Consider the following 900,020-nt stretch of genomic DNA (forward strand, 5'->3'; position numbering starts at 1 on the left):
GGTGGCGAAACCGATGCCGTTGGTGGAGCCGGTGACGAGCACGCGGCGGTGGTTGAAGTGGATGTTCATGGGATTCCTTGGTCGATGGCCGCGATCGTATTTCTGCATCGATCCATTGATAATCCGGCGCATCTCCAAATCACCTTTCGACATCCTCGAACAATGGACCGGATCGACGCCCTGCGCCTGCTGATCGACGTTGCCGAATGGGGCAGCTTCTCGGGGGTCGCGCGCCAGCGCGCCGTCGCCACCTCGACCGTGACCCTGGCCATCAACCAGCTCGAGCAGGAGGTGGGCGCGCGGCTCATGCAGCGCTCGACGCGGCGGCTGGCCTTCACCCACGAGGGCGAGGCGCTGGTGGCGGATGCGCGCCGCATCGTCTCGGAATGGGATGCGGCCCTGGGCGGCCTGCGCCAGCAGGGCGAGCTGTCGGGCCCGGTGCGCGTCACCGCCACCAACGACTTCGGCCGCTCGCAGCTGCGGCCGCTGCTCGACGCCTTCCAGCAGCGCCACCCGCGCGTGCGCATCGGGCTGCACCTCAGCGACAGCACCATCGACCTGATCGAGACCCACATGGACCTCGCGATCCGCTTCGGTCCGCTGCCCGACTCGAACCTGCAGGCCCGCCTGCTGGTGCCCGGCGAGCGCCTGGTCTGCGCCGCGCCGGCCTACTGGAACGCGCGCGGCCGCCCGGCGCACCCAAGCGAACTGGCGCAGCACAACTGCCTGGTGCTCGCGCGGCCCGGTGCGCCGCTCGCGGCCTGGACCTTTCGCGACGGCGGCCGGCCCTTCAACGTCAAGGTGTCGGGCGACCGCGAGGCCAGCGACGGCTCGGTGCTGCGCGAATGGGCCGTGAACGGCGTGGGCGTGATCTTCAAGAACCGGCAGGACATCCGGCACGAGCTCGAGGCCGGCGCACTGGAGGGGGTGCTGGGCGGCTACGTGGCGGGGCCGATCGACCTGTTCGCGGTCTTTCCGGGCGGTGCGCCGAGCCGGCGCGTGGCGGCGCTGGTGGATTTTCTTGCGGCGGCGTTGGGGACACCGGTGCCGGGCGCCTGAGCGCGCGGGCCACAACGAAATTTACTGTCTGCGAACCACCCCGGGATACACAGCGATACGCAGCCCCCGCCCCCGGGCACTCCCGCGAATGAACATCCGCGCCATCGATCGCCAGGCACCGCGAACGACACCGGCGCGACAGGCCTTCGGCCCGATGCCATCCACCACCATTCGCAAGGAGTTCCCATGACGCTTTCCTCCCCGCTCGAGCGCCGCTCGTTCCTCGCCAAGGCGGCCATCGGCCTCGCCACGGCCCAGTTCGCGGCGGTCGTTCCCGCGTTCGCGCAGTCGAACACGCCGTCCGCCGGCGGCACGCCGCGACGCCTCGAGCCGCTCAAGCACATCGATGCGGGCGTGCTCAACGTCGCCTATTTCGAGGCCGGCCCCGCCAACGGCGCGCCGGTGATCCTGCTGCATGGCTGGCCCTACGACATCCACATGTTCGTCGACGTCGCGCCGCTGCTCGCGGCCGCGGGCTTCCGCGTGATCGTGCCCTACCTGCGCGGCTACGGCGCCACGCGCTTCCTCTCGGCCGACACGCCGCGCAACGGCCAGCAGTCGGTGGTGGCGGCCGACATCTTCGCGCTGATGGACGCGCTGCAGATCCGCAGCGCGACGGTCGCCGGCTGCGACTGGGGCGCGCGCACGGCCTGCATCATGGCGGCGCTGCAGCCCGAGCGCGTGAAGGCGCTGGTGTCGGTCAGCGGCTACCTGATCGGCAGCCAGGAGGCCGGCAAGAACCCGCTGCCGCCCGAGGCCGAGTTCCAGTGGTGGTATCAGTACTACTTCGCGACCGAGCGCGGCCGCCTGGGCTACGACAGGAACCGCAACGCGTTCTCGAAGCTGATCTGGCAACTCGCCTCGCCCAAGTGGAACTTCGATGCCGCGACCTTCGAACGCAGCGCGCGCGCCTTCGACAACCCCGACCACGTCGCGATCGTGGTCCACAACTACCGCTGGCGCCTCGGCCTGGCCGAGGGCGAGGCCAGGTACCAGCCGCTCGAGGACCGGCTCGCCAAGGCGCCCGTGATCACCGTGCCGACCATCACGCTCGAAGGCGATGCCAACGGCGCGCCGCACCCCGAGCCCGCCAGCTACGCGAAGAAGTTCTCGGGCTTCTACGAGCACCGGCAGGTCGACGGCGGCATCGGCCACAACCTGCCGCAGGAAGCGCCGCAGGCCTTCGCGGCCGCGGTGGTGGATGTGGCGCGACGCGCCTAGCCGAGCCGGCTGGCCGTCGCCTCGGCGGCCAGAATTGCCAAAAAGTAGACACTTCCGTTTTCAATTGTTGATGGTTTGTTAAATCTTTAGTTACACTGTCGGCTTCGAGGGTCAGACGGCGCAGACCGGTCCCGCCCTGAGGGGGTACGCGAGTACCCCTTTATTCATTTGTTCGTGTCCGGCTTGCCGCCGCCTTGCGTCCACACGCGGGGAGGCCGTGCGTCGGCACCAGCCACTGACTCCTCGAAATGCACGTACTGTCGATCTTCGGGACCCGTCCCGAGGCCATCAAGATGGCCCCCCTCGTCGCCGCCCTGCGCCGCGAGCCGCGCGTGCGCAGCACCGTGTGCGTGACCGGTCAGCACCGCGAGATGCTGACCCAGGTGATGTCGCTGTTCGACCTCGAGGCCGACCACGACCTCGACGTGATGCGGCCCAACCAGTCGCTCAACGGGCTCTACGGCCGCCTGATCGCGGGCGCCGACGCGGTGCTCGAGGCCGAGCAGCCCGACTGCGTGCTGGTGCATGGCGATACCACCACCGCCGCGGCCTGCGCCATGGCCGCCTTCCATCGCCGCATTCCGGTCGGCCACGTCGAGGCCGGCCTGCGCAGCGGCGACATCCGCTCGCCCTTCCCCGAGGAGCTCAACCGCCGCTTCGTCGATTCGGTCAGCAGCTGGATGTTCGCGCCCACGCCCTCCTCGCGCGACGCCCTGCTCGCCGAGAAGCCGCCGGGGCGCATCTGGGTCACGGGCAACACGGTGATCGACGCGCTCGCGGCCACCGTCGAGCGGCTCGAGTCCGACCGACCGCTGGCCGCCACCCTCGAGAAGCGCCACGGCTGGGTCGATGCCAGGCGCCGGCTGATGCTGGTCACCGGCCACCGCCGCGAGAACTTCGGCGAGGGCTTTCGCAACATCTGCGCCGCGCTGCGCGAACTGGCGCTGCGCGACGACGTGCAGATCGTCTACCCGGTGCACCTGAACCCCAACGTGCACGACGTGGTGAAGGCCCAGCTGTCGGGCCTGCCCAACGTGCACCTGATCGCGCCGCTGGGCTACCTCGACTTCGTCTGGTTCATGCAGCGCGCCTACCTGATCCTGACCGACTCGGGCGGCGTGCAGGAAGAGGCGCCCTCGCTGGGCAAGCCGGTGCTGGTGATGCGCGACGTGACCGAGCGCCCCGAGGCCGTGGCCGCCGGCACCGTGCGGCTGGTCGGCACCTCGCCCGAACGCATCGTGGGCGAGGCGCGGCGCCTGCTCGACGACCCTGCCGTGCACGCCGAGTTCTGCCGCCGCGGCAATCCCTACGGCGACGCGCGCGCGAGCCAGCGCATCGTGGACGTGCTGTGCGAACGGCACACCGCCGAGTTCGTGCCCTGAGCACGGAACGCCGCCCCTCCTTTCTCAAGTTTCCGAAGTCTTCCTGCCGAGTCTCTCCATGCCTTCTCTGTTCTCACGACGGATCGTCCCCACGGCCCTGCTCGCCCTGAGCACCTCCTTCCTCGCACACGCCAGCCCCGCGAGCGACGCGCTGCAGCGCCTGCAGGGCGAGACCTGGGTCAACCGCAGCTTCGCGCTGTCGGACCTGGGCATCGGCGACACCGTGCTGCTCAACGGCTTCGACAGCCGCCAGGAGTTCTACCTGCCGGTGCCGCGCGGCCTCGCATTGGCCGAGGCCAGCATCGACTTCAGCGGCCGCTACCACAAGGCCGAGGGCGGCAGCACCTCGATGCTGCTGACGGTCAACGGCCGGCCGGTGCAGGCGCGCCGCATCGAGGCGGCCGAGGGCGACGCGAGCCAGAACCTCAAGGTCGACACCGGCGTCGCGCGCACGGCGAACTTCGTGCGCCTCGGCGTCCAGTGGTCGAACAACGTGGCGCGCCGCGTCTGCGAACTCGAGCGCTCGACCGGCAACGTGCTCGCGATCTCGCCCGAGACGCGCTTCAACTACCGCTTCAACAGCGGCGCGCTGACCAGCCTCGCCGATGCCTGGGCCACGCTGCCCGCGCGCCCGGTCCTGCTGGTGGCTTCGCGCAATCTCTCCAAGACCAGCTACGACAGCGCCTGGCGCCTCGGCGTGGCACTCGAGCAGGCCAACCGCCGCGTGCAGATCCAGTCCTTCCCGGTGGCCGGCGACATCGTCGACACCTCGGGCTGGCAGGTGCCCGCGGGGCTGGCCGCGCTGCCGGCCTTCGCCGGTCTCGCCAGCGGCAATGCGCGCTACGAACTCAAGAACGAGGCCGAGGTCGGCGCGCTGCTGGTGCTCGGCGCCACCACGGCCAGCGGCGATGTGCTGGTGGCCGATGCGGCGCTGCGCCAGCAGATCGCCAAGGCGCTCGAGGCGCTGGCCGTGCAGTTCGCTGGCGACGCCGACGCGCTGCGCGCCTTCGCGCTCTGGCGCGAGCAGCAGACCGCGCTCGCCGCGGATGCCGCCAGCGCCGGCCAGGTGCGCCTCGCCACGCTCGGCGCGCACCCGGTGATCGTGGTGCCCGAGAACGCGGGCGCACAGGCGGCCGGCGTCTTCGCCGAGGCCTGGCGCAACCTGCTGGTGTCGCGCCAGGCCGGCGTGCGCACGGCCGACGCGCCCGATGCGGGCGAACGTCCGGCGATCCGCCTCAACAGCCTCGGCGCCAGCGAGGCCGGCTTCGACGTGGTGTCGCGCGGCGAGTGGACCGCCACCCTGCCGCTGGGCGTGGTCGCGGCCAACGGCCGCATGCCTTCCGAGCTGGTGATCGACGTGGCCGCCGCGCCCGGCGCTTCGTCCACGCGTCCCGTGGCCTCGGTGTTCTGGAACGACGTGCTGCTGTCGGCCAAGCGCCTGGAGGCCGATGGTCGACCCGAGCGCCTCGATGCGCGCATCCCCGGCTATGCGCTGGGCCTGAGCAACGTGGTGCGCGTGTCCTTCCAGCGCCAGCCCTATTCGAACGACTGCCAGGAGATGCCGCAGGGCTTCCCGGTCAACGTGCTGCCCACCAGCTTCGTGCGCGCGGGTGATGCGCAGCCCGACGGCAGCTTCGTCGGCCTGCTGCCGCTGATGTCGGGCAACCCGCAGGTCGCCGTGCCGCAGGCCTGGCTGGCCGACGCACCCGCGAGCCTCGCGCGCCTGGTGCGCATGGCCGTGGCCGCCGGCGTGACGCCGGTGCGCTCCGAGCTGGTGGTGACCCAGTCCGGCGCCTTCTCGCCGAGCAAGCCCTTTCTCGCGCTGCAGGTGGCGGTCGACGGCGCCGCCTCGAAGGTCGAGGTCAAGGACGCGAGCCTGCGCATTCACGGCCGCAAGGCGCCGTGGCTCGAGGTCGACGACCTGTCGCAGCTGAGCGCCATCGAGGTGAGCCGCGCGCATGGCCAGGACGGCATGCAGTGGCAGCCGATCGGCGCGCGCCCCGTGGTGCCGGCCAAGCCCTTCGTGCTGAACCGCGGCGACATCGCGATGCTCGGCGCCGAAGGCCCCGTGAGCTGGCTCGACAGCGGCAATCCCGCGGACGCGAGCGCGCGCCGCGGCGGCGAAGGCGCGTTCTTCGAATGGCGTTCGTACGCCGCCTGGGGCATGCCGGTGATCGGCGTGGCCGTGTTCGCGCTGCTGCTGCTGATCCTGCTGGCCTGGCGCGCACGGCGCCGCCACGCGCGCAAGTCGCAGCAGTAAGGATCCGACCGAAGCCGCATGTTCGAGCTCTACGGACCCTTCCTGCTGGCCGACTACTACCGCGGTCTGGAGATCGTGACCGCGGTCGTCGGCGTGGTGATCCTGCTGTCGAGCATCGACGACCTGTTCGTCGATGCCTGGTACTGGGTGCGCGAGATCTACCGCTCGCTGACCGTGCGCCGCCGCTACCGGCGCCTGACCGCCGCGCAGCTGCGCGCGGCGCGCGAACAGCCGATGGCCATCATGGTGCCGGCCTGGCTCGAGTACGACGTGATCGCGCCGATGCTCGCCAACATGGTGTCGACGCTCGAGTACAAGAACTACGCCATCTTCGTCGGCACCTACCGCAACGACGCGCGCACCATCGCCGAGGTGGAGCGCATGCGCCGGCGCTACCGCCAGCTGGTGCGCGTGGAGGTGCCGCACGACGGCCCGACCTGCAAGGCCGACTGCCTCAACTGGGTGGTGCAGGCGCTGTTCCAGCACGAACGCACCATGGGCGAGCCCTTCGCGGGCGTCGTGCTGCACGACAGCGAGGACGTGCTGCATCCGCTCGAGCTCAAGTACTTCAACTACCTGCTGCCGCGCATGGACTTCATCCAGCTGCCCGTGACCTCGCTCGAGCGCCACTGGTTCGAGCTGGTGGCCGGCACCTACATGGACGAGTTCGCCGAGTGGCACAGCAAGGACCTCGTGGTGCGCGAGAGCCTGTCGCGCATGGTGCCTTCGGCCGGCGTCGGCACCTGCTTCTCGCACCGCGCGCTGCAGACGCTGGCCGCGGAACTCGACAACCAGCCCTTCAACACCGCCAGCCTGACCGAGGACTACGACATCGGCGCGCGCCTGGGCCGGCTTGGCATGAAGCAGATCTTCGGCAAGTTCGACGTCGAGTACGTGACGCGGCGCACCGCCTGGTTCGGCGCCGGCCGCGAAAAGCTCGGCTCGCTGCGCATGCCGCTGGGCGTGCGCGAGTACTTCCCCGACACCTTCCGCACCGCCTACCGCCAGAAGGCGCGCTGGACCCTGGGCATCGGCCTGCAGGGCTGGGAGCAGATGGGCTGGACCGGTTCGCTGGCCACCAAGTACCTGCTGTTCCGCGACCGCAAGGGCCTGTTCACCGCCTTCGTGGCCATCCTCGGCTATTTGCTGATGCTCAATTTCCTGCTCTTCTTCTTCGCCGACGCCATGGGCTGGTGGACCGTCTACTACCCGTCGATCTTCCAGTCGGGCGGCTGGCTCATGACGGTGATGGAGCTCAATGCCGTGGCGCTGCTGCTGCGCTTCGCGCAGCGCTTCCATTTCGTGTCGGCGCTCTATGGCTGGGAGCACGGGCTGCTGTCGATACCGCGCATGGTGATCGGCAACTTCATCAACGCCATGGCCGCGGCGCGCGCATGGAAGCTGTTCCTCTCGCACAAGCTGTTCGGCAAGCGGCTGGTGTGGGACAAGACCATGCACGACTTCCCCTCGGCCGACCAGCTGGTGCAGCAGCGCCAGCGGCTGGGCGAGGTGCTGCTGTCGTGGCGCGCGATCGACGAGACGCAGCTCGACAACGCGCTCACGATCCAGCGCGGCACGGGCCGCAAGCTCGGCAGCATCCTGCTCGAGCAGGGCTGGCTCGACGCGGGCACGCTCGAGGAGGCGATCTCGTTCCAGCGCGGCGATTCGGTGCTGGCGCCGCTCGCGCCGCAGGGCGCGCAGGGAGTGCCGGCATGAAGGGGCTCGACAACCGCACGCTGCTGGCGGTCGCGCTGGCCGCGGCCTGGCCTGCGGTGCCTGCGTTCGCCGCCGTGCATTCGCTGCCGGCCGCGCCTTCGCCCTCGACGTCGACCTCGACCGCTTCCACGCCCGGCGCCGCGCCGGTGCCGACGCGCACCGCGCCGCGCAAGCGCTCGTCGCATGGTCGTGCCTGGCAACTGGCCGACCAGGCCTTCAAGGCCTATGGCCGCGGCGACTTCGAGACCGCGCTCGCGCGCGCCGATGCGGCCTTGCGGCTGCAACCCGCGGCGCAGCGCGTGCACCTGCTGCGCGTGTATGCGCTGCAGAAGCTGGGGCGGGCCGACGAGGCCGCGCGCGCGGCCGAGCATGCCATCGACCAGGGCCATGGCAACGCGGCGCTGCGCACGGCACTGGCCAACCTGCGCGCCACGCCCGCCGGCGGCACGCCCGGCACCGAGGCCTACCGCGCGGGCTTCCCGCTCGCGGCGCAGGCCTACCGCGACTACGCCGACGGCCGCGATGCCGAGGCGGCGAAGTCGGCCGAACAAGCCGTGCGCGCCGATCCGAGCCAGGGCCCCTGGGCACTGCTGTGGCTCGACGCCCTCGCGCGGCAGCAGCGCCACGACGAACTCGTGCAGGCCGCGGCCACCGCGCTGGACCTGGGCGCGCCGAACACCTCCGACATCGCCGCGCGCGTGCGGCAGGCCGGCCGCTCGATCGCGCTGCAGCATGCGCAGAAGGCCTACGACGCGCTGTCGCGCCAGCAGCCGCGCGCAGCCGTCGACGAGGCGCGCGAGGCGGTGCGCATCGCGCCCGATGTCGCGAGCCATCGCCAGTTGCTGATCGATGCGCTGCAGGCCGTGCCCGACCTCGAAGGCGCCGAACAGGCGACCACCGAGGCAATGGCAGCGCAGGACGACGGCGCGGCATTGCGGCTGCAGCGCGCCTACCTGCGCCAGCAGCTGTCGCGCGGCGGCGAGGCGCAACAGGATGTCGATGCCGTGATCGCCGGCGCGCAGGTCGATGAGGCACAGCGCCGCGACGCACGCCTGATCGGCGCCGACCTCGCGCTGGCCGCGCGCGACGGCGAGCGCGCACGCACGCTGCTCGCGCCGCTGCCGCCCGACGACACGCAGGTGCGCTCGCGCCGCCAGCGGGCCGAGGATGCCGCGAGCGGATGGGGCTCGCCCGCCACGCCGCCGGTCACCGCCTATGCGCCCGTGAAGCTCTGCAACGACACGCCCGAGGGCCCGGCCTGCGCGCTCGCGCCCTGGGACTCGCCGAAGGCCGGCGATGCCGCCACGCGGGCCTACGCGGCCTATGCGCAGAAGCGCTATTCCGAGGCCATCGCGCTGGCGAAGCAGGCCGCGGCCGAAAGGCCCGACGACGCATCGCGCCAGAAGCTGCTGACCACCACGCTCGCCGCGGGCACGACCGCGGAACGCCAGCAGGCGCTGCAGCGGCTCGACACCGCGATCGCCGCGCAGCCCGCCGACGCCACCCTGTTGCGTCAGCGCGGCTACCTGCACATCGCGAACAAGGACCCGGCGCTCGCGCTGCAGGACTTCGTCGCGGCCCGCCACACCGGCCAGGCCCCGCGCAGCAACTTGCTCGACGAAGCGCAAGCAGCCGCCGGCACCGGCGACCGCGTCGGCGCGGCCGCCACGCTGCGCCAGGCCGTCGACGACGAGGACGTGGGTTGGCTCTCGCTCGACCGTCAGCAGCTCCACGACCTGCGCGGCACCATCGCCAGCTATTCGCGCGAATGGGGCGTGAACAGCACCGTCGGCTACCGCGGCGCGCATGCCGCCTCCTTCGGACTGCCCGGTCAGCCGGTGGCCGTGCCCGGCAACGCGAGCTTCAACACCACCGAGGTGTTCTGGCGCCCGAGCGGCATGCTCAACACCAACCGCAGCATCTTCGACGTCTACGGCCGCCTCTCGACCACCCTGCACGCCGGCACCGACGTGACCGCCGCGCAGCTCGTGCAGAACCCCTGCGGCGGCATCGGCATCACGCCCGAGCAGCGCACCCGCGGCATCGCCGGCCTGCCCTCGACCAGCGGCGCCCTCGGCGTGCGCTACACGCCCGACACCGCGACCGGCCTCACCTTCGGCCTCGAGCGGCAGTTCATGCTGGGCAGCGCCACGCGTTCCGGCGCCATCGATCCCGCGCCCGCGAGCCTGCGCTGCCAGCTCAACAACCGCTCTGCGGCCCTCGACTACCGCGCCGACACCGGCTCGGGCGGCTGGCAGGCCTACCTGCTCTACGGCTTCTACGAGGGCACCGGCCGGCGGCTCGACACGCGCAGCTGGTTCACGATGGAAGGCTACCTGCAGGCTGGCTACACCCTGCTCGACATGCCGGCCGCCTACACCGTGCGCGACACCGCCGGCAACGTGCTCGCCGACGGCAGCGGCCGCCTCAAGCGCGGCCAGGGCTTCGCCGCGGGCGAGGTGCGCATCGGGCGCAGCTTCGTCACCGACTACAACGACCGCCTCGTGTTCTTCCCCCACGTCACGCTCGCCGCGGACTGGTTCTCCAACCGCAACCGCGCGAGCGGCGTGCCGATCGCGGGCTTCGACAGCGTGGCCCTGTCCGACCGCGGATCGAGCTGGTCGGCCGGCGCGGGCGTGGGCATCAACCTGCGCTACTGGTTCAACGAGGACCGTTACAACGCGCAGCGCTCGCATGTGGATGCGAGCTTGCAGTACCGGACCACGCTGGGAGGGGTGGCGGGGCGGGCGAAGGGGGTGTTCTTGAATTTGACGTTGTCGTACTGAATCCTCGTACGCTGCCAAGGCACTTCGCCAGCACTCACGTGGCCTTCATCTTCAAGCGAGGCGTCCATCCCTCATTTGCGGGATGCGTACAAACGATGTAATCCGGCACGCTGATGCACGCGTTCACTGCGTGAGGAGGCTACCGACATGAAACTTTCCTTGACCCCATCGCGAGCGCTGCAGCTTGCAGCGGCCATCGCTACGGCAACTCTCCAAGCTTCCGCGGCGGCACAAAGCGGATCGATCGGATACGGAAGCTCGTCTCCCGGCGGTCCGCGTGCGATCGAGGAACAATCTGCAGCCGTCAGCTACAGCTCGAGGGCGTCTGCATGCGGGCTTGCAAAGTCCGCCGCTTCCGACTATGCAAAGCGCAAGCCAAACATGAAAGACATGAGCATCGGCAACTGCGAGTGCTCGGTCGCTAGAAAGGCGCTGTGGCTTCCGCAACAACAAGCCCAGTATTCGAGGGAAACGGGACAGAGCATCGGTTCGACCACTCCCGTCGATGTTCATGAGTGCACTGTTTCGTTCAGGGTGTCGTTCAAATGACCCGCGCACTTCGGCTGCTCGCCTGTGGATTCTTGATCTCCGGCAGCGCCTGCGACGCAAACGAGAGCCTTGCAAGGTATGTCACGGGCTGCGATTTCTCCATGGAGGTTCCGGTCAAATCCAAGAACTGCTCCGCGAACACCGTCCGCAGCGTCCATGACATCTCCGTCGACGACCAATTCGTTCAATTGAAATACACATTGGAAGAATCCGGTTGTCTCGAGCAGAAAACCGAAAATTTCACGAGAATTCCAAGAAGAGGAGTCACGCTAGCAACCGACGATCACGCGTACGCGACCACCAAGACGATTGCTTTCAGGTGCGAGGAAGGTGTTGCATGCGTGCAGAACGTCGTCTCGACCGAGAAAGGTCAACGCCGCGAGAAACTGTTTGGGTTTACGTTCGGCGCCTGCAACGCGGTGGTTCAGGAGAAGATGCGTCGCCTGCTCGGCGACCTGATAAAGCAGTAGTTCCGAACGTCTCCCCGGAGAAATGGGGTTCGAACCGTGCTCCGGAATGACGATTTATCTGAAGAAATCAATCTCCCAGACAGTATGACGAAGAATTATTTTTTCAAGCTCTGCCTTCTATTTCTGGCTTCCTTTCACGGCAATTCTTTCGCAGAAGGAAAGTACGCTGCCTGTCTTTGGAAAGACGGATCTGACTATTACATCTACGAGATAGATGATCAGAAAGAGGAGTTCAAGTTTTCCACGACATTCGACTATGGAACGGACGCCTTGAGCAGGGTCCCGCACAAAGAGAATGCAAACTACAGGGAATACGTGAAGTCTTTTTCGAAGCAGAAGATCGAACACTGCCGCCTCAACAAGAGCAAGGGAATCGAGTCTTGCTATGCGCTGAATCGAGTCAATGGCACGCTCTCACGGACATATGGGGATCGCCCCGCCGAGGTGACTTCGTGCAGCGCCGGCCTGCCGACATCGAAAATCTAGCGTAGGGGGGAGCGAGCGCCAGGCACCGAGGAAAGTACGCCCCACTCCCCCAACAAGCGCTTCGCCTCCGGCTTATCCCCCACCATCCACGGATCGATCGCGAACGCGATCACGCGCTCGGCGCCATAGCCGCGCGCGATCTCCATCTGCCGTCGCACGCGCTCGGGCGTCGCGGCGCGCGCCTTGAAACCCTCCTCGCCCCCCGGCGCCGCAGGCAGCTGCTCGAACAACTCGACCACCAGATCGAAGGCCACGCCACGCTGCCGCAACAGCGCGCGCAACGGCTCGAGCCCCGCGAGGTTGTCCATGCCGGCCACGCCCACGCCGTCCTGCAACATGGGCCGCAGCGGCACGCGGTCGAGGATCTGCGACCAGAGTTCCGCGAGCGAGCCCTCGGTCGGCAGCCGGCTGAAGAAGGTCGACACCGCGAGCGGCTGGCCGCCCGTGCGGCGGGCCACCGCTGCGATGCCGTCGAGCCAGTCCACCAGTTGCCCGCGTCGCTCGGCCGTCGCCCAGTTGTACTGGTCGATCTCGTAAGGCAGATACCAGCCGCGAAAGCCCTGCCGCTTCGGCCACGGGGACGACTGCATGAACCGCAGGCAGCGATCGCGCGCAGTGGCCAGCAAGGACGGCAACACCGCCGGGTCCTTCGACCCCATGGCCTTCCACCAGCCTTCGTCGTAGGGCAGACCCATGCGGATGCCCATGCCTTCGCGCGCGGCCTCCTCGAACAGCAGCGCGAGCAGGCTGTCGGGCGGCGCCCAGTCGAACGCACCGCCGTACAGCGCGCTCCACTGCAACACGATCTCGTCGCAGCCCAGCGCGCGCGTGATGCGCAGCCTGCGCCGCCATTCGTCGATGGAGAGCGATTCGTGGCTCTTCCAGGGTTGCAGGAAGCTGCCCTGGAACTGGCGCGGTGGCGGCGCGCAGGCGCTCAGCAAGGCGGCCGCCGCCAGCATCAGGCAACAGCGTCGGCGAAGCAGCGGAGGCGACAACGGAGGCACGGGGATGGGAGGCATCGGCCCACAGTATCGGCGCGTCGCCGCGCGAGGTTTCGCGCCGTGGCGGCAGGCCACGGGCGGCTGTGGTCTTGAGGACACATTTGTCCACAAAGGTCAAAAGGCATAGGAAGGTTTGCAGCGACCCCAACCTATGATGAGAATCGTTTTCATTCATAACAAGCTCGCCCGAGCCCGGCCACGCTGGCCCACCCGCGTCGTGCCGTCCCGATTCCGACCTCGCCCCGCCCCCGCACCGGCTCGCCGGTGCCTGCCTTTTCTCGCCGATTCCTGACCGATGCCCTCGTCCGCCGCTTCCTCGTCCCGCACCGCTTCCTCCTTTCCGCCCTCCTCCCTCCGCCCGCTGGCGCGCCATTGCCTGGTCGCCTGTCTGGCCTTCGCCGCCGCGAGCGCCGCGGCCCAGACCACCGCGCCCGCGCAGGGCCAGCTCGGCGAAGTCGTCGTCTCCGGTGAAGCCGAAGCCATCGGCGGCCTGCAGAAGACCTATGCCGGCGGCCAGTTCGCGCGCGGCGGCAGCCTCGGCATCCTGGGCATCACCGACCTGATGAACGTGCCCTTCAGCACCACCAACTACACGGCCGAGCTGATCCAGAACCAGCAGGCGCTGAGCGTGGCCGACGTGGTGATGAACGACGCCTCGGTGCGCCCGCTGACCTCGCGCGGCGGCTTCGGCGACGACTTCCAGATTCGCGGCTTCACCGTGCCCAACGCCGACATCGGGCTCAACGGCCTGTTCGGCCTCACGCCCACCACGCGCGTGCCGCTCGAGATGATCGAGCGCGTCGAAGTGCTCAAGGGCCCGGGCGCGCTGGCCAACGGCGTCGGCCCCAGCGGCAGCGTGGGCGGCAGCATCAACGTGGTGACCAAGCGCGCGGCCGATGCGCCGCTCACGCGCCTGACCACCACCTTCATGAGCAAGGGCCAGCTCGGCACGCATCTCGACGTGGGCCGCCGCTTCGGCGACGAGAACCAGTGGGGCGTGCGCGTCAACGGCGTGTTCCGCAACGGCGAAGGCAACATCGACAACGGCAAGCAGAAGCTCGGCCTCGGCTCGCTGGGCCTCGACTACCTCGGCACGCGCCTGCGCTGGTCGCTCGACGCCTTCGCGAGCAAGGGCGAGACGCGCGAGTTCCGCCCGCAGACCAGCTTCGCGGCCGGCATCACGCGCATTCCCGAACCGCCGTCGGCGCGCCTGAACTTCTACCCTGGCACCGAGCTGAACGACAACGTCAAGACGGCCATCTCGCGCATCGAGTACGACATCAGCGACAGCACCATGGTCTACGGCAGCGTGGGCTACACCGACCTCGACTACCGGCAGGTGTTCCCGAGCGGCCGGCCCAATTCGCTGGGCAGCTTCAACGTCTCGAACGCCTACTACGACTTCTACAGCAAGACCACCGCGGCCGACGCCGGCGTGCGCACCAAGTTCAAGACCGGCAGCGTGGGCCACACGGTGGCGCTCGGCGTGAACCTGCTCGACCAGGAGTCGGGCTTCTTCTATGCGACCTCGCGCACCACGAATCCGTCGAGCCTGTACCTCCCCTCTGCGCTGCCGCTGGTGACCACGCCGCGCACGCCCGCGGTGAAGTCGGCCGAGCTCAAGCAGTCGAGCGTGGTGCTGGCCGACACCATGTCCTTCGCCGACGGCCGCTTCCTCGCGACGCTGGGCCTGCGCGACCAGACCATCGAGCAGGAGAACTTCTCGCAGACCTCGGGCGCGTCGACCAGCCGCTACAAGGCCAGCGCGACCTCGCCGCTGGTGGGCCTGGTGTTCAAGCCGGTGCAGAACGTCTCGGTGTACGCCAACTACACGGCCGGCCTCACGCGCGGCGGCACGGCCGGCCCGGGCACGGCCAACGTCGGCGAGACCTTCGCGCCGCAGAAGTCGAAGCAGTACGAAGCCGGCGTGAAGGTCGACTGGGGCCGCCTCACGACGCAGGCCGCCGTCTACCAGATCACGCGGCCCAACGCCCTCACCGACCCGGCCACGCTGGTCTACAGCTTCGGCGGCGAGCAGCGCAACCGCGGCCTCGAGCTCACGGCCTACGGCGAACTCCAGCAGGGCCTGCGCGTGATGGCCAGCGCGGCCTTCAACGACGCCAAGCTCACGCGCACCGCGGGTGGCACCAACCAGGGCAAGGATGCGGCCGGCGTGCCCGACCGCACCTTCAACCTGGGCCTGGACTGGGACACGCCGTGGGTGGCGGGCCTGAGCCTGAACGGTCGCGTGATCCACACGTCTTCCGTGTATGCCGACACCGCCAACATCCTGCGCGTGCCGGGCTGGACGCGACTCGACATCGGCGCCCGCTACGCCACGAAGATGGGCGGCAAGCCCGTGACCTTCCGCGCCAACCTCGAGAACGTGTTCGACAAGAACTACTGGGTGACCAGCACCTACGTCACCGTGGGCGCGCCACGCACGCTGATGCTGTCGGCCACCGTCGATTTCTGAACCTGAACCAAGGAGCTTTACGCATGAACCGCATCACCGCCATCGCCACCGCCGCCTTCGCCCTGCTGGGCTTCGCGGGTGCCGCGCAGGCGCACCAGATCTGGATCGAGCAGCCGGCCGGCGAGAAGACCGCCGTCGTGCGCTTCGGCGAATTCGGCGAGAACCTGCGCGAGGTCTCGCCGGGCCTGCTCGACAAGTTCGGCAAGCCCACCGCCACGCTGGTGTCGGCCAAGGGCGAGCAGAGCGTCGACGCGCAGAAGACCGCCAGCGGCTTCGCGCTGCCCTTCGGCGCCGCGGCCGGCGAGAGCATCGTGGCCGAGGACGCGGGCTATCCGCTGTTCAACCGCAAGCAGGGCGACAAGCAGACCGTCGGCCGCTACCACCCGGCCGCGCGCCTGGTCACCGGCTTCGCGCCGCTGCAGCCGAAGCTGGTGCTCGACATCGTGCCCGCGGGCCATGCCGGCGAGTTCAAGCTGTTCTTCAAGGGCCAGCCCAAGGCCAAGACCAAGGTCGCGCTGGTCACGCAATCGGGCTGGGCCAAGGAAGGCCACACCGACGAACAGGGCCTGGTGAAGTTCGACCTGCCGTGGCAGGGCACCTACGTGGCCGAGGTCAGCGTCAGCGACGCCGTGGCCGGCGAACGGCCCGGTGCCAACGGGCCCGAGAAGTTCGACAGCGTGAGCTATGTGACGACGCTGACCTATGTGAAGGCGGACGGCATCGCGGCGCTGCCGGCGGGGCCTGCGGCGGCGCCGAACAAGTAAGTCGACGGGACCGAGGGCCGCGGCCCTCGTGCCTTTGACCGCCGGTGCGCTCTTAGGAGGTGAGCGCCAGGCGGTCATCGTCCGCAGCCCGCGGCGAGACCTCCCTGGAGATCGCCTTGCCTACTGCCTTGGCGACGATCTTGAAGTCGTAGGTCGCCTGCATGGTGATCCAGCCCTGCGCGTCGGCTTCCTCACCGCCGAAATAGCGAACCAGGCGCAGGGCCGTGTCCGGCGTAATGCCGCGACGCTCGAGCACGATGTCGTTGATGCGCGAGGCTGGCACATGCAATGCCTTCGCCAACGCGTTCGCCGTCATGCCGAGCGGCTTCAGGTAGTCCTCGCGAAGGACTTCACCCGGATGGACCGGGCGCATTCCATTCTTCATGTCGCACTCCATTGCGTAAGAACAATCGGCCAGCCGGGCTGGTCTGATCAGTGCGGGTCGTCGATCCTGACGTCGTGGGGCCCCGCTGGACCCCATTTGAAGATCAGCCGCCACTGCTGGTTGATCCGTATGTGCCACGCATCGTCGTAGAACTTCAAGTCATTGCCGGGCGGCATCTTCATGAAGGTCAATGACGGCGCGGAGTCCAGTTGCGTCAACTTGCGCGCCGCGACATCCCTGATGTTCGCGAACTTGGCGCTCTTGCCGGTCGTGAAGAGCGCTTCGGTATCGGGGCAGGAAAACGACTGGATCGGCATCGGTGAATCGTATACCGTTTAACGGCAGACGGTAAACTTTTTCCTCGATCTCCCTGGCGTCATGTCGCCTCGGCATCTCCCATCTCCCGCACCCACCGCCACAAGGTCGACCGACTCACCCCGAGCTGCCGCGCAGTCTGCTGGCGGTTGCCGCCGTTCGCAGCCAACAGTTCGCGCCACTGCGACTTCGCGGGCACACCGCTCACCTCGACCGGCGCGGCGTTCTCGTCCGCGAACAGCTCCGGGCATTCGTGCCGCAGCTCCTCCCAGCGAATCTCCTCGATGCGCTCGAACTGCATGAGGAACACGGCGATGCGCTCGCCCACGTTCTCGAGTTCGCGCACGTTGCCGGGCCAGCCGTAGGCCAGCAGGCGCGGCATCAAGGGTGCCAGCGCACGCCGTGCATCGAGCGCGCCATGGCCCTGCCGCTGCAGGCAACGCTCCACCAGCACCTGGGCCAGCAGCGCCACGTCCTCGCGCCGTTCTCGCAGCGGCGGCAGCACCAGGCGCAGCGTGTTGATGCGGTAGTAGAGGTCCTGGCGAAAACGCCGCTCGGCGATCATCTGCTGCAGCGGCTGGTGCGTGGCCGCGATCACGCGCACGTCGACGGGAATCGGCGCGGTCGCGCCCAGCCGCGTGATCTCGCGCTCCTGCAGCACGCGCAAGAGGCGCGTCTGCAGGTGCAGCGGCATGTCGCCGATCTCGTCGAGGAACAGGGTGCCGGTGTGCGCGGTCTCGAACAGGCCGCGCTTGCCGCCGCGGCGCGAGCCGGTGAAGGCGCCCTCCTCGTAGCCGAACAGCTCGCTCTCGAGCAGCGCCTCGGGAAAGGCCGCGCAGTTCACCGCCACGAAGGGCCGGCCCGCACGGGTGCTCTCGTTGTGGATCGACTGCGCGAAAAGCTCCTTGCCCACGCCGCTCTCGCCCGCGATCAGCACTGTGAGGTCGTTGCGCGCGAAGCGCTGCGCGGTCTGCACGGCGCGCGCAAAAGCCGGGCTGTGTCCCACGAGGCTCGCGAAGCGGTGCCGCGCCGCGCTCTGGCGGCGGCCGTGCTGCATGCGCAGGCTGGTGTCGGCCTCCTGGATTGCGCGCGCGTCGTAGAGCGTGAGCGCGGCGCCGACGATCTCGCCGTGCTCGCGGATCGGCGTGCGATTGACCACCCAGTCGCGCTGCGCGAAGCGCTGCACCAGCGCGCGTTCCTCCAGGCCCTGGTCGAGCGTGGCCTGCAGCGACAACTCGGGCTGCATCAACTCGAGCGAACGGCCCAGCAGGCGCGCGGGCGCATGGCCCAGCAGCAGCTGCATCGGCGGATTGACGGCGATGATGCGGTTGTCGCGGTCGACCGCGAGCACCGCCTCCTGCAGGTTGTGCAGCACGCCATTGAGCTGCTCGTAGCGCCCGGCCTCGAGCCGCGCCACGCGCGCGAGCTCCATCGCGTCCTCGAAGCCCTTGCGGATGCTCGCGAGCGAATAGGCCAGCAGGCCGTGCAACCCCGCCTGCTGCGCCAGCTCGACCACCAGGCTCGAACCCACGATCACGTCGAAGCCCTCGCGGCGCAATGACTCGAAACGCTGGCGTGCGTCGTCGGGCGTGCGGTAGGCGTACTGGCTGACCTCGATGTTGAGCAGGTCCTTGACCTCGTCGAGCTCGGGAATGGTCTGGCCGTACATCACCACGCCCACGCGCTTGGCGATGCGCCGCGCCTTGATCAGCGCCTGCATCAGGTCGAAGCCGCCGAGCTGGATCGTCGCCACCGGCGCCTCGAGACCGGCGCGCAGGATGCTCGCGTTCGAGCCCGCGCTCACGAAGGCATCGACCAGGCCGCGCTCGAGGCGGTCGCGCGCGATCGCGAGCGCGTCGCCGAAGGTGCCGTCGACCACCTCGATCTCGGCGCGGCCGACGTACTCGGCCACCACGGGCAGAGCGAATTCGCGGATCTGGCGGTAGCTCAGGAAGCACAGGCGCGGCAGGCCGCGGCGCGCGGGCGAGGCCGGGTCGGAGGGGAGTGGGCGTTCCATCATGCGTTGCATTGAAACATGCCAAGCGTTTCATCCATGTCGCACAAGACACAGTGAAAACCCGATCCCCTCCAGAAATCTCCTTTCACATCAACGACTTGCCTCCAGGCCCAAACGCTGGCACATGCCGTGCAACACGAAGGTCTTTCAGGAGACACACGACTTGGCACTCGAACACATCACGGTGCTCGACCTGACGCACATGCTGTCGGGCCCCTACGGCACCATGCTGCTGGCCGACCTCGGCGCGCGCACCATCAAGGTCGAGCCGCCCGGCAGCGGCGAAGGCACCCGGCGCCTGCTGGAGAACGATCCCGACTACGCGCGCGGCGGCATGGGCGCCTACTACCTCACGCTGAACCGCAACAAGGAGAGCGTCTGCGTGGACCTCAAGAGCCCCGAGGGCAAGGCCGTGTTCCTCGACCTGGTGCGCCGGGCCGACGTGGTGTTCGACAACTTCAGCGTCGGCGTCACGCAGCGCCTGGGCATCGACTTCGACTCGCTGTCGCAGGTCAACCCGCGCATCGTGACCTGCTCGGTCACGGGCTTCGGCCAGACCGGCCCCGAGACGCAGCGCCCGGCCTTCGACCAGGTGGTGCAGGCGATGGGCGGCGGCATGTCGATCACCGGCACGCCCGAGAGCGGCCCCACGCGCAGCGGCATCCCGATCGGCGACCTCGGCGGCGGCATGTTCGGCGCGATGGGCGTGCTGGCGGCGCTGGCCGAGCGCGAGCGCACCGGGCGCGGGCAGCACGTCGACATCTCGATGCTCGACGCGCAGATCTCGCTGCTCAACTACATGGCGACCATGCACCTGATGTCGGGCCACGTGCCCGCGGGCATCGGCAACGGCCACTTCGTGCACGTGCCCTATAACAGCTATCCCACGGCCGACGGCCACATCATCATCGCCTGCATCGGCGACCCCTTCTTCGAGCGCTTCGTCGAGTTCATCGACCTGCCGGAGCTGCGCGACCCGGCCTACCGGCAGCAGCCGGTGCGCTTCGCGGCCAAGGCCGAGATCGACGCGCTGATCGCCGGCGAACTGCGCAAGCAGCCGACCGCGCACTGGCTCGAGCGGCTGCGCCAGGCGCGCATTCCGTGCGGGCCGGTCAACGACTTCGCGCAGGCGCTGAGCGACACGCAGGTTCTCGCGCGCGACATGGTGGTCGAGGTGCCGCTGCACACCGGCGAGACCGTGCGCATGCCGGGCAACCCGATCAAGCTCTCGGCCGCCGCGCCGAAGGCCTACGGCAGCCCGCCCTCGCTCGGCGAGCACACGCGCCGCGTGCTCGGCGACTGGGTCGGCTATTCCGACGCGAAGCTGGACGCGCTGCGCCAGGCCGGCACCATCGCCTGAAGATGCCGATGGAAGCCATCCACATCACCGACGTCGCGCCGCGCGACGGCCTGCAGAACCAGCCGGTGCACCTGGGCGCCAACGACAAGCTGCGCCTGGTGCAACTGCTCGCGGCCGCCGGCGTGCGCAGCGTCGAGGCCACCAGCTTCGTGTCGCCCAAGGCCGTGCCACAGATGGCCGACGCGGCCGAATTGCTGCCGCTGGTGCACGCGGCGCTGCCCGAGCTGCGCTGCTCGGTGCTGGTGCCCAACCTCAAGGGGCTGGAGCGCGCGCACGCGGCCGGCGCGGCCGAGATCGCGGTCGTGCTCTCGGCCACCGAAACCATGAACCGGCGCAACATCAACATGGGCCTGAACGAAGCCACCGAGGTCGGCGAACGGACGCTGGCCGCGGCGCAAGCGCTGGGCCTGCGCACGCGCGCCTACGTGGCCGTGGCCTTCGACTGCCCGTTCGAGGGCGAGACGCCGCTGGCCGAGGTGCTGCGCCTCGCGCAGCGCATGCAGGACGCGGGCGCCGGCGAGATCGTGATCGCCGACACCATCGGCTCGGCCTCGCCGGGCATGGTGAAGCAGCGCATGCGCGTGCTCGCCGAAGCCATCGCGCCCGAGCGGCTCGCGATCCACCTGCACGACACGCGCGGCATGGCGGTCGCCAATGCCTGGGCCGCGCTCGAGGCCGGCATCCGGCGCTTCGATGCCAGCGTGGGCGGCATCGGCGGCTGCCCGTTCGCGCCTGGCGCGGCCGGCAACCTCGCCACCGAAGACCTGGTGCTGATGGCCGAGCGCAGTGGTTTTTCCACCGGCATCTCGCTCGACGGCCTGCTCGAGGCGATCGACTTCGCGCAGGAACGGCTGCAGCGCCCGCTCGGCGGCCGCGCCATCGCTTGGCTGCAGCGCCAGCGCGAGAAGAAGAATTCATCCAACAACACATCCCCGGAGACAGCCAACACATGACGAACCCGTCGACTCCCTTCACCGCGCATCCCACCCGCCGCACGGCGCTCGCCGCGCTGGCCGCCATGGCCTCGGCCGGTGCCTGGGCCCAGGCACCGGCCGCGAAATTCCCGACCAAGCCCGTCACGCTGGTCGTGCCCTACTCCGCGGGCGGCGGCACCGACATCGTGGGCCGGCTGATGGCGCAGCGCCTGTCGGACCTGTGGGGCCAGTCGGTGGTGGTGGACAACCGCACCGGCGCCAACGGCGTGATCGGCTCGAACTTCGTCGCGCGCGCGCCGGCCGACGGCCACACGCTGCTGCTGGTGGTGGGTTCGCACGCGGTCAATCCGGTGCTGATGAAGAGCCTGCCCTACGACACCGACAAGGCCTTCACGCCGATCACCAACATCGCGAACTCGCCCTCGGTGCTGGTGGTGCAGGCCAACGGCCCCTACAAGACGCTGCGCGACGTGATCGAGGCCGCGCGCAAGGAGCCGCTGGGCGTGGGCTATTCCGAGGGCCAGACCCGGCTGACCGGCGAGATGATCCGCCAGGCCGGCAAGCTGCAATCGACCGGCGTACCCTACAAGGGCGGCGCGCCGATCATGGTCGACATCATCGGCGGCCACCTGCCGATGGGCGTGACCAGCGTGCTGACGGCCCTGCCCCACGTGCGCTCGGGCGCGCTGCGCGTGGTCGGCGTGGCCGACACGCAGCGCATGGCGCTGTTCCCCGATGCGATGACCTTCAAGGAAGCCGGCCTCGACGGCGTGGAATCGCTGAGCTGGTATGGCCTGTTCGGCCCGGCCGGCCTGCCCGCGCCCATCGTCGCGCAGATCAACCAGGACCTGAAGAAGGTGGCGGCCGACCCGGCCGTGCTCAAGCAGATGGAGGACCAGGGCGCGCACATCACGCTCACGCCGCCGTCCGAGTTCCGCAGCTTCCTCGCGGCCGAGACGAAGAAGTGGACGCTGGTCGCGCAACGCGGCGGCATCCGGGCCGAGTGACGATGGCCAGCCCCCTCCTTCGCGAGAAGCTCGAGCGCCGCGAGTTCATCGTCATCCCCGGCCTGCAGGACATGATCGCCGCCACCATGGCGGCCAAGGTCGGCTTCGACATCGTCTACGGCTCGGGCTTCTGGCTCACGGCCTCGAGCCTGGGGCTGCCCGACGCGGGCATCGCCACCTACACCCAGATGCTCGACCGCATGGCGACGCTGGTGCGCAGCAGTGGCGGCGCGGCGGTCATCGCCGATGCCGACACCGGCTACGGCGGCCTGCTCAACGTGCACCACACGGTGCGCGGCTACGAGGCGGCCGGCGTCACGGCCATCCAGCTCGAGGACCAGGAGTTTCCGAAGAAGTGCGGCCACACGCCGTTCAAGCGCTGCGTGCCGGTGCAGGACATGGTCGACAAGATCCGCGTGGCCGCCGAGGCGCGCGAGGACAGGAAGAACTTCCTGATCATCGCGCGCACCGATGCGCGCGCCGAGCTCGGCGTGGACGAGGCGCTGCGCCGGCTCGAGGCCTATGCGCGCGCGGGCGCCGACATCCTGTTCTTCGAGGCGCCGCAGTCCGAGGACGAGATGCGCCGCGCCTGCGAGGCCTTCGAGCTGCCGATGATGGCCAACATGTCCGACGGCGGGAAGACGCCGATGCTGGACGCGCAGACGCTGCAAGAGATCGGCTTCTCGCTCGCCATCTACCCGTCGATGACCAGCCTCGCGGCCGCGGCCGCGATGGAGCGCGCGCTGCGCCACCTGAAGGCGAGCGGCGGCAGCCTGGCACCGGGCGACGATCTGTTCGACTTCAACGAGTTCTGCCGGCGCATCGGCTTCGAGGAGGTCTGGGACTTCGAGAAACGCTGGGCGCGATAGCGCGCTCACCCACACCAACAACAACGGAGACAAGAGATGAGAAACGCATGGAAGCTCGCGCTGCTCGGCATCGCCGCCGCGGCCCTGGCCGGCTGCTCGACGGGCGCGCTGCAGGTGGCCGACGTCGGCAGCTATCACGTGGGCGGACGCGCCGTCACGCTCACGGGCCTGCCCGAGAAAGAGCTGGTGTTCACGCCCGGCGCGCCGCCGCTGAAGTTCGACCCCAACGGCGACTTCGAGGTCGAGGGGCTCTATGCGCGCTACACGCGCCTGGCGAACCCGAAGGGCCGCTATCCGCTGCTGCTGTGGCATGGCGGCGGCCTCTCGGGCGTGACCTGGGAGACCAAGCCCGATGGCCAGCCCGGCTGGGAGAACCACTTCCTGCGCGCCGGCTGGGACGTGTACGTGAGCGACGCGGTGGAACGCGGCCGCGCCTCGTGGGCCCGCTATCCCGAGATCTTCAAGAGCGAGCCCTTCTTCCGGCCGAAGAAGGAAGGCTGGGAGCTGTTCCGCATCGGCGAGACCGGTTCGTACGACACCGATCCCGCGAAGCGCCGCGCGCTGCCGGGCACGCAGTTTCCAGTGGCCAGCTTCGACCAGTTCGCGAAGCAGTCGATTCCGCGCTGGAGCACCAACGACGCGGCCACCCAGGCGGCCTACGACGCCTATGTGCAGAAGGCCTGCCCCTGCGTGATCGTGGTCCACAGCCAGGGCGGCAACTTCGCCTTCAACTCGGCGCTCAGGTACCCCGACAAGGTCAAGGCCATCGTCGCCGTCGAGACCTCGGGCTCGCCGAATCCCGAGACCACCGACTTCGCGCGCCTCAAGGGCGTGCCCATGCTGTGGGTGTGGGGCGACAACCTCGAGCGCTATCCGTTCTGGACGCGCATCACGGCGCAGCAGGAGAACTTCCGCCAGCGGCTGATCGCGGCTGGCGGCACCGGCGACCGGCTGCTGCTGCCGGAGCTCGGCTGGCGCGGCAATTCACACATGCTGATGATGGACCGCAACTCCGATGCGATTGCCGAGCGCGTCGACCAGTGGCTCGCGAAGCAGGGCCTGAAGCGCTGAACGGAACGAAGAGCGAAACCAAGAACGAACGAAGGAGACAAGCGATGAATGCACTGAGGAACACGCTGGCGCGCCTGCTCGCGGCCGCACTGCCGCTGGCGCTGGCCATGGGCCCCGCGGCCGCGCAGCAGGACTACCCGGCCAAGCCGATCCGCCTGATCGTGCCCTTCACGCCCGGCGGCGTGACCGACACCGGCGCGCGCGTGGTGGCCGACAAGCTCGGCGCGCGCCTGGGCCAGAGCGTGGTGGTCGACAACCGGCCCGGTGCCTCGGGCAACATCGGCACGCAGATGGTGGCCAGCGCGGCGCCCGACGGCTACACGCTGCTGCTGGGCTTCGACGGCACGCTGGTCATCAACCCGCACGTCTATGCCAAGGTGCCGTTCGACACCCTCAAGGACTTCGTGCCGGTCAGCAAGATCGGCGACGCGGTGCTGATCATCGTCGTGCACCCGTCGGTGCCCGCGAAGACGCTGTCCGAGCTGGTGGCCTATTCGAAGACCAACCCGGGCGGCGTGTCGTACGGCAGCGCGGGCACCGGCAGCACGCCGCACCTGGCCGGCGAACTGCTCAAGGCCCGCACCGGCGCGAACTTCGTGCACGTGCCCTACAAGGGCGGCGGCCAGTCGATGACCGACCTCGTCGGCGGCTCGCTGCCGATGCTCTACACCGCGGTGGCCGGTGCCTATCCCTTCGTGCAGAAGGGCCAGATCCGCCCGATCGCCGTGTCGAGCGCGCAGCGGCTGGCCTCGCTGCCCGATGTGCCCACGGTCGCCGAATCGGGCGTGCCGGGCTTCGAGTCGAGTTCGTGGATCGGCATCCTCGCGCCCGCGAAGACGCCGCAGCCCATCGTCGAGCGGCTGCAGCGCGAGCTGCATGCGGTGGTGCAGTCGCCCGAGGTGCGCGAGCGGCTGGCGTCGCTGGGCATCTCGGCGCTGGGCAACACGCCCGGGGAGTTCGGCCAGCAGATCCGCGCCGACCTCGCGAAGTACGACCAGATCGTGAAGGCGGCCAAGGTGCGGGTCGACTGAAACCGGGCGTGGGGCGTGCGCCACCGCACAATGCGCTGGCACGCATCCTCGTGCGACCGCCGCCGCCCCATGAACCCGATCGAGATCCGCGCCCTGCCCGCGCATGCCCTGCTCGCCCGCTACGAAGGCACGGGCGCCTACACCGACTGCCACACACTCGCCGTCGACGGCCGCGTGCCGCTGGCCAGCTACATCGAGGCCTTCTACACCTCGCCGGTCTTCAAGCCCGAGCGCTGGCTGCTCGGCGTCGTGCTCGGACGGCGCGCGAGCGACGCCGATGCGGCCGCGCTGGCCGCGGGCCACGTCGACACCTTCTCGGCCTGGCGCGTCGAGGCGCGCGCGGACGACCAGATCGTGCTGGCGACCGGGCGCACGCGCAGCTGGCTCATGGTGGCGCCGCGCGCGGACGGTGCGGCGCCGCGGACCACGCTGTTCTTCGGCTCGGCCGTCCTGCCGCGCGCGAAGGGTGGCCTCGGCTGGACGATCGATGCGCTGACGGGCTTCCACAAGCTCTATTCGCGCGTGCTGCTGCGCGCCGCCGCGAAGCGCGTCGCGGCTAGGAGTCTGCGCGGCAGAAGGATGACGAGTTTGAGAAGGCTTGGTAGATTGCGGTCATGGCCGCAAGTTACCTCCCCTACGAACCGCAACAACAACGGCTGCTGCCCGAAGCGCTGCAAGACTGGCTGCCCGAGGGGCACCTGGCGTACTTCATCAGCGACAGCGTCGACAGCCTGGATCTGAGCGCCTTTCACGCCCGCTACGCCAAGGCAGGCCCACGCAACCAGCCGTTCCACCCGGCCATGATGGTCAAGGTGCTGATCTACGGCTACGCCACCGGCACCTTCAGTTCGCGCAAGCTCGCAGCCAAGTTGTTTGATGACGTGGCCTTGCGGGTACTGGCCGCCGAGAACTATCCGGCGCACCGCACGCTCAGTGACTTCCGGGCACTGCACCTGCAAGAGCTGTCGGCCCTGTTCGTGCAGGTCGTTGGCCTGGCGCGCGAGTGCGGCCTGGTCAAGCTGGGCACCGTGGCGGTGGACGGCACCAAGCTCAAGGCCAACGCCAGCCGCCACAAGGCCATGAGCTACGAGCGCATGCTCAAGGCCGAGGTCGAGCTCAAGGCGCAGATCGACGGACTGCTCAACCGGGCCAAAGCGGCTGACGATCTGGAGAAGAACGAGCCCGACGTTGACATCCCCGGCGAAATCCAGCGCAGAGCCGACCGGCTGGCCGCGATCACGGCGGCCAAGCTGCGCCTGCAGCAGCGCCAGCAAGAGGTCGATGCAGCGCGCGGGCGCAACCCGGACGACCAGCGCAAACCCCGCGACAAGGACGGCAAACCCAAGGGCGGGCGCTACAAGCGCGACTTCGGTGTGCCCAAGGACAACGCCCAGGAGAGCTTCACCGACACGGACAGCCGGATCATGAAGCGAGCCGGTGGGGGTTATGACTACAGCTACAACGCGCACACGGCGGTGGACGAGGCCGCCCAGATCGTGGTGGCGGCCGAACTCACCAACAACGCCGCCGACAGTGATCGCCTGCCGGTGCTGCTGGCGGCGGTCAAGGCCAACCTGGGACACGACGCCGAGCAGGTGCTGGCCGATGCGGGGTTCCGCTCGGAGGCGGTGTTCGAGCAGCTCAAGGACAGCCCGAGTGAGTTGATCGTGGCGCTGGGGCGAGAGGGCAAGCAGGCGGTGAGCATCGACGCGAACCAGTACCCGCACACCGCAGCGATGGATGCCAAGCTGAGGGCGCCACGGGGCCAGGCGGCCTACCGCAAGCGAAAGTGGCTCGTGGAGGCACCCAACGGGTGGATCAAGAGCGTGCTGGGGTTCAGGCAGTTCAGTCTGCGGGGGTTGGAGAAGGTCCAGGCCGAGTTCAAGCTCGTGTGTCTGGCGCTGAACCTGCGCAGGATGTGCAGTTTGCGAGGGACTTGAGGGGATTGGCGGCTCTCAGGAGGCCGCGCAGGCCACGCACCAGGCGCTCGAACGGGCGCATCAGGTCCCGCGTTGGCCGCAACGACTATCAAATCCCCTGCGGCGGCGAAAACGAGCCCGCAAACCCATCAGCAAAACGCTCTGCCGCGCAGACTCCTAGGTCAAATACCTGATCACGAGCAACGTCACCTCGTCGGTGAAGGCCTTCACCTTGCGGTTCGCGAGCAGCGCGGGGTTGTGCAGCACGGCCTCGTGCGCGAGCGTCTCGACCGAGGAGACGCAGACGAAGGCCGCGAGATCGAGGTCGAGCGGGCGCAACTCGCCGCGGTGGGCCTCGAGATAGGCCCGTACCAGTTCGCGCACCTCGCGGTCGAAGCCCTCCACCTCCGCCAGCCGGCCGATGCGCGGAATCTGCTCGACCAGCACGCGGTGCAGCTCGGGGTCGACACGGTGCGCGTCGATCATCAGCGCGACCAGTTCGCGCACGCCCTGCTCGAGCGGCATGCCCGCGACCCGCACCAGCGCGCGGCGCAGCACTTCCATCATGTCGTTCTTGTGCCGCTCGATGACTGCGGCCACCAGCGACTCCTTGGTCGGGAAGTACTGGTAGAGCGAGCCGATGCTGGCGCCGGCCTCGGCCGCGATGCGGTTGGTGCTCGCGCGCTCGAAGCCCTCGCGCACCAGAACGCGAGCAGTGGCCTCGATCAGCGCGTCGACGGTCGCGCGCGAACGCTCCTGCGAGGCCTTCTTTCTCGGGTGGACGACGGGTGCGCGGGCCATGGCGTTCCTCGAATGCGAGTAGACATTGTGAGCAATTGCTCGGATTATCGATCGCAACGCAGCGATGCGGAACACCCCTGGAGATGCCATGAACAAGACCCTGCGCCCGGCGCGCGACTTCACCCCCGCGGTGCCGGTGCTCGGCGCCTACGACCCCATCGTGTCGCTGTTCACGCGCGAGCGGCACTGGCGCTCGGCCCTGCTGGCGCAACTCGCGCCACGGCCTTCCGACGTGATCGCCGACATGGGCTGCGGCACCGGCTCCTTCCTCGCGCTGCTCGGCCGTTCGGGGTCGATGCCTCGGCTGATCGGCATCGACCCCGACGAACGCATCCTCGAGCGCGCCCGCACCAAGCTCGCGGCCACCGGCGTGCGCTGCGAACTGCACCGCGGCTACCTGCGCGACGCGGCCGCGCTGCTGTGGCCGCTGCAGCCGACCAAGATCGTGACCAGCCTGGTGCTGCACCAGGTGCCGCTGGCCGAAAAACGCGCGGGCCTCGCGGCCATTCACGCGGCGCTGGTGCCGAGCGGCGAACTGCACATCGCCGACTACGGCCTGCAGCGCACCCGGGTCATGCGAACGCTGTTCAAGCTGGTGCAGTGCGTCGACGGCTTCGCCGACACCCAGCCCAATGCCGACGGCATCGTGCCGCTGCTGATGCGGGAAGCGGGCTTCGCCGAGGTCGAGGAGACCGCGGTGATCCCGACGCTCACAGGGTCGATCTCGCTCTATCGCGGCAGGCGCTGACCCGCCAGCCACTCGCGCGGCGACACGCCCAGCTTCTGCGCGAACACGCGCGACAGCGCCGAGGCATTGGCATAGCCGAGCGCGTCGGCGATGGTCTTCACCGAGGCCCCGCCACGCAGTTGCGCCTGCGCGATGCTGAGCCGCCAGAGCGCGAGGTAGTCGGCGGGCGTGGTGCCCACCACGGCGCGGAAGCGCTGCGCGAAGGCACTGCGCGACAGGCCCGCCTCGCGCGCCATCTGCTCGAGCACCCAGGGTTCGCCGGGCCGCTCGTGCAGGCCGACCAGCACGCGCGCGAGCTGCGGATCGCCGAGCCCCGTCAGCAGGCCCGGCGGCAGTTCGCTGTGTTCCGGATGATCGAGCAGCCAGCGCAGCAGCTGGATCAGCACCACCTCGAACAGGCGGTCGGCCAGCAGCCGATGGCCGCACTGCACGCGCGTGGTCTCGGAGAACAGCAGCGCGAGCGACTGCTCGAGCCCCTCGACCTCGCGCAGCGGCAGGCGGATCAGCGGCGGCAGCGCACGCGCCAGCGGATGGGTCTCGCCGCCATCGAAGTCCAGCGTCGCGCAGACGAAGTCCGAGCCTTCGACGGGCGCGTTGTGGAAGTGGTGCGTCAGCGGACGCGGATAGAACAGCAGGCTCGGCTCCTTCACGACCAGCTTGCGCGGCGCGCCGCTGCGCGAGGCATGCGTGACCACCATCTCGCCGCGGCGAAGCACGTGCAGGAAGCCGCGCCCCGGCTCGGCCGCGAAGCTGGTGGTGCCGCACAGCGGGCCGTTGTGGAACAGGTGCGCGCGCACGCGGAAGCGCTCGAGCAGCGAGGAGAGCCTGTCGATAGGGGGTGGCGCGGCCATCTGGACGAAAAGGTATGTTCTATGGATAAAACGATCCAAATGATACGACGATCGCGCGCAAACTTCCTTCACCGACTCACAACCCTGAAGGAAATCACCATGTCCCGCATCCCCCTCGTCTCCCCCGCCGAAGCCACCGGCGAGACCCAGGCACTGCTCTCGCAGATCCATGGCGCCTTCGGTGCCACGCCCAACATGTTCCGCGCCGTCGCCAACTCGCCGGCCGCGCTCCAGAGCCTGTGGGGATCGTTCGGCGCGCTCGGCGGCGGCGTGATTCCCGCGCAGCTCGGCGAGAAGATCGCGGTGGCGATCGCCGACCGCAATGCCTGCCACTACTGCCTGGCCGCGCACACGGCGCTGGGCCGCAAGGCCGGCGCCTCGTCGGCCGAGATGACCGCCGCGCAGCACGGCGAGTCCGCCGATCCGCAGACCGCCGCGGCGTTGCGCTTCGCGCTCGCGGTGGTCGAGCAGCGCGGCCAGATCGACGCCGCCGAGGTGCAGGCGCTGCGCGACGCGGGCTTCGACGACCGGCAGATCGTCGAGCTCCTCGCGCACGTGGCCTTGAACCTGTTCACGAACTATGTGAATGTCGCCTTCGACGTGCCCGTCGATTTCCCGGGCGTGAAGCTGCGCGCGGCCGCCTGAGCGCGAGCGCCGGGGCCTTGCCATTGCATTGGAGCCAACCACCCATGTCGAGAATCCATCCCCCGGCGCCCGAACTGCAGGTCGAGCGCTGGCTCAACACCGAGGCCCCCGTCACGCTCGAATCGCTGCGCGGCAAGGTCGTGGTGCTGCATGCCTTCCAGATGCTGTGCCCGGCCTGCGCCACGCACGGCCTGCCGCAGGCGAAGAAGACGCGGCAGCTGTTCGCCGCGAAGGACGTCGCGGTGATCGGGCTGCACACGGTGTTCGAGCACCACGAGGTCATGACGCCCGCGGCGCTCGAGGCCTTCGTGCGCGAGTACCGCTACGTGTTCCCGATCGGCATCGACCGACCCTCGCCCGGCAGCAGCATTCCGCAGACCATGCGCGCCTACCAGTTCCAGGGCACGCCGAGCGTGGTGCTGATCGACAGGCAGGGGCGGTTGCGACTGAGCCACTTCGGGCTGCTCGACGACATGTCGCTGGGCGCGGCTATCGGCCAGCTCGCGGCCGAGGACGTCGCCGCGCCGTTGATCGCGGATGCGGCGCGTGAAGAGGAACCCGTCGCGGACGAAGGCTGTGGCGACGCCGGCTGTCCGGTTGGCTGACGTCGCGCACTGGAGAGCGTCCGACAGCCGCGCCGGCGCAGCCTGCTAGCGTGAGGGTCCCCGCATCGCGGTACTACCTATCAAGACAGAGAGGGACACCATGCCGACACAACCCGACCAGGGACAGAACCACCAGAAGCCCGGCATCGTGATGTGGAGCGCGATCGCCGCGGTCGCCGTCGTGCTGGTCGTCTACGCACTGACCTGGGTGAACCACGAGCAGGACAAGCCCGCGCCCGCGACGCAGGGCGCGCCCACGGCCGTCGCACCGGTCGCGGGCAAGTAGCCCGCCGCGCGGTTCAGGCCAGCGACATCCCGCCGTCCACCCTGAGGTTGACGCCCGTCACGAAGGCACTGTCGTCGCTCGCGAGGAACAGCGCCGCGCGCGCCAGTTCGTCGGGCTGGCCCATGCGCCCCAGCGGGATCGCCTCGGCCATCTGCCGCTCGAAGCCGGGCCGCGCCGCGTCGGTGATGCCGAGCTTGGCGAGGATCGGCGTATCGACCGGCCCCGGACTCAGCACGTTCACGCGGATGCGCCGCCCCTTGAGTTCGAGCGCCCAGTTGCGCGCGAAGGCCTCGATCGCCGCCTTGGTGCCCGCGTAGACCGCATGCTCGGGCATCACGCGGGTGCCCGCGATCGAGCTCGTGAGAATGACCGAGCCGCCGTCGCGCAGGAAGGGCAGCGCCTTGGTCACGCCGAAGAACACGGCGCGCGTGTTGGTCGCGAACTGCAGGTCGTAGTTCTCGACCGTGACGGCCGCCGAGGGCTCGAGGATCGCCATGCCGGCGTTCGCGAGGTAGATGTCGATGGCGCCGAAGCGTGTCCGCACCGCGTCGAGCAGCCGGTCGTGCATCGCGAGCTCGCCGACATCGCCGACGAAGCCCATCGCATCCGGGCCGAGGCCTCGCAGCGCGGCATCCACCGCATCCTGGCGCCGTCCCACGATGGCGACGCGCGCGCCTTCGGCCACGAAGGCCTGCGCCGCGGCCAGGCCGATGCCGCTGTTGCCGCCGGTGATCAATGCCACCTTGCCTGAGAGTCTGGTCATGGAGTCTTTTCCTTTTTCGATGGAGGGATCTCTCACCTGGGTATTCCCAAGCCGCGCCAGTAGTGGGAAAAGAAGGAATCACTTGTGCCCAGGATTCCCGAATGAACACCCTCGACCAGGCCCCCGGACTGATCGCCTTCGCCACCTCGGTCGAGGCCGGCTCGTTCAGCGCCGCCGCGCGCACGCTCGGCAGCTCGCCCTCGGCGGTCTCCAAGGGCGTGGCCCGGCTCGAGAAGCATTTCGGCGTGCGGCTGTTCCAGCGCTCGACCCGCGTGCTGTCGCTCACGCAGGAAGGCGCGGCCTACTACGAGCGCATCGCGCCGCTGCTGCGCGCGCTCGACGAGGCCGGCGACGTGATGCGCCCGGCCACCACGGCGCGCGGCCTGCTGCGCATCAGCGCGCCCGTCGACCTGGGGAGGCTGCTGCTCGAAGCGGTGGTGCGCGACTTCCTGCCGCGGCATCCGGAACTCAAGCTCGAGCTGAGCCTGGCCGATCGCCACGTCGACCTGCTGCGCGAGGGCTTCGACATCGCGATCCGCGCGGGCCGGGTCGCGGACTCCGAGCTCACGGTACGCCGGCTCGGCGAGCTGCCGCTGGTGCTCGCCGCCTCGCCCGGCTACCTCGCGCGCCGCGGCACGCCCGATTCGATCGAGGCGCTGCGCGGCCATGCGCACGTGCGCTACATGCTGGGCGGCCAGGCGTTTTCGATCCGCTTCGCCGACGGCACGGTGCTCGATCCCGCGGGCGTGTTCGATACCGACAACGGCATCGCGATGCGCGTCGCGGCGCTCGGCGGCGTCGGCGTGATCCAGGTGCTGCGCCTGCTGGTGCGGGACGACATCGACGCGGGCCGGCTGGTGCCGCTGCTGCCGCAGCACCCGCTGCCACGCGTGGCGGTCTCGGCGCTGCATGCCTTCGGGCGCCAGGCGCCGGCGCGCGCGCGGCTGTTCATCGACTTCCTGGCCGGCGAACTCGCGCGGCTGGCCTGAGCGCGGCGCGGCCTTCGGGCTTGTTGCGCCCCGGCCAGGATGAAATAATAAGAACTATTCTCAACACCGAACCGCCCGCACCGTGCAGTCCGCCGCGCCGCCTTCCACCCTCATCGACGTCCTGGCGCAGCACTACGACGAGCTCGTGGACCACGTGCGGCGGCGCTTCCGCGACCGCGGCTTCGCGCGCGAGGTGGTGCACGAGGTCTGCGTCGAGCTGCTCGAGCGGCCGCCGTCGCAGGCGATCCACACGCCGCTGGCCTTCCTGCGGCACGTGTCGACGCACCGCGCGATCGACTGGTGCCGCGCCGACCAGGCGCGCGGCGCGGTCTTCGAATCGGTGGCCGAGCCGCCCGACATCCACGTGCACCTCGAGGACGGCGCGGCTGCGCTCGACTTCCGCCAGCAGCTCGAGGCGCTGGTCGCGATCGTCGAGGCGCTGCCGCCGCGCGCGCGCCAGTGCTTCCTGCTGCACCGCATCCACGGCATGACGCACGAGGCGATCGCGCGGGAGATCGGCGTGACGCGCAGCATGGTGACCCAGCACTACAACCGCGCGATGGACCGGATCGCGCTGCAGTGGGAACCGGCCCGCTCGCTGCGCGGATGAGCGCGGGCGACCTGTCGGCGCTGCCGCTGCCCGCGGCGCGCGAATCGAGCGACTCCCGCCAGGAAGGCGCGGGCCACGATCCCGTCGCGCCGTTCGCCGACGCGCTGCGCGAGCGCTTCCCCTCGCGCGAGGCGCTGCTCGCCGAAGCCCGCGCCCAGACCCGCGCCCGGCGCCGCCGGCTGGCCACGGCCGGCAGCGCGCTGGTCGCCGTGCTCGCGGCGGCGCTCTGGTGGATCGACCCCGTGCTCGAGCGCACGGCGCTGCATGCCGGCATCGGCCAGCAGGCGCGCGCCACGCTCGCCGACGGCAGCGAGGTGGTGCTCAACACCGCGACCGACCTGCGCATCGAGCGCCGGCTGCGCTCGCACCGCCTGAAGCTGGAGCGCGGCGAGGCCGCGTTCCGCGTCGCCCATGGCTGGCGCGGCTTCGTGGTCGAGTCGGGCGCGGTCGAGGTGCACGACATCGGCACCGCCTTCAATGTGCGCCAGCGCGCGGCGGGCGTCGAGGTCACGGTGCTCGAGGGCGCGGTCGAGGTGCGCGAGCCGCTGTCCGCGCCGCGCGTGCTGCGCACCGGCCAGGCATTGCTGGCCGGCACGGCCGACCGGGCGCAGCCGATCCGCGCGGTCGATGCTTCGTCGGCCGCGGCCTGGCAATCGGGCCGGCTGGTGTTCGACGGCACGCCGCTCGCGGCCGTGGTGGCCGAGTTGCAGCGCTTCCGCGCGGCACCGCTGCGGCTGGCCGACGAGGCCGCGGGCCGGCAGCGGCTGTCGGGTGCCTACGACATCGCGGGCCTCGAGGCCCTGATCGACACGCTGCCGCGCGCGCTGCCGGTCAAGGTGCGGCGCCTGCCCGGCGGCGAGGTGACGATCTCGTCGGCGCCGGAAAAAAAGTCGTAACGCGGACATCACCTTTTGCATCCCTGGTTCGCCAACTCTCGAGGACGCCCGGCCCGGGCGAAGAAAACCGAGAGAGAAGGACCTCCGTGCCCCAGAACAAGACCCGACCCCTGCGCGCCCGGCTGGCGTGCGCCGCCGCCGCCAGCCTGCTCGCGCTCGCGGCCCATGCGCAGACCGCGCCCGTGGCCGTCGACATCGCCGCGCAGCCGATGGACAAGGCCCTGGCCGCGCTCGCGCGCCAGTCCGGCGCCCGCATCGTCTATTCGACCGCGCTGACCGAGCGGCGCGAGGCGCCGGCCCTGCGCGGCAGCTTCACCGTGCGCCAGGCGCTGCAGCAACTGCTGCAGGGCTCGGGCCTGGCGCTGCACGAGGCGCCCGACGGCGGCTTCACCGTGCTGCCGGCGCAGCCGGGCACCGTGCCGCCGGGCGCGGGCGCCTCGCTGGCGCCGGTCAGCGTCACGGCCGGCACCGAGCGCGAGACCGCCATCAGCCCGGTCGACGGCTATTTCGCGCGCCGCACCGCCACGGCCACCAAGACCGACACGCCGATCATCGAGATCCCGCAGAGCGTGTCGGTGGTCACGCGCCAGCAGATGGACGACCAGCGCCCCGCGAGCCTGATGGAGGCGCTCGAGTACGCGCCGGGCGTGTTCACCGGCCAGGTCGGCGCCACCAACCGCTACGACTACCTGCCGCTGCGCGGATTCATCGAGACCAGCACCGACAACACCGTGCTCGACGGCCTCAAGGTGCTCAGCGACGGCGGCAGCTACAGCTCGATGCAGGTCGACCCCTACCTGCTCGAGCGCGTGGACGTGTACCGCGGCCCGTCGTCGGTGCTCTACGGCCGCAACGCGCCCGGCGGCCTGGTGGCGATGACCAGCAAGCGCCCCACCAGCGAGCCCTACCGCTCGCTCGAGCTCACGCTGGGCAACCGCGACCGCGCGCAGGCCGGCTTCGATGTCGCGGGGCCGATCGGCGAGGCCGGCAGCGGACTCTCGTACCGCGTCACCGGCCTGGGCCGCTACAACCGCACCCAGTTCGACCACGTGAAGGAATCGCGCTGGGCACTCGCGCCCTCGCTGCAATGGCAGGACGGCCGCACCCGCGTGCTGCTGCAGGCCTACGTGCAGGACGACCCCGACGGCGGCTACCACGGCGGCGCGCCCTACGACACCACCGTGACCGGCGCCCACAACGGCCGGCGCGTGCCGCGCAGCTTCTTCGACGGCGACAGCAGCTACAACGAGTTCAAGCGCCGCCAGCGCATGATCGGCTACCAGTTCGAGCATGCCTTCGACAACGGCTGGACCGTGCGGCAGAACTTCCGCTACCTGGCCTCGACCGTCGCGCTCGAGCAGGTCTACGGCACCACCTGGTCGGGGCCCAACACCCTCACGCGCTATGCCTCGGGCGCCGACGAGAAGTTGCGCGCCTGGACCCTCGACAACCAGGCCGAGCGCCGCTTCGACACCGGCCCCGTGCGCCACACCGTGCTGGCCGGCCTCGACCACCAGCACCGCAACCTCTACGGTGCCTGGTATTCGGGCGGTGCCACCGACCTCGACGTGGTGTTCCCGGTCTACGGCAATGCGCTGGTCGGCCCGCTCGACCGCGTGGCCGTCGACCGCAAGCTCACGCAGACCGGCCTGTACCTGCAGGACCAGTTGGCCTGGAACCGCTGGCGCCTCACCGCGAGCGGCCGCTGGGACCGCGCGCGCACCGTCAACCGCGCCTACGGCAGCGACGAGTACCTGCGCTGGAGCGGCCGCAAGTTCAGCGGCCGCACGGGCCTGGTCTACCTGTTCGACAACGGCTTCGCGCCCTACGTGAGCTACAGCGAATCGTTCAACCCGAGCGGCTTCACCGACTCGCGCGGCAACGTGCTGCAGCCCACCGAGACGCGCCAGGTCGAGGCCGGCCTCAAGTACGAGCCGCCGGGCGGCATCGGCCTGGCCTCGATCGCCGTCTACGACCTGGTGCAGAAGAACGTCGCCACGCGCATCCTGGGCACGCCCTACTACGAGCCCGCCGGCAAGGTGCGCTCGCGCGGCCTCGAGGCCGAGACGCGACTGCAGGTCCACCGCAACTTCGCGCTGCTGGCCAGCTACACCTACACCGACGCGCGCTTCCTGCGCACCGACAACGGCAACGAAAGCCGCACGCCCTACCAGGTGCCACAGCAGATGGCCTCGGTCTGGGGCGAATACACGCTCGCGCCCGGCGTCGCGCTGGGCGCGGGCGTGCGCCACATCGACCAGAGCTGGGCCGACAACGCCAACACGCGGCGCGTGCCGGCCTACACCCTGGTCGACCTGTCGCTGCGGCTGGACCTCGGCCGCATGCGCCAGGAATGGCATGGCGCGAGCCTGCGCTTCAACGTGCGCAACGCGGGCGACAAGCGCTACATCGCCTCGTGCGCGAGCCTGAACTACTGCTACTTCGGCGAGGGGCGGCGAGTTTCGGCGACCTTCGGCTACGACTGGTGAGGTCTTGATCGAGGCGCCCCGCGCCTCGATTGTCGCGCTGCACATCCAAAGGCCTCAGGCCGGCGGCCGGTCACACTCTTGCATTACCCCCATTGGCCGATGGTCAGGCCCGGATCGCGCCGCCACAATGACCGAGGCGCACGCCACGCCGCGGCCTCGTCGGAACAGAACATCCGAATCCAACACACCGACACGCGCCGCGGAATCCCACTCCGCTCCACGTCAAGGAAAGCTTTCAGATGTACTTCGAGAACAAGACCGCATGGGTGACCGGCGCTTCCTCCGGCATCGGCGAGGCCCTCGCACTCGCGCTGCTCGAGCGCGGCGCGCGCGTGATCGCCTCCGGCCGCCGCCCCGAGCCGCTGGCCGCCCTCGCGGCGCGCGCCCCCGAGCGCGTGCTGGTACTGCCCTTCGAGGCCACCGACTACGACGCCCTGCCGGCCATCGTCGAGCGCGCCGCCGGCTGGCAGGGCCAGATCGACGTGCTGATCAACAACGCCGGCATCGCCCAGCGCAGCCTCGCCATCGACACCGACCTCGCCGTCTATCGCCGGCTGATCGAGGTCGACTACCTCGCACCCGTTGCCCTCACCCAGCTCGTGCTGCCGCGCATGGCCGAACGCCGCAGCGGCCACATCGCCGTGATCGGCTCGGTGGCCGGCAAGGTCGGCGCGCCGCTGCGCACCGGCTACAGCGGCGCCAAGCATGCGGTGCAGGGCTACTTCGATGCATTGCGCGCCGAGGTCGAGCAGGCCTACGGCATCCGCGTGAGCGTCGCGCTGCCGGGTTCGGTGCGCACCGCGGTGTCGATCAATGCGCTCGGCGCCGACGGCAGCGCCCGCGGCCGCTCCGACGCGAACATCGACCAGGGCATGGAGCCTGCCGTCGCGGCCGGCCTGCTGCTCGACGGCATGGCTTCGGGCCAGCGCGAGATCGAGATCGCCGCCGGGCTCGAAGCGGCCGCGCTGCAACTGCGCCGGCACGACCCCAACCGCCTGTTCGACATGGCCGCGCAGGAAGGCGCACGGCTCGCGGCGCAGCGCGAGCAGCAGGGGGCGGGGGCGAGCTTCGATCCGGCCGACGTGCGGGCGGCGGGGACCTATGGGCAGGAAGGGCTGAAGGCCGCCTGAGCGTTGCCGGCGGGGTTACCCTGCTCCCGCCTTCTTCTTGCGTGTCCCGGATGCGGCGCGCTGCACCGTCTCCGGAGCACTGAGCGCATAGAACTCATGCAGCTTCGCCGCCAGCATCTGCCGGTCCGGCAACTGCATCTGGTACTGCGCCACCAGCGCGGGCGACAGCGTGCGGCTCAGCGCGTACTCCACGACTTCGCTGTCCTTGCTGGCGCACAGCAGCAGGCCAATTGCCGGGCTCTCGTGCGGTTTCTTCACGTGACGATCGAGCGCCTCCAGGTAGAAGTTCAACTTGCCCAGGTGCTCGGGCTCGAACGCCGTGACCTTCAGCTCGATGGCCACGAGACAATTCAGGCCGCGATGGAAGAACAGCAGATCCAGCGCGAAGTCCTGCCCACCCACCTGCACCGGGTACTCGCTGCCGATGTAGCAGAAGTCGCGTCCCAGTTCGGTGAGAAAGCGCCCCAGGTTCATCAACAGGCTGCGATGCAGTTCGGCCTCGGAATGCGGCTCGGGCAGGGCCAGGAAGTCGAGCAGGTAAGCGTCCTTGAAATGCTGCGCGGCCTGCGGCTGCATTTCTCTCAACGCCGTTGAGACTTTCGGCGGCTGGAGCACGACGCGCTCGAACAGGCCGCTGTCGATCTGCCTCGCCACTTCGCGCACCTGCCAGCCTTGCTGCGCCGTCATGCGCAGGTAGAACCCGCGCTCCTCCTCGCCCTTCGTCCGGCCGAGGATGTGCAGATGCGAAGACCAGGGTATTTCTCTCAACAACGTTGAGAGTTTTGATTCCGGCGGATACGCCTGAAAGAACTGCCGCATGCGCCACAGGTTCTGCGCCGAGAAGCCGCGCCGGCCCGGTTCTCGCCGGGAGATGTAGGCCGCCAGATGCTCGACGGTTCACTTGGCCCAACCGTCGGCTTCGATGCGCCGATGCAGATACTCGCCAATGCGCCAGTAGAGATCGATCACTTCGGCATTGACGGTCCGTGCCACACGCTGACGCGCGGCACGGATCAGTTGAACCACCTCTCCGAACGCGGCCTCCGATGTCATTTCCGCAGTGCGACGGGCTGGCTTCGTGGACTTGCTCATGGGAAAGATCCGCGTGGCTCAGCCCTGGGAGGTATAGAGACTCGGGAAATACCGCTCCATCAACGACTGCGGCCTCAACGGTGCCGTGAACCCGAACCGCTCGTAAAGCCCGTGCGCATCGCCCGTCGCCAGCGTGAAGCGACGCAGCCCCTGCAGCGCGGGAAAGCCCATCACCGCCTGCATGAGTGCCTTGCTGTATCCACGTCCCCGATGCTCGGGCAGCACGAACACGTCGACCAGGTTCGCGAAGGTCGCGTGGTCGGAGATCACGCGGGCGAAAGCCATCTGGTCGGCACCGATGAAACCGCTGAAGCACAGGGAGTGCTCGATCGAACGCTGCACGGTGGACAGCGGAATGCCTCGGCCCCAGGTCGAGCTCTCGCTGAGGAAGCGGTGAACCAGGGCGACGTCGATCGCCGCTTTGTCGGTGGTGATGCGCAGTTCGGTCATGGTCGTTCGAGGATAGCGCAGGCCTGCTGATCGAACGCTCTTCAGCCCCCCGTCAGCACCACCACCCCATCGGCCGCCTTCACCCCCTGCCCCTTCGTGAGCACGAACAGCGGATTGATCTCGGCCGTCTCGAGCCGTTCGCCCAATTGCCCCGCCATGCGCGAGAACGCGACGATCGCGTCGACCAGTGCCTCCACATCGGCCGGCGCCCGGCCACGATAGCCGTCGAGCAGCGGCCAGGTCTTCAACTCGCGCAGCATCGCGGCGGCCTCCTCGCGCGCCAGCGCGCCGCCCGGCGGCACCATGCGCAGCACGGTGTCGCCGACGAGCTCGGCGGTCACGCCGCCCATGCCGATCAGCAGCGCGGTGCCGAGCGCATCGCGGTGCAGGCCGAGGATCATCTCGGTGCCGCCCGTGACCATCTCCTGCACCAGATAGCCCTCGGGCGCCTGGCCGGTGGCGGTCGCCACGTCGTCGTGCATGCGCGCCACGCGCGCGGCCACCTGCGATGCGGGCACGGCCACGGCCACGCCGCCGACCTCGGTCTTGTGGGTGATGCGGCGCGAGAGGATCTTGAGCACCACCTTCTCGCCCAGGGCGAGCGCGGCCTCGGCCGCCTGCCGCGCATCGCGCACCGCCACCTCGCGCACGCCCGGCACGCCGAAGCGCGCGAACAACGCCTTGGCCTCGGCCTCGTCGAACGAGCCTTGCGGGGGCAGGCCTGCGAGATCGACGACGGCGCCCGCCGACACGGCGTCCACCTGCGCCGCACCGCCTTGCATCAGCATGCCCTGCAGCGCCACGTTGCAACTCTCGGGCGCGCTGAAGGCCGGCACGCCGCGCCCGTTGAGCAGCGCGGCCACGGCCGGCGCATGCGGGCTCACGTAGGCCAGCACCGGCTTGGTCGTGCTCGGCAGGCAGTCGCGGATCGCATCGGCGACGAGGTCCGGCATGGCCAGCGCCGAGGAGCCGACGATGACCACCACCGCGTCGTAGCCCGGGCTGTCGAGCAACGCGCCGAGCGCGCGGCGCAGCAGTTGCGGCTGCAGGCCGGCCAGGGTCACGTCGATGGGATTGCGGTCGAGCACCGAGGGCCCGTCTGCCTGCAGCGTGCGCAGGACCTCGGCGGTGGCCGCGTCGGGCGGCGGGGCCTCGAAGCCGGCGACGCCGAGGCTGTCGGCCACCAGCGTGCCGGCACCGCCGGTCGAGGTGAGGATGGCCACGCGGCGCCCGCCGAGGCGGCGGCCCGTGGCCAGCGCGGCCGGCAGGTCGAGCAGGTCGGAGAAGTCGCGCGCGCGGATCGCGCCCACCTCGCGGAACAGCGCGTCGTACATGCGGTCTGCGCCGGCCAGCGCGCCGGTGTGCGAGGCCGCGGCCTGCGCGCCCGATTCGGAGCGGCCGATCTTGAACACCACCAGCGGCTTGCCCGCGCGCCGCGCCTTGGCGGCGGCGGCGCGGAACTTCGCGACGTCGCGCACGCCCTCCATGTAGAGCGCGATCACGCGCGTGGCTTCGTCGTCGGCCAGGTGGTCGACGAAATCCGCGAGGTCGAGGTCGGCCTCGTTGCTGGTCGAGACCAGCTTCGAGAAGCCGATGCCGCGCGCCGCGCCGCGCGAGAGCAGCGAGCCCAGGATGCCGCCGCTCTGCGACACCACGGCGATGCCGCCGGCCACGAGATCGTCGGCCTCGAGCGCGCCGCTGGCCGACAGCGTGATGCGATCCGTGAGGTTCACCAGCCCGATGGTGTTGGGACCGAGCAGGCGCATGCCGCCGGCCGCCTCGAGCAGCTCGCGCTGGCGCTGCTGCCCTTGCGCGCCGGTCTCGGCATAGCCGCTCGCGAGAACGATCGCCGCGGCGCAGCCGCGCGCCGCGAGTTCGCGCACCGCGGCCTGCGCGCGCTCGGCGCCCAGCAGCACGATCGCGACGTCGGGCGCCTCGGGCAGCGCGCCGATGTCGGGGTAGCAGCGCAGGCCCGCAATCGTCTCCGCCTTCGGGTTCAGCGGATAGACCGCGCCAGCGAAGCCATGCTTCTGCAGATAGGCGACGGGTCGGCCCGAGGTCTTCGCGAGGTCGGCCGAGGCGCCGATCACCGCCACGCTGCGCGGGCGGATCAGGCGGGAGATCGGAGAGGTGGCGTCGCTCATCGCGCGCCCTCCTTGGCCGCCGACTTCGCGAGAAAGGCCTCGACCGAGGCGCGGTGTTCGTTCGAGGTGTAGCAGATCGCCTGCGCCTGGCTGCCGAGGCCGAAGACCTGTTCGGCCTGCAGCTCGAAGCTCTGGTTCAGGATGCCCTTGGCCAGCGCGACCGCGGTGCGCGAGCCCGCGCCGAGTTCGCGCGCCCAGCCCGTCGCGGCGGCCAGCAGCGCCTCGGGCGTGCTCAGGCGGTCGGCGATGCCGAGCTCGATCGCCTCGTTGGCGCGCACGGTGCGGCCCGTGAAGATCAGCGCCTTGGCGCGCGCCAGGCCCACGCGGCGCGGCAGGAAGTACATGCCGCCGCCATCGGGAATCAGCCCGCGCAGCACGTAATTCCAGGCGAAGCTGGCATGCGGCTCGGAGGCGATCACGAAGTCGCAGGCCATCGCGAGGTCGGTGCCCAGGCCGGTCGAGGCGCCGTTCACCGCAGCGATGGTGGGCTTGGGCAGGTCGTGCAGCGCACTCAGTGCATGGTGGGTGCGCTGCTGGCGTGCCCAGCCGTTGTAGGCGATATCGCCGGCCGGTGCCTGCATGCGCTGCTGCATCGCGCGGATGTCGCCGCCCGCGCAGAAGGCCTTGCCCGCGCCGGTGAGCACCAGCGCGCGCACGCTGTCGTCGCGGTTCACGCGCTCGAGCGCGGCCATGAGTTCGCCGCGCATGGCGTCGTCGACGGCGTTGCGCACCTCGGGGCGGTCGAGCGTGAGGATGGCGACGCCGTCCTCGGTGCGAAGCTGGATGGAAGAGGTGGGAGTGGTCATGTCGGCAAGGGGATGAAGAATGGAAGAGGGCTTGCTCAGTCGAGCTGGATGTGCGCCTCGCGCACCAGCTGGCCCCAGCGGGCCTGCTCGGCGGCGACATAGCGCGTCAGTTCCTCGGGCGGCGAGGCGATCACCACGATGCCCTCGTCGGCGATGCGCTTGCTGAAGGTCTCGCTGTGCGCCGCCTTGCGGATCGCGGCATTGAGCCGCGCCACCACCTCGGTGGGCGTGCCGGCCGGCGCATAGAGCCCGTACCAGCTCTCGGCCACGTAGCCGGGCACGCCGCTCTCGGCCACCGTGGGCACCGAGGGCATGGCCGGCGAGCGCTGCGGCGAGGTCACGGCCAGCGCGCGCAGCTTGCCGCTCGCGATGTAGGGCGCCACGCTCGCGGCGGTGGTGAACATCAGGTCGATCTGGCCGCCGAGCAGGTCGGTCAGCGCAGGCGCCGAGCCGCGGTACGGCACGTGCGTGAGGTCGACCTGCGCGAGCCGCTTGAAGAGCTCGCCCGCGAGATGCGCCGAGGTGCCGTTGCCGAACGAGCCGTAGCTGAGCTTGCCGGGATGCGCCTTCGCGAACGCGAGCAGGTCGGCCACCGAGCGGAAGGCGCGGTCGCTGCGCACCACCAGCACATTGGGCGAGCGGCCGACCAGGCTCAGCGGCGCGAAGGCCTTCGCCTGGTCATAGGGCAGCCTGGGCTGCAGGCTGGGGTTGACCGCGTGCGCGAAGGTCGCCATCAGCAGCGTGTAGCCGTCGGGGGCGCTCTTGGCGACGTAGTCGCTGCCGATGATCGTGCCCGCGCCGGGCTTGTTCTCGACGATCACCGACTGCTTCAGTTCGGCGCCGATGCCCGCGCCGAGCACGCGCGCGATCACGTCGGTGCCGCCGCCGGCCGCGAACGGCACGACGAGGCGGATCGGCTGCTTCGTGGGAAAGGCCTGCGCGGCCGCGTTGCCCATCGCCATGGCGAAGACCAGGCCGGTTGCCAGGCCCATGAGCACGCGCCGCGCGCGCCCGTCGATTCGAAATTGCATGCTGTCTCCTTCTCGGCGCGAACGGAAAAAGCTCGCCGCGCCATAGGGGAAAAGCATAGGCACGAGGGCCTGCGCATACACTCCCCCAATTCCAAGCAATGGAATCGAAACCCAGGCCTGCATGGAGCCCGCATGAGCCGCATGACCCCCTCGCTCGAGCAGAAGCCCGGCATCTCGCCGGCCAACCGTTCGCTGGAACGCGGCGTGGAGATCCTGCGCGCCTTCCGTCCGGGCTCCGAGCTGCTGGGCAATGCCGAGCTCGCCGACCGCACCGGCCTGTCGCGTTCCACCGTGAGCCGCCTCACGCAGACGCTGGTGGGCGCGGGCATGCTGCAGGTCGATGCGGGCCAGCGCGCCTACCGGCTCGCGCCCGCGGTGCTGAGCCTCGCGCATGCGATGCGCTCGGGCTCCAGCGTGCTGTCGCTGGCCGCGCCGAAGATGCGCGCGCTGGCCGAGTCGCGCCGCATCAACGTCGGCCTGGCCGCGCCCGACCGCGACGAGATGGTCTACCTCGAGTCGATCCGCTACAACCGGCGCGTGTCGCTGCGCAACGTGGTCTCGGGCCAACGCGTGCCGATGGAACTCACCTCGCTCGGGCGCGCCTGGCTGGCCACGGCCGGCGAGGCGCGGCGCAAGGCGCTCTATGCGCTGTTCAAGCAGCGCCGGCGCGAGCATTGGCCCGCCCTGCGCGAGGAGATCGAGGCGGCCATCGCCAGCGTGAACGCGCGCGGCTTCTGCGCCGCCGCCTGGCAGCCCGAGGTGGTGGCGCTCGCCGCGCCGATACGCCTGCCCGCCGCGCAGCCCGACGAAGCGCCGGGCGCCTCGGGCTACGTGCTCAACCTCAGCGTCTCCAGCAGCGAATCGCTCGCGAGCGTGGTGCGCGAACTCTCGCCGGCGCTGCTCGCGCTGGTGGCCGACGTGGAACGCGCGCTCGCGCGCGGCTTTGCATGAACCCCGAAGGAAGCATCGAATGACCGACACCCTGCGCCAGCTCTATCCCCCGATCGAGCCCTACGAGAGCGGCATGCTCGACGTGGGCGACGGCCACCGCATCCGCTACGAGCGCGTGGGCACGCCCGGCGCCAAGCCCGCGGTGTTCCTGCATGGCGGTCCCGGCGGCGGCATCTCGCCCGAGCACCGGCGGCTGTTCGATCCCGCGCGCTACGACCTGCTGCTGTTCGACCAGCGCGGCTGCGGCCTGTCGGAGCCGCATGCGGGCCTCGAGGCCAACACCACCTGGCACCTGGTGGCCGACATCGAGCGTTTGCGCGCGCTGGTGGGCGCCGAGCGCTGGCTGGTGTTCGGCGGCTCGTGGGGTTCGACCCTCGCGCTGGCCTATGCGCAGAAGCACCCCGAGCGCGTCAGCGAGCTGGTGCTGCGCGGCATCTACACCGTCACGCGTGCCGAGCTCGACTGGTACTACCAGTTCGGCGTGTCGGAGATGTTCCCCGACCGATGGGAGCAGTTCCAGGCCCCGATCCCCGAGGCCGAGCGCGGCGACATGATCGCGGCCTACCGCCGGCGCCTGACCGGCGACGACCCGGTGGCGCAGATCGAGGCCGCGCGCGCCTGGAGCGTCTGGGAGGGCCAGACCATCACGCTGCTGCCGAGCCCCGCGCTCGCGGCCTCGCATGCCGACGACCATTTCGCGCTGGCCTTCGCGCGGCTGGAGAACCACTACTTCGTGCACGACGCCTGGCTCGAGGACGGCCAGCTGCTGCGCGACGCGCACCGGCTGCACGGCATCCCGGGCGTGATCGTGCACGGCCGCTACGACATGCCCTGCCCCGCGCGCTACGCCTGGGCCCTGCACAAGGCCTGGCCCGAGGCGGAGTTCCACCTGATCGAGGGAGCGGGGCATGCGTATTCGGAGCCCGGGATCCTCGATCGCCTGCTGCGGGCGACGGATGGGTTTGCCGGGCGCTGAGTCCGCTCAGTCCTGGCCTTCGGCCCCCGCCGCCTTCACGATCCGCCCCCACTTCTGGTGCTCCGCCGCGATGAATCGCTTGTACCCGGTCGGCCCCAGGTATTGCGGATCGGCCCCCACCTCGGCCAGTGCGGCCTTGATGTCGGGGGCCTGCCAGGCCTTCTCGAGCGCGGCCGAGAGGCGGTCGATTGCGGACTTGGGCACGCCCGCGGGCGCGGCCACGCCGAACCAGATCGAGACGTCGTAGCCCGGCACGCCGGCCTCGGCGATCGAGGGCACGCCGGGAAAGGCGGGCGACTTGCGCGGGCTGGTCACGGCCAGCGCGCGGATCTTGCCGGCCTTGACGTAGGGCGCATGGGTCGAGGCGGTGTCGAACATCATGTCGACGCGGCCCGCGAGGAAATCCGACAGCGCGGGCGCGGAGCCCTTGTAGGGCACGTGCAGCATCTGCGTGCCGGTCATGCTCTCGAACAGCGCGCCCGACAGGTGGCTCGAGGCGCCGATGCCGGCCGAGGCATAGGTCAGCTTGCCGGGGTTGGCCTTGGCCAGCGCGATCAGCTCGGCCACCGTGTTCGCCTTCACCGAGGGATGCACCACCAGCACGTTCGAAGCCGAGGCCACGTTGCCGATGGGCTCGAAGTCGGTCAGCGGGTTGTACTTGAGCCTGCGATAGATGAAGGGGTTGATCGCCATCGTGCCGGTGGTGGTGAAGAACAGCGTGTAGCCGTCCTTCGGCGCGGCCAGCGCCACCTCGGCCGCGATCGCACCGCCCGCGCCGCCGCGGTTGTCGACCACCACGGGCTGGCCCAGCTCCTTCGAGAGCCGGGTCGCGGTGAAGCGCGCCATCGCGTCGGTGGCACCGCCCGCGGGGAAGGGCACGACGAGCGTGATGGGCTTGTCGGGGAAGGCGGCGGCCGCGGAGGCGGCGAGGCCCAGCGCGAGCAGGCCGCCGAGGGCGGCGCGCCGCGAGAGCAGGGAAAGGAAGGAAGCGGTCATGGCTGTCTCCTGCCGCTGGTGCGGCATGCGTTGTGATGAATCGGGAGAAGAAGGGAAGGACTTCAGTCGTTCGCGGCGGTGCGCGGCGGCGCGGCCGACACGAGCTCGTAGAGCGCCGGGTAGTAGCGGTCGCCCCAGCCCGCGTCGATCGTGCGCCGCAGCGTAGCCGCGGTCTCGCGCGCCATCGCGGCCTCGAGCCCCACGGCCTGCGCGAGCTCGAGCGCGAGGCTCACGTCCTTGAGCGCATAGCGCGTCGCGAAGCGGCCCTCGGGATAGTGGCGCGGCAGCAGCGCCTCGCGGCCCTGCACGCGCGCGGCGCGGCTGTCGGCCGAGCCCAGTTCGATGGCATCGAGCAGCACCGCGCCGTCCACGCCATGCGCGCGCGCCACGGCCATCGCCTCGGCCAGGGCCTGCACGGCCTCGAACAGCACGGTGTTGTGCAGGATCTTCACCACCTGGCCCGCGCCGGTGCCGCCGCAATGCGTGATGTCGCTGCCCATGCAGCGGAAGTGAGGCATCAGCGCGCTCACGTCCTCGGCCGTGCCGCCGGCCATGATGCTCAGCGTGCCCGCGATGGCGGCCGCGGGCATGCGCGCCACCGGCGCGTCGACGAAGCGATGGCCGGCCTGCGCGAGCCGCTCGGCCATGCGGCGCGTGGCCAGCACGGAGGTAGTGCCCATGTCGACCACGGTGCGGTCGCCCTCGCTGCCTTGCCAGGCCTCGGCGAGCGCCTCGACCACCGACTCCGCCGCCTGCGCGCTCGCGAGGCAGAGGAACACCACCGAGGCCTCGTGCGCCAATGCGCGCAGCGAGTCGGCCGGCACCGCGCCGCGCTCGGCCAGCCGCCGCATCGGCGCGGCATCGAGGTCATGGCACAGCACGCGCGCGCCGCTCTTCGCCGCGAGGTTGGCGCACATGGGCTCGCCCATCACGCCGAGGCCGATGAAACCCAGGGTCTGCTGCGTCATCTCAGAGTCCCACCATCACGGTCTTGGCTTCCTGATAGGTGCGGATGCCGAAGAAGCCCTTCTCGCGTCCCGAGCCGCTTTCCTTGAAGCCACCGAAGGGCACCGACACGCTGAGCGTCTTGTAGGTGTTGATCCAGACCGTGCCGGCCTCGACCGCGCGCGCCACGCGCCAGGCCTTGGGGAAGTCGCGCGTCCACACGCCCGCGGCCAGGCCGAAGAAGCTGTCGTTGGCCTGCGCGACCAGGTCCTCCTCGTTGTCGAAGGGCATCACGCACAGCACCGGGCCGAACACCTCCTGCTGGCAGATACGTGCATCGTTCGTCACGCCGCCGATGAGGGTGGGCAGGTAATAGGCGCCGTTGGCCAGCGCGAGGTCGGCCGGACGGCTGCCGCCGGCCAGCACCTCGGCGCCGTCCTCGCGCGCCATGTTCACCATGGCCTCGACCTTGTCGCGGTGCACGAAGGACGACAGCGGCGCCACCTGCGAGCGCGCATCGTCGGGCGGCCCCACGCGCAGCGCCTTGGCGGCCTGCACCAGCCGCGCGACGAAGGCGTCGTGGATGCCGCGCTCGACGAACAGCCGCGTGCCCGCGATGCACGACTGGCCGCTGGAAGAGAACACGCCATGCAGCACGCCCTGCAGCGCCTTGTCGAGGTCGGCATCGGCGAACACGATGTGCGGCGACTTGCCGCCGAGTTCGAGCGCCACCGCGGCCATGCGGCCCGCGGCCTCGCGCGCGATCGCCTTGCCGGTGGCGGTGCCGCCGGTGAACGAGATCAGCCGCACCTCGGGATGCGCGACCAGCGCCGAGCCGGTCTCGGCGCCGAGGCCGGTCACGACGTTGAGGATGCCCGGCGGCAGGCCGGCCTCGAGCGCGAGCTCGGCCACGCGCAGCGCGATGGTCGGCGTGAACTCCGAGGGCTTGAGCACCACCGCGTTGCCGGCCGCGAGCGCCGCCGCCACCTTCTGCGACTCGAGCGTGAGCGGCGAATTCCAGGGCGTGATCGCGGCCACCACGCCGAAGGGCTCGTAGAGCACCATCGACAGGTGGTCGCCGCGCGAGGGCGCCACTTCGGCCGGCATGGTCTCGCAGATCGATGCGAAGTAGCGGTAGGCCGCCGCGCCGCCGGCCGCCTGCGCCACGCATTCGGCGCGCAGCTTGCCGTTCTCGCGCATCTGGCGCTCGGCCAGTTCCTCGGCGTTGGCCTCGATCAGGTCGGCGATGCGGTGCAGGATCGCCGCGCGCCGGTGCGGCAGCATCGCGCGCCACTCGGGCCGGGCCTGCGCGGCCTTGGCGGTGCGCACCGCGAGGTCCACGTCCTCGCGGCTCGCGCTGCCGATCAGGCCGTTCCGCGCACCGGTGGCGGGATTGATCGATTCGAAGGGCGTGCCCTGGCCGGTTGTCCAGGTGGCGCCGATCAGGAAGGGCCTGACGCCCGCGCTTTGCGTGCTCGCGCTCATGGAAGTCTCCTTGGGGCCGTGCTGGCCGCTGTCTCGGTGGATAGGAAGAATGGATGCATGGTAGGAAGGGCGCGCGGCTCGCGACACCGTTCGATTCCAAACAGTGGAATGGTGCGAAAGCACAGGCTCAGGCTACGCAGCAGGGCGCGCGGCCACAAGCCGCCAGAGCTGCATGGGCTTTCAAGGCCGGCTAACAGATCGCAAGGCCGCCACTAGACTCGGCGCTTCGATTTCGCAATGGAGAGCGCCGCATGCGCCAGGACCTGCTGGATGGACTCGTCGCCTTCATCGTGGCGGCGGAGGAACGCGGCTTCTCGGCCGCCGCGGTGCGCCTGGGCGTCACGCCCTCGGCCGTGAGCCAGTCGATCCGCAGCCTCGAGCGGCGCCTGGGCATCACGCTGTTCAACCGCACCACGCGCAGCGTGAGCCTCACCGAGGTCGGCGAGCGCTACCTCGAGAAGGTGCGGCCGGTGGTGTCGGAGCTCGCCGCGGTGTCCGAGGAACTGGGCCGCGAGGCCGACCACCCGAGCGGCCTGCTGCGGCTCAACGTGCCGCGCGCGGGCTACACCATCGGCCTGCAGCCGGTGCTGCGGCGCTTTCTCGACCGCTTCCCCGACGTCAGGCTCGAGCTGCGGATCGAGAACCAGCTGGTGGACATCGTGGCGCAGGGCTTCGATGCCGGCATCCGCTTCGGCGACCTGGTCGAGAAGGACATGATCGCCGTCAGGATCGGACCGCGCATCGAGGCGCACGTGATCGCCTCGCCCGACTACCTCGCGCGCCACGGCACGCCCGTGCATCCCACCGAGCTGCTGGCGCACGACTGCATCGGCTTTCGCCACGTCAGCACCGGCCAGGTCGAGCGCTGGCAGTTCGCGCGCGGCGACGAGACGCTGCAGCTCGCGGTCGACGGCCGGCTCGTGCTCAACGACTCGGCCGCGCTGGTGCGCGCCGCGCTCGACGGCATCGGCGTCGCCTACATGATCAACGGCTACATCGAGCCGTTGATCGAACAGGGCCTGCTGGTGCGGCTGCTGGCCGACTGGAGCCCGGTGCTGCCGGGCCTCACGCTCTACTACCCCGACCGCCGCCGCGTGCCCGCGAAGCTGCGCGCGCTGATCGACTTCCTGCGCGCGGAGCTGCCCGCGGCCGCGGCGGTGCCGCCGCCCGAGTTGCGGCTGGACTGAAGCCGCTCAGATGACGCGGCTCGCCGCGAGCCGGTCGATCCGTTCGGCATCGCAGCCGAGCTCCTCGGCCAGCACCTCGCGCGTGTGCTGGCCCAGGGTCGGCGGCGCGCGCCGGTAGGCCACCGGCGAGGCCGACAGCCGGATCGGATTGGCCACCAGCGGAATGGCGCCGGCCGTGGCGTGCTCGACCTCGATCTTCATGCCGCGCGCGATCACCTGCGCGTCTTCGAACACGCGCGCGAGGTCGTTGATCGGGCCGCAGGGCACCTCGGCCGCCTCGAGCGCCGCCACCCATTCGTCGGTGCAGCGCGTCAGCGTGCATTCGCGCAGCAGCCGGATCAGCTCGACGCGGTGCGCGATGCGCGCGAGGTTGGTCGCGAAGCGCTCGTCGGTGGCCAGCGCCGGCCGGCCGATGGCCGCGCACAGCCGCGCGAACTGGCCGTCGTTGCCGACCGCGATGATCACGTCGCCGTCGGCGGTCGGGAAGTCCTGGTACGGCACCACGTTGGGATGCGCATTGCCGAGCCGGCCCGGCGAGCGGCCGCCGTAGAGGAAGTTCATGCCCTGGTTCGCCATGCAGGCCACCTGCACGTCGAGCAGCGCGAGGTCGATGTGCTGGCCCTGGCCGCTGCGCTCGCGGTAGGCCAGCGCGGCCAGGATCGCGTTCGAGGCGTAGAGGCCGGTGAACAGGTCCGCCACCGCGACACCGACCTTGAGCGGCCCGGCGCCCTGCTCCGATTCCGCGCGGCCGGTGACGCTCATGAGCCCGCCCATGGCCTGCACCAGGAAGTCGTAGCCCGCGCGCGGCGCGTAGGGGCCGGTCTGGCCGAAGCCGGTGATCGAGCAGTACACCAGCCGCGGGAACTCGGCATGCAGCGTGGCGTAGTCGAGGCCGTACTGCGCGAGGCCGCCGACCTTGTAGTTCTCCACCAGCACGTCGCACCGCGCCGCGAGCTCGCGCACCAGTTGCTGGCCCTCGGGCGTGGTGATGTCGATGGTGACCGAGCGCTTGTTGCGGTTGGCGCACAGGTAGTAGGCCGCGTCGCGCGTGGGCTGGCCATCGCGGTCGTGCAGGAAGGGCGGGCCCCAGCTGCGCGTGTCGTCGCCGCTGCCGGGCCGCTCGACCTTGATCACGTCGGCGCCGAGGTCGGCGAGCATCTGCGAGGCCCAGGGGCCGGCCAGCACGCGCGACAGGTCGAGCACCTTCACATGCGAGAGAGCGCCGTCCATCGCTTCAGGCCGCCAGCATGTGCAGACCCGAGCCCAGATGGGCCGCGCCGTCGATCTGGATCAGTTGGCCGGTCATGAGGTGCGCGGCCGGCGTGGCGAGGAAGGCGACCAGCTCGGCCACCTCCTCCACGCTGGTGGCGCGCCCCATCGGCGTGGCGTCGACCAGCCGGTCGAGCATCGCCTTCGCGGCCTCGCCGGCCAGGCCCTCGGTCAGCACCGCGCCGGGGCCGATGCAGTTGAGCGCGATGTCGTCCCTGGCCCATTCGAGCGCCAGCGTGCGCATCAGGCCCAGCACGCCGGCGCGCGCGGCGATCGAATGCGCGATGCCCATCGAGCCGCGGTCCACGCCCGACAGCGAGATGTTGACCACCGAGCCCTTGCGCGCCTTGAGGAAGGGATAGGCGGCCTTGGTGACGACGAAGATGGCCGACAGGTTGACGTCGATCACGGCGTCCCAGCCCTTGCGGCTGATGCCGGTGGCGGGCGCGAAGAACTGGCCGCCCGCGTTGTTCACCAGCAGGTCGATGCCCTGGCGCTGGCCGACGCGCGCGACCAGCGCCTCGATCGCCTCGGTGTCGCGCACGTTGCAGGTCTCGAAGCCGAAGCGGCCCGCGAGGCCCTCGGCCAGTTGGCCGGTCTCCTCGAGCGCCTCGGCGCGGCGGCCGGTGCCGAAGACGTCCATGCCGAGCGCCAGCAGCCGCAGCGCGATCGCGCGGCCGATGCCGGAGCCGGCGCCGGTGATGAAGGCCGAGCGTCCCTGGTGGACGCCGGGCCGCATGACCCGCAGCGCGTCGGCGGCGGGAAGGGAAGAAGTGCTGGCCATCGAAGGCTCCTCGGATCGGAAGGATGGAAGAAGGGGAAGGAACGCGGCGTCAGGCGAAGCGCAGGCCGCCGCCCACGTGCGGGGTCGCGCTGCGCGGCAGCCGCTGCCCGTCGAACAGCGCCGGGAACGCGGGCACGTGCTCGCCCGAGGGCAGCGCCTGCGAGACCGCGCCGGGACGCAGCGCGCGGATCATGGCCAGTGCCTCCTCGGGCGGCCGCACGTTGCCGGCCGGTATCTGCAGCGCCCGCATCTGCGCCAGCACCTCGTCGCGCCGGCGCGGCAGCGTCCAGGCCTCGACCTGGGCGTCGAAATGCGCGGCGCGCGCGATGCGCTCCTTGATCGGCGCGTCGTCGGCGCCCACCAGCGGCCGCAGCCGGCGCCAATAGGCATCGAGCCCGCCGAGGATGTAGACGTGGCCGTCGGCGCAGCGGTAGATGCTCGAGGGCGCGGAGGCGCGGTCGCGGTTGCCCATCGGCGGATCGAGCGCGTCGCCCTCGCTGACCGCGAGCATCGCCGGCCCGATCAGCATGCTGGCCGCGACCTCCATCATCGACAGGTCGACCAGGCAGCCCTGCCGCGCGGGGTCGAGCATGGCCATGGCGCAGCTCATGCCGGCGTACATGCCGCAGAACATGTCGATCGGCCAGCTGGTCGACAGGCGGGGCGACCCGTCCTCGTCGCCGTTGAGCAGCGCGAAGCCCGACTCGCACTGCGCGATGGTGTCCATGCAGATGCGCGCATCCTGCTGGCCGTAGCCCGAGATCAGCACGATCACCAGCCGCGGGAAGCGTTCGCGCAGCGTCGGCCCGTCCAGCCCCAGGCCGCTCAGCGACGCGGGCGCGAGGTTGCAGACGAAGGCATCGGCCTCCTCGAGCATGGCATCGAGCGCGGCGCGATCGGCGGCCTCGCGCAGGTTCAGCACCCGGCTCGCCTTGCCGGTGTTGAAGCTGCGCGCGTAGTAGCTGCCGAAGCCGTTGCCCGGCAGGGTGCGCACGCCGTCGCCCTGCGGCGACTCGACCTTCGTGACCTCGGCGCCGAAGTCCGCGAGGTACTGGGCCGCCGTGGGCCCGGCGATGAACTGCGACAGGTCGACCACGCGCCGGCCGGCCAGCGGGCGCGGCAGGCCCTGGGCCCGTGCCTCAGGCATGCACCACCCGCGTGGCCTTGTGGATGGTGCGCGGCAGGGTGCCGGACTCGACCACCTCGACATGGAAGCGCACCTGCAGCTTCTCGCGCAGCCGCTGCGACAACCGCTCGCCGAGGTCGGCCGGCGCGCCCGCCGCGCGCTCCACGCGCAGCTTCACGCCCGTGAGGAAGCCGGTGTGCGGGTCCTTCACGCTGTCGTCGAGCACCAGCAGGTACTCGTTGCTCAGGCCCGGGAAGGCGCGCACGATGTCCTCGACCGCCGAGGGGAACAGGTTCACGCCGCGGATGATCAGCATGTCGTCGGCGCGGCCCAGCACGCCGCCGGCCAGGCGCGCATGGGTGCGGCCGTCGGGCGCGGTGCGGCTGTCGCGCACCACCATGTCGCCGGTCCACCAGCGCACCAGCGGGCAGGCCTGCTTGTCGAGGTGGGTCAGCACCAGCACGCCGCGCTCGCCGTCGGCCACCGGCTCCTTGGTGTCGGGATGCAGCACCTCGACGTAGATGAAGTCCTCGGCCAGCGTCGGGCCGAGCTGCGCGGCGGTGTCCCAGCCGATCGGCTGGCATTCGAGCGCGCCGTAGCAATCGAACATCTTCGCGCCCCACTGGCGCTCGATGCGCTCGCGCGTGCCGGGGATGCTGGCGCCGGGCTCGCCGCCCACGCAGACCATCTTCACGCGCGAGGTGGTCAGGTCGCGCCCCAGCTTCTCGGCCGCCTCGGCCATGTGGGCCATGAACGAGGGCGTGCCGATCACGCACTGGCTGCCGTACTGGAAGATGGTCTCGATCTGGCGCTCGGTGTCGCCCGAGGAGGCCGGGATCACCAGCGCGCCGAGATGCTGGGCCGCGAGCGTGGCGCCGAGGCCGCCGACGAACCACGCGTAGTTGAACATGCACTGGAAGATGTCGCCGCGCCGCAGGCCCTGCGCATAGAGGTAGCGCGCGTAGAGGTCGGCCCAGCGTTCGATGTCGGCCTGGGTCCAGAGCACCGGCGCGGGCCGGGCCGTGGTGCCGGAGGAGAAATGCACCCGCACGGCCTCGCCGGGTTCGACGGCGGCCAGGGCGCCGAACGGGGGCTGCGCCTCGAGGCCGGCGACGTAGTCGGCCTTGCGCGTGAACGGCAGCCGGCGCAGGTCGGCGAAGCTCTTCAGGTCGCCGGGCTCGAAGCCGACCTCGGCGAACACCTTGCGGTAGTGGCTGCTGGTGCGCCCCACGCGCTCGAGCTGGCGGCGCAGGGCATCGAGCTGGAAGGCCTCGATGCGGTCGCGCGACCAGGTCTCCCTCTCATCCCAGATGGTCTCGGAAAAGGGCTGTCTTTCTTGCTGCTTCATGGTTTGGATCCTTGAGAAGCCCGCGCAGCGCGAAGGCTGCCAGGGCATGTGCGATGTCGTCCACCGCCTCGGCGCTCTGCAGCCGCCGCTGGCTGTACCAGACGGTGGCCCAGTTGAGCGCGCCGAAGAAGGGCTTGGTGATGAGCTTCGCCGGCTGGTCGACGAACAGGCCCGCGCGCACCCCGTCGTCGATCACCTCGACGAACATCTGTTCGTAGTCGTCGCGCATCTTGACCACCGAGCGCAGCCGCTTGGCGCCCGAGGAGGCGCCCAGCAGGTGCCGCTCCAGCCCCTGTACCGCCACCTTCTGCATCGGCAGCTCGGTCAGCAGGATCTGGGTATGGCGCAGCGCCATCGCGGACAGGCGCTCGAGCGGGTCGCCCGCGCCGCGCGCGATCGGCTCGACCTGCTCGTTGAGCCGGTTCATCGCGGCGATCTGCACGTCGAAGAAGAGGTCGGCCTTGCTGCGGTAGTGGTGGTAGATGCGGCCCTTGGTGGCGCCCAGGCGCTGCGCCACCGCGTCGATCGACGTCGCCGCATAGCCCAGCTCCATGAAAAGTTCCGCCGCCGCCTGCAGGATCTCGTTGCGCGACTCGTTGCCGCCCGGATCCACCACTGCCTGTTGTGCACTCGCCATCGCCAACCTCTTCTCTTTCGTGATTCACTTCACCCGATCTTCCGCCTCCTTGCGCACGGCGCGTGACAACACCAGCCGCTGGATTTCGGACGATCCCTCGTAGATCTCGAGGATGCGCTGGTCGCGGTACAGCCGTTCCGCGACCGTCGGCTTGCAGTAGCCCATGCCGCCCCAGATCTGGACCGCATTGTCCGCCGCCCGGTGGGCCACCTCGGAAGTGAAGAGCTTGGCCATGGCGCCGAGGTTCGAGACGTCGGCGCCGGCGTCGTAGGCGCGCGCGGCCTCGTACAGCATCATGCGGGCGGCCGAGATCTCGGTCGCCATGTCGGCCAGCTTGAAGCCGATGCCCTGGTTCTCGCCGATCGGCTGGCCGAAGGTGCGGCGCTCGACCGCGCGCTGCGAGGCCTCGCGGAAGGCTGCGAGCGCCAGCCCCATCGACTGCGCCGACACCATGATGCGGCCCACGTTGAGCGTCTGCAGCGCCAGCCGCAGCGCGCGGTTGAGCTCGCCGATGCGCGCGCTGTCGGGCACCACCACGTCGACGCGCAGGTTCGAGGTCTGGGTGCCGCGGATGCCCATCTTGTCGGACAGCTCGTCGACGACCGCGCCAGGCTTCTCCTTGTCGACCATGAAGGCCGAGATGCCGCGCCCGCCCGCGGCCGGGTCGGTCTTGGCGAACACCACGTAGTAGCGCGAGGCGCCGCCGTTGCCGATCCAGTACTTCTCGCCGCGCAGGCGCCAGCCCTCGCCCTCGCGCACCGCCGTGGCCTCGATGGCCGCGGCATCCGAGCCCGCCACGCGCTCGGACAGCGCGAAGCTGGTGGCGCGGCCCTGCGTCATCTCGCGCAGGTAGAAGTCCTTCTGCGCGTCGGTGCCGGCCAGCAGGATCGGGAAGGCGCCGAGCTGGTAGGCGCACATGATCGCGGCGGTCGACGCGCAGTGCATGCCCAGCGTCTCGACCGCGGCCACGGTGGCGGTCAGGCTCTGGCCCTCGCCGCCCCACTGCGTGGGCAGGAACAGGCCGGTGAAGCGGTGCGCCACCAGCGCTTCGATGGTCTCCCACGGATAGCGCTGGTCGCGGTCGAGCTCGGGCGCCAGCGGCGCGAAGCGTTCGCGCCCGAGGCGGTCGGCCAGTTGTTGCCAGCGGGTGGCGGCGTCGTCGAGCGATGGGGTCCAGATCACGGTCACTTGGGAGTCTCCAGGGTGGTCAAAGAAGGTGTGGCCGGGGCGGCGCGCGCGCGGAACAGGCGGCCCAGCGGACGCGCCAGGCCCATCAGCCCCTGCGGAAAGAAAGCCAGGATCAGCACCAGCACGCTGCCCAGCACGATCTTGTCGACGTAGCCGCCGAGCGAGAAGAACTTCTCCTGCACCAGCACCAGCGCCGTCGCCAGCAGCGGGCCCAGCAGCTGCCGGCGCCCGACCAGCACCACGGCCGTCAGCATCAGGATCAGGAAGTAGTTCTCCAGGATGTCGGCACTGACGTAGGCACGCTGGTAGGCGTAGAGCCAGCCGGCCAGCGCGCTGATCGGCGCCGAGAACAGGAACACCTGCAGCCGCACGCGCGCCGGATCGATGCCGCCGATGGTCGCGAGCCGCGGGTTCAGGTGGGTCATGATGGCCGCCGCGCCGAGTTGCGAGTGGCGGAAGCGGTCGACCAGGTAGATCACCGCCACCAGCAGCGCGAAGGCATAGGGCCAGAGCTCCTTGTCGTTGCGCGCGGTCAGCGTCAGCGGCCCGATCGAGAGGTCGAGCATCGGCAGCCCGCGCACGCCGTCGGAGCCGCCGAGGAAGGCCCAGTTGGCCGCCAGCGTCATCGCCACCACCGCCATCGCGTAGGTGACGAGCGAGAACACGAACTCGCGCAGCCGCAGCGTCACCAGCCCGATGGCCGCGGCGAACACCAGCGCCAGCGCGATCGAGGCCCCGAGCGTGGCCCAGGAGCCGGCACCGGCGCGCGTGGACAGCAGTGCCGTGGTGTAGGCCCCGACCGCGAAGAACACGGTGTGGCCGAGGCTGACCTCGCCGAGGTCGGAGACGATCACGTCGAGGCCGTAGGACAGCACGGCCAGGATCGCGATCAGCACGGCCGCGCTGTAGACCGAGGCGCCGCCGCCGAGCCAGCCCGGCGCGAACAGCACGAGCACGGCGACGATGGGCAGCGCGGCGCGCTGCGGACGCAGGCGGGTCATCAGTGCACTCCCCCGCGCGCGCCGGCGCCCAGGCCGCCGGGCCGCAATACCAGCACCGCGATCAGCACCAGGAAGGCCGCGGCCGTGGTGTAGGCCGGCGAGACCAGCGCGCCGAACAGCGCCGTGAAGATGCCCAGCGCCACGCCCGCCACGTAGCTGCCCGCCACGCTGCCGATGCCGCCGAGCACCACCACCACGAAGGTCATGATGACCTCCTCGAAGCCCATCGAGGTGAGGATCGGCGTGCGCGGCGCGACCATGCCGGCCGCGAACGCGACCGCCGCGCCCTCGAACGCGAACACGCCGTAGTAGACGCGCCGCACGTTGACGCCGGCGAGCTGCGCCAGCTTCGGGTCTTCCGCCACCATGCGCACCAGCCGCCCGGTGCGGGTGCCGTCGAGCGTCCACTTCAGGCCGATGAAGACCGCGATCGCCGCCAGCACGATGGCCGCGTCCTGCCAGGTCAGCCAGAGATCGCCGATGTCGATCTCGCGCTGCGACAGCGCGGTCTCGAGGATCTGGCCGGTGGAGCCGAAGATCAGCGCCGCCGCGCCCTGCAGCACGTAGCCGAAGCCCAGCGTCATGATCATGATCGAGACCAGGTTCTGCTCGAAGGTGGCGCGCAGCATCACGCGCTGCATCGCCACGCCGAAGGCCGCGCCCACCGCCATGGCGATCGGCAGCGCCAGCGCGTAGGGCACGCCGGCGCGCGTCACGGCCCACCAGCTGACGAAGGCGCCGAGCATGTACATCTGGCCGTGGCCGAAGTTCACCAGGCGCGCCACGCCCAGCAGCACGGTCCAGCCGATCGCGACCAGCGCGTAGGCATGGCCGAGCACGATGCCGTTGATGAGTTGTTGCAACAGGTTCATGCCGCGTGGGCTCCGAGGTAGGCTTGCGCGATGCGCGGGTCGTTGCCGAACTCGGCCGCCGGTCCCTCGAGGACCACGCGGCCGCGCTCCAGCAGCACGAGGCGGTCGACCACCTCCATGGCGGCGCGCACGTTCTGTTCGACCAGCAGGATGGAAAGGCCCGAGCGGGCCAGCGTTCGCATGGTCTGCAGCACCTGCGAGACCAGCATCGGCGCCAGGCCGATCGAGGGTTCGTCGAGCAGCAGCAGGCGCGGGCCCATCATCAGCGCGCGCCCGATGCCCAGCATCTGGCGCTCGCCGCCCGAGAGCTGCGCGCCCAGGTGGCCGCGGCGCTCGTGCAGGCGCGGGAACAGGCCGTAGATCTCCTCGCGCGTGTAGACCTTGCGCCCGGGCGCGGCCAGCGGCGCGAAGGCGGTCGAGAGGTTCTCCTCCACGCTCATGCGCGAGAACACCAGCCGCCCCTCGGGCACCAGCAGCAGCCCGGCGCGCACGCGGTCGTGCGTGGGCCAGGCATCGATGCGCTCGCCGTTCAGCACCACCTCGCCGGCCACGCGCGGATCGCCGCGCGACCAGCCCGCGAGCGCGTTCACCAGCGTCGACTTGCCGGCCCCGTTGGCGCCGATCACGCCGAGGATCTCGCCGCGGCCCACGCGCAGCGCATCGAGCGCCACCGCGCGGTTGCCCGCGTAGGAGACCGCGAGGCCGCGCACCTCGAGCACCGTGTCCTGATCCGTGCGGCTCATTGCGCCTTCCCCAGGTAGGCCTCGCGCACGCGCGGATCCCGCTGGATCTCGGCCGGCGTGCCGTAGGCGAGTTGGCGGCCCAGGTCGAGCACGCAGATGCGGTCGGCCACGGCCATGATCAGTTCCATGTGGTGCTCGATCACCACCAGCGCCACGCCCTCGCGCTTGAGCGCGGACAGCAGTGCGACCAGCGCCGCCATGTCCTCGCCGCCCAGGCCCGCGGCCGGCTCGTCGAGCAGCAGCACGCTGGCGCCCGCGCCGTAGGCCAGCGCGATCGACAGCATGCGCTGCACGCCGTAGGGGATCTCCTTCGGGCTCATCGCGTGATAGAGCGCCGGGATGCCGAAGCGCACCAGCTGGCGCGCCGCGAAGTCCTCGGCCTCGCCGCGCCGGCGCGCGGCACCGACCGGATTGAGCACGCTCGACCACAGCCCCGCGTGCGCCTGCGCGCCGAGCACGGCGACGAAGTTGCCGAGCACGCTGAGGTCGTCGAAGAAGGCGTTCTGCTGGAACGCGCGCTTCAGGCCCAGGCCCGCGAGGCCATAGGGCGGCACCGCCGTCACGTCGCGCCCGTGCAGGCTCACGCGGCCGCCGCGCCGCACCATCGCGGTCACGGCGTCGTAGCACGAGCTCTTGCCGGCGCCGTTCGGGCCGATGATGCCCAGCAGCTCGCCGGGCGCCACCTCCCAGCCCACGCCGTCGAGCGCGACCAGCGCGCCGTAGCGCACGCCCAGGCCCTCCACGCGCAGCGCAGGCGGGGCGGTGGCGTTGCCGGTGGCCGGGTTCATCGCATCGCTGTGCATGCCCGGCTCACTGCTGCACCACGATCTTGCGGCCGTCCACCTTGAACAGGTAGTGGTGCGACAGCAGCTGGCCGTTGGGCTCGAAAGTCAGGTCGCCCATCACCGTGCCCTTGAAGCTGCCGCCGCGGATGCGCTTGGCGATCGCCTCGCGGTCCAGCGTCTTGAGCTCGTTGGCGGCCATCGCCCACACCTGCAGCGAGGTGGCGCCCAGCGCCATGAACTTGTCGGGCGTGTACTTGAAGAGCTCCTGCGTCTTCGCCACGAAGCGCTGGTTGGCGGGGTTCGAGACGAAGGGCTCCACCGCCGGGAAGTAGATGTCGGCGCTGACCAGCCCGTGCGCGGCATCGCCGGCCACGTCGATCACGCTGGGCGCGACCGTGCCCACCGCGGCCACCAGCGCGCCCGGCAGCCGCGACTGCTTGGCCTGGCGGATGATCGCAGGCATGCCCAGGCCCTCGTTGGCGTTGATCGCCACCGTGATGTCGGGGTTGGCGGCGCGCACGTTGGTCAGCGCCACGCGGAAGTCGGCCTGCGCGAACGGGAATTTCTCCTCCGCCACCTTCTCGTAGGCGTAGCCGAGCTTCTTGAGCTCGCCCTCGATCGATTCCTGCGCGCCGTTGCCGTAGGCGTCGTTCTCGGTCAGGAAGGCGACGCGCTTGGCCTTCACCACCTTCGCGATGTAGTTCGCGATCACCGCGCCGTCCTGCGAGTTCGAGCTGTTGAGCCGCACCGCCAGCGGATTGCCTTCGCCCGAGAGGATCGGGTCGGCCTTCGAGACCGCCGTGATGTCGAGCACGCCGGCGCGCGCGATCACCGGCTGCATCGCGAGCGTGACCGGGCTGTTCCAGCCCTCGATGATCACCGCGACGCCCGAGCTCACGAGCTCGGTGGCGCGCGAGACGCCCACGGCCGGCGTCGACTCGTCGTCGCGCGAGACGATCTCGATGCGCCGGCCCAGCACGCCGCCGCTCTCGTTGATGACCGCCGCCATCGCCTGGATCGCCTGCGTCACGTGCTGCCCCTGCGGGCCCGCGCCGCCCGACAGCGGGAAGATGGTGCCGACCTTGACGGTCGGCGGCGTCTGCGCCTGGGCCGGCGCGAGGCCGAACAGCGCGAGGCCCAGGCCCGCCGCCGTCATCAGGTTCCGAATCAGCTTCATGGTGTGTCTCCAGCTCGTTATGGAAGGGAAAGGCTCTTCGTCGTCTATCGGCCGGCCGGCTTCTGCACGACGATCGCGCCGTTGCTGACCGTGAAGGCATGGGTGGGCAGCTGCAGCTGCCCGTTGGGCGCGAAGCTCACGTCGCCGAACACCGTGCCCTTGAAGCTGCCGCCGCGGATGCGGCGCGCCAGCGGCTCGCGCTCCAGCGTCTTGAGTTCGTTCGCCGCCATGGCCCAGAACTGCAGCGCGGCCGCGCCCACCGCCATGAACTTGTCGGGCGTGCGCTTGAACATCGCCTGCGAGCGCGCGACGAAGCGCTTGTTGACGGGATCGGAGGCGAAGGGCTCGACGTCGGGAAAGTAGATGTCCACGCCGGCCACGCCGTTGGCGGCCTCGCCCGCCACCGAGATCACGCTCGGCGCCACCGTGCCCAGCGCCGCGAGCAGTTGGCCCGGCACGCGGCCCTGCTTGAACTGGCGCAGGATCGCGGGCATGCCCAGGCCCTCGTTGGCATTGATCGCGACGGTCACGTCGGGGTTGGCGGCGCGGATGCTGGTCAGGGCGATGCGGAAGTCCGACTGCGTGAACGGGAACTTCTCCTCGGCCACCTTCTGGTAGTCGTGGTTCAACGCCTTGAGCCCGGCCTCGATCGCCTGTTGCGTGCCGATGCCGTAGGCGTCGTTCTCGGTCAGGAAGGCGATGCGCCGGCCCTTGAAGCCGGTGGCGATGGCCTGCGCGACCGCGGCGCCGCCCTGCGAGTTGGAGGCATTGAGGCGGATCGCGAGCGGGTTGCCCTCGCCAGAGAGCACGGCATCGGCGCTCGCGAAGGTCGTGATGTCGAGCACGCCGGCGCGCGCGATCACCGGCTGCATCGCCAGTGCCACCGGGCTGTTCCAGCCTTCGATGATCACGGCCACGCCCTGCCCGATCAGTTCGTTGGCGCGCGACACGCCGACCGCCGGCGTCGATTCGTCGTCGCGCACCAGGATCTCGATGGGCCGGCCGAGCACGCCGCCGGCCTCGTTGATGAGCGCGGCCATGGCCTGGATCGCCTCGGTCACGTGCTGGCCCTGCGGCCCCGCGCCGCCCGACAGCGGAAGGATCACGCCGACCTTGATCGGCGCGGGCGACTGCGCCATCGCGCCCGCTCCCGAAGCCAGTGCCGCCGCGGCGATCGCGGCCATCGAAAACATGCGTCGTGTCGGATCCATCTCGTCTCCTTGCGCGGTGCGCGACCTCGGGCCAGGCGGCACGCGTCGTGCCGCGGAGCGAACATACCATTGAGTATTTAATCGGGTCAACGCCATCGCGATGAAAGAACCCTAGGCGAATACCCTATAGGACAGGTGGCATGGGATGCGAATCCATCGCGGTCTCGTTGCAACGATACCCATCGGTATGTATCATGAACCGACGCATCTTCCCAACTGCACAAGGCAAGCACTCATGAACACAGAAGGAATCAGCGCGCTCGTCACCGGCGGCGCATCGGGCCTGGGCCTGGCCACGGTCCATCGGCTGCACGCGGCAGGCGCCAGCGTGGTGATCGCCGACCTGCCCTCCTCGCAGGGCGAGGCCATCGCGAAGAGCCTCGGCGAGCGGGTCCGCTTCGCGCCCGCCGACGTCACCAGCGAGGTCGACATGAACGCGGCCTGCGACGTGGCCGAGTCCTTCGGCCCGCTGCGCGTGCTGGTGCACTGCGCGGGCCGCGGCGGCCCGGTGCGGCTGGTCGACAAGGACGGCAGCCCGGGGTCGCTCGAGACCTACGAGAACATCGTGCGCATCAACCTGGTCGGCACCTTCAACACGCTGCGGCTGGCGGCCACGCGCATGGCGCGCAACGAGCACACGGCCGAGGGCGAGCGCGGGGTCTGCGTGCTGACCGCCTCGGTGGCGGCCTACGAGGGCCAGATCGGGCAGATCGGCTATGCCTCGTCGAAGGCCGGCGTGGTGGGCCTGACCATCGTGGCGGCGCGCGACCTCGCGAGCAAGGCGATCCGCGTGTGCACCATCGCGCCCGGCATCTTCGACACGCCGATGCTCGCGCGCGTCTCGGAGGCGGCGCGCCTCTCGCTCGGCGCCTCGGTGCCGCATCCCTCGCGGCTGGGCACGCCCGACGAATACGCGCAGCTCGCGCTGCACATCGTGAGCAACCCGATGCTCAACGGCGAAACCATCCGGCTCGACGGCGCGCTGCGCATGGCGCCGCGCTGAATCGCCCGCCCCCCCCCGTTCACCCCTCTCCCTTCTCTCCCAGAGGAAGCACCCATGACCGAAGAAGTCCTCGTCGACAGCAGCGACGGCATCCTGACCATCACCATCAACCGCCCGCAGGCGCGCAACGCGGCCACGCTCGCGGTGGCGCGCGGCATCGCGGCCGCGCTCGACGAGCTCGACCGGCGCGACGACCTGCGCATCGGCATCCTCACCGGTGCCGGCGGCACCTTCTGCGCCGGCATGGACCTCAAGGGCTTCCTGCGCGGCGAGCGCCCCAGCATCGAGGGCCGCGGCTTCGGCGGCCTGACAGCGAAGCCGCCCGTGAAGCCGCTGATCGCCGCGGTCGAGGGCTATGCGCTGGCCGGCGGCTTCGAGCTGGTACTGGCCTGCGACATGGTGGTGGCGGCCGACAACGCCCAGTTCGGCGTGCCCGAGGTCAAGCGCGGCCTGGCCGCGACCGCCGGCGGCCTGGTGCGGCTGCCGCGCCAGCTGCCCTACCGCATCGCGCTCGAGCTCGCGCTCACGGGCGACATGTTCCCGGCCGCGCGCGCCTACCACTACGGCCTGGTCAACCGGCTCGCCGCGCCCGGCGAGGCACTGGCCGAGGCGCGCCGGCTGGCGCAGACCATCGCGGCCAACGGCCCGCTGTCGGTGGCCGCGAGCAAGCGCGTGGTGGTCGAATCGCAGGACTGGCCCGCCGCCGAGGTGTGGGAACGCCAGGCCGCGCTGACCGAGCACGTGTTCAGCTCGGCCGATGCGCGCGAGGGCTCGGCCGCCTTCGCCGAGAAGCGCAAGCCCGTGTGGCAGGGCAAGTGACGCCATGGCCACCGACACCCGATTCGACGGCCCCGGCCCCGATGCGCAGTACCTGCAGGCGCTGCAGGAAGGCCGGCTGATGCTGCAGCACTGCGAGGACTGCGCCGCGGTGCGCTTTCCGCCCGCGCTGGTGTGCCGCGCCTGCGGCAGCCCGCGGCTGCAATGGCGTGCCTCGCCGGGACTGGGCAGCGTGTATTCGCTGACCACCGTGCGCGACCGCGCGGGCGACTACAACGTGGCGCTGGTCGACCTCGAGGGCGGCGCGCGCATGATGAGCCGCGTGGAGGACGTCTCGCCCGAGGCGGTGCGCATCGGCCAGCGCGTGCGGGCGCGCATCGTGGCTGGCGAGGAGCCCTTCGTGGTCTTCGCGCCGGCCGAGGGAGACGCGCCATGAGCCGCGCGACGCATTCCCTGCGCGGCCGCGGCGCCATCGTCGGCATCGGCAACACGCGGCGCTGGAACGCGCCCGGCCGCACGCCCTTCGACCAGTTGCAGGAAGCGGCCGTGCTCGCGCTCGAGGACTGCGGCCTGCGCATGTCGCAGGTCGACGGCCTGTTCTGCGCCATGTCGACCTCGGGCCTGCCGGTGCTCAACGTCGCGGAGCGCCTGGGCATCAAGCCCCGGCATGCCGACGGCACCATGGTCGGCGGCGCCTCCTTCCTGTTCCACCTGCAGTCGGCGCTGATGGCGCTCGAGCTCGGCCTGTGCGAAGTCGCGCTGATCTGCTACGGCTCCAACCAGCTCACGGCCGGCGGCAAGCTGGCCTCGATGCCCGATCCGCAGCCCTACGAATCGCCGTTCCGTCCGCGCTATCCGCTGTCGAGCTACGCGCTGGCCGCGGCGCGCCACATGCACCAGTACGGCACCACGCGCGAACAGCTGGCCGACGTGGCGGTGGCCGCGCGCGACTGGGCGCGGCTCAATCCCGATGCCTTCGCGCGCGATCCGCTGAGCCGCGCCGAGGTGCTGGCCTCGCGCATGATCAGCGACCCGCTGACCAAGGCCGACAGCTGCCTGGTGACCGACGGCGGCGCGGCGCTGGTGCTGACGCGCGCCGAGCGCGCGCGCGACATGCCGCGTCCCGCGGCCTACGTGCTGGGCACCGGCGTGGCCGTGAGCCACCGCCAGATCTCGGCCATGCCCGACCTCACGACCACCTGCGCGGTCGAGTCGGGCCAGCGTGCCTATGCGATGGCCGGCGTGGGCCCGAAGGACATCGACCACCTGATGGTCTACGACGCCTTCACCATCAACACGCTGCTGTTCCTCGAGGACCTGGGCTTCTGCGCCAAGGGCGAGGCCGGCGCGATGGTGTCCTCGGGCGCCATCTCGCCGGGCGGGCGGCTGCCGGTCAACACCAACGGCGGCGGCCTGTCGTGCAACCACCCGGGCATGTACGGCCTGTTCACCGTGATCGAGTCGGTCGAGCAACTGCGCGGCAGCGCCGGCGCGCGGCAGGTCGAGGGCGTCGAGATTTCGCTCGCGCATGCCAACGGCGGCGTGCTGTCGAGCCAGGCCACCGCCATCCTCGGCACGGCCGCCACCTTGTGAGGACCGCATGACCATCGACCCCGAACGGCTGCTGGCCGCCCAGATCCCGCGGATCGAGCAGCACTACGACTGGCAGCAATGCATCGTCTACGCGCTGGGCATCGGCGTGGGCCTGGACCCGATGGACGAGGCCGACCTGGCCTTCGTCGACGAGACCCGGCTGAAGGTGCAGCCCACCATGGCCAACGTGATGGGCTACCCCGGCTTCTGGATGCGCGACCTGCCGCTGGGCCTGGACTGGGTGCGCACGGTGCACGGCGAGCATTCGACGCGCATCCACCGGCCGCTGCCCGCCAAGGCCTCGGTGCGCGGCACCAGCCGCATCGTCGACCTGATCGACAAGGGCGAGGGCCGCGGCGCGCTGATCTTCGTCGAGCGAGAGATCGCCGACATGCACAGCGGCGAGCTGCTGGCCACCGTGCGCCAGACGGTGTTCTGCCGCGGCGACGGCGGCTTCGGCGGCGAGCGCCGCGCGCAGCCCGCGCCGCACGCCATACCGGCGCGCGAACCCGATGCCGCGATCGAGCTGCCGACCTCGCCGCAGTCGGCGCTGATCTACCGGCTGTGCGGCGACTACAACCCGCTGCATGCCGTGCCGGCGATCGCGCGCGAGGCCGGCTTCGCGCGCCCGATCCTGCATGGCCTCGCGACCTTCGGCGTGGCGGGCCACGGCATCGTCAAGCGCTGGTGCGACGGCGACCCCGCCGCGCTGCGCGAGATGGGCGGGCGCTTCTCCTCGCCCGTGTTCCCCGGCGAGACGGTGCGGCTCGAACTCTGGCGCGAGGGACCGACCCGCGCCGCCTTCCGCGCCAGCGTGCCCGCGCGCGGCGCCGTGGTCATCGACAACGGCCATCTCGAAACCGCCTGAGGACACACCCGATGAGTGGACTGCTTTCGAAAATCCGCGTGCTCGACCTGAGCCGCGTGCTCTCGGGCCCCTGGGCCACGCAGATGCTGGCCGACTTCGGCGCCGACGTGATCAAGGTCGAGCGCCCCGGCATCGGCGACGACGTGCGCCAGCAGGGCGCGCGCCTCAAGGACCGCGGGGGCGGCGAGACGCAGGAGCGCTCGACCTTCCTCGCGCTCAACCGCGGCAAGCGCTCGATCGCCATCGACATGGCCAAGCCCTCGGGCCAGCGGCTGATCCGCCGGCTCGCGGCCTGCGCCGATGTGGTGGTGGAGAACTTCAAGGCCGGCGACCTCGCGCGCTACGGGCTCGACCACGCCTCGCTGGCGCGCGTCAATCCCAAGCTGGTGTATTGCTCGATCAGCGGCTTCGGCCAGTCGGGCCCCTACAGCGCGATGCCGGGCTACGACCTGATCTTCCAGTCGATGAGCGGCGTGATGAGCCTGACCGGCATTCCCGACGGCGAGCCCGGCGCGGGGCCGCAGCGCGCGGGCTACCCGGTGTCGGACACCACCGCGGGCTTCTACGCCACCATCGGCATCCTGGCCGCGCTGCACCACCGCGACACGGTCAGCGGCGTGGGCCAGTACATCGACCTCGCGCTGCTCGACGCGCAGGTGGCCGCCACATCCTCGATGGCGATGAGCTACCTGGTGGCCGGCCAGTTGCCGCAGCGCGTGGGCATCCGCTCGCAGCTGACCTGCCCCTACCAGGACTTCGCCTGCGCGGACGGGCCGATGATGATCGCCGTGGGCAACGACTCGCAGTTCGTCTCGCTCGCGCGCGTGCTCGGCCATCCCGAATGGCCGGCCGACCCGCGCTTCGCGACCACGCCCGAACGCGTGGCGAACCGCGAGGCGCTGGTGCCCGCGATCGCCGACATCCTGCGCCGGCAGCCGCTCGCCCACTGGCTGCCGCTGCTGCGCGAGGCCAACGTGCCCAGCGGCCCGATCAACGACTTCCGCCAGGTGTTCGACGATCCGCAGATCCGGCATCGCGAGATGGTGCGCGAGATCGCGCATCCGCTGTCGGGCTCGCTGTCGGTGGTGGCCAATCCGCTGAACTTCTCGGCCACGCCGGTCGAATACAAGCGGCCGCCGCCGCTGCTGGGCCAGCACACGCACGAGGTGCTGCGCGAGCTGCTCGCCATCGGCGACACCGAGCTCGCCGAGCTGGACGCCGAAGGTGCGATCGCGCAGGGGGAACGGCCATGAGGGCGGTGCTCTGCAAGCAGTTCGGGCCGCCCTCCTCGCTGGTGGTGGAGGAGGTGCCCTCGCCCGTGGCGGGCCCGGGCCGGCTGGTGGTCTCGGTCAAGGCCTGCGGCGTCAACTTTCCCGACACGCTGATCATCCAGGGCCAGTACCAGTTCAAGCCCGAGCTGCCGTTCTCGCCCGGCGGCGAGGTCGCCGGCATCGTCAAGTCGGTGGGCGAAGGCGTCACGCAGTTCAAGCCCGGCGACCGCGTGATCGCCGCCACCACCTGGGGCGGCTATGCCGAGGAGGTGGTGGCCGAGGCCGCGCGCACGCTGCCGATGCCCGATGGCATGGACTTCGCGACCGCCGCGGCCTTCACGCTGACCTACGGCACCTCGCACCATGCGCTGAAGGACCGTGCCGTGCTGCAGCCCGGCGAGACGCTGCTGGTGCTCGGCGCCGCGGGCGGCGTGGGCCTGGCGGCGGTGGAACTCGGCAAGGCGATGGGGGCACGCGTGATCGCGGCGGCCTCGAGCCCGGCCAAGCTCGCCGTGTGCCGCGACCATGGCGCCGACGAGCTGATCGACTACGCCGCCGAGGACCTGCGCGAGCGCATCAAGGCGCTGACCGGCGGCCGCGGCGTCGACGTGGTCTACGACCCGGTCGGCGGCGACTACAGCGAGCCCGCGCTGCGTGGCATGGCCTGGCGCGGCCGCTTCCTGGTGGTGGGCTTCGCGGCCGGCCGTATCCCGAGCCTGCCGCTGAACCTGCCGCTGCTCAAGGGCTGCGCTGTGCTCGGCGTGTTCTGGGGCGCCTTCACGCGCAACGAGCCCGAGCTCAATGCCGCCAACCTGCGCGAGTTGATGCAATGGGTCGGCGACGGGCGGCTGCGGCCGCATGTCTCGGCGCGCTATCCGCTCGAGCGCGCGGCCGATGCGCTCGACGACCTGGTGCAGCGCCGCGTGCACGGCAAGGTCGTGCTGACCACGGAGGGCTGAGGCCATGGACAAGGTGCTGGTGGTGGGCGCGCTCGGCGTGGTCGGGCGCGCCGCGATGGAACGTTTCGCGGCCCGGCCCGGCCTGCATGCCGTGGGTCTGGCGCGCAGGCGGCCCGACTTCGCGCCCGACGCGACCTGGGTCTCGGCCGACCTGCGCGATGCACGGGCCACGCGCGATGCGCTGGCGCCGCACCGCGATGCCACGCACCTGGTCTATGCCGCGCTCAACGAGCAGCCCGACCTGCTGCAGGGCTGGCGCGCGAGCGAGAACATCGAGCTCAACAATCGCATGCTGCGCCACACGCTCGACGCGCTCGAGGGCGCGCCCCTGCGACACGTGACGCTGCTGCAGGGCACCAAGGCCTATGGCGTGCACACGGGCCGGCCGATGCGCGTGCCCGCGCGCGAACAGGACGCGGTGCGCGACCACGCCAACTTCTACTTCGACCAGCAGGACCTGGTGGCCGAGCGCGCGGCGCGCGCGGGCTTCGGCTGGACCGTGTTCCGGCCGCAGATCGTGCTGGGCGTGGCGACCGGCAGCGCGATGAACCCGGTGGCCGCGATCGGTGCCTACGCGGTGCTCGCGCGCGAACGCGGCCAGCCGCTGGCCTGCCCCGCCCATCCGCACCTGCTGACCGAATGCACCGACGCGCGCCTGATCGCCAAGGCCATCGAATGGGCCTGGCACGAGCCGCGCGCGCACGGCGAGGCCTTCAACATCGCCAACGGCGACGTGGTGGTCTGGGCCAGCCTGTTCGAGCGGCTGGCGGCCTTCTTCGAGATGCCGCTGGGCGAAGCCACGGGCGTGCGCCTGCGCGAGGAGATGCCCGCGCAGGCCGCGCTGTGGCAACGGATCGCGCAGCGCGAGGGCCTGCGCGAGCGCGATCTCGATGCGCTGATCGGCCTGTCGTGGCAGTACGCCGAGGCGACCTGGGCCGCGCGGCGCCCGCTCGCGCTGCCGCCGCTGGTGTCCACCGTCAAGCTGCGGCAGGCCGGCTTCGGCGACTGCATCGACACCGAGCAGTGCATCGTCGAGCACCTGCAGGCGATGCGCGACTTGCGCTACCTGCCCGGCTAGGCAGGCAGCGCCGGGGATTCACTCCGCCTTGATGTTGAGGCGCGTGATGAGCTCGCCCCACTTCTGGCTCTGCTGCTGCGTCACCTCGATCAGCTCGGCCGGCGTGCTCGCCTTGGCCTCGTTGCCGATCTTGTGCATCGCATCGGCGAAGCGCTTCGAGGTCGTGACCTTGCGCAGCGCGGCATTGAGCTTGTCGATCACCGGCTTGGGCGTGCCGGCCGGCGCGAACACCGCATACCAGGTCTCGCCCACGATCGAGGGATAGCCGAGCTCCTTGAAGGTCGGCACCTCGGGCATCAGCGGCTGGCGGTCGGCGCTGAGCACCGCGATCGCGCGGTACTTGCCCGCGTTCACGTTCGGCAGCGCGCTCGTGAGCGCCTCCACGTTCGAATCGACTATGCCGCCGATCATGTCCATGGTGGCCGGCGCCGCGCCCTTGTAGTGCACCTGCGTCATCTTCACGTCGAGGCCGGTGGCGATCAGCTCGCCCAGCAGGTGGACCATGCTGCCCTGGCCGTTGGTGGCGTTGTTGATCTTGCCGGGGTTGGCCTTGGCATAGGCGACGTACTCGGCCACCGTCTTCGCGGGGAAGTCCTTCTTCACCACGAAGGCGAAGGGCACGGTCGCGACCGCCGCCACCGGCGCGAAGTCCTCGAGCTTGTAGGGCAGCTTGTCGATCAGGTGCGGCGTGGTGGTGAAGGTGCTGCCGGCCGACAGCAGCAGCGTGTGGCCGTCCTTGGGCGCACGCGCCACGAACGAGGCGCCGATCGCGGTCGCCGCGCCGGCCTTGTTGTCGATGATGAAGGTGCCGCCCATCGCCTCGCCGAGCTGCACCGCGAGCTGGCGTCCCACCACGTCGCTGGTGCCGCCGGGCGGGAACGGCACGACCAGCGTGACGGGCTTGGTCGGCCAGTTGGCCGCGGCATCGGCCTGCGCCGCCGCGGCCAGCGGCAGCAGCGGCAGGGCCAGCGCGGCGGCCAGCGCCAGGGTCTTCGGTCGGATTCGCATGTGTCTTGTCTCCTTCGTTCTTCGTCGTTCTTTGTCGGTTCGCGTGTAGATGCGCGCGCTTCAGACCGTCGCCACCGGCGTGACCGGCGAGCCCACCGCGCCCGGCAGCCGCAGCGGCGGCGCGGTCAGCAGGAAGCTCGAGCGCTCGTGCGCGCGCAGCCATTGCGCGAGCTCGGCGAAGTACCAGAGTTCGCCCAGGTGCAGGCCGAGCTTGAAGAGGCAATGCGCATGCAGCGGCAGCCCCGGGTACGAGCCGTTCGCGCCCGGCCGGGCCGGATAGGCCTCGACCGCGAAGTTGTCGGCGCAGATCGCGACGATGCCCGAGTCGGTGATCCACTGCAGCAGCTTCTCGTCGCGGCCGTCGAGCACCGCGCACGAACGCGCCAACACCTCGCCGCCGGGCTGCTTGTTCATCTCGAGGATCAGGTCGGCGAAGCCGGTGTACAGGCACAGGAAGTCGCCCTGCTCCACGCTCGCGCCCTGCGCCTCGAGCGCGGCCATCAGGCCGTCGTAGCCCACCAGCGCGCGCTCGCGGCCGTGGATGCGTTCGAGGTCGACCAGCACGCCGCGGCCCTGCACGCCGGCCGTGGCCATGCGCTCGATGCCGATGGAGCGCGCGCCCCAGCCGCGTTCGGCGTCGTCGGGGCCGACGATCTCGATGCCGGCGCGAAAGCCGTTGTAGTAGACCTTCTCGGGCCGGCCGTCGCCGTCGGCGTCGAACATCTGGCCCACGTGGCCGAGGCCGTCCCACTGCGTCGAGTACTGCAGGAACATCAGCACCGCGTCGTCCGAGATCACGTCGCAGAAGCAGTCGTTCACGTTCGACAGCCGGTAGTTGAAGTTGAAGCTGTCGCCGCGCTTCTCGTAGACGAACTTCGGCGCCTTGCGGTGCTGGAACAGCGTGTTGCCGCCCGGAAAGTCGAGCGGCAGGCTCAGGCAGAACGCCGTGCCGTGCTCGACCTCGCGGAAAGCGCGCAGGCGCGTGGCCGGTGTCAGCAGGTTCATGCGGCCGATCTGGTCGTCGGGGCCGAAATCGCCCCAGTTCGATCCTTCGGGGCGGTGTTGCCAGCGTGGCTTGTCCATGGGCGGAGCTTTCTTGAAGAGAGAGGCCAAAGAAGGGCTGCGCGCGTGGAGTCGTGTCCCGTCTGCCGGCAGCAGACGAAACATACTATTAGGTATGGCACGCAGTCAATCGAGGCTGACCCTCGGGCTCGAGGACAGGTTCTATATCGATCCCTTGACTATTAAGCGCCGATCATTGCCTTTCCTCTCGATAGATACCACTCGGTATGTACTGGCAGGGGATGGCTCGTGCGAGAACGGTCCGTCACCGATACGAATGCGATGGCAGTCGCCGCCGATACCATCGGTCCATGCCGAGCGATCCCTCCTCCTCTCATCCCCACGCCCCGGAACCGCCCGAGGCCCTCTCTGCGACTGCGCGACAGACGCTCGATGCGTATCTCGCGCGAATCGACGGCCAGGACTTCTCCGGCGCGTCATTGCTTTCCGCCGCCGACATCGTCCGCTGGAGCCTGGACCTGCGATCGCTCCCGATACCGCGCCGGCTCGACGGCCTGGTGCTCGACGATCCGCAGACGAGCAACCATCACCTGCTGCTGACCGCGCCGCCGCTGGCCGGCGCGGTCCTGTACCTGAGCCATGACGGCGACTCGCGCGTGGTGTTCGCCGACGTCGAGGACTTTCTCGACGCGGTCCGGCGCGCCGCCGCCGACGATGGGGAGATCGAGGACTTCCATCCCTCGGTATCGCCGCCCGCCGGCGACCAGGCGGGCGTGGGCGCGCTGATCCGCTCGCTGCTCGCCTCCGCGGACGACGAGGATGCGGCCGTTGCCTTCATTCCCTCGCTGGACCTGCGCGATACCGGGCTGCTGCGCGAGCTCGCGTCGCACGAGAACTTCTTCGTGGTGGAAGCGCTCGCGGTGGAGATCGCGAAGCGTCCGTCCGAAGCGCTGCGCGAGATCGCATCGATATGCGCAGCGCACGCGCACCCGCAGGCGGCGAATGCGGGCAAGCGGGCCGTGGCGGCGGTGGAGCGGTGGACGCGAGACGGACACCGTTAGGATCGGCGCCGTCTGCCCTTACCCTCCTGCCGTTCGATTCGCGACGTCCTCTACTACTCGCTGATGTTCCTGCTGGGATTCACCTGGTACCGGTTCGGGCAGAAACTGCTCGCGAGAGGCAACCGCGACGAGAACGACGAACTCACCAAGGGCTTCGTCGGGCCAGTCGGCTTTCTCGTGGCGGGCGCGATTGCGTGCTACCTGCTCGTCGCTACCTTGCGTGCGCTCATCCGCGGCGAAGTACCGTGCCTCGGCAAGGGCTGCTCGGCGTAGGTGTACACGCTGGCGATGCATGCGGGCGAGTACTGGTCGAACGTCTTCTACGTGGTGTGGCTGGTGCTCGCGCTGGGGTGTGCGCTGTGTGTGACGCTCAAGATCTGGTTTCGGGTCTGACGCGCCGGAGACCGACGAGGCACCCGCTCAGCCGGGATGCGACAACCGCTCGCAGTGCTCGATCAGCAGTTCGGTCAGCACGCGTATCTTCCTGGCCGGATGCTGGCCAGGCGGCCGGATGACGTAAGCCCCCGCGGGGGGCGGTGGATAGCGCGTCATGACCGGCACCAGCGCACCGGCGGCCACGTATTCGTGCGTGAGCCAGTCCGGCACATAGGCGATCCCGAGGCCTGCCACCGCGGCGGCGACCAGTGCCGTGCCGTTGTCGGCCTTGAATCGTCCCTGCGGTCGGACCGTGATGATCCGGTCGCCGTCCATCAGTTGCCAGGCCTCGGTGCCCTGCATCAGCGCTTCATGGGCACCGAGTTCGTCCGGGGTCTCGGGCGACCCGTGCGTGCTGATGTAGCTCGGGCTCGCCACGAGCTTGCCGTAGATCGGGCCGACGCTTCTTGCAATGAGGTTGGAGTCCTCGAGATAGCCGACCCGGATCGCGCAGTCGAAGCCTTCGGCGATCAGATCGACGAATCTGTCGCTGTAGCAGGTCTGGATGTGGAGCTGGGGATGACGCTTCGCCATCTCGGCGAGCATGGGCGCGAAGTGCGTCGGGCCGAAACTCAATGGCACCGCGATCCTCAGGCGGCCGCGAAGCTCGCCCGCGGGCAGGATCGTCTCCATGGCCGTGTCGATGTCGACGCAGACCTTGGCCGCGTAGTCGCGGAACGTGCTGCCGGCTTCCGTGAGCGCCGCGCCGCGCGTGGATCGCGCGAGCAGTTGAACACCCAGTTCCGCTTCGAGCCGAAGCAGTCGCCGACTCACCATCGACTTGGAGATGCCCAGTCGCACCGCCGCCGGCGACACCCCTCCAGCACTGGCCACTTCGACGAATGTACGCAGGTCCTCGATGTCCAAGCTGGCGTTCCTCCAATCGCGACACAGTTCGCCGAAGAATGGTACTACCGGGCCAAGAGCGGGATCGCAATACTCCCTGCGGACGGCATCGCCACGAGCGGTTCCGTCGTCCAGAACCCTTCCGCTGACAGCGGCAACACAGGAACCAGCCATGACTTCTCGCAACGGCCTCTCTTCGCTTCTTCGTCCCGAAGACTCGGTCCTCGTCCTGATCGACCACCAGCCCTACCAGCTCGCGAACCTGAACAGTCACGAACCGCAGATGGTCATCAACAACACCGTCGGCCTCGCGAAGGCCGCCAAGGCCTTCGGCGTCCCCACCATCCTGACGAGCGTGATCGCCGAGCGCGGCGGCCTCCTCTTTCCCCAGCTCACCGAGGTCTTCCCCGGGCAGGAGGTCATCGACCGTACGTTCATCAACACCTGGCAGGACAAGGCCGTGGTCGATGTGGTCAAGGCCACGGGCCGCAAGCAACTGATCATCGCGGGCCTGTGGACCGAGGTCTGCGTCGCGATGCCGACGATCCAGGCGCTCGGCGAAGGCTGGGACGTCACCGTGGTCACCGACGCGTCCGGCGGCGTCTCCGTCGAGTCGCACCAGGTCGCGATCCAGCGAATGATCGCGGCCGGCGCGAACATGCTCACCTGGCTCGCGGTCGCCTCGGAATGGCAGCGCGACTGGGCGCGCACCGAGAGCGCCGCTGCATTGACCCAGGTGATCACGCAACACGCGGGAGGCAGCGGCATCGCATACCTCTGGGAACAGCAGTTGCTCAACACGCCGGTGCCTGCCAAGGCGGCCTGACGGAAACAAGGGGGATGGACGCGCTTCCGTCGAGGCGTTGCGAAGGCTGAGCGCCGGCTCGAGCCACTTCATCCCCGAAAGGCCTGGGCGCTCGCGCATGGACCGCGGCCAGGCCGAATGGCGCGGACGGCATCGGGACAACCGAGGAGCCGGCTGTCGGAAAATGCGGCGAAGGCCACGCCGTGGCCGCGACGGCTTCGTGACGAATCCGTGCTTTCGACCGCCCTCGCCCCTTCGATGCCATGCGTGACTTTCTCTATTACTCGCTGATGCTCCTGCTGGGATTCGCCTGGTACCGCTTCGGGCAGAACCTGCTGAAGAAAGGCAACCGCGACGAGAAGGACGAACTCACCAAGGGCTTCGTCGGACCGGTCGGCTTCCTCGTGACGGCCGCCATCGCGTGCTATCTCTTCGTCTCCACCTTGCGCGCGCTGATCCGGGGCGAGGTGCCGTGCCTCGGCAAGGCCTGCTCGGGGCAGGTGTATGCGCTGGCGACGCATGCGGGGGAGTATTGGTCGAACGTCTTCTACATGGTGTGGCTCGTTCTCGCGCTGGGGTATGCGCTGTACGTGACGTTCAAGATCTGGTTCCGGGTCTGATGCCCGGCCTTGGACGAGAATTGCCCACCGGCCGATGCATGAGGCCGGCGTGACCCGTCATGCAAGGAATCGACCCATGCGCCTGTACAGGCTGTTCACCCCGATGATCGTTTCGACCGCCGCCTTGTGCGCGGGGGTCGCGAGCGCGGCCGAACTCTGTTCCCGGGCTTCACCGCGTGCGGGCGCCGAAGTCACCCACACGCACGGCTTCGATTTCATCGTCGATCCCCAGCCGGTTCCGAATGCGTTCACCGGTTGCCAATACGGCTGGATCGGCGATGGCAATGCGCCGTCCACCATGGAGAGGGTCATCACCGCCTACTACGTCGCTGGCCGCGTGCGGTGGTACGAAGCGCGCTGGCCCGATCGCCCGCTGCATCGTTGCGTATACGAAGGCGGTGTCATCGCGCCCGGCAAGTCCGTCAATGCTCCGGCATGCCCGGTCAAGGAAGCCGATGCCCAGGTGCCGCGTTGAAGCGGGAGCAACATCGATACCATCGACGGTAGATCCATTCGTCGCGCCCCACCTGCACAACTTCGACAGATGCATATGAAGCAAGGTCTATGGTTCGCGCTCGCCGTGCTCGTCTCGTCGACCCACGCCACGGAGAACCGCGGTGCGGAACAACAACTCGCCTACTGTGTCGCGCTGGCCTCCCGGACCGTGGAAGACATCTCCAAAGACGGAACGCGTGCCGCCGCGATGCGCTGGATGCGCTTGTCGGCGCGCTACATCGACAGGCTCGAGGAACTGGCTCCCACGACCGCCCAGCGCCGCGCCTTGCTGGATCGGGCGCTCGAAGACATCGACGCCGAGAATGCGCGGCTTCGAGCGTCGGAGCGGCCACTCTTCGAATCCATTCGAAGCACCGATCAGGCGCTCGCCGCCTGTGACGAACTGGCTGCAGCAAGGCCCCGCCGATAGCTCCTCACATGTTGAGAATCCCGGATTCCGTGTACGCACCAGACGAAAAAGCGCGAGCGACACGTCGACGGACATGGATCGGCGTGCAGCTGCTCGTCACGCTTCCATTTCTGTTCGCACTGAGCATAGCCACCGAGATGCTGTTCGCACAACCTGGCAAGGGCTACAGAACACCCTCCGGAACCTACGTTGCCTGTGAAGCTCTGGCACCAAGGGCCAAGAGCTACTCGCCCCTGCGTTGCGCCCCCTTTGGATCGATGGGGACCAACCCCGCCGGCTTCGCGTTGGCCATCGCATCGCTGGGCCTGCTCAGCGCCGTCATCTGGGTGAGCTGCAGACCTGGCCGCGGGTTCCGCTTCTCACGGTAGGCCAACACCGATCGTGCAGCGCCATCCGATCGATGTTCGTTGCTACGATCCCGCACTCAGTCACCGCGGCCACACACGACGCACGCCGAAGGCGCCCGATGCGGATCGGCGGCCATGTCGCTGCGTGCTCGCTCACCACTGCCGCACCACCATTGCGCGTCTCCTCGCGATCGTTGAGCCCGTTGTCGGGTGTCGAGCCCGCATCGCCAGGCGGCGTACACCGCCCTGCGATTCGACCGCACGATACCAAAGACGGCCTCGAGGAGCGCCCCGCGCCAGCGAGCTCAGAAGGCGCTCTTGACCACGCCCCCATCCACGCGAAGCGCCGCGCCCGTGGTCGCCGACGCGAGCGGACTCGCCACATAGGCCACGAGCGAGGCCACCTCCTGCGGCGAAGCAAAACGCTTGATCAGCGAGGTCGGGCGAACATGGTCGAAGAACTCCGCCTCGACCTGCTCGAAGCTCTTGCTGCTCGAGCGCGCCATGCCCTCGACGAAATCGCCGACGCCGCGCGATTTCGTCGGTCCGGGCAGCACGCTGTTCACCGTGATGTTCGTGCCGGCGGCCGATTCCGCGAGCCCGCGCGACACCGCGAGCTGCGCGGTCTTCGTCACGCCGTAGTGGATCATCTCGGTCGGTATCTGCACCGCGCTTTCGCTCGAGATGAAGATGATCCTGCCCCAGTTCGCCCGCTTCATCTCCGGCAGCACCAGGCGCGCGAGGCGCACGCCGCTCAGCACGTTGACGTCGAAGAAGCGCAGCCAGTCCTCATCTGGAATGTCCTCGAAGGCCTTGGCCTCGAAGATGCCGAGGTTGTTGACGAGGATGCCGATGCCGGGATGGCGGCGCACGAGTTCCTCGGCGGCGTCGGCGCGGCTGAGATCGCCGGCGTAGCCGACCACCGTGCCCTGCGTCTGCGAGCGGATGCGCTCCACCGCCTCGTCGACCGCGGCCTGCGACCGGCCGTTGACGATGACGCCGGCGCCCTCCTGGGCCAGCGTGTGCGCGATCGCATAGCCGATGCCGGCCGTGCTGCCGCTGACCAGGGCCAGCTTGCCCTTCAGTTGAAGATCCATGTCGATGCTCCTTGTGTCGATGACGAGACGGGTTTCCTGTCAGCCCAGGAAATTGACCAGCGCGGGAATGACCTGGTCGGGCGCCTCCTCCATCAGCCAGTGGCCGGATCCCTTGACGATCACGCCCTGCACGTTGGTCGCGACCATCTTGCCCTGTTCGATCAGGAAGGTGCCACCGGCTTTTTCCCCGGAGAGCACCAGCATCGGCATGGGCAGCGGCGTCTTGCCCAATTCGGCGAACTCGGCCGCGTCCTGCTCGAAGGCCTTGAAGTATTCGAAGCCGGCGCGCATGCCGCCGGGCTGCGCATAGGCCTTGGCATAGAAGCGGCGATCGGCCTCGGGCACCGAGCGCTTGGGGTCGGCCGCGAAGTCGTTCCAGAAATGCTCGAAGTAGATGCGCTCGCGTCCGTGCACCAGCGCCAGCGGGGTCGCGCCGTGGAAATGGAAGTGCCAGAGGTCGCGCAGCAGCCAGACGTTCTGCCATTGGCCGATGCCGGGCAGGAAGGCGTCCATGAGCACCACCTTGTCGGTCTCCGAAGGGAACTGCGCGGCATAGGCGTAGGCCACCATCAGGCCGATGTCGTGGCCGACGATGCTCACGTTGCGGATGCCGAGCGACTTGACGAGCTCGTGGATGTCGACGGCCATGTTCTTCTTGCCGTAGCCGCTCTCGGGCTTCGATGAGTTGCCCGCGCCGCGCAGGTCGGGCACGAGCACGGTGTGCGTCTTGGCCAGCAGCGGCATCAGCGGGTTCCACATGTGGCCGGTCTCGGCATAGCCGTGCAGCAGCACGATGGCCGGCCCGGTGCCGCCGATGCGGTAGTCGATGCGGGTGCCGTTCACCTCGGCGCTGCCTGCGCGAAAGCCTGGCACCGCATCAACGGTGGGCGCGGCGTGCACCACGGGGCCGAAGCTCAGCGCGGCGCCGAATGCGGCGGCGCCGGCGATCAGCGCGCGGCGGGTGGGGGCGGGATGGGGGGTGTTCATGTCTGGGCCTTTCGGTCTGTTTTGGGGGTGAAGCGAATTTATGATTCAGCTTCACTTCCAGAAAGGCCCCAAAAGTGGTTTACTCATTCAGCTTTTATGAATGATTGGAGCCCGGGGCCATGGACCGATTGCGTGCGTACGAGGTGTTCGTGACCGTGGTCGCGCGCGGCAGCTTCGTCAAGGCGGCCGATGCGCTCGATACCTCACCGGCCAACGTGACGCGCTACGTCAACGAGCTCGAAGCCCACCTGCGCACGCGGCTGATCAACCGCACCTCGCGCCGCCTGTCGCTCACCGAGGGCGGCGAAGCCCTGTTCGACCGGGCGAAGTCGATCCTCGAGGAGGTGGCGGAGACCGAGGCGCTCGCGACCACCGCGTCGCTGCAGCCGCGCGGGCGGCTGCGCCTCAATGCGCCGCTGAGTTTCGGCAGCCTCGTGCTGGCACCGCTGTGGCCGAAGTTCATGGCGAAGTACCCCGATGTCGAACTCGACATCGCGCTCATCGACCGCGTGGTCGACATCGTCGAGGAGGGCTACGACCTCGCGATCCGCATCTCGCGGACCACCTCGGGCAATCACATCGCGCGCAACCTGGGGCGCTCGCAGAACCTCGTGTGCGCCTCGCCCGACTACCTGGCGAGGCATGGCATGCCCGAGGTGCCCGCGGACCTGTCGCGGCACCTGTGCCTGGGCTACACCTACGGCGCGACCTCCGACGAGTGGCAGTTCGCCGGCCCCGGCGGGTCGCTGGAATCGGTTCGCGTGCGCTGGGCGCTACGGGCGAACAACGGCCAGACCGCGCGCGCCGCGGCACTTGCCGGCGCCGGCGTCATCTGGCAGCCGAGCTTCGTGCTCGGCGATGACGTGAAAGCCGGTCGACTGGTCGAAGTCATGCCGGGCTATCACATGCCCCCCATCGACATCCTGGCGATCTACGCCAGCCGTCGCCATCTCAGCGCGAAGGTGCGGGTGATGGTCGACTTTCTGGTCGATGCCTTTCAAGGGGCGACGCTTTAAAGCAGCGAATGCGTGGCGAAACAGGTATTCGATCAGCTTTGCCTGCCCGGTGTACCCTGCTCTCCACCACCATTCAGGAATTGAAAAATGCATCTCCTTTCTGGATTTCGCGGGAACACGCTGCACATAAGAACGCTGTTTGGCTTCTTGTTCCTTCTGAGTCTGATGGCCCTGCCTGGATGCGCGACGAACAATTCAACGGCACTGTACAGGTACAACGGCAGCTCCTATGTGGTCGAGCTGACAGGGCGCCGCAACAAGATGACCCATGACCCCATTTCGGCCCTCTTCGCTGGAACGATGAACACCAACCTGCTCCTTTTCCTGCCACGACTGGAGGGCACCGTGCCGGGCAATGAATTGCTCGTCGACGGCCGTCGCAACATGTATTCGGGCCAGGTTTCATTTGACGGATCATCAATGACCGTCGACCTGCACTATGAGAATCCCGTGGTTCACCGGAGAGACGCTCTGTCTTTCAATGGGCGTTACCGGCTTCGGCCACAACCGCAGTAGGCCCTCTTTTTTCCGAGGCCCATGAGACCCCATCGATCGCGGAATCGGATGATGAGCAGAAGAAGCTGGAAGTATTCAGTCCAATTCTTCCAAGTCGATCCCGATCCTTCGCAATTGCGCATGATCAACTCTCGAATCCCGGAAATCTTCAATAATCCCACACCGGAATCCGTAGCTAGACAATAGGCTTAATAAGGATTCGACGTAATGGCACCGGCCGGCCACTGCAAGAAAAAGTAAGGTGCAATTGCAATAGCGGCACTCGACACTGCGACTCCCCGCATGGGGTCAACTCATCTGAAGGAGCTTTCGCAATGTCGACTCTTCCCGGCCATTACACAATTATCTCGTTCGTCGGCGGCGGCATCCGCGGCCTGCTTTCCGCCACCATCCTCCAGCGCCTGTACGACGCCAACAAGGCGCTGCTGGACGAAACGAGAATGTTCGCCGGCTGCTCGACCGGCGCGATCATCTCGAGCGAATTGCTCGGGCACAAGACGCCGAAGGACCTGATCGACATGTTCACCGGCGATGAACTGAACTTCTACAACGCCATGAACCCCGACCCGAGGACGCCCGCCTACTCGATCGACAAGGTGCTGGGCAGCCAGAAGGCCATCCACTTCGACACGAAGATCGCCGACGCGCGCAAGGACGTCCTGCTCGTCTCGTTCAACGTCGGCCAGGTCGAACCCGACCGCGACAACAAGATGATGCCCACGCCGTGGAAGCCGATGATGTTCACGAACATGCTCGGCAGCGACCGGGACCGGCTGGACGGCCTCGACGGCAACGGCGACACCCCCATCGCGGTGGCCGCGACGTCCAGCGGCGCCATGCCGGGGCAGCTGGGGTCCCTCGACGGGAATGTCGATGGCGCCTTCTTCAACCACGACCCGACGGTGGCGGCGATCGCGCTCGCGGTGCGCAGCGGCTACGCCCTCGACCAGATCGCGGCCATCACGATCGGCACGGGCTACATGCCCTATTGGCTGCAGAGCGACACCCACGACTGGGGCGCCCAGCAATGGATGGAAGGGGACGGCAATCCCTTCGACAACATCACGCCGTTCCTCATGAACCAGAAGCGGTCGTCGCCCGTGCTCGACCTCAGCCTGAACGGGACCTCGTCGGAGCTCATGCCCCACATCGCCAAGATGCTGCTGGGCGATCGCTACGTCAACATCAATCCGCGGCTGCCCTGCTTCATCCCCGAGAACTCGACCAATACCCAGGCGATCTCGCTGCTGCAGCGCCACGGCCAGACCGTGGACATCACCGACGCCCTGGCGTTGATCGAGAACTACTGGAGCAAGAACGTGGTGACGACGGGCACCACGTCCCGACCCGTTGCGAAGAGCCCTGCCGCCGCGACACCCAAGGCCGCGACCCCGCCCAAGGCCAGCCAGACCACGCCCGTCAAGGGCGCGCTGTTCTTCATCCGGCACAAGGGCAGCATCGTCCGCGTGCTCGATGTGAAGGACGCGTCCTTCCAAGCCGGCGCGCAGGTGATCGCCTACGGCAAGAAGTCCATGGCCGACCCCGATGTGAAGAACCAGCTCTGGGAATTCGTGCCCTCGGTCGAGGCCCCGGGATGGTGGTACCTGAAGACCGCCATGGGCACGAACTTCGTCATGACGCTGGCGGGCGACGACACCGGCGCGGCCTCCAGGGTCACGGTCCAGGCGCGGCAGGACGACATCCGGGATCGCCAGTTGTGGAACCTGGTGTCGACCGAGGAACTCGGCTACTTCTTCATCCAGAACAAGTACCAGGCCAGCGATGTGCCGATCGTCAATACCGATTCGTACGTGCCCACGGTGATCGGCGTCGAGATCGACCACACCGAGGACTGCTACGGCGTGGCGCTGGACTACCAGAAGGACACGCCGATGGCCTTCTGCTTCCTGCCTCCGACCAACGAAGGCTGAGAGCCCGCGGCGCGCTGATGGTGCCCGCTAGAGCACCATCAACATCTCGTGCCAGGACATCCCGCCATGGTCGGACGGCGAAGGCCTCACATAGCCGTACCCCTGCCGCGCATAGAGCGCCACGTGGCGCTCCTTGCACATCAGGTGGATCGTTTGCTTGCCCGCCTGCCGCATCCGGTCGACGAAGGTCTTCATCATCACGCTGGCGTACCCGCGTCCCTGGAACAGGGGATCGATGACCACGGACATGATCACGACATTGGGCGCCGCGGCGTCGTGGCCGACCAGCTCCTTGAAGGCCTCGTCCGACATCACGACCTCGTGCGCGCACCCGCTGTTGATGAAGCCGATGAGCTGCCCCTCGAGCTCCATGACGAGGAAGCCCTGCGGGTACTGGTCGATGCGCGTGCGGATCTTGGCCAGGGTGGCGGCTTCGTCGCCCTCGTAGGCGCCGATCTCTATCGCGTAGCAGCGTTCGGCATCGGAAGGAAGGGCCTGGCGGAAAACGGGTTCTGGCATGGATGACGGGTTGGAACGAGGCATGCGCCCATCATGCCGTCCGGCGATGGCGCGCGCGCAGGGTGTCGGATGGCGCCTCGCCGAATTGCGCCTTGTACTGCTGCGCGAGGCGGCTCAGATGAAAGAAGCCGTGGGCGAACGCGATGTCCGTCACCGTGTCGTCGTCCGCGCCGTCCAGCAATCGCTCGCGCACCTGCGCGAGGCGGATCTGCCGCAGGTAGGCCGTCGGCGTCATCCCCCGGTGCGCCTGGAACGCCAGCTGCAAGGCACGCACGCCCACGCCCAGCGACGAGGCGATGTCGGACACCGTCAGCGACAGGTCCGCGATGCGGTCGTGAATGAGCGCCTCGGCCAGGCCCGCGAGGCGCACGGGCCGCGATGCCGGCCGCTCTCCGCGCATCCAGCCGGTGTAGTTGTGCGGATGCCCGTGCAGCAGGGACATGAGAACGAACTGCTCGAGCGAACGGTACGCCGGGGCCGGCAGCGCCGCGGGCAAGGTGTCGACCAGGTCCCACACGCCGGACCATGAACGCTCGAGCTCCGGCGTGAACGGCACGGGGTCGAACTTCAGCCCGTCGTCGAGCGGGCGGCCGACGAGGCTGGCGCAGCACGCCTCCAGCGTCGCCGTGTCGGGCCGGAAGGTGATCTGCTCGAAGCTGGCGCCGAAATCGAAGCGGGTCGGCCGGCCCGCCGATACGGGGATCGTCGTGCCGGCGCGCCAGGTGGCGCTGCGGTTGCCCTGCGACACGGAGCCTTCGCCCGCGGTGCAGCGCATGAACAGGAACAGGCCGGGGAACTCGCCCGCGTCGACCTCCACGCGCGCGCCGTAGGCGAGCTGGACCAGCGCCAGCGGCCTCGCCTCGGTCGCGCTCAGCCGGGTGTCCAGGGCCTTGGCCCGGCGATCCAGGTGGAGCTCGTGCGGGCAGTACACGGCGCCCACGGCGTGGATGGCTTCGTCGAGATCATGGGTCCGATAGTGCATGGTCGCCCCTTCCACAGACGGCGCGACAGCTTCTGCATGCTGCCGCCGGGCCCGCATTCTAGGGGTGCGTTCCCTCGCGCTCCCTCGCTGAGCGACGCGATGCGGGAACGCCCGGAGCCCTCGTCCTGCGCATCGCGGATAGCGCTTCGCATTCCGGATCGCGGCGCGGCGCGTCTTCCTGAAGACTGGCGCCAGCCGAGCCGACCGTGCCCCACAGGCCGGTCGCGCCCCCATCCATCCATGCACAGGAGTCCCTTGATGAGCTCGATCCACGACCTCGGTCTTTCCGAAACCTACGGTGCCTTCATCGACAACGCGTTCCAGCCGGTCGACGGCCCGACCTTCGAGGCGCGGCATTCGGGCACGGGCGAGCAGGTCGCGCGCATCGCGCGCTGCGGCGCGGCCGAGGTCGATGCGGCCGTGCGGGCCGCCGCCAGGGCCTTCCCGGCCTGGCGCGCCACCGCGCCCGAGGAGCGCTCGGCCCTGCTGCTGAAGCTGGCGGCGGCCGTGGAAGCCGACCAGCAGCGCCTCGCTCGCATCGATTCGATCGACATCGGCCGGCGCCTGTTCGAGACCGGCCTCGATCACCAGTTCGCGATCTCGCAGTACCGCTACTTCGCGGCCGCGGCCCTCACGCACGAGGGATTCGGTCGCCCGATTCCCGGCGGCTACCTGGTCGCCAGGCGCGAGCCCTATGGCGTGTGCGGCCAGATCATTCCGTGGAACGTGCCCGCGATCATGGCGGCCTTCAAGATCGCCCCCGCGATCGCGGCGGGCAACACGGTGGTGCTGAAGCCCGACGAGAACGCCTCGCTCAGCACGCTGGAGCTGTGCCGGCACATCGCGAAGATCTTTCCGCCCGGCGTCATCAACATCGTGCCCGGCTTCGGCGAGGAGGCGGGCGCCGCACTGACCGCGCACCCCGGCGTGGCGAAGCTGGCCTTCACGGGCAGCAGCGAGGTCGGGCGGATCATCTCGCGCGCCGGCGCCGACCGGCTGGTTCCGGTGTCGCTGGAACTGGGCGGCAAGAGCCCGAACATCATCTTTCCCGACATCGAGGACATCGACGCGGTGGTCGACAACGCGATGTTCGCGACCCTGTACTGCAACGGCCAGTCCTGCCTCGCGGGCACCCGGCTGTTCGTGCACGACGCGGTCTACGACGCCGTGATGGACCGCCTCGTCGCCGGCATGGAGCGCGTGCGTGTCGGCGCGGCGCTCGCGGCCGACACCGTGCTCTCGAACCTCGTGTCGCCCGAGCAGGGCCAGCGCGTGATGAACTACATCGACATCGGCAAGGCCGAGGGCGCGCGCCTGATGACCGGCGGCCAGCGCATCGACGTCGAGGGGCAGGCCCACGGCCACTTCATCGCGCCGACCGTGTTCGAGGCCGACAACAGCATGCGCATCGCGCAGGAGGAGATCTTCGGCCCGGTGCTCAGCGTGATCCGCTGGAAGGACCACGACCGGATGATCGAGGAGGCCAACGGCGTGCGCTACGGCCTGGCCGCCGGCCTCTACACCAGCAACCTGCGCAACGCCTGGGACACGGCCGACCGGCTGCAGGCCGGCTCGGTGTGGATCAACCACTACTTCAACCTCGCGAGCGGCTCGCCCTTCGGCGGCTTCAAGGAGAGCGGGATCGGCAGCGAGTACTGCCACGAGACGCTCAACATGTACACGCACCTCAAGGCCGTGACGATCCAGACCCAGGTGGCGGCCCCGTGGTTCGCCCCCAGGGCCTGAGCCCGCGGCACGCAGCACTCCGCCCTCCCCACTCCCTACATCCAAAGAGGTCATCCCATGCAGATCACAGCCGCCGTCATGCGCGAGAAGGGTGGCAAGTTCACCCTCGAGGACATCGAACTGGAGGCGCCACGCGACGACGAGGTGCTCATCCGCATGAAGAGCTGCGGCGTCTGCCACACCGACACCCTGCCGCGGGACCAGGTGGTGCCGGCGCCCTTCCCCGCGGTGTACGGCCACGAGGGCGCGGGCATCGTCGAACAGGTCGGCAGCCGCGTGAGCAAGCTGAAACCCGGTGATCACGTCGTGATGAGCTGCAACTTCTGCGGCCACTGCGACACCTGCCAGACCGGCAAGCCCATGTACTGCCGGCACTTCTTCAAGGCCAACTTCGGCTTCGCGCGCATGGACGGAACGCCCACCATGCACAAGGGCGGCGACGTCGTGCACGGGGCCTTCTTCAACCAGTCCTCGTTCGCGACCTACGCCCTGGGCACCGAGCGCAGCGTGGTGAAGATCCCGTCGGACGTGCCGCTCGAGATCATGGGCCCCCTGGGCTGCGGCGTGCAGACCGGCGCGGGCGCGGTCATCAACTCGCTGCGCCCGCAGGCCGGCGATTCGATCGCCATCTACGGCGCGGGATCGGTCGGCCTCTCGGCGCTGCTCGCGGCCAACGTGACCGGCTGCGCGATCCGCATCTGCGTCGACCCGAACGAGGCGCGCCTGCAGTTCGCGCTCGAGCTCGGCGCCACCCACGTCGTCAACCCGCGAACCACCGATCCGGTGCGGCGCATCCAGGAGATCACCGGCGGCGGCGGCACGCAGTTCTCGCTCGAGACCTCGGGCAACCTCACGGCCCTGCGCCAGGCCGTCGATTCGATCCAGATCATGGGCGAGTGCGGCATGATCGGCGCACCCGCCTTCGGCAGCGAGATCGGCCTCGACACCTGGGGCCTGCTGCTGGGCCGCAAGATCCGCGGCATCTGCGAAGGCGACTCGGTGCCGGACCTGTTCATCCCGAAGCTGGTCGAGTTGTTTCGGCAGGGGCGCTTCCCCTTCGACAAGCTGATCCGGTTCTATGCCTTCGACCAGATCAACGAGGCCGTGGAAGACGGCGAGCAGGGCCGGACCATCAAGGCCGTGCTGCGTTTTCCCGACTGACACAGGCTGCAAGCTTTCGAGGACCGATGTTCATGGCATTGAATCGACGAGGCGCCTTCAAGCTGGCCACGACCCTGGCGCTGCTGAGTTCGAAACCCACGGCCGCGGGCACCGGCCAGGGCGCGGGCACGCGCGCCGCGGTCGACGCGCAGGCCGGAGCGCTCGAGTTCGAGCTCGGCATGCCCACGGCGCGCACCGTGGACGACCTCTACCAGGCGCTCGACCACCAGAGCGCCGTGATGAGCTATCTCTGGGCCATCCCGATCGTCGGCATGGAAAGCGCGCGGCAGATGCTGGTCGACAACGCGGGCGCCCGCAGCGGCGACTTCGTGCGGGTGTCGGGCCACCGCGACGTCAGCGCGATGCTCGGCTCGAACGTCACCACGCCCTATGTCTTCGCCTTCTTCGATCTTTCGCGGCAACCGCTGGTGCTGCACTATCCGCCGGGCGCGACCGCGGGCTCGCTGATCGACTGGTGGGACCGTCCCCTGTGCGATGTCGGCATGACCGGGCCCGATGCGGGCCGAGGCGCCGTGTTCGTGCTGCTCGGTCCGGGGCAGCAGGCGCCGGGCGAGCTGCCGGCCGGCGCGCACCTGCTGCGATCGCGCACTTTCAAGGTCCTGCTGTTCTGCCGCGGACTCGATGCCGACCTGGCGCAGGTGGAAACGGTCTTCTCGGCCCTGCGCGTCCATCCGCCCGGCCAGCAGCCTGCCGCGGCAAGGACGCGCCTGCTGCGCTTCAAGCCCGAGGGCGAACTGACGAGCATGGCGCATCCGCGGGGCCTCGCCTACTGGCAACGGCTGGCGAACGCGCTGCGGGGAGAGCCCGTGGAGGATCGCGACCGCTTCTTCGCCGCCCTGCTCGCGCCGCTCGGCATCAATTTCGATCGCCCCTTCGCGCCCGATGCCCGGCAACAGGCCGTGCTGGAGAAGGCCGCGATCGTGGGCGAGGCCACGGCCAAGGCCATCGCCTTCCGCAAGCGCATCCCCGGCATGCGCTATCGGCCCGACACCCACTGGGAATACCTGATCGCGCCCGGCTTCGACAACGCGCAGGACGTGCCCGGCGGCACGCTGTTCGAGGAGCGCACGGCCTTCTTCTACGAAGTCACCGGCACCTCGGCGGCCGTGCTGACGCGAACGCCCGGCGTCGGCGCGGCCTATCTCGCCGCCTACTACGACGCGAAGGCCGCTCCGTTCGACGGCGCGCGCAGCTACCGCCTGCGCGTGCCGGCGGACGTGCCCGCCAGGCTGTTCTGGTCGGTCACGCTGTACGACACGCAGACCCGCGGCCTGGTCCAGAACGCGCAGCAGATCGTCGACCGCTCCTCGCGCCAGGACCTGGCGAAGAACGCCGACGGGTCGGTCGACATCGTGCTGGGTCCGACGCCTGCGCCGGGCCTCGAGAAGAACTGGATCCCCACCACGCCCGGGCATTCCTGGTACGTCTATTTCCGTCTCTTCGGCCCACTCGCGGCCTACTTCGACCGCTCCTGGGTGCTGCCCGACATCCAGGCGCTGTAGCGCGCCGCGTCAGGACCGGTCGACCGCGCGCTCGGTCTCCTCGAGAAAGCGCAGCAGGCCCTCGATCTCCGTCGACTTGTCGAACACCGCATCGGCGCCCAGCAGCAGCGCGCGCTCGCGCATGTCTTTGGTCGCGAAGTTCGAGAAGATCACCATGCGCTGGCGCGGCAGGCGATCCCTGCAGCCCATGAGCACGCCGAAGCCGGTGCCGTGGCGCAGGAAGAGATCGACCACGGCCACGTCCCATTGGCCATCGGCATCGTGCAGCCAGGCCACGGCCTCGGCCTGGGTCTCGGCGGTGCCGACCATGTGCACGGGCGCGAGTTCTTCCAGCGTCGCGATCAGGCTGTCGCGAATCAGGGGGTTGTCCTCGACGAGGTAGCCGGTCAAGCTCATGGTGTGCTCGCAGTCGTGTGAGTTGCGGGCGCTCAGAGCGCGAACGATCGCCGCAGCCGCTCGCCCGCGAAGGCCTGCGCGTCCCTGGCCTTCTCGAGCACCGCCGCGGCGCCGAAGAACTCGTGCGCCACGCCCTCGTACTCCTTGCGCGCGACCTCCACGCCGGCCTCGAGCAGGGCGCTCTCGAGCTTCGCGCCGTCGCTGCGCAGCGGATCGAGCCTGGCATTGACGATGGTGACGGGCGCCAGGCCCGCGAGCGGCGCATCGACCAGCGACAGCCGCGGGTCATCGAGGTCCTTCTCGCTGCGCGTCACGTGGGTGAAGAACCAGTCCATCATCGCGCGGTTGAGCGGCTTGGCGATCGCGTTCTCGAGGTAGGACTCGGTGTTGCGGCTGGTCTGCGTGACGGGATAGACCGACAGCACGTGGCGCGGCGCGCGCAGGCCGGCGTCGCGCGCGGCGACCGCCGTGGCCACTGCGAGATTGCCGCCGGCCGATTCGCCCGCGAGCGCGAGGCGCGAAGCGTCGCCGCCCAGCGAGGCCGCGTGCTCGATCAGCCAGCGGTAGGCCGCGAGCGCGTCGTCCCATGCGGCCGGAAACTTGTGCTCGGGCGCGAGCCGGTAGTCGACCGACAGCACCATCGCCTGCGCGGCCGCGGCCAGCCCGCGCGCGCCGCCGTCGTACACCTGTCGGTTCGCGATCACCCAGCCACCGCCGTGGAAGTACAGGACGACGGGAAAGGGCCCCTGCCCCGCGGGCGTGTAGAGCGTGGCGGCCAACGGCCCGGTGGCGCCATCGACCGTGAGCTCGCGCGTGGTCACGCCCGGCACCAGCGCCTCGGGCACCGCCGAACGATTCTGCTGCTCGAGCAGCTTCTTCACGGCATCGGCCGGCGTGGGCTGCCGGCGCGCCTCCTGCGGCGTGAGCTTCTCGATCGCCTGGGGCTCCAGCGCGTCGTAGGCCTTTGCCACCGCGATCTGGTCGTCGTCCGCGCGCAGTGCCGCCACGACGTTGGACACCGCATTGAGAAGAGGGTTGGGCTTCTTGTCGTCGCTCACCGGTTGCTCCTGGGATGAAGATGAAAAGAGAGTGAGCAACTTGTACGACGCCAGCACCCCGGGGGGCTTGTCGGACGTGGGCGCGCCAGGGCGTGGGGCTTCGAAACCCCTCGCCATGCCGCGTGCCCCGCGCAGGTCGAACTCAGCGCGCCGGATCGGCGAGCCCGAGCAGGCCCAGCGCCTGCCGGTGCGTGCCCGATGCGGGGTCCGCGAGATCGGCCAGCACGCTCATGTGGTTGCGGTTCGCGGGCCGCTCGGCGCCCACCACCACGCGGGGGCCCCAGGCGCTGGCGATCAGCTCGGCCTGGCGGTGGAACTCCTCGCTCTCGTCGCCGCCGACCACGGTCACCAGGGTGCCCTGCTTCGGCGCGGGCATGGCGGCCGGGCTCAGCCGCAGCGCCGAGGCCTCGGTCAGCCCGATGTCGGCCGCGAGGAAGGGCGCGTGCCGCAAGGGCTCGAGCTCGTAGACGCCCGAGATCGGCAGCGCCGACTTGACGAGGTCGCGCGGCAGGTCGGGCCCGACCCGTTGCCAGTCGCAGGCCAGCAGCATGGTGGCGAGGTGGCCGCCGGCCGAATGGCCAGAGACGACGATGCGCGCTGGATCGCCGCCATGCGCCGCGATGTTGCGATGCACCCAGGCCAGCGCCTGTGTCATCTGCCGCGCGATGTGCTCGATGTCGACCGCCGGGCACAGCGCGTAGTTGAGCTGCACGAAGGTGGCGCCGGCATCGGCCAGCGGCGGCGCGAGGAAGGCATGGTCGCGTTTGTCGAGCGCGCGCCAGTAGCCGCCGTGGATGTAGACGAAGACGGGCGCCTTCCCGGCACCCGATGCGGCCGGCAGGATGTCGAGCCGCTCGCTCTCGTCGTCGCCGTAGGCCAGGTCGCGAATCCATTCGGGCCGCTGCAGCGCCTGCGCCGATGCATCGGCCCAGTACTTCAGGATCGACGGGTGTTCGGGAATGCGCGCGCGGTTGTTGTACTGCGCATCGAGCCATTCGGGCGCAGGCGGCGGTGTCGACGCGGCCGCCGCCTCGGCCGCCGCGCGCTTCGCCGCCGAGTCGCGCAGCGCCGCATCGACCAGCGCATCGGCCATCCACAGCGCCGTGCGTTCGACCTCGCGGTCCTCGAGGCCCCAGATGTCCTTGAGCACCACGTAGGGCTCGATGCCGTAGACGATCGAGAGGGCATGGTGCAGCCGGTCGCGCATGCGCGGGCTCAAGAGCGGCGACATCGGCTCGAGCGCGTGCTCGAGGATGCGCACGCGATGACCGCGCCGGTACGGTTCCTCGGCCAGCAGGCCCGCGCGCTCGAGGCCCCACTGCTCGAGCGAGAGCTGCGCCGCGGCGCGCATCGGTGCCTCGAATTCCTTGAAGCGCGGGAAGGTCTGGCAGAACAGCTCGTGCAGCCGCTCGCGGCCGTTCGGGTTGTCCGACGCCATCTGGCGCACCGGGCCCAGCGAGCTGTCGACCACCGCGGTGACCAGCGCGCTGCGGCTCGGGAAGTAGCGGTAGGCGGTGGCGCGCGACACGTTCGATCGCGCCGCCGCTTCGGCCACCGAGGGGATGTGGCCCTTCAATCGAATGATGTCCATCGCGGCCTGCAGCAGCTGGCGGAAGGTGGCGGCGCGAACGCCGCGTTCCGGCGCGCGCGGCGCCTCGCTCGGTGTGTGCTTGAGTCTTGCCATCGGGTTTGTACGGGGTTCGGAAATGCGGAAGTCGTCTTGTGGAGATGGTGACACGGCTCGTATGATCCGCGCACCCAGATTTGAGACGCAAGTCTCAAAAATCCCTAGATGACTTCCGGAGCCACCGAGGCGATCGGCGCACAGCGCGACGACCTCGGGGCCATATGGAGACAAAGTCGATGCGCTTCGCAAGCTGGAGTTGGGGTGGCCGCAACCATGCGGGCACGATCTCGGCCGACGGCCGGGAAGCCACGCCGTTGGCGGTGGGCGACGCCTCGCGCGGCGTGCTGCCGCTGATCGAGGCGCTGGCACGCAACGAGCCGCTGCCGCAGCCCTCGGGCACGCGGCTGCCGGTCGAGGTGATCACCCTGCGCGCCCCGCTGCCGCGCCCGCTGCGCGGCCTGTTCTGCGTCGGTCGCAACTACCGCGCGCATGCGGCCGAACTCGCGGGCTCGGTGTTCCGCAGCAGCATGCCCGAGAGCGATCCGTGGCCGATCGTGTTCGGCAAGCTCGGCGAATGCGTGATCGGGCCGCACGACCCGGTGCGGCTGCCGAGGTCCTCGGTGTCGGTGCAGATCGACTACGAATCCGAACTCGCGGTGATCATCGGCCGCGGCGGGCGCGACATCCCGCGCTCGCAGGCGATGGAGCACGTGTTCGGCTACACCATCGTCAACGACGTCACGGCGCGCGACGTGCAGATGCGCCACCAGCAGTGGGACCTCGGCAAGAGCTTCGACACCTTCTGCCCGATGGGCCCGTGGATCGTGACGGCCGACGAGATGGACGGCCGCGCCACACGCGTGCGCGGCTGGGTCAACGGCGCACTGCGCCAGGACGGCCTGACGCGCGACATGATCTTCGACATCCCGACGCTGATCGAGACCTGCTCGCGCGGCATCACGCTGCATCCGGGCGACGTGATCGCCACCGGCACGCCCTCGGGCGTGGGCATGGGCCTGAACCCGCCGCAATGGCTGGGCCGGGGCGACACGGTGCGCATCGAGATCGACGGCATCGGCGTCATCGAGAACCGCTTCGAGGCGCTGGCATGAGCTTCCAGCTCATCGACCGCATCGCGGTGGAGGACGAGGGCGAAGGCCCGGTGGTCGTCTGCGTGCATGGCCTGGGCGGCAGCTCGAACACCTACACGCCGCTGATGCCCGCGCTGGCGCGCCATCGCGTGGTGCGCATCGACCTGCCCGGCAGCGGCCGCTCGCAGCGCGCCGAAGGGCCGCTCACGATCGAGCGCTACGTCGAGACCGTGCTGTCGGTCTGCGAGCGCCTGGGCATCCAGCGCGCGCACTGGGTCGGCCATTCGATGGGCACCATCGTCTGCCAGCACATCGCCGCGGCCCATCCGAAGTGCGTGGCGAGCCTCGCGCTGTTCGGCCCGCTGATCGCGCCGCCCGACGCGGCGCGCACCGCGATGAAGGCCCGCGCCGACAAGGCGCGCGGCGGCGCGGTGGGCATGCACGAGATCACGCAGGCGCTGCTGCAGGGCGCGATCTCGGCCGACACGCGCCAGCGGCTGCCGGTGGCGGTGGCCTTCGTGCGCGAGAGCCTGATGCGGCAGGAAGGCGAAGCCTATGCGCGCAGCTGCGAGGCCCTGGCCGGCGCGCAGCCCGCGGCGGTGGAGAACATCGAGGCCGCGGTGCTGCTGGTGACCGGCGACGAGGACGGCGTGGCGCCGCCGCAGGCCGTGCGCGCCATGGCCGACCGGCTGCACCGAGCCGCCAGCAAGCGCGTGGTGGTGCTGCCGAAGTGCGGCCATTGGACACCCGTCGAGCGCCCCGACGAGTGCCAGCGCGAGTTGCGCGAATTCCTGGCGGCGCAGGCGAGGAGCTGACCGTGGCCGACGTGCTGTTCACCAACGTCCGCATCTTCGACGGCGGCGGCGAGGCGCCCTTCACCGGCGACGTGCTGGTGCAGGGCAACCGCATCGCGCGCGTCGTGAAGACCTCGCACGGCGCGCGCTCCGCGCCCGTGCATGGCGCCCAGGTCATCGACGGCGCGGGCGCCTTCCTGATGCCCGGCATGGTCGAGGCCCACACGCATTTCTCGTGGAACGACCAGCCCAGCCTCGACGCGATCCAGCGCATGCCGCCCGAGGAGCACATCCTGTGGTGCGCCGAGGTCGCGAAGCGTTACCTCGACATGGGCTGGACCAGTTGCGTGGGCGCCGCCACCGCCAAGCCGCGGCTCGACGTGGTGATCCGCAACGCCATCAACGACGGCACCATCGTCGGCCCGCGCTACCTGGCCGCGAGCCAGGAGATCACGGTGCCCGGCGGGCTCGGCGACACCACGCAGCCGCACCTGCCGCAGCCCGAGTTCGCCTTCGGCGCGGTGGTCAGCGGCGCCGAGGAGATGCGCCGCTGCGTGCGCATGTTCGCCAAGTACGGCGTCGATTCGCTCAAGATAAATCTCTCGGGCGAGTCGATCACCGGCATGCCCAGCGAGATGAGCCAGTTCACCGAGGAGGAGATCCGCGTCTGCGTGGAGGAGGCCAAGGCCTGGGGCAAGCGCGTGGCCGCGCATGCGCGCTCGACCTGGTCGATCAAGCAGTGCGTGAAGCACGGCATCGAGGTGATCTACCACGCGAGCTTCACCGACAACGAGGCGCTCGACCTGCTCGAGGCGCACAAGATGGAGCACTTCATCGCGCCCGGCCTCGCGTGGCTGATCAACACCTGCCACCACGCGAGCCAGTGGGGCCTGACGAAGGAAGTCACCACGAAGATGGGCTATCACCGCGAGCTCGATGCCGCGGTGGAGAGCATGCGCGCGATGCGCAAGCGCGGCATCCGCATCCTGCCGGGCGGCGACTACGGCTTCGCCTGGACACCGCACGGCACCAATGCCAAGGACCTCGAGTACTTCGTGAAGTACGTGGGCATGAGCACCATGGAGGCGCTGCTGTCGGCCACCGCCTGGGGCGGTCCGATGATGCGCATGGGCAAGGTGCTGGGCTACATCCGCGAGGGCTACCTGGCCGACATCCTGCTCGTCGACGGCGATCCGCTGGCCGACATCACGGTGCTGCAGGACAAGTCGCGCATCCTGGCCGTCATGAAGGACGGCGAGTTCCACCGCGCCCCGCCGCTGCGCCAGGCGCAGGGCCTGCGCGTCGCCCCTCCCACCCGCTGGGCCGCCTAGGCCTTCCGAACCCCGACCGGAGCACCGCATGGCCGACGTCGTCTTCACCAACGTGCGCATCCTCGACGGCACGGGGCAGAACCCCTACAGCGGCAGCGTGCTGGTGCGCGGCAACCGCATCCGCCAGGTCGGCCGCAGCACCGCGCCGATCGCGCCCGGCGGCGCCACCGTGATCGACGGCGCGGGCGCCACGCTCATGCCCGGCATGTGCGAGGCCCACACGCACTTCTCGTGGAACGACGCCGCCACGCTCGCGGCGATCCAGACCATGCCGCTCGAGGAACACGTGCTGTGGTGCGCCAAGGTCGCGAAGCGCTACCTCGAGGCCGGCTTCACCTCCTGCGTGGGCGCGGCCTGCGCCAAGCCGCGGCTCGACGTGGTGATCCGCAACGCGATCAACGCGGGCCAGATCCCGGGGCCGCGCTACCTCGCGGCGAGCCAGGAGATCACGGTGCTCGGCGGCCTGGGCGACGAGACGCTGCCGCACCTGCCCTTTCCCGAGTTCAGCTTCGGCGTGAACATCTCGGGCGCCGACGAGATGCGCAAGGCGGTGCGCCTGTTCCTCAAGTACGGCGTCGACTCGATCAAGCTCAATCTCTCGGGCGACAACTTCACGCCGCAGTCGCCCTCCGAAACCACATGGATGCTCGACGAGGAAGTGGCCGCGGCGATGCGCGAGGTCAAGATCCGCGGCAAGCGCGGCGTGGCGCATGCGCGCTCGTCGGAGAGCGTGAAGCAGGCGCTGCGCCACGGCATCGACCTGATCTATCACGCGAGCTTCGTCGACGAGGAGGCGCTCGACATGCTCGAGGCCGCGAAGGACCGCGTCTTCGTCGCGCCCGGCATCGCCATCCTCTACGCCATGCTGCACGAGGCCGAGCCCTACGGCGTGACCTATCAGATGGCGGCCGACATGGGCTACCAGATCGAATGGGACGCGGCCTGCGTCTCGCTCGCCAAGATGCACAAGCGCGGCATCCGCGTGCTGCCCGGCGGCGACTACGGCTTCGCCTTCACGCCGCACACGCAGAACGCGCGCGACCTCGAGTTCTTCGTCAAGTACCTGGGCTTCACGCCGATGGAGGCGATCCGCTCGACCACGCTGTATGGCGGCCAGATCATGATGCGGCCCGACGAGCTCGGCCTCGTCAAGGAAGGCTACCTCGCCGACCTGATGCTGGTCGACGGCGATCCGCTGGCCAACCTCTCGATCCTGCGCGATGCCAAGCGCATCCTGGCCGTGATGAAGGACGGCGAGTTCGCCAAGGCACCGGCGATCGCCTCCGAGCGCGGCTGGGACCGGGGCTGGGAGCGCGCCGCATGACGCGCGCCGCCCTCACGCGCTGGGCCCTGTGGCTGGTGCTCGGCGTGCCGATCGCGGTGTTCGCGGTCTGGGCCGTGGCCGACAACGCCTCGCTGTTCTTCAAGACCCTGCTCAACGGCCTCACGCTGGCCTCGCTCTACTTCCTCGTGGCCAGCGGCTTCACGCTGGTGTTCGGGCTGATGCGCAACGTGAACCTCGCGCACGGCTCGCTCTACCTGTTCGGTGCCTACGTGGGCTGGTTCGTCGGCGAGCACACCGGCTCCTGGGTGCTCGCGGTGATGGCGGGCTTCCTCGCGGCCGCGGTGCTGGGCCTGCTGATGCAGCTGCTGGTGTTCCGCCACATGCAGGGCCAGGACCTGCGCCAGACGCTGGTGACCATCGGCCTGTCGATCGTGTTCGCCGACCTGATGCTGTGGATCTGGGGCGCCGAGATCTACACCTTCGATCCGCCCTCGTGGATCTACGGCTCGACCACGCTGCCGCTGGTCGAGAAGTTCCCGACCTACCGGCTGGTGGTGCTGCTGGCCTCGGTGCTGATCGGCGTGGGCCTGTGGCTGCTGCTGGCGCGCACGCGCATCGGCATGATGATCCGCGCCGGCGTCGACGACCGCGGCATGCTGGCCGCCTCGGGCGTCAACGTGCAGCTGGTGTTCGCGCTGACCTTCGCGATCGGCGCCGGCCTCGCGGGCCTGGCCGGCGTGGTCGGCGGTACGGCGCTCTCGATCTCGCCGGGCGAGGACACGCGCTACCTGCTGGCCTCGCTGGTGGTGGTGATCGTCGGCGGCATGGGCAGCGTGGTCGGTGCCGCCATCGGCGCGCTGCTGATCGGGCTGGCCGAGCAGTTCGGGCTGGCCTATGCGCCGACCTACAGCGTGGTCTTCACCTTCGTGATCATGGTGGTCGCGCTGGCGTTCAAGCCGCGCGGGTTGATGGGGAAGGCTGCATGAGCGCCGCGCCGGGCCGCCCCAAGCAAGCTCGCACCGCAGTGCGAAGCACGGAGGTGCTCCTGTGAGCGCGGCACAGTGGCGCCGTGCCATGAAGTCGGGTGCAATGCCCGCGCAGGAGATGCGCGTCACCGCGTCGCCACGCGCGGTCGCATCGCCATCGCAACCCGCCGAGCCGCCGCCGGCCCACGGCGAGCTGCCGCGCTGGCTGGGCAGGCTGCTGCGCCCCGTGCGCTGGCGCCATCTGGTCGTGGCACTGCTGGTGCTGGTCTATCCCTTCGTCGCCTCGCCCTTCTTCACCTTCCAGATCGGCGCCCAGTCGCTCGCACTCGGCCTGATCGCGCTGTCGCTGACCTTCCTCGGCGGCTATGGCGGCATGGTCTCGCTCGCGCAGATGACGGTGGCGGGCTTCGCGGCCTACGTGGTCGCGATCGTCGGCAGCAGCAGCAACACGGCGATCAGCCTGGGCTGGCCCTGGTGGCTCGCGGTGATCGTCGCGCTGGCGCTGGCCACGCTGTTCTCGGCCGCAGTGGGCTGGCTCTCGGTGCGCACCGAAGGCATCTACACCATCATGATCACGCTGGCCGTGGGCGTGGCCTTCTTCTACCTCGCGCAGCAGAACTACACGCTGTTCAACGGCTTCCAGGGCTTCAGCAAGCTGGCCGCGCCCACCGTCTTCGGGCTCGACCTGCGCGAGCCCGTGCCCTTCTACCTGCTCACGCTGGGCTGCTCGGTGGCGGGCTACTTCTTCATCAAGCACCTGATCCGCGCGCCCTTCGGCGTGGCGCTGCAAGGCATCCGCGACAACCCGCGCCGCATGCAGGCGCTGGGCTTCGACGTCACGGCGCACCGGGTCGCGGCCTATGCGGTGTCGGGCTTCCTGGCCGCGGTCGGCGGCGTGCTGCTGGTCTGGTACAACGGCCGCATCTCGCCCGGCACGCTCGGCATCGGCGCGATGATCAACATCCTCATCATCGCCGTGCTCGGCGGCATGAAGCACCCCATCGGTGCCTTCATCGGCGCGATCGTCTTCGTGCTGCTGCAGAACTTCGCCATCGACCTGGTCGACCGCGAACGCTTCAATCTCGTGATCGGCGGGGTCTTCCTCGCGATCGTCCTCTTTTCCCCCGACGGACTGCTGGGCCTGTGGCATCGCTTGCGCACGCGCCTGGGCGCACCTTTCCCCACCCGTGGCTCAGGCCGCATTCACCAGCGATAAGAAGGAGCGAGACATGAAGAGAGTCGAGAACGTGTTCGGACGCAGCATCGTCGCCGCCGCGGCATTGTTTGCGATGGCCGGGGCCGCGGGCCTCGCGCAGGCGCAGGAAACCCTCAAGATCGGCCTGCTGGCCTCGCTCGAGGGACCGTTCGCGGCGCCGGGCCAGGACGGCATGCGCGGCGCCGACCTCGCGCTGAAGGAGAAGAAGGGCATGGCCGGCGGCAAGAAGATCGAGTTCGTGAAGGTCTCGTCGGACGCCACGCCCGACAAGGCCGTGAACTCCACGCGCAAGGCGGTCGAGCAGGACAAGGTGCAGATCATGATCGGCCCGCTGTCGGGCGACGAGGGCATCGCGGTCAAGAACTACGCGAAGACGCAGCCCAACGTCACCTTCATCAACGGCTCGGCCGGCGCGCAGGCCGCGACGCTGCAGGACCCGGCTCCCAACTTCTACCGCTTCAACACCGAGGGTGCGCAGTGGATGGTGGGCCTGGGCGAGCATGCGCTGTCCAAGGGCTACAAGCGCACCTTCCTGATCGCCGAGGACTACGGCTTCCCCTACTCGCAGGTGCAGGGCTTCATGGCCAGCTACTGCGCCAAGGGCGGCAAGGTGGTCGACAAGGCCTGGGTGCCGCTGGGCACCAAGGACTACGCCTCGGTGATCGCCAAGATCCCGAAGAACGTCGATGCGCTGGTGGTGGTGCTCGGCGGCTCCGACGCGGTGAACTTCCTGACCCAGTACGAGCAGGCCGGTGGCGACAAGCCGATGATCGGCGGCTCGATCACGGTCGACCAGACGGTGCTGAACTTCAAGGGCAAGCGCCGCGAATCGCTCTTGGGCACGGCCTCGGCCGGCCCGATGGCCGACTCGATCGACACGCCCGAGTGGAAGAAGTTCGTGGCCGACTACAAGGCCAGCTTCAAGGACGGCTTCCCGAGCCCCTCGCTGTTCGCCTACCTCTACTACATCAACACCAAGGCCACGCTCGATGCGCTCGACGCGGTCAAGGGCGACCTGTCGAACAACCAGAAGGCCTACCGCGAGGCGCTGCAGAAGACCAACTTCAAGGGCCCGGCCGGCGACGTGAAGATCGATGCCAACCGCAACGGCGTGGGCACGACCTACATCACCGAGGTGAGCAAGGCGCCCGACGGCTCGTTCTACAACAAGGTCGTGAAGTCGGTGCCGAACATCTCGCAGACGCTGGGCCTGTCGGAGGCCGAGTTCAAGAAGATGGGGATGGGCACGCGCGACGTGCCGGACTGCCGCACGTGATCCACACCGGTGGTCTTTCCCTCCCCCGCTGGGGGAGGGCCGGGGTGGGGCACGACGGCCCGCGCGATCGCGCGGCGTTCGTCGGGCACCGCCCCCATCCCGGCCTTCCCCCGGACGGGGAAGGCGCAAGACATCGCCCCCTACGGAACTGAGATGGCCACGATCACCACGCTGCGACCGCCCGCTTCGCGCACGCCCCAACCCGCCCGCGGCGGGAGCGCGCAGCTCCTGTCGGGCGACGCGCTGCGCCTGGACGGCGTGACGCGCGCCTTCGGTGCGCTGCGCGCGGTCGACGGCGTCTCGCTCGCGGTCACGGCGGGCCAGAAGTACGCCATCCTCGGATCGAACGGCGCCGGCAAGACCACGCTGTTCAACGCCATCACGGGCGACTTCCCGCCGACCGCGGGACGCATCCATTTCTTCGGCGAGGACATCACCGACCTGCCGCCGCAGGACCGCATCCGCAAGGGCCTGCGGCGCACCTACCAGTCCTCGCTGCTGTTTCGCGACCTCTCGGTGCGCGACAACCTGTTCCTCGCGGTGCGCGGCGTGGCCAGCGGCCGCTTCAGCTTCCGCCGGCCCGGCGCCGGCCATGCCAGCACGCGCGCGACCGAGGACCTGCTCGAGCGCGCGCGCCTCGCGCACATCGCCGACGAGAAGGTCGCGAACCTCGCGCACGGCCAGCAGCGCCAGCTCGAGATCGGCATGGCGCTGGCCGGCGCGCCGCGGCTGATCCTGTTCGACGAGCCCGCGGCGGGCCTCTCGCCGGCCGAGCGGCGCGAGCTGGTGGCGCTGTTGACCTCGCTGCCCGCGCACATGAGCTTCGTGCTGATCGAGCACGACCTGGACATCGCGCTGCGCGTGGTCGACCGCGTGACGGTGATGCACAACGGCCGCGTGCTGCGCACCGGCAGCCCGGCCGAGATCGAGGGCGATGCGCAGGTGCAGGCGATCTACATGGGGAGCAAGCACTGATGGCCTGGTTCGGCGGCGGCGATCGCGACACGGGGGCCAGCCGGTCCACCGCGCTGGTGGTCGAGGGCCTCGACGTCTACTACGGCCGTGCCCATGCGCTGCAGGGCGTGAGCCTGTCGCTGGAGCGCGGCGTGCTCGGCATCGTCGGGCGCAACGGCATGGGCAAGACCACGCTGTGCAACGCGCTCACCGGCCTGGTGCCGGCGCGCGGCAGCGTGCGCTTCGGCGGCGAGGAGATCCTGGGCCTGGCGCCCAACGAGATCACGCGCCGCGGCATCGCCTACGTGCCGCAGGGCCGGCGCGTGTGGCCCTCGCTCTCGGTCGACGAGACGCTGCGGCTGGTGGCCAGCCGCCGGCGCGAGGTCGACCGCGTCTATGCGATGTTCCCGCGGCTGGCCGAGCGGCGCGGCAATGGCGGCGCCCAGCTCTCGGGCGGCGAGCAGCAGATGCTCGCGATCGGCCGTGCGCTGCTGCTGAACCCCAAGCTGCTGGTGATGGACGAGCCGACCGAGGGCCTGGCACCGGTCATCGTCGACCAGGTGGCGCAGGCGCTGCGCGATCTCGCGGCCGAAGGCCGCATCGCGGTGCTGCTGATCGAGCAGAACCTCGGCGTGGCGATCTCGGTGGCCGACCGCATCGGGCTGATGGTCAACGGCCGCATCGCGCGCGAGATGCCGGCGGCCGAACTCGCGGCCGACCGCGAGCTGCAGGAGAAGCTTTTGGGCGTGCGCTCGGGCGGCCATGGCGACGAGGCCGAGGCGGAGCAGCCGGCACCGCGCATGACCGAGGACGACGGCCGCGACAACGCGCCGCGCGTCTACACCGTGCGCCGCGCCCATGGCGACGGCGCGCCCTCGCTCGACGATCTCGCGCCGGCCAGCGTGCGCGGCTTCACGCGCTGGAATGCCGGCGGCACGGCCGCGCCCGCGGCCGACATCCCGCGCCTGATCGCACCGCCCGAGCCCGCGCCCGAACCGGCGCAGCCCGCGGCCGCCTCGGGCCAGGTGTTCGACTTCCCGGTGGCCGCGAGCAGCGTGCGCGCGGCCTACGTGGCCGGCACCTTCGACACCAAGAGCCGCGAGCTGTTCTTCCTGCGCCAGTGCATCGAGCGCCTGGGCCTGCGCGTGGTCACGGTCGACCTCTCGACCTCGGGCAAGCCCTCGACCGCCAGCGTGCATCCGCGCGAGGTGGCGCGCCACCATCCCAAGGGCGAGTCGGCGGTGTTCAGCGGCGACCGCGGCAGCGCCACCGCCGCCATGGGCCTGGCCTTCGAAGCCTTCCTGCGCACGCGGCGCGACCTTGGCGGCCTGATCTCGGCCGGCGGCTCGGGCGGCACCTCGATGGCCACGCAGGGCATGCGCGCGCTGCCGATCGGCGTGCCCAAGCTCATGGTCTCGACCATGGCCAGCGGCGACACGCGACCCTACGTGGGCCCGAGCGACATCTGCATGATGTATTCGGTCACCGACGTGCAGGGCATCAACCGCATCAGCGAGAGCGTGCTGTCGAACGCGGCCAATGCGCTGGCCGGCATGGTGGCGCATCCGGCTTCCGTGTCCGCCGTGACCCGGTCCGCCATCGGCCTCACGATGTTCGGCGTGACCACGCCCTGCGTGCAGGCCGTGACGCGGCGGCTCGAGGACGACTGGGACTGCCTGGTGTTCCATGCCACCGGCGTGGGCGGCCAGTCGATGGAGAAGCTCGCGGACTCGGGCCTGCTCGCGGGCGCGATCGACGTGTCGACCACCGAGGTGGCCGACGAGATCGCGGGCGGCGTGCTGTCGGCCGGGCCCGGCCGGCTCGACGTGTTCGCGCGCCACGCCCTGCCCTACGTGGGCTCGTGCGGCGCGCTCGACATGGTGAACTTCGGCGCCTGGGACACCGTGCCCGAGCGCTTCCGGGCGCGCAATCTCTACCGCCACAACACGACGGTGACCTTGATGCGCACCACGGCCGACGAATGCCGCGCCATCGGCGAGTTCATCGCCGCCAAGCTCAACGCGATGCGCGGGCCGGTGCGCTTCCTCATTCCCGAGGGCGGCGTCTCGGCCATCGACCGGCCGGGCCAGCCCTTCCATGACCCCGAGGCCGACCGCGCGCTGTTCGCCGCGCTCGAGGCCGGCTTCAGGCCCGGACCCAACCGTCAGCTCAAGCGGCTGCCGCTGCACATCAACGACGAAGCCTTCGCCGATGCGCTGGTCGCGGCCTGGCGCGAGGTCTCGCGGGCCGCACCCGGCGCGCGCCGGGCATGAGCGAAGAACAACCGAGGAGGAGCCCATCACCATGACCCGCATCTCACGCACCGCGCTGCTGGAGCGCTTCCGCGCCAAGATCGCCTCGGGCCGGCCGCTGATCGGCGGCGGCGCCGGCACCGGCCTGTCGGCCAAGTGCGAGGAAGCCGGCGGCATCGACCTGATCGTGATCTACAACTCGGGCCGCTACCGCATGGCCGGGCGCGGCTCGCTCGCGGGGCTGATGGCCTACGGCAATGCCAACGAGATCGTCTGCGAAATGGCGCGCGAGGTGCTGCCGGTGGTCAAGCACACGCCGGTGCTCGCGGGCGTGAACGGCACCGACCCGTTCATGATCCCCGACGAGTTCCTGCACCGGCTGATCGCGCTCGGCTTCTCGGGCATCCAGAACTTCCCGACCGTGGGCCTGATCGACGGCACCTTCCGCGCCAACCTCGAGGAGACCGGCATGGGCTACGGCCTGGAGGTCGAGCTCGTGGCGCGCGCGCGTGCCCTCGACCTGCTGACCACGCCCTATGTCTTCAGCGAGGCCGATGCGCGCGCCATGGCCGGCGCGGGCGCCGACATCGTGGTCTGCCACCTGGGCCTGACCACCGGCGGCGCGATCGGCGCCGAGACGTCGCTGAAGCTCGACGACTGCGTGCCGCTGATCAACCGCTGGGCCGCGGCCGCGCAGGAAGTGAACCCCGGGGTGATCGTGCTTTTCCACGGCGGCCCGATCGCCACGCCGGAGGATGCGCAGTACGTGCTCGCGCGCTGCCCCGCCTGCGACGGCTTCTATGGCGCCAGCTCGATGGAGCGCCTGCCCGCGGAGGTGGCGCTGACCGAGACCACGCGCCGCTTCGTTCAGATCACGCGATAAACCAGGAGACGACATCCATGTCAGGTTCTCAATTCGGAAGTTTCATCCTCGGGCTGCTGGTGGTGGCGATCGCGGTCGCGATCGTCGTCCTGCTGCTGCACTGGCTCTACCTGCGCAGTTCCAAGGAACGCGCCTTCGTGCGCACCGGCCTCGGCGGCCAGAAGGTGGTGCTCGACGGCGGCGCCTTCGTGCTGCCGATCGTGCACGACGTGATCCCGGTCAACATGAACACGCTGCGGCTGGAGGTCAGCCGCGGGCGCGACAAGGCGCTGATCACCAAGGACCGCATGCGCGTGGACGTGATCGCCGAGTTCTACGTGCGCGTGGCGGCCAAGGCCGAGGCGGTGGCGGTGGCCGCGCAGACGCTGGGCCTGCGCACCATGGAGCCCGAGCAGCTCAAGGAACTGGTCGAGGGCAAGTTCGTCGACGCGCTGCGCACCGCCGCGGCCGAGATGACGATGGAGGAGCTGCACGAGAAGCGCGGCGCCTACGTCAAGCGGGTGCGCGAGGCGGTGGCCGAGGACCTGACCAACAACGGCCTCGAGCTCGAGGCCGCCTCGCTCACGCAGCTCGACCAGACCGGCATGGAGTTCTTCAACCCGAGCAATGCCTTCGACGCGGAAGGCCTGACGCGGCTGACCGAGCAGATCGAGCACCGCAAGAAGCAGCGCAACGACGTCGAGCAGGACACGCTGATCGCGATCCGCAACAAGAACCTCGAGGCCGAGAAGCTGTCGCTGGAGATCGACCGCGAGAGCGAGCATGCGCGGCTGACGCAGCAGCGCGAGGTCGAGATGGCGCGCTCGCGCCAGCGCGCCGAGGTGGCGATCGAGCGCGCGCAGCGCGAGCAGCATGCCGAGAGCGCGCAGATCGCCGCGCGCCAGAGCATCGATGCCGCGCGCATCCGCTCCGAGCAGACCCTCGAGGAGGAGCGCATCGGCAAGGAGCGCGCGATCCAGAGCGCCGAACTCGAGCGCCGCACCTCGCTCGAGCTGGCCGAGCAGCAGCGCTCGATCGCCGTGGCGCGCGAGAGCAAGGCGCAGAGCGAGGCCCAGGCCGAAGCGGAGGCAGCGCGCGCCCAGGCGGTGACAGCCGAGGAGAAGGTGTTCACCGCGCGCGAGGTCGAGAGCGCCGAGCGCAGGAAGACCATCGAGCTGATCGCGGCCGCGCTGATCGCCGAGCGCGAGGCGCTGCGGCTGACCTCCGCGGCCCAGGCCGAGCATGACGCGAGCGCGCACCGCGGCGCCGCGCTGCGCGCCCAGGCCGAGGCCGATGCCGACGCCGAGAAGATCCGCGCCGATGCCACGCGCGTGCGCGCCGAGATCGAGGCCGAGGCCGCGCGCTGGATGAACGAGGCGCACAACATGCTCACGCCCGAGGCGCGCATGTCGGCGCTGCGCATGCGGCTGGTGGAGAAGGCCGAGGGCATCATCCGCGAGTCGGTGCGGCCGATGGAGCGCATCGAGGGCATCAAGATCCTGCAGGTCGACGGCTTTGGCGGCTCCTCGGGCGGCGCGCGCAATGCCGAGGGCGGCGGCAACTTCGCCGACGGGCTGGTCAATTCGGCGCTGCGCTTCCGGGCCCAGGCACCGCTGGTCGACCAGCTGCTGCGCGAGATCGGCATCGAGGGCGGCGACATCCAGAAGCTGGTCAACGAGAGCAGCGGCGCGCGTGCCGCGCTGGGCGCCGGCACGCCCAAGGAATAAGGCATGGTGAACGTCTACGTCTCGAGCGTGATCGACGCGAGCGCCGACAACGTGTGGGCGCGCGTGCGCGACTTCAACGGCCTGCCGCAATGGCATCCGCTGATCGCCGACAGCCGGATCGAGAACAACCAGCCGGCCGACCGCGTGGGCTGCATCCGCCATTTCCACCTGCGCGACGGCGGCATGATCCGCGAGCGGCTGCTCGCGCTCTCGGACTACGACTACAGCTGCAGCTACGAGATCCTCGAGAGCCCGATGGGCGTGAGTCACTACATCGCCACGCTCAAGCTCACGCCGGTGACCGATGGCAGCCGCTGCTTCGCCGAATGGAGCGCCGAGTTCGACTGCGAGGAACACCGCGAGCGCGAGCTGGCCGACTCGATCGGCGAGGGCGTGTTCCAGGGCGGCTTCGATGCGCTGAAGCGGCACTTCGGAGGCCGCTGATGCTGCAGCGGGTCGTGCGCTCCACCGTCATCGACGCGCCGATCGAGCGCGTGTGGGCGGTGCTGCGCGACTTCAACAGCCATGCCGACTGGCACGAGGTGGTGGAGGCCAGCCGCATCGAGGGCGACGAGCGCGGCGACCAGGTGGGCTGCGTGCGCAGCTTCACGCTGCGCGACGGCAACCGCATCCGCGAGCAGCTGCTGAGCCTGTCGGACAGCGAACACAGGAGCACCTACTGCATCGTCGAGGCCACCCTGCCGCTGCAGCGCTACGTGGCCACCGTCACCCTGAAGCCCGTGACCGACGGCGACCGCACCTTCTGGCACTGGGAATCGACCTTCGCCACGCCGCCGGGCCGCGAGCGCGAGCTGCGCGACACGGTGGCGCGCGGCGTCTACGAGGCGGGGTTCGAGAACCTGCGGCGCTACCTGGAGCGCGGGGCGCCCACGTCATCCGCCAGCATCGCCGCATCGGCCGCGCTCGCGCTGCCGCGGCGCAGCGTGGGCCTCGAAGCCTATGGCGGCCCCGAGGTCCTGCGGCCGCGCGACGACGAAGCGGCGGCGCCGGCCGAAGGCGAGGTGCGCATCCGCCAGCGCGCAATCGGCGTGAACTTCCTCGACGTCTACCTGCGCCGCGGCTGGATGCCGTCGATGCTGCCGGTATCGGAGGGCGCGCCCGGCGTGCCCGGCATGGAGGCGGCCGGCAGCGTGATCGACGTCGGCCCCGGCGTCAGCGGCCTCTTTCCCGGCGACCGCGTGGCCTACCTCGGGCCCGTGCCCGGCGCCTACCGCAGCGTGCGCTCGGTGCCCGCGGACTGGGTGGTGCGGCTGCCCGCGGCCGTCGAGGACGACGAGGCCGCGGCGCTGCTGCTCAAGGGCCTCACGGCCGACTACCTGCTGCGCGACCTCGGCCGCGTGCGGCGCGGCACGCGCATCCTCGTGCATGCCGCGGCCGGCGGTGTCGGCCTGCTGCTGTGTTCCTGGGCGCGCAGCCTCGGCGCTGTGGTGATGGGCACCGTCTCGAGCGAGGAGAAGGCGCGCGTCGCGCGCGACCATGGCTGCGAGCACGTGATCGTCACGCGCGACTACCGCTTCGCCGATGCGGTGCAGCGCGCCTGCGGCGGCGTCGACGTGCTGATCGACGGCCTCGGCGAGGCCGCGCGCGCCGAGAACCATGCGGCGCTCGCGCGCCGCGGCCACTGGATCAGCCTCGGCCAGGCCAGCGGCGCGCTGGCCGCGCTGCCGCCCGACCTGCTGATCGCCAAGTCGCTGAGCTTCTCGCGCCCCGTGGTGTTCGACTACGTCGCCACGCCCGCGCAACTGGCCGAGCGCGCGCAGCGCCTGTGGGATGCGCTGGCCAGCGGCGCCATCCGCAAGCCGCCGATCGAACGCTTCGCGCTCGATGCCGCGGCGCGCGCCCACGAACGCCTCGAATCGCGCGCCAGCATCGGCGCATTGGTTCTGCTGGCCTAGGGCCTGTCAACACTATGCAAGGAGAACGCCCGTGATCGTCGGCATGAACCACTTCACCGTCACCGCGGAAGACGAGCACCAGACGCTGGACTTCTACACCGGCCTGCTCGGCCTGCGCGTGGGCCACCGGCCCGACCTCGGCTTTCCGGGCGCCTGGCTCTACGGCAGCGGGCCACAGGCCGTGCTGCACCTGTACTTCGGCCGGCCCGTGCCCGCGCAGCGCACCGGCGTCATCGACCACATGGCCTTCACGGCGCAGGACCTGCGCGCGGTGAAGGCGCGCTTCGACGCGGCGGGCGTGAAGTACGAACTGCGGCAACAGGCGGGCGCGGGGACCTGGCAGCTGTTCTGCCACGATCCGAACGGGGCGAAGGTGGAGCTGGATTTCGATCCGGCTGAGACGCTCTAGGCGATCAGCACAGCAGGCCCTTGCAGCCGCGGGCGGTCATGAAGACCGTGTACGGCCGCCCCCCGGGATCGCTGAACACCCGATAGGGCTTGGCGCCGCTCTCGCCTTCCTGGTTGAACAGCGCGACCGCCTTCATGGCCGACTCGATCGCGGTCGGCGCCTCGAAGGACGAGGTGTCCACGATGCGGTAGCTGAAGGTGCTGCGCTGGGTTTCGTCCCGGACGAACAGGTTCTTCGGCTCGCCCGACGAAGAGAGTCCCGTGACGAACTTCGCGCCCTTGGCGCCCTGCGCGTTCAGCTGCTCCACGTTCTCTCGATGGCTGGCCTCCGTGCGCGTGGGCACCAGCTCGAAGACGCAGCGCGCCGAGGTGGGCACTTCGCGTCCCAGCACCAGCTTGCCGTCCGGGTAGATGGAATCGAACGCGCAATAGCCCTGCTGTCCCAGCTTGTTGAACGTGGCCAGGAGATTCGACGGGATACCGTCAAGCCCCGACACGATGCCGGTATCGACGAATTCGTAGGTCGTGGTGCTGTCGGTGGCCTTGCTCAGGATCGCGTTGAACTCCGTCTCGGTGAACTGGTCGCCCGTGATCCGATAGCCCTCGGCGCCCTGCGACTGCATGCTGGGCAAGGTCCTGGCCTCGTTCATGGGCCGGATCCGATGCTCGTAGCCGGCCGCGTTGCCCTTCTTCTGATAGAGCGCCCTCTGCTCGCCCTTGAACAGGTCATGGATGCCGAAGGAGAGGTAGACCAGGAAGCCGCTCATCCGGGTGCTGTGCAGCTCCGCCAGCAAGGCCTTCGGATCGCTGATGTCCTGCGCGCCCAGTTGGTAGGTATAGGGCGTGATCGCCATCGGATCCGCCTCGGGCTCCGGCGCCGGTTCCGGCACTGCGGCCGGCGGCGCCACGGCCGCGGGCGGCGCGATCATCGGAAACCCGCCACCGCCACCCCCACCGCCGCCACAGGCGGTCAGCAGCATCGCCACTCCGAGCCAAGCCGGAGGAGCGCATCGTCTCCCTGCCATCGCGAACTCCCTCTTTGTATGAGTCCGGACATCCTACGGATGTTTATTACATCGTCATGGCAGTGACGTGGGTGGAGCCTCCCCAGCCCCCTTCACCCCCAACGCCTGCGACAGCCGCGCACAAGCCGCGACCACCTGCCGCCCCAGCGCGTCCACATGCCCTTCGCCGATGCGCGCGGCCGGGCCGAAGATGCCGATCGATCCCGCGACGCCGCGGCCGTTGTAGAACGGCGCGGCCACGGCCACGGCGCCTTCGATCAGTTCGTCGCGGCTCACGGCGTAGCCGCGCTCGCGCGTGCGTTCGAGTTCGGCGCGCAGCTTCTTGAGGTCGATCTTCAGGTCCTTGGTGTAGTGCGCGAGGCCCTCGTCGGCCCCGGGCATGAAGGCCAGGATCGCGCGGCCGCTGGCGCCGCGCGCGATGCGCTCGGTGTAGCCGACGCCGCGCTTGAAGTTCAGCGGCTGCGGGCTCGGCATCTCGGCCAGGCACAGGCGCATCTCGCCCTGCGCCACGAACATCGCGACCGTCTCGCGGGTCTCGCTCCACAGCCCGCGCATGATCGATTCGGCCAGTGCCGACAGGTCCAGCGTCTCGGTCCACACGTGCGACAGCCGCGCCACCGAGGGCCCGAGCCGGAAGCGCTGCGGATCGCCGACCGAGACGATGAAGCCCTTGGTCTCGAGCGTGTAGAGGATGCGGTAGAGCGTGGGCCGGCTCAGGTCCACGCGCTGCAGCAGCTCGCCGGCGGTGAGCTCGGCGTCGTCCTTGGTGAACGCCAGAAGGATGTCGAGGGCGCGGTTGACCGCGCGCACGTTCTCCGAGTTCTTCTCCTTCGGCTCCATGGCCCCTCCTGTGTTGTCGCTTTGCATCGCGGCATTTTCGCTTCCCACCCGATCCCCTCCCCGCGCCGCACGGCCGCGCCGGCGCGGCCCGATTGCGCGATCGAATCTTGTCCGTATAATGAGCGCACAGTCCACACAACGGACAACCAACCATCGAAAAGCGATTGGAGACACGATGAACCCCGCCACCCCTTCCCGCCTCCGCGGCCGCTCTCTGCTGGCGGGCGCCGCCCTCTTTCTTGCAGCCCTGGCCGCCCCCGCGCAGGCCGCCTACCCCGACAAGCCGGTGCGCGTGGTGGTCGGCTTCGCGCCCGGCGGCACCAACGACATCCTGGCCCGGCTGATCTCGGTCAAGCTCTCGGAGCGGCTCAAGCAGTCCTTCGTGGTCGACAACCGCGCGGGTGCCAACTCGATCATTGCGGCCGAGCTGGTGGCCAAGGCGCCGGCCGACGGCTACACGCTGTTCGTGGCCTCCTCGGGCGCGATGACGGTGAACCCGGCGGTCTACGGCAAGCTGCCCTACGACCCGGTCAAGGACTTCCAGCCAGTGGCGCTGCTGGGCTCGTTCCCGCTGGTGGTGACGACCAACGCCGCGTCGAGCGCGAAGACCATGGCCGAGCTGAAGGCGCTCGCGGCCAAGGCGCCGGCCGGCGGCCTCAACCACGGCGTGGCCTCGTCCTCGTTCCAGCTCGCGGCCGAGCTCTATACGAGCGAGGGCGGCGCGAAGTTCACACACGTCAACTACAAGGGCACCGGGCCGGTCATCACCGCGCTGCTGGGCAACGAGGTCGACCTCGGCTTCCTCGACATCGCGGCCGTGCTGCCGCAGATCCAGGCCGGCCGGCTCAAGGCCGTGGCCGTGACGACGGCCAAGCGCTCGAGCGTGCTGCCGCAGGTGCCGACCATCGCCGAGTCGGGCACGCCCGGCTACGACGTGCCGATCTGGACCGGCCTGGTGGCGCCCGCGGGCACGCCCACCGAGGTGGCGGACCGCATCCGCGCCGCGCTCAAGGAGGTGCTGGCCGAGCCCGACACGGTGAAGAAGCTGCAGGCCCTCGGCATGGAGCCGGGCCATGTCGACAGCGCGGCCTTCGGCAGGCAGATCGCCGCCGACATCGCACGCTGGACCGCGCTCGCGAAGAACGCCAACCTCAAGGTCGACTGACCGGCGCACCGAAGGAGCCACCGATGAGCGCCAGCGTCGCGATCACCCTGCTCTTCGCCGATGGCGGCACGCGCCGCGTCGACGCGCGTCCCGGCGACACCGTCGTGGCCGCGGCCGCCGAGGCCGGGCTCCACCTGCTGACCGACTGCAGCAATGGCCAGTGCGGCACCTGCACCGCGCAGCTGGTCTGCGGCAGCATCGAACTCGGCGACTACGACCGCGCCGTGCTGCCCGATGCCGACCGCGCGGACGGCGCCACCTTGTGCTGCGTCTCGCGCGTCACGGCGGAAGACTGCGTGATCGAGCTGCCCTACGACCTCTCCGAGGCCACGGCCGAGGAGCCGCCGCCGATCGAAGGCACGGTGAGCGCGCTCGAGCGCGTGGCGCTGGAGACGATGCGGCTCGAGGTCCGCGTCGATGCGCCCGTGACTTTCCAGCCCGGCCAGTACGTGCGCCTGCGCGCCGCGGGCGGCGAGGCCTGGCGCTCCTACTCGATGGCCAATGCCTCGGGCGACAGCACGCTGGTGTTCTACGTGCGGCTGGTCGACGGCGGCGCCTTCTCGAGCTGGCTCGCGCAGTCGGCCGCGGTCGGCGCCACGCTCGAACTCAGCGAGCCACGCGGCAGCTTCTTCCTGCGCCAGGAGCCGCGGCCGCGCCTGTTCGTGGCCGGCGGCACCGGGCTCGCGCCCTTCCTCTCGATGCTCGAGGCGATCGCTTCACGCGAAGGCGCGGCGATGCAGCCGACCACGCTGCTGCTCGGCGTGCGCACCGGCGCCCACCTGTTCGCGCTCGAGCGGATCGAACAGCTCCAGCGCCGGCTGCCGGCGCTCGAGGTGCGCCTGGCCGCCGAGGCCGAGCCCGGCGACGCCTGCCACGGCGGCTATGCCACCGACCTGATCGGCACGCTCGCGCTCGATCCCGCCACGCGCATCTACCTGTGCGGCCCGCCGCCGATGGTCGAGGCCGGCCGCAGCGCCGCGGCCTCGGCCGGCCTGGCCCGCGCCGACATGCTCTGCGAACGCTTCAACTGAAGCGCCGCTTTCCGATTCCCCACCCGACGCACACGACGACAAGGACGCAACGAATGACGACGACGACACCGATGGTCTATCACCGGATGGTCGACCTCAAGCAGGGCACGATCAGCCGCGAGATCTTCTCGAGCAAGGACGTGTACGAGGAAGAACTCGAGAAGGTGTTCACGCGCGCCTGGCTCTTCGTGGGCCACGAGAGCCAGATCCCCAAGCCCGGCGACTACTTCACCTCGCGCATGGGCGCGGAGTCGGTGATCCTCACGCGCGACAAGAAGAACAAGGTGCACGTGTTCCTCAACTCCTGCCGCCACCGCGGCATGAAGGTGTGCCAGTACGACCACGGCAACACGCAGCTCTTCACCTGCCCCTATCACAGCTGGAGCTACACCACCGAGGGCAAGCTGTTCGGCGTGCCGCAGTTCAAGGCCATCTACGACGGCTGCCTCGAGAAGGAGAACTGGTCGCTGATCGAGGTCGCGCAGCTCGCGATCTACAAGGGCACGGTGTGGGCCACCTGGGACAAGGACGCGCCCGACTTCCTCACCTACCTGGGCGATGCGCGCGCGCATCTCGACCTCGCGCTCGACTGCCGCGACGGCCGCGAGGGCGGCTCCGAGGTGCTGGTGGGCGTGCAGAAATGGGTGATCCCCTGCAACTGGAAATTCGCGGCCGAGAACTTCCTCGGCGACACCTATCACAACGTGAGCCACCGCTCGGTCGACCTGATCGGCATCGGCCCGAGCGCCGAGGTCGGCGTGAAGGGCCGGCGCGACAACGAGCTCGAGTACGCGCAGCACCTGTGGGTGAACTTCCCCGCCGGCCACGGCGTGCACAGCGCGCTGCTGCCGGAAGACACGCCCTTCGTCGACACCTACAAGAACAACCCGGTGATCGCCGAGTACTTCCGCCATTGCCACGAGGAGCGCAAGCGCCGGCTCGGCGCCGAGAAGAACCGGCTGGTGCCCTTCGTCGGCACCATCTATCCGAACACCTCGTTCCACGGCAAGCAGCCGCGCAACCTCTGCGTGTGGCATCCCAACGGGCCGGAGTCGACCGAGGCCTGGCGCTTCTTCCTGGTCGACGCCGACGCGCCGCAGGAGGTGAAGGACTTCCTGCGCACCTACTACATGCGCTACTCGGGCCCGGCCGGCATGACCGAGCAGGACGACATGGAGAACTGGAACTACGCCACCGCGGGCAGCCGCGGCACCATCGCCAAGCGCTATCCCTACAACTACCAGCAGTCGCTGGGCAAGGTCACGACCGAGGGCCCGGTGCCCGGCAACGTGAGCCTGCAGGTCAGCGAGGAGAACCCGCGCCAGTTCTACCGCCGCTGGCGCGACTACATGGACGGCGCCGACTGGGACACGCTGCTGGGCCGCCACGACACCGGCGCGGCGAGCTTCGCCGGATGATGGCCGCACAAGCCGGCATGGCGCACCAGCCCGTCACCCTCGTCACCGGCGGCACCTTCGGCCTCGGCGAAGCCATCGCGCTCGAGCTGGCCCGGCGCGGCCACCGCGTGCTGGCCTTCGGGCTCGCGCAGCCGCAGGTCTCGAGCACCGCGCAGGGCCTCGAGGGCGTGCGCGCCGCGGCCGAGGCCGCGGGCCTGGCCGAGCGCATCGAAGTGCTCGAGGCCGACGTCTCCAGCGCCGCCGACGTAGCGCGCGTGGTCGCTCGCGCGCTGTCGCGCTTCGGCCGCATCGACGGCCTGGTCAACAACGCCGCCATCGGCCCGCTCGGCACGGTGCTCGACACGAGCGAGGAGATGTTCGACCGCATCCTGGCCGTCAACGTGAAGGGCGTGTACCTCGCCTCGCGCGCCGTCATCCCCACGATGGCCGCGCAGGGCGGCGGCTCGATCGTCAACATCGGCTCGGGCGCCGGCCACGGCAAGCCCAACATGGCGGCCTACGCGGCCAGCAAGGGCGCGGTGCTCGCGCTCACTACCGCGATGGCCTACGACCATTTCCACCAGCACATCCGCGTGAACCTCGCGATTCCCGGCGGCGGCGGCATCGTCTCGGGCATGAGCGTGGGCCGCGTGGGCGGCGACGCCGCGCTGTTCGCGGGCCGCAAGGTCGCGGGCACGGTGGCGGGCCGCCCGGCCACCGGGCGCGACCTGGCGAACGCCGTGGCCTTCCTGCTGTCCGACGACGCCGCGACCGTCTCGGGCACGGTGGTCGACGTCGGCTGCTTCGCGAACCAGGGCGGGCCGATCCCGCCCGCACCGAATTCCTGACCGCATCTCCCACGAAGGACGCATCGATGACCGAGACCCTCACCGAACCGACCGCCGTCGCCAGCCCGCCGCCGAGGCCGCCACGCGACGCGCGCTACTACGAACTCAAGCGCGATATCGAGGAGTTCCTCTACGACGAGGCCGAGATGCTCGACCAGCGGCGATTCCCCGAATGGCTGGACACGCTGGCCGAGGACCTCGTGTACTTCATGCCGATGATGTTCAACGTCAAGTTCGGCCAGCACGAGACGCGCGAGAAGACCCGCTACGAGAAGGACATGAGCTGGTTCAACGAGGGCAAGTGGACCCTGACCAAGCGCGCCGAGCAGATCCTCACCGGCGTGCACTGGGCCGAGGAACCGCTGTCGCGGCTGTGCCGGCTCGTCACCAACGTGCAGCTCACCGCGATCGGCGAGAACGCCGCCGGCCAGCAGGAGGTGTCGGTGCTCAGCGGCTTCCTGATCTACCAGAACCGCTGCGAGCACGAGGAGTACTACTTCGCCGGCAAGCGCAGCGACGTGCTGCGGCGCGTGGACGGCCGGTGGCAGCTCGCGCGGCGCGAGATCCGGCTCGGCCAGAACGTGCTGCTGGCCAAGAACCTCACCATGTTCTTCTGAGGCCCGCCCATGCTGAACATCATGCACCTCGAGGCGGGCCGCCGGCTCGAACTGCGCAGCGGCGCCATCGGCGAGATCGTCGAGAACATGGGCGACGGCATCTGGGTGCAGCTGCGCATCCTGAGCGCGCCGCGCGGCGACTTCGCCGCGGGCGACGAAGAGCTGATCCATTGCGAGGACATCAAGGACCTCGCGCCCGACTGACATCGACACGCGGCGGGCAGGACCGGGCCGTCGAAGCCCGGCCGTCCGCCGACGACATCCAGAACCCACGGAGACAAGCCCCATGAAGATCCTTTCGACGCGCCTGAGCGCGCGTGCGCTCGCGAGCGCCGCCCTCGCGCTTTCCGCCCTCGCTGCCACCGCCCAACCCTTTCCCTCCAAACCGGTGACGCTGGTCGTTCCCTTCGCGCCCGGCGCCTCGGCCGACGGCATCGCGCGCATCGTCGGGCGCGAACTCTCCACCGCGCTCGGCCAGCCCGTGGTGGTCGACAACAAGCCCGGCGGCGGCGGCGCCACCGGCCTGATCGGCGTGGCGAAGTCCGCGCCCGACGGCTACACCATCGGCATGGGCGCCACCGGCGCGATCGTGGTCAATCCGAACCTGCCCGATGCCGCGCCGCTCAAGCCGCAGGAGCAGCTCGCGCCGGTCGCGAAGGTGGCCGACATCCCGCTGGTGCTGGTGGCCGGCGCGAAGACCGGGCTGCGCGACCTGCGTGGCTTCATCGAGAAGGCGCGCGCCACGCCCGAGGGCACGAGCTACGGCACCACCGGCCAGTACACCGCGCAACACCTCGCGGGCGAACTGCTGGCCAGCATGGCGAAGCTCAAGCTGGTCGCCGTGCCCTACCGCGGCAGCGGTCCCGCGGTGACCGACCTGCTCGGCGGCCAGTTGCCGGTGGCGGTGGTCGACCTGACCTCGGCCTATCCGCACATCAAGAGCGGCGCGCTGGTGGCACTCGGCGTGACCAGCGCCACGCGCAGCGCGGTCGCGCCCGAAATTCCGACCCTCGCCGAAGGCGGCGTGCCCGGCTACTCGGCCACCGCGTGGATGGGCCTGTTCGCGCCCGCCAAGGCGCCGCCCGAGGCGATCGAGAAGCTCGCGGGCGCGATCCAGGCCGTGGTCGCCAGGCCCGAGGTGCAGTCGCAGATCGTCGGGCTCGCGGCCGAACCGCGCTACCTCGGGCCGGCCGGTTTCAAGAGCTTCATCCACGCCGAGTCGGACAAGTGGGCGGGCGTGATCGCCTCCATTCCAGCGCCGCAGAAGTAGGCCTCCAAGGAGACGCCATGAACCGCCTGAAGAGATTCGCGAGCCTGCTCGGCCTCGCCGTGCTGGCCGGTGCCAGCGCCGCCGCGCCCTGGGCGCCCACCAAGCCGGTGCGCATCATCGTGCCGATCACCGGCAGCACCAACGACACGGTGGCGCGGCTGGTGCAGCCGAAGCTGCAGGAGGCGCTGGGCCAGCCGGTGATCGTCGAGAACCGGCCCGGCGCGGGCGGCAACATCGGCGCCGAGTACGTCGCCAAATCGCCGCCCGACGGCCACACGCTGCTGGTGGGCTACAACGGGCCGATCGCGATCAACGCCACGTTGTTCCGCAAGATGCCCTTCGATCCGCGCAAGGACCTGGCGCCGATCACGCTGGCCGTGACCTCGCCGCAGTACCTGGTGGTCAATGCCGACCTGCCCGCGAAGACGCCGGCCGAGTTCGTCGCGCTGGCCAAGGCGCGCAAGGGCGGGCTGTCGTATGCCTCGGTGGCGGTGGGCAGTGCCTCGCACCTCACGATGGAGATGCTGAAGTCCGCCGCGCAGGTCGACATCACGCACGTGCCGTACAAGGGCGCCGGGCCGGCGCTGGTCGACCTGGTGGCCGGCAACGTGCAGAGCGCCTTCCTGGTGCCGGGCAACGTGCAGCAGTTCGTCAAGGACGGCCGGCTGCGCGTGATCGCGACCACGGGCGAGAAGCGCTTCGCGAACGTGCCCGACGTGCCGACGATGGTCGAGTCGGGCTACCCCGATTTCGTCGCCACCTCGTGGGTCGGCTTCCTCGCGCCCGGCGGCACGCCGCGGCCCGTGATCGACCGGCTCAATGCCGAGATCGTGAAGATCGTGCGCTCGCCCGAGATCAGCGCGAAACTCCGGGAGCTGGAATTCGACGTGGTGGCCGGCTCGCCCGAGGATTTCTCGCGCTGGATCGACAAGGAAGTGGACCGCTGGGGTGCGGTCATCAAGTCGACCGGCGCCACCGTCGACTGACCAGCGCACCCTCACGATCCGAACGAAGAACCCAGGAGACACACGAATGACGATGGATGCGGCCTCGGCCCCACCCGCTCCCCCCGCGCCGGCCGGCATGCCAGCCGCCGAATGGACTGCCCGGCTCGACCTGGCCTGCTGCTACCGGCTGTTCGACCACCTCGGCTGGACCGAGCTGATCTTCAACCACATCACGCTGCGCGTGGACGAGGCCGGCGAGGGATCGGAAGCGCGCTACCTGATCAATCCCTTCGGGCTGCACTACGCCGAGGTCACGCCACTGAACCTGATCTGCACCGACATCGGCGGCAACTCGCAAAGCGAGAGCGCCTACACGGTCAACAAGGCGGGCTTCGTGATCCACAGCGCGGTGCATGCCGCGCGGCCCGATGCGCACTGCATCATGCACGTGCACACCACCGCGGGCTGCGCCGTCGCGTCGAAGGAGGAAGGCCTGCGGCACGACAACTTCTACAGCGCGATGATGTACGGCGACGTGGCCTACCACGACTACGAGGGCGTGACCACGAACCTCGACGAGCAGCCGCGGCTGGTGCGCTCGCTCGGCCAGGCCAACCACCTGATCCTGCGCAACCACGGGCTGCTGACCGCGGGGCCCGACATCCCGACCGCCTTCAACCGCCTGTGGACGCTGCAGCGCGCCTGCGAGATCCAGCTCGCGTCCGATGCCGGGCGCGGGGCCAACCGTGCGATTCCCGCCGAGATCCTCGAGACCGTGCCGGCCACGCGTGTCGCGGGGCGCGGGCCCGTCAACCGGCTGGTGTTCGAGGCCATGCTGCGGCGCGCTGGCATCTCGCGCGCGATGTTCGCCTGAGACTGAACTAGTTCGCGAAGTGCGCCGCGAGCGCGAGGTCTGCCGCGGACCTCGCCTCGGCCACGGCCGCTTCGCCCAGCCCCGTGCCCTGCACCGAGAAGAAGTGCAGCTCGGTGAGCCCGATGCTGCCGAGGATGGCCCGCAGGTAGGGCGTGAGGAAATCGGGCTGCCGCGCGCGCTCGCCCGAGAAGCGGCCGCCCGAGGCGATCGCGATGAACACGGGCCGGTCGCGCAGCATGCCGACCTTGCCTTCGGGCGTCATGCGGAAGGTGCGGCGCGCGCGCACCACATGGTCGATCCAGGCCTTGAGCACCGAGGGCAGGCTCAGGTTGTGCATCGGCGTGCCGATGACCACCACGTCGGCCTTCTCGAGTTCCTCGATCAGGGCATCGGAAGTCGCGACCGCGCCCCGCGGCGCGACCTCGGCCGTGGCCGAGTGCTGCCCGAGCGCGTAGTTGGCATCGATGTGCGCGAGGCCACCGTCGCCGATCGCGCGCCGCACGAGCAGCGCCGCGGGCGCCTGCCCGCGAAGGTGCTCGACGATCTTGTGCGAGAGCCGGCGGCTCTCCGAGTCTTGCCCGCGCGGGCTGCAGTCCAGGTGCAGGATGTTCATCGTTCGCTCCCCATGATGTGATGGCGGCGATTCTAGGAATCGCATGGCCTGCCACGAAGAGCCATGAATCGATATTTGGAATGGGCCATGATCGATGGCCCGGTGCTACGATCCTGCGCACCCTCCTCTCTCCTCACGCACGCCATGGCCGCAGGGACCCTCGCCCATCTCTCGCCGCTGGACCCGAAGTCGCCGGAGCCCTACTACCGGCAGATCTACGGACGCTTTCGCAACGCGATCGCGAGCGGCACGCTGAACCCCGGCGACCGCATCCCCTCGGCGCGCGCGCTCACGCAGGAACTCGGCCTGGCGCGCGGCACCATCGATGCCGCCTACGGCCTGCTCGCGGCCGAGGGCTACATCCAGGCGCGCGGGCAGGCGGGCACGGTGGTGTCGCCGAGCCTGCGGCCGCGCATGCCGGTCGCGCGCGAGCAACCGGCGCCCGCGGCCCGCCCCTACACGCCGAGCTTCCGGCCCGATTCGATCCTGCCGTTCCAGATGGGCCTGCCCGCGCTCGACGTCTTCCCGCGCAAGATCTGGGCACGGCTGGGCGCGCGCGCCGCGCGCGCGATGCAGCCGATCGACATGACGCATCCGGCCGTGCCGGGCCTGCCCGCGCTGCGCGCCGGGATCGCCGCCTACCTGCATGTGTCGCGCGGCATCGACTGCGCGCCTTCGCAGGTCTTCCTCACCTCGGGCTACCGCCACACGCTCGAGCTGATCGCGCAGGCACTGCTCAAGCCCGCCGACCGCGTGTGGTTCGAGAACCCCGGCTATCCGCCCACGCGCGAACTGCTGGCCGCGATGCGGCTCGCGGGCGTGGCGGTGCCGGTGGACGCCGAGGGGCTGGTGGTGGCCGAGGGCCTGCGGCTGGCCCCGAAGGCGCGCGCCGCGGTGGTCACGCCCGCGCACCAGAGCCCGCTGTGCGTCTCGCTGTCGCTGCCGCGCCGGCTCGCGCTGCTCGACTGGGCCCGGCGCAACCGATCGTGGATCGTCGAGGACGACTACGACGGCGAGTACCGCTATGCCAGCCGTCCGCTGCCCGCGCTCAAGAGCCTGGACCGCGACGGCCGCGTGATCTATGCCGGCACCTTCAGCAAGGTGCTGTTTCCGAGCCTGCGGCTGGCCTACCTCGTCGTGCCCGAGGCGCAGGTCGAGCGCTTCGAACGGACCCAGGCGATGTTCGCGGGCGGCAGCCCGCAGCTCACGCAGGCGATCGTCGCCGACTTCATCGCCGAAGGGCATTTCGCGCGCCACATCCAGCGCATGCGCAGGCTCTATGCCGAGCGCCGCGACGCGACCCGCATCGGCCTCGAGCGCGTGCTCGGCGCCAAGGTGCGCATCGACGAACAGCCCGGCGGCATGCACCTGATCCTGCGGCTGCAGGGCCGGCGCTCCGACCGCAGGCTGGTCGCGCGCATGCGCGAGGAAGGCCTGTTCGCGGAGGCGCTGAGCGACTGGGCCATCGACCGGGACATCGCGCCCGCGCTGATGGTGGCTTTCACGAACGTCGATTCCACCGCCACGGCCGAGCGGCTCGCACGGCGGATCCTGCCGCTGATGTGAAGCGCCGCGGCCGGATCATGGCCTAGAACGCAAGGCCGATCATGGCTCTTCTGAAGTAGACCAAGCCGCGGCACCATACGGTTCTTCATTCAACGCACATTGCTTCCAGAGGATCCGTCATGACCCATCGCATCGACTACGCCAAGGTTTCGCCCGAAGGCTACAAGGCCTTCGGCGGGGTGTACGCCGCGCTCCAGAAGAGCGGCCTGCCCAAGGAACTGGTCGACCTCGTCTACCTGCGCGTCTCGCAGATCAACGGCTGCGCCTACTGCATCGACATGCATTCGCGCGACCTGCTCAAGGGCGGCCTCGCCGTCGACAAGCTGGTGCTGGTGCCGGTGTGGCACGAGGCCGGCGCCGTGTTCAGCGCGCGCGAACGCGCCGCGCTCGCCTGGTCGGAATCGGTGACGCGCGTGGCCGACACCGGCGTGCCCGATGCCGACTACCAGGCCGCCAGCGCCGAATTCAGCGAGAAGGAACTGGTCGACCTGACCTATGCCATCGGCCTGATGAACGCCTTCAACCGCCTCGGCGTGACCTTCCGCGCCACGCCGGCGGCAGCCGCGGCCGCCGCCAAGGCCTGAGCGTGGCCTGGACCCTGCTCGGCATCGCCGGGCTGCTGGAGATCGCCTTCGCCTTCGCGATGAAGTCCTCCGAGGGCTTCACGCGGCTGGTGCCGGCCCTGTTCACGGTCGCCACGGGGCTGTCGAGCGTGGTGCTGCTGTCGTTCTCGATGCGCACCCTGCCCATGGGCACCGGCTACGCGGTCTGGACTGGCATCGGCGCCGCGGGCACCGCGATCGTCGGCGTGCTCGCGCTCGGCGATTCGGCGGCACCGCTGCGGCTGCTGTGCATAGCGCTGATCCTCGCGGGCGTGATCGGGCTCAAGCTGGTCGCGGCGGACTGAGCAGGCCGCCGCCAGGCGCAGGAGGCATTCAGTTACATGCGCCATCGGCGCCGTCCGACGCGCCTCCCCCGGCGCCCCTCGCGATCATTGCGGCCATATTCCTGGAGGTTCCCAAAATGGCTGTGGCGCAAAAGAACTGGATCGCGGATGGCGGCGGCCACAAGGAGGCTTCGCTCGCCACATGGACCGTGCTCGTGTCGCTGGTGGTGGTCGTCGTCACGATGGCCTGCCTCTACCTCGCGGTGCAGCGCGAGCGGGCGGCCGTGGCGCAGGCTCCGGCGTCGGTGCAGACCCAAGCCGAAGAGATTTCGCTGGCGAGCATGCCGGTCGGGTTGGCCAAGTAAGGCCCGCTCGCGAAGCTCTTCAGGCGAGTGGCCGCAGCGCCACGCCCATATCGCGCCAGTCCTCGGGATGGCAGGTGAACAGCAGCACCTGGTGCCGCTGCGCCGCATCGAACAGCACGCGCTTCATCTGCGCCAGGCGCGGCGCATCGCTGTGCACCAGCGCGTCGTCGAGGATCAGCAGGGTCGGACGGCCCGCCTCCTGCAGCAGGTCGGCATAGGCGAAGCGGCTGATGAGCCGCAGCTGCTCGCGCGCGCCGAAGCTCAATTCCTGCAACTGACCGCTCTCCACCGGGCCGCCCAGGCGCGCGCGCGTGAGCGTGGCGGGCGCGAGCCCCGCATCCATCTCCACCGTGGCGCCGGGCATCAGCAACGGCAGGTAGTGCTGCATGCGCGCCTGCAGCGGTGCCTGCAGTCGGGTCAGCGTGGCCTGCCGCTTCTGCTCGAGCTTGCGGCACAGCAGCGACAGCGCCTCGGCGCGGCGCTGCAGGTCGGCCTGCCGGCGCTGCGCCTGCGCGAGCTGGCCGGCCAGCGCCTCGCGCTGTTCCTCGAGGCCCTGGGCGCCGGCCTGCTGCAGGCCGCTCTCCAGCACCAGCAGCTGTTCGCGCCGCTGCTGGTGGCCGCGCATCAATTGCTCGATGCTGCGCCGCAGCCGCTCGATGTCCTGCAGCACGATGTCGGGCCGCGCGGCCTGCAATTCGGTCTCGGTGAGATCGATGCGCGCGGCCAGGGCATCGGCCTCGGCACTCGCGGCCAGCAGTTGCTGGTTCGCCTGCGCCTGGCGCTGCTGGCGGCCCGGATCGGCCAACGTGGCCTGTGCCGCGGCCAGTTCGCGCCGTGCCGCCTCGCTCGCGCCCTGCGCGGCCGACTGGCGGCGCTGCGCCTCGCTCAGGGTCTTGCGCAGCGCCTGCTCGGCCGCCACGGCGGCTTCCTGCGCGGCCTCGGCCTCTTCCATCGAGGGCAACTCGCCCGCGGGCGTTGCGGGCAGCCGTTCGAGCGCGGCCTGCGCGCCCGCATGGCGGGCCTGTGCCTGGGCATGCTCGCCGCGCAGCGTGTCGATGCCGCGCGGCGCGACGATCGCCAGTGCCTGCTGCGCGAGCCGGGTCTGGGCCTCGAGGTCGGCCGCGGCGCGCTGCCGCGCCTGGGCCTGCGCGACCTCGTCCACGCCGAGCGAGCGCAGCGCCGCCTGCAGCGCCTCGCGCGCATCGGCATGCTGGCGCGCCAGGCCCGCGAGGTCGTTGCCGCCGGGCGTGATGATCAGTTGCCCGCCACCGGGCAGGTGCAGCGTGGCGGGCGCGTCGACTAGCCGCTCGCCCTCGGCGCGCAGCTCGTGGCTTTCGCCGCGCGCCTGCAGGCGCAGCGCCTGGCCTTCGGGCAGCATGAACTGCAATCGCGTGGCGACAGCCTGGCGGCGCAGGTCGGCATCGCGCTCGGCGCGTTCGAGCTTGAGCAGCCGATCGAGTTCGGCCGGCTGGATCGCCGGTGTGGAGGCGGCCGTGGCGCGCAGGGCCGCGAGCCGCTCCTGCGCTTCCTCGGCGCGCGCGAGGTTCTCGGCATGACGTGCGACCTCGGCCTGCGCCTGCTGCAGTTGCTGCTGCAGGCCGCGCCGCTGCGCTTCCTGGCTCGCCGCGCGCCAGGCCTCGCGCGCGGCATCGACGCGCCGTTGCGCCGCGTCGGCCTGCGTGCGCGCCTGGGCCACGGCCTCGTCGCTCTCGCGCAACTGGCGCTCGGCCTCCTCGGCGGCCCGCTCGCGCGCCTGCGCGGTCGCCTGCTGCTGCGCCAGGCCTTCGAGCGCCTTGGCGAGCAGGTCGCGCGTCTCCTGCAGTTGACGCAGCCGCGCGCGGTCGCCAAGCAATTGCGCCTGGCCGGCCTGCAGTGACTCGTTGCGCGTCTGCGCGGCCTGCAGCTCCTCGCGCAGCGCGTCCCAGGGCCGGGCCGTCTCGTCGGCCTGGTGCTGCTGGCGCATCAGCGCGAGCTGGTCGACCTGCTCGCGGTAGGTGGTGATCTGCGCATCGAGCGCGGCCCGCTGCGCCTGCAGCGCGGCGGCCTGCTCGATGACCTCGGCATAGGCGGCGCGCGGCTTGCCGGTCGAGGTCAGCAGTTCGTCGCGCTGCGCGCGCAGGCTGTCGAGCAGCGCATCGCCGCCGCTCGCGGCCAGCGGCGCCGCGGCATCGCCGGCCGGGTCGCGCAGCGCATCGTGCAAGTGGTCGCGCGCATGGCTCACGTCGAGCTCCTGGCCGCGTCCCTGCTCCACCCACAGCAGCCCCGGAATGCCCCAGTTCTCGGGCCGGCTCGCGCCCTTGGCCGCGAACGAGAAACCGAACAGCTGCGCCAGGTGGTCCTCGGCCTCGGTGCCCTCGAGGCTGCGCGCGCCGGCATCGAGCACGCAGCGCTTCTTCGCGAGGAAGCTCTTCATGAGCCGGTGCGGCTGGCCGTCGAGCAGGAAGTCGAGCTCGACCTGCGGCGCGGCGCCCGTGCCCTCGCCCCAGGGGCGCAGGTCCTCGACCTGGGTGGAACGGTGGCGCTCGAAGAAGGCCGCGCGGATGGCGCGCACCAGCGTGCTCTTGCCGGCCTCGTTGGCGGCCGCGACGATGTTGAGGCCGGGCTCGAAGCCATCGAGTTCGAACGGCGCGCGAAAGCGCCGCAGCTGCTCGACGCGCAAGCGGGTGATCTGCAGCTTCATGGCCGGGCCCCCTCCGCCGCGCCGCGCGCGAGTTCGGCCGCGAGCAGCGCCAGCGCGTCCTGCGCGATGCGCGCCTGCGCCGGGTCCGCGCCGGCCTGGGCCTCGCGCAGCTCCTGCATCACCTCGCCGAGGTAGCCGTCGGCGCGCAGGCCGGCGATGTCCTCGTCGGTGGGCTCGAGCCGCAGCGCCGACAGGTCGGCCTGCAGATGGCGCGCGCGCGCCTCCGCGCGGCCGATCGCGGCCTGCAGCCGCTGCAGTCCCGCGAGGTCGATGCGGCCCTGCACGCGCAGGTCGACCACGTCGTGCGCATCGAGCCCCTCGAGCTGCGCCTCGAGCGCATCGGCGTCGCTCGCGACCTGCAGCACGCCGGCGATGGCCTGCCAGCGGAAGCGGCCGACCTGCAGCTGCGTGACGCGCGGCTCCGCACCGGGCGCGTCGATCTCGACCAGCAGCGCCTGGCCCGAACCGTTGTCCTTGAAGCGGTCGGGCTCGGGCGTGCCCGCGTACCAGGTGCGCGCGTCGATGCGCTTGCAGCCGTGCCAGTCGCCGAGCGCGAGGTAGTCGAGCCGCGCGCTCGCCGCGCGCTCGGGCGCGATCGGGTTGGCCGAATCGATGTCCTCCGACAGCAGGCCCTGCACGCTGCCGTGCGCGAGGCCGATGCGCAGCAGGCCCGCGGGCGTGCCGGCCTCGTCGAACCAGGCCGTGAGGTCGTTGTAGGTGTGGCGCTGCGCGAGCGGCGCGGGCAGCACCGCGAAGCCCTGGGCCTCGAACAGGCGCAGCTCGGGCGCGAGCAGCAGGTGCACGTGGGGCGGCACCGCGCCCAGGCGCTGCGCGCGCGTCCACACGCTCTCGGCCAGCGCGGCATCGTGGTTGCCGGGGATCAGCAGCCAGGGGCCCGGATAGGCGGCGAGTGCATTGAACAGCCGGCGCAACGTGCGCTCGGACACGGTCTGGGCATCGAACACGTCGCCCGCGACCAGCACCGCGTCGACCCGGTGCTCGAGCGCGAGCGCGGCGAGGCGCTCGACCACGGCGATGCGCGCCTCGGCCAGGATCGGCGCGTGCTCGGGGTCGAAGCTCGCGAACTGGCGGCCGATCTGCCAGTCGGCCGTGTGGAGAAAACGTGTCATGAAAGGATGGGAGGGTGCGGCGCGCTCGCGCCGTGGCGTTGCATTGTCGGTGCTTCGCTCACGCGTCGAAACCCTCGGCCAGCGTCTCGCGCAGCCAGGCCACGAACACGGCCACGGCGCGCGGCACATGGGTGGCATAGGGTCGGATCGCATAGAGCTTCTCGCCGAAGGCCCCGACCGAGCGCCATTGCGGCAGCACCTCCTGCAGCTTGCCCGACTGCAGCGCCGACTGCGCGCTGAAGTCGGGCACCAGCGCGATGCCCAGGCCGCTCACGGCCGCGTCGCGCAGCGCCTCGCTGTTGTTGGCCACCAGCGGCCCCGACACCGGCACCGTGATGCGCTGCACCGCTGCTTTCGAGGCCGCGGCGCGCGCCTCGAAATGCCAGGTCGGCGTTTCCTGCGCGCGCGGGTAGTGCAGGCAGTCGTGCTCGGCCAGCGCCTGCGGCTCGCGCGGCGTGCCGCGGCGGCGCAGGTAGGCGCGGCTCGCGACCAGCACCGAGCGGGTGTCGCACAGGGTCCAGGCGACGTGGGTGTCGGGCGGCGCGGCCGTGTGGCGGATCGCGAGGTCGAAGCCCTCCATCGCGAGCGAACTCAGGCGGTCCGACATGTCGAGCTCGATGCGCACCTCGGGCTGCGCGCGCAGGAAGGCCGCGAGCCGCGGCACCAGTTGCTGGCGCGCCAGCGCCACCGGCGCGGTGACGCGCACCAGCCCGCGCGGCACGCCGGCCAGGTCGCGCACGCCCTCGAAGCTGTGGGCGATCTGCTCGAAGGGCCCGCGCATGTCCTCCACCAGCCGCTGGCCGGCCTCGGTGAGCCGCACGCTGCGCGTGGTGCGCTGCACCAGCGAGGCGCCGGCCGCGCGCTCGAGCTCGGCGATGCGCTGGCTCATGGCCGCCTTGCTCACGTTGAGCCGCAGCGCCGCCGCCGTGAAGCTGCCCTGCTGCGCCAGCACCGTGAGCCAGTGCAGGTGGGTCCAGAGCGACTCGATATTTTGGGTCTTCATGGATCCATTGTTCACTATCGCAAACAATAAGTTCAAGCTTCGCGTCTAGGCGAGGACGAGCGCGCTGCCTAAACTGGCCCTCGATCCCCCGCCATTCCTTCGCATCCCGCCTCCTTTCACACGAGAGACACGCACCATGCCCATCCAGTCCATCGACCATTACATCGCCGGCCAGGCCGTCGCCAACACCTCGGGCCGCACGCAGGACGTGACCAACCCTGCCACCGGCGCCGTCACCGGCCGCGCCGGCCTGGCCGACGCCAGCCAGGTCGCCGCCGCCGTGGCCGCCGCGCAGGCTGCCTTCCCGGCCTGGGCCGACACGCCGCCGATCCGCCGCGCCCGCGTGATGTTCAAGTTCCTGCAGCTGCTCAACGAACACAAGGACGAACTGGCCCACCTGATCACCGCCGAGCACGGCAAGGTGTTCACCGACGCGCAGGGCGAGGTCAGCCGCGGCATCGACATCGTCGAGTTCGCCTGCGGCATTCCGCAGCTGCTCAAGGGCGACTTCACCGACCAGGTCTCGACCGGCATCGACAACTGGACCCTGCGCCAGCCGCTGGGCGTGGTCGCGGGCATCACGCCCTTCAACTTCCCGGTGATGGTGCCGATGTGGATGTTCCCGGTGGCGATCGCCGCGGGCAACACCTTCATCCTCAAGCCCAGCCCGACCGACCCGAGCCCCTCGCTGCGCATCGCCGAGCTGCTCAAGCAGGCCGGCCTGCCCGACGGCGTGTTCAACGTGGTGCAGGGCGACAAGGCAGCGGTCGACGCGCTGCTCGAGCATCCCGACGTCAAGGCCGTGAGCTTCGTGGGCTCGACCCCGATCGCCAACTACATCTACGAGACCGGCGCGCGCCACGGCAAGCGCGTGCAGGCCCTGGGCGGCGCCAAGAACCACATGGTGGTGATGCCCGACGCCGACATCGACCAGGCCGTCGACGCGCTGATCGGCGCGGGCTACGGCTCGGCCGGCGAGCGCTGCATGGCGATCAGCGTGGCGGTGCTGGTGGGCGACGCGGCCGAGAAGATCATGCCGAAGCTGATCGAGCGCACCAGGACCCTGAAGGTGCTCGACGGCGAGAACCTCGAGGCCGAGATGGGCCCGATCGTCACGCGTGCCGCGCACGAACGCATCACCGGCTACATCGCCCAGGGCGAGAAGGAAGGCGCGAAGCTGCTGGTCGATGGCCGCCAGTTCGACGGCGCCAAGGCCGGCAAGGGCTGCGACGACGGCTTCTGGATGGGCGGCACCCTGTTCGACCACGTCACGCCCGAGATGCGCATCTACAAGGAAGAGATCTTCGGCCCGGTGCTGTCGTGCGTGCGCGTCGCCAACTTCAAGGACGCCGTCGACCTCGTCAATGACCACGAATTCGGCAACGGCGTGAGCTGCTTCACCCGAGACGGCAATGTGGCACGCGAATTCGGCCGCCGCATCCAGGTCGGCATGGTCGGCATCAACGTGCCGATCCCGGTGCCGATGGCCTGGCACGGCTTCGGCGGCTGGAAGCGCTCGCTGTTCGGCGACATGCACGCCTATGGCGAGGAAGGCGTGCGCTTCTATACCAAGCAGAAGTCGATCATGCAGCGCTGGCCCGAGAGCACGCCGAAGGGGGCGGAGTTCGTGATGCCTACGGCGAAGTAAGCCGGGCCCCTCACCCTCGCACAGGCGGCCCGTCGGCCGCCTTTTTCGTTGGCTCAGCTCGCCCGCATCCGGCAAGCCGCCCGCACGATCCGCGCCGTCGGATTCGGCGTCATGTCGAGAAAGCGCATCGGCTTGGGCGCCGCGCTGTAGTCGGCGACCTGGTGCGGCTCGCCGCGCCACAGCGGCTCGGCATAGAAGCGCGCCTGCACATAGGTCGCGCTCTTCGCATGGCAGTCGAAGACCACGCGCGATTCGTACGAGCGGTAGGGGACGCGGTCCCAGTTGAAGCGCGGGCCCGAGCGGTTCACGCGCACGTTCATCTCGATCAGCGGCTTCTCGGGCGCGGCCTCGCCTTCCGCGGGCGGCGGTGCCGCGATGCGGTTGGGGTCGACCTGCACCGTGTCGGCCGCCTTGTCGAGCGGATCGCCGACCACGGTGAACCATGCGGGCTGCGCCCATGCCAGGCTGCCCGCCACTGAAAGACCCGCCGCCAGCCACCAATGCCTCACGCGTTTGCTCCTCGTTGTTGCGACCGGGCCCCGCCAGGTCGGCAGAGGAAAATAACCGAAGAATCCGGTTCGCTGACACAGGAATTTACAGTTTGGGGGCATGCCGGGCTTGTCGGACAGCGGCGTGGCGGGCCTGCGGAAAGCGCGCCGTCGCCGCGCCCGGCGCGAGCGCGTTCCGGGCTCAGCCTGCCGGCCGAGGTGCAGGCGCCGCCCAGACGCTGTCCGCCGGCCCCTCGCGCACGCGGCGCGCCGTGCGCAGCGCCATCCAGGCAAAGGCACCGGCGCCGAGCAGCGCGATGGCGTCCACGCCCAGCGCATCGGCGCGCAGCCACGACCCCGAGGACGGCAGCAGCCACCCGGCGATGCTGGTCAGCGGCACCGCCAGGGCCGAGGCCGCGGCCAGCCAGAGCAGCTCGACGGCACCCCGCGAAGCGCCGCGCAGGAAGGCCCAGGCCACGCTGCCCAGGAACACCGCGTGATAGACCTGCTCGCGCCACGGCGCCAGCACCTCGCCCTGCCAGGCCCACAGCCACTTCTCGGCTGCCACCGTGAGCGACAGCGCCGCCACGCAGCCCAGCGACACGCCGACCGTGCCCGCGGCCATCCACCGACTCGAGCGGCGTTGCTCGACGGGCACCCCGCCGCGCTCGGCCCGCCGGCGCGACTCCACCCACAGCAGATTGCCCGAATAGAAGAGAAAGGCCCCGGCCAGCCCGAGGAAGAAATAGCCCCAGCGCACCGTGCCACCGCCGTAGGCGCCGAAATGCAGCGCGAAGAAGGCCGAGACCGAGGCCATCCAGCCCGATTGCTGCCCCGCCAGGTACTCGGTGTGCAGCAGCCGGCCGTCGACCGCGCTCGCCAGCACGAACGAACCCTGCGCCTGGCGCGTCATGCAGCACGGCAGGTCGCCCGCGATCCAGACCGCGGCACCGGCCGTGCCGGCGCCGCGGAAGCGCAACGTGTGCGGCACGAAGCCCTCGGCCTGCGCGCGCATGCGCGCCTCGAGCGCGGGCAGCGGCAGCAGCGCGGCCGGCGCGGGATCGGGGCGGATCGCGCTGAAGGGGCCGCTGGCCTTCCAGATCTGCTCGAACCGTGGCTCGCCGTAGACCGCGGCCTTCTGCGCGTCGTAGATCAGGTCGTGCATGCCGAACACCACCGCGCTCAGCGCCATGACCAGATGGAACGGCAGGCTCACGATGCCGATCACGTTGTGCGCGTCGAGCCACATGCGCTTGAGGTTGCGCCCGACGCGCAAGGCGAAGAAGTCCTTCACCAGCGTCGGCCACAGCACGACCACGCCCGAGACGATCGCCAGCGCATAGAGCGCGCTGACGATGGCCATGACCAGCGTGCCGGTCTCGAGGTCGACCGGCAGCGCGACGGTGCGGTGCACCACGTCGATGAACTGGCCGAGGCCAGCTGGCGCCTCAGGTGCGATGCGCAGCGTGCCGTCGGGCGCGAAGCTGGCGCTCCAGCCGCGCTCCTCGCCGCGCGCCTTCCACGCGATGCGCTCGGGCGCGCCGTGGCGCGCCCGGTGCAAGGTGAAATCGGCGCGCGCATCGGGCCGCGCGGCCAGCGTCTGCGCGATCAGTTCATCGGCGCCCGGCGACGGCGCCGCCGCCACGGCGGGCGGCGTGGCCCAGCGGTCGAGCGGGCCCTTGAACATGGTCAGGGCGCCGGCATAGAAGGCGATGAAGAGCGCGAGGCCCGCGACGATGCCGGTCCAGGTGTGGAGCGTCTTGTAGGTGCGAAGGGTGTCGGCGCGCATGGCTCAGCCCGAGAGATGGCGCACGGCGAACAGCATCGCGCCCGCCACGGCGGTGGCGCCACCCAGCCAGGCCCAGGCACGCAGTGCCGAGCGGAACATGAACACCGCCGAGCAGATGCCCAGCCACAGCGGCGGCACGATCCACATGTTGAACTGGTACTTGTTGAGCGGCGCCATGCCGCCCGGCCCGAGCCAGGCGAACAGGCCCGACAGCGCGATCGCGAGCGCGAAGCCGGGCAGCGCGCCCGCGAGCGCGAGAGCGCACCAGGTCGCGCCGCTCCGGTCCTCAGCGCGCGCCATGGCGGCCCTCGCTCGGCGAGCGCCGCAGCGCGGTGACGTACGGCAGCGCGATCCACGCGCACATCACGAGCGTGAGCGCGCTGAAGAGGCCGGCCGCCGGCTGCAGCGCGCGGCAGAACAGCCCCGCACCGAGCGCGACCAGCACGCCACCGATGCCGCGCCACGCGCGCGGCCTCGACACGGCGCCGCCGAGCCGCTGGTGCGGCGCGGCCCGGTACACGCACAGCGCGCCGAGCAGCGTGCAAAGACCCGCGAGCGCCGCCATCACCAGGCGTACGAGAGCGTGGCGGTGGCGGTGCGGCGCGCGCCGTAGTTGCAGGGCGAGCCGGCCAGCATCAGGCAGTGCGAGACATAGCGCCGGTCCGACACGTTGGCCACCGTCAGGCGCAGCCGCGCGCCCTTCCAGGCATCGCCGAGCAGGCCGAGGTCGTAGGAGGCGCCGAGGTCCCACAGGAACAGCGCGGGCACGCGCAGGTAGGGGTCGTAGGTGCCGGCGGTGTCGTAGGCCGACATGTAGCGCGCGCCGATGCCGGCCTGCAGGCCGGGCACGCTCTCGAAGCGGTAGTCGAGCCAGGCCGAGGCCTGGTGCCGCGGCGTGCGCAGCGTGGGGCGGCCCAACTGGTTGCGGTCGTTGCTGCTGCGCACCTCGGAGTCGGTGTACGAGTAGGCCGCGATCATGCTGAGTCGCTTCGTGAGCTCGGCCTTGGCCTCGAGCTCGAGGCCGCGCAGGCGCTGGCGGCCCGACTGCACCGAGCGCTGCGAGTCCATCGGGTCGGGCGTGAGGCTGTTCTCGAGGTCGTTCTGGTAGAGCGACGCGGTCATGAAGCCCCAGCCGCCGGTCGGCTCGTACTTCAGGCCCAGCTCGAACTGCCGGCCCTTCTGCGCGCGGAACGGCTGGTTGTAGCGGTCCACGCCGGTGACCGGCAGGAACGAGGTGGAATAGCTCGCATAGGGCGCGACGCCGTTGTCGAACACGTAGCCCAGGCCGATGCGGCCGGTGGTGGCCGAGTCCTCGGTCGGCACCACGGGGCGCGAGGCCAGCATGCGGTTGGTGGTATCTATGGACGAGCGGTCGTGGCGCAGGCCCAGCGTGGCGATGGCGCGGCCCCAGCGGATCTGGTCCTGCAGGTACAGCCCGGTCTGGCGCACCGCCTGGAAGGTCGAGTTGGTGTAGCTGGTCGGCCGCGTGACCGGCAGGCCGTAGACCGGGTTCAGCACGTCGAGCGGCGGCACGCCGATGGCGCTGTTGGCGAAGTTGAAGGACAGCTTGCCGCGCAGGTGGTCGACGCCGGCCAGCAGCGTGTGCGCGAGCGGGCCGGTGCGCAGGCGCGCCTCGAGCTGGGTGTCGACCGAGAGCGAGCGGATGTCGTCGTCGGAGATCGCCGAGACGCGGTTGAGCGTGTGGCCGTCGGGCCGGTAGGCATTGAAGGGATGCACGCGCACCAGGAACATGTCCTGCGCGGCATGGCCGTAGCGCAGGTTCTGGCGCACCGAGACCGTGTCGTTGAAGCGGTGCTCGAAGCTGTAGCCCAGTGACTTGTAGCTGCGGTTGAAGCTGTCGGTCGACGGCTCGCCCAGGTACAGGCTGCGCGGGATGTAGCCGAACAGAGGGCTCGGCACATGCGAGCCCACCACCGGGTAGAAGCGCGGGCTCATGCGCGGATCGTCCTTCTGGTAGTGGGCCTGCACGGTGAGCGAGGTGTCGGCCGACGGTCGCCACGTGAGGCTGGGCGCGATCATGGTCTGACGGTCGCGCTCCAGGTCGACCTGCGTGTGCGCGTCGCGCCGCAGCGCGATCAGCCGGTAGAGGAACTTGCCGTCCTCGTCGAGCGGCCCCGTGAGGTCGGTGGCGAGCTCGGCGCCGCCGAAGTGGGTGGCCGACAGCCGCACCTCGCGCTGCGCGACCGCCTGCGGCCGCTTCGTCACCTGGTTCACCAGGCCGCCGGGAATGGCCTTGCCGTAGAGCACCGAGGCCGGCCCCTTGACCACTTCGACGCGCTCGAGCGCATAGCCCGGAATGCGCGGCACCGCATAGCTGGCCGGGTCGCCGGGCAGCGGCAGGCCGTCGAGCCACTGGGTGCCGAAGGTGTTGAAGCCGCGGATGTAGTTCCAGTCGTAGCGCACGTCGAAGCCGTTGGGCTCGGCCAGCACGCCGGCCGTGTAGCGCAGCGCCTCGGCCACGGTGCGCGCGCCCTGGTCGTCCATCTGCGTGCGCGTCACCACGTTCACGAGCTGCGGCGTCTCCAGCAGCGAGGCATCGGTCTTGGTGCCGCTGGCGCTGCGCTTCGCGACATAGCCGACCACCGGGCCGGTGGCGGTCTCGGGTGGCGCGCTGTCGTGCACGCGCACCTCGGGCAGCATGCCGTGGCCGGCCTGCACCTCGCCCGCGCCGGTCGGCGCTGGCGGCGGGGGTGCCACATCGAGCGTGAAGCTGCCGTTGGCCTGGCGCACGGCCTGCAGGCCATGGCCACGCAGCAGCTCGGCGAAGCCTTCGCGCACCGTGAAGCTGCCCGCCAGGCCGGCGCTGCTGCGGCCGCGCAGCAGGCTGGCATCGACCGACAGCTCGACACCCGCGGCGCTCGCGAAACTGCCGAGCGCGCGATCGAGCGGGCCGGCGGGAATGTTGAAGCCGCGCCTGGCATCGGCCGCGGCCTGGCCCGCGGGCTGGGCCTGCGCGAGGCCGACGGTCGTCGCGCCGAGCGCGAGCCCCATCCAGAGCGCGGCCGCGAGGCGGCTCGGCGCGGCCATCGGGGCGGCGCGCCTCGGACTGCGTGGAGGGAGGGGGCGCTGCGGGAGGCGTTTCGCCATGACGGGGATCCTTTCAGTTCGGAAGATGTCTGGTGCTCCCATGTCTTCCGGACGAGAAAGGCGGAACCTCAAGCGGCAACGCAAAAAAACGAAAAAAGTTTCGGCCGCCGTTCGCAGGCACGGGCGTCGGCCCGCCTACCGGGCCCGCACCGTGACCCAATAGCGCGTGCGGTAGGCCGCCGACACCGGCAGCGCGAGCGCGAGGTTCTCGAGCGCGCGGTCGGTGTCGCGCAGCGAGAACACGCCGGTCACGCGCAGCTCGGCCACCTCGGGATCGCAGCGCAGCACGCCGGGCCGGTAGCGCGCCAGCTCGGCGACGAAATCGGCGACGCGCATGTCCTCGGCCACCAGCACGCCGCGGGTCCAGGCGGCCGCGCTGTCGGCCACGGCATCGGGGGCTTGCGCACGGTCGGCGAAGAACACGGTGCCCTGCCCCGCGCCCACGCGCACCATGGCCTCGGGCGCGCGCGCCGGCCGCACCGCCACCGCGCCCTCGAACACGGCCACGCGCGAGGCCTCGGCCTCCTGCCGCACGATGAAGCGCGTGCCCAGCGCCTCCACGCTGCCCTGCCGGCTGTGGACGCGGAACGGGCGGTGCGCGCCGGCGGGATCGGGGGCGGTGGTCACCAGGATCTCGCCGGCGCGCAGCACCAGTCGGCGTTCGTGCGCGTCGAAGCGCAGGTCGATGGCGGTGGCCGTGCCCAGCACCACGCGCGTGCCGTCGGGCAGCGCGATCTCGCGGATCTCACCGGTGCGCGTGCTGTGGTCGGACGCGGCGAGCTGCCAGGCCTCGGTGCCGCGCAGCGCCGCGGCGATGCCACCGACGGCGGCCGTCAGCCCCAGCAATTGCAGCGCGCGGCGCCGGCCCGTGCGCACCGGCTCGCGCAGCGCGTGGCGCGCGGCTTCGCGCGGCAGGGCATGGAGCTTGTCCTCGAAGGACTGCAGCCGGTTCCAGGCGCGTTCATGGTCGGGATGCTGGGCGCGCCAGCGTTCGCAGGCGGCACGGTCCTGGTCGCTGGCCTCGCCCGACCAGAGCCGCGCCATCCATTCGGCCGCGCGCCGCACCACCGCGGGATCGAGCGGGCCCGGCAGCGCGGGGCTCGGGTTCATGCGCGCATCAGCCATGCATCACCCGGTAGCAGGCCTGCAGGCCGGCCGCGACGTACTTCTCGACCGAGGAGACGCTGACATTCAACCGCTGCGCGATCTCGCGGTAGCTCAGCCCCTCGAGCCGGCACAGCAGCAAGGCCGTGCGCGCCTTGGCCGGCAGGCCGTGCAGGATGGTGTCGACCTCGACCAGCGCCTCGACCGCGAGCGCGCGTTCCTCCTCCGAGGGCGCCAGCGCCGCGGGCATGCAGGCGATGGCCTCGAGGTAGGCGGCCTCGATCTGCCGGCGCCGGTACAGGTCGATCACCAGGCCATTGGCGATCTGCGTCAGGTGGCGGCGCGACTCCTCGGGCTGCGGCACGCGGCCGGTCGAGAGGATGCGCAGGTAGGTGTCGTGCGCGATGTCGGCCGCATCGAAGGCATTGCCCAAGCGCTTGCGCAGCCAGCCGCGCAGCCAACCATGGTGGTCGCTGTACAGGACTTCGACGGGCTGAGCGGATGCGGCTTCGGTGAACGCCAAGAGGACCTCTGGCCGGTGCCCCGGGGAACGGGGGCATCGGATTAATAAGAATGGTTCTCATTTTAGAGGATGACGAGCCCGGCGGAAAACGGGCCTGGCCCCCGGCCGGTAGAGTCGAGCCGCCGTCCCCGGCCCCCACCCACCAATTTCGCAAAGGCCCCCATGACCAGAAAGCTCATCAGCTCCGGCTCCACCTTCGAACAACAGATCGGCTACTCGCGCGCCGTCGTCGCGGGCGACTGGGTGTTCGTCTCGGGCACCACGGGCTTCGACTACCGCACCATGACCATCTCGGACGACGTGGTCGAACAGGCGGAGCAATGCCTGAAGAACATCGAGGCGGCGCTGCAGGAAGCCGGCGCCAGCCTGCGCGACGTGGTGCGCGTGACCTACGTACTGCCCGACGGCGCCGAGTTCGAGGCCTGCTGGCCGGTGCTGCGCAAGTACTTCGGCGAGGTGCGCCCCGCGGCGATGATGATCTCGGCGGGGCTGGCCGATCCGCGCATGAAGATCGAGATCGAGGTGACGGCGCTGCGCGCTTGAGTCTTGTCCCGGCGGCTATCGATTCGAGCCAGCGAGCACTCGCAGGCGATGCTTTTCCTTCCTTCAACGAAAAATCTCTTCACCGAGACCTGAAAAAATGGCAGTCATTCTTTTGCGCGTCGAATGGGACTACGGTTGCGAGTATCTGCAGTTCGACACCCTCGCCCCGCTTGAACCAGGCGCCACGGTGGCAACCACCGAGTGGTGGCCGGCCGAACGCAAGCGGGTCAAGTACAAGGCAACCTGCGTCAAGTGGCGCCTCGAGGCGTCGACGCTCGAGGTTTCCTTGCGGTATGAGCACGAGCACAACGAAGAGCTCAGCAAGGATCAGGTTCGCTGGGGGGTCTCCGAAATCTCGGTCGACCTGGGCAAGAGAACTGCCGAAGCGCGGTGGACCGACAAGGACGATCCGAAAAAATGGAATGGCAACGCCAGGCATTGCAGGATCGTCAATGAAGAAGATGCGGCATTCTTCGCCGACATGAGCTACGACACCTACCTTCGCGTGGCACGCCCCGGTCAAGCCCAGTTGCGGGACGAGATGCTGAAGAAGAATGGCGCTTGCGCCATCACCGGCACCACGACCGAAGCGATCCTCGATATCGCCCACATCGACGAGGCCAGGAACGGTGGTCGGGCACTCTGGTCCAACTGCATGCTGCTGCGCGTGGATATCCACCGCCTGTTCGATGCCGGTCTGATCCGCTTCAGCCCCGATGGAACGGCTCTGCTCGATCGCTCGATTGCCGAGGAGTACAAGGACCTCCAGGCCAGGAAGATGGACCCCGAAGTCTTCGCTCTCGTGCGCGAGGCACTCGTGCTGCGCTCACATTGATCGCGCCCACGAAACCACCGGGACTCCACGCCACCGCCCGTCGTGGTTGCACGACCTGGATTCGTCAGAACACCCCAGGCGCCCGCCAGACGATCTCCCGCACACTGATCCGCCGCGGAATGATCCCCAGCGCCTGGAAGGCATCGGCCAGTTGCTGCTGTTGCGCGATGTGCGCCTCGGTCACGGGCCCGAGCGAGAACTCCGCGCGCGCGAAGGCGGCCGACCAGGGCTTGACGCCGATGCCCGTGGCCTCGGCCGCGATGGCGGCCAGTTCGTCGCGGTGCCGGCCCGACCAGACGGTGAGCAGGCGCAGCTCGTCGAGCACGGCCGCCAGCACCGCGGGATGGCGCGTGGCGAAGTCGCGGCCGGCCATGTAGTAGGAGGCGCTGGTGAGCCGCTTGTCGGTGGTGTCGGCGACGACGCGCGCGCCATAGCGCTCCTCGGCGATCGCATAGTAGGGATCCCAGACCACCCAGGCGTCGATGTTGCCGCCGTTGAAGGCGGCGGTGGCATCGGCCGGCGACAGGTAGGTGGGCTGGATGTCCTGGAAGCCCAGGCCCGCGGTGGCCAGCGCCTTGATCGTCACGTTCTGCGCGCTCGAGCCCTTGCCGAACGCGACCTTCTTGCCCCTCAGGTCCGCCAGCGTTCGGATCGGAGAGTTCTTCGGCACCAGCACCGCATGCTGCGCCGAGGGCGTGGCGGCCGCATAGACGAGGTCGGAGCCGCCGGCCTGCGCGAACACCGGCGGCGTGTCGCCGACCGAGCCCAGGTCGATGACGCCCGCGCCCAGCGCCTCGAGCATCGGCGGGCCGAACTGGAACTCGACCCACTTGACGCTGCCCACGCCCAGCGCCTTGAGGCGCTTCTCCACCACCTGCTGCTTGCGTGCCAGCACCAGCACGGCCGAGCCCTTCTGGAAGCCGATCTTCACCTCCTTGGGCAAGGCGTTCTGCGCCTGGGACCTGGCGGGCAGCGAAAGCGCGGTGGCCAAAGCCAGCAGCGTGGGCGCGACCTGGCGGCGGCGCAAGAAGAAGTCGGATCCGGAGGACAAGAGCACACCTCGAAGCAAGTCGGTAGAGACCGCGATGCTGGACCGCGGCCCGCCGCTTGTCGAATGCGCTGCGCGCGCTTGCTTATGCGCTTTTCCTATGTGCGCGCCGGCCCGCGCCGCGGCTTCACGAAGCGCAGCGTCATGCGGTCCGATTCGCCGATGGCGAGGTACTTCGCGCGATCCACTTCGCCTCCGCGCAGGGTCGGCGGCAATGCCCAGACGCCGTTCGCATGGTCGTGCGTGTCGCGCGGATTGGCGTTGATCTCGCTCTCGCCGTCGAACACGAAGCCGGCCGCGCGGGCGCGCGCGATCACGAAGTCCTGCGCCACATAGCCGCTGTCGATGGTCCGCGCGAGCGATGTGCCGGGCAGCGCGCGATGCTCCTCCACGCCGAGCACGCCACCGGGCTTGAGCACGTCGAAGAAGGCGCGCAAGGTCTCGTCGAAATGGCCGTCGGCGATCCAGTTGTGGATGTTGCGGAAGGTCAGCACCGCGTCGGCGCCGCCGGGCGGGTGGATGTCGGTGAAGCGGTCGGTGGGCAAAGTGCCGAGCACCACGCGGCCGTAGTGGGCGGGGTCGCTCGCGAGCTTCTTCGCGAAGGCCGCGCGGGCACGCTGCTGCTCGGGCGTGCCGTCGGCCGGCGCATGGGCCGCGTAGAGGCGGCCGCGGGCTTTCAGGAAGGGCGCGAGGATCTCGGTGTACCAGCCGCCGCCCGGTGCGATCTCGACCACCGACCACTCGGGCCGCAGGCCGAAGAAGGACAGCGTCTCGAGCGGATGCCGCGCACCGTCGCGCGCGCGGTTGGCCGCGCTGCGCTGCGGGCCGTCGATCGCCGACTGCAGCGCGGCGAGCGCGGGATCGGTCGCGCCCACGGCAGCGGGCGCGACGGCGGCCGCGGCCAGGCCCAGCAGCAGCGCACGGCGCCGGTCCGAGTGACGGCCGGGCATGGCGGCGGAAGATGCGATGGACATGGGACGCTTCTCTTTCTCGAAATGGACGCTCTCAGGCCAGGGCGGCATCCGCGCGTGCTGCGAGCGATCGCGCGGCCGCGCCGGCCACGCGCGGCAGCACATGATCGGCGAAGCGGCGCATCTCCGCTTCGAAGGGCTGGAACTGCAGCATGAACAGCTCGATGCCGGCCGCGTGGAAGGCCTCGATGCGGCGCGCCACGCTGTCGTAGCTGCCCACGAGTTCGGCCGCGGTGCCGCCGTTCGAGCCCACGCGCGGCGACTTCTGCGCGGTCTGGAACATCACGGCCTTGGGATCGATGTTGGGCTTGTTGGCCGCCCGCAGCGGCGCGTCGAGCGCCGCGAGCGCGAGCAGCCGCGCATGCTCGGCGCGCGCCTCCTCGTCGGTCTCGCGCGCGACCACGAAGGCCGAGAGCCCGAACTGCAGCGGCGCCCAGCCGGCCGGACGCTCGCGGCGCCGCAGGTCGGCGATCAGCGCCTGCACGTCGGCCAGCGGCTGGCCGTTGATGAACCAGGTGTCGCCGCGATCGGCCACCAGCGCGCGCGCCGGCTCCGATTCGCCGCCGACGTAGATGCGCGGCCGCGCGCGGTGCAGGCCCGCAGGGCTCAGCCGGTAGTCGTCGAGCTTGAAGTGCTCGCCCGCGAAGCGGGTGCGCTCGCCGCGCAGCAGCGACTCCACCACTTCGATCCATTCGCGGCCATGGGCATAGCGCGCGTCGTGCTCGGCGAAGGGAATGCCGGCGCGCTCGAGCTCGGGCCGGTTCCAGGCGTTGACGAGGTTGATGGCGAAGCGCCCGCCGCTGATCTCCTCGATGCCCAGCGCCATCTTCGCGAGCACCGCCGGGTGATAGAGATAGGGCTTGATGGCCGCGATGATCTCGATGCGCGAGGTCAGCGCGGCCAGCGCCGCGGCGGCCGTCCAGGCCTCGAGCTGCGCGCTCTCGCCATCGTGCGGATTGACCGTGTGCTGCGCCACCAGCACCGAATCGAAACCGAGCCGCTCGGCCTCGAGCACCAGCGCGCGGTTGCGCCGCCAGGAGGCGTCGTAGGGTTCATCGGGGTCCTGCAGCGCAGCGCGGCTGCCGTGCACCAGCGCCCAGATGCCGAAGCGCGGGCCGGGCTCATTGGAAGAAGCAGAGGTCATGGCGATGAGGAAGGGTTATGCGGCGGCATCGCGCAGCAGCGGCAGCAGCTGTTCGCCCTGCCGGCGGATCTCGTGGAGGTAGGGCGTGTCGGACAGCACGAAGTGCGTGATGCCCAGCGCCTGGTACTTGCGCAGCGAGCGCGCGACGTCCTGCGCCGAGCCCACCAGCCAGGTGGTGGCGGCACCGCCGCCGCCGTACTTGCCGGGCGTGGTGTAGAGGTTGTCGTCGAGCACCTCGCCGCGCTCGTGCAGCTGCAGCAGCCGGCGCTGGCCCACGGCCTGCGCGCGGTCGGGCTCGCCGGGCGCCGCGCCGCGCGCCATCTGCGCCACCTTGGCCTCGGCATCGGCCCAGGCCTCCTCGGTGGTGTCGCGCACCAGCGTCGTGACCCGCAGGCCGAAGCGCAACGGCGGAAGATCGCGGTCGAGGCTGCGGCTCAGCGCCTTCAGCCGCCCGATGCGTTCCTGGATGCCGTCGCGCGGCTCGCCCCAGAACAGCTGCACGTCGGCCTCGGTCGCCGACACCCGCTCGGCCGCCTCGGAGGCGCCGCCGAAATAGATCGTCGGATGGCGTCGCGCGCCACGCACCTCGATGCGCGGCTGCACGGTGGCGTTCTCCACGCCGAAGTGCTCGCCACGGTACGTCACGCCCTCCTCGGTCCAGAGCCGGCGTGCCAGGTGGATGAACTCGCGCGTGCGCGCATAGCGCTGCGCGGGGTCGCCCTCGCTGTCGCCATAGGCCGCGAGCTGGTCCTTGCCCGAGACGATGTTGATGCGCACGCGGCCGCCGCTCAGATGGTCGAGCGTGGCCGCGGCCGATGCGAACTGCGCGGGCCGCCAGTAGCCCGGGCGGATCGCGATCAGCGGCTCGAAGGTGGTGGTGCGCGCGGCCAGCGCGGTCGCCACCGTGAAGGTATCGGGCCGGCCCCAGCCGGCACCGAGCAGCGCGCCCTTCCAGCCATGCGCTTCGAGCGCCAGCGCATGCCGGGTCAGCGTGTCGAGGCTGTTGTGGCCCTCGACGGCGGCATCGCCGCGATGGCCGGCCACGACCTGGTTGGGTACGTACCAGAGGAATTCGGTGGGTTCGCTCATGCGTGGGCTTACCGGTGAGAAGGAATCGATGCGGCCACGGCGGCGGGATGCGCGGGCCGCGCGAGCCCCAGGTGCTCGCGCAGCGTGCGGCCGGTGTATTCGGTGCGGAACAGCCCGCGCCGCTGCAGTTCGGGAATCACGAGCCGCGCGAAGTCGCTCAGGCCATGCGGCAGCGTCGGCGCGAGCACGTTGAAGCCGTCGGCCGCGCCGGTGCTGAACCAGTGTTCGAGCTGGTCGGCGATAGCTTCGGGCGTGCCGACCACGGTCCAGTGGCCGCGCGCGCCCGCCACCTTCTCGTAGAGCTGGCGGATCGACAGGCCGTCGCGGCGCGCCATCTCGGAGAACAGCGCCTGGCGGCTCTTCCAGCCCTCGGTGACCGGCAGGTCCTGCGGAAAGGGATCGTCGACCGCGTAGCCCGAGAGGTCGACGTTGCCGAGGAAGGTCGACAGCAGCCCGACGCCGAGCACCGGATCGATCAGGCCCTGCAGCTGTTCGAACTTCTCCTGCGCCTCCTGCTGGCTGCGGCCCACGAAGGGCGAGATGCCCGGCAGGATCTTGAGCGAATCGGGGCCGCGCCCGTGCGCGGCCAGCCGCGCCTTGAGGCCGGCGTAGAAAGCGCGCGCATCCTCGGGCGTCTGCTGGGCCGTGAACACCACCTCGGCCGTGGCGGCAGCCAGGTCCTGGCCGTCGCCCGACGACCCGGCCTGCACCAGCACCGGGTAGCCCTGCGGCGCGCGCGGCGTCTGCAGTCCGCCATGCAGCGTGAAGTGCTCGCCCTCGTGCGCCACGCGGTGCAGCTTCGCGGGATCGAAGAAGCGGTTGGCCGCCTTGTCGTGCACGAAGGCATCGTCCTCCCAGGTGTCCCACAGGCCCTTGACGATCTTCACGTACTCGTGGGCGCGCGCATAGCGGTGCGCATGCGCGAACTGCTGCGGCAGGCCGAAGCTGCGCGCCTCGAAATCGCTGCCCGAGGTCACGAGGTTCCAGCCGCTGCGCCCGCCGCTGACCTGGTCGAGCGAGGCGTACTTGCGTGCCAGGTGGTAGGGCGGCAGGTAGGTGGCCGACACGGTCGCCACCAGCCCGATGTGCGTGGTCGATTGCGACAGCGCCGCCAGCGTGACCAGCGGATCGAGCGGATACCACAGCGCGTTCTTCGCCACCACCGCGTCGGGCGGCCCGGGCAGGCCGACGTTGTCGGCGAAGAAGATGGCGTCGAACTTCGCGGCCTCGGCGATGCGCGTCCATTCGCGCAGCGCCTCGATGCGGCTCGCGGCGCCCGGGTCCACGTCGGGATGGCGCCAGGCCGCGAGGTGATGGCCCACGCCGAAGAAGAAGGCGCCCAGGTGCATCTGGCGGCGCGTGCCCGCCTCGTTCATCGCGCTGCCTCCGTCGCCGGAACGCAAGCGCGCGATGCGGATATGCACATGTGCTTTTCTTCGTTCGCCCGCGAGCGGCTTCGCTCCATCGTTGGGTTCTTCATTTCACCGACTTCCAAAGGATTTCTCGCATGAGCCGCGACCGACTCTTCCTGCTCGAGGCAGGCTTCACCGACGACAAGCACCCGGGCGATGCCTTCGTCTGCCCCGACGGCCTGCCCATCGAGGGGCTGCTGGCCTCGGCGCCCGAGCAGGCCGCGCGCCTCGAGGTGCACCGGCTGCCGTTCCCGCGCCCGCGCGCGGCCGTGGTGGCGGTGCTCGACGAGGCACACCAGAGCCTGCCGGTGCTGGTGTTCGGCGACGAGCCGCCGGCACCGGCCGACGCGCAGTCGCTCGGCGCCTTGCGCTTCGTGACCGACACGCGCCGCATCCTCGCGCTGCTGGCCGAGCGCCACGGCTTCCCGAAGGTGCATTGACCTCCTGCCGGGCGTGGCCCGGCTTCAGGCCACGGCGTGCAGCTGCGGCCGCGGCGCGGCGGCGCGCTCGGCCTGCGGCTGCAATTGCCGCAGCACCGGCAGCGCGCGCGCGACCGCCAGCGCGATGCGCGCGCGCAGCAGTTCGCTGCGCACCTGGTAGTTCTCGAAATCGCGGTCGGTGGCGTAGACGCCGATCGGCAGCGTGTGCGACTGGAAGAAGCTGAACAGCGGCCGCAGCTGGTGGTCGATCACCAGCGCATGGCGTTCGCTGCCGCCGGTCGCGGCCAGCAGCACCGGCTTGTCGATCAGCGCATCGTGGTGCACGAAGTCGAGGAAGTGCTTGAACAGGCCGCTGTAGGCGCCGCGGAACACGGGGCTGGCGGCGATCACCAGGTCGGCCGACTCGAGGGCCACGAGGGCTTCCTCGACCGCGGCCGGCAATTGCGGGCGGTAGAGCACCGCGCCGAACTGCGGCACCAGGTTGCCGATCTCGATCACGCGGCTCTCGACGGGGATCGCCTGGGCGATGCCTTCGATCAGTTCCTCGACCAGCACCAGGGTGCGCGAGGGGCGTTGCAGGCCGCCGGACAGGGCGACGATCTTGAGGGGAGTTTGGGGCATGGGATGGATGGCGCGGCCGGCGGGCTGCGCGTGTGCAGACTAGGGCTGCGACCATTCTGCGCGCCGTGCGCGGCGCGTGAACCTCGACTTTCGCATGTGCTTCTGCGAACTTCGTCTATGCGCCGTACGGGGTGCGCCGCGCGCATGGCAGGCATGCGCGGCGGCCATGGGAAGGGCCGCATATGGATGTGCGCAATCGTTCGTTCCGCGTGGCCGCTGCGCGACCCAGAATCGCGCCGGCCTTCCCCCTCCTCCTCCCCCTCTTCTCTCTTCCCCCGCATGACGCTCCCCACCTCCGCCATCGACCATCCCTGGGGCGCACCGCCCAGCGCGCGCTACGACGAACTCGCGCGGCCGTTCCGCGCCGTGTTCGCGCGCATCCGCGAGGGCGCGGTGGCGCGCGATCTCGCGCACCAACTGCCGCACGAGGAGATCGGCTGGCTGCGCGAAGCCGGCTTCGCGCGGCTGCGCCTGCCGGTCGAACGCGGCGGCGCCGACGCCAGCCTGGTCGAGTTGTTCGCGCTGCTGACCGAGCTCGGCGCGGCCGACACCAACGTGGTCAACGCCCTGCGCGCGCACTTCGGCTTCACCGAGGACGTGCTGCTCGCGCCCGAGTCGCCGTGGCGCGCGCACTGGCTCGAGCGGCTCGCCGCGGGCGAGCTCGTGGGCTCGGGCTTCTCGGAGACCGGCGACGCCAAGGTCGGCGCCTTCTCGACCCGGCTGCGCGCCACGCCGCGCGGGCTGCGGCTCGACGGGCGCAAGTTCTACACCACCGGTTCGCTGTTCGCCGACTGGATCAACGCCGTGGCCGACGACGACGAAGGCCAGCCCACGATGATCTCGGTGCCGCGCCAGGCCGCGGGCGTGCAGGTGCTCGACGACTGGGACGGCTTCGGCCAGGCGCTCACCGCGAGCGGCACCGCCACCTTCGAGGACGTGGCCATCGATCCGCTGTGGGTCAACCCGAGCAAGCAGCGCTTCCCCTACGCCTCGCCCTACTTCCAGACCGTGCACCTGGCCTCGCTGGCCGGCATCGCGCGCGCCTCGAGCGACGACCTCGCGCAGCGCGTGCGCGAGCGCGACCGCAGCTACAGCCACGGCAATGCCGCGCGCGTGTCCGACGATCCGCAGATCCTGCAGGTGGTGGGCCGCGGCCGCAGCGCGGCCTATGGCGCGAGCGCCATCGTGCTGCAGGCGGCCGGCGCGCTGCAGCGCGCGCACGATGCGCACCTCGACGGCGCGCTGCCCGACGAGGCGCGCGCCGCTGCCGCGGCCGCCTCGCACGTGGAGGTGGACCAGGCGGTCTCGGTCGTCACGCGGCTGGTGCTCGACGCGAGCACCGAGCTGTTCGACGCGCTCGGCGCCTCTGCCACGCTGCGCACACACGGGCTGGACCGCTACTGGCGCAACGCGCGCACCATCTCCTCGCACAACCCGCGCGTCTACCGCGAGCGCCAGGTCGGCGCCTTCGCGGTCAACGGCACGCCGCCGCCGACCTTCTACCGCGTCGGAAAGAGCTGAACGCCGCTACTGCGCGAACGCGTCGAGCGCCAGCGCGCCGGCCGGCCGATCGAAGCGCTGCTCGATCTGCTGGATCGCCTGCGCGAGGAACTGCAGGAACATGCCCATCGCCACCGCGGTGGTCTGGCCCGCGCGCTGGTAGAGGCAGCTGAACGAGCGCGCGCCCGCGTCGGCGAGGCCGGTCCACACCAGGCGGCCGGCCGCCACGTCCTCCACCACGTTCTCGGCGATCAGGAAGCCGATGCCGGTGCCGCCGGCCACCAGGCGCCGCACCATCGCGACCGAGCTGGTCTCCACCAGGGGGCGGGTCTGGCGGTGCGCGCGCAGGTCGATCTGATCGACCATGGCGCGCAGCTCGGTATCGGGCGTCATCAGGATCAGCGGATGCTCGAGGCAGTCGCGCAGCCGCGGCAGCTTGCCCAGCGCCGTGAGCGGATGGCCGGGCGGCGTGACCAGCCCGAGCTGCTGCGCGAAGGCGCCGATCTCCTCCACGCCCGGCGGCGGCTTGCGGCGCAGGCAGTAGCCGATGTCGGCCTCGCCGGTGGCGACCCAGCGCAGGATGTTCTCGCCGCTGCCCGAGCGCACGCCGTAGGTCAGGCCGGGGTAGCTCTTCATCGCGGCCTCGATCACCTCGGGCACCAGTTGCTCGGCCGAGGAGTGCGAGACCGCGAGGTTGATGTGGCCGCGGCGCAGCGAGCGCAGGTCCTCGACCTGGCTCAGCGCGCTGTCGAAGTCGCGCTGGCCGCGGCGCACCGCGGCAATCATGATCTCGCCCGCCGTCGTGAGCTGCATGCCGCGCGGCAACCGGTCGAACAGCGGCGCGCCGACCTGCTCCTCGAGGTTGAGGATCTGCTGGTGCACGGCCGCGGCCGTGAGGTGAAGCGACTCGGCCGCCTTGCGGATCGAGCCGCGGCGGGCGACCTCGTCGAAGCAGCGGAAGGACTGTGAGATGGCGCGCATCGGGGCAATGTACGTTTTTTCCTGACGCACCGTTCGAAACAATCAGATTTTCCTGACGGCCAGTGCGACCTAGATTCGGGTCCATCGCACTGAGGAACCCGTCTTGAACACTCGCACCCGTCCCGCCTCCACCGTCGACCAGGTCACGCAGCGCCGCCGCGGCGTCGGTCTGATCGCCCACGATCCCGTGCTCAGCGCGGGCGGCTACACGCTGATCGCGCCGCAGACCGCGCGGGGCCACGTCTACCTGGTCGGCATCGACGGCGAGGTGGCCCACCAATGGAAGCTGCCGGTGCGCGCGGGCCGGCATGCCGTGATCCTCGACAACGGCAACCTCGGCTACAACGGCAACCACGCCGACTCGCCCGACCGCTACCCCGCCTGGTCGATGTGGCACGGCGGCGACTTCCGCGAGCTCACGCCCGAGGGCGAGTTGGTCTGGCACTACGAGGACCCGTCGCACCACCACGACGCCATGTGGCTGCCCAACGGCAACCTGCTGTACGCGGCCTGCGCGCCCGTGCCCGCCGACTTCGCGCGCCGCGTGCCCGGCGGCACCGCGCACGGCACGGACGACACCATGTACGGCGACGTGATCCGCGAAGTGAACCGCGCCGGCGAGATCGTCTGGGAATGGAAGTGCTGGGAGCACCTCGCGCCCGAGGACTTCCCGATCCACCCGGGCTTCGGCCGCTACCACTGGCCGCTGGTCAATGGCCTCGACGTCGACGCCGACGGCCTGGTGCTCATGAGCCTGCGCACCACCTCGGGCGTGATCGGCGTCGACAGGGCCAGCGGCCGGGTGCGGCTGCACATTCCGCCGAGCGTGGTCTCGCACCAGCATGCGCCGGTGGCGCTGCCGAACGGCCGCATCCTGGTGTTCGACAACGGCAACTTCCGCCATGGCGCGCACGTGGCCTTCTCGCGCGTGCTCGAGATCGATCCTGCGACCCACGAGGTCGCGTGGTCCTATGCCGACGAGATGGTCAACGCCTTCTACACCGCCTTCATGGGCAATGCGCAGCGGCTGCCCGACGGCAACACCCACGTCACCGAGTCGGCCACCGGCCGGCTGTTCGAGGTCACGCCCGAGGGCGAGGTGGTCTGGGAGTACGTGATCCCGTGGTTCGACGAGTACCCCGACGAGGCCGCGCGCAAGACCGGGCCGGGCCGGCTCAACAGCGTGTTCAAGACCTACCGCTACACGCGCGAGCAACTGCCGTGGCTGCGGGCCTGATGACCGATCGCGCCATGAAAACCTCCACCCTCCTCGCCCGCGCGCTGTGCGCCGCCGCCGCGCTGCTCCCCTTCGCCCACGCGGCCAGCGCCGCACCCGAAGTGCAGAACGTGCGCATCCTCTCCAACTGGTTCGCGCAGCCCGACCAGGCCGGCTACTGGCAGGCGCAGCAGGACGGCCTCGGCAAGGAGGCCGGCATCCGCATCAGCGTGCTGCAGGGCGGCCCGAAGATCCAGACCGTGCCGCAGGTGGCCTCGGGCCAGGCCGAGTTCGGCATCGGCAATGCCGACGACGTGCTGCTCGCGCGGCTGCGCGGCGCGCCGGTGCGCGCCGTGTTCGCGCACCTCGACCACGTGCCCTACACGCTGGTCTACCACGCCGACCCGGCCGTCAAGGGCATCGCCGACCTGCAGGGCCGCACCTTCGCGGTCAACATCGGCAATGCCTACTGGGAGTGGACCAAGAAGCGCTACAAGCTCGCCAATACGCGCGAGATCCCGGTCTCGGGCGACCTGAGCCTGTTCCGCGACGATCCGAAGATGGTGCAGCAGGGCTACTCGCTGTTCCTGCCCGCGCGCATGGCCGCGAGCGGCCTCGCGGTGCAGCAGATCACGCTGGCCTCGCTCGGCTACCGGCCCTACAGCGTGCTGTTCACCACCGACGAGCTGATCCGCACCAGGCCCGCGCTGGTGAAGGCCGCGATCGCCGCGGTGCAGCAGGGCTGGCGCAACTACGTGCGCGACCCGTCGGGCCTCAAGCCGCTCTTGACCGGCATGAACAAGCAGATCTCGCCCGAGATCTACGACGCCGCCAACAAGCTGATGATCGAGACGCTGGTCTCGCACGACCTCAACCGCGTCGGCTGCATGGACGACGCGCGCTGGAAGGAGCTGGCCGGCCAGTTGCGCAGCGTGGCCTTCCTGCCCGCGGGCTTCGACGAGCGCCAGGCCTACGACCGCGGCCTCGTGCCCGGTTGCCAGCCATGAGCATCGGCGCCTCGATCGCGCTCGAGGGTGTCTCCAAGCGCTTCGACAGCGGCCTGCAGGCGCTCGATCCCATCGACCTCGAACTGCGCGCCGGCGAGTTCGTCTCGCTGGTCGGCCCCTCGGGCTGCGGCAAGTCGACGCTGCTGCGCATCCTGGCCGGCCTGGTCGCGCCCAGCACCGGCCGCTGCCGCCTGGCACCGGGCGCCGAGGCGGCCAGGGCCTTCGTGTTCCAGGAGCCGGCGCTGCTGCCCTGGCGCACCGCCGAGCGCAATGCGCAGCTGTTGATGGAGCTCGAAGGCCTCGCGCCCGACGAGCTGCAGCGCCGCGCCGCCGAGGCGCTCGCGCTGGTCGGCCTCGCGGGCATGGAGAAGCTCTATCCGCACCAGCTCTCGGGCGGCATGCGCATGCGGCTGTCGCTGGCGCGCGCGCTCGCGCTGCGCCCCGGCCTGCTGCTGCTCGACGAGCCGCTGGCCGCCGTCGACGAGCTGTCGCGCGAGCTGCTGCAGGAGGAGCTGTCGGCGCTGTGGCGCCAGGCCGGCTTCACCGGCGTGCTGGTGACGCACAGCGTGCACGAGGCCGTGTTCCTCTCGAAGCGCGTGGTCGTGATGTCGCCGCGGCCGGGCCGCGTGGTCGAGGTCGTCGAGGTGCCGTTCGCCTTTCCGCGCACGCCGCAGTTGCGCGCGAGCGCGGAGTTCGCGCGGCTGGCCGGCGAGGTGACGGCCGCGCTGCGGCGCGAGACCGTGCCGCGCGCGGCATTCGCATGAGGAAGGACGCGTCATGAACCCAACCTCCTCTTCGATCGCCGCGCGCTGGACGCGCGACGCCTGGCCCGTCGTGCTGGTCGCCGTGCTCGTCATCGGCCTGTGGTTCGCGCTGACCGCCACCGTCTACCGCGGCAAGGGCTACCTGCTGCCCTCGCCGCTCGAGGTGGGCGCGGCCGCCATCGAGAACGCCGGCCTGCTGCTGATGGCCGCCTTCAGCACGCTGAAGGAAGCGAGCCTGGGCTTCCTGATCGCCATCGTCGGCGGCATCGCGCTGGCGGCGCTGCTGAGCCAGTCGCGGCTGCTCGAGCGCAGCCTCTATCCCTACGTGGTGCTGCTGCAGACCGTGCCGGTGGTGGCGATCGCGCCGCTGATCGTGCTCTGGTTCGGCTACAACGAGGGCTCGGTGGTCGTGATCAGCCTGATCATGTCGCTGTTCCCGATCGTCAACAACACGCTGCTGGGGCTGCGCTCCACCTCGCGCAACCTGGTCGAGCTGTTCGCGCTGCACAACCGCAGCCGCTGGACCGCCTTTCGCAAGCTGCAGCTGCCCGCGGCGCTGCCGCACATCATCGCGGGCCTGCGCGTGTCGGCGGGGCTGTCGGTGATCGGCGCCATCGTCGGCGAGTTCATCATCGGCTCGGGCAATGCCGAGGGCGGACTCGGCGTGCAGATCGTGTTCGCGCAGGGGCGCATGTACACGGCGCTGCTGTTCGCCGAGGTGATCGCGGCCACGCTGCTGGGCTTTCTGTTCTTCGCGCTCGTGAGCGCGGTGGGGCGCGCGCTGCTGCGCCACTGGCACGAGTCGGCGATGCCGGGCTGAGACCCTTCAGTCCAGCCAGCCGCCGCTGTCGTGCACCGCGCGACCGCCGACCAGCGTCAGCTCGGCATGCACCTGCCCCAGCGCCTCCAGCGGCACCGTGAGCGGATCGGCATCGAGCACCGCGAGGTCGGCATAACGCCCCGGCGCCAGCGTGCCCTTGCGGTCCTCCTCGAAGCTCAGGAAGGCGCCATTGCGCGTCACGGTCTCGAGCGCCTGCAGCCGGCTCAGCGCCTGGCCCGGGCCGATGGCGCGGCCGGTGGTGCGCTCCTCGCGCGCCACCGAGGCCCACACCGCGGTGAACAGGCTCACGGGAATGTTGTCGCTGCCCGCGGCCAGCGGCAGCCCGGCCTCGAGCAGCGCACGCTGCGGCAGGAACTCCTCCTGCCGTTCGGGCGCGGCCAGCCGCGGCGCGCCGTTCTTCCACAGCATGTAGAACGGGATGCTCGTGACCATCAGGCCCAGCCGCTTCACGCGTTCGATGTCGGAGGCCGTGACGTAGCCCACGTGCTCCACCACCCAGCGCCGGCCCGCGAGCGGGAAGCGTGCGTCGATGGCCTCGAACACCTCGAGCACCTCGGACAGCCGGTCGACCACCACGCTGTGCACGCGCAGGTCGTGCTCGGCCGCGAGCCAGGCGTAGTCGCGGAAGTCCTCGATGCGGTTGGCCCATTCGACGAAGCCCATCCAGCCGGTGTTGGGCAGCGCGCGCCGCACGGCATGGGCCGCGGCGCGGTCGCCGCCCAGGCCGACGTAGATGCCGCCGATGGCGAGCATCGGGTCGCCGCTGCCGCGCCCGCGCGCATGCGCGAGCCAGTCGCGCATCGCGAGCCGCGCCTCGGCCACGTTCGACCAGGTCGGGCTCACGCACAGGCGGGTGCGCATGCTGAGCCCGCCCTCCTCCCACAGCCGGCGATAGACCGCGATGGTCTCGGGCGAGGAGCCGTGGCCCTCGTAGATGCTGGTGGTGCCGCAGGCGTGGTAGAGCGGCAGCGAGCGCCGCAGCCCCTCGAGCCGGTCGTCGAAGCCGAAGGCCGGCACCTGCGTGAGCACCGAGAACTCGACCAGCGGCCGCTTGTTGGTCTCGACGATCACGCCGTTGGGCCGGCCGTCGTCGCCCAGTTCGATCTGCAGCCCGCCGCAGTCGGGGCAGGTGTGCTCGTCGATGCGGTGCAGCGCCAGCGCGCGGCTGTTGAGCGCGCTGTGGCCCGGCGGCACGCCCCAGTTGCCGAACAAACCCGGGATGTAGACCGGATGATCGGGCGCCACCGCGTCGAGCTCGTGCCGGTTCGGCATGCGCCGTTCGGCCAGGTTGGACGGGCCGCCGAAATAGAACGGCGGCCGGCCCACCGGCATGGTCACGATCCAGCGGCCCGGCGGCGTGCGCGCGGCCTCGGCCGCGACCACCGCCAGCACGTCGGCGATGCAGGTGGCATGCGCGAGGCTGGGCCGCAAGGTCTTCAGGCCCTCGCGCTCCATGTGCGCATGGGCGTCGACGAGGCCGGGCAGCACGGTGCGGCCGCCGAGGTCGATGACGCGCGTGCCGGCCGCGCGCGTGCGCGCCACCTCGGCCTCGCTGCCGACCGCGAGCACGCGGCCGCCGGCCAGCGCCACCGCCCGCGCGGGCGCCGCGCCGGGTTCCATCGTCAGCACCTGGCCATTGGCCAGGATCAGCTCAGCGGCGGCCATCGGCGCCATACCAGGGGAACAGGCGGTGCAGCAGCCAGGCGAACAGCTGGTCGGCCAAAAAGCCGATGGCGCCGAGGAACAGCAGGCCCACGAACATGATGTCGACGCGGAACACCAGGTGCGCGAACGAGATCAGGTAGCCCAGGCCCTGCTCGGCCCCGACCAGCTCGGCCGCCACCAGCACCACGAAGGACACGGCCGTGGCCTGGCGCAGCCCCGCGAACACGAAGGGCAGCGCGGCCGGCAGCGCCACCTGCGTCATGGCCGCGAAGGGACTGGCGCCGAGCGCGGCGGCCGAGCGCAGGTAGACGGCGGGAATGTCGCGCACGCCGATGAAGGTGTTGACCCAGACCGGGAAGAAGGCGCCCCAGGCGATGAGCATCACCTTCGAGAGGTCGCCGAGCCCGAACCAGACGATGGCCAGCGGCACGATCGCGATCGCCGGGATGGCGCGCAGGCCGTGCAGCACCGGGTCGGTGAACTGGCGCAGGGTGGTGCTGCGCCCGGTCAGCACGCCGGCCACCACGCCGAGCGAGGCGCCGAGCAGGAAGCCCCAGAGCGCGCGCAGCAGGCTCGCGCCCACGTGCGGCCAGATGTCGCCCTTGCGCCAGGCCATGTCGAGCAGCACGCCGGCCACCTGCGAGGGCGGCGGGAACATCTTGGTGTTGATGCCGGGCACGACGCGCGGCGCGATCTCCCAGGCCAGCAGGAAGGCCACGATGCCGGCCGCGCCCAGCAGCAGTTGGCGCCGGCGCGCGCGCCGCTGCCGCGCGAGCTGGTCGCGCCGGAAGTCGCGCTCGAGCGCTTCGCGCCGCGACAGCGATGCCTCGGCCGGCGCCGCCTCGGCGCGCTCGCGCAGGTCGTCGAGCGCCGCGCTCACGAGGCCACCTCTTCCGACTGCGCGAAGGCCGCCGCGATGCGCGCATAGGCCGCGCCGAAGGCCGGGTCGGCGCGCTCGCGCGGATACGGCAGGTCGACCTCGACGATCTCGCGGATGCGCCCCGGGTGCGGGCTCATCACCACCACGCGCTGCGCGAGGAACACCGCCTCCTCGATGTTGTGGGTGATGAAGAACACCGACAGCCCGAGCTCGCGCCACAGCCGCAGCAGCTCGCGCTGCAGGCTCGCGCGCGTGAGCGCGTCGATGGCCGCGAAGGGCTCGTCCATCAGCAGCACCTTCGGCCGCGTGGCGAGCGCGCGCGCCACCGCCACGCGCTGGCGCATGCCGCCCGAGAGCTCGAAGGGATAGCGCCGCGCCGCATGCGACAGGCCCATGAGCGCGAGCAGCTCCTCGGCGCGCTCGCGGCGCTCGGCGGCGCCCAGGCCCAGCATCTTGAGACCGAACTCCACGTTGCGCCGCGCATTGAGCCAGGGGAACAGCGCGTACTCCTGGAACACCACGCCGCGGTCGGCACCGGGCCCGGTCACGGGCTGGCCGCCGGCCGTCACGCTGCCGGTGGTGGGTTCGACGAAACCCGCGATGGCGTTGAGCAGCGTGGTCTTGCCGCAGCCGCTCGGGCCGATGGCGCAGACGAACTCGCCCTCGCCGATGTCGAGGTTGACGTCGGTCATGGCCCAGTTCAGCTCGCCGTTCGACGAGGCGTAGAGCTTGGACGCATCGCGCACGCTGACGATCGCGCGCGGGGCCGTGTCGTTCGCGCCCATGGCCTCAGCCCAGGCGCACGCGGTCGGGCGCCGCGGCCTTCAGCGCATCGGCGTAGATCAGCTTGCGGTAGAGCGCGCGCAGGTCTTCCTTCGGCGGCGTCGCGAGGCCGGCCTCGATGGCCCACTGCGCGTTGAGCACCAGGTCGTCGAGCAGCCGCTCGTCGAGCCGCACGCCGACCGAGACGGTCTCGAGCCCGGCCTTCGTCGTCTCGACCGTGGCCTTGGTGCGCTCGGCCACGAGCGCGATCGCCTCGGCGGTCTGGGCGCGGTAGAAGGCCTCGGCATCGAGCAGGCTGCGCACCGCGGCCTCCACCAGCTTGGGCCGCGACTGCACCAGCGATTCGCTCGCGGTCAGCACGTAGTGGCTCAGGAACACCTTCTCCAGCCCCGTGTCGTCGAGCACCTTGACCTTGCCGCCGCTGTCGGCGATGGCCTTCTGGCCCGCGTCCCAGCCCCAGGCGAAGGCATCGATGTCGCCCTTGGCGATGGCGGTCACGGCATCGGGGCCGCGCAGGTTGACCAGCGTCACGTCCTTGAGCGCGAGGCCGTGCAGCGAGAGGAAGCGGCTCAGGAAGTAATGGCCGCTGGTGCCGACCGTGGTCGCCACGCGCTTGCCCTTGAGCTGCGCGCCGGTCGCGATGCCGCGGTCGCTGCGCGCCGCCACCACCATGCCGCTCGACAGCCGGCTGAACTCGGCCACGATCACCGCGCGCACGCCGTTCGCGCCGGCCAGGCCGATCACGCTGTCGGTGGCGGTCGCGAACTGGGCCTTGCCCGCCACGGCCGCGTCGAAGGCCAGCCGGCCCGAGGTGAACTGCAGGGTGGTGGCCTCGATGCCGTGGTTCTTCCAGAGGTTGCGGCTGGACACCAGGTAGGGAATGGCCCAGCTGAAGCCCTGGCTCTCGGCGACCACGATCTTCTCGAGCGACTGCGCGCGCAGCGGCAGGGACAGGCCGGCGGTACCGGCGAGGGCGGCGAGACCGAGGCCGAAGCGGCGGCGGTCGATGGGATGCGAGGAGCTCATGGGATCGAAGGGAGAGAGAGGAAAACGGAACGCGAGGGCTCAGCCGTAGCCGTAGGGATTCGGCACGTCGCCCGCGAGCAGCCAGGCGCCGATGCCCTGGTGCCGGTAGTCGAGCGGGTCGTGCAGCGTGTGCACGCGCACGTTGCGCCAGTAGCGGTCGAGGTTGTGCTTCGAGGCGGTGCCGCGCGCGCCCACCAGCTCGAAGATCTGCGAGGTGACGTGCAGCGCCGTGCGCGCGGCCTGCGTGCGCGCCGCGGCCACGTCGATCGCGAGCGCCCCGCGGCTGTCGGCCGTGAGCGCGAAGCCCTGCTCCCAGGCCTGCTGGAAGCGCTCGTTGGCCTGGTTCGACAGCGCCGTGGCGGCCTGCAGCGCGGACCACATCTCGCCCGCGCGCAGCTGCAGCAGCCGGTCGTCCTCGGCGCGCTCCACGCCGGCCATGGGCCAGGGCTGGGTGTGGGCGCGCAGGTGCTCGATGGCGGCGCGCAATGCGCCGAAGGCATTGCCGAGGTAGATCTCGGTCAGCACGATCTGGCCGATCAGGTTGCGCAGCGTGGCGCGCGGGCTCGAGGCCACGCCGGGCGGGCCGAGGATCTCGTCGTGCGCGATGCGCACGCGCCGGAACTCGACGTTGCCGCTGTCGGTCTGGCGCTGGCCCATGTTGTCCCAGTCGCCGAGCACCGTGATGCCCGCGCGCGAGGTCGGCACCACGGCGAACAGCCGGTCGGTGGGCTCGGGGCCGAGCACCACCGAGACGTTGAGCACGTCGGAGTCCGGGGCGCCCGAGCAGAAGCCCTTCACGCCGTCGATCTCGATGCCGTCGTCGGTGCGCGCCGCCTGCAGCCGGGTGTCGCGCGCATTCACCGCATTGCCCCAGAACCAGCGCTTCTCCACCGCCTCGCCGAGGAAGCGCGCCTGCTGCGCCTCGGAGCCGAACAGCAGCACGCTCGCCACCTGCAGGTGCTGGAAACCGAACAGGTGCGCGAGCGAGCTGTCGGCCTGGGCGAGCCGGCGCAGGATGCGGAAGATCAGCGGCCAGGCCGCCTGCTGGCCGCCATGGGCCGCGGGGATCGCGAGCGTGAGCAGGCCGCTGCGGCGCAGCAGCGCGCGTTCGGCCAGCGCCGTGCCGCCCGCGCGGTCGCGCTCGGCGGCGCTGGCGGCCAGGGTGTTCGCGAGCGCGAGCACCGGCTCGGTGAAGACGCCGAAGTCCTCGGCGAAGGGATCGGCCGCCGATGGCGTGCCCTGGGGAGCGGAAGAAGAGGACACGGGATGGCGGCCTGCGGTGGAGAAGAGGAAGCGGAAAGCGGGGGCGGGCCGGAACGCGGGATCGGAGAACGGCGACGCCTGCCGCGGCGGCTGCACGCATGATGCCGAGCCGGCCCCCGTTCGCTTAGAACATTCCGGAGCATGGATATGCGCCGCGCGTTCAGCGCCGGTGGTCGACGCGCCGCGCCAGCCACTCGCCGACGAACTGGATCGCCGACACCAGCGCGATCAGGATCACGATCACCTCGAACATCACGCGCGTCTCGTAGCGCTCGTAGCCGTAGCGGATCGCCAGGTCGCCGAGGCCACCCGCGCCCACCGCGCCCGCCATGGCCGAGGCATTGACCATCGCGATCACGCTGACCGTCATGCCGCCGATGATCCCGGGCAGCGCCTCGGGCAGCAGCACGTGGCGCACGATGTGCCAGCGCCGGCAGCCCATGGCGCGCGCGGCCTCGACCAGGCCGGCGTCGACGTCGTTGAGGCTGACCTGCGCGATGCGCGCATAGAACGGGATCAGGTTGGCCGCCAGCGGCACCACCGCGGCCCAGGTGCCGAGCGTGGTGCCGACCAGGAAGCGCGTGACCGGCAGCAGCGCGATCAGCAGGATGATGAACGGGATCGCGCGGCAGACGTTCACCGCGATCGACAGCGCCCTGTGGAAGCGCGGCCGCGGATAGAGGTTGCGCGGCGCCGTCACCGTGAGCACCACCGCCAGCACCAGCCCCAGCGCGATCGCGATGAAGGCCGAGATGCCCACCATCAGCAGCGTCTGGAAGAAGGCCTGGACGTACTTGTCAATCTGCGGCGTGGACATAGCCCAGGACCTCGATGCGGTCGGCCGCGAGCGCCTGGCGCGCGGCTTCGATGTCGAAAGAAGGGTCCGCGCCCACCGGCACGGCCACCAGCAGCCGGCCCTGCGCATGGCCGCGGATGCGGTCGAGCCCGCCGTGCAGCCAGGTCGCGCCGGGGCCCAGCGCGGCCAGCGCCTCGAAGGGCAGGCCCCGCGGCCGCGCGGCGCCGTCGAAGCCCAGGCTCAGCACTCGCAGGGCTGGCCGGCCAGGGATGCCTTCGAGGCCTTCGACGTCGGGCACCAGCGCCGCAGCAAGGTCGGGCGGCAGGTCGTGCAGCAACGGCTGCAGCAGCGCGCGCGTGGCCTCGGCCTGCGGCTTGCCGAACACGCGCCACACCTCGCCGAGCTCGACGAGGCGGCCACGGTCGAGCACCAGCACGCGGTCGCAGACCTCGCGGATCACCGCCATGTCGTGCGTGATCAACACCACCGTGAGGCCGAAGCGCCGGTTGATGTCGCGCAGCAGCGCGAGGATCGATTGCGTGGTCTCGGGATCGAGCGCCGAGGTCGCCTCGTCGCACAGCAGGATCTGCGGCCGGTGCACCAGCGCGCGCGCGATGCCCACGCGCTGCTTCTGCCCGCCCGAGAGCTGCGCCGGCCAGGCCTCGGCCTTGTCGGCCAGGCCGACGAGCTCGAGCAGCTCGTCCACGCGCTCGCGGATGCGCCGCGGTTCCACGCCCGCCACCTTGAGCGGCAGCGCGACGTTGTCGCGCACGGTCTTGGCCGACAGCAGGTTGAAGTGCTGGAAGATCATGCCGATGCGCCGGCGCAGCGCGACCAGGCCGTCCTCGTCGAGGCCGCCCACGTCCACGCCGTCGACGCGCACCGTGCCGCCGCTCGCGGCCTCGAGCGCATTGATGGTGCGCAGCAGCGTGGACTTGCCCGCGCCGCTGCGCCCGATGATGCCGAAGACCTCGCCGCGCTCGACGGCGAACGAGACCGCCTCGAGCGCCGCCACCGTGCCTGCCGCGCCCGAGTAACTCTTGGAGACCTGCTCGAAGACGATGTGGGCCGGCGCCGGTGCCGGCGCCGATGCCGGCGTTGCCGCGGCGCTCAGAACACGGGCAGTACCGAACCCTGGTACCGCGTCTGGATGAACTGGCGCACTTCCTCCGACTGGTAGGCCTGGACCAGCGGCTTGACCCAGGCCGCATTCTTGTCCTTCTCGCGCACCACGATGATGTTGACGTAGGGGTTGTTCTCCTTCTTCTCGACCGCAAGGCCGTCGCGCGTGGCGATCAGGCCGGCCTGGTAGGCGAAGGTGTTGACGATGGCCGAGGCGTCCACGTCCTCGAGCGAGCGCGCGAGCACCACCGAGGCGGCCTCCACCAGCTGCACCTTCTTCCTGTAGTCGGTGATGTCGGCCAGCGTGGCGGTGCCCTTGAAGGGATCGAAGCCCTCGCGCAAGGTGAGCACGCCCTGGTCGCGCAGCACGACCAGCGCGCGCGTCTGGTTGCTCGGGTCGTCGGGGATGCCGAGCTTGGCGCCGTCGGGCAGGTCCTTGAAGGCCTTGTGCTTCTTCGAATAGAAGGCGATCGGCGAGATGTAGGTGTTGCCCACGCTGACCAGCTTGTAGCCGCGCTGCTTGACCTGGTCGTTGAGGAAGGGGATGTGCTGGAACGAATTGGCCTCGAGGTCGCCGTTGTTGAGCGCCTCGTTGGGGCTGGCCGAGCCGGTGATGACCACCGGCTTGACCTCGAGGCCGTTGCGCTTGGCGACCTTGGTGACCACCTCCCAGATCTCCTCGTCGACGCCGCCGCGCACGCCCACGCGCAGGGTCGGCGATTGGGCGAGGGCCGCGGTCTGCGCCCAGAGCGCGGTCGAGGCGAGGACGAGTGCGCCGAGGGCGCGAAGAACACTGCGTGTGTGCATGACTTTCTCTTTTCGGTTGCCGGTTTTTTGCTGCGGCCGATCTTCGAAGGCCGCGCCATGGCGGGAAAGGAAAGTTTTCGCACAAGCAATCTCGCTGCGCGACGAAGGCGCGGATCGATCCGCGCTGCGCGTCTGCGACGTGCTTGCACATGCGCATTCCGAAGTTGCCGTGGCGCAGGGCCGCCGATACGGTCGACGGCTTCGCATGCCACCCTGCCTGGAGTTCCTTCGATGACCGCTTCGCTGCCTTCCCTCCCGCTTCCGCCGAGCCGCCGCACGCTGGTGCGCGGTGCCGCCGCCGCGCTCGGCGCCGCCGGCCTCGGCCTGCTGGGCCGCCGTGCCTGGGGCGCCGACAACGACAAGCCGATCACGCTGTCGTGGACCGGCACCGGCCTGTGCCTTAGCCCGATCGTGGTCGCCAATGAACTCGGCTACTTCACGAAGAACAACGTGAAGGTGGAGATCATCAACTTCGCGGGCGCGGTCGACCAGGTGCTCGAATCGATCGCCACCGGCAAGGCCGACATCTCGCTGGGCCTGATCCATGCCTGGCTCAAGCCGCTGGAAGCGGGCTTCGACGTGAAGGTGGTCGGCACCGCGCATGCGGGCTGCATCCGCGTGCTCGCACCCAAAACCTCGGGCATCGCGAGCATCGAGGCCGTGAAGGGCAAGACCATCGGTGTCTCGAGTCCCGCGGGCTATGGCCGCCAGTTCTTCTCGACCGCGCTGGCGCGGCGCGGCGTGAACCCCGACCAGGACGTGCAGTGGCGCGTGTTCCCGGCCGACCAGCTCGACATCGCGCAGAAGAAGGGCGAGATCGACGTCATCGCCGACTCGGACCCGAACCTCTACCTGATCGAGAAGCGCAACCCCGGCGCCTACCTCGAGATCGCCAACATCCTCAAGGGCGACTTCAAGGACCGGCTGTGCTGCATCGTCGCGGCGCGCGGCGAACTGGTGAAGCGCAATCCGCAGCAGGTGGCGGCCGTGGTGCGATCGCTGCACCAGGCCGCGGACTTCATCGCCGAGAACCCCAACGAGGCCGGGCGCGCGGTGAGCAAGCTGTTCCCGAAGGTGGCGCAGCAGGACCTCGGCAGCATCCTCTCGACCATCGGCTACACGCACCATGCCAGGCGCTTCGACCTCGCGAAGGAGATCGAGAGCTATGCGGTCGACCTCAAGCAGGTGGGGGTGCTCAAGAAGAGCACCGATCCGGCGCGGTTCGCGAAATTCCTGACGGTGGACGTGCTGGCCTGAGCGCCTGCTTCAGGCCGCCAGCGGCTCGGGCACCGCGGCCAGCAGCGAGCGCGTGTAGTCGTGCGTGGGCCGCGACAGCACCTCCTCCACCGGCCCCTGCTCGACCAGCCGGCCGCGGTTGAGCACCAGCACGCGGTCGGCCACATGGCGCACGAGGTTGATGTCGTGCGAGATGAACAGCAGCGCCGTGCCCAGCCGCGACTGCAGCTCGGCGATCAGGTCGATGACCTGGGCCTGCACCGAGACGTCGAGCGCCGACACCGGCTCGTCGCAGACGATCAGCGCGGGCTGCGCCGCGAGCGCGCGCGCGATCGCCACGCGCTGGCGCTGGCCGCCCGAGAGCGAGCGCGGAAAGCGCTCGGCCAGTTCGGGCGCCAGACCCACCTGCTGCAGCAGCGCCGCGATGCGCGCGCCCACCTCGGCGCGCGGCAGGCCCTGCAGGTTCTCGGCGATCACCTGCGACACGCGGTAGCGCGGATCGAAGCTGCTCAGCGGATCCTGCGGGATGTACTGCAGCCGCGGCCGCAGCGGCCGGCGCACAGCCTCGGAAATGCCCGACCACGGCTGGCCCAGCAGCCGCACCGTGCCCGCGTCGGGCTCGAGCAGGCCGAGCACGATCTTGGCGCAGGTGGACTTGCCCGAGCCCGATTCGCCGACCAGGCCGAGCACCTCGCCGGCCGCGATCGAGAACGACAGGTCCTCGAGCGCCACGAAGTCCTCGCGCGGGCCCAGCCCGCGCCGCACCGCGAAGCGCTTGCCGATGCCCTGGACCTCGAGCACCGGCGCCTGCGCGGCCGGCACGGGCGTGCGCGGCGGCAGCGGCTCGCGCACGATGCGCAGCCGTGCCCCGGGGCCCTCGCCCGCCGCCTCGAAGCGTGCCGACGACAGCCGGCTGCCGCGCGAGGAGGTCGAGGGCACGGCCGCGATCAGCTGCCGGGTGTAGCCATGGCGCGGGCTCGACAGCACGTCGCGCACCGGGCCTTGCTCGAGCACGCGGCCATGGCGCATCACCAGCACGCGGTCGGCGATGCCCGCCACCGCCGACAGGTCATGGCTGATCAGCAGCAGGCCGGAGCCTTCGTCGCGCACGCGCCGGGCCAGCACCTCGATCACCTGCTTCTGCAGCGCCGCGTCGAGCGCGGTGGTGGGCTCGTCGGCCACGATCAGCGGCGGCAGGCCCGCGATGGCGGCCGCGATCAGCGCGCGCTGGCGCAACCCGCCCGAGAGCTGGTGCGCGTACTGGCCGATGCGGCGTTCGGGATCGGGCATGCCCACGCGCGCGAGCGTTTCCAGCACGCGCCGGCGCACCGCCGTGCGGCCGCGCAGCAGGCCGTGATGCTCGAGCACCTCGCCGACCTCGCGGCCGATGGGGCGCAGCGGATCGAGCGACACCAGCGCGTCCTGCATCACCAGCCCTGCGAAGGTGCCGCGCAGGCGGCGCCAGTCGGTGGCATCGAAGCGGTTCGCATCGCGCCCGTCGATCAGGAACCTGCGCGCATGCACGCGCGCGCCCGGCCCCGCGAGCGCGAGCAGGCTGCGCGCGGTCACGCTCTTGCCCGAGCCCGACTCGCCGACCAGCGCCACGCATTCGCCGCGCGCGATGCGCAGGTCGAGCGCCTCGACCACGGTGCGCTCGCCCGCGGGCGTGTCGAAGCGGACCGTGAGGCCCTCGACGTCGACCAGCGGAACATCGCTCACGCCAGCCTCCCCTCGAAGTGCCGCTGCAGATGGTGGCCGAGCACGGTGAACGAGATCACCGTGAGCGTGATGGCCGCGCCCGGGAACACGCCGGGCCACCAGGCCACGCGCAGCACGTCGCGGCTCTCGGCCAGCATCACGCCCCACTCGGGCGTCGGCGGCTGCGGGCCGAGGCCGAGGAAGCTCAGCCCCGAGGCAGCCAGCACGGTCGATCCCACGTAGACGGTGGCGGTCACGGGCACCGCCACCAGCACGTTGGGCAGCAGATGGCCGAAGAACACCTGGGCGCGGCTGCGGCCGTAGATGTAGGCATGGGTCACGTAGTCGGCCTGGCGCACGATGCGCGTCTGCGCGCGCACCACGCGCGCGAACTTCGGAATGCCCGCGATGCCGACCGCGAGCGCGATGTTGGCCAGCCCCGGGCCGAGGAACACCACCACCAGCATCGCCAGCAGCACGCCCGGAAAGGACGAGATCACGTCGAACAGCCGAGACAGCCCCTCGTCGAGCAGCCATTGCTTCTGCCCCGCCACCAGGCCCAGCAGCACGCCGGCCAGCACCGAGATCGCCGTGCCGCCGATGCCGATGAACAGCGAGTAGCGCGCGCCATGCACGGTGCGCGAGAGCACGTCGCGGCCGAGCCGGTCGGTGCCGAAGGGATGCTCGGCGCCCGGCGGCTGCAACACCGCGAGGAAGTCGCCCTCGAGCGGATCGAGCGGCGCCAGCCAGCGCGGCGCGACGGTGGCGATCACCAGCAGCGCGACGAACAGCGCCGACAGCAGCACCGCGAGCGGCGGCAGGCGCCGGCGCGGCGCGCTCGACGCGGGTGCGCTGCCCGCGGGCAGCGCGACGGTATCGGATGCGGAAGTCATGATGCCTTGAGCCTCGGATCGATCAGTGCATAGAGCAGGTCCAGCAAGGTGGACGCCGCGACGTGGATGAAGGCCGCCAGCAGCACCACCGCGAGCACCACGGGCGCGTCCTGGCTCAGCACCGCGTTGAGCGTGACCGTACCCAGGCCGGGACGGCCGAACACCTTCTCGGTGATGACGGCGCCGCCGAGCAGGCCGCCGATGATCCAGCCGCCGAGCGTGACCACCGGCAGCGCCGCATGGCGCAGCACGTGCCGCAGGCGCAGCCGCAGCTCGCCCAGGCCGCGCGCGCGCACCGTGACCACGAAGGGCTGCTCGAGCGCGCGCTCCATCGCCTCGCGCAGCACCTGCGCCAGCAGGCCCGCGGTCGGCAGCGCCAGCGCGGTCGCCGGCAGCACCAGCGCGCGCCAGTCGGCCGCGCCCGAGACCGGGAACCAGCGCAGCGTGAACGAGAAGGCCATCAGCAGCAGGATGCCGAGCCAGAACACCGGCGTGGAGGCGAACACCAGCTCCAGCGTGGAGGCCGCCGCGCGCGCGAAGCGCCCGCGGCCCGAGGTCAGCGTGGCCACCACCACCGCGAACAGCAGCGCCAGCACGCCGGCCGCGAGCGCGAGCTCGACCGTGGGCCACAGCTGCGCCATCACCACGCGCGCCACCGGCTGGCGCAGCTCGTACGAGGTGCCGAAGTCGCCGCTGGCGATGCGCGCCAGGAAGCCCAGGTACTGCTCCCACAGCGGACGGTCCAGCCCCCACTCGGCCGCGATGGCCTCGCGCAGGCCCGGGTAGTCGAGGTCGCCGGCCAGGATGTCCTCGACCCGGCCCGGCAGCGCATGCAGGGCCAGGAAGGCCGCGGTGGCGCTGCCCCACGCCACCAGCAGGCCGGCGCCCAGCCGCGAGATCACCAGTCGCCACATGACGGGCTCAGCGCTCCGACAGCCACACGTCGTGGAAGTTCGACGGCGAGTCGAGCTGCGTCTCGAACGACAGGCCGCGCACCCGGCTCTTGGCCGCGAGCTGGTAGTTGGCCGAGAACAGCGGCACGATGATGCCCTGGTCCACCGCGTGGCGCTGCGCGGCGTCGACCAGCTTCTTCTTCTCCTCGAGATTCGTGGAAGCCAGCGCGTCGTTGATGTAGCCGAACAGCGTCCTGTCGCCCTTGTCGGCCACCGCGCGGATGAAGCCGCTCTCGCCGATGTTGCCCTGCAGCTCCTGCGCCGCGTCGGCCGGCAGGTAGGTGTTGGGATAGATGCTCCACGAGCCCTTCTGCAGCTGCTGCGCCCACTCGCCGCCGGTGACGAAGCGCAGCCGCAGGTCGAAGCCCAGGTTCTTGCGCAGCTGCGCCTGCAGGCCCTGGATCAGCACGTCGCGGTTGTCGCGCACGAAGGGCTGCGGATAGCCGACCTCGATGGTCAGGCGCTGGCCGTCCTTGGTGCGGAAGCCCTCGGCGTCGCGGCCGGTCCAGCCCGCTTCGTCGAGCAGCTTGTTGGCCGCGGCCGGGTTGTTGCCCCAGCTGCCCTCGAGCGCCTTGTTGTAGAAGAAGCTGTCGGGGCCGATGTTCGACCAGGCGCGGCGGTAGGTGCCGCGGTAGACGCTCTTGACCAGCGCGTCGATGTCGGCGCCGTCGCGCAGCGCGCGGCGCACGCGCACGTCGGTGGCCGGCGGGATCGTGTAGTTGACGTTGAGCGTGAACGAGGTCTGCGCGCCCGCGGGTCCGACCAGGAACTGGAAGCCCGGCTGGTCCTTGAACAGGCCCACGTCGGTGGGCTGCACGCCCTCGATCACGTCGACCTGGCCCGAACTCAGCGCGCCCGCGCGCACCGCGTACTCGGGCAGGAAGCGCACCGTCACGCGGTCCAGCCAGGCCGGTCCCTGGTGCGCCGCATAGCCGGGCGCCCACTGGTAGCGCGGATTGCGCGCGAAGCCGGCCGACTGGCCGCGCACGTAGTTCTGGAACACGAAGGGGCCGCTGCCCGCGATGGCCGGACCGCCGCCGCAGAGGTCGTCGCCCGACTGCAGCGACTTCGGCGAGATCAGGCCCAGCCGCACGCTGGCGATCGATTCGAGCAGGCCCGAGTCGGGCCGGGCCAGCTGCAGCCGCACCTCGCTGGCCGACACCACCTGCACGCGCTCCACCGCCTTGAGCAGTTCGCCGGCGGCATTGGTGTTCTTCGTGTCGCGCACGAAGTCGAAGTTGAACTTCACGGCCGCCGCGTCGAGCGGCGTGCCGTCGTGGAACTGCAGGCCCGGCTTGAGCTTGAAGGCGTAGGTCTTGCCGTCGGACGAGACGCTCCATTCCTGCGCCAGCCAGGGCAGGAACTTGCCGCCCTTGCCCTTGGCGACCAGCGAGTCGATGTAGTTGCGGATCAGGATGTAGGAGTTCTGCTGCGTCGAGCGGTGCGGGTTGAAGCAGATCGGATCGGTGGTGACGCCGAAGACCACCTCGCCGCCCTGGCGCGGCGTGTCGGCGGCCAGCGCGAGGTTCATGCCGCAGGCCGCGAGCAGGCCGGCCTGGAGGATGCGCGGCAACGCGCACCGCGGGGAAGCAAGGACAAGGGAGATCTTCATGACGACGGAAAGGAACGTGGGAAAGCCGCGCGGACGAATCCGCGCCAGGAGGAGAGGACAAGGAGTCGGCGCGCGCGGCGCCGGCCGTGCAGGCCCGGGCGAACGCCCGTGCACGGGCAGCGCCGATCTTCGAAGCTCAGGGCTTCGCGGCTAACGAAAGTTTTCGCAGAAGCTATCTCGCTCAGCGCGCATGGAGCGCTCCCGCGCCTTTCATCCGCTCAATCCAGCAGCCCGTCCCAGTAGAGCCGCGCCGCCGCCAGCACGGTCCGCATCTGCGTCGTGTGCGCGAGCCGGAAGGCTGCGCCGCGCACGGTCTCGTCGGGGAACTCGCTGATCAGCGTGAACGGCACGGTCGAGCGCTCGTCGGTGATCACCATGCAGGGAATGCCGTTGATGGGCGCGAACGGCAGCTCGCCGACGTGGGCATGCCACATGCGCTGCTGGAGCGCATTGAACGCGGCCAGCTCGGCCGAACCCGCGAGCAATTCCTTCGTGAGCGCATCGAGGAAGCGCAGGCCGTCGTGGCCCCGGTGCTGGCGCAGGATCAGGAAGAAGCCCTTGGGCACCGTCCACAGCTCGCTGCCGCGCGGCACGTAGCCGGCGCGCGGGCGCGTCCATTCGTGCGCCGGGTAGCCATGCAGGCTCAGGTGCAGGCGTGCGCCGGTGCGCGCGATCGCCTCGAGCCGCGGCGCCTTCTCGCCGAACGGCGGCTTCGTGCGCGCCTCGAGGTCGTCGCCCAGCGCGGTGTAGCGCGCGGCATGCGCCATGTGCGTGGGGTCGGTCTGCTGGAGCCGGTGATGCAGCGCCGCGCCGTCGGGGTTCTCGAGCGCGACCAGCGCATAGTGCGCGCCGGGCAGCGCATTGAGCAGCGGCGCCGCGCGCAAGGCGCCGACCACGCCCGAGCTCTCGTTCGCATGCTGGCCGGCCGTGACCACCAGGCCCGGCAGCGTGCCGCGCACATGCAGGCCCGCGACCGGGCGGCCCTGGAACGAGGTCACGCCGAAGCGCTCGCCGGGCAGGCGCGCCATCGCGGCCTCGACCTCGACCGGAGCCAGCGAACGGTCGGCGCTGTCGAGCACCAGGGCGGTGTCGACGGGCGGGTCGACCCGCCGATGCGCGGCCAGCCGCACCGTGACCCGCGTGTCGTCCTCGCTGCGCGAGATCAGCGGCACGATGTGGCCGGGCTGCAGCGTGCGGTCGGCATCGTCGAGGCCGGCGCGCGCCTTGAAGAACTCGAGCGTGCCGTAGTAGCAGTCCTCGTGCAGCGCCTCGAAGGTGTCGATCGTCTCCTCGCCGAAGGGCAGCCGGCGTTCGATGCCGGTGGTGGCGATCGCGATCTCGAGCGTATCGAACAGCGGCAGCGTGTCCGGCCAGGCATGGCCGCGCACCACGTCGAGCGCGGCCGCGCAGGCGGCCTCGAACTCGGTGGGCAGCGCGGCGTCGTGCACCAGCGCGTCGCCGTCCCAGACGCGCAGCCAGCCGCAGGGCGAGGCGGTGGCGTCGTTGGGCGCGAACACGCGCCACTGCCGCGCGCCGGCCGTCACGAGGTGCTCGCCGGGCAGCTCGCCGTCGGCGAAACGCAGCGCGACGTCCTCGCCGAGCAGGCCGGCCAGCGGATAGGCCTCGAGGCGAAAGCGCTGGCCCTGGCCCGCGGGCGTGCGGACCTCGATCGACGTCGCCCCATCGCCCTCGAACTCCTCGAGAAAGAAATGCACGAGCGGCTTGTAGGCGCTGCGCAGCACGGCCTGCACGCCTGCCGCGGCGAGCGCCTGCTCGGCGGCGCGGCGCATGGGGGCGTCCTCGAACAGCCAGGCTTCGATGCGCGTGACCGGGCTGGCGCCGAAGCGTTCGACCAGTTGCACCAGCGTGCGGGGGAAGGTGGCGTCGAGCAGCAGGGTCATGGCGCGAAGAATAAACCGCCTCGCGGCGTGGGGTTACCAACGGGAAGACACGCTGCCCAAGGGACAGCCGCTCCCAGTCTTGGCCCTGGCGCGCGCAATGCAAGCACGGAATCCGCATACGTTGATCCGTTTTTGTTCTTTGGCCTGCAGGTGGGCGCACGCTAGCCTGCGCCGGCTCCCGACTCACGGGGACCCCTCATGGAAAGCCTCGCCTCGATGTCTCATGTCTTCGACAACCTCCCGCTGCCCACGGCACCTGCTGCTGCCGTGCCGGCCGCCAAGCCACCGCCGCCCCGCCGCGCGCCGCGCCTGCTGTCGCGCAACCAATTGCTGCTGATCTCCTGGCTGGTGCCGGCCCTGGTGCTGGTGGTGTGGGAGCTGGCGGCGCGCGCCGGCTATCTCTCGATCCACGTGCTGCCCGCGCCCAGCAAGGTGGCGGCCACGGCCTGGGGCCTGATCCAGGAAGGGCGGCTGATCAGCGACATGGGCACCAGCCTGCTGCGCGCGGCCACCGGCTTCGTGATCGGCGGCTCGATCGGCTTCGCGCTCGGCACGGTGGTGGGCTTCTCGCGGCTGGCCGAGGCGCTGTTCGACCGCAGCATCCAGATGATCCGCGCCATTCCCTTCCTCGCCATGCTGCCACTGGTGATCGTCTGGTTCGGCGTGGACGAGGGCGGCAAGATCTTCCTGGTGTCGCTGGGCGTGATGTTCCCGATCTACATCAACACCGTGCTGGGCATCCGGCAGGTCGACCCCAAGCTGCTCGAGCTCGGCCGCGTGACGGGCCTGAGCAATGCCACGCTGATCCGGCGCATCGTGCTGCCGGGCGCGCTGCCCTCGATCCTCGCGGGCGTGCGCTATGCGCTCGCGGTGGCCTGGCTCGCGCTGGTGATCGCCGAGACCATCGCCACCAGCTCGGGCATCGGCTACCTCGCGATGGATGCGCGCGAGTTCCTGCGCACCGACGTGATCGTGCTGACCATCGTGGTCTACGCCACCATCGGCGTGGCCTCGGATGCGGTGGCGCGGCTGCTCGAGCGCCGGCTGCTGGCCTGGCATCCCAACTATGCGGCGGGAGAGCGGCGATGAGCGCGCAGCCATCGCAACCCGAGGCGCCCGCCGTCGTCGTGCACGGCCTGCAGCGCCGCTATGGCGAGCGCACCGTGATCGGCGGGCTCGACCTGCGCATCGCGCGCGGCGAATTCGTCGCGCTGCTCGGCGAGAGCGGCTGCGGCAAGACCACCCTGCTGCGCGCGCTCGCCGGCCTCGATGCCATCGACGGCGGGCGCATCGACGGACCGCGCCAGCCCGCGGTGGTGTTCCAGGAACACCGGCTGCTGCCGTGGGATTCGCTCTGGCGCAATGTCTCGCTGGGCCTCGACGAGGCCACCGGCAAGGCACTCGCTCAAGCTGCGTTGGCCGAGGTCGGCCTCGGCGACCGGCTCGACGACTGGCCGCGCAACCTCTCGGGCGGCCAGGCGCAGCGCGTGGCGCTGGCGCGCGCGCTGGTGCGAGAGCCCCGGCTGCTGCTGCTCGACGAACCCTTCGCCGCGCTCGACGCGCTCACGCGCATCCGCATGCATGGCCTGGTGAAGGAACTCGTGCGCCGCCACCGGCCCGGCGTGCTGCTGGTCACGCACGACGTCGACGAGGCGGTGGCGCTGGCCGACCGCGTGCTCGTGATGCGCGACGGCGCGATCGCGAGCGAATATGCCGTGTCGCCCGAGGCCAATGCCAGGCGCACGCATCCCGATGCCACGGCGCTGCGCGAGGCGCTGCTGGCCGAGCTCGGCGTGGCGGCCGACAGCGTGCCCGCCTGAACCTCTTTTTTCGTTTTCCTTTCTTCACCGGCCTCTTCCCTTCATGACCTCCTCGTTCTCCCCGGCCTCGCGCCGCAGCTTCCTGCAGACCGCCGTCGTCGGCGCCGGCGCCCTGGCCACGGGCCTGGCCCAGGCGCAGGCCGCCGGCCCGGCCAAGGCCACGCGCAACACCGACACCGTGCGCCTCACCTGGGGCCGCGGCGGCCTGCCCGCGCTGGCGAAGAACCGCGGCGAGTTCGAGAAGCTGCTCGCCAGGGACGGCATCAAGGTGCAGTGGATCGGCCCCTTCCCCAACCATGCGCCCTCGCTGCAGGCCGTGACCGGCGGCAGCGCCGACTTCGGCTTCGGCGGCAGCACCACGCCCGCGCTGGCCGCCATGCTCGCGGGCTCGCCGCTGGTGTTCACGCAGTTCGCCATCGTCGAGCCGCGCAGCACCGCGATCATCGCCAAGGACGGCTCGGGCATCGACAAGGTGCAGGACCTGGTGGGCAAGTCGGTCGCGGTCAACCGCTCGGGCCTCGGCGAGTTCCTGCTGGTGGCCGCGCTCGAGAAGCACAACATCGACCGCAGCAAGGTCAAGTTCGTCTATCTCAATCCGCCCGACGCCGGCCCGGCCTTCGCGCAGGGCAAGATCGACGCCTGGTCGATGTGGAGCCCGGGCGTGGACATCGCGCGCACCGAGTACAAGGCGCACGACGTCTTCTTCGAGGGCCGCGACCTCGACTTCCTGATCGACTTCAACTCCTACGTCACGCACCGCAAGTTCGCCGAGGAGAACGTGGCCATCGTGCGCGCCGTGAACGCGGCCTATGCGGCCGAGGCGAAGTGGATCAGCGAGCATCCCGTGGAGGCCGAGACCTTGAACCAGCAGGACGCCGGCTACAGCGACGCGGTGCGCGACACGCTGGTCAAGCTCAAGCGCCGCTGGGACGTGCGCGGCGTGCAGGACGCGAAGTTCATCCAGGAATTCCAGAAGGCCTCCGACTGGCTGTCGGAGCGCAAGATCCTGCCGCAGAAGGCCAAGGTCACGGACTACCTCGCGCGTCTGTAAGGCCCGCGCGGAGTTCCGGCCCATGCCGCTGACATCCACCCATTGGGGCGTGTACCGCCCCGTGGTCGAGAACGGCCGCCTCGTGGCCATGCGGCCCGCCGAATGGGACGCGGCGCCCTCGCCCATCGGTGCCTCGATGGTCGGCGCGGTCGATTCGCCCACGCGCGTGCGGCGCCCCGCGGTGCGCCGCGGTTTCCTCGATGCCGCCACGCGGCATCGCAGCGGCGACCGGCGCGGACGCGAGGCCTTCGTCGAGCTGCCGTGGGACGAGGCGCTCGACCTGGTGGCGCAGGAGCTGCAACGCGTGAAGCAGGCGCATGGCAACCGGGCGATCTACGGCGGCAGCTACGGCTGGTCGAGCGCGGGGCGCTTCCACCATGCGCAGAGCCAGCTGCACCGCTTCCTCAACGCCTTCGGCGGCTACGTCCACAGCAAGGACAGCTACAGCCTCGGCGCCGGCCGCGTGCTGCTGCCGCACATCGTCGACGGCATGGACGCGCTGCTGCAGAACCACACGAACTGGGACGTGCTCGAACAGCACTGCGAGCTGTTCGTGGCCTTCGGCGGCCTGCCGCTGCGCAACACGCAGGTCAGCCCCGGCGGCGCGAGCGACCATGGCGTGGCACCGGCGCTGCGGCGCATGGCGGCCTCGGGCCGCACGCGCTTCGTCAACCTCAGCCCGGTGCGCGCCGACCTCGATGCCGTGCCCGATGCCGAATGGATGCCGCTGCGCCCCGGCACCGACACCGCGCTGATGCTGGGCCTGGCCTTCGTGCTGATCGACGAGGGCCTGCACGACGAGGCCTTCTGCCGCAGCCATGCGGTGGGCTTCGACCAAGTGCGCGACTACATCCTGGGCCGCGCCGACGGCGTGCCCAAGACACCGGCCTGGGCCGCCGAGCGCTGCGGCATCGCGGCCGAAGCCATCGCCACGCTCGCGCACCGCATGGCCCGCAGCCGCACGCTGGTGAACTGCACCTACTCGCTGCAGCGCGCGCGGCACGGCGAGCAGCCGTTCTGGATGACCGTCACCCTGGCCACCCTGCTCGGGCAGATCGGCCTGCCGGGCGGCGGCTTCGGCCTGGGCTATGGCTGCATGAACTACATCGGCAGCGGCCACGGCAGCTTCTCGGGTGCGCGCCTGCCGCAGGGCGTGAACCCGGTGGCCGACTTCATTCCGGTCGCGCGCATCGCCGACATGCTGCTGAACCCCGGCGCCCCCTTCGACTACAACGGCGGCCGGCACCACTACCCCGACATCCGCCTCGTGTACTGGGCCGGCGGCAACGTGTTCCACCATCACCAGGACCTCAACCGCACCCTCGAGGCCTGGCGCCGGCCCGAGACCGTGATCACGCACGAGCAGTACTGGACCGCGCAGGCCCGGCATTCCGACATCGTGCTGCCAGCCACCACCACGCTGGAGCGCGACGACATCGGCAGCGCGGGCAGCGAGCGCTTCATGGTCGCGATGCATGCGGCGATCGCGCCCGTGGGCCAGGCGCGCGACGACTACGACATCCTCTCGCAACTGGCCGAGCGGCTGGACATTGCGCCGGCCTACACCGAGGGCCGCGATGCGCGCGAATGGCTGCGGCATCTGTACGAAGGCTCGCGGCCGCGTGCCGAGGCCGCCGGCCTGGTGCTGCCTGCGTTCGACGCCTTCTGGGAGATCGGCCGCATCGACATCGGCCGCACGAACGCGGTGGCGAACGACCCGGTGGTGCTGCTCGCGCCCTTTCGCGCCGACCCCATCGCGCATGCCCTGCCCACGCCCTCGGGCCGCATCGAGCTGTACTCCGAGCGCATCGCGGGCTTCGGCTACGACGATTGCCCGGGCCATGTCCGCTGGTTCGAACCCGAGGCGCCGGAGGGACCGATCCAGCTGCTGTCGAACCAGCCCGCGACGCGCCTGCACAGCCAGTACGACCATGGCGCGCTGAGCCGCGCCTCGAAGATCGCGGGCCGCGAACCGATCACGCTCAATGCGCGGGACGCACGCGAGCGCGGCATCGCGGCCGGCGACGTGGTGCGCGTCTTCAATGCGCGCGGCGCCTTCCTCGCGGGCGCCGTGCTGTCCGACGACGTGCGGCCCGGCGTGGCGCAGATCGCCACCGGCGCGTGGTACGACCCGCTCGACGCGCAGGCACCGGGCAGCCTCGAGAAGCACGGCAATCCGAACGTGGTGACGCCCGATGTCGGCAGCTCGAAGCTGGCGCAAGGGTGCGCGGCGCAGAGCGCGCGGGTGGAGGTGGCGTTGTGGCGTGGCGAGGTGCCGGCGATCACGGCTTTCGACCCGCCGGCGTTCGAGCGGCTCGTGCCATAGCGGCCACCCTTCCTCAACCGCAGCGCGGCTCGCCCGCGCGGGTGCAGATCGGCACGAAGATGCGCGTGCCCGCGCGCTGCACCAGCAGCGCCGCCGTGCCGTCGGCCGTGTCGAGCTGCTGCGCCAGCGCCTCGGCGCTGTCGATCGGCTGGCCGTTGAGCGCCAGGATCAGGTCGCCCGGCTGCACGCCCGCGCGCGAGGCCGCCGCGTTCACGCGCTGCACCAGCAGGCCGCCCTCCACGCGCAGCAGCTGCCGCTCGGCCGGCGCCAGCGGACGCACCGCGAAGCCCAGCCGCGACGGCGCGCTCGCGGCGCCGGTGGCCAGCGGCGGCGTCTCGAAGCCGTCGACGCGCACCTCGAGCACCTGCTCCGTGCGGTCGCGCCACACCATCAGGCGCACGCTGTCGCCCGGCGTCTGCTCGGCAATGAAGCCCAGCGCATCGGCCGCCTGCACCACCTCGCGGCCCTGCACCGCCAGGATCACGTCGCCCGGCCTCAGCCCGCCGGTCTCGGCCGCGCCGCGCGGCTCCACGTAGTTCACCAGCGCGCCGGCCGGGCGCGGCAGGCGGAAGGTGTCGGCCAGCGCCTGCCCCACCTCCTGCACCGACACGCCGATGCGCCCGCGCGTGACCTTGCCGGTGGCCAGCAGCTGGTCCTTGATGCGCATGGCCGCGTCGATCGGAATCGCGAACGAGAGGCCCTGGTAGCCGCCGCTGCGGCTGTAGATGCGCGAGTTGATCCCGATCACCTCGCCGCGCAGGTTGAACAGCGGCCCGCCCGAATTGCCGGGGTTGATGGGCACGTCGGTCTGCAGGAACTGCATGTACTCCGCGCCCGGCAGCAGGCGCCCCTTCGCGCTCACGATGCCGGCCGTCACCGAGTTGCCGAAGCCGTAGGGCGAACCGATCGCCACCACGCCGTCGCCCGGCTCCACGCTCGAGGGCTCGCCGATGCGCACCGTGGGCAGGCCGCTCGCATCGATCTTGAGCAAGGCCACGTCGGCCACCGCGTCGAGCCCGACCAGCCGCGCGCGGAACTCGCGCCGGTCCGGCAGCTTCACCGTGATCTGCGTGCCGCGCGCCACCACGTGCGCGTTGGTCAGGATCAGCCCGTCGGCGCTGATGAGAAAGCCCGTGCCCAGGCTGGCCTGGTCGGTCTCGGCGGGCTGCGGCTGCGCGCCGGGCACCAGCAGCAGCCAGCGGTCGCTGAGGCGGCGCGCCGGCGCCGAAGGCCGCTCCACGCCGATGTGGACCACGGCCGGCCCGTAGCTCTTGACCAGCTCCGCGAGCCCCGAGCTCGGCCATGGCATCGCCGCCTGCAACGGCCCGCCGAACGCCAGCCCCGCGAGCGCGACGGCCAATGCCGCGCAGAAGCGCCACGTCCGCGTGCTCGCTCCGGCGGCGCGCGGCGAGGGTCTGGCGGACGAAACGGTCATGGCGGTCTTTCAGGAGCAAGGTGGGCCCAGCCGCACGATGCGCCGACGAACAGGGTCGAGGCGCGCGGACGGGGCTGGCCTCGAAGACAAGACGGTCCGGGGCGGGCGGAACTGCGCTTTGTCATGAAAATTTCATGAAGCGCCAGGCCGGCGGCTGCGTCGCTGCTTGCGATATCGTGTCGCCGTGATCCGTCGCTGGCGAGCATTGCCGTTCGCCATGACGCCCCCGGAACGAACACGCGCGTCGTCATGCGCTCCCCCAGACAGATGAAGAAGCACGCCACCCTGTTATCGGCCGGCGCCATGGCGCGCCGCTCGATCGTGCGGGCGCCCGTTCGCAAGGCCTTGGCGATGCTGCTGCTCGCAGGCGCGCTGCTGCCCGATGCTTCGCGCGCACAGGCCCTGTCCGTGCAGGTGCCTCATGGCCTCGCCGGGTCTGCCGCCTGGCTCGAGAACATCGCGCTCGGCATCGATGTCTGGCTGGTCGCGCACGAGAATGCGCGACGCACGCTGCTGCTGGGACGCTGCACGGCGTTCGATCCCCGCTTTCCCGAACGACCCGCGCCCGCGATGGTCACGGCCAGCACCGAGGTCTTCCACTGGATGACGGGCGAGGGTCACACCGACCTGCCGCCCGAACCCTACTCGGTGGCGCTGCGGAACGTGCTGCCGGTCCTGGCGACGCACGTGTTCGATGCGAACGAGCTCGCGTCCTGGGACGCCGTGCGCGGCTCGGCGCAGATTCGACGGGGCCTGGCGCTGCACGAAGTCGAGGTCGCGCTGGTCAAGGCGAGCGACGCGATCGTCGACATCAACTCCGGGCGCTACTGGGGCTGGCCGCTGGCACGGGTGGCGCGACTGGCCGACGCGCAGGGTTTGCGGGCGGAAGTCGACGCGACGCTGGAGACGATGGTTCCCGGTGCGGCCGCGCGCCTGCGCAACATCAGCCTCGTGCCTGCCGAAACACCCGCGGACGAGCCCTTGCTCCGCGCCGTGTCCCAGGCCGGCGAAACGCTGGCCCCGCGGTTCTTCGAGCAACTGACGCCCGCCGACCACGAGGCCTACGAGCGCGTCGCGCGGATCGAGGTGGTGCGACGCTGGTTGACCTTGACCCAGGCGCTGCCGCGCTTCGCCCTGAGCCATGTGTCGGACATGGTTCGCGACAACCCGATGCCGAACGCAGCAGCGGATTTCTGCAGCCGCATGGATCTCCCGGCGTGCCGTCCTGGCGAAGCGGTGGAGGCCGCCATCACTGCATACCTCTTGGCATTCGGCAGCGCCTTGCGCAGCGATACGACGGTGGATGCGGCGCGGCTGATCGTACGCAAGCTGCCGAGCTCGGGGTGCTCCTAGATTCGTGGCCGGGCTCGGCGAAGCGGCGTGCTAACGTCGATGCCAAAGGGGCCTCGGCCGAGGCCCCGACCACTCCGACGAAGATGGGATCGATGAGCCTGACCCGCGCATGGTCGCGCCTCCAGTCACTGCGCGACCAGCCCGCCCGCAGCGACGTGCTGCTGACGCGCGCGGGCCTGATCTGCTGCGTTCCGATCATGCTGGCCTACGGCTGCGCCGGGCTCGTCTATGGCGAGCTGCCGATGCTCACGCCGTTCGGCTTCGTCGAGATGCCCGGTGCCTGCGCCTGGCTCACGGCCGCGATGGCCTTCGCGCTCGCGGTGCTCGCGACCGACTGGCTGGTGCGCGGCGAGCTGGCCACCCCGCGTGCCTCGGTGATCGTCACGACGCGCTCGTGGCGCGTGGGCGATCCGCCGATGCCTGCCCTGCCCCCGCATGTGTGGCCGCAGCCGCGCAGCTCGCCGCTGCGCATCGCCTGCCTCGGCATCGCGGCGGTGGCCTGCGCCTCGGCGCTGGTGGGACGCGCCACGCTCGCGCTGGGCTGGCAGGCCTTCGCGCGGCCGGGCGGGCTGGCGCCGAACGCGGAATGGCCGCTCTACCCGCTGCAATGGCTCTGGCCCTGGTTGCTGCCGCTGACCCGCCGACCCGTGGTGCTGGGCACGATCGTGGTGGGCGCGGTGCTGCTGCTGGCCGCCTACCTGCTGGCATGGCGCAAAGTGCGCGGTGCCTGGCTGCCGTTCATCACGATGCTGCCGCTGCTGGTGGCGGTCCATTTCCTCGGCGCGGCCGGCTTCGACTTCGCGGCCGCGCGCGGCCTCGGCGGGATCGTCGAGCCCGAGCTGTCGGCCGCGCTGGCGCAGCGTCCCGGGCACTACAACATCCACACCTTCCTGAGCCTGTGGTGCGCCATCGGGGCCCTCACGGTCGGGATGATCGGGGGCTTCTGGCTCGAGGCCTCGTCGGTGTTCGAAGAGGACTGAGCGGGCGCCGGCGCGAGCGGCTCAGGTCCTGCGTGCGATCCGCACGATGGCGTCGTAGATCTCGTGCTCCGCATCCGCCGGCTCGATCTCTCCCGCGGCCGCCGCGAACGAGACGGCCTCGGCCGTGCCCAGCATCGCACGCATGCCCGCCAACGCGAGCGGCTGCTTGGCAAAGGGCTGCAGCGCATCGCGGCACTTGGCGAGGAACAGCGCCTCGTGCTCCTTCTTGAGCGCATCGAGCTCGGGCGAGCCGGCCAGCGCGGCGCTCACGCCGGGCATCTCGCGGCCCATCTCCATCACGCAGTTCAGGTAGGTGGCGGCGATCACCTTGGCCACGGCCGGCAGCGACCGGGCCGCGACCCGCAGGGCCTCGTCCATCAGTGCGTGCTGCCGGCCGTCGTACTCCTCGTAGAGCACCCCGAGCAGCCCGGTGCGCGTGCCGAAATGGTCGTAGACCACGGGCTTGGTCACGCCCGCGCGCTCGGCCAGGTAGCCCAGCGTGAGCGCGTCGGTGCCCTCGCCGCGCACGATGGACCACGCCACGTCCAGCAACTGGCGGTTGCGTTCCTCCTTGGGCAGGCGCTTCTTCGCCGCGACTTGCACGGCCGGTTTCGTCGGGTTGCTTGACATCCTTAAACTACCAAAGGTAACCTACGAAGCGTAGACTACTAAAGGTAGTTTACACCCAGCCTCAAAGGAACCACCTTCATGCATGCCCTCATCGTCGTCAGTCATCCCTCCCCGCAGTCGCTCACGCACGCCGTCGCGCGCTCGTTCGCCGAGGGCGTCGAGGCCTCCGGCGAGCACAGCACCGAGATCGCCGACCTCGCCGCGGAGGGCTTCCAGCCGGCCTTCAGCCAGGCCGACGCCACCGCCTACCTGCTGCAGGCGCCGCTGCCGGCCGACGTGCTGCGCGAGCAGCAACGCATCGACCGCGCCGACGCGCTGGTGCTCGTCTATCCCGTCTACTGGTGGTCGTTCCCGGGCCAGCTCAAGGGCTGGATCGACCGCGTGTTCTCCAACGGCTGGGCCTACGACGAGCGGCCCGACGGCTCGCTCGGCAAGCGGCTCGGCCACCTCCCGATCCACCTGATCGGCATCGGCGGCGCGGACGGCGGCACCTATGCGAGGCACGGCTACGACAAGGCGATGCGCACGCAGATCGACCATGGCATCTTCGATTTCTGCGGCGCGCCGGTGCTCAGCTCGGAGTTCCTGGTCGATGTGAATGGGCAGGGCGGGGCCGCGCATCTGGTCACCGCGCGGGGGCTTGGCAGCCATGCGTTCTCGAAGGGCGCCGTGGCCGGGGGCAAGCGGGCCGACGCGGTCGAGCTGGCGTCATCGAACTAGGCCCAGGCTTCGATCGAAATCGCAGGCCCCGAGGTCAGGATTCGAAGGCCGCGCGAAGCGACGCCTCCACCTTGGCGTCCTCGATCTCGGGCAGCAGCATGACCACGCCCTCGCTGGCCCATTGCGTCAGGGCATCGAGCAGCGCCAGGCCAGGCGGAAGCCATGGCGAACCCGGCGTGGCCTCCTGCACCGCCGCCAGGCTCGAACCCCGGCGCAAGGTATCGGCGCGCTGAACGATGAGGAAGCGCGACCGCGCGGCCCCGTTGCCGAGCCACAGTCCGCCGGGCGCCAGCAAGTATTCGCCACGGGGCGATCGCATGTAGGTGGACGCGTCGCTGCCGAAGAACAGCCGTCCGCCGTCGAAGTCGGCGAGGTACTCGTAGTCCCCCGCGAGCAGGCCGTACTCGGTGTTCTTGCTCGATCGGGACCATGCGATCGATTCGGCCAGCTTCACACGCCGCGGTTCGCCGACACGCGCCAGCGACTTCGCGTCCACGAAGGCGTATTCCCCCTGTGGCGCCGCCCATGCGACGACAGGCAGCGCGGCGATGCCGATGAGCAGTTGTCGTCGATCCATCCGGATTCCCTCTAGACGTTCCATGAAGCCCCCCTTCTTCGTGGCGGATCATGGCATGCCGCCTCGACCGGTCGAGGCGGCGCTCCCTGCCTAGAACGGCTTGCTCTTCAAGCCTTTCAACACCGTCGCGAGAACGGCCGTGGCGGCCTGCGGGTCGGACGTCTCCACCGACACCCAGAAACCATGAATGCGGAAGCGGGACACATACGCGATGTAGTGGATGTATTCATCGCTCCCCTCGATGCGACCGAGATAGGAGATTTCCGCCGATGTCTCGTCCTCGTTCATCCGGACGGAGTCGTCGAGAAAATGGATCGTGCGGCCGCCCCTCACCTGGCGTTCGAGCTTTTTCCGCTCGCGGACCACGCCGGCCGCGACCGCGTAGATCTGCCCCTCGCGCACGGAGACCAGGTGCTCGGAAATCACCAGAGACGCCAGCGGCTCCTTCGAGATGAAGCTCCACACGCCCTCGCCACGCACCTCGGTATCGATCCAGTTCTCGGCCAGGTTCAGTTCGAAGTTTCTCGCTTCGACCCGCGGCGCGCTGTGACAGGCGCTCAGCAGGGCGAGCAGGCAGACGAAGACGAAGCGCACGGTTTCTCCCGCGGTTTTCTGGATGCAAGGTGCGAACGAGACTGCAGGCAGGCAACGCGCCCGGTTCCCCTCAGCCCTTCGCCAGCCGCCGCCGCGCCTTCACCGCCGAAGCCAGCCCCTCGAGCACCGGCACCGTCTGCGCGAAGCCGATGCAGGCATCGGTGATCGACACGCCGTGCTTGAGCGCCACGCCGGGCTTGAGGTCCTGCCGCCCTTCCTCGAGGTGGCTCTCGATCATGAGGCCGGTGATGCGCCGCTCGCCGCCCGCGATCTGTGCCGCGACGTCCTCGGCCACCACGATCTGGCGCTGGTGCTGCTTGCTGCTGTTGCCGTGCGAGACGTCGATCATGACCTGTGGCCGCAGGCCGTTCGCCAGTAGCGCCTGGCAGCTGGACTCGACGTCCGCGGCCGAATAGTTGGGCGCCTTGCCGCCGCGCAGGATCACGTGGCAGTCGTCGTTGCCGCGGGTTTCGAAGATCGCCGCCATGCCCATCTTGGTCATGCCCATGAAGGCATGCGGCGCGCGGGCCGCGAGGATGGCGTCGGCCGCGACCTTGACGCTGCCGTCGGTGCCGTTCTTGAAACCGACGGGGCAGCTCAGGCCCGAGGCCAGTTGCCGGTGGCTCTGGCTCTCGGTGGTGCGCGCGCCGATGGCGCCCCAGGCGATCAGGTCGGCGATGAACTGCGGGCTCAGCAGGTCGAGGAACTCGGTGCCGGTCGGCAGGCCCAGCGTGGTCAGCTCGAGCAGCAGGCGCCGCGCGCGCTCCAGGCCCTCGTTGATGGCGAAGCTGCCGTCCAGGTGCGGGTCGTTGATGTAGCCCTTCCAGCCCACGGTGGTGCGCGGCTTCTCGAAGTAGGCGCGCATCACGATCAGCAGGTCGTCCTGCAGCGAATCGGCCACCTTCTTGAGGCGCTGCGCGTATTCGATGGCCTGGTCGTGGTCATGGATCGAGCATGGGCCGACCACCACCACCAGCCGGTCGTCGCGGCCGTGCAGCACGTCGGCGATCGCGGCGCGGGCACCCTCGACCAGCGCCAGGGTGTTGTCGCGCACGGGCACGCGCTCCTGCAGCAGCGCGGGGGTCATGAGCGGGCGCACGGCGCCGATGCGCACGTCGTCGATCCGGGTGGTGTCGAGCGTGCTGTCGCGGGAGCCGATTTCGGCGTCGTGGAGGGGGTCGTCGAGGCGGGGCATGGTCGTGGGGTGGTGTCGGGGGAGCTCCCGCGATTGTCCTCTCGAAAATGCCCACGGCCTCCCGGGCCCGCATCCGGATAATGCGTCGCCCACCACCGCAGGAGACGAGGATGGAGACAGAACATGGGACGTGAAGCGACCTGCCACGCGCGCGTCGGCGACGAATCGGCCGAGGTCAAGGCCCTGCTCGAATCGACCGAGCTGATCCTGCGCGGCGCCATCAAGCGCCGCTATGCGATCGCGGCCTTGGCGCAGGTGCAGGCCACGGCCGGCGAACTGCGCTTCGAGGCGAACGGCGAAGCGGTCGCGCTGGCGCTCGGCGACACCGAGAGCCAGCGCTGGGCCACGAAGATCGCCACGCCGCCGCCCTCGCTCGCGTCCAAGCTCGGCGTGGGACCGGCGCAGCCCGCGTTCGTGCTCGGCCGCGTCGACGATGCGGCGCTGACCGAAGCGCTGCGCGGCGCGCGCACCGACGACGCGGCGGCCGCGCATTCGGTCGTGGCCGTGGTCCGCAGCGACGCCGAGCTCGCGGCCACGCTCGAGGCGCATGCCGCGCTGCCCTGCCCCGGGCTCTGGATCGTCCATCCCAAGGGGCGCGGCGCCTCGATCGGCGACGGCGCGATCCGGCAGGCGCTGCGCGAGCGCGGCTATGTCGACCACAAGACCTCGGGAGTCTCCGAGGCGCTCACGGCCACGCGCTACGTCCGGCGCTGAACGCTAGAAATACCGCGCCCGCCTCTCGTCGCGCGGACCGACCGCGAGGTCTTCCGACAGGCCCTTGAGCACGGCAAAGCCGGCCTGGAGCGCATCAAGGTAGGTGGGAAATCCCGCCGCGGCTTCGAGCAGGCGCTCGTACTCGGGCGAACCGTCGAACGATTCGAGCAGCACCCAGTAGTACTCGCTCGTGTCGTGCTGTTCCACCGTCAGCGCGATGGAGATGAGAGGGCCGAACATGCGGGGATGCTCGCAGCCCCGCATGACGGTCTGAAGAAAGCTAGATGCTTAGGACCGGGAAGGATTTCACGAGATCGTCGAGCGACTTGAGCTGTGCCATCAAGGGTTCGAGCTGGTGCAGCGGCAGCGCGCTCGGTCCATCGCACTTGGCCTGGGCCGGATCGGGGTGGGCCTCGATGAACAGGCCCGCGAGGCCCAGCGCCATGCCGGCGCGCGCGAGGTCCACGAGCTGCTCGCGGCGGCCGCCCGAGGCGGCGGCGCCGGCCTCGCGCTGCTGCAGCGCATGGGTCACGTCGAAGATCACGGGCAGGTCGCCCGTGGTCTTCTTCATCACGCCGAAGCCCAGCATGTCGACCACCAGGTTGTCGTAGCCGAAGCAGGTGCCGCGGTCGCACAGGATGATCTGCTCGTTGCCCGCTTCCCTGAACTTCTCGACGATGTTGAACATCTGGCTCGGGCTCAGGAACTGCGGCTTCTTGATGTTGATGACGCGGCCGGTCCTGGCGAGCGCCACCACCAGATCGGTCTGGCGCGCGAGGAAGGCCGGCAGCTGCAGCACGTCGACCACCTCGGCCACCGGCGCGGCCTGGGCCGGCTCGTGGACGTCGGTCAGCACCGGCACGCCGAAGGCCGACTTGACCTCCTGCAGGATGCGCAGGCCCTCGTCGAGGCCGGGGCCGCGGTACGAGTGGATCGACGAGCGGTTGGCCTTGTCGAAGCTTCCCTTGAACACGTAGGGAATGCCGAGCTTGCCGGTGACGCGCACGAATTCCTCGGCGGTGCGCAGTGCCAGGTCCTTCGACTCGAGCACGTTGACGCCGCCGAACAGCACGAAGGGGCCGTCGTTGCGCACGCCGATGCCGGGGGGGATGGTGACGTTTTTCATGGGGGAGCTCCTGTCCTGAATCTTGGGGCCTATTGTCGACGCTCCCGGCGACCGGGCTCCAGGCCGGGGCTCAGGGCATCTTCACGGCGATCTGCGACAGCCCGCGCAGGTGGCGCGGCCCGAGGCGCGCGTCGTTGGCCGAGATCAGGCACAGCGCGCCCAGGTGCGGCTCGAGCGGGCCACCGTTCTTCTCGTACAGCACCAGCGCCTTCTCGCCGATCGTGCTGTTGTAGAGCTCGTTCCAGCTGAAGATGGCCTGGTAGCCGTCGTCGCCGAGCGCGACCACCACGCAGCGCTTGAGCTCCGAGCGCGGCCGCTCGGAAAAGCCGCAGGCATCGAGCACGTCGACCAGCCGCGCACCCGCGTAGCTGTCGACCTGCGCCACGGCGCGGCCCGAATAGCACAGCACCTGGGTCGGGCCGAGGTCGTGGCGCGCCATGCGCTCGAGCGCCTCGCGCGCGAACGCAGCCGGCCGCGGCACGCCGCCGAGCACGTGCAGCAGCGCGCTTGCCGGCGGATTCGGACTTTCGCTCGCGGCGCGGCGCGGCTCCACGGGCACAACGGCATCCAGGCTCATCGGGGTTCCTCGGTGATCGGCAGGCGACAGGCCGGCATTCTGCGCGGCGCATCCGGCCGGCGCGATCCGCCCCGGCGTATGAGCCCCATCCACGAAATGCGATTGCGCGATATTCCGGCCGACATAGCGAAAGCCGAATCTACCGCCGATCCGATGTCCCTGCCGCCGCTCACAAGGTGTGAAGAAACCGTAGCGAGCGCCCCGAGGTCGCGCCGAGGACCGGAGCCGTACTCTGTACGGTGAGGACCGCAGGTGCGAGATCGGGGCGCGCAGCAGGTTTATTCACACCTTGTCAGCGCACCAGCCGCGGCCCGGCCATGATGATGAACATGCCGAGCAGGCTGACCCCCACGCCGACCCAGTCGGTCACGCTCGGCTGCACCTTGTCGACCGCCCAGAGCCACAGCACCGCCACGCCGATGTAGACCCCGCCGTAGGCCGCGTACACCCGGCCCGCCGCGGTCGGGTGCAGGGTCAGCAGCCAGGCGAACAGCGCCAGCGAGACCGCCGCGGGCAGCAGCAGCCAGGCCGAATGGCCCTGGCGCAGCCAGAGATAGGGCAGGTAGCAGCCCACGATCTCGGCCAGCGCGGTGGCGACGAAGAGGGCGAAGGTCTTGAGCAGGTCCATGCGGGGATTCTCGGCGCGGATCGCGCCATCGCCGGCCGCTCGGGCCCGGCGCGATGCCAGGCCCGCGACACCCCGGCTAGGTATACTTTCCGACACATTTTTGCGGCAACCGGCCCCCGCTCTCACGGGAACACGCACACAACGCCGGTGCCTCGGGAGGACCTCATGGACGAGCACACGGGATCGCGGCGCGAACCGCAGTGGACGGGAGACATCGCAGCCGCGGCCCCCGGCTGGGAGCCGGGCTTCCTGCGCGACGACCGCGAGCGCGGTCGCAAGGCCGGTCCGCTGCTGTGGGGCCTGGCCGCCCTCTCGCTGGCGGCGCTCGAGGCCACCACGCTGTTCTTCGGACGCTCGGAAGCCATGTCCCCGGCGTTCCGCATCGGCACCGCGCTGGGCGCCCTGCTCTGGCCCCTCGTCGTGGTGCTGCTCTACTCGCTCTGGGACCACCGCTTCAGCCAGCGCCGCGGCGTCAAGGTCTTCGCCTGGACCTGCCTCGTGCTGGCGGTCGTGTCCTTCGCGAGCATCGCCACCACCCGCGGCTACTGGCAGCGCTGGCTCAACAAGGACAACCTCACCGCCGAGGACTTCCGGCGCCAGGCGGGGCGTTGCGCGCGCGAAGCCGACCTGGCCTGCGAGGAAGCCAACTGGCAGGACTACGTGCGCCTGTTGCCCGGCGACACCCTCGGCCTCGCCAACCTCGGCATGGCACAGGCCCGGCGCGGCAAGCACCAGCAGGCGGTCGAGAACTTCGAGCGCGCGGAAGCGCTCGGCGAAGGCGCCTACGACCTGTTCGCCTTCCATGCCGACAGCCTCTCGAAGCTGGGCCGCGGCGAGGAAGCCATCGCGTGGTCCTACAAGGCGCTGGCGGCGCAGCCCGCGCTGGTGGACGTGCGCGCCAGGCTCGCGCGCCTGCTGGTCGCGGCCGGCCGGCCCTACGAAGCCCTGTCGCTGCTGCAGGCCTACGACAGCCAGGCCCAGGCGCGCGGCAGCCCGCTCTATTTCGCGGGACAGCGCATCGCCATCGAGACCGCCATCGACCAGGGCGGCGGCGCAGCGGCCCCGGAGCGCGCCGGCCTGCGCCTGCCGGCCTATGGCGGGCACTTCTTCGCACCGGTCAACCTCGGCGAAGCCAAGGCCATGGCCTTCATGGTCGACACCGGCGCCACGCGGCTGTCGCTGGCGGAAGAGACGCTGCGGCAATCGAAGGCGGTCTACCGCGTCGTCGATCCCAACGTGAGGATGTTCACCGCCGACGGCCGCCGGGTCGTCGCCAAGGCGATCGTGATCGATGCCATCCGCATCGGCCGTTTCGAGCTGAAGAACGTGCAGGCCATCACCTGCGTCGACTGCCTGCCGCTGCTCGGTCAGTCGGTGCTGTCGATGTTCGACATGCGCTCCAGCAAGGTCCAGGGGCTGGAGTTCATGACGCTGGTGAAGCGCGGCGGCTGAGCGCCGGTGCTCGAGCGCGACAGACCCCGCGGAACCCCGAGAAGAAAAGACGCGCAGGAGGATGCGATGAATTCACCGACCCGGCTGCGCCACATCGCGCTGGCCCTCGCCTGCGCCTGCACCGCGCCCCATGCGCTCGCCACCGATTGGCGCCGCGTCGGCAACCCGACACCGGATGGCGACAACATCTACCTCGACGTGAACGGCCCCGCGCGGGAGCCGGGCGGCCATGTCGTCGCGAGCCTGCTGTTCGACTATGGGCAGGAACATCGGACCGCCGACGGTCGCGCCTATGGGTCCGACGTCCGGATCACGCGGATCGATTGCCAGCGGGAAAGCCTCGCGGACCAGAGCATCGTGAGCTACGCGGGACGTGCCAGCCAGGGACCGGTGGTTCGACGCATGGTGCGCCCACCCTCGGAGGCCGAGGCCGCCATGGAACCCGCGCTCGCGCACTCCACCGGGCAGGCCATCGTCTGGGCCGTGTGCGAACTCATGGTGCGCGGCAAGCCGCGGGGCTACAAGCCACCGCCTTGAGGCGTCCGACGAGGCGCCGGGCTCAGCCTGTCGTGCTCGCTGGCCGCTCCTCCTGGAACAGCCGCTCCAGCATCCGCGCCAGCCGGTCCACGTCCACCGGCTTGGTCAGATGGCCGAGAAAACCGGTCTCGAAGCTGGTGTCGCGGTCGCTGGGCTGGCCGTAGCCGGTCACGGCGATCAGCGCGGGCGGGTCGACCAGTTCGGCGCGCAGCCGGCGCGCGACCTCGTGGCCGTCGATGCCGGGCAGGCCGATGTCGAGCAGCACGACGTCGGGCCGGCCGGCCTTGACCGCTTCGATCGCCGCGAAGCCGTCGTGCACGACCGCGCTGGCATAGCCCAACGCGTCCATCAGCAGCGCCATGGTCTCGGCGGCGTCCTGGTTGTCGTCGACCACCAGCACCAGCCGTTCGCCGGGCGCCCGGCCCGAGGTGCCCTCGCCCGCCAGCGGCTCGGTCACGGCCGCCAGGTTGACGATGAATTCGCTGCCCTCGCCCGCGCGCCCGCTGCTGAACACGCTGACCCGGCCGCCATGCAGCGCGACCAGCTGCTGCACCAGGCTCAACCCGAGGCCGAGCCCGCCCTTGGAGCGCGCGGCGTCCTGCTCGCCCTGCACGAACAGGTCGAAGATGCGGTGGACGTCCTGCGGCGCGATGCCCGGGCCGGTGTCGCGCACCACGATCTCGGCCTCGATCGGGCTGGCGCCCGCGACGCCGGGCGCGGTGGGGCCGGCGCCGAGCCGCAGCTCGATGCGCCCGCCGTTGTCGGTGAACTTGGCGGCGTTGTGCACCAGGTTGCTGACCACCTGCACCAGCCGCGCCCGGTCGCCCGTGACCCAGGGGTCGGCGCCATCGACCTGCAGGTCGAGCACTTGCGACTTCAGCGCGACCAGCGGACGCACCGTCTCGACCGCGTCGTGGATCACGTCGCGCAGCCGCACCGGCTTGGCCTCGAGGTGGATCTTGCCGCTGGTGATGCGGCCCACGTCGAGCAGGTCGTCGATCAGCCGGGTCATCTGCCGCAGCTGCCGGTCGATGATGTCGCGCGTGCTGTTGAAGATGCGCGACTCGATCTTCTCGCGCTTGAGCAGCTCGAGCGCATTCGAGATCGGCGCGAGCGGGTTGCGCAGCTCGTGCCCGAGCATCGCGAGGAAGGTCGCCATGCGCCGCCCCTCGTCCTCCAGCGCGGTGATGCGCCGGCGCTCGCTGAGGTCGCGCGTGACCTTGGCGAAGCCCTTGTGGTGCCCCGCCGCGTCGTACAGCGCCGTGATGACCACGCTGGCCCAGAAGCGGCTGCCGTCCTTGCGCACGCGCCAGCCCTCGTCCTCGAAGCGGCCGTCGCGCAATGCGTTGCGCAGCTCCTGCGCGGGCCAGCCGCTGGCGGCCACGTCGGGCGGATAGAAGGTCGAGAAGTGCCGCCCGATGATCTCGGCCGCCTCGTAGCCCTTGTTCTTCTGCGCGCCCGCGTTCCAGCTGATCACGTGGCCCGCAGGGTCGAGCATGAAGATCGCATAGTCCTTCACGCCCTCGACCAGCAGCCGGAAACGCTCCTCGCTCGCGCGCAGCAGTTCGTCCTGCAGGCGCCGCTCGCTGAGGTCGCGCGTGATCTTGGAGAAGCCGCGCACCGTGCCGTCGGGCCCCGTGAGCCGCGTGATGACCACGCTGGCCCAGAAGCGCGTGCCGTCCTTGCGCACGCGCCAGCCCTCGTCCTCGAAATGGCCCGCCTCGCGCGCCTGGGCGAGCTCCTGGCGCGGGCGGTCGCGCTGCTGCGCTTCGGCCGGATAGAGCATCGAGACATGGCGGCCGAGGATCTCGGGACCTTCGTAGCCGCTGACGAGCCGCGCACCGGCGTTCCAGCTCAGCACCATGCCATCGGGATCGAGGAAGAAGATCGCGTAGTCGGTGACGGCATCGATCATCTGCCGGTGATCGGCGTCCGACAGGTTGGCAATGGACAGCCGCTCGGCGGCGGGATCTGGCATGTGTTTTGTTCTCTCGGACAGTGGGCTCGTGCCGGTTCCCCCCCGGCTGGACCGGGGAGTATTCGCTCTGGCGGCGGCCGGACCCGTGGGACGTTGCCTACATTTCCGGTCGGCATTCCTGCTGGGGCCACCGGATTCGGTTGGCTGAGGTCGGCCAGTGCCGCTGCGGATGGCCCGCTGGAAAGGTCCAACGAGGCCCTTCCGGTCTCCGGCCCGTGGGCCGGGTCGCGCCCGGCTCAGTCGGCGAGCCGCAACTCCTGCACGTGAACCCGCAGCCGCTCTTCGTTCTTTCCCGAACGGGCGAACTCCTCTATGCGAATCCCGCCGGCCAGGCACTGCTGGCCCAGGGAGACTGGATCGATGTGCGAACAGGAAAGCTCGCGCGCCTGGGCCAACTCGAAGCGGTGGAAGTGTCGGCCTCCCTGGCGCGCGCGCAACTGGGACAGATACAGACCCATTCGCTGCTCCGGATGCGGACCGACAGCCTGCGGGCCTCCGCAACGGCCCGGTTCGTTCCATTGGGCATCGACAACCCCGCTCGCTGGGTCTGGCCGCGCGCCGCGACGCTGCTCACGATCGACGAGGGCCACGACGATCACCAGCTGCGACGCATCGCGCAGATCGGCATGCAGTTCAAGCTGACCTCCGCCGAGACGCGACTGCTGGGCGCCCTGGCCGATGGCGAGACACCCGGCAGCGTTGCCGAGCGTCAGGCCATCTCGGTCCATACGGTCCGCACCCACCTGAGCAATATCTTCGGCAAGACCGGGCTGCGTCGGCAAGCCGATCTGATTCGCCTGGTCACGCAGTAGCGGCCCCGCGCGTGCCGGGCCGCGGACCTGCGGGATCGGATCTCACTGTGCCGTGAGAACCACGATCTCTCCATTGGCGTTGCGCCGATAGAAGAGCTCGTTGCCTCTCAACCGCACCTCGTTGCACCCGCTTTCCAGGGTCTTGCGCATGTCTTGACAGAGCTTCGTGCCGTCGAGCCGAACCGTGCCGTCGAAGATGCCTCCACCGGGCCCGGCACCGGTGCCGCCGCGCCGGTACGACATCCGGAAGGAGTCGCCCGGTCCGAAGTCCATCGTCCATCCCGTGCCATCCATTCGCGTGCCCACGAATTTCTTGCCATCGAGACCCTTGAGCGTCTCGGGCGTCAATGGCACGGCTTCCGCCGGGAAATCGGCGGCGGGAGCCTGGGCCAGTGCAGCCGACGTGGCAATGCCGAGTGCAGCGGCCAATGCCCCGCGACGGATGTGTCGCATCGTGTTCATTGTTTCGATCCCCATATTTGAAGAATCTGCAATTCACTCCAACGGAATTGCAACTCCTGCCGCTGCGTCGTCGGATGCAATCACTGCTTTTCCGGCGACCGTTGTCGGAATACTCCATTGAAACCATTGAGCGGGACGCTCGCGCAACGGAATCGTCGATTGCATCGAAGGCCACTTGACCTTCTGCACGGTACGACTTTGATAGAAACTCCCGTCGCCGCCAGACGTGCGCACAACCCACAACGCTCGCGACTCTCCCGAACCGGTCAACGTAAAGTCGAGTACGACGCCCTCGTTCGGAACCGCCGGCAAGACTTTGGGGGTCACTGCCTTGAAGTTGAAATTCCCGGGATTCAGCAGGACCGAGGTGGGAGCGTTCTCCCATTCGTGTCCCCCCAGAACCGCGTCGAGCTTGCCGTCCTCGTCAACGTCGACGAGTTCCACCGAGTAATAGTTCTTTCGCCCGAATGATGTGGGGAATCGCTGCTCGGTCTCGCGCTCGAAAACGCCCTTTCCTTTATTGAGGAAGGTAATGACTGTTGCGGCGTCGAAGTTGTTGGTGGCCACCACATCGATCAGTCCATCGCCGTTCACATCGGCCGCCGATGCGGAATGAAAGAAGCCGATGTCGGGCGCCGCATCTTGCACGAGATACGTGCCGTCCGGCTGGCTCAGCACCACCTTGTTGCGTTCGCCTGGGAAAGGTGCTGCATCGAACCCGTGGCATGCCACGAACACATCCGGCTTCTTGTCGTTGTTGAAGTCCGCAACGATGGCTTTCCGCGGGTGCACACATCCGGTGGACATGGGAATCAGAGCAACGTCCTTGACATAGCTTCCGTCCGGCTGTTTGCGCCAGATCTCGAATTTTCCGGGTGTCGCGGCCTGCGGAGTGGTGGGCGGCCAGTAAGTCAAGGTCGCAGTAAAAAGATCGATCCGCCCCGACCCGCTGAAGTCGCCGTAGGCACGGATGGTCCCGACGCCACCGACACCGGCGGGCAACCGTTGCGGAGTGAGACCGATTGCCTTGAAATTCTGATAGGACGACGGCGCGGAAGAGGACGCGGCGGGAGGTGGCGAGGCGGGAGGTTCGGCAGCAGGTGCGGGCGGTGGAGCCACGGCGATCGGGGGTATGCCTGCTCCTCCGCCGCCCCCTCCGCCGCAAGCGCTCAGCACACCAATGGCCGCCAGTGCGGCCAGCGTTCTTGGCTGTAATTCAATCATGGAGTTCCCCAATCCCTCATAAACGGCGACTCGCCGCAGTCAAGTGAAGGCCGAGGGTAAAAACAATGCGAGGGCCTCGCATCATTCAAATCAATGAGGAAGTGATCCTCTGCGCGGTGCGCGGGCGGCAGGCATCGATGCGCGCGATTTCGGGGGGGGTAAATCGCGGTGCGAGTGCGGATTCGCGATCCTTGTCGAAACCAGGACCGCAGGCCTGCGAGACCGGTTCTCACTGCGCCGTGAGAACCACGATCTCGCCGTTGGAACCGCGCTGATAGAACAGCTCGTTGCCTTTCAGCCGCACCTCGTTGCACCGGCTTTCGAGGGCCTTGCGCATGTCCTGGCACAGCTTCGTGCCATCGAGCCGGACCGTGCCGTCGAAGATGCCGCCACCGGGCCCGGCACCGGTGCCGCCGCGCCGGTACGCCAGCCGGAAGTAGTCGTCGGGACCGAAGTCCATCGTCCAGCCCGTGCCATCCATTCGCGTGCCCACGAACTTCTTGCCGTTGAGGCCCTTGAGCGTCTCGGGCGTCAGTGCCACGGCCTCCGCCGGAAACTCCGGCGCGGCCGACTGGGCCAGCGCAGCCGGCAGAGCGAGCCCGAGCGCAGCCGCTGCGAATGCGCAGCGACGGATATGTTGCAGGGTTCTCATGCTTTCGATCTCCTGTCCGCCTCGGGGCGTGAGTTGAAGCGCCCCCTCCGGGTGCTCCGCGGCGGAAGTATCGAGACGGGCCCGTTCCTTGGCATCCTTCGAATCAAGTAGATCCTTGGCAGGCACCGCACGCGTCCCCTACAGCGGGGACAGACAAGCCGCCCCTCCGAGCCCACCATCGCGCTGCAGGAGACACGCAGATGGAATGGCTGATCCCTTACAAGCTCGACACCGACGCGCCCGACGGCGGCCGGCCTTCGCTCCAGGCGCCGCGCGCGCCTGAACCGGGGCCGCACGTCGCGCGGCATCGCAGCGCATGGACGCGCGTGCGCGCCCTCTTCTTCCCCACCCCGATGCGTGCGTCATGCAGCAGGTCGTGATCGTCGGCGCGGGCCATGCGGGCTTCCAGTGCTGCGCCTCGCTGCGCCAGGAAGGCTTCGAGGGTGCCATCGTGCTGGTCGGCGACGAAGCCAGCCTGCCCTACCAGCGGCCGCCGCTGTCGAAGGCCTACCTGCTCGCGAAGGCGAGCGCGAGCGACCTGCATTTCCGGCCCGAGCGCTTCTTCGAGGAACAACGCGTGCAGCGCGTGCAGGGCCGCGTCGAGCTGATCGACCGCGCCGCGCAGCGCGTGGTGCTGACGTCGGGCCAGGCGATCGCCTACGACCATCTCGTGATCGCCACCGGATCGAGCCCGCGCCGCATGCGCGTCGAGGGCGCGGAGCTCGAGGGCGTGATGAGCCTGCAGACGCTGGCCGATGCCGACCGGCTGCGCGAGCGGCTGGCGGACAGCCGGCGCGCGGTGGTGATCGGCGCGGGCTTCATCGGGCTCGAGTTCGCCTCGGTAGCGCGTGCCTTGGGCCTGGACGTGACGGTGCTCGACGTGGCCGATCGCGCGCTGGCGCGGGCCGCCTCGCCGCACAGCGCGCAGGCCGTGGCGGCCTCGCATGAGAGCCGCGGCACGCGGTTGCGCTTCGGCTGCGGCGTGACGGCACTCGAAGGCCGCGAGGGCCGGATCGCGGCGGTGCGCACCGCCGACGGCGAGACGCTACCGGCCGACCTCGTGGTGGTCGGCATCGGCGCCGAGCCGCGCACGCAGCTCGCGGCGCAGGCCGGGCTCGCGGTCGACAACGGCATCCGCGTCGATGCGCAGCTGCTGAGTTCCGATCCGGCGATCTCGGCCATCGGCGACGTGGCGGCCTTTCCGGATCCGGTCAGCGGTCGCCCCATCCGGCTCGAGTCGGTGCAGAACGCTGGGGACCAGGCGCGCAGCGTGGCGGCGCGGCTCGCGGGCAAGACGGTGGCGCACGGCCCGGTGCCGTGGTTCTGGAGCGACCAGGGCGAACTCAGGCTGCAGATCGCCGGGCTGCGCGCGGCCGACGATGCGCACGTGGTTCTGCGCGATGCGGCTTCACCGGCCGCCACCGTGCTGTGCATCCGCGAAGGGCGCCTCGCGGCGGTCGAGACGCTCAACCGCGCGGGCGATCACATGCTGGCGCGCCGGCTGCTGGCCAAGGGCGTGGCGCTGAGCGAGGAAGAAGCGCGGGCGCCGGGCTTCCAGCTCAAGGCGCTGGCCTGAGCCGCACGCGCTTCAGAGCACGTCGCTGCCCGACAGCGAAGGCGTCTGCGCGATGCGCTCCGAGATGACGCGGCAGGCCTCGAGCAGCGGTGCCACGTAGGCCTGGGCCGGGTCTTCCTTCTGGCGGAACACCAGCGTGCTCACGCTGATCGCCGCCACCGGCACGCCGCCCACGCCGCGGATCACCGCGCCGAAACAGAAGATGCCGGCCTCGTTCTCCTCGTTGTCGACCGACCAGCCGCGCTCGCGCGTCTTCTGCACCTCGGCGCGCAGCGCGGCGGCATCGACGGTGGTGTTGGGCGTGTAGCGCGGCATCGGCAGGCGCTTGACCAGCGCCTTGAGCGCGCCGTCGTCGAGCGCCGCCATGTAGGCCTTGCCGACGGCGGTGGCATGCAGCGACACGCTGGTGCCGATGCGCGAGGCCATGCGCACCGCGCTCGGGCTCTCGAGCTTCTCGATGTAGACCATGGTCGTGTCGTTGGGCACGGCCAGGTGCACGGTCTCGCCCGTGAGGTCGCGCAGCCGCTTGAGCTCGTCGACCGCCGCCAGCCGCAGTTCGGAACGGCCCCAGCTGCGGCTCGCGAGCTGGATCAGCCGCGGGCCCAGCCCCAGGGTCGCGCTGTGCGGATGCTCGACCAGCAGGCGCTCGGCGATCAGCGCCGCGACGATGCGGTGCACCGTGGGCCGCGGATAGCCGCTCGCGCGCATCAGCGCCGCGACGTTGACCGGCTCCTGCGCATCGGCCACCAGTTGCAGCACGTGCATGAACTTCGAGAACGACGCGGTGCCCGCGACCTGATTCGCGGAAGCGGCGGAAGAAGCGGGAGCGGCGGAGGAAGACCGGGGAGCGGGCATGGACGAAGGGACGAGGCCGGCGCGGGCACCGGCGGGAACGAGGGCCGGGCCATTATCCATACCCTCCATCCAGTCCACGCGCATCGGGCGCGCCCTCAGCTCACCATGTAGCCGCCGTCGACCGGCAGCACCACGCCGGTCATGAACGACGCGGCCGGCGTGCAGAGGAACATCGCGGCGCGCGCCACGTCGTCGGGCGTGCCCCAGCGGCCCAGCGGCGTGCGCGCGAGGATCGGGCCCGCGCGCGCGGGATCGTCCTGCAGCGGCTTCGTGAGCGGCGTCGCGATCCAGCCCGGCGCGATCGCGTTCACGCGGATGCCGTCGGCCGCGTAGGCGATCGCCAGCGACTTGGTGAGCTGGGCCACGCCGCCCTTGCTCGAGGCATAGCCGGGCACCAGCCCGCCGCCGAAGAAGCTCAGCATCGAGGCCGTGTTGACGATGCAGCCGCCGCTCGCCTTGAGGCGCTCGCGCGTCATGCCGCACACGCGCATCGTGCCCGTGAGGTTCACGGCCAGCACCTTCTCGAACACCGCGAGGTCGTGCTCCGCGCCGCGCTGGATGATGCCGGCGCAGTTGAAGACGATGTCCAGGCGCTCGATGCCGCCGATCGCGGCCTCGAGGCTCGCGTCCGAGGTCACGTCGGCCTGCCGGACCTCGACCGCGGCATCGAGCGTGCCGTCGCCGTTGCCCAGGCCGATGGCCGTGACCTGCGCGCCGAGCGCGGCCAGGTGGTTGGCGATCACGGCGCCGATGCCCTGGGTGGCACCGGACACCAGTGCCCGCTTGCCCTTGAAGAGTGCTGCCTCGTAAGTCATGAAAAGGGAGTTGCCTTTGCGTGGATCAGTTCTTGATGTCGAGCTTGCCCATCAGCGTCTTGAAGTAAGCGCTGTCCTTGGCCATCGTGGCCTTGAAGGCGACGTCGTCGGCATAGGCGAAGCCCAGGTTCTGCTTGTCGAGCACCTCGCGGAAGGCGGGCTCGTTGGCGGCCTGCTGGCTCACGGTCTTCAGGTAGGCGATGACCTCGGGCGGCGTGTTCTTCGGCGCCGCGATGCCGCGCCAGGTGCCGATCACCAGGTCGATGTTGCGTTCCTTGAGCGTGGGCACCTTCTCGAAGCCCTTCACGCGCTGCTCGGCCATCACGGCCAGCGTCTTGAGCTTGCCGGCCTGCACGTAGGTCGTGACCTCGGCCGGGCTCACCGCTACCGCGTCGATGTGGCCGCCCATCAGCGCGAGCACCGCGGGGCCGGCGCCCTGGAACGGCGTGTGGTTGAATTTCACGCTGGTCTTGTCCTCGAGCGCGGCGGCCGCCAGGTGCCAGATCGAGCCGTTGCCGGCATTGCCGACGCTGAGCTTGCCGCTGTCCTTCCTGGCGGCGGCCAGGAACTCCTCGATGGTGTTCCACGGCGCATCGGCGCGCACGGTGATCGCGGCCTGGTCGGCGTTGAGGCGCGCGATGGGCGCGAGGTCCTCGTAGGTGAACTTCGCGAGGCCCATGTGCGGCAGCGTCGTGAGTTCCACCGTGACCACCGCGAGGCGATAGCCGTCGGGCTTGGCGTTGATCACGTCCTGCCAGCCGATGGCGCCGCTGGCGCCGGGCTTGTTGACGATGATCATGCTCTGCGGCATGTGCTTGCGCGTGGCGTCGGCGAAGGCGCGCGCCAGCGCGTCGGTGCCGCCGCCGGGCTGGAACGGCACCACCAGCTCGACCGGCTTGTTGGGATAGTCGCGCGGTTGCGCCGAGGCGGGCGCGGCGGCCAGCAGCGCCGCCACCGGCAGCAGCGACAGCGCCGCGAGGCGTTGCAGTTTCGAGGCGAAGCGAATCATGGGTGTGTCTCCGTGGTTTGAAAATGAATGGGACCGAAAAAACTTGGCGGCGCTTCAGTACGTGGCCCGACCGCCCGAGAGGTCGAAGGTGGCGCCGGTGCTGAAGCTGCACGAGCCCGAGCACAGCCAGGCCACCATCTCGGCCACCTCGGCGCTCTCGCCCAGGCGCTGCATCGGGCTCTTGCCGATCATGGTCTGCACGTGCTCGGCCGACATCTGCTCGAGGATCGGCGTGCGCACCGCGGCCGGCGCGATCGCGTTCACCAGGATGCCCGTGGTCGCGAGCTCCTTGCCGAGCGACTTGGTCAGCGCGATCACGCCGGCCTTGGCCGCGCTGTAGGCCGACGCATTGGGCGTGCCCTCCTTGCCGGCCAGCGAGGCGATGTTGACGATGCGGCCCGCGCCCGCGGCACGCAGGTGCGGCACCACGGCGCGGCACACGTTGAAGGTGCCGACCAGGTTCACGTCGACGATGCGGCGCCACGTGGCGGGGTCGTAGGCATCGAGCGGCACCGTCGGTCCCGCGAAGCCCGCGCTGTTGACCACGAAGTCGATGCGGCCGAAGCGCGCGGCCACCGCGGCGGCGGCACGCTCGACCGTGGCGAGATCGCTCACGTCGACCTGCCAGGCGTCGTCGTTCGCAGTGGCCTCGGCCATGTCCCACACCGCCACCCGCGCGCCGCTGCGCCGCAGTTGCGCCGCGACCTCCGCGCCGATGCCGCTGGCACCGCCGGTGACCACCGCCACCGCGCCCGCGAAGTCGTAGCCGGCGCGGCCGTAGGCCGTCGTGCTCATCGGATGAACTGCTTGACGTAGTCCGCGCCGAGGCCGACGTTGTCGAAGTGCTTGCGGCACATGTCGATCTTGGTGAACACGTCCTCGTAGCCCATGCCCTTGCCCCAGGGGTCGGTGTAGTACATGACACCGTTGACCTGGAAGTAGGTGATCATTTCCTCGACGTCCTCGGGCACGTACAGCGTGTGCGTCTCGCCCGGCGGCTCGAACACGTAGCTGCCCTCGGTGGCTTCCCAGTCGTGCTCGAGATAGCGCCAGCGCCCCTTGAGCACGAAGCCGTGCACCGCCTGCGGATGGCGGTGGCGGCTCAGCACGCCCGACTTGCGCACCTTCAGCAGGTTCATCCAGTAGCCCTGGCTCGCGTTCAGGCACAGCGGGCGGAACCACACGTTCTCGGCCTGCGGCACCCACAGGCGCTCGTCGGTCGGGATCGCGTGCTGCACCACGATCTCGGGCAGCGCGTCCGGAGGATTCGGGTACTGGTAGGGCATCTTCGGGGTCGGGTCCGAATCATCGAGGGGCATGTCGCTTGTCCATATTGTGGATGTATGTCCATATTGTAGACATCGATGCCGAGGCCACGTCTTTGCGTAAACCCTGATGGCGCGCGCGACTGCGCCGCCGCATCGGCGCGGCGGGTCGATCACGGGGGTTGCGCTCGCGCTCAGTCGAGCCGGACGGCGGCGGGAAATGCCTCGACGAGGTGCTCGATGAAGGCGCGCGCCGCGGCGCTCATGCCGCGCCGGCTCGGCATCAGCGCCGAGATGGTCGAGTCGGCCGCCACCCAGTCGGGCAGCACGCGCCGCAGGCGGCCGGCGCGCAGCTCGTCGCGGCAGATGTAGGCCGGCAACGCGACCACGCCCATGCGCGCCTCGGCCGCGCGCTTCAGGGTCACCATGCAGGTGCCCTCCATGCGCGGGCGGATCGCGACCTGCGCGGTCTGCGCGCGGTCGTCCTCGCGCTTGAGCAGCCACGCGGGCGTGAGCGACCCGCGCTTCATGATCAGGGTGGCGCAACCCCGCAGGTCGTCGGGCGTCTCGATGGCGCCGGCGGTTTCGAGGAACTCGGGTGCCGCGAACAGGTGCCAGGGTGCTTCGGCGAGCGCGCGCTGCACCAGGTTCGAATCGGGCAGCGCGCCCGAGTAGGCGCGGATCGCGAAGTCGTAGCGGTCGGCCACGATGTCGACGTTGGCATCGCTCGCGTCCTGCAGCAGGTTGACCTTCGGGTACTTCGCGAGAAAGCTCGCGACCATCTCGGTCATCGCGAACTGCGAGGTCGCGACCGACACCGTGTAGCGCACGGTGCCGGTCGGCTCGGTGCTGCGGCTGCGCATCGCCGCCTCGGCCTCGTTGGCGCGCGCGATGGTGGCGACCGCGTGGCCATAGAAGGCCTCGCCCGATTCGGTGAGCGTGATGCGCCGCGAGGTGCGCGCCAGCAGCGTCAGGCCGAGCTCGGCCTCGAGCTGCTGGATGCGGTAGCTGATCGTCGAGACCGGCCGCTGCAGCGCGCGCGCCGCGGCCGAGAGGCTGCCCCGGTCGATCACTTCCACGAAGTACCGAAAGTCGTTGAGGTCGAGCACGCGTGTCTTTCGCCGATGGGTTCTTCCGAGTCCGCGGCAACTTAGCACGTTCCGCGCACACCGGCCACGCGCGGACCCGGGCAAAGGGTCAGGCGTTCCAGTGGCGCGACACGAACGCAGCCGCGCGGTCGAGCGCCTCGCGCGCGCTGGCCAGCTCGCGGGTGTTGAGCTGGAACACGTGGTGCATGCCCTGCCACTCCTCGAGCTCGAACTGCGCGCCCGCCTTGTCGGCCGCCTCCGCGAGACGGCGCGAATCGTCGCGCAGCACCTCGTCCGAGCCGACCTGGACCAGCGTGGGCGGCAGGCGCCGCAGGTCGGCATCGAACAGCGGCGAGCCGCGCGGATCGCTGGCCGGCGCGCCGCCCAGATAGGCCGCGGCCGAAGCGCGCAGGTAGCCGACGTCGAGCAGCGGATCGCCGACGGCCAGTTCCTGCGCGCTCGCGCCGCTCAGGCTCAGGTCGGTCCAGGGCGAGAACGCGACCAGCGAGGACACGGCGATGCCCTGCCTCGCGGCCTCGAGCACGGTCGCGAGCGACAGGCCGCCACCGGCCGAGTCGCCCACCACCGCCACCGCGCCGAAGCGCGATGCCAGCCCCGCGAGCGTGCGCAACGCGAGGTCGCGCGCGGCGGGCAGCACGGCCTCGGGCGCCAGCGGGTACTCGAGCACGAAGGCCGGCACGCGCGTGCGTGCCGCGAGCTGGCTGGCCAATCCGACATAGGCGTTCGCATGGCCCAGGCCATAGCCGCCGCCATGGATGAACAGCAGCGCGCGCCCGGGCACGGCCTGCGCGGGCTCCACCCACCAGCCGGAAGCGGCTTCGTCGACGGCCTCGCGCGCCGCGACTTCGGAAGCGGTGGGCGTCTGCGCGATGAAGCGGTCGTAGATGTCGCGCGGCGTGCCCGGCGCGGTGGACCAGAAGCGGCCGAACTCGAGGCGCAGCGCGCGCGCCGCGGCGATGTCCTGGGGATCGATGGGAACGAGGGCCATCAGCGGACTCCGAAGCCGTGGCCCGCGAGATGCCAGGCCATCATCATGGTGGTGATGTTGGGCGGCGCGCTCGGTGCCCTGGGCATGATCGACGCATCGATCACGAACAGGCCCGGCACGCCGTGCACGCGCCCGCCGCCATCGACCACGCCCTGGCCGGGCGGTCCCATGCGGCAGGTCGAGGTCGGGTGCGCATAGCCGTCGAGCTGCTGCTCGATCGCGCGCTGCAGGTCGTCGCCGTCCGAGAACTCCGGCCCCGGCGCCATCTCGGCCGCGACCATCTGCGCGAACGGCGACTGCCGCCCGATCGCGCGCGACAGCCGCACGGCCTCGAGCATGCGCGCCATGTCGCGCGGCGTGCCCAGCAGGTTGTAGCGGATGCGCGGCGCGCTGCGCGGATCGCGGTCGGCCAGCTCGAGGCTGCCGGTCGCCTCGGGTTGCGTCACCGACACCGCCAGCACGATCGCGCCGCCCGTGGGGCTCAACGCCGGGTCGAACAGGTGGGTGGCCGAGATGTGCAGATCGAGGTCGCCGGGCTCGGCCTGCGAGGACGCGGCCCAGAGGATCGCGCCCGCCGCGGGATGCATGCCCGCCGCCTCGGGCGTCAGCGCGTAGACGTTGTAATAGAACGGATGCTCCTGCAGGCCCTGCCCCACCGGCAGTTCCGCCACCAGCGGAATGCCCAGCGACGCCAGGTGCGGCGCGGGACCGATGCCCGATCGCATGAGGATCGCCGGACTGCCGAAGGCGCCCGCGCTGAGGATCACCTGGCCCGCGCGATGGCTCCGGCCCTCGGCATCGACCACGCCCACGGCGCGGCCTTCCTCGAACAGCACGCGGTCGATCTCCACGCCGCCGCGGATCGTGAGGTTGGGCCGCGCGCGCACGTCCTCGCCGAGGAAGGCGATGCCGGTGTTGATGCGCCGCCCCGAGATCACGTTGAGCGGATAGGGCGCGACGCCGGCCTGCTGCTCGCCGTTGAAGTCCGCCACGCGCGCGAAGCCGAGCGCGGCCGTCGCATCGACGAAGCCGTTGAGCGCAGGCGTCAGCTCGTCGCGCCGGCGATTGCGGATCGGCAGCGGACCCGCGCGGCCGCGCAACGCGTCGTCGCCGTCGGGCGTGTTCTCGATCGCCTTGAAGGCCTCGAGCAGTTCGGGCCACTGCCAGCCCTCGATGCCGAGCGCGCGCCACTTCGCGAAGTCCTCGGGCCGCGAGCGCATCGCCACCGCCGCGTTGACGGCCGAGCTGCCGCCCAGCGTCTTGCCGCGCGGTGCATGGATGCTGCGTCCCGCGAGGCCGGTCTCGGCCTGGTAGCCCCAGTCGTGGCCATCGGGCCCGCCGGCCGTGTCGGCATCCGCGAGGTCGCGCGGAAACACGTTCGGCCGGTAGGCTTCGCCGGCCTCGAGCAGCAGCACCTGGCGCGCGGGATCGGCGCTGAGCCGATGCGCGAGCACCGCGCCCGCCGAGCCGCCGCCGACGACGATGACGTCGAAGGCAGCGCTCATCGCGCCAGCGCTCCGGCCACCTGGCCCATCAGCACCGCGAACGGCATGTCGAGCGCGGCATACACGTCGAGCGCCTTCGGATCGGCGTTGTCGCCCATGATCTCGACCATCAAGGTCGCGTAGTCGGAGATCTCGATGCCGAGCGTCGTCAGGCGCGCGATGCCTGCCTCGCGCTTGGCGGCCGAGAAGGTGCCGCAGGCGTCGATGGCGACGATCGGCTGGTAGCCCTCCTCGCGCGCCGAGATCGCCGGCAGCGAGGCGCAGACCTCGAAGGACAGCCCCGCGATGATCAGATGGTCGCGCTTCGTCGCCTTCACGGCCTCCACGAAGGGCGGGTAGTCCCAGGCGTTGACGGTCGAGCGGTCCATGATCTCGCCGCCGCCCAGGGCTTCCTTGAGCTCGGAGGCCGTCGGCCCCCACATGCTGTCGCGCGCCGTCGTCACCGCGACGATCGGCAGGCCCAGGACCTTGGCCGCCTTCGCGAGGCCGACGACGTTGTGCTTGAGATCGCTGACCGTCATGTCGCGCACGCCGGTCATCAGGCCGACCTGGTGATCGATGAGCAGAACGGCGGTGTTGTCCCGCGTCATGCGGGTGCGTTGGGTTTGCATGGGGTGTGACTCCTGGCGATGGTTGGTGCGGGTTCGAAACGTGAGGCATTCGAACGGATGCGCCAGGCAGGGTCAACGAGATCGGCGGGGATCGGGGCTGGAAGGATCTTCCAATGGGTTGGAGGGTGGAAGAGGTTCCAATGGGACGGATGCTTTTGCCGGGATCACCTGCTGCCGCAGGGAGCGCCGATCGGAACAGGGAAGCTCATGACGCAGCACGCCAACGTCGTCTTCTCGCAGGGATCGACGGCCTCGGCGCGGCCTCTGCGCTCAAGCGTCGTGGCTCTCGCTCGGCCCTTCAGTCCCATCCGCATTCCAGAAGCGCCACATGCCGACTTCACGCCCGTCGCGATAGTGGCCCTCGGAGGCCGGCCGGCCATCGGGATGGAAGTCGCGCCAGAGCCCGTCTTCCTTCCCGTCGACGTAGTGGCCTTCCGATACCACCGTGCCATTCTCGTGATAGGCCACGAACAGGCCATGCCGGATCCATCGCGTCCTGTCGGGCGACATCACCCTCGTGTAACGGAATCGGATGGCTCCAGATTCGTAGGGGATCTCGGCGATGTTGAGGTCGGGGTCGGCGGTCATGTCGTACGAGGGAGAAAGCGTGCGTCGATCTCAGTCTAGCAACCGCCGAAGCACTCTCCGCGTCAGGTTCGCTCGCCCCGCCTACCCACGACCTGCACCGTATGCTCCCCCAGCATCGGCGCCCTCGCCTCCCGCTTCACCCCGCGCTCGCCATTGAAGCGGATCGGCTCCACCACCGCGCGGTAGCTGCCCAGCGTGGGATGCGCATGCGTCGCCAGCAGCCCCTGGTGGGCGACCTGCTCGTCGTCGAACACCTCCTCGATGCCGCGCACCACGGTGCACGGCACGCGCGTGCCGAAGATCGCTTCCCATTCGCGGGCGCCGTGCCGCATCAGCGCGGCGCGCAGTTGCGGAACCAGCTCGGCCTCGTTGGCCTTGCGCAGGCGCATGTCGGCAAAGCGCGGATCGCGCGCCAGATGCGCGAGGCCCGTGAGCTCGCACAGTGCCTCCCAGAACGGCTGGGTCTGGGCCTGCAGGTAGACGTAGCCTTCGCGCGTGGGGTGGATGCCCGAGAGCGCGCCGCCGCGCAGGTCGCGATCGACGCCGGGGCTTTCGCCCTCGGCCCACACCATGCGGCCCGCCTGCATCGCGAGCGCCGCTTGCAGCAACGAGGTATCGACGCGTTGCGGCAGGCCCGTGCGTTCGCGCTGGAACAGCGCGGCGCAGATGCCGGTGGCGATCAGGCTCGCGCCGTAGAAGTCCACGGCCGATCCCCAGACCACGCGCGGCTCGTCGCCCGGATAACCCTGCGCCTTGGCGATGCCGGTGCGGCATTGCAGCACCTGGTCGAAGCCGGGGCGCTGGGCCTGCGGGCCATCGGGGCCATAGCCGGTGAAGCTGCAATAGATGAGGCGCGGCTGGATCGCGGTCAGCGTGTCGCAGTCCAGCGCCAGCCGCTCGGCCACGCCGGGGCGGAAGTTGTGCAGCACCACGTCGGCCTGCGCCACGAGCCGGTGGCAGGCCTCGCGGTCCGCGGGCTGCTTGAGGTCGAGCACGATGCTGCGCTTGTTGCGGTTCACGCCGATGAAGGCGCGGCTCTCGCCGGGCAGGGTCGAGGGGTAGTAACGCATCGGGTCGCCCTCGGGCGCCTCGATCTTGATCACGTCGGCGCCCAGGTCGCCCAGCAGGCTCGCGCCGTAGGGGCCCGCGATGTAGGTGGTGAAGTCCAGTACCTGGATGCCGTCGAGTATCTGTTGCGCCATCGATGTCGTCGTTTCGGGTCTTGTGGTGTGAAGAAGGCTCAGGCGAGCAGACGGCGCGCGCGATCGACCATCGGGCGATCGATCATGCGGCCATCGAGCCGCAGCGCGCCCAGGCCCTCGGCGTCGGCCCGGGCATGCGCCTCGAGCACCTTGCGCGCCTGTGCGATCTCGGCCTCGGTGGGCGCGAACACGCGGTTGAAGACCCGCACCTGCGCCGGATGCACGGCGGGCGTGCCGCCGAAGCCGAGCCGGTGCGACAGCCGCGCCGCGTCTTCGAGCGCATCCAGGTCGTCGAGCTCGGCGATGGAGGCGGCCAGTCCCCAGCAGGCCAGGCCCTCGGCAGCGGCGCACATGGCGACGCGCGCGGCCGCGGGCACCAGCAGGTCGGCATGCGGCGGCCGGCCGATCGCGGCCGCATAGTCCTCGGCGCCGAAGCCCAGCGCGCGCAAGGCGGGATGGGCCGCCGCGATCGCATCGGCGCGCAGCACGCCGCGCGGGGTTTCGATCAGCGCGACCAGCGAGCGCGGTCCGTTCGAGCCGCGCTCGCGCGCATGCCGCTCGAGGTGGACGACCGCCGCGCGCACCTCGCTCGGCGACTCGACCTTGGGCAGCATGACGGCATCGACGCCCGCGGCCACGCAGGCCTCGAGGTCGGCGTCGAGCAGTTCGGCCTCGGCATTCACGCGCGCCATCAACGGCAGGCCGGTGCCGCGCAGCGCGCCGGCCGCGTGCGCCAGCGCAAGGCGCGCCTCGGCCTTGCGCTGCGGCGCGATCGCGTCCTCGAGATCGAGGATCAGTGCCTGCGCGCCGCGCTCGCCCGCGCGCGCGAAGAAGCGCGGCTCGAGCACCGGCACGAACAGCGCGCAGCGAATGCGGTGGGCGTCCATCGGCGGCTCCTCAATCGGCGGTGATGCCCAGGCGGGCCACCACGCCTTCCCACACCGGTGCGTCCTTCAGCATCTGGGTGCGGAAGCTCTCGACCGGCATCACCAGCGGTTCGGTCTCCATGCTCGCGAACTGGGCCTTGACCTCGGGCGAGGACATCACGGCCGCCATCTCGGTGCTGATGCGCTCGACGATGGGCGCGGGCAGCTTCGAAGGACCGAACAACCCGCCCATGGTGTTGAGCGTGAGGCCGGGATAGCCGAGCTCGGCCATCGTCGGCACCTCGGGATAGGTGGCCAGGCGCTGCGCCGAGGTGACGGCCAGGGCCCGCAGCCGCCCGCCGCGGATCAGCGCGCCGGCGGCGATCGGCGAGTCGGTCGAGAACAGCACCTGCCCACCCGCGAGGTCGGCCAGCGACTGCCCGCTGCCCTTGTAGGGCACGTGGGTGGCCTTGGCATTGACCTGCTGCAGGTACATCTCGGTCGCCAGGTGCGTCAGCGTGCCGGTGCCGGAGGACGAATAGCTCGATGGCGCCGCGGCCAGCCGCTTCGTCAGTTCCTGCAGGCTGCGCGGGCTGTCGGGCTGGGAGCCGACCAGCACCATGTAGGGGCTGCGCAGCGCCGCGGCCACCGCGGTGAAGTCGCGCAGGTGGAACTTCGCGTTGCGGTTCATCGCGGGCACCACCACCAGCGGCGCGGTGGTGCTCAGCAGCAGCGTGTAGCCGTCGGCCGGCTGGTCGAGCACGAACTGGTGGCCGATGATGCCGCCGCCGCCGGCCTTGTTCTCCACGTACACGCTCTGCTTGAGCCGCTCTCCGAGCTTGCTCGCGAGCAGGCGCCCGATCACGTCGCTGCCCGAGCCCGTGCCCTGCGTCACCACCAGCCGGATCGGCTTGCTCGGATAGGTGTCGGCCAGCGCCAGCGGTGCCACGCCGGCCAGCGGCAGTGCGGCGCCTGCGGACAGCGCGCGGATAAAGTCTCTACGATGCATGCGTTTGTCTCCAGTGGCGTCTGCTTCGCCTAATTAGTCGAATATTCGAATATTATCTCTTCATGGCGCATCCAACAAGTGCCGGCGCGGCGTTGACCATCCAGGACATCGTCGATGCCATCGTCCGCGAGATCGACGAAGGCCGTTATCCCGTCGGCAGCCTGCTGCCTTCCGAAGCCCAGCTGCAGGCGCAGTTCGGTGCCACGCGCTACCGCCTGCGCGAGGCCATGAGCGCGCTGCGCAAGCTCGGCGTGATCGATTCGCGCGCCGGCATCGGCACCCATGTGCTGGCGCGCAATCCCACGCCCTTCTTCGTGCATTCGCAGCAGACGCTCGAGAGCATCATGGAGGCCGCGCGCACCACGCAGCTCAAGCTCGAGCGCGCCGGGCTCGTCCCCGCCGACGAGCAATTGGCCGGCCTGCTGCAGGCCGAGCCGGGCAGCCAGTGGCTCTTCCTCGACACGCTGCGCTACCTGCGCGGCGAAGCGCGCCCCACCGGCGCGCTGTGGCTCTACATGCGGCCCGAGTTCGCGGGCGTGGCCGAGCGGCTGGAAGCATGGAACGGCCCGGTCTTCAAGCTGATCGAGCGGCTCTACGGCGTGGGCGTCGCGGTGGTGGAACAGGAGATCGACGCGGCGCCGCTCGAATCGCGCCTGGCCGAGCGCCTGGATGCAGTGCCCGGCTCGCCCTGCCTGCAGGTCACGCGCCACTGGTTCGACGGCGCGGGCAAGCTGGTGCAGTGCTCGGTCGGCCTCTATCCGCAGGGGCGCTCGCGCTACCGGTCGCGGCTGCCGCTCGCTAGCCTCTGAGTTCGAACGGCCGGGCATCGGGCGCCACCGATGCCCAGGCTGTCGGTGTTCACCTAAGGTGACCGCCTTAACAACCAGGCGTCTTCTGCGCGGCGTGGGTGGGCTATAGCATTTTCGGCTTCACCCACAACGAGACATCAATGAAGCGCCTGTTCACGATCGCGATCGCGGCCCTCGCCGCCCTTCCTGCGTTCGCCGAGTATCCCGACAAACCGATCATGATCGTGGTGCCCTTCGCGGCCGGCGGCCCCACCGACAAGGTGGCGCGCGACTTCGCCGAGGCGCTGCGCAAGCCGCTGGGCAACGTGGCGATCACCATCGACAACACCGGCGGCGCCGGCGGCACGCTCGGTGCCGCCAAGGCGGCGCGCGCGGCCAACGACGGCTACACGCTGATGCTGCACCACGTGAGCATGGCGACCTCGCCCTCGCTGTACCGCAAGCTGCCCTACAAGACGCTCGAGGGCTTCGAGTACCTGGGCCTGATCAACGAAGTGCCGATGACGCTCATCAGCTCGAAGTCGGTGCCCGCGAACAACTTCACCGAGCTGCGCAAGTGGCTCGAGACCAACGGCAGCAAGACCAACCTCGCCAACGCCGGCATCGGCTCGGCCTCGCACCTGTGCGGCCTGATGCTGCAGAGCGCGCTGAAGATCGCGCCGCAGACCATCCCCTACAAGGGCACGGCACCGGCCATGACCGACCTGATCGGCGGCCAGGTCGACATCATGTGCGACCAGACCACCAACACCACCGCGCAGATCGAGGGCAACATGGTCAGGGCCTATGCCGTGACCACGCAGCAGCGCCTGAAGACGCCGGTGCTGGCCGCCCTGCCCACGCTCGACGAGAGCGGCCTGAAGGGCTTCAACGTCAGCATCTGGCATGGCCTGTTCGCGCCCGCGGGCACGCCCAAGGCAGTCACCGACAAGCTCAATGCGGCGCTGAAGGTGGCGCTCAAGGACCCGGCCTTCATCAAGAGCCAGGAAGGGCTCGGCGCCGTGATCATCACCGACGCCCGCGTCAACGGTCCGGAGCACAAGAAGTTCGTCGAGACCGAGATCGAGAAGTGGGGCGCGGTCATCAAGGCGGCCGGCCAGTACGCGGACTGAGCATGGACCGCGCCATGACGACGAATCCGAACCGCCTGCGCCTGCGGCTGATCGCCCTGGCGGCGCTGGCGCCGCTCGCGGGCGCCGCCGCGGCCGCCTCGCCGAAGTTCTCGGTCGAGCTCGTGGGCGGCCGCATCAAGGGCGACGACACGCTGAAGGTGCACCAGGGCGACCAGGTGCAGATCAGCGTGGTCAGCGACCAGCCCCTGGTGCTGCACCTGCACGGCTACGACATCGAGGCCCAGGTGACGCCCCCCGCACCGGCGCTGCTGAGCTTCAAGGCCAGCCTCGCGGGCCGCTTCCCGGTGCACGAGCATCGCCACGGCCCGGGCAACCACCGCGCCGTGATGTTCATCGAAGTCCATCCCTAGGCGCGCCCTGAAAACGCTTCGCTTCGGGACCGGTCTCGCGATCGCGTGCGCCTCGGCCGGTGCGCAGGCGCACGGCTTCGGCCAGCGCTTCGACCTGCCGCTGCCGCTGTGGCTGTGGCTCACGGGGGCCGGCGCGACCCTCGTGCTGACCTTCGCGGCGCTCGCGCTGTTCGCGCGGCGCCACGACTTCGGTTCCTCCTTCCTGCGCGACACCGACCTGCTGCGCTTCGCGCCGCTGCGCCGGATCGCGCATCCGCTCGCGGTGGTGCTGCGAACGCTGGGCTGCGCGCTGTTCGTGCTGACACTGGCCACCGGCTTCCTCGGCAATTCCGATGCCTATGCGAACCTGATCGTCACCATGGTCTGGGTGCTGTGGTGGGTCGGCATGGCCTTCTTCTGCGCACTGGTCGGCGACCTGTGGGAGATCGTCAATCCGCTGCCCACGCTGTACCGCGCCGCCGCGCGCCTGGTCGGCGGCGGCCGCGAATCGCTGGGCCTGCGCTGGCCCAAATGGCTGGGCGCCTGGCCGGCGGTCGCGCTGTTCTTCGCCTTCGCCTGGACCGAGCTGGTGTGGCAGGACAAGGACCTGCCCTCCGCCCTCGCCGGCGCCCTGCTGGGCTATGCGCTGCTGAGCTGGGCCGGCATGCTGCTGTTCGGCGTGGAGGCCTGGCGCCACCGGGCCGATGCCTTCGCGATGGCCTTCCGCGTGCTGGGCCGCTTCGCGCCGCTCGAGCTGCGCGGCTCGACGCCGACCGAGCCCGCGCGCCTGCGGCTGCGGCCCTACGGCGCCGGCCTGCTGACGACCGAGCCGGTGCCGAACTCGGTGGCGGCCTTCGTGCTGCTGATGCTCGCGACCGTCACCTTCGACGGCTTCCACGAAACCCCGCTGATGGACCGCATCGGCACCGCCGCCCAGACCTCGCGCACGGTCGCCGAGGCGCTGTTCACGCTGTCTTCCGCGACCGGCATGGACGAGACGCAATGGCTCAACAGCGTCATGCTGCTGCTGTTCCCCGTGGCCTTCGTGCTGATCTTTCGCGCCGTGGGCGCGTGGATGCTGCGCCTGGCCGGCAGCACCGAACGCGCGGCCGTGAATGCGATGGTCTGGAGCCTGGTGCCGATCGCCGTGGCCTACCACCTCGCCCACTACGCCTCGCTGCTGCTGACGACAGGGCAGTTCATCGTTCCGCTCGCCTCCGATCCCTTCGGCTGGGGCTGGAACCTGTTCGGCACGCGCGGCCGCACGGTCGACCTCGGCATCGTGAGCCCGGCCGTCTACTGGTACACGGCCGTGACGCTGATCGTCGTCGGCCATGTGCTCGCGGTCGTCGTCGCCCATGTCGAAGCCACGCGCCGCTTCGCGAACCACCGCGCGGCGATGCTGAGCCAGCTGCCGATGCTGGTGCTGATGGTGGCCTATACGAGTCTGAGCCTCTGGATCATGGCGCAGCCGATCGTGGGATGAGCGGCGTCAAGCCAAGGCGGCCTGGCGCTTCAGAAACCCCTCGACCACGCCCGCGAAGTACGACGGATGCTGCTGCATCGGGTAGTGCCCGCAATCGGGCACCACCCGCAGCTCCGAGTTCGGATGCCACGCGAGGAAGGTGTGCTTCATCGCCTCCGCATCGAGCCCCGGATCCCTGTCGCCGATGACGACCAGGAACGGCGTGTCGAGCCCCCGCGCCTCGTCGGCGAAATCGGCCGTGACCAGCATGTCGAGGTAGCGCCTGCGGCATGCGGGCGCCACCGCCTCGCGGTGGTGCTGCAGCTTCTCCTCGACCCATTCGTCGGGCAAGCCCCCGCCGACGAACTTGAACAGTCGCCGAAGCGCGTCATCGTCGTCGGCCGTGCTGGCAAAGAAGGCCAAGGCCTCCGGGCTCAGCCTGTTGCCGGCGGCTGAAACCGGGCACGCGGCGATCGCGCTCGCGATGCGCGAAGGCGCGTCCGCCGCGAGGCGCTGCGTGACCATCCCGGTCATCGAATGACCGAGGACATGGAAGCGCCGCCAGCCGAGGCGGTCGGCGAGCGCGAGGCAGTCCGCGGCGATCTCCTTCACCGTGCACTCGCCCGGCAGCGCGATCGACAGCCCATAGCCGCGCAGGTCGGCGAAGACATGGGTGAACGCCTGGCCGTCGAGCCAGGGCAGGAGCGCGTCGTAGTTCGCGTGGTCGCCGAGCCAGTCGTGCAGGACCAGCACGGGGATCGGCCCATGGCCATGCCGGGCGTATCCGAGGCCGGCGTGCGATGCGGGGCGAATCTCGAGGGCTGCTTTCATCTCCGGGTTCCATGGAAGTTGCGGAACAAAAAGAAAACGCCCTCCCGGCGAACCGGGAGGGCGTTTTGAAAGTGCCGCGATGCTATCGACCGCGCGGGCGAAGGTCAACAGGCATGCGCGGTCCTTCGCATCTTCAGCTCTTGAGGTTCGCCACCGTCAGCTTCCCGCCGCTCTGCAGGTAGCCATTGGTCGTGAACGAGCAGCCCTCGGTGCAGCTCAGCGAGAAGAAGCCCTTGTTGCCGCCGTTGTCGGTCACCTGCAGGCGGAACTTCGCGGGCTGGCCGTCGAAGCTGCCGTCGGCGTCGATCTGCACCGAGTTGCTGGTGGCCGTGACCTGCGCGCCATCGGCGTCGATGGCCGAGCCCAGGCGCGTCACCGCGCCCAGCTGCACCTTGTTGCCCAGGCCTTCGATGCTCAGGCTGACGCTAGCGCCCTTGCTGTCGCGGCCGGCCTTCAGCGCCACCGTGATGTCGCCCTGCGCCGTCGCCACCTTGCCGCTGACGTTCGCGCTGCGGCTCATGCACGGGTTGTACTGCGGGTTGGTCAGCTCGAGCGAGACCAGGCCACCCTGGTTCCAGCCGGTGTAGTAGAGGCAGTTCTCGGCGTCGTAGCGCGGGTCGGGACGGGTGAAGTCCATCTTGCTCGGCGTGTTGCGCCGCGCGACGTAGTAGCCGATCTCCTTCGGGCTGGTCGGATCGGTCCAGTCGGCGAAGCGGATGCCGCCCGATGCGGCCGCGTAGACGGCCACGCGCATGTGGTTGCGGTCGTCGAAGTTCAGGTAGTGGACCATCGGGACGTTGCCGCCCTCGGCCACCAGCGTCGGGCAGACGCTGGCCTTGTTGGCATCCTGCTCGTAGGTGCCGACGATCTTCGGATGCTTCTCGTCCGAGATGTCGATCATGCGGCCGAAGCTCTGCTGCTTGCACTGGTTCGGCAGGCCGTTGGTGTCGCTGGTCGTCAGGGCGTACGACTCGTCGGTCGAGACGATGTACTCCTTGCCGTTGACGTGCCGCACCCATTCGGTGGCGTGCGTCGCGGCGGTCGAGGTCATGCGCGCATAGCCGCCCTGCTCGAACTCGGGGTTGGGCTGCTGGTCGCACCACGAGAGGAAGCTGACGTACTTCAGCTTCGGATCGGCCGCGCGCTTGACGATGTCGCTCGAGTCCATGATCAGCAGGCCGTTGGCGCAGGTCTGGTCGCGCCAGAAGGTGGTGGTGGGCGTGGGCAGGTTGCCGGCCACCTGGCCGCCGCCGCCGTACACCGCGAGATAGAGCCGCGTGCCGTCGGGGTTGGTGCTGACGTCATGGATGTTGGTCGCCGCCATGATGCGCCAGTTCTTGTTGTTCTTCACCTCGTCGGGCAGCTGCGAGCGGTTCCAGCTCAGCAGCAGCTTCGGGTTCTTCGGATCGTCGAGGTTGGTGATGTGCAGGTCGACGCGCTTGTTGTCGATGGTGTAGTTGGCGAAGTTGTCGTCCGTGGGCGAGGTGCCGCCGGTGATGAGCGTGGTGCCGCCGTCCTTGGCCGTGGTGCCGAAGGGCACGCCGTACCAGGTCTTGCCGTCGGGCGAGAGCCAGCCATCGTGGTGGCCGCCCGAGGACTGGTAGCTCGCGTTCAGCGGCACCGGGTGCAGGCAGTCGCTGACGTCGTAGACGTCCACCATCTTGTTGTCCTTGTAGCCGGCCACCAGCAGGTCGCCCGACAGCTCGAGGCCCGAGTAGGCTTCGAGCGCGGCCGGGGTGCGCAGGATCTTGCCGTTCGGATTGACGGGCGTGGCGGCGGTGGTTTCCTCGCCCCACTTGTTGGTGCTCGTGGTCTTGACGCTGGCCGACGGCGCGGTGCCGACGACCGTGGTGTCGCCGCTCGCGGGCACGACCTGCATCTTCGTCGGCGTCTTCATGTCGAACACGATGATGCCGGTGGTCAGCGCGGCATCGCCGCCGGCCGCGCCATCGCGGTTGGAGGCATAGGCGCAGCGCGTCGAGCCCTTGGCCTTGATCTGCAGGTCGCCGAAGGCGCCGCGGCCGAACAGCGTGTTCTGCGCGACCTTGCGCGCGCCGCACCAGTAGCCCTGGAAGCCATCGGGATTGGCGGTGGCGTCGTACATCGCCGACTTGGGGATGTGGCCATTGACGCCCGGCTCTCCCTGGTCCCCGGGGCCGGGCTCGCACAGCCGCGGCGGTGTCACGTAGTCCTGGGCCACCGGCCCGGTGTCGGTGGGCGGCTGGTCGGTGGACCCCGCGGGTGGCGGCGCGGAGCCGACGATGAGCGGCGCGCTGTCGTTGCTGCCGCCGCACGCGGCGAGCAGCAAGGCGCTGGCGAGGGCGCCAACCAACAGCAGGTTGGCTCTGGGGGCTTGTCTTCTCTTCATGGTTCTTCTTTCTCTGTCAAAAAAACACGGGGCCAGGGGAAAGTCTTCGCGTCAATGTCCGAAGGGGGCGGGGTCTCCCGCGAATGCCGGTTCCACGTCCGGCTCCGGCGGGTGGGCCGGGCGGGAAGGCAGCGGCGATGCGACCGTGCGGTCGGTCTCGATCACGACCGACTGCCCCGCGCCCGCGAGCACGACGCTGTCGGGCTGGATCGCGCTGACGGTGAGGCCCTCGACGTGGCCACCGACACGCAGTTGCAACAGCTGCGAATCGCCGGCGCGGCGCATCAGCGCGAAGCTGTCCACGCCATCGGCCGCCACGACCGTTCCGACGAGCTTGAAGGCCGAGACCGACAGCGCGGCATCGACCGGCTTCGCGACCACCGGCACGGGCTTCGGTGCCGGCGCTATCACCGGCGTGGGAGCCACAGCGACCGGCGGCATCGGCACGACGGCCTCATCGGACGACGGCCACCACCACATGGCCGACAGCGCGACGGCGAGCACCGCCACGAGCCACCAGGGCCAGCGGATGCGATGCGTCACGGAAGCCTGCATGGATGTCGATGTGGTTGTGGAGTGGGCGCAGAGATTAGTTGTGAAAGCCCTGCGTCAGAAGACGACCAACGGTTAAAACGTTCGTCGCAGGTGAGCGCATGAATCGCATCGCGGGCCCTGCCCGGGACCCTCGCCGACACTGGCGTCGCGGCACGAAAGCCGCGTGTTTTCATCGCATGCGGACGTCGATCGCGATGCATCGTGATCCCTTGCGCGCGCGCGCCGCGTCGATAACATCGCCGGCTTCTTTGAATGGAGGCAAGGGACAGCGATGTTGCTGACGACATGGATCCTCGCCGGCGCGCGGGCCTCGGCCATGGCCGCGGCCCTGCTGCTCGCACAGCACGCGATGGCCGGCCACGACGCGGTCGATCCCGCGCTGCGGCGCTTCACGGCCAAGGTGACCGGCGTGGGCCAGGCCGGCAAGGCGGGCCGCATCGCCACCTTGCGCTTCGAGCCGATCGGCCCGGGCATGGTGGCGCCCCAGCGCAACGAGATGCGCGGCTGGCGGCTCACCTTCATCCGCGGCAAGATGTTCGGCCGCACCCTGTGGCTCAAGAGCAATACGCCCAACGAGCTCACGGTGCGCGCCACCGATCCCTCGATGGAAGGCGTGAACGCCGGCGACATCGTCATCATCGAATTGATCGACCCCAAGCTGGTCGACCCCCATGCGTAGGCTGCTGCTCACCGCCGCGAGCCTGGTCCTGGCCGCCGCTGCGGGGGCGCAGACCGTGAAGCTGCCGGCCGACGCGGTCGACGGCTTCCACGCGGCACTCAAGCGCAAGGACACGGGCGGTGCGCTCTCCTACCTCGATCGTTCATTGGTGGTGTTCGAGTTCGGCGTCACCGACCCGACGATCGAGGCCTATGCGCTGAGCCACCTGCCGGGCGACATCGACATGGCGGCCGTCTCCACCTGGACCCTGCAGGCGCGCCGCCTCGGCGGCAGCGGCAACGAGCGCTGGGTGCTCAGCACCTACCACGTGACGGGCAAGCTGCCCGACGGCAAGCCCATCGACCAGGTGATGCAGGAGACCGCGATCGTGCGCCGTGCCGGCGACAGCTTCCGCATCGTCCACCTGCACTGGTCGAGCGACAAGCTCTGGGCACAGCCGCCGCGGCCCGCCGCGCCCTGAGCGCAGCGCGGCCCCTCACAGGTCGAAGCGCAGTTCGGCCGTGTAGGTGCGTTGCGGGTACGGGTGGAAGTTCCAGTAGCGGTCGTTGTTCGCGTTGTCGATGCCGAAGGCCGCCGACCACTGCTTGTCGATCTGGTAGCGGACGCGCAGGTCCACCGTGAAGTAGCGGCTCGCCCCGAAGTAGGCGAAGGCGTTGACGTCGCTGTTGTCGAGGTTCGAATACTGCCGGCCGCTGTAGCGCGCGGCCACCGTGAAGGCCCAGCGCGCATCGGGCTTGTAGGTGGCGTAGGCCGTGGCGCGCCAGCGCGGCACGCGTGGCTGCCACTTGCCCACCGCCGCCGGAAAGGCCGCGTCGGCCACGGTCTTCGAATCGGCATAGGTCAGGCTGCCGCCGAGGTCGAGGCCCTGGATGCCGACGTCCTGCCCGGTGTAGGCAAGCTCCACGCCGGTGGTGCGCATCCGGCCGACGTTCTGCACGCGCGAGACGGTCGAGTTCGGGATCAACTGGCTGTAGAGCGCGTTCTTCGTGGTCTCGTGGAACAGCGTGGCGCGCAGCAGGCCGTTGCCCAGGTCCTGTTCGGCAGTGAGTTCGCCGGTCCACGACTTCTCGGGCTCGAGGTTCGGGTCGTTGACGAACGAGAGCGCGCCGCCCGAGGTCGCGCCATAGAGTTCGCCCACCGTCGGATAGCGCACCGCGCGGCCCACCGAGGCCTTGATCACCGTCGAAGGCGCGAGCTGGTAGGCCAGGGCGGCCTTGGGCGAGAGGTCGGACTCGCCGCGCGCGGCGTAAGGCTGCGCGCTCGTGGCCGTGGCGGTGAAGCCGTCCGTGGCCTTCCACTTCTCGTAGCGCAGCCCGAGCACGGTCTTCCATTGCGGCGCGAAGGACCATGCGTCCTGCGCCCAGGCGCTCAGCGTCTGGCTGCGCCCGCCCACCTGGCTCACGGGCGTGAACGCGGGGCCGTCCTGCCAGTCGCCGAGCACGTTGGTCTTGGCGATGACCAGCTTGTAGGCATCGCGGCCGACACCGAAGTCGACCACGTGCGCGCCGCCCACGCCCTGCGGGCGCCAGGTGCCCTTGGCCGCGAGCGTGTTCCAGCCGGTGCCGCCCTGGTCCTGCAAGGTGCCGGCACCGCCGAGGGCCGCCAGCGGCAGCGCGACCGTGGGCGAGCGCTGCGTGTCCTTGGCGTAGTCGTAGAGGCTGGCGGCCACCTCCCAGTCGAAGGCACCCTGGGTGTTGCTCTTGACGGAGAGCCCGTGCATGAAGTGCGTGGCGCGGTCCTCGGTCCACGGAAACGCCGTGGGCGCGAGCGTGAAGCTGCGCCCGCCGATGTTGACCGGCCCGCTGTAGACCGGCTGGCCGCGTGCATCGACGAGGTAGCTCTCGCTCTGCCCGCTGCCCGCGTTCTGCCACCAGCCGAGCGTGTAGCTCGCGCGCAGCGTCGGCGAGATGTCGTAGGCCAGCTTGAGCTTGGCGTGGTCCTGCACGGTGCGGTACTGCGTGCCCGCGCCGAGGATCAGCCACGGGGCGTTGGTGGTGTTGAGGCCGGGCACGGCGCCGAACACCGGCGTTCCCGCGCCGCCGGCCACGGTGGACGCCAGCGTCGCCGTGGTGAAGGTCAGCGGCTGCCCCTGGCTGTCGGTGCGGTTGACGTCGATCCACCAGGACCAGTCGCCGCTGCGGCTGCCCAGCGAGGCGCTGGTCTGCCAGCCGTTGAAGCGCTTCTTCGTGCGGTAGAGCTCGTTGGGCTGCGAGGAGAAGCCCGCCTTCACATGGGCCTCGAGCTTGTCGGGCATGCGCGTCACGTAGTCGACCACCGCGCCCGCCGAGTTGCCCGGGTACGCGGCCGAGAACGGGCCGTACATCACGTCGACCCGCTCGATCTCCTCGGCCGTGACCAGGCCCCAGCGCGGCGCGAAGTTGGTGCCGTTGGCGATGCCGTTGCCCAGGTAGTTCGACAGCAGGATGCCGTCGGCATAGACGGCCGAGCGCGCGCTGTTGCCGGTGCCCGAGGCGCGCGTGGAAAGGATCGCGTGGTTGTAGTCGCCGATGTAGCGCTTGCGCACCAGCAGGCTCGGCAGGTACTTGAGCGCGTCCTCGCTGTCAGTGGCGTTCACGCGCGTCTCGATCTCGGCGCGCGTCACGCCCTCGATGGTGGTGGGAATCTGCGTGGGCAGCGAACTCGGCCGGGCGCCGGTGACCGTGACGATGCCGAGCGACTTGGCGCGCTCGGGCGCGTCCTGGGCCATGGCATCGGTTGCAACGCAGGGAAAGGCCGCGACCAGCGCGAGCGACAGGAGGGACCTGCTCATGAAGGCCTGGCGCGATCTGTAGCGGGAAGTCGCATGTCTCTGTTCTTGTTCGGATGCGCCGGCGCCGCGGCGCGAAAGCGGCAGAGGTTAGTCGCGGCCCGTGGCGCCCCGGAAGGACATCGGCGGTTAACTCGTTCACCAAAGGTGGGCACATGTCATCGGCTCCCGATGCACCGCGAACGCCGCAAACCCGCATGGATGCTGGCGTTTCCCTCGTTGCGGCGCATGCCGCACACGCCCGCGGCTCCTCTGCGCCCCGGGAACGCTTGCCGGATAATCCGGCCGATCACAACGACAACGAGACACGAGACAAAGTGCGCGAGGCCCACCTCCGAGATCTGATAGCCGTCATCGAAACCGGCAGCGTTCGATCCGCCGCGCGCAAGCTCGGCCTTGCGCAGGCGGCCGTCAGCAAGAACCTCACCGCGCTCGAGAAATCGCTGGGCGTGCCGCTGCTGGTGCGCTCCGCGCGCGGCGTCGAGCCCACCGAGTTCGGCCGCATCGTGCTGCGCCGCGCGCGCGTGATCGATGCCGAGCTGCGCCATCTGCAGGAAGAGCTCGAGAGCGCCGGCGGCGAGGGCCGCAAGCTGATCACGGTGGGCCTGTCGGCCACGGCCGAGGCCATGCTGCTGCCGACGGCGGTGGCGCGCTTTCGCGAGCACACGCCGAATGCGCTGATCAGCGTGCTCGGCGGCCGCTCGTCGTCGACCATCGCGGCGCTGCGCGAAGCCCGGATCGACTTCGCGGTCGGCCCATTGCCCACCGACCAGAGCCTGTCCGACCTGCACACCGAGCAGCTGTGCAGTTCCGACATGGGCATCGTCGTGCGCGCGGGCCACCCGGCCGCCGATGCGCGCGACCTGGCCGCGCTGGTGCCCTATGGCTGGCTCTACAGCGTGCAGCAGTCGGGCGGGCCGATGATCGTCACGCTGATGACCCGGCAGGGCCTGCCAGCGCCGACGCTGGTGGCGCATTGCGATTCGTCGAGCGCGCTGGTGTCGATGCTGCTGCAGAGCGACCTCGTCACGCTCAACAGCCTGGGCGGGCTGGAGCCCTTGCGCGAACGCGGGCTGCTCAAGGTCCTGCCCATCAAGCTCGATCTGCCGCCGGCCGTGCAGCACCTCGTGACGCCGACGAAGCGGCCGCTGACCCCCTCGGCCGCGGCGCTGGCCGACGAGTTCCGGCGCGCCTCGCGCAGGCTGCGGCGGTGAACGGCGGCACGCTGGCGACGCGGCGCGCTCTGCTCGCCGCCATCGCGTGCGCCGGCCTGTCCGGCCGCCACGCGCTGGCCGCCAACGACACGGGCCGGCCCCTGCGCATGATCGTGCCGCAGGCCCCGGGCGGCGCCGCCGACTTCATGGCACGGCTGATCGCCCGGGAGCTGTCGAGCGTGCTCGATCGGCCGGTGGTGGTCGACAACCGCGCGGGCGGCGGCATGATCGTCGGCACGCAGGCCGTGGCCATGGCCGCGCCCGACGGCAACACCATCGGCATGGTGTTCTCGCCGCATGCCGCCAACGAGGCGATGCGCCAGCAGATGCCCTACGACGCGCTCGACGATTTCGAGCCCCTGTGCCTCGGCGGCCATTCGATCGTCGTGCTGGTCACGCAGCCGGGCTTCGCCGCGCGCGACGTGGCCCAGCTGATCGCGCTGGCAAGGCGCACCGATCCGCCGCTGCAGTACGCGTCGCTGGGCATCGGCTCGGTGTCGCACCTGGCCGGCGAGCTGCTCGCCATCGAGGCCGACGTGACGCTCGAGCACGTGCCCTACAACGGCAGCGCGCAGATCTACCGCGCGCTGCTCAACGGCGATCTGCCGCTGGCCTTCGTCACCCTGGAGAGCGCGCTGCCGCACCTGCAGTCGCAGCGCCTGCGCGCGCTGGGCATCACCAGCGCGCAGCGGGCCGCGTCCTATCCGCAGCTGCCAGCGATCGCGGAGTCGCTGCCCGGCTTCGAGCTGATCGGCTTCTATGGTTTCGTGGCACCGGCGCACACGCCGCCGGTGCAGGTCGAGGCGCTGAGCAGCGCACTCGCGCGGACCCTGCAGACCCCGCAGGTGCATGACCGGCTGGCGGCCGGCGGGGTGGTGGTTTCGGTCGCGCCGCCGGCGGCCTTCGCCGCCTTCCTGCGTCAGCAGGTCGACAAGTACGCGGCGCTGTCCAGGCGCACGGGGATCACGCTGGACTGAAGCGGGCCCCGGTCCGGCCCGCTCCCGCTTCGCTCAGGTGCCTTCGATGATCCGCAGATCGCGCTCGGCGCCGTCGCCCAGCGCGACCAGCGCGGCCTGGTAGTCGGCGCTGTCGTGGGTGGCGGTAGCCTGCGCCACGCTGTCGAACTCGATCAGCACGGTTCGTTCGGCCAGGCCGTATTCGTAGGTCTTGGCGGGCAGGCCGCGTGCCAGGAAACGCCCGCCGCCCGCGGCGATGGCCGGACCGGCCAGCTTCGCGTAGGCCGCGAGTTTGTCGGCGTCCTTGACGGCGCGGTATGCACTGACCCAATAGGCTTTTGCCATGTTGATTTCTCTGTAGTTGCCAAAGGCTTTCAATATAGCGGGGCAAGGCGCCTCGCGCCTCGGCCCGGCCGCAAGCCACCTACACTGCACCGGCCAATCCGCTGGCCCGCATCGCACTCCCTCCACTTTCCACCCGCGAGGTTCCATGGCTGGTGCAACCGCTCGATGGCGCCGGTGGCGATGGCTGCTGGTGCCGCTCTTCCTGTTCGGCCTCCTGCTGTCGCTGAGCGACCTGCTCTACCGGCAGGCGGCGGCACGGGCATCGGCCTTCGTCTTTGCCTCCTGCCAGAAGGTCTGGGCCCATCGCGGCCATGCGGCCACCGGCGGCGAGAACAGCCTGCGGGCCGTGGCGGAGGCCTTCAGGCGCGGCGCGGCCGGCGTGGAGATCGACGTGCTCTTCGACCCCGAGCTCGACGACTTCGTGGTCTCGCACGACCGGCCCTACACCCTGTTCGACGGCCGGCCGCTGCGGCTGGAAGCGGTGCTGTCGAGCGCCCCGCGCAACGGCCTCTTCTGGCTCGATGCGAAGGATCTGCGCGAGCTCTCGCCCTGGACCGCCCACCAGGCGACGCACCGGCTCAGCGCGCTGCTCGAGCGCTACGGCCTCACCGAGCGCGCGTTCGTGGAATCGAGCCAGCCGCTGTACCTGTCCTGGCTGGCCGACCAGGGCGTGCACACCAGCTACGCCATCAGCCCCAACGACCGCAAGTACGGCGCGCCGCTGTACCGGCTGCATGCGGCCTTCATGAAGCTGGCCTATACGTTCGTCGGGGCCGATGCCTTCTCGATGAACGCCGCGCGCTACACGCCGGTCACGGCCGCCACCTTCGGCGAGGCCGCGATCCTGCTGTCGACCGTCAACGATGCCGGGCTGCTGCGGCACCTGTCGGCGCTGCCCGAGGTGAAGGTCGTCCTGACCGACGACGACCACTACGCCGTCACGGCCTGCCCGAATCGCCGGTGACGCTGCCGCGACGCCCGGCCCCGGCATCGGCACCGCCCTCGAACATCGGAACTTCCCGCGCCAGGCCCGCCACGCTCTCGACCGCGAACTTGACCAGCGCGGCCTGGCCCGTGATGTCGAGCTTGCGCTTCAGGCTGAACCTGTAGCTTTCGACGGTGCGCGCCGAGATCTGCAGTTCGGCCGCGATCTGGCGGTTCGACAGGCCGCGCGCGACGCCCGCGAGGATGAAGCGCTCGCGCGCCGTCAGCCGGTGGAGTCGATCGGGCAGGACACCGCATTCGCCGGCGCGCCGGTGCATCAACTCGGGACTGAAATAGCTGCCGCCACCGACGACGGCGTGGATCGCACCGACGAGCTCGTCGGCCGGCGCGTGCTTCAGCACGTAGCCCCTGGCGCCGGCCCGGAATGCGCGCTCGAAGTAATCGAGGCTGCCGTGCATCGACAGCACGATCACGGCCATGCCGGGGAGTCGCTGCTGGCAGCTCTCGGCCAGCTGCAGGCCCGTCATGCCGCCCATGCCGATGTCGGTCAGCAGCAGCGACGGCGAATGCATCAGCGCGAGGCTCAGGCCATCCACCGCGTTGTCGGCCTCCGCCACGACCCGGAAGTCCGGAACCGCCTCCAGGCGTGCCCGCACGCCTTCGCGAACGAAGGGATGGTCGTCGACCAGCAGGATGCTGACGGTGTCGCGCTGGCTCATCGAAGTCCCTTCGTGCTTCGCGCTGCGCTGCGAGCTTGCCTGGGGCGGCTCGGCGCGGCGCTCATGCCGCGCCCCTCGGCTCCAGCACCGCGGTGACCGTGGTTCCGGCGGCCGTGGAATCGATGGACAGCGTTCCGCCCAGCATCAGCATGCGCTCCCGCATGTGGCTGAGTCCCGATCCGCCGTCGCCACCGGCATGCGCACGCTGCGGGTTGAATCCCTTGCCGTCGTCGCGAACGCTCAGGATCACGCGCCGCGACGCGGACAGCAGCACCACGTCGATGCGCTGCGCGGCCGCATGCCGCCGCGCATTCGTCAATGCCTCCTGGCAGATGCGGAACAGCGCCGTTCCCTGCTGCGGCGTGAGTTCGCCGCCCGGGCCGTGGGCCGCGAAGCGAACCCGCGGGCCGCCCTCCTCGCCGATCGCCAGCACCATCGAGCGCAGCGCCGCCGCCAGGCCCAGGTCCTGCAGCGCGGCCGGCCGCAGGTCGTTCGAGATGTGGTGGATCTCGAGCAAGGCCTGGCCCAGGCGCTCGAGCGCGCGCTGCAGGAACGACTGCGTCGAGCCGAGCTTCCCGGGCAGGACGGCCGCGGGCCCGGCGGCCCGCCCCTGCGTCGCCATTGCCGTCTCGAGCAGCCACTTGATCGACACCAGGATCTGGCCGATGCCGTCGTGCAGGTCGCGCGCCACCCGCGCCCGCTCGTCCTCCTGCGAGCGCACGACCCGGCGCGCGAGCTGCCGCAGCGCCTCGGTCGCGCGATGCTGGTTGCGCAGGTTCAGGGCCAGCCCGGTGCCGCTGATGAGCAGGATGCACAGCACCGACACGGTCAGCAGCACCAGCAGCCCGCCATGGATGTTCGCCCGCGCCCGTGCATCGAATTCCCGGATGCTCTTCTCGATGTCGTCGACATAGAGGCCCGTGCCCAGCATCCAGCGGTACGGCGACACCGGCTCCACGTAGCCGAGCTTGCGCACGGTGCGCCGCTCCGAGGGCTTGTTCCAGTAGTAGTAGACGAAGCCGCCGCCCTGGTTGCTCGCGGCCACCAGGTCCTTGATGGGCGTGCCGCCGTAGGGATCGCGCATCTCCATCAGGTCCTGGCCGACCAGGTCGGGCTGCCGCGGATGCATCAGGTTGCGGCCCTTGTCGTCGTAGAGGAAGAAGTAGCCGTCGGTGCCGAAGTCGAGGCGCGACAGCAGGTCGGCGAAGCGCCCGGATCGTTCGTCCGTCTCGCCGCCTTCGAGCTGCTCGCGCGATGGCAGGGCACTGCGGGCGAGCTTCACGTAGCCGCGCAGCTCGGTCATCTTGCTCGCGATCAACGCGTCCTTGAGCAACCGGTGCTGCTGGTTGCTGAGCTCGATCGAATAGAAGTAGACGGCCAGCAGGATCGCAGCCAGGGTGAATGCGGTCGGCACGAGCGTGAGCAGCAACGTGGTCTTGCTTTTCATCTTTCCCATCCCTCTTCCGTTCGAACACCGCGATATTGCACCGCGATCTCCCGCGGACGCCATGCAATGCGCCGGCGAATATTTCGCGTAGGACTACGCAGGGAGAAGTCCTCTGAGTGCGTGGCGGCACGGTCCGCAGAATTTCCCGGGTCGCCAGCACGACGACACAGCACCGATTCCTTTCATCGTGCCCCGAGGGAGAAAACCACATGCACCATCACACGCGCCGCCCCGCGCTGCTGTCGGCGATCGCACTCGCCGCGCTTCTGACCGGTTGCGCCCTGCCGCCGCCATCCGCCAGGCAGGTGCTCTCGACCGACCGGATCTATCCGGCGATCGGCCCGTACTCGCAGATGGTCGCGCACGGCGGCCTCGTCTATCTCTCGGGCGTGCTCCCGCTGGATGCGAAGGGCACCGCGACCCAGGGCACCACCATCGAGGAGCAGACCAAGGCGGTGCTCGACCACATCGGCGAGAAGCTCGCCTCGCAGGGGCTCTCGCACGCCGACGTGCTGATGAGCACGGTCTACATGAAGGACCTGAACGACTTCGCCGCGATGAACCGCGTGTACGGCGAGTACTTCAAGAGCCAGCCGCCCGCGCGCGCCACGGTGCAGGTGGCGAGGCTGCCGCGCGACGTGCTGATCGAGATCGCGGTCGTCGCCGGAAGAAGGTAGCGCCGCCACCGGATACCCGCTGTCCATTCATTCATCGAGCCAACGCAGGGAGAAACACAATGCATCCAGCCGAGCCACGCACGCAAGCCGCCAACGCGCATCCGGACCTTTCGGTTCGAGCGGCCGACCGATGGTCCGCCAAGCGACGGGATTTCCTGCGCGTGCTGGGCGCGGGCGCCGGACTCGCCGCGCTGGGCCAACTCTCGGGCTGCGGGGGTGGCGACGGCGGCGGCATCGCCTTCGCGGGAACGCTGCCCACCGCGGCCGATCAACTGCGCCTTCGCCTGCTCGAGGACGAAGCCTTCTGGACCCAGGTCCAGGGCATGTTCGTGCTCAACCCGGCGAAGACCTTCATGAACATCGGCACCGCGGGATCGATGCCGAAGCTGGTGCTCGACCTGTTCGACGAGGAGAACCGCGCGAAGGCCAGGGAATCGGCGAGCGGCTACACCGACCTCATGGAGCAGCGCAAGGCGCTGGCGCCGGCCTTCGGGGTCGACCCCGACGAGCTGGCGCTCTCGGCCAACACTTCCTCGGGCATGTGCCACGCGATCCTGGGCCTGGACTGGAAGAGCGGCGACGTCGTCGTGACGACCAACCACGAGCACGTCGGCGGCGACACGCCGCTGTGGATCGCGCAGGCCCGCTACGGCATCGAGGTGTCGAGGGTGGAGCTGCCGGTGGGCAACGCGCAGCGGGCCTCGGACTACGCCGATCTCTTCGAGCAGCGCATCCTCGAGTTGCGCAACGCGGGCAAGCGGGTGCGCGCCATGATGTGGTCCTCGCCCACCTACAAGACCGGCACCATGCTGCCGATCGAGGAACTGATGGCCGTCGTCCGGAAGTACGAGCTGATCAGCATCGTCGATGGCGCGCATCTGCCGGGCATGATGCATTACGACTACGCCAGGCTCGGCATGGACTTCATGTCCGGTGCCGGCCACAAGTGGCAGTGCGGACCCGGGTCGACCGGCATCCTGATCGTGCGCAACAAGATCCGCGCGGCATCGAACCCGCTGCCCCTGCCGACGTGGTATCCCGTTCACACCTCGAGCTTCGCCAAGCCGATGGCGCGCAGCACCAACCAGACTGCGACCTACGACATCGCCGCGCAGGTCAGCGTGTGCGGCAGCATGCATCTGCCGCTGTGGAACGGGCTGGTCAAGGCCGGCCAGCTCTGGGACCAGATCGGCCGCAAGAAGATCGAGACCTACGACCTGGCCCTGGCGAGCTACCTCAAGGAGCGCATCGCCGAGAAGTGGGGCGTGGACCGGCTCTACTCGCCCAAGGACGATCCCAGGCTGCTGTCGGCGATCACCTCGTTCAATCCCTTCGTGAACCCGGCGGACATCGGCAACAGGGAGAAGTCCGCCAGCTTCGTGGCCAGGCTCATGAGCGACCACGCGCCGGGCTTCCTGATCCGCAACGTCGATGTCCCGGTCATCGGCGCCACCCAGCGGCACTGGGCCGTGCGGGTGTCGACCCACCTGTGGGCGGACGCGGCGGATATCGACCGGCTGGTCGAGGCGATGTGGGCGACCTCGCGCGCCATGGCCTGAAGCAAGCCGCCGCCTACGCCGCGATCTCCCCGCGCTCGACCAGCAGTTGCCGGATGTCCTTCTTCGCGATCTTCCCGTAGCCCGACTTCGGCAGCGCCTCCCAGAAGAACACGTGGTGCGGCCAGCGGTAGCGCGCGCAGCGCCCGTCGAGGTGCGCGATCAGCGCATCGCAGTCGACTTGCGCGCCCTCGCGCCGCACCACCACGGCCACGCCGACCTCGCCCCACTTGGGATCGGGCACGCCGAGCACCGCCACCTCGGCCACCGCGGGATGCGTGAGCAGCACCTCCTCGACCTCGCGCGGGTAGACGTTGGAGCCGCCCGAGATGTACATGTCGGACTCGCGGCCGGTGATGTAGAGCAGGCCGCGCGCATCGAGCCGGCCGAGGTCGCCGGTGTGGAACCAGCCGCCGCGCAGCGCCTTGCGCGTGGCCTCCTCGTTGCCGTGGTAGCCCGCGAACACGGCGGGGCCGCGCACGCAGATCTCGCCGACCTCGCCCGTGGGCAGGCGCCGCAAGTCGGCATCGAGGATCGCCACCTCCATGCCGGTGCGCGCGCGGCCGCACGAGCCGATGTTGGCATTCGGATCCTCGTCGTCGGCCGAATGCATGGCGGCCGGCAGCACCGTGATGTTGCCGGTGACCTCGCCAAGGCCGAAGTACTGCACCAGCACCTTGCCGAGCTTCTGCAGCGCGAGCTTCTGGTCGGCGCGGTACATCGGGGCGCCCGCGTAGATCACGTGGCGCAGCGAACTGTGGTCATAGCGGTCGACCGCCGGATGCTCGACCAGCATCTTGACGATGGTCGGCACGGTGAAGAGATTGCTGACGCGATGCGCCTGCACCGAGGCCCAGAAGGCCTCGGGGTCGAGCTTCTCGCTGGCCGGCAGCACGGTGGCCGCGCCGCGCACCACGTTGAGCAGCGCATGGATGCCCGCGCCGTGCGACAGCGGCGCGACCGCGATCGAGCGGTCGTGTTCGGTCGTGCCCGGGATCAGGTCGGCCAGGTGGTTGGCGACCACGAAGGCCATCTGCCCGTGCGTGAGCACGCCGGCCTTGGGCCGGCCGGTGGTGCCCGAGGTGTAGAAGAACCACAGCGGGTCGTCGCGGTCGACGGTCTCGTGCTCGGCTTGCGCCGCATCGTGCGCCTCGTGCGCGCGCAGCAGCTCCTCGTACGAATGCTCGCCCTCGCGCGCGCGGCCGATCGCGACCACGTGCGCGAGCGCCGGCGAGGCCGCGCGCACCGCGTCGGTATGGCCGGGGAAGATGTCCTCCACGATCATCGCGACCGCGCCGCTCGACGCGCCGAGGTAGGCCACCTCGGGGGGCGTGAGCCGGAAATTGGTCGGCACCCAGACGCAGCCCAAACGGAACGCGACCCAGCAGCTCTCGAACATCTGCAGGTTGTTGCGCGACTGCACGAGGATGCGGTCGCCCTTCTTCAGTCCGAGCGCGCGCAGCGCCGCGGTCATCGCGGCCACGCGCGCCTCGATCTCGCCCCAGGTCCAGCTGCGCCCGCCCTCCTGGATGAGGCCCGGCCGCTCGGCAAAGAGCGCGGCCGTCTGCGTGAGCAGCCGGCCCAGGTTCATCGCCTGCGCCGCACTCACGAGGCCGGCTCCAGGATGCTGAGGTAGCTGGCCACCGCCGAGCCGCCCATGTTGAACACCGCGCCCATGCGCGTGCGCTCGACCTGCATGCCGCCGGCCGTGCCCGAGAGCTGCATCGCGGCCATCACGTGCTGCGACACGCCGGTGGCGCCGATCGGATGGCCCTTGGACTTGAGTCCGCCCGAAGGGTTGACCGGCAGCCGGCCGTCCTTGCGCGTCACGCCGTCGAGGATCACGCGCGCGCCCTCGCCGTGCGGCGCGAGCCCCATGGCCTCGTACTCGAGCAGCTCGGCGATGGTGAAGCAGTCGTGCGTCTCGACGAAACCCAGGTCGTCGAGCGAGGCGCCGGCCGAGGCCAGGCCCTTCTTCCAGGCCATGGCCGCGCCCTCGAACTTCGTCGGGTCGCGCCGCGACATCGGCAGGAAGTCGTTGACGTGCGTGCGCGAGCGCCAGCGCACCGCCGGCACCCTGGCGCCAGCGAGCGGCTCGGTCGACAGCACCAGCGCGGCCGCGCCGTCGGACACCAGCGAGCAGTCGGAACGCTTGAGCGGTCCCGACACGAAGGGGTTCTTGTCCGAGGGCGTGCGGCAGAAGTCGAAGCCGAAGTCGCGCCGCATGTGGGCATAGGGGTTGTGCATCCCGTTGGCGTGGTTCTTGGCCGCGATGGCCGCGAGCGCGTCGGACTGGTCGCCAAAGCGTTCGAAGTAGTTGCTCGCGATGCCGCCGAAGATGCCCGCGAAGCCGGCCGGGTCGGCGCCCTCCTCCTTCACGTACGAGCACTTGATCAGCGTGGCCGCCACCTCGGGCGTGCGCAGGCCGTTCATGCGTTCCATGCCGATCACCAGCGTGCGCTTCATGCGGCCCGCGGCCATGGCGTCGAGCGCGGCCCAGATCGCGGCCGAGCCGGTGGCGCAGGCGTTCTCGCAGCGCACGGCCGGCGTGTGGCGGAACTCGGGCATGGCCACCGCGGGCAGCGAGGCCGTGAAGTCCTGGCCGACGAAGCCGGCGTTGAAGTGGCCCACGAAGATGCCGTCGATGTCCTCGGCCGCCACGCCCGCGCTGTCGAGCGCGGGTTGCACGGCGTCGCGGATGAGCTGCTCGAGCTCGGCGTTGTCGAGCTTGCCGAAGGGCGTGTGGCCCCAGCCGACGATGTAGGCGTTGTCGTTGCGCATGATGTCTCCTGGAAGGAATGGAAAGCGGGGATTCAGGGCACGGCGGGCCGCGCGGGCACGGGCCGGCCATGACGTTGTACCAAGGTCAGCGCGATCGTGCCGGCCGCGGCCGCGAGCACGCCCGTGGTGAGCGACAGCACGGCGGCGCTGCCGCTGCGGTACATCAGGCCCATCCAGCCGCCGCAGAGGAAGGCCGCGCCCGCGAAGATGAAGCCGCCGAGCGCCGAGGCCGCGCCGGCCTGCAGCGGAAACGGCGTGGCCATGCCGACGTGGCCGCAGGGCTGGTGGATGCCGTAGGCCAGCAGCATCAGCCACAGGCCCGCCGTGAGCGTGGCGGCCGTGTGCGCGCCGGCGAGCTGCGGCACCACCAGCAGCAGCGCCGCCAGCAGCGACAGGAAGCCCGCGCGCCGCACCGAGGTCACGATGCCGTGCGCCGCGATCCAGCGCCGGCACAGCATGGTGCCCGCGAGGTAGGTGACCGAGGCGCCGCCGATCACCAGCCCGAAGCCCACGCGCGAGACGCCGAAGGTTTCGATGAAGAGATAGGCCGAGCTCGAGAAGAAACCGAAGTTGGCCGCGTAGCCGAAGGCGTTGAGCAAAGTCCACGACTGGAAGGCCGGATCGCGCGCGATGCGCGCATAGCCCGCGAGCAGCGGGCCGAGGCGCAGTGCATCGGGCTTGAGCGCGCGCGCGGTCTCGGGCACGCGCGCGAGCACCAGCAGCGCGCCGGCCAGGCCGCACAACGCCATCGACCACAGCGTGGCGCGCCAGCCCAGGGTCTGGGCCAGCAGCGCACCGGTCACCGGAATCAGCATCGTCAGGCAGGCCAGCACCGACATCGCCACCGTCATCACGTGCGTGCCGTGCTGCTGCTCGAACAGGTCGCGCACGATCGCGCGGCCGCAGACCATGCAGGCCGCGATGCCCAGGCCCTGCGCCGCGCGCGCGGCGATCAGCACCTCGATGTTCGGCGCCATCGCGCCCACCGCGGCGCCCACCGCGTACAGCAGGAAGCCCGCCACCAGCACCGGCCGCCGGCCGAAGCGGTCGGAGGCCGGGCCCCACAGCAGCTGGCTCAATCCGAAGCTGAACACCAGCACCGCCAGCGTGAGCTGCACCACGCCCACGCGCGCCGCGTACTCGTTGCGGATCGCGGGCAGCGCCGCGAGATAGAGGTCGGTGCCCAGCGGCTGGACCGCGGTCGAGAGCGTGACCACGCCGACGACCAGCACCGGCCCCATCGCAGCGACTGCGGCGACAGCGCCGGTCTTCACGGACTCAACGCTCGAGCAGGTCGCGCTCCTGCAGCCAGCCGCGGATCAGCGCCGTGGCTTCCTGCAGCAGCTCGGGCTGGCCGGCGTAGTAGTGGGTGGCGCCCTTCACCACGCGAAAGAGCTTGTCGGGCGAGGCCGCGGCCTCGAACAGCATCTTGGGATGCGTGGTCGGCACCGCGTCGTCGGCGCTGTTCTCGATCACCAGCAGCGGCACGCGGATGCGGCGCGCGCCTTCGAGCCCGTTGCCGCAGGAGTCGTCGAGCGACCATTGCGACAGCCAGCTGCGCAAGGTGGTGAAGCGCGCGAGCCCGACCGGCCCGGAGTTCACCGTCTCGGGATTGCCCATGTAGCACCAGCGCGGCCGGCGGTCGTTGGGGTCGAGCGTGGGATCGAGAAAGCGCGGATCGGCCAGCGTGCGGTGCACGAGGAAGGGCCGCTCCATCTCGCCGGTGTTGCGCGCCTGGAGCTCGGCCAGCTTCGCCCGCGCCCAGGCCGTGATGCGGCGCATGCGGTCGAGTTGCGCCACGCGGTAGCGCTGGATGTAGGCCGGCGAGTACGGCGGCTGGTTCGGGTTGCGCGGATCGTAGATGTCGAGTTCGACGTCGCGGTCGTCGGGGTTCAGCTCGTCCTTCACCGAGGGATCGATGGTCTCGGCCAGCAGGTGCGCGCGCGAGAGGTGCGCGGCCTGGTAGATCACCGCGTCGGCCGGGATCAGCCCCTTGCCCTTGAGATCGACCGCGTCGCCGGCCGGCGTGTGCGTGATGCGCGGGTCCTCGGCCTCGGCCTGGTAGCTCACCGCCAGCGCCCCGCCGCCCGACCAGCCCACCAGCACCACGTGGCGATAGCCCCAGACCTGCTTCGCATGGCGGATGTAGGCGCTCAGGTCGAGGAAGACCTTCTCCATGATCAGCGCCGTGTCGTTGCGCTGGTAGCGGCTGCCCGCGCACAGCACGTGCGCGCCGGTGGCCGCCATCGCGCGCGGCACCGGCAGCAGTTGCAGCGTCGACGCGGGATGCATGAAGACCATCAGCGTGTCGGAGGCCTGCCCCTCGGGCCGGAAGCGGATCGCCTCGAGGTTCACCGCGCCCTGGTTGCCGGAGAAGCCGTAGGTCTCGGTGAAGGCGGCGTGCTCGTCGTACTGGAGGTGCACCCACTCGGTCTGGACGGTGAAGGACTCGGTCATGAGGGGAATGTAGGACCGGGCGGGGGGGATGGCAGTCCCCCGGTGGAGGTACAGGGGCAGTGTCCCTCCCTCCTTTCAAAGAAGGTCCGTCATGCCGCCAGGCCACATCTGCGCGCTGTGAAGAACTCGCAGAATACGAACGCCGTCCCTTTCGACCCGATAGGCCACGATGTAGGGCGTGCGCCGGATTACAAGTTCTCGCGTGCCTTCGATGCGACCTGGACGGCCACCCTCTGGAAACTGCATCAGCAAGAGCACTTGCGTGGCAATACGCTCATCCACCGCGATCGCCGCGCGTGGATCGTCCTGTTCGATGAAATCGAAGATGCGCTCGCGGTCATCCATCGCCAGCGGCGACCACTCGAGCCTCACTTCCTGCCTTTTCCTGTCTTGAGGAGCGCGGCCGCACGCCGCTTGGAGAAATGCGCTTCGACCTCGTCGTGCGCAACGGCTGGGCGTGGATCTGCCAGTGCCTCCTGCACCTTTGCCCGGAACCAGGCATCGTGCGCCGCGGCGTCGACGGTCAACCCCGCAGGCAATGCGCCCTCCTTGGCGACCCGCGTCAACACGATCCTCATCACATCCGAGACGGTGAGCCCCATGTTCTCGAGCACAGCCGACGCGCGATCCTTCACGTCTGCATCGATTCGGGTCTGTACGACTGCATTGGCGACCATGGCAGTGTCCTCTCAGTACGCAAAACCCGAATGTACTTCAAATGAATGACATTTGCAGCACCCGCGCTTTGCCCGCTGCGAACGCTTCCCTGCTTCCTGCTCATCAATCTCCTGCAAGAGGAATCCTCGATCCTTCGCACCCCGAGCACCCCGCCTATCCGCGCGACGCTCCGGTCGCCGCAATCACGATCCCCGCCAGCACCGCCAGCAGCCCCGCGACGAGGTTCCACCGCAGCGGCTCCGCCAGCAGCCAGGCGCCCACCAGACCAGCCGCCACCGGATTGACCGTCACCGAGATCGCTACGCGCGTGGGCGTGGTGCGGCCCAGCGCGAAAGCCCAGAGGAAGAAGACGATCGCACCGCCGAACACGCCGAGGTAGGCGATGGCGAGCCACTGGGCCGTGCCGAAGGACACCACGGGCGCGAAGCTGCCGCCCTGCCAGGCGATGCCGGTGAGGCACAGCGCGCCGACCGCCATCGCCACGGCGGTGAAGGTCAATGGCCCCGAACGACGGATCAGCGGACGCGAGCCCACGCTGTAGAACGCCATGCACAGCGCGGCCGCGAGCATCAACAGGTCGCCGCGCCAGGCATCGGGCGGCGCGGTGCGCAGTCCCGACAGCAGCGCCAGCCCCACGCCCGCCATCGCGACCAGCACGCCGATCGTCTTGCGGCGCGTGAAGGGCTCGACGCGCAGCACGCCCGCCACGGCCATGGTGAGCAGCGGCAGCGCCGACAGCGCCAGCGCGCCGCGCGCGGCGGTCGTATGGTGCAGCGAGGCATTGAAGAGCAGCGGGAACAGGCCAAAGAACAGCAGCCCCAGCCCGGCGGCCGCGGGCCAGTCGCGCGGCGCGGGCCACGACTCGCCGGAACGCAGCAGCGCCATCGGCAGCAACAGGCAGAAGCCGATGCCGAAGCGGAAGGCGCCGAGCGCCACCGGATCGATGACGCCCGCGAAATAGCGCGTTGCGCCCACCGCGGCGCCGCCCAGCGCGCTGGACAGCATCGCGGCCGCGATGCCCAAGAGTTCTCCCACGCTCGTGCTCCCTGATCGATGAAGTGACAGCAGCGTAGGCAGCCCTCTATCATCAATCAATGGAATTTATTTGGTCACTCTGATCAACGAATCGAATGAGCATCCCGACGCTCGACCCCGAGCTGCTGAAGGCCTTCGTGGCCGTGGCCGACCACCGTTCGTTCACCCGCGCGGCAACGGCGCTGAACCGCACGCAGTCGGCCGTGAGCATGCAGATCAAGCGGCTCGAGGAGCGGCTGGGCACCGCGCTCTTTCACCGCACCAAGGTCAACGTCGAACTGAGCCTTGCGGGCGAGGGGCTGCTCGGCTATGCGCGCCGCATCCTGCTGCTCAACGACGAGGCGGTGGGCCATCTGCAGCAGCACAAGGTCGAGGGCCGCGTACGGCTCGGCGTCATGGACGACTACGGCAGCTTCGTCGTGCCGCCCGTGCTCGCCAGCTTCGTGGCCGCCTACCCGCGCATCCACATCGAGATGGAAACCGGCCTGACCGCGCGCATGCCCGAGCGACTGGGCGAGGACTTCGACCTCGTGATCGCGATGCATCCCGAAGGCCAGGGCGGCGGCGAGCTGCTGCGGCGCGAACAGGCGGTGTGGGCCACGGCCGTTTCTCAATCGGTGGAATCGCAGGATCCGCTGCCGGTCGCGCTCTATCCGCAGGGTTGCCTGTTTCGCCAATGGGCGACCGAGGCGCTCGATGCGTCGGGGCGACCATGGCGCCTGGCCTTCGTGAGCCACAGCCTCGCGGCCGTGGAGTCGATCGCGGCGCAGGGACTGGCGGTGACCGTGGTGAAGTCGGGCATCTTTCCGCCGAGGCTGCGGGCGCTGTCGGAGCGCGATGGCATGCCGCGGCTGCCTGGGGCGGATATACGGCTGCATCGGGCGGCGGGTTTGTCGCGGGCGGCTGGGTTGTTGGCGGATCACATCGTGGGGGCTATTGGGCTCTGACTGGCGCGGTCAGTTGGCAGCCCTTGCGAATGGCGAGGACAGGATAGGACCTGTCTCCTAAGCGGGCCGCGAAACCGCGGCCCGCAGACCAGCCCTTACCCGCCAGTCTCGAGCGCGCCACGTCGCGCCATCTCGCTCAACTGAAACAGCTCCCCGGCCTTGTGAGCGAGTTCCGCCGCGAGCCAGAGCAGGTTGTCCAGGTGGCGAGGCCCGTCACCGCTGCACCAATCGATGTCTTTTCCGTGAGAGGCCCACAGAAGCGCTTCGAGTTGGGAGAGGGTGTTTTCGAGGAGATCCGCCGGGCCTTGGGCGTTTTCTCCGGGGGATACCGGCGTGCGACGCCGGGCTATAGTCTTGGTAGCCATTTTTGTGCGGTCCTTTAGAGGTGTTGCACGAACTTGGTTAGACGGCTGGGGTGGTACTAACACCCTGGCCGTCGCCTTTTGATACCTCGCATTTGCATCGCTGCTTTCGCAACGACAACCTGCCGCGAGGCAAGCAGCCTTCGAACATCTCGGTGGGTTGGTGTGTTGCGCCTTTCTTCTCCCCTAGGTGGGGTAGCGAGTGAGAGGGGCATCCACTCTAGGGAAGAAGTGAGCGGGTTGCTGTGCCGTTTGGCACGAAGTTGCGGCAAGCGCCAATAAATGCAGCTTCTGCGATGCGCGGGGCACGGACCTCGAAGAGGCCGTGGCGGGCCGGCCCCGATCGGCGTGAGCGCCGGAAGAAAAGCTGGCCCCAAAAGCCGGGCCGATTCAGTTCACCCTGTGCTGTTAGCCTTACATGGTCGGCAGGACCTCTGCCACGCCAACTCCGGCCATCGCGCCCAATTTCAGAACTGAACTCACTATGACCAGCCCGCTGTACAACGCCTCCATTCCCGTCATGCAGCAGATGCTGCGCGCCATGTCCGACGTGCTCAAGAAGGCCGAAGACCATGCGACGCAGAAGAACATCGATCCAAATGCGCTGCTGCAGGCGCGGCTGTTCCCTGACATGTTTCCGCTGGTACGTCAGGTACAGATCGCCGCGGACTTCTCCAAGGGCATTGCCTCCCGCCTGGCTGGTGCCGAGTTGCCGTCCTGGCCCGACACCGAGGTCAGCTTCGCCGACCTGCAAGCGTTGATCGCCAAAGCTTTGGCCCATATCGGCTCTTTCGAGTCTGAGCAATTCGATTCAAGCGAGAGCCGCGAGATCGTATTGCGCCCCGGCACCCCCAAGGAAAAGAAGCTGACCGCAGGCGCATATCTTCTGCACTACGGGCTGCCGCAGTTTTTCTTCCACGTGACAACTACCTATGCCATCTTGCGCCACAACGGTGTTGAGGTCGGTAAGCGTGACTACATGGGTGCCTACTGACCCAAGACAGACAGGAGTTCAGCGACTCTAGCCACTGCGGCTCGATAGCAACTCGAGCCTCCGTTGCTGCGCGATTCAGCTGACTGTGGATGAAGGCTCTATTTGCCTTAATTTGCTTGGCGGCTGGTTAACGCTGACCGAATGTCTGCTGCGTTGGGCTATGAATTACGCAGCCGACCCGTTGCGGGCGTTTGACGTTGGTTTGATGGCGGTGGCTATGCAGCGGTTGCCGACATCCGTCGGCTTCGCGCGAATGGGTACTATCGGCGGCGGATTCAACCGGTCGAAGCAACACAACAACCACTGCTGAGGCAGAAGGAGTGTTGCAGATTAAGTTCGGACGCGAACCCACTACGCGGACGCTCAGAAGGCATTGATGTGGGAGCGCTGGAAGGAAGGCTGGACTCTGCATCAGATCGGCCACCTGTTCGACCGACCTCACACCTCGATCCACACTATCCTGTCGAAGACCGGTGGCATTCGACCACCGGACCAACGTCGCTGAAAGACTTCAGCATTAAAAAGCTGTCGTACTGGTTAGGTTGGAAAAGGTCTTGAAAGCCCATCACGGCCTTGGCAAATGGCTGGCTCAATTCGATGAGCTTCTTTACATCAATGTTCTACGTTCAAATTCGGTGCTGAAAGAGTCGGAGCTCCTGCCCTCCGTGCGCCCGAACTGAACTTCCAGTCCTATTGACTAGGAGCGTCATTCGCCGCTGGGGACTAGGTCCGCCGTACAGAGGACGTTCGCACGGCTATCGAAAACACTCCCAAATAGCAGAAATTCGCCTCCTTCTTTTTGAGGAGGGGATTCGGCCCGCGCGGCCCGTCCCGCGATGGCAGGATGCAACTCGACGTTTGAAAGGGAGTTCGAGTGCCCCCCGTACCGACGAGGGCGACACTGCATGAGTGAGAATCTGGCCACATGGCGTCATCTAGCAGCCCAAGCGGCGGATGTCCCGTAACAGCAAAACGGAATTCAACTCGCCGGAACTGCAATGCAATTTAGACATGACGGATCTTGGGACGCGCTGACGTTTCCTGTCTACTTTTCAGACGTCTTCGAGGTAGACCCCCAAGTGGTTGATACCTACGGAGCCTTCAACATTGCCTTAATCAACGACCTCCCGCTGTTCGTAGACCCCTTTCTCCTGTTCGATAGTACGGAAAACAAGTACAAGCCGCTTCACGATGGCATCATCGACTACCTGGTGTTCATCAAGGAGCAAGCGCTCGATGGGGAACTGAGCCCGGTAGATGTCAATCAGTGGCTCCTTTTTAAAGAGGTTAAGCAAAACTGGCTGGGCTTCAGCCAAACTGGAAACGAAGGGACCGGGCTCGGCCCCGCCTTTGCTCGCTCTCTCGCCACGAATCTGAGAACTGTGTTTCGCGGATTCGGAGACGAGACCACCACCAGCAGTAGCCACCTAGAGAAGCTTGGATTGTTGACCAATGGCGTTGGCCGAGATCACCTTAGCGACTTCACGACCAATCTCATCAAAGGGTATTTACTGGCGTACACGCAGGAGTTCGCCAAGGCCCATCTAAATTCTAAGTTTGTGAAGAATTTTCGAGTCGACAAGGTGGAGTTTGACTATGCAACACGCCGATGGAAAAGCGGCTACTTCGACCTGCCGTACTTCGAGGGTGACTATGTTCTTCTGACGCCAAAAGACATGCTCACTCGAGAAGAAGCATGGATCAATCAGGGCGACATGCTTGCGCAGTTCACCCAAATTCAAATAGCCATTCCTGACGACGACCTCCGCCGACGAGTGGACCAACACTTCGTCAGGCAAGTCAACGAGAGGACGAGCGCTCGTGAGCGAAGGGAGGCAGCTTTGAGAACACTCGCGGCGCATCCGGAAGTGCTCGATATCTATATCCGGATAAAAGAAAAATCCGCGCCGGAGGCGCATGCGCAAAGCGGCCGTAAGGTAAAGGTGACCGAAACCCAGTTTGTGGAAAACGTCCGCCAACTGGCAAACGAAATTGCAGAGCTACGCAAGCAGATGCAGCCTCACCCAGGCGACTTGAGCGGCAACGCGCTTGAGGAAGCCCGGCGACGGGTGGTGTTCCTGAAGCACGTGATTGAGAACAACGATGGCTATCGGTTCTTTTACGTGAACGGCGAGCCCGTAAAGCGCGAAAGTGACCTTCAAACGATGTTTAAGCTCACATGGTGCGCGACGAGCTTCGATGTCAATGCCGAAGTCAACAATGGCCGGGGCCCTGTCGACTACAAAGTTTCAAAGGGGAAGGCCAACGCCGCTTTGGTTGAGTTCAAACTTGCGAGCAACACGAGTCTTGAGAAGAATCTTCGCAATCAAGTAGCTATTTACGAGAAGGCGAGCAATACGAAGCGCTCGTTGAAAGTCATTCTTTGCTTCAACGAAGGTGAACACGAAAAAGTGAACCGCATCTTGAGAACGCTAGACGCGGTCGACAACCCCGACATCATTCGCATCGACGCAAGCCGGGAAAACAAGACGCCTGCCTCAAAGACTTGACCGCAACCGATACCGGTCACCGGAAAAATGCGGTCAAAATCGGACACTCCTACCACTTGTTCAGAGGCTTGGCGGTAACATCGTGATGCAGCGTGAGCTTGGCTGGCGACTGTGATCCCAACAACAACAAAACTTTCGGGTCTAGACTCTGATGCATATCGCAAAACTGACGCTCGTCAACTACCGAAACTTCGCAAGCACGGCCCTAACGTTCACAAAGGGCGTGAACACCATCATCGGAGAAAACGGGTCGGGAAAGACAAATCTGTTTCGGGCTATCCGCCTGCTGCTCGACGACTCGATGTCACGATCAGCATCTCGCTTGGAAGAGTCCGACTTTCACCGCGGCCTCGACAACTGGCGCGGTCACTGGATCATCATTAGCCTCGAGTTCGACGAGATCGGCCCCGACGAGGCGATACAGGCGCTCTTCTTGCATGGAACAGGGGTGGTAGCGGGAGCAGCGCCAATCGGCCGGGCTACCTACAATCTGATCTTTCGCCCAAAAAAGGACGTCCGTCTCAAGCTGGCCCAACTTGCAGACGGAGACATGGCTGGATTAAAGGGAGTCAGGGATTCTATTGAAATTTCTGACTACGAAACGGTCATCACCGGCAGAAGCACGGCCGACTTTGGCAACCTCGCGACATACTCCGAGATCGTGGGCGACTTTGAAAACTGCGTAATCAGCGACGAAACTGATGATCCGCGTATTGGCGCCCGCGTGTCTCCTCTTCTTTCGGTTGCAAGCGAGGTTTCGTTCACCTACATCCAAGCGTTGCGGGACGTCGTGGCCGAGTTCCACAACAACCGAACCAACCCACTGCTCACGCTGTTAAAAAGCAAGAGCGGCGCGATCTCCGCAAATGACATGGATCCGATCGTCGCCAGAGTCCGCGAACTTAACGAATCGATCGTGGCACTAAACGATGTGCAGATTGTCCGATCTGACATTCGAGGCACAATCAAGGCGGCTGCGGGCGAGACCTATTCGCCAAGCTCGCTGTCGATTCGTTCGGACCTGCCAGAAGAGGCTGATAAGCTCTTCCAGTCGCTAAAGCTCTTCGTAGGCGAGTCGGATGAGGACTATGAGGGCGCCATTCACGAGCTCAGTCTTGGCGGAGCCAATCTGATCTTCCTGACGCTGAAACTTCTCGAATTTCAGTATCAACGAGCACATCGATCCATCGCCAACTTCTTGGTCATCGAGGAGCCCGAGGCGCACATCCACACCCACATCCAGAAGACCTTGTTCGATCGCATCGCATACGCCGACACGCAGATCATCTACTCGACACACTCGACCCAAATTTCCGAAGTCAGCAAGGTCTCCAGCGTCAATGTGCTAGGGCGACGTGGTGCATCGTGCGAAGCCTATCAACCCACAACGGGTCTCGATCCAACTGCGATCGACACGGTACAACGGTATCTAGACGCGGTTCGAAGCAATCTCTTATTCGCCAAAAGTGTGATCCTGGTTGAGGGCGACGCGGAGGAAATCCTGATTCCGTTGATGTTCAAGCAGGTAACGGGGCTCAGCCTTGACGAAATCGGCGTCAGCCTCATCAACATACGTAGTACCGGTTTCCAGAATGTGGCCGTGCTTTTCCACCAATCTCGAATCCGCAAGCGCTGCGCGATCCTCACTGATCGTGACGCGGCCATCATCGACACAGCCCCTGTACAGGGCGAGTCTGAAGCAGATGTTCGCTACAAAAAGAAGTGCCATGGATCGGACGCGAAGGGGCTTGTACGCAAGATTGCTCTCGATCTCTTTGTCCAAGGCAACCCTTGGCTGTCCGCCCACTACGCCGATCACACATTCGAAGTTGATTTCATCGCCGCTGGAAACGCGTCGAAAGTTAAAGCACTGGTGCCGATCATCTATGCCGACCCGCTAACGCTCGCGACGGCCGACGCCGAGTTGGCCTCTGGGGACAAGGCTCAGTTCGGGCGGCGCGTTCTCACGATGGCGGCGAATCAGGGTAAAGGTTGGTTTGCCATCCTGCTGGGCAGGTGCTTGGACTACGAAACAGTCATCCCGCTATACATTCGAGACGCAATTTTCTTTGCCAAGCCGACCCTGTCAAAGGAGTTGTTCTCGAACATCTATCGCTACAGAGTTAGCAAGGCTGCGCAAAGTGGTGCCTTGGCTGCGGCAGGTGCCGAAGCCTTGCACGCATTGATTGCGCAGTACCATTCCGGTGTTCTACCTCTCGCCGACCTCAAGGCTACGCTGCTAGCGATGCTGCCAAACGATCAGATCCATCGACTGCTGGCGAATGTGGCTTGAGGGGATCATCCATGTTTGCTTGGTCTCGAGGTGAGCTGAACCCGGAACAAGAGGCTGCGGTGCTTTTCGCGGGCAGTCAGTTCCTCATAGCCTGTCCGGGCAGCGGCAAGACACGGACGCTGACGTACAAGATCGCCCATGAACTGTCGCGCCTAGCCTCAGACCGCCAGTTTGTCATCGCAATCACCTACACCAACCGTGCTGCCGACGAGATCCGCGAGCGGATCGAAAATTTAGGGGTCAACACCGCGAGACTGTGGATCGGCACCATTCATGCTTTTTGCCTTGAATGGATTTTGAAGCCCTACGGCCTCTATCATCCCGATCTGGCTCACGGATTTCGAATTATCGATTTGCACGAGCGCGAAAAGGTGCTGGAGCAGCTGTGCGCCCCATACCGAAATCCGCGCGTCACCTTTTGGGATTGCGACTACTATTTCACACCTCGCGAGCGAGTACTTGGGTGTAGCGACACGCGCAAACATGCGGTCATCGACAATGTCTTGGACGAGTTCTTTGCGACGCTAAAGAGCAGGCGGCAGATTGACTTTGAGTTGATTCTTTTCTACGCGTATAGGCTGGTGGCGGCGCATCCTGCGATCAGCGAAAATCTCTGTAATATTTTCTCATTTGTCCTGGTTGACGAGTATCAAGACACAAAAGAGATTCAGTACGATATTCTGGGAAGGATACTGTCGGCTGGTGGTGGTTCCACCAAGTTGCTGATGGTGGGAGACCCCAACCAGGCGATTTTTGGTTCGCTGGGTGGATTCCCCATCGAGCTTGCCAACCTGCGTGCCATAACAGGTTTAGAGATCGAACCGAGAACGTTGTCGCGAAACTATCGCTCTTCCCAGCGTCTCATTGACTACTTCGGGAACTTCAATCTTTATGGGACGGCGATCGAAGCTTCGGGTAGAGACCGGGACTTTGCCAGCCTGGTAACCTACGACGCTACCATCCATAAAGACGATCTCCCCGACGAGATCGCGCGTTTGATTCAGCACAACATCGAGGTGCTGGGCGTGCCACCCAATCAGATCTGCGTCCTCGCTCCTCAATGGCCCTATCTGACGGCCATGACGCGCGCGCTTGTGGTACGGTTGCCGGAGTATCGGTTCGACGGTCCAGGCATCGTTCCATTCGCCCGAGACCCGGAGAACTTTTGGTACAAAGTGGCGCGGCTTGCTTTGACCGAGCCTTCCCCCGGCGGTTACCTGCGTCGCTTACGATGGGCGGGCGAGGTGATCCAAGACCTGAGCAGCGCAGGCGCCGATGTTTCCGCCTTCAACCATAAGGATCTTCTCGCGGAATGCAACGCAGTTGTGATAAATGAGACAGACGGCCTTCTTTATCTGCGCACGTTCTTCGATGCCCTGTTCGTTCGCCTTCGCATTCCCTACCTTGGGTTTGCGAGCCTGGCAGAACACCACGAGGCGTTCTTCGCAAGCTCCGAGGCGCGATTGCAACGACTGCAAAATGACGGAGTCGCCACTGCCGGCGACGTCTCCTTCTTCAAAAAGGCGTTCCAGGGGCGCTCCGGGATCTTGGTATCCACCATTCACGGTGTAAAAGGCGCCGAGTTCGATGTCGTCATCGCTCACTCCTTGCTCGAGGGGATGGTGCCGCACTTCAACGACGCCGGCGGAGACGACAGCGCAAAGAAGCTCCTTTACGTCATTGGATCTCGGGCGCGAAGGCACCTCCACATGTTTTCTGAGACAGGTCGAGCAAGAGGGCAGCGAGGCGACACATGGGATGCGACTCGACTGTTGACGGCCTGCGTCTTCCCTTACGACTCTCCGTAGAGCCGCCGTCAGTCTCAGACGCGTCCCGCCGACGCCGGGCATGACGTTTGGCTTCTTGCCATTGGCGCACACGATGAAGCAAGAGCCTTTACCGGTGTCAGCAGCGACAACAGCCAAATCGCCACGTTGGTCGAACGGAAAAAACGTTATGTGATGTTGGTGAAGCTCGAGAGCAAGGACTCGCAATCGTTCATCAACGCACTGATAAGGAACGCGCGTCAGTTGCAGCAGGAGCTCTACAAATCAACGACCTGGTATTGAGGCACGGAGATGCACGGTCACAAGCGATTCACGATGACCACCGACATCCAGGTCTACTTTTGTCATCCCCAGCACGGCAGCAACGAGAACACCGATGGGCTGCTCAGGCAGTACATGCCGAAGGGCCCGGACATCTCAGGGTTCTCATAGCCTCAACTCAACGCCATCAGCAGACAATTGAATGAGAGACCGCGGAGGACGTTTAGTTTCCATACAACTGCAGAAATTTTTCAGCGAATGCGTTGCATCGGCGGGTTGAATTTTCCATCGGCTGCCGTCGGTCGAAGAGCCTGTTTCGCAGGCCCAACAATTGAGTTAAGCAACACCGCGAATCGGCGTCTGACTGGATTGTCGAAAAGCAACCCGCACTTCGCCCGACCCTATGTGCTTCGCGCTCGCTCATCCAATGATTCCTGCCATGGCCAGCAAGCACTATGACTACAGCGCCTTCTTCATGTACGCCACATAGAAGCCCTGGATGTAATCATCGATCCGCCCGAAGTCTTCATAGCCCTGCTTGAGATAGAACTCACGCGCTTGCCATTCGAAGGTGTTCAACGTCGCATTGCGTGCACCCAGCTCGCGGGCTTTCTGTTCCGCCGTTTCGAGCAGCCTTCGCCCCAGGCCTTGATGCCGAGCCGCATCATCCACGAACAGCAACTCCACGTTCAGCCATTGCAGAAACACGAATCCGCGCAAGCCACCCACGAGCCCACCCGTGTCGTCCTTTGCGCTGATCCAGACCGGCTGTACCTGCCCATACTCGCCGACAACCCGATAGTTGAACTGCCGCATGCGGCGGCCCAATTCGCCCGAGTGCACCTCTTCAGCGGTTGGGGTGTAGATCTCGAAGTTGCTCATGATTCAAGAGCCGGCTTCCAGCCGGCAGCGGTAGTCAAAGCCAGCGAGACGCGGCGTCACGCGCATCCATCTCGACCGGCGCACGCGACGCGATGAGCGTCGCAGCAAGATAAGCCCCGGCAATGGCGACCAAGGGCCGGGCCACTTCCTCGCCTCCCACCACCAGATGCCAGGGAAGATTGAACAGCGCAACAGTCCCCAGACCGGTGAGCAATCCGAGCTGCGAGCCCTGCCGATACAGCGTCAAGGTTCTGCCAAGGCAGGGCATCGCGAATCGGGGCTCTCCGCGCAAGCGTCGCAGCAAGGACATGGCGGTCTCCTCGTCTTCGGGTTTCTTGGCGCGCATCGTGCCATAGAGCCGAGTGCCTGTTCCGGGCCCCCCGCTGTCAGCACCGGGCCAGGACCCGATCTCAGCGCGTCGACGTGCGACGCCGGTCCGAAGGGAACGCGCTAGCCCGAAAGCGCCACGCCACCCATGCTCCCGCGCATGCCAACGCCGCCATGAGCCAGGGAAACACCGCACTGCCCACGGTGCCGAGCAGCACGCCTCCCAACAGTCCGCTGGCCGCGAACGACAGGTTGAAGACCGTGACCAGCATCGACTGCGCGATGTCGGACGCGTCTCCGGCCGCATCGGCCAGCGCGGTCTGCAGCAGCGTGGGCGCGCCGCTGAAGCTCAATCCCCACACGCACACGCCGATGAACACGAGCGTGAAGGATGAACCGGCCTCTCCCAGCGCCACGCCGACCGCCGCGAAGGTGCCGAGCGACCCCAGGAGCAACGCGCGCAGGTGGCGGTCGACGAGCCAACCCACGCCCCAGAGGCCGATGGCCGTGGCCAGCCCGAAGCTCAGCAGCAGGGTATCGAGTCGGTCGAGCAGGCCGCGCTGCGCGAGGAATGGCGCGATGTACGTGTAGAGCAGGTAGTGCGCGAAGATCCAGAGCATGACGATCAGCAGCACCGGCCCGACACCGGGCGTGGCCAGCACCCGGCGATAGTCCGCCCGCTCGCCGCTGTCCCGGCCCGGCAGGTCCGGAACGCTCGCGCGCACCCAGCCCACCAGCACCAGCCCGATCGCGGACATGCCGCCGAACATCCAGCGCCAGCCGATCTGACGACCGAGCCACGCCGCCAGCGGCACGCCGAACGACAGGGCCAGTGGAATGCCGACCATGACGATCGCCAGCGCGCGACCTTGCAGGCGGCTCGGCACCAGGCGCCGGGCACAGGTCGCCAGTTCGCTCCAGGCCAGGCCGGTCGCGAGGCCGACGACGAGGCGCGCAGCCAGCGAGAGCGCGAGGTGGGTGGAGAGCGCGGTCACGGCATTGCAGGCACAGAACCCGGCCAGCGCGAGCAGCAGCACCTTGCGGCGCGACCACGCCCGGGTGGCCGCCGTGAGCGGAATGGCGGCCAATCCGGCGCCGAGCGCGCACAGCGTGACGAACTGTCCGGCCCAGGCCTCGGACACCCCCAGGCCCCGCGCGATCTGCGGCAGCAGGCCCGCGGGCACCGCCTCGTTCGCCGTGGCCATGAAGCTGGTCAGGGTCAGCGCGAGCAGCGCGGCCCAGGGCAGCCGCGTGGCCGCATCCGGCTCGGAGGAAAGGTCGCTGGGGCGCGCTGCGGCGCCGATGGCTCGTGTCATGTCGGATGCTTCCTGTGTGCGGGGCCCTGGCCAGCCAGGACGGAAGCCGGCAGTGTGCGGCTGCGCTCCAACTTTGATAATTGGGCGGAAAATTGAATGAACTTCAAATCCAAGTGAAAGATGGCAACCGATCGATGGGGCGACATGCGCCTGTTCGCGGAGACGGCCTCGACAGGCAGCCTCTCCGCCGCCGGACGCAAGCTGGGCTTGTCGCCCGCGGCGGCGAGTGCCCGGCTGAAAAAGCTGGAGACGGCCTTGCGCGCGAAGCTGCTCGACCGCACGACCCGGCACCTGCGGCTGACCGAGGAAGGCCGGCTCTATCTGGCGCACTGCGAGGTCGCGCTGCAGAGCATCCATGAGGTGGAAGCCCTGCTGCGCGAGGGGCAGGGCATGGTGCAGGGCAAGGTCAGGATCTCGGCCTCCACCGACTTCGGGCGGCAGGTGCTCGATCGGTGGCTGGACATGTTCGCGAGCCTTCATCCCGGCGTCCGGGTGGCATTGACCTTGACCGACTCGGTGTCGAACCTCCACCAGGACAACGTCGACCTCGCGATCCGTTTCGGGCAGCCCGAGAGCAGTGCCCTGGTCGCACGGCGGCTGGCACCCAATTGCCGGGTGCTCTGCGCCTCGCCCGACTACCTGGAGCGCCACGGCACGCCACGCACGCCCGAGGCGCTCGCGGGCCATCGCTTCATCGTGCTGGTGACCGCGGCCGGGCCGCTCAACGAATTCCACTTCGCGCGAGGCGGCGAGACCTGGCAGCACACGGTGCCGATGGCCGATGCATGGGAAACGAACGATGGAGGACTCGCGCGCGCCTGGACGCTGTCGGGACGAGGCATCGCGCGCAAGACGATCTGGGACGCGGCCGAGGATGTGCGGTGCGGCCGGCTTCGGATCCTGCTACCGGAGTACGTGGCGAAGGAACCGGGTGTGTACGCGATACGGCATGCCACGCAGTACATCGTCCCGCGGGTGCGGGCGCTGCTGGACTTCCTGGCCGAGCAATTCGCGCAGGAAGCAGAGCGGATGCGGGATATCTGGCCCGGCGAACGCTAGGCCTGCAGCGGCTGCTGCCCCTGCAAGGCGCCCGCTTGCACGGGCGCCTTCATGGGCTTTCTCAGCCCTTCATGGCCTTGATGTCGGCCTTGGCCTTGTCGTGATCGGCCTTGGCCTGGTTCACGCAAGCGCTCTTGGCGTCGCCCGACTGGTCATCGCACTTTTCCTTGGCGACTTCGTAGGTGGCCGTGGCCTTCTCTTCCGCGACCTTCTTGGCGTGGCCGGCGGTCGGCTTGTATTGCTGTTCGAGTTCGGCCTTGGCCACGTTCTCCGTGCCCTTGGCCTGCTTCTCGCAGACGTCCTTGGCGTTGTCCTTCATCGTGTCGCACTGGGCCTTGGCGACCTTGTAGTCGGCCTCGATCTTTTCCTTGGCGACCTTGTACTGGTCCTTGGTCATGCCGTCGGCCGCGTTGGCTGCGCCCATGGCGAAGAAGCTCGATGCGATGGCGAGAACGAGAAGATGTTTTTTCATGAGAAGGCCCCTGTCTGGTTGAGTGTCTTTGTCACCGAGCCGCCCTGTGCGGCTGCAGTGAATGCACTCTAGGAAAACAGGGGTGGCGAGCAGGTAGGACGACGGCGCTCGGGCGGCTAGGCAGAGGCCACGGCTGCGCGCAAGCGCAGAGAGGGCGCGCTCAGTTCTGCACCGTGACCCACACGGCCCGCGGATCGCATTGCCGCGCGCATGCGAACACGTAGACCTCGTTGCCCAGAAACAGCACATAGCCTCGGGCCGAAGAGCCGTCGGGCTGCTCGGGTGCATCGGGGAGCTTGAAAAACTGGAAGCTGTCGCTGACTTGGCACACGAATTCCATCGGCGAACCGCAGGAACAGGTGAAGCGTTCTTCGTCCTGCACCCACTCGGGCTCGCCACCCACCGCGATGCGGTAGTACTCGTCGTCGGGCGCATCGGCCACCACGAGTTCGGCGGTCTGCAGAACGGGGGGACTGGGCACGCGATGCATGGGCCGCGGCTTTTCGAGCGATGCGAACCAGTGGCCTTCGCCCTGGTCCCAGTAGGCCGGCGGCAGCGTTTCGAAGGACTCGAAGCTCGGGATCTCGTTGTGCTCGGGGCACATGAGCACCGACAGCCTGCTTCCGTCGACAAACGGAAGCTCGGCCGCGCGAGGCAGCGTGAACTGAAGGAAGGGAATCATCTGCCGGTCGCACCGGGTGCAACACGGCAGGCCCTGGCCCTCGGGCGCCAGATAGGCCCCGCCCACGGAGTCCTGCGGAGATTCGCTGTCGAAGCGCAGGTTGAAGAATTTCTTCGGCACGTTTTCTTTCCTTGGGCCGTGCCGTCAGGGCTGCTGCACGATCTGGATCTCGTTGCCCGCCGGGTCGCGCAGCGTCGCGAGAATCCCGCCCCATTGCTGCCGCTCGGGAAGCCCGCTGAACGCGACGCCGAGCGACGAGAGTTCCTTGTACTTCGCGTCGATGTCCTTCACGTCGAAGGACAACCCCGTGAAGCGTCCCACGAGCACCTGGTCTTCCGTCGGGGCGTCCTCGTCGACACGTTCGACCACCAGGCTCAACGGCCCCGAGCCGAACACGCAATAGCCATGTTCGCGCCCGTCGGCCTTCAGCGGCAGGCCCAGTGTCTGTTCGTAGAAACGGGCGGCATCGCCGAGGTCCTGGACGAAGATGCGCGCGGTATGAAGTTCCATGGTGCCTCCCCTGGGCTGTGTGGTTGCGGACGAACGGCATGCTAGACGCCTGCCTCGACTGCGGCAAGCTATCATCGCCCTCATGACCTCGCCCTTCCACGCCCCCGTCGCGTATTACGCCGCCTATCGATAGGCGGCACGCTTGGTCATGAGCTGACGATGCCGCCGCAAGGCGGCATTCGTTTTTTCGGCGGTCCTCCTTGCGGCATTCAACCCAGGAGAGCCCCGATGACAACACTTTCGACTTCATCCGCTGCACAGGCGCAGCCTCGTTCACCCGCATTGGCGGCGCTCATGCAGCGCGGCTTCGTTCATCAGTGCACGGCCCTGCCGCGCCTGGACGACCTGCTGGCCGGCGCCGCGGTGCCCATCTACGCAGGCTTCGATGCCACCGCCGACAGCCTCCATGTCGGTCACCTGCTGCCGATCATGGCGCTGCGCCGACTGCAGCAGTGCGGCCACAAGCCGATCGTGCTCATGGGCGGCGGCACCACGCGCATCGGCGATCCGAGCTTCCGGTCGGCGGCGCGGCCCATGCTGTCCGATACGCAGATCGCCTCGAACATCGCCGGCATCCGCGCCGTGTTCGAACGCTTCCTGCGCTTCGGCGACGGCCCTTCGGACGCCGTCATGGTCAACAACGCCGACTGGCTCGATGGCCTGGGCTACATCGACGTGCTGCGCGAAGTGGGCAGCCATTTTTCGGTGAACCGCATGCTCGCCTTCGACAGCGTGAAGTCGCGCCTGGAAAGGCAGGAGAGCCTGAGCTTCCTCGAGTTCAACTACATGATCCTGCAGGCCTACGACTTCCTCGAGCTGTCGCGGCGCTTCGGCTGCAAGGCCCAGCTCGGCGGCTCGGACCAGTGGGGCAACATCGTGAGCGGCGTCGACCTGGTGCGGCGCGCGAGCGGGCAGGAGGTCTTCGGACTCACGGCCCCGCTGCTGACCACCGCCTCCGGCGCCAAGATGGGCAAGACCGCGGCCGGCGCGGTATGGCTCAACGCGGCGCGGCTGCGGCCCTTCGACTACTGGCAGTTCTGGCGCAACGCCGAGGACGGCGACGTCGTGCGCTTTCTTCGGTTGTTCACCGACCTGCCGCTGGAGGAGATCGCGCGGTGGGAGACGCTCGCCGGCGCGCCACTCAACGAGGCGAAGCATGAGCTGGCCACGCTGGCGACGGCGCTGGCCCATGGTTCCGAAGCGGCGAGGCTGGCGGCCGAAGAGGCACGCGGTTCCGTCGGCGCGGGCGCAGTACCGGAAGGCATGCCGGCGCTCTTTCTCACGCCAGAGCAACTGCGCGAGGGCGTGGCCGTGGTCGAGCTGATGGTGAGCGCGGGCATCGCCGGGTCCAAGGGAGAAGCGAGGCGATTGATCCAGGGCCGCGGCGTGAAGCTCGATGGCGTGGCGGTCGAGGATGTGGAAGCGAGGGTGAGCGCGAAGGACTTCGACGCAGTTTCGGGCAAGCAGCTCTCGGTGGGGAGAACGCGTCGGGTCTTCGTCGGCCCGGAGCCGACGCCCAGGGCTTAGGTCAATACCGTTCAGATGCAGTGGGATGGACCCGGCACCTTGAACAAAACCGTCATCTCGGTCCGGGGCCTGCGATAGCCGCATGCCTCGAAAAACCGCTTGGCTTCGCCCAGCGCCTTCACGTAGATCGGAATGCCGGGAAACTCGGCCTCGACCGTACGCAGCAGGGATCGTCCGATGCCGGAGCTTCGTGCCAAAGGATGCACGAGCAGTTCGCCCAGCATGGTGCTGAATGCGCCATCGCTGAACGCCGAGACATAGCCGAGGAGCACCCCCTCGTCGGAACGTGCATGGGCAATCAGCGGATAGGCCCGGCTCGTACTGGCAAACGCCGCTTCGTCGTACCCCGAGCCCCACCCCACCGATTCCATCAGGGCACCAAACTCCTGCCACGTCACCGTTCGATCGGTCGAAACCTTGTAGTTCATGAAAGGAGAATACCGCCGCGTCGATGCGGCAAAGCGCTGCGCGAGGCTTCGACAAGCTCAGCCCGGACGATCACTTCACGGTATCAACAACACCGACCCCACCGTCCTCCCCTGCTCCACATCCGCATGCGCCAGCGCCGCGTCGGCCAGCGCATAGGTCCGGCTCACCTCGACCTTCAGCGCGCCGCTGCGCACCAGGTCGAACAGTTCGCCGCAGGCCTCGGCCCGCGTCTCCGGCGTGATCGCATGGAAGCCGAAGCCCGGCCGGTGCAGCGCGAGGCAGCCCTTCTGCGCCAGCAGCATCAGGTCGAAGGGCGGCACGGGGCCCGAGGCGTTGCCGTAGTTCACCACGGCGCCGAAGGGCCGCATGCAGTCGAAGGAAGGAATGAAGGTGTCCTTGCCGACGCCGTCGAAGACGGCCGCCAGGCCCTGTGGCGCGAGCTGCTTCGTGGCGGCCACGAAGTCCTCCTGGCGATAGAGGATGGTGTGGTCGCAGCCGTGCGCGCGCGCGAACTCGGCCTTGGCCTGCGAACCGACGGTGCCGATCACGGTGGCGCCCAGGTGCCGGCTCCATTGCGCGAGCAGGCTGCCGACGCCGCTCGCGGCGGCATGCACGAGGATGGTGTCGCCGGGCTGCGGCCGGTGGCAGCGGTGGATGACCACCGAAGCGGTCAGCCCCTTGAGCAGCATGGCGGCGGCCTGGCGGTCGTCGATGTCGTCGGGCAGGCGCACCAGGCAGTCGGCCGGCAGGTTGCGTGCCTCGGCGTAGGCGCCGGTGTCCTGGAAGAACAGGCCGCCGGTGCCGGCATAGGCGACGCGGTCGCCCGCGCGCCATTCGGAGACCTCGGCGCCCACGGCCTCCACCACGCCGGCGGCCTCGTTGCCGAGGATGACGGGGAAGCGCGGGCCGCGGCCGAGGTAGAAGCCGCCGTTGCGCACGTTGATGTCGGAGAAGTTGAGGCCGATGGCGGTGTGGCGCACGCGCACCTGGCGCGGCGCGGGCGGCGGCAGTTCGAGGTTCAGGGCTTCGAGGACCTCGGGCCCGCCGTGGCGATGGATGGCGATGGATTGCATGCCGCGAGTGTGCGCAGGAGTGCCGCGGCGCGCCCGTCCCCTCCGAGGGGACTGACACCACGGCGAGCGCGCCCGACAGTGGCGCCATGACCAAGGCCACCTTCATCTGCGCCGACGGCGCCCGCCGCGACGTCGACGTTCCCGTCGGCACCAACCTCATGCGCGCCGCCTGCGACCACGGCATCGACGAGATCGTCGGCGACTGCGGCGGCTCGCTCAGTTGCGCCACCTGCCATGTCTTCGTGGAAGACGGCCCCGCGGACGCACTGCCCGCCATGGCCTCGACCGAGGACCAGATGCTCGACTACACGGCCGCGCCGCGCCAGGCCACGAGCCGGCTCTCGTGCCAGCTCGTGATGAGCGCGGCGCTCGACGGCCTCGTGCTGCGCATCGCCAACCCGCAGGTCTGACGCCATGACCGCGAACTGGCTGCAACTGGAAGACAAGGTCTGCGTGGTCACCGGCGCGGCCGGCGGCATCGGCATCGAGATCGTGCGCGAGCTCGCGTCGGTGGGTGCCAGGGTGGCGCTGCTCGACCGCGACGAAGCGGGCGCGGCCCGCGCCGCCGCCGACATCGCGGAAAGCGGCGCACGCGCGATCGCGCTGGGCTGCGACATCACCGACAAGGCCGACGTGGAACGCGCCGCGGCCGCCGTCGAGCGCGAGCTCGGGCGCTGCGACGTGCTGGTGAACAACGCGGCCACGATCTACGCCGCGGCGCTGATGGACATCGACATCGAGCGCTGGCACCGGCTGATGGCGGTGAACCTCGACGGCTTCCTGCTGTGCGCGCAGGCCTTCGGCCGCCAGATGATCGCCGCGGGCGGCGGCAGCATGGTGCACGTGGCCTCGATCTCTGGCCGCGTGCCGCAGCCCTACAGCGGCCCCTACAGCATCAGCAAGGCGGGCGTGAAGATGCTGTCGCAGCTGCTGGCGGTGGAGCTCGGCGAGCACCGCATCCGCAGCAACGTGGTGAGCCCGGCGATGGTGCGCACGCCGCTCACCGAGGGCATCTACGCCCAGCCCGAGGTGCTCGCGAAGCGCGAGGCCATCGTACCGGCCGGGCGCATCAGCGGGCCGAAGGACATCGCCGAGGTGGTGGCCTTCCTGGCCAGCCCGCGCTCGGGCTACGTGAACGGGCAGGACCTGCTGGTCGACGGCGGCCTCAGCACCGCCTGGCTGTCGCTGATTCCCCGCCCCGGCTTCGAGAAGCAGGACGCGCAGGCCCGATGACCCGCGTGCGGCCCGGTGGCCTGGCGGCGTTGGCCACGGTGCATTGCTGTAGCAGCGCGATGATGCGCGTCTGCGATCCGATGCTGCCCGCGCTGGCGCAGACCTTCGGCGTCACCACCGGCCGCGCGGCGCTCACGGTGTCGGTCTACGCGGTGGCCTATGGGCTGCTGCAGCTGCTGTTCGGCCCGCTCGGCGACCGCTTCGGCAAGCGCCGCACCATCGGCTTCGCGGCGCTGGGCTGCGTGGCCGGCAACCTGCTCGCGCTGGTGGCGATGAGCCTCGAGATGCTCGTGGTGGCGCGCTTCCTCGCCGGCGCCGCTGCGGCCGGCATCATCGCGCTGGTGCTGGCCTGGGTCGGCGACACCGTGCCCTATGCCGAGCGGCAGCCGGTGCTGGCGCGCTTCCTGATGCTGTCGCTGGGCGGGATGATCGCCGGACAGTGGGTGTCGGGCGTGCTCACCGAATGGCTGGGCTGGCGCGCGGTGTTCGCGCTGCTCGCGGTGGTGTTCTGCCTCGGCGGACTCGCGATCAGCCTCAACCGCGAAGTGCGCGCCGAGCCGGTGCGCGCGCCCTCCGGCCACGGCCATGGGCATCTGCGCGACATCCTGCGCGTACTGGCCGAGCCCTGGGCGCGCTGGATGCTGCTGGTGGTGATGGCCGAGGGCGCCTTCGCCTTCTCGGGCCTGGTCTTCCTGCCGGCCTTCCTGGTGCGCGAATACGGCCTCGGGCTCTCGAGCGCGGCGGGCGTGGTGGCGCTCTATGGCGTGGGCGGCTTCTTCTATGCCTTCGCGGCGCGCCGGCTGCTGGCGATATTTGGCGAAGGCGGGCTGGTGCTGGGCGGCGGCATCGCGCTGGGCCTGGGCTGGCTGGCGCTCGCGCTCGGCCAACACTGGGCGCTGGCGCTGCCGGCCTGCCTGGTGGCGGGCCTGGGCTTCTACGCGCTGCACGGCACCTTGCAGACCCATGCCACGCAGATGGTGCCGGCGCTGCGCGGCACCGCGGTGAGCCTGTTCGCCTCCACCATGTTCCTCGGCATCGCGCTCGGCGTGGCCGTGGCCTCGGCGGCGGTGGACCGCATCGGCACGCGGCCGGTGTTCCTGGCCTGCGCGGCGGCGCTGCTGGCGATCGGCGCGGGCTTCGCGCTGAGCCTGCGGCAGCGGGCGGCGGCGCAGCCGCGGACCATCGGCTGAGGCCGCGCGCCCACGGCGCTTTTCTTCCGGCATGCGCCGCGCGTATGCAGAATGCGTTCCCACGCAGGGGGCCCGGATCCGCCCGGCCCTATGGAAGAAAGCCAGGAGCACCCATGAAGAAATCCGAGTCGGGCACCGACCCCGCGATCTCCGCGCAGATCGACCAGAAGATCGCCGAGCTCGGCGACTGGCGCACCCAGACCCTGGGCCGGATGCGGCAGTTGATCAAGGAGGCCGACCCGGACATCGTCGAGGAGCTCAAGTGGATGGGCACGCCGACCTGGTCGCACGACGGCATCGTCTGCACCGGCGAGTCCTACAAAGGGAAGGTGAAGCTGACCTTCGCCAAGGGCGCCTCGCTCGCGGGCGCGGCCGGCCTGTTCAACGCGAGCCTCGAGGGCAATGCGCGGCGCGCGATCGACATCGGCGAAGGCGAGACGGTCGATGCGCAGGCCTTCAAGGCGCTGATCCAGGAAGCGGTGGCGCTCAACGTGACGAAGAGCGCGGCGAAGGCGAAGCGGGGCAAATAGGGCGCGCACGCGGGGCGGGAGCGGCGCCGGCGTTGCCTGGAAGCCAGACCCGCCCCTCTCACTTTCGGGGGGGTGCCACCGCTGCGCCATGGGCATCATGCGCAAAGGGCGAGAAGGGCGCGCGCGCAAGCGCCAAGCCCTCGCGGACATTTCTCGAGGACACCGAACCATGAAAACGACCATCGCGACACTGCTCGCGCTCGCCGCAGCATGTGCCGCGCCGCTGTGCGCCCATGCGCAGGAGGCGAAGCTCGACCCCGACACCGGCCTGCCGGTGGCGCGCCCCTTCGCGTTTCCCGAACAGGGCCCCGCGGCGCCGTTCTGGGACCGCCGCCTCACGGGCTACATCGCCACCGCCGACGGCCACCGGCTGCGCTACACCGTGCTGCTGCCCAAGGGCCCGGGCCGCTTTCCCGTGGCGCTGACCGTCAACGGCTACGACGCCGGCTCGATCGGCGGCTCGGCCTACCTCAAGCACCAGACCTCGATGGCGCTCGACCTCGACCAGCGGCTGCTCGAGGCCGGCTATGCGGTGATGGGCGTCAACACGGCCGGCACCGGCTGCTCGAACGGCCCGCTCGAGTACACGCGCCCGCAGCTCGGCCGGCACGGTGCCGAGGCGGTGGAGTTCGCGGCCGCGCAGCCCTGGTCCGACGGCAACGTGGGCATGGTCAGCGCCTCCTACGGCGGCTCCTCGCAACTCGCGGCGGCGCAGTTCCGGCCGCCGCACCTGCGCGCCATCGTGCCCGGCGTGCCGCTGGTGGACTACCGCGACGCGCTGATGCCCGGCGGCGTGCTGCAGCCCGGCTTCATCACGCCGTTCCGGGTCGTGTTCCGCGCCTACTGGCACCAGGTGGTGGCAGGCACCGCGAAGGAGGAAGGCGACGCGGGCTGCCTGGCGCAGATCGAGAAGAACCTCGCGGCCGAGGAGCACCGCTCGGTGATGAACCTCTACCTCTCGCATCCGCTGCGCGACGACTACATGAACAGCTTCGACCTGTCGCGCCATGCCGACCGCATCGAGGTGCCGGTGCTGTCCTTCGAGTCGTTCCAGGACCAGGCGATCACGGCGCGCGGCGGCCACTACCACGCGAAGCTCGATCCCGCGAAGCTGTGGCGCTTCCAGTCGAACGGCCGCCACGACATGTACTTCGCCACCGCCTTCCAGGCCACCGCGCTGCGTTTTCTCGACCGCTTCGTGAAGGGCCGCGACAACGGCTTCGAGCGCGACACGCCGCGCACCACCGTGTGGATGGAAGCCTCGGGCGGTGGCCGCACGCCGCTCGAACAGCGCGCCGCGCCGGTGCCGCGCTGGGTGGTGCGGAAAGGCCCGATCCAGGCCGGCGACCTCGCGGTGCGCGAGTTCCGCCTCGGCGCGGGCGGCGTGCTCTCCGCCCAGGCCGTGCCGGGCGCGGCCGACGGCTACGACTACCCGGGCGTTGGCGTGGCCGTCAACGACGTGGCGGGCAACGGCTTCTGGGGCGCGCTACCGGCCGACTGGAAGAAGACCAGCCTGGCCTACACCTCGGCGCCGCTGGCCGCCGACATGCTGGTCTACGGATCGGGCAGCGCCGACCTCTGGGTCACGGCCGACGGCGGCGATGCCGACCTGCAGGTCACGGTCACCGAGCTGCGGCCCGACGGGCAGGAGACCTACGTGCAGCGCGGCTGGCTGCGGCTGTCGAACCGCCGGCTCGACGCGGCGCGCTCGACGCCGCTGCTGCCCGTGCATCTCGAGCAGCCCGACCAGCTCGAGGCGCTGCTGCCCGGACGCCCGGTGCTCGCGCGCGTCGAGCTGCACAGGATGGGCCACTACTTCCGCCAGGGCTCGCGGCTGCGCATCTGGATCGACACGCCGGCCCAGACCGGCGGCATGGTGTTCGACACCTACTCGCTGAAGCAGCGCATCCACGTGCTGCACACCGCGAAGTACGACTCGCTGGTGCGCTTCGGCGTGCTCGAGGACGTCAAGGGGCCCGCGGCCTATCCGGCCTGCGGCACGGTGCTGCTGCAGCCCTGCCGGGCCGATCCGCTGGCTGTGCCCTGAGCGGCCCGCGGGTCAATCGCCGATGCCGACCAGCTGCCGCGAATGGCGCCGGGCCTCGAGCTCGTCGACCAGCGCGCAGGCGAAGTCGGCATACGAGATGCCGCTGCGGCCCTGCGCATCGCTGACCAGCGCCCCGACCGCGCAGCGGTAGCGGCCGGTGCGCTCGCCCGGCGCGATGCGCGCGGCCGGCGCGAGGCAGGTCCAGTCGAGCCCCGAGGCCGCGAGCAGGACCACCGCCTCCTCGTGCGCCCGCACCTTGGGCAACAGCTCGGCCGGGAAGTCCGCCGTGTCGGCCAACCGCCGGCCCGGCGCCACCGCAAGGCCGCCGGCACCGCCCACGGTGACGATGCGTGCAACGCCCGCCATGCGCGCGGCCTCCAGCATCGAGGCCGTGGCGCGCACCAGCAGCTGCGCCACCTCGGCCGGCGCGCCATAGGCGCTGACCAGCACGTCCCGCCCCTGCAGCCCGCGCGCGAGCGCCGCCGCATCGAACACGTCGAACTCGGGACGCGGCAACGACCGCAGCAGGTGGCCGCGCCGCTCGGCCTCGAGCGCGATGTGGCGCCCCACGCGCCCGCTGCCGCCCACCAGCGCGATCTTCAGCGGCGGCATCAGGCGATGCGGCCCAGCCCGGCGCGAAGGGTCGCGCCCGGCGCGGGCTCGAGCAGGTTGACCTCGGCGCGCTGGAACAGCGCCGTGCCATGGCGCGCGCGCTGCGCCGCGAACTCGGCCTGCAGCGCGGCATCGCGGTCCAGCCGCTGGCGGCCGGCATGCCAGGCCGCGGCATCGGGCCAGGCGTAGAGCAGCACGATCTTCTGCATGCCGGCGCCGGCCGCCATGTCCCACACCGCGAGCACGCGCGCGCCGGCCTCGCGCACGCGCGGCAGCCAGGTCTCGTGCAGGAAGACATTGGCGTTGGCGTTCTGCCCTGGCGCGATCTGCTGCTGCACCAGCTCGTGCAGGCCGCCCACGGGCTCCGCGGCCTCGGCCCCCGCGAGCGCCGGCCAGGCCGCGTTCGGCTTCAGGAAGAACAGGTCGTGGCGCTCCACCATCTCGTGGCCTGCGTTGGTCTCGGCGCGCACGCGCCACCACTCGGCATCGGCATAGAAGCTGGCCCACACGGCCTCGCGGTGCGCATAGTCGCGGTAGGCCATCAGGTAGGCGAAGCGCGGCGCGTCGGGGCCGGCCACGGCCTGCCAGCGCGCGACGCAGTCGACGCCATGCTTCTCGAACAGGGCCGGGAAGTGGCGGTTGAAGCGGTCGTGCACGTCGGCCATGCGGCCCGGTGCCACCGCGTAGAGGCGCAGTTCGTGGATCATGGCCGCCACCATAGCCATGGCGCGGCGGCTGTCTGTCCCGCCGCAGGGGGGCAGGCAGCGACTATGCGCGTGCTAGTCTCGTGCGGATGGTCCCGCCCTCCCCCCTGAAAGATGCGAAGTCCGGCCATGGCGCCGACGAGACGACCGGCGCGGGCCCCGGTGCCGGCGACGAGGACGCGGGCGGCGTGCAGGCGGTCGACACCGCGGTGCGCGTGCTGTCCGCGCTGATCGACACCGGCGCGCCGCTGATGCTCAAGACCGTGGCCGAGCGCGCCGAGATGCAGCCGCCGAAGGCGCACCGCTACCTCGTGAGCTTCTGCCGCAACGGGCTGGCCGAGCGCGATGCCGCCAGCGGCGGCTACCGGCTCGGGCCGCTGGCGGTGCGGCTGGGCCTCGCGGCGCTGCGCCGGCTCAACGTGGTGCAGGTGGCCTCGCCCACGCTCGGCGAGCTGCGCGACGAGCTCGGCTTCACCGTCGGCCTCGCGGTCTGGGGCGCGGCCGGCCCGACCTTCGTGCGCTTCGAGGAAACCAACGACGCGCTGATCATCAGCGGCCGCCCCGGCTCGGTGATGCCGATGCTGACCTCCTCCACCGGCCGCATCTTCGGCGCCTACCTGCCGGCCTCGGTCACGGCGCCGCTGATCGATCGCGAGCTCTCGGGCGTGCCGCATCCGGGCGCGACGCCGAACCCGGCGGCCGGCCGGATGACGCGCGCCGATGTCGACGCACTGTTCGAGTCGGTGCGCAAGCGCAAGCTCGCGCGCATCCAGGGCGACCTCAATCCGGGGCTGCACGGCGTGTCGGCGCCGATCTTCGACCACGCGGGCGCGGTGGCCGGCGTGATCACCGTGATGGGCTCGGCCGGCCTGATCGACACCCGGCTCGACGGCCATGTGGCGACCGTGCTGTCGGCGCGCGCCGAGGACGTTTCGCGCCGCATGGGTTGGGGCTGAAACCGCCTGCCGCAGCGCAGCGGAGGGTTTCTCCTCACACAGTCAGGATTTCGATGAGCGTAATCTGATTACGGAATTTGAAACCTGCCCGGAACACAGAAGTCCGGGCAGCGAGCGCCCTCGAAGGCGCATGGCAGCACCCCAGGAGACAACGATGATGACGGTGACGATCCAGGACCGGCCCCCGGTCGCCTCCACCTCGGAAGCGCAGCTCGCGCGCCTGGTCGACGGCATGGGCAGCGAGCGCTTCGCCCCCGCGCTCGCGAACTACCTGCATGCGCTGTGCGGCGCCGATCACTTCGCGGCCTTTCGCCTCGGCCAGGATGAGCTGCGCGAAGTGGCGGCCTGCTGCGTGCAGCCCGAGCGGACCGCGCGCGACCGCGTCGAGAGCTACGTCAAGCAGGGCCTGTGGAAGCACGACCCGGCCATGACGGAAGCCCAGCGCCGCGTCGACGGCGCGGCCGCCACCATCATCCACGTCGACTTCAGCGACCACGAGTACGACGACCTGCGCCCGCGCGTCTATCCGCACGTGCGCGACCGCATCCTGCTGTGCGGCCGCGGCACCAACGGCGCCTTCGGCCTCAGCGTGCTGCGCGCCGACCCGCACACGCCGTTCGCGCACGACGGCATCGAGCGCCTCGCGCAGGCGGCCGAGCTGCTGCTGGCGATGCTCTCGAAGCATGCCGACGTCTGCCAGAGCCGGCCCGACGTGTCGCAGGCGCTGACCACGCTCGACGAGATCGAGAACTGCATCGTGGCGACCAGCCCGCTGCCGCGGCGCGAGGCCGAGGTCTGCGCGCGCATCCTCTACGGGCTGTCCTCGGTCGGCATCGCGCTCGACCTCGCCGTGAGCGAAGAGACCGTGAAGACCTACCGCAAGCGCGCCTACCAGCGGCTGGTGATCGGCAGCGAACGCGAGCTGCTGACCTGGTACCTCGCGCGCTGGGGCCGCTGGAGCGCGGAGCGCTTCCAGACCATGGCCTCGCGCGCGCTGCACTAGCCCCCTCGAGCGTCCCCTGCAGCGGGACTGACCCCGGCGCCCGGCTGTGCCCCAATGAGGCCATGCCCGAGTCGCACCGATGCCGCCCCTGCTCCAACCCTCCGCCGTCCAGCTGATCCTCGAGGATCACCAGGCCCTCGCGACGGTGCTGCGGGCCCTGGGCGACAGCGTCGAGCAGGCGCGCCGCTCGGCCCGCCGGCCCGATTTCGACGAGCTGCGCGCCATGCTGTTCTACCTCGACGAGATGCCCGCGCGCATGCACCACGCGAGCGAGAGCGAGCTGCTGTTCCCGAAGATCCGCGAGCGCTGCCCGGCGCTGCGCCCGGTGCTGGCCCGGCTCGAGGCCGAGCACGAGCGCGGCGAATCGTCGGTGCGCGAGCTCGAGCATGCGCTGACCGCCTGGGAGCTGATGGGCGAGGTGCACCGCGAATCCTTCCAGCTGCTGCTGCACACGCATGCCACCGTCTACCTCGGCCATATGGAGGTCGAGGAAAGCTACGTGCTGCCCGTGGCCGCCGACTACCTCTCGCCCGCCGACTGGCGCGAACTCGCCGAGGCGCTGGCGCGCCAGCGCGGCGACACCGATGCCGCGATGACGCAGGGCCACCGCGCGCTGTTCGCGCGCATCACCGCCCGCACCTCCTGCCCCGATCCCACGCTCCAGAAATGACCATGCAAGACATCGACGTTCCCGTTCTCATCGTCGGCGGCGGAGGCTGCGGCCTCGCGGCCTCGCTGTTCCTCTCGCGCCAGGGCATCGCCAGCCTGCTGATCGAACGCCATCCGGCGCCGGGCCGGCTGCCCAAGGCGCGCTACATCAGCCAGCGCACCATGGAGCTGCTGCGCCAATTCGAGGTGGCCGAGCGCGTCTACGAGCGCTCGATGCCGCTGGCCCACATCTCGCACATCCGCTGGTGCACCACGCTGGCCGGCGACGGCGAACTCGACCGTCGCACCTTCTACCGCATCGAATCCTTCGGCGGCGGCTCGCTCGCGCAGCACTACGCGAAGGACAGCCCCTGCGAATCGACGCTCTACCCGCAGGTGCGCATGGAGCCACTGCTGCGCGAGCTGGCCTCGGCCGAGGCGAACGCGCAGGTGCGCTACCACCATCAGCTGCAGTCGTTCGAGCAGGACGAGGACGGCGTGACCGCGCGCGTGCTCGATCGCGACAGCGGCGAGGAGTACCGCGTGCGCGCGAAGTACCTGATCGGCGCCGACGGCGGCAAGACCGTGGGCCCGGCGCTGGGCGCGGTGATGAGCGGCGCGACCGACCTCGCGCACATGGTCACGGTCTACTTCCGCGCCGACCTCTCGAAGTACTGGGACGACGACCACTCGATGACCACCTGGTTCGTCAACCCCGAGGGCGGCTCCTGGGCCAGCGGCGTGCTGGGCCAGCTCGGGCCCACGCGCTTCGGCCGGCATTCCGAGGAGTGGATGTTCCACTTCAGCTTCCGGCCCGACGATCCCTCGCGCTTCGAGGAGTCGTCGCTGCTGCCGCGCATGCGCGAGCTGCTCAAGATCCCCGACCTGCATCCCGACATCATCGGCATCGGTCACTGGACGGTCGAGGGCGTGCTGGTCGACCGCTACCGCTGGGGCCGCGCGCTGCTCGCGGGCGATGCCGCGCACCGCCATCCGCCGACCACCGGCCTGGGCCTGAACTCGGCGATCCAGGACGCGCACAACCTGGCCTGGAAGCTCGCGGCGGTGCTCAAGGGCGAGGCGCACGACAGCCTGCTCGACAGCTACGAGGCCGAGCGCCGCCCGGTGGCCGCGTTCAACATCCAGTGGGCGCTGATGACCTTCCAGAACCACCAGCTCACCGATGCCGGCATCGGCCTGGTGCGCGGCAATGCCGAGCTGAGCCAGGCGAACTTCCGCCGCTACTTCGCCGACGACGCAGAGGGCCGCACGCGGCGCGCGCGTCTCGCGCAGATCATGGAAGTGCAACGCATGGAATGGCAGGCGCACGACATCGAGCTCGGCTACCACTACGACCTCGGCGCGGTGATGCCCGACGGTACGCCCACGCCCGAGCGCGATCCGCTGGGCCAGACCTACGTGCCCACCACGCGGCCCGGCCACCGGCTGCCGCATGCCTGGCTCGAGCGCGACGGCAAGAGGATCTCCACGCTCGACCTGGTGCGCCCGGGCCGCTTCACGCTGCTGACCGGCCGCCAGGGCTCGGCCTGGGCCGATGCCGCGGCCACGCTGGCGCATGGTGCGGGCCTGCCGGTGGACATCGTCGAGATCCACGACACGGCCGCGGTGCGCGACGTCGAAGGAGCCTGGCGCTGCCTGCGCGGTGTCTCTTCGGACGGCGCGATCCTGGTGCGGCCCGACCAGCACGTGGCCTGGCGCGCGATGGGCCGCAGCGACAGCGCGCGCGGCCAGCTCGCGGCGGCCTTCGCGAAGATCCTGCGGCGCGATCTCGCGGCCTGACATTCCAACGAACAAGGAGACAGCCCCCCATGCAACGACGCACCCTGCTTTCGCTCCTGGCCACCGGCGCCCTGGCCCCCGCGGCCTTCGGCGCCGCGGCGCAGGGCACTTGGCCCAGCCAGCCGATCCGCCTGATCGTGCCCTACCCGGCCGGCGGCGGCACCGACTTCTTCGCGCGCCTGGTCGCGCCCGGCATGGGCGAGGTGCTGGGCCAGCCGGTGATCGTGGACAACCGCCCCGGCGCCTCCGGCATCATCGGCGCGACCGCCGTGGCGAAGCAGCTCGCGCCCGACGGCCACACCTTCCTGCTCGGCGACATGACCACCTACGCGGTCAACCCGGCGATGTTCGACAAGCTGTCGTACGACCCGCTCAAGGACCTGCGCACCGTGACCATGACCGCGAAGTTCGACTTCCTGCTGGTGGTCAATCCCAACACGCTGCCGGTGCGCAACCTGCAGGAACTGATCGCGCTGGCCGCGCGCACGCCCGAGGGCCTGAACTACGCTTCGCCGAGCGTGGGCACCACGCACCATCTCGCCACCGAGTTGCTGGCGCGCGAGACCGGCATGAAGCTGGTGGCCATCACCTACAAGGGCGGCGGCCCCGCGGTGCAGGACCTGCTGGGCGGCCAGGTCGGTTTGATGTTCCTCGACCGCGCCACCGCGCGGCCGCACATCGAGTCGGGCCGGCTGCGGCCGATCGCCGCGGCCGGCGCCAAGCGCATCGCGGCCTACCCCGAGGTGCCGACCGTGGCCGAGCAGGGCGTGAAGGGTTTCGAGGTCGAGGGCTGGCAGGGCTTCAGCGTGCGCACCGGCACGCCCGATGCCGTGGTGCAGGCGCTGCAGGCCGCCTATCTCAAGGCCATCGCGCCGGCCGAGATCCGGCGCAAGCTCGGCGAGGCCGGCATCGACCCGGTGGGCGGCACGCCCGAGCAGTTCACCCAGTACATCCAGTCCGAGACCGCCAAGTGGGGCCGCGTGGTTCGGGAGCGGGGCATCAAGGCCGAATGACGGCTACTTGAGGCAGGTCTTGGTGAAGACGCCGTCGTGCGCGGCCGTGGCCTCGCAGGCCGGCGCGGCGGTCTGGATGACCGTGGCGCCGGCGGCATCGTCCTTCTCCACCGCCCAGGCCATGGGCGCGAGGATCGCGAGGAAGAACGATCCCAGCAGGGCAGCACCGGCTGCCAGCGATCCTATTTTTTTCGTCATGTGCGGCTCCTGGTGCTTGCCGGGCAACAGGCCCGGCGCATGGGGACCGATGGTGGGGGCCGGGCGGGTGGGGACCCGTCAGTGCCGGAGCACGGCGCTTGTAGGCGGGCGCTGTATTCAGGGCGGCAGGGCCGCGCTCGCCGCACCGCGGACCCGCCGCATCGCGCAAGCCATCACGCCCCAGCCATCGCGATCGGCCCCGTGAACGCCGCAGGCAGCAGGATCTTGCTCTCCTGCGCCACGAAGAAGCCGATGAACAGGTCCACCGCGCGTTGCCATTGCGGATCGGCCGCGAGCCGGTCGCGCCTCGACTGGCGCTCGTCGAGGCTGTCGAAGCCCCACAGGTGGACCACCTGGTTCAAGGGCCCGATCTCGGTGCGGTACGACCCCAGGTAGTTGCCGAGGATGCTTCGCTGCAGCGCGAGGCCTTCGGCCTCGTAGATCCGGAAGTACTCCGCCGTGCTGCCGGGGCGAAGGGTGTAGGTGCGCATCTCGATGATCATGGCGGTTCAGTGCATTCCGAGGTGGTGTTCGATCAGGGCCGGGTCCGCGCGCAGTGCCGAGGTGCTGCCCGCGAACACGACGTGCCCGGTGTTGATGACCACGGCATCGTCGGACAGCTCGACGGCCAGCCGCAGGTTCTGCTCCACCAGCACGATCGTCAGCCCCTCGGCCTTGAGCAGCGCGATGGTGCGCGAGACCTCGGCCACGATCTGCGGCGCGAGCCCTTCCGAGGGCTCGTCGAGCAGCAGCACGCGCGGATTGCCCATCAGCGCGCGCGCGATGGCCAGCATCTGCTGCTCGCCGCCCGACAGCGAACCGGCCGCCTGGTGGCGCCGCTCGGACAGGCGCGGGAACAGCTCGAAGACGCGCGCCATGGTCCATGCGGTGCAGCCCGCGTGCCGCGGCGGCTGCTTCGCGACATCGAGGTTCTCCTTCACCGACAGCGTGGCGAACACGCGCCGGCCCTGCGGCACCAGCCCGATGCCCAGGCGCGCGATGCGCTCGGGGCTCGCGCGCTCGATCGGTTCGCCGAACAACGCGATGCGGCCGCGGCCGCCGGCCAGCAAGCCCATGATGCTGCCGATGCAGGTGGACTTGCCCGCGCCGTTGCGCCCGAGCAGTGCCAGCACGGTCCCCGCGCGCACCGAGAAGCCCACGCCGTGGAGCACCTGGCTGTCGCCGTAGAGCGCGTCCACGCCGGCCAGCGTCAATGCCGTTTCATTGGCCAAGATAGATCTCCCGTGTCCTGGGGTGGTTCACCACCTCCGCGCGCGTGCCCTCGACCAGGATCTTTCCGTAGTGCAGCAAGGTGATGCGGTCGGCGAAGTCGAGGGCCACGTCCATGTCGTGCTCGATCATCACGACCGTGGTCTCCCTCGGTATGCGGTCGAGCAACTGCCGGATCGCCACGCGCTCGCCCTGCGACAGGCCGGCCAGCGGCTCGTCCAGCAGCAGCAGCCGGGGCCGCTGCACCAGCGCCATCGCGATCTCCACGCGCCGCTTCTCGCCATAGGACAAGGTACCGAGCCGGCGCCGCGCGGAGTCCTGCAGTCCGACCATCTCGAGCGCTTCCTGCGCGCGCTCGCCGAAGCCGGCCTCGGGGCGCATCGGGCGCCAGGCGGTCCAGCGCAGCGGCGAGCGGCCGAGCAGGCTCAGCATCAGGTTCTGCGCCACGGTGTCGCGGTCGAACAGCGTGATGATCTGGAAGGTGCGCGCCAGGCCGAGCTGCGCGCGCTGATCGCTGCGCAGCGTGGTCACGTCCTGGCCGAAGATGCGGATCTCGCCGCCATCGCTGCGCAGGTCGCCGGCGATCAGGTTGAACAGCGTGGTCTTGCCGGCGCCGTTCGGACCGAGCATCAGCCGCCGCTCGCCCTGCGCGATCGCAAGCGAGACGTCCTGGGTCACGGGCAGCCCGCCGAAGGATTTCGCGAGATGGCGGATCTCGAGCGCGGGCGCGTTCATGGCCGCTCCTCCCGCGCCGCGCCGAAAAGGCGGCGCACGCCGGGCACCACGCCCTGCGGCATCCAGACGACGATGAACACGAACACGAAACCCAGCAACATGTTCCAGCGCTCGACATAGCCCGAGACGTAGTTCTTGAGCAGCAGCACGATCGCCGCGCCCACCACCGGCCCGGCCAGCGTCCCGGTGCCGCCGGTCATCACGCCGAGCAGGGCTTCGGCCGAGGAGCCCAGTGCCAGCGAGCTCGGATGGATGTACTTGTGGTAATAGACATAGAGCAGGCCCGAGACGCCGCCGAGGAAGCCGACGAACACGAAGGCGATCCAGCGCACCCGCCAGACGTCGTGGCCCAGCGCCGCCATGCGCCGCGGCTGGTCGCGCGTGCCGCGCAGCGAGGTGCCCAACGGCGAGGCGACGAAGACCATGAGCACCGCCATCCCGAGCGCCACCACCGCCAGCGTGAAGTAGAAGAACGGCGTCGAGGCGTTCAGGTCCACCCCCGGCAGCGAAGGCCGCCCCAGGCCGGCGAGGCCGTTGTCGCCGCCGGTCACCGAGGACCAGCGGTAGGCCAGCCCCCAGAGCACCTGGCTCAACGCGAGCGTGATCATCAGGAAGCCGATGCCGCTGGCGCGCAGGGCGATCCAGCCGAACACCGCGGCCGTCAGCACCGCGGCGGCCAGCGCGAGCGGCGCGGCCGTCCAGGCATCGAGGCCCTGCGAGGTGGTCAGCCATGCGCTGCCGTAGGCCGCCATGCCGAGGAACGAGGCATGGCCGAGCGAGGTCAGCCCGCCGTAGCCGACGAGGATGTTGAGGCTGGAGGCGAACAGCGCGGCGATCAGGATCTGCGTCGCGAGGTTGACGTAGTACTCGCCCGCGACCCAGGGCATGGCGGCGAGCGCGGCCAGCAGCGCCAGCCAGCCCATGACGGTGCGGCTCATGCGGCGATCCTCCCGAACAGGCCGCGCGGGCGGAAGGCGATGACGAGGATCATCGGCAGGAACAGGATCACGTAGGCGAGGTCGGGCAGCAGCGCGGTGCCGAAGGTGTAGATCGCGCCGATGACGAAGCTGCCGACGAAGGCGCCGAGCAGGCTGCCCACGCCGCCGAGGATCACGACGATCAGCGCCAGCGGCAGCATGTCGGCGTCCATGCCCGGATAGGCCGAGAGGATCGGCGCGCCGAGCACGCCGCCGATGCCCGCGAGCGCGGCACCGAGGCTGAACACCAGCGTCAGCAGCCGCGACACCGGCACGCCGACGGCGCGCGCCATCGGCATGTCGTCGACGCCCGCGCGGATCATGGCGCCCAGCCGGGTGCGGTCGATCATCAGGTGCAGGGCCAGCGCGATCGCGGCCGCCACGCCGAGCAGGAACAGCCGGTAGGCGGGAAAGGCCATGCCGAAGACCACCAGCGGCTTGCGCAGCAGCTCCGGCGTCGCGAGCGGGATCGGGTCGCCGCCCCACAGCAGCAGGCAGGCGTCGGCGATGATGAACGACAGCCCCAGCGTGGCCAGCACCTGGTTGAGCGCGTTGCCGGCCAGCCGCCGGATCAGGAAGCGCTCGACCAGCGCGCCGAGCACGCCGAGCGCGACGCCGGCCGCGAGCACGGCCAGCCAGAGGCTCGCGACGCGGCTGAACACCATCACGCCGAGGTAGGCGCCGAGCATGAAGAAGGCGCCGTGCGAGAGGTTCGCCGTGCGGATCAGGCCGAAGATCAGCGAGAAGCCGGAGGACAGCAGGAACAGCACCGCGCCCAGCGAGAGGCTGTTGAGCGCCTGCAGCACCATGAATTGCGTCGAGGGCATGCGCTCAGCTCTCCAGGTGCCTGGCCGGCGGAAAGCTGCGCGAATACACCGGTTCCTTGAGGAAGGCCGCGGGCTCGTACTTCCAGAACTGGCTCACGTTCGGGTAGGTGTCGATCACCGAGTTGACGAGGCGGCCCTCCTTGCGGACCACCTTGCGGATGTAGACGTCGCCCACCACGTTGCCGTAGGCGTCGAACGAGACCGGCCCGCGCGCGGTCCTGGCGAGCTTCACCTCGCGCAGCGCCTTCATGAAGACCGCCTTGTCCTCGACCTGGCCGTTGGCGACCGTCACCGCCGCCTCGAAGACGGCGCCGTTGACGTAGCCCATGGCCGCGTAGAGGCCGGGGTCGTAGCGCGTCTCGGCGCGGAAGGCGGCCGAGAACTTGCGGTTCACCTCGTTGTCGAGTTCCGCGGAGTACCAGCAGGCGGTGAGCACGCCGAGGGCCTCGTCGCCCATGTTGCGCAGCACCGACTCCTCGAGCGCCGTCATGTTGCCCACCACGGGCAGCTTGCCCGCCAGGCCGTACTCGTTGAACTGGCGCAGGAAGCGGAAGCCGTTGGAGCCCGCGAAGCCGATGAAGATCGCGTCGGCGTCGGTCTTGAGCTGCGCCAGGTAGCTGCCGTAGTCCGGCACCGTGAGCGGCGAGAAGAGGCGCTGCACGACCTTGCCGCCGGCGTCCTCGAAGGCGCGCTGGAACCCGCCCACGGTCTCGTGGCCGAAGGCCAGGTCGTCGGCGATCACGACCATGCGCTTGTACTTGAGGACCTTCGCGCAGTAGTCGCCCATCGGATGCGAGCACTGGGCCGAGGTGGCCGTGGCGCGCACGGCCCAGGGATTGGTCTTGCGCTGCGTCATGTCCTCGGCGCCGGGCATCCACAGCGTGGGCACCTGCTGCTGGCGGACGTAGTCGTCGATGGCCAGTGCCTCGAAGGCCGCCATCGGTCCGGTGAGCGCGTGCACCTTGTTGCGCTCCACCAGCTCCTGCGCCTTGGTGCGCGCGGTGGCCGGCACGCCGGCGGTGTCGGCCACCACCAGCTCGACCTTGCGCCCGCCGATGGTCTGGCCACGCTCGCGCAGGTACTGCTGCAGCGCGCGCTCGATGTCGAGGCCGCCCGAGGCGAGCGGGCCGGTGCGGATCGTCAGCAGGCCCAGCCGGATCGGCCCGGACTGCGCCCGCGCCAGCGGCGGGCAACTGGCCAGTGCCGCGGCGCTGCCCGCGGCCGCGATGAATTGGCGGCGATCGATGCTCATGTCTTGTCTCCTTGTGGTTGTGGCGCCGGTACGTGTCCCGCCGTTCCTAGTCGGGAATGACGGGCAGCAGGATGAAGGGCGGGTCGGCCGGATCGCAGTGCAGCGTGTTGCGCCCGCCGTAGATCTCCGCGGGCCGGTCGCGCGGATCGTTGTGCAGGAACGGGCCGCAGCCCTTGAGCTCGTTCTTCAGGTTCGAGAGCTTCAGGCCGGTGCTCGCCTGCCACTCGTAGTCCTTGCCGCGCACCGACAGCGCGATGCGGTAGCCGGCCGGCACCACGATCGAGGTCGGCAGCACTTCCACGTCGAGGTCCACGGGCTGCCCGGGCTCGAGCGGTTCGAGCGCGTCGTGCGGATGGTAGGGACGGTAGGGCTGGCTGAGCCGCGGATCGAGCTTGCGGTGCGAGGCCCGCAGCCAGCCCTGCCCCACGGGCGTGTGCGGATCGAGCGCACCCTGGAAGGTGATCTCGCGCAGGTCGCTCGTGAAGACGCGCAGCACCAGGAACACGTCCGCGTCGGCGGTCGACGAGGACAGCCGCAAGCGCGCGGCCGAGGGGCCGGTGATCTCGGTGTCATGCGCCAGCGGCAGCGACATGAAGGTCAGGCCGTCGCCCAGCGCCTCGTAGTCCGCCGTGGCCGGCGCGGCGGGCGGCTCGGTGCGCAGCGAATGGTCGCCGAAGTGCAGGTAGTAGCGCGTCCAGCGGGTGCGCGCCAGCGGCCACTCGTGCTCCTGCCGCTCGACGAAGCGGTCCACGTGACGTACCTGCAGCTGCACCTTGGGCCGTTCGCCCCAGCCATTGGCCTCGCCCTTGAGGTAGTGGTCGAAGAAGCGCTTCTGCAGCTGCACGCCGTAGTCGGTGTAGAAGTGCGTCCAGTGCGCCAGGCCGTGCGCCTCGAGCCATTTCTCGGGCGAGGCCGCGCGCGCGATGGCCTCGAAGTTGCCGCGCGTGTGCAGCCCCTGCCCGCCCCAGTTGGCGGCCGAGAGGAAAGGCACGCGGATCCGGTCCCACACGGCCGAGCGTTCGCGGTGCCAGGCGTCGTCGAGCGGATGCCCGAGGATGTCGTCGCCGAACTGCGAGCGGTTGGCCTGCAGCTGCGCGTCGGACAGCGTCTCGGGACCGCACACCGTGTCGCCGTGCACCTTGCTGCGCGGACCGCGCTCGCCGAGGCCGTGCTGCACGGTCTTGACCTGCATGTCGTACCAGTTGGCCCACATGGTGCTGAGAATGCCGCCGTGATGGGTGGCGTCCCGGTACCAGTCCGAGGCGCCTTCCCAGATGCACATCGCGGCCAGGTGCGGCGGCTGCAGCGAGGCCACCTGCCACTGGTTCATGCCGTAGTAGGAGATGCCGTTGAGCCCGACCTTGCCGTTGCTCCACGGCTGGACGCCGGCCCACTCGATGGCCTGGAAGAAGTCCTGCGTCTCGCGCGCCGAGAAGTGGTCGACGAAGCCCGGCGAGCGGCCGCAGCCGCGCGAGTCCACGCGCACGCATGCGTAGCCGTCGGGCACCCACTTCTCGGGGTCGACCACCTCCCAGCTCTGGTACTTGTTGGTCGAGCCCGCGCCGACCTCGGGGAACTCCAGCACCATGCCGTTCCACGCGCTCGGATAGCCCTCCTGGAACGACAGGCCCTTGGCGTACGGGCCGCAGGTCAGCACCACCGGGTAGCGGCCCGGCGCCTCGGGGCGGAAGACGTCGGCGCGCAGCACCAGGCCGTCGTCCATGACGATGGGCACGTCCCAGTCGATGCGCATGCCATCGCGGACTTCGGAACGGAGGGGTTCGACATTGCTCATGGTTGCTCTGCTTCTCGTTGAATGGAATGCGTGGGCTTCAGCGGCCGCCGGAGACGTCGACCAGCGCGCCGTGCACGTAGCTCGAGGCGTCGCCGGCCAGCCACAACGCGGCCTGCGCGACCTCGTCGGCCGAGCCGGCCCGGCCCGCGAGCGGCACGCCCGCGGCCAGTACGGCGACCGCGGCGGCACCGCCGTGCGCCTCGTGGATCTCGGTCTCGATCAGGCCGGGGCGCAGCGCGTTGATGCGCACGCCGTCGCGGCCATGCTGTTTCGCGAGCGCGACCGTGAGGCTGTCGACCGCGCCCTTGCTCGCGGCATAGAAGCTCTCGTCGGGCAGGCCGCCATGGCGCGCGGCCGCCGAGGACATGTTGACGATGACGCCACCGGTGCCGCCGTGCCGCGTCGACATGCGGCGCACCGCCTCGCGGCTGCAATGGAAGACGCTGAAGACGTTGGTCGCGAAGACCTCGGACAGCAGCGCCTCGTCGATCGCCTCGAGCGCACGCTGGCCGCCGACGATGCCCGCGTTGTTGACGAGCGCCGAGACGGGCCCGAGCAGCGCATCGACCTCGCGGAACAGCCGCGCGGCCTCGGCGTCTCGCGAGACGTCCGCGGCGATCGCGACGGCACGCCCGCCGTCCTCCTCGATGCGCCGCACCAGCGCGCGCGCCTGTTCGTGCGCGCTGCGGTAGTTGATGCATACCTGCCAGCCCTCGCGGGCTGCGCGTTGCGCGATGGCGGCACCGATGCCGCGGCTCGCCCCGGTCACGACCATGACCTTGCTCATGAACGATCCTCCGTTCGACGGATGAAGAAAGAAAAGAAAAAGAGATCCGGCGCGCCGCGGGACGCGCCGCCGCTGTCAGAACGAGACGCTCTGGCGGCCCTTGAGCGCGAGCATCTCGCGCGCCTCGTCGGGCGTCGCGACCTCGAGGCCCAGGCCCTGCACCAGTTCGCAGGCCAGGCGCACCTGCTCGGCGTTCGACGTGGCCAGCCGGCCGGGGCCGGCCCAGAGCGAGTCCTCGAGGCCGACACGGATGTGCCCGCCCATCGCGACCGACATCGCGGCGATGCGCATCTGCGCGGCGCCCGCGCCGAGCACCGACCACTGGTACTGGTCGCCGAACAGCCGGTCGGCCGTGCGGCGCATGTGGGCGACGTCCTCGGGATGGCTGCCGATGCCGCCCAGGATGCCGAACACGGACTGGATCATCAGCGGCGGCTTGACCAGGCCGCGGTCCAGGAAGTGCTTGAGGTTGTAGAGATGCGAGATGTCGTAGCACTCGAACTCGAAGCGGGTGCCGTTGTTCGCGCAGCTCTGCAGGATGTACTCGATGTCCTTGAAGGTGTTGCGGAACACCAGGTCGCGCGTGGCCTCCAGGTGAACCGGCTCCCAGTCGAAGCGGAACTTCGTGTAGCGATCGAGCAGGTGGAACAGCCCGAAGTTGGTCGACCCCATGTTGAGCGAGGCCAGCTCCGGCTTGAAGGTGAGCGCGGGCTTCACGCGCTCCTCGACCAGCATGTAGGGACTGCCGCCCGAGGTGATGTTGATCACCGCGTCGGTCTGGCGGTTGATCGCGCTCAGGAAGCGCTCGAAGGCCTCGGGCGTCTGGTCGGGCTTGCCGGTCTCGGGGTTGCGCGCATGCAGGTGCAGGATCGCGGCGCCGGCCCGCGCCGCGGCCAGGGCCTCGCGCGTGATCTCCTCGGGTGTGATGGGAAGATGCGGCGACATCGAGGGCGTGTGGATCGCGCCCGTCACCGCGCAGGTGATGATGACTTTGCGGCGGCTCATGCCGGCGCTCCCGGTGTGCGAATCATCTGGCTCGTCTCCTTGGTTCTGCTCATGGGGACAAGCGTATCGGCGGGTGTCGCGCGGCGGAAATACCGTCTCGGCATGGTCGCCATGCCAAGACTTCGCGCGACCCCGGGCGCTACAGGAAACCGATCGAGATCCAGGGCACGAGCGCGATCAGCAGCAGCCCGGCCAGCAGCGCGCCCATGTACGGCAGGATGGCCTTCATGCCGCGGTCCGGCGAGATGCGGCCGATGGCACAGGCCGTGTAGTAGCCCACGCCGAACGGCGGCATGAACAGGCCGATGCCCATCGCCAGCACCACGACCATCGCGTAGTGCACCTCGTGCACGCCGATCTCCTTGGCGATCGGGAACATCAGCGGCCCGAACAGCACGATCGCGGGAATGCCCTCGAGCACCGAGCCCAGCAGCACGAACGCGACGATCGACAGCGCCAGGAAGGTGTAGTGCCCGCCCGGCACGCCGGCGAGCGCCGCCACCAGGTCGCGCGAGAAGCCCGACTGGGTCAGTGCCCAGGCCATGGCGGTCGCGGCGCCGATGATCAGCAGGATCGCACCCGACAGCGCGGCGGTCTCGGCCAGCATCGCGCCGAGGCGGCGCCACGGCAGGCCCTTGTTGATGAGCCAGCCCGCCACCAGCGCATAGACGATGCCCACGGTGGAGACCTCGGTGGCGGTGGTCACGCCCTCGACGACGGCAGCACGGATCAGGAACGGCAGCGCGAGCCCCGGCAACGCGAGCAGCAGCGTGCGGCGCACCGTGCGCCAGTAGGCGGCCGAGCGCAGCAGGCCCGGCGCGGCATCGACGACGTCGTTGCGGCAATGAAACCCCACCACCACCGCCAGCGCGAGCGCCATCACCACCGCGGGCAGGATGCCGCCGGTGAACAGCGCGGCGATCGAGACGCCCGTGGCCGAGCCGATGGTGATCAGCACCAGGCTCGGCGGAATGGTCTCGGACATCGCGCCCGAGGACGACAGCAGCGCGACCAGGTCGCCCTCGTCCACGCCGCGCTTCTTCATCTCCGGAAAGAGCCCGGGCGCGATGGCCGCCATGTCGGCCGCCTTCGAGCCCGAGATGCCCGACACCAGGAACATCGCGCCGAGCAGCACGTACGAGAGGCCGCCGCGCACGTGGCCGATCAGCGCGGCCAGGAACGACACCAGGCTGCGCGCGATGCCCGTGGCCTCGATCAGGAGGCCCAGGAACACGAACAGCGGCACCGACAGCAGGATCAGGTGACTCATGCCCTCGTCCATGCGCGAGACCACCACGCTCAGCGGCGTGGAGGTGGTGACCGCCAGGAAAGCCACGGTGGCCAGCGCGAACACGAAGCCGATCGGCGCGCCCGCGAACACGCCGGCGCCGACCAGCAGCACGAAGAACACCAGCAGCCGGTAGTTGCCGATCTCCATCAGCCACGGGCGCAGCAGCCACAGCGCCGCCGCGATGGCCGCCAGCAGCACGACGGCCCCCGCCACGTGCGCCAGGCGTTCGCGCCGCAGCAGGGTGAGCAGCGCGAAGGCCAGCATCAGCACCAGCCCCGCCGGCATGGCGGCCGCGCGCCAGATGTTCGGCAGGTGCAGGGTCGGCGTGCTGATGAAGGCCTCGTCCTGCGCGTACTCGATCGCGGGCCAGGCCAGCGCCAGCAGCACGGCCACGCAGACCATCACGGCGAGCGTCGCGAAGAAGCGCCGCCTGGGCTCGTCGAGCCCGTTGACGAGCGCCGCCATGCGCATGTGTTCGCCGCGGCAGAAGGCCAGCACCGCGCCCAGCATCGCCAGCCACAGGAAGAGGATCGAGGCCAGCTCGTCCGACCAGGTCAGCGGCTGGCGGAACACGTAGCGCGAGACGACGCCGCACAGCAGCAGCACGATCTCCGCGGCCACGAGGACGCAGGCCAGCACCTCGACGATGCGCACCGCGGTACGGGTCGCCCGCTGGAGCCAGCCCGAGTCCGCGGCCTCGGAAGCGTGCGACCGCTGCGCCGGCGGATCCATGGCGGCCGCATGCAGGGAGTTGGTGTTCATGGCACTGCCGATCTTTTTCTTGGGAAGGACGTGGGGCCCGGGTGAGGTCGCCGCGCCGGGATCAGAACCCGAACAGGTCGGGGGCCTCGAGATCGCTCCAGGCGGTGGGACCGTCGGCCCAGGCCAGCAGCGTGCAGCCGAACTCCGAGCCGATGGCGACCTCGGTGCCGGGCTCCACGATCACGAAGTTGGCGGGGCCGGCGCGCCGGCCATCGATCGTCATCTCGCCGCCGAGCACGAAGAACTCGGTCAGCGCCGAGGTCTTGAAGACCGGCACGCGCGAGCGCGGCAGCATCGTGAGGCAGACGTGGCGATGGTTCACCGCGGCGCCGGGGCGGCCGTGTTGCGCGGGACGCCCGTAGTCGAAGATCATGCGGCGGGTGACGCCGGCCGCGGCGGTCGGCACCGCCTGCACGCGCGCCACCTCGATGCTCAGCGTGGGCGTGAGTTCGGGCGCGGGATTGCCGAAGTCGCCATGGCGCGAACCATGGTGCAGCGTGTGCAGCGAGAAGTCCTGCGGATAGAGCACCGGCGCCTCGAGGCGGTTGACCATCGAGGTCTTGCAGTAGCACATGGCGTCGTGCGTCGAGCCTTCGAGGTTGATCCCGGTGACGCCTTCCTTGTAGGTGTCCCAGTGGTCGGTCAGCGAGCCGCCGAGCATGTAGCTGCTGGTGACGCCGGTGTGCTGGTGCAGGCCGCTGGCCACCAGCGCGTCGAAGCCCAGCAGGCCCAGGAACTCGCCCTGGCCTTCGTTGCCGCGCACGAGCTTCTGGTGCAGGCCCGGCTTGCCGGCTTCGACCCAGGGGGCGGCAGCGACGTCGTGGATGTGGATCGTGGCATCGCGCAGTCGCGCCGGACGTTCGGCGACGGCGGTGTTCGAGGAGGGCAGCATGGTGGGTTTCCTTTATGGGATGGAGTGGATGGAAAGTCGGGATCAGGAAGCCTCGGAGGCCTCTCGCAGGCGCGCGGCGGCTAGCAGCCCGGCGGCCGTCATGCCGCCGTCGATGGCGATGACCTGGCCGGTGCAGTAGCCGCTGAGCTCGTCGTCGAGCAGGGTGGCGATGACGCTCGCCACCTGATGGGGCGTGCCGTAGCGCCGCTGGGGAATGCGCTCGAGCAGCGAGGCGCGCGTGGCGGGCGAATGCATGGTGGCCACCAGCGGTGTCTCGATCGCGCCCGGCGCGACTGCGTTCACGCGGATCGCGGCCTCGGCCAGCTCGACGGCCATCACCTTGGTCAGCGTGACGAGCCCGCCCTTGGAGGCGCCGTAGGCGCTGCGCCCCGCGTTGCCCACCAGGCCCGAGGCCGAGGCGATGTTGACGATGGCGCCGCCGCCCTGCGCGGCCATCCGGCGCGCCGCGGTGCGCGCGACGACGAAGGCGCCGACCAGGTTGACCTCCAGCACCTGGCGGAAGGTGCGCGTGGGCGTGTCGAGGAAGGGAATCTCCGCGCCGATGCCGGCCGACTGCACCAGGCCCGCGATGCGGCCGAAGCGCGCCTGCGCGCGTTCGAACATGCGCTCGACCTCGGCCTCGTCGGTGACGTCGCAGGGCATGAGGCAGGCGAGGTCCAGCGGCAGGTCCGCGCGGTCGCGCAGCGCTTCCAGGGCGCGGGCGTTGGCATCGGCCACGACCACGCGCTGCCCGCGTTGCCACAGCAGCTCGACGGTGGCCAGGCCGATGCCGGAAGCCCCGCCGGTCACGACCGTGGCGCCTCTTGTTCTCGATTGATGGTCCATTATGTGTACCCACTTTGGGATCGGCTTGTTCGGGATTCTCCCGTCTCGCCGCAATGAAAGCATTATCTAGAATGAAATCGCGCTGCAGATTCGTGCAAACCATAGGTCCATTTTGTGGACCATTGAAGAGTGCCAAGGCGCACCACACAACGACCCACCCCAACAGGAGACAGACATGAGTTCGATGACACGCAGAACGCTGCTGATCGGCGGCGCCGCGACCGCCGGCGCCACGCTGGTGTCGCTGCCCGCCCAGGCAGCGCCGGAGTTCACCTGCAAGTTCGCCAACAACCTGCCGCTGGCGCATCCGCTCAACGTCCGTGCGAACGAAGCGGCGGCGCGCATCAAGGCCGACACCGGCGGGCGCGTGGAGCTGCAGGTGTTCCCGAACGGGCAGCTCGGCTCGGACACCGACATGCTCAGCCAGGTGCGCTCGGGCGCGATCGAGTTCATGACGCTGTCGGGCCTGATCCTCGCGACCCTGGTGCCCGCCGCATCGATCAGCGGCCTGGGCTTCGCCTTTCCCAACTACGACGCGGTCTGGTCGGCGATGGACGGCAGCCTCGGCACCTACGTGCGCGGCCAGATCGCCAAGTCCAACCTCGTGGCCATGGACAAGATCTGGGACAGCGGCTTTCGCCAGATCACGACCAGCACCCGCCCGATCGACAAGCCGGCCGACCTCAAGGGGCTGAAGATCCGTCTCGCCTCGGCGCCGATCTTCATCTCGCTGTTCAAGAGCCTGGATGCGGCCACCACGCCGATCAACTTCAACGAGCTGTACTCGGCGCTGCAGACGAAGATCGTCGATGCGCAGGAGAACCCGCTGTCGATCCTCTCGACCGCCAAGTTCTACGAGGTGCAGAAGTTCTGCTCGATCACCAACCATGCCTGGGACGGCTTCTGGTTCCTCGCCAACCGCCGTGCCTGGGAACGGCTGCCCGAATCGCTGCGCCCCATCGTCGCCAAACACATCAACGAAGCCGCCATGGCGGAGCGCGCCGACCTCGCGCAGCTCAACAACAGCGTGCGCGCCGATCTCGCGGGCAAGGGACTGAAGTTCAACGAGCCCGATGTCGCGCCGTTCCGCGAGGCGCTGCGCGGTGCCGGCTTCTACGAGACCTGGAAGAAGAACTTCGGCGAGGAGGCCTGGGCCGCGCTCGAGAAATCGACGGGCAAGCTGAGCTGAGGCACGCGCGAGAACGACGATGACTCTGTCGTATCCTTTGCCGCATGAGTACCGCGCCCATCGAGGAGACCGAACTGACTGAATCGCGCACCGGCACCCAGGCGGTGGAGCGCGCGGTGCGCCTGCTGCAGGCCGTGGCCGCCTGCGGCGACGCGGGCGCGCGCCTCACCGACCTGGTGAGCGACCAGGGCCTCAGCAAGCCGACCGTGCGGCGCCTGCTGGCCGCACTGATCGAGCAGAAGCTGCTGTCGCAGAACGAGACCACGCGCCGCTACTACCTCGGGCTCGAGCTCTTCAGCCTCGGCGCACTGGCCGGACAGCGCCTCAACCTGCGCCGCGCGAGCGTCGATGCGCTCGCGCGCCTGACCGACGAGACGCAGGACACGGTGTTCCTGTCGATCCCCGACGGCAGGGACTCGCTGTGCATCGCGCGCTACGAAGGCGAGTACCCGATCCGCACGCTCACGATGTCGGTGGGCGATCGCCGGCCGATGGGCGTCGGCGCGGGCAGCCTCGCGATCCTCAGCGCGATGTCCGATGCCGACGTCGACGAGGTGCTGCGTTCCAACGTCTCGCGCTACGTGCCCTATGCGCCCGAGATCTCGGTCGATCGGCTGCGCGAGAAGGTGCAGGCCACGCGCGCCGCCGGCGTGGCCTCTTCCACCTTCTTCCTGAGCGACGGCAAGGTCATGCCCGGCATGAATGCGATCGGCATCCCGATCGTGACCGAACTGGGCATCCCCATCGGCGCGGTGAGCGTGGCCGCGGTGCCCGAGCGACTGGCCCCCGAGAGGCGGGCCGAGGTGGTGGCCTTCGCACGCAAGGCCGCGGCCGAGATCGCCAGGCTGGCTTCGCGGGACTGACGCGTCGCCCATGAAGATCAAGAGCCTCCAGTATTTCCTGCAGATCGCCGAGATCGGCAGCCTGACCCAGGCGGCGACGGTGCTCTACATCGCGCAACCCGCCTTGTCGCGCCAGATGCAGCAACTCGAGGACGAGCTGGGGGTGACGCTGTTCAACCGCTCCGAGCGCGGCGTGACGCTGACGGACGCGGGCCGCCTGCTCAAGACCAAGGCCACGTCGCTGCTGCGCGACTTCGATTCGCTGAGCCAGGACATGCGCGATGCGTTCAACGAGCCCAGCGGCACCGTGACCGTCGCCATGCCGCCCTCGCTCTTCCACCTGGTGACCATGCCCGCGGTGCGCGAGTACCACCGGACCTATCCGAAGGTGTCGCTGCGGATGTTCGAGGCCATGAGCGCGGTCATGAACGCGTGGTCGATGGTGCAGGCCGGCAACGCCGACCTCGCGGTCGTGACCAACATCGAGCCGCTGGCCTCGCTCGAGAACGAGCCCTTCGTGACCGAGGCGCTGTGCCTCGTCGGCCCGCCGGAAGCGAAGCTCGGGATGAAGGCCCCGGTCGAGCTGTCGTTGCTGCCCTCGCTGCCGCTCGTGCTGACCAGCCGTCCCAACAGCCTGCGGCTGATGATCGAGGCCGCGGCCGCCAAGGCCCGGCTGCCGCTGGACATCGTGATGGAGACCAACTCCTCGCGCGGACTGCTGGGCTCCGTGGAAGCGGGCCTCGGCTACACGGCCCTGCCCTACTCGGGCTGCTACCAGGCCCTGCTGCGCAAGCAGATCTCGGCCGCGCCGATCGCGGGCATGCAGGTCGCGTGGACGCTGATCCGCGCGCGCACCCAGTCGCTGTCGACGGCCGCGGAGCGCATGCGCGAGCTGCTGATCGGCACCGCGAGGTCGCAGATCGAATCGGGGCTCTGGCTCACCGGCCAGCAGTAGCCGACACACCGCGACCCTGAAGGTAGCCCTTCAGCGCAGCGACCACCAGGAGGATGGAGGGCGTCTGCGCCGATGTCGGCGGCGATCGCAGGTCGATGAGGTTCAGATCGACATGGTGGCTGGCGAGGCGGGCCGCGCTTTCCTTCGCCTGGCGCTCGAGGCTTTGGCGGTTCATCGCCTCGGAAAACTGCCCGACCAGAACCACGCGCGCCCGATCCTCGGCGCCGGCCCCCGCCTTCAACACCTCCAGCAGTTCCTGGACGAACGCCAACTCGCCCAGCAGTTCCGCGGTTTCGCTGGAGGTCTCGGGAATGAAGGTCGCGGCCGGTGTGGCAGCGGCGATCCTCGAGGTGCTCACCACGAGATGCAGACGAGGCAACTCCTCGTCGAGAAGCCGCGCCAGACGAAGGGCCGCCATGCCGTTGCGCAGGTCCACCGCATGGCCCGATGCGCCGCCCCAGCGCCGCAACGCGTTCACCTGCGCCACGCACTGGTCGTGGTCCGCATTCACCCCGTGCACATGCGCGCCGGCCCTGACCAGGGCCTCGGCGATCGCCTGGCCCAGCGGCGACGCCATGTCGGTGACCAGCGCCACCTTGCCCGCGAGGCTGAAGCGCTCTTCATGCGCACCCATGCGCGGCTCCTTCAGGCGACCATGCCATGCAGGCGCTCCCGAATGATGGTGTTCGCCTGCGCCATGATCCGTTCGATCAGCGCCGCCACGCTCGGCACGTCGTCGATCAGGCCCGCCACCATGCCGCAGGACCAGGCCCCTGCATCCAGTTCGCCGTCGCGCATCACGCGCGGATATACGCCGGCCACCTCGTCGAGGATGTCCTCGAACTTGATGTTCTGGCCGAGCTCCCGCTCCTTGGCGAGAAGGCGTTCCACGCCTTCGTTGCGAAGCACGCGCTCGGTGTTCCGCAACGGCCGCATCACGAGGCGGGTGTCGAGTTCGGTGGCCGACACGATCGCGTCCTTGACCTTCGGATGGACCGGCGCTTCCTGCGTCGCGACGAAGCGCGTGCCCATGTTGATGCCCGCCGCCCCCATCGCCAGCGCGGCCACCAGCGACCGTCCGTCCGCCATGCCGCCCGAGGCCACGAACGGGATGCGGAGCTCGTCCGCGGCGCGCGGCAGCAGGATGAAGTTGGGGACGTCGTCCTCTCCGGGATGCCCGCCGCATTCGAAGCCATCGACGCTGACGGCGTCGCAGCCGATCGCCTCGGCCTTGAGCGCATGCCGCACCGACGTGCATTTGTGGATCACCTTGATGCCCGCGTCGTGCAGCACCGGAAGCCATGGCTGCGGGTTGTTTCCCGCCGTCTCGACCACCTTGATGCCGCCCTCGACCACGGCCGCGATGTAGCCCCGGTAGTCCGGCGGGGTGCGCGCGGGAAGAAAGGTGAGGTTGACGCCGAACGGCTTGTCCGTCATTTCGCGGCAGCGCGCGATCTCGCGTGCGAGATCGTTCGGCGTGGGTTGCGTGAGAGCCGTCAGGATGCCGAGTCCGCCGGCGTTCGATACCGCCGCGGCCAGCTCCGCCAATCCGACGTAGTGCATTCCGCCCTGGACGATGGGGTGCTCGATGCCGAAGAGTTCGGTGATTGCGGTTTTCATTGCATGTGCCTTTCTGTTGGAACGAGAGGGTGTTTTTCGGACCGCGTGCCTCAGAACGATTCCGCGGGAAGCGCCATGAGGCAGGCACTGCTTTGCGCCACCCGCAGGCCGAGCGCCTTCACCAGCGGCAGCTCGCGTTCGAACCAGTAGCGCGCCAGTGCCAGCTTGCGAGCAAGGAACGGTGCCGCGTCGCCACGCGCCATCAGCGCTTCGGCGGCTGCCGCCGCGCGCAACCAGGTCGATGCGATGGCGACGATGCCGACCATGTTCAGCAGGTCGTACGAGGAGCCTCCGATGTCGTAGGGATCGCGCTCCGGGGACGCGAGCCACGTGGCCGCGGCCTTCAGTTGCCCGCTCGCCTCCCTCAGGGCCTGGACGAGATCGCGCAGTGATTCGCTTCCCTCGGCCGCTTCGGCCGATGCCTCGACCAGCGCGAGAAAGCCATCGAGCACCCGGCCGTCGGCGGCCGGCAGCTTGCGCAGCGCGAGGTCGAAGGCCTGCACGCCGTTGGCGCCCTCGTAGAGCTGGAAGATGCGGCAATCGCGGACCAGTTGCTCCACGCCGTTTTCCCTGATGTAGCCATGCCCGCCCATGAGCTGCATGGCGTCGTTCGCCGACTCGAACGAACGATCGCTGAAGAAGGCCTTGACCACGGGCGTCAGGAAACCGCCGACCAGCGCCCGCGGCACGCCCGCGATCTCGCCGGCGTCCTCGAGCAGAGCCCTCACGTGGATTCCCAGCGCCCGCCCGCCCTCCAGGAACGACGCCTGCTTCAGCAGCAACCGGCGCACGTCGGGATGAACGACGATCGGGTCCGCCGGCGCGCCGGTGCGGTCCGCGGCCTTGGCGGCACGTCCGGCCAGGCGCTCGCGCGCATGGTCGGCCGCCTTGCCGTAGGCACGGCTCGCGGATGCAAGCGCCTGGAGACCCGTGCCCAGACGCGCGGAGTTCATCATGTCGAACATGCCGCTCATGCCCGCGGAAGACTTGCGCTGCGCGCCCGTGGCGCTCGCCGATTCCCCCAGTCGATAGGCAACCGATTCCTCGAACGCCAGCGAGCAGGTCGCATTGCCCTTGAGCCCCATCTTGTGCTCGATGCCCGCGGTCACCACGCCGTTGGCGCCGCCGAGCTCGCCCGTGGCCGGATCGATGGACCGCTTGGAGACGAGAAACAGGCTGACCTTCGACAGGTCGTCGAGGATCCGGCCCTGCGCGTCGGGCACCTTGGCCAGCACCAGATGCACGACGTTCTCGGTGAGGTCGTGGTCGCCGCCCGAGATGAAGATCTTGGTCCCGGAGAGCGTCCAGCTGCCGTCCGGATTCGGCAGCGCCCGCGTCTTCATGAGGCGCAGGTCGGTGCCGCAGTGCGGCTCCGTCAGGCACATCGTGCCGGACCACCGCCCGGCCACCATCGCTGGCACGACGTGCTGCCGCATCCAGTCGTCGCCGGTGCGCTGAACGGTGGCGTGGGCGCCGTTCGTCAGCCCGGCATACAGGCCCAGCGAGTTGCAGGCCGAGGCGGAGAACTCCCTCACCGCCTGGCCGACGAGGTCCGGCAGTCCCGCGCCGCCGAATTCCTCGGGGGCGGACACGCTGTTCCACCCGGCCTCGCGCATCGCGGCGTAGCCCTCCCTGTAGCCGGGGGGCGTGGTCACGGCACCGTCGGCGAGGCGGCATCCATGCTCGTCGCCGACGGCATCGAGGGGCGCCCATTTCTGCTCGAAGAAACGCGCGGCCTGCTCCAGCACCGCACGCGTGTCGTCGCGCGACATCCCGTGCATGGCATGCGCGGTCTCGCGCTCGAACACCTCGTGAAGAATGAACAGGTAGTCCTCGACGGGCGCCTTGTAGGAAGTTGGCATTTTTTTGAAGATGAACGATGGAGGGAATCCGGGGACTTGCTCGCGCGGGGCGGCGTGCGTGGTGAGGAAGCGTCAGCCGTCGCCGCGCCGATAGCCGATGTCCTTCACCAACTTCGCCCATGCCGCGTTGTCGCGCTGGATCGAGGCCTGGAGCTCGGGCGACTTCAGCGGTCGCGGCGGAAGAACGCCCAGCCGCGGCAGCGCCGACTGGAAGTCGGCGGACCGCGCCACCTCGCTCACCATGGCGTTCAGCCGCTCGACCACGTCGCGCGGCGTGCCGGACGGTGCGAAGAGACCGAAGAAGCCGCTGATGAACTCGACCTCCTGGAACCCGAGTTCGCGAAATGTCGGCACGGCGGGCGCATAGGGACTGCGTTCGGGGCTGGAGACCGCGAGCGCCAGGACCTTGCCCGTCTTGACCTGCTCCATGCCGGGCTGGTACGCGTCGACCAGCAGCTGGACGTGTCCGCCGACCAGCGCCTGCAGCGCCGGCGCGCCGCCCTGGAAGGGCACGTGGAGCATCTGCACGCCGGCGGCCCTTTCGAGCAGCACGCCGCCGAAATGCCCCGCGGTGCCCTGGCCGTAGGAGCCGTACGAGATGCGGCCCGGATTCGCCTTCATCCAGCCCACGAGCCCTTTCAGGTCCTTCGCGGGCAGCTCGGGATTCGCATAGAGAAACAGCGGCGTCCGACTGACCTCGGCCACGGCGGTCAACGTCTTCAGCGGATCGAAGTTCATCGCGAGCGTGTGCGGCAGCAACGTGGCCGTGCTGCCCGTGGTCACCAGGAGCGTGTGGCCGTCGGGCTGCGCGCGGGCCACGACACTCGCACCGATCGTGCTGCTCGCGCCGGGGCGGTTCTCCACGATGACGCGGAAGCTGGAAAGCTTTCCCAATCCCATGGCCAGTGCACGGGCCACGACATCGGTCGTGCCGCCCGCGGGATAGGGCACGACGATCTGGACGGTCCTGGATGGGTAGGTGCCTTGCGCGCGCAGCGCGCTGCCCGCGGTGGCCGCCGTCATGGCGGTTCCCAGCAGCAGCTTGTGCGCGTCCCGGCGGGTGATGGCCGTGCTCATGCCGGCCTCCCTTCGATGGTTCGGATGGTGTAGGGAACGGTGAAGTTGCGAAGGGCGTCCGAAAGCAGCGCGTCGCTCTCGAGCCCGGCCGGGACCAGAACCTCCACATGGAAGCCGCTGCTGCCGCGGTCCGTCGCCTTGACGACCACGCCCTCGGGAAGCTGGGCCTGGCGCACCGCCGCGGCGAACATCCGCTCGATCGCGTCGACGCGCAGCACGTTCTTCTGGATCTTCCCGACCAGCGTCTTCGGCATCTCGGGCAGCACGTAGCAGTGCTTCGGGACCGCCGCGCGCTCGGGCACATGCGCGCTCGCATGGGCGATCACGTCCTCGGGTGTCGCGCTCGCGCCGGGCTTGAGCACCACGTAGGCCACCGGCACCTCGCCGGCGTGCGCATCGGGGGCACCGACGACGGCGGCATCCTGGACGCCCGCCAGACCGAACAGCACCTCCTCCACCATCTTGGGATCGATGTTGTGGCCACCGCGAATGATCAGGTCCTTCGAGCGACCCGTGATCCAGAGCCACTGGTCGCCGTCCAGGCGGCCCAGATCGCCGGTCTCCAGCCATTCGCCCTCGATCCAGCGCGGCCCCTGCTGCCCCAGGTAGCCCGGGAACACCGACGGGCCGCGCACGATGACCGCGCCCGATTCGCCGGCGGCGCAATCGCGCACCACGGTGCCGTCGTCGCCGAGCTGCACGATGCGCACGCCCGTATAAGGCAGCCGCACGCCGGAGCTGCCGACCTTGACCTTGTCGCTCGGGGGCGTGATGCAGGTGACCGCGACGGTTTCCGTCATACCCCAGCTCTCGCGGATGCGCAGTCCCGTCATGTCGTAGAACGCTTCCGCCACCGTGGTGGACAGCGGCGCGGTGGAAGACGCCACGTACTCGAGCGACGTGATGTCCGCATCGCCGATCGGGATCGAGAGCACCTGGTTGACCAGCGTCGGCACGAAGGTCAGCATGTTGGCCCTGTAGGCCTGCACCAGCCGCCAGATGTTGGGCAGGACCGAGGGATGGCGGAATCCGGCGGACGTCATCAACAGGATCGTTCCGCCGCGCACGAGCGGCCCATAGCAACCCACCACCGCGCCCGCGACGTGAAAGATCGGCACGCCGACCATGCGCATCTCTTCGCTGCCGAAGCCGGACAGGTACTTCGAGGCCCAGACCCAGAACACCTGGTTGCGATGCAGGTGGCGCGCGAGCTTCGGCGCGCCCGTCGTGCCCCCGGTGTGGAACAGCGAGGCGGTGTCGTCGGGAGAGAACACGCGTCCCGAATCCAGCGCCGCGCCGGAATGCGCCGCCACCGCCGTGTCGAAGTCCACCACGCGCACCCCCGCGACCCGCGCCGGGCACGGCGTGGGGCCACCGACGCGCAGCACCGCCACGAGCGCAGGGAGCGCCCGGACGACGACCTCGATCTTGGGCCACAGGTCACCCAGCTCCTGTCCGCCATACACCACCAGGACCTTGGTGGCGGCCGCCTGGAACATGTGCACCAGGATCCCGGGCTCGAGCATCCAGTTCGCGGGGTTGACGATGCCGGCCGCCTGCGCGCCCCAGAGGATGAACTGGGATTCCGGCACCGCCGGCATCAGCACCGAGACGACGTCGTCCTTGCCCACGCCGAGGGCATGGAACAGATTGGCCGTCTGGTTGACCTTGTGCCGCAACTCGGCGAACGTGACCTGCCGGCCCGTCTCGCGCGGCCTCGCGCCGTCGGAGAAATACGCGATCGCGACCTTCGCGGGGTCGATGGCGCATCCGTCCATCAGCATCTCGTAGGTCGACGCGGGCAGGTGGCGCGCCTCCAGCGGAAGCTGCTCGAAGCGCTCGACGTCCGCCACCGAATACAGCACCTCGTCGGACCAGTAGCCGGGCAGGGGTTTGGACATCATTGGCGCTCCAATCCGATGTCGCCGGCGATCTTCTGGAAGCGCTCCGATTCGCCGCGGTAGAAGGCGGCGGCCTGGTCCAGGTCCATGACCGCTCCCGCGGAATTCCCCCGCTCCTCGACCCAGGCCTGGAAGCCCGGGCTCGCGACGATGGCATTGGCCGCCTTGCCGACGACCTCGGCAGACGGCAGCGGAGATCTGCTCGGGACGAACAGCCCGGTCCACATGCTGTAGTGCGAGCCCTTGACGGCCGGGATCTCGTCGACGGACGGAACCTCGGGCACCGCGCCGTGCCGCGTCGGTCCCAGGATCGCGAGCACCCGGATCTTTTTCTCTCGCGCCGCCTGGATGTAGGGCGGGATCAGGGGCAGGATCGTGAGGTCGACCTGGCGCCCCATCAGGTCCTGCATGGCCGGCGCGCCGCCCTTGTAGGGAACGTGCGTGACCGCCATGTTCGACTTGCCCGCCAGGTCCATGGCGGCGATGTGGAAGATCGAGCCCAGGCCGACGTTGGCGATCGAGACCGGTGCCGCGCCCTGGCGCCGCGCCGCCGCGATGAGCTCCTCGAGGCTCTTCGCGGGGAGGTCGGGACGCGCCATGACGGCGAGCACACCGGTGCTCAGGTGCGCCACCAGGCGGAAGTCCTCGGGCTTGTACTTGACGCCCGACAGCACGAGCGGTGGCAGCGCCAGTTCGTTGGCCGATCCCAGCAGCATGTTCAAGTGGCCGGGGTCCGCACTCAGCAGGCGCTGGGCACCGATGGAACCGCTGGCGCCGCCGAAGTTCTCGACCACGACTGTCTTGTTCAGCGCCCGCCCGAGCTCCGGCTGGATCTTGCGGGCCGTGATGTCGAACGCGCTGCCGGCCGGATACGGCACGATCAGCGATGCCTGCGGCGATGCGGGAAGCTGGGCCAGCGCCGGCACCGAGGCGAGGCCGCCCCAGGCCAATGCCGCCAGCAGGCGCAGCACGGCCATTCTCGGATGAAGCATGGATGTCTCCTGATTTTTTTGAAGGCGACCGATTGCCTTTCGAGACCGCTCGCCACGCGAGCGCTCGCCTGTCGGCGGGGCCACGGTCGCGGAACTAGAAATGAAGCTTGGCGAGCGTCTCGGCCACGCAGACGGGCCGGGCGCCGCCCTCGATCTCGAAGGTCACCAGCCACGCCACCTTCACGCCGCCATCGGGCTCCTCGCTCACCGCCCGGAGGGTGGCGCGAATGCGCAGCCTGGCACCGACCGGTACCGGCCCCGTGAAGCGCACGCGATCGAGCCCGTAGTTGATGCGCGCCTTGGTGCCCTCGAACCGGGTGATCTCCGAGGTCAGCATCGGCAGCAGCGACAGCGTCAGGAAGCCATGGGCCACCGGCCCGCCGAAGGGCGACTCCCGACGGGCTCTTTCGGGATCGAGGTGGATCCACTGGTGATCCCCCGTCGCGTCCGCGAACAGCTGGACCTGCGCCTGAGTGACCTCGTGCCATGCACTCGGCCCGGCCTCCTTGCCCTCGAAGGCCTTCAGTTCGGCGATGGATGCGAAGGTCTGCATGCGGTCTCCTCGGGCGGCGGTTCGCGCTCAGCGGCCCTGGAAGTTCGCCGCGCGGCGCTCCACGAAGGACTGGATGCCCTCCTTGAAGTCCGCCGACGCGAAGACCTCGTCCCGGACCTTCGGGATCACCTCGATCGCCGCCTTCTCGCCCTGCTCGATGAACGTCAGCGAAGCCGCCTTCGTCGCGCGCAGGCCGATGGGCGCCACCTTGGCGATCAGGCGGGCGATCTCCATGGCGCGCTCGCGGTGCTTGCCGTAGGGGTGGACCTCCTGGACGAAGCCGCAGCGATAGGCTTCCTGCGCGTCGAACTCGTCGCACAGGAAGAGGTGGTACATGGCGTTGCCCCAGCCCGTGCGGGTCAGGTAGCGGAAGTGCGCGCCACCGAGCGGCGCGATGCCGCGCTTGGACTCGAGCTGGCAGAAGCGCGCGGTGTCGGCCGCGATCACGATGTCCGATGCGAGCATCTGCTCGATGCCGATCGTGTAGGTGATGCCATGCACCACCGAGATCACCGGCTTGCGGCAACGCTTCTTCAGCGCGAACGGATCGACCTGGTCATCGGGAATGGGCTTGGCCGTCGCCGTGGGCCCGAAGAACTTCGGCATGTCGAGACCCGCCGTGGTGTGCTCGCCCGCCGGGTCGAGCACGGCCACCCACAGGTCGTCGTCGTCGTCGAACTCGGTCAGGCGTTGGGAGAGCTGGTGCATCAGCTCGGGCGTGATCGCATTCTTCTTCGCCACGTTGTCGAGCGAGATGACGGCGACGTGACCTTCGACGGTCATGCGGACTTCGGGCGTGCCTGCTTCATGGGCCATGGTGCTGTTCCTTGTCGGGTTGGGGAAAGGGAGAAAAAGAAGGTCTCAGACAGCCGTCAGGCCACCATCGACGGCGAGGATCTGACCGGTGATGTGCTTGCCGGCCTCGCTCGCGAACAGCAAGGCCGCGCCCTTGAGGTCGTCGTCGTCGCCGATGCGTTGCAGCGGCGCGCGCTCGGAGAGCTTGTCGACGCCGACGGTGTCGATGGTTCCCTTCGTCATCCTCGACGGAAAGAAACCGGGCGCCAGCGCATTCACCGTGATGCCATGCGGCCCCCACTCACCGGCCAGGGCGCGCGTGAGGTTGACGACCGCGCCCTTGCTGGTGTTGTAGGCCAGGGTGCCTTGCGCCTTGGGACCGTTGCCCTTGAGGCCCGCGATCGAGGCGAGGTTGATGATCCGTCCGTAGCGGTTCGGGATCATCGACAGCCTGCCGATCCTCTGCGTGAGCAGGAAGATCGATCGGACGTTCAGGTTCATCACCTTGTCCCACGCGGCCAGCGGATGGTCGACGGTGCTGGCCCCCCATGTCGCGCCGGCGTTGTTCACGAGGATGTCGACCCGGCCGAGCTCCGCCAGCGCCTGGGCGGCCAGGCGCTCGATGTCCTCCTCCTTGCCGTTGTCCGCGGCAATCCAGCTGGCGTCGATGCCGAGCCCGGCGAGATGCGCTTGCGCGGCCTCCAGCGCATCGGCCTTGCGCGACGAGATCACGACCCTGGCACCCTGGGTGCCCAGCGCCTCCGCGATCTGAAGGCCGAGGCCGCTGGATCCACCGGTCACCAGCGCGGTACGGCCCTCGAGGTCGAGGAGTTTGGATACTGCAGTCATTTCACTTCTTTCCTTAGACGATTTCGAACAGACCGGCGGCGCCCTGGCCGCCGCCGATGCACATGGTCACGACGACGTACTTGACGCCGCGGCGCTTGCCCTCGATCAGGGCGTGGCCCGTCAGCCTCGAACCGCTCACGCCGTACGGATGGCCCACCGCGATGGCACCGCCGTTCACGTTGAGCCGCTCGTCGGGAATGCCGAGCCGGTCGCGGCAGTACAGGACCTGGCAGGCGAAGGCTTCGTTCAGCTCCCACAGGCCGATGTCCTCGACCTTCACGCCCGCCCGCTCGAGCAGGCGCGGCACCGCGAACACCGGACCGATCCCCATCTCGTCCGGCTCGCAACCCGCGATCGCGAAGCCGCGAAACACGCCCATCGGTTGGATGCCGCGACGTTCGGCCAGCTTCGCGTTCATCACGACGCATGCGGAGGACCCGTCGGAAAACTGGCTCGCGTTGCCCGCGGTGATCACCCCGCCAGGCAGTGCCGAGCGGATGCGGGCGACGGCGTCGAGCGTCGTGTCGGCGCGGATTCCCTCGTCGCGGTCGACCACGACGTCCCGCGTGCCGCTCCGGCCCGCCGCATCGACCACGCCCATGGTGGTCTTCATGGGCACGATCTCGTCGGCGAACCTGCCGGCCTGCTGGGCCGCCGCGGCGCGCTGCTGGCTGCGCACGCCGTACGCGTCCTGCGCCTCCTTGTCGATGCCGTAGCGGCTGGCCACCTGCTCGGCCGTCTGCAACATGCCCCAGTAGTACGCGGGCTTGTTCTCGACCAGCCAGGGGTCGCGCCGCATGTGCGTGTTCGCCTGGTTCTGCACGCAGGAGATCGACTCGACGCCGCCGGCCACGATGGCGGGAGCGCCTTCGAGGATCACGCGCTGGGCCGCCATCGCGATGGCTTGCAGGCCCGAGGCGCAGAACCGATTGACGCTGACGCCGCCGGTGGTCACCGGCAGTCCGGCGCGAAGGGCGATGCCACGCGCGATGTTGCCGCCGGTCGTGCCTTCGCCGAAGGTGCCGCCCATGATGCAGTCCTCGATCTCCGCGGGATCCAGGCCCGATCGTGCGACCGCATGGCGCACGGCATGGGCGCCGAGCGTGGCGCCGAAAGTCATGTTGAAACCACCCTTCCAGCTCTTGGCCAGTCCGGTGCGCGCAGTCGAAACGATGACGGCTTCGTTCATGGGGTCTCCGTGTTCTCGATGGGAGGTTCAGGCGTTGAACGCCGCGCCCTCGTCGGCCAGACGCTCGACGATCGCGGCGGGCTTCCAGCTCGGGTCGCCCTGCGCCATCGCGCGCATCGAGCGCCGGACGTTGAAGAGGCCGACGGTGTCGGCGTAGAACATCGGACCGCCGCGCCAGGCAGGAAAGCCATAGCCGTGCAGATAGACGGCGTCGATGTCGGACGCCCGTTCGGCAATGCCTTCCTCGAGGATCGCAGCGCCTTCGTTGACGAGCGCATAGACCAGCCGCTCGACGATCTCCGCGTCGCTGAACCGGCGCGGCGTCACGCCCTTCTCCTTCCAGAACGCCTCGAGCATCGCGCGCGTCCTCGGCGACGGCCTGGCCTTGCGCTGCCCCGCCTCGTAGTCGTACCACCCGGCGCCGGTCTTCTGTCCGAAGTGGCCGGCCTCGCAGAGGCGATCGCCGATCTCGAAGCGCGGATGCGCAGGATCCTCGGCATAGCGGCGCTTGCGGATGGCCCAGCCGATGTCGTTGCCGGCCAGGTCTCCCATGCGGAACGGCCCCATGGCCATGCCGAAGGCCTCGACGGCGCGATCGACCTGCTCCGGCAGCGCCCCCTGCTCCAGCAGCTCGCCCGCGCGCCTGGCGTACCTGGCGATCATGCGATTGCCGATGAAGCCGTCGCACACGCCCGAGACCACGGCCACCTTGCCGATCCTGCGGGCCACGGCGAGAGCGGTCTGAAGCACGTCGGGCGCGGTCTTCTCGCCTCGAACGATCTCGAGCAGCTTCATGACATGGGCCGGGCTGAAGAAGTGAAGCCCGACGACGTCTCGAGGACGCCGGGTCTCGGCCGCGATGCGGTCCACGTCCAGGGTCGAGGTGTTGGTGGCCAGGATGGCGCCAGGCTTGGCGATCTCGTCGAGCGCGCGGAAGGTGCTCAGCTTGAGCGCCATGTCCTCGTAGACGGCCTCGATCACCAGGTCGCAATCGCGCACGTCGCCGATCCCGGTGCTCGTGCGCAGCAGCGACATCCGGGTCTCGAGCGCGGCCTGCTGCAGCTTGCCCTTCTGCACGCCGGCTTCGTAGCTGGCCCGGATCGTGGCGCGACCCTTCTCGATCGCGGCGTCGCTCACGTCCACCAGCACCACCGGAATTCCCGCGCCGAGGAAGTTCATGGCAATGCCGGTTCCCATCAGGCCCGCGCCGACGACGGCCACCCGCTCGACCGCGCGTTCGAGGACCACATCGGGCACGTCCGCCAGCTTGGCCGCGGCACGCTCCGCGAAGAAGGCATGGCGCAAGGATTTAGAGACCGGCCCGTTCATCAGCTCGAGGAAGCAGCGGCGCTCGAGTGCCAGCGCGTCGTCGAAGGGCAGGCTGAAGCTGGCCTCGATCGCATCGAGGCAGCGCTGCGGCGCGGGAAGGTGGCCCGTGCGGGCCTCGACCGCGGCACGGGTGATCGCGATGAAGCCTTCGGGGTTGCCGTGCTTCACCTGCATGTCCCGCACGCGCGGGTGGGGACCGGGCCGGGCCGCCACCTCCTTCGCCATCGCGATCGCGGCATCGACCACATCGCCCTCGGCCATGCGGTCGAACAGCCCGGAGTCGGCCAGCTTCTCGGACGCGATGGAGCCGCCGTGAACGATCATGTGGGTGGCGGCCTCCAGCCCGATCAGCCGCGGCAGCCGTTGCGTGCCACCGGCGCCCGGCAACAGGCCCATGGTCACCTCGGACAAGGCGATGCGGGCCTTCGCCGCGGCGATCCGGTAGTGGCACGACATGGCCAGCTCGAGTCCGCCACCCATGGCAACGGAATGGACGGCGGCGACGACGGGCTTCGGACTGTTCTCGATGACCGACAGCACCGTGTTCAGTCCCGGCTCCCTGCCGCCCTTCGGCGAGTTGAACTCGCGCATGTCGGCGCCGCCCGAGAAGGCCTTTCCCGCGCCGGTCAGCACGATGGCCTCGACCGCGGCGTCGGCGCACGCGCGATCGACTCCTTCGACGATCCCGAGGCGCACGGCATGGCCGAGTCCGTTCACGGGGGGATTCGCGATCTCGATCACCGCGATGTTGTCAACGACCTTGTATTGGGTGCTCATCTGTACTTCCTTGGAACTGTGGTGTGCGGCCGGCCCGGGCTTCAGGCGCGCGCCGCGATGGCTTCGGGCTGGCGGCCCAGGAAGCGCTTGAAGATGTCCTGGGCTTCGTCGGAGCGGCGCAGCCCGTCGAAGACGGCCGATTCGCGGCGAACGCGCGCCGCGGCGGATTCGTCGTCGGCATCGCGGATCAACGCGCGGGTGGCGCGCAGCGCCTGCTGCGGCTTGGCCGCCAGGCGCTTCGCGATCGACAGCGCCTCTTCCTCCGCCAGCTCGGGCGGCATCACGCGATTCACCAGCCCCGCGAGAAAAGCCTCGGCCGCGGGGACTTGCGATCCGAGCAGCAGCCATTCGGCGGCCTTGGTGCGGCCGACCACCCTTTGCAGCAGCAGCGTCGATGCGAACTCCGGGCACAGCCCCAGGTCCACGAACGGAAAGCGAAGGCGCGCATCGTCCGACGCGACGACATAGTCGCAATGCAGGAGCACCGTGGCACCGATGCCCACGGCATGTCCCCTGACGCAGGCCACCATGGGCTTGCCGAGCGACAGCACGGCGCGCAGGAACGGGGCGGCGGGAGACTCGGCATGCGCGGCGCCGTCGCTCGAGACGAACAGGCCGATGTCGTTGCCGCTGGTGAAGTTGCCGCCCTCGCCGCGCAGCAGCACGACATTCACTTCGTCCTCGAGCCGTGCCCGCTCGATGGCCCGGGCCATCGCCGCATACATTTCCGCGGTGATGGCATTGCGCTTCGCGGGGCGGTCCAGCGTCACGACGAGAACGCGCTCGTCGAGGTGCGCGCGAATATCCGAACTCATGGTGTCTCCTTCGTATCCGACGCCCGGTGGCGTCGTGGTGTTGAAGGAGAGTGTGTTTCGCGCCGCCGGATCTGGCTGTCGGAACCCGCTGCGCGGCGTGTCAGCGTTTTCTGAAGCCCGGGGAATGTGCCGGGCCCTAGTCGATCATGCGATGCTGCAGTGCATAGCGGGCAAGCTCCGTATTGCTCGCCACGCCGATCTTCTTGAGGATGCGCGACCGGTAGGTGCTCACGGTCTTCACGCTCAGGAACATCTGGTTCCCGATCTCCGTGAGCCGGATGCCGCGCACGATCAGCAGCATGATCTCGTACTCCCGCGAGGACAGCAGCTTGTGCGCCGCCACGTCGCTCGCCCGCTCCCTGGCCTCGAGCAACTGGTCGACCACGGCGGCTGTCATGTACCGCCCGCCCCGGGCCACCTTGCGGATGGAGTCGATCAGCTCGCGGGCGTCCATGTCCTTGGTGACATAGCCGGCCGCGCCGGCCTGGAATGCGCGAAGCGCGTACTGCTCGGCCGGGTACATGCTGAGCACGACGATGGGCAGCGCCGGCCGTTCCGCGCGAAACGAAGGAAGCATCTCGAGCCCGCTGCGGCCCGGCATGTTCACGTCCAGCAGCGCGACGTCGAACTCCTCCTGCCTCACCCGGCGCAGGGCATCCGAGGCGTCGCCGGCTTCGGCCACCACGTCGAAGCCTTCCTGCTCGGCCAGCAGGCGCTTGAGCCCCTCGCGGAAGATGGTGTGATCGTCAATCAGCAGCAGTCGAATCATCTGGAATGTCTCCCTGTCGGTCGGCGGCGCTGGCGGCCGGCACATGAAGCCGGATCAGGGCGCCGCATCGGGGGCCGATGCCGAAGGCCACGGTGCCGCCGAGCTCGCGGGCACGCTCCTGCATGCCGGCCAGCCCGAGGTGGTCCTCGACGGGCGGGTGCTCGGGGTCGAACCCCAGGCCGTTGTCCGCGATCTCCAGCGTGAGTCCCGAAGGCTTCCAGACCAGATCGACCAGCACTTCCGTCGCCTTCGAGTGCCGGGCGACGTTGGTCAGTGCCTCCTGGAAGATGCGGTAGATCCCGATCTCCGTGTCCCGGTCCAGCGTGCAGGGCGCTCCAAGCGGCCGCAGCCGCGACGAGATGCCGTAGCGGTGCTCGAAGCTCTTCAGGCTCTGGGAGATCGTCTCCGACAACCCCAGGTGGTCGAGAGCGCCGGGACGCAGTCCCTCCGAGATGCTTCGCACGGCTTCGATGGTGTCCTGCGTGAGCCGAATGAGTTCCTGCGCCGTCTCGGCCAGGGCGCGAAGCTTCGCGGGGCCTCGAAGAATGCTCGCAACCGGCGGGTCGACCCGCTCGATGCCCCATGCCATCCGCGACAGATCGAACTTGATCGCCGTGAGCATTCCTCCGACCACGTCGTGCAGCTCTCGTGCAACCCGGTTGCGTTCGTTCTCGCGCACGAAGTTGGCGTTGGCGACGAGTTCCCGCAGCCGCTGTCCGGCCGCGATCAACTCGCCACGCTGGCGTTCCTGCTCGGTGATGTCGACGCCGACGCCGACGATCGCGGGACGGCCATGGAAGATCACGCGCGTGCCGTGGATCTCGAAGCTTCCGGGCCGGCGCCGGGAGGTGCGGCGGATGATGAAGCTGTCGTCGGGCGCATCGTCGTGGATCCGTCGCTCGTACTGCTCCACCAGCGCCGAGCTCTGGGCGGGGTTGGCCACGTCGCACAGGCGCGCGCCCATCAACTGTTCCCTTTTCAGGCCGCACATGCGGGCGAAGGTCTCGTTGACGTACCTGAAGCGCCCGTCCTGCAGGATGTAGATCCCCGCGATCGATTGCTCGACGATGCCCTTGAAGGGCACCTCGTAGTCGTCGAGCTCCGGATGGTCGCGCTCCGCGCGCGCATCCCGGACCAGGGGGAGCCGGCGCCGCGCACCGCTTCGCTTTCGCGGCGACGTTCGAATTTCCGTCCCATTGGCTGCCTGCGGCAACCGCGAAGTGACCATGTCGCCTGTCTCCTTGGATGTCTCCCGCGGTGCTTTCGCCGGCCGCGATTCTGCATGATGGTTGTCATGCTGGAGGATGACGACCATAATCCAGAAAGTCAACAGATCAAGTACTCATCGCGATGGGGTATTCACAAGCCGAGAAGTCCCGCAGCAGGGAAAGAATCCTTGCCCAGGCGGCGGAGCAGATTCGCGCCGACGGGCTCGAGTCCCTGAGCGTGGGCAAGCTCATGAAAAGCGCCGGCCTGACGCATGGCGGGTTCTATGGCCACTTCGCCTCGCGCTCGGAGTTGCTCGTGCACGCGGTCGAGCAGGCACTGGTGGCCGGCCAGGGGGCGTTCGAGCAGTCCAGGCCGAAAGGCGAGCCCGGCTACGCCGACACGGTGCGAAGCTATTTGAGCCGCAAGCACCGCGACTCCCGTTCCAGCGGCTGCGCGATGGCGGCGCTCGCTGGCGACGTCGCGCGCGCCGATGCCGAGGTTCGGGTCCCGATGGCCGAACACATCGAAAGCTTCGTCGACGCGATGGCACTGGCGATGGGCGACGACGACCGGGACAAGGCGACATTCGCCGTTGCCGCGATGATCGGTGCGGTGATCGTGTCGCGCGTGATCACCGATCCGAAGCGCTCCGACGAAGTGCTGGCTGTCGCAAAGCGCGAGTTGCTGGCGCTGCCAGGCGCCAAGGAAGACTAGGAGTCTGCGCGGCAGAAGGCATCGAGAAAGAAACCCCCCGTCACCCCGAACACGCTGCCGGTGCGCGACCTGCAGAAGCTGATCGTACTGGCCGCGCGCACGCCCGAAGGCCAGTGCCCAAGCCCGGCGCTTGCAGGCAGGCGCTGTATTCAGGACTGCAGCGCTGCACTAGTGTTTGAACCCCGATTCGCGCTGCGCTCGAAGCGCAAGGATGAAGACAGTATCGATCTCGGCCAGGTAGCGGTAGAGCGCCACATATCCACGGACGCCCTTGCCGATCACCAGCTCTCGTTTTCCTTGCCGCACCGGCCTTCCGATCAGCGGACTGTGCGCCAGGACCTGAATCGCCTGGATGATTTCGTCGACCCGCTCGGGCATGTCTACCGCCTGGTGAAGCACCATGTGCTCCACGAAGCGATCGATGTCCTCGAGCACGGCTGGGGCGAGCTCGATGTGCGCCACAGGGTCAGCTCGCCCTCACGCGCGCGCGCGGGCGGCGCGGCTTGTCTCCCTTGGCGCGGGCCTCGAGATACGCCTTGGCGTCAGTCCAGGAGACGGTCTGCCGGGTTTGCAGCAGCAAAGCCCAGCGCTCCTCCGCCACGCGGTGCAGTTCCTCATCCATCTCGCTGCGCTCGACGGTTTCCGCGAGCGTGTCGAGGATGAATGCGTGGGACGACTTCCCTGCGCGCTCCGCGGCCGCTGCAATCCTTTCCTTCAGGGCGTCTTCGATCCGGATGGTGGTGGTAGACATGCAGGTCCTTCTCTTGGCCGGTGGCCGCGGGCCAATGTAGCACAAGTGTGCTGCAAACTGCGCACGCCTCAGCGCGCGCTGAGGAAGAAGGCCCCGTCACCGCGAGCCCGTCATCCGCTCCTGGTGCATACGGGGCAACAGGCCCGAAGCATGGGAGCCGATGGCGGGCACCCGTCAGTGCCGAAGCCCGGCGCCTATAGGCGGGCGCTGTATTCAGGACTGCAGCGCCGCGCCCGCCGCCGCGCGAATCCGCTCGGCCGACTGGCGTGCGCGACGCATGATGGCCGGGGTGTCGTAGGCCACCAGGCGGCCGCCGCGCTTGACGATGCGGCCGTCGACCATCACGGTCTCGACGTTGGCGGCGCTGCCGCTCTGCACGATCGCGGTCTCGGCGTTGCCGACCGGGCCGATGTTGAGGTCATCGGTGCGCACCAGGATGATGTCGGCGCGCTTGCCCTCGACGATCGAGCCCGTGACATCGCCGAGCCCCAGCGCGATGGCGCCGTTGATCGTCGCCATCTCGATCACCTCGTGCACTCCCACCGGCCTCGCGCCCGCGCTCGGCGTGCCTGACCACGGCACGCCAAGATTCCAGGTGAAGCGCATTGCCTCGAACATGTCGGGCGGCGCGATCGAGGTGGCGTCGCTCGACAGCGAGACCGCGAGGCCCGCAGCGCGCATCGCGAACAGTGCGGCGCGCGCGTCGCCGGTGCCGCTCAGGCGCAGCTCGGAATGGGTGGCGAAGCTCAGCGGCGTCTTCGTGCGCGCGAGCGCCGCGAGGTCGGCCGGGCTCGCGGGCACGTAGTGGGCGATCATGAAATCGGGACCGAGGTAGCCGCGCCGCTCGTAGTCGAGCGCGTCGACGTTGTTGGGCGCCTCTTGCGGCGCATGGATCGCGACCGGCAGCCCGCTGGCCTTGGCGAACTTCATCTCCTCGTGGAAGACGGCCTCGGTGCTCTGCTGCGGGCCACGCAGGTTCAACCCCAGGTGCACCAGGCCGGCCAGCGGCGAACGTTCGCCGAACCAGTCGCGCCGCACGCGCGCCAGGTCCTCGTAGCGGTTGAGTTCGTCGGCCGGCATCTGGTCGACGTGGCCGTAGGAATAGCGCGCGCGCAGCAACGACTGCCGGTGCGCGCGCAGTTCGGCGTCGGCATGGGCCGGCGAGCGCGTGTTGTGCGACCAGTTGTGCACGGTGGTGGTCCCGCCATGGGCCAGCTCGGCGCAGCCCAGCAGCACGCTGTTGTAGAAGTCCTCGGGCGTGTAGAGGGTCGAGGTCGCGCCCTTGGCCGGGTAGTAGGAGAAGCCGTCGCGCGCCGTGAAGCTGCGGCCGATCGCGCTCCACAGGTGGTAGTGGGAATTGACGAAGCCCGGCATCACGATGCGGTCGGTGGCGTCGATCACCTCGACACCCGGTGCGCGCAGGCCGCGGCCCACCTTCTCGATGGTGCCGTCGCGCACCAGCACATCGGCGCGCGGCAGGGTGCCGGTGGCGCGGTCGACCGTGATCACCGCGCCGTTGCGGATCAGGTAGCTGCCGCGGCTGGCCCGGGCCGGAGTGGCGAGCGCTGGCGCGCCGGTGGCGGCCACCGCCAGGGCGCCGGCCAGGCGGATGAAGTCTCTCTTGCTGGTTTGCATGGGCTGTCCCGGTGAGGAAGTGAGGAAAAGGATCGCGCGCCTCAGCGCGCGTTGAGAAAGAATGCCCCGGTCATCGCGAGCCCCGTCAACACCACGAACCCACGCGCCAGCTCCGGCCGCAGCCGCCGCGCGGCCGTGCCGCCCGCATAGCCGCCGGCCGTGGCGCCGAGCGCCATCCACAGCGCATGGGTCCAGACGATCGCGCCGCTGGCCGCGTAGATCGCGACCGCCATCAGCGTGAGGATGGCCGAGACGAAGTTCTTGATGCCGTTCATGCGGCCCATGTCCGCATGCCCGAGCGCGCCGAGCACCGCGAGCAGCAGGATGCCGAGGCCGCCGTTGAAGTAGCCGCCGTAGACCGCGACCGCCACGATGCCCAGGTCGGCGAGCCAGGTGCGCCCCGGCGTGGCGGCCGCGGTCCGCCGGCGCACCAGCGCGGGCCCGATCGCGAACAGCAGCGTCGCGGCCAGCAGCAGCCAGGGCACGATGCGGCCGAAGGCCTGGTTCGAGGTCGACAGCAGCAGCGCCGCACCGGCCGCGCCACCGAGCACCGAGAGCACGCCCAGCCGAAGCAGCGAGGGCGACATCGGCCCCGCGAGCTCGCGCCGCAGCGCCCAGGCCCCGGCCAGGTAGCCCGGCAGCAGCGCCGCGGTGCCGGTGGCATTGGCCGACACCAGCGGCACGCCGACCAGCGCCAGCGCCGGCAACGTGAGGAAGCTGCCGCCGCCCGCCACGGCGTTGAGCGCGCCGGCCAGCGCCGCGGCGCCGCCGAGCAGCGCCCATTCGAAGGCCGTGGTCACGGCTTGCGCGCCGGCAGCGACATGCGGTCGGTGCGCAGCAGCGCCGTCAGCACCACACCCACCGCCGCCAGCAGCGTGATCTGCAGCAACCCGGCCGAGCCCCAGCCCAGGCGCGCGGCGATGGCGCCGATGATGTAGCCCGCGAAGGCGCCGGCGCCGTAGAGCGTGGTGACGAACACGCCGGTGGCGCGGTTGGTGAGCGCGGCGCGCACGGCCTTGATGTGGTAGCCGGCCAGGTTCACGTAGAGCACGCCGCTGACCACCAGGCCCCAGGCGAAGGACAGCGCGGACTGCACCCAGATGCCGGTGGGGCCCGAGAACAGCAGGAAGCCCAGCAGCCCGGTGCCGACGAAGCTCAGCGACAGCACCAGCTTGGGATGGAAGCGGTCGCCGAGCCAGCCGCCGAAGATGGAGGCGAACACGCCGAAGCCGAAGATGCTCATGACGCGGCCGGTGTCGGCCGGCGAGTAGTGCAGGTGCTCGCGCAGGAAGGTCGGGTACATGCCGAGGTAGCCGTAGATGCACAGGCCGCCGATCACGCTCATCGCGGTCAGCAGCACGGTGTTGCGGTTCCACATGCGCTCGGCGCCGCGCTGGTCGGCGCGCGTGTCGGCCGCGGCCACGTTCTCGGTCATGCGCCGGCCCACGGTGAGCGCGATCAGCGCCATGGCCGCGAAGCCCGCCACGCCGAACACCACCAGCGGCAGCCGCCAGTCGCGCTCGGCGCCGATCAGGTGGCCGCCGAGCAGCGGCCCGACGATCGCGCCGATGCCGAACGAGAAGTTGATCGCGCCCACGGCCGTGGCGCGGTAGCGCGCGAAATGGCTGGCCGCGATGGCGATCACCACCGTGAGCTGCATCGCCTCGCCGATGCCGGTGGCGGCGCGGTAGGCGATCATGTCGGCGAAGCCGTGCGAGTAGGCCGTGAGCAGCGTGCCCAGCGAGAAGATGGCGATGCCGATCTGCAGCACGGTCTTGCGCGACAGCCGCGCCAGCAGGTAGCCGGTGGGCACGCCGGCCACGGCCATGCCGAGCGTGAAGATGGTCGACAGCAGGCCGGTGTCGGCCAGCCCGAAGCCGAACTCGCGGCGCACGTCGGCCGCGATCAGTGGAAAGATCTGCCGGTCCATCGCATTGAGCGCGTAGGACGCGAGCAGCGCCAGGAACATGGCGATCTCGAGGCCGCTGATGGGCGCCTCGCGGCGCGCGTCGCCGGCCAGCGGCAGGGCCGAGGTGGTGGAATGCACGGTCTGTCTCCTTCTCGCCGGGCGAGACTCTTTGTTATGGGAAAGGGAGCCCCGGCGGCGCGCGCCGGGGGCAAGTCTCAAGCGGCGTTGCGCGTCGCGAGATGCCAGTCGAGGATCTGCTCGCCGGTGAAGAAGCCGACGTCCTCGCGCTCGCGGATGTGCGCCAGCGCCTCGCGGAAATAGCGCAGCCGGTGCGGCGCGCCCATGATGTACGGATGCACCACCAACGCCATCACGCGCGCCGAATCCCTGGCATCGGCGTAGAGCTGCTCGAACTGGTCGATGGCACGGTCGCGGTACTCGCTGGCCTTGTGGTGCTGGATCAGCATCATCGCCACGTCGTTGCATTCCTGCGTGTAGGGCACGTTGACGATGTGGCCGCCGTTGCGCGTCTTCAGCTCCACCGGCTGGTCGTCGAGCACCCAGTCGCAGACGTACTCGTAGCCCTGCTCGGCCAGGATGTCGGGCGTGTGCCAGGTCTCGGTGAGGCCCGGGCCGAGCCAGCCGCGCGGGCGCTTGCCGGTATAGGCGCGGATCGCCTCGGTGGTCTTGGCGATGTCCTCGGCCTCGTCGGGCACCTTCTGCATGTTGCGCTGGCCGAAGCCGTGGCCGATGAATTCCCAATCGCGCGCCTTCGCCGCCTTGGCGATCGGCTCGTAGGCCCCGATGGCCGAGCCATTGATGGCGAGCGTGGCGGGAATGCCGAGCGCGTCGATCGCCTCGAGCATGCGCCAGAAGCCGACGCGGTTGCCGTACTCGTGCCAGGCCCAGTTCGGGATGTCGGGCATGGGCGAGCCGCCGGCCGGCGGCGTGAGCACGGTGCGCGGCATGGTCTCGTCGATGTTCCATTCCTCGACGTTGACGATGACCCAGACGGCGAGCCGCTTGCCGCCGGGCAGCCGGCGGGCGGGACGGTCGGCGATGGCCGAGTAGGCGATGCGTTCGAGCGGTTTCATGCGGTGTCTCCTTGGCCTTGTGCGTTCAGACGATCTCGACCTGCAGCGGCTCGAGGCCCTCGATGCGGCCCGTGAGCCGGTCGCCGCGCTGCACCGGGCCCACGCCCTCGGGCGTGCCGGTGAAGATCAGGTCGCCGGGCAGCAGGCGGTACTGCTTCGACAGCTCGCTGACGATCTCGTGCACGTTCCAGATCATCTTCTCGAGCACCGAATCCTGCCGCACGCTGCCGTTGACCGCGAGGTTCAGCGCGCCCGAGCGGATGTGGCCGACGCGCGCCACCGGGTGGATCGGGCCGCAGGGCGCCGAGTGGTCGAAGGACTTGCCCTGCTCCCACGGCAGGCCGCGCTTGTTGCACTCGCGCTGGCGATCGCGACGCGTCATGTCGAGGCCGGCCGCGTAGCCGAACACATGGTCGAGCGCGGTGTCGGGCGAGACATTGGAGGCCTCGCTGCCGATCGCCACCACCAGCTCGAACTCGAACTGGAAGTCCTCGGTCAGCGTCGGATAGGGCACGCGGCCGTCGGTCACCACCGCATCGGCCGGCTTCTGGAAGAAGAACGGCGGATCGCGCTCGTCGCCCTCCTTCATCTCGCGGATGTGGGCCAGGTAGTTGCGGCCCACGCAGTAGACGCGGCGCACGGGGAACTGCCGGTCGCTGCCGACGATGTCGATGGAGATCGGGGCGACCTGGAGGGCGTCGGCGGCGCCGGGCGCTGGGCTGGGGGACATTGCGGTTTGTCTCTCTGGAAGGTTGTGGAAGGAGTGGCTAGAGTCTAGGAACGAGGCCCTTCGGCCTCAACGCACAGGCTTGCGCAAAGATATGCAATCCTTGCGATTCCTCGTGCCAGGCCCGCCATGCAACCAGCGCCCTCCCTCATCGACCCGCCCCTGCCGCGCTCCGGCGCCGCACGCCCCGCCATCGGCAACTACACCATGGCCACGCGGGCGCAGCGCGCCTACTTCGGCATCCACGACCAGACCAACATCCTGCCGAACCCGGTGCCGCACCGGCACGAGTACTTCCAGATCTACGTCAACACGCGCGGCGAGACCACGCACTACATCGGCGGCGGCCAGCGCCCGATCGGTCCGGGCACGGTGAGCTTCGTGCTGCCCTTCCTGGTCCACTACATCCCGAACGCGGCCGACGGCGTGTTCCACATCATCAACATCAGCAAGGACTACCTGCTGCCCTCGCTCGACCTCGACGTGTTCGAGCTGTCGGAGGTGCCGCTGGCGCGCGCACCCGAGCTCGCGCCGTTCCGCTTCCAGCACTGCCTGGACTTCCGCTTCGACGCGGCCGAGACCGCGCAGCTGCAGGCGCTGTGCGAGCGCATGACGCAGGAGGCGCAGCGGCCTTCGGGCGAGGACACGGCCAGCCACCTGCTGATCCGCGGCCACCTGCTGAACCTGATCGGCATGGTGTGGCGGCGCTACGGCGAGGACTTCCGCCATTGCGAGGCCCAGGGCCTGGTGCTGCAGTCGTACAAGCAGGCGGTGCTGCGCTGCATCCGCTACATCACGCAGAACCTGGCGCAGGAACTGACGCTGGGCGACGCGGCGCAGGCCAGCCACGTGTCGGCCACCCACCTGGCGCATCTGCTCAAGAGCGAGACCGGCAAGACCTTCCTCGAGATCGTGACCGAGCGGCGCATCGACCGCGCCAAGACGCTGCTGGTCTTCACCTCGGCCTCGGCGGCCGAGATCGGCGAGAGCACGGGCTTCGCCGAGCCGGCCCATTTCGCGCGCCGGTTCCGGCAGGTGGTGGGCACCACGCCCTCGGCCTACCGGCGCCAGTACCAGGGCGTGGGCGCGCGGACCTGGATCGAATAGCGGCGCCGCGTCGATGGACTCCCTGATCGCCGCCGCCGCGCGCGCGCTGGCCGCGGGCGATGCGCTCGGCGCGCTCAAGCGGGTCGCGCTGCGCGACGATCCGCCGGCGCTGGCGCTGCGCGGCATCGCCATGGCCCAGCTCGGCGACCATGCGCGCGCCCGCGAACTGCTGCGCCGCGCCGCGCGCGGCTTCGGCGCGCACGAGGCGCTGGCACGCGCGCGCTGCGTGGTCGCCGAGGCCGAGGTGGCGCTGGCGATGCGCGACCTCGGCGGCTCGCCGCGCGCGCTGCTGGCGGCGGCTGCCACGCTCGAGGCCCACGCCGACCCCGCCAATGCGCTGCAGGCCTGGCTGATCGCGGCGCGGCGATCGTTGCTGCTCGGCCGGCTCGACGAGGCGCGCGACGCGCTGGCCCATCTCGACGGCCAGGGCCTGCCGGCTTCGCTCGCGGCCGTGGCGGAGCTCGCCACCGCCGAGCTGGCGCTGCGTTCCCTGCACACCGCGCCGGCGCGCGAAGCCCTGGCCCGTGCGCGCATCGCCGCCGAGCATGCGGGCGTGCCGGCCCTGCTGGCCGAGGTGGTCGACACGCGCGCCGCGCTCGACCGTCCCGCGGCGCGGCAACGCTTTTCCGGCGGCGAACGGATGCTGCGGCTCGACGAGATCGAGGCGCTGCTCGACTCAGGCACGCTGGTGGTCGATGCCTGCCGCCGCGGCGTGGGCGCGGGCACGACCTGGCGCGCGCTGGCGCGCCGCCCGGTGCTGTTCGCGCTCGCCCTCGCGCTGGCCGAGGCCTGGCCCGGCGACGTGGAACGCGAGGCGCTGATCGCGCAGGTGTTCCGCACGCGCGACCCCGACGAAACCCACCGCGCGCGCCTGCGCGTCGAGATCGGCCGGCTGCGCGCGCTCGTCAAGCCGCTGGCGCGCATCGAGGCCAGCGCGCGCGGCTTCGTGCTGCGGCCGCACGACGAGCGGCCCGTCTCGGTGCTGGCGCCGCCGATCGCCGGCGAGCAGGCCGCGCTGCTCGCGCTGCTGTCCGACGGCGCCGCCTGGTCGACCTCGGCGCTGGCGCTCGCGCTCGACGCCAGCCAGCGCACCGTGCAACGCGCGCTGGCCGAGCTCGAGGCCGAGGGCCGCGTGCGCGCCATCGGCCAGACCCGCGCGCGGCGCTGGCTGGCGCCGCCGCTGGCCGGTTTCACGACGATCTTGTTACTCCCCTCCACGCTCGCGATTGCATAGAGTTGTCTCCAAGGCGCCGATGTCCGGTGCCCTCCCAAGGAGCCAACCATGACAGCCAAGACCATCCACGACAGTTCCAGGGCCCGGGCGGCCGAGATCGTGCGCGAGTACGGGCCCTTCGCGGGCGCCACCCAGGTGCACGGCGTGACCCACGACGGCCAGCGCGTCTGGGCCGCCACCGGCGAGAAGCTGGTGGCCTTCGACCCCGACAGCGGCGAGACCACGAAGGCGCTGGACCGCACCTGCGATGCCGGCACGGCCTTCGACGGCACGCACCTCTACCAGATCGCCGAGGCCCGCATCGACAAGATCGATCCCGCCACCGGCCAGGTGCTGGCCTCGATCCCCGCGCCCGGCCAGGGCAGCGACTCGGGCCTCACCTGGGCCGAGGGCAGCCTGTGGGTGGGCCAGTACCGCGACCGCAAGATCCACGAGATCGATCCCGCCACCGGTGCCGTGCGCCGCACCATCGAGTGCAACCGTTTCGTCACCGGCGTGACCTGGGTCGACGGCGAACTGTGGCACGGCACCTGGGAGGCCGAGGAGAGCGACATCCGCCGCATCGACCCGCGCAGCGGCGAGGTGCTCGAGCGGCTCGAGATGCCGCGCGGCACCGGCGTCAGCGGACTCGAGTCCGATGGTGCCGGCCTCTTCTATTGCGGCGGTGGCCCGAGCGGCAAGGTCCGCGCGGTGCGCCGGCCCGCGCACTGATCCACCGAACCTGACGCAAGGAGCATCCGATGAATGCATCGACCACCGAAGCGGGCACGACGCACCACGCCGTCGTCTCCAGGGCGCAATGGACCGAGGCGCGCCGCGCCCTGCTGGAACGCGAGAAGGAACTCACGCGGCTGGGCGACCAGATCGCGCGCGAACGCCGCGCCCTGCCCTGGGTGCGCGTCGAGAAGGACTACGTCTTCGACACGCCCGACGGCCCGCGCGCGCTGGCCGACCTGTTCGAGGGCCGCAGCCAGTTGCTGGTGCAGCACTTCATGTTCGCGCCGGGCTGGGAGCAAGGCTGCCCGAGCTGTTCGTACATGGCCGACCACAACGACGGCGCCGCCCCGCACCTGGCCGCGCGCGACGTCACGCTGCTCGTGGTCTCGCGCAATGCGCTGCCCGAGATCGAGCGCTTTCGCGAACGCATGGGCTGGCGCTTCAAGTGGGTCTCGTCGGCGCGCAACGACTTCAACCACGACTTCCATGTCAGCTTCACGCCCGAGGAATTCGCGAGCGGCGCGGTCTACTACAACTTCGCAATGCAGCCCTTTCCGCAGGCCGAGGCGCCGGGCATCAGCGTGTTCCACAAGGACGAGTCGGGCCAGGTGTTCCACACCTACTCGCGCTATGGCCGCGGCGTGGAAGTGATGATGGGCGCCTATCCGCTGATCGACCTCGTGCCCAAGGGGCGCGACGAGGAAGGGCTTGAGCACACGATGGCGTGGGTGCGGCATCACGACCGCTACGAGGCGCGGCCCGCGGCGCATGCGTGCTGCTCGTCGCGCGGCTGAGACCTCCCATGACCGCGCTCTGGCCCTGGCTGGCGGTCGCGGGACTCGGCGCCTTCCATGGGCTGAGTCCAGCCAATGGCTGGATGTTTGCCGCGGCCTGGGGCGTGCAGGCACGTGACGATGGCAGCGCACGGCGCGCGCTGCTGCCGATCGCCGTCGGGCATTTCGCATCGGTCGCGATCGTGGCCTGGGTCGTCGCGCAGGGGCTGTGGCTGGACCGTACGCTGGTGCAGGTACTGGCCGGAGCGCTGCTTCTAGGCGCGGCGGCCTGCCGGTTGCTGCGCGGTGGCCGCTCCACCATCGGATGGCGCGCGGGCCATGCGGGCCTCGCGGGCTGGTCCTTCGTGATGGCGACCGCGCATGGCGCCGGGCTCATGCTGGTGCCCGCGCTCGTGCCGCTGTGCCTCGCCGGCGATCCCGCGCGGGCCATCACCGCATCGGGCTCGATGGCGCTGGCGCTCGCCGCGGTCGCGGTGCACACGGCGGCGATGCTGCTGACCACCGGGCTGATCGCCACCGGCGTGTGCCGCGGCATCGCGCGGCATCCGCGGCTGCTCGAGGGCCGGGCGCTGCGACTGGGCTGGACCGGGGCGCTGGCGGCGGCCGGCTTGTTGTTGATCGCGACGCACTGACCTTTCTCCAGATTCTTTCGTCACCCTCATTCCCGCTGGCTGTGAGCCTGGACCTGTATCGCGACACGGTGCTCAAGGCACTCGCCGGACGACCCGCCCGACCGTGCTGGTGGGCCACAGCTTCGGCGGAATCACCATCTCGGCGGTTGCCGAGACGGCACCGGAAAAGGTCGAGACCCTGGTCTACGTGGCCGCCTACCCAGATGCACTTCGGAGGGGTCGACAAGGTCTATGTGCACACCAGCAAGGATCAAGTCATCAGCCCGGCCTTCCAGGCCAGGACGGTGGCGGCCACGCCGGTGCGCAGCGCCACCACGCTCGCCACGGGGCACACGCCGTTCCTGACGGATCCCGCGGGCCTCGCGAAGGCCATCGAGGACGCAGCAGCCCGCTGATTCAACGGCCCGGCAACCCGCCGGCGCGTCGTCGCGTTCGGCCATCGCGGGGCAGGCACGGTCGGGGACGATGCGCCGCATGCCACGCATGGCGAAGACTAGCCCTCGCCATGCAGTGACTTGAACGCCTGGGGTCCCGCGACGACGCCGGTCAGAAACAGGTCGATGGAAAACTGGACCATGCGCTGCATGTCCAGGCCGCTGTCGGTTCGCGGCGTACGTCCGGCAAGGATGAGGGCCGCGACACCATGCTCCATCGACCATGCCGCGTGGGAGAGGTAGTGGAGTTGCTCGCGCGGCCAGCCGTTCTCCAACGCCAGGTCGAACACCGCGTTCGCGAAGTAGCTGTAGGAGACATCGCTGCTTCTCTCCATGTCGCCGCGGCGAAAAGCGAGCAGCAAGCGCGGGCCGGTCATGAGATCGAACAGTCCGGCGTGATCGAGCGCGTACTGGACGTAGCTCAGCATCATCTCGCGCGCCTTGGGAAAAGCCGGAAGCGCGCGTGCCGAGATCTGCTTGCGTTGCTCCGCGAGCTCCTCGAATCCGCTTCGCGCGATGGCCGCCAGCAGGTCGTCCTTGCCGGCAAAGTGGCGCGAGGGGGCCGCCTCCGACACACCGAGCCTGCGGGCCAGCGCGCGCAAGCTCAACTCGCTTGCGCCGCTCTCCTCGAACATCTTGCGCCCCTCGAGCACGAGCGCATTCCGCAGGTCGCCTCGCTCGTAAGCCGGCTCTCGCAGAGCCGCTCGCGCCTCCCTGGACGGCTTTTTCGATTCCGCGGAAGTACGCGCACCGGGTGACTCGGATCTATGAGGCATCGCTGAAGGCCGTTGGGAGCATGGCCCGATTTTACGCGCCGATCCGGCTCGGGTTAACACTGATAACACGCGTAGTTAACACCGATAACAATGTGCCCGGGACGCATCTGGCGTCGCAACCCACCAAGGAGAACGTCTTGAGCCCGATCGACTATGAAAAGGACGGCGCCGTCGGCATCGTCACGATGGCGAAGCCACCGCACAACCTCATCGACAACGCGATGCTGGAGGCGTTGATGAGCGCCTACGAGACCGCGGTGCGCGAGGGCTGTCGCGCCATCCTTCTTCGCAGCGGCATGCGGCATTTCTGCGCTGGCGCCGACCTGGACCTGTTGTCGCTCGAGCAGCCCGATGCGCAGGCCCTGGCCCGCCTGTGGAAGGCGCTCGAGGACGTGCCGGTGCCCACGGTGGCGGCGGTGCACGGCGCGGCATTGGGCGGTGGGCTCGAGCTGGCGTTGACCTGCGACATGATCATTGCGGCCGACACGGCCTCCTTCGGCATGGCCGAGGCTTCGCTCGGGCTGCTGCCGCTGCTGGGCGGCGTCCAGCGCGTCGTCCAGCGCGCGGGGCCGGCACGCGCCAAGGAACTGGCGATGTTCGGGCGACGCAACGATCCGCGAGCGCTCGAACGATGGGGCGTCATCAACCTCGTTGCCGCCGAAAGCGAACTGCTCGACGTGGCGATGTCGTGGGCCAGGCAACTGGCATCGGGCGCCACGGTGGCTTTCCGAGGCGTCAAGACGCTCGCCAACCTCTCGGCCCGCGGCGGCATCGACGCGGCCGACGCGCAGCAGGTCCCGATGAACGATGCGATGTGGGCCAGCGCCGACCAGAAGCGTGGCCTCGCCGCCTTTGCCGCGACCGGTCCGGGTTCGGCCATCTTCGAGGGCAACTGATCATGAATGCGCCTCTCCAGGATCTCAAGGTCGTCGACTTCACCCGCGTGCTCTCGGGACCCGGCTGCACCAAGGCATTGCGCGACCTCGGCGCGATCGTCACCAAGATCGAGCCGCCGGCGGGCGACGTAGGGCGCGCGGGCGTGCCGCACATCGGCGCCATGTCCATGTACTACACCCAGCAGAACGCAGGCAAGCGCAACATCAGCCTGGACCTCAACTGGCCCGAGGCGCGAGCGATCGTCAAGACGCTCTGCCAGGACGCGGACGTCATCGTCGAGAACTTCCGCCCCGGGACGCTGGCGCGCTTCGGCTTCGCCTACGACGACGTGGCGAAGTTCAATCCGAAGATCATCTACGTTTCGATCAGCGGCTATGGGCAGACCGGCCCGTGGCGCAATCGTCCGGCCTTCGCCCCCACCGTGCACGCCGAAACGGGGCTGACGGACATCCTGCAGCGCCACTACGAAGGCGCGAGCACCGAGTTGCGCAACGACGCATGCAGCCATGCGGACGTCTACACCGGGCTGCACGGCGTGATCGCCGTGCTCGCCGCGCTCAATCATCGGAACCGGACCGGCGAAGGCCAGTACGTCGATGTCTCCATGGCCGCGACCATGCTGTCGGTCAACGAGCGCGCCGGCGCGCTGCTCACCAATCTCGATGTCGGGGGCGAGCCCTATGCGCTCAGCGCCAACGAGTCTCCGATCTTCGAGCTGCCCGATGGCCGCAAGCTCACCATCGCGGCCAGCCCGGTGTTCTCGCCGATGTTCATTCGCTACTGCTCGATGATGCGTCGTTCCGATCTGCTGAAGGATCCGCGCTACGCGACGGCGAAGCTGCGCCGCGCCAACCTCGCGGGCTTGATGAAGGAAGTGCGATCCTGGATCCTGACCTTCGTCGATCTCGATCAATTGCAGGCGCAGGTCAGCGAGGCGGGATTGGCGATCGGCGTCGTGCGCAGCACGCAGGACCTGGCCGACTCCGAATGGGCGCAGGACTGGGGCGCCGTGGTGAACGTCGACGATCGCGACGGTGGCTCGGTGCGCATGCCCGGCCCGCCATGGCGCTTCGGCCGCTCTCGGCTTCCGGCGCCGGGAATGCCTTACTTTCAAGGCGAGAGCAACGCCGAGGTACTCGCCGAACTCGGGGTCGATGGCGAGCGCATCGAGGCCCTGCGCAAACAAGGGGTCCTGCGCTCGCGCAGAAGCGCCGTGGGCGCATTCGATTGAGGTACCGCCGTGACTGCCTCCAAGCTCGACCGCACGCATGATGCATCCGCCCGCGGCTGGCTCGCATCGGCCAATGATGCGGACACCGACTTCCCGCTGCAGAACCTGCCCTTCGGCGTCTTTCGCCGCACCGACGGCAACGGGTCGCCACGTGGCGGCGTTGCCATCGGCGACCAGGTGCTGGACCTGCAGGCACTGGGCGAAGCCGGATGTCTCGACGGCCTGGCGCTCGAGGCGGCGCGCGCCGCGGCCGGTCCATCGTTGAACGCCCTGCTCTCGCGCGGACCGCAGGCCTGGCGAGCGCTGCGGCACGCGCTTTTCGATCTCCTGCATGCCGATGCCGCCGCCATTGCGCCGAAGAAGGTGGCATCGGCTCGCGAGTGCCTCGTTCCCTTGTCCGACATCACGCTCGAGCTGCCGGTGCGTATCGGCGACTACACCGACTTCTACACATCGATCCATCATGCCCGCAACATCATGCGGCTGCTGGATCCGAGGGGGGAGGTCTCGCCGAACTTTCAATGGATCCCCTGCGCCTATCACGGACGCGTGTCCTCGATCGGAGTCTCGGGCCAGCGTTTTCATCGGCCGAACGGACAGTTCGTTCCGGCGGGCGCGAGTGTTCCTGTCTATGGCGCCTGCCAGCGCCTCGACTACGAGCTCGAGCTGGGCATCTACATCGGCGTGGGCAATGCGCAGGGCCGCCGCATCCCGCTCGCCGACGCCGAAGAGCATGTGTTCGGGATCTCCCTGCTCAACGATTGGTCGGCCCGCGATATTCAAGCCTGGGAGATGGCGCCGCTCGGGCCGTTCCACGCCAAGAATTTCGCGACCACCCTGTCCCCCTGGATCGTGACGATGGATGCGCTGGCGCCGTTCCGCACGCCCTGGGACCGCCCCTCGACCGATCCGCAGCCGCTGCCTTACCTCGAAGGCGAAGACCACCGTCGCGGCGGCGGCCTCGACATCCAGCTCGAAGTGCGGCTGGAGACACAGCGCATGCGGGCCGAAAGGATCTCGCCGCAAGCCATCTCGCGCACCTGCTTCTCTCATCACTATTGGTCGATCGCACAGATGGTGACCCACCACGCCGCCGGAGGATGCAACCTGCAGCCCGGCGACCTGCTCGGCAGCGGGACCATCTCCGGTCCGGCCCCGGCGGAAGCGGGCGCGCTGATGGAGTTGAGTCGCGCGGGACGCATGCCGGTGCGCCTGCACAACGGCGAGGAACGCGGCTTCCTCGAAGACGGCGACGCGGTGATCTTTCACGGCTGGTGCCAACGCGATGGCTTCCAGCGCATCGGCTTCGGCCTCAACCGCGGTCAAGTCCTGCCTGCGCTTGCGCACGACATCTGAGCGACCGCCTTCTTTTCCGATCGACCGAGAAATACAGGAGACAACATGACAAGCATTGCTCGACGCGCATCGCTCATCGCAGGCCTCTGCGGGAGCTTGTGTTCGATGGTGGCGTTCCTGGCACCCGCCGCCGCGACGGCCCAGACCGCTTCAACCAAAACCGTGGTCATACGCGTCGCATACCCCGCGGGCGGGCCCGCCGACGTCGCCGCGCGCAAGACACAGGTTCCGCTCCAGGCCTCGCTGGGGCAGACCGTCATCATCGAGAACGTGCCCGGCGCAAGCGGCTCGATCGCCGCCTCGAACGTCCTGAACGCCGCACCCGACGGGAACACGCTGCTGGTGACCACGGGCAACGACCTGATCCTCGCTCCCCTGGCCATGGCGCAGGTGAAGTACAAGCCCGAGAACTACCGCCTGGCTGGGGTGCTCTCGATCACCGACTTCACGCTCGTCACGAATGCCCAGCACGCCTTCGCGAGCGTCGATGACCTGATCGAGTCCGCGCGCAGGAAGCCCCAGAAGGAAATGACTTTCGGGAGTTGGGGCTATGGCTCCGCGCCCTATCTGGTGGCCGCCGATTTCGCGGCCTCGGCCGGCATCCGTGTGCTGGACGTTCCATACAAGGGGGCCGCACCAGTGATCCAGGCGCTGCTGGGCAACGAGATCGACATGGCGTTCGTGCCGCTCGCGCCCAACGTTCTCGAACTGGTGCGGCAAGGGAAGCTGAAAGCCATCGGCAGCGCGAGTTCGACGCGCAGTCCCTATCTGCCGAACATGCCGACGCTGAACGAGGGGAAGCACCTGAAGCAGTTCGTCTACAGCGCCTGGGCAGCCCTTTTCATACCCGCGAGCGTTCCGGAGCCGCTGGCCGTCCGACTCAACCAAAGCCTGGCGGAGGTCAAGAAGAGCGAGGACTACAAGCGATTCCTGGCCGATTCCGCAGCCCTCCCCGACAGCCCCACGACGCTCGCACAGGCCGAGGCCTTCTATCGCGGCGAGATGCAGAAATTCCGCGCCATCGCGAAGTCCGTGAATCTCCAGGCGCAATAGTTCTTCGACTGACCACTACGAGACCTCTCCATGACCCCCTCCGAGTCGCCCGCGACACCCATCACCGTCACATCCACGGACCTGCCGATCGTTCATGTCAGGATCGTTTCTTCCAGGCCCTACGAACTCGTGAAGGAGGCGCTGGAGACCCAGCTGGGCCGGCTCAGCGATGCCATTCGCGAGCTGTTGAGAAGGAACGAGATCGAAGCCGTCCGCGAGGCCCTCACCGCCGCGGCGGGCGAAAACGGCCTGGCCATTCACTACATCGGGCCGCACGGGGACTGGCTCGCCCTGCAGGGCGCGCGCAGAAAGGCGACCTCCTATCTCATCGGAAACGTGCTCTACGCGGTGCAGATGACGAGCATCGACCTGGCATCGGGACTGTACGCACCGCTGCGCGTGATCCTCTACGAAGATGCGTCCGGATGCTCGGTGTTCGAGTACGACCGGCCTTCGACCCAGTTCGGCCAGTTTCGTCAGCCCGGCATCGACGATGTGGCCGCGATCCTCGACCAGCGGCTCCACGCGCTGCTCATCAAGGTCTGCACGCCATGAACCCCATCGTGTCGTGCATGGTCCGGTGCGCGCTGTCGGCATGTGCCGCTTCCGCGTTCGCATCGCTGCCTGCGCTCGCGGCCGACGGCTATCCCGCGAAGGCGGTCAAGATCGTCGTGCCGTATGCACCCGGCGGCCCCGTGGACCAGCTCGCGCGCAACCTGGCCGAGCGATTGGGCAAGGCGAGCGGCCAGGCCTTCATCGTCGAGAACAAGCCCGGTGGCAACACGATCGTCGCGGCCACCGCGGTGGCGCGCGCGCCCGCCGACGGCTACACGCTGATGCTGGCCTCGTCCGCGAGCCTCGCGGTCAATCCGCTGGTCTACAAGTCCCTCGCCTACGACCCCGAACGCGACTTCGCACCGGTGTCGATGCTGGCCAGGGCCCCCTTGGTCATGGTGGTGAACGCCGCGACGCCGGCGAAGAACCTCAAGGAACTCGTGCCCCATATCCGCAGCCAGAACGGACGCTTCGCGTATGCCTCCAACGGCAATGGCAATCCGCTCCACCTGGCTTGCGCACTATTCGGCTCGATGGCGAATGTCGAGATGCTCCACGTTCCTTACAACGGGACCGCGCCGGCCCTCGCGAGCGTGCTGGGCGGAGACACCCAGATGACCTGCGACATCGTCCTCAACTCGATGCCCCAGATCAAGGCAGGGAAGCTGCACCCCATCGGCATCGTGGGGCCAAGGCGCGTTGCCGCGCTGCCCAATGTGCCGACGCTGGGCGAGGAGGGGCTGTTCGGCGTTGACGCCACCGTGTGGTTCGCGTTGGTCGCTCCCAAGGCGACGCCGGCGGCGGTTGTCGAAAGGCTGAACGGCGAGGTTGTCAAAGCCCTCGACGATGCGGCCCTCAAGACCCGCTTCAGCGACCTGGCGATGGAACTCGAGAGCAGCACGCCTCGAGAGGTCTGGTCCCTGACTGCAAAGGAACGAGTCAAGTGGTCGGCGGTCGTCAAGAAGTACGACATCAAGCTCGACTGATCTGGAAAACGGCAAGCGCCCTCGATGTCCTGGAGTGATGCAATGAACCCGATTCATCTTCTTCACTCGCTGATGCGCACCTCCCAACGGCTGCGTACCGAGTGCCAGCCAAGCGGCGAGCGCATCGCACACGAGCCAAGCTGCGCCACCGGTTCGTCCACATGGACGGTGGCCGGAGGTTGCTGCGGCTTCGTCCTCGTTCCCGAAGCCGAGCAGCGGGAGTTCTACCGGGGCTACGGAATCTTCGTCGGCATCGGCTGCAGCGTGTTCGTGGCCGTGAGCGCTACGCTGCTGGCACGCTGAATTCGCCCCGGCGAGTTCGAGGCACGAAGGCTCCATCCCGAGAAGCTAGGCCGCGGCGCGCAGCAGCGAGTCGCCCGAGTCCCCTTGCCAGAGCCGCATGCGGTATTGAGCCGGTGGCAGACCGAACCACCGCTTGCAGGCCCGGAAGAAATTGCTTCTGTCGACGAAACCCAGCAGATCGGCCACATCGGTCAGCGAGTGACGTTCCTGCGCCAGGTACTGCTGCGCGAGTTCGCGCCGAGTGCGGTCGAGCAGCATCTGGAACGACATCGACTCTTCCTGCAGCCGACGCTGCAAGGTGCGATCGGCCAGGCCGAGACCCGAAGCGACATCCTGGCGGCGCGGCTCGCCGTGCGACAGGCGGCGCGCGATCTCGGCGCAGACCAGGGTGCTGGTCGTGGTCTGTCCCAGCTCGACGAGTTGATCCTCGAGCAACTGCTCCTGAATTTCGGCCAGCACCGGGTGGTGCGTGGGCAGCGGCAGCGCGAGATCGGTGGCCGATACCAACATGCGGTTCGCCGGCGCATCGAAGCGCACCGGGCACGCGAAGGCCTCGCGGTAGGGACGGTCGTTGGCCGGTGCGGGATAGGCGAACTCCATCGCCAGCGGCTGGATGTCGCGACGCGTGAGCCAGCAGCTTTGCACCAGTGTCGTGAGAAACGCGTATTCCACGCGCTGGCGCGGAATCGGCAGCCGGCCGCCGATGTGCTCGATGGCGAGCCAGGCACCGAGTGCTTCGTGCGCGACGGAAAAGGCGGTGGCGTCCGACAGAACGGCCATATAGCGTGCGGCCAGCCTGTAGGCCATGCCGAGGTCGACGCTGGACGCCATGGCGAGGCCCACGGTGCCAAGCTTGTTGTGGGTGGCCGCGAGCTCGCGGCGCAGTCCCAGCGTCGAATGGCGCGCTTGCCCGATCGCCAGTTGCCACAGCATGGTGATCTCGTCGACCGGGATGCGCGCGTTCTGCCGGTGCAGCGACTCGGGATCGAAGCCGGCGTCGCGCAGCAGCGAGGGAACGTTCAGCCCTTCGGCATCGAACATCGAGAGTACGCCCTGGAGCCAGGCCGCCGAACTGGTTCGCCCTTCGTGCGGTGATATGCAGCGCGGACGGCGTCGTGATGATCGATGAGACGAGAGGGCTTCCGAAGTCACTGTGTTGGCTCGCTTGCGATACCGATGGATGCGGGGGCGAATCCTAGAATTTTCGAGGTTGCCGCAGACGCCATGACTATGGACCTTGCACGCGAAGGCGGGCATTCCGGTTAACCCGGTGTGCGGACGAATGCAGGAAGCAGGAGACAAGATGAATCGACGACTTTCGATCGGTGGTATCACGATGGCCCTGGCTGTCGCGTGGCTGGTGGCCGGCTGTGGGGGCGGCGATGACGCCCCCCGGTTCGTGGCCGTGCCACCCGCTGCCTCGCAGCCGGAACCCGGGCCCGGTGGCGGCAACGGCCCAGGGGCAGCGCCCGCACCCCGGATACTGGTCGTTTCCAACCGCGCCGACCTCGTCTCCGGCGGCGATGCGCTGGTGGAAATCCAGTGGCCCGAGGGCGTCGACCCGGCGACGGCGAAGATCACTCTCGACGACGTCGACATCGCGAAGGCGTTCGCCCAGCGGCCCAACGGCCGCTACATGGGGCTCGTCACCGGACTGAAAGTCGGCGACAACACCCTCGCCGCAGGTCTCCCCTCGGGCAGCGCGCGAATCACCATCACCAATCATCCGATCGGCGGGCCGGTATTCTCCGGCGCGCAGATGCAGCCGTGGATCTGCGCGACACGGACCGCGAAGGCGGTGACAGTGAAAGGCAACGCCGGCAGCGCACCGGCAAGCGCCACCGCCACCACCAAGGCAAGCGGGCTGGAAGGCGATCCGGTGGATGACCAGTGCAACGCCGCCACGCTCTACACCTACTACTACCGCAAGGCGAGCGCGCCGACGAGCTGTACCTTCGGCATCACCGGCGGCAATGCCTGCTACACGCAGTACGACCCGGCCTCCATGCCTGCGGATTCCGAGATCGCCGACTTCACGAACGACCGCGGCGACACCGCCAAGGACCTGATCCGCGTCGAGCGCGGGACGATCAACCGCACGATCTACGCGCTGGCCGCGCCATTCGATCCACGCGATACGAACATGCCCTGGGCACCGCCGAAGGGCTGGAACGGCAAACTCGTCTGGCAGTTCGGAGCGAGCACCGGGTTCAGCCGCTTCCAGAGCGGCCCGGCACGCAGCCTGTTCGACGCTTCCGGCGGCCTGGGTCTGCAACGTGGCTTCATGGTCGCCATCGCGTCCTTGACCGACCACGGCACCAACGCCAATGACGTGCTCGGCGCGGAGACCATGATGATGGTCAAGGAACTGATCGCGGAAAAGTACGGACGAATCCGCTACACGATCGGCGATGGTTGCTCCGGCGGCTCGATCAAGCAGGCCTCGATCGCGTCGGCCTATCCCGGCCTGCTCGACGGCATCCAGCCGCAATGCACCTATGCGGATGCATTCACGCCGATCATCGAACTCGCCGACTGCGGCGAACTGCAGGCCAACTACTACGCCAACGATCCGAGCGGGCAGGCACTGACCGCGGCGCAGCGCGCGGCAATCAACGGCCACACCAGCACCGGCTTCTGCGCCGCCTGGATCAGCTCCTTTCTTCCGGCCCTCAATCCCTCGCGCGCACAGAACTGCGGCTTTCCCGCGAACTTTCCCTTGGTCTACGACCGGACGGCCAACCCGAAAGGTCTCCGCTGTGCCGGCGCGGAGCATGCGATGAGCCAACTCGGATCCTTCGTCGGCGACGATGGCATCGAGCGCGGCAACGGCGTGATCGACAACCAGGGCGTGCAGTACGGCCTCGGTGCATTGCGCGATGGCGCCCTCTCCGCCGAGGAATTCGTGCGGCTCAACGAAGGCGTCGGCGGCTACGACGGCGATCTCGTCTGGCAGGCGCGGCGCACGAACGCGCGACGCGAGTCCATCGGCATCCACTACCAGGCAGGCTTCGTCAGCGACGGGCGACAGCTCGCGAAAGTGCCGATCATCGACCTGCGCGGCAACCAGGCGGCGACCGGCGACATCCATGCGAACTGGCGTGCGTACTCGGTGCGTGACCGTCTCGACCGTGACGCGGGAGGCCACGGCAACCAGCTGATCTGGAAGTTCAATTCGTCCAGCGGCTCGTCGGCACCGGGAGCGGCACTGGCGCGCAAAGCCTTCGTCACGATGGACGCCTGGCTGGCCGCCATCGAGGCCGACACCAGCGCGAACCCCATCGAGGCCAAGGTGCTGAGCAACCGTCCCGCCGCGGCGGTGGACTTCTGCATCGCGAGCAACGGCGCCAACGATGCCGACCTCGCCACCACCGTCGGCCTCGAAGACGCGGCCTGCCCCGTGAAGCAGCAGTCGTCGCCGCGCCAGGTGGCTGGCGGCCCACGCGCCGAGAACGTCTACAAGTGCCAGTTGAAGCCCTTGGCCCTCGGTGACGCTGCCTATGGCGGCGCGCGGTTCACCGACGACCAGAAGGCGCGACTGGCCGCCGTCTTCCCGGACGGCGTGTGCGACTGGGACAAACCGGGCGTCGGCCAGGTGCCGGTCACGCCCTGGCTGAGCTTCGCTGCCGGCCCTGGCGGCCGGCCCCTGGGCACGGCGCCCGTGTCAGTCGCAGCGCCTTGATGCGCGCGGGTGACGAGGCCCGTGGCGACGCGGCCATGCCGTCGTCTCATCCGACCTCACTCGAAGTAGTTGCCCGCCCGCACGATCACTCGTTGCGACTCGGGCCCGGTGCCCTCGGGAACGGCGCCTTCCTGGATCGCGCGGATCTGCCGGGTCAGGAGCCGCCTCAGCATCACGACGCCCTTGTCGCTCGTCGCGAGGTGCTCGTCGCTGTGGGCCGGGATGCTCCCCTGGCTGGACTGCGCTTCATAGTCGTCGGGAAACTGCTTGTGCTCCTGCTCGCTCATCTCCCACCATGTCTTGCCCTCGTGCGTCGCCATCCGCGAGCGGCGTGAATAGAGCGGTTCCTCGTTCTTCGGCACCCTGGCCACGCCGAACGAGCGGTGGTGATGGCTGTCGACGGGAACCAGCCACGCCACCTCGCGGCCCTTGCCGGGCGTGAGCTCGATCGAGGGAACGATGCGCACGTTCGGCAGAAGGGTTTGCGTGATGCGCATGAGCACGCCCGACTCGGTCTTGCGAACCGAGCGATACATCACGCCGTGGTCGCACAGTTCCCACTCGACATTCGGCATGACGGCCATCTGCTGCCTGAACTGCACGCCGCTGAAGCGGGAATGCAGGATGACGACATGGAAGGGATCCATCACGTTCTCGAAGTTCTGCAGCCAGCTGTAGGGCGCCACGGGGTTCTCGGCCGTCGTGCCGCCGCCGATGTAGAAGCTCTTGTCCTCCTGCTGCAGCTCCTCGTCCGGGCCCAGCTCCTCCAGGACGTCATAGTGCGGCAGCGGGGGCATCGCATCGAGCGGCCCCATGTAGGCGAACACCAGGCCGTAGCGCTCCTCCACCGGATACCAGGGCTGCCGGCACTTGTCGCGATGCTGTCCGCCGCCGGGCTCGCACGGTTGCTCGACGCATGCGCCGTCCACGGCGAACAGCCATCCGTGATAGCAGCAGCGGATCCCGTCGTCCTCGACCTTGCCGTAGTACAGCGAGCTGCCACGGTGCGCGCAATGCTCGTGCAGCAATCCCGCGCGACCCTTGCCATCGCGAAAGAGGATCAGGTCCTCCCCGAGGATCCGCACCTTCGCCGGATCGCTCGTGACCTTGGCCGAGATCCCGACCGGATGCCAGTAGCGGCGCATCAGCTCCCCGCACGGCGTTCCCGGCTCCACCAAGGTCAGGAAGTCGTCGGAACGCCCGGGCTGCTTGCCATAGCCACCGCCCTGCTGGCGCTTGCCGAGAAACACGATCGGTTGCTGACGAGGAGACGCGGTGTCGTTCATGGATGAGAGCTTGCGAAGTGGACGCTGGCGACATTGCCTCGACCCCGTGATCGGGATCAATTACTTGCATTATGCAAATGATTATGTCGCCTCGCAAGTCGTCTCATGCCCGCGAGAAACGATGCGCCGTGCCCGCATGGCGCGAGCGCGAGCCCCTCAATCGTCTTCGCCTTGCCTCGTGGCCAGCACGCCTTGCGCGAGCGCCGCCACCTGCGCATCGATCCGTTCCAGGATGCTCTCGAGGCTGCGCACTTCCTGGCTGGTCAGTCCCGCGCGCAGGAAGAATTCGTTGGTCATCGCGCCCTGCTCGATCTCGTCGTAGGTCGAGCGGCCCTGCGGGGTCAGTTGAAGGCTGGCGCGCCGGCGGTCGGCGGGGTCCGCTTCGCGCGTGATCAGGCCCCGCTTCACCAGCAGATCGATGGAACGCACCACCCGATAGGGATCCGAGGAGGTCTTGGCGCCCAGCTCGCCCGCCGAAAGAGGCCCATAGCGAGCGATCACGGCCAGCGAGCGCCAGGCCGGCATCGTGAGCTGGTGCTGTTCGACGTACTTGGCGGCCATCACCGCGCCGACGCGAGAGGCCACCAGGCCGAAACGGTAGGAGATCCAGTTCTCCAGGGGAAGCTTCTTCTTTGAGGCCATGACTGCCAGCGCGAGCTGCTTGAGCAAGGGTTTCCGAGGATAGCGCAGCGACCCGGTCGCGCGCGGTGGCCTTGAACCGCCTCGCCCATCTGTCCGGGGATGCCAAACACCGATTGCGGGCTCGGTTTTTTATTTTCATAATGCAAGTATCAAGGCGCGGTTTCGGGCCAAGACGGACCGGGACCGGATGCTTGGATGGATGGCGCCTTGCCGAGCAAGAGACAGAACATTCACAGGAGACAGACCCCCATGAAATACAGAAGCCGCTCCGCGCTCTTCCTGCTGCCGCTGGCGTTCGGCCCCTGGGCAGCCCGCGCGCAGGACCCATGGCCCAACCATCCGGTCCGGCTGATCATTCCCTTTCCGCCGGGAGGGTCCACCGACTCGCAGGGCCGGCTGGTCGGCCAGCACCTCGGCGAACTCTGGCGACAGCCGGTCATCGCGGACAACAGGCCGGGGGCCGGGACCGTGCTGGCAACCAACACGGTGGCGAAGGCACAGCCCGACGGCTACACCCTCGGGATCGTGGTGTCCTCGCACGCCATCAATCCCACGCTGCGCCCGAACCTTCCCTACGACACCCTCAAGGATCTGCTGCCGATCTCGGAGATCGGCGTGCAGCACATCATCCTCGTGGCCAATCCATCGCTGCCGGCCAACAACCTGCAGGAGGTGCTCGAACTCGCGCGCAAGGATCCTGGCAAGCTCAGCTATGCCAGTCCCGGCAGCGGCACGGCCCATCACCTCGTCATGGAGCTTCTCAAATCCAGGACCGGCGTCAACATCGTGCATGTCCCCTACCGCGGAGGCGCTCCCGCGCAGCAGGACGTGATGGGCGGCCAGGTGCCCCTGCTGATGGACACGTACTACGCCAGCGAGGCGCTCATCAAGGCCGGCAAACTCAAGCCGATCGCCCTGTTCAGCCCGAAGCGGCCAGCCAGCGTGCCCGACATTCCCGTGGTCGCGGAGACGGTTCCCGACGTCTCGGCAACCAGCAGCGTCGGCCTGGTCGCGCCCGCGGGCACGCCCTCCGCCGTCATCGCCAGGATCAGTTCCGACATCGCGCGATCGGTGCGGACAAAGGCCTTCGCCGACCGCCTGCTGACGATGGGCCTCGACCCCGTGGGCTCCTCGCCGCAGGAGTACGACCAGCGGATCCGCAGCGACATCCTCAAGTGGGCGCCCGTGATCAAGGCGACCGGGGCCACGGCCGACTGAGCAGCGCCAACGCGTGCATCGAGGGCCTGCCGAATTCATTGTTGACACATCAACGTTGATAGATCAACAATTGGCGTTTCGCAAGCTTTCGAACCCACCATGCCGGCCAAGAAAACGCCTTCCGCACCTCGGCGCGCCCAGCGCGCCAGCCCTCCCGCCAGGACGCAGGAGCGCAGACACGACGGCCATGACCCCGTCGTGGGACGCCCGGTGCCCGGGCTCGCCACCGACTTCATCGGCTGGCTGGTCACGAGCCTGTCCGTGCGGTTGAGCCGCAGCGCTTCGAGCTACTACATGCAGCGCTGGGACATCGGGACCACCGAATACCGGCTGCTGCTGGCGCTGGGCGTCGAGCACGAATGCAGCGCCGCGTTCGTGGCCGCCGCCGCCGATGTCGACAAGGCCGCGGCCAGCCGAAGCCTCCAGGTCCTGAGCCAGCAGGGCCTGGTCGTTCTCGCCCGGCATGGGCGGGAGATGACGATCAGCCTGACCGAAACCGGGCGCTCGCTCTCGCAGGAGCTCTACAGCACCTCGCTGCAGCGCGAGACGCGCCTGACCCACGGCATGAGCGCGGCGCAGGTCAAGCGATTGCGCGCGGACCTGCACCAGCTGATCGAGAACCTGCCGCGCATGGGCGACGACAGCCTCGACGCCGATCCCGCGGACTGACTTCCTCCATTCCAAGACAAACCCACGCGAACCATGCTCAGCAAAGAAAACAACGACCTCCTGACCCGCACCGGCCCCGACGCCCCCATGGGCCAACTGATGCGCTGCTTCTGGACACCGGCCATGACCGAGGCCGAAGTGCCGGCCGCCGACGAGGCGCCGGTGCGCCTGCAACTGCTCGGCGAAGCACTCGTGGTGTTCCGCGACACCGAAGGCCGGGTCGGCGTGCTCGACCAGCACTGCCCGCACCGCGGCGCCAGCCTCTTCTTCGGACGCAACGAGGAAGGCGGCGTTCGCTGCGTCTACCACGGCTGGAAATTCGGCGTCGATGGCGAGTGCCTCGACATGCCGACCGAGGCATCCGACAGCCCCATGCGATGCAAGGTGCGCGCGCGCGCCTACCCGGCGCGCATCGCCGGCGGCGTGCTCTGGGTCTACATGGGCGATCCCGACAAGATGCCGCCGCTGCCCGACTTCGAATGGCTCGGGCTGCCTTCCTCGCACGTCTACGTCTCGCGCTGGGAACAGGATTGCAACTATGCGCAGGCCATGGAGGGAGAGCTCGACAGCGCGCACGTGGGCTTCCTGCACAGCCTCGTCGACAAGACCCACGACGACGACCGCGCGCTGACGGGGCGCTTCTTCAAGAACGACAAGGCGCCGCTGTGGAAGATCGTGCCGACGCCTTCCGGCTTCCTGGCCTGCAATGGCCGTCGCGTCGACGAGAGCCAGCGCTACTGGCGCGTGAACCAGTTCCTGCTGCCGTTCTACACGATGATTCCGCCGCACCCCGCCGAGGCCCGGCTGGTGCGCATGTGGGTGCCGATGAACGACGAGCGCTGCTGGGTGCTGTGCGCCACCTTCCGGCCGGACCGTCCGCTGGAGGAGAAGGAGCTCACGGCCTGGCGCAACGGCGACTACGCGCACCGCCGGGTGATTCCCGGCACCACGCGTCCCACCGAGCGGCTGGACAACGACTACCTGATCGATCGGCAGCAGCAAAAGACCGTCTCCTTCACGGGCATCGCGGGCATCCGCGCGCAGGACGCGATGGTGTCGGAGTCGGCAGGTCCCATCGTGGACCGCACCCGCGAGCACCTGGGGAGCAGCGACCGTGCCGTGGTCGCGATGCGCCGCTCGCTCATGGAGGCGGCGCGCGCCTGCGTGGACGGCCAGCGGCCCGTCGGACCCGACCATCCGTACCTCTACGGCGTTCGCGCCACCCAGACGGTTCTGCCCGAAAGCCTCGACCCCACCGAGTCCGACGAGCTCATGGCCACCGCGCGTCCCAAGGATCTGCCAACCACCTCGGCCTGAGCCGGTTGCAAACAACGGCAGCACAAGAGGCGCCCACGCCCCGCTGCCCCGCCCCTACATGCCAAACACCAGGAGACCCACGATGAAATCCCCCCATGCCCGACCCGGCGCGCGAGCGCTGATCCGTTCCATTGTTCTGGCGGGCCTCTTCAGCCTCGGCCTCGCGCAGAGCCAGGCGGCCGAGACCGATTACCCCAGGCAGCCGGTGAGCATCATCGTGCCCTTCGCGCCCGGCGGCAGCCTCGATGCGACGGCGCGCGTCATCGCCGAGAAGCTGCGCGACCTGCTCGGCCAGCCGGTGCTGGTGGTGAACCGCCCCGGCGCCGGCAGCGCCGTGGGAGCGCGCTACGTCGCCCAGGCCAAGCCGGACGGGTACACGCTGTTCATCGCCTCCGGCTCGGCCTTCGGCTTCCTGAACCTGATCGTTCCGAACTTCGAATACCAGCTGAAGGACTATGCCCCGTTGGGTGGCGTGGCCGTCTACACCTCGCTGTTCGCGACCAACGCGTCGGTGCAGGCCAAGACCCTGCCCGAACTGGTAAAGCTCTCGCACGAAAGGCCCGGCGGCCTGAGCTTCTGCACGACGGGCGTGAGCGGACTGAACCACCTCCAGCTCGAGATGTTCAAGGGCCTGGTCAAGACGAAGACCGGGACCGCGCTCAACGTGATCCACGTGCCCTACAACGGCGTGGCACCGGCCCTCACCGCGCTGAAGGCCGGCGAGGTGCAGGCCTGCGCGCTGCCCTACAGCACCATCGTGCGCAACTTCGAGGGCAACGGCATCCACAACATCGCCGTGCAGCGCCATGAACGGCTCAAGGCCATGCCCCAGGTCGGCACGACGGGCGAACAGGGCTACGCGGAGATGGACGACAACGAGCAGCTCGTGACCCTGTCGGCGCCCGCGGGCACGCCGGCGCCGGTGATCGCCAAGCTCGAGTCCGCGCTGCAGACCACGATGAAGGACCCCGAGATCGTGAAGAAGCTCAACGACCTCGACGTGCAGCCCACCTTCGTGGGCTCGGCCGAGGCGCGCAAGTGGCTCGAGAAGGACGTCACCAAGTTCAGCAAGGTGATCAAGGCAGCCGGCCTGGCCGTGCAGCAGTAACGAGGAAGGATGACGAGGCCGCATCCGATGCGGCCTCGAATGGACATGCAGCAAACGACCACCGACACCCCCTCGCAGGCCGACGAGCTCCTGCGGGTTCAGGTGAGCGCCATGCGCCTGGAATCGCCCGACGTGCTCAGCATGGAGCTGAGCGGCGTCGACGGCCTGGAACTCCCCCCGGCGTCACCGGGCGCCCACGTCGACGTGCGCCTGCGCGACGGACTGACCCGCCCGTACTCCGTCGTGCGTGGCGACGAAGGCATCTACGTGCTGGCCGTGAAGCGCGAGCCATCCGGCCAGGGTGGATCCGCCCATGTGCACGAGCGGCTTCGCGTCGGCGACGTGATCCGGGTCTCGGCGCCGCGCAATCATTTCGCCCTGGCCGACGACACGGGTCCCGCCGTGCTGATCGCGGGGGGCATCGGCATCACGCCGCTGCTTCCGATGGCGCGTGCGCTCGAGCGCGCGGGCCGTTCCTGGCGCCTGCACTATGCCGCGCGCGGTACCGCGGCGGCACCTTTCGTGCGCGAGCTTCGACAGCTGGGCGACCGGGTCCGCCTGCACGACAGCGAGACCGCCGGACGCCTCGACCTGGCCGCGCTCGTGGCGAAGGCGGAGCCCGGAGCGCATTTCTATTGCTGCGGTCCCGCGGGCATGCTGGATGCCTTCGCCGAGGCGACGCGGGATCTCGATCCGGCGCGCGTGCACATGGAACGCTTCGGCGCCGCCGCACCGCCCGCGGATGCGGGCAGCTTCGAGGTCCGGCTCGCGAAGAGCAATCGACGCGTGCTCGTGGGGCCGGACGTGAGCACCCTCGACGCATTGCTCGAGGCCGGCGTGGACGTGGACTACTCGTGTCGGCAAGGCATCTGCGGCGCCTGCGAGGTCCGCGTGCTCGAAGGCGTGCCGGACCACCGCGACGAGATCCTGACCGATGCCGAGCGGGCCAGCCACAAGACGATGATGGTGTGCTGCTCCCGCGCCTGCAGCCCGGCCTTGGTGCTCGATCTCTAGGAATCCGCGCGGCTTCGGACGGAGGAATGCCCCTGGCACGGGCAGGTGCACGATTGCACGCAGGGGAGGAGGACGCTCGAATAGGCGCTTTGCCGCTCCACCCAGCCCCCTGCACCGATGACCGCATTGCTCCCCATCGACATCGCACCGCAACTCTCGCTCTCGCGCGTCGTGCTCGAACGCCACCTGCCCGGCCGCATCGAATCGCTCCACCTGTTCGGCTCGGCCGTCGACGGTGGCCTCCACCCCGAGAGCGACATCGACCTGATGGTCTGCGTAACCACGCCGCTGACGGCCGCGACCCGGCAAGCGCTGATGACCGATCTGCTTTCGGTGTCGGCGCCGCCCGGTACCGATGCGGCACTGCGCCCGCTCGAGGTGACGATCGTCGTGCACGACGAGGTGCTGCCCTGGCGCTACCCGGCACGGCGCGAACTGCAGTTCGGCGAATGGTTGCGCGACCAGTTGAAGGCCGGCGTCTTCGATGCGCCCGAGGTCGACCGCGACCTCGCAATCCTGCTGACCAAGGCCAGGCAGCACAGCGTCGCGCTGATCGGCCCCGCCGCCGAGACCTTGTTCGATCCGGTGCCCGCGAGCGACTTCGCACAGGCGCTGCACGACACCATCGGCATCTGGAACGAACCCGCGGACTGGGATGGCGACGAGCGCAACGTGGTGCTCGCGCTGGCACGCATCTGGTTCAGTGCCGCGACCGGTGGCATTGCTTCGAAGGATGCGGCTGCGGCTTGGGTGATCGAACGGCTTCCTGATGAACTGCGCCCGTTGATGGCGCGGGCGAGAGAGGCTTATCTGGGGCAGGCGGCGGACGACCTGGCGTCGCGGCAGGGTGAGGTGGCGGCGTTCGTGGCGCATGCCAAGCAAGCTGTCGAGCGGGCGTTGGCATCGAAGGAGGCAGGGTTGCCCTTCGCCGACAACGTGCGCTAGAGCTGGGTCGGATCCAGCTGCGCCTGCTCGGCCACGGCCCGCACCCCGCCGAATGCCTGCGTCATCTGGCGCAGCACGATCAGCAGCTCGGCCTGGTCGCCATCGGCCAGGACGCCATTGATGACGTCCATCGCAAGGGCCGGATCGCTGCGGTACAGCTCGGCCATTGCGTCGTCATGCGGCTTGCCTTTCGGCATCCGCTCTCCACTGCCAGTGGTTGCCATTTTTTTCCACTCCCTTCGCTTCACGCCTGCGCTGACCACCCGAAATCTACCTCGACACCCTGATCCGAATCAACGTCCGCTCGACCTTGCCGCGCCACCTGCGCGCTTTGCTTTCGCCCTCCCTGCCCCGACGCTTCGTTTCTCCTCGCCCGCCCGCAGCTCATGCACCAGATCCACCAACGCCCGCAACGCCGCAGGCAGATGCCGATGCCCCGCGTAGTAGAGACACAACCCCGGCACCGGCACCGTCCACTCGTCGAGCACGCGCACCAGCCGCCCGCTGGCGATGTCCTCCGCCACATACCACTCGGCCAACTGCGCCACGCCCACGCCTTGCCGCACCGCCTCCAGCATCAGCATCGGCGCATCGAGCACCAGTGGCCCCGGCACATCCACAGTGAAAGGCTCGCCGCCCTGCGCGAACTCCCACGGTGAGGGCACGCCGCTCGGCAGGCGCGCGCGAATGCAGGCGTGTTGCATCAGGTCGGCGGGCACCTCGGGCCGGGGGCGGTTCGCGAAGTACGCGGCCGACGCCACCACGGCCATGCGCAGGCTGCCGCCGAGCGGCACGCGGACCATGTCGCGCGGCACCAGCGGCGCGAGGCGCAGGCCGGCGTCGAAGCCCTCGGCGACGATGTCGACCATGCGGCCCTCGGTGACGATGTCGACGGTCACGCCCGGATGACGGCGCAGGAACTCCGCCACGAGCGGTCGGAACACCATCAGCGCCGCGCCCAGCGCACTGTTGATGCGCAGGGTGCCGCCCAGCGTGGCGCGGCGCTCGCCGACGCTGTCCATCGCATCGCGGATGTTCGTGACGGCCGGGGCGATCTGCTCGACGAACTGCCGGCCGGCCTCGGTCAGCGAGACGCTGCGCGTGGTGCGATGGAACAGCCGCGCGCCGAGCCGGGCCTCTAGGCTGGACACGGCATTGCTGACGGCGGTGGTCGACATCTCCAGCTCCACCGCCGCGGCGCGAAAGCCCTGCCGCCGCGCGACGGCCAGCACCACCTCGAGTTCGATCAGGCCGCTCTTGTGCATTGTTCCGATTTTCTGGATGAGTCATCTCATTTTGATCGGATTCTCAAAACGATGTCGGATTCCTAGACTGCCTTCAACCCGCCATCCGGCGGCACCCGTCAGGAGTCAGCACCATGTGGAACATCGACAAGGCCTACATCGACGGCGCCTTCGTGCCCGTGCAGGGCACCGAGGTCGTGGAGATCGCCAACCCCGCGACCGAACAGCGCATCGGCACCGCGACACTCGCCAACCGCGACGACGCGAGACGCGCCATTGAGGCCGCGCAGCGCGCCCAGCCCGCGCTGGCCGCCACCGGCAAGGCCGAGCGCATCGAGATGCTGAAGCGGCTGCGCACCGCCGTGCTCGCGCGCACCGACGCAATCCGCGACGCGACCATCGAGGAGTACGGCGGGCCGCTCGCACGCGCGCAGTGGGTCAGCGACTACGCCTCGCAATGCTTCGCCTACGCGGCGCGCACGCTCGAGGCCTTCGAGTTCACGCGCCGCGTGGGCGATTCCACGGTGACGATGGCGCCGGTCGGCGTGGCCGGGCTGATCGCGCCGTGGAACAGCGTCGCCGGCTCGGTCTGCAGCAAGCTCGCCTCGGCGATCGCGGCCGGCTGTGCGTCGGTCATCAAGCCCAGCGAGCTGGGGCCGATCCAGGCCCAGGTGGTGACCGAGGCGCTGCACGACGCGGGCCTGCCCGCGGGCGCGTTCAATGTGCTGCTCGGCCGCGGCGCCGACGTGGGCGACGAGATCGCCACCCATCCCGGCATCGCGAAGCTGTCGTTCACGGGCTCGACGCCCACGGGCAAGCTGATCGCGCGCGCCGCGCTCGACACCATGAAGCGCGTGAGCCTCGCGCTCACCGGCAAGTCGGCCTCGATCGTGCTCGACGATGCCGACTTCGCGAGCGCGCTGCCGCTGGCGCTCAACGCGGCCTTCATGAACAACGGCCAGGCCTGCGTCGCGGGCACGCGGCTCCTGATCCCGCGTGCGCGCATGCCGGAAGCGATCGAGCGCATCGCCGCCATCGCAACAGCGCTGCGCGTGGGCGATCCGCGCGATCAGGCCACGGCCATCGGGCCGTTGCTGAACGCAGCCCAGTTCGAGCGCATCCAGCGCTTCATCCGGCGCGGCCAGGAACAGGGCGCGACGCTCGTGGCCGGCGGCGAGGGCCGGCCCGAGGGACTGTCGCGCGGCTGGTACGTCAGGCCCACGGTGTTCGCCGACGTGCGCAACGACATGGACATCGCGCGCGAGGAGATCTTCGGGCCGGTGCTGTCGGTGCTCGGCTACGAAGGCGAGGACGAGGCCGTCGCGATCGCGAACGACTCGCCCTACGGCTTGCAGGCCTACGTGTTCTCGTCCGATGCGCAACGCGCCGGCCGCGTCGCCGAACGCCTCGAGGCCGGCACGGTGCTCGTCAACCGCATCGCGCCCGACCTGCTCGCGCCCTTCGGCGGCGTCAAGCAGTCGGGCCTCGGCCGGGAGTTCGGGGTGTTCGGGCTCGAGGCCTTCCTCGAGCCGAAGACGATCACCACCGCCTGACCCCGAGCGCGCCGATCAGGCGATCAAGCCGGCGCGCCCGAAGTAGTGGTCCGCAATCACCGGATCGTTCGCCAGGTCGCAAGCCATGCCCTCGTGCACGATGCGCCCCTGCTCGAGCACCGCGGCGCGGTGCGCGGTCTGCAGCGCGAGGCGCGCGTTCTGCTCCACCAGCAGGATGGTCATGCCCTCGCGGTTGAGCTGCACCAGCGCGCGGAACACCTCCTTGATGATCACGGGCGCGAGCCCGAGGCTGGGCTCGTCGAGCATCAGCACGCGCGGGCGCGCCATCAGCGCGCGGCCGATCGCGAGCATCTGCTGCTGGCCGCCCGACAGCGAACCCGAGAGCTGGTGGCGCCGGTCCTTGAGCACCGGGAACAGCGCGTGCACGCGCTCCAGGTCCTGCGCGTCGCTGCCGCGCACGCCGGCGGCCTGGCGGCCGAGCTCGAGGTTCTCGGCCACCGACAGGGGTGCGATCACGCGCCGGCCCTCGGGCACCTGGATGATGCCGGCGCGCGAACGCAGGTGCGCGGGCATGCGGCCCAGCGGCTGGCCCTCGAAGCGGATCTCGCCGCCCGTGGGCACGAGGCCCGAGAGCGCGTTCACCAGGCTCGACTTGCCGGCGCCGTTGGGGCCGATCAGCGCGAAGATCTCGCCCTGCTTCACATGGAGGCTCACGCCGCGCAGCGCCTGGATGCCGCGGTAGTGGACGTCGAGGTTTCGGATCTCGAGCATGGTTCAGGCCCCCAGATAGGCTTCGACGACCTTCGGGTCGCGTCCCACCGCCTCGGGCAGGCCGTCGGCGATCAGCCGGCCCGAGGCCAGCACGTACAGGTGCGAGCACAGCGACATGACGAAGCGCATGTTGTGCTCGATCAGCAACACCGCCACGCCGCTCGCGGCCACGTTGCGGAAGATGCCCGCGAGGCTCTCGGCCTCGGCGTCGTTCATGCCAGCCACGGGCTCGTCGAGCAGCAGCAGCTTCGGACTGGTGGCCAGCGCGCGCATCATCTCGATGCGCCGCTGGTGGCCGTACGAGAGGCTGCCCGCGCGGTGCTCGGCCAGCGCGGCCATGCCGAAGCGCTCGAGCAGTTCCATCGCGCGCGCATCGAGCTCGCGCGCCTCGGCGCGCGCCGACGGCAAACCCAGCAGGTTGGCCCACAGGCCGGACTTCTCGTGCCGGTGGAAACCCGCCACCACGTTCTCGCGCACGCTCGCGTCGGGCACCAGCCGGATGTTCTGGAATGTGCGCGCCACGCCGGCGCGCGCGAGCGCGGGCGCCTCGTCGCGCGACACGTCGCGGCCCTCGAGCAGCACCCGGCCCGCGGTCAGGTGCAGCAGGCCGGTGATCAGGTTGACCACCGTGGTCTTGCCCGCGCCATTGGGGCCGATCAGCCCGGTGATCTGGCCGGCCGGCACCTGCAGGCTCAGGCCGTCGACGGCCGGTACGCCGCCGAAATGGCGGGCCACGCCTTCGAGAACCAGGGTCGCGGTCATGGGCGCACGCCTCCTTCGATCGATGTCTTGACGATGGGCGCCTTGGGCACCGCCGGTGCCGCGGGCGCGCGCGGCGCATGGCCCGCCTGGCGCCGCAGCCGGCGGTCGTGCAGCAGCGCGATCGCGGTGTCGGCCACGCCGCGCGGCAGGTAGACGATCACCAGCATCAGCAGGATGCCCTGCACCACGTTGCGGTAGTCGGCGAACACGCGGAACAGCTCGGGCAGCGTGGTGAGGATGGCCGCGCCCACGAGCGCGCCCCACACCGAGGTACGCCCGCCGAGCACCACCATCGCGAGCACCGCCACCAGCATGCCGAAGCCGAACTCGCCGGGCGTGATGGCGTAGCTGCTCGAAGCCTGCAGCGCGCCGCCCAGGCCCGCGAGCAGGCCCGAGAGGATGAAGGCGATGCGCTGGTGGTAGGGCACCGAGATGCCGAGCGACACGGCCACGGTCTCGTCCTCGCGGATCACGTCCATCGCGCGGCCGATGCTGTGGCGCCCCATCGCGGCCAGCAGCACCACCACCGCGACCACGATCAGCAGCAGCTCGCCGGTGCCGGCCACCTTCGGAATGCCGCTGATGCCGATCGCGCCGTTGGTGACGCTGGTCCAGTTCTGCGTGGCCGACAGCACGATCTGCACCATGGCCAGGGTGGCGACCGCCTGGAACACGCCGCGCAGCCGCGACAGCGGAAAGGCCAGCACGGCGCTCGCGAGGCCACCGAGCGCGGTGCCCGCGGCGATCGCCGCCAACGGCGGCCAGCCGGCCTTGACCACCAGCAGCGCGCAGCCATAGGCGCCGATGGCGGCGAAACCCGCGCTGCCGAGCGAGAACACGCCCGCGCGCAGCACCACGTACTGGCTCATCGCGAGCATCGCGTAGACCAGGATGTGGTCGAACAGCGACTGGTAGGTGTAGAAGAAGTTCATCATGCGCGTTGCACCCGCATGGCGGCGGACGATTGACCGAACAGGCCGGTGGGCCGGACCAGGATGACGACGAACAGCGCGGTGAAGACGATCGCCTCCGCCACGCCCGAGGAAACGTAGGCCACCGCGAGCGTCTGCACGATGCCGATCGCGAGCCCGGCGATCAGCGCGCCCGGAATGCTGCCGAGCCCGCCGAGGATGATGATCACGAAGGCGCGCAGCAGCAGCGGCTCGCCCATCGCGAAGTGCACCGAGTTGAAGACCAGCCCGATCAGCACGCCGGCCATGCCCGCGAGCACGCCCGAGATCAGGAACACCTGCATGTTCACCGGCCCGGGATTGATGCCCAGCAATCGCGAGGTCTGCTCCGAATAGGCGACGCAGCGGATGCGCTGGCCGAAGCCGGTGCGGTAGAGGTACCAGACCAGGCCGAACACCATCGCCACCACCAGCGCCACGATCACCAGCTGCAGCAGCTGCACGCGCACCCCGCCGATGGTGTAGATGACCACCGGGAAGGCATCGAAGGGAAAACGCATCACGGCCGTGTTCGACAGCTTCTGCGCCAGCGCCAGCAGCACCAGGTCGGCGCCGATCGACGAGACGATGGCCGAGAACTCCGGCGCGCCGCGCCGGCGCAGCGGGCGGAACGCAAACAGGTCGAGCGCCACCGACACCAGCCCGCCCGCGAGCATGCCGATCAGCAGGGCCACGTAGATCGGCGCGTCGAGCACCGTGACCGCGTACAGGCCCGCGAACGCGCCCCACATGAACACCGAGCCGTGGGCCATGTTCATGATGTGGTTGACCCCGAACAGAAGGGTAAACCCGAGCGCGAACAGCGCATAGACGCTGCCCACGACCACGCCATTGAGTAGTTGTTGCATCAGCATGGCGGCGATCATCGGAATGCGGCCCTTGGTTGTATGTCCCCTTGCGGTGGTACGGGTGGGCCCGGGGCCGCCGTCCCCCGCATGGGGACAGACGCGTGCGGCGCGCCTGCGGACACTGGGCGCAGCACTGTGCCGACCCTGGAGACCCCATGCGCTTTCCGCAACTGCCCGTCGAGGACGAGCTCGAGATCCGTTCCCTGTTCGCCCGCTACGGCCACCTGGCCGACGCCGGCGATCCCGACTTCGCCCAGCTGTTCACCGAGGACGCCAGCTGGACCCGCGCCAACTCGCCACCCGCCTCGCAGGGCGGCAGCGGCCTGCCGCCCGAAACCATCCACGGCCGCGACCATCTGCTCGCGCTGATGGAAGAGGTGATGAAGAAGAAGTTCAAACAGCGCATGCACCACCAGATGACCGACTTCTACGCCGTGCCCGGCGAAGGCGCCGACGAGGCCCACGGCCATGCGCGCGCGCTCATCACCGACTGGCGCGACGGCCCCGGCAAGATCGCGATGTTCGGCAAGTACGAGCTGCGCTTCCGGCGCACCGGCGAGGGCTGGCGCATCGCCGACATGACCGTGCGCGTGCTGCCGAGCGCGGATTGAAAAGGACCGACCCATGAACGCCACCGCCACCCTGTCGATCCCCGACGCACCGGTCCTCGACGAGGACCCATTCTCCGACGCGAACATCGCCGATCCCTATCCGCTGTTCGACCGCATGCGCGAGATGGCGCCCGCGGTCTACGTCGCGCCGCACGGCTACTACGCCGTCACGCGCCATGCCGAGGCCGGCATCGTTGCGAGCGACTTCGAGCACTTCACGGTCGAGGGCGGCGTGGGCATGAGCGACATCCGCAAGCCCGGCGCCTGGCGCACGCGCAGCCCGATCTCGGAGATCGACCCGCCCGAGCACACGCGCGTGCGCGCCGCGCTGCAGCGCATCCTGTCGCCGCTGGTCGTGAAGAGCTGGAAGGAGAAGTTCGCGCAGCGCGCCGAGGAGATCGCCGAGGCCGCGGTGGCGCGCGGCCGCGTCGACGGCGTGGCCGACATCACCGAGGCCTACGTGCTCGAGGTGTTCCCGGCCGTGCTCGGCATCGCGGTGCCACCCGAGCGCATCAAGCTCACGGGCGAGCTCAACTTCAACCAGCTCGGGCCGAACAACGAGCGCGTGGCGCAGGCGCTCGAGCGTGCCGCGCCGATCATGGACTGGTACCAGCAGGTGCTGCAGCGCGAGCACACGCTGCCCGGCGGCTTCGCCGAGAAGATCTACGAGGCCGAGGACGCAGGCCATTTCGACAAGGGGACGGCGCCGCTGCACGTGCGCTCCTTCTTCCGCGCCGGGGTCGACACCACCATCGCCGGCATCGGCTCGACGCTCAAGCTGCTGGCCGAGCACCCCGACCAGTTCGCGCTCGTGAAGGCCAACCCGGCGCTCATCAAGGGCGCTTTCGAGGAGGCGCTGCGCCTGGAGTCGCCGGCGCAGGTGATGTTCCGTACCACCACGGGCGAGGTCGAGCTCGGCGGCGTGCGGCTGCGCGCCGACACCAAGGTCGGCTACCACATGGGCGCCGCCAACCGCGACCCGCGCCAGTGGCCCGATCCGGCGCGCTTCGACGTCACGCGCCAGACCGCGGGCGTGCACCGCGCCTTCGGCGTGGGCGCGCACGTGTGCATCGGCCAGATGATCTCGCGGCTCGAGGCCGAGAGCATCCTCGGCGCGCTGGTGCGGCGCGTGCAGCGCATCGAACCCGCGGGCGCATCGCGCTGGCGGCCGGTCAACACGCTGCGCACGCTCGACGTGCTGCCGCTGCAGCTGGTGGCCGAATAGCTTCGGCGCCGCTTCGGGTCGGTCCGTCCCCTGTGATGGGGACTGACGCAACCCGGATGCATGAAGACACTGCCATGGCCCCCTGAGAAAAACCGCGCACCTTCGCGCGCCCTTGGAGACACACCATGACCATGCATCGCAGAGCCGCCGTCGCCGGCGCGCTGCTTCTCGCCTTCAGCGGCCTCGCCTTCGGGCAGGGCAAGGAGATTCCCGTCGGCGTGTTCAACGCCATGACCGGCACCTACGCCTTCGGCGGCGTGCCGATCCAGAACGCCATGAAGCTCGCGCTGGAGGAAGCCAACGCGCAGGGGCTGCCCGGCGGCAACAAGTTCAGGATCGTCGAGGGCGACACGGCGGGCGACAAGGGCCAGGTCATCAACCTCGTCAACCAGTTCGGCAAGCGCGACAACGTGATGCTGATCCTCGGCCCCACGGTCAGCGCCGAGGCGCTGGCCGGCGCGCCGGTGGCCAACGACCTCAAGCTACCGATCCTCGCCATCGGCAGCTCGCCCGGCATCCTCGCCACCGGCCCCTGGGCCTTCAAGATCCAGGCCACGCCGACCGACATCATGGGCTTCCTCGGCAAGCTGGCTTCGGAGAAGCTCGGCGTGAAGCGCGTGGTGCTGCTGCACGACCAGAGCAGCGACGGCTACATCGGCCAGAAGAACGCGCTGGCCGACTACTTCACCAAGGCCGGCGTCACCATCGCGGCCGACGAGAAGTTCATCTCCTCCGACTCCAACTTCCTCGCGCTCGCGACCAAGGTTGCGACCACGCCCACCGACGCCATCTTCATCGCCGCGCCGGCCGAGGTCTCGGCCAACCTGATCCTGCAGATCCGCCAGGCCGGGCTCGAATCGAAGGTCAAGTTCATCGGCCCGTCGACGCTGGGCTCGGCCGGCTTCATCAAGGCCGGCGGCAAGGCGGTCGAGGGCACCTACTTCGTGTCGGACTATTCGCCCAACAATCCCTCGCCGATGAACCAGGCCTTCGTGAAGGCCTACCAGGCCAAGTACAAGGCCGCGCCCGACAACTGGGCCGGCATGGGCTACGCGCTGGGCCAGGTCGCGGTGCAGGCGGTGAGGAACGCCGGCCCGAACCCCGACCGCACCAAGATCCGCGACGAGCTCGCGAAGCTCAACAAGGTGCCGATGGTGCTGGGCAACGGCACCTGGAGCGTGGACGCGGAGCGCAACCCGAGCTATGGCGGCGTGCTGCTGCAGGTGAAGGGCGGGGAGTTCGTGGCGGTGCAGTGACCGCCTGAGCGGGGGACGGCAAGCGCGGACGCCGGGCTTGCCGCACAATGCGCCGTCCTTTCGACGCCCCCGGCCATGCCCCTTCCCAAGACCGGCCTGCTCGCACAGGTCTCCGCCGCCCACCTCGTCAGCCACCTGCACATCATGGCGCTGCCCGCGCTGCTGCCGGTGTTGCCGGCCGCCTGGGGCCTGAGCTTCGTCGAACTCGGCCTCGCGCTCAGCGTGTTCAACGTGGTCTCGGCGCTGGTGCAAGCGCCGCTGGGCTTCGCGGTCGACCGCTTCGGCGCGCGGCGCCTGCTGATGGCCGGCCTGCTGCTGGGCAGCGCCGCCTTCGGCTCGCTCGCGTTCTCGGGCCACTACGCCTGGCTTCTCACCGCGATGGCCCTGGCGGGCATCGCCAACGGGGTCTATCACCCGGCCGACTACGCGATGCTCTCGGCCGGCATCGACAGCGCGCGCATGGGCAAGGCCTTCTCGGTCCATACCTTCGCCGGCTTCGTCGGTGGTGCCATCGCGCCGGCCCTGCTGATGGGCATCGCCAGCACGCTGGGCGTGCGCTGGGCCTTCGCCGCCACCGGCCTCGCGGGGCTGCTGGCCTGGGTCTTCCTGTTCGCGGGCGAGAAGCCGGCGCTCGCCGCGCGGCCCGCGAGCAAGCCGAAGACCGCGGCCGGCAATGGAGCGGGCGTGCGCATCCTCACGCCCGCGATCCTCACGCTGACGCTGCTCTACGTGCTGCTGAGCCTCAGCACGAACTCGATCGGCAGCTTCTCGGTGTCGGCGCTGGTCGGCGGCTACGGCGTGAACCTCACCTGGGCCAATGCGGCGGTCACGGCCTTCCTGTTCGCCAGCGCCTTCGGCGTGCTGGCCGGCGGCGCGCTGGCCGACCGCACGCGCCGCCACGGCCTGGTGGCGGCCGTCGCGTTCGCGGGCGCGGCCGTGCTCGCGGCGCTCGCCGCCTGGGGCCGACTGCCCGATCTCGCGCTCGTGCTGTGCCTGGGCGCCACCGGCTTCCTGACCGGCGTGATCACGCCCTCGCGCGACATGCTCGTGCGCGCCGCCGCACCGCCCGGCGCCGAGGGCCGCGCCTTCGGCATCGTCTCCACGGGCTTCAACATCGGCGGCGCGGTCGGCCCGATGCTGTTCGGCTGGCTGCTCGACCGCGGCCATTTCAGCGGCGTCTTCTGGGCCGCGGTGGTCTTCATGGCGCTGACCGTGATGCTGACCCTGCTGCAGGAGCACCGCGCCGCGCGCGCGCCGCGGCCGCTGTCCCGCCCCGCCGCGGGTTGAGGAAGACGGGGCGGAGACCGACACGCCCTTGCCGCGCGGCTGGGCACACTCGGTCATCGACACCACACGGGCGCACCACGCGCTCCCACCGCATGCTGAGCTACGCAATCCAGAAGGTCGGCGACGACTTCCAGCAGACCCACCCGCAGGGCGAGACCACGCTCGTCGGCTTCATGGCCGCGATCGATGCCCATCCGTGGCAGGAACAGCACCGCGAATGGAACGAGCAGCAGGACGGCCCGCTGCCCGCGCTGGTGCTGCGCCACGAGGCCGACCAGCGCGAGCTGTGGGTCACGCTGCTGGGCGACGGCACCGACCGGCGCGGCGAGTACCAGCTGCAGTCGGTGGCGATGCGCCCGCGCAAGAGTTTCTTCGGCAAGGGCAAGCTCGAGCAGGACGTGGCGGTGTTCGAGACCCGCGACCGCGGTGAGCTCGATCGGCTCTGCGAGCTGTTCTGCGACGGGCAGTACGAGGCCCTCGATCGCGAAGCGGGGCGGATGGCGGCGCGCGAGGACTGACAGAGCGCCCGCGCGCAAGCACACCGTTTTCCGTTATCCTCCGCCCCGCCCGGACACCAAGATCCGGCCCTTGCAAGAAGGGGCGTTCACCGCCCGGAGACGGAGAGAGACAGATGAAATCGATGGCGTTCTGGCGTCCGCTGCTCGCGGCCGCCACGATGGCGGTTGCGGCTCTGCCCGCCGCGGCGGTGCAGGTGGTGGTCGGGCAGGTGGCCCCGATGTCGGGGCTCGAGGCACGGCAGGGGCGGGCCTTCGGGGTCGGGCTCAAGCTGAGCTTCGACGCGATCAACAAGGCCGGCGGCGTCAACGGCCACACGCTGAGCCTGGTGCGCAAGGACGACCTGGGCCAGCCCGAGCAGACCGTGGCGCTGACCAAGGCCCTGGTCGCGGAGAACCGGCCGATGGTGCTCGCGGGCTACTTCGGCACGCGCAACATCGCGGCGCTCGTGGCCTCGGGCACGCTCGAGAAGGAACGGCTCGCGCTGGTGGGCTACCGCTCGTCCGAGCTGCGCGCGCCGCCGCCGCTGCTGTTCAACATGCATGCCGACCTGCGCGAGGAGCTGACCAAGATCACGCGCCATCTCGCCACCATCGGCATCAACCGGCTCGGCGTCTTCTACGAGGACGTGCCCGCCTCCGGCGAACTGCTCAAGCTGATGGACGAGCTCGCCGCGGCCTCGTCGTCGCGCATCGTGGTGCGGGCTTCCTACCCGGCGGGCACGACCAAGGTGGGCGATGCCGCCGAGGCCTTCCTCAAGGAGCCACCGCAGGCCATCGTGATGCTGACCAGCACCGGCGCCGCCGCGGCCTTCATCGAACGCTACCGCATGGCGCCCAAGGGCACGGCGCAATTGGTCGCGCATTCGGGCGTCGATGTGGAGCAGCTGTCGCAGCGGCTGTCGGAACAGCACATGCAGGGCATCGTGATCGCGCAGGTCACGCCGAGCCCGTTCCGCATCTCGAGCAAGCTGACGCGCGAGTTCATCGAGGCCACGGCCGGGCAGACGCTGGAGGTGCCGGTCAGCTACTCGATGTTCGAGGGCTACATCACGGGCCGCGTGATCGCCGAGGCCGTGCGCCGGCAGGGACGCACGCCCACGCGCGAAGGCATGGCGGCGGCGCTGGCCTCGCTGGTGAACTTCGACTTCGGTGGCTACGTGGTCGACCTCGGCCCCAATGCCGGCGGCAACGGCACGCGCTTCGTCGAGCTCACGATCCTCAGCAACGCGGGCAAGATCCGGCAGTAGCGCCCTCCTCCCGTCCGATTCCTTCCGAGGGAGGCTTCTGCTAGCTTGAAGCCTCCCCCCATCCGGAAGGAGCCGTTCATGGACGAAGACCTGGACACCCTGTCGCGCGACGACCTGATCGCCGAGGTCCGGAAGCTGCGCGAGGGCGTGCGCCGCCACCGCGATGCCACCGGCCACGACCTGTGCTGGCACCACCCCGACCTGTGGTCGCTGCTGCCCGAGAAGACGCCGCCAGCGATCGCGGTGCCGGCCTGGCCGCAGTTCATGCGCGGCTGCGTGAAGTACCGGCAGTCGCTGGAGGAGCAGGCGTCCGAGGCGCCACGCACGAGGCGCGAGTTCGGGGATTGATGCGATAGCCCGCCGTTCGGGCTGAGCTCAGTTCGAACGGTGGGGGTTCATTTCTTCGGAGCGAACAGCGCGCCGAGCGCCCGTGCCGCCTTGACCAGCGGCGACGGCCGCAGCTGCTGGTACTCCGCGCGCAGCTCGGTGCGCAAGCCCTCGTCGATCTTCCCGGCGGGCAAGGCCAGCAGCAGTTCCAGCGTCTCGACCTGCCGCTCCACCTGCCCCACGTGGCCGTAGCTGCGCGCGAGCCCGATGCGCGCCTTCACGACCTGGGCCGCGATGCCCTTGTCGGCCTCTTCGCCGCAGGCCTCCACCAGCGCCTCGCAGCAGGCCACCGCCTCGTCGTAGCGGCCGGCCTTGCGCAGGCGCACGCCTCGGTTGACGCTGGACTTCGCGGCATAGGTGCGCAGCGCGACCTCGGAGGCCTGCAGGCAGGTATCGATCACATGACCATAGAGCGCCAGCGCGGCATCCAGGTCGGTGTCGGCAATGGTGATCGCCTTGCAGTAGCGCGCATTGGCCACGCGCTCGCGCAGGTAGGCGACGTCGGAGCGGGCCCAGCGCACGATGATCGCGTCGTAGGTCTGCAGCTCCTCGTCGCGGCGGCCGAGCTTGTCGAGCTGCACTGCGCGGTTCGACATCGCGAGCGCAACGTCCTTCTCGGCCGAGGTCGAGAGCTCGTTGCCGTAGCGCGCGATGACCTCATCGTTGACCGCCAGCGCAGCCTCGCGCTGCGACAGGCAGCCCAGGCTGTAGCCCTTGCGCACCATCGCGTCGAGGCAATGGCGCCGCAGCTCCGGATGCAGCGATTCGACATGGGCCTGCAGCACCTCGTCGTAGCAGGCGATGGCCTCGCGGTGCTTGCCTTCCACGGCCAGCACGCGCCCGCGCTCGATGGTGGCGTCGATCGCATCGCGCTGCGCCAGCGTCAGGTCCTCGTACTGGTCGCCGTAGTTCACCGCCGCGCCCTGGCGCTGCAGCCGGTTGAGGCAGGTCAGCCGGCTCGCCGCGGCCTTGGCCAGCGTGTCGCGCATCGCCGCGCCGGTGGCATTCGGAAAGCGCGCGAGCAGTGCGTCGTAGACCGGCAGCGCGTCGGCCTCGCGGCCCAGCAGCATCATCAGTGCATAGGCCTGGTTGAGGTAGGCGCTGGCGACCACGCCCTCGACCTCGGCGCAGGTGTCGGCCGCGAAGGCCTTCACCAGCGCCGCATAGGCATCGACCGCGCGCTGGAACTGCAGGCGCCCGCGCCAATGGGCCGCGAGCGCGTACTGCGCCTTCACCGCGATCGTGCGCAGGTCCTCGGCCGGATCCTTCGCGAAGCGCGCGACGAGCGCGGCGACCGCCGCGGCATAGCGCTCCTCGACCTCGATCACGGCGACCTCGATCGCGCGGCCCTCCTCGTCCTTGCCGTCCGGGCGCGGATGCGCGGCGGGCGCCTGGGCCTGCAGGATGTCGCAGCGCAGGTCCATGGCGCGCGCGATGGCGCGGCGCAGCGCCGTGTCCTCCGCGCCACGGGCCTCGGTCCAGCCTTCGAGCGCGCGCAGGGCGCCTTCGACATCGCCACGGGCTTCCAGGATCCGCGCGCGCTCGATGCGGCCGTGCACGCATTGCAGCCGCGTGTAGGCATCGGCGGACTCGGCATGCAGCGCATCGAGTTCCGAGAGCGCCGACAGCGCCTCGTCGCCCCGGTCGAGCGCACGCAGCGCCCAGGCCTCGAGCAGGCGCGTGCGAGCCAGCTGCGGCTGCAGCAACGCGCTGCGGTCGTCGCCGAAACGATCGAGCAGGCGGCGGTAGCCGGCCAGCTCGCGCGCCGGTTCGTCGAGCGGCACCAGCTGGTCGAGCATCGCGAGCAGCAGCTCCTTGCGGACCTGCGCATCGGCATGCCCGGCATAGCGCGACCACTGCCATTCGGCCAGTTCGTCGGCACGGTCCTCGTCGTCGGGCTCGGCATCGCGGTCGCGCAGCAGCTGCGCCTTGACGCGCAGGATGCGGTTCACGCAACGCAGCACGGTGGCGTCTTCGCTGTCCGCATGCGGGTCCAGCACGGCATCGCAGGCCGCGAGCAGGCGCTCCTCGAGGTCCTCGTCCTGCGCGCCGCGCAGCAGATCGCGCTGCAAGGCCAGCGCGAGGTCGGTCCGCGCCAGCGCGAGAGTCTGGCGCCGGTCCGGGTCGGCGGCCTCGGCATGGGTGTAGATCAGGGTGCGCAGCAACGCTCGGGCTTCCTCGTTGCGGCCCAGCGTCTCGAGCAGGCGCGCATGGGCATGCAGCGCATCGGCGGCCTGTGCCTTCAGCGCGGGCTCGTCGGCGGCTTGCAGGTCGTCGTGCAGGGCCGCGTATTGCTTCAGCGCCTCCTCGTGGTAGTCGAGCTCCGCCAGCATCCGGGCCTGCGCGGCGCGCACGCGGGCCACGAGCACGCGCGTCGCGGGCCAATCGTCGCCGCCGAAGCGCCGCGCCAGGTCCTCGCAATGCCGCACCATGTCGACCCGCGCGAAGGTCGCGCCACCGGCGGCGCGCAGCCTCGCCTCCTCGAGCCCCGCGGCGACGATCCATTCGCGCAGCGCCGGCGACTGCGCCTGTTCGAAGCGGCGCTGCACTTCCCGCAGCAGGCCCAGCGCGGCCTCGGCGTGGCCGGTCGCAGCCAGCGCGCGGGCCTTCTCGCACTGCGCACGCGCGATCCACGGCCAGGCCGCGACCGGTGCGAACACCGGCGCCAGCACATCGCGCGCACCGGGCTCGAAATGCGCGCACAGCGCATCGGCCACCGCCACCACCTCGGCCGTGCGCCCGAGCGCACCCAGTGCCTCGACCTGCCGGAACCAGGCCGAGGCCAGGTGCTCCTGCAGGTCGGGCGAGGCGCTGTCGGCGGGCGTGCTCAGCGGCAGCAGCCGCGCGACGAGCGCTTCGGCCTCCGCGAGGGCCGATGCGGCGGTGGCAAGGTTGGCGAAGCGAGGCGAAGGGTCCGGGCGATCGATGTCGTGCAATCTCGTGTCCTGGCTGGGGCTCTGCGCTTCATTCTCGCCGCCGGCCGGCCGGCCCGCGCTTCACCAGAACGAATCGTCCTCGCGCGCCTTCACCACGCGCAGCCGGTGCTCGGCGATGCGGCGGATCAGGTCCTCGGGCAGCGGCTCGTCGTAGCGCACCTTGAGCAGTTCCTTGGTGGTCTGGTGCCCCGCCAGCTCCTTGCGGAACGCCTCGAGCGCTTCGGCCGAGGGCGCGAAGCCCAGGTGGGCCTTGTGAGCCGAGAAGGCGAACAGGAAGCGCGGCTCGATGAAGAAGGGCGTGCCCCACTTGATGGCCTCCTGGGCCTCGGGTGCCACGCGCCGCAGCAGCGCGCGCAGGCGCCGCAGGTGCGCATGGGCCTCGGGCGGGGCGGCGGCGATGTAGTCGTCGATCGTGGCGGGCGCCTTGGTGGCCATCTCGTTCATCTCCTTCGTGCTCATGCGCCCTTGCCCTGCACGTCCTTCGGCGAGCGGCCGAACCTCGCCTTGAAGGCGCGGCTGAAATGGCTGAGGTCGGTGAAGCCGAACTCGAGCGCGGCCTGCGACACCTGCCGCACGCGCCCTTCGGCCAGCGCCCGGTAGCTGGCCTCGAGCCGCTGCTGCCAGAGCCAACGGCCGGGCGTGGTGCCCTCGGCGGCGAACAGCCGCATCAGCGTGCGCAGCGACAGGTGGCAGTCGCGCGCGATGGTCTCGCCGTCGAGCGTCGGGTCGCCGAGCCGGGCACGGAGGTAGCGCTTCACGGCCGCCAGGCGCCCGTCGCGCGCACCGGCGTCGACCTGCGAGGGCGCGAGCTCCGCCTCGAGCGCCGTCGACCAGATGTCCATCGCCGCCTGCGCGAGCGCCGGCGGCGCATCGTCGTGCAGCGCCATCAACTGCTGCAGCACCGATCCCGCGAGCGCGGCCAGCTTCGCGTCGCGACCGACCGGCCGGGCCACGAATTCGTCGGCCGCGCCGATGCGGCTGGTCAGCAGCGCGCGCGGGATCGCGACCATGACCGCATGCGACCACTCGCCGAACTCGAGGCTGAAGGGACGCGACTGGTCGTGCAGCACCATGTCGCCGGGGCGCATGCTCACGCGCCGCTCGTCCTGGCTGAAGCGCGTGTTGCCTCCGAGTGCGAACCAGAGGAAGAAGTCGTCGCGCGGATCGCGCCGGATGTCGGTGGCGCCGCGCGTGACGCGGATGGTCGCCGCGCCGGGCAGCTTCGATTCGATCTCGTTGAGCGCGAGCGCGCCGAGCCCGCGCTGCGACACCCTGGCGCGGAACGCCGCGCCGCCCGGCGCGTTCGCGCACTGCGTGACCGAGTAGCTGCGGCACGTGACCTGGTGCCACTTCTCGAAACTGTCGCCGGGTTCGACCAGGGTTTTCATGGAACGGATGGCAGGTGGAGAACAAAGCTTGGCAAGCCGGGGCCAGCGCGGACGGCCGGCGCGACCCAAGATCGCCGCACCCGCCACCATCCGACTCACCCACCGAGGGGCCAATATGCCTTATCAGATCGATCGCATCAATCCGGCGACCACCGCCGTCATCGTCGTCGACATGCAGAACGACTTCGTCGCCGAGGGCGCCCAGCTGCGCTCGGCCCAGGCCGCGGCCATGGTGCCGACCTTGGCACGCACGCTGGCCACCTGCCGCGAACGCGGCATCCGCGTGATCTACACCGCGCACGTGCACCGGCGCGACGGCTGCGACATGGGCCTGTACGACGACCTCTATGGCCCGATCGCCGACCGCAGTGCACTGGTCGACGAGACGCCCGGCAGCGAGATCTTCGCGGCGCTCGCGCCGGCCGCGGGCGAGCACGTGGTCAAGAAGCACCGCTACAGCGGCTTCTTCGCGACCGACCTCGACCTGATCCTGCGCGAATGGGGCATCGACACCGTGGCGATCACCGGCACCACGACCGAGAACTGCTGCCATGCGACGGCACGCGACGCGATGTTCCGCAACTACAAGGTGGCCTTCCTGTCGGATGCGACGGGCACCTTCGACTATCCCGACGTGGGCCAGGGCGCGATGCCGGCCGAGGCGGTGCACAAGGCCACGCTGACCATCCTGGCCTTCTCGACCGCGCACGTGATGACGAGCGAGGAGTTCGTCGCGCGGATCGGGCACTGAGCCTTCGCGGCCTTGCGCGCCGGTCAGCGCGGCGGGCTCTGCACGGTCGCCGCGACGATGCGGCGCACCACCGGCAGCAGGACGAGCAACGAGGGAAATGCGGCCAGCCACGAGACGGCCCAGGCCCCCATCCACATTCGAGGCCATTCCTCGCTGAACCCCACGCTCTTGAGCGTCGCGATGCCGGCCACGATGCACGACATGAAGACCGACAGCAGCAGCGGCATGACGATGCCCGCGCAGCGCGCCGGCAGTTTCCGGAGGCCGCGGCTCATGCGGCGGCCAGCTCGCGGATGTACTGCGCCAGCGTGCGCGGTGCGCGGCCGAGGATGGCTTCGAGCGTGAGGGCATTGCCGCCGAGTCCGTGTGCCGCATAGTGCGCGTGGACCTTCGACAGCAGCTGCAACTGGCGCGCGTCATAGGGCGGGCGCGTCCGCTCGACCCAGCCCTCGAAGTCCATCTCCCGCGCCGCCACCGGCCGGCCGAGCGCCTCGCTCGCCATCGCGGCGATCTCCTGCGGATTGAAGCGGCCAGGCGCGCACAGCTCGAACGAGCCGTAGGCCAGCCGGTCTTCGGTCAGCGCGATGGCCGCGACCTCGGCAACGTCGCGATAGTCCACGCGCGCGATCCGCGTGTGCACCGGGTAGGGTTCCGCGAAGACGCCGTCCCGCGCCATGCCGGGCCAGGCGCCCCTCAGGTTCTGGAAGAAGTTGGCGGGGTGCAGCAGGGTGTATTCGAGCTTCGACTCGAACAGCGCGGCCTCCACCGGGACCTTGCTCGCGTGGTTCGCGAGCGTGACGTGCGTCGGCTGGATCACCGACGAGAACACGAACTTGCGCACCCCGGCCTGCTGCGCGGCGACGACGAGATTGCAACCCATCTGCGTTTCGTCCGCCTGAAAGGCCGGGCCGATGTGAAACACGCCGTCCGCACCCGCGGCCGCGCGCCGCAGGCTCGGTGGATCGCGCAGGTCGGCAACGACGGCTTCGGCGGCGCCGTTGCCGACCGCCTGGCGCCGGCCGGATTCGCTGCGCACCAGCGCGCGCACCGTGGCACCCCGCCGTACCAGCGCGGGCACCACGAGTGCGGCCACGCGGCCGGTGGCGCCGACCACCAGCACCGTGGGTCTATGTTGTTCCATGGATGATTCCTCGATCGATGAGCGGCACCAGGCCGCGGAGTCCCGAAGATAGGGACGGCCGCCGCACGCGTGAATCCACGGCTGCCGCCAAAGACCTTCATCCAGAACGGAAGAATCCATGGACCAGATTCAGGACATCCGCGCCTTCGTCGCCATCGTCGAGCTGGGCAGCCAGAGCGCCGCGGCCCGCCAGCTGGGGCGCTCGGTGCAGTCCATCAGTCGTTCGCTGGGCGTGCTCGAGCGCAGCATCGGCGTGCAGTTGATCCGGCGGACCACGCGGCAGTCGTCCCCCACCGAGGTGGGACGGGCCTACCACCGGCGCGTGCAGGCCGCGCTGGCGGAGTTCGACGCGGCCGCGGCGGAAGCGAGCAGCCAGTCGAGCGCGCCGCGCGGCCTGCTGCGCGTGGCCGCGCCCGTGCAGTTCGCGCCGGCCTTCGTCGTGCCGCTGATCGGCGCGTTCATGCAACGCTATGCAGGCATCGAGGTGGACCTCACCGCCTCCGACCGTTTCGACGACCTGATCGAAGGCGACATCGACCTCGCGATCCGCATCGGCGAACTGCCCGATTCCGAACTGGCGGCGCGACGCCTCGGCGACCTGCGGCTCGTGGTGTTCGGCGCGACCGACTACTTCGCGCGGCACGGCCGTCCGCAACGCCCCGAGGACCTGGTCGATCACCAATGCCTGGTGCGCACCACGCACGGCAACGACGCCAACTGGCCGTTCACCATCGATGGCCGGCCGCGACGGGTGAAGGTCTCGGGACGCTTCCGGGCGGACAACACCGCTTCGCTTTATGCCGCGGTGGCGAACGGCCTGGGACTGTGCTTCACGCCGCTGTGGCAGATCCGCCATCTGCTCGAGAGCGGCCGCATCGAGCTGGTGCTGACCGAATTCGAGTCGCCGAGGGTGCCGGTGCATGCGGTGTGGCCCGCGGCCCGGGGCAGCTTCGCGCGCGCGAAGCTGTTCGCGGACTTCGCGGCGCAGAACCTGCCTTCGCTCGAGCCTGGGCTCAAGGCTTGAGCACGACGAGCAGCGCGATGCCACCGAGCGCCGCGACGCACAGCCCCGGGCCGATCCGGATCCATGCGCGCTCGCGGGTGTTCGTGCCCTCGAGCTGCCTTCTGAGGCAGGCCGACAGCACGCCGTGCAGCCCCGACAGCGCGAACACCAGCACCAGCTTCGCGTAGAGCCAGCCCGCGCCGAACCAGCCGCCCAGGCTCGCGAGCGCGATGCCCAGGCCCCACGCCGCGACCATCGCCGGCACGGTGACGCGGCGGTCCCAGCGCAGGAAGGCCTGTCCCATGCGCTTCTCGTGCGGCAGCAGCACGCCCCCTGAACGGCCGAGCGCGGCGGCCGCCACGCCGAGCAGCAGCAGGCCGCCGGTCCAGGCGAGCACCGCGGCCAGGTGCAGGGCCTTGAGCCACAGGTAGGTCATGGGACCGGCGACGGCGAGGCCGGCTCGCGATCGAGCAGCTTCCAGCTGTAGAAGCCACCGCCCGGCAGGCAGGCGAAGAGCACGAGCTTGAAGCCCATGCGCGCGGAGACGTCCTCGAGCGTCGCCGCGTTCGCGACCTTCCAGCAGAAGCCCAGGAAGACGAGGCCATGCAGCGGCCCCATGAGGCTCACGGCCCAGGGCAGGCCGGCGAGGTGTTTCATCGGCACCGCGACCAGCAGCAGGATCAGCAGCGTGGCGGCTTCGAGCAGGCAGAAAATCCGGAGACGGGAAAGGCGCAGGGCTCGGGACGGCAAGAGCAACTCCATGATGAGAACCTCCGTAGTCTCCCCATGCATTGCCCGAAGCGAAAGTGGCCGGATTGACAAGCTCCGACTGTTTTCCGCCAATCATGGAAGAATCCGCCGCCATGACACCCCGCGCCCCGAACACCACACCGCACCGGCTCGCGGTGCTCGCCCTGCCCGGCCTCATCGCCTTCGATCTCGCGAGCGCCTGCGAGGTCTTCGGCCATGCGGAGCTCGCGCCCGGCCAGCCCTGCTACCGCATCGCGGTCTGCGGCGAACGGAAGTCCTTCGACAACGGCAGCTTCACGCTCACGATCCGGCACGGGCTCTCGGTGCTCGATGAGGCGCAGACCATCGTCGTGCCCGGCATCGCCGATCCCGCGGCGCCGATCAGCCGCGCTGTGCTGCAGGCACTGCGCGCGGCCTCGGCGCGCGGTGCGCGCATCGCGTCCATCTGCTCGGGCGCCTTCGTGCTGGCGCAGGCCGGCCTGCTCGACGGGCTGAGCGCCACCACGCACTGGGTCGCGGCGCCGCTGCTCGCCGAGCTTCATCCGCAGGTGGAGGTCGACGCCAAGGTGCTCTACATCGACCACGGCCAGATCCTGACCTCCGCGGGCGCGGCGGCGGGCCTGGACCTGTGCCTGCACATGGTGCGCAAGGACTTCGGCGCGGCCGTCGCGGCGCGCGTGGCACGGCTGTCGGTGGTGCCGCTGCACCGCGAGGGCGGCCAGGCCCAGTTCATCCAGCCGCTCGACCTTCCCGCCGAGCGCGACCTGCAGCCGCTGCTCGCCTGGGTGGAGCGCAACCTGCACCGGCCGCTGTCGCTCGACGAGCTCGCGCGCCAGGCCTGCAGCAGCCAACGCACGCTGAACCGGCGCTTCCAGGACCAGTTCGGCGTCTCGCCCGCGCAATGGCTGATCCGCGCGCGCGTGCGTCGCGCGCAGGAGCTGCTGGAGCGCACGCGCCTCGGTATCGAGCAGATCGTCGCCAAGGTAGGGCTGGGGTCGGCGGCGAACTTCAGGGCGCAGTTCCAGCGCGTGGCGGGCGTGAGTCCCAGCGTGTACCGGCAGAGCTTCGGTTCAAGGCCGAGGGCCTGAACGCGACGGCCATGGCCGGCCGAAGACAGGTCCAGTAACATTCGTTTCCGAGCTGGGCATCGACACAGAATCACCGAACAACGGCCAGCGTCGGATGGAAGGGCCTGCGAGATGAACGAGGTATGGAGGAGTACGTGGCGGCTCGCGCAGAGCCGCCACGCTGTCGATGGCCGCCTGGATCGGGGAGGCCGGCCATGCGCGTAGAACCCACCCTGGGCAGTGCCAGCGACTGGCAATCCCTGGCACCACGCACGCCCGCCGGTCGACCACCACTGGACGAGACCGCACTGTACGCCGCCGCCATCGGCCCGAAGAACCAGGACCACTATCTCTCCCGGTTCAAGGCCTTCGACCGGCGAGGCGGCACGCGGCTCGGATGGCACTGGCCGGCCTTCCTGTGGACGCTCTACTGGCTGCTCTACCGCAAGCTCTGGTGGCATGCGCTGGCCTATTTCTTTGCACCGTACCTGCTGCTGACCGCCGCCGCCGTGCTGGTGCCGGCGGTGGGTGCCGATCGGGCCTCGCTGGTGTTCCTGGCCGTGTTCGCCCTGCTCTTCGTCGTGCCCGCGCTGCTGGCCGACGGCTTCTATTTCAAGCACTGCCGCCGGCTGATCGAGCGAGCGCGTGCCGAGTCCTCCGATCCTCGCGAGCAGAAGGCCTACCTGGAGCGCAAGGGCGGCACCAGCAGGCTGATCGCCGTCCTGTTCTACGTGTTGTTCGTACCCGGCCTCATCGGAATCGTCGCGGCCGTGGCCCTGCCGGCCTACCAGGACTACACGGTCCGCGCCAAGATCCAGCAGGCCCTGGTGCAGGCCAAGGTGGCGGGCGACGCCGTGGGCGATTTCTACGGCCGCAACCGCCGTGTGCCGAGGGACCTCGCGGAGGCCGGCCATGCCACGGCGCCCTCGCCCGACGTGCGCGACATGCGGGTGGATGCCCGCACCGGCGTCATCACCGTGACGCTGGGCACCAGCGCGGTCGCGGGACTGTCCTTCGTGCTGCAGCCGGAGGCCGGCGCCGATGGCCGCATCGCCTGGCGCTGCGGGTCGCAGGAGATTCCGGCCCGGCTGCTGCCGCGGGAATGCCGGTGAGCGCGCGAGCGCGGCGCAGCCATCGCCGCGCCTAGGGCCTGTTAACACTATGCAAGGGGTCGCGAAGCTCGCCAAAGCCCGCCCATCAAGGCGCGCGACGACGCGTGTGCGTCCGCACACGCTAGGAGCGCAACGCCGAGGGGCGGCTTTGGCGAGCTTCCCTTCGGGTTGCCCCGCAAAGGGGCCGTCTGCGGCGTTGCCCGCGCTTGCAAGGCATCAGCCTTGCTGCGCACGGGCGCCTTGCATCCAGCCCCTTTGCGGGGCAACGCGACCCCTTGCATAGTGTTAACAGGCCCTAGTCGATCGCGATCTTCGCGCGCGCGACCACGTCCTTCCAGCGCTCCAGCCCCTGCCGGATCGCGTGCGTGACCGCCTCGGGCTCGCTCGATTTCACCGCATAGCCCAGGCGCGCCAGCCGCGCGGCCAGGTCGGCATCGAGGGCCTTGCGCGTGGCGGCGCGGATCGTCGCGAGCACGGAGGCCGGCACGCCGGCCGGCGCCAGCAGGCAGTACCAGACCTCGTAGTCGACCGAGGGCCCGCCGATCTCCTTGAGCGTGGGCACCTCGGGCAGCTGCGTGCTGCGCTGCGCGCCGAACACTGCGATGCCGCGCAGCCGCCCGGCCGCGATCTGGCTCGCGACCGAGGGCGAGGTGGCATAGACCATGTCGATCTGCCCGCCCATCGCATCGTTGACCGCCGGCGCCGTGCCCTTGTAGGGCACGTGCAGCGATTGCAGCGGCGAGATGGTCGAGAGGTACTCGCCCACCAGGTGCGGCGAGGTGCCCGCGCCCGGCGTGCCGTAGCTCAGCGAGCGCTTTTTCGACAGCGCGACCAGCTCTTCGAAGTTACGCGCGGGGAAGTCGGGCCGCACCGCCATCACCACCTGCGTGCTGCCGACCATGCTCAGGGGCGCGAAGTCCTTGAGCGGATCGAAACGCGTGTTGCGATTCACGCTCGGGTTGGTCGCGAGGTAGTCGTTGGCGAACAGCAGCGTGTAGCCGTCAGCCGGCGCGCGCGCGACGAAGTCGGTGCCCATGTTGCCGCCACTGCCCGGGCGGTTGTCCACGACGACCGCGCGTCCGAGCAATTGGCCGAGCCGCTCCGCGAACGGCCGCGCGATGGTGTCGAAGCCGCCGCCCGGCGGAAACGGGACCACCATCGAGATCGGTCGCGAGGGAAATTCCTCCACGGCCCAGGCGCGCGGCAGCGGCGAGGCCGCCAGGGCGGCGCCGAGTCCCAGCACGATGCGACGGCGTCGGCCGTCGGACTGAGGGTCGCGCATGGTCACAGCCTCGGCAGTTCGATCTGCAGCAGCTCGCTCGCGGCATCGGCCGTCATCGCGCTGGCCGTCTCCCCGCTGTAGAGCGAAGACCGCGCTTCCCAATCGCGCCGGCCGTCACCCGCGTGGCCCTTGCCGGCCAGCACGAACACGATGCTGTTCGGCGGCACCTCGATGCTCCGGCCCGCTTCGAGCGCGATCAGCGACAGCACGGTCCGCGCCTCGGAGAAGCTGCCCAGGTGCTTGCGCGACACGCCGGGCCGCTGCGCATCGCTCAGCCATTGCGCGGCAGACGGGCGGATGAAGATCGGCTTGTCGTAGCGACTCTCGGGGTAGCGCAGCTCGCGGCCGTTCATGTGCTCCCAGACCGCTTCGTAGGCATCCTGGTTGCGCGTGCCGCCCTCGGGCTTGTCGACCTTGTAGACGCCGGCCTCGAAGCGCCCGTTCTTCTTCAGTTCGACGATGCCGCGCTGGAACGCCGCCTCCGACAGGTAGCCGCTGCGGCTCGCGCCGCCGAACTGCAGCACCAGCGTGAGCGACTCGCCCGAGATGCTCTGCGGCCCGTAGAACACGCCCTCGGGAAAGTAGCCGATCATGCCGGGCTTCATGACGCCGTCGCGCGCGAAGTCGGCGTCGCCCTCGAGCTGCACGCGCACCTGGTCGAAGTTGTGGCGATGGCGTGGCGAGTCGAAGTCGTTGAAGGTGTTCGAGAGCTGGAGGAAGAAGTTGCCCGCGCTGCCATCGCGGCCGGACAGCAGCGGGTGGTAGCGGAATTTTCCGCCGCGGGCATGGGTGCGCTCGATCATCGTGAGATCGCGCAGGTTCAGAATCTGCTGCATGGAAGGATGCGTCTCCTTGTTGGAATGGCCCGCATGCTGACGCAGTCCCCGCCACAAGCCCAGCGACATTAATTCACCGCAGCGTTGCCATTGCGGCAACGCTGCCCCGCGCACCATGAAACCCCGACGCCCCCTGCTCGACCACCTGAACCTCGCCACCCTGAAGCTCGTCGCGGCGATCGAGCACGAAGGCAGCCTGTCGCGCGCGGCCGCCACCCTGCACATCGTGCCCTCGGCCGCGAGCCGCCGCATCACGCAACTCGAGAACGCCATGGGCGTCGAGCTGCTGCATCGCACCGCACGCGGCGCCGGCCTGACCGCGGCGGGCCTGTCGATCGCACGCTATGCGCGCGCGATGATGGAGGACGTCGACACCCTCGACGCCGAGTTGCAGAACCTGCAGGCCGGCGTGTCGGGCCGCATCCAGCTCGTCGCCTCGATCTCGGCCATCGTGCAGCACCTGCCGCAGGACCTCGCGCTGTTCCTGCAGCAGCACCCGGGCATCAAGATCGAGCTGGCCGAACACACGAGCGCGGAGATCGTCGAGCTGCTGCTGCAACGCAAGGCCGACGTCGGCGTGTTCGTCGCCGAGGGCGACATCCCGGGCCTCAAGCTGCAGCCCTACCGCACCGAACGGCTGGTCGTGATCCTGCCCGTGCACCACCGGCTCGCGAAGCGCAAGCGCCTGCGCTTCGAGCAACTGCTGAAGGAGGAGTGGGTGGAACTGCCGCCCGGCACCGCGCTCGCGAGCCGCGTGGCCAGGGAAGCGCTCGCGCACGGCGTGCGGCTGCGCACGCGCATCCAGGTCAAGGGCATGGATTCGGCCAGCCGCATGGTGCAGTGCGGCCTCGGCATCGGGCTGCTGCCCCAGGCCAGCCTCGAGCAGCAGGCGAAGTTTCCGAACCTGGCTTTCGTGCCGCTCGACGAGCCCTGGGCGCACCGGGTCAGCTACCTGGCGGTGCCCGCGCTGGCCGAGCCGGCGCCGGCGAGCCGGATGCTGTTGCAGGCGTTGATGGGGCTCTGAAGCGGCATCGAGACCGCGTGCTGCTACGCCGGCCGGGCGGCCGCCACGGCCTTGATCTCGACGAGCAGGTTCGGCCGCGCCAGCGCGGCCACGCCGAGGATGGTCCAGGCCGGGAAGTCGCTCGTGATGTAGCGTTCCTTGATCGCGCGGAACGCGCTCAACTGCTCGTCGATGCGCACGTGATAGGACACCAGCTCGACCAGGTCCTCGAAGCCCAGCCCTTCATGCGCGAGGATCGCACCGAGGCGCTTGAACGCGAGCTCGATCTGTTCCTCGGCGCGCTCCGGCACGGTGCCGTCGGCATGGATGCCGACCTGGCCCGCGATGAAGACCAGCCCGCCGGCCTTCACGGCCGGCGCATACTGGAACAGGTCGAAGACCTTGTTGCTGCCGAAGGTCGGATCGTCCTCAGGGAGGCGCAGGCGCTGGATGTGGCTGGACATGGTGCGGTGGCGATGGATCGTCGAAGTGAAAGATGTGGTGCGTGCTCAGCGCGGCGCCTGGATCAACGGCTCGAGCGCCGCCCGGATCCGCCGCACCGCCAGCTCGCTCGCCAGCGTCTGCGGCCCTCGCCCATAGGTGCCCGCGAGCCGGATCAGCCGCAGCTGCTCGCGCTGCAGCCGCGTCTTGAGCCGCCGCGCCCTGGCACCGAAGGCACGGCCCATTTCGCGGCGCACGCGCCAGCGTGCCAGCGGTTCGCCCAGGCGCACCCACTCGTCGTCGCGGATCAGTTCGCGCTCGGGCACGAAGTAGGCCGCGAGCGCGTGCAGGTAGGCGCCGTTCTCGCGCGCGGCCTCGCGCCAGAACAGCCAGGCCGCGATCAGCACCGGAATGCCCTTGACCAGCAGCAGCAGCGCCATCTCGCCATAGCCGCCGTCGAAGTAGTCCTCGAGCAGCGGCGAGTTCCAGACGAAGTGCATGGCCCAGGCCAGCACGAAGCACAGCACGGCGGCGCCGATGCGCGTGACCAGCCGCCGCTCGGGATGCAGCAGGAACCACGCGACGCCGAAGGACGCGATCGCGGTGTAGGCCGCGTGGCTCCACAGCCCGCTCATGAGTCCGCGCGTGAGCAGGTTCAGCAGCACCGGGTAGACCTGGTTCTCGAGCGGGAAGCGCATCGAGGCATTGACGGTGTAGGTCAGGTTCTCGACCACCTGGAAACCGAGCCCCGCCATGGCCCCGACGATGAGCACCGACAGGTAGGTCTGGAACTGGTTGCGCGCCACCAGCACCAGCAGCACCACGCCCGCGAGCTTGAGGAACTCCTCGGTGATCGGTCCCGCGACCGCGGGCCCCCAGGCCGCCACGAACTCGGGCGAGATCAGCTTGGCGCACAGGCTCTGGATCGCGATGTTGGCCGGCGCCGCGAAGTAAACCGCGCCCATGCCGCCCCAGGCGAAGGCCAGCACGAAGGCCTCGGGCGGATGCTGCTCGAGCAGGTCGAGCGTGCGGAACACCAGCAGGAAGGCCAGCGTGTAGAGGCCCCACACCACGAGCCCCAGGAAGGCCGTGATGGGCACCACGCGAAAGCCCATCGAGAACATCTGCACGGTGTAGAACAGGCCGTTGACGATCAGCGCGCTCAGCAGCCAGAAGGCGGCGCGGCGCGGCTGGAAGAAGGAGTCGGTGCCGACCGGCCACGGCGACTCGTCGCTGTCGAAGGCGGTGGTGGTGATGGTGGTGTCGTGGCTCACAGCGGCGCCTCCAGGTCCATCGACTCGAGCATGCTGCGCGCGTCGGCCATGGCTTCGTCGAGGCCGTCGCTGCCGCCGTAGACGTCGATCTGCACCAGCGACTTGCGGCGCTGGTCGACCACCTGCCAGAAACGGCCGGCGATCTTGCTGCCGTAGTAGGCGAAGGTCTTGCCCTGCAGGCCCCACATGGTGACGAAGTCGGACACGTCGCCCTCGATGCTCAGGCCCTGGCCGCGCTCCATCAGCCGCTGCTGCCGCACCAGCGGACCGTCGGGCCCGCCGGCCCAGGGCAGCGTGGTCACGAGGAACTTGTGGTTGCCCTTGAACAGCATCAGCGAGCGGCCGGCCTTGGAGCGCGCCACGTCCATCTGCCAGCCGCGCGCGGGCTCGAAGCGCGCATGGCCGACCGACACGGTCTCGCCGGCCGGCAGCGGGCGCGCGCCGGGCGTGTGGCGGTCCCAGAAGATCAGGCCGCCGACATAGGCGGCAATGGCGAGGAAGACCGCGAGGGCGCCCGGCCAGGTGCGGTAGGGGATGCGGCGGGAGGGCTCGTGCATGGGGGCGATGGTGCCATGGCGCGGCGGGGGCGATTCCGCCTGGCGCGCGGCCGGCGGGGTCCGGCGGCGGCCCGAGAAGCGCTGCGCGTTCGATGCGAACTTTTCACCTCGGCGTCAGTGTGCGGTCAGTCGTCCTATGTCATGCATCTGCCACCGGGAGGTCATACGACCCCCGCATGATCCGCCCCGCGCCCGCCGGCCCCTTCGCAGGGGCGGCGGGCGTTTCGTCACCTTTTTCGCGGATCTTTTTTCATGATTTTTTCCCTTCCTCGCACTGCGCGCGCGACCTCGACGATCGCCGTCGCCGCGGCGGTGCTGCTGCTGTCCGCCTGCGGCGGCAGCGACAACCAGAACGCCGGCTTCTTCCCGCTGCCGCCCTCGGGCTCCAACCCCGGCCAGACCACGCCCCCGCCGGCCGAGTCCGCGCCGCCGGTGCAGGTCGCGTTCATGCCCGACATCCACTTCCACGACGTCTACGCCAACTTCAAGGACGGCTCGTTCCCCGGCGTGTTCAACCAGAAGTCGGGCCGCAACGCGACGATCCGCCTGATGCATGCGCAGATGACCTCGACGCGCCTGTTCAACGAGAACTACTTCGCCTTCATCACCGCGCTCGACGACGCGGTGGCGCGCGGCGTGAAGCTGATCGCGCTGCCCGGCGACTTCTCGGACGACGGACAACCGGTGCACATGCGCGGCCTGAAGAAGGTGCTGGACGACTATGCGAACAAGCACGGCATCCAGTTCTTCGCGGCCCCCGGCAACCACGACCCGAACAAGCCGCTCGAGCGCGCGGGCGGCAAGGCCGACTACCTGGGCATCGACCCCACGACCAACCGCGTCGGCGCGCCCCAGCCGATCTACAGCCGCGGCGGCAACGGCGATTGCGCGGCGTCCAACTACAGCGGCGAATGGGCCAAGGTCAACAGCAGCTACTGCACCGAGGAAGTCAAGGAACAGGGCTACGCGGGCATCACCGAGGCGCTCGACCAGCACGGCCTGATGCCCAAGGCCGGCTACCGCTATTTCGAGACGCCCTACAGCAGCTACAGCTACCAGAACTACGACTTCGCGAAGGCGAAGGAACAGGCGGCCTGGAGCAAGCGCAGCTTCGAGATCTGCGCGCAGGGCGCGGGCGGTACCTACAAGAAGGACGGCTACACCTTCTGCCATGACGTGCCCGACACCAGCTACCTGGTCGAACCGGTCGAAGGCCTGTGGCTCGTGGGCATCGATGCCAACGTCTACGTGCCCACCGGCACCGGCCCCAACGACTTCAACGGCTCGGGCGACGCCGGCTACAACAAGATGCTGACCCACAAGCCGCACGTGATCGCGTGGCTCAAGGACGTGGTGGCACGCGGCAAGAAGCAGGGCAAGCAGGTCGTCGCCTTCAGCCATTTCCCGATGAGCGAGTTCTTCAACGGCGCCTCCGACGACATCATCGCGCTGCTCGGCGCGGGCAAGATGCAGATGGTGCGCCGTCCCGCCGAGGACGTGACCAAGGCGCTGGCCGACACCGGCCTGCAGGTGCACGTGGGCGGCCACATGCACTTCAACGACACCGCCGTGCGCAACTACGACGACGGCCATGGCCTGGTGAACATCCAGGCGCCGTCGATGGCGGCCTACGTGCCGGCCTACAAGCTGCTGACCTTCAAGGACGCGACGCACATCGACGTGCAGACCGTGCGCCTGGACAACGTGGCGCGCTTCGACGAGCTGTTCGACCTCTACCGCGAGGAACACCGCTTCTTCACCGACTTCCCGGGCCGGCTGCCGGGCGGCAGCAACGGCGTGCTGTGGGACCGGACCGTGCTCGACGCGAAGAGCTACGGCGAGTTCAGCACGCGCTACATGTCGGAGCTGGTGCGCCTGCGGCTGCTCAACGACGACTGGCGCTGCGAGATGCGCGAGCTGGTGAAGAGCCCGATCTACGGCTCCGACCTGCTGGTGCTGTCGCAGCTGCAGACCAAGGTCACGCTCAAGCAACTGGGCAACACCGGCAACCGCGGCCTGCTGAGCAACGCCTTCTTCTCGTGCCTGGGCGACGCGGGCGGCGACGGCAGCGCGCAGCAGGCGGCCTACGCCAAGGACTACGCGGATGCGGAAGCCAGGGCGCGCGCGCTCGCGGGGGCCAACGGCATGCGGCTGGAGGACTTCAACCAGTGGAAGGCGATCGACCTGGCGGGCGACTTCGTGCGCCTGGCCAATGCCGGCGACCTCGCGTTCACCGACATCCCGGCCGACCGCGCGCGCCAGTACAAGCTGATCGCCCAGGCCCTCGAAGGCACCAACACCGCGCTGGCGCTCAACGGCAGCCAGCAGGTGATGAACGACAACCCGGCCCATGCGGTGTTCCAGGCGCGCTTCAAGCCGCTGATGCAGATCCTGCTCAAGCTCGCCCGCGGCGCGCCGACGCAGCATTTCGTGATCGATCTGCAGACCAACAAGCTGACCGACATGACGTCGGCACCGGCGCCCTTCTGAATCGCACCGAAGACCCAGACATGACATCGAAGAACAACATCCAGCGCCGCGGCCTGCTGCTCGGCGCGGGCGGCGCGCTGCTGGCCGGTTGCGGCGGCGGCGGAAGCAGCGGCGGCTTCCCCTTCGTGCCGGCACCCGCGCCGGCCCCTGCACCCGCACCGGCGCCCGCGCCGGTGGCCGAACCCGAGGTCACGGCACCGACGCTGACCGGCCGTGCCGTGCTGCCGGCCGACAGCTACGTGGCCGGCCCGACCTCGGGCCAGTTCATCTCGGGCGGCGACTACACGCGCGCCAAGGACACCTACGGCTACACCCTGCCCTTCCAGGGCAAGCAGCCGATGCAGGGCTTCTCGGCGCTGGTGCCCAGCGGCATGCCGGGCGTCTTCTACGCGATGCAGGACAACGGCTTCGGCGGCCGCGCCGCCTCGCCCGATGCCCTGCTGCACATCTACGCGGTGAAGTTCGACTGGGCCAAGGGCCAGGTGATCCCGGCCAACTTCCAGACCGGCGAGACGCTCGCGTCCTTCAGCGCGCAGAGCTACATCCGCCTGAGCGACCCCTATCGCAACCTCGGCTACCCGGCCGTGGCCGACATGGTCAACTACCCCGGCGCCTCGGTGTCGCCGGCCGGCCAGACGCTGGCCGTGGACCCGGCGATCGTCTCGGGCCGCCTGCTGACGGGCTACGACATCGACCCCGAGTCGCTGCAGATCGATGCGCAGGGCAACTTCTGGATCGGCGATGAGTTCGGTCCCTTCCTGCTGAAGTTCGACCGCCAGGGCCGGCTGGTCGCGCGCGAGGTGCAGATGCCCAACCTCGCGAAGATCGGCGGCAATCCGCTGGTGCAGACGCCGAACAATCCGTACATCCAGTCGAACACCTCGGTGGCCAACCTCGGCGGCTCGGGCGGCCTGGAAAGCATGGCGATCAACGCCAGCCGCACCAAGCTCTATGCGATGTACGAGAAGGAGATGAACGGCGACAACGCGCAGCGCCGCATCATCAGCGTGTTCGACCTGGCCTCGCAGAACTTCGAGCCGCGCGTCTACGCCTACAAGGTCAGCACCGGCCAGCGCATCAACGGCGACGGCAACCTCGAGACCGAGGTCTACAGCGTCAACGACATGGTCGCGATCAACGACACCGAGTTCCTCGTGGTCGAGAAGGACAGCGGCGCGGGCGACGTGCGCAGCGGCAAGTTCCCGGCCTCGGGCACCTGGCGCAACGCGGCGCGCTTCAAGCGCGTCTACAGGATCGACCTCGCGCAGGTCGACAGCAGCGGCTACCTCAAGAAGGAAGAGATCGTCGACCTGATGGCGCTGAAGGACCCGAAGGGCCTGGGCGGCGATGCCACCATCGACGGCGTCTTCGCGTTCCCGATGGAGTGCGTGGAGGTGGTGACGATCGCCGACGCGCAGACGCTGATGCTGGTGAACGACAACAACTACCCCGGCGGCTCGCCCTCGCGCCTGCCGAACAAGGTGGACGGCAACGAGTTCATCCGCATCCGGCTGCCGAAGCCGCTGGCGCTGCCGCCCGCGAAGGCTTGAGCGCGCGCGGCGCGGGGATCGCGATGCGCCGCAGCGCCACGGCCGACACCACGGCCAGGGCCGCGATCCCCGCGGCCGCCACGGCGGACGACACGCCGAGCCCGGCCACGAAGGCGTGCCGGGCCTCGTCGAGCAGGCCCGCGGGCAGGCTCGACGCGAGCGAGGTCGCGGTCCAGAGGCCCTCTTCCACCGCGCGGGCCGCCTGTTCGGGCAGCTCGCGCGGCAGATGCTCGGCGATGCCTGCGCGATAGACCACGGTCGTCAGGCTGCCGAAGATCGCCACGCCGAGCGCGACGCCGAGTTCCTGCACCGTTTCCGACAGCGCCGAGGCCGAGCCCGCATGGGCGGCCGGCGCCGCGCCGATCACGAGGTCGGTGCCCAGCGCGGCCAGCGTTCCCAATCCCAGGTAGATCAGCGAATAGCCGGCCACCGCCCAGCCCAGGCCCTGCGTCGCCGGCAGCACGGGCAGCAGCGCGAGCAAGCCATGGCCCAGCGCCGACAGCGCGAGCGACGCGGCCATCACGAAACCCGGGCGCACGCGCCGCGCGACCAGCGGCGCGCCGATGCCGGCCACCAGCATCGCGAGCGCGGGCGGCGCCATCCACAGGCCGGCCGTCACCGGCGGCAGGCCGATCACGAGCTGCAGGTACTGCGTCACCAGCAGCAACGCGCCGCCGACGCCGGTCAGCCCGACCAGCAGCACGCCGAGCGCGACGCTGAAGCTGCGGTCGGCGAACAGACCGATGTCGAGCAGCGGATTCGCGAGTCTGCGCTGGCGCCGCACGAACGCGATCGCGCAGGCGATGCCGAGCAGCAGCGCCAGCGTGGTGGCAATGCCCCAGCCGCTCTTCGCGCTCTGCTTGACCACGTAGACCAGTGGCAGGATCGCCGTCAGCGAGAGCGCGACGCTCGCGAGGTCGAGGCGCGCGCGTTCCGGCGCGCGGTATTCGGGCAGCAGCAGCGGCCCGCCGATCCACAGCAGCAGCACCACGGGAATCGCCACCAGGAAGGCCGAGCCCCACCAGAAGTGCGCGAGCAACAGGCCGCCGACCAGCGGCCCCGCGGCCATGCCGAAGGCGAACATGGTGGCCCACACGCCGATCGCCAGCGCGCGCTGGCGTGCATCGAGGAACATGTTGCGGATCAGCGCCAGCGTGGAGGGCATCAGCGCCGCGCCCGCGATGCCGAGCAGGGCCCGCGCGGCGATCAGCAGGTTGGCGCTCGGTGCGAACGCGGCCAGCACCGAGGTGACGGCGAAGGCCGCGGCGCCGATCAACAGCAGACGGCGGCGCCCGATCGCATCGCCCAGCGCGCCCATCGTGACCAGGAAGCCCGCGATCATGAAGCCGTAGGCGTCCATGATCCACAGCGCCTGCGTGGCGCTGGGCTGCAGGTCCTCGGCCAGCTTGGGCAGCGCGAGATAGAGCAGCGTCACGTCGAGCCCGAGCAGCATCGTGGGCAGCGCGAGCATGGCGAGGCCGGCCCATTGGGCGAGGCCCGCGCGCGCCGGCGGCGTTGTCGCAACGCTGTTGCCGTTGTGCTGTTTGAGACCGAAAGCCATGCGAGCCACTCCTGAATGATGAAAGAGCGATCATTCTGGGAACGGATCAGCAACAGGACAATATTTCCTCTCATGCTATTACTGGCAGCAATACGCAAGGCGGCGTGGCATGGCGTCTAGATCGCTCGACCGCACGCGCACCGAACTCTCGGCCTTCCTGCGCGCCCATCGCGAGCGGCTCGCGCCCGCGGACGTGGGCCTGCCCAGCGGCGGACGGCGCCGCACGCCGGGCCTGCGCCGCGAGGAGGTGGCGGCGCTCGCGGGCGTGGGCATCACCTGGTACACATGGTTCGAACAGGGCCGCGAGATCGGTGTCTCGGAAGCCTTCCTGCTGCGCATCGGCAAGATCCTGCGGCTCGACGATGCCGAGTGCTGCCACCTGTTCCTGCTCTCGCAGCAGCGGCCGCCCTCGGCCGAGGCCCATCACTGGCCGAGCATCCCGCCGCTGGTGCAACGCATGATGGACGAGCTGGTCGCGCGCCCCGCCTACGTCACCAACCTGCGCTGGGACGTGGTCGCGTGGAATGCCGCCGCCGACCGGTCGTTCGGCTTCTCGGGCCGGGAGCCCGCGCAGCGCAACTTCCTGCGCCTGGCCTTCGCCGATCCCGAGCTGCGCCGGCGCCTGCCGGACTGGAAGGAGGATGCGCCGCGCCTGCTGGCCGCGTTTCGCCGCGAGCTCGCGGTCGCGCCCGACGATCCCGCGATGCTGGAGCTGGTCGATCAGCTGCGGCGGCTGTCGCCCGACTTCCGGCGCTGGTGGGACACGCCGCGCGATCCGCAGCCCTCGCGCGGCATCTCGGCCCTGCTGGACGACGGCCGGCGCGTGGCCTTCGAACACGAGGCGCTGACGGTGGACGAGTACCGCCACCTGCGCATGGTGGTGTACTTCGAGGACGGCGCCGGGCCGCTCAGCGAGAGCTCGTTGCCGGCCGCGCGGGAATCCACGCCACCAGCGGCGCCAGCCAGCGCGGCCGCCAACTCAGCGTGAAGGTCACGGCGAGCGCGGCACCCGCGAGCGCCATGAACCAGACCAGCGAGGCCATCGAGACATGGTCGACGCGCAGGCACAGCAACAGCGACACGAGCAGGCAGGCGGCACCCAGCACGCGCAGCACGCGCGCCATGCGCACCGGGTAGGCCGTGCCGGGGCGCGCCTGCTCCCAGTGCACGTCCATCGACAGCGCGAACAGGCCCGCGCCCACGAGGTTGGCGGCCAGCGCGGCCGCGAGCATCAGGGCCTCAGACACGGGCCACCGCCGATCCGTTCGACGCCGACACGGTGGTAACGGCGGTCGCGGCGGCACGGCGCCGCAGCATGCGCGCGGCCACCACGGCCAGCGAGACCGCCGCGAGCACCGACAGGTCGACGCCCGCCACCGGCCAGTAGCCGCTGCCGATGGTGCGCAGCAGGTGGTCGCCGGTGGTGATCCAGTTCAGCAGCACCGCCGCCACGCCCAGCAGCGCCACGGCCCAGCACTGCTCGGCCCAGGCCGGTGCGAGACGGCCCTGCGCCGTGGGCGCGGTGCGCCACAGGCCATGGAGCAGCGAGACCAGCCAGGCGCCCGCAAAGACGCCGATCTCCCAGTTGCCGCGCAGCGGCAGCTCGGCCGGCAGCAGGCGGTTGGCGACCAGCATGGAGAAGGTCGCGATCAGCAGGCCCGGCACCGTCGCGACCGCGAAGGCATCGACCCAGCGCGCGCCCTGCAGGCCCTGCTTCGCATGCTGGCGCTTGCGCTTCTCGACGAAGAAGATGAAGCCGGTGGCGATGCAGGCGCAGCCGGCCAGCCCGCCCAGCACATAGAGCCAGCGCAGCAGCCAGTGCCTGAAGTGCTGCAGGTGCAGCCCGGTCAGGAAGTCCTTGATGCCCGCGACCACCGTGGGCGCCGGGTCCTCGCGGATCACCTCGCCGGTGGCGCCGTTGAAGTGGATGCCCTCGCCCGTGAGCGTGACCCGGTCGGTGCCCGCGCGGTAGACGCTGACGTAGGCATTGGCATCGTTCACGTGCTGCACGTTGAGCATGCCCACCTCGCCCGCCATGCCGCGGCTGGCCCAGCGGCGCTGGGCCTCGGCCACCATCGCGTCGACCGAGGCCAGCGTGCCCGGCGTGCCCGCGCGGTCGTGCGGCAGGCCGGTCTCCTGGGCCTCGAGCTTCTCGTGCAGTTCGTGCAGCGGCTCGAGCTGGGTGTGGCTGACGGGGAAGTAGACGCCCGCGAACACCACCAGGCCCGACAGCGCGAAGATGAAGTGGAAGGGCAGCGCGACCACGCCCGTGAGGTTGTGCAGGTCGAGCGCGCTGCGCTGCACGTGCTTGGCCGGACGGAAGGTGAACAGCTCGCGGAAGATCTTGCGGTGCATCACCACGCCGCTCACCAGCGCGATCAGCATCACCAGTGCCGCGAAGCCGACGATCCAGGTGCCGAGGTTCAGCCAGTTGATGTGCAGGCTGTAGTGCAGCGGGTAGAAGAAGTCGCTGCCGATCTTCAGGCGGTCTTCCGACAGCGTCTTGCCGGTGCGCGGGTCGATGGTGGCGTAGCCCCAGACCGCGTCTTCCGGATCCTTGGCGTTGGGCAGGATGAAGCCCGAATAGATGCTCAGCACCGGGTCGCGGTGCGTGGTGTAGGCCAGCCACTGCTTGGGCTCGAAGCTCGTCGCCATCGGGCCGTTCACGCGCGAGCGCGCCTGCTCGATGTTGGCGGGGGCGGGCTTCACCTCCTTGAACAGCGGCAGCAGCACCTGGTCGAACGAGGGCATGCGCTGCGGCTCGAAGCGCGTCTCGGGGATCGCCCAGCGGTCGATCTCGCGGTCGAACACCGACAGCGAGCCGAAGAAGAACACGACCATCAGCACGAAGCCGAGCACCAGCCCGAACCAGGTGTGGAGCCAGGCCATCGAGAGGCGGAAATTCTGGAACACGGAAGTCTCTCCTCGCGGGAATGGTTCGGGTCGTCAGGTCAGAGCAGCGCCCGCTGCACCAGGGAAGCCGCCGCCGCCATCGACAGGCCGCCGCCGGCCAGCACCAGCCACACGCGCTTGACATTGGCGGCCGAGAACGCCCAGAGGAACGCGACCAGGAACACCAGGAAGGCCAGCATGCTGGCGAGCGACTCGGCGTCGTGGAACGGCATGCCCGCGGCGAACAGCAACCCGATGCCGAGCGCGACGAAGCCCCAGGAGAACGCATAGCCGCCGAGCACGGCGGCGCCGATGCGGGAGACGATCTGCAGGGCGGGGACAGCGTTCTGGGCCATGGCTTTCTTCGACGGGATGGACGGCGAGCGGTGGCAGGCGTGGCGCCTTGCCGCACCCGGAGGCCCGGAGACCGGTCACTTGAGGCAATTGATAGTCGTTCTCATTCTATCAAGCGGGTTCTTGCCAACCTGAAGAATCGAAGGGACTCTTCCTGTTCGCCGTGGTCAACCCACGACCTGGAAGAAAAGGTGGAAGAGCCTGTTCCACGGTGCGGCCCCCTCGCTCCGTCGACCCGACCCGAACCAGGCCGGCGCAAATTGCATGAAGTATTCGGGCGGTTGAACGGCGTATGCAGTTCTCCGCAAGGCGGCGCCGACCCGGATTTCCAACGAGTGCGGCCGCACCGCGTCGAGAGAAGAGAGGTCTTGCAGATCGAGCCCTCCGAAGTGACGCGAACTGAATGTCCCGTCCGATCGCAAGGTCTCGCCCCAGGAAGACATGCCCAAGGCGGCAATGGGGGCCAGATGATGGAAGTAGATCAACAGGCTCGGAAAGCTTCTGTACAACGAACCGTCGAGGCCCTGGTCTCGCACGGCTTGCGCCGGATCGTAGACGTACACCGCGCAGAAATTGCTGTAGCTGCCTTGCTCCGTCCGAATCGCGAGATCGGGCAACGCCTCGAAAGCGGCCGAAAAGGCCTTGACCGCTTCATGGCAGCGAACTTCATCGAGTGGCGTGCAGCGCGCATCCCCATCGGCGATTTTTCTAAGCGTTTGCTCGTCGAACACTCATGAACCTCCATCGGATGCATGGATCCGCTGTTGCGTCTCGAGGGTTTTCTCGAAAATGCGAACCCAAAGAGCAGTTGCTCAAGCGGATGCCGGAAACCCGCCCTTTTCCAAAGCCCCCGGCACTTCCGCCCACGGCGGTCCCGCGATCCCCCAGTCCATCCTGTCCCTGTATTCCCGCGCGCCGAAGAACTGATCCTCTATCTTCAGCACTCCCTTTTCCTCCATGTATCGCATGAGCGGCCAGTGGCAGAACACGGGGCTGTAGAAATGAAAGGGGTCCTCCTGCTGAAGAAGGCGGTCCAATTCCGCGAACAGCTTGCGCTTGAGACAGGCCGTACCGAGGTCGGCTTCCATCCCGAAAAACTGCGCATTCGGATACTGGGCCCGCCAGCGCGCGACGGCCGGGACGAAATCATCGTCGGGCAGGCCATGAAGGCGGAGCCACATCGGTACCTTGATACCCCTGAGCCACAGCAGCGAGCCCGGCTGCGCCCATTGCTCGACCTGGTCGATGAGGGAATCGATGCGTTCGATCGGCACCGCGCAGTCGATGCGATGCAAGGCCAGCAACGCGGCCTGCACCTTTTGCGATTCGGCGCACCATTCGTTCTCCAGACCGGTGTAGACGATGCCGTCCATACCGTGCGAGAAGGCGTGAATCCCTCCCGAAAGCGCCTTCGCCCCTTTGCGCTCGAAGGCGGTCTGGGCGACCTCGAAGTCCTGCGCTATCACCTTGAGCAGCACGGAGTGGAAGGACCTGAGATAGCCCATGCCCACGGCCTCGACGGTTCCGACGGCGATTCTTCGCCCCTGCAGCGCGTACTGCGCGTGGATCTCGGCCTCAGCGTGCAGGCAGTTGTTGTACGGCAGGTAGGAGCGAATGCCGGACTGCGGGACCGGCGTCGCATTCTTGCGGAACATGTGGACCAGGAGCGCGGCAGGCACGTCCGGCTCGATCCATTGCACAGCGTGCTCGATGAGCGCACCGTCCTTTTCGGCCAACGCGCGCTCGATGAATTCGTCGCGCAAGCCCGCGTCGAGCAGTTCCCGCATGCCCCGCTTGCGCACGGAAAATCTCTTGGATTCCAGGCGTTCGCGCGTCTTCTCGAGGGTTGTCATCTTCCGGTGATCGTTCGTGCTGCGAGAGAAAAGCGCGATCCTCGCACAGCGCCCGCCGCTCAGATCCCCAGTTGCGTCAACGCCCAGGCCACCATCGCCAATTGCACCACGTTGATCAGCATGCCCGCGATGTGCAGCCGGCGGAACTCGAGGATCGATGCATCGGCCTCGGGAATCGAGCCGCGCAGCGCGTCCATGCGCGGAATGATGAACCAGCCGCGCAGGGCGAAGGCCAGCGCGCCGATGAGTGCCGCACCCAAGGCGAAGACGAACTTGCCCGACCAGACATAGCTGAGCGCCGCGGCGGCGGCCGTGAGGGTCACGGCGACGTAATAGACGTTGAACAGGCCGCGGATGAAGCGCGCATCGAGCGGCGTGTCGTGCTTGAGCACGAGCAGCGGCAGCGAGCCCATCATGAAGAAGCCCATCCAGACCAGCAGGACGACGGTGGCAGCGAGCGCAACGACGATAGGGAGCATCGGGATCCTCCGCGACCTCGCGGCGCTTGCCGGGGCCGAGGCGGACTGTAGCCGTTCACAGGGCCGTTGTGACCGAGATCATCCGAACTTTCAACCGCCGTGCAGCGCCGCCGAGAAGGTGGCGGACTGCAGGGAGAGTCCGCAACGAAGTCGGCTTGGGCGCGGACCGAAGGCACGCGAGGCCATCTGGCGCAATTGCAAGGCCCGCACCGAACATGACCGTCTCGTCAAAATAGAACGTGTCGTGCGCCTCTGCGCCATGACAGTGACATCGATCGGTCATTTTGCGGCAATATGCTGAAACAAATAGAAGCACATCAATCAACCTAGAGGGAGAAGGTCATGAGGGGAACGACATTGGGTTTCGCGCCGCGCGCGCGGGGATTTGCAGCGATTGCGATCATCCTGGCTCTCGCCGGATGCGGCGGCGGTGGAGGGGGCGGCGGCGGGATTCCCTTCATACCGCCATCGGCGTCGGCACCGGTCACGCCGCAGCCGGAGACGACCGTCCCCGAGACACCGGCTCCGGCGACCGAGCCCGAAGCCACCGAACTCAAGTTCACCTACGAAGGGGTGGTTCCAGTGGCCCCGACCGGCGCCGCGGATTTCCTCGCTCCCTTCAATGCGCAAGGCGCCAAGGGCCTGCGTTATTTCGGCAGCGCGTTCCAGAGCCCCACGGATCAACTGGCTATCTACGTGAAAGATAGCGACACCACATACACCTACGAGCTGCAGCCCGATCCGGCCACGCTCGACGAATTCCGAACTCAGCTTGCCAATCGCGGCGCGGCTGGCTTCCAATGGATCGGCTCCTACTCCGAGCGTACAGGTTCGGGCATGTACGTCACGTGGCATATCTACCGCAAGGACGCCAGCGCAGCGACCACATTCGCTTATCGCGTGGTCCAGTACCAGCCCTACGCGATGGACAAGATCATTGCGGAGGCAAACATCCAGGGCGCCGACGGCTACTACGCCTCCAACATGTCCAGCACCGCTGCGAATCGCCTGGTGGGCATTTACGAAAAGGATCTGAAGAGCAGTTCCACCTATGCCTACGAAGCGGTGGAATTGCCCGATCTCAAGAACAACACGTTCCTGACGGCGGCCAACGAACGCGGCGCGCGTGGATTCAGGCTCACGGATGCCAGCTTCTCGGGCCCCAACGGACCGCAATTCGTCTTCGTGAAAGACACCACCCAGAATTCCAGCTTCTCCTATTACGGGCTGTCCATCCAGGAGAAACCTGCGAAGCTGCTCGAGCAAGTCAACGCTGAAGGCGCAAAGGGTGGAGCGCCTCTACGTTCATCGTTCGTGCACTTCTATAGTTCGGACGTACCCGGATTCAGCTATTTCTTCAGTGCCAAGAAGTGCAAGGGTCCATTGTGCAAGCCAGCTCAGAATCGGGTCAGCTTTTGAGCCGCATGGAAGACCGTTGACCTGATTCATCAAATAGCGCACACGCTCGGCAAGGCCGGCCTGCAATCCAGCGGCCGGCCCTGTCCCCGGTCTCAGGCAGTCATCCCCCCATCCACGTTGTAAACCCCACCCGTCACGAAGCTCGCCTGGGGCCCCAGCAGCCAGAACACCAGGTTCGCCACCTCCTGCGCGCTCGCCGCGCGCTTGAGCGGCTGATTCAGGAAGTGCTGCTTCAGCGCCGCCTCGGCCTGCGCCTCGGTGCGGCCGTCGACGAGGAAGGTGCTGCGCAACAGCGGCGTGTCGATCGGTCCCGGGCAGATGGCATTGATGCGGATGCCGAGCGGCGCGAACTCGAGCGCCGCCTGCTGCGTCATGCGGATCACCGCGGCCTTCGAGGCGCCGTAGACGCCGAGCCCGGCCTCGGCGCGACTGCTGCGCTGGCCCGACACCGAGGCGGTGTTGACCATGGTGCCGCCGCCCTGGTCGCGCATCGCGCGCGCCACGGCCTGCATGCCGAGCAGCACGCCGCGCACGTTGACCGCGAAGATGCGCTCGAAGTCCTCCATGCGGAACTCGAGCAGCGAGGACTGCGGGCCGACGATGGCGGCGTTGTTGTGGAACAGGTCGATGCGGCCGAACTTGCGCAGTGCGGCATCGACATAGCGCCGCACGTCGGCCTCCTGCGCGACGTCGGCCGCGACGCCGATCGCATCGCGCGCATCGAGTCCCTCGAGCGCGCGCTGCAGTGCCGCCTCGTCGCGGTCGACGATGGCGACGCGCGCGCCGGCCTCGAGCAATTGGCGCGCGAGCGCAAGCCCCACGCCGCTGGCACCGCCGGTGACCACGGCCACCTGGCCTTCGAACACGGGGGCGCTCATTGCAGCGTGACCTCCAGCGCGCTCGGCGCGCGAAACACGAAGGTATGCAGATGCGTCGCGCGATCGGGCTCGACCAGCCGCATGCGCGGGAAGCGCTTGGCGAACTCCTCGAACACGATCTTCATCTCGAGCCGCGCGAGCGGCGCGCCCAGGCAGAAGTGCACGCCGTTGCCGAAGGTGAGCTGCTTGCGCGCGTTGGCGCGGCGGATGTCGAAGCGCTGCGGGTTCTCGAACACCTCCTCGTCGCGGTTGGCCGAGGCGAAGGACAGCACGATGGGCGCGCCCTTCGGGATCGTCACGCCACGGAACTCCACGTCCTCCAGGGCGATGCGGCGCCAGCCGATCACGGCGCCCGCATAGCGCATGCCCTCCTCCACCGTGTTGGCCGCGAGCGAGGGATCGGCGCACAGCGCTTCCCACTGCTCGCGGTTCTCGAGCAGGCTGCGGAAGGTGTTGGTGAGCTGGTTGGTGGTGGTCTCGTGGCCCGCGAAGGCAACGCCGAAGGTGTGGGTGATGATCTCGGGAATGGTCATCACGGCGTCGTCGCCATTGCGGATCGCGAGCATGCGGCTGGTGAAGTCGTCCTGCGGATGCTTCTCGCGCTCGCGGACCATCTCCGTGCAGTACTGCCAGAACGCCACCATGTTGCGCGCGCCCTCCAGCTGCTCGGCATGGGTGGCGGGGCTGAAGTCGATCACGCTGCGCGCGCCGGCCCAGTGCTTGACGCTCGGGATGTCCGAATCGGGAATGCCCAGCACCTTGAACACCACCTGCGCCGGCAGCTCGTAGTTGACCTCGCGCAGCAGGTCGACGGCATCCTTGCCCTCGACGCGGTCGATGGCCTCGTTCACGAGCCGGCGGATGTGGCCATCGAGCTTGACGAACTCGCGCAGGTTCAGCACCTGGCCGGTCACGCCGCGGATGCGCTTGTGCACGGCGCCGTCGAGGCTCGAGTGGCTGCCGGTCTGCGCATAGCCACCCTCCTTGAGGATCGCCTGCGCATCGGGATGCATCGGCGTCACGGGCCGCGTGGTGTTCTGCGACGAGAAGCGTGCGCCGTCGTGCAGCACGCTGTAGACGTCGGCATGCCTGGTGAGCACCCAGTAGCCGATCTCCTCGCACCAGAACACGGGCTCGTCGCGCCGCTGGGTCTCGAAGGCCGCATGCAGCTCGGGGCTGAAGTAAGGCTTGAAGTCGGCGGACGGCGAAGTCCCCGCATGAAAGGGGCAACCGGCAATGGCATTCATCGGGAAGTCTCCTGGCGTGGGTGGTCTTGGAAGAGGAAGCGTCAGCGCATCGACATGCCGCCGTTGACGTCGATCGTGGCGCCCGTCACGAAGCCGGCACCGGGCGACACGAGGTAGGACACCGCGGCCGCGATCTCCTCGGGCGTGCCGATGCGGCCCAGCGGCACGGCCGCGGTGCCGAGGTACTTCTGGCCGCGCTGCGCCTCGGGCACGGTCTGCTGCAGCATCGGCGTGTCGATCGGTCCCGGCGCCACGGTGTTGACGGTGATGCCCAGCGCGGCGGCCTCGCGCGCCACCACCTTCGACAGCGCGAGCACCGCGCCCTTCGAGGCGCTGTAGGCCGCGCCGCTCTGCATGCCTCCCACCTGCCCCGCGAGCGAGGCGACGGTGACGATGCGGCCATGCTCGATGGCCTGGCCGTCGCAGCGGCGCAGCATCTCGCGCAAGCAGAGGAAGGTGCCGAGCGCGTTCACGCGCAGCACGGTGTCCCACTCCTGCAGCGTGATGTCGATGGTGGGCAAGCGCCCCGGCGCGGGCTGCGCGCTGAGGATGCCCGCGAAGCAGGCCAGCACGGCCACGCTGCCGAGCCGCTCCTGCACCGTGTCGAAGGCGGCGCGCACGCTGTCCTCGTCGGCCACGTTGCAGCCCAGGCCGATATGGCCTTGGCCCGGCAGGGCAGCGGCGGCACGCTCGGCGGCCTCTACATGCAGGTCGGCCACGGCGACGGTCAGGCCGTCCTCGGCCAGCCGCCGCGCGCTGGCCAGCCCCAGCCCGCCAGCGGCGCCGGTGATGAGTGCGATGCGCATGAAAAGACTCCTGGAATTCAGCGGTCCGGATGGGCCTCGGCCCAGCACTGCACCAGCGGTTCGCTGATGTAGGCGCTCGTGGTCTGGCCCCCGTCGACGGCCAGCACCTGGCCCGTGACGTAGCCCGCGTCGTCGCTGCAGAGGAAGGCGGCCGCGCCGGCCACCTCCTCGGGCAGGCCGGGCCGGCCCATCGGCGTGGTGCCGACGATGGTGGCCTGGAAGCGCGCGGTGTGGAGGCGCGCCGCGGTCTGCGGCGTGGCGATGATGCCGGGCGCGATCGCGTTGACGCGGATGCCCTGGTCGGCATAGTCGGCCGCGAGGTTGCGCGTGAGGCCGATCACGCCGGCCTTGGCCATCGAGTACACGGCCTGCCGGCGGTAGCCCACCAGCCCCAGCGTGGACGCGATGTTGAGCACCACGCCGCGCGCCGCGATCAGCGCCGGAAAGGCCGCGCGCGTGACCATGAAGGTGGCCTTCTGGTTGATGTCGGCAAACCTGCGGTAGTCGTCGTCGGTGGTCTCGTGGAACGGCGGGCAGTTGCCCAGTCCCGCGTTGTTGACCAGCACGCGCAGGTCGCCGAAGCGCTCCATGCATTCGTCGACGATGGCCTGCGGCGCGCCATCGGCCGTGACGTCGGCGGCGAAGACCTGCAGCTGCTCGTCGCGCGGCAGTTGCGCGAGTCCCTCGGCGTTGATGTCGACCGCGAGCACGCGCGCGCCCTCGGCATGCAGCCGCAGCGCGATGGCGCGGCCGATGCCCGACGCCGCGGCGGTCACGATGGCGGCCCGGCCCTCGAAGCGTTTCATGCGACTTCCCACACGTCGTACACGGGGCCGTCGCTCTCGCGCGTGCCGGTGCCGACTGCGATGCGGTCGTTGAGCCATTCGAGCCCCGACGCCGCGGTCTCGAACTGCACCGCGACGCGGAAGTAATCCTCGCCGCGCGCGATGGCTTCACGGTTCACGATCTTGCGCATGATCTCGGGCGTGGGCCCGTTGCGGCGTCCGCTGTAGGTCATGTAGACCAGCCCGCCGCCCTCGGCCTCGAGCACCAGCCGCACGTCGAGGTGCAGGCCGCCGTCGGGCCGCTCGAGCACCACGTCGGCGCCGCCGGGCAGCACCCGGCCGCGCAGCCGCTCGCCTTCGAAGCGGCCGCCGCTCACGCACATCACGCGCCGCGTGTAGCCGTGCGGCACGGCGCCCACGAGCTGGGCCGGTGCCGTGACCTCGGCCTTGATCGTGAACAGCGGTCGCAGTTCGATCGGTGTCATGCCGGCGCGCCGCTCACTCGCCGGCCTTCTCGCCGTGGCCCGTGCCGTAGCGCTTGCGCACGTCCTGGATCAGCTCCAACAGCGCCTTGGGCACGTCGCGGCCCTCGGCCTTGGCCTGGCGCTTGCAGTCCTCCCACAGCTTGAGGTCGGCATAGCCCTTGTCGGTGTGGCGGTTCCATTCCTTGTCCAGCGGCGTGGTGATCTCCAGGCGCACGCCGGCCGGGTCGTGGAAATAGATCGACAGGATCAGGCCCTTGTGGTCGGTCGGCCCGATCACCTCCACGCCCTGCGAGGTCAGCCACTCGTACCACTTCGTCACCTCGGCGCGGTCCTTCGCCTGCAGCGCGATGTGGTTGAAGATGTCGTAGGCCGGATGGCTGGACTTCGAGGGCGCGGGCACGCCCGGCGCCTCGAAGAAGGCCAGCGTGGAGCCGTCGCCCATGCGGAAGAAGATGTGGAAGTAGGGAATCGCGTCGCCGGTCGAGGGCACGCTGTCGTCGAGCACCGTGCTCGCGAGCTCCATGCCCATGATGCGGGTGTAGAAGTCGGTGGTGGCCGCCGCGTCGGGCGTGACCCAGGCCGCATGGTTCAGCATCATCGGCGTGAGGCCGGGATTGGGGGTCAGCGCCGCCTTGGGCTTGGTGCTGTTGTCGGTTGCGGTGGCTTGCATGAAGCGTTTCTCCGTGTTGATGTCGGCTCTTACAGTTGAGGGTCGGCGATGCGCACGGCGATGCCGTCGAGCGCTTCGCTCATGACGATCTGGCACGACAGCCGGCTGCCCGCTTCGCGCGGCGCGGCCGTGTAGTCGAGCATCTGGTTCTCGGTGTCGACCGCGGGCGGCAGCCTGTCGATGAAGGCCGCGTCGACGATCACGTGGCAGGTGGCGCAGCTCATGACGCCGCCGCAGTCGCCGACGATGCCTTGCAGGTCGTGGCTGGTGGCGGCCAGCATCAGGCTCTGGCCTTCAGCGACCTCGAGCTCGGTGCGCTCGCCGTTGGAATGGATGTAGATGGCGCGGGGCATGGAAGGACTTTCTCTCAGGCGGTCGTTCGCGTCAGTCCCCTCGACGGGGACGTTGGACCTCGCCGCCACGCAGGCGCCGCAGCACGCTGCGCACCAGCCCCACGAAGCCCTGCGGCATCAGGAACATGCACAGGATCAGGAAGCCCGCGAAGATCGCCGAGGGCGCCGACTTCGAGATCTGGTCGGCGATGTTCGGTATGAACTGGATGAAGGCCGCGCCCACCAGCGCGCCCGAGATGGTGCCGAGCCCGCCCACCACCACGCCCACGAGGAAGAACACCGACACGAACATGCCGAAGCTGTCGGGCGCCACGAAGGCGGTGGCGATGGCGCCGAGCGAGCCGGCCACGCCGGTGTAGAGCGCGCTGATGCCGAAAGTCATGGCCTTCACGTGCGGCACGTTGACGCCCATCGCGGCCGCGGCGGTCGGCTGCTCGCGGATGGCGATGGTGGCGCGGCCCAGCCGGCCGCGCAGCATGTTCCAGGCGCAGACGAACATCAGCGCCGCGATCGCCAGCACCACGAGGTAGAGCCATTGGTCGGCCGACAGCTGCAGACCGAAGGGCGCCTCGGGCTTCATGAGCACGATGCCTTGCACACCCCCGGTCCATGGCTCGAGCGCCTTGTGCTTGAGCAGCTGCGGCGTGGCCAGCGCGAGCGCGAAGGTGGCGAGCGCGAGGTAGTGGCCCTTGAGCCGCAGCGCCGGCCAGCCGAACAGGAAGCCGAAGCCGAAGCACACCGCGGCCGACACCGGCAGGGTGGCCCACCAGGCGAAGCCGCCGTGCTCCATCAGCACCGCGGTGACATAGGCACCGAGCGCATACAGCGCGCCATGGCCCAGCGAGAGCTGGCCGTTGTAGCCCACGAGCATGTTGAGGCCGAGCACGCCGATGGCGGTGATCAGCGTCATGGTGACGAGGAAGAGGCGGTAGTCCGACAGCGCGAAGGGCAGCGCGAGCGCCGCGACGGCCAGCAGCGCGAAGGCGGCGATGCGCCAGGGCGAACGCGCGGGCGCGGCATCGGCGGCCAGGGCCGGTGCTTGCTCGGGAATGAAGGGCAGAGCCGACATCGTCAGACCCTCGCCACCAGCTTGCGGCCGAACAGGCCCGAGGGCCGCACCAGCAGCACGGCCACGATCAGCACCAGGGCCAGCGTCAGCTTGAGCTCGGTGCCCACGAGGTAGGTGCCCGCGAGGTTCTCGACCACGCCCACGATCAGCCCGCCGGCCACCGCGCCCCAGGGGTTGTCGATGCCGCCGAGCAGCGCCGCCGCGAAGGCGTAGATCAGCACGCCGCCCATCATGTTGGGCTCGAGGAAGACCACGGGCGCCACCATCAGCCCGGCCACCGCGCCGATCAGCGCCGACAGGCCCCAGCCCAGCGAGAGCATCAGCGACACCGGGATGCCCGCGAGCCGCGAGGACACCGGGTTCTCGGCCGAGGCGCGCATCGCGAGCCCGACCTTGGTGAAGCGCAGGAAGGCATAGAGCAGCGCCATCACCAGCAGCACCACCGCCACCGTGCCGAGCTCGTGGCCCGAGATCAGCGTGCTGCCGCCGGGCAGCTTGTCGGGGAACGGACTCGGGAACGGCTCGAGCTGGTGGCCGAAGATCCAGCCGGCCAGCGAGTTGATGCCGACGAACAGGCCGATGAAGACCACGATCACCGACAGCTCGGGCACATCGCCCAGCGGCCGCAGCACCAGCCGCTCGATGGCGAAGCCGGCCACGAAGCCGAAGGCCAGCGTGGCGAGCGCGGCGGCCCAGTACGGCAGGCCCCACTTCAGCAGCAGGAAGGCGATGAAGGTGGAGAACATCGCCATCTCGCCCTGCGCGAAATTGATGTGGTGGGTGGACTGGTAGATCATCACCAGTGCCAGGCCGAGGCAGGCGTAGATGCCGCCCATGGCGATGCCGGAGGCGATCTGTTGCAGCAGGCTGTACATGGGGTGGGGTCCTGGTCAGAAGCCGAGATAGGAGCGGCGGATCTGCGCGTCGTCGCGCAGCTGTTTCGCGGTGCCCGAGATGACGGTGCGGCCGGTCTCGAGCAGCCAGGCGTGGTCGGCGATCTCGAGCGCGCGCGCCACGTTCTGCTCGACCAGCAGGATGCCCACGCCCTCCTCGCGATTGACCACGCGCATGATCTCGAAGATCTCGCGGATCACCAGCGGCGCGAGGCCGAACGAGGGCTCGTCCATCAGCAGCAGGCGCGGGCGCTGCATCAGCGCGCGGCTGATCGCCAGCATCTGCTGCTCGCCACCCGAGAGCGTGCCGGCCTGCTGCCCGCGCCGCTCGCGCAGCCGCGGGAAGTAGCCGAACATGCGCGCCATGTCCTGCTCGACCTCGGCCTTGCCGCGGCGCAGGTAGGCGCCCACGCGCAGGTTCTCCTCCACCGTCATGTTGACCAGCGTGCCGCGGCCGTCGGGCACGTGCGCGATGCCCAGCGCGGCGGTCTTCTCGGTGCTGTGGCCATCGATGCGCTGGCCCGCGAGGCGGATCTCGCCGGTGCGCCGCACCAGCCCGCTCAGCGCGCGCAGCGTCGTCGTCTTGCCCGCGCCGTTGGCGCCGAGGATGGTGGTGATGCCGCCCTCGGCGACCTCGAAGTCGATGCCCTCGAGCACGCGCGTGGGGCCGTAGAAGGCCTCGAGGTTCTTCACCTCCAGCAGCGCGGCCATCAGGCGGTCTCCGTGCCGAGGTAGGCGCGCACCACTTCCGGGTCGGCCTGCACCTGCGCGGGCGGGCCGTCGGCGATCTTGCGGCCGAAGTTCATCGCCACCACCTGGTCGGACACCCGCATCACCAGGTTCAGGTGATGCTCGACCAGCAGCACGGTCACGTGGAAGCGCTCGCGCACGTCGAGGATCAGCTGGCGCAGCCCGTCGACCTCCTCGTGGTTGAGGCCGGCCGCGGGTTCGTCGAGCAGCAGCAGCTTGGGATCGGCCACCAGCGCGCGCGCCATCTCCACGCGCTTGCGGGTGCCGAACGAGAGGTTCTTCACCGGCGTCTCGGCCAGCGCCGAGAGGTCGAGCAAGGCCAGCAGCCGCTCGGTGCGCTCGCGCACCTCGGCCTCCTCGCGCCGCACCGAAGGCAGGCGGAAGGCATTGGCGAGGTAGCTGGTGCCGGTGCGGCAATGGCGGCCCACCATCACGTTCTCGCGCACCGTCATCGCGGGGAACAGCGCCACGTTCTGGAAGGTGCGGCCGATGCCCGCCGCCGCGATCGCATGCTGCGGCTGCGCGAGCAGGTCGACGCCGTCGAACACGATAGCTCCCGAAGCCGGCGTGTAGATGCGGCTCAGGCAGTTGAACAGCGTGGTCTTGCCGGCCCCGTTGGGACCGATCAGTCCGCAGATCTGGCCGCGGCGCACCTCGAAGGAGATGCCGTCGAGCGCCACGATGCCGCCGAAGCGCACGCCGAGGCCGCTGACGCGCAGCAGCACGTCGTCGGCGGCGGCGATGGTGGAGACGGAGGGGGTTGTCATGGCGGGCAGTATTCGCCGCGCATCGCGGGCCCGTCAGTCCCCTGCCCGTGGTACAGGCCGCGCTGTCCCTTGCCACGGGGACAGACGCCGCGCGACGCGGCTGCCACATTCGCCGCACTCCCCTCTTCCCACTCCTCATTCACTCATTCCCTCGTGGAGGCACAGCCATGGACTACGGACTGCAGGACCGCGTGATCCTCGTCACCGGTGGCGGCAGCGGCATCGGTCGCGCGATCGGCATCGAGGCCGCGCGCGGAGGCGCGCGCATCGCCGTCGTCGACGCGGTGGCCGAGCGCGCAACGAGCGTGGCGGCCGAGCTGCGCGAACTCGGCGCGCAGGCCGTCGCGCAGACGCTCGACGTGCGCGATGCCGCCGCCTGCGAAGCCGCGGTGGCGCGCATCGAGCGGCAGCTCGGCGCCATCGACGGCATGGTGGCCTGCGCCGGCATCTCTCCGCCGGCGCCCGCCCACACCATGCCCGACGAGCTCTGGACCCGCTGCCTCGACGTCAACCTCACGGGCATGTTCCGCTCGCTGCAGCCCGTGGGCCGGCGCATGCTCGAGCGCCGGCGCGGCGCGATCGTCACCGTGGCCTCGATCGACGGCCTCGGCGGCCATGCGGGCCGCGCGCACTACAGCGCCTCGAAGCACGGCGTGATCGGCCTCACGCGCGCGCTCGCCATCGAGTGGGGCCGCTTCGGCGTGCGCGTCAATGCGCTCGCACCGGGCGTGGTCGACACGCCGCTGGTGCAGGCCAACATCCCGCCCGACCATCTGCAGTACGCAATGGTCGACCGCAACCCGCTGGGCCGCCTGTGCCGGGCCGAGGAACAGGCCGGCCCCGCGCTGTTCCTGCTGTCCGATGCCGCGAGCTACGTCACGGGCTCGGTGATGACCGTCGACGGCGGCAGCGCCGCGGGCTTCTTCACGCGCTGGAACGGCGCCGACCTCGGCTCGCGCGCGCTGCTCGAGGCAGGCGCCTACGGCGCGCCCGAATGAATCGAACTCTTTGCACACTCCCTGAAGGACGACCACCCATGAAGAACCTCTTCGACCTGCGCGGCGAGCGCATCCTGATCACCGGCGCCGGTGGCGCCATCGGCGGCGCCACCGCGCGCGTGTGCGCCGCGCTCGGTGCCGAGCTGTTCATCGCCGACCTGAAGGCGCCGACCGAGCTGGCCGACGAACTCAAGGCCCGCGCCGCCGCGCTCGACAACACGAAGCGCGAGGACGTGAACGCACTGCTCGCGGACATCGGCGAGATCGACGCGCTGATCGACACCAGCGGCTACTACGTCAAGGGCGACTGGCTCGATGGTGGCGACGAATGGGAGCAGCTGTTCGAGCGCACCATGGCCGTGAACGTGAAGGGCCCGGTCAACCTGCTGCGCGCCGCGCTGCCCGCGATGATGAAGCGCGGCAGCGGCCGCATCGTGCTGACCAGCTCGATGGCCGCGCGCAACGCGGGCTCGACGCTGGCAGTGGAGCCGGCCTACGCGGCCTCGAAGGGCGGGCTGTCGGCGTTGGTGCGCTACTTCGCGCGCCAGGCCGCGGCCTCGGGCGTGGTCGTCAACGGCGTGGCACCGGGGCCGATCTTCACGCCGCTGCTGGTGTCGGCGAACCAGCCCTTCACCGTCGACCAGTACCCGATGAAGCGCCTGGGCCAGCCCGAGGAGATCGGCTGGCCCGCCGCCTTCCTGGCCTCGCGCGGCGCCAGCTTCACCACCGGCGCAGTGCTCGACGTCAACGGCGGCATGTGCTTCTCCTGAGCCGCGCATGACGACGCAGCCTGCGACGCCGACCACGCTCGACGGCCTGTGGGAGCCGGTGCGCATCGGCCCCGTGCAGGCGCTCAACCGCATCTACCTGCCCGCGCACCAGGTCAGCCTGCCGCCGCTGGCCTATGGCGCCTACCTGGCCGAACGCGCGCGCGGCGGCGTCGGCCTGATCGTCACGCACGGCTTCCATGTGCATCCGGCCAGCGCGCGCGCCGGCGTGTCGCCGTGGGAGCCCGCCTGGGCCGACGCGGTGCGGGCCTTCGTCGCCCCGAGCAAGCGGCTCGGCGTGCCGGTGATCGTGCAGGTCACGCACATGGGCGCCAGCGGCACGCGCCGCACCGACGACATCGCGCACTGGGGCGCCGTGCTCGCGCCTTCGCAGCTGGCCTCGCCGGTGCACCGTGCCATGCCGCAGCCGATGGAGGAGGACGACATCCGCGCGGTGATCGAAGGCTTCGCCGCGACCTGCGCCAACGTGCAGGCCGGTGGCGGCGACGGCGTGGAGATCCACGGCTCGCACGGCTACCTGCTGAGCAACTTCCTCTCGCCGTACTGGAACCGGCGCGACGACCGCTGGGGCGGCGACACCGGGCGCCGCACGCGGCTCGCGCTCGAGATCGGCCGCGCGGTGCGCGCACGCTGCGGCAGCGATTTCGCGATCGGCATCAAGCTGAGCCTCGACGAGTACCTCGGCGAGGCCGGCACCACGCCCGAGGAAACGCTGCGCGTGGTCGCGCTGCTCGAAGCCGAGCGCCTGTTCGACTACGTGTGCCTCTCGCACACCGACTACCACCAGAACCACCGGCTGGTGCCGCCGCAGTCGAGCGGCGAGACCGCGCCGCTGGCCGCCGACGCCGCGCGCGTGCGCGAGGCGCTGCGCGGGCGCATCCCGCTGCTGATCCAGGGCTCGGTGCGCGACATCGCCACGGCCGCACGGATCGTCGCGCACGGGCAGTCCGACATGGTCGGGCTGGTGCGCGCCCAGATCGCCGACCCCGAGATCGTGCGCAAGGCCAGGGAAGGCCGCGCCAACCAGACCCGGCGCTGCGTGGGCGCCAACCAGGGTTGCTGGCGACGGCTCGGGCAGAACGTGAGCTGCACCGTGAACCCCGAGGCGGGCCGCGAGCTGCAGTTCGGTGCGGCGCTGCCGCGTCCCGCCGCCTCGCCGCGCACGCTGCTCGTGATCGGTGGCGGTCCGGGCGGCCTCAAGTTCGCCGACAGCGCGGCCGCGCGCGGCCATCGCGTCACCCTGTGGGAACGCACGGACCGGCTCGGCGGCCAGATCCGCCGCGCCGGCCTGCTGCCCGACTACGTTTCGTGGAACTTCCTGGTCGACGACCTCGAGGCCTCGCTGCGCCGGCGCGGCGTGGAGATCGTGCTGCGCCGCGAGGCCACGGCCGACGCGGTGGCCGCCTTCGGCGCCGACGAGGTCGTGGTGGCCACCGGCGCGCGCTGGCAGCGCGGCGGCCGCTCGATGTTCCGCACCGACCGCGACGCGATCCCGGGCGCGGAACTGCCGCACGTGACGGACGCGCTCTCGGCGCTCGACGACCTGCCCGCCTGCGGACGCCGCGTGCTGATCGTCGACGACAACGGCGACTACCTGCCGCTGGGCCTGGCACGGCTGCTGAGCGCCGCGGGCCGCGAGGTCACGGTGGTCGGCGCCGACGCGCTGCTCGGCCGCAAGCTCGAGCCCACGCTCGACTGGCCCTGGCTGATGCCGCGCGTGGCCGCGGCCGGCGTGGCGCTGCGCGCCTCGACCACCGTCGAGCGCATCGAGCCGGGTCGCGTGGTGCTGCGCAGCACGCTGGGTGGCGCCAGCGAGACGCTGACGGCCGACACGGTCGTGCTGTCGATGCTGCGCGAGAGCGAGGACGGGCTGTACCACCAGTTGAAGGCACGCGGCCTGGCGGTGCGCCGCATCGGCGACTGCGTGGCGCCACGGGAAGTGGACGACGCGGTGCTCGAGGGCTTCAGGGAAGCGCAGGCGATCGGCTGAGGCCGGACCACGGCCCGTGCTCAGGCAATGCGCACGAGGTAAGCCGGCAACGGCGGCTCGGGCAGCACGGCCAGCACCTTGAGCTGCTGCTGCGTACGCTTGCGCGCGGCCTGCAGGTGCGCCGCGAGCGCCTCGGCCGCCTGCGCGTAGCGGCCCTCGCACAGGTGCTCGACGATCTGCCGGTACTCGTCGATCAGCGCGGGATGCACCGGCTGGTGGAACATGCGGCAGAAGGTCTGATGGACGATCAGCGGCATCTGGCATTGCCGCAGGATGCCGAGCATCTTGGTGTTGGGGTGGTGCGCCAGGCAGGTGTCGTGGATCTGGCTCTCGATGCTCAGCAGCTCTTCCGTGTCGACGGCCGCGGGATCGCGCAGCACCTCGCGCAGGCCCGACAGGAACTGCGGATCGAGCTTCGGTGCGCTCTCGAGCAGCGCGGCCGGCGCCAGCAGCAGCCGAATCTCGAAGTCCTGCGCCATGGCGCGCGCCGTCAGCGGGCCGGCGCGCCAGGCCGCATAGGCGCTCTTCTCGACCAGGCCGCGGTCGACCAGCCGGCTCAGCACCTCGCGCAGCGCGCCGCGGTTCACGCTGAAATGCTGCATGGCCTGCGCTTCGTCGATGCGGAAGTGGCCGAACACGATGGCGGCCGAGATCGACTGCTCGAACTCGCTGTAGATGCGCTCGCTCTCGGAAGGGATGTAGATGGTCGCGTCCTGCGCGTCCTGCCCGAGCGAGGCCTCGTCGATCGGCAGCCGCAGCGGCTCCACCTGCTGGCCGCGCGGCGCGACCATGTAGCCGCGGCCCATGAACTTCTGCAGCAGGCCTTCTTCATGGAGCAGGTGGAAGGCCTTGCGCACCGGCACGCGGCTGGTGCCGAACACGTCGGCGACCGGTCCTTCGAGCAGCACCAGCCCGGGCACGATGCGCCGGTCGACGATGGCCTGGCGCAGCCGGTGGCGGATCAGTTCGTAGCGCAGCTTCCGTTCGCCAGCTTCGGTGCTTTCCTCGGCCGACGCGGGGTCGGAGGCTGGCGGACTCATGGTCTTCTCATCGCTGTCGTGCAGTCGCGTCTCGGTGTCTCAACAGGGGTTCAGCCGCTGCGCAGGAACTCGGTCCATTTGCGCACCAGGTAGTTGTGCTCGTCCATGACGGTGTTCCACACGGCCACGTCGCTCATGCGCTGCGCATAGGAGCCGCCGTCGCGCACGCTGCCTCGGCGGATCAGGATGGTACCGTCAGTTCCCGGCAGGTCCTCGGCCGCCGGCAGGCCCGCGTACCAATAGCCCCATTCGGCCGCACTCAGGTGCGCGCGCGTGCGCAGCGGGTTCGAGATGTAGAAGCCTTGCCGCGCCATCACCGCGCCGGCCCAGCCCGAATGCCACCAGTTCAGGTAGCGGTAGGCCGCGTCGAGCTTGGGCCCCTGGGCGCGGCGCGCGATGCCCAGGCCGCCGTACCAGGCCCGATAGCCTTCGCGCGGACGCGCCAGCCGGTAGGCCAGGCCGGCCTGCTCGTACTGCGCGATGGCGGGCGACCAGTTGCTCTGGATCGCGACGCGCGCATCGATCATCATGCGCGCGGCGTCGGCGTAGTTGCCCCAGAAGCCGCGGAACAGGCCGGCCTTCTTCTTGGCCATCAGCAGCGCGATCATCCGGTCGACCTCCTCGATCTCGAGGTTGCTGATGTCGCCGAACGCCATCTCGCCGCTCGCGCGCAGCGCCAGCACGGCGTCGAGCGCGCCGATCGCGGCATCGGCCTGCAGCGCCACGCGGCCATTGCAGGCCGGCGACACCAGCCACGACCAGCTCTCCTCGGTGCCGAACAGCGACGGGATCTCGGCCGGCAGATAGACGAAGCTGTCGGCGTTGTGCGTGAGCGGCAGCATGCTGATCTGCGCGCTCGGCGCATCGCCCACGCTGCCGTCGGGCTGCACGTAGAGGCGCGTCACGGGATTGCAGCCCTGCCCGTAGCGCGCGTCCGGCGCGATCCGCCCGGTCTTGGGCAGGGCATTGACCTCGGACCAGTGCTCGATACGGTCCAGCTCGATGGGCTGCAGCGCGCCGGCCGGCCAGAGGTAGTCGATGCTGTGGAACCACTGGTCGTAGACGTCGAAGCTGCCCTGCTCGATCACGGCCTGGCGCTGCGCGTCGAAGCCGTCGAGCACCTCGAAGTGGATGCGCAGGCCGAGGTCCGACATGGCGCGCTTGCGCACGGCTTCCGTGAGCGTGACCGACGTGCCCAGCACGCGCAGCTCGGTTCTCTTCGATGCCAGGGCGGCCATGGCTACGCTTTCGAAATGAGAGGATTCGGCCCGGCTTCCCGCGGCGCGTAGAAGCGTTCGAAGGCTTCCCACGACGCGCGCACGTCCGCCTCGGACAGGCCCTGCACGATGAAGACCAGGCGCGAGCGCCGGTCGTCGTCGGGCCAGTCGGCCAGGTGTTCGGGCGGGTGCATCAGGTGCCCGATCCCGTGCAGGACCGTAGGTTGCCCGTGCGCGAAACCGTCGGCCGCGATGCCCAGCAAGCCCTTGATGCGCAGCAATCGATCGCCATGACGATGCACCAGCAGCGTGAGCCAGAGAGTGAGGGTGAACCATTCTAGGGGCCGCTCGAACACCAGGCAGAACGAGCGCGCGCCCGTGCCGGCCAGCTGCTGCGCATGGGTGCCGCCGATGCGCGCGGGCACCGGCGACGCGCCGGCACGCGGCCGCAGCGTGCCCGCGGCGACGCGCGCGATCCATCCCGCGGTGTCGTCGCGAGAAGCGCCGTTCGCGAGATCGTCGAGCCAGGGCACGGACGCCGCCGAAGGCGCCTCCAGTTGGCGGGCCACGGGGTTGAGTTCCGCCAGCATCGCCCGCAGCCGCGTCGCCTGCTCGGGCGCCACCAGGTCGGTCTTGCTGAGCCACAGCGTGTCGGCCGCGGCGACCTGCGCGATCCATTCGGGGTGCTGCGCCTGCTGGCGCTCGGCGTGCAGGGCATCGACCACGGTGGCGACGAAGGCCGGCCGGAAGTGATGGCGAAGCTGCGCATCGCCGAGCAGCGTGCCCAGCACCGGCCCCGGCGTGGCCAGGCCCGTGGTCTCGACCAGCACGCGGCGGAACGCCGGCAGCTCGCCGCGCTGGCGGCGCGACAGCAGGCGCATCAGCGCCTCCTTGAGTTCGCCGCGGATCGAGCAGCAGATGCAGCCGTTGTCGAGCAGCACGGTGTCGGCGTCGATCGCGCCGACCAGCAGGTGGTCGAGGCCGACATCGCCGAACTCGTTGATGAGCACGGCCGTGTCGCCCGCGGCGCTGCCCTGCAGCCAGCGCCGCAGCAAGGTGGTCTTGCCGCTGCCCAGGAAGCCGGTCAGGATGCCGACGGGCAGGACCTCGAAGGCGATGTCCGTCATGGCGCGTCGTCCTTCGCGGGCCATGGCATGGCCAGCGGATCGATGGTGCGGCCCAGCAACTGCTCGGCCGCGCTCCACAGCGCGCTGAAGTCGGGCACCAGCACGCTCGCGCCGGTCGGGCCCTGCAGCAGGTAGGACTGCCCATGGAAGTCCTGCAGCTCGAGCCGGAACAGCCGCAGCAGGCGGTTGGCCCGCGCCACCTGGAGCAGCCGCTGGCGCCGTCCCTGCACCGAACCGGCCGCCGCATGGCTCCAGTGCGCCGTCCCTTGCAGCAAGCCGCACATCCCGCACATGGTCCACCGCCTTTCAGGGCATCACGTCGCCGGAATTGGGCCCGAGCGTCTGGCCCACGTAGAGGTTGCCGCCGGGATCGGAGGCCAGCAGCACGGCGGTGGGCGCCACCTCTTCCACGCGGCCGAAGCGGCCCAGCGGCAGGCTGGCTTCCTTGGCCCGCTTCCAGTCGGCGCTGATGCCGTCGACCAGCGGCGTGGCGATCGGGCCGGGCGCGATGGCGTTGACCAGCACGTTGGCCGGCGCCATCTCGAGCGCCAGCGACTTGGTGAAGCCGATCACGCCGGCCTTGGCGGCCGCGTAGTGGCACAGCTCGACACCGCCCTTGATGCCGAGCTGCGAGGCCACGTTGATCACGCGCCCCCAGCGCTGCGCCGCCATGTGCACAACGGCGCGGCGCGCGCAGAGGAACACGCTGCGCAGGTCGACGCGCAGCATGTCGTCCCACATGGCGGTCGGCATGTCGGCGCAGCGCGACTGGGTCAGCATGCCGGCGTTGTTGACCAGGATGTCGATGCCGCCGAAGGCCGCCACGCAGGCATCGATGGCCGCGTTGGCGACCGCCTCGTCGCCGATGTCGCCGACGGCGGTCTCGACGCGGCCACCGGCTTCGCGGCAGCGGCGCGCGGTGTCGTCCACCCGCGCGCGATCGATGTCGGCCAGCAGCAGGTCGGCGCCGGCGCGCGCATAGGCCAGCGCGATGGCGGCGCCGATGCCGCTGCCGGCGCCGGTCACGACGGCGCGCCGCCCGTTGAGGAGTCTGTCGTTCATGGGTGCTCCTGCCGGTTCAACCGGGCCAGCGCACGGTGAGGCCGCCATCGGCGATCACCGACTGGCCCGTGATGTACGACGCGTCGTCGCCGGTCAGGAAGCGGATCAGCGTCGCGATCTCGCGCGCCCTGCCGACCCGCCCGAGCGGAATGCCGGCGGCCGCCTGCCGCAGTCCCTCGGGACCGAGCGAGTTGACCGGGTCGAGCGATTGCGGCGTCTCGATCAGCCCGGGAATCACGCAGTTGCAGCGGATGCCGCGCGGCGCGAGCTCCATCGCCACGGCACGGCACAGGCCGGGCACGCCGGCCTTCGCGGCCGAGTAGTGGGCATGATTCTCCCACCCGTACACGCCGCCGGCGATCGACGACACCGCGACCATCGCACCGCCCTCGCCCATGTGGCGCGCCGCGGCGCGGAAGGTGCGCATCACGCCGCTGAGGTCGACGTTGATCACGTCCATCCATTGCGCATCGCTCATGGCGGTGAGCGCCGCCTGGCGCAGCAGTCCGGCATTCGCGACCGCATGGTCGAGGCGGCCGAAGCGCTCGATGGCGGTCTGCGCGAAGCGCTCGACCTGGTCGGCATCGCCAACGTCGACGGGCACCATGACGCAGCGGCCGCCGGCGTCGCTCACCAGCCGCTCGGTCTGCGCCGGGTCGTGCGGATCGCCCGGGAAATAGCCGCCCACGACCGCGACATCGGTCTGCGCATAGGCCAGCGCCAGCGCCTGGCCGATGCCGCTCGCTGCGCCGGTGATCAATGCCACGCGGCCTGTTCGTGCTCCTGATGTAGTCATCGGGTTGCTCCTTCAACGCACCGACTTCGGGTCGACGTGCGGCACCAGCAGCATCACGATGCCGGAGATCGTGCAGGGAATCGCGCCCCAGACGACCGCGGCTTGCACCCAGTCGGCGCCGTGCGACAGCGTGTAGGTCACGCCGAAGCCCGCCGCGATGGCACCCACCTGCCCCATCGCGTTGACGAAGGAGCTGGCGGTGGCGCGGATGTGACTCGGGAAGCTCTCGCCGACCAGGAACAGCACCGCGGCATAGGGGCCGATCAGGAAGAACAGGCCGAGCGAGTACAGCGGCACGATGCGCCAGAAGTCGCCCTGCGGCGCCTGCAGCATCAGGTAGAACGCGAGCCCGCCCAGCACCCAGCCGATGGCAACCGCGTTGCGCCGGCCGATGCGGTCGCCGAGCCAGCCGTGGAACATGTAGCCGAGGAAGCCGGCCAGGTTCGAGACGATCAGCACCTGCAGCGCATTGGAGAAGTCCACGCCCTTGCCGGGCGTGCCGCCCGAACCGCCGAGCACCGAGGTGCCCAGCACGGCGAAGATCACGATCGCGAACCAGTTGAGGAAGAAGCTCAGGGCCAGCGACAGCGTGGGCCGCAGCGACGCACCCTTGAACATGGCGGAGATGCCGGTGTGATGCCGCGCCGACAGGTCGATGCCCTGCGCCTGCGCGAGCCGTTGCGCATCGGCGGCCCGGCCTTCGCGCTGCAGCCGCGCGATGCGCTGGCCGGTGATGAACTGCGGCGTCTCGACCAGCCGGCGGCCGAGGATCGCGATCACGATGGCGGGGAACATCGCGAACACGAAGGACAGCGCCCAGCCGCCGCCTTCGCCGAACCAGCGTTCGCCCAGCGGATAGAGCGCGGCCACCAGCGCCGCGGTGAGCACCGCGCCCACCGGCCAGCCGCCCTGCACCAGCGAGTAGATGAAGCCGCGCCGCCGGGTGGCGGCCGGGTCGGTGTGCACCAGCGAGAACAGCTCGCTGAGGTAGGTGGCGTTGATGCTCTGCTCGGCATAGCCGAGCCCGGCCAGCGAGCGCACCAGGATCAGCAGCACGAAGCCCACCCCGGCCGACAGGCCGATCACCCAGCCCGCGAAGGCCGTCAGCCCCGAGCACAGGGCCGCGCCGGCGACCGCGATGATGATGCCCTTGCGCCGGCCCAGCCGGTCGGCGATCGGCCCGATGCCGAAGGCCACGATGACCGTGCCGAGCGTGACCCAGGTGTTGAGGTTGGTCTGCTGGTCGGCGGTCCACTTGAAGTGGTCGCCGAGCCGGGGCAGCAGGGTGCCGAACAGGATGAAGTCGTACACGGCGAACACCCAGGCGAAGAAGCACACCCAGGTGGCGTAGTTCACCTGCTTCTTCGTCACGGTCGGCGGCGTCCAGGCGGCGTCGGCCGCGGCTTGGGGAGGGATCGAGGCGGTCATGGTCGTTCTCTGTGGAAGGGGCGGTGCAATGCCGGGGCCTAGCCGCGCGGATGGCGGCGCAGGAAGTCGTCCGCGATCTGGTCGCAGGTCATGAAGCGCACGCCGGCGTGCGATTGGAAGTGCTCGATCAGCCGCTCGAGCATCAGCAGCACCTGGGGCCGGCCCGAGACGTCCGGATGGATCGTGATCGGGAACACCGCGTAGTCGTGCTCGCGGTAGACCCAGTCGAACTGATCGCGCCACATCTGCTCGATGTCGCGCGGGTTCACGAAGCCGTGGCTGTTGGGCGCCTTCTTGATGAACATCATCGGCGGCAGGTCGTCCAGGTACCAGTTGGCCGGGATCTCGACCAGCGAGGTCTCGGTGCCGCGCTCGAGCGGCTTCATCCAGCTGTCCGGATGCTTGCTGTAGTCGATCCGGGTCCACCGGTCGCCGACGCGGACGTAGTACGGGTGGAAGTCGTTGTGCATCAGGCTGTGGTCGTACTTGATGCCCTTCTTGATCAGCAGCTCGTTGGTGACGGGGCTGAACTCCCACCACGGCGCGACATAGCCGGTCGGCGCCCGGCCCGCGAGGCGCGTGATGACGTCGATGCTGCGGTCGAGCACGGCCTCTTCCTGCTCGGGCGTCATCGCGATCGGGTTCTCGTGGCTGTAGCCGTGGATGCCCAGCTCGTGGCCCGCGTCGACCACGGCCTTCATCTGGTCCGGAAAGGTCTCGGCCGAGTGCCCGGGCACGAACCAGGTGGTGGTCAGGCCGTATTTCCTGAACAGCTTCAGCAGCCGCGGCGATCCCACCTCGCCCGCGAACATGCCGCGCGAGATGTCGTCGGGCGAGTCCTCGCCGCCGTACGAACCGAGCCATCCGCCGACGGCGTCCACGTCGACGCCGAAGGTGATGAAGATTTCCTTGGTCATGTCATTGCTCCTTGAAGTGGGGTGAAGAAAACAGGTGCTCGAGGGAAAGGGCGATCTGCAGCAGCCGTGCGTCCTCGCCGCGCGGGCGCATCAGCTGCAGGCCGGTGGGCAGGAGATCGGTGCTGCCGTCGGGCGCGGCCACGCGCTCGACGCCGCTGGGCATCGCGACGACGGGCGTGTCCAGGAAGCTGCCGGGCATCGTGAGGCGCAGCGTCGCGAGGTTGGTGCGCGCGAAGAGCTCGTCGTCGGCCTCCAGCGGCTGCAGCAGCGGCGCGGTGTGCGCGGTGGCGGGCAGCACCAGGGTCGCGCCCTCGAGATCGCGCTCGAAGGCGGCGATCAAGCGCTGCCGCTCCCAGCGCAGGTGCAGGTAGCGCGCGGCGCTGACATCGCGCGCCGCTTCGAGCCGGCGGCGCACGCGCGGGTCCATGGCCTCGGCCTGCGGCGCATCGAGCCGCGCCTGGTGCATCGCGAAGGCCTCGCTGGCGCCGAGCCAGCCGTGGCTGTCGATCAGCGCCTGCACGAGGTGCAGGCTCTTCACCTCGCGCTCCACGACCGTCGCGCCCGCGGCGCGCAGCCAGCGCATCCGCGCCCGCAGGTTCTCGCGCACCGCCGTCGTGACGCGCTCGCTGTCGAGGATGGCAGGGTCGACGACGAAGGTCTGCTGCGCCAGGGTGCGGCGGGCTGCGTCGAAGCCGCCGGCGAGCAGTTCACTTGCTTCGTCGCCGCGGCCGCCCTGGAGCACGGCATCCATGGCGATGCAATCGGCCACCGAGTGCGCGAGCGGGCCGACGGTGTCGAGCGACGGGGCGAGCGCGAACACGCCCGTCATCGCATGGCGCCGCCTGCTGGCCCGGTAGCCGACCAGCCCGTTGAACGATGCCGGCACGCGCACCGAGCCGGCGGTGTCGGTGCCGATGCCGATCGGCGCGATGTCGAGCGCGACGGCCAGCGCGGCCCCCGAGGACGATCCCCCCGGTGCCCTGGCGCGCGTGCCGAGGGCCGGGTTCACCGGCGTGCCGAAGAACGGATTCAGCCCCAGCCCCGAATAGGCGAACTCGCTCAGGTTGGTCTTGCCGATGCAGACCATGCCGGCCGCCTCGGCATGCGCCACCAGCGTGGCATCGGCCCTCGCCGGTTCGGCCCGTGCAAGCAAGGCCGAGCCGGCCGTGGTGGGGGTGCCGCGGATGTCGAACAGGTCCTTCCAGGTCAGCGGCACGCCGTCCATCGGGCCGAGCGGCGTGCCGGCCCGCCAGCGCGCGGTGGCCCGTTCGGCCTGCGCGAGGGCCCGCGACACGGTGAGCTGCGTGAACACGCCGCGCGCGGCCTGCGCACGCGCCAGGCAGCGTTCGGCGACCTGCGTGGGCGTGAGCTCGCGCCGGGCGTAGGCGGCAGCCAAGGCACCGGCCGTCGTTGCTTGATGTGCTTCGTCGAAGTTCATGATCCGTTTGTTTTGTACTTTGATGACAAAGTACATTTCAGGCGGATCGTAGGTGCTTTTGACGTGCCTGCCTTAGGCGTTAATGCTTATTGACGCGTGGACTCGATCTTTGGATCACGCGTGCGCGAACGCTTGTCTTGACGTAAGTTAGCAACGTAGCTAACATCTTCATCGAAGGCGACAACGGCGCGATGCACATTGCATGGCGGGCTCCGCCTCATCGAAAGGACGCACCATGGGACACGCACAGATCAAGACGGTTTCCAGCCGCGAGTTCGTGCACAACGTCAGCGCCGCCCGGCGCGTGGTGAGCGAGGGCGGCACGGTCATCATCACCGACCGCGGCGAGCCAACCCAGGCGCTCATTCCGATCGCCGAATACCGCCGCCTCACGAAGACCGACAAGAACCTGGTCGAGCTGCTGCGCATGCCCGAAGCCGACGCCTTCGACCTGGACGTCGAGCCGATCCGCATCGGCGCCAAGGACATCGACGCATGACGCGCGATTGCTCGCACACGAACGAGCCCGAGGGAGGACGGCGCGCATGATGTGGCTGCTGGACACCAACGTCGTTTCCGAAGTCCGCAAGAGCAGTTGCCATGCGAACGTGCAGGCCTGGATGGTCGCTCATGCCACCGGGGACATGTACCTGTCCGCGGTCACGGTGCTGGAGATCCAGCGCGGCATCAGCCAGGCCGCGCAGCGCGGCGACGAACTGCAGGCCGAGGTCTTCCATCGCTGGCTCGAGACCATGGTGCTCCCGGCCTTCGCCGGCCGAATCCTGCCCGTCGATCATGTGGTGGCCCGGCGTGCCGCCAGCCTCGCATGGGCCGATGGCCGCGACTACCGCGATCCCCTGATCGCAGCGACGGCGCTGGTGCACGGCGCCACGGTGGTGACGCGCAACCTCAAGCACTTCGAAGCGTCCGGCGTGCCGCTGATGAATCCCTGGGACTACACGCCCGCCTAGCGGACCGGCTGCTACATTCCCGCGTCCCCCGCCGATCCCGCCCATGTCGACCTCCTCCGGCCCGGCCCAGAAGCAGCGCTTCGAGGCCCTCTCCAATTTCCGCCACACGCTGCGCAGCTTCCTGCGCTTCAGCGAGGACGCCGCGCGCGAGCAAGGCATCACGGCGCTGCAGTACCAACTGCTGCTCCACACCCAAGGCTTTCCGGACCGCGACTGGGCCTCGATCGGCGAGCTGGCCGAACGGCTGCAGGCGCAGCCGCATGGCGTGGTGGCGCTGGTGTCGCGCTGCGAGGAAGCGGGCCTGGTCGTGCGCAAGCCCAGCACCGTCGATCGCCGGCAGGTGGAGGTGCACCTGCTGCCCGCGGGCCGCAAGAAGCTCGCGCGCCTCGCGACCGCGCATGCCGACCAGCTCGCGACCTTGGCCGAGGTAGTGCGTCTCGCGAGCAGCCTGCGCGACTGATAAGGTGTGAATGAACCTGCTGCGCGCCCCGATCTCGCATCTGCGGTCCTCGCCGTACGTCAGTACGGCTCCGGTCCTCGACGCGACCTCGGGGCGCTCGCGACGGTTCCTTCACACCTTCTGAGCCCGCGGGTCGGGCATACGCAACGGCCGGCATCGTGCGCGGGCCGGTCGTTAAAATCCGCGACTTTCCTTCAATCCCCTCTTTCGCCTCCCCATGCGCCTTCGCCTCCCCGCACGCTCCGCCCTCCTCCTGTGTTCGCTGCTCGCCACTTTCGCCGTTCGAGCGGAGCCCGCCGATGCGATGGAGATGGCCGAGCGCTATGCGGACGCCGAGCACTGCATGGAGCAGATCGTCGGCAAGCGCTGGGAGATGCGCTATGGCGTCGAACTCGCGCGCAACCAGTGGGGCGCGCTCGAGCCCACGGGCCGCTCGATGGACAGCGCGCCGCAGGCGATCCGCATGGCCGACATGAGCTGCCGGCGCGAACTCAGCATCGAGCGCCAGCCGCGGCCCTGAGGCCGCGCATGCTCAGCGCTCGATGGTGATGAGCTCCGTCATGGGCTTCCATGACTTGCCATCGAACTGCGCGAGCCGCGCCTGCCGGATCGGGTAGTAGTCGTCGGCACGGAAGTTGATCTTCATGCCGGGCAGCAGCATGCCCAGCTCGATGTCCTTCAGCCCCTGCACCTGCTTGAGGAAGTTCTCGCGCGTGAGGTTGTCGCCGCAGCGCTCGAGCACCAGCGCCGTGAGCTGCGCGCCCATGTAGGTGTAGACCGAGGTGGTGTCGCCCGGATCGTCGTTGGGCAGGTACTTCTTGAAGAAGGCCAGGTACTCCTGCATCGCCTTGTCGTTGTTCCAGGTCGGGTCCGACGGCGTCTTGAACCAGTAGCTCGACACCAGCCCCACCGAGTTGTCGAGGCCGGCCGGGGTCAGCACGCCGCTGATCGAGCTCGACACGTAGGGCACGATGTAGAACGGCTTCCAGCCGATCGCCGCCGCCTTGCGGATCGCCTGCGCCTGCGCCTTGTTCGAGGTGAAGGCCACCAGCACCTCGGCGCCCGAGGCCTGCAGCTGCAGGATCTGCGAGTCGACGGTCGGGTCGCTCATCTCCTGGCTCACCTCCTTCACGATGTTCGACTGCTTCGCGCCCAGCGCCTTGCGGAAGCCGCGCATGTACGACTTGCCCACGTCGTCGTTCTGGTAGAGCACGCCGATCTTCGCGCTGGGCTTGGCGTCGACGAGGTACTTGCCGTAGATCGAGCCCTCGATGTCGTAGGCGAAGGAGAAGGGCACGGTCCACGGCGTGGTGGCGGAGTCGTGCAGGTTCGGGCTCGAGGCATAGAAGAACACCTGCGGCACCTTCTTGCCGTTGAGGTACTTCTGCACCGAGGTCTGCGAGGCCGTGCCCATGGAATTGACCAGCGCCAGCACCTGGTCGGACTCGACCAGCTTGCGCGTGCCCTCCACGGTCTTGGGCGGGCTGTAGGCATCGTCGACCGACAGCAGGTTGATCTTGCGTCCGTTGACCCCGCCCCTGGTCTCGTTGAGCATCTTGAAGTAGGCCACCGACATGCGGCCCACCATCGAATAGGCCGAGCCGGGACCGCTGTAGGCCACGGTCTGGCCGAGCTTGATCTCGGTGTCGCTGGCACCGGGGCCGTAGGTCTTCTGGGCCTGTGCCGTCGCCGCGGTCGCGAAGGCGGTGCAGGCCACGAGGGCTAGCAGGGAAGCGCGCATGTGTGTGTCTCCTGGTTCCGGGGATGGTCGTTCTTCGAGCCGGCGCGAGTACATCAAGCGGCGCGCGCGGCGTCTGTCCCCTTGCCGGGGACGCAGCCTCTCGACAGGCCCGCGCCGTCCCCGTCAAGGGGACTGACGCGCGGCGGACGGCCATCGAGACTCGATGCATTCCCCCACGCCAGGAGCCCCTGCATGACCACCACCGCCGAACCCGTCGCGCTGCGCGACGCGCCCGTGCTGGACATCGACCCGTACGCGATCGAGGTGCTGCTCGATCCCTATCCGTTCCACGAGGCGCTGCGCGAAGCCGGTCCCGTGGCCTACATCGCACCGCACGGCATCTATGCCGTGGGCCGCCATGCCGAGGCCAAGACCGTGCTGGCCGACCATGCGCGCTTCACCAACGCGGGCGGCATCGGCATCCAGGACATCCGCAAGCCCGGCGAGTTCCGCATCCCGAGCCGGCTGCTCGAGGCCGATCCGCCCGACCACACGAAGATCCGCTCGGTGGTCACGCGCCTGCTGTCGCCGCTCGTGATCCGGCGCTGGAAGGAAGGCTTCGAGCGCAAGGCCGAGGCGCTGGTCGAACAACTACTCGCGCAGCGCGAGTTCGACGGCGTGGAGGACTGCGCCGAGCGTTTCGTGCTCGAGGCCTTCCCGGCCGCGGTGGGCGTGCGCCTGCCGCGCACCGAGACCCTGGCCATCGGCGAGATGCGCTTCAACCAGAGCGGCCCGCGCAACGCGCTCTACGAGCGCGCGATGCAGGCCGCGCAGCCCTACCTCGCGTGGTTCGAGGAGAGCGTGTCGCGCCAGGGCGTGATTCCCGACTCGATCGCCGAGCTGCTGTTCCGCGCCGAGGACGCGGGCGAGCTCGACGAGGGCATCGCCTCGAACGTGGTGCGCAGCTTCGTGGGCGGCGGCACCGACTCGACCATCGCCGGCATCGGCTTCACGCTGCACCAGCTCGCGAAGAACCCGGCGCAGTGGGAGCGCGTGCGCGGCGAGCCGGCCAAGGTCAAGGCCGCGTTCGAGGAAGGCATCCGCCACGAGACGCCGTTCCAGGTCACCTACCGCACCACGCGCGGCGAGACCGAGCTCTCGGGCGTGCGCCTGGCGCCCGACACCAAGATCGGCGTGTTCATGGGCGCGGCCAACCGCGATCCGCGTCAGTTCCCCGAGCCCGAGCGCTTCGACGTCGACCGCCCCGCGCTCGCGGGCAGCCACGTCGCGCTGGGCAACGGCATCCATGCCTGCATCGGCCAGATGCTCGCGCGCCAGGAATCGGAAGCGCTGATCGGCGCGCTGAGCCGCCGCGTGGCGCGCATGGAACTCACGGCGCCGGCCAGCTACCGGCCGATCAACCAGATGCGCACGCTCGACCGGCTGCCGATGCGCATCGTGCCGGCATGACAACAGGCAGCGAAGCGCGCGGTCCGCTCGCGGGCCTGAAGGTGCTCGAGATGGGCCAGCTCATCGCGGGCCCCTTCGCCGCCAAGACGCTCGGCGACTTCGGTGCCGAGGTCATCAAGATCGAGCCGCCCGGCGCCGGCGACCCGCTGCGCAAGTGGCGGCTGCTGAAGGACGGCACCTCGGTCTGGTGGCAGGTGCAGTCGCGCAACAAGCGCTCGATCGCGCTCGACCTCAAGGACAGCGAGGCGCAGGCCATCGTGCGCCGGCTCGCCGCCGAATCGGACGTGCTGATCGAGAACTTCCGCCCCGGCGCGCTCGAGGGCTGGGGGCTCGGTCCCGAGGCGCTGCTCGAGGCCAACCCGCGGCTGATCGTGCTGCGCGTGAGCGGCTACGGCCAGACCGGCCCCTACCGCGACCGCCCCGGCTTCGGCGTGGTGGCCGAGGCCATGGGCGGGCTGCGCCATCTCACGGCCGAACCCGGCCGGGTGCCGGTGCGCGTGGGCATCTCGCTGGGCGACACGCTGGCCGCGCTGCATGGCGTGATCGGCATCCTGATGGCGCTGCAGGAGCGCCAGCGCTCGGGCCGCGGCCAGGTGATCGACGTGGCGCTCTACGAGGCGGTCTTCAACTGCATGGAAAGCCTGCTGCCCGAGTACAGCGCCTTCGGCGCGGTGCGCGGCGCGGCCGGCAGCGCCCTGCCCGGCATCGCGCCGAGCAATGCCTACCGCTGCGGCGACGGCGGTTACGCGCTGATCGCGGGCAATGGCGACAGCATCTTCCGCCGGCTCATGGCCACGATCGAGCGCCCCGATCTCGCGGCCGATCCGGCGCTGGCCGACAACGCCGGCCGCGTCGCGCGCGTGGCGGAGCTCGATGCCGCCATCGGCGCCTGGACCGCGCGGCGCGACGTGGCCGAGGTGCTCGCGCGGCTCGACGAGGCCTCGGTGCCGGCCGGCCGCATCTACTCGGTGGCCGACATCGCGGCCGATCCGCACTACCTCGCGCGCGGCATGCTGCAGACCATCGCCATGGGCGACGGCGATGCGCTGCAGGTGCCGGGCATCGTGCCCAAGCTCTCGCGCACGCCCGGCGCGCAGCGGCGCAACGCACCGCGCCTCGGGCAGGACACCGACGCGGTGCTCGCCGAGATCGGCCTCACGCCCGCGCAGATCGCCGAGCTCAAGCGGCGCGGCGTCGTCGCGGGCTGCGAGGCATGAGCACGATGCGTGCCGCCTTCTACACGCGGCAGGGCGAGGCGGCCGAGGTGATCCGCATCGGCGAGCAGCCGCGGCCCGAGCCCGGCCCGGGCGAAGTGCGGGTGCGGCTTCGCACCTCGGGCGTGAACCCCTCCGACTGGAAGATGCGGCGCGGCGGCGGCGGTCGCGCGCTGGTGGCACCGCTGATCGTTCCGCACAGCGACGGCGCCGGCGTGATCGACGCCGTGGGCGATGGCGTGCCCGCGGCGCGCATCGGCGAACGCGTGTGGACCTGGAACGCCCAATGGCGGCGCGCCTTCGGCACCGCGGCCGACTACGTCGCGCTGCCGTCGGCGCAGGCCGTGCCGCTGCCGGCCGCGCTGGGCTTCGCCGAGGGCGCCTGCCTGGGCATTCCGGCCTTCACCGCGCTGCACGCCGTGCGCCTGGCCGAATGCGGCCCCGGCCAGCGCGTGCTGGTGGCCGGCGGCGCGGGATCGGTGGGCCACTACGCGATCCAGTTCGCGAAGCTGCGCGGCGCCGAGGTCATCGCCAGCGTGAGCTCGGCGCGCAAGGCCGCGCACGCCGTCGCGGCCGGTGCCGACCATGTCGTGGACTACCGCGAGCAGGACCTCGGCGAGCGCGTGCAGGCCCTCACGGGCGGCGCGGGCGTGGACCGCGTGATCGAGGTCGACCTCGCAAACAACGCGGCGCACTACCCCAGGCTGCTGAAGCCCGGCGCGCGCGTCGTGGTCTACGGCACGACCGGCCTCGATGCCGTGCTGCCGGCCGTGGTGCTGATGCAGAAGAGCGCCGGACTGCGCTTCTTCACCATCTACGAGATCGCGCCCAGCGAGCGCGAGGCCTGCCTGCGCGAACTGCTGCCGCTGCTCGAGGACGAGCTGCTGTTGCACACCATCGGCCAGTTGCTGCCGCTCGAGGAGATCGTGCGCGCGCACGAACTGGTGGAGCGCGGCGAGGTGCTCGGCAACGTCGTGCTCGGCATCGACTGACTCCCTTCCATCCCATCATTTCCCAGAGGTTCCCCATGATCGAAACCGACGTGGTCGTCATCGGCAGCGGCGCGGCCGGGCTCACCGCCGCCATCACCGCGCGCCAACTGGGCCTGGAGGTGCTGGTGGTCGAGAAGACCGCGCTGTTCGGCGGCACCACCGCCTACTCGGGCGGCGCGCCCTGGATTCCGTGCAACCACGTGATGAAGCAGATCGGCCTCGACGATTCGCGCGCGGCCGCCGAGACCTACCTGCGCGCCGTGCTCGGCGAGGCCTACCGCGACGACCTCGTCGCGAGCTACCTCGACCACGCGCCCGAGATGCTGGCCTTCATGGAGCGGCACTCCGAGGTGCGCTTCAAGCCCTTTCCGCTGCCCGACTACGAATCGGACCTGCCGGGCGCGGCGCGCAGCCGCTCGCTGCTGACCCAGGCCTTCGACGGCCGGCTGCTCGGCCACCGCCTGGCCGACCTGCGCATGCCGCTGCCGCAGCTCATGCTGTTCGGCAGCATGCAGATCGAGGGCGCCGACATCCACCCGATGCGCCATGCGCTCAAGACCTGGGCCGGTTTTCGCCACACCGCGCGCGTGATGCGGCGCTTCGTCGCCGACCGGCTGCGCTACGGGCGCGGCACGCGCATCGTCAACGGCAACGCGCTGGCCGCGCGGCTGTTCCACTCGGCGATCCAGGCCGGCGTGACCCTGTGGAAGAACACGCCCGCGCTCGAGCTCACGATGCGGGACGGCCACGTGACCGGCGTGGAGATCGAGCGCGAGGGCCGCCGCCTGCAGGTGGTCGCGCGGCGCGGCGTGCTGCTGGCCACCGGCGGCTATGGCGCGAGCGAGGCGATGCGCCGCAAGCACATCCCGTTCGCCGAGCACCACCATTCGCTGCAGCCCGAAGGCAACGTCGGCGACGGTGTGCGCCTCGGCGTTGCGGTCGGCGGCCTGCACGACCCGGCCCACGCAGGCGACTGCATCTGGACGCCGGTGTCGGTGCTGCGCAAACCCGACGGCGGCATCGTCAAGTACCCGCACATCTTCATCGACCGTGCCATGCCCGGCTGCATCGCCGTGGGGCCCGACGGGCGGCGCTTCGTCAACGAAGGCGGGTCGTACCAGACCTTCGTGGGCACGATGCACCGGCGGGGCATCACCACGGCGCACCTGATCGCCAACCGCGATTTCCTGCGCCGCTACGGACTGGGCCTCGCGCGGCCCGCGCCCTTCAGCGCACGCGCGCTGATCGAGGCGGGGTACCTGATCGAGGCACCGACCCTGGCGCAGCTGGCCGGGCGCCTCCACATCGATCCGCACGAGCTCGAGGCCACGGTGCGGCGTTTCAACGAAGGCGCGGCGCGCGGCGAGGACCCCGAGTTCGGCAAGGGCGCCGACGCGCACTCGCGCTTTCGCGGCGACCAGACGCATGCGCCCAATCCGGGCGTGGCGCCGATCGGCGACGGGCCCTACTACGCGCTCGCGCTGCACCCGGGCGATCTCAGCACGGTGGGCGGCCTCGAGACCGATGCCGAGGCACGGGTGCTGACGCCCCGAGGCACGCCGATCGAGGGGCTCTACGCGGCCGGGCTCGACATGAACTCGATCATGCGCGGGCGCTATCCGGGCGGCGGCAGCAGCATCGGGCCAGCCATGACCTTCGGCTACATCGCGGCGCGGCAGATGGCGCAGGCGCGCCCGGCGACGCCGCCGGCCGAAGCCCGCGCTCAGACGATCGGCGCGTAGCCGGGCGCGGCCCAGCGCAGGGTCACGCGCGTGCCCTGGCCGGGCCGGCTGTCGATGGCCAGCCGCACGCCCATGGCCTCGGCCTGCTCGCGCAATCCCACCAGCCCATAGTGCCCGGGCGCGATGGCCTGGCTGTCGAAGCCCACGCCGTCGTCCACGATCTCGAGCTGCAGGACGCCCGGGTTGGCAGGCTGCAGGCGCAGGCCCAGGTGCCGCGCGCCCGCATGCCGCTCGACATTGCGCAGCAGTTCCTCGCACATGCGGTACACGGTTTCCGCCGGCTCGGCGACCAGCGCCGGCAGGTCGGGCGCGAGCTCGCAGTCGAGCACGATGCCCGTGCGCTCGTTCATGCCGCGGGCCAGCTCGACCAGCGCCGCGCCCAGCCCGATGTCGCGCACCGGGTTGCTGCGCAGCTGGTCGATGGCACGGCGCGCCTCGTCCAGGCCCTCGCGCGCGGCCTGCTCGGCGCGCATCAGCTCGTCGGGCAGTTCCTGCGGCTGCGTGGTCGCGATGTGCTTGAGCACGCGGATCTCGGTCAGCATGGCCATCATCGAATGCGCCAGCGTGTCGTGCAGGTCGCGCGCCATGCGCAGGCGCTCGCGCATCACGGCGGACTCGCGCGACTCCTGCGCCAGCCGGCTGATCTCGACCGTGCGCTGGCGCACGCGCTCGTCGAGCTCGGCATTGAGCAGGCGCAGCTCGTCGCGCTCGCGCTGCAGCGTGTCGAGCAGCCGGTCGAGCGCCGTGCCCAGGCGCGCGGCCTCGTCGGCGCCCTCGGGCACCTCGATGCGCGAGGCGCTGCCGGCGAGCACCGCGTCGGCCGAGCTCGCGATCACGCTCACGCGGTGGGTCAGGCGGTGCGTCATGGCCACGCCGACCACCGCGGCGCACAGGCCCAGCATGCTGAGCACCAGCGTGATGCGCCATTCGATGGCGGTCGCGAACGAGGCCAGCGAGGCCACCGGCTCCACCACCACCACGCGCCAGCCCAGGCGCCGCAGGGTGCCGTCGCGCTCGGTGCGCGGCGCCGCCACCAGGAAGGGCTTGTTGTCGACCAGCCGCCGCACCCGGATGCGCGCCGGCAGGTCGGCGCCATCGGTGCCCAGCCCGGCGACCGTCGGGTCGAAGGGCGCGGCCAGGTCTCCCCTCTCGCGCCAGCGCGTGCCGAGCAGGGCCGCCGGGCCGTGGCGCACCATGCCGTCGCGGTCGATCAGCAGCCACTCGCCCGGCGAGGCCTTGATGCCGGACACCGTGTGGTCCACCCATTGCCAGCTGAGCTGCGCCGCCACCACGCCGACGATGGCGCCGTCGGCGTTGCTCACGGGCGCGCTGAGCTTGAGGAAATGCTCGCCCGGCGAGCGGCCCTCCTCGATCCACGCATCGGCCAGCCCCTGCGAGATCCACGCATGCTGGTTGACGTTCTCGCCCACCACCTTCGGGTCGGTGGCCGCGACGATGAAACCGTCCGCGTCGGTCAGCGCCAGCCAGATCAGGTCCGGCACGCCGCGGTGCACCGCCTCGAGCGAACGCTGCCGCCACGCGGCGTCGTCCCCCTGCACGTCCTGCGACAGGATCGAGGCCACCACGCTCACCGACTGCAGGCGCAGCAGCATCGCGGTGTCGAGCTCGGCGCTGACGTGCTCGCCGGCCGTCTCCAGCCGCTGGGAGTGCACCTCGAGCAGGGTCGAGCGCACGAAGCTGCGCAGCCAGAGGTTGGCCGCCAGCGCCAGGCAGATGGCCAGCGCGATCATCAGCCAGCCGATCGCGGCGGCGAGGCTGCGTCGCGGGTCGATGCGCTGCAGCAGGCTCATCGAGAGGTCGAAGCCGGCGGGGCGGGAGGGGGGCGCGCGGTCATGGGCGGCGCATTGTCGCAAAGGACCCGGGGCGCGTCAGCCCATGACTTTCGGTATGGGCACTTACCCTGAGATCTCGGGGTTTTCCTCGGGTCGCGGCGTGACTTCCGGCAGGCGCGAGCAGTTATTTTCGAGACGACAGTTGCGTCCATCGCGCAGCGTGTCGAGAGATGCGCCACATCCACCCCGTTCGACAACGCCGCGACGCGATCGGCGTGACCTGCCAAGGAGACATTCGACAATGAGCACCCCCACATCCCTCTCGCCGGCCGTCGGCGCCTCCGCCGGCGTCCCGGTACGCTGGTATGCCAGCCGCTGGACGCAGCTGGTCGTCGGCATCGTCTGCATGATCGCGACCGCGAACATCCAGTACGCGTGGACGCTGTTCGTGCCGGAAATCCAGAAGTCCTTCGGCTGGGAGCGCGCCTCGATCCAGATCGCCTTCACCATCTTCGTGCTGGTCCAGACCTGGCTCGCGCCGATCGAGGGCTACTTCATCGACAAGTTCGGGCCACGGCTGATCGTGGCCTTCGGCGCGCTGTTCATCGGCGCGGCCTGGGTCATCAACTCGCAGGCGACCACGCTGCTGGGCTTCTACATCGGCGCGGCCGTCGGCGGCATCGGCGTGGGATCGATCTACGCCACCTGCATCAACAACGCGCTCAAGTGGTTCCCCGACCGCCGCGGCCTGGCCGTGGGCCTGACCGCCGGCGGCTACGGCGCCGGCTCGGCTGCGACCATCCTGCCGATCGCCGCGATGATCGAATCGTCCGGTTTCCAGGAAGCCTTCTTCTTCTTCGGCGTGATGCAGGGTTCGCTGGCCTTCCTGGCCGCGTGGTTCCTGCGGGCCCCGAAGGCGCACGAGATCCGCGCCTCGGCCAAGCTCACGCAGAGCCGCCGCGACTACACGCTGAAGGAAGCGCTGAACACCCGCCTGTTCTGGCTGATGCTGCTGATGTTCTCGTGCGTGGTCACCGGCGGCATGATGGCCGTGGCGCAACTGGGCGTGATCGCGCAGGACCTGGGCGTGAAGGAGTTCAAGGTCGACCTGTACTTCTTCGTCATGGCCGCGCTGCCGCTGGCGCTGATGCTCGACCGCGTGATGAACGGCATCTCGCGCCCCCTGTTCGGCTGGATCTCCGACCACATCGGCCGCGAGAAGACCATGGTGATCGCCTTCACGCTCGAGGGCATCGGCATCATCGCGCTGGGCTACTTCGGCCACAACCCGTGGGCCTTCCTGATCCTGTCGGGCGTCGTGTTCCTGGCCTGGGGCGAGGTCTATTCGCTGTTCTCCGCGCTGGCCGGCGATGCCTTCGGCACCAAGCACATCGGCAAGATCTACGGCGTGCTGTACTGCGCCAAGGGCGTCGGCGCGCTGTTCGTGCCCATCGGCAACCTGATGATGGAAGCCACCGGCACCTGGTCGACCGTGCTCTACACCGTGGCGGGGCTGGACCTGTTCGCCGCCTTCCTGGCCATCGTGGCGCTGCGGCCGATGCTCAAGGCGCACGTGGAAGCCTCGTCCGCGAATCCCGCGGGCAAGCATGGACGCTTCGGATTGAGCGAATGACCCGCTCGAGCAAATGAGCGAATGAACGACGCCGGGCACGACCCGGCGTCTTTTTTTCTTCAGGGCTGTTTTCTTCGCGCGAGCACGAGCACCGCCAGTTCGGTGCGCGTGTTCGCGTGAAGCTTTTGCATGATGCGGCTCGCGTGGTTCTTCACCGTGCCCTCGGCCAGGTTCAGCGCCGCCGCGATCTGGCGGTTGCTCTGCCCCTTGGCGATCAGGTCGAGCACCACGGCCTCGCGCTCGGTCAGCGGATCGGGCGCCTCCTGCGGCTCGGCCGACGCGGGCTCGGCGCAGGCCGGCGGGTCTTCCACCGCCACGTCCTGCGCCACGTGGTTGGCCAGCAGCCGGAACTGGTCCATCACCTTGCGCGCGATCTGCGGCGTCATGCGCGACTCGCCGCGGTGCACGGCGCGCACCGTGTCCAGCACTTCTTCCTCCGACGCATCCTTGAGCAGGTAGGCCTGCGCGCCGGCGCGCACCGCGTCGAACACCAGGTCGTCGCGGTCGAAGGTGGTCAGCACCATCACGCGGGTGCGCGGCAGCGCGGCCGTGATCTCGCGCGTGGCCAGCACGCCGCTCTGGCGCGGCATGCGCAGGTCCATCAGCACCACGTCGGGCAGCAGGCGCCGCGCGAGTTCCACCACCTCCATGCCGTCGGCGGCCTGGCCGACGACCTGGATGTCGGATGCGGCGTCCAGCAGCATGGCCATGCCGCGGCGGATCAGCGGCTGGTCGTCGGCGACGAGGACCCGGATCCGCGGGTCGGCGGGCGCAAAGGGTGGAACGGGCGAAACGGTGGTGGCGCTCATGGGGGCATCGGGGGGGATGCGCCATTGTGCGATGCAGGATGGCCCGTGGCGGACAGGGATGGCCCTGAGGCAGCCGGGTATTTTCGGGCCCCAGGGCCCGGGCCGGCCGCCTTCGCCGGCCTGGCGCGAAAATACCCGGAAAAGACCGTATCCGGCCGGTCGGTGCCCCCTGGAGACATACCCCCACGCCAGGGTTTCGGAGCCCGCGCGGCGGAACCGGGTCCCGTCCGCGCGACAATCCGGGTCTACGGCCAGAAAAAGGGCCCCCCGACGGCCGGAAATCCCAGTGACCCGACAGCCCAGCATCTACGGAAGAAGCGCATGAGCACGAAGCAACCTACCATCATCTACACCCTGACCGACGAGGCGCCCCTGCTGGCGACCTACGCATTCCTGCCCATCATTCGCGCCTTCGCGAACCCGGCCGGCATCAACGTCGAAACCAGCGACATCTCCGTGGCGGCCCGCATCCTGGGCGAATTCCCCGAGCTGCTGAGCGACGACCAGAAAGTGCCGGACAACCTCGCCGAGCTGGGCAAGCTCACGCTCAAGCCCGAAGCCAACATCATCAAGCTGCCCAACATCAGCGCCTCGGTGTCCCAGCTCAAGTCGGCCATCAAGGAACTGCAGGGCAAGGGCTACAAGATCCCCGACTACCCCGAAAACCCGACCACGGACGAGGACAAGGACATCCGCGCGCGCTACAACAAGTGCACCGGCAGCGCCGTGAACCCCGTGCTGCGCGAAGGCAATTCCGACCGCCGCGCGCCCAAGGCCGTCAAGGAATACGCCCGCAAGAACCCGCACAGCATGGCCGACTGGAGCCAGGCCTCGCGCTCGCACGTCTCGCACATGCACGGCGGCGACTTCTACCACGGCGAGAAGTCCATGACCCTGGACCGCGCGCGCAACGTCAAGATGGAGCTCATCACCAAGAGCGGCAAGACCATCGTGCTCAAGCCCAAGGTCGCGCTGCTGGACCGCGAGGTCATCGACTCCATGTTCATGAGCAAGAAGGCGCTGCTGGCCTTCTACGAGAAGGAGATCGAGGACGCGCACAAGACCGGCGTGATGTTCTCGCTGCACGTCAAGGCCACCATGATGAAGGTCTCGCACCCCATCGTGTTCGGCCACTGCGTGAAGATCTTCTACAAGGAAGCCTTCGAGAAGCACGGCAAGCTGTTCGACGAGCTGGGCATCAACGTCAACAATGGCATGGTCGACCTCTACACCAAGATCGCCACGCTGCCCCAGAGCACCCAGGACGAGATCAAGCGCGACCTGCACGCCTGCCACGAGCACCGCCCCGAGCTGGCCATGGTCGACTCGGCCAAGGGCATCACCAACTTCCACTCGCCCAACGACGTGATCGTGGACGCCTCCATGCCCGCGATGATCCGCAACGGCGGCAAGATGTGGGGCGCCGACGGCCGCCTGAAGGACGTCAAGGCCGTGATGCCCGAATCGACCTTCGCCCGCATCTACCAGGAGATCATCAACTTCTGCAAGTGGCACGGCGCCTTCGACCCCAAGACCATGGGCACCGTGCCCAACGTCGGCCTGATGGCCCAGAAGGCCGAGGAATACGGTTCGCACGACAAGACCTTCGAGATCCCCGAGGACGGCGTCGCCAACATCACCGACCTGGACACCGGCGAAGTGCTGATGAGCGAGGACGTCGAGCAGGGCGACATCTGGCGCATGTGCCAGGTCAAGGACGCCGCGATCCGCGACTGGGTCAAGCTGGCCGTCAACCGCGCGCGCAACTCCGGCATGCCGGTCGTGTTCTGGCTCGACGCCTACCGCCCGCACGAAGCGCAGCTGATCACCAAGGTCAAGATGTACCTGCACGAGCACAACACCTCGGGCCTGGACATCCAGATCATGAGCCAGGTGCGCGCCATGCGCTACACGCTGGAACGCGTCGTGCGCGGCCTGGACACCATCAGCGCCACCGGCAACATCCTGCGCGACTACCTGACCGACCTGTTCCCCATCATGGAGCTGGGCACCTCGGCCAAGATGCTGTCGATCGTGCCGCTGATGGCCGGCGGCGGCCTGTACGAGACCGGCGCGGGCGGCTCGGCCCCCAAGCACGTGCAGCAGCTGGTGGAAGAGAACCACCTGCGCTGGGACTCGCTGGGCGAGTTCCTCGCGCTGGCCGTGAGCCTCGAAGACCTGGGCCTGAAGACCGGCAACAAGCAGGCCGCCATCCTGGCCAAGACGCTCGACACCGCCACCGGCAAGCTGCTCGACAACAACAAGAACCCCTCGCCCAAGACCGGCCAGCTCGACAACCGCGGCAGCCAGTTCTACCTGGCGATGTACTGGGCACAGGAACTCGCCGCGCAGACCGACGACACGGAACTGCAGGGCCGCTTCAAGAAGCTGGCGGAGGCCCTCTCGTCCAACGAGCAGAAGATCGTCGACGAACTCGCGGCCGTGCAGGGCAAGGCCGTGGACATCGGCGGCTACTACCTGGCCGACAAGGCGAAGTTCGAAGCCGTGATGCGCCCGAGCGCCACGCTCAACGCAGCGCTGGCCTCGGCCCAGGGCTGATCGGCATCGCGCGGGTGGCAGCCGTGAAGCCCTCCTGGCGCGCGATGCTCCCCGCCGTGCTGGCCCTGGCCGGCGCGGCGGGCGGCGCGCACGCGGCCGAGGACTGCGAGGCCCTGCGCACCCGCATCGAATCGAAGATCGCCGCCGCCGGCGTGGCGCGCTTCACCGTGGCCGTCGTCGATGCCAACGCGTCGGCGAACGGGCAGGTGGTGGGCAGCTGCGAGCTTGGCAGCAGGAAGATCGTCTATGAAAGGGACGTCGGCACTGGCGCGGGTTCGGCGCCGGTGGCGGCGGGACCGGGCTCGGCTTCGGTGGGGGAGCCGATGCTCACTGAGTGCAAGGATGGGACTGTGTCGATGGGTGGGGACTGCAAGTAGTTTCCTGAGGCATCACGTCGTGCATGGCGCTGCAACCCAGGTGGACAGGGCTTCTTCAAGACCCTCCCACGATGACTCTCCGACCCACGCCACGTAGCCGTCGGGCCTGACCCACACGGCCGCCGGCGCACTGACCTCGCCGATCACCGGAAGCTCCCATGTGCCATCGAAGCTGGCATCGACCACCTGGACCTTGTCGGCCAGGCGTTCCGCATCGGAGCCACCCGGCATCCCGAAATTCAGCAGCAGCGACCCCGCCGAGTGCATCAACGTGAAGACGCGCCTCGTACCTTCTGCGGTCACGACATCGAGATCCGGCATCCTCCTCCCCACCAAAGGATGCCCCTCCCCCAGGTCGTACCGAATATCCAGCCCCGACATCATCCCCGCGAAGCGCTTGCGCGGCTCCTCCATCCGAAGCAGTTCCGACACACTCTCCGCCAACGCCTTGCTGCGTTCGTCCTGCCGCCGCAGCGCAACCTGCGCCAGCGAATTGCGCAGCACCAGCGCCCCCACCGGATGCCGCTCCGCCTGGTAGGTATCGAGAAGACTCTCCGGCGAAATCCCCTTCACGACTTGCCCCAGCTTCCACCCGAGGTTGAAGGCATCCTGCACGCCGAGATTGAGCCCCTGCCCGCCCGCCGGGTAGTGCACATGCGCCGCATCTCCGGCCAACAGCACGCGCCCCTTGCGATAACTGGCCGCCTGCCGGGCCATGTCCGTGAATCGCGAGATATGAAGCGGGCTGTGGACGCTGAAGTCGGTGCCGTAGTGCGCCATCAAGCATTCGCTCAGATCGCGCAGCGTGGGCGGGTCCGCGCGCCCCACTTCGCGCTCCGTCACCATGATCCGCACGGTCTTCCCGTCGTCCATCCGGCTGAGGCCATGGATGCCGATCGCGTCGTGACGCATGCCCCAGGTGGGTTCGTCGGCGATCTCGGCCTCGGCGAGGATATGGCTCACGGTCGGGTCCCACCCCGGAAACTCGATCCCCGCCGCTTTCCGGATCGCGCTGCGCCCGCCATCGCAACCGACCAGGTATTGCGCGCGCAGCGCCCGGCCTTCGCGCAGATGGACGTCGACACCGGCCTCGTCCTGATCAAAGCCGACCACCTCGCGCTCCCGATACGTGGTCACCCCCAGTTCGGCAATCCAGCCCGCAAGAATGCGCTCGATGTGCTTCTGCCACAGCGCCAAGCCGTGGTTGTGCCGTGTCGGAAAGTCGCTGATGTCGAGCCGGTTGAGGCCAAACGCGGCCACCTGGGCGGTCTGGCCTTCGGCCAGGAATCGGTCGACGATGCCGCGCTGGTCGAAGATCTCGAGAGTGCGCGCATGCAGGCCGCCGGCGCGCGATCCCTCGATCTCCTGGTTCGAGCGCCGCTCGAGGATCGCGACATCAACGCCGGCCAGCGCCAGCTCGCCCGCGAGCATCATGCCGGTCGGGCCCGCGCCCGCGATCAGCACCGCATGACCACCGCCAGGCGCAGTGACGCCTGCGGAAATCTCGTCCTGGGTTCGGCCCGTCTCGTTCGATCGACTCATTGCCCGCGGTCCTCCATGCGATGGTGTACGGCTTGTTCGGATACCACGAGGGCCCTGTAACATCGCCCTGCTTGGCCTCGACCAGACAACAGGTACGCCCCATGCGGTTGCTCCCCATTTTCGTGGTTCTGCTTGCGAGCGCGGCATCCGCCGCCGACGGTCCGACAGCCACGACGACCACGCTCTACAAATCCATCGGCCCCGACGGCCGAACGATCTACAGCGACGTCCCGCCGCCACAGGCACGCGAATCCAAGACGCTGACGTTCAAGAACCTGCCGGCCAGCCCCCTGTCCGCGGAGACCCTCGCTTACATCGAGCAGTTGCGCCAATCCGCGGACAGCCGGGCATCGGCACCGCCCCCTCGCGACACGGTGCTGTTCTCGGCCAAGTGGTGCGGCTTCTGTCGGCAGGCGAAGGCCTACCTGGCGGCCAAGGGCATCGGTCATCGTGAAGTGGACATCGACACCAACGAAGGCAAGCTGGCCTATGCGCAACTGGGTGGCAACAATGGCGTGCCCCAACTGTTCGTGAATGGCCGAGGTCTCACCGGCTTCACGGCCTCTGCTTACGACGCCTTCCTGCAGCCTCGCAAATAGCTTTCCTGCCGGAAGCGGGGTCCCGCCTAACTCGCCTCCCTCCACCCCCCCGGCGTCACCCCATGCAGCCGCACGAACGCCCGCTGCAGCGCATCCACCGACCGGAACCCGCTGCGGCTCGCGATCCGTTCCTGCGTCCACCCGGTCTGCCGCAGCAACTGCGCCGCCGCCGCCACGCGCGTGCGCTCGACGAAGCGCGCCGGTGTGCACCCGGTCTCCGCCGCGAAGGCGCGCGCGAAGTTGCGCGGGCTCATGCCCACGCGTTCGGCCAGCACCTCGACGCCGAGCTCTTCCTGCGGATGGGTGCCGATCCATGCGACCAGTTCGCGCAGCCGATGGCTCGCGCTGGCCTGCGCCTGCAGCGCGGGGGTGAGCTGCGGCTGCTCGCCGCCGCGCAGCATCGGCAGCGCCAGGGTGCGCGCGATGTCCATCGAGACCTCGTGGCCCAGGTCGTCCTCGACCAGCGCGAGCGCGAGTTCGATGCCGGTGACCACGCCCGCTGAAGTCCAGACCTTGCCGTCGCGCACGTAGATGCGCTGCTGCCGCACGCGCACCTGCGGCCGCAGTTCCTGCAGCATCTCGCACACGCGCCAGTGGGTGGTGGCCTCGCGCCCGTCGAGCAGGCCGGCCGCGGCGAGCGCAAAGGCGCCACTGCACACGCTCGCGACGCGGCGCACGCGCGGCGCGGCCTGGGCGATCCAGTCGCCGATGCGCTGCTCGAGGATGGCGTGGCGCACGGCGGGCTCGTCGCCGCCGGCCACGATCAGGGTGTCGATGGTGGCGGGCAGCGCGTCGAGGCTGCGGGTGTCGCCCAGTTGCAGGCCGCTGTTGGTCGACACGGTGCCGCCGCCCGGCGAGGCGATCAGCACTTCGTAGCTGCCGGGTCGCAATTGCTCGGCCTTGCTGAACACGCTGGCGGGGCCCGCGACGTCGATGGCCTCGACGCCGTCGAACGCGACCAGCACGACGGTGCTGGCAGGAACCGCGGCTTCTTCGTCCTTGTGGGTGGGGGTCGGCATTCCTAAGCTCGGTGCATCGAGGTCATGAAGGGGATTCTCCATGTGGAACGGGCTGCGTGCGCTGCTGTGCGCGAGTATGGCGACGATCGGGTTGGCGGGATGCGGCACGGGCACGCGCGATGCGGCGGTGCCGCCCGCGGCGCACGACGAGGCGGCGCTCGCGCGCGACCGGCAGGCCTTCGTCGAGGCCATGAAGCCGCGCCGGCCCGGCCGGCCGGTGGTCGCGATGCTGGCGCTCAACGAAGGCACAGAGCTCACCGACCTGCTGCTGCCGCACGCGGTGCTGCAGCGCGCCGACGTGGCCGAAGTGCGGATCGTGGCGCCGCGCGCGGGCCGGGTCACGCTGTTCCCGGCGCTGCAGGTCGAGGGGGCGCAGGACTTCGCCATCTTCGACCGCGCCCATCCCGCGGGCGCCGACTACGTGATCGTGCCCGCGATGGAGCCGGCCGATGCGCCCGCGGTGAGGGCCTGGCTGCAACAGCAGGCCAGCCGGGGCGCGCGCGTGATCGGCGTGTGCTCGGGCGCGCTCGTGCTCGCGCAGGCCGGCCTGCTCGACGGCCGGCGCTTTGCCGGCCACTGGTACGACCGCGGCACGCTGCGCAAGCAACCCGGCGCCACCCATGTGCCCGACCGGCGCTACCTGGTCGACCGCGACGTGGCGACGACCACCGGCATCACGGCCTCGGTGCCCGCGACGCTGGCGCTGGTCGAGGCGATCGGCGGGCCCGCGAAGGCCGCGGCGATGGCGGCCGAGCTCGGCGTGGACGGCTGGGGCCCGGCGCATGCGAGCGCGCCCTTCGGCCTCACGACCGGGCGCGGCGCCGAGTACCTGTTCAACAAGGCCGCGTTCTGGCGCGGCGAGCGTCGGCAGCTCGAGGTACGCAACGGTGCCGACGACATCGCGCTCGCGCTGGCCACCGATGCGTGGACGCGCACGGGGCATGTCGATGTCGAGGCGGTCTCGGCCTCGGGCCCGGTGAAGCTGCGCAGCGGTCTCGTGCTGGTGGCCGGCCCCGCCACGCGCGAAGCACGGCCGCTGCCGCTGGTAGCCGCGCTCAAGCCCGTGCAGCAGCTCGACCGCACGCTGTGCGAGATCGCGGGCCGCTACGGCAACGCGCTGCGCGACTGGGTGATGCAGGAGATGGAGTACCCGCGCACGGCAGCCAACACCGCCTGCGCGTCCTGATCAGCCGGCGTCGGCGGCGATGAAGTTGCGCCCGCGCGCGCCGGCCAGCGCCTGCAGGATGCGTTCGCTCCAGTCCGCCTCGGGAATCCCATAGCTCAGCGGATCGACGCTCACGCCCAGCCCCTCGAGAAAGGCGCTCAGCGACGCGACGGCCTGCTCGATGTCATGCGCATCGAACACCGACAGCAGCAACGCATCGAGCGCCGGATCGCGCCCGGCCGCGAGCTGCATGATGCGCGGCAGGCTGAACGAACACGCGATGCCGTGCGGCACGCCTTGCCGCAGCGTGATGTCGTAGGACAGCGAATGCGCGAGCGCGGTGCGCGTGTTGGAGAACGCCAGGCCGGCCTGCAGCGCCGCGGTGGCCAGGCGCTCGCGCAGCTCGGGCCGGTCGGGCCGCGCCAGCAGCTCGGGCAGCGTGGCGACGATGCTGCGGGCCGCGCTCACGGCCAGGCTTGCCGACACCGGGTTGCGGTGCACGTTCCACAGCGACTCGAGCGCATGCGACAGCGCATCGAGGCCGCTGGCCAGGGTGGCCGCATGCGGCAGGCTCAGCATCAGGTCGGCATCGACGATGGCGGCCTCGGGCCAGGTCCACGGCAGTTGCAGCGACAGCTTGCGCGCGCGCGCCTGGTCCCACACGGTGGCCCAGGGCGTGACCTCGCTGCCGGTGCCCGCGGTCGTGGGAATGGCCAGCAGTTGCCGGTGCCGCCGCGCCGCGGCCGGCGCGCTGTCCGCGCCTTCGAGCAGTGCGAGCAGTTCGTCGAAGCGGCCGCCTGCGGGGCGCGTGAGCATCACCTTCGCGCAGTCGATCACGCTGCCGCCGCCGAGTGCGATGACGCAGTCGACCTCGGCATGCTCGCGCCACAACCGTTCGTACATCGGCGCCAGCCAGGCCACGTCGGGGTTCGGCAGCACCTCGGTCTCGACGGCCGCGAGGCGTTCGCCCAGCAGGCCGCGGATGCGATCGACGAGGCCGAGGCCGACCGCCTCGGGGAAGGCGATCAGGATCGCGCGGCGTGCGCCGAGCAGCCCGGGCAGCGCATCGAGCGAGCCGCAGCCGGCATGCACGTCGACGGGGTTGTAATAGGTCCACATGATGGGTTCGGGAAAGCTGGCGCCACGGCCGCGTCATGCGGCCGGGCGCGCGAGAGAGAAAAGATCCGCGCGGCCTTCAGTGCCGGCCGCTGTGCTGGATGCGGTGGCGCAATTGGCTCGAGAGCAGGTCGGCCACGATCACCATCACGGTGATCACGATGATGCAGGTGGCGGTCTCCTGGTAGCGGAACAGCTTGAGGCTGCTCACCAGCTCGAAGCCCAGCCCGCCCGCACCCACCATGCCCAGCACGGTGGCCGAGCGCAGGTTCACCTCGAAGCGGTACAGCACCACGGCGATCCAGGCCGTGACGACCTGCGGCAGCACGCCGAACACGATGACCTGCAGCGGCCGCGCGCCGGTGGCGCGCAGGGCCTCGAGCGGGCCCTGGTCGATCTCCTCGATGGCATCGGCGAAGAACTTGCCGAGCATGCCCGCGCCATGCAGCGCGAGCGCCAGCACGCCGGGGAACGGGCCGAGCCCCACGGCCGACACGAACACCAGCGCGAGGATCAGCTCGTTGATGCTGCGCACCACGTTCAGGGCCTGGCGCGTGCACTGGTAGACCCAGCGCCGGCTCTGCAGGTTACGCGCCGCCAGGAAGGACAGCGGAATCGCGGGCAGCACCGCCAGCAGCGTGCCCCAGACGGCGATCTGGATGGTCTCGAGCGCGGGCGCGACCAGGCGGCTCAGGATGTTGGTGTCGGGCGGCATGGTGCGGCCCAGGAAATCGAGGATCTGCGGCAGGCCCGCCGCCAGTTCGGACCAGCTCAATTGCGCGCCGCCGGCGCTCCACTGCAATGCCCAGCCGACCGCGCACAGGCCGATCAGCAGGTTGAACCAGCCGCGGCGGCTCTCGGGCAGCGGGCCGGTCCAGGCGTATCGGGTCGAGGGGGTGTTCATGCGTGTCCTTCGGTGCGCGCCAGCAGCGGCAGCGGCACGGCCGCCGGGGCGGCGGGCTCCTTGCGGTCGGCCGCGGGTTGCGGCACGTAGATGCGGTCGATGTCGTCAGGGCCCATGGCCTGCGGCGCGCCGTCGAACACGACGCGGCCCTGCGAGAGGCCGACGATGCGGTCGGCGAACTCGCGCGCGTAGTCGACCTGGTGCAGGTTGCACAGCACGGTGATGCCGAGGTCGCGCGAGGCATCGCGCAGGTACTGCAACACCTTGCGCGAGGTCTGCGGGTCGAGGCTCGCGACCGGCTCGTCGGCCAGGATCAGCCGCGGCTGCTGCGCGAGCGCGCGCGCGATGCCCACGCGCTGCATCTGGCCGCCCGAGAGCGAATCGGTGCGCGCATGGGCCTTGTGCGCGAGGCCCACGCGGCCCAGGCATTCGTGCGCCAGCGCGATGTCGGCGCGGCTGAAGAAGTGCAGCACCGAGGCCAGGGTCGACACCGCGCCGAGCCGGCCCGTGAGCACATTCTTCAGCGCGCTGAGCCGCGGCACCACGTTGTGGTGCTGGAAGATCATGGCCACGCGCTGGCGCAGCGCGCGCGTGTCGGCGCAGTTCACGGCATCCATGCCGTCGACCCTGAGCTCGCCGCCATCGGCCAGCGCCAGCCGGTTCACGCAGCGCAGCAGGGTCGACTTGCCGGCGCCCGATTCGCCGAGCACCACCACGAACTCGCCCGCTGCGGCATCGAGGTCCACACCGCGCAGCACGGCGTTGTCGCCATAGCGCTTGGTGAGTTGCCGGATGCGGATCACTTCATGCTCCGCAGGTCGAGCTTGAGCACCTTGGCGGTGTCGCGCACCACGTTGTAGGCCGCGTCGGTGGTGGGCTGGAAACCGTTGAGCACGCCCTGGTCGCCCCAGGGCAGGTCCTTCACGTTGGCCAGTGCCTTCGCGATCTTCGCCTTCAGCGCCGGATCGAGGTCCTTGCGCCAGACCATCGGCGACTCGGGGATCGGGTTCGACGACCAGACGATCTCGAGCTCGTCCTGCTTGACCTGGCCCTTGGCGATGGCGCTCGCGAGGATGCGGTCGGCCACGGCGGCGGCGTCGACCTTCTTGTTGGCCACGGCCAGGATGCTGGCGTCGTGCGAGCCCGAGAAGATCACGCGGCCGAAGAAGGTCTCGGGGTCGTAGCCGGCCTGCAGCAGGCCCGACTTGGGGAACAGGTGGCCCGAGGCCGAGGTCGGGTCGACGAAGGCGAAGCTGCGGCCCTTGAGGTCGGCGGTCTTGGCGATGCCGCTTTCCTTGCGCGCGATGATCACGCTCTTGTAGGAGCTCTGGCCGGTCTTCTTCGTCACGGCCACCGCGAAGGCTTCCACGTCCGCGACCTGGTTCGCGAGCACGTACGAGAACGGGCCGAGGTAGGCCACGTCGAGCTTCTTGGAACGCAGCGCCTCGATCACGCCGTTGTAGTCGGTCGCCACGAAGGGCTTGACGGGCATGCCGAGCTGCTGCTGCAGGCTGTCGAGCACCTGGCGGCTGCTCTCGATCATGGCCTGCGAGTCCTCGGCCGGGATCAGCCCGATGGTGAGGGGTTGCGCGGCCAGGGCCGGCAGGGCGGCGACCGCGGAGAGGGCCAGGGCGATCAGGCTGCGACGCAGGCGAAGAAGGGTGTTCATGGTGGTGTCTGGGGATGAAAGAGGACGAAATGGGGACCGGAACGGCAGGCATCGGCCTGCGACTACCCCAAGGCTAAGAACGCCATGTGACAGGCGCATATCAGATCGATCACGGATTTGTCACGATTCCATTCAAACAATCTATGGATGTCCGCCGCCAAACTCCGCGCCTTCCTCGCCGTCGCCCAGCACGGCAGCTTCAGCGCCGCCGCGCGCGCCGTGGGCCTGAGCCAGCCCACGCTGACCACCCAGGTCCAGGCGCTGGAGCGCCAGCACAAGGTGATGCTGTTCCACCGCCAGGGCCACCGCATCGAGCTCACCAGCGTCGGCGAGCGCCTGCTGCCCATCGCGCGCCAGATCGCGGCGCTCGAGCTCGATTCGTACAACCTGCTGCACGACAGCGGCGACCTGCAGTCGGGCGAGCTCAAGCTCGGCGCGGTCGGCCCCTTCCACGTGATCGAGATGGTCGACGCCTACCGCCGGCGCTATCCGCGGCTCGACGTCTCGATCCGCATGGGCAATTCGTCGTCGGTGTTCAAGGACCTCGAGGAATACGCGGTCGACATCGGCGTGCTCGCGCGCTTCCACGAGGCGCCGGGCTTCAGCGCGACGCCGTATGCGCGCCATGCGCTGATCCTGTTCGTGCACCGCGACCATCCGTTCGCCAGGCGCGGCGAGATCCGGCTCGAGGAACTGCACGGCCAGCCCATGCTGCAGCGCGAGAGCGGCTCCAGCACGCGGCGCGCGCTCGACGAGGCCTTCGCGCGCGCCGGCGTTCGGCCCAAGCTCGCGATGGAGATCGGCAGCCGCGAGGCGATCCGCGAAGCGGCCGCGCGCGGCATCGGCATCGGCGCGGTCTCCGAGGCCGAGTTCATTCCCGACGCGCGCCTGCGCACCGTGCGCATCGAGGGCGATCCCGCGGTGACGCAGACCTACCTCTACTGCCTGCAGGTGCGGCGCGACAGCCGCGTGCTCGCGTCCTTCTTCGACGTGGCGCTGAAGCTGCGCAAGGGGGAGTTCGAAGAGGCATCGTGAGCCGCGCTCGCACCGATCGACCTGACGAAAAAACCGACAGGACGAACGAAATACTCATGGGCTTTCGTCTCTGGCACGTCACCCCGCTCTTCTGTAATTCGGCCACTCCACCACCAGAGGCCGATAGACATGCCAGTCGAGCAATGCAGACCCCACGCCCCCGCGGACCGCGCCACGCCGGCGCGCCGCTTCACTGAATCCACGCGCCGCCGCGGGGCCGCAGCGACGCGCGCCTTCGCGCTCGCCGCCATGCTCGTCGCCGCGCTCGCGGGCTGCGGCGGCGGCAGCGGCGGCGGCGCCTCGCTGCCCTTCCTGCCGCCCGCGCAAGGCGGTAACGACACGCCCGAGGGCCCCTCGACGCCGGTCGCGAACCGCGCGCTGGTCATCGACCTCGATGGCGCCACCTACGGCGCGGTGCGCAGCGGCATCGCCGCCGGCACGCTGCCCAACCTCGCGCAGCTCGAGCCGCGGCTGGCCTACAGCGGCGGCATGGCCGGCACGCCGAGCCAGCAGCCCACGCTCGACACGCCCGGCTGGGCCACGCTGCTGACCGGCACCTGGGCCGCGCGCCACCAGGTGATGTCGGAAGCGCCGAAGCAGGCGATCCGCGGCGCCACCGTGTTCCAGCTGGCCAAGGCGAAGAACGGCGCGAGCAACGGCGCCGCCGTGGCCTCGGCCGGGCTGGCCCAGTTGCTGGCCTCCGACCACGACAGCGGCACGCTCGATGCGCTCGCCGACTGCTCGAAGGACGCGACCGCCACCGACTGCGTGACCACGCAGGCCACGCAACTCATCGGCGGCAACCACGCCACCGTGCTCGCGCAGTACCGCGCGAGCAAGGACGCGGCGCTCGACTTCGGGCTCGCCTCCCCCCAGTACGCGGGCACGCTGGCCACGCTCGACAAGGCGGTCGGCACGCTGCTCGCGGCCACCGCGAAGCGCGCCAACGAACGCTGGCTGGTCGTGGTGACCGGCAACCACGGCCTCAGCGCCAACAGCCAGGACGACGGCTTGCCGCTGGTGCCCGAGTCGAGCACCTTCATCGGCCTGAACCAGCCCGCCAACATCGCGGCACAGGGCATCGGCGCGGCGCTGCCGCAGACGCTGGCCGAGCTCTATGGCTATGCCAGCATCGCCGACGTGGCACCGACCGTGCTCGGCCACCTGAAGGCGCTGCCGGATGCGAAGGCGTCCCCGATGGACGGCGGCCGGCTCACCGGCGCACAGCCCGTGTCGCGGCTCACGGCCACGGTGCTCGACAACAACTCCGCCACCGTGAGCGTGAAGCTCGACTGGGTGGCGCCTTCGGTCGGCGCGATCACGGTGCTGCGCGATGGCCAGCCCATCGCCTCGAAGCTGCCGGCCGGCACCACCACCTTCACCGACAGCCAGCTCGCGCAGGTGCTGACGGCCAAGGGCAGCTACCAGTTCGACTACACGGTGCAGGCCGGCGACGGCGACGACGCGGCCACGCGGGCCGTGCTCTCGCCGCGCGTGTCGTACGTGCCGCCGGTGCCGCTGGCACCGACGCTGAAGAACGGCCTGGTCTCCTACTACCCGTTCAGCGCCACGCTGCCGCCGATCGACGCCATGGGCCACAGCACCATGGGCCCGGCCGCGAGCGACCTGCCCGCGGCGGCAGGCCTGGTCGTTCCGGGTCCGTTCCCGGGCACGCACGGCCTGCTGATCGACACCAACTACGTCACCACCGCCGGCATCGAGGGCTACCGGCTCACGCCGGCCGAGGGCTTCGACATCGCCAAGGGCACGGCACCGCAGTTCACCATCGGCCTGTGGTTCAAGACGCCGGCCTGCGTCTCGAAGAACAACGTGACCATCCTCTCCAACAAGAGCTATGTCAGCGGCGGCAACGCGGGCGTCGCGCTCGGCCTGTTCGCGAGTTCGGGCGACCAGTGCGGCGTGGCCTTCAATATCGGCTCGGGCGGCGGCGTGCGCGCGGACGGGCCGACCAGCCCCTACACGCAGATCGCCATCGATCGCTGGGTCTACATCGCGTTCTCGATCGACGGCGTGGCCAAGACGATGAACATGACGGTGTTCGATCCGGTGACCAGCACCACCAACCGCGTGGCGGTGGGCAAGTCGACCGGCGCCGTGGACCTCTCGAAGCTCTCGCCGTACCCGCACTGGGGCATCGGCGACGACGGCACCGGCACCTTCCTGATGAACAAGTGCAATGGCTCCGTCACGCCGCCGTATGTCGCGGGCAAGTGCGCGACCGCGCCGACCTACCAGGAGCATTTCGGCGACCTCGCGATGTGGAACCGCGTGCTGACCGATGCCGAGCTGCAGTCGATCTTCCTGTCGAACAAGCCGCTGTCGACGCTGTCGGCCAACTGAAGGGAAGCGCGATGACATCCATGTTCTTCCCCGGATGGCGCGCCGCCGCGAAGGCGCTCGCGCTGGCCTGCGCCGCGGCCACGCTGCTGGCCGCTTGCGGCGGTGGCGGCGGATCGGGCGCCCCGTTCGCCGCGCTGCCCGCGGCCAATGCGAGCGGCGATGGCGCCGCCGCGCCCCAGGTGCCGATCGTCTCGGCGCCCGGCAACGGCCCCGAATCCGGCGCCGACGTCCCCGTCCGGAATTCCAGGCTCGACTGCGCGCCCTGAGCGCACGCGTCCGGCCAGCCACCTTCACCGCCGATCACCATGACCACCTTCAACCGCCGCGCCCTGCTGCGCGCCGCCGCGGCCAGCGCCGCCCTCGGGCCCTTCCCGCCCGCCATCCAGCGCGCGCTGGCCATCCCCGCCCACAACGCGACGGGCACGCTCAACGACGTCGAGCACGTCATCATCCTGATGCAGGAGAACCGCTCCTTCGACCACTACTTCGGCACCATGCCCGGCGTGCGCGGCTTCAGCGACCGCTTCACGATCCCGATGGCCTCGGGCCAGCCGGTGTGGCTGCAGCAGGGCGCGTCCGACACGGTGCAGCCCTTCTACCTCGACGCCACCAAGGGCAACGCGCTGCGCGTGGGCGGCGCGCACGACTGGGGCGACCAGCAGGCGGCCTGGGACGGCGGGCGCATGGCGGCCTGGCCGAAGGCCAAGAACACCAAGATCTCGATGGGCCACCTGCGCCAGTCCGACCTGCCGTTCCACTGGGCGCTGGCCGATGCCTTCACGGTCTGCGACGCGTACCACACGTCGATCCACACCGGCACCTTCACCAACCGCATGTTCCTGTGGAGCGGCACCAACGGCGCCAACGTCGTCGGCCGCGCCTGCGTCACCAACGCCAACTGGGGCGGCCTCGGCCCCTCGGGCGACGGCCTGAACTGGACCACCTACCCCGAGCGCCTGCAGGCGGCCGGGGTCAATTGGAAGGTCTACACGCGCCCCGGCAACAACAGCAACAACAACCAGCTGGTCGCCTTCGCGTCCTACCGCGCGGTCGACGAGCAGCTGCGCGCGCAGGGTTCGCCCAACGCGGCCTACGGCCCGGCGATGGAGGCGCTGTCGCCGCTCTACAAGGGCTTCGGCAACACCATGCCCGACGGCGGCTTCCTGCAGGCCGTGGCCGACGACATCGCCGCGGGCACGCTGCCGCAGGTGAGCTGGATCGTCGCGCCCGGCGCCTACAGCGAGCATCCGAGCATGTCGGTGCCGCAGCAGGGTGCCTGGTACATCCAGACCTTGCTCGACATGCTGACCGCCAACCCGGAGGTCTGGAGCAAGACGGTGCTGATCATCAACTTCGACGAGAACGACTGCTTCTTCGACCACGTGCCGCCGCCGGCGCCGCCGTGGCGCAACGCCGACGGCAGCCACGAGGGCAAGTCGACGGTGGACATCGCGAACGAGTACTACACGATGCCGGCGCCGGCCGGCGACTCGAGCCAGCGCACGCCCGATGGTCGCCCCTTCGGCGCCAGCTCGCGGCTGCCGATGCTCGTGATCTCGCCGTGGAGCGTGGGTGGCTGGGTCAACTCGCAGGCCTTCGACCACACCTCGACGCTGCGCTTCCTCGAACAGCGCTTCGGCGTGCGCGAGACCAACATCAGCCCGTGGCGGCGCGCGGTGTTCGGCGACCTGATGTCCTGCTTCGACTTCCGCAACCCCAACGGCGCCCGGCCCGCGCTGGTGCCCGCGCCCACGCGCGCGCAGGCCGATGCCACCTACTCGCAACAGGTGGCATCGCCGGGCGTGCCCGTGCCCGCCGCGGGCTCGGTGCCGCTGCCCTCGCAGGCGCTGGCGCTGCGCCCCTCGCGCGCGTTGCCCTACCGCCTGCACACCAGCGCCAACGTCGACCTGGCGGGTCGCCGCGTGTGGCTCAGCTTCAGCAACACGGGCACGCAGGGCGCGGTGTTCCACGTCTACGACGAACTCAACCTCACGCGCTATCCGCGGCGCTACACCGTCGAGGCCGGCAAGATGATCTCGGACGCCTGGCAGGCCAGCACCGACGACGCGGGCCGCTACAGCCTCTGGGTGCTGGGGCCGAACGGCTATCACCGGCGCTTCAAGGGCCAGCTCGGCGCGCTGGCCGGCGCCGCCAACCCCGAGGTGCGCGTGTGCTACGACCCCGAGCGCAACGCGGTCCGCCTCACCATCATGAACATGGGCGTGGCCCCGGCCGCGGTGACGGTGCGCGCCAACGCCTACCGCGGCGACGGCCCGTGGACCTACACCGTGTCGCCGGGCATGCAGCTCGAGCCCTCGTGGAGCCTCGCCGACACCCACAGCTGGTACGACTTCACGCTGACCATGGGCGATGGCTTCGAGCGGCGCTTCGCCGGCCGGCTCGAGACCGGCCGGGACGGCACCAGCGATCCGGCGATGGGCGTCGCCGCCTCGTAGTGCAGGGTACCGCCGCCCAGCGCGGCGGCACGCTTACACGAGGCCATCACGATCGGCCGGCATCATGGTGCGTTTCGCAACGACCCACCGATCCCGGAGACCCGCAGTGACGCTCAACCAGATCCGCGCCTTCGTCGCGGTTGCCCACGACGGCGGATTCACGGCCGCGGCACGCACGTTGGGCATGAGCCACAGCACGCTCAACTCGCAGATCCAGATGATGGAGCGCGAGTACGGCGCCGAGCTGTTCCATCGGCGCGGGCGCCGCGTCGAGCTGTCCGCGCTCGGCCTCGAGATGCTGCCGCTGGCGCGGCGCATGATCGCGCTCGAGGGCGACATGAGCTCGCTGCTCGACGACAGCGGCAAGCTGCGCCACGGCTCGCTGAAGGTCGGCGCGGTCGGCCCGTACCACGTCACCGAGATGATCGAGGCCTATCACGCGGTGCATCCGCGCATCAAGATCTCGGTCACGCTGGGCAACTCCGAGGTGGTGCTCGACGCGCTCGACCGCTACGTGAGCGACGTGGGCGTGGTGGCGAGCCGCTTTCCCGACGAGCGCTATCACATGCAGCTCTATGCGCGCTACCCGGTGATCGCCTTCGTCCATGTCGGCCATCCGTTCGCCAAGCGCGAGGCGATCGCGCTGCGCGAACTCTCGGGCCAGCCGCTCCTGATGCGCGAGCCGGGCTCGACCACGCGCAAGGCGCTCGAGGACGCGCTCGCCAGGCAGGGCATCGCGGTGCAGGTCGCGATGGAGATCGGCAGCCGCGAGGCGCTGCGCGAGGCCGTCGCGCGCGGGCTGGGCATCGGCACGGTCTCGGAATCCGAGTACGTGCCCGACCCGCGCCTGCGGCCGGTGCGCATCGAGGGCGACGTGGTCTCGACCCACATCCACGTGTGCTGCCTGCGAGAGCGGCGCGACAGCCGGCTCATCGCCTCCTTCTTCGAGGCCATCGCCGATCGCACGGCGCCCGCGGCCTGATCCGCGCTTATGCGAACGACGGCTAAGCATCCCTGAAAGCCTTCGTTGGCCCGCCACCGGCGGCCACCTTAGTCTGCGTCGATCCTCTTTCAGCAAGGACCCCGCAGATGAACGACCGACTCCAGCGCGTGCATGCCTCGCGCTCGGCCGCCGTGAAGGCCGGCCTCGACCATCCGGTGATCGACACCGACGTGCACGTCAACGACTTCGCGCCGGTGCTCGAGGACTACGTGGCGCAGTACGGCGGCAACAAGCTGGTCGACGCGCTGCGCAAGGCGCTCGGCGGGCGCTTCGTCACGCGCAACGGCGGCGGCAAGGACTGGTACCAGCAGTCGGCCGAGGAACGCCAGTTCCACCGCACGCTGCGCGCGCCCTGGTGGGCCCGCGTCACGCGCAACACCTACGACCTCGCGACCTACACCCTGCCCGCGCTGCTGCACGAGCGCCTGGGCGAGCAGGGCTCGGACTACTCGATCCTGTTCCCCAACGACGTGCTCTCGCCGGCCGCGGCCGGCAGCGAGTACCGCCAGCCGCTGCACCGCGCCATCAACCACTTCCACGCCGACCAGTACCGGCCCTACGCCGACCGCCTGACGCCGGTGGCGGGCATACCGCTGCACTCGCCGCAGGAAGGCATCGAGGAGCTGGAGTTCGCGGTCAAGACGCTGGGCCTGAAGGTCATCAACATCGCGGGCGGCGTGCGCCGCCCGATCCGCGCCATCGCCGAGAAGTATCCGGCCGCCGAGCATCCCGAGATCGCCAAACAGGTCGGCTACATCGACTTCTACGGCATCGACAGCGAGCACGACTACGACCCCTTCTGGGCCAAGGTGGTGGAACTCGGCGTGCCGGTGACCACGCACTACGGCAGCCAGGGCTGGACCGGCCGGCAGTCGATCAGCAACTACATGAACAACCACATCGGCCACTTCGCCGATGGCTCGCAGGCCTTCGCCAAGGCGCTGTTCTTCGGCGGCGTGACGCGGCGCTTTCCGGGGCTGCGCGTGGGCCTGCTCGAAGGCGGCGCGGACTGGGGCTCGCACGTCTACACGCACCTGGTGGACCGCTGGGAGAAACGCAACCGGCATGCGGTACGCAACTACGACCCGGCAGAGGCCGACATCGAGCTGCTGGCCTCGCTGTTCGAGCGCTACGGCGGCGACTTCGTCAAGGGCCGCACGCTCGACAAGGCCACGCTGCTGCGCGACAGCCTGGGCATCTCGGCGCTGCCGCACAGCCGCGAGCCGGACGAGAGCGAGATCGACGACTTCGCGCTCGCGGGCATCGAGAAGGTCGAGGACATCCGCGACCGCTGGGTGAACAACTTCTACTTCGGCTCGGAAGCCGACGACCGCACCGTGGCCGCGGCCTTCAACGACAAGGTGAACCCGCTGGGCGTGAAGATCAACGCGATCTGGTCGTCCGACGTGGGCCATTGGGACGTGCCCGAGTTCACCGAGCCGCTGGCCGAGACCTGGGACCTGGTGCAGCAGGGCGTGATCTCGGCGGCCGACTTCCGGGCCTTCGTGTTCGAGAACCCGCACCGCTTCTACACCGAGGCCAATCCGCGCTTCTTCGAAGGCACCGAGGTCGGCCGCAAGCTGGCCGCGAAGAAAGGCACGCCATGAAGCCCGTGCGGCATCTGCTGCGCTGGACCGCGCTGCTGGCCACCGCCCTCGCGGCCTCGGCGCAGGCCGCGCCCGACACGATCCGCATCGGCGTGGCCACGGCGGGCGGCGGCGATCCCGTCACCTGGGGCGGTTCGCCCGGCGGCGTGGCGCGCGCCAACAACTGGCTCGAGGAGGAGTTCAAGGCCTCGGGCATCAAGGTCGAGTGGCTGTTCTTCAAGGGCGCGGGCCCGGCCGTGAACGAGGCGCTGTCGAACAAGCAGATCGACTTCGCCTACCAGGGCGACCTGCCCTCGATCGTCGGCCGTTCGAACGGCCTCAAGACCAAGGTGCTGCTGGTCAGCGGCGCACGCAACAACCTCTACCTGGTCACGCCGACGCAATCGAACATCCAGTCGATCAAGGACCTCAAGGGCCGCACGGTGTCGATCTTCCGCGGCACCAACGGCCACCTGGTCGCCATCAACGTGCTGGCGGCCGAAGGCCTGGCCGAGCGCGACATCAAGGGCGTGAACCTCGACACCGGCAGCGCGCAGGCGGCGTTGGTCTCGAACGGTGTGGACGCGGCCTTCGGCGGCTACGAATGGTTCAAGGTGCGCGACCAGGGGCTCGCGAAGGTGGTCTATTCCACCCAGGGCCGCGATCCGGCGCTCACGCGCCAGGCCGCGCTGCTGGTGCGCAGCGAGTTCGAGCAGGCCAACCCCGCCGAGGTGCAGCGCGTGGTCGACGTGTTCGTGCGTGCGGCCCACTGGTCGTCGGAAGAGAAGAACCGCGACGAGCTGTTCCGCATCTGGGCCCGCAGCGGCACGCCGGTCGCCTCGTGGACCGCCGAGTTCGACAAGCAGCCGCTGGCGCAGCGCAACTCGCCGCTGGCCGACGACTTCATCGTGGCGCGCTACAAGGCCGTGGTCGGCGACGCACTCAAGCTCAAGCTGATCCGCCGCGAGGTCACGGTCGACGACTGGTTCGACACGCGCTACCTCAAGGCCGCGCTCAAGAAGCAGGGCCTCGAGGGCTACTGGAGTGCCTCGGACGCGAAGGGTCAGCCGAAGGGCGGGCCCGCGGTCGCGTCGCGATGAGCGCCGAAGCCGAACTGTCGGCGGTCCTGCAGCGCGAGGAGGTCGCGCCGCTGCGCCTGTCGCTGCCGTGGCGCCGCCTCGGCGACGCCGCCTTGCCCTGGCTGCTGCCCGCCGCATTGCTCGCGCTGTGGTTCGTGGGTGCCGGCCAGGGCTGGATCTCGCCGCAGGTGCTGCCGCCGCCCGAGTTCGTGGCCGAGACGCTGCGCGACCTCGCGACCAGCGGCGACCTCTGGCTGCACGTGAGCACCAGTTTCGCGCGCGTGGGCGTGGGCTTCGCGATCGGCACGCTGCTCGGACTGCTGCTGGGCACGGCCATGGGCCTGTCGCGCCGCGTCGAGGCCTACCTGCTGCCGAGCTTCAACGCGCTGGTGCAGATCCCGGTGCTGGCCTGGCTGCCCTTCGTGCTGCTGATCGTGGGCATCGGCGAGCCGCTCAAGTACATCCTGATCGCCAAGGCGGCGCTGGTGCCGGTGGCGCTCAACACGCTGCAGGGCTTCCGGCAGACGCCGCAATCGCTGCGCGAGGTCGGCGAGGTCTATGGCTACAGCCGGCGCCAGCAGGTGCTGGAGATCGTGCTGCCGCATGCCGTGCCCACGCTGTTCACGGGCGTGCGGCTGGGCTTCACCAAGGCCTGGCTGTCGCTGGTGGTGGTCGAGCTGGTCGCTTCGAGCGAGGGGCTGGGCTACCTGATCGTCTATGGCCGCCAGCTGTTCCAGCTCGACCTGGTGATGGCCGCGGTGGTGATCGTGGGCGCGATCGGCTGGGCCATCGACCGCCTGCTCGAGCGACTCGAGAACGCGCTGCACCGGCACCGCCCGGGCGGTACCGCGCGATGAGCGGGCCCGCCTCGCTGCCGCGCGACGCGGCCGAACTGGCCGCGGTGCAGCCGCTGCGGCCCGTCGATCGCAGCCGCTGGCGCGGCCTGGTGCTGCCCGCGGTGGCGATCGCGCTGTGGGCATTGCTGTCGTGGCTCGACGTGGTCAATTCGGCGCTGCTGGTCTCGCCGCAGAAGGTGCTCGCGACCGCCGCCGACCAGGTCGTCAGCGGCCGCCTGTGGCGCGCGCTCGGCGCCAGCCTCGCGCGCGAGGCCACGGGCTTCCTGATCGGCACCGCCTCGGGCCTGGCGCTCGGCGCGCTGCTGGGCCTGTGGCCGCTGTTCAACCGCATCGTCGGCCCGAGCTTCAACACCTTCAAGCAGATCTCGCTGTTCGCGTGGATTCCGCTGATCTCGGTCTGGTTCGGCCTCGGCGACGTGGCCAAGGTGGTGTTCCTTTCGCTGGCCGCGCTGGTGCCGGTGGTGGTCAACACCTGCGACGGCATCCGCACCGTGCCGCCCGCGCTGCTCGAGGTGGCGCGCGTCTACGGCTTCACGCGCTGGCAGACGCTCGCGCAGGTGGTGCTGCCGGCCGCGCTGCCCGCCATCTTCACGGGCGTGTACCTCGCGCTCATCTATTCCTGGCTCGCGACCATCGGCGCCGAGTACCTGCTGGTGGCCGGCAAGGGCATCGGCAACACCCTGATCGAGGGCAGCGAGCATTTCCAGATGGACCTGGTGATCTTCGGCATGTTCGTCATCGGCCTGGTCGGCTGGCTGATGAATGCCTCGGCGCGCGCGCTCGAACGCCGGCTGGCACGCTGGACCGGCCGGGCCTGACATCTCTTCTTCTCCGCACCATGAGCACCTCCATCGCATCGAACGAACTCGACATCCGCGGCCTCGGCAAGCGCTACGCGCAGGCGCAGGCGCGCGGCGGCGAACTGCAGGTGCTCGAGAACATCGACCTGCACGTGCCGCCGGGCAGCTTCACCAGCATCGTGGGCGCGAGCGGCTGCGGCAAGTCGACGCTGCTGCGGCTGGTCCTCGGGCTCGACGACCAGTACGAGGGAAAGATCCTGCTCGGCGGCCAGCCGATCGCGGGCACCGGCCGCGAGCGCGGCATCGTGTTCCAGGACCACCGGCTGTTCCCGTGGCTCACGGTCGAGCAGAACATCGCCGTGGGCCTGCGCAACGCGCCGCTCGGCGCGAAGCAGAAGGCCGAGCTGGTGGCCGAGCACGTGGCGCTGGTCGGCCTCGGCGGTTTCGAGAAATCGTGGCCGCACCAGATCTCGGGCGGCATGGCGCAGCGCGTGGCCATCGCGCGCGGCCTGGTCAACCGGCCGCGCGTGCTGCTGCTCGACGAGCCCTTCGGCGCGCTCGACGCGCTCACGCGCGCGCGGCTGCAGAACGAGCTGCAGCGCATCTGGCAGAAGGAGCGCATCACCATGCTGCTGGTGACGCACGATGTGGAGGAAGCCGTGTTCCTCGGTGACCGCGTGGTGGTGATGCAGCCCTCGCCGGGCCGCATCCGCCGCACCGTGGCGGTGGACCTGCCGCATCCGCGCAACCGCAGCGATCCGGCGTTCATCCGGTTGCGTGACGACGTGCTGAGCGACTTCACAGATACCGAGCGCGAGGAACACGCGGCGCTCCCGTACGGAGAATCACTGGCTGGTGGAGGCATCCCGCAACTTCAACTCGCCTGGTGAGCGTCTCCGTCATCAAGAAAGCAGCGATGCTACTTCTCTCGACCGAAACTGATCCTGGCGCACTCACCTCGCGCGTCGCGGAGTCATTCGCTCAATTCATTGCGAAAACAGTTCGGGCCAGAACCGGTCGAGGAGTTCATTCACCATGCCCTGGCCCGCACTTTGAACTCACGTCGATTCCGTTGTGATTTCCTCGCTTGAGCAATTCTTCTTGGCTGAGGTGTCGATGCTCTGGATTGAGACGAAGCGCCCCATATGGCCTCATCAGATCAACCATTTCAGCTTTAAACCGTTCGTAGGCTTGTTCATCTTGAAAACCATAAATGGCAAGACCAAACATCACCAAGCTTCCGTCCATGGCAGTCGTTCCGCCTCCCACATATTGTTTTCCACAATAAATCTGGATCTGCCACTGTTGCCCATCACTGGCACCATCGCCACGAGGATCCATGCCATATCGCTTGGCCAAACCTACGATGGCAAGGTACAGATCTTTGGTAAGACGGCCTCGAGGCTGCACATCCAGCGATCCCGTAAATGTCGAAGGAATCTGACTCAGACCTTCTTCCGAACTCGGCGAGCAGGCCAGCAGGCCTCCGAGCAATAGGATCGATGTCCACAATTTCAGAAAGAAGGTCATCATCTCGCTTGATTTCAAGGCACCCGGGATTGACGAATTTGAGCGAAGCCATATTACTCTCGCCTTCCACGCCTCGAATTAGCCCCCACCAACGACAGTCAAGTGCGGCATGCAGCGGGCTGGCACCGTACCCATGGCCTATGGTTTTCAAATGACGTACATGGCCCCGTCAATAAAGGTTGCTCTCCCCCACTCCCGAATGGAATGGCTGGCGTCGTAGCAGTGACTGGTCTGCGGCAGCCCAAGGAAATTTCGGCAGTAACACCCTGGCGCCTCCGCGCCAACTGGCCCTGGGCATCGTGGAGCTGCGTGCACTGCCCGCGCAGAGGGTCGGTCCCGGGTGGTGGTCGCTCCGCTCGTAGCGACAGAACGGATCCGCCTGAGGTTGTTGCCCGCGTCGCAGTACGACAGTTCCCTTGCGCCTCTGACCCACCATCCCCAGCCCCTGCGACGTCGGATCCGCCCCAGGCCATTACGCTGACGATTCCGACCATCTCGCACACCTCGACGCTTCGTGCGAACCCCGGTATGGCAGCGACGGCCAGCGCCACGCCATGGAAGCTCCATCACGAGCGCTCTCGTACTCGATACCGACAACCACATGCGAAAGCCTCAGACGTTTTGCGCATTTCCAAGCAACGAATCGGTAGTTCGCCCGCGCGAACCCGCGCCACAGAATCTGCGGCTCCCGACCTTTGCCAGGACCCACGATGAGCAACGAGAACACCTTTTCCGCCGACGCCTTCGACACCAGCTTCGGCCATCTACGCATCCGCCGCGTGGCGGGCAGCCTCGGCGGCGAGGTGCAGGACCTGAAGCTGTCGCCCGAGCTCGACGCCGAGACCGTCGAGCTGCTGAATGCCGCGCTGATCAGGCACAAGGTGCTGTTCTTCCGTGGCCAGGCACAGCTCGACGACGCGTCGCACCAGGCCTTCGGCGCGCGCTTCGGCCGCACGGTGGCGCACCCGACGGTGCCCTCGCCCACCGGCACGAAGCTGTTCGAACTCGATGCCTCCAAGGGCGGCGGGCGCGCCGACTCCTGGCACACCGACGTGACCTTCGTCGATGCCTTCCCGAAGATCTCGATCCTGCGCGGCGTGAAGATCCCGGCCTATGGCGGCGACACGGTCTGGGCCAACACCGCGCTGGCCTACGAACGCCTGCCGGCGCAACTCAAGCAGCTCGCCGACCAGCTCTGGGCCGTGCACAGCAACGACTACGACTACGGCGCCGACCGCGTGCAGGTCGAGGAAGAACGCCTGAACCACCATCGCAAGGTGTTCGTCTCGGCCGTCTACGAGGCCGAGCATCCGGTGGTGCACGTGCATCCGGTGTCGGGCGAGCGCGCGCTGCTGCTCGGCCATTTCGTGAAGAAGCTGGTCGGGCTGTCGAGCACCGAGTCGGCGCGCATCTTCGAGCTGCTGCAGAACCGCGTGATCCGGCTCGAGAACACGGTGCGCTGGAACTGGCGCCAGGACGACGTGGCGATCTGGGACAACCGCGCCACGCAGCACTTCGCGATCAACGACTACGGCAACCAGCCGCGGCTGGTGCGCCGCGTCACGGTGCACGGCGAGGCCGCCGTGTCCATCGACGGCCAGCGCAGCCGCACGCGCAGCCGGCCCGAGGCCACCAACGACGCACGCATCGACGAAGTCATCGCCGCCACTGCCTGATGCCACGCGCCCACGACATGAAGCTCCAGAATCCCCTCGCCTCGCTGCACCGCCGCGACCTGCTCAAGACCACGGCCGCGCTCGGCGCCGCATCGCTGCTGCCCTGGCTCGCCAGCGCCCAGGGCGGCGCGAAGAAGTTCGCGGGCGTGACGCTCAACGTCTCGACCTTCAGCGCCGCCTATCCCAAGCTGCTGCAGCAATGGCTGCCCGAGTTCGAGGCGCTGACCGGCGCCAAGGTCAACTTCGACACGCCCTCGTTCCCGGTCTACAACCAGCGCGCCGACCTCGAGCTCTCCACGCGCGGTTCGGCCTACGACGTGGTCAACGTCACCTTCATCTATTCGAGCCGCTGGATCAACTCGGGCTGGCTCACGCCGCTCGACGACTACATCCGCAACGCGAACCTGACCGCGCCGGACTTCGACCTCAACGATTTCCTGCCCGGTGCGCGCGCGCCCGAGACCGGCCGCGACGGCAAGCTCTACGGCATTCCCTGGACCGCCGAGGCGCTGCTCACGGCCTCCTCGCGCTTCGACCTGGTGGAGAAGGCCGGGCTGGCCTTCCCCGACACCACCGACGACCTGGTGAAGGTGCTGCGCGCCGTCAACCGCAAGGAACGCGTGGCCGGCTTCGTGGCCGACAACCACTACGGCTGGACCTTCGTGCCCTACCTGCACGCCTTCGGCGGCGACGTGTTCCGCAAGGCGCCCGACGACCTGTTCCCCACGCTCGACACGCCCGAGGCGATCGCGGCCGGCGAGTACTACGCCAACCTGCTCAAGGAGTTCGGCCCCGATGGCGCCGTGACCTACCAGCCCGACCAGGTGACGCAGGCGCTCAAGCTGGGCCGCGTGAACTTCACCGATGCGGGACAGCTGCACCTGGCGCAGCTCGGCGACGCCGCCACCAGCAAGACCGTGAAGACGGTGCGCTTCGGCCAGGTGCCCAAGGGCCCGGCCGGCCGTTTCCCGGGCACCGCCGTGCACGGCCTGGGCATTCCCAGCGGCTCGAAGAACAAGGAGGCCGCCTGGGCCTTCATCCAGTGGGCCTTGAGCAAGCAGACCACGCGCCGCGCGGTCACCGCGGGCTACGGTTCGCCGGCGCGCCGCTCGGACATCGATTCGCCCGAGTTCCGCCAGAAGCAGGTCATCAACGGCAGCGACCTCGCGAAGCTCTCGCTCGACGCGATCGAATCGGCCTCGAAGTCGGGCCACATGAAGTACCGCACGGTCTCGGTCTATCCGCAGGTCGACCAGCAGCTCAACAAGGCGATCGAGCTGATCGCGAGCGGGCAGCTGTCGGCCAAGCAGGCCTTCCAGCAGGCGCAGGCCAACTCGATCGCCGAATTGAAGCGCGCGGGCGTCAAGCTCTGAGGCGCGGCGGCGATGGCTTCCGTGCTTTCCGCGCCGGCCTCCTGGCAGGCCGAGCAGCGGCGCGCCTTCCTGCTCGGGCTCTCGCCCTCGCTGGCGGTGCTGCTGCTGATCACGCTGGTGCCGGCGGCGGCGCTGCTGGTCGCGAGCTTCACGCCGCTGAGCCTGACCGACCCGACCGCGAGCTTCCGCTTCGACGATCCGCTGGTGAACTACCGCCAGCTGCTGCACGACGACCGCTTCCTCGGCTCGATCGCGGTGCAGCTCAAGCTCTCGGCCTCGAGCGTGGCGCTGCAGCTCGCCACCGGGCTCGGCCTGGCGCTGCTGCTCAACGGCAAGTCGCGCGTGCTCGACGGCGCGAAGACGCTGCTGCTGATCCCGATGGTGCTGCCGCCGATCGTGGTGGCGCTGATCTGGAAGATCATCTACACGCCCGACGTGAGCCCGCTGCACCGGCTGCTCGAGCACATCGGCCTGCCGGTGCGCTCGCTGATCGCCGACCCCGACACCGCGCTGTGGGCGATCTCGCTGGCCGACACCTGGCAGTGGTTTCCCTTCACCATGCTGATGGTGCTGGCCTCGCTGCAGATGATTCCCGACGACCCGATCGAGGCCGCCACGCTCGAGGGCGCTAACCGCTGGCAGCTGTTCCGCCACATCGTGTTTCCCTACATCCGGCCGGTTCTGGTGGTGTGCGGCCTGTTCCGCCTCATCGACAGCTTCAAGGCCTTCCCGCTGATCTACGTGCTGACCAACGGCGGGCCCGGCAACGTGACCGAGGTCACCAACTACTACGGCTTCATCCAGGCCTTCAACTTCTCGTACTGGGGCTATGCGAGCGCGATCGCCACCGTGATGCTGGTGGGCGTGTTCGTGCTGAGCTGGCTGGTCGGCAAACTCGGATGGGGCAGCCATGACGCTCGCTAGCCGCACGCTCGACGCCGCCGAACTCGCGCTGTCGCACGAGGAAGGCGCGGGCATCGACCTCTCCGGCGCCGCGCCCCGCGCCCGCCGCGTGCCCTGGCTGCGCGCCCACGGGCGCTCGCTGACGGTCGCGCTGCTGGTGCTGCTGGTGCTCTCGCCCTTCCTCTGGCTGGTGCAGCTCGCGTTCAAGCCGGCGGCCGACATCTTCGAGGACGGCCTGCTGTTCGTGCCCACGCTCGATGGCTTCCTGAGCCTGCTGCAGGGCAACTTCGTGCGCTCGTTCTGGAACAGCCTGGCGGTGAGCACGATGTCGACCGTCTTCTCGCTGCTGATCGGCGTGCCCGCGGCCTATGCGCTCACGCGCTGGAAGTTCAGGGGCCGCGACCGCATCGCGCTGTGGATCCTGGTCACGCGCATGGCACCGCCGATCGCCTTCACCATCCCGTTCTTCCTGGCCTACCAGTACCTGGGGCTGCAGGACACGCTGATCGGCCTGGCGATCGTCTACCTGACCTTCAACCTCGCGATCGTGATCTGGCTGATGCAGACCTTCTTCGAGGCGGTGCCGGCCTCGCTCGAGGAGGCCGCGTGGATCGACGGCTGCGGCGTCTGGCAGGCCTTCTGGCGGGTGGCGCTGCCGCTGACCGCGCCGGGCCTCGCCGCCACCGCGGTGCTGTGCTTCATCTTCTCGTGGAACGACTTCTTCTATGCGCTGATCCTCACGCGCACCAACGCCATCACGGCACCGGTGGCGATCGTCAACTTCCTGCAGTACGAAGGCTGGGAGTGGACCAAGATCGCCGCGGGCGGCACGCTCGTGATGTTCCCGGTCATCGTGTTCACGGTGCTGGTGCGCAAATACCTGGTGCGCGGTCTCACGGCCGGCGGCATCAAGGACTGACCGACCCCATGGCTTCCATCTCCATCCGCAAGCTCTTCAAGCAGTTCGGCAACACGCCCGTCATCCGCGGCATCGACATCGAGATCCGCGACGGCGAGTTCGTGGCGCTGGTCGGGCCCTCGGGCTGCGGCAAGTCGACGCTGCTGCGCACCATCGCGGGCCTCGAGAACGCCGATGCCGGCGACATCCTGCTCGGCGAGCGCCGCATCAACGACACCGCGCCGCGCGACCGCGACGTGGCGATGGTGTTCCAGAACTACGCGCTCTATCCGCACATGACGGTGGCGCAGAACCTGGGCTTCGGCCTGAGCATCCAGGGCCTGCCACGCGACCAGATCGCGCGCCGCGTGCAGGCCGCGGCCGAGACGCTGGGGCTGCAGGAACTGCTGGCGCGGCGCCCGCGCCAGCTCTCGGGCGGCCAGCGCCAGCGCGTGGCCATGGGCCGCGCCATCGTGCGCCAGCCGCAGGCCTTCCTGTTCGACGAGCCGCTGTCGAACCTCGATGCCAAGCTGCGCGTGCAGATGCGCACCGAGATCAAGGCGCTGCACCAGCGCCTGGGCACGACCACGGTCTACGTCACCCACGACCAGGTCGAAGCCATGACCATGGCCGACCGCATCGTCGTGCTCAAGGACGGCCGCGTGGAGCAGATCGGCGCGCCGCTGGAGCTCTACGACCAGCCGCGCAATGCCTTCGTGGCGGGCTTCATCGGTTCGCCCGCGATGAACATCATCGCGGGCCGGCTGCAGCTCGACGGCGCGCCGCACGTGCTGACCGACGACGGCCTGCGGCTGCCGCTGCATCGCGCGCCGCGCGCGGCCCATGGCGACCGCGTGCTGTATGGCACGCGGCCCGAGCACTTCACGATCGACGGCGGCGGCAACGGCGATGCCGATGCGGCGCTGCCGGCCGACGTGATCGTGGTCGAGCCGACCGGCTCGGAAACGCAGGTGGCGCTGAAGCTCGGCACGCAGACCGTGATCGCGGCCTTCCGCGAGCGCATCGACGCGCGGCCCGGCGAGCGGCTGCCGCTGTGGCCGGTGGCGGCGAAGGCGCATCTGTTCGATGCGGCCGGCGGGCACCGGCTCGATTGATCAGCGCCCCTTCTGCCGGATGTACGCCTGCGGCGTCATGCCGATCTGCTTGCAGAACATGGCGATGAAGGCCGAGGGCGAGCCGTAGCCCAGCTCGACGGCGACGTCCTTCACCGCGCGCCCCGCCTCCAGCAGGGCGATCCCGCGGATCACCTTGAGGCGCTGGCGCCACTCGCTGAACGGCATCTGCAGGTCGCGCTCGCAGCGCCGCGCCAGCGTGCGCTCGGTCGAATGCACCGTGGCGGCCCATTCGGCGAGCGAGCGGCCATCCCAGGGTTGCGCCTGCAAGGCCTCGAGCACGCGGCCCAGCTGGGGGTCGTCCGACATCGGCAGGTAGCTGTCGTGGCCGGGCGCGATGGCCAGTTCATCGCGCAGGACCTCGAACAGGCGCTGCTCGGCCGGGTTGCGCGGCACCTCGATGGAGCGGCTGCGCAGGCTGTCGAGCACCGCCTGCGTCAGCGGGCTGATGACCATGGTGCAGGCGCGCTTGGGGAGCACGTCGCACAGGGCCTCGGCCAGGTAGACCGTGGCGTAGCTGGCCGCGTGGCGGTTGCTCGACAGGTGCTCGACGCGCGGCGGAATCCACACGCCGTACTGCGGCGGCGCCAGGAAGACCCGGCCCCCCATTCCGACCTCGATCACGCCCGAGATCGCGTGCACGAACTGCCCTTCCTCGTGGCTGTCGCGCGGCGCGGTGCCGCCCGGCGCCAGGTGCACGACCTTGAAGAGCACGGGCTGGCCGTCGGCGGCGGATTTGAGGGGTCGCTTCATGTTGTCCGGCTTGCTCGATCGCTTGTCCGATTGGATGGGCTGTTTTGCAAGCCGTCACTCTAGACTGCCTTCGGCCCCGCAACCATTGCCTACCTCGAAGGAGACACCGCCCATGAATGCACGACCCGACGACCGGCTTCCATCGGACCAACAGGTCGAGGAGTTTTCGCGCGATGGCGCCATCGTGCTGCACGGCGTCCTGCGACCGGCCGAGGTCGAGCTGCTGCGCCAGGGCATCGATGCCAACCTTGCCGCGCCGAGCGTGCGCGCGAAGGTGGCGAGCCGGCCCGACGATCCGGGCTTCTTCATCGAGGACTTCTGCAACTGGCAGGAGATCCCGGCGTACTGGGACGTGATCTCGCGCTCGGCATTGCCGGCCGCCGCGGCCAGGCTCACGAAGAGCACCCAGGTGCGGCTCTATCACGACCACATGCTCACCAAGGAGTCGGGCACGCGCCAGCGCACGCCCTGGCACCAGGACCAGCCCTACTACAACGTCGAGGGCAGCCAGAACGTCAGTTTCTGGATTCCCGTGGATCCGGTGTCGCGAGCCTCCACGCTGGAGCTCGTCGCCGGCTCGCACAAGGGGCCGTGGCTGATGCCGCGCACCTTCATGACCAATGAGGCCAAGTGGTTTCCCGAGGGCGCGCTGGCCGATCTGCCCGACATCGAGGCCGACCGCGCGGCCCACGACATCCTCGGCTGGGCCGTGGAACCCGGCGACGCCATCGCTTTCAACATGCTCACGCTGCACGCCTCGGCCGGGCTCGAGCCCGGTCGGCGGCGGCGGGTGTTCTCGGTCCGCATGCTGGGCGAAGACATGCGGCATGCGCCGCGGCGCTGGAAGACCTCGCCGGACTTCCCGGGGCTGGCCGAGCAGCTGCCTGCGGGGGCGCCGATGGCGCATCCGCTGTTTCCGGTGCTGTGGCCGCCGGCTTCCAGCTAGCCGGGCGGCATCCCGCCCGGCCGACGCTCAGGGATTGAAGCTGTCCCCGAGCACGACGCCTTCGCGCCTCGGATCGGTCCCGCCCGCCAGCACCGGCACCCCGTTGCGCTGAACCCGCATGACGGTGTTGACGCCGCTGGCCTGCGCGCTGGTGGAGATCTTGTGCTTCAGCGCGATCAGGCCCTGAATCAGCGGATCGTTGGCACCGCCATTGGACGTGTCGATGTTCGGATGCTCGCCGCCCAACGTGGTCGTCGCGCTGTTGCTGGCGCCGAAGTCCACCAGGTTCGAAGCCTGCTGCGCATCGAGTCCCCAATCCAGCGCGCCCACCAGCGTCTTGACGACGTACTGCGGGATGGTGCCGCCACCGGGCGAGCCCGTTGCCATCACGAAGTCGCCCTTCGAGCCATCGGGCGCCATGCCGAAGACCAGCGTCGGTGCCATCGAGCTGCGCGGCCGCTTGCCGGGCGCCACCCGGTTCGCGATCGGATCGCCGTTGCCGTCGGTCGGCGCGGCGGAGAAGTCCGTCAGCTGGTTGTTGAGCAGGAAGCCGTCGGTCATGTGGAACGAACCCATGCTCGACTCCACGGTGGTCGTCGCCGTGAGCGCATTCCCCTCCCCGTCCACGATCGTGAACTGGTTGGTGCCGTGCTCGACCAGGTTGTCGACGCCCAGCGGGATCGGCCCGAGGTTGCCCGCGACCGCGGTCCCCATGCTGGCGCCGAAATTGATCAGGCCCGCGCGGCTCGTCAGATAGGGCTTGTTGAGCAGCGTGTCCCAGGTGCCGCCGGGCAGCGGCACGAAGTCCGTATCCGCGACGTACTTGTCGCGGTCGGCATAGGCCAGGCGCTCCGCCTCGCTGACCAGGTGCACGCCCATCACCGTGGGCTTGCCGCCTTCCAGGTCGAGCGTTGCCGGCTTGTAGAGGGAGAGATTGAAGTTCTCCAGGATCCCCATGGCCGATGCCACGGTGATGCCGCCCGAAGTCGGAGGCGGCGCGCCGCAGATCCAGTAGGCACGGTAGGTCGTGCACACGGGCTCGCGGCGCTTCACCTGGTAGCCGGCCAGGTCGGCGAGCGTGGTCTTGCCCGGCGTCATCACATCGCCATTGGCGTCGACCGACGTGGCGATCTTGGCCACGATGTCCTGGCCGATCTGGCCCGTATAGATGGCATCGGCGCCGTTGTTGGCCATGGCCGTCAGCGAGCGCGCATAGGCCGGGTTCTTCAGCAGGGTTCCCAGGGCCTTCGGCGTGCCGTCGTCGTTGAAGAAGTAGGCCTTGGCCTCGGCATCGCGCTTCAGGCTGGTGGCGTTGGAGGAAATGGCGTCGGCCAGGCGGCCGCCGATCTTGAAGCCGTTGGTGGCCAGCGCGATGCCATCGCCGAAGAGGTCCTTCCAGGCGAGCTTGCCGTGGTCCTTCTGCACGGCCTCGATCAGCCGCGGCACGCCGATGGTGCCGATCGAGCGGCCGCTGGCGCGGGCACTGGGCTTGGGCGTGGTCTTGTCGGTCGTGTCGTCGATGTAGCGCAGGTAGTTCTGCGTTGCGGCCGCGGGTGCCGACTCGCGGCCGTCGTAGGCCACGACCTTCTTCGTCGCCGCATCGTAGTAGACGATGAAGCCGCCCGATCCCAGGCCCGTCGCCTCGGGCACCGTGAGCCCGAGCACGGCCTGCACCGCCACCGCGGCGTCCGCCGCCGTGCCGCCCTTCTGAAGGACCGCGCAACCCGCGGCGCTGGCCAGCGCATTGGACGTCGACACCATGAACTTCTTGGCATAGACCGTCTTCAATCCGGTCCGGTATCCCGAGGCGGCCTCGGGCAGCGATGGGTCACCGGGAAGATTGGACCCGACCACGACGCCCGCGCCGTCGCTGGTCAACGCCTGGCAACTCGTGTCGGCCGCAGGGGGCGCAGGAGGAGGTGCGGCCGAATTGCCGCCACTCCCCGCGGAAGGCAGGAATGCGAAACCACCACCGCCGCCTCCCCCACCGCATGCGACGAGAACGGTGGCGGCGACGAGAGATGGAACCAGTGCGGAGAGAACGAGTCTTTTCTTCATGTTGTGATTTATCGAGGGATGAGTGATTCAATTCGTCGCGACACACTCTCGCCTGCACATTGCATGCCAATGCAATTCAGGCGAAAGCGTTAATTGCGCACCGACATTGTGCGCAACGATCCCTCATTCACAGCCCATGCAAATCCCGATCTCCAATTGATGTAAAGAATTGAATTTCTAATTCACAGCTAATAGATATTTGATAGACGCCATGCAATGAATCGATGGCGAACGCGGACTCTCTCGAAGGCCGGGTGACGGCAAGCGTCATGTGCAGGGCCATCAAGACCGCGTCGAACTTCTCGCGCGCGGCCCCGCAGTTCGAGTCGTCGACAGTGGGGCTCCGATGGAGCACCCGCTGTTTCCGAGATCGTGGCCGGCTATTTCCGGTCGGGATCCGCAGCCAGCAAGCCCCGCACCTCCTCCGGCCGCGGTATCGGCGCCACCGCCCCGAAGCCCGTGGTCGTGAGCGCCGCGGCCGCATTGGCATAACGCACCGCCTGCGCGATCGCGTCGCCCGCGGCCAGCCGAGCGAGCAGCGAGCCCGCGAAGCAGTCGCCGGCGCCGGTGGCATCGACCGCCTGTACCGCATGGCCCGCGATGCGCTCGCGCGATGAGGGCGTGGCGAGCACCGCGCCGGCCTTGCCGAGCTTCAGCACCACGGTGCGAGCGCCGGCCTCGAAGCACCAGTCGAGGATGGCCTCTTCATCGTCGAGGCCGGTGAACTGCTGCGCATCCTCGATGCTCGGCAGGAACAGGTCCGACAGGCCCACGGTCTCGCGGATCACGGCGCGGGCGCGCGCCAGTGGCCAGAGCTTGAGCCGCAGGTTGGCGTCGTAGCTGACCTGCACGCCCTTGGCGCGCGCGATGGCGATGGCCTCGAACACGGTGTCGCAGGCGCTCGCGCTGATGGCCTGGCTGATGCCCGACACATGGAGGAAGCGCGCGCCCTCGATGGTGTCGCGCGGCAGCCCGGCCGGCACCATGCGGCTGGCGGCGCTGCCGGCGCGCAGGTAGCTGAAGGCATGGCCGTCGCCGTCGTGCGTGACGAAGTACACCGCGGTCGGTGCCTGCGCATCGCGCGCCACGCCGTCGGTGGCCACGCCCTCGGCGCGCCACAGGGCCATCAGCGCGTCGCCCCAGGTGTCGCTGCCCACGCGCGTGAGGTAGGCGGTGCGCGCGCCCTGCCGGGCGGCGGCGATGATGGCATTCGAGGTGTCGCCGCCGAAGCCCTGCAGGTAGCTGGGCTCGCCGGGGCGGACCTGGTTGAACTCCACCATCGGCTCGCCGAGCGCGACGATCTGTGCCGCGCCGGTGGCTTCAGATGCGGCCATATTTCGCCAGCCCCTTGCGCAGCGAGCGCTCGGCCACGATCAGCTTGGCCTGCTCGAGCTCGCGCTGGTCGATCTCCTGCGCCATCGCGAGCACGGCCTCGGCATGGGCAAGCGGCACGATCACCACGCCGTCGATGTCGGCCACCACGATGTCGCCCGGGTGCACCATCACGCCGCCGATCATGGTCGGCACGCCCGAGCTCAGGGTCTTGTGGCGGCCCAGCGTGGTGCCGGGCGAGACGCTGCGCGCGAACACCGGGAAGTCGTAGTCGCGGCGGATCTCGGCGATGTCGCGCACGCCGCCGTCGAGCAGCGCGCCCGCATGGCGGTTGGCGAAGGCGCCCGCGGTCATCAGGCCGCCCCAGACGGCGACGTCGCTCTCGCCGCCGATGCCGATGCAGATCACGCTGCCCTCGGGCGCCTCGTCGATCAGGTCGAGCGCATGCTGCGGCGGCACGAACTCGTCGGTCGGCACCTCGATCACGGTGGCGGCCGGGCCGACCACGCGCTTGTCGTTGATGCGCGGCTTGATCTCGTGGTCGAGGTAGCCGCGCTTGCCGGTGACCTTGTCGACGGCATCGGCGACCGAGGCGGTGGCGACCTTCTCGAAGGCGGCGATCAGTTGCTGGGTGTCCATGAATCTCTCTCCTTGTGTATGTGCAATGGGCTGGAAGACGGGAAACGGCGGGCAGGCTCCCGCCCGCCCTCCTCGCGGAGGGCGGCCGAGAAAACGAATCGGGGGTTCAGGCGCTCACTGCGCGGCCTTGGCGATCTCCTCGCGCGCCTGCTTCATCAGCGCGGCGCCGATCTGCTCGGTGAACTTCTCGTGCACGGGCTTGACCTTCTCGCGCATGCGGTTGGCCTCGGCGGCCGGCAGGTCGACCACCTGCAGGCCGTGCTTCTTCATCTGGTCGACCAGCTTGCGCGTTTCCTCGCGGTTGATCTGGCGTTGGTAGGTGCCGGCATCGACCGCCGCCTTGCGCACCAGCTCGCGGTCGGCCTCGGGCAGCTTGTCGAACCACTTCTTGCTCGCCAGCACGATGTAGGGCGTGTAGCTGTGGGCGCTCAGGGTCAGGTACTTCTGCACCTCGTAGAACTTGCCCGACTCGATCAGGCCCAGGCCGTTCTCCTGCGCGTCGACCGACTTGGTCTCGAGCGCGCCGTAGAGCTCGGTGTAGGGCAGCGGCAGCGGGTTGGCGCCCAGCGCCTTGAAGGTCTCGATGTAGACCGGGTTCGGGATCACGCGGATCTTCAGGCCCGCGATGTCCTCGAGCTTGTTGACCGGGCGGCGCGAATTGGTGAGATGGCGAAAGCCGTTCTCCCAGTAGGCCAGCCCCACCAGGCCGTGGGCTTCGAGCTTCTGGAACAGCGACTGGCCGACCGGGCCGTCGAGCAGCGAGTCGGCCTCCTTGAAGCTGGAGACCAGGAACGGCAGGTCGAGCAGCGCGTATTCCTTGACCACGCCCACCAGGCCCGAGGTCGGGCCGACCATCAGCTCCTGCACGCCGCCTTGCAGCGCCGACTGCATCTGCGCGTCGGTGCCGAGCTTGCCGCTGCCGTAGGTGTTGACGTTGATGCGGCCGCCGGTGCGCGTCTTCACCAGTTCGGAAAAGCGCTTGGCCGCGAGGCCCTGCGAGTTGTCGTCGCTGGCGCCATAGCCGAACTTGCCGGCCTGCGCATGGGCCAGGCCGAGCGCCGCGGTGGCCGCGAGCGCGACGATGATCTTCTTGAGCATGCTTGTTGTCTCCTTGTTGGATGAATGAACGGTGTCAGCGGAACCAGGTGGCGGGCACGAGGACCAGCGCGGGGAACAGGATCAGCAGCAACAGCACGACGAGCTGCGCCGCCATGAAGGGCATGACGCCGCGGATCGCGTCGTCCATGCGGATGCGCGCCACGCCGGCCACCACGTTGAGCACCGTGCCCACGGGCGGCGTCACCATGCCGATGGCGTTGTTGATGATGAACAGCACGCCGAAGTAGATCGGGTCGATGCCGGCCTCCTTGATGATCGGCATCAGCACCGGCGTGAGGATCAGGATGGTGGGCGTGAAGTCGAGCGCGGTGCCCACCAGCACGACCACCGCCATCAGCACCAGCATCAACAGCGTCTTGTGCTCGATGAAAGGCTGCGCCAGCGCCACGATCTGGTCGGGGATGTTGGCCACCGTGATGAGCCAGGCCGACACCAGCGAGGCCGCCACCAGGAACATGATGATGGCCGAGGTCATGGCCGCGCTCAGCAGCGCGCGGTAGAGGTCGCGCAGCGACAGCGCGCGATAGACCAAGGTGCTCACGAACAGCGCGTAGGCTGCGGCCACCACGCCGGCCTCGGTGGGCGTGAACACGCCGAGCTTGAGGCCGAAGATGATGATGACCGGCAGCCCCAGCGCCCACAGGCTGCGCAGCACCGCCACGCCGATCTCGGGCAGGCTGCGGCGCGGCGCCGGCTGCACCGTGCCGCGGCGCGAAAGCCACCACCAGGTGACGATCAGCGAGGCACCCATCATCAGGCCCGGCACGATGCCGGCCATGAAGAGCTTGGTGATCGACAGGCCCGCGGCCACGCCGAACACCACGAAGCCGATCGAGGGCGGGATCACCGGCGCGATGATGCCGGCCGCGGCGATCAGCCCGCTCGAGCGGCCCACGTCGTAGCCGGCATTGCGCATCATCGGGATCAGCAGCACCGCCACCGCCGCGGTGTCGGCGATGGCCGAGCCCGAGACGCTGGCCAGCACCAGCGCCGTGAGCACCGCCACGTAGCCCAGGCCGCCGCGGATGTGGCCGATGACGGCCATCGCGGCATCGACGATGCGCCGCGACAGGCCACCGAGGTTCATGATCTCGCCGGCCAGCAGGAAGAACGGAACCGACATCAGCAGGTAGTTGTCGGCGCCGTCGACCAGCTTCTGCGCCAGGATCTGCACGTCGAAGCTGTTCATCTGCAGCATCAGCGCGACGCCGCAGACCATGAGGGCGAACGCGATCGGCATGCCCAGCGTCATGGCGCCGAGCAGCGATGCGATGAAGGTGAAGACGGTCATGGGATGGCCTCTGTCCTTGCGCTCAGTCGGCGGCGCGGTCTTCGCTCTCGCGCACCGTCACCAGCTGCGCGTCGCTGAGGTCGCCGCGCAGTGCCTGCCAGAGGTTGGCCAGCAGGGTGATGCCCATCAGCACCGCGGCCACCAGCCCGACCGAATAGACCGCCGCCACCGGGATGCCCGAGACCGGCGCGTGGTTGTCGAGGTTGACCTTGGTCTGCTCCCAGCAGCCCAGCCACAGCATCACGATGCAGCCCAGCATCAGCAGGTGGCTCAGGACGAAGAAGGCCAGCTTGCCCGCATGCGGCAGCCGGCTGACCACCGTGTCCATGCCCAGGTGCGTGCCCTGGCGCAGCGCGACGATCGAGCCGATGAAGGTCAGCCAGACGAACAGCATGCGCGACACCTCCTCGGTGAAGGTGATGCCGGTGTCGAACACATAGCGCAGCACCACGTTGGCGAACACCATCAGCGACATCACGGCCAGGCCACCCACGAGCGCGTGCTCGAACCACCGGTAGAGCCGGTCCATTGCTGCATTCATCTTGTCTCCTGTTCTGTGGCAACAAATATATCAGATGCCAGATATCGAACGCCAGAGATCAGATCCGGTATTTCCCGAGGGCTGCTCCTGTTAGGATCGCGCATGGCCCCGCCCCGTCAATCCGCCCTCTCCGTCAAGGTCGAGCGGCCCAAATCGCTCACCGAACTCGCGATCGATCAGATCCGCGCCGCCATCGTCAGGGGCGAATTGGGGTTCGGGGAGGCGTTGTCGGAGTCGGTGCTGGCGGCCACGCTGGGCATCAGCAAGACGCCGGTGCGCGAGGCGCTGCTGCACCTCAAGATGGAAGGGCTGGTCGAGGTCCATCCGCAGCGCGGGACCTTCGTGTTCCAGCTCGGCGAGGCCGAGGTCGCGAACATCTGCCGCTTCCGCTCGATGATCGAATGCGAGGCGCTGGCCGATGGCATGGAGCACCGGCCCGAGGCGCTGATCCAGGCGCTCGAGAAATGCCTGGACGACATGGCCGCCGCCTTCTCGAAGCAGCAGCACGACGAGTTCCCGCGCCTGGACACCGAGTTCCACAACGCCATCATCGAGAGCTGCGCCAACGGCTACATCCAGTCCGCGTACATGCTGGTGGCGGCGCAGCTCACCGCCCTGCGCTACCGGCTGCCGGCCGAGAACAGCCAGGTCACGCACTGCCAGGACAACCACCGCGTGGTGGTCGACGCGATCCGCGCCAACGACGCGGCGCGCGCGCAGACGATCCTGCGCGAGCACATCCAGAGCACGGAGCAGGCCTATCTGATCGCCTGCCGCAACATGGTGGCGCCGGCGCGCGGCGATCGCGCGGCCGTCTAGGGTCGGTACGCAACGGGCGGGGTCATGGCGACATGGCCCACTCCGAATCACCGAAGTTGGTCCAACGGGACGGGAGGTAGTGGCCGCACACTGCCTGCGCCTCTTCATCGACTTCATCCCTCATGACCGCCACCCCGATCAGTTTCCGCCCCGTCGAATCCGACGCGGACCTCCTCGCCTGCTACCCCATCGTGCGGCAACTGCGCCCGCATCTCGCGAGCCCCGAGGCCTTCCAGCAGGCCGTGACCGAGCAGCGCCGCGAGGGCTACCGCATGCTCGCGGCCTGGCAGCACGATGCGCCCTGCGGCTTCGCGGGCTACCGCTTCCAGCGCAATCTGATCCACGGGCGCTTCCTCTATGTCGACGACCTCGTGACCACGCAGGACGAGCGCGGCGGCGGCGTGGGCAGCGCGCTGCTCGGCGCGCTGAAGACGCTGGCGCGCGAAGCGGGCTGCACGCGCCTCACGCTCGATACCGGAATGGACAACGCGCTGGCGCAGCGCTTCTACTTCCGCAACGGCCTGCTCGCGCGCGGAATGCATTTCGGATTCGATCTGCGCTAGCTGTCAGCCAATCGCGTACGCCATCCTTGCCCATGGGCTGACGATCGCGACACGCCGGAGCTCTATACCGGGACCTGTTCCTGGTTCAACGAAGGAGAGTTCCGGATGTCACAGACGAACAAGGCCACCCTCGAGAAGGCCAACGCGGCCATCGTCGAAGGCGACTACGAAGGTTTTCTGAGCGCCTGCACCGACGACACGAAGTGGACCTTCGTGGGTGAGCAGACGCTCGACGGCAAGGAAGCCGTCCGCCAGTGGATGGCCCAGACGTACAAGGAGCCGCCGAAGTTCGACGTGCATCGGCTGGTCGCCGAGGGCGACATCGTGGCGGCCATCGGCGAGATCACGCTGAAGGACGAGGCGGGCAAGGCGACCCATCACAGCTACTGCGATGTCTGGCGCTTTCGCGACGGAAAGCTGGCCGAGCTGCATGCCTTCGTGGTCGAGACGGGAAGCACCGCATGACCTCCACCGTTCGGCACCGCCGCATCCAGGTCGGCAACGTGGACACCTTCTACCGCGAAGCCGGCCCGCCCGATGCGCCGGCCGTGCTGCTGCCGCATGGCTACCCGTGCTCGTCCTACGAGTTCCGCAACCTGATGCCGCGGCTGGCGGACCGCTGGCGCCTCGTCGCGCCCGACTATCCGGGCGCGGGGTACAGCGCCACGCCCGAGGACTTCGACTACAGCTTCGATGGCTATGCGCAATTCCTCGACCGCTTCGTGAAGACGCTGGGCCTGTCGCGCTTCGCGCTCTACCTGCACGACTTCGGCTCGCCGATCGGCGCGCGGCTGGCCATCATGGCGCCCGAGCGCATCGCGGCGCAGATCATCCAGAACGGCGACATTCCCTACGAGGACGCGCTGGGCCCGAAGTACGCGGAGATCGAGAAGACCTGGGCCCTGCCCGAGGCCGAGATGCGCGCCCAACTGGCGAAGGCCATCGACGAGGAGACCTTCAAGGAGGAGTTCCTCAATGCACTGGACGACGAGCACGCCGACCGGATTCCGCCGGACCTGTGGAAGCTGCACTGGTCGCTGGTCACGCCGAAACGCAAGGAGGTTGCGATCGACCTGATCGCGGGGCTGAAACAGAACCGCGCGTGGTTTCCGGCACATCGCCAGTACCTCGCGACCCACGAGCCGCCGACGCTGATCGTCTGGGGGCCGCACGATCACTACATGCCCGAGAAGTCGGCGCGCGCCTATCTGCGCGACCTGCCGCAGGCCGAACTGCATCTGCTCGATGGCGGCCATTGGCTGCTCGAGACGCACCTCGACGAGGTGTCGGGCCTGATGCGCGACTTCCTCGGCCGGGTGCACGCCTGAGCCGGCTCAGGCGCTGGCGTGGAGCACCCTGAAGCGATCGGGCTTCGAGGGATCGCGCTCGACGACCTGGACCGGTGGCCAGGCCCATTGCAGGACATCGATGCCCGGCACGCGCGAGAACCGGAGCGGGCCGCGGCTGCTTTCGAAGGTCCTGTGCGACCAAGCCTCGGCGATGCCCTCGCGCCGCGCACCGTGCGATCGCATCGCCTCGGCGAGCACGGTGATCGTGTCGTGGCCCTCGAAGGCGACGAACGAAGGCGCCACGCCCAGTCGCTCGCGCAATGCCGCTTCGATGCGCGTGGCTGACGAACCGAGACGCTCGGGCAGATAGCGAAGAAACGGAATCGCCGCGCCATCCGCGCCCAGCGCCGCCATCCACTCGGCGAACTCAGGTTGCCCGGCCGGCGCGCCGATCCGCATGCCCGCGAGGCGCGGGTCATGGCGCACGGCCTTGACGATGGGCACGGCCGGCTCGGGGTGCCCGGCCAGCATCAGGACGGCCGTGGCGCGCTGCTCGAACAGCTGGTCGCACAGTGCCGCCGGCGACGGCCCACGCGCATCGAGTTCGATCAACACGCCGCCACGCGCAGCCAGATGCTCGCGCAGGATGCCCGTGCCCGCCACCCAATAAACGCTGGCATCGGCCGTGACCGCGATGCGGCGATGGCCCTCGCCGAGCAGGAAGTCGGCGTAGATCCGCCAGCCATGCGACTGGGCCGGCGCCAGTCGCGCCACCCAGGGCGTCGGCTGTTCGCACAGCGCATCGAGCACCGCCGACGCGCAGAGGAACGGCAGGCCGAGTGCATGCGCGCGTGTGGCGGCAGCGCGGGCAACCACGCTGTGGTACTCCCCGGCCAGCGCCACCACGCCGAGAGCGGCCAGTTCGTCCACGGCGGCCACGGCCTTGTTCGGATCGGCCGCCGTATCCCTCACCACCAATCGAAGCGGCCTGTCGGCGATCCCGCCTGCCTCATTGATCTCGAGCGCGGCCAATTCCATGCCCGCCAGCAGATGCTCGCCCGCCTCGACCCAGCCCGGCCGGCTCAGCGGCGCGAGCGCGCCGAGCTCGATCGAGGAAGAACTCATCGGCCGCTCAGGCGAAGCGCTTGGCGCCCGCCACGCAGAACACCACGACCACGGTCGAGGCGATCATGGTCCAGGCCACCGGCTCGCCCAGCAGCATCCCGGCCAGCAGCAGGCCGAAGAAGGGCTGCAGCAACTGCAGTTGCCCCACGCCCGCGATGCCGCCGAGCGCCAGGCCGCGGTACCAGAAGACGAAGCCGATCATCATGCTGAAGACCGACACGTAGGCGAGGCCGGCCCAGGCCGGCGCGCCGATGCGGTCCCAGGCATGCGGCAGGGTGAACAACGCGATGGCGGCCATGAGCGGCAGCGACAGCAGCAGCGCCCAGCAGATCACCTGCCAGCCGCCGAGGCGGCGCGAGAGCGTCGCGCCTTCGGCATAGCCGAGTCCGCACACCACGATGGCCGCGATCATCAGCAGGTCGCCCTGCAGGCTGCCGCCGCGGCTGCCGTGCAGCGCAAAGCCGGCCACCACAGCGGCGCCGACGATCGAGAACAGCCAGAAGGCGGGCCTGGGCCGCTCGCCGCCGCGCAGCACGCCGAAGATCGCGGTCGACAGCGGCAGCAACCCGACGAAGACCACCGAATGCGCGGCATCGATGTGCTGCAGCGCGAGCGCGGTCAGCAGCGGAAAGCCGACCACGACGCCGATCGCCACCAGGGTCAGCGGCACGAGGTCGGCCCGCTTGGGCCGCGCCTCGCGCAGCGCGAACAGGAACACCGCGCCCAGCAAGGCGGCGATCACCGCGCGCGCGCCTGTCAGGAACAGCGGCGAGAAATCGGCCACGGCCACGCGCGTGGCGGGCAGCGAGCCGCTGAAGATGAGCACGCCCAGCAGGCCGCTGCCCCAGCCGGCGGAATGTCGTCGAGAACCTTCGCTTGTCATCCGCCCAGCGTAGCGGGGCGGAGCCCTGGCGGGAAGGCACAGAGGCATACAATTTCAGCAAACTGTATGGCTCATCCCGGCCACACAGTCACCCGGGAAGGCGACGAGGATGAGCGGTGTGAAGGCAACGATGCGGACCGATGCGCTGATGGAGGCGGTGCGCGCCAAGATCGCGAACCGCGCCCTGGTGGAAGGCGATCGCCTGCCCTCGGTGCGCAGCTTCGCCGAGACCATGGGCGTCTCGCCCTCCACCGTGGTCGAGGCCTACGACCGCCTCGAGGCCGAAGGCGTGATCCGCGCGCGGCGCGGCTCGGGCTTCTACGTGACCGGCGCCAACCTGCCGCCGATGGCGCTGGCCGAGATGGGCGCGCCGCGCGAGCGCGACGTCGATCCCTTCTGGGTCTCGCGCCAGTCGCTGGATGCCGACGGTTCCTTCCTCATGCCGGGCTGCGGCTGGCTGCCGGCCGACTGGATGCCGCATGCCGCCCTGCGCAAGGGCCTGCGCGCGCTGAGCCGCGCCGACGATGCGCTGCTGGCCGACTACGGCAGCACGCGTGGCGCGCTCGCGCTGCGCCGCCTGCTGCTGGCGCGCCTGGCCGACGAGGGCATCGCCGCGACGCCCGAACAGCTGCTGCTGACCACCTCGGGCACGCAGGCCATCGACCTGATCTGCCGCCTGCTGCTGCGGCCCGGCGACACGGTGCTGGTGGACGACCCCTGCTACTTCAACTTCCAGGCGCTGCTGCGCGCCCACCAGGCGAAGATCGTCGGCGTGCCGTTCACGCCCACCGGTCCCGACGTAGCGGCCTTCACGCAGGCGCTGGCGCAGAACCCGCGGCTCTACATCACCAACTCGGCGCTGCACAACCCCACCGGCGCCACGATCTCGCCGCAGACCGCGCACCGCGTGCTCGGCGCGGCCGCGGCGCAGGGCATGACGATCGTCGAGGACGAGGTCTTCGCCGACTTCGAGCCCTCGCCCTCGCCGCGGCTGGCGGTGCTCGACGGCCTGCAGCGCGTGATCCGCATCGGCAGCTTCTCCAAGACGCTCTCCGCCTCGGTGCGCTGCGGCTACATCGCCGCGCGCCGGGACTGGATCGACGGGCTGGTCGACCTGCAGGTGGCGACCCAGTTCGGAGGCCCGAGCCCGGTGGCCACCGAGCTGATCGCCGGCGTGCTGGCCGGCGGCAGCTACCGCAAGCACATGGACGAGGTGCGCCAGCGCCTCACGCGCGCGCGCAAGGACGCCACCGAGCGCCTGGCGGCGCTGGGGATCGAGCCCTGGCTCGCGCCGCGCGGGGGCTTCTACCTCTGGTGCCGGCTGCCCGATGGGCTCGACTCCGCGGTGCTGGCGCGGCGCTGCATGGAACAGAAGGTCGTGCTCGCGCCCGGCAATGTCTTCAGCGTCTCGCAGACGGCCGGCGCGTTCGTGCGCTTCAATGCCGCGCAGCTCGGCGACCGACGGGTGTTCGGCATCCTCAAGGAGGCCATGAAGAACAGCATGCCGCCGCGCGCTGCGACGGCCAGGCGCAAGCAAAGCGCGGCCCTGTGAAAATCCACCACGCTCCCGCTCCACCCGATCTCCAGCCTCCCGTGCCGTCCACCGAACTCCAGGGATTCATCCTCACCCGGCGCTGGCGCGATGCGCCCGGCGGCACCGAGATCGAGTTCTGGCTCGCCACCGACGAGGGCCCGCGCAAGGTGCTGCTCAACGCGCAGACCTCGGTCGCCTTCGTGGCGGCGAAGCACAGGCAGGCGGTGGAGTCGCACGCCTCGGAGCTGCCGGGGCTGCAGCTGCGCGAACTCGCGCTCAAGACCTTCGGCCAGGAGCCGGTCGTCGGCGTCTACGTCACGCATTTCCGCCAGCTCAAGCGGCTGGTGCGGCTGCTCGAGACGAAAGGCATTGCGCTGCTCGAGGCCGACGTCCGGCCGCACGACCGCTACCTGATGGAGCGCTTCATCACGGCGGGCGCGCTCGTGGAAGGCGGCAGGTCCGAGGGCGCCGCCATCGTCGATCCGCGGCTCAAGCCCGCGCCCGCCTACCGGCCGCGGCTCAAGGTGGTGTCGCTCGACATCGAGACCAGCCAGCACGAGGAGCTGTACTCGATCGCGCTCGACGGCACCGGCGAGCGCGTGGTCTACATGCTGGGCGAGGCGCCCGCGCAGGCGGCGAGCGAGCCGCTGGACTTCTCGCTCGTCTACTGCGCCAGCCGCAAGGCGATGATCGAGCGCCTCAACGACTGGTTCGAACACAACGACCCCGACGTCATCGTCGGCTGGAGCGTGATCCAGTTCGACCTGCGGGTGCTGCAGAAGACGGCCGACACCGCCGGCGTGCCGCTGCTGCCGGGCCGCGAACGCCGGCCCTTCGAATGGCGCACGCATCCGGGCAAGCAGGGCTACCTGTTCGCGACCACCGCGGGCCGCGTGATCATCGACGGCATCGAGGCGCTGCGCTCCGGCATGTGGAGCTTTCCGTCGTTCAGCCTCGAGTCGGTGTCGCAGGCCTTGCTCGGCGAAGGCAAGGCCATCGGCGACGAGTACGACAAGATGGCCGAGATCGAGCGCCGCTACCAGCAGGACAAGCCGGCGCTCGCCACCTACAACATCCGCGACTGCGAGCTGGTGCTGCGCATCTTCGAGAAGACGAAGCTGCTGAGCTTCGTGCTGGAGCGCGCCCAGACCACGGGCCTGCAGGCCGACCACTTCGGCGGCTCCATCGCCGCGTTCAGCCACCACTACCTGCCGCGCATGCACCGGCTGGGCTACGTGGCGCCCAACGTCGGCGAGATCCTCAGCAAGGCCTATCCGGGCGGCTACGTGATGGACTCCAAGCCCGGCTTCTACGACTCGGTCGTGGTGCTCGACTACAAGAGCCTCTATCCATCGATCATCCGCACCTTCCTCGTCGACCCCGTGGGCCTGGTGGAAGGCATGCGGGCGCGGGACCCGGCCGCGGGCGTCAAGGGGCCGAACGGCACCCTGTTCTCGCGCGAGAAGCACTGCCTGCCCGAGATCGTCAGCACCTTCTGGCACGCACGCGACGAGGCCAAGCGCGCGAAGAACGAGCCGCTGTCGCAGGCGCTGAAGCTGCTCATGAACTCCTTCGCGGGCGTGCTGGGCGCGTCCGACTGCCGCTTCTTCAACCCCGACCTGGTGTCCGCCATCACGCTGCGCGGCCACGAGATGATGCGGCTCACGCGCGACTTCGTGGAGGAGCGCGGCTACGAGGTCATCTACGGCGACACCGACTCCATCTTCATCTGGCTCAAGCGCGCGCATTCCAACGAGGACGCGCACGCCATCGCCGCGGCGCTCACCACCGAGATCAATGCTTGGTGGACCCGCACCCTGCACGACGAGCAGGGGCTGCGCAACTTCCTCGAGATCGAGTTCGACACCCACTACAAGAAGTTCTTCATGCCCACCATCCGCGGCTCGGAGATCGGCAGCAAGAAGCGCTATGCAGGCCTGAGCGTGGATGCGAAGGGCCGGGAGGAGATGGTCTATCGCGGCCTCGAGATGGCGCGCAGCGACTGGACGCCACTGGCGCGCCAGTTCCAGGAAGGGCTGCTGTCGCGCATCTTCCACGACGAGCCCTACCGCGACTTCGTCACCGACTACACGCGCGCGATGCTGGCGGGCGCCAAGGATGAACTGCTGATCTACCGCAAGCGGCTGCGCCATCGCCTCGACGACTACCAGGTCAACGTGCCGCCGCAGGTGCGCGCGGCGCGCATCGCCGACGCGTTCAACGACCGGGCGCAGCGGCCGCGCCAATACCAGAACGGCGGCTGGATCCAGTACGTGATGACGCGCAACGGGCCCGAGCCGCTGGAAGCGCGGCAGTCGCGGATCGACTACGAGCACTACTTTGCGAAGCAGTTGCGGCCGATCGCGGATGCGATCCTGCAGCCGATGGGGGAGAGTTTTTCGGCGTTGACGTCTTCGCAGCAGGGATTGTTCTAGCGGGCCAGGTCAGGCTGCCCCGCGGCCAGCGGGAGGGCATCCGTCGCAAGCGGCCCGGTCGACCGCGCGGGCCGCAACCAGGCACACGCCAGCAAGGCCAGCAACGCCACGCCGGCGACGCAGCCGAAGACCGATTGCAGTCCATGGCCCATCGCGGCCGTCAGCGCATCGGGCGACGCCCGCATGCCCAGCGCGACCAGATCCTGCTTCATCAGGCGCGTGAGCAACGAGGCCAGCAGCGCCACCCCGGCCGCGCCCCCGAGGCTGCGCAACATGATGGGGGCGGCCGTCGCGATGCCCATGTGCTGCAGTGGCGACGAGCGCTGGGCCGTCACGGTGACGATGGGGAACAGCACGCCCAGTCCCAGGCCCAGCGGCAGCAGGCAGAACGACAAGGCCAGGGGCGTCTGCGGCAGCCACCGCAGCGTGCCCACGATCAGGACGAAGGACAGCAGCATCAGTGCGCAGGCCGTTCGCGCCAGCGAAACGGCCGGCACCTGGGCCCGGAGCAGCTTGCCGCTCGCCACCGCGGCCGCGGTGATGCCGGCCATCAACGGCAGCAGGTGCCAGGCCGAACTCGTGGGGGAAAGGTGCAGGCCGACCTGAAGGTACTGGGGCAGGAAGACCACCGCGGCATAGAGCGCGATGCCCGTCGCCATGCCGATGAAACTGACGGCCGCATAGGCCGGGTGAGCGAACAACGACAACGGCAGCAACGGATGCGATGCGCGGGACTGGCGCCACAGGAAGGTCGACGTGAACATGGCGCCCAGGGCCAGCAGCACCCACAGCGACAGGCGTTCCGGCAGGTTCAGGTGCGCGTGCTGGGTCGCCAGCAGGAGAAAGACGAGCGCCGCCGCGAGCAACGCCGCGCCGAGCCAGTCGACCCGCGGGCGCTGTCCCGATGCGGCCGATGCTTCCCGCGGGGCGCGCGCCGATGGCAGCGTCCATGCCAGCACCGTCCAGGCCAGCGCCGCCAGCGGAACGTTCAGCCAGAACGCCCAGTGCCACGACAGGTGCTCCACCAGCGCGCCACCGAGCAACGGGCCGAACATGGTCGACACGCCGTAGGCGGCGCCCAGCAGGCCCTGATAGCGGCCCCGCTGCTCGGGCGCGAACAGGTCCGCCACCGTGAGCATGGTCAGCGTCATGAGCCCGCCGCCGCCTGCGCCCTGCAGGGCGCGCGCGACCACCAGTTGCTGCAGATCCCGGCTCGCCCCGCAGGCCAGCGAGCCCAGCAGGAACAGGCCGATGGCGACCAGCAGCATGGGCTTCCTGCCCAGCACGTCTGCCAGCCGGCCGTAGAGCGCGATGACCACCGTCGCGGCCAGCAGATAGGCCGAGAACACCCAGGCCAGCGGCCAATGGCCCGGCAGTTCGCGCGCCATCACGGGCAAGGCCGTGGACAGGATGGTCTGGTCCAGCGCGGCGAGGATGAGCGTCAGCACGAGCATGGCGAAGGGCAGCAGGGACGATGGCGTCGGGGGATGCTTCATGGGCAAGGCGTTCGATGGGAGCAAAGGGGGCGCCAGTGTCGGAAAGCGGGTCGATTCTGTACAGTGCAATGTATTGAACCTATTATTTCGTGTGACGAACACCTACGACCTCAACCTGCTGACCGCGCTCGATGCGCTGCTCAGCACCGGCAGCGTGACGGCGGCGGCCGCACGCATGCACCTGAGCACGCCGGCCATGAGCCATACCCTGGCGCGCATCCGCGAGTCCTTCGGCGACCCGATCCTCGTGCGCGCGGGCAGGAAGCTCGTTCCGACCCCGCGTGCGCTGGCGCTGGCCGAGCCCGTGCGTGCGCTGCTGGCACAGGCGCATGCATTGCGCGGACCGGCCGACGCGGACAGCCTGGCCGGCTTGCGCCGTCGCTTCGTGGTGCGTGCGCCCGAAGGCATCGCGGTGGTGTTCGGCGCCAGCCTGTCGATCGCGCTGCAGGCCGAGATGCCGCTGGCCGCGCTGCAGTTCCTGCCCGAAACCTACGTGGACCCGGCCGCGCTGCGCGAAGGGCGCATCGATCTCGACATCGGCAGCTTCCGGACGATCGATCCCGAAACGCGGACGCAGGTGCTGTCGGAGCAGGCGCTGGTGGGCGCCGTGCGCGCGGGACATCCGCTGCTGAAGACGCCGAAGAAGACGCCCATCACGGCCGAGCGATTCGCGGCCGCGCGCCATGTCGGCGTCGTGCCGCGCCCCGGCGAAAGCTCGCCGGTGGACACCTCGCTGGCCGCGCTCGGTCTGCAACGGCAGGTGGCGCTGCTGGTGCCCAGCACCTTCTCCGCATTGATCGCGGCCTCGCGAACCGACCTGGTGGCGAGTGCCCACGAGCGCTCGGCACGCGGCATGGCGGCCTCGCTCGGGCTGGTGATCTTCGAGCTGCCGATTCCGGTGCAGATGGAGCCGATGCGCATGGCCTGGCACCCGCGCCATCAAGCCGATCCGGCACATCGGTGGCTGCGCGATTGCATCGCACGCATCCTGAACGATCCGCACTGGATCAAGCCTTCCGTGGCATCGTTGACCGGGAATGCCAGGAGAGGCGTGATCTGAGGCGGTACGCGTCGATGCGGTCGCTCGCGGTCGCCGCCGATGGCGGCGTGACCGCGCCGAACTTCCTTCACGCGGACGCGCCGAGCCCGCACAAGGCCTGCACGACCGCCGTGCGCGCCTGGCCGAAGACCATGCCCTGCCAATCGGCATCGTCGACGTAGAAGCAGGCCTTCAGTTCCTGCCCGGCCTCGGCCTTGAGCCGCGGCGCGACGGAAGGATCGCCGCGCCAGCAGAAGTGGTCCGCGCGCAGCGCATCGATCATCCGCAGCAGCGGCACGGTGCCGAACTCGAGCGCGATCGTGGTGCCCAGTGCGTTGGGGCATTCCTCGGCGAGGATCGTCACCATCGGGCCGCTGATCTCGTACATCACCGAGTCGTCGCGCTCGGTCGAGATGACATCCGCGCCCCACCAGGTCCGCGCGCGGTCGATCTCGCCGGGCCGGCCGATGAACACCTTCTCGCAGTGGCCCCGCGGGCCGAGCCCGGTGTGCAGGTCGATCCAGCCCACCTGCTTCGCCGCGGCGCCCTCCTGCCGAAGAACCTGCCGGATCGTCCTGTTGCTCCAGGTCGCTCGGCTGCCGCCGTAGAACATGCCGGTGGGCGAGTCGTACTGGCCCTGGAACACGGACTGCCCATAGGCTTCGACGCCGTGCGCACCGATCCAGGCATCGAGCCGCGCGGCCGCCTCGGGGCCCGGCGGCCATGCGGGCGGAAGCAGCAGGGGCTCCAGTTCGGCGTAGCCGTGGTTCGGCGAACGCTTCTCTTCAAAGCGCACGAAGTTCCGGTTCACGTCCACGTTGTCTTCGTTGACGCGGCGCAGGTGCGAGAAGCCGAAGGGATTGACCGCATGCACGAACAGCAGGCCGACGCCCATGCGTTCGGCCGTGGCCAGCAGCGGCTCGTCCACGAGCATCGCCGACTGGCAGCCCGAGCCGCAGAAGCCCTCGACGCCGTGGATCGCGGAGGTCAGCACCAGCAGCTTGTCGGCATGCGGATCACCGACCCGCACGATGTCCATCGCGAGTTCCTCGCCCTGCGCGCCGCGCACGCCTTCGATCGCATGCGAGGCGACCGCGAGTCCCGCTGCGTCCGCGCTCGCGAGAAAGCGCTCGCGTGCCGCGGCATAGTTCGCCGCGAAATGGCTCGTGGGTTTCACTTGAAGCTCCCCACCGGCATCGCGCCGCGAACACGGCGCGGCGCTTCCTTCGGGCTCTCCGCATCGAGGTCCTCACCGGTGCGGTCCACGAGCCAGGGCATGACGAGGGTCGAGACCACGGTCACGACCACCAGGTACCAGGCGGGCGCCAGCTTGTCGGCGGTCTCGTGCACCAGCCAGGTCAGCACGAAGGGCGAGAAGCCACTGAAGACCGCGACCACCACGCTGTAGACGGTCGACAGTCCGCTGGCGCGCACATGCTTCGGGAAGATCTCGGTGAGCATCACCAGCAGCGCCGGAAACTGCGAGGTCAGGCACACGCTGAGCAGCGCGACGACCACATACAGGCGTCCCGGCGAGGGCGCGGCAAGCAGCCAGTGGAAGCACGGGAACACCAGCAGCAGCAACACCACGCGCGACCAGAAGATCACGGGCTTGCGCCGCAGCCAGTCGGCCAGCAGGCCCGACAGCGGCGCGACGAGCAGGTTCACGATGCCGAACACCACGCCGGCCCAGATGCCGACCTGCACCGGCAGCCCGAGCTCCCGGGCCGCGTAGGTGGGCATGTAGAACGCGACCACGTAGATGCCGACCGTGCACGAGAGGAACAGCAGGCTGGCCTGGATCAGTTGCTTCCAGTGGTGGCGCAGCAGCAGGCCGATCTTGCCGCCCGATTCGTTGGAGGCCGATGGCTTCGGCGCGTCGACATGGGTCTCGTGCAGGCGCGTGCGGATGTACATGCCCACCGGCGCGATCAGGATGCCGAGCACGAAGGGCAGCCGCCAGCCCCAGCTTTCGAGATCGGCCGGGGCCAGCACCGAGATCACGGTGCTCGAGACGAGCGCGCCGAACATCACGCCCAGGCCCTGGCTCGCGACCTGCCAGCTGGCCATGAAGGCACGCTCGTTGCGGCCCGCGTACTCGACCAGCATGGCGGTCGACGCACCGACCTCGCCGCCCGCCGAGAAGCCCTGGATCAGCCGCGCCAGCACGATGATCGCCGGCGCCGCCAACCCGATCTGCGCGGGCGTGGGTGCCGCCGCGATCATGGCGCAGCCCAGTGCCATGAGACCGATGGTCAGCCCCATCGCCTTCTTGCGGCCATGGCGGTCGGCATAGGCACCGATCACCACGCCGCCCAGCGGCCGCGCGAGGAAGCCGACGCCGAAGCTGGCCACCGCCAGCAGCAGCTGCGCATAGGGACTCAGGGAGGGGAAGAAGATCCGGCCGATGATGCTCGTCATGAAGCCGTAGACGGTGAAGTCGTAGAACTCCAGCGCGTTGCCGACCGTGATCGCCGTCACCGCCTTGCGCTTCGATAGCGGTGGCGCGACGCCACTTGTCTCGGTACCCATCGTTGTCTCCTGGCCATGCCTTTTGTTGCGATGCCGGATGCTAGGAGCAGCGATCCGCGGCCGGAAGACAAGCACTCTTCAGGGGTGATAGGCATTGCCTTTCATCGCCGCCTCATGGCGCAGGCAATCGAGGAAGTTCTGCGCCGCCGGGCTCAGCACCGATCCGGGCCGCGAGATCACGCTGACGTCGAGCGCCGCGAGCGGGTCGCACAAGGGCACCTTGACTAGGCCGTAGTGCGGAAACTCCTCGCGCGTCATGGTGTCGACGAACACGCCGACCAGGTCGCTCGCGCCCACGAGCTTCAGGCCGATCGCCGTCGAGGTGCAGCGCACCACCTGCGTCGGCGGCGCGATGCGCTTGTGCGCGAACAGCTGGCGCACCAGCGCGGGCGCGCTCTCGTCGTCGTAGGGCAGCAGCCACTCCCATTCGGCGAAGCGGTCCGTGTTCGCCGCGTCCAGGATCGGATGGCCCGCTCGCGCCACCGCCACCATGGCGGTGCGGTACAGGCGCTTGACCTCCCAGTCGGCCAGCGAGCCGGGCAGCATGTGCGCGACCATGAAGTCCACCGTGCCGTCGAGGATGCGCGGCAGCGTGTGGGGGATCGAGGCCTCGTTGAAGCGGACCTCGACATGGGGGAAGCGCGCGCGGAACGCCGCGAAGGCCTTCGGCAGGATCTCGAAGGCGACGGCCGTGGAGATCGCGATCGAGATCAGGCCCGAGCTGCCGTCGCGGATCTCCTCGATCTCCGCCACCGCGCGCTCCATCTCGCGCTGGATCACGCTGGCCCGGCGCACCAGCGAGCGGCCATACACGGTGAGCTCGACACCGGCCGTGCCGCGCTGCAGCAGCGGCGCGTCGACCGACAGCTCGAGCTCGCGCATCGCCTGGGTCACGGCCGGCTGCGACATGCCGAGCGCACGCGCCGCGGCCCGGATGCTCCCATGCTCGGCGACGCTGAGGAACGAGCGGAGTTGACTCAGTTTCATGGCGGTCGGGCTCGGGAGAGTCGGGAGATTTCGCAGTGTACGGGCGCGGTCCCGCGAACGCCGTCGACGCTCAGGACCTGCGCCGCACCCGCGCGAGCACCTCGTGCACGGTCCGCGTCAGCACGGTGGGCTCCACCGGCTTGACCAGATGCTCGTCGAAGCCCGCCGCGCGCGTGCGCATCCGGTCGTGCGCCGCGCCCCAGCCCGTCAGGGCGACGATGGCGAGCTCCGCGCCGGCATGGCGCTCGCGCAGCCTCCCCGCGACCTCGTAGCCATCGATGCCCGGTAACCCCAGGTCGAGCAGCACGAGCTCGGGTTCGAGGCGCGCCGCCATGGCCAGGGCCTCGTGGCCGTCGCGCGCATCTTCCACCTGATGGCCCATGCCGCGCAGCAGCTCGATGAGGGTCTGCCGGCCGTCGTCGTTGTCCTCGACCACGAGGATCCGCCGGCCGCCCGCGGCGTCGGCTGGAACGGTTGCAACCGGCTCGGGGATTGGCGCGTCGGCCCGGACCGCGGAGGGCTCGCGCACGGGCAGCTCCACGGTGAAGGTGCTGCCCTCCCCGAGCCCGGGGCTGTCGACCCGGACCGTCCCGCCATGCAGCTCCATGAGCTTGCGGACCAGCGCGAGGCCCAAACCCAGGCCGCCTTGCGCATGGCGCCGGGTGTGCGGCAGTTGCGTGAACATCGAGAAGACCCGGGCATGGTCGGCGCTCGCCATCCCCAACCCGTCGTCGCGCACGGCAAGAACGGCGCGGCCATCTTCGATGCGTCCCGTCACCTCGATGTGGCCGCCTGGCGGCGTGTACTTCGCGGCGTTCGTCAGCAGGTTGCCGATCACCTGGACCAGGCGCGCGGGATCGACGTGCACCGGGATGCCCGCCGGCACGGCCACCGTCAGCCGATGCCGCTGGCTGTCGAGCAGCGCCTGGGTTCCCTCCACGGCGCGCGCCACCAGCTCGTCCAGTCGCGCATCCTCGCGCCGCAGCTCGATCAGCCCGCGATTGATGCGCGACACGTCCAGCAGGTCGTCGATCAGCCGGGCCATCAGGCTGACCTGGCGGTCGATCACCGCGAACTTGCCGGCGATCACCTCGGGCAAGGGATGGCGCGCCGCGATCGCGACCGCGTACTTGATGGGGGCCAGCGGATTCCTCAGCTCGTGCGCCAGCGTGGCGATGAACTCGTCCTTGCGCACGTCCTGCTCCTTGAGCATCGCGGCGTCGCGCGCGCGCTCGATGTGCGCCCAGCAGCGGTCGACCACCTCCGACACGAGCAGCAGCTCGTCCTTCGTCCAGCGGCGCGGCGCGGCCTGGTGCACGGCCATCATCGCGACCAGCCGCCCATCCTTGACCAGGCCGGCGCAGATGATGGCCTGGATGCCGATCGCGTTGAACATCCGGCCCCCGCCTTCGTCGCCGAGCTCGGCATCCACGAGGTGCCGGCCCTGGCGGAGGTTGGACGTGGCCTGGGGACCGAAGAGATCGAGCGAATAGACGCCGGCGCTGCTGGCGACACCCTCGCGCGCCCAGTCGCTGCGGATCGTGAAGCGATCGCTGTCGCTGTCCACGTCGGCATAGGCGCAGCGGGTCGCGCCCATCGCCTCGCCGAGCAGCCGGGCCGTGATCGCCATGATGCTGTCGGCCTCCTGCACGTGGCGCGTGGCCTGGCCGATCTGGTCGAGGATCTCCAGGCGCGTCTCGCCACCGGTGGCATGGTCCGGCCGGAGAAGGGGCTCCATCGCCGACGCGAAAACCATCCATTGCCCGGGCACGGCCGCATCGGCAAGGGGCGCCGCCTGGAGCAGGACCTGGTGCAACGTCCCGTCCCGCCCGGCGAGCCGGCAGGAGAAGGCCGCCGGCTTGCCCGAGGCGACGGCATCGCCCCACAGGCGCTTCGCCTCGGCGCGATCCCCGGCATGCACCGCGTCGAACCAGTGACCGTCCGCCAGGCCGTCGGGCTCCTGGCCCGTGAACTCGCGCCACCGTGGATCGGGCCGAGTGACCGCGCCATCCGCCGATGCGTACCAGACCAGGCTGCCGCCGATCGCTTTGACTGTCATGAACCGTCCATCTTCCGAAATGATCTCGTCCCGTTGCGTTCGCCCACCCGAGGCTCCCAGGACCCTATTGGCAAATGGGCGCACCGCGCGTGGGACGGCGCCTTGACCGCCCGCTGCGCCGGCCGACCCGTCGCCCGCGAACCTAGGGTAAACGCCTATTTGCATACGCATGCAAGCTTCTGACATTGCATACGTATGCAAGACGTTCACCCTGGAGCAATGGAATGATCAGATATCTCAAGCGCGGCAAGGACGTGCAGGTCCGCGCCGACGACGACGCGAAGGTCCGAGCGACCGTCGAGGGCATCGTGAAGGCGATCGAGGCACGCGGCGACGAGGCCGTCCACGAGTACAGCCGCCAGTTCGACAACTGGGACCCGGAGGACTTCCGCCTCGGCGCGGATGCCATCGAGAAGGCGCGCCGCAGCCTGTCGGCGCGCGAGATCGAGGACATCGCCTTCGCGCAGAAGCAGGTGCGCAACTTCGCGCAGATCCAGCGCGATTCGATGAAGGACGTGGAGGTCGAGACCTATCCCGGCGTGATCCTCGGCCACCGCAACATCCCGATGGACGCGGTGGGCTGCTACATCCCCGGCGGCAAGTACCCGCTGCTCGCCTCGGCCCACATGAGCGTGCTGACCGCGAAGGTGGCCGGCGTCAAGCGCGTGGTCGCGACGGCGCCGCCCTACCAGGGCGCGCCGCACCCGGCCATCGTCACCGCGATGGCCATGGCCGGGGCCGACGAGATCCTGGTGCTCGGCGGCGTGCAGGCCGTGGTCGCGATGGCCGTGGGAACGCCGCGCATCGCGCCGGTCGACATGCTGGTGGGCCCGGGCAACATGTACGTGGCCGAGGCCAAGCGCCAGCTCTACGGCCGCGTGGGCATCGACCTGTTCGCCGGCCCCACCGAGACGCTGGTGATCGCCGACGATTCGGCCGACGGCGAGATGTGCGCGGTCGACCTGCTGGGCCAGGCCGAACACGGCCCGACCTCGCCGGCGATCCTGCTGACCACCAGCGAACGGCTGGCGCGCGACACGATGGCCGAGATCGAACGCCAGCTGACGATCCTGCCGACGGCCGCCATCGCCTCGGTGGCGTGGGCCGGCTACGGCGAAGTCATCGTCTGCGACACGCAGGAGGAGATGCTCGCCAAGGCCAACGAGCTGGCCTTCGAGCACGTGCAGGTGCTCACGCGCGACCCCGACTACTTCCTCGAGCACATGACGAACTACGGCGCGCTCTTCCTCGGCCCGCGCACCAACGTGAGCTTCGGCGACAAGGTCATCGGCACCAACCACACGCTGCCGACCAACCGCAACGCGCGCTACACGGGCGGCCTGTGGGTGGGCAAGTTCCTCAAGACCTGCACCTACCAGAAGGTGCTGACCGACGAGGCCAGCGCGGCCATGGGCGAGTACTGCTCGCGCCTTTGCCACATGGAGAACTTCGCCGGCCATGGCGAGCAGGCCAACCTGCGCGTGCGCCGCTACGGCACGCGCGCCGAGGTGCCCTGGTACCAGCCGGTGCCGGCGCTGGCATGACGGGCGCGCTGCCGCCCTCGCCGGGCTTTCGCGTCGACGGCCAGCGCGCGCTGGTGACCGGCGCGGGCCGCGGCATCGGCCTGGCCGCGGCGGCCGCGCTGGCGCGCGCCGGCGCGCACGTCACGCTCGCGGCCCGCTCCGAGGCCCAGCTGATCGAAGCCCGCGAGCTGATCCGCGCCGAAGGCGGCGCCTGCGATCACCTCGTGCTCGACGTGACCGACTCGGCCGCGGTCACGCGTTCGCTCGGCGCGCTCGCGCCGTTCCGCATCCTCGTGAACAACGCCGGGCTGAACCGGCCCAGGCCGCTGGTGGAGGTGGAGGACGAGGACATCGACGCGGTGCTCGACCTCAACGTCAAGGCCACGCTCTACGTCACGCGCGCGGTGGCGCGCGGGCTGGTCGAGGCCGGGCTGCCGGGTTCGATCATCACGGTCTCCTCGCAGATGGGCGTGGTCGGCAGCCCGCGCCGCACGCTCTATTGCGCCAGCAAGCACGCCGTCGAGGGCATGACCAAGGCCCTGGCCTGGGAGCTCGGCGCGGCCGGCATCCGCGTCAACACGGTGTGCCCGACCTTCATCGAGACCGCGATGACCGCCGGCATGTTCGCCGACCCGGACTTCCGCGGCTGGGTGACGCAGCGCATCGCGCTCGGGCGGCTCGGCCGCACCGAGGAGATCATGGGCGCCATCGTCTTCCTGGCCAGCGGGGCCTCGAGCCTGGTCACGGGCAGCGCGCTGATGCTCGACGGCGGCTGGAGCGCCGCATGAGGTCGACCGCCACCGCGCAGGACGTCGCGAAGCTCGCGAAGGTGTCGCAGTCGGCGGTCAGCCGTACCTTCACGCCCGGCGCCAGCGTCTCGGAGGACACGCGCAACCGGGTCATGATCGCGGCCAAGACGCTGGGCTACCGTCCCAACGCGATGGCGCGCAGCCTGATCACGCGCCGCAGCCGCATCATCGCGCTGGTGATGGGCTACCTCGAGAACCAGTTCTATCCGCTGGTGATCCAGGAGCTGTCGCAGAAGCTGCAGAAGCAGGGCTACCACGTGCTGATGTTCATCAGCGACGGCGACGAGACCGACGGCGTGCTCGACGAGATCCTGCAGTACCAGATCGACGGCATCGTCATCGCCTCGGCCATGCTCTCGCCCGCGCTCGCGCGCCAGTGCGCCGACTCGGGCGTGCCGGTGGTGCTGTTCAACCGCGTTCCCGACACCAGCGCCTTCGCGCGCCACACCACCTGCTCGGTCACCTCGGACAACTTCGAGGGCGGCCGGATGGCGGCGAGGCTGCTGCTGGACCGGGGCCACAAGCGCATCGCCTTCCTCGCCGGCCTCGAGAAGTCGTCCACCAACCACGAGCGCGAGCGCGGCTTTCGCGAGGTGCTCGCGGCCGAGGGCCTGAGCGTGTTCCGCCGCGAGGTCGGCCACTACGACTTCGAGCGGGCGGCCGAGGCCGCGCGCGCCATGTTCGCCGGCCTGCCGGCCGCGCGGCGCCCCGACGCGGTGTTCGTGGCCAACGACCACATGGCGATCGCGGTGATGGACGTGCTGCGCCAGGAGCTCGGACTGCGCGTGCCGGAAGACGTGAGCGTGGTCGGCTTCGACGACGTGCCGCAGGCCGCCTGGGGCGCCTACCGGCTCACGACCGTGGTGCAGGCGGTGGGACCGATGGTGGACGCCACCGTCGAACTGCTGCACGAGCAGATGCAGGACGACGCGCAGCCGCGCAACGTGGTGATTCCGTGCAGCGTGGTCGAGCGCGACTCGGTGCGCGCCGCCACGTCACGACGCCGCAAGGCCGCGCAGGCCTGAGACCCCATTTCTTCGACAACAACCAGCTTCCCTGGAGACTCCATGCATTCCCGAATCCGCCCGCTGCTCGTCGCGGCACTGGCGCTGTGCGCCTTCGCCGGCAGCGGCCACGCCCAGCCGGCCTGGCCGGCCAAGCCGATCAAGTACATCGTTCCCTTCGCGCCCGGTGGCGTCTCCGACGGCGTGGCGCGCCTCGTGGCGCAGCACCTGTCGGAACGCCTGGGCCAGCCCGTGATCGTGGACAACCGGCCGGGCGTCTCCGGCATCGTCGGCACGCAGGTCGCCGCGCGCTCGCCGGCCGACGGCTACACGCTGATGGGCGGCACCATCACGACCCACGCGGTCAACCCCTTCTTCACGAAGAGCCTGGGCTACGACCCGGTCGCCGACTTCGTGCCGGTCAACCTGGTCGGCATGGTGAGCAACGTGCTCGTCGTGCCTTCGGCCAGCCGCTTCAATTCGGTGGCGCAGGTCATCGCCGAGCTCAAGGCGAAGCCCGAGAGCCTCACCTACGGCACCGCGGGCGCGGGCACCTCGCAACACCTGTCGGGCCAGCTGTTCGAGAACATCACGCAGACACGCATGCGCCAGATCATCTACAAGGGCGGATCGCAGGCCATGGTCGACCTCGTGGGCGGGCAGATCGACATGGTGTTCGAGACCGTGGCGGCCGCGCGCCCGATGATCGACGGCAAGCGCGTCAAGGTGCTGGGCATCACCTCCGCGAAGCGGCAGCCCGGCCTGCCCGACGTGCCGACCCTGGCCGAGGCGGGCGTGCCCAACTTCGAGATGCAGTCGTGGCAGGGCGTGTTCGCGCCGGCCGCCACGCCCAAGCCGATCGTCGACCGGCTGGGCCGCGAGATCGCGGCCGTGGTGGCCCTGCCCGATGTGCAGGCCAAATTGCGCGGCCTCGGCGTCGAGCCCGACGGCCGTAGCTCCGAGGCCTTCACCGCGTTCCAGCGCGCCGAGATCGCGAAATGGGGCAAGGTGATCAAGGACGCGGGCATCCAGGCCGAGTGAAGGATCGATGATGAAGACATTCGCCAGCGCCTTCCGGCGCGCCATCGCCCTCGCCACCCTGGGCACCGCCGCCTTCGCGGCCTCGATCGGCAGCGCGCACGCGCAGGCGCCGCAAGGCCCCGCGGGCTATCCATCCACCGGCCGGGTCGTGATCGTGGTGCCGTTCGCGCCCGGCGGCGCGACCGACATCGTGGCCCGCCTGGTGGCCGACGAACTCGGCAAGCGCTGGGGCACCGCGGTGGTGGTCGACAACAAGGCTGGCGCGGGCGGCGGCATCGGCACCGAGTTCGTGGCGCGCGCCAAACCCGATGGCTACACGCTGCTGCTCGGCACCCAGACCGCCCTGTCGGTGAACCCCACGCTGCTCAAGAAGATCGCCTACAACGTCGAGCGGGACTTCGCCCCGGTCACCGGACTCGCGAGCACGCCGCTGGTGCTGCTGGCAGGCAACAAGTCGGGCGCCAAGGACGTGGCCGCACTCGTCGCCGCGATCAAGGCCAGGCCCGATGCGATCTCGTACGGCTCGAGCGGCCCCGGCACCTCGCAGCACCTGACCACGCTGATGTTCCTCAACCGCATCGGCGGCAAGGCCGTGCACGTGCCGTACAAGGGCAGCAGCCAGTCGCTGGTCGACCTGGCCGGCAACCAGATCGACATGCAGTTCGACAACATGACGACCGCGCTGGCGTTCGCGAAGAACAACCAGGCGAAGGCGCTGGCGATCACGAGCGAGGCGCGCTCGCCGCTCGCGCCCGAGCTGCCGACGCTCGCCGAATCGGGCGTGCCGGGCTTCGAGGCCTCGACCTGGCTGGGCCTGCTGGCGCCCGCGGCCACGCCGGCGCCGGTGCTGGCCTGGCTCAACGCGGAGGTGGTCTCGGTACTCAAGTCGCCCGCGGTGGCGGCGCGGCTCGCGGCCCAGGGCTTCACGCCGAAGCCGATGTCGCGCGCCGAGTTCGGCAAGTTCATCCAGGACGAGACGCACAAGTTCGCCGACCTGATCAAGGCCAACCAGGTCACGGTGGAATGAGCCGGCCGACCCTGGACGAGGCGCTGCTGCGCGCCCTGCGCGCAGTGGACACGCCGACGATCTGCAATGCGCTCGAGCTCGCCATGGGCAGCCGCAGCGCCAGCGGCTTCACCCATGGCACGCTGGTCGCGGCGCCCCATCCGATGACGCCGATGGTCGGCTTCGCCCGCACCGCGCGCATCCGCGCGGCGCAACCGTCGTCGCGCACGCCCGAGGCCTTGCGCCAGACGCGGCTGGACTACTACCGCCACGTCGCCCCCGCCGCCGGGGTGCCCACCGTGGTGGTCATGCAGGACCTCGACGAGCGGCCCGGCATCGGCTCGTTCTGGGGCGAGGTCAACTCTGCCGTGCACGAGGGCCTGGGCGTATCGGGCGTGCTGACCAATGGATCGGTGCGCGACCTGGGCGACCTGTCGCCTAGCTTCCCGATCCTGGCCGCGAGCATCGGCCCTTCGCATGCCTTCGTTCACATCCACGACGTAGGCACGCCGGTCGAGGTGTTCGGCCTGCGCGTCGTGCACGACGACCTGATCCATGCCGACCGCCACGGTGCGGTGTGCATCCCGTCGCAGCTGCTGCGGGAGCTGCCGGCGTGCATCGAGCTCGTGCGCCGCAAGGAAGCCCCGCTGCTCGCCGCGGCGCGTGCCGGGGGCTTCGGCCTGGCGCAGATCGAGGCGGCGCTGCGCGCGGCGGACGACATCCACTGACAACCAACGACAAGACCCGAAAAGGATTGCTCCCATGGACCACCATCCGCTCGACAACCGCCTGCCCCAGATGCTGCGCAGCGGCAAGCGCCTGCGCGGCGTCTTCAACGCGCTGCCGAGCCCCGCCATCGTCGAGATGGGCGGCTACGCCGGCTTCGACTTCGTCATCCTCGACAACGAGCACGGCAGCGCCAACCTCGAGACCACCGAGCACATGCTGCGCGCCGCGCGGGCCAGCGGCATCGCCACGGCCGTGCGCTGCCTGCGCCACGACATCTCGCGCGTGCTCGACATGGGCGCGGGCGGCGTGCAGATTCCCATGGTCGGCTGCGCCGAGGAGGCGCGCGACCTGGTGCAGCAGGTGCGCTATCCGGGCGTGGGCCGGCGCGGCAGCGCCTTCAGCCCGCGCGCGGCCGGCTACGGGGCCTTCCCGGGCGCCGCGCACACCACGCGCAGCAACGAGGGCATCGCGCTGATCGTGATGGTCGAGACGCCCGAGGCCGTGGAGCAGGCCGCCGAGATCGCGGCCGTCGACGGCGTGGATGCCGTGTTCGTAGGCCCCAACGACCTGTCGCATGCCATGGGCTTCGGCAACGACTGGAAGGCGCCCGAGGTGGAAGCCAAGATCGAGCAGGCGCTGCGTGCCGTGAGCGGCGCGGGCAAATGCGCGGGCGTCCTCGCCCTCACGCCCGAGGACGAGGACAAGTACGGCGCCTGGGGCGCGCGCTACTTCGCGAGCGTCACCACCAGCCTCATCACCCGCGCCTTCCAGCAGGCGTCGGCCGCGGGCGGCCGCCTGCCCTCGCAGGCGGGGCTGGGCTACTGATGACGCATTCCATCGTTGCCAGCGGGCTGCTGTTTCCCGAAGGCCCCGTGGCCTTGCCGGACGGGGGCATCGCCGTGTGCGAGATCGCGCGCGGCACCGTCTCGCGGGTGGATGCCGACGGCACCGTGTCGGTGATCGCGCACACGGGCGGCGGCCCCAACGGCATGGCCCTGGGCCCCGACGGCGCGCTCTACGTGTGCAACAACGGCGGCATGCGCTGGCCGCCGCACAGGGACGGCGAATGGCTGCGCCCGCTGCACGGCACGCCCGACGACTACGCCGGCGGCAGCATCCAGCGGGTCGATCCCGCCACGGGCGAGGTGCGCACGCTCTACACGCACTGCGGCGATGTGCGCCTGTGCGGCCCGAACGACCTGGTGTTCGACCGCGCGGGAGGCTTCTACTTCACCGACTTCGGCAAGACGCGCGAGCGCGACCGCGACATCGGCTGCGTCTATTACGCGCATCCCGACGGCACGCGCATCGTCGAGGTGGTCGAGCGGATCCTGAATCCGAACGGCATCGGCCTCTCGCCCGACCAGCGGACCCTCTACGTCGCGGAGACCGAGACCTCCAGGCTCTGGTCCTTCGGCATCGACGCACCGGGCGTCCTGGCGCGCCACGAGGACTCGCCGGCACCGCATGGCGGGCGGCTCGTCGTCGGCCTCGCCGGCTACCAGCGCTTCGACAGCCTGGCCGTGGAGGCCGGCGGAAACATCTGCGTGGCCACGCTGGTCACGGGGCAGGTCACCGTGGTGTCGCCCGAGGGCGAGGTGCTGCGGCGGGTGCAGCTGCCCGATCCGCAGACCACCAACCTCTGCTTCGCCGGCCCCGAGCTGCGCACCGCATGGATCACGCAGTCGTTCACCGGCACCCTGGTGCGCATGGACTGGCCCGCGCCCGGCCTGGCCCTCAACTTCTGAAGCCCAACGTGACGACCCCGACCCCCACCGATTCCAGCGACGACATCTACGAAGTGTTCGCGCTGCGCTATGCAGGCGTGCAGCGCCGGCGCATCGACAACTTCATCGGCATGGACGTGCACGACGGCCCCATGGCGATGGACTTCTACGTGTGGCTGCTGCGCTCGGCCAAGCGCACGATCCTGGTCGACACCGGCTTCACGGCCGAGACCGCCCGCGCGCGCAAGCGCGTGCTCGACCGCTACCGCTGCCCGATCGACGCGCTCCGGACGCTGGACGTCGATCCCGACACCGTCACCGACGTCGTGCTCACGCACCTGCATTTCGACCATGCAGGCAACCTCGCCAAGCTGCCCGTCGCGAGGTTCCACCTGCAGGACGCGGAGATGAGCTACGCGACCGGGCGCTGCATGTGCTTCGCGCCGATGCGCCATGCCTATTCCGTGGAGGACGTGGCCGAGCTGCTGCGCAAGGTCTACGCGGAGCGCGTGGTGTTCCACGACGGCGACGACCAGCTGGCGCCGGGCGTCGAGCTCCTGCTCATCGGCGGCCACACGCGCGGGCTGCAGTCGGTGCGCGTGCGCACGGCGCGCGGCTGGGTCGTGCTGGCCTCGGATGCGAGCCACTACTACGAGAACCACGAGGACGGACGGCCGTTCCCGATCGTCCAGGACATGGAGCAGATGCTCGCGGGCCAGCAGCGCCTGCGCGCGATGGCCGATTCGCCGCGCCACGTGGTGCCCGGCCATGACCCCGAGGTGCTGCGGCGCTATCCCGCGATGAACGCGGACCCCGACACCGTCTGCCTGCACATGGCGCCGATCGACTGACGCGCCGGCGCCCGTCGGGCGCCCTGCCACCTTTTCGCCCCGACACGCGCCGCCCGCCGGCGGCGCGCGGGGACGCCTGTTCCTTTTTTTTCTTTCAAACCACAAGGAGACCTATCCATGAACCTCGTCCAACTGGCACGCGCCACCCTCGCGGCGTTCGGCTTCGCCGCGATCGCGGCCTCGGCGGGCGCGCAGGGCTTTCCGGACAAGCCGATCCGCATCGTCGTGCCCTATCCACCGGGCGGTTCCGCCGACTCGATCGCCCGCCAGCTGGGCGTCCAGCTGACGAACTCGCTCAAGCAGCAGGTCATCGTCGACAACAAGCCCGGCGGCAACAGCGTGATCGCGGCGCAGAGCGTGGCGAACGCGGCCGGCGACGGCTACACGCTGCTGATCAGCGATCCCACCGCGCTCGCGATCAACCCGAGCCTGTTCCGCAAGCTGCCCTACGACCCGGTGAAGGACTTCGAGCCCGTGGGCCTGGTCGCGCGCTTCACCTTCGTGCTGCTGGTCAATTCGGCCTCGCCGATCCGCAGCGTGAAGGACTTCGTCGAGGCCGCGCGCGCTCGGCCCGGCAAGATGAACTACGGCTCGGCGGGCACGGGCACGCCGGTGCAGCTGGCCACCGAGATCTTCAAGGACCTGACGCACGTGGACCTCACACACGTGCCCTACAAGGGCGCCGCGCCGGCCGTCAACGACCTGATGGCCAACCAGATCGACGCCATGTTCACCGACCTCGCGAGCGGCTTCCCGTTCATCCAGTCGGGCAAGGTGCGCGCGCTCGTGATCACCAACGCGCAGCGCGTGCCGGCCCTGCCCGACGTGCCCACGCTGGCGGAGTCGGGCTATCCGGGCTTCAAGCTCGGGGGCTGGTACGGCATCTCGGCGCCGAAGAAGACGCCCGCCGCGGTGATCGCGACCTTGAACACCGCGATCCGCAACGCGGTGGCGAGCCAGCCGCTCAACGGCTGGATCAGCGGGCAGAACTTCGAGCCCGCCGCGACCACGCCCGCGGAGTTCGCGGAGATCGTCCGCCGCGACGGACAGCAATGGGGCGACACCGTGCGCCGGCTCGACATCAGGATCGACTGATCGGATCGGCACCGAAGTCGAGCGCCGCGGCACCGACCGGCCGCGCGCACGGGCCTAGACTGCCTGCATGCCAGCAGGTCTTCGCGCTTCGGTCCCCGTCCTTCCCCCCGCCGCCGACGGCGCGCCGCTGGCCCGGGCGCTGCATGCGCGCGCGGGCATCGGCATCGCGGCACAGGTGGTGCAGGGGCGCGGGCTCGCGGTCCTGCGCATGCGCGTCGAGCAACCCGCGCTCGTGTTCGTGGCCCGCGGCATTAAGACCGTGCACGCGGCGCAGGAGAAGGCCGTGCGCGCGCTGCCGGGCCAGGCACTGGTGCTCGCGGGGCAGCAGACGGTCGACTTCCACAACGAGATCACCGAGGGCGCGCACTACGAGGCGCGCTGGCTGGTGTTCGACAACGCGCTGCTGGAGGACCCCGGCTATCGCGCCCGCGCCGCCGAGCAGGAGGCCCGCGGCGTGGCGCCGGCTCCCGCACGGCTGCTGGCGCAGCCCTCGCAGGCGCTGGCACACGCCTTCGAATCCGCGCGGCTCGGCCTGTGCAGCGCCGCCATTCCCGATGCCATCGCGCGGCTACGGCTGCTGGAAACCATGCACTGGCTGCTCGAGCATGGCGTGGTCCTGCGCAACCCGGCGGTGCGTCCCGATGTCTCGACCCGCGTGCGTGCGCTGATCGCCGGACGCCTGGCCGATGCATGGCCGGCCGACCGCGTGGCGCGCGAGCTGGCGCGATCGCAGGCCAGCCTGCGCCGGCGCCTCGCGGCCGAGGGCACATCGCTCACGCAGCTGCTGACCGACGCCAGGATGGCGACCGCGCTCACCCTGCTGCAGGCCACGAACCGGCCGGTCACCGAGGTCGCGCTCGCGGTCGGCTATGAATCTCCCTCGCGCTTCGCGGTGCGCTTCCGCCACCGCTTCGGCTTCGCGCCCACCGCAGTGCGCGGCCACGAACGCAGCCCCTGAAAACTCCCCTACCCAGGCAACATCCATGATCAAGATCCACCATCTCGGGCATTCGCAATCGGAACGCATCCTCTGGCTCTGCGAAGAACTCGGCCTGCCCTATCGACTGCGGCACTACACGCGCGACCCGGTGACGCGCCTCTCGCCGCCCGAACTGGTTGCCCTGCATCCGCTGGGTGCCGCGCCCGTGCTCGAGGACGGCGACCTGCTGCTGGCCGAATCCGCCGCGATCGTGGAGTACCTGATCGGCCGGCATGGCGCGGGGCGCCTGAAGCCCGGCCCCGAGCATCCCGACTACGCGGCCTTCCTCTACTGGTTCCACTTCGCCAACGGCAATCTGCAGCCCACGCTGCTGCGGCTCATGACCGTGGGCCGGGCCACCGCGGGGTCGGACCATCCGGTGCTCGCGGCCACGCGCGATCGCTTCGCGCGCCTGATGGCGCTGATGGAAGCCCGGCTCGCCGAGGTGCCCTGGCTCGCGGGCGAGGACTTCAGCGCCGCGGACATCATGAACGTGTTCTCGCTCACGACGATGCGCCTGTTCATCCCGGTCGACCTGGCGCCGTATCCGGGCATCCGCGCCTACCTGCAGCGCATCGGCGAGCGGCCGGCCTATCGGCGGGCCATGGCGAAGGGGGACCCCGATCTCGTGCCGCTGTTGTCCTGATGCGCCCGGGCCGCCCGCGCGGCGTCGGAGCGCCGGGCGGCCATCGTTCTCGTCACCGGCCCTGGTCCCTCAAGCGGTGTGCGCCTGACTCTGCATCAGGCCGAGGATCTCCGCTCTGCGGATACCGAATTCCACCAGCTGGCGCTTCGCTTCCTCGATCGTTCTGTCGAGCTTGACGAGGTGCCCGGCGATCTCGCGGTTTCCCGACTCGACCAGCCGGATGGCTTGCCACGCGGCCAGCGAATCCTCCGACAGCCCGACGAGGATGTTGACGCCGGGAATGAACGCCGTGAGGGCCTTGCGCTCCAGTTCCTCGACGATCGCCTGCTTGAGCAGGGACAGCACGGGCTTCCAGGCGCCATCGAGGCGGGTGCCGCTCCTGGCGAGCTTTGCGTACAGCTGCTGCACGAGCACCTGGTACATGGTGTTCGCGCTCTTCAGCTCGAAGGCATTGAGCACCACATTCAGCGGAATCAGCGTGACGTTGGACAACACGGCGACCGTCCCCCACGCATCGGCCGCCGATCGCGTGCGCGCGAGGTCGCTGCGTACCTGCGTCAGCAACTGGATGCCGTCCTGGATCGCGAGCTGCTTTCTTCCGAGGGTCTCGAACTGGGTGGCCATGTTCACGATGGAGCTCCTGCTGGGGTGTCGAGGGGAGGCAAGGCGGTCGCGAGCGCAAACGGCCCTGCGCCATCGCCACGAGAAGGAATCTTGTCGAGCTCTACGCGCCTCGTCTTCTCCCGGACAGGGTATGGCGGAAGGCGTACGGCTCGAAGCCGCGTTTCCCCGGCCTCGCAGCGAAGACCCTGCATTCGGAAATGGAGTGCGTAACAGTACTTGCCATCCATCCACCATCCACACAGATGGTGATAGGATGGCCCATGCCGACCAAAACCCGCCCCGCCCCCGTCGTCACCCGCGCCCCCGAATCCGAGAAGATCACCATCAACATGGGCTTCGTCGACCTCGGGCAGGTCGATCTGCTGGTGGCCGAGGGCTTCTATTCGAACCGCACGGACTTCATCCGCACGGCGATACGCACGCACCTCGCGACGCATGCCGACGCGCTGCGCCAGGCGGTGTCGCGCAACATGCTGGTGCTGGGCCTGCAGCGCTTTTCCGCGGCCGACCTGGAGGCCGTTCGCGCGGCCGGCGAGACGCTGCAGATCCGCGTGCTCGGCCTGGCCGTCATCGCCCCCGAGGTGAGCCCCGCGCTCGCCAAGGCCACCATCGGCTCGCTCACCGTGCTCGGTGCCCTCCACGCGTCGCCGGCCGTCAAGACCGCGCTGGCCGACCGCATTCGCTGACCTGCCGGTCGGCACCCAACGGACTCATCGATGAACACACTCTTCTCGGGCCTGATGCGCGACGCCGCCCGGCTCACGCGCGACGGCCGCCTCGCGGATGCCACGCAGCTCATTCAACGCGCATTGCGAGGCGGAACGTCGCCCGCCGAGGCGCCCACCACGACATCTCAAGCGGTGGTGGAAGACGACGTGATCGAAGCGCAGGTGCGTGTGGTCGAAGTGGAGCAGACGCCCGAACCGCGCGAATCCAAAGCGGCCGACGCATGGACCCCGGGCAGCTTCACGCACCAGGGCCGCAGCGTCGACTACATGCTCTTCGTGCCCGCATCGGCCTCGGCGCAACCGGCGGCCGCCCCGCCCCTGGTGCTGATGCTCCACGGCTGCACCCAAGGCGCGGCGGACTTCGCGGCGGGCACGCGCATGAACGAACACGCGCGCGAGCGCGGCTGCATCGTGCTCTACCCCGAGCAGGCGAAGCGTGCCCATGGCCAGAAGTGCTGGAACTGGTTCAAGACCCAGCACCAGCAACGCGGACGCGGAGAGCCCGCGCTGCTCGCCGCGCTGACCGAACACATCGTCGCGCAGCAGCAGGCGGACCGTTCGCGCGTCTATGTGGCGGGCCTCTCGGCCGGCGGTGCCATGGCCGACGTGCTGGGCCATTGCTATCCCGATCTCTATGCCGCGGTCGGCGTGCATTCGGGGCTGCCGCACGGCGCGGCGCACGACATGATGAGCGCGTTGAATGTCATGCGCACCGGGGCACCCGAGGCGCGCGCCGGTGCGGCGAAGGGATCGCAGCCAACCATCGTCTTCCACGGCGACGCGGACCCGACGGTGCATCCCGGCAACGGACGCGCGATCGTCGCGGGCGCGACGCCCGGAACGGTCAGCGAAGGCCGTTCCGCGGCGGGCCGGCGCTACACGCGGACCGTCCATGCCGCATCGCCGGGCCAAGGCGACGCCGAACACTGGCTGCTCCATGGCGCGGGCCATGCCTGGTCCGGAGGCAGCGCGGCGGGCAGCTACACGCAACCCGATGGCGTCGATGCCAGCCGCGAGATGCTGCGCTTCTTCCTGGCCCATCGCCTGCCTCTGGCCGACGCGCGGGAGCCTTGAATGGGCTCGAGACGCGCCTTCGTGCTCGGTGCATCGGCGCTGGCTTCCGGCATCGGCGCGCCGGCGGCCCTGGCACAGACCACGGTCCTCGCGCCCTCACCGGCCTGGGCCCAAGCCAGGCCCGAGACGCAAGGCTTCCCGACGGGCGCGCTCGATCGCCTGTTCGAAACGGGAAGCCTGGTGCCCGCGCTTCGAGCCCTCGTCGTCGTCCGCAACGGCCGCCTCGTCGGCGAGCGCCACTACGCGGGCACCACGCCCGACGATCTGCTGCCCATCCACTCGGCGACCAAGAGCATCGTCTCGCTGCTGGTCGGCCAGGCCGTGGCGCAGGGCAAGCTGAAGAGCGACCTCTCGCAGACCGTGGCAGAGCTGCTGCCGGACTTGGCCGCCCGGTTTCCCAACGCCGCCGCCAACGGCCTGACGCTGCGGCAGATTCTTTCGGGAACGACCGGACTCGCCTACGACTACCGGCTTCAAGCCCGCGCGCTCTCGATCTCCGCCGACCCGGCGATCTATGCGATGGGCCTCGAGGCCGATGCCCAGCCACCGGGCCATTGGTCGTACAACGATGCCGCCATCGCGCTGCTGAGCCCGATCCTCGAGCGCGTTCAGGGCCTGGGCCTGGCCGCGCTGGCCCAGCGCGATCTGTTCGACGCGCTGGGGATCGCGCACTCCGCGTGGCAACGCGACAAGACCGGGCGTGCATTCGCGCACCGGGGCCTGTCCCTTCGCACCGCCGACCTCGCGAAGGTGGCGTGGCTGGTCGCGGACGGCGGCCGATGGAACGACCGGGTCGTCGTGCCGTCGCGCTGGATCGAGGACAGCACGCGCGCGCAGACGCCGGGCGCCTGGTCGATCCCGCCCATCGGGCCGACCGCGTACGGCTACCTGTGGTTCACCGGGCGGCTTCACGGCACCCCGGTCGCGTGGGCCTGGGGCTATGGCGGCCAGTTCGCCTTCGTGGCACCGGCGCTGCGGCTGGCCATCGCGACCGCGGCCACCGATCCCGGGCCCCGGGAGCTGCAGGCGCAGACGACGGCGATGATGGCGCTCGTGGCCCAGGCCGTGGCGCTGGCCGGGTGACGAGACGCCCCGGCGCATGCGCGCGCAAGCTGCGCCGCCACAGTGTCTTTTGCCATAGGCGCATTCCGTTTCTTGCTCGACAATGGCCGCGGACAGGGCCTTTTGCCTGACGTACGGGCCCCATCGATCATCGAACGACAGACCGGATGCTTCCGGTCACCCCGAGTCAGGACGACCCCCGAATGGAATCCCTGGAACTGGCCGACCACATCCGGCGCGACGTCGAGGCCATCGGCCGGATCAGCGCGGTGCCCTCGATGCTGCGGCTGATCTGCGAGCAGACCGGCATGGGCTTCGCCGCCGTCGCGCGCGTCGATGGCGACAGCTGGACCGCCTGCGCGGTGCTCGACCGGATCAACTTCGGCCTCAAGCCCGGCGGCCAGCTCGAGCTGCACACGACGCTGTGCGTCGAGTCGCGCGCGGCGCGCCAGCCCATCGCCTTCGACCACGCCAGCACGCACCCGGTCTTCCGCACGCACCACACGCCGCGGCTCTACAGCATCGAGAGCTACATCTCGGTGCCGATCGTCAAGGGCGACGGCAGCTACTTCGGCAACCTCTGCGCGATCGACCCGACGCCGCACGGCGTCGACAACGCCCGCACCATCGCGATGTTCCAGGGCTTCGCCGACCTGATCGGCCACACGCTCGAACTCGAGGACCGGCAGAGCGCCACCGAGGTCGCCCTGTTCGATGCCGAGGCCACCGCCGAGCTGCGCGACCAGTTCATCGCCGTGCTCGGCCACGACCTGCGCAATCCGCTGGCCTCGCTCAGCGCCATCGGCGAACTGCTGGCCCGGCGCGCGGCCGACCCCGACAGCACGCGCGCGGGCCTGCGCATCCGCGCCACCACGAAGCGGATGGCCTCGCTGATCGAGGACGTGATGGACTTCGCGCGCGGGCGCATGGGCAACGGCCTCGACGTCGCGCGCGAGCAGATTCCCGACCTGGGCCTCGCGCTCGACGACGTGGTGGCCGAGATGCGCGCCGCGCATCCCGCGCGCACCATCGCCGCCGACATCCACGTGACGGACATCGTGCACGGCAGCCGCGGCCGCCTGCAGCAGGTGCTGTCGAACCTGCTGGGCAATGCCGTCTCGCACGGCGCGCCCGACAGCCCCATCGACGTGGCAGCCTGGACGCGCGACGGCTGGTTCGTGCTCAGCGTGAAGAACCAGGGCGAACCCATTCCGCCCGGCAACCTGCAGAAGATCTTCCAGCCCTACTGGCGACCCGCCGAGAGCCGCGGCCATGGCGGACTGGGCCTGGGGCTGCACATCTGCTCGCTGATCGTGAAGTCGCACGGCGGCACGCTGCAGGTGACCTCGACGGCGGAGCACGGCACGAGCTTCGTGGCGCGCATTCCGGTGCGGCCGGGGGTCGCGGCCGTCGCCTAGCTGGCCCCGAAGATGTCCTCGAGGTTGACCTCTTCAGGCTCCTGATTGAGGTTCACGCTCTTCTCGATGTGGTCGAGGTGATGCAGCATCAGCTGCGCGGCGCGCTCCGCGTCCTTCGACTTGATCGCCTCCACGATCAATGAATGCTCGTCGGCCCGGCAGCTTTCCGCCGGGGGCGCGTCGTACACCAGGATGATCAGGCAGGTCAGCGTCGACAGCTCGCGCTGCGTGCGCGCGAGCGTCGTGTTGCCGGCCAGGTCGGCGCACAGGTTGTGGAACTCGCCCGACAGGCGGATGACGGCCCGCTTGTCGCCACGCGTGCGTGCGCCCATCTCCTGGTCCACATGCGCGAGCAAGGCGTCGACCACCTCGGGCGTGGCCCGTTGCGCGAGCCGCCGCATGATCGCCGGCTCGATGACGCGGCGGGCCTCGAACACATCGCGCGCCTGCTCGATCGTCGGCCGGGCGACGAACGCCCCCTTGTTCGGGATGAGCTCGACGATCTGCTCGTAGGCAAACCGGGTCAGCACCTCCCGTATGCGGGGCCGGCTCACCTTGAAGATTTCGGCCAGGCGCTCTTCGGCCAGCTTGGTCCCCGGCAGCAGCCGGTGCTCCTGGATCGCGACGTAGATCTTTTCGTAGATCTCTTCGCTGCTGTCGCGCTCACGGCGCGGCGCGGGGATGGCGGTGGAAGGCGTAGACATGTTTCCAGGCATCGGTTCTGCTCAGGTGCCAACAATTTTTTAGAAGATTGTAGAAAGTCTAACACCGTGCCGCGGGCCGGCGGGCGCCTGGCCCCGGCTCACGGAAGACCGCGCCTCCTCTGAGGAAACGCCTGCCCAGCATAGCCGCAGCGCCAGCAGGGCCCTGCGAGCCGCCCCCCTTTCTCGTGCACCTCGTTCGAGGGTTTGCCCTCCCTTCTTTGCTGTCCAACAACCGGCTAAAGTTGTGTCAACAATCTTGCAGACAATATGGCACATGTTTTGCAAACACAATTCAGCAGCCGTTATTAGTCAAAGAAAGCTCATTTTGTTGAACATTTTTGGTGCGAAAGAACCCAAGTGAGTGCATCCCCTTTTGATCTAGTGATCCGCAACGCCCGCGCGGCGACGGCTTCGGACGTGTTCGACACCGACATCGGCATCAAGGACGGCCGGATCGTCCAGCTGGGGCTGGACCTTCCGCGAGGCAGCCGCGAGATCGACGCGAAGGGCCGCGTCGTCACCCCTGGCGGCGTCGACGCCCATTGCCACCTGGACCAGCCCTCGCCGCCGCCGGTCAGGATGGCCGACGACTTCGACACCGGGACCCTTTCCGCCGTCTGCGGCGGCACTACCACCGTCATCCCGTTCGCGGCACAGCAAAAAGGCGGCAGCCTGCGCGCCGCCGTCGAGGACTACCACCGGCGCGCGGACGGCATCGCCCATGTCGACTATGCGTTCCACCTCATCGTCAGCGATCCGACGCCCGAGGTGCTGAGTGCCGAGCTGCCCGCGTTGATCCGCGAGGGCTACACGTCGTTCAAGGCCTACATGACCTACGACGACCTGAAGCTCGACGACGGGCAGATCCTCGACGTGCTCGATGTCGCGAAGCGCCATGGCGCGATCGCGATGCTGCATGCCGAGAACTCGGACTGCATCGAATGGCTCACCCAGAGGCTCGAGGCCATGGGCCGCAGCGCGCCGCGCTTTCATGCGCACTCGCGCCCCATGCTGGTGGAGCGCGAAGCGACGCACCGCGCCATCGCGCTCGCCGAACTCGTGGACGTGCCGATCCTCATCGTTCATGTCTCGGGCCGGGAAGCCATCGAGCAGATCCGCTGGGGCCGCGCCCATGGATTGAACATCTTTGCGGAGACCTGCCCGCAGTACCTCTTCCTGACCGCGGAAGACCTGGGCATCGACGACAGCTACCACGGTGCGAAGTGCGTCTGCAGCCCGCCGCCGCGCGACAAGGCCAACCAGGAAGTCATCTGGAACGGCCTGCGAGACGGCCTCTTCACCGTGTTCTCGTCCGACCACGCGCCCTTCAAGTTCGATGGCCCCGACGGCAAGCACCCGAACGGCGAAGAGGTGGCCTTCCGCCACATCCCCAACGGCATTCCCGGGCTCGAGACGCGCATGCCCCTGCTCTATTCCGAGGGCGTGCTGAAGGGCCGCATCAGCCTCGAGAAGTTCGTCGAACTGACCGCCACCGGCCCCGCGAAGACCTACGGAATCCATCCGCGCAAGGGCGCCATCTGCATCGGCGCCGATGCGGACCTGGTGATCTGGGACGAGCGCGAGCTCACCATCCGCAACAGCGCACTGCACCACGCCGTCGACTACACCCCCTACGAAGGCATGCGGCTCGGCGCCTGGCCGGCCTTCACGCTGCTGCGCGGCGAAGTGCTGTGGGACGGCAGCTCCTGCGTCGGCCCGAGGAACCAGGGCCGCTTCATCGCAGCCGGTCGCCCGTCGATCCTGCCGCCCGCTCATCTCGCCGCGGCCTGAGGCCCGGCCCACCCGTGCGCCCTTCTCATTTCAACCACCCTCAGAAACTTGGAAAGCCAGCAATGAACATCAAGACCGACGTCGTGCAATCGCTCGCAGGGCCTGCCGCCCGGGCTCTCTTCGCGGCATCGCTGCTCGGCGCGGTCCTCGTGCCCGCCGCGTTCGCGCAGGATGCGAAATCGATCCTCGTGGTGGCCGGTCCCCGGACACCCGAGTCCCTCGACCAGGAATACCCGCCGACCGAGGCGACGCATGAAGCGAAGCGCAACATCTACGAGCGCCTGCTGGCCTACGACACGAAGACGGTCGACGGCGTCAAGGTCGAGAACTTCGACAAGCTCGTCGGTGCGCTCGCCGAACGGTGGGAGGTCTCGGCGGACAAGACCTCCATCACCTTCTTCCTGCGCAAGGGCGTGAAGAGCGCGGCCGGCAACGAGCTGCGCGCCGACGACGTGATGTGGTCGTTCGAGCGCGGCTGGAACAAGAACGCCAACTTCCGCTGGTACATGAACCAGATCCTCGGCATCAGCAAGTACGAGGACGCGTTCAAGAAGATCGACGACATGTCGGTCAAGGTGACGCTGCCGAAGACCTCTCCGCTCATCGAGCGCATCTGGGTCAACAACGACCTCGGCATCCTCGACGCGACGGCGGCGAAGAAGAACGCCACCGCCGACGACGCCTGGGCATCGCGCTGGCTGGCGACGCATTCGGCATCGTTCGCGCCGTACCAGGTCACGAAGTTCCAGTCGGGCCAGGAGGTGGTCTACGAGGCCAACCCCAACTACTACCGTGGCGCGCCGCAGATCAAGAAAGTGATCTTCCGCGAGATGCCCACCTCCGCCAACCGGCTGGCGGCACTGCAGGCCGGCGCGGTCGACGTGGCCGAATGGCTCTCGCCGCGCGAGCTCGCCACGCTGGAGAAGAATCCCCAGCTGAAGGTGTGGCAGGTCTTCGGCAACTACATCCACCGCGTGGAGATGAACAACACCACGCCGCCGTTCGACAACCCCAAGGTCCGCCAGGCGCTGAACTACCTGGTTCCCCGCGAGGACATCCTGAAGGCCGTGTACTACGGCAAGGCCCGGCCGACCAAGAGCCCGATCTCCGAGATCTATCCGTCCTACACCGACCAGTACTTCAAGTACACCCTGGACGTCGAGAAGGCCAAGGCCCTGCTCAAGGAGGCCGGTCAGCCGTCGGGCTTCAAGACGCAACTCGGTTACCGCACCGGCGACCAGATCGAGGAGGAGATCGCCGTCATCCTGAAGACCGCCTTCGCGCGTGCCGGCGTGGAGGCCGAGCTCGTCAAGCTGCCCGCATCGACGCTGGTCGAGCGCTACTCCAAGGGCACCATCCCGATGTATTTCTTCCGCGACATGGCCATCGTTCCCGACGCCGCCTATGTCGCCAACCTGTGGCTCAACAGCGCATCGCTGATCAACTATCCCAAGTTCAAGAACGCGGAAGTCGACAAGCTGATCAACGAAGGTCTGTCGAGCACCGACGAAGCCAAGCGCGAAGCCGGCATGAAGCGCGTCCAGCAGATCGTGATGGACCAGGCGCCGTGGGTCTTTCTCATGAACCCGGGCTACCAGCTCGCCACGCGGGCCAATGTGACGGGCTACAGCTGGTACACGCCGAACAGCAACAACTGGTCCGACTTCTCGAAGAAGTGAACCCCGCCGTGCCGGGCGATCCGCGGCTTGCGCGGGCACCCCGGCACACGCGAGCCATCCAACAAGGAAAGACATGACGCTACGCACGTCGCTGCGATCGCTACCGCGACCGCTTCGAATCGTCCTGGCCAGGCTGAGCATTCTGATTCCACAGATGTTCGGCGTGCTGCTGGCCACCTTCCTGCTCATCCGGCTGCTGCCGGGCGACCCGGCCCTGCTGATGCTCGGCAACATGGCGACGCCGGAGCAGATCGCCAACCTGCGCGAAAGGCTGGGCCTGAACGGCAGCCTGTGGTCGCAGTTCACGAGCTATCTCTCCACCGTGGTGCACGGCGACCTGGGCACGTCCATGTTCACCGCCAATCCCGTGGCGGTGGACCTGCTCGATCGCGTTCCCGCCACGCTGGAGCTGATCACCTACGCCATGCTGCTGACCATCGTCGTCAGCCTGTCGCTGGCGGTCGTCTCGGTCGTCAAGCCCAGGGGATTCGTGAGCCGCTTCAGCAAGGTCTACGGCCTGGCCGCGGGCGCCGTGCCGGACTTCTGGGTCGGCCTGCTGCTGATCTACTTTCTGTTCTACGTCGCCGGCATCGCGCCCGCGCCGTTCGGACGCATCGACGCCATCATGTCGGCGCCGCCCGCGGTCACCGGCTTCCTGACGATCGACACCCTGCTGGCCGGCGACACGGCCGCCTTCGCGTCGGCCGTGGGGCGCCTGTGCCTGCCGGTGCTGACCCTCGCGATCGTGAATGCCGGGGCGCTGATGAAGATGACCCAGATCGTGTTCGCCGACAACTACCGCAGCGAATACATCCGCCATGCGCGCGCGAGCGGCCTGTCGGAGCGGCAGCTCATCAGGAGCGCACTGCGCAACAGCCTGCCGCCGATCATCACGATGGTCGGCTTCCTGTTCGGCTTCCTGCTGGGAGCCGCCGTCCTGGTCGAAACCATCTTCGCGTGGGGCGGACTCGGCCAGTACGCCGTCTCCGCGGTCATGAACAGCGACTATCCGGCGCTCCAGGGCTTCGTGCTCGTCGCCGCCGCATTCATCCTGATCGTCTACACCGTGGTGGACGTTCTCTACGGCATCGCCGATCCGAGGATCGAAGTATGAAGATCATGGCAGCCGCCCATCGGCGCAGCGCGAAGCTGACCCTGGCCATCGGACTCTCTCTGCTGGCCATGCAGTTCCTCGCGATCGTGTTCGCCCCCTGGATCGCCCCGTATTCCCCGGTCGACGCCGACCCGATCAATGCGTTGAAGTCGCCGTCCTTCGCGCACCTGTTCGGCACCGACGTGTCCGGCATGGACATCTTCTCCCGGGTGATCTTCGCGACGCGCATCAATCTGCTCATCAGCGTGACCGCGGTGGCCATCGCCTTCGTCATCGGGGTGCCGATCGGGCTGGCCATCGGCTACTACAAGGGCTGGGCGAGCTCCTTCGCGATGCGCATCTTCGACTTCGTGCAGTCCTTTCCCGTCTTCGTGCTGGGGATGGTGCTGGTCTCGGTCATGGGCCAGGAGATATGGAACGTCGCCATCGTCCTGGCCGTGCTCTTCACGCCGGTGTTCGCGCGCCTGATCCGTGCCGAGGTCCTTTCGCTACGCGACCGGCCCTTCATCGCCGCGGCGCGCTGCAGCGGCGCGACCGACGGCGCCATCATGTTCCAGCACATCCTCCCGAACGCACTGACACCGGCCATCGTCCAGATCTCCATCAGCATCGGGATGGCGATCCTGCTGACGGCGGGGCTGTCCTTCGTCGGCGCGGGCGTGCGGATGCCCACGCCCGAGTGGGGGCTCATGGTGAGCAACGGCGCGCAGCAGATGATCCTCGGCGTGTGGTGGGTCGCGCTCTTCCCGGGCCTTGCCATCGTCTTTTCCGTGCTGACATTCGCGCTGCTGGGCGATGCCGCCAAGCAGATGTTCGATCCCCAGACGAGGAGCGCTCCATGAACCAGGTCGCAGACGCGTTGCTCGAGGTTCGCAACCTCAGCGTCGGTTTCTCCGATGCACAGGCCTCCCCCGCCCTGCGAGGCGTGAGCTTCAGCTTGCGGCCGGGAGAGATCCTCGGCATCGTCGGAGAAACCGGAGCAGGAAAGTCGCTGCTGGCGCGCGCCATCATCGACATGCTGCCGGGCGACGGCCGCATCCTCGACGGCGAGGTCCTCGTTCGCGGCCAGGCCGTCTCGACGATGACGCAGGCCCAGAAGCGCGGACTCCGCGGTGGCGAGGTCGCCCTGATCGGCACGAACGCGAAGTCGCTGCTCGACCCCGTCGTCAAGGTGGGAGAGCAGATCGCCCGCGTGCTTCGCGCCCACCGCGGCATCGACAAGGCGCAAGCCTGGCGCGAGGCCATCGCCCTGTTCGAGCAGGTCGGCATCGTCAATCCGGAGCGCCGCGCCCATGCCTACCCGCACGAGCTGTCGGGCGGCATGGCGCAGCGGGTCGTCATCGCGATGGCATTGATCGCGCAACCGAAGGTTCTGCTCGCGGACGACGCCACGCTGGGGCTGGATGCCACGATCCAGCTGCAGGTGCTCGACCTGCTGGTCCAGAAGGGCCGCGAACTCGGTCTCGCCGTGGTGCTCATCACCCATGACCTGGGCATGGTCGCCGCGTACTGCGACCGCGTGGGCATCATGAAGTCCGGCGAGCTGCTCGAACTCGAGAGCGTGCATTCCTTCCTCACGCAGGGGCCGCGGCATCCCTACAGCCGCGAGCTGCTCGAAGCAGCCAAGGTGCGTCCGCTTCCGATGGTCCCGGACGCTTCCACGAGCGCGGGCCCGTCGAGCGGGCAGCCCCTGCTCGAGGTCACGGACCTGGTCAAGACCTTCCATGTCGACGGCTCCTCCGACGTGGTGCGCGCCGTGGACCATGTGTCGCTGACCATCGCCCGCGGCGAGACCCTTGCCCTCGTGGGCGAGAGCGGTTCCGGCAAGACGACGATGGGCCAATGCCTCGTCCGGCTGCTGGCATCCGACGCCGGCTCGATCCGCTTCGATGGCCAGGAGACGCTGGCGCTCTCGGACAAGGCCTTCAGGACGGTGCGCCGGCGCATGCAGATGGTGTTCCAGGAGCCCTACGTCGCCTTGAACCCCCGATGGCGCGTGCGCGAACTGGTGGCGGAGCCGCTGAAGCTCGGGGAGGCCCTGTCGCGAACCGAGCGCGACGCCCGCGTGATGGAGTTGCTCGACCTGGTCGGCATCGCCAGCGCAAAGGCGAACGCCTACCCGCACGAACTGACGGCCGGCGAGCAGAAGCGCGTCGGCATCGCGCGCGCACTGGCCGTGCGGCCCGATTTCGTCATCTTCGACGAACCGACGACAGCGCTGGACATCCGCGTTCGCGCCCAGATCATCGACCTGGTGCGCGACCTGCAAAAGCGCATGGGGCTGTCCGCGCTGTTCATCACCCACGACCTGAATTCCGTGCGCTCGCTGGCCCACTACGTGGCCGTGATGCGCCACGGAAAGATCGTCGAGCAAGGCCCGACCGAACAGATCTTCTCGCATCCGAAGGAGGCCTACACGCGCAAGCTGCTGGAGGCCGAGCTTCCCATCGAGGCGAAGGAGCCGGTTCCGGCCATGACCCTGGAGACTGCCGAGGCCTCATGACATTCGATCGAAAAACCACCAAGCCGGTGCTGGTCACCGGCGCCGCGGGCCTGGTCGGCCGCAAGCTCGCACGCCGACTGGCCGACCGGCAACGCGCCTTCATCGCGCTGGACCGAACCGCGTCGGTCACCGAGGACGGCATCGAGATCGTCGGCTGCGATCTCGGCGACGTGCACCGCATGTACGCGCTCACGCGGGAGGGGATCGATTCTGTCGTCCATTGCGGGGCGTTCTCCGGGCCCATGGTGGCCCGCGATACGCCGCACTCGATGGTGCAGGTGAACATCGTCGGCACCGCCAACATGCTCGAGTTGGCGCGCGTTCACGAGGCCCGGCGCTTCGTCTACTGCTCGTCGACCAGCGCCTATGGCGTCGTTCGATCGGCGGCGCCGGTCACGGAGGATTGCCTGCTACGACCCGCGAGCCTGTACGGCGCGAGCAAGGTCGCGTCCGAATACATCACGACGTCCTATGCGCGGCAGTACGGCCTGTCGGCGGCGAGCATCCGCCTCTCGTGGGTGTACGGCCCCGGAAGGACGACGGACTGCGTGGTCCGCACCATGATCGAGGACGCGCTCGCCGCGCGCCCCACGCGCATGGCGTTCGGCTCGGACTTTCCGCGGCAGTTCATCCATGTCGACGATGCCGTGGACGGCCTGCTCGAGGCGCTGGATGCCGAATCCCTGCCCAGGACCACCTACAACGTCACGGGCAACACGCGCGTGACGCTGGGCGAGCTCGCGCAACTGGTGCGCCGTGTCTTTCCGAAAGCCGACATCGTGTTGCAACAGGGGCCGGACCCGGTGGACGAGTTCCAGGAAAAGTTCAGCATCGAGGCCGCACGGCGCGACCTCGGCTACGAGCCCCGGGTCTCGCTCGAACAGGGCATCCGCTCGTACGCCGAGTGGATCGAGGCACGCCGGAGTGGCCGGCCATGATCGAGCCGCGCGCCCTTTCCCAAGCCGGGTTCGCGCCCTTCGGACGCGTCATCGAGGCGCCTGCCCTGCCGCGGCGGGACTACTTCGACGCGGAACTGGCTTCTCATCGACCGCACGCGAGCCCTTCGCTGTCCCTGGTCACGAACGATCCGGTGCGCGAAAGCAGTCTCGCGTTCGGCAGCCTCGAATGCCACCCGCACTCGTCCCAGTCGTTCATTCCCATGAGCGCCGGCCGCTGGCTGGTGGTCGTGGCGCCCGACGAGCGCGGCCGCCCCGACATGCGGCAGGCGCTCGCCTTCATCGCCGGTCCGTCGCAGGGCATCACCTTCCTCCCCGGCGTCTGGCACCTCGGCCTGCATGTGCTCGACCGGCGATCGACGCATGCCATCTTCATGTGGTGCGACGGGACCGAAGGCGACGAGACCTTCGTCGACGTCGAGCCGACGACCATCGATTTGTCCAAGATCCTGAAAGAAGCCTGATCGTGAACCACCTTCAAAGAGACTTCGTCGGCTATGGCCGCAATCCTCCCGATCCGAAGTGGCCGGGCGGCGCCCGGCTCGCTCTCAACTTCGTCCTCAATTACGAGGAAGGGTCCGAGCCCTCGGTCCACGACGGCGAAGGCCTCACCGAGACCTGGTTCACCGAAAGCCACGGCCTGGCCAACCTCGAGGGGCGAGACCTCGCCGCCGAGGGGCTCTTCGAGTACGGAAGCCGGGTGGGTTTCTGGCGGGTCATGCGGCTCCTGCAGGAGCGTTCGCTCCCCGCCACGATCTTCGGTTGCGCGCTGGCGCTCGAACGCAACCCCGAGGCCTGCGATGCCATCAAGGCGTCGGGTTTCGACGTGTGCTCGCATGGATGGCGCTGGATCCAGCACTATCGGTTGTCGCAGGACGAGGAGCGCGAGCACATCCGTCGCGCCGTCGAGTCCCTGACCCATTCGATCGGCGAGCGCCCGCAGGGCTGGTACTGCCGCTACGCACCGAGCGTCCACACGCGCCAGCTTCTGGTCGAGGAAGGCGGCTTTCTCTACGACTCGGACTACTACGGCGACGAACTGCCGTTCTGGACGCGGGTCGACGGCAAGCCGCACCTGGTGGTCCCCTACTCGCTGACCAACAACGACGGCCAGTTTTCCGCCGGCGTCAGCACCGGCAACGACTGGTACGGCTTCCTCAAGGATGCCTTCGACATGCTCTACAAGGAGGGCCGGACCCAGCCCAAGATGATGTCCGTCGGCCTGCACATGAGGCTCGTCGGCCATCCCGCGCGCGCCGCGGGCCTGGAGCGCTTCCTCGACTACATCAGCCAGTTCCCCGACGTCTGGGTGACGCGGCGCATCGACATCGCCAGGCACTGGCGGCACGTGCATCCGGCGCCGGCAACCCAGGGAGCCGAATCATGAAGAGCCCGTTCGATCTTTCCGGCCGCAAGGCCGTCGTCACCGGAGGCAGCCGCGGCATCGGCGGAGCCATCGCCGAGCTGTTCCTCGAACATGGTGCCGAGGTCGCCATCTGCCATCTGGACGATGAAGCCAATGCCAGCCTGCTGCGCGAGCGGATGGCGGCCAGGGGACACGCGCTTCATTGCGCCGAATGCGATGTCTCCAGCCCCGCTGCCGTCGATCGGTTCGCCGAATGGGCCATGCAGCGGCTCGGACAGGTCGACATCGTCGTCAATTCCGCGGGCGTCGGCGGCGGCGACCGGCCCTTCGAGTCGACCGACGAGCGCGACTGGGACCTGACCGTCGGCGTGAACCTGCGCGGCACGATGCTGGTGACGCGGGCCTTCTTCGCGGGCATGACCTCGCGCCAATGGGGACGCGTGATCAATGTCGCCTCCCAGCTCGCCTACAAGGGCGCGCCCGGCCTCGCCCACTACTGCGCGGCCAAGGCCGGCGTCGTCGGATTCACGCGTGCGCTGGCCTATGAGGGCGCCCCGTGCGGCGTGCTGGTCAATGCCATCGCGCCGGGTCCCGTGGACACCGACCTGTTGCGCAATCACAGCGAGCAATGGCTGGCGTTCAAGAAGAGCCAGCTGCCGGTCGGACGGTTCGGCGAGGTGGGCGAGATCGCACCGACCGCGCTGCTGCTGGCGTCGGAAGCGGGTGCGTTCTACGTGGGGCAGACCTTGTCGCCGAACGGGGGCGACGTCATGCTCTGAGGCTGCGTCAACAGCCTTAGATCAGCCTCCGCGTCGCCGCCTTCAGCGTCGCGGCCGCGCGCGTCGTGCATCCGAGCTTCTGGAACACGCGCTCCACGTGCGTGCGCACCGTGCTGGGACTGATGCCCAGCGCGCGCGCCACCTCCTTCGTGTTGTCGCCCTGGCTGATGCAGCGCAGCACCTCGAGCTCGCGCTGGGACAGCGACGTATCGTCCTGCGCCGGCGCCGCGGGCTTCGGCGGCACCGCGCCCGGCAGCGTGCTGGCGCACAGCGCCTCGACCACGGCCGCGTCGAAGCGGCCGGCCGCGGCGTCCTCCTTCATGCGCTCGGCCGCCTGTTCCCGCGTCAGCGCATCGCGCCACGGCCGCCGCGTGCAGTGCGACCACCACTGTTCGGCCGCGGCGACGACCTGCCCTTCCAGCGGCATGGCCGCACCCGAGCGGCCACGGAAATGGCCCGAGCCATCGCGCCGCTCGAAGGCGAAGGACGCGATCTCCGCCTCGGCCGCGAGGCCGTCGATCTGCCCGGCGGCACGCGAGGTCCAGTACGGCACGAGCCGCACGCGCTCCAGCGCCGAGGCCTGCAGCGGCCCGGGCGCGTTCCAGATCGCATTGGGCACCGAGGCGCGTCCGATGCCATGGATCAGCCCCGCCTTGTAGGCGCGGCCGCAGCCGGCTTCGTCCAGCCCCATGCGCGCGCCGCAGTCGCGCGCCAGGCTGGCCACGCGGCGCGAGTAGCCCGTCATCCACGGCAGCTTGAGGTCGATCACGTCGCCGACCAGTTCCAGCCCCATGGGCCGGCGCATCGAGTCCGGCTGTTCCGCCGCCTCGGCCCATGGCGCGGCGGGTGCATCGAGCGCCTGCATCCAGGCCGCGAGATCGGCCGCGCTGGCGTCGAGCAGCGCGGCCGGATAGAGGCTGTCCGCGCGGCCGCGCACCAGCGCGAGCGCCTGCTCGATGCCGTACAGGCGGCCGAAGATCTCGAGGTCGCTGGCCAATGCCACCACGTAGGTCGAGAACGGCACCGCCTCGCCGCGCAGCAGGCCCGGCACGCCGCTGCCGTCGTAGGCCTCGAACACGGCGCGCAGCGTGGCTTCGGTGTCGTGGCTCAGCCCGAGCGTGTGGGCGATGTCGCCCGCGATCTCGCAGTGGATCTCGGCCATGGCGAGCACGGCACCGGGCACCGGCGCGCTGTCGTGGGGCTGGCGCATGCGCGGTGCCGACGATGCGAGCAGGGCCCGGCGACCTTCGACGTCGTCGTCGAGGAAGTCGGCGAACTCCTGCGCATTGGCCGTGCAGCCCGACCAGCGCAGCAGCGCGGCATGGCGCGCCGCCTCGATCTGCGGCGCGGTGCAGCCGGCCTGCGCGGCGATCCGGCCCGCGAGCCAGGCCGTGCGCAGCGAATGGTCGATCGGCTGGCCCATGCTCAGGTCGCCGATGAAGGCCAGCGCGCGGACGGCGTCGAAAACGGGGATGGTCGTGTCGTCGGACATGGCGCATTTTGCGCGTGTCGGTCATTCGACCGATACCGGCGGCCGGGGTGGCCCGGAAGAATCGTGGCATCCACCGCTCGACGGGCGGCCCCTCCTCTCTCGCGGCCTCCACCGCCCCTTCCTCATGTCAGACATCCTGCAAAACCCATCCCCGCGCGCCGCCTGGCTGCGCAAGCTCTATTTCACCCGCGCCGCCTTCTCCTTCGCCTGGGTCGCACTGGCCTTCACCGTCGCGAAGCAGTCGCCCGCGCTGGCCACCGTGCTGCTGATCGTCTACCCCGCCTGGGACGCCTTCGCCAACCTGTGGGACGCCCGGATGAGCGGCGGCGCGCAGGCCAACCCCACGCAGATGCTCAACCTCTGGATGAGCACCCTGGTCGCGCTCGCGGTCGCGGCCTCGCTCGTGGCCGGATGGCAGGTCGTGCTGCTGATCTTCGGCGTCTGGGCCATCGTCTCGGGCCTGCTGCAACTGGCCACGGCCCTTCGCCGCCGCAAGGCCGAACGCGGCCAGTGGGTGATGATGCTCAGCGGCGCGCAGTCCGCGCTGGCCGGCGGGCTCTTCATCTCGCGGCAGGGCACCGATGCGCCGATTCCGCAGACGCTGGCGGGCTATGCGGCGGTGGGGGCGGTGTATTTCCTGATCTCGGGGGTGGTGATTCTGGTGCGGGAGCGCAGGCGCTGAGACGTCGGTGCGCCGCCACTTGGCGCACCCGGCAACGGGTCCGACGACTCCCCGCGCTATGCGGCCTCGGCCGCCTTGCGACGGCGAGCTTGCGCCAGGCCCTTCGGTCTGGACAGCTTCACCACCGGCGCCATGCCGGCGGTGGCGGCCATGTCCATCAGGGTGTCCAGGGAGAACAGGTTGATCCTTCCCCGAACCAGGTCGGAGATGCGCGGCTGCGACACGCCGAACAGCTGCGCCGCCTCGGTTTGCGTCATGCCCTGCTGCCGAATGACTTCGGCCAGGCTCATCATCAGGTCGGCACGCGCGCGCATGCTGGCCGCCTCCTGGGGCGTGCCTGCAATGGCGTCGAAGACGCTGTCGAAGCGGCGGGCTCCGGTCATGATGCGAGGTCCTTCAAGGCACTTTATACAAGTTTTTGTATTGCCCCCTTGAAGGCCCGCACGCGCTGACGACGATTACTTTTCTCGAGCGGGTGTTCGCTCAAGGCGGCAACACCAACGGCCCGCAATCCGAATCCGCGATGAAGGTCGCGATCAGCGACGCCGGCTTCACCGGATCGGGGTTCTCCGCGAACAGGTGCAGCGCGCGCGGCGGCTCGAACCAGGTCTGGCCGGCCTGGTAGTCGACCGCGGGACCACCCGCCATCTGCGAGCGCACCGTGCCGCTGACCACCACGGCCTGCACGGAGCCCGGGTGCCGGTGCGCGGGGGTGTAGGCCAGCGGCGGGAACTCGACCAGGGCGGTGGTGATGGACTTGCCCGACACGTTCGGCAGCGGCTCGCACGACAGCGGCCGCACGGTCGTCTGCGGCCGCGCGGCGCTGCCCTCGGGCGCGGGCGCCGAGGCGAACATCGGGCGCGTCACGCTGCTGCAGAGGTCGTCGAGCCATGCGACGGTGGCCTGCCTGCCCGCATGCGGCACCAGGGCCCATGCGGCCGCGCCGAGGGCGAGCGCCGCAAGCGACAGTGCGACCGCATGCCGCGGCGCGCGCGACGATGGGCGGGCCGCGATGCTCACGATCTTGCCTCCGCGCCCAGGCGCATCGACGGGGTCCAGCCCAGCAGCCGCCGCGCCTTGCCGCTGTCGACCTCGGGGTTGTCCTCGGTGATGTTGAAGACGCCACCGGCCGAATGGCGCCAGGCCAGCAGCGCGGCCCAGGCGGCCGCTTCGACGTGCACGGGGCTCGTGCCCTTGGGCTCGTCGGCGCCGGTGCCCGGGCCGTAGAGCTGGCCGTAGCGCAGCACGGTGCCGGTGATGCCCGGCGCGTGAAGCACGGCCTGCTCGAGCGCCACCACACCGCCCACGCTGACGCGGCGCGCGCCTTCGGCCTCGGTGTCGAGCGGCTGCGCTTCCGCATGCGGCTTGGGGCCCGGCGCGTAGGCCCAGGCGATGCTCTGGGCCACAATGCGCACCGCGCCCGCGGCGCGCGCGGCCTCGACCAGGTTGCGCGTGCCTTCGGTACGCACGCGGGCGTTGCGCGCCGTGGCCTCGGCCATGCGTGCGGGATCGAGGCCGCGCGGCAGGTCGGTGAGCTGGTGGATCACGCCGTGCGGTGCGATGCGCACCAGCGCGGCCTTCAGCGCTTGCGCATCGAACACGTCGACCAGCACCGGCTTCACGCCCTGGGCCTCGAGCGCCGCGGCGCGCTCGGGCTGGCGGGTGCTGCCGTGCACTTCGTAGCCGGCCTCGCGCAGCAGCGGGATCAGGGCCGAGCCGATGGCGCCGGTGGCGCCGGCCAGGAAAACTCTTTCGCTCATGGCGTTCTTTCTCGGAGACGGATGCTTTGGAGCCTCCAGCTTAGGCAACCGATGGTCCGGCGCACAGTGCCAAGAATCGGTGGATCGGATGGACCATCGCGGCCCATCACGGGGCGCACTCAGCCTTGCTGCACCAGCGTCAGCAGCCGCGCGCAGGTCTCGGCCGCGATCTCCACGCGCAGGTCCGCCACGCCGAGCAGCAGCCCCGTGTTCTCGGGCCCGGGCTGCGCGTACCACGGCGACAGCGGCACCGGCGTCAGGCCGTGCGCCGCGAGCGACTGCGCCAGCGCCAGGTCCGACACGCCCGGTGCGAGGCGCAGCAGCACGGTCAGGCCCGCGGCGATGTAGGTGGCCGATGCGGCATCGAGACAGGCGACCAGCGCCGCGCGCCGCTGCGCATAGACCTGCCGGGTGCGGCGCAGGTGGCGCAAGAAATGACCGTCGCGCAGGAAGGCCGCCACCGCCAGTTGCACCAGCGGCGCCGGCGCCGGTGGCACCACCGCCGCATGGCGCGCGAAGCGCTCGACCTCCGCCGCCGGCACGACCAGGAAGCCGAGCCGCAGCATCGGGCTGATGGTCTTGCTGAAGGTGCCCACGTGCAGCACGCGCGCGTCGTCGCCCGCGGCCACGAGCGAGGGCGCGGCGCGGGCGCCGAGCTGCAGCTCGCCGAGGTAGTCGTCCTCCACCACCCAGGCCCGCGCGCGCTCGGCCCAGGCGAGGATCGCCTGCCGCCGCCGCGCCGACAGCGCCACGCCGAGCGGTGCCTGCTGCCCCGCGGTGACCACGGCCAGCGCCGCATCGGGCGCGCGCGCCACGCCCTCGTCGACCACCAGGCCTTCGGCATCGACCGGCACCGGCAGCGGCTCCACGCCGAGCGCATGCAGGCAGCGGCGCGTGGTCGGATAGCCGGGGTCCTCGGTCCAGGCCGAGGTGCCGCGCAGCCCGAGCGCCTGCACCGCGAGCGAGAGCGAACCGGCATAGCCGGTGGTGACGAAGACCTGCGCTGCCGTGCACGGCAGCCCGCGCGCAAGCGAGAGGTAGGCCGCGATCTCGCTGCGCAGCGCGAGCTCGCCGCGCGGATCGGGATTGATCTGCCGCGCATGCGAGGTGGCGCGTACCGCGCTGGTCATGATCCGCGCCCAGACCTTGGCCGGGAACAGGTCCTGCGCCGGGTTCGCCATCTGGAAGATGCCCGAGCGGCCGGGAAAGCTCGGGATGCTGCCACCGGGCACCGATGGCCCGGCCGCATCCGCGACCTCGCGCGGACGCGACGACGGCGGCAGGTGCTCGGCGACGAAGGTACCGGCCGCGCCCAGCGAGACGATCAGCTGCGCATCGAGCAGCCGCTCGTAGGCCGCGCTCACCGTGCCGCGCGCCACGCCGAGCTGCGAGGCCAGGTCGCGCCACGACGGCAGACGCGCACGCGGCGCGAGCCGGCCCTCGCGGATGGCCGCGCGCAGGCCCGCGGCGATCTGTTCGCTGACCGGTTCGCGTGCCGCGCGGTCGATTCGTAGCTGGAGCTTCGACATGGGCGGATGTTAAGCAAGGTGGCCTTGCGGCCGCCGCGTGCATCGACGCGCCGCGACAATGGCCGCCACCCCATGACGCCTCCCAGCCTGCTCACCGCCCTGCTGCCCCTGATGGCCGACCTGGCCCAGGACCTGCCCGAGGCCGAACGCCATCGCCGCCTGCTCCAGACCCTGCGCGCCCTGCTGCCCTGCGACGCCACCGCGATGCTGCGGCTCGAGGGCGACTGGCTGGTGCCGCTGGCCGTCGACGGCCTCGGCCGCGACACGCTGGGCCGGCGCTTTCGCGCGGGCGAGCATCCGCGCTTCGCCCAGCTGCTCGAGGCGCCCGGCCCCGTGCGCTTCGCGGCCGACTGCGGGCTGCCCGATCCCTTCGACGGACTGGTCGAGGGCGTGCAGGGCCATCTGCCGGTGCACGACTGCATGGGCTGCGCGCTGCGCGTCGACGGCCGGCCCTGGGGGCTGCTCACGCTCGATGCGCTCGAGGTCGGCCGCTTCTCGCGCGTCGAGCTCGATGTGCTGCAGGCCTTCGCGAGCCTCGCGGCCGCCACCGTGGTGGTGGCCGCGCGCATGGAGGGCCTGGCCGCGCGCGTGGAAGACGAACGGCTGCGCGCCGACAGCTATGCGCGCGCGGGCGGCCAGGCGCCGCGCCAGCTGATCGGCCATGGCGCCGCGCACAAGCGGCTGCTCAGGGAGATCGCGCTCGCGGGCCCGAGCGAACTCTGCGTGCTGATCCAGGGCGAGACCGGCGTGGGCAAGGAACTGGTGGCGCAGGCGCTGCATGCGGCCTCGCCGCGCGCGAAGCGGCCGCTGGTCAGCATCAACTGCGCGGCCCTGCCCGACAACCTGGTCGAGAGCGAACTCTTCGGCCATGTGCGCGGCGCCTTCACGGGCGCGGTGACCGACCGCCGCGGCAAGTTCGAGCTCGCCGACGGCGGCACGCTGTTCCTCGACGAGGTGGCGGAACTGCCGCTGCCCGTGCAGGCCAAGCTGCTGCGCGCGCTGCAGAACGGCCAGATCCAGCGCCTGGGCTCCGACCGCGAGCACCGCGTGGACGTGCGCGTGATCGCCGCGAGCAACCGCAACCTGGCCGAGGAGGTGCGCGCGGGCCGCCTGCGCGCCGATTTCTATCACCGGCTCAGCGTCTACCCGCTGCAGGTGCCGCCGCTGCGCGAACGCGGGCGCGACGTACTGCCGATCGGCGGCTTCTTCCTCGAGGAGGCGCGCGTGCGCATGGGCCTGGGCGGCGTGCGGCTCGACGCGGGCGCGCAGGCCGCGCTGCTGGCCTACGACTGGCCCGGTAACGTGCGCGAGCTCGAACACCTGCTGGGCCGCAGCGTGCTCAAGGCGTTGGGCCGGCATGCGCAGCGCCCGCGCATCCTCACGCTGAGCGCCGAGGACCTCGGGCTCGCCAGCCCGGCCGCGGCCGCGCCGAAGATCGAGCCTGCGGCCGCGAGCCCCGGCGGCGATGCGGCCGGCGCGCAGGCCGGCCTGCGCGAGGCCGTGGCGCAGTTCGAACGGACGATGGTGGAGCAGGCGCTCGAGCGCCACGGCTTCAGCTGGGCCGCCGCGGCGCGCGCCTTGCAGGTCGATCCGGCCAACCTCGCGCGCACCGCGAAGCGACTGGGCGTTGCGCGCCGCTGACCGCGGCGCGGTTCACTCGAGCGCCGAAGCCGGCCCGAAGAACTCGAAGCGCGACTGCGCATCGGGCACGCCCCATGCGCGCAACTCGCGCCGCACCTGCTGCATGAAGGGCTTGGGCCCGAGGAAATAGGCATCGACGTCGCGCGTGTGCGCGGGCAGCCAGGCCGCGAGCTTCTCGCGGTCGAGCCGGCCGACCGCATGCGGACGCGCGGCATCGCTCGCGTCGCTCTCGTCATAGCAATAGAAGCGGCTCAACCCCGGATGCCGTGACGCCATGCCGTCGATGTGCTCGCGAAACGCATGCACCGCGCCATTGCGCGCGCAGTGGATGAACACCACCTCGCGCTGCGTGGCCAGTGCCTGCTCGAGCATCGCGAGCGTGGGCGTGATGCCCACGCCGCCGCTGATCAACACCAGCGGCCGCGCGCTGTCGGCCAGCGTGAACTCGCCCGAAGGCGGCAGCAGCTGCAGCGTGTCGCCCTCGTGCACGTGGTCGTGCAGATGGTTCGAGGCCACGCCGCCGGGCTCGCGCTTCACGCTGATGCGATAGCTGCGGCCGTTCGGCGCGGCCGACAGCGAATAGTTGCGGCGGATGTCCTTGCCCTCGACCCGCAGGCACAGGCCGATGTACTGACCGGGCGTGAAGTCCATCAACGGCCCGCCATCGGCCGGTGCGAGATGGAACGAGACGATCTCGGCGCTCTCGGCCTGCTTGCGCGCCACCGTGAACGCGCGCATGCCGCGCCAGCCGCCCGGCGCCGCGGCCTGCGCGTCGTAGAGCTGCTTCTCGGCGCCGATGAGGATGTCGGCGAGCTGCCCGTAGGCGGCGGCCCAGGCATCGATCACCGCGTCGGTCGCGACCTCGGCGCCGAGCACGTCGCGGATGGCGCGCAGCAGGCAGCCGCCGACGATCGGGTAGTGCTCGGGCATCACCTGCAGCGCCACATGCTTGTTGACGATCTGCGTCGCGAGCGGGCCCATGGCCTCGAGGCGGTCGATGTTCTTCGCGTACATCAGCACGCCATTGGCCAGCGCGCGCGGCTGGTCGCCCCTGGCCTGGTGGGTCTCGTTGAAGAAGGGCCGCACCTCGGGATGCTCGGCCAGCAGCATCCGGTAGAAGTGGGTGGTGAGCGCCTCGCCGCCCTGTTCGAGCAGGGGCACGGTGGACGAAACGATGGCGCGCTGGGTGGCGGTGAGCATGGGACCTCGGGGTGGTGTTGAAAAAAGACGAGGCTTTCAACGCAACCGGTGTGCCATGCGGAAGGGCCTTTCAAATCAACGGGTTAGCGGCTTTCATGTCGAATCGACCGCTCGATATTTCGAGTCGATCTGACTGCCCGTGTCCGATCGACTGGGGGCATCTTCTGCTCGATGCCCGTGCCGCAGCGCCTATCCCTTCTTCCGCGGGCGCTCGCGCCCGCCACCCTTCGCCTTGGGCACCGGAACCGCCGCAGCCTCTGCGTCCGGGCCCGTATCCGCCGTTGCCGACGCATAGCGCGCCAGCACGTCCCGGATGTCCACGCCCGCGCGAATCGGCGGCAGCGCGCGGTCGGCCACCGCTTCGAGGTGCCGCTGCATCACGTCGGCCGCCGTTGCGAAATCGCCCTTGGCCAGGGCATCGACGATCTCCGCATGCTCGGTCACGGCGCATTCGCTGGAATGCGGCCGGCCATAGGTCGCAAGGATCAGCGAGCAGCGCGAGACCACCTCGCGCACATAGCGTTCGAGCAGCTGGTTGCCCGTCATCGCGGCGAGTTGCAGATGGAACTCGCCGGCCAGGCGCATCGAGCGCACGGCGTCGCGCCCCGAGGCCTGCTGCTCCTTGACGACGTGCGAGCGCAGCGTGGACTCGTGCGCCGCCGAGAGCTTGCCCGACAGCGTCTGCACCACCGTGCGCTCGAGCCCGTTGCGCACCTGGAAGATCTCGCGGCCCTCCTCGAGGCTCGGGTTGGCCACGAAGGCGCCGCGATTGGGCTTGAGCTCGACCAGGCCTTCCACCGCGAGCCGGCCCAGCGCCTCGCGTGCGATGGTGCGGCTGGCGCCGAAGCTCTCGCCGATCGCGTCCTCGGGCAGGCGCGCGCCGGGCTGGAGGCTCTGCTCGATGATGGCCAGCCGCAGGGCCTCGTGCACGGTCTCGGTCCGCGTACGGCCGAGCTTGTCGTCGGGGGCGGTGGCGTTGCTCGGCGGGCGTCTGGAGGGTGGCACGGGGCTCGGTGTCGCGTGGCGAAAGGATCGGGAAGCGCGATTATTGCGCCCGCGGCCGGGCCGGTGCCCCGCTCAACGGGAGGGTTGCGGCAGCTTGCGCGGGGCCGCCCAGGCCTCGAGGATCTCTATCGCATCCCATGGCAGGTGCTGCTCGGCGGGCGTCAGGCCTTCGGCGAGCGTGGCACCGGCCACGCGGCGCAGTTCGTCCACGTCGATGGGATGGCGCGCCGCCACGGGCAGGCCCTCGAAGGCCGCGCCCGATTGCACGAGCGTGGCGGCATGGAACAGCCGGCGGATGCCCGCCACGCGCATCGCGGCCACGCACATCGCGCAAGGCTCGCACGACGAATACAGCTCGCAGTCCGACAGGTCGACGCGCCGCAGCCGCCGGCAGGCATCGCGGATGGCCTCGACCTCGCCATGCGAGGTGGGGTCGAAGTGCGCGACCGAATGGTTGAAGCCCTCGCCGACCACCTGACCGTCCTTCACGATCACCGCACCGAAAGGCTCGGTGCCCGGTTTCGCGAGTGCCTGCGCGGACAAGGCCAGCGCCTGGCGCATGAATCTCTCTTCGTACATGTGTGCTGCTCCAAAGTTGATAGGTCGTCAGGCGTTGCGCGGCAGCAGCCACGCATGCCTGGGGTCCCAATGCAGGCCCACGCGCCGGCCCGGCGCGAGCTCGAGCGACTCGATCTCGTGCTGCTGCTTCTGGACCCGGAACTCGTGCCCGCCCGGCAGTTCGATGAAGACCGTCTGCGTGGAGCCGACGAACTCCAGGCCCAGCACGGCGCCCTCGAGGCGCGAAGCCCCCGCGGGTGCCTCGGCCTCCGACGGCCTGAGCGACACGCGGTCGGCTGCCACCACGAAGCTCACGTCGGCGCCGCGGTCCAGCGCGCGCCGCGCCGGCACCGCGAAGCTGCCGAGCGCGCCATCGACGCGCGCCCAACCTTCGGCATCGAGCGCACCCACCGTGCCGGTCAGCAGGTTGTTGGTGCCGATGAAGTCGGCCACGAAGGGGTTCACCGGCGCGCGGTAGACGTCCTGCGGCGCGCCCACCTGCTGGATGCGGCCCTCGTTCATGATCACGATCCGGTCGGCCAGCGCGAAGGCCTCCGACTGCGCATGCGTCACGTAGACGAAGGTGATGCGCAGCTCGCGGTGCAGCCGCGCGAGCTCGGTCTGCATGCGCACGCGCAGGTGCGCATCGAGGGCGCTCAGCGGTTCGTCGAGCAGCAGGATCGAGGGCTCGGTGACCAGCGCCCGCGCGATGGCCACGCGCTGGCGCTGGCCGCCCGAGAGCTGCGCGATCTGCCGGTCGCCCATGCCGGCGAGCCCCATGCGGCCGAGCCAGTCGAGCGCGCGCTTGCGCCGTGCCTCGGCGCCCAGCCCCTTCATGCGCAGCGGAAACTCCACGTTCTGGGCCACCGTGAGGAAGGGGAACAGCGCCAGGCTCTGCCACACCATCGGCGTGTCGCGCTGGTAGGCCGGCACGTCGCGCATGCTGCGCCCGCCGATCAGGATGTCGCCGGAGCTGGGCTGGTCCAGCCCGGCCAGCAGCCGCAGGGTGGTGGACTTGCCGCAGCCCGAGGGCCCCATGATGGCGACGAACTCGCCGGCCGCGATGTCGAGGTCGATGCCGCGCACGGCGTGGTGGCCCGCGAAGCGCTTGTCGAGCGCGCGCAGCGAAACACAAGCGTCGTTGTTCATCCTGGTCTCACTCGGTTGCGATGCGTGCGGCCGGTCGTCCGGCCCGCACGCCCATGAAGCGCTGCGCGAGCAGCACCAGCGCCACGCTGACCGCCAGCACCACGGTGCCGATGGCGTTGATCTTCGGACTCACCTGGCCCTGCAGCAGGTTGAGGATGCGCACCGGCAAGGTCTCGTGCACGCCACCGACGAACCAGGCGATCATGAATTCGTCGAACGAGACCGCCGCCGCGAGGAAGAAGGAAGCGATCAGCGACGACCGGCAGAACGGGATCACGACGCGCACCAGCCCCGTGGCCGGCGATGCGCCCATATTCCAGGCCGCCTGCTCCATGTCGGGCCCCAGTTCGCCGAGGCGCAGGCGGATGATCGCCATCGAGAACGAGGTCGCGATCGCCACGTGGCAGGCGACGATGGCCTCGAGCCGGCCGAACAGCCCGATGCGCGACAGGAAGGCCAGCATCGCCATGCCGAGGATGGTGGCCGGCACGGCCGGCGGAATGGCCACCAGCATCGCGAAGGCCGACTTGCCGCGGTAGCGATAGCGGTGGTCGAGGTAGGCGGCCGCGAAGCCGAGCACGGTCGAGAGCACCGCGGTGCCGAGCGCGACCACCAGCGTGTTGACGAAGGCATCGCGCACCATCTCGTCGTCGAGGATCGCGCGCTGCCACTGCAGGCTGAAGCCGCCCCACGGGATCGTGGGATAGCGGTTCGCGTCGAACGAGAACACGACGATGACCAGCATCGGCGCCGCGATGAAGGCGAACAGCAGGGCCAGCCAGGCGTACTGCGCGGCGCGCGAGATCTTCCTGGCGCGTGCGTGGTCGATGCCGGTCATTGAAGTACCTCCGTGCTTCGCACTGCGGTGCGAGCTTGCTTGGGGCGGCCCGGCGCGGCGCTCATGCCGCGCTCCTCGCGCCCAGGCGCCGGGCCAGGCCCAGCACGAGGCCGAGCAACGCCAGCATGCAGACGCCGATCACCGAGGCCCGCGGCCATTGCGAACCCGACTTGACGGTGTCGACGATCAGGATCGACAGGGTCGGCGGATTGCTACCCGTCATGAACACCGGGCTCACGTAGTCGCCGAAGGCCAGCAGGAAGGTGGTCGAACCCGCGAGCACCAGCGCCGGGCGGATGGCCGGCAGCAGCACGTGGCCCACCACGCGCAGCCGCCTGCAGCCGAGGTTCTCGGCAGCTTCGACCAGCGAGGCATCGACGCCGCCGAGCGCGAACACCAGGATCAGCACCGCCACCGGCAGGCTCAACGTCAGCAGCCCGATCTGCAGCGACAGCGCGCCACCCAGCAAGGGCAGCGCAGGCACGCCGAACGCGCCCAGCAGCGTGTTCGCGAGCCCCTCGGGGCTCAGCACGATCTGCCATGCATAGATGCGCAGGATGTAGCTCGAGAACACCGGCACCAGCAGCGCCGCGATCGCGGCGTCGCGCCAGCGCGCGGGCAGCCGGAACGCGATCGTGTAGGCGGCCGGAAATGCGATCGCCAGCGCGAGCACCGTGGCCGTGGCCGAGACCGCGAGGCTGTGCAGCGCGGCCTGGTGGAAGCTCGAAGCGCCGAGGATGCGCGTCCAGTTGTCGAGCGACAGCGCCGGCTGCAGCTTGAAGGAGCGCACCTGCCAGAAGGTGACGATCACGAGGAACAGCAGCGGCGCAGCGAAGAAGACGAGCTGCCACAGCAGCACGGGCAAGCCGAGCAGCACCGGCACCGTCCTGGGCGAGGGACCGCGGCGCGCGCTCGCACGGCCTCTGGCGGGCACGGGAGCGATCGCCATCGATGGCGTGGAGGAGGCGTTCATGGTGCGCGCGCTCAGAGGCTCTTGAACTGGCTCCACGCGTCGTTCCAGTCCTCGATCGATTGCTTCGAGGGCAACTGGCGGAACTGGATCTTCTTGGCCTTGTACTCGTCCATCACGTTCGGCCCCTTGAGCGTCATGCGCAGGATCTCGGCCTCCTTCGGCTTGGTCTCGTTGAGCAGCTTCCAGCCGGCCATCGAGGGAATGCTCTTCTTGTTGTCGGCCTTGGTGGCCATGCGAACCTGGCCTTCGGGCGAGGTCGTGTACTGGATGAACTTGCGCGCGAGGTCGCGCTTGGGCGTGCCCTTGACGATCGACAGCGACTCGGTCCACTGCAGCCCGCCCTCCTCCGGGATGATGGTGTCGACCGGCACGCCGTTCTGGCGCAGCCCGAGCGTGATCCATTCGCCGATGCCGGGCACGAGCTGCGCGCGGCCATTGGTCATCGACGAGAAGATGTCGGCGATGGTGTAGAAGCCCGAGGCCTGCGGCTTGAGGCTGAAGAGCTTCTTCTTCACGGCCTCGAAGCGCGCCTTGTCGATGTCGAAGGGCGGGCGGTTGCCGTTGGCCAGGCTGATCGAGCCCATCGACGGCAGGTACCAGTCGAACAGGCCGACCTTGCCCTTGGCTTTCTCGCTCCACAGCGCCGCATAGGAGGCCACCTCCTTGGGCGTGAAGGCCTTGGTGTTGTACGACAGGCCCAGGTAGCCGAAGTCCGTCATGACGCCGTAGAGCTTGCCGTCGAACCAGTGCAGCGGGAACTTCTGGAACTCGGGCCAGTAGTCCTTGAGCGGATAGTCGGCGGGATCGAGCGCCTCGATGAAGTCGGCCTCGTGCAGCAGGTGCATGTACTCGGCGTCCGCGAGCACGACATCGAAGCTGCCGGGCGGCGACTGGTTGATGACGGCCATCATCTGGTCGCCGCCCACGTATTCCTTGATGCGCACCTTCACGCCGTGGGCCTTCTCGAAGGCCTCGATCAGGTAGGGATCGGCATTGCCGGGCCAGGAGAGATAGTTCAGCACCTGGGGCGACGCTGCATCGGCCGGGGTCCAGGCCGCGCCGGCGGCCGCGGCGCCGGCGGCGAGGCCGGCTTGCAGGAAAGTACGACGGCTGAGATCGCGCGGGGGCGGAAGCGGGGCAGCGGACATGGCGACTCCTTCAGAAAGGGTGGAACACGGATTGCATACGATCTTTGCCGCATGCATCCTTCATGCCAAGGGCCACCGGCCGCGAAATTTCTTGAGTTCCCCAATGAAATCGACCGATCCTCCCGCATCCACCGAACCACGCACCGCACAACAATGAAGCCCCGAGCACGAATGAATGCACCATTCGCATGCAAAATATCAAATAAATTGCATGCAATTTCTTAAATAACTGACGCCCCTCCATGGAAATCGACTTCCAGACCCTGGCCCCCTACGCCCGCTACAAGCTGATGGCGAGCCTCATCGTCCCGCGGCCGATCGCGCTGATCACCACGCTCGAGCCCGAGGGCACGGTCAATGCCGCGCCCTTCAGCATGTTCAACATGGTGGGCGAAGACCCGCCGCTGGTCTTCGTGAGCATCAACCGCCTGCACGACGGCCGCATCAAGGACACGGCCGCCAACATCCTGCGCACTGGCGAATTCGTCGTGCACCTGACCGACGAGGCGATGGCCGAGCAGATGCATGCCTGTGGCGATTCGCTGCCGCGCGGAACCAGCGAACTCGCCCATGCCGGATTGCATGCGATCCCGTCGAACAGCGTCGCGCCGCCGCGCATCGCCGAAGCGCCCGTGGCCTTCGAATGCGTGCTGCACGAGACGATGGAAACCGAGAGCCGCTACGTGTTCTTCGGCCGCGTGAAATGGCTCGCGGTGCGCGACGGGCTCGTGGACACGGAACGCTGGCGCGTGCAGCTGCAGGACTACCGACCCGTGGGCCGCTTCGGCGCGAGCTTCTACGTGGGCACGCAGCAGCGCTTCGCGCTCGGCGCCGCCGCCTCGGCGGACAGCGCGATCGATCAGCTCTGACTCACGGTGATCCGTGCCCATGTCATAAATCCTCCCTAGCATGGCCGCATGAGCCTGCATCGCCCCAGCCGCCGCCAAGTCCTCCGTGGTGCGACGGCCATGGCCTTCGCGTCGTCCGTCGGCGCCAGCTTCGCCCAGGGTTCCCGCGCCACGGAACAGCCGGCGGTCCGGGTCGCGCAGCTCATGGACACGTCGCCCAGCCAGCAGGCGCTGTCGCGCGACTATGCGACCGGCTTCCGGCTCGCGTTCGCGGAGCTCAAGGCCACGACGGGACTCAACGTGCAGCTCAAGGCCGTGGAGGTCGGCGACTCGGACGCCGACGTGCAGGCCGCGCTCAAGGCCATCGGCGAGGACAGCGCGCAGGTGGCGCTGGTGGGCACCGTGGGAGAACGCCTCGCGCTCGCGAGCCTCGCGCATGCGGAAAGCGGCCGCCTCGAGATCGCGCATGTCGCGCCCTGGCTCGCCGACTCGCGCTTCGATGCGAACCCGAACCTGTTCGCCCTGTTCGCGTCGCGCGAGGACCAGATCCGGCACGTGCTCAAGAACCTCGCGACCATGGGCGTGGCCAAGATCGGCATCGTGTACCCGACGGCCGCCCATGCCACGGCGCTGCAGCCGGGCATGGCGCAGATCGCCGAGCGGCTCAAGCTCGAGGCGCAGGTGCTGACGGCGCCCAGGGGCCGCGACCTCGAAGCCTTCGGCGGCCAGCTGCCCGCCAGCACGCCCTACTTCCTGCTGTTCACGGGCGATGCCATCGAGCTGGCCCTGTTCACGCGCGGGCTCGCCAGGCGGGGCGTGCAGCGCACCGTGGTGTGCCTGTCCGACGTCGACACCAACACCTTCCTGCAACTGAGCCCCGGCAAGGGCGTGCCGATCATCTTCACGCGCGTGGTGCCGGACCCGGGCACCAGCAAGGTGGCGATCGTGCGCGGCTACCGCAATGCCCTGCAGCGCTACTTCGACGAGGACCCCTCGCCGACCAGCTTTGCCGGCTACCTCGGCGGCCGCTATGCGGGCGCCGTCATCGCCGGCGCGGGCACCGAGCCCGGGCGCGCGAAACTGCTGTCCGCGTTCAAGCGCCGCGCCGCGGTGGACCTCGACGGCTGGCGCTTCGATTTCGCGGGCGGCGCGCGCGCGAGCAACCAGGTCAGCCAGATCCTGCTGAACAGCAGCGGGAACTTCGTGGGCTGAGGGCGGCGGGTGCCGGTGTCGCGGACGATCGTGCCGCCACCGCGAGGAAGCACCCCCCGAAAAAAAGGAGGAGAGGACCGATGAGACTCGCAACACCATGGATCGTGGCGCTGTGGCTCGGGGCACTTGGTGGCCTGGCAGCGGCGCAAGCGACATCCACGCCACCCGAGACGGTGGCCGCAGCGGCCGCAGCGCCGACCGTCGCCGCGCTGAAGGCCCGGCGCGAGGCCTTGTTCGATGCGCGCGGCATCGACCTGCCCGCGCTGTCCGACGACCTGCGCACGGCGGTCGCCGAAGCCGAGCGGCTCTCGATCGCGGGCGACTTCAGGGGCTCGCTCGATCGCCTGTCGACCTTGCGGAAGTACATGCCCCTCGAGGAGCTCCCGAGCTTCTCCGTGCAGGCGCTGTTGAACTGGAACTACCAGAAGCTCGGCGACGCCGAGCTGGCGCAGAAGCACCGGCTGCTCGCGCAGGCCTTGCGCACCCAGCTGGCGGAAGGCATCGGCAAGGGCGATTCCGCGGACGACCCGATACGCGTGGTGCTGAACAACGAGATGGTCGACTGGCTCAAGTCCCGGCAGCTTCGCTTCGAGGGCGTCAGGACGCTGTCGCGCGACGGGCAGAACCTGGCGCTCGTGAGCTACCGGGAACCGACGCCGGGCGCGCCGGCGCGCCAGCTGTTCGCGCAGCTCGACGCCCGCACGCAGGCGCAGGAGGCGCGCAGGGCCGATGTCTTCACCGCCGTTCCGGCCGCCAGCCTGACGCCCGCCCAGTCGGCCTCCATTGCGCTCGCACGGCAGCAGCGGGAACGCTTCCTGGGCGACGCCACGCTCCCCTACCTGCGGCTGCGCAGCGACGTTCCCAAGCTCGTGAAGGCAGCGCGCGCACTCGATGCGCAAGGCCGGTCGCGCGAGGCCCTGGCCACGCTGCGCGAGCTCGAGGCGATCCGGCCCATCGAGGACATACCGACCCCGAGCCTGCTGCGCACCTATGCCATCCTGCTGGGCCGGACGGGCGAGGTGGCGAAGCTGCGCGAGATCAATGCCCTGCTGTTCGGGGTCGAGCAGGTCATCGCCGGCAGCGGCGATGGCAAGGCCCCGGCCTCCGCCATCCACGTCCTGTTCATCGAAGAGGAATACGAATGGCTGGCCGCGAAGCGGCTGAAACCGGTGCGCCAGTCGCTTCGCAACGCCGACCCGGCCGCGACCTACGATGTGTTCACCACCGAGGACGAACGGGGCGGCCGCGGCGAAGTGTTCTTCGACATCACCCGCCTGTTCGCCAAGACCAACGCGGACCTCGATCGCGAGATGAGCAAGCCCTAGGCGTCGGCGCGGCAACACACTATCGCGCAGACGCCTAGCGCGCTACGGCGCCATGCCCGGACGACCACGCGCGCTCGCGCCAGCGCCGGATCGGCAGGTCGATCCCGTGCAGGCACAGCGCCGCCATCGCGCCCGAGAACAGCAGCGTGGCGCTCACCGTGATCCACAGCGGCTGGCTGTCGCGCACCAGCAGCGCGAACGGGAAGTGCCAGAGGTAGATGCCGTACGAGAGCCGCCCGATGTAGGCCATGGGGCGCGCGGCGAGAAAGGCGCTCCCGGCATGCGTGGCGGCGTAGCTCACGAGCACGAAGGCACAGAGGTCCGCGAGGGTGATTCGCAGGGTCACGGCGGCCACCTGGTCCGCGAACGGCAACGAGGGCAGCGAGGCATCGACCGCGAGGGCGATGCAGGCGATCGCGAGCACGGGGCGCGAGGGCGTCCACCGGCTCAGCGCCGCGACCGCGCCGAGCAGGATGCCGCTCAGGCGGGTGTCGAAGCGGAAGTAGGCCTGCGGCCATTCGTCGGTGAAGGCCACCCGATAACGCCACGCGGTGGCGACGACGAAGCCGGCCACGAGCCATGCGACCGGCCGCCGCGTCCGCAGCAGCAGCGGCAGCACCAGCGGCCACAGCAGGTAGAACTTCTCCTCCACGCCGAGCGACCAGGTGTGGCCGATGGTGTAGGAGAGGTCGCGGAACGCCGCCAGCCCGTAGTCGTACAGGTAGAAGGCGGCGAGCCCCGCGGACAGCCAGCGCTCGTCCCTGGGCCAGAGCCAGGGCGCCAGCACGAGGTAGGCCGCGACCACGAGCAGCAGGGTCGGGTACAGCCGCAGCGCGCGCCGCGCGTAGAAGCGGGCGACCTCGATGCCGCCCTGGCGCTGCTGGGCCGCCAGCAGCGAGGTGATCAGGTAGCCCGAGAGGACGAGGAAGACGTCGAGGCCGACGAAGCCGCCCTTCATTCCCGGCAGGTTGCAGTGGAACAGGACGACGGCGAGGATCGACAGGGCTCGAACACCGTCGAGCGCCGGGTTGTATGGCATGGGGTGGGCTGCTCCATCGGGCACCGGTCCGGCGCCGGCCTCGAGGCCGGCGCATCCTACCCGCTGCGCCCGGTTCCGGGCAGCCCCGGCGTCCTGCCCGCGACAAGCGGCGAAGGGCCCGCCGCCCCACGGACATTCGCCCGCCAGGGGCCGCCGGCCGGAAAATCCTTCCATACTCCGGAACTTTTTCGCGAATGAACTCCATGGACAAGGCGACCGGCGCGGCGCTGGCCGAGGTGCGCTGGCACTTCGGCCCCTTCCAGCTCTGGGAAACGCAGCGCCGCCTCGAGCGCGCCGGCCAGGCCGTGCGCCTGGGCGCGCGTTCGTTCGACCTGCTGGTGCAGCTGGTCCGGCGCGCCGGGGAGTTCGTGGGCAAGGACGAGCTGCACACCGCCGTGTGGTCGGGCGTGGTGGTCGAGGAGTCCAGCGTGCGCGTCCACATGTCGATCCTGCGCAAGGCCCTGGGCGAGCCCGGCGCCGACGACGACTGCAAGGAGTGGATCACCAACCTCCCGCTGCGCGGCTACCGCTTCAACGGCCGCGTGCGGCACGCGCTGCACGATGCCTCGGCGCCCGCCGCGCGGCCGGCCGCGGCCTCGTTCGCCAGGCTGCCGGCGCGCCTGACCCGGCTCGTGGGCCGCGAGGCCGACGTGGCGAAGGTGCTCGCCAGCCTCGACAGCCACCGGCTCGTGACCCTGCTCGGCACGGGCGGCATCGGCAAGACCAGCGTGGCGATCCAGGCCGCCGAAGCGCTGCATCTCGCGCAGGGCACGCAGACCGCCTTCGTCGACCTCTCGCCGCTGATCTCGCAGGAGCACGTGCTGGGCACGCTGGCGCGCTCGGTCGGCGTGGCGGCCGACCTGCCCGACACGCTGCAGGCCATCACGGCCTGCCTGGCCGGGCAGGACGTGCTGCTGCTGGTCGACAACTGCGAGCACGTGCTCGACTCGCTGCCGATGCCGATCGCCGCCCTGCTCGCGGCCCTGCCCGGCCTGCGCGTGCTCGCGACCAGCCGCGAGGTGCTGCGCGCACCCGGCGAATGCGTGCTGCGGCTGGCGCCGCTCGCGGTGCCCGAGGCCGAGCGCCTCACGCTCGACGAGGCGATGGACTGGCCGGCCGTGCGGCTGCTGGTGGAGCGCGCGCGCGACGCCGGCTCGGGCGCGTTCAACGCCGCGCACGGTTCCCTGCTGGCCCGGATCTCGCGCCAGGTCGACGGCATCCCGCTGGCCATCGAGCTGGTGGCGGCGCGCCTGGGCGTGCAGTCGCTCAACGACCTCGCGCTGCGGCTGAACGACCACATGCGCCTCAACGCCGCGGGCAAGCGCGCCGTGCCCGAGCGCCACCGCACGCTGGCCGCCACGCTGGACTGGAGCGTCGCGCTGCTGAACGAGCAGGAGCTGCGGCTGTTCCGGCGGCTGTCGGTCTTCCGCGGCCGCTTCGACGTCGAGTCGGCGCTCGGCATCAGCGTCGGCGTCGACCCCGACACCGCCTTCGACGCCCTGATCTCGCTGGCCAACAAGTCGCTGGTCTTCTTCGACCACGACGATGCCGTCGCGCCCTACCGCCTGCTCGACACCACGCGCAGCTATGCGGCCACGCTGCTCGCGCAGAGCGACGAGCGGCCCGCGCTGCTGCGGCGCCATGCGACGCTGATGCTCGAGCTGATGCAGCTCGCGACCGCCGACCTGCCGCAGCTGAGCGAGCAGGCCTGGGCCGAGCGCTACGCGCATCGGCTCAACGACGTGCGCGCCGCGCTCGAGGCGGCCGATGCGAACATGGCCGCGTCGCTGGTCGCGGTGTCGGCGCCGCTGTGGTATCAGCTCTCGGAGGTCGAGGAGTACCGTGACCGGATCTCGGCCACCATCGCGCTTATCGAGCACGAGCCCCGGCCCGACCTGGAGGCCGCGGCCTGGCTGCACACGGCGCTGGTCGGCGCCCTGCTGCACACCGGCGGCCCCGACCGGGCGCTCGACGCCGCCTGCGACCGCGCGCTGGCCAGCGCGCTCGCGGTGCAGCTGCCGGCGCTGGAGCTGCGGGCCCGCTGGGGCCGCTGCACGCACGACATGTTCCGCGGCGAGTACCTCGCGGCCCTGCGGCACTCGGAGACGCTGCAGCAGGTAGTGCGCTCGTGGGCCGATCCCACCGCGCGCATCCTGGCCCACCGCGTGAGCGCGATGGCCCACCATTTCTGCGGCCGGCTCGAGGCGTCGCGCCGGCACAGCGAGGCCTCGATCGCCACCTCGGGCGGCGCCGGCCGCGCGCATGCCCACATCGGCTCGGACTCGATCGTCGCGACCAAGGCCCTGCTGTGCCGCACGCTCTGGCTGCAGGGCGAGACCACCGAGGCACTGCAGACCGCGGGCGACGCCGTGATGCGCGCGGAGGCGGTGGGGAACGCGGTCTCCCTGTGCTCGGCGCTCTATGGCGCCTGCCCCGTGGCCCTGTGGTCGGGCGACGTGCCGCTCGCGCAGCGCTGGATCCGCATGATGGTGGACGAGGCGCAGCGCCGCGGCCTCACGGGCTGGCACCGCTATGCCGAGTGGTTCGTGCAGGGCCTGCAGCTGCGCATCGCGCGCGATCCGGGCCTTCATGTGCGCGAGGTGTCGGCGCAGCTCGCGCGCTACGACGCGCCGCGCAAGGAGATGCTGCTGAGCTTCTGCCCCGACTGGCTCGACGACGGCCTGTTCGAACGCTTCGAGCGCGGCGAAGGCCTTTGGTGCGAGCCCGAGGCCTGGCGCGCCGCCGCCGCGCGCCAGGCGCGGCATGGCGAGTTCGCCGAGGCGCAGGCCAGCTATCGCCGCGCCATCGAGGCCGCGCGGCGCGATGGATCGATCGCCTGGGAACTGCGCGCCGCGCTCGACCAGGCCCGGCTGTGGTCGGGCCAGGGCCAGGCGAAGGAGGCCGCCGAGCTGCTCGAGGCCAGCATCGGGCGCGCGCCGCCCGACGACGGGAATGCGGCGCTGGTCGAGGCGCGCGGCCTGCTCGACACGCTGGCCGGCCGCTGAAGCGGGCTCACGCCGCGCGCTGGATCATCTTCCACCCGTTCCCCGACGGATCCCTGAAGCCGGCATCGACGGTGCCATAGCGCTCCACCGGCTCCTGCGTGAACTCCACGCCCTGGGCGCGCAGCCGTTCGTAGCTGGCGCGGCAGTCGTCGACGCTCAGCACCAGCGGCGGCATCGCGCCCTTGGCCACGATCGCCTGCAAGGCCTGCGCCGTGGCTGCGTCGTGCACCGGCGGGCCGGGCTTGAACAGGCCGAGCTGGAACGCCGGCTGCTCGGGATGCTGCACGGTCAACCAGCGGTAGTCGCCGTTGCCGACATCGGTGTGGACACGAAAGCCGAGCTTGCCCGCGTAGAAGGCGAGGGCCTCCTCCTGATCGCGCACATACAGACCGACCGTTTCAATACCTTGGCTCATGGAATCTCCTGTGGTTCGGCCTCGTTTGTACCGGCCGCGGCCTGGCGGCGCTTCTCCGAAACTGCTGTTTCGAGATGGGGCCGCTGCGAGGCGCTGACGATGCAGGCCGGCACGGGCCCGAAGGCCTGCGCCTCGCCCTTGCCGCGCGTGCGCACCTCGCCCGGGCTGCCGCCCGTGATGTCGCGGAAGGTGCGCCCGAAGGTGCCGAGGCTGGACCAGCCGGTGGCGAAGGCGATGTCGGTGATCGAGAGTTCGGTCTCGCGCAGCAGCGCGCTCGCGCGTTCGATGCGGCGCGTGAGCAGGTAGCGGTGCGGCGGGGTGCCGAAGGCCTGCTTGAACGAGCGCGCGAAGTGGGCCTCGGAAACGCCACTGACCTGCGCCAGCCGCTCGACCGGCCATTCCTCGTGCGAGGCGGCGTCCATCCGGTCCTTCGCGCGCAGCAGGCGGCGCAGCAGCGCGGGGTCCTGAACGGGCGGCGCGGCGTCCGCACTTGCCATGGGTGTGTCTCCTTCGATGAACATGCCGCCATGCGTCGGCACGCGGCATTGTGTCGCAGGAGCGTGCGGGGGATCTTCGCGGTGGCCTACAGCGCCGGCCGTGCGGCGGAAGGCGCGCGCGCATCCTTCGCCGGATTCAGGAAATCGAAATGCGCGGCCACCGGCGAGGACTCGGGCACCACGTAGACCACGCCGCGCCGTTGCCCCAGCGCGGGCTTCACGTAGGCGTCGTAGAAGGCGGCGGGCACGTTGATGCAGCCGTAGGAGATGCGATTGTCGGCGATGGTGGGCGACGCGAGCCGCTCGAGCCGGCGGTCGGCCTTGTTGGTGGTGCGCACGCGGTGCATGGAGATCGCGGCGTCGTAGTCGACCCAGACGATGTCCTCGCCGCCCGTGTTGCGCCCCGGCTCGGAAGCGAAGCGCCCGGCCGGCGTGGTGCGTTCATGAGGACGGATCTTGGCCATGGGGCGCTCGCCGATGCCCGGCACCGAATCGTCGCCGCGCGCCAGGCCCAGCAGCACCGGCGAGGCGCCGAGCAGCGTGCCCTTCGCGTCGAAGACGAACACGCTCGCGGCCTTCTTGTCGACCACCGCGAAGGCGCCGCCCGCGTTGTCGCGCGCCGCGACCGCGGCCTGGGCGATGCGCTGGGCATCGGCCGTCAGCGGGGCCGCGGGCATCGCGGGCGGGGCGGCGAACGCCGCCGCGCTCGCGAGCAGCAGCGCTGCCGCCGCCGCCCGCGGATACGGAATGCCTGTGTGCATCACTGAAGCCCGCGGCCTCAGTTGCGGTCGGCGCGCGCCGGACGCATCGGCTGTGCGGCGGCGATGTTGCTGCTGCCCGAGTCCTGCGACATCGCGGTGCCACGCATCGGAGCCGGTGCCGGGGTGGCGGCCATGGTGTTGTTCTGCGGCGTGGTGCCGGTGGTGCCCATCGGGCCGCCCGCGGGGCTCTGCTGGCCGGCGGCGGTGGCCGGGTTCGGCGGCGCGGTGGTGGGCGGATTGCCCTGCGCGAAGGCGGCGCCGACGGCGGTGAGTGCGAGGGCTGCGATCAGGTGAGACGTGCGATTCATGGAAATGCTCCTTGGGGAAATCCGGCAAGGCCGGAAGGTTGAGATCCGCCGGACCGGATGCCCGACATGGATCAACTTAGGCCCCACGAAAAATCGCCAGGTCAGTTCGCGGCGCGGCCTCCTGTAGGAGCGCGACACCCCAAAACGGCACGGGCCGGGCGTGCGCGACGCCCGGCCCGTGCCGGCAAATGCCATCCGGTGGCGTTGGCTACTGCGGCTTCTTCTTGAGGCTGATGACCTGCGGCTGCGTCACCGCCTTGAGCCCGTCGATGCCGAACTCCAGACCCCAGCCCGAGCCCTTGACGCCGCCGAAGGGCACCATCGGATGGATCGCGCCGTGCTGGTTGATCCACACGGTGCCGGCCTCGATGCGCGACGCGACCGCGCGCGCCTGCTCGATGTCGGTGCCCCACACCGAGGCGCCCAGGCCCACGTCGACGCGGTTGGCCTGCGCGATCGCGTCGTCGATGTCGCGGTAGCGGATCACCGGCAGCACCGGGCCGAACTGTTCCTCGTCGACCAGGCTCGCGCCGTCCGCGATGTCGGTGACCAGCGTGAGCGGATAGAAGTTGCCGGCGCCCGCGCGCGGCTCGCCGCCGCAGACGATGGTCGCGCCGCCGGCGCGCGCCTCGTCGACCAGCCGGCGCACCTTGTCGAACTGCATGCGGTTCTGGATCGGGCCCATCGCGATGCCGGGCTGCGCGCCGTCGCCCATCGGCATCGCCTCGGCGATCGCCTTGAGCTCGGCCACCACCGCGTCGTGCAACGCATCGGGCACGTACAGCCGCTTGGCGCAGGCGCAGGTCTGGCCCATGTTGAGGAAGGCGCCCCAGAACAGGTCCATGGCGATGGCCTTCGGGTCGGCGTCGGGCAGCACGATGGCCGCGTCGTTGCCGCCGAGCTCGATGGTGGTGGGCGTGAGGTTGCGCGCCGCGGCGGCCGCGATCTTCGCGCCGGTGGCGCTCGAGCCGGTGAACATGATCTTGTCGACGTCGGGGTTCTCGACCAGCCAGCCGCCGACCTCGCCGGTGCCGCTGATGGTATTGAGCACGCCCGGCGGCAGCACCTCGGCGATCAGCCGCACCATCTCGAGCGTGCCGATGCTGGTGTATTCCGAGGGCTTGATGACCACCGTGTTGCCCGCGCGCAGCGAGGGCACGATCTGCCAGATGGCGATCAGCAGCGGCCAGTTCCACGGCGCGATCGCCGCGATCACGCCGAAGGGCTTGCGGTGCATCTCGTCGCGGCGCGTGGCGTCCTCGAACACCACGTCCACCGGCATCTCGAGGCTGGCCGGCACCTGGGTCCAGGCCTCGCAACCGAACAGCTCGAAGCGCGCGCCCGGCACCTCGGTGGGGCCGACGCCGCCCAGCGGCTTGCCCTGCTCGCGCGTGACCCAGCCGGCCAGGTACTCGGCATTGCCGTGCAGCACCTCGGCCACCTTCATCAGCAGCGCGCGGCGCTCGGCGTCGGGGCGCGCGGCCCAGGCCGGCTGCGCCTTGCGCGCCGCGCGCACGGCCTGCTCGACCTGCTCGGCCGTGGAATGCGGCACGAGGCCGATGGCTTCGCCGGTGGCGGGGTTCTTCGATTCGAAGCTGCGCTCCGACGTGACCGGACGGTTGTCGACGGTGTTGGGGTAGGTTTGAAGGCTCATGGGACGCAGTCTGCGAGCCCGCCGCCTTCATGGCATCGCGAACATTCGCGACGGGGTAATCCCGGGGCCTTCCCCAGGGCCCGGCGCGCCGCCCCCTGCGGCAAACCCTATCGCGAAAGCTCGCGATAGCCAGGCGCGCGGGCGCTTTCCAGAATCCCGAGGGCCGCTGCCCTGCCCTCGCCGGCCCCGGCCCCCTCACAACAACCGACAAGAAACCAGGAGTCACGATGCCCCACCGCCTTCCGCCCGCCCCGCCCGGCCGCCTCGGCCTTCGCGCGCGCCTCGCGCTGCTGCTGGCCGGCTGCGCCCTCGCCGGCGCCGCCGCGGCCCAGGCCGTGGACGGCGCGCGCATCGCGGCGGCCGACCGCGAGCCGGGCAACTGGATGAGCCACGGCCGCACCTACGACGAACAGCGCTTCAGCCCGCTCGCGAAGATCAACGACCGCAACGTCGGCAAGCTCGGCATGGCCTGGACCTACAAGCTCGACGTCGACCGCGGCGTGGAGGCCACGCCGATCGTGGTCGACGGCGTGATGTACACCACCGGCGCCGAGAGCATCGTCTACGCGCTCGACGCGCGCAGCGGCAAGCTGCTGTGGCGCCACGACCCCAAGGTCAATGCCGAATCGCTGAGCCAGGGCTGCTGCGACGTGGTGAACCGCGGCGTGGCCGTGTGGAAGGGCCGGGTCTACGTCGGCGCCTTCGACGGCCGGCTGATCGCGCTCGACGCGCGCACCGGCGAGCAGGTCTGGTCGGTCGACACCGTGCTCGACAAGACCAAGAGCTACACCATCACCGGCGCGCCGCGCATCGTGAAGGGCAAGGTGCTGATCGGCAACGGCGGCGCCGAGTTCGGCGTGCGCGGCTACGTCACCGCCTACGACGCCGACACCGGCCAGCAGGCCTGGCGCTTCTTCACCGTGCCCGGCGACCCGGCCCAGCCGCCCGAGAACAAGGCCATGGCCATGGCGATGAAGACCTGGTCGGGCAACGGCTGGGTCAAGTGGGGCGGCGGCGGCACGGCCTGGGACTCGATGGCCTACGACCCCGAGCTCAACCTGCTGTACATCGGCACCGGCAACGGCTCGCCGTGGAACTACCAGTTCCGCAGCGAGGGCAAGGGCGACAACCTGTTCCTGTCGTCGATCGTCGCGCTCGATCCCGACACCGGCGACTACGTCTGGCACTACCAGACCACGCCCGCCGATCGCTGGGACTACACCGCCACCCAGCACATCGTGCTGGCCGACCTGCGCATCGACGGCAAGCTGCGCAAGGTGCTGATGCAGGCGCCGAAGAACGGCTTCTTCTACGTGCTCGACCGCACCGACGGCAAGCTGATCTCGGCGAAGAACTACGTGCCGGTCAACTGGGCCTCGCACATCGACCTGAAGACCGGCCGGCCGGTGGAGACCGGCGCCGGCAACTACGGGCCCGGCGAGCAGAAGAAGCTGGTGATCCCGGCCTTCCTCGGCGGCCACAACTGGCACCCGATGTCGTTCAACCCGAAGACCGGGTTGGTCTACCTGCCCGCGCAGGAGACCATGGCCGAGCTCGAGGCGCAGAAGGAACCGCTGTTCCTGCCGACCAAGTCGGTGGTCAACCTCGGCCTGGAGGTGCCCGAGCTGCCCGAGGACCCGAAGATCGAGGCCCAGATCCGCGGCGCCTGGAAGGGCCGCCTGCTGGCCTGGGACCCGGTGCGCCAGAAGGCCGCGTGGTCGCACGACTACGCCAGCGCCTGGAACGGCGGCACCCTGAGCACCGCGGGCAACCTCGTGTTCCAGGGCACGGCCGACGGCCGCGCCGTGGCCTATGCGGCCGACAACGGCAAGCAGCTCTGGCAGAGCCCCGTCAACAGCGGCGCCATGGCCGGCCCGATCAGCTATGAGGTCGACGGCGACCAGTACGTGAGCTTCATGGTCGGCTGGGGCGGCGCCTTCCCGCACATCACCGGCCCGATCTCGCTGAGCGCCCGCGTGCGGCCCGAGGCGCGCGTCGTGACCTTCAAGCTCGGCGCCAGCCAGAAGCTGCCGCCTGCCAAGCTCGCGCCCGCGCTGCCGCGCGCCGCCGACGTGCCGCCGCTGACCGCCTCGGCCGAGCAGATCAAGCAGGCGCGCCTGATGTTCAACGGCCTGTGCGGCTCCTGCCACGGCCTCAATGCCGTCAGCGGCGGCGTCGTGCCCGACCTGCGCTACATGAAGCCCGAGCAGCACGAACTGTTCGCGGCCACCGTGAGCGGCGCGCGCATCAACCGCGGCATGCCGGGCTTCGCGGGCGTGCTCAAGCCCGAGGACATGCAGCTGCTGCACCAGTACGTCATCAAGCGCACGCACGACCTCAGCGCGGAGATCGCGGCCACGCGGCCGGCCGCCAAATAGGCAAACCCCATGCCGACGCCCTGCCCGGACTGGCTATCATCCGGCCGACCTGGATGTGCAGTCGGAGATGGGCGCATGAACGACGAAGAGCTGATGGCCGCGCAACGCCAGTTGCGCCGCAGCCTGCTGGATGGCCATGGCGCCCTGCGCTGGCGGCCCGCGCGCGACCTGGCCGCGCACCTGCTGCTGCATCTCGACGAACCCGACGACTGCTGGCGCTTCGCCGCCGGCTGGCTGCGCGAGGCCTTCGACGCCGACCGCGTCGACTGCGGCTTCGGCCGCCCCGACGAAGCCTGCTACCGCCCCCAGGCCGAGGCCCTGCGCCGCGACCGCGACGTGCCCTCGGTCATCGGCCTCGCGATCGACGCCGCCGACTGCGGCGTGCAGACCGTCTGGCATGCGCACGGCGTGGTGGTGCTGCGCGACGTCGAGCAGGAGCGCAGGCTTGGCCAGAGCACGCGCGCCGAACTGCTGCGCATGGGCACGCGCGTGAAGATGGCCGCGCCGATCATGGACCGCACGCGGCCGCTGGGGCTGATGTGCGTCGACTGGATGGATGCCTGCGAGCCGGCGCGCGACGAGCGCTGGGCGCGCTTCGAGGAGATCGCGGCGGTGGTGCTCGGGCCGGTGATGAGCACGGCGCAGCGCATGGCCAGTGGCGCGCGCGATGTGGGCCGGCCGGTGCAGGGCGGCGATGCGATCGATCTGCTCGAGAGCCTGACGCCGGCTGAACGCACGGTGGCTCGGCTGGCGGTCGATGGGTTGAGCTACAAGGAAATTGCGCGGCGGCTCAATCGGTCGTTCTCCACCGTGGATCACCAGTTGCGCAGTGCGCGGAGCAAGCTGGGGGTGAGTTCTACGGCGCGGTTGGTGAATTTGATGTCGGGGACGCGGTCGCATTGAGTGAGGCGGCTGCGCGATATCGCCGTGACGCTGCCATCTCTGTCAGCTGAGGTTCGACTTCGCGACTCGCTGATCGAGGGGAACTTGGGCACAGTCGACCGCCCGAGTTCGGCCAGGGGCGGTCCTTGCGCATGTCGGCCCAATTTCGTTGACCGAAGGCGCATTCCTCAAGCAGCATAGCCACGCCCTTTCCTGAGATGAGTATTAAAGTCACCTTCGCCTACGGTATCGTGGTGCGCCAAGCCGCCTTGGCTGCTCGCGGCATCACGAAAGCGCGAGTGCTCGAAGTGTTTCAGGCCGACCGCCCGATGGCCGAGGACGGCGAGTTGTTGTCGTTCGGACCGTCCTTCGGCGGGGAGCATGCAAGGAGTTCGTACGACGCTTGGAGTCCCTCGGGCTTGTCTACTTCGACGATTTCTTTGACTTGACGCTGAGCCATCCCAACTGGTTGATTTTTTCGGCGAGCTGCGATGGCTTTTCCAAAGACTGACCACGGCCAAGAGCAACCAATTGCCTAGGACTCCCAGTGCCTCGAAAAATAAAAACCATAGCCCGCGACATTGCCAAGTTCGCACCCGATGACGACGGCGACTGGCGCCGCCTGGACGTGCTGCTGGATGAACTTTGGCAAGCAGGCTCGCCAGAACAGGCAATCCCCGAAATGCTGAGTGTCTTTGAGCGCTATCCCGAGGAAGACGGACACGGAGTGATGTGGAGTCTCGTTCACGGGTTGGAAAATCTTCCGAACTACGAGTCAGCGCTTCTTTCTTCTCTGGCACGCCAGCCAAGCGAACTCGGGATCGTCATGGTCGGTCGCATGTTGAACTCCGGCGCTACATCGGTCGACGGCGTTTCTCTGCTACTCACGCTGCAGGAGATCAGTAGCACTGCGACCTCTACGCACATCAAGGAGATAGCGCGCAGCGTGTTGTCACGGCCGCGTTGATACTCGCACCACTTTCTCTCTTTCTTCGACATCGGCGCGACCACCGACAGTCGGGCAAAAGCAGCCGACCGGCTGCGGCTCAGAATTCGTGGGATAGCGGCCGATTGCCACGGCCGCGGACAGGAGAAGCCGCTTTGCGACAAGACATCACCCTGAATATTCCGTATGACCTTTCCAACGAGGAGTGGGAGAAGGTCGCGGCCGTCTATGCATCGCTGGATGGCTGGCTAGACGACCAAGACGGCCCGGCTTGGTACGGTCGAGAGGGTGATGCGCGCTACATCGGCTCCTCGGTCGAACCCAGCGGTATTCAATTTTTTGGCGAGGTCGAGACGCTTTTGTGGACCGGGTGGCTCACAGTTCTGTGCGCCAGAATGTCCTTGGCATTGGGGCGCGAAGTCCACGACGCCGAGGTCTAAATTCGGCCAACAGCGGTCGTTCAATACAAGCTGTCAATCAAACCAAGAATCGCAACTTCGATGAGTCACCTCACCATTTCGAGCATCCACTGGCTTTGAGATAGCGGGGACGCCAACGTTACGCTTTCCAGCGATGTGGCCACGGTGGTGGCCTTCTGCTTTCAGTGCTCTTACAAGGTTGGCCAAACAGTTCCCAACCTGCTGCATCCGGTCATGGTTGACGAACTGGAGTCTCCGTACCTGCAAGACTGGCCGGCAGATGAGAAAGCGCTTGCTAGTGCAGAGCAACTGGAGTGTCACGGGAGCTACGGGTATCGCGGTTGCGGCGAAGTAGTCGATCAAGCTGAGGGACTGGTCCGGGCGCGGCCTCGTCTTCAACTTCGGGGATGTCCCGGCTAGTGCAGAAACTGTCCGATTTCAGTTTGACCGACTGGACCTTTGGTGAGCACAAGTGTGAGCAGATAAGCGACGGCTATGCGACCGGCTACAGTCGGCCAACACCAGACGTTCGACCACGACCCCAAGACTGAAGAACAGGAATGTCGATGCAATTTACGTCAGCCGACGAGTTCCGGGTGGAAAAGGAACCTCTCATCAAGCTTCTTGGGGTGCTGTCTCAATGTGGCGAGGTCGTTTCGAAGTTTTTAAAGCCAAAACCCTCCATCCGGGGTCGCGACGACGCTCAGCGGCTGGCCGAGTTTCTGGAGCGCTTCAGCGACCTTGCGACGCAGACACCGCTCGGGCATGTTGAGCGAGAGTACGGACCCTTCTCAGTTCTGAATCGGTTCGAGTTCGAGGGCTCATTGGTGTCGGTTGTTCTTGACGGGGGATGTCACCGGGCGACCGCCGGGCTGACTGTGGAGGATGCCCGGAGGATCGTCGTCCAGGCCCTGGACGCCACGTTCCCCGCTCCGTTCTCAGACCTGCTCGCATACCGCTTCGACAGCCTCGATTGGTGCGAGTTGACGCGAACGTCGACCCTCTCCTCTGCATATGTGGTCTGGCAGAGCCCGCGGAACCTGTGGTGGGTGCTTTGCGTTTCCGACATTGACTGAATCTGCATGCGCCGGACCGATGGTTCAGGCCGCAGGAGGAATGCCGGCCGTGTGGCACAGTTCGGCCAGAAGCGGTCATCCGTGATGCGTTTCAGCTTCTCCACGCAACCATTGCATTGTTGAACCAAGGGATGGGCTTAATGACTCGGTACGTTTACGCGGGAGTTCTTTTTGTGTCGATAATGGGGGCAGGTTGCGCGACCACCTCTCCAGCACAGGTCTCCAACAATCAAAGAACAACAGATGCCCAATTGGCGCAGCAGTACAGGCAGCAGCCATTTGCTCATGCGATGCGAGCTCCAAATGAAGACGTCGGCCAGGCACGAACCCGTATCAATGCATGGGTGCGATTCAATCTACAACGGGCGCTTGACTACAAGGCGCAGGGTAGCACCGACGCGGCTCTATTCCATCTGGATTCCGCCCGTTACGCGCTGCGTTGTGTGACATCTCCACTTGCGAACGACGAGCATGGCAATCCTGCCGTCTATCAAGGGCGGTCTCCAATTCAAGACAGAGATCGTGGAACGCACGTGTGGCGAGATAGGGTAGACGAAGATATCGACCGAATTTTCTCTTCTGGGGCAGTACCAGTTGGCGATATGCTCAAGATGTACGGAATCGACGCGCCTGATGGCCCAGTCAATAGGCCCGACCAACTTCCCAGAATCACGCCGCAATAGTTCGAGTCAAAGATAATTTTTCTAACGAGCATCGGCTGTCAGATTCAGAATCCGGCCAGAACGAGACATTCCCGATGAGTATTCAACTGCCTGCTGTCTACCGAGTCTTCATTGCCACGACTGGGCTGTTCGAGGGCTTCGTTTCCGTGGCCGACGAGGAGCACCGCATCATCCTCTGGGGCGAAGACGAGGCGACTACCGCCAATTCTGAGTTGCACGTCAGCGAGTACGCTCCGGCATTCGTGGGCTTCGCCGGAAACGGTGGCAACGAGATCTACGCTTTTGATAAAACCGGCGCGGTTTTCATGCTGCCGATGATCGGCATGGATTCAAACGCCGCCATCAGGCGGGCGGACGATTTTCTCGAGCTTGCACGAGGTTTTCAGCGACCGGCGTCACCCGCCGGATGACTGGTTTGCGGAGACCCTGAACTTCTGCTTTGGGCCCGCAGCGGAAGTAGCCAAGCCCCGATAGCAGACGCTCAACACCGGAGTTGGCTGGCGTTGCGGATTTGGTCGCTTGGTCCAACTAGTGAAGAAAAATGCTTACGCGGTTTAGGTCCGAATTCGGCATCGTCCGGACTGAACATCGGACCGGCCGGCGCTCGGTGCGGTTGTAGCGGTGGAGAATTCACCACCGTTGTGCTGCACACCATGTCCGTCACGGTCTGTCGCAGCGGGTGAAAAGACAGAAGGACCGTGTCGATGACAAGAGGAAGGAAGAGAAAAATTGGCTGGCGAGTGAAGGCAGCCGCTAGCCCTCCTGTCAGAAGCCAGAGCAGTCTTATGCTGGGTCTTGCTATGCACTGCAGGGCGGAGAGTTCTGGGCCAGATTTCAGCGAGATCACGGTGATGGAAGTGATCACTCGGCCGATTGCGTAGTTTCTATTGGAGAGCCCGGCCCAGTGATATGCGATAAAAAGCAAGAGGGCTACCATCATCGTGATACTAGCTGCGTATGACTGACCATCTATGGCCACGGTCAAGACAAGCACCACCGTAAGTAGTATCAAGAAATCGACGGCAAACGCAATCACACGACGCTCCATCGAGGCTAGATGTGTCCGAACAGTCATTGGAGCGTGCTGCTTTTGGTGAAGGGAAATCGATGCGGGACGAGATTGATCTTGATGCAGGTCGTCTACTCGTGAACGACTGGCTTCGGGCGGAATCCGAACGATCCTCGAACGACTGGTGCTGGTCGGTTGTAGTCGAAAGATGGTCGGAGACGCGAGGTTCGTTGCATTCCCATTGACTTTCTCACACGCGGAACTCCAACGAATACGGCCAGTGGCGCATTGTTCAATTTAAACGTCTCCTGATCCAGCAAGACTTGGCCTTCCGCGCCGTATAAGTACAAGGATCGCGCCACCAGAAAGCAGCGCGAACATGCCGTACTCGAAGCCATGAACATACAGGGCCAGCGCTCCCAGAATGAAGCCCAAACTCAAGCTTGACGACTCCTCGCACTTGTACTCGGCCAAGAGTGCCATCAATATGGACCAAATTGCAAAGCAGACCGAGTACACGAAAGTCCATTGAAGGACGCGGTCATCCGTGAGATCGAGAAGACCGCGCGACCGCCATTCGGGCAGTTGACCTGCAGGCGGCGCATTTACCAAACCCAGTCGATCCATCCAGCTGAGGAGATGGCCGAATCCCGGTATGCGCGCACGCTGGAGTTCCGTATATCCGATAGTGGCAAGGAATCCTGCAATACCAAAGAACACCGAAAGGACGCCAAAGCGATTTCTTGCTTTCATGGGGATATGGCCTGACGTGAGGTACTCGAATGCTGTTGGCAAGGATACGAAGTCCGGTTTGGCCGCAAGCGGCCTGCCGGAGGGATGCTAGTGCGGCTTGCTTCATTGAGGAGCGCGGTATGCCTTGATCACCGACATGGGGGGCCCACCGTGATGCCGCCTGTCGAGCTGCTGAGCGTCTCCTCCTCTCGAGCATCCACGGCTAGGCGCATGGGACCGAAGACCACCGGATCGCCGTCGACGAGGTCTCGTTTCTACGGTTCTCGCGACGTGTTGTCCTTGCTGACGTGGCCCAGCAGTTCATCAACAGTATCGAACGACATCGTTTCTGCATCCACATCTCGCGCTGCGATCTCAAGGTCATCGAGACCGAGTTGTTCGTCGAGCTGAGCATGGATCCAGCTGTCGGGAAACTGGCGCGGCGCTTCGAAGCGCAGAAGTGTCGCGTCGGCGAACACGACGACTGACTTCAAGACCAGGTCGGATCGCAGGCTGGTGGATTCCTTCACTGGCTCGTCACCAACGGCCGCTTCGATTTCGCCAACGATCTGGTCGATGATCAGGCCCCACTGCATTGACGAGACGCCGTGTATCTGGTCGATGCGGCGCAGCAGAACTGTCGCGTCCGGCACTCCCCCGTCCTCGAGTTCAGGATCGACGTTGACCCAAACGTCAGCTTGCGCCGCCAACACTCGCGCCCGGCCGACGACGATGTCCTCGCGCACCTCGACATCGGTGAGCATCCCGCTGCTTGCGATCGCTTCTCTGAATTCGTGGATCATCCCATCTTCCTGCGTGAAACTGTCGTCCTAGTCTGCTTCCGGCCGATCGTACCCATTCGTGCCAGGCCTACCTCGGCCTGCCTGTCGATGATCGGCATCGAGCGCGTGGCGGCCACCGAGGCCCATCCGCGGACCCGACCGAAGCGAATTCCTTCATCGAGAAGACTCCAGCCCGTCACGCCCAAAGAACATGTTCCCCAAGCGGGCCGCGAGACCACGGCCCGCATGCCGGGAGCCCGGAGCCCTTTCAGCGGCTCAATCCGAACGCATCACCACTTGCCACGAAATCTGCGGCGCCCTAACACTCGCGCACACCGGCCCTCCATCCTTCATCGTTCCTTCGATGAATGCCTCGATCGCGGCATTCGGGTCGCCCGCTGCGCGCTCCACCAGCGCGATCGGAATATCGGCCAGCTTGATCTTCGCCCTTCGCTGCCACGGCGTTCCCGTCTGCCCCGCGGACAACCCAGAGTTCACGTACACGAATCGATCTGCGGGCGTGCCTTGCGCGAAAGGGCCCCGGAAGTTGGGAGAACCATCGGCGAGTGCGGGACCAAGTGTCAGCGTGATGGCGAAGGACACCGAGTCCGCCGTCGCGAGGAATGGCCTCACCAACTCATCGCGCCCGCGCTGCACGGCAAAGTCGACGCCCGGCGGCGGCGACTGCAGCGTGAGAATGAGTTGGAGGTTTGCTCGGTGGTCGGTCCGCATGGGGCTGCAGTTTAGAGGCGACCTCGGCCAGAATCCCCGATCTTCCCAAAGACTCGAGCACCCGGAATGCTCGTCCGCCGCCCATGACAAGACTGATTCACGCCCTGGCTTTGCTCGCCGTGCTGGGCGGTTGTGCGTCCGGTGCAAAACCTCCGCCGGAGGCCATGCCCGCGATCCCAAGCCCCTTCATGCCCGTGTGTCGAGACTTGGGAACACCCATATTTCCCACACTTGTCTTTCCGCGAGCGGCCCGCGAAGCCCGGCAGGATGGCTGGGTCATCCTGGAACATGACGTGGCCGATGGACGAATGACCAACATCAAGGTGATCGCATCGAGCCCCCAGGGCATGTTCGAGGAATCGGTGACCACCTGGGCACCCTCTGTCTACTTTCCATTGCGAAAGGATGGGCGAGGATGTCGTCGACCGATTGTGTTCCACAACCAATAGAGGTCTTTGACTTTTCTGGAACACAGAGCAGGCGTCGACGCCCGTCCTTCAGTGCCTTTCCCCAGCGCCAATCGTGTCCAGCCGCGCCACCGCCCCAGCCGGCAACTTCAGCCCAGCCGCCGCCAGGTTCTCCCGCAGATGCCCCAGCGACGAAGTCCCCGGAATCAGCAGCAAATTCGGCGAGCGCTGCAGCAGCCAGGCCAGCGCCACCTGCATCGGCGTCGCGCCAAGTTCACCCGCCACCTCCGACAGCCCCCCCGACTGCAGAGGCGTGAAGCCCCCGAGCGGGAAGAAGGGTACGTACGCGATCCCCTCGCGCGCCAGCTTCTCGACCAGCGCGTCATCGGCGCGGTTCGCGAGGTTGTACATGTTCTGCACACCGACGATCGGCACGATGCGCTGGCCGTCGTCGACCTGCTTCGCGGTCACGTTGCTCAGGCCGATGTGGCGGATCAGGCCCTGCTCGCGCAGCTCGGCGAGCGCGGTCAACGGCGCCTCGAGCGAGCCTTCGGCCGGCCCGTGCACGCCCAGCATGCTGCGCATGTTGACGACATCGAGCACGTCGAGGCCGAGGTTGCGAAGGTTGTCGTGCACCGCCTGGCGCAGGTCGGCCGGCGAGGCCGCGAGGTTCCACGAGGCGTCGGCCCCGCGCGTGGCGCCGACCTTGGTGACGATGGTCAGGCCGTCGCGGTACGGGTGCAGCGCCTCGCGGATGATCTGGTTGGTGACGTGCGGGCCGTAGAAATCGCTGGTGTCGATGTGGTCCACGCCGGCCTCGATCGCGGCGCGCAGCACCGCGACGGCGGCGGCGCGGTCCTTCGGCGGGCCGTAGACGCCGGGGCCGGCGAGCTGCATGGCGCCGTAGCCGAGGCGCTTCACGTCACGGCTGCCGAGGCGGAAGGTGGAGATGGTGTCGAGCGGGTTCATGGGCTTTCCTTTCAGGTTGACGCTGAATGTAGGCACCGCGGCGGCGTACGATAAGCCGACTCAATGCGCACGGGTCGTGCGGAAAAACGAACAATCGAAAGACAGGCGATGACGGAACAGCTCGGCGATCTGGCGGTCTTCGTGGCGGTGGCGCGCGCCGGCGGCTTTCGCGAGGCGGCGCGGCTGCAGAGCGTGAGCGCCTCCAGCCTCAGCGCGGCCGTGCGCCGGCTCGAAACGCGGCTGGGCGTGCGCCTGCTGCATCGCAGCACCCGCAGCGTGGTGCCCACCGAGGCCGGCGCGCGGCTGCTCGACCGGCTCGGGCCGGCGCTCGGCGAGGTCGAGGCCGCGCTCGACGTGGTCAACGGCTTTCGCGACAAGCCCGCGGGCACCTTGCGGCTCAACGTGCCGGCGAGCGCGTCGCGGCTGGTGCTGCCGGCGATCGTGCCGCCCTTTCTCGCGGCCTATCCCGAGATCCTGCTCGAGGTGGTGGTCGAGGAGAGCTTCGTCGACGTGCTGGCCGCGGGCTGCGATGCCGGCATCCGCTACGAGGAACGGCTCGAGCAGGACGTGATCGCGATCCCGATCGGCCCGCGCCGCCAGCGCATGGCGACCGCGGCCGCGCCGGCCTACCTCGCGGCGCACGGCCGCCCCATGCATCCGCGCGACCTGCTGCAGCACGCCTGCCTGCGCGGGCGCTTCGCGAGCGGCGCGATGGCGGGCTGGGAATTCGAGCGCGAGGGCGAGGTGGTGACGGTGGATGTCGATGGGCCGTTGATCGTGCGCCTGGGCGGCGTTGTCGAGCTCGCGGTCGACACGGCGGTGGCCGGCATCGGCGTGATCCATCTGTTCGAGGAATGGCTGCAGCCGCAATTGACGAGCGGCGCGCTGGTGCCCGTGCTCGAGGACTGGTGGCAGCCCTTCACCGGGCCCTTTCTCTACTACCAGGGGCGCGAGCGGCTGCCGGCGCCGCTGCGCGCCTTCGTGGATTTCGTGCAGTCGCGGCGCGGCTGAGGTCCCGCTTCAGGCGCCGGCCTGCGCCAGCGGCAGCGCCGCGCCGCCCTTGAGTTCCTCGAGGCACACGCTCGAACGCACCATGCTCACGCCGGGCAGCGCCGATAGCTTCTCGGTCAGGAAGGTGCTGAGCGCCTCGAGGTCGCGCGCGATCACCTTGAGCACGTAGTCGACGTCGCCCGTCACCGAGTGGCATTCGAGCACGTCGGGCAGTTGCGTCACGGCCTGGCGGAAGCGCTTGAAGTCGCGCACGTGGCCGCGCTCCATCGCGATGTGGACGAAGGCCATCACGCGCAGGCCCACGGCCGCGGGCCGCAGCCGCGCCTCGTAGCGCGCGATCACGCCCTCCTCCTCGAGCCGGTGGTGCCGGCGGCTGCATTGCGCGGGCGAGAGCCCGACCGCGGCCGCGAGCTCGAGGTTGGAGATGCGGCCATGGCCCTGCAGCACCTCGAGCATGCGGGTGTCCATCGAGTCCAGCGGTACGGGTTGCAAGATGTTCTCCTGTTTGATGGGAATGACGAAAGGACTTCTCTTCTTCGAGGGGTCATCCCTAGGTGCGATGAAAACCCATTGCACGAGCCGGGCGAAAGAATCGTTGCGAGCTCGACCGGGGGCCGGAGCAGGCGATACATCTTCTCTCGATAGGCAACGAATGCGCAACTGCATTGCATCGCCATTCGCGAATGCCCCGGGTCGGCCATCCGATCCATCCGCACCGAGCTTCGACCAGGAGAACCCATGAAGCGCATCCCCGAACCGTTCCGCATCAAGACCATCGAGCGCATCGCCCTGACCACCCGCGCGCACCGCGAGCAGGCCCTGCTCGACGCGGGGCTCAACCCCTTCCTGCTGCGCAGCGACGACGTCTTCATCGACCTGCTGACCGACAGCGGCAGCGGCGCGATGAGCGACCGCCAGTGGGCCGCGATGATGGCGGCCGACGAGTCCTATGCCGGCAGCCGCAGCTACTACCGGCTCGCAGACACCATCGAGAAGGTCTTCGGCCATCGCCATACGGTGCCCGCACACCAGGGCCGCGGGGCCGAGCAGCTGCTCTACCCCGAGCTCGTGAAGCGCCGCGGCGCGAAGCAGCCGGTGTTCCTGTCGAACTTCCACTTCGACACCACCAAGCTGCACATCGAGCTGGCCGGCGCACGCGCGCTCAACGCACTGACAAAGGAGGCACTGGACACCGCCACCTACCACGACTGGAAAGGCAACTTCGACCTCGAAGAACTCGCGCGGCTCATCGAGACCCATGGCGCGGCCAACGTGGTGGCGCTGGTGGCCACCGTGACCTGCAACACCAGCGGCGGCCAGCCGGTCGCGCTGGCCAACCTGCGCGCGGCCTCGCAACTCGCGCGCGAGGCCGGCATTCCGGTGGTGATCGACGCCACGCGCTTCGCGGAGAACGCCTGGTTCATCCGCGAACGCGAGGCCGGGCAGGCGCAGCGCGAGGTACCCGACATCGTGCGCGACATGATGGCCTGCGCCGACATCGCTGTGATGTCGTCGAAGAAGGACGGGCTGGTCAACATCGGCGGCTTCTGCAGCTTCCGCGACGACGAGGACCTGTTTCGCGCCGTGCAGGAACGCTGCGTGGTCAGCGAAGGCTTCATCACCTACGGCGGCCTCGCGGGCCGCGACATGGAGGCGCTCGCGGTCGGCCTCGAGGAGGCGATGGATGCCGACTACCTGCGCTACCGCGTCGGCCAGGTCGCCTACCTCGGCGAGCGGCTGCGCGCGCAGGGCATCCCGATCCAGCATCCGACCGGCGGCCACGCCGTGTTCGTCGACGCGGCCGCACTGCTGCCGCACCTGCCGGCCGAAAGCTTTCCGGCACATGCGCTCGCCTGCGAGCTGTACCTCGAAGCGGGCGTGCGCGCGGTGGAGATCGGCTCGCTGCTGCTCGGGCGCGATCCGGCCACCGGGTTGCAGGAGAAGGCGCCGCTCGAATCGATGCGGCTCACGATCCCGCGGCGCGTCTACACCAACGACCACATGGACTACGTGGCCGACGCACTGGCCGAGGTGGCGCGGCGCGCCGCGCGCATCCGCGGCATGGCCTTCACCTACGAGCCGGCGCTGCTGCGCAACTTCACGGCGCGCTTTCGCTGGGCCTGAGCCGACCCGCGCTCAACCAATGGCGGGATAGTTGCCTGTTCCCTCGGGCCAGGGCGTCAGCACCTCGAAGCCGTCCTCGGTCACCGCGACCATGTGCTCCCACTGCGCCGACAGCGAATGGTCGCGCGTGACCACGGTCCAGCCGTCGGGCAGCTCGCGGGTCTCGCGGCGACCCGCGTTGATCATCGGCTCGATGGTGAAGACCATGCCGGGCGCGAGCCGCAGGCCTTCGCCGGGCCGGCCGTAGTGCAGCACCTGCGGATCGTCGTGGTAGATCTGCCCGATGCCGTGGCCGCAGTACTCGCGCACCACGCTGAAACGCTCGCGGTGCGCCACGCTCTGGGTCGCGTGGCCCACGTCGCCCAGCGTCGCGCCCGGGCGCACGGCCAGGATGCCGGCGCGCATGGCCTCGTAGGTGGTCTCGACCAGCCGGCGCGCGAGCGGGCTCGGCTCGTCGACGAAATACATGCGGCTGCAGTCGCCGAACCAGCCGTCCTTGATCACGGCCACGTCGATGTTGACGATGTCGCCCTTCTTCAGCGTCTTCTGCGCCGAGGGAATGCCGTGGCAGACCACGTGGTTGACGGAGGTGCACACCGTCTTCGGGAAGCCCTTGTAGCCCACGTTGGCCGGGATCGCGCGCTGCACGTTGACGATGTGGTCGTGGCAGAGGCGGTCGAGCTCCTCGGTGGTGACGCCGGGCTTCACGTGCGCGCCGATCATCCGCAGCACCTCGGCCGCGAGGTGCCCGGCCTTGCGCGACAGCGCGATCTGCTCGGGCGTCTTCAGGGGCACGGCCATGTTCATTGCACGACCTTCGCCGTCCGCCCCGCCGCGCGGCCCGGTGGCCGCGGCGCATGCGGCTCGCTCGGTGCGCAGGCCATCGCGAGGTCGAGCCCGCCGGCCATCTCGGCGCGCACCAGCAGTTGGCACAGCTCGCGGTGATCGAGGTCGGGATGCAGCTCGGCGAGCATGCCGATGCGCATCCAGTGCTCGGCCTGCGCGTTGATGGAACGGCTCAGCGCGGTGCCTGCGACGCGCAGGTTCTCGTGCATGAGGTCGGAGATCTTGACGATGCCCATGGTGCTTGGTCTATATGAAACGTATACGAATCATATAGATTTTTCGGCAGAGCCGCCTCGCGAGGCCGGCCCGCCCCTCAGGGCGACGCCGGCTTCATGCGCCGCAGATGCGCCAGCATCTCCTCGCGCACCACCCCCGTCACATGGCTGCGCTTGCCGTTCTCGAGCATGCCGAGCCGCCGCGCCACCGGCCGGCCCGGCAGGTGCAGCACGCACAGCGCGGGGTCGCTCTCCCAGTCGAAGTTCTTCAGCAACGGCGCCATGGTGAAGCCCACGTTCTTGCGCACCAGCTCCGCGATGGCGAGCAGCGAGTTGAGTTCGAGGAACTCCTTCGGCACGTACTGCAGCCGCCGCAGGATCTTGTCGATGCGCGCGCCGGTCGGCGTGCGGCGGTCGAAGCGGATGAAGGGATGGTTCGCGAACAGGCTCGCGATCGGCGTCTCGGCCGAGGCGATGCCCGAGTTGGCGATGACGGTCAGCGCCTCGTCGTAGCAGGGGGTCCACAGAAGGCCCGGCACCTCGGGCCACTGGCGCTCGACCACCACGGCCGCGTCGAGCTCGCCGCTGATCACGTCCTGCATCAGCTGCGTCTGCTCGCGCACGCGCAGCTCGACCTCGAGGTTCGGATGCAGCGACTTCAACACCGCGAGCGTGCTCGACAGCAGCCCCATCGCGGAGATCAGCGAGCCGAGCTTGATGGTGCCGGCGATCTGGCGCTGGTCCTGCAGGTCGCGCCGCATCGACTCGTACTGCGCGAGCAGCTCCTCGGCGCGCGGCAGCAGCAGGTGCCCGGCCGGGCTCAGCGCCATGGTGCGGCCGGTCTTGTCGAACAGCGACTTCTTCATCTCGGCCTCGAGCGCGCGCATCTGCTGGCCGACGGCCGCCTGCGTCAGCGCGACCTGGTCGGCCGCGGCCGCGAACGAGCCGCCGCGGGCCGCGGCGACGAAGGTGCGCAGGAAACGGATGGTGCTCATGGGAGCGAGACGATAAACAAATCCTTTATCAACTCTAAACGATTTTTAAATTTATTTTTTCCTGTGCCTGCCAAACAATGCGGGCCATCGCCACCGCTGCGCCGTTCACTACCGCCTTCGCGCGGCAGGCCGATGACAAACCAACGCCATGACCACCCCTGAATACTTTCCCCTCGTCGATGTTTCCGGCACGCCGCATGCGCGCGGCGTGCAGCACGGCCGCGCGGTGCCCGAGCGCGTGGCCGGCGGCATCGCGCTCTACCGCGCGCAGCTGGGCCGCCGCGGCCTGGACGACGCCACCATCCGCCAGCTCGCGCAGTCGATGCTGCCGGTGATCGCGGCCTACGACGCGAGCTACCTCGAGGAGATGCGCGGCATCGCCGAAGGCGCGGGCGTCGCGCTCGAGGACGTGGTGATGATCAACTGCCGCACCGAGATGCTGTTCGGCTATGCCGACATGAAGCAGGCCACGGCGCCGGCCATCGACGCCGCATCGAGCGAGGACGGCGACTGCACCGGCCTCGTGGTGCTGCCCGCGCGCTCGGCCAGCGGCCGCCTGATGCATGCCCACAACTGGGACTGGCGCCAGGAATGCGTCGACACCGGCATCGTGCTGCGCATCCGCGCCGAGAACGGTCCCGACATGCTGAGCTTCACCGAGGCCGGCGCGCTCGCGCGCCACGGCTTCAACAGCCAGGGCGTGTCGCTGACCGGCAATTCGCTGACCTGCGACGAGGACTTCCGCAAGGGCCCGGGCGTGCCGCTGGTGCTGCTGCGCCGCCGCGTGCTCGAAGCAGCAAATCTCGCGCAGGCGATGAAGACGATCTGGGCCTCGAAGCGCTACTGCGCCAACAACATGATCCTCGCGCAGGCCAGCGGCAACGACGGCTCGGGCATCAGCCTCGAGACCTCGCCCGGCGAGATCTTCTGGACCCTGCCCGAGAACGACCTGCTGGTGCATGCCAACCACTGGATGTCGCCCGCGGCCACCATGAAGCTGCGCGACTCCGGCCTGCCGCAGCGCCCCGACAGCATCTACCGCCAGCACCGCGTGGAGAACGCGCTGCGCCGCGTCGAGGGCCGCATCGACTGGAGCGACGTCAAGGCGGCGCTGGCCGACGAGTTCGGCAAGCCCGACGGCGTGCTGCGCACGCCCAAGCCCGCGGACTTCAGCAGCATCTCGGCCACCGTGGCCACCACCCTGATGGACGCGGCCAACCGCGTGATGTGGGTGGCGCGCAAGCCCTACGAGGCGCGCCACTTCCGCGAATACACGCTGTAGTCCCTCCCCCTTCCTCCTGCCCTCCCTCATGACCGACACCACCGAAGCCCCCGCCGCCCTCGCCGAGCGGCGCGCCCGCACCCTCTACGACCTGGGCCCGAGCACCATCTACGCCGCGCGCAGCGACCCGCGCTTCTCCTACTGCACCTACGTGCCCGAGCACGTGGGCCAGCCCGGCACGCGGCCGATGCAGCTGGTGGTGGTGGTGCACGGCACCGGCCGCGCCTTCGTCAACTACCGCGAGGCCTTCAGCGGCTTCGCGAAGTGGAACGACTGCATCGTGCTGTGCCCGCTGTTCCCGGCCGGCGTGCGCGGCGACGGCAACCGCGACGGCTTCAAGCACCTGATCGAGGCCGACATCCGCTACGACCAGGTGCTGCTCGACATGGTGGCCGAGGTGGGCGAGAAGTTCGGCTGCGACTTCGGCCGCTTCGCGCTGTTCGGCTATTCGGGCGGCGGGCAGTTCGTCAACCGCTTCGCGATGCTGCATCCCGAGCGCCTGTGGGCCGTGTCGATCGGCGCACCGGGCTCGGTCACGCTGATCGATCCCGAGCAGGGCTGGTGGGTCGGCACGAAGGACTTCGAGACCCGCTTCGGCAAGCCCATGGACCTCGAGGCGCTGCGCCGCCTGCCGGTGCACATGATCGCGGGCAAGGCCGACATCGAGACCTGGGAGATCACGCACAAGCCCGGCGGCAAGTTCTTCATGCCGGGCGCCAACGATGCCGGCCGCACGCGGCCCGAGCGGCTCGAGACGCTGCGCCGCTCCTTCGAGGCGGCCGGCGTGAAGGTGGCCTTCGAGCTGCTCGACAACGTGCCGCACAACGGGCTGGCCTGCGTGGGCCATGTGCAGGACTTCTTCGCCAAGGCCCTGCAAGCGCTGCGCGCCGCGCCGTCGCCGGCCTGACCCCACCCACCACGAGGAAGAAGGCCCATGTTCCGTTTCGCAGCGGCCCGCATCGCGATGGCCGTCCCCACCCTGCTGATCGTGGCGGTGTCGGTGTTCGTCCTGATCCGGCTGATTCCCGGCGACCCCGCGCAGCTGCTGCTCGGAGACCTCGCGACGCCCGCGAGCCTGGCCGACCTGCGCGCGCGGCTCGGCCTCGACCGCTCGCTGCCGGCGCAGTTCGGCATCTGGTTCGGCCATGTGCTGCAGGGCGACCTCGGCACCTCGATCAACAGCGGGCAGGACGTGCTCTCGCTGGTGGCCGAGCGCTTCCTCATCAGCGGCCGCATCGTGCTGGTGGCGGTGGCGCTGGCCGCGCTGGTGGCGGTGCCGGCCGGCATGGTCGCCGCGTGGAAGCAGAACCGCGCGCCCGACCTGCTGCTGGTCGGCTCGGCCACCTTGCTGGTGTCGATCCCGACCTTCTGGCTCGGCCTGCTGTTGCTGCTGCTGTTCGGCCTCAAGCTGGGCTGGCTGCCGGTGGTGGGCTACGTGGGCATCGCCGAGGACTGGAAGAACGGCCTGCTGTACCTGGTGCTGCCGATCCTCACGCTGTTCCTGCACGAGATCGGCGTGCTCATGCGCATGGCCCGCGCCAGCACGCTCGAGGTGCTGCGCCTGGACTACATCACGCATGCGCGCGCCAAGGGCCTGTCGGAGCGCGCGGTGCTGATGCGCCATGCCTTCAAGAACGCCTTCGGCCCGACCTGGACCCTGATCGGCCTGGTGCTGGGCAACCTGCTCGGCGGCATCGCGGTGGTCGAAACGGTGTTCACCATCCCGGGCCTGGGCCGGCTGCTGGTCGACGCGATCTTCGCGCGCGACTACCCGGTGATCCAGGGCTGCCTGCTGTTCGTGGCGGTGATCTACGTGGTGGTCAACCTCGTGATCGATCTCTGCTATCCCCTGTTCGACCCCCGCGTCGCCGTCGAATAGGCACGAAGATGACCCGCAACAAACGCATTCCCCTCAACGCAATGGTCGGCCTCGTCATCGTCGGGCTGGTGGTGGCTGCCGCCCTCGTGAGCCTGGTGTGGACGCCGCACGATCCGCTGCGCATCAACTTCGGCTCGCGGCTCAAGCTGCCCGGCGCGCGCTACCTGCTGGGCACCGACGAGTTCGGCCGCGACGAGCTCTCGCGCCTGATGGCCGGCGCCGCCACCAGCGTCTGGATCGCGGTGCTCACGGTGGGCTTCTCGATCGTGGTGGGCAGCATCGTGGGCGTGCTCACGGGCTTCCTGCGCGGCTGGACCGACCGCATCGTGATGGCCTTCAACAACGCGCTGCTGGCCTTCCCGGGCCTGCTGCTGGCGCTGGGCCTGCTCGCGGTGGTGGGCGCCAACCAGTACGGCATCGTGCTCGCGCTCGGGCTGGCCTACACGCCCTCGGTGACGCGCATCGTGCGCGGCACGGTGCTGTCGCTGCGCGAGAAGGAGTTCATCGAGTCCTCGCGCGTGCTCGGCAACTCCGAGCTCTACACCATGGTGCGCCACGTGCTGCCCAACTGCACCGCGCCGCTCACGGTGCTGGCCACCTCGATGTTCGGCTGGGTGATCCTGGCCGAGAGCGCGCTCTCGTTCCTCGGCCTGGGCGTGCCGCCACCGGCGCCGACCTGGGGCAACATGCTGGCCTCGGCGCGGCCGTTCATGGCGCAGGCCAGCCACCTCTCGATTCTTCCGGGCCTGTGCATCGCCCTGACGCTGCTGGGCATCAACCTGCTGGGCGACGCGGTGCGCGACTGGCTCGATCCGCGCATGAAGGGCGTGCAATGACTTCCACTCCTACCACCGCCCCGCTGGTCAGCGTCGAAGGCCTCACGCTCGCCGTCGGCCCCGGCGGCCGCGAGATCGTGCGCGACGTGAGCTTCGACATCGCGCCCGGCGAGATGGTCGGCATCGTCGGCGAATCGGGCAGCGGCAAGACGCAGGCCGCGCGCGCCCTGATGGGCCTCACGCCGCCGCCGCTGGTGCGCACCGCCGGCCGCATCCTGTTCGAGGGCGAGGACCTCGCGCTCGCCAGGCCGGCGCGGCTGCGCGAGCTGCGCGGCGCGCGCGTGGGCATGGTGTTCCAGGAGCCGATGACCTCGCTCAATCCGTCGATGACCATCGGCCGCCAGCTCGAGGAAGCGCTCGCGCTGCACCGCCGCGAACTGTCGCCCACCGCGCGGCGCACGCGCGTGCTCGACATGCTCGCGCGCGTCGGCATCCGCGATCCGCAGGGCGCGCTCGCGGCCTGGCCGCACGAGTTCTCGGGCGGCATGCGCCAGCGCATGATGCTGGCCTCGGTGATGCTGCTGGAGCCCGCGCTGCTGATCGCCGACGAGCCGACCACCGCGCTCGACGCGGTGGTGCAGCGCGACGTGCTCGAGCTGATGGTGGGCCTCACGCGCGAGCACCGCACCGCCGTGCTGATGATCAGCCACGACCTGCCGATGGTGGCGCGCTTCACGCAGCGCATGGTCGTGATGCGGCATGGCGAGGTGAAGGAAACCGGCCGCACCAAGGACCTGCTCGAGCAGCCGAAGCATCCCTACACGCGCGAGCTGCTGCAGGCCATGCCGCGCCGGCTGCCCGCGCGCGCGGTGGCCGACGAGCCGCCGGTGGTCGAGGTGCGCAACCTCGTCATCGACTATCCAGGACGCCGTCGCCTGTTCGCCAAGACTGCCCCCAAGCGCGCGCTGCACGGCATCGACCTCGTGGTGCGTCCGCGCGAGGTGGTCGCGGTGGTCGGCGGCTCGGGCTCGGGCAAGACCACGCTGGGCCGCGCCATCGCCGGACTGCTCAAGCCCGGCGGCGGCGAGATCCTGTTCCGCGGCCGCTCGATCGCGCGCTCCGACCCCGGCTGGGCCGACTACCGGCTGCAGTGCCAGATGGTGTTCCAGGACCCCTACGCCTCGCTCGATCCGCGCATGACCATCGGCCAGCTGGTCGGCGAGGGGCTGCGGCTGGTGCCCGGCATGTCGACGGCCGACAAGGCGAAGCGCGTGGCCGAGGTGCTCGACGAGGTCGGCCTCGGCACCGCCTACGCGCCGCGCTATGCGCACCAGCTCTCGGGCGGCCAGCGCCAGCGCGTGGCGATCGCGCGCGCACTGGTGCGCCGGCCCGCCTTCGTGATCGCCGACGAGCCGGTGTCGGCGCTCGACGTCACCGTGCGCGCCCAGGTGCTCGAGCTGTTCGCCGAACTGCAGAAGCGCCACGGCTTCTCGTGCCTGTTCATCAGCCACGACCTCGGCGTGGTCGAGCAGGTGGCCGACCGCGTGGTCGTGATGCAGGACGGCCGCATCGTCGAGCAGGGCACGCGCGACACCGTGTTCGACGCGCCGCGGCAGGACTACACGCGCCGGCTGCTGTCCGCCATCCCGGCGCTCGAGCCCACCGAGGCCGGCGGCGTGCGGCTGCGCTGGCGCTTCGGCGCCGAGACCGCCCTCGCCTGAAGTTCTTTTTTTCGCAGGAGTCCCCCATGCCCCGTCCCTTCTTCCGACTCGCGGCCCTCGCCGGCGCCGGCCTCGCCTGCGGCGCGGCGCTGGCCCAGACCACGGTGACGGTCGCCCAGCCGGCCGACATCCGTTCCACCAACCCGGGCGTGAACCGCGACAACACCACCGACGGCATCGTGCTCAACATGGTCGAGGGCCTGGTCGGCTACCGGCAGGACGGCAGCGTCGGCCCGCTGCTCGCGCAGTCGGTCGAGGTGTCGCCCGACGGCCTGACCTACACCTTCAAGTTGCGCAAGGGTGTGAAGTTCCACAACGACGCGCCGCTGACCTCGGCCGACGTAGCCTGGAGCTGGAAGCGCTACATGGACCCGAAGACCGACTGGCGCTGCCTCAGCGAATACGACGGCCGCAACGGCCTCAAGGTGGTCGAGACCGCGACGCCCGACGACGCCACCTTCACCATGAAGATCAACCGGCCCTCGGCCGTGTTCCTCGATTCGCTGGCGCGCTCCGACTGCGGCATGACGGCGATCCTGCACAGGAACTCGGTCAAGGCCGACGGCAGCTGGGACAAGCCCGTGGGCACCGGCCCCTTCAAGTTCGGCGAATGGAAGCGCGGCGAGTACGTCACGGTCACGGCCTTCAAGGGCTACACCTCGCCGCCGGGCGCGACCAAGGTCGACGGCTACGTGGGCCTGAAGGCGCCGCTGGTCGACACGGTGCGCTTCCTGGTCGTGCCCGACGCGGCCACGGCCGCCGCGGGCCTGAAGTCGGGCGCCATCGATGCGGCCCAGATCACCTCGAGCGACGCGCAGGAACTCAAGACCGACCGCAACCTCGTGGTGCAGGCGCCGACCGAGGCCACCAAGAACACGCTGCTGATCCAGACCCGCGATCCGCTGCTCAAGAACCAGAAGCTGCGCCAGGCCATCGCGGCCTCGCTCGACATGGAGCAGATCGTGGCGGCCGCCTCCGAGGGCCTGGGCACCGTGAACAACGCCGCCATCCACAAGACCTCGGCCTTCTACGGCCCGGTGCAGAAGAAGGGCTACCACTACGACCCGGCGCTGGCCGCCAGGCTGCTGCGCGAGGCCGGCTACAGGAACGAGAAGATCGTCATCCAGACCAACAAGCGCGCCCATGTGCCGAGCTACACGGTGGCGGTGCTGGCGCAGGCCATGATGCAGTCGGTGGGCATCAACGCGCAGATCGAGGTGCTCGAATGGGCCACGCAGCTCGACCGCTACAACAGCGGCAACTACCAGATGAGCTCGTTCACCTATTCGTCGCGGCTCGACCCGGCGCTGAGCTACGAGCAGTTCTCGGGCCCGAAGGACAAGCAGTCGCGCAAGGTCTGGGAAGACCCGCAGGCGCTCAAGCTGCTGGACGACAGCTTCGCCGAATCGGACCCGAAGAAGCGCCAGGCGCTGTTCGACCAGATCCACGCGCTGATGATCCAGCAGGTGCCGATGATCATGCTGTTCAACGGCATCGATGCCTGGGGCGTGCGCAAGCGCCTGAGCGGCTTCTCGGTGTGGGAGGGCAAGCCCCGGCTGTGGGGCGTGTCGGCGGCCGCGAAGGCCTCGTGAGAGGCCACCGCGCCGCCATGCTCAGTCCTGCAGGCAGAGGTACTTGAGCTCGAGGTAGTCCTCGATCCCGTGCCGCGAGCCCTCGCGGCCCAGGCCCGACTGCTTCACGCCGCCGAAGGGCGCGACCTCGTTCGAGATCAGGCCGGTGTTGATGCCGACCATGCCGGTCTCGAGCTGCTCGCCCACGCGCCAGAGGCGGCGGCGGTCCTCGGTGAACAGGTAGGCGGCGAGGCCGAACTCCGAATCGTTGGCCATCGCGATGACCTCCTCCTCGGTCTCGAAGCGGAACAGCGGCGCCAACGGCCCGAAGGTTTCCTCGCGCGCCACGCGCATGGCCTGCGTCACGCCGGTCAGCACGGTGGGCTCGAAGAAGCTGCCGCCCAGCGCATGCGGCTTGCCGCCGGTGCGCAACTCGGCGCCCTGCGTGAGCGCGTCGTCGATGTGCTGGCGCACCTTGGCGACGGCGCGGCCGTCGATCAGCGGGCCCTGCGTGGTGCCGGCCTCGAGGCCGTTGCCCACGCGCATCGCCTCGACCGCGGCCACCAGCCGCGCGGCCACGGCGTCGTAGATGCCGGCCTGCACGTAGATGCGGTTGGCGCAGACGCAGGTCTGGCCCGCGTTGCGGAATTTCGAGGCCACGATGCCCTCGATCGCGCGGTCGATGTCGGCGTCGTCGAACACGATCAGCGGCGCATTGCCGCCGAGCTCGAGCGAGAGCTTCTTGATGGTCGGCGCGCACTGCTGCGCGAGCACGCGGCCCACGCCGGTGGAGCCGGTGAAGCTGAGCTTGCGCACGGTCGGGCTCTCGCACAGCGCGGCACCGATCTCGGGCGCGTTGCCGGCCACGATCTGCAGCACGCCGGGCGGCAGGCCGGCCTCGAGCCCCAGCACGCCGAGCGCGAAGGCGCTCAGCGGCGTGAGCTCGGCCGGCTTGACGACGATGGTGCAGCCCGCGGCCAGCGCGGGGCCGACCTTGCGCGTGATCATCGCGGCCGGGAAGTTCCACGGCGTGATCGCGGCACAGACGCCGATCGGCTGCTTGAGCACCACGATGCGCTGGCCGGCGCGCTGCGGCTGCAGCACCTCGCCGTCCACGCGCTTGGCCTCCTCGGCGAACCATTCGATGAACGAGGCCGCGTAGGCGATCTCGCCGCGCGCCTCGGCCAGCGGCTTGCCCTGCTCGAGCGTCATCAGCCGGCCCAGGTCGTCCTGGTGCGCGAGCATCAGCTCGGCCCAGCGGCGCAGCACGCGCGCGCGGTCGGGCGCGGTGCGCGCGCGCCAGGCGGGCAGCGCGGCGGCGGCGCCTGCGATGGCGCGCTCGGTCTCGGCGCGGCCCATCCGCGGCACGTCGGCCAGGTGCCGGCCGGTGGCGGGGTCGTTCACGGCGAAGGTGGCACCGTCGTCGGCCGCGACCCACTGGCCGTCGATCAGGCCGGCGCCGCGCAGCAGGTCGGGGCGCTGCAGGCCCAGGGTGGATGCGGAGTTCATGCCGAGAACGCTTCCTCGACGATGGCCAGCGCGCGTTCGAACTGCGCGTCGGGAATGGTCAGCGGGTAGAGGAAGCGGATCACGTTGCCGTACATGCCGCAGCTCAGCAGCACCAGGCCCTGCGCCAGCGCCTTGGCCTGCACGCGCGCCACCGCTTCGGCGTCGGGCGCGCCCGTGGCCGCGTCGCGCAGCTCGACCGCGACCATCGAGCCTTGCGCGCGCACTTCGGCCAGCGCCGGGTTCGATTCCTTGATCTTCAGCAGCCGGCCGACCAGGCGCTCGCCCAGCGCGGCGGCGCGTTCGCAGAGCTTCTCGTCGGCGATCACGTCGAGCACCGCGTGCGCCGAGGCCACCGCCAGCGGATTGCCCGCGTAGGTGCCGCCGAGGCCGCCGGGTGCCGGCGCGTCCATGATGGCGGCGCGGCCGGCCACCGCCGACAGCGGCATGCCGCCCGCGAGACTCTTGGCCATGGTGATCAGGTCGGGCTCGACGCCGTGGTGCTGCATCGAGAACAGCCGGCCGGTGCGCGCGAAGCCGGTCTGCACCTCGTCGGCGATCAGCACGATGCCGTGCGCGTCGCAGATACGGCGCAGGCCCTGCAGCAGCGCGGTGGGCGCGACGTTGAAGCCGCCCTCGCCCTGCACCGGCTCGATCACGATCGCGGCCACGCGCTTCGGGTCGATGTCGGCCTTGAACAGCTTCTCGATCGCGGCCAGCGAATCGTCGGCGCTCACGCCCTGCAGCGCGCTCGGGAACGGCACGTGGAACACGTCGGCCGGGAACGGGCCGAAGCCGGTCTTGTAGGGCGCGACCTTGCCGGTCATGGCCAGCGCCATCAGCGTGCGGCCGTGGAAGCCGCCGCCGAAGGCGATCACGCCGGCGCGGCCGGTGTGGGCGCGCGCGATCTTCACCGCGTTCTCGAGCGCCTCGGCGCCGGTGGTGAAGAAGGCCGTCTTCACCGGGCCGGAGATCGGCACCAGCGCGTTGAGCCGCTCGGCCAGCGTCACCACGCTCTCGTAGGGAACGATCTGGTAGGCCGTGTGCGTGAAGCGCCCGAGCTGCTCCTGGATCGCGGCCACCAGGCGCGGATGGCGGTGGCCGGTGTTGAGCACCGCGATGCCGGCGGCGAAGTCGATGTATTCGCGGCCTTCGATGTCCCACAGCGTCGCGTTCTCGGCGCGCTGGGCATAGAAGCCGCACATCACGCCCACGCCGCGCGGCGTGGCCGCGAGGCGGCGGGTCTGGAGTTCGGAGTTCGTGGTCATGGCTGAAGGCGTCCGGGAAAGGCTGGAGGTCGATCGGAAGTTCTGATTGAATGCGCAATTGGCTCCATCAAAAAGATCCACTTCCCGCAATCATGATGGAGCCAATCCAAAAAACCCATGAAATCCATCTGCGCCGACCTGGTGCTGCAGCGCATTGCTCCCGCGGCCGGCGCCGCGCTCAACCGCCAGCTCTACGACTGCCTGCGCGGCGCCATCCTCGACGGCAGCCTGCCGCCCTCGAGCGCGCTGCCGGCCTCGCGCGACCTGGCGCGCGAGACCGGCATGTCGCGCAACACCGTGCTGCATGCCTACGAGCAGCTGCGCGCCGAGGGCTACGTGCATTCGCGCGTGGGCAGCGGCACCTTCGTGGCCGAGACCACGCCCGAGAGCCAGCTGGCCACCGGCCGCGGCGCGGCTGCCGCGCCGGCCCGCGCCGCGCCGGTGCGGCTGGCCCGGCGCGCCCAGGCGCTGGTCGACGATGCCTCGGCCGCGGCGCGCCAGTGGGGCGCCTTCATGCCCGGCGTGCCCGACGTGACCCAGTTCCCGCACCGCGCCTTCGGCCGCATCGTCGCGCGCCTGTGGCGCGATCCCGCGCCCGAGCTGCTGACCTATTCGCATGGCGGCGGCCACCCGACGCTGCGCGAGGCCGTGGCCGAGCACCTGCGCGTGGCGCGCGCGGTGCGCTGCGATGCCGACCAGGTGCTGATCACCGAGGGCGTGCACCAGGCCATCGACCTCTCGCTGCGCATGCTGGCCGACCCGAGCGACACCGTGTGGGTCGAGGAGCCCGGCTACTGGGGCTTCCACAAGCTGCTGCAGATGGGCGCCTGGCGCGTGCGGCCGCTGCGCGTGGAGGCCGAGGGCGACGGGCCCGGGGCCGGCTGGCCGCGCGGCGGCAGCGCACCGCGGCTGATCTTCGTCACGCCCTCGCACCAGTACCCGCTGGGCTCGGTGATGAGCCTGGCGCGCCGGCGCGAGCTGCTCGACTTCGCGCGCCAGTCGGGCAGCTGGATCGTGGAGGACGACTACGACAGCGAGTTCCGCTTCGCGGGCCGGCCCATTCCCTCGATGCAGGGGCTCGAGGACGACAGCCCGGTGATCTACATCGGCACCTTCAGCAAGACGCTGTTCCCGGGCCTGCGCGTGGGCTACATGGTGCTGCCGCGCGCGCTGGCCGCGCATTTCCGCACCGCCCATGCCGACCTCTACCGCGAGGGCCACGCCATCACGCAGGTGGCGCTGGCCGAGCTGATCGGACAAGGCCACTACGCCGCCCACATCCGCCGCATGCGCGTGCTCTATGCGCGCCGGCGCGCGCTGCTGGCCGGGCTGATCGCCGAGCACCTGGGCCTCGACCACCTGCATCCGCAGGCCAGCAATGCCGGGCTGCACCTGGTGCTGCGGCTGCCCGAGGACCGCGACGACGTGGCGATCATGGAAGCGGCGCAGGCGCGCGGCGTGCTCTCGCGGCCGCTGTCGCGCTACTACCGGCGCGGCGACGGGCGGCGCGGGCTGCTGCTGGGCTATGCCTGCGTGGAGGAGGCGAACATCGAGCCGGCGTTCCGCGTGCTGCTCGATTGCATCCGGCCTTGAGCGACGCCCGGCCGGTTCGCATCGGCCTACACGCGCTGGCCGATCATCCCGACAGCGCCGCGAGCGGCCTCGGGTCCCAATGAGGCTTTCGCCATCCACCGCCTTCGTTCCCCGTGCCCCTGCCCCCAGCGCAAGACCGACCCGCTCGCCTCGGACGCCGACTGGCCCTCGCGCTGGTCGTCGCCATCGCCGCTGGCGTGGTGGCCGTCTTCACCGGCGCCATCGAGGTGCCCGAGCGGCACGATCCCTGGGCGCCGCTCGACGTGACGGCAGCGCCCAACTGGCTCACTTCGTACAAGCTGGCCCGCGCACGCGGCGACCCGGTGCGCTGCCAGGCCGCGCTGGCCGACACCGGCATGCAGTACGAGCGCGTGCCCGACCGCGTCACCGGCCCGGGCTGCGGCTTCGAGAACGCGGTGCGCCTGCGCTCGGCCGGCGTGCGGCTGGGAAGCGCGCCCACGTTGAGCTGCCCGATGGCGCTGTCCTTCTTCATGTGGGAGCGCCATGCGCTGCAGCCCGCGGCCCTGCGGCACTTCGGACAGCCGGTCGCCGCGGTCGACCACCTCGGCAGCTATGCCTGCCGCAACGTGAACCGCGGCGAAGGCGCCGTGCCCGGCGCGCCGCGCAGCCGGCATGCCACGGCCGATGCCTTCGACGTGGCCGGCTTCGTGCTCGCGGACGGACGCCGCGTCAACGTGCGCAAGGACTGGCACACCGACGCTTCGAACCCCTCGGCCGCGCTGTTGAACGATGCCCATCTGGGCGCCTGCCGTTTCTTTCGCGGCGTGCTCGGGCCCGAGTACAACGCGGCGCACCGCGATCACTTCCATCTGGAGACGGGCGGGTTTCCGATGTGCCGCTGAGCCCGTCTGCTAGAAAGCCACCATGAGCGCTTCCCTCGCCGCCTCTCTCGTCGATCTCGTGCTGGGCCTGGAACTCGGCGCGCGCGGCGATGCCGATCCGAATCGCTTCACGCTCGAGGGCGTGCGCTGGACCGCGGGGCAGGACGGCACGCGCGAACTGCGGATCGCGCGGCTCGAAGCGACGGCCCTGCGGCTCGCCACGGGCGCGCTGGTGCTGGAGATCGAGCGCATCGCCGTGCACGAACTGGTCGCACGCGTGCATGCCGAGAGCGGGTCGCTGCGCGTCGGCGCCATCGAGGCCCGCGACGCGGAATTCGCCGGCCTGAAGTTGCACGGCCCCCTGGTGCTGCCACGGCCATTCCGCCAGTTGTGGGAAGCCACCCACCCCGCCGACGGCACGACGCTGCCGCCACCGGCCGATGCCTGGCAGCTCGGCCCGCTCGGCGAGATCGACGGCACCCTGCGCGGCCGCATCACCGACGCGCACCTGCTGTTCGATGCCGACGTGACCGTGCCGATCCGCCATGGGCTGGTCGACTTCAACGACGCCACCGTCGAGCACGTGGGGCCCGACTCGCGCATGGGCGTGAGCCCGCTCGGCTTCTACGTCGATGCGCCGAACGGCCGCAGCTACCTCTACCAGTTCGCCTCGGCGCCGCTCGCGGGCGTGGAGTTCGAGCGCCGCAAGAGCCTGATCGGCCCGTGGATCTCCGAGCGCGGCAAGCTCCGGCTGCGGCCCTTCGCCGAATCGATGCTGCGCCAGGGGCTGGGCACGCAGGCCCAGGGGCTGACCGCGCAGGCGCGCACGCTGCTCGGGCGCACGGCCCTGTCGGGCGAGCTGCGGCTCGGGGACGGACTGCTCGCACTGCCGGGCCTGCGCGTGTCGATGGACGGGCACGAGCAGGGCCTCAACACGATCGCGCTGCGCTCGGAATCGGTGGGGCGCGGGTTGGGCGCTGAGATCGCCGCGCTGTCCGCGCACGAAATCACGGCGAGCTGGGGCGGCGCGCAACTCGCCGGCGAGGCCGTGACGGCCAAGCTCGGCATGCAGGTCGTCGTCGAGGGCGACACCCTGCGCTTCGTGCTCGCGGCCGCGAGCGGCCGCATCACCGCACCCCGCATCGGCTTCGCGGCCGGCGAGCCTGCGTGATCCTCGCCGTCGATGTCGCCTACGCCGAGTCGGGCGGTGCGATGGCCGCCGGGCTGCTGCTCGCGGACTGGCACGACACCGCGCCCGTGCGCGAGATCCTGGTGCCGGTGCCGCAGGTCGAGGACTATGTGCCCGGCGCGTTCTACCGCCGCGAGCTGCCCTGCATCGAGGCCGTGCTCGCGCAGGTCGCCGAACCGCTCGCCTGCATCGTCATCGACGGCTACGTGACGCTGGGCACGCCGCCGCGCGACGGCCTCGGCGCGGTGCTCTGGGACAAGCTCGGCCGCGCGACCCCGGTGATCGGCGTCGCGAAGACGAGGTTCGCGGGGGCGCCGCCCGAGACCGAATTGCTGCGCGGCGAGAGCGCGCGCCCGCTCTTCGTGACGGCCGCGGGCATGCCGCTCGAGCAGGCCAGAGCGCACATCCGCGCGATGGCCGGTGCGTACAGGCTGCCCGAGATGCTCAGGCGGGTCGATGGCCTGTCGCGCCAGCGCGCGCAGGTCTAGCCAACGCTTGCGTGGATCTATGCGGGACGCGATCGCTTCGACTGCTCGAGCCGCGCGATGAGCTCCTTCGGCAGACGCCGCGCCCGCGCGATGTCGACCGCATCGCGCCCCTGCGCGTCGGCCACGGACGCATCGGCACCGGCCGCGATCAGCAGCGCCAGCGTCTCGAGCCGCTGCAGCCGGGCTGCATAGAAGAGCGGCGTTTCGCCGTGCGCGCGCAGGTTCAGCGCGGGCTTGTTCGCGAGCAGCACGCGGCACATCGCCGCGTCGTCGCGCCACACCGCGGCCCACAGCGACCCGCTGGTGTTCGCGCCGCGCTTGGCAAGGAACTTCACCAGCGGCAGGTTCTCGCCGCGCGCCACCGCATACCAGATCGGCGTGGCGCGGAAGTCGCCCTCGTCCTCGTCCATGGGCACCTCGGTCTCGAGATCGGCACCCGCGTCGAGCAGCGCGGTCACGGTCTCGATCCCATGGGGTTCCGCGCGCTGCGCGCCCTCGGCCTTCACCGTGCAGGCCAGATGGATCGCCGCGCGGCCGCGCGGATCGGTGGCACCGACCAGCGCCGGCGACTGGGCCAGTTGGGCCTGGACCGAGGCCGCGTCCCAGGCCTTCGCGGCGGCGAACAGCGAGGTCTTCGAGGGCGGGGGCATGGGCGCTTTCCTTCCTTGTCTGCGTCGGGCCATGGCGGCGCGATGGCCGCCGCCATCTTCCCACGGGCTTGACCCAGGTCAATCGCCGGGCGCCCGCCCCGGGCTAGCATGGACAGGCGACACGAGGAGACGCCGTGGAACTCGAGATACCGGAGATGCTGGCCGCCGTCCTGCGCAGCCAGGTCGGCGCGCAGTCGCCGCTGGGCCTCCAGCTGGGCGGCCAGGGGGCCTGCAGCGGCATACGCGTCGTGTCGAGCCGCCACTTCGACGGCCGCTCGCTCAACCTGCTCTACCAGCTGAGCCTCGGCAAGGGCGCGCGCGACCTGGTGTTCCAGCTGCTCGCGCTCGACAACCTCAACGGCGAATCGCAGTTGCAGCCGATCGCGAACCTCGAGGCGATGGTGCCGGCACTGACCGAATGGCTGGCGCGCGACGCCATCGACGGCTGGCTCTACCAGCGCGGCAAGGACGGCGTGCTGCTGCCCTGGCTGGTCCACACGGTGCGGCTGGTGAAGCCCACCGAGGGCAATGCCTACGTGCTCGTGGGCCTGCTCGCCAACACGCTGCAGGCCGCCGGCCGCGAGCCGCCCTCCGAGCCCCGGCTGCGCTTCGCGGGCATGACCTGGGGCCTGAGCTTCTACGAGGAGCAGTTGCCGCAGCGCACGCTGGCCGACCTGTTCGCCGACCACGGCTTTCACAAGGAGTGCGCGGAGTTCAAGCGCGAGTACGAGATGCAGCTCGAGCGCTTCGGCAAGCTGCAACCGCAGCACGGCGCGCAGTTCACCGTCGGCGGCAGCGTGTGGACCGCGGGCGAGGGCCCGCGCGCGGCGCTCGAGTGCCACCGGCTGCCCGAGGCCGCCGCGGTGCGCTGCGTGAACGACGAGGAGCTGCTGCGCCGCCGCTTCGACCTGGCGGCCGATCCGCACCACTGGCGCGAGAGCGGCATCGCCCAGGGCTTCGACCGCATTCCGCAGCACTGCTACCTGCACCTGTTCCACCTCGACTGGCACCGCAACATCTGGGTCCATGCTCAGCATGTGCAGGAGTACCGGTACCAGCCCGGCCTGCGCGAGCGGCTGGTGCTGCCGCAGGCGCACCGCGACCTGATCGACATCCTCACGGCCGACCGCAACTTCCTGGTCGAGGACGTGGTGCCCGGCAAGTCGGGCGGCACCACCATCCTGTGCAAGGGCGCGCCCGGCCTGGGCAAGACGCTGACCGCCGAGGTCTATGCGGAGGTGGTCGGCAAGCCGCTGTACCGCGTGCATTCGGGCCAGCTCGGCGTGACGGCGAGCTCGGTGGAGACCAGCCTCACGCGCATCCTGCAGCGCGCCGCGCGCTGGGGTTGCGTGCTGCTGCTCGACGAGGCCGACGTCTACATCCGGCGCCGCGACAACGACCTGCAGCACAACGCCATCGTGGCCGAGTTCCTGCGCACGCTCGAGTACTTCAGCGGCCTGCTGTTCATGACCACCAACCGCGTCGGCGACATCGACGAGGCCATCCTCTCGCGCTGCATCGCGGTGATCGACTACCAGCCGCCCGGGCCCGAGGATGCGCGGCGCCTGTGGGCCACGCTGTCGGCCCAGCTCGGCGTGGAGCTGCCCGCCGCCGTGATCGACCGGCTGGTGGTCGACTACGCGGGCGCCAGCGGCCGCGACATCAAGGAGCTGCTCAAGCTCACCAGCAAGTACTGCCGACGCAAGGAACTGCCGCTGTCGACGCAGTCCTTCGCGCAGTGCGCGGTGTTCCGCGGTATCGCGCCCGCCGCATCGCCCGGAGGCACCGCATGATCGATCCCACCCTGTTCGGCGGCGCGCTCACGGGCCGCATGGCCTTCCGGCCCGGTGCCGCGCCCCTGTACGAGCCGCTGCCGCCCGGGCGCCACGACCTGGGCTTCGACGAGGGCCGCGACGCGGTGCTGGTCGTGCCCGAGGGCCTGCCCGCCGATGTGCCGCTGCCCCTGCTCGTGATGTTCCATGGCGCGGGCGGCGAGGCCAACCGCGTGCTGCCGCACTTCGTCGCGCATGCGCGCTCGCGCGGCTTCCTGCTGCTGGCGCCGCAGTCGATGTACGCCACCTGGGACATCGTGGTCGGCGGCCATGGCCCCGACCTCGAGCGGCTCGACAACGCGCTGGCCACCGTGTCGCGGCATTTCCGGCTCGACCCCGCGCGGCTCGCGCTCGCGGGCTTCTCCGACGGCGGCAGCTACGCGCTGTCGCTGGGCCTCACCAACGGCGACGTGGCCAGCCACGTGATCGGCCTGTCGGCCGGCTTCATGAACAGCTTCGCGCAGGCCGGCACGCCGCGCTTCTTTCTCGCGCACGGGCGCTCGGACAGCCAGTTGCCGATCGAGACCAGCGCCCATCCGCACGCCCGGCGGCTGCTCGAGAGCGGGCACGACCTCACGCTGCAGCCCTTCGATGGGGACCATGTGATCGTGCCCTGGGTGGTGGGGCGGGCGGTGGCCTTCTTCCTGGGGGACGACGCGGCGAAGCCGGCCTGAGCGCGGGGGCTTGAAGGGTTCGGCCTGTCAGGCGTCGAACCCGCCTTGATCGGCGATCGCGCCCAGATCACGCGCACCGTGCAGGACGCGAACGATCGTCACCACCCCTTCGTCCGGTCGATAGTAGATCGCATAGGCGCCATGAAAGACGACGCGCAGCTCAGGTGCGAGTTGTCGACGCTCGGGGTGCGCCATCGGAAATGCCAGCAGCCCCTGGCAGGTGGAGTGCAACTTTCCCAGGAAACGGGTGGCAACGGCCTCCGAAGCTCCCTCGGCGATGTAGGACCAGATTTCCGCCAGATCCTGCTCGGCACTCTCGGTCAGCTGGAGCGTGCGGCCAATAGCTGTCTCCCGCGTTCGATGATGCGATCGGCATCGAAGTCCTTGACGCGGCCTGCAGCCACATCCGCCAGGCCTCGATCGATATCGGCCTTGAGGACGGACAACTCGGCGAGCATCAACTGGCGCCGCGTCTTCCATTCACGCAGGGCTTCGCGCACCACTTCGCTGGTCGAGGCGTACTCGCCCTCGTCCACCGCCTGCTTGATGGTCGCAGCCATCTCTACAGGCATGGTCACGGTCAGTCGTTCCAGGGTGCTGGGCAAGGGTCACGCTCCTTCAGGTCTGCGGGGATCATACTTTGTCATACTGCTTCGAGTACGTCCAGCACAGAAGACCCCGATGGCGGCTGCCCGTGCGAGGTCCCGGATCGTCATGCAGGGCCAGGAGCTTGAGCGGTTCGCTGGAACATCACCTGCGTGCCCACAGCCCGCGCCCGCAACTGCCCACACCCCCCATCCACGTCCTGCCCCGCCGAATTGCGCAACTTGGTCAGGATGCCGCGCTCGTGCAGGGTGCGCGCGATCTGCTGGCAGCGCGCCCAGGCCGGGCGCTGGAAGTCCACGCCGTCGACCGCGTTGAACGGGATCATGTTGAGCACGCCGTACTTGCCCGACAGCAGCCGCACCAGCCCCTCGATCTCTTCCTCGCTGTCGTTGATGCCTTCGAGCAGCGTCCACTGGTACTGGATCGGATAGCCGGTGGTGCGCGCATAGCGTTCGCCGGCCGCGACCAGTTCCTCGGGCGTGAGCCGCGGCGCGCGCGGCAGCAGCTTGCGGCGCAGTTCGTCGCGCGTGGTGTGCAGCGACAGCGCGAGCGCGGGCCGCACGCGTTCCTGCAACAGCCGCTCGAACACGCGCGGATCGCCGACGGTGGAGAACACCAGGTTCTTGTGGCCGATGTTGCCGACCGTGCCGAGCAGCTCGATCGCCTCCATCACGTTGTCGAGGTTGTGGGCCGGCTCGCCCATGCCCATGAACACCACCTTGCGCACCGGCCGGCGCATGCGCGCGAGCGCAACCTGCGCAATGATCTCGGCGCTGCCGACCTGGCGCAGCAGGCCCTCGCGCCCGGTCATGCAGAACTGGCAGCCGACCGCGCAGCCGACCTGCGAGGACACGCACAGGCCGTCGCGCGGCAGCAGCACGCTCTCGACGGTCTGGCCGTCGGCAAGGGCCACCAGCAGCCGCTCCGAACCATCGGCGCCCGGATGCACCGCATGCACGCGCGCAAGGCCCGCGAGCTCGGCCTCGATGGCCGGCAGCTCGGCCATCAACCCGGCCGGAAAGAAGCTGTGCGGCAGCCGCCGGCCGCTGTCGCGCGGCAGCGCATGGGACCACAGCCGCAGCACGCGCTGCTCATGGCTGGGGCCCGCGCCTGCTTCGCGCAGTCGGCGTCGGATGTCGTGGATTCGCATGGGGGCTGGAACGCAAAGGCGGCGCGCGGCGGCGCGGATCGGGGGCCCAGATTGTGCACCCGGGCCGCGCCCGGCTCAGCCCCACTGCCGCGCGAGGTACTTCGCCGTGGGCGTGCCGGCCTTCGCGACCTCGCGCGGCGTGCCCGCCGCCACCACGCGCCCGCCCTCGCCGCCCGCGCCCGGGCCCATGTCGATGACCCAATCGCAGCGCGCCACCACGCGCATCTCGTGCTCGACCAGCACCACCGTGTTGCCCGCGTCGACGAGCTCGTCGAGCTGCGCCATCAGCCGGTCCACGTCCGACGGATGCAGCCCGGTCGTCGGCTCGTCGAGCACGTAGAGCGCGTCGCCGCGCTGCGCGCGCTGCAGCTCGGTCGCGAGCTTGATGCGCTGGGCCTCGCCGCCCGACAGCTCGGTGGCCGGCTGCCCCAGGCGCAGGTAGCCCAGGCCGATCGCCGCGAGCAGGCGCAGCGGCCGCTCGATCGGCGCGTCGTCCACGAAGAAGGCATGCGCCTCGTCCACCGTCATCGCGAGCACGTCGGCGATGCTCTTGTCGCGCAGCCGCACCTTCAGCGTCGCCGCATCGAAGCGCGAGCCGCCGCACTGCGGGCACGGCGCGTAGACGCTCGGCATGAACAGCAGCTCGACGCTGACGAAGCCCTCGCCCTCGCAGGTCGGGCAGCGGCCCTTGGCGACGTTGAACGAGAACTGGCCGGCATCGAAGCGGCGCGCCTTCGCGGCGCGGGTCTGCGCGAACAGCTTGCGCACGTGGTCGAACAGCCCGGTGTAGGTCGCGAGGTTGGAACGCGGCGTGCGGCCGATCGGCTTCTGGTCGACCCGCACCAGGCGCCGGATCCGGTCCAGGCCCTCGACGATGCGGCCCTGCGTCTCCTGGGCGAGCGAGGGCTCGCCCTCGCCCGGCTCGTCGTCGGCCGGCGCATCGTGGCCCAGGTGGGCCGCCACCAGCTGCACCAGCGCCTGGCTCACGAGGCTGGACTTGCCCGATCCCGAGACGCCGGTGACCGCGGTCATCGCGCCGATCGGAAAAGCCGCATCGACCGCCTCGAGGTTGTTGCGCGTGACGCCTTCGAGCCGCAGCCAGCCCTGCGCCGAACGCGGCGGCCGGCCCGCATCGCCGGCGGCCTCGGGTGCGAACAGGTAGGCGGCCGTGCGGGAAGCCGCCACTTCGCGCAACCCGGCGGGCGGCCCGCTGTAGAGCACCTCGCCGCCCTTCTCTCCGGCGCCGGGTCCGACATCGACCAGCCAGTCGGCGCGGCGCATCAGGTCCAGGTCGTGCTCGACCACGAACAGCGAGTTGCCCGCGCGCTTGAGTGCATCGAGCGCGTCGACCAGTGCCTCGGCGTCGGCCGGGTGCAGGCCGGCCGAGGGCTCGTCGAGCACGTAGACCACGCCGAACAGCTTGGAGCGGATCTGCGTCGCGAGCCGCAACCGCTGCAGCTCGCCCGGCGACAGCGTGGGCGTTGCGCGATCGAGCGAGAGATAGCCCAGCCCGAGGCCCAGCAGCGTCTCGAGCCGCGCCAGCGCGTCCTGCGCGATGCGCTGCGCCACGATGCGTTTCTCGGCCGACGGCACGGTCTTGCCATGCGCCTCGCCGCGCGCGGCCGGCCGCAGCACCTGCGCCAGCGCGCCCAGCGTCAGATGCGAGATCTGCCCGATGTCGAGCCCCGCGAAACGCACCGACAACGCCTCGGCCTTGAGTCGCTTGCCCTGGCAGGCCGGACACGACGCGCCCGACATGAAGCGCGAGACGCGGTTCTTCATCAGCGTGCTCTGCGTGGTGGCGAAGGTGTGGAGCACGTACTTGCGCGCGCCCAAGAAGGTGCCCTGGTAGCTGGGCTCGAGCTTGCGGCGCAGCGCGGCGCGCGTCTCGGCCGGCGTGAAGCCCGCGTAGACCGGCACCGTCGGCTGCTCCTCGGTGAACAGGATCCAGTCGCGCGTCTTCTTCGGCAACGCGCGCCACGGCGTGTCGACATCGATGCCCAGCGTGACGAGGATGTCGCGCAGGTTCTGCCCCTGCCAGGCCGAGGGCCAGGCGGCCACCGCGCGCTCGCGGATCGTGAGGCTGTCGTCGGGCACCATCGCGCGCTCGGTCACCTCGAACACCCGGCCCAGCCCATGGCAGACGGGGCAGGCACCCTGCGGCGTGTTGGGCGAGAAGTCCTCCGCATGCAGCATGGCCTGGCGCGCCGGGTAGTCGCCCGCGCGCGAATAGAGCATGCGCAGCAGGTTCGACAGCGTGGTCACGCTGCCCACCGAGGAGCGCGTGCCCGGCGTGCCGCGCTGCTGCTGCAAGGCCACGGCCGGCGGCAGCCCGTCGATGGCATCGACCGCCGGCACGCCGACCTGGTCGATCAGCCGCCGCGCATAGGGTGCCACCGATTCGAGGTAGCGCCGCTGCGCCTCGGCATACAGGGTGCCGAAGGCCAGCGAGGACTTGCCGGAACCCGAGATGCCGCTGAAGACCACGAGGGCATCGCGCGGGATGTCGACGTCGACGTTGCGCAGGTTGTGCTCACGCGCGCCGCGCACGGAGACGAAGCGGTGGGAGGCCGGATCGGGCAAGGTTTTGGGTTGTTGGGGCATGGTGTTCGGGGGGGCTGGCGCCGCAGGCCGATATTGATGGCAGACATCGCAGCGGCGCCTTGCAGGACAAGGGCGCGACCTCGATTCGGCGCGGGCAAAGGCCGGCACGATAAGGCATGCCTGTCCCTGCCCCCCGCAAGCCCTGGAAAGCCATCGCCTGGACCTTCGTCCTGACGCTGGCCGCCACCCTGCTCGTGCTCAACCTCACGAGCGGCGAGAAGAAGCTCGACGAACAGGTGCGTCGCGAATACGCGCTGCACGATCCCCAGTACCAGCGCGCGCTCGGCGCCATGCTCGGCCCGCCGATCACCGACGGCAACCGCTTCGAGGCCTTCCAGAATGGCGACAAGATCTTTCCGCCGATGCTCGCGGCGATCCGCTCGGCGAAGCACAGCATCACCTTCGAGACCTACATCTACTGGTCGGGCGACATCGGCCGCGCCTTCGCCGATGCGCTGTCGGAACGCGCGCGCGCCGGCGTCAAGGTGCATGTGCTGCTCGACTGGGTCGGCAGCGCGAAGGTCGATGCGGACTTCATCCGCGAGATGGAGACTGCGGGCGTGGAGATCCGCAAGTTCCACAAGCCGAGCTGGTACGACATCGCGCGCATGAACAACCGCACCCACCGCAAGCTGCTGGTGGTCGACGGTCGCATCGGCTTCACGGGCGGCGTCGGCATCGCGCCCGAATGGACCGGCAACGCGCAGGACCCGGCGCACTGGCGCGACTCGCACTACAAGGTCGAGGGCCCGGTGGTGGCGCAGATGCAGGCGGTCTTCATGGACAACTGGATCAAGGTCTCGGGCGACGTGTTCCACGGCGAGCGCTACTTCCCGCCGCTGCCGCCGGTGGGCACGGGCCGCGCGCAGATGTTCAGCAGCTCGCCCTCGGGCGGCAGCGAGAGCATGCACCTGATGTACCTGCTCTCGATCGCCGCGGCCACGAAGACCATCGACCTGTCGAGTGCCTACTTCGTGCCCGACGACCTCACCGTGGGCGCGCTGGTCGCGGCGCTGCATCGCGGCGTGCGCGTGCGCATCGTCACGCCGGGGCCGATCATCGACTCGCAGACCGTGCGCCGCGCCTCGCGCGCCGCCTGGGGCCCGCTGCTCGAGGCCGGGGCCCAGATCAGCGAGTACCAGCCGACCATGTACCACTGCAAGGTCTTCCTGGTCGACGGCCTGCTGGTGTCGGTGGGCTCGACCAACTTCGACAACCGCTCGTTCCGGCTCAACGACGAGGCCAACCTCAACATCTACGACGAGGCCTTCGCCGCGGCGCAGACCGTGCAGTTCGAGGCGGACCTCGCGCAGTCGAAGCGGTTGAGTTATGAGGCTTGGAAGGAACGGCCGCTGCTCGAGAAGGCGTGGGAGCACCTGGCGGCGGTGTTGTCGCCGCAGCTCTGAGCGGCCGGCCCGGCCTCAGCCTCGCAGCGACCGGAACGCCGCGCGCAACTCCGCGCTGAACAGCGCCGGCTGCTCCCAGGCGGCGAAGTGCCCGCCCTTGTCGACCTCGTTGAAGTAGATCAGGTTGTGGTACGCCGCCTCGACCCATTGGCGCGGCGCGCGGTAGATCTCGCCCGGGAACACGGTCACCGCGGCCGGGATCGAGATGTCGACCGCGTTGAAGTTGTTGGCGTTGTTCTCCCAGTAGAGCTGCGCGCCCGAGGTGGCGGTCTTGGTCACCCAATAGAGCGTGATGTCGTCGAGCATCTCGTCGCGCGTGAGCGACTTCTCGGCGTCGCCGCCGCTGTGGGTCCACTCGGTGAACTTGTCGTAGAAGAAGGCGGCCAGGCCCGCGGGCGAATCCTCGAGCGCATAACCCAGGGTCTGCGGCCGCGTCACCATCAGCGCGGCATAGCCGCCGCCCTTCCTGTAGAGGAAGTTCAGCGCATCGAAGGCCGCCTTCTCCTTGTCGTCGAGGCCGGCGGGCGCGGGGTCGCCGTTGTTGAGCGCCCGCGCCACCTGCGGCGGCACGCTGGCCGGCATGTTGACGTGGATGCCGAGCAGGCCCGGCAGCTTCTGGCGCGCCATGCTGTCCGAGATGACCGAGCCCCAGTCGCCGCCCTGCGACACGTAGCGCGGGTAGCCCAGCCGCTTCATCAGCACGTCCCAGGCGCGGCCGATGCGGTCGGGGCCCCAGCCGGTGCTGCGCGGCTTGGCCGAGAAGCCGTAGCCGGGCATCGAGGGCAGCACGAGGTGGAAGGCATCCTCCGCGCGGCCGCCATGGGCGGTGGGATTGACGAGCGGGTCGATGGTCTTGAGCAGTTCCATCACCGAGCCGGGCCAGCCATGGGTCATGACCAGCGGCAGCGCATCGGGATGGCGCGACTTCACGTGGATGAAATGGATGTCGAGATCGTCGATCTCGGTGATGAACTGCGGCAGGGCATTGAGCCGCGCCTCGGCCTTGCGCCAGTCGTAGCCGCTGCCCCAGTACTGCACCAGCGGCTGCAGCTTCTCGAGCCGCACGCCTTGCGACAGGTCCGTCACGGTCTCGCGGTCGGGCCAGCGCGTGGCCTTCACGCGGCGGCGCAGGTCGGCCAGCACGGCCTCGGGCACGTGGACGCGGAACGGGCGCACGGCCGTGTCGCCCGTGGGCGCGCGCGGCTTCGGCGGATAGGCCGCGGCCGCTTGCGCATCGGCCTCGGGACTGCCGGCCGCCCGTGCCAGCTCGGTGCCCGAGAGCAGGCTGAAGCCCGCGGCGCCGGCCACGGCGGAGGTGGCGAGGAAGCCGCGGCGCGTGGCCCGGCTCGCGGTCTTGTCGGTGGTCTTGTGCATGGGATGTTCCTCTGGATTGGATGAAGTCGCGTGGCCCCTGTCCCGGGGCCGGAGCGCATTCTTCGAGCGCCATGCCGCCACGCCGCGGATCGCGTATGCCCGTGTATCCGCGCGAAAAATCCACACACTACGTTGCACGCGCGGCCCAATACACGACTGGCGCGCGGGCACACCGCGTCTTCGCTAGAGTGGGCGCACACGGGGCCCACGCCCCCTTTTTCTTTTCTCGACAGGAGCGACGGATGACTTTGGCAATGAGCTGGCAGGCATGGAGCGAACAGGACGGCGTGGGGCTCGCCGCGCTGGTGCGCAGCGGGCAGGTCACGCCGGCCGAGCTCGCGGCCCAGGCCAGCGCCGCCATCGCGCTCACCAACCCCGCGCTGAGCGCGGTGGTCGAGGTCTTCGACGACGTGGTGGCCGATCCGCTGGCCGACGGCATGAATCCCGCGGGCGCGTTCGCGGGCGTGCCCTACCTGATGAAGGACCTGGGCCCGACCATGAAGGGCCGGCTGCAGGAGATGGGTTCGCTGCTGATGAAGGGCCAGCGCGCGGCCGCCGACACCCACCTGACGCAGCAGATCCGCAAGGCCGGGCTCAACATCATCGGGCGCACCACCACGCCCGAGTTCGGCGTCTGCAGCTCGGCCGAGAACCCGGCCGTCTACGTCACGCGCAATCCCTGGAACCTCGACTACACCACCTGCGGCTCCTCGGCCGGCACGGGCGCGGCGGTGGCGGCCGGCGTGCTGCCGCTGTCGCATGCCACCGATGGCGGCGGCTCGATCCGCATTCCCGCGGGCGTGAACGGCAACATCGGCCTCAAGCCCTCGCGCGGCGTGTTCTCGATCGCGCCGGCGCTGTCGGACCTCACGGGCCTGGTGTCGATCCAGGGCTGCCACAGCCGCACGGTGCGCGACACCGCGGCCTTCGTCGACCACTGCCGCGGCGGCGCGCCCGGCGAGTTCATGCCCTACTGGAAGGCCGACGAGCCCTACACGCAACTGATCGAGCGCGACCCGAAGCCGCTGCGCATCGCGATGTCGCACGAGTGGGGCGACTTCCGCGCCACGCCGCACATCGTGGCCGAGCTCGAGCGCGTGGGGCGCTTCCTCGAGGGCCTGGGCCACCACGTCGAATGGGCGCTGCCCGCGGTCGACATCCGTGCCGCCTTCGCGGCCCAGACCACCTGCTACATCAGCAACTTCGCGCAGACCATCGAGGGCTTCCTCGCGCGTTTCGGCCTCGAGCAGCCGCCGGCCGACCTGATCGAGCCGATCAACATCAAGATCTGGGAGGCCGGGCGCGACATCTCCTATGCCGAGCGCTTCAGGATGCAGACGGTGTTCAACACCACCGCGCGCGGCTTCGGTGCCTTCTTCGAGGACTGGGACATCATCCTCACCCCGATCACCGCGCTGCCCACGCCGCGCGTCGGCACCACCGAATACCTCACGCTCAGCGACAACCCCTCGGTGCTCGACTGGTTCGACAACCTCTGGCAGAACTTCGCCTACACGCCGCTGGCCAACCTGTGCGGCATTCCGGGCATCTCGCTGCCGCTGGCCTTCAACGAGCACGGCCTGCCGCTGGGCATGCAGCTGCAGGCGAAGCAGGCCGACGACGGCCTGCTGCTGCAGCTCAGCGCGCAGATCGAGCGCGCGATCGGCGGCCGCTGGAACGATGGCCGCCGGCCCGGCGTGCACGTGACCACGGCGAGCTAGAAAACCCGCTCAGTGCCGGCAGCCCGGCACGCCGCAGGCGCCGTCGTTCCACGACGAGCCGAGGATCATCCCGCAGAAGTTGAGCCGCTTGTACGTGGAGTCCTTGAGCGCCAGCACGTCGGCCTTGACGTTGCCGAAGGTGGTCTCGGGCTTGAAGCGCGTGCCCTTGGCGAAGGCATCGATGATGCCCTCCTTGAAGTCGGCCTCGCGCGGATGCGCTTGCACCACCGCCTCGCGCTGCTCGGTCGGAAAGGCGTCGTAGGCCAGGCCCAGCACGTCCATCTCCACGCCCGCGGTGACCAGCGCCACCACCGGCTTCTTGTGCTGCGGAATGCCCGGCGTGGTGTGCAGCGCGATCGCATCCCACACCTGCTCGACCTCGGGCTCGGCGATGCCGTGACGCACGAGGAAATCGCGCGCGGCATTGGCGCCGTCGACCTCGAACCGCTCGGTCCTGCTGCTGTAGGGGGCCACCAGGCCCATGTCGTGGAACATCGCGCCGATGTAGAGCAGCTCGGCGTCGTAGACCAGGCCACGGCGCTCGCCGGTCAGCGCGCCGAACAGGAACACGCGCCGCGAGTGGTTGAACAGCAGCGCGGTCTCGGTGTCGCGCACCAGCTCGGTGGCCTCGCGCGCCATCTGGCTGTCGGGGATGCGGATGCCGGCTATGGATTCGTTCATGGGTTCTCCGGGAATCGGGGTTGGCGAAAGTGCGAACCCAGTGTCCGGCGCGCCGACGCCCCGTGCGCGCGGCTGAGGGGGCAGGGACTGCCAGATCGGGTGCGCTTCCTGCCAAAAGCAGGGGGCAGGTCCCGAAGAGGAGGCCGCGCCGCGGGCACATCCGACACCCGCCTCACCTTCGCCATCTGTCTATCGAAAGCGATGCCGAGTCATTCGACACCCAACAAAGTAACCATTCAAATAAATTTGAATAGGTTACTTGAAAGGCATAATCGGTGGAGCGAAGAGACCGCACAGCGGTCCGAATCGGGAGCGCAGGAGCGGGAGTCGAACGAAGGAGCACAAGATGAATGATCGCGGTATGACCGCCGTGCTGGTCCATGGCGCCTGGGCCGACGGATACAGCTGGGCAAGGGTGATTGCGGGCCTGGAGCAGGCGGGCATCGAGGCCGTCGCGGCCCCGCTGCCGCTGACGAGCCTTGCCGACGACGTGGCCGCGTTGAAGCGCAGCCTCGCACGCATCGAAGGGCCGTTGATCCTGGTCGGGCATGCCTATGCGGGCGCGGTGATCGCGCAGATCAGCGAGCAGCGCGTGGCGGGCCTGGTGTACGTGGCGGCGCTTGCGCCCGACGAAGGGGAAACGGTGCTGGAGGTCTTCGGACGCGCCGAGCCGCACGAGAAAGCGCCGCGGCTGGCGCCCGACGGCGACGGATGGATCTGGCTTCCCGACGAAGCCTTTGCGGACGCATTCGCACAGAACGCCTCGCGGGAAGACCAACGCGTATTGGCGGCCGTGCAGCGGCCGATCTCCGTGTCATGCATCACCGTGCCCGTCGGGCCGCCGCTGTGGAAGACCCGGCCCGCGTGGTACCTGGTGGCGCAGGACGATCGAATGATCGCGGCCTCGACGCAGCGCTTCATGGTGCAGCGGATGCAGGCGGTCGAGCGCTCGATCGCGGCCGATCACGCGCCGAGCGTTTCGGCGCCGGGCGAGGTCATCGAGTTCATCGCCGACGCGGCCCGCGCGTTCGGCAGCGAAGCGGCGCGCCACTGAGCGCATGGACCGACGCGGCGGGCATGCCGCCGCGGCCTGATCCCCGCTGTGGCCGGCCGCACCGGCCCAGGGATATCGGGCTGCCCCGATCAGATCGACTTGATCTCGCCGCCGTCCATGCGCAGCACCGTGCCCGTCATCCAGCGGGCTGCCGGCGACACGGCGAAGGCGATCAGATCCGCGATCTCCTCCGGCTCGCCGAAACGCGCGATGCCCGAACTCGCGAGAACCGCTGCCTTGGCAGCGTCCAGGTCGAGATGGCGCGCGCTCGCGAGCTTCTCGATCATTCCCATGCGCCGGCCCGTCATGACCGCGCCCGGCGAGACGCTGTTCACTTGAACGCCATCGGCAATGCCGCGATCGGCGAAAGCCTTGGCCAGCGCCTCGATCGCCGCGTTGATCGTGCCCACGGCGGCAGACGCCGCCTTCGGCGCTTCCGCGGCAGTGCCCGAGATGAAGACGACGGCGCCTTTCGACGACTTCAGCGCCTCCCACGCGCGCAAGGTGAGCCTGCGGGCGCCATGGAATTTCAGTGCCAGGCTGCTGTCCCATTGCGCGTCGGTCATCTCGAACAGGTCCAGTCCCGGGACCGCGCCGGCCACGTTCACCAGCGCATCGATTCTTCCGAACTGGGAGAGGGCCCGTGCCACGACCGTCTCGGCGGCCTGGGGATCGCCAAGATCGCCTTCGACGACGAGCGCCTGCGCGCCCAGTTCGCGCACCTGCGCCGCCACCTGCTCCAGCTGTTCCCCGCTGCGCGCGGCGAGCACGACGCACGAGAAGTTCCTGGCGAGCCGCAGGGCCGTGGCCTTGCCGATCCCCGAGCTCGCGCCCGTCACTATCACGACTGATTCCGACATTGGATGATTCCGGTTGTTGATGAAAACTTCGACCTGGGTGCCGCCGCGGCGAGGCCGCCCGACGGCCTCGAATCAGACGGCCTTGACCTCGCCGCCGTCCATGCGGATGGCCGTGCCGGTCAGCCAGCGCGCCGCCGGCGACACGAGGAAGGCCATCAGCTCGGCGATCTCCCGCGGCTCTCCGTAGCGGGCGATCCCTGCCTCCTTCGGGAAGCTCTCGAGCGCCTCGTCGAAGCTCATGCCGTGCGCTGGCGCCCAGTGCGCGAGGTACGAACGACGGCGCCCGGTCATGACGGGCCCGGGCAGCACGCTGTTGACGCGCACGCCGTCGCGGATCCCGAGGTCGGCGAATGCCTTGGCCAGCGCGACGATCGCGGCGTTCACCGTTCCCACGGCCGCATAGGAAGCCTTCGGGAACAGCGCCGAATTCCCGGAGGTCATGACCACGGCCCCGTTCGTCGCGCAAAGATGTTTCCACGCGTGCACCGTCAGCCTGCGCGCGCCGTGCAGCTTCAGGCCGAGGCCCGCGTCCCATTGCGCATCGGTCATCTCCAGCAGGTCCACCTGCGGCACCGCACCCGCGATGTTGACCACCGCATCGATCCGGCCGAACTCGCCGATCGTGCGCTCGACGACTTCGGCGGCAGCGGACGGCTCGCCCAGGTCCGAGACGATGACGAGGCTGGACGCCCCCGCGGCCTCGACCCGTTGTGCCGTCTCCTTCAACTTCTCTTCGCTCCGGGCGACGAGCACCAGCCGGCCGAAATCACTGGCCAGGCGGATGGCGGTCTCGCGCCCGATCCCCTGGCTGGCGCCCGACACGATGGCCACTGCGTTCTTCATGCGTTCCTCGCGTTCCTTGGATGGCTCCCTCCTTGCTTTGGGAGCTCCCGCGCCGGCCCGGCGCTCGATGGCCAACCACCGCTCGAAACCCGATGCCAGTCATCTGTTCGGCGCCGAGATTAGAGTCTTTTTAATAACCCGTCAAACTATATTGACTAGGTTATTTAGAATCCACTCTGCGCGCTGCCCGCGGTGCCGTGCCGGAACCGCGGCGGGGGAAAATGCCAGGAACTTCGCTGTACCGGCATCCACCGATGTGCGCATTGCGACTGCAAGGAGCTCCGATCCCATGACCCATCGATACCCAATGAAATGCGCGATCCCGTGTGCCCACGCGCAACCGCGCCGAGGACTTCGCTGCCCGCGAACGGGAGATCGCGAATGAGCGAGGTCCGGCCCCCGCCGATGTTTCTGGCGGATTCGCCCGCACTCGACTTCCTGAATTCGGTGGCCGTCCCGACCGACACGCAGGTGGAGTGGCTCGGCTCGGGCGAGGATCTGTTGAACTGGCTGCGGGAGGCCGGCATGGTCGATCCGCAAGTGCTGCGAGAACTGGGCGAGGCGGCCGGTCCGGGCCAGCTGGATGCGGTGGCCGCGCAGGCGCGCGCATTGCGCGAGTGGTTCAGGGCCTTCGTCCGGCAGCACCAGGGCGCGCGGCTCACGCGCAAATCCTTCAAGGAGCTGGAAGCGCTGAACCGGCTGCTGGCGCGCGACGAGGCGTTCGAGCAGATCGAGATCCGCGACAAGGCGTCGACCTCTGGAGACGAGCCCTCCGAGCTGGTATGGGTGCGCCGCCGCCGCTGGCGTTCCGCCGATTCGCTGCTGCTGCCGATCGCCCAATCCATGGCCGAGCTCTTGGCGACCGCCGATTTCACCCATGTGAAGGCATGCGAGGGTCCGGCCTGCACGTTGATGTTTCTCGACACGACGCGTGGACGCATTCGCCGCTGGTGCAGCATGGCCGTCTGCGGCAATCGCGCCAAGCAGGCGGCGCATCGTTCGAAGCTGAGTTCGGAAAAGCACTAGCGGCCTGCTCCAGTCATTCTTCCCTGCCAGCGCGCATCGACGTCCACTGCCAGGCCCAAAAAACGCAAGCCCGCTTGCGTTCTTGCAAACTGACAGAAGGGCCTCGCAACCCTAATCTCCGTCCGCCACTTCAGCCCCTGCGACGCAGGGACCAGGCGATTCAGCCACATCCACAGGACGGAGACCCCATGAGCCCATCAACGCTCGAGACCATTCGACAGATCTTCGTGTTCGAGAGGAACACGCTCGCCGAGGGCGGCCGCGCCGCCGCCGCGCCTTCGCGCCACGTGGTCGCCGCCGCGATCTTCAAGAACCCCTGCGCCGGCCGCGGCGCCGCGACCGACGCCGAGCTGGCCGACCTGGCGCAGCGCTCGGTCGAGATCGGCACGCTGCTGACCGAACGCGCGCTCTCGCACTTCGCGGGCGAGGAAAAGCCCCGCGCCTACGGCAAGGCCGCGCTGGTGGGCACGGCCGGCGAGTCGGAGCACGGCGCGGCCCTGATCCACCCGCGCCTGGGCCTGGCCATGCGCACCGGCCTGGGCGCGGGCCCCGCGTTGATTCCGGGCAATGCCAAGGTGTCGACGGCCGGCGGCTCGGTCGACCTGCTGTTCGGCGGCGCCGACGACGCCTGGGACTACGACGCCATGGACGGCATCACCCTCGCGATCCCCGGCGCGCCCGGCCCCGACGAGCTCGTGCTGTTCGTCGGCTTCGGCACCGTGCGCATCAATGCGCGCGTGAAGGGCGCCAGCGCCGAGCAGGTCGCCAAGGTGGTGGCCGACATCCGGGCGCGCCGCCAGGCCTGAAGCGCCCACCACCGGCCACGCCACGTGGCCGGCCAGGGAGGAGCCCCACCGGGCGGCCTCCTCCCTTCAGAACCACAAGACAGGAGACAAGCATGGACATCCCCGCAACCCTGACGGGTGCGACGCATCGCGCGGAAGGCAGGAAGGTCATCGTGGCCTCTTCCGTGGGTGCCGTCATCGAGTACTACGACTTCTTCCTCTACGGCTCGCTCGCGACAATCATCGCGAAGCAGTTCTTCTCGGCGCTCGACCCCTCGGCCGCCTTCATCTTCGCGCTGCTCGCCTTCGCGGCGGGCTTCATCGTGCGGCCGCTCGGCGCCGTGCTGTTCGGGCGCCTGGGCGACATGATCGGGCGCAAGTACACCTTCATGATCACGCTGCTGCTGATCGGCATCTCGACCTTCTCGGTCGGCTTCCTGCCCAACTACGCCACCATCGGCGTGGCCGCGCCGATCATCCTGATCGTGCTGCGGCTGTGCCAGGGGCTGGCGCTCGGCGGCGAGTACGGCGGTGCCGCCACCTACGTGGCCGAGCACTCGCCGCCGCACAAGCGTGGCGCCAGCACGGCATGGATCCAGACCACCGCGACGCTCGGCTTCCTGCTGTCGCTGGTCGTGATCCTCGGCGTGCGCAGCACCATGTCGCCCGAGCAGTTCGATGCCTGGGGCTGGCGCATCCCCTTCATCATCTCGCTGGGCCTGCTCGTGCTCTCGGTCTACATCCGGGTCTCGATGAAGGAGTCGCCGGTGTTCCTCAAGCTCAAGGCCGGCAACGGCATCAGCAAGGCGCCGGTGCGCGAGGCCTTCGGCGAATGGAAGAACCTGCGCATCGTGCTGATCTGCCTGTTCGGCCTGTGCGCCGGGCAATCGATCGTCTGGTACACCTCGCAGTTCTACGCGCTGTTCTTCCTCACGCAGATCCTCAAGGTGGATCCGATCTACGCGAACACGCTGTTCGCCACCTCGCTGGTGCTGAGCATGCCGCTGTTCATCTTCTTCGGCGCGCTGTCGGACCGCATCGGCCGCAAGTGGCTGATCATGATCGGCATCCTGGTGGCGGCCCTGTCCTACGGCCCGCTGTTCAAGGCGCTCACGCACTACGCGAACCCGGCGCTGGAGCGGGCCCAACAGAGCGCCTCGATCGTGCTGACGGCCGACCCGCGCGAATGCTCGTTCCAGGGCAACCCGATCGCGCGCGATGTCGACTTCCGGACCTCCTGCGACATCGCCAAGCGCGTGCTGGCGCAGAGCGCGGCTAGCTACGAGGTCAAGGACGCGGCCGCCGGCGAACTGGCGACCGTGACCGTCGGCGACCGCGCCATCGCCTCGGTGCAGGGACGGCTGGTCGCGAACGGCAATGCCTTCGAGCCCGCCAGCAAGGCCGAGATCGACGGCTTCCGCGCGCGGATCGGCGCCGCGCTCCAGGGCGCGGGCTATCCCACGACGGCCGACCGCGCGGGCATCGACTCGCCGATGGTCGTGCTGATCCTGCTGGTCTTCATGGGCTTCGTGGCCATCACCTACGGGCCGCTCGCGGCGCTGCTGGTGGAGATGTTCCCCGCGCGCATCCGCTACACCTCGATGTCGCTGCCCTATCACATCGGCGCCGGCTGGTTCGGCGGGCTGCTGCCGACCATCTCCTTCGCGCTCGTGGCCGAGCACGGGAACATCTATGCCGGCCTCGCCTATCCGGTCGCGGGCGCGCTCATGACCTTCGTGATCGGCGCGATCTGGCTGCGCGACACCAAGGAGACCCGGGCCGCGGCCTGAACCGCAAGCTTGCACCGATGGCGCCCGGGCCCACGCTGGACTAATGTCTTCGCTCCCTCGTTCAGCCTTCAACGCCATGGCCACCAAGCACCTGCCCCTGGATCAACTCGGATGGGACCACCTGCGCGCATTGCTCGAAGTCGCGCGCGGCGGTGCGCTCGCGCCCGCCGCGCGCAAGCTCGGCGTCGACCAGTCGACCATCAGCCGCCGCCTCGCGCAGGTGGAGTACAGCTCGGGCGGCACGCTGTTCCGGCGCGACCGCAAGGGCATCGTCCTGACCCCGTTCGGGCGGGAAGTGTTCACGAGGGTGGAGAAGATGGAAACGGCCTTGCACGAGATCCAGGGACTGACCGCCGACCGCTTCGGGCAGAACGCCGGCACCGTCTCCATCGCAACGATGGAGGGCGTGGGCGCGATGCTGATCTCGCGCGCGGTCAGGAAGCTGCACGAGCGCTTCGCGGCGATCGAGATCCAGCTCGCCACCACCTCGAACTATGTGGACATCGCGCGCCGCGAGTCGGACATCTTCGTGAGCTTCTTCGAGCCGCCGCCGAAGTCGCTGCACACGCAGAAGGTGGCCGACGTGCATTTCCATCTCTATGCCAGCGCCTCCTATCTGGCGGGCCGCGAGATCGCGCGGCCCGAGGACCTGGCGCAGGACTTCTTCATCGGCTACATCGACGACCCGATCTACCTGCCCTCGGCGCGCTGGCTCGAGGAGTTCGTCGATGCGCCGCGCATCGGCTTTCGCGCGACCAGCATGTTCTCGCAGCTGTTCGCGGCGCAGGAGGGCCTGGGCGTGGTGCTGCTGCCTTCGTATGCCGAGGCCGAGTCCTTCGGGCTGATCCGGCTGCTGCCCGATCGCTCCGCGCGCGTGCCGCTGTTCATCAGCGTGCAGTACGACCTGCAGTACCTGCCCCACATCCGGGCCGTCTTCGACCTGCTCGCGCAGCTCATGGCCGAGAAGCTCGCGGCGCAGCAGCCGGCGACGGCCTGACACACATCGCCTTCTTTCCATCCACCCTTTGCTCATTCATTTCCATGAACAAGAAAATCCTCGGCATCGTTTCCTATCCCATCACGGCCTTCGACGAGCGCAGCGGCGCCGTCGACATCGAGACCAGCCGCCGCGTGGTCGAGCGGCTGGTGCTCTCGGGTTCGCATGCCATCGCACCGCTCGGCAGCACAGGCGAAAGCGCCTACCTGTCCGACGAGGAGTGGGACGCCGTGGCCGAGGCGTCGATCGCGCAGGTGGCGAAGCGCCTGCCGGTGATCGTCGGTATCTCGGACCTCACGACCCGCAACGCGGTGCGCAAGGCCCGGTTCGCCGAAGCAGCGGGCGCCGACGCGGTCATGGTGCTGCCCGTGTCCTACTGGAAGCTCGGCGAGGCCGAGATCTTCCGCCACTACCAGAGCATCGCCGACGCGATCGGCCTGCCGGTCATGCTCTACAACAACCCCGCGACCAGCGGCGTCGACATGCAGCCCGAGCTGATCGTGCGGATCGTGCGGGACATCGCGAACGTCACCATGGTCAAGGAGAGCACGGGCGACATCCAGCGCATGCACCGCATCCGGCAGCTGTCGAACGGCGAGATCCCCTTCTTCAACGGCAGCAATCCGCTCGCGCTCGAGGCCTTCGCGGCCGGTGCCGTGGGCTGGTGCACGGCGGCGCCCAACATCATTCCGAGCTGGCCCGTCGCGCTTTACGACGCCTGCCTGTCGGGCGACATGGAGGCGGCCCGCACGATCTTCTACGGGCAGCTCGAGGTGCTGCAGTTCATCCTCAAGGGCGGGCTGCCGACGACCGTGAAGGCGGGGCTGCGGCTGCGGGGGTTCGAGGCGGGGGTGCCACGGCTGCCGCTGCAAGGGCTCGACGAAGCATCGACCGGGCAACTGCAGCGGCTGCTCAGGGAGCTGGATTCGCGAACGATCGCCTAGCCCGGGCCACGCGGAGCCCGGCCCGGCCGGTCCTATAAAGTTCAGCAGAATACGAGGCGTCGCCAGCCTTCGCCGGGCTGGCGAGCCTCCTTGCTTTCTTACAGTGGATCGGTCAATGCGCAAAGAAAAACCAGGGTCTCCTCCTGCGGCGGAAGAGGCCGCACCGCCCGAATCGGTCATGGGGCGTCCCCGCTCGCCCGAAGTCAGCGAAGGCATCATGCGGACCGCCCTCGAGCTGCTGGCGGAAAAGGGATTCTCGGGGCTCACGGTCAACGAGATCTGCGCCCGCTCGGGCGTTTCGCGCGCGAGCTTCTATCGCCGCTGGGCCAGCCCCGCGGATGCCGTGGCCGAGGCGGTCAACCAGGCCTTCCACTTTCCGATGGATTTCTCGGCCAAGACGCCGGTCGACTACCTGCTCAAGTTCGCGCTCGCGCTCGAACATGCCTATGCGCAGCCGCTCGTGACGCCGGCGGTGGGTTTCCTGATCGCCGAGATCAAGGCCCATCCCGATGCCTTCGAACGCACCCAGCAAGCCGTGCGCGTGCGTCGGGAAGCCGTCGGCAAGGCGCTGGAAACCATGATCGAGCCGCTTCGCTGGGGCGATGGCCTGGACCTGGACCTCGTGCTCGTGATCCTGAGCGGACTGGCATCGAATGCCGCCGTGACCGGCAAGCCCTTGTCGCGCCGCGCCGTGAAGGCGGTGATCACGCGCCTCGTGGCAGCCTAGGCGTCTGCGCGGTTTCAGCCGGTGCGCCGGCGCCAGCGCAGTTCGGCGTGGCGGCCTTCGCTGGGCGAGGGGCGCAGCACCAGCAGCTCGTTCTCGAACGCATAGCCGCGTCTGAGGGTCGTGCCTTCCCAGTCGGGCACGAGGCTGCATTCGACATGGTGGTCGACGATGGCACTGAGCGCGTCCACCACGTACCGGCCGCTGTAGGCGATGTATCCGGTGAAGGCCTGCGCCAGCAGCCGCGGCTCGAGGTCCAGGCCGGCGATGCCTCGCGCGGTGCCCAGGCGCGGCCTGCCCGTGCGCATCAGCTGCGCGGCGACCGTTCCCTGCTCGGTGTAGATGCCGGTCCCGCGCGGCCGCAGCCCCAGCGGCTCGATCACCTGGCCGTCGGCCAGCGTCACGCGGTAGCTCAGCAGGTCCCAGGTGCCCACGAGCTTTCGTGCATCGTCGCATGCCATCGCGTCTCCCCTTTCCCGGTGAGCATCATCTCGAGCCACGGCCCCGCGCCCCGTCTCTCACGGCCCGACCCTGATCCGCGACAGACCCGCGAGGCCGAGCACCACCAGCCCGATCAGCGCGACGAAGCCGGCCTGCTGCGTCCCGAAATAGCTGGTCGCCAAGCCGACCAGGGCCGCTCCCAGCCACATGGTCACCGTGCCCGACAGGGCATAGAGCCCGAACCAGCCCGCCATGCGCTCGGGCGTTCCCAGCTGGGTCAACAGCACGCGGCTGGACGCATAGGTGCCGCACAGGCCCATGGCATTGATGCAGCTCACGAGCACGAAGAGGATCTCGGGCAGCGTCCTGAAGACCGGCCCGCTCCACAGGACTTCGGCCGCGTAGGCCTGATACAGGATCTTCCCGGGCCCGAAGCCCAGCAGCACGAGCTGGCATGCGATCACGATGACCAGTTCGATCTGGATGGCCCGCTTGGCGCCGAAGGCATTGTCCAGGCGCGTCGCCAGCAGGCCGCCCAGGGCGAGGAACGCGCTGACGACGATCGCGAAGGTCAGCATTTCCAGCACCTTCCATCCCATCACGCCGGCCGCGTAGACGCCGCTGAAGACGAGGATCGTCGTGACGCCGTCGGTATAGACCATGCGCGAGCCCAGGAACAGCGCCATGCGACGGTCCTGCCTGAGGTTCCTCAGCGTGCCGAGCAACTGGCCCCAGCTGGCGGAGATGCCTCCGCCTGCCTGGCCCTTGGGCGCATCCCTGGTCAGCAGGAACAGCGGAATCGCGCCGAGCGCGAAGATCAGCGCGACGATGGGCGCGGTGATGCGCTCCTGCTCGTGCAACGCCCTCGACAGGCCGAACAGCGGTGCATCGGGCAGGAAGGCCATGGAGATCTTGCCGGGGAGCGCGAAGGCCCACAGCGAGAACGCGAGCAGCACGACGGCGAGGCCGTTGCCCAGGGCCAGCCCCAGGCCCGAGGTGGCCGAGGCCTGCGCCGCGGGTGCCGCATGGGAAAGCAGCGAGTTGTGCAGCACCTCGCTGTAGTGGAACAGCACGCTGATGAACGCGAGGAGCACGCAGGTGACGGGCACCGACAGCCCCGAGCCGTCGGGCTTGACCCACCACAGGCAGGCGATCAGCAGCACCATCGCGGCCGTGACCGCCGCGAGCCAGGGCTTGCGCGCGCCGAAGCGGTCCACGTGGGCCCCGAGCAGCGGGCTGGTCAGGGCCGCGAACAGGCTGAAGATCGTGGCCAGCTTGGCCACCAGCGCCTGGCCGCTCACCGCATCGCCGATGACCACGGTCGCGAAGTAGGGGATGAAGATGTAGACCTTGATCAGGGTCACGTAGGGCGTTCGCACGCCCTCGTAGAGCGCCCAGGCCAGCGCGCCGGCCGGCAGTCGCGTGGAAGGCGTGTCGGTCGACCGGACCGCGTCCGGTGAAGCCGCTGGAATGTGGGCCATGGTCTGCTCCGGGAATGGGGTGAGCCGATGCGGGTGCTGAACTAGTAGCGCGGACCGCCGGCGGCGACGAGGGTGGCGTTGCGCGCGGCGATCTCCTCCGGCCGCCCCTCCAGGCTGATCGACTTGCGAAAGGGCTGCGCGACCTCGAGCCCCGTGGTCCAGTAGACCTCGAGCTGGTTGCCCTCGGGGTCGAGGAAATAGATGCCGATGGCGTTGCCGTGCGTCACCACGTACTGGACGCGCACGCCTTCCGCTTCGAAGACCCGCTGGTAGTGCTGCAGGGCCGCGGCGTCCTTGACGCGCCACGAGATCTGGTTGAGCAGCCGGACGTCGGCGGGTGCGGTCCGTCCGCGGGCCAGCACGAACTCGTGGTGTTCCACCTCCGGTCGCGACGACAGGAAGACCAGTCCGAGTTCGGGATCCTCGTCGGTGACGCGCAGCCCGAGCACCCGCTCGTAGAAATCGCGCATCCGGCCCAGGTCGTGGACATGCAGGCCGGCATGGCCCAATTCGGCAATTCGCATGGCATTCTTCTCCTGTGGGTTCGACAGTCAGAGGGAGGGCGCGATCAGCACCTTGAGCTCGGAGCCCTTCGGGTCGACCAGGGCGTCGAAGGCGCCGTCGGTCTGTGCCAGGGAGACGACCGAGGTGACGAGCAGGTGCGCGGGCACGCGCCCCGACGCGAGGTGCTCCAGCGCCTCGTCCATGTCCGCCCGCGTGCAGCTCGCGGCGCCGACGATCTCGACCTCCTTCTGCACCACCGCGTACTGCGAGATCGACACCGGCTTCATCGGCACGCCCTGCAACACGATGCGGCCGCTGTAGTCCACGAGGTTCACGGCCAGTCCCGCCGCGTCCACATGGCCCGCGCATTCGAACACCGCCACCGGCCGCCTTCCGCCCAGCGCCGCCATGACCGCTTCCAGCACGTTCTCCAGGCCCACGGCGCTGAATCCCAGCGCCGACAGGCGCGCGCGCCGGCCCGGATTGGGATCGACCAGCACCACGTTCGTGCTGCCGTTCGCGCGCAGCGCGCAGGCCGTCATCGCCCCGATCGGGCCGGCGCCGAGCACGCAGACCGGATCGTCGGGGCGCAGCGACGATTTCCTGACGCCATGGACGGCGATCGCCAGCGGCTCCGCGATGGCCGCCTGGTCGTAGCTCAGGGCATCGGGTATGCGATGCAGCAGGTCGGCCGGGACCACCAGGTTCTCGGCATAGCCGCCCTGGGCCACGCCATGGCCCAGCGCGGCGTCGAGATGATCGATGCACAGGTGCGAGCGGCCGCTGGTGCACATCGCGCAGACCCCGCACGGCGTGCCGTGATGGAGCGCGACGCGGTCGCCGGGGTGCCAGGCCCGGACTTGCTCGCCCGCCTCGACGACCTCGCCCACGATCTCGTGGCCGAGGATGCAGCCGGCCTTCCAGCGCGGGTTGGCGGCGTTGGCGCGCGCATGCAGGTCGGTGCCGCAGATGCCGCAGCGCTGGACCCGCACGCGCACGCTGTCGGGGCGCAAGGCGGCTTCGGGAATGTCGGTGACCACCATCTTGCGGTCTTCGGAAATCATGACGGCTTTCATGCGAATGGCTCCGTGGTTCATGGGCTGGAAAGGGATGCTCGTTCGCGGCCACCCGGTCCGGTCATCGGGTTGCGCAGCTCGCCCACGCCTTCGACCCAGGTGGTCAGCACATCGCCCGGCGCGAGGAAGCGAGGCGGGCGGCGGGTCGCGCCCACGCCCTGGGGCGTGCCCGTGAAGATCAGGTCGCCCGGATAGAGCGTGCAGTGGCGCGAGATGTATTCGATCAACGCCGGCACCGGAAAGATCAGATCGGAGGTGCGCGAGCACTGCATGCGCTCGCCGTTGACCGCGCACCCGAGCTCGAGGTCATCGGGATCGGCGAACTCGTCCACGCTCACGACCGCCGGGCCCAGTGGCCCGAAGCCCGCGAGCGACTTGGCCATCGAGAGTTGCGGCAGCGGCCCCTGTCTTTGCATGGTGCGCTCCGACAGGTCCTGCCCCGCCGTGAGCCCCGCGACGAAGGACCAGGCGTCGGCGCGCGCCACGTCGCGGGCTTCCCGGCCCATGACCACCACGAGCTCCACCTCCCAGTCGACCCGCTCCGTCGGCAATGCCACGGCATCGCAGGGCCCCGTGAGGCAGCTCGGGAACTTGGTGAAGATCACCGGCACCTCGGGCGGTGCGACGCCGGCTTCGGCGGCATGCGCCCGGTAGTTGGCACCCAGCGCGAACACCTGCCGCGGCCGCGGTACGGGGTTCTGCAGCTTGTCGGTTGCCAGCGGCAAGAAGCACGCGGCATCGAGCGTGGCGGCCCAGGTCTGCAAGGCGGGCCAATGCTCGAATGCCTGCTGCGGATCGTGGGAGAAGCGGCCCGACGAGGCCGTCTCCACGTCGACCCCGCGGCCACCGGCACGCAGCAGCGTCGCGCGTCCGTCTAGGTTGGCGATGCGCATCGGGAATCTCCCATCGGTGTCATGAAGAAAAAGGAAGGAGCCAGCCCGTTGCCGCCCCTGCACGGCACGAGCTTGCCGAGGCCCGTGCCCGCCGCGAAGCCCGCAGGGCGCACCGGCGATCGCAGCTGTCGGCTGGCTACCATGGCATCGAGATGCCGCCATTGGCGCGCATCGTCTGTCCGGAAACGAAGCCGGCGGCATCGCTGGCGAGATAGAGCACCTGCATGGCCACGTCGTCCGCGGAGCACAGCGTGCCGAGCGGCGACTTCGCGGCCCACCCGTCGAGGTAGCGCTGGCGCCCCTGCTCGTCGTCCTGGTAGCGGCGCAGCGACAGCGCGCTCGGAATGAAGCTCGGCGCCACGGTGTTGACGCGCACGCCGCGCGGTCCCACTTCGGCCGCGAGCACCTTGCTCAACATGGACACCGCGGCCTTGGACACCGAGTAGCTGGCAATGGTGGCCGGCGCGATATCGATGGCTTCCGAGGACATGTTGACGATGGCGCCGCGCCCCGCCGGCAGCATGCAGCGCAGCGCCGCCTGGCAGCCGTAGAGCACGCCCCTGAAGTGCACCGCGAACATCTGGTCGAAGGCTTCCTCCTCCAGTTCCGCGACGCGCTGCGAGCGGCCCGGGATGCCCGCGATGTTGCACATCACGTCGAGCCTGCCGAGGCGCCCGGCCGCGTCGTGCACCGCGGCATCGAAGGCCTTCCTGTCGCAGACGTCCAGCACGGCGGGTTCGCCGTCCACCGCGCGGGCGGTGGCCTGGGCCGCTTCCGGCGAGAGATCGGCACACACCACGCGGGCCCCGGCCTCTGACAGGGCCCTGCAGACGGCGCCGCCGATGGCGCCTCCCGCGCCGGTGACGAAAGCCACGCGGCCGTCCAGGCGCCACGACGGCGGCAACGAAGAGAAGGAAATGCCAACGGTTTCCAACACGATGTCCTTTGCAGGGAACCCGGGGAACAACGAGAAGCAGGTGTGGGTCGGCCACCGGCTCCAGTGCGTCGCATCGACGATAACTTACGAGTCAAACTGTATTGTTTGTTTTGCCAGAACGGGATGATCGATAACCCTATCATGGTATTCATCCATCTACTTTCGATTCATGTTGTCTTGTAATTCGCAAAACAAAGGATCTTCATCAACCCGTCCCAGATCAATGAACTTCTCCAACGCACTTTCCCTGGCGGACCGCACCGCCTTCGTGACCGGCGCGGGCGCCGGACTCGGCCGTTCCGTGGCAAGGCTGATGGCCGCCGCGGGTGCATGCGTGGTCTGCGCCGATATCGATGCCGATGCCGCCGAGGCCACGGCCGCCGAGATCAGGGCCACGGGCGCCACGGCCCACTCCCAGGGACTCGATGTCACCGACAGGGAGGCCGTGCGGGCGGCGGTGCGCGCCGCCCGCGCCCGCACCGGCAGACTGGACGCGATGTGCAACATCGCGGGCGTCCCCGGCGACGGCCAGCAGGTCGCCGACGTCGACGAGGCCTCCTTCGACCGCGTCTTCGCGGTGAATTTCAAGGGCGTGCTGTTCGGCAGCCAGGCGGCGCTGGAATGCATGACGGGCGCGAAGCGCGGCGCCATCGTCAACATGGCCTCGTCGGCCATCGATCTCGCCTTCCCGGGAAGCGCGAGCTATTCGGTCGCCAAGTCAGCGGTCGTGATGTTCACCAAGACCCTGGCCACCGAAGCCGGGCCGCTCGGCATCCGAGCCAACGTCGTGGCGCCGGGCTTCGTGCCGACGCGGCTTTCCATGCTGCGCAACGATGACGACGATGCGACGCGACAGGCCTATCTCGCGGCCTGGGCCCAACGCGCGCCGCTGCAGCGGGTCGGCGATGCGGACGACATCGCGCATCAGTTTCTCTACCTGGCCTCCGACGCCGCATCGTTCGTGACCGGGCAGATCCTGCGCGCCAACGGGGGAGCCACCATGCCCTGGTAGGCGCACCGAGAGAACCGCACGAGAACAACACCAGAGGAGACACGATGCATCGATTTCTTTTTGCGCTCTGCGCCCTGGGCGCCGCCGAGCTGGCCACGGCCCAATCGACCGTCACGATATTCGGTGTCGTCGACATGTCGATCAGCAGCTTTTCCAACAGCGAGCACGACCGCTTCGGTCAACGCACGACGACACGCCGGCTCGTCGCCCTGACGCAAGGCGGCCTCAACAAGAGCCGCCTGGGATTCCGCGGCACCGAGGATCTGGGCGGCGGACTGTCGGCCAGCTTCTGGCTTCAATCGGGCATCGTTCCCGACGATGGCTCCCGGGGTATCGGCGACTTCAGGGATCGCTCCACCGTGAGCCTGTCGGGCACCTTCGGCGAGTTCCGCCTGGGACGCGACTACACGCCGAGCTTCAACAGCGAGGCCATGGTCGATCCCTTCAACGAAACCGGCGCCGGCCTCAGCCTTCTGTCGGCGGCCAATGTCTTCGATCCCCTGGGCAAGGCCGGCGGCCTGGGCGGCAACGTCAACTACGTGCGGGGGAGCAACGCGATCAGCTACTTCCTGCCGCCCGATCTGTGGGGGCTCTACGGCCAGGTCATGCACACCCTCGGCGAGGACGACAACCCGCCGCCCGCCGCCAACCCCTGGAGCGTGCGCCCGCGCACGGACCGCTACTCGGGCATTCGCCTGGGCTATGCCGCCGGACCCTGGAACCTCTCGGGCGCGTACGGCCGCAGCAAGGTCGGCGACAGTTCTCGCGTCGACCGCAGCGAGCGGGTCCGCTTCTTCAACATCGCCGGCAGCTACGACTTCGCCACGCTCAAGTTGATGGCGGAGTATTCGAGGACCAGGGCTTCGGGCCAACGCGCCACGGCATCGGGCCCGGCCCCGCTCCCCGACACCGGCTTCCGCGGCTACCTGGTGGGACTCACCATGCCCCTGGGCGCCGGCATGCTGCGCGCCTCGTACGCACGCGTGCGCTACGACGAACTCCTCGTTCCCGGCACGCTGGCGGGCACCGCCAGGCCCCGGATCGACAAGTGGGCCATCGGCTATGTGCACAACCTGTCGCTGCGAACGGCGCTCTACGCGACGGTCTCGCGCCTGACGAACCGCGAAGGCCCCCGGTTGAACCTGGGAGGGCCGTCCTACGGCAGCGAGTCCAGCTCCGCATTCCCGCGCCAGCCCGGCGCATCGACGGGGTACGAGCTAGGCCTGCGGCACTGGTTCTAGGGTCTGTGCGTGGAGCTCGAGGTGCCAATGACGACCTCCGCGCGTGCATCTCGTCGATCACCTACGCGTAAGCCACCCACCCCCTGAACGTGAACCCCACATAGAAGAGCTGCACCCCACTGAACCCCGCCTCGCGCAGGATCGCCTCGTCCTGCGCCGGCGACAGGATCGCCAGTTCCTTCTGCACCTTCTCGCTCGTGGCCGCCGCCTGCTTCGGATCGGACCCCGATGACACGAGGAAGGCCGCGTAGCGTTTCATCCAGGTCTCGCGCTGGCCCTCGCCGTCCTCCACGCTGAGGTGCGCGACCACGAAGGGCGCGCCCGGCTTCAGGCGGCGGTGGATCTCGCGCGCCGTCGGCAGGCGCTGGTCGGGCGGCACGAAATGGAAGGTCAGCAGGCAGGTCGCGCCGTCGAAGGGGCCTTCGGGCGCGTCCTGCACATAGCCTTCGTGCAGGGCCACGCGCGACGTCAACGGGCCGAGCCGCTGGGCCGCGAGATCGAGCATCGGCGCGCTCGGGTCGACACCGTCGACGCGCCAACCGGGGTGGGCGAGCGCGAGGTCCTCGAGTTCGAGGCCGCCACCGGCGCCGACCACCAGCACGCGGCCCTCGGCCGGCACGCGCTCGGCCAGCAGGATGCGCGTCATCGGCAGCAGGCCGCTGTGGCCGGGCACGTTGCGCTTCGGGCCCTCCGCGTACTTGGCGACCGCGTCGGAACTGTTGAATGCACTGTGAGAGTTCATCCAACGATGATGGCATGGCGCCTTGGCGTGCGCTTCAGCAGGGGTTCAGCGCCGCGAAGACCGCTTCATAGCGGCCATCGCGCTCGGCCCAGCGGCGCGCGTGGTCGCGTTCGAGCATCAGCTCGCCATGCGGATGGTCGCCGCGCTCCAGCAGCCGCATCACCTCCGCCACGTAGGCGCCCACGGGCATGGCGCGCGGGTCCGAGGCCTGCGCGCTGCCCGTGAGTTCGGTCTGCACATAGGGCGGCGCGAGTTCGAGCACCTCGACCGGGACCGCGCGAAGCTGGTGGCGCAGCGACTGCAGCCACGAATGCAGGAAGGCCTTGCTCGCGCAGTAGACCGGGAAGTCCGCGCGCGGCACGAAGGCCAGGGCCGAGCCGGTCGCGATGAAGCTCGCGTTGGCCTGGCCCTTCAACTGCGGCAGGAACGCGGCCGCGGTGCGCAGCACGCCGAGGATGTTGGTCTGCACCATCGCTTCGGCATCGGTGGCGCTCCAGGCATCGGCGCGCATGTCTTCCGCGCGCGAGATGCCGGCATTGGCGATCAGCACGTTGAGCTCGGGAAAACGTTCGCGCACCTCCCGCGCGACGCGCGGCAGCGAAGCGGCATCGTCGAGGTCGAGCCGCAGGCCGAACAGGCCGGCTCGGCCGGCCGTGACCTCGTCGAGCAGGGCCTGGCGCCTGCCGGTGACGATGACGCGGTTGCCGCGCCGATGCAGGGCCTCGGCGAGCGCGCGGCCGATGCCGCTGGTGCCGCCCGTCACGAGGATGGTGTTGCCGGTGGTTTTCATGATGGCTGTCTTTCGATGGGTTGGGGTCATGGAGAAAGCCATGGCAACCCTCGCGACGCTCTTCGCGAACGGGCGCGAAAAGACCCTGTGCCGGCCGCGCGATGCGATGCAGCGCAGGAAGGCGAACAGGACGAACGAAAGGAAGAGGGAGGGCATACCGTGGCGTCTTTGCATCGAGATCTCCCTGCTGGGAACCACTCGACAAAGGACGCGTTGGATGACGGTAACGCCTACGGCAGCGCGCCGCCAAGGCGACTGCGGGCCGGATTGTCGACGCGCCGGCGCGCCGCCGTCAACCCCCGGGCGACGACGCGAGCCGCGTGCCGCCGAAGTTCGCGCGGTACTGCTGCGGCGTGACGCCCAGGCGGCGCAGGAACACCGCGCGCATGCGATGCGCGTCGTGGAAGCCGCAGGCGAAGGCCACGGTCTTCATCGGCGCCTGGCCGCTCTCGAGCATGACGCGCGCCGCATCGAGCCGCGCGCTCTCGACGAATTCGGCCGGCGTGAGCTTCGCGTCGCGCGCGAAGGTGCGCGCGAAGCTGCGCTCGCTCATGTGCGCGACCCGCGCCAGCACCGCCACCGTGAGCTCGTCGCCCAGGTGCGCCATCACGTACTGCTGCACCTGCGCGACCGGCGAGGCCGGCTCGAGCCGCGGCGTGAGGAAGGGACTGAACTGCGACTGCCCGCCCGCGCGCTGCGTGAAAACCACGAGCCGCCTGGCCACGTGCAGCGCCACCTCGTTGCCGTGGTGCTGCGCGAGCAGGTAGAGCGACAGGTCGATGCCGGCCGTGACGCCGGCCGAGGTGTAGAGCTTGCCGTCCTGGTTGAAGAGCCGGTTCGATTCGACGCGCGCGCTCGGGCACAGGCTGGCCAGCGCCGCCGCGTCGTTCCAGTGCGTGGTGACGGTGCGGCCATTCAGCAGGCCGGCACGCGCGAGGATGAAGGCGCCGCTGCAGATCGAACCGAAGCTCGCGGCCCGCGCGCTCGCGGCCTCGAGCCAGCGGTACAGCGCCGGATCGAAATGCTGCCGCACCAGCGCCGGGCCGCCGGCCACCAGCAGCAGGTCGAAGGCATCGTCGACCTCGGCATAGTGGCGATGCGCCTGCAGCGAGAGGCCGTTCGAGCATGGCATGGTGCCGTGCTCCACGCCGATGGTCTCGAGCCGGTAGTGGTCCTCGTCCGGCAGGAAGCGGTTGGCTTCCGAGAACACGTCCATCGGGCCGCTGACGTCGAGCGACTGGACGCCGGAGAAAACGAGCAGGGCGACGGTGCGGTGCATGGGGCGGGAGGTCGGACGGGCGATCGGTATCGGTCCGGGATTCTGGCGCACCCCGAGATCCGTGGCTTGAAAAACGCCGCGCCTCGTTCGTCTGGAAGACTTCGAGTGCCGCGGGCGGCATGCATTCACCCCGACGGCATCGGTACATCCCACCCAGCGAGCCCCTGCCCCATGACAATCGCCCGATGCGCATCGCCCCGCCGCCTCGCAACCGACGCTCCGCGATGAACCGATGGTGAGTGCCCCGCTTCCGCCCCTGCGCTTCGGTCCCTTCGTGCTCGACGCGGCCGCCGGCCGCCTGCTGCGCGACGACGCGCCCGTCGCGCTGCAACCCAAGGTCTTCGCGCTGCTCTGCGCGCTCGCGGGCCACCCCGGCCGGCTGATCGCCAAGGCCACGCTGTTGCAACAGGTCTGGCCCGCGCAGGTGGTCAGCGACGCCGTCGTGAAGACCGCGATCAACCAGCTGCGCATCGCGCTCGGCGACGATCCCTCGCAGCCGCGCTACGTCGAGACCGTGCCGCGCCGCGGCTACCGCTTCATCGCCGGCATCGAAGGCGCCACGGCGGCGCCGCCCGCCTGGGTGCAGCCGGCCGGCGACCGGCTGGTCGGTCGCCAGGCCGCGCTCGATGCGCTCCATGCGGCCTGGCAGCAGGCGCGCGAAGGCACGGCGCAGCTGGTGTTCGTGATCGGCGAGGCCGGCATCGGCAAGACCACGCTGATCGACCACTTCGCGCGGCATGCGGGCGCGGCGCTGGTGGCACGCGGCCAGTGCGTCGAGCAGGGCGGCCAGGACGAGCCGCACATGCCGATCCTCGAGGCGCTCAATGGCCTGTGCCGCAACCATCCCGGTGCGGTGCCGCAAATACGGCGCATCGCGCCCACCTGGCTGGCCCAGATGCCCTGGCATGCGAGCGAGGCCGAGCGCCTCGCGCTGCGGCAGGAGATCGACGGCGTGGGTCCGGGGCGCGTTCTGCGCGAGTTCCGCGAGATGCTGGACCGGCTTGCCGAGCCCCAGCCCATCCTCCTGGTCCTCGAGGACCTGCAGTGGAGCGACCTGCCCTCGCTGCAACTGATCGAGCACCTGGCCAGCCGGCGCGAACGCGCGCGCTGGATGCTGGTGGCGAGCCTGCGCCCCGCCGATGCGCAGGGCCGGCCGACCGCCGTGGCCGACCTGCATGCGCGGCTGCGGCTGCGCGGCCTGGCGCGCGGCCTCGAACTGGCGGCGTTCTCCGCGGGCGAAGTGGCCGAGTACCTCGCGGGCCGCTATGCCCGGCAGCCCCCATCGACCCACCTGGCGCAGCGGCTGCATGCGCAGACCGGCGGCCTGCCGCTGTACCTCGCGACCTGGCTCGATGCCACCGACCGCGAGCACGCGGACACGCAAGACGGCCCGGACGGGCCTCCGCCCGACGCCTTCGCCGAGCCGCCGGCACGACTGGCGCACGGGCTTGCGCACCTGATCGAGCGGCAGCTCGAACTGCTCGAGCCCGAGGACCAGTCGCTGCTCGAGGCGGCCTCGGTGCTCGGCGTGGAGTTCTGGAGCCAGCCGCTGGCCTCGATGCTCGAACGCTCGCGGCTGTCGGTGCGCGCGCAGATCGACCGGCTCGCCAGGCAGGGCCAGTGGCTGGTGCCGCTCGCGGTCGAGCGGCTGGCCGACGACAGCTTCGACGCCCGCCATGCCTTTCGCCATGCGCTGCATCGCCACGTGCTCTATCAGCGCCTGGGCGCGGCGCGGCGCGCCGAACTGCACCGCCGCGCGGCGCAGGGCCTCGAGGCCATGGCGCCGCTCGGCCTGCCGGTGGCGGCCGCGGAACTGGCCGAGCACCACGAGCGCAGCCACGACGCGACCGCCGCGATCCGCCACAGCGCGGAGGCGACGCGGCTCGCGGTCGCGCGCTTCGCGCCGCAGGAAGCGGTGCGGCTCGCGCGCCGGGCGCTGGCGCTGCTCGGCCGCAGCGATGCGTTGCCGCGGCCCGAGCGCGATGCGCTCGAACTCGGGCTGCATGCCCACCAGGCCGTGGCCTTCGCGCAGTACCTGGGCTTCGCGGCACCCGAGCGCGAGGTCTCGCTGGCCCGCGCGCTCGAGCTCTGCGAGCGCCGGCCGGCGGCCGCCGCGCATGGCTGGATCCATGGCGGCCTCGGATGGATCCACATGGCGCGCGCCGACTACCGGCAGGCGCTGCGGATGGCCGAGCGCGTCGAGACCCTGGGCCGGCGCTTCGACGATCCCGCGGTGGTGGTCTGCGCCATGAACCTGCGCGGCACCACGCTGTCGTTCCAGGGCGACTACGCGGCGGCGGCGAACTGCATGCGCGAAGGGCTCGCGATCTGCGCGCGCGACGAGGCGCGCATCGCGGGCGCGCCGTTCCCGATCGACCCGGTGGTGTCGATGCTCGCCAATTCCGCGCTGCCGCTGGTGATGGTCGGCGAGATCGACATCGCCTTGCAGCATCTCGCGCGGGCACGCGAACGCGCCCTGCGGCTCGGCGCGCCGATGGCCAGCATGCTGGCCGCCTGGGGCGCATCGACCGCGGGCGCCGCGCTCGGCGAAGCCGCGCTGGTGGCCGAGGTGCTGCCCACCCTGCAGGCCGCGGCCGGTGCCGACGACATCGGCCAGGCCGAGGGCCCGGCCCTGTGGTTCGACGGCTGGATCGCCGGACACGGGCCGCGCCGGCCCGCGCAGAGCGCGACGCAGCGCATCCGCGCGGCGCTCGAGCGGCACCGCCAGCGCGGCATGTTCGCCGGCGCGAGCCAGGTCCATCTGTACGCGGCCGAGGTGGCGCTGCGCGCCGGCCAGTTCGACGAGGCCCGCGCCGAGATCGACGCCGGGCTGCACAGCGCCGAGCAGTTCGGCGAAGCCGGCCACCTCAGCGACATCCACCGGCTCGATGCCCGCTGGCACGCCGCGCAGCACGACGATGCCGAATCGCGGCGCGCGCTCGAGCGCGCGTTGCACCACGGCACGGAACAGCAATCGGCCTGGGCCGCGCTCGCGGCGTGGATCGAGCTCTGCGAACGGCCCGATGCCCGCGAGGCGGAGCGCGCGGGACTGTCGCGGGCGCTCGCGCAGGTGCGTGGCGGCGAGAGCCTCGCGCGCGTGCAGCGCGCCAAGTCCCTGTTGCAGCGCTGAAGGACTTTCCCCCTCCCCCTCTGGGGGAGGGCCGGGGTGGGGGCACGCAGCGTCTCCACGACCACCCCCTATCTCTTTCGACAGACGCTTACCAATCGCTGACCGTCTTTCCTTTCGCCCGCGTTTAACGTGCATCTCCCCCGGGGCGAAGGCCCTCCCGCCGCACGAGGACACGCCATGCACTGGACCGATCGACGACGACTGCACCGCCTGGCGCGCGCGCTCTGCCTGCGTGCGGGCCTGCTGTGGGCCGCGGCCCTGCCGGCCTGGTCGCAGACCGCGCCGCTGCCCGATGCGCGCTCCGCCGCGCCGATGATCCCCTTCGCCGACGCGCACGTGCATCTCAATGACCTCGCGATGCAGCTCGCGTTGATGGACCGCTGGGGCGCGACGCATGCCGTGGTGTTCTGGGGCGGGCGCAGCAGCAACGATTCGGTGGCCGAGGCCGCGAAGCGCCATCCCGACCGGCTGATTCCCTTCGCCTCGATCTCGCCCGAGCGCAGCATCTACCGCCCGGGCTGGAGCGCCGACGATCCGGCCCTGCTCGCGCAGCTCGACGCGCTGCTGGCCACCGGGCTCTACAAGGGCATCGGCGAGATCTCGGCCGCGCATTTCCCGGCATCGGGCTTCGCTGAGACCGACTACAGCCCGACCGGCGCGACCATGACCGGCATCATGACGCTCGCGCGCAAGTACCGGCTGCCGGTGATGGTGCATGTGGAATCCACGCGCATGGCCGAGCTGCAACAGATGCTCGAGCGCTTTCCCGACGTGCCGGTGATCTGGGCCCATGGCGGCTACACGCCGCTGTTCCTCGCGCGGCGGCTGCTCGATCGGCATCCGAACCTGCACTACGAACTCAGCGCGCGCACCTGGCCGCGCCATCCGCGCTCGCCCGACTACACCGTGCTGCGCGACGGCCAGAACGTCTGGCCCGAATGGCTCGCGCTGATCGAGGCGCAGCCCCATCGCTTCCTGATCGGCACCGACGCAAGCCACCGCTCGGCCGACGCCGAGGCCATGAAGTTCGCGAGCGTGCAGAACTTCCTGGGCCAGCTCGCTCCCGAGGCGCGAGAACTGGTGGCGCGCGGCAATCTCCTGCGGCTCGTGGGGATGAAACCTTGAAGCGAACGGCTGCGGCCGAGGAATTCGCGGCCATTGCAGGACGCGCGGCCATCCATTCGAGCGGAACGACCATCGCGCCGCGCCCGCCGATTTCGAACAATCGATGACCCATGCACACGCACGACATCCGCATCGACACCGACTCCCCCGTCGCCAACGACCTCATGTTCTGGAGCCTCATCGGCCACGAGGGCCTGTCGCGCGCGGCGGTCTACGAGCTCACGGTGCTGTCGAAGAACGGGCATGTGCAACCCAAGGACATCCTGGGCCGCGCCTTCGACATCGGCATCGACTTCATCGATGCCCATGAACTCCCGCACACCCGCCACTGCCACGGGCATGCCGTGCGCTTCCTGCGCGAAGGCCGCACCGGGCGCTACCACCGCTACCGCATCACGCTGCGCTCCTGGTTCTGGCTGCTGACCAAGCGGCGCAACTCGCGCATCTTCCAGGACAAGCCGGTGCTCGATGTGCTCGACGGCGTGTTCGAGGACAGCCCGGCACGGCGCATCCGCAAGACCAACGCCGACGGCGTGATCGGCGCGCACGAACCGCATCGCTACTGCGTGCAGTTCCAGGAGAGCGATCACGATTTCCTCTCGCGGCTGCTCGAGGCCGAAGGCATCTACTACTGGTTCGACGCGCACGACGAGCCGGGCCGGCTGCAGCTCGCCGACACCAGCTTCGTCGCGCACAAGCGCCTGCCGGCCACGCCGGTGCTGCACTACACCGACGTCGCGGGCGAAGCGCGCTTCAACGAGATCACGCGCTGGATTTCCACGCAGCGGCTGGAAACCGGCAAGCACGCGGCACGCGACAGCGACTTCAAGGCCATCCGCAAGAACATCGGCGCCACCATCGACGCCGCCGACGAGCACGAGCTCGCCGAGTTCGAGGACTTCGAATACCCGGGCGACTACTTCAGCGTCGAGCACGCCGAGGCCACGGCCAGGATCCGCGGCGAGGAACTGATCGCGCGCCGTGACCGCCACTGGGCCGTGACGACCTGGCCCGACGTGGGCGTGGGCCGCAGCTTCGTGCTCGAGGGCGACGCGCCCGAGCTGGCGCGCGGCGAACACCTGATCGGCGCCTGCAGCTTCGTCATCACCCATCCGGGCTATGAAGGCGCCGACGACGAGCGCACGCGCAAATGGCATGCCGAGCGGCTGTGCGGCCTGATCGCGGGCGATGCGGTCAACGACGGCGCGGACGGGGTGCTCGACGAGCTGATCCGCACCGAGCGCACGCTGCACGACGCCCAGCGCGGCGTCTGCGTGTTCTTCCTCACCGTGCTGCCGATGCAGCTGCCGTTCCGCCCCCCGCGCCTCACGCCGCGCGTGACCATGCCCGGTCCGCAGACCGCGATCGTGGTCGGCCCCGCAGGCGACGAGCTGCACGTGGACGAACACGGCCGCGTGAAGGTGCACTTCCACTGGGACCGCTACGACGAGAGCAACGAGAAGTCCACCTGCTGGGTGCGCGTGTCGCAACCCTGGGCCGGCAAGGGCTGGGGCGGCTACTTCGCGCCGCGCATCGGGCAGGAGGTGATCGTCGACTTCCTCAACGGCGACCCCGACCGGCCCGTGATCGTGGGACGGGTCTACAACGACGACCAGCCCATCCCCTACAAGTCGCCCACGCAGAGCGGCTTCCGCACGCGCTCCACGCCCGGGGGCGATGCGAGCAACTACAACGAGATCCAGTTCGAGGATCGCAAGGGGGAGGAGCTGTTGTCGGTGCATGCGGAGCGGGACATGCGGCGGGTGGTGGAGCGCGACGATGCGACCTACGTCGGCCGCGACCAGACCCTGACCGTCGACCACGACCAGACGCAGCAGGTGGGCCACGACCGCATGGTGCACGTTGCGAACAACGACCGCTCGATCGTCGACGGCATGCAGAAGCAGACGATAAAGAAGGACCAGCTGCACCACGTGGTGGGCAAGCAGGATGCCTTCGTGGACGCCGACCGCAATCTCACGGTGCAGAAGAATTCGAAGGTCGACGTCGGCGGGCAACGCGTGGACATCACGCGGGCCGACGAGACGCGCGACGTGCTCGGGAACAAGACGGTCACCGTCGGCGGGGACTACTCGTTCAAGGCGCGGAACATTCGCTTCGAGGCTGCGCATTACGACTTCGTCGTGACGGGCGCGAACTCGACGGTGGTCACCAGTCCGAAGGGCCCCTACTCCATCCTTGCCAACGAGGTGAAGGTCATCAGCAATACGAATGTCAGCACCTTTGCGGTGGGGGACATCAACGAGACCTCGATCGGGTCGAATCAGACGGTGATCGGATCGAATTCCAGCGGCTACATCGGTTCGAACAGTGAAGCGAACATGGGTATCGCGCGAACCTCCTTCGGTGGGCTCAGCCTTGAAACGGCGATGGGGATCAGCATCTCGAACTTCCTCGGGTTGCAGATCGAGAACGCGGCCGCCTTGCGGCTTGAAACGGTCGCAGGCATCGGTATCGAGATCGGCAAGATCAAGATGCTCCATACAGGTCTGTTCAACATTGCCCCCGTGAAGGACAGCAACGCGGGCGGCTCCCCCCCTTCCGTTGCCTCCAAGGAGGCCAGTGAATGGGCCATGCTCATGACGGCCAGCGGCGCCTTGAGCGGACTCGGCTACTACTATGCCGACAAAGCGGAGACCCTAAGGCAATACAAGAATGCCGTCGCCGAGATGCGCAAAGCGTCCACGATGGCGTGGCAGGCAGAGCTCACGGGATTGGCTCATCGCATGGAGACCCTGGCAGACGCACTCGAGACGCGCTCAGCGAGTGGTTGGACCCGCTATGTTCCGGTTCTCGGAGAGCTTGCATCGGCTGCTGCGGATCCGGCATACGTGGGGTTGGCGGAGAAGTGGAAGGTCGAAGAGACAGATTCCATCAATGCGGACGACGCCGCACCCGATCATTTCCTGTACGGCGGCCTCGACAACCGCCACGAACACAACCACGAACGCCACGCGCGCAGAAACCCTCAGCAACCGCCTTCATCGCCCAAGCCACCACCGACACAGGACATGCCCCCTGGCCCTGACGAATCGCCACCCAAAGGCTGAAGCAGATGCAAGTCGTCAAACCCGGCCAGATCAGTCTGACCGCTCGTCCCTTCACGTTTCGCAAGCGTCACGGGATGTCCATCAGTGCCATGCTCCACGTCCCCTTCGATCAAGGCGAGCAAGGGCGTCTCTGGGGCGAACAGTCCATGTGGAATTTCCTCGCGGGCGAAACGGAATCACCACTGATCGACGAAGGCATCGCCAAGCTGACGCCCGAATTTCTGGTGCACGGTCATGTCTATCCTTCCGGCGATGGCAGTCACGCACGCGCCGTACGCGCACGACTCGGTGGGAAGGAGAAGATTCTGCTGGCCTTCGGTGACCGGCACTGGGCGGGCAGCACCCCGACCACGCCCCAAGCCTTTGACAAGCTGCCCCTTTCGTGGCGAAGAGCCTTTGGAGGCACGGGGTTCATGGCCAACCCCTGCGGTATCGGCGCACAGGAACTGGACGGCGTGCATCGCCTTCCGAACATCGAGAGTCCCAACGATCGCCTGGTCTCGCCGCGACAGCAGACAGAGCCCGCGGGCTTCTCCGCATTGGACTCTCAACATCCCGCACGGGCCGCACTGCGCGGAACCTACGACGACAGCTATCTGCGCGAACACGCGCCCGGCTTCGCTCCCGATATCGACTGGCACCATTTCAATGTCGCGCCGTCCGATCAGTGGCTGGAAGCGCCTTTGGCCGGAGACGAAGAGTTTTGCCTCGAAGGCATGCACCCCGCCAAGGAACGCATCGACGGCAAGCTGCCAGGATTGCGCGCACGCACATTCGCCCGCAAGCAACCCGTCGATGGCAGTGAAAACGAGTTCGTCGAGGTGCCGCTCCGGCTCACCACCGTCTGGTTCTTCCCGCACGCAGAACGCGCAATCCTGATCTTCCAGGGCATCACATCGGTGCGCGAAATCGACGGGACCGACATCGTGGAGTTGCTGGCCGCCGTGGAGCGCATCGGGAGCGAAAAGGACGATGCTCACTATCTCGACGTACTGAAAAAGCGCGCCGATCCCCAGATGGGTGCCATCCATGCCCTGAACGACGCGGACCTCCTCCCAGAGGACCTCGATCACTCGGACCCCGAATCCGAGGCGACGCAGGCCGTTCTTGCTGGTGATGGCATGCGAGCGGAAGTCGAACGGAGGCGATCAAGCATCGACTTCGAGCTGGCTCGCGCGGAGCTTCGCAAGCTCGGAAAGGACCCCGACGAAATGGGCCTTCGCATGCCTGTCGAAGAGCCCGTTCCAACCGGAGCGAAGCTTGCCGGCTATGTCGAACGCAAGCTCGTCGAATCGCGCGAACAGCAGCTCGCGGCGCTCGAAGACATGCTTTCCTTGCTGGAACGCGCGCTGGAGCTGGAGAAAACCAAAGGCATCCCCATTTTTTCCGGCGGGCATCGCGGTCCTCCGCTGTACAACGCCACGCAGCATCTCGGTGAACTCCGGCAGATGTTTGCCGCCACCGGGAAACCGTTCGACGAAGCCGCGATTCTTCCGAATCTCCTCAGAAAGCAGGACGCGGAACGCCAGGGTTATCTGCAATCGGCCCATATGCAATCGCCCGCCGCACGCATGAATGGCGAAGACGCGCAACGATTGCGGGTGGAGATGGTTCGAGCACATACCCTGGGTCTACGGAACTTCATGCTCCATGATTTCACCGGTGCGAACTTCTCCGACATGGATCTGAGCGGCGTCGACTTCAGCGGGGCCCATCTGGAGAGCGCCGATTTTTCGCATTGCAACCTCTCTGGTTCAAATTTTTCCCGCGCAGTGCTGGCGCATGCCAAGCTGGACGGCGCCATCGCCATCGACGCGTCTTTTCGCGAGGCCAACCTCGGTCGGGCCGGCCTCCTCGGCACGGTGCTCGACCGTGCCGATCTTCAGGGAGCGATCCTGTCGCACTGCCGTTTCGAGCGCACCCATCTGCGAGGGGCGAGGCTCAAAGGCGCCCTCTGGATGGATACGGTATGGAATGCCGTCGATGGCCGCGAGGCTCACGCAGAAGGCCAGACCTTCTACAAGATGGACCTGCGCTCGCTGCGGCTGGAAGAAGCCGATCTCCGCGGTTGTTCCTTCATCGAATGCGATCTTTCAAATGCGCGAATCGGCGGTGCGAGGCTCGATGGAAGCTCCTTCATCGATTGCAACCTCGAAGGAGCCCAACTGGTGTCGGCACAAGCAACCAGCGCGTCTTTCGTGAGCACCACACGAATGGGCGGCATCAACCTGGCGCGGGCGGTTCTGCGCGATGCCAACCTCGCCGGCATGAATCTGGAGGGAGCATCTCTGGTCAGGACTGATTTGCGAGGCGCCAACCTTTCTGGCGCGCTGCTCACGGGTTGCGATGGTCGGGCTTCCGACGCGCGCGGCGCACTGATGACTCGTTCGGTGCTTCGAGGGGGAAACTGGCAGAGCGCGAATCTGCGTGACTGCATCCTTCAGAACGCGGATCTTCGAAATACCGATCTGCGCGACAGCAATCTCTTCGGTGCGGATCTCTCCAGCATCCTGATTGACGGATCCGTGCAACTGCAGGGCGCACTTCTGACACGTGCGAAGACCTGGCCGCGGCGCAAGGCGGCCGAAACGGGGGGCGGTCAATGAGCCCCGAGGTGCTCACGCTCGCAGCTTTGATGGGCGAAGTCATCTCGGAGCGGGATCTGCGCGGCAAGAGTTATGCAGGGGCATCGCTGGGGGCGATCATTTTCACGAAGACATGTCTTGCTCAGGTCGATCTTCGAAACGCAGACCTGCGCGAAGCCGTGTTCGATCAATGCGACTTGCGTGGTGCCTTGCTTTTCGACGCGCAACTTCGGGGCGCCGTTTTCGATCGATGTGTTCTGACACATGCGGATCTGCGACAGGCTTTTCTTCACCAAGCCAAGCTCTCGACTTGCGACTTGAGCCACGCCCAGTTCGCACGTGCCGTGATGTCGATGGCGACCCTGACGCGCTGCAATCTTTCCAGCGCCGTATTCCGCGACGCCAGTCTCGTCTCGTCCGTGATCAGCGAGTGTCGCCTGCACGACGTATCGCTCGATGGCGCCGATCTCGAGCACGCGAGCTTGCTGGAAAGCGACGTGGTGAACCCCACGTGGGAGGGGGCTCGCTTTCGCCATACCGTTTTCTTCAAATCAAGCTTGCCGGGTCAACGATTCTCCGGCCTGCGGCTCGAAGGTTGCCAGTTCGCCAACCTCGACCTTTCCGGATGTGACTTCTCCGAGGCAATGCTGACGCAATGCAACTTCCAGGGCTCGCAGATCGAGGACGTCCGTTTCCGTGGGATCCAGGCACCCATGAGCATCTTTTGCGGCGCACACGGGCAGGGCTGCGATTTCACTGGCGCCCAATTGCCGCAGAGCCTTTTCAGCGCCGCCAAGCTTTCTGGTTCGATCTTCGATGGTGCGAATCTCCGGCAGGTGCATTTCGCTCAAGCGGATATGCCAGGCGGCCGATGGATCGGAGCCGACCTCACCCATGCGGACCTGAGTCACGCGAATCTCGCACAAGGGGATTTCTCTCGCGCGGTGCTCCATCGCTGCGTTCTGCATCGCGCCCAGCTCGGCGGTGCGATCGGGGTCGACTACTCCCGGGCGATAGCGCCCGATGCAGATCTGGAGCGCGCCGACTCCTGGAGACCCACCCTGTTCACAGCAACTTGAACCCCATGACCATCGCCAATCGCTCCATCCCCATTTCCCATCGCTCTCGCCGGAGGCTCCGCGCAAGGGAATCGCATCGCACGACCGCTCATTGGAATATCGGCGTCATCGTTGATATGCGGGACGACCTTTTCACGGTCGTCGGCGAGCAAGGCTCACTGGAAGCTCGCGTCTCGTTCAGTTGTCTGGTCGTTCCAGCACTCGGCGACACCGTGTCCTGTCTCGACGCAGGTGCAAATGGCGCCTGGATCGGGTCGATCCTCGCTCGCCAGGCACGGACGGGTCATGCCACCGTGGCGCCCTTGCATCTCTCCACCGGTCCGGTGACCTGGAACGTCGAGGGCGGCCTCGCCATAGCCGTCAAAAGATTTTCTGTCGACGCCGAGGAATTCCACATGGCAACCCGCTCCATTGACGTCACTGCAGATCGGGCGCATGTCGTGGTCGAAGGGCTTCGTTTCATAGCGGGCGCCATCAAGCTCATCGCCTCCACGCTGTCGAGCGCAATGACGCGAGTGCAGCACTTCAGCGAGAGTCACACACGCTCGACGACAGGGCTCGATCGTGTGAGTGCTGGTCACGTCGAGGTCGAGGCCGAGACACTCATGCACCTGAAGTCGCAGCACACCATGGTGGACGGAAGCAAGCTGGTGAAGGCGCGCGGCGGCCAGATCCATTTCGGTTGATCGCATGTTCGCGAACTGCCAGTTGATGGGGACCGACATGGCCTTTCCGGACGTCTGCATGACGCCGGCCGCGCCCTCCCCGATCCCGGTGCCCTACACGGACATTGCCCTCGGACCCACCGCCATCCCGAACTGTCCGACGATCCTGATCATGGGTGGTCCGGCGCACAACCTCGCCACGACGATTCCGATGACCAACGGCGACAACCCCGGCGTCCTGCTCGGCGTAGCCTCCGGCACCGTGATGGGCCCGAGCCGGCACACGACCGGCGCCAACACCGTGCTGTTCAACGGCATGCCCGCCACCCGCCTCACCAGCACCACCATGCAGAACAGCACCAACGCCATGGGCGCGCGCATCGCGCCGAGCCAGACGCTGGTGCTGATCCTCGCACCCTAAGGCCTATCGCCAATGGCCAACGAGGCAAGGGGCACCCTAGGACCTCCGGCGGAGTGTCAAGCAGGCGTGCGATCACTAGCATCCGCTGTTTTCCGATTTCTTCCTCGCATGTCGAAGACCTTCAAGCGCGGGCGCCACCACGCAGCCCCGCACGAGACCGCACCCGACACCGAACGGCTCATCGCACGCCTCTGGTTCGAGCCGGTGCTGAGCTTCCAGTACCGCTGCGCGGCGAACGACGCGGTCGAGGTCCGCAGCCGCTCGCATGCGCCGCTGTACGTGTTCTGCGACGACGGCTGGCGCGTGCGGATGGCCGACGGGGTTCATCTCGCGAACAGGGGCGACATCCTGTTCCTGCCGCGTGGCGGGGTGCACCTGGTCTTTCGCGACGAACAGGTCGTGCCGCGCGGCATCGAGGACCTGGTGCGCGCGGGCTTTCGCAACCGCCACGGTGTCTATGCGGTGGGCTCCGAGCACGACGCACTCGTCGCGGGCAGCTTCTTCGAGACCAGCGCCCTGATGGAGCACCCGCTGATGGCGCTGCTGCCCGAGGTGGTGCACTGCAAGGCCGGCGAAGGCGCCGGGGATGCGCGCGTGGTCGACTGGGTGCGCTGGATTTCCGACCTCGATGCCGGCAATGCGATGGCGATGGGGCCTTCGATCAACGGCATCCTGCGCATGCTGCTGTCGCGCCACTTCGCCGACCCGGCCCATGCGGTGGGACTGGAAGCCGCGCCCGGACGCCGCGATCGCCAGCTCTCGACGGCCGTGCTCGCGATGCACGAGCATCCCGCGCGCAACTGGACCGTCGATGCGCTGGCGGCACTGTGCCACCTGAGCCGCAGCGCCTTCGCTTCGCGCTTCAGCCAGCAGTTCGGCCTGCCGCCGCTGCGCTACCTCTTCCACACGCGCATGCGCATCGCCGCGCGCCTGTTGAAGGAGCAGCGGCTCACGCTCGACCAGGTGGCGCAGCAGGTGGGCTACTCGAACGGGCTCGCGCTCTCGCGTTCCTTCAAGCGCGCCACCGGAATGCGGCCGCGCGGCCAGGCGCAGCCCTGACGAGAGCCCTCGACCTCAGGGCGCGGGTGCAGCTCCGCTCTTGCCCACGCGCAGCCGGTACACCTTGCCCACGCCCACGGTCGCCACGTAGAGCATGTTCGCCTCGGCGCCGCGGCCGAAGCCCACGTTCACCGGGCTCTCGCGGTTCGGCAGCACGAGCCGCGCCACGAGCTGGCCCGCGGGCGTGAGCACGTAGAGGCCCGGCCCGCCGGGCGAGGACGGCAGCGCGAGGTAGACGTTGCCCTCGGTGTCGGTGGCCATGCCGTCGACGCAGCCGGCCTTCTCGAGATCGAGCAGCACGCGCGGCGCACCGGGCTGGCCCGCGGCATCGAGCGCATAGGCCAGCAGGCCGCCCGAACCGGTGCGGTCGAGCGGGGCCGGGCCCTGCTCGCCGAGCGCGTTGCTGCCGGGGTCGCACAGGCCCGCATAGAGCGTGCGCCCGTCGGGCGAGAGCTCGACGCCGTTGACCTTGGCGTTGTCGCCGAGGATGCGGGCGATGGGCCACAGGCCCTTGGCACCGCTGCCCGCGGCCGGCGGGTCGAGCCGGTAGACGGCATGGATGCGCTGCTCGATGGTCTCGGGGCCGAACAGCCGCAGGTCGGAGAAATAGATGCGGCCCGCGCGGTCGATGGCCACGTCGTTGGGCGCATTGAGCTGCCGGTTGTCGTGGAAGTAGGCGACCACGCGGTAGTCGCCGCTGCGCAGATCGGTCACCGACACGCGGCGACCGCCGAAGTCGGCACCCTCGGCCGCCACCAGGCGGTCCTGCGCATCGATGGCCAGGCCCGCCGCCATGTTGCTGGGCTCGCGGAACACGCGCGGCCGGCCGCCCGGCGGAATCACCCAGATGCGGCCGCCCTGCACGCCCCTGGCATCGCTGCAGCCGACCGAGCGCGTGATCTCGGTGAAATAGACGCTGCCGTCCGACGCGGTGGCGATGCCCTCCATCACGCCGCAGCCGCCCGCATGCACGGTCTCGAACGCGGTCGATGGAAAGAACTCCTGCTGGCGAGTCAGCGCCGCGTCCTGCAGGCCGCTCAGGCGCACGGGTGGCTGGGGTTGCGCATGCGCTAGGGTGGACTGCAGCAGCGCCAGCGCGATGCACAGCGGCGCCAGCAGGTGCGAACGCAGGGTCCTGTCTCTCATGGTCTTCTTCTCCTTCGTGAATCCGGGTGCGGCCCTTCAGGCGTGGCGCCGCAGGAACGGCAGCACGTGTGCCAGCACCTCGTCGGGCGCCTCCTCGGCCATCAGGTGGCCGCAGTCGACGGTGCCGCCCTCCACGGTGTCGGCCCAGGTCTTCCAGACTTCGGCCGGGTCGGGCCGCGCGGTGTTCGACGCGCTCCACAGCACCTGCACCGGGCAGGCCAGGCGGCGGCCGGCCGCGAGGTCCTCGCGGTCGTGCTGCAGGTCGATCGAGGCGGCGGCGCGGTAGTCCTCGAGCATGGCGTGGCGCACCGATTCCTTCGCGAAGGCGCGGTGGTATTCGGCCAGCGCTTCGGGCGTGACGGCGTCGACCTTCTGCACCATGTTGCGCAGGGTCCAGTCGAGGTAATAGGCGGGATCGGCGCGCAGCATGCGCTCGGGCAGATCGAAGGGCTGCGCGAACAGGTACCAGTGGAAGGCCTTGAGCCCGAAGGCCATGCCGGCGCGCTTCCACATCTCCTCGGTGGGAATCACGGTGAGCGAGACCAAGCAGCGCACGGCCTCGGGCGCGTCGAGCGCGAGGCGGTAGCCCACGCGCGCGCCGCGGTCGTGGGCCATGACGGCGAAGCGTTCGAAGCCCAGCGCGCGCATCAGCGCGAGCTTGTCGGCGGCCAGCGTGCGCTTGCAGTGGTTGAGATGCAGCGGATCGCCGGCGGGCCCGGTGCTGTCGCCATAGCCGCGCAGGTCGGGCGCGACCACGGTGAAATGCCGTGCAAGCACGGGCGCGACGCGGTGCCAGGCCACATGCGTCTGCGGGTAGCCATGCAAGAGCAGTAGCGGTGGTCCGCTGCCGCCGACTTCGACGTGGATCCGCGCATCGCCGAGTTCGATGGAGCGCGCCTCGAAACCGGGGAAGAAAGGCGCGCTCATCGCAGCACCTCGGCGAAGAAGTCGGCCATGGCCTCGAGCTGCTCGTCCATCATGTGGCGGCCATGCACGATGCGCGCGCCCATGGATTCGGCGAGCGCGAGCAGCGCGGTGGTGGGCGGCTCCATGATCACGTCGGCCACCGTGTGGCCCGCGCGGATCGCCGAGGGCGCGATCGACAGCGGATCGTCCGCGCGCATGCCGGCGGGCGTGGCGTTGACGAGCAGGTCGCGCGGGCTCTCCCCATCCCATGCGCCGGCGTTGCAGCCCGATGCACGCAACCGCGCGACGAGATCGGCGCGCTTCGCATCATCGGCATCGCGGATGTCGATAGAGGCGGCACCCGCAGCGGCGAGCGCGAAGGCGATCGCATTGCCCGCGCCACCGGCGCCCGCGAGACCGACGCTGCGGCCCCGCACCTCGAAGCCATGGCGCACCAGGCCCGCGAGAAAGCCGGCGCCATCGAGCAGTTCGCCCTGCCAGCCCTGGCCATGGCGGCGCAGCACGTTCACGGCGCGGGCTTCGCGCGCCGCGCGCAGCAGTTCGATCGGCAATGCCGCCACCTGCTGCTTGTGCGGCACGGTGACGACGATGCCCGCGAGGTTGCGCACCGCATGCAGGCTCTGCAGCAGCGGCGCCACGTCGTCGGCGCGCACATGCAGCGGCACCAGCACGGCGTTGAGGCCACGCCGCTGCAGGCGCTGCGTCAGCGGCAGCGGCGCCTTCACCTGCGCGATCGGGTCGCCGATGATGCCGAGCACGGCGGTGCTGCCGTCGAGCTTGAGGCCGTTCCAGTCGAGGGTGTTGTCAGGCATGGGCGAAGCCGTTTCGTTGCAGGAATGACGTGGTGGCGCGATGGGCGGCCGCGGCGCGCGCCTGTGGATCCATGGTGGCCATGCGGATGGCGCTGGGTGCCTCGACCGACAGCAGCGCATCGCCGGCCAGGGGCGCGAGCAGCGCGGCCAGCGGCAGCGCGCCCTCGCCCGGGAACAGCCGGTGGGCCCGGCCCTCCTCGGCGGGCGAGAGGCCCGGGTGGCGCTGCGCGGGGGCGTCGTTGATCTGCATGAAGCTGTGGTCGATGCGCTCGGCATGCAGGTCCGACAGCTGGCAGCCGGCACGGCAGAAGTGCAAGGCGTCGACCACGATGCGCGCGTCTGAAATCGGCACCGCGGCCACCAGCCGCTGCGCATCGGCCAGGCTGCGCGCGGCGGTGTAGACCATGAACTCGACGCCGAGCGACAGCCCGTGCGGCCGCGCGCGTTCGGCCAGCGCGGCGATGCCGTCGGCGGCGCGCGCGAGGTCGGCATCGTCGACATTGACCATGAGGCAGCGCGCGCCCAATGCCTGCGCCGACTCGAGCACGCCGGCCAGTGCCGCGGCATCGAAGCCCGGCTTGATGCGCGCGATCTCGATGTCGTGCACCGCCATGCCCAGGTCGCTCAGCCGCGCCAGCGTTTCGCGCAGCATCGCGCCACCCACGGCCATCGGGAACGGCGCCTCGCCGAGGCGCGCGGGCAGCAAGCGGATGCCGACACCCGCGAAGCCCGCCGCATGCGCGGCCTCGACCAGCCGCGGCGGCGCCGCATCGAGCATGCCGAGATGGGCCAGTGCGAGCCGGAAGCTCATGCGGTCGCCTGCGCTTCCGCGGCCACCGGCGCGGCCTGGCGCAGCGGCACGCCCTGCGCCATCAACAGCGCCTGCAGCCGGCCCACGTCGACCTCGCGCGGCAGCACGCCCGCGTCGGCCGCCAGCGCGGCCGCGGTGCCGGCCGCCTGGCCCGTGAGCCAGCATTGCGGGATCTCGCGCATGAAGCCGTGCGAGTTGGTGTCGCACGAGATGTGCTTGCCCGCGGCGAGCACGCCGTCGAGCCGCTCGGGCACCAGCGCGCCGTAGGGCACCGAGATGTTCGGGAACTTCGGCGAGGGACTGGGGCTGATGCCGATCTCGTCGGCCTCGACCGCGCCCGCGTCCCAGTCCGCGCGCCGCACGCTCTTGACGCCCGCGAGCCGCCGGCCATGCCGGGTGCCGATCTGCGGCGCCATCAGCATCGGCCAGGCCTGCTCGAAGCCCGGCGCATGCGCGCGGTAGAAGGCCAGGTGTTCGGCCATGCTGCGGCGCGACTCCCATTCGACCTGCGTCATCTCGTCGACGTCGAGCGCGCTGAAGCCCGACTTGCGCGGACCGAGGAAGGTGGCGACGTCGTCGCGCCAGGAGACGATGGGCTTCTCGAAGCTGCCCAGCGTCTCGCGCCCCTGTGCCAGCAGCGCCGAGTAGGCCTGCGGCTGGTGCGCGCGGAAGTCGAGCCAGCGCCGCATGTCGACGCCCGCGAACAGCCACGAGGTGTTGATGCAGTGGTGGATGTCGTGCGCGTCGATGTCGGACGAGAAGGCCGCGCCCGCGGCGGCATAGAGATCGCCCTCGCCCGTGGTGTCGACCACCACGCGCGCGAGGATGGCGCGCCGTCCCTGCTTGCTCTCGAACACGGCGCCGGTCACGCGCCCGGCCTCGGCGATCGGCGCGACCATCCAGCCATGCAGGATCAGGTCGACGCCGGCCTCGCGCACCATCTGGTGATACACGCCCTTGAGCATCTCGGGATCGATGGTCGGCGAATGGGTCACCACGCCATGGAAGGCGGCGGTGCGCAGCGACCAGTGCTCGGCCTTGGCCGCGTCGCGCGAACCCCAGTCCTCGCGCGGCGGGCCCGCGACGGCCTCGCGACCCAGGCGGTCCATGAACTCGGCCGCCAGGCCCTGGATCACGTGCCGGCCCGACCAGTCGGTCATGCGGTCGATCCAGATCACGAGGCCGCCGGTCGACAGGCCGCCCAGGTGGTTGTAGCGCTCGAGCAGCACCGTGCGCGCACCGCTGCGCGCCGCGGCCACGGCCGCCGCCACGCCCGACGGGCCGCCGCCGAGCACCAGCACGTCGCAACGCTCGTGCACCGGCACCTGGCGCGCCGGTTCGGTGATGTGGCCGTGCGGCTGGCGCGTGCGGCGCTCGCCCTGGCGCGCATGCACATCGGAGCGGAAAAAATGGCGTTCTTCGGGGGTCAGGGTTCCCATCGCGAGGCTTTCATTCAGGAAGAGGAAGCGGCCGGGGCCGCGAGATCGGTCAGCAGTTCGGTCAGCGCGGCGGGCGCGGTGACCATGGCGTCGTGCCCGGTGGCCAGCGTGCGCAGTTGCCAGCCGGCATCGGCGCGCACGCGCGCCTTGGTGGGTTCGAGCGTGGCGATCGGGTCGCCCGTGCACTCGACGTAGGTCTTGGGCAGGCCGTTGCCCAGCGGCGCCTTCAGCAGCAGCGGCTGCAGGTAGGTGCCCACGGGCTGCGGCGTGAGGTGGCGCGCGACCCAGGCCGCGTCGGCCGGGTCCTTCACGCCGAAGGCCGCGGGCGGCAGCGCGGCGGCCGCGCCCACGCCGCCGCCCGTCTCGCGGATGGCCTTGAGGCGCTGCTCGACCACGGCCGGCGGGAAGTCCGAGAACAGGCTCTTGCCGGGCTCGAGCAGCAAGGCATCGAGGTAGACGAGCTGGCGCAGCCGCTGCGGCACGCGGTCGGCCACGCCGGAGATCACGATGCCCGCGTAGCTGTGGCCCACCAGCACCACGCGCTCGAGCTCCTCGAACTGCAGCAGGTTGACGATGTCCTCGACGTGGGTGTCGAGGTTGACCTGCGGCGAGATCAGGTGGCGTCGCTCGCCGAGGCCGGTGAGCGTGGGCGTGTACACCGCGTGGCCGCGTTCGCGCAGCCGTGCCGCCACGCGCGACCAGCACCAGCCGCCGTGCCAGGCGCCGTGCACGAGCACGAAGGTCGAGGGCTGTGCCGCGCGCGCCGGCTGCGCGAGGGCGGCCGATGCGAGCCCGGCGCCGGCGATGCCGGCCGCGCCCGAGAGGAGGTGTCGGCGTTTCATGCGCGGCCCCTCATTCGCTGCGCACGCCGGTGCGCTGGATCACGCCGCCCCACATCGCCGTGTCCCGGGCGATGGTGCGCGTGAGCGCCTCGGGCGCGGTGCCCAGCGCCTGCCAGCCCTGGTCGAACAGGCGCTGCCGCACCTCGGGCGCCTTCAGGATGCGCGCGATCTCTTCCGACAGCCGCTGCACCACCGGCGCCGGCAGGCTCGCGGGGCCGAAGATCGCGTTCCACGAGGCCACGTCGAAGGACTGGCCGGCCGCCAGCGCCGACTGCAGCGGCGGCAGGTCCGCGAAGGCCGGGAACGGCGCCGCGGTGCTGACGCCATAGAGCCGCAGCCGCCCGTTGCGCGCCTGCGGCACGGCGATCGACGGGATCATGAACGACAGGTCGATCTGCTGCCCCATCAGCGCGGTCGCCACCTGCGGGAAGCCCGGAAACGGCACGTGCACCGCCTGGATGCCGCTCAGCGTCTTGAGCAGTTCCATCGCCAGGTGCGAGCCCGAGCCCGGCCCGACCGAGCCGTAGCTGAGCCGGTCGCCGCGCGAGCGGGCATGGGCCAGCAGGCCGCGCAGGTCGGTGGCGGGCATGTCGGTGCTGCCGGCCAGCACGAAGGGGCTGCTGCCCACCAGCGAGATCGGCCGCAGGTCGCGCGCCACGTCGTAGGGCACGGCGGGGTTGAGCAGCTTGGCGGTGGTCAGCGGGCCGTTGCCGGTCAGGCCGATGGTGTGGCCGTCGGTGGCCCGGGCCACCGCGGTCACGCCGATGGTGCCGGCGGCGCCGACCTTGTTCTCGACGATCACCGCCTGGCCCAGCGCCTGCGCCAGCGGATCGGCGACGGTGCGCGCCAGGGCGTCGGGCGAGGAACCCGGCGGAAAGCCGACGACCAGGCGCACGGGCTTCTGCGGCCAGGGCGCCGCGGCCCGCGCCAGCCGCACCCAGGCGGGCACGACCGAGGCCACGAGCGCGCCCTGCAACAGGCGCCGCCGCGGCGGCGAGAAGGACGAGGGGTGAGGCATGGATGCGGTCTCCTGTTCGGGCTCATGGGTCCCGTGAGGCTTCATTCTTGACCCGAGATCCAGCTTGGAACGTGATGTTTGATGATCGCTTCCATCACGTTCCATGATTGAATGGAGGCCCCATGCCCACCCCGAACACCCCTGCCCCGCGCAGCCACACGGCCGACATCGACCTGCTGCGCGTGTTCGACACGCTGGTGCGCATCGGCAGCTTCACCACCGCGGCCAAGGCGCTGTCGCGCACGCAATCGGCGGTCAGCATGCAGATGCGCCGGCTCGAGGAGCAGCTCGGCGTGCAGTTGGTGGAGCGCGGCAGCCGCAAGCTGGTGCCCACCGCCGAGGGCCTGCAGCTGCTGCCGCTGGCGCGCCAGATGCTGCGGCTCAACGACCAGCTGTTTCGCGACGTCGATGCGCAGGAGGTCTCGGGCAGCGTGCGCCTGGGCTCGATCGAGCACTACGCCACGCGCGTGCTGCCGGCGCTGATCGCCGAGTTCTGCCGGCTGCATCCGCGCATCCACGTCGAGCTGCAGCATGGCGTGTCGTCGCTGATGCACGCCGAGCTGGGCGCGCGCTACGACATGGTCATCGGCATCGGCCCGGTCGGCTCGGGCGAAGGACTGCCGCTGTCGAAGTCGCGCATCGTCTGGGCCGCCGCGCCGGGCTCGTCGACGCACCTGCAGCGGCCGCTGCCGCTGGCGCTGAACCCCGAGGGCGCGATGCTGCGCGACTGGGCCACCCACGCGCTCGACCGCGCCGGCATCCCCTGGCGCATCGCCTACACCAGCACCACCGTCACCGGCCTCGAGGCCGCGGTGCGCGCGGGCATCGCGGTGGGCGTGTTCCGCGAGGCCACGATCTCCAAGCGGCTGCGCATCCTCGGCGCCAAGGAAGGCCTGCCCGCGCTGCCCGAGTCCGAGGCCTGGCTGGCCACGGCGCCGCTGCCGGGGCGCAAGGCGGCCGAGCTGCTCGAGGCGTTCCTGATCCACCGATTGCGCAAGTCGCAGCGCTGAACGGCGCCCTGGCGGGGCAGCCTCCCGCGCTGTCAGCGCCCGCCCTCGGCCGGGGTTGAAACCCGCTGACTTCCCGCCGGCACCGCGCCCCTCTATATTTGCCGGCATTTCCGCCCGGCGAGGCGGCGGCTCGCCCACGAAAGGCACAGGCAATGATGGACGGTTCCGGCAACACGCAGCGAACGGACGACGAAGGAGAACACACCCACCTGGCCTTCCTCGAGGGCGGCGGCGAACTGGGCCGCCTGGTGCGCGACTTCCCCTGGGAGCGCACCTCGCTCGGGCCGATCGCCGCCTGGCCGCAGAGCCTGCGGACCGCGACCAGCCTGCTGCTGCGCTCGCCGGTGCCGATCGTGATGCTGTGGGGCGAGCCCGGCTTCATGATCTACAACGACGCCTACTCGGTGTTCGCGGGCGGCCGTCATCCGCAGCTGCTGGGCTCCGAGGTGCGCCAGGGCTGGCCCGAGGTGGCGGACTTCAACGACCACGTGATGAAGGTCGGCCTGGCCGGCGGCACCCTGGCCTTCAAGGACCAGGAGCTGGTGCTGCACCGCCACGGCAAGCCCGAGCCGGTGTGGATGAACCTCGACTACTCCCCGGTGCTCGACGAGAGCGGCCGCCCCGCCGGCGTGCTGGCGATCGTCATCGAGACCACCGAGCGCGTGCATGCAGAGGCCGCGCTGCGCGAGAGCGAAGCGCGCGCCAGCGGCGTGCTCGAGGGCATGGCCGAGGGCTTCGTGCTGGTCGACGCCGGCTACCGCGTGCTGGCCATCAATGCCGAGGGCATGCGGCTGGAGACGCGCTCGCGCGAGGAGATCCTCGGCCGCACCCTGTGGGACGCCTGGCCGGGCACGCTCGACAGCGCCTTCGGCCGGCTCTACCGCCAGGCGATGAGCGAGCGCCGGCGCGTCGAGATCGAGCACTTCTACACCTGGCCCAGCGGCCGCAGCGCCTGGATCGAGATGCGCGCCTATCCCTCGGGCGACGGGCTCGCGATCTTCTACCGCGACATCTCGGAGCGCAAATCGGTGGAGGAGCGCGAGCGCTTCCTGCTCAAGCTCAGCGACACGGTGCGCGACCTCGCCGACCCGGTGGCCGTGACCCGCGCCGCCGCCGAACTGCTGGGCCGCCATCTCGCGGTGGGGCGCGCGGGTTATGGCGTGGTCGATGCCACGCAGAAGCACGTGACCGTGGCGCGCGACTGGAGCGCCGGCGCCATGCCCAGCCTCGCGGGCGAATCGCGCGTGCTCGACGGCTTCGGCCCCGAGGTGGTGGCCGAGCTCAAGGCCGGCCGCACGCTGGTCATCGCGGACTTCCGCGCCGATGCGCGCGCGGGCGGCGCGTATGCCGACACCTGGGAGAGCATCGGCACGCGCGCGCTGGTCGTGGTGCCGCTGCTGCGCGCGGGTGCGCTGCGGGCCGTCTTCTACCTGCACCAGGCCGCGCCCAGGACGTGGACACCGCACGAGATCGAGCTGGCCGAGCTGACCGCCGAGCGCACCTGGGACGCGGCCGAACGCGCGCGCATCGAGGCGCGGCTGCGCGACAGCCGCGACCGGCTCGCGATGGAGACGCAGACGCTGGAGATCATCAACGGCACCGGCGCGCAGATCGCCGCCGAGCTCGACCTGCAGAAGCTGGTGCAGCACGTGGTCGATGCCGGCGTGGAACTCACGGGCGCGAGCTTCGGCGCCTTCTTCTACAACGTGCTCGATGATGCCGGCGAGCGCTACATGCTCTATTCGCTCTCGGGCGCCGACCGCGCCGCCTTCGAGAACTTCGGCATGCCGCGCGCCACCGCGGTCTTCGCGCCCACCTTCCGCGGCGAGGGCGTGATCCGCTCGGACGACATCCTCGCGGATCCGCGCTATGCGCAGAACCCGCCGCACAAGGGCATGCCCAAGGGCCACCTGCCCGTGCGCAGCTACCTCGCCGTGCCCGTGGTCTCGCGCTCGGGCGAGGTCATCGGCGGCCTGTTCTTCGGCCATGTACAGACCGGCATGTTCAGCGAGCGCTCGGAGCGCGTGATGGTCGGCCTGGCCGCGCAGGCCGCGATCGCGATCGACAACGCGCGGCTGTTCGACGCCGTGCAGCATGCCAACACCCAGCTCGAGGAGCGCGTGAAAGCGCGCACCGCCGAGCTCGAGCTCGCGCACGAGCGGCTGCACCAGTCGCAGAAGATGGAGGCCGTGGGCCAGCTCACCGGCGGCATCGCGCACGACTTCAACAACATGCTGGCCGTGGTCATGGGCTCGCTCGAGCTGCTCAAGCGCCGCATGGGCGACAGCGATCCGCGCGCCCAGCGCTACACCGAATCGGCCATGGACGGCGCGCGCCGCGCCGCCGTGCTGACCCAGCGGCTGCTCGCCTTCTCGCGCCAGCAGCCGCTGCGGCCCGAGGCCATCGACGCCAACAAGCTGGTGGCCGGCATGTCCGACCTGCTGCGCCGCGCGCTCGGCGCCGAGGTGCAGCTCGAGACCGTGCTGGCCGGCGGCCTGTGGCGCGCGCATGCCGACCCGAACCAGCTCGAGAACGTCATCCTCAACCTCGCGGTGAATGCGCGCGACGCCATGCCCGAGGGCGGCCGCCTCACCATCGAGACCCAGAACGCCCACCTCGACGGCCACTACGCCAGCACCCACCTGGGCGTGCCCTCGGGGCAGTACGTGATGATCGCCGTGACCGACACCGGCATGGGCATGAGCGAGGAGGTCATCGCCAAGGCCTTCGATCCCTTCTTCACCACCAAGGGCGTCGGCAAGGGCACCGGCCTCGGCCTGAGCCAGGTCTACGGCTTCGTCAAGCAGACCGGCGGCCACGTGAAGATCTATTCGGAGGTGGGCCACGGCACCACCGTCAAGGTCTACCTGCCGCGCTTCGCCGGCGCCGGTGCGGAAGACCCCGACGCCGAGCGCGCCGACGAGGTGCCGCTCGGCGAGATGCAGGAGGTGGTGCTGGTGGTGGAGGACGAGCCGGCCGTGCGCCAGTTCAGCGTCGACGCGCTGACCGAGCTCGGCTACCGCGTGCTCGAGGCCGACGGCGCCGCCGCCGCCCTGCGCCAGCTCGAGGCCCATCCCGAGATCGCGTTGCTGTTCACCGACGTCGTCATGCCCGAGGTCAACGGCGCCAAGCTCGCCGAGGAAGTGCGCCGCCGCTGGCCCGCGGTGAAGATCCTGTTCACCACCGGCTACACGCGCAACGCGGTGGTGCACAACGGGGTGCTCGACGCGGGGGTGGAGCTGATCGGGAAGCCGTTCACGCTGGAGGCGTTGGCGGTGAAGGTGAGGGAGGTGCTGGAGAGTTGAGTCGAGACGACGGGCGGCGTTCAGCGCGCCGCCGTGCCCGGCGCGGCCGCGCCGGGCAGGCCCTTGAGCTCCGTCTCGTACACCCGCGCCGCCCAGGCGGCGTCCACCACCTTGAGGCGGTCGTAGGTGCGCAGCGCGTCCTGCGCGCGGCCGGCGCGCCTGTAGACGCTGCAGAGGTTCGCCAGCACCAGCGGATCGGGCGGCTTCACGTCGTCGAGGCGTTCGAACACGCCGATGGCGGCATCGAAATCGCGCGCGCGGATGTGCGTCACGCCGAGGTTGGTGAGCGCCGCGCGGTTGTCCGGCGCGATGCGCAGCGCGCGCTCGAGCGCGTCCTTCGCCTCCGGCAGCCGCCGCAGCTCGTTGAGCTGGATGCCGAGATTGATCCAGCCGGTGGTCATCCGCGGATCGAGCGCCACCGCGCGCTGGTAGGCCTCGATGCTCTGGGGCACCTGGCCCTTGCCGACGCGGCTGGTGCCGAGCACGTCCCAGGCCACCGCATCCTTCGGATCGATCTGCACCGCGCGCTCGGCCAGCCGCAGGCCCTCGTCGGGCCGGCCGAGCTGGCGGTACAGGTCGGCGAGCCGCGCGCTGGGCGTGGCCTTCAGCGGCGCGAGCTCGATCGCCTTCAGGTAGCTGGCCTCGGCCTTGTCGTTCTGCCCGTCCTTCTGCTGGGCCTCGCCGAGCAGCTCGTAGACCTGGGCATTGGATTCGCCATGGCGCAGCGCCTCGTCGAAGGCGCTGGCCGCCTGCTTGAAGTCGCCGCGCTTGAAGTACTGCATGCCCTGCCATTTCCAGGCCGTGCCGTTGTCGGGATCGAGGCCGGTGGCGGCACGGTAGGCCTGCAGCGCGGCATCGGATTTGCCGGCCCAGGTGTAGGCATCGCCGAGCCGCGTCCAGGTGCCGGCATCGCGCGGGTCGATGCGCAGCGCGATTTCGTAGGCCGTGATCGCGCGCGGCCGGTCGCCGGCCTTCTCGAGCGCGGCGCCCAGGTTCTTCCAGGCCAGCACGAAGCGCGGATCGGCATTCACGGCCTCCTGCAGGGCCTGGATGGCCTGCGGCCCTTCGCCGTAGATGAAGGCCAGGCCGTTGAGCGCGAGCGCGCGATCGCTGCCGGTGCCCGACCTTGCCGCGAGCTGCAGGGCCTCGATCGCCTGTTCGCGTTGGCCGTTCTTGCGCAGCAGCTCGCCGAGGTTGCGCCAGGCGACGCTGTAGCTCGGATCGGCACGCGTTGCCGTGCGATAGGCCTCGATCGCGAGCGGGGAGCGGCGGGTCTGTGCGTAGACGTTGCCGAGGTTGTTCCAGGCCTGGGCCAGCCGCGGGTCGAGCTCCACCGCCTTCTGGTAGGCGGCTTCGCCGTTCCGGCCGCGTTCGGGACCGGTGCCGCCGAGCATGTAGGCATTGCCCAGGTTGTTCCAGGCCCAGGCGCTCAGGGGCCGCGCCTCGGTCCAGCGCAGATTGTTCTGCAGCAGGCCCGCGGCATCGCGCTTGGCGTCGAGCAGGCGCGCCTGGTTCATCCAGGGCACGGTGCCGAGTTCGGCCGGCGGCCGCGGCCTGCGCTCCTGCACCTGCGCGATCCATTCGACGGGCAGCGACATGCCGCGCGGGTTGTCGCTGCCGGCCTCCATCACGACCAGCCCCAGCAGCAGGCCCTGGCTGTCGTGAACGCCCATGCCGTCGCGCCACGCGAACGCCGGGCTGGTCACGGACGGCACCAGGCCCAGGTAGAGGCCTTCGGTGACCCGGCCCATGTAGACGATATCGAGCCGGCCGGTGCGCACGAGGCCGTCGAGCAGGGAGATGCCATGCAGCCCGACGAGCGTGCCGCTGTCGCGCGTGCGGCCCATGCGCGCCGGCACCGCGCCCAGGCCCGGCACCCGCAGCAGGCAGACGTCGCGGTCCTCGTCGGCCGCGACCAGTTCGGCCGGAAGACGCGCTGCGCCCTGGCGCACCGCATAGGGAGGCGCGGTGCCGCCGAGTCGATGGCAGGGGGTCGCGACCTCGCCGGCGGCAACGGCCACGCCTTCGAAGATCGAAGTGCCCGCGATCACCTCGACGGCGCTGCGCGACGCTGCGATCAGCGCCTCGCTGGCCGGTTGGGCGACGGCCAGGGGCGGCAAGCCCCAGGCCGCCCCGGCGATCAGCAGCAGCGCGGCCAGCCGCGGTGCCGTTCCTCGTCCTCCATGCATGGCGTCCCCCTCTTGTTGGTCTTCGACAGCGATCGTAGCCACGAAGGTCTTCCGTGGGGGATCGCTGTCTCCGCCCGGCAACGCGGGGCGCGGCGCCGAAGGCCGCGCGTGCGGCTCAGCCGCCGTGCGGCGCTTCGGGTGCCAACGCAGCCAACAGGAACTCCGTCACCTCCTCCGAGAACGCCTTGCGCTGCCCATCGATCAGCACGGTATCGGCACTCGCCGGATCGGGCAGCGCCGTCGGCATGCCGTGCGCGACCAGCGCCTCGGCGCAGCCGAGCCAGTCGCCGTCTTCGACGGGCTGGTTGTACGAGGCCCACGACAGCGAGCCGATGGCGTTGTCGCCATAGCCGTGCTTCTCGGTCCAGCTCGCGCCGTGTTCGAGCAGGAAGCGCGCGAGCGCGGCGTCGCCGCGGAACACGGCCTGGTTGAGCGCAGAGGCATCCCAGTCGCCGCCGCGCGCGGCGATCGGCCAGCCGCAGCGCACCATGGTGCGCACCGCATCGCCGCAGCCTTCCTGCGCCGCAAGCTCGGACAGCAGGCGAAGCTGCGATGCGGACAGCGTGTCGACGAGGCCCGGGTTCGCGGCCTGCAGCGCGCGGGCCGCTGGCTCGTCGGCGCGCGCGCAGGCCGCGATGAAGGCCTCCTGCGGCGAGCCTTGCGCATCGATGCCGGCACCTGCCAGCAGGCGCGCGACCTCGACCAGCCCGAAGCGCAGCGCCAGCGTGCGCGCATCGATGCCCTCGCGCGTACGCACCGACGCATCGGCCCCCGCGGCCAGCAAGGCTTCGATGTGGGCCGGCGAACGGCGGCGGCGGATCGCCCACAGCAGCGGCGTGCCCCACTCGCTGGTCGGCTCGCTACGGGCGCCCTCGTTGGCATCGCCGCCATGGGCGAGCAGCAGCTTCAGCGTCTCGACATCGTCGAGGTCGAGCACGCGATAGAGCGCGTTGGTGCCGGTGACGCGCGCACCCGCCGCGAGCAGCAACTGGGTGCAGGCGCGGTTCTCGAGCGAGTGGTAGAGCGACTCGTTGTCATTGGGATCGGCGCCGGCATCGAGCAGCAGCCGCGTGGTCTCGGGATCGCGCTGCTGGCCGGCCGCGCCGTACAGCGCGCTCAGCCGCTCGTCTTCGCTGGGCGTGTCCAGCGATGCGGGCGGCCAGCGGTTGCCGATGGACTGGTCGGCCTGCGCACCGGCCGCGAGCAGCAGGCGCACGCAGGCGCGCATGCGCTCGCGGTACGCCGGCAATTGCAGGAAGGCCGAGTGCGTGACGGCCACCAGCGGCGGCAGCTTCAGCGGCCCGCCCGCGCGATGCACCCACGAGGGATCGCGCGCGATCGCGGCGCGCAGCGCGGCCTCGTCGCCGATGGCGCAGGCGAGCCAGGGATCGTCGCCCAGCAGCTGCGGCGTTTCGGCGAGCAGCCGCTCGGCCACCGCGGGCCGCGCGCGGTGGGTGCCGCCGGCCACGTCGCCCGCATAGACCAGGCCGAGCCAATGCCGCAGCGCCTTCGCGGGATCGGCCACGGCCGCCTGGCGCGCGAGCACGAAGCCCTGCAGGTCGGGCCAGGAGACGAAGCCGTATTCGCGCGCGATGCACGACTGCGCGTCGTGCAATCGCAGGTCCATCGCGGCAATGGCCGCGTCGCTCCTTGCGGCCGCTGCCGGCAGGTGCACGCGAAACTGCGCGATGGCCGCCGCGTCGCCTTGGCGGTAGGACGACAGCAGCGTCTTGGCTTGCTTCTTGAGATGGCCCAGGTCGGGCCGAGGGGGGATGCGCTTCACAGGAACCTCCGTGCATCGACGCCGAAGACCCGCAAATTCGGCTGCACAAAGGACTGCTGGTTGCTCAGCGTGCGAAGGCAAGTGGGTTCAACCCTTCCCGCGGGCCCGGGCGCGGCTTGCAACCGCGGGCCGGATGTTAGCGCATCGCTCAGGCTTCGATGCGCAGCCACGGCCAGCGCGCGCGGTACGAGGCCGCCTTGCGCTCGAACAGTTCGCGGTGCGGCACCAGCGGATTCATCGTGAGCACGCCCTCGTACAGCAGTTCCAGCCCGTTCGGCGCATAGAGCTCGCCGGGCCGCACGCCGACGCAGGTGGCGGGCACGAGGAAGCGGTCGATGCCGTCGCGCGCGCTGTGCAGCGCCTCGTAGCGCTCGCCGAAGTGCGACTCGTACCAGAGATGCACGCGCGCCTGGTTCGCCACCTCGACCTCGATGCCGAGGTCGCCGAGCAGCGCGTCGGCGCGCGCCTGCACGCGCGCCTCGCCGGCCTGGCTCAGGTCCTCGGCGTCGAAGTAGAACAGGTCGTAGTCCTTGATCCGCGACGCCGGCGCGTCGCCCGAGCGCAGGTTCCAGACGGTCTGGAACAGGCAGCCCGCGACCAGCCAGCCGTCGGGCAAGGCCAGCGCATCCCAGCGCTCGAGGATGGCGCGGTTGTTCAGGTTGCGGCGGATGTCGTCGAGGAAGCGGTCGTGCATGGAAACGGGGAATCGGCTGCGATCGGAAGCCCGGCATTCTGCGCCGTCCCCGCGCCCCGGATCCACGCGCGACCTCAGTAGCTCGCGCGCAAGGTCAGCCGCACATTGCGCGGATCGCCATACACGCTGTAGAAGCGCGAAGGCAGCCGCGCGTAGTAGACGCGATCGAACAGGTTGTGCACGTCGAGCGTCAGCGACAGGTTCCTGTTGAAGCGGTAGCCGACCTGCGCATCGGCCACGGCATAGCCGCCCTGCACGGCCGCGCCACGGTCGGTCTTGCTGACGGCGCGCACGCCCAGGCCCACATGCAGGCCCGCGACCGAAGGCTGCTGGAACTCGTAGCGCGTCCAGAGCTTGACGGTGTGCCTGGGCTCCTCGCTCGAGAAGGGCTTGCCGGCGTTGCTCGGGTCGTCGGCGTAGCGCGTGTCGAGCCGGGTGTAGCCCGCGTAGAGGTCCCAGCCGCGCGCGAGGCTGCCCGAGACCTCGGCCTCCCATCCCTTGCTGCGGACCTTGCCTTCGGCGACGAAGAAGCCGGGGTTGTCGGGGTCGGTGACGGCGCGGTTGCGGTCCTCGATGCGGAAGGCGGCCAGCGAGGCGTTGAGGCGGCCGTCCATGAAGCTGCCCTTGGTGCCGATCTCGAACTGGCGGCCCACGCGCGGCAGCAAGGCGGCGTTGCCGACCGCAAGCTGGGTCTGCGGAATGAAGATGTCGCTGTAGCTGCCGTAGAGCGAGATGTCGGGCCGCAGCTCGTAGACCAGGCCGCCATAGGGCGAGAACTTGTGATTCACGCCGCCGGCGTCGCTCTTCCATGCGCCGGGCGTGGGCAGCAGCGTCTGGCTCTCGCTCTGGTAATGGCTCACGCGGCCGCCGAGCACCAGTGTGAGCGGGTCGGCGAGCCGCAGCCGCGTCTGGCCGTAGAGGCCGCTCTGCTCGCTGCGCGTGTTGCTGCCGAAGCGGAACGGGATCGGGCGGTCGGGAACGTAGAGGTTGTAGATGTCGACCTGCGGGATGCCGACCGAGCCCGAGAGCGAGGTCTCGTCGCGCTTCGAGTGGTTGGCGCCGATCAGCAGGTCGTGCTTGCGGCCCCACAGCCTGAAGCTGCCCGCGAGGTTCAGGTCCAGTCCCTGCCAGGTGGTCTCGCCGCTCTGCGCCTGCAGCGTGTAGGCCGCGCGGTTGTCGAGGCGCACCAGGCCGTTGATGTAGCCGTAGCGCGAGTCGCCGTCGATGCTGCGCCGGATGTAGGCGGCCTTCGCGACCCAGTCGTCATCGAAGCGGTGCACGAACTCGGCATAGACCTCCTTGGCGGTGCCGGAGCTGCCGCTCCAGTCGGAGCCGAAGAAGGTCTTGCGCGGCGCGTTGAGGAAGCTGCCGTTGGTGTAGGTGCCCGGGCCGTAGTCGACACCGCGGTCATGCTGGGGCTGCACGCTGCCCGACAGGCTCAGCGTCGAGCGCGGACCGAGGTCGGCCTCGACGATCGCGTAGCCCAGTGTGTGGCGGCTCGTGCCCTGGGTGCGGAAGCTGTCGCCGCCCTCGGAGGACAGCAGCGCGCGGCCACGCACCGTGCCGGCCTCGTTGAGCGGGCGGCTGATGTCGATCTCGCCGCGGTGCTGGTTCCACGAGCCGGCCGACAGCAGGCCCGAGATCACGGGCTCGGCCAGCGGCCGCTTGCGCACCAGGTTCACGGTGCCGGCCGGCGTGCCCGATCCCTGCAGCACGCCGGCGGGACCGCGGAACACCTCGACGCGGTCGTACATCGAGAGGTCGAACTGGCGCAGGTACTGGATGCCGTTGTTGAACGGCAGGCCGTCGTACTGCACCTCGGAGGCATAGCCGCGCGACTGGAAATAGGCGGTGCCGTCGCCGTAGGGAATGGCCGTGACGCCGACGGTCTGGCGCAGCGCGTCCTCGACCGTGGTCATGTTCTGGTCGTCCATCTGCTGGCGCGTGATGACCGAGACCGAGTTCGGCACGTCCTTCCACGGCGTGGGTGTCTTGCCGGCCACGGTCACGGCGCGGGCGGCGTAGGAGCCGCTGCCTTCGGTGAGCGCGCTGCGCTCGCCGCGCGCGGTCACCACCACGGGGGCCAGGCCACCGTCGCCCGATGCCGCGGCGCCATCGGCGGCCGCCTTGCGCAGGCGGTAGTTGCCGGGCGCGACCGGTACCGCCTCGAGGCCGCTGCCGGCCAGCAGGCGCCGCAGGCCCTGCTCGATGCCCTGGCCGCCTTCGAGGCCGGGCGAGCGCAGGCCCTCGGTCAGCGCGGGATCGAAGGACAGCGTGATGCCGTTCGCGCTCGCGAAGCCGTAGAGCGCCTGGCTCAATGGCCCGGGCGCGATCGCCTGGCTGGCGGGCGCGTCGGCGGCCTGGGCGATGGCGGGCGGCAGCGCGGCGGCGAGCGCCGCGGCGAAGGCGATGGCGGTGAAGCGATGACGCGAAGCGAAGGAGGAAGGCATGGCGGGTCCGGTCGGCAAGTCGGTGAAAAGGTGTTGCTTTCTGACTTGTCGAACGAGCGCCGAAAAAGGGACACGCAGCGCCACGATGCGCGCGCGCCAGCTGCTCTTAACCTGGTGCGCGCGCCCCGACCGTGACCCAGTAGCGCGTGCGCATGCGGACCTGCACCGGCAGCGTCTGCGCCAGGGTGGCGAGCACCTGGTCGGTGTCGGCGACCTGGAACACGCCCGAGATGCGCAGGTTCGCGACCTCGGGCGCGCAATGCAGCACGCCGGGGCGGTAGCGCGAGAGCTCGGCCAGGAAATCCTCGAGCCGCTGCCGGTCGGCCACCAGCACGCCCTGCGACCAGGCATCGGCGCCGGCCGCGATGGCGCGCGGCGTGCCGGCGGCGTCGCGCGTGAAGTCGACCTCCTGGCCCCCGCGCACGACGACTCGGGTAGCGTCGGCCGCGCGCGGCGCGATCTCGACCGCGTGCTCGAACACCGCCACGCGCGTGCGCTCGTCGCCGCCGCGCACCGTGAAGCGCGTGCCGAGCGCGCGCACCCGGCCCTGCGTGGTCTGCACGAAGAACGGCCGCGCGGGCAGCCCGGCGGCATGGCCGGTCTCGACCAGGATCCGGCCCGCGCGCAGCAGCACCAGCCGCTCGCGCTCGTCGAACACCACGTCGGCCGCGCTGCCGGTGTCGAGCAGCAGCCGGGTGCCGTCGGCCAGCACGAAGCCGCGCCGCTCGCCGACGGCCGTGCGGTACTCGGCCGCGAGCTCGACGCCCCAGGTGCGCCAGGCCAGCCAGGCGGCCGGCGCGCCGGTGGCCAGCAGCACCGTGGAGCGCAGCAGCACGCGGCGGCGCAGGCGGCGCGCGCTCTCGAGCGTGGGCACGCCGAGCCCCGTCGGCACGCGGCCGAAGGTGCGCGCCAGTTCGTCGGCGGCCTGCCAGGCGCGCTCGTGCTCGGGCGCCTGCGCGCGCCAGGCATGCAGGGCGCGGTGCCCGGCCTCGTCCATCTCGCCGGCATGCAGCTTCACGAGCCAGTCCGCGGCCTGCAGCACCACCGGGTCGTCGCCGCGCGGGCGCGTGGGGTTCAAAGCATCGAGGCGATGCATTGGGCAAAACCCGCGCGCATGTCGCGCTTGACGGTGCGCACCGACACCTCGAGCCGCTGAGCGATCTCCTCGTAGCCCAGGCCCTCGAGCTGCGACAGCAGGAACACGGTGCGCGTGCGCGCGGGCAGCGCGTCGAGCATGGCGTCGATGCGGTGCAGCGCCTCGATCACGAGCAGGCGGTCTTCGGGCGAGGGCGCGAGCGGCTCGGGCATGGCGGCCAGTTGCTCGACATAGGCCTGCTCGAGCGCGCGGCGGCGGAAGTGATCGACCAGCAGCCCGTGCGCGACGGTGCGCAGGTAGGCGCGCGGCTCGTGCAGCTGCTGCGCCTTCGACGGCGCTGCGACCAGCGTGAGGAAGGTGTCATGCGCCAGGTCGGCCGCATGGTGGATGTCGCCGAGCTTCCTGCGCAGCAGGGCCTGGAGCCAGCCGTGGTGGTCGGCATAGAAGGCTTCGACGGCTTGCATTGGCGTGGCGCGCGGACCCATGGCGAGACTGTCTACACAAGAGAGGACGCTGGGCCCTACGATGCAAATGAGAACTATTATTATAAACAGACGCTCGACACCGTCGGCATCGAAGCGCGCGAGCGCCCGCTCACTTCAGCAACGGAAAGCTCTGCGGCAACACCGCGAGCCAATGCCGCGCGGCCACCGACAGCCGCGTGGTGCGCCGGCGGATCAGCGAGATCCGGTGGCGGAAGCTCGCGAGGTCGGAGATCGCGATCCGCCGCATGCCCCACTGCTGCGCGATGTCGGCGGCATAGCCCGGCACGATCAGGAAACCGGCGCCCTGCCGCGCGAAGCCCAGGGCTGCCGTGAGCGAACCGACCTCGATGTGATTCTCGAAGCGCAGCGGCGTGCGCGCGAAGATCTGGTCGAGCGTGCGGCGGATGCTGTAGGAATCGCGCAGCGAGATGTAGTTGTAGGGCAGCAGCTCCGCGGCCCGGATGGAACGCCGGCGCGCCAGCGGATGCGCGTCGTCGACGATGGCATACATCGCGTCCTCGATCGCCACGGTGGCCTCGAGGCCGCTGATCTCGGAATCCGTGGCGCAGAAGCCGATGTCCACCACGCCCGAACGCACGCGGTCCAGCGTCTCGTCGGTCGAGCATTCGTGGATCTCGAAGTCGATGCCCGGATAGCGCTGGCGGTAGCTCGCGATCGGCCCCGCGAGCAGGCCGTAGTGCATCAGCGGCGAAGCGGCCACGCTGACCTTGCCGCGCTCCAGCGTGATCAGCTCGGTGATGCTGCGCTTGGCGGTCGCCATGGTGGCCGTCACGTCCTGGGCGAACTCGAAGAACTCGCGCGCCGCATCGTTGGGCACCACGGTGCGCGTGGTGCGCTCGAACAGGGTCATGCCGAGCTGGTTCTCGAGCTCGGCGACCATCTTGCTCGCCGCGGACTGCGAGATGTGCAGGCCGTTCGCCGCCACGGTGAAGCTGCCGGCCTCGTAGACGGCGAGGAAGACCTGCAATTGCCGAAAGGAGATATTCATTCCATCTTCTACTGAATGCAGTAGAAAAATTCCATTGTGGCATGGGACTTCGCCGCGCAAGATGCGCCGGCTCACACAGACCAGAGACCTCCCATGCATCCCTCCGACACCCGTCCCCAATGCCATGTCGCCCGCACCGCCGAAGGCGTCGTCACGGTCCGTTTCGACAACGGCCGGCTGAACCTGCTGACCGGGGACGCCGCCCACATCTACGCCGACACGCTGCAGGAACTGGCCGCCGACGAGACCACGAAGCTGCTCGTGATCCGCGGCGGCGACAGCGCCTTCCTCGGCGGCGCCGACATCAAGTTCCTGAAGGACGCCTCCAGGCGCGACATCGATGCCTACATCCGCAGCGTGTGGCGGCTGTGCGAGACCATCCGCGACATCCCCTTCGCCACGATGTCGGTGATCTCGGGCTACTGCCTGGGCGCCGGCATGGAGGTGGCCGCCGTCTGCGACATCAAGCTGGCCGCGCGCGACGCCAGGTTCGGCATGCCCGAGGTCAAGCTCGGCGTGCCCTCGGTGATCCACGGCGCGATGCTGCCCGGCATGATCGGCGCCACGCGCACGCGCGACCTGCTGCTCAGCGGCCGCATCATCCCGGCCGCGCTGGCGCTCGACTGGGGCCTGATCACCGACGTCGCGGGCGACGACGGCCTCGATGCCGCCCTCGCGCACTGGCAGGCCGAGATCGAGGCCAACGGCCCGCTCGCGATGCGCATCCAGAAGAAGCTGATCCGCGACTGGGAGCGCATGCCGCTGCAGGAAGCCATCAACGTCGGCATCGCCGGCCTCGTGAGCGCCTACGACAGCGACGAGCCCAAGCGCTACATGGAAGCCTTCCTCGCGAACCGGAAGCGCCGCTGAGACGGCACCGGCGAGCCCACGAGACATCCAAGGAGACACCATGAAGTTCAAGCCCCTGCGCCGCGCCCTGTGCGCCCTGTTCGCGCTGCCCTTCGCCCTCGGCGCCGCGCATGCCGACGACTATCCCTCGCAACCGCTCACGCTGGTGGTGCCCTTCGCAGCCGGCGGCATGACCGACATCCTGGCCCGGCAATTCGCGAAGACGGTGCAGGAGAAGCTGCGGCAGACCGCCATCGTCGACAACAAGCCCGGTGCCGGCGGCGTGATCGGCGCGACCCGGGTCGCGCGCGCCAGGCCCGACGGCTACACCCTGCTGATCACCACCACGGCGCACGTGGTGAACCCCTCGATCACCAAGAACCTGCCCTACGACACCGAGAAGGACTTCGCGCCCATCGCCATGCTGGCGCGCACGCCCAACGTGCTGCTGGTGAACCCGTCGCTGCCGGTGACGACGGTGCCCGAGCTGCTGGACTATGCGCGCAAGAACAAGGGCGTCACCTACGGCTCCTCGGGCACGGGCGGCACCACGCACCTGTCGGGCGAGCTGCTCGCGAGCCGCACCGGCGCGCCGCTGATCCACGTGCCCTACAAGGGCACGGCGCTCGCGGTCAACGACCTGCTCGGCGGCCAGATCCAGGCTTCCTTCGTCGACGGCCTGAGCGCGCTGAAGTACGTGAAGGCCGGCAGCCTGCGCGCCATCGGCGTCTCGACGCGCGAACGCAATCCCACGCTGGCCGAGGTGCCGACCATCGCCGAGCAGGGCGTGCCCGGCTACGAGACCGAGATCTGGATCGGGCTCTACGCGCCCGCGGGCACGCCGCCGGCCATCCTCGAGAAGCTCAATGCGCTGGCGCTGCAATCGATGGGCGAGCCCGGCTTCCGCAAGACGCTCGACGAACAGGCGACCACGCCGGGCACCATGGACGTGGCCGCAACGCGGCGCTATGTGGCGAGCGAGATCCGCAAATGGGGCGACATCGTCAAGAAAGCCGGCATCGAGGCCCAATGACGACCGCCGCGACGCGCAACGCCGGACTGCCGCTGTCCGGCATCCGGATCCTCGACCTCACCAGCGTCATCATGGGTCCGTTCGCGACCCAGATGCTGGCGGAGTACGGCGCCGACGTGGTCAAGCTCGAGCCGCCCGAGGGCGACATCATGCGCGAGATGGGCCCGCATCTCGAGCCGGGCATGGGGCCGGTCTACCTGAACCTCAACCGCGGCAAGCGCAGCGTCTGCCTGGACCTCAAGCAGCCCGAATCGCGCGAGGTGATCGCGCGTGCCGCGCAGGCCAGCGACGTGTTCGTCACCAACATGCGCAAGAAGGCGCTGGCCAAACTGGGACTGGACTGGGACACCCTGCGCCGCCACAACCCGCGCCTGATCTACGTCTTCCTGGCCGGCTTCGCCGAGCACGGCCCCGACGCGGGCAAGCCGGCCTACGACGACCTGATCCAGGGCATGGTGGGACTGCCGGGCCTGGTGGCCCGCGCCGCGGACGGACGCCCGCGCTACCTGCCGCTCAACATCGCCGACAAGACGGTGGGCCTGTACGTGGTGCAGACGGTGCTCGCCGCGCTGCTGCAGCAGCGCCGGGCCGAGCAAGGCCAGTACATCGAGGTGCCGATGTACGAGACCATGGCCTCCTTCATGCTCAGCGACCACCTGGGCGCCGCCACCTTCGCGGCCAACGATGCCACGCAGGCCGGCAACCCGCGCCTGCTGTCGGCCTACCGCCGGCCCTACCGGACGGTCGACGGCTGGATCTGCACCATCGTCTACACCGACCGCCACTGGGAGTCGTTCATGCGCCTCGTGGGCGACGGCGAACTCTGGGACCGCGATGCGCGCTTTCGCAGCATGGCGAACCGCACGAAGCACATCGATGCCGTGTATGCCTATGTGGAAAGCCGGCTCGCCACGCGCAGCACTGCAACCTGGCTGCAATTGCTGACGGACGCGGACATTCCCGTGGCCGCCTGCCCCGAACTCGGCGAGCTGATCGATTCGCTGGAGAACGCCGAGCGCGGCGTCGTGCATCGTTACCAGGATGCCGCAGGCCGCTGGTACCGGGGCCTGTCGCCGACCGTGCAATGGACGCGCACCCCGCTGGCCGCCGGCGCGATGGCGCCGCGCCTGGGCGAGCACACCGACGAGGTGTTGCGCGAGTGGATGGGCGTGGCGGCTCCTCTTTGAATTGGCGCGCGCCATCGCGCCAATTTACTGCGCCAATTCATCGCGCCATGGCAGCATGGCTGCGCGCAATTCACCGATCCGAATTGGCAATGCACCTTCGCGAATGCCAAACCCTCATGGCGCCATGCAAAAAAATCGACCCGCGCCAGGGCCGATGCACGCCTGTACAGAGGGCCAGGGTAAGTAATCGGTAAGGAAGATTTCCAACACTGGTTTCGACATTGGCGATCGCGCCGATGTGCAGATCGGCCGCATCCGCGGACCGCAATAACACCTCATTGGAGACAGACCATGAACAAGCGCCAGGCAGCGTTGGCTTCGTCACGCCCATCGTTTTCGCATCCCTCTTCATCACGACCGCGGCGCCATGCGCTGGCGGCCGTCGCCGTGGCCGCGCTGCTGGCCACGGCCTGCGGCGGCGGCGGAGGTGGCGGCAGTGGCTTCCTGCCGATCGCGGGCGGCGGCGGCACGGGCGGTGGCGATGGCGGCAACAACGAACCGCCCGTGAAGATCCAGGCGCTGAGCACGCTGCAGGGCAGCACCAAGGACGTCGCGATCGAGTTCCACGAGGGCACCAACATGGCGGCTGCGCCCTCGCCCGACGGCCAGCGCGTGGCCTTCACCGCGCAGGGCGTGCTGTGGGTGGTGCCGATCGGCGGCGGCAAGGCCACGCGCATCACGGGCTGGGACATGGAGCCGACCTCGCCGGTGTGGTCGCCCGACGGCAGCCGCATCGCGTTCCAGAACTACGACGCCGAAGGCAACTTCCACATCTGGACCGTGCGGCCCAATGGCGCGGACCTCACGCGCATCACCAGCGGCGCGTTCGACGACCGCGAACCGGCCTGGACGCCCGATGGCCGCACGCTGGTCTTCGCCTCCGACCGCAGCCAGGACCGCCAGTACAAGATCTGGCAGGTGGAACTCGGCTCGCGCAAGTACTCGGCGCTCACGCAGGGCGCGGGCACCGAGAGCAACCCGGTGGTCTCGCCCGACGGCACGCAGCTCGCGTTCGTCAGCGCGCGGCGCATCTTCACGCAGCCGATGGGCAGCACCGAGGCACCGAAACTCGTCGGCCCCGGCGTGCTGCCGGTGTGGCTGCCCGATGGCTCGGGCCTGGCCTACCAGGGCACGACCAAGTCGATCGTGGTCGCCGGCAAGGAGGTGGTGGCGCCCAACGAGGACATGTTCGCCTTCCCGCCGCGCTGGCTGCCCGGCGGGCGCTTCCTCTACACGGCCGACGGCAAGATCAAGATCCGCAACGCGGGCGGCGACGGCCTCGCGGAAGTGCCGTTCAGCGCCACGCTCGAGGTGCGCCGTCCGGTGTTCGCCAAGTCGCGCGAGCGAGGCTTCGGCGTGCTCGGCGACCAGCCGGTGCGCGGCATCAGCAGCCCGGTGATCTCGCCCGACGGCCGCCGCGTCGCCTTCGTCGCGCTCAACGACATCTGGGTGATGCCGATCGGCGGCACGCCGTTGCGCCTGACCAACGACAAGGACCGCGACGGCAATCCGCAGTTCACGCCCGACGGCAGCGCGGTCTACTTCTCGACCGAGAAGGGCAACGGCGGCGCGCTCGCGATCGACCGCATCGACATCGCGAGCCGCGCGCGCACGCGGCTCGGCGCGCAGACCGGCAAGTCGATGGTGATGCCGAAGATGTCGCCCGCGGGCGACCGCATCGCCTACACCACGGGCTCGGGCACGCTCGAGGTCTGGGACATCGCCTCGAAGACCGCGCAGAAGGTGGTCGAGGCGGTGGGCTCGCAGATCAGCACGCCGCAGTGGACGCCCGACGGCAAGAAAATCGTGGTGGTCGACAACGACTCGGTCAGCAGCCGTTCCTTCGAGGGCTACAACAAGCTGCGCGTGATCGACCTCGGTACCAAGAGCGGCACCTTCTACCCGGTGGGCGACGCGCCGCGCCAGATCTCGGACCGCGAGGAAGGCGCGGCCGTGGTCTCGCCCGACGGCAGCAAGGTGGCTTTCGTGATGGACTCGGTGCTGCACGTGATGCCGCTGAAGGCCGACGGTTCGCCCGACGGCCCCGCCAAGGCCATCACCACCGAGGCCGCCGACCTGCCCTCGTGGGCCGGCGACTCGCGCACCTTGCTCTACAAGGCCGCGGACAAGCTCAAGACCATCGGCGCCGACGGCGCGGGCGCGACCGAGGTGCCCGTGAGCCTGACGTGGAAGCAGGCAGCGTCCCAGGGCACGACCGTGGTGCGCGCGGGCCAGCTGTGGAGCGGCAAGGACGGCCAGCTGCAGAACGACGTCGACATCGTGATCAAGGGCAACCGCATCACCGCGATCCAGCCGCACGACGAGGCGGTGGCCAAGGCCGCGGACAAGTACGTCGATGCCTCGGGCCTCACGGTGATGCCCGGCCTGTGGGATGCCCACTCGCATCCGCTGACGCTCTACCAGGGCGGCCAGTACGGCCAGGGCTCGGCCTCGATGCTGGCCTATGGCGTCACCTCGACGCAATCGGTCGGCGGTCCGCTGCACCAGAGCATCGAGATGCGCGAGGCGCTGGAGGCCGGCAACCTGCTGGGCCCGCGCCTGTTCGTCTCGCCGCCGCTGTGGGACGGCAACCGCATCACCTGGAGCTTCGCGCGCAGCGTGCGCACGCCCGAGGCGGCCGACCTCGAGATCGCGAAGGTGCGCACGCTCGGCGTGGACTACCTCAAGGCCTACATGCGCGCGCCGATCCCGCTGATGCACAAGATCGCGCAGGCGGCGCTCGACATCGGCATCCCGAGCGGCACGCACAACCTGTCGCCGGGCGCGGCCTCGGGCCTGGCCGAGACCACGCACCTCTCGGCACCGCAGCGCCTGGGCTACGGCTGGTCGCGCTCGGCCGGCGGCACCACCTACCAGGACGCCTACGACCTGCACGGCAAGGGCGACTTCCGGCTGATCCACACCGCCCTGTTCGCCTATCCCTTCGTCGGCGCGGACCTGACCGGCGGCGACCGCTTCGAGCTGCTGACCTCGCCGAACTTCCTCGATGTGCTGCGCAGCAACCCGCAGCCGCCGACCGAGGCGGCGGTGGCCAGCGCGCGGCTGCAGGAGGACCAGGTGAGCAAGCTGCGCACCGCCGGCGCCATGATCGCCATCGGCACCGACTCGCCACTGGTGCCGCCGGGCATCGCGCTGCACAACAACATGCGCGCCGCCGCGCTGACCAACTCGAACCTGCAGGTGCTGCAGGACGTGACGGTCAATGCCGCGCGCATGAGCCTGGTCGACAAGGACCTGGGCACGGTGGAGGTGGGCAAGCTGGCCGACCTGGCCATCGTGCGCGGCAACCCGCTGCAGGACCTGAAGGCCGCGGCCGACGTGCGCTACGTGGTGAAGAACGGCGTGAGCTACTCGCTCGCGGAGATCCTCGCGCCGTTCCGCACCCCGGCCGCGCTGGCCGAGCGGCGCAGGACGGTGCTGGCCTACCAGCGCCTGTGCCGGACCACGCCGCACGAATGCGGCGAGGTCGCCAGCGGCTATGGGCATGACCACCACCACTGAGGTGGCACGCGGCCGGAGGGCGGGGCCGCGGCCCCGCGCTTCAGCCGCGGCGCAGCACCATGCCCGCGTGTGCGTCCATCAGCACGCCGTGCGCGACGGCCACGCGGCCGTTGACCAGCACGGCGTCGATGCCGGCGGGCGCGGCCAGCGGATCGTCGTAGCTCGCGCGGTCGGCGATGCGCGCGGCATCGAAGACCACGAGGTCGGCCGCGCAGCCCGCCGCGATGCGGCCGCGGCCCGCGAGGCCGAAGCGCGCGGCCGGCAGGCCGGTCATCTTGTGCACCGCGGTCTCGAGCGCGAACAGCTTCAGGTCGCGTGCATAGTGGCCCAGCACGCGCGGAAAGGCGCCCCACAGCCGCGGGTGCGGCTGCACGTCGTTCGGCAGCCCGTCCGATCCGACCATGGTGCCGGGCGCCGCGAGGATGCGCTGCACGTCCGCCTCGTCCATCGAGAAGTAGACCGCGCCGGCCGGGCAGAGGCGCTGCGCGGCCTGCTCGAGGCCCAGGCCCATCTCGGCGGCGATGTCCGCGAGCTCGCGCCCGGTGTGTTGCGGCATCGGCTCGGACCAGGTGATGCGCACGCGCGCCGACTGGCTCACGCGCGCGGGAATCAGCAGGGTGGAAGAAGCGGCATAGGGATAGCAGTCGATGCACACCGGCTGCCCCTTTGCGGCCCGCGCGAGCAGGCGCAGCGTGGACGCGGAGCGCCCGTGGTTCGACAGGCCCGTGAGCTTGTGGTGCGAGATCACGAGCGGCACGCCGAGCGCGCGGCCCACGCCGAGCGCCTCGTGCAGCGCTTCCTCGATCGCATCGGACTCGTCGCGGATGTGCATCGCGATCAGGCCGCCGTGCGCGCGCAGCGGCGCGCCCACCGCCGTCATCTCGTGCGCCGTGGCGGCGCGCGCGGGCGCATAGAAGACACCGGTCGACAGGCCGATCGCGCCCGCCTCGAGAGCCTCCTCGACCTCGCGTGCCATGGCCGCGGTCTCGGCGGGCGTGGCGGTGCGATCCAGGTCCCGCACATGCTGCGCGCGCAGCGTGGTGTGGCCGACCAGGAACGCGGCATTGGTCGCGGGACCGACCCCGCGCACCGCCGCGAGGTAGTCGCCGAAGCGCGCAAAGCGACGGTCGTCGCGCCCGATGAATTCGCGCAGCGGCGGCGGCACCCGCTCGAAGGGAATGCGCAGCGGCGCCAGGCTCCAGCCGCAGTTGCCGGCCACCACGGTGGTCACGCCCTGCATCAGCTTCGGATGGCGATCGGCGGGCGGCTCGAGCAGCAGCCGGTCGTCGTGCGCATGCGCATCGATGAAGCCGGGCGCGACGATGCGGCCGCGGGCGTCGATGCGCCGGTGCGCGGGCACGGCGCGCAGGTCGCCCAGGCGCTCGATCACGCCACCGCGCACGCCCACGTCCTGCCGCACGCGCGGCGCCGCGCTGCCATCGATGACGTCGCCGCCCTCGATGACCAGGTCGAGCGGCGGCATCAGTCGACGCGGGCGTTCGCGCGCCGGATCACCGCGGCCCACACCGGCGTCTCGCGCCGCGCCAGCTCGAACAGCCGCTCGGGCGGCCCGCTCGCGGTCTCGAGCGACAGCCGCGCGAGCCGCTCGCGCACCTCGGCATCGTTCATCATCGCGTTGAACTCGGCATTGAGCCGCGCCACCACCTCGGCGGGCGTGCCCGCCGGCACCACCACGCCGCCCCAGGCCACGCTCTCGTATCCCGGCACGCCGGCCTCCTGCACCGTCGGCAGCGCCGGAAAGAGCGGCGAGCGATGAGCGCCCGTGACCGCCAGCGCGCGCACCCGGCCCGAGGCGATGAAGGGGCTGATCGAGGACAGGTTGTCGAACATCACGTCGACCCCGCCGCCGACCAGGTCCTGGATCGCCGCCAGGCTGCCGCGGTAGGGCACGTGCAGCATGAAGGTGCCCGTCATGCTCTTGAACAGTTCGCCGCCCAGGTGGCTGGTGGTGCCGTTGCCGGCCGAGGCCAGGGTCAGCTTGCCGGGATGCGCGCGCAGGTGCGCGACCAGTTCCGCCACGGTCTTCACCGGCAGCTCGTTGCGCACCACCAGCGCGTTCTGCACGAAGCCCGTCATCGCGACCGGCGCGAGCTGCCGATCGGGGTCGTAGGGCAGCCTCGCGTAGAGCGACTTGTTGATCGCGAGCGTGCCCACGTTGGCATAGCCGATCGTGTAGCCATCGGGCGCCGCGCGCGCCACCTCGGAGATGCCGACGATGCCGCCCGCGCCCGGCCGGTTCTCGATCACCACCGCCTGCCCGAGCCCCTTGGCCAGAGCCGCGCCCATCACCCGGCACAGCAGGTCGGGCGCGCCACCGGCCCCACCGGGCACGACGAAGCGCAGCGGCCGCTCGGGGTAGGCGGCGGCGTGCGCGCTGCGCCAAGGCCCCGCCGCCAGCGCGGCCGCCGACAGCAGCGCGCGGCGCCGGCCGCGATCGATCCCGGTCTCCAACATGGCTTGCATCCTTCCAGAAAGCACGATGCCCGAGGATCGACGCCCGCAGCGAGCGCCACAATCGAAAATAACTCCTGCTCGCATGCAAAAAGCTGATGCCGCTTCGCCTCCCCTCCACCATCGCGCTGCAATGCCTGGAAGCCAGTGAAAGGCTGGGCAGCTTCACGCGCGCCGCCAAGGCACTCAACCTCACGCAGGGCGCCATCAGCCGCCAGGTCATCGGCCTCGAGCAGCGGCTCGGCGCGCAACTGCTCGAGCGCCGGCGCGAATCGCTGGTGGCCACGCCCGCGGGACAAGCCTACCTGGCCGAGGTCCGGCCCCTGCTGCTGCGGCTCGAGCGCGCCACCACCGACATCGCGCTGCACCAGGGCCGCGGCGGCCGCCTGCAGCTCTCGGCCCCCTCCTCGTTCTGCAACTACTGGCTCGCGCCGCGGCTGTCGGGTTTCGTGAACGCGCATCCGCACATCACGCTCGACCTCTCGACCTACCTCGGTCCGGTCGATTTCACCGCGAGCCGGATCGACGCGGCCATCATGGTGGTGGGCGCGCCGGTGCCGGGCCTGCATGCCATCCCCGTGCTCGACCTGACCGTGCGGCCCTACGCCAGCCCCGCCCTGGCGGCGCGCTGGGCCGACGACGATCTCGCCACCGTGCTGCGGCAGGCGCCGCCCGACCTCACGCTGATCCACAACAGCTCGCTGCCTGGTGCCTGGGCGCTCTGGCTGCGACAGGCCGCGGGTGCCGACGAGGTCCTGCCCGAGCTGCATGCGGGCCCGAGCTACGACCTGCTGTCGATGTCGCTGCATGCGGCGATCGCGGGCATCGGGGTGGCGTTGCTGCCGGCCTTCATGGTGCGCGCGGCGCTCGATGCGGGGCAGCTGGTGGCGCTGTCGGACATCGAGTCGGCGACGGGGCGGTCGTATCAGCTGTGCTATCCGGAGCACAGTGCGGGCTTGCCGGCGCTTGCGCAGTTCACCGACTGGCTGCGGCAGGCGGATTGAGCCGGCGCGCTACGACAGTGCGTCGAGCGCCGCGCGCTCGCGCGCCAGTTCCTCCTCGAACCAGCGGCAGAAACACTGGCGCAGGCGCTGCTCGCTGGCGCCGAACTGCGCCCGCGCCCGGTCGATGCGCTGCGAACGCAGCGGGCCGGCCGGGCTTGCCACGGCCTGCAGCCGGTAGGCCGTGCCCAGCGTCAATTCGAGCGTGGGTGCCAGCAGGGGCAGCGGCTGGAGCGAGAGCGCGGCGCCGGCGCGCTGCAGTGCAGCGATGGCAGTGTCGAGCCGCGCCGTGTCGGGCACGCCCGTGTCGGCGCGCAGCGACTGCTCGAGCACGTCGACCATCGCGCGCTGCCGATCGAGGTTCGTGCGCAGCAGGCAGAGGCGATCGCCCTCGACGCCATGGATCTGCCATTGGCCACGCGAGGTTTCGAGCCCGCGGTAGGTGACCTCGGGCAGGCCGATGCCCCGGTTCGCGGGCAAGGCGATGAGCTCGGCCTGGCGGTCGAAGCCTTGGCGCAGCAGCGCTACCGCCTGCAGGCCCTCCTCGCCGCGCACGAGGGTCGCGAGGTCGTAGAGCATCTTCGTCAGGGCCTGCAGATCGGCCTGCTGGATTTCCGGCGTCGCGCTCGCATCCGCCGCCGCGCGCTGGCTCGCGACCTGTGCCCTCAAGGTGGCGCCATCGCGCTCCAACAGCGCGAGCTGCGCCACCAGCTGGCGATGAAAGCGTTCCATCGAGCGCAGCTCCTCGCCCTGCTCGACCGTGCCCGCCGAGCGCAGCAGTTCGCTCGACCGCGCCACCGTCTCGCGCAACAGCGCGCGTCCGCCCTCCCCACCGAGGCCGTCGGCCTCTCGGTGCGCGGCGGCCATGAGCGTTGCCCGCAGGCTCAGTTGCGAAGGACTGCGCCGGTTGGTATCGGGCGGCAAGGACTTCGCGTACTGCCGGCGCGCGGCCGCATGCAGCTCGAGATCGCGCGTGTAGGTCGCGAGCAGCAGCTGCGCGAACCATGTGACGCGGTACATGCTTTCCTCGGACGGCGTCTGCTGGAAGTAATCGATCGCGCGCCGGAGATAGGCCGGGTCGGCCTCGGCGGCGCCAATGCGCAGCTCCAGCAAGGCCTTCGCCATCGGGGACGTGGGAACGCCCGGCGGAAGGATGCCGCGCTGCAAGTCCTCGAGGCCGCGGCGCGAGATCTCGTCGCGCATGGGCGCGCAGACGGCACGGACCGGCTCCGCCGCCTTGCCCCCGATCCTGAACGGGGCCTCCTGCGCGCCCGCGGGTCCGCACAGGGCAAGACCCATGGCAATCGGTAGGGTGGCACGCCGCGCGGCCGCAGCCCACGTCGCCAGGGCCGGAAGTCTCGATCTCGTCATGCAACCGATATACCCGAGCACCGCGTCAAGCCCATGAATGCCCGCCGACGGATCGGCGCGAGGCGCGCTACATTCGGCGGTCATGCACAGAAAAATCAACGTGCTCTTCGTCTCCCGACGAAACACGCTGCGCAGCGTCATGGCGCAGGCCTGTCTCACCCACATCGCCGAGAAACGCTTCCACGCCCGCTCCTGCGGCCAGCCCCTGCGCGTTGGCGCGGTGGTGGATCCGGCGGCCGTGTCGGCGCTGCGCACCGCGGGTATTCCCCTACCCGAGATCAAGCCGCGCGGCTGGAACGAGTTCGTGCCCGCGCGCGGGTTCCAGGCCGAGTTCGTGATCGCGCTCGACGCCGACATCGAACGCCTCCAGCCGGCCTGGCCCGGCCAGCCGCACACCGCGCTGTGGGCCTATCCCGACACGGCCGTCATCGACGATCCCGAGGAGGCGGCGCACAAGGCGCTGCAGATCCTCTATTCGCTGCGGCGGCGCCTCGAGCTGCTGGCCAGCCTGCCGCTGTACGGCTCCGACCGCGAGTCGGTGCGCGCGGACATCCGGGACCTCGGGTACATGAATTGAGCGGCGAGGCTACAGCCTGAACGCCTTCGCCATCTCCACCACCGCCTGCCTGTCGAAGGCATTGACCTCGTCGATCAGCTCGTTGGTGAACAGCCGGTTCGGGTCGCCGAGTTCGTCGGCCAGCTTCGGGTTCCTGCTGCCGTCCACCGCCATCTCGATGTTGGACTTCCACTCGGCCAGCGACGAGGCACCGATGCGCTGATCGGGATCGTCGGGCCGGCGCATCCAGCTGTTGCGGCGGTCCTTGAGGATGAAGGCCAGCTCCTTGCGCGCCTCGTCCTCGCTGCGCCCCTTGGGCCGGCTCTCGGGATACACGGCCCAGTGCAGGTCGATGCCGGCCTCGAGGTTGTGGTGCGCGAACAGGGTGGACTTGGCCATGCCGCGGAACAGGCCCACCAGGGCCTTGCGCTCCTTCTTCAGCAGCTCGCGCGGCACGCACAGCCAGCCCGAGCCGAACTGCGCGAACTTCGGCGTGAGCGGCACGTAGCGCAGCTTGGTGCCGACGAGCTCGACGCGCGCGGCCGCGGTGTCGAAGGCCACCATCGCGTCGACGCGGTCGTTGTCGATCGCCGCGCCGGCCGGCGCGCCGTCGCCGATGGCGATGTACTCGCATCGGTCGTCCTTCAGGCCCAGCTCGGCCAGCATGGTGCGGGTGACGACGATGCCGGTGTCGCCCTGGCTGCGCACGCCGATGCGCTTGCCCGCGAGATCGGCCACCGAGCGGATCGGGCTGCCGGGCTTGACGACGACGACGTTGGCATTGCGCGGCAGCCATTTGTAGACGCTCACGAGGTCGAGCCCCGGGTCCTTCGCCATCGCGGGCAGCAGGATGCCGGGCACGGCCGGACCGTAGTCCACGTGGCCGGCGCGCAGGCTCTGCAGCGCCTGCGTCATGCTCGACATGTTGACGTACTCGACGTCCACGCCCTCGGGCTTGTAGAAGTTCAATCGCGGATGCTGGCCCGCGGTCACGAAGCACTGCTGCGGATCGTTGACGCCGGCGGTGTTCGCCACCTTCATCACGCGCAGCTTCTGCGCCAGCGCCGGCAGGCTGCCCGTCAATCCCAGGGCGCCGAGGCCCAGGCCGAAATCGCGTCGTGTCCACATGGTTCGCTCCTCACCGGCGTCGCGCCGGACGTTTCGAGATGGCAAGAGAAAAAAGGGGAAGGAAGGGATCAGACGTTGACCGTGCGCTGCGAGGCATCGGCGGGCATCCAGTGCAGCACGCGCTGCTGCACGCGGCGCAGGGCACTGGTCAGCGCGATGCCGATCACCGAGAGCACCACGCAGACGGCGAAGCTGCCGCCGCTGTCGGCCTGGGCTTCCATCTGCAGGATCAGCACGCCGAGCCCGGCCTGGGCACCGACGAACTCGCCCACCACGGCGCCGACCACGCTGAAGGCCGCGGCCATGTTGAGGCCCGCGAAGATGTAGGGCAGCGCACTCGGGAACTTGGCCTTGCGGAAGATCTGCCACGGCGTGGCCGACAGCGAACGCAGCAGGTCGATGCGGTCCGGGTCCACGGCCTTGAAGCCCGCGATGCTGGTCACCAGCACCGGGAAGAAGGTCAGCAGGCAGATGATCATCACCTTGGAGCTGATGCCGAAGCCCAGCCAGACCACGATGATCGGTGCCACCGCCACCTTGGGCACGCTCTGCAGCGCGGCCACGTAGGGCTCGAGCAGGCGCTCGAGCCGCGGCATCTGCGAGACCACGATGCCGAGCGCCAGCCCGATGCCGCCGCCGACGAAGAAGCCCAGCAGGATCTCGGCCAGCGTAATGCCGCCGTGGTACCAGAAGCCGTCCTTCGCGAACGGCCCGGTGGCGAGGCCGCGCCACAGCGCGATCGCGATGTCGCTGACCGGCGGCACCAGGTGCCTCGGCACCTTGAACAGCCGCACGGCCCCTTCCCACGAACCGAGCAGCGTGATCAGCAGCAGGATCGACTGCACGCGCGGCGAGGCCAGCGGATTGATGCGGCGCGCTCGCGGCGGCTTGGCCGCCAGCGGCGCGGCCTCGGAACTCAACAGGGCGGTGGTCATGGCGTCGGCCTTTCTCTCAATCGAAGGAAGCGGCATGCGAGAAGCGCTCGCGGATCGAGGCGGCCGCGGCGGCGAAGGCCGGGTGCGACATCGCCTCCATGCCGCGCGGGCGCGGCAGGTCGATGGGCAGCACGCGCTCGAGCATGCCGGGGCGCGGCGACATCACGAACACGCGGTCGCCGAGGAACACGGCCTCGGGAATGGAGTGCGTGATCAGCACCACGGTCTTGCCGCTCTCCATCCAGATGCGCTGCAGCTCGAGGTTCATGCGCTCGCGCGTCATCGCGTCGAGCGCGCCGAAAGGCTCGTCCATCAAGAGGATCTTGGGGTCGTGCAGCAGCGCCCGCGCGATCGAGGCGCGCTGCTGCATGCCGCCGCTGAGCTGGCGCGGCAGCTTGTGCTCGAAGCCCTCGAGCCGCACCATCGCGAGCAGCTGCATCGCGCGCTCGCGCGCCTTCGCCTTGTCGAGGCCCAGCACCTCGGCCGGCAGCATCACGTTCTCGAGGATGCTGCGCCAGGGCAGCAGGATCGAGCTCTGGAACACCACGCCCACGTCGCGCCGCGTGCCGCGGATCGGCTGACCGTCGAGCAGCACGGTGCCGACCTCGTAGTCGAGCAGGCCGGCCAGGATGCGCAGCAGCGTGCTCTTGCCGCAGCCGCTCGGTCCGACGATGGTGACGAAGGAGCCCTGGCGGATGCCGAAGTCGATCTGCTTCAGTGCGAGCACGCCCTCGCTGCCGCCGCCGAAGGTCTTCGACAGGCCCTCGACGCGGATGTAGTCCTCCTTGCCGGCGGGTACGACGGGTGCGGCGGAGGCAATCTCGGGTTCCAGGACGGCATTCATGCGTGGACTCCTTCGGGGTTCAGGAAACGGACCATGTGGCGCGCGAGCACTTCGGGCGCCTGCATCGCGGTCACGTGGCCGATGGCGGGCAGCAGCACGGCATCGGCGCCGCGGATGCGGCCGGCCATCGCGAGCGTCACGGTCGGCGGCACCACGCGGTCGAGCTCGCCGGCGAGCACCAGGGTCGGCGCGACGATGTCGGCCACGCCCTGCGGCAAGGTGGTGGCGACGGTCGCCATGCGCCGCGCCGAGCGCGCGGTCTCGGGCCGCGCGGCCGCGAACACGCGGCGCAGCTCGGGGCGCTGCACGAGAAAGGCCTCGGGAAAGAACCAGGTCGCGAGCTCCTCGGCCGTGCCCGGCAGGCCGCGGCGCAGCTCGGCCAGGCGGCGCGCATCGGGGCACAGCTCCTCGTAGGGCCGTGGCAGCGGCCAGGTGCTGCCGAGCACGAGCCGGTCGACCGCGCGCGGATGCAGCAGTGCCAGCGCCTGCGCCACGCGGCCGCCGAAAGAGGAGCCGAACACATGCGCACGCTTGAGGCCCAGCGCCTTCACGAGCTGCTGCGCATCGTTCGCGAGGTCCGCGAGCGTGGCGGCGCGCTCGGGCGCTTCCGTTTCGCCGCAGTCGCGCTGGTCGTAGGCGATCACGGTGAACTGCTTCGCGAGATGCGGCACCAGCGCGCCGAACATCTGGCGCGAGGCTTCCGCGCCATGCATCAGCAGCAGCGCCGGCCCCTGGCCCGCGCGGTCGAAGGCGATGCGGACCTCGCCGGCCTGCACGAACTCGGTCATGCCGCGTCCTCCCACGGTTCGTCCTCGCGGTCCAGCCAGAAGGTCATCTCGACCTTCAGTCCGCGCGGGTCGTACAGAAAGAGCTGGTGGATGTCCCAGCCGAGAATCGGCGCCTCGGCGAAGGGCACGTCGAGCGCGCGCAGGTGCGCGCGCATCTCGCGCAACCCGTGGGCGCGGAACGAGATGTGGTCGACATGGCCCGTGGGCGGTTGCGGCGGCGCATCGGCCGTCGCGAGATGGGCGAACAGGTGCACGATGGGCTGGCCCTCGGCATAGAGCCAGGCGCCGGGCGCGGGAATCTCGGGCCGGGCGCCGGCTTCCAGGCGCAGCACGCGCGTGTAGAAGTCCAGCAGCGGCGGCAGCTCCGCGGGCGTGCAGCGGATCGTGAAGTGATGCAGCGCGGTGACGGGCATGGCGTCAGTCCAGCAGCTTCGACAACACGGCCGACAGCTCGGCGGCCGGGTCCGTCGGCGTCCACGGCATGCGGAAGGCGACGTGGCCGTCGGGCCGCACCAGCACCGCGCCATGCGGGCCCAGCAGCAGTCCGTCCTTCTCGTGCGCGTCCTCGAGCTGGCGTGCCTGCACCACGCGGCCGTTGCGGCCCGACACCTGGCGCGCCGCCTCCATCCAGGCATCGGCGCGCGGGCCGGCCACGAGCACGAACTCGCGGTCGAACCAGTCGAGCGTGGTGTGGCGCCGCGCGAGGTCCAGCCACAGGTGCGGAAAGCGCATGCCGGGCTTGTCGGCCGGCTCGTACCAGCGCGCGCGCATCACGTGGCGGCCGGTGCCGTCGGGGATCACGGCGCCGTCCTCGTAGCAGAAGCCCAGCGACTGGCCGATGCTGTGGATGTGGTTGTCGCTGTCGCGGATCCAGAACTCGATGCGCTCGCGGTTGCCCGAGCGCAGCGCCTCGTCGCAGTGGTTGAAGCGCATCGCGTTGTGCAGGCTGAAGTCGGCGTTCGATTCGGCGATCGGCCGGCGCTCGCTCTCGTAGCTGTCGAGCAGCCGCGCGCTGGCGCGCCCGCTGAGCACGAAGGCCAGCTTCCAGGCCAGGTTGTGCGCGTCCTGGATGCCCGAGTTCATGCCATAGCCGCCATTGGGCGGAAAGCGGTGCGCCGAATCGCCGACCAGCAGCACGCGGCCGCGCCGGAAGTTCGCGGCCACCTGGCGGCTCATGCGCCACACCGAGCGGTTGATGACCTTCACTTCGAGGTTGGGCACGCCCGAGACGGTGCGCGCGAGCTGCACCACCTCGGCGTCGCTGCGCGCGCCGGTGCGCTCGTCGATCTCGCGGCCCACCGGCAGCAGGTTGAGCCAGCGGTCCTTTCCGTTGGTGTTGAGCACGGTGGTGATCGGGTACGGCGACTCCTTGGCGTAGACGCGCCAACCGGCACAGGTGGCCGAGTCGCGCACCTGCGAGAGGTCGGCCTGCCAGAACTCGTTGGCCATCACGGCCAGCGTGGCCGGCCCGCGCATCTCGATGTCGGCCTGGCGCCGCACCGAACTCGCGGCGCCGTCGGCCGCGATCAGGTACCGGGCCTGCCAGGTCAGCGTCTCGCCGGTGTCGAGGCGGCGGCCGGTCACGGCGATGCCGTCGGCGCTCTCGGCGTAGTGCAGGAACTCGTGGCCGAACAGGAAGCGGCCGACCTCGCTCTTCTTGGCATGGGCGAGCAGCTCCTGCTCCACCGTGTCCTGCGACTGGATGATCTTCCAGCAGGGCGAATGGCCGAGGTTCGGCTCGGGATTGGTGCGGCCCCATTCGTGGCCGGTCATCGATTCGCAGAAGGCGAAGAAGTCGGCGCCGTCGGGCAGCGCGTGGCGCTTCATCAGACCGTCGATGCCCCACTGGCGAAAGATCTCCATCGTGCGCGTGTAGGTGCCGCGCGCCTTCGGATGGTCGGTGGTGGTCGGGCTGCGCTCGAGCAGCACGAAGTCGACGCCGAAGCGCTGCAGCAGGATCGCCATCGACAGGCCCACGGGGCCGCCACCGACGATCACGACGAGGTTCTTGGTTTGCATGGTCAGGCCTTCATGGAGAGAGCGGGGAGATCGATCGGCACCGCGTCGGCGGCGAAGCGGTAGGCGAGGCCCGGCGCGACCGGCACCCAGCGCGCGGCGGCCAGCGCCAGCAGGCGGATGCCGAGCACCTCCTCGGGCTGCCAGCGCTCGCGGACGCCGAACACGTTGAAGGTGGCGAAGCACAGCGCGCCTTGCAGCAGCGGCACGTTGACCACGCTGCACAGGCCCGCGGGCCGCATCTGCTCGAAGTCGTCGAAGTGGCGCGCCAGCACCTGCGTGCCCTCGCCCACGAACACGCGGCCCTCGCGGAACAGGCGGTCGGTCCAGCTCGTGTGCGTCTTGCGCTTGGCGCCATTGACCGGGTAGCGGTGCGCCTCCGACGAATAGAAGCGGCGCAGCCGGATCTCGCCGGCCGGATCGTCTTCGGTCGTCACGTTCTGCTGGATGCTGAAGATGCTGCCGGGCACGAGCTCGCGCCGGCAGCGATCGATCCGCCGCAACGCCTCGTCGGCATCGCGCGCTGCGTCGAGCGCGTCGAGGAGATCGGCCAAGGTGGCCATGAGCGTCGTGGCGGTGGCTGCGGGCATGGAGAAAAGTCTAGGCCTCGCGATTCACCAAAGTGGACTAAATTCTGATCGGGCGATAACCTGACGGTTATGGCCTCCCCGACCGCCCGCGACCCCGCCGCCGACCTGCAGCACGCGCTGCTCTCGCGCCTCAAGCTGCGCCAGCTCTCGCTGCTGCAGGCCATCGACCGGCACCGCACGCTGGGCCGCGTGGCGGCCGAGATGCGGCTGAGCCAGCCCGCGATCACCAAGGCGCTGCGCGAAACCGAGGACATCTTCGGCAACCGCCTGTTCGAGCGCAGCAGCCGCGGCCTGGTGCCCACCGCGGCCGGCGAGGCGGTGCTGCACTACGCGCGGCGCTGGCTCGCCGAGCTCGAGGCCACCACGCGCGTGCTGACCTCGCTCGAGGCGGGCCGCGGCGGCCGGCTGCGCCTGGGCCTCACGCAGCAGGTGCCGCAGCAATTGCTGTCGGCCGCGCTCGCGCACCTGCTCGACCGCACGCCGCGCATGGCGGTGATGACGCGCGAGGGCACCACCGACGAACTGGTGGCCGGCCTGCTCGCGCGCGAGCTCGACTGCGCGATCGGCCGTTCGTACGACGGCGACGCCACCGGCCTGGTGCAGGAGGCGATCCACCAGCAGGAGCCCTGCCTGGTGGTGTCGGCCAAGAGCGCGAAGCGGCTCTCGCGCGGGCCGCTCGACTGGGCCCGGCTCGCGCAGCTCGACTGGATCCTGCCGCCGCCGAACACGCCGATGCGCCGCACCTACAACGCGATCTTCGTCGGCGCCGGCGTGCAGCCGCCGGTGCCGATGCTCGAGACCACCGCCATCCGCAGCATGGAGACGGTGCTGCGCACCGAGCCCAACGCCATCGCGATCCTCGCGCGCGACGTGGTGGCCGAGATGGAACAGGCCGGCCACTGGGCCGCGCTGCCCTACCGGCTGAGCTGGAACCTGCCGCCGGTGAGCTTCTTCACGCTGAAGGAACTGGAGGGACAGCCGATGGTGCAGTCGCTGCGCGCGGTGGTGGTGGAGACGGCGCGCAGGATGCAGCGCAAGACGGGCTGACACGGCCGCTCCCTATAATTTCGGCTCCCTCTCCCGCGCCACGGATCAGCCGCCGCCACATCTCAGCCAAGACGGGAGTTCCCTGTTTCCACACCGGCTGAGGTGTACCGTGCTCGAGCGCTACCACAGAGAATTGCTGCGCTATTTCACCCGCAAGGCCGGCGATGGCGACACCGCCGCCGACCTCGTGCAGGAAGCCTATGCGCGCGTGCTCGGCCACCAGGACGCGGGCGGCCTGGTGCTCGAACCGCGCGCGCTGCTCTACCAGACCGGCCGCAACCTGCTCGCCACCCAGGCCGAGCGCCGCGCCGCCGAGCTGCGCATGCTCGACACGCTGGCGCTGGTCGCGCCCGACAGCGCGCCCTCGGTGGAACGCCACGTGGCGGCCCGGCAGCAACTGCAGCGGCTGGTCGCGCTGCTCGAGGCCATGCCACGCAAGCGCCGCCATGCCTTCCTGCTCGTGCGCATCCACGGCCTCAGCTATGCGCAGACCGCGGCCCACATGGAGATCAGCGAGAAGGCGGTCGAGCACCACATGACGCGCGCCCTGCTCGACTGCGCGGGCTACGGCGGGGGAACGGACTGACCATGGCCGCGCGCGCACAGCCCCTGCTCGGCGCCGACGAACGGCGCGCGCCGCGCGCGCTGGTCGAGCATGCGCTGACGCTCATCGGCCGCATCCACCGCGGCAGCCCCGAGGCCGCCGACGCCGCGCAGGCCGAGCTGAGCCGCTGGCGCGCGCTGTCGCCCGCCAACGCCGACGCCGCGGCGACCGCGCACCGGATCTGGAACGCGGTCGACGACGGCGCGCTGCGCGGCCAGTTGCCGATGCCGCCGAGCGCCGCGCAGGAACGGCGCGCGCGACGCCGCACGATCGGCCTGCTGGGCGTGGCCGGCCTGGCGGCGCTGGCCGGCGCCGGCGGGCGCTGGTACTGGCAGCGGCCGGTCTACGAGGCCGCGCCGAGCACCGGCCAGGCGCAGACCCTGGCCCATGCGCTGCCCGACGGCAGCACGCTCGACCTGGCAGCCAACACGGCGCTGCATGTCCTGCTCTACCGCGACCGCCGCACGGTGCACCTGGCGCGTGGCGAGGCGCGCTTCGCGGTCGCGCGCGATGCCGAACGCCCCTTCACCGTGAGCACCGACTGGGGCCGCGTGCGCGTGCTCGGCACGGTGTTCACGGTGTCGGTGCGCGAGGGCCGCATGCGCCTCGCGGTGGCCGAGGGCCGGGTCGCGGTCTGGGGGGCCGGGCAGGACGAGGCGGCCGCCCCCAGCACGGTGCTGCAGGCCGGCGAGGCCATCGAGGCCGATGCGCGCGGGCTGGGCCCGCGCAGCAGCGTCGACGTCGGCGAGGTGGCCGACTGGCAACAGGGCTGGCTGGTGTTCCGCAACACGCGCCTGCCCGAGGCCGTGGCGCGCTGGAACGACTACCTGCGCCAGCCGCTGCAGCTGGCCGACGACCCCGCGCTGCGCGAGCTGCGCGTGACCGGCAGCTACCGGCTGCGCGATCCGCAGGCCTTCGTGGGCGCGCTGCCGGTGATGCTGCCGGTGCGCACGCAGCGCCTGGCCGACGGCACCACGCGGATCGTGGGCCATGCCGCCGGCACGGCGCGGCGGCCCTGAAAAAAGTTTTGATTATTTTTGGGGGGTACGCGGCGTCTCGCTGGTCTTCTGTAGCAAACCAGCTCCAGGACCTTCGGACATGAACCAGCAGACCCCGCGGCGCCCCCGCATCGATTCCCTCCAGGCTGCGGCCCTCGCCTGCGCCATCGCCTCGGCGCTGCTCGCGATGGGCGGCCCCGCGCATGCGCAGGGCGCGCCGGCGGCCCCGTCCGCGACCTTGCAGCTCGCGCTGCCGGCTCAGCCGCTGGCCCAGAGCCTGGGCGTGCTGTCGCGCCAGTACGGCATCGCCATCGGCGGCGAGAGCTCGCTGCTCGAGGGCCGCACCGCGCCCGCGGTGCGCGGCGCCGTCACGCTGCAGCAGGCGCTCGAGCGCGTGCTCGCGGGCAGCGGCCTGGGTTACGTGCGCAACGGCGACGCGGCCTTCACCGTGGTGCGCGCCTCGGCCGGCGACACCGGCGCGCTGCCGCCGATCGTGGTCACGGCCGGCACCGAGGAGACCGCCACCGGCCATGTTCCCGGCTACATCGCGCGGCGCGCCACCGCCGGCAGCAAGACCGACACGCCGATCATCGAGACGCCGCAATCGATCTCGGTCGTCACCGCCGACTTCATCGAGGCCACGGGCGCCACCCGGCTCAAGGAATCGCTGGCCTACACGCCGGGCATCAACGTTTCGCCCTGGGGCGCCGACTCGCGCTTCGACTGGACCATCCTGCGCGGCTTCGACGCGCAGGCGCCCGGCTACTACCTCGACGGCCTGCAGTTGCGCAACAACAACGGCTGGGCGATCTGGCAGACCGAGAGCTACGGCACCGAGCGCGTGGAGGTGCTGCGTGGCCCGAGCTCGGTGCTCTACGGGCAGAACGGCCCGGGCGGCATGATCAACGTGGTCAGCAAGCGCCCCACCGCGCAGCCGCTGCGCGAGCTGCAGCTGCAGTTCGGCGACAACGCGCGGCGCCAGATCGCGGGCGATTTCTCGGGCCCGCTCGATGCCGAGGGCAAGCTGCTCTACCGCCTCACGGGCCTGCTGCGCGATGCCAGCCTGCCGGCCAGCGGCCTGCCGAACGACCGCAGCTTCATCGCGCCCTCGCTGACCTGGAAGCCCTCGGGCGACACCTCGCTGACCCTGCTGTCGCACTACCTGCGCATCCGCGACGGCAGCTCCTACGGCAGCTTCCCCGAGGTCGGCACCCTGCTGCCCAACCCCAACGGCCAGTTCTCGCGCAAGACCTACGTCGGCGACCCGAACTTCGACCGCTTCAACCAGGACCAGTGGATGGTCGGCTACCTGTTCGAGCATCGCCTGAACGACACGCTGAGCTTTCGCCAGAACGCGCGCTACGGCTCGATCAAGGTCGACTACGGGCAGGTCTACAACCAGCCCAGCTTCGTGACCGTGGATGCCGACAACCCGGCCAGCCCCGCCAACTACCGCGTGCTGAGCCGCTTCCCGTTCGCGAGCAAGGAGGCCGCGCGCATCGCCTCGATCGACAACCAGTTGCAGGCGAAGCTGCGCTGGGGCGACTGGCAGCACACGCTGCTGGTCGGCCTCGACTACCAGCGCTCGCGCAACGACCAGCGCACCTCCAACAGCGGCACCGTGAGCGACATCGACGGCTACCTGCCGGTGAGCACCGGCCTCACCACCACCGCCGACCCGTGGTTCGATGCGCGCACCACGCTGTCGCAGACCGGCTTCTACCTGCAGGACCAGATCAAGTGGGGCGACTGGGTGGCCACGCTGGGCGGCCGCTACGACAGCGCGCGCGCCGTGTCCTTCAGCCACATCGACGGCTCGACCACGCGCATCGACGACCACAAGTTCACCAGCCGCGCGGGCCTGGTCTACCTGCATCCGAGCGGCTGGGCGCCCTACTTCAGCTACTCGGAGTCGTTCTCGCCCACGGTCACGGTCGACCCGCAGACCAACCAGCCGCTGAAGCCCGAGACCGGCCGCCAGTACGAGGTGGGCGTGCGCTACCAGCCCGTTGGCCGCAAGGACAAGTACAGCGCCGCCGTGTTCGACCTGCGGCGCCAGAACTACATCACCTACGACGCCGACTACACGCCGCGCCAGACCGGCGAGATCCTGGTGCGCGGCCTCGAGCTCGAGGCCTCGTTCGAGCCGCTGCCGCGCATGAACGTGACGGCCGCCTACACCTACACGCCCAAGGCCGAGGTCACGGCCAGCAGCACGCCCAGCGAGATCGGCAAGCAGATGCAGGCGGTGTCGCGCAACCAGCTCTCGGTGTGGGCCGACTACCGCTTCGCCAACGGCGTGAAGCTCGGCCTGGGCGCGCGCTTCATGGGCTCGAACCGCGGCTACCAGCAGAGCACGCCGGTGCCCGTGCCCTCGTACACCGTGTTCGACGCGCTGCTGGGCTACGACTTCGAGCGCTGGAGCCTCGCGCTCAACCTGCGCAACCTGGGCAACCGCAACTACGTCGCGAACTGCAGCTCGGGCAGCTGCTACTACGGCGAGCCGCGCAAGGTGCTGGCGACGGCGACCTACCGCTGGTAGGCCAGGCGGGCGCGGCGCTACTTGAGCTTGATGCCCGTCTCCTGCACCACGCGCGTCCAGTAGGCCCGGTCGGCCTGCACGCGCTGCTCGAGCTCCTGCGGCGTTCCGCCCTCCGCGATCAGGCCGAGCTGCACGTAGCGCTCGCGCACCTCGGGCGCGGCGAAGGCCTTGCGGACCTCGCGCGCCACCTCGTCGCGCACCGCCTGCGGCGTGCCCAACGGCGCGAACAGGCCGACCCACGAATCGCGGTCGAGCCCCGCGATGCCCAGCTGCGTGAAGCTGGGAACGCCGGGCAGCAGCATCGAGCCGCCGGGCGTGGTGATCGCGAGGATCCTGGTCTTGCCGGTCTGCTGCGCCTTCTTCGCGCCCGAGGCGCTGAGGAAGGCGCTCTGGATGTGCCCGCCGAGCAGCTCCGTGAGGTTGGGCCCCTCTCCCGCGAAGGGAATGTGCGTGATGTCGATGCGGCTCTCGCGCTTGAGCAGCTCGCCGTAGAAGTGGGTGCTGGTGCCCTCGCCGCTGGAGCCGAAGCTCACGGCGCCCGGGCGCCGCTGCGCCAGCGCGATGTACTGCGCCATGCTGTCGACGCCCGTGCCGGTGTGCACCAGCAGCGCGACCGGCGTCGTGAAGATGGTGACCACCGGCACGAGGTCGCGCGCAAGCAGGAAGGAGCCATCGCCGCCGCGCGTCAGCTCGTCGCTGATGGTCGAGTTGGTGGCGGCCACGAAGTTGTAGCTGTGCGGGCTCTTGGCCACCAGCGCGAGGCCCAGCCGGCCCGAGGCGCCGGCCCGGTTGTCCACGATGACGGGCTGGCCCCAGGCGGCACCGAGGCGCTCGGCCAGCACCCGGATCGCGCCGTCGGTGGCGCCGCCCGCCGGGTAGGGCACGACGAGGCGTACGGGGTGTTCCGGGTAGGGGGCGGCCCAGGCCGCGGTGCCGGCGCACAGCGCGGCCAGCAGCCCTCCGAGCAGCGCCCGCAGGCGCGCGAGTGATTTCATGTCCTGTCTCCGTTCGTTCTCGTGAGGGGGTCAGATCACGCCGTCGGCGCGCAACTGCGCGAGCGTGTCGTCGGGCAGGCCGAGCAGCTCGCGGTACACCTGCGCGTTGTCCTGCCCGAGCGCCGCGCCCGCATGGCGCGGCGCGCTCGGGCTGCCGGCGAAGCGCGGCACCACCGCCGGCATCTGGAGGCTGCCGAAGTCGCGGTCGGGCACCGGCACGATCGAGCGCCGCGCGCGCACCTGCGGATCGCTCACCACCTGGTCGATGCCGTAGATCGGCGCCAGCGTGCCGCCGGCCTGCGCGAAGGCGGCCAGCACCTCCTCGAGATCGCGCGCCGCGCACCAGTCGATGAAGATGCGGTTGAGCTCCTGCTCGTGCACCACACGGCTCGCGTTGTCGGCGAAGCGCGGGTCGTCGATCAGCTCGGGCCGGCCGATGGCGCAGCAGTTGTTCGCGAACATCGAGTTGATCGATCCCGCCATCGACACCCAGCGGTCGTCGCGCGTGCGGTAGACGGCCGAGGGCGCCGAATAGGGGCTGCGGTTGCCGCTGCGCGTGGGCACGGTGCCGAGCTGCTCGTAGACGCCGGGCATGAAGTCCAGCAGCCGAGTGATGCACTCGGTCAGCGAGAGGTCGATCTCCTCGCCCGGCAGCGAGGGATCGCGCGCGCGCGGCCACAGCGCGGTCAGGATGCCGATGGCGCCGAACAGCCCGCCGATCGAGTCGCCCAGCGGTACGCCCGCGTGCATCGGCTCGCCGTCCGCGTGGCCGGTGACCGTGGTCAGCCCGCCCATGGCCTCGAAGATGCGCGCGAAGCCGGGGCGCTCCGAATAGGGCCCGGTCTGGCCGAAGCCGGTGACGCGCAGGATCACGAGGTTGGGCTTCAGCGCCCACAGCACCTCCTTGCCCAGGCCCCAGCGGTCGAGCGTGCCGGGTCGGAAGTTCTCGATCAGCACGTCGAACTGCGGCAGCAGCTGCTTGAAGAGCGCGAGCCCCTGCGGCCGGCGCAGGTCGAGCGTGCCGAAGCGCTTGCCGCGCTGCGCCGCCTTCCACCAGATGCTCTTGCCGTCCTTGAAGGGCGGGAAGGCGCGCATGCCGTCGCCCTTGCCGGGCAGCTCGAGCTTGAGCACGTCGGCGCCGTAGTCCGCCAGCAGGGTGGCGGCGAAGGGGCCGGCCAGCACGGTCGCGATGTCGAGCACCCGCAGGCCCGCGAGCGGACCGCTCCCGGTGTGGTTCTCGGCGCTCATCGGGGCACCAGCTGGCGGGCGATGATCTCCTTCATCACCTCGTTGGCGCCGCCGTAGATCTTCTGGCCGCGCGAATCGACGAACATGCGCCCGATCGGGTACTCGCGCATGAAGCCGTAGCCGCCGAACAGCTGCAGGCAGCGGTCGATGGTCTCGCATTCCTTCTGCGTGCCCCACCACTTCGCCATCGCGGCGGTGGCCGCATCGAGCCGCCCCTCCTGCTGCCAGCCGATGCACTGGTCGACGAACAGCCGCGCCAGCGTGGCCTCGGTCTTCATCTCGGCCAGCTCGAAGCGCGTGTTCTGCAGCTTGAACAGCGGCTGCCCGAAGGCCTGGCGCTGGTGCACGTGCGCCAGCGTGAGCTCGAGCGCGCGCTCCATGTTGCAGACGGCCCGGATGCCGATCAGCATGCGCTCGTAGGGCAGCTGCGACATCATCTGCGCGAAGCCCTGCCCCTCGGCCGTGCCCAGCAGGCTCGACACCGGCACCCGCACCTGGTCGAAGAACAGCTCCACCGTGTCCTGCGCCTTCAGGCCGATCTTGTCGAGCGGCGCGCCGCGGCGGAAACCCGCGAGATCGCGCGTCTCGACCATCAGCAGCGACACGCCCTTCGCGCCGAGCGCCGTGTCGGTCTTCACCGCCAGCATCACCAGGTCGGCATGGTGGCCGTTGGTGTTGAAGGTCTTCGAGCCGTCGATGACGTAGTGCTCGCCATCGCGCCGCGCCCGCGTGCGGATGCCCTGCAGGTCCGAGCCTGCGCCGGGCTCGGACATGCCGATCGAGGCCACGATGTCGCCGCTGGCCATGCCCGGCAGCCAGCGCCGCTTCTGCGCCTCGCTGCCGTAGTGGTGCAGGTAGTGGCCCACGATGTAGTGCGGGCCGAAGCCCGGGCCGAAGCCGCACGCGGCGCTGGTCTCCACCAGCGCGGCCAGGTGCGCGTAGTCGCCATCGCCGCCGCCGTAGCCGGAGGGCAGGTCGGCCAGCAGGAAGCCCATCTCGCCCAGGCGCCTCCACACGCCGCGGTCGATGTGGCCCTGGGCTTCCCAGCGTTCCACGTGGGGGATCAGCTCGGCCGTCCAGAAGCGGCGCGCGGTTTCCTGGAACTGCTCGACCTCGGGCGTTCGCCAGGGCGATCGGTATTCGTCCATCAGCACGGTATGTCTCCTTCGTGTTTGTCGTCCGGCGCCGCGTCAGGCGCCGTACTTGCCCAGCACCGACACGCTGCACACGTTCTGCCAGGGGAAGCCGCCCAGGTTGTGGATCACGCCGAGGGACGGGTCGTCGCTGCGCTGGCGGGCACCGGCGCGGCCCTGCATCTGCAGGTACATCTCGTAGGCCATGCGCAGGCCCGTCGCGCCGATCGGATGGCCGAAGCACTTGAGGCCGCCGTCGATCTGGCAGGGCATGGTGCCGTCGGCGTCGTAGAAGCCGTCGAGCACGTCGTGCGAGGCGCGGCCCTCGGGCGAGATGTGCATGTCCTCCATGGTCACCAGCTCGGTGATGGAGAAGCAGTCGTGCACCTCGAGCAGGTCGATCTGCTCGCGCGGGCGGCGGATGCCGGCTTCCTCGTAGGCGCGCGCCGAGGCCACGCGCGTGGTCTGGAAGTAGCTGCCGTCCCAGTCGTCGAACGAGGCCTCGCTGCCGCTGGAGACCGCGAGCTGCAGCGCCTTCAGCGCCACCAGGTCCTTCTTGCCCAGGCCGCGCGCGATGTCGGGCGTGGTCAGGATGGCGCAGGCCGCGCCGTCGGACACGCCGCAGCAGTCGTACAGGCCCAGCGGCTCGGCGATCATCGGCGAGTGGATGACGTCGTCCATGGTGATCGGGTTGCGCAGGTGGGCCTTGGGATTGCGGCCCGCGTTGGCATGGCTCTTCACCGACACGTGGGCAATCGCGCGCTTGAGGTCCTTCGCGTCGATGCGGTGCTTGGCGCGGTAGGCGCTGGCCAGCTGCGCGAACGAGCCCGGCGCGCTGATGTTGGGCCACACCATGTCGTTGAACGGGCCGCGCGGGCGCTGCGGCAGGCCGCCGTAGCCGGTGTCCTTGAGCTTCTCGATGCCGAAGGCCAGCGCGAAGTCGCAGGCGCCCGACGCCACCGCATAGGCCGCGCCGCGCAGTGCCTCCGAGCCCGAGGCGCAGAAGTTCTCCACGCGCGACACCGGGATGTTCGGCAGCCGCAAGGTCACGCCCAGCGGCACGCCGCCGCTGCCCAGGTGCTGGGTCTCGATGCCCATGCCGAGCCAGGCGGCCTGCAGCTGCTCCTTGCCGATGCCCGCGTCGGCCAGGCATTCGGTGAAGGCCTCCACCGCGAGGTTCTCGGCGCTGCAGTCCCAGCGCTCGCCGAAGCGCGAGCAGCCCATGCCGAGGATGACGACCTTGTCACGAATTCCCGTTGCCATGCGTGTTCTCCTGCGGACCTGCGACGGCCGCCTTCCAGAAATAGCGGACGTAGCCGCGGGCGGTGTCGACGGCCTTGATGCGGAAGCTCATGCGCATCGGCAGGCCGACGGCGAGCTGCTGTTCGTCCACGTCGGTGAAATCCATCATCAGCCGCCCACCGCCCTCGAACTGCACCATGCCGTAGCAGGCCGGCGGACTCGGCGAATAGGCCAGCCGGTCGGCGGTGTAGGTCATGACGCGCGCCGGCGTGTCGGCGAACGGCAGGTCCTGCTGGGTGCCGGTGGCGCCGCAGGCCGGGTTGACGCAGATGTCGGTGCGCGGCCACTGCGCGGTGCCGCAGGCGCCGCAGCGGCCGCCGACGAAGCCGTGCACCGTCTTGCGGTGTCGGTACTCCACGCTCAGCGGCGTGAGCTTGTCGTTCTCGGCGCGCATGCCGCGCTCCAGCGGCAGCAGGTCGTTGAAGACCAGGAACTTCATGTAGTTGTGCTCGGCGCTGCCGCGCGCCAGCCAGCCCTGCGCGCCGGTGCGCGGCGGCCGCGCGCGCAGCGCCTCGGTGGTGCGCAGCACCAGCACGTCCACGCCCTGCCCGAAGGCCACCAGCACCAGCACCTGGCCCGGTGCCGCCTCGCCCAGCGCATGCGCGAGCATCAGCAGCGGATGGGCCGCGCCGGCATTGCCGACGCTTGCGGCGAGCGTGTCGTGCAGGCGCTCGGGGGCGATGCCCGCGAGCCTGGCCAGGCGCTGCGGCACGCCCTTGTGCGGCAGCGCGATGCACAGCCGGTCGACCTGCGCCGCCGTCAGCCCGGCCTGCGCGAGCGCATCCGCGATGGCCGGCGGCACCTGCCGCAGGTGGCCCTCCTCGCGAATCCAGCGCTCCTCCCAGTAGGTGTCGGTGGCGGCGCCGGTACCGCGGTAGTGGTCGGCCATGTCGACGGTGCGGCTCACCATGGCGAGCGGCTGCGCGATGACCTCGCCGTCGCCGACCAGCACCGCCGCGGCCGCATCGCCGTACAGCAGTTCCTGCGCGCTGGCCACCTTGGCCTTGCGCCGGTCGCTCGCGACCACCAGCGTGCGGCGGCCCGCGCCGCCGCGCAGGGCCTGCATCAGCGCCGAGGTGGCGCCGCGCTGCGAACCGGTGACGTCGATCGCGCCGACCTCCTCGCCGAGGTTCAGCGCCTGCGCGACGATGCTCGCGTTCAGGCGGCTCGCGTAGGGCAGCGAGGTCGAGGCCAGCTGCAGGTCATCGATCTTCGCCGCGTCGAGGGCGCCGAGGCAGTCGCGCGCGGCCTCCACCGCCATCGTGACCGCGTCCTCGTCGAAGTTGCACATGGCGCGCTCGCCCGCGCGGTGCGCCGCCAGCGACCCATCGAACCAGGCGTTGGCGCGCACCACGGCCTCGCGCTGCAGGCGCAGTCGCGGAACGTAGGCACCGAATGCCACGATGCCGTTCATCGCGGGCCTCCCGCGGCAGCGTCGATCACGGCCAGGCCGTTGTTCAGCACCATGACCTGGCGCTCGAGCGCGGTGGCACGAAAGCGCACCTCGCCCTGCGAGCCCCAGATCTCGACGCGTATCGTCTCGCCCGGATACACCGGCGAGGTGAAGCGCGTGTCGATGCGCCGCAGCCGCTGCGGCACGTAGCCGCACAGCGTGCGCAGCAGCGCATGGCAGGCGATGCCGTAGGTGCACAGGCCATGCAGGATCGGTCGCTCGAAACCGCCGACGCGCGCCACCCCGGGGTCGGCATGCAGCGGATTCAGGTCGCCCGAGAGCCGGTACAGCAGCGCCTGCGAGGGCGAGGTCGGCAGGTCGCACACATGGTCGGGCGGCGTGTCGGGCACCTTGGCGGCCGCGGGCGACGGGCCGCTCGCGCCGCCGAAGCCGCCGTTGCCGCGCGCCATCACGGCCTGCTCCACCGTGGCCAGCAGTTCGCCGTCGCTGTCCTCGAGCGTGCGCTCGACGAAGAACAGCGCCCCCACCTCGGGCCCCTTGTCGAGGATCGCCTTGACGCGCGTGCGCCCGATCACGGTGGCGGCCGGCGCGAGCGGCCGGTGCAGCTGCACCGACTGGCTGGCATGCAGCACCTTGCGCCAGTCGATGCCGGTGTCGGGCTCCTTCATCCAGAAACCCGGATAGCCGAGCACGGCGGCCTGGGTCGGCACGGCCTGCTGCCGTTCCTCGTAGACGAAGGGCAGCTCGCGCGCATCGAGCGGGTCGCGGCCGAAGCCCAGGCCCAGCGCGTAGAGGATCGAGTCCTTGGCGGTGTAGCTCTGCGCCACCGGCGCGAAGCGGCGTTGCAGCAGCTTGTCGGGATCGAAGGCCATCGCGCGACTCACACCGGCGTCCATGCGAAGGCCTCGCGCGCGCTTTCCATCGGCACCAGGCTGGATTGCATCGCGGGCATGGCGTGCTCGGCGATGCTCTCGACGGTCCAGCCCTCCGAGCGGTGCACGGTGCGCAGCGGCCGCGGCTGGCTGAACAGCATGATCTCGTTCTTGCGCACGCCGAAGATCTGGCCGCTCACCGCCGCGGCAAGGTCCGACAGCAGGTACACGACCATCGGCGCGATCTTGTCGGCCGTCATCTGCTTGAAGCGCTCGAGCCGGCGCTTCTGCTCCTCGGTCTCCGCGGGCAGGGTGCCGATCAGGCGGCTCCAGGCCCAGGGCGAGACGCAGTTGGAGCGCACGTGGCAGCGCGCCATCTCGAGCGCGATCGAGCGCGAGATGCCGACGATGCCGAGCTTGGCGGCCGAGTAGTTGGCCTGGCCGATGTTGCCGACCAGCCCCGCGGCCGAGGTCATGTGCACGTAGGCGCCTGACTGCTGCTCGCGGAACAGCATCGCGGCCGCGCGGCTCACGTGGTAGGTGCCCTGCAGGTGCACGTCGATCACCTGCTGCCAGTCGAGCGTGCTCATCTTGTGGAACATGCGGTCGCGCAGGATGCCCGCGTTGTTGACCACGCCGTCGAGCCGGCCAAAGTTGTCGATCGCGGCCTGCACCATGCGCGCCGCGGCGTCGGCATTCGACACGCTGTCGCCGTTGGCCACCGCCTTGCCGCCCTCGGCGCGGATCAGGTTCACCACCTCCGAGGCGGGATCGATCGTGCCCTCGCCTTCGCCGTCGGACGCGCCGCCGAGGTCGTTGACCACCACGCTCGCACCCTGCCGCGCCGCCAGCAGCGCGATCTCGCGTCCCACGCCCCGGCCCGCGCCGGTCACGAGCACGACCTTTCCTTCCAGAACTCCTGCCATTTCGTCTCCTGTGAATGTTCGATCCGGTTCAACAACGAACGGGATGCGTTCAATGTAGGCAGCGAGGCCGCGCGGCGTACCCACGCGATGCGGATGGCAGCTATGCAGGTTTGGCGAAGGCCGGCCAGCGCCCGCGCGCGACCTCGCCCTCGGCGCGCAGCGCGAAGCAGCTGTCGAGCAGCGGCGGCCGCGTGCGCGCCGCGCCTTCGGGGTCGCTCAGCAAGCGCGCGCGGCGCCGCTGCTCGAACACCGGGAACAGCGTCTGGAACGCGGTGGTGGCCACGGGACCGAGCAGCTCGGTCAGGTGCGTGCAGCCGGCTGCGCCGCCGAAGCGCTCCTTCACGCGCGAGGTGAAGCCCGGCCCGATCGAGAGGCCGACGAGGGCCTCGTAGGAGGCCCCGATGTCCATGCACTCGGCATTGGGCGCATGCTCGGTCCAGGCGCGCGCCGCGACGATGCGCAGGCCCTCGTCCACCGTGAGGCACAGGCCCATGCGGTGCATGAAGCGGCCCGCGGGCAGGCGCACGCGGCCGTCGTCGTGGTGCATCGGATGGGTCTTGACGTCGCTCATGCGCGCCTCGATGTCCCACAGGCCGTCGTCGCGCTCGTAGCCATGGCAGAGCACTTCGCGCGTGTGGAGCAGGCGCCGCGCGGGCGAGGAGATGGAGGGGTCGGAAGTCGTCATCGCGCATGCGACGCGAACCGCCGCTCTAGGGTAAATACTCGGACTCTAGAACCCGCGAAGCGGCCTCGCAGCCCTGCACCGCGCATGCCTGCTATGTGAAAATTGCAGGCCGCAAGTCCTGCTGCCGGGAGGAGACAGAAAGTGAAGTTGCTGGTTCGCGCGGCCGACGATCTGAAGATCGAAAACGTCTCGGCCTTCGTCGCCACGGCCGAATCGGGCAGCTTCTCGCAAGCCGCCCTGCTGCGCGGATGCTCGCAGTCCATGCTGAGCCGGCGCGTGCTCGAGCTCGAGGAGCTGGTGGGCGGCCGGCTCTTCAACCGCACCGGCCGCGGCGTGCTGCTGACCGAGCTCGGCTCCTCGCTGCTGCCCGTGGCGCACGGCCTGCTCGACGGCGCCACCGGCTTCCTCGAGCTCGCCTCCTCCACCAACGAACAGCCTTCGGGCACGGTCGAGATCGCGCTGCCGCGCTGGGCCGCCGAAGGGCCGGTGTCGACGCTGGTGAACCACATCACCGAGCAGTTCCCGAAGATCCGGCTGGTGATCCACGAGAGCTACAGCCGCGACGTGATGGACCGGCTGGCCGCCGGCAAGCTCGACGTGGGCGTGTTCAACAGCTGCCACCCCGAGCCGCCCGCGCAGGCCCAGCTGCTGTTCTCCTCCGACCTGGTGCTGCTGGGCCGCCGCGACTCGCCGCTGATGCGCCAGCCCACGCTGCCGCTGTCGGCGCTCAGCGGCATTCCGCTCGTCATACCGCCGACGCCGAACCCGGTCGAGGCCGTGGTGCGCGAGATGGCCAAGGGCATGGATCTCGACCTGCGCGCCGACCTCGAGATCAACTCGGGCGCGATGATCCGCGACGTGGTGCGCCACAGCGGGCGCTACGCCATCATCCAGGTGCACCGCGTGGTCGACTACCTGTCGAAGGACGAGCGCGACCTCGCCAGCGCGCGCATCGTGAGCCCCGCGCTGACGCTGCACACCTTCTGCGCCACCGGCGCCAAGCACCGCATCAACCGCGCGAGCCTCGCGGTCGAGCGCTGCGTGGTGTCGGTGCTGCGCGACCACCACGAGCGCGTGCTGCGGCTGCTGCAGGCGCGCGAGACGCAGCCGGCCTGAGTACGTCCGGCGCGGCCCGGTGCCCGGATCGCGCATAGCTGATTGCCCCATTCCGCATGGCTTGCGCGGGGTCCTGTCGCTATCGTGGAACGCGACAAGAACCACAGGAGACAAGACCATGCCCAACGCCAGGATCGCGTGGATCGCGGCCGCCTTCGCCTGCGCCTCGCTGCTGACGGCAACGCCGCCGGCCCGCGCGCAGGCCGCCGACTATCCGTCGCGGCCGATCCGCTTCATCGTGCCCATCGGGCCCGGCAGCAGCGGCGACACCATGACCCGCACCTTCGCCGAGCACTTCCGCGAAGTCGCGGGCCAGCCCGCGGTGGTGGAGAACAAGCCCGGCGCCGACCTCACGCTCGGCACGCAGGCCGCGCTGAGCGCACCGGCCGACGGCTACACGGTGGTGCTGGTAAGCCCGAGCGCCACCGTGATCAATCCGCTGTTCGTGAAGAACCTGCCCTACCGCCCCGAGGACCTGCTGCCGGTGCTCAACATGACGCGCCACGTGGCCGTGCTCATCACCTCGCCCGACTCGCGCTACAAGAGCCTGGCCGACGTGGTCGCCGCCGCGCGGCGCGACAAGGGCGGCGTCAGCCTCGGCACCTACGGCAACACCTACCGCCTGGGCGCGCTCGACCTCGGCCAGCGCGCCGGCATCGCGTTCAACCACGTGCCCTACAAGGGCGCCTCGCAGGCGGTGACCGACGTGGTCGGCGGCGCGGTCGACCTCGCGCTGATGGACATCGCGGGTGCCGCGCCGCTGGTGAACGCGGGCAAGGTGCGCGCGCTGGCCGTGGCGGGCGCCACGCGCCATCCGCTGCTGCCCGAGGTGGCCACGGTGCAGGAGGCCGGCTATCCGGGCTACACGCTCTACACCTTCATCGGCTTCGCGATCCATGCCAAGACGCCGGCGCCGGTGGCGCGCAAGCTCGAGGAGATGATGCGCAAGGTGATGGCCGACCCGGCCGTGCGCGCGCAGCTCGCACAGCAGAGCGGTGGCGAGGTGGTGGGCACCGGCCGCAAGGAATTCACGCAGCTGATCGCCGACGAGGCGGTGCGCTACCGCGAACTCGCGAAGCTGGTCGGCGATGAGATCCGCTGACACCCCCGAGGGCGCGGCGCCCCTGGAGCGCACGCTGCGCGAATCGTGCCTGCGCGTGCGCGACGGCATCGCCGAGCTCTCGCACCAGCGGCCCGCGGTGCGCAACGTGATGTCGCTCGAACTGCGCGCCGACTACATCGAGGTGCTCGAGCTGGTCGAGCGCACGCCCGAAGTGCGCGTGCTGATCCTCACCGGCTCGGGCGGCAGCTTCTGCGCCGGCGGCGACGTGAAGGCCATGCTGTCGCGCGCCAGCGAACCCGGCGTGGCGGCCGCCACGCGCCAGCGCCTGCTGGCGGTGCACCGCGGCTGGCTCGACCGGCTGCGCTCGCTCGACGTGCCGGTGATCGCGGCGGTCGACGGCGCCGCCTACGGCGCGGGCCTGTCGCTGTCGCTGATGGCCGACTTCGTGCTCGCCTCCACGCGTGCCGATTTCTGCTGCGCCTTCGCACGCATCGGCGCGGTGCCCGACTTCGGCGCCTTCTACATGCTGCCGCGGCTGCTCGGCCTGGCGCGCGCGAAGGAACTCGCGATGACGGCGCGCCGCTTCGGCGCCGAGGAGGCCCAGGCCATGGGCATGGTGCATGCGGTGCATGCGCCGGAAGACCTGCTGCCGGCCGCGCATGCGCTGGCCGCGCGGCTGGCACGGGGTCCGCGCGAGGCGCTCGGCATGATCAAGAGCTCGCTCAACCGCAGCTTCGATGTCGACTACCAGACCATGGGCGAGATCGAGGCGCACCAGCAGGCGGTGGCGCTGACCACGGCCTTCCATGCCGAGGCCGCGGCGCGCTTCGCGAACCGCCAGCCGCCGCTCTACGACTGGGGCTGAGCGGGCGCGGCGCCCATCCCGCCCATCCCGCCCATCCCGCCCATCCCGCCCATCCCGCCCATCCCGCCCGCGCGGCGCCAGGCCTCGATGCGCGCCGGCGCGAGCCAGCCTTCGAGGCCGTCGTCGCTCGGCGCCTGCGGCGCGGTCGGCCGGCCCGAGGGCGTGCGGCTGAAGCGCGGCGCCGGTGCCGGTTGCGTCACGCCCTCGATCTCGACGAAGCTGCCGCGCGCCTGCAGGTGCGGATGCGCGGGCGCCTCGCCGAAGGACAGCACCGGCGCGAAGCAGACGTCGCTGCCCTCGAGCAGCTCGCACCAGGCCTGGCGCGTGCGCGTGCGGAAGGCCGCGGCGAAGACGGCGCGCGCGCGCGGCCAGTCGCGCGGATCGAGTTGCGTGCCGACGGCCTCGGGCGCGATCCCCAGCCGCTGCAGCAGCTCGGCATGGAAGCGCGCCTCGATCGGGCCGATCGAGATCCAGAGGCCGTCGGCGCATTCGTAGACCTCGTAGAAGGGCGCGCCCGAATCGAGCACGTTGCTGCCGCGTTCGTCGCGCCACTGGCCGGCCGCGCGCATGCCGAAGAAGGCCGTGGCCATGTGGGACACGCCGTCGACCACCGCGGCATCGACCACCTGGCCGCGGCCCGAGCCGCGCGCCTCGATGATGCCGGCCAGCACGCCCATCGCCAGATAGAGCGCGCCGCCGCCGAAGTCGCCCACCACCGCCAGCGGGATCGACGGCGGCTGGTCCTTGCGGCCGATGGCATGCAGCACGCCGGTCAGCGCGATGTAGTTGAGGTCGTGCCCCGCGGCCTGCGCCAGCGGCCCGTCCTGGCCCCAGCCCGTGATGCGGCCGTAGACCAGGCGCGGGTTGCGCGCCAGGCAGGCATCGGGCCCGAGGCCCAGCCGTTCGGTGACGCCGGGGCGGAAGCCCTCGATCAGCGCATCGGCCCCTTCGATCAGTTCGAGCACCAGCGCCACCGCCTCGGGGTCTTTGAGGTCGAGCGCGATCGAGCGGCGGTTGCGCATCAGCAGGTTGTATTGCAGCGGCCGCTTCACGCCGAGGTCGGCCGGCGTCTGCCGGTCGATGCGCAGCACCTCGGCGCCCATGTCGGCCAGCAGCATCGCGCCCATCGGGCCCGGGCCGATGCCCGCGAGTTCGATCACCTTCACGCCGGCGAGCGGACCCTGGCGGGTCGGGGGAGAAGTCGGTTCGGTCATTCGCGCTTTCGGATCGTTGGATGATTCAGCCGTGCACCGCCGCCGCCAGCCGCAGCCGGACGGCATCGAGCAGCCCCTCGGGCCGTGCCAGCACGGCTTCGCCGAGCAGGCGCGCGCACTGCGCCTCGGTGCCCGGTGCCTGGCGCCATTCGTGCAGGCGCCGCGTGTAGAGGCCCAGCACATGCTCCTCGGTGATGCCGATGGCGCCGAACACGGCATGCGCGATGGCCGCGACACCGCGCGCGGCCTCGCAGGCGCGCAGCTTGGCGACGGCGGCCATCAGCGCATCGGGCTGCCAGCCCTCGGCGCTGCAGCCCAGGCGCGCGGCCAGCGTGGCCGAATGCGCATGCTCGGCCAGCACCGCGAGCTCCTGCTGGATGGCCTGGAACTGCGCGATCGGGCGGCCGAACTGCCGGCGGTCCTGCGCATAGGCCGTGGTGAGTTCCAGCACGCGCGCCATCGCACCCGCCATGCCCGCGGCATGCAGCGCGTTGCACAGCGCCGTGGCATCGGCGTCGCCCCTCTCGAAGCGCGCCACGGCGAGCGTGGACCTGTCCCAGTGCAGGGTGGCCGAGACCCGCGGGCGCCAGGTACCGGGCTGCGCCACGGCGCGTTCGCGCGGCAGCAGCAGCCAGTGGCCTTGCGAGCCGACCAGCACCCATTGCGCCAGCGCACCACCGGGCACGTCGCGGCAGACGATGGCATCGCCTTCGTGCGCCGCCGCCGGTGCGATGGCGATCGGCCCGTCGCCGCCCGCTTCGCGCTGGCCGGCCGCGGCCAGCAGGGCGCGCGCCACGGCGGTCTCGGCGAACGGCAGCGCGAGCCCCGCGCGGCCCGCGGCGAAAGCCGGCGCGAACAGCTCGCGCAGCGACAGGCCCGCGCCGCCCCGCGCCTCGGGCAGCAGCGCATCGGTGAAGCCGAGGCCGTCGATGGCCCGCCACAGCGCCTCGACGGAAGCCCCCGCCTCGATGGCGCGCAGCGTGTCGTCGGTGCACAGGTCGGCCAGCGGACGCTCGAAGTCGTCGAGCAGCATGTCGTCGTTCATCTCGTTCTCCTCCTACCGAACGCCCAGGCCGCGCGCGATGATGCCGCGCATGATCTGGCGCGTGCCGCCGCGCAGCGAGAAGCTCGGCGCCAGTTGCGTCACATAGGCCAGCGTCTGCCGCAACCCATCGGAGGGCGCGGGATGCCCGGGCGTATCGAAGGCCTCCTCGATCCAGCCCGGCACGGCCTGTTCGAACTCGGTGCCCAGGTCCTTCACGAGCGCGGCCTCGAAGGCCGGATCGAGGCCCTGCCCCAGCTGCCGCGCCACGCTCAGCGACATCGCGCGCAGCACCGCCATGCGTCCGGCGATGCGCCCGGCCACGGCCAGCGCGCCGTCCGGCACCCGCGGCGCGCGGCGCAGCTCCGCCAGCCAGGCCTCGGCCAGCACCAGGCTCGAATGGATGCGCTCGGGTCCGCTGCGTTCGAAGGCCAGCTCGGCCGTCACCTGCTGCCAGCCCGCGCCTTCCTCGCCGACCAGCGCATCGGCCGGCAGCTCGACGTCCTCGAACAGCACCTCGCAGAAATGGCCATCGCCACTGAGGTCGCGGATCGGCCGCACCGTGATGCCCGGCAGCGAGAGGTCGATCAGCAGTTGCGACAGGCCCCGGTGCCGGTCCTCGGGCGCGCCCGAGGTTCGCACCAGCGCGCACAGGTAGTGGGCGCGGTGCGCATTGGTCGTCCAGATCTTGCGCCCGTTCAGGCGCCAGCCACCACCGGCCGTGGGCACCGCGCGCGAACGCACGCCCGCGAGGTCGGAGCCGGTGTCGGGCTCGCTCATGCCGATGCTCATGAAGAGCTCGCCGCGCACGATGCGCGGAATGAAGAAGGCGCGCTGCGCGGGCGTGCCGTAGCGCAGGATCAGCGGCGCGGTCTGGCGGTCGGCGATCCAGTGGGCCGAGACCGGCGCGCCGGCCGCGAGCAGTTCCTCGAGCAGCACGAAGCGCGCGAAGCTGCTGCGCCCGCCGCCGCCATAGGCCGTCGGCAGCGTGAGGCCGATCCAGCCGCGCGCGCCGAGGGCACGGCTGAAGTCGGCATCGAAGCCCATCCACGAGCGCGCGCGCACGGCATCGGGCACGCCCTGCAGCGCCGAGCGCAGGAAGTCGCGCACCGGTGCGCGCAGCGCCTCGTCCTCCGCGGGGATCGCGGCGAGCGCGAAGGATTGCAACGGGTTCATCGGGACGCCCTCCTCGAGATGGCATGGGGTTTTGCCCCGCTGCGCGGAGCGCACGCGGTCGACATAATCGGCGGGCTGCCGCCATCACCGAGACATTCACATCCATGGAGCTTCGCCAGCTGCGGCAGGTCCTCGTCCTGTCCGAAACGCTCAACTTCCATCGCGCGGCCGAACGGCTGCACATGGCGCAACCGCCGCTGTCGACATCGATCAAGAAGCTCGAGGAAGAGCTCGGCGTGCTGCTGTTCGAGCGCCTGTCGACCGGGCTGCAGCTCACGCCCGCGGGCGAGGCCGTGCTGCAGAACGCCAAGCGCGCGCTGTTCTATGCCGACGAGATCCGCCGCGCCGCGCGCGAAGGCATGGCCGGCGAGCAGGGGCTGCTGCGCATCGGCTTCGTCGGCTCGGCCACCTACTCGCTGATGCCGCAGATCGTGCGCGGCTTCCACCGCCAGTACCCGCGCGTCGACCTGGTGATCGAGGAGTCGACCACCACCGAGCTGCTGCGCCGCATCGAGGACCATTCGCTCGACATCGCGCTGGTGCGCCACCCGGTGCTGTCGCCCACCACCGCGCTGCTCACGGTGCTGCAGCTCGATCACCTGGTGCTCGCGGTGAGCGCCGACTCGGCGCTCGCGCAGCGCGGCAAGGTCGCCATCGCCGATCTCGCGGCCGAGCCCTTCATCGCCTACTCGCGCACCCTCGTGCCCGCCATGCACGTGCTGACGATGCAGGTGTTCCAGGATGCCGGCGTGCGGCCGCGCATCGCGCAGGAGGCGGTGCAGGTCCAGACCATCCTCGGCCTGGTGGAGAGCGGGCTCGGCGTGGCGCTGGTGCCGGCCGTGGTGCAGCGCTACGCCAGCAACGGCGTGCGCCTGCTGCCGCTGACCGACATGCCCTCGAAGTACACCGTGGGCATCGCGATGGCGACGCTGGCCGACGCGCTCACGCCGGCCGCGCGCAATTTCATTGCGGTCGCGCATGCTGCCGTCCAGCCGCTGGCTCAATCTTCGTAGCCGATGTTGGCGCTGCGCACGACGCGCCGAGCGCGCTCGATCTCGGCACGCTGGAACTCGGCGAAGGGCTGCGGCGCGCCGTAGAACACGGTGCCGCCCTGCGCCGCGATGAAGGCCTTGGCGTCGTCGCCCTCCATCAATTCCTTGATCGCCTGCGACATGCGCGCGAGCACCGGCGGCGGCACGTTGGCCGGGAAGAACACCCCGGTCCAGGCATAGGACTCGTAGCCGGCGGTGCCGCTCTCGCTCACGGTCGGCACCTCGGGCAGTTCCTTGATGCGTTCGCCTGCCGCGACCGCGAGCGCGCGCACCCGGCCGCCGCGCACCAGCGGCATCACGGCGCTGACCTCGGCCATCGTGTAGTCGATGTTGCCGCCGGCCAGGTCGGTCATGGCGGCCGAGGTGCCCTTGTAGGGCACGGCCGTGGCCTTGATCTGGTTGCGCTCGTGCAGCAGTTCGAGCGCGACGCGGTAGGTGGCGGTACCGCTGCCGAAGTTGAGCTTGCCCGGTGCCTGGCGCGCCGCGGCCACCAGGTCCTGCAGGGTCTTGAAGGGCGAGTTGGCCGGCACCACCAGCACCATCGGGAAGCGCGCGATGCGCGCGAGCGGCTGGAAGTCCTTCACCGCGTCGTAGGGCAGTTGCCGGAACACGGCCACGTTGGTCACCATCGGCGAGTTGCTGGCCACGAACAGGGTGTAGCCGTCGGGCGGCGCGGCCGCCACGGCGCGCGCGGCGATGAAGCTGTCGGCGCCGGGGCGGTTGTCGACCAGGAAGGGCTGGCCGAACTTCTCGCTCAGGTGCCGCGCGAGGAAGCGCGCGGTGGTGTCGGCGCCGCTGCCGGGCGGCAGCGAGACGATCAGCTTCACGGGCTTGTCGGGATAGTCGGCCGCGGCCAGGGTGGCGGCGCAGCCGAGCAGCAGCGCCAGCAGCCAGCGCGGGAGGAAGCGGGGGATGGTCATGTCTCGGTGTCCTTGTCGTTGTTGTCTCGGGGGTCAGGTGGCATGGTGCCCGCTGTTCACTCGGGCTCGATGCGCGCGGCCTGCACGGCCCCGGCCCAGCGCTGCAGTTCCGCGCGCAGGTAGCTGCCGAACTGGGCCGGCGTGGAGGCCTGCAGCAGCACGCCCTGCGGTTCGAACTGGCCGCGCAGCGCCGGATCGGCCACCGCGCGGTTGACCGCCTCGTTGAGCGCCTGCACGACGGCCGGCGGCGTGCCCGTCGGCACCAGCAGGCCGTGCCAGGTCGGCGCATCGAAGCCCGGGATCAGCGATTCGCCGAGCGCGGGCACGCCCGGCAGCACGGCCACGCGCGACTTGCCGGCCACCGCCAGCGCGCGCACCCGGCCGTCGCGGATGAAGGGCAGCGAGGAGTTCACGGCATCGAGCAGGAACTGCGTCTGCCCGCTCATCAGGTCGGCCATGGCCGGCGCCGTGCCCTTGTAGGGCACGTGCACCGCGTCGAGCTGCAGCGCCTGCAGGAACAGCGCCACGCCCAGGTGCGTGACATTGCCCTGCCCGCCCGATCCGTAGCTGAGCCGCCCCGGGTTGGCGCGCATGTAGCGCACGAACTCCTCGACGTTGCCGACCGGCAGCTTCGGACTGGCCATCAGCACGGTCGGGATCAGCGCCGGCAGCGCCACCGGCACGAGGTCGCGCAAGGTGTCGTAGGGCAGGCGCCGGTGCAGCGCGGGACTGATCGCCAGGCCCGAGGAGTGATAGAGCACGGTGTAGCCGTCGGGTGCCGAGCGCGCGACGAACTCGGTCGCGATGTTGCCGCTGGCGCCGGTGCGGTTGTCGACCACCACCGGCTGCCCGAGCAGTTGCGCCAGCCGAAAGCCGATGGCGCGGGCCACCACGTCGGTGGGACCGCCGGCCGCATAGGGCAGCACGAGCCGGATCGGCTTCTGCGGCCAGGCGTTGGGCTCGCCGGCCGCGCGCGCGGCCTGCATCAGCGGCGAGATGGCGAGCGCGCCGGCGGCGTGCAGCAGGTGGCGTCGTTGCATGGGCATGGTCATTTCCCCGGTTCGATGGATACGGATGCGCGCGCGGCGGAACGGGCCTCGGCCGCCGCGACGAAGGCGTCGAGCGCGGACTCGTGCGCCGCCGTGTGATGGGCCAGGGCCTGGAAGCCGGCCGACATCTCGAGCACGGTGTCGAGCCGCGACTGCTGTGCCTCGCGCAGCAGCCGCTTGGTCATGCGCAAGGCATGCGGCGGGTTGGCGGCGATGCGGCGCGCGAGCCCGAGCGCCGTGGGCAGCAGCGCCTCGGGCTCGACCACCTCCGACACCAGCCCCCATTGCAGCGCCTGCGCGGCATCGATGGCCTCACCGGTGAAGGCCATCTCGCACGCGCGCGACATGCCGATGGCGCGCGGCAGCAGCCAGGCGCCGCCGTCGCCGGGGATCAGGCCGAGCTTGACGAAGCTCTCGGCGAACACGGCATGGCGCGACGCGATGCGGATGTCGCACATGCAGGCCAGGTCGTTGCCCGCGCCATGGGCCGGGCCGTTGACGGCGGCGATGGTCGGCACCTCGAGATTGCACAGCGCCAGCGGCAGGCGCTGGATGCCGTCGCGGTAGGCGTAGCGGCTGTGCGCCGGCTCGCCGAGGCCGCTGCCCACGCTGTCGCGCAGAGTCTTCAGGTTGCCGCCCGACGAGAAGGCCGGGCCCGCGCCGGTCAGCACCAGCACGCGCACCGACAGGTCGCGGTTCACGGCCTCGCACAGCGCGAGCAGGGCCTCGATGGCATCGGGATCGGACAGCGCGTTGCGCGTCTGCGGCCGGTTCATGGTCACGATGGCGATCGCGCCCTCGCGTTCGATCTGGAGGAAGTCCTGCATCTCAGTCCTTCCCGCCGTCGCGCATGCGCATCATGCGCAGCGGCGTGTAGCTCAGCACGGCCTTGCCGTGCTGGTTGTGCACGACGTTGCGGGTGCGCACCAGTCCGCGGCCGGACTTGGAGGTGGCCCGCTGCTCGATCACCTCGCATTCGACATGAATGGTGTCGCCCACGAAGGTCGGCGCCGCGATGTCGAGTTCGGCATGGAGGAACGCGAGCCCCGTGCCCTGCATCGACGGCGTGATCAGGCCCTCGGCGAAGGCATGGACCAGCGCGCCCGGCACCACCCGGCCCGGGATCGCCATGTGCGTGCGGTCGCTGGTGTCGGTGAACAGTTCCTCGTGGAGCCAGCTCAGGTTGATGAAGCTCACGAGGTCGGCCTCGGTCACGGTGCGCGCGCGCGAGCGAAAGCGCGTGCCGAGGGGCAGGTCGTCGAAATGAAAGCCGGCGTTCAGCTGGATCAAGGAGGCACTCCGTTCGGATCGGTACGAGGGTCAGTACGATTTGGGCAGGCCGAGCACCTTCTCGGCGATGAAGCACAGGATCAGCTGCGGGCTGATCGGCGCGATGCGCGGGATCAGCGATTCGCGCAGGTAGCGTTCGACGTGGTATTCCTTCGCGTAGCCATAGCCGCCGTGCGTCATCACCGCGGTCTCGCAGGCCTTGTAGCCGGCCTCGGCCGCCAGGTACTTGGCGGCGTTGGCCTCGGCGCCGCAGGGCTCGCCGCGGTCGAAGCGCCCGGCGGCATGGAACACCATGAGGTTGGCCGCCTCCAGCGCCATCCAGCACTCGGCCAGCGGATGCTGGATCGCCTGGTTCTGGCCGATGGGGCGGTCGAACACGATGCGCTCGCGCGCGTACTGCGTGGCGCGCGCCAGCGCCGCGCGGCCCAGCCCCACCGCTTCGGCGCCGACCAGGATGCGCTCGGCATTCATGCCGTGCAGGATGTAGTGGAAGCCGCGGCCCTCCTCGCCGATGCGGTCCTCCACCGGCACGCGCAGTCCGTCGATGAAGACCTGGTTGGTGTCCACCGCCTTGCGGCCCATCTTGTCGATCTCGCGGGTCTCGACGCAAGCGCGGTCGATGGTGGTGTAGAACAGGCTCAGGCCCTCGCTGCGGCTCTTGACCTGCTCGAGCGGCGTGGTGCGCGCCAGCAGCAGCATCTTCTCGACGCTGCTCGCGGTGGAGATGAAGGTCTTGGTACCGTGCACGCGGTAGTGGTCGCCCTCGCGCTGCGCGCGCGTCTTCAGCTGCGTGGTGTTGAGCCCGGTGTCGGGCTCGGTCACCGCGAAGCAGGCGCGCTCCTCGCCCGCGATCAGCGGCGGCAACATGCGCTGCTTCTGCGCCTCGGTGCCGAAGGCGACCACCGGGTTCAACCCGAAGATGTTCATGTGCACGGCCGAGGCGCCGCTCATGCCCGCGCCCGACTCCGCGATCGCCTGCATCATCACCGCGGCCTCCGCGATGCCCAGGCCCGAGCCGCCGTAGGCCTGCGGAATGCAGATGCCCAGCCAGCCTTCCTGCGCGAGCGCGCGGTGCAGCTCCACGGGGAAGCCGCCCACGCGGTCCTTCTCGAGCCAGTAGTCGGCATCGAAGCGCGCGCAGGTCTTGAGGATCGCCTCGCGGATCTCGCGATGCCCGGGGGAGAGTTCCAGCGCCATGGCTCAGCCCGCCTCGGTGCAGGTTTCGGCCGGCAGCAGGGTCGCGCCCTGCGCCGCCATCGCCGCGATCTGCGCCGCGCTGTAGCCGGCCTCCGCCAGCACCTCGGCACTGTGCTCGCCGAGCCGCGGCGCGTGGCGCGACACCGAAGGCGGCGAGCCCGACCAGCGCGTCGGGATCGCCATCGAGCGCATGCGCCCTTCGCTCGGGTGCTCCACCGTCTCGAAGAAACCCACGGCCGCCAGGTGCGGGTCATCCATCAGCGATTCCAGCGTGTGCATCGGCATCACCGGGATGTCGGCGGCCTCGAGCAGCGCCGTCCATTCGGCCGAGGTGCGCGTGCGCATCGCCTCGCCCACGAGCTGGTAGAGCTCGCCGATGTGCTCGGTGCGCGCGCCGATCGAGCTGAAGCGCGGGTCGTCCTCCATCGCCTGCGCGCGGCCGATCAGGCCGAAGAAGGTCTTCCACTGCTTGTCGTTGTAGATCAGCACGCACAGGTGGCCGTCGCGCGTGGCGTAGGGCCGGCGCTGCTCGTTGAGCAGGCGCGCATAGCCGGCCGGGCCCAGCGGCGGCTCGAAGGTCTGGCCGCCCATGTGGTCGCCGAGCACGAACTGCGCCATGGTCTCGAACATCGGCACGTCGATGGCCTGCCCGCGGCCCGTGCGCTCGCGGTGGAACAGCCCGGCCGACACCGCGTTGGCGGCGCTCATGCCGACGATGCGGTCGACCATCGCGCTCGGCACGTAGCGCGGCACCGGCGCGCCCGCGCGCACGCCCAGCGTGGGGATCGCCACCGCGCCCTGGATCAGGTCGTCGTAGGCCGGCTTGGCCGCATAGGGCCCGTCCTGCCCGTAGCCGTACACGCCCACGTACAGGATCCGCGGGTTGACCGCTGCGACCTCGGCATGGCCGAGCCCGAGCCGCGCCATGGCCTGCGGCCGCACGTTGTAGATCAGCACGTCGGCCTCGGCCGCGAGCCGCAGCAGCGCCTCGCGCCCGGCGGGCTGCTTGAGGTCGAGCACCACGCTGCGCTTGCTGCGGTTGGCATGCAGGAAGATGCCGCCCATGCCCGCATGGCGCGCGGGGCCGATGCCGCGCACCGTGTCGCCGCCGGGCGGCTCGATCTTGATCACGTCGGCGCCGAGGTCGCCGAGGATCTGGGTCGCGTACGGCCCCATCAGCACCGACGTCATGTCGACGATGCGCACGCCCTCGAGCGGGCCGCTCATCGGCCGGCCTCCGGGGCCGTTCGTTCATCGGTGCGCAAGGAAGCGCGGGGGCGCGCAGGCGCCGGGCTGGTCTCCATGGAATCCCCTTTTCGTCGTTGGGACGATGCTAGGGAGATGGAGGGCGGGCGTGAAATACCGTGTCTGTGTCGGGCGATACGTTCGGTGTATCGGTTTGCGCGGGTGAAGCTGGGGTCGGGCGGGGGGCTAGCGCATTCCTCGCTCTCAGGCCGAAGCCCCATCCGCCTTGCGTTGTTCGATCTGCAACTGCGCCCGCCGGGCCGCCTGGTGCAGCCGCTCCATCAGCACCGCGCGCGGAGGCAGGGTGGTGAGGTACTCGGCAACATGGATACCGGACTTGTTCAGCTCCAGCAGTTCGATCTGTTCGGACTTCTTGCCGGTACAGAGAATGATCCCCAGTGGCGAAGCCTCCTCGGGCTCCCTCTCGTATCTGTCGAGCCAGCGCAGATATAACTCCATCTGCCCCTTGTATGCCGCCTTGAACTCGCCGACTTTCAGCTCCACCGCCACCAGGCGCCGCAGCTTGCGGTTGTAGAACAGCAGATCGAGATGGAAATCGTCGCCATCGATCTGGATGCGCTTTTGCCGGGCGACGAAGGTGAAGCCCGCACCCAGTTCCAGCAGGAAGGACTCCATATCCCGAATGATGGCCGCCTCGAGATCGCTCTCCTGCCAGGTGTCGCGCAATCCGAGGAAGTCGAGGATGTAGGGATCGCGCATGACCAGCGCCGGCGACATGCGCTCCGCGCCCTGCAGCGCCGCCAACTCCTGCGCGATCGACGCATCCGGCTGCCTGGACAGCGCCGTCCGCTCGTACAGCATCGAGTCGATGCGCTCGCGCAGCGTCCGCACGCTCCAGCACTCGGCGCTGGCCATTTGCGCGTAGTAGTCGCGCTGGAACGGGTCTTTCAGCGGGATCAAGGCGATGAAGTGCGTCCAGCTCAATTGTCGTATCAGCGATACGACAATCTGCTCGTCCGGGAAGGTGACGGCAAACTGCACCATGCGGCGCAGGTTCTTGACCGAGAAACTGCCGCCGTAGTCCCGCACCAGTTGCGCCGCCAGATTGGGCAGCACCTCCTCGCCGTAGTCGGCTCGCCGCCCCTCCAGGACCTGCGTATGGATCCGCTGGCCGATGCGCCAATAAAGCGTCGTCAGTTCGCTGTTCACTGCCGAGACGGTGCGTTGCCGCGCCATCTCGATCAGAGTCCGGATGTCGCCCAGCAGCGCGGATGGTCCTGACGTGTCCGGGGTGGACCCGATGCGCTTGATTCTTCCCATGATGGTTCCTCCCAGAAAACCCGATTCCCGGGCGCACCGCAAGAATCGGCGGGCGAAGTTCGATGTTCAAGCCACGATGAGAGAGAAAAATCCGAAAAGCGTGAGGGATTGACAGCACCTCGCGGGACAGACGAGGCGAGCCCACGTGCACAGCCGCTCCATGCCCGGCATGGCGCCGATGCCCGACAACCGACGCACACGCAGGCCGCTCAGCCAAGCACCCAGACCACGAACGCCGCATCCGCCAGCGCGAACGCCAGGTCGACGAAGAAGATGAGCCGCATCGGCCCGCGCAGCACCACCCAGCTGCCGGGCTGGCCGCGGCGATGCTGGCCCACCATGTGGGCATTGACCGCGAACTGCCCCGCATGCACCAGCGCGAGCACGGCGGCCATCGACGCGCGTTGCGCCGGCGTCTCGAACAGGCCGTGCCCCGCCAGCAGCATGAGGCACAACGCCAACCAGGCCAGGTTCATCGCGCCGAGAAAACGCACGGCGCCGGCGATCGCGGGCAGCAGCGGCGAAGCACGCTCCGTCTTCGCCACGAGAAGCCGCGCGGCGCGCAGCGAGTCGAGGCAGAAGAAGCGCGCGCCCAGCGCGAACCAGGCGGCATTGAGCAGCAGAAGACCTGTCCAGACCGTGGATTGCACCGCAACGTCTTTGAGCTTGTTCACGAAGCCGCGACTTTAGGTCAATAATGTTGACATGACAAATCCAACCGCATCGATCCCTTCCTCGCCCGCCAAGGGCCTCGACGTCCTGCAAGCCATGATGGACGGGCGCATCGAGCGCTCGGGCATCGCCCACACCATGCCGATGCAGCTCTCGGCGATCGAGGCCGGCAAGGTCAGCATGCGCGTCACGCCCGACGAGCGGCATCTCAATCCCGCGGGCATGGTGCACGGCGGCTTCGCAGCCACCTGCCTCGACGGCGCCGCGGCGCTCGCGCTGTATTCGGCGCTCGACGCGAACACGGCCTATTCCACCGTCGACCTCAGCGTGAAATACCTGCGGCCGCTGGCACCGCACACCGAGTACCTGGCCAGCGCCACGCTGGTCGAGCGCACGCGCTCGCTGGGCATCTGCAATGCCGAGCTGCGCGGTGCGGACGGCAAGCTGCATGCGATGGCTTCCGCTACGCTGATGGTGAAGGGCTGAAGCCGAGGTGTTGCGGCGCGGACTCTATGAAACGTCCCACCTTGCTGTTCGGCCACTGGCGATGCATCGTGAGTTAGCTGTTCCCTGTTTTTTACGCTGAAAGCAGAGCCGGAGGGGAAGATTCACGCTGCAATTTGAACCTCGCCGAGTCAACTCTGCTGCCTCTTCAGCAGCGGAGCAGAAGTGAAAATCGGGAGAAATTTGCGTATTTCCCTTATGAGCAGTCGTCGTCATCTGCGATGCGGCATCGCGACCAACTTAATGGATATTGCAACTCGCCACAGAGTCTGCTAACGTCCGTCAGCACCCCATTGCGAACAAGAGGACATAGGATTCGATTGACGCGGTGGGCTGTTGTCAAGCAGTAGCTCAACGGACAGAGCATGACCTACATTTAGGTCGTAGATGCGAGTTCAATTCTCGCCTGCAGACTCCCCCTCTGAGGCTAGGCCGATGAGGTTTTTTCGATTGATGCCGAGTGGACGATGTTTCTTGTCACACAGTTCCCCTTTTCCGACATACGGGGATTTGTTGAATCGGCCACTGGTCGCTTGACCAATCCAACTTGGCCAATCGCTCAGGTAGACAAAGAATTTATCCGCTCCACTGGCTCCGTCCGTCGACGCCCACGAGGAGGACTGGACACATGGGCAGGGGAGGAACTCTACGGAGAAGCTTCCTCCGCTTTGAAGTTTCCCAACGGTCTGCGTCAAATCGTCCTCGGGGACAACGTGGCTCCTGAAAGAATTCTTCGTGCGACCAGGCGCTTTCATTCCGATGGGGCGGTTGCTCGATTGGAGGTAGGGGTGAAACTAGTCCCCCTCGGGAGGCGGCGCCCCACGAACCGGCCAATCCTCCCACTGATTCGACAACTCCTTGATCTAAGCGTAGGTGTCGGCAGAGAGGCGAGGAACGGAGAAGTCATCAAGCTGTTCGACGCTGGTGATGCTTTGGCACATCACTTTCTTAAAGCTACCACAAGCCACTCGTGGATTCGAGACAACGAGCTTCAGCCTTGGTGGTTCTCCGCCGGGACGCCTGCAATCATTGCGGAGCACACTGAGCCGATTGAGTTACCAAGGAATGCAAAGAAAGTCCTCGAGATTGACTCTGGCAGCATAACCTTATCTCATTTTTGGCTGGAAGAGATTCGGAGAGGTAGGTTTAGTGTCTGGACTATCTCCAATGAACGAGGTGACCCCAGCGCGCTGCGAAAGTTGCGAGTCCATTTATCTCGACTGCATGCGGAGCGGGAAAGCCTCCAATGCGTAATTCGTGCAATTAAGGGAAATCTATTAACCACCACAAGAGCATCAAAGGCTTCCGATGACCTTCAGGAGTACCTGAGTAACACGGTGCGTGTGCTTGATCGCCCAGAACGCTTTGGGCACGATCAGTTTCGAATGCTCTACGCCGCCAGATCCGCTTTTGCGGAGGCATTTGAAGGAGAGACAACGACACTCACCCAGATGCGTGGTCAAGTAGTCGCTCAACTGCAAGCCTATATTGAGCGTCAGCGACCATTGGCGACCCCAGTGACCCATATATATCAAGGATCTATCGTGAGCAATGTTCAAATTGGAAACGGCAACGTTATCGGCGAACTCAATGTTGTGACCGCAGATAAAATCAAGAATAGCTTTAATAAAGCGGAAACCGCTGACGTCAATATCGAGCTGCAGAAAAAGTTGAAGGAGCTCGTGATTCAAGTGGCCGCGTTGGCGAAGGAATTACCTCCGGACGACGCGCTGCGCGTCTCTGAAGATCTTGAGGCGCTGACCAAAGAGGCCACTGCAAAGAATCCTCGTCCACAGTGGATTGATTTATCGAGCAAAGGGCTTCTCGAAGCGGCGAAGACTGTCGCCGCAATGGCCGGGCCTGTGACAGTGGCAGTGAAATCCGTACTAGCGCTACTAACGCATTGAAGAAGACTGGCCTCGCCGCATGCGAGGCACGAGTTTCTCCACATTGCCAACATTCATAATACCGGCTGTCAGTTCCGGTCACTGCCCAGCTACTATTGAGTCAACTTACTCGGGTCGGCCAACGTCAGGTGAGGCTTGATGGCATGTGGGATTTTTTGTAACCATCGACCAAATAAAGACACCGCTATTTGCGGGCGGCCACGACACTAGCACTCCATGCTTTCCAGGCAGTGCAGGTGAGCCAATCCGCCTTTCTTGTGGGTATTCATCCAGTCCGCGGTTCGAAGTGAATTGGTCTCGACGATTTCCGTTGCCCAAAACCTCTCCGCAAGAAACACCTACAACAACCCGTCGGGCCTTCACACTTAGATCTGCCGCGCCAGCTCGAGCATGACCGTGCGCCAGGCCTGGCGCTCGCTCTCGCCGACCGACTTCAGCGCGCGCTCCATCGCCGCCGCCTCGTGCGCGGAAGCCTGCCGCTCGATGCGCGCGCCCTCGCGCGTGAGCCGCAGCAGCTTGCTGCGATGCTCGTGCGGGCTGCGTTCGGCCAGCACCAGCCCCTGTTCCTGCAGATGCTTGAGCGGCCGGTGCATCGCCTGCTTCGACACGCCCAGCAGGGCGATCAGCTGGCCGACTGCGATGCCGTCGGTGCGCGCGATCGCATAGAGCATGCGGTGATGAACGCGCGACAGGCCATGGCCGGCCAGGAACAGGTCGGCCTTCGCGACCAGGCCGCGGAACGCGAAATGCATCAGCAGCAGCGCGCCGTCGTCGGCGCGTGCTTCCTTGAGGCCGGCTTGCGCCACCTGCAGCAGATCGAAGATGTTCTCGGGGCGGGGGGTTGCCATGGGCTGGGCGATCGGAACGAAGAGACGACGGCCCGCCAGTCTAACGACGCCTCACTCGCGCAACACCAGCCGCTCTAGCTTCGGATCGGCCGCGATTTCCGCCTCGGTGAACGGCGGCGTCACGAGCTGCTTGCGCGAGAACAGCGGCAGCTGGTCGTCATGGTGCGGCGAGGCCGGGTCGGTGGACTGGCCGGCCGCCATCATCAGCCTGGCCACCAGCCGGCCCTGGTCCCAGGTCACGAGGTGCACGTAGGAGGTGCCAGCGATGATGTCCCCGAAGCCCTCGCGACCGAGCGGCGCGCCGTCGAGCGCGTTGAGCACGCCCTGCTCGCCCGAACCGCCGTGCAGCGGCACGCGGCCTTGCGGCGTGGGGCGCGCGAGCATGTCGCCCCAGCGCTCGTCGCCACGCAGGCCCAGCGCCGCGAGCGCCTGCGCCGTGTCGCGCACCGCGGCGACGATGGCCGCGCTCACGGCCGGCGCGGTGGAGACCGGCCGCACGCGGTAGGGCCGCGCGCTGTCGTAGGGCTCGGCGTAGAGGCCGGGCACCGATGCAAGCCGCGGGCCCAGTTCATGGAACAGCAGCGTGCCGCGGCTGTCCACGTCGTGCCGCCGGTCCCAGGCCGAGAGGATGCCGCAGGCCGCCTGCACCTGCGCATCGCCCTTCGCGCCCGCGCAGGCCGCGAGCACCGCATCGAGCGTGGTTTCCGCCAGGTAGTTGCGGTTGTCGAACACCATGCCGAGCGCCTCGGCGCTGTCGATGCGGCCGTCGCGCAGGCCGTCCTGGATCTGGCGCTGCGACATCAGCGTGCGCAGGCCGGGCGGTGCCTTCGGGCTGCCGAGCAGCAGCGAGTAGCCGTCGAGCTGCTGCCCCACCAGCGACAGGCTGTAGCTGTCGTTCGCGTTCTGCACGATGCCGCGCGTGGCGAGCGCGGGAATGCGGCTGGCCGGTGCAAGCTTCGGCCGGCCCTGCGCATCGCGCACGGCGCAGGCGCCGCGACGGCCATCGAGCGCGGCCGGCACCGTCATGTCGTCGGGCGGCGGCACGGTGGCGCAGCCGCGCAGCGCCGTATCGTCGATGTCCAGCAAGGGGCCCGACTCGATGTACATCGCGCGGCCCTGGCTGTCGCCCGCGATCAGGTGGGCGGTGATGCCGCGGTTGCTGGCCACCGCCTGCTCGAAGCCCGCGATGTCGCGCGCCTTCGCGACCGCGAGCATCTGATCGAGCGCGCGCGCGTTCGCAATACTGGGGTCGGTGATCGCATACCAGCCCGCGGCGCGGTCGCCATCGACCGGCAATCGGTACAGCGGGCCGAGGTGCGACACGGGCAGCTCGTGCTGATGCGTGGCCACGCTGCCATCGGCCTGGCGCACGCGCAGCGCCACGCGCTTCGTGCTCAGTTCGCGGCGCTGGCCGTCGACCGTGTACGAGGGCTTGTCGCCGTCGCCCACGTCGAGCGCGATCAGCAACGGATAGGTCACGGTCGACGGCGCCTCGATGCTCCACGCCAGGTGCTGCGTGAAGCCCGAGAGCGGCAGCGGCAGGCCGAGGAAATCGGCGCCCATCACGTCGATCTCGCCGGGGATGCTCAGGTGCATCTGATGCATCAGCAGCCAGTGGCCCTGCCACAGCGTGTGCGGGTTCGCGACCATGATCGATGCACCGGTGCCCGTGGCCTCGGCGCCGAAAGCCCAGGCATTGCTCGCCATGCGCTGCGCGGGTGGGCGGTCTTCGGCGGCCTTGGCGACGGCGGGCGCGCCCAGCTGGTCCCAGGTCGAGGCCGCGGCATAGGGCGCAACGGCCAGCGCCTTCCACAGCGAGTTGACCTGCATCGTGGCACGCACCACGTCGCTGGCGCGCATCTGCGGCGGCGCTGCGCCCTGGCAGGCGGTGGTGGCGGCCTCGGCGCCGATGTCGCGCAGCCGGCGGTTGAAACCGGCCGCGTAGCCCTCGGCGAGGCCGCGCGCATCGGCCGAGAGATCGCGCCATGCGGCATCGATTTCTTCGTCGGACAGTTGCACGCGGTAGAACAGGTCGCTGTTCAAGTTCGAAGTCTGCAGGAACGCGACCAGCGATGCCCCGTCGGGCCCGAAGCGTTCGGACCGCTCGCCGCGCAGCGTGACCACGCGGTCGGCCAGCAGGCACAGATGGTCGCGCGCGACCGCATAGCCGTAGCCATAGCCGAGACCCGCGTAGTCGGCGGCCTTCACGTGCGGCAGGCCGTACTGCGTCCAGCGAACCTCCGCGCTGTACTTGTCCGGCGTTGCAGGAGGATTGCCGCCGACGGGGCCGGGCAGAAAGCCACCGCCGCCCCCGTCGCCGCCGCAGGCCGCGATCGCGCCAGCCACCACCGCACCGCACGCCAGCGCGCGCAGCAGCGTTGCGTTCATCGCGCGCCTCCGCCGGCGCCGTGGCTCTTGCGCGCGATCACCTGCATCTCGACCCAGGCCTTGGGCACCGCGATGCCGGCCAGCATCGCGGTGCCGGTGGGCTTGGTCGGCAGCACCTCGGACAACGTACGCACCACCGCGCCCAGGTGCTCGGCGCCCGCGATGATCAAGGTGTAGTTGACGATCTGGTCGAGCCGTCCGCCGCAGGCCGCGAGGTAGCGCTCGATGTTGCGCATCATCAGCCGGGTCTGGTCCTCGGCGCTCTCGGCGAGCTGCTGCGTGTCGTAGTCCATGCCGATGGTGCCCGAGACGAAGATCCAGTCGTCGTCGAACATCGCGCGGCTGTACGGTGCATTGACGAAGGGCAGCGGGAACTCGGCGGTCTGCATGCGGTGTCTCTCTTTCTGGCGATGGAATGAACGAAGGGAAGGAAAAAATCAGGCGCGGAGCATCTCGCGCACGATGGCGCGCGCATGGATCTCGGTCGCATCGAAGACCGGTGCGCGGCAGCGCAGCCACGGCCTGGCGTAGCTCAGTTCGGAGCAGCCCAGCACCACGCCCTCGGCGCCGCGCGCCACCAGCGCGTTGCACAAGGTCGAGACCATCAGGCCCTCGTCGCGGCCGGCCTCGCCGTGCGCCAGCGGCCCGAAGATCGCGGCATCGAGGGTGCGGCGCTGGGCCGCGTCGGGCAGCACCAGTTCGAAGCCCGCGCCCTCGCCGAGCAGGCGGCCGAAGAAGGGCGCGTCGAGCGCGAAGCTGGTGGCCAGCACGCCCAGGCGGCGCAGACCCGGCTGCTCGGCGGCGACGGCATCGCCGGTCTCGCGCGCCACGTGCACCAGCGGCACGCCGGCCGCGGCCTGCACCTCCTCGGCCGCGAAGTGGCCGGTGTTGGCGAGGATCGCGATCAGCTCGGCGCCCGCGGCGCGCGCCTGCCGCGCGGCCGTCTCCATCTGCGCGCGCGCATCGGCCGGCCGGCCCGCGGCCATGGCCGCGTGGATGCAGGCGAAGTCCAGGCTCACGATCACGCAGCGCGCCGAGTGCAGGCCGCCGAGTTCGCGCTGCACGCCTTCGTTGAGCAGCTTGTAGTAGCCGAGCGTGGAGGGCCACGCGACGCCTCCGATCAGGCCCGCGACTTTCATGATGGGAAGGCCCTCAGTCGAGCTTGAAGCCGAGCCGGCGGATCACCGGCGCATAGCGCGCCAGGTCGGCGTCGATGCGCGTCGCGAGCGCCTGCGGCCCGGTCTGGGCGGCCGGCTCGAAGCCGAACACCAGCAGCTTCTCGACCACGTCGGGTTGATGCAGCGCCCAGTCCACGCCTTCGCTCACGCGCGCCACGATCTCGGGCGGCAGGCCCCTGGGCCCGACGATGCCGAACCAGACCGAGAAGTCCACGCCCTTGTAGCCCAGCTCCTCGAGCGTGGGCACCTCGGGCTGGCCCGAGAAGCGCCGCGCCGACGCGAAGGCCAGGATCTTCGCGCGGCCCGCCTTCGCGAACTGCACATAGGGCGCGATGCCGTCGAAGGCGGCGTCGATGTCGCCCGCGACCGTGGCCTGCGCGACCTCGGCGCTGCCCTTGTAGGGCACGCGCGTGCTCTGGATGCCGGCGCTGCGGTTGAACTCCTCGAGCGCCATCTGCGACAGGATCGCCGCCGCGCCGATGTTGACCTTGCCGGGCTCGGCCCGGGCGCGCTTCACGAGCTCGTGCACATCGGCCACCGCGCCCGGCACGCCGGCGCGCACGATCACCGCGTTGGGCGAGGTGATCGCGAGCGCCACCGGCGCGAAGTCCTTGCGCGGGTCGTAGGGCAGGCGGTTGTAGAGCGAGGGGTTGAGCACGAAGGTCTGGTCGATCGACCACAGCAGCGTATAGCCGTCGGGCTGCGCCTTCATCAGCTCCTGCGCGCCGATCAGCGTGTTGCCGCCGGGCTTGTTGTCGACCACGATCTGCTGGCCGAGCCGCTCCTGCAACTTCGCTGCGATGAGCCGCGCCGTCACGTCGGCGCCGCCACCCGCCACGAAGGGCACCACCAGCCGGATCGGCCGCGCGGGCCAGGCGGTCTGGGCCGCCGACAACGCCGGCAGCACCAGCGCCAGGGAGGCCGCCGCAAGCCCCAGAAACCGGCAGACACGTCGCACATTCATACCTAAACTCCGCGCTCCATCAAAGTGTTGCAACGCTAACGCCGCAGGGCAGGGTTTTCTATGCCGATCCGCTCGCAGACTGTGCCGATCCCGTCGCTGCTCCCGGCCATGCCCCCGGGCGCGCTGCCCGAGGACGACTTCAACGCGGCCCTGGTCCGGCTGCCGGTCGAAAGACCGCTCGCGCTCGCGGGCCTGCACGACGGCGCGAGCCGCGAGGTGCGCTGGCCGCGCGACGGCGGCCGCATCCTGCGGCTGCGCACCATGCCCTGGGAAGGCGCGAGCGCGCTGTACTTCGACTTCCGGCTCAACGACGACCTGCACGTGCAACTGCCGCCCGGCGACGAGCTGCTGGTCACCTTCTTCCTGGCCGGCCACGTCACGGGCCAGATCGGCAGCGCGCAGGGCCGCGCGCTCGATTTCCGCGTCGACCGCGCGCTGCTGCGCACGCCCAACCGCGACGGCGGCTACCTGATCCACATCCCGGGCGCCTGCCGCAACAACTTCGTGCAGTTCCGGCTGCGGCGCGCGCTGCTGCCGCGCTGGCTGCAGGCGCTGGGCGTGCAACTGCCGGCACGGCAGATGGCCGAGCTCGTGGACCGCGACGACGGCCGCGTGCTGTGCAACGCGGCGCTCACGCCGCGCGTGCGCGACTGCCTCGCGCGCATCCGCGACGAGCCCGCCGACCAGCCGGCCTTCGTGCCGCTGTTCCATGCGCGCGCGACCGAACTGCTGACCTGCGTGCTGCTCGACCTGCACCAGCTGCTGCGTCCCGCGCGCTCGGGCGCCGAGGAAGGCGCCGACGACGCCGAGGCCACGGTGCGCCGGCTGCGCGCGCTGGTCGGCGAGTCGCCGGCACGCGCCTGGTCGGTCGACGAGCTCGCGCAACGCGTCGGCCTGCGCACGCCGCGGCTGCAGGCACAGGTGCGCGCGGCCGCGGGGCTCTCGGTGCACGGCCTGCTGGTCGACGAGCGGCTCGCGCTCGCGGCGCGGCTGCTGCGCGACACGCAACTCGGCGTGCAGGCGGTGGCGGCCGAGGCCGGCTGGGAGTGCCACGGGCGCTTCACCGCCGCGTTCCGGCGCCGGCACGGGATGGCGCCGCGCGACTACCGGCTGCGGCATGCGGCGGCCGCCCACACGCCGCCGCGCGCCCGCTGAGAAGCTTCAGCCGGGCCCCGGCGGCAGCCCCGCGCCCAGGCCGTGGTCGAAGTGGTCGGGCACCAGGTAGCCGCCGCTGAAGGCCTGCAGCCCGCGCGCGGCCTCGCCGCGCCAGCCATAGGGAAAGCGCCCGCTCGGTCCGAGCGTGGTGAGCACGCCCCAGAAGCGCCGCTCGGCATCGAACAGCGGCGCCGAGATCGCGCTCACGCGGTGCAGGAAGTTGCGTCCACGCGCGAGCCTTCGCTTGCGCACCTCGGCCGCGAGCTCCTGCACGCGCCAGCGGTTGAACTGCGGGCCGAGCTCCGCGCGCCGGCGCGGCAGCTCGCGGTCGACCAGCGGGCGCACTTCGTCGGGTGGCGCGAAGGCCAGGCAGATCTGCCCCGAGGCCGTGCTCAGCAGCGGCAGCACCGCACCGAGGCGGTAGGTCAGCGCCAGCGTGTCGGGACTGTCCCGGACCCACACCGAGTGCGGCCCGGCCCGCGTCCAGCGCAGCACGCTCAGCGTTTCCTGCAACTGCTGGTGCAGCCCATGGAGGGCCGCGACGAACTCGGCCGATTGCCGCGTGTAGTGGCCCTCGGCCGCCTGCCGCGCCGCGAGCAGGGCCGGCCCCGGCGCCACCAGCTTGGAGCGCGGATCGCGGTGCAGCAGGTGCGCGGCCGTGAGCGAGTTGAGGTAGCGGTGCACCAGCGCCACATCGAGCCCCAGCGTGCGCGCGATGACGGTCAGCGAAACCCCCTCGGCATGCGCGCAGACCACCGCGAGGATGTCCGCCACCTTGTCGGCGGCGCCGATGCCGCTGCGTGCCGGGTTGCCGGTTTTCTTGACCATGGTGCAAATCGTAGCGGCCGATCGCACGGGCTGTCGAGATCGTTGCGGTGCCGCCGAATACTTTTCTCCATCGCAACCAGACGACGGAGACCATCGATCATGAGGCAACAGGACCAGGGCGAACCGACGCGCCGGCGCATCGTGCAACTCGCGGCGGCGCTGCCGGCGCTGTGGCTGGCGGGCTGCGGAGGTGGCAGCGACGGCGGCGGCTTCGCCCTCGTGCCAGCACCTTCGGGCGACGCCGGCAACCCCGCGCCGCGCACCATCGCGCGGCTGTCGAGCTTCTACGTGCAGACACGCGACGGCACGCGCATCGCCGCCGACCTCTGGCTGCCCGACGCGGCGCGCGGCGCGAAGATCGGCACCGTCGTGCAGCTCACGCGCTACGTGCGTTCCTCGCCCGCGGGCCGCCCCGAGGACGACGACAACCACGAGGAGGCCATGACCTGGCTCGATGCCGGCCTCGCCTACCTGATCGTCGATGCGCGCGGCACCGGTGCCTCGTTCGGCGCGCGCGGCGGCGAGCAGACGCCCGCGGAGATCGAGGACTTCGGCGACCTGTTCGACTGGATCGCGGCCCAGCCCTGGTCCAACGGCCGCTGCGGCACCACCGGCGTGTCGTACCCGGGCGGCAATGCGGAACTCGCGGTGCGGCTCGGGAACCCGCACCTCAAGGCCGCGGCGCCGATGTTCAGCTACTACGACGTGTACGAGCACCTCTCGATGCCCGGCGGCCTCTACTCGCGCGGCTTCATGGCGATCTGGCGCGACTACGTGGCCGCGCTCGACCGCATCGACGGCGCGATCTGCGCGCTGGCCGCGGCGCAGGGCGCGCCCGACTGCGCCTCGTTCGAGGCCGCCTTCCCCAAGGTGAAGCCGGTGGATGGCACCGAGGGCGGCGCGCTGCTCGCGGCGGCGCAGCGCGAGCACCAGGGCAACGTGAGCTTTCCGGGCACCGTCGATGCGAAGAAGCTGCTGTTTCGCGACGACGCGCTCGGTGGCGTGGCCTGGCGGAACATGAGCACCGCGACCTGGCTCGACGACACCGTCGCCTCCGGCGTGCCCTACCACGTGCGGGCCTCGTGGCTCGACGGCGGCTCGGCCGACGGCGCGCTCGCGCGCTTCGTGCTGCAGAGCAACCCGCAGGAGGTGTTCATCGGCGCGACCAGCCATGGCGGCCACCACGGCTCCGACCCCTTCGCGGCCGCCGACGCGCCCGTCGACCCGCCGGTGGCCGAGCAGTCGCGGTTGCTCGTCGACTTCCTGCGGCGCGAGCTGGCCAGCGATGCGGGCGCGCCGGCCGCCACCAAGCGGCTGCACTACGTGACGCTCGGCGAAGGCACCTGGCGCAGCACCGAGGTCTGGCCGCCGGCCGGTGGCACCCGTCGCCGCCTGCACCTGAGCGGCACGGATGCGCTGAGCACCGAGGCGCCCGGCAGCGTGACCGATACCGCGCTGGTGGCCGATACCGGCGCCAACACCGGCCGCAGCGCGCGCTGGGACACCGTGGGCAGCGGCGTGCAGGTGCGCGTGGACCGCAGCGGGACGACGAAGCTCACGCGCTTCGCGAGCGCCCCGTACGCGGCCGACCGCCGCATCACGGGCCATCTGCAGGTGCAGCTCGAGCTGAACTGCGGCCGCAGCGATGGCACGCTGCTCGCCTACCTCGAGGACCTGGCGCCCGACGGCCGGATCACCTACATCACCGAGGGCGGACTGCGGCTGATCCACCGCCGGCTCGCGAGCGCCGAAGCGAATCCGCGCCATCGGGTGCTGCGCGTGCCGCGTACCTTCGCGCGCGCCGATGCCTCGCCGATGACGCCCGGCGAGCGCTTCACGCTGAACTTCGACCTGCTGCCGACCTCGGTGCGCATCCGCGCCGGCCACCGGCTCGCGCTGTGCCTGATCGATCGCGACACCACGCACTTCGACGACTATGCGGGCGACGGCGCACCGACGCCCGTGGTGCGCACCGGCGGCAGCGCCGGCTCGTACATCGACTTCCTCGAATACTGAAACCCGTCCCGCGCAGGAGCCCCGCCATGCATCGACGCGACCTTCTTCCCGTTCTCTGCCTCCTGTTCGCGCTCGGCGCGCCGGCGGCCGCCCAGGCCCAGCCCTACCCCGCCAAGCCCGTGCGCATCGTCATCCCCTACCCGGCCGGCGGCCCGGTCGATGCCATCGGCCGCCGGCTGGCCGAAGCGCTGCAGCGCCAGACCGGCCAGCCCTTCGTGATCGACAACCGCAGCGGCGCCAGCGGCAGCATCGGCGCCGACGCGGTCGCCAAGGCCGCGCCCGACGGCTACACGCTGCTGCTGACCATTCCCGACGCGCTGATCAACGTGGCCTCGATCATCAGGAACCTGCCCTACGACCCGCGCAAGGACTTCGCCTTCGTCACGCAGGTCGCGAGTTCGGGCGCGGCATTGATGGCCGACCCCGACCTGCAGGCCGGCTCGCTGGCCGAGCTGGAACGCGCGGCGCGCGCGAAGCCGGGCCTGGCCTTCGGCTCCTGGGGACCGGGCTCGTACCCGCACGTGCTCGGGCAGGCGATGGTGCGCAAGAGCGGCATCGCCTACGTGCACGTGCCCTATCGCGGCGTGGCGCCGGCCGTGCAGGACCTGCTGGGCCACCAGATCGGCTTCACCTTCGGTCCCTCGAACCTCGCGCAGCAGTACGCGCAGAAGGGCCAGGCCCGGGTGCTGGCCGTGGCCGGTCCGCGGCGCTCGGCGCTGCTGCCGCAGGTGCCCACCTTCGCCGAGCAGGGCTACACCGATGCGGCCTTCCAGCTCACGGCCTGGGTCGGCCTGCTGGCACCGGCGGCCACGCCGAAGGCGGTGACGGAAGAACTGCAGCACCAGGTCGGCACCACGCTCAAGGACCCCGAGTTCGTGCGCTTCCTCGCCGCCACCGGCTTCGAGCCGATCGGCAGCAGCGCGCAGCAGTTCCAGCAGGACTTCGAGCGCGAATTCCCGCTCGTCAACGCGCTCATCAAGAGCACCGGGCTGACGCCGGAATGAGCGCGCGCATCGGACTGATCGGCGGCATCGGCTGGCCTTCGACACGCGACTACTACGAGCGCCTCAACCGCAGCGAGGGCGAACGCCGCGGCGGGCTCGCGAGCGCCGACCTCGCGCTGCGCTCGCTCGACTTCGCACGGGTCTTCGCGGCGGCCGACGAACCGGCGCGCGTCGAAGCGATGCTGCTGCGGGCGGCCGAGGACCTGCACGCGGCCGGCGCGCGCGTGCTCGGCGTGTGCTCGAACACCGGCCACCTGTTCAGCGAGCCGCTGCGGCACTGGCCGAAGATGCGCTTCGTGGCCGTGGACCGGGCGCTCGCCGCGCACCTGGCGGCGCAGGCGGTGCCCGAGGTCTGGCTGCTCGGCGTGCGGCGCACGCTGGTGCATCCGCTGTTCCACGACACGCTGCGCGCCGCGGGCATCCGCACGCGCATTCCGGCCGACGCCACCCTGCGGCGGCTCGACGAGGCGATCTTCGGCGAGCTCGAGCGCGGCGAGGTCGGCCCGCTCACGCTGTCGGTGTTCGACACCCTCGAGGCCGAGCTGCAATCGCAGGGTGCGCGCGACGTGGTGCTGGCCTGCACCGAACTGCCTCTGGCCGTGGCACGGCGGCCGCTGCCGTTCCGGCTCTGGGACACCGTGCCCGTGCATTGCGAGGCGCTGCTGGCCGCGGCGCAGGAGAGCGCATGAGGCCGGCGCGGCAGCAGGCCGACCTGATCGTCGAGGCCGCGCACATCGCCACCGTCGACGCCACGCTGGGCCGCATCCGCGACGGCGCGGTCGCGGTGCGCGACGGCCGCATCGCCGACCTCGGCCCGCGCGAGCGCATCCACGCCGACTGGCGGGCACCGCGCGTGGACCGCCTTCCACGCGCGCTCATGGTGCCGGGCCTGGTCGACGTGCACGTGCATCCGGGCCTGTTCTTCTTCGCGCGGCTGGGCCGTGCGCCCACGCCCGAGCAGCCGGGTCTGCTGGCACGCGGCGGACAGATCGAACGCTTCCTCACGCTGCTCGGCGGTGGCCTGCGGCTCGACCCCGACCAGACCCGAGCGGCCGCACGCGCCAGCCTGCTGCGCGGGCTCGAGGCCGGCGTCACCTACTTCAACGATGCGGCCGCGGGCGACACCGAAGCGCTGGTGGCCGCCGCGCTCGACGTCGGCGTGCGCGGCGTCGTCAGCTACGACTTCGGCGCCGATCTCGGCTTCGATCTCGACGAGGATCCGCCCGCGCTGATCCGCACCGCCGAGACCGACCGGGTGCTTGCGCGCGCCGAAGCCACCGTGGCGCGCCACCACGGGCGCCACGGCATGCAGTGCTGGTACAACCTGATCTGCGACCTCAACGCGAGCGACGCGCTCTACCTCGAGACCATGCGCCTGGCCACGCGCGACGGCGTCGGCATCAACACCCACACCGCCACCGTGCGTCACCACGAGACGGTATCGCGGCGCTGCTTCGGCAAGGGCTCCGTACGGCGGCTGCTCGACCTCGGCGTGATCGGCCCGAACTGGATCGGTGCCCACATGGGCTTCATGGCGCCCGAGGACATGGCGGCGCTCGCCACCACCGGCGCGCACATCGCCCATTGCCCCGGCACGTCGATGGGCTCGGGCAAGGGCATCGTCGCGGGCGGCGCGATCCCCGCGCTCATGCGCGCGGGCGTCAATGTCGCGCTGGGCACGGACTCGGCCCAATGGCCCGATCTCTCGCGACAGATGTCGATGGCCTACTACGCCCACAAGGAGGCCATGGCCGACGATGCGCTGTTCGATCCCGACACCGTGCTCGAGATGGCCACGCTGGCCGGCGCGCGCGCCTGCGGCGAGGCCGCGCGGCGCGGCTCGTTGAGCGTGGGGAAATGCGCGGACCTCGTGCTGGTCGATACCGATCAACTCGGCTTCGCGCCCTTCGACGATCCGCTGCTGGCCTGGATGCGCACCGGGGGCGGCAGCGTGCGCGACGTGTATGTCGAAGGCCGGCATCGCGTGAAGGACGGACGCGCCGCCGACATCGACCGCGAGGCGGTCGCGCGGCTGGCCGAGGACGCGGCGCGCACATTCATCGCGGCCATGCCACCGGGCGGCAGTCCCGCCGTCAGACCTTGAACGAACGCAAGGCCTTCAAGGACTGCGACTTCGACGGCAGGGCCTTCATGGCACGCGCCTTGAACGGCAGCACCTTCGAAGGCAGCGCCTGGAGCGCCTGCCAACGCGAGGGCGGCGAGCGGCGCGCATAGACCAGCGCCGCGATCAGGCCCAGGCCCGTGAGCGCGGCACCGCCCCATGCGACGGCCGGGCTGTGCAACGCGCGGCTGAGGGCCGACCGTTGGCGCTCGGGGTGCGCGGGCGTGCCGGAGGCGGCGCGCTCCAGCGGGGTGATGGCGCGTGCGGTGTTGGGGTTTTCCTCGCCTTCCAAGACAGCTTGAGAGATCTCCAGCGGCGTGAGCGCATCGCCGTTCGGTTCGTTCGAAGCCTGGGTGGTGTGCGATTGGATGGTCATGGGAAATCCTTTGCTTGTTCGATGATGGGAATCTGCTGCCAAACGAGACTCGCCCTTTCCCATCCATGCCGCGTACAGCGACGGCCCGACATTGGCGTAGGCCAAACGCCCGCCCGACGCCAGACCGCTCCGACGAGCATCGAGACTCTTGGGCTATTTCTTGTGAATCCGTCCACCTGGACTCATACCACCAGGAGATCTCTTGGCCCGACACCCATGAGGAGCCGGAGCCGCGCAATCAACCCGCCTCCAACCCCGCCAGCAACAACCGAAGACTCGCCTGGAATTCATCTTCCGCCGTGCTCCGCATCGCGGCGGAAGCCACGCCGATCAGTTGCGGAAAGCGATCGGCCGGTAGCGCGCGGAAGCGCGCAATGGTGTCCTCGGCCGATTCCGCCGCCTGCAGCGACAGCGGGCCCGCCAGCTCGGCCTGCGCCATGCCCGTGACCAGCGCGGAGATGGCCCGGAAGGCCACCAGCAGCCGCGTGCCCGACCGGCCGCTGCGCGCCAGCGCGGCCAGCAGCGCCTCGGCCACCTCGAAGGTCGCGGGGGCGCGGCTGCGGCGGGTCAGGATCAGCGGAATGGCGTGGGGATGCGCACGCACCGCGCGCCACAGCGCGGTGGCGATGGCGCGCACCTCATCGCCCCATGCGGCGTACGGCCCGCGGTCCCAGGCCACCTCGGCGAGCACCGCCTCGATCACCAGCAGATCGATCGCCTCGCGCTGCGGCACGTAGTTGTAGAGCGTCATCGCGCCCGTGCCCAGCTCGGCCGCGAGCGAGCGCATCGAGAGGCCGGCGAGGCCCTCCCTGTCGAGCAGGCGCAGGGCGGCAGCCTGCAGTTGCGCATGCGTGAATCTGGCGGGTCGGCCCATCGCTGCTCCATTGACTTTCTTCGGACGGGACGATTATAGTCGTTTACGTACATCGTACGTATTTGAATCTTTCACCGCCTTCCAGCAAGGAATCACATGAAGCTCACCCCGGGTTCCACCGCGCCGGCGCTCGTCGCCCGGACGATCCTCGGCCAGTCCGTCCGCATCCCGAGCGACGGCGCGCCCTACCTGCACCTGCAGTTCCGCCGCTTCGCCGGCTGCCCGGTGTGCAACTTCCACCTGCGCACGATGAGCCTGCGCCAGCCGGAGATCGCCGCGGCCGGCGTGCGGCAGATCGTGTTCTTCCATTCGTCGCCCGAGGAGATGCTCGAGTACCAGGCCCAGCTTCCCTTCGACTGCATCGCGGATCCGACGAAGCGGTACTACCGCGCCTATGGCGTCGAGACCTCGTGGCGCGCGGTGCTGCATCCCGGGGTGTTCTGGAGCGGCCTGCGCTGGGTGCTGTCCACCGGCCGCTTCTATCGCAGGGCCGAGAACGGCATCCTGGGCCTGCCGGCGGACTTCCTGATCGACGCACGGGGCCGCGTGGTGGCCTGCAAGTACGGCCAGCATGCGGACGATCACTGGGAAGTGGACGACCTGCTGAAACGGGTCGGCGATGCCGTGGCCCCGCCGGTGTCCAGCGCGCCGCGCCCGGGCACCGTCGGCTGAGGCGCGATACCGGATCGCGCGGGCCACGGCAGCTCCGGCCCGCGCGGCACGATCCCCGACGGATTGAGCGTCGGCAGGCTGCGGTAGTAGTGCTGCGCGATGTCGTCCAGCCTCACGGTGTCCGCCACGCCGGGCAGGCCATGCAGGCGTTGCGCGAGCGCCCACAGCCTCGGGTGCTCGAAGGCATGGCGCCAGTTGCACTTGAAGAGGGTGTGGTAGACCCGGTCGAAGCGGACCAGCGTGGTGAAGAGCTGGATGTCCGCCACCGTGAGCCGGTCGCCGAACAGCCATGACGGGCGCGGCGGCAGCCGCTTCTCCAGCAGCGCGAGCGCCGAGAACAATCGCTCGACGGCGCGGTCGTGCGCGTGCTGGGTGGTCGCGAACCCGGCGTCGTAGACGCCATGGTTGATCGCCTCGGCGATGAAGCGGCTCAGCGCGCCGAGCTCGGGTTCAAGTTCCGGCGCGAACAGGCTCGTGTCCGCGCCGCGGCCGAAGCGCCGGTCGATCCAGCGCAGGATGCGCATCGAATCGCGGCTGAGGATGCGATCCGCCCGCGCGTCGTAGAGCATCGGCACGGTGGCGCGCCCTTCGAAGCCGGGCTGCGCGCGGCTGCAGATATCTCGCAGCGTGGTGGCGCCGGTGCACTCGTCCGGCGGATCGAGCACCCAGCCCTGCGGCCCCATCACGGGCTCGACCACGCGGACCGGCAGCCGATGGACCGCCTCCGTCAGCGCGAGCCCGATCAGCACGCGGTGCGCGAAGGGACACGCATGCGAGACGTAGAGCCGCAGCCCGTCGAGCTCGCCATGCAGCGGCAACGCTTGCGTTTCATCGACCATCGCGGCGCCGCTCAGGCCGCGAGCTTGCCGGCGATGGTGGCCACGTGCCGCCCCTGGAAGCGCGCGCCGTCGAGTTCCAACGCCGATGGCCGCCTCGCGTCGTCGCTGCCCGAGAGCGTCGATGCGCCGTAGGGCGAACCGCCCCCGACCTCGTCCATGCGGTTCAGTCCCGCGAAGCTGTAGGGCAGCCCGACGACCACCATGCCCAGGTGCAGCAGCACCGTGTGGAAGCCGAGGATCGTCGACTCCTGGCCGCCATGCTGCGAACCGGTCGAGACGAACACGCCGGCGGCCTTGCCCACCAGCCGGTTCTCGGACCACAGGCCGCCGGTCTGGTCGATGAAGTTCTTCATCTGCGCGGCCATCGCGCCGTAGCGCGTGGGCGTGCCGAACAGGATGGCGTCGTAGCCGGGCAGCTCGTCCACCGTCGCGATCGGCACGGCGAGGTCGCGCTGGTAGGCCGCCGCCTGCGCGACCTCGTCCGGCACGAGTTCGGGAACGCGCTTGACGTGCACCTCGGCGCCGGCCGCGCGTGCGCCCTCGGCCACGGCGTCGGCCATCGCCTCGACGTGGCCATAGGAGGAGTAGTAGAGAACCAGGATCTTCGCGGGCATCGCGGCAGCCTTCGTGAGTGGAGTGAAGGCGGCGAAGTTAGCGACAGGGCCGCGGCGCGGGTAGCCCGGCACGGCGCACAACCGTGTTGCACGCGGCACAACGGCGATCAGAAACCCATGCGCTGGAAATGGGCCCCGAGGTGCTCGACGACCGCGCGGGCGCGGCCCGGCAGCCGCGCGCTCGAATGGAACAACGCGAACAGCCCGGCCTCGGGCATGGGGAATTCCTCGAGCACGCGCACGAGCCGGCCCGCCCGCACATCGCTTTCGGTGATGAAGGCCGGGAGCCCGACCAGGCCGCGGCCCGCGAGCGCCGCCGCGCGCAACGCGCCGCCATCGTTGGTGCGCAGCCGGCCACCCGCGCGTACGGCCTTCCATTCGCCGTCGACCAGGAAGCGCCATTGATCGGCCGTACCCATGTTGGCGTAGGCCAGGCACTCGTGCGCCTCGAGGTCGGCAGGCGTCGACGGACGTCCACGCCGCGCGAGGTAGTCGGGGCTGCACACCACCGCGCGGTGGATGGTGCCGAGCCGGCGCGAGACCAGGGTCGAGTCCTTGAGCTCGCCGATGCGCAGCGCCAGGTCGAAGCCGCCGCCGACGATGTCGGCATAGCGGTCGTTGAGCTCGATGTCGATCTCCAGTCCCTCGTGCTGCGCCATCAGCTCGGCGATGGCCGGCAACACGTGCAGCACGCCGAGGTTGGTGGGCGCGGTGATGCGCACCAGCCCGCGCACGGCGGCCGCGCCGCGCGAACTCGCATCGACGGCATCGTCGAGGTCCTCGAGCGCCTTGCGCGTGCGCTCCTGGAAGCCCGCGCCGAGCTCAGTGAGCGTCACGGCATGCGTGGTGCGATGCACCAGCTGCACGCCGAGCCGCCGCTCGAGCGCGCCGACGCGGCGGCTCAGCACCGACTTCGACAGTCCGAGGCGCTGCGCGGCCTTGGTGAAGCTTCCCGTTTCGGCAACGAGCAGGAAGGCTTCGAGTTCTTCCAGAGGGGGACGCATGGGGTGACCTGGGTGGGCTGTTGCGCGGCCAGCAACATCGTGTTGGCGCGGGCGCGCCGCCTTCGCGGCGGTGCGGCTTCTACATTCTCGCCATCCCTTTCAAGGAGTGCATGTGGATCCAGAAATCTCGGTGTGGATGTTCCAGCTCGCGGTCGCGGCCGGCCTGGCGGCGTGGATGAGCGTCGCGGTCCTCAACAACCTGCAGGCCTTCCAGGCCTCGGCCGGCGCCATCGGCCTCACGATGGGCATGGTGCTGCTGCGCGAGCCGCCGTTCGACACGCTGCCGCTGCGGCGGCGCGCGATCGCATCGCCGGCCGTGCACCGGCTCGCGCTGCTCGGCGTGATCGCGCTACAGGCGGCGAGCGCGCTGGCATTGCTGGCGGGCACGCTGCTGATCGCCTGCGAGCCGCTGCGCTTCGCATCGGCTTCCGCCCTCGCCTGCCTCAACCTCGGGCTCGGCGCCTTCGTGCTGTGCTGGGCGGCGATGTGCGTCGCGGGGCTGTGGTTCGGCGCCTGGATCCGGCAGGAAGGCCTGCTGCTCACGCAACTGCTGCTCGGCTGCTGGGGGTTGCTGGGCTTCGCCGTGCTCAACCTGCCGTCGGCACTGGCGCGCGCCTGATGGAGCCAGCGCGCTTCACTCGGCAACCGGCATCAATCCCGCGAGCCACCCCTCCACGCGCCGCAGTGTCTCGATCTTCGGGTTGTCGGCGCGCGAAACGCACTGGTACTGCAACCCATCGAGCGATTCGGCGCAGACCCGCAGCAACCGGCCCGCGGCCTCGTCCCGGCTCACCAGCAGGTTGCTGACCAGCGCCACGCCCGCGCCGTCGATCGCGGCCTGCAGGGCATGGCTCTCCTCGCTGAACAGCACGCATCGGCCCTCGTCGAAACCGGCCACGGCCGCATGCTGCATCCAGCGCGGCCAGGTCGGCCCGCGCAGCGCGGGGTTCTTCCACGCATAGCTCAGCAGGCGCTCGTTCGACAGCTGCGCCGCCGCGATCGGCAGCGCGCGGCCGGCCACCCAGGCCGGCGAGGCACAGGCGAAGTAGCGGTCGGTGTACAGCGGCACGGCACGCAGGCCGGGCGCGAGCGCGGGGCTCGCGGCATCGGCCGGCGGTCCGTAGCGCACGGCCAGGTCGACCTCGCCGCGCGCGACGTCGGCCAGGCGCTCGGTGGCATCCACGGTCAGCTGGATCTCGGGATGCGCGTCGTGCAGCCCGGCCAGCGACGGGATCAGGATCTTCGAGGCGAAGGCGGGCGTGACGCTGACCGAGATCGAATGGCTGACCTCGCTGAGTTCGCCGACCGCCTGCGCGAGCCGGTCGAAGCCGTCGCGCAGCACCGGGAACAGTCGTCGGCCTGGCTCGGTGAGGCTGATGGCACGCGGCGTGCGGTCGAACAGCCGCATGCCGACCAGGCTCTCGAGATGCCGGATCTGGTGGCTGATGGCGGTCGAGGTCACGCACAGCTCCTCGGCCGCGGCCTTGAAGCTCAGGTGACGCGCGGCCGCCTCGAAGGCGCGCAGCGCATTGAGTGGTGGGAGCTTGCCGCGGGTGGCCATGGTGCGGGTCGGGCTGGGTGAAGAGAAAACCGAGGCCGGGGCGGCGTCGATGCGGGCCCATCGTATCGGCGGCGGGCCCGCGGCGCATCCGGTGCGTCCCGCAGGCGGGCCCTTGCTCAGTGGGCGGCGTGCGGCCGCTGCACCAGGTGGCAGTCCTCGGGATGCCACGAGGCGTAGAACTGGCGTCCCACGTCGAGCTCGATCTCCTCCAGGTCCTTGGCGTTCAGCTGCACCACGATCTGCTTGCCGCCCGAGGTCTCGAGGTGGCCGTTGACCGTCGAGCCGATGAACTCCTCGCCCACCAGCGTGCACGCGACCTCGTTGGTGGCCCAGCCGGGCTGCGCGGTCAGCGAGATGCGGTCGGCGCGCACCACCAGGTCGATCGCCGCGCCGGCCGCGAGTGCCGCGCCGCCCTGCGCGCCCGCTTCCGCGGTGAAGCGGCCCTCGGGCGTGCGCAGCTCGAGCCGCGAGCCGTCGCGCGCGACCACGTCGGCCTGGAAGATGTTGTTGCCGCCGAGGAACTCGGCCACGAAGCGCGAAGCCGGCCGATGGAACACCTCCATCGGCGCGCCGCACTGCGCCACCTCGCCGTTGGCCATGATCACCACGCGGTCGGCCATGGCGAAGGCCTCCGAATGGCTGTGCGTGACGTAGACGAAGGCGATGCCCAGCTCGCGCTGCAGCCGGGTCAGCTCGCCCTGCATCTTGAGCGACAGGTGATGGTCGAGCGCGCTCAGCGGCTCGTCGAGCAGCAGCAGCGGCGGCTCGGTCACCAGCGAGCGAGCGAGCGCGACGCGCTGGCGCTGGCCGCCCGAGAGTTCGTCGACGCGGCGCTGCGCGAAGTCGGCCAGGCCCAGGCGCGCGAGCCAGTCGGTGGCACGCCGGCGCCGCTCGGCGCGGCCCACCTTGCGCATGCGCAGGCCGAACTCCACGTTCTCGATCACGCTGAGGAACGGGAACAGCGCGAGGCTCTGCCACACCATCGGCGTGTCGCGCTGCCAGGGCGCGAGGTCGCGCACCTCCTCGCCGTTGAGCCGGATCGAGCCGCTGCTCGGGTTCTCGAGCCCCGCGAGCATGCGCAGCGTGGTGGTCTTGCCGCAGCCGCTCGGGCCCATGATCGCGACGAACTCGCCGCGCGCGATCTCGAGGTCGACGCCGCTCACGGCCATCACGCCGCCATAGGACTTGGAAACGCCGCTCAGTTGCACCAGCGGTGCGCGGTCGGATTCGGGAACGGGGGAGGAAGTCATGGCGTGGTGCCCTCTTTGCGTGGACGCGGTGGAATGCGCTGCGATATGCGCTGGTTCAACAGCACCTGGGCGATGCCCACGAGGCTGATGCTGACGATGAAGACCAGGGTGCCGATGGCGTTGATGCGCGGGCTCACCTGCCCCTGGAGGAAGCCGAGCACGCGCACCGGCAGCGTCTCCTCGAGTCCGCCCACGAACCAGGCGATGGCGAATTCGTCGAAGGACACGGCCATGGTGAGCAGCCAGGCGCCGAGCATGGCCGGCGCGGCGAAGCGCAGCACCACGTGCCACAGCGCGCGGCCCGGGCCGGCGCCGAGGTTCCAGGCCGCCGCCTCGAGCGAGGCATCGATCTGCGACAGGCGCAGGCGGATCAGCGCCACCGCGAACGGCGTGCAGATCACGACGTGCGCGATCACGATCGAGAAGCGGCCGCCGGCCAGCCCGATGCGCGAGAGGTAGGCCAGCATCGCGAGCCCGAGGATGATCGCGGGCACGGTGGGCGGCAACAGCCCGAGCGCGAGGTACAGCCGCTGGCCGGCGAAGCGGTAGCGATAGTCGGTGTAGGCCGCGGCGAAGCCGATCAGCGTGGCCAGCGTGGCCGAGGCCAGGCTCACCACGATGCTGTTGACCAGCGCCTCGCGCACCAGCTCGTCGCCGAATACCGCCTCGTACCACTCGAGCGTGAACGATCCCAGCGGCAGGGTCGGGAAGCGGTCGGAGTTGAACGAGAACACGAAGCTGGCGCCGATGGGCGCGAACAGGAACGCGAGCACCGCCACCACGTAGGCCGCGAGCAGCGGCCGCACCCAGCGCCCGGCGCTCATTTGCGCCCCCTGTAGGCGTACGAAGTCATCGCCAGCGCCACCGCCATCAGCGTGGCGATCATCAGCACGGCCAGCACCGCGGCGCGCGGCCACTGCTGGCCGGCCTTGGTGGTGTCGATGATCAGCAGGCTCATGGTGGGCGCGGTGCCGCCGCCGAGGTACAGCGGCGAGACGAAATCGCCGAAGGCGAAGATGAAGCAGAACAGCGCCGCCACCACCAGGCCCACGCGCGCGGCCGGGATCACGACCTGGAACACGCTGCGCAGCGGCGCACAGCCGAGGTTGCGCGCGGCCTCGACCTGGCTGCGGTCGACCAGCAGCAGGCTCATGGTCTGGATCAGCACCACCAGCGGCAGCGTGAGCGTGAGGTAGCCGATCTGCGTGCCGAGCGCGGTGTTGAGCATGCGCGCCGGCCCCAGCCCCAGCGCGCCGAGCAGCGCGTTGATCACGCCCTCGTCGCTCAGGAAGATCTGCCAGGCATAGACGCGCACCAGGTAGCTGGTGAAGAACGGGATCACCAGCAGGAACATGCACAGGCGCCGTCGGCGTTCCGAGAGCTGGAAGGCGATCGCGAACGAGGCCGGGAACGCGATCAGCGACGCCAGCACGGTGGCGAGCAGCGCGTAGCCGAAGGTGCGCGCATAGGTCTGCCACACGTGCGGCTGGCCCAGCATGCGCTCCCAGTTGATCCACGCGAAGGCGGGCTCGATGCGGAAGTCGCGCACGGTCCAGAAGCTCAGCACCAGCAGGAACAGCAGCGGGCCGAGGAAGAAGGCCAGCTGCCACGCGGGCAGCGGCAGCGCATGCAGCAGCGCGAAGCGGCGCCGGCGCGCGCGCTCGTGCCGGGCGGCCTTCGCCCGGTCGGTGGCGACCGGTGTCGTCGCAGGCAACGGCGGACCCGCCGTGGAGGTGAGGGTATTCATGGCTTGGTCCCCCGCCTCAGGCGTTCTTGTAGCGTGACCAGAAATCGCTCCAGTCCTCGAGCGACTGGCGCACCGGCAGCGCGCGGTTGGTGATGCGGCCCTCGCGGATGTCGTCCATCGCATTGCGCTTGCCGGGCTCCATGCGCGAGCGCTTCGCCTCCTGCGGCTGCTGCTGCGCGAGCAGCTCCCAGCCCTTGCGGTTGGGCACCAGCGCCGGATAGGCCTGCATGGTGGCCGAGCGCACCTGCCCGGGCGGCGAGGCCATGTACTGGATGAAGGCGCGGGCGAGCTCGGCCTTCCTCGAGCCCTTGCCGATCGAGAACGACTCGGTCCACTGCAGCCCGCCTTCGTCGGGCAGCACGGTGCGCACGCTGGCGCCGTTCTTCTCGAGCACGCCGGTGATCCAGTCGCCGATGCCGGCCATCAGCACCATCTGGCCGTTGCGCAGCGAGGCGAAGGTGCCGCCGTAGTCGAAGAAGCCGCCGACATTGCGGCGCATGCCCATCATCTGCTGCTGCACGCGCCCCCAGGCGGCGGCATCGATGTCGAAGGGCTTGCGCTGGCCGTCGAGCAGGCTGGCCTGGCCGATGCTCGGCAGGTGCCAGTCGAAATGGCCGACCCGGCCCTTGAACCTGGGATCGGCATAGACCTTGTAGCTGCGCGCCTCCTTCTCGCTCACTGCCGTGGTGTTGTAGGCCACGCCGAGGAAGCCGAAGCGGATCATCACCGCGTAGAGCTTGTCGCCATCCCAGTGGCCGGGGAAGCGATGGAACTCGGGAAAGAAGTCGTCGAACGGATAGTCGGCCGGCTGCAGCCGCTCGACATGGCCCGCACGCACCAGCTGCTGCACGTACTCGGCGTCGGCCTGGATCAGGTCGTAGGTGCCGGGCGGCGACTGCGAGATCAGCGCGAGCATGTTGTCGCCGCCCACGTAGTACTTGGGGCGGATCTTCACGTTGTGCTGCGCCTCGAACTCGGCCACCACGTCCTTCTCGGCATGGCCGTACCACGCGAGCATGGTGAGTTCGGTCGGCTTGGCCTGCGCGAAGGCACGCTGCGCGAGGCCGGGCAGCGCCAGCGCGGCACCGGCCACGGCCGCGCCGCGGATCAACCGGCGCCGCACGGGTTGCACGGCGCTCGTGTCGCCGGGCGAAGCCGGTGCGTCGGACACGGCGAAGGGAGGATTCTTCATGAGCTTGTCTCCGGGAGTTCGGTTCGTCGAAGGCCGCGATGGATGCGGCCGGGGTCGAAGCTTCGGGGCCGCGGGCCGCGACGACAACTGATGAGTTCTCCGCGTCGGGCTGAGATTTGTTCGTCGTGGCACCTGCGCACGGGCCATGGCTGAGCGGGGCTCATCCCCGGCTGAGAAATCCCCGTTTGTCGCGATTGCGATCCGCGCCAACACTCGACTTCACGCACCACGGAGACCAAGCGCATGGACTGGATCAATCCCCACTACACCGACAACGGCCACGCCGACGGCGTGAACGACACGCTGCACACGCCGATCTCGCCCGACGGCACCCCCAAGCCTGGACAGCTCTACACCCTGCCCGCGCGCCAGGGCCGCGCGGTCGCGCTGCGGCGCGGCCAGCGGCTGGCGCTGGTCAACACGCACGGCACCCAGGTCTGCGACCTCTGGGCCTTCTGCCGCGATGGCCTGCACGAAGCGCTGTCGATGGAGCACTTGCGCGCCGGCCTCGGCCGCACCACGCCGCGCGTGGGCGACGAGCTCGTCACCAACCGCCGTCGCGCGATCCTTCGGCTGGTGGAGGACAGCTCGCCCGGCGTGCACGACACGCTGATCGCGGCCTGCGACCTGCCGCGCTATCGCTCGCTGGGCGTGCACGGCTATCACGACAACTGCAGCGACAACCTGCGCCTGGCGCTGCGCGCCATCGGCCTTCGCACCACCGAAGTGCCCGCGCCCTTCAACGTGTGGATGAACAACCCCGTGGCCGCCGATGGCACCATCGGCTGGGCGCCGCCGGTGTCCAGGCCCGGCGACCGCACGGTGTTCGAGGCCTGCCTCGACTGCATCGTCGTGCTGTCGGCCTGCCCGCAGGACAGGGTGCCGGTCAACGGCGCCGATTGCGTGCCGAAGGCTCTGCAGTTCTGCGTGACGGGGGCCGTCGCATGAACAGTTCGACGAGCAAGGAGATCCTCTGCGCCTACAGCGTGGACTTCGATGCCGTGGCCGGCTGGCTCGGCTCCTATGGCGGCCAGGATTCGCCCAGCGACGTGTCGCGCGGCTTCTTCGCGGGCGAGGTCGGCGTGCCGCGCCTGCTGCGGCTGTTCGCGAGCCGCGGCATCGCCACCACCTGGTTCATGCCCGGGCATTCGATCGAGAGCTTTCCCGCGCAGGCGCGCGCCGTGGTCGAGGCCGGCCACGAGGTCGGCCTGCACGGCTACACCCACGAGAACCCCACCGCCATGAGCCGCCAGCAGCAGGCCGACGTGCTCGACCGCTGCATCGAGCTGATCACCGGGCTCACCGGCCGCGCGCCCGTGGGCCACAACGCGCCCTGGTGGGAGTTCAGCGCCGACACGCTCGACCTCCTGCTCGAACGCGGCATCGCCTACGACCACAGCCTGATGCACCGCGATTTCGAGGCCTACTTCCTGCGCCGCGGCGACCGCTGGACGCCGATCGACTACGGCCAGCCCGCCGCGAGCTGGATGAAGCCGGTAGAGCGCGGCACCGAGACCTCGCTGCTCGAGATCCCCGCCAACTGGGAGCTCGACGACATGGAGGCGCTGCTCTACATCAAGTCCTTCGCCAATGCGCAGGGCTACGTGGGCGCGCGCAACCTCGAGGTGCAATGGCGCGACCAGTTCGACTACGTCTGGCGCGAATACGACTTCGCGGTGTTCCCGATGACCATCCATCCCGACGTGTCGGGCCGCGCGCAGGCGGTGCTGATGCACGAGCGGCTGATCGACTACTTCCTGAGCAAGCCCGGCGTGCGCTTCTGCACCTTCGCCGAGATCGACCGGCGCGTGCGCGAACGGATGGCATGCGGCGCCTGACGGTCGCGGGCCTCGCGGCGGATTTCCGAAGCGGCGCGCGCGGGCCATCGGAGGTGCTCGACACCTGCCTCGCGGACGCGGCGCTGCCCGCGGCGCGGTCGGTCTTCATCGCGACCACCGCCGAACGCGCCCGCGTCGAAGCGGCCGCGGCCGACGCGCGCCTGGCGCGCGGCACGGCCCTGGGCCCGCTCGATGGCGTGCCCGTGTCGTGGAAGGACCTGTTCGACCTCGAGGGCCTGCCGACCACCGCCGGCTCGCGCGTGCTGCCGTCGGCACCACGCCCCGCCGACGCAGCGGCCGTGGCCCGCTTGCGCGCGGCCGGCGCGGTGTGCGTGGGCAAGACCAACCTCAGCGAATTCGCCTTCTCGGGCCTGGGCCTGAACCCGCATTTCGGCACGCCCGCCAATCCTTTCGGCAGCCAGGTCGAACCACGCGTGTGCGGCGGCTCCTCGAGCGGCGCGGCGGCCTCGGTCGCGCTGGGGCTGTGCGCGGTCGGCATGGGCACCGACACCTCGGGCTCGGTGCGCGTGCCGGCCGCCTTCACGGGCCTGTGCGGATTCCGCGCGAGCCGCGGCCGCTATCCGATGGCGGGCCTGCAAGGCCTGTCGCCGCTGCTCGACACCCTCGGCGTGCTCGCGCGCAGCGTGGAGGACATCGCGCGGGTCGACGCGGTGCTTGCCACCCGCACGCCGCCGGACGAGGACATCGGCCCGCTGCGCATCGTGCTGCTCGACGACTTCATGGACGACACGGTGGACGCGGCGCAGCGCGCCCACTGCCTCGCGCTGTTCGAGCGGCTGCGCCGGGCCGGCTTCGCGGTGTCGCACGGACGCGCCGCGCCGCTGACCGCCGCGCGCGAGGCCATGGCACGCCACGGCACGGTGGTGGCCGTGCACGCCTTCCATCGCCATCGCGCGCTGCTCGACGGTCCCGCGGCCGCGCGCATCGATCCGCACATCCGCGCACGCCTGGAAAGCGCGCGCGGCTTCCTCGCGGCCGACTACCTCGCGCTGCTCGCGGCGCGCGACAGCGGCCTGCGCGCGCTGCGTGCCTGTGCGCCCGGAACGCTGTTCATGTTCCCCACCACGCCCATCGTCGCGCCCACGATCGACCACGCCTCGGATCCCGCGCGGCACGCGGCCCTCAACGCACGCGCGCTGGCCCATTGCATGGTCGGCAGCCTGCTCGACATGCCGGGCATCGCGATGCCCAGCGGCTTCGATGCCCAGGGCCTGCCCACCAGCGTGCTCTTCAGCATGCCCCGCGGCCGCGATGCGGAGCTGCTGCGCGCCTGCGCGCGCATCGAGGCGATATCCGCCGCCGAGGCCGCCTGAGCCGACGCGGCGCCGGCCGCATCGCTCAGGCGTCGCGCGCGCAAGCCAGCATCAGCTCGCGCAGCCACTCGTGCGCCGGCGAATGGTCGGTGCGCGGATGCCAGACCATGCGCACGTCGAACAGCGGCAGGTCCAGCGGCAGGTCGAAGGCCTCGACCTCGGCCATGCGTGACATGCGGCGCGCGAGCCGCGCCGGCACGCTGGCCACCATGTCGGAGGTCTCGAGCACGAAGGGCAGCGCGAGGAAGCTCGGCTTGATCATCTGCACGCGCCGGCGCAGGCCGTGCGGCTCGAGCGCGGCATCGATCTGCACGTTGTAGATCTGGGATGCGTCGGGTTCGATCGTCACGTGCGGCAGCGCGCAGAACGAAGGCACGTCGAGCGCCGCGCCATGCACCGGGTGCGAGCGCGCGGCCAGTCCCAGGAAGCGGTCGGAGAACAGCTTGCGGCCCTTGACGTAGGTGGGCGCGTTCGGGAAGTAGGTCAGCGCCAGGTCGAGCTCGCCGGCCGCCATCATCTCGCCGAAGTGGTGCGGGTTGGTCTGCAGCATGTGCACCCGCACGCCCGGCGCCTCCTGGCGGATGCGGCGCATGACCGAGGGCATCATCAGCAGGTCGATGTAGTCGATGACGATGAGCCGGAACACCTGCGTCGAGGTCGCGGGGTCGAAGCGCACGGGCTCGGTCAGGCGCTCGAGCGCGGCGATCGCCTCCTGCACGCGCGGCCACAGCACGAGCGCGAGTTCGGTTGGCATCCAGCCGGTGCCGGCGCGCATCAGCAGCTCGTCGCCCAGCAGGTCGCGCAGCTTGGCGAGCGAGACGCTCATCGACGACTGGCTCATCTCGAGCCGCTCGCCCGCGCGCGTGACGTGCCGCTCGCGCATCAGCGCATCGAAGGCACGCAGCAGGTTCAGGTCGAGGTCTTGCAGCTTCATCGGGGGCGATAGCGGGGCGCGGGCGGGTAAACCCGCATGGATCATCACGAACGCGATGCCGGGCATCGGCGGCTTCGATGGACCGCGCGGCCGCGGCCTCGAATACTGGCGGCCATTATTCACTCCGCCAGAAAGATCGCCATGGCCATTCCCCAGATCCGTGTCACCCGCGAAGAGATGCGCCAGCGCGTCGCCTACTTCAAGGACCTCAAGGGTTTCGACGGCGGGCTGCCCGACAGCCGCCATCCGAGCGCCGAGCGCAAGCTCTACAACGCGGTGGGCTTCCAGCCGCCGCGCGGCAAGGGCGGCGACGAGGTGGTCTCGCCGGTCGGCGCGCAGGCGGCCGAGAACGCCGCCATCCGCATCAGCGAGGGCTTCAACCTCGGCTTCTGCGAAGCGAAGCCCGGCAAGGGCCCGATGATGCACAACCACGACACCAACGAGACCTTCATGCCGCTCACGGGCCGCTGGCGCTGTTCGTGGGAGCTCGACGGCCGCGAGGAGTACTTCGACGTCGGGCCGTGGGACATCTTCTCGTTCCCGGCCGGCGTCAACCGCCGCTTCGAGAACATCACGCACGAGGAGCCGGGCAAGACGCACTTCCTGATGTTCGTGATCGGCGGCAACGCGCCCGAGGCGGACTTCACCGAAGAAGCAAAGAAGACGCTGCGCGAAGAAGGCCTGCTGGCCTGATGCGCGCGACGGCCCACCGCATGACGACGATCGCCGAAGACCTGCCCGCGATGCCCGAGGCCCTGCGCCGCTTCGTCGCCGCGCAACCCCTGCATCGCTTCACCGACACGCGGGGTTTGGCCTGGTCGCTGCGCGACAGCGGCGCGCGCGGCGACACGGCCACCGCCGGGCCCCGGCCGCTGGTCCTGCTGCCGGGCGCGCTGGGCAACGGCGACAGCGCCTGGCGCATCGCGCAGGCCTTCGCCGCCGAGCGCCGCGTGCTGAGCATCACCTACCCGGGCGGCGTCGCGCCCGAGCTGCTCGCGCTCGGGCTCGAGGAACTGCTGCGCGAGCGGCGCACCGGCGCGGTCGCGCTCTGGGCCTCGTCGTACGGCGCCTGGTGGGCGCAGGCCTTCGCGTTGCGTTTCCCTGATCGGGTGGCGGCGCTGTGGCTCGGCAACACCTTCGTCGACGGACGCGACGTGGCGCAGCATCCGCTGTTCGATGCGCTCTGGCTCGCGGCCAGCGACAGCGCCGCCGTGATCGCGCGCTGGGACCAGGCGCTGCGCGCGCGGCCCGACGACCTGCTGCGCGCGGTGCAGCTGCACATGCTGCATGCCGGCCTGCCCGCTTCGGACTTCCATGGGCGGCTGCGCCAGGTGGCGGGCGCGGCCGAGCTGCCGGCACCGCAGGCGATCGCCAATACCGTGGTCTTCGAGTGCGAGGACGACGCGATCATCGCGCCCGCGACCCGTGCCCGCGTGCGCGCGCTCTATCCGAAGGCCCGCCATCTCGCGCAGGCGCAGGGCGGCCACTACCCGCACATCGTCGCGGCCGAATTGCTGGTCGAGCGCATGCGCGACTGGCTGCAATGACAACACTCATGACACCTGCATCGACCCACGCTGAGGAGTTCCCCATGCCCGTCTCTCGTTCCCGGCGCCTCGCGCTCCAGCGCCTGGGCCTCGCGGCCCTGGCCGCCACCACGGACCGCGCGGCCTTCGCGCAGGCCGGCTGGCCCACCAAGCCGATCAAGCTCGTCGTGCCGTTCTCGGCCGGCGTGTCGCCCGACGTGGTGGCGCGCATCCTCAGCGAGCCGCTGGGCCAGGCGCTCGGGCAACCGATCGTCATCGACAACCGCGCCGGCGCGGCCGGCATCATCGGCGCCGAGGTCGCGGCGCGCAGTCCCGGCGATGGCTACACCCTCTTCATGACCGTCAACTCGATCATGGGGATCAATCCCAACGTCTACGCCAAGCTGCCCTACGACACCTTCCGCGACTTCGCGCCCGTGACGCAGGTCGCGCTGGTGCCCTATGTGCTGATCACCGGCCCGAACCAGCCCGACGCCAGCCTGCGCGAGCTGCTGGCGCGCGCCAAGGCCAAGCCGGGCTCGGTCGACTACGGCTCGCTCGGCGTGGGCTCGGGCCCGCATGTGGTGATGGAGATGATGAACAACATGGCCGGCGTGCAGATGGTGCACGTGCCCTACAAGGGCAGCCCGCTGGCCGACGTGATGGCCGGCCAGATGCCGATCGCCTTCGAGCCCGCGACCACGGCGATCCCGCTGGTGCGCAGCGGCAAGCTCCGCGCGCTCGCGGTGACGAGCCCGAAGCGCAGCGCGCTGCTGCCCGAGGTGCCGGCCGTGGCGGAACTGCTGCCCGGCTACGACGGCGACGGCTGGCAGGGCTTCTACGTGCCGGCCGCGACGCCCAAGCCCATCGTCGCGCGCTACAACCAGGAGCTGGTGAAGATCCTGCGCAACCCCGAGGTGCAGCGCAAGCTCACCGAGCTGGGGCTGGTGCCAGTGGGCAATTCGGTCGAGCAGTTCGGCGCGATCTCGCGCAGCGAGTTCGAGAAGTGGGGACGCATCGCGAAGGCGAATCGGATACGCATCGACGGCTAGGGGAGGTCAACCGCAGACCGTTCCCGTCAGGCCACGATGCTCGGCGACGACGACGGCCTGCGTCCGGGTGCGCACGTCGAGCTTCGCGAGGATGGCCTTCACATGCGTCTTGACGGTGCCGAGCTGGATGTCCAGCGTCCGCGCGATGTGCTTGTTGCCCGCGCCCTGCGAGATCAGGTTCAGCACGTCGCGCTCGCGCTTCGTCAACGGCGCGTGCACGAGGCTCTCGGCCATGCGCGCCGAGACCGCGTCGTCGTAGCAGCGGCCGCCACGGGCCAGCGAACGCACGGCATGAAGCAGGCGCTCGGCCGGGCACTCGAGCAGCAGGTAGCCGGGCACGCCACGGGTCAGCGCGCTGCGGATGTCCCACTCGCCGTCCCGCGAGGTGACGATCAGCAATCGCGGCGACGGCCCGCGCCGGAGTTCGGGCGATGGCGCCAGCGCCTCGATCCATCGCAGGCCCGTGGCGTAGTCGGCCACCAGCACATCGCAGCGAAGTTCCGCGGGCGCGGGCAAGGTGTCGCTCGCCACGGTCACCGAGAGATCGGCGTGGCCCTGCAGGGTGGCGCCCAGCCCTGCGCGAACGAGCGGCGATTCGTGGCACACGAAGACTTCCACGCGTGGAAACATGGTGATGACGCTTTCCGGTTGGGATGCGGACTCGAAGACGATGGCGCGCAGTCTGGAAGGGCCGTGTATCTCGACGGCATCACATTCGACCTCCCCATGTGTCATATGACACACGACCGGGCCGGTCGCCGGTGCTGCTCGATAATCCCGCGCATCCCACTGGACACGACATGGCGCGACCTTCGACGGCCCCTTCGCTCCTGCACGAACTGCGCAAGGACCTCGACCGGGCCGAGGCGCGCTTCCACCACCTGGTGGAGGCCACGGGCGACGTGATCTGGATCACCGAGTGCGACCCCGAGCGCGTCGTGTACTGCAGCGAGAGCTTCGAGCAGATCTGGGGCTACACGGTCGCGCAGCTCTACCGCGAGCCGGGCCTCTGGATCCAGTGCATCCACGACGAGGACCGGGACCGGATCGGCCGGGCCTTCCACGACTGGCTCGCGCAACCGACCGAGCGCTGGGAGGCGGAGTTCCGGATCGTTCGTCCCGACGGCGAACTGCGATGGATCCACGAGCGCGGTGTCGCCATGGTCGAGGGCGACGGCAAGCTGCGCGTCGTCGGCGCCTCGGCGGACATCACGCGGCTGCGGCTGACGGCGGCGGCGCTGCGCGAGTCCGAGGAGCGCTTCGCACTGGCCGTGGAGGGCTCGGCCGACGGCATCTGGGACTGGGACCTGCAGACCGGCATGATGTTCATGTCCGAACGCGCGCAGTTCCTCTACGGACTGCCGCCGAGCGCCGATGCCTCGCGCCCGCGCGCCGAGTGGATGACGCTGGTGCTCGAGCCGCAGGCCGATGTCGCCGCCCGGCGCGATGCCATCGCGCGCTACATCGCCGGGGAAACCGACGCGCTCGATGCCGAATGGCTGTTCCGGCAGCCGGACGGCACCGACCGCTGGCGAAGGATCCGCGGGCGCTGCCTGCGCAACCCCGAGGGCAAGGCGATCCGGCTGAGCGGATCGATCAGCGACGTGGACGCGCGCCGGCGCGAGCAGGCATCGCGCCAGCAGTCGCAGCGGCTGGAGGCGGTCGGCACTTTCGCCGGCGGCATCGCGCACGATTTCAACAACATCCTCGGCGCCATCCTCGGCTTCGGCGAGATGTCGCTGCGGCGGACCCGCGCCGGAAGCCGCATGCGCCGCGACCTCGAATCGATCGTGACCGCCGGGGAACGCGGCCGCGCGCTGGTCGACCGCATCCTCGCCTTCAGCCGCAGCAGCGTCAGCGAGCGGGTGCTGGTTCATTTCGAGCAGGTCGCGCGCGAATCGGCGGACCTGCTCAAGCCGGCCTTGCAAGGCGAGATCGAACTCGCCTGCGATTTCCGGGCGGGAACGGCGGCGATCATGGGCGACCCCACCCAGGTCCACCAGGTCGTGGGCAACCTCGCGATCAATGCGATGCAGGCCATGCCCGACGGCGGAACGCTGCGCATCGCGCTCGCCTGCGAGTCCCTTCCGCAAGGCCGTTCGGCCACGACCGGCCCGCTGGCCTCGGGCGACTACGTCGTGCTGACGGTCTCCGATACCGGCATCGGCATCGCGCCCGAGAACCGGCAGCGCATCTTCGATCCGTTCTTCACGACCAAGGAAGTCAACGTCGGCACCGGCCTCGGCCTGTCGCTGGTGCACGGCATCGTGGCGGAACTGGGCGGTGCCATCGACGTCGCGTCGAGCCTGGGCTGCGGCAGCACCTTCGTCGTCTACCTGCCGAGGATGGGCGACGTGCCGGCGCCGCCGGCGGTCGAGGCGCGGCGCCTGCCGCGCGGCGGCAAGCAGCGCGTCCTCGTGGTCGACGACGACCCGGCCCTGGTCCGCCTGACCTCTCAGCTGTGCGCGGACCTCGGCTACGAATGGACGGCCTGCACCTCGGGTGCCGAGGCCGCCCGCCTCTTCGGGGAAGCACCGGACCGCTTCGATGCCGTGCTCACGGACGAGCGCATGCCCGGCATGACGGGCATGGCGCTGCTGCGCCTGATGAAGGACATCCGCGAGGACCTGCCGGTCATCGTGATGAGCGGCTACCTGGGCGACACCCTGGTCCACCGCGCCCGCGCGGAGGGCGCATCGCAGGTGCTGGCCAAGCCGGTCGCGAGGGCCGAGCTGGCCGCGGCCCTCTCCTCAGTGTTCCCGGTCGCCGCCCGACGCACCGCAGGCCGACGCGACGGCCGCCAGTAGCTCGTCCCGCGTATAGGGCTTGGGAAGAATGGCGGCGGCACCGATCCGGCGGGCGAGCAGCGGCGATGCCTGCGGCGCCTTTCGCTGGTGCGCCGACACCACCATCACCGGCGCCCGGTGCAGCGCGCGCAGCGCCTCGATGCGCCCGGAGGCACGGCCGGGGTTCGCGAGGTCCAGCATGACCAGGTCCAGTCCCGGCACCGGCGTGCGTTGGCGCTCGGCGAGCAAGACGACCTCGTGCCCCGCGTCGGACAGCCACCGGTTCGCCAGCTCCCGCATCAGAGAGTCGCCCTCGATGACCGCGATGCGAAAACAACCCCGCAAGATTTGAATCCTCAAGTCGTGCACCCCACGGGCCTCTCGCCGGACAATGAAGCCCGGGCAATCCGCTGCCGAAGGACGCATGGTCGCCGACCCGTGCCGCAGATGGGTGCCTTTGTGTCGTTTGACATCTGCCGTTGCCTGAAGGAGCCCGTCGAATGCTGGAGAGCGATGCATTCACGCATGCCGCGCACGTGCTCGCGGTCGACGACGACCCGTCCATCCGCGAGCTGATCGTGCATTACCTCGGCGATCACGACCTGCGCGTCACGGCCGTCACCACCGAGCGCGAGATGCGTTCGGTGCTGGCCCGCGACCCGGCCAACCTGGTCGTGCTCGATCTTCGCCTCGGGCGCGAGAACGGCCTGGAGATCGCCCGGGCGCTGCGCGCGGAGACGAAGCTGCCGATCATCATCCTGACGGCCCTGCAGGACGAGGCGGACCGCGTGATGGGCCTCGAGCTCGGCGCCGACGACTACGTCACCAAGCCCTTCTCGCCGCGCGAGCTGCTGGCGCGGATCCGTGCGCTGCTGCGACGCTCGCGCATGCACGAGACCGTCGCCGACGCCGTGGCCGACGTGCGCGCCTACCGGTTCGAGGGCTGGGAGCTCAACGTGCGCCTGCGCAAGCTCCGGGCGCCCGCGGGCCACGGCGTCTCGCTGCGCAACGCCGAGTTCAACCTGCTGCTGGCCTTCCTGGCCTCGCCGCATCGCGTGCTCTCGCGGCAGCGCCTGCTGGAGCTGTCCAGGCTGCACGACGCGGAGGTCTATGACCGCTCGATCGACGTCATGGTCGGAAGGCTGCGCCGGAAGGTCGAGCAGGATCCCCGCAACCCGAGCCTGATCCTCACCGAGCGCGGGGCCGGGTACATCTTCACGCCGGCGGTCCACACGGTTCGCGGCTGATCCCGCGGCCCGAGGCGGCCCGGCGCGCCGAACCCCTGTAAGGCTTGCGTAGACTTCATCGACTACCTTGGGGCCTCTCCTTCGTCCCTCCAGTCATCATGAATCTTCTGCGGCATGGCGACAGCAAGTTCCCCGAGGCACGGGTGCTCTGCTCCTCGAGCGGGCTGGGCTGGCGGGGGATTGCCGCGGAGATGCGCTCGCATCCGGCCGGCGACCTGCCGCCGTTCGTGTCGAGCCAGATCGAGATCACGATCGCGCCCGAGACCACGCCCGGCGCCTCGGTGAGCCGCAAGGGCTGGGGACAGCGGCAGCAGACCCGGGTCGAGAAGGGCACCATCTGGATCAGCCCGATGGGCGTCGCCGAGGACGACATCCGGATCAGCCGCTACCTGCCGTCGATCTTCCACATCTACCTGTCGATGGACCGGCTGCTCGCCCTGAGCGATCCCGAGGGCAGCGCCAGCGCATCGCTGCACCACGTCCGGTACCTCGCGGGCGTGCGGGACGAATCGATCGTGCAGATCGGTCACGCACTCGCCGAGGACCTGCGGAATCCCTCCGCCGCGAGCCGCCTGCTGGTCGACTCCCTGACCGCGGCCCTGGCGAACCGCATGGCCCGCAACTACTGCGACACGGGGATGCCGCGCGGCACCGCGGCGACGGCCGCGCGCGACATGCGACGCGTCCGGCTGGCGATCGAGTTCATGCGTGCGCACCTCGACCAGCCCATCGGCCTGGACGAGATCGCCGCGGCCGTCGCGGTCAGCCCCTTCCATTTCGCGCGCCTGTTCCGTGCCTCGACCGGCCTTCCGCCCTACCGGTACCTCGCGAACCTGCGAATGGAGAACGCGCGGCGCCTGCTGGCCCATGGCCGGATGCCGCTGGCGGAGATCGCGCTGTCGATGCAGTTCTCGACGCCCGCCAACTTCGCGCGGGCCTTCCGGCAGGCCACCGGCATGTCCCCCACGGAATACCGTCGCCAGCTTTCCTGAGCGCGCCCGGCGCCAGGAGTGGACGCTCCGCTCGCGCTTCCGATCCACGCCATCGCCCCCTCCTTTGGAGAGAGGAAATCCATCGCCATCGGGGAGGTGTGGCCGCGCGCGGCCGCGGCGATGCTGACACCCATGGCGCCACGCAGGCGTCCCCTTTTTTCCATCCCACCACGAGGAACCGCGACCATGCCCTACATCACGACCAACGACGGCACCCAGATCTACTACAAGGACTGGGGCCAGGGTCAGCCGATCGTCTTCTCGCACGGCTGGCCCCTGTCGGGCGACGACTGGGACAACCAGATGCTGTACTTCCTGCACCAGGGATTCCGCGTCATCGCGCACGACCGCCGCGGCCATGGCCGCTCCACGCAGACCGCCACCGGCAACGAGATGGACACCTACTCGGACGACCTGGCCGCGCTCACCGCCGCGCTGGACCTCCAAGACGCCGTGCACGTGGGCCACTCGACCGGCGGCGGCGAAGTCGCGCGCTACCTGGGCCGCCACGGCACGAAGCGCGTCGCCAAGGCGGTGCTCATCGGGGCGGTGCCGCCGCTGATGCTCAAGACCGCCGCGAATCCGGGCGGACTGCCGATCGAGGTCTTCGACGGCATCCGGGCCGGCGTCGCCGGCAACCGCGCCGAGTTCTACCGCGACGTCACGCTGCCCTTCTACGGCTACAACCGCCCGGGCGCCAGGATCTCCGAGGGCATTCGCAACCACTGGTGGCTGCAGGGAATGATGGGCGGCATCAAGGCTCACTACGACTGCGTGAAGGCCTTCTCCGAGACCGACTTCACCGAGGACCTCCGGAAGATCGACGTGCCCACGCTGGTGATGCACGGCGACGACGACCAGATCGTGCCGATCGGCGCGGCGGGCCTGATGTCGGCCAAGCTGGTGAAGGGGGCCACGCTCAAGGTCTACCCCGGCCTGCCGCACGGCATGTGCGCGACGCATCCCGAGGTGATCAACGCCGACCTGCTGGCGTTCATCAAGGGCTGATGCCGCCCATGACGCCAAGGAGAAGCACATGTTCGGCCTGACGACGCTCGGCGCCATCCACACGGCGATCAGCCTGGTCGCGCTCGCGGCCGGCGCCTCGGCGCTGCTGCGCCAGCGCGAGATCCCCGCCCGCACGATGCTGGGCCAGACCTACATCTGGGCCACGGTGCTCACCTGCCTCACGGGCTTCGGGATCTTCCAGCGCGGCGGCTTCGGCGCACCCCACGTGCTGGGCATCCTGACGCTGGCGGTGCTGCTCGTCGCGGCGGTGGCCGGCCGGACGAACGCCTTCGGCCGCGCCTCCCGCTACGTCGAAACCATCGCGTACTCGACCACGTTCTTCTTTCACCTGATCCCGGGCCTGACCGAGACCTTCACGCGCCTGCCCGTGGGTGCCCCGCTGTTCAGCAGCCCCGAGGATCCGGCCCTGCAGAAGACCGTGGGCGCCTGCTTCGCGGTGCTGGTCGTGGGTTGCCTGCTGCAGGTGCGGCGCCTGCGAGCCGCATCGGCGCCGACGGCGGCGGGCCTCGCGCAGCCGCAGCGCCCCTCCGCCTCTCCTCCTCCCATGAACCTTCCATGAGCCTCCCCATGAACAAGCCTCTCTGCCTCCTGATCGCCGCCTTGCTCGCATCCAGCGCGTACGCCCAGACCAAACCGGGCGAACTCGATCCCACCGGACAGGGCCGACCGGCCGCGCGCGCCGAAGCCAAGGTGAAGGCCCGGCCGGCCGGCCAGGTCAAGGCGCCCGGCGGCGACGAACCGAAGACCGAGGAAGGCGGCGCGATCGGCACGGGCCGCGCGGCCGTCGCCGGCGAAGCCCGCGCCCACACGCGGGACGAGCGCCGCCGGAACAAGGACGGCAGCCTCAAGCGCCGCACCACGCAAGGCGGCACGCCCCAGTAGCGCCAGTAGCGCCGGGAGGCCGCGGGCTTCGCACAGGCGGGCCGGATTCGCTTCGGCGGCTGGCGCGGCCCATCGCGCAAGCGTGCAATCGCGCCATGTTTGTTACTCCCCTCGCCGCGTGCACGGGGGGTAACCTGAGGCCTCGTTGAACCCCTCGAGGACTCACCATGACTTCCTGGCCCGATGCACTGCGCACCCACTACCGCTGGATCATCGTGGCCGCGGGCGGCGCCCTCGGCTGCGTGGCGATCGGCGGGCTGTTCTCGCTGCCGGTGTTCCTGCGGCCGATCGCGCAGGACACCGGCTGGTCGAGCACCGGCATCTCCACGGCGATGACGCTCGCCTTCGTGGCGCTGGCGCTCGGCAGCATCGCCTGGGGCACCCTCAGCGACCGCGTGGGTCCGCGCCTCGTGGTGCTGGTGGGTGCCGTGCTGCTCGCGCTCGGGCTCGCGCTGGCCAGCCTGGCGACGTCGCTGCTCGCCTTCCAGTTGCTGTTCGGCGTGGTCGTCGGCATCGGCGCGGCGGCGATCTTCGCGCCGATGATGGCCTGCGTGACCGGGTGGTTCGACACCCATCGCAGCTTGGCGGTGTCGCTGGTGTCGGCCGGCATGGGCGTGGCGCCGATGACCATGTCGCCGCTGGCCGCGTGGCTCGTGCAGACGCACGACTGGCGCAGCGCGCTGCAGATCATCGCGGCGCTGGCGGCGGTCACCATGATTCCCCTGGCCCTGCTGGTGCGCCGTCCGCCCGCGCTGGGGCAGGCCGCCTCCGCCGCCGCACCGGAGGCCTCGCGCGAATCGTCGCTGTCCGTCGCGCAGGCGCTGCGCTCGCCGCCCTTCCTGATCCTGGTGCTGACCAGCTTCCTGAGCTGCGCCACCCACTCGGGACCGATCTTCCACACCGTGAGCTATGCGGTCACCTGCGGCATTCCGCTGATGGCCGCCGTGTCGATCTACAGCATGGAAGGACTCGCGGGCCTGGGCGGGCGCCTCGTGTTCGGGCTGCTGGGCGACCGGTTCGGTGCGGCGCGCGTGCTGGTGCTGGCGCTGCTGGCCCAGGCGATCGTGGTGCTGGGCTACGTGTTCGCGCGGCAGCTGGGCAGCTTCTACACCGTGGCCGCGCTGTTCGGTTTCACCTACGCGGGCGTGATGCCGCTGTTCGCGGTGATCGCGCGCGACAACTTCCCGCTGCGCATGATGGGAACGGTGATCGGGAGCACCACGATGGCCAGCAGCCTCGGCATGGCACTGGGCCCGGTGCTGGGCGGGCTGATCTACGACACGTACTCGAGCTACACGTGGCTCTTCATCGGCGCGTTCTCGCTGGGCATCGGGGCCTTCCTGGCCGCTTTCGCGTTCACGCGGCTGCCGCGGCAACGGCCGATCGCCGCGGCCGCCTGAACGGCGTCAGCCCGGCCTCCCAAACCGCTCTGATCGCCCGGCGCGCTGCCGGCGCCGCGACACCCACAGATAAACCCCGCTCCCCAGCACCACGATCGTGATCAGGTCGAGCGCCGCCCAGATCAGCTTCAGCGGCAGCCCGCCGTAGTCGCCGAAGTGCAGCGGCCGCGACAGCTCGAGCGCGCGCAGGTACCAGGGCATGCGCACGACGGTGGTCAGCGCGCCGGTGCGCGCATCGACCAGCACGGGGCTGAAGAGCCGGCTGGTCAGCGCGGTGTCGCCCTGGGTCCACAGCAGGAAGTGGTAGGGGCTGCCGAAGGGATTGCCCGGGAACACCACGCTGGTGATCCGCATCGTGGGCACGGCCGCCTGCGCCGTGTCGAACGCGGCCTGCGCCGAGGCCAGGTCCTCGAACTTCGGCGGCGGCTTGCCGGCGTACGGTGCGAGCATGGTGCGCACGTCGGTCAGTTGCCAGAGGCCGAACAGCGGCTTCGAGAGCTCGTTGATGAAGCCGGTCGCGCCCACCACCAGTGCCCACACCAGCGTGACGATGCCCAGCAGGTTGTGCAGGTCGAGCCACTTCAGCCGCGGCGAACGCGTGTCGCGCACGGTGCCGAAGGCCAGCTTGCGCATGTAGGGCGCGTACAGCAGCACGCCCGAGACGGTGGCGACGACGAAGCACAGTCCCACCCCGCCGAGGAACAGCTCGCCCGCGAGCCCCGCGAACAGGTCGGTGTGCAGCGAGAGCACCACGTCCATGACACCGCGGCTCTGCGCGATCGGCAGCACCTGCTTGAGCTCGCGGCCGGTGTGCAGGTCGTAGCGGATGCGCCGCCGGGTCTCGATGCCGGCCGTGGCCGAGGGCCGCATGAAGACGGTGGCGTAGGGCTTGTCCTCGTCGAACACGACGAAGTCGGTGGTCCAGCCCGGCAGGCGCTCGCGCGCGGTCGCGACGATGCGGTCGATGCTCAGCGCCGGCGTGCCCGCGGGCACGGTGGCGGCGGGCAGGCCGTCGTCGAACCCCTGCTCGATCTCCTCCGAGAAGATCAGCGGCAGGCCCGTGAGGCAGACCAGCAGCAGAAACAGCGTGCAGGTCAGGCTGGTCCACTTGTGGATGGCACTCCAGCGTTGCAGGGCCGTGCGATGGCCGTCGCGCGCGTTCATGGCCCGGTGCCTACCAGTTGTACTTGAGCGTGGCGTAGACGGCGCGGCCCAGGCCGTAGCGGCAGCCGATGGCCGAGCAGATCGAGATGTACTCCTTGTCGAACAGGTTCGAGACGTTGAGCGCGGCCTTCAGCCCGCGCAGCGAGGGGTCGAGCACGCCGAAGTCGTAGCGGACCGCCGCGTCGAACACGGTGGCGCCCGGAATGAGCTGCGTGTTGGCGTTGGTGGTGTAGGCCGAGCCGATGCGCCGCACGCCGCCACCGACGCTCAGGCCCTTGAGCGCTTCGCCTCGAAAGGCGTAGTCGGCCCACAGCGAGGCCTGCTCGGCCGGCGTGCCGGCCAGGCGGTTGCCGAGCGTCGAGGTGGTGGTGGTCTGGCTGATCTCGTTGTCGAGGTGGCTGTAGGAAGCGCGCAGCTTGAGCTGCTCGCCCAGGTTGGCGACGGCCGAGAGCTCGATGCCGCGCGAGCGCACCTCGCCGGTCTGCACCGTGAAGTTGGCATGCAGGGGATCGGGCGTGCCGACGTTGCTCTGCCGCAGGTCGTAGGCCGCGGCGGTGAACAGCATGTCGGTGTTCGACGGCTGGTACTTGAGGCCGATCTCGGTCTGCTTGCCCTTGGTCGGCAGGAAGGCGTTGCCGTCGAAGCCGGTGCCGGCCTGCGGCTGGAACGAGGTGGCGTAGCTGAGGTAGGGCGCGACGCCGTTGTCGAACAGGTAGAGCAGGCCGGCGCGGCCGGTGAAGGCATCGTCGCGCTGGCGCGTGACGCTGCGCGCCACGTAGTTGTCGGTATCCGTGCGCGCCCAGTCCTTGCGCACGCCGAGCTGCAGCCGCAGCCGGTCCCAGGCGATCTCGTCCTGCGCATACAAGCCGATCTGGCTCTGCTTCTGGTGCGCGTCCTGGAAGATGCCCGGCAGCGCGATGGCCTGGTTGTAGTTGGGCGCGAGGATGTCGAGCGTGGGCGCGTTGCCGAAGCGCGTGAGGTTGTCCCAGTCGAGGTGCTGGTAGTCGATGCCGGTCAGCAGCTTGTGCGCGAGCGCGCCGGTGCGAAAGCGCCACTCGGCCTGGGTGTCGAGCGTCAGCGTGTCGAGCTGCTCGTTGGCCGTGTAGGCCTGGCGGTTCATCGTACGGTAGTCCGCCTGCAGCCCGAGGCCCTGCACCGAGCGGTAGTCGATGTCGAGGTGGCGATAGCGCAGGTTCTGGCGCACGGTAAGGTGGTCGTCGACCTGGTGCTCGGCGGCCCAGCCCAGCGAGTACTGCGTGCGCGCGAAATGCTCGAACGAGGACTGGCCGGTGTAGAAGCTGCGATCGATGCGGCCATAGGGATTCGGCAGCAAGGTGCCCTGGTAGGGCAGCAGGTTCCAGAAGCCGCCCGAGGGATCGCGCAGGTAGTCGGCCATCAGCGTGACCTTGGTGCGCGCATCGGGCTGCCAGGTCAGCGAAGGCGCGATCGCGATGCGCCGCTCCTTCAGGTAGTTGACCTCGGTCTCGCTGTCGCGCACCACGCCGGCGATGCGCGCCGACAGCGTCTTGTCGGCATCGATCGCGCCGCCGATGTCGAAGGCGCCTTCCTTGAAGGCGTTGCTGCCGTACTGCAGCTGCACCTCGCGCACCGTCTCCGGGCTCGCGCGCTTGCTCACGAGGTTGAGCACGCCGCCGGGCGAGGCCTGGCCGTAGAGCACCGACGACGGCCCCTTGAGCACCTCGACGCGCTCGAGCAGGTAGGGCTCGACCTTGGTCACCGACCAGGTGCCGGCGATGGTCTTGAGGCCGTCGAGGTACTGGTCGAGCGCGAAGCCGCGCGAGCTGATGGTGTCGAGCCGGTTGTCGGCGTCGTCGCTGATGCTCACGCCGGGCGCGAAGCGCAGGGTGGCGCGCACGGTCTGCGCCTGCTGCGCATCCATCTCCTCGCGCGTGATCACCGCGACCGACTGCGAGGTCTCGAGGATCGGCGTGTCGGTCTTGGTCGCGGTCGCGCTGCGGCGCGCCACGAAGCCGGTGGCCGGGCCCCAGGGCGACTCCTGTTCCGCGCCGGCCGTGACCGTCACCGCGGGCAGCGCCGAGGTGCCCGCCTCGCCTTCGCGCCGCACCGTGACGGCACCGCCGTCGATGTCGGCCACGAGGCCGCTGCCGGCCAGCAGCCGGTCGAGCGCCTGGCGCGGCGTCAGCCGACCCGACACGGCCGGCGCCGTGCGGCCCGCCACCAGCGCGGGCGACACCACCAACGTGACGCCGGTCTGGCGCGCGAGCTCGGTCAGCGCCTGCGACAGCGGCTGCGCGCCGATGACCACCTGCGCGGGCGCACCGGCCGAGGGCTGCGCCTGCGCGGGCAGCGCGGCGGCCAGGGCCAGGCAGGCCGCGAGCGCGAACGGCAGCGGGCGCAGCGGAAAGGACGAATCACGGAACGACATCGAAACGATCTCCAGGGGAACGACGCAGGGCCGGAATCGGCGCCTTTCCGATGAAGACGGATCGCCGCGCGCGATCCTGACGTGGAGTGAAGAAAAAAGTTGGACGGCGCGCCGACGCCTCGTCAGCGCTTCGCCAAGACGATTTCTGTCGCGCCCTGCCGGCGCTCCAGCCGCACCGGCAGCACCTGCGGCAGGCTGCGCACGAAGTCGCCCATGCGCTGCAGGTCGACGCTGGCCGTCACCGGCAGCGCGGCCACGGCCGGGTCGTGCACCGCGATGCCGACGTCGCCGTAGCGGCCGAGCTCGGCCAGCACGGCGGACAGCGGCAGGTTGTCGAAGCTCAGGCGGTTGCTGCGCCACGCGGCGACGCCCTCGGGCGCGATCCGGGCGACCGGGCCGGGCCGGCCTTGCGCGTCGGCCGCCACCGTCTCGCCCGGTGCCAGCTCGATCGCGCCCGGCGCGGCGGCGTCACTTGCCGCCGCCACGCGCACACGGCCCTCCTGCACCGCGACCTGCACCTCGGGACGGCCGATGGACGGCGTGTAGCGCACCGAGAAGCGCGTGCCCACCACCGTGACGCGCGTGCCGCCCGCGCGCACGTCGAAGGGCCGCGCCTTGTCGGACTGCACGGTGAACATCGCCTGTCCCTCGGCGAGGCGCACCTCGCGACGGCCGCGGTACAGGCTGACCTCGGCCGTGGTGGCCGTGTCCAGCCGCATCTGGCTGCCGTCGGGCAGCGCCACGTCGAGCTGCTGGCCGCGCTGCGTCTGGTAGCGCTGCTCGAACACCGGCTCGCTGCGCCAGGCCTCCCAGCCGAACCAGCCGCCGCCCGCGGCCGCGAACACCGCCGCGGCGGCGGCGAGCGCGCGACGGCGCGTGGGGCGCGGCGGGGCCGGCGACGTTGCGGGCGCAACGGGCACTGCGGCATGGGTGGCCGATTCGCCGGCCCGGTCGATCGCCACGCGTGCCTGCAGCCGCGCCGCACCCGCCGCGGGCATCGCATCGATCGCCTCGCTCACGCCGGTCATCTCGTCGTAGGCCGCCTGGTGCGCGGGATCGGCCCGGCGCCAGGCCTCGAACTCGGCGCGCTCCGCGGCATCGAGTCCGTCGCCGAGGCGCACCGACCAGCGCAATGCCTCGAACTCCGCGGGCGACAACTCCTCGAGCAGTTCCTCGCCCGCGGTGTCGGGCACGTCCGGCGCGCGCGCGCCATCGCGCGCCGGCATGCCGGGGGCGGTGGGGCGCGTGCGATCGTTCATCGGGGTGCGGAAATTCGGCGTCTCGGCCTGGATGATGACGGATCGGGAGCGCCGATCCTGAGGCGGCGACTCAAATTTTCTCGGGCCGCGCCGGCGCGGGTTGGGGCGCCTCGGCCGTGTCGCGCAGCCGCTTGCGACAGGCCGCGACCGCGATCATCACGTGCCGCTCGACCATGTTGCGCGAGATGCCCATGCGCTGCGCCACCTCGGCCTGCGGCAGGCCCTCGATGCGGTGCAGCACGAAGGCCTCGCGGCAGCGCGGCGGCAGGTTCTCGATCGCCGCGACCAGGAGCCGCATGCGCTGCGTCGCCGCATAGGCCACCTCGGGGTTGTCGGCATCGGGCGCCGGCATCTCGAGCAGCACGTCGTCGCTGTCGTGCGCGCGCACGATCTGCTGGCGATGGTGGTCGACCAGCAGGTTGCGCGCGATCTGGTAGAGCAGCCCGCGCACCTCGACCACCGGCTGCGCGCCATGGCGCTCGAAGGCGGCGAAGCGCGCGTAGACCTCCTGCACGATGTCCTGCGCCAGCGCGCGATCGCGCAGGTACCGGTTGCAGAAATTGAAAAGCTCCAGGTAATAACGTGCCGCCACGATGCACTCCAGCCACACCGGCTCTGTTGAATCCGTCCGGGTGCTGGCGATGTGGCGGCGGCTGGATCTGGCGCGGGCCGGGCGGGAGGGTCGCGATTATAGGAAGGTGAGCGGATGGGCGTGGGCGGCTCGCGGCATCGCCCCCTGCTTCAACGTCCCGACGGCGCCAACGGCCCCAGCAACCGGATCAACTCGCTCTGCCGCCGCACGCCCGTCTTGTCGAAGATGTTGCGCAGATGGGTGCGCACGGTGTTGATCGAGATGCCGCAGCGCTCGGCGACCTGGGCCGGCCGCGCGCCTTCCGACAGCTGCACGACCAGCTGCAGCTCCGAGGGCGTGAGCCGGTACTGCAGCGCGAGCGCCTCGAGGCGGCGATCGCTGGCCTCGCGCTCGGGCGGCTCCTCGACCATCAGCAGCGCCACCGCATGCGGCCAGGCGAGGCGGCAGGCGTTGCCCTCGTCCAGCGGCACCAGCCGCGCGATGGCCGGCGCGCTCGGCCGCGCGGTTTCGGGTGTCCACAGCACGTGGGTCTGGATCAGGCCGCGCGCCACCTCGCGCAGCGAGGCCTCCACCGCTTCCGGTCCCAGCTGGCCCAGGCGCGCCAGCTTGCCGTTGCGGATGCCGATCCAGTCGCTGCGCGACAGCAGGGCCGCGGCCGCGACGTTGGCATGCAGGATCGCGCCCGTGGCGGCCAGCACCACGAGCGGCTTGGGCACCACGTCGAAGGCGTCGGCGGTGGCCTTCTCGACCGGCGTGGAGCGCACCAGCGACCAGTGCGCGTGCAGCGCGAGCTGCAGCGGCTTGTGCGCCGCCTCGAAGGCGCGCTTGTCCTGGTAGCTGAACTCCTCGAGCCCGGGCCGGCGATAGAGACCGATCGCCGTGAGCGGCGCCTGCGCAGGCCGGCTGCCGTCGTCGACGATCATCGCCAGCAATCCATGCACGCCGGTCGGCGCCGCGAACTCGTGGTAGTAGTCCATGCGCTCCAGCTCGCTCCATTCGCAGAGTTCGCGGCCGATGCCGCATTCGCCGGTGCGCACGCAGATCTGCTTGCTCTCGGCGCCCGCGAACCACGGATCCCTCTGTGACCAATAGTCGATGTAGTCGGGCACCGTGTGCTTGGGCAGCCCGATGTCGACGAACAGCGGCTTGCCGGCCGGCGCGCCGCGCGGCGTGTGGATGGCCGCGGCGGTGGCGCCGAAGCGTTCGCACAGCGCCTCGAGCATCGTCTCCCAGCGCGAGGCATCGGTGGCCGCCGCGCAGGCGGCGGCGATGGCGGGGTTCAGGCCGGCGTCCCAGGTCATGGCTTGTCGCGAAGGTGTTCTCGGCAAAGCGTTCAGCGCCCGCCCTCGTCGGTGAAGACCTGAACCACGCCCTTGCCCGATGCGTCGATGTACGCGCGGTCGACGCCGTTGTTCCCTCGCCAGCGGTACTGCAACACGCCTGCGATACCGTCGCAGGTGCACGCGGCATGGGCAGCGATGGCCATCGCAGGCGAGCGGGGCCGGCACGCCGCGACGCCAATACGGGAACGCTGGAATGCACGCGCCATGGTGGGAAGCTCCTCGTCGTAGATCCTGGTATCCGGGTTCGCCCCTCCGAGCGCCCTGAAGCCAGTGTTCTTGAATACGAAGGCACTCACATCATGCAAATGGATGAGAGGCGTGGGCCGGCAGGCCCGGCATGGCTCTACCGGATACGGTGGTGCGCCGTGGCGCTGCCATCGCCGAAGGCCGCCGTGGCTCAGCGCGTGGCGGAGCGCGCGCTGTAGAGCCCGGCGTGCTCCATCGTGTATTCGGTCAGCGGGCCCAGCCTCGCCTGCGCCCCATCGAATTGCTCGGGCGGCTTGACATAGGCGTGGACGATCCTTGGCTGGCCGGATGCCTCGCCAACGCCTTCGACGGCTATCGGCACACGCCGATAGCCGTCCGCCTCGCCGACCCTCTCGAGCAGGTCCATGGCCGCCAGTGCCGCATCGTCGACCTCGAACAATTGGCCGACGACGCGCTCCCCTTCGCCGGGCAGGAAGACCAGCCAGGGCGAGAAGCGCTCGCCCACCAGGTACAGCGGATAGCGCTCCCGCGTGACGAAGTCGCCGGGGATGCGGCGGCCGCGGTTGGTGGCGAAGTTGGGGTAGCCCTCTTTCAGGGTGCCGAAGACGAAGACGAGGTGGGGCATGCGAGGTGCAAATTCGCCGCGCTTCATCTCCGCGATCGACTGGAGCAGATCCTTCTCGAACTGCTCCATCTCCTTATCCCTGGTCCTTGGCATCGATGGCCTCCTTCAGCCGAATGTAGATCAAGCCCTCGCCGTCTTGTTCCCATCGTCGGATGCGATCCGCCCCGCCAACGCCAGCAGATCCCGATCCCTCCCCCGCCCCGCGATCAGCCCCAGCCCCACGGGCAGGCCATCGACCAACCCCAGCGGCAGGCTGAGCTGCGGCAAGCCGCACAGCCCCGCGATGCAGGTATGGGCCAGCACGCGCATGCGGGTCTGCGCATCGGGCTGCGTCGAAGCGCCCAGCAGCGGCGCCACGTCGGGCGCGGTCGGCAGGCACAGCACGCCGTCGTGCGCGAGCAGGTCGTCGATCCTCGCGCGCAGCGCGTCGGCCTCGCGTTGTGCGGCATCGACCTCCCGGGCCGTAACCTGCGACGCGGCGCGCAGCCGCGCCGCGATCTCGGGCGCCATCGACGGCCGCGTGCGCTCGAACCATTCGCCATGCGTGCGCCAGACCTCGGCGCTCTGCAGCACGCGGTAGGCCTGTGCCGCAGCGGCCAGCGCCAAGCCTTGCGCGGGCGCATCGAAGGCCAGGCCCAGCGCCGCCAGGCGATGAAGCGCGGGACGAAGCGCTGCGGCCACGCCCGGCGCGGCATCGTCGAAGGCATCGGCGATCGGCACGATGCGCCGCAGTGGTCGTATCTCGCCCGGCGGCAACAGCACCGCGCCCACGCGCTCGAGCACCGCCGCGGTCGCAGCGAACCAGCCGACCGTGTCGAAGGCCGGCGCCAGCGGCGTCACGCCGCGCGCATCGATCGCGCCATGCGTGGGCCGCAGGCCGTACAGGCCGCAGTAGCTGGCCGGGATGCGCACCGAGCCCGAGGTGTCGGTGCCCAGCGCGAAGTCGACGCAACCACCGGCCACGGCAGAGGCCGAGCCGCTCGATGAACCGCCGGGCACGCGGCCGGGCGCGCGCGGGTTCAGCGGCGTGCCGTAGTGCAGGTTCTCGCCCGCGAGCGAGAAGGCGAGTTCGTCGCTGAGCGTTCGCCCTTGCAACCGCGCGCCGGCCCCGAGCAGGCGCGCGACCGCGGGCGCATCGGCCGTGGCCGGCGCATGCGTGCGCAGCCAGTCGGGATTGCCCGAGCGCGTGACGTGCCCCGCGAGGTCGAACACCTCCTTGGCGGCGAAGCTGAGGCCGCTCAACGGGCCATCGCTGCACGGATCGCGCGCGAACGAAGGATCGAGCCCGAAGCGTTCCGGACTCTCGACGGAGGCGCGGACCATCACTCGGCCGGGTCCGAAGCGCCGCGATCGGGCGGCAGCCCGTAGATCGCTTCCGCATGCACGATCGACTCGGCCATCGACGACACCGGCAACTGCTTGCGCATGGCCTCGCGCCGGATGATGGCGTAGGCCTCGTCCTCGGAGATGCCCTGGCGCGTGGCGAGGATCTTCATCGCGCGCTCGACGATGCGGCGCGTGCGCAGCGTTTCGTCGAGCTTGGCGATGCGGTTGAGCAGCCGCTCCTCGTAGCGGAACAGCATGCGTGCGACGTACAGCGTGGCGAGCACGCCGAAGGGACGGATCGGCTTGGGCAGCACGCCGTGCACGTTGGCGGCCGCCGCGGCCTCGAGCACGGCCGGGTTCTCGTAGGCCAGCAGCGCGATCAGCACCGCGTGCGAGGAACCGGCCAGCCAGGGATGCGAGGCATCGCGCTCCGACTGGATGCTGAAGAACACGGCCTCGGTGCCCTCGGGCAGGTGGTTCGGCTCGGGCCACAGCGCGGTGACGCGGCAGCCGAAGCGGCGCAGCTGCTCGCACAGCACGCGGGCGTCCTCGTCGTCGGGATGGATGACGGCGACCCGGATGTCACGCAGGGAGCGCAGCTGGATCGGATCGGGCGTCATCAGAGGATCTTCCGTTCGTAGGCGACGAGGTAGGGATCGGGGCGGACGATGGAGGCATCCTCCCACAGCAGGTCGAAACCGCCATCCTCGCGCGAGCGCCCGATGCGGGCCTTGAGCGCGGTGTGGTTGGTGTCGGCGTCGATCTCGACCTCGCCCTGGGCCGAAGCATGGCGCGTGCCACCGAGGCTGCGCACGATGCGGTCGGGGTCGGGCGCGCCCTCGCGCGGCACGGCGCGTGCGAACAGGTGCACCTGCAGGTAGCCGGCCTCGGCATACATGTTGGGCCGGCGGCCGGCGCCGTAGCGCTTCTCGTAGAGCGCGGTGAAGCGCGCGCTGGCCGGGCTCTCGATGCCCGCGAAATAGGGCGCGACCGTGAGATGCCCCGCGCGCGCGGCCGGGCTCAGTGCAGCGATCTCGGCCTCGCTCGCGGTGAGGCTCGCGATCGGGTGCCCGGCCGAGGTGGCGCCGATGGCATGGCAGGCGGCATAGAGCCGCGCGGTGTCGGCGCCCACCACGGTGCTGAGCACCACGTCGGGCCGCGCGGCGGCGATGCGCTCGGCCACCTCGGCGAAGGCGCTGTCGGGCGTGCCCATGGGCAGGTAGGTCTCGCCCGCGACGCTGCCCGCGCTCTCGAGCAGGAACTCCTTCGCGATGCGCGAGATCTCGCGCGCGAACACGTACTCGGAACCGACCAGGAAGAAGCGCCGCCCGTGGTGCGCGAACAGGTACTTGATCAGCGGCACGATGGTCTGCGCGGGCGTGGGCCCGGTGTAGATCACGTTGGGCGAATACTCGAAGCCCTCGTACACCGAGGGATAGAACAGCACCGCGCCGTGGCGCTCGACCACCGGCAGCACGGCCTTGCGGCTGGCCGACGAGCAGCAGCCGAAGATCACCGGCACCTGGTGGTGCAGCACCATGCGGCGCGCGATGTCGCGGTAGCTCGCGGGATCGGGGCCCGGGTCCTCGATGATCGGCACGATGGGCCGGCCCGCGACGCCGCCGCCCGAGTTGATCTCGTCGATGGCGACCAGCGTGCCGCTCAGCAGCGCCTGCTCGGTCACGGCCATGTTGCCGGTCTGGGCGAACAGCACGCCCACGCCGATCTCATCGGACATGCGTGCCCTCCTCACGGCCCGTCGCCGTCGCATGGCCGGGCCGCAGGGCATGCCAGGCGGTGTCGTCCTGGAAGGCCGCGGCCAGCCCGAGCAACGCGAACTCGCCACCGGGGTGGCCGATCAGCGTGAGGCCCACCGGCAGGCCCGTGTCGCCGAAGCCGCAGGGCAGGCTCACCGCCGGCAGGCCGGTGAAGTTGGCGAGGCAGGGCATGGCGGTCATGGCGTCCTGGACGGTGGTCGTGCGGCCGGCGAATTCGATGCGCGATTCTGCCAAGGGCGGTGCGGTCACGGGCAGCGTCGGCAGCGCGAGCGCGTCGAGCCCCGCCATGTCGCGTGCGAACGCGGCGCAGAAGGCGCCACGGAACTGCTGCGCCGCGAGGTAGTCGACGGCCGACACGCTCTCGCCCGCATGCAGCAGCGCGCGCACGTCGGGGGCATAGCGATGCGCCCGCTCGTGCATCAGCGGACGGTGGAAGGTGCTGGCCTCGGCGTACATGATGGCCTTCCAGGCCGCGAACACCGCCGCCATGCCGCGCACCGGCACGGGCACGAGTTCGCTGCCGCGCTGGCCGAAGACCTCGAGCGCCGCCTCGAAGGCCCGGCCCACGTCGGACGCGGTCTCGAAGCCATCGCCCGCCAGCATGCCGATGCGCAGCCTGGCGCGACCGCGCGCCTCGCGGAACTGCGCGGCATGGCGCGACGAATCGCCGACCGAGCCGGGCAGCATCGCATCGAGCCCCAGCCACAGGTCCTCGGCGCTGCGCGCCATCGGCCCGGCGGCATCGAAGCTCCAGGCCAGCGGCAGCACGCCCTCGCCTTCGACGCGGCCGGTGCCCGGCTTGATGCCCGAGATGCCGCAGGCCGCGGCGGGAATGCGGATCGAGCCGCCGGTGTCGGTGCCGATGGCCAGCGGCAGCAGCCCGTCGGCCACGCAGGCGGCCGAGCCGCCGCTGGAGCCGCCGGTGATCGCGCGCGGATCCCAGGGATTGCGCGTGGGGCCATGGTGCGACCCCTTGTTGGTCGCGCCGTAGGCCCACTCGTGCATGTTGGTCTTGGCCACCACGATGGCGCCGGCCCGGCGCAGCCGCGCGACCAGCGGTGCCTCGCCCTGCAGCGGCGCGTCGGCCAGCACGGCCGAGGCCGCGCTGCTGCCGAGGCCGGCGGTGAGCACGTTGTCCTTCACCGCGATCGGCACGCCATGCAGCGGCCCCACGGACAGGCCGCGTGCCAGCGCACGGTCGGCCTCGCGCGCCTGGGCCAGCGCGCCTTCGCGGTCGACGGCCACGAAGGCGTTGGTGCGCGCGGCGCGGCGTTCGATGTCGGCCAGCCGGCGTTCGGCGAGTTCGACCGCGCCGAGCTCGCCGCGGCGGATCAGCGCGGCCAATTGCGCCACGCCCGCGCCGTCGATGGTCTCAGCGATGGACATGATCGGTCTCCGTCGACGGTGGAACGAGCGCGAACCAGGCACGCCCGGGCATGTCGCGCAGGCCCGTGCGCAGGTCCTCGAGGATCGCCGCGACCTCGCCGCACAGCACAGGGTCGAGCGCCGCGAGGCCCGCGGCGCGGCGATGCGCGGCCACGCTGTCGGCGTTCCATGGCGCCGCGATCTTGGTGGGAAGGTCTGCCATGGTCATGCCGCCAGCAGTTCGCGCAGCGCGTTGTCGATGAACGCGTTGTCGGGTTCGTGCAGGCCCTTGCCCGCCAGGTGGCCCCAGTCGGAAGGCAGCACGCGCAGCTCGGCGTTGGGCATGTGCGCGACCTCGAAGGCCGAATCCTCGGGCGGAAAGTAGAGATCGCTCGACGAGGGCATGACGATGGCGCGCGCCTTGATCGCCGACAGCGCCGCGACGAAGTCACCCCGGTAGACCGGGTTGTCGGCGATGTCGCCGTGCTGCCCGGTCCACAGCGACGCGATCAGGTTGTTGGCGTCCTTCGACAGCAGCCAGCCTTCCCAGAACTCGATCAGGAAGTCCTCGAGCGAGGCGAAGCCCAGTGCCTCGATGTCGAGCCGGTCGCGCAGGAACTTCTGCGAGAAGCCCCAGCCCGCGTACACCCGGCCGGCAGCGCGCAGGCCGCGCTCGGGCTGGCGCTCGTAGAAGCCCTCGCGCCACTCGGCGTCGGCCTGCAGCGCGGCCTTCACGCCCGCGAAGAAGACCTGGAAGTGGCGCGACGCGCGCGCCGCGCCCTGGAACGGCAGCAGCCGCTGCACCATGTCCGGGTACAGCGCGGCCCAATGGAACGCATGCACCGCGCCCAGCGACCAGCCCGTGACCAGCCGCAAGGTGTCGATGCCCAGGTGCTCGGTCACCAGCCGGTGCTGCTGCACCACGTTGTCGTAGACGGTCACGTCGGGGAAGCGGCCGCGGTCGTTGGGCGCGGGCTGGTTGCTCGGCGAGCTCGAGACGCCGTTGCCGAAGGAGTTCGGCACGACGATGAAGTACTCCGACGGATCGAGCGCCTTGCCGGGCCCGATCAGCCATTCGTTGTCGGCGTGCGTGCTCGCGAACCAGGTCGGGTAGACGATGGCGTTGTCGCGCTTCGCGTTGAGCTTGCCGTAGGTCTTGTAGGCCAGCTTCGCGTTGCGCAGCATGCGGCCCGATTGCAGGGCGATGTCGCCCGCCTCGAATATCTCGTGGTCCATGGTGTTCGTTCCTCTCTTTGGATGTGTGCGTGGATGTGGGGGCTCAGACGCCGAGCAGGTCCTGCAAGAGAGCGCGGTCGCCCTCTAGCTCGGACTTGCGCGTCTCGCGCACGATGCGGCCCTGGTCCATGACGTAGGCGCGTTCGGCGATCGAGAGGCAGAAGTTCAGGTCCTGCTCGGCGACCAGCACCGACAGGCCGTCGCGGCGCAGCCGCAGCAGCACCTCGGCGATCTCGTCGACGATCGAGGGCTGCACGCCCTCGGTCGGCTCGTCGAGCAGCAGCAGCCTGGGTCGCGTGGCCAGCGCGCGCGCCATCGCGAGGATCTGCTGCTGGCCGCCGCTGAGCCGGCCCGCGAGGTCGTTGGCCTTGGGCACCAGCGCCGGGAAGTCGGCGAAGGCGCGCGCGATCGCCTCGGCGCGCGGATGGCCGCAGGCCACGGCCGCCAGCGCGATGTTCTCGCTGACCGACAGCCGCGGGAACACGAAGCGCCCCTGCGGCACGTAGCCCAGGCCGCAGCGCGCGCGATCGTCGGTGCGCTCGGGCAGCGGCCGGCCGTCTAGGCTCGCGTTGCCGCCCATGGGCGTGGCCTGGCCGACCAGCAGGCGCATCAGCGTGGACTTGCCCACGCCGTTGCGGCCCAGCAGCGCGACGATCTCGCCGCGCCCCACGCGCAGGCTGGCGCGCTCGACGATCGATGTCTTGCCGTAGCCGCCGCTGATCTCAATGGCTTCGAACATGCTGCTGTCTCCCGAGATAGATGTCCAGGATGCGTTCGTCCTGGCGCAGGGTGTCGAGGTCGCCCTGGGCGAAGACCTCGCCGCGGTGCAGGACGGTCACTTCGGCGTCGAGCGTGCGCACGAAGGCCATGTCGTGCTCGACCACCACCACGGCCGCCGTCTCGGCCAGCACGCGCACCAGCTGCGAGAGCTCGCGGCGCTCGTCGCCGGTCATGCCCGCGGCCGGCTCGTCGAGCAGCACCACCGAGGGCTGCAGGCACAGCACCATGCCGAGGTCCAGCCATTGCTGCTCGCCATGCGAGAGGTCGGCCGCATCGCGCTCGGCCAGCGCCTCGAGGCCGAGCGCGCGCAGCGTGCGCTCGCTGAGCCGGTCGGCCACCACGGCATCGCGGTCGCGGCTGTAGGCGGCGATCCAGAGGTTGGTGCGCACGCTCAGTTCGCCGAACACCTGCGCCACCTGCATCTTGATGCCCACGCCGGCCTGCACGCGGCGGTACGGCATCCAGCGCGTGACGGGGCGCCCGTCGAGCACGATCTCGCCCGCGTCGAGCAGGTGCGTGCCCGTGAGGCAGCGCAGCAGCGAGCTCTTGCCCGCGCCGTTCGGCCCGATCAGGCAGCGCACGCGGCCCGGCGCGAAGCGCTGGGTGACGCGGTTGACGGGCACCACGCCGCCGAAGCGCTTGACCCCGTCGCGGATCTCGAGCACCGGCGCCGGCACGGCCGCGCCCTCGCGCAGGCCGCGCACCAGGTCCACGTCCATCGCGGTCTTGGCCTGGCGCGCCTTGCCCTGCGCGCCGCCCGGCCCGCGCAGCGCCCACAACCGGCCGAGACCGCCGAGCAGCCCGCCGCGCAGGAACAGCACGAGCAGGATCAGCGCCACGCCCATGATCAGCGTGGTCTGCCCGCCGACCACGCCGCCGCCCAGCCAGTACGACAGCCCGCCGACCGCCACCGCGCCCACGAACGGACCGGCCAGCGTGCCGAGCCCGCCGACCAGCACGTAGATCGGCACCAGCAGCGCCTGCTGCGCGCTGAACAGCGAGGGGTTGAGGTAGTTGGCCCAGGCACCGTAGAGCGCGCCGGCCAGGCCCGCGATGCCGCCGGCCAGCGTGAACACCACGAGCTGGCAGCGCCGCACGTCGTAGCCCAGCAGCTCGGTCTTGGGACCGTCGAGGCGCACGCAGTCGACCACCGTGCCGAAGGGCGAGCGCAGCAACGCGCGCACGCCCAGCAGCACCAGCGCCGAGACCGCCAGCACGCAGGCGAAGGTGCCCTGCGGCCCGAGCCCCTGCGCGTCGGCGCCGAAGCCCAGCACGATGCCCGGGATGTTCGACAGGCCGTTGTCGCCGCCCACCACCGCGTCGCCGAAGCGCGCCGAGAACGAGATGCTGCCGGTCCACAGCAGCAGGGTGACGGTGTAGGTCAGGATGGTGGCCTGCAGCGCGCCGAGGCGGCCGTGGAACAGCAGCCAGCCGACCGCGCCGGCGGCCGCCGCGCCCACGATCGCGCCGACCGGCAGCGACCACACCAGCGTGTTGCCGGTGACGCTCGCGAGGTTGATCGCCGCCACGCTGCCGGCGTAGCCGCCGAGGCCGAAGAAGGCCGTCTGCCCGAGGCTCAGCATGCCGCCGCGGCCCCACACCATGTCCAGGCTCAGGCCCAGCAGGCCGAAGATCAGCCAGGAGCTCGCGAGGTAGGCGAGGTACTCGTCGACGAAGAAGGCGCCGGCGCCCAGCACGACGGTGCCGGCGACGGTGGCCAGCCACCAGGGTGCCGCACGGCGCTTCGTGGCCGGGGTCGTGGCCACGGGTGCGGCCAGGGTTCTGCTCATGTTCATGCGTGGCCTCCGTTCAGAGCTTCAGGCGCCAGCGCTCGGAGATGCCCTGCGGCCAGGCGCGCAGGGCCACGAGCGTGATCACGAAGAAAACCACGTCGCCCGCGACGGTGGACCAGACGCTGGCCACCGCGCTCGCGGCCGAGCCCAGGATGCCGCCCGCGGCGATGGTGCCCGCGAGCGTGACCGGGCCCGCCACCACCACCGCCAGGAAGGCCTTGATGCCGAAGGCGAAGCCCATGCTGGGCGTGGCCGGCACGGCCGGCACCAGGATCGCGCCGGCCAGGCCCGCGAGGCCGCAGCCCAAAGCGAAGGTGAGGTTGTTGATGCGCACCGTGCGCACGCCCATCGCGGCCGCGGTGGCCGGGTCCTGGATCGCGGCGCGCGCCATCAGGCCGTAGTTGGTGCGCGTGAGCAGCGCATACACGGCCGCGATCAGCACCGCCGCCACCACGATCAGGAACAGCAGGTAGCTGGAGATCGTGTAGTCGCCGATGCGCACGTTCGACGCCGGCATGCCGATGCCCGGCGTGACCGTGCCGAACAGCAGCACCGCGCTCTGGTAGAGCGCGAGGCTCAGGCCCCACATGGCCAGCAGCGTGTCGAAGGGCCGGCCGTGCAGGCGCCGCACGATCAGCCATTCGACCAGCGCGCCGAAGGCCGCGGCCGCCAGCGCGGCCAGCGCCACCGCGAGCGGAAAGGGCACGCCGGCGCGCACCGCGGTCAGCGCCGCATAGGCGCCGAACATGATGAATTCGCCGTGCGCGAGGTTCACCACGCCCATCAGCCCGAACACCACGGCCAGGCCGAGCGTCGCGATCAGCAGCACCGAGCCGCTGGCGACCGACGAGAGCACGCCGGTCAGCAATTGATCCCATGCCATCGGGGGCCTCGCTCAGTTCGACGCGCCGGGCGTGAAGTGCTGCGCCGTCTGCGGCTTGGCGACCAGGTCGCAGACCTGGTCCTCGAACTTCGGCGCCACCGAGGCATAGGTCTCGACGATGTCGAAGCTCTGCGTCTTCGTGCCCACGCCGATGTAGATGTTCTGGCGCACGTGGTGCGACTTCGGCTGCATCGACACCGGACCGGCCGGCGAGTCGAAGGCCACGCCCTCGCCCTCCTCGAAGGCCTGGATCACCTTCGCGGGCTCGGCCGACTTCGCCTTGTTCGCGGCCTTGGCCCACAGGTGCACCGCGTTGTAGACGTCGACCGCGACCGCGGTCACCGGCTCCTTGTTGCCGTAGGCCTTCTCCCAGGAGGCCTTGAAAGCCTTGTTGCGCGGAGTGTCGAGCCAGGCGAAGTATTCGAGCGCCGCCACGATGCCCTCGCCGGCCTGCGGCGACACCACCACCTGCTGGTTGCCGCCGCCGTAGTTGGTCGACACCACGCCCACGCGGCTCTTCAGGCCCGCGGCCGCCATCTGCTCGAGGAAGCCGGTCTGGTTCGCGCCCACCGGCAGCGCGACCACGAAGTCGGGTTTGGCCTGCTGGATCTTGTTGATGGTGGGCGAGTAGTCGGTCAGCGTGAGCGGCAGGAAGTCGGCGCCGACCACCTCGCCGCCGAACTCCTTGGCGTAGAGGCGCACCCACTGCGCCGAGATGGTGCCGAAGTTGTAGTCGGGCGCCATGATGTAGACCTTGGGCCCGTACTTCTTGATCGCCCACTTCACGAGCACGCTGAGCTGCTGCGAGGCCGTGGCGCCCGTCACGAAAGTCTGCCGGTCGCAGGCGCCGCCCTCGTAGAGCGAGGAATAGAAGTAAGGGATCTTCGAGCGCCGCACGATCGGGCGGATCGCCTCGCGGCTCGAGCTCGTGAGGCCCGCGAACAGCGCCTGCACCTTGTCCTTGAGGATCAGCGTGGTCGTGTACTGCGTGTACTTGGCGTCCTCCGACTGCGCGTCGGCCTCGGCCACCTCGACCCTGGCGCCGGCCACGCCGCCCGCCGCGTTGATCTCGTCGACCGCGAGCCGCAGCGCCCGGCTCTGCTGGATGCCGTAGATGTTGAGGCCGCCGGTCTTGTCGAAGATGGCGCCGATGCGCACGGGCTCGCCGGCGGCAAAGGCGTGGGTGCCGAAGGCGGCGAGGCCCGCGGCGAGGAAGAGTCCGGCAAGCCGCGCGAAGGGACGCGAAGAAGGGGTGTGCATGGTGGCTGTCTCCTGGGGTGTCTGAATGGATCGACGTGCCCGGGACGCCATGCCGATGCAGGCGCCGGCACGCGCGCATGGGCAGGCCATGCGAAGCGCGCGCAAGCGCGTCGGCAATGCGGTGCGACCGCGGACACGAGGGGGACGGCAGAACTGCCGAGGGGAGAACCAGCGAAGCTGCCGGTTGCGCCGCGAGGGCGCCGAGGAAATCCGGCAAAGCTGCCGGAGAAGGGAACGGCGCGCAGGTTAACGCAGCGTGAGTGCAGGTGTCAACGGGATGACACCCGAGGCCGCGCTGCGCTTCCACTGCGAGGGCGAAGGCGCTCCGAGGCGGTCGAGGGTATCCGCTGATGCAGATGGATTAATCAACTTGCATTATTCCGCCCGTGCCCGCCCTCGCCCGCCGAACTTCCAAGCCCGCCGCCCCCGCGCCGCATGCCGACGCCCCCGGCGACAGCACGCATGCGCGCCTGCTCGCCGAGGCCATGAAGCTGATGGCGCGCGAAGGCATGAATGCGGTCTCGCTGCGGCGCATCGTGGTGGCGGCCGGCGCGAACAACGCCTCCGCGCTGCACTACCACTTCGGCAGCCGCGAGGGACTGGTGGGCGAGATCACCGCGATGCTGCAGCAATGGCTGGAGCCGCGTTCGTGCGCGGGCCTGGAGGCGCTGCGCGCGCGGCCGCATGGCGTGCGCGACATCATGGAGGCCGCCTTCGGTCCGATGATCGAGATGCTGCAGACACCGGGCTTCGGCCGCGACGCGGTGAGCTTCATCGGCCGGCTCGGCTGGGACTTCGGCGAGGCCGGCCAGCGGCTGTCCGCGAAGCTGCACCGCAGGCTGCTGGGCCTCGCGGTCGAGCTGCTCGAGGCACGGTTGCCCGGCACGCCGCGCGAGACGATCCAGTACCGGCTCATCCTCAGCATGAACGTCGTGTACTACGGCATCTCCTACCGCAGCTACCTCAAGCGCTCGCCCTTCGGCGTGATGCCGATGTCGGAGCGCGGCAACGAGGCGCGCGAGCGGCGCGAGTTCATGGACTACCTGGAGGCCGGCGTGCGCAACGTGCCCGGCGCCGGCTGAGCCGTGTCGCACGTTGCATCCGGAAGCAGCAGCATGTCGATGACCTTTCCCATGCCCACCTTCGGCGCGCCGCCATCGCCCGCGCTCGCGAAGACCAGGCGCCCGGCCGTCCCGCGGCAACTGGCGCTGCAGTTGCGCGGCAGCTACGAGAAGCTGCGCGAGCGCCGCTGCGCCTGCGCGCGTGGCGAGGCGCTGATCTTTCACTGCCAGCAGCAGATCCTCGAATACGAAGCCGATCCGGGACAGTTCGCGCGGACCTACTTCGCGGGCAGTGCGTCGAATGCATTCCCGGTGCTCGCGAGCCTCCGGCGCGCGCGTGAAACCCTGGCGCGCTACCTGGGCGAGATCGACGACCTCCAGGCGGAACTGGCCGCGGCGGAAGCCGAGTGCGCGCGCACCGAGCAGGTGGTCATGGCGCGGCTCGCGGCCCTCGGCGCGCCGCGGCCGAACTGGTGCCGCTGGCCCGAAGAACCGCATGCGCTCGAGAAGATGCGCAAGAGCCATCTGAGCCACTATCGGCTGCGGCCGCAGCCCGCGCTCTCTTAGCCCCAGGTCGGCGCAGGGCGCGCCGGGCATCGTCGCGCTTCCATAATCCCTGCCTTTCCCCGCACCGGATCCCATCGCCCCCATGAGCGCCGCCGACTTCCTCCTGTCCCCCTCCGTCCAGAAGCTCCTGCAGGTGCTCTACGGGAACCCCGAGGAACCCTTCACCACGAACGAACTGGCCCAGAAGACGAAGCTCGACGCGGCCGAGGTCGAAGGCACGCTCGCGCACCTCGTCGGCAGCGGCATGCTGTCGCGGCAGGCCGCGAAGGAGGAACTGCCCGAGACCGTCATGCTCGACCGCGGCTTCGTCTTCTACCGCGAGCTGCGCCGCATCGCGCTGAAGTCCTTCGCGGCGGCCGAGCCGGTGCGCGCGATGCTGCGCACCAAGTTCAAGGACTCGGTGGTGCGCGCCTTCGTGCTCGGCGAGGACAGGAACGGCATCGTGGAGGTGCTCGTCGTGCATGGCGCCGTGACACCCGACGAGGCGGCGATGACCGCCGCCTGCCAGAAGCTGTCGAAGGCCATCCATCGCCATCTGCAGGTGCACGTGATCTCGAGCGCGCGCTTCGACCGCCTGACGCCGCGCGATGCGCTGGCCATGAAGCTCGCGGCCGACACGGCCTTCGAGATCATCGCGCCGGGCGATACCAAGGCGCGCCTGAAACCCGAGCGCGCCGGGCTGCTGCACAGCGCGAAGAAGACGCTGGCGGCGCTGTCCCGGTCGGCACGCGGCGGCGCCTGATCGACCTCGCCGCGAGCCCCGGTCCGGCGCGTTGGAGCGACGCGAATTAGGCGCCATTTAATTACGCCGAAAGTCCTCGCCACACTTTTCTATTACCCACGGAATTCCGTGGGAATTAGGCAGTTTTTATTCAGGCAATACGCCGCTCGGCATCTCCAACATATTTGCCATACCCCTGCTGACCGTATTGAAGTTGCTGCGACGCAACAAACTTTTTCCTCCTGCTTCTCCCTCTGAAAGTAAGCCGAACCGCCTCGAAAATGAGGCTTTCTGGGTGCAGTGCGAAAAACCCCAGGAAACCTTTCTTGCTCAATTGAGAGCGTGAAATATTGCCGCACCCGAAACTGCCATCGAAGTGACTGCAACCGCTTGTACATTTGGTTTTGAAATGTCAACGGAATGTCAATTCGACCCGCTGCGGACGTGCGAGAAGGCAGCTTCTGGCAATTCGCTTCGCGCCTGCAATGCCCCGTTGGCAACCCCATGTCCAACTTGGAGCAGCGCATGCAAGGCAGTGGTCCCCTGAGCAGTTCGGCGCCTCTCACCTCGGGTCAGATGGCGATGTGGCTGGGCGCGAAGTTCGCGTCGCCCGACACCAATTTCAACCTCGCGGAAGCCATCGACATCGACGGCCCGATCGATCCCGCCGTCTTCCTCGCGGCCATGCGCCGCATCACCGAGGAAGTCGAGGCCACGCGGCTCAACTTCGTCGACGCGGGCCAGGGGCCGCGCCAGGTGGTGGCCAACACCTTCGAGGGCGAGATCCCCTACCTCGACCTCAGCGCCGAGGCCGATCCCGCGGCGCGGGCCGAGCGCTGGATGCGCGCGGACTTCGAACGCAACATCGACCTCGCGCACGGCCAGCTGTGGCTGTCGGCGCTGATCCGCCTCGCGCCGGATCGCCACGTCTGGTACCACCGCAGCCACCACATCGTGCTCGACGGCTTCGGCGGCGGGCTGATCGCGCGGCGCTTCGCCGACATCTACAGCGCGATGGCCGAAGGCGCCGCCGAGGTGCCCGAGGCCTCGCGCCTGGCGCCGCTGTCGCAGCTGGCCGAGGAAGACCGCGCCTACCGCGAGTCGGGCCGCTTCCCGCGCGACCGCCAGTACTGGACCGAGCGCTTCGCCGACGCGCCCGATCCGCTGAGCCTCGCAGCGCAGCGCTCGGTCAACATCGGCGGCCTGCTGCGCCAGACGGTGCATCTGCCCGCGGCCAGCGTGCAGGCGCTGCAGCAGATCGCGCAGGAGCTCGGCACCACGCTGCCGCAGATCCTGATCGCCACCACCGCGGCCTACCTCTATCGCGCCACCGGCATCGAGGACATGGCGATCGGCATCCCGGTCACCGCGCGCCACAACGAGCGCATGCGGCGCGTGCCCGCGATGGTGGCCAATGCGGTGCCGCTGCGGCTCGCGATGCGCGCCGACCTGCCGATCCCCGAACTGATCCGCGAAGTGGGCCGCCAGATGCGGCAGGTGCTGCGCCACCAGTCGTACCGCTACGAGCACCTGCGCAGCGACCTCAACATGCTGGTCAACAACCGGCAGCTGTTCACCACCGTGGTCAACGTCGAGCCCTTCGACTACGACTTCCGTTTCGCCGGCCATGCGGCGCGGCCGCGCAACCTCTCGAACGGCACGGCCGAGGACCTGGGCATCTTCCTCTACGAGCGCGGCAACGGGCAGGACCTGCAGATCGACTTCGACGCCAATCCCGCGGTGCACACCGCGCAGGGGCTGGCCGATCACCAGCGCCGGCTGATCGCCTTCATCGATGCCGTGATCCGGCAACCGCAGCAGGCCGTCGGCCATGTCGACCTGCTCGGTGCCGAGGAGCGCCGGCAGTTGTTGTTCAGCTGGAACGACACCGCGCACGCCGTGCCCGACACGCACCTGGTCGCGCTGATCGAGGCCCAGCTCGCCGAGCGGCCCGAGGCCGTCGCGCTGCGCTTCGAGGGCGAAGCGATGTCCAACGCCGAACTGAACCGCCGTGCCAACCGCCTCGCGCAATTGCTGCGTGCACGCGGCGCGGGCCCCGAGCGCACGGTGGCGCTCGCGATCCCGCGTTCGATGGAACTGATGGTGGCGCTGCTCGCCACCTTGAAGACCGGCGCGGCCTACCTGCCGGTCGATCCCGATTTCCCGGCCGATCGCATCGCCTTCATGCTCGGCGACGCTGCTCCCGTGTGCCTGGTCACCACCGAGGCGCTCGCGCAGGTGCTGCCCGCCGACGCTCCGCGCCTGTTGATCGATGGGGCGCAAACGATTGCCGATCTGGCGAATTGCGACGAGGCCAACTTCCCGGTCGCGATCGATCCCGCGCACCCGGCCTACGTCATCTACACCTCGGGCTCGACCGGCCGGCCCAAGGGCGCGGTGGTGTCGCACCGCGCCATCGTCAACCGCCTGCAGTGGATGCAGGCGCGCTACGGCCTCGCGGCCGACGACCGCGTGCTGCAGAAGACGCCCTCGAGCTTCGACGTATCGGTGTGGGAGTTCTTCTGGCCGCTGATCGACGGCGCCACGCTGGTGCTCGCCCGGCCCGGCGGCCACAAGGACGCGGCCTATCTCGCGGGCCTGATCGCCGACGAAGGCATCACGACGCTGCATTTCGTGCCCTCGATGCTCGAGGTCTTCCTGCGCGAGCCCGCGGCCGCCGGCTGCACCAGCCTGCGCCGCGTGATCTGCAGCGGCGAGGCGCTGTCGCCCGCGCTGCAGGCGCAATGCCACGAGCGCCTGGGCGCCGAGCTGCACAACCTCTACGGCCCGACCGAGGCCGCGGTCGACGTCACCGCATGGGAATGCGAACGCGGCGAGGCCGCGCCGAAGAGCGTGCCGATCGGCCGGCCGATCTGGAACACGCAGATGTACGTGCTCGACAGCGGCCTGCAGCCGGTGCCGGCCGGCGTGGCGGGCGAGCTGTACATCGCGGGCACGGGCCTGGCGCGCGGCTACCTGGGCCGGCCGCTGCTCAGTGCCGAGCGCTTCGTCGCCAATCCGCATGGCGCGCCCGGCAGCCGCATGTACCGCACCGGCGACCTCGCGAGCTGGCGCACCGACGGCAGCCTGGACTACCTGGGCCGCGCCGACCAGCAGGTGAAGATCCGCGGCCTGCGCATCGAGCCCGGCGAGATCGAGGCGGTGCTGCTCCAGCATCCGCAGATCGCACAGGCCGCGGTGGTGGCGCGCGAGGACGCTCCCGGCGAGAAGCGCCTGGTGGCCTATCTCGTGCCGGCCGAGGCCGCCGATCCGCAGACGGCCGAGCTGCGCACGCACCTCGCGCAGGCGCTGCCCGACTACATGGTGCCCTCGGCCTTCGTGAGCCTGCCCGCGCTGCCGCTGGGACCGAGCGGCAAGCTCGACCGCAAGGCGCTGCCGCCGCCCGAGGTGCAGGCCGCCACGCCCTATGCCGCGCCGCGCACGCCCACCGAGAAGATCCTGGCCGGCCTCTGGGCCGAGACCCTGCACCTGCAGCGCGTGGGCATCCACGACAACTTCTTCGAGCTCGGCGGCCACTCGCTGATGATCGTGCAGCTGGTCTCGATGATCCGCCAGCAGTTCATGATCGACCTGCCGCTGGACACGCTGTTCCAGGTCTCGACCATCGCCGGCCTCGCCGAGCTGCTCGACCAGGAATCGGTGGCGCGGCCCAGCCTGGTGCCGATGCCGCGCCCGGCGCGCATCCCGCTGTCCTTCGCGCAGCGCCGCCTGTGGCTGATGAACCAGCTCGAGGGCGCCAACCCGGCCTACAACATGCCGCTGGCGCTGCGCCTGTCGGGCGCGCTCGACCGCGCGGCCCTGCATGCGGCGCTCGACGACCTGGTGCAGCGCCACGAGAGCCTGCGCACCGTCTACCCGAACGAGGACGGGCTGCCGTGGCAGCAGGTGCTCGACGGCGCGCAGGCGCGGCCTGCGGTGCTCGAGGCCGACAGCAGCGAGGACGAGATCGCCGCGCAGTTGCACGCGGCCGCGGGCCATGCCTTCGACCTCGGCAGCACGGCGCCGCTGCGCGTCTCGCTGTTCAGACTGGCCGACGACGAGCACGTGCTGCTGCTGCTCACGCACCACATCGCCGGCGACGGTGCCTCGCTGCTGCCGCTGGCGCGCGACCTCAGCGTGGCCTACGCGGCGCGCTGCGAGGGCCGGGCACCGGGCTGGACGCCGCTGCCGCTGCAGTACGCCGACTACGCGCTGTGGCAGCAGGAACTGCTGGGCAGCGAGGACGATGCCGAGAGCATGGCCGGGCGCCAGCGCGCGTTCTGGCAGGCCACGCTGCAGGACCTGCCCGAGCAGCTCGCGCTGCCGGCCGACCATCCGCGCCCGCTGACGCCAAGCTACCGCGGCGACGTGGTGCCGCTGCAGATCGCGCCGCAGGTGCACGAGCGCATCCTGCAGCTGGCGCGCGACGGGCAGGCCAGCGTCTTCATGGTGCTGCAGGCCGCGCTCGCGGGGCTCTTGAGCCGGCTCGGTGCGGGCGACGACATCGTGATCGGCAGCCCGGTCGCGGGCCGCAGCGACCACGCGCTCGACGAGCTGATCGGCTGCTTCGTCAATACGCTGGTGCTGCGCACCGACACCTCGGGCCGGCCCAGCCTGCGCGAGCTGGTTTCGCGCGTGCGCGCCACCAACCTCGCGGCCTACGCCAACCAGGAGTTCCCGTACGACCGCCTGGTGGAGCTGCAGCGCAGCGGCGCCGGCCGCGCGCGCACCAACCAGCCGCTGTTCCAGGTGATGCTGGGCTTCCAGAACAGCAGCCGGCTGTCGTTCAGCCTGCCGGGCCTGTCGATCACGCCGCAGCCGGTGGAGATCGACACCGCGAAGTTCGACCTGTCCTTCATCCTCAGCGAGCAACGCGGCGCCGACGGCCTGCCGGGCGGCATCGGCGGCGGCATCCAGTACAGCAGCGACCTGTTCGAGCGCGCCACCGTCGAGGCCATGGCCGCGCGACTGGCGCGGCTGCTCGAGGAGGCCTGCGACGCGCCCGACGCGCCGATCGCCGAGCTCGCGATCCTGAGCGCCGAGGAACAGCACCGGCTGCTCGCGCAGTGGAGCGGCCAGCCGCGCGAACTCGCGCCGCGCTCGCTGGCCGCCATGGTGGCCGTGCATGCCGCCGAGCGTCCGCAAGCGGCGGCCGTGGTGCTCGACGACGCGACCGTCGGCTATGCCGAACTCGACGCGCGCGCCAACCGGCTCGCGCAGCTGCTGCGCGCCCGCGGCATCGCGCCCGGCACCATCGTCGCCACGGTGCTGCCGCGCTCGCTCGACCTGGTCGTGGCCCACCTGGCGATCGTCAAGGCCGGCGCCACCTACCTGCCGATCGATCCGAACCACATGGCGGCGCGCAGCGCCTTCGTGTTCCAGGAGGCCGCGCCCGCGGCGGTGCTCACGCACGAGGCGCTGCTGCCGCAGCTGGCCGACGTCGCCCATTGCATCGCGCTCGACGCCTCTGACGCGCTTGAAGCGATCGCGATCCAGTCCGAGGCCGCGCCCTCGGCGCCGCCCGCCGATCCGCGCGAGGCCGCCTATGTGATCTACACCTCGGGCTCCACCGGCCTGCCCAAGGGCGTGGTCGTGCCGCATGCGGGCCTGGCCAGCCTCGGCGCCGCCATGCAGGAGCGGCTGGCGATCACGCCCGACTCGCGCGTGCTGCAGTTCTCCTCCTGCGGCTTCGATGCCTCGGTGATGGACCAGCTCATGGCCTTCCACGCGGGCGCCGCGCTGGTGGTGCCGGGCGCGCAGCAACTGCTGGGCAGCGACCTCGCCGAGCTGCTCGAAGCCCGGGCCGTGAGCCACGCGCTGATTCCGCCGGCCGCGCTCTCGACCCTGCCGCCCGGCGAGTTCGCGGCGCTGCAGACGCTGGTGGTCGGCGGCGATGCCTGCTCGGCCGAGCTGGCCGCGCGCTGGGCGCCGGGTCGCCGCATGGTCAACGCCTACGGCCCGACCGAGATCACCATCTGCGCGAGCATGAGCGCGCCGATGGAAACCGGCCGCCAGCCCTCGATCGGCCAGCCGATCTGGAACACGCGCATGTACGTGCTCGACGAACTGCTGCAGCCGGTGCCGCCCGGCGTCGCGGGCGAGCTCTACATCGCGGGTGCCGGCGTGGCACGCGGCTACCTGAACCGCGCCGCGCTCAGCGCCGAGCGCTTCGTGGCCGATCCGCACGGCGCGCCCGGCAGCCGCATGTACCGCAGCGGCGACCTCGCGCGCTGGCGCGCCGATGGCAGCCTCGATTTCCTCGGCCGCGCCGACCAGCAGGTGAAGATCCGCGGCTACCGCATCGAGCCCGGCGAGATCGAGTCGGCGCTGCTGCAGCATCCGCAGGTGACGCAGGCCGCGGTGATCGCGCGCGAGGACACGCCCGGCGACAAGCGCCTGGTCGCCTACTTCGTCGCCGCCGCCGATCCGCAACCGACCGAGCTGCGCGCCCACATGGCGCGCGCCCTGCCCGACTACATGGTGCCCTCGGCCTTCGTGCACCTGCCCGCGCTGCCGCTCACGCCAAGCGGCAAGCTCGACCGCAAGGCGCTGCCCGAGCCCGAGCAGCAGGCCGCGGTGCAGTACGTCGCGCCGCGCACGCCCACCGAGGAACTGCTGGCCGGCCTGTGGCGCGAGACGCTGCGGCTGGAGCGCGTGGGCATCCACGACAACTTCTTCGAGATCGGCGGCCATTCGCTGATGGCGATCCAGCTCGGCATGCGCATCCGCCAGCAGGTACGCGCCGACTTCCCGCATGCCGAGGTCTACAACCGTCCCTCGATCGCCGAGCTCGCCGCCTGGATCGACGACAACGCGGGCACGACCGAGGCGCTCGACCTGTCGCGCGAGGTGGTGCTGCCCGCGCATGTTCAGGCGCAGGCGATCGCGCCCACGCTGGCACCGCGACGCGTGTTCCTCACCGGCGCCAGCGGCTTCGTCGGCAGCCACCTGCTGGCCGCGCTGCTGCGCGACACCGAAGCCCGCGTGGTCTGCCACGTGCGCGCCGCCGACGCCGAGGCCGGCGCGCTGCGACTGAAGCGCACGCTGGCCACGCGCCAGCTCGAATCGATCTGGGACGACGCGCGCATCGAGGTCGTCACGGGCGACCTCGGCAAGCCGCGCCTGGGCCTCGACGACGACGCGGTGCGGCTGGTGCGCGACGGCTGCGACGCGCTCTATCACTGCGCCGCGCAGGTCGACTTCCTGCATCCCTACGCCAGCCTCAAGCCGGCCAACGTCGACAGCGTGGTCACGCTGCTCGACTGGACCGCGCAGGGCTGCGCGAAGACGCTGCACTACGTCTCCACGCTGGCCGTGATCGACCAGGGCAACAGCCAGGAGGGCACGGTCACCGAGCGCTCGGCGCTCAGCTCGTGGCGCGGCCTGGTCGACGGCTACAGCCAGAGCAAGTGGGTCGGCGACGCGATCGCGCGCGAGGCGCAGGCACGCGGCATGCCGGTCGCGATCTACCGGCTGGGCGCGGTCACCGGCGACCACACGCATGCGATCTGCAACGCCGACGATCTGATCTGGCGCGTGGCCCATCTGTACGCCGACCTGGAAGCCATCCCCGACATGGACCTGCCGCTGAACCTCACGCCGGTGGACGACGTGGCGCGCGCCATCCTCGGCCTCGCGGCGCAGCGCGCCTCGTGGGGCCAGGTGTTCCACCTGATGGGCCAGGCGCCGCTGCGCGTGCGCGACATTCCGCCGGTGTTCGAGCGGCTGGGCATGCGCCTCGAGCCGGTGGGACTCGACCCCTGGCTCGAGCGCGCGCATGCGCGGCTCGCGGTGGGGCAGGACCGCGACCTCGCGGCGGTGCTCGCCATCCTCGACCGCTACGACACCTCGGCCACGCCGCCGCAGGTGTGCGGCGCGGCCACGCAGGCGCAGCTCGAGGCGATCGGCACGCCGATCCGCCCGGTCGACCGCGACCTGCTGCAGCGCTACTTCGTCGACCTCGGCATCCACACCAAGGCGCGCCGCGCCCTGGAAACCACCGCCTCCTAAGGAGCATCCCATGGCACGCTATCTCATCGCGGCAACCGCCCTGCCCGGCCACGTCCTGCCGATGCTGGCCATCGCCCAGCATCTCACGGGCCTCGGCCACGAGGTGCGGGTGCACACCGCGAGCCAGTTCAGGGCCCAGGCCGAGGCGACCGGCGCGAGCTTCACGCCCTTCGCGCGCGCCATCGACGGCGACTACCGCGACCTCGACGAACGCTTTCCCGAACGCCGCCGGCTGAACTCGCCGCATGCGCAGCTGTGCTTCGGCCTCAAGCATTTCTTCGCCGACGCGATCGAGGCGCAGCATGCGGGCCTGCGCGCGATCCTCGAGGACTTCGAGGCCGATGCCATCGTGGTCGACACCATGTTCTGCGGCACCTTCCCGCTGCTGCTGGGGCCGCGCGACGAGCGGCCCGCGGTGGTCGCGGTCGGCATCTCGGCGCTGCCGCTGTCGAGCTGCGACACCGCCTTCTTCGGCACCGCGCTGCCGCCGTCCTCCACGCCCGAGGGCCGCGCGCGCAACAAGACGATGAACGCCAACCTGCAGCAGGCGATGTTCGGCGACGTGCAGCGCCACTTCGACACCGTGCTGCGGCGCCTCGGCGCCGGCGCGCTGCCGGCCTTCTTCGTCGACGCCATGGTGCGCATGCCCGACCTCTACCTGCAGCTCACGGGCCCGTCCTTCGAATACCCGCGCAGCGACCTGCCGGCCTCGGTGCGCTTCGTCGGCCCGCTGCTCGCGCCGGCCAGCCGCGACTTCACGCCGCCCGACTGGTGGGACGAACTCGACGACGGCCGCTCGGTCGTGCTCGTCACGCAGGGCACGCTGGCCAACCAGAATCCCGCGCAGCTGATCGGCCCCACGCTGCAGGCACTGGCCGGCGATCCGAACTTGCTCGTGATCGCCACCACCGGCGGCCCGGTGCCGCCGGCCCTGTCGGCCAACGTGCCGGCCAATGCGCGCGTGCTTCCCTTCCTGCCCTACGACCGCCTGCTGCCCAAGCTGCATGCGATGGTCACCAACGGCGGCTACGGCTCGGTCAACCATGCGCTGAGCCTCGGCGTGCCGCTGGTGGTGGCCGGCAGCTCGGAGGAGAAGCCCGAGATCGCCGCGCGCGTGGCCTGGTCGGGCGTGGGCATCAACCTCGGTACCGCGCAGCCGGCGGCGCGCCAGGTCGGCGATGCGGTGCGCAAGCTGCTCGCCACGCCCAGCTACCGCGAACGCGCGAACGCCCTGCGCGAGGAGTTCGCGCGCCACCGCGCGCTGCACGGCATCGCGCAGGCGCTCGAGGCCCTGCCGCGCGTCGAATCCCTGGAAGCGGCCTGAGCGCCGGCCCCTTCGCACCCCATCGAAAGAACCGCCATGACCAATCCCTTCGACGACAAGAACGCCAGCTTCCAGGTGCTGGTCAACGACGAGGGCCAGCACTCGCTGTGGCCCGCCTTCATCGCCGTGCCCGCGGGCTGGCGCGTGGCCCTGCCCACCACCGACCGCGCCGCGTGCAGCGCCTACATCGAGGCGAACTGGCAGGACATGCGGCCGCTCTCGCTGGCGGGACGTTGAGCGCGTCCATCGCATCGGGCCCCCGGCCATGATCTTCCTGTTCCTGCGCAGCCGCAGTGCCGCCGCGGTCCACGTGCGGCGGCTGCGGGCCCTCGGCCTGGAGGCCGCGGGCCATCCGCCCTCCGACACGAAACACCGGGCCGAGAGACCGAGCTCCCGGAAGGCGGACGTCCCGAAGAAGCCGCGCTCCAGATGACATTTTTGTAATCGAAATGTGCGATCCAGGTCGATGGCCTGGCGCCACAGTCCGCTCCAGAGCAGTGCCGGTCGTCACTGCATGACCCCGCGGCGCCGCAGCCGGCGCCGCCAGAACCTGGAGCCTTCCATGCATCGCAGAACCCTCATGGGCCGCATCGCGGCCATCGCCCTCGCCGGTGTCTTCTCCGTGGCCGCCGCCAGTGCGCAAACGGCGCCTTCGGCGCCGGTCGCCGTCCACAACGTGGTGCTGGTGCACGGCCTCTATGCCGACGGCTCGAGCTGGGGCAAGGTGATTCCGCTGCTGCAGGCCCAGGGCCTGCACGTGACCTCGGTGCAGAACCCGCTGAGCGGTTTCCAGGACGACGTCGACGCGGTCAGGCGCGTGCTGGCGCAGCAGGACGGCCCCACGCTGCTGGTCGGCCATTCGTACGCCGGCATGGTGATCAGCGAGGCAGGCACCGACCCGCACGTGGCGGGCCTGGTCTACATCGCGGCGCGCGCGCCCGATGCCGGCGAGGACTACCCGGCTCTCACTCGCAAGTTCGCCGCCGCGCCCGCCGGTGCCGGCCTGCAGTGGGACACCAACGGCTGGGGTTCGCTGAGCCAGCCGGCCTTCGTGAAGGACTTCGCGGGCGACCTGCCGCCGGCCGAGGCACTGGCCTACTACGCGGTGCAGCAGCCGTTCGCGCGCGCCATCACCACCGCCAGGACCACCGTGGCCGCCTGGCACGACAAGCCGACCTGGTACGCCGTCTCGCGCCAGGACCGCACCATCGATCCCGAGCTGCAGCGCTTCATGGCCCAGCGCATGAAGGCCAGCACGGTCGAGCTCGACGCCAGCCACGTGTCGCTGCTGTCGCAGCCCCAGGCGGTGGCCGACCTGATCGTGAAGGCGGCGCAGGGCCGGCGCTGAGCGCGCGGCCCGGCGATAGACTGCGGAACCGCCGCGCCGGTCGAGCCGCCGGCGGCGGCCCCCGGAAGGACACAACATGCGCGTGCTCGTCGTCGAAGATCATCCCAAGCTGGCGGACTACCTGCGCAAGGGACTCACCGAGAACGGCTACGTCGTCGACGTCGCGGCCGACGGCATCGACGGCCGCCATCTCGCGGTGAACGGCGAGTACGACATCGTGGTGCTCGACGTGATGCTGCCCGGCCTCGACGGCTTCGCGGTGCTCAAGGCGATCCGCGCCACCAAGGACGTGGCGGTGCTCATGCTCACGGCGCGCGACCAGGTCGAGGACCGCGTGCGCGGCCTGCAGGACGGCGCCGACGACTACCTCGTCAAACCCTTCGCGTTCTCGGAGCTGCTGGCGCGCCTGACCGCGCTGCGCCGCCGCGGCGTGCGCTCGGGCGGCACCTCGGAGCCCACCGTGCTGACCCTGGGCGAGCTGCAGCTGGACCTCGCGCGGCGCAAGGCCTCGCGCGGCGGTCAGGCGCTCGAGCTGACCAACAAGGAGTTCCTGATCCTGGCGCTGCTGATGCGGCGCCGCGGCGAGGTGCTGTCGCGCACCGTGATCGCCGAGCAGGTGTGGGACATGAACTTCGACAGCGACACCAACGTGGTCGAGGTGGCGGTGCGCCGCCTGCGCGCCAAGCTCGACGAGCCTTTCGAGACCCCGATGCTGCGCACCGTGCGCGGCATGGGCTACGTGCTGGAGTCCGCGTGAAGGCACCGCGGGTGCGCTTCGGGTCGATCTCGGCGCGCCTGGTGCTGATGCTGGCGGTGGTCGCGGTCGCGGTGTTCGCGGCCACCGGCTACCTGCTGCACAAGGCGCTCGAGCAGGTGCTGATCGCCGACGAGCGCTCGGACCTCAGCGGCAAGACCGAGGTGGTGCAGCACTTCATCGACGAGGTGCGCACCCCTGCCGACCTGCCGATGCTGCGGCGCCACCTCGCGGCCACCAGCGTGGGCGGCCGCTACCGCTGGAACGTGTGGCTGATCGCGCGCGACGGCGAGATGCTCTACGGCGCCGAGCCGATGCCGCCCACGCTGCGCGGCGAGGGCAACAAGGTCTGGCTGCAGCGGCAGGACGGCGTGGTGCTGCGCGGCGCGCACTACCGGCTCGACGAGCACGCCATCTTTCCGGGCGCGCAGGTGCTGATCGGCATGGACCCGCGACCGCGCGCCGAGATGCTCGACCGCTACGACAACTACGGCCTGCTGGTCGGCGCGCTCGGCGTGCTGTGCACCGTGGCGCTCGGCGCCATCGCCACGCGGCGCGGCCTGCGCGCGCTCGCGGACCTGTCGCGCGAGGCCTCGGTGATACGCCCCGGCGGGCTGTCGCAGCGGCTGACCCTGCCGGCCGACAGCACCGAGCTGCTGCCGCTGGCCCTGCGCTTCAACGAGGTGCTCGCGCGCATGGAGGATGCGTGGACCCAGCTCGAGGGCTTCAATGCCGACGTGGCGCACGAGCTGCGCACGCCGCTGGCCATCATGATCAACGGTGCCGAGCTCGCGCTCGCGCGCGACCGGCCCCAGGACGAGATGCGCGAGGTGCTCGAGTCGCACCTCGAGGAGCTGCGCACGCTGGGCTCGATGGTCAACGACATGCTGTTCCTCGCGCGCGCCGACCGCGGCGACGCGGCCGAGGACCTGCGCGAGCTCTCGCTGGGCGAGCAGGCGCGGCAGGTGGGCGAATTCGTCGAGGTCTTCCTCGAGGAGAAGCGCCAGCGGCTCGAGATCGAGGGCGATGCCTCGGTGCCGGTCAACCGCGTGCTGCTGCGCCGCGCGCTCGTGAACCTGCTGACGAACGCGTCGCGGCATGCGCCGCAGGAGGCCGTGATCGGGCTGCGGATCGAGGCGCTGCCGGAGGGCGCGCGCATCACCGTCTCCAACCCCGGCGATGCGATCGCGGAAGAAGTGCGGCAGCACATGTTCGAGCGCTTCTGGCGCGGCGACAGCTCGCGGCCCCGGACGGGCGAGCGCTTCGGGTTGGGGTTGGCGATCGTGCGCGCCATCGCGCGCATGCACGGGGGCGAGACCTTCGTGCAGGGCACGCCAGGCGTCAACGAAATCGGGTTCACGCTGCACCCGCGCGCGAGCGCGTCGACGCGCGCCTGACGAACGCGGCGCCCCTCAGGACGCGCGAGGCGCCACCGCCGCCCCTTCGATCCCGTGCCGGCGCAGCGCCTCGGCCACGAAGCCCGAGGCCTTCATCTCCTCGATGAAGCCACCGAGCCAGGCACGCGCCGCGAGCCGGCCCTTGGGCACGCCCATGGCCTGCTCGATCGCCATGAAGCGCCCGGGCAGCAGGCGCACGCCACCGACACGGCGTGCATCGGCTTCGAGCTGCTGCTTCACGCCGGCCGCCACCTCGAGCTGCTGCGACAGGAACAGGTCGACGACCGAGGGCGAGGTCGGCGCGCGCACCAGCGTGGCGGCCTTGAGTTCGCGCGTGAGGAACAGGTCGTAGGCGCTGCCGCGGCCCACGGCCACGCGGGTGCCGGCGCGGTCCACCTCCTCGTTGCGCCGCAGCGGCGAGGCCTCGCGCACGAGATAGGCCCCTTCGATGACCACATAGGGCGCCGTGTATTCGGTGTCGGCCGCGCGCACCGGATCGATGGCGACGAAGGCGAGGTCGACCTGCTTCGCCTTGACCGCCTCGACCACGCTGCCGGCCGAGTTGAAGGGCACGAGTTCGATGGCCAGGCCGAGTCGCCGGGCGGCCTCGCGCGCGAGATCGACCGACACGCCGCGCGGCTCGCCGCCGGGACCCCGGTTGGCGAGGATCGGATTGCCGAAGTTGATCGCGGCGCGCAGCTTGCCGGTGCCGCCGAGCTCCGCGATCGCACCCGCGCGCAGGTCGGGCGTGGTGCCGGCACAACCGGCGAGCAGCAGCGCGCCGGCCGCGCCGAGGAAATTGCGGCGATCGCCGCGCACGAGATCGGGTCGGTTCATGTCTGCTCCTGGATCGCACGATGTGCCCGCCGCATCGTAGCGGCGCGCGCCGGTTTCAGCCGGGTTGGGGCATGCGCAGCACGATCTTCCCGATGTGCGCCCCGGCCTCCATGCGCGCCTTGGCCGCCGGCAGCTCGGCGAACGCCACCACCTGGTCGATGCGCGGCCGGATGCGGCCGGCCGCGAACAGCGGCAGCACCTCGGCGACGAAACGCGGCACGCCCGAGGCGCGCTGGACCTTGGTGCGCAGCTTGTTCGAGACGCCGAACAGCACCAGCCGGCGCGCATGCAGGGCCTCGAGGTCGAGCTCGGCGTGCAGCACGCCGTCGACATGGCCCACGGTCGCGTGCCGCCCCTCGAACGCCATCGCGCGCAGGTTCTCGGCGAACACCGAACCGCCGACCGTGTTGACGACGAGGTTCGCGCCCTTGTCGCCGGTGGCCCGCAGCACGGCCGGCGCGAAATCGGCGGCGCGGGTGGGCAGTGCGACATCGAGCCCCAGCGGCGCGAGGGCCGCGAGCTTGTCGGCCGAGCCCGAGGTGCCGATGACGCGCGCGCCGAGTGCCTTGCCCAGTTGCAGCGACGCCACCCCGACGCCCGAGGACACGCCGTTGACCAGCAGCCATTCGCCGGGCTGCAGCCGGCCCTGCAGCACCAGCATGTCGAACGCGACCAGGAAGGCCAGCGGAATGCTCGCGGCCTCTTCCCAAGACAGCGCCTGCGGCACGGCCATGGCCTCGGCCGCTTCCATCAGCGCGTACTCCGCGAAGGCCCCGGCGCAGCGGCCCATCACGCGGTCGCCGACTTGAAATCCACTAACGGCATTTCCAACATCGACCACCCTGCCTGCACCCTCCCCGCCGGCCGGCCGCCACGTACCCGAAGCGCCATGGCTCGCCAGGAACTCGCCGCGGTTGAGCGATGCCGCATGCAGGCGCACCAGCAACTGCCCCGGGCCCGCGGTGGGCACCGGCACCTCGCGTTGCTCGAGCACGCCGCCCGCCTCGCTCATCCGCATCCAGAAGGACTGCATGGTGGTCGCTTCGGTCATCGAGAGATTCCCCTTCAAGCACTCAGATGGCGCAGCACGGCCTGCGTGAACGCCACCGTGTTGCCGCTGCCGCGGATGTCGCCGGTGCGCGCCGAACGATCGGCCAGCGCGGCCGTGGTGGCGCGCGACATCGACGCCGCCATGCGCACCGCGCCCTCGTTGCCGCGGCTGTGGCCCAGCCAGTCGAACAGCATGCGCGTCGATTCGATCATCGCGTAGGGATTGGCGATGCCCTGGCCCGCGATGTCGGGCGCCGAGCCGTGCGTGGCCTGCGCCATCGCGATATCGCCGTCGCCGATGCACAGCCCCGGCGCCATGCCCAGGCCGCCGACCAGGCCGGCCGCCTCGTCCGAGAGGATGTCGCCGAACATGTTGGTCGTGACCACCACGTCGAAGCTCTGCGGATCGCGCACCAGCCGCATCGCGAAGGTGTCGACGATCACGTCGTCGACGCGCACGTCGGGGTACTCCTCGGCGAGCTTCCTGCACTCCTCGACGAACATGCCGCAGCCGAGCTTGAACACGGTGTCCTTGTGCACATAGGTCAGGTGCTTGCGGCGCTGGCGCGCGAGTTCGAAGGCCGCACGCGCCACGCGCCGGCTGCCGGTGCGGGTGATCACGCGCACCGACAGCGTCACTTCGTCGTTGGGCCGGAACTCGCCCGAGCCCGCGACCATGTTGCGGTCGGGCTGGAAGCCCTCGTTGTTCTCGCGCACGATCACCAGGTCGACGCCGTCGTGCAGGCAGCCGATGTCCGGGTACGAGCGCGTGGGCCGCACGTTGGCGAACAGGTTGAAGGTCTTGCGCAGGATCGGATGCGGGTTGATCGCGTTCGGTCCCTTGGGATAGGCGCGGTGGCCGATGGGCCCGAGGAGCCAGCCGTCGAGCGTGCGCAGGGTCTCGAGCGTGCCGGGCGGCAGGGTGTGGCCGTGGGTCTGGAGCGCGCGCGCGCCGATCGGCAGCGGATGCCAATCGATGGCCACGCCGTGCAGTTCGGCGGCCGCGCGTGCGATGTCGACCGAGGCCGGCACGATCTCGTGGCCGATGTCGTCGCCGTCGAGGATGCCGATGCGAAGCGATGGAATGCTGTTCGTCATGCGTGCCTCCTGTTCAAGCCAACGGCGCGGTCAATGCGGTCAGCGTGCGCAGGTCGGGCAGCGCGGCCAGCGTGCGGCACACCTCGGTGATCCGGCTCGAACGCTGTGCGCCGAGCAGCGGCACCGCGAGCGCGTCGAACTTGGCCTCGAGCTGCGCATCGGAGAGCGGGTTGTGCATCGAGCCGATCGCATGATCGACTTGCACCTCGACGCGCCGGCCGTCGCGCAGCAGCGCGCTCACGTGCACCGATTCTTCCGCGATGCCGTCGTCGACCACCGCCTGCACCCGGTTGCGCAGCGCGACCACGCGCGGGTCGTTGACCACCGCATCCGAGAACTCCTCCTCCCCCGCGCGGCCATGGATCAGGCCCACGGCGCAGCCGTGGTAGACGCTGAACTTGCCCTGCAGCCCGTCCTTCGGCTCCTTCTTGCCCGTGAGCTCGAGCACCAGCGAATGCACGCGCAGCTCGATGCGTTCCACGTCCTCGGGCCCGATGCCCTGCGCGCGCAGCCGCACGCAGGCGTCGATGCTCGGATGGATCACGATGCCGCAGGCGAAGGGCTTGTAGGTGTTGAAGGAGATCTCGAAGCGCTCGCCGAGTTCGTCGGTGACCTCGTGCCAGGCCCGCTTGTCGGAGGCCACCTGCACGAAGCCGCGCGGCGCCTCGAGCGCGCGCTCGCTGGCCGTGAAGCCCTGGCTCGCGAGCAGCGCCGACATCAGGCCCGCGCGCGCCGCGGCGCCCGGATGGAAGGGCTTGGTCATGGTGCCGAACTGCTCGCGCAGGCCCACGGGCTGCGAGGCCGCGATGCCGATCGCCATCGCCGTGCGGTGTTCGTCCAGCCCCAGCAGCCGCGCGCAACCCGCGGCCGCGCCGAGCATGCCGGTCGAGCCCGTGATGTGCCAGCCGCGGTCGTAATGGTCGGGGTACATGGTGTTGCCGATGCGGCAGGCCACGTCGATGCCCAGCACCAGCGCGTCGATCAGCTGGCGGCCCGAGGCACCGCGGTGCTCGCCGAGCGCGAGCAGCGCCGAAGCGACCGGGCCGGCAGGATGGATGATGGTCTTCAGGTGCGTGTCGTCGAAATCGAAGGTGTGCGAGGTGATGCCGTTGAGCAGCGCGGCACTCGCCATGTCGACCTTGTCGGCGCGGCCCGGCATGCTGGCCTGCGGCGCCGGCTCGAGCATGCGCACGGCGGCGATCGCGGCCTCGGCCGCCTCGTGGCGCGCGGCGCCGATGGCGCAGCCGAGCCAGTTGTAGAAGGTGCGGTGTGCTTCGCGCTCGACCGCGTCGCTCCAGCCGCGCGAGGGATGCGTGGCGACGAAGCGGGCCAGGATGGCGGTGACGGGAGGGGCCGAGGTGTCGGCGGAAACGTGCGTGTTGCGGGCCACTGGTGTTCTTGCTGGTTGCGTTGAGAAAAGGAAAGGGAGCCGGCCGGGCCTACTCGTCGAGCTGGATGTTCCGGGCCTTGGCGAGCGCGGTCCAGCGCGCGATCTCCGAGCCGATGTACTTGCCGAACTGGTCGGGCGTCATCGGCCAGGGCTCGACGGCCTCGCTCGCGAGCTTCTCGGCCAGGTCGGGCGCCTTGAGCACCGCGACCTGGGTCTCGTTGAGGCGGCGCACCACGTCGGCCGGCATGCCCGCGGGGCCGACCGAGCCGTACCACTGCATCGCGTCGAAGCCCTTGAAGCCGACCTCGTCCATGGTCGGCACGTCCTTGAGCTGCGCGCTGCGCTTGCTGCCGGTGACGGCCAGCGCGCGCATGCGACCCGAGCGCAGGTGCGGCAGCGCCGCCGCGAGCCCCGGGAACATGGCCTGGGTCTGGCCGCCCAGCACGTCGTTGATGGCCGGCGCGATGCCGCGGTACGGCACATGCACCATGACCACGCCGGTCTCCTGCTTGAACAGCTCCATCGTCATGTGCGTGAGCGAGCCCGCGCCGGCCGAGCCGTAGCTCACCTTGCCGGGGTTGCGCTTCACGTAGTCGACGAACTCGGCCACCGTCTTGGCGGGCACGTCGGCATTGATGGCCAGCACGTTGGGCGTGGCGCCGATCATGCCGATCGGCGTGAAATCCTTGATCGCGTTGTAGCTCACGCGGCGCGTCGCGGGCGTGGTGCCGTGGGTCGCCACATAGCCCTGCATCAGCGTGTAGCCATCGGCCGCGGCGCGCGCGGTGTTCTGGCAGGCCACCACGCCCCCGCCGCCGCTCTGGTTGTCGATCACGAAAGGCTGGCCCAGCGCGCGGCCCCAGCGTTCGGCGACCACGCGGGCGATCATGTCGTTGCCGCCCCCGGCGGCGACCGGCACGATGTAGCGGATCGGCTTGCTCGGAAAGTCCTGCGCGATCGCGAAGCGGGGCATCACGATGGCGGCCGAGGCCGCGGAAGCGGTCAGCAGCAGTTGGCGGCGTTGCATGTCGGTGTCTCCTTGTTCTGCCGCGCATCTTCTGCCTGGGCGTCATTGCAGTAAATTGCAAGTTTTTGGGGGTTTATTGCATGAACTGCATGAGTGAGACCGAATGCTGAAGCCCTCGCTGGCCGACCTGCGCGCCTTCGTCACCGTGGGCGAGCTGCAGAGCTTCGCGGCGGCGGCGCGCACCCTGCACCTGTCGCAGCCCGCGCTGTCGCGGCGCATCTCGCACCTCGAGGAGCTGCTGGGCGTGCGCCTGTTCGACCGCACCACGCGCAGCGTCGAGCTCACCCTGCTGGGCCGGCGCTTCCTCGGCCAGATCCGCGGCCTGGTCGACGACCTCGACCGCTCGGTGCTGAGCCTGCGCGACGCGGCCGAGCTCGAGGCCGGCGACGTCACCATCGGCTGCGTGCTGTCGACCGTGCACCACTTCATGCCGCCCGTGATCCAGGCCTTCCGCGCGCGCCATCCGCACGTGCTGGTGCGCATCATCGAGGAGGGCGCCGACGAGGTGCTCGCGAGCGTGAAGCAGGGCGAGGCCGATTTCGCACTCAACTACATCGGCATGCAGGACCCCGAGGTGGAGTTCACGCCGCTGCTCAAGGAACCCTACGTGCTGGCCTGCCCCGCCGACCATCCGCTGGCGCGGCGCAAGTCCGTGGGCTGGGAGGAGCTCGCGCAGTACCCGCATGCGCGCGTCTCGCAGGCCAGCCGCAACCGCCTGTTCATCGACCAGGCCCTGGCCGAGCTGCCGCCGCTGCCGCGCCCGGTGTGCGAGGTGCGCCACGTCTCCACGCTGATCGGCATGGTCGAGAACGGCCTCGGCGTGGCCGTGGTGCCGCAGCTCACGCTGCCGCGCAAGCCGGCCGCGGTGGTCGGGGTGCGGCTGGAGCGGCCCGAGATCGGGCGCACCATCGGCGTGATCCGGCGCGCGGGGCGCAGCCTGTCGCCGGCGGCGGCGGCGTTTCTGGAGATGCTGGCGCTGGCGAGCCGCTCGAGCGTGAAGCCGGCCAGGCCGACAAAGGCCCGGGCGCGGCAACGGCGGCAAGAACCCTGAAAACCCCGACGACACCGTCGACGATGCGTTCCACGCAGGCTTCATGGTTCGCGCATCGAGATTGGGCATCATCGAATGGCACCAGATTCCTCTCGAAGTCTCGAACCGCGCAATGATGGTCGCCAACGAGAAAGAAAACTGCGAGGAGTCCGCATGGGCAAGCGCTGCATCATCGCCGTCGACGGTGGACGAGCAGGACACCGTGGCAGTCCTGGATTTCGTCCGGGGACTGCTTCGCCATGGGAAGCTCCGTGCTCCATTCGCCAACCAGAAAGAGACCCATCGAGCCCACCACCGCCACTGCCATGATTCCGGCGACGACGATGGCCCCTGGGTGCGAGCCCAGGTGCTCGTGCCGAAGGAATGCGTTGACGACTACGAGTCCGACTGAAGTGCCATGATCGCCAAAGTCATCGTGACCCTGTCGTGGGCCGCACTGGGCTTCGCCATGGCGGCCGGCGTCCTCGCCGCCTTCGGGGCGCTGCTCCACGTCTTGGCGCTGGCCGGCGGCCTGCTGCGCGGCTTCCGGCACGACGACGCCGCCGACGACCGCCGCCAGGCAACGCATCTGCTGGCTGCCGCCGGCATCTGCGCGCTGGTCGCCGCGGCGGTCGGCGGCCTCGTCCTTCTCATCGCGTCATTCCAGTGAATCAGGCTTGCGCTTCGCGTAGAACACGTGGTGGCCCAGTGGGCTTCCTGCCTCGGCGATGTGCTCATCGGTGAGCAATTCCATCCCGGCCTCCGCAAGCCAGGCCTTGTAGGTCTTCGAATCCGCGTGGCTCCAGTACATCTCGGCGCCCTCGACCCCCAGCCAGTCCTGCTCCGTGCCGGTCCAGGCACCGCTTCCCAAAGTGGCGACGAAGAGGCCGCCCGGCTTCAGCCAGCTCGCGATGCGCTTGAAGAGATCGGGCTGCTCTTCCAGGGGAACGTGGATGATCGCGTAGAAGGAAACGACCGCATCGAACGAGCCCTGCGGGAAGCGCAGCGTCGACATGTCTTCGCACAGGAATTCGGCCGCCGGTACGAGTGACCTGGCGCGCTCGATCTGCACTGGCGAGATGTCCACGCCGACCACGCTGCCGAGTGCGGCAAGCGCCCGGGTGGTCGGAATGCCACAGCCGCAGCCCAGGTCGAGGAGGCGGGCGGACGGCGCGAGGTCGTTGGCCAGACGTGCGGTCCACCGCGCGTAGACGGGATCGTCGTCTGCCTCGTTGCCGCTTCGGTAGGCGAGGGACACCTTGTCATAGCCGTCTCGAACGATCTGTTTGGGGTCTGTCATTTTTTCTGCTCCCGGTGTTGAGGTGTGTGGGTGGCGAATACATCCACGTTGGTGCGCGCAATCGCTGCCTCGCCTCAATGATGCGGCGAGAGGCGCTCGGCGGAATCAAGGCGAAGGATGAACCGTCTTTTCGATCACGACGACATCCTGATCGAAGTACATGACCAACACCTTCGTGCCAGGTGTCAGCGGTACGGCATGGTCAAAATTCAGTGCCTGCCGGGGGATGGGTGAATGCCCGCTGCCCCAAGCGGCATTTGGTGCCACACGGAAGCGAGCATTCAGTCCGAAGATTTTGCTTGGGCTGCCCACTCCTGGATTTGCTTCTTGCTGGGCAAATGAAGGTGCTCGTGGATCAAGTCGAGCAAGCGCACCATGGTCTTCCGTGCAGCCTCCGAGTCGCCCTCCGAGTACTGACGATAGGCAAGTTCGGTCTGGTCGCTTAGAAGTCCTATGTACTTGTCGGCCCCCTTCTTGCGGGCGACAACAGACAACGACTCCCGAAGGTATGCCTCGAACCGTTCATCGAGGCTCATGTCCGAAGAGGAGCCTGTGAATTCAGGTGCACTCACCAGCATGGCCATGGCACCCTGAAAAAATCTTCTAGATGCTTCTGCTGGTGTCATCTTCTACGACCCTCTTGAACGTCTGCTTTTTGGAGTGCGACTCGAACGTTGTGACGCAGGAGCTGGTGACCGAAAACAAGCACTAGAGGCCCTCGTACTTTCCATCGTCACAGACATAGAGAACGCTCGTCAGATACCACCGTCCATCTTGTTGCTTCAAGTGATACTCGTAGTCATCTTCCATGGCGAGAGTCCCGGTTCCCTTGCTATGGCGTGTCTTGACCAAACAAGTGTCTTTGCTCTCGACCATCTCCAGAATCACCTCACTCGCACTCTCATGCGAGGAGTGACTTCCAAAAGCGATCGGTTGACGCGTCTGGCCGGCCGGACAGTATTTTTCCAGCAATGAAGCATATGCGGCTTCAGCGGCCTGCATGCCCGTTTCGCGATCGCGTGAACACAGCTGGTTGCAATAGAGGTTCCACGCCTCGTAGTCAGCGATAAAGGCTCGAACCAGTTCACTCGGCCCCAAGCGCTCGATCATCGATGCTTCGATACGAAACTCCGAGACGGGCAACGCTTCTGGTTTCAGCACTGGTTCACGCTCGTTCTGGACCGCCTCGCCCCAAATCGAGATTGTTCCAGTGAAGTTGCCGGGCTCGGTTGCCGAGATATGAATCTGAGTGGGCACAACGCTACGGCCTTCGTACGTGGGTGTCGCGGTGTAGCGTGTGACATGGCCGTCCCGGGCCAACTGCGAAATGGTCCCCAGATCCAGTCGCGCTTTGAGCTCAACAGCGAAAGGAGGGACATAGACCACATTTGGCGGAATACGCTCTCCACCAAACTCCGGAGGCAGCAAGAGCAGCTCTTGAAGCTCACCCTTCCTGTGCAGGTCTTCGGCCTTTTCGCGGGAGTCGACATTGCGGTAGTCCGGCCCCGTTGCTGGAGCGCCTCGCTTCTTGAACCAACCGAACATTTCTTCTCCTTCATTTTTGCGCCACGCTCTGCCACGCCGTTGCGAAAATCAAAAAAGCCAGTCTGAGGACTGTTCTTTGCCTAGACCGAGCATCGTAGCAACGACGATTGAGAGTCTGAAGCGGGCTTGGCTCGCAATTTGCATCTTAAGCATGCCGGGCCTTGATCAGTTCGAGATAGCGGATGAGGCCCTTCCTTAGAACTGCGTCTTCAATAGAGAAGACGTCCTCGATGCCGTCGTCACGTATTCTGGCGGCATTGAAAATGAGTTGCCCAAGACGCAGGTCAGGCTCAAGTCGCCAGATTTCACCGAGCAACTCAAGAATCTCGGGGATTCGGTCCGGGTCGCGCATCAAGGTTTTCCTTTCTGGAGTCGCTCATCAGGCGAACAATAGCTTTGTCGGTTCGCGGGATTTCCCACACGATGCTTTCAGAAGGTCGCGGCGGCAAGCAAGAACGGCAAGACACGAGAGGCGCAGCCTAACGGCCGAGCGAATGCAGAGGATTCCCGCTTGGAGCACCCTCGTACGAATCTCATGGTTCACCCGCCCTCCGCGACCTTGCGAGCATTCTGGCCACTGGCGTCATTGACGCATTGAGTCACCGACCAAACAGCCTGAAAAAGGTCGGCGGAAATCGCTGCAACGATTCCGTATTCCCTCTTCGTTGTCTCTTCCTCCTCCCACTCTCCTTCTGGAAGGACTCCATGCCGATCGGCCGCATGCTCGCTGTCGTATCGGAGCGCCGTTCCGTCTGGCCTGATCTCGACGTAGCGTACCCAACGGTTGTCGGCTCCGATCTCCGAGTAGCAAACGTACTCTTCGACTCCCAGCGTGTTTCCGCTCGAGCAATAGAGGCGATACAACATATGTGATCCAGACGTTCGAGGAGGGGCCAGGGAAGTCAGGTGAAACGCCTGTCGATCAGCGAGGCGAAGTTCGAGTCGACGACCATCCTGGCAAATTGCATTGGTTGCAGACTGACGCCCTCTTTCGCAGCAATGGCGCTGTTCTTCTCCCACAGAAGACGAAAGCTGTCTTCTATCGAGGGCCCCAGATCAAGCTCCCGTTTCAGAGTCTCTGCCCAGGAATCACCACCACCAAAGGTTTTTTGCACGACTGAAAGCATCACCGTTTTCTTGTCGTCTGGCAGTTGCCCAATGCTGTGCAGAACAAGGTTTTCCAGGATCAGCAGCAGGGGACGTCCGGCATATCGCCCCGGATCGGCGCCCTCACTTCGAAGAGGAGACTTGGTCTTTGACTTGAAGATGCCGAACATCGATCTCTCCTGAAATCAGGGCGCTATTGGACAATCCGCTTTTGGGTCGAATGCGAACTCGGGCTAGGCTCTTTCGCGCTCCCGCAAGTACGCGACACGACAAGCCGGGCAGAACTTTACTGACGCGCGAGTCGCCTGCCCGACCCAACACGGACCATGCGCTACAAGATTCACGAATGGATAGGCCTGTTCGGCGTGCAGTGCTGCTTCCCGAGGTGGAGGAGCCATGGTCCCATACACAATGGGAACGTTGTCAACGGACAGCTCCTCTTCGTGAACGGGACAAATGTTGAAGGCCGCAAGCGCGTTCTCCATGGACTCAACGGCGTTTCCCGTCTGCGAGTTGAACTCCGCAAGCATGCGTTCTTGCCAATAGAAAAGCCGGCCTTTTGCAGACGACGCGCGATGGAGCGTCAAGACAAACTTCGAAGCGGTCTCGTCACCGTGAACCGACCTCAGAGCGACGAAATTTTGGCGGGCATTCATTGACTGAGGGTACCGTGAAGGTCTGCTTTGAGCGAATTCTGCCCGAGCATGAGTGTCCGCTCCTTGCCGGCAGCGGCAGGTCGTTACCGCAATTGAGCCAGGACCGAACGCTACATCGCACCCCGCACCCAATAAAAACGCCCGATGAAATTCATCGGGCGTCCTTTACCGGCTTCAACGGGCCGGCTCCGTGTCCCTCTCAGGCATCAGCCTGCGAAGGACGGGTCAAGATGAGCTTGGCAGCTGCAACCGCCCCTCAAGCCCCATGCGCCTCGCTCGCCGGCAACGCCGCCGGCCCCGCGCGCCGCGCCTTCTGGATCGAGCGCACGAAAGCCACGAGCTGCCACACCACGAACACGCCGATCAGGCCCAGCAGGGTCGCGCTGATCGGGCGGTTCACGAACACGCCGAAGCTGCCGCGGCTGATCAGCATCGCGCGCCGGAAGTTCTCCTCCAGCATCGGCCCGAGGATGAAGCCCAGCATCAGCGGCGCGGCGTCCAGCTCCAATCGCATGAAGGCGTAGCCGAGGCAGCCGAACACGGCGGTGATGAAGATGTCGTCGAGGCTGTTGTTGACGCTGTAGGTGCCGATGCAGCAGAAGAACAGGATCGACGGGAACAGCACGGCGTACGGGATCTTGAACACCGACAGCCAGTAACGCACCAGCGGCACGTTGAGCGCGAGCAGGAAGCAGTTGCCGACCCACATGCTGGCCACCAGGCCCCAGAACAGGTCGGGGTGGCTGGCGATCATGTTCGGACCGGGCTGGATGCCCTTGATCACGAACGCGGCCAGCATCAGCGCCATCACGGGGTTCTCGGGGATGCCGATGCTCATCAGCGGGATGAAGCTGGTGCGCGCGGCGGCCTCGTCGGCCGCGGCCTGGCCGGCCACGCCTTCGATGCAGCCGGTGCCGATCTCGTGCTTGTACTTGCTGACCTTCTTGTCGATGGCGTAGGCCGCGAACTGGGCGATCGAGGGACCGCCGCCGGGCAGGATGCCGAGGAAGGAACCGATGGCACCGCCGCGCAGCGCGCTCGGAATGATGCGCTTGAACTCGGCCCAGGTCGGGATCAGGTTGATCTTGCCGTTGAAGGGCGAGCGCTCCTCGCGCGCGTCGAGGTTCTTGGTGATCTCGGCGATGCCGAAGCAGCCCAGCGCGATGCTCACCAGGCCCACGCCGTCGGCGAGGAAGGGCAGGTCCATGGTGTAGCGCTGCATGCCGCTGTTGACGTCGGTGCCGATCTGGCCGAGCAGCACGCCGATGAAGCACATCGCGAGGCCGTTGAGCAGGCTGCCGGTGGTCACGAAGCTCACGCAGACGAAGCCCACGAGCATCATCGAGCAGTAGTCGGCCGGACCGAACAGGAAGGCCACCTCGCCGAGCATCGGCGCCATCCAGGCCAGCACGACGATCGCGATGGTGCCGCCCACGAAGCTCGAGAAGCCCGCGGTGAACAGCGCCAGGCCGGTCTGGCCCTTGAGCGTCATCGCGTACCCGTCGATGCAGGCCACGATGCTGCTGGCATGCGGGATCTTCATCGTGATCGCGCTCACGCTGTCGCCGTACTGGGCGCCGTAGTAGATGCCGGCCAGCATGATCAGCGCGCCGCCGGTGGGAATCGAGTAGGTCAGCGGCAGCAGCAGGCTGATGGTGGCCAGCGGGCCCAGGCCCGGCAGCAGGCCCACCAGGGTGCCCACGGTACAGCCGATGGCGCAGAACAGCAGGTTCTGCATCGTGAGCGCGTGCGAGAAACCGAACGCGAGATTGTTCAAGACTTCCATGGCTTCGTCCTCAGAGCAGGGGCAGGTTCAGGCCCAGCAGCTTCTGGAGCGCGAAAGCCATCGCGATCAGGCCGAGGGAAATCTTGACGTTGCGCACCCACGAGTACGAGAGGCCGGCAGCCGTCGAGGCGAACACCATGAACACGATGCCCGCGACCATGTTGATGTGCTCCGAGATCAGCGCGAAGCCGCAGAGGCTGCCGATCACGATGCCGATGTTGCGCAGGTTGAGTTCCATCGGCTGGCGCGCGACGAAGCGCGAGCGGATCACGGTGGCCACGCCGATCAGGCCGAGCAGCACGCTGACGATGAACGGGAACATGCCGGGCCCGGCGCGCGAGAAGTCGCCGATCGGGTAGTTGCGCGCGGCGGTGATGCCGAACAGGAGGGAAATGGCAATGAGGAAGAGCCCTCTGCCTAGGTTGCGGTCGTTCATGTCTGTCTCTGTGGGCGTGCCTGCGCAGCGCGCCTGCGGCCTGTTGTGATGGAGGCAGGGATGCTCGGCGTCGGCGGCTGACCGAAAACTGACACGCGGGCCTCGGGAACTACGTACGGCCGACTACGCCGCAGGTAATCGACGGGCCGCGCCGGTGCGGCGAGGATGCGCGCCTTGCGTCGCTTCTACGCGTTTACCCGAATACCGGAGTCCGCTTGAATCCCTTCCGAACCCTCGCCCCGATCCGCCCCGCCTGGCTGCTGCTGGCCGGCGCGGTCCATGTCGCCGCGCTCGCGCAGACCGCGACCGTGACGGCCTCGCCGCCCGCCGCGACTTCCCCCATGGCCGCGAACGCGCCCGACGCCTGCAGGCTGATGCCGCGCGCCGACATCGAGGCGCTGTTCCCCGGACGCCCGGTCACCGACAAGGGCCCCACGCTGAGCCCCCTGAGCCGCGGCCCGCAGTACGCCGAGAGCTGCGCCTACGTGGTACGGCTGCCGAGCCCGACCTCGACGCTGGACTTCGCGCGCTTCGCGAGCCTGACCGTGGTGCGCTGGGGCGACTCGCCCGTGGTCGGCCGCGGCACCGCCACGGACAGCTTCGCCTCGATCCGCACCGCGCGCGAACGCGTGGCCACCGACCCCAAGCTCAGCCTGCGCATCGAGCCGCTGGCCGGCGTGGGCGAGGAGGCCTTCATGGAGACCAGCACGCACCGGGTCGCGGTCTATGCGCGCAAGGGCGACCTGATCGTCTCGGCCAGCCTCGATGCCTATTCGAGCCAGACGCCCGGCAACGCGAGCGCGCTCGCGCGCCAGGCGCTGTCGCGCTGGCAGCCGGGCACCGGCATGGTGGCGGCTGCGGCGCCGATCGCCACCCAGGCGGCGGTCGAGGTGCCGGCCGACACGCGCGTGTCGCAGACCGCGCCCGCCGACCAGTGGCCCGATGCCTGCGCGCTGATGACGCCCGAGGACGTGAAGGCCGTGTTCCCCGACATGACGATCGCGGCGCCGGTGCAGTTCAAGGGAAAGATCACGCACGAGTCGCGCGAGAACCGCATCGAGGAGATTCCCAGGCCGATCGGCTGCCTCTACAACGTGCGCCGCACCGACACCCTCGACGGCAAGCGCGTGACCGTTTCGCACCAGGTGCAGATGAGCGTGCGCAACCTCGCATCGACGCCCGCGTTCTCGCAGCGCTACTTCGAGGTCTCGAAGAAGGTGGGCGAGCCCAAGACGCCGGTGGCGGGCCTCGGCGACGAGGCGAACATCGACATCCTCAACCGCATCCAGATCCGCAAGGGCCTGCTGAGCGTGGAGGTGCGCGTGGGCGGCGGCGAGCGCGACGCGGCGCTGCACGCGGTGGCGCGCGAACGCGTCAATGCGCTGGCCGCGCGCGTGGCGGCGAAGCTGCCCTGAGGCCGCGCCGACGCCGACCTCACCGCTTCAGCAGCAGGCCTCCGCGTCGGCATCGGCGTCGCTCATCACCTCGCGCGTGTGCGCATCGGCCGCGAACCACAGCTCGATGCGCAGCGACGAGGAGTTGATGTCCTGCGGAATGCCGAAGGCACTCTGGAAGGTGGAGAAGTTCAGCACGCCCAGCGGCGTGTCGAAGCTGAGGTTGAGGCTCGGCGTGGCGAGGCCGAGCGAGGGCACCTCGGGCAACCGGCCGTAGCGGCGGTGCAGCGAGTCGGCCAGCCGATCGACGCGCGGCCGCAGCGACGGGCGCAGCCAGCTCTCGGTCTGCAACTGCGCGAGCAGGCTGGCGCCGACCTGCGCCGCGTTGCGCGAATGGCTCAGCAGGCCGTCGTCGTGCGCCACGCAGTCGATCATGTCCAGGCCTTCGAAGCGGTGGTCGACGGCCTCGCAGTAGCCGGGCATCACGACCGTGCAGAGCCACTGGCCCGCGCAGTTGGTCGCGAGCATCTTCCAGTCGGGATCGAACACCAGGCCCGGCAGCGGGTTGTGCAGCTGCACCATGCGCTGCAGCGCGGCCTCGTTGGCCTCGGTCATGCCGATCCACGACGCGCCCTCCTCGCTGGCGACGGTGGTGAAGCCGCCAAGCGACAGCGCCGCGTTGCGCAGCGAGGTCGGCGCCTCGACCTCGTTCATCCAGGCCAGCAGCAGGTCGCGGCTCGGCGCGGCGCGGCCGGTCTCGAGGAAGCTGACGTGCCGCTGGGAGACGCCCAGCCGCAACGACAGATCGAGTTGGGACATGTTCTTGCTCGCCCTCGTATGGCGCAGCAGCAGAGGCAGGCTCATGGGATCAGGGTCCAGGGATCGAAAAGCCCGCCATTGGACCTGAACGAGGAGCGAAACGCTTCGTCGCGAACGCAACAAACATGCGTAATCCGGGTAACAGGCGGTAGCGCCTTTGCACATGGTGCGCGGCCATTATCTGGAAGGTTATCGACGCCCTCCAGCCAGGGCGGCAACATGCCCTTCGCACCGGTGCCAGAGGCCTCTCGCGCACGGGTCGCAGCGCCGGTCCGGCGTTCCCCGGACCGCACGCTCGCCGCGCGACACGCGCGGCCTCCAGCCTCCTCGTCCACCGCATCGAACCCTTGCCCGCCGCCCATGTCTTCCTGCCGTACCGACGCAGCGCGCGCTCGTCCGAGCTGCCGCAGCCGCGCGCCGAAGCGCCACTGTCCGCCATGCCATCGGAAGACCCGGCGGTGCGCGGCATGACGGGGCTGCCGCTGCACAGCGCGGCGCCGGTTCGTTTCGTCACGGACGGCCCGCTGCCGCACGCCGTCGACGGCGGCGCCGCGGCCGGCGAGGACGACCCGCTGCTGCGCATGCGCCCGATGCTGCAGGCGCTGGGCTTCCAGTGGTTCGCCTACGGCACCGTGGCGCTCGCGCAGGGCCGCTGGCGGCCCTCGAGCTTCTTCACCGGCCATGCCAATCCCCGCTGGACCGAACGCTATTTCTCGCAGCAATACCAGGAGGTGGATCCGCGCGTCGATGCCGCGCAGCGCAGCGCCGGCCCCTGGGTCTGGGACCGCGACAGCCTGGCGCGCCAACACCCGCCCGAGGACGCCCGCTTCGCGCTGCACGAACGCTTTCTCGAGGACCTGCGCGCCAGCGGCATCGGCAGCGGCGTGCTGTTCAGGCTGCCGGCACCGCCGCTGTCGTTGCCGCTCGGCGAGCACACGCTGGTGAGCCTGCAGTCGGAGCGCACGGACAGCGCCTGGATCGGCGCCGGCATCGTCGCGCTGGCCCGCATGCTGGCCGAGGACTTCCACCGGCGCGTGCAGTCCTGCGGCCTCGCTTCGGCGTCGGCCGCGGACCGGCTCGGCGACATCGGCAACGCTTCGAGGATGCTCAGCGCGATGCAGCTGCGCATCCTCGAGGAACTGCGGCAGGGCCGCGGCGACAAGGAGATCGCGCACCGGCTGCAGGTGTCGGGCCATGCGGTCGACTACCACCTGCGGCAGCTGCGCGCGCGCTTCAAGGTGCGCAACCGCGTGCAGCTCGTGAACGCGGCCGCGCGCGCGATGCTGCCGGGCGCACCGGCCGCCTGAGCGCGATGTGCGCGAGGCCTTTCGGCCTCACTCCTGCGGAAAGCTCGCCACCAGCAGGCGCACCAGCTCGGCCTGCCGCTGCACGCCCAGCTTGGCGAAGATCTGCTTGAGGTACTGCCGCGCGGTGCCCGCCGACAGCGCCATGAGCCCGGCCGCGCCGGCCAGGTCCTCGCCCTTGCCGAGCAGCACGGCCAGTTCGGCCTCGCGCGCCGTGAGCCCATAGGCCTCGACCAGCCGGGCCGCGGCGATGGTGCCGTCGGTGCCGGCGTTGTGCACCATCACCGCGACGCGCGCGCTGCCGAACTCGGCCTGCGCCGAGAGGCTGGCGGCCGGCACGATCGACAGGATCAGCGGCCGCAGCGGCAGCGCGCGCCGGATGGTGACCGGCAGGCCCTGCGCCGCCACCGCGCCATCGCTGAGCGCCGCGCGGCGCGACTCGGGCGCGAGCTCGGCCGCGAGCCGCACCGCCTGCTGCAGCCGGCGGTCCTCCGCGCCGTCGCGCGCGCGCAGGCCTTCGCGGTCGGCGCGCAAGCCGCAACCGGGCTGCGCCAGCAGCGCGCTCGCGCTGCGGTTGAGGAACACCACGCGGCCCGCGACATCGAGCAGCAGCACCGCCTGCGGCGCCAGGTTCAGCATGTCGTGCGCCGCACCGACGCTGGCGCGCGTGCGCTGCCGCAGTTGCGCATGCAGCTGCTCGATGGTCCGCAGGTGCGGCACCAGCGCCTGGATCGAGGCCAGCTCGTCCTCGCGGAAATCGTGGCCCGACTCGAGCGAGCGGCAGTAGCTGAGGCCGCGCCAGCCATCGTGCTCGCGCCAGTACGACACCGCGGCCAGGCCGCCGTTGAGCGGCCGCAGCACCTCCTGGTAGAGCTCGGTGCTGGCCATCGCCCGGCGGCTCAGGAAGGTAGAGGTGCGCACCGGCAGGCCCGAGGCCGTGAGCCGGACCAGCGACTCGTGATCGGCCATCGTGAGCCACTGGCCGAGCTCGCGTTCCTCGACCTGGCCGAACTGCGTGCAGGCGCGCCACTCGGTGTCGCCGTCGTGCATGCTCGTCATCACCACGTGCTCGGCGCCGATGCACTCGCGCAGCACGTTGAGGTCGATGCCGCCGGCACCCGGCGCCGCCACCTCGGCATACAGCCGCCGGACCGCGTCGGCCAGCGCCGTGGATTCCAGACCCATGTTCCCTCCTGTTCGGGAGTAGCGCGCGCGGGGACGGATGCGCAGACTCCAAACCCTGCTGTCATTGGCCGGACGGCGGTCGCGTCACGGCGCGCCGCAACGCGTCCGGGCCGTGCCAGCGTTTGTCGTGAACCCGCATGGCGCCGTCCTTCCTCACCCTTTCACATGCACCCCCGGGTGCCACCCGCCGCGACGCATTGCTGCGCGTCGCGCGCGGCGGCGCCGGCGTGCTCCTGTTGTCGGGCTCGCGTCTCGCGCCAGCCTCGGCGGCCTCGAGCGAGGCCTTCTCCCCTGTGTCTTCCGCCCGGTTGCGCTTCGCCCTGCCGCTGCTCGACGAGGCCCTGGCCTCGCGCGCCGCGTGGGAACCGCTGCTGCACCCGCTGTGCGCCGCCGTCGGCTGCGCGCTCGAGACGGCCACGCTGTCCAGCCTCGAATCGCTGGCACGGGCCGTCGCGCACGCCGAGGTCGACGCCGGCTTCCTGGCCCCCGAGGCCGCGCTGCAGGCGGTGGTCGAGGGGCGGATGCGGATTCTCGCCCAAGCGAAGCGCCCGGCGGCGCAAGACCCCAACCGCGCGGTGCTGCTGGTGCGCCGCTCGGCCCCGCCCGACGCGCTCGACCGGCTGCTGGCCGAGCCCCAGGACTGGCGCATCGCCTACGGCGAGCGGCGTTCCATCGCGGGCTATGTGCTGCCGCAGGCGCGGCTGTTCCTGCCGCGCGGCATCGACATGGAGACCGCCTTCCGCACCGAGACCGTCGGCTCCACCTTCGCGAGCAGCCTCGCGCTGGCCAACGGCGATGTCGACATCGCGACCGGCACGCTCGAGGACCACCGCCTGTTCTGCCGCCGCTTTCCGCCCGAGGGCCGGCAGCTCAGGATCGTCTGGCAATCGGAGCCCCTGCCCGCCGAGCGCTTCGCCATCCGCGCCGACTGGCCGCGCGCCACGCGCCAGGAGGTCCGCCGCTTCCTGCTGCGCTATGGCGCCGCCGCCGGGCCGCGCAGCGCCCGGGAGCGCGCCGTGCTGCGCGCGCTGAACGCGCCGGCCGGCTACGAGGCGGCACCCCACGCGACGCTGCTGCCGGTGGCGCAGCTGCAGCGCGACCTGGCACTGCAGCGCGTGCGCGCCGCCCAGTGGACCAGCGACGCCGCGCGCGCACGCCGGCTGGCGCAGATCGCGGCCGAGTACGAGCGGCAGAAGGCGGTGCTGCTGCGCGACGAGGAGCGGGTCGCGGGCTGAGTGCCGGTGCGTCATGGCCACCGGTTCCGGTGGCCCTTGCCGCTGCCCGCCGCGGGCTTCGTGCGAGGATGGCGGCCGTTCATGTCCGCCACCGCTCCCTCGCCACCGATGCGCCTTCGCCGCCCCGCCCTTGTCCTCGCCACCCTCGCCGGCATCGCCGCGCTGGCCGTCGCCGGCTACGGGGGCGCCACCTACTTCAACCTCAACCCCGCGCGCGAGGTCGGCGCGGTGGTCGACGAGTTCAACGGCGTGAAGGTCTACTACAACGGCGGCGTGAACAACGCCGAGGGCCGCGCGCTGTCGAGCGACGGCTACAACCTCGGCATCCAGTACCAGTGCGTGGAGTTCGTCAAGCGCTACTACTTCGAGCGCTTCGGCCACCGCATGCCCGACGCCTACGGCCACGCCAGGGACTTCTACGACGCGGCCACGCCGCAGGGCATGCCGAACACGAAGCGCGCGCTGCTGCAGTACCGCAACGGCCAGGCCGAGAAGCCGCGGGTCGACGACCTGATCGTGTTCGCGCCGACGCTGCTCAACCGCTATGGGCATGTCGCGATCGTGGCGGGCGTGGGAGAACGCGAGATCGAGATCGTGCAGCAGAACCCCGGGCCGTTCGGCGAGAGCCGCGCGCGGCTCTCGCTCGATGCGCAGGGCGGGAACTGGCGCGTAGAGGGCGGCACGCTGGGATGGCTGCGGCGCGCGCAGGCACCGTCCTGAGCCAGGCGACGCGCGGGTGAGCCTTCCCCGTCTCAACGCCAGGGTCGCATCTCCACGCGCAGGGTTCCCGTGAGGCCGGGCCGCACGTCCTGGATGATCGTCATGTCGAAGGCATAGCCATCGGCGCCCTGCAGCGGGTACAGCGTGGCCTCGATGCCGGGCTTGCCCGGATGGACGTCCTGCGCACCATAGAAGACGCGCCACCCGTACTTGGCGGCGGCATCCGGGAAAGCCTCGACGATGATCAGGTCGCGATAGACGAAGCCGCCTTCGTAGTGGCGCTTGAGGAACAGCAGCCCGTCGATCTCGTAGTCGGGCACCAGCACCTTGATGTCGAAGGCGAAGCTCACCGAGCCCGAGGCCACCACGCTCTTGCTCGGGTCCAGGAACAGCGAGAACAGGTGCGGGCTCTTGCTGCGGTCGGGCATGCGCTGCTTGCCCTGGGCCGGAAACAACTCGTCGTAGCCGCGGAAGATGGCCGAGTTCTCGCGCGCCTCGCGCCGCGTGATCTGCCACTGGGCACCCCGCACGCTGGCCACCACCTCGAACTGGTAGGAGGCCTTCACGCTCTTGCCGTCGTCGAGCGCCGCCTGCACCTCTTCCGGCAGCGTGATGTCGTCGATGTCGAGGATGCCGTCGGCGCGCAGCTGGCCGAACAGGAAGCGCGTGAGGTTCTGGTAGCCCTCTTCCGAATTGACGATGCCGTAGTGCCCCGAATGGCTGCGATTGACGAAGGCGCGTGGCGATCCGACGTCCGTTCCGTCGGCCGCCAGCCCGTGGGTGGTGGCGTTCTCGATACGCACCAGGCCGTCGCTGGCATCGCCCGCGGCCCATGACGAGAGGCCCCCGGCCACCGCGTAGTCGCGCGCGTTGGTGCCCACGAGGTTGAACACCCGCTCGGGCGGGAAGTTCGTCACCAGCGACACGTCGTCGCCCTTGGGAACGGCCATGTAGCCGGCCATGCGCTCGCGGTTGAAGTTGTTGACGTCGCCAAAGGACAGCCAGCCCGGCACGTTGCGCACGATGCGCATGTCGATGCCGTTGTGCGGCGTGGCGTAGGTGAAGAGCTTGTCGACCGCCGCGCGCGCCGCGGCCGAGCCCAGCCTGGGGTTCTGCAGGAAGGCGCGGCAGACCAGCCCGCCCATCGAATGCGCCACCAGGTAGACCTTGAAGTCGGCCGGCGTCATCGCGTTGTTCGGGTTGGCGCACACCCGGTCGCGCAGGCGCAGGATCAGCTGGTCGAGCCCCTGGGCGAAGGTCTCGATCGCCGGCGTCTTGCCGTTGCCGAAGTCCTTCGAGGCATCGTCGTAGTAGCGGTAGATGACGATGCTGCGGTAGGGCACGGCCTGGTCGGCGCGCGTGGCGGCCATCAGGTCGTCGCCGTCGACGAACACGTCCTCGTAGCGGTGGTCGCCCATCAGCCGGACCAGCGGCGACTCGAAGTAGAAACGGCGCATGTCGCCGGTCCAGGCCATGCGCGTCTTGGTCGAGCCGATGTTGAAACCCATGTAGGGATCGGCCACGGTCTCCTCGATCTCGCCCTGCGTGGCAGCGAAGCCGCGCACGTAGATGATGGGGTGGTAGGGATGCTGTGCGTTGCTCATGGTCGGCGTTCCTCAGAGACCCGCGTAGTCGATGAAGCCCTTGTTCACGCTGTTGACCTTGCGGGTCAGCCGGAACACGCCGATCCCCTCGCGCGATCCGCCCACATTCGAATTGCCCTCGAGCGTCGTCATGATCCCGCCCGTCACGCTCTCGATGAGGCCGGTGTGACCCAGGCCGCCACCGTGGTCCATGATGAAGATCATGCCGGGCTGCAGCACGGCCGGGTCGGCCTTGGCCGCGGATGCGTTGATGCGGCGCGCACCCTTGGAAGGCGCGCCGTTCCAGTGCGCGAGGCAGCCCGCGGTCTTGAACAGGGGGCTGGCGCGGCCGAGCTGCCGGGCCGCCTGCTCGAAGCACCAGTAGACGTAGGCCGCGCACCACGAGTGCCCGCCGCCGAGCCCGGTGCTGCGCAGGTAGGCCTCCACGTCCGGCCCCCGGTTGGAGCCGGGCGGCACTTCGCGCACCTGGCGCGCTTCCTCGCCCGACGCGACCGCCAGTGCGCGCTTCAGCAGATCGTCGGTGGTGCTGGTGGCCACGGGCACCTGGTCGTCGCCGAACAGGGCCGCCCAGGTGATGCTGCCGACCTCGCCGTCGATCTTCAGCGCATGGCCTTCGCTGTCCACGCTGCGCGACTGGAAGAGCTTGACCGCGCTCTTCATCATCGGGCCGAAGCTGGGCTGCTGGGGATCGAGCTTGATCGCTTCGCCGCCCTTCAGGACCAGCACCCGGTTCAATCGGTCCTTGAGTTCCTTGACGATGCGGGCATCGGTTTCGCCCTGCTTGATGACGCGGCCGGGATATTGCATGGCATGGTCCCCCAAAGTTGATCGAATCGACCTCGAATCCACCGTGCGACTGACATGCCCGCCGTTGCACGCGGATCATGTTCTTGTTGTTGTGGGTTCGAGTCTTTCACCGGCGCCATCCCACGCCTATATCCCGCTTGCTCTACTTCCTCGGGAGGATGGTCGGTGCCGGACGCGCGCCTTACCGTCACGGCCATCGGCAGGTTCCCTGCGGCACGGCGGACTTCGCGTCCGGTTCCCCATGAGCGATCTTCCTTCCCAGAAATCGTGGCTGGAACGGGCCACCACCGCGGTGGGCATTGCGGGGTCGCTGGTCACCGTCGCGCTCACGGCCTGGAACGCCCAGACCAAGCAGCAGATCGATCAGCGCGAGGCGGAACTCAAGATGCAGACCGCCGCGCTCGACGCCGAACTGCGCCGGCGCAGCACCAGCGTGGAGGAATCCAAGGAGCGAGTGGAGCGCTACAAGTGGGTCTATGGCCTCGTGCCCGAGCTCAGCGCGGCCGACGGCTCCAAGCGCAACGCGGCACTGGCCATGGTGCGGCTCGCGCTCTCCAAGGAAGAAGCCGAAGGCCTGCTCGCCGGGCTGCAGCAGTCGCCCGATGAACAGGTCCGCAAGGCCGCGGCGCAGGGCGTGGCCACCATCGCCAACATCGAGAACGCCGAACTCGTGCGGCTGGTGTCGCAGGTGAATGCCGCCGGTGCCGACGAGCGCCGCCGCGCGACCGGTCGCCTGCAGCGCGACTTCAACGATTCGGCCGAGGCCATTTCGCTGGCATTGAAGCTGCTCGATGCGAGCCAGGTCGACAAGCTGTCGCCGAGCGGGTTGATCAACGTTCTCTATTTCCTGTCGCGCACGGATCCGCGCGCGTGGACGCCGACGGAGATCGCCGCGGCCAACCGGGTGCTGCCGGGCGTGCGCGCGCGCAATGCCGGGCCGCAGACGCAGGCCGAACTGGGGCGGGTGGAGGACACGGTGAAGGCAGCGGGGCGGCAGTAGCCCGCGTCGCGCCAGCCGCCCGCCGCGGCGATCGCGATCTTCCGGCCCTGCTTCGCCGAGAAGATCATCGCGGGGCCGCGACGATGAACGTCAAAAGGGCCGCGTTAGCAAAGCAGCCCGCGGCAATCGAATGCCGTCATGAAGACGATGTAGGGACGGCCACCATCGTCGTAGCTCCGCCAGGGCCTGGCCCCCGTCGCGCCTTCGCGGTTGAGGATGGCCATCAGCTCCGCCGCTTGCTCGAAGGTGTTCGGCCTGGCCGCGGTCGTCACGTCCGCCGCCTTGAACTTGAAGCTCGACACTTGCGCCTCGTCTCGAACGTAGAGGTTCACCAGCTTCTCGGCGACGAGGGCCGATGTCACGAACACCGAACCCTTGGCACCCTGCTCGTTCTGCTCGGCGACGAAGCCGGTGCTCCCGCCGGACTTGGCGGTCACCAGCTCGAAGACGCAGCGAGCGGTCGATGGCGTCTCCTTCACCAGGGCAAGGCCCGCGCCCCGAACCTGGGTGCCGCAATAGCCGAGCTTGCCCAGGTCGTTGAGCGGCCGGAGCAACTCCTCCGGGCTTGCGGCCATGAGAGGGACCTTGATCGCATCCACGTACTCGTACTGGATCGCCTCACCCGTCACCTTGCTGAAGACGTTCTTCGGCGAGGTACCGCCGCTGGGCGTGAGGCGATAGCCCTCCGCGCCCTGCGCCTGGAAATCGGCCAGCGTCAGCGGCGCGCCCGTCGAGACGAAGCGATGGTCGTAGCGAGCCGTCTGGCCCTTGCGCTGGTAGATCGCTCGCCACTGGCCACGCGCCGAGGCATCGACGAAGACGATCCGATCCAGCAGGTAGCCGGCGAAAGCGGGACTCGTGAGTTCCGTCGTGAAGGCATCGAAGCCGCTTGCATCGACGTTCCCCAACAGGAAGGTGTAGGGCGTCGTCTGCATCGGGCGGGCCGTGGCGGGATCGGGCACGGCCGCAGGAGGCGGATTGCGGGCCTCCTCGATGCTCGCCAGCGCGGCCGCCGTGGCCGGCGGCAGTCCGGCGTAGCCGTCGCTTCCGCCTCCACCGCACGAGGCCAGGATGGCCGAGATTCCGAGCACGGTCGGCAGCAGGCGAAGCGATCTGTTCATTGATTTCTTGACGGGACGGGAAAGCGACGCGACGGTGCATGCGCTTGCGGTCGCAAGGGACGCCCCTGCCGCTGGCACGACCAGCGCGAGCCTGCGGGCTCTGTGCGTCGACCTCTCTCCTCGTCCCCTGTGTAGTTTTGTGTGTCAGCGAATCTTACGTGGGAGATGCGCTGTCCCGGACGGCGTCGATCGCTCGGCAGAAGAATTTCTTCTTACCGTTGCACGAATCGCACGCCTCGTCCCCTGCGTGGTCCCGCACGGCAGGCGAGCTGACGCGCGCCCTCAGACCGCCCGCGACGGCCAGGTCCCGAGTTCTCGCTTGTAGGCACGCGCGAGGATCGCGCCGGTCGAGTAGCCCACCGCATCGGCCGCCTGCTGCAAGGTCAGCCGGCGTTCGCGCAGCAGCCGCGACGCCAGGTGGATGCGCCAGCGCGCCAGGTACTGCATCGGCGAGAGATTCATCTGCGCGCGGAATCGCGTGGCGAAGGCCGTGCGGCTCATGTGGCACAGCGCGGCGAGCGATTCCAGCGTCCATGGGTCCGCGGGCCGGGCGTGGATCGCCTCGAGCGCCGTGAGCAATCTCGCATCGGAAAGATCGGGGCCCGAGGCACCCGCGATGGGCATGCCCGCCTCCGGCCTGCGCAACCAGGCCAGCACCGCGTGCTGCATCAGCGCGCCCAACAGCTCGGTCACGCCCACGCCGTTGCCGCCGGCCCTGCGGTCGGCCATCCAGCGCACCGCGTCCGCCATGGCGCGCAGCCAGGGCGCGGCATCCGCGGCGCGCAGGTGCAGCACGGACGGCAGCGATGCCACCAGCGGATGGGCGGCCAGTTCCACCGACCGGTAAAAACCGCCGCTCCACACGCTGTGGTCGCCGCCCGCCGGCGCGTGCCGCTCGGCACCGGCGGCGCCGGCGGAATGCGTCAGCAGTTCATCGAGGCTCGACGCGGGCAGGCCGGGGTCCGAGAAGACACGGTGCGCATCGCCGCGCGGCAGGAACACGACATCGCCATGCCGCAGGTGCAGCGCCGGCTCCCTGCCGACCTGCAGCCAGCAGTCGCGGCCGCCGACCACGTACAGCGGCGTGCGCCGCAGACTCTCGACGCGAACGCAGAAGCGGGGGCCGAGCTCGACCTGGAAATGCAGGGCCGGCTCGAAGCGCATGCTCTGGACGACGGACTCGGGCGCGGCCTCGGGCACCGGGAGGCGAGGCGCCTCCCTGGCCAGCAGGGCCGCGAGCGCGGTCGAATCCCCATGCCGCCAGCGCTCCGAAGACCGCCCGGACCGGCGCGGCGCGGCATGCGGCGACAACGAGGACGGGTTCTGGCCGCGCCGGCAGGAGAAGGACATCCAGAGCATGAATTCGTGGTGAAAGGGTGGTGGCATGGGCCCGAAGAACCCACCCGCGATTTGTAAGCCCTTCCCCTGCTTCCAGCCCCCTCCCATCCGTGAGTACCGCCCCGGTTTTCGGGTCGGCCATTCGGACTACGCCTCAGGCACCGAGGCCGCTGCCGTGCGCGGCGATCGGGATCACCGAGGAGCGCCATGCGCGCCGGGTGGTGCCCACGACGCGGGCCGCGGCCGGCGCGGCGGCGATGCGCTGCAGGTAGGCCTTGAGCTCGGCGGCCTGCTCGTCGTAGCCGCGGATGCGCGGCAGCATCGCGTTGACGCCGCCGGCCGGCAGGCGATCGGGGCTGGCCAGCGCGTCTTCGATCGCACCACGGAAAGCGTCGGTGTCGCCGATCTCGACCACGCGCCCGTTGACGCCGTCCACGATGTCCTCGACCACGCCGCCCGCCGCGGTCGCGATCACCCAGATGCCGCGGGCCAGCGCCTCGCGCACCACCAGGCCGAAGCTCTCCTTCCACAGCGAGGGCACGAGCAGCACGTCGATGTCGTCGTAGAACGCGTCCATCTCGGCCTGCTCGAAGGGCGCCACCACGCGCACCTGGCCCGACACGCGCCACTCGGTGGCGACGACGGACGCCGCCCCGGTGCGCAGGGCGATGTCGGTGATGACCAGTTCGTAGCCGCCCGCGCGCATGCCCTCCAGCACCTGCTGGAGCCAGAAGTAGCCCTTGTGCACCGCGCGGCCGCCGAGGTAGGCCATGCGCAGCGGCGATCCGGGCCGGCGCGCCGGCCGCGGGCGCGCGGGCAGCGGCACGCCATTACGGTTCACCGCGATCTGCTGCGGCGCGACGCCGTTCGCCACGTAGAGCTCGCGCTGGAATTCGCTGGGCGCCAGCAGCAGGCTCGCGCGGTCGAGCACGTCGCCGAGGAAGAACCTGCGCTTGAAGGTGAAGCCGCTGTCCGGCACGCACTTGGAACAGGCGCGCAGGTCGATCGCCTTCTGGTTGCAATACACGCCGTTGTCCTGCACCATGAACTGGCGCTCGCACAGCCACCAGGCGTCGTGCAGCGTGATGGCATAGGGCACGCCGGCCTCCACGCAGGCATGGGCCATCGTCGCGCCGAGCCGCTGCACCGAATGGAAATGCACGACATCGGGCCGCAGCGACTTCAGCAGCCGCGCGAAGATCTCGCCCACCTGCGGATCGTCGTAGTCGAGTGCGCGCTGCGTGTCGTCGGCCACCTGCACGGCGATCACCGGCAGCCCGTCGACCTCGTAGCGCATCACGCTGTAGGGCTCGAGCTCCGAGCCCAGGATGGCGGTGAAGACGGTGACGTCGCAGCCGTCGGCCTGCAGCCGGCGGCACAGCTGCTCCGCGACCACGGTCGCGCCGCCGAAGCTCACCGGGGCGAACAGCACGTTCACGGCCAGCACCTTGAGGCGCGTGGCAGGCGCCGGCAGCAGCGGCCCGATCACCTGCTGCAGCTGCCGCGCGGCCACCACCTGCGGGTGATAGCGCGACAGCACGCTGCGGCGGGCTTCCTCCGCGATGCCGTGGCGCAGGCCGGCGTCGAGCACCAGCCGGGTCAGGGCCGCCTCCCATTCCTCGGGCGTGTCGGCGATCATGCCCGTGCGGCCATGCTCGATGCCTTCACGGAACGGCCCCGTGCCCGAGCAGATGCTCGGCACGCCGAGGATCGCCGCCTCGATGAACTTGATGTTGCTCTTGGCTTCGTTGAACAGGCTGTCCTCGAGCGGCGCGATGCTGATCTGCCACGAGGCGAGCGCGCGCAGGTAGTCGTCGCCCTGCAGGAACGGGATCTGGAACACCCGGTCGGCGAAGCGCCGGAACGGCGCCGGCAGTTCGAGCGGGCCATGGATGGCGAGCCGCACCTGCGGATGGCGCTGCATCACGGCCAGCAGCGCGGACGCCACGACGCCGAAGTCGCCATCGTGCGTGCGCGAGCCGCTGCCATAGCCGATGGTGACGAAGCGCGGATCGGTCTTGACCGGACGCCGCTCGAGTTCCGCGGCGAGCGCGAGGATGCCTTCGTCCAATGCATTCGGCACCACATGCGTCTTGCCGGGAACGATCTCGCCCATGCTGCGCGCGATCGCGGCCGTGCTGCCGATGCCATGCTGGCAGTGGCTCAGCATCTGCCGGTACTGCGCCGTCGTCTCCTTCGACGACGCCATGCGATCGGACGGAGCGCCCGAGGCGAGCAGCTGCCGGCGATAGGCGTCCCAATCGAAGATCAGGTCGTCCACGTCGAAGAAGCTGGGCACGCCCAGCCGCCGGGCCTCGGTCGCCAGCAGCACCATGTGCGGCGCGGCCGGCACGCGGTAGAGGATCAGCAGGCCATGGAACGGCAGGGCCGCGCGGCAGGCCTCGGCGTCGCGCCAGCTGAGCACCGTGGTCTCGAGGCCCAGGTGCTCGAACATGTCGACCTTCTGGTCGACCCGGTAGCGCTTGCAGGCCGGTATCGACAGCTCGGCGACGATGAGGATGCGCGCGCCCAGGCTCTGGCGCGACAAGGGCGTGAGCGGCGCGAGCCAGGGCCGGTGCCGCGCGGGATCGCGCGACGGCAGCGCGGCGATGGTGTCGAGCGACGGGCGGGCGCGCCCGGTCGATCGATGCGCGACCCAGCGCTGGGCCCACCGCAGCAGCTGCCCGCGGCGCCGCTCGTAGAAATCGCCGTGGCGGGTGCCCGCCGGAAAGACGCGCAGCCGCAGCCTTCCGTAGAACAGCACCAGCTGCAATCCAAGGCTGGCTTCGAAGCCGTCGATGCGCGCGGCCTGCGCCGCGGCATGCGCCTTCAGCGCGAGGATGCGTGCATCGCGCTCGGCGATCTCCACGTCCTTCTCGAGCGATTCGAAGTGCCGGGTCTCGAGCATTTCCTCGGCCCGCTCGCGCTTGGCCGTGACTTCCGCGGCATGGCTGCGCAGCCGTTCCAGCTCCTGCACCAGGCCCTCGATCCTGCGCGCGAGCACGCCGTCGAGCGGCGGCACGCGCGGCCCGAGGCACAGCACGCCGAGCCCCAGGCCCTGTTCGAATTCGAAGGACGGATGGCGCTGCCGCAACAGCGCCCAGAGGCGGCGCAGCTTGCGGCCGGCGCGGGTTCCGTGCACCAGCACCAGCGCCTGCGGGCCAAGCTTGGCGCGCCACGGCGCGAGGTCCAGCGTGGCCAGGCGCGCCGGGTCGCCGGCATCGACATGCAGCAGGTCGATGCTGCCGTCCGCGAAGGCCGCGGCCGCCTCGCGGTGGCCCGCGAGCCGCGTGTCCACCGTGTGGCAGGCCGCGCCGCGCGCGGTGGACTGCCTGAAGGTGGCACCCGGCACGCCGCCTTCCGCGCCGAGGTCGACGACGATGGCGGGCCGGGTGTGCTCGAGCAGCAGCGCGACGAAGGGCGCATGCACGCTCCAGGCGCGCGATGCCTGGGCTTGGGACGCAGGAGAGCCCTTGGGTGCGAGGCCGCAGGCGGCGGTGAAGGTGGGGAGCGTGGACATCGGAAGGCTTTGCGCGGGCGAACTCGGAGCCCGACGATTCTTCCGACATGCGGCGCCACGGACTACAGCCGGCAAGACTGAAATCGCAGCCCGGCGTTCAGTCGTGCGGGGCCGATGCACGGACCCGCGCCGCGCGTGCTCATTCCTCCGGCGCGCGCAGCCGCGGCCCTAGCCGCAGGCGGCGCGAACGATCTTGCCGGTGGCCGGGTCCGTCTCGATCGTCACGCGCTCGCGCCGGTAGTCCATCGTCGCGGGCTGTCCGGGTTGAAGCTGGCGCACGAGGGAGGCACCGGTCGACTGCCGGGCCTCGGCATCGCCAATGCGGTTCTTGCCCGCGAGGGCACTCGCCGCCTCCGGCCGGCAGATGCCGGAGGCGCCGTCGTCACGCGCCTGCGGCGCGCTGCAGGCGGCGATCGACAGGACGGCCAGCGCCAGGGTCGCGGCCGGTATCAGTTTCGAGGTGGAAGTCAAGGCACATCCTTTCCTGGAACACGAAGCAATGTCCGCGTATTCCACCACGGCTGCCGCGCCGCGGCAGCTAAGGCATCGGGCTGACCTGCCCGGTCACGGGTTCGGGCTCGGATTTGCGTATCAGGATGCCGGTCTTGTCGAAAACATACTCCGCCCCGTTCTTAACGATCGAGTCGTTGACCAGAAGCGGGAGGGCGCCAGGCGAAGCGGCCGCATTGCCGCAACCCACGCAAAGCCCTGTCAGCCTCGCGCCGCCCTCATACATCAGGCGCGAGTTTCCGTCGGCATCCTCGATGGACTTCTGGGGCAAGCCCAGCCGTGCGATCACCTCTTTGCGGCTGGTCTTGCCGATCTCGAACTGCGCTGCCTTGAAATCGGTTTTCAGGCCGATGTTCGCCCCGGTGCATGCCACGAGAAAAAGCGCGCCGACGTACATCGACGAGCGAAGGAATGCCGTCAACCGAAAGCTGCTCGACATCTCAATCTCCCCGCTGAAAACCTATCGCTTGCCCGATGCTGACCATCGGCTTTCCGTCGAAGGTTTTCGTGCGATAGCGCTGGCGGGCCAGCTTTTCGGTTTCGGACTTCAATCCGGCCAGATCGTTTTCTTCCAGGAACGACTTGCCAGTGTTCTTGGGCAAGGTCACGGTCTGCGCCACCGGAAATGCCCCCGACCAGAGCGGCAGGTCCTTACGCAGGTCGTAAACCCAGAAGGAGTTGTTGATCGAGTGACGAGGTGCCAGTCCCAAAGTGGGGATGTGCATGAAGTAGCCAGACCAGCTCACCAGAATCAGATTGGCATAGCCGTGCGCTCGCAGGCTTTCCTTGAACTCGGGCGCGATGCCTGGCCCGCCTTCGGGCTTCGACCTCGACGCATGAAACGCCTTCATCAGCGACTTCTGGCGTGCGACGGCTTCCCTGGGCACATCGATGCCGGCTTCGCCGTTCAGCGGCGCGGCATTGAGGCCCAGCTTGGAAAACTCGTCGGCATGCACCCGGGTCAGCGCCGAGTCGCTATCCCAGATGCCCGCGTAGTCGGAGTCGGACGAGACCTGGGCAACGGCCAGCACCAGATATACGTCCTCCGAGTAATGAATGGACCCCACCGGATCGAAGAAGGCGACCGCGGTCTTCTCGCGCTTGAACTGGGTCGAGACATCGGGCTGGATCGGCGGCTGGAGGGTCGTGCATCCCGTCAGCACGGCGACGATCAACGCAAGAAAGATGTTCCGCATGTAGCTTGCTCCTCTGCACCTTCAGGTGCGGTTTCGGTGAACGGTGGTGTTTCGCATTCGCTGTCTACGGATGCCGGAACGACGCGGCAATACGACCCCTTGCCATCGCGGAAAGTGCTCGTTCATCGACCTCTCCTCGTCCCATCCGGGTTTGTAAGCAAATCCTACGCGGCGGACACGCTTCTTCTGGTGGGGACGGTCGCCCGTAGGCGGAATTTCTTGGGGGGTGTTGCACGCACGGCACGGCTCCCCCTACTGGGGGATATTCAGCGCCGCGATCTCGTCGCGGGCCGGCGGCCGCTCACCCGATCGTGGTGCGACGGCGCTTCCATATGACGCCGTCCACCAGGTAGTGATGGAAGTTCAGGACGAAGTGCGCAATGAGAATGGTCGGAAGCCCGAGCCACAGCAGGCTCTCGCCGATGCGGCTGGCGGCGAGGTACAGGAGGGCACCGCCGATCGCGCAGGGCAGGAAGAAGCGCATCGGCGGTATCAGGACGGCGCGCCATGGCGTTGCGCGTGCCGCCGAACTTCTCGCCATCTCGCCGCCCTCCTTGCCCGTCGTGTCGTCGCGCTGCCGTTGGCAATAGACGAACACCAGGTACTGGATGTTGTGCCAGACGTTGACCACCATCCAGCCGATGGTGATGTCGCTGATCCAGACATAGCCGACCAGCGAAACGATCAAGTGGGACAGCACGAGGCTGTCGAACGGTCCTGCCGCCTGCCTCATGCGCCTGGAATACGCCAGGCATGCCAGCCAGCACGCGGCGCCGACGAGGGCTGCAATTCCCGCGGCCAGGGCCCACGCCTGCGGAACCGGCGGCAGCCAGATCGGGTATCCGAGGAAGCTGTCGGCGCCCTGTGCACTGCGATGCAGATAGCCCCATGCGGGGAACAGATAGATCAGCCCATAGGGCAGGCTTCGCCAGGGCATCGGGGGCCGCCGGTCGCAGCGCCTCGCGATGCCGTAGCACTGGCGGGAGACATGGAAGGACTGCGCGAGGAAATAAAGGGCGAACAGCCCGGCCGCCTCATAGGCGAGCGCGACGATGGTCAGGCCCGTGAGGATCAGGATCGGCGCGACGAAGATCAGCGCCTGGCGCATGCGCGGGCGCGAGGACATCGCGCCAAGGCGCGTGTAGGTCGCGACGATATGGGGATTGGCGAGCAGCCAGATGTCGATGTAGAGGATCGCCAGCATCATCGGCGTGGACCACGATGCCAGCGCGCCGGCCGCCAGCGCCGCGAACAGGTTGCCGACGACCAGCCAATGCTCGCGTCGCATCGAGCCGATGGCGACGTTGCCCGGCACGGACTGCGCGTGCGCCGTCATGTCACGACGGGCGGCGTGGGCGGCGGCCGCGGCGATCCGAGGGGCGCCTGCTTGGGCGGGATCGAAAACACGGAGCCCGGACGCAGGTGGCGGTCGAGATCGGCTCGCATGGCGTCGTAGGCTGCGCTTCGGGCCGCCGTGAACCTCGACTCGAGCGTCGCGCGGCCCACGATGCCGGACAAGCCGGCCGGCGGAAGCTGCTGGTAGGGGTCGTACTCTTCGATGACCTCACAGGGATGGCAGCGTCGGTCCGCGTCGTACTGGCCGCGGAACTTCAGCATGTAGATGGCACCGCCGTCCTTGCCCGGATCCACGGGAAAGCTGAAAGCCAGCGTGTCTGCTGGCGTCCTGATGCCACCAAGGCTTTCGAGGGGGATGAAACCGGCATTCCTGTAGGCGCCCGCGATGGCCTCCTTGAGACTGGAGGATTCGATGCCGGTGAAGGAGTTGCCGAACAGGTTCTGCTCGCCGGCCCATTGCCGCTTGTAATTGAAGCCCCAGGCAGCGTCCAGATTCCCGCGCCCGCTGGCTTCGATCGTGGCGTACGCGTTGTCGATGGCCGGCACGAGCAGCGCGCTGAGCTCGTACTGCGTCATCCACGGAAGCCTCTCGAACTCGGACGCGTTCCTGATCTCGGCGAACCGCAGGAAACAGGGGTTGCACCGCTTTCTCTCGTCGAACAACTCGTCGGCCGAGATGAAGATCATCGGCTTCGCCTCGACCTTCGGATAGGCATCGAACCTGAACTGGAAGATCGTCGACTTGTTCTTCTGTGCGTCCACGGCAACGAGAGAGAAGCCCGATTTCTGGAAAGCCTTGCTCACCATCGACCTGAATTCCGTGACGGTGATCTTCTGATAGGCCGCGGCCGGAACGGAAGGCCGTCCGATCTTGTAGCTGAGGCCCAGCACGCCCGGCAGCTGCTGTTGGGCCGAAACGGCGAGTGCGGCCAGCAAGCAGCATCCGCCTATCAAGGCCTTGAAAATCCGAGAAATAGCCATCACGCATGCCTTCTGTCAAAGCGCGCCGCGCGCGCCACGTCGATCGGGGTGGAAGCGAGCTTCGGGGACTCGGCCAAGTACGCCGCGATGGGCGCAGTGCACGGCCCTCCTCGTCCCGCGTGTGCCTGCGGGACGAATCTTAGGGGTGGGAAGAAGCGTCCCGATGACGGATCGATCACATGCCGGCGGTATTTCGTCGCGGCGTTGCGCGCATCGCACGCCTCATCCAACCGGGGGATAGCCAGCAGGTGTGCGACCCCGGCGTTCAGTCGACGTGGTCGTAACGCTCGACCTGGCAGGCTTCGGTCCCCGGCTGCGTCGCGCAGACCGAATACGCGTGCGGCGGCGTGTTCGCGCAACCGGCGAGCAGCAGCGCGGCGAACGACAGGAGAAGCTTTGGCCGAATGCTCATTCCGCCTGCGCGATCACCAGCAGCACCGAGGCCGGCGTCTTCCCCACCGACGTGATCTTGTGCGGGATGCCCGCGTTGAAATGCGCGGTGTCGCCGGCCGACAGGGTTTCGGTGCGGCTCGCGAGCTGCAGCGTGATGCGGCCCTTGAGCACATGGAGGATCTCCTCGCCCTCGTGGTGGCTCATCGGATGGTTGCGCACCGGCTCGTCGGTGGGGTGCAGCACGAAGGCCACCATGCGATGTCCCGGCAGCGAGCCCGACACCAGCCGCGCCGCGCCGCCCGCGGCCGCCGGCTGCTGGCGATGGATGACCACCGGGTCCTCCTCGGACGACTCGGCGAACAGCTCCTCGACCTGCACGCCCAGCGCCTTCGACAGCTTGAGCGCCGCGCCCACGGAGGGCGTGGACACGCCGCGCTCGAGCTTGGACACGTAGCTCTTGGTCAACCCGGTGGCCTGCGCCAACCCCTCCAGCGTGAGCCCCGACTGGACCCGCAACAACTTCAACTTGATGGACATGACTTTTCTTTAGGACACTTGTGTCCTAAAATGGATTTGTTTCTCGAACCCGATCGCACACGCAACGCGGCCGATCCCGCGCCGCACAGGAGTATGGTATGTCCGCACGTTCGCCGTTCCGCCGCTGGATCGCCCCTGTCCTCGCCCTGACGCTGGCCTGCGTCGGCGCGGCGGCCCAGGCCCAGCCCTACCCCGCCAAGCCGGTCCGGCTCGTGATCCCGTTCGGCGCCGGCGGCATCACCGACATGGCCGGCCGGCTCATCGGCCAGGCGCTCGGCGAGGAACTCAAGCAGCAGGTGGTGATCGACAACCGTCCCGGCGCGGGCGGCTCGATCGCCGCGCAGGCCGTGGCGCAGGCGCAGCCCGACGGCTACACGCTGCTGCTCGGCACGGTCGGCACGCAAGTGGTCAACAAGATGATCTATGCGCGGCTCGGCTACGACCCGGCGGCGCTCACGCCCGTTTCGCTGGTGAGCAACTCGCCCTATGTGCTCGCGGTCGCGGGCCTCGATGGCGTGAAGGACCTGCCCGCGCTGGCGGCCCATGCGAAGAAGAATCCCGGCACGCTGAACTTCGGCTCGGCCGGCAACGGCAGCTCGCCGCACCTCGGTCTCGAACTGTTCAAGCTCGCGACGCACAGCGACATCCTCCACGTGCCGTTCAAGAGCGGCGCCGAGGCGGTGAACGCCGCGCTCGGCGGCCAGGTCCAGATCGTGATCGACGCGATCCCCGTGATCCAGCCGCAGGCCAAGGCCGGCAAGCTGCGCATGCTCGCGATCGCCGCCGACCACCGCAACCCCGCCGTGCCCGACCTGCCCACCAGCAAGGAACAGGGCCTGGGCGAATTCCAGATCGGTTCGTGGAACGCGCTGCTGGCACCGCCCGGCACGCCGCCGGCGCAGGTCGCGCTGGTCGACGAGGCACTGGCGCGCGCGCTCAAGCGCCCTGCCCTGGTGGCGCGCCTGGCCGAGCTCGGCATCGAGCCGCTGCCCACGGGCGCCGCCGCCTACGGCAAGCACCTGCGCGCCGAGACCGAGAAGTGGACGCGCGTGGTGCGCGCCGCGGGCACCAAGGTCGACTGATGGCCATGAAGCTCCACGACACCCTGCGCTCGGGCAATGCCTGGAAGGTGCGGCTGATGGCCGGCCTGCTCGGCGTGCCGCTCGAGCGGCACACGCGCTCGATCGACCGCGGCGACCTGCGCCGGCCCGACTTCCTCGCGATCGCGCCGCTCGCGCAGGTGCCGGTGCTCGAGCTCGACGACGGCCACTGCATCGCCGAATCGATGGCGATCCTCCACTTCCTCGCGCAGGGCTCGCCGTGGTGGCCCGCCGAGCCGCTCGCGCAGGCGCGCGTGCTGACCTGGCTGTCCTTCGAGCAGGAGCGCCACATGAAGCCGCTCGCGAAGCTGCGCCTGCACCTGGCGCTGCACCGCGACCGCGATCCCGCGAGCCCCGAATTCCGCGCCTACCGGCACGAGGCCCTGGCCGCGCTCGCGCTGCTCGAAGCGCGGCTCGAACGGCAGGGCCCCGACGGCTGGGTCGCCACCGACACGCACCCGAGCATCGCCGACGTGGCGCTGTACCCTTACACGCGACTCGCGCCCATGGGCGGCATCGAGCTGCAGGGCTTCGCGGCGATCCGCGCCTGGCTCGCGCGCATCGAGGACCTCGACGGCTACCAGGCACTTTTTCCCGCGCACCCCGAGAAGACCTTCTCGACCAGCGAAACCCCTTAAGGAGATCCCCATGGCACTGCAAGACACCTTCGAACTCGCGAAGGAAGAACTCGTCGCCCAATCCATCGTCCAGATGGACCAGCACTTCGCCGAGAGCCCCTACACGCCGCGGCAGAAGCTCGCGCTGACCTGCCGCATCCTGTTCGACAACGGGCACGACTCGGGCCTCGCAGGCCAGATCACCGCACGCACCGGCAAGCCCGGCGAATACCTCACGCAGCGCCTGGGCCTGGGCTTCGACGAGATCGCCGAGGACAACCTGCTGACGGTCGACGAGGACCTCCACGTGCTCGACGGCGCGGGCATGCCCAACCCGGCGAACCGCTTCCACTCGTGGGTGTACCGCGCGCGGCCCGACGTCAACTGCATCATCCACACCCATGCGCTGCATGCCTCGGCGCTCGGCATGCTCGAGGAGCCGCTGAAGATCAGCCACATGGACAACTGCGTGCTCTACGACGACGTGGCCTTCGTCGGCGAATGGCCCGGCGTGCCGGTGGGCAACGAGGAGGGCGAGTTCATCTCGGCCGCGCTCGGCCAGAAGCGCGCGCTGCTGCTGTCGCACCATGGCCTGCTGGTGGCGGCCACCAGCATCGAGGAAGCCTGCGTGCTGTCGATCGCCTTCGAGCGCGCCGCCAGGATGCACCTGCTGGCCGCCGCGGCCGGCACCATCCGGCCGATCGACCACCGGCTCGCGAAGGAAGCGCACGACTGGATCGTGCGGCCGCGCCGCAACACGGTGGCCTTCGAGTACTACGCACGCCGTTCGCTCAAGGACCCGCGCAACGCGGACTGCCTGCGCGCGGCCTGAGCTCCATCGTCCTTTGACAAGGAGTCCCTCGCCATGCGATGCATCGCGCTGCAGCACCTGGCCTTCGAGGACCTCGGCCTGTTCGCGCCGGTCCTGCGGGAGGCCGGCTGGACCATCGACTACCGGCAGGCCGGCGTCTCGCCGCTCGAGCCCGCGGAATGGCGCGAGGCCGACCTGGTCGTCGTGCTCGGCGGCCCGATCGCTGCCTACGACACCGGCCTCTATCCCTTCCTGCACGACGAGATCGCGGGCCTGCGCGCGCGGCTCGCGTTGCGCCGGCCCACGCTGGGCCTGTGCCTCGGCGCGCAGCTGATGGCCAGCGCGCTCGGCGCGCGCGTGTACTTCTCGGGGAGCAAGGAGATCGGCTGGGCGCCGGTCGCGCTGAGCACGGCCGGCCAGGCATCGTGCCTCGCGCCGCTGGCCAACGTGCCGGTGCTGCACTGGCATGGCGATACCTTCGAGCTGCCCGAGGGGGCCGAGCTGCTCGCGAGCACGCCGCTCACGCCGCACCAGGCCTTCAGCCATGGCCGCAACGCACTCGCGTTGCAGTTCCATCCCGAGGCCGATCCCGCGCGCATCGAACCCTGGCTCATCGGCCATGCGTGCGAACTCGCACAGGCTGGCATCGACATTCCGGCGCTGCGCGCGCAAAGCGCCGCGCAGGGCAACGCGCCGCAAGCAAGCGCCTCGGCGATGCTGCGCGCCTGGCTGGGCCAGCTCGAATGACGCTGGCGCCGGTGCGCATCGACGCATTGCTCGTGGGCCCCGTCGCGCCGCTGCCCGATGGCCGCACACAAAGCGGCATCGTCAAGTCGCCGAGCGACGATGCGCTGTGGCTCTCGGCCACCGGACTCGCAGGCGACGCGCAGGCCGACCTGCGCATCCATGGCGGCCCCGAGAAGGCGGTGCACCACTATCCGCGCGAGCACTACGCCGCATGGTCCGCATGGAGCCGCCGCCATGACCTGCTGGCCGCGCCCGGCGCCTTCGGCGAGAACCTCTCGACCGTGGGCTGGGACGAAGCCAGCGTCTGCATCGGCGACGTGCTGCGGCTCGGCGAGGCGCTGGTGCAGGTGTCGCAGGGCCGGCAGCCCTGCTGGAAGCTCGACGTGCGCTTCGGCGAACCGGGCATGGCGCGCGAGATGCAGGACAGCGGCCGCACCGGCTGGTACTACCGCGTGCTGCAGCCCGGCGCGGTGCAGCGCGGCGCAGCGATCGCGCTGGTCGAGCGGCCGCATCCCGAGTGGCCGCTGTCGCGCCTCATCGCCCTGCTGTTCGCACGCGACGAGCGCTTCGCGCCCGAGTGGGAACGCGCGGCCGAGCTGCCCGCGCTCGCCGAACGCTGGCGCGCCACCTTCCGGCGCCGCGCGGCCTCGCGGCAGGTCGAGGACTGGACACCGCGCCTGTGCGTGCCGGGCGCGGACCCGCGCTGATGCAAGGCGGGAATACCCGCAGCCCACGGACAGCCGACTGACAGCGCCGTCCGCGAACATGGGGCATCGACCGCGGGAGACACCCGCGCACAGGAGACACATGCCCTTCCCGACTTTCCGGCCGGCCGCCGCCGCCATCGCCGCGTGCATCGCCCTGGCCGCCTGCACTACCGCCCCCACCGCTTCCACGCCCGTCGCACGCGTCGTGCCGCCCACCGACTGCAAGGCCTGGGTCGGCACCGACCGCAACGCCGAGCTGCCCGGCTACACCCTGCGGCAGGCCGACGGCACCTCGCGCTGCGTGCCCCTGCTGCTCACCGCCGCCCACGCGCCCGCCGGCTACGCGGGCGACTTCCACGTGCAGGAGTTCACCGACGCCAAGCTCAAGGAACGCTGGGCCGCGTGCAAGAGCGATGCGGCCTGCTTCAAGCGCATCAACGACCAGATGCAGCGCTGGCTGCCGCCGAACAAGGAGCGCGCGACGCGCGTCACCGGCATGGTCGATCCGGTCGGCAAGATCGATTCCGACGGGCAGGTGAACCTGCGCGACATCCGCAAGCCGGGCTTCTTCGCGAAGGCGCCCTACAACGAAGCGGTGGCCGAGGCGAACGACCGCACCCACGTGGTGGAATTCACCGTGCCGCGCGATCCGCTCGAGCGCCTCAAGCTGAACATGCAGGGCGACATCAAGCTGCGCGGCTGGTACGTGGAAGGCGCGGGCGTCGACGACGGACGCGGCGGCCGCACGCGCGCGCTGGTGATCATGAGCCCGGGCGGCGGCGGCCAGCTCACGGCCATCGACCATCCCGACGAGGTGTCGGTGCGCGTCGATCCCGCCACGCGCCGCGCGACTTCGGTGCGCTTCCCCAACGCGACCACCGAAGGCCCCGGCATGCGCTTCTGGCGCGACCACCTGCATGCGCTGAACCGCGCGGGCTTCGACGTGCTGGCCTACGACCGGCGTGGCGAAGGCCTGTCCGGCGGCTTCAGCGACACCAACACGCTCGAGCAGAGCGAGGACATCTTCCGCGTGCTCGCGCAGATGGACAGCGGGCGCGGCCTGCGCGTGCTGATGGCCTCGGGCCAGGAGCTCGAGGGCGCGCCGGCGGCCGGCAAGCTGATGGCCGGCATGAAGTCGCGCGAGATTCCGCTGCTGCTGCTCGGCTACTCGCGCGGCTCGATGACCACCGGCTGGGCCATGACCAAGAACTACGCCGGCGGCTGCAGCTACGACATGCCGACGGTGCAGTGCAGCGCGCCCAAGGGCTACGCCAACATCAAGGGCGCGATCCTCTACGCCTCGTTCGTGAGCGGCGCGGGCTACCTGCCCGAGGCGCCGGACCTCGCGGACCGCAACCTCTTCCTCGGCGGCATGGCGGCCGACAACTACGTCGCCTTCTATCCCAACTCGGCGGTGCTCGCGAACATGCCGAAGTGGCCTGCCGTGTTCTTCGCCAAGGGCCTGTGGGACCGCGCGGAAAGCCTCGAGGGCACGGTCGCGGCCTACGACCGCGTGCGCGGGCTCAAGGACATCGTCGTCTCGCGCGGCCCGCACTCGATGGAGACCTGGCCCCGGCAGGAACTCGATCGCGTGCGCGGCCGGATGGTCGCGTTCGCGACGGCCGCCGTGCAGGGCCGCACCGCGCTGCCGCAGGCGCCGCAATGGACGGACCTCAAGGGCCTCGTCGCGACCACGCCGGACGTGTGGGAGATGTCCTCGCAGCCGCGCTAGGAGCACCGGCTAGCTCGTCGCGCAGCGATAGCTGGATGCGGCGTTCAGTTCGCCGGACCCGTTGTACTTCGGCCAGCTCGGGTAGATGCAAAGCGGCCGGGTGCGACCGGCCGTCGCGGGGTTCGCATCGGTCGCCATGAGCTCTCCCGGCGCCTTGTCGCGCTCGACCCAGGCCTCCAGTGCGTCCAGCACCGGCACGCCGCCGGTCGCATTGAAGTGCCCGGTGCCATGGCCGTATCCCGGCACCTGGTAGAAGCGCAGGAACGCGTCGACCTGGGGCCGGCCCAGCTTCAGCAGCAGCGCGTTGTAGTAGTCGACCGATCCCTGGAAGGGGATCAGCGGATCGGAGGTGCCGTGCACCAGCAGCCACTTGCCGCCGCGCGCGACGAAGGGCTCGATGTCGGTGCTCGTCGCGTCCATGACCCCGGACAGTTCCTGAATGCGTGGCAGGTAGCTTCCCGGTGACGCGCCATCGAGGCCGATCGACAGACCCAGAGGATCCATCAACACCGCATTGCGGATGAAGGCGTCGGGCAACGCCCCCAGGCTGCCCAGCACCAGCGGATTCGGCGGAACCGGAAAGGTCGCGGTCGCGCCCAGCACCGAGGCGTAGTCCGTGGACGGCAGGAAGCCGGGATTGCTGGTCGCGCCGTTCTTGAACGCGTAGGAGAACGCGGTGCGCGATTGCAGCGTGTCGACGGTCCTGATCTGGGCATCGGACAGGCAGTCGTCTCCCGTATCCGCCCCGCCCTTGCAGCGCAGGTTCTGCGGCTTGAACGTGCATGCGGCGACGTTGCCGACAATGCCGTCGACGGCGCCATCGAGCGCATCGCAGGCCGTGAGTTCGGCCGCGCGCAAGGTCTGCAGTTTCTTCGGACCGAGGAAGCCGACGCCGCCATTGCCCCACAACGCACGCGTGCCGACCTGGATGGTCATCATATGCGGCATGTAGGCATAGGCCGGAAAGTACGTGACCACGCCGTCGTAGTCGGAAGGCCATTTCTGCATCACCTGCATGCCTTCGTGACCGCCCTTCGAGCCGCCCATGAAATAGGTCCTGGCCGGTGCCTTCCCGTAGCGCAGGCCGATCAGCTTCATCGCCACGTCGCGCGTCTTCTTCAAGGCGTCGCCGGCGTAGTTCCGGAGCATCTCGCCGTTCGATGCGAAGGCGGTGTAGAAGGGATCGGTCGGCGGTGCCTGATGCCCCGAGTCGTCGGCGAAGATGGCGTATCCGCGCTGCAGCGGACTCGCGCCCGATGTCAGCGGCGTGGTCACGAGATCCGGGACCACGCCGTCGAATCCGCCGCCACCGAAGTGCATCGCGTTGCCGTTCCAGTTCGTGGGGAGCACGAGGGCGAACATGATGTCCTGCGCCCCGTCGGAGACGGAAGCGATGCGGCCCTTGAGCATGCAATGCTCGCCCGTCTGCCCCGCGCTCGGCACGAGGGCCGCTTCGGTGACCGTTGCGCCCTGGGTCGGCAGTCCGATCGCGGCACTGTCCACCTTGGCACCCCGGAGTGCCGCGCATGCCGTGCCCGCCGAAGGCGGCGATGGTGGCGGCTGCGTCGTGGCGAGCGCCGACGGATCGATCTGGATGGCGCCACCACCCCCTCCACCGCCGCCGCACGCTTGAAGAAGAAGCATGACAGCCAGCAATGGCACGACGCGTCGTTTCTTGAATCCCCGCATGGATCTTTGTCTCCGTTGAAGTTGTGGATGCGACCTTGGACCTCGTCGCAACCGGCGCCTTCCACTTGCAAGGCAGTTGCGAAAAGTCCGCGGATGCTACGGGGCGGTTTCGCGTCTAGCGATTGCGAAAGGTCGCATCCGCATGGCAAAAACATTCATGTGGATGTCGCGATGAGGCCTTTAGCCAGCACGGAGGTAGCATGCGCTGATGCAAGCTCCCCACGCCCCCTCGCTGAGCCCGGCCGCGCTGGCCTTCCTGCAACAGGCCGGCCTGCCCTACCGCCTGCACGCCCACGCCCCCGTCGTCTCCTTCGAGGACGCGCGCACGCTGCTGCCCTTCGACGCCGGCGCGATGGTCAAGTGCCTCGCGTTCCGCCTGCCCGACGGCCGCTACCTGCTGGCCGCGCTGCGCGGCCAGGACCGCGCCGACTACAAGCGCATCGCCGATGCCTTCGGCGTGCGCCGCGCCGACCTGCGGCTCGCGGCCGACGAGGAGCTCGCCGCCGACCTGCAAATGGTGCCGGGCGGCGTGGCACCGCTGCCGGTGGGCGGCGCGCGCGTGATCGTCGACGAGGCGGCGGCGCGCCTGGCCACGCTCTACTGCGGCACCGGCCGCAACGACTCCACGCTCGAGATCGAAACGGCCGCGCTGCTGCGCGCCACGGGCGCAGGTGTCGCGCCGCTGGCCAAGCCCTGAGCTACGGCCTATCGCTCACACCTTGTCAGCGCAGCCAGCTCGCCGGCACGGTGATGAGCTGGGGGAAGAGCACGAACAGGAACATCAGCGCGGTGAGCGACAGCAGGAAAGGCCACACGCCCTGGATCACCTGGTCGAGGCTCACGCGCGAGGTGCCGGCCACCACGTTGAGCACGGTGCCCACCGGCGGCGTGAGCAGGCCGATGGCGTTGTTCATGATGAACATCACGCCGAAGTAGACGGGGTCGATGCCGGCCTTGTGGATCACGGGCATCAGGATCGGCGTCATGATCAGCACGGTGGGCATCAGGTCGAGCGCGGTGCCCACGATGATCACCAGCACCATGATCACGAACATCAGCAGGATCTTGTTGTCGACGAAGGGCTCGAGCAGCTCGCCCACTTGGGCCGGGATGTTGGCGATGGTGATGAGCCAGGCCGACACCAGCGCCGAGGCCACGAGGAACAGCACGGTGCTCGAGGTCTTGGCGGCGCTGAGCACCAGCTCGGGCAGGCGCGGCATCTCGAGCTCGCGGTAGACGAAGCGGCCCACCACGAAGGCATAGACCACCGCCACCACGGCAGCCTCGGTGGGCGTGAACACGCCGAACTTCATGCCGCCGATGATCACAAGCGGCAGCACCAGCGCCCACACGCCGTCGAGCAGTGCCCGGCCCAGGCCGCCGGCGCTGAAGCTGCGCACCGCGACGTTCTTCTCCTTCTTCGCGCACAGCCACCAGGTGGCGGTGAGCGTGAGCGCCATCATGATCCCGGGGAACAGGCCGGCGAGGAACAGCTTGGTGATCGAGATCTGCGCCACCACGCCGAACACCACGATGGCGATCGAGGGCGGGATCACCGGCGCGATGATGCCGCCGGCGGCGATCAGGCCGGCCGCGCGCGGCACGTCGTAGCCGGCCTTGCGCATCATCGGGATCAAGAGCGCCGCGACCGCGGCGGTGTCGGCCACGGCCGAGCCCGAGATGCTCGCGACCACGGTGGCCGCGATGATCGCCACGTAGCCCAGGCCGCCGCGCACATGGCCGACCAGCGCGTCGGCCACCTTGACGATGCGCGCCGACAGGCCACCCGCGTTCATCAGCTCGCCCGCGAGCATGAAGAAGGGCACTGCCATCAGCGGATAGTTGTTGACGCCCTCGAGCATGTTCTGCGCGAGGATCTGGGTGTCGAAGTTGCCCAGGTGCACCATCAGCGCGACGCCGCAGACGAGCAGCGCGAAGGCGATGGGCATGCCGAAGGCCATGGCCCCGAGCAGCGAGGAGATGAAGACGAAGATGGTCATGGATGTCCCGTGTTCTTTTAGTTCGCGCTCACTCGCCCGCGCTGCCGGTGTCGTTGACCAGTTCCTCGCGCGCCATGCGGCCCGTGAAGAGGCGCCACAGCGAGCCGACCAGCATCAGCGCCATGCCCACGCTGCTGACCAGCAGGCAGGCATAGACCAGGCCGATCGGCACGCCGGTGACCGGTGCGCGGTCGTCCATGCCGATCACCACCAGCTTCCAGCTGCCGTGCGCGAGCAGCAGGCAGCAGGCCAGCGCGCCGAGATCGGCCACGCCGCGGCACAAGCGCTGTCCGCGCTCGCCGAGCCGCGCGACGACGGTCGACATGCCCAGGTGCGCGTTGTCCTTCATCACCAGCAGCGCGCCGACCAGCGTGAGCCACATGAAGACGAAGCGCGAGGCTTCCTCCGAGAACACGATGCCGGAGTTGAAGGCGTAGCGCAGCACGACGTTGCCGAACACGAGCGCGACCATCACGGCCATCATCGCGATCATCAACACGTTGGCGCCGCGCTCGAAGAGGCGGGAAAGCATGGGAAGTCTCCTGTTGTAGTTGGTTCTTGCACCCGGCCGCTTCAGCGCCCCGGGCCGGCCGGGTCGATGCGGTAGAAGCGCAGGGCGTTGCCGCGCCAGACCGCGTCGCGCGCCGCGTCGTCGAGGCCGTCCAGCCCCTCGGCCACCGCACGCACCACCTCGGCCATGGGCGCGCGCAGGCCCGACACCGGCAGGTTGCTCGCGAACATGCAGCGCTCGGCGCCGAAGATCTCGACCGTCTCGCGCACCACGCGCACGTTGCTGTCGGCGCTCCAGGGCGCATCGGGCAGGCCGAACTCCGAGAGTTTGACCATCACCTCGGGCAGTGCCGCGAGCGCCCGCATGCCGCGCCGCCAGTGCGCGAGGCCGGCCTCGCTGCGGTCCCAGGGCAGGCCCGCATGCTCGATCGCCACGCGCAGCCCCGGAAAGCGCGCGACGGCCTCGGCCGCTTCCTCCAGGTGCCAGTAGGGCACGCGCACGTCCCACAGCAGGCCGTTGTCGCGCAAGAGGCCCAGGCCCGCGCACCAGCGTTCGTCCTGCAGGGTGCCGGGCTCGCCGCGCACGCTGTGGTCGGGGCTGCGCGAGATGCGCGGCTTGCAGCGCACGCCGCGCACCAGCGGCCATTCGGCCTGAGCGCGCATCTGCGCTTCGGCATCGCTCGCGAGGAATTCGACATTGGCCACCACGGCATTCGGAAAGCCGTGTTTCGCATGGACGGCATGCAGCCAGCGCGTCTCGGCCAGCGACTCGGCGCGCGAGCGCTCGGCCTCCACATGCACCGTGGCCACCACCGGCAGGCCCTCGGTGGCGGCGCGGTAGTCGGCCACGCCGAAGTCGCGCCGCAGCACCGCGTAGTCGCCGAGGAAGAAGGCCTCGGCGTCGTAGCCGTCCTGCAGCCAGGGGAAGTGCCCCTCGCCCAGGTGCCACAGGTGGTGGTGCGCGTCGACGATGGCGGCGGGAAGCACGGCGCTCACGGCTGCGCGTCCATCGCCTTGAGCACCGCGTCGCCGTTCTTCTCGACGTACATCCTGCGCGTCTCCTCGCGCACCACCTGGCGGATGCTCGCGACGTCGGGCGTCTCGTTGATCTGCATGCCCTTGGCGCGCAGCTGGGCGATCGCGTCCTTCTCGCCGTCGTTGTTGAGCTTGCGCTGGAAGTTCGCGGCCGCCGCGGCCTCCTCGAGCATCGCCTTCTGGAACTCGGGCTTGAGCGCATCGAAGCGCGCCTTGTTCATGATCACCACCAGCGGCGTGTAGGCATGGCGCGTGAGCGAGAGGTACTTCTGCACCTCGTACATCTTCGACGACAGCATCAGCGTGGGCGGGTTCTCCTGCCCGTCGACCGCGCCCGACTCGAGCGCGCCGAACACCTCGGCGAAGGGCATCGGCTGCGGGTTCGCGCCCAGCAGCTGGAAGGCCTTGAGATGCGAGGGATTGGGCGTGGTGCGGATCTTCAGGCCCTTGATGTCGGCCGCGCCGTTGATCGGCCGCTTGTTGTTGCCCAGGCTGCGAAAGCCGATCTCCCAGAAGGCCAGGCCCTTGATCTGGTGCGTGCCGAGTTCGTCGAGCAGCGAGCGGCCGACCGGGCCATCGAGCGTGCGGTAGGCCTGCTGCGCATCGGCGAACTGGTAGGGCAGGTCGAGCGCATTGAGCTTGGGCGCGAGGCCGGTCACGAAGGGGTTGCCGGTGGCGCCGATGTCGATGGTGCCGCTGCGCACGCCGGTCACCAGCGTCACGTCGTTGCCGAGCTGGCTGTTGGCGAAGACCTGGATCTCCACCGCGCCGCCGGTGCGCTCCTTCACGCGCTTCGCGAACTCGAGCGCGGCCTTGTGCTGCGAATCGCTCTCGGGCACGGTGTGGCTGAAGCGCAGCTTGACCGGCGCCTGCGCGGCGGCGCCGCCGGCGCCGAGGCCGAGCAGCGCGGCCAGCAGCGCGCCGGCCAGGGACCTGAAATTCCTGTGCATGGTTGTCGTCTCCTGTCGTTGAAATTCGGGGAAGGCGCGCGCCTTCCGGGGCCGCCGCTCAGACCGCGACCTTGGCTTCCTTGACCACCTTGGCCCACTTGTCCTTCTCGGTGCCGATGAACTCGGCGAACTTCGCGGCGCTGCCGCCGCCGTCCTCGGCGCCGTAGCTCGCGAGCTTCTCCGCCACGTCGGGCAGGGCGAGCACGCGGTTGAAGTCCTCGTTCATGCGCGGCACCATCGCGGCGTTCATCTGCGCCGGCCCGACCAGGCCGTACCAGGTGCTGGCATCGAAGCCCGGGTAGCCGAGCTCGGCCACGGTGGGCACCTCGGGATGCGCCTTCGAGCGCCGCGGCCGCGTCTGCGCGATCGCCACCAGCTTGCCGCTGGCCACGTGCGGCGTGGCCGAGGTCATGGTCTCGAAGCTGTAGTCGATCTGGCCGCCGATCAGGTCGGTGAGCATCGGGCCCGAGCCGCGGTAGGGCACGTGCAGCGCATCGACGCCCGCGCGCAGCTTGAAGAGCTCGATCGCCAGGTGCTGCGAGGCGCCCGCGCCCGAGGAGCCGAAGGTCACGGTGCCCGGCTTGTCGCGGCACAGCGCCACCAGGTCCTTGACCGTGCGCGCGGGCTTCGAGGGGTTGCAGATCAGCAGGTTCGGCGTGACGCCGACCAGCACCAGCGGCGTGAAGTCGCGCTCCACCACGTAGCCCAGCGTGGGATAGAGCGCGGGCGCGATCGCATGGTTGCTGATGTTGGTCATCAAGAGCGTGGTGCCGTTGTTCGGTTGCTTGGCGACGTACTCGGCGGCGATCACGCCGCCCGCGCCGGCCTTGTTCTCGACCGTGACGGGCACGCCCCAGAGGGTGGCGAGCTTCTGCGCCATCACGCGCGCCATCACGTCGGTGCCGCCGCCGGGCGGAAAGCCGACGACGATGCGCACGGGCGTGGTGGGCAGCGGCGCGGTCTGCGCGCGCACGGTGGCGAAAGGCAGGGCCGCGCTGGCGGCCAGTGTCGATGCGATGAAGCGGCGACGTTGCATGGCGTTGTCTCCTGGTGTTCTTTTCGAGGCTTACATCGACTCGGCCAGCAGGGCCTGGTAGTCGGCCACGCTGGCTTCGCGCGGATTGGTCTTGTGGCAGTGGTCCTTGAGCGCGCCCTCGATCACCCGCGGGAACAGGTCGGGCGAGACGTCGAGCGCGGCCAGGCCGGTGGGCAGGCCGAGGCGCGCGCTCATGGCCGCGACGGCCGGTGCCACCTCGTCGTCGCCGCCCAGCCCCATGGCCTGCGCCATGCGCGCGAGGCGCTCGTCCTTGCGCATCGACTCGGCCTGCGCGTTGAAGCGGATCACGGCCGGCAGCAGGATCGCGTTGAGCGTGCCGTGGTGCAGGCGCGGCGCGATGCCGCCGAGCGAATGGCTGAGGCTGTGCACGCAGCCCAGTCCCTTCTGGAACGCCAGCGCGCCCTGCATCGAGGCGCTCATCATGTTCAGGCGCGCCTCGCGGTCGCCGGGCGTGGCGGTGGCGCGCTCGATGTGGCGCCAGGCGCGGCGCAGGCCGTCGAGCGCGATGCCGTCGGCCGGCGGATTGAAGGCCGGCGCCATGAAGGTCTCCATGCAGTGCGCGATGGCGTCCATGCCGGTGGCGGCGGTCAGCATCGGCGGCAGGCCCAGCGTGAGTTCGGGATCGCACAGCGCGACGCGCGGCACCAGGTGCGGCGAGAGCACGCCGACCTTGCGGCCGTCGTCGAGGATCAGCACCGCGCCGCGGCCGACCTCGCTGCCGGTTCCGGCCGTGGTGGGCAAGGCGATCACCGGCGCGGTGGCCGCGGTGATGCGCGCCACGCCGCCCTCGATGGCCGCGAAGGACTTCAGCGGCCCCTCGTGCGTGGCGCACACGGCCACGCCCTTGGCGAGGTCGATCGGCGAGCCGCCGCCGACCGCGACGATGCCGTCGCAGCGGTGCTCGGCATAGAGCGCCACGGCCGCGCGCATCGCGCGCTCGGTGGGGTTGGAGGGCGTGCCGTCGAACACGACGAACTCGCGGCCCGCGCCGAGCTGCGCGGTCACGCGCTCGAGCACGCCCGCGGCGCGCACGCCGGCGTCGGTCACGACCAGCGGGCGGCGGATGCCGAGGCGGTCGCACTCCTGCGCCAGCAGTTGCACGGCGCCGAAATCGATCTGGATCTGGGTGATGTAGTTGATGAGCGCCATGCGCGGGTTCCTTGTCTCGGCGGTGGTCCGGGTGCCGGTGTCTCGCTCGAAGCGGCACCGGTCGTCGTGGGCCGCGAGTCTAGGAACGGGTGCCGGGGGCGGCAACGTGGATTTACTTGAAGTCCGGGCGAGAAAAATTCACAAGCCGCGGGCCCTGCCGGGCGCGAGTTTTTCTTGAAGACCGCCCCAGTTTTTTTCGTTTGGCCGCGCGCGGCCCGCTCCCTAGACTTCGGCCCGTTCGCAACCCGCCCCCTACGAAAGAGACAAGCCGACATGACCTCGCTCATCCTGGTCGAGCGCGACGACCGCATCGCGACCGTGACCCTCAACAAGCCCGACAAGATGAACGCCATGGACCAGGTCATGTGGCAGGGCCTGGCCGATGCCTTCGCCGAGCTCTCGGCCGACGACGAACTGCGCTGCGTGGTGCTGCGCGGCGCTGGCGGCAAGGCCTTCTCGGCCGGCGCCGACATCGAGGAGTTCCAGCGCAGCCGCGCCAACGCGGCGCAGGCCGCCGCCTATGCCGAGGTCACGCACCGCGCGATGCATGCGATCGCCACCAGCAAGCACCCCACGCTCGCGGTGATCGAGGGCGCCTGCGTGGGCGGCGGGCTCGAGATCGCCACCGTCTGCGACATGCGCATCTGCGGCAGCTCGAGCCGCTTCGGCGTGCCGGTCAACAAGCTCGGCCTGGTGATGTCGTACGGCGAGCTCGGCGGGCTGGTCGACCTGGTCGGCGGCGCGACCGCGCTCGAGATCGTGCTCGAGGGCCGCGTGTTCGATGCCAAGGAGGCCTTCGAGAAGCGCCTGGTGAACCGCGTGGTCGACGACGCCGCGGTGCTCGAACAGGGCTACGCGACCGCGCGGCGCATCGCCAACGGCGCGCCGCTGGTGGCGCGTTGGCACAAGAAGTTCGTGCGCCGGCTGGCGCAGCCCGCGCCGCTGTCGGCCGAGGAGAACGCCGAGGCCTACGCCTGCTTCGACACCGAGGACTTCCGCATCGGCTTCCAGGCCTTCCTGGCCAAGAGCAAGCCGGTCTTCACGGGCCGCTGAGCCCGCCACCCTCTTTCCAGATCCGGAGTCCCCGCGTGACCCTTCCCCTTTCCCGCATCAAGGTCCTCGACGTCAGCCAGATCATGGCCGGCCCCTTCTGCTGCATGCTGCTCGGCGACATGGGCGCGGACGTCATCAAGGTCGAGACGCCCGGCATCGGCGACCAGACCCGCCGCTCGATGGGCTTCAGGCTCAAGGGCGCCGACAGCGGCGGCTTCCTCGCGCTCAACCGCAACAAGCGCAGCATCGAGATCGACCTCAAGAACCCGGCCGGCCTCGAGGCCTTCTACGCGCTCGTGAAGGACGCCGACGTGCTGGTCGAGAACAACCGCCCCGGCGTGGCCGCGCGGCTGAAGATCGACTACGAGACCCTGCGCCAACTCAACCCGCGCCTGGTGTACGCGAGCATCTCGGGCTTCGGCCAGACCGGCCCCTGGGCCAAGCGCCCGGGCCTGGACCTGATCGCGCAGGCCATGACCGGCGTGATGAGCGTGATGGGCCATCCGGGCGAGCCGCCGGTGAAGTCGGCGATACCGCTGGCCGACCTGGGCGCGGGCCTGTTCGCGGCCTACGGCATCCTCAGCGCAGTGATCGGCCGCGGCCTCACGGGCGAGGGCCAGTTCGTCGACGCCTCGCTGTTCGAGACCGCGCTGGGCCTGTCGGTGTGGGAGTCGGCCGAGTATTGGGGCACGGGCCAGCTGCCCACGCCGATCGGCAGCGCCAACCGCATGAGCGCGCCCTACCAGGCGGTGCGCGCCTCCGACCGCCCCTTCGTCATCGGCGCGGCCAACCCCAAGCTCTGGACCGCGCTGTGCGGCGTGATCGGGCGCGAGGACCTGGTGCGCGACGCGCGCTTCATCGACAACGTGCTGCGCATCCGCAACCGCGTGGTACTGATCGAGGAGCTCGAGCGCGAGTTCGCGCGCCGCACCGCCACCGAATGGGTCGACGCGCTGCTGGCCGCGGGCGTGCCGGCCGCGCCGATCTACGACTACGCCGAAGCCCTGGCGAGCGAACAGGCGGTGGCGCGCAACATGGTGCTGAAGATCCAGCACCCGGTGGAGGGCGAGACACGCGCCCTGGGCTTTCCGGTCAAACTCGGCGGCACGCCGCAGCAGGTGCGGCATCCGGCGCCGCTGCTGGGCCAGCACACCGAGCAGGTGCTCGGCGAGATCGGCATGACGGCCGAGGACATCGCCGCGCTGCGAAGCAACGGCGCGTTCGGCGCGGCGCATGCCGCGGACGACGCGACGGCGGACTGAGACACGCAAGAAACACAACGAGACGGAGACAAGACCATGCAGGAAAGCACCATCGATCTCTCGCGCCGCCGCTGGCTCGGCGCCATCCCCGCGCTCTCGGGTGCGCTGCTGCTCGCACCCGGCATCGCACGGGCGCAGGCCGGCCCCTATCCGCACAAGCCGATCGAGCTGGTCGTGCCCTGGCAGGCCGGCGGCGGCGCCGACGTGGTGGGCCGGGCCTTCGGCGCGGCGGTCGCCAAGTACCTGCCGCAGCCGGTGGTCGTCATCAACAAGCCCGGCGCCAGCGGCGTGCTCGGGCTCGGCGACGTGGTCAACGCGAAACCCGACGGCTACCGCATCGTGCTGTCGTCGACCGAGCTGACCTTTCTCAACCACCTGGGCCTGGCCAAGTTCTCGTACAAGGACCTGCGCCCGATCGCGCGGCTCAATGCCGACCCGGCCGCGGTGGTGGTGCGCGCCGATGCGCCCTACGCCACGCTCGAGCAGTTCCTCGAGGCCGCGCGCAAGGGCGACGCGAACATCCGCGTGGGCAATGCGGGCCACGGCTCGACCTGGCACATGGCGGCCGCCGCGCTGGCCGAGAAGACCGGCGCGAAGTTCAACCACATCCCCTACGCCGGCGGCGCGCCCGCGGTGCTGGCGCTGCTCGGCGGCCACATCGACGCGGTGACCGTGAGCACGGCCGAGGTGTCGAGCTACGTGGCCGCGGGCAAGCTCAAGGCGCTGGCCGTGATGGCCGACCGGCGCGTGGCCGACGGCTTCGAGAAGATCCCGACACTCAAGGAACGCAACATCGACCTGTCGATCGGCATCTGGCGCGGCCTGTCGGCGCCGCGCGGCACGCCCGACGACGTGATCGCGGTGCTCAAGGGCGCGGTCGCGAAGGCCGTGAAGGAGCCCGCCTGGCTCGAGGCGCTGGCCAAGCTGCACTTCAGCACCGACACCTATGCCGACGACGCCGCGCTCGAGGCGGTGATGGCGAAGGAGAGCGAGTTCTTCAAGGCGCTCGCGGGCAAGATCAACCTCTCGAGCTGAGGCCGGGCGCACGGCCGAGAATCGCGCGATGGCTTTCGAATTCAGCGAACCCCTCGTCGACGCGCACCAGCACTTCTGGCACCTCGATGCGCATCCCTATCCCTGGCTGCAGGGCGAGACGGTGCCGAACTTCCGCTACGGCGACTACTCGGCGCTCAAGCGCAACTACCTGCCGGCCGATCTCGCGCGCGACACGCGCGGCTTCGCGCCGGCGCGCACGGTGCACATCGAGGCCGAGTGGGAGCGCGCCGACCCGGTGGCCGAGACCCGCTGGCTCACCGGCCTCGCGGCCGCCGAGGGCCGGCCCTCGGCGATCGTCGCGCACGCGGCGCTCGATCGCGGCGACGTGGTCGAGGTGCTCGCGGCGCAGGCCGCGTTCGCGCTGGTGCGCGGCATTCGCCACAAGCCGGTGACGGCCGCGTCGGCCGCCGAGGCCGCGCGCGGCGTGGCGGGCTCGATGGACGATCCGCGCTGGCGCGCGGGCTATGCGCTGCTCGAGGCGCATGGGCTCTCGTTCGACCTGCAGGCGCCGTGGTGGAACCTCGACCAGGCCACACAGCTCGCGCGCGACTTTCCGCGCACGCTGCTGATCCTCAACCACAGCGGCCTGCCCGCCGACCGCAGCGCCGAGGGCCTCGCGGGCTGGCGCCGCGCGCTCGAGCGGCTGGCCGATGCGCCCAACACAGCGATCAAGATCTCGGGCCTGGGCCAACGCGGCCTGCCATGGACCGAGCACGCCAACGTGCCGCTGATCCGCGATGCGATCGCGATCTTCGGCGCGTCGCGCTGCATGTTCGCGAGCAACTTCCCGGTCGACAGCCTGGTGGCCAGCTACGAGACGATCCTGCGCGGCTTTCTCGCGGCCATCGCCGGGCACTCCGAGGCGGAACGCCGGCGGCTGCTGCACGACAACGCCGTGCGCCTTTACAGGCTCTGAGCCACCGCCTCGTCCTTCGCGCGCTCTTCGTGCACCCATGACACGAAGGCTGCGATGCGTGCATCGGCGGCGCGATCCTGCGGATAGACCATGAAGTAGGAGAACTCCACCGGCAGCGTGACGTCGAAGGGCCGCACCAGCAGGCCGTCGGCCAGGTCCTTCATCACCCAGTTCTTCTTCACCAGCGCCACGCCGAGCCCGTCGACCGCGGCGGCGATCACCAGGTGGCTGGGCCAGAACGAGGGGCCGCGCGTCACGTCCACGTCGCTCACGCCCGCGTGCTCGAGCCACATGCCCCAGTCGGGGTTGCTCACGTCGCTGTAGGTGCTGTTGTCGTGCAGCAGCACGTGGTGCTTGAGGTCGGCCGGCGTGCGCAGCGGATGCTCGCCCTGCATCAGCGCGGGGCTGCAGACCGGGAACACCTCGACCGGCAGGCACAGCTCGGAGTGCAGGCCCGGGTAGATGCCGCGGCCGTAGCGCACCGCCATGTCGAAGTCCTCGCGCGTGAAGTCGACCATGTGCTTGGAGGTCGAGATCTCGAGGTCGATGTCGGGGTAGGCCTGCATGAAGCGGCGCATGCGCGGGATCAGCCACTTGACCGCGAAGGTCGGCGGCAGGTTGATCTTGAGCGAGGGCGTGCCTTGCGACTGGCGCAGCTGCTGCGTCGCGTACATCACCTGCTTGAAGGCTTCCTGGATGCCCGGCAGGTAGGCCTTGCCGGCGGCGGTGAGCGCGAGCGACTTGGTGTCGCGCACGAACAGCGCGATGCCGAGGTTCTCCTCGAGCGTCTTGATCTGGTGGCTCACGGCCGAGGGCGTGACGAAGAGCTCGTCGGCCGCGCGCGTGAAGCTCAGGTGCCGCGCCGCGACCTCGAAGGCACGCAGCGGATTGAGCGGGGGAATGGGGCGCGACATGGTGGACGGATTCCTTCGGGAGCGGGCACGGGACGGGGGCGCGAGGCCTTCAATATTTTCTACGCAATGCTTCGAGAAAAACTCGTTTGCCGCGCCGCGCCGCGATTCCTAGACTGCCCTTCGCACCGACGCACGGCCAGTCGGGACAACGTCAATTGACGCTCAACGCTTTCGGACCAACCCCCATGAACCCAGAACTGCGCCCAGGCGCCCTCGCCCGCCGCGAACTCGTGATCGACCGCCCGCGCACCGTCGACTTCCTCGGCGAGGACCTGCGCATCTATGCCACGCCCGAGCTGGTGCGCGACGTCGAGCAGACCTGCCTCGACTTCCTGCTCGGCCACGTGGGCGCGGGCGAATCCTCGGTCGGCACCGCGATCGCGCTCAAGCACGTGGGCGCCACGCTGCTGGGCCAGCCGGTGCGCATCGAGGCGCGCGTGCGCGCGGTCGACGGCCGTGGCGTGGACTTCGACTTCACGGTGCACGAAGGCGACAAGGAGGTCGCGAGCGGCACGCACAGCCGCTTCGTCGTCGACGTCGCGCGGCTGCGCGCCAAGGTGCATGCGGCCGTCGCCCAGAGCACGAACGCCTCGTGAGTTCCTGATCTTCCGCGGGCCACGGCCCGCGCCCCCCGTGCCGGACAGCGGCGCGCCAGCACTTTCGGTGCGGGCGTGCGGCCGTTCCTCACCCGCGCGGCGAAAGCCGAATCCGCAACCTGGTTGCATCTTCAAAAAGAAACGAGACCGACCGATGTTCAAGACCCTCGCATCCGCCCTCTTCGCACTGGCAACCGCCTGTGCCTCGCTCGCCTTCAGCGCCTCGGCCGGCGCGCAGGACCTGACCGGCAAGGTCACGCGCACGCCCACCGGCTACCTGATGGTGCTGCGCAACGGCGACGACGTGCTCGCGCACCTCGAGCGCCTCGCCGTGGTCGAGCAGATACCGAGCGCCAGCATCGTGGGCATCGGCTTCATGCGCGAGGCCACCTTCGGCTTCTACGACTTCGCGAAGAAGGTCTTCAACCCGAAGACCTTCAAGGACGTGGAGCTCGCCAACCTCACGGGCTCCATCGCCTGGAAGGAAGGCAAGCCCTCGATCCATGCCCACGGCATCGTGACCGACGGCAGCTTCATCGGCGCGGGCGGCCACCTGCTGGGCCTGACCGTGGGCACGGGCTCGTGCGAGATCACGGTGATCCTGCACCCGCAGCGGCTCGAGCGCTTCGTCGATCCTGCGATCGGAGCGAATGTGCTGGGGCTGCATCCGGGCGCGAAGTAGACGGCATGCGGGCGTGAAAGGGGTTGGCGCGGGCCGGTGACACGGCGCTGTAACACGGCTTGCATGTTGGCTTCGTATCTTCCGGGGACCCACGACAACAACCCACAACAGAGGGATCCCCATGCACGCCACTCCCACGACGCCGCGCGCGCGGCTCGACGCACGCCGCCTGCGCTGGCTCGCCGCCTTCGCCGCGCTCGCATCATTCGCCGCCCTGCAGGCATGCAACGGCGGCGGCTCCTCGAGCAGCTTCGTTCCGGTGGCCGGTGCGCCCGCGGCGCCGCCGGCTTCCGCGCCGCCACCCGCGCCCGACGCGGCCACGGCCGACGCCAACCTGCAGGCCGCCTGGGTCGAGATCGGCGACGGCAACGCGGCCTTCGCGCGCGTCATCACCAGCTACGCCGCGCCCGCCGCCGACACGGCGGCCGATGCGAACGCCACCTGCCCGCAGATCACGGTCGACGGCAAGGCCAGCCGCATGAGCCTGCGCATCGGCGCGGGCTCGATGCCGCTGCGCACCACGGCCAGCGATCCCGCCGACTCGAAGCCTTCGGAATTTCCGGTGTCGACCTGCGAGGCCACCCTGCCCGCGGGAGCGAAGCAGGTCGCCGTCGGCAGCCGCGCGCTGCCGCTGCCCAAGGCCGAGCCGCAGCGCATCCTGGTGCTGGCCGACACCGGCTGCCGCCTGAAGAAGGCCGACAACGCCTATCAGCCCTGCAACGACAGCAGCGTGTGGCCGTTCGCGCCACTGGCCGCCACCGCCGCCGGCTTCGATCCCGACCTGGTGCTGCACATCGGCGACTACCACTACCGCGAGAACGCCTGCCCGGCCGACGTGGCCGGCTGCAAGGGCAGCCCCTGGGGCTACGGCTGGGACACCTGGCAGGCCGACTTCTTCAGGCCCGCCGCGCCGCTGCTCGCGAAAGCCCCCTGGGTGCTGGTGCGCGGCAATCACGAGGAGTGCGCGCGCGGCGGCCAGGGCTGGTACCGCTTCCTCGACACGCGCGCCTACGCCGACAAGCGCTCGTGCAACGACCCGGCCAACGACAGCACGGGCAACTATGCCGAGCCCTACGCCGTCTCGCTGGGCGGCGGCTCGCAGGTCATCGTGTTCGACTCGGCCAAGGCCGGCAAGGCGGCGCTGAAGACCGACGACCCGCAGTTCATCGCCTACCAGAAGCAGTTCCAGGCCGTGGCGGCGCTGGCGGCGAAGCCGGGCATGAGCACCACCATCTTCACCAACCATCACCCGATCCTGGCCTTCGCGCCGGTGGCGGGCGCGACGCCCGCGCCGGGCAACCTCGCGCTGCAGTCCGTGATGAACAATCTCTATGCGAAGGCCTACTACCCGAGCGGCGTGCACATCGCGCTGCACGGCCACGTGCATGACTTCCAGGCGCTGAACTTCGCCACCGACCATCCGGCCACCGTGGTGACGGGCAACGGCGGCGACAACCTCGACGTGGCGCTGCCCGACCCGCTGCCCGCCGGCACCACCCCCGCGCCCGGCGTGACGATCGACCGCATCACGCACCACAACACCTTCGGCTTCATGCTGATGGAGCGCAAGAAGTCGCCCGACGTGGGCTGGACCTTCAAGGCCTACACCGTGGCCGGCAAGCTGCTCGCCACCTGCGGGCAGACCGGCCGGGCGCTGAGCTGCGACAAGACCGGCTTCCTGACGCCGTGACGCGGCGCTCGACGCGCTTCCCCCCGCTCGCGGGCGCCGCGCTCGCCCTGGGCGCGGCCTGCCTCGGATGGATCGTGGGTGCCGCGGGCGCCGCTCCCGGATCGATGCAGGTCATCGGCCCGGGCGGGCCCGCGAGCCAGGTGATCGAGCACATCGGCGCCACGCCGAAGCTCGCCGCGCGCGTCGATCCCACGGCGGCCGTGTTTCGGCCCGATCCCGCGCTGGCGGCCCTGGGCAAGCGCCTCTTCTTCGACACCCGGCTGTCGCAGCCGCAAGGGCTGTCGTGCGCCGGTTGCCACGACCCGCTGCGCGCCTTCACGTCGACGCTGAATGCGCCATCGCTCGCGGGGCCGCGCACGCCGCAGGGCAGCCGCGCGGGCCGCTTCAGCGCGCGCACCGCGCCCTCGCTGCTGTACGTGCGCTACGTGCCGCGGCGCCACTTCTACCAGGACGACGACGCGCCCTACGCATCGCCGTTCGGCGGCCTGTTCGCCGACGGCCGCGCCGACACGCTGGCCGAGCAGGTCCGCGGTCCGCTGTTCGATCCCGACGAGATGAACAACGCCTCGCCGCGCAGCCTGCTGCGCAAGGTACGCGCCACCGAACTGTCGCCGGCGTTGTCGCAGGCGCTGGGACCCGAGGTGCTGCGCGATCCGCAGCGCATGGTCCAGGGCATCGGCCTGGCGCTGCAAGCCTACCTCCAGAGCGACGAGATGGCGCCCTTCAGCTCGCGCTTCGACGACTACCTGCGCCAGCGCACGCCGCTGACGCCGCAGGAGATGCGCGGCCTGGCGCTGTTCAAGAATCCGGACAAGGGCAACTGCATGTCCTGCCATACGCTCTCGGACACCGCGAGCCGGCCCGAGCGCTCGCTGTTCACCGACTTCGGCTACGACGCGATCGCCGTGCCGCGCAACCTGGCGTTGCCCGCGAACCGCGATGCGCGCCACTTCGACAACGGGCTCTGCCGCACCGCCTCGCAGTTGCGCTGGCCCGATCCCGGCCAGTGGTGCGGCTACTTTCGCACCCCGGGCCTGCGCAACGTCGCGGTGCGCCAGAGCTTCATGCACAACGGCACCTTCGCCACGCTGCGCGAGGCGGTGGCCTTCTACGCCACGCGTTCGACCGATCCGGCCAAGTGGTACCACGGCCACGCCACCTTCGACGACGTGCCCGCCGCGCATCGCGCGAACATCAACGTGAACTCGACGCCGATGAACCGCCGCCCGGGCAGCACGCCAGGGCTCAGCGACGAGGAGATCGACGCGATCAGCGCCTTCCTCGGCACCCTGACGGATGCGCGCTACGAGGCGGCCATGCGCGCGCCCGGCGTTGCCGCGGTGGCGAACGCGCCCGCGACCCGGTAAAAGCGAAGCGCCCAACGCTGGAAACCTGGTTTCCACGCTCATGTGAGCGCCCGACTTCGCCAGCAGCGAGCCCCCGCCCCCTCGAAGCGCATGGCATCGCCGTCGACCCCTCAGCCAACACCAGCTTTGGCTCTTCAGCAGGTGTTCGGCATGCCGAACACCCTAGCGTTCGCTCAAGCGAACTTCCCTTTCTCGGGCCGGCTGCGACGCGCGGCGTGGCAGGCCAGCACGCTCAAGATCACGAAGACGAGCGCAAAACGGTCAAAAAAGAGAATCATCTGTCCGACCACCATGAGTGGGAGAGCAGGCGGCTCATACAGTTCTCCAGCACATTGCGAGCGCGCCGCGCCGCTGAGGACGAGCGAAGGCGCGAGCGCCTTGGTCGCGCCCAATATGCGCGGCTTCGAAGGTCTCACGAGGCGCCTGTTGGCGCAGAACGAGGCCGTCAAGAGTTTTCGCTCGCTCGTGGCACTCGATCGCGTGAAGACCGACACATCGATCGTGATTCCCTGAGCATAAAAAGACCGCATACGATCGCATGGGCCCGCGGCCGCCAGCCAATGACGAGGGCGGCCGTGTCGGCGGGACAGCTACCCCAGCTCCGCCAGAAGGGCGCGGGCACGCGCCAAGCACCCATCTTGCGCGCGGGACGCGGGCACGTCGGCGCCACCAGCTGCAACGATCTCCTGCAGCAGCGTGCGCATGCGCGGCGCCGCGCACATCAGACGCACGACCTGCTCGAAGGTGAGAAGCCGGCCATCAGGCCCCGCGGCCAGGGCGGGACGGTGAACCTCCCCAAGATTGCGCCCCTGCGCATCGAAGACCAGCGCCCAGTGACGATCGACGCTGAGCGCGTAGCGCCACACGATTGAAGCCTGCGGTTCAAGCGGACCGCCGCCACCGGGCAGACCGCCCGCGGCGGAGGGTGTGAATGGCGTACGAGGATCGGGGGTGTCCATGGTGAGTCTGCCTTTCTGAGGTGACGGGCCGGCTCCCGCGGAGCCGCCTCGACGCCATGACGGCGAGGACCGCGCGGGCGCCAGGGCCCGCCCGCAAGCCGCAGCCCGCAGCAAAGCGCAGGGACCGGGTGAGGACGGGGGCGCAGCCGCACCCTGGCGCCCGCAAGGCCCGCAGCCAGGCGTCGGAAAGAGGCGGTCCCGGGAACGGCCTGGCCACCAGGCAACGACCTGAGCGCCGCGCCTAGTACCCATCGCAGCAACCTCGGACCGCCCTCCCACAGACGCAAAGGGCAGCGCCCCTCACCAAGAAAGAGAGAAGGGACGTAGAAAAAGCAAAAAAATGCCGGCTGCCATACCGCCGGCACAAACCGACCGCTCAGGCCACGATGCGGCCCGCCAGGCGCGCAGAGGCTGCATAGGCACTGAGCGGTCGCGTCGCCTGGAAGCCCACGTCCTGCTCGATGGGCAAGCGCAACGGCCCCCTCAGGCAAGCCAGCGTGTCAAGACTCACGCATCCCAGCTCGGGATAGCCCTGACCCAAATCGCACAAGCCGAAGGCGATCGTCGGATCGGCGGGATCGATCTCGCTCAGCAACCACGTCGCGCCGGCATCCGGCGTGAAGAGCTTGACCACCGGTGACGGATCGAAGAGTTCGTCGCGCGCCTCAAATTCGCGCGATGCGCGGCCATTCGCAGCAAGTCGCCGAACCTGTTCGTCGCTCAAAAAGAAGTACGAGGCATTCATGTGACGCTCCAAAGAAAGGGCGGGATTGCCCGGGACCGTCAGGGTCACGCCGCAGCGCAGCGGTCAAGGCTCGAAGACGGCCGCAGGCCGCCAGCGCGCACAGCGCGCGCAGGCCTTGACAGCGAGAACGGCGTGGCACGCTGAAGGTCACGCGAGCCAGCCCCGTCCCCAGCCTCCGCCACAACACGCCATGCCTCACCAAGCACGAGGCGCAGCGAGTCGTGCACTCCACACAACGCGACCCGCGGGCCCAAAGCCCGCGCTGACCAGCGACCCGCGCACAGCGCGCTGACCAGCCGCCCAAAAAAAAACGCGCCCCCGCGACACGCCCTCCCCCACGCCACCTCGTGCCCTGCCAGCACGAGGCGCAGCGAGTCGTGCGCTCCACACAACACGACCCGCGGGCCCAAGCCCGCGCTGAACAGGTAATCGCGCACAGCGCGCTGACCAGCCGCCCTAAAAAAAGCCCAGCCACCGCCCCCTGCACACGACGCCAGTGGAAGCGGATTGCCGCAACGACATGCCATCGCTCGTTGTTCGCGAGGTCATGCATCCGCGCGGTCCGTCATGCATCAAAGCACGAGCTCAGGCAAAAAAGCCCGCCGCCCGCACATTCACGGGCGACAGGCTCAGGCGCGCTCTCGCGGGCTGGATGCTCGGTATCAGTCCAGCCGACTAGGCTTCCTGGTCCGGTTGGTCACGACCAGCGTCCGAGACCGGATCGCCATCCGGCCCAGCCCGGTTCAGGGCTTCTTCTGCCCCATCGTTCTTCTCCTGCTCGGCTTGGGCGTCCGCGCAGGCCTGCGACGGCCCGGCAACCAGCGGCCGCAAAGGAACAGGCAGCCAACGCGTGCCTTCGAGCTTGGCGGCGCAATAGTCCGCGGCCTCGGACTTCTTCATGGCGGCGACTTCCTTGGTGCAGTCGATGCCACTGGCTTCCCGGACCGCCTCTACCGCCTTGGCCTTGCTCACGCTGTGCAGGTAGTTCGCAGCACTGGGCGTCCACCAGTCGGCCATGTCCAGGCCGAGCGCCTCGGCGATCGCATCGCTCTGGTTGCGCCGGCGCTCACGGCCCTGGATCGCGTCGATGCTGCGGGCCGTGCAGTACGCCAGCAGTTCCAGCAAGGTCTGACGCTCCTGCGCGAGCAGCCAGCGGAAGGTCACGGCCGGATCACGAGGCAGGCGCTCGCCCCAATCGCTCGCGGCGCGCTCCAGCAGCGCGGCGGCGGGCGTATGGATGTAGTCGCTCGCATGCTCGGCGAGCGCGAGATCGCCTGTGGGGCGCACCGTCACTTTCACGATGTCGTTGCCTCGGTCATAGAGGTCGAACACCGTCTCGACCATGCGGTGCACCAGCGTCGCGAGCGCCACGTCGACGTCCTGCGTGAGCGCGGCCTGCAAGGCGGCGGTGCGATGGGCCGTGAGGTCGCGCATCAGCTTCTCGCTGAAAACGGAGCGCCGTTTGCCGGCCTCGGCCGCCTCAGTGCTCTCGCTGCCCCGCCCTGCCCTGCTGACCAACCCTTCGCCGTCTTCGGTGCCAGCGCCGCAGGCTGCATCATGGGCGGGGTCGCGACGCAGCAGCCCACGATGCACGGCGAGCGTCCCGTCGCTGTCGATGCGCAGCATCGCACCACACCGTCCCAACTGCTCGGGCGTCCAGACCCGCAGCGCCGCGCGCGCCGCATCGATCCGGTCGTCGAGGTCACTCAACAGGCCCGACAACCGAACTTCCTCGGCCTCATACGCGTCGTTGCCATCGCCATCGTCCTCGAACTGCAGTGCCTTCGCCTCGTTTTGATCGTAGGCCGCGTTGAGCCGCTCGCGCTCGGTCTCCAGCGCGGCCAACATGCCAGCCTCCGCGTCGCTGGGCGCACGCTCGGACGGCGCCTGCTGCCCATAGGCGCGCAAAGCCAGCCGATCTGCATCGATCAAGCCTTCGACCCATGCCCAGCCCTCGGCGCGCACCTCTTCGGCCGCCGCTTGCAGCTTCTCCGTGGCGAGCTGGCGCAGCAGCCCCGGTGCCTCCAGATAGATGCCCGAGCGGCCGGTATCGTCATTGGCGAACAGGTCGCGCCGGACCTTGCCCCCGCGTGCCTCATAGGTCTCGACGCCCACGAAGCGCGCGAGATGGCTTTCCGCGGTAGCTGCGCCTTCGGTCAGGAGGCGTCGGATGGTCCAGGCGTCCCGTCGATAGGTGGGCAGGCCGTCCCACACGGCCTCCTGGGCCTTGTGGTTGTCGGTCAGTGCCAGCGCGTGCAGCATGTCCGACGCGATGTTCCCTTCCCGGTACATCGCGAGGAAGCGTGGCGCAAGCCGGGCGAGCTTGAGACGGCGCTCGACGGTCAGCGGTGCCACGCCGAAGCGCACAGCGATCTGGGCCACGCTCTGCCCCGCTTCGACCCGCGCCAGAAAGGCCTCGGCCTCGTCGGCTGGGTGCATCGCTTCGCGCCCCGAGTTCTCCGCCAGCGAAATCTCCACCGCCTGCGCGCTGTCGTACAGCCTGCACTCCACGGGCCGGGCCGCCGACCATCGCCCGTCGCTGGCGAGCTTGTGCAATGCCAGCAGACGCCGCCCCCCGGCGATGACGCCGAACCGACCATCGGCCAGGGCGACCACGTCAAGGCGATGCAACAGGCCCTGCGCATCGATGAGCGCGGCGAGTTCCTCGACGCCGCCTGCGCTGCGGACCTTGCGGACATTGGCGTCGTCGAGCACCAGTTGATGCAGCGGCACGTCGATGTCGCGCGCCGGCGCGGCAGCAATGGCACCGGACTCGTTCGCAACCGGTTTCTCGTGGGTGGGATTTTGCGGCGGGGCAGCCTTCGAAGGCCGCGCCTTGATCGCGTCGCCTGCACGCTTGGGCCTTTCGACCCGCGGCGTCTTCGTGGCGGCACCATCGCTGGCAGCGGCGCGCGCCACCTTGGCCCGGACGGTGGCGGTGCTCGCAGTGGTATCCGCGGGGGTTCTTGCAGTCGCTCTGGCAGTCATGTGCGTTTCCTTTCGATCGCTTCAGTGCGTGAATCAGTGAATGGATGGGTGCATGGACAAAGCCCTGCCGGATTCCTAGATTCAGAGCCCCTCGTGAAAGGGTTCCGGATCGCATCGGCCGAGCTGCCGAGCCTGGCCGCCGTCTTCCTGAGTTCTTCGCCCGGTGACACAGCGCGCACGCTCGGACGGGAGAGCAAGGGGGAAGCATTCGTAACGCGCAGCGTTATGAACACCCCCTTGCAGGCGCAGCCGGTCGCCCGGCCGCGCGGGTGCACGGTCGCCGAGAAGGTGAAGCACTCAGGAAGACGGCAGCCCCCAGACGCCGGGCCGAGGCGCACCGGAACCGCCGCGCGGCGAGCGCCCCCACCTGCCGCAGACAGGTCTGATCGCGGATGTCAGGGGCCGCAGGCCCCGCGCCAGGGATGCGCAAGGCGGCTGCAAGCCGTCCCCGCAGGGGATGAGCGCGAAGGCGCGAACCTGGAGCAGCCCGACAGCAGCGAAGCCGCTGGGGCGCCCTGCATGACTTCACCCACGGCGCCGGCGTTCTCGCTGCAATACCGATCGCATCCGGCGCCAGCAACCGCGATCGCTTTGTCCACCGAACGCCGGCACAACACAGCACACACGACAACGCAGCACACACGCCCAGCGCAGGCGCAAGCTAGCCAACCCATATGTCGGCACCTCAAAAGGGAGAAGCAAGAACCCGCCTGCTGTTGGCAGTTGCAGTTGCTGAGCTCGAGCTATTTAAAGATCGACAGCCTGCGCGGTACCTTTTATCGGCCGAGACACCGTCGAACGCAAGGTGTCTGAGCCCGGTCTACCCGCGGAGCGAACTACATGAGCTCTTCCAACGAGGCCGCGACCGAGGACTGTCGGAGCATGCAGCGGCTGTACCCTTGAAGCCGTCGTGGTTCGGGGCTCTGGACGGTCGCGCAAGGCTTCGCTGACGTTTTGACGTTCAGGCGTCTATCACTTGCCAAAGGCAAGCTTATCGGCGATATTCGCTATTCGCGAATAGCGGATGCCATACAAAATGGATCTCAAACCGCAAGGCCTTATCGTATTACTCAAGGGGGGGTGGCATTTCGACGCCGAGGTTTGCACTTTCTGGGGGTGAATGCGTGATCGGAGAAACAGTGACGACGACTCGATTTTCGACTTCTTCGACGGCTGTGATGATGACGCAAGGTCGATTCTTAACTCCCTCCGTCTGCCCTTTTTTTTCTTCGTGATTCCACAAGTAGGCAAACGAGACGACGAGACCTACCTCGGGTTTCGGAAAAGTCATGCACTTAGTCGCGCAGCAGTGCGTTCAAGGCATCGTGACTCGAATCCATAGCGCTGCTTGATAGCGCTTGAATCGCCTCAGCTGGCAGGTCTTGGACCTCATATGACTTTGTCGCGCGAGCCTTCAGGCGTTCGAACTCGTCGAACTCCTTTCTCGAAATAAAGTACCCAGTCACGCGGTTATGGCTAGTGACTGCCACAGATTCAGCTTGAACCATCTCGCGGTAGTGGCCGAAATTCTTCGCGAACTCGCTTGCGGAAACAGTAATCATGAGGAAATCTCCGTAGAAGCACCATTTTCGTGAATTACGTAGAACGTCAAGTTCCCTCCAAGGGGTAGTCGCTTGGTGATAGGAAGCTCCCGCAGACAGCGCGCTTTTTTGAACGAAGTCAAAGCGCGCCGCCCGCGGCAGGGCAGGTAGCCAGTCGGACATGCAAAACCCTGCCACCCCACATGAGCACTGGGTGCTGCAGTTTGGTGTGAGATCCCCTGACAACTAACGCACCACGATGTGATTCCTGGCCGATTTCTTCCGGCAGCCGCCGGCCGAGATGATTGATGCACGCCACCGCTGGTGATGCTGGCCAGCCAGTTGCCCTGGGCGCAGATGGAGACCGCGCTGGTACCGGAGTTTGCCCGCCAGGTATGCGAAGGCCGGACCGTTGCGCAGGGCGAACTGTCTGGCCCCAGCGTGCGGGTCGCCAGCGCAGGTGCTGCCGCCGCCGGGCGCCCGCGACTTCCCCTGCGTCTGAGGGGCCAGCCTGATATACCTCAAGCATGCCTACAACCTCAGCGATGAGGGGATGTCATGGCCACCGGCGGCGACCCGCCACCGCACGCGCGCAACATGAAGTTCGGGCGAGGAGAGTCCGGCGTACCAGAGATGAACCTGGGCGCCCTGGCGCGCACCGTCGGCGAGCATCTGAGGGATCGTCCTCGCGCCCAGGGTTGTCTCGAAGGCAAAGTTGAGTCCCTGCGCCAGGGCTCGCTCCAAACCCTTGCGTCCGAACTCCCAGGCCCGGGCGTTGGCCTCCTCGGCCGTCAGGCCCGGATTGGCATCCAGCACCACGCGGGCTGCCAGGTCGGGGTTGAAGTAGTCGACCTTCTTCTGGAGCAACGCGGCGCCGCCCACGCTGCTCTTGCCGGCGCCGTTGACGCCGGCCAGCACAAAGATCCTTGCCGGCATCAGCCGCGCGAAGCAGGCGCGGCCGGGGCAGCCGCAGCGGCGGCGATCGCAGCCTCACCCAGCGCCGAAGAATCCATGGCAAATGCATCGTCCATCGCGCGTGCAGCCGCCTCGCCCTGCATGCGCGCAAACATGTCGTCGAAGCGGTGCGTGAGGGCCTCGAGGTCCGGCTCCGACGCCTGCGCCATCTGCAGGTAGCGCTCCACCGACATCAGCACCATGGCGGGCTTCTCGTGGCGCGTGATCACCACCGCGCCGCGCGCCATCACCGTGCTGGCGACCGCCTGCATGCCCGAAGCCAGCTTCGTCGCAGAAAACGACGGCAGATCGCGCGCCAAGCGCTCGATGTCGGAGGAGCCGACGGTCGCGGAAATGGCAGCCATGGAAGATCCTTCGAAACCAGAGTTTTACCCATTTGATGGACTTCGGAAAACACCGCCGACCATACCTCACCGGTGGATCAGGAGCGATCGAGCACCACCACCATCGCGCCATCCGAACTTCCGCAGCCGCTGCAGCCCAACCTCGCACCGGGGAGCCACAATCCCCTGATGACCACGCTCACCCAGCCGTCCTCGCCCATCACCTCGCAGCTCGCCGACCACCCGTGGGCGCCTGCGCTGGCAGCGGACGGCTACACAGACATCTGCGAGCTCGAAGGCGAGTTATGCGGCATTCGCCAATTCAACTTCACCACCGCCGTGGTCGTCGGCGTAGACCCGGTCGGCTATTACCGCCGCTACTGTTACGAACATGCACGCGAGGCGCGCCAAGCACTGGCCGCCTGGGATGGCAAGGGGCACCCTGGTGGTCCCTGGATCAAGTGCAAGGGTGCTGGCATCGAGCTGTTGAATCCTGCTCTGACCTGTTGAGGACTAAGCGAATCACTCGTGGGACTCGCTTCAGGCGAGCAAAGCTTCGCGCAAACAATGCGCCGCGCGAAGCGCGATCTGCGCCCAGGGCTGCACACCGACGCATGCGCGCACCCTCCATCGCCTCAGCGACAGCAACGCTGCCGCTCGACCCAAGGCGTTGCGCTCAGCATGAACCACCAAGATGGTCAGGCTTCAGACCGTCGTTTCCGGGCGGCAACGGCTGGCCGGCACTCTCGAGAGATCTGCGCTCTCTTAAAACAACACCCAAACAGATCGCGCTGCTACGCGCGCGTGGCCGGAGCGCGCTTGCCGCGGGACAGAACTGCAAATTCACTGAAGATCCATGCAATGGCCGTTGGGACCTTGCGCGCGTCGATGCTCTGGCTTTCCTGGCCCAAGTAGATTCCCAGCTCTTGAGCGGGTCCACCTCCCGTGCGATCACTCAAATGAATGCGAAATGCTTTACGCGCAGCGACTTGCAAGGTATGGCGAAATCCTTGATTGAGCTTCATGCGTTCCAGGGGTCCAACACTTTCAGCCCTCGGATGCTGACGAAATCGCTGGTGTTGCGGGTGACCACAGTGAAACCGTGCGAAAGCGCAGTGGCGGCGATCATCGAATCGCGTCGAGCTCTTGGATCGGGGACATGCATGGGCGCGCACAACAGCGCCTCACGCTCGCCGAAAGCTAGGATCCGCCCAGCGAATGCCTTATGGACGGCCGTGGCCCACCGACGCAGCGCTTGTCCCTGGGGCGGTGAACGGCGCTCCAGGCGCACGATGCCTTCCTCCTGTTCGAGAATTGTGATGGCCGAAAGGAAAAACTGATTCTGTGGAACTGTTCCAGCCCAGCGCCGGACCTCTTCTGATTGGCCGAGCTTTCCTGGACGCAGTTCGGCCAGCACATTGGAGTCGAGCAGGTACACCCTTAGACCTCCGGGCGCAGCTGGATGGCCGTCGGAGTGATCTCGAAGTCTTCGACTTCCGACGTATCGGGCATGCTGTCCATCAGCTCGAGCAGCGACACCGTACTATCGCCGTCGCCTCGGGAGAGCGCTCGATAGTCGCCGATGTTGAGGAGCACGAAGGCAGGTTCGCCGTGGTCGGTGATAAAGAGCGGACCTTCCTTGGCCAGGTGCTTCGCGCTGCTGACGTTGTGGCCGAACTCGCGGCTCGTGATCACGTGGGGGGCATTCATTTCCATCTCTCCTGAAACCTATAGGGCCACTGTTTCCAGGTCTTCAACACCTGATAGTCGCATTCCTGCAGCAGGGTCCGAACGTCTTCGGCCGCCTACAGCGCGTGCTCACCCGATTCAGCATGAACGCGGTCGCCATCGAGCATGCAGAAATACCAGCCAAAAGGCACGCCCACGCGCCGATCGAGTGCCTGCAGCTTGACGTAAAAGTTGTAGACATCGCCGGCCCGGGCTCGCACTTCAGCGAGCTTCTCCCGAAGGGTCCAGGCTGAAAAGTTAGACGCCTTCCCTGCTCGCCAGTTCTCGCCGGTTTTTAGATTAGTCCAGCCGTCGAGCTCCATGATCCAGTGATCGCGCGGTGGCGCGACGCTGCGCCCAGCGCTCCTGGTAGCCCCGTCGTTGAAGATGTGCCCCAACTCCCGCCGGCAAGCCGCAGCGACCTGCGCCAGACCGGCATCTCGATGTCGTATTCCTCGCGCAGACTCATGACTGCCCTTGACCAAATCGAGCGATGCTACTGGACCGCGGTCGCCAAACAGTAAATGTAGCTACCGAAGCCACAAATGTCAAGACACAGCCGTTTGCTTGCTAACGGCGATAGCCATCAAGCGGTTTTTCCGCGTAACTGGAGAAAACGGCGTCTATTCGTGGAAATGCGTTCGCCTAAAGTGCAGGAATGCGTTTCTGAATTCGCGTGCCCCTGAGCCACGTCACGAACCTGGGCTCTGGTGTGCATCTTGGCCGTGGTATCAATCTTGGCGAGCAGCCATTGATGACGGGGGCGCTCGCGCCGGCCGCGGCGTCGACCGCCAGGCCGTGATGAGCCTGACGCTGGGCGACTGGATCGACTCCAGACACAGCGTGCTGATCACCGGGCCGACCGGCGGGGTCAAGTCGTGACTTGCCTGCGCGCTGGCGCAGTCCCTGAAAGGCATAAAGGGGCTCGCCATCCTCCATCGCGCTCACGCTGCGTAGCACGACATCCCTTTCTCGTTCGTCGTTCGATGACGCCTTGCCCTCACGAGAGAAGACTTCCGACTCGCAGCACGCGTGCTGCGCAATCCAGTGACATGTCTCGAGGCGCCGGCCAAGCGCTGGAGCTGGATGCTGTTGTGTATGGCGACGCGCTGCGCTCACCGAGCGCCGAACGGCAAGGCCGTGCGCGACGCTACGGCGTCCGCCCACCGAAAGCATCGAGGCTTGCCTTTCATCCGTCCGCCGGGCTCGAAGCGCGCAACCGCTGCAGCGGCGCAGTCTCAAAGAATGGGGCGCGCAGCGCCCCGGCCTCGTTCAGACGAGGCCACGCTCGGCCATGGACACCGTGCAACTTCCAGCGACGACGACGTGATCCAGCACCCGCACATCGATGAACGCCAGCGCGTCCTTCAGCGCCGCCGTCAACGCCAGGTCCGCTCGTGACGGCTCGACCATGCCCGATGGATGGTTGTGCGCCAGGATGACGGCCGCGGCGTTGTACCGCAGCGCACGACGCAGCACCTCGCGCGGATAGACGCTGGTCTGCGTGAGCGTGCCGCGAAACAGGTCCTCGAACGCGATCAGCCCATGCTGCGCGTTCAGAAACAGCACCGCGAAGCTTTCGTGCCCTTGCCCTGCGAAGTGCAGTTTCAGATAGTCTGCCACCGCCTTCGGCGAACCAAAGGCCTCGCCCGGCAGCATCTCCTCGACAAGCAGCGCACGCGCCAGTCGAAGACCGCACAGCAACGGTTCGCACCCCGGCAGTGATGCATCCCGCGCGGCACCAACCAGCCGATGCAGCGATCGCCCATGCGCCTCGTAGAGCTGCCCTGCGTCAGCGCCGAGCAGCGCATGCAACGCTTCGAGCACCTCGCACTCGATGCGCGCGACCATCGAAGACGACGCAAAGGATTCGGATGATTTCGCACCAGCGGATGCAAAAGAAGCGAGTGTGTTCATGAGGAAGAACTCCTGTGGATGACACAGGCGGGATTGCCTGCGAGACCCCGCCACCCCATCGCAGCGCAGCGCTCAAGGCCGCCGCAGGCGCGCGGCACGCGCCGAGCACGCGAAGCGCGCGCAGGGCCTTGAACGCGAGAACGATGGGGTAGCCTCAGGGCTCACAGGCAAGCCCTCCACACCCTCCACGACGGTCACCAAGGTGTCCTCTTCTGCAGGGAGAGGCCATTGCGGGACGCCATCGACGACATCGCCCCCGGGCCATCCTGAGTCCAGTGGACACGCCGTCAACCCAAGGCTTGCGCAGGTCACGCAAGGCGCTCGTCGTTGGAGTGTCCACGTTATGGCAAAGTTTGCCATATTGTTATAGAGTATCTTGCATGACGACGATGAACATTTCACTTCCGGAAGAGATGAAGGCTTTCGTCGATGCACAGGTCGCGGAGCGCCGTTACGGCAATGCGAGCGAATACATGCGAGACCTGATCCGCCGCGACTTGGCACGCGAGCAATTTCGGGCTGTCATTCTTTCCAGCCTTGAATCCGGGCCCTCCGTGGAATGGACACCAGCCCACTTCGACGCACTGCGCGACGAGATCGCACAGGCCGAATCGACACAGACAAGTCAGCCAGCGGCCTCCGCGAGGCGCAGGACCGGGGAGGCTGCCTCCAAAACTGGCAGGAAGAAGAAGGCGGATTGAGCTTGAAAGGCGCCAAAAGGTTTCTTGTCCGTCCTCGCGCCAGCGCGCAGATTGCCGCCGTGATTCGATACTACGCCGTCACCATGCGGGCTCCGAACGCGGCCAGGGGTTTCGTGGATGAGTTGCAGAAGGCCTACGAACTCATCAGACGCAACCCTGATGCCGGCTCGCCACGGCTCGAGGCCGAACTCGGGATGCCTGGCCTACGTTCATGGGGACTGCCCAAGTACCCCTACCTGATCATCTATTTCCGGCACCCGAACTTGGTGGATGTGGTGGACGTGCCGCACACACGCACCAACTATGTCGCCGCGCTGATTGACCACCTGTGATTCGATGAGGTCGCCCAGCGAACCTTGTCAGCTTCTTGGATCGGTGGGCGTTCGACGTCCGAATCTCCTTCGAAAAGCGGAACAGTCTGGGCCGAGATGGACTTGCCGTGTTGATCAAGGCGACAAGACAGTTTTCTCCGACCAACCGCCGCATGCCTCAGGATGCGCGCGCAGGGCCTTGAACGCGAGAACGATGGGGTAGCCTCAGGGCTCACAGGCAAGCCCTCCCCAGCCCCCCAACCCCAACGAAGGGGTTCAAAGCATTGCGCTCACGGTCGCGGTCGCCTACGCCCCACCGTCGTCATGCGCTGCAAAGCACCGGGACATGCGTCAATCAAGCTGCCACACCATGGCGTGGCGCAGCGTGCAAGCGCTCGTTCCGGCCACGCCCCGGGTGCGCGGTACGTGAGCAACGCTCACGCCGCGCGCACGAGGGTCGCGTTGCGACCCTGAGGAAGCGCCCGACGCATCCATGCGCGTCAATGCGCTTCCGAGCGCCGACGGCGCTTCAGTCGGCCTGGGGCCCGACCATGGCCTGCAGCTGCTCGATCAACCCAGGCTCCACGAACACGCAAGGCTTGTCAGCCGCCAGCCGGACGTCGAACAGCCGATCGAACACTTCGCGCTTCAGGTGCGCGATCTGACCGGTGCGATACGCCTGCTCCGGACGAAGATTGCCCTGGGCCGACGCAGCCCCGCTGCGTTGCGGATCGCATTCGACCAAGGCAACGAACCCTTCATCGAACATCTTGCGATGCTCGGCGCACAGGCTCCAGCCAGTCAGCGTGTGGCGCTCCATGCTCGCGCGCAGACGTCGATCGAACAGCAGGTTGCCGGTTTCGAAACTGACACCGCACACCAGGCAGACATGCTGCTCCATCGACACGTGCGATTTCTCATTCATGATGATCTCCGGTTGTCGGGCGGGATTGCCCGAAACCGTGGCCCGCACGGCGCAGCGCAGCTGTCAGGGGTCCAGGACGGCCGCAGGCCGCAAGCGCCGCCAGCGGCGCGCAGCCCTTGACGGCGAGAACGCCGTGCTACGGTCAAGGTGCCAGCAAGACCGCACTTACTCTCCTCCCTCTCCAACGGCTCCTGACGCGGCGATTGATGCGAATGCGGGCTTTCAAGTACGCGTCGACTCGCCAAGGCCGATGCCACTTGGCCGCGACAGCGGCTTCTACCGTGTTGCGAACCGGGCCCGGCACACAACGAGTGGCACGCGCATCCCGCATGCCTACACGAGGCAACGCAAAAAAGCCCGACTCGTCCGAGTCAGGCTCACTTGTTCATCCAGAAGACAAATTCGGTGGCCGGGGCGCAATCGAAAAACCCGCCGCGAACCGTACCAACACTCACTTTCACCACTTCGCCCCATCGCGGAGTACACACGCGGGTACACCAAACTAGGCCAAGCAAAACCGGAAAATCTCGGGATCGAACCACAGACGCACCGGGCTTGCGAACCGCGTTATCTCCGCAACGACAGCGCTTGCCAGCACGCTCTGGGCTCGCCCGGATATGACCGTTCGTGATCGATGCGAACAGTCCGCAGGCTGCCACCAATTAGAGCCTAGAGATAAGGCGACCCTCAGCCAGCAGCTGCTTGACCGCCAGTGCCTGGAGCTTGTCCCGGTTACGCTTGAGCACCTCCCGATCCGGCACCCCCGACATCCACTCCTTGAACTCCATGAAAGTCTTCGGGTCGATCGTGCGGATCAGGGTCATCGACCCGTCCACGGCAATCACCACCTGTTCGAACGAGGGCGAGCCCAGAAACCGGTTCGACCGCTTCGCCTTGACAGGGTAGATATCGCCCTCGGCTCCCGAGATGGAGAACGCATCGGTGAATTTTTCTGCCTCTTCCCGCCGCAGGAAGTCGATCGAGAAGCCCTGGCCGTTCATGGCCGATTCCTTCTGCTCCTCGTTCCGAAAGAACGACGGATCAGCCTCCTGCAATACTTCAATCATGCTCCGCCGTCCGGGCACGACCTCCGCAAACTTCATCTGCTTGCTGGCGGTGTAGAAGAGGTCAACGTCGTTGGTTGCCATCGTCGGCTCGTCGAAATCAATGCCGGCCGCCGCTTCGTAGGCGTACATGGCGTACGTCCCGATCACCGTGTGTAGTAAGCCATGATTCCGCGCTGCCACAGTACCTCCAGGACCTTCACCGGGGTCACCAGCAGCCGTCCCACCTGGTTGGCGACGTTCAACCTCTGCATGTGCGCATGCTCGCGCGCCCAGTGATCACGCGCCTGGATCGCTCCCGCCTTCTTCTCGGCGTGGCTGCTTGCGATGCCTTCGAGCGCGGCGTCCCGAGGCCCGAAGTCCTTCAGCAGTTGGCCGGCGCCGGACACCTTGTGAAGGTGCTCGCCGTCGGCCCCGCCTTCCAGACGTAGTCGAAGTCGAGCGCGCCCAGGGTGGCTTGCGCATTCCGGTGCTCGGTGAAGGCCTTCTGCGCTTGGACGATCTGGGCGGTCTCAGCCGCCTCGCGCTCCGTGTATGCCATCAATCAGCTCGTGCAAAGACGCGCTGCGCGATGTCGTCAACAGTGCGGCGGCACTCTTCCTCAGGCAACTTGGACACGACCAGATAGTCTGTGATCAACGAATCCACGAGCGCCGCCTGGCATCGCGCCAATTGCGGGTCATGCCCCTTTGCCGGCCGAGCCTCGGCAGCCGCGTGCGTGAACAACGCGAAGAACTGTGGATCCAGAGTCCGCATCGTGGCCATCGTGCCGGTCTTGCCGATCACAACTTGCTCGAACTGACCCGCATGCTCGACCGCTGCAGCCATTTCGGTCGCCAAGGTCCGCCAGTACCGCTCCTTGCCCAATCGCTTCGAAGGTTCATGCTCTCGGCCAAACGTGAGCTCGACAAGGAAGTAGCTTCGCTCGCTGCCGCCGCCCGCGGGAGCGACCTCCACGATGGCGTCCACGGCCTCCTTCAATTCCCGCAGCGCTGCCTCGACATTGCGCTCGGGAGCGTGAAGCAGCACTTGCAGGAAATGCTTGGCGCCTTCGACCACGCTGCCCTGCGCCGGCGAAGAAATCTCCTCGAGGCGAACGCCCGCAGGTTGCCCATAAGCGAACAGGGCGGACGTGCCCAACACCACACTGCCTTCGGCAAGTCCCCTCTCTTCCAGCACCTGCAGCACCTCCATCACAGGCGTGGGAACGGCCCCGGCTCTGACCGCTTTGTTCATGCGCTGGCACGATTCAACGCTTTCCTTGAGCGTCCGAGCCCTTTGCTGCAGTTGCGTCTTCTTCTGCCGGAACTCTTCGAACTGGCGCTCCGTTTCCACGCTGCGCGGCCCGATATACCTCACCTTCCCCTGCACCTTCTGGGCGAGGTACTCATAGGATCCGACCTTCTTCCAGAACACGCTGCCCTTCAGATGCCGCGACTCCCCACGCACGCGCGCGTACTCCCTGTACACCCGCGTGGAGTCTAGGATCTGCTTGGCGGCAGTATCGGAAGTTCGAGGAAGGGTCATTTACACCTCAAAATCTGATTTTGAGAAAATTGGTGCAAACCAAACTAAATCAAGGGCTTGTAAGCTATGGAAACGCTTTGAATGAGCCGGCGTCTGTCTTTTACCCCATTTTCTCCGATTTATAAAAACAAGGGGTAAACTGGCGGGAGCGGCCTCGAAGGTGTCTCCAAAGAACTTTTTGGACTTACACATCCACCGGGAGGAATGAGGGCGTGATATTGGCTCCACGGACTTGCCATCGACACCAGGACGGCGAGGCTGAGCCCCCGATTCCGCTGGCCCAGACACGTTCAGCACGAGCCCACGTCCTGCTCGGCGCCCGGGGCATGGGCAAGAGCCGCGTGCTCGAACAGGAAGCCGAAGTGAGCAGCGGGAGGCTGTTCAGCGCAGGCGACTTCATCACCCTGAACTACCCGGAGCTGCAGGGCGCGGGCGCGCCGGTATTCATCGATAACCTAGACGAAACACGGGCGGGCACGTGCGACGGGCGCGTGCCCCGGACCAGATTCGCGCCAAGCTCCAGCATCCGGGGTGCCCGCCCTTTCGCATCTCCTGCCGCCGGCCGACTGGGTAGGCGCGCCCGACCTGGGCAGGTTGCAGGCTTCTAATCGGTCAAAGGGAAGCGCAGTTGCTCCCTCAGGTAGGCAATGAATGCCTGCACCTTTGGCGACGGCAAATGCGCACGTGACGACAGGGCATTCAGCTCCTGCGGCGGCCCCCACCACGCGGGAAGCACGCGCACAAGCCGGCGCGCCTTCACGTCGGCCGCCATGCTCATCTCCATCGCCAAGGAAATACCTTCGCCCTGCAGCAGCGCGGGATGCAGGAAAAGTGGATCGCTCGCGACGATGGCGGGATGGACGAGAAATCCGCGCGGCTTGCCCGTGCCCTTGCGCATGGGCCACACATACCCCACGTCACGACGCGCCTGATGCAACGTGAGTGTGCGGTGCTCGCACAGTTGCTCGGGCGATTGGGGAAAGCCAGCGCGCTTGACGTAGGCCGGGCTCGCGAAAGCGCCCGAGGGAAAACTCGCGAGTCGGCGAGCGATGAGACTGGAGTCGGGCAGTTCGCCCAGGCGCAGCGCGATGTCGATCTCGGACTCGACCAGGTCGAGCGTCGCATGCGATGCGACGATCTCGATCTTCACGTCGGGGTAGCGCGCACGAAAGCCCGGCAGCAGCGGAGCAATCCAGTCGACGCCGAATGAATAGGGCATCGTCAAGCGGAGCCAGCCGCGCGGGCCGTCGCGCAGCTTGTGGACCTCGCCCTCTGCGTGCTCCAGCGTCGCGGCAATGCCTCGACAGTGTTCGTAGTAGATCGCACCGGCCTCGGTGACGCTGAGCTTGCGCGTGGTGCGCCTCAGCAACTGAGCGCCGACATGCTTCTCGAGTTCGAGAACCCGTCGGCTGACCGTCGTCTTCGGTATCTGCAGCGCATGTGCCGCCGCGGTGAAACTGCCTTCCTGCACCACCCGCACGAACACGAGGGTGTCGTTCACATCTCTTCTCATGGCGGTGACCTCTTCAATGGCATCGATGCCCATTGTGCCATCCACGGGCCAATTCTTGCCGCCCAGATGGGCTAATCAAACTGGCCGCCCCTGCTTATCTTCCGTGCTTCACTGTCACGGAAGAACACCATGAACTTGAGCGAATACGCGAATTTCGACGCCGTCGACCTGGCCCGCCTGGTGGCCAAGGGAGACGTACGGCCGGCCGAACTCGCCGCCCTGGCCCTCGAGGCGGCCAATGCGGTCAACCCTGCCGTCAATGCCGTCGTGGAGCAGTGGGCGCCCGAAGAGGCGGACCTCGCCACGGCGACGTCCACGAACGGTCCGCTCGCGGGCGTGCCGTTTCTCATCAAGGACCTTGCGATCCAGATGGCCGGACGGCGCTGCGAACTTGGCAGCCGTCTCGCCGAAGGGCTGGTCGCCGCGGATGATTCGCTGCTGATGCACCACTACCGGCGTGCCGGTCTGGTCACAGTCGGGCGCACGACCACACCCGAGATGGCCTTCAGCACCGAAACCGAGTCGGCGCAGCAAGGCGCCACCCGCAATCCGTGGAACCTCACGTTGAGCGCGGGCGGCTCCAGTGGTGGCTCGGGCGCGGCGGTGGCCGCAGGTATCGTGCCCATCGCGCACGCGACCGATGCGGCCGGCTCGATCCGGGTTCCCGCCGCCTACAACGGGCTCTTCGGTCTCAAACCGACGCGCGGGCGCACCTCGAACGGGCCGGCGCTTGATGAAGTCTTCGGCGGTCTGGGCGTGCAGTTGGGTCTGAGTCGCTCCGTGCGCGACAGCGCCGCGCTGATGGATGCGGTGCAGGGCTATTCGCGCGGCGATCCGTACTACACGCCGGCGCCCGCCGAAGGCTTCCTGTCTCAGGTCGGGCGCGATCCCGGCAGGCTCCGCATCGGGCTCATGCTGCATCCCTGGAACGGCGCGCAGACGGCCGCTCCCATCGCGCAGGCCGCGCGCGACGTGGCCGTCCATCTGCAATCGCTCGGTCATCGCGTCGAGGAGGTTGCGCCCGTGCTGGGGGTCTCGTGGGAAGCCTTCGTGCATGCCAACGCGCAGATCTGGTGCGCAACGCTCGTACGCTGGATCGACGGGCTCGCCGCCGCCACGGGGCGTCCGATCGCTGCGAGCACCCTGGAGCCGTCGACGCTTGCCAACTACCGCTACGGCCAGGAGGCTCGCGCGGTCGATTTCGCGGCGGCTTTCGAAGTGCGCAACACCGTATCGCGCGCGGTGGGCGCTTGGTTCGACGACATGGACGTGCTCATGACCCCCACGCTGCCCGAGATGCCGGGTGCGCTCGGCAACTACAGCGAAGGTGCCGAGCGCATGAGCGGCCTCGACTGGACCGCACGGGTCTTCCGCCATACGCCCTTCACGCCGCCAGCCAATGTCGCAGGCACGCCGGCCATGTCGGTGCCGCTGTGCGTCGATCCCGGTACCGGACTGCCGATCGGGATCCAGTTCATGGCGAGTTTTGCGCGCGAAGACCTGCTGCTGCGGCTGGCCGGGCAACTGGAACAGACGATGCCCTGGGCCGCGCGCCGACCCGCGGTGTGGGCTGGTGCGGCACGAGCGGCTTAGAGCGAGCTGCCGACTCGATGGCAGCTTGACCCCCTCATTGGCGGCAAGAGGTACTGGCGCGGCGGTGATCGAGCCCGATACGCTAACGCGCCAGGCCGTTAGTTGATTTTCAACCTCCGGACGATGACATCGACATGGCGGATGATGTAATTCTTTAGAATAAGAACCATTCTTATTTGTCACGCCTTTCGTGCTCCCATGTCCGCCCCCCTGCCAGCCCCCGCGCTGATCGACAGCATCTACCGCGAGCACCATGGGTGGCTGCTCGGCTGGTTCCTGCGCAGGCTGAGCGGCAGCTCCCAGGCCGCGGATCTGGCACACGACACCTTCGTACGGCTCATCACCTCGCGCGAGTTGGCGCAGGTGCGCGAGCCGCGCGCATTCCTTCGGACCCTGGCCCACGGCGTGATCGTCAACCACTGGCGCCGCGCCGACGTGGAGCGCGCCTGGGCGGACGCGGTCGCCGCACAGCCCGAGCTGCTCGCCCCCTCGCCCGAGGAGCGAATGATCGCGGTGGAAATGCTGTGCCGGATCGACGCCATGCTGAACACGCTGAGCGACAAGGCGCGCAAGGCCTTCCTGCTGTCGCAGATCGACGGTCGGACCTACGCGGAGATCGCGCTCGAGCTCGGCGTGTCGGATCGGATGGTCAAAAAATACATGGCCCAGGCGATGTTGCAGTGCCTTCTTCTCGCGCAGGAGCCATGACGGCGGTTTCGGCGCACTCGGAACAGCCCCGAGCGACGTTCGAATATCTGCAGCAGGCGGCGACCTGGTTTGCCCTGCTGCAGTCCGAGTCGGCCACCGCGGGCGACCGGCTGCGCTGGGAAGCATGGCTGCGCAAGGATGGCGGTGCGCGTGCCGCGTGGCAACAGGTCGAGGCCGTGTCCCGCGACTTCTCGTCCGTGCGCCATCTCCCTGCGCGCCAGATCCTCGAAGACACGCGGGCCACGGCCACGCGCCGCCGTCGCAGCGCGCTGCGCGTGCTGGCCTTGCTGCCCGTTGCCGGCGTGGCCGGCTGGCTGCTCGAACGCGAAGTGCCCTGGCGCGCCTGGGTGGCAACGTACCGCACGCAGACCGGCGAACGCCGCGAAATCGCGCTGGAGGACGGCAGCCGGCTCTGGCTCAACACCGCGTCGGCGGTCGATGTCGACTTCACGGCCACCCATCGGCGCATCCTCCTGCATGCCGGCGAAGTGCTGGTGTCCACAGGACACGACCCGGCCTGGGAAGATCGACCGCTCGTGGTCGAGGTCGCCCAGGGACGGCTCACGGCGCTGGGCACGCGCTTCACCGTGCAGGGCGACGGCAACGCTGCCGACGCGGCACTCGTCACGGTCTTCGAAGGCGCGGTGCGCGTCCAGCCTGCCCGGGGCGGGCCGTCGCTGACGCTGCGCGCGAATGAACAGACCCGGCTGTTCGTCGACCGCGTCGAATCACCGGCGGCCGCGGACGCGGGCAGCGACAGCTGGACGCGCGGCCAGCTTGTCGCCAACGACATGCGTCTGGGCGACTTCATCGATGCGCTGGCCCGCCACCGGCGCGGCCACCTCGCCTGCGCCCCGGCCGTTCGCGACCTGCGGATCGTGGGCAGCTATCCGCTGGCGGATACCGACCGGATCCTCGCGGCGCTTCAAGCCACCCTCCCGGTACGGGTGAACCGCGTGCTGCCATGGTGGGTGACCATCGAGCCCGCGCAGGGCCCCGACAACCGCCACTGAAAAAAGATTCGCGGCGCAGGTTCCCCTTTTGCGACCGTCGCGTGGCAAGGAAGGTACCAACCCTTCCATTTGCTCAAAGCCTCCATGCGCGACCTCTCGATTCCCTCCCTCCATGGCGTGCGCCCCGCACGAGCGCCCCGCTCGCGCCTGCGTCGCACCACCCTCGCGGCGCGTGCGCTGGGCACGGCGCTCGCCATCCTGCCTGCCGCCGCCGTCGTCGTCCTGCATGCCAACCCGGCGCTCGCCCAGTCGCCTGCGGAGCAGGCCGCGCGCGACTACGCCCTCGCACCCGGCCCGCTGGCCGGCGTTCTCACGCAGCTCGCCAGCCAGTCGGGCATCCTGCTGTCGGTCGATGCATCCCTCACCGCCGGGCTCGACAGCCCCGGCCTGCGCGGACGCTTCACCCTGCAGGAGGCGCTCGCCACGGCCCTCCAGGGCAGCGGCTTGCGGGCGACTCGCACGGGCGACAACATCTACTCCCTGCAGCGCGATGCATCGCGCCCCGCCAGCCCGTCGGCAGCGGGTCAGCCCTCGGCCGGGTCGCTGCCGGCGATCGTCGTGGAGCCCCAAGCGAGCCGAGAGACCGGCACCGGCCCGGTGTCCGGCTTCATCGCGCGGCGCAGCGTCTCGGGCACCAAGACCGACACGCCCCTGATGGAAACGCCGCAGTCCGTGTCCGTCGTGACGCGCGACCAGATGGACGCGCAGGGCGCGACCACGCTGGTCGAGAGCCTTCGCTACACGCCGGGCATCGTGGCCCAATACGGCAACACCGACCTGCGCCTGGACTGGCTCACGTTGCGGGGCTTCACGCCGCCCGCGCGCTACCTCGACAACCTGCGCCTGCCTTTCGGCGCACGCGGCTACTCGCAGCCGCGCATCGAGCCCTGGGGACTGGAACGCGTCGAGGTCGTCAAAGGCCCGTCGTCGGTGCTCTACGGCCAGGCGACGCCCGGCGGGCTGGTGAACATGGTGAGCAAGCGCCCGACGCTCGAGCCGGTGCGCGAGGTCGAGCTGCAGTTCGGCAGCCACGACCGGCGCCAGGCGGCGCTCGATCTCGGCGGTGCCATCGATGCCGATGGCATCTGGAGCTACCGGCTGGTCGCGCTGCACCGGGAGGCCAACACCTCCTACGACCACGTTTCCGAGCGCAAAACCTACTTCGCCCCGTCGCTGACCTTCCGCCCTTCCAGCGCAACGCGTCTCACGGTGCTCGGCCAGTGGCAGTCGCTCGACTCTCCCGGCGGCGGCGGCGCGCCGGCACTGCCCGCCGCGGGCACGCTGGACACCAGCCGCTACGCTGCTCTGCCCACGCGCACCTTCGTCGGCGAGCCAGGCTACGACCGCTTCAGCAACCGGCAGCGCTTCGTGGGCTATGAATTCGAACACCGCTTCAACGACACCTTCACGGTGCGCCAGAACCTGCGCTACGGCAAGGTCGACGCGTACACGCAACGCATTCAGGCCGTCTGCCTGGCGGCCTGCAACCCGTCGTCGCTGCTGCGCTACGCCTGGGCCTTTCCCGAGGAAGCGAGCCTGCTGACCGCCGACACGCAGCTGCAGGCGGACTTCGCCACCGGCACGTTGCGGCACACGCTGCTGGCCGGCGTGGACTTCTCCAATGAGAAGTCCGCGTTCGACGAGACCAACCTGCGCATCATCACGCGGCCCTTCAACGCCTACCTCCCGGTCTTCGGCACCGATTCCGGCAACGTGCCGAGCGTCGCGACCCATATCGACCAGAAGCGTCGCCAGACCGGCTTCTACCTGCAGGACCAGATCCACCTGGACCGCTGGAGCCTCGTGCTGGCCGGCCGATACGACAAGGCCGACACCGACACCCGCACGCTGACGACCGCGACGGCGCGCCTTGCACGCGTCGACCAGCACGACGACAAGTTCACCGGGCGCGCCGCGCTCATGTACAACTTCGACAGTGGCTTCGCGCCCTACCTGAGCTACAGCACCTCGTTCCAGCCGGCCGCCGGCACCGACCGGCAGGGCAACCCCTTCGAGCCCACCACGGGCCGGCAGATCGAGGCCGGCCTGAAGTACCAACCGGCCGGATCCAAGGCCATGGTGACCGCAGCCGTCTATGAGCTGACGCAACGCAATGTGTTGACGCCGGATCCACTGAGCCGATCGTTCAGCGAGCAGACCGGCGAGGTGCGTGTACGCGGCCTCGAGCTGGAAGCCAAGGCACCGCTGGCGCGCGGCCTCGATGTGATCGCCTCCTATGCCTACACCGACAGCCGGGTCACGCGCGCCAACGCCAACGCGTCGGGCGCCAGCACCCTGGGCAAGCGCTTCCCCTATGTGCCCGAGCACCAGGCGGCGCTGTGGCTGGACTACGCTTTTCCGATGGACATCGCGCCCGGGCTGTCGCTGGGCGCGGGCGTGCGCCGCATCAGCACCACCTACGGCGATGCCGCGAACCAGTTCCGCGTGCCCGGTGTGACCCTCATGGATGCGGCCCTGCGCTGGGACCTCGGGCGCTGGCGCCCGGCACTCAAGGGCCTGCGCCTGGCGCTGAACGTGTCCAACCTGGCGGACAAGACCTATGTGGCGACCTGCCTGTCGTCGACCGGCTGCTACTACGGCGAGCGTCGCAGCGTCTACGTGACGGCTGGGTACAGCTGGTAGGGCGCGCCGTTAGAGAATGCCAAGCCGCGCGCATCAACACTCGGACCTTGGAGCGGAGACCAAGAGCCGCGGCAATCTCTAGGCCCACGCTGACTCCTACTCTCTGCGGGCCGACGGCGTCCCAAAGTGGCAGACGATGCACTGCGGTTGCTGACTTCGATGCCACCAGGAGACAAGTTTTTTCATAAGCATTCTTCAGCGTTGCGGCTCGGTGCTGAACCGCCGGGGTTCCTCGATGTCATCGATGGCTTTGCGAGGAATCCATGTCCCATGGCGCGCTGCTCGCCTTGGTGCCGATGCGCCAGCGACGCGGATCGGGCGTGCGGCGTGCCAGTTCGCTGAAGATTTCGCGCGCACCACCCTGACCGTGAACAAGGTCCCGCTGGCCGTCGTTGCGGCGGCACTCGGCGCTGTGTGTAGTGCGCGACTCGCGGGACCCAACGCAACAGTCCTGATCGGCAGGGTCATCTCTTAGCTGGCCGCGCGCACCGTGGCCTCGTGTCCGAACGGCGGGAAATTCTGAACCGGTTCCATCGAAAACCGCCGACAGGGGGTCTCCTCTCGGACCCGGTAGGCTTTGCGCTGCTTTACCCAGACCCGACCACAAGAACTACTCCTCCAACCGCGTCACCGCCCAGCCACGCCCACACCGTGCCCGCCCGCATTCCCCCCCTCCAGATCAGCGCCTACACGGCCACCTCGGCCGTCGGCGTCGGCAAGGAGCCGCTTGCCGAAGCGCTCGAACATTCGCGCAGCGGCCTGCGCGCCAACGACTTCGGCCCCGCGCCGCTGCCGACCTGGATCGGCCGCGTCGACGGCCTCGAAGAGATCCGCCTGCCCAACGCCCTCGCGCACTGGGACTGCCGCAACAACCGGCTGGCCTGGCTCGGCCTGCAGGCCGACGGCTTCCTCAAGGCCGTGGCCGCGGCGCGCCGGCGCCATGGCGCGGCGCGCATCGCGCTGATCCTCGGCACCTCGACCTCGAGCATCGGTGAGGCCGAGCTTGCTTATACCCAACTCGACGCCAGCGGCGCCTTTCCGCCCGCACAGCGACGCCCCAAGGTGCACACGCCGCATTCGCTCGCGATGTTCGTGCAGGAAGTGCTGGGCCTCGAGGGGCCGAGCGAGACCATCTCCACCGCCTGCTCGTCGAGCGCCAAGGTGTTCGCCTCGGCCGAGCGGCTGATCCGCCTGGGCCTGGTCGACGCGGCCGTGGTCGGCGGCGTCGACACGCTGTGCGGCAGCGTGCTGTTCGGCTTCAACTCGCTCGAGCTGGTGTCGGGCGGGCCCTGCCGGCCCTTCGATCCGGAGCGCGACGGCATCAGCCTGGGCGAGGCCGCGGGCTTCGCGCTGCTCGAGCGCGCCGACGCCGCTTCCGCCACCGGGCTGCAACTGCTGGGCTACGGCGAGGCCAGCGACGCGCACCACATGTCGACGCCGCATCCCGAGGGCCTGGGCGCCGAGCGCGCGCTCGACGAGGCACTCGCGCGCGCCGGCCTCGCGCCCGAGGCGATCGACTACATCAACATGCACGGCACCGCGAGCCAGAAGAACGACGAGGTCGAGGGCGCGCTGGTGGCGCGCCGCTTCCCGGCGCGCACGCATGCGAGCTCGACCAAGGGCTTCACGGGCCACACGCTGGGCGCCGCGGGCATCGTCGAGGCGGTGATCAGCCTGCTGGCGATCGAGCGCGGCCTGATGCCGGGCACGGTCAACTCGGCCGCGCTGGACCCGGGCTTCGGCCCGCAGATCCGGCTCGCACCGGCGCACGGCGAGGTGCGCTACGCGCTCTCCAATTCCTTCGGCTTCGGCGGCAACAACTGCGCGCTGGTGTTCGGCAAGGCGGCGCAGGCATGAGCGCCCCCCGGGGCCGCCCCAAGCAAGCTCGGACCGCAGTGCGAAGCACGAAGGTACTTCCATGAGCACCACACCGACGATCTACATCGAGGGCCCGGCCTTCTGGACCCCCACACGCCCGGCTGGGAGGCCGCGAGCGGCCTTCCGCGGCGAGGGCGCGCTCGCCAGTCCGCCGATGCTGGTGCTCGAGGTGGAGACCACGGCGATCCACTGCTCTGGCTACTAAGCAGACGCTTGCACCTTGTCAATTCATGACATACGCCAGCTAAACTGTATTTAGCCAATTAGGGAATGTTCATGCTCAATGTCACCTCGGCCGAAGCACAAAATCGCTTCGGGCAACTGCTGGACTCTGCTCAACGCGAGCCCGTCGCCATCACCCGGCGCGGCCGTGCCGCGGCTTACATCATTTCTCCTCAAGAGATAAATGAATTGCAGGAAGCTCGCCGTGCACGCGGCGAGGAACGGATCCAGCAACAGCGCCATTGGGCCGATGCATGCGCTGACGGCTGGAACGCCGTACAGGCCCAGTGGGGCTCTTTCGCAGACGAACACTCGACCCTCTGAGGCATGGCGCAGTTCGATCTGCATCGAAACAGGGGCGCACAACAGCGCGCCATCCCCTATGTCGTGATCATCCAGTTGGCTCAATTCGACCGCTACCGTCGCAGAGTGATAGCGCCCTTGGTAAAGCCGAATGCATTTCCTAGCAGGGCCTCTCTTTCCGGCACGCGCACGAATCCTATATTCACCGTCGAAGATTAGGATGTCGTGCTGAACCCGCTGGACACGGTGTCGGTGGTAATCGAATAATTGGGAGAATACATCGGCTCATTGGCGGAGCATGTTCAACGCATCGCAGATGCGATGGACGAGTTCCTGACCCGTTCCTGGGGCTGCCCGAATGTTCGCTCCAGCAAGCACAATCGCGTCAAGTGGCCGCAAGCGGGGAGCGGCACAACGATCGGAGCGGTCAAGCTGGAAAAACCTGTGCCGCCTGCTGTCATGAAGCCGGCCGTGCAAACCCACAGAGCTCACCGCCATAGGGACGAGAGGGTCGGACAGCCGCGCGAGAGGTTCTATCCAATTGCGCGCTTTCTTGTCTCTACCAATCCGGCCGATTCTGCTTGCATATCGGTCCAGATACAGGGACGCTCGCTCCCACCGCTAGGCGTCCAGCGCCTCGTCAACGTCATAGCTGTACTTCACGGAGGCTCGAAGCGACTATGAAAAATGATTCGCGGCGGCGCGTCCCGCACTGGCCTGCAGCTGTGCCTCAGCCGCCGGACCAATGCGTATCGTCTCTTTAGCAAAGATCTCGTACCAAGCTGCGATGATCTGAAGCACTTGACCTGGACCGACAGGCGATTCCAATTGCGAGTTAGGTAAGCTGGGTTCGCTACAAGGACCACGCAGAAAGCCGCGGCGCTCGAGCCATCTAACGAAACGCAGACCTGGTCGGTTGCATTCGCAAGCTGCTGACCATGCTCTGCTCAACGCCACCGCAAAATACGGCTCTGCCTCGGGCTCGACTATGCATACCGCTTGACTTGCAAGACGGTTGTTCAGCGCTGCGGCTTAGGCGCCAGATCGAGCGGGCTGGCCGGCAGGTCGGTGCGCGCCGGTGCCTGCTTTTGCTCGACCTTGCATACCGGGTCCTGGTAAGGCCCGGCCTGCTTCACCCAGTCGGGGCTGATCGGGTTCTGCGAGCAGACCTGCTTGCCGCTGATCGTGCTGCGGTAGAGATGGAAGCCGCCGCTGGGCTGAGCGAGGACCGGGCCGCCCGCGAACAGCAGGGCCAGGGCGAACGGAAGAAGCTTGGATGTCATGGCAGTGTTTCGTGAGCGTCAGGGGGCGGGCGGCGACACGAGGCTCCTGGCCACCGCGAACACGAGGTTGCGGGCCTGGGCCACGATCGAATCGCGGTAGCCCTCGAAGGTGGCATCGGTGATCTTGCCGTCGCTGCCCGTGCCGAAGTAAGTCATGACCGGCGTGTGGATGTGGCCGGCCGGGATGGCGAGGCCGAAGGTGTCGCGCATCAGGGTGTTGCGGTAGGCGCTGGCGTTGGAGAGGTATTTTCCGCCGCCGCCCTCGCTGGCGCAATTGGTTTCGAGCGGGCTGGGTGGCGTCAGCTTGCTCAAGGCGTCGTTGGCGGCCAGGTATTTCTGGAGCAGGGCATTCATGTCGGCGCCCGGCGTCTGGAAGCCGGCGAAGTAGTCGGCCAACGCCTTGTCGAGCGCGGCCTTCGCCGCGTCGTAGGCACCGCTCGCGTCGCTCGCGGCCTTGGTGCAGGCCCTCACGTCGTAGCTGTCGCGGCGCACCACGCTCCAGCCGCCGGTCGCGCCGGTGTCGCGGTTGACGATGCCCTCGCCGGTCTTGGCATCGATCATCTGCTGGAACGGCAGGCTCGCCTGGGTGAACTGCGGCGGCGCATCGCGGCGCCAGGGCTTGGTCGCGAAGCCGAGCCAGCGCTCGGGCGGCGAGATGTCGCAGTCGAGCGCGGCCGGGAAGCCGCCGCCGTCGGCGCAGGGCGGATTCAGGTTGTCGTTGCCCGGGAAGTTCGCGAAGTGGTAGCGGCCGTTGTAGTGCTCGAGGTGGAAGGCACCCCCGCCCTGGCTCATGCTGATCGAGGCGTCGACGCGCTTCGGTCCGGGCTTGAACCACGGTCCGAGCGCGTCCTCCTGCATGCCGTCGATGAAGGGGCCGTAATTGACCGGCAGGATGAAGGTCCGGATCACGGCCGTGCCGCCGCCGGGCAGCGCCACGGTGTTGCCGTCGAGGGACAGGATCGTGGCGCCCGAGGGATTGCCGATGCGGATGCTGGGATCCCCGTCCTGGCCGGCGGCGCCGAGCGTGAAGGGATCGAAGCCGCTGACCAGGATCCGCTTGCTGCCCGCCCCTTCGGGGAAATCGATCGAGAGCTGCCCGCGCGACGCCCGCTCGAACTCTTTCTGCAGCCCGGCGCGCTGCTCGTCCGTCAGCGCGAACTCGGGCTTCCACTGGCGCAGCGCGAGCGTCATCGTCAGCCGCGCCCAATAGAGCATGCGGTCGTCGCTCTTCGGCAGCGTGCCCTGGACCGACCGGCCCTGCACGCGATCGAGCGCCGCCTGCCAGAGCTTGCGGCCCTCGGCGTGCAGCAGCGCCACCGCCTCGTCGTAGCTCGAGGCGCCCGCGAGGCCGTCGCTGCAGAGCTTCGCGGCGAAATCGGGGCCGAAACGGTCGAATCCGCTGGCCTGCAGCAACTGCTGCGAGAAGCTCAGCGCATCGCTGGGCGAGAGCTTGTTGGGCAGCCGCTGTTCCTCGTAGGCGGCCTCCACGCCGCGGTCCATCGTGCACTTGGCCCGCACGGCCGGTGGCGGTGGCGGCGCGGGCGGCGGTGGCGCGGGCGGTGGCGTACTCCCGGCGGCGGCCATCGCCGCCAGCACGGCCGGGTCGATGCCGCCACCCCCGCCTCCGCCGCCGCAGCCGGCGACCGCCAGCGCGCAGGCGCCGAGGGTGGCGCCGATCCGGAGGCGCCGCTTCGCTTTCGATCCCTTCATTCGATCTCTCCCTGGCCTGTGCCTGACAGCAATGAAAACAAAAGGTGAACCCGTTGGCACGACTTCTGCAGCGATCGGTGTGGGAACCAAGCTGCCGCCGGGGGCGGGTTGCACCGCTTACGTGTGCGACAACTTGATGAAAACATGATCGATTGATCGAGTCGAACGAGTTTTTGTTAAACAATCCGATAACAAAAGTTCAACGATGCTCGGTCCAGGGAGATGCAGAAGATGAACACCCGATTCCTCGAAACGCTGGTCATGCTCGACCGGCTCAAGAGCTTCCGCGAGACGGCGCAGATGCTCTGCGCCACCCAGGCCGCGGTGTCCAAGCGCATCGAGGCGCTGGAAGAAGAGCTCGGCGTGCAGCTGGTCGACCGTTCGCAGCGCTCGCTGCGGCTCACGCGCATCGGCGAGCAGGTGGTGTCGCAGGCCGAGCAGATCCTCGCGCTCGAGAAACAGCTCAAGCGCTCGGTGCAGCCCGATGCGCCGCCCTCGGGGCGCGTGCGCATCGGCGTGATCGAGACGGTGGTCCACACCTGGCTCACGCCGCTGATCCACCTGCTGAGCGAGCGGCTGCCCGCGGTCGAGCCCGACATCACGGTCGACACGGCGCACAACCTGCGCGAGCAGTTCCGGCAGCGCAAGTTCGACCTGCTGATCCAGAACGACGACGTCTCCGAGCTCGCGCGCAGCGGCGAATCGGTGCTGCTGCCGCTGTGCAGCTTCCCGATGCGCTGGGTGGCGCGCCCGACCTTGCTGCCGCATGCGCGCACCTTGCGGCTCGAGGACCTCGAGCGGGTGCCGCTTCTGACCTTCTCGCGCACCTCGGGCCCGCGCGCGCACGTGAAGGCGCTGTTCGCGGGGCGCGCCGCGGAGCCGCGAGTGTGCAGCTTTCCGTCGGTGCAGTCGATCATCCAGCTGACCAAGGGCGGCTTCGGCGTGGCCGCGATCCCGCCGGTGTTCGTGCGCCAGGAACTGGCGGCCGGCGAGCTCGAGGTGCGCGACGGCCCCGCGCTGCCGCCGATGGCGATCAGCCTCGCGCATGCCGAGGGCACGGCGCCCGCGGTCCAGGCGGTGGCGCGGCTCACGCGCACCGTGGTGGCCGACTACTGCGAGGAGATCGGGCCGCGCTGGGTCAGCACGCATGCCTTTGAGGACGTGCACTCACCTTAAGCGGCTTCTTCGGTCCGCTCAATCCACGAAGCACGCAACACACTCCCTTGCATTTTCCTGGTGGCTTGCTGATGCTCGATAACGCGCTAATTCATACGGATGGGCCGCGGCTCGCGCAAGTGAAGCGAGTGCCGGTCGATGCGATGCAGCGATGCCAGGTGCTGCTCTTCGCCAGCCATTTCGGGAATCGGTGTGTATGCGCGTAGCGCTGTGGCTATTGGGCTCATGAGGAATGCGGCGTTGGCGGACGGTTCACCGATATCAGCTGGTGCCCATGCCGATGTTTGCCGCTGTTCGCACGGGAGGTGACATGACCTATCGTTCAGATCGCCGAATCTTTTCTTTGGCGCCTCTTGCGTCTTGCACTCTCGCGCAGCCTATGCGTCACTGTTGAAGATGCGGCCCAGCGCGCCTTTGTCGAGCACCATGACTGCGCTGGACTCGATGCGGATGACACCCTCGTACTCCATGGCCTTCAGCTCCATGTTCACCCGCTGCCGCGAGGCGCCGAGGAGTTGCGCCAGTGCCTGCTGTGACAGCCGGAGCCGGATGCTCGCCGGGTCTCCGGTGCCCCCTGGGGCCCCTGGACCACGCATCAGGTACATCAACTGCTTAGCCACACGGGCCCGTAGCGAGAGCACATTGAAGTCCTCGATCAGCCTGAAGAGCATGCGCACGCGGCTGGCCTGCAAGCGCATCAAGGCACCGTGAAGCTCGGGGTGAGCCTCGAGAATGTTTAAGAAGTCGTGGCGAGCCACGTAGAGGACCGCCGTCTTGCCGTGCGCATACGCGTCGTGCGTGTTCGGCTTGCCGTCGAACACCGAGATATCGCCGAACCAGATGCCCGGCTCCACGTAGGTGAGCGTGATCGCCTTGCCCGAGGCGGTGGTCGATCCGATCCGCACCGCACCCTGCAGGCATGCAGCCCAATGCCACGGCGGGTCGCCGCGCAGCGAGAGCGGCTCCCCGTGCTTGAAGCGCTCGACGAATGCGCGCCGAAGGACGTCGTGGCGCATGGCCGGTGACAGCGAGGAGAACCATCGATTCCTGTCGATCACGTCCCTTTCCTCAGGCTTCAGGCGTTCGTCTTCCATGGCCGGTGCTGTCGCGCTGCGAAACGGTATTTCGTGCAACGGAACCGGCATCTTCACTGGCGCGGCGGTGCCGTGGACGGGGCCGGCTCGCGAAGCTGCAAAGCAGCGTCCAGCCTCAGTTGCTCGGTCGGCGTGAACAGCTGTGCCTTCAGCCGGTTAAGGGATTGGGTGTCGATCCCGCCTGCCCGCAGCGCGGCTTGCGCGTCAGCGTACTGCGTCAGACGTCCGCGCCAATCGCGCTCGTCGCGATCGACCTGTCCCAGGCGCTGTGCGGTCTCGGCGCCGTAGGTGGCACTGCGTTGCGCAAAGCGTTCCTGATCGCTGACACCGCTGGCCTCGAAAGCGTCGTTCTGGGCCGCGATCTGCGACGGTGCATTGTTAGCCGCGCGCAGGGCGCGCTCCGGTTCGCCGAGGCCACGCTCGTTCTCCTCTAGCGCCGCTTGGCGCTGCTCGGGCGTCAGGCCCGCATTGCCCTCGATCTCCATGCGCGCGAGGTTGTAGAGGTCGAGCTCGTCGTCCCGGCCGAAGAGCGCCTCGTACTCTTCGGGCATGAAATGCTGCCGGCGCACCTGCCGACGCGCCTCGAACGCCTTGCGCAGCGCGCGCGGATCGTCGGCATCTGGCCCTGGCCCTGCCTGCGCGCTCAGCGCCGACTGATAGTCGATGTAGCGGCCCAACAAGGCGCGGGCGCGCGCGGCCTCCACGGGCGGAAAGCGCGTCGCCATCACGGCCTCGAGCCGGGCTTTCAATGCCTCGGGACTCAACCGCTCACCCTGCGGGTTGGCTGCCACCAGCAGATCGCCGATGCGGTAATGTAGATCGGGCTTCAGGAAGCTGTCGGCGATCGGGGCCGGTGTCGCGGCATCGATCGCGCCGTCGACAGCCGGCGCCATCGATCCCAACGAATCGACCGAAGGCACGGCCGCGTTCGAACGTTCCAGGTCGCTGGCAGACACGGGACCGCCCAGCCACCAGGCGCCAGACGCCATGGCCAGCACGGCGGCGATCAAGGCAGGCCAGCGCAGCTTCACAGGCCGGCTTGCCGCAGCTTGTTGACATGCATGCGGTACAGCGAAGGCACATCGGGCGCGCTCGGATCCCGCAAGCCCAGATCCGAGTTGACCTCCTGGAGATGATTGAGCGGCTGGTTCCCAAGGCTCTCACCAAACTTCGAGGAGCACACCCCTACCAGGCCGTCGTTCGGCGCATCCCCGAACAGATCACGAGAGGTTCCGCTGACCCCGAGCAAAAACTGCAGCAAAGGGTTGCCTTTGGCAGACTCGTTGATGGTCTTGGTGCCGCTCCAAGAGTAGTAGCGCACGCCGTTGACCAGCGCCGGACCATCGGTGCAGCCGGTTGCCTTGCCCTGCGCATCGAGTGCCATACCCTGCGGAAACTTCTTCGTGAACTCGACGGCGCCCGCGGTGCTCAGCGATTGAACTGCTGCCTGTGCATCCTGCGGCAATCCGAACAACCCGAACAGATTGAAAGGTCGGAGCGGAATATCTCCGCCTGCGCTGTCGCTGATCGTCTTGCCGAGGGCATTGTTTACTCCCAACTCCCATTGTTGTTGTATCCAGCTGGATGCATCGAACTGCTTCAGTCTTTCATCGGCGCCCGGTGCGCCCTTGTGCGGTCCCGCAATCGTGATCACCGATGCCACCCATTCCGGCGCCACCCCCGCGACGTAGCGCACGGTTGGCCCACCGTGCGAGTGGCCGATAAGGTTGACCTTGTCCTTGCCGGTGAGCGCGCGGATGACCTCGACCTGCTTGCGAAGCTGTTCCCCACGCACCTCCGTGCTGTTGGCGGCAGACACCGTCACCGTGTAGACGGTCGCGCCGCCGTCCTTCAGTGCCTGGGGAATCTTGGGCCAGGTATTTGCCGATCCGAAGAGTCCGTGCACAAGCACGATTGGATACTTTGTCCTGGTGAAGTCGCTGGTCGACACTTCCTGAGCGCTGGCCGGAACAGCAGCGCTCGCCAGCGCCAGGGCGCACGACAGCGAGAAGGTCCGAAGAATTGACGAGCGGCCCCGTTGGCCGCTGAAAGATTGACTCATGGCTTCCACTCCTTGCTTGCAGGTTGAAAAAGAACGCCCGTGCTTTTACGGGAGCGCATTCTTTCGTGCGGGTCATTGCCATCTCTTAGGTGCAAACCCGATGCAATTGGCAATCAAGGCATTCGCCGTGAACAAATTCTGCAAATGCTCGACGCAAAATCGATCGTCTGTCGAAAGACAGAGTGGCGGGGCTGAAAAATTAGCCCCTCGGCGGCAATTTTCATTGCCCGGTCGCACGCCGATTAAGGTTATCGTTCTGAACTATATGGACAGCCGCGCCCCGCCGCGGAAGTGGAGGCTCAAAGTCTGCGGAAGGCAAGATGAGACAGACAAGGGTTAGCCAGGAGGAAGAATGTCAGGTTATTGACAGTTTCAAACCCACTTCTGCGCCTACATTCCATTCTCCATTCTCTGATCGACTCTGTGCCGATCTCCGCTTCGATTCGAAAAGGAAGGACGAATGCCGCTGGCGCGCAAAGAAGGAAATGCCCTGAGCTATGCCGAAATTAGGAAAAAATACTCCGTACCTGCACGGCGGGGCGCGCTCGTCATTGCCGATGGAATTCCAGGAACTGTTTCCAGGGCTCGCAATTTTTTCGTCTGGGTTCGATTCGAAGGAAATGCTATTTCCAAGCCATTTCGACCCGATGAGATCAAATGGATTGGCTAGTTCCTGTTGAATGCAAAGAAGGTCGCGAATTGCAACTCCGACCTCTTGAAGTCCTCTCGGCTACCGCGTAAGCGGATCGTCAAGTCATCTGATTCATGCTGTCACGCATTGCAAAATCCGGGAAAGGCGAGGAGATCAACGACATCGCGGTGGAGTAAGCCACCGACGGTGGCCGCTGGATCGCATGCGAGGGCTATTCCTAAAGCCTGCCATGCCCGACATTGCATCTATAAATATTTGTCAGGGCGATCAAGGAGGCAAACTTTCATGCAGGGCGCAAAACTCAAGTGGTTGGCCATCGCCACTAGCTTGGCCGCGGCATCCTGTGGCGGCGGAGGAGGCACAAGCAGCTTCGTGCCCACGCTTGCGCAGTCCTCGGCGACCGACGCGAGCCTTCGCGGCCTACGCAACGCCTCGTCAGGTCCTTCGAACCTCTTGCGATTTCGGCCCGCATCTGTATGCGATGGTCTGTCGAAGTGCGGCCATTCCACTACTTGGTCAGACAAGGGAGCTTTCAGATGAAGAAGAATGTCGAGATTCCTCATGCGTTGAAGAACCAGAGCACAAAGGCGGCAGCGCTCGGACTTCAGATCACCGGGGCCGTCGTGGCGGCCGTGCTCGTCGGTGCATGCGGTGGGGGTGGGGACGGCGCAGCATCCGTTGTCTACCTGCCTGTGGCGACCACGCCGCAGACCATCACTCAGGAGCCGCTCGCCGGACCGATCCCGCCACCGGTGCCTTTGCCCGACGTGGGCCCACAGTTCGAGAAGTCTCCCACGGGCGTTCCCTATCCCGCGCTGGCCGGCCTCTATCCGGGTCATGACGGTCCTGTCGTGGAAGACGGCATGGTACTGCCATGGCTCTCCGCGAACCGTGCGCCATTGAAGTTCAGCGTCAAGGTCCAGACGGCGCTCGACACCGACCACAACGGGAAGCCCGATCGCCTCGCATTGCGCATCGTGCAGCCCGCGGAAGTCGCCGAAGGGTTGAAGACGCCGGTGATCGTTCGCCCCTCCATCTACTATGGAGACCCGAGTTATGTGAAAAAGCGTCAACCATTCCTTGGTGAGGACCAGTATCTGCGGATGGGTTACACCGTTGTCTATGCGGACACGATTGGAAGCTACCAATCGGAGGGTTGCGCCAGCATCATGGACGGCGCGGAGCGCCAAGCCATGTCGGAGATCGTTCGCTGGCTGGCGGGCGATCCCGCCGCCAAGGGGCTGGACGACAGCGGTACCGCGGTGACCGCAACCTGGTCGACGAGTCACGTCGCCATGGAAGGGATTTCCTATGGCGGAACCTTGCCGACCATGGCGGCCGCCACAGGTGTCACCGGACTCGAGGCCATCGTCCCGGTGGACGGCATCAGCAGTGCCTACGACTATTTCTCGCGCTACAACGGTGTGATCCCCGACGAGCTGGGCGTGGTCACCCTCAACGGCTATGCCAAGACTTCCAGCATGCAAAGTCTCCCGGCCGATTGCAAGGCCAGCTTCGCGGAGCTGGACGCCGGTGTGGACGACGACACGCTCGCTTACACGGACTTCTGGAAGCAGCGCAACACGCTTGCACTGGCGGGGAACATCAAGGCGGCGACACTGATCGCGCACGGCCAAAGCGACAACAACGTCAAGACGAAGAACGCTGTTCAGCTCTACCAGATGCTTCATCAATCGGGCAAGCCGGTGCAGCTATGGTTTCACGCCAAGGATCACGACGATCCGGCATGGCAGAAAGAATGGCAGAAACAGATCGTGCTGTGGTACTCGCGCTATCTGTTCGGCGTGAACAACGGCGTCGAGGCGCAGCCGACCTACGTGCGGGAGACACCGCCAGGAGATAAGGTTGTTGGAGACCTTGGCGGCGAACCTCGGACGGACCTGAGCGACACGCTGACAGGCCACTGCAACCAGCCCGGCTCCGCCGCCCATAACCCGAGGGACTGCGTCACCTCGGGTGGAATCCTGGTGAAGGAGGAAGCCTGGCCGAAGACCGAGACGCTTTCGTTTCACCTGCGCCGGGTCCCCGCGCAGGACACGGCCCTCTTGCTGACGACCGATGCCGCGGAGGGATCGGTGGGAACGCCTCTGAACCTGAGGTTCGACAACGACAGCGGAGTTTTCACGACGCGTCCGCTCGCCAATGCCGCTCGCTTCGCCGGCACGATTCATGTCACGACGACCGTGACGTTTCCCAAGGGCAAGGCCGACTTGAAAGCAAAACTGTTCGTTGATGGGCAGGCCGTGACCTGGGGCTGGGCCAATCCTGCTTTCCACAAGTCCCTCGAAACACCGGAGATCATTGCTGCAAATACGGCCTACAAGGTGTCGCTGGAGATGATGCCCCGTGACTTCACAGTACTGCCCGGAAGGAAGATTTCCCTCGTGATCCAGGGATACGACAACTGGAATGGCCAGGAGGTATCGCTTGACCTGGCCAGCACGACCCTGGACATGCCGCTCGTTCCCAAGGCCAACCCTGTTTTCGTGATGAAGCTGGACTGAGCAGGAGTCCGTGCGGCCCGGGCGTCTGGCCCTTGCAGCACTCGGACTTCTATTTCTCTTTTTCCAGGGATCACGCTTTCCAGGGATCACGCCAATGAGAGACAAGAACGGCGCAACGCGCAAACCGGATCCCGGCGTATCGAAAAATAAGCTGCGGGGATCCTCGTGGCATGCATTGTCGTCATCGGCGCGGCGCTTCTGATGGCATTCATCTGGACGCATTTCATGCGCCCATCATCGAACCGGGTCGTCGGGCTGATCCTCAAGACGGAGAAAAACCCTTTCTTCGTCACGATGAAGAGCGCGGCCATCGACGCGGCGCGCACCCGCAACATCCAACTGCTCACGGCCGCGGGCCGCTACGACGGCGATACGCAGGCGCAGGTCGATGCCATCGAGTCGATGGTCAATGCCGGAGCGAAGACCTTGCTCACCATGCCGAACGGCTCCGTCATCAACGATGCGATCCGCAAGGCGCGCAGCGGAGGCGTGATGGTGGTCGCACTCGAAGGCGCGACGAATCCGACCGATTTGGTCGATGGCCTGCTGGCCGCGAACAACTACGAAGCCGGCTTCATGATCGGCCAGTACGCAAAGGCGCATTTCTCGGACTGCCGGCCGAGGATCGTCATGATCGGCACGGACGCGCACGCGGTCGGCGTGGCGCGGCACAACGGATTCCTGGCAGGCCTCGGGCTGCAGGGAGCAGGCCCTGCGCCTAAATCCCTTGCGCCCCCCGGCGGTCGTGTGCGTTGGGAACTCGCTCGGCGATCGCGCACGCGGATAGGCAGCGATGGACCAGTGCCTGCGTTCGGCACCGGACATCAACCTGGTCTACACCATCAATGAACCCACGGCCGCTGGCGTGCACGAAGCACTCAAGTCGGCGGGAAGGCGAATGACGCGATGATCGTATCGATCGACGACGGCTGCCCGGGCATGCGCGACGTGGGCACCGGCATCATTGCCGCCACCGCGCAGCAGTATCCCGCGATCATGGCCGTGCTCGGACTCGATGCGGCCGACACCTATGCGCGCACTGGACGCAAGGTCACGGGCAACACCGATACCGGTGTCAACCTCATCACAGAGAAGAGGGAACCCGGCGACAAGTCGATGGCGGTCGCGTGGGTCTCGCGAATTGCTGGGGCGGGTGAGCTGCGATCCGTCCTCCGATGGATATTGGGCCTGCAGGCGGAAGATGGTCCCGCTTCAGATACCAATAGCTAGACACCGTCGACGCGACGCAGTTTATCCAGCGATTCGATGGCGATGTGACCGTAGGACAGTGAGATGGCACCCGTCGACGCGATCGCGCGCAGCTCCATGGACAAGGTCTGCCTCGTAATGCCGAGCATCATCGCCAAGGTGTCTTGAGTCACCGAAACGATGCGGCGTGGCGAGTCGCTCAGCACGCCGTCGCCCCGCGCGAGGTACTCGATCCGGCGGGCTATTCGTGCGCGAGTGCTGCGCAAGTGAGCGTCTTCCATCAGCTCAAAGATCCCACGCGTGTGCGCGCACTGCAAGGCAGCCAGGGAACGTGCGAAGCCGGGCCGCAGCAACAACCGCTCGATCGTTTTCTCCCTCGCATGCAGCAATCGCGTGGGTGTCAAAACGCAGACATCATGGGAACGCGGAAGCTTGTCGATACTGGATACTTCTCCGAACCAGGAGCCCTGGCCGACCAGCGACAGGATGGCTTCGCCACCATTCGCTCCCAGCCTGGACGCCTTGAGTGTTCCGCTGGCGACACCAAAGAGTCCGTCCGCAGGATCCCCGCGATGGAACACATACTCGCCGGCCTGGAACTCCCGGAGAACTGCTTCTTCCAGGAGTGCGCGGCGGTCGGACGCGCCGAGTTTTGCGAACCATGCATTTTGATCGATGCATGCCAACTCATCCGATGTAAGTGCCGTATTCATGGTGCTGGGACGCGCCCTGACGACGCCTGATCCCGGCTTTCCGCATGGAAATTGATCACCTCGAGGGCCTGCTTTCCGCGTGTCAATACGAGGTGCAATTGCATCGACAGAATCATTCTATCTCGACGACTTCATGCGCATGACGTTTTGAGGCGTGCGTTGCGACATGAATCCGAGCACATCGCTCAGATACACAGTGCCACTGCCGCTTCGATCCATCTCGCTGAAATGCTCCGCGACGAATCCCCAACCGGCATTCTTGGCTTGTTGTTGCGATAGCGGACTGTCTGCACTTCCCGCAGCCGCGACGAATCGCTTGGTGATTTGTTGTCCGACCTCCTGACTCACAAGTTGTTCGGTCGCTTTGGGAGGGGGGGCCCAACCCGGAGGGGACGCGGGCGGAACCGGCATATCATCGTAGGCATGGGCCACTCCTACCCCCAACGAGAAGACGACGCCTGCAAAAAGAGTCTGAACAAATCTAGAAGATGCGTTCTTCATGGTGACTCCAATTATTGATGTGCTGAAAGGTTGTAATAACTCTGGACATGCGTGCCCGCGGAATCCCGGGCAGGGTTGAGATAGAAGTCGTTGATGACCTTGCTCAATGGCGCACGAGAAGACTCGGTGTTGTACGTCATATGCCCGCCTTCGAACCATTTGACTGGAATGCGATCTTGCAAACTGGCGCCTTCAAGATCCAGTTCAGTCTGGAATCCAGGAGTCGCGATGTCTTCGTACCCGTGCAAGATCATAATCTTGCTCTCTGGGTTTGCAGTCAAGACTGCCTGAAGGTCTGTAATACTTTGAGGCAGATAAAAATTTGTTCCATCACGATGAAATTTCCAATTTGGACTGGAATCCGCGCCATTTAAAAGCGGCTCGTTATTCAGCGGCTGATAGACGGAGCTAGTCTTGTAGTTCACAAAATCCGGAAAATATGACTTAGCCTGATTCAAAAACGCGACATCAATGTAGCTATCGGCCGCAAAGTTATTGGTCCAGGGGACGTACATTCGAGCGTCGTAACGACCGAGGACTTGGTTGGGGTCTTTCAAGAAATAGAACTGCACCTTCGACGGCAAGAGATTGGCATGGATATTTTCCCAATAATTGTCAAATCCATACCATGCTCCCCTCTCGAAAATTTTGCCTTCCGCCGTCAAATCCAGACCTATGTAATCCGTCAATTCACCCAACGCCTTACGCCCCTCATCGCTTCGAGCCCAAATAGGATAATTAGCATTAGGCTTAAGAGTTTTTTGATCGAAAGCGGCCGATGTTCTGAGAATCGTCGAATAAGTCGTTTTTGCATATTTTCGCAATTCCTCGAGATACTGCTCCTGCGTTTTCGCGCCCCTCTTCTTGCTTTTGCCAAAATAGTCCGCCACCATGGCATAGGAAGGTATATAGCCTGCGCATGAAGTGCCTTCAGGCAGAACTGTTCCGACCGAGGGCTTGAAAACCCCGGTCATGTTGCAATTGGAGTTGTAATTAATCAACGGGGAATTGAGGATGAATCCGGTTAACACCTTAGCAGGCTTGCCCGATGGATCGCTCGCATAGTGGCTGGTTCCCGCCTGCTCGAGCAGATTCGCCACGATGGGAGTGCGAATGCCACCGTACGATTCACCGTAAAGATATTTGGGTGAACTCTGTCTCGAGTACTTGTTGATGTATGCAGTAATGAAATCAGCAACCACCTGGGCGTCGATGTCGGTCCCCCAAAGGTCTCCGTTGGTGAAAGGGGCTATCGCTGTCGAATAGCCGGTGCCCGGAGGATCGACGAAGACGATGTCGGTCTGATTGAGCAAGGAGATATCGTTGTCCACGAATGGAAAGCTCGTGGGCTGCACCGTGCGGTCAGGCATGTTGGGCGCATCCGATTTCAAGCGCTTGGGTCCCCAGGAACCCATGTGCAGCCAGATGGAGGCCGAGCCAGGTCCCCCATTCCACAGAAAGGTGATGGGCCTGTTTTCCTTGGGAAGACCGTCTCGCGTGTAGGAGGTATAAAAAATGGCTGCCTGCGGCTTCCTTGTGGACGTTGCCACACCATCAGCCAGCGCGGAGCCAGCCACCGCATTGGATTCCGCTCCATAGGCCACCAAGTGACCGGCACGGGCCGTATAGGGCACGCTTTCTCCATTGACCACGATCGTGTGCCGCTTCACGGAGGAGTCTTCGCTGACCGCCTTCAGCGCAATGCTGCCGCCTTTCGTGGTGTCGTAAATGTTGGAGTCTTCCAAGACCTTGTCGGCCGGCGCAAGCCGGGCAAAAGCGGCCGCTTCTGACTCCTCTTCGGCTGACGCAGACGGCGGGGCCGGCTGAGTGACTGCGGTATCGACGGTAGTGGCCATCGGCGTGATGGAGACGGAACCGTCTCCGCCACCGCAAGCCGTGAGCGCGGCGAGTACGAACGCCGCGATGACGGCTCGGCCTGGGCTTCTGTTGTTCATTTGATTTGCTTTCCTGAGGTCAGAAAAAGGACGGCAAGATTGGTAGGCGCCGTCCACCATCGTGCCGGTTCATGCGGCGTCGTTCGCATTGCGAATGGCTGTATGCCCGGCGCGTATCGATGCCCGTTGTACGAGCGCCGAATTAGAGACTCTTCAATTTTTATTCACGGGCAATTGATTCAACTGGAAGCATATTTTTGTCCAAGCACTCCCGGTACGCATTCAATGCAGACGCGCCATGTTGGCTTCGACGCATTGGCATCGATGGGCGACGACGTGGCCGTACGATTGGCGGCAGGAATGCCGTTCGTAATGATTGCCATAACGGATGCGTCATCTGCTGCCACTCATGAACAGCATCGCGCATGGACCAATCTCATCCCCGCTTTGCCATATCACTGGCACAGGCTTCTCGTTCATCTTGCCTTCTTTCCTCGTTGCCTTTAAATGCCAGGCGCGAAGCAGCGAGCAGCCCCAGTACCCCGACGTTCGTCGGTCGGTGGGAAGCATCATTGGTGCGCTTAGCGATGTGTGACGAGGCAATAAGACCATGAGCCGTGGCTTGTTGTCGAGCGAAAATTTCTTCCGATCTCCGATAACAAAATTTTCGCAATGCTTTACGACTGCCGAGTTCGGGATTCGGCACGCACTGATGATTTCTTGACTACGTCGTGATACAAAATCGAACGGCAATCTCGAAGAACCGAGAAAGATTCTTTGAGTGAAAACAAACGAACTCATTCCCTTCCCTTCGACTGGGGCTAACCCGCAATTTGCAAGATTTCTTACGGTCTTGCGCGAGTCGCTTCACTAACCTCTTGAGCTGATCGTTATCAATTGATCGATCATGCTTTTCAAAAGGGAGTCATATGAAGAAGTCCAATCTCTCGGCCGCCGTTCTATCGGCCATGCTGATGACATTACCCGTTGCGTCGCAAGCACAGACGGCAGGAGCCACGGTCTTCGGTGTCAGCGAAAGCGTGCTGGCCGACGTGGCAAAGGGCTGGAGCGTCAAGAAGACAATTCTCAATGCCGAAGTCCGCAACGATGCGGCGAGGCCCGAGAGCCTCGGCAAGGTCGAAGATCTGATAGTTGCGCCGGACGGAACGGTCTCCTACCTGATCGTCAATGCCAGCAAGTTTCTGGGCATCGACGACCACCGTATCTCGATTCCCGTTTCCCAATTCAGGCACGTGGGCAACATCCTCGTGCTTCCGGGTGCAACCAAGGAAGAGTTGCGCAAGGTGCCGGTTTTCATCTACTCCAAGAACTGAGGGAACGCGAAATGGCGACCAACATCATCCTGATCACCTGGCCCGATTCGAGTCAGGCCTATAGGGCCTTCTCCGCCGTCAAGAGTTCGAGCCATGTGAACGCCTCGCAGGCGGCGGTCCTAGAGCGTTCGCCGGACGGGCGATTCAGCGTCAAGGACGGCAACAGCAACACCGTGGGTCTGGGCTCCTTCGGGGGAGGACTGATCGGTGGTCTGGTGGGCATTCTCGGCGGGCCGCTCGGCATGCTGCTGGGATTCTCGAGCGGATCGCTGTTCGGTTCGGTGGTCGATCTCGGCCAGTTGGAGCGCACCGAATCGGTGATCGCGGCCATGAGCCAATTCATTCGGCCCGGTACCGCCGCGTTGCTGTTGCAGGTCGATGAAGATTCGCCCGCCATGATCGATACGGTGGCAGAGGAACTCGGCGGCCAAGTGCTGCGCCGCTCGCTGGAGCAGGTCGAAGCCGAAGTACTTGCCGCCGAAGCCGCGGCCGTTGCCGCCGCGCGCGAAGCGAGCCGGGTTCTGCGCGAGGAAAGCAAGGCCGAGCGCAAGGCGGAGCGCTCCGCGGATTGGGAAAACATCAAGCAGAAGTTCAAATCGGTCTTCTCCTGATGGGTTGAATCGAGTACGTGAGTATCCAGTTGCGCGGAGCTACCCAAGTCCCTTAATTCCGATAGCCCTCGAACTTCAGCTTGTCCTCCGGCCCGCCTCGTGCGGGCCTTCTTTCGTGTAGCCGCCGGGCGGCGAAGACGCTCTCTCCAACTTGTTGAACATCATCGGGCGGCGCGACAACGCGCGCTCGATCATCACCCTGGGTTGACCTGACCATGACGACGCCCCTGTCCTCCTTCCCCCGCGCCTCCCGTGGCCTGGTCGCGCATGCGGTCCGGCTGCTGATCGCCGCCACCTTCCTGCAGGCCGCGCCGCTCGCGCTCGTGCCCGCCTTCGCGCAGGGCGAGGCGCCACGCCGCGGCGAGCCGATCACGCTGAACTTCGCCAACGCCGACATCGAGGCCGTGGCACGCACCATGGCGGTGGTCACGGGACGCGACGTGGTGGTCGATCCGCGCGTGAAGGGCACGATGAACCTCGTGACCGACCGCGCGATCCCGCCCTCGGCCGCCTTCAACCAGTTCGCCTCCGCGCTGCGGCTGCAGGGCTTCGCGGTGGTCGAGGCCGACGGCCTCTACAAGATCGTGCCCGAGGCCGACGCCAAGCTGCAGACCAGCACCGTCACCACCACCACGGGCGGCACCGCCTCGGTGGCGGGCAACCAGATCATCACGCAGATCTTCCGCCTCAACTACGAGTCGCCGAACAACCTGCTGCCGGTGCTGCGCCCGCTGATCCCGCCGAACAACACCATCAACGTGAACCCGGGCAACAACTCGCTCGTGATCACCGACTACGCCGAGAACATGCGCCGCCTTTCGCGCATCATCGCGGCGCTCGACGTGCCCAACGCCTCCGACATCGACGTGATCCCACTCAAGCACTCGATCGCCACCGACATGGTGCCGCTGATCCAGCGCCTGGTCGACGGCGGCGGCGCCACCGGCCAGCCCGGCGCGGCCGCGGCCGGCGGCGGCACCGATGCCTCGTTCCGCACCACGCTGATGGCCGATCCGCGCAGCAACGCGCTGATCCTGCGCGCGGCCAACCCGGCGCGCGCGGCGCTGGTGCGCACGCTGGTCGACAAGCTCGACCGCCCCGCCATCGACAGCAGCAATGGCGCGGCCGGCAACATCTACGTGGTCTACCTGAAGAACGCCGACGCGGTGCGGCTCGCGGCCACGCTGCGCGCGGCCATGGCGGCGGCGCAGACCAACAGCCAGGGCCAGCCCGGCGCGGCCGGTGGTGCCGCCGGCGCGGCCGCGGCGCAGTCGCAACCCAACCTGTCGGCGGCGATGCCGGTCAACTTCGGCAACAGCAACTCGCAGGGCGGCAGTTCCCCGCAGGCGAGCGCGCCGCTGAACAACGCCAACCAGCCCTCCACCGGCGGCCAGATCCAGGCCGACCCGTCGACCAACTCGCTGATCATCACCGCGCCCGAGCCGCAGTACCGCCAGATGCGCGCCGTGATCGACAAGCTCGACGGCCGCCGTGCCCAGGTCATGATCGAGGCGCTGGTCGTCGAAGTGAACGCGACCAAGGCCGCGCAGTTCGGCGTGCAATGGCAGAGCGCGCTCGGCAACAACGCGGTGCTCGGCACCAACTCGAGCCTGACCGGCACCAACCTGCTGGCGCTCACGACGGCGATCGCCACGCGCAACCCGCAGGGCATCTCGCTGCCGCAGGGCTTCAACATCGGCATCGGCGGCAAGATCGGCGGCCACTACGTGCTGGGCGCCATCGCCAACTTCTTCGCCAGCGACAACGACACCAACGTGCTGTCCACGCCGAACCTGCTGACGCTGGACAACGAGGAAGCCAAGATCGTGATCGGCCAGAACGTGCCCTTCCCGACCGGTTCCTACTCGAACCCCACCACCGGCGGCCTTAACCCATTCAGCACTGTCGAACGCAAGGACGTCGGCCTCACGTTGCGCGTGCGCCCGACCATCAACGAGAACGGCACCGTTCGAATGAGCATCTTCCAGGAAACGTCAAACGTGGTCGACACCACGCTGAAGGACGCGAACGGCCCCACCACTGACAAGCGCTCGCTGGAATCCAGCGTGTTGGTCGAGGACGGCGGCTTGGTCATGCTCGGCGGCTTACTCTCGGACACCTACTACAACACCGTCCAAAAGGTTCCGGTGGCTGGCGACCTTCCCATCGTGGGCAACCTATTTAAAAGCGAAATCCGCTCACGCGACAAAAAAAACCTGATGATGTTCCTGCGCCCGTCCGTGATGCGCGACGCGAGCCGCACCGAGGCTTTCGCCTTCGACCGCTACGATCAGATCCGCGGTACGCAGCAAAAAATCCAGCCAGACACTAGCGACGTGATGCTGGGCAATGCGGACGTCGCGCCGGTTCTGCCCTCATCGCCGCTGCCACGTCCTAGCCGTCTGACCTCAGGCGCGCTGCGCGCGCAGGACACCGCGACCATCCCGCAGTCGCTACCGCCGCTCGAGGACCGTAAGCCTGCGCCGAACTCCCCGCGCGGTGGCCTCCCCCCCACCGCCGACCCGGCCACACAACGAGAATTGCCCTGATCCCTGCATGTCGATTGGCACGTCAGCAGCCGGAGAATCAGGCGATGGTGCCCCTCGTGTGCTCCACTCGATATCACAGCGTATTGAGCCACCATACAAGTGCAACGCCTTAAAGAATTTCAGCCTGTTCGTCATCGAACATTTTCAGTCACACCGCTGAGGGATAGATCGGTCGTCTGTTCGGTATCTTCACTGTTGAGATTTGACACGCGAGCGCGTGCTGACGGGGGCTAGTCCGGCTCAAGTCTGTTGATCGGGTTCCAACACCTGGGCTTTGCCGGTCTCGGAACATCCTCGATCTGGCACGGTCCAAGCCGGACGCCGGCTTGACGATCGCGTTGAGAGGCGTCTGTGCCGATGCATGCGACTCGCTCACGTTCCGCATCGCGGTAATACGCCCGATGGGATTGAAATTCAAGCTCACGCTGAGCGGTACGATAGGCTAATCCGCTTCGATCGCTGGCAGTTTTTTCGGCGATGCGCTGTATCTCGCACCGATCCAAGGGCCGAGGAGCGGCCACTGGCAGATGCATCTGGCGATGCAGCGTTCTCAAACGGCGAGATCGCCTAGCTCATGAACATGGTGGCCGTCCCTTTCGCCGCTTTTCAAGGCATCGACACGTCCACGCTCGCGCAGTCGAAGCTCGAGTTCCCGAAGGCCGCCGGGAAAGTGGCGATCACCGGTATCGAGTTTCAGAAACGCGAGCGTCCGTAGTTGTCCGGGATGGCGGCGGGGCAGACGCCCCTTTCCATCTTCGCCGCAGGCCGCGGGCGCAAGTGCCGCCTCACGGACTCAGAACTTGAACTTCTGCAGATTCTTCGGCGTCACGATCTCCGCCTCTCCCAGCACGATCTCGCCGTTGTCGAGGATGGTGTAGCTGCCCAGCCGGCCCGCCGTGAAGCTCTCGCCCTTCTTGCCAGTGATCTTGCACTGGGCCAGTTGCTGCGCCGCGTGGTAGGCGAGATAGCCGAGGTCGCTCACGTTCCACCAGATGTCCTGCGCAGAGCCGGCTTCGATGTACTTCTTCATGAAGGTCGCGGGTGCAACGCCCGTAAGCTTGATCTTCTGGATACCGCCCGATTGCTCGAGGGCACGCGCCGCCGCCGGCAGGCCGATGCCCGCCGGCACCAGGATGCCCTTGAGGTTCGGGAAGGCCTCGGCCAGTGCCAGCGCCTGCTGCTGGTTGATCTGCTCGCTCTCCTCGCCGTAGGCCACCTGCACCAGCTTCATCTGCGCGAACTTGGGGTTGTTCGCGAGCTGCGCCTTCATCACGGAGATCCACGTGTTCTGGTTGGTCGCGGTGGGCGTGCTCGACAGGATCGCGAACTCGCCGCTGTAGCCGATCAGCGTGCCCATGCTGTCGAGCATCTGCAGCGCCAGGCTGTCGGAACGCGCCTGGTTGATGAACAGGGTGCGCGCCTCCTTGGTCGCATCGGAGTCGTAGGTCATGACGCGCACGCCCTGGCCGCGGGCTCGCCTGAGGGCTGGCGCCAGCGCGTTCGCGTCGGTGCTGGAGATCACGAGCACGTCGACCTTCTGCGCCACCAGCGCATTCACGAACTCGATCTGCGCATCGGCCGTGGCGGTCGAGGGCGCCTGTTGTATCAGCTTGCCGCCGATCTCCTTCTGCGCCTCGAGCGCCCCCTGGCGCGCCACGTGGAAGTAGGGGTCGGTGTCCATCTTCGGCAGGAAGCCGATGGTGCCCGGCGCCTTCAGGCACGCGGGGTCGGCGGCCCATGCCGGCAGGGCCGCGGCGATGCAGCCGCAGGCGATCAGGCAGCAAGCGAGGGTCTTCTTCAATGTCATGGTTGTCTCCTCAAGGAACCGGTCCTTCGATCCGGCGGTTGGAAAAGCGCTGCACGAGCCGCCGCGCGGACGCGGTGTTCGCCAGCCTGCGAATGCCGTTGCTCAGCAACAGCGAAAAGATCAGCAGGAAGCCGATGGCCAGGCCCTGCGCGTCGCCGCTGATCTGGTTCAGTGCGAGCAGGTTGCGGATCAGCGCCACCAGCGCCAGGGCCCAGAAGACGCCGCCCATGCGTCCCCGCCCGCCGAAAACGCTGATGCCACCGAGCAGCGCGATGGTGATGACGTCGAGCTCGAAGCCCAGCCCGTTGCTGGCGCGCGCGCTCGACAGCCGCGCGGTGAGCACCACGCTGGCCAGCGCGCACACCAGTCCGCTCGCCACGAACATGCCCATGCGCAGCCGCGCCACGCGAATGCCCGTGTAGAGCGCGACGTCGGGATTGCCGCCGATGGCATAGATGCGCCGGCCGGTCGCGGTACGGTGCAGGAACACGGCGAAAACGGGAGCCAGCAGCAGGAAGGGAACGAAGATCCAGGGCACGGCCGTTCCCGGCACGTTGTCGACCCCGAAATCGGTCAGCAGGGCTGGCAATTCACTGACCGAGTCGGTGCCCAGCAGGATGTAGCTCAGCCCCCGGAACAGCGCCATCGTGCCCAGCGTGACCACCAGCGAAGGCAGCAGCAGCCGCGTGACGAGCAGCCCGTTCATCGCGCCGGCGGCCGCGCCCACCGCGAAGGTGGCGGTCACGGCGGCGGCCAGCGGCACCTCGGCGCGCAGCAGCAGCCCCAGCACCACGCTGCACAGGCCGAGGATGCTGGCGATCGAGAGGTCGATCTCGCGCGCGATGATCAGCAGCACCATCGGCAGCACCAGCAGCGCCTTCTCGGAGACGCCCGCCGCGATCTGCGACAGGTTGAACGAGGTGGCGAAGCCTGGCACGCGAGCCCATCCGTAGGCCGCCACCAACAGCACCAGCAGCGCGAGAAAACCTTCCCAGCCGGCCGCGCGGCCCAGCCATCGAACGAAGCGGTTCATGCGAGGCTCCTCGTCACGCGCCGGGGTTGGTTGGCGCGCCGCGTCACGACGGCGTCGATCGTGATGGCGGCGAGGATCGCGAGGCCGTAGACGGCCTGCAGCCACAGGGGATCGATGCGCAGCAACACCAGCCCGTTGCGGATCAGCAGCAGCGCCACCACCCCCAGCACCACGCCGAGCACGGTTCCCGAACCGCCCCGGATGGCGACGCCGCCGACCACCACGGCGGCGATCACGGTGAGCTCGAAGCCGAAGGCGGTGCGCGAATCGATGGTCGCGTAGCGCGACGCCCACATCGCGCCGGTGAAGCCGGCCAGCATGCCGGCGATGCAGAACACGGCGAGCACGCGGCGCCCGATGGGAATGCCGATCAGCCGGGCGCCATCGGGGTTGGAACCGATGGCATAGACGTCGCGGCCCACGGTCGCATAGCGCAACCCGAGCCCGACGGCCAGCGCCGCGGCGAGCGCGAACCAGGCCGTGGCCGGCAGGCCCATCATCGAGCGGCTGGACACCTCGAGCCACGACGCCGGCACCTGGTCGGCGCTGACCTGGCTGCCGCTCGCAAGCATGCTGTCGAGCCCGCGGTACATCGCGAGCGTGCCCAGGGTCACCACGATGGCCGGCACGCCGCCATAGGTGACGATGGCGCCGTTGACCAGCCCGCAGGCCAGGCCAACCCCCATGGCCGCGCCGATGGCCACGCCGGTGCCGAGCTCGGGATGCGAACGCATCAGCGCCGCCGCCACATAGGCCGACAGCCCGATCACCGAGGCGACGGACAGGTCGATGTTGCGGGTCAGCAGCACCAGCATCTGTGCCAGCGCGACGATCAGCAGCAAGCCCGCATCCATCGCCAGCGCGCTCAGGTTGCTCGCGCTCAGCATGCGCGGGTTCAGCAGCGAGACGCCCAGCACCACGGCCACGATGACGACGAGCAGGCCCAGTTCGCGCCGGGGCAGCGCGGCGGACAGCCGCCGCGCCGCGGTGCCGCGCTCGGCGGTGGCGGTCGCCGCCGGCACCGCCGCGTCGATGCGTGGCGCCGATGCGACCGCGGTGGCCCGCCCGGCATCGGTGGCCGCATAGATCACCGACTCCTGCGTGGCCTCCGTTCGGTCGAAGGCACCCGACACCCGCCCCTCGCGCATCACGAGCACGCGGTGGCTCATGCCCAGCAACTCGGGCAGCTCCGACGAGATCATCACGATCGCCATGCCGCCGCGCGCCAGGTCCGCCATCATGGCGTGCACCTCGGCCTTGGTCTGCACGTCGACGCCTTGCGTGGGCTCGTCGAGGATCAGCACCTTCGGTCCGGTCGCCAGCCACTTGCTTAGCACCACCTTCTGCTGGTTGCCGCCCGAGAGGTCGCTGATGGGCTGGTCGTAGCTGCGGTAGCGAAGCCGCAGGCGGTCCAGGTGCGGCGTGACCGCGCGCAGTTCGGCCTCCCGGTTCACCAGGCCCGTGCGCTTGACCTGATCGAGCACCGCCAGGGTGGCGTTGGTGAGGATGCCGAAGTCCATGACCAGGCTTTGGCCCAGGCGGTCCTCCGACACGTAGGCGACGCCCGCCTCCATCGCCTCGGCGGCCGAGGCGAAGACGCGGCGCTCGCCGGCCAGCACGATGTGCCCGCTGGTGGGTCGGTCGATGCCGAAGAGCACGCGGGCGATCTCCGTGCGGCCACTGCCGACCAGCCCGCCAATGCCGAGGATCTCGCCGGCCTTGAGGTCGAACGACACGTCCTCGAACGCACCGTCGCGCCCCAGTTGCTCCACCTCGAGCACGACCGGGCCGGCCGGCGGCGCGAGCGCCGGATACAGGTCCGACAGCGGGCGCCCGATCATCAGCCGGACCGCGCGGTCGTGCGGCATGTCGGCCACCGGCGCGACCTCGACGATGCGGCCGTCGCGCAGCACCGCCACGCGATCCGACACGCTGTAGATCTCCTCCATGCGGTGGCCCACGAACATCATCGCCACGCCGCGGGTGCGCAGCTGGGCCACGACGTCGAAGAGCCGGTCGACCTCGCGCGTGGTCAGCGCGGCGGTGGGCTCGTCCATGATCAGGACGCGGGCCTGCACCGACAGCGCGCGCGCCACTTCCAACAATTGCTGCTCAGAGCTGCGCAACCGGCCGAGCGGCGTGCGCGGTGCGCACGACAGGCCCACGATCTCGAGCAGGCGCTCGGCCTCGGCATGCATGCGGCGATGGTCGAGCGCGCCAAGCGGGCTCTTGAGCTGCCGCCCCATGAACAGGTTCTCGGCCACCGAGAGATCGGCGAACAGTCCAGGGTGCTGGTGCATCACGGCGATGCCCATGCGCTGGGCATCGAGCGGTGAGCGCAGCGTGACCGGCTCGCCGCCGATGTGCACCTCGCCGCGCGTGGGCTGGTGCACACCGGCGAGCAGCTTCACGCAGGTGCTCTTGCCCGCGCCGTTCTCGCCCAGCAGGGCCAGCACCTCGCCGGGCATCAGGTCGAAGGACGCGTCGCTCAGCGCGACCGTGCCGCCGAACTGCTTGGTGACGCCGCGCAGGCCGGCCACGCCGCGGGGACTCCCCGTGAAGGGAGACGAAAGATCTTGCATGGAGTGCTCGATGGTTGCGGCTATGCGCCGGCCGATTGCAGGAATGCCTTGTCGCTGCGGTACTCCGCCGGGGTCATCCCGCGAAGCCGGCGAAAGTGGCGGTTGAAGTTCGAGATGTTGTTGAACCCGACCTGGTAGCAGATGGCCGAGATCTGCTGGTCGGTGTGGCGAAGCAGGTGACACGCCTTGGTGATGCGCGTGCGCGTCACGAACTCGACGAAGGTGCAGCCCATCACCCGGTGAAAGGAGCGCGAGAAGGACTGCGCACCCATGCCCGCGAGATCCCCCATGCCTGTGAGCGAGAGGTCGTCCATGTAGTGCTCGCAGATGTGGCCGACCGCCTTGTCGATCCGGCTCGACAGCCGTTCGGTGACCTCTTGCGATGGCCGCGGGAGCGCGCGGTCCATCGACAGCGGATGGCTCTCGGGCCAGGTCGCGAGGTAGCTCAGCAGTGCCACCAGTTCCGCGAAGCGCGCCAGGCCGCGATAGGCCCGGATGCGGTGGAAGTGTTCGCGGATCTCTTCTCCCATGCCCGCGAACTCGATCCCGTGGCGTGCCCGCTCCAGCAGGCGCAAGGCCTCGCCCAGATCGGGGAACAGGCCCGCCGTCTGCCGCAAGGCATCGTCGCTGAACTGGATCGCCAGGCTTCGCACGGCCACACCGCCCGCCGGCACGTCGTGGGAGACGAAATGGTGCGGCACCGACGGACCGATCAGCGCGAGGAAGCCCGGCGCGAAATCGACGATCTCGTCGCCGATGTAGGCCTTGCCCCGGGTCTTGACGACCAGGTGCAGCTCGTATTCGTCGTGGTAGTGCCAACGGTCCAGCCGCGACGGCGCGCCGTGCACGAGGCAGCCGATGCCGCTGGATGGCGCGGTCTCGAAGCCCAGCGCCGGGTCGCGCAGCAGTGCGTGCTCGAAGGTAGCCTCGTGCGGCTCGCGCAGATGCGGTGCGCCTGCCGGCGCGTACGTGGCGCGGGCGACGGGGGCGAAGGCGGTGGCAATGCTCATTGCACGGACTCCATGAAGCGGGGAGAAAGCGCCTGCGCACGCGCGCCGAACAGGGGGGCCAGGGCGCGGTACATGTCGCGGAAATCGCGATAGCGGGTGTCGAACATCGAAGCCAGTGCTTCGTCGGGCTGGTGGCGCGAAACCACGCGCGCGGGCCTGCACACGGCCCGCGGGTCGTGGCCGAGCGCGAGCCAGCCCAGCCGCGCGGCGCCCAGCGCGGCACCGAGTTCGCCGCCCGCGAGCCGCTGCACCGGCTTGCCCAGCACGCTGGCGAGCATCTCGGTCCAGTAGATGCTGCGGGCGCCCCCGCCAACGACGGCCAGGGAGGCGATGCGCGTGCCGGTCGACTCGATCGCGGTCATGGCATCGCGCAGGCCGAAGCACACGCCTTCGAGCACCGAGTGCCCGAGCAGCGCGGCGTTCGTGTCGTGCGACAGGCCGAAGAAGACGCCGCGCGCGTCCACGTCGTTGTGCGGCGTGCGCTCGCCCGACAGATAGGGCAGGAAGATGGGCGCCTGCGCCGGATGCAGCGCCTGCGCGGGATGGCCGCCGCGCGCCATGCTGCCCTCGACGCTGCGCAGCAGCGCGTCTTCGTCGGACTCGCCGACGATGCGGCTGATCCAGCGCAGGCAGCTCGCGCCCGAGAGCATCGCGCCCATCTGATACCAGCACCCGGGCAGCGCATGGCACCAGGCGTGGATCGACGCCGCCTCGTCGATGGCGGCGTGGCCGGTCACGGCCACGATCGATGCACTGGTGCTCAGGTTGACGAAAGCGTCGCCCAGCTCGATCGAGCCGATGCCCAGGCCCGACACCGGCGTGTCGCCGCCGCCGGCGGCCACGACGACGCCGGCCGCCAGGCCGAGTTCGGCCGCGACCAGCGGCAGCAGCGTCGCACCCGGCTCGGTGGACTCGCGCACGCGCGGCAGCTGCGAGAGCGCGAGGCCGCTGGCCGCGACCAACGCCTCGCTCCAGCAGCGCCGCCTGACGTCGAACCACAGGGTGCCCGCGGCATCCGACACGTCGGTGGCGCGTTCGCCGGTCAGGCGCAGCCGCAGGTAGTCCTTGGGCGACAGCACGCAATCGATGGCGGCGAAGCGCTCGGGCTCGTGCCGTGCCATCCAGCGCAACTTGGGCGCGGTGAGGCCGGCCATCGACCGGCTGCCCGCGATCGCCGCGACCTGCGGCACCGCGGCCTCGATCTCCCGGCTTTCCTTCGCGGCGCGCCCGTCGTTGTGCAGCATCGCCGGGCGGATCGGCTGGTCGTCGCGGTCCAGCACGACCGCGCCGTGCATCTGGCCCGTGAGGCCGATACAGGCGATGCGCGGCCACGCCTGCGGACAGGCGTTGCGCAGGTCGGCCAGCGCCTCGCGCGCTGCGGCCCACCATTGGAGAGGGTGCTGCTCCGACCAGTCGGGCTGCGGGCGGGAGATCGGCAGGCGCTTGTCGACATGGCCGAGCACGGTGCCGTCCTCGTCCAGCAGCAACACCTTCACCGCGGAGGTGCCGAGATCGATGCCCAGCGAAACGGCGGTGCTCATGCGGGGATCGCTCCCCGCATGGCGCGCCTGTCAGCGTCGGCTAGGCGCAGCCACAGGAACGGCGCACGATGAAGGTCGGCGCCAGGCGAACGGTCTGCCGGGGACCGTCGGGCGTCTTGATGCGCTTGTTGAGCAGCTTCATCGCGCGCAGGCCGATGTCCTGCACCGGCTGCGCCATGACCGTGAGGCGCGGCTCGAAGTACTCGGCCCAGTCGAAATCGTCGAAGCCCACCACGGCCACGGCATCGGGGATGTCCAGGCCCGCTTCGCGGATCGCACTGACCACGCCGATGGTCATCAGGTTGTTGGCCGAGACGATGGCCGTGGGCGGCTCGGGCAGTGCCAGCAGCGCCTTCACCGCTTCGCGTGCCGGCCCGATCGTCGACTGCCCCTCGCGCACCAGCGATGCATCCCAGGGCAGTCCGGCCTGCGCCAGCGCGTCGCGGTAGCCCTGCAGGCGTTCCATCGAGGTCGAGAGCTCCGGCGCCCCGGAGACGAACCCGATGCGCCGGTGGCCATGCCCGACCAGGTGCGCGACCATCTGTGCGGTCGATGCCACGTTCTCCACGCCGACCTGGTCGAAGTCCTTCGACATGAGCCGGTCGACCAGCACCGTCGGCACGTTGGCGTCCTGCAGGTATCTCAGCGCCCGCCGCTCGGGGTCGGCGGTCGGCGCGAACAGGATGCCGTCCACGCGGCGCTGGTGCAGCGTCTTGACGGCCCGCAGCTCCTGGGCCGGATCGTCGTGCGTGTCCACGAACAGCATCGCCAGCCCCAGCCGGCTGCACTCGGCCTCGATCGCGTGCACCGTGCCGGAGAAGTAGTGGTTCGACACCGCCGCGATCGCGACGCCGATCGTGCTCGACGCCGAGCGCGCCAGCGAGCGCGCGAGGATGTTCGGCGTGTAGCCGACCTTGGCGATCGCCGCCTCGACGGCGCGCACGGTGTCCGGATGGACCACGCGGGTGCCGTTCAGCACATGGGACACGGTGGCTGTGGAGACCTTCGCCGCGAGCGCGACGTCGTTCATGGTTGGCAAGGGGAAGCTGCTCCTGTTGATCGCCCGGCGCCAAAAGCCGGGCGGACACGATTATTCCCTCGAACGGGGAGCTCCCTGGATGCATCTTGCTCAAGCCAGTGCCTCCGCGGGGAGGTCCTCGGGCCGCTTCGCGCCCGTCATGACCGCGACGACGTCGCTCATGCCGATCACGTTGGGGTTGACCACCGCGGCGCGGCGGCCGAGCCGCGCGATGTGGATGCGGTCGGCGATCTCGAACACGTGGGGCATGTTGTGGCTGATCAGGATGACCGGCAGCCCCTTGTCGCGCACGCGCCGGATCAGCTCGAGCACCATGTTGCCCTCCTTCACGCCGAGCGCGGCCGTGGGCTCGTCGAGGATCACCACATGCCGCGCGAAGGCGGCGCTGCGCGCGACCGCCACGCCCTGGCGCTGGCCGCCCGAGAGCGTCTCCACCGCCTGCACCATCGAGCGGATGCCGATCTGCAGCAGCTTCATGTGCGCCTCGGCTTCGGCCAGCATGCGCTTCTTGTCGATGATGCGGAACAGCCGGCCCAGCAGGCTGTCGCGCAGCAGCTCGCGGCCAAGGAACAGGTTCTCGGCGATGGTCATGGCGGGCGCCACGGCGAGGTCCTGGTACACCGTCTCGATGCCCTTGCGGCGCGCGTCCATCGGCGACTTGAACTGCACGGGCCGCCCGTCGAGCAGGATCTCGCCCTCGTCCGGGATGGTCGCGCCCGACAGCGCCTTGATCAGCGAGGATTTGCCCGCGCCGTTGTCGCCGATCACCGCGAGGATCTCTCCGGCGCGCAGGTCGAAGTCGGCGCCATCCAGCGCCGTGACCTGGCCGTAGCGCTTGACGAGGCCGCGCGCCTGCAGCACGAGCGGGGGAGGTGTTCCGGCATTCATGTTCATCCCTTCTTGCGCGAGAGTTCGTCGGTAGCCACCGCCAGGATCACCAGCACGCCGGTGATCAGCACCTGGTAGACCGAGGACACGCCCATCAGCGTGAGCCCGTTGCGGAACACGCCCACGATCAGCGCACCGAGCAGCGTGCCCTGAATGAGGCCGCGCCCGCCGAACAGGCTGGTGCCGCCGAGCACCACGGCCGTGATGGCATCGAGGTTCTCCGTCTGCCCCGCGTTGGGGTCGCCCACGCTGGTGCGCGCCACGGACAGCAGGGCCGCGATGCCGTAGAACAGGCCGGCGACCATGTAGACGCCGAGCAGCACGCGATCGGTGGAGATGCCGGTCAGGCGCGTGGCCTCGGGGTTGTTGCCCACCGCGTAGACATGGCGGCCGGGCCGCGTGTCGCGCAGCACCCACCACACCAGCGCGTAGAGGCCGAGCATGAGCAGGGTGCCGTAGTTGATCTCCACGCCGCCCGCCGACACCGTGCCGCCGAACCAGGTCAGCGGCGACGGGAGGTCGGTCACGGTCTGCGCGTTGGAGTAGAGCTGCGTGATCGCGAACGCGATGTTCATCGTGCCGAGCGTGACGATGAAGGCTGGCAGCCGCACCCGTGTCACGAGCAGGCCGTTGAGCAGGCCGAAGGCCACGCACACCAGCATGCCGCAGGCGATCGCGAGGTAGGGGTCGAGCCCGGCGGCCGTCGCAAGCTTCGTCATGACGATGCCGCCGAGCGCCATCACCATGCCGCACGAGAGATCGATGCCGGCGGTGAGGATCACCAGGGTCTGGCCGATGGCGATGGTGCCGACCACCATCACCTGCTGCAGCACCAGCGAGAAATTTTCGATGCTCAGGAAGCGATCGCTCTGGAACGAGAAGAAGGTGCAGGCCAGCAGCAAAGCGATGACCGGCCCGAGCGAGGACAGCCGGGGCAGGCGATGCCGCAGGCTCGGCCCAGGCTGCGGGCCGGCCGTTCGGCTGAAGGACGATGAAGGTTGGGATGCATGGCTCATGGCGACCTCGTGGTTGACGGGTGGTGCCCTGCGTGCGGCATGGCTGCGCCCGACCGCCATGCGAGCCATGGCGGCTGGGAAGGAAGGGGTGGACGGTGACCGGGTGTCAGTGACAGCGCCTACTTGGTGCCCCAGCACAGTTCGAGGCCGACAGCGCTGTCCTTGCTGTCGATGCCGGGCATGGGCTTGTCGGTGATCAGCGTGACGCCCGTGTCGGTGTAGCCGCTGACCTTCCGGCCGGTCTTCGCGAAAGCGATGCCGGCCTCGACGCCGAGGCTCGCCATGCGCAACGGATACTGCTGCGAGGTTGCGTTGATCATGCCGGCCTTGAGATTCTTCACGCCGGTGCAGCCGCCATCGACCGCGACGATGACGACGCCCTTCTCCTTGCCGGCCTTCTTCAGTGCCTGGTACGCGCCGGCGGCGGCGGGTTCGTTGATCGCGTAGACGAGGTTGATGTCGGGCGACTTCTGCAGGCAGTTCTCCATCGCGGTCTGCCCGCGTGGCTGGTCGCCGTAGCTGTCGGCCATGCAGACCACCTCGGGCGCGGTCGACAACTGGTTGCTCTTGGCGTCGGCAACCCCGGGCAGGCCGAAGCCCGCGAGGAAGCCGTTGTGCCGCTGCGCGCCCACCGGGTGCCCGGGGAACAGGTCGATGGTCGCGATCTTCGCGGCCTTGCCCCCGAGTGCCGCCTTTGCATAGCGGCCGATCAGTTCGCCGGCCGCGTAGTTGTTGGTGGCGAAGAGCGCATCGCTGGCCTCGATGGGATCGGTCGGGCTGTCGAGCGCGATCACCATCACGCCCTTGGCCTGTACCCGCTTGATGGTCGGCACGATCGCCTTCGAATCGCTCGGGGTGATGAGCAGCGTCGTGGCGCCTGCCGCGAGCATGTTCTCGATGGCCGTGACCTGCCCGGCATTGTCGTTGTCGAACTTGCCGGCGCCCGTGAGCAGCCTGGCGCCGCCAGCGTCCGCGGCCTGCCTGGCGCCTTCCTTCATCTTCACGAAATAGGGGTTGGTGTCGGCTTTCGTGACCAGGCCGATGACGGGCTGGGCAGCGAAGGCGCCGGGTGTCGCCGCGTGGGCGAACACGACGGCCATGCATGCCGCGGCGTGGCGAATCTTTAGCACTCTTGCCTCCTTGAAAACGGCATTCACTGCCGTTGACCGGATTCTTCAGTGACGTAAGCGCTTGCGCAAGCGCTTAACCTTTCTAAATTCCTAGGGAAAACCAGACCATCGAGGGCTGGCCAGCCCAGAATGAGAACTGCGTCACACTGCAGATCCGACGATTTTTGGCCGAATCGCCTGTGGCAAATCGCTAGTGCCTCAGATGAAGCGGCTTACCCGCATATGGAACGCCACGCGTACGTCCAGAGGAGGACGCCGGACGGTCATGTCCTTGTCGCCTGACAGGTCGGCCGGAGCTCAAATCGTCGGTCGACGCTTCATACTCTCGGCGGCATTCTGTTGATACTCGTGCCGACCGTCGCTTAACGCTTGAATCACCGTTACCGACCCACGTGAGGACGCTTCTGATGGACCTCGTGTGCTTCAGCGCTGTCGCCGCCAGCAAGGCTTGACAGCCACGAAAACTGCAGCACGACTGCTCCGATGCTAAGACCGATCACCTCCCCCGGCTCTGGCAAGCCCCAAGTTCGGCCGCGGGCAAGCAACGCGTAACACGTCAACAGGACTTGCTGCTTGAACTGGCATCGTGCGCCATCGTGATCATCGGCTCGGCTTTGATGGCATCAGCCGTGGCACGTCGAGACGCGACGAAGAAGTCGGCATGTGCGCTTCGGGGCCGGTGAGCTCAAACGCCGACACGATTCGAAAGACGCTACTCTAGGCCTCGCCATGTCGGCCCGTCCCACCGACCCCGGGGCGTGCGTTCCTCCCGCGCGACGAGGATGGAAACCTGTTCAGCCGATGGCCGTCATGTAGCTACCGATGGCTGCATCGAGCGCGGCTTCAGAAGCCTGCTGGCGATCGACCAGCATGCGGTACTTTCCCTCGTTGGTTGCAAGCGACTGCCAGCGCGCATCGATCATGCGCTTCACCTCCTTCACCGCCGGCCCGCCCACCGTCTGCTTGAGCTCGACGTTGCCTGCCGGATCCAGTGCCAGCCGCACCTGGCTTTCCGAAAGACCCACCGGCTTTCCGAGTACAGAGGTGGCAACTTCGTCGATCAGCCCGGCGGTCACACCATCGGGCGAGAGACCGCGCTCGGACGCGATGCGGATTGTGTTTGCCACCACCGAATAGGCCGAGCGGAAGTCAAGGTCCTTGTCTTTGACCAAAAAGTTCGCGATCTCGGTCGCCCCTGAAAACTCGCCGGCGCAGTTCGCAGCCATAGTTTCCTGACGAACGATCATGCGGGAGATGACGCCGCGCATCACATTGACCACGCCCTCGGCCTCGCCAAAGGCGCGAAACACCGGCACCGTGATCTCGAAGCTGGTGTCACGGGACTGCGCGAAGGTGGTGCCTTTCAGTGTGCAAAGCGCACTCGCCACGTCGCCGGTAATCCGGGCCGATTTCGATCGCACGCTCTCAAGGAAGTAACCCGGGTTGCGCTTTTGCGGCATGATGCTGCTGGTGTAACCGTAGCTGTCTGGCATGTCGATCATGCCGAACTCCGACGTGCTCCAGACGATCAGGGAATCGACCACGCGAGTGATGCTGGATGCCATGACAGCCAGTGCAGCGATCGCCTCCACGATGTAGTCGCGCGCCGCTACGGCGTCGTAGGAGTTCTCGACCACGCTGTCGAATCCGAGCAGTTCACGCGTGCGATCGCGGTCGAGCGCAAAACTCGAGCCGGCCAGAGCGCTTGCGCCCAGCGCATTCTGGTTGGCGCTGTCATAGGCCGCCTTCAAACGCACCACATCTCTCGCGAGCGCGTCGTGAAAAGCCACGAGGAAGTGTCCGAGGGTGATGGGTTCGGCATGCTGCAGATGCGTGTAGCCTGGCATCACGGTGGCAGCATGCTCGCCAGCTCGCTCCAGGATCACACGCTGCAATGCCAACACGTCAGCGATCATCGGCATGAGCTTGTCGCGCGTCATGATCCGAGCACCACACGCATAGAGGTCGTTTCGACTCCGGCCCATGTGCATCTTGCCCCCGGCCTCGGGAGCGCGCGACTTGATGAATGCCTCCATCTGCATGTACAGGTCCGTATCCGGATGCAGCTCGAACCCGTCTTTGCCGCCACGCTCGAGTTCGCGCAACGCCTGCAGGATCTGAGCTCCCTCCTGCGCCGAGACCAGCTTCTGCTCGGCGAGCATCAGGGTGTGTGCCTTGTGAATCCTCAGATGGACATGGAAGTATTCCCCCATGTCCTCGAGAAAAGCGCGCATCACGTGCTTCACCAATTCAGGCGCCTTCGCCTCCGATTGAATTCTTCCCATCTTGTCTGCTCCAGTTGAACGATCGTCAGTCCTTGATCGGTGTCTTCGCGGCCACTTCGGCCAGCGTCTTGATGTTCTTTTTCAGGAATTCGTCGTAGTCCGCTCCCGAAAGGAATGCGGGCTCAGCCCCAATCTTGCGTATTCCCGATTTGTAGTGAGGATCATTGAGAACCTTCGAGATGCCGGTGCGCAAAAGCTCGAGTCGGTCAGCCGGAAGCTTCGAACTCGTCGCGAAGCCGTCGAACGAAACATATTCGGCGCCCGCATGCCCAAGCTCTGCGATGGTCGGAACCGAAGGCAGGTCGATCGATCGCTTGCCCGACGTGACAGCGAGCGCCGCCAGCTTGCCGGCCTGGATGTTCGTGAGCGCCGTTGCGACCGTCACGATGGCGATGTCGACCTGGCCGCTCATCGCCGCGAGCATTGCTTTCGCTCCGCCGTCGAACGGCACATGCAGGAACTCTCGCTTCAATTGCTGCCCCAACAGCGCGATGTAAAAATGCGAAGGCGTTTTGGGCCCCCACGAGGCTGCGGACAAGCCACCTTGCGGTTTGAGGCTTGCCTCCTGAACGAACGCGCCAAAGTCCGCGAACCGTCCGGTTCGGGCGACGATCGCGAGAGGATTCGTCGTGCCCATGCCCAGCGCCGCCACATCCGCGATTTTGTAGTTGGCCTGCTCGCCCAACACCAGGATGGGGCCGAGGTTGGAGTTGCCGCCTGTCATGATTCGATAACCGTCGGCCGAGGCCAATACGTAGCTCGTGCCGATCGCTCCGCCCGCACCCGGCTTGTTCACAACCACCACGGGCACGCCCATGTCCTGCGAGAGCTTCGGCGCAACCAGACGCGCCATGGCGTCCGTCGAGCCACCCGGCGAGAAAGGCACCACGAGTTCGATCTGATGATCGGGATACTTCTGCGCCGACGCTGTCGTGAACGCACATGCCGTAGCAAACGCCAGCGGCATGCGAAGGAGGAGGGAGAAAAGGCGGCTAAGTGAACTCATGGCGGCTCCAGTGATTAGGGGACGTCGATCCGGCTGGTGGTTTCGAGTATTAAAGTGGCAGTTCATGCCGTCAAATGACAAGAATCGAATCATTCATTCGTTTTTGATATGAATTTCAAGCAGATCGAGATGTTCCGTGCCGTCATGCTTTCGGGCTCGATGACCCTCGCGGCGAAGCAATTGCACACCTCTCAGCCCAACGTCAGCCGAGCCATCGCTCTGCTACAGCGCGAGACGCAGCTCAAGCTGTTTGATCGCGTAGGAGTCCGCGTGACGCCAACGCCGGAGGCCTATGCGCTAATGCGCGAGGTCGAGCGTTCCTACGTTGGGTTGTCGTCGATTCAAGAGGCCGCCGCGCGGATCGGGACATATGGCGTCGACGGACTGCGTGTGGCTGTCTCCCCAGCGCTAGGCATCAGCCTCTTGCCTCGAGCGCTCGAGATCTTCCGCAAGATGCGACCCGGCGTTCCCGTCGTGGTCAGCACCGCCGACTCCGCGACCATCTGCAAGTCGACTGCATCCGGTGCGAGCGATTTCGGACTGGCGGCGTCGGTCGCGTTGCCCCAGGAGGTCGACAGCGAACTCATCCATCAGCAAAGTGCCGTGTGCATCGTGCCCGAGGGGCACAGACTGGCGCGCAAACGCAAAGTGAAGCCGACGGATCTTGCAGGCGAGTGCTTCATCTCGATGCCTTCGTACGATACGGCTCGACATGCTATCGATCGCCTGTTCGATCCGGAGGTGCGCAAGCTCGAGATCGAGACGACCCAGGCGAGCACCATCTGCGTCATGGTGGCGCGCGGTCTCGGAGTGAGCATTGTGAATCCGCTAATTCACAAGGAGCTGTCGCTGCTGGGCGTGCGAGCTATTCCCTTCGAACCGGAAATCCTTTTTCGCTGCTACCTCGTACGCGCTAAGCATCGATCCACGCAGGCGCTGGTTTCCGACTTCATCGCGGCCGTCGATCAAGTTCTTCGATAGCCGTCCCCCCAAAGTGCCACTGTGCATGAGGAGCGAGTGCGTGGCAGGTCGGCCGCGAGGCCACACCGGCTTGAGCGGAAATTTCTGTGTTGAAGGGCCAATTCGACGAAATCCACGCCAACTCTCAGCCGCAGCGGAACGCCGAGTGATGGGCACGATCAGTGAACTACCGCTAAGATGAGAATAGTTTTCATTTGCCTCGCGCTTGCGTCTTTCTTGATCGGCGCCCGTCATCGTGCAAGACCCGTCCACGTCTCCCAACATCGCCGCGCTCTACAGCAGCCACCACCGCTGGCTGATCGGCTGGCTGCGCGGCAAACTGGGGAATGCCTTCGATGCGGCCGACCTGGCGCACGACACCTTCGTTCGCCTGCTCGGCAAGCGCGAGCCGCAGGACCTGCGCGAACCGCGTGCCTACCTCGTGACCATTGCGGGTGGCCTCGTCGCCAGTCACTGGCGCCGGCGCGCGCTCGAAGAGGCCTGGCTCGAAACGCTGGCGGCGCGCCCGCAGGAGCTCGTCCCTTCCACGGAGGAGCGGCTCTCAATCCTTCAGACGCTCGAGGAGATCGCGGGACTGCTCGACGGCCTGCCCGCGCAAGTGCGCGAGGTATTCCTGCTCTCCCAACTCGACGGCCTGACCTATCCGCAGATCGCCGTCCAGCTTGGCCTGAGCGTCAACGTGGTCCAGAAGGCCATGACGCGAGCCGTGGCCCAGTGCTACCGGGCGCTCTACCCCTCGCCCGGACCATCGGCCGGCGCGCGCGTCTGAACCCGTTTCGCCGCCTTCTATGCACAACCGCCTCGAGCTCGTGCCTTCCGCTTCGCCGCCCTCACCGGCCGACGATGGCCGCTCGCTCCCGCCGGAGGTGGTCGCGCAGGCCATCCAATGGTTCGTACAGCTGTCCTCGGGCGTGCAGGGCGCCTACGACCAGGCCGCCTTCGATGCCTGGCATCGCGCGCACGCCGACCATGCGCGCGCCTGGCAGCGGCTGCAGGGCGTGCACGCGCCCTTGCAGGCCGCGCAAGGCCGCGTCACACCCGCGCTTGCGCGTGCCGCCCTGCGGCAGGCCGCCAACGTCTCCTCGCGACGCCGCGCGCTGAAGACGCTGGCCTGGGTTGGGGCGGGCGGTGGCGCCATCCTGCTCGTCCAGCACCGATGGTCCGACGGCGGTCCGCTCGCGGGCGCGCTGGCCGATGCCCGCACGGCCGTGGGCGAGCGACGGCGACTGCAGTTGCCCGACGGCACGCAGCTGCTGCTCAACACGGCCACCTCGATCGACATCCGCTTCGATGGGCAAGAGCGCCGCCTGCTGCTGCACGCGGGCGAGATCCAGGTGAGCACGGCGCATGACGACCAGGGCCGTCCCTTCGTCGTCACCACGCGCGACGGCACCCTGACGCCCGTCGGCACGCGTTTCGTGGTGCGGCGCATCGTGTCCGACGACGCGGAAGACGGCACGCTGCTGTCGGTCAGCGAGGGCGCGGTGCAGGTTCGAACGGCGCTGCAGCCCGCCGAGCAGCCGCCGACGCTGGTGCCTGCCGGCCGGCAACTGCGCTTCACGCGCGGCGGCATCGGCGCGCCGAGCGCGCTCGACGAGTCGGCCTCGAGCTGGACCGGCGGCATGCTGACCGCCGAGGGCATGCGGCTGGTCGACTTCGTGGCCGAGCTCGACCGCTACCGGCTCGGGCGGCTGCGCTGCGCACCCGAGGTCGCACAGCTGCGCATCACCGGCAGCTGGCCGCTCGATGGCGATGCGCCCACTGAGCGTGTGCTGGCCTCGCTTGAGCGACAACTGCCCGTGCGCGTGAGCCGGCTCACGCGCTACTGGGTGACCGTCGGGCCACGCTGAGCGTCACGCTCCGCGCGTCCTCGCGGCTGTTACAAAAAAAACGGCAGCTTTTCGGATCTCGTGCGGCTTTCCTGTCGAGAAGCCACGCAGGACGTCCCTCGCGCCTGCGGCCGGTTTCGCCATCCGACCTCATACACAGCGACAAGGAATCTGCACATGGCGGGCGTTCAGGCCACCTCTACTTCCCGGTTCAACAAGGCGCGCCTGGCCCAGGCCATGGGCTGCGTGGCGCTGCTGGCCGCCAGCGTGCTGCAGGTGACGCCGCTGCGGGCTCAGACGGCATCGCCCGTCCCCGAGCCGCGGCGCCAGTTCGTCATTCCGCCTGGCACCCTCGACCAGGTGCTCAGCCGCCTCGGCCGGCAGTCGGGCGCACAGATCGCGGTCGATGCGCGCCTGACCGTCGGCATCGACAGCCCGGGCCTCACGGGCGAACACACGGTGGCCGAAGCCCTGCGGGCCGTGCTCGTCGGCACGGGCCTCGAAGTCGTGCGCGATCCGGCCGGCGAGTACGGCCTGCGCCGTCGCAGCACGTCCGAGGGGGCGCCCGCCGCGCGCGCCACGGGCTCGCTGCCGTCCGTGACCGTGACCGCCGGTGCCGATTTCCCGGGCGAGCCACCACGTCCCTACGCCGGCGGCCAGGTCGGGCGCGGCCAGCGACTGGGCCTGCTGGGTGACAAGGACTTCCTCGACACGCCCTTCAACACCACGAGCTTCACCGCGAAGACGCTGCAGGATCAGCAGGCGCGCACCATCGGCGACGTGGTCAAGAACGACCCGTCCGTGCGCACCATCTGGCCCGACGGCAGCTACATCAACCAGTTCACCATCCGCGGTTTTCCGACCCAGACGCAGGACATGGCGATCAACGGCCTCTATGGGATCGTGCCACCGCAGATGACCGGCGGCCTCGAGGCGGTGGAGCGGGTGGAAGTGCTCAAGGGACCGAGCGCGCTGCTCAACGGCATGGCACCCACGGGCGCCGTCGGCGGCAACATCAACCTCGTGACCAAGCGGGCCGCCGATGCGCCCGTGACCCAGCTCACAACGAGCTATTTCTCCGATGCGCAGTACGGCGCCCACGTCGACCTGGGGCGCCGCTTCGGGGAGGACAACCGGTGGGGTGTGCGCTTCAACGGTGCCTACCGCGATGGCCGCACCGGCGTGGACGATCAGTCGCAGCGCGCGGGTTCGGCCACGCTGAAGCTCGACTTCCGCGGCGAACGGCTACGTCTGTCGGCCGACCTCGGCTACCACGACATGCACACCGATGCGCCGACGCGCGTGGTCTTCACCGACAACGCGAACTTTCAGATTCCGCGCACGCCGAAGAACACCCTGAGCCTCGGCCAGCCCTGGTACTTTGCCGCATCGAAGGACAGCTTCGGCATGGTGCAGGGCGAATTCGACATCACGTCCGAGCTGACCGCGTACGCCGCCTTCGGCGGTCGCAAGAATGATTTCCTGGGCCTGTACAACTTCATCTATCTGCAGAACGCGCTCGGCGACTTCCGGGCCAACCAGTACTTCCAGCCCACGTTCTCGGACACGCGCACCGCGCAGGCCGGGTTGCGGGCAAAGCTGGTCACCGGCAGCGTGCACCATGACCTCAACCTCAGCGTCGACACGCTGCATACCGACTCGGGCGTGCTGGCCCCCGTCGTCTCGACCTACCGGTCGAACATGTACTTCCCCTCGTACGTCGCGCCACCGAACCTGCTGAGCTACAGCAGCGTCGCGCCGCGCACGGCGGAGTCGGAGCTCACGAGCGTGGCACTGGCCGACACGCTGCACTTTCTCGACGATCGTGTGCAGCTGACGCTCGGGTTGCGCCAGCAGAAGGTCAAGGCCTTCAACTTCAGCACCGCCGGCGCGCTCACCAGCAGCTATGACCGCGGGCGCGCCAGCCCCGCCGTGGGTCTGGTGGTACGTCCCTGGGTCAACACCTCGTTCTATGCCAACTACATCGAGGGTCTGAGCCAAGGTCCGGCGGCACCCGCAGGCACTGCCAATGCCGGCACGGTGTTCGCGCCCATCCAGGCCAAGCAGCTCGAAGTCGGCGTCAAACACGACTTCGGCAACTTTGCCACCAGCGCGAGCCTGTTTCAGATCCGCCAGCCCACCGGCTTCGTCAACACCGCGACGAACCAATATGCAATGGACGGCGAGCAGCGCAACCGCGGCCTGGAGTTCAATGTCTTCGGCGAACCATGGCGCGGCCTTCGCGTGCTTGGCGGCGTGACCTTCATGGACGGCGAACTCACGCGCACCGCCAACGGCAGCTACGACGGCAACAAGGCCATCGGCGTGCCCACGACCCAGTTCAACCTCGGCGCCGAGTGGGATGTACCGCAGCTTCCGGGCGTCACACTGACGGGGCGCTTCATCTACACCTCCTCCCAGTCCTACAACGTCGCGAACTCGCAGCGTATTCCGGCCTGGAACCGCGTGGACATCGGCGCGCGCTACGGCCTGCGAGCAGGCGGACAACCGGTGACGCTGCGCGCGGGCATCGAGAACCTGCTCGACCGCGACTACTGGGCGGCCGCATCGAGCAGCTTCGGTCTGGCGCGCGGCGCGCCGCGGACCTTGGCCCTGTCCGCGACCTTCGACTTTTGATAAGAGTTGGCATGCACGCCTGGCAGGCAATCCATCGGTGGAGCAGTCTCGCCTGCACAGCGATCGTGCTGCTGTTGTGCCTCACCGGGCTGCCGCTCGTCTTCGCGGACGACATCGAGGAAGCGCTCGCAGCGCGGGTGCCTCGCGAGGCCATCGGCCAGAACGAGGCCATCACGGGCATCGACAGCATGGTGCGGACCGCGCGCGCGCGTCATCCCGCGGAGATCGTTCGCTTCGTGTTCGTCGACAATGAGGAAGCGCTCGTCAAAGTGGTGATGGCGCCGGCCGACAGCCCGCGGCGCGACCTCGACCATCGCGTGGAATTTGATGCGCGATCCGGCGCGCTGGTGGGCGAGCGCGTCTCCCAGGCGGCCCAGGCTCCATCGTTCATGCAACTGACTCGGCGGCTGCACGCGGAACTGCTGGCGGGGTCGGTGGGGGAATACGTGTTGGCCGGCACGGGCCTGCTGTTCGTGCTGGCCGCCGTGTCTGGCCTCGTGCTGTACCTGCCCTATCCGGCACGCATCGGCTTCGGCACGGTGCGGCAGGGGCCATCGCGCAGACGATGGCTCGACTTGCACAACCTGCTGGGTGTCTGCACGCTGGTCTGGGCGTTGACCGTGGGCGCCACCGGCGTGCTCAACGCGTTGTCGAAGCCGCTGTCGGCGCACTGGCGAAGCACGCAGACCAAGGGGCTGCTCGCCGGGCCCGCCGACCTGCCCGTGATCGCGCATCCGGCATCGGCACAAGCGGCGTACGACGCCGTGCGCGAAGCACTGCCCGGGCGCAATGTCACGAGCCTGATCTTTCCGAGCCGGGCCTTCGCCAATCCACGGCACTTTCTGGTCTGGACCAACGGCAACACGCCGCTGACACACCGGCTCTTCACCGCGGCGCTGGTCGATGCACGAACCAGCCGGCTGGATGCGATCGCGCAGATGCCGGTCTATCTGCGATTGCTGCAGGTTTCGCGGCCGCTGCACTTCGGCGACTATGGTGGCTTGCCGCTGAAGCTGATCTGGGCGGCGCTAGATACGATGACCATCATTGTGCTGGTCAGTGGTCTGCATCTTTGGGTCCGGCGTCGGCTCAAGAGGGCGCAATGAGACCCTTGGAATCGATAGAGGCTGCTGAACATCCATTCGACGGACTGCAGCAGCAGGGCCGGCGCGTCACCGATAGCTAACACCGCGCCAGCCCAACACCGCTTGCCCGATCGCTAGAAATGCGGCGTGAGTGAACGATTCAAAAATTGCTCTGCCGACATGCGTGGCTCGAGAGCAACCACGAGCCATGGGAGTCGCACACGTCCACGTGAACTGACGTGTCGACCTCCCTGAATCGCCTCAGGTGCGATTCAGAACCGCAAGATCAACATCTTCAACCTCGGCGCCTCGTACGACTTCGGGCTCTTCAAGCTCACCGGTGAATCGGCTAGACACAGGACAAGAACGAACTGGGGCTCGACGACCACAGTCACAGGACTGCCAATCTTCAACAAGGCGCGGCAGACCTTCAGCTCCTGCAGAAGGAGGAAGCACAAGCCTCCCGATCTTCCGCTCGTCAGTAGCCGGGGATCCGCTACCTGCCCGTCTACGCAGCAACGGCGGGCGGGGCGGACTGGCCACGGAGTCCGGCGCTCATGCGCAAGAACGATCGACAGCACCCTGTCATAGCGCTTGCCAAGAGTACGAGCTGGCAAACATCAACAGCACGAAGCCAACCGGTCCGTCAAGCGCCTGACGGGCGGAAACTTATCGACGGTGACGATCGAGTGCCAGCGCCGGACGAAGGATTTGGCAAATGGGTCTCGCCCCTCACCAGCAAGCACTTCCTACATCAGAGGACGACACGAGGGTGTATCGGCCACAGCGCCTGGTCTGTTTCCGACGTCACACGCGGCCTCGTCATACCCAACGAAGCTACCGAAGGTGCCGGACCGGCTCCATACCCCATACCGGCGTATCGATCCCTTCCATTCGCGCCTTCAACTGCAGCGCAAGGTAGAGCGAGTAGTGGCGCGACTGGCTGAGATTGCCACCGTGGAACCACAGCGCCGTCTGGCAGGTCGGCTTCCACATGTTTCTCAACTCACCCTCCCAAGGGCCTGGATCTCGGGCGGTGTCAGAGCCCACTCCCCAGCACTTGCCCACCCGATCGGCCACCTCTGGAGACACGATGTCCGCCACCCACGCATTCATCGAGCCGTACCCGGTGGCGTACACCAGCAGGTCAGCCTCCAACGTCTCCCCGCTGGTCAGCACCACGCGGTCGGTCTCGATGCGTGCGATGCCCACGCCGCTGCGCAAGCCAATCTTGCCCTCGGCTACAAGTTCCGAGGCACCGACATCGATGTAGTACCCAGATCCACGGCGCAGGTACTTTGTGTGCAAGCCTGAACCATCCTCCCCGAAGTCGAGCATGAAGCCAGCATTGCGCAACCGCGCATAGAACTCAGCATCCGCCTCGGCGATCTCTTCGTAGATCGGTACATTCATCTGCGCCGAGAGCTTCAGCGGCGTGGAAGCCTGGATCAAGTCAGCACGCTCCGCATCGATGCCACGCTCGAGCGCGTCCTCGGAGTAAAGCTTGCCGATCACGCGTTGCATCAAGGTGTCGGACTTGACGATCAGCGTCGACGAACGCTGGAGCATCGTGACCTGCGCGCCGTGCTCCCACAGATCCGCGCAAATGTCGTGGGCCGAATTGTTCGAGCCGAGCACCACGCAGCGCTTCCCGCGCCAGGCTTCGCCGCCTTCGTAGGCACTCGAGTGGGATTGCGTGCCCGTGAAGGTCTCGTGTCCTTCGATGACCGGCGTGCTCGGATAGCCTGAGACGCCAAGCGCGAAGACCAGTTGCTTGGGCCGTAACACGATCGCCTCACCCTCGCGCTGCACCCTGACCACCCACTCTTGCGCGGCTTCGTCATAGCATGCGCTATCGCAACTCGTGGACGACCAGTAATTGATCTCCATGATGCGGGTGTACGCTTCGAGCCAGTCCCCGAGCTTGTCCTTGGGCGTGAATACTGGCCAGTCCTCGGGAAAGGGCAGGTAGGGAAGATGGTCGTACCACACAGGATCGTGCAGGCACAACGACTTGTAGCGCTGGCGCCAGGAATCCCCTGCCTTTGCATTGCGCTCGATCACAAGGGTAGGCACATCCAGGCGACGCAGTCGCGCCGCCAGCGCGATGCCGCCTTGCCCGCCGCCAACGATGACGCAATAGGGCTGCTCGGTACGGCCAAGTGCCGCCGCTTCGCGCTCGCGCTCCTCCAGCCAAGTCGTGCGCCCCGGCCCGTAGTGGTGGGCGGTTCCCAACGGACGCCGACGCCCCTTGCGTTCCTCGAAACCCTTGAGTTCGCGCAAGGCGGTAAAGAAGGTCCAGCATTGGCCGGCGCGCAGTCGCAGGTGCCCCTGGCCTCGTCCCACTGCAGTCTCGAAACGGAACCATGCACTCACGACCTCGCCTTCGCACTGCACACTTGCGCGATCAAGCGCCCAGGCGATCGAGCCGTCCATCCGCGGTAGCACATGCGAGAGCATCTCTCGTACCGAAGCCACGCCCTCGACCGTCTTGATGTTCCAAGTGAACGCAAGGAAGTCGCGCCAGAAGCAGTCGGGCTCGAACAAGCCATCCAGCGCCTCCAGCTTTTGCTGGGATAGTGTGTCGGCCAGGGCTTCGAGCCACTCAGCGACTTGTGCGGCAGCCGCGGAAGAGTTTTCGGAATCGGAAGAGGTTTGGACGATCATGGGGAAAGTGGCGGGGGTTGTCTCTATTGCTCTCGTGGGGCTCTCGCGAGGTGGATCTTCAATCAGGGAGGTTCTGGAGATGACACGCTGCCTGGTGCCCATGACCCTTGTCCTCCAGCACTGGCGCCTCGCTGCGACAGCGGTCGAATGCATGACGGCAGCGGGTATGGAAATGGCAGCCAGCAGGCGGGTTCACCGGGCTCGGCACGTCACCCTTGAGCACGATGCGCCGATGGCCCTTGGCTTGACCAGGCGCAGCCGACAGCAATGCCTGTGTGTAAGGATGGCGAGGCGCGGCGAACAGATCGCGCGCAGTGCCTTGCTCAACGATACGGCCGAGGTACATCACTGCCACGCGGTGCGTCATGTGTTCGACGATACCCAGGTCGTGGCTGATGAACAGCAGCGCCAAGCCGAGCTCGGCCTGCAAGTCCTGCAGCAGGTTGACGATCTGCGCCTTCACTGACACATCGAGCGCCGAGACCGCTTCATCGCAGATCATGAGCTGGGGATTCGAAGCCAATGCGCGCGCGATGCAGATGCGCTGGCGCTGGCCGCCCGAGAACTCATGAGGATAGCGGCGCGCGGCATCGCGCGGCAGCCGCACGAGGTCCAGCAATCGCTCCACGCGGGCGCGTTGCGCTTGCTCAGACAGATGAGGCTCGAAGTTTTCGATGGGCTCGGCCAGCACCTGCGCGACGGTCATGCGCGGGTTGAGGCTGGCGAACGGGTCTTGGAACACAACTTGCAACTTCTGCCGCATCGGCCGCAATTGCCGTGCGGACAGGTTGTCGATGCGCTGTCCGTCCAGTCGCACTTCGCCTGCGGTGAGGTCGAACAGGCGCAGCACCGATCGACCGACGGTCGATTTTCCGCATCCCGACTCACCCACCAGCGACAGGGTCTCGCCACGCTCCACATGGAACGAGACGCCATCCACCGCATGCACCTTCCCCGTCGCCTGACCAAGCCAGCTGCGCTTGAGCGGAAAGTGCTTCTTCAAGTCCTTGACTTCGAGCAGATGGCTCATGCGACAAGCTCCATGGGATTCGTCTCGGCGGGCGCGTGATGGCAGGCCGCGAAATGGCCGCTGGACTTGGCTTCGAGCGCGGGCATCGCCCGATGGCACAGCTCGGTCGCGTGGGCACAGCGGCCAGCAAACAGGCAGCCGTCGATGCGCTGCTTCAGACTCGGAACCATGCCCGGAATCTCGGCCAGCCGCGAACGCTGGCCATGCTGCGACGCTCCAGGCCGCGGAATCGCCGCGAGCAGGCCGCGCGTGTAGGGATGCCGTGGGCGCGCGAGCAACTCCGCGACCGGCGCCTCCTCGACCTTGCGACCGGCATACATCACCATCACGCGCTCGGCCACGTCGGCGACCACACCGAGATCGTGCGTGATCAGCACGATGGCCGCGCCGGTACGATGCTTGAGCTCGGCCATCAGATCCAGGATCTGCGCCTGAATGGTGACGTCCAGTGCGGTTGTCGGCTCATCGGCAATCAGCAGCTTCGGATTGCAGGCGAGCGCCATCGCGATCATCACGCGCTGCCGCATCCCGCCTGACAACTGGTGCGGATACTCGTGCAGACGGCGCTCGGGGGCCGGAATTCCCACCAGCTGCAGCATCTCGACGGCACGCCTGGCGGCCGCGCGCTTGTCGAGCTTCTGATGCAGGCGCAGCGTCTCGGCGATCTGGAAGCCTACCGTCAGCACCGGGTTCAGGCTCGTCATCGGCTCCTGGAAAATCATGGAGATCTCGTTGCCGCGCACCGCGCGCAGCGCGGCGTCGTCGAGCGCCAACAGGTCGCGCTGCTGGAAACGGATGCGCCCCGCGATCTTGGCTGGCGGCTCGGGCAACAGGCGCAGCAATGACATCGAGGTGACGGACTTGCCGCATCCCGACTCGCCCACGATCGCCAGCGTCTCGCCTTCGTTCACGTGAAACGACAGACCATCGACGGCGCGGTTGATGCCGTCGGGCGTACGAAAGTGCACGCGCAGGTTCTCGACTTCAAGCAGTGCCATCTCAGATCCCCTTGGCCACGCGCGGGTCCAGCGCATCGCGCAACCCGTCGCCCAGCAAATTGATGGCCAGCACCGTGGCCGACAGGAACACGGCCGGGATGAAGACGATGTAAGGCTTCACCTGCCACAGTGCCCTGCCCTCGGCCATGATGTTGCCCCACGAGGGCGTCGAGGGTGGAATGCCTGCCCCGATGAACGACAACATGGCCTCGATGATCATCGCGCTGGCGCAGATGTAGGTGGCCTGCACCATCATTGGCGCGATCGTGTTGGGCAGGATGTGGCGCCGGATGATTCGCAGCGTAGGCGTACCTGTAGTGATGGCCGCGTCCACGTAAGCCTGCTCGCGCAGTGAGAGCACCACGCCGCGCACCAGCCGCGCCACGCGCGGGATTTCCGCGATGGTGATGGCGATGATCACATTGCCGATGCTGCCACGCGTGAGCGCCATCAGCGCGATGGCCAAAAGAATCGGGGGAATCGACATGAGCGCATCCATTGCGCGCATGACCGGCCCGTCCGCCCAGCGCACGAAACCCGACAGCAGACCGATCGCGAGCCCGATCGCGGTGGCAATGCAGGCCACCGAAAACCCCACGACAAGCGAAACCCGTGTACCCAGAAGCACACGCGAGTAGACGTCGCGACCGAGCATGTCGGTGCCGAACCAAAATTCGGCAGACGGTGCACGCGTGCGCCGCGCCGGCGCGATCGCGCTCGGGTCCACAGTGCCGAGCCAGGGGGCAAAGAGTCCGATCAGCACCAGGACCAACAGCAGGCCCCCGCCGATGGCGATCGTGGGATGGCGGCGGACGAAGCCAATCCAGCCGCGACGCACCTTTACCGGCGGCAGCAGTTCGGGCTGCGTAGCAGCCTCGGACGCAGGCACGGGCATCGTGCGCACTTCCATGGGAATGTGAAAGGAGTTCAATACCTGATCCTCGGATCTAGCAAGGTGTACGAGACGTCGATCAACAGGTTGATCAGCATGTAGACAAAGCTGAACATCAGTACCACCCCCTGGATGACGGGGTAGTCGCGTCGCAGGATAGCGTCCACCGTGAGCCGACCAATGCCCGGAATGGCGAAGACGCTTTCGGTAACCACCGCACCGCCGATCAACATGGCAATGCCCAGCCCGATAACGGTGACAATCGGCACCGAGGCATTTTTCAGCGCATGCACGAACAGTACGCCACGGCTCGCGAGTCCCTTGGCCCGCGCGGTACGCACGTAGTCTTGCTGCAGTACCTCCAGCATGGTGGTTCTGGTGATGCGTGCGATCAGTGCGACATAGCCGAAGCTCATCGTCAAGGCAGGCAGCAACAGCCGCTGCAGCCAGGGCCATGCACCTTCTGATAGCGGCACGTAGCCCTGCACCGGCAGCCACTGCATCTGCAGCGCGAACACCCAGGCCAGCACGTAGCCGACGGCGAACACGGGGACCGAGAAGCCGAATACGGCGAAAGCCATGATGGCTCGATCGAACAGGCTGCCTGCCTTCCAGGCGGCGATCACGCCCAACGGGACCGCGATCAGCACGGCAGTGACCAGCGTCATCACGAGCAACGAGACGGTGGCCTCCATGCGCTGGCCGATCAGCGCGGTCACCGGCGTGCCGGTGAAGATCGACTTGCCGAGATCAAAGTGCAGCACGCGCCACGACCAGTCGGCGAACTGCGCAAGGAAGGGACGCGACAGGCCGAGGCTCTCCCGAATTCGCGCGAGGTCCTCGGGAGTGGCCTGGTCACCCGCGATCATGGCGGCCGGGTCGCCCGGTGCCAGGTACAGCAGACTGAAGATGAAGAAAGCAACCATGGCCATCACGGGCAGCGTGGTTCCTGCGCGGCGAAGGATGTAAGCGAACATGGCGCTCAGTCTCTCGCGGCCGCGGCCATAGCTTCTTCGACCGCCGAAGGCGACTCGGGCAGCGACTGCCCTGCGTCGACGATCAGCGTCTGCCCCGTGATCGCGCCTGCCTCACGGCTCGCCAGGAACAGCGCGCCGTTGGCGATGTCCTCCACCCCCGCGAGGCGGCCAAGCGGGCTCATCACGAGCTTCTTGCGCTGATATTCACTCTTGTGCGCAGGTTGCTCCTCAGTGCGCACATTGCCGGGCAGAACCGCATTCACCGTGATTCCCCAGGGCGCGAGCTCGATCGCAGCACAACGCATGAAGCCGAGTTGGCCAGCCTTGCTGGCTGCGTAGTGCGCATAGCCTGGATAGCCGCCGGTCGTGCCGGTGATCGAGCCGACGATGACGATGCGGCCATCGTGCCGCGCCTTCATCGCGTCGAGGCACGCCTGCACCGATAGAAAGGTGCCCTTGAGATTGACGCTGGTCATCACGTCGAAGCCGTCCGCCGTCATCTCGTCGATGCGAGCGCGCGGAAAGATGCCGGCGTTGGCGCACAGCACGTCAATGGCACCGTAGCGCGCGAGAGCTTCCGCGGCCATGGCGCGTGTGGCCTTGGGGTCGGTGATGTCGGCGGCAAAGCCCGAGGCCGTGCCACCGATCTCCTGCGCGGTGCGCTGCGCGTCTTCCAGCCGCCGTGCCACCACGAGCACCTGCATGCCAGCCGCGGCAAAACGAGCCGCGATACCGCGGCCGATGCCTCTGCTTGCTCCGGTGACGATGGCCGTGCGGCCGTGCATGGACGCAAACATCAGTACGCCTCCTCGTCGCTGGCGCCGAAGCCCGTGAACGGTGCCGGGTCGATGAACCGACGCAGCACGTTGGCGGTGATGCGGCTCACGTTGTTGTCGTACCCCCGGTGCGCAAGTGCCATGCCCCAGGCAATGGACCCGGTGGTGAATACAGCACCGCCGCGCGCGGTCGGGAAGAAAGTCATATCGGCACGGATCTGGTTGTTCTGATCGCCACCCAGACCGCGGTGGCTCACGCCGAACTCCTCGGGCGTGGCGAGCCCACCCGAGCCGAAGTCGTCGGCCGTGGCCACGCGCAGAAGGTGCGGTGGCGAGCCCAGGCGCGTGTCGACGCGATCAATCTCATGGCCGCCGGCGCCACCGCGCAGGCCGAAGTCGCCGATGACCTCCTGCTCGCCCACGCCCTCGAAGATGAAGGCAACGCGCGGATCGAGGCTGTCAGGTAGCCTCCTGTAGGCGCAGCCGCGGTCGAACACCTGGGCATCGAAACCCACGCCCACCAGGCGCTGCGGCGGACGTCCGTTGCTGCGCCACAGGCCGCTGGGTTCGCCGGTGCTCGACAGACCGTTCTCGCCAGGCTCGCCCTCCCAGGTGCGCGTTCCAGTGAGCCCGCGGCGGATCTCGATGCGACCGGGCTTCGTCGGATGGAAGGCCGTGCGCCAGTAGAAGCCGTTCCCGCCGAGATAGACGTGCCGACCGCCGCCGGCCTGATACGTCTCGAAAGCATCGAGCATCTGCTGTGTGTAGTACTCCGGATGGCAGCCGGTGAGGACGCAGCCATAGCCCGCAAGCAACTGCGCACCGTGACGGTGAATGTCCGAGTCGGTGATGACGTCGTAAGAAATGCCCGTACTGTCGAGCCAGTCGATCACGCGGGTGTCCATCTGGTAGTAGCCACCGCCATGGGGGCGCATGTTCAGGATCGGCCGCGCGGCGCTGGCATAGCACCAACCGCTGCCGTCGGAATGTGTGTCGTAGGTCGACAGTCCGAGCTCGCGGTGCTCCTGCAGGTAGGCGTCGTCGGGGCCCAGTACAAGCAATTGTTCGAGCATCGCTTCGGTGGGCTGCAGGTCGAGGCGAATCGCGCTGTTCGAGTAGGCGAGGAAGGTGGCAGTCGAAGCCACGAAGGCCAGGCGCGCGCGCGCCTGGCCGGGCTGCGCGCCGACGAAGAATGGCACGTGACTCTCGGCGGGCTGGCCGTCGGTGTCTGTGGCACGCAGCCGCAGGGAGTAGAAGCCGCTGGGCCAGTCCGTCGGAATGTCCAGGGACAGATTGGTATTCCAACGGCAATCGTCGATGTCGTCGTTGTGGAAATGGATGGCCCCGTACTCCTCGGTCGCCTCGGTCCAGTGCGGTGTGCGTGCGCTCCAATTGGCGCCGGTCACGGCGCGCGTGGGCGCGTTGCGCAGCACGCCATGCAAGCCGTGAGGACCACGGTCTACGATGCGGTCGCTGCCGATGCCCTCCGAGAAGTCCCAGGCCGCGACGAGGTCGGCGTCACCGCGCGCGGGCCGCAGCGCGGCGGCGCTGGCGCGCAGGGCCTCGAGAGAATGCACGCCGGCATGCAGCCGTGGACGGTCGATCTTTCCATTGAAATGCGCTGCCGCCAGATGCTGCGTGCCGTCATCGCACAGGTGCGCCGCAAAACTCAGCGGCAAGCCAGCGGGCCAGGCGGCGTGGCGCGGCGCCGAGCCTTTGTCCGAGGCACTGCGATCTCGCCCACCAAGAACATCGAGACTGTGCTGAAATACCGCCAACTGGCCGCTGGTCGCGTCATAGCTTGCTCCGATGAACGCCCACTCCCGTTCAAGCAGCGCGCGAGAAGCGGTCGCCGAGCAAGTGTGGCCCGCGACTGCGACGGCGAAGCTCGCGCGGCCCTGCGCATCGAGGCCCAGGCGCCAGCCCTCCTGCGTGTCCTCGCGCCAACGCGCCACCACGGTCTGCGCGCCAGCATCGAGCAAGGTCGGCCAGACCCAGCAGCCGATGCTGAAAGAGCCCAGTGCGCGCAGCACCGGTGCATCGTCGACCAATCCACAGGAGCCGGCATGAATTGGTTGATGGGTGAGCGTGACCTCACCGTCTAGCGGCGAAGGCATTGCAATCAGCTGAACGCCGGGTCCCGATGGATCGGGATCGCCGCAGCGGATCTTCACAATTTGCGCGCGCGCCGAGGTGAGCGTGGCGCTGCTGAGCTTGAATTCGACGGTCGAGCCGCGGGCGACTTCGATCGGCGCGGCATATCCGATGACGGCAACGGTATTCAGCATGGGGGCCTCAGTCGAGGTTCAGGTTCGAGATCGATTCGCCGGTGAGCAATTCCCAGCGCAGGCAAAACACCGTCCACTCCGCATCCGCGATGCTCGTGAACACCTGTTCAGGGAAGGTCTTCAGCGGCTCGCCGCGCCGCGCCGGCAGTTGCGCCAGCATCCAGCGTCGACCCGGCTCCAGCATGAGCAGCACGTGTCGCTGCCCCACCCCGGACCAGCGCATCCGGTAGAGCACCTGCTGCAGCTCCAGGCTGTAATGCCCGCGCGGCATGCGACGGAACTCGCGTGCCAGGTCGAGCCGCGTGGGATCGATGAGGTAACGCGCCTGGGATGCGTCTGTGGTGAGCATGGACGGGCCGCTTTCGTGATGGCGAAGGAGGATCGCGATCGCCGCGGATCAGGCCTTCTTGATGTTGTGGAACAGCGGCGAGCCGTCAAGCATGCCGCTCAGGCTCTTGCGGTATGCGGCCGGCTGCAGCATCAGTCCCGTCGGGATGTAGGGCACATCCTGGAAGGCCTGTAGCTGCATCTCGCGGGCCAAGCGCTGCTGCTCCGGGAGTGCGGCGGCACCGAAGAAAGCATCGAGCAGCGCCTCGTGCTTGGCGCTTTCGGGCCAGCCGAATGTGCCCTTGGCCCCGACGCCGCGCATGTAGGTGTGCAACGGCGGGCTGGTAGTGATGATGCCCGGCACGAAGTTACAAAACAGGTTCCAGCCACCCTTGTCGATCGGCTGCTTGGAGGCCAGGCGCTGCAGCACCGTGCCCCAGTCGAGCGACTGGTAGTCGAGGTTGATGCCCACGCGCTTGAAGTAATCACCTGCCACTTCGCTCATCGCGTTGAGCACCGCGAAGTCGGTCGGCACCAGCATCACCACTTTCTCGCCCTTGTAACCTGCTGCGGCAAGGTCCTTCTTGACCTTTTCGAGGCTCCTCGCGCTCGTGAGAGATGCCATGCCACCGTCGTTGGCGTAGGGCGTGCCCGGCAGGAAGAAGCCCACGTTGTCGCGCCAGCGCAGCTTGTCCTCGCCCATCGCGGCCATCATGTAGTCCGACTGCGTGATGCCCGCAAGCAGCGCGCGGCGTACCGCGGGTTTGTCGAAGGGCGCGTTGAGCTGATTGAAGCGAATCATCGCCATCGAGCCGGCCTTGTCGTGGACCTGCACGTTGATGTCCTTGTGGCCACGCAACACCGGGATCAGGTCCGGGATGGGCTGCTCCCACCAATCCACCTCTCCGGACTGCAACGCTGCAGCGGCCGTGGCGGCGTCGGGGATGGTGTGCCACTCCACGCGATCGACATAGGCGATCTTGGCGCCCGAGGTGAAGGCTGGTGCCCCCTCACGAGGGACGTAGCCCGCGAACTTCTGATACACCACGCGCGACCCCGGCACCCGTTCGCCGGGCACGAAGCGAAAGGGCCCGCTGCCCACCATCTCCGTCACCTGCACTGACGGCTCGGTGGCGGCCAAACGCGCCGGCATGATCGGACACATGCCGCTGGTCTTGCTCAGTGCGAGCGGTAGCAAGGGAAACGGCTTCTTGAAGCGAAAACGCAGGGTCTTGTCGCTCGGCGCGCTGAGCTCGTCGAGTTGCGCGCGCATCAGCTGCCCCAGCACGTCGACCTTGGCCCAGCGCTCGATGCTGGCAACCGCATCGCGCGCGAGCACTGGAGTGCCGTCATGGAACGCGAGCTTGTCGCGCAGCGTGAGCGTCCAGGTCTTGCCGTCATCGCCGACCTGATGCCCGGCAACCATCTGCGGCTGCGGCTGGAACTGGTTGTCCATGCCGTAGAGCGTGTCGAACACCATCATCGCGTGATTGCGCGTGACCAAGCCCGTGGTCTGCACCGGGTCGAGCAGCGCGAGGTCTGCCTGCGGGACGAACTTGATCACCTTGGCCTGTTGGCCGATGGCGAAGCCCGGCATCAATGCACCGGCGGCGCCGGCCTTGAGGACATCTCTGCGTTTCATGCGAATCTCCAGGAGCGATGAGGGATGGGTCGAAGGTCTTTGGGGAAAGCGGGCCTCAGGCGGGCTCGGTTGCGAGCGCGGCGCGACGCAGGCGCTCCATCACGCGCGGATCGTTTTGCGGCGGCAGCGCGGCACGGCTGTGGCGCAACTCGGCAAAGGCGTCGTCGGTACGCTCGAGCGTGCGGGCTACGTCCTCGGGCGTGAGCGCCGCATTGATGAACATGTTGTGGTATGGATGCAGATAAACCCCGCGGCGTACGGCAGCCGCGGTCCATGCATAGCCAACGCGCATATCGGCGTCGTCCTCGAAAAAGATCTGGGGCATCTGCACGGGGCCGGTCTGACGCAACGCGAAACCGTGGCTGGCAGCTTGCGCTTGCAGCCCATCACGCAGCAGCTGACCCGTGTGCATGATGCGTTCGAGGTAGTCGGTGTCGCGGACCAGTTGCAGTGTGGCAATCGCCGCTTCCATTGGAACGGCAGAGAACCAGAAGGAGCCTGTCACGTAGATGCTTTTGGCCGCGTCGCGCGCTTTCTCCGAACCCAGCATGGCCGAGATCGGATGGCCGTTGGCGATGCATTTACCCCATGTGCTTAGGTCAGGCTGCACGCCGAGCGCGGACCAACTGCAGTCACGCGCCATGCGAAAGCCCGCGCGCACGTCGTCCACAACCAGCAGCGCATCGCGTTCGTCGCACACCCGCCGCACGGCACGCGCATAGTCAGCGCCCGGCAGATATTGGTCGCTGAAGGCTTCGTGGCGAAATGGCGTGGCGAAGATGCCTGCAAGATCGTCGCCGGCGAGTTCGACAGCCGCCGCCAGGCTGTCCAGATCGTTGTAGCGGAACGGGATGATGTGCGCGCGATCTTCGGGCGTGCTTCCCGCGGCCTGCGGCATGCACCACGGCGCCGCGCCGTGGTAGGCGCCTTGAGCCAGAAGCACCTTGCGGCGCTGGCGATGAGCCCGCGCGCACACCAGCGCCATGGCCGTAGCGTCGGTGCCGTTCTTGCAGAACATCGCCCAGTCCGCATGGCTCACTGTGTCGACGAACAGCTCGGCCAGTCGCACCATCGCGTCACTTGGGCCCGTCATCGTGTCGCCGCGCTGCGCCTGCGCACGTGCGGCTGCCTCGACCGCCTCGTGACCGTAGCCCAACAGGTTAGGGCCGAAGGCACACATGTAGTCGATGTACTCGTTGCCGTCCACGTCCCAGAGCCGCGTGCCCTGCGCGCGCTGGAAGAACTGGGGAAAGTCCGCCGGCAGCAGCCGCGTGGATTCATGGCCGTACATGCCGCCTGGCATGACGCGCTGCGCACGCGCTTGAAGCGCCTTGTCCTGGGTATTCGTCCACATGGAAGCCGTCCTTTGATGGGGTTGATGTCGATGTCTTCGCTGCGATACGCCGGTTGGCGCGCCGTCTTAGTCGATAGTAATTGATAGAAAATTCGACTTCAACAAAAAATTTGGGGCTCAAGAGGCTCACGTCAGGATGGTGCACTGCAGCGGAAAAGCGCACCTATTTCGCTCACGCATGAGCGACACGCGAGCAGAACCGGCACTGACGCAAGGACAATGCCAAGACGAATACTATTAAAAGATTATTCGAATAAGAACGCGGAAAACCCGCATGCCCGAACCGAGGCCCCGGGGCCCCGGCGTCTCAACGTCGAGGCTCCAGCACCTCGGGCATGAAACAGCGCAGGTAGACAACGGCCGCACGCACCGACTCAGTGATGTACTCGTCGGTGATGCGCCCGTGGGCGCTGTACGACAGCGCCCAGACGCCATCGGAAATCGCAAGCGCAACGGCCAGGCGTTTCTCGAAATCAGGGATGCGGGGCGTCTCGAAGTAGCGCACGAACTGGTCCACCCGCATGCGCGTGAGCACCGTGTTGCCGTGCATGTCGAGGTTGCGTACCTGCACGCTCACGCCCGCTCCCATGAACAGGCGCAAGGCCGCCGGGTGTGCGTTCAAGTAGGAGGACGAGCGCCGCTGGTTGCGCTCCACCATCTCCTGCCAGGTCTCTGGCATCGGGTCATGCGGCTGCGCGGCCAGGCGCCACAGCTCGGCATGGAAGCGCTGGGCCAAGGCGACGAAGGCCGCGTTTCGGTTGGGGAAGAAGTGATACACCGAGGCCAGCGGCACGCCAGCGATGTCGGCAATCTGCGCCAGGCTGATCTCTTCGTTCTGATTGTCAGCCAGCAACTGCTCCGTCGCGTCGAGCAACGCGTCGAAACGCTCCTGGGCGTGCTTTCGCACGGGATTGCGGGGGCCGCTGCGCGGCCGGGCGACGGGTTCGGAACTCATGGGGCCCTCAGGCTGATACGGAAGCATCCCAGCTTCCCGGATGAGGCCGATCCTAGCGCGCCGCCCGCCTTGTGCTCTTCACACATGCCCAGACAGCGCGATGTTGTCGCTCCTCTCGTGTACGAGCCAGTGGTCCGCATGTGATCGGTTGCACTGCGCCGCCGAAATGGGGCTGGCGGGCCTGCACCCGCGACGCTATGGAGCGCGCGAGCCAGAGTTCTTCGTCTGTACCCAGGGAGATCCTCTTGTATAGCCTAGCGCTACCGTGCCGCCAACCCGACATCAACAAGAAGGCCCCGCGTGCGACATCCGGCGACGCGGCGGCGGCGTAAATCAACGTGCGCCACGAACCGCAGCATGGAGCCAGCCGAGCTGGTCCCCAGGTTAGCGCGACCATCTCTGCGTGATGTCTGCGCTCTAAGCGGCGCTCGCGCCGGAACCTGGCCGTAGCAGGTCAAAGACCTCAGGCCAAGCGCTTGCCCAGCCCAAAGCTTCGTCACCACTTCACGCGCACGCCCACTCCCGCATTGATCGAGCTGCCCACGCGTGCCACGCTCCCCCGAGGCCCACTGCTTGCCCAGTTCGCCATACAGGCTCGTGCGCTGGCTCACCGCCAGCGTGAAGCCCGCGGCCAGCCCAATGCTGGTGCCGCCGATCGGTGCGCCCACCGGCGTGATCGCCGGCCGGATTCACGAAGCGGGCGACGTCGTTGCCCCTTTGACCGCATTCGCGCGCATCGGACGTCAACACTGGCGAGCCAATGCTCTATTCATGAAAAAGACCGTGCCGAGCAAGGAAGCTGCGAGGATGCCGATAGCGACCCAGGCGAGAGATGCAGAACCCGTGCGGTCAAGCAAGATGCCCCCGACCACGCCACCAGCTGCGACAGCCGTGTTCCATCCCGTCGTGTACATGGACTGGGCGACATCCACCGACTCGCCCGCAAACCGAGATAGCGCCGTCTGCGTGATGGTGGCAAACCCGCCGACCGCTAGTCCCCAAATGGCCACGGAGGGATACACCATCTGAGGAACAGTGCCCCAGACCCCGAGCAGCAGTGAGGCAATGGCAAATACGAGAATGCTTGCCACGGCGAGGAACTGGAGCCGGCGATCAACCAGCGCACCGACCAACCATAGCCCAATGATGGAGCCCAGGCCAAAGGTGAACAGGATAACGTCCACGTTTGCGGCCAGGCCGGATGGTTGCAGGAACGGCTCAACGTAGATGTAAAGAACGTTGTGGGCCACGACGAAGGTGAGCACCACGAACAACACCGCACGGATCCCAGTTCTGAGGAAGACGCGCGCAAGGGACTGGCGCTGATCGCGGCTTTGGCCAGCGAAATCCGGCACGACCACAAGTACCCAGACGATGAGCAACAGCGCCAGTACGGTCATCAGACCAAAAGCACTTTGCCATCCAATGTGGCGCCCCAGCAGCGCGCCGAGAGGCACGCCTAGCACCAGCGCGATCGTCGCGCCCGCGCCGGAGATCGCAATGGCGCGCCCGCTCAAATGGGACGGCGACATCCGAACGGCGTAGCCAGCCAGCAGTGACCAGACGATGCCGCCGAACACGCCCGCAAAAAATCGCGCTACCAGCGACACAGTGTAGTCACTGGAAAGCGCGGTGATTAGATTCACCGCCGCAAATCCGAAGATCGCGAACAGCAGCAGCGGGCGACGACGCATGCCTTGCGTCAGCGTGGTTACTGGAATTGCAGCAACAAGGGCGCCCACAGCGTAGGCGGTGATGAACTGCCCGGCTAGGCTTTCAGAGACGTTCAGGCCTTCGGCAATGGAAGACAGCAGGCCAGCGGGCATGATCTCGGTAAGCAAAGTAATGAATGCTGCCATGGCCAATGCAAGTAATCCTCCGAGGGGCAATCGTTCCGCGTTCGGGCGCGAAACGGACGAGGTGGTGTGGTTCATCAAACAGATTCCTTAGTTCAGTGAGTTGCAGCTCGCGACGGAGCACGACGTCGCAATAGTGCATCCTCGTCCACTAAGAAAAGATAGGCTACAGTGAACAACACTTATGACGCACAAGTCATTAATGGTGAGGTCACATGGAAAGCCTTGGTTCTTTAGATATATTCGTGCGGGTGGGCGAATCCCGCAGCTTCACCGCGGTGGGGCAACAATTGGGTATTTCAGCGTCCGCAGTGAGCAAGGCCATCGCACGACTGGAAGATCGGCTGGGTACACGGCTATTTCATCGCTCTACCCGCACCGTCATACTGACTCCCGAAGGCTTCAATTTTCTGGAGCGTTGCCGGCGCATTCTGTGTGAGTTGGAGCAGGCGCAGGATGAGCTGGCCCTGTCCCAAAGTTCGCCACGTGGCAAACTGCGTGTTAGCCTCCCCTCGGTTGGTTTGTTGTTCATGCCGCACTTCGCGCAGTTCAATCGCCAGCATCCTGACATCGAGCTGGATATAGACTGCACTGACCGTTTGGTGGACGTGATCGAGGAGGGATTCGATGCCGTCATTCGCACCGGGGAGCCCAAGGATTCGCGTCTGACTGCACGCAAGCTCGGCACTTATCGTCGAACCATGGTGGGCTCACCTACTTACTTAGAGGCGCACGGTGTACCGCAGAATCCAGAGGATTTGCTGCAACACCGTTGCCTCCTCTATCGCTACCCCAGCAGCGGCAAGATAGATGCGTGGCCCCTCAGCAAGAAAGGTGAAAAGGTTTTTCTGGAACTATCGAACTCGATGGTCACAAATACCCTTGAACCGTTGCTCTGCTTCGCAGAATCTGGGCTTGGAATCGCGTGCATGCCCGATATCGCCATTCGTCGTCAATTAGACACTTGTACGCTAGTCCCAGTGCTCGAAGAATTTAATTGCGACGTCACTACCTTGCGCGTGCTGTGGCCTTCGAGCAAACATCTCTCGCCCAAGTTGAGAGTCTTCATAGACTATATGACAGAGCACATTTCCTTGAGATAGGTATGTATTCCGTTCGTATCTGAGTTGGGCTGGTGTGTTGCAGGCCACACAGTGGGATGGGCTGCTGCCGGTTTCGTGGACACCGGCCTAAGCTTTTTAGACTGCCCCGGGTCTGGTAGACAGGCCCCGCCCGACCTTCGCGTTCTGCGTGCCCCATGACCACCCGGTCTAGTTGAGCTCACAAAGAGTGAATGAACACCTCACTCAGGAGGGACGCGCGAAATTGCACGGCAGCGCTTCCGTTTGTCGCCCGGTCATCCTGCGCCGCACCGCGGCCTTGACGGGCAAGTGAACGTTTACACTTACTTCCTGTGATGCATCATTTGACGCATCATCAGATCACCACGGGGCAAGAACGACGTGAATCCCAAGACCAGGAAGCCATCTCTCAAGAGCGGGGAGCGGGCAGAGTCCCAGCGGCAGCGAATTCTGAAGGCTGCAAAGGAATGCTTTGTCGAGGATGGACTTCATGCAGGCACGATCGCGCGAATCAGTGAATCGGCACAAATGAGCCCGGGACTGATCTACCGCTATTTCTCGAGCCGGGAAGAAATCGTGGTGGAGCTTGCGCAGCACGAGATCAGTTCCAACAGCGCAGTGAGCTTGGTCGGCTTGGCGCCGAAAGTATTCGCCGCCCGATTCTGCGAATACTTGCGCCGCTGGCGGGCAGGCGATCCAGAAGTTTTGAGTGCAACGCTGATTCTCGAGCTGAGCGCCGAGGGCACACGCAACGAGGCCATCGCGCGCCAAATCACCGAGGTGGACACGCAAGCCAATACGTCGCTGACGGCCTGGTTGTCCGACCTTGCTCAGAAGTCTGGCAAGCCGCTGAATGAGGAGGAGCTTGCGATTTCGGTCCTTACGCTTCAGGGCTTTCTCGACGGTCTTCTTCTTCGAGCGGTGCGGGAGTCCGCACTCGACATCGATGCTTCCGGCAAGGCGCTGGAGAATCTCATCGCCTTGCTCGTTCCCCCTCAGCCCACTACATCCATGTGACTGCTGGCCAGTCAGTAGCTCTTGGCTGCATCGGAAGATTCACCACAGGAAAGGTGCCCTTTGGGCAAGGCATCTGTGACGCTTACACCCCCCACGCCAACAAAACTTCGACTTTACCTCGCAGCATCCAACCGCAGGTCGAAACTCCGAAGTGAGGCCCTCTCTGTGCGATGCGCGAGCCCGCAGAGGCGGAGGCTCAACTGCAAGCCAGCGCGTGCCCAGCACTGTCTGACCGATGGCACCGCGATCGACACAGGCACGGCGACCCAAGCTCATGTCTTGCCCACGTGATCGCTGCTGCTTGCAGCGCCGAAGTGTTCGATGTCCTGAGCGACTACCGCCAGCGCAAGTTAACGCTCGAGCGAGCAGCGGCAGTTGCACGCTTTGCCCAGAGCAGTATCTTCGACGCTCACGCGTGGTGCTCGGCCGCGGGCACGGTGCGATGTGCAGCAAGACAGGCCAGTACGCTCGAGATCACGAAGACCAGTGCCAACGCTTCGAGCGCTGTCGGTAGCCTGTGCTCCCACACGAGGCCGTAAATAAGCGCAAAGACGGTTTCGAAGAGGATCATCTGGCCCACGAGCGTCAGTGGGAGCAGGCGACTCATTCGATTCCACAGCGCATTGCCGGCGATGGAAGCGATCAGTGCCACTCCCAGCGACACCATTGCAAAGCGTGCCCATTGATTGGCGTCGTGATGCGCAGACTGCAGCAGCATGGCCAATGGAAGAAGGAGCAGGCTTTGAGCGCCTGTGACAACACCAGTCAACAGGTTCCAGTCATGCCCGGAGATGCCCTGCAGTTGCTTCAGGCTACGCGCATTGCCAACAGCAAATGCCGTCCAGGAGACAAGCGCACCGACAGCGCATGCGAGGCCGAGCAACTGGGTCGTCGCACTCCCGGCGCTTGGCCTGGCCAACGCCTCCCAACCGATGAAGACAGCGCCCCCCGCACTCAACATCAGCGAGGGGATGAGCGCTTTGAACGGCACGGCACCGTCGTCACGACTGCCTATGACCGTCACAGCCACCGGCAAGAATCCGATGACCAGGGAGGTCATCGCAATGCCTCCCATGTGGACTGCGCTGGCAAGGAGAATGTAGTAGATGATATTGCCGGCCAGCGCGAGCCAGGACAGGCTCAGCCAGTGCGTACGCGACAGGCGGCACACCAGAGCATGCCAACGCGGCGCGAGCAAAAGCACAGCAAGAGCGCCATAGCAAAGATAGCGACCGATGCTCAACTGGAGAGGGCTGAAGTCTCGGACCAACTCGGGCGCCAAGAAAACCAAGCCCCATAGCGCACCTGCGCCGGCACCGCAGGCAACTCCCAACGCCTTGTTGGCCTGCGCCTCGGGAACGGTGTGTGCTGGAGAAGTCGAAGTCATCCCCGCACTTTATCTTCGATACACTGATTAATTCGCCTGAAAAACCTGCCCCAAACGCAACATTCACTCGCCATGAACAGGATCCCGAACGCCGACTTCGTCCTCGACCGTCAGGATCGAGCCATCCTTCGAATCCTCCAGTGCAACAACAAGACACCCCAGCGGGTCATCGCCGACGAGGTCAACCTGTCGGCTGCGGCGGTGCAGCGCCGGATCGCGGCGATGGAAGCCGAGGGAGTCATCGTCGGAAATGTGGCGATCGTCAATCCAGAGGCAGTTTCAGCCACCATCACGTCTATCGTCGAAGTGCAGCTTGTTGACGAGCGCGCCGCAACGGTCGATCGCGCGAAAACGCTCTTTCGCGACACACCGGAAGTGCAGCAGTGCTTCTACGTGACAGGGGGCATCAGCTGCGTGCTCATCATCGTCGCACCCAACATGCGCAGCTATGAGGGCCTGACGAGGCGCTTGTTCGCAGAGAACGAGGCAGTCAAAAGTTTCCGCTCACTGGTTGCGCTCGATCGTGTGAAAACAGAGACCTCGATCGTCATTCCTTGAGATGCGGCGCCCCGGTCGTGGTGGATCGTTGGCATCCGGTCATGGACTTCCATGAAGACCCAGGACGGCATGATCTTTGGTGATCGCCGCGCCGCGTCTCACGAGTTCCACGCAGCAACCGTTGAAAAAGTTGCGTGTCGGTCGATTCACGCAGATGGCCTTTCCAGCTCCGTGTTTGCACGTTGACCACCCAGGGCAAACGAGAAGGAATTCAGGAACTTCGGCTGGCAGGCGGGCGGCGCTCCGAGTTCGGCGCGCCGCCTCCCGAGTCACTTGGCCAGGAATTCTTCGGCCGACTTGCCCGCCTCAAGCGCGGCCTTGAACCACGCCGGCCGCGGACCGCGACCACTCCACACATTGCCATTCTGGTCCCGATATTTCGGTGCAGACGCACCAGATTTCCCGCCTTGCTTGCGGCCGGGCTTTACTGCGGCGACCTTGCGCGCACGACCGCGCCCCACGCCAGCGCCAACACCTAGTTCTGCGGCAGTGAATCCGTAGACGGCAATCGCCTCTTTGATGCGCGCCAGCACCTCGTCGGCCTCCTGCTTGCGCAGATGATCGGCTTCTTTCTGCAGTTGTTCGATCTGCTTCTGAATCTCGAGGAATGTCTTTTTTGCCATTGCTTTGGGTGTCCTGGTAATTAGAGGTCGCGTTTTATCATAAAAATTGACCCCTCCCGTTAGGAGGATTCCATTTTTTCGCCTTTCCACGCATTTCGACCGCCAAGTCTTTGGCAAGCGATCAGATGAATCAAGATTTCATTCGCCATTAATGAAAACGTTCGACTCACCGAAACAGATGGAATGCAGGTCGGAAAAATCCCTCCTGGGCAATATCTTGTACCTCTGCAATGCCGATCGCCATAAGCGCTTTGCACCAATGCATGGAACAATTTCGTAACACTTGGATGTCCAATTTGGTGCATCGCAGACCCTATCTATCTGAGTGCCCGTGCTTGCGCTATCTGCTATCTGAAGTCCCTGCTCTGGGTCGCAGTCGCAAGCCGGCCCAACAAGTGAGTTAGATCTTCCAGGCGCGATGCGACGAGATTCTTGACTTCTCCCTCGCGCTGCCAATGGCCATGGACCGCCAACAGTTTTGCCCCCAATAATTCGTTCCGCTGCAGATCCCGTAGACCTTTCCAAACGATAATCTGCACCACCCCCGTTTCGTCTTCCAACGAAACGAAGACCGTTCCCTTGGCTGTTTCCGGTTGCTGCCTCAAGGTCACGATACCGCAACAGCTCACCTGTTCACCGTTTTCGATGGCATCCAATTCGTACGCCGACAAAAATCCATGCCGGGTCAGACGCTTGCGCAGAAGACACATGGGATGACGGCGAAGCGTCAGACCAGTTGAGGCGTAGTCGAACACGATCTCCTCTCCTTCGGCTGCCTCCACGAGCTCCAGGACATCTTCACGGACTGGCGCCTCACGCAGCAGCTCGGGCGCCGCTCGCAGCCCCGCCGCGTCCCACACTTGCTGACGCCGATGTCCAGAAAGACTCTTGAGAGCGTCGGCTGCTGCCAGCAGTTTCATCTCGTGTAAATCGAGTTGCGCGCGTCTAGCGAGATCCTCCGCGTCATCAAAAACCTGCTGCGTGCGTGCCGCCACGACGCGTTGTGCCGAAGCGAACTGAAGACCAGTGATCATGCGCAGTCCGAGACGCACTGCCGGCTCATGCAGCAAGTCTTCCAAGGTGCAATCCCAGTCGCTGCACATGACGTCCACCGCGCGCACTTCGACGCCGTGGCGGCGCGCATCCTGCACCAGCTGCGAAGGTGAGTAGAAGCCCAGTGGCTGCGAATTCAGCATAGCCGCCAAAAATTCCACAGGATGATGACATTTGATCCAGCAGCTCGAATAGACGAGCAGCGCAAACGAAGCGGCATGGCTTTCCGGGAAGCCGTACTCACTGAACCCTTTGATCTGCTCGAAGATGGCTTTCGCGAAGCCTTCCTCATAGCCTCGAGCCGTCATGCCGTTAACGATTTTCGAGTAGTAGTGCTCCAGCCCCCCTTTTCGTCGCCATGCCGCCATCGAGCGACGAAGCCCGTCGGCCTCTCCGGGGGTAAAGCCGGCTGCCAGGATCGAGATCTGCATGACCTGCTCCTGGAAAACCGGCACGCCCAACGTGCGCCCGAGCGCCTCTCTGAGCGCTTCGCTGGGAAAGACAACAGGCTCCTTGCCTTGGCGTCGGTTGAGGTACGGATGCACCATGCCGCCCTGGATTGGCCCCGGGCGCACGATGGCCACTTCGATCACAAGATCGTAGAAGCAGCGCGGCTTCAGCCGCGGCAGCATGCTCATTTGCGCGCGGCTCTCGATTTGAAAGATGCCCACGGTGTCGGCCTTGCAGATCATGTCGTAGGTGGCGGGGTCTTCTGAAGGAATGTCCTGAACGCCGAAGATGCACCCCTTTCTCAGGCCGATGAAGTCCAGCGCCTTGCGAATCGCCGTTAGCATCCCCAGTGCCAAGCAGTCGACTTTGAGCAACCCGAGCGCATCGAGATCGTCCTTGTCCCACTCGATGACCGTGCGATCAGGCATCGACGCGTTTTCAATGGGCACCATGCGACACAGCGGCCCCTTGGTGAGCACGAAACCACCGGTGTGCTGGCTCAGGTGCCTTGGAAAACCGATGAGCTGCTCAGTCAGGTGCATCAACTGCTGAACCTGCAGCGACGCGAGTGACAATCCGTTTTCCTGCAACCGCTCGGGGCGGACCTGCCCTCCGTCCCACCACAGGTGCCCCTTGGCCAAAGCATCGATCACCTGCGCAGACATCCCGAGCGCCTTGCCGACGTCGCGGATGGCACTCTTGGGGCGATAGCTGATTACCACGCCAGTGATCGCAGCGCGGTCGCGTCCATATTTTCGGTAGAGGTACTGCAGCACCTCCTCTCGACGCTCGTGCTCAAAATCTACATCGATATCCGGCGGCTCGTTGCGCTCCCTCGAGATGAAGCGCTCAAACAAGACGCTCATGCGGCCAGGGTCGACTTCCGTGACGCCGGTGCAATAGCACACGACGCTGTTAGCCGCACTGCCGCGGCCTTGGCACAGAATGTGGCGCGAGCGCGCGAATGCCACGATATCGGCCACCGTGAGAAAGTAGTGCTCGTACCTCAGGTCCGCGATCAGTGCGAGTTCGTGTTCGATCTGCACTTGCGCCTTGGCAGGAATGCCATCCGGCCAGCGACGCCCTGCCCCCTCGTAGGTAATGCGGCGCAGATAGCTCGCCGGCGTCTCACCCGCCGGGACCACTTCATCGGGATACTGGTAGCGAAGCTCGTCGAGGTAGAAGTTGCACCGCTCGGCCACCTCGAGCGTGCGCGCGAGCAATTGCGCGTCGTAGGTCTGTGCGAGACGAAGCCGCGTACGCAGATGGCGCTCTGCGTTGGGCTGCAGATCCAGGCCGCATGCAGTCAGCGGCTTTCCCAGGCGCGTGGCCGTCATCACGTCCTGCAGCGGCTTTCGCGAACGGACATGGAAGTGCACATCGCCCGCGGCGACAAGCGGGATGGCGGTCTCTTTGCTCACCTGGTTGAGTCGATGAAGCCACATTTCATCGTTGAGCAATCGCAGCTTTTCCACGGCGAACCAACAGCGCCCGGTGAATTCATCCAGCAGCCAGCGCCCGATCCCTTGCAACTGCGCAGGAGTTGCCATGCGCTGCGGCGAAGCCAGCACCACGCACCCATTGAGCTCTGCGCCACTAATCTCCCTGCGCCGAAGGCGGTAGCTCCCCTTTTCCGATGCGCGACGTAGTTTGGTGATGAACTGAGCCAGATTTCCGTAGCCCTCGAGGTGGCAAGCCAGCACCGTGAGCGTGAAGGCAACCGCATCTGCATCCGTGTCATCAGGCTGCACAAGGAACTGACTGCCGATGAGCAGCTTCAGGCCTTGCTCTTTGGCCGCGACGTGGGCGCGCACCACACCGGCCAGACTGCATTCATCGGTGATTGCCAGAGCCGAGTAGCCCAGTTGCTTTGCCCTCTCGACGAGCTCTTCCGGGCGGCTCGCCCCACGCAGGAAACTGAAGTTGCTCACGCACTTCAGCTCGGCATAGGCGGGCAATTGCATGGCGGCGCGCTCAGGCAAAAGTGCCGTGAAGAAACCAGGCTGTATCTTCCGCCGCCAGCCGCATCTGGAAGATCCAAAGCACGCCCGCATGCTCGCTCAAGGCCACCCAGTAGTCGCGCGCGACATGGCCTGTGCGCTCATCCGTCGCTGCGGCTGCGCTGCCGTCCTCGCCATCCCCTTCGGCTTCCGCAGCTTGCGTTGTTCGATCCCACCAACCGCCTTCGACGCGATGCGGCCCGGCGAGCAATTGCAGCACGCCCTGATAAATCGGGCGGTTGTCTTTCGTGGCCAGGCGCAGCGGCTTCGACAGGATGAATGTCGGTTGCGGCACATCCACGAGCCTGCACCGGCCGCGTGGTGTCGCCTCTGGCGCAGGACGCCAGCGACACATCCACTCCATCCGATGATCTTCGAGGACGACCGGGCGAAGCACCCTTTCGGGGCCAAGGCGTGCGGCAACGCGCTCGAGCACCAACGCCAAGCTCTCGCCCGATTGCCGGGCTTCAGGCAGCATCGAAAAGCTTTTCTCTTCCAGCGGATGCACCTCGGTCGCCAGTAGCTCAAGGTCACCCACCGGCGCCAACAACTCGATCTTGGCTACGTGCTCTGCCAAGAGCCGCATCAGATGCTCCGTAGCCCGTGTGGGCTGCGCCGTGCGCACCGTGAGTTCGCCGCCATCACCTGCGCTCCTGGAGCGCATGGCATCGTGGCACCAGCGCAGCGTGAAAGCGGTGACGCCCGATCGCCGGGCGGCGAGCCAGCCGGCCAACTGCAGCATCAATCGCCGTGCGCCGAACAGCATCGCCGGAGCATGCTCGACACGGGCCATCAGCTCGAGCTTCGCGGCAAAGGTCTCGGGCAGTTGCGCCCAGGCATAGCTTTCGGGGCGCAATCCGTATGCCTGGTCGAGCGCCGTCAGCACCTGGGCATCGAAGCGCCGGCTCAGCCCTCCACGCGGCAGCGCTCTCACGTGTCCGAGGGTCTGGCAGCCCAGGCGCGCCAGCGTCGCCTGATGCACCGCGACGTGGGTCACTGTCTGCAAGGGCAGCGCGTCCAGCAACTGTGCCAGTGGCTTGACAAACCCGTTGGACAGGCCGGCACGAGCGAGCGCTAACGCGGCGAGGCTCGTGGGGGCCCAGGCCAGTTGCCGTACGCCCAACTCGGCGCATTCATCGCGCACTCGCAGCACCAGACGACGCTTACCGCCGAACAAGCGCACGCTTTGCTCGACTTCCATGGCCACCGCTGGGCAGTCCAGAAGCGCTTCGAGGACGGCAACGCGCGGTGTGAATTGGAGACACCAGGTCGCCAGACCCTCGAGCGCTTCAGTGCGCCGCTGCGGGCCGTCCGGAAGCTTGTCCGGAAGAAGTGCTGCCCACAGCATGGGAAAGCTTTCTCGAGTGGCTCGCCGCGATCAGATGGCTCGGGCACGTCAGACGTGGCGTGAGGATGTCCTCGAGTCCACCGGGGATCGAGGGCAATCTCAGCTCCCCCTCGTGAGGTGGGCCTTTGCGCTTGAGCAGATGAATGCACAGCTCCCAATCGAGGCTGAACCGCGCCTGCAAACGAAGCGGTGCGGCCGAAGCCTCATGCTCGGCCGCCGCTGGACGAAAAAGGATCACCGGTCCATCACAGCTTTGAGCGCACACCTGCAACCGGCGAATTTGCTCCTGCCGGGCGTGAGGCAGCCATCCAAGGAGCATGCCCACCGCATTGGCTTTGATGAGTTGCTCGATGGCCCACAAGCGTTCGAGCGGCTTGTCGGCCTGGATCCATACCAACTGATGCTCGTCGAGTCCGAGGTGAAGGAGTCCCGGCAGGTGAGGCGCCTTCGGCGGACCGACCAACACGATCTGCTTGCCCTGCGCCACCAACGCGCGCATGGACGGAGCGCACAGACGCCACTCAAGCGCTGTGGGTTGCAACTGCAGCACCTCGGTCAACGACTGGCAGGGCCAGCCGCCTCCCGGCAACTGTGCGTCCAGTGTCGCGAAGCCGCTGCTCAGCGTCGTCGTCACAGGACTACCCATTGCGTCGCCACGCCAGAGCGCGGCCTCTATGGCAGGGGACAACGTGAGCGGGTCACGCGAGATCCTGCCTCGTGACACCGGCGACAGACGGGCCGGCGGCGGGTCTTCGCCACCAGCCCATGACAGGGAGATGGCCATGAAAGGCTCCGATTACTGTATGGACATACAGTATCCTAAGAGCGTCTGGCTTTAGCAAGAATGTTTACAAATTTCTTCGTCGATGGGTGTTTGGAAGCAGGCCGGCGCGCCTCTGGATCGAGACCAGGCATGGGGATCGGCGTCGTCAGCGTGAAGCCTTCTGGCGAATGCGCCGACTGGAGAGGTCACTGGATAGGCGTAGAACGTGGTACTCGCAAAACTGCCTGGGGATCGCTGCATGACCCGTCAAGATTTTGAGCCGCATTCCCCCGGAACCATCTAACGGCGATAGCAAGGAACCTGCGCAGGCCCACTCGCCAGCAAGGCCCTCCGCTCAGCGCGACCGAAAAACGATGTCTTTCATGCGCTGCAGCTTGGGCGACACGACCGGCACCGTCAGCATGGTGCTCGCCACGGCCATGATCAGCAAGGCCGTGAAGGTCTCGTTGGTGATGATCGCCTTGTCCAGCAGGACGTTGGCAAAAATGATCATGATGAGGGCTTTGGTCTGCAGCAGCCAGCCGATCAGCGAGGCTTCGCCCGGTTGCCAGCGCAGCAGCCGCCCCGCCAGGCGGAGCCCGATCAGCTTGCCAGCCACCGACGCGACCAGCAGCACGGCCGCAACAAGGAAGACCTCCGTGCCGCCGACCTGCCAGTTGGTACGCAGGCCGGTGCTGAGAAAGAAGACCGGCATGACCACGAGCAGCACGTTGTGACGCAGCCAGTCCATCTGCTGCTGGTCAAACCATTCCGCGTCCATCACTGCGCCGGCGATGAACGCGCCCACCATGTAGTGCAGGCCCGACCAGTCGGCACCGAGCCCGCAGGCCGCGAGCCATATCAGCCCGGCGTACCTGCGATCGCGCTCGGGGACGCGGACCATCAGCCGGCGGAAGAGGATCGAAGCGACGGCGAATACTGCCAGGAAGCCTGCCTGCCTGCCGACCCGCTCCCAGTCCATGAGGATCAGCGCCAAGACGCCCCAGATGGCGATATCGTCCAGGCTCGCGTAACGCAGGATGCGCTGACCGATGGGCTGGCGCAGGATCTGCAGCTTCTCCATCAGCAAGATGAGAATAGGCAGGGCCGTCACGGCGCACGACATGCCGATGCCCAGCACGAACTGCCAGGACGTCCCACCTGCCCCCATCCAGCCGGGGTAGGGCAGCAAAGCAAGCGCTGCCAGCGCGCCGAAGGCCAGCGGTACGCCGAGCGCCAGTCCTGCCGTGACGCCACTTTCGCGGCGGTGCTCCCAAGCCTTGCGCAAGTCGAGCTCGATGCCTGCGATCCAGACGAACATCATGACGGCCCACTGCGCAACGGCGTTCAGCGACTGGACAACTGGCCCGTTGAAGACGAACTTGTAGTAGTCGGGAAACACCGCGCCCAGCACGCCTGGCCCCAGCACGATGCCAGTGATGATCTGCACCACCACGAGCGGCGCGAAATACTCGGTGCGCCCCAGACGCCAGACAAGGTACGGTACCGAAAAGATGATCAACATGGCGACGAGGAAGATCTCGGAAGTGGTCATGCAGAACGGCGCCGGCGAACGGGAAGGAATGAAAGAGGGCTCAGTCTGACATGGCACCAGCCAGTCAACGGATTGGTTCAGCTGGCCGTGATGTCGATGGCTGCGCGCCCGTCATCGACATGCGCGTGAAACGACCAAGACTTGCTGCACTTTCGGGCGGGTCTTTGGGGCAAGCCGGGCATCCGCGGCGACGTGCGCAGTATGCGACGTTGCGTCGCGCACCAGACCACACCGACCCGCATCTGCAGAAGCTGGAGCGAAGACGCTTCTTACGAACGAACCGTCAGCACGCAGGCGGCATTGCGAAACGGTCGATAGCTCGAGCCCTCGCGCGAGCGACCGTCCCGACAAGGGCATCAACTGCGGGTGCCGCAGCGAATCTTTCGAATGCTTGATGGCTCGGCAACGTAGGCTCAACGGGCGTTGCACAGTGACGCCAACGATTCAGTCTGCGTCAAGCTGGGTGTCAAGCTGCCTCGCGACCTCGGCATAGTGGCGCGCGGAGGCCGGATTCTTGGTTTCTACATAGTGCGCACTGACGGCACGTGCGGCACGAAGTGCAGCCTCGAAGCCATCATGACGCTCCTGCCAGGAGCCGTCACGCGATCCGAGGTCCCCCTCCACGAACCGGCCCACCCGATAGCCACCCCCGTCGAAGTCGATGGCACCCATCACTGGAATCCCTTCGCGCATCTCCCCGTAGAAGGCATTGCCCGCCTTCGCACCTTCGCGATTGCGCAGCATGCCCAGTCCAGCCGCTTTGCCGCCAGGGCAGGCCCCCACCCAGTAGGTCGCAGCGCCTTTCAACGACGCAGGGACAACAAAACGACAGTCTCTCGAGGGATCCTTGACCCAATCTGTTGCGGTCTGTGCGCCCGCCGCCAGCGCGAGGCTTGCCAAGCCTCCCAGCAACATCCGCAAAGCCGCGCGCCGAGCAGCAGCGCCCATTGCATACTTTTTCTTCGAGAATTCAAACATTCGCAATACCCTTCCAGCCATCCCCAGCGCTAACGAATCGTTGGATCAATGATAAATAGTGGGATCAACTCTATCGACGAATATTGAAGCCGATGCGACGGCGCAAGTCTGTGGGATACACACTCAAACCGACACCGACCACGTTCCGCCAGGCCCCAACTTCCCCGCGCGAGCGCTCGTGAGCCGTGAGCGTCCGGCCCCTTGTCTTGAATTCTCTTAAGGCGAAGGATTTTCCTAGTCGCCAGGCTCCCCAGCGTTAAACAGCTGCAGGGATGAACCGAACTGTACGATTAGTAGTAACGCGGGCGTTGGTACTGTACGAGCTTGCGCGCGAGCTGGGCGGCCCTCGTGGACTCGAGACAAGCTCGCGCGTGAGCGTTTGGATCGATCGGTCCTTAGTCTCGATCAGGCGCAGCTGCTCGGCGAAGCCATCGTGGAGCCAGAAGGCCACCTCATCCAGTTGCTCTGCACTGTGACCCTTCAATTGTTCGGCATCCAGCTAACTAAGAACAATGCCGAAAGCATGCTGGCAAGTCGCTTGAATCTGTTGTGCCACGATCCCCCCTTTCGCCAGTGTCGCGTCAGGCTTGCCACCACGTTTGATACCGCTTCCTGCAAGCGGGGTTAGAAACTCTGCATAGAAGCCGCCTTCTTCTTGACCCAGCGTGTAGTGGGCCACTGGCGGCGTATGGTCGCCACCCAACGCTTCTTGAAAGCCGTGTCCAATCAAGGCGCTTTTGATGTCGCCTTCAATCCCCTCCTTGTTGGCGAAAGCCAAATCAGTGTCGCGGGTAAAAACCGGCTGATGCTCCAGCTGATTTGCTCGTGCATCGAGCCGATGAAGGCGATGAGCCCACCCGCCGATGAAAACCAACTGCTGGCGCCACGGATCCAGTGCCTGCACCAGTCTCGCAAACGGCTCTAGATCGTTCATCCAGCTTGCCTCTCAACGAGGGGGCTCATCACCTTCTTATAGATGAAGTCCGCCTGCTCCGCACCGCGGGACGGATGGTTCGCCACGTCCAGCCAGACCTGGATGGCATCGCATGCAAGCACACCGTTGCGATCAACGGCAGCACGGAACGTAGATTGGGGAAAGGAGGCCTGCCTCAGTATGAAATCCGGGCGTTCATGGGCCGACGCGACAAGCGCGGGCCACTCGGATATATCTGGACGTGGAAGTTTTGGAACGTACACGTATGGCGGCACGCCGCTGACATGCCCAAGGCTCAACGCATCCGCAGCAGCAAAAAGTCCCAAGCAGGCGTCGACCTTTCCGTTGAGATGTGTCTGAATCTGCGACAGAACCGGGGCCTTGATCAAGAATCGCATGGGCAACTCCGGGCACGTGCGCATGGCCGCGGCACGCCAGCGCCGAAACAGCTCTTCCCGACGCACCAGGACGATTTGCGACGACGACTCATCAAGGAAGCCTTCATGGCGAAGCTGGCTCAAAAATCGGGATGCACTCATTGCCGATACTTGCGCGGCTTGGGCAAATTCTGCGCCGGTGCGGTAGATCTGGCGAGGAGCCTGCAACAGGCCGTCAGGAACGTCACGCGCTAAAAGAACCTTGAGCATCCATTGGTTGAGATCTGAGAACAGATTGACAGACTGTGGTGTCGAGTGCGCGGCGTAGCGCGCAGGCTCGGGAAGCATCTGATTCAGTGCCTCAAGCGCTGGCCCTCGGAAAAACCGTACGCCAGATTCAGAGACGATGCCAATAGGTACCTGGATGGCATACCGCTCGACAAAGCTTTCCACATGTCGCAGCAGTGACGAGGCAGCCTGCTCTACGCAAACGACCGCCAACGGCAACACGTCGCCCAGTGAGACCGATGCGGCCTGAGCTTCGAGGATGGCTTGAGACAACAGTGGAATCACCCGGTCGGGTCGACCTTCAGAGACGGTCTTGACTTCCACCGCAAAGCGAAAAGCACCCTGGGCAACGATCAGATCCGGGCCCTGCCCCTCCTGGGCGGCTGTCACCGCCCACCCGTGGTCGCGAAACACTTGGGCGACGAAATCCTCGCCGGCTTGCCGGTTGATCGATCGTGAGGAAAACACACAGCTCCTACAGTGCCCTATCAGGGCCATTGTACAGATCTCGGCCATGGTAGCAACCACGTCCATGTTAGCACCAGGCCGCAGTAGATATGGAGCCTTGCGCGATCTCTTCAAGCAAGCGCTGCCTAGCTCCGAATCCTACGTCTGGCCACGCCCCCTCGAAGACCTCGTTGAGCGTACGAACATGCGGTTGAGGATGTCTGTTGCCAGTTGAGAGCTGGTCAGCGTGCGCCCTGATGAGGCAACCTGGGTCGTCCTTGGAGAGGATTGGCTGGGCGCCGAGGGCTGCTGAGCCTGAGCCGCTGCGCTCCAAACAAAGAATGCGCCTGCACCCACAGTACCGACGACGAGGCGGGCAAAGTACATCGTCAAATCCCGCCATTTGAATGGTCTCGTGGCCCCTCATCAGGCTGCCAAAGGTTGCAGGCCCTCGGCACGGGCGTCGTGTCTGCATCGAGCGCAACGATTTGTCGGCAATCTGCTTGGATCGTGGTGTGCGGTTTCCCAGCCAACCCAAGCTCGCCGTGGCTGGGGTTTCAGCCGAAAAAGCGCGGGAAAACCTGGGGCAAGGCAAATAAACCCTATCCATATCAACAACTTACAGGGCAATGTCCGCCTGGCACATGCGTTGCTATTCCTGAGCGCATCCCTGAGACAGAGGACGGAGACAACCATGCGCCACACCCCCTTGCCCAGCACTTCCCCGCGGCCTGCGCGTTCGCGACCCGAGCGCCCGCGCCGCCACCCGCCTACGCCCCTGCTCTGACATGCGCCGCTAGGCGCACGGCCCGGCTTCACCGGGTCGCGCCGCCGCATGGTCATCCCACTGCGGGCGAGCCCAGCCATTCACCTCCCCCCTTTTCCTTCCCAGCAACCAGAACCACAACGGAGACCGAGAAAATGAATGCAAGACCTGAGATCAAGTCCCGCCTCGCCAAGGCGAAAGCGCCGCTGCGCATCAGCACCCTGCTGGCCGCGATGATCCTGGCCGCCTGCGGCGGCGGAAGCGACGGAGGCGGTGGATTCATACCGCCCGTCCCCGGCGGCGGTGGTGGAAATCCGACCGACCCCGGCAACCCGGATCCGGGCACACCATCGGCGGGGGCAACGCTGAAGGTCGGCGTGCTGTCGTCGCCGCCTCAGTTGGTGACCGGAGACGACGCACTCGTGGAACTCGAATTGCTGAGCGAGCAATCTCCCAGCAGCCTGTCGGTGACGGTCGACGGGCGCGATGTCACGGCCTCTTTCGCGCCCAACCCGGCCAACGGACGGCTGGTGGGCAAGGTCACGGGGCTGAAGACCGGGGCCAATGAGCTGGTAGCCAGCTACGGCGGCTACAAGGCAACGCTCGCATTGACGGCCTACCCGATCACCGGCCCCGTGATCTCCGGGCCACATGAGGAGCCCTTCGTGTGCGGCTACGAGACCTTCACGCGCATGGGCGGACAAAAACTCAAGTCGCTCGACGACGGCAAGTGCTCTGTCGAAACGCGCGTGGACTACTACTACCGAACCACTGCGGGCGCCAACACGCGCTTCGAACCCGGCAGCCTGAGCGCCTATCCGGCCAACATCGCCTACCTCACGATCGACGGCAAGCAGGTGCCGTACGTGATCCGGCTCGAGAGCGGCACGATCAACCGCGGCCTGTACCAGTCGGCGATCCTGCATGACGTGCTCAACGAGCCGCCGCCCTCACCGACCCATCGCACCGCAGGCTGGAAGGGCGGCCTGATCTATCCGCTGGGCGGCGGCTGCCAGGGCGGCTGGTTCCAGCAAGGCAATGACTTCGCCACGCTGATCAACCCGACCTACCAAAGCCGCGGCCTCGCGGTGACAACGTCCACGCTGAATGTCTTCGGCACCAACTGCAACGACCAGCTGTCCTCCGAAACCATCGCCATGGTCAAGGAGCGCTTCATTGAAAACTTTGGCGCACCCACCTACACCATCGGCACCGGCGGCTCGGGCGGCTCTTACCAGAGCCATCAGACCAGTGACAACTATCCCGGTCTCTTCGATGGCGTGGTGGTGAGCCAGGTGTTCGCCGACGTGACCTCATCCACGATCTTCAAGCTGCACGACTCGCGCATTCTGAACAACTACTTCAACGACCCGGCCACCGTGGCGCTGAACTACACCGTGGCCGAAAAGCAGGCGATCTCTGGCTACCTGCAGATCGGCAACATCCCCAACATGAGCGGCAGCGCCGGTCGGCTCGACCCGCTGGTGTCATTCCCTGCAGGCGTGCCGGTGGAGAAGCGCTACAACCCCGCGACGAATCCGACAGGCGCGCGCGCCACGGTGTTCGACCACACCGTGAACGTCTACGGCAAGACGGCCGAAGGCTTCGCGCTGCGCCCGATCGACAACGTCGGCATCCAGTACGGCCTGAACGCGCTCAACGAGGGAAAACTCAGCATCGACAAGTTCCTCGACCTCAATGAACGCGCTGGCGGCGTGGATCGCGACATGAAGCGCACTACGACCCGTACCGTGGGCGATCTTGACGCACTCACGCGTGCCTATCAGTCGGGGCGCATCGTCAACGGTGCGGGGGGACTTGCATCCACCGCCATCATCGACCTGCGCGACTACAACGACGGCACGGTGGGCGGAGACATCCACACCAAGATCCACTCGTTCTCCATGCGGGAGCGACTGCGCCGCGCCAATGGCAACATCGACAACCACGTGATGTGGACCAAGGGCGCGAGCAGCGCCGAAGCCTTCGATGCGATGGATGTCTGGCTGCGCGCCGCCAAGGCCGACAACTCCGATCGTGCACTCGCGCAGAAGATCGCCGCGGCACGCCCTGCCGATCTGAAGGACGCTTGCTGGAACAACGGCCTGAAGTACACGGAAGAGCAGACTGCTTTCGGCGAAAGCGCGTGCAACACCTTCTACCCGGCAGGTACGACGCCGCGCATGGCCGCTGGCGGCCCGCTGACCGATGACATCGCCAAGTGCCAACTCAAGCCGCTGAACCCGTCGGAGTACCGCGTGTTCTTCACGCCCACGCAGTGGGCCCGTCTGAATACTGCCTTCCCGGACGGCGTGTGCGACTGGACCAAGCCCGGCGTGGGCCAGCAGCCGCTGAGCGGCACCTGGTTGTCGTTCGGGCCCTCCCCCGTGAACCTGCTGTTCGACATCACCAAGCAAGTCACGCCTTCGATGCTCTAACGCCTGCGGCATGACGCACGGGCCGCTGCCGACGATCGGCAGCGGTCTTTGGATCTTTCCTCTTGTCCCAACGGAGTCTTTTCCTTGAACCGATCGATCTTCAACCGAAGCCTGGCCCTTCTCGCGGCTGCCACCGTGGCCCTGAGCGTGCATGCGCAGGACTTTCCGGGCGGCAAGCCCATCACCATCGTCGTGCCCTTTGCCGCGGGCGGTCCTACCGACCGCGTGGCGCGCGACCTCGCCGAAGCGCTGCGCAAGCCGCTGGACGGTGCAACGATCGTGATCGACAACGCCGCCGGCGCCGGCAGCACCATCGGCAATGCCAAGGTGGCGCGCGCCAAGGCCGACGGCTACACGTTGCTGCTCACGCACGTGGGTATGGCCACCACCCCCGTGCTCTATCGCAAGCTGCCCTACAACTACGAGAGCGACTTCGAGTACCTGGGCATGATCAACGATGTGCCGATGACCGTGATCGGCAAGCCGCAGCTCGAAGCCAACAGCTTCAAGGAGTTGCAGGACTGGATCGGCAAGAACGCCGGCAAAACCAACCTCGGCAACGCCGGCATCGGCTCGGCCTCGCACCTGTGCGGCCTGCTGCTTCAAAGCGAGCTCAAGGCAGAGATGACCACTGTGCCCTACAAGGGAACGGCACCGGCCATCGCAGACCTGCTGGGTGGACAGATCGACCTGCTGTGCGACCAGACCACCAACACCACGGGCCAGATCGAAGCGAAGAAGGTCAAGGCCTATGCGGTGACCACGCTCAAGCGCCTGGGCACGCCCGCGCTCAAGGATCTGCCCACACTCGATGAATCGGGCCTGAAGAACTTCCAGGTCACGATCTGGCATGGGTTGTATGCGCCCAAGGGCACGCCGGCGCCGGTGGTCAAGAAGCTCAACGATGCGTTAAAGGTCGCGCTCAAGGATGCGGAGTTCATCAAGAAGGAGGAAGGCCTGGGCGCGGTCGTCGTGACCGACAAGCGCGTAGAGCCCGCCGAGCACAAGAAGTTTGTGCAAGCTGAGGTCGCGCGCTTCGGTCCAGTCATCAAGGCTGCCGGCGTGTACGCCGATTGACGCCCATCGGGGGTGCACGGAATGGCGCCGATGCAGGGTAACTCCGTCTCGGCGAGCCACAAGCGCCTGCGTACGATCACGGGTTGTTGTTTTCGTAGCCTCGCGGCCCTCCGCCTCCTGCTTCCGTGTCAATGCTGCTTTCGGCAGGTCGCGCCGTGCTGAAGCTTTCCGCACCGTACCGCCATGGCTTCGCCGGCTCCCCCGACGATCTGCGAGACCAGGCCGTGCTCGCGCGCTTCAAGGGCGCGACCGCCTCCTCAACCACCACTCGCTGGCACCGCTGGGCTGCGATGGGGGCCTGGCTGTGCCTGATCGCCGCGGGCGGCGCGCTGGGCTACCTGATCGGGGAGCGCACGGGCATCCGTGCGTTGCAGCAGGGAACGCTGCACCGACTTGACATCTATTCCACCAGCCTGCGCAGCGAACTCAGCCGCTACGAATACCTGCCGCAGGTGGTGGCGCTCAGCCCCGACGTGCTTGATCTGCTGCGTGCTCCGGCCAACCGAACCCTGCAGCTCGAAGCGAACGTGTACCTCGAGACGGTCAATGCGCATGCGCAGGCCTCTGCGGTCTACGTCATGGATACCACCGGCCTCACGCTTGCGGCCAGCAACTGGAACCAACCGGGCAGCAGCTTCGTGGACATGAATTTCTCGTACCGCCCCTACTTCAAGGATGCAGTGCGAGGCATGCCGGGACGTTTCTACGGCATCGGCACAGTCAGCCGCGAGCCCGGGTACTACTTCTCCCACGGTATCGTCGACGGAAATCGCCAGTTGGGCGTGGCCACCGTCAAAGTCAACCTCGACAAGCTTGACGCTGCCTGGTCGCGCTCCACCGACAAGGTGCTGGCGATCGACGGCAATGGCGTGGTGTTTCTCGCTTCCGAAGCGGCCTGGAAGTTCCGCGCGCTGCGGCCATTGTCGAGCGAGACCCTGCAGCAGCTTGCGCAGACCAGGCAGTACACAGAAGCCGGCGCACTGCGACCGATCGACATGCGCGAGCACCGCCCCCTGTCGGGTGGCGATGCGATGGTGGTGCAACTGGACGCGGACGGTGCGCGCCGGTTCGCTGCGCACGAACCCTTCCGCCCCGACTACCTGCTGGACAGCCGCCCGGTCGAAGGCACCGACTGGAAGCTGATCATCCTGTCGGACATGAAACCGGTGCATGCCCTCGCACGCACCTCGGCGATGGGCACCATGTTCGCATTGGTGTTTCTCACGCTTCTGGTGCTGTACATCCAACAGCGCCGCCGCATCGTGCATCAGCGGCTTGCGGCACGAGAGGCGCTGCAAGGCGCCTACGACGAACTCGAACAGATGGTGCAGGTGCGCACCGAGGCACTCAGCCATGCCAATGGACACCTACAAACCGAAATCGCGGAGCGCAAGCGTGCCGAGGACATCCTCAAGAGCACCTTGGACGACTTGGTGCAGACCGGCAAGATGGCGGTGCTGGGCCAGATGTCGGCTGGCATTACACACGAGCTCAACCAGCCGCTTGCCGCGCTGCGCACGCTTTCAGCGAACGCTGTCGTGTTCCTTGAGCGCGGACACACCGACCAGGTCGATCTCAACCTTCGCACCATCTGCGACCTGACAGACCGCATGGGCCAGATCACCTCACAGCTGAAGAAGTTCGCACGGCGATCGACCGTGCAACTGCAATCGGTAGCGCTGGCCGACAGCGTCGCCGACGCACTCTTCCTGCTCAACCAGCGTATCCGCCAGGAGCGCATCGAGTTGTCGCAAGAGATCGAGTCCGGCCTGCGAGCGCTGTGCGAAGGCAATCGACTTGAACAAGTACTGGTGAACTTGCTGGTGAATGCCTTCGATGCGACGGCCGCCGCGAATGCCGATCCGCGCCGCGTTCGGCTGGTGGTCCGCAGCGCGCCAGAGGGGGTCGTGCTCGAAGTGCATGACAACGGTGACGGCATCGCGCCCGAGATCATGCCGCGGCTGTTCGAGCCTTTTTTCACCACCAAGGAGCAGGGCCTTGGATTGGGCCTCGGGCTGGCCATCTCCGCCGGCATCGTGCGTGACTTCGGTGGCCTGCTGCGTGCCGCGCGCAGCGACCTCGGCGGAGCGGTTTTCTCCGTCACGTTGCGAAAAGCAGATGAACCGACACTCCATGACTGACACGCGCAATCTCGAAGTTCTCTACGTCGAAGATGATCCGCCCGTGCGCCTGGGCAGCACGCAGGCGCTACAGCTCGCCGGCGTGCGCGTCACCGGCTTCGGCTCAGCCGAGCAGGTACTTCAGAAGCTGACACCGGGCTTCGCAGGCGTGCTGGTCACGGACGTCAAGCTGCCGGGCATCGACGGCCTGGAGCTGCTTTCGCGCGCCCTGAGGCTCGATCCGAGCTTGCCTGTGATCCTCGTGACTGGCCACGGCGACATCACGATGGCGGTGCAGGCGATGCGCCTGGGGGCCTACGACTTTCTTGAGAAACCTTTCTCCCCCGACCAACTGACCGAAGTCGTTCAGCGCGCACTGGACAAACGCGCACTGAGCCTAGAAGTCGAGCATCTGCGGCGCAGGATCGCGGGTTATGAATCGATCGAGGCGAAACTCATCGGTCGATCCTCGGCCATGCACAAGTTGCGCCGTCTGGTGCTGGACGTGGCCAACTCCGATGCCGACGTCCTGATTCTCGGAGAGACTGGCACCGGCAAGGAGCTCGTGGCGCGTTGCCTGCACGATTGCAGCCGTCGCAAGGAGGGCAATTTTGCGGCCATCAACTGCGGCGGCATGCCCGAGGCGTTGTTCGAAAGCGAGATGTTCGGCCACGAGGCTGGCGCCTTCACCGGCGCGGCGAAGCGGCGCATCGGCAAGATCGAACACGCGCGCGGCGGGACGCTGTTTCTCGACGAGATCGAGACGATGCCGATGAGCCTGCAGGTCAAGATGCTGCGCTCCCTCCAGGAGCGCCAGTTCGAGCGCCTGGGATCCAACGAACTGCGGCCAATGGACAGCCGCGTCATCGCCGCCACCAAGGCCGACTTGCTGGCTGCAGCGCGCGAAGGCAAGTTCCGCGACGACCTCTACTACCGCCTGGGCGTTGTGATCTTGAACCTCCCACCGCTGCGCGAAAGGCGCGAGGACATCCCTCTGCTTTTCACCCACTTCGCCATGCAGGCGGCACTGCGCCATGAGCGAGAACTACCGGCAGTAGCATCCCACCATCTGGAGGCACTGATGGCGCATGCCTGGCCTGGCAACGTGCGAGAGTTGCGCAACATCGCCGACCGCTTTGTACTCGGACTGTGGGAAGGCAACGAGGCCACGCGTGGAATGACGCCAGGCGAGCGCTCGCTGGATGAGCAGCTGGCCCAGTTCGAACGCTACCTGATCCACGAAGCGCTAGAGGCTTGCAACGGCTCGGCCTCCGCCGCGGCAGAGCGGCTCGGCGTGCCCCGCAAGACCCTGTACGACAAGATGCGCCGGCTGGGTCCTCTGGCGGCGGTCGAAGCACGTCGAGCCTAGTCACGGGACCGCCTCGCGGACATGTTGCATGTCTCAGCCGCATCATTCTTCGATCCATCCGCATCCCTGCGACGACGATTTGCGCAAGCAGCGCATAGCTGCAACGCCTTCGACATCACGTGCTCGAACACCATACCGCGGCCCGCGAATGCCTTCGGCATGGGCATCATGTTGCATGACGCGAGGACCGACCGAGTTCGCTCTTCCTCGGTGTCCGTCCTCGTCCCTTCGTGCTGTGTGGCTGCGCCACAGACGCACCGTCATGCCACCCCATCACCAGCAATCAAGCAGCGATGGCGGCAGTAGCTTGACATTGCCGCGACGAAGATTGCCGCCGAGCTTGCCTGAGCTCGCCCCTCATTCGACGCCTTCTTAGCCGCCCTAGGCACCGACACCCAGTGAGCGGCCGTTCGGTCCACCCCTGCCGGCCGTGACCTGTTTCAACGGCCGTCCTGATCCTGCCGTGTCATGCGCTTTGTACCACCGGAGCGGCCGCACCAAGAGCAGACGCAGCCACTGCACCAGAGCCTCGCATGCCCCAGTGCCATCGAACTTCGCATCGTCGACAATCGACCCATGAGCAACTCGAGTGCAGCCTTTGTCCTCAATCCAGAACGGACCCGGGACATCGCGCACCTTCTGCTGGATGCCGAGGGTCGGCTTCTGATTCGCGAAGGCCGCGAACTCTCCCAAACCACGGCGGAAGAGCGCCTGTTGTTTGGGGTGCGGCACGGCATCTACAGCTTGCCCACGGTGGAACTTCTGGAATTTCTTCAGGCACGCATTGCAGGCCGCAGCGCGATAGAGATCGGCGCAGGCCATGGGGTGCTGGCTCAGGCACTCTCCATTCCGGCCACCGACAACCGTCAGCAGGAAGATCCTGCGATCCGCGCGTATTACGAATCCATCGGGCAACCGACGATTCGCTACGGCGACCACGTCGAGAAGCTCGATGCTGAGCATGCGCTAGCCAAGTACCGACCGCAGGTGGTCATCGCCTGCTGGGTCACGCACCGCTTCGACGAGGCCGAGCCTCAGCGAGGCGGCAGCATCACGGGCGTAGACGAAGCTGCCATCCTCGAGAACTGCGAAGAGTACATATTCATCGGGAACGAGAAGGTCCATCAACACAAGCCGATCTTGTCACTTCCGCACGAAAGGCTGACGCCACGCTGGCTTTACTCTCGCGCCCTCAACGGAAGCCCGGAGTTCATCGCGATCTGGCGCAAAGCGCCGGCGTCAATCGCGACAAGGCACTAGAGCCATAGAACCGCAACGGTTCTCAGCTGACCGCGGCAGACGCCTTGGACAGACACCACTGCCCAGCCAGCCGAACAGAACCAGAAAGCGCACCCGCCCCAAAGTCGGGCAAATGTCAAAGCTGAAACCTCCAGCGGATCGACCAGGCAGCATCGCCCGTCACCCGTTACCCGTCACCCAGACATGTCGTTGCCCCGTCCGCAAAGTCCTTGTCCGGCGACGGCGAATCGCTAGAGTTCAGGCGGACCTATTGAACGCCGTCGCCGCGCAATGACCTCCAACTGTCGCTCCAGCGTTATCCGTACCCGCGTGCCACAGGAAACACGGGCCAAGTTTTCCGCCCTTGCAGCGTTTCATGGCCTCTGCGAGGCTCACTTGCTCGCGCGCATGGTCAATGAGGTTCTCAAGGATTCAAGCCCTGTCGGACGGGACGGCCTCGAGAAAGAGGAAACGTCGACACCCGACGTGGAGGACTCCACACTGCCTCGCGTCGCACTACGCCTTCGACCGGGTGACCGTGCCTTGGCAACACTGCGTGCCGATGCTTGTGGCATGAAGCTCAGCAGCTATCTGGTCCTGCTGGTGCGCAACCATGTGCGACGCTCGGCAGTCCCACCCCCTTGCGAACTGACGCAGCTCAAGATTCTCTGTGCGCACCTGGCCGCGCTACGACGACAACTCGAGGCGTTCGGCACGCCGAACACTTCCATCGATGTGGCCGCGGAGCTAGGCGGCGTGCTTGCAGAGGTTCGAAATCAGGTGGAAGCCGCACGCGAGGAGGCCGCGGCCATTGTGCGCAGAAACCTCGTCTGCTGGGAAACCGGCGCGCAGGCCTGAGATGCCCGCGAGGAACGCGCAAGGCAATCGGCAGGGTGCCACACCGATCGGCGCGACACCCGATATGTCGCTGGACATCGTGAGCTATGGCCGCAAGGGGCCAGGCGACGTCTTGCGCTTCAGTTCCGACGAGATCGCGCAGATCCGCCGCACGGTCGATCGTGCGCCAGAGGTGATGGTGAAAGTCACCGGTGGCGGACGCGACGCCTCCAGCGTTCAGGTCCATCTGGACTACATCGGCCGGCAGGGAAAGCTCCCCATCGAAGACGACGAAGGACGCACCCATCACGGAAGAAGCGCCGCTCGTGAACTCGCATGCGACTGGCAGTTGGAGCTCTGCAAAGGTCAGTACAAGGCCAAGCCAGTCAAAGGTCAAACAGACAGCCGCCCCAAGGTCGCCCACAACATCGTGTTGTCGATGCCGCAAGGGACACAGCCGGAAAAGCTGCTGAGAACAGTGCGCGCATTTGCGCGCAAGAACTTCGGCCAGCGCCACCGATACGCCATGACCTTGCATGTCGACCAGGCGCATCCGCATGTGCATCTGGTCGTCAAAAGCGAGCAAGAGTACGAGCCAACCAAGCGGCTGTGCATCTACAAAGCCACGCTCAGACAGTGGCGCGAGCAGTTCGCTTCGCTCCTGCGCGATGAAGGCATCACGGCCAATGCGACGGCCAGGCAGGTGCGAGGACAGATGCGTACCCCCTACAGCACCGCGGTCCATCACCGTCTGCAGGCACTCCAAGCTGCCGCTCGGTTGCCGCCTGGGGAAAAAGATCTGCATCGGGCACCAAAGACCTCCACCCTCATGCAAGCCAAAATTGAAAAGGTGCTTCGTCTCCTCGGTAGCCAGGAGCACGTCATCGACCACGGCCTCGAGGCGATGCAGCGCACGCGATATGGAGTCCTCCATGATTGGCGCGCCACAGCTCAGCAGCTGCGACGACAGGGAGAGTCCGAACTGGCAGCGCAGGTCGATCGCTTTGTCGAGAGCATGCCGGCAGTGCAGACCGACGCGAGATGGCTCGCAGAGCGTTGGAAGGCGCAGGCCAAGGGCCGATCGGACATGGCGCCCGTCGCCCCGGACAAGGGACCGCGGACACGATGAAGAACCGGAGGCCAACGGCCCTCCCAGCAAGCATCAGTGCATGCGACGCTCAGCGCCAGGTGCCACTTCACCCGCCTCAGGAAGCGACGCCCGTCACTCCAGAAACACATCGTTGGTGCCACCCCAGGAACGACGTCGAAGTGTGGGACATCGAGGGGCGCAGTGCTCTTCCACGCTGCAAGGGCGAGGACCACACTGACGCGACCGCAATCGCCCCTGAAATCCGGCTCTTTGACGCGTCCTTCGGGTTGGACACCTTCATCGGTAGACAGTGCATCCCGACGCTTGGTGTTGCAGCGGGATGCGAAGTCAAGGCTAGTGGACTGCGCCCCGAACTCGGCCGGGCGAGCGAAGCAAGAACTCCTTGAGGTTGGCGGCGTTCGTCTTCTCGAAGAGACGGGCTTTATAAGTCAGCACGGTGGTGGGCGACAGGTTCAGCGCGCGAGCGATCTCTTTGGCCGTGTGGCCGAGCCAAAGAAGTTCGGCGACCTGCCGTTCACGCACAGAGAGTGACTCCATGTCGATGGTCGCCACGGGAATCGACTGCGGCGGTTGCGTGGCGAACTCGTCGTGGCGCTGTGCCAAGGCAATCAACGAAGGGCCGCAGTAGCGCAGCAACGCCGTGGTTCTGCTCGAGACCGCGCGCGAGAAGTACAGGTTGATGTAGCAAGTCCGCTCGCCCCAGGTACCGAACAGCGATATCTTGCTTGCGAAGCCAGGCTTCTCGAACAACTGCTGACGGTACTCGCGATCTCGAATGCTCTCGGGCGAGACCGATACCAGGTGCACGTCCGAGACGGGATCGCGTATGGACTCGCACACGCGCTGGTAGTTGGGATCTCGCTGATAGAGCCGATTCACATAGACGTCCGTGGTCCATTCGATCATCGACTGATCAAGCAGGCTCGCGCAACGCGCATAGCCGATGCGGCCCGTGCGGTCGTAGCGCAGGTGGGACATGTGGTCCACACCCACCACCTCGTGGAGCCCACGCAGCAATGTCGCGTGAAACATCGGCCGACCCAGGTCAAGGATGGCCTGGGGTGCCCAGACATCCTGCATCGGGGCCACCGTGGCCAGTTCGTTCGTCTCCATCTTCTTGATTCTCCTGCCGCGGCGACGGTTCTCGCCCCTTGCACACGCTGATGTCCTCACTTGAAAGGACAGACCCGAGGAAGGCGAGCTCCTAAATTCGTGCCGGTCACATCGAACGGCACGAACCGCAGTCCTTGAATGTTAGAACTTCCCGTCTATTCCTACAAACGCCCCGGCGAGCTCGACCGCCCACAAGACACGCCGCACCCCGTCATCGTCGTCGGCGGCGGGCTCAGCGGCCTCAGTGCGGCGCTCGACTTGGTGCGACGCGGCATCCGCGTCGTGGTCCTGGACGATGACAACACCGTGGGTGTGCGCGGGTTGGCCTCGCGCGGCATGGTCTGGGCCCAGCGCACGCTGGACATCTTCGAGCGCCTGGGCATCGCGCACGAAGTCGTCGCCAAGGGCGTGCGCTGGAACCTCGGCCGGGTCCTGTGCCGCGATGCCGCCGTCACCTCGTTCAGCCTGCAGGCGCAACCCGACATGCGTCACAACGGATTTGCGAATCTGCAGCAGTACTACGTCGAGAAATTTCTCGTCGAAGCCCTTCAACGCGAACCGCTGGCCGAGTTGCGCTGGTTGAACGAGGTCGTCGCCGTGCGTTCGGCCGAGGACCACGTCGAGCTCGACGTGACGACGCCCGAGGGTGCCTACACCACCTGCGCCCGATGGGTTCTCGCCTGCGATGGCGCCAACAGCCGAGTGCGCACAGCCCTGGGGATCGTGCCCCGGCTTCACGACCGAACGGAAGACCGTTGGATCATCATCGACGTCATCCTGCGCTCGGGTGAATGGCCCGAGGAGCGCTGGACCTGGCTGGATGCGAGCGCCAACGATGGACGCGCGGTCTGGCGGCACAAGATGGCGGACGATACCTGGCGCCTCGACTTCCAATTGGCGCCGAACGAAGACCCTGCCGTCGTGACAACGGAGTCAGCGATGCGCGAGCGGGTGGCCAGGCTCGTGGGCCCAGACGTTGCGTTCGACATCGCCTGGTCTGGCGCCTGGGGCTATCGGCACGAGTGCCTGGATGATCTGCGCAGGGGACGGGTTCTCTTTGTGGGCGACGCCGCCCACCTGGTTGCGCCTTTCGGTGCACGTGGCGGCAATGGCGGCATCCAGGATGCCGACAACCTCGGCTGGAAACTGGCGCTGCACCTGCAAGGGCTCGCTGGAGAGGCCGTGCTGGACAGCTACGGCCATGAGCGCAAGCACGCGGCGCTGGAGAACATTCGCCAGGCACGCCGGTCTTCACGCTTCGTCTACCCGGGGGCACACAGCTCGGCCGCGCTGTGGCGCGACGCCATCATCGCGCTGGCGCCGGACCACGATTGGGCCGCCCGCATGATCAACACCGGGCGCCTTTGCACGCCCGCCATCTACCCCCCGTCGGCGCTTGCAGCCGGCACGCATGCACAAACCGGCGTGGCGCTTCCGAATGTGGTGCTCTCCAGCGAGGGCCCCGGCGCGTCGCCGCCGCGCACGACGCTGCATCAGATCCTCGGCCCCTGGTTCACCGCATTGGTGCTCTCCGACGACCTGCCCTCGCAGCGCGCAGCGCATCCGCTGTTGCACTGGGTCGCCGTCGGACGGTACTGCGACGCGGCAGGCCGCGCGGCGCTGGCCCGTCAGCTGAGCCGGCCCGCCGACGCAGGCGCGGTCTGGCTCATTCGACCCGATCAGCACGTCATGGCAGTGCTGTCGATCGACGAGGTCAATGCCATGGAAAAACTTTCTGCTCTGCTGCAGGCAGCGCTGGATGCAACCCCCATCGTCTGTGAGGAGGCTTGAGACGTGGCCGCAACGCAACAACAACTGGACGACGTTCTGGAACACCTGGTCGCATTGACCGACCTGCCCGACGTCACCGCGCAACGCGATCGCCTCGCATGCCTGGTGCTGCTGCTGGCGGAGTCTCTCGATGACCCGCAAGCCGTGCATGCGGCCATCGAGGAGGTCCTGCGTCATGACAAGCAAGGCTTTGCACTCGCCATCCCCTGACCCATTTCGAGGACCCGCCATGACACCCGCCATCCAAGCCCGCGGCCTGCATCACTTCGCCTGGCGCTGCCGAGACGCCGAAGAAACCCGGCATTTCTATGAAGACATCCTCGGCCTGCCACTGGTGCATGTCGTCAAGGAAGAAATCGTACCGTCCACGGGAGAGCACTGCCCCTTCGTGCACTTGTTCTTCGAATTCGCGGACCACTCCCACATCGCCTTCTTCGACCTGGGAGACAACGCCGTCACGCAGCAGGACCCGCACACACCGGGCTGGGTCAATCACTTCGCGATGGAGTTGGCCAGCGAGACGGAGGTGGCACAGATGCGCGAGAGGCTTCTGGCGCACGGCGTGGAGGTGGTGGGCGTCACCGACCACCACTTCATACGGTCCATTTACTTCTTCGACCCCAACGGTCTGCGTCTGGAGCTGACCGTGCGCCTGGATGCGGCGCCCATTGCCGACTATGTCGAGCAGAAGCGCCGCATTGCACACGAAGAACTCGCTGCCTGGACCCGCGACAAGGCCCGAGGCCTGCGGCCTGGCCAAAGTGGCACCAGCAGCCGGGCGCGGCACGACAACCCCATTTCACATTGACGACGAATTCCAACCAAGCACCATGAGCAACAAAGCCTTCGCCTCGCACGCCGACCTCGCCGAGAAAACGATCTCCTTCGAGCGCCTGTCCGACAACGCCTATGCCTACACCGCCGAGGGGGATCCGAACTCGGGCGTGATCATTGGCGACGACAGTGTCATGGTGATCGACGCCACCGCCACGCCCGCCATGGCGCAAGGCCTGATCCGGGCCATCCGCAGCGTCACCGACAAGCCAATTCGTCATGTGGTGCTCACCCACTACCACGCGGTGCGCGTGCTGGGCGCCTCGGCCTACGCTGCGCACGGCGCCGTGAACGTCTTCGCCAGCCGCGGCACCCTCGATTTGATCGCCGAACGCGGCCAGGCCGACATGGACTCCGAGATCGGGCGCTTTCCACGTCTTTTCCAGTCGGCCGAAGACATCCCGGGGCTGACCTGGCCGACGATCGTCTTCGAGCGCGAGTTGACGCTGCACCTGGGCAGTCTCGAAGTGAAGCTGATGCACCTGGGCGCCGGGCATACGAAAGGCGATGCGGTGGCCTGGATCCCTTCGCAAGGCATCTGCTTTTCAGGCGATCTGGTCGAGTACAACGCCGGGGTCTACACGGGCGATGCCCATCTCGCGCAGTGGCCTGCCACCCTGGACGCTCTGGAAGCGCTGCAACCCCGCCAGCTGGTGCCGGGCCGCGGCCCCGCATTGAAGACGCCCGAGGACAGCCGCGCCGGCATCGAGTACACGCGCCGCTGGGTGCAAACACTCTATGGCTGCGCCCAGCAGGGCGTGCGCGAGGGGAAATCGCTGCGCGAGGTCTATGCCGCGACGCGCCAGGCGATGGACCCGGAATTCGGCCATGTCTTCATCTATGAGCATTGCATTCCCTTCGACGTGTCACGCGCCTACGACGAGGCCAGCGGTATCGAGGTGCCGCGCGTATGGACCGCGCAACGTGATCGGGAAATGTGGAGCGCCCTCAACGACTGAACGAAGACGCCCATCATGAAACTTGCCACCCTCAAGAACGGTACGCGCGACGGACAGTTGGTCATCGTGAGCCGCGACCTACAACGCATGACGGCACCTCTCGCATCGGTGACCACCGTGCAGCAAGCGCTGGACCGCTGGCCCGAAGTTCAGGTCGACCTCCAGGCGCGTTACGAAGCACTCAACGCGCGCATGGACGCGGGAGAGGCCTTCGACGCATCCCGCTGCGCCGCTCCGCTGCCACGCGCCTATCAGTGGCTGGACGCCTCCGCCTACCTCAACCATGTCGAGATGACGCGCCGCGCGCGCGGCGGCGAAATGCCGCCGTCCTTCCTCACCGATCCCGTGATGTACCAGGGTGGCTCGGACGACTTCATCGGCCCGCGCGATGACATCGTGGCGGCGAGCGAGGAACTGGGGGTCGACCTCGAAGCGGAGGTGATCGTGGTGACCGGTGACGTTCCGCTGGGCGTCAACGCACAAGACGCCTTGGGACATATCCGGCTGCTTGGCTTGGTCAACGACGTCACGCTGCGCTCGCTGGTGGTGCCCGAACTGGCCAAGGGCTTCGGCTTCGTCCAGTCCAAGCCGGCCTCCGCGCTGTCTCCGGTGCTTGTCACGCCAGACGAGCTGGGCAACCATTGGCGCGGCGGCAAGCTGCACCGGGTGATGGAAGTCTGGCTCAACGACAGGCAGCTCGGGCGTCCGCAGGCCGGCGAGGAGATGCAGTTCCATTTCGGCGAACTGATCGCCCATGCAGCGCGCACGCGACGACTGATCGCCGGAACCGTCCTGGGCAGCGGCACCGTCTCCAACCGCAGCGACGAGGCGGGTGTGTGCTGTCTGGTCGAGGCACGCGTACGCGAACAACTGCGAGAAGGCCGGATGCACACCCCGTTCCTCAAGCATGGGGACCGTGTCCGTATCGAGATGCGCGATGACGGGGACGCCAGCATCTTCGGCGCGATCGATCAGGTCGTGCGTATCGAAGGGGCATCGCCGTGAGTTCCGCGTCCACCGTGCGCCTGCACAGCTACTGGCGCAGCTCAGCCGCCTATCGCGTGCGGATCGCGCTGGGGCTCAAAGGCATCGCCTTTGAATCCGTCTGCTGGCACATGGCGAATGGCGAGCACCTGCAGCAGCGCTACCGCGATCTTGCGTCCTTCGGCCTGGTGCCCATGCTGGAGATCGATGGGCTGCGGTTACAGCAGTCGCTCGCCATCATCGAGTACCTGGAGGAGCGCAATCCTGACCCCCCGCTTCTTCCAAGCGAGCGGTCTCAACGCGCGCGGGCACGGGCATTGGCCCAGCTCGTGGCTTGCGAAATCCATCCCCTCAACAACCTGCGCGTCCTCAAGCGACTGCGCGGTTCGCTGCGCGCGGACGATGCGCAAGTTGCCGACTGGTACCGGCATTGGTGTCATGAAGGCTTGCAAGCCCTCGAGTCCGCGCTGGAGCCTTTCGAGGCCGGTCCGTTCGCGCTGGGCGCGCAACCCTCGATCGTCGAGTGCTGCTTGATACCGCAGATCTACAACGCGAGGCGCTACGACGTGCCGGTGGCGGCCTACCCGCGCATCCAGGCCATCGCTGCAGTCTGCGACGGCCTCGCGGCCTTCGATGCGGCGCGACCCGAGCGCCAGCCCGATGCGCCGACGTCGTCGCCGTCCTGACGCGATCTTCCATAACCACAACCGGACGTCGCCCTGAAGGACGTTCATATTCCTTCGGAGACAACCGTGCCCCCTACCGCCTCTATCCCGATTTCACAGGCGCTGCCTGCGGCGCGCGAGGACAAGAAAGTTCTGACCGCCACCCTCGTCGGCACCGCCATCGAGTGGTACGACTATTTCATCTACGCCCAGGCAGCGGGCCTGGTGCTCGGGCCGTTGTTCTTCGCTCCCTTCGCACAGAACAATCCGGGTCTGTCGCTGCTGCTGGCTTTCGCCACCATCGGCGTGGCATTCCTGTTTCGGCCGCTGGGCGCCATCATCTGCGGCCACTTGGGCGACCGCTTTGGACGCAAGGCCGTGCTGGCCGCGACGCTGATTCTCATGGGTGCGGCAACCACCCTGATCGGGGTGCTTCCTGGTTACGCCCAGATCGGCGTCTGGGCACCCGTTCTGCTGATCCTGCTGCGCATCCTGCAGGGCTTCTCGGCCGGTGGGGAATGGGGCGGTGCCGCATTGATGTCGGTGGAACATGCGCCGCCCGACAAGCGTTCGTTCTTCGGCGCCTTCCCCCAGATCGGGGTGCCGATCGGCATGATCGTCGCCACGGGTGTGCTCTGGGCCGTCACCTCGGTCCTCGGCAAGGAACGATTTCTCGAATGGGGATGGCGCCTTCCTTTCCTCTTCTCGATCGCGCTCGTGGTGGTCGGCGGACTGATTCGCCGCTCGGTGGAGGAGTCGCCTGTCTTCTTGCGCATGCACGAGCGACGCCGCGAGTCCGCTGCGCCCCTAGGGCAGCTCTTTCGTCATCACCGCAAGCAGGTGCTGCAGACGGCGTTGATCTTCGTGGGCAACAATGCCGCAGGCTACCTGCTCGTCGCCTTCTTTCTGAGCTACGGCCAGCGCGTGCTTCAGTTGCCGTCGCAGCAACTGTTGGCCGCTTGCACGGTGGCAGCAGTGGGATGGTTGGTCTCGACGTTGATCGGCGGCGTGCTCGGTGACCGGATCGGGCGCGTGCGAACCTTCCAGATCGGCTACGTGATGCTCGCCGTATGGGCGATCCCCATGTGGTTCCTGATCGACACGGCGCAGATCGGCCTTTTCCTGGTGGCGTTGTTGGTCCTGTCCGTTCCCCTTGGACTGACCTATGGGCCACAGGCTGCGCTCTACGCGGAGATGTTCCCGGCCAAGGTCCGGTATTCGGGCGTGTCCGTGGGCTACGCGCTGGGCTCCATCCTGGGCGGTGCATTCGCGGCCACGATCGCTCAATGGATCATCTCCACGTGGAGCCAGTCGTGGCTGGTCGGCGTCTACATCACTTTGATGGCCGCCGTGTCCTTCGTCGCCGTGTCGAGCGTCCACGATCGACCCGGCCTCGACCTCGACGACCAAGGCTGACCACGTCTGGCGCGAGATTGCATTGCCCCCGTTGAACGCTTTCCTTCCATGACGACCACGATCCAGCAGGCCGACCTGATCGAATCGATCAGCGCCGCGCTGCAGTACATCAGCTACTACCACCCCGCCGACTACATCGCCCACCTGGCCAAGGCCTACGAGCGCGAGCGCAGTCCCGCCGCCAAGGACGCGATGGCGCAGATCCTCACCAACAGCAAGATGAGCGCGACCGGCCAGCGCCCGATCTGCCAGGACACCGGCATCGTCAACGTGTTCCTCAAGGTGGGCATGGACGTGCGCTGGGGCGGCTTCACCGGCAGCCTCGACGACGCCATCAACGAAGGCGTGCGCCGCGGCTACAACCACCCCGACAACACGCTGCGTGCCTCGGTCGTGGCCGACGCACAGTTCGATCGCCGCAACACCCGCGACAACACGCCCGCGGTGATCTCAATGGAGATCGTGCCGGGAAGCACGGTCGAAGTCATCGTGGCCGCCAAGGGCGGCGGCAGCGAGAACAAGAGCAAATTCGCCATCCTCAATCCCGCGGACAGCGTGGTGGACTGGGTGCTGAAGACCGTGCCGACCATGGGCGCCGGCTGGTGCCCCCCGGGAATGCTGGGCATCGGCATCGGCGGCACCGCCGAGAAGGCGATGCTCATGGCCAAGCAAAGCCTGATGGATCCCTTGGATATGCATCAGCTCCAAGCCAAGGCCGAACACGCCACGCCGGGCGCGGGCGCGCTGACACAACTTGAGGCACTGCGGATCGAGATCCACGACAGGGTCAACGCCCTGGGTATCGGCGCGCAGGGCCTGGGCGGCTTGACCTGCGTCCTGGACGTGAAGATCAGGAGCTACGCCACCCACGCGGCCAGCAAGCCGGTGGCGATGATCCCGAACTGCGCGGCCACGCGCCATGCGCACTTCGTGATGGACGGCAGCGGCCCGGTCTACCTCGAGGCGCCCTCGCTCGACCTGTGGCCCAAGATCGACTGGGCACCCGACGAGAAGAAGAGCAAGCGCGTCGACCTCGACAAGCTCACGCCCGCCGAAGTCGCGAGCTGGAAGCCCGGCGACACGCTGCTGCTCAACGGCAAGATGCTCACCGGCCGCGACGCCGCGCACAAGCGCATCCAGGACATGCTGGCCAAGGGCGAGAAGCTGCCCGTGGACTTCACCAACCGCGTCATCTACTACGTGGGCCCGGTCGATCCGGTGAAGGGCGAGGCCGTGGGCCCGGCCGGCCCGACCACCGCCACGCGCATGGACGGCTTCACCGAGATGATGCTGGCCCAGACCGGCCTGATCGCGATGATCGGCAAGGCCGAGCGCGGCCCGGTCGCGATCGAGGCGATCAAGAAGCACAAGAGCGCCTACCTGATGGCCGTGGGCGGCGCCGCCTACCTCGTGAGCAAGGCGATCAAGACCGCCAAGGTGGTGGGATTCGAGGACCTGGGCATGGAAGCCATCTACGAATTCGACGTGGTCGACATGCCGGTGACGGTGGCGGTCGACGCCGGCGGCACCAGCGCGCACATCACCGGCCCGGCCGAGTGGCAGAAGCGCATCGCCAGCGGCGAGTTCAAGGCCATCGCGCTGGAACCCGCTTGAGCCTCGCCGCGCGTCCGCAGCCGTCCGCTTCCACTCCGCCCGTCGGCGTGTTCGACAGCGGCGTAGGCGGGCTGAGCGCGCGCTCGGAGCATGTCACAAAGTCATTGGCGGGAAACGTCGTGACGGTGCGGCATGATCAGGTGCTCGATACCGCACGGCGCAAGGCATTTCCAGATCAAAGCATGTTGGGCCTCAACCCGGCGCAACCATCATCGAGTCTGTTTCACCACAGGTTGAGGTCTTCGTAGTGCTCCAGATCCTCCCAGATGGTCGGTGTGAGTTTTCCTAACAGCCGATGTGACATATCGTCGATGGTGTCTGCGAAGGCGGCGCTCTAGCATCGCACCATGACGATGCCTACCTCTGTCTCGCAGCCGACTGAGGCGAAAAAGGCATCCAGCAGTCGCACCCGCGTGTTATGGGCGACTTGTGCTGCACATGCACTGCACGACGGCTACGGCGACATGATTTACGCGCTGCTGCCGATCTGGCAGGCGGAGTTCCAACTCGGCTATGCCTCGCTGGCGTTGGTGCGGGGCGTCTACACCGGCACGATGGCTGTGCTCCAGCTCTCCGCAGGTCGTCTGGCGAGCTGGATCGGAGGCCGTGCCACGCTGGCGCTCGGGACACTGCTCGCCGCGCTGGGCTATGCAGCGGCGGGCCTGTCCGGTGGCCTGCTTGGCTTGTGCGTCGCACTGGCCTTGTCGGGCAGCGGTTCAAGTACCCAGCATCCATTGGCTTCTGGTGCCGTGTCACGCGCCTATGGGCGCAACGCCCGCGGCCCCCTCGGTATCTACAACTTTGCCGGAGATCTGGGCAAGGCGGCCCTGCCTGCCGCGATCTCGCTGCTGGCAACCATGATGCCGTGGCGTCATGCACTGTGGGCCATGTCCATGATCGGTGGATTGGTTGCTGCAGGTCTGGCACTTTGGCTCCCGTCAACACCTCGCGACCCGGCGATCGAAGACGTTGACGGCGCCGATGAAAAGAATCCGTCAGCCACCGGCTTCCGGCTCCTTCTGGCGATCGGTGTGCTGGACAGCGCTGTGCGCATGGGGCTGCTGACCTTCTTGCCGTTCCTGCTCAAAGGCAAGGGCATATCGACGTCGATGCTGGGCACAGCTCTGGCGATGGTCTTCATCGGCGGCGCCGCCGGGAAGTTCATTTGCGGCTGGCTCGGCCAGCGCATGGGCGTCATCGGCACCGTGCTCGCAACCGAATGCGGGACTGCGGTGTGCATCTTATCCGTGATGCTGTGTCCCCTGGTTCCCGCGCTGGCCTTGCTGCCGTTGCTGGGCGCACTCATGAACGGAACTTCGTCCGTACTGTACGGCACAGTACCCGACCTGGCACCCGGGGGAAATGACGAACGTGCCTTTGCGCTCTTCTACACAGGCACCATCGGCTCGAGCGCGATTTCGCCGGTGTTGTACGGCCTCCTGGGGGATCGGGTCGGCATCCAGTGGGCTACATGCGCGACGGCACTGACTGCCATCGCCGTGGTCCCATTGGCACTGGCGTTGCGCGCGCGTTTGACGCTCACCGAGCAAACGATCTGACGGCAGCCACTCGATGGCGAGCCGGACCATCCTGCCTTCTTCTTACTCTCTGGAACTTCACCCCATGGAAAATGCTTCTCAGGCACCCGTCATCTTGGTCACAGGCGGCAGCCGCGGCGTAGGTGCGGCCACAGCGCGTCTGGCAGCCGCGCAAGGCTATGACGTGGTGATCAGCTATCTGTCAGACGAATCGGCTGCCGATACCGTCATCGCGGACGTGCGAGCCGCGGGCCGGCAGGGGTTGGCGGTGCGAGCTGACAGCGCAGATCCCGCGCAAGTCGCTCGTCTGTTCGCGGTGCTCGACCGGACATTTGGACGCCTCGATGTGCTCGTGAACAACGCCGCCATCTTGCAAAGGCAGTGTCGCCTGGAAGATCTCGACTTCGAGCGGATGCACCGCATCTTTGCGGTCAACGCCATCGGCCCGATCCTTTGCGCACAGCAAGCCATCAAGCGCATGTCCAGCCGCCACAACGCGCGAGGGGGATCGGTGATCAATGTCTCGTCGGCAGCCGCGCGACTTGGCAGCCCCAACGAATATGTCGACTACGCCGCATCGAAGGGCGCGCTCGAAACCTTCACGACCGGGTTCGCCAAGGAGGTCGCACGCGAGGGCATCCGCGTCAACTGCGTTCGCCCGGGACATATCTACACACAGATGCATGCCAGTGGCGGCGAGCCCGGCAGAGTGGATCGTGTCAAGGACTCGATCCCAATGGGCCGAGGCGGCCAGCCAGAAGAAGTGGCACGAGCGATCTTGTGGCTGGCCAGCGCCGAAGCCTCCTTTGTCACCGGCACCTTCCTCGATGTGACGGGCGGCAAGTAGGGTTGTTCAGCGCGGCGTGCCGCTTTCGAAGGCACGCAGCGCGAAGCGCAACGCTCCCGCCACCACGCTCGCGACGACACGCGGCTGCCCGGGAACTGCGTCATCCACCAGCAGAAAATCTGCCCGCTGCCCTGTCTCCAAGCGCCCGCGGTCCGTCAACCCCACCGCCGTGGCGGCGTGGTGTGAGACCATGCTCCACGCCTCGGGGAACGAAAGCACCTCTCGGCGCGCGAGGTCGAATGCGGCGAGCAGGGGCGACGGATAGTAGTAGTCTGACGTCAGCACATCGCACAAGCCCTTGCGGACCATGTCCTCGGCTCGTGGCGCGCCCACGTGACTGCCACCGCGCAGCACATTCGGCGCGCCGAACACGATGAGGTCACCCGCCACCCTCGCTTCTCTCGCAGCATCCTCGCTCAGCGGAAACTCGGCCACATTGCAGCCCCAGAGGTTCAGACGTCGCCGCTGCGCCGCATCCGGATCGTCATGCGACGCGACGCTGAGCCCGGCTCGCCTGGCCTGTGCCACGAGCTGTGCCAACCCCGGCGCCTCGGGCACTGTCTGACTGGCCGCCTCAACGCGCTGAACAAAGGTCTGCACATCGCATTCCGCGCGCTCCGCGTACCGGGCGAGATGCACGGGATCGTCCAGCTTCGCCGCCAGCTGCGGCCAATGATCATTGATGGACAGGAAGTGAACATGGCCAGCTTCGATCCATCGACTTGTGACAGCCCAACCCTCCACGAATCTGGCTTCCAGTCGCAAGTGAAATCGGTGGTCGGCGCCCCATCGAACGCCGCGCTCCTGCAAGGCGTGAAGCATTTGCTCGGCAACGGCCAAGCCGCGCAGCCCGCCTTCCCACGAAATGGTCACGCCGTGATAGGCCGTCGTGATGCCGTTGGCCAGCAGCTGGGCGTCCACATCCGTGAGTGCCGTCGCGTGCGGCACTCGAACTCCTGCCCGGGGCCTGAGTGCCCGCTCGAATGCGTCGCCATGGATGTCAACGATGCCAGGCAGGACGAGCAGGTCGCCCGCATCCAGGAACGCATCGGACGACGCAGCCCTGTGCAGCAGCGTTTCGTCCACAGCGAAGGAGGCCGGCGCCAAGCCTTCGGGCGTGAGCACGCGCGCCCCTCGAATGCCAGCCAGGGGAGGATCGGTGTGGGACGCGCGCAGCATGCGGCGATGCTACCCGAGCTCCGCAAGCGAGGCGGGGCAGCACCAGACGCATCACGTCGTCGTGCGGGGAGTCAGTGACCAGGGATCATCCAGTGAAGATGGTTTTGTTGCAGCCACACCAATACGCCCAGCAAAAGGGTCAGGAAGATGCTGTGCTTGAACGTGCACGCGACGATGGCCCCCTCTTTGCCATGCATCCCCGTGGTTGCAACACCGCACGCGATGCTCTGCGGGGAGATCATCTTGCCAAAGACGCCCCCGGTCGAGTTCGTGGCTGCCATCAGCGTGGGGCTGAGCCCCAGCTGGTTCGCCGCCACCACCTGCATATTGCCGAACAGGGCATTGCCGGAGGTATCGCTGCCGGTAAGGAACACCGCGATCCACCCAAGGAAGGCCGACACGAAGGGGAACCATGGACCCACCGCCACGATGCCCAGGCCCAGGCTGTACGTCATCCCGGAATAGTTCATCAGGTAGGCCAGACCGATGATCATGGCGACGGTGGCCACGGGCACCGCTGTTTGCCGCAAGGTGTCCTTCGCAGCGCCGAAGAAGTCCTTGACTGACAAGCGCATGACGACTGCGGAGACCAACGCAGCAACCAGCACCGCCGTACCGGTCGTCAGCGGCTGGAAGCTCCACACCGCCGGATACGCCTTCTGGTAGACAGTGATGTACACCGCCTTGTCGAGCCCGGGCCAGGGGATCGAGACTTCCCCGATTTTTCCGAGATTCGCGACGGTCCATCCCACGGCAATCACTGCAACGATCAGCCACGGATACCAGCTTTGCCGACCTGTCACGCTCGTTCGGGCAATGCTCGCCCGGTCGATGTTGACATGGTAGTGAGCATCGGGTGCCGGCTTCCAGTAGCGCAGGAAAGTCATCGTCACCACGATCGCCACGATCGCGGCCAGCACGTCACAGATCGCATAGCTCAAGAAGTTGGCGGCAAGGAATTGGGTGATCGCGAAGCTTCCCCCCGCCACGAGTGCAAGCGGCCAGACGGCGCGCAAGCCTTTCACGCCGCTGTAGATCGTCAGCACATAGAAGGGCAGCAGGAAAGCGAAAAAGGGGAGCTGGCGCCCTGCCATCTGGCCCAGCTCCGCGGCAGGCAGCCCGGTGACGGCAGCCAGAACCGTGATCGGCAGGCCCATGGCGCCGAACGCGACCGGAACCGTGTCGAAGATCAGCATGAATACCAGCGCATCGAGCACCGGAAAGCCGAGCGTGACGAGCAAAGCGGACGTGATGGCGATGGGCGTACCAGTCCCCGCCACGGCCTCCAAGAGCGAGCCGAAGAGGAAACCCACCACCAGGAGCACAACCCGTCGATCGTTGGGCACGTTGTCCAGCACCCAAACACGAAAGGCGTCGAGCCGTCCCGCTCGTATGGTCATGTTGAACAAAAAGATCGCCGCGACCACGACCCACATCACGGGCCACACCGCCAACACTGCGCCGAGGGCCACGGCGTTGAAGGCCATGCCGACTGGAAACTGCCAGCCGTAGACCGCAACCGCCAGACCTACGCCCAGGCCCGCAAGACCCGCCTGCCAGCCAGGTCGCCGTAGCACGCCGAGCATCAGCAGCACGGTCGTGATCGGAAGTGCCGCCACGATGAAGGTGGGCAACAGTGCGCCGCCGATCGGCATCGTCAATTGATGAAACATCTTGTCTCCTGCACTCGCGCGCTCGCGCGAGCTTGCTTTTTGGTTTTTTGTTCAGTGCGCCGCGCGCGTTTCGCGGTGCTGCGCGTAGATTTGCGAGAGCATGGAAAAGTAGTGCTCGAACGGCGGCGTCTTGACGCCGGGCACCTTGGCCGCGTCATCCCAGCGGCGCAGCCGCATGGCGTCGAGGGCGAAGGGGCGATGCTGGAAGGCATCTGCCTCCTCCTTCGTGTAGATACCGCCCTGCAGTTTCAGCGTGTGAATGGACAGCGGGCTTAGCTTCGCGCGGTATGTCGGATCGATCGCGCACAGACAGCGCTTGGCCTCGACGTGCAGACCGATGGGATCGACCACTGCGCTTGGGAGAACGGGGCGCAAGAACGGCAGCGCCACGTACTGATGCAGGTCGTCACCCGTTCCAAAAGGCGATCCGTCGTCCGAACTCGGCGCCCCTTCTTCATGGTGCTTGCTCAACCCGATCAGATGCCCCAGGTCGTGCAGGAATGCCGCGACGATCAGTTCCTGCTCGGCGCCTTCGGATTCGCCCAGATGGGCCGTCTGCAGTGCGTGCTCCAGTTGCGTGACTGCTTCCTTGCCGTATGCCCGTGAGCCGTACGCGTCGAATAACGCCCGAATATCTTCAAGCTCCAAAGCCATGCTCGCTCCTTGTTCTCAGGTGTATGAAACGAGCGATGCTATTTTTCGGAGCCGTCTGGTATCAATCGATTTAAGTTGAGACAGGCCTGTGAGTTTTTCTGAACTCGCCCCTGGACCCGACCTGGTTCCAGCTAGCTCGCAACCACTGGGCCCGTGTTGCCGACATCCACGAGCCAGGCACAGAAGGCCTCCACCGCGGCGTCACCCTTGGTTCGCTCCGGGCAGTACCAAAAGTAGCTCCTGGCCGGCAGCGCGTACTGCGGCATGACGTACTGCAGCCGCCCTTCGTTGATGTCATCGGCCACCAAGGCCGTCGGACCGATGGCAACGCCCACGGCGTTGACGGCGGCCTGGATGGACAGGTAAAGGTGCTCGAAGGTCAGTTCGCTGCGGCATTGGATCGTCTGGCTGCCCACGGCCGAAAACCA

854 protein-coding genes, 1 tRNA gene and 7 pseudogenes (2 of these 862 cut by a window edge) are annotated in these 900,020 nt (G+C 68.9%); 406 read left to right on the top strand and 456 right to left on the bottom strand.

The features are described 5' to 3' along the window. Positions 1–69 carry the 5' portion of an SDR family NAD(P)-dependent oxidoreductase gene (locus R0232_RS36940; RefSeq protein WP_431514184.1) on the bottom strand. 720 nt of this gene lie to the left of the window's left edge, so 69 of the gene's 789 nt are visible here — the first part of the coding sequence; the start codon lies at positions 67–69; its stop codon lies off the left edge, out of view. Positions 70–162: 93 nt separating this feature from the next. Between R0232_RS36940 and R0232_RS36945 the strand changes: the two genes are divergently transcribed. The 9 genes from R0232_RS36945 to R0232_RS36985 all read left to right on the top strand — a co-directional run bounded on the left by R0232_RS36945 (position 163) and on the right by R0232_RS36985 (position 11,929). Then, positions 163–1,059, top strand: a complete 897-nt coding sequence (locus R0232_RS36945) for a LysR family transcriptional regulator (protein WP_431514185.1) — start codon at positions 163–165, stop codon at positions 1,057–1,059. Between the two features lie 186 nt (positions 1,060–1,245). Continuing rightward, a complete protein-coding gene (locus R0232_RS36950; RefSeq protein ID WP_431514186.1) occupies positions 1,246–2,280 on the top strand; it encodes an alpha/beta fold hydrolase in 1,035 nt (344 codons plus the stop codon). Positions 2,281–2,528: 248 nt separating this feature from the next. Next, positions 2,529–3,662 carry a non-hydrolyzing UDP-N-acetylglucosamine 2-epimerase gene (gene wecB / locus R0232_RS36955; protein ID WP_431514187.1) on the top strand — a complete coding sequence of 378 codons (1,134 nt, stop codon included), beginning with the start codon at positions 2,529–2,531 and terminating at the stop codon, positions 3,660–3,662. Between the two features lie 58 nt (positions 3,663–3,720). Further along, positions 3,721–5,922: a cellulose biosynthesis cyclic di-GMP-binding regulatory protein BcsB gene (locus tag R0232_RS36960; protein ID WP_431514188.1), complete on the top strand. Its 2,202-nt coding sequence runs from the start codon at positions 3,721–3,723 to the stop codon at positions 5,920–5,922. Between the two features lie 18 nt (positions 5,923–5,940). After that, entirely contained in the window at positions 5,941–7,638 is a 1,698-nt protein-coding gene (locus tag R0232_RS36965) for a glycosyl transferase family protein (protein WP_431514189.1), read from the top strand. Next, positions 7,635–10,424, top strand: a complete 2,790-nt coding sequence (locus R0232_RS36970; RefSeq protein WP_431514190.1) for an NfrA family protein — start codon at positions 7,635–7,637, stop codon at positions 10,422–10,424. The genes R0232_RS36965 and R0232_RS36970 overlap by 4 nt, the downstream gene beginning before the upstream one ends. A 147-nt stretch (positions 10,425–10,571) precedes the next feature. Beyond that, a complete protein-coding gene (locus R0232_RS36975) occupies positions 10,572–10,973 on the top strand; it encodes a hypothetical protein (RefSeq protein ID WP_431514191.1) in 402 nt (133 codons plus the stop codon). Further along, the gene (locus R0232_RS36980) at positions 10,970–11,443 is read left to right on the top strand and encodes a hypothetical protein (RefSeq protein WP_431514192.1); all 474 of its coding nucleotides are present in this window, start codon (positions 10,970–10,972) and stop codon (positions 11,441–11,443) included. Before R0232_RS36975 ends, R0232_RS36980 begins: the two co-directional genes overlap by 4 nt. An 84-nt stretch (positions 11,444–11,527) precedes the next feature. After that, positions 11,528–11,929 (top strand): hypothetical protein, encoded by a 402-nt coding sequence (locus R0232_RS36985; protein WP_431514193.1) that lies wholly within the window; start codon positions 11,528–11,530, stop codon positions 11,927–11,929. Here the strand turns inward: R0232_RS36985 and R0232_RS36990 are convergent. After that, complete coding sequence (locus R0232_RS36990; protein WP_431514194.1) at positions 11,926–12,888, bottom strand: DUF4434 domain-containing protein; 963 nt, start codon at positions 12,886–12,888, stop codon at positions 11,926–11,928. The genes R0232_RS36985 and R0232_RS36990 overlap by 4 nt on opposite strands. Before the next feature lie 337 nt (positions 12,889–13,225). Between R0232_RS36990 and R0232_RS36995 the strand changes: the two genes are divergently transcribed. After that, positions 13,226–15,406 (top strand): TonB-dependent receptor, encoded by a 2,181-nt coding sequence (locus R0232_RS36995; RefSeq protein ID WP_431514195.1) that lies wholly within the window; start codon positions 13,226–13,228, stop codon positions 15,404–15,406. A gap of 23 nt (positions 15,407–15,429) precedes the next feature. Continuing rightward, positions 15,430–16,170, top strand: a complete 741-nt coding sequence (locus R0232_RS37000; RefSeq protein WP_431514196.1) for a cobalt ABC transporter substrate-binding protein — start codon at positions 15,430–15,432, stop codon at positions 16,168–16,170. A gap of 52 nt (positions 16,171–16,222) precedes the next feature. On the opposite strand, the gene R0232_RS37005 is transcribed toward R0232_RS37000, so the two are convergent. From R0232_RS37005 to prpR, 3 genes are read right to left on the bottom strand one after another with little or no spacing between them, the layout of a single operon-like run. Continuing rightward, positions 16,223–16,555: a HigA family addiction module antitoxin gene (locus tag R0232_RS37005; RefSeq protein WP_431514197.1), complete on the bottom strand. Its 333-nt coding sequence runs from the start codon at positions 16,553–16,555 to the stop codon at positions 16,223–16,225. 47 nt (positions 16,556–16,602) lie between these two features. After that, on the bottom strand, positions 16,603–16,872 hold the full coding sequence (locus tag R0232_RS37010; RefSeq protein ID WP_208510080.1) for a type II toxin-antitoxin system RelE/ParE family toxin: 270 nt from the start codon (positions 16,870–16,872) through the stop codon (positions 16,603–16,605). Positions 16,873–16,931: 59 nt separating this feature from the next. Next, the gene (gene prpR / locus R0232_RS37015; RefSeq protein ID WP_431514198.1) at positions 16,932–18,887 is read right to left on the bottom strand and encodes a propionate catabolism operon regulatory protein PrpR; all 1,956 of its coding nucleotides are present in this window, start codon (positions 18,885–18,887) and stop codon (positions 16,932–16,934) included. 163 nt (positions 18,888–19,050) lie between these two features. Between prpR and R0232_RS37020 the strand changes: the two genes are divergently transcribed. From R0232_RS37020 to R0232_RS37055, 8 genes are all read left to right on the top strand, one after another. Next, positions 19,051–20,247, top strand: a complete 1,197-nt coding sequence (locus tag R0232_RS37020; RefSeq protein WP_431514199.1) for a CaiB/BaiF CoA transferase family protein — start codon at positions 19,051–19,053, stop codon at positions 20,245–20,247. Between the two features lie 8 nt (positions 20,248–20,255). Beyond that, a complete protein-coding gene (locus R0232_RS37025) occupies positions 20,256–21,200 on the top strand; it encodes a hydroxymethylglutaryl-CoA lyase (protein ID WP_431514200.1) in 945 nt (314 codons plus the stop codon). Next, positions 21,197–22,189 (top strand): tripartite tricarboxylate transporter substrate binding protein, encoded by a 993-nt coding sequence (locus R0232_RS37030; protein ID WP_431514201.1) that lies wholly within the window; start codon positions 21,197–21,199, stop codon positions 22,187–22,189. Before R0232_RS37025 ends, R0232_RS37030 begins: the two co-directional genes overlap by 4 nt. A 2-nt stretch (positions 22,190–22,191) precedes the next feature. Next, a complete protein-coding gene (locus R0232_RS37035) occupies positions 22,192–23,058 on the top strand; it encodes an isocitrate lyase/PEP mutase family protein (RefSeq protein ID WP_431514202.1) in 867 nt (288 codons plus the stop codon). Between the two features lie 36 nt (positions 23,059–23,094). Then, complete coding sequence (locus R0232_RS37040; RefSeq protein WP_431514203.1) at positions 23,095–24,129, top strand: alpha/beta fold hydrolase; 1,035 nt, start codon at positions 23,095–23,097, stop codon at positions 24,127–24,129. 44 nt (positions 24,130–24,173) lie between these two features. Next, complete coding sequence (locus R0232_RS37045; protein ID WP_431514204.1) at positions 24,174–25,160, top strand: Bug family tripartite tricarboxylate transporter substrate binding protein; 987 nt, start codon at positions 24,174–24,176, stop codon at positions 25,158–25,160. Positions 25,161–25,229: 69 nt separating this feature from the next. After that, positions 25,230–25,901, top strand: a complete 672-nt coding sequence (locus tag R0232_RS37050) for a hypothetical protein (RefSeq protein WP_431514205.1) — start codon at positions 25,230–25,232, stop codon at positions 25,899–25,901. Continuing rightward, positions 25,832–27,100 (top strand): IS1182 family transposase, encoded by a 1,269-nt coding sequence (locus tag R0232_RS37055; protein ID WP_431514645.1) that lies wholly within the window; start codon positions 25,832–25,834, stop codon positions 27,098–27,100. Before R0232_RS37050 ends, R0232_RS37055 begins: the two co-directional genes overlap by 70 nt. 156 nt (positions 27,101–27,256) lie before the next feature. Here the strand turns inward: R0232_RS37055 and R0232_RS37060 are convergent, their stop codons facing one another. Next, entirely contained in the window at positions 27,257–27,880 is a 624-nt protein-coding gene (locus tag R0232_RS37060; RefSeq protein WP_431514206.1) for a TetR/AcrR family transcriptional regulator, read from the bottom strand. Positions 27,881–27,968: 88 nt separating this feature from the next. Between R0232_RS37060 and R0232_RS37065 the strand changes: the two genes are divergently transcribed. After that, on the top strand, positions 27,969–28,628 hold the full coding sequence (locus R0232_RS37065; protein ID WP_431514207.1) for a class I SAM-dependent methyltransferase: 660 nt from the start codon (positions 27,969–27,971) through the stop codon (positions 28,626–28,628). On the opposite strand, the gene R0232_RS37070 is transcribed toward R0232_RS37065, so the two are convergent. After that, on the bottom strand, positions 28,610–29,479 hold the full coding sequence (locus R0232_RS37070) for an AraC family transcriptional regulator (RefSeq protein WP_431514208.1): 870 nt from the start codon (positions 29,477–29,479) through the stop codon (positions 28,610–28,612). The two genes, R0232_RS37065 and R0232_RS37070, sit on opposite strands and share 19 nt — an antisense overlap. Positions 29,480–29,578: 99 nt before the next feature. Here R0232_RS37070 and R0232_RS37075 point away from each other — a divergent pair, with 99 nt between their 5' ends. The 3 genes from R0232_RS37075 (at position 29,579) to R0232_RS37085 (ending at position 31,015) form a co-directional block, all read left to right on the top strand. Further along, positions 29,579–30,124, top strand: a complete 546-nt coding sequence (locus R0232_RS37075) for a carboxymuconolactone decarboxylase family protein (protein WP_431514209.1) — start codon at positions 29,579–29,581, stop codon at positions 30,122–30,124. Between the two features lie 44 nt (positions 30,125–30,168). After that, positions 30,169–30,729 (top strand): peroxiredoxin family protein, encoded by a 561-nt coding sequence (locus R0232_RS37080; protein WP_431514210.1) that lies wholly within the window; start codon positions 30,169–30,171, stop codon positions 30,727–30,729. A 100-nt stretch (positions 30,730–30,829) separates the two neighbouring features. Continuing rightward, a complete protein-coding gene (locus tag R0232_RS37085; RefSeq protein WP_431514211.1) occupies positions 30,830–31,015 on the top strand; it encodes a hypothetical protein in 186 nt (61 codons plus the stop codon). Between the two features lie 13 nt (positions 31,016–31,028). Here R0232_RS37085 and R0232_RS37090 read toward each other — a convergent pair whose 3' ends face one another. Continuing rightward, complete coding sequence (locus R0232_RS37090; RefSeq protein WP_431514212.1) at positions 31,029–31,778, bottom strand: SDR family NAD(P)-dependent oxidoreductase; 750 nt, start codon at positions 31,776–31,778, stop codon at positions 31,029–31,031. A 101-nt stretch (positions 31,779–31,879) separates the two neighbouring features. On the opposite strand from R0232_RS37090, the gene R0232_RS37095 reads away from it, so the two are divergent. The 5 genes from R0232_RS37095 to R0232_RS37115 all read left to right on the top strand — a co-directional run bounded on the left by R0232_RS37095 (position 31,880) and on the right by R0232_RS37115 (position 37,892). Beyond that, entirely contained in the window at positions 31,880–32,767 is an 888-nt protein-coding gene (locus R0232_RS37095) for a LysR substrate-binding domain-containing protein (protein ID WP_431514213.1), read from the top strand. Positions 32,768–32,849: 82 nt separating this feature from the next. Beyond that, positions 32,850–33,377, top strand: a complete 528-nt coding sequence (locus tag R0232_RS37100) for an RNA polymerase sigma factor (protein WP_431514214.1) — start codon at positions 32,850–32,852, stop codon at positions 33,375–33,377. Continuing rightward, positions 33,374–34,273 (top strand): FecR family protein, encoded by a 900-nt coding sequence (locus R0232_RS37105; RefSeq protein WP_431514215.1) that lies wholly within the window; start codon positions 33,374–33,376, stop codon positions 34,271–34,273. The genes R0232_RS37100 and R0232_RS37105 overlap by 4 nt, the downstream gene beginning before the upstream one ends. A gap of 86 nt (positions 34,274–34,359) precedes the next feature. Then, a complete protein-coding gene (locus R0232_RS37110; RefSeq protein WP_431514216.1) occupies positions 34,360–36,762 on the top strand; it encodes a TonB-dependent siderophore receptor in 2,403 nt (800 codons plus the stop codon). Positions 36,763–37,001: 239 nt separating this feature from the next. Then, on the top strand, positions 37,002–37,892 hold the full coding sequence (locus tag R0232_RS37115; protein ID WP_431514217.1) for an SDR family NAD(P)-dependent oxidoreductase: 891 nt from the start codon (positions 37,002–37,004) through the stop codon (positions 37,890–37,892). 15 nt (positions 37,893–37,907) lie between these two features. Here the strand turns inward: R0232_RS37115 and R0232_RS37120 are convergent, their stop codons facing one another. From R0232_RS37120 to R0232_RS37145, 6 genes and pseudogenes are all read right to left on the bottom strand, one after another. Beyond that, positions 37,908–38,579, bottom strand: a complete 672-nt coding sequence (locus R0232_RS37120) for a PDDEXK nuclease domain-containing protein (protein WP_431514646.1) — start codon at positions 38,577–38,579, stop codon at positions 37,908–37,910. Further along, positions 38,571–38,984: pseudogene (locus R0232_RS37125) on the bottom strand (DUF1016 N-terminal domain-containing protein); the annotation flags it as partial. The gene R0232_RS37120 and the pseudogene R0232_RS37125, both read right to left, overlap by 9 nt. An 18-nt stretch (positions 38,985–39,002) precedes the next feature. Next, positions 39,003–39,434 carry a GNAT family N-acetyltransferase gene (locus R0232_RS37130; protein WP_431514218.1) on the bottom strand — a complete coding sequence of 144 codons (432 nt, stop codon included), beginning with the start codon at positions 39,432–39,434 and terminating at the stop codon, positions 39,003–39,005. A gap of 41 nt (positions 39,435–39,475) precedes the next feature. Next, positions 39,476–41,578 carry an acetate--CoA ligase family protein gene (locus R0232_RS37135; protein WP_431514219.1) on the bottom strand — a complete coding sequence of 701 codons (2,103 nt, stop codon included), beginning with the start codon at positions 41,576–41,578 and terminating at the stop codon, positions 39,476–39,478. Further along, positions 41,575–42,384, bottom strand: coding sequence for an enoyl-CoA hydratase/isomerase family protein (locus R0232_RS37140; protein ID WP_431514220.1), 810 nt, complete (start codon positions 42,382–42,384; stop codon positions 41,575–41,577). Before R0232_RS37140 ends, R0232_RS37135 begins: the two co-directional genes overlap by 4 nt. A 35-nt stretch (positions 42,385–42,419) precedes the next feature. Further along, positions 42,420–43,415: a Bug family tripartite tricarboxylate transporter substrate binding protein gene (locus tag R0232_RS37145; RefSeq protein WP_431514221.1), complete on the bottom strand. Its 996-nt coding sequence runs from the start codon at positions 43,413–43,415 to the stop codon at positions 42,420–42,422. Between the two features lie 132 nt (positions 43,416–43,547). On the opposite strand from R0232_RS37145, the gene R0232_RS37150 reads away from it, so the two are divergent. Together R0232_RS37150 and pip are read left to right on the top strand one after the other, a co-directional pair. After that, a complete protein-coding gene (locus R0232_RS37150) occupies positions 43,548–44,366 on the top strand; it encodes an IclR family transcriptional regulator (protein ID WP_431514222.1) in 819 nt (272 codons plus the stop codon). Positions 44,367–44,385: 19 nt separating this feature from the next. After that, on the top strand, positions 44,386–45,342 hold the full coding sequence (gene pip / locus R0232_RS37155; RefSeq protein ID WP_431514223.1) for a prolyl aminopeptidase: 957 nt from the start codon (positions 44,386–44,388) through the stop codon (positions 45,340–45,342). Between the two features lie 6 nt (positions 45,343–45,348). On the opposite strand, the gene R0232_RS37160 is transcribed toward pip, so the two are convergent. The 3 genes from R0232_RS37160 to R0232_RS37170 form a co-directional block, all read right to left on the bottom strand. Then, positions 45,349–46,338, bottom strand: coding sequence for a Bug family tripartite tricarboxylate transporter substrate binding protein (locus R0232_RS37160; RefSeq protein ID WP_431514224.1), 990 nt, complete (start codon positions 46,336–46,338; stop codon positions 45,349–45,351). Positions 46,339–46,400: 62 nt separating this feature from the next. Beyond that, a complete protein-coding gene (locus tag R0232_RS37165; RefSeq protein WP_431514225.1) occupies positions 46,401–47,306 on the bottom strand; it encodes an NAD(P)-dependent oxidoreductase in 906 nt (301 codons plus the stop codon). A 1-nt stretch (position 47,307) separates the two neighbouring features. Continuing rightward, the gene (locus tag R0232_RS37170) at positions 47,308–48,768 is read right to left on the bottom strand and encodes an aldehyde dehydrogenase (RefSeq protein WP_431514226.1); all 1,461 of its coding nucleotides are present in this window, start codon (positions 48,766–48,768) and stop codon (positions 47,308–47,310) included. Positions 48,769–49,019: 251 nt separating this feature from the next. Here R0232_RS37170 and R0232_RS37175 point away from each other — a divergent pair, with 251 nt between their 5' ends. Continuing rightward, positions 49,020–49,955 (top strand): LysR family transcriptional regulator, encoded by a 936-nt coding sequence (locus R0232_RS37175; RefSeq protein WP_431514227.1) that lies wholly within the window; start codon positions 49,020–49,022, stop codon positions 49,953–49,955. Between the two features lie 6 nt (positions 49,956–49,961). Here the strand turns inward: R0232_RS37175 and R0232_RS37180 are convergent, their stop codons facing one another. Genes R0232_RS37180 through R0232_RS37235 form a run of 12 tightly spaced genes read right to left on the bottom strand, consistent with a single transcriptional unit; the run spans position 49,962 to position 62,096 of the window. Continuing rightward, complete coding sequence (locus R0232_RS37180) at positions 49,962–51,185, bottom strand: CaiB/BaiF CoA transferase family protein (protein ID WP_431514228.1); 1,224 nt, start codon at positions 51,183–51,185, stop codon at positions 49,962–49,964. A 4-nt stretch (positions 51,186–51,189) separates the two neighbouring features. After that, positions 51,190–52,008 (bottom strand): SDR family NAD(P)-dependent oxidoreductase, encoded by an 819-nt coding sequence (locus R0232_RS37185; protein WP_431514229.1) that lies wholly within the window; start codon positions 52,006–52,008, stop codon positions 51,190–51,192. Positions 52,009–52,057: 49 nt separating this feature from the next. Continuing rightward, positions 52,058–53,155, bottom strand: coding sequence for a CoA transferase (locus tag R0232_RS37190; protein ID WP_431514230.1), 1,098 nt, complete (start codon positions 53,153–53,155; stop codon positions 52,058–52,060). Further along, the gene (locus R0232_RS37195) at positions 53,148–54,482 is read right to left on the bottom strand and encodes a phenylacetate--CoA ligase family protein (protein ID WP_431514231.1); all 1,335 of its coding nucleotides are present in this window, start codon (positions 54,480–54,482) and stop codon (positions 53,148–53,150) included. Before R0232_RS37195 ends, R0232_RS37190 begins: the two co-directional genes overlap by 8 nt. Further along, on the bottom strand, positions 54,436–55,119 hold the full coding sequence (locus tag R0232_RS37200) for a TetR/AcrR family transcriptional regulator (RefSeq protein ID WP_093352379.1): 684 nt from the start codon (positions 55,117–55,119) through the stop codon (positions 54,436–54,438). Before R0232_RS37200 ends, R0232_RS37195 begins: the two co-directional genes overlap by 47 nt. 24 nt (positions 55,120–55,143) lie before the next feature. Beyond that, positions 55,144–56,307: an acyl-CoA dehydrogenase family protein gene (locus R0232_RS37205; RefSeq protein WP_209539686.1), complete on the bottom strand. Its 1,164-nt coding sequence runs from the start codon at positions 56,305–56,307 to the stop codon at positions 55,144–55,146. Beyond that, positions 56,304–57,308 (bottom strand): branched-chain amino acid ABC transporter permease, encoded by a 1,005-nt coding sequence (locus R0232_RS37210; RefSeq protein WP_431514232.1) that lies wholly within the window; start codon positions 57,306–57,308, stop codon positions 56,304–56,306. Before R0232_RS37210 ends, R0232_RS37205 begins: the two co-directional genes overlap by 4 nt. Continuing rightward, positions 57,308–58,180 (bottom strand): branched-chain amino acid ABC transporter permease, encoded by an 873-nt coding sequence (locus R0232_RS37215; protein WP_093352387.1) that lies wholly within the window; start codon positions 58,178–58,180, stop codon positions 57,308–57,310. Before R0232_RS37215 ends, R0232_RS37210 begins: the two co-directional genes overlap by 1 nt. Beyond that, a complete protein-coding gene (locus tag R0232_RS37220) occupies positions 58,177–58,923 on the bottom strand; it encodes an ABC transporter ATP-binding protein (protein ID WP_208508049.1) in 747 nt (248 codons plus the stop codon). The genes R0232_RS37215 and R0232_RS37220 overlap by 4 nt, the downstream gene beginning before the upstream one ends. Then, on the bottom strand, positions 58,920–59,726 hold the full coding sequence (locus R0232_RS37225) for an ABC transporter ATP-binding protein (protein ID WP_256222912.1): 807 nt from the start codon (positions 59,724–59,726) through the stop codon (positions 58,920–58,922). Before R0232_RS37225 ends, R0232_RS37220 begins: the two co-directional genes overlap by 4 nt. Positions 59,727–59,733: 7 nt before the next feature. Then, positions 59,734–60,885: an ABC transporter substrate-binding protein gene (locus tag R0232_RS37230; RefSeq protein WP_209539688.1), complete on the bottom strand. Its 1,152-nt coding sequence runs from the start codon at positions 60,883–60,885 to the stop codon at positions 59,734–59,736. A gap of 44 nt (positions 60,886–60,929) precedes the next feature. After that, positions 60,930–62,096 carry an ABC transporter substrate-binding protein gene (locus tag R0232_RS37235; RefSeq protein ID WP_296784877.1) on the bottom strand — a complete coding sequence of 389 codons (1,167 nt, stop codon included), beginning with the start codon at positions 62,094–62,096 and terminating at the stop codon, positions 60,930–60,932. Between the two features lie 235 nt (positions 62,097–62,331). On the opposite strand from R0232_RS37235, the gene R0232_RS37240 reads away from it, so the two are divergent. Genes R0232_RS37240 through R0232_RS37275 form a run of 8 tightly spaced genes read left to right on the top strand, consistent with a single transcriptional unit; the run spans position 62,332 to position 69,645 of the window. Next, positions 62,332–63,099 carry an SDR family NAD(P)-dependent oxidoreductase gene (locus R0232_RS37240; RefSeq protein WP_203207048.1) on the top strand — a complete coding sequence of 256 codons (768 nt, stop codon included), beginning with the start codon at positions 62,332–62,334 and terminating at the stop codon, positions 63,097–63,099. Positions 63,100–63,153: 54 nt separating this feature from the next. Next, positions 63,154–63,918 (top strand): crotonase/enoyl-CoA hydratase family protein, encoded by a 765-nt coding sequence (locus R0232_RS37245; protein WP_431514233.1) that lies wholly within the window; start codon positions 63,154–63,156, stop codon positions 63,916–63,918. A 4-nt stretch (positions 63,919–63,922) separates the two neighbouring features. Continuing rightward, a complete protein-coding gene (locus R0232_RS37250) occupies positions 63,923–64,312 on the top strand; it encodes a Zn-ribbon domain-containing OB-fold protein (protein WP_431514234.1) in 390 nt (129 codons plus the stop codon). After that, the gene (locus R0232_RS37255; protein ID WP_431514235.1) at positions 64,309–65,469 is read left to right on the top strand and encodes a thiolase; all 1,161 of its coding nucleotides are present in this window, start codon (positions 64,309–64,311) and stop codon (positions 65,467–65,469) included. The genes R0232_RS37250 and R0232_RS37255 overlap by 4 nt, the downstream gene beginning before the upstream one ends. 7 nt (positions 65,470–65,476) lie before the next feature. Next, positions 65,477–66,337, top strand: a complete 861-nt coding sequence (locus tag R0232_RS37260; protein ID WP_431514236.1) for a MaoC/PaaZ C-terminal domain-containing protein — start codon at positions 65,477–65,479, stop codon at positions 66,335–66,337. 11 nt (positions 66,338–66,348) lie between these two features. After that, a complete protein-coding gene (locus R0232_RS37265; protein ID WP_431514237.1) occupies positions 66,349–67,590 on the top strand; it encodes a CaiB/BaiF CoA transferase family protein in 1,242 nt (413 codons plus the stop codon). Then, positions 67,587–68,567: an NADPH:quinone oxidoreductase family protein gene (locus tag R0232_RS37270; RefSeq protein WP_431514238.1), complete on the top strand. Its 981-nt coding sequence runs from the start codon at positions 67,587–67,589 to the stop codon at positions 68,565–68,567. The genes R0232_RS37265 and R0232_RS37270 overlap by 4 nt, the downstream gene beginning before the upstream one ends. Positions 68,568–68,571: 4 nt before the next feature. Next, complete coding sequence (locus R0232_RS37275; protein WP_431514239.1) at positions 68,572–69,645, top strand: NAD-dependent epimerase/dehydratase family protein; 1,074 nt, start codon at positions 68,572–68,574, stop codon at positions 69,643–69,645. 18 nt (positions 69,646–69,663) lie between these two features. Here the strand turns inward: R0232_RS37275 and R0232_RS37280 are convergent, their stop codons facing one another. Together R0232_RS37280 and R0232_RS37285 are read right to left on the bottom strand one after the other, a co-directional pair. After that, positions 69,664–70,653, bottom strand: coding sequence for a Bug family tripartite tricarboxylate transporter substrate binding protein (locus tag R0232_RS37280; protein WP_431514240.1), 990 nt, complete (start codon positions 70,651–70,653; stop codon positions 69,664–69,666). 60 nt (positions 70,654–70,713) lie between these two features. Next, a complete protein-coding gene (locus tag R0232_RS37285) occupies positions 70,714–71,736 on the bottom strand; it encodes a cyclase family protein (protein ID WP_431514241.1) in 1,023 nt (340 codons plus the stop codon). Positions 71,737–72,026: 290 nt separating this feature from the next. Here R0232_RS37285 and R0232_RS37290 point away from each other — a divergent pair, with 290 nt between their 5' ends. Together R0232_RS37290 and R0232_RS37295 are read left to right on the top strand one after the other, a co-directional pair. Next, positions 72,027–72,737, top strand: a complete 711-nt coding sequence (locus R0232_RS37290; protein WP_431514242.1) for a hypothetical protein — start codon at positions 72,027–72,029, stop codon at positions 72,735–72,737. A 63-nt stretch (positions 72,738–72,800) separates the two neighbouring features. Continuing rightward, complete coding sequence (locus tag R0232_RS37295) at positions 72,801–73,010, top strand: hypothetical protein (protein ID WP_431514243.1); 210 nt, start codon at positions 72,801–72,803, stop codon at positions 73,008–73,010. Positions 73,011–73,157: 147 nt separating this feature from the next. Here the strand turns inward: R0232_RS37295 and R0232_RS37300 are convergent, their stop codons facing one another. Continuing rightward, a complete protein-coding gene (locus R0232_RS37300; protein WP_431514244.1) occupies positions 73,158–74,039 on the bottom strand; it encodes a LysR family transcriptional regulator in 882 nt (293 codons plus the stop codon). 151 nt (positions 74,040–74,190) lie between these two features. On the opposite strand from R0232_RS37300, the gene R0232_RS37305 reads away from it, so the two are divergent. From R0232_RS37305 to R0232_RS37320, 4 genes are all read left to right on the top strand, one after another. After that, positions 74,191–74,844 (top strand): hydrolase, encoded by a 654-nt coding sequence (locus R0232_RS37305; protein ID WP_208508035.1) that lies wholly within the window; start codon positions 74,191–74,193, stop codon positions 74,842–74,844. 242 nt (positions 74,845–75,086) lie between these two features. Beyond that, positions 75,087–75,443 (top strand): hypothetical protein, encoded by a 357-nt coding sequence (locus R0232_RS37310; RefSeq protein WP_431514245.1) that lies wholly within the window; start codon positions 75,087–75,089, stop codon positions 75,441–75,443. A gap of 76 nt (positions 75,444–75,519) precedes the next feature. Next, positions 75,520–75,918 carry a hypothetical protein gene (locus tag R0232_RS37315; RefSeq protein WP_431514246.1) on the top strand — a complete coding sequence of 133 codons (399 nt, stop codon included), beginning with the start codon at positions 75,520–75,522 and terminating at the stop codon, positions 75,916–75,918. A 69-nt stretch (positions 75,919–75,987) separates the two neighbouring features. Then, complete coding sequence (locus tag R0232_RS37320) at positions 75,988–76,368, top strand: hypothetical protein (protein ID WP_208508032.1); 381 nt, start codon at positions 75,988–75,990, stop codon at positions 76,366–76,368. A gap of 652 nt (positions 76,369–77,020) precedes the next feature. Here R0232_RS37320 and R0232_RS37325 read toward each other — a convergent pair. After that, positions 77,021–77,812, bottom strand: coding sequence for an SDR family NAD(P)-dependent oxidoreductase (locus R0232_RS37325; protein WP_431514247.1), 792 nt, complete (start codon positions 77,810–77,812; stop codon positions 77,021–77,023). A 39-nt stretch (positions 77,813–77,851) separates the two neighbouring features. Continuing rightward, positions 77,852–78,799, bottom strand: coding sequence for an alpha/beta fold hydrolase (locus R0232_RS37330; RefSeq protein WP_431514248.1), 948 nt, complete (start codon positions 78,797–78,799; stop codon positions 77,852–77,854). A gap of 119 nt (positions 78,800–78,918) precedes the next feature. On the opposite strand from R0232_RS37330, the gene R0232_RS37335 reads away from it, so the two are divergent. The 3 genes from R0232_RS37335 to R0232_RS37345 all read left to right on the top strand — a co-directional run bounded on the left by R0232_RS37335 (position 78,919) and on the right by R0232_RS37345 (position 82,262). Then, positions 78,919–79,815, top strand: coding sequence for a LysR family transcriptional regulator (locus R0232_RS37335; protein WP_398491310.1), 897 nt, complete (start codon positions 78,919–78,921; stop codon positions 79,813–79,815). An 87-nt stretch (positions 79,816–79,902) separates the two neighbouring features. After that, positions 79,903–80,331, top strand: a complete 429-nt coding sequence (locus tag R0232_RS37340) for a hypothetical protein (protein WP_431514249.1) — start codon at positions 79,903–79,905, stop codon at positions 80,329–80,331. A gap of 314 nt (positions 80,332–80,645) precedes the next feature. Then, entirely contained in the window at positions 80,646–82,262 is a 1,617-nt protein-coding gene (locus R0232_RS37345) for a patatin-like phospholipase family protein (RefSeq protein ID WP_431514250.1), read from the top strand. A 27-nt stretch (positions 82,263–82,289) separates the two neighbouring features. On the opposite strand, the gene R0232_RS37350 is transcribed toward R0232_RS37345, so the two are convergent. Beyond that, complete coding sequence (locus tag R0232_RS37350; RefSeq protein WP_431514251.1) at positions 82,290–82,781, bottom strand: GNAT family N-acetyltransferase; 492 nt, start codon at positions 82,779–82,781, stop codon at positions 82,290–82,292. A gap of 31 nt (positions 82,782–82,812) precedes the next feature. Beyond that, entirely contained in the window at positions 82,813–83,763 is a 951-nt protein-coding gene (locus R0232_RS37355) for an AraC family transcriptional regulator (protein ID WP_431514252.1), read from the bottom strand. Positions 83,764–84,021: 258 nt separating this feature from the next. Between R0232_RS37355 and R0232_RS37360 the strand changes: the two genes are divergently transcribed. From R0232_RS37360 to R0232_RS37370, 3 genes are read left to right on the top strand one after another with little or no spacing between them, the layout of a single operon-like run. Further along, positions 84,022–85,509, top strand: a complete 1,488-nt coding sequence (locus R0232_RS37360; protein ID WP_431514253.1) for an aldehyde dehydrogenase family protein — start codon at positions 84,022–84,024, stop codon at positions 85,507–85,509. 57 nt (positions 85,510–85,566) lie between these two features. Continuing rightward, positions 85,567–86,670 carry an NAD(P)-dependent alcohol dehydrogenase gene (locus tag R0232_RS37365; RefSeq protein WP_431514254.1) on the top strand — a complete coding sequence of 368 codons (1,104 nt, stop codon included), beginning with the start codon at positions 85,567–85,569 and terminating at the stop codon, positions 86,668–86,670. A gap of 32 nt (positions 86,671–86,702) precedes the next feature. Beyond that, positions 86,703–88,193, top strand: coding sequence for a DUF1214 domain-containing protein (locus R0232_RS37370; protein WP_431514255.1), 1,491 nt, complete (start codon positions 86,703–86,705; stop codon positions 88,191–88,193). Between the two features lie 9 nt (positions 88,194–88,202). On the opposite strand, the gene R0232_RS37375 is transcribed toward R0232_RS37370, so the two are convergent. From R0232_RS37375 to R0232_RS37385, 3 genes are all read right to left on the bottom strand, one after another. Further along, positions 88,203–88,589 (bottom strand): response regulator, encoded by a 387-nt coding sequence (locus R0232_RS37375; protein WP_431514256.1) that lies wholly within the window; start codon positions 88,587–88,589, stop codon positions 88,203–88,205. A 32-nt stretch (positions 88,590–88,621) separates the two neighbouring features. Further along, positions 88,622–89,647: an alpha/beta hydrolase gene (locus R0232_RS37380; RefSeq protein WP_431514257.1), complete on the bottom strand. Its 1,026-nt coding sequence runs from the start codon at positions 89,645–89,647 to the stop codon at positions 88,622–88,624. 142 nt (positions 89,648–89,789) lie between these two features. Then, entirely contained in the window at positions 89,790–91,331 is a 1,542-nt protein-coding gene (locus R0232_RS37385) for an alpha/beta hydrolase fold domain-containing protein (protein ID WP_281078491.1), read from the bottom strand. Between the two features lie 179 nt (positions 91,332–91,510). Here R0232_RS37385 and R0232_RS37390 point away from each other — a divergent pair, with 179 nt between their 5' ends. The 15 genes and pseudogenes from R0232_RS37390 (at position 91,511) to R0232_RS37460 (ending at position 107,373) form a co-directional block, all read left to right on the top strand. After that, positions 91,511–92,386 (top strand): fumarylacetoacetate hydrolase family protein, encoded by an 876-nt coding sequence (locus R0232_RS37390; protein ID WP_093352675.1) that lies wholly within the window; start codon positions 91,511–91,513, stop codon positions 92,384–92,386. Further along, positions 92,383–93,180, top strand: a complete 798-nt coding sequence (locus R0232_RS37395) for an alpha/beta fold hydrolase (RefSeq protein WP_431514258.1) — start codon at positions 92,383–92,385, stop codon at positions 93,178–93,180. Before R0232_RS37390 ends, R0232_RS37395 begins: the two co-directional genes overlap by 4 nt. Before the next feature lie 2 nt (positions 93,181–93,182). Beyond that, a complete protein-coding gene (locus R0232_RS37400) occupies positions 93,183–94,490 on the top strand; it encodes an amidohydrolase family protein (protein WP_431514259.1) in 1,308 nt (435 codons plus the stop codon). A 28-nt stretch (positions 94,491–94,518) separates the two neighbouring features. Next, positions 94,519–95,814: a metal-dependent hydrolase family protein gene (locus R0232_RS37405; RefSeq protein WP_093352490.1), complete on the top strand. Its 1,296-nt coding sequence runs from the start codon at positions 94,519–94,521 to the stop codon at positions 95,812–95,814. Then, positions 95,811–96,761, top strand: coding sequence for a branched-chain amino acid ABC transporter permease (locus R0232_RS37410; protein ID WP_208512424.1), 951 nt, complete (start codon positions 95,811–95,813; stop codon positions 96,759–96,761). The genes R0232_RS37405 and R0232_RS37410 overlap by 4 nt, the downstream gene beginning before the upstream one ends. A gap of 61 nt (positions 96,762–96,822) precedes the next feature. Continuing rightward, entirely contained in the window at positions 96,823–97,977 is a 1,155-nt protein-coding gene (locus R0232_RS37415) for a branched-chain amino acid ABC transporter permease (protein WP_431514260.1), read from the top strand. A gap of 13 nt (positions 97,978–97,990) precedes the next feature. Beyond that, a complete protein-coding gene (locus tag R0232_RS37420) occupies positions 97,991–99,253 on the top strand; it encodes an ABC transporter substrate-binding protein (RefSeq protein ID WP_208512422.1) in 1,263 nt (420 codons plus the stop codon). Between the two features lie 153 nt (positions 99,254–99,406). Beyond that, positions 99,407–100,228, top strand: coding sequence for an ABC transporter ATP-binding protein (locus R0232_RS37425; protein WP_431514261.1), 822 nt, complete (start codon positions 99,407–99,409; stop codon positions 100,226–100,228). Positions 100,229–100,386: 158 nt separating this feature from the next. After that, positions 100,387–100,677, top strand: a pseudogene (locus R0232_RS37430) (ATP-binding cassette domain-containing protein); the annotation flags it as partial. A gap of 585 nt (positions 100,678–101,262) precedes the next feature. Then, a complete protein-coding gene (locus R0232_RS37435) occupies positions 101,263–102,480 on the top strand; it encodes a Tm-1-like ATP-binding domain-containing protein (protein WP_431514647.1) in 1,218 nt (405 codons plus the stop codon). A 31-nt stretch (positions 102,481–102,511) separates the two neighbouring features. After that, positions 102,512–103,342 carry a phosphoenolpyruvate hydrolase family protein gene (locus R0232_RS37440; protein WP_208512419.1) on the top strand — a complete coding sequence of 277 codons (831 nt, stop codon included), beginning with the start codon at positions 102,512–102,514 and terminating at the stop codon, positions 103,340–103,342. Positions 103,343–103,359: 17 nt separating this feature from the next. Beyond that, positions 103,360–105,048 carry a flotillin family protein gene (locus R0232_RS37445; RefSeq protein ID WP_431514262.1) on the top strand — a complete coding sequence of 563 codons (1,689 nt, stop codon included), beginning with the start codon at positions 103,360–103,362 and terminating at the stop codon, positions 105,046–105,048. Between the two features lie 3 nt (positions 105,049–105,051). Beyond that, the gene (locus tag R0232_RS37450; RefSeq protein WP_431514263.1) at positions 105,052–105,492 is read left to right on the top strand and encodes an SRPBCC family protein; all 441 of its coding nucleotides are present in this window, start codon (positions 105,052–105,054) and stop codon (positions 105,490–105,492) included. After that, positions 105,492–106,964 (top strand): SRPBCC family protein, encoded by a 1,473-nt coding sequence (locus tag R0232_RS37455; protein WP_431514264.1) that lies wholly within the window; start codon positions 105,492–105,494, stop codon positions 106,962–106,964. Before R0232_RS37450 ends, R0232_RS37455 begins: the two co-directional genes overlap by 1 nt. 31 nt (positions 106,965–106,995) lie before the next feature. Next, complete coding sequence (locus R0232_RS37460) at positions 106,996–107,373, top strand: VOC family protein (RefSeq protein ID WP_431514265.1); 378 nt, start codon at positions 106,996–106,998, stop codon at positions 107,371–107,373. 4 nt (positions 107,374–107,377) lie between these two features. On the opposite strand, the gene R0232_RS37465 is transcribed toward R0232_RS37460, so the two are convergent. Beyond that, positions 107,378–108,352 carry a hypothetical protein gene (locus R0232_RS37465; RefSeq protein WP_431514266.1) on the bottom strand — a complete coding sequence of 325 codons (975 nt, stop codon included), beginning with the start codon at positions 108,350–108,352 and terminating at the stop codon, positions 107,378–107,380. Positions 108,353–108,451: 99 nt separating this feature from the next. Beyond that, a complete protein-coding gene (locus R0232_RS37470; protein WP_431514267.1) occupies positions 108,452–109,237 on the bottom strand; it encodes an IclR family transcriptional regulator in 786 nt (261 codons plus the stop codon). A gap of 175 nt (positions 109,238–109,412) precedes the next feature. Here R0232_RS37470 and R0232_RS37475 point away from each other — a divergent pair, with 175 nt between their 5' ends. From R0232_RS37475 to R0232_RS37515, 9 genes are all read left to right on the top strand, one after another. Then, positions 109,413–110,402: a tripartite tricarboxylate transporter substrate binding protein gene (locus tag R0232_RS37475; protein ID WP_431514268.1), complete on the top strand. Its 990-nt coding sequence runs from the start codon at positions 109,413–109,415 to the stop codon at positions 110,400–110,402. A gap of 23 nt (positions 110,403–110,425) precedes the next feature. Continuing rightward, complete coding sequence (locus tag R0232_RS37480) at positions 110,426–111,433, top strand: 2Fe-2S iron-sulfur cluster-binding protein (RefSeq protein ID WP_431514269.1); 1,008 nt, start codon at positions 110,426–110,428, stop codon at positions 111,431–111,433. A gap of 53 nt (positions 111,434–111,486) precedes the next feature. Beyond that, a complete protein-coding gene (locus R0232_RS37485; RefSeq protein WP_208512408.1) occupies positions 111,487–112,851 on the top strand; it encodes an aromatic ring-hydroxylating oxygenase subunit alpha in 1,365 nt (454 codons plus the stop codon). Further along, a complete protein-coding gene (locus tag R0232_RS37490; protein WP_431514270.1) occupies positions 112,848–113,678 on the top strand; it encodes an SDR family NAD(P)-dependent oxidoreductase in 831 nt (276 codons plus the stop codon). Before R0232_RS37485 ends, R0232_RS37490 begins: the two co-directional genes overlap by 4 nt. A 26-nt stretch (positions 113,679–113,704) precedes the next feature. After that, positions 113,705–114,295: a 3-phenylpropionate/cinnamic acid dioxygenase subunit beta gene (locus R0232_RS37495; RefSeq protein WP_431514271.1), complete on the top strand. Its 591-nt coding sequence runs from the start codon at positions 113,705–113,707 to the stop codon at positions 114,293–114,295. Between the two features lie 9 nt (positions 114,296–114,304). Further along, positions 114,305–114,499, top strand: coding sequence for a hypothetical protein (locus R0232_RS37500; RefSeq protein ID WP_093352531.1), 195 nt, complete (start codon positions 114,305–114,307; stop codon positions 114,497–114,499). Positions 114,500–114,581: 82 nt separating this feature from the next. Further along, on the top strand, positions 114,582–115,565 hold the full coding sequence (locus R0232_RS37505) for a Bug family tripartite tricarboxylate transporter substrate binding protein (RefSeq protein WP_431514272.1): 984 nt from the start codon (positions 114,582–114,584) through the stop codon (positions 115,563–115,565). A 17-nt stretch (positions 115,566–115,582) separates the two neighbouring features. Further along, positions 115,583–116,551, top strand: coding sequence for a Bug family tripartite tricarboxylate transporter substrate binding protein (locus R0232_RS37510; protein WP_431514273.1), 969 nt, complete (start codon positions 115,583–115,585; stop codon positions 116,549–116,551). A gap of 46 nt (positions 116,552–116,597) precedes the next feature. Continuing rightward, on the top strand, positions 116,598–117,386 hold the full coding sequence (locus R0232_RS37515; protein ID WP_431514274.1) for a class II aldolase/adducin family protein: 789 nt from the start codon (positions 116,598–116,600) through the stop codon (positions 117,384–117,386). Between the two features lie 7 nt (positions 117,387–117,393). Here R0232_RS37515 and R0232_RS37520 read toward each other — a convergent pair whose 3' ends face one another. Further along, complete coding sequence (locus R0232_RS37520; protein ID WP_431514275.1) at positions 117,394–117,999, bottom strand: FMN-dependent NADH-azoreductase; 606 nt, start codon at positions 117,997–117,999, stop codon at positions 117,394–117,396. A 144-nt stretch (positions 118,000–118,143) separates the two neighbouring features. On the opposite strand from R0232_RS37520, the gene R0232_RS37525 reads away from it, so the two are divergent. The 4 genes from R0232_RS37525 (at position 118,144) to R0232_RS37540 (ending at position 120,816) form a co-directional block, all read left to right on the top strand. Then, positions 118,144–119,565, top strand: coding sequence for a PLP-dependent aminotransferase family protein (locus R0232_RS37525; protein WP_431514276.1), 1,422 nt, complete (start codon positions 118,144–118,146; stop codon positions 119,563–119,565). Between the two features lie 119 nt (positions 119,566–119,684). After that, entirely contained in the window at positions 119,685–120,149 is a 465-nt protein-coding gene (locus tag R0232_RS37530; RefSeq protein ID WP_093352544.1) for a carboxymuconolactone decarboxylase family protein, read from the top strand. Positions 120,150–120,151: 2 nt separating this feature from the next. Further along, a complete protein-coding gene (locus tag R0232_RS37535) occupies positions 120,152–120,472 on the top strand; it encodes a DMT family transporter (protein WP_093352546.1) in 321 nt (106 codons plus the stop codon). Between the two features lie 116 nt (positions 120,473–120,588). Continuing rightward, positions 120,589–120,816, top strand: a complete 228-nt coding sequence (locus tag R0232_RS37540; RefSeq protein ID WP_431514277.1) for a hypothetical protein — start codon at positions 120,589–120,591, stop codon at positions 120,814–120,816. 19 nt (positions 120,817–120,835) lie between these two features. On the opposite strand, the gene R0232_RS37545 is transcribed toward R0232_RS37540, so the two are convergent. Genes R0232_RS37545 through R0232_RS37555 form a run of 3 tightly spaced genes read right to left on the bottom strand, consistent with a single transcriptional unit; the run spans position 120,836 to position 125,629 of the window. After that, a complete protein-coding gene (locus R0232_RS37545; RefSeq protein ID WP_431514278.1) occupies positions 120,836–123,496 on the bottom strand; it encodes an AAA family ATPase in 2,661 nt (886 codons plus the stop codon). After that, positions 123,493–124,626, bottom strand: coding sequence for a metallophosphoesterase family protein (locus tag R0232_RS37550; RefSeq protein WP_431514279.1), 1,134 nt, complete (start codon positions 124,624–124,626; stop codon positions 123,493–123,495). Before R0232_RS37550 ends, R0232_RS37545 begins: the two co-directional genes overlap by 4 nt. A 58-nt stretch (positions 124,627–124,684) precedes the next feature. Next, complete coding sequence (locus tag R0232_RS37555) at positions 124,685–125,629, bottom strand: LysR family transcriptional regulator (protein WP_057592669.1); 945 nt, start codon at positions 125,627–125,629, stop codon at positions 124,685–124,687. Between the two features lie 136 nt (positions 125,630–125,765). Here R0232_RS37555 and R0232_RS37560 point away from each other — a divergent pair, with 136 nt between their 5' ends. Then, a complete protein-coding gene (locus R0232_RS37560; RefSeq protein WP_431514280.1) occupies positions 125,766–127,277 on the top strand; it encodes a CoA-acylating methylmalonate-semialdehyde dehydrogenase in 1,512 nt (503 codons plus the stop codon). A 53-nt stretch (positions 127,278–127,330) separates the two neighbouring features. Here the strand turns inward: R0232_RS37560 and R0232_RS37565 are convergent, their stop codons facing one another. From R0232_RS37565 to R0232_RS37595, 7 genes are all read right to left on the bottom strand, one after another. Further along, complete coding sequence (locus R0232_RS37565) at positions 127,331–127,786, bottom strand: surface-adhesin E family protein (protein WP_296785690.1); 456 nt, start codon at positions 127,784–127,786, stop codon at positions 127,331–127,333. A 181-nt stretch (positions 127,787–127,967) separates the two neighbouring features. Beyond that, a complete protein-coding gene (locus R0232_RS37570) occupies positions 127,968–129,554 on the bottom strand; it encodes a PepSY-associated TM helix domain-containing protein (RefSeq protein WP_431514281.1) in 1,587 nt (528 codons plus the stop codon). Between the two features lie 3 nt (positions 129,555–129,557). Further along, entirely contained in the window at positions 129,558–129,854 is a 297-nt protein-coding gene (locus R0232_RS37575) for a hypothetical protein (protein ID WP_431514282.1), read from the bottom strand. Then, positions 129,841–130,122, bottom strand: a complete 282-nt coding sequence (locus R0232_RS37580; protein ID WP_431514283.1) for a hypothetical protein — start codon at positions 130,120–130,122, stop codon at positions 129,841–129,843. The genes R0232_RS37575 and R0232_RS37580 overlap by 14 nt, the downstream gene beginning before the upstream one ends. Beyond that, positions 130,119–132,662, bottom strand: a complete 2,544-nt coding sequence (locus R0232_RS37585) for a TonB-dependent siderophore receptor (RefSeq protein ID WP_431514284.1) — start codon at positions 132,660–132,662, stop codon at positions 130,119–130,121. Before R0232_RS37585 ends, R0232_RS37580 begins: the two co-directional genes overlap by 4 nt. A gap of 135 nt (positions 132,663–132,797) precedes the next feature. Further along, complete coding sequence (locus R0232_RS37590; RefSeq protein ID WP_431514285.1) at positions 132,798–133,772, bottom strand: FecR domain-containing protein; 975 nt, start codon at positions 133,770–133,772, stop codon at positions 132,798–132,800. 7 nt (positions 133,773–133,779) lie between these two features. After that, positions 133,780–134,289 (bottom strand): sigma-70 family RNA polymerase sigma factor, encoded by a 510-nt coding sequence (locus R0232_RS37595; protein WP_093352567.1) that lies wholly within the window; start codon positions 134,287–134,289, stop codon positions 133,780–133,782. 162 nt (positions 134,290–134,451) lie between these two features. On the opposite strand from R0232_RS37595, the gene R0232_RS37600 reads away from it, so the two are divergent. Then, positions 134,452–134,832 (top strand): RidA family protein, encoded by a 381-nt coding sequence (locus R0232_RS37600; RefSeq protein WP_431514286.1) that lies wholly within the window; start codon positions 134,452–134,454, stop codon positions 134,830–134,832. Between the two features lie 97 nt (positions 134,833–134,929). Continuing rightward, the gene (locus R0232_RS37605; RefSeq protein WP_208508882.1) at positions 134,930–135,667 is read left to right on the top strand and encodes an HNH endonuclease; all 738 of its coding nucleotides are present in this window, start codon (positions 134,930–134,932) and stop codon (positions 135,665–135,667) included. 64 nt (positions 135,668–135,731) lie between these two features. Here the strand turns inward: R0232_RS37605 and R0232_RS37610 are convergent, their stop codons facing one another. From R0232_RS37610 to R0232_RS37630, 5 genes are all read right to left on the bottom strand, one after another. After that, positions 135,732–136,718 (bottom strand): sulfonate ABC transporter substrate-binding protein, encoded by a 987-nt coding sequence (locus tag R0232_RS37610; protein ID WP_431514287.1) that lies wholly within the window; start codon positions 136,716–136,718, stop codon positions 135,732–135,734. A gap of 95 nt (positions 136,719–136,813) precedes the next feature. Next, positions 136,814–137,689, bottom strand: coding sequence for a class I SAM-dependent methyltransferase (locus R0232_RS37615; protein WP_431514288.1), 876 nt, complete (start codon positions 137,687–137,689; stop codon positions 136,814–136,816). Positions 137,690–137,720: 31 nt separating this feature from the next. Further along, positions 137,721–138,830 (bottom strand): LLM class flavin-dependent oxidoreductase, encoded by a 1,110-nt coding sequence (locus R0232_RS37620; RefSeq protein ID WP_431514289.1) that lies wholly within the window; start codon positions 138,828–138,830, stop codon positions 137,721–137,723. Positions 138,831–138,845: 15 nt separating this feature from the next. After that, entirely contained in the window at positions 138,846–139,919 is a 1,074-nt protein-coding gene (locus R0232_RS37625) for an LLM class flavin-dependent oxidoreductase (RefSeq protein WP_431514290.1), read from the bottom strand. 8 nt (positions 139,920–139,927) lie between these two features. Then, entirely contained in the window at positions 139,928–141,295 is a 1,368-nt protein-coding gene (locus R0232_RS37630; protein ID WP_431514291.1) for an LLM class flavin-dependent oxidoreductase, read from the bottom strand. Between the two features lie 131 nt (positions 141,296–141,426). Between R0232_RS37630 and R0232_RS37635 the strand changes: the two genes are divergently transcribed. Continuing rightward, positions 141,427–141,771 (top strand): DUF3088 domain-containing protein, encoded by a 345-nt coding sequence (locus R0232_RS37635; protein ID WP_057591200.1) that lies wholly within the window; start codon positions 141,427–141,429, stop codon positions 141,769–141,771. A gap of 24 nt (positions 141,772–141,795) precedes the next feature. On the opposite strand, the gene msuE is transcribed toward R0232_RS37635, so the two are convergent. Then, positions 141,796–142,392, bottom strand: a complete 597-nt coding sequence (gene msuE / locus R0232_RS37640) for an FMN reductase (RefSeq protein WP_431514292.1) — start codon at positions 142,390–142,392, stop codon at positions 141,796–141,798. 279 nt (positions 142,393–142,671) lie between these two features. Between msuE and R0232_RS37645 the strand changes: the two genes are divergently transcribed. Next, a complete protein-coding gene (locus R0232_RS37645) occupies positions 142,672–143,913 on the top strand; it encodes an acyl-CoA dehydrogenase family protein (RefSeq protein ID WP_431514293.1) in 1,242 nt (413 codons plus the stop codon). Between the two features lie 6 nt (positions 143,914–143,919). On the opposite strand, the gene R0232_RS37650 is transcribed toward R0232_RS37645, so the two are convergent. Further along, positions 143,920–144,873 (bottom strand): LysR family transcriptional regulator, encoded by a 954-nt coding sequence (locus R0232_RS37650; protein ID WP_431514294.1) that lies wholly within the window; start codon positions 144,871–144,873, stop codon positions 143,920–143,922. A 103-nt stretch (positions 144,874–144,976) separates the two neighbouring features. Here R0232_RS37650 and R0232_RS37655 point away from each other — a divergent pair, with 103 nt between their 5' ends. The 4 genes from R0232_RS37655 to R0232_RS37670 are packed head-to-tail and all read left to right on the top strand — an operon-like array spanning position 144,977 to position 148,680. After that, positions 144,977–146,110 carry an aryl-sulfate sulfotransferase gene (locus tag R0232_RS37655; RefSeq protein WP_431514295.1) on the top strand — a complete coding sequence of 378 codons (1,134 nt, stop codon included), beginning with the start codon at positions 144,977–144,979 and terminating at the stop codon, positions 146,108–146,110. 14 nt (positions 146,111–146,124) lie between these two features. Next, positions 146,125–147,096, top strand: coding sequence for an ABC transporter substrate-binding protein (locus R0232_RS37660; protein WP_431514296.1), 972 nt, complete (start codon positions 146,125–146,127; stop codon positions 147,094–147,096). Next, a complete protein-coding gene (locus R0232_RS37665; protein ID WP_431514297.1) occupies positions 147,093–147,860 on the top strand; it encodes an ABC transporter ATP-binding protein in 768 nt (255 codons plus the stop codon). The genes R0232_RS37660 and R0232_RS37665 overlap by 4 nt, the downstream gene beginning before the upstream one ends. Positions 147,861–147,873: 13 nt before the next feature. Then, positions 147,874–148,680 (top strand): ABC transporter permease, encoded by an 807-nt coding sequence (locus R0232_RS37670; RefSeq protein ID WP_431514298.1) that lies wholly within the window; start codon positions 147,874–147,876, stop codon positions 148,678–148,680. 6 nt (positions 148,681–148,686) lie between these two features. Here the strand turns inward: R0232_RS37670 and R0232_RS37675 are convergent, their stop codons facing one another. The 8 genes from R0232_RS37675 to R0232_RS37710 all read right to left on the bottom strand — a co-directional run bounded on the left by R0232_RS37675 (position 148,687) and on the right by R0232_RS37710 (position 157,043). After that, complete coding sequence (locus R0232_RS37675; protein WP_431514299.1) at positions 148,687–150,366, bottom strand: amidohydrolase; 1,680 nt, start codon at positions 150,364–150,366, stop codon at positions 148,687–148,689. Continuing rightward, positions 150,353–151,246, bottom strand: a complete 894-nt coding sequence (locus tag R0232_RS37680; RefSeq protein WP_431514300.1) for an ABC transporter permease — start codon at positions 151,244–151,246, stop codon at positions 150,353–150,355. Before R0232_RS37680 ends, R0232_RS37675 begins: the two co-directional genes overlap by 14 nt. Further along, positions 151,243–152,031, bottom strand: a complete 789-nt coding sequence (locus R0232_RS37685; protein ID WP_431514301.1) for an ABC transporter ATP-binding protein — start codon at positions 152,029–152,031, stop codon at positions 151,243–151,245. The genes R0232_RS37680 and R0232_RS37685 overlap by 4 nt, the downstream gene beginning before the upstream one ends. Before the next feature lie 4 nt (positions 152,032–152,035). Next, positions 152,036–153,055, bottom strand: coding sequence for an ABC transporter substrate-binding protein (locus tag R0232_RS37690; RefSeq protein ID WP_431514302.1), 1,020 nt, complete (start codon positions 153,053–153,055; stop codon positions 152,036–152,038). 39 nt (positions 153,056–153,094) lie between these two features. Beyond that, entirely contained in the window at positions 153,095–154,318 is a 1,224-nt protein-coding gene (locus R0232_RS37695; RefSeq protein WP_431514303.1) for an acyl-CoA dehydrogenase family protein, read from the bottom strand. A gap of 160 nt (positions 154,319–154,478) precedes the next feature. Beyond that, positions 154,479–155,135 carry a methionine ABC transporter permease gene (locus R0232_RS37700; RefSeq protein ID WP_296727092.1) on the bottom strand — a complete coding sequence of 219 codons (657 nt, stop codon included), beginning with the start codon at positions 155,133–155,135 and terminating at the stop codon, positions 154,479–154,481. Next, on the bottom strand, positions 155,116–156,228 hold the full coding sequence (locus tag R0232_RS37705; protein ID WP_431514648.1) for a methionine ABC transporter ATP-binding protein: 1,113 nt from the start codon (positions 156,226–156,228) through the stop codon (positions 155,116–155,118). Before R0232_RS37705 ends, R0232_RS37700 begins: the two co-directional genes overlap by 20 nt. After that, positions 156,225–157,043: a MetQ/NlpA family ABC transporter substrate-binding protein gene (locus tag R0232_RS37710; RefSeq protein ID WP_431514304.1), complete on the bottom strand. Its 819-nt coding sequence runs from the start codon at positions 157,041–157,043 to the stop codon at positions 156,225–156,227. The genes R0232_RS37705 and R0232_RS37710 overlap by 4 nt, the downstream gene beginning before the upstream one ends. 231 nt (positions 157,044–157,274) lie before the next feature. Here R0232_RS37710 and R0232_RS37715 point away from each other — a divergent pair, with 231 nt between their 5' ends. Further along, on the top strand, positions 157,275–158,300 hold the full coding sequence (locus R0232_RS37715; protein WP_261211131.1) for an ABC transporter substrate-binding protein: 1,026 nt from the start codon (positions 157,275–157,277) through the stop codon (positions 158,298–158,300). Positions 158,301–158,309: 9 nt separating this feature from the next. Here R0232_RS37715 and R0232_RS37720 read toward each other — a convergent pair whose 3' ends face one another. The 5 genes from R0232_RS37720 to R0232_RS37740 all read right to left on the bottom strand — a co-directional run bounded on the left by R0232_RS37720 (position 158,310) and on the right by R0232_RS37740 (position 165,336). Continuing rightward, positions 158,310–159,998, bottom strand: coding sequence for a dipeptide ABC transporter ATP-binding protein (locus tag R0232_RS37720; protein WP_431514305.1), 1,689 nt, complete (start codon positions 159,996–159,998; stop codon positions 158,310–158,312). Next, the gene (locus tag R0232_RS37725) at positions 159,995–160,870 is read right to left on the bottom strand and encodes an ABC transporter permease (protein WP_431514306.1); all 876 of its coding nucleotides are present in this window, start codon (positions 160,868–160,870) and stop codon (positions 159,995–159,997) included. The genes R0232_RS37720 and R0232_RS37725 overlap by 4 nt, the downstream gene beginning before the upstream one ends. Continuing rightward, a complete protein-coding gene (locus tag R0232_RS37730) occupies positions 160,867–161,784 on the bottom strand; it encodes an ABC transporter permease (RefSeq protein ID WP_093352605.1) in 918 nt (305 codons plus the stop codon). The genes R0232_RS37725 and R0232_RS37730 overlap by 4 nt, the downstream gene beginning before the upstream one ends. A 7-nt stretch (positions 161,785–161,791) precedes the next feature. Next, the gene (locus tag R0232_RS37735; protein ID WP_431514307.1) at positions 161,792–163,396 is read right to left on the bottom strand and encodes an ABC transporter substrate-binding protein; all 1,605 of its coding nucleotides are present in this window, start codon (positions 163,394–163,396) and stop codon (positions 161,792–161,794) included. 257 nt (positions 163,397–163,653) lie between these two features. Continuing rightward, the gene (locus R0232_RS37740) at positions 163,654–165,336 is read right to left on the bottom strand and encodes a hypothetical protein (protein ID WP_431514308.1); all 1,683 of its coding nucleotides are present in this window, start codon (positions 165,334–165,336) and stop codon (positions 163,654–163,656) included. Positions 165,337–165,552: 216 nt separating this feature from the next. Here R0232_RS37740 and R0232_RS37745 point away from each other — a divergent pair, with 216 nt between their 5' ends. The 4 genes from R0232_RS37745 to R0232_RS37760 are packed head-to-tail and all read left to right on the top strand — an operon-like array spanning position 165,553 to position 170,533. Then, the gene (locus R0232_RS37745) at positions 165,553–166,425 is read left to right on the top strand and encodes an ABC transporter permease subunit (protein ID WP_431514649.1); all 873 of its coding nucleotides are present in this window, start codon (positions 165,553–165,555) and stop codon (positions 166,423–166,425) included. Beyond that, positions 166,422–167,156, top strand: coding sequence for an ABC transporter ATP-binding protein (locus R0232_RS37750; protein WP_057591211.1), 735 nt, complete (start codon positions 166,422–166,424; stop codon positions 167,154–167,156). Before R0232_RS37745 ends, R0232_RS37750 begins: the two co-directional genes overlap by 4 nt. A gap of 43 nt (positions 167,157–167,199) precedes the next feature. Next, entirely contained in the window at positions 167,200–168,207 is a 1,008-nt protein-coding gene (locus tag R0232_RS37755) for an ABC transporter substrate-binding protein (protein WP_431514309.1), read from the top strand. A 22-nt stretch (positions 168,208–168,229) separates the two neighbouring features. Beyond that, complete coding sequence (locus R0232_RS37760) at positions 168,230–170,533, top strand: molybdopterin guanine dinucleotide-containing S/N-oxide reductase (protein ID WP_431514310.1); 2,304 nt, start codon at positions 168,230–168,232, stop codon at positions 170,531–170,533. Between the two features lie 13 nt (positions 170,534–170,546). Here the strand turns inward: R0232_RS37760 and R0232_RS37765 are convergent, their stop codons facing one another. Beyond that, positions 170,547–171,968, bottom strand: coding sequence for a trypsin-like peptidase domain-containing protein (locus tag R0232_RS37765; RefSeq protein ID WP_256222928.1), 1,422 nt, complete (start codon positions 171,966–171,968; stop codon positions 170,547–170,549). A gap of 267 nt (positions 171,969–172,235) precedes the next feature. On the opposite strand from R0232_RS37765, the gene R0232_RS37770 reads away from it, so the two are divergent. Further along, entirely contained in the window at positions 172,236–173,321 is a 1,086-nt protein-coding gene (locus R0232_RS37770) for a hypothetical protein (protein ID WP_431514311.1), read from the top strand. A 92-nt stretch (positions 173,322–173,413) separates the two neighbouring features. Then, positions 173,414–174,301 carry a hypothetical protein gene (locus tag R0232_RS37775; protein WP_431514312.1) on the top strand — a complete coding sequence of 296 codons (888 nt, stop codon included), beginning with the start codon at positions 173,414–173,416 and terminating at the stop codon, positions 174,299–174,301. A gap of 21 nt (positions 174,302–174,322) precedes the next feature. On the opposite strand, the gene R0232_RS37780 is transcribed toward R0232_RS37775, so the two are convergent. Then, positions 174,323–174,931 (bottom strand): TetR/AcrR family transcriptional regulator, encoded by a 609-nt coding sequence (locus R0232_RS37780; protein ID WP_296785780.1) that lies wholly within the window; start codon positions 174,929–174,931, stop codon positions 174,323–174,325. 78 nt (positions 174,932–175,009) lie between these two features. Here R0232_RS37780 and R0232_RS37785 point away from each other — a divergent pair, with 78 nt between their 5' ends. Next, positions 175,010–175,651, top strand: a complete 642-nt coding sequence (locus tag R0232_RS37785) for an NAD(P)H-dependent oxidoreductase (protein ID WP_431514313.1) — start codon at positions 175,010–175,012, stop codon at positions 175,649–175,651. Between the two features lie 34 nt (positions 175,652–175,685). Here R0232_RS37785 and R0232_RS37790 read toward each other — a convergent pair whose 3' ends face one another. The 3 genes from R0232_RS37790 to R0232_RS37800 all read right to left on the bottom strand — a co-directional run bounded on the left by R0232_RS37790 (position 175,686) and on the right by R0232_RS37800 (position 178,017). Beyond that, positions 175,686–176,252: a hypothetical protein gene (locus R0232_RS37790; protein ID WP_431514314.1), complete on the bottom strand. Its 567-nt coding sequence runs from the start codon at positions 176,250–176,252 to the stop codon at positions 175,686–175,688. Positions 176,253–176,318: 66 nt separating this feature from the next. Then, a complete protein-coding gene (locus R0232_RS37795) occupies positions 176,319–176,822 on the bottom strand; it encodes a hypothetical protein (RefSeq protein ID WP_431514315.1) in 504 nt (167 codons plus the stop codon). A gap of 70 nt (positions 176,823–176,892) precedes the next feature. Further along, the gene (locus tag R0232_RS37800; protein WP_281077600.1) at positions 176,893–178,017 is read right to left on the bottom strand and encodes a 3-deoxy-7-phosphoheptulonate synthase; all 1,125 of its coding nucleotides are present in this window, start codon (positions 178,015–178,017) and stop codon (positions 176,893–176,895) included. Positions 178,018–178,140: 123 nt separating this feature from the next. Between R0232_RS37800 and R0232_RS37805 the strand changes: the two genes are divergently transcribed. Then, a complete protein-coding gene (locus tag R0232_RS37805) occupies positions 178,141–178,731 on the top strand; it encodes a hypothetical protein (protein ID WP_431514316.1) in 591 nt (196 codons plus the stop codon). A 3-nt stretch (positions 178,732–178,734) separates the two neighbouring features. On the opposite strand, the gene R0232_RS37810 is transcribed toward R0232_RS37805, so the two are convergent. The 4 genes from R0232_RS37810 to R0232_RS37825 form a co-directional block, all read right to left on the bottom strand. Next, positions 178,735–178,971, bottom strand: coding sequence for a hypothetical protein (locus R0232_RS37810; RefSeq protein WP_431514317.1), 237 nt, complete (start codon positions 178,969–178,971; stop codon positions 178,735–178,737). Positions 178,972–179,011: 40 nt separating this feature from the next. Next, entirely contained in the window at positions 179,012–179,857 is an 846-nt protein-coding gene (gene kdsA, locus R0232_RS37815; protein ID WP_431514318.1) for a 3-deoxy-8-phosphooctulonate synthase, read from the bottom strand. Positions 179,858–179,927: 70 nt separating this feature from the next. Continuing rightward, entirely contained in the window at positions 179,928–180,434 is a 507-nt protein-coding gene (locus tag R0232_RS37820) for a hypothetical protein (RefSeq protein WP_093352651.1), read from the bottom strand. A gap of 292 nt (positions 180,435–180,726) precedes the next feature. Next, positions 180,727–181,062, bottom strand: coding sequence for a YnfA family protein (locus R0232_RS37825; protein WP_093347314.1), 336 nt, complete (start codon positions 181,060–181,062; stop codon positions 180,727–180,729). 165 nt (positions 181,063–181,227) lie between these two features. Between R0232_RS37825 and R0232_RS37830 the strand changes: the two genes are divergently transcribed. Together R0232_RS37830 and R0232_RS37835 are read left to right on the top strand one after the other, a co-directional pair. Further along, entirely contained in the window at positions 181,228–182,514 is a 1,287-nt protein-coding gene (locus R0232_RS37830; protein ID WP_431514319.1) for a retroviral-like aspartic protease family protein, read from the top strand. 66 nt (positions 182,515–182,580) lie between these two features. After that, positions 182,581–183,051: a surface-adhesin E family protein gene (locus R0232_RS37835; protein ID WP_431514320.1), complete on the top strand. Its 471-nt coding sequence runs from the start codon at positions 182,581–182,583 to the stop codon at positions 183,049–183,051. Between the two features lie 22 nt (positions 183,052–183,073). On the opposite strand, the gene R0232_RS37840 is transcribed toward R0232_RS37835, so the two are convergent. After that, positions 183,074–185,029 carry a hybrid sensor histidine kinase/response regulator gene (locus R0232_RS37840; RefSeq protein ID WP_431514321.1) on the bottom strand — a complete coding sequence of 652 codons (1,956 nt, stop codon included), beginning with the start codon at positions 185,027–185,029 and terminating at the stop codon, positions 183,074–183,076. Between the two features lie 215 nt (positions 185,030–185,244). On the opposite strand from R0232_RS37840, the gene R0232_RS37845 reads away from it, so the two are divergent. Further along, on the top strand, positions 185,245–185,841 hold the full coding sequence (locus tag R0232_RS37845) for a helix-turn-helix transcriptional regulator (RefSeq protein ID WP_431514322.1): 597 nt from the start codon (positions 185,245–185,247) through the stop codon (positions 185,839–185,841). A 42-nt stretch (positions 185,842–185,883) separates the two neighbouring features. On the opposite strand, the gene R0232_RS37850 is transcribed toward R0232_RS37845, so the two are convergent. The 3 genes from R0232_RS37850 to R0232_RS37860 all read right to left on the bottom strand — a co-directional run bounded on the left by R0232_RS37850 (position 185,884) and on the right by R0232_RS37860 (position 188,179). After that, on the bottom strand, positions 185,884–186,294 hold the full coding sequence (locus R0232_RS37850; protein ID WP_431514323.1) for a hypothetical protein: 411 nt from the start codon (positions 186,292–186,294) through the stop codon (positions 185,884–185,886). Positions 186,295–186,336: 42 nt separating this feature from the next. Then, positions 186,337–187,527 (bottom strand): FG-GAP repeat domain-containing protein, encoded by a 1,191-nt coding sequence (locus tag R0232_RS37855; protein ID WP_431514324.1) that lies wholly within the window; start codon positions 187,525–187,527, stop codon positions 186,337–186,339. Between the two features lie 229 nt (positions 187,528–187,756). Then, on the bottom strand, positions 187,757–188,179 hold the full coding sequence (locus R0232_RS37860; protein WP_431514325.1) for a hypothetical protein: 423 nt from the start codon (positions 188,177–188,179) through the stop codon (positions 187,757–187,759). A gap of 200 nt (positions 188,180–188,379) precedes the next feature. Here R0232_RS37860 and R0232_RS37865 point away from each other — a divergent pair, with 200 nt between their 5' ends. Beyond that, positions 188,380–188,559: a hypothetical protein gene (locus R0232_RS37865; RefSeq protein ID WP_431514326.1), complete on the top strand. Its 180-nt coding sequence runs from the start codon at positions 188,380–188,382 to the stop codon at positions 188,557–188,559. After that, positions 188,544–189,755 carry an NAD(P)/FAD-dependent oxidoreductase gene (locus R0232_RS37870; protein WP_431514327.1) on the top strand — a complete coding sequence of 404 codons (1,212 nt, stop codon included), beginning with the start codon at positions 188,544–188,546 and terminating at the stop codon, positions 189,753–189,755. Before R0232_RS37865 ends, R0232_RS37870 begins: the two co-directional genes overlap by 16 nt. Before the next feature lie 12 nt (positions 189,756–189,767). Here the strand turns inward: R0232_RS37870 and R0232_RS37875 are convergent, their stop codons facing one another. From R0232_RS37875 to R0232_RS37935, 13 genes are all read right to left on the bottom strand, one after another. Further along, entirely contained in the window at positions 189,768–190,610 is an 843-nt protein-coding gene (locus tag R0232_RS37875; protein WP_057591224.1) for an IclR family transcriptional regulator, read from the bottom strand. A gap of 95 nt (positions 190,611–190,705) precedes the next feature. After that, positions 190,706–191,425: an SDR family NAD(P)-dependent oxidoreductase gene (locus tag R0232_RS37880; RefSeq protein ID WP_057591225.1), complete on the bottom strand. Its 720-nt coding sequence runs from the start codon at positions 191,423–191,425 to the stop codon at positions 190,706–190,708. Positions 191,426–191,450: 25 nt separating this feature from the next. Further along, entirely contained in the window at positions 191,451–192,434 is a 984-nt protein-coding gene (locus R0232_RS37885) for a tripartite tricarboxylate transporter substrate binding protein (RefSeq protein ID WP_431514328.1), read from the bottom strand. A gap of 54 nt (positions 192,435–192,488) precedes the next feature. Then, positions 192,489–193,229 carry an SDR family NAD(P)-dependent oxidoreductase gene (locus R0232_RS37890; RefSeq protein ID WP_296785832.1) on the bottom strand — a complete coding sequence of 247 codons (741 nt, stop codon included), beginning with the start codon at positions 193,227–193,229 and terminating at the stop codon, positions 192,489–192,491. Next, positions 193,226–193,753, bottom strand: a complete 528-nt coding sequence (locus tag R0232_RS37895; protein ID WP_093347207.1) for a 2,4'-dihydroxyacetophenone dioxygenase family protein — start codon at positions 193,751–193,753, stop codon at positions 193,226–193,228. Before R0232_RS37895 ends, R0232_RS37890 begins: the two co-directional genes overlap by 4 nt. A gap of 140 nt (positions 193,754–193,893) precedes the next feature. After that, on the bottom strand, positions 193,894–194,808 hold the full coding sequence (locus R0232_RS37900; protein WP_208509638.1) for a LysR substrate-binding domain-containing protein: 915 nt from the start codon (positions 194,806–194,808) through the stop codon (positions 193,894–193,896). An 88-nt stretch (positions 194,809–194,896) separates the two neighbouring features. Next, entirely contained in the window at positions 194,897–195,796 is a 900-nt protein-coding gene (locus R0232_RS37905; protein ID WP_431514329.1) for an alpha/beta hydrolase, read from the bottom strand. Next, a complete protein-coding gene (locus R0232_RS37910; protein WP_431514330.1) occupies positions 195,796–197,301 on the bottom strand; it encodes a GMC family oxidoreductase in 1,506 nt (501 codons plus the stop codon). The genes R0232_RS37905 and R0232_RS37910 overlap by 1 nt, the downstream gene beginning before the upstream one ends. Further along, complete coding sequence (locus R0232_RS37915; RefSeq protein WP_431514331.1) at positions 197,298–197,912, bottom strand: isochorismatase family protein; 615 nt, start codon at positions 197,910–197,912, stop codon at positions 197,298–197,300. Before R0232_RS37915 ends, R0232_RS37910 begins: the two co-directional genes overlap by 4 nt. Positions 197,913–198,182: 270 nt before the next feature. Continuing rightward, positions 198,183–198,500, bottom strand: coding sequence for a toxin-antitoxin system YwqK family antitoxin (locus R0232_RS37920; protein WP_431514332.1), 318 nt, complete (start codon positions 198,498–198,500; stop codon positions 198,183–198,185). Positions 198,501–198,562: 62 nt separating this feature from the next. After that, positions 198,563–199,702: a CaiB/BaiF CoA transferase family protein gene (locus R0232_RS37925; protein ID WP_431514333.1), complete on the bottom strand. Its 1,140-nt coding sequence runs from the start codon at positions 199,700–199,702 to the stop codon at positions 198,563–198,565. Positions 199,703–199,740: 38 nt separating this feature from the next. Beyond that, positions 199,741–200,589, bottom strand: a complete 849-nt coding sequence (locus tag R0232_RS37930) for an HpcH/HpaI aldolase/citrate lyase family protein (protein WP_431514334.1) — start codon at positions 200,587–200,589, stop codon at positions 199,741–199,743. 10 nt (positions 200,590–200,599) lie between these two features. Beyond that, complete coding sequence (locus R0232_RS37935; RefSeq protein WP_431514335.1) at positions 200,600–201,577, bottom strand: Bug family tripartite tricarboxylate transporter substrate binding protein; 978 nt, start codon at positions 201,575–201,577, stop codon at positions 200,600–200,602. 62 nt (positions 201,578–201,639) lie between these two features. Between R0232_RS37935 and R0232_RS37940 the strand changes: the two genes are divergently transcribed. From R0232_RS37940 to R0232_RS37955, 4 genes are all read left to right on the top strand, one after another. Continuing rightward, positions 201,640–202,386, top strand: coding sequence for a GntR family transcriptional regulator (locus tag R0232_RS37940; RefSeq protein ID WP_431514336.1), 747 nt, complete (start codon positions 201,640–201,642; stop codon positions 202,384–202,386). 140 nt (positions 202,387–202,526) lie between these two features. Further along, positions 202,527–203,498 carry a tripartite tricarboxylate transporter substrate-binding protein gene (locus R0232_RS37945; RefSeq protein ID WP_093347169.1) on the top strand — a complete coding sequence of 324 codons (972 nt, stop codon included), beginning with the start codon at positions 202,527–202,529 and terminating at the stop codon, positions 203,496–203,498. Between the two features lie 14 nt (positions 203,499–203,512). Beyond that, positions 203,513–203,869, top strand: a complete 357-nt coding sequence (locus tag R0232_RS37950; protein ID WP_431514337.1) for a hypothetical protein — start codon at positions 203,513–203,515, stop codon at positions 203,867–203,869. Between the two features lie 142 nt (positions 203,870–204,011). Continuing rightward, entirely contained in the window at positions 204,012–205,334 is a 1,323-nt protein-coding gene (locus R0232_RS37955; RefSeq protein WP_431514338.1) for a hypothetical protein, read from the top strand. A 6-nt stretch (positions 205,335–205,340) separates the two neighbouring features. Here the strand turns inward: R0232_RS37955 and R0232_RS37960 are convergent, their stop codons facing one another. From R0232_RS37960 to R0232_RS37970, 3 genes are all read right to left on the bottom strand, one after another. Further along, positions 205,341–206,144 (bottom strand): alpha/beta fold hydrolase, encoded by an 804-nt coding sequence (locus tag R0232_RS37960; RefSeq protein ID WP_431514339.1) that lies wholly within the window; start codon positions 206,142–206,144, stop codon positions 205,341–205,343. A 133-nt stretch (positions 206,145–206,277) separates the two neighbouring features. Then, entirely contained in the window at positions 206,278–208,512 is a 2,235-nt protein-coding gene (locus R0232_RS37965; protein WP_431514340.1) for a hypothetical protein, read from the bottom strand. A gap of 51 nt (positions 208,513–208,563) precedes the next feature. After that, positions 208,564–209,067: a hypothetical protein gene (locus R0232_RS37970; RefSeq protein ID WP_431514341.1), complete on the bottom strand. Its 504-nt coding sequence runs from the start codon at positions 209,065–209,067 to the stop codon at positions 208,564–208,566. Positions 209,068–209,338: 271 nt separating this feature from the next. On the opposite strand from R0232_RS37970, the gene R0232_RS37975 reads away from it, so the two are divergent. Both R0232_RS37975 and R0232_RS37980 read left to right on the top strand, forming a co-directional pair. Further along, entirely contained in the window at positions 209,339–209,746 is a 408-nt protein-coding gene (locus R0232_RS37975; RefSeq protein ID WP_431514342.1) for a hypothetical protein, read from the top strand. Continuing rightward, on the top strand, positions 209,739–210,206 hold the full coding sequence (locus R0232_RS37980; protein WP_431514343.1) for a YybH family protein: 468 nt from the start codon (positions 209,739–209,741) through the stop codon (positions 210,204–210,206). The genes R0232_RS37975 and R0232_RS37980 overlap by 8 nt, the downstream gene beginning before the upstream one ends. Positions 210,207–210,221: 15 nt before the next feature. Here the strand turns inward: R0232_RS37980 and R0232_RS37985 are convergent, their stop codons facing one another. Then, a complete protein-coding gene (locus tag R0232_RS37985) occupies positions 210,222–212,516 on the bottom strand; it encodes a TonB-dependent receptor (RefSeq protein ID WP_431514344.1) in 2,295 nt (764 codons plus the stop codon). A gap of 314 nt (positions 212,517–212,830) precedes the next feature. On the opposite strand from R0232_RS37985, the gene R0232_RS37990 reads away from it, so the two are divergent. Further along, the gene (locus R0232_RS37990) at positions 212,831–213,727 is read left to right on the top strand and encodes a LysR family transcriptional regulator (protein ID WP_057594162.1); all 897 of its coding nucleotides are present in this window, start codon (positions 212,831–212,833) and stop codon (positions 213,725–213,727) included. Further along, a complete protein-coding gene (locus R0232_RS37995) occupies positions 213,724–214,704 on the top strand; it encodes a tripartite tricarboxylate transporter substrate-binding protein (protein ID WP_431514345.1) in 981 nt (326 codons plus the stop codon). The genes R0232_RS37990 and R0232_RS37995 overlap by 4 nt, the downstream gene beginning before the upstream one ends. A gap of 33 nt (positions 214,705–214,737) precedes the next feature. On the opposite strand, the gene R0232_RS38000 is transcribed toward R0232_RS37995, so the two are convergent. Further along, positions 214,738–215,028, bottom strand: a complete 291-nt coding sequence (locus R0232_RS38000) for a DUF1330 domain-containing protein (RefSeq protein WP_431514346.1) — start codon at positions 215,026–215,028, stop codon at positions 214,738–214,740. A gap of 145 nt (positions 215,029–215,173) precedes the next feature. On the opposite strand from R0232_RS38000, the gene R0232_RS38005 reads away from it, so the two are divergent. Further along, positions 215,174–215,992, top strand: a complete 819-nt coding sequence (locus tag R0232_RS38005) for a glycerophosphodiester phosphodiesterase (RefSeq protein ID WP_431514347.1) — start codon at positions 215,174–215,176, stop codon at positions 215,990–215,992. On the opposite strand, the gene R0232_RS38010 is transcribed toward R0232_RS38005, so the two are convergent. Beyond that, on the bottom strand, positions 215,967–216,692 hold the full coding sequence (locus R0232_RS38010; protein ID WP_431514348.1) for a response regulator: 726 nt from the start codon (positions 216,690–216,692) through the stop codon (positions 215,967–215,969). The two genes, R0232_RS38005 and R0232_RS38010, sit on opposite strands and share 26 nt — an antisense overlap. Before the next feature lie 61 nt (positions 216,693–216,753). Further along, on the bottom strand, positions 216,754–218,139 hold the full coding sequence (locus tag R0232_RS38015; RefSeq protein ID WP_431514349.1) for a cache domain-containing protein: 1,386 nt from the start codon (positions 218,137–218,139) through the stop codon (positions 216,754–216,756). A gap of 209 nt (positions 218,140–218,348) precedes the next feature. Here R0232_RS38015 and R0232_RS38020 point away from each other — a divergent pair, with 209 nt between their 5' ends. Together R0232_RS38020 and R0232_RS38025 are read left to right on the top strand one after the other, a co-directional pair. Further along, on the top strand, positions 218,349–218,816 hold the full coding sequence (locus R0232_RS38020; RefSeq protein WP_431514350.1) for a Rid family detoxifying hydrolase: 468 nt from the start codon (positions 218,349–218,351) through the stop codon (positions 218,814–218,816). 59 nt (positions 218,817–218,875) lie between these two features. After that, on the top strand, positions 218,876–220,375 hold the full coding sequence (locus R0232_RS38025; protein WP_431514351.1) for an aminotransferase class V-fold PLP-dependent enzyme: 1,500 nt from the start codon (positions 218,876–218,878) through the stop codon (positions 220,373–220,375). 13 nt (positions 220,376–220,388) lie between these two features. On the opposite strand, the gene R0232_RS38030 is transcribed toward R0232_RS38025, so the two are convergent. From R0232_RS38030 to R0232_RS38060, 7 genes are all read right to left on the bottom strand, one after another. Continuing rightward, positions 220,389–221,963, bottom strand: coding sequence for an acyl-CoA synthetase (locus R0232_RS38030; protein ID WP_431514650.1), 1,575 nt, complete (start codon positions 221,961–221,963; stop codon positions 220,389–220,391). A gap of 14 nt (positions 221,964–221,977) precedes the next feature. Continuing rightward, the gene (locus R0232_RS38035; RefSeq protein ID WP_431514352.1) at positions 221,978–223,153 is read right to left on the bottom strand and encodes an acetyl-CoA acetyltransferase; all 1,176 of its coding nucleotides are present in this window, start codon (positions 223,151–223,153) and stop codon (positions 221,978–221,980) included. Between the two features lie 32 nt (positions 223,154–223,185). Further along, on the bottom strand, positions 223,186–224,427 hold the full coding sequence (locus R0232_RS38040) for an MFS transporter (RefSeq protein WP_431514353.1): 1,242 nt from the start codon (positions 224,425–224,427) through the stop codon (positions 223,186–223,188). Between the two features lie 4 nt (positions 224,428–224,431). Continuing rightward, positions 224,432–225,610 carry an alpha/beta hydrolase gene (locus R0232_RS38045; protein WP_431514354.1) on the bottom strand — a complete coding sequence of 393 codons (1,179 nt, stop codon included), beginning with the start codon at positions 225,608–225,610 and terminating at the stop codon, positions 224,432–224,434. Positions 225,611–225,685: 75 nt separating this feature from the next. Continuing rightward, a complete protein-coding gene (locus tag R0232_RS38050; protein WP_431514355.1) occupies positions 225,686–225,982 on the bottom strand; it encodes a type II toxin-antitoxin system RelE/ParE family toxin in 297 nt (98 codons plus the stop codon). Beyond that, on the bottom strand, positions 225,979–226,287 hold the full coding sequence (relB, locus tag R0232_RS38055) for a type II toxin-antitoxin system RelB family antitoxin (protein WP_057594171.1): 309 nt from the start codon (positions 226,285–226,287) through the stop codon (positions 225,979–225,981). The genes R0232_RS38050 and relB overlap by 4 nt, the downstream gene beginning before the upstream one ends. A gap of 154 nt (positions 226,288–226,441) precedes the next feature. Further along, the gene (locus R0232_RS38060) at positions 226,442–227,323 is read right to left on the bottom strand and encodes a DMT family transporter (protein WP_431514356.1); all 882 of its coding nucleotides are present in this window, start codon (positions 227,321–227,323) and stop codon (positions 226,442–226,444) included. Positions 227,324–227,418: 95 nt separating this feature from the next. Here R0232_RS38060 and R0232_RS38065 point away from each other — a divergent pair, with 95 nt between their 5' ends. After that, a complete protein-coding gene (locus R0232_RS38065) occupies positions 227,419–228,270 on the top strand; it encodes a LysR family transcriptional regulator (protein WP_431514357.1) in 852 nt (283 codons plus the stop codon). A 95-nt stretch (positions 228,271–228,365) separates the two neighbouring features. Here R0232_RS38065 and R0232_RS38070 read toward each other — a convergent pair whose 3' ends face one another. After that, complete coding sequence (locus tag R0232_RS38070) at positions 228,366–228,635, bottom strand: hypothetical protein (RefSeq protein WP_431514358.1); 270 nt, start codon at positions 228,633–228,635, stop codon at positions 228,366–228,368. A gap of 481 nt (positions 228,636–229,116) precedes the next feature. Here R0232_RS38070 and R0232_RS38075 point away from each other — a divergent pair, with 481 nt between their 5' ends. From R0232_RS38075 to R0232_RS38100, 6 genes and pseudogenes are all read left to right on the top strand, one after another. Continuing rightward, positions 229,117–229,626, top strand: a complete 510-nt coding sequence (locus R0232_RS38075) for a DUF1993 domain-containing protein (protein ID WP_431514359.1) — start codon at positions 229,117–229,119, stop codon at positions 229,624–229,626. A 376-nt stretch (positions 229,627–230,002) separates the two neighbouring features. Then, positions 230,003–230,128, top strand: a pseudogene (locus tag R0232_RS38080) (IS30 family transposase); the annotation flags it as partial. Positions 230,129–230,705: 577 nt separating this feature from the next. Then, positions 230,706–232,136, top strand: coding sequence for a hypothetical protein (locus R0232_RS38085; protein ID WP_431514360.1), 1,431 nt, complete (start codon positions 230,706–230,708; stop codon positions 232,134–232,136). Positions 232,137–232,287: 151 nt separating this feature from the next. Continuing rightward, the gene (locus R0232_RS38090; protein ID WP_431514361.1) at positions 232,288–234,429 is read left to right on the top strand and encodes an ATP-dependent nuclease; all 2,142 of its coding nucleotides are present in this window, start codon (positions 232,288–232,290) and stop codon (positions 234,427–234,429) included. Positions 234,430–234,440: 11 nt separating this feature from the next. Then, positions 234,441–236,237: a UvrD-helicase domain-containing protein gene (locus R0232_RS38095; RefSeq protein ID WP_431514362.1), complete on the top strand. Its 1,797-nt coding sequence runs from the start codon at positions 234,441–234,443 to the stop codon at positions 236,235–236,237. Between the two features lie 57 nt (positions 236,238–236,294). Continuing rightward, positions 236,295–236,729: pseudogene (locus tag R0232_RS38100) on the top strand (IS30 family transposase); the annotation flags it as partial. A gap of 207 nt (positions 236,730–236,936) precedes the next feature. Here the strand turns inward: R0232_RS38100 and R0232_RS38105 are convergent. The 3 genes from R0232_RS38105 to R0232_RS38115 all read right to left on the bottom strand — a co-directional run bounded on the left by R0232_RS38105 (position 236,937) and on the right by R0232_RS38115 (position 239,002). After that, the gene (locus R0232_RS38105) at positions 236,937–237,359 is read right to left on the bottom strand and encodes a GNAT family N-acetyltransferase (protein ID WP_431514363.1); all 423 of its coding nucleotides are present in this window, start codon (positions 237,357–237,359) and stop codon (positions 236,937–236,939) included. A 34-nt stretch (positions 237,360–237,393) separates the two neighbouring features. Continuing rightward, positions 237,394–237,669, bottom strand: coding sequence for a hypothetical protein (locus R0232_RS38110; protein WP_431514364.1), 276 nt, complete (start codon positions 237,667–237,669; stop codon positions 237,394–237,396). Positions 237,670–237,769: 100 nt separating this feature from the next. Next, positions 237,770–239,002, bottom strand: a complete 1,233-nt coding sequence (locus tag R0232_RS38115; protein WP_431514365.1) for an MFS transporter — start codon at positions 239,000–239,002, stop codon at positions 237,770–237,772. A gap of 120 nt (positions 239,003–239,122) precedes the next feature. On the opposite strand from R0232_RS38115, the gene R0232_RS38120 reads away from it, so the two are divergent. Next, a complete protein-coding gene (locus R0232_RS38120) occupies positions 239,123–240,061 on the top strand; it encodes a LysR family transcriptional regulator (protein ID WP_431514366.1) in 939 nt (312 codons plus the stop codon). A 61-nt stretch (positions 240,062–240,122) separates the two neighbouring features. On the opposite strand, the gene R0232_RS38125 is transcribed toward R0232_RS38120, so the two are convergent. The 3 genes from R0232_RS38125 to R0232_RS38135 form a co-directional block, all read right to left on the bottom strand. Continuing rightward, entirely contained in the window at positions 240,123–240,533 is a 411-nt protein-coding gene (locus tag R0232_RS38125) for a hypothetical protein (RefSeq protein ID WP_057594179.1), read from the bottom strand. 160 nt (positions 240,534–240,693) lie between these two features. Then, positions 240,694–241,335, bottom strand: a complete 642-nt coding sequence (locus tag R0232_RS38130) for a hypothetical protein (protein ID WP_431514367.1) — start codon at positions 241,333–241,335, stop codon at positions 240,694–240,696. Between the two features lie 24 nt (positions 241,336–241,359). Continuing rightward, positions 241,360–241,725, bottom strand: coding sequence for a VOC family protein (locus R0232_RS38135; RefSeq protein WP_093347087.1), 366 nt, complete (start codon positions 241,723–241,725; stop codon positions 241,360–241,362). Positions 241,726–241,953: 228 nt separating this feature from the next. Here R0232_RS38135 and tyrS point away from each other — a divergent pair, with 228 nt between their 5' ends. Then, positions 241,954–243,252 carry a tyrosine--tRNA ligase gene (tyrS, locus tag R0232_RS38140; protein WP_431514368.1) on the top strand — a complete coding sequence of 433 codons (1,299 nt, stop codon included), beginning with the start codon at positions 241,954–241,956 and terminating at the stop codon, positions 243,250–243,252. Positions 243,253–243,263: 11 nt separating this feature from the next. Here tyrS and R0232_RS38145 read toward each other — a convergent pair whose 3' ends face one another. Both R0232_RS38145 and R0232_RS38150 read right to left on the bottom strand, forming a co-directional pair. Further along, entirely contained in the window at positions 243,264–243,680 is a 417-nt protein-coding gene (locus tag R0232_RS38145; RefSeq protein ID WP_431514369.1) for a GNAT family N-acetyltransferase, read from the bottom strand. Between the two features lie 75 nt (positions 243,681–243,755). Further along, complete coding sequence (locus tag R0232_RS38150; RefSeq protein ID WP_431514370.1) at positions 243,756–244,754, bottom strand: quinone oxidoreductase family protein; 999 nt, start codon at positions 244,752–244,754, stop codon at positions 243,756–243,758. Between the two features lie 86 nt (positions 244,755–244,840). On the opposite strand from R0232_RS38150, the gene R0232_RS38155 reads away from it, so the two are divergent. From R0232_RS38155 to R0232_RS38175, 5 genes are all read left to right on the top strand, one after another. Continuing rightward, positions 244,841–245,164, top strand: a complete 324-nt coding sequence (locus R0232_RS38155) for a 2Fe-2S iron-sulfur cluster-binding protein (protein ID WP_057594183.1) — start codon at positions 244,841–244,843, stop codon at positions 245,162–245,164. Between the two features lie 4 nt (positions 245,165–245,168). Beyond that, positions 245,169–245,987, top strand: coding sequence for an SDR family NAD(P)-dependent oxidoreductase (locus R0232_RS38160; protein WP_431514371.1), 819 nt, complete (start codon positions 245,169–245,171; stop codon positions 245,985–245,987). Further along, positions 245,984–247,177 (top strand): MFS transporter, encoded by a 1,194-nt coding sequence (locus R0232_RS38165; RefSeq protein WP_431514372.1) that lies wholly within the window; start codon positions 245,984–245,986, stop codon positions 247,175–247,177. Before R0232_RS38160 ends, R0232_RS38165 begins: the two co-directional genes overlap by 4 nt. Before the next feature lie 113 nt (positions 247,178–247,290). After that, complete coding sequence (locus tag R0232_RS38170) at positions 247,291–247,707, top strand: DUF1801 domain-containing protein (protein ID WP_431514373.1); 417 nt, start codon at positions 247,291–247,293, stop codon at positions 247,705–247,707. 169 nt (positions 247,708–247,876) lie between these two features. Further along, a complete protein-coding gene (locus R0232_RS38175) occupies positions 247,877–249,754 on the top strand; it encodes a CocE/NonD family hydrolase (protein ID WP_431514374.1) in 1,878 nt (625 codons plus the stop codon). Positions 249,755–249,766: 12 nt separating this feature from the next. Here R0232_RS38175 and R0232_RS38180 read toward each other — a convergent pair whose 3' ends face one another. Continuing rightward, entirely contained in the window at positions 249,767–250,366 is a 600-nt protein-coding gene (locus R0232_RS38180) for an NAD(P)-dependent oxidoreductase (RefSeq protein ID WP_431514375.1), read from the bottom strand. After that, positions 250,366–251,073 (bottom strand): NIPSNAP family protein, encoded by a 708-nt coding sequence (locus tag R0232_RS38185; protein WP_431514376.1) that lies wholly within the window; start codon positions 251,071–251,073, stop codon positions 250,366–250,368. Before R0232_RS38185 ends, R0232_RS38180 begins: the two co-directional genes overlap by 1 nt. Before the next feature lie 86 nt (positions 251,074–251,159). Here R0232_RS38185 and R0232_RS38190 point away from each other — a divergent pair, with 86 nt between their 5' ends. The 5 genes from R0232_RS38190 (at position 251,160) to R0232_RS38210 (ending at position 256,490) form a co-directional block, all read left to right on the top strand. After that, complete coding sequence (locus R0232_RS38190; protein WP_431514377.1) at positions 251,160–252,026, top strand: IclR family transcriptional regulator; 867 nt, start codon at positions 251,160–251,162, stop codon at positions 252,024–252,026. Positions 252,027–252,183: 157 nt separating this feature from the next. Continuing rightward, positions 252,184–253,029 carry a helix-turn-helix transcriptional regulator gene (locus R0232_RS38195; protein WP_296785943.1) on the top strand — a complete coding sequence of 282 codons (846 nt, stop codon included), beginning with the start codon at positions 252,184–252,186 and terminating at the stop codon, positions 253,027–253,029. A 79-nt stretch (positions 253,030–253,108) separates the two neighbouring features. After that, positions 253,109–253,699 carry a hemerythrin domain-containing protein gene (locus tag R0232_RS38200; protein ID WP_093347053.1) on the top strand — a complete coding sequence of 197 codons (591 nt, stop codon included), beginning with the start codon at positions 253,109–253,111 and terminating at the stop codon, positions 253,697–253,699. Then, the gene (locus tag R0232_RS38205; RefSeq protein WP_431514378.1) at positions 253,696–255,477 is read left to right on the top strand and encodes an FAD-dependent monooxygenase; all 1,782 of its coding nucleotides are present in this window, start codon (positions 253,696–253,698) and stop codon (positions 255,475–255,477) included. The genes R0232_RS38200 and R0232_RS38205 overlap by 4 nt, the downstream gene beginning before the upstream one ends. A 29-nt stretch (positions 255,478–255,506) precedes the next feature. Then, positions 255,507–256,490, top strand: coding sequence for a Bug family tripartite tricarboxylate transporter substrate binding protein (locus R0232_RS38210; RefSeq protein ID WP_431514379.1), 984 nt, complete (start codon positions 255,507–255,509; stop codon positions 256,488–256,490). A 3-nt stretch (positions 256,491–256,493) separates the two neighbouring features. Here R0232_RS38210 and R0232_RS38215 read toward each other — a convergent pair whose 3' ends face one another. The 13 genes from R0232_RS38215 to R0232_RS38275 form a co-directional block, all read right to left on the bottom strand. Beyond that, the gene (locus R0232_RS38215) at positions 256,494–256,688 is read right to left on the bottom strand and encodes a hypothetical protein (protein ID WP_143129235.1); all 195 of its coding nucleotides are present in this window, start codon (positions 256,686–256,688) and stop codon (positions 256,494–256,496) included. A 173-nt stretch (positions 256,689–256,861) separates the two neighbouring features. Beyond that, the gene (locus tag R0232_RS38220; RefSeq protein ID WP_431514380.1) at positions 256,862–257,191 is read right to left on the bottom strand and encodes an NIPSNAP family protein; all 330 of its coding nucleotides are present in this window, start codon (positions 257,189–257,191) and stop codon (positions 256,862–256,864) included. A gap of 6 nt (positions 257,192–257,197) precedes the next feature. Beyond that, entirely contained in the window at positions 257,198–257,920 is a 723-nt protein-coding gene (locus R0232_RS38225; protein ID WP_208514081.1) for an ABC transporter ATP-binding protein, read from the bottom strand. Further along, positions 257,910–258,653 (bottom strand): ABC transporter ATP-binding protein, encoded by a 744-nt coding sequence (locus tag R0232_RS38230; RefSeq protein WP_431514381.1) that lies wholly within the window; start codon positions 258,651–258,653, stop codon positions 257,910–257,912. Before R0232_RS38230 ends, R0232_RS38225 begins: the two co-directional genes overlap by 11 nt. Next, a complete protein-coding gene (locus R0232_RS38235; RefSeq protein ID WP_431514382.1) occupies positions 258,650–259,591 on the bottom strand; it encodes a branched-chain amino acid ABC transporter permease in 942 nt (313 codons plus the stop codon). The genes R0232_RS38230 and R0232_RS38235 overlap by 4 nt, the downstream gene beginning before the upstream one ends. Next, complete coding sequence (locus tag R0232_RS38240) at positions 259,588–260,457, bottom strand: branched-chain amino acid ABC transporter permease (RefSeq protein WP_431514383.1); 870 nt, start codon at positions 260,455–260,457, stop codon at positions 259,588–259,590. Before R0232_RS38240 ends, R0232_RS38235 begins: the two co-directional genes overlap by 4 nt. A 4-nt stretch (positions 260,458–260,461) precedes the next feature. Continuing rightward, the gene (locus tag R0232_RS38245) at positions 260,462–261,709 is read right to left on the bottom strand and encodes an ABC transporter substrate-binding protein (RefSeq protein ID WP_431514384.1); all 1,248 of its coding nucleotides are present in this window, start codon (positions 261,707–261,709) and stop codon (positions 260,462–260,464) included. Positions 261,710–261,755: 46 nt separating this feature from the next. Beyond that, positions 261,756–263,504, bottom strand: a complete 1,749-nt coding sequence (locus R0232_RS38250; RefSeq protein WP_431514385.1) for a CocE/NonD family hydrolase — start codon at positions 263,502–263,504, stop codon at positions 261,756–261,758. A gap of 37 nt (positions 263,505–263,541) precedes the next feature. Continuing rightward, positions 263,542–264,291 carry an SDR family oxidoreductase gene (locus R0232_RS38255; protein WP_431514386.1) on the bottom strand — a complete coding sequence of 250 codons (750 nt, stop codon included), beginning with the start codon at positions 264,289–264,291 and terminating at the stop codon, positions 263,542–263,544. Positions 264,292–264,366: 75 nt separating this feature from the next. Continuing rightward, positions 264,367–265,296 carry a 3-keto-5-aminohexanoate cleavage protein gene (locus R0232_RS38260; RefSeq protein WP_431514387.1) on the bottom strand — a complete coding sequence of 310 codons (930 nt, stop codon included), beginning with the start codon at positions 265,294–265,296 and terminating at the stop codon, positions 264,367–264,369. Between the two features lie 139 nt (positions 265,297–265,435). Beyond that, a complete protein-coding gene (locus tag R0232_RS38265; protein WP_431514388.1) occupies positions 265,436–267,349 on the bottom strand; it encodes a TRAP transporter large permease subunit in 1,914 nt (637 codons plus the stop codon). Positions 267,350–267,410: 61 nt separating this feature from the next. Next, a complete protein-coding gene (locus R0232_RS38270; RefSeq protein WP_093345189.1) occupies positions 267,411–268,241 on the bottom strand; it encodes a cupin domain-containing protein in 831 nt (276 codons plus the stop codon). Positions 268,242–268,283: 42 nt separating this feature from the next. Continuing rightward, positions 268,284–269,051, bottom strand: coding sequence for an SDR family NAD(P)-dependent oxidoreductase (locus R0232_RS38275; RefSeq protein WP_431514389.1), 768 nt, complete (start codon positions 269,049–269,051; stop codon positions 268,284–268,286). A gap of 211 nt (positions 269,052–269,262) precedes the next feature. Between R0232_RS38275 and R0232_RS38280 the strand changes: the two genes are divergently transcribed. The 3 genes from R0232_RS38280 to R0232_RS38290 are packed head-to-tail and all read left to right on the top strand — an operon-like array spanning position 269,263 to position 272,073. Then, positions 269,263–270,276: a TRAP transporter substrate-binding protein gene (locus R0232_RS38280; RefSeq protein WP_398492494.1), complete on the top strand. Its 1,014-nt coding sequence runs from the start codon at positions 269,263–269,265 to the stop codon at positions 270,274–270,276. Between the two features lie 44 nt (positions 270,277–270,320). Continuing rightward, positions 270,321–271,139 (top strand): IclR family transcriptional regulator, encoded by an 819-nt coding sequence (locus R0232_RS38285; protein ID WP_208507444.1) that lies wholly within the window; start codon positions 270,321–270,323, stop codon positions 271,137–271,139. Positions 271,140–271,149: 10 nt separating this feature from the next. Beyond that, entirely contained in the window at positions 271,150–272,073 is a 924-nt protein-coding gene (locus R0232_RS38290) for a LysR family transcriptional regulator (RefSeq protein ID WP_431514390.1), read from the top strand. Here R0232_RS38290 and R0232_RS38295 read toward each other — a convergent pair. From R0232_RS38295 to R0232_RS38360, 14 genes are all read right to left on the bottom strand, one after another. After that, on the bottom strand, positions 272,057–272,707 hold the full coding sequence (locus tag R0232_RS38295; RefSeq protein ID WP_431514391.1) for a hypothetical protein: 651 nt from the start codon (positions 272,705–272,707) through the stop codon (positions 272,057–272,059). The two genes, R0232_RS38290 and R0232_RS38295, sit on opposite strands and share 17 nt — an antisense overlap. 11 nt (positions 272,708–272,718) lie before the next feature. Further along, the gene (locus R0232_RS38300; RefSeq protein ID WP_431514392.1) at positions 272,719–273,693 is read right to left on the bottom strand and encodes an NAD(P)H-dependent flavin oxidoreductase; all 975 of its coding nucleotides are present in this window, start codon (positions 273,691–273,693) and stop codon (positions 272,719–272,721) included. A 50-nt stretch (positions 273,694–273,743) separates the two neighbouring features. Beyond that, the gene (locus R0232_RS38305; protein WP_431514393.1) at positions 273,744–275,555 is read right to left on the bottom strand and encodes an acyl-CoA dehydrogenase C-terminal domain-containing protein; all 1,812 of its coding nucleotides are present in this window, start codon (positions 275,553–275,555) and stop codon (positions 273,744–273,746) included. Positions 275,556–275,627: 72 nt separating this feature from the next. Next, positions 275,628–276,632, bottom strand: a complete 1,005-nt coding sequence (locus R0232_RS38310) for a Bug family tripartite tricarboxylate transporter substrate binding protein (protein ID WP_431514394.1) — start codon at positions 276,630–276,632, stop codon at positions 275,628–275,630. Continuing rightward, the gene (locus R0232_RS38315; RefSeq protein ID WP_431514395.1) at positions 276,629–278,533 is read right to left on the bottom strand and encodes an acyl-CoA synthetase; all 1,905 of its coding nucleotides are present in this window, start codon (positions 278,531–278,533) and stop codon (positions 276,629–276,631) included. The genes R0232_RS38310 and R0232_RS38315 overlap by 4 nt, the downstream gene beginning before the upstream one ends. Next, the gene (locus R0232_RS38320) at positions 278,533–279,525 is read right to left on the bottom strand and encodes a tripartite tricarboxylate transporter substrate binding protein (RefSeq protein ID WP_431514396.1); all 993 of its coding nucleotides are present in this window, start codon (positions 279,523–279,525) and stop codon (positions 278,533–278,535) included. Before R0232_RS38320 ends, R0232_RS38315 begins: the two co-directional genes overlap by 1 nt. 94 nt (positions 279,526–279,619) lie before the next feature. Beyond that, on the bottom strand, positions 279,620–280,078 hold the full coding sequence (locus R0232_RS38325; protein ID WP_431514397.1) for a MaoC family dehydratase: 459 nt from the start codon (positions 280,076–280,078) through the stop codon (positions 279,620–279,622). 27 nt (positions 280,079–280,105) lie between these two features. Continuing rightward, a complete protein-coding gene (locus R0232_RS38330) occupies positions 280,106–280,894 on the bottom strand; it encodes a crotonase/enoyl-CoA hydratase family protein (RefSeq protein ID WP_208507435.1) in 789 nt (262 codons plus the stop codon). A 45-nt stretch (positions 280,895–280,939) separates the two neighbouring features. Further along, complete coding sequence (locus R0232_RS38335; RefSeq protein ID WP_208507434.1) at positions 280,940–281,722, bottom strand: SDR family oxidoreductase; 783 nt, start codon at positions 281,720–281,722, stop codon at positions 280,940–280,942. 13 nt (positions 281,723–281,735) lie between these two features. Continuing rightward, positions 281,736–282,911, bottom strand: coding sequence for an acetyl-CoA C-acyltransferase (locus R0232_RS38340; protein ID WP_431514398.1), 1,176 nt, complete (start codon positions 282,909–282,911; stop codon positions 281,736–281,738). A gap of 27 nt (positions 282,912–282,938) precedes the next feature. Further along, positions 282,939–285,017 carry a 3-hydroxyacyl-CoA dehydrogenase NAD-binding domain-containing protein gene (locus R0232_RS38345; protein WP_431514399.1) on the bottom strand — a complete coding sequence of 693 codons (2,079 nt, stop codon included), beginning with the start codon at positions 285,015–285,017 and terminating at the stop codon, positions 282,939–282,941. A gap of 41 nt (positions 285,018–285,058) precedes the next feature. Beyond that, a complete protein-coding gene (locus tag R0232_RS38350) occupies positions 285,059–285,832 on the bottom strand; it encodes an enoyl-CoA hydratase-related protein (protein ID WP_431514400.1) in 774 nt (257 codons plus the stop codon). 136 nt (positions 285,833–285,968) lie between these two features. Next, positions 285,969–286,601, bottom strand: a complete 633-nt coding sequence (locus R0232_RS38355) for a response regulator (RefSeq protein ID WP_208507430.1) — start codon at positions 286,599–286,601, stop codon at positions 285,969–285,971. Then, on the bottom strand, positions 286,579–287,829 hold the full coding sequence (locus tag R0232_RS38360) for a PAS domain-containing sensor histidine kinase (RefSeq protein WP_431514401.1): 1,251 nt from the start codon (positions 287,827–287,829) through the stop codon (positions 286,579–286,581). Before R0232_RS38360 ends, R0232_RS38355 begins: the two co-directional genes overlap by 23 nt. A 122-nt stretch (positions 287,830–287,951) precedes the next feature. Here R0232_RS38360 and R0232_RS38365 point away from each other — a divergent pair, with 122 nt between their 5' ends. After that, positions 287,952–288,524: a TetR/AcrR family transcriptional regulator gene (locus tag R0232_RS38365; RefSeq protein ID WP_431514402.1), complete on the top strand. Its 573-nt coding sequence runs from the start codon at positions 287,952–287,954 to the stop codon at positions 288,522–288,524. A gap of 168 nt (positions 288,525–288,692) precedes the next feature. Here R0232_RS38365 and R0232_RS38370 read toward each other — a convergent pair whose 3' ends face one another. The 7 genes from R0232_RS38370 to R0232_RS38400 all read right to left on the bottom strand — a co-directional run bounded on the left by R0232_RS38370 (position 288,693) and on the right by R0232_RS38400 (position 294,643). Further along, positions 288,693–288,986: a type II toxin-antitoxin system RelE/ParE family toxin gene (locus tag R0232_RS38370; protein WP_208507427.1), complete on the bottom strand. Its 294-nt coding sequence runs from the start codon at positions 288,984–288,986 to the stop codon at positions 288,693–288,695. A gap of 4 nt (positions 288,987–288,990) precedes the next feature. Beyond that, a complete protein-coding gene (locus R0232_RS38375; protein ID WP_431514403.1) occupies positions 288,991–289,275 on the bottom strand; it encodes a ribbon-helix-helix protein, CopG family in 285 nt (94 codons plus the stop codon). Between the two features lie 213 nt (positions 289,276–289,488). After that, on the bottom strand, positions 289,489–290,910 hold the full coding sequence (locus R0232_RS38380) for an amidohydrolase family protein (protein ID WP_431514404.1): 1,422 nt from the start codon (positions 290,908–290,910) through the stop codon (positions 289,489–289,491). A 41-nt stretch (positions 290,911–290,951) separates the two neighbouring features. Further along, entirely contained in the window at positions 290,952–291,710 is a 759-nt protein-coding gene (locus tag R0232_RS38385) for a sulfite exporter TauE/SafE family protein (RefSeq protein WP_431514405.1), read from the bottom strand. Continuing rightward, complete coding sequence (locus R0232_RS38390; RefSeq protein WP_431514406.1) at positions 291,707–292,957, bottom strand: MFS transporter; 1,251 nt, start codon at positions 292,955–292,957, stop codon at positions 291,707–291,709. Before R0232_RS38390 ends, R0232_RS38385 begins: the two co-directional genes overlap by 4 nt. A gap of 77 nt (positions 292,958–293,034) precedes the next feature. Beyond that, the gene (locus R0232_RS38395; protein WP_431514407.1) at positions 293,035–293,913 is read right to left on the bottom strand and encodes a polysaccharide deacetylase family protein; all 879 of its coding nucleotides are present in this window, start codon (positions 293,911–293,913) and stop codon (positions 293,035–293,037) included. A gap of 25 nt (positions 293,914–293,938) precedes the next feature. Next, positions 293,939–294,643 (bottom strand): fumarylacetoacetate hydrolase family protein, encoded by a 705-nt coding sequence (locus R0232_RS38400; protein WP_431514408.1) that lies wholly within the window; start codon positions 294,641–294,643, stop codon positions 293,939–293,941. 126 nt (positions 294,644–294,769) lie between these two features. Between R0232_RS38400 and R0232_RS38405 the strand changes: the two genes are divergently transcribed. The 6 genes from R0232_RS38405 (at position 294,770) to R0232_RS38430 (ending at position 299,519) form a co-directional block, all read left to right on the top strand. Beyond that, on the top strand, positions 294,770–295,747 hold the full coding sequence (locus R0232_RS38405; protein ID WP_296785997.1) for an AraC family transcriptional regulator: 978 nt from the start codon (positions 294,770–294,772) through the stop codon (positions 295,745–295,747). 13 nt (positions 295,748–295,760) lie between these two features. Next, the gene (locus R0232_RS38410; protein WP_431514409.1) at positions 295,761–296,981 is read left to right on the top strand and encodes a helix-turn-helix domain-containing protein; all 1,221 of its coding nucleotides are present in this window, start codon (positions 295,761–295,763) and stop codon (positions 296,979–296,981) included. Between the two features lie 48 nt (positions 296,982–297,029). Beyond that, complete coding sequence (locus R0232_RS38415; RefSeq protein WP_431514410.1) at positions 297,030–297,692, top strand: Vgb family protein; 663 nt, start codon at positions 297,030–297,032, stop codon at positions 297,690–297,692. A gap of 29 nt (positions 297,693–297,721) precedes the next feature. Beyond that, positions 297,722–298,492, top strand: coding sequence for a DUF899 domain-containing protein (locus R0232_RS38420; RefSeq protein ID WP_431514411.1), 771 nt, complete (start codon positions 297,722–297,724; stop codon positions 298,490–298,492). Positions 298,493–298,500: 8 nt separating this feature from the next. Continuing rightward, positions 298,501–299,124 carry a hypothetical protein gene (locus R0232_RS38425; RefSeq protein ID WP_431514412.1) on the top strand — a complete coding sequence of 208 codons (624 nt, stop codon included), beginning with the start codon at positions 298,501–298,503 and terminating at the stop codon, positions 299,122–299,124. Between the two features lie 203 nt (positions 299,125–299,327). Further along, positions 299,328–299,519: a hypothetical protein gene (locus R0232_RS38430; protein ID WP_431514413.1), complete on the top strand. Its 192-nt coding sequence runs from the start codon at positions 299,328–299,330 to the stop codon at positions 299,517–299,519. Between the two features lie 98 nt (positions 299,520–299,617). Here R0232_RS38430 and R0232_RS38435 read toward each other — a convergent pair whose 3' ends face one another. After that, positions 299,618–300,193: a TetR/AcrR family transcriptional regulator gene (locus R0232_RS38435; protein WP_281078854.1), complete on the bottom strand. Its 576-nt coding sequence runs from the start codon at positions 300,191–300,193 to the stop codon at positions 299,618–299,620. A gap of 161 nt (positions 300,194–300,354) precedes the next feature. Here R0232_RS38435 and R0232_RS38440 point away from each other — a divergent pair, with 161 nt between their 5' ends. The 7 genes from R0232_RS38440 to R0232_RS38470 are packed head-to-tail and all read left to right on the top strand — an operon-like array spanning position 300,355 to position 306,715. Continuing rightward, entirely contained in the window at positions 300,355–301,230 is an 876-nt protein-coding gene (locus tag R0232_RS38440) for an enoyl-CoA hydratase/isomerase family protein (RefSeq protein WP_431514414.1), read from the top strand. Continuing rightward, positions 301,149–302,462: a CaiB/BaiF CoA transferase family protein gene (locus tag R0232_RS38445; RefSeq protein WP_431514415.1), complete on the top strand. Its 1,314-nt coding sequence runs from the start codon at positions 301,149–301,151 to the stop codon at positions 302,460–302,462. Before R0232_RS38440 ends, R0232_RS38445 begins: the two co-directional genes overlap by 82 nt. A gap of 9 nt (positions 302,463–302,471) precedes the next feature. After that, positions 302,472–303,818, top strand: coding sequence for a fumarylacetoacetase (fahA, locus tag R0232_RS38450; RefSeq protein WP_431514416.1), 1,347 nt, complete (start codon positions 302,472–302,474; stop codon positions 303,816–303,818). 45 nt (positions 303,819–303,863) lie between these two features. Beyond that, positions 303,864–304,871 (top strand): tripartite tricarboxylate transporter substrate binding protein, encoded by a 1,008-nt coding sequence (locus tag R0232_RS38455; protein WP_431514417.1) that lies wholly within the window; start codon positions 303,864–303,866, stop codon positions 304,869–304,871. A 30-nt stretch (positions 304,872–304,901) separates the two neighbouring features. Continuing rightward, on the top strand, positions 304,902–305,426 hold the full coding sequence (locus R0232_RS38460) for a DUF302 domain-containing protein (protein ID WP_431514418.1): 525 nt from the start codon (positions 304,902–304,904) through the stop codon (positions 305,424–305,426). Continuing rightward, positions 305,423–306,412, top strand: coding sequence for a Bug family tripartite tricarboxylate transporter substrate binding protein (locus R0232_RS38465; RefSeq protein WP_431514419.1), 990 nt, complete (start codon positions 305,423–305,425; stop codon positions 306,410–306,412). Before R0232_RS38460 ends, R0232_RS38465 begins: the two co-directional genes overlap by 4 nt. A 42-nt stretch (positions 306,413–306,454) precedes the next feature. Continuing rightward, positions 306,455–306,715 carry a hypothetical protein gene (locus R0232_RS38470; RefSeq protein WP_431514420.1) on the top strand — a complete coding sequence of 87 codons (261 nt, stop codon included), beginning with the start codon at positions 306,455–306,457 and terminating at the stop codon, positions 306,713–306,715. A gap of 45 nt (positions 306,716–306,760) precedes the next feature. On the opposite strand, the gene R0232_RS38475 is transcribed toward R0232_RS38470, so the two are convergent. After that, entirely contained in the window at positions 306,761–307,756 is a 996-nt protein-coding gene (locus R0232_RS38475; protein ID WP_431514421.1) for an AraC family transcriptional regulator, read from the bottom strand. A gap of 262 nt (positions 307,757–308,018) precedes the next feature. On the opposite strand from R0232_RS38475, the gene R0232_RS38480 reads away from it, so the two are divergent. After that, positions 308,019–310,397 carry a DUF6351 family protein gene (locus R0232_RS38480; protein ID WP_431514422.1) on the top strand — a complete coding sequence of 793 codons (2,379 nt, stop codon included), beginning with the start codon at positions 308,019–308,021 and terminating at the stop codon, positions 310,395–310,397. A gap of 56 nt (positions 310,398–310,453) precedes the next feature. On the opposite strand, the gene R0232_RS38485 is transcribed toward R0232_RS38480, so the two are convergent. Then, on the bottom strand, positions 310,454–311,683 hold the full coding sequence (locus tag R0232_RS38485; RefSeq protein WP_431514423.1) for a Rieske 2Fe-2S domain-containing protein: 1,230 nt from the start codon (positions 311,681–311,683) through the stop codon (positions 310,454–310,456). Between the two features lie 156 nt (positions 311,684–311,839). Then, positions 311,840–312,352 (bottom strand): MarR family winged helix-turn-helix transcriptional regulator, encoded by a 513-nt coding sequence (locus R0232_RS38490; RefSeq protein ID WP_208513398.1) that lies wholly within the window; start codon positions 312,350–312,352, stop codon positions 311,840–311,842. A 222-nt stretch (positions 312,353–312,574) separates the two neighbouring features. On the opposite strand from R0232_RS38490, the gene R0232_RS38495 reads away from it, so the two are divergent. The 6 genes from R0232_RS38495 (at position 312,575) to R0232_RS38520 (ending at position 318,596) form a co-directional block, all read left to right on the top strand. Then, positions 312,575–313,543: a Bug family tripartite tricarboxylate transporter substrate binding protein gene (locus R0232_RS38495; RefSeq protein ID WP_057597674.1), complete on the top strand. Its 969-nt coding sequence runs from the start codon at positions 312,575–312,577 to the stop codon at positions 313,541–313,543. A gap of 99 nt (positions 313,544–313,642) precedes the next feature. Further along, positions 313,643–314,212 carry a MarR family winged helix-turn-helix transcriptional regulator gene (locus R0232_RS38500; protein ID WP_172705342.1) on the top strand — a complete coding sequence of 190 codons (570 nt, stop codon included), beginning with the start codon at positions 313,643–313,645 and terminating at the stop codon, positions 314,210–314,212. 33 nt (positions 314,213–314,245) lie between these two features. Continuing rightward, on the top strand, positions 314,246–315,529 hold the full coding sequence (locus R0232_RS38505) for a Rieske 2Fe-2S domain-containing protein (RefSeq protein WP_431514424.1): 1,284 nt from the start codon (positions 314,246–314,248) through the stop codon (positions 315,527–315,529). 82 nt (positions 315,530–315,611) lie between these two features. Beyond that, the gene (locus R0232_RS38510) at positions 315,612–316,637 is read left to right on the top strand and encodes a Bug family tripartite tricarboxylate transporter substrate binding protein (RefSeq protein WP_208513396.1); all 1,026 of its coding nucleotides are present in this window, start codon (positions 315,612–315,614) and stop codon (positions 316,635–316,637) included. A 45-nt stretch (positions 316,638–316,682) separates the two neighbouring features. Next, entirely contained in the window at positions 316,683–317,651 is a 969-nt protein-coding gene (locus R0232_RS38515) for a PDR/VanB family oxidoreductase (RefSeq protein WP_431514425.1), read from the top strand. A 117-nt stretch (positions 317,652–317,768) separates the two neighbouring features. Beyond that, positions 317,769–318,596: an AadA family aminoglycoside 3''-O-nucleotidyltransferase gene (locus tag R0232_RS38520; protein ID WP_431514426.1), complete on the top strand. Its 828-nt coding sequence runs from the start codon at positions 317,769–317,771 to the stop codon at positions 318,594–318,596. Here the strand turns inward: R0232_RS38520 and R0232_RS38525 are convergent. After that, positions 318,596–318,793: pseudogene (locus tag R0232_RS38525) on the bottom strand (DNA-binding protein); the annotation flags it as partial. The gene R0232_RS38520 and the pseudogene R0232_RS38525 sit on opposite strands and share 1 nt — an antisense overlap. Positions 318,794–318,889: 96 nt before the next feature. Further along, the gene (locus R0232_RS38530) at positions 318,890–319,861 is read right to left on the bottom strand and encodes a LysR family transcriptional regulator (RefSeq protein ID WP_431514427.1); all 972 of its coding nucleotides are present in this window, start codon (positions 319,859–319,861) and stop codon (positions 318,890–318,892) included. Positions 319,862–319,974: 113 nt separating this feature from the next. On the opposite strand from R0232_RS38530, the gene R0232_RS38535 reads away from it, so the two are divergent. Continuing rightward, on the top strand, positions 319,975–321,393 hold the full coding sequence (locus R0232_RS38535; protein WP_431514428.1) for an aldehyde dehydrogenase family protein: 1,419 nt from the start codon (positions 319,975–319,977) through the stop codon (positions 321,391–321,393). Positions 321,394–321,408: 15 nt separating this feature from the next. Here R0232_RS38535 and R0232_RS38540 read toward each other — a convergent pair whose 3' ends face one another. Genes R0232_RS38540 through R0232_RS38555 form a run of 4 tightly spaced genes read right to left on the bottom strand, consistent with a single transcriptional unit; the run spans position 321,409 to position 324,724 of the window. Beyond that, the gene (locus R0232_RS38540; protein ID WP_093347013.1) at positions 321,409–322,125 is read right to left on the bottom strand and encodes an ABC transporter ATP-binding protein; all 717 of its coding nucleotides are present in this window, start codon (positions 322,123–322,125) and stop codon (positions 321,409–321,411) included. Between the two features lie 3 nt (positions 322,126–322,128). After that, the gene (locus R0232_RS38545; protein ID WP_057594135.1) at positions 322,129–322,887 is read right to left on the bottom strand and encodes an ABC transporter ATP-binding protein; all 759 of its coding nucleotides are present in this window, start codon (positions 322,885–322,887) and stop codon (positions 322,129–322,131) included. Next, complete coding sequence (locus R0232_RS38550) at positions 322,884–323,822, bottom strand: branched-chain amino acid ABC transporter permease (RefSeq protein ID WP_431514429.1); 939 nt, start codon at positions 323,820–323,822, stop codon at positions 322,884–322,886. Before R0232_RS38550 ends, R0232_RS38545 begins: the two co-directional genes overlap by 4 nt. Then, complete coding sequence (locus R0232_RS38555) at positions 323,819–324,724, bottom strand: branched-chain amino acid ABC transporter permease (protein WP_431514430.1); 906 nt, start codon at positions 324,722–324,724, stop codon at positions 323,819–323,821. The genes R0232_RS38550 and R0232_RS38555 overlap by 4 nt, the downstream gene beginning before the upstream one ends. A 137-nt stretch (positions 324,725–324,861) precedes the next feature. Between R0232_RS38555 and R0232_RS38560 the strand changes: the two genes are divergently transcribed. The 7 genes from R0232_RS38560 (at position 324,862) to R0232_RS38590 (ending at position 331,198) form a co-directional block, all read left to right on the top strand. Next, a complete protein-coding gene (locus R0232_RS38560) occupies positions 324,862–325,317 on the top strand; it encodes a nuclear transport factor 2 family protein (protein WP_431514431.1) in 456 nt (151 codons plus the stop codon). 13 nt (positions 325,318–325,330) lie between these two features. Then, entirely contained in the window at positions 325,331–326,542 is a 1,212-nt protein-coding gene (locus tag R0232_RS38565; RefSeq protein ID WP_431514432.1) for a cytochrome P450, read from the top strand. Between the two features lie 125 nt (positions 326,543–326,667). Then, positions 326,668–327,798, top strand: a complete 1,131-nt coding sequence (locus R0232_RS38570) for an ABC transporter substrate-binding protein (protein WP_431514433.1) — start codon at positions 326,668–326,670, stop codon at positions 327,796–327,798. Positions 327,799–327,873: 75 nt separating this feature from the next. Further along, the gene (locus tag R0232_RS38575; RefSeq protein ID WP_431514434.1) at positions 327,874–329,085 is read left to right on the top strand and encodes an MFS transporter; all 1,212 of its coding nucleotides are present in this window, start codon (positions 327,874–327,876) and stop codon (positions 329,083–329,085) included. Between the two features lie 92 nt (positions 329,086–329,177). Further along, entirely contained in the window at positions 329,178–329,603 is a 426-nt protein-coding gene (locus R0232_RS38580) for a hypothetical protein (RefSeq protein ID WP_431514435.1), read from the top strand. A 113-nt stretch (positions 329,604–329,716) separates the two neighbouring features. Next, the gene (locus tag R0232_RS38585; RefSeq protein WP_366929029.1) at positions 329,717–330,850 is read left to right on the top strand and encodes an ABC transporter substrate-binding protein; all 1,134 of its coding nucleotides are present in this window, start codon (positions 329,717–329,719) and stop codon (positions 330,848–330,850) included. A 78-nt stretch (positions 330,851–330,928) separates the two neighbouring features. Beyond that, entirely contained in the window at positions 330,929–331,198 is a 270-nt protein-coding gene (locus tag R0232_RS38590; RefSeq protein ID WP_296786065.1) for a hypothetical protein, read from the top strand. 47 nt (positions 331,199–331,245) lie between these two features. Here R0232_RS38590 and R0232_RS38595 read toward each other — a convergent pair whose 3' ends face one another. From R0232_RS38595 to R0232_RS38605, 3 genes are read right to left on the bottom strand one after another with little or no spacing between them, the layout of a single operon-like run. Continuing rightward, positions 331,246–334,173, bottom strand: coding sequence for a tetratricopeptide repeat protein (locus R0232_RS38595; protein ID WP_431514436.1), 2,928 nt, complete (start codon positions 334,171–334,173; stop codon positions 331,246–331,248). 60 nt (positions 334,174–334,233) lie between these two features. Further along, on the bottom strand, positions 334,234–334,632 hold the full coding sequence (locus R0232_RS38600; protein WP_431514437.1) for an iron chaperone: 399 nt from the start codon (positions 334,630–334,632) through the stop codon (positions 334,234–334,236). Beyond that, entirely contained in the window at positions 334,629–335,561 is a 933-nt protein-coding gene (locus tag R0232_RS38605; RefSeq protein ID WP_431514438.1) for a helix-turn-helix domain-containing protein, read from the bottom strand. Before R0232_RS38605 ends, R0232_RS38600 begins: the two co-directional genes overlap by 4 nt. Positions 335,562–335,676: 115 nt before the next feature. Here R0232_RS38605 and R0232_RS38610 point away from each other — a divergent pair, with 115 nt between their 5' ends. Further along, on the top strand, positions 335,677–336,312 hold the full coding sequence (locus tag R0232_RS38610; RefSeq protein WP_431514439.1) for a cysteine hydrolase family protein: 636 nt from the start codon (positions 335,677–335,679) through the stop codon (positions 336,310–336,312). A gap of 23 nt (positions 336,313–336,335) precedes the next feature. Here the strand turns inward: R0232_RS38610 and R0232_RS38615 are convergent, their stop codons facing one another. After that, complete coding sequence (locus R0232_RS38615; RefSeq protein WP_431514440.1) at positions 336,336–336,587, bottom strand: DUF2798 domain-containing protein; 252 nt, start codon at positions 336,585–336,587, stop codon at positions 336,336–336,338. Then, positions 336,584–337,453, bottom strand: a complete 870-nt coding sequence (locus R0232_RS38620; protein ID WP_431514441.1) for an NmrA/HSCARG family protein — start codon at positions 337,451–337,453, stop codon at positions 336,584–336,586. The genes R0232_RS38615 and R0232_RS38620 overlap by 4 nt, the downstream gene beginning before the upstream one ends. Positions 337,454–337,571: 118 nt before the next feature. Between R0232_RS38620 and R0232_RS38625 the strand changes: the two genes are divergently transcribed. Beyond that, positions 337,572–338,477, top strand: coding sequence for a LysR family transcriptional regulator (locus R0232_RS38625; RefSeq protein WP_431514442.1), 906 nt, complete (start codon positions 337,572–337,574; stop codon positions 338,475–338,477). On the opposite strand, the gene R0232_RS38630 is transcribed toward R0232_RS38625, so the two are convergent. Together R0232_RS38630 and R0232_RS38635 are read right to left on the bottom strand one after the other, a co-directional pair. Next, positions 338,467–338,892, bottom strand: a complete 426-nt coding sequence (locus R0232_RS38630; protein WP_431514443.1) for a CopD family protein — start codon at positions 338,890–338,892, stop codon at positions 338,467–338,469. The genes R0232_RS38625 and R0232_RS38630 overlap by 11 nt on opposite strands. Further along, positions 338,889–339,218, bottom strand: coding sequence for a DUF3817 domain-containing protein (locus R0232_RS38635; protein WP_431514444.1), 330 nt, complete (start codon positions 339,216–339,218; stop codon positions 338,889–338,891). The genes R0232_RS38630 and R0232_RS38635 overlap by 4 nt, the downstream gene beginning before the upstream one ends. Before the next feature lie 101 nt (positions 339,219–339,319). Between R0232_RS38635 and R0232_RS38640 the strand changes: the two genes are divergently transcribed. Both R0232_RS38640 and R0232_RS38645 read left to right on the top strand, forming a co-directional pair. Further along, positions 339,320–340,294, top strand: a complete 975-nt coding sequence (locus tag R0232_RS38640; RefSeq protein WP_431514445.1) for a GlxA family transcriptional regulator — start codon at positions 339,320–339,322, stop codon at positions 340,292–340,294. A gap of 194 nt (positions 340,295–340,488) precedes the next feature. Further along, on the top strand, positions 340,489–341,385 hold the full coding sequence (locus tag R0232_RS38645; protein WP_431514446.1) for a pilin: 897 nt from the start codon (positions 340,489–340,491) through the stop codon (positions 341,383–341,385). A 295-nt stretch (positions 341,386–341,680) separates the two neighbouring features. Here the strand turns inward: R0232_RS38645 and R0232_RS38650 are convergent, their stop codons facing one another. Continuing rightward, a complete protein-coding gene (locus R0232_RS38650; RefSeq protein WP_431514447.1) occupies positions 341,681–342,667 on the bottom strand; it encodes a Bug family tripartite tricarboxylate transporter substrate binding protein in 987 nt (328 codons plus the stop codon). A 2-nt stretch (positions 342,668–342,669) separates the two neighbouring features. Next, a complete protein-coding gene (locus tag R0232_RS38655) occupies positions 342,670–343,503 on the bottom strand; it encodes a hypothetical protein (RefSeq protein WP_431514448.1) in 834 nt (277 codons plus the stop codon). 115 nt (positions 343,504–343,618) lie between these two features. Here R0232_RS38655 and R0232_RS38660 point away from each other — a divergent pair, with 115 nt between their 5' ends. Further along, positions 343,619–344,527, top strand: coding sequence for a LysR family transcriptional regulator (locus R0232_RS38660; protein ID WP_296726720.1), 909 nt, complete (start codon positions 343,619–343,621; stop codon positions 344,525–344,527). Positions 344,528–344,550: 23 nt separating this feature from the next. Here the strand turns inward: R0232_RS38660 and R0232_RS38665 are convergent, their stop codons facing one another. From R0232_RS38665 to R0232_RS38675, 3 genes are read right to left on the bottom strand one after another with little or no spacing between them, the layout of a single operon-like run. After that, positions 344,551–344,970: a RidA family protein gene (locus R0232_RS38665; protein WP_431514449.1), complete on the bottom strand. Its 420-nt coding sequence runs from the start codon at positions 344,968–344,970 to the stop codon at positions 344,551–344,553. 45 nt (positions 344,971–345,015) lie between these two features. Continuing rightward, the gene (locus R0232_RS38670) at positions 345,016–346,221 is read right to left on the bottom strand and encodes a PrsW family intramembrane metalloprotease (RefSeq protein WP_408908351.1); all 1,206 of its coding nucleotides are present in this window, start codon (positions 346,219–346,221) and stop codon (positions 345,016–345,018) included. Continuing rightward, positions 346,218–346,778, bottom strand: a complete 561-nt coding sequence (locus R0232_RS38675; RefSeq protein WP_057594117.1) for a hypothetical protein — start codon at positions 346,776–346,778, stop codon at positions 346,218–346,220. Before R0232_RS38675 ends, R0232_RS38670 begins: the two co-directional genes overlap by 4 nt. A gap of 252 nt (positions 346,779–347,030) precedes the next feature. On the opposite strand from R0232_RS38675, the gene R0232_RS38680 reads away from it, so the two are divergent. After that, positions 347,031–349,268 (top strand): metallophosphoesterase, encoded by a 2,238-nt coding sequence (locus tag R0232_RS38680; RefSeq protein ID WP_431514450.1) that lies wholly within the window; start codon positions 347,031–347,033, stop codon positions 349,266–349,268. Between the two features lie 20 nt (positions 349,269–349,288). Then, a complete protein-coding gene (locus tag R0232_RS38685; protein ID WP_431514451.1) occupies positions 349,289–350,818 on the top strand; it encodes an esterase-like activity of phytase family protein in 1,530 nt (509 codons plus the stop codon). On the opposite strand, the gene R0232_RS38690 is transcribed toward R0232_RS38685, so the two are convergent. After that, complete coding sequence (locus R0232_RS38690) at positions 350,766–352,379, bottom strand: MFS transporter (protein ID WP_431514452.1); 1,614 nt, start codon at positions 352,377–352,379, stop codon at positions 350,766–350,768. The genes R0232_RS38685 and R0232_RS38690 overlap by 53 nt on opposite strands. Before the next feature lie 109 nt (positions 352,380–352,488). Here R0232_RS38690 and R0232_RS38695 point away from each other — a divergent pair, with 109 nt between their 5' ends. After that, positions 352,489–353,367 (top strand): helix-turn-helix transcriptional regulator, encoded by an 879-nt coding sequence (locus R0232_RS38695; RefSeq protein WP_431514453.1) that lies wholly within the window; start codon positions 352,489–352,491, stop codon positions 353,365–353,367. Here R0232_RS38695 and R0232_RS38700 read toward each other — a convergent pair. The 6 genes from R0232_RS38700 to R0232_RS38725 all read right to left on the bottom strand — a co-directional run bounded on the left by R0232_RS38700 (position 353,288) and on the right by R0232_RS38725 (position 357,957). After that, the gene (locus tag R0232_RS38700) at positions 353,288–353,626 is read right to left on the bottom strand and encodes a DUF3325 domain-containing protein (RefSeq protein WP_431514454.1); all 339 of its coding nucleotides are present in this window, start codon (positions 353,624–353,626) and stop codon (positions 353,288–353,290) included. The genes R0232_RS38695 and R0232_RS38700 overlap by 80 nt on opposite strands. After that, the gene (locus R0232_RS38705; RefSeq protein ID WP_431514455.1) at positions 353,619–355,292 is read right to left on the bottom strand and encodes a PepSY-associated TM helix domain-containing protein; all 1,674 of its coding nucleotides are present in this window, start codon (positions 355,290–355,292) and stop codon (positions 353,619–353,621) included. Before R0232_RS38705 ends, R0232_RS38700 begins: the two co-directional genes overlap by 8 nt. A gap of 38 nt (positions 355,293–355,330) precedes the next feature. After that, a complete protein-coding gene (locus R0232_RS38710; RefSeq protein ID WP_431514456.1) occupies positions 355,331–355,627 on the bottom strand; it encodes an iron uptake protein in 297 nt (98 codons plus the stop codon). A gap of 165 nt (positions 355,628–355,792) precedes the next feature. After that, positions 355,793–356,356: a hypothetical protein gene (locus tag R0232_RS38715; protein WP_431514457.1), complete on the bottom strand. Its 564-nt coding sequence runs from the start codon at positions 356,354–356,356 to the stop codon at positions 355,793–355,795. A gap of 81 nt (positions 356,357–356,437) precedes the next feature. Further along, on the bottom strand, positions 356,438–357,478 hold the full coding sequence (locus tag R0232_RS38720; RefSeq protein ID WP_431514458.1) for a hypothetical protein: 1,041 nt from the start codon (positions 357,476–357,478) through the stop codon (positions 356,438–356,440). Positions 357,479–357,537: 59 nt separating this feature from the next. Then, a complete protein-coding gene (locus tag R0232_RS38725; RefSeq protein WP_208510659.1) occupies positions 357,538–357,957 on the bottom strand; it encodes a hypothetical protein in 420 nt (139 codons plus the stop codon). A 342-nt stretch (positions 357,958–358,299) separates the two neighbouring features. Between R0232_RS38725 and R0232_RS38730 the strand changes: the two genes are divergently transcribed. Continuing rightward, positions 358,300–359,376 carry a hypothetical protein gene (locus R0232_RS38730; RefSeq protein ID WP_398494995.1) on the top strand — a complete coding sequence of 359 codons (1,077 nt, stop codon included), beginning with the start codon at positions 358,300–358,302 and terminating at the stop codon, positions 359,374–359,376. A gap of 92 nt (positions 359,377–359,468) precedes the next feature. On the opposite strand, the gene R0232_RS38735 is transcribed toward R0232_RS38730, so the two are convergent. The 11 genes from R0232_RS38735 to R0232_RS38785 are packed head-to-tail and all read right to left on the bottom strand — an operon-like array spanning position 359,469 to position 368,079. Beyond that, positions 359,469–360,254 (bottom strand): SDR family NAD(P)-dependent oxidoreductase, encoded by a 786-nt coding sequence (locus R0232_RS38735; RefSeq protein WP_431514459.1) that lies wholly within the window; start codon positions 360,252–360,254, stop codon positions 359,469–359,471. Beyond that, positions 360,251–361,501, bottom strand: coding sequence for a cytochrome P450 (locus R0232_RS38740; protein ID WP_093346910.1), 1,251 nt, complete (start codon positions 361,499–361,501; stop codon positions 360,251–360,253). The genes R0232_RS38735 and R0232_RS38740 overlap by 4 nt, the downstream gene beginning before the upstream one ends. Before the next feature lie 41 nt (positions 361,502–361,542). Then, entirely contained in the window at positions 361,543–362,307 is a 765-nt protein-coding gene (locus tag R0232_RS38745) for an SDR family NAD(P)-dependent oxidoreductase (RefSeq protein ID WP_431514460.1), read from the bottom strand. Positions 362,308–362,324: 17 nt separating this feature from the next. Beyond that, on the bottom strand, positions 362,325–363,113 hold the full coding sequence (locus tag R0232_RS38750; RefSeq protein WP_431514461.1) for an SDR family NAD(P)-dependent oxidoreductase: 789 nt from the start codon (positions 363,111–363,113) through the stop codon (positions 362,325–362,327). After that, on the bottom strand, positions 363,110–363,577 hold the full coding sequence (locus tag R0232_RS38755; protein WP_431514462.1) for a DUF3237 domain-containing protein: 468 nt from the start codon (positions 363,575–363,577) through the stop codon (positions 363,110–363,112). Before R0232_RS38755 ends, R0232_RS38750 begins: the two co-directional genes overlap by 4 nt. Positions 363,578–363,590: 13 nt before the next feature. Beyond that, positions 363,591–364,247 carry a VOC family protein gene (locus tag R0232_RS38760; RefSeq protein ID WP_296786239.1) on the bottom strand — a complete coding sequence of 219 codons (657 nt, stop codon included), beginning with the start codon at positions 364,245–364,247 and terminating at the stop codon, positions 363,591–363,593. Positions 364,248–364,276: 29 nt separating this feature from the next. After that, positions 364,277–364,600 (bottom strand): 2Fe-2S iron-sulfur cluster-binding protein, encoded by a 324-nt coding sequence (locus R0232_RS38765; RefSeq protein ID WP_208510666.1) that lies wholly within the window; start codon positions 364,598–364,600, stop codon positions 364,277–364,279. A 31-nt stretch (positions 364,601–364,631) separates the two neighbouring features. Then, positions 364,632–365,669 carry a branched-chain amino acid ABC transporter permease gene (locus tag R0232_RS38770; RefSeq protein WP_431514463.1) on the bottom strand — a complete coding sequence of 346 codons (1,038 nt, stop codon included), beginning with the start codon at positions 365,667–365,669 and terminating at the stop codon, positions 364,632–364,634. 2 nt (positions 365,670–365,671) lie between these two features. Next, entirely contained in the window at positions 365,672–366,544 is an 873-nt protein-coding gene (locus tag R0232_RS38775; RefSeq protein WP_057597314.1) for a branched-chain amino acid ABC transporter permease, read from the bottom strand. 15 nt (positions 366,545–366,559) lie between these two features. Then, positions 366,560–367,273 (bottom strand): ABC transporter ATP-binding protein, encoded by a 714-nt coding sequence (locus R0232_RS38780; protein WP_093346890.1) that lies wholly within the window; start codon positions 367,271–367,273, stop codon positions 366,560–366,562. Then, positions 367,273–368,079, bottom strand: coding sequence for an ABC transporter ATP-binding protein (locus R0232_RS38785; protein WP_431514464.1), 807 nt, complete (start codon positions 368,077–368,079; stop codon positions 367,273–367,275). The genes R0232_RS38780 and R0232_RS38785 overlap by 1 nt, the downstream gene beginning before the upstream one ends. 167 nt (positions 368,080–368,246) lie before the next feature. Here R0232_RS38785 and R0232_RS38790 point away from each other — a divergent pair, with 167 nt between their 5' ends. From R0232_RS38790 to R0232_RS38800, 3 genes are read left to right on the top strand one after another with little or no spacing between them, the layout of a single operon-like run. Further along, positions 368,247–369,077 carry an SDR family NAD(P)-dependent oxidoreductase gene (locus R0232_RS38790; protein ID WP_431514465.1) on the top strand — a complete coding sequence of 277 codons (831 nt, stop codon included), beginning with the start codon at positions 368,247–368,249 and terminating at the stop codon, positions 369,075–369,077. Between the two features lie 38 nt (positions 369,078–369,115). Further along, positions 369,116–369,847, top strand: a complete 732-nt coding sequence (locus tag R0232_RS38795) for an SDR family NAD(P)-dependent oxidoreductase (protein ID WP_431514466.1) — start codon at positions 369,116–369,118, stop codon at positions 369,845–369,847. A 7-nt stretch (positions 369,848–369,854) separates the two neighbouring features. Next, entirely contained in the window at positions 369,855–371,855 is a 2,001-nt protein-coding gene (locus R0232_RS38800) for an FAD-dependent oxidoreductase (protein ID WP_431514467.1), read from the top strand. Positions 371,856–371,875: 20 nt separating this feature from the next. Here R0232_RS38800 and R0232_RS38805 read toward each other — a convergent pair whose 3' ends face one another. From R0232_RS38805 to R0232_RS38845, 9 genes are read right to left on the bottom strand one after another with little or no spacing between them, the layout of a single operon-like run. After that, on the bottom strand, positions 371,876–372,895 hold the full coding sequence (locus tag R0232_RS38805) for a GntR family transcriptional regulator (RefSeq protein WP_431514468.1): 1,020 nt from the start codon (positions 372,893–372,895) through the stop codon (positions 371,876–371,878). Positions 372,896–372,945: 50 nt separating this feature from the next. After that, positions 372,946–374,133, bottom strand: coding sequence for an ABC transporter substrate-binding protein (locus R0232_RS38810; protein WP_431514469.1), 1,188 nt, complete (start codon positions 374,131–374,133; stop codon positions 372,946–372,948). Between the two features lie 2 nt (positions 374,134–374,135). Continuing rightward, on the bottom strand, positions 374,136–375,239 hold the full coding sequence (locus R0232_RS38815) for a CobW family GTP-binding protein (RefSeq protein WP_431514470.1): 1,104 nt from the start codon (positions 375,237–375,239) through the stop codon (positions 374,136–374,138). Continuing rightward, positions 375,236–375,523: a hypothetical protein gene (locus tag R0232_RS38820; protein WP_256222711.1), complete on the bottom strand. Its 288-nt coding sequence runs from the start codon at positions 375,521–375,523 to the stop codon at positions 375,236–375,238. Before R0232_RS38820 ends, R0232_RS38815 begins: the two co-directional genes overlap by 4 nt. A 22-nt stretch (positions 375,524–375,545) precedes the next feature. Further along, positions 375,546–376,301, bottom strand: a complete 756-nt coding sequence (locus tag R0232_RS38825; RefSeq protein WP_208510696.1) for an SDR family NAD(P)-dependent oxidoreductase — start codon at positions 376,299–376,301, stop codon at positions 375,546–375,548. A 16-nt stretch (positions 376,302–376,317) separates the two neighbouring features. Continuing rightward, positions 376,318–377,097, bottom strand: a complete 780-nt coding sequence (locus R0232_RS38830) for an SDR family NAD(P)-dependent oxidoreductase (RefSeq protein ID WP_208510697.1) — start codon at positions 377,095–377,097, stop codon at positions 376,318–376,320. Positions 377,098–377,109: 12 nt separating this feature from the next. Continuing rightward, complete coding sequence (locus R0232_RS38835; protein ID WP_208510698.1) at positions 377,110–378,525, bottom strand: MFS transporter; 1,416 nt, start codon at positions 378,523–378,525, stop codon at positions 377,110–377,112. Between the two features lie 38 nt (positions 378,526–378,563). Continuing rightward, complete coding sequence (locus R0232_RS38840) at positions 378,564–379,442, bottom strand: polysaccharide deacetylase family protein (protein WP_093346852.1); 879 nt, start codon at positions 379,440–379,442, stop codon at positions 378,564–378,566. A gap of 1 nt (position 379,443) precedes the next feature. Then, positions 379,444–380,880, bottom strand: a complete 1,437-nt coding sequence (locus R0232_RS38845) for an amidase (protein WP_431514471.1) — start codon at positions 380,878–380,880, stop codon at positions 379,444–379,446. Between the two features lie 235 nt (positions 380,881–381,115). Here R0232_RS38845 and R0232_RS38850 point away from each other — a divergent pair, with 235 nt between their 5' ends. The 4 genes from R0232_RS38850 to R0232_RS38865 all read left to right on the top strand — a co-directional run bounded on the left by R0232_RS38850 (position 381,116) and on the right by R0232_RS38865 (position 382,831). After that, complete coding sequence (locus R0232_RS38850; protein WP_177239426.1) at positions 381,116–381,379, top strand: type II toxin-antitoxin system Phd/YefM family antitoxin; 264 nt, start codon at positions 381,116–381,118, stop codon at positions 381,377–381,379. 46 nt (positions 381,380–381,425) lie between these two features. Next, a complete protein-coding gene (locus R0232_RS38855) occupies positions 381,426–381,851 on the top strand; it encodes a type II toxin-antitoxin system VapC family toxin (protein ID WP_431514472.1) in 426 nt (141 codons plus the stop codon). A gap of 43 nt (positions 381,852–381,894) precedes the next feature. Further along, the gene (locus R0232_RS38860) at positions 381,895–382,311 is read left to right on the top strand and encodes a MarR family winged helix-turn-helix transcriptional regulator (protein ID WP_093346839.1); all 417 of its coding nucleotides are present in this window, start codon (positions 381,895–381,897) and stop codon (positions 382,309–382,311) included. Positions 382,312–382,528: 217 nt separating this feature from the next. After that, a complete protein-coding gene (locus R0232_RS38865) occupies positions 382,529–382,831 on the top strand; it encodes a hypothetical protein (protein ID WP_431514473.1) in 303 nt (100 codons plus the stop codon). A gap of 12 nt (positions 382,832–382,843) precedes the next feature. Here the strand turns inward: R0232_RS38865 and R0232_RS38870 are convergent, their stop codons facing one another. Continuing rightward, positions 382,844–384,052, bottom strand: a complete 1,209-nt coding sequence (locus tag R0232_RS38870; protein WP_431514474.1) for an ABC transporter substrate-binding protein — start codon at positions 384,050–384,052, stop codon at positions 382,844–382,846. A 192-nt stretch (positions 384,053–384,244) separates the two neighbouring features. Between R0232_RS38870 and R0232_RS38875 the strand changes: the two genes are divergently transcribed. The 4 genes from R0232_RS38875 to R0232_RS38890 are packed head-to-tail and all read left to right on the top strand — an operon-like array spanning position 384,245 to position 389,410. Continuing rightward, complete coding sequence (locus R0232_RS38875) at positions 384,245–385,462, top strand: cytochrome P450 (RefSeq protein WP_431514475.1); 1,218 nt, start codon at positions 384,245–384,247, stop codon at positions 385,460–385,462. Further along, the gene (locus tag R0232_RS38880; RefSeq protein WP_431514476.1) at positions 385,459–386,679 is read left to right on the top strand and encodes a CaiB/BaiF CoA transferase family protein; all 1,221 of its coding nucleotides are present in this window, start codon (positions 385,459–385,461) and stop codon (positions 386,677–386,679) included. Before R0232_RS38875 ends, R0232_RS38880 begins: the two co-directional genes overlap by 4 nt. After that, positions 386,676–387,668: an NADPH:quinone reductase gene (locus tag R0232_RS38885; RefSeq protein ID WP_431514477.1), complete on the top strand. Its 993-nt coding sequence runs from the start codon at positions 386,676–386,678 to the stop codon at positions 387,666–387,668. Before R0232_RS38880 ends, R0232_RS38885 begins: the two co-directional genes overlap by 4 nt. Before the next feature lie 35 nt (positions 387,669–387,703). Then, positions 387,704–389,410, top strand: a complete 1,707-nt coding sequence (locus R0232_RS38890) for an FAD-dependent oxidoreductase (RefSeq protein ID WP_431514478.1) — start codon at positions 387,704–387,706, stop codon at positions 389,408–389,410. Here the strand turns inward: R0232_RS38890 and R0232_RS38895 are convergent. Next, positions 389,392–391,221, bottom strand: coding sequence for a histidine kinase (locus tag R0232_RS38895; RefSeq protein WP_431514479.1), 1,830 nt, complete (start codon positions 391,219–391,221; stop codon positions 389,392–389,394). The two genes, R0232_RS38890 and R0232_RS38895, sit on opposite strands and share 19 nt — an antisense overlap. Before the next feature lie 283 nt (positions 391,222–391,504). Between R0232_RS38895 and oxlT the strand changes: the two genes are divergently transcribed. Continuing rightward, the gene (gene oxlT, locus R0232_RS38900; protein WP_431514480.1) at positions 391,505–392,836 is read left to right on the top strand and encodes an oxalate/formate MFS antiporter; all 1,332 of its coding nucleotides are present in this window, start codon (positions 391,505–391,507) and stop codon (positions 392,834–392,836) included. Between the two features lie 59 nt (positions 392,837–392,895). On the opposite strand, the gene R0232_RS38905 is transcribed toward oxlT, so the two are convergent. Beyond that, positions 392,896–393,645 (bottom strand): response regulator, encoded by a 750-nt coding sequence (locus tag R0232_RS38905; RefSeq protein WP_431514481.1) that lies wholly within the window; start codon positions 393,643–393,645, stop codon positions 392,896–392,898. A 321-nt stretch (positions 393,646–393,966) separates the two neighbouring features. Here R0232_RS38905 and R0232_RS38910 point away from each other — a divergent pair, with 321 nt between their 5' ends. Further along, complete coding sequence (locus R0232_RS38910; RefSeq protein WP_093346814.1) at positions 393,967–396,204, top strand: NADP-dependent isocitrate dehydrogenase; 2,238 nt, start codon at positions 393,967–393,969, stop codon at positions 396,202–396,204. 44 nt (positions 396,205–396,248) lie between these two features. Beyond that, positions 396,249–396,581, top strand: coding sequence for a DUF1161 domain-containing protein (locus tag R0232_RS38915; protein WP_431514482.1), 333 nt, complete (start codon positions 396,249–396,251; stop codon positions 396,579–396,581). A gap of 12 nt (positions 396,582–396,593) precedes the next feature. Here the strand turns inward: R0232_RS38915 and R0232_RS38920 are convergent, their stop codons facing one another. Continuing rightward, positions 396,594–398,123, bottom strand: coding sequence for an FAD-dependent monooxygenase (locus tag R0232_RS38920; RefSeq protein ID WP_431514483.1), 1,530 nt, complete (start codon positions 398,121–398,123; stop codon positions 396,594–396,596). 101 nt (positions 398,124–398,224) lie between these two features. Between R0232_RS38920 and R0232_RS38925 the strand changes: the two genes are divergently transcribed. Next, positions 398,225–398,722 carry a glutaredoxin domain-containing protein gene (locus R0232_RS38925; protein ID WP_431514484.1) on the top strand — a complete coding sequence of 166 codons (498 nt, stop codon included), beginning with the start codon at positions 398,225–398,227 and terminating at the stop codon, positions 398,720–398,722. A gap of 26 nt (positions 398,723–398,748) precedes the next feature. Here R0232_RS38925 and R0232_RS38930 read toward each other — a convergent pair whose 3' ends face one another. Next, positions 398,749–399,741, bottom strand: coding sequence for a GlxA family transcriptional regulator (locus R0232_RS38930; RefSeq protein WP_431514485.1), 993 nt, complete (start codon positions 399,739–399,741; stop codon positions 398,749–398,751). Between the two features lie 40 nt (positions 399,742–399,781). On the opposite strand from R0232_RS38930, the gene R0232_RS38935 reads away from it, so the two are divergent. Further along, the gene (locus R0232_RS38935; protein WP_431514486.1) at positions 399,782–400,927 is read left to right on the top strand and encodes a DJ-1/PfpI family protein; all 1,146 of its coding nucleotides are present in this window, start codon (positions 399,782–399,784) and stop codon (positions 400,925–400,927) included. On the opposite strand, the gene psrA is transcribed toward R0232_RS38935, so the two are convergent. The 4 genes from psrA to phnD all read right to left on the bottom strand — a co-directional run bounded on the left by psrA (position 400,928) and on the right by phnD (position 404,595). Further along, positions 400,928–402,025 carry an iron-containing alcohol dehydrogenase PsrA gene (gene psrA / locus R0232_RS38940; RefSeq protein WP_431514487.1) on the bottom strand — a complete coding sequence of 366 codons (1,098 nt, stop codon included), beginning with the start codon at positions 402,023–402,025 and terminating at the stop codon, positions 400,928–400,930. A gap of 76 nt (positions 402,026–402,101) precedes the next feature. Then, positions 402,102–402,926: a phosphonate ABC transporter, permease protein PhnE gene (phnE, locus tag R0232_RS38945; protein ID WP_431514488.1), complete on the bottom strand. Its 825-nt coding sequence runs from the start codon at positions 402,924–402,926 to the stop codon at positions 402,102–402,104. Beyond that, complete coding sequence (gene phnC, locus R0232_RS38950; RefSeq protein WP_093346793.1) at positions 402,923–403,729, bottom strand: phosphonate ABC transporter ATP-binding protein; 807 nt, start codon at positions 403,727–403,729, stop codon at positions 402,923–402,925. Before phnC ends, phnE begins: the two co-directional genes overlap by 4 nt. Beyond that, positions 403,726–404,595: a phosphonate ABC transporter substrate-binding protein gene (phnD, locus tag R0232_RS38955; RefSeq protein WP_431514489.1), complete on the bottom strand. Its 870-nt coding sequence runs from the start codon at positions 404,593–404,595 to the stop codon at positions 403,726–403,728. The genes phnC and phnD overlap by 4 nt, the downstream gene beginning before the upstream one ends. A 147-nt stretch (positions 404,596–404,742) precedes the next feature. Here phnD and R0232_RS38960 point away from each other — a divergent pair, with 147 nt between their 5' ends. From R0232_RS38960 to R0232_RS39005, 10 genes are all read left to right on the top strand, one after another. After that, a complete protein-coding gene (locus R0232_RS38960; protein ID WP_431514490.1) occupies positions 404,743–405,630 on the top strand; it encodes a LysR substrate-binding domain-containing protein in 888 nt (295 codons plus the stop codon). 129 nt (positions 405,631–405,759) lie between these two features. Then, positions 405,760–407,991: a hypothetical protein gene (locus R0232_RS38965; RefSeq protein ID WP_431514491.1), complete on the top strand. Its 2,232-nt coding sequence runs from the start codon at positions 405,760–405,762 to the stop codon at positions 407,989–407,991. An 11-nt stretch (positions 407,992–408,002) separates the two neighbouring features. Next, positions 408,003–408,257 carry a hypothetical protein gene (locus tag R0232_RS38970; protein WP_431514492.1) on the top strand — a complete coding sequence of 85 codons (255 nt, stop codon included), beginning with the start codon at positions 408,003–408,005 and terminating at the stop codon, positions 408,255–408,257. Positions 408,258–408,296: 39 nt separating this feature from the next. Next, on the top strand, positions 408,297–410,447 hold the full coding sequence (locus R0232_RS38975; RefSeq protein WP_431514493.1) for a phosphocholine-specific phospholipase C: 2,151 nt from the start codon (positions 408,297–408,299) through the stop codon (positions 410,445–410,447). Between the two features lie 106 nt (positions 410,448–410,553). Continuing rightward, positions 410,554–411,429, top strand: coding sequence for a LysR substrate-binding domain-containing protein (locus tag R0232_RS38980; protein ID WP_296799872.1), 876 nt, complete (start codon positions 410,554–410,556; stop codon positions 411,427–411,429). Positions 411,430–411,536: 107 nt separating this feature from the next. Then, the gene (locus R0232_RS38985) at positions 411,537–413,057 is read left to right on the top strand and encodes an amidohydrolase family protein (protein ID WP_431514494.1); all 1,521 of its coding nucleotides are present in this window, start codon (positions 411,537–411,539) and stop codon (positions 413,055–413,057) included. After that, a complete protein-coding gene (locus R0232_RS38990; protein ID WP_093346775.1) occupies positions 413,054–414,136 on the top strand; it encodes an ABC transporter substrate-binding protein in 1,083 nt (360 codons plus the stop codon). Before R0232_RS38985 ends, R0232_RS38990 begins: the two co-directional genes overlap by 4 nt. Then, a complete protein-coding gene (locus R0232_RS38995; protein WP_431514495.1) occupies positions 414,133–414,972 on the top strand; it encodes an ABC transporter permease in 840 nt (279 codons plus the stop codon). Before R0232_RS38990 ends, R0232_RS38995 begins: the two co-directional genes overlap by 4 nt. Continuing rightward, positions 414,969–415,790, top strand: a complete 822-nt coding sequence (locus R0232_RS39000) for an ABC transporter permease (RefSeq protein ID WP_431514496.1) — start codon at positions 414,969–414,971, stop codon at positions 415,788–415,790. Before R0232_RS38995 ends, R0232_RS39000 begins: the two co-directional genes overlap by 4 nt. 20 nt (positions 415,791–415,810) lie before the next feature. Then, positions 415,811–416,662, top strand: a complete 852-nt coding sequence (locus tag R0232_RS39005; RefSeq protein WP_208509719.1) for an ABC transporter ATP-binding protein — start codon at positions 415,811–415,813, stop codon at positions 416,660–416,662. A gap of 136 nt (positions 416,663–416,798) precedes the next feature. Here R0232_RS39005 and R0232_RS39010 read toward each other — a convergent pair whose 3' ends face one another. Further along, the gene (locus tag R0232_RS39010; protein WP_208509718.1) at positions 416,799–417,302 is read right to left on the bottom strand and encodes a hypothetical protein; all 504 of its coding nucleotides are present in this window, start codon (positions 417,300–417,302) and stop codon (positions 416,799–416,801) included. A 710-nt stretch (positions 417,303–418,012) separates the two neighbouring features. On the opposite strand from R0232_RS39010, the gene R0232_RS39015 reads away from it, so the two are divergent. From R0232_RS39015 to R0232_RS39035, 5 genes are read left to right on the top strand one after another with little or no spacing between them, the layout of a single operon-like run. Continuing rightward, a complete protein-coding gene (locus R0232_RS39015; protein ID WP_431514497.1) occupies positions 418,013–418,978 on the top strand; it encodes a TauD/TfdA dioxygenase family protein in 966 nt (321 codons plus the stop codon). Positions 418,979–418,995: 17 nt separating this feature from the next. Beyond that, positions 418,996–420,351, top strand: coding sequence for an ABC transporter substrate-binding protein (locus R0232_RS39020; RefSeq protein ID WP_431514498.1), 1,356 nt, complete (start codon positions 418,996–418,998; stop codon positions 420,349–420,351). 12 nt (positions 420,352–420,363) lie between these two features. After that, positions 420,364–421,275, top strand: coding sequence for a carbohydrate ABC transporter permease (locus R0232_RS39025; protein ID WP_431514499.1), 912 nt, complete (start codon positions 420,364–420,366; stop codon positions 421,273–421,275). Then, positions 421,262–422,173, top strand: coding sequence for a carbohydrate ABC transporter permease (locus tag R0232_RS39030; protein WP_431514500.1), 912 nt, complete (start codon positions 421,262–421,264; stop codon positions 422,171–422,173). Before R0232_RS39025 ends, R0232_RS39030 begins: the two co-directional genes overlap by 14 nt. 8 nt (positions 422,174–422,181) lie before the next feature. After that, entirely contained in the window at positions 422,182–423,267 is a 1,086-nt protein-coding gene (locus R0232_RS39035) for an ABC transporter ATP-binding protein (RefSeq protein WP_431514501.1), read from the top strand. Here the strand turns inward: R0232_RS39035 and R0232_RS39040 are convergent, their stop codons facing one another. Continuing rightward, entirely contained in the window at positions 423,268–424,038 is a 771-nt protein-coding gene (locus tag R0232_RS39040; protein ID WP_431514502.1) for an AraC family transcriptional regulator, read from the bottom strand. 112 nt (positions 424,039–424,150) lie between these two features. Here R0232_RS39040 and R0232_RS39045 point away from each other — a divergent pair, with 112 nt between their 5' ends. Next, positions 424,151–424,984 (top strand): phytanoyl-CoA dioxygenase family protein, encoded by an 834-nt coding sequence (locus tag R0232_RS39045; RefSeq protein ID WP_431514503.1) that lies wholly within the window; start codon positions 424,151–424,153, stop codon positions 424,982–424,984. A 27-nt stretch (positions 424,985–425,011) separates the two neighbouring features. Here the strand turns inward: R0232_RS39045 and R0232_RS39050 are convergent, their stop codons facing one another. The 6 genes from R0232_RS39050 to R0232_RS39075 all read right to left on the bottom strand — a co-directional run bounded on the left by R0232_RS39050 (position 425,012) and on the right by R0232_RS39075 (position 431,964). Next, a complete protein-coding gene (locus R0232_RS39050) occupies positions 425,012–427,042 on the bottom strand; it encodes a gamma-glutamyltransferase family protein (RefSeq protein WP_398492280.1) in 2,031 nt (676 codons plus the stop codon). 380 nt (positions 427,043–427,422) lie between these two features. Beyond that, a complete protein-coding gene (locus R0232_RS39055; protein ID WP_431514504.1) occupies positions 427,423–428,376 on the bottom strand; it encodes a sugar kinase in 954 nt (317 codons plus the stop codon). Continuing rightward, on the bottom strand, positions 428,363–429,013 hold the full coding sequence (locus R0232_RS39060) for an RraA family protein (protein WP_093346731.1): 651 nt from the start codon (positions 429,011–429,013) through the stop codon (positions 428,363–428,365). Before R0232_RS39060 ends, R0232_RS39055 begins: the two co-directional genes overlap by 14 nt. 114 nt (positions 429,014–429,127) lie before the next feature. Continuing rightward, complete coding sequence (locus tag R0232_RS39065) at positions 429,128–430,111, bottom strand: TRAP transporter substrate-binding protein (RefSeq protein ID WP_431514505.1); 984 nt, start codon at positions 430,109–430,111, stop codon at positions 429,128–429,130. A 34-nt stretch (positions 430,112–430,145) separates the two neighbouring features. Further along, positions 430,146–431,423, bottom strand: a complete 1,278-nt coding sequence (locus tag R0232_RS39070; protein WP_431514506.1) for a TRAP transporter large permease subunit — start codon at positions 431,421–431,423, stop codon at positions 430,146–430,148. 22 nt (positions 431,424–431,445) lie between these two features. Beyond that, the gene (locus R0232_RS39075; RefSeq protein WP_261206082.1) at positions 431,446–431,964 is read right to left on the bottom strand and encodes a TRAP transporter small permease; all 519 of its coding nucleotides are present in this window, start codon (positions 431,962–431,964) and stop codon (positions 431,446–431,448) included. Positions 431,965–432,066: 102 nt separating this feature from the next. Here R0232_RS39075 and R0232_RS39080 point away from each other — a divergent pair, with 102 nt between their 5' ends. The 4 genes from R0232_RS39080 to R0232_RS39095 all read left to right on the top strand — a co-directional run bounded on the left by R0232_RS39080 (position 432,067) and on the right by R0232_RS39095 (position 434,674). Further along, positions 432,067–432,783, top strand: a complete 717-nt coding sequence (locus R0232_RS39080; RefSeq protein WP_431514507.1) for a GntR family transcriptional regulator — start codon at positions 432,067–432,069, stop codon at positions 432,781–432,783. A 122-nt stretch (positions 432,784–432,905) separates the two neighbouring features. Beyond that, the gene (locus R0232_RS39085; protein ID WP_431514508.1) at positions 432,906–433,346 is read left to right on the top strand and encodes an N-acetyltransferase family protein; all 441 of its coding nucleotides are present in this window, start codon (positions 432,906–432,908) and stop codon (positions 433,344–433,346) included. 105 nt (positions 433,347–433,451) lie between these two features. Beyond that, entirely contained in the window at positions 433,452–433,811 is a 360-nt protein-coding gene (locus tag R0232_RS39090) for a nuclear transport factor 2 family protein (protein ID WP_431514509.1), read from the top strand. Continuing rightward, the gene (locus R0232_RS39095; protein ID WP_431514510.1) at positions 433,808–434,674 is read left to right on the top strand and encodes an alpha/beta fold hydrolase; all 867 of its coding nucleotides are present in this window, start codon (positions 433,808–433,810) and stop codon (positions 434,672–434,674) included. Before R0232_RS39090 ends, R0232_RS39095 begins: the two co-directional genes overlap by 4 nt. A gap of 6 nt (positions 434,675–434,680) precedes the next feature. Here the strand turns inward: R0232_RS39095 and R0232_RS39100 are convergent, their stop codons facing one another. Together R0232_RS39100 and R0232_RS39105 are read right to left on the bottom strand one after the other, a co-directional pair. Further along, on the bottom strand, positions 434,681–435,760 hold the full coding sequence (locus R0232_RS39100; RefSeq protein ID WP_431514511.1) for an ABC transporter substrate-binding protein: 1,080 nt from the start codon (positions 435,758–435,760) through the stop codon (positions 434,681–434,683). A 7-nt stretch (positions 435,761–435,767) separates the two neighbouring features. Then, a complete protein-coding gene (locus R0232_RS39105; protein WP_296786395.1) occupies positions 435,768–436,643 on the bottom strand; it encodes a DMT family transporter in 876 nt (291 codons plus the stop codon). Positions 436,644–436,752: 109 nt separating this feature from the next. Here R0232_RS39105 and R0232_RS39110 point away from each other — a divergent pair, with 109 nt between their 5' ends. Then, positions 436,753–438,195, top strand: coding sequence for a PLP-dependent aminotransferase family protein (locus R0232_RS39110; protein ID WP_431514512.1), 1,443 nt, complete (start codon positions 436,753–436,755; stop codon positions 438,193–438,195). Between the two features lie 41 nt (positions 438,196–438,236). Continuing rightward, positions 438,237–440,612, top strand: coding sequence for a DNA polymerase II (locus R0232_RS39115; RefSeq protein ID WP_431514513.1), 2,376 nt, complete (start codon positions 438,237–438,239; stop codon positions 440,610–440,612). On the opposite strand, the gene R0232_RS39120 is transcribed toward R0232_RS39115, so the two are convergent. Beyond that, the gene (locus tag R0232_RS39120; RefSeq protein WP_431514514.1) at positions 440,609–442,108 is read right to left on the bottom strand and encodes an MFS transporter; all 1,500 of its coding nucleotides are present in this window, start codon (positions 442,106–442,108) and stop codon (positions 440,609–440,611) included. The genes R0232_RS39115 and R0232_RS39120 overlap by 4 nt on opposite strands. A 91-nt stretch (positions 442,109–442,199) precedes the next feature. Here R0232_RS39120 and R0232_RS39125 point away from each other — a divergent pair, with 91 nt between their 5' ends. Next, the gene (locus tag R0232_RS39125) at positions 442,200–443,168 is read left to right on the top strand and encodes a LysR family transcriptional regulator (RefSeq protein WP_431514515.1); all 969 of its coding nucleotides are present in this window, start codon (positions 442,200–442,202) and stop codon (positions 443,166–443,168) included. A 67-nt stretch (positions 443,169–443,235) separates the two neighbouring features. Here the strand turns inward: R0232_RS39125 and R0232_RS39130 are convergent, their stop codons facing one another. The 4 genes from R0232_RS39130 to R0232_RS39145 all read right to left on the bottom strand — a co-directional run bounded on the left by R0232_RS39130 (position 443,236) and on the right by R0232_RS39145 (position 448,725). Then, positions 443,236–444,324, bottom strand: a complete 1,089-nt coding sequence (locus tag R0232_RS39130) for a M14 family metallopeptidase (protein ID WP_431514516.1) — start codon at positions 444,322–444,324, stop codon at positions 443,236–443,238. Then, on the bottom strand, positions 444,321–445,679 hold the full coding sequence (locus R0232_RS39135; RefSeq protein WP_431514517.1) for an MFS transporter: 1,359 nt from the start codon (positions 445,677–445,679) through the stop codon (positions 444,321–444,323). Before R0232_RS39135 ends, R0232_RS39130 begins: the two co-directional genes overlap by 4 nt. Before the next feature lie 78 nt (positions 445,680–445,757). Then, entirely contained in the window at positions 445,758–446,666 is a 909-nt protein-coding gene (locus tag R0232_RS39140) for a LysR family transcriptional regulator (RefSeq protein ID WP_431514518.1), read from the bottom strand. Positions 446,667–446,736: 70 nt separating this feature from the next. Beyond that, positions 446,737–448,725 (bottom strand): ATP-binding protein, encoded by a 1,989-nt coding sequence (locus R0232_RS39145; RefSeq protein ID WP_431514519.1) that lies wholly within the window; start codon positions 448,723–448,725, stop codon positions 446,737–446,739. Positions 448,726–448,949: 224 nt separating this feature from the next. Between R0232_RS39145 and hisD the strand changes: the two genes are divergently transcribed. From hisD to R0232_RS39205, 12 genes are all read left to right on the top strand, one after another. Then, positions 448,950–450,269, top strand: a complete 1,320-nt coding sequence (gene hisD / locus R0232_RS39150) for a histidinol dehydrogenase (RefSeq protein ID WP_208510808.1) — start codon at positions 448,950–448,952, stop codon at positions 450,267–450,269. Beyond that, a complete protein-coding gene (locus tag R0232_RS39155) occupies positions 450,266–451,036 on the top strand; it encodes an SDR family NAD(P)-dependent oxidoreductase (protein WP_431514520.1) in 771 nt (256 codons plus the stop codon). The genes hisD and R0232_RS39155 overlap by 4 nt, the downstream gene beginning before the upstream one ends. After that, on the top strand, positions 451,033–452,082 hold the full coding sequence (locus R0232_RS39160; RefSeq protein WP_431514521.1) for a LacI family DNA-binding transcriptional regulator: 1,050 nt from the start codon (positions 451,033–451,035) through the stop codon (positions 452,080–452,082). Before R0232_RS39155 ends, R0232_RS39160 begins: the two co-directional genes overlap by 4 nt. A gap of 42 nt (positions 452,083–452,124) precedes the next feature. Further along, the gene (locus tag R0232_RS39165) at positions 452,125–453,102 is read left to right on the top strand and encodes a Bug family tripartite tricarboxylate transporter substrate binding protein (protein WP_431514522.1); all 978 of its coding nucleotides are present in this window, start codon (positions 452,125–452,127) and stop codon (positions 453,100–453,102) included. A 10-nt stretch (positions 453,103–453,112) separates the two neighbouring features. After that, positions 453,113–454,129, top strand: coding sequence for a Bug family tripartite tricarboxylate transporter substrate binding protein (locus R0232_RS39170; RefSeq protein ID WP_431514523.1), 1,017 nt, complete (start codon positions 453,113–453,115; stop codon positions 454,127–454,129). Then, positions 454,126–454,836, top strand: coding sequence for an RraA family protein (locus R0232_RS39175; RefSeq protein WP_431514524.1), 711 nt, complete (start codon positions 454,126–454,128; stop codon positions 454,834–454,836). Before R0232_RS39170 ends, R0232_RS39175 begins: the two co-directional genes overlap by 4 nt. A 34-nt stretch (positions 454,837–454,870) precedes the next feature. Then, the gene (locus R0232_RS39180) at positions 454,871–455,662 is read left to right on the top strand and encodes an HpcH/HpaI aldolase family protein (RefSeq protein WP_431514525.1); all 792 of its coding nucleotides are present in this window, start codon (positions 454,871–454,873) and stop codon (positions 455,660–455,662) included. Then, the gene (locus tag R0232_RS39185) at positions 455,662–456,585 is read left to right on the top strand and encodes an SMP-30/gluconolactonase/LRE family protein (RefSeq protein ID WP_431514526.1); all 924 of its coding nucleotides are present in this window, start codon (positions 455,662–455,664) and stop codon (positions 456,583–456,585) included. The genes R0232_RS39180 and R0232_RS39185 overlap by 1 nt, the downstream gene beginning before the upstream one ends. A gap of 8 nt (positions 456,586–456,593) precedes the next feature. Further along, a complete protein-coding gene (locus tag R0232_RS39190; RefSeq protein ID WP_431514527.1) occupies positions 456,594–457,415 on the top strand; it encodes an N-acyl homoserine lactonase family protein in 822 nt (273 codons plus the stop codon). Between the two features lie 117 nt (positions 457,416–457,532). Continuing rightward, on the top strand, positions 457,533–458,510 hold the full coding sequence (locus tag R0232_RS39195) for a Bug family tripartite tricarboxylate transporter substrate binding protein (protein WP_431514528.1): 978 nt from the start codon (positions 457,533–457,535) through the stop codon (positions 458,508–458,510). Positions 458,511–458,577: 67 nt separating this feature from the next. Continuing rightward, on the top strand, positions 458,578–459,468 hold the full coding sequence (locus R0232_RS39200) for a helix-turn-helix transcriptional regulator (protein ID WP_431514529.1): 891 nt from the start codon (positions 458,578–458,580) through the stop codon (positions 459,466–459,468). A gap of 25 nt (positions 459,469–459,493) precedes the next feature. Next, the gene (locus R0232_RS39205) at positions 459,494–460,135 is read left to right on the top strand and encodes a glutathione S-transferase family protein (protein ID WP_431514530.1); all 642 of its coding nucleotides are present in this window, start codon (positions 459,494–459,496) and stop codon (positions 460,133–460,135) included. Positions 460,136–460,204: 69 nt separating this feature from the next. On the opposite strand, the gene R0232_RS39210 is transcribed toward R0232_RS39205, so the two are convergent. Then, positions 460,205–460,765: a hypothetical protein gene (locus R0232_RS39210; protein WP_431514531.1), complete on the bottom strand. Its 561-nt coding sequence runs from the start codon at positions 460,763–460,765 to the stop codon at positions 460,205–460,207. A 254-nt stretch (positions 460,766–461,019) separates the two neighbouring features. On the opposite strand from R0232_RS39210, the gene R0232_RS39215 reads away from it, so the two are divergent. The 4 genes from R0232_RS39215 (at position 461,020) to R0232_RS39230 (ending at position 465,041) form a co-directional block, all read left to right on the top strand. Further along, a complete protein-coding gene (locus R0232_RS39215; protein ID WP_431514532.1) occupies positions 461,020–461,445 on the top strand; it encodes a CopG family transcriptional regulator in 426 nt (141 codons plus the stop codon). A 30-nt stretch (positions 461,446–461,475) separates the two neighbouring features. After that, on the top strand, positions 461,476–462,561 hold the full coding sequence (locus R0232_RS39220) for an extracellular catalytic domain type 1 short-chain-length polyhydroxyalkanoate depolymerase (protein ID WP_431514533.1): 1,086 nt from the start codon (positions 461,476–461,478) through the stop codon (positions 462,559–462,561). Next, positions 462,562–463,644 (top strand): serine hydrolase domain-containing protein, encoded by a 1,083-nt coding sequence (locus tag R0232_RS39225; RefSeq protein WP_431514534.1) that lies wholly within the window; start codon positions 462,562–462,564, stop codon positions 463,642–463,644. It abuts the gene before it with no gap. A gap of 182 nt (positions 463,645–463,826) precedes the next feature. Continuing rightward, on the top strand, positions 463,827–465,041 hold the full coding sequence (locus R0232_RS39230; RefSeq protein ID WP_431514535.1) for a GAF domain-containing sensor histidine kinase: 1,215 nt from the start codon (positions 463,827–463,829) through the stop codon (positions 465,039–465,041). Here the strand turns inward: R0232_RS39230 and R0232_RS39235 are convergent. Beyond that, a complete protein-coding gene (locus R0232_RS39235) occupies positions 465,038–465,745 on the bottom strand; it encodes a GntR family transcriptional regulator (RefSeq protein ID WP_431514536.1) in 708 nt (235 codons plus the stop codon). The two genes, R0232_RS39230 and R0232_RS39235, sit on opposite strands and share 4 nt — an antisense overlap. Positions 465,746–466,102: 357 nt before the next feature. On the opposite strand from R0232_RS39235, the gene hydA reads away from it, so the two are divergent. The 9 genes from hydA (at position 466,103) to R0232_RS39280 (ending at position 475,933) form a co-directional block, all read left to right on the top strand. Further along, the gene (gene hydA, locus R0232_RS39240; protein WP_431514537.1) at positions 466,103–467,536 is read left to right on the top strand and encodes a dihydropyrimidinase; all 1,434 of its coding nucleotides are present in this window, start codon (positions 466,103–466,105) and stop codon (positions 467,534–467,536) included. A gap of 62 nt (positions 467,537–467,598) precedes the next feature. Further along, positions 467,599–469,215: an ABC transporter substrate-binding protein gene (locus R0232_RS39245; protein ID WP_431514538.1), complete on the top strand. Its 1,617-nt coding sequence runs from the start codon at positions 467,599–467,601 to the stop codon at positions 469,213–469,215. Positions 469,216–469,288: 73 nt separating this feature from the next. After that, positions 469,289–470,329 (top strand): ABC transporter permease, encoded by a 1,041-nt coding sequence (locus R0232_RS39250; protein ID WP_431514539.1) that lies wholly within the window; start codon positions 469,289–469,291, stop codon positions 470,327–470,329. Further along, positions 470,326–471,171, top strand: a complete 846-nt coding sequence (locus tag R0232_RS39255) for an ABC transporter permease (RefSeq protein WP_431514540.1) — start codon at positions 470,326–470,328, stop codon at positions 471,169–471,171. The genes R0232_RS39250 and R0232_RS39255 overlap by 4 nt, the downstream gene beginning before the upstream one ends. Then, positions 471,168–472,832 carry an ATP-binding cassette domain-containing protein gene (locus R0232_RS39260; RefSeq protein ID WP_431514541.1) on the top strand — a complete coding sequence of 555 codons (1,665 nt, stop codon included), beginning with the start codon at positions 471,168–471,170 and terminating at the stop codon, positions 472,830–472,832. Before R0232_RS39255 ends, R0232_RS39260 begins: the two co-directional genes overlap by 4 nt. Next, the gene (locus R0232_RS39265; RefSeq protein ID WP_431514542.1) at positions 472,829–473,770 is read left to right on the top strand and encodes an NAD-dependent epimerase/dehydratase family protein; all 942 of its coding nucleotides are present in this window, start codon (positions 472,829–472,831) and stop codon (positions 473,768–473,770) included. The genes R0232_RS39260 and R0232_RS39265 overlap by 4 nt, the downstream gene beginning before the upstream one ends. Beyond that, the gene (locus R0232_RS39270) at positions 473,767–474,252 is read left to right on the top strand and encodes an ureidoglycolate lyase (RefSeq protein ID WP_431514543.1); all 486 of its coding nucleotides are present in this window, start codon (positions 473,767–473,769) and stop codon (positions 474,250–474,252) included. The genes R0232_RS39265 and R0232_RS39270 overlap by 4 nt, the downstream gene beginning before the upstream one ends. Continuing rightward, the gene (locus tag R0232_RS39275; RefSeq protein ID WP_431514651.1) at positions 474,249–475,175 is read left to right on the top strand and encodes an allantoinase PuuE; all 927 of its coding nucleotides are present in this window, start codon (positions 474,249–474,251) and stop codon (positions 475,173–475,175) included. Before R0232_RS39270 ends, R0232_RS39275 begins: the two co-directional genes overlap by 4 nt. Then, on the top strand, positions 475,172–475,933 hold the full coding sequence (locus R0232_RS39280) for an SDR family NAD(P)-dependent oxidoreductase (RefSeq protein WP_431514544.1): 762 nt from the start codon (positions 475,172–475,174) through the stop codon (positions 475,931–475,933). The genes R0232_RS39275 and R0232_RS39280 overlap by 4 nt, the downstream gene beginning before the upstream one ends. Before the next feature lie 16 nt (positions 475,934–475,949). Here the strand turns inward: R0232_RS39280 and R0232_RS39285 are convergent, their stop codons facing one another. Then, positions 475,950–477,425 carry an HD domain-containing phosphohydrolase gene (locus tag R0232_RS39285; protein ID WP_431514545.1) on the bottom strand — a complete coding sequence of 492 codons (1,476 nt, stop codon included), beginning with the start codon at positions 477,423–477,425 and terminating at the stop codon, positions 475,950–475,952. 124 nt (positions 477,426–477,549) lie between these two features. On the opposite strand from R0232_RS39285, the gene R0232_RS39290 reads away from it, so the two are divergent. Next, positions 477,550–478,107 (top strand): DUF308 domain-containing protein, encoded by a 558-nt coding sequence (locus R0232_RS39290; RefSeq protein WP_431514546.1) that lies wholly within the window; start codon positions 477,550–477,552, stop codon positions 478,105–478,107. Between the two features lie 56 nt (positions 478,108–478,163). Here the strand turns inward: R0232_RS39290 and R0232_RS39295 are convergent, their stop codons facing one another. The 4 genes from R0232_RS39295 to R0232_RS39310 form a co-directional block, all read right to left on the bottom strand. Beyond that, a complete protein-coding gene (locus R0232_RS39295) occupies positions 478,164–478,490 on the bottom strand; it encodes a helix-turn-helix domain-containing protein (protein ID WP_431514547.1) in 327 nt (108 codons plus the stop codon). 100 nt (positions 478,491–478,590) lie between these two features. Then, positions 478,591–479,127 (bottom strand): cupin domain-containing protein, encoded by a 537-nt coding sequence (locus R0232_RS39300; RefSeq protein ID WP_431514548.1) that lies wholly within the window; start codon positions 479,125–479,127, stop codon positions 478,591–478,593. After that, positions 479,124–479,867, bottom strand: a complete 744-nt coding sequence (locus tag R0232_RS39305) for an NAD-dependent epimerase/dehydratase family protein (RefSeq protein ID WP_431514549.1) — start codon at positions 479,865–479,867, stop codon at positions 479,124–479,126. The genes R0232_RS39300 and R0232_RS39305 overlap by 4 nt, the downstream gene beginning before the upstream one ends. Positions 479,868–479,986: 119 nt before the next feature. Next, positions 479,987–481,396, bottom strand: coding sequence for a PLP-dependent aminotransferase family protein (locus R0232_RS39310; protein WP_431514550.1), 1,410 nt, complete (start codon positions 481,394–481,396; stop codon positions 479,987–479,989). 72 nt (positions 481,397–481,468) lie between these two features. On the opposite strand from R0232_RS39310, the gene norR reads away from it, so the two are divergent. After that, a complete protein-coding gene (gene norR / locus R0232_RS39315) occupies positions 481,469–483,037 on the top strand; it encodes a nitric oxide reductase transcriptional regulator NorR (RefSeq protein WP_431514551.1) in 1,569 nt (522 codons plus the stop codon). A 12-nt stretch (positions 483,038–483,049) separates the two neighbouring features. On the opposite strand, the gene hmpA is transcribed toward norR, so the two are convergent. The 7 genes from hmpA to R0232_RS39350 all read right to left on the bottom strand — a co-directional run bounded on the left by hmpA (position 483,050) and on the right by R0232_RS39350 (position 489,908). Continuing rightward, on the bottom strand, positions 483,050–484,237 hold the full coding sequence (hmpA, locus tag R0232_RS39320; RefSeq protein ID WP_431514552.1) for an NO-inducible flavohemoprotein: 1,188 nt from the start codon (positions 484,235–484,237) through the stop codon (positions 483,050–483,052). A 189-nt stretch (positions 484,238–484,426) separates the two neighbouring features. Continuing rightward, positions 484,427–485,242 (bottom strand): GntR family transcriptional regulator, encoded by an 816-nt coding sequence (locus tag R0232_RS39325; RefSeq protein WP_431514553.1) that lies wholly within the window; start codon positions 485,240–485,242, stop codon positions 484,427–484,429. 72 nt (positions 485,243–485,314) lie between these two features. Then, entirely contained in the window at positions 485,315–485,821 is a 507-nt protein-coding gene (locus tag R0232_RS39330) for a nucleoside deaminase (protein WP_208510782.1), read from the bottom strand. A 27-nt stretch (positions 485,822–485,848) separates the two neighbouring features. Then, positions 485,849–486,949, bottom strand: a complete 1,101-nt coding sequence (locus R0232_RS39335) for an ABC transporter ATP-binding protein (RefSeq protein ID WP_431514554.1) — start codon at positions 486,947–486,949, stop codon at positions 485,849–485,851. Positions 486,950–486,956: 7 nt separating this feature from the next. Then, positions 486,957–487,787, bottom strand: coding sequence for an ABC transporter permease (locus R0232_RS39340; RefSeq protein ID WP_208510784.1), 831 nt, complete (start codon positions 487,785–487,787; stop codon positions 486,957–486,959). 61 nt (positions 487,788–487,848) lie between these two features. Further along, positions 487,849–488,760: an ABC transporter permease gene (locus tag R0232_RS39345; protein ID WP_431514555.1), complete on the bottom strand. Its 912-nt coding sequence runs from the start codon at positions 488,758–488,760 to the stop codon at positions 487,849–487,851. A gap of 11 nt (positions 488,761–488,771) precedes the next feature. After that, complete coding sequence (locus tag R0232_RS39350) at positions 488,772–489,908, bottom strand: ABC transporter substrate-binding protein (protein ID WP_296786563.1); 1,137 nt, start codon at positions 489,906–489,908, stop codon at positions 488,772–488,774. Positions 489,909–490,150: 242 nt separating this feature from the next. On the opposite strand from R0232_RS39350, the gene R0232_RS39355 reads away from it, so the two are divergent. The 3 genes from R0232_RS39355 to R0232_RS39365 all read left to right on the top strand — a co-directional run bounded on the left by R0232_RS39355 (position 490,151) and on the right by R0232_RS39365 (position 493,293). After that, complete coding sequence (locus R0232_RS39355) at positions 490,151–490,777, top strand: flavin reductase family protein (RefSeq protein ID WP_431514556.1); 627 nt, start codon at positions 490,151–490,153, stop codon at positions 490,775–490,777. Positions 490,778–490,825: 48 nt separating this feature from the next. Further along, the gene (locus tag R0232_RS39360; protein WP_431514557.1) at positions 490,826–491,968 is read left to right on the top strand and encodes an ABC transporter substrate-binding protein; all 1,143 of its coding nucleotides are present in this window, start codon (positions 490,826–490,828) and stop codon (positions 491,966–491,968) included. Positions 491,969–492,048: 80 nt separating this feature from the next. Beyond that, on the top strand, positions 492,049–493,293 hold the full coding sequence (locus tag R0232_RS39365) for a hypothetical protein (protein WP_431514558.1): 1,245 nt from the start codon (positions 492,049–492,051) through the stop codon (positions 493,291–493,293). A 34-nt stretch (positions 493,294–493,327) separates the two neighbouring features. Here the strand turns inward: R0232_RS39365 and R0232_RS39370 are convergent, their stop codons facing one another. Then, positions 493,328–494,332, bottom strand: coding sequence for an acyltransferase family protein (locus R0232_RS39370; protein WP_431514559.1), 1,005 nt, complete (start codon positions 494,330–494,332; stop codon positions 493,328–493,330). A 203-nt stretch (positions 494,333–494,535) separates the two neighbouring features. Between R0232_RS39370 and R0232_RS39375 the strand changes: the two genes are divergently transcribed. Further along, positions 494,536–497,337 carry an ATP-binding protein gene (locus tag R0232_RS39375; RefSeq protein ID WP_431514560.1) on the top strand — a complete coding sequence of 934 codons (2,802 nt, stop codon included), beginning with the start codon at positions 494,536–494,538 and terminating at the stop codon, positions 497,335–497,337. 7 nt (positions 497,338–497,344) lie between these two features. Here the strand turns inward: R0232_RS39375 and R0232_RS39380 are convergent, their stop codons facing one another. The 5 genes from R0232_RS39380 to R0232_RS39400 form a co-directional block, all read right to left on the bottom strand. After that, the gene (locus tag R0232_RS39380; protein ID WP_208512163.1) at positions 497,345–497,752 is read right to left on the bottom strand and encodes a VOC family protein; all 408 of its coding nucleotides are present in this window, start codon (positions 497,750–497,752) and stop codon (positions 497,345–497,347) included. Continuing rightward, positions 497,749–498,249: a helix-turn-helix transcriptional regulator gene (locus R0232_RS39385; RefSeq protein WP_431514561.1), complete on the bottom strand. Its 501-nt coding sequence runs from the start codon at positions 498,247–498,249 to the stop codon at positions 497,749–497,751. The genes R0232_RS39380 and R0232_RS39385 overlap by 4 nt, the downstream gene beginning before the upstream one ends. A gap of 86 nt (positions 498,250–498,335) precedes the next feature. Further along, a complete protein-coding gene (locus R0232_RS39390; RefSeq protein WP_431514562.1) occupies positions 498,336–499,010 on the bottom strand; it encodes a L,D-transpeptidase in 675 nt (224 codons plus the stop codon). A gap of 17 nt (positions 499,011–499,027) precedes the next feature. Next, complete coding sequence (locus tag R0232_RS39395) at positions 499,028–499,318, bottom strand: proteophosphoglycan ppg4 (protein WP_431514563.1); 291 nt, start codon at positions 499,316–499,318, stop codon at positions 499,028–499,030. A 208-nt stretch (positions 499,319–499,526) separates the two neighbouring features. Further along, positions 499,527–500,972, bottom strand: coding sequence for an aldehyde dehydrogenase family protein (locus R0232_RS39400; RefSeq protein WP_296786593.1), 1,446 nt, complete (start codon positions 500,970–500,972; stop codon positions 499,527–499,529). A gap of 227 nt (positions 500,973–501,199) precedes the next feature. Here R0232_RS39400 and R0232_RS39405 point away from each other — a divergent pair, with 227 nt between their 5' ends. The 7 genes from R0232_RS39405 to R0232_RS39435 all read left to right on the top strand — a co-directional run bounded on the left by R0232_RS39405 (position 501,200) and on the right by R0232_RS39435 (position 507,766). Beyond that, positions 501,200–503,350 (top strand): PQQ-dependent dehydrogenase, methanol/ethanol family, encoded by a 2,151-nt coding sequence (locus R0232_RS39405; RefSeq protein WP_431514564.1) that lies wholly within the window; start codon positions 501,200–501,202, stop codon positions 503,348–503,350. Between the two features lie 75 nt (positions 503,351–503,425). Continuing rightward, positions 503,426–504,253: a helix-turn-helix transcriptional regulator gene (locus R0232_RS39410; protein ID WP_431514565.1), complete on the top strand. Its 828-nt coding sequence runs from the start codon at positions 503,426–503,428 to the stop codon at positions 504,251–504,253. A 197-nt stretch (positions 504,254–504,450) separates the two neighbouring features. Continuing rightward, on the top strand, positions 504,451–504,681 hold the full coding sequence (locus R0232_RS39415; protein ID WP_431514566.1) for a hypothetical protein: 231 nt from the start codon (positions 504,451–504,453) through the stop codon (positions 504,679–504,681). 98 nt (positions 504,682–504,779) lie between these two features. Continuing rightward, a complete protein-coding gene (locus tag R0232_RS39420) occupies positions 504,780–505,199 on the top strand; it encodes a hypothetical protein (RefSeq protein WP_431514567.1) in 420 nt (139 codons plus the stop codon). A 134-nt stretch (positions 505,200–505,333) separates the two neighbouring features. After that, positions 505,334–505,618 (top strand): hypothetical protein, encoded by a 285-nt coding sequence (locus tag R0232_RS39425; RefSeq protein ID WP_093346557.1) that lies wholly within the window; start codon positions 505,334–505,336, stop codon positions 505,616–505,618. Between the two features lie 539 nt (positions 505,619–506,157). Then, the gene (locus R0232_RS39430) at positions 506,158–506,673 is read left to right on the top strand and encodes a hypothetical protein (protein WP_431514568.1); all 516 of its coding nucleotides are present in this window, start codon (positions 506,158–506,160) and stop codon (positions 506,671–506,673) included. A 757-nt stretch (positions 506,674–507,430) separates the two neighbouring features. Next, the gene (locus tag R0232_RS39435; protein WP_431514569.1) at positions 507,431–507,766 is read left to right on the top strand and encodes a hypothetical protein; all 336 of its coding nucleotides are present in this window, start codon (positions 507,431–507,433) and stop codon (positions 507,764–507,766) included. Between the two features lie 71 nt (positions 507,767–507,837). On the opposite strand, the gene R0232_RS39440 is transcribed toward R0232_RS39435, so the two are convergent. From R0232_RS39440 to R0232_RS39455, 4 genes are all read right to left on the bottom strand, one after another. After that, positions 507,838–508,431: an RDD family protein gene (locus R0232_RS39440; protein ID WP_431514570.1), complete on the bottom strand. Its 594-nt coding sequence runs from the start codon at positions 508,429–508,431 to the stop codon at positions 507,838–507,840. Positions 508,432–508,662: 231 nt separating this feature from the next. After that, the gene (locus R0232_RS39445; protein WP_431514571.1) at positions 508,663–509,118 is read right to left on the bottom strand and encodes a hypothetical protein; all 456 of its coding nucleotides are present in this window, start codon (positions 509,116–509,118) and stop codon (positions 508,663–508,665) included. A 254-nt stretch (positions 509,119–509,372) separates the two neighbouring features. Next, positions 509,373–509,900 carry a hypothetical protein gene (locus R0232_RS39450; protein WP_431514572.1) on the bottom strand — a complete coding sequence of 176 codons (528 nt, stop codon included), beginning with the start codon at positions 509,898–509,900 and terminating at the stop codon, positions 509,373–509,375. A gap of 255 nt (positions 509,901–510,155) precedes the next feature. Then, on the bottom strand, positions 510,156–510,611 hold the full coding sequence (locus R0232_RS39455; protein WP_431514573.1) for a DUF5990 family protein: 456 nt from the start codon (positions 510,609–510,611) through the stop codon (positions 510,156–510,158). A gap of 83 nt (positions 510,612–510,694) precedes the next feature. Here R0232_RS39455 and R0232_RS39460 point away from each other — a divergent pair, with 83 nt between their 5' ends. Beyond that, positions 510,695–511,060, top strand: a complete 366-nt coding sequence (locus R0232_RS39460) for an energy transducer TonB (RefSeq protein WP_431514574.1) — start codon at positions 510,695–510,697, stop codon at positions 511,058–511,060. A gap of 48 nt (positions 511,061–511,108) precedes the next feature. Here the strand turns inward: R0232_RS39460 and R0232_RS39465 are convergent, their stop codons facing one another. After that, positions 511,109–511,987, bottom strand: coding sequence for an aldo/keto reductase family oxidoreductase (locus R0232_RS39465; protein WP_431514575.1), 879 nt, complete (start codon positions 511,985–511,987; stop codon positions 511,109–511,111). 108 nt (positions 511,988–512,095) lie between these two features. Here R0232_RS39465 and R0232_RS39470 point away from each other — a divergent pair, with 108 nt between their 5' ends. Further along, positions 512,096–512,998, top strand: coding sequence for a LysR substrate-binding domain-containing protein (locus R0232_RS39470; protein ID WP_431514576.1), 903 nt, complete (start codon positions 512,096–512,098; stop codon positions 512,996–512,998). Between the two features lie 9 nt (positions 512,999–513,007). On the opposite strand, the gene R0232_RS39475 is transcribed toward R0232_RS39470, so the two are convergent. After that, a complete protein-coding gene (locus tag R0232_RS39475) occupies positions 513,008–513,490 on the bottom strand; it encodes an Lrp/AsnC family transcriptional regulator (protein WP_431514577.1) in 483 nt (160 codons plus the stop codon). 246 nt (positions 513,491–513,736) lie between these two features. Here R0232_RS39475 and R0232_RS39480 point away from each other — a divergent pair, with 246 nt between their 5' ends. Next, on the top strand, positions 513,737–515,122 hold the full coding sequence (locus R0232_RS39480; RefSeq protein WP_431514578.1) for a tryptophanase: 1,386 nt from the start codon (positions 513,737–513,739) through the stop codon (positions 515,120–515,122). Between the two features lie 12 nt (positions 515,123–515,134). Here the strand turns inward: R0232_RS39480 and map are convergent, their stop codons facing one another. From map to R0232_RS39495, 3 genes are all read right to left on the bottom strand, one after another. Continuing rightward, positions 515,135–515,929: a type I methionyl aminopeptidase gene (gene map, locus R0232_RS39485; RefSeq protein WP_431514579.1), complete on the bottom strand. Its 795-nt coding sequence runs from the start codon at positions 515,927–515,929 to the stop codon at positions 515,135–515,137. After that, positions 515,926–516,204, bottom strand: a complete 279-nt coding sequence (locus R0232_RS39490) for a ParD-like family protein (RefSeq protein ID WP_208507549.1) — start codon at positions 516,202–516,204, stop codon at positions 515,926–515,928. Before R0232_RS39490 ends, map begins: the two co-directional genes overlap by 4 nt. Before the next feature lie 77 nt (positions 516,205–516,281). Next, entirely contained in the window at positions 516,282–517,178 is an 897-nt protein-coding gene (locus tag R0232_RS39495; protein WP_431514580.1) for a LysR family transcriptional regulator, read from the bottom strand. Positions 517,179–517,326: 148 nt separating this feature from the next. Between R0232_RS39495 and R0232_RS39500 the strand changes: the two genes are divergently transcribed. The 6 genes from R0232_RS39500 to R0232_RS39525 are packed head-to-tail and all read left to right on the top strand — an operon-like array spanning position 517,327 to position 524,428. Next, a complete protein-coding gene (locus R0232_RS39500; RefSeq protein WP_431514581.1) occupies positions 517,327–518,460 on the top strand; it encodes a C45 family autoproteolytic acyltransferase/hydolase in 1,134 nt (377 codons plus the stop codon). A 28-nt stretch (positions 518,461–518,488) separates the two neighbouring features. Beyond that, complete coding sequence (locus R0232_RS39505) at positions 518,489–519,367, top strand: hydrolase (RefSeq protein WP_431514582.1); 879 nt, start codon at positions 518,489–518,491, stop codon at positions 519,365–519,367. Between the two features lie 27 nt (positions 519,368–519,394). Then, positions 519,395–520,339: an ABC transporter permease gene (locus tag R0232_RS39510; protein WP_093346492.1), complete on the top strand. Its 945-nt coding sequence runs from the start codon at positions 519,395–519,397 to the stop codon at positions 520,337–520,339. Between the two features lie 8 nt (positions 520,340–520,347). Continuing rightward, positions 520,348–521,175, top strand: coding sequence for an ABC transporter permease (locus tag R0232_RS39515; RefSeq protein WP_431514583.1), 828 nt, complete (start codon positions 520,348–520,350; stop codon positions 521,173–521,175). After that, on the top strand, positions 521,172–522,836 hold the full coding sequence (locus R0232_RS39520; RefSeq protein ID WP_431514584.1) for an ABC transporter ATP-binding protein: 1,665 nt from the start codon (positions 521,172–521,174) through the stop codon (positions 522,834–522,836). Before R0232_RS39515 ends, R0232_RS39520 begins: the two co-directional genes overlap by 4 nt. Before the next feature lie 26 nt (positions 522,837–522,862). Then, positions 522,863–524,428 carry an ABC transporter substrate-binding protein gene (locus tag R0232_RS39525; RefSeq protein WP_431514585.1) on the top strand — a complete coding sequence of 522 codons (1,566 nt, stop codon included), beginning with the start codon at positions 522,863–522,865 and terminating at the stop codon, positions 524,426–524,428. A gap of 21 nt (positions 524,429–524,449) precedes the next feature. On the opposite strand, the gene R0232_RS39530 is transcribed toward R0232_RS39525, so the two are convergent. Both R0232_RS39530 and R0232_RS39535 read right to left on the bottom strand, forming a co-directional pair. Then, entirely contained in the window at positions 524,450–525,916 is a 1,467-nt protein-coding gene (locus R0232_RS39530; protein WP_431514586.1) for an NAD-dependent succinate-semialdehyde dehydrogenase, read from the bottom strand. Further along, entirely contained in the window at positions 525,913–527,181 is a 1,269-nt protein-coding gene (locus tag R0232_RS39535; protein ID WP_296799735.1) for a 4-aminobutyrate--2-oxoglutarate transaminase, read from the bottom strand. The genes R0232_RS39530 and R0232_RS39535 overlap by 4 nt, the downstream gene beginning before the upstream one ends. 117 nt (positions 527,182–527,298) lie before the next feature. Between R0232_RS39535 and R0232_RS39540 the strand changes: the two genes are divergently transcribed. From R0232_RS39540 to R0232_RS39555, 4 genes are all read left to right on the top strand, one after another. Then, positions 527,299–528,774, top strand: a complete 1,476-nt coding sequence (locus tag R0232_RS39540; RefSeq protein ID WP_431514587.1) for a PLP-dependent aminotransferase family protein — start codon at positions 527,299–527,301, stop codon at positions 528,772–528,774. A 113-nt stretch (positions 528,775–528,887) separates the two neighbouring features. Then, positions 528,888–529,637: an extensin family protein gene (locus R0232_RS39545; protein ID WP_431514588.1), complete on the top strand. Its 750-nt coding sequence runs from the start codon at positions 528,888–528,890 to the stop codon at positions 529,635–529,637. A gap of 22 nt (positions 529,638–529,659) precedes the next feature. Further along, complete coding sequence (locus R0232_RS39550; protein WP_431514589.1) at positions 529,660–530,787, top strand: hypothetical protein; 1,128 nt, start codon at positions 529,660–529,662, stop codon at positions 530,785–530,787. Next, positions 530,784–531,293, top strand: coding sequence for an endonuclease V (locus R0232_RS39555; protein ID WP_093346471.1), 510 nt, complete (start codon positions 530,784–530,786; stop codon positions 531,291–531,293). Before R0232_RS39550 ends, R0232_RS39555 begins: the two co-directional genes overlap by 4 nt. Before the next feature lie 17 nt (positions 531,294–531,310). On the opposite strand, the gene R0232_RS39560 is transcribed toward R0232_RS39555, so the two are convergent. Then, entirely contained in the window at positions 531,311–531,943 is a 633-nt protein-coding gene (locus R0232_RS39560; RefSeq protein WP_431514590.1) for an ankyrin repeat domain-containing protein, read from the bottom strand. Positions 531,944–532,077: 134 nt separating this feature from the next. Here R0232_RS39560 and R0232_RS39565 point away from each other — a divergent pair, with 134 nt between their 5' ends. Both R0232_RS39565 and R0232_RS39570 read left to right on the top strand, forming a co-directional pair. Continuing rightward, positions 532,078–533,736 carry an AAA family ATPase gene (locus R0232_RS39565; protein WP_208508615.1) on the top strand — a complete coding sequence of 553 codons (1,659 nt, stop codon included), beginning with the start codon at positions 532,078–532,080 and terminating at the stop codon, positions 533,734–533,736. Further along, positions 533,733–534,449: an alpha/beta hydrolase gene (locus R0232_RS39570; protein ID WP_431514591.1), complete on the top strand. Its 717-nt coding sequence runs from the start codon at positions 533,733–533,735 to the stop codon at positions 534,447–534,449. The genes R0232_RS39565 and R0232_RS39570 overlap by 4 nt, the downstream gene beginning before the upstream one ends. Before the next feature lie 27 nt (positions 534,450–534,476). On the opposite strand, the gene R0232_RS39575 is transcribed toward R0232_RS39570, so the two are convergent. The 4 genes from R0232_RS39575 to R0232_RS39590 all read right to left on the bottom strand — a co-directional run bounded on the left by R0232_RS39575 (position 534,477) and on the right by R0232_RS39590 (position 538,809). Beyond that, the gene (locus R0232_RS39575; RefSeq protein ID WP_431514652.1) at positions 534,477–534,791 is read right to left on the bottom strand and encodes a type II toxin-antitoxin system RelE/ParE family toxin; all 315 of its coding nucleotides are present in this window, start codon (positions 534,789–534,791) and stop codon (positions 534,477–534,479) included. Further along, positions 534,770–535,054 carry a ribbon-helix-helix domain-containing protein gene (locus R0232_RS39580; protein ID WP_218159399.1) on the bottom strand — a complete coding sequence of 95 codons (285 nt, stop codon included), beginning with the start codon at positions 535,052–535,054 and terminating at the stop codon, positions 534,770–534,772. Before R0232_RS39580 ends, R0232_RS39575 begins: the two co-directional genes overlap by 22 nt. 107 nt (positions 535,055–535,161) lie before the next feature. Next, the gene (locus tag R0232_RS39585) at positions 535,162–536,205 is read right to left on the bottom strand and encodes an RNA methyltransferase (RefSeq protein WP_431514592.1); all 1,044 of its coding nucleotides are present in this window, start codon (positions 536,203–536,205) and stop codon (positions 535,162–535,164) included. 75 nt (positions 536,206–536,280) lie between these two features. After that, positions 536,281–538,809 (bottom strand): excinuclease ABC subunit A, encoded by a 2,529-nt coding sequence (locus R0232_RS39590; protein ID WP_431514593.1) that lies wholly within the window; start codon positions 538,807–538,809, stop codon positions 536,281–536,283. Between the two features lie 116 nt (positions 538,810–538,925). Here R0232_RS39590 and R0232_RS39595 point away from each other — a divergent pair, with 116 nt between their 5' ends. Further along, positions 538,926–540,215, top strand: coding sequence for a phospholipase D-like domain-containing protein (locus R0232_RS39595; protein ID WP_431514594.1), 1,290 nt, complete (start codon positions 538,926–538,928; stop codon positions 540,213–540,215). Between the two features lie 15 nt (positions 540,216–540,230). Here the strand turns inward: R0232_RS39595 and R0232_RS39600 are convergent, their stop codons facing one another. After that, positions 540,231–541,589: an epoxide hydrolase family protein gene (locus tag R0232_RS39600; protein ID WP_431514595.1), complete on the bottom strand. Its 1,359-nt coding sequence runs from the start codon at positions 541,587–541,589 to the stop codon at positions 540,231–540,233. A gap of 242 nt (positions 541,590–541,831) precedes the next feature. Between R0232_RS39600 and R0232_RS39605 the strand changes: the two genes are divergently transcribed. Further along, entirely contained in the window at positions 541,832–543,310 is a 1,479-nt protein-coding gene (locus R0232_RS39605; RefSeq protein ID WP_431514596.1) for an amidase, read from the top strand. Between the two features lie 9 nt (positions 543,311–543,319). Here the strand turns inward: R0232_RS39605 and R0232_RS39610 are convergent, their stop codons facing one another. Further along, the gene (locus R0232_RS39610) at positions 543,320–543,991 is read right to left on the bottom strand and encodes an HD domain-containing protein (RefSeq protein ID WP_431514597.1); all 672 of its coding nucleotides are present in this window, start codon (positions 543,989–543,991) and stop codon (positions 543,320–543,322) included. 361 nt (positions 543,992–544,352) lie between these two features. Here R0232_RS39610 and R0232_RS39615 point away from each other — a divergent pair, with 361 nt between their 5' ends. Continuing rightward, positions 544,353–545,045: an alpha/beta fold hydrolase gene (locus tag R0232_RS39615; RefSeq protein WP_431514598.1), complete on the top strand. Its 693-nt coding sequence runs from the start codon at positions 544,353–544,355 to the stop codon at positions 545,043–545,045. Between the two features lie 89 nt (positions 545,046–545,134). Here R0232_RS39615 and R0232_RS39620 read toward each other — a convergent pair whose 3' ends face one another. Both R0232_RS39620 and R0232_RS39625 read right to left on the bottom strand, forming a co-directional pair. After that, the gene (locus R0232_RS39620) at positions 545,135–545,905 is read right to left on the bottom strand and encodes an SDR family oxidoreductase (protein WP_431514599.1); all 771 of its coding nucleotides are present in this window, start codon (positions 545,903–545,905) and stop codon (positions 545,135–545,137) included. 72 nt (positions 545,906–545,977) lie between these two features. Further along, a complete protein-coding gene (locus tag R0232_RS39625; RefSeq protein ID WP_431514600.1) occupies positions 545,978–546,748 on the bottom strand; it encodes an SDR family oxidoreductase in 771 nt (256 codons plus the stop codon). A gap of 381 nt (positions 546,749–547,129) precedes the next feature. Between R0232_RS39625 and R0232_RS39630 the strand changes: the two genes are divergently transcribed. The 6 genes from R0232_RS39630 to R0232_RS39655 all read left to right on the top strand — a co-directional run bounded on the left by R0232_RS39630 (position 547,130) and on the right by R0232_RS39655 (position 553,017). After that, a complete protein-coding gene (locus tag R0232_RS39630) occupies positions 547,130–547,774 on the top strand; it encodes a CGNR zinc finger domain-containing protein (protein WP_431514601.1) in 645 nt (214 codons plus the stop codon). 188 nt (positions 547,775–547,962) lie between these two features. Continuing rightward, on the top strand, positions 547,963–548,580 hold the full coding sequence (locus R0232_RS39635) for an amino acid synthesis family protein (protein WP_093346426.1): 618 nt from the start codon (positions 547,963–547,965) through the stop codon (positions 548,578–548,580). A gap of 92 nt (positions 548,581–548,672) precedes the next feature. Continuing rightward, on the top strand, positions 548,673–550,349 hold the full coding sequence (locus R0232_RS39640; RefSeq protein WP_431514602.1) for an MFS transporter: 1,677 nt from the start codon (positions 548,673–548,675) through the stop codon (positions 550,347–550,349). 76 nt (positions 550,350–550,425) lie between these two features. Further along, positions 550,426–551,346, top strand: a complete 921-nt coding sequence (locus R0232_RS39645) for a LysR family transcriptional regulator (protein WP_208508635.1) — start codon at positions 550,426–550,428, stop codon at positions 551,344–551,346. A 44-nt stretch (positions 551,347–551,390) separates the two neighbouring features. Next, entirely contained in the window at positions 551,391–552,290 is a 900-nt protein-coding gene (locus R0232_RS39650; protein ID WP_296740904.1) for a dihydrodipicolinate synthase family protein, read from the top strand. Between the two features lie 217 nt (positions 552,291–552,507). Beyond that, positions 552,508–553,017 (top strand): TetR/AcrR family transcriptional regulator, encoded by a 510-nt coding sequence (locus R0232_RS39655; RefSeq protein WP_431514603.1) that lies wholly within the window; start codon positions 552,508–552,510, stop codon positions 553,015–553,017. Between the two features lie 14 nt (positions 553,018–553,031). On the opposite strand, the gene R0232_RS39660 is transcribed toward R0232_RS39655, so the two are convergent. From R0232_RS39660 to R0232_RS39685, 6 genes are all read right to left on the bottom strand, one after another. After that, complete coding sequence (locus R0232_RS39660) at positions 553,032–553,475, bottom strand: lipocalin-like domain-containing protein (protein WP_431514604.1); 444 nt, start codon at positions 553,473–553,475, stop codon at positions 553,032–553,034. A gap of 57 nt (positions 553,476–553,532) precedes the next feature. Further along, on the bottom strand, positions 553,533–554,936 hold the full coding sequence (locus tag R0232_RS39665) for an MFS transporter (RefSeq protein WP_431514605.1): 1,404 nt from the start codon (positions 554,934–554,936) through the stop codon (positions 553,533–553,535). A gap of 41 nt (positions 554,937–554,977) precedes the next feature. Next, entirely contained in the window at positions 554,978–555,460 is a 483-nt protein-coding gene (locus tag R0232_RS39670) for a VOC family protein (protein ID WP_208508640.1), read from the bottom strand. Between the two features lie 27 nt (positions 555,461–555,487). Then, positions 555,488–556,516, bottom strand: coding sequence for a zinc-dependent alcohol dehydrogenase (locus tag R0232_RS39675; RefSeq protein WP_431514606.1), 1,029 nt, complete (start codon positions 556,514–556,516; stop codon positions 555,488–555,490). Between the two features lie 17 nt (positions 556,517–556,533). Further along, positions 556,534–557,409 (bottom strand): fumarylacetoacetate hydrolase family protein, encoded by an 876-nt coding sequence (locus R0232_RS39680; protein WP_431514607.1) that lies wholly within the window; start codon positions 557,407–557,409, stop codon positions 556,534–556,536. 136 nt (positions 557,410–557,545) lie between these two features. After that, a complete protein-coding gene (locus R0232_RS39685; protein ID WP_431514608.1) occupies positions 557,546–558,283 on the bottom strand; it encodes an SDR family NAD(P)-dependent oxidoreductase in 738 nt (245 codons plus the stop codon). Positions 558,284–558,569: 286 nt separating this feature from the next. Here R0232_RS39685 and R0232_RS39690 point away from each other — a divergent pair, with 286 nt between their 5' ends. Both R0232_RS39690 and R0232_RS39695 read left to right on the top strand, forming a co-directional pair. Further along, a complete protein-coding gene (locus R0232_RS39690; protein WP_431514609.1) occupies positions 558,570–559,358 on the top strand; it encodes an SDR family NAD(P)-dependent oxidoreductase in 789 nt (262 codons plus the stop codon). A 44-nt stretch (positions 559,359–559,402) separates the two neighbouring features. Further along, positions 559,403–560,599 carry a porin gene (locus R0232_RS39695; RefSeq protein WP_431514610.1) on the top strand — a complete coding sequence of 399 codons (1,197 nt, stop codon included), beginning with the start codon at positions 559,403–559,405 and terminating at the stop codon, positions 560,597–560,599. Between the two features lie 61 nt (positions 560,600–560,660). Here R0232_RS39695 and R0232_RS39700 read toward each other — a convergent pair whose 3' ends face one another. From R0232_RS39700 to R0232_RS39710, 3 genes are all read right to left on the bottom strand, one after another. After that, positions 560,661–561,341 carry a class I SAM-dependent methyltransferase gene (locus tag R0232_RS39700; RefSeq protein ID WP_431514611.1) on the bottom strand — a complete coding sequence of 227 codons (681 nt, stop codon included), beginning with the start codon at positions 561,339–561,341 and terminating at the stop codon, positions 560,661–560,663. Between the two features lie 34 nt (positions 561,342–561,375). Next, on the bottom strand, positions 561,376–562,131 hold the full coding sequence (locus R0232_RS39705) for an SDR family oxidoreductase (RefSeq protein WP_431514612.1): 756 nt from the start codon (positions 562,129–562,131) through the stop codon (positions 561,376–561,378). Positions 562,132–562,423: 292 nt separating this feature from the next. Continuing rightward, on the bottom strand, positions 562,424–563,410 hold the full coding sequence (locus R0232_RS39710; protein ID WP_431514613.1) for a GlxA family transcriptional regulator: 987 nt from the start codon (positions 563,408–563,410) through the stop codon (positions 562,424–562,426). A 235-nt stretch (positions 563,411–563,645) separates the two neighbouring features. Here R0232_RS39710 and R0232_RS39715 point away from each other — a divergent pair, with 235 nt between their 5' ends. The 8 genes from R0232_RS39715 (at position 563,646) to R0232_RS39750 (ending at position 576,545) form a co-directional block, all read left to right on the top strand. Then, on the top strand, positions 563,646–566,540 hold the full coding sequence (locus R0232_RS39715; RefSeq protein ID WP_431514614.1) for an ATP-binding protein: 2,895 nt from the start codon (positions 563,646–563,648) through the stop codon (positions 566,538–566,540). A 177-nt stretch (positions 566,541–566,717) separates the two neighbouring features. Then, on the top strand, positions 566,718–567,665 hold the full coding sequence (locus R0232_RS39720; RefSeq protein WP_431514615.1) for an amidohydrolase family protein: 948 nt from the start codon (positions 566,718–566,720) through the stop codon (positions 567,663–567,665). 110 nt (positions 567,666–567,775) lie between these two features. Continuing rightward, positions 567,776–570,736, top strand: a complete 2,961-nt coding sequence (locus R0232_RS39725; protein ID WP_431514616.1) for a type VI secretion system Vgr family protein — start codon at positions 567,776–567,778, stop codon at positions 570,734–570,736. A gap of 5 nt (positions 570,737–570,741) precedes the next feature. Continuing rightward, entirely contained in the window at positions 570,742–573,342 is a 2,601-nt protein-coding gene (locus R0232_RS39730) for a DUF2169 family type VI secretion system accessory protein (protein WP_431514617.1), read from the top strand. Positions 573,343–573,350: 8 nt separating this feature from the next. Further along, the gene (locus R0232_RS39735) at positions 573,351–574,400 is read left to right on the top strand and encodes a pentapeptide repeat-containing protein (RefSeq protein WP_431514618.1); all 1,050 of its coding nucleotides are present in this window, start codon (positions 573,351–573,353) and stop codon (positions 574,398–574,400) included. Positions 574,401–574,405: 5 nt separating this feature from the next. Then, the gene (locus R0232_RS39740) at positions 574,406–575,086 is read left to right on the top strand and encodes a DUF3540 domain-containing protein (protein ID WP_431514619.1); all 681 of its coding nucleotides are present in this window, start codon (positions 574,406–574,408) and stop codon (positions 575,084–575,086) included. Between the two features lie 4 nt (positions 575,087–575,090). Then, positions 575,091–575,486, top strand: a complete 396-nt coding sequence (locus tag R0232_RS39745; protein WP_398491755.1) for a DUF4150 domain-containing protein — start codon at positions 575,091–575,093, stop codon at positions 575,484–575,486. A gap of 108 nt (positions 575,487–575,594) precedes the next feature. Further along, positions 575,595–576,545: an AraC family transcriptional regulator gene (locus R0232_RS39750; protein WP_431514620.1), complete on the top strand. Its 951-nt coding sequence runs from the start codon at positions 575,595–575,597 to the stop codon at positions 576,543–576,545. A gap of 15 nt (positions 576,546–576,560) precedes the next feature. On the opposite strand, the gene R0232_RS39755 is transcribed toward R0232_RS39750, so the two are convergent. The 7 genes from R0232_RS39755 to R0232_RS39785 are packed head-to-tail and all read right to left on the bottom strand — an operon-like array spanning position 576,561 to position 583,540. Continuing rightward, positions 576,561–577,691 carry an SMP-30/gluconolactonase/LRE family protein gene (locus R0232_RS39755; protein WP_431514621.1) on the bottom strand — a complete coding sequence of 377 codons (1,131 nt, stop codon included), beginning with the start codon at positions 577,689–577,691 and terminating at the stop codon, positions 576,561–576,563. Positions 577,692–577,727: 36 nt separating this feature from the next. Continuing rightward, positions 577,728–578,618, bottom strand: a complete 891-nt coding sequence (locus tag R0232_RS39760; RefSeq protein WP_431514622.1) for an alpha/beta fold hydrolase — start codon at positions 578,616–578,618, stop codon at positions 577,728–577,730. Beyond that, entirely contained in the window at positions 578,615–579,430 is an 816-nt protein-coding gene (locus tag R0232_RS39765; protein WP_431514623.1) for a shikimate dehydrogenase family protein, read from the bottom strand. The genes R0232_RS39760 and R0232_RS39765 overlap by 4 nt, the downstream gene beginning before the upstream one ends. Further along, positions 579,423–580,241: a sugar phosphate isomerase/epimerase family protein gene (locus R0232_RS39770; protein WP_431514624.1), complete on the bottom strand. Its 819-nt coding sequence runs from the start codon at positions 580,239–580,241 to the stop codon at positions 579,423–579,425. Before R0232_RS39770 ends, R0232_RS39765 begins: the two co-directional genes overlap by 8 nt. Further along, entirely contained in the window at positions 580,238–581,680 is a 1,443-nt protein-coding gene (locus tag R0232_RS39775; RefSeq protein ID WP_431514625.1) for an FAD-dependent oxidoreductase, read from the bottom strand. The genes R0232_RS39770 and R0232_RS39775 overlap by 4 nt, the downstream gene beginning before the upstream one ends. Before the next feature lie 14 nt (positions 581,681–581,694). Further along, the gene (locus R0232_RS39780; protein ID WP_431514626.1) at positions 581,695–582,522 is read right to left on the bottom strand and encodes an alpha/beta fold hydrolase; all 828 of its coding nucleotides are present in this window, start codon (positions 582,520–582,522) and stop codon (positions 581,695–581,697) included. Positions 582,523–582,532: 10 nt separating this feature from the next. Continuing rightward, positions 582,533–583,540, bottom strand: a complete 1,008-nt coding sequence (locus R0232_RS39785) for a Bug family tripartite tricarboxylate transporter substrate binding protein (protein ID WP_431514627.1) — start codon at positions 583,538–583,540, stop codon at positions 582,533–582,535. Between the two features lie 122 nt (positions 583,541–583,662). Between R0232_RS39785 and R0232_RS39790 the strand changes: the two genes are divergently transcribed. Next, positions 583,663–584,550: a LysR substrate-binding domain-containing protein gene (locus tag R0232_RS39790; protein ID WP_057589983.1), complete on the top strand. Its 888-nt coding sequence runs from the start codon at positions 583,663–583,665 to the stop codon at positions 584,548–584,550. A gap of 152 nt (positions 584,551–584,702) precedes the next feature. After that, a complete protein-coding gene (locus R0232_RS39795; protein ID WP_431514628.1) occupies positions 584,703–587,855 on the top strand; it encodes a PAS domain-containing protein in 3,153 nt (1,050 codons plus the stop codon). A 20-nt stretch (positions 587,856–587,875) separates the two neighbouring features. On the opposite strand, the gene R0232_RS39800 is transcribed toward R0232_RS39795, so the two are convergent. From R0232_RS39800 to R0232_RS39830, 7 genes are all read right to left on the bottom strand, one after another. Then, positions 587,876–590,044 carry a tetratricopeptide repeat protein gene (locus R0232_RS39800; RefSeq protein WP_431514629.1) on the bottom strand — a complete coding sequence of 723 codons (2,169 nt, stop codon included), beginning with the start codon at positions 590,042–590,044 and terminating at the stop codon, positions 587,876–587,878. A 115-nt stretch (positions 590,045–590,159) separates the two neighbouring features. Next, entirely contained in the window at positions 590,160–591,827 is a 1,668-nt protein-coding gene (locus tag R0232_RS39805) for an ankyrin repeat domain-containing protein (protein WP_431514630.1), read from the bottom strand. 148 nt (positions 591,828–591,975) lie between these two features. Beyond that, entirely contained in the window at positions 591,976–592,521 is a 546-nt protein-coding gene (locus R0232_RS39810; protein WP_431514631.1) for a nucleotidyltransferase family protein, read from the bottom strand. A 74-nt stretch (positions 592,522–592,595) separates the two neighbouring features. Further along, a complete protein-coding gene (locus tag R0232_RS39815) occupies positions 592,596–594,971 on the bottom strand; it encodes a TonB-dependent siderophore receptor (protein ID WP_431514632.1) in 2,376 nt (791 codons plus the stop codon). A 106-nt stretch (positions 594,972–595,077) separates the two neighbouring features. Continuing rightward, positions 595,078–596,049: a FecR domain-containing protein gene (locus R0232_RS39820; protein WP_431512961.1), complete on the bottom strand. Its 972-nt coding sequence runs from the start codon at positions 596,047–596,049 to the stop codon at positions 595,078–595,080. Further along, on the bottom strand, positions 596,046–596,531 hold the full coding sequence (locus R0232_RS39825) for a sigma-70 family RNA polymerase sigma factor (protein ID WP_256222679.1): 486 nt from the start codon (positions 596,529–596,531) through the stop codon (positions 596,046–596,048). Before R0232_RS39825 ends, R0232_RS39820 begins: the two co-directional genes overlap by 4 nt. A gap of 130 nt (positions 596,532–596,661) precedes the next feature. After that, positions 596,662–597,561, bottom strand: a complete 900-nt coding sequence (locus tag R0232_RS39830) for a LysR family transcriptional regulator (RefSeq protein ID WP_177239412.1) — start codon at positions 597,559–597,561, stop codon at positions 596,662–596,664. Positions 597,562–597,654: 93 nt separating this feature from the next. Between R0232_RS39830 and R0232_RS39835 the strand changes: the two genes are divergently transcribed. The 4 genes from R0232_RS39835 (at position 597,655) to R0232_RS39850 (ending at position 604,152) form a co-directional block, all read left to right on the top strand. Further along, positions 597,655–598,431 carry an enoyl-CoA hydratase-related protein gene (locus R0232_RS39835; protein WP_093346351.1) on the top strand — a complete coding sequence of 259 codons (777 nt, stop codon included), beginning with the start codon at positions 597,655–597,657 and terminating at the stop codon, positions 598,429–598,431. A 40-nt stretch (positions 598,432–598,471) separates the two neighbouring features. Beyond that, positions 598,472–599,443 carry a Bug family tripartite tricarboxylate transporter substrate binding protein gene (locus tag R0232_RS39840; RefSeq protein WP_431512962.1) on the top strand — a complete coding sequence of 324 codons (972 nt, stop codon included), beginning with the start codon at positions 598,472–598,474 and terminating at the stop codon, positions 599,441–599,443. Next, on the top strand, positions 599,440–600,630 hold the full coding sequence (locus R0232_RS39845; protein WP_431512963.1) for a CaiB/BaiF CoA transferase family protein: 1,191 nt from the start codon (positions 599,440–599,442) through the stop codon (positions 600,628–600,630). The genes R0232_RS39840 and R0232_RS39845 overlap by 4 nt, the downstream gene beginning before the upstream one ends. 291 nt (positions 600,631–600,921) lie before the next feature. Next, positions 600,922–604,152 carry an amidohydrolase family protein gene (locus R0232_RS39850; protein WP_431512964.1) on the top strand — a complete coding sequence of 1,077 codons (3,231 nt, stop codon included), beginning with the start codon at positions 600,922–600,924 and terminating at the stop codon, positions 604,150–604,152. Positions 604,153–604,192: 40 nt separating this feature from the next. On the opposite strand, the gene R0232_RS39855 is transcribed toward R0232_RS39850, so the two are convergent. Both R0232_RS39855 and R0232_RS39860 read right to left on the bottom strand, forming a co-directional pair. Beyond that, positions 604,193–605,635, bottom strand: coding sequence for an N-acyl-D-amino-acid deacylase family protein (locus tag R0232_RS39855; protein ID WP_431512965.1), 1,443 nt, complete (start codon positions 605,633–605,635; stop codon positions 604,193–604,195). Continuing rightward, positions 605,635–606,627, bottom strand: a complete 993-nt coding sequence (locus tag R0232_RS39860; RefSeq protein WP_431512966.1) for a Bug family tripartite tricarboxylate transporter substrate binding protein — start codon at positions 606,625–606,627, stop codon at positions 605,635–605,637. The genes R0232_RS39855 and R0232_RS39860 overlap by 1 nt, the downstream gene beginning before the upstream one ends. A 95-nt stretch (positions 606,628–606,722) precedes the next feature. Between R0232_RS39860 and R0232_RS39865 the strand changes: the two genes are divergently transcribed. Continuing rightward, entirely contained in the window at positions 606,723–607,628 is a 906-nt protein-coding gene (locus tag R0232_RS39865; protein ID WP_431512967.1) for a LysR substrate-binding domain-containing protein, read from the top strand. A gap of 9 nt (positions 607,629–607,637) precedes the next feature. Here R0232_RS39865 and R0232_RS39870 read toward each other — a convergent pair whose 3' ends face one another. Next, complete coding sequence (locus R0232_RS39870) at positions 607,638–608,924, bottom strand: hypothetical protein (protein ID WP_431512968.1); 1,287 nt, start codon at positions 608,922–608,924, stop codon at positions 607,638–607,640. Positions 608,925–609,096: 172 nt separating this feature from the next. Between R0232_RS39870 and R0232_RS39875 the strand changes: the two genes are divergently transcribed. Then, positions 609,097–609,573 carry a low molecular weight phosphatase family protein gene (locus R0232_RS39875; RefSeq protein ID WP_431512969.1) on the top strand — a complete coding sequence of 159 codons (477 nt, stop codon included), beginning with the start codon at positions 609,097–609,099 and terminating at the stop codon, positions 609,571–609,573. A 9-nt stretch (positions 609,574–609,582) separates the two neighbouring features. Here the strand turns inward: R0232_RS39875 and R0232_RS39880 are convergent, their stop codons facing one another. From R0232_RS39880 to R0232_RS39910, 7 genes are all read right to left on the bottom strand, one after another. Next, positions 609,583–610,680: an ABC transporter substrate-binding protein gene (locus tag R0232_RS39880; RefSeq protein WP_208509365.1), complete on the bottom strand. Its 1,098-nt coding sequence runs from the start codon at positions 610,678–610,680 to the stop codon at positions 609,583–609,585. Between the two features lie 68 nt (positions 610,681–610,748). Further along, positions 610,749–611,615 carry an ABC transporter permease gene (locus R0232_RS39885; protein ID WP_431512970.1) on the bottom strand — a complete coding sequence of 289 codons (867 nt, stop codon included), beginning with the start codon at positions 611,613–611,615 and terminating at the stop codon, positions 610,749–610,751. A 16-nt stretch (positions 611,616–611,631) separates the two neighbouring features. Continuing rightward, a complete protein-coding gene (locus R0232_RS39890) occupies positions 611,632–612,459 on the bottom strand; it encodes an ABC transporter ATP-binding protein (RefSeq protein ID WP_203206624.1) in 828 nt (275 codons plus the stop codon). Continuing rightward, positions 612,456–613,247: an alpha/beta fold hydrolase gene (locus R0232_RS39895; protein WP_431512971.1), complete on the bottom strand. Its 792-nt coding sequence runs from the start codon at positions 613,245–613,247 to the stop codon at positions 612,456–612,458. Before R0232_RS39895 ends, R0232_RS39890 begins: the two co-directional genes overlap by 4 nt. After that, the gene (locus R0232_RS39900) at positions 613,244–613,660 is read right to left on the bottom strand and encodes a VOC family protein (protein WP_431512972.1); all 417 of its coding nucleotides are present in this window, start codon (positions 613,658–613,660) and stop codon (positions 613,244–613,246) included. The genes R0232_RS39895 and R0232_RS39900 overlap by 4 nt, the downstream gene beginning before the upstream one ends. Positions 613,661–613,664: 4 nt before the next feature. Continuing rightward, complete coding sequence (locus R0232_RS39905; protein ID WP_431512973.1) at positions 613,665–615,266, bottom strand: FAD-dependent monooxygenase; 1,602 nt, start codon at positions 615,264–615,266, stop codon at positions 613,665–613,667. Between the two features lie 2 nt (positions 615,267–615,268). Beyond that, entirely contained in the window at positions 615,269–615,853 is a 585-nt protein-coding gene (locus R0232_RS39910; RefSeq protein ID WP_431512974.1) for a GAF domain-containing protein, read from the bottom strand. A 69-nt stretch (positions 615,854–615,922) separates the two neighbouring features. Here R0232_RS39910 and R0232_RS39915 point away from each other — a divergent pair, with 69 nt between their 5' ends. The 4 genes from R0232_RS39915 to R0232_RS39930 all read left to right on the top strand — a co-directional run bounded on the left by R0232_RS39915 (position 615,923) and on the right by R0232_RS39930 (position 621,044). After that, positions 615,923–616,900 (top strand): LysR family transcriptional regulator, encoded by a 978-nt coding sequence (locus R0232_RS39915; RefSeq protein ID WP_431512975.1) that lies wholly within the window; start codon positions 615,923–615,925, stop codon positions 616,898–616,900. A gap of 133 nt (positions 616,901–617,033) precedes the next feature. Then, positions 617,034–617,486 carry an RNA polymerase sigma factor gene (locus tag R0232_RS39920; RefSeq protein ID WP_431512976.1) on the top strand — a complete coding sequence of 151 codons (453 nt, stop codon included), beginning with the start codon at positions 617,034–617,036 and terminating at the stop codon, positions 617,484–617,486. A gap of 2 nt (positions 617,487–617,488) precedes the next feature. Next, on the top strand, positions 617,489–618,523 hold the full coding sequence (locus R0232_RS39925; RefSeq protein ID WP_431512977.1) for a FecR family protein: 1,035 nt from the start codon (positions 617,489–617,491) through the stop codon (positions 618,521–618,523). A 79-nt stretch (positions 618,524–618,602) separates the two neighbouring features. Then, positions 618,603–621,044 (top strand): TonB-dependent siderophore receptor, encoded by a 2,442-nt coding sequence (locus R0232_RS39930; RefSeq protein WP_431512978.1) that lies wholly within the window; start codon positions 618,603–618,605, stop codon positions 621,042–621,044. Positions 621,045–621,061: 17 nt separating this feature from the next. On the opposite strand, the gene R0232_RS39935 is transcribed toward R0232_RS39930, so the two are convergent. From R0232_RS39935 to R0232_RS39970, 8 genes are all read right to left on the bottom strand, one after another. Beyond that, complete coding sequence (locus R0232_RS39935) at positions 621,062–622,039, bottom strand: Bug family tripartite tricarboxylate transporter substrate binding protein (RefSeq protein WP_431512979.1); 978 nt, start codon at positions 622,037–622,039, stop codon at positions 621,062–621,064. Positions 622,040–622,069: 30 nt separating this feature from the next. Continuing rightward, positions 622,070–623,287, bottom strand: coding sequence for a CaiB/BaiF CoA transferase family protein (locus tag R0232_RS39940; protein WP_208508258.1), 1,218 nt, complete (start codon positions 623,285–623,287; stop codon positions 622,070–622,072). Next, positions 623,284–624,435, bottom strand: coding sequence for an acyl-CoA dehydrogenase family protein (locus R0232_RS39945; protein WP_431514653.1), 1,152 nt, complete (start codon positions 624,433–624,435; stop codon positions 623,284–623,286). The genes R0232_RS39940 and R0232_RS39945 overlap by 4 nt, the downstream gene beginning before the upstream one ends. Before the next feature lie 42 nt (positions 624,436–624,477). Continuing rightward, complete coding sequence (locus R0232_RS39950; protein ID WP_093346284.1) at positions 624,478–625,683, bottom strand: acetyl-CoA acetyltransferase; 1,206 nt, start codon at positions 625,681–625,683, stop codon at positions 624,478–624,480. Beyond that, positions 625,664–627,136, bottom strand: a complete 1,473-nt coding sequence (locus R0232_RS39955; RefSeq protein WP_431512980.1) for a 3-oxoacyl-[acyl-carrier-protein] synthase III C-terminal domain-containing protein — start codon at positions 627,134–627,136, stop codon at positions 625,664–625,666. Before R0232_RS39955 ends, R0232_RS39950 begins: the two co-directional genes overlap by 20 nt. Then, positions 627,133–628,008, bottom strand: coding sequence for a MaoC/PaaZ C-terminal domain-containing protein (locus R0232_RS39960; RefSeq protein WP_431514654.1), 876 nt, complete (start codon positions 628,006–628,008; stop codon positions 627,133–627,135). The genes R0232_RS39955 and R0232_RS39960 overlap by 4 nt, the downstream gene beginning before the upstream one ends. A gap of 8 nt (positions 628,009–628,016) precedes the next feature. Next, positions 628,017–628,934 carry an SDR family NAD(P)-dependent oxidoreductase gene (locus R0232_RS39965; RefSeq protein WP_093346277.1) on the bottom strand — a complete coding sequence of 306 codons (918 nt, stop codon included), beginning with the start codon at positions 628,932–628,934 and terminating at the stop codon, positions 628,017–628,019. A 100-nt stretch (positions 628,935–629,034) separates the two neighbouring features. Then, on the bottom strand, positions 629,035–629,619 hold the full coding sequence (locus tag R0232_RS39970; RefSeq protein WP_208512746.1) for a DUF2889 domain-containing protein: 585 nt from the start codon (positions 629,617–629,619) through the stop codon (positions 629,035–629,037). 141 nt (positions 629,620–629,760) lie between these two features. Here R0232_RS39970 and R0232_RS39975 point away from each other — a divergent pair, with 141 nt between their 5' ends. From R0232_RS39975 to R0232_RS39985, 3 genes are all read left to right on the top strand, one after another. After that, a complete protein-coding gene (locus R0232_RS39975) occupies positions 629,761–630,735 on the top strand; it encodes a LysR family transcriptional regulator (RefSeq protein ID WP_208512745.1) in 975 nt (324 codons plus the stop codon). Between the two features lie 118 nt (positions 630,736–630,853). Next, positions 630,854–631,837, top strand: a complete 984-nt coding sequence (locus R0232_RS39980; RefSeq protein WP_203206612.1) for a tripartite tricarboxylate transporter substrate binding protein — start codon at positions 630,854–630,856, stop codon at positions 631,835–631,837. Continuing rightward, complete coding sequence (locus R0232_RS39985) at positions 631,824–632,663, top strand: enoyl-CoA hydratase/isomerase family protein (RefSeq protein ID WP_431512981.1); 840 nt, start codon at positions 631,824–631,826, stop codon at positions 632,661–632,663. Before R0232_RS39980 ends, R0232_RS39985 begins: the two co-directional genes overlap by 14 nt. Here R0232_RS39985 and R0232_RS39990 read toward each other — a convergent pair. The 3 genes from R0232_RS39990 to R0232_RS40000 are packed head-to-tail and all read right to left on the bottom strand — an operon-like array spanning position 632,648 to position 636,095. Beyond that, positions 632,648–633,877 (bottom strand): CaiB/BaiF CoA transferase family protein, encoded by a 1,230-nt coding sequence (locus tag R0232_RS39990; protein WP_431512982.1) that lies wholly within the window; start codon positions 633,875–633,877, stop codon positions 632,648–632,650. The two genes, R0232_RS39985 and R0232_RS39990, sit on opposite strands and share 16 nt — an antisense overlap. Positions 633,878–633,902: 25 nt before the next feature. After that, positions 633,903–634,922 carry an acyl-CoA dehydrogenase family protein gene (locus tag R0232_RS39995; RefSeq protein WP_431512983.1) on the bottom strand — a complete coding sequence of 340 codons (1,020 nt, stop codon included), beginning with the start codon at positions 634,920–634,922 and terminating at the stop codon, positions 633,903–633,905. Positions 634,923–634,934: 12 nt separating this feature from the next. Beyond that, positions 634,935–636,095: an acyl-CoA dehydrogenase family protein gene (locus R0232_RS40000; protein WP_431512984.1), complete on the bottom strand. Its 1,161-nt coding sequence runs from the start codon at positions 636,093–636,095 to the stop codon at positions 634,935–634,937. Positions 636,096–636,199: 104 nt separating this feature from the next. On the opposite strand from R0232_RS40000, the gene R0232_RS40005 reads away from it, so the two are divergent. Beyond that, the gene (locus R0232_RS40005) at positions 636,200–637,108 is read left to right on the top strand and encodes a LysR family transcriptional regulator (RefSeq protein ID WP_093346256.1); all 909 of its coding nucleotides are present in this window, start codon (positions 636,200–636,202) and stop codon (positions 637,106–637,108) included. On the opposite strand, the gene R0232_RS40010 is transcribed toward R0232_RS40005, so the two are convergent. The 8 genes from R0232_RS40010 to R0232_RS40045 all read right to left on the bottom strand — a co-directional run bounded on the left by R0232_RS40010 (position 637,096) and on the right by R0232_RS40045 (position 644,803). Continuing rightward, positions 637,096–638,067 carry a Bug family tripartite tricarboxylate transporter substrate binding protein gene (locus tag R0232_RS40010; protein WP_431512985.1) on the bottom strand — a complete coding sequence of 324 codons (972 nt, stop codon included), beginning with the start codon at positions 638,065–638,067 and terminating at the stop codon, positions 637,096–637,098. The two genes, R0232_RS40005 and R0232_RS40010, sit on opposite strands and share 13 nt — an antisense overlap. Before the next feature lie 56 nt (positions 638,068–638,123). Beyond that, positions 638,124–639,113, bottom strand: coding sequence for a Bug family tripartite tricarboxylate transporter substrate binding protein (locus R0232_RS40015; protein WP_208512739.1), 990 nt, complete (start codon positions 639,111–639,113; stop codon positions 638,124–638,126). A gap of 2 nt (positions 639,114–639,115) precedes the next feature. Beyond that, entirely contained in the window at positions 639,116–639,943 is an 828-nt protein-coding gene (locus R0232_RS40020) for a crotonase/enoyl-CoA hydratase family protein (RefSeq protein WP_431512986.1), read from the bottom strand. Between the two features lies 1 nt (position 639,944). Further along, positions 639,945–640,406, bottom strand: coding sequence for a MaoC family dehydratase (locus tag R0232_RS40025; RefSeq protein ID WP_431512987.1), 462 nt, complete (start codon positions 640,404–640,406; stop codon positions 639,945–639,947). Positions 640,407–640,436: 30 nt separating this feature from the next. Further along, positions 640,437–641,603 carry an acyl-CoA dehydrogenase family protein gene (locus R0232_RS40030; protein WP_431512988.1) on the bottom strand — a complete coding sequence of 389 codons (1,167 nt, stop codon included), beginning with the start codon at positions 641,601–641,603 and terminating at the stop codon, positions 640,437–640,439. A gap of 3 nt (positions 641,604–641,606) precedes the next feature. After that, a complete protein-coding gene (locus R0232_RS40035) occupies positions 641,607–642,830 on the bottom strand; it encodes a CaiB/BaiF CoA transferase family protein (protein WP_093346241.1) in 1,224 nt (407 codons plus the stop codon). 222 nt (positions 642,831–643,052) lie between these two features. Then, positions 643,053–644,129: a PDDEXK nuclease domain-containing protein gene (locus R0232_RS40040; protein ID WP_431512989.1), complete on the bottom strand. Its 1,077-nt coding sequence runs from the start codon at positions 644,127–644,129 to the stop codon at positions 643,053–643,055. A gap of 209 nt (positions 644,130–644,338) precedes the next feature. Next, complete coding sequence (locus R0232_RS40045) at positions 644,339–644,803, bottom strand: hypothetical protein (protein ID WP_431512990.1); 465 nt, start codon at positions 644,801–644,803, stop codon at positions 644,339–644,341. Between the two features lie 31 nt (positions 644,804–644,834). Here R0232_RS40045 and R0232_RS40050 point away from each other — a divergent pair, with 31 nt between their 5' ends. The 3 genes from R0232_RS40050 (at position 644,835) to R0232_RS40060 (ending at position 647,212) form a co-directional block, all read left to right on the top strand. After that, complete coding sequence (locus R0232_RS40050) at positions 644,835–645,287, top strand: PaaI family thioesterase (protein WP_431512991.1); 453 nt, start codon at positions 644,835–644,837, stop codon at positions 645,285–645,287. A gap of 356 nt (positions 645,288–645,643) precedes the next feature. Then, positions 645,644–645,720: transfer RNA gene (locus R0232_RS40055), tRNA-Cys, on the top strand. Between the two features lie 970 nt (positions 645,721–646,690). Then, positions 646,691–647,212: a hypothetical protein gene (locus R0232_RS40060; RefSeq protein WP_431512992.1), complete on the top strand. Its 522-nt coding sequence runs from the start codon at positions 646,691–646,693 to the stop codon at positions 647,210–647,212. Positions 647,213–647,577: 365 nt separating this feature from the next. Here R0232_RS40060 and R0232_RS40065 read toward each other — a convergent pair whose 3' ends face one another. Genes R0232_RS40065 through R0232_RS40085 form a run of 5 tightly spaced genes read right to left on the bottom strand, consistent with a single transcriptional unit; the run spans position 647,578 to position 652,590 of the window. Next, on the bottom strand, positions 647,578–648,060 hold the full coding sequence (locus R0232_RS40065) for a MarR family winged helix-turn-helix transcriptional regulator (RefSeq protein ID WP_398495300.1): 483 nt from the start codon (positions 648,058–648,060) through the stop codon (positions 647,578–647,580). A 51-nt stretch (positions 648,061–648,111) separates the two neighbouring features. Then, a complete protein-coding gene (locus tag R0232_RS40070) occupies positions 648,112–650,448 on the bottom strand; it encodes a penicillin acylase family protein (protein ID WP_431512993.1) in 2,337 nt (778 codons plus the stop codon). Next, positions 650,445–650,837, bottom strand: a complete 393-nt coding sequence (locus R0232_RS40075) for a Rid family hydrolase (protein WP_296801417.1) — start codon at positions 650,835–650,837, stop codon at positions 650,445–650,447. The genes R0232_RS40070 and R0232_RS40075 overlap by 4 nt, the downstream gene beginning before the upstream one ends. Positions 650,838–650,885: 48 nt before the next feature. After that, on the bottom strand, positions 650,886–651,587 hold the full coding sequence (locus tag R0232_RS40080) for an aspartate/glutamate racemase family protein (RefSeq protein ID WP_431512994.1): 702 nt from the start codon (positions 651,585–651,587) through the stop codon (positions 650,886–650,888). Between the two features lie 13 nt (positions 651,588–651,600). Further along, entirely contained in the window at positions 651,601–652,590 is a 990-nt protein-coding gene (locus R0232_RS40085) for a Bug family tripartite tricarboxylate transporter substrate binding protein (protein ID WP_431512995.1), read from the bottom strand. Between the two features lie 60 nt (positions 652,591–652,650). Here R0232_RS40085 and R0232_RS40090 point away from each other — a divergent pair, with 60 nt between their 5' ends. Continuing rightward, on the top strand, positions 652,651–653,745 hold the full coding sequence (locus R0232_RS40090) for a helix-turn-helix domain-containing protein (protein WP_431512996.1): 1,095 nt from the start codon (positions 652,651–652,653) through the stop codon (positions 653,743–653,745). Between the two features lie 6 nt (positions 653,746–653,751). On the opposite strand, the gene R0232_RS40095 is transcribed toward R0232_RS40090, so the two are convergent. Beyond that, positions 653,752–654,573: an IclR family transcriptional regulator gene (locus R0232_RS40095; RefSeq protein ID WP_431512997.1), complete on the bottom strand. Its 822-nt coding sequence runs from the start codon at positions 654,571–654,573 to the stop codon at positions 653,752–653,754. A 99-nt stretch (positions 654,574–654,672) separates the two neighbouring features. Between R0232_RS40095 and R0232_RS40100 the strand changes: the two genes are divergently transcribed. From R0232_RS40100 to R0232_RS40115, 4 genes are read left to right on the top strand one after another with little or no spacing between them, the layout of a single operon-like run. Next, on the top strand, positions 654,673–656,589 hold the full coding sequence (locus R0232_RS40100) for a CocE/NonD family hydrolase (protein WP_431512998.1): 1,917 nt from the start codon (positions 654,673–654,675) through the stop codon (positions 656,587–656,589). A gap of 26 nt (positions 656,590–656,615) precedes the next feature. Then, the gene (locus R0232_RS40105) at positions 656,616–657,593 is read left to right on the top strand and encodes a Bug family tripartite tricarboxylate transporter substrate binding protein (RefSeq protein WP_431512999.1); all 978 of its coding nucleotides are present in this window, start codon (positions 656,616–656,618) and stop codon (positions 657,591–657,593) included. Beyond that, positions 657,590–658,282 carry an aspartate/glutamate racemase family protein gene (locus R0232_RS40110; protein ID WP_431513000.1) on the top strand — a complete coding sequence of 231 codons (693 nt, stop codon included), beginning with the start codon at positions 657,590–657,592 and terminating at the stop codon, positions 658,280–658,282. The genes R0232_RS40105 and R0232_RS40110 overlap by 4 nt, the downstream gene beginning before the upstream one ends. After that, entirely contained in the window at positions 658,279–659,697 is a 1,419-nt protein-coding gene (locus tag R0232_RS40115) for an amidohydrolase family protein (RefSeq protein ID WP_431513001.1), read from the top strand. Before R0232_RS40110 ends, R0232_RS40115 begins: the two co-directional genes overlap by 4 nt. On the opposite strand, the gene R0232_RS40120 is transcribed toward R0232_RS40115, so the two are convergent. Both R0232_RS40120 and R0232_RS40125 read right to left on the bottom strand, forming a co-directional pair. Then, positions 659,687–660,091 (bottom strand): hypothetical protein, encoded by a 405-nt coding sequence (locus R0232_RS40120; RefSeq protein WP_398495280.1) that lies wholly within the window; start codon positions 660,089–660,091, stop codon positions 659,687–659,689. The two genes, R0232_RS40115 and R0232_RS40120, sit on opposite strands and share 11 nt — an antisense overlap. Before the next feature lie 238 nt (positions 660,092–660,329). Beyond that, positions 660,330–660,965 carry a TetR/AcrR family transcriptional regulator gene (locus tag R0232_RS40125; RefSeq protein WP_431513002.1) on the bottom strand — a complete coding sequence of 212 codons (636 nt, stop codon included), beginning with the start codon at positions 660,963–660,965 and terminating at the stop codon, positions 660,330–660,332. Positions 660,966–661,061: 96 nt separating this feature from the next. On the opposite strand from R0232_RS40125, the gene R0232_RS40130 reads away from it, so the two are divergent. Next, complete coding sequence (locus R0232_RS40130; protein ID WP_431513003.1) at positions 661,062–661,637, top strand: peroxiredoxin-like family protein; 576 nt, start codon at positions 661,062–661,064, stop codon at positions 661,635–661,637. Here R0232_RS40130 and R0232_RS40135 read toward each other — a convergent pair. The 3 genes from R0232_RS40135 to R0232_RS40145 form a co-directional block, all read right to left on the bottom strand. After that, entirely contained in the window at positions 661,547–662,476 is a 930-nt protein-coding gene (locus R0232_RS40135) for a glutathione S-transferase C-terminal domain-containing protein (protein WP_431513004.1), read from the bottom strand. The two genes, R0232_RS40130 and R0232_RS40135, sit on opposite strands and share 91 nt — an antisense overlap. Positions 662,477–662,487: 11 nt before the next feature. Next, complete coding sequence (gene wrbA, locus R0232_RS40140) at positions 662,488–663,090, bottom strand: NAD(P)H:quinone oxidoreductase (protein ID WP_431513005.1); 603 nt, start codon at positions 663,088–663,090, stop codon at positions 662,488–662,490. Between the two features lie 107 nt (positions 663,091–663,197). Continuing rightward, on the bottom strand, positions 663,198–664,094 hold the full coding sequence (locus R0232_RS40145; RefSeq protein ID WP_431513006.1) for a LysR family transcriptional regulator: 897 nt from the start codon (positions 664,092–664,094) through the stop codon (positions 663,198–663,200). A gap of 112 nt (positions 664,095–664,206) precedes the next feature. On the opposite strand from R0232_RS40145, the gene R0232_RS40150 reads away from it, so the two are divergent. Continuing rightward, positions 664,207–664,713 (top strand): DUF2165 family protein, encoded by a 507-nt coding sequence (locus tag R0232_RS40150; protein ID WP_431513007.1) that lies wholly within the window; start codon positions 664,207–664,209, stop codon positions 664,711–664,713. Positions 664,714–664,728: 15 nt separating this feature from the next. On the opposite strand, the gene R0232_RS40155 is transcribed toward R0232_RS40150, so the two are convergent. The 5 genes from R0232_RS40155 to R0232_RS40175 all read right to left on the bottom strand — a co-directional run bounded on the left by R0232_RS40155 (position 664,729) and on the right by R0232_RS40175 (position 669,844). Next, on the bottom strand, positions 664,729–665,655 hold the full coding sequence (locus R0232_RS40155) for a LysR substrate-binding domain-containing protein (protein ID WP_203206582.1): 927 nt from the start codon (positions 665,653–665,655) through the stop codon (positions 664,729–664,731). Between the two features lie 116 nt (positions 665,656–665,771). Then, positions 665,772–666,905, bottom strand: coding sequence for an ABC transporter ATP-binding protein (locus R0232_RS40160; protein ID WP_431513008.1), 1,134 nt, complete (start codon positions 666,903–666,905; stop codon positions 665,772–665,774). Further along, the gene (locus tag R0232_RS40165; RefSeq protein WP_093355059.1) at positions 666,902–667,729 is read right to left on the bottom strand and encodes an ABC transporter permease; all 828 of its coding nucleotides are present in this window, start codon (positions 667,727–667,729) and stop codon (positions 666,902–666,904) included. The genes R0232_RS40160 and R0232_RS40165 overlap by 4 nt, the downstream gene beginning before the upstream one ends. Then, positions 667,726–668,652, bottom strand: coding sequence for an ABC transporter permease (locus tag R0232_RS40170; RefSeq protein WP_209542168.1), 927 nt, complete (start codon positions 668,650–668,652; stop codon positions 667,726–667,728). Before R0232_RS40170 ends, R0232_RS40165 begins: the two co-directional genes overlap by 4 nt. Positions 668,653–668,668: 16 nt before the next feature. Next, positions 668,669–669,844, bottom strand: a complete 1,176-nt coding sequence (locus R0232_RS40175) for a polyamine ABC transporter substrate-binding protein (protein WP_431513009.1) — start codon at positions 669,842–669,844, stop codon at positions 668,669–668,671. A 243-nt stretch (positions 669,845–670,087) separates the two neighbouring features. On the opposite strand from R0232_RS40175, the gene R0232_RS40180 reads away from it, so the two are divergent. From R0232_RS40180 to R0232_RS40190, 3 genes are read left to right on the top strand one after another with little or no spacing between them, the layout of a single operon-like run. Next, the gene (locus R0232_RS40180) at positions 670,088–670,792 is read left to right on the top strand and encodes a DUF1989 domain-containing protein (RefSeq protein ID WP_431513010.1); all 705 of its coding nucleotides are present in this window, start codon (positions 670,088–670,090) and stop codon (positions 670,790–670,792) included. Continuing rightward, on the top strand, positions 670,789–671,682 hold the full coding sequence (locus R0232_RS40185) for a polysaccharide deacetylase family protein (RefSeq protein ID WP_431513011.1): 894 nt from the start codon (positions 670,789–670,791) through the stop codon (positions 671,680–671,682). Before R0232_RS40180 ends, R0232_RS40185 begins: the two co-directional genes overlap by 4 nt. Next, positions 671,670–673,016 carry an amidase family protein gene (locus R0232_RS40190; RefSeq protein ID WP_431513012.1) on the top strand — a complete coding sequence of 449 codons (1,347 nt, stop codon included), beginning with the start codon at positions 671,670–671,672 and terminating at the stop codon, positions 673,014–673,016. Before R0232_RS40185 ends, R0232_RS40190 begins: the two co-directional genes overlap by 13 nt. 25 nt (positions 673,017–673,041) lie before the next feature. On the opposite strand, the gene R0232_RS40195 is transcribed toward R0232_RS40190, so the two are convergent. Beyond that, on the bottom strand, positions 673,042–673,950 hold the full coding sequence (locus tag R0232_RS40195; protein WP_208512720.1) for a LysR family transcriptional regulator: 909 nt from the start codon (positions 673,948–673,950) through the stop codon (positions 673,042–673,044). A 141-nt stretch (positions 673,951–674,091) separates the two neighbouring features. On the opposite strand from R0232_RS40195, the gene R0232_RS40200 reads away from it, so the two are divergent. From R0232_RS40200 to R0232_RS40210, 3 genes are read left to right on the top strand one after another with little or no spacing between them, the layout of a single operon-like run. Continuing rightward, complete coding sequence (locus R0232_RS40200; protein WP_209542178.1) at positions 674,092–674,643, top strand: cupin domain-containing protein; 552 nt, start codon at positions 674,092–674,094, stop codon at positions 674,641–674,643. Between the two features lie 20 nt (positions 674,644–674,663). Beyond that, positions 674,664–675,497 carry an alpha/beta fold hydrolase gene (locus R0232_RS40205; protein ID WP_431513013.1) on the top strand — a complete coding sequence of 278 codons (834 nt, stop codon included), beginning with the start codon at positions 674,664–674,666 and terminating at the stop codon, positions 675,495–675,497. A 44-nt stretch (positions 675,498–675,541) separates the two neighbouring features. Continuing rightward, complete coding sequence (locus R0232_RS40210; RefSeq protein ID WP_431513014.1) at positions 675,542–676,528, top strand: Bug family tripartite tricarboxylate transporter substrate binding protein; 987 nt, start codon at positions 675,542–675,544, stop codon at positions 676,526–676,528. Between the two features lie 6 nt (positions 676,529–676,534). Here the strand turns inward: R0232_RS40210 and R0232_RS40215 are convergent, their stop codons facing one another. Next, positions 676,535–677,158, bottom strand: coding sequence for a LuxR C-terminal-related transcriptional regulator (locus tag R0232_RS40215; protein WP_431513015.1), 624 nt, complete (start codon positions 677,156–677,158; stop codon positions 676,535–676,537). Positions 677,159–677,328: 170 nt separating this feature from the next. Here R0232_RS40215 and R0232_RS40220 point away from each other — a divergent pair, with 170 nt between their 5' ends. Further along, positions 677,329–679,335 (top strand): PAS domain-containing hybrid sensor histidine kinase/response regulator, encoded by a 2,007-nt coding sequence (locus tag R0232_RS40220; RefSeq protein ID WP_431513016.1) that lies wholly within the window; start codon positions 677,329–677,331, stop codon positions 679,333–679,335. Here the strand turns inward: R0232_RS40220 and R0232_RS40225 are convergent. Next, positions 679,279–679,740 carry a hypothetical protein gene (locus tag R0232_RS40225; protein ID WP_431513017.1) on the bottom strand — a complete coding sequence of 154 codons (462 nt, stop codon included), beginning with the start codon at positions 679,738–679,740 and terminating at the stop codon, positions 679,279–679,281. The two genes, R0232_RS40220 and R0232_RS40225, sit on opposite strands and share 57 nt — an antisense overlap. Positions 679,741–679,814: 74 nt before the next feature. Between R0232_RS40225 and R0232_RS40230 the strand changes: the two genes are divergently transcribed. The 6 genes from R0232_RS40230 to R0232_RS40255 all read left to right on the top strand — a co-directional run bounded on the left by R0232_RS40230 (position 679,815) and on the right by R0232_RS40255 (position 684,864). Next, on the top strand, positions 679,815–680,561 hold the full coding sequence (locus R0232_RS40230; protein WP_431513018.1) for a response regulator: 747 nt from the start codon (positions 679,815–679,817) through the stop codon (positions 680,559–680,561). A 98-nt stretch (positions 680,562–680,659) separates the two neighbouring features. Next, positions 680,660–681,553: a helix-turn-helix domain-containing protein gene (locus R0232_RS40235; RefSeq protein ID WP_431513019.1), complete on the top strand. Its 894-nt coding sequence runs from the start codon at positions 680,660–680,662 to the stop codon at positions 681,551–681,553. A 120-nt stretch (positions 681,554–681,673) separates the two neighbouring features. Continuing rightward, positions 681,674–682,561 (top strand): alpha/beta fold hydrolase, encoded by an 888-nt coding sequence (locus R0232_RS40240; RefSeq protein ID WP_431513020.1) that lies wholly within the window; start codon positions 681,674–681,676, stop codon positions 682,559–682,561. Positions 682,562–682,589: 28 nt separating this feature from the next. Then, positions 682,590–683,141 (top strand): hypothetical protein, encoded by a 552-nt coding sequence (locus tag R0232_RS40245; RefSeq protein WP_431513021.1) that lies wholly within the window; start codon positions 682,590–682,592, stop codon positions 683,139–683,141. An 8-nt stretch (positions 683,142–683,149) separates the two neighbouring features. Beyond that, the gene (locus R0232_RS40250) at positions 683,150–683,464 is read left to right on the top strand and encodes a cell envelope biogenesis protein TolA (RefSeq protein ID WP_431513022.1); all 315 of its coding nucleotides are present in this window, start codon (positions 683,150–683,152) and stop codon (positions 683,462–683,464) included. 167 nt (positions 683,465–683,631) lie between these two features. Beyond that, positions 683,632–684,864: an MFS transporter gene (locus R0232_RS40255; RefSeq protein ID WP_431513023.1), complete on the top strand. Its 1,233-nt coding sequence runs from the start codon at positions 683,632–683,634 to the stop codon at positions 684,862–684,864. A gap of 6 nt (positions 684,865–684,870) precedes the next feature. Here the strand turns inward: R0232_RS40255 and R0232_RS40260 are convergent, their stop codons facing one another. The 17 genes from R0232_RS40260 to R0232_RS40340 form a co-directional block, all read right to left on the bottom strand. Continuing rightward, positions 684,871–686,028: a PepSY-associated TM helix domain-containing protein gene (locus R0232_RS40260; protein WP_431513024.1), complete on the bottom strand. Its 1,158-nt coding sequence runs from the start codon at positions 686,026–686,028 to the stop codon at positions 684,871–684,873. Between the two features lie 10 nt (positions 686,029–686,038). Beyond that, the gene (locus R0232_RS40265; protein WP_431513025.1) at positions 686,039–688,435 is read right to left on the bottom strand and encodes a TonB-dependent siderophore receptor; all 2,397 of its coding nucleotides are present in this window, start codon (positions 688,433–688,435) and stop codon (positions 686,039–686,041) included. Between the two features lie 122 nt (positions 688,436–688,557). Further along, on the bottom strand, positions 688,558–689,694 hold the full coding sequence (locus R0232_RS40270; protein WP_431513026.1) for a FecR family protein: 1,137 nt from the start codon (positions 689,692–689,694) through the stop codon (positions 688,558–688,560). 70 nt (positions 689,695–689,764) lie between these two features. After that, a complete protein-coding gene (locus R0232_RS40275) occupies positions 689,765–690,286 on the bottom strand; it encodes an RNA polymerase sigma factor (RefSeq protein ID WP_422098659.1) in 522 nt (173 codons plus the stop codon). Between the two features lie 149 nt (positions 690,287–690,435). After that, positions 690,436–691,587 carry a helix-turn-helix transcriptional regulator gene (locus R0232_RS40280; protein WP_431513027.1) on the bottom strand — a complete coding sequence of 384 codons (1,152 nt, stop codon included), beginning with the start codon at positions 691,585–691,587 and terminating at the stop codon, positions 690,436–690,438. Positions 691,588–691,619: 32 nt separating this feature from the next. Continuing rightward, positions 691,620–691,835 (bottom strand): hypothetical protein, encoded by a 216-nt coding sequence (locus R0232_RS40285; RefSeq protein WP_431513028.1) that lies wholly within the window; start codon positions 691,833–691,835, stop codon positions 691,620–691,622. Positions 691,836–692,026: 191 nt separating this feature from the next. Further along, positions 692,027–692,530 (bottom strand): gamma-glutamylcyclotransferase family protein, encoded by a 504-nt coding sequence (locus R0232_RS40290; protein WP_431513029.1) that lies wholly within the window; start codon positions 692,528–692,530, stop codon positions 692,027–692,029. A 51-nt stretch (positions 692,531–692,581) separates the two neighbouring features. Then, a complete protein-coding gene (locus R0232_RS40295) occupies positions 692,582–693,784 on the bottom strand; it encodes an amidase (protein ID WP_431513030.1) in 1,203 nt (400 codons plus the stop codon). Continuing rightward, positions 693,784–694,407 carry an ANTAR domain-containing response regulator gene (locus R0232_RS40300; RefSeq protein ID WP_208512485.1) on the bottom strand — a complete coding sequence of 208 codons (624 nt, stop codon included), beginning with the start codon at positions 694,405–694,407 and terminating at the stop codon, positions 693,784–693,786. Before R0232_RS40300 ends, R0232_RS40295 begins: the two co-directional genes overlap by 1 nt. Beyond that, a complete protein-coding gene (locus tag R0232_RS40305) occupies positions 694,407–695,525 on the bottom strand; it encodes a transporter substrate-binding domain-containing protein (RefSeq protein ID WP_431513031.1) in 1,119 nt (372 codons plus the stop codon). Before R0232_RS40305 ends, R0232_RS40300 begins: the two co-directional genes overlap by 1 nt. Beyond that, a complete protein-coding gene (locus R0232_RS40310) occupies positions 695,515–696,951 on the bottom strand; it encodes an amidase (protein ID WP_431513032.1) in 1,437 nt (478 codons plus the stop codon). The genes R0232_RS40305 and R0232_RS40310 overlap by 11 nt, the downstream gene beginning before the upstream one ends. Next, positions 696,938–697,153: a hypothetical protein gene (locus R0232_RS40315; protein WP_431513033.1), complete on the bottom strand. Its 216-nt coding sequence runs from the start codon at positions 697,151–697,153 to the stop codon at positions 696,938–696,940. The genes R0232_RS40310 and R0232_RS40315 overlap by 14 nt, the downstream gene beginning before the upstream one ends. 2 nt (positions 697,154–697,155) lie before the next feature. Next, positions 697,156–698,166, bottom strand: a complete 1,011-nt coding sequence (locus tag R0232_RS40320; protein WP_431513034.1) for an alpha/beta fold hydrolase — start codon at positions 698,164–698,166, stop codon at positions 697,156–697,158. A gap of 43 nt (positions 698,167–698,209) precedes the next feature. Then, complete coding sequence (locus R0232_RS40325; protein WP_431513035.1) at positions 698,210–698,905, bottom strand: ABC transporter ATP-binding protein; 696 nt, start codon at positions 698,903–698,905, stop codon at positions 698,210–698,212. Then, the gene (locus tag R0232_RS40330; protein WP_431513036.1) at positions 698,889–700,742 is read right to left on the bottom strand and encodes an ABC transporter permease subunit; all 1,854 of its coding nucleotides are present in this window, start codon (positions 700,740–700,742) and stop codon (positions 698,889–698,891) included. The genes R0232_RS40325 and R0232_RS40330 overlap by 17 nt, the downstream gene beginning before the upstream one ends. Before the next feature lie 13 nt (positions 700,743–700,755). Continuing rightward, a complete protein-coding gene (locus R0232_RS40335; RefSeq protein WP_057591005.1) occupies positions 700,756–701,622 on the bottom strand; it encodes a branched-chain amino acid ABC transporter permease in 867 nt (288 codons plus the stop codon). A 12-nt stretch (positions 701,623–701,634) separates the two neighbouring features. Beyond that, positions 701,635–702,882 (bottom strand): urea ABC transporter substrate-binding protein, encoded by a 1,248-nt coding sequence (locus R0232_RS40340; RefSeq protein WP_431513037.1) that lies wholly within the window; start codon positions 702,880–702,882, stop codon positions 701,635–701,637. A 386-nt stretch (positions 702,883–703,268) separates the two neighbouring features. Between R0232_RS40340 and R0232_RS40345 the strand changes: the two genes are divergently transcribed. From R0232_RS40345 to R0232_RS40385, 9 genes are all read left to right on the top strand, one after another. Then, positions 703,269–703,964, top strand: a complete 696-nt coding sequence (locus R0232_RS40345) for a TetR/AcrR family transcriptional regulator (RefSeq protein ID WP_208512473.1) — start codon at positions 703,269–703,271, stop codon at positions 703,962–703,964. 39 nt (positions 703,965–704,003) lie between these two features. Further along, positions 704,004–704,510 (top strand): hypothetical protein, encoded by a 507-nt coding sequence (locus tag R0232_RS40350; protein WP_431513038.1) that lies wholly within the window; start codon positions 704,004–704,006, stop codon positions 704,508–704,510. Positions 704,511–704,592: 82 nt separating this feature from the next. Further along, positions 704,593–705,252 (top strand): hypothetical protein, encoded by a 660-nt coding sequence (locus R0232_RS40355; RefSeq protein ID WP_431513039.1) that lies wholly within the window; start codon positions 704,593–704,595, stop codon positions 705,250–705,252. 555 nt (positions 705,253–705,807) lie between these two features. Beyond that, positions 705,808–713,241 (top strand): amino acid adenylation domain-containing protein, encoded by a 7,434-nt coding sequence (locus R0232_RS40360; protein ID WP_431513040.1) that lies wholly within the window; start codon positions 705,808–705,810, stop codon positions 713,239–713,241. Between the two features lie 10 nt (positions 713,242–713,251). After that, positions 713,252–714,565, top strand: a complete 1,314-nt coding sequence (locus R0232_RS40365) for a glycosyltransferase (RefSeq protein WP_431513041.1) — start codon at positions 713,252–713,254, stop codon at positions 714,563–714,565. 36 nt (positions 714,566–714,601) lie between these two features. After that, positions 714,602–714,802, top strand: coding sequence for an MbtH family protein (locus R0232_RS40370; RefSeq protein WP_057591017.1), 201 nt, complete (start codon positions 714,602–714,604; stop codon positions 714,800–714,802). A gap of 325 nt (positions 714,803–715,127) precedes the next feature. Beyond that, entirely contained in the window at positions 715,128–715,913 is a 786-nt protein-coding gene (locus tag R0232_RS40375) for an alpha/beta hydrolase (RefSeq protein WP_431513042.1), read from the top strand. Positions 715,914–715,989: 76 nt separating this feature from the next. Further along, on the top strand, positions 715,990–716,670 hold the full coding sequence (locus R0232_RS40380; RefSeq protein WP_208512467.1) for a heavy metal response regulator transcription factor: 681 nt from the start codon (positions 715,990–715,992) through the stop codon (positions 716,668–716,670). Beyond that, the gene (locus R0232_RS40385) at positions 716,667–718,064 is read left to right on the top strand and encodes a heavy metal sensor histidine kinase (RefSeq protein ID WP_431513043.1); all 1,398 of its coding nucleotides are present in this window, start codon (positions 716,667–716,669) and stop codon (positions 718,062–718,064) included. The genes R0232_RS40380 and R0232_RS40385 overlap by 4 nt, the downstream gene beginning before the upstream one ends. 15 nt (positions 718,065–718,079) lie before the next feature. Here the strand turns inward: R0232_RS40385 and R0232_RS40390 are convergent, their stop codons facing one another. Genes R0232_RS40390 through R0232_RS40410 form a run of 5 tightly spaced genes read right to left on the bottom strand, consistent with a single transcriptional unit; the run spans position 718,080 to position 723,466 of the window. Then, a complete protein-coding gene (locus R0232_RS40390) occupies positions 718,080–718,901 on the bottom strand; it encodes an ABC transporter substrate-binding protein (protein ID WP_431513044.1) in 822 nt (273 codons plus the stop codon). A 55-nt stretch (positions 718,902–718,956) separates the two neighbouring features. Continuing rightward, a complete protein-coding gene (locus R0232_RS40395; RefSeq protein WP_431513045.1) occupies positions 718,957–719,952 on the bottom strand; it encodes a quinone oxidoreductase family protein in 996 nt (331 codons plus the stop codon). Positions 719,953–719,966: 14 nt separating this feature from the next. Beyond that, complete coding sequence (locus tag R0232_RS40400) at positions 719,967–721,049, bottom strand: isocitrate/isopropylmalate dehydrogenase family protein (protein WP_431513046.1); 1,083 nt, start codon at positions 721,047–721,049, stop codon at positions 719,967–719,969. 13 nt (positions 721,050–721,062) lie between these two features. After that, entirely contained in the window at positions 721,063–722,439 is a 1,377-nt protein-coding gene (locus tag R0232_RS40405; RefSeq protein ID WP_431513047.1) for an MmgE/PrpD family protein, read from the bottom strand. A gap of 49 nt (positions 722,440–722,488) precedes the next feature. Further along, entirely contained in the window at positions 722,489–723,466 is a 978-nt protein-coding gene (locus R0232_RS40410; protein WP_208512462.1) for a Bug family tripartite tricarboxylate transporter substrate binding protein, read from the bottom strand. A gap of 103 nt (positions 723,467–723,569) precedes the next feature. Between R0232_RS40410 and R0232_RS40415 the strand changes: the two genes are divergently transcribed. From R0232_RS40415 to R0232_RS40425, 3 genes are read left to right on the top strand one after another with little or no spacing between them, the layout of a single operon-like run. Continuing rightward, positions 723,570–724,517 (top strand): LysR family transcriptional regulator, encoded by a 948-nt coding sequence (locus tag R0232_RS40415; protein WP_208512461.1) that lies wholly within the window; start codon positions 723,570–723,572, stop codon positions 724,515–724,517. Positions 724,518–724,560: 43 nt separating this feature from the next. Then, a complete protein-coding gene (locus R0232_RS40420; protein WP_431513048.1) occupies positions 724,561–724,908 on the top strand; it encodes a hypothetical protein in 348 nt (115 codons plus the stop codon). A 6-nt stretch (positions 724,909–724,914) separates the two neighbouring features. Beyond that, positions 724,915–725,166: a hypothetical protein gene (locus R0232_RS40425; protein ID WP_431513049.1), complete on the top strand. Its 252-nt coding sequence runs from the start codon at positions 724,915–724,917 to the stop codon at positions 725,164–725,166. Here R0232_RS40425 and R0232_RS40430 read toward each other — a convergent pair. From R0232_RS40430 to R0232_RS40455, 6 genes are all read right to left on the bottom strand, one after another. Continuing rightward, positions 725,155–725,796 carry a class I SAM-dependent methyltransferase gene (locus R0232_RS40430; protein ID WP_431513050.1) on the bottom strand — a complete coding sequence of 214 codons (642 nt, stop codon included), beginning with the start codon at positions 725,794–725,796 and terminating at the stop codon, positions 725,155–725,157. The genes R0232_RS40425 and R0232_RS40430 overlap by 12 nt on opposite strands. Before the next feature lie 281 nt (positions 725,797–726,077). Continuing rightward, the gene (locus R0232_RS40435) at positions 726,078–726,422 is read right to left on the bottom strand and encodes a hypothetical protein (protein ID WP_398493440.1); all 345 of its coding nucleotides are present in this window, start codon (positions 726,420–726,422) and stop codon (positions 726,078–726,080) included. 82 nt (positions 726,423–726,504) lie between these two features. Then, a complete protein-coding gene (locus tag R0232_RS40440; protein WP_431513051.1) occupies positions 726,505–727,341 on the bottom strand; it encodes a hypothetical protein in 837 nt (278 codons plus the stop codon). A 145-nt stretch (positions 727,342–727,486) separates the two neighbouring features. Beyond that, positions 727,487–727,693 carry a hypothetical protein gene (locus R0232_RS40445; protein WP_431513052.1) on the bottom strand — a complete coding sequence of 69 codons (207 nt, stop codon included), beginning with the start codon at positions 727,691–727,693 and terminating at the stop codon, positions 727,487–727,489. Positions 727,694–727,881: 188 nt separating this feature from the next. Further along, positions 727,882–728,208 carry a hypothetical protein gene (locus R0232_RS40450; protein ID WP_431513053.1) on the bottom strand — a complete coding sequence of 109 codons (327 nt, stop codon included), beginning with the start codon at positions 728,206–728,208 and terminating at the stop codon, positions 727,882–727,884. A 35-nt stretch (positions 728,209–728,243) separates the two neighbouring features. Next, positions 728,244–728,618, bottom strand: coding sequence for a hypothetical protein (locus R0232_RS40455; RefSeq protein ID WP_431513054.1), 375 nt, complete (start codon positions 728,616–728,618; stop codon positions 728,244–728,246). Positions 728,619–728,774: 156 nt separating this feature from the next. Between R0232_RS40455 and R0232_RS40460 the strand changes: the two genes are divergently transcribed. Beyond that, on the top strand, positions 728,775–729,107 hold the full coding sequence (locus tag R0232_RS40460; RefSeq protein ID WP_431513055.1) for a hypothetical protein: 333 nt from the start codon (positions 728,775–728,777) through the stop codon (positions 729,105–729,107). Between the two features lie 253 nt (positions 729,108–729,360). Here the strand turns inward: R0232_RS40460 and R0232_RS40465 are convergent, their stop codons facing one another. Together R0232_RS40465 and R0232_RS40470 are read right to left on the bottom strand one after the other, a co-directional pair. Further along, positions 729,361–730,890, bottom strand: a complete 1,530-nt coding sequence (locus tag R0232_RS40465; protein ID WP_203206525.1) for a tripartite tricarboxylate transporter permease — start codon at positions 730,888–730,890, stop codon at positions 729,361–729,363. Positions 730,891–730,900: 10 nt separating this feature from the next. Beyond that, positions 730,901–731,326, bottom strand: a complete 426-nt coding sequence (locus R0232_RS40470) for a tripartite tricarboxylate transporter TctB family protein (protein WP_177239571.1) — start codon at positions 731,324–731,326, stop codon at positions 730,901–730,903. 215 nt (positions 731,327–731,541) lie between these two features. Between R0232_RS40470 and R0232_RS40475 the strand changes: the two genes are divergently transcribed. Next, positions 731,542–732,741: a hypothetical protein gene (locus tag R0232_RS40475; protein WP_431513056.1), complete on the top strand. Its 1,200-nt coding sequence runs from the start codon at positions 731,542–731,544 to the stop codon at positions 732,739–732,741. A gap of 27 nt (positions 732,742–732,768) precedes the next feature. Here the strand turns inward: R0232_RS40475 and R0232_RS40480 are convergent, their stop codons facing one another. After that, positions 732,769–733,584 (bottom strand): helix-turn-helix domain-containing protein, encoded by an 816-nt coding sequence (locus R0232_RS40480; protein ID WP_431513057.1) that lies wholly within the window; start codon positions 733,582–733,584, stop codon positions 732,769–732,771. 302 nt (positions 733,585–733,886) lie between these two features. Between R0232_RS40480 and R0232_RS40485 the strand changes: the two genes are divergently transcribed. Next, complete coding sequence (locus R0232_RS40485) at positions 733,887–734,846, top strand: autoinducer binding domain-containing protein (RefSeq protein ID WP_431513058.1); 960 nt, start codon at positions 733,887–733,889, stop codon at positions 734,844–734,846. Positions 734,847–734,873: 27 nt separating this feature from the next. On the opposite strand, the gene R0232_RS40490 is transcribed toward R0232_RS40485, so the two are convergent. Then, on the bottom strand, positions 734,874–736,028 hold the full coding sequence (locus R0232_RS40490) for a helix-turn-helix transcriptional regulator (RefSeq protein WP_431513059.1): 1,155 nt from the start codon (positions 736,026–736,028) through the stop codon (positions 734,874–734,876). Between the two features lie 197 nt (positions 736,029–736,225). On the opposite strand from R0232_RS40490, the gene R0232_RS40495 reads away from it, so the two are divergent. Both R0232_RS40495 and R0232_RS40500 read left to right on the top strand, forming a co-directional pair. Next, entirely contained in the window at positions 736,226–737,263 is a 1,038-nt protein-coding gene (locus tag R0232_RS40495; RefSeq protein ID WP_431513060.1) for a phosphate/phosphite/phosphonate ABC transporter substrate-binding protein, read from the top strand. An 81-nt stretch (positions 737,264–737,344) separates the two neighbouring features. Then, positions 737,345–737,983 carry a CHAP domain-containing protein gene (locus R0232_RS40500; RefSeq protein ID WP_431513061.1) on the top strand — a complete coding sequence of 213 codons (639 nt, stop codon included), beginning with the start codon at positions 737,345–737,347 and terminating at the stop codon, positions 737,981–737,983. A 32-nt stretch (positions 737,984–738,015) separates the two neighbouring features. Here the strand turns inward: R0232_RS40500 and R0232_RS40505 are convergent, their stop codons facing one another. Continuing rightward, positions 738,016–739,587, bottom strand: coding sequence for a lipase family alpha/beta hydrolase (locus R0232_RS40505; RefSeq protein ID WP_431513062.1), 1,572 nt, complete (start codon positions 739,585–739,587; stop codon positions 738,016–738,018). A gap of 12 nt (positions 739,588–739,599) precedes the next feature. After that, positions 739,600–740,394 (bottom strand): CHAP domain-containing protein, encoded by a 795-nt coding sequence (locus tag R0232_RS40510; RefSeq protein WP_431513063.1) that lies wholly within the window; start codon positions 740,392–740,394, stop codon positions 739,600–739,602. A gap of 241 nt (positions 740,395–740,635) precedes the next feature. Between R0232_RS40510 and R0232_RS40515 the strand changes: the two genes are divergently transcribed. Next, a complete protein-coding gene (locus tag R0232_RS40515; RefSeq protein WP_431513064.1) occupies positions 740,636–741,394 on the top strand; it encodes a hypothetical protein in 759 nt (252 codons plus the stop codon). A gap of 104 nt (positions 741,395–741,498) precedes the next feature. On the opposite strand, the gene R0232_RS40520 is transcribed toward R0232_RS40515, so the two are convergent. The 10 genes from R0232_RS40520 to R0232_RS40565 form a co-directional block, all read right to left on the bottom strand. Then, entirely contained in the window at positions 741,499–742,515 is a 1,017-nt protein-coding gene (locus R0232_RS40520; RefSeq protein WP_431513065.1) for a hypothetical protein, read from the bottom strand. Between the two features lie 282 nt (positions 742,516–742,797). Continuing rightward, positions 742,798–743,874, bottom strand: a complete 1,077-nt coding sequence (locus R0232_RS40525) for an AraC family transcriptional regulator (RefSeq protein ID WP_431513066.1) — start codon at positions 743,872–743,874, stop codon at positions 742,798–742,800. 133 nt (positions 743,875–744,007) lie between these two features. Next, the gene (locus tag R0232_RS40530) at positions 744,008–747,373 is read right to left on the bottom strand and encodes a glycosyltransferase (protein ID WP_431513067.1); all 3,366 of its coding nucleotides are present in this window, start codon (positions 747,371–747,373) and stop codon (positions 744,008–744,010) included. Between the two features lie 168 nt (positions 747,374–747,541). Further along, positions 747,542–747,844: an I78 family peptidase inhibitor gene (locus R0232_RS40535; RefSeq protein WP_431513068.1), complete on the bottom strand. Its 303-nt coding sequence runs from the start codon at positions 747,842–747,844 to the stop codon at positions 747,542–747,544. Positions 747,845–747,911: 67 nt separating this feature from the next. Further along, entirely contained in the window at positions 747,912–748,322 is a 411-nt protein-coding gene (locus R0232_RS40540; protein WP_431513069.1) for a hypothetical protein, read from the bottom strand. Position 748,323: 1 nt separating this feature from the next. Then, on the bottom strand, positions 748,324–749,079 hold the full coding sequence (locus R0232_RS40545; protein WP_431513070.1) for a hypothetical protein: 756 nt from the start codon (positions 749,077–749,079) through the stop codon (positions 748,324–748,326). 301 nt (positions 749,080–749,380) lie between these two features. Next, on the bottom strand, positions 749,381–750,415 hold the full coding sequence (locus R0232_RS40550) for a hypothetical protein (RefSeq protein WP_431513071.1): 1,035 nt from the start codon (positions 750,413–750,415) through the stop codon (positions 749,381–749,383). Further along, on the bottom strand, positions 750,412–751,371 hold the full coding sequence (locus R0232_RS40555; protein ID WP_431513072.1) for a hypothetical protein: 960 nt from the start codon (positions 751,369–751,371) through the stop codon (positions 750,412–750,414). The genes R0232_RS40550 and R0232_RS40555 overlap by 4 nt, the downstream gene beginning before the upstream one ends. 310 nt (positions 751,372–751,681) lie before the next feature. Continuing rightward, entirely contained in the window at positions 751,682–751,828 is a 147-nt protein-coding gene (locus R0232_RS40560; RefSeq protein ID WP_208508865.1) for a hypothetical protein, read from the bottom strand. Beyond that, complete coding sequence (locus R0232_RS40565; protein WP_261206434.1) at positions 751,825–752,346, bottom strand: helix-turn-helix domain-containing protein; 522 nt, start codon at positions 752,344–752,346, stop codon at positions 751,825–751,827. The genes R0232_RS40560 and R0232_RS40565 overlap by 4 nt, the downstream gene beginning before the upstream one ends. A 98-nt stretch (positions 752,347–752,444) precedes the next feature. On the opposite strand from R0232_RS40565, the gene R0232_RS40570 reads away from it, so the two are divergent. The 6 genes from R0232_RS40570 (at position 752,445) to R0232_RS40595 (ending at position 758,060) form a co-directional block, all read left to right on the top strand. Next, complete coding sequence (locus tag R0232_RS40570) at positions 752,445–753,428, top strand: Bug family tripartite tricarboxylate transporter substrate binding protein (protein ID WP_431513073.1); 984 nt, start codon at positions 752,445–752,447, stop codon at positions 753,426–753,428. A 5-nt stretch (positions 753,429–753,433) separates the two neighbouring features. Further along, positions 753,434–754,084, top strand: a complete 651-nt coding sequence (locus R0232_RS40575; RefSeq protein WP_177239567.1) for a glutathione S-transferase family protein — start codon at positions 753,434–753,436, stop codon at positions 754,082–754,084. 16 nt (positions 754,085–754,100) lie between these two features. Continuing rightward, positions 754,101–754,895 carry an aldolase gene (locus R0232_RS40580; protein WP_177239576.1) on the top strand — a complete coding sequence of 265 codons (795 nt, stop codon included), beginning with the start codon at positions 754,101–754,103 and terminating at the stop codon, positions 754,893–754,895. Between the two features lie 33 nt (positions 754,896–754,928). Next, positions 754,929–755,621 carry a glutamine amidotransferase gene (locus R0232_RS40585; RefSeq protein WP_431513074.1) on the top strand — a complete coding sequence of 231 codons (693 nt, stop codon included), beginning with the start codon at positions 754,929–754,931 and terminating at the stop codon, positions 755,619–755,621. Then, positions 755,618–756,328: an MOSC domain-containing protein gene (locus R0232_RS40590; protein ID WP_431513075.1), complete on the top strand. Its 711-nt coding sequence runs from the start codon at positions 755,618–755,620 to the stop codon at positions 756,326–756,328. The genes R0232_RS40585 and R0232_RS40590 overlap by 4 nt, the downstream gene beginning before the upstream one ends. A gap of 100 nt (positions 756,329–756,428) precedes the next feature. Beyond that, entirely contained in the window at positions 756,429–758,060 is a 1,632-nt protein-coding gene (locus tag R0232_RS40595; RefSeq protein WP_431513076.1) for a hypothetical protein, read from the top strand. 9 nt (positions 758,061–758,069) lie between these two features. Here R0232_RS40595 and R0232_RS40600 read toward each other — a convergent pair whose 3' ends face one another. Continuing rightward, positions 758,070–759,749 (bottom strand): tannase/feruloyl esterase family alpha/beta hydrolase, encoded by a 1,680-nt coding sequence (locus R0232_RS40600; RefSeq protein WP_431513077.1) that lies wholly within the window; start codon positions 759,747–759,749, stop codon positions 758,070–758,072. 208 nt (positions 759,750–759,957) lie between these two features. On the opposite strand from R0232_RS40600, the gene R0232_RS40605 reads away from it, so the two are divergent. Continuing rightward, a complete protein-coding gene (locus R0232_RS40605) occupies positions 759,958–760,446 on the top strand; it encodes a YbaK/EbsC family protein (protein ID WP_431513078.1) in 489 nt (162 codons plus the stop codon). Between the two features lie 25 nt (positions 760,447–760,471). Here the strand turns inward: R0232_RS40605 and R0232_RS40610 are convergent, their stop codons facing one another. From R0232_RS40610 to R0232_RS40635, 6 genes are read right to left on the bottom strand one after another with little or no spacing between them, the layout of a single operon-like run. After that, on the bottom strand, positions 760,472–761,749 hold the full coding sequence (locus tag R0232_RS40610) for a TRAP transporter large permease subunit (protein WP_208508857.1): 1,278 nt from the start codon (positions 761,747–761,749) through the stop codon (positions 760,472–760,474). A 28-nt stretch (positions 761,750–761,777) separates the two neighbouring features. Further along, positions 761,778–762,281, bottom strand: a complete 504-nt coding sequence (locus R0232_RS40615) for a TRAP transporter small permease (RefSeq protein ID WP_296793107.1) — start codon at positions 762,279–762,281, stop codon at positions 761,778–761,780. A 41-nt stretch (positions 762,282–762,322) separates the two neighbouring features. Beyond that, the gene (locus R0232_RS40620; protein WP_431513079.1) at positions 762,323–763,255 is read right to left on the bottom strand and encodes an amidohydrolase family protein; all 933 of its coding nucleotides are present in this window, start codon (positions 763,253–763,255) and stop codon (positions 762,323–762,325) included. Next, a complete protein-coding gene (locus R0232_RS40625; protein ID WP_093352731.1) occupies positions 763,252–764,244 on the bottom strand; it encodes a TRAP transporter substrate-binding protein in 993 nt (330 codons plus the stop codon). The genes R0232_RS40620 and R0232_RS40625 overlap by 4 nt, the downstream gene beginning before the upstream one ends. Before the next feature lie 58 nt (positions 764,245–764,302). Next, positions 764,303–765,280: a Bug family tripartite tricarboxylate transporter substrate binding protein gene (locus R0232_RS40630; RefSeq protein WP_431513080.1), complete on the bottom strand. Its 978-nt coding sequence runs from the start codon at positions 765,278–765,280 to the stop codon at positions 764,303–764,305. A 30-nt stretch (positions 765,281–765,310) separates the two neighbouring features. Further along, positions 765,311–766,450, bottom strand: coding sequence for an iron-containing alcohol dehydrogenase (locus R0232_RS40635; protein WP_431513081.1), 1,140 nt, complete (start codon positions 766,448–766,450; stop codon positions 765,311–765,313). Between the two features lie 273 nt (positions 766,451–766,723). On the opposite strand from R0232_RS40635, the gene R0232_RS40640 reads away from it, so the two are divergent. From R0232_RS40640 to R0232_RS40655, 4 genes are read left to right on the top strand one after another with little or no spacing between them, the layout of a single operon-like run. Continuing rightward, the gene (locus tag R0232_RS40640) at positions 766,724–767,503 is read left to right on the top strand and encodes an enoyl-CoA hydratase/isomerase family protein (RefSeq protein WP_093352737.1); all 780 of its coding nucleotides are present in this window, start codon (positions 766,724–766,726) and stop codon (positions 767,501–767,503) included. A 35-nt stretch (positions 767,504–767,538) separates the two neighbouring features. Then, on the top strand, positions 767,539–768,765 hold the full coding sequence (locus R0232_RS40645; RefSeq protein WP_431513082.1) for a CaiB/BaiF CoA transferase family protein: 1,227 nt from the start codon (positions 767,539–767,541) through the stop codon (positions 768,763–768,765). A gap of 36 nt (positions 768,766–768,801) precedes the next feature. Further along, positions 768,802–769,800, top strand: a complete 999-nt coding sequence (locus R0232_RS40650; RefSeq protein WP_431513083.1) for a Bug family tripartite tricarboxylate transporter substrate binding protein — start codon at positions 768,802–768,804, stop codon at positions 769,798–769,800. A gap of 28 nt (positions 769,801–769,828) precedes the next feature. Beyond that, entirely contained in the window at positions 769,829–770,737 is a 909-nt protein-coding gene (locus R0232_RS40655) for an amidohydrolase family protein (RefSeq protein ID WP_431513084.1), read from the top strand. Here R0232_RS40655 and R0232_RS40660 read toward each other — a convergent pair. Next, positions 770,725–771,651 (bottom strand): transcriptional regulator GcvA, encoded by a 927-nt coding sequence (locus tag R0232_RS40660; protein ID WP_431513085.1) that lies wholly within the window; start codon positions 771,649–771,651, stop codon positions 770,725–770,727. The two genes, R0232_RS40655 and R0232_RS40660, sit on opposite strands and share 13 nt — an antisense overlap. Positions 771,652–771,836: 185 nt before the next feature. On the opposite strand from R0232_RS40660, the gene R0232_RS40665 reads away from it, so the two are divergent. The 5 genes from R0232_RS40665 to R0232_RS40685 all read left to right on the top strand — a co-directional run bounded on the left by R0232_RS40665 (position 771,837) and on the right by R0232_RS40685 (position 776,499). Next, positions 771,837–772,247: a thioesterase family protein gene (locus R0232_RS40665; protein WP_431513086.1), complete on the top strand. Its 411-nt coding sequence runs from the start codon at positions 771,837–771,839 to the stop codon at positions 772,245–772,247. 154 nt (positions 772,248–772,401) lie between these two features. Beyond that, on the top strand, positions 772,402–772,929 hold the full coding sequence (locus tag R0232_RS40670) for a PPC domain-containing DNA-binding protein (protein ID WP_093352756.1): 528 nt from the start codon (positions 772,402–772,404) through the stop codon (positions 772,927–772,929). A gap of 121 nt (positions 772,930–773,050) precedes the next feature. Then, the gene (locus R0232_RS40675; RefSeq protein WP_431513087.1) at positions 773,051–774,619 is read left to right on the top strand and encodes a metallophosphoesterase family protein; all 1,569 of its coding nucleotides are present in this window, start codon (positions 773,051–773,053) and stop codon (positions 774,617–774,619) included. Continuing rightward, positions 774,616–775,986 (top strand): cytochrome-c peroxidase, encoded by a 1,371-nt coding sequence (locus R0232_RS40680; RefSeq protein ID WP_431513088.1) that lies wholly within the window; start codon positions 774,616–774,618, stop codon positions 775,984–775,986. The genes R0232_RS40675 and R0232_RS40680 overlap by 4 nt, the downstream gene beginning before the upstream one ends. 150 nt (positions 775,987–776,136) lie before the next feature. Next, positions 776,137–776,499 carry a hypothetical protein gene (locus R0232_RS40685; RefSeq protein WP_431513089.1) on the top strand — a complete coding sequence of 121 codons (363 nt, stop codon included), beginning with the start codon at positions 776,137–776,139 and terminating at the stop codon, positions 776,497–776,499. Between the two features lie 77 nt (positions 776,500–776,576). Here R0232_RS40685 and R0232_RS40690 read toward each other — a convergent pair whose 3' ends face one another. The 4 genes from R0232_RS40690 to R0232_RS40705 form a co-directional block, all read right to left on the bottom strand. Continuing rightward, on the bottom strand, positions 776,577–776,945 hold the full coding sequence (locus tag R0232_RS40690) for a hypothetical protein (RefSeq protein WP_431513090.1): 369 nt from the start codon (positions 776,943–776,945) through the stop codon (positions 776,577–776,579). Positions 776,946–777,321: 376 nt separating this feature from the next. Next, positions 777,322–777,690, bottom strand: coding sequence for a DUF2958 domain-containing protein (locus tag R0232_RS40695; RefSeq protein ID WP_431513091.1), 369 nt, complete (start codon positions 777,688–777,690; stop codon positions 777,322–777,324). 675 nt (positions 777,691–778,365) lie between these two features. After that, complete coding sequence (locus tag R0232_RS40700) at positions 778,366–780,678, bottom strand: ParB/RepB/Spo0J family partition protein (protein ID WP_431513092.1); 2,313 nt, start codon at positions 780,676–780,678, stop codon at positions 778,366–778,368. A 1,295-nt stretch (positions 780,679–781,973) separates the two neighbouring features. After that, on the bottom strand, positions 781,974–782,240 hold the full coding sequence (locus tag R0232_RS40705) for a type II toxin-antitoxin system Phd/YefM family antitoxin (RefSeq protein ID WP_203206465.1): 267 nt from the start codon (positions 782,238–782,240) through the stop codon (positions 781,974–781,976). A gap of 280 nt (positions 782,241–782,520) precedes the next feature. Here R0232_RS40705 and R0232_RS40710 point away from each other — a divergent pair. Next, positions 782,521–782,769, top strand: a pseudogene (locus R0232_RS40710) (IS5/IS1182 family transposase); the annotation flags it as partial. Here the strand turns inward: R0232_RS40710 and R0232_RS40715 are convergent. Both R0232_RS40715 and R0232_RS40720 read right to left on the bottom strand, forming a co-directional pair. Then, the gene (locus tag R0232_RS40715; protein WP_431513093.1) at positions 782,751–783,155 is read right to left on the bottom strand and encodes a hypothetical protein; all 405 of its coding nucleotides are present in this window, start codon (positions 783,153–783,155) and stop codon (positions 782,751–782,753) included. The pseudogene R0232_RS40710 and the gene R0232_RS40715 overlap by 19 nt on opposite strands. After that, on the bottom strand, positions 783,155–783,538 hold the full coding sequence (locus R0232_RS40720) for a hypothetical protein (RefSeq protein ID WP_296729018.1): 384 nt from the start codon (positions 783,536–783,538) through the stop codon (positions 783,155–783,157). The genes R0232_RS40715 and R0232_RS40720 overlap by 1 nt, the downstream gene beginning before the upstream one ends. Positions 783,539–783,706: 168 nt before the next feature. Here R0232_RS40720 and R0232_RS40725 point away from each other — a divergent pair, with 168 nt between their 5' ends. Next, on the top strand, positions 783,707–784,027 hold the full coding sequence (locus tag R0232_RS40725) for a hypothetical protein (RefSeq protein ID WP_431513094.1): 321 nt from the start codon (positions 783,707–783,709) through the stop codon (positions 784,025–784,027). A gap of 284 nt (positions 784,028–784,311) precedes the next feature. Here the strand turns inward: R0232_RS40725 and R0232_RS40730 are convergent, their stop codons facing one another. The 5 genes from R0232_RS40730 to radC all read right to left on the bottom strand — a co-directional run bounded on the left by R0232_RS40730 (position 784,312) and on the right by radC (position 787,162). Continuing rightward, entirely contained in the window at positions 784,312–784,542 is a 231-nt protein-coding gene (locus R0232_RS40730) for a hypothetical protein (RefSeq protein WP_431513095.1), read from the bottom strand. Next, positions 784,539–784,955 carry a type II toxin-antitoxin system VapC family toxin gene (locus R0232_RS40735; protein ID WP_082322257.1) on the bottom strand — a complete coding sequence of 139 codons (417 nt, stop codon included), beginning with the start codon at positions 784,953–784,955 and terminating at the stop codon, positions 784,539–784,541. The genes R0232_RS40730 and R0232_RS40735 overlap by 4 nt, the downstream gene beginning before the upstream one ends. A gap of 2 nt (positions 784,956–784,957) precedes the next feature. Next, the gene (locus R0232_RS40740; RefSeq protein ID WP_057607292.1) at positions 784,958–785,227 is read right to left on the bottom strand and encodes a type II toxin-antitoxin system Phd/YefM family antitoxin; all 270 of its coding nucleotides are present in this window, start codon (positions 785,225–785,227) and stop codon (positions 784,958–784,960) included. A 95-nt stretch (positions 785,228–785,322) separates the two neighbouring features. After that, positions 785,323–785,568: a hypothetical protein gene (locus tag R0232_RS40745; protein ID WP_431513096.1), complete on the bottom strand. Its 246-nt coding sequence runs from the start codon at positions 785,566–785,568 to the stop codon at positions 785,323–785,325. A gap of 949 nt (positions 785,569–786,517) precedes the next feature. Beyond that, on the bottom strand, positions 786,518–787,162 hold the full coding sequence (gene radC / locus R0232_RS40750) for a RadC family protein (protein ID WP_431513097.1): 645 nt from the start codon (positions 787,160–787,162) through the stop codon (positions 786,518–786,520). 380 nt (positions 787,163–787,542) lie between these two features. On the opposite strand from radC, the gene R0232_RS40755 reads away from it, so the two are divergent. Both R0232_RS40755 and R0232_RS40760 read left to right on the top strand, forming a co-directional pair. Further along, positions 787,543–787,863: a type II toxin-antitoxin system ParD family antitoxin gene (locus R0232_RS40755; protein WP_064262423.1), complete on the top strand. Its 321-nt coding sequence runs from the start codon at positions 787,543–787,545 to the stop codon at positions 787,861–787,863. Continuing rightward, a complete protein-coding gene (locus tag R0232_RS40760; protein ID WP_431513098.1) occupies positions 787,860–788,195 on the top strand; it encodes a type II toxin-antitoxin system RelE/ParE family toxin in 336 nt (111 codons plus the stop codon). Before R0232_RS40755 ends, R0232_RS40760 begins: the two co-directional genes overlap by 4 nt. Positions 788,196–788,703: 508 nt before the next feature. Here the strand turns inward: R0232_RS40760 and R0232_RS40765 are convergent. The 6 genes from R0232_RS40765 to R0232_RS40790 form a co-directional block, all read right to left on the bottom strand. After that, positions 788,704–789,099 (bottom strand): ATPase, encoded by a 396-nt coding sequence (locus R0232_RS40765; RefSeq protein WP_431513099.1) that lies wholly within the window; start codon positions 789,097–789,099, stop codon positions 788,704–788,706. A 662-nt stretch (positions 789,100–789,761) separates the two neighbouring features. Then, positions 789,762–790,295, bottom strand: coding sequence for a GSU2403 family nucleotidyltransferase fold protein (locus tag R0232_RS40770; protein ID WP_431513100.1), 534 nt, complete (start codon positions 790,293–790,295; stop codon positions 789,762–789,764). A gap of 14 nt (positions 790,296–790,309) precedes the next feature. Beyond that, complete coding sequence (locus R0232_RS40775; protein ID WP_431513101.1) at positions 790,310–790,552, bottom strand: hypothetical protein; 243 nt, start codon at positions 790,550–790,552, stop codon at positions 790,310–790,312. Beyond that, positions 790,528–790,704 (bottom strand): hypothetical protein, encoded by a 177-nt coding sequence (locus R0232_RS40780; RefSeq protein WP_431513102.1) that lies wholly within the window; start codon positions 790,702–790,704, stop codon positions 790,528–790,530. The genes R0232_RS40775 and R0232_RS40780 overlap by 25 nt, the downstream gene beginning before the upstream one ends. Then, on the bottom strand, positions 790,704–791,690 hold the full coding sequence (locus R0232_RS40785) for a GSU2403 family nucleotidyltransferase fold protein (RefSeq protein ID WP_431513103.1): 987 nt from the start codon (positions 791,688–791,690) through the stop codon (positions 790,704–790,706). Before R0232_RS40785 ends, R0232_RS40780 begins: the two co-directional genes overlap by 1 nt. 604 nt (positions 791,691–792,294) lie before the next feature. Further along, entirely contained in the window at positions 792,295–793,236 is a 942-nt protein-coding gene (locus R0232_RS40790) for a LysR substrate-binding domain-containing protein (protein WP_431513104.1), read from the bottom strand. 96 nt (positions 793,237–793,332) lie between these two features. On the opposite strand from R0232_RS40790, the gene R0232_RS40795 reads away from it, so the two are divergent. The 8 genes from R0232_RS40795 to R0232_RS40830 all read left to right on the top strand — a co-directional run bounded on the left by R0232_RS40795 (position 793,333) and on the right by R0232_RS40830 (position 801,782). After that, entirely contained in the window at positions 793,333–794,796 is a 1,464-nt protein-coding gene (locus R0232_RS40795; RefSeq protein ID WP_431513105.1) for an amidase, read from the top strand. A gap of 198 nt (positions 794,797–794,994) precedes the next feature. Continuing rightward, positions 794,995–795,504, top strand: a complete 510-nt coding sequence (locus R0232_RS40800; protein ID WP_431513106.1) for a sigma-70 family RNA polymerase sigma factor — start codon at positions 794,995–794,997, stop codon at positions 795,502–795,504. Beyond that, positions 795,501–796,517: a FecR domain-containing protein gene (locus R0232_RS40805; protein ID WP_431513107.1), complete on the top strand. Its 1,017-nt coding sequence runs from the start codon at positions 795,501–795,503 to the stop codon at positions 796,515–796,517. The genes R0232_RS40800 and R0232_RS40805 overlap by 4 nt, the downstream gene beginning before the upstream one ends. 84 nt (positions 796,518–796,601) lie before the next feature. Next, complete coding sequence (locus R0232_RS40810) at positions 796,602–799,160, top strand: TonB-dependent siderophore receptor (RefSeq protein ID WP_431513108.1); 2,559 nt, start codon at positions 796,602–796,604, stop codon at positions 799,158–799,160. A 651-nt stretch (positions 799,161–799,811) separates the two neighbouring features. Further along, entirely contained in the window at positions 799,812–801,017 is a 1,206-nt protein-coding gene (locus R0232_RS40815; protein WP_431513109.1) for a beta-ketoacyl-[acyl-carrier-protein] synthase family protein, read from the top strand. A 61-nt stretch (positions 801,018–801,078) separates the two neighbouring features. Then, on the top strand, positions 801,079–801,243 hold the full coding sequence (locus tag R0232_RS40820) for a hypothetical protein (protein ID WP_431513110.1): 165 nt from the start codon (positions 801,079–801,081) through the stop codon (positions 801,241–801,243). A gap of 71 nt (positions 801,244–801,314) precedes the next feature. Further along, positions 801,315–801,584 carry a type II toxin-antitoxin system Phd/YefM family antitoxin gene (locus R0232_RS40825; RefSeq protein WP_208513734.1) on the top strand — a complete coding sequence of 90 codons (270 nt, stop codon included), beginning with the start codon at positions 801,315–801,317 and terminating at the stop codon, positions 801,582–801,584. A 3-nt stretch (positions 801,585–801,587) separates the two neighbouring features. After that, positions 801,588–801,782: a CcdB family protein gene (locus R0232_RS40830; RefSeq protein ID WP_281078955.1), complete on the top strand. Its 195-nt coding sequence runs from the start codon at positions 801,588–801,590 to the stop codon at positions 801,780–801,782. Between the two features lie 800 nt (positions 801,783–802,582). Here the strand turns inward: R0232_RS40830 and R0232_RS40835 are convergent. Both R0232_RS40835 and R0232_RS40840 read right to left on the bottom strand, forming a co-directional pair. Continuing rightward, a complete protein-coding gene (locus tag R0232_RS40835) occupies positions 802,583–802,846 on the bottom strand; it encodes a hypothetical protein (RefSeq protein ID WP_431513111.1) in 264 nt (87 codons plus the stop codon). An 18-nt stretch (positions 802,847–802,864) separates the two neighbouring features. Continuing rightward, entirely contained in the window at positions 802,865–804,556 is a 1,692-nt protein-coding gene (locus R0232_RS40840; protein ID WP_431513112.1) for a hypothetical protein, read from the bottom strand. A 231-nt stretch (positions 804,557–804,787) separates the two neighbouring features. Between R0232_RS40840 and R0232_RS40845 the strand changes: the two genes are divergently transcribed. Continuing rightward, positions 804,788–805,732, top strand: coding sequence for a LysR family transcriptional regulator (locus R0232_RS40845; RefSeq protein ID WP_431513113.1), 945 nt, complete (start codon positions 804,788–804,790; stop codon positions 805,730–805,732). A gap of 377 nt (positions 805,733–806,109) precedes the next feature. Here the strand turns inward: R0232_RS40845 and R0232_RS40850 are convergent, their stop codons facing one another. The 3 genes from R0232_RS40850 to R0232_RS40860 are packed head-to-tail and all read right to left on the bottom strand — an operon-like array spanning position 806,110 to position 808,888. Beyond that, on the bottom strand, positions 806,110–806,826 hold the full coding sequence (locus tag R0232_RS40850; protein ID WP_431513114.1) for a Crp/Fnr family transcriptional regulator: 717 nt from the start codon (positions 806,824–806,826) through the stop codon (positions 806,110–806,112). Positions 806,827–806,879: 53 nt separating this feature from the next. Continuing rightward, on the bottom strand, positions 806,880–807,857 hold the full coding sequence (locus tag R0232_RS40855; protein ID WP_431513115.1) for a lipase secretion chaperone: 978 nt from the start codon (positions 807,855–807,857) through the stop codon (positions 806,880–806,882). Continuing rightward, the gene (locus R0232_RS40860; RefSeq protein WP_431513116.1) at positions 807,854–808,888 is read right to left on the bottom strand and encodes an esterase/lipase family protein; all 1,035 of its coding nucleotides are present in this window, start codon (positions 808,886–808,888) and stop codon (positions 807,854–807,856) included. The genes R0232_RS40855 and R0232_RS40860 overlap by 4 nt, the downstream gene beginning before the upstream one ends. Positions 808,889–809,348: 460 nt before the next feature. On the opposite strand from R0232_RS40860, the gene R0232_RS40865 reads away from it, so the two are divergent. From R0232_RS40865 to R0232_RS40885, 5 genes are all read left to right on the top strand, one after another. Beyond that, positions 809,349–809,558, top strand: a complete 210-nt coding sequence (locus R0232_RS40865; RefSeq protein WP_208507384.1) for a hypothetical protein — start codon at positions 809,349–809,351, stop codon at positions 809,556–809,558. 518 nt (positions 809,559–810,076) lie between these two features. Beyond that, on the top strand, positions 810,077–812,065 hold the full coding sequence (locus R0232_RS40870; RefSeq protein ID WP_431513117.1) for a CocE/NonD family hydrolase: 1,989 nt from the start codon (positions 810,077–810,079) through the stop codon (positions 812,063–812,065). Between the two features lie 201 nt (positions 812,066–812,266). Continuing rightward, complete coding sequence (locus R0232_RS40875; protein WP_431513118.1) at positions 812,267–812,914, top strand: substrate-binding domain-containing protein; 648 nt, start codon at positions 812,267–812,269, stop codon at positions 812,912–812,914. Then, a complete protein-coding gene (locus R0232_RS40880) occupies positions 812,859–812,975 on the top strand; it encodes a hypothetical protein (RefSeq protein ID WP_208507381.1) in 117 nt (38 codons plus the stop codon). Before R0232_RS40875 ends, R0232_RS40880 begins: the two co-directional genes overlap by 56 nt. After that, positions 812,972–813,295, top strand: a complete 324-nt coding sequence (locus R0232_RS40885) for a hypothetical protein (protein WP_208507380.1) — start codon at positions 812,972–812,974, stop codon at positions 813,293–813,295. The genes R0232_RS40880 and R0232_RS40885 overlap by 4 nt, the downstream gene beginning before the upstream one ends. On the opposite strand, the gene R0232_RS40890 is transcribed toward R0232_RS40885, so the two are convergent. From R0232_RS40890 to R0232_RS40905, 4 genes are all read right to left on the bottom strand, one after another. Then, complete coding sequence (locus R0232_RS40890; protein ID WP_208507379.1) at positions 813,292–813,987, bottom strand: Crp/Fnr family transcriptional regulator; 696 nt, start codon at positions 813,985–813,987, stop codon at positions 813,292–813,294. The two genes, R0232_RS40885 and R0232_RS40890, sit on opposite strands and share 4 nt — an antisense overlap. Positions 813,988–814,104: 117 nt before the next feature. Then, entirely contained in the window at positions 814,105–814,488 is a 384-nt protein-coding gene (locus R0232_RS40895; protein ID WP_281076914.1) for a hypothetical protein, read from the bottom strand. Between the two features lie 11 nt (positions 814,489–814,499). Further along, positions 814,500–816,443 (bottom strand): S10 family serine carboxypeptidase-like protein, encoded by a 1,944-nt coding sequence (locus R0232_RS40900; RefSeq protein WP_431513119.1) that lies wholly within the window; start codon positions 816,441–816,443, stop codon positions 814,500–814,502. Positions 816,444–816,819: 376 nt separating this feature from the next. Then, positions 816,820–817,089: a hypothetical protein gene (locus R0232_RS40905; protein WP_431513120.1), complete on the bottom strand. Its 270-nt coding sequence runs from the start codon at positions 817,087–817,089 to the stop codon at positions 816,820–816,822. Between the two features lie 223 nt (positions 817,090–817,312). Here R0232_RS40905 and R0232_RS40910 point away from each other — a divergent pair, with 223 nt between their 5' ends. From R0232_RS40910 to R0232_RS40930, 5 genes and pseudogenes are all read left to right on the top strand, one after another. Beyond that, a complete protein-coding gene (locus R0232_RS40910) occupies positions 817,313–817,717 on the top strand; it encodes a PRC-barrel domain-containing protein (protein WP_208507376.1) in 405 nt (134 codons plus the stop codon). 11 nt (positions 817,718–817,728) lie between these two features. Next, positions 817,729–818,328, top strand: a complete 600-nt coding sequence (locus tag R0232_RS40915; protein WP_431513121.1) for a DUF1269 domain-containing protein — start codon at positions 817,729–817,731, stop codon at positions 818,326–818,328. A 124-nt stretch (positions 818,329–818,452) separates the two neighbouring features. Next, positions 818,453–818,536: pseudogene (locus R0232_RS40920) on the top strand (type II secretion system protein N); the annotation flags it as partial. Positions 818,537–818,543: 7 nt separating this feature from the next. Then, the gene (gene gspD / locus R0232_RS40925) at positions 818,544–820,877 is read left to right on the top strand and encodes a type II secretion system secretin GspD (RefSeq protein WP_431513122.1); all 2,334 of its coding nucleotides are present in this window, start codon (positions 818,544–818,546) and stop codon (positions 820,875–820,877) included. Between the two features lie 574 nt (positions 820,878–821,451). Further along, on the top strand, positions 821,452–821,592 hold the full coding sequence (locus R0232_RS40930; RefSeq protein WP_208507373.1) for a hypothetical protein: 141 nt from the start codon (positions 821,452–821,454) through the stop codon (positions 821,590–821,592). 78 nt (positions 821,593–821,670) lie between these two features. Here the strand turns inward: R0232_RS40930 and R0232_RS40935 are convergent, their stop codons facing one another. The 11 genes from R0232_RS40935 to R0232_RS40985 all read right to left on the bottom strand — a co-directional run bounded on the left by R0232_RS40935 (position 821,671) and on the right by R0232_RS40985 (position 836,214). Continuing rightward, complete coding sequence (locus R0232_RS40935; RefSeq protein WP_208507372.1) at positions 821,671–822,684, bottom strand: rhamnose ABC transporter substrate-binding protein; 1,014 nt, start codon at positions 822,682–822,684, stop codon at positions 821,671–821,673. Positions 822,685–822,694: 10 nt separating this feature from the next. Continuing rightward, positions 822,695–823,717 (bottom strand): ABC transporter permease, encoded by a 1,023-nt coding sequence (locus tag R0232_RS40940; RefSeq protein ID WP_431513123.1) that lies wholly within the window; start codon positions 823,715–823,717, stop codon positions 822,695–822,697. Next, positions 823,714–826,299, bottom strand: a complete 2,586-nt coding sequence (locus R0232_RS40945) for an ATP-binding cassette domain-containing protein (RefSeq protein ID WP_431513124.1) — start codon at positions 826,297–826,299, stop codon at positions 823,714–823,716. Before R0232_RS40945 ends, R0232_RS40940 begins: the two co-directional genes overlap by 4 nt. A gap of 20 nt (positions 826,300–826,319) precedes the next feature. Beyond that, positions 826,320–827,309: an AraC family transcriptional regulator gene (locus tag R0232_RS40950; RefSeq protein ID WP_431513125.1), complete on the bottom strand. Its 990-nt coding sequence runs from the start codon at positions 827,307–827,309 to the stop codon at positions 826,320–826,322. Further along, entirely contained in the window at positions 827,306–828,850 is a 1,545-nt protein-coding gene (xylB, locus tag R0232_RS40955) for a xylulokinase (RefSeq protein ID WP_431513126.1), read from the bottom strand. The genes R0232_RS40950 and xylB overlap by 4 nt, the downstream gene beginning before the upstream one ends. Before the next feature lie 40 nt (positions 828,851–828,890). Then, positions 828,891–829,880, bottom strand: a complete 990-nt coding sequence (locus R0232_RS40960) for a LacI family DNA-binding transcriptional regulator (protein WP_431513127.1) — start codon at positions 829,878–829,880, stop codon at positions 828,891–828,893. 99 nt (positions 829,881–829,979) lie between these two features. After that, entirely contained in the window at positions 829,980–830,777 is a 798-nt protein-coding gene (locus tag R0232_RS40965; RefSeq protein WP_431513128.1) for an ATP-binding cassette domain-containing protein, read from the bottom strand. Positions 830,778–830,779: 2 nt separating this feature from the next. Then, positions 830,780–831,793, bottom strand: coding sequence for an ABC transporter permease (locus tag R0232_RS40970; protein ID WP_431513129.1), 1,014 nt, complete (start codon positions 831,791–831,793; stop codon positions 830,780–830,782). Between the two features lie 119 nt (positions 831,794–831,912). Continuing rightward, complete coding sequence (locus R0232_RS40975) at positions 831,913–832,893, bottom strand: sugar ABC transporter substrate-binding protein (RefSeq protein ID WP_431513130.1); 981 nt, start codon at positions 832,891–832,893, stop codon at positions 831,913–831,915. Positions 832,894–833,717: 824 nt separating this feature from the next. Then, positions 833,718–835,208 carry an argininosuccinate lyase gene (gene argH, locus R0232_RS40980; RefSeq protein ID WP_431513131.1) on the bottom strand — a complete coding sequence of 497 codons (1,491 nt, stop codon included), beginning with the start codon at positions 835,206–835,208 and terminating at the stop codon, positions 833,718–833,720. Between the two features lie 25 nt (positions 835,209–835,233). Next, positions 835,234–836,214, bottom strand: coding sequence for a Bug family tripartite tricarboxylate transporter substrate binding protein (locus R0232_RS40985; RefSeq protein ID WP_431513132.1), 981 nt, complete (start codon positions 836,212–836,214; stop codon positions 835,234–835,236). A gap of 108 nt (positions 836,215–836,322) precedes the next feature. Between R0232_RS40985 and R0232_RS40990 the strand changes: the two genes are divergently transcribed. The 5 genes from R0232_RS40990 (at position 836,323) to R0232_RS41010 (ending at position 842,767) form a co-directional block, all read left to right on the top strand. Next, complete coding sequence (locus tag R0232_RS40990) at positions 836,323–837,195, top strand: LysR substrate-binding domain-containing protein (RefSeq protein WP_431513133.1); 873 nt, start codon at positions 836,323–836,325, stop codon at positions 837,193–837,195. A 232-nt stretch (positions 837,196–837,427) separates the two neighbouring features. Then, the gene (locus tag R0232_RS40995) at positions 837,428–837,964 is read left to right on the top strand and encodes a sigma-70 family RNA polymerase sigma factor (protein WP_431514655.1); all 537 of its coding nucleotides are present in this window, start codon (positions 837,428–837,430) and stop codon (positions 837,962–837,964) included. A gap of 19 nt (positions 837,965–837,983) precedes the next feature. Next, complete coding sequence (locus tag R0232_RS41000; protein ID WP_431513134.1) at positions 837,984–839,045, top strand: FecR domain-containing protein; 1,062 nt, start codon at positions 837,984–837,986, stop codon at positions 839,043–839,045. A 156-nt stretch (positions 839,046–839,201) separates the two neighbouring features. After that, on the top strand, positions 839,202–841,661 hold the full coding sequence (locus tag R0232_RS41005) for a TonB-dependent siderophore receptor (RefSeq protein ID WP_431513135.1): 2,460 nt from the start codon (positions 839,202–839,204) through the stop codon (positions 841,659–841,661). A gap of 11 nt (positions 841,662–841,672) precedes the next feature. Then, a complete protein-coding gene (locus R0232_RS41010) occupies positions 841,673–842,767 on the top strand; it encodes a PepSY-associated TM helix domain-containing protein (RefSeq protein ID WP_431513136.1) in 1,095 nt (364 codons plus the stop codon). Positions 842,768–843,583: 816 nt separating this feature from the next. Here the strand turns inward: R0232_RS41010 and R0232_RS41015 are convergent. The 12 genes from R0232_RS41015 to R0232_RS41070 form a co-directional block, all read right to left on the bottom strand. Further along, complete coding sequence (locus tag R0232_RS41015) at positions 843,584–845,413, bottom strand: NAD(P)-binding domain-containing protein (RefSeq protein WP_431513137.1); 1,830 nt, start codon at positions 845,411–845,413, stop codon at positions 843,584–843,586. A gap of 58 nt (positions 845,414–845,471) precedes the next feature. After that, the gene (locus tag R0232_RS41020; RefSeq protein WP_431513138.1) at positions 845,472–846,443 is read right to left on the bottom strand and encodes an ABC transporter ATP-binding protein; all 972 of its coding nucleotides are present in this window, start codon (positions 846,441–846,443) and stop codon (positions 845,472–845,474) included. Further along, the gene (locus R0232_RS41025) at positions 846,440–847,441 is read right to left on the bottom strand and encodes an ABC transporter ATP-binding protein (protein WP_431513139.1); all 1,002 of its coding nucleotides are present in this window, start codon (positions 847,439–847,441) and stop codon (positions 846,440–846,442) included. Before R0232_RS41025 ends, R0232_RS41020 begins: the two co-directional genes overlap by 4 nt. 1 nt (position 847,442) lies before the next feature. Next, on the bottom strand, positions 847,443–848,351 hold the full coding sequence (locus R0232_RS41030; protein ID WP_431513140.1) for an ABC transporter permease: 909 nt from the start codon (positions 848,349–848,351) through the stop codon (positions 847,443–847,445). Between the two features lie 17 nt (positions 848,352–848,368). Next, positions 848,369–849,310: an ABC transporter permease gene (locus R0232_RS41035; RefSeq protein ID WP_208507357.1), complete on the bottom strand. Its 942-nt coding sequence runs from the start codon at positions 849,308–849,310 to the stop codon at positions 848,369–848,371. Between the two features lie 5 nt (positions 849,311–849,315). Continuing rightward, on the bottom strand, positions 849,316–850,107 hold the full coding sequence (locus tag R0232_RS41040; protein ID WP_431513141.1) for an SDR family NAD(P)-dependent oxidoreductase: 792 nt from the start codon (positions 850,105–850,107) through the stop codon (positions 849,316–849,318). Next, complete coding sequence (locus tag R0232_RS41045) at positions 850,107–852,374, bottom strand: N,N-dimethylformamidase beta subunit family domain-containing protein (protein ID WP_431513142.1); 2,268 nt, start codon at positions 852,372–852,374, stop codon at positions 850,107–850,109. The genes R0232_RS41040 and R0232_RS41045 overlap by 1 nt, the downstream gene beginning before the upstream one ends. 7 nt (positions 852,375–852,381) lie before the next feature. Beyond that, positions 852,382–852,723, bottom strand: a complete 342-nt coding sequence (locus R0232_RS41050) for a hypothetical protein (protein ID WP_208507354.1) — start codon at positions 852,721–852,723, stop codon at positions 852,382–852,384. 48 nt (positions 852,724–852,771) lie between these two features. Next, positions 852,772–854,298, bottom strand: coding sequence for an ABC transporter substrate-binding protein (locus R0232_RS41055; protein ID WP_431513143.1), 1,527 nt, complete (start codon positions 854,296–854,298; stop codon positions 852,772–852,774). Positions 854,299–854,398: 100 nt separating this feature from the next. Further along, on the bottom strand, positions 854,399–855,697 hold the full coding sequence (locus R0232_RS41060) for an aminotransferase class III-fold pyridoxal phosphate-dependent enzyme (protein WP_431513144.1): 1,299 nt from the start codon (positions 855,695–855,697) through the stop codon (positions 854,399–854,401). Positions 855,698–856,004: 307 nt separating this feature from the next. Continuing rightward, a complete protein-coding gene (locus tag R0232_RS41065; RefSeq protein WP_208507351.1) occupies positions 856,005–856,652 on the bottom strand; it encodes a TetR/AcrR family transcriptional regulator in 648 nt (215 codons plus the stop codon). A gap of 743 nt (positions 856,653–857,395) precedes the next feature. Next, positions 857,396–858,586, bottom strand: a complete 1,191-nt coding sequence (locus R0232_RS41070; RefSeq protein ID WP_431513145.1) for an MFS transporter — start codon at positions 858,584–858,586, stop codon at positions 857,396–857,398. A 137-nt stretch (positions 858,587–858,723) separates the two neighbouring features. Here R0232_RS41070 and R0232_RS41075 point away from each other — a divergent pair, with 137 nt between their 5' ends. After that, positions 858,724–859,611 carry a LysR family transcriptional regulator gene (locus R0232_RS41075; RefSeq protein WP_431513146.1) on the top strand — a complete coding sequence of 296 codons (888 nt, stop codon included), beginning with the start codon at positions 858,724–858,726 and terminating at the stop codon, positions 859,609–859,611. Positions 859,612–859,971: 360 nt separating this feature from the next. Beyond that, positions 859,972–860,607: a TetR family transcriptional regulator gene (locus tag R0232_RS41080; protein WP_208507348.1), complete on the top strand. Its 636-nt coding sequence runs from the start codon at positions 859,972–859,974 to the stop codon at positions 860,605–860,607. A gap of 409 nt (positions 860,608–861,016) precedes the next feature. Here the strand turns inward: R0232_RS41080 and R0232_RS41085 are convergent, their stop codons facing one another. Next, positions 861,017–861,994, bottom strand: a complete 978-nt coding sequence (locus R0232_RS41085) for a DMT family transporter (RefSeq protein ID WP_431513147.1) — start codon at positions 861,992–861,994, stop codon at positions 861,017–861,019. Between the two features lie 72 nt (positions 861,995–862,066). On the opposite strand from R0232_RS41085, the gene R0232_RS41090 reads away from it, so the two are divergent. Both R0232_RS41090 and R0232_RS41095 read left to right on the top strand, forming a co-directional pair. Continuing rightward, complete coding sequence (locus R0232_RS41090) at positions 862,067–862,552, top strand: Lrp/AsnC family transcriptional regulator (protein WP_431513148.1); 486 nt, start codon at positions 862,067–862,069, stop codon at positions 862,550–862,552. A gap of 51 nt (positions 862,553–862,603) precedes the next feature. Further along, positions 862,604–862,738 carry a hypothetical protein gene (locus tag R0232_RS41095; RefSeq protein ID WP_431513149.1) on the top strand — a complete coding sequence of 45 codons (135 nt, stop codon included), beginning with the start codon at positions 862,604–862,606 and terminating at the stop codon, positions 862,736–862,738. Between the two features lie 83 nt (positions 862,739–862,821). Here the strand turns inward: R0232_RS41095 and R0232_RS41100 are convergent, their stop codons facing one another. The 8 genes from R0232_RS41100 to R0232_RS41135 all read right to left on the bottom strand — a co-directional run bounded on the left by R0232_RS41100 (position 862,822) and on the right by R0232_RS41135 (position 873,389). Then, on the bottom strand, positions 862,822–863,175 hold the full coding sequence (locus tag R0232_RS41100; RefSeq protein WP_431513150.1) for an H-NS family nucleoid-associated regulatory protein: 354 nt from the start codon (positions 863,173–863,175) through the stop codon (positions 862,822–862,824). 347 nt (positions 863,176–863,522) lie between these two features. Continuing rightward, positions 863,523–866,642 carry an error-prone DNA polymerase gene (locus tag R0232_RS41105; RefSeq protein ID WP_431513151.1) on the bottom strand — a complete coding sequence of 1,040 codons (3,120 nt, stop codon included), beginning with the start codon at positions 866,640–866,642 and terminating at the stop codon, positions 863,523–863,525. A gap of 10 nt (positions 866,643–866,652) precedes the next feature. Further along, positions 866,653–868,026 (bottom strand): Y-family DNA polymerase, encoded by a 1,374-nt coding sequence (locus R0232_RS41110; RefSeq protein ID WP_431513152.1) that lies wholly within the window; start codon positions 868,024–868,026, stop codon positions 866,653–866,655. Beyond that, positions 867,968–868,810: a translesion DNA synthesis-associated protein ImuA gene (gene imuA / locus R0232_RS41115; RefSeq protein WP_431513153.1), complete on the bottom strand. Its 843-nt coding sequence runs from the start codon at positions 868,808–868,810 to the stop codon at positions 867,968–867,970. The genes R0232_RS41110 and imuA overlap by 59 nt, the downstream gene beginning before the upstream one ends. A gap of 334 nt (positions 868,811–869,144) precedes the next feature. After that, positions 869,145–870,344: a cation:proton antiporter gene (locus tag R0232_RS41120; protein WP_431513154.1), complete on the bottom strand. Its 1,200-nt coding sequence runs from the start codon at positions 870,342–870,344 to the stop codon at positions 869,145–869,147. A gap of 444 nt (positions 870,345–870,788) precedes the next feature. Further along, positions 870,789–871,322, bottom strand: coding sequence for a hypothetical protein (locus R0232_RS41125; RefSeq protein ID WP_431513155.1), 534 nt, complete (start codon positions 871,320–871,322; stop codon positions 870,789–870,791). 499 nt (positions 871,323–871,821) lie between these two features. Beyond that, entirely contained in the window at positions 871,822–872,256 is a 435-nt protein-coding gene (locus tag R0232_RS41130) for a GSU2403 family nucleotidyltransferase fold protein (RefSeq protein ID WP_431513156.1), read from the bottom strand. After that, on the bottom strand, positions 872,253–873,389 hold the full coding sequence (locus tag R0232_RS41135) for an RpiR family transcriptional regulator (protein ID WP_431513157.1): 1,137 nt from the start codon (positions 873,387–873,389) through the stop codon (positions 872,253–872,255). Before R0232_RS41135 ends, R0232_RS41130 begins: the two co-directional genes overlap by 4 nt. Positions 873,390–874,289: 900 nt before the next feature. On the opposite strand from R0232_RS41135, the gene R0232_RS41140 reads away from it, so the two are divergent. The 7 genes from R0232_RS41140 (at position 874,290) to R0232_RS41170 (ending at position 884,343) form a co-directional block, all read left to right on the top strand. After that, entirely contained in the window at positions 874,290–876,572 is a 2,283-nt protein-coding gene (locus R0232_RS41140; RefSeq protein ID WP_431513158.1) for a DUF6351 family protein, read from the top strand. Between the two features lie 84 nt (positions 876,573–876,656). Further along, a complete protein-coding gene (locus R0232_RS41145) occupies positions 876,657–877,649 on the top strand; it encodes a tripartite tricarboxylate transporter substrate-binding protein (protein WP_431513159.1) in 993 nt (330 codons plus the stop codon). 155 nt (positions 877,650–877,804) lie between these two features. Further along, positions 877,805–879,790, top strand: a complete 1,986-nt coding sequence (locus R0232_RS41150; RefSeq protein WP_431513160.1) for a sensor histidine kinase — start codon at positions 877,805–877,807, stop codon at positions 879,788–879,790. Next, on the top strand, positions 879,783–881,138 hold the full coding sequence (locus tag R0232_RS41155; RefSeq protein WP_431513161.1) for a sigma-54-dependent transcriptional regulator: 1,356 nt from the start codon (positions 879,783–879,785) through the stop codon (positions 881,136–881,138). Before R0232_RS41150 ends, R0232_RS41155 begins: the two co-directional genes overlap by 8 nt. A 576-nt stretch (positions 881,139–881,714) precedes the next feature. Further along, the gene (locus R0232_RS41160) at positions 881,715–882,398 is read left to right on the top strand and encodes a hypothetical protein (RefSeq protein ID WP_431513162.1); all 684 of its coding nucleotides are present in this window, start codon (positions 881,715–881,717) and stop codon (positions 882,396–882,398) included. A 270-nt stretch (positions 882,399–882,668) separates the two neighbouring features. Next, on the top strand, positions 882,669–883,235 hold the full coding sequence (locus tag R0232_RS41165; RefSeq protein WP_431513163.1) for a hypothetical protein: 567 nt from the start codon (positions 882,669–882,671) through the stop codon (positions 883,233–883,235). Between the two features lie 64 nt (positions 883,236–883,299). Beyond that, positions 883,300–884,343, top strand: coding sequence for a relaxase/mobilization nuclease domain-containing protein (locus R0232_RS41170; protein ID WP_431513164.1), 1,044 nt, complete (start codon positions 883,300–883,302; stop codon positions 884,341–884,343). 315 nt (positions 884,344–884,658) lie between these two features. Here the strand turns inward: R0232_RS41170 and R0232_RS41175 are convergent, their stop codons facing one another. Then, positions 884,659–885,438 (bottom strand): LuxR C-terminal-related transcriptional regulator, encoded by a 780-nt coding sequence (locus tag R0232_RS41175; RefSeq protein WP_431513165.1) that lies wholly within the window; start codon positions 885,436–885,438, stop codon positions 884,659–884,661. Between the two features lie 138 nt (positions 885,439–885,576). On the opposite strand from R0232_RS41175, the gene R0232_RS41180 reads away from it, so the two are divergent. The 10 genes from R0232_RS41180 (at position 885,577) to R0232_RS41225 (ending at position 896,086) form a co-directional block, all read left to right on the top strand. Beyond that, positions 885,577–887,229: an FAD-dependent oxidoreductase gene (locus tag R0232_RS41180; RefSeq protein ID WP_431513166.1), complete on the top strand. Its 1,653-nt coding sequence runs from the start codon at positions 885,577–885,579 to the stop codon at positions 887,227–887,229. 3 nt (positions 887,230–887,232) lie between these two features. After that, on the top strand, positions 887,233–887,439 hold the full coding sequence (locus R0232_RS41185; protein WP_431513167.1) for a DUF2783 domain-containing protein: 207 nt from the start codon (positions 887,233–887,235) through the stop codon (positions 887,437–887,439). Between the two features lie 19 nt (positions 887,440–887,458). Further along, on the top strand, positions 887,459–888,037 hold the full coding sequence (locus tag R0232_RS41190) for a VOC family protein (protein WP_431513168.1): 579 nt from the start codon (positions 887,459–887,461) through the stop codon (positions 888,035–888,037). Between the two features lie 22 nt (positions 888,038–888,059). Then, positions 888,060–889,022: an MBL fold metallo-hydrolase gene (locus tag R0232_RS41195; protein WP_431513169.1), complete on the top strand. Its 963-nt coding sequence runs from the start codon at positions 888,060–888,062 to the stop codon at positions 889,020–889,022. A gap of 15 nt (positions 889,023–889,037) precedes the next feature. Further along, positions 889,038–890,027: a fumarylacetoacetate hydrolase family protein gene (locus R0232_RS41200; protein ID WP_431513170.1), complete on the top strand. Its 990-nt coding sequence runs from the start codon at positions 889,038–889,040 to the stop codon at positions 890,025–890,027. Continuing rightward, positions 890,024–890,692 (top strand): maleylacetoacetate isomerase, encoded by a 669-nt coding sequence (gene maiA, locus R0232_RS41205; RefSeq protein ID WP_431513171.1) that lies wholly within the window; start codon positions 890,024–890,026, stop codon positions 890,690–890,692. The genes R0232_RS41200 and maiA overlap by 4 nt, the downstream gene beginning before the upstream one ends. Positions 890,693–890,758: 66 nt before the next feature. Further along, positions 890,759–892,087, top strand: coding sequence for an MFS transporter (locus R0232_RS41210; protein ID WP_431513172.1), 1,329 nt, complete (start codon positions 890,759–890,761; stop codon positions 892,085–892,087). Between the two features lie 48 nt (positions 892,088–892,135). Then, a complete protein-coding gene (locus R0232_RS41215; protein ID WP_431513173.1) occupies positions 892,136–893,701 on the top strand; it encodes a fumarate hydratase in 1,566 nt (521 codons plus the stop codon). A 353-nt stretch (positions 893,702–894,054) separates the two neighbouring features. Continuing rightward, positions 894,055–895,260 (top strand): MFS transporter, encoded by a 1,206-nt coding sequence (locus R0232_RS41220; RefSeq protein WP_208507397.1) that lies wholly within the window; start codon positions 894,055–894,057, stop codon positions 895,258–895,260. Between the two features lie 64 nt (positions 895,261–895,324). Next, positions 895,325–896,086 carry a glucose 1-dehydrogenase gene (locus R0232_RS41225; protein ID WP_431513174.1) on the top strand — a complete coding sequence of 254 codons (762 nt, stop codon included), beginning with the start codon at positions 895,325–895,327 and terminating at the stop codon, positions 896,084–896,086. Positions 896,087–896,092: 6 nt separating this feature from the next. Here the strand turns inward: R0232_RS41225 and R0232_RS41230 are convergent, their stop codons facing one another. The 4 genes from R0232_RS41230 to gcvA form a co-directional block, all read right to left on the bottom strand. Next, complete coding sequence (locus R0232_RS41230) at positions 896,093–897,265, bottom strand: alpha-D-ribose 1-methylphosphonate 5-triphosphate diphosphatase (RefSeq protein WP_431513175.1); 1,173 nt, start codon at positions 897,263–897,265, stop codon at positions 896,093–896,095. A gap of 71 nt (positions 897,266–897,336) precedes the next feature. Next, positions 897,337–898,938: an L-lactate permease gene (locus R0232_RS41235; protein WP_431513176.1), complete on the bottom strand. Its 1,602-nt coding sequence runs from the start codon at positions 898,936–898,938 to the stop codon at positions 897,337–897,339. A gap of 51 nt (positions 898,939–898,989) precedes the next feature. After that, entirely contained in the window at positions 898,990–899,592 is a 603-nt protein-coding gene (locus R0232_RS41240; protein WP_203208355.1) for a phosphohydrolase, read from the bottom strand. Between the two features lie 131 nt (positions 899,593–899,723). Further along, positions 899,724–900,020 carry the 3' end of a transcriptional regulator GcvA gene (gcvA, locus tag R0232_RS41245; protein WP_208507317.1) on the bottom strand. Its footprint extends 603 nt past the window's final position, so the window shows 297 of its 900 coding nt (coding positions 604–900); its start codon lies beyond the right edge, outside the window — the gene reads right to left on this strand; its stop codon occupies positions 899,724–899,726.

The sequence above is a fragment of the Variovorax sp. DAIF25 genome (assembly GCF_050711835.1).
Lineage (GTDB): Bacteria > Pseudomonadota > Gammaproteobacteria > Burkholderiales > Burkholderiaceae_C > Variovorax.

Bases quoted from the DNA above. Each gene is read 5' to 3' on its own strand.
- R0232_RS36945 (WP_431514185.1), top strand. From the start codon at position 163: ATGGACCGGATCGACGCCCTGCGCCTGCTGATCGACGTTGCCGAATGG.
- R0232_RS36950 (WP_431514186.1), top strand. From the start codon at position 1,246: ATGACGCTTTCCTCCCCGCTCGAGCGCCGCTCGTTCCTCGCCAAGGCG.
- wecB (WP_431514187.1), top strand. From the start codon at position 2,529: ATGCACGTACTGTCGATCTTCGGGACCCGTCCCGAGGCCATCAAGATG.
- R0232_RS36960 (WP_431514188.1), top strand. From the start codon at position 3,721: ATGCCTTCTCTGTTCTCACGACGGATCGTCCCCACGGCCCTGCTCGCC.
- R0232_RS36965 (WP_431514189.1), top strand. From the start codon at position 5,941: ATGTTCGAGCTCTACGGACCCTTCCTGCTGGCCGACTACTACCGCGGT.
- R0232_RS36970 (WP_431514190.1), top strand. From the start codon at position 7,635: ATGAAGGGGCTCGACAACCGCACGCTGCTGGCGGTCGCGCTGGCCGCG.
- R0232_RS36975 (WP_431514191.1), top strand. From the start codon at position 10,572: ATGAAACTTTCCTTGACCCCATCGCGAGCGCTGCAGCTTGCAGCGGCC.
- R0232_RS36980 (WP_431514192.1), top strand. From the start codon at position 10,970: ATGACCCGCGCACTTCGGCTGCTCGCCTGTGGATTCTTGATCTCCGGC.
- R0232_RS36985 (WP_431514193.1), top strand. From the start codon at position 11,528: ATGACGAAGAATTATTTTTTCAAGCTCTGCCTTCTATTTCTGGCTTCC.
- R0232_RS36990 (WP_431514194.1), bottom strand. From the start codon at position 12,888: ATGCTGGCGGCGGCCGCCTTGCTGAGCGCCTGCGCGCCGCCACCGCGC.
- R0232_RS36995 (WP_431514195.1), top strand. From the start codon at position 13,226: ATGCCCTCGTCCGCCGCTTCCTCGTCCCGCACCGCTTCCTCCTTTCCG.
- R0232_RS37000 (WP_431514196.1), top strand. From the start codon at position 15,430: ATGAACCGCATCACCGCCATCGCCACCGCCGCCTTCGCCCTGCTGGGC.
- R0232_RS37005 (WP_431514197.1), bottom strand. From the start codon at position 16,555: ATGAAGAATGGAATGCGCCCGGTCCATCCGGGTGAAGTCCTTCGCGAG.
- R0232_RS37010 (WP_208510080.1), bottom strand. From the start codon at position 16,872: ATGCCGATCCAGTCGTTTTCCTGCCCCGATACCGAAGCGCTCTTCACG.
- prpR (WP_431514198.1), bottom strand. From the start codon at position 18,887: ATGGAACGCCCACTCCCCTCCGACCCGGCCTCGCCCGCGCGCCGCGGC.
- R0232_RS37025 (WP_431514200.1), top strand. From the start codon at position 20,256: ATGGAAGCCATCCACATCACCGACGTCGCGCCGCGCGACGGCCTGCAG.
- R0232_RS37030 (WP_431514201.1), top strand. From the start codon at position 21,197: ATGACGAACCCGTCGACTCCCTTCACCGCGCATCCCACCCGCCGCACG.
- R0232_RS37035 (WP_431514202.1), top strand. From the start codon at position 22,192: ATGGCCAGCCCCCTCCTTCGCGAGAAGCTCGAGCGCCGCGAGTTCATC.
- R0232_RS37040 (WP_431514203.1), top strand. From the start codon at position 23,095: ATGAGAAACGCATGGAAGCTCGCGCTGCTCGGCATCGCCGCCGCGGCC.
- R0232_RS37045 (WP_431514204.1), top strand. From the start codon at position 24,174: ATGAATGCACTGAGGAACACGCTGGCGCGCCTGCTCGCGGCCGCACTG.
- R0232_RS37050 (WP_431514205.1), top strand. From the start codon at position 25,230: ATGAACCCGATCGAGATCCGCGCCCTGCCCGCGCATGCCCTGCTCGCC.
- R0232_RS37060 (WP_431514206.1), bottom strand. From the start codon at position 27,880: ATGGCCCGCGCACCCGTCGTCCACCCGAGAAAGAAGGCCTCGCAGGAG.
- R0232_RS37065 (WP_431514207.1), top strand. From the start codon at position 27,969: ATGAACAAGACCCTGCGCCCGGCGCGCGACTTCACCCCCGCGGTGCCG.
- R0232_RS37070 (WP_431514208.1), bottom strand. From the start codon at position 29,479: ATGGCCGCGCCACCCCCTATCGACAGGCTCTCCTCGCTGCTCGAGCGC.
- R0232_RS37075 (WP_431514209.1), top strand. From the start codon at position 29,579: ATGTCCCGCATCCCCCTCGTCTCCCCCGCCGAAGCCACCGGCGAGACC.
- R0232_RS37080 (WP_431514210.1), top strand. From the start codon at position 30,169: ATGTCGAGAATCCATCCCCCGGCGCCCGAACTGCAGGTCGAGCGCTGG.
- R0232_RS37085 (WP_431514211.1), top strand. From the start codon at position 30,830: ATGCCGACACAACCCGACCAGGGACAGAACCACCAGAAGCCCGGCATC.
- R0232_RS37090 (WP_431514212.1), bottom strand. From the start codon at position 31,778: ATGACCAGACTCTCAGGCAAGGTGGCATTGATCACCGGCGGCAACAGC.
- R0232_RS37095 (WP_431514213.1), top strand. From the start codon at position 31,880: ATGAACACCCTCGACCAGGCCCCCGGACTGATCGCCTTCGCCACCTCG.
- R0232_RS37105 (WP_431514215.1), top strand. From the start codon at position 33,374: ATGAGCGCGGGCGACCTGTCGGCGCTGCCGCTGCCCGCGGCGCGCGAA.
- R0232_RS37115 (WP_431514217.1), top strand. From the start codon at position 37,002: ATGTACTTCGAGAACAAGACCGCATGGGTGACCGGCGCTTCCTCCGGC.
- R0232_RS37120 (WP_431514646.1), bottom strand. From the start codon at position 38,579: ATGACGGCGCAGCAAGGCTGGCAGGTGCGCGAAGTGGCGAGGCAGATC.
- R0232_RS37130 (WP_431514218.1), bottom strand. From the start codon at position 39,434: ATGACCGAACTGCGCATCACCACCGACAAAGCGGCGATCGACGTCGCC.
- R0232_RS37135 (WP_431514219.1), bottom strand. From the start codon at position 41,578: ATGAGCGACGCCACCTCTCCGATCTCCCGCCTGATCCGCCCGCGCAGC.
- R0232_RS37140 (WP_431514220.1), bottom strand. From the start codon at position 42,384: ATGACCACTCCCACCTCTTCCATCCAGCTTCGCACCGAGGACGGCGTC.
- R0232_RS37145 (WP_431514221.1), bottom strand. From the start codon at position 43,415: ATGCAATTTCGAATCGACGGGCGCGCGCGGCGCGTGCTCATGGGCCTG.
- R0232_RS37150 (WP_431514222.1), top strand. From the start codon at position 43,548: ATGAGCCGCATGACCCCCTCGCTCGAGCAGAAGCCCGGCATCTCGCCG.
- pip (WP_431514223.1), top strand. From the start codon at position 44,386: ATGACCGACACCCTGCGCCAGCTCTATCCCCCGATCGAGCCCTACGAG.
- R0232_RS37160 (WP_431514224.1), bottom strand. From the start codon at position 46,338: ATGACCGCTTCCTTCCTTTCCCTGCTCTCGCGGCGCGCCGCCCTCGGC.
- R0232_RS37165 (WP_431514225.1), bottom strand. From the start codon at position 47,306: ATGACGCAGCAGACCCTGGGTTTCATCGGCCTCGGCGTGATGGGCGAG.
- R0232_RS37170 (WP_431514226.1), bottom strand. From the start codon at position 48,768: ATGAGCGCGAGCACGCAAAGCGCGGGCGTCAGGCCCTTCCTGATCGGC.
- R0232_RS37175 (WP_431514227.1), top strand. From the start codon at position 49,020: ATGCGCCAGGACCTGCTGGATGGACTCGTCGCCTTCATCGTGGCGGCG.
- R0232_RS37180 (WP_431514228.1), bottom strand. From the start codon at position 51,185: ATGGACGGCGCTCTCTCGCATGTGAAGGTGCTCGACCTGTCGCGCGTG.
- R0232_RS37185 (WP_431514229.1), bottom strand. From the start codon at position 52,008: ATGGCCAGCACTTCTTCCCTTCCCGCCGCCGACGCGCTGCGGGTCATG.
- R0232_RS37190 (WP_431514230.1), bottom strand. From the start codon at position 53,155: ATGCCTGAGGCACGGGCCCAGGGCCTGCCGCGCCCGCTGGCCGGCCGG.
- R0232_RS37195 (WP_431514231.1), bottom strand. From the start codon at position 54,482: ATGAAGCAGCAAGAAAGACAGCCCTTTTCCGAGACCATCTGGGATGAG.
- R0232_RS37200 (WP_093352379.1), bottom strand. From the start codon at position 55,119: ATGGCGAGTGCACAACAGGCAGTGGTGGATCCGGGCGGCAACGAGTCG.
- R0232_RS37210 (WP_431514232.1), bottom strand. From the start codon at position 57,308: ATGACCCGCCTGCGTCCGCAGCGCGCCGCGCTGCCCATCGTCGCCGTG.
- R0232_RS37215 (WP_093352387.1), bottom strand. From the start codon at position 58,180: ATGAACCTGTTGCAACAACTCATCAACGGCATCGTGCTCGGCCATGCC.
- R0232_RS37220 (WP_208508049.1), bottom strand. From the start codon at position 58,923: ATGAGCCGCACGGATCAGGACACGGTGCTCGAGGTGCGCGGCCTCGCG.
- R0232_RS37225 (WP_256222912.1), bottom strand. From the start codon at position 59,726: ATGCACAGCGATGCGATGAACCCGGCCACCGGCAACGCCACCGCCCCG.
- R0232_RS37230 (WP_209539688.1), bottom strand. From the start codon at position 60,885: ATGAAGCTGATTCGGAACCTGATGACGGCGGCGGGCCTGGGCCTCGCG.
- R0232_RS37235 (WP_296784877.1), bottom strand. From the start codon at position 62,096: ATGGATCCGACACGACGCATGTTTTCGATGGCCGCGATCGCCGCGGCG.
- R0232_RS37240 (WP_203207048.1), top strand. From the start codon at position 62,332: ATGAACACAGAAGGAATCAGCGCGCTCGTCACCGGCGGCGCATCGGGC.
- R0232_RS37245 (WP_431514233.1), top strand. From the start codon at position 63,154: ATGACCGAAGAAGTCCTCGTCGACAGCAGCGACGGCATCCTGACCATC.
- R0232_RS37250 (WP_431514234.1), top strand. From the start codon at position 63,923: ATGGCCACCGACACCCGATTCGACGGCCCCGGCCCCGATGCGCAGTAC.
- R0232_RS37255 (WP_431514235.1), top strand. From the start codon at position 64,309: ATGAGCCGCGCGACGCATTCCCTGCGCGGCCGCGGCGCCATCGTCGGC.
- R0232_RS37260 (WP_431514236.1), top strand. From the start codon at position 65,477: ATGACCATCGACCCCGAACGGCTGCTGGCCGCCCAGATCCCGCGGATC.
- R0232_RS37265 (WP_431514237.1), top strand. From the start codon at position 66,349: ATGAGTGGACTGCTTTCGAAAATCCGCGTGCTCGACCTGAGCCGCGTG.
- R0232_RS37270 (WP_431514238.1), top strand. From the start codon at position 67,587: ATGAGGGCGGTGCTCTGCAAGCAGTTCGGGCCGCCCTCCTCGCTGGTG.
- R0232_RS37275 (WP_431514239.1), top strand. From the start codon at position 68,572: ATGGACAAGGTGCTGGTGGTGGGCGCGCTCGGCGTGGTCGGGCGCGCC.
- R0232_RS37280 (WP_431514240.1), bottom strand. From the start codon at position 70,653: ATGCGAATCCGACCGAAGACCCTGGCGCTGGCCGCCGCGCTGGCCCTG.
- R0232_RS37285 (WP_431514241.1), bottom strand. From the start codon at position 71,736: ATGGACAAGCCACGCTGGCAACACCGCCCCGAAGGATCGAACTGGGGC.
- R0232_RS37290 (WP_431514242.1), top strand. From the start codon at position 72,027: ATGCCGAGCGATCCCTCCTCCTCTCATCCCCACGCCCCGGAACCGCCC.
- R0232_RS37295 (WP_431514243.1), top strand. From the start codon at position 72,801: ATGTTCCTGCTGGGATTCACCTGGTACCGGTTCGGGCAGAAACTGCTC.
- R0232_RS37305 (WP_208508035.1), top strand. From the start codon at position 74,191: ATGACTTCTCGCAACGGCCTCTCTTCGCTTCTTCGTCCCGAAGACTCG.
- R0232_RS37310 (WP_431514245.1), top strand. From the start codon at position 75,087: ATGCGTGACTTTCTCTATTACTCGCTGATGCTCCTGCTGGGATTCGCC.
- R0232_RS37315 (WP_431514246.1), top strand. From the start codon at position 75,520: ATGCGCCTGTACAGGCTGTTCACCCCGATGATCGTTTCGACCGCCGCC.
- R0232_RS37320 (WP_208508032.1), top strand. From the start codon at position 75,988: ATGCATATGAAGCAAGGTCTATGGTTCGCGCTCGCCGTGCTCGTCTCG.
- R0232_RS37325 (WP_431514247.1), bottom strand. From the start codon at position 77,812: ATGGATCTTCAACTGAAGGGCAAGCTGGCCCTGGTCAGCGGCAGCACG.
- R0232_RS37330 (WP_431514248.1), bottom strand. From the start codon at position 78,799: ATGAACACCCCCCATCCCGCCCCCACCCGCCGCGCGCTGATCGCCGGC.
- R0232_RS37335 (WP_398491310.1), top strand. From the start codon at position 78,919: ATGGACCGATTGCGTGCGTACGAGGTGTTCGTGACCGTGGTCGCGCGC.
- R0232_RS37340 (WP_431514249.1), top strand. From the start codon at position 79,903: ATGCATCTCCTTTCTGGATTTCGCGGGAACACGCTGCACATAAGAACG.
- R0232_RS37345 (WP_431514250.1), top strand. From the start codon at position 80,646: ATGTCGACTCTTCCCGGCCATTACACAATTATCTCGTTCGTCGGCGGC.
- R0232_RS37350 (WP_431514251.1), bottom strand. From the start codon at position 82,781: ATGCCAGAACCCGTTTTCCGCCAGGCCCTTCCTTCCGATGCCGAACGC.
- R0232_RS37355 (WP_431514252.1), bottom strand. From the start codon at position 83,763: ATGCACTATCGGACCCATGATCTCGACGAAGCCATCCACGCCGTGGGC.
- R0232_RS37360 (WP_431514253.1), top strand. From the start codon at position 84,022: ATGAGCTCGATCCACGACCTCGGTCTTTCCGAAACCTACGGTGCCTTC.
- R0232_RS37365 (WP_431514254.1), top strand. From the start codon at position 85,567: ATGCAGATCACAGCCGCCGTCATGCGCGAGAAGGGTGGCAAGTTCACC.
- R0232_RS37370 (WP_431514255.1), top strand. From the start codon at position 86,703: ATGGCATTGAATCGACGAGGCGCCTTCAAGCTGGCCACGACCCTGGCG.
- R0232_RS37375 (WP_431514256.1), bottom strand. From the start codon at position 88,589: ATGAGCTTGACCGGCTACCTCGTCGAGGACAACCCCCTGATTCGCGAC.
- R0232_RS37385 (WP_281078491.1), bottom strand. From the start codon at position 91,331: ATGGCAAGACTCAAGCACACACCGAGCGAGGCGCCGCGCGCGCCGGAA.
- R0232_RS37390 (WP_093352675.1), top strand. From the start codon at position 91,511: ATGCGCTTCGCAAGCTGGAGTTGGGGTGGCCGCAACCATGCGGGCACG.
- R0232_RS37395 (WP_431514258.1), top strand. From the start codon at position 92,383: ATGAGCTTCCAGCTCATCGACCGCATCGCGGTGGAGGACGAGGGCGAA.
- R0232_RS37405 (WP_093352490.1), top strand. From the start codon at position 94,519: ATGGCCGACGTCGTCTTCACCAACGTGCGCATCCTCGACGGCACGGGG.
- R0232_RS37410 (WP_208512424.1), top strand. From the start codon at position 95,811: ATGACGCGCGCCGCCCTCACGCGCTGGGCCCTGTGGCTGGTGCTCGGC.
- R0232_RS37420 (WP_208512422.1), top strand. From the start codon at position 97,991: ATGAAGAGAGTCGAGAACGTGTTCGGACGCAGCATCGTCGCCGCCGCG.
- R0232_RS37425 (WP_431514261.1), top strand. From the start codon at position 99,407: ATGGCCACGATCACCACGCTGCGACCGCCCGCTTCGCGCACGCCCCAA.
- R0232_RS37440 (WP_208512419.1), top strand. From the start codon at position 102,512: ATGACCCGCATCTCACGCACCGCGCTGCTGGAGCGCTTCCGCGCCAAG.
- R0232_RS37445 (WP_431514262.1), top strand. From the start codon at position 103,360: ATGTCAGGTTCTCAATTCGGAAGTTTCATCCTCGGGCTGCTGGTGGTG.
- R0232_RS37450 (WP_431514263.1), top strand. From the start codon at position 105,052: ATGGTGAACGTCTACGTCTCGAGCGTGATCGACGCGAGCGCCGACAAC.
- R0232_RS37455 (WP_431514264.1), top strand. From the start codon at position 105,492: ATGCTGCAGCGGGTCGTGCGCTCCACCGTCATCGACGCGCCGATCGAG.
- R0232_RS37465 (WP_431514266.1), bottom strand. From the start codon at position 108,352: ATGCTGCTGACCGCCTGTGGCGGCGGTGGGGGTGGCGGTGGCGGGTTT.
- R0232_RS37470 (WP_431514267.1), bottom strand. From the start codon at position 109,237: ATGGAGCCGAAGGAGAAGAACTCGGAGAACGTGCGCGCGGTCAACCGC.
- R0232_RS37475 (WP_431514268.1), top strand. From the start codon at position 109,413: ATGAACCCCGCCACCCCTTCCCGCCTCCGCGGCCGCTCTCTGCTGGCG.
- R0232_RS37480 (WP_431514269.1), top strand. From the start codon at position 110,426: ATGAGCGCCAGCGTCGCGATCACCCTGCTCTTCGCCGATGGCGGCACG.
- R0232_RS37485 (WP_208512408.1), top strand. From the start codon at position 111,487: ATGACGACGACGACACCGATGGTCTATCACCGGATGGTCGACCTCAAG.
- R0232_RS37490 (WP_431514270.1), top strand. From the start codon at position 112,848: ATGATGGCCGCACAAGCCGGCATGGCGCACCAGCCCGTCACCCTCGTC.
- R0232_RS37495 (WP_431514271.1), top strand. From the start codon at position 113,705: ATGACCGAGACCCTCACCGAACCGACCGCCGTCGCCAGCCCGCCGCCG.
- R0232_RS37500 (WP_093352531.1), top strand. From the start codon at position 114,305: ATGCTGAACATCATGCACCTCGAGGCGGGCCGCCGGCTCGAACTGCGC.
- R0232_RS37505 (WP_431514272.1), top strand. From the start codon at position 114,582: ATGAAGATCCTTTCGACGCGCCTGAGCGCGCGTGCGCTCGCGAGCGCC.
- R0232_RS37510 (WP_431514273.1), top strand. From the start codon at position 115,583: ATGAACCGCCTGAAGAGATTCGCGAGCCTGCTCGGCCTCGCCGTGCTG.
- R0232_RS37515 (WP_431514274.1), top strand. From the start codon at position 116,598: ATGACGATGGATGCGGCCTCGGCCCCACCCGCTCCCCCCGCGCCGGCC.
- R0232_RS37520 (WP_431514275.1), bottom strand. From the start codon at position 117,999: ATGAACATCCTGCACCTGGACTGCAGCCCGCGCGGGCAAGACTCGGAG.
- R0232_RS37525 (WP_431514276.1), top strand. From the start codon at position 118,144: ATGGCCGCAGGGACCCTCGCCCATCTCTCGCCGCTGGACCCGAAGTCG.
- R0232_RS37530 (WP_093352544.1), top strand. From the start codon at position 119,685: ATGACCCATCGCATCGACTACGCCAAGGTTTCGCCCGAAGGCTACAAG.
- R0232_RS37540 (WP_431514277.1), top strand. From the start codon at position 120,589: ATGGCTGTGGCGCAAAAGAACTGGATCGCGGATGGCGGCGGCCACAAG.
- R0232_RS37545 (WP_431514278.1), bottom strand. From the start codon at position 123,496: ATGAAGCTGCAGATCACCCGCTTGCGCGTCGAGCAGCTGCGGCGCTTT.
- R0232_RS37550 (WP_431514279.1), bottom strand. From the start codon at position 124,626: ATGACACGTTTTCTCCACACGGCCGACTGGCAGATCGGCCGCCAGTTC.
- R0232_RS37555 (WP_057592669.1), bottom strand. From the start codon at position 125,629: ATGAAGACCCAAAATATCGAGTCGCTCTGGACCCACCTGCACTGGCTC.
- R0232_RS37560 (WP_431514280.1), top strand. From the start codon at position 125,766: ATGCCCATCCAGTCCATCGACCATTACATCGCCGGCCAGGCCGTCGCC.
- R0232_RS37570 (WP_431514281.1), bottom strand. From the start codon at position 129,554: ATGCGCGCCGACACCCTTCGCACCTACAAGACGCTCCACACCTGGACC.
- R0232_RS37575 (WP_431514282.1), bottom strand. From the start codon at position 129,854: ATGGCGCGCGCTGAGGACCGGAGCGGCGCGACCTGGTGCGCTCTCGCG.
- R0232_RS37585 (WP_431514284.1), bottom strand. From the start codon at position 132,662: ATGGCGAAACGCCTCCCGCAGCGCCCCCTCCCTCCACGCAGTCCGAGG.
- R0232_RS37590 (WP_431514285.1), bottom strand. From the start codon at position 133,772: ATGAACCCGAGCCCCGCGCTGCCGGGCCCGCTCGATCCCGCGGTGGTG.
- R0232_RS37600 (WP_431514286.1), top strand. From the start codon at position 134,452: ATGACCAGAAAGCTCATCAGCTCCGGCTCCACCTTCGAACAACAGATC.
- R0232_RS37605 (WP_208508882.1), top strand. From the start codon at position 134,930: ATGGCAGTCATTCTTTTGCGCGTCGAATGGGACTACGGTTGCGAGTAT.
- R0232_RS37615 (WP_431514288.1), bottom strand. From the start codon at position 137,689: ATGTCCATCGCATCTTCCGCCGCCATGCCCGGCCGTCACTCGGACCGG.
- R0232_RS37620 (WP_431514289.1), bottom strand. From the start codon at position 138,830: ATGACCTCTGCTTCTTCCAATGAGCCCGGCCCGCGCTTCGGCATCTGG.
- R0232_RS37625 (WP_431514290.1), bottom strand. From the start codon at position 139,919: ATGAGCGAACCCACCGAATTCCTCTGGTACGTACCCAACCAGGTCGTG.
- R0232_RS37630 (WP_431514291.1), bottom strand. From the start codon at position 141,295: ATGAACGAGGCGGGCACGCGCCGCCAGATGCACCTGGGCGCCTTCTTC.
- R0232_RS37635 (WP_057591200.1), top strand. From the start codon at position 141,427: ATGAGCCGCGACCGACTCTTCCTGCTCGAGGCAGGCTTCACCGACGAC.
- msuE (WP_431514292.1), bottom strand. From the start codon at position 142,392: ATGCCCCAAACTCCCCTCAAGATCGTCGCCCTGTCCGGCGGCCTGCAA.
- R0232_RS37645 (WP_431514293.1), top strand. From the start codon at position 142,672: ATGACGCTCCCCACCTCCGCCATCGACCATCCCTGGGGCGCACCGCCC.
- R0232_RS37650 (WP_431514294.1), bottom strand. From the start codon at position 144,873: ATGCGCGCCATCTCACAGTCCTTCCGCTGCTTCGACGAGGTCGCCCGC.
- R0232_RS37660 (WP_431514296.1), top strand. From the start codon at position 146,125: ATGAAAACCTCCACCCTCCTCGCCCGCGCGCTGTGCGCCGCCGCCGCG.
- R0232_RS37665 (WP_431514297.1), top strand. From the start codon at position 147,093: ATGAGCATCGGCGCCTCGATCGCGCTCGAGGGTGTCTCCAAGCGCTTC.
- R0232_RS37670 (WP_431514298.1), top strand. From the start codon at position 147,874: ATGAACCCAACCTCCTCTTCGATCGCCGCGCGCTGGACGCGCGACGCC.
- R0232_RS37675 (WP_431514299.1), bottom strand. From the start codon at position 150,366: ATGGCCGCCGCTGAGCTGATCCTGGCCAATGGCCAGGTGCTGACGATG.
- R0232_RS37685 (WP_431514301.1), bottom strand. From the start codon at position 152,031: ATGGGCGCGAACGACACGGCCCCGCGCGCGATCGTCAGCGTGCGCGAT.
- R0232_RS37690 (WP_431514302.1), bottom strand. From the start codon at position 153,055: ATGAGCTCCTCGCATCCCATCGACCGCCGCCGCTTCGGCCTCGGTCTC.
- R0232_RS37700 (WP_296727092.1), bottom strand. From the start codon at position 155,135: ATGTCCACGCCGCAGATTGACAAGTACGTCCAGGCCTTCTTCCAGACG.
- R0232_RS37710 (WP_431514304.1), bottom strand. From the start codon at position 157,043: ATGCACACACGCAGTGTTCTTCGCGCCCTCGGCGCACTCGTCCTCGCC.
- R0232_RS37715 (WP_261211131.1), top strand. From the start codon at position 157,275: ATGACCGCTTCGCTGCCTTCCCTCCCGCTTCCGCCGAGCCGCCGCACG.
- R0232_RS37725 (WP_431514306.1), bottom strand. From the start codon at position 160,870: ATGACTTCCGCATCCGATACCGTCGCGCTGCCCGCGGGCAGCGCACCC.
- R0232_RS37730 (WP_093352605.1), bottom strand. From the start codon at position 161,784: ATGTGGCGACTGGTGATCTCGCGGCTGGGCGCCGGCCTGCTGGTGGCG.
- R0232_RS37740 (WP_431514308.1), bottom strand. From the start codon at position 165,336: ATGACCCTGCTGCTCGACGCCACCTTCCCCCGCACGCTGGTGCAACTG.
- R0232_RS37745 (WP_431514649.1), top strand. From the start codon at position 165,553: ATGTCTCATGTCTTCGACAACCTCCCGCTGCCCACGGCACCTGCTGCT.
- R0232_RS37750 (WP_057591211.1), top strand. From the start codon at position 166,422: ATGAGCGCGCAGCCATCGCAACCCGAGGCGCCCGCCGTCGTCGTGCAC.
- R0232_RS37755 (WP_431514309.1), top strand. From the start codon at position 167,200: ATGACCTCCTCGTTCTCCCCGGCCTCGCGCCGCAGCTTCCTGCAGACC.
- R0232_RS37760 (WP_431514310.1), top strand. From the start codon at position 168,230: ATGCCGCTGACATCCACCCATTGGGGCGTGTACCGCCCCGTGGTCGAG.
- R0232_RS37765 (WP_256222928.1), bottom strand. From the start codon at position 171,968: ATGACCGTTTCGTCCGCCAGACCCTCGCCGCGCGCCGCCGGAGCGAGC.
- R0232_RS37770 (WP_431514311.1), top strand. From the start codon at position 172,236: ATGAAGAAGCACGCCACCCTGTTATCGGCCGGCGCCATGGCGCGCCGC.
- R0232_RS37775 (WP_431514312.1), top strand. From the start codon at position 173,414: ATGAGCCTGACCCGCGCATGGTCGCGCCTCCAGTCACTGCGCGACCAG.
- R0232_RS37780 (WP_296785780.1), bottom strand. From the start codon at position 174,931: ATGTCAAGCAACCCGACGAAACCGGCCGTGCAAGTCGCGGCGAAGAAG.
- R0232_RS37785 (WP_431514313.1), top strand. From the start codon at position 175,010: ATGCATGCCCTCATCGTCGTCAGTCATCCCTCCCCGCAGTCGCTCACG.
- R0232_RS37790 (WP_431514314.1), bottom strand. From the start codon at position 176,252: ATGGAACGTCTAGAGGGAATCCGGATGGATCGACGACAACTGCTCATC.
- R0232_RS37800 (WP_281077600.1), bottom strand. From the start codon at position 178,017: ATGCCCCGCCTCGACGACCCCCTCCACGACGCCGAAATCGGCTCCCGC.
- R0232_RS37805 (WP_431514316.1), top strand. From the start codon at position 178,141: ATGGGACGTGAAGCGACCTGCCACGCGCGCGTCGGCGACGAATCGGCC.
- R0232_RS37810 (WP_431514317.1), bottom strand. From the start codon at position 178,971: ATGTTCGGCCCTCTCATCTCCATCGCGCTGACGGTGGAACAGCACGAC.
- kdsA (WP_431514318.1), bottom strand. From the start codon at position 179,857: ATGAAAAACGTCACCATCCCCCCCGGCATCGGCGTGCGCAACGACGGC.
- R0232_RS37820 (WP_093352651.1), bottom strand. From the start codon at position 180,434: ATGAGCCTGGATGCCGTTGTGCCCGTGGAGCCGCGCCGCGCCGCGAGC.
- R0232_RS37825 (WP_093347314.1), bottom strand. From the start codon at position 181,062: ATGGACCTGCTCAAGACCTTCGCCCTCTTCGTCGCCACCGCGCTGGCC.
- R0232_RS37830 (WP_431514319.1), top strand. From the start codon at position 181,228: ATGGACGAGCACACGGGATCGCGGCGCGAACCGCAGTGGACGGGAGAC.
- R0232_RS37835 (WP_431514320.1), top strand. From the start codon at position 182,581: ATGAATTCACCGACCCGGCTGCGCCACATCGCGCTGGCCCTCGCCTGC.
- R0232_RS37840 (WP_431514321.1), bottom strand. From the start codon at position 185,029: ATGCCAGATCCCGCCGCCGAGCGGCTGTCCATTGCCAACCTGTCGGAC.
- R0232_RS37850 (WP_431514323.1), bottom strand. From the start codon at position 186,294: ATGCGACACATCCGTCGCGGGGCATTGGCCGCTGCACTCGGCATTGCC.
- R0232_RS37855 (WP_431514324.1), bottom strand. From the start codon at position 187,527: ATGATTGAATTACAGCCAAGAACGCTGGCCGCACTGGCGGCCATTGGT.
- R0232_RS37860 (WP_431514325.1), bottom strand. From the start codon at position 188,179: ATGAGAACCCTGCAACATATCCGTCGCTGCGCATTCGCAGCGGCTGCG.
- R0232_RS37865 (WP_431514326.1), top strand. From the start codon at position 188,380: ATGGAATGGCTGATCCCTTACAAGCTCGACACCGACGCGCCCGACGGC.
- R0232_RS37870 (WP_431514327.1), top strand. From the start codon at position 188,544: ATGCAGCAGGTCGTGATCGTCGGCGCGGGCCATGCGGGCTTCCAGTGC.
- R0232_RS37875 (WP_057591224.1), bottom strand. From the start codon at position 190,610: ATGCCCGCTCCCCGGTCTTCCTCCGCCGCTCCCGCTTCTTCCGCCGCT.
- R0232_RS37880 (WP_057591225.1), bottom strand. From the start codon at position 191,425: ATGACTTACGAGGCAGCACTCTTCAAGGGCAAGCGGGCACTGGTGTCC.
- R0232_RS37885 (WP_431514328.1), bottom strand. From the start codon at position 192,434: ATGATTCGCTTCGCCTCGAAACTGCAACGCCTCGCGGCGCTGTCGCTG.
- R0232_RS37890 (WP_296785832.1), bottom strand. From the start codon at position 193,229: ATGAGCACGACGGCCTACGGCCGCGCCGGCTACGACTTCGCGGGCGCG.
- R0232_RS37895 (WP_093347207.1), bottom strand. From the start codon at position 193,753: ATGCCCCTCGATGATTCGGACCCGACCCCGAAGATGCCCTACCAGTAC.
- R0232_RS37905 (WP_431514329.1), bottom strand. From the start codon at position 195,796: ATGGCCCTCGTTCCCATCGATCCCCAGGACATCGCCGCGGCGCGCGCG.
- R0232_RS37910 (WP_431514330.1), bottom strand. From the start codon at position 197,301: ATGAGCGCTGCCTTCGACGTCATCGTCGTCGGCGGCGGCTCGGCGGGC.
- R0232_RS37915 (WP_431514331.1), bottom strand. From the start codon at position 197,912: ATGCAAACCCAACGCACCCGCATGACGCGGGACAACACCGCCGTTCTG.
- R0232_RS37920 (WP_431514332.1), bottom strand. From the start codon at position 198,500: ATGACCGCCGACCCCGACCTCAACATCGCCGAGATCCCCTACGAATCT.
- R0232_RS37925 (WP_431514333.1), bottom strand. From the start codon at position 199,702: ATGGCGCAACAGATACTCGACGGCATCCAGGTACTGGACTTCACCACC.
- R0232_RS37930 (WP_431514334.1), bottom strand. From the start codon at position 200,589: ATGGACGCCCACCGCATTCGCTGCGCGCTGTTCGTGCCGGTGCTCGAG.
- R0232_RS37935 (WP_431514335.1), bottom strand. From the start codon at position 201,577: ATGCATCGTAGAGACTTTATCCGCGCGCTGTCCGCAGGCGCCGCACTG.
- R0232_RS37940 (WP_431514336.1), top strand. From the start codon at position 201,640: ATGGCGCATCCAACAAGTGCCGGCGCGGCGTTGACCATCCAGGACATC.
- R0232_RS37945 (WP_093347169.1), top strand. From the start codon at position 202,527: ATGAAGCGCCTGTTCACGATCGCGATCGCGGCCCTCGCCGCCCTTCCT.
- R0232_RS37950 (WP_431514337.1), top strand. From the start codon at position 203,513: ATGACGACGAATCCGAACCGCCTGCGCCTGCGGCTGATCGCCCTGGCG.
- R0232_RS37960 (WP_431514339.1), bottom strand. From the start codon at position 206,144: ATGAAAGCAGCCCTCGAGATTCGCCCCGCATCGCACGCCGGCCTCGGA.
- R0232_RS37965 (WP_431514340.1), bottom strand. From the start codon at position 208,512: ATGAAGAGAAGACAAGCCCCCAGAGCCAACCTGCTGTTGGTTGGCGCC.
- R0232_RS37970 (WP_431514341.1), bottom strand. From the start codon at position 209,067: ATGCAGGCTTCCGTGACGCATCGCATCCGCTGGCCCTGGTGGCTCGTG.
- R0232_RS37975 (WP_431514342.1), top strand. From the start codon at position 209,339: ATGTTGCTGACGACATGGATCCTCGCCGGCGCGCGGGCCTCGGCCATG.
- R0232_RS37980 (WP_431514343.1), top strand. From the start codon at position 209,739: ATGCGTAGGCTGCTGCTCACCGCCGCGAGCCTGGTCCTGGCCGCCGCT.
- R0232_RS37985 (WP_431514344.1), bottom strand. From the start codon at position 212,516: ATGAGCAGGTCCCTCCTGTCGCTCGCGCTGGTCGCGGCCTTTCCCTGC.
- R0232_RS38000 (WP_431514346.1), bottom strand. From the start codon at position 215,028: ATGGCAAAAGCCTATTGGGTCAGTGCATACCGCGCCGTCAAGGACGCC.
- R0232_RS38005 (WP_431514347.1), top strand. From the start codon at position 215,174: ATGGCTGGTGCAACCGCTCGATGGCGCCGGTGGCGATGGCTGCTGGTG.
- R0232_RS38010 (WP_431514348.1), bottom strand. From the start codon at position 216,692: ATGAGCCAGCGCGACACCGTCAGCATCCTGCTGGTCGACGACCATCCC.
- R0232_RS38015 (WP_431514349.1), bottom strand. From the start codon at position 218,139: ATGAAAAGCAAGACCACGTTGCTGCTCACGCTCGTGCCGACCGCATTC.
- R0232_RS38020 (WP_431514350.1), top strand. From the start codon at position 218,349: ATGCACCATCACACGCGCCGCCCCGCGCTGCTGTCGGCGATCGCACTC.
- R0232_RS38025 (WP_431514351.1), top strand. From the start codon at position 218,876: ATGCATCCAGCCGAGCCACGCACGCAAGCCGCCAACGCGCATCCGGAC.
- R0232_RS38030 (WP_431514650.1), bottom strand. From the start codon at position 221,963: ATGAACCTGGGCCGGCTGCTCACGCAGACGGCCGCGCTCTTTGCCGAG.
- R0232_RS38035 (WP_431514352.1), bottom strand. From the start codon at position 223,153: ATGCGCAACGACAACGCCTACATCGTCGGCTGGGGCCACACGCCCTTC.
- R0232_RS38045 (WP_431514354.1), bottom strand. From the start codon at position 225,610: ATGACCGAGTCCTTCACCGTCCAGACCGAGTGGGTGCACCTCCAGTAC.
- relB (WP_057594171.1), bottom strand. From the start codon at position 226,287: ATGGTCGCCAATGCAGTCGTACAGACCCGAATCGATGCAGACGTGAAG.
- R0232_RS38065 (WP_431514357.1), top strand. From the start codon at position 227,419: ATGAGCATCCCGACGCTCGACCCCGAGCTGCTGAAGGCCTTCGTGGCC.
- R0232_RS38070 (WP_431514358.1), bottom strand. From the start codon at position 228,635: ATGGCTACCAAGACTATAGCCCGGCGTCGCACGCCGGTATCCCCCGGA.
- R0232_RS38075 (WP_431514359.1), top strand. From the start codon at position 229,117: ATGACCAGCCCGCTGTACAACGCCTCCATTCCCGTCATGCAGCAGATG.
- R0232_RS38090 (WP_431514361.1), top strand. From the start codon at position 232,288: ATGCATATCGCAAAACTGACGCTCGTCAACTACCGAAACTTCGCAAGC.
- R0232_RS38095 (WP_431514362.1), top strand. From the start codon at position 234,441: ATGTTTGCTTGGTCTCGAGGTGAGCTGAACCCGGAACAAGAGGCTGCG.
- R0232_RS38105 (WP_431514363.1), bottom strand. From the start codon at position 237,359: ATGAGCAACTTCGAGATCTACACCCCAACCGCTGAAGAGGTGCACTCG.
- R0232_RS38110 (WP_431514364.1), bottom strand. From the start codon at position 237,669: ATGTCCTTGCTGCGACGCTTGCGCGGAGAGCCCCGATTCGCGATGCCC.
- R0232_RS38115 (WP_431514365.1), bottom strand. From the start codon at position 239,002: ATGACACGAGCCATCGGCGCCGCAGCGCGCCCCAGCGACCTTTCCTCC.
- R0232_RS38120 (WP_431514366.1), top strand. From the start codon at position 239,123: ATGGCAACCGATCGATGGGGCGACATGCGCCTGTTCGCGGAGACGGCC.
- R0232_RS38125 (WP_057594179.1), bottom strand. From the start codon at position 240,533: ATGAAAAAACATCTTCTCGTTCTCGCCATCGCATCGAGCTTCTTCGCC.
- R0232_RS38135 (WP_093347087.1), bottom strand. From the start codon at position 241,725: ATGGAACTTCATACCGCGCGCATCTTCGTCCAGGACCTCGGCGATGCC.
- tyrS (WP_431514368.1), top strand. From the start codon at position 241,954: ATGACAACACTTTCGACTTCATCCGCTGCACAGGCGCAGCCTCGTTCA.
- R0232_RS38145 (WP_431514369.1), bottom strand. From the start codon at position 243,680: ATGAACTACAAGGTTTCGACCGATCGAACGGTGACGTGGCAGGAGTTT.
- R0232_RS38150 (WP_431514370.1), bottom strand. From the start codon at position 244,754: ATGCAATCCATCGCCATCCATCGCCACGGCGGGCCCGAGGTCCTCGAA.
- R0232_RS38155 (WP_057594183.1), top strand. From the start codon at position 244,841: ATGACCAAGGCCACCTTCATCTGCGCCGACGGCGCCCGCCGCGACGTC.
- R0232_RS38160 (WP_431514371.1), top strand. From the start codon at position 245,169: ATGACCGCGAACTGGCTGCAACTGGAAGACAAGGTCTGCGTGGTCACC.
- R0232_RS38165 (WP_431514372.1), top strand. From the start codon at position 245,984: ATGACCCGCGTGCGGCCCGGTGGCCTGGCGGCGTTGGCCACGGTGCAT.
- R0232_RS38170 (WP_431514373.1), top strand. From the start codon at position 247,291: ATGAAGAAATCCGAGTCGGGCACCGACCCCGCGATCTCCGCGCAGATC.
- R0232_RS38175 (WP_431514374.1), top strand. From the start codon at position 247,877: ATGAAAACGACCATCGCGACACTGCTCGCGCTCGCCGCAGCATGTGCC.
- R0232_RS38180 (WP_431514375.1), bottom strand. From the start codon at position 250,366: ATGCCGCCGCTGAAGATCGCGCTGGTGGGCGGCAGCGGGCGCGTGGGG.
- R0232_RS38185 (WP_431514376.1), bottom strand. From the start codon at position 251,073: ATGATCCACGAACTGCGCCTCTACGCGGTGGCACCGGGCCGCATGGCC.
- R0232_RS38190 (WP_431514377.1), top strand. From the start codon at position 251,160: ATGGTCCCGCCCTCCCCCCTGAAAGATGCGAAGTCCGGCCATGGCGCC.
- R0232_RS38195 (WP_296785943.1), top strand. From the start codon at position 252,184: ATGACGGTGACGATCCAGGACCGGCCCCCGGTCGCCTCCACCTCGGAA.
- R0232_RS38200 (WP_093347053.1), top strand. From the start codon at position 253,109: ATGCCGCCCCTGCTCCAACCCTCCGCCGTCCAGCTGATCCTCGAGGAT.
- R0232_RS38205 (WP_431514378.1), top strand. From the start codon at position 253,696: ATGACCATGCAAGACATCGACGTTCCCGTTCTCATCGTCGGCGGCGGA.
- R0232_RS38210 (WP_431514379.1), top strand. From the start codon at position 255,507: ATGCAACGACGCACCCTGCTTTCGCTCCTGGCCACCGGCGCCCTGGCC.
- R0232_RS38215 (WP_143129235.1), bottom strand. From the start codon at position 256,688: ATGACGAAAAAAATAGGATCGCTGGCAGCCGGTGCTGCCCTGCTGGGA.
- R0232_RS38220 (WP_431514380.1), bottom strand. From the start codon at position 257,191: ATGATCATCGAGATGCGCACCTACACCCTTCGCCCCGGCAGCACGGCG.
- R0232_RS38230 (WP_431514381.1), bottom strand. From the start codon at position 258,653: ATGAACGCGCCCGCGCTCGAGATCCGCCATCTCGCGAAATCCTTCGGC.
- R0232_RS38235 (WP_431514382.1), bottom strand. From the start codon at position 259,591: ATGAGCCGCACCGTCATGGGCTGGCTGGCGCTGCTGGCCGCGCTCGCC.
- R0232_RS38240 (WP_431514383.1), bottom strand. From the start codon at position 260,457: ATGCCCTCGACGCAATTCATGGTGCTGCAGGCGCTCAACAGCCTCTCG.
- R0232_RS38245 (WP_431514384.1), bottom strand. From the start codon at position 261,709: ATGAGCATCGATCGCCGCCAATTCATCGCGGCCGCGGGCAGCGCCGCG.
- R0232_RS38250 (WP_431514385.1), bottom strand. From the start codon at position 263,504: ATGAGCAATGTCGAACCCCTCCGTTCCGAAGTCCGCGATGGCATGCGC.
- R0232_RS38255 (WP_431514386.1), bottom strand. From the start codon at position 264,291: ATGAGCAAGGTCATGGTCGTGACCGGGGCGAGCCGCGGCATCGGTGCC.
- R0232_RS38260 (WP_431514387.1), bottom strand. From the start codon at position 265,296: ATGAGCCGCCGCAAAGTCATCATCACCTGCGCGGTGACGGGCGCGATC.
- R0232_RS38265 (WP_431514388.1), bottom strand. From the start codon at position 267,349: ATGAACACCAACTCCCTGCATGCGGCCGCCATGGATCCGCCGGCGCAG.
- R0232_RS38270 (WP_093345189.1), bottom strand. From the start codon at position 268,241: ATGCTGCCCTCCTCGAACACCGCCGTCGCCGAACGTCCGGCGCGACTG.
- R0232_RS38280 (WP_398492494.1), top strand. From the start codon at position 269,263: ATGAGTTCGATGACACGCAGAACGCTGCTGATCGGCGGCGCCGCGACC.
- R0232_RS38285 (WP_208507444.1), top strand. From the start codon at position 270,321: ATGAGTACCGCGCCCATCGAGGAGACCGAACTGACTGAATCGCGCACC.
- R0232_RS38290 (WP_431514390.1), top strand. From the start codon at position 271,150: ATGAAGATCAAGAGCCTCCAGTATTTCCTGCAGATCGCCGAGATCGGC.
- R0232_RS38295 (WP_431514391.1), bottom strand. From the start codon at position 272,707: ATGGGTGCGCATGAAGAGCGCTTCAGCCTCGCGGGCAAGGTGGCGCTG.
- R0232_RS38300 (WP_431514392.1), bottom strand. From the start codon at position 273,693: ATGAAAACCGCAATCACCGAACTCTTCGGCATCGAGCACCCCATCGTC.
- R0232_RS38305 (WP_431514393.1), bottom strand. From the start codon at position 275,555: ATGCCAACTTCCTACAAGGCGCCCGTCGAGGACTACCTGTTCATTCTT.
- R0232_RS38310 (WP_431514394.1), bottom strand. From the start codon at position 276,632: ATGAGCACGGCCATCACCCGCCGGGACGCGCACAAGCTGCTGCTGGGA.
- R0232_RS38315 (WP_431514395.1), bottom strand. From the start codon at position 278,533: ATGTCCAAACCCCTGCCCGGCTACTGGTCCGACGAGGTGCTGTATTCG.
- R0232_RS38320 (WP_431514396.1), bottom strand. From the start codon at position 279,525: ATGCTTCATCCGAGAATGGCCGTGCTGCGCCTGCTGGCGGCATTGGCC.
- R0232_RS38325 (WP_431514397.1), bottom strand. From the start codon at position 280,078: ATGCAGACCTTCGCATCCATCGCCGAACTGAAGGCCTTCGAGGGCAAG.
- R0232_RS38330 (WP_208507435.1), bottom strand. From the start codon at position 280,894: ATGGCCCATGAAGCAGGCACGCCCGAAGTCCGCATGACCGTCGAAGGT.
- R0232_RS38335 (WP_208507434.1), bottom strand. From the start codon at position 281,722: ATGACTGCAGTATCCAAACTCCTCGACCTCGAGGGCCGTACCGCGCTG.
- R0232_RS38340 (WP_431514398.1), bottom strand. From the start codon at position 282,911: ATGAACGAAGCCGTCATCGTTTCGACTGCGCGCACCGGACTGGCCAAG.
- R0232_RS38345 (WP_431514399.1), bottom strand. From the start codon at position 285,017: ATGAGCACCCAATACAAGGTCGTTGACAACATCGCGGTGATCGAGATC.
- R0232_RS38350 (WP_431514400.1), bottom strand. From the start codon at position 285,832: ATGAGTTCGGATATTCGCGCGCACCTCGACGAGCGCGTTCTCGTCGTG.
- R0232_RS38355 (WP_208507430.1), bottom strand. From the start codon at position 286,601: ATGATTCGACTGCTGCTGATTGACGATCACACCATCTTCCGCGAGGGG.
- R0232_RS38360 (WP_431514401.1), bottom strand. From the start codon at position 287,829: ATGGTCACTTCGCGGTTGCCGCAGGCAGCCAATGGGACGGAAATTCGA.
- R0232_RS38365 (WP_431514402.1), top strand. From the start codon at position 287,952: ATGGGGTATTCACAAGCCGAGAAGTCCCGCAGCAGGGAAAGAATCCTT.
- R0232_RS38375 (WP_431514403.1), bottom strand. From the start codon at position 289,275: ATGTCTACCACCACCATCCGGATCGAAGACGCCCTGAAGGAAAGGATT.
- R0232_RS38380 (WP_431514404.1), bottom strand. From the start codon at position 290,910: ATGCAAACCAGCAAGAGAGACTTCATCCGCCTGGCCGGCGCCCTGGCG.
- R0232_RS38395 (WP_431514407.1), bottom strand. From the start codon at position 293,913: ATGAAACCGCTCGAACGCATCGCCTACTCGGCCATCGCCGACCGTCCC.
- R0232_RS38400 (WP_431514408.1), bottom strand. From the start codon at position 294,643: ATGTCCCCCAGCCCAGCGCCCGGCGCCGCCGACGCCCTCCAGGTCGCC.
- R0232_RS38405 (WP_296785997.1), top strand. From the start codon at position 294,770: ATGCAACCAGCGCCCTCCCTCATCGACCCGCCCCTGCCGCGCTCCGGC.
- R0232_RS38410 (WP_431514409.1), top strand. From the start codon at position 295,761: ATGGACTCCCTGATCGCCGCCGCCGCGCGCGCGCTGGCCGCGGGCGAT.
- R0232_RS38415 (WP_431514410.1), top strand. From the start codon at position 297,030: ATGACAGCCAAGACCATCCACGACAGTTCCAGGGCCCGGGCGGCCGAG.
- R0232_RS38420 (WP_431514411.1), top strand. From the start codon at position 297,722: ATGAATGCATCGACCACCGAAGCGGGCACGACGCACCACGCCGTCGTC.
- R0232_RS38425 (WP_431514412.1), top strand. From the start codon at position 298,501: ATGACCGCGCTCTGGCCCTGGCTGGCGGTCGCGGGACTCGGCGCCTTC.
- R0232_RS38430 (WP_431514413.1), top strand. From the start codon at position 299,328: ATGCACTTCGGAGGGGTCGACAAGGTCTATGTGCACACCAGCAAGGAT.
- R0232_RS38435 (WP_281078854.1), bottom strand. From the start codon at position 300,193: ATGTTCGAGGAGAGCGGCGCAAGCGAGTTGAGCTTGCGCGCGCTGGCC.
- R0232_RS38440 (WP_431514414.1), top strand. From the start codon at position 300,355: ATGGCCCGATTTTACGCGCCGATCCGGCTCGGGTTAACACTGATAACA.
- R0232_RS38455 (WP_431514417.1), top strand. From the start codon at position 303,864: ATGACAAGCATTGCTCGACGCGCATCGCTCATCGCAGGCCTCTGCGGG.
- R0232_RS38460 (WP_431514418.1), top strand. From the start codon at position 304,902: ATGACCCCCTCCGAGTCGCCCGCGACACCCATCACCGTCACATCCACG.
- R0232_RS38465 (WP_431514419.1), top strand. From the start codon at position 305,423: ATGAACCCCATCGTGTCGTGCATGGTCCGGTGCGCGCTGTCGGCATGT.
- R0232_RS38470 (WP_431514420.1), top strand. From the start codon at position 306,455: ATGAACCCGATTCATCTTCTTCACTCGCTGATGCGCACCTCCCAACGG.
- R0232_RS38475 (WP_431514421.1), bottom strand. From the start codon at position 307,756: ATGTTCGATGCCGAAGGGCTGAACGTTCCCTCGCTGCTGCGCGACGCC.
- R0232_RS38480 (WP_431514422.1), top strand. From the start codon at position 308,019: ATGAATCGACGACTTTCGATCGGTGGTATCACGATGGCCCTGGCTGTC.
- R0232_RS38485 (WP_431514423.1), bottom strand. From the start codon at position 311,683: ATGAACGACACCGCGTCTCCTCGTCAGCAACCGATCGTGTTTCTCGGC.
- R0232_RS38495 (WP_057597674.1), top strand. From the start codon at position 312,575: ATGAAATACAGAAGCCGCTCCGCGCTCTTCCTGCTGCCGCTGGCGTTC.
- R0232_RS38500 (WP_172705342.1), top strand. From the start codon at position 313,643: ATGCCGGCCAAGAAAACGCCTTCCGCACCTCGGCGCGCCCAGCGCGCC.
- R0232_RS38505 (WP_431514424.1), top strand. From the start codon at position 314,246: ATGCTCAGCAAAGAAAACAACGACCTCCTGACCCGCACCGGCCCCGAC.
- R0232_RS38510 (WP_208513396.1), top strand. From the start codon at position 315,612: ATGAAATCCCCCCATGCCCGACCCGGCGCGCGAGCGCTGATCCGTTCC.
- R0232_RS38515 (WP_431514425.1), top strand. From the start codon at position 316,683: ATGCAGCAAACGACCACCGACACCCCCTCGCAGGCCGACGAGCTCCTG.
- R0232_RS38520 (WP_431514426.1), top strand. From the start codon at position 317,769: ATGACCGCATTGCTCCCCATCGACATCGCACCGCAACTCTCGCTCTCG.
- R0232_RS38530 (WP_431514427.1), bottom strand. From the start codon at position 319,861: ATGCACAAGAGCGGCCTGATCGAACTCGAGGTGGTGCTGGCCGTCGCG.
- R0232_RS38535 (WP_431514428.1), top strand. From the start codon at position 319,975: ATGTGGAACATCGACAAGGCCTACATCGACGGCGCCTTCGTGCCCGTG.
- R0232_RS38540 (WP_093347013.1), bottom strand. From the start codon at position 322,125: ATGCTCGAGATCCGAAACCTCGACGTCCACTACCGCGGCATCCAGGCG.
- R0232_RS38545 (WP_057594135.1), bottom strand. From the start codon at position 322,887: ATGACCGCGACCCTGGTTCTCGAAGGCGTGGCCCGCCATTTCGGCGGC.
- R0232_RS38550 (WP_431514429.1), bottom strand. From the start codon at position 323,822: ATGATGAACTTCTTCTACACCTACCAGTCGCTGTTCGACCACATCCTG.
- R0232_RS38555 (WP_431514430.1), bottom strand. From the start codon at position 324,724: ATGATCGCCGCCATGCTGATGCAACAACTACTCAATGGCGTGGTCGTG.
- R0232_RS38560 (WP_431514431.1), top strand. From the start codon at position 324,862: ATGCGCTTTCCGCAACTGCCCGTCGAGGACGAGCTCGAGATCCGTTCC.
- R0232_RS38565 (WP_431514432.1), top strand. From the start codon at position 325,331: ATGAACGCCACCGCCACCCTGTCGATCCCCGACGCACCGGTCCTCGAC.
- R0232_RS38570 (WP_431514433.1), top strand. From the start codon at position 326,668: ATGACCATGCATCGCAGAGCCGCCGTCGCCGGCGCGCTGCTTCTCGCC.
- R0232_RS38575 (WP_431514434.1), top strand. From the start codon at position 327,874: ATGCCCCTTCCCAAGACCGGCCTGCTCGCACAGGTCTCCGCCGCCCAC.
- R0232_RS38580 (WP_431514435.1), top strand. From the start codon at position 329,178: ATGCTGAGCTACGCAATCCAGAAGGTCGGCGACGACTTCCAGCAGACC.
- R0232_RS38585 (WP_366929029.1), top strand. From the start codon at position 329,717: ATGAAATCGATGGCGTTCTGGCGTCCGCTGCTCGCGGCCGCCACGATG.
- R0232_RS38590 (WP_296786065.1), top strand. From the start codon at position 330,929: ATGGACGAAGACCTGGACACCCTGTCGCGCGACGACCTGATCGCCGAG.
- R0232_RS38600 (WP_431514437.1), bottom strand. From the start codon at position 334,632: ATGAGCACGAAGGAGATGAACGAGATGGCCACCAAGGCGCCCGCCACG.
- R0232_RS38605 (WP_431514438.1), bottom strand. From the start codon at position 335,561: ATGAAAACCCTGGTCGAACCCGGCGACAGTTTCGAGAAGTGGCACCAG.
- R0232_RS38610 (WP_431514439.1), top strand. From the start codon at position 335,677: ATGCCTTATCAGATCGATCGCATCAATCCGGCGACCACCGCCGTCATC.
- R0232_RS38615 (WP_431514440.1), bottom strand. From the start codon at position 336,587: ATGAGCCGCGGCCTCCGGAAACTGCCGGCGCGCTGCGCGGGCATCGTC.
- R0232_RS38620 (WP_431514441.1), bottom strand. From the start codon at position 337,453: ATGGAACAACATAGACCCACGGTGCTGGTGGTCGGCGCCACCGGCCGC.
- R0232_RS38625 (WP_431514442.1), top strand. From the start codon at position 337,572: ATGGACCAGATTCAGGACATCCGCGCCTTCGTCGCCATCGTCGAGCTG.
- R0232_RS38630 (WP_431514443.1), bottom strand. From the start codon at position 338,892: ATGACCTACCTGTGGCTCAAGGCCCTGCACCTGGCCGCGGTGCTCGCC.
- R0232_RS38635 (WP_431514444.1), bottom strand. From the start codon at position 339,218: ATGGAGTTGCTCTTGCCGTCCCGAGCCCTGCGCCTTTCCCGTCTCCGG.
- R0232_RS38640 (WP_431514445.1), top strand. From the start codon at position 339,320: ATGACACCCCGCGCCCCGAACACCACACCGCACCGGCTCGCGGTGCTC.
- R0232_RS38645 (WP_431514446.1), top strand. From the start codon at position 340,489: ATGCGCGTAGAACCCACCCTGGGCAGTGCCAGCGACTGGCAATCCCTG.
- R0232_RS38650 (WP_431514447.1), bottom strand. From the start codon at position 342,667: ATGCGCGACCCTCAGTCCGACGGCCGACGCCGTCGCATCGTGCTGGGA.
- R0232_RS38655 (WP_431514448.1), bottom strand. From the start codon at position 343,503: ATGCAGCAGATTCTGAACCTGCGCGATCTCACGATGATCGAGCGCACC.
- R0232_RS38660 (WP_296726720.1), top strand. From the start codon at position 343,619: ATGAAACCCCGACGCCCCCTGCTCGACCACCTGAACCTCGCCACCCTG.
- R0232_RS38665 (WP_431514449.1), bottom strand. From the start codon at position 344,970: ATGTCCAGCCACATCCAGCGCCTGCGCCTCCCTGAGGACGATCCGACC.
- R0232_RS38675 (WP_057594117.1), bottom strand. From the start codon at position 346,778: ATGCACGAGCCCTCCCGCCGCATCCCCTACCGCACCTGGCCGGGCGCC.
- R0232_RS38680 (WP_431514450.1), top strand. From the start codon at position 347,031: ATGATTTTTTCCCTTCCTCGCACTGCGCGCGCGACCTCGACGATCGCC.
- R0232_RS38685 (WP_431514451.1), top strand. From the start codon at position 349,289: ATGACATCGAAGAACAACATCCAGCGCCGCGGCCTGCTGCTCGGCGCG.
- R0232_RS38690 (WP_431514452.1), bottom strand. From the start codon at position 352,379: ATGGCTTTCGGTCTCAAACAGCACAACGGCAACAGCGTTGCGACAACG.
- R0232_RS38695 (WP_431514453.1), top strand. From the start codon at position 352,489: ATGGCGTCTAGATCGCTCGACCGCACGCGCACCGAACTCTCGGCCTTC.
- R0232_RS38710 (WP_431514456.1), bottom strand. From the start codon at position 355,627: ATGGCCCAGAACGCTGTCCCCGCCCTGCAGATCGTCTCCCGCATCGGC.
- R0232_RS38720 (WP_431514458.1), bottom strand. From the start codon at position 357,478: ATGACAACCCTCGAGAAGACGCGCGAACGCCTGGAATCCAAGAGATTT.
- R0232_RS38725 (WP_208510659.1), bottom strand. From the start codon at position 357,957: ATGCTCCCTATCGTCGTTGCGCTCGCTGCCACCGTCGTCCTGCTGGTC.
- R0232_RS38730 (WP_398494995.1), top strand. From the start codon at position 358,300: ATGAGGGGAACGACATTGGGTTTCGCGCCGCGCGCGCGGGGATTTGCA.
- R0232_RS38735 (WP_431514459.1), bottom strand. From the start codon at position 360,254: ATGAGCGCCCCCGTGTTCGAAGGCCAGGTGGCCGTGGTCACCGGCGGT.
- R0232_RS38740 (WP_093346910.1), bottom strand. From the start codon at position 361,501: ATGAATGCCATTGCCGGTTGCCCCTTTCATGCGGGGACTTCGCCGTCC.
- R0232_RS38745 (WP_431514460.1), bottom strand. From the start codon at position 362,307: ATGCGCATCGCACTCATCACCGGCGCCGCTGGCGGGCTGGGGCTGGCC.
- R0232_RS38750 (WP_431514461.1), bottom strand. From the start codon at position 363,113: ATGAAACGCTTCGAGGGCCGGGCCGCCATCGTGACCGCCGCGGCGTCG.
- R0232_RS38755 (WP_431514462.1), bottom strand. From the start codon at position 363,577: ATGACACCGATCGAACTGCGACCGCTGTTCACGATCAAGGCCGAGGTC.
- R0232_RS38760 (WP_296786239.1), bottom strand. From the start codon at position 364,247: ATGCAAGCCACCGCAACCGACAACAGCACCAAGCCCAAGGCGGCGCTG.
- R0232_RS38765 (WP_208510666.1), bottom strand. From the start codon at position 364,600: ATGCCCCGCGCCATCTACATCCATTCCAACGGCGAGCGCACCGAGCTC.
- R0232_RS38770 (WP_431514463.1), bottom strand. From the start codon at position 365,669: ATGTCGGCTCTGCCCTTCATTCCCGAGCAAGCACCGGCCCTGGCCGCC.
- R0232_RS38775 (WP_057597314.1), bottom strand. From the start codon at position 366,544: ATGTACAGCCTGCTGCAACAGATCGCCTCCGGCATCGCCATGGGCGGC.
- R0232_RS38780 (WP_093346890.1), bottom strand. From the start codon at position 367,273: ATGGCCGCGCTGCTGGAGGTGAAGAACCTCGAGGCCTTCTACGGCCCC.
- R0232_RS38785 (WP_431514464.1), bottom strand. From the start codon at position 368,079: ATGACAACCCCCTCCGTCTCCACCATCGCCGCCGCCGACGACGTGCTG.
- R0232_RS38790 (WP_431514465.1), top strand. From the start codon at position 368,247: ATGGACTACGGACTGCAGGACCGCGTGATCCTCGTCACCGGTGGCGGC.
- R0232_RS38795 (WP_431514466.1), top strand. From the start codon at position 369,116: ATGAAGAACCTCTTCGACCTGCGCGGCGAGCGCATCCTGATCACCGGC.
- R0232_RS38800 (WP_431514467.1), top strand. From the start codon at position 369,855: ATGACGACGCAGCCTGCGACGCCGACCACGCTCGACGGCCTGTGGGAG.
- R0232_RS38805 (WP_431514468.1), bottom strand. From the start codon at position 372,895: ATGAGTCCGCCAGCCTCCGACCCCGCGTCGGCCGAGGAAAGCACCGAA.
- R0232_RS38810 (WP_431514469.1), bottom strand. From the start codon at position 374,133: ATGGCCGCCCTGGCATCGAAGAGAACCGAGCTGCGCGTGCTGGGCACG.
- R0232_RS38815 (WP_431514470.1), bottom strand. From the start codon at position 375,239: ATGACGGACATCGCCTTCGAGGTCCTGCCCGTCGGCATCCTGACCGGC.
- R0232_RS38820 (WP_256222711.1), bottom strand. From the start codon at position 375,523: ATGTGCGGCTTGCTGCAAGGGACGGCGCACTGGAGCCATGCGGCGGCC.
- R0232_RS38825 (WP_208510696.1), bottom strand. From the start codon at position 376,301: ATGAACGACAGACTCCTCAACGGGCGGCGCGCCGTCGTGACCGGCGCC.
- R0232_RS38830 (WP_208510697.1), bottom strand. From the start codon at position 377,097: ATGACTACATCAGGAGCACGAACAGGCCGCGTGGCATTGATCACCGGC.
- R0232_RS38835 (WP_208510698.1), bottom strand. From the start codon at position 378,525: ATGACCGCCTCGATCCCTCCCCAAGCCGCGGCCGACGCCGCCTGGACG.
- R0232_RS38840 (WP_093346852.1), bottom strand. From the start codon at position 379,442: ATGACCAAGGAAATCTTCATCACCTTCGGCGTCGACGTGGACGCCGTC.
- R0232_RS38845 (WP_431514471.1), bottom strand. From the start codon at position 380,880: ATGAACTTCGACGAAGCACATCAAGCAACGACGGCCGGTGCCTTGGCT.
- R0232_RS38850 (WP_177239426.1), top strand. From the start codon at position 381,116: ATGGGACACGCACAGATCAAGACGGTTTCCAGCCGCGAGTTCGTGCAC.
- R0232_RS38855 (WP_431514472.1), top strand. From the start codon at position 381,426: ATGATGTGGCTGCTGGACACCAACGTCGTTTCCGAAGTCCGCAAGAGC.
- R0232_RS38860 (WP_093346839.1), top strand. From the start codon at position 381,895: ATGTCGACCTCCTCCGGCCCGGCCCAGAAGCAGCGCTTCGAGGCCCTC.
- R0232_RS38865 (WP_431514473.1), top strand. From the start codon at position 382,529: ATGCGCCTTCGCCTCCCCGCACGCTCCGCCCTCCTCCTGTGTTCGCTG.
- R0232_RS38870 (WP_431514474.1), bottom strand. From the start codon at position 384,052: ATGCGCGCTTCCCTGCTAGCCCTCGTGGCCTGCACCGCCTTCGCGACC.
- R0232_RS38875 (WP_431514475.1), top strand. From the start codon at position 384,245: ATGACCACCACCGCCGAACCCGTCGCGCTGCGCGACGCGCCCGTGCTG.
- R0232_RS38880 (WP_431514476.1), top strand. From the start codon at position 385,459: ATGACAACAGGCAGCGAAGCGCGCGGTCCGCTCGCGGGCCTGAAGGTG.
- R0232_RS38885 (WP_431514477.1), top strand. From the start codon at position 386,676: ATGAGCACGATGCGTGCCGCCTTCTACACGCGGCAGGGCGAGGCGGCC.
- R0232_RS38890 (WP_431514478.1), top strand. From the start codon at position 387,704: ATGATCGAAACCGACGTGGTCGTCATCGGCAGCGGCGCGGCCGGGCTC.
- R0232_RS38895 (WP_431514479.1), bottom strand. From the start codon at position 391,221: ATGAGCCTGCTGCAGCGCATCGACCCGCGACGCAGCCTCGCCGCCGCG.
- oxlT (WP_431514480.1), top strand. From the start codon at position 391,505: ATGAGCACCCCCACATCCCTCTCGCCGGCCGTCGGCGCCTCCGCCGGC.
- R0232_RS38905 (WP_431514481.1), bottom strand. From the start codon at position 393,645: ATGAGCGCCACCACCGTTTCGCCCGTTCCACCCTTTGCGCCCGCCGAC.
- R0232_RS38910 (WP_093346814.1), top strand. From the start codon at position 393,967: ATGAGCACGAAGCAACCTACCATCATCTACACCCTGACCGACGAGGCG.
- R0232_RS38915 (WP_431514482.1), top strand. From the start codon at position 396,249: ATGCTCCCCGCCGTGCTGGCCCTGGCCGGCGCGGCGGGCGGCGCGCAC.
- R0232_RS38920 (WP_431514483.1), bottom strand. From the start codon at position 398,123: ATGAGTCGATCGAACGAGACGGGCCGAACCCAGGACGAGATTTCCGCA.
- R0232_RS38925 (WP_431514484.1), top strand. From the start codon at position 398,225: ATGCGGTTGCTCCCCATTTTCGTGGTTCTGCTTGCGAGCGCGGCATCC.
- R0232_RS38930 (WP_431514485.1), bottom strand. From the start codon at position 399,741: ATGCCGACCCCCACCCACAAGGACGAAGAAGCCGCGGTTCCTGCCAGC.
- R0232_RS38935 (WP_431514486.1), top strand. From the start codon at position 399,782: ATGTGGAACGGGCTGCGTGCGCTGCTGTGCGCGAGTATGGCGACGATC.
- psrA (WP_431514487.1), bottom strand. From the start codon at position 402,025: ATGTGGACCTATTACAACCCCGTCGACGTGCATGCCGGCTGCGGCTCG.
- phnE (WP_431514488.1), bottom strand. From the start codon at position 402,926: ATGAACACCCCCTCGACCCGATACGCCTGGACCGGCCCGCTGCCCGAG.
- phnD (WP_431514489.1), bottom strand. From the start codon at position 404,595: ATGAACACCCTTCTTCGCCTGCGTCGCAGCCTGATCGCCCTGGCCCTC.
- R0232_RS38960 (WP_431514490.1), top strand. From the start codon at position 404,743: ATGTCCGCCGCCAAACTCCGCGCCTTCCTCGCCGTCGCCCAGCACGGC.
- R0232_RS38965 (WP_431514491.1), top strand. From the start codon at position 405,760: ATGCCAGTCGAGCAATGCAGACCCCACGCCCCCGCGGACCGCGCCACG.
- R0232_RS38970 (WP_431514492.1), top strand. From the start codon at position 408,003: ATGACATCCATGTTCTTCCCCGGATGGCGCGCCGCCGCGAAGGCGCTC.
- R0232_RS38975 (WP_431514493.1), top strand. From the start codon at position 408,297: ATGACCACCTTCAACCGCCGCGCCCTGCTGCGCGCCGCCGCGGCCAGC.
- R0232_RS38985 (WP_431514494.1), top strand. From the start codon at position 411,537: ATGAACGACCGACTCCAGCGCGTGCATGCCTCGCGCTCGGCCGCCGTG.
- R0232_RS38990 (WP_093346775.1), top strand. From the start codon at position 413,054: ATGAAGCCCGTGCGGCATCTGCTGCGCTGGACCGCGCTGCTGGCCACC.
- R0232_RS38995 (WP_431514495.1), top strand. From the start codon at position 414,133: ATGAGCGCCGAAGCCGAACTGTCGGCGGTCCTGCAGCGCGAGGAGGTC.
- R0232_RS39000 (WP_431514496.1), top strand. From the start codon at position 414,969: ATGAGCGGGCCCGCCTCGCTGCCGCGCGACGCGGCCGAACTGGCCGCG.
- R0232_RS39005 (WP_208509719.1), top strand. From the start codon at position 415,811: ATGAGCACCTCCATCGCATCGAACGAACTCGACATCCGCGGCCTCGGC.
- R0232_RS39010 (WP_208509718.1), bottom strand. From the start codon at position 417,302: ATGACCTTCTTTCTGAAATTGTGGACATCGATCCTATTGCTCGGAGGC.
- R0232_RS39015 (WP_431514497.1), top strand. From the start codon at position 418,013: ATGAGCAACGAGAACACCTTTTCCGCCGACGCCTTCGACACCAGCTTC.
- R0232_RS39020 (WP_431514498.1), top strand. From the start codon at position 418,996: ATGAAGCTCCAGAATCCCCTCGCCTCGCTGCACCGCCGCGACCTGCTC.
- R0232_RS39025 (WP_431514499.1), top strand. From the start codon at position 420,364: ATGGCTTCCGTGCTTTCCGCGCCGGCCTCCTGGCAGGCCGAGCAGCGG.
- R0232_RS39030 (WP_431514500.1), top strand. From the start codon at position 421,262: ATGACGCTCGCTAGCCGCACGCTCGACGCCGCCGAACTCGCGCTGTCG.
- R0232_RS39035 (WP_431514501.1), top strand. From the start codon at position 422,182: ATGGCTTCCATCTCCATCCGCAAGCTCTTCAAGCAGTTCGGCAACACG.
- R0232_RS39040 (WP_431514502.1), bottom strand. From the start codon at position 424,038: ATGAAGCGACCCCTCAAATCCGCCGCCGACGGCCAGCCCGTGCTCTTC.
- R0232_RS39045 (WP_431514503.1), top strand. From the start codon at position 424,151: ATGAATGCACGACCCGACGACCGGCTTCCATCGGACCAACAGGTCGAG.
- R0232_RS39050 (WP_398492280.1), bottom strand. From the start codon at position 427,042: ATGAAGAAAAGACTCGTTCTCTCCGCACTGGTTCCATCTCTCGTCGCC.
- R0232_RS39055 (WP_431514504.1), bottom strand. From the start codon at position 428,376: ATGGCCGCATCTGAAGCCACCGGCGCGGCACAGATCGTCGCGCTCGGC.
- R0232_RS39060 (WP_093346731.1), bottom strand. From the start codon at position 429,013: ATGGACACCCAGCAACTGATCGCCGCCTTCGAGAAGGTCGCCACCGCC.
- R0232_RS39065 (WP_431514505.1), bottom strand. From the start codon at position 430,111: ATGCTCAAGAAGATCATCGTCGCGCTCGCGGCCACCGCGGCGCTCGGC.
- R0232_RS39070 (WP_431514506.1), bottom strand. From the start codon at position 431,423: ATGACCGTCTTCACCTTCATCGCATCGCTGCTCGGCGCCATGACGCTG.
- R0232_RS39075 (WP_261206082.1), bottom strand. From the start codon at position 431,964: ATGAATGCAGCAATGGACCGGCTCTACCGGTGGTTCGAGCACGCGCTC.
- R0232_RS39080 (WP_431514507.1), top strand. From the start codon at position 432,067: ATGGCCCCGCCCCGTCAATCCGCCCTCTCCGTCAAGGTCGAGCGGCCC.
- R0232_RS39085 (WP_431514508.1), top strand. From the start codon at position 432,906: ATGACCGCCACCCCGATCAGTTTCCGCCCCGTCGAATCCGACGCGGAC.
- R0232_RS39090 (WP_431514509.1), top strand. From the start codon at position 433,452: ATGTCACAGACGAACAAGGCCACCCTCGAGAAGGCCAACGCGGCCATC.
- R0232_RS39095 (WP_431514510.1), top strand. From the start codon at position 433,808: ATGACCTCCACCGTTCGGCACCGCCGCATCCAGGTCGGCAACGTGGAC.
- R0232_RS39100 (WP_431514511.1), bottom strand. From the start codon at position 435,760: ATGAGTTCTTCCTCGATCGAGCTCGGCGCGCTCGCGCCGCTGAGCCGG.
- R0232_RS39105 (WP_296786395.1), bottom strand. From the start codon at position 436,643: ATGACAAGCGAAGGTTCTCGACGACATTCCGCCGGCTGGGGCAGCGGC.
- R0232_RS39110 (WP_431514512.1), top strand. From the start codon at position 436,753: ATGAGCGGTGTGAAGGCAACGATGCGGACCGATGCGCTGATGGAGGCG.
- R0232_RS39120 (WP_431514514.1), bottom strand. From the start codon at position 442,108: ATGAAGCATCCCCCGACGCCATCGTCCCTGCTGCCCTTCGCCATGCTC.
- R0232_RS39135 (WP_431514517.1), bottom strand. From the start codon at position 445,679: ATGGGTACCGAGACAAGTGGCGTCGCGCCACCGCTATCGAAGCGCAAG.
- R0232_RS39140 (WP_431514518.1), bottom strand. From the start codon at position 446,666: ATGAAACTGAGTCAACTCCGCTCGTTCCTCAGCGTCGCCGAGCATGGG.
- R0232_RS39145 (WP_431514519.1), bottom strand. From the start codon at position 448,725: ATGACAGTCAAAGCGATCGGCGGCAGCCTGGTCTGGTACGCATCGGCG.
- hisD (WP_208510808.1), top strand. From the start codon at position 448,950: ATGATCAGATATCTCAAGCGCGGCAAGGACGTGCAGGTCCGCGCCGAC.
- R0232_RS39155 (WP_431514520.1), top strand. From the start codon at position 450,266: ATGACGGGCGCGCTGCCGCCCTCGCCGGGCTTTCGCGTCGACGGCCAG.
- R0232_RS39160 (WP_431514521.1), top strand. From the start codon at position 451,033: ATGAGGTCGACCGCCACCGCGCAGGACGTCGCGAAGCTCGCGAAGGTG.
- R0232_RS39165 (WP_431514522.1), top strand. From the start codon at position 452,125: ATGCATTCCCGAATCCGCCCGCTGCTCGTCGCGGCACTGGCGCTGTGC.
- R0232_RS39170 (WP_431514523.1), top strand. From the start codon at position 453,113: ATGAAGACATTCGCCAGCGCCTTCCGGCGCGCCATCGCCCTCGCCACC.
- R0232_RS39175 (WP_431514524.1), top strand. From the start codon at position 454,126: ATGAGCCGGCCGACCCTGGACGAGGCGCTGCTGCGCGCCCTGCGCGCA.
- R0232_RS39180 (WP_431514525.1), top strand. From the start codon at position 454,871: ATGGACCACCATCCGCTCGACAACCGCCTGCCCCAGATGCTGCGCAGC.
- R0232_RS39185 (WP_431514526.1), top strand. From the start codon at position 455,662: ATGACGCATTCCATCGTTGCCAGCGGGCTGCTGTTTCCCGAAGGCCCC.
- R0232_RS39195 (WP_431514528.1), top strand. From the start codon at position 457,533: ATGAACCTCGTCCAACTGGCACGCGCCACCCTCGCGGCGTTCGGCTTC.
- R0232_RS39200 (WP_431514529.1), top strand. From the start codon at position 458,578: ATGCCAGCAGGTCTTCGCGCTTCGGTCCCCGTCCTTCCCCCCGCCGCC.
- R0232_RS39205 (WP_431514530.1), top strand. From the start codon at position 459,494: ATGATCAAGATCCACCATCTCGGGCATTCGCAATCGGAACGCATCCTC.
- R0232_RS39215 (WP_431514532.1), top strand. From the start codon at position 461,020: ATGCCGACCAAAACCCGCCCCGCCCCCGTCGTCACCCGCGCCCCCGAA.
- R0232_RS39220 (WP_431514533.1), top strand. From the start codon at position 461,476: ATGAACACACTCTTCTCGGGCCTGATGCGCGACGCCGCCCGGCTCACG.
- R0232_RS39225 (WP_431514534.1), top strand. From the start codon at position 462,562: ATGGGCTCGAGACGCGCCTTCGTGCTCGGTGCATCGGCGCTGGCTTCC.
- R0232_RS39230 (WP_431514535.1), top strand. From the start codon at position 463,827: ATGGAATCCCTGGAACTGGCCGACCACATCCGGCGCGACGTCGAGGCC.
- R0232_RS39235 (WP_431514536.1), bottom strand. From the start codon at position 465,745: ATGTCTACGCCTTCCACCGCCATCCCCGCGCCGCGCCGTGAGCGCGAC.
- R0232_RS39245 (WP_431514538.1), top strand. From the start codon at position 467,599: ATGAACATCAAGACCGACGTCGTGCAATCGCTCGCAGGGCCTGCCGCC.
- R0232_RS39250 (WP_431514539.1), top strand. From the start codon at position 469,289: ATGACGCTACGCACGTCGCTGCGATCGCTACCGCGACCGCTTCGAATC.
- R0232_RS39255 (WP_431514540.1), top strand. From the start codon at position 470,326: ATGAAGATCATGGCAGCCGCCCATCGGCGCAGCGCGAAGCTGACCCTG.
- R0232_RS39260 (WP_431514541.1), top strand. From the start codon at position 471,168: ATGAACCAGGTCGCAGACGCGTTGCTCGAGGTTCGCAACCTCAGCGTC.
- R0232_RS39265 (WP_431514542.1), top strand. From the start codon at position 472,829: ATGACATTCGATCGAAAAACCACCAAGCCGGTGCTGGTCACCGGCGCC.
- R0232_RS39270 (WP_431514543.1), top strand. From the start codon at position 473,767: ATGATCGAGCCGCGCGCCCTTTCCCAAGCCGGGTTCGCGCCCTTCGGA.
- R0232_RS39280 (WP_431514544.1), top strand. From the start codon at position 475,172: ATGAAGAGCCCGTTCGATCTTTCCGGCCGCAAGGCCGTCGTCACCGGA.
- R0232_RS39285 (WP_431514545.1), bottom strand. From the start codon at position 477,425: ATGTCCGACGACACGACCATCCCCGTTTTCGACGCCGTCCGCGCGCTG.
- R0232_RS39290 (WP_431514546.1), top strand. From the start codon at position 477,550: ATGTCAGACATCCTGCAAAACCCATCCCCGCGCGCCGCCTGGCTGCGC.
- R0232_RS39295 (WP_431514547.1), bottom strand. From the start codon at position 478,490: ATGACCGGAGCCCGCCGCTTCGACAGCGTCTTCGACGCCATTGCAGGC.
- R0232_RS39305 (WP_431514549.1), bottom strand. From the start codon at position 479,867: ATGAGCGAAAGAGTTTTCCTGGCCGGCGCCACCGGCGCCATCGGCTCG.
- R0232_RS39310 (WP_431514550.1), bottom strand. From the start codon at position 481,396: ATGTCGAAGCTCCAGCTACGAATCGACCGCGCGGCACGCGAACCGGTC.
- norR (WP_431514551.1), top strand. From the start codon at position 481,469: ATGACGCCTCCCAGCCTGCTCACCGCCCTGCTGCCCCTGATGGCCGAC.
- hmpA (WP_431514552.1), bottom strand. From the start codon at position 484,237: ATGCTCACCGCCACCCAGCGCGCCATCGTTTCGTCCACCGTGCCCCTG.
- R0232_RS39330 (WP_208510782.1), bottom strand. From the start codon at position 485,821: ATGTACGAAGAGAGATTCATGCGCCAGGCGCTGGCCTTGTCCGCGCAG.
- R0232_RS39335 (WP_431514554.1), bottom strand. From the start codon at position 486,949: ATGAACAACGACGCTTGTGTTTCGCTGCGCGCGCTCGACAAGCGCTTC.
- R0232_RS39340 (WP_208510784.1), bottom strand. From the start codon at position 487,787: ATGACCGGCATCGACCACGCACGCGCCAGGAAGATCTCGCGCGCCGCG.
- R0232_RS39345 (WP_431514555.1), bottom strand. From the start codon at position 488,760: ATGAACGCCTCCTCCACGCCATCGATGGCGATCGCTCCCGTGCCCGCC.
- R0232_RS39350 (WP_296786563.1), bottom strand. From the start codon at position 489,908: ATGTCCGCTGCCCCGCTTCCGCCCCCGCGCGATCTCAGCCGTCGTACT.
- R0232_RS39355 (WP_431514556.1), top strand. From the start codon at position 490,151: ATGGAAATCGACTTCCAGACCCTGGCCCCCTACGCCCGCTACAAGCTG.
- R0232_RS39360 (WP_431514557.1), top strand. From the start codon at position 490,826: ATGAGCCTGCATCGCCCCAGCCGCCGCCAAGTCCTCCGTGGTGCGACG.
- R0232_RS39365 (WP_431514558.1), top strand. From the start codon at position 492,049: ATGAGACTCGCAACACCATGGATCGTGGCGCTGTGGCTCGGGGCACTT.
- R0232_RS39370 (WP_431514559.1), bottom strand. From the start codon at position 494,332: ATGCCATACAACCCGGCGCTCGACGGTGTTCGAGCCCTGTCGATCCTC.
- R0232_RS39375 (WP_431514560.1), top strand. From the start codon at position 494,536: ATGGACAAGGCGACCGGCGCGGCGCTGGCCGAGGTGCGCTGGCACTTC.
- R0232_RS39380 (WP_208512163.1), bottom strand. From the start codon at position 497,752: ATGAGCCAAGGTATTGAAACGGTCGGTCTGTATGTGCGCGATCAGGAG.
- R0232_RS39385 (WP_431514561.1), bottom strand. From the start codon at position 498,249: ATGGCAAGTGCGGACGCCGCGCCGCCCGTTCAGGACCCCGCGCTGCTG.
- R0232_RS39390 (WP_431514562.1), bottom strand. From the start codon at position 499,010: ATGCACACAGGCATTCCGTATCCGCGGGCGGCGGCGGCAGCGCTGCTG.
- R0232_RS39395 (WP_431514563.1), bottom strand. From the start codon at position 499,318: ATGAATCGCACGTCTCACCTGATCGCAGCCCTCGCACTCACCGCCGTC.
- R0232_RS39400 (WP_296786593.1), bottom strand. From the start codon at position 500,972: ATGAGCCTTCAAACCTACCCCAACACCGTCGACAACCGTCCGGTCACG.
- R0232_RS39405 (WP_431514564.1), top strand. From the start codon at position 501,200: ATGCCCCACCGCCTTCCGCCCGCCCCGCCCGGCCGCCTCGGCCTTCGC.
- R0232_RS39410 (WP_431514565.1), top strand. From the start codon at position 503,426: ATGAACGACGAAGAGCTGATGGCCGCGCAACGCCAGTTGCGCCGCAGC.
- R0232_RS39415 (WP_431514566.1), top strand. From the start codon at position 504,451: ATGAGTATTAAAGTCACCTTCGCCTACGGTATCGTGGTGCGCCAAGCC.
- R0232_RS39430 (WP_431514568.1), top strand. From the start codon at position 506,158: ATGTCGATGCAATTTACGTCAGCCGACGAGTTCCGGGTGGAAAAGGAA.
- R0232_RS39435 (WP_431514569.1), top strand. From the start codon at position 507,431: ATGAGTATTCAACTGCCTGCTGTCTACCGAGTCTTCATTGCCACGACT.
- R0232_RS39440 (WP_431514570.1), bottom strand. From the start codon at position 508,431: ATGACTGTTCGGACACATCTAGCCTCGATGGAGCGTCGTGTGATTGCG.
- R0232_RS39445 (WP_431514571.1), bottom strand. From the start codon at position 509,118: ATGAAAGCAAGAAATCGCTTTGGCGTCCTTTCGGTGTTCTTTGGTATT.
- R0232_RS39450 (WP_431514572.1), bottom strand. From the start codon at position 509,900: ATGATCCACGAATTCAGAGAAGCGATCGCAAGCAGCGGGATGCTCACC.
- R0232_RS39455 (WP_431514573.1), bottom strand. From the start codon at position 510,611: ATGCGGACCGACCACCGAGCAAACCTCCAACTCATTCTCACGCTGCAG.
- R0232_RS39460 (WP_431514574.1), top strand. From the start codon at position 510,695: ATGACAAGACTGATTCACGCCCTGGCTTTGCTCGCCGTGCTGGGCGGT.
- R0232_RS39465 (WP_431514575.1), bottom strand. From the start codon at position 511,987: ATGAACCCGCTCGACACCATCTCCACCTTCCGCCTCGGCAGCCGTGAC.
- R0232_RS39470 (WP_431514576.1), top strand. From the start codon at position 512,096: ATGACGGAACAGCTCGGCGATCTGGCGGTCTTCGTGGCGGTGGCGCGC.
- R0232_RS39480 (WP_431514578.1), top strand. From the start codon at position 513,737: ATGAAGCGCATCCCCGAACCGTTCCGCATCAAGACCATCGAGCGCATC.
- map (WP_431514579.1), bottom strand. From the start codon at position 515,929: ATGAACATGGCCGTGCCCCTGAAGACGCCCGAGCAGATCGCGCTGTCG.
- R0232_RS39490 (WP_208507549.1), bottom strand. From the start codon at position 516,204: ATGGGCATCGTCAAGATCTCCGACCTCATGCACGAGAACCTGCGCGTC.
- R0232_RS39495 (WP_431514580.1), bottom strand. From the start codon at position 517,178: ATGAGCACCATCCGTTTCCTGCGCACCTTCGTCGCCGCGGCCCGCGGC.
- R0232_RS39500 (WP_431514581.1), top strand. From the start codon at position 517,327: ATGACCACCCCTGAATACTTTCCCCTCGTCGATGTTTCCGGCACGCCG.
- R0232_RS39505 (WP_431514582.1), top strand. From the start codon at position 518,489: ATGACCGACACCACCGAAGCCCCCGCCGCCCTCGCCGAGCGGCGCGCC.
- R0232_RS39510 (WP_093346492.1), top strand. From the start codon at position 519,395: ATGTTCCGTTTCGCAGCGGCCCGCATCGCGATGGCCGTCCCCACCCTG.
- R0232_RS39515 (WP_431514583.1), top strand. From the start codon at position 520,348: ATGACCCGCAACAAACGCATTCCCCTCAACGCAATGGTCGGCCTCGTC.
- R0232_RS39520 (WP_431514584.1), top strand. From the start codon at position 521,172: ATGACTTCCACTCCTACCACCGCCCCGCTGGTCAGCGTCGAAGGCCTC.
- R0232_RS39525 (WP_431514585.1), top strand. From the start codon at position 522,863: ATGCCCCGTCCCTTCTTCCGACTCGCGGCCCTCGCCGGCGCCGGCCTC.
- R0232_RS39530 (WP_431514586.1), bottom strand. From the start codon at position 525,916: ATGAACTCCGCATCCACCCTGGGCCTGCAGCGCCCCGACCTGCTGCGC.
- R0232_RS39535 (WP_296799735.1), bottom strand. From the start codon at position 527,181: ATGACCACGAACTCCGAACTCCAGACCCGCCGCCTCGCGGCCACGCCG.
- R0232_RS39540 (WP_431514587.1), top strand. From the start codon at position 527,299: ATGAAATCCATCTGCGCCGACCTGGTGCTGCAGCGCATTGCTCCCGCG.
- R0232_RS39550 (WP_431514589.1), top strand. From the start codon at position 529,660: ATGAGCGCTTCCCTCGCCGCCTCTCTCGTCGATCTCGTGCTGGGCCTG.
- R0232_RS39560 (WP_431514590.1), bottom strand. From the start codon at position 531,943: ATGCCCCCGCCCTCGAAGACCTCGCTGTTCGCCGCCGCGAAGGCCTGG.
- R0232_RS39570 (WP_431514591.1), top strand. From the start codon at position 533,733: ATGATCGATCCCACCCTGTTCGGCGGCGCGCTCACGGGCCGCATGGCC.
- R0232_RS39585 (WP_431514592.1), bottom strand. From the start codon at position 536,205: ATGCGAATCCACGACATCCGACGCCGACTGCGCGAAGCAGGCGCGGGC.
- R0232_RS39590 (WP_431514593.1), bottom strand. From the start codon at position 538,809: ATGCCCCAACAACCCAAAACCTTGCCCGATCCGGCCTCCCACCGCTTC.
- R0232_RS39595 (WP_431514594.1), top strand. From the start codon at position 538,926: ATGCCTGTCCCTGCCCCCCGCAAGCCCTGGAAAGCCATCGCCTGGACC.
- R0232_RS39600 (WP_431514595.1), bottom strand. From the start codon at position 541,589: ATGCACAAGACCACCGACAAGACCGCGAGCCGGGCCACGCGCCGCGGC.
- R0232_RS39605 (WP_431514596.1), top strand. From the start codon at position 541,832: ATGACTTTGGCAATGAGCTGGCAGGCATGGAGCGAACAGGACGGCGTG.
- R0232_RS39610 (WP_431514597.1), bottom strand. From the start codon at position 543,991: ATGAACGAATCCATAGCCGGCATCCGCATCCCCGACAGCCAGATGGCG.
- R0232_RS39615 (WP_431514598.1), top strand. From the start codon at position 544,353: ATGACCGCCGTGCTGGTCCATGGCGCCTGGGCCGACGGATACAGCTGG.
- R0232_RS39620 (WP_431514599.1), bottom strand. From the start codon at position 545,905: ATGTCGGAATCAGTCGTGATAGTGACGGGCGCGAGCTCGGGGATCGGC.
- R0232_RS39625 (WP_431514600.1), bottom strand. From the start codon at position 546,748: ATGAAGAACGCAGTGGCCATCGTGTCGGGCGCCAGCCAGGGGATCGGG.
- R0232_RS39630 (WP_431514601.1), top strand. From the start codon at position 547,130: ATGAGCGAGGTCCGGCCCCCGCCGATGTTTCTGGCGGATTCGCCCGCA.
- R0232_RS39635 (WP_093346426.1), top strand. From the start codon at position 547,963: ATGAGCCCATCAACGCTCGAGACCATTCGACAGATCTTCGTGTTCGAG.
- R0232_RS39640 (WP_431514602.1), top strand. From the start codon at position 548,673: ATGGACATCCCCGCAACCCTGACGGGTGCGACGCATCGCGCGGAAGGC.
- R0232_RS39645 (WP_208508635.1), top strand. From the start codon at position 550,426: ATGGCCACCAAGCACCTGCCCCTGGATCAACTCGGATGGGACCACCTG.
- R0232_RS39650 (WP_296740904.1), top strand. From the start codon at position 551,391: ATGAACAAGAAAATCCTCGGCATCGTTTCCTATCCCATCACGGCCTTC.
- R0232_RS39655 (WP_431514603.1), top strand. From the start codon at position 552,508: ATGCGGACCGCCCTCGAGCTGCTGGCGGAAAAGGGATTCTCGGGGCTC.
- R0232_RS39660 (WP_431514604.1), bottom strand. From the start codon at position 553,475: ATGGCATGCGACGATGCACGAAAGCTCGTGGGCACCTGGGACCTGCTG.
- R0232_RS39665 (WP_431514605.1), bottom strand. From the start codon at position 554,936: ATGGCCCACATTCCAGCGGCTTCACCGGACGCGGTCCGGTCGACCGAC.
- R0232_RS39670 (WP_208508640.1), bottom strand. From the start codon at position 555,460: ATGCGAATTGCCGAATTGGGCCATGCCGGCCTGCATGTCCACGACCTG.
- R0232_RS39675 (WP_431514606.1), bottom strand. From the start codon at position 556,516: ATGAAAGCCGTCATGATTTCCGAAGACCGCAAGATGGTGGTCACCGAC.
- R0232_RS39680 (WP_431514607.1), bottom strand. From the start codon at position 557,409: ATGCGCATCGCCAACCTAGACGGACGCGCGACGCTGCTGCGTGCCGGT.
- R0232_RS39690 (WP_431514609.1), top strand. From the start codon at position 558,570: ATGAACTTCTCCAACGCACTTTCCCTGGCGGACCGCACCGCCTTCGTG.
- R0232_RS39695 (WP_431514610.1), top strand. From the start codon at position 559,403: ATGCATCGATTTCTTTTTGCGCTCTGCGCCCTGGGCGCCGCCGAGCTG.
- R0232_RS39700 (WP_431514611.1), bottom strand. From the start codon at position 561,341: ATGAACTCTCACAGTGCATTCAACAGTTCCGACGCGGTCGCCAAGTAC.
- R0232_RS39705 (WP_431514612.1), bottom strand. From the start codon at position 562,131: ATGAAAACCACCGGCAACACCATCCTCGTGACGGGCGGCACCAGCGGC.
- R0232_RS39710 (WP_431514613.1), bottom strand. From the start codon at position 563,410: ATGCACCGCACCGTCGCCCTGCTCGTTTTCTCCGGCGTCCAGTCGCTC.
- R0232_RS39720 (WP_431514615.1), top strand. From the start codon at position 566,718: ATGCACTGGACCGATCGACGACGACTGCACCGCCTGGCGCGCGCGCTC.
- R0232_RS39725 (WP_431514616.1), top strand. From the start codon at position 567,776: ATGCACACGCACGACATCCGCATCGACACCGACTCCCCCGTCGCCAAC.
- R0232_RS39730 (WP_431514617.1), top strand. From the start codon at position 570,742: ATGCAAGTCGTCAAACCCGGCCAGATCAGTCTGACCGCTCGTCCCTTC.
- R0232_RS39740 (WP_431514619.1), top strand. From the start codon at position 574,406: ATGACCATCGCCAATCGCTCCATCCCCATTTCCCATCGCTCTCGCCGG.
- R0232_RS39745 (WP_398491755.1), top strand. From the start codon at position 575,091: ATGTTCGCGAACTGCCAGTTGATGGGGACCGACATGGCCTTTCCGGAC.
- R0232_RS39750 (WP_431514620.1), top strand. From the start codon at position 575,595: ATGTCGAAGACCTTCAAGCGCGGGCGCCACCACGCAGCCCCGCACGAG.
- R0232_RS39755 (WP_431514621.1), bottom strand. From the start codon at position 577,691: ATGAGAGACAGGACCCTGCGTTCGCACCTGCTGGCGCCGCTGTGCATC.
- R0232_RS39760 (WP_431514622.1), bottom strand. From the start codon at position 578,618: ATGAGCGCGCCTTTCTTCCCCGGTTTCGAGGCGCGCTCCATCGAACTC.
- R0232_RS39765 (WP_431514623.1), bottom strand. From the start codon at position 579,430: ATGCCTGACAACACCCTCGACTGGAACGGCCTCAAGCTCGACGGCAGC.
- R0232_RS39770 (WP_431514624.1), bottom strand. From the start codon at position 580,241: ATGAGCTTCCGGCTCGCACTGGCCCATCTCGGCATGCTCGATGCGGCG.
- R0232_RS39775 (WP_431514625.1), bottom strand. From the start codon at position 581,680: ATGGGAACCCTGACCCCCGAAGAACGCCATTTTTTCCGCTCCGATGTG.
- R0232_RS39780 (WP_431514626.1), bottom strand. From the start codon at position 582,522: ATGAAACGCCGACACCTCCTCTCGGGCGCGGCCGGCATCGCCGGCGCC.
- R0232_RS39785 (WP_431514627.1), bottom strand. From the start codon at position 583,540: ATGCCTCACCCCTCGTCCTTCTCGCCGCCGCGGCGGCGCCTGTTGCAG.
- R0232_RS39790 (WP_057589983.1), top strand. From the start codon at position 583,663: ATGCCCACCCCGAACACCCCTGCCCCGCGCAGCCACACGGCCGACATC.
- R0232_RS39795 (WP_431514628.1), top strand. From the start codon at position 584,703: ATGATGGACGGTTCCGGCAACACGCAGCGAACGGACGACGAAGGAGAA.
- R0232_RS39800 (WP_431514629.1), bottom strand. From the start codon at position 590,044: ATGCATGGAGGACGAGGAACGGCACCGCGGCTGGCCGCGCTGCTGCTG.
- R0232_RS39810 (WP_431514631.1), bottom strand. From the start codon at position 592,521: ATGCACGACCGCTTCCTCGACGACATCCGCCGCAACCTGAACAACCGC.
- R0232_RS39815 (WP_431514632.1), bottom strand. From the start codon at position 594,971: ATGCCTTCCTCCTTCGCTTCGCGTCATCGCTTCACCGCCATCGCCTTC.
- R0232_RS39825 (WP_256222679.1), bottom strand. From the start codon at position 596,531: ATGCAAGCCGTCGAAGCCTTCTATGCCGACCACCACGGCTGGCTCCAG.
- R0232_RS39830 (WP_177239412.1), bottom strand. From the start codon at position 597,561: ATGAATATCTCCTTTCGGCAATTGCAGGTCTTCCTCGCCGTCTACGAG.
- R0232_RS39835 (WP_093346351.1), top strand. From the start codon at position 597,655: ATGCATCCCTCCGACACCCGTCCCCAATGCCATGTCGCCCGCACCGCC.
- R0232_RS39840 (WP_431512962.1), top strand. From the start codon at position 598,472: ATGAAGTTCAAGCCCCTGCGCCGCGCCCTGTGCGCCCTGTTCGCGCTG.
- R0232_RS39845 (WP_431512963.1), top strand. From the start codon at position 599,440: ATGACGACCGCCGCGACGCGCAACGCCGGACTGCCGCTGTCCGGCATC.
- R0232_RS39850 (WP_431512964.1), top strand. From the start codon at position 600,922: ATGAACAAGCGCCAGGCAGCGTTGGCTTCGTCACGCCCATCGTTTTCG.
- R0232_RS39855 (WP_431512965.1), bottom strand. From the start codon at position 605,635: ATGCCGCCGCTCGACCTGGTCATCGAGGGCGGCGACGTCATCGATGGC.
- R0232_RS39860 (WP_431512966.1), bottom strand. From the start codon at position 606,627: ATGTTGGAGACCGGGATCGATCGCGGCCGGCGCCGCGCGCTGCTGTCG.
- R0232_RS39865 (WP_431512967.1), top strand. From the start codon at position 606,723: ATGCCGCTTCGCCTCCCCTCCACCATCGCGCTGCAATGCCTGGAAGCC.
- R0232_RS39870 (WP_431512968.1), bottom strand. From the start codon at position 608,924: ATGGGTCTTGCCCTGTGCGGACCCGCGGGCGCGCAGGAGGCCCCGTTC.
- R0232_RS39880 (WP_208509365.1), bottom strand. From the start codon at position 610,680: ATGTGGACACGACGCGATTTCGGCCTGGGCCTCGGCGCCCTGGGATTG.
- R0232_RS39885 (WP_431512970.1), bottom strand. From the start codon at position 611,615: ATGACCACCGCCCTGTTGAGTTCCGAGGCCGCGCCGCTGGCGGCCAAG.
- R0232_RS39890 (WP_203206624.1), bottom strand. From the start codon at position 612,459: ATGAATGCCGTCCTGGAACCCGAGATTGCCTCCGCCGCACCCGTCGTA.
- R0232_RS39895 (WP_431512971.1), bottom strand. From the start codon at position 613,247: ATGACCGAGTTCGTGCAGGCCGGCGAGGTCCGCATCGCCTTCGACCGC.
- R0232_RS39900 (WP_431512972.1), bottom strand. From the start codon at position 613,660: ATGCCCGTCACCGCGCTGCATCACTTCACGATCCGCTGCACGCCCGCG.
- R0232_RS39905 (WP_431512973.1), bottom strand. From the start codon at position 615,266: ATGCAAACCAAGAACCTCGTCGTGATCGTCGGTGGCGGCCCCGTGGGC.
- R0232_RS39910 (WP_431512974.1), bottom strand. From the start codon at position 615,853: ATGCCCGCAGCCACCGCCACGACGCTCATGGCCACCTTGGCCGATCTC.
- R0232_RS39915 (WP_431512975.1), top strand. From the start codon at position 615,923: ATGGCCTCCCCGACCGCCCGCGACCCCGCCGCCGACCTGCAGCACGCG.
- R0232_RS39925 (WP_431512977.1), top strand. From the start codon at position 617,489: ATGGCCGCGCGCGCACAGCCCCTGCTCGGCGCCGACGAACGGCGCGCG.
- R0232_RS39930 (WP_431512978.1), top strand. From the start codon at position 618,603: ATGAACCAGCAGACCCCGCGGCGCCCCCGCATCGATTCCCTCCAGGCT.
- R0232_RS39935 (WP_431512979.1), bottom strand. From the start codon at position 622,039: ATGAAATCACTCGCGCGCCTGCGGGCGCTGCTCGGAGGGCTGCTGGCC.
- R0232_RS39940 (WP_208508258.1), bottom strand. From the start codon at position 623,287: ATGAGCGCCGAGAACCACACCGGGAGCGGTCCGCTCGCGGGCCTGCGG.
- R0232_RS39945 (WP_431514653.1), bottom strand. From the start codon at position 624,435: ATGGACGAATACCGATCGCCCTGGCGAACGCCCGAGGTCGAGCAGTTC.
- R0232_RS39950 (WP_093346284.1), bottom strand. From the start codon at position 625,683: ATGGCAACGGGAATTCGTGACAAGGTCGTCATCCTCGGCATGGGCTGC.
- R0232_RS39955 (WP_431512980.1), bottom strand. From the start codon at position 627,136: ATGAACGGCATCGTGGCATTCGGTGCCTACGTTCCGCGACTGCGCCTG.
- R0232_RS39960 (WP_431514654.1), bottom strand. From the start codon at position 628,008: ATGGCCTTCGATCCCGACAAGCTGCTGCAACGCCGCTTCGCGCCGGTG.
- R0232_RS39965 (WP_093346277.1), bottom strand. From the start codon at position 628,934: ATGGCAGGAGTTCTGGAAGGAAAGGTCGTGCTCGTGACCGGCGCGGGC.
- R0232_RS39970 (WP_208512746.1), bottom strand. From the start codon at position 629,619: ATGACGACTTCCGACCCCTCCATCTCCTCGCCCGCGCGGCGCCTGCTC.
- R0232_RS39980 (WP_203206612.1), top strand. From the start codon at position 630,854: ATGCCCAACGCCAGGATCGCGTGGATCGCGGCCGCCTTCGCCTGCGCC.
- R0232_RS39985 (WP_431512981.1), top strand. From the start codon at position 631,824: ATGAGATCCGCTGACACCCCCGAGGGCGCGGCGCCCCTGGAGCGCACG.
- R0232_RS39990 (WP_431512982.1), bottom strand. From the start codon at position 633,877: ATGACCGAACCGACTTCTCCCCCGACCCGCCAGGGTCCGCTCGCCGGC.
- R0232_RS39995 (WP_431512983.1), bottom strand. From the start codon at position 634,922: ATGAACGACGACATGCTGCTCGACGACTTCGAGCGTCCGCTGGCCGAC.
- R0232_RS40000 (WP_431512984.1), bottom strand. From the start codon at position 636,095: ATGAACCCGTTGCAATCCTTCGCGCTCGCCGCGATCCCCGCGGAGGAC.
- R0232_RS40005 (WP_093346256.1), top strand. From the start codon at position 636,200: ATGGAGCTTCGCCAGCTGCGGCAGGTCCTCGTCCTGTCCGAAACGCTC.
- R0232_RS40010 (WP_431512985.1), bottom strand. From the start codon at position 638,067: ATGACCATCCCCCGCTTCCTCCCGCGCTGGCTGCTGGCGCTGCTGCTC.
- R0232_RS40015 (WP_208512739.1), bottom strand. From the start codon at position 639,113: ATGCCCATGCAACGACGCCACCTGCTGCACGCCGCCGGCGCGCTCGCC.
- R0232_RS40020 (WP_431512986.1), bottom strand. From the start codon at position 639,943: ATGCAGGACTTCCTCCAGATCGAACGCGAGGGCGCGATCGCCATCGTG.
- R0232_RS40030 (WP_431512988.1), bottom strand. From the start codon at position 641,603: ATGGCGCTGGAACTCTCCCCCGGGCATCGCGAGATCCGCGAGGCGATC.
- R0232_RS40035 (WP_093346241.1), bottom strand. From the start codon at position 642,830: ATGAGCGGCCCGCTCGAGGGCGTGCGCATCGTCGACATGACGTCGGTG.
- R0232_RS40040 (WP_431512989.1), bottom strand. From the start codon at position 644,129: ATGGGAAGAATCAAGCGCATCGGGTCCACCCCGGACACGTCAGGACCA.
- R0232_RS40050 (WP_431512991.1), top strand. From the start codon at position 644,835: ATGACAAATCCAACCGCATCGATCCCTTCCTCGCCCGCCAAGGGCCTC.
- R0232_RS40060 (WP_431512992.1), top strand. From the start codon at position 646,691: ATGCTCTACGCCGCCAGATCCGCTTTTGCGGAGGCATTTGAAGGAGAG.
- R0232_RS40065 (WP_398495300.1), bottom strand. From the start codon at position 648,060: ATGGCAACCCCCCGCCCCGAGAACATCTTCGATCTGCTGCAGGTGGCG.
- R0232_RS40070 (WP_431512993.1), bottom strand. From the start codon at position 650,448: ATGAACGCAACGCTGCTGCGCGCGCTGGCGTGCGGTGCGGTGGTGGCT.
- R0232_RS40075 (WP_296801417.1), bottom strand. From the start codon at position 650,837: ATGCAGACCGCCGAGTTCCCGCTGCCCTTCGTCAATGCACCGTACAGC.
- R0232_RS40080 (WP_431512994.1), bottom strand. From the start codon at position 651,587: ATGAAAGTCGCGGGCCTGATCGGAGGCGTCGCGTGGCCCTCCACGCTC.
- R0232_RS40085 (WP_431512995.1), bottom strand. From the start codon at position 652,590: ATGAATGTGCGACGTGTCTGCCGGTTTCTGGGGCTTGCGGCGGCCTCC.
- R0232_RS40090 (WP_431512996.1), top strand. From the start codon at position 652,651: ATGCCGATCCGCTCGCAGACTGTGCCGATCCCGTCGCTGCTCCCGGCC.
- R0232_RS40095 (WP_431512997.1), bottom strand. From the start codon at position 654,573: ATGGTCAAGAAAACCGGCAACCCGGCACGCAGCGGCATCGGCGCCGCC.
- R0232_RS40100 (WP_431512998.1), top strand. From the start codon at position 654,673: ATGAGGCAACAGGACCAGGGCGAACCGACGCGCCGGCGCATCGTGCAA.
- R0232_RS40105 (WP_431512999.1), top strand. From the start codon at position 656,616: ATGCATCGACGCGACCTTCTTCCCGTTCTCTGCCTCCTGTTCGCGCTC.
- R0232_RS40110 (WP_431513000.1), top strand. From the start codon at position 657,590: ATGAGCGCGCGCATCGGACTGATCGGCGGCATCGGCTGGCCTTCGACA.
- R0232_RS40115 (WP_431513001.1), top strand. From the start codon at position 658,279: ATGAGGCCGGCGCGGCAGCAGGCCGACCTGATCGTCGAGGCCGCGCAC.
- R0232_RS40120 (WP_398495280.1), bottom strand. From the start codon at position 660,091: ATGACCATCCAATCGCACACCACCCAGGCTTCGAACGAACCGAACGGC.
- R0232_RS40125 (WP_431513002.1), bottom strand. From the start codon at position 660,965: ATGGGCCGACCCGCCAGATTCACGCATGCGCAACTGCAGGCTGCCGCC.
- R0232_RS40130 (WP_431513003.1), top strand. From the start codon at position 661,062: ATGAAGCTCACCCCGGGTTCCACCGCGCCGGCGCTCGTCGCCCGGACG.
- R0232_RS40135 (WP_431513004.1), bottom strand. From the start codon at position 662,476: ATGGTCGATGAAACGCAAGCGTTGCCGCTGCATGGCGAGCTCGACGGG.
- wrbA (WP_431513005.1), bottom strand. From the start codon at position 663,090: ATGCCCGCGAAGATCCTGGTTCTCTACTACTCCTCCTATGGCCACGTC.
- R0232_RS40145 (WP_431513006.1), bottom strand. From the start codon at position 664,094: ATGCGTCCCCCTCTGGAAGAACTCGAAGCCTTCCTGCTCGTTGCCGAA.
- R0232_RS40155 (WP_203206582.1), bottom strand. From the start codon at position 665,655: ATGGCCACCCGCGGCAAGCTCCCACCACTCAATGCGCTGCGCGCCTTC.
- R0232_RS40160 (WP_431513008.1), bottom strand. From the start codon at position 666,905: ATGACTTCCTCCCCCGTTCCCGAATCCGACCGCGCACCGCTGGTGCAA.
- R0232_RS40165 (WP_093355059.1), bottom strand. From the start codon at position 667,729: ATGAGCGCCGGGCGCTGGGTGCGGCCGCTGCTCGCGGCCTACGTGGTG.
- R0232_RS40170 (WP_209542168.1), bottom strand. From the start codon at position 668,652: ATGAATACCCTCACCTCCACGGCGGGTCCGCCGTTGCCTGCGACGACA.
- R0232_RS40175 (WP_431513009.1), bottom strand. From the start codon at position 669,844: ATGAAGAATCCTCCCTTCGCCGTGTCCGACGCACCGGCTTCGCCCGGC.
- R0232_RS40180 (WP_431513010.1), top strand. From the start codon at position 670,088: ATGGACTGGATCAATCCCCACTACACCGACAACGGCCACGCCGACGGC.
- R0232_RS40185 (WP_431513011.1), top strand. From the start codon at position 670,789: ATGAACAGTTCGACGAGCAAGGAGATCCTCTGCGCCTACAGCGTGGAC.
- R0232_RS40190 (WP_431513012.1), top strand. From the start codon at position 671,670: ATGCGGCGCCTGACGGTCGCGGGCCTCGCGGCGGATTTCCGAAGCGGC.
- R0232_RS40195 (WP_208512720.1), bottom strand. From the start codon at position 673,950: ATGAAGCTGCAAGACCTCGACCTGAACCTGCTGCGTGCCTTCGATGCG.
- R0232_RS40200 (WP_209542178.1), top strand. From the start codon at position 674,092: ATGGCCATTCCCCAGATCCGTGTCACCCGCGAAGAGATGCGCCAGCGC.
- R0232_RS40205 (WP_431513013.1), top strand. From the start codon at position 674,664: ATGACGACGATCGCCGAAGACCTGCCCGCGATGCCCGAGGCCCTGCGC.
- R0232_RS40210 (WP_431513014.1), top strand. From the start codon at position 675,542: ATGCCCGTCTCTCGTTCCCGGCGCCTCGCGCTCCAGCGCCTGGGCCTC.
- R0232_RS40215 (WP_431513015.1), bottom strand. From the start codon at position 677,158: ATGTTTCCACGCGTGGAAGTCTTCGTGTGCCACGAATCGCCGCTCGTT.
- R0232_RS40220 (WP_431513016.1), top strand. From the start codon at position 677,329: ATGGCGCGACCTTCGACGGCCCCTTCGCTCCTGCACGAACTGCGCAAG.
- R0232_RS40225 (WP_431513017.1), bottom strand. From the start codon at position 679,740: ATGCGTCCTTCGGCAGCGGATTGCCCGGGCTTCATTGTCCGGCGAGAG.
- R0232_RS40230 (WP_431513018.1), top strand. From the start codon at position 679,815: ATGCTGGAGAGCGATGCATTCACGCATGCCGCGCACGTGCTCGCGGTC.
- R0232_RS40235 (WP_431513019.1), top strand. From the start codon at position 680,660: ATGAATCTTCTGCGGCATGGCGACAGCAAGTTCCCCGAGGCACGGGTG.
- R0232_RS40240 (WP_431513020.1), top strand. From the start codon at position 681,674: ATGCTGACACCCATGGCGCCACGCAGGCGTCCCCTTTTTTCCATCCCA.
- R0232_RS40245 (WP_431513021.1), top strand. From the start codon at position 682,590: ATGTTCGGCCTGACGACGCTCGGCGCCATCCACACGGCGATCAGCCTG.
- R0232_RS40250 (WP_431513022.1), top strand. From the start codon at position 683,150: ATGAACAAGCCTCTCTGCCTCCTGATCGCCGCCTTGCTCGCATCCAGC.
- R0232_RS40255 (WP_431513023.1), top strand. From the start codon at position 683,632: ATGACTTCCTGGCCCGATGCACTGCGCACCCACTACCGCTGGATCATC.
- R0232_RS40260 (WP_431513024.1), bottom strand. From the start codon at position 686,028: ATGAACGCGCGCGACGGCCATCGCACGGCCCTGCAACGCTGGAGTGCC.
- R0232_RS40265 (WP_431513025.1), bottom strand. From the start codon at position 688,435: ATGTCGTTCCGTGATTCGTCCTTTCCGCTGCGCCCGCTGCCGTTCGCG.
- R0232_RS40270 (WP_431513026.1), bottom strand. From the start codon at position 689,694: ATGAACGATCGCACGCGCCCCACCGCCCCCGGCATGCCGGCGCGCGAT.
- R0232_RS40280 (WP_431513027.1), bottom strand. From the start codon at position 691,587: ATGACCTGGGACGCCGGCCTGAACCCCGCCATCGCCGCCGCCTGCGCG.
- R0232_RS40285 (WP_431513028.1), bottom strand. From the start codon at position 691,835: ATGGCGCGTGCATTCCAGCGTTCCCGTATTGGCGTCGCGGCGTGCCGG.
- R0232_RS40290 (WP_431513029.1), bottom strand. From the start codon at position 692,530: ATGGAGCAGTTCGAGAAGGATCTGCTCCAGTCGATCGCGGAGATGAAG.
- R0232_RS40295 (WP_431513030.1), bottom strand. From the start codon at position 693,784: ATGGTCCGCGCCTCCGTCGAGAGTCCGGAACGCTTCGGGCTCGATCCT.
- R0232_RS40300 (WP_208512485.1), bottom strand. From the start codon at position 694,407: ATGACGCCCGATCCGATCCAGCTGCGCTCCCTGCGTGACATCCGGGTC.
- R0232_RS40305 (WP_431513031.1), bottom strand. From the start codon at position 695,525: ATGTCCGATGAGATCGGCGTGGGCGTGCTGTTCGCCCAGACCGGCAAC.
- R0232_RS40310 (WP_431513032.1), bottom strand. From the start codon at position 696,951: ATGTCCATCGCTGAGACCATCGACGGCGCGGGCGTGGCGCAATTGGCC.
- R0232_RS40315 (WP_431513033.1), bottom strand. From the start codon at position 697,153: ATGGCAGACCTTCCCACCAAGATCGCGGCGCCATGGAACGCCGACAGC.
- R0232_RS40320 (WP_431513034.1), bottom strand. From the start codon at position 698,166: ATGGACCACGAGATATTCGAGGCGGGCGACATCGCCCTGCAATCGGGC.
- R0232_RS40325 (WP_431513035.1), bottom strand. From the start codon at position 698,905: ATGTTCGAAGCCATTGAGATCAGCGGCGGCTACGGCAAGACATCGATC.
- R0232_RS40330 (WP_431513036.1), bottom strand. From the start codon at position 700,742: ATGAACATGAGCAGAACCCTGGCCGCACCCGTGGCCACGACCCCGGCC.
- R0232_RS40335 (WP_057591005.1), bottom strand. From the start codon at position 701,622: ATGGCATGGGATCAATTGCTGACCGGCGTGCTCTCGTCGGTCGCCAGC.
- R0232_RS40340 (WP_431513037.1), bottom strand. From the start codon at position 702,882: ATGCACACCCCTTCTTCGCGTCCCTTCGCGCGGCTTGCCGGACTCTTC.
- R0232_RS40350 (WP_431513038.1), top strand. From the start codon at position 704,004: ATGACCTTTCCCATGCCCACCTTCGGCGCGCCGCCATCGCCCGCGCTC.
- R0232_RS40355 (WP_431513039.1), top strand. From the start codon at position 704,593: ATGAGCGCCGCCGACTTCCTCCTGTCCCCCTCCGTCCAGAAGCTCCTG.
- R0232_RS40360 (WP_431513040.1), top strand. From the start codon at position 705,808: ATGGCGATGTGGCTGGGCGCGAAGTTCGCGTCGCCCGACACCAATTTC.
- R0232_RS40365 (WP_431513041.1), top strand. From the start codon at position 713,252: ATGGCACGCTATCTCATCGCGGCAACCGCCCTGCCCGGCCACGTCCTG.
- R0232_RS40370 (WP_057591017.1), top strand. From the start codon at position 714,602: ATGACCAATCCCTTCGACGACAAGAACGCCAGCTTCCAGGTGCTGGTC.
- R0232_RS40375 (WP_431513042.1), top strand. From the start codon at position 715,128: ATGCATCGCAGAACCCTCATGGGCCGCATCGCGGCCATCGCCCTCGCC.
- R0232_RS40380 (WP_208512467.1), top strand. From the start codon at position 715,990: ATGCGCGTGCTCGTCGTCGAAGATCATCCCAAGCTGGCGGACTACCTG.
- R0232_RS40390 (WP_431513044.1), bottom strand. From the start codon at position 718,901: ATGAACCGACCCGATCTCGTGCGCGGCGATCGCCGCAATTTCCTCGGC.
- R0232_RS40395 (WP_431513045.1), bottom strand. From the start codon at position 719,952: ATGACCGAAGCGACCACCATGCAGTCCTTCTGGATGCGGATGAGCGAG.
- R0232_RS40400 (WP_431513046.1), bottom strand. From the start codon at position 721,049: ATGACGAACAGCATTCCATCGCTTCGCATCGGCATCCTCGACGGCGAC.
- R0232_RS40410 (WP_208512462.1), bottom strand. From the start codon at position 723,466: ATGCAACGCCGCCAACTGCTGCTGACCGCTTCCGCGGCCTCGGCCGCC.
- R0232_RS40415 (WP_208512461.1), top strand. From the start codon at position 723,570: ATGCTGAAGCCCTCGCTGGCCGACCTGCGCGCCTTCGTCACCGTGGGC.
- R0232_RS40420 (WP_431513048.1), top strand. From the start codon at position 724,561: ATGGTTCGCGCATCGAGATTGGGCATCATCGAATGGCACCAGATTCCT.
- R0232_RS40425 (WP_431513049.1), top strand. From the start codon at position 724,915: ATGATCGCCAAAGTCATCGTGACCCTGTCGTGGGCCGCACTGGGCTTC.
- R0232_RS40430 (WP_431513050.1), bottom strand. From the start codon at position 725,796: ATGACAGACCCCAAACAGATCGTTCGAGACGGCTATGACAAGGTGTCC.
- R0232_RS40435 (WP_398493440.1), bottom strand. From the start codon at position 726,422: ATGACACCAGCAGAAGCATCTAGAAGATTTTTTCAGGGTGCCATGGCC.
- R0232_RS40440 (WP_431513051.1), bottom strand. From the start codon at position 727,341: ATGTTCGGTTGGTTCAAGAAGCGAGGCGCTCCAGCAACGGGGCCGGAC.
- R0232_RS40445 (WP_431513052.1), bottom strand. From the start codon at position 727,693: ATGCGCGACCCGGACCGAATCCCCGAGATTCTTGAGTTGCTCGGTGAA.
- R0232_RS40450 (WP_431513053.1), bottom strand. From the start codon at position 728,208: ATGTTGTATCGCCTCTATTGCTCGAGCGGAAACACGCTGGGAGTCGAA.
- R0232_RS40455 (WP_431513054.1), bottom strand. From the start codon at position 728,618: ATGTTCGGCATCTTCAAGTCAAAGACCAAGTCTCCTCTTCGAAGTGAG.
- R0232_RS40460 (WP_431513055.1), top strand. From the start codon at position 728,775: ATGCGCTACAAGATTCACGAATGGATAGGCCTGTTCGGCGTGCAGTGC.
- R0232_RS40465 (WP_203206525.1), bottom strand. From the start codon at position 730,890: ATGGAAGTCTTGAACAATCTCGCGTTCGGTTTCTCGCACGCGCTCACG.
- R0232_RS40470 (WP_177239571.1), bottom strand. From the start codon at position 731,326: ATGAACGACCGCAACCTAGGCAGAGGGCTCTTCCTCATTGCCATTTCC.
- R0232_RS40480 (WP_431513057.1), bottom strand. From the start codon at position 733,584: ATGAGCCTGCCTCTGCTGCTGCGCCATACGAGGGCGAGCAAGAACATG.
- R0232_RS40490 (WP_431513059.1), bottom strand. From the start codon at position 736,028: ATGGGTCTGGAATCCACGGCGCTGGCCGACGCGGTCCGGCGGCTGTAT.
- R0232_RS40500 (WP_431513061.1), top strand. From the start codon at position 737,345: ATGTCCGCCACCGCTCCCTCGCCACCGATGCGCCTTCGCCGCCCCGCC.
- R0232_RS40505 (WP_431513062.1), bottom strand. From the start codon at position 739,587: ATGAGCAACGCACAGCATCCCTACCACCCCATCATCTACGTGCGCGGC.
- R0232_RS40510 (WP_431513063.1), bottom strand. From the start codon at position 740,394: ATGCAATATCCCGGCCGCGTCATCAAGCAGGGCGAAACCGATGCCCGC.
- R0232_RS40515 (WP_431513064.1), top strand. From the start codon at position 740,636: ATGAGCGATCTTCCTTCCCAGAAATCGTGGCTGGAACGGGCCACCACC.
- R0232_RS40520 (WP_431513065.1), bottom strand. From the start codon at position 742,515: ATGAACAGATCGCTTCGCCTGCTGCCGACCGTGCTCGGAATCTCGGCC.
- R0232_RS40525 (WP_431513066.1), bottom strand. From the start codon at position 743,874: ATGCTCTGGATGTCCTTCTCCTGCCGGCGCGGCCAGAACCCGTCCTCG.
- R0232_RS40530 (WP_431513067.1), bottom strand. From the start codon at position 747,373: ATGTCCACGCTCCCCACCTTCACCGCCGCCTGCGGCCTCGCACCCAAG.
- R0232_RS40540 (WP_431513069.1), bottom strand. From the start codon at position 748,322: ATGTCGAGCAGCTTTCGGTTGACGGCATTCCTTCGCTCGTCGATGTAC.
- R0232_RS40545 (WP_431513070.1), bottom strand. From the start codon at position 749,079: ATGCGGAACATCTTTCTTGCGTTGATCGTCGCCGTGCTGACGGGATGC.
- R0232_RS40550 (WP_431513071.1), bottom strand. From the start codon at position 750,415: ATGACGGCGCACGCGCAGTCCGTGCCGGGCAACGTCGCCATCGGCTCG.
- R0232_RS40560 (WP_208508865.1), bottom strand. From the start codon at position 751,828: ATGAGCATTCGGCCAAAGCTTCTCCTGTCGTTCGCCGCGCTGCTGCTC.
- R0232_RS40565 (WP_261206434.1), bottom strand. From the start codon at position 752,346: ATGTCCATCAAGTTGAAGTTGTTGCGGGTCCAGTCGGGGCTCACGCTG.
- R0232_RS40570 (WP_431513073.1), top strand. From the start codon at position 752,445: ATGTCCGCACGTTCGCCGTTCCGCCGCTGGATCGCCCCTGTCCTCGCC.
- R0232_RS40575 (WP_177239567.1), top strand. From the start codon at position 753,434: ATGAAGCTCCACGACACCCTGCGCTCGGGCAATGCCTGGAAGGTGCGG.
- R0232_RS40585 (WP_431513074.1), top strand. From the start codon at position 754,929: ATGCGATGCATCGCGCTGCAGCACCTGGCCTTCGAGGACCTCGGCCTG.
- R0232_RS40590 (WP_431513075.1), top strand. From the start codon at position 755,618: ATGACGCTGGCGCCGGTGCGCATCGACGCATTGCTCGTGGGCCCCGTC.
- R0232_RS40595 (WP_431513076.1), top strand. From the start codon at position 756,429: ATGCCCTTCCCGACTTTCCGGCCGGCCGCCGCCGCCATCGCCGCGTGC.
- R0232_RS40600 (WP_431513077.1), bottom strand. From the start codon at position 759,749: ATGCGGGGATTCAAGAAACGACGCGTCGTGCCATTGCTGGCTGTCATG.
- R0232_RS40605 (WP_431513078.1), top strand. From the start codon at position 759,958: ATGCAAGCTCCCCACGCCCCCTCGCTGAGCCCGGCCGCGCTGGCCTTC.
- R0232_RS40610 (WP_208508857.1), bottom strand. From the start codon at position 761,749: ATGACCATCTTCGTCTTCATCTCCTCGCTGCTCGGGGCCATGGCCTTC.
- R0232_RS40615 (WP_296793107.1), bottom strand. From the start codon at position 762,281: ATGCTTTCCCGCCTCTTCGAGCGCGGCGCCAACGTGTTGATGATCGCG.
- R0232_RS40625 (WP_093352731.1), bottom strand. From the start codon at position 764,244: ATGCACAGGAATTTCAGGTCCCTGGCCGGCGCGCTGCTGGCCGCGCTG.
- R0232_RS40630 (WP_431513080.1), bottom strand. From the start codon at position 765,280: ATGCAACGTCGCCGCTTCATCGCATCGACACTGGCCGCCAGCGCGGCC.
- R0232_RS40635 (WP_431513081.1), bottom strand. From the start codon at position 766,450: ATGGCGCTCATCAACTACATCACCCAGATCCAGATCGATTTCGGCGCC.
- R0232_RS40640 (WP_093352737.1), top strand. From the start codon at position 766,724: ATGACCTCGCTCATCCTGGTCGAGCGCGACGACCGCATCGCGACCGTG.
- R0232_RS40650 (WP_431513083.1), top strand. From the start codon at position 768,802: ATGCAGGAAAGCACCATCGATCTCTCGCGCCGCCGCTGGCTCGGCGCC.
- R0232_RS40655 (WP_431513084.1), top strand. From the start codon at position 769,829: ATGGCTTTCGAATTCAGCGAACCCCTCGTCGACGCGCACCAGCACTTC.
- R0232_RS40660 (WP_431513085.1), bottom strand. From the start codon at position 771,651: ATGTCGCGCCCCATTCCCCCGCTCAATCCGCTGCGTGCCTTCGAGGTC.
- R0232_RS40665 (WP_431513086.1), top strand. From the start codon at position 771,837: ATGAACCCAGAACTGCGCCCAGGCGCCCTCGCCCGCCGCGAACTCGTG.
- R0232_RS40670 (WP_093352756.1), top strand. From the start codon at position 772,402: ATGTTCAAGACCCTCGCATCCGCCCTCTTCGCACTGGCAACCGCCTGT.
- R0232_RS40675 (WP_431513087.1), top strand. From the start codon at position 773,051: ATGCACGCCACTCCCACGACGCCGCGCGCGCGGCTCGACGCACGCCGC.
- R0232_RS40685 (WP_431513089.1), top strand. From the start codon at position 776,137: ATGCCGAACACCCTAGCGTTCGCTCAAGCGAACTTCCCTTTCTCGGGC.
- R0232_RS40690 (WP_431513090.1), bottom strand. From the start codon at position 776,945: ATGGACACCCCCGATCCTCGTACGCCATTCACACCCTCCGCCGCGGGC.
- R0232_RS40695 (WP_431513091.1), bottom strand. From the start codon at position 777,690: ATGAATGCCTCGTACTTCTTTTTGAGCGACGAACAGGTTCGGCGACTT.
- R0232_RS40700 (WP_431513092.1), bottom strand. From the start codon at position 780,678: ATGACTGCCAGAGCGACTGCAAGAACCCCCGCGGATACCACTGCGAGC.
- R0232_RS40705 (WP_203206465.1), bottom strand. From the start codon at position 782,240: ATGATTACTGTTTCCGCAAGCGAGTTCGCGAAGAATTTCGGCCACTAC.
- R0232_RS40715 (WP_431513093.1), bottom strand. From the start codon at position 783,155: ATGCCGGCAAGGATCTTTGTGCTGGCCGGCGTCAACGGCGCCGGCAAG.
- R0232_RS40720 (WP_296729018.1), bottom strand. From the start codon at position 783,538: ATGGCTGCCATTTCCGCGACCGTCGGCTCCTCCGACATCGAGCGCTTG.
- R0232_RS40725 (WP_431513094.1), top strand. From the start codon at position 783,707: ATGACCACGCTCACCCAGCCGTCCTCGCCCATCACCTCGCAGCTCGCC.
- R0232_RS40730 (WP_431513095.1), bottom strand. From the start codon at position 784,542: ATGAAGCTCAATCAAGGATTTCGCCATACCTTGCAAGTCGCTGCGCGT.
- R0232_RS40740 (WP_057607292.1), bottom strand. From the start codon at position 785,227: ATGAATGCCCCCCACGTGATCACGAGCCGCGAGTTCGGCCACAACGTC.
- R0232_RS40745 (WP_431513096.1), bottom strand. From the start codon at position 785,568: ATGGAGCTCGACGGCTGGACTAATCTAAAAACCGGCGAGAACTGGCGA.
- radC (WP_431513097.1), bottom strand. From the start codon at position 787,162: ATGAACACACTCGCTTCTTTTGCATCCGCTGGTGCGAAATCATCCGAA.
- R0232_RS40755 (WP_064262423.1), top strand. From the start codon at position 787,543: ATGACGACGATGAACATTTCACTTCCGGAAGAGATGAAGGCTTTCGTC.
- R0232_RS40765 (WP_431513099.1), bottom strand. From the start codon at position 789,099: ATGAATGAGAAATCGCACGTGTCGATGGAGCAGCATGTCTGCCTGGTG.
- R0232_RS40770 (WP_431513100.1), bottom strand. From the start codon at position 790,295: ATGTACGCCTACGAAGCGGCGGCCGGCATTGATTTCGACGAGCCGACG.
- R0232_RS40780 (WP_431513102.1), bottom strand. From the start codon at position 790,704: ATGGCATACACGGAGCGCGAGGCGGCTGAGACCGCCCAGATCGTCCAA.
- R0232_RS40785 (WP_431513103.1), bottom strand. From the start codon at position 791,690: ATGACCCTTCCTCGAACTTCCGATACTGCCGCCAAGCAGATCCTAGAC.
- R0232_RS40790 (WP_431513104.1), bottom strand. From the start codon at position 793,236: ATGGGCATCGATGCCATTGAAGAGGTCACCGCCATGAGAAGAGATGTG.
- R0232_RS40795 (WP_431513105.1), top strand. From the start codon at position 793,333: ATGAACTTGAGCGAATACGCGAATTTCGACGCCGTCGACCTGGCCCGC.
- R0232_RS40800 (WP_431513106.1), top strand. From the start codon at position 794,995: ATGTCCGCCCCCCTGCCAGCCCCCGCGCTGATCGACAGCATCTACCGC.
- R0232_RS40805 (WP_431513107.1), top strand. From the start codon at position 795,501: ATGACGGCGGTTTCGGCGCACTCGGAACAGCCCCGAGCGACGTTCGAA.
- R0232_RS40810 (WP_431513108.1), top strand. From the start codon at position 796,602: ATGCGCGACCTCTCGATTCCCTCCCTCCATGGCGTGCGCCCCGCACGA.
- R0232_RS40820 (WP_431513110.1), top strand. From the start codon at position 801,079: ATGAGCACCACACCGACGATCTACATCGAGGGCCCGGCCTTCTGGACC.
- R0232_RS40825 (WP_208513734.1), top strand. From the start codon at position 801,315: ATGCTCAATGTCACCTCGGCCGAAGCACAAAATCGCTTCGGGCAACTG.
- R0232_RS40830 (WP_281078955.1), top strand. From the start codon at position 801,588: ATGGCGCAGTTCGATCTGCATCGAAACAGGGGCGCACAACAGCGCGCC.
- R0232_RS40835 (WP_431513111.1), bottom strand. From the start codon at position 802,846: ATGACATCCAAGCTTCTTCCGTTCGCCCTGGCCCTGCTGTTCGCGGGC.
- R0232_RS40840 (WP_431513112.1), bottom strand. From the start codon at position 804,556: ATGAAGGGATCGAAAGCGAAGCGGCGCCTCCGGATCGGCGCCACCCTC.
- R0232_RS40845 (WP_431513113.1), top strand. From the start codon at position 804,788: ATGAACACCCGATTCCTCGAAACGCTGGTCATGCTCGACCGGCTCAAG.
- R0232_RS40850 (WP_431513114.1), bottom strand. From the start codon at position 806,826: ATGGAAGACGAACGCCTGAAGCCTGAGGAAAGGGACGTGATCGACAGG.
- R0232_RS40860 (WP_431513116.1), bottom strand. From the start codon at position 808,888: ATGAGTCAATCTTTCAGCGGCCAACGGGGCCGCTCGTCAATTCTTCGG.
- R0232_RS40865 (WP_208507384.1), top strand. From the start codon at position 809,349: ATGCCGCTGGCGCGCAAAGAAGGAAATGCCCTGAGCTATGCCGAAATT.
- R0232_RS40870 (WP_431513117.1), top strand. From the start codon at position 810,077: ATGAAGAAGAATGTCGAGATTCCTCATGCGTTGAAGAACCAGAGCACA.
- R0232_RS40875 (WP_431513118.1), top strand. From the start codon at position 812,267: ATGGCATTCATCTGGACGCATTTCATGCGCCCATCATCGAACCGGGTC.
- R0232_RS40880 (WP_208507381.1), top strand. From the start codon at position 812,859: ATGGACCAGTGCCTGCGTTCGGCACCGGACATCAACCTGGTCTACACC.
- R0232_RS40885 (WP_208507380.1), top strand. From the start codon at position 812,972: ATGATCGTATCGATCGACGACGGCTGCCCGGGCATGCGCGACGTGGGC.
- R0232_RS40890 (WP_208507379.1), bottom strand. From the start codon at position 813,987: ATGAATACGGCACTTACATCGGATGAGTTGGCATGCATCGATCAAAAT.
- R0232_RS40895 (WP_281076914.1), bottom strand. From the start codon at position 814,488: ATGAAGAACGCATCTTCTAGATTTGTTCAGACTCTTTTTGCAGGCGTC.
- R0232_RS40900 (WP_431513119.1), bottom strand. From the start codon at position 816,443: ATGAACAACAGAAGCCCAGGCCGAGCCGTCATCGCGGCGTTCGTACTC.
- R0232_RS40910 (WP_208507376.1), top strand. From the start codon at position 817,313: ATGAAGAAGTCCAATCTCTCGGCCGCCGTTCTATCGGCCATGCTGATG.
- R0232_RS40915 (WP_431513121.1), top strand. From the start codon at position 817,729: ATGGCGACCAACATCATCCTGATCACCTGGCCCGATTCGAGTCAGGCC.
- gspD (WP_431513122.1), top strand. From the start codon at position 818,544: ATGACGACGCCCCTGTCCTCCTTCCCCCGCGCCTCCCGTGGCCTGGTC.
- R0232_RS40930 (WP_208507373.1), top strand. From the start codon at position 821,452: ATGAACATGGTGGCCGTCCCTTTCGCCGCTTTTCAAGGCATCGACACG.
- R0232_RS40935 (WP_208507372.1), bottom strand. From the start codon at position 822,684: ATGACATTGAAGAAGACCCTCGCTTGCTGCCTGATCGCCTGCGGCTGC.
- R0232_RS40940 (WP_431513123.1), bottom strand. From the start codon at position 823,717: ATGAACCGCTTCGTTCGATGGCTGGGCCGCGCGGCCGGCTGGGAAGGT.
- R0232_RS40945 (WP_431513124.1), bottom strand. From the start codon at position 826,299: ATGCAAGATCTTTCGTCTCCCTTCACGGGGAGTCCCCGCGGCGTGGCC.
- R0232_RS40950 (WP_431513125.1), bottom strand. From the start codon at position 827,309: ATGAGCATTGCCACCGCCTTCGCCCCCGTCGCCCGCGCCACGTACGCG.
- xylB (WP_431513126.1), bottom strand. From the start codon at position 828,850: ATGAGCACCGCCGTTTCGCTGGGCATCGATCTCGGCACCTCCGCGGTG.
- R0232_RS40960 (WP_431513127.1), bottom strand. From the start codon at position 829,880: ATGAACGACGTCGCGCTCGCGGCGAAGGTCTCCACAGCCACCGTGTCC.
- R0232_RS40965 (WP_431513128.1), bottom strand. From the start codon at position 830,777: ATGAATGCCGGAACACCTCCCCCGCTCGTGCTGCAGGCGCGCGGCCTC.
- R0232_RS40970 (WP_431513129.1), bottom strand. From the start codon at position 831,793: ATGAGCCATGCATCCCAACCTTCATCGTCCTTCAGCCGAACGGCCGGC.
- R0232_RS40975 (WP_431513130.1), bottom strand. From the start codon at position 832,893: ATGGCCGTCGTGTTCGCCCACGCGGCGACACCCGGCGCCTTCGCTGCC.
- argH (WP_431513131.1), bottom strand. From the start codon at position 835,208: ATGGGAAGAATTCAATCGGAGGCGAAGGCGCCTGAATTGGTGAAGCAC.
- R0232_RS40985 (WP_431513132.1), bottom strand. From the start codon at position 836,214: ATGAGTTCACTTAGCCGCCTTTTCTCCCTCCTCCTTCGCATGCCGCTG.
- R0232_RS40990 (WP_431513133.1), top strand. From the start codon at position 836,323: ATGAATTTCAAGCAGATCGAGATGTTCCGTGCCGTCATGCTTTCGGGC.
- R0232_RS41000 (WP_431513134.1), top strand. From the start codon at position 837,984: ATGCACAACCGCCTCGAGCTCGTGCCTTCCGCTTCGCCGCCCTCACCG.
- R0232_RS41005 (WP_431513135.1), top strand. From the start codon at position 839,202: ATGGCGGGCGTTCAGGCCACCTCTACTTCCCGGTTCAACAAGGCGCGC.
- R0232_RS41010 (WP_431513136.1), top strand. From the start codon at position 841,673: ATGCACGCCTGGCAGGCAATCCATCGGTGGAGCAGTCTCGCCTGCACA.
- R0232_RS41015 (WP_431513137.1), bottom strand. From the start codon at position 845,413: ATGATCGTCCAAACCTCTTCCGATTCCGAAAACTCTTCCGCGGCTGCC.
- R0232_RS41020 (WP_431513138.1), bottom strand. From the start codon at position 846,443: ATGAGCCATCTGCTCGAAGTCAAGGACTTGAAGAAGCACTTTCCGCTC.
- R0232_RS41025 (WP_431513139.1), bottom strand. From the start codon at position 847,441: ATGGCACTGCTTGAAGTCGAGAACCTGCGCGTGCACTTTCGTACGCCC.
- R0232_RS41030 (WP_431513140.1), bottom strand. From the start codon at position 848,351: ATGGAAGTGCGCACGATGCCCGTGCCTGCGTCCGAGGCTGCTACGCAG.
- R0232_RS41035 (WP_208507357.1), bottom strand. From the start codon at position 849,310: ATGTTCGCTTACATCCTTCGCCGCGCAGGAACCACGCTGCCCGTGATG.
- R0232_RS41040 (WP_431513141.1), bottom strand. From the start codon at position 850,107: ATGTTTGCGTCCATGCACGGCCGCACGGCCATCGTCACCGGAGCAAGC.
- R0232_RS41045 (WP_431513142.1), bottom strand. From the start codon at position 852,374: ATGCTGAATACCGTTGCCGTCATCGGATATGCCGCGCCGATCGAAGTC.
- R0232_RS41050 (WP_208507354.1), bottom strand. From the start codon at position 852,723: ATGCTCACCACAGACGCATCCCAGGCGCGTTACCTCATCGATCCCACG.
- R0232_RS41055 (WP_431513143.1), bottom strand. From the start codon at position 854,298: ATGCCGGGCTTCGCCATCGGCCAACAGGCCAAGGTGATCAAGTTCGTC.
- R0232_RS41060 (WP_431513144.1), bottom strand. From the start codon at position 855,697: ATGTGGACGAATACCCAGGACAAGGCGCTTCAAGCGCGTGCGCAGCGC.
- R0232_RS41065 (WP_208507351.1), bottom strand. From the start codon at position 856,652: ATGAGTTCCGAACCCGTCGCCCGGCCGCGCAGCGGCCCCCGCAATCCC.
- R0232_RS41070 (WP_431513145.1), bottom strand. From the start codon at position 858,586: ATGAACCACACCACCTCGTCCGTTTCGCGCCCGAACGCGGAACGATTG.
- R0232_RS41075 (WP_431513146.1), top strand. From the start codon at position 858,724: ATGGAAAGCCTTGGTTCTTTAGATATATTCGTGCGGGTGGGCGAATCC.
- R0232_RS41085 (WP_431513147.1), bottom strand. From the start codon at position 861,994: ATGACTTCGACTTCTCCAGCACACACCGTTCCCGAGGCGCAGGCCAAC.
- R0232_RS41090 (WP_431513148.1), top strand. From the start codon at position 862,067: ATGAACAGGATCCCGAACGCCGACTTCGTCCTCGACCGTCAGGATCGA.
- R0232_RS41095 (WP_431513149.1), top strand. From the start codon at position 862,604: ATGAAGACCCAGGACGGCATGATCTTTGGTGATCGCCGCGCCGCGTCT.
- R0232_RS41100 (WP_431513150.1), bottom strand. From the start codon at position 863,175: ATGGCAAAAAAGACATTCCTCGAGATTCAGAAGCAGATCGAACAACTG.
- R0232_RS41105 (WP_431513151.1), bottom strand. From the start codon at position 866,642: ATGCAATTGCCCGCCTATGCCGAGCTGAAGTGCGTGAGCAACTTCAGT.
- R0232_RS41110 (WP_431513152.1), bottom strand. From the start codon at position 868,026: ATGCTGTGGGCAGCACTTCTTCCGGACAAGCTTCCGGACGGCCCGCAG.
- imuA (WP_431513153.1), bottom strand. From the start codon at position 868,810: ATGGCCATCTCCCTGTCATGGGCTGGTGGCGAAGACCCGCCGCCGGCC.
- R0232_RS41120 (WP_431513154.1), bottom strand. From the start codon at position 870,344: ATGACCACTTCCGAGATCTTCCTCGTCGCCATGTTGATCATCTTTTCG.
- R0232_RS41125 (WP_431513155.1), bottom strand. From the start codon at position 871,322: ATGTTTGAATTCTCGAAGAAAAAGTATGCAATGGGCGCTGCTGCTCGG.
- R0232_RS41130 (WP_431513156.1), bottom strand. From the start codon at position 872,256: ATGAACGATCTAGAGCCGTTTGCGAGACTGGTGCAGGCACTGGATCCG.
- R0232_RS41140 (WP_431513158.1), top strand. From the start codon at position 874,290: ATGAATGCAAGACCTGAGATCAAGTCCCGCCTCGCCAAGGCGAAAGCG.
- R0232_RS41155 (WP_431513161.1), top strand. From the start codon at position 879,783: ATGACTGACACGCGCAATCTCGAAGTTCTCTACGTCGAAGATGATCCG.
- R0232_RS41160 (WP_431513162.1), top strand. From the start codon at position 881,715: ATGAGCAACTCGAGTGCAGCCTTTGTCCTCAATCCAGAACGGACCCGG.
- R0232_RS41165 (WP_431513163.1), top strand. From the start codon at position 882,669: ATGACCTCCAACTGTCGCTCCAGCGTTATCCGTACCCGCGTGCCACAG.
- R0232_RS41170 (WP_431513164.1), top strand. From the start codon at position 883,300: ATGTCGCTGGACATCGTGAGCTATGGCCGCAAGGGGCCAGGCGACGTC.
- R0232_RS41175 (WP_431513165.1), bottom strand. From the start codon at position 885,438: ATGGAGACGAACGAACTGGCCACGGTGGCCCCGATGCAGGATGTCTGG.
- R0232_RS41180 (WP_431513166.1), top strand. From the start codon at position 885,577: ATGTTAGAACTTCCCGTCTATTCCTACAAACGCCCCGGCGAGCTCGAC.
- R0232_RS41190 (WP_431513168.1), top strand. From the start codon at position 887,459: ATGACACCCGCCATCCAAGCCCGCGGCCTGCATCACTTCGCCTGGCGC.
- R0232_RS41195 (WP_431513169.1), top strand. From the start codon at position 888,060: ATGAGCAACAAAGCCTTCGCCTCGCACGCCGACCTCGCCGAGAAAACG.
- R0232_RS41200 (WP_431513170.1), top strand. From the start codon at position 889,038: ATGAAACTTGCCACCCTCAAGAACGGTACGCGCGACGGACAGTTGGTC.
- R0232_RS41215 (WP_431513173.1), top strand. From the start codon at position 892,136: ATGACGACCACGATCCAGCAGGCCGACCTGATCGAATCGATCAGCGCC.
- R0232_RS41220 (WP_208507397.1), top strand. From the start codon at position 894,055: ATGCCTACCTCTGTCTCGCAGCCGACTGAGGCGAAAAAGGCATCCAGC.
- R0232_RS41225 (WP_431513174.1), top strand. From the start codon at position 895,325: ATGGAAAATGCTTCTCAGGCACCCGTCATCTTGGTCACAGGCGGCAGC.
- R0232_RS41230 (WP_431513175.1), bottom strand. From the start codon at position 897,265: ATGCTGCGCGCGTCCCACACCGATCCTCCCCTGGCTGGCATTCGAGGG.
- R0232_RS41235 (WP_431513176.1), bottom strand. From the start codon at position 898,938: ATGTTTCATCAATTGACGATGCCGATCGGCGGCGCACTGTTGCCCACC.
- R0232_RS41240 (WP_203208355.1), bottom strand. From the start codon at position 899,592: ATGGCTTTGGAGCTTGAAGATATTCGGGCGTTATTCGACGCGTACGGC.